Origin of the sequence: Alteromonas sp. KC3, from assembly GCF_016756315.1 — a bacterium.
Taxonomy (GTDB): domain Bacteria; phylum Pseudomonadota; class Gammaproteobacteria; order Enterobacterales; family Alteromonadaceae; genus Alteromonas.
The window spans coordinates 173,014-1,095,759 of sequence record NZ_AP024235.1 but is presented as its reverse complement, the minus strand read 5'-3'; the positions used below and the strand labels follow the sequence as shown (position 1 = coordinate 1,095,759).

The following is a 922,746-nucleotide window of genomic DNA, read 5'->3' as shown; positions in this document are numbered from 1 at the left end:
TCACTCTCAAATCATGCAGTTGGGACCTTCACTTTATGCGCAGTACACCGTTCTTTTCTCGTTTCTTTTTTTATACATTTTTACTTTTTGGGCTAATACTTTCAACGCAGGTTTCAGCCAATGTCGCGCTATCTAAATTTAGAGTCTATTTCGACGGTAAAACCCGAACCGCTTCACTGCAATTAAGAAATACGGGTGCTAAAGAGTTTAAGTACACTGCTGAATTAACGCTTAACGAAATGACCGAAGAGGGTGCTATTTACAGCGTTAATAGCGACCCATTGGCTGCCGATAAGTTTATTCGCTTTTCGCCAAAGCGAGGCACTATTAAGCCGGGTGAAAGACAGGCGCTACGCTTTGCCTTAAGAAAACCATCAGGGCTTGCCGATGGCGAATATCGCGCGGTATTGCGTATCGTCACTGAACTTGCTCCTACTGAAGGCGGAAACGTCAACCTTGCAAGTAAACTGGCATACAACGTACCCATTATAGTTCGTCACGGTGAGGTGTTTGCTGAATCAAGTCTCGCCTCACCCTCTACCGTGATGCATAACGGGCAGCCCCATATACAGGTATGGCAAACAAGAACGGGGAATCGTTCATTGTTCGGCGATTATGTAGTGGAAACAACAGATGGTGAAACCTTAGGCGTGCTAAACAACGTAGCCGTTTATCGTCCTCTCGAACGCAGAAAAGTATTAATACCACTAACTAATGCGTCAAAAGGCGACGTGGTAATCCGTTATACAGAAAACGAAAAGTTTGGTGGTAGTCTAGTACTCTCTATCCCCCACACTATTAACTAACCCACTGTTAGATCTTTATGTTCAGGCTCGTTGTGCTTTTGCTGCTAGCGTTAACAAATAGTGCGCTTGCGGCAAATTGTAAACTTGACGAGCCTTTTAAGCACGTAACACTCGACGAAGACAACTTTTATATTGCCGTTTTACGTTTAAACGGGCGCCCGGTGTGGGACGGTTTAGATGTTTACAACGTCGATGATCATTTGCTTGTGCCTGTTTCACTTCTTGTTGATGCAATGGGCCTGAATTGGAACATAGACATTCCTACGAATAATATTGCTTCGCAAGGCGCTGAAAGCCACTGCGATTTTGATATTCAATTTTCATCTACCAGTACAAACTCTCGCGACTTCCTTTATTGGAGTAAAGACGATTTTGACCTTTACATTGATGTAAATGCGCTGCCAGCTTTGCTGCCCGTAAGTTATGAGTTCGATGATTCACTTTTGGTATTAAGTCTTACCAGCAATGATATAGAATTTATAGATACCACAGAGCCTCGGTTGATTGTCCCAACGTTTTATAAAAAAGATACCGAGAGTATCGACCGCGTTATTGACGATACGTACCACTTTTATACCTCCCCATTGTTTAGTTATCGCGTTGTAGCGCAAGACAGGAACGCGCAATCAGAACGATTAAGTGTCAATATCAATGCTGGTTTCGATTTACTTAAGCACGAAACCAACTTTCGAATGAGTAGAGTAAGGGATACTAGCCAACACTTCTTACGACTGACAAGAACGTTAGAGGATACCGCGACGTTACTTAGCGAACGAGGCTTAACCTACGAATTAGGTGATATTCAATTAATCGGAGACAATGTTGTCACCTCCCCCAGTCAATCGCTGGGTTTCCTCATTCACAACGGCGATGACAAGGGACGACGGAACTTTTCCAAAACCACTATTGAAGAGTTTGTACTTCCGGGTTGGCGTGTGCAGCTGTTTAGAAATGGGCAGTTTATCGATGAAAAATTCAGTGACGATCAAAACAAAGTACTGTTTGAAGATATTGACACGTTTTACGGAAACAACTTCTTCGAACTTAAACTTTACGGTCCTGAAGGACAACAGGAAACCCGAAATCAAACCGTTAGCGTTGGGCAAGAGCAAACACAAAAAGGTGACATCGATTTTAGTTTTGGGGTGAATGACAATAATTATCGCTTGTTAGATGGCAAAGTTTCTGAAAGTGGTTTAGGGAAATCAGTATTAGCGAAGGTAGGCGTGGGCTTAACTGATGATACAAGTATATCTGGCACTTACCAACGCTTATGGCTTAACGATACACCACTCGATTATTACACCAGCGCAATAGATACGCAATTTAAAGGTTCTGCGTTGCATGTATCCCTTACACAGCAAGAGCAAGGTGGTTATGCGACGTTTGTTGGATGGAATGGAAGGATTAATCAGGATGTTGTATTTAACTTTTCAAATCGACATCTTAGTGACTTTGTTAGTCAACGCTATGGTGAAAACTCGCTAATTGAAAACGAAACCACCGCTCGAATTAATGGGCAAACTGAATTATTTGGGCGGCTAGGCTGGAACGTCAACCTGTCGTATCGTACGTTTAAGCGAACAGATGACAATGCTAGTCTCGGGCTGAACATAAATAATAATTTATTAGGCGGTACGCTTTCTGGTGGTGTAGTGCTAGGCAAGAATACTGCGGAACCTGTAACTGGCCGATTGTATTACTCTAAGCAAATTGAAGGCTGGCAAGTTGCCAGTGCTTGGGACTTTGTTCCGTCAGATGGCTTTAATACCGACACTTTTTATGTTGCATTGCGCTGGCCTTATTTACTATCTCAACATCGAGAAACACGCTTACAGTACAGAGCAAGCGGTACAAACAACTTTGAATTGCAACATCAGCACAACTGGACCTTCGACTTTGTTAACGTGGGATTGGGTGGAACGCTTGGTGAAGATGGCGACTGGTCAATAAATCTCACATTTACAGGCAATATCAATTATAACCCGTACAGTCGCGCATTTAATTTTGACAGAGCGGCGACCACAGCAGCTGGCAGAATAGATGCTTTTGCATTCCTTGATGCAAACAGAAACAATCAATTTGACAGCAATGAGCAACCTCTAGAGGGTGTGAACTTCAAAGGTAATTCGCAATGGCGCAATGATTACACCAATGAAGAAGGTAAAGCGCGCATTATTACCAGTCACAACTTCCAAACGTTATCGATTGATAGCGCCTCACTGCCCGATCTCTATATGATAGCCGCAGACAATAATGTTGAAGTACTGACGCACAGCGGTGGTGTAAACCAAGTGAATTTACCGGTACACACCATAAGCGATGTAGAAGGCACACTTTTCCTTGTTAGCGAACAACAAAGTCGCGGCGCACCGAGGGTTCAGCTAAATATTGTTGATGAAACTGGCAATAATGTGGCCACAACTTATACCGAGAGTGACGGTTATTTTTACGTTACGCAACTTCCACCTGGTGAGTATGAACTTGAAATAGACGAAGGCTACCTACAGCGAAATGCGCTAAGCGTGAGTAGTAATTCATTGTCATTTATTGCACCTACTGAAGGTGATTCCATCTACTTAGACGACATCAAACTTATCAAGTCAATCGAATCGTCACAAGGTCTCCAATTAGACGATGATAGTCAATTTACCGAAAGTTCGATTATTGATGCCGATGTTAAATACGAAATACAAATTGGTATTTTTAGACATGCTCGTTCGATAAGTGAAGTCGTTAGACACCTCCCTACTACACCGAGCTCAATGCAGTATTATCGCAATCATAGATTAGCCATGACCTATGTAACGGTTGGCGGGTTTACAAGTATTACTGATGCATCGCTATTTTTAGAGGCAATTCAAAGTCACGTTGCGTTTAGTAACGCATTTATTAGTCCTGTTACGCGCTATGAAGGTGAAGATTGGACAAGAGAAACGGCTGTTTATGAATTTGATGAGAAAATTGAAGCGTCGCAACGTGCACTTGCAAAGAGCCTACCCAAACAAATATGTCAGTTGTCTGCATACTACTCCAAGGCATCGGTAAACCCACAAATACTTATATTACACCCAGAATTATTGCTTGTACCAAACTCACCTGCAGACGCAACATTTTATCGATTGTTAGCACCGGTTAACGAAAATGGTAAGTGTGTTGATGACTACCTTGATCATCAATATCGAGACGCACCTTTCATGATCCGCGCTACGAACGTTCTTCACTAGAGCGCGTTGAATTAAAAGGGTTATTGAAAGTTTACGTTAACGGTATAACTGGCTTGATATGTGTCACTGCTTTGCAATTCAGACAACACTTCTAAGTTTCCATGCACACTGATAGTCATGGTGTCGGTTGGCTGAATAGTAGTAACGGAAACACTTTGATCGCCATCGCTATCCGTACTGACTATACTATCGACCGTTATGGCAGGCTGAAAACGCAGTATGCCGTTATCAGAACCGACGACTTCAATTTGATATTCTTGGTTGGCAAGCAACCCAGATATATCGATTAGCCCAACAGAGATATTGGCGTTAGCGCTCACGCAGGCGCCTGATACCGTACCAGAGTTGTCAAGCGAACAGGTTGAGCCTGAAGTGTTGAGTATGCTTCCAAAATGCAGTGGGCTCGCCTCACTTATACTCGGTTCGTCGAATGCCGTAACTGCAGCCTGGAATACTGTGGACGCGGCAGTAACCGGCACAGTAATCGATAGGCAACACAATAGCGTTAGACGTAAAAACATAATTAGAACACTCATCAGATAATACTGAGTATTATAGCCTATTCTTAACCTTGTGCTTAATATCCAGCGACGAAAAATCACCTTCTATATATACCAAAGTATAAATAGACAAAAGTATAAGATCAGAATGCATTACCTAGTCGTATGCGAATGGATATATTGTAAAAACAATATTGCGCCCCACATTAAAGTAAGCGAATCAAAGAAGCGAGTAGTTAACGGGAGCTGACCATGATGTATGAAGATAATGATGATTTAAGTTCGTTCTTTGATGAAATGAAAGACGTTAGACGTATCAAAAGCGATAATGTGGCTCAACTTCACGACCCAGAAAGTGCGCTAGAGAAAAAACGAAAACGCGCATCCTCCCAAGATAGTATTCGAGATAAGTTATTAAATCCTCTGAGTATGGAAGGCGTAAAACCGGTACCGCCTGATGATTTTATAGCCTTTCAACAACCAGGGATCCAAGATGGGGTGTTTAAAAAACTTCGTTTGGGCAAATACCCTTTAGAGAATAAAATTTCGCTAAAAGGAATTTCATTAAAAGAAAGTTGTGATCGCGTTTATCAAACCATTAAACAAAGTCATGAGCGGGGCGTTCGCGCACTGCTTATTCAACACGGACAAGGCCTTGACAGTAAGCCGTTTCCAGCTTTAAAGAAAAGTTATGTGAACCATTGGCTGCGTGAGCTTGAAGAGGTCATTGCGTTTCACACAGCCCAACCATTGCATGGCGGTTTTGGGGCTACTTATGTTTTACTTAAAAAACATCCTGATCAGAAGATGATCAATAGGGAAAATAACAGAAAACGCTAACGCGTATTATCTCGCGTTTTTTAGCCCCCTAAATGAGTAACGCCCGTAGCAGGAAACCTGCTACGGGCGTTAGAATTTTTCTTTCAGACTACTTAACTGAAGACTGCACACTAAGCGTCGATGGAGCATCGGCTGATTTCGCTGAAGTGCTAAACACAGCAGTAACGAACATCAGAACTACAGCAACAGCTACTCCGGTTAAGCCAAACCCTTTTGAAGAACGATTCATTAGTCGTCTCTTATTATTAAAGCCAGCGTATGACTTCGCAACCACGTTGCTTACCACTGGTACAACCCCAACTAAACTCCTGTAACCGAAGCGCATTCCTTGCTTGCACTACAATAGATCAGAGATCCGCTATTGACAAGAGCAAAAAGCAGATTTTTGACGCTTTGCCAAAGGTTTGACACAAAAGGTCTGCTACTTTGGTAAAAAAACGGCTATTTTTGTTTAAATTCAACACGCATTGATGATGAATCTTTCAAAATAGCCGTTTTACTTATTACTGAGATCCGTCAGTTATTAGCCAACAAATTTGCGTGCATTTCTAAAGATACGCATCCACGCGCCATCTTCTTGCCAATCATCCGGACGCCACGAGTTCGCTACCGCTCTAAATACACGTTCTGGGTGCGGCATCATAATTGTACTGCGCCCATCTGATGACGTTAAACCTGTGATCCCTTGTGGTGAACCATTTGGGTTTGCCGGGTATTGCATCGTTGGCTTGCCGTAGTTGTCTACATAACGCATCGCCACTTGCGCACTCACTTGTGCCAGGGCATTATCGTTGGCAAATTCAGCCTGACCTTCACCGTGTGACACGGCAATTGGCATACGAGAACCCGCCATACCGTCAAGTAACACCGACTTAGACTCCATTACCTCAACCATAGCAACACGGGCTTCAAATCGCGCCGACTGGTTAGTAACAAAGTGTGGCCAGTGTTCAGTACCAGGAATCAATGATTTAAGGTTTGATAGCATCTGACAGCCGTTACATACACCTAAGCTAAAGGTGTCGTTGCGGTTAAAGAAGCCTTCAAATTGGTCGCGCGCCATACTATTAAACAAAATAGACTTAGCCCAGCCTTCGCCCGCACCGAGTACGTCACCGTAAGAGAAGCCACCACAAGCAGCAAGGCCAGCAAACTGTTCAAGCGTTATACGACCGGCCAACACATCACTCATATGAACGTCGATAGCGTCGAAGCCTGCGCGAGTAAATGCCGCTGCCATTTCAAGATGCGAATTGACGCCCTGCTCTCTTAGAATGGCGACTTTTGGCTTGACGCCCTTAGCAATATAAGGCGCAGCAATGTCTTCATTAACATCATAAGACAAAGCAACATGCAAACCTGGGTCTCCAGCGTCTTGCTTAGCAGCGTGCTCTTGTTCTGCGCACTCTGGGTTATCACGCAGCTTCTGCATTTCAAACGTAGTTTGCGCCCATGTAGTACGCATAGCAACGCGACTGTCGGTAAGTACAGCAACGCCATCTCGACTGAACTCAATCATGTCTGTCGTGTTAAGCGTGCCGATATCGTGGGTAAGGTCAGTTAGGTCAAACTCGGCCAACACAGCATTAACCGCGTCTATATCGCTTTCTAGCACTTGAATAACGCCACCTAGTTCTTCATTGAACAATACAGCAATCTCATTGCCTTTAAGGGTATCAAGTGTAACGCTCACGCCTGTCTTACCGGCAAACGCCATTTCAGCAACTGTAGTAAACAGGCCACCATCAGAACGGTCGTGATAAGCTTGAACTAACCCTTTTTCAATGAGTGCCTGCATGGCGTCAAAGAAGCCTTTAAGGCGCTGTGCACTGACAACATCCGCTGGGCTATCACCAAGCTGTGTATACACTTGAGCTAAACAGCTCGCACCCAAGCGATTTTTACCTTCGCCAAGATCAAGCAATAACAAACGGCTAGCGCCTTTGTCAGTGCGTAACTGAGGCGTAACTGTCTTACGGATATCTTTAACAGCACCAAACGCTGAAATAACCAGTGACAACGGTGAAGTAACCGCTTTATCTTCACCGTTCTCATTCCATGCCGTTTTCATAGACATTGAGTCTTTACCAACAGGTATCGTTAGGCCAAGCTCTGGGCAAAGCTCTTCACCTACGGCTTTTACTGCTTCGTAAAGGCCAGCATCTTCACCCGGGTGTCCCGCTGCCGCCATCCAGTTTGCCGAAAGTTTAATGCGCTTGATATCGCCTATGTTTGCCGCAGCAATGTTCGTTAGCGCTTCACCAACGGCAAGGCGCGCAGACGCGCCGTGCGATAGCAAAGCCACTGGCGTACGTTCGCCCATCGACATCGCTTCACCGTGATACGTATCAAATGCAGTGGCCGTTACCGCCACATCAGCAACAGGCACCTGCCATGGACCTACCATTTGATCGCGGCTTACAAGACCCGTTACAGAGCGATCGCCAATGGTAATTAGGAACGTTTTCTCAGCAACCGTTGGCAAAGATAAAATGCGATTCGCAGCATCAGCTAATGTAATACCTGTATCATCGAGTGCAGGCGAGCTGACTTTTGTAGAACTTACGTCGCGATGCATTTTAGGTGGCTTACCTAAAAGTACATCAAGCGGCATATCAATAGGTTTATTATCAAATTGGCTATCGTTAAGGTTTAGGTGTTGCTCTGCCGTTGCCTCACCAACCACGGCAAACGGCGCGCGTTCGCGGGCACAAATCGCTTCGAACACTGGCATATTTTCAGGTGCTACAGAGAGTACATAACGCTCTTGTGACTCATTACACCACAATTCAAGTGGCGTCATACCAGGTTCATCTGACAGTACTTTTCTTAGTTCAAAATTACCGCCACGGCCGCCGTCATTGACAAGTTCAGGTAATGCGTTTGAAAGGCCGCCCGCGCCAACATCGTGTATAAACTGAATTGGGTTGTTTTCGCCTAATTGCCAACACGCATCAATGACTTCCTGACAGCGACGCTCCATTTCTGGGTTGTCACGCTGTACAGAGGCAAAATCTAAATCTTCGTTCGATTGGCCAGACGCCATTGACGATGCAGCACCGCCACCAAGGCCGATATTCATCGCTGGGCCACCTAACGCGATTAGCTTCGCGCCAACAGTAATCTCGCCTTTCTCGATGTGTTCACGACGAATGTTACCTAATCCACCAGCCAGCATAATAGGCTTGTGGTAACCACGAACTTCAACGCCGTTGAAGCTATTAACTTCTTGCTCAAACGTACGGAAATAACCCAGTAACGCAGGACGACCAAACTCATTGTTAAACGCCGCACCACCAAGTGGTCCTTCAAGCATGATATCAAGCGCACTTACAATGCGCTGAGGCTTACCATACTGTATCTCCCACGGTTGCTCAGCCCCCGGAATACGTAAGTTAGATACAGTAAAACCAACCAAGCCCGCTTTAGGTTTTGAACCTCGACCAGTTGCACCTTCATCACGAATTTCACCACCTGAGCCGGTTGCTGCACCTGGAAAAGGCGAAATAGCAGTTGGATGGTTGTGCGTTTCTACCTTCATCAATATATCGATATTTTCATGATGGTATTCGTATTGGTGTGACTGCGGATTTGGGAAAAAGCGCCCTGCTTGCCATCCTTCCATGACTGCCGCGTTGTCTTTGTATGCGGAATACACATGATCAGGTAACAACTCGTAAGTGTTTTTGATCATTTTAAACAACGATTTTTCTTGGTCTTCGCCGTCAATTGTCCAACTCGCGTTGAAAATCTTGTGGCGGCAATGTTCAGAGTTTGCTTGAGCAAACATATAAAGCTCTACATCGGTAGGGTTTCTTCCTAGCTTTGTAAAACTATCAAATAGGTAGTCGATCTCATCATCCGCTAGAGCTAGGCCTAACGAGACATTGGCATTTATCAATGCATCTTTGCCTTCACCTAGTACATCTACACTGGTGAATGTATTTGCTTCAGTGTGGGCAAATAGTACAGCAGCATCGTCTGTGTTCGAAAATACAGACTCAGTCATACGGTCGTGAAGAAAACTTGCAATCAGAGCAAAATCATCTTCAGTCAGTTCACTCTCTGTCTCAATATAAAACGCACAGCCTCGTTCAATACGATTAATGCTTTTTAGACTACAGTTATGAGCGATGTCGGTGGCTTTGGAAGACCAGGGAGAGATAGTGCCGGGGCGAGGAGTTATGAGGAAGAGGGTTCCAGTGGGGGTTTGTGCTTGCCTCGCGGGGCCGTAAGTGAGCAGCTTTTCCAATATTTCTATGTGCTGCTTAGACAAATCACCCTGGGAATCGACTAGGTGAACATATTCGCTATAAAGGTTTTTGACCTTAACGCCGGATTGACCCAGCTTTGCAATCAGTTTAGTTTGGTTAAACTCTGACAGTGCAGGAGCGCCTCGAAGGACCAACATATTGATTTACCTGGTTTGTTAGAAACAACGACCACCAATGCGACACGTTGCCTCTTGGATTGATGAGTATTTCGGCGCGGATTATAGAGTAAATATGATCGCTTGATAACCTCATAACGCGCTAACATGACGTTTTTTTTAAACTTAGACGGTTTAATCACAATAAGACAAGGTCTATGCCGCCACTTGAATACAAAAAACGATTAAAACTTTTACTTGTAATCACTTTATCTATGTTGGCTGTAAGCTGTGGTGTGCCATCGGTGCATACTGCTTTATCGACATTGTTAGAGCGCGAATCGTTGCGCGTAGGCACTGTCTACGGTGCTGCAACCTTTTACAACGGTGCTGAAGGGCCACAAGGCTTTGAATACGAGTTGTTAGCAGGTTTTGCCGATTTTCTTGGCGTCACTCTCGATTTGTATCCATTCTATAGCTATGACGTAATGCTTGAACAGTTAGAAGAAGGTAACCTCGATATCGTTGCCACAGGCGATGCCATAACTCCTCTGCTAGCCAAACGATTCGACTACGGACCGGCATACCAGCACGTAGAACAATTATTAATTTATCAAGCTGGAACCACTCGCCCACGAGACCTAGAGCAACTAGATAAGCCTATTATTACCGTTTCTGGCAGCAGCCAGACACAACTACTAGAAGAAAGGCTTAACCTCGCCCCCCCACTTCAACCATCCCAACGATTAGTCACTACTGATGACTCTGACTCTGAAGAGTTACTGCAGCAAGTGGCTGATGGCTCCATTGCTTATACCGTGGCAGATAGCAACCGCCTTGCGCTGCAGCGCAGGCGCCATCCGAATCTTGCTGTCGCATTAACACTTCAAGAAAACATGCCAATGGCGTGGGCGCTACCGCTCAATCAAGACGACTCTGTAAAGGCTGCACTTATCGAGTACTTTGGAACCGTGCATCAATCTGGTTGGTTTACTGTTTTAGAAGACAAATATTTTGGCCACATTAGGCAATTTGACTACGTTGACTCGCGAGCGTTTAACGCATCTGCAGAGACCGTACTCAACGAATATAAACCGTTATTTCAAAAGTACTCTGGCGAGTTGGACTGGCGACTAATTGCAGCAATGAGTTATCAAGAAAGTCATTGGGAACCCGAGGCGGTATCGCGAACCGGCGTAAGGGGACTGATGATGTTAACTATGGATACGGCAAGTGACTGGAACGTTGATGACAGAACCGATCCAGAGCAAAGCATTCGTGGAGGTTCTCGCTACTTTGCCAGCCTGTTAAGTCGCATTCCCGCTCGTATTAGTGAACCTGACAGAACGTGGATGGCAATGGCTGCCTATAACGTTGGAATGGGACATTTAGAAGATGCACGAGTCTTAACACAACGACAAGGCGGTAATCCTGACTTGTGGGTTGATGTAAAACGCCGTCTTCCACAACTTAGACAAAAGAAATACTACCGCACCACCAAATACGGTTATGCACGAGGCGATGAGGCGTTGCAATACGTGGAGAATATTCGCCGCTATTACGACAGTTTGGTCTGGCTTGATGAACAAGGACGTATATAGGCGCGATTAACCTGCCATTTATCCTACGCCTATTGATAATTGTCATATCGATGTCATTTATAGGAAGTAGAGTGAGATATACCTATTTCACCGTACTATCGTGCGAGTGTCATAAACTGAACAAAAGCGTGTTTAATTTAAGCTCGCAACACGCTGAACTGAATGATTGAATGGTTGTCTTACCTCACGTTACGCAAGCAATTGCAAGGAGGATTAATGAAAAAAAACCGTTTTATGAGAAAAGGAACAAAATTGAAGAATAACAATAGACGTAGAATGATGTTAAAACGTTGCCATCAAAAAGTACTGCAGCGCCGTAAATTATTTGTCACAAGCGATATGTTTACCCAATTAACTCGAACAAACTAGCCTTCAGCGCTCTGCTTTTTCGCCTTTTTGGCAGCTTTTATTTCCTTCCTGCGCTTTTGAAAAAAACGTGACAATTTGTCGGCACATTCATCAGCAAGCACCCCAGAGACGATTTCCGCTTGGTGATTAAGCGCAGGATGTTGTAATAAGTTCATTACTGAGCCAGCGGCCCCTGTCTTTGCATCCCATGCGCCAAATACCACGCGCTTAACCCTAGCATGCACCAACATACCCGCACACATTGAGCACGGCTCAAGAGTGACATATAAGGTTGCGTCGACTAATCGGTAATTTTGTACTTGTCTTGCAGCCTGTTGCACCGCTCGAAGTTCAGCGTGTGCCGAAGGATCATGTGTGGTGATAGGCTCATTATACCCCTCACCCACTATTTCACCGTTAACAACAATACAAGCGCCTACGGGCACCTCGCCAATCAACTCCGCTTTATCAGCAAGAGATAGCGCGTGCTTCATAAACTTAATGTCTTGTTCAGAAACCATTGAAATGGCGTCAATACTATCCGCTTGTTGTTGGACCATCTCGGAGCCCAACAATTGATTATTTTCGTTACTCATTCGTCAATTTAACTAACTTGGATGGTGAAATTACTCAAAAGGCTGAAGCCATAAATGTACTAGATCGCGTTAACTCATTATAAAATAGTGACTTTTGTCACTTGGCAATGTATTTGCAATCTTACAATATAACCATACTTGCTATTCGTAACTCGTTACATTTAATGCTTAAACGCTATGCCATTTAGGGCTATAGTAACAAAAGAGATATAGCAGTAAGTAGAAAAATAGACGAAACAGGTAAATTGCCGAGTTTTCATCTACACTCTTTTAACGCCATCTGAGAGGGATACCGCCGTGAATATGACCGCTGTTGCCATTGTTGCCATTTGTGCTTGGGCGCTTGTAAGTATTATCGATAGTGCCAAAGACAAAAGTAAAAAAAAGCTAAATAGCAAAGAGACTGACGCTTACAAAGCAGAAATTGCCGAACTAAAAGAGCGTGTTTCGGTCCTTGAAAAAATCGTTACCGATGAGCGCTATGATTTGAAAAAGCAATTTGCCGATTTAGAAAAAGATCGCGTAGCCTAACCTAGATTTCTATGCAGCAAGGCCAGTATTAATTGGCCTTGATGCTCTCTCACATATCCCCTTTATTGCTAACACAGTGCGATTGCACTTCGCGCTAGCTGCCTTCAAGCAGCTTACGTTCGGCACGCTCCACTCGTCTAGGTTTACCCGCAATCACCAACACGTCATGCGCTTGTAATATGGCATCTTGGTCTGGATCTTTCACTTCGTTGCCATTGCGCCTTAGCCCTTTTACCGTCACGCGCATTCGAGCAAAGTCTATGTCTTTGATGGGTTTACCGATACAGGATGCATGCTCAGAAAGCACGACAGCATGAATAAATTCCAGCTTATCCTCAGTACCATACGTTATCTCGGTTGTCTCACCAGGATAGAAGCCGTGCATATGATCGTACCGGCCTTTTCGCTCTGCACGTACGCGTTTTAAAATACGTGACATGGGCACTCCCGCATAGTGCAGCACCTGAGAGACCAACATTAAGCTTCCTTCTTGAAGCTCTGGAACCACCTGATTAGCACCGGCATTGTAGAGACTGTCGAGCTGATAATCCCGTTTAGTTCGAGCCATTACATCCACGTGCTCTGCAAGTGAGCGAGTCTGTGTAATCACTTGCTTGGCTTTATCTACTTGGTCGAAAGTGACTAACACAAGCTTGGCGCTTTCTACATTTGCACTTATCAAAATATCCTTTTGACTTGCATCACCGAAAATCACTGGTTCCCCCGCATTTCGGCTTTCATGCACTCGAACGGGGTCCATATCAATAGCAACAAAGTGAATGCCTTCCATTTTAAGCATTCGCGCAACAGACTGCCCTACACGACCAAATCCACATATGACAACATGGTTGCTTAACGAACCGCTCAACACCGATGCCGTATCGTCATCGCTCGGCAACTCGTTGTTTACTATACGCTTTGCAATAATAACGCTGTTAGCCATTAGCCATGGCGTGAGAGCCATACTTATAACGCCCATACACACAATAAGCGATGACTGTTGTGAGGTAAGCACGCCGTGAGTAGTGGCCAACGCAGCTATAACAAAACTAAATTCTCCTATTTGGCATAGTTTTACGCCAGCAGACCAACCATCAATTGCATCTGTTTTAACGAGCATTGACGCTGCACGAACCAGTACCACTTTAACAATCATTAACGCGAATACACCAAATACAATCTCAAATAAGCTGTCCCATAGCACCGTCAGTTCAAGTTGCATTCCCACCGTAACAAAGAAGAGCCCCATTAATATATCTCTAAAGGGTCGAATATCTGCTTCTAGTTGATATTTATATTGGCTTTCTCCCAACATCATGCCAGCTAAAAACGCACCCAACGCCATGGATAGACCGAAGTAATAGGTAAGACCACCAGCAAGTAGTGCAATTAAGATGGTAGTCAGTACGAACAATTCATCCGTTCTTGTTCTCGCGACTTCTCTAAATACCCATGGCAGCAACCACTTACCTATCGACATCAGTAGTGCTATTACAAATACACCTTTTAATAGTGCTTCGCCTAGCGCCAACGCAATACTGACTTCACCAGTTTGCGCCAGTAATGGAATCGCAATTAAAAAAGGGACTACCGCAAGGTCTTGAAACAGTAAAATACTGACTGCAAGCTGTGTTCTTCGATTGTTGAGGATCCCCATTTCCGTGGCCTGCTTTATAACAATAGCTGTAGAACTCAGTGCTAACGTCCCGCCAATTATTATCGACGCACTTAAATTGATCCCAAGAAAATACGGTACACAAGTAAAGACTGCTGTTGTGAGCAGCATCTGGCCAAGCCCTACACCAAATACCAATGAACGCATTGCGAGCAGTTTTGGGAGCGAAAACTCTAAGCCTAATGAGAAAAGTAAAAACACAATACCCACTTCAGCTAACAGGTGCATTTCCTCTGGATGGGCAAAAACCGTTAATACTTGTGGACCTGCCAAAATACCGGCAAAGAGATACGCGAGAATGGGTGGCAAGTGTGCGCGTTTAAATAACGCGACGGCACACACAGAAATAAACATCAGTACCACAATATTTAAAAAGCTAGTTCCCACATCAACTCCATCTTGTATAACCACTTACTAATCAAACATTTCAACCAATATCGCTAGACTAGCCCACCCATAAAGCGCTGCAATTAATAGTGTGTTGCAGCTTACACATGGCGCGTGAAGAGGCGTCAAAATAAGAATTGGCATCCACTTTGCTAAATCACATATATAGATGCAAATCCGGCAAGTTTTGCCGCTGTAAAACATTAAGCCAACCATACTATTGGCGTTTAGCAATTACAGAATCGTCAGGGCATTGACGCTATTTTTTGCATACCGAAGCACATTTGCATAGAGGTATCACTGTGGATTTTTCATCACCCATTTACGATAGCACACAACATGACAACTTTTACCCTGCACAAAGTACAGGCACATCACTTTCTGTCAGTGAGTTAACCGGGTTTGTCACGCAACTACTCTCTACGCTCGAATTACAGGAGTTAGGTGCACTGTATTTTCAGCAATTGAATATGCTCCTTCCAATGGTTGGCTTTAGCTTATCTGATTTTGATTCTCGCTGGGTATATGGCAACGCTAAGGTTTCCTCGACGTTGATTGATTTACCACTTCACGGGGCGCATTCATTAAGTGGCGAACAAGCCCATGCCTACTATTACATTAGCTCACCACTGTCGTTGTCGCAACGCGAAACCCTTTTCCAACTGCATGATTTATTTGGAAAACAGGTGAAACATGCATTGTCACTGCTTCGTTTACAGCAAATGGCAACAAAGGACAGTTTAACGGGAGTGGGTAATAGAGCAGGCTTTGAACAAGCTATGTTACGTCAATTAGGTTGGGCGCAGCGCCATAACGAGCCCTTCGCGCTTCTCATCATTGATCTAGATAACTTCAAATACGTTAATGACAACTATGGGCACAGCGAAGGAGATAAGGTGCTCGTTCATATTGCGTCGCATCTCACCAAGGTTTTACGTGACGAGGATGAAGCTTTCCGCTTTGGTGGCGATGAGTTTTGCTGTGTACTCGATTGCCAAACACAACAGCAACTAGCATGCGCCGCACAGCGTATTCAAACCAGTATCAATCGCTCTCAATACCTTTCTCGGCTTGGTATCTCTTGCAGTTTAGGCGGTGCGGTATATCGTGATGCTGACACCACCGAAGCACTATTTGACAGAGCAGACAATGCACTATACCGCGTTAAAAATTCAGGTAAAAACAGCTACTACGCGGCTTAAGCGCGTTGTTAGAGCGGTAAAAGCTGCGGCAAAAAACTGCCGCTCTCTTGTTGTGCTATGTGCTGAAGGTTTCGCTCTACAAGTCCCGTGAAAACGTTATCTTAATGTCGCTATTGCATGTTGTTAGGTAGACACAAGCGTTATCTACTATAAGTCCTACTGGCACGCCGTTTATGAAAATCACAGGCACCTGACTTCGTTCCCACAAGGGCACACGCCACACTTTAAACCAATCCTTCAAGGTTTTAGAGACGCTTGAGGAACTTGGCTTTACTTTAAGTCCGCGTTGATTTGTTTTAAGTACAATCTCACCGCTGTCATTCTTGCTTGAAACTTCAACGCGTATGTTTCCCTGCAACCAAGGTAGGTAACATGGTTCATTGGCAGTCAGTGTTATTTCACTTTCTGCAGGGTGTTTGGCATGCTCAACCCAGAAGAGGTCGCCGTTAAATCGTGCCACTTTCCCCCAGTTAAACAACACTTCTGGTGTTGCATCGGGTTTAGCATGCAACATCGCCAAGATTTCGTCGAGTTGCGCTTTAGAGGGAACAAGTACCTTATGCGATGTGAACCACGCTCTTACAACGGCTGATTGCCATGGTACATTGAGTGTCGCAAGCCGTTCACCATTAAGACGTTTATCATTGTGTTTGACCGTATCAAGGTGAGCCAGCGCGGTTTCATTAACGAGTTCGGTTTGCTGTGCACATAACATGGCACTACGCCCTACCGTTTTAGTAAGCTTTGGCCAGCGTGACATGAGCTGAGGGATAATTTCATTGCGCAAGAAATTTCGGTCAAAGCTATTTTGGGTGTTTGACTCATCTTCTATCCACTTGAGACTTTCATCTTCAGCGTACTGAATGATATCTTTCTTTTCTAAGGCAAGCATCGGACGCACAACCAGTACGCCTTCGCGCAATTGCGCTTCTCCCATCCCCGAGAGACCTTGCGGCCCTGCTCCGCGCTTTAATTGAAGTAGCACAGTTTCGAGCTGATCTTGTGCATGTTGGCCTAATAGAAGCACGCCGTTAACGCTACGACATACTTGCAATAATTCCTTGTATCTCGCCTTACGCGCTTCTGCTTCAAGGCTTTGCCTTGCACCTTTTGCCACATCAACATGATGAAGGTGAAAGGTAATGTCATTCAATCGGCACTGCAGCTCACAGTGCTGTGCCCAATGATCTGCGTTAATACTAAGCCCATGATGAACATGTACTGCATGGATAGGACAATCAAACTGGTCGCGATAATCAACTACAGCTTGTAACAGAACGGAGGAATCAACACCGCCGCTGTAAGCAACAACGAGCGGTGTCTTTTGCGAATATGCAGCATCGGCAAGTGCGTGAGTGATGCGGTTAACAATATGCTCACTCACTGAGAATGATTGACGTGTCACTTACCTACAATGCCTTTTTTATTTCAGCGATGTTTAGCGCTTAACAATAACCAAATGACATCAAGCGTGCATAACGCTCTTCCATCAGTTTTGTTTTATCTAGCTCTTTAAGCTGATTAAGCTGCTGTTTAATTACCGCTTTTAGGTTTGCAGCCATGCCATTGTGATCACGATGTGCACCACCTAACGGCTCTTCAACGATACTATTGATTAGGCCTAATTCTTTAATTTGCGGTGCACTTACGCCCATTGCTTCTGCCGCTAATGGCGCTTTTTCAGCACTCTTCCACAAAATTGATGCACAGCCCTCAGGTGAGATAACCGAGTAGGTTGAATACTGAAGCATGTTTACGCGGTCACCAACACCAATAGCCAGTGCACCACCCGAACCACCTTCACCGATAACAGTACACACGATTGGCACTGTTAATTCAGCCATTTCAAACAGGTTCTTAGCAATAGCTTCACTTTGACCACGCTCTTCAGCACCTACACCAGGATATGCTCCAGGTGTATCGATGAAGGTAATGATAGGTAGATTAAAGCGTTCGGCCATCTTCATTAGACGCAGTGCTTTACGGTATCCCTCTGGCTTCGGCATACCGAAATTACGTTTGATTTTTTCATTGGTATCACGCCCTTTTTGATGACCAATAACCATCACAGGTTGGTCATCTAGCATAGCCGGGCCACCAACAATGGCTTTATCGTCAGCAAAAGCACGATCCCCTGCAAGCTCATCAAACTCAGTGAAAATGCGAGGAATATAATCTAGTGTATAAGGACGCATTGGATGACGTGCAAGTTGCGACACCTGCCACGCGCCTAGGTCAGAAAAGATCTTCTTAGTAAGCTCCGCACTCTTACCACGAAGTTTATTAATCTCTTCTTCGATACCTACATCAAACTCACCACCTTGATTTACCAACCTAAGCTCTTCAATTTTTGCTTCTAGTTCGGCTATTGGTTGCTCAAAGTCCAAAAACTGTATACTCATTTCGTGTCCTATTCGTACTACGCTCGTCTATGCAAACGCGAGATGTCCAATCTATCGAACTCTTACCCTTAATGGTAGAGTATTGAAACGGCTTTTTCTCCCAAACACTGTTTGAGGTCGTGTAAAAGTTGATCCTCTGGTGTGACATACCATTTAGCTCCGCATGCTAGAGTAACCTCTGCATCGGGATGTGTCACGACCAATTGAACGGGACAGCTTCCACCGTTAAATGCCTGCAAGATAGATTGCATCTGACTCATTTTCTTTGGTTCAAGCATCTGGGTATCTATATTTAGTGCCAGTGCTCTCGCGTTTTTCTCTCGTGCCTGAACAATGTCCATTACATCACGGGCGGTGATTGTATTGCCCCCAGAGAAATCATCAAAGCTGACCTGTCCCTTTATGAGTAAAATTCTATCGGTTTCAAGGACACTTTCGAACTGTTCATACATATCGGGGAAGAAACGTACGTCTATTCTTGCACTCTTGTCATCAAGAGTCACAATAGCCCAGCGACGTCCGCGCTTATTAGTCATTACACGCACACCAAGCACAAGACCAACTGCATTAGCCATTTGATCTTTGCCCGTGGGTTTTAAATCAACCAAGCGTCCATCCGTGTAATAACGCAGTTCATCGGCATATTGATTTATGGGGTGACCCGTAAGATACAAGCCCAATGTGTCTTTTTCACCCTCCAGCCAGACTTTTTCAGGCCATTCTGGCACGTCGGCAAACGCCTGCTTAACATCTTCTGGTTCGGTAGTCAGTAGACCAAACATATCAGACTGGCCAAACGACTCCGCTTTTGCGTGCTGACCTGCTGCTGCAAGTGCCTCTGGCAAGCTTGCCATGAGCGTTGCGCGATGTGGGCCTAAATTGTCCATTGCACCTGCTAAGACCAACTTCTCGAGCACGCGCTTATTAACGCGCTTGATGTCGATTTTGGCGCAGAAATCAAAGAGGTCTTTAAACGCACCTTGGGTTTCACGAGCTTCAATAATCGCCTCAATCGGGCCTTCCCCTACCCCTTTAATTGCGCCAATCCCGTAGACAATACGCCCTTCACTATCGACGGTGAATTTGTATTTACCCGCATTCAAATCTGGCGGCAGTATCTCAATACCCATGCGCTCACATTCGTCGACAAGGGTTACGATTTTATCTGTATTATCCATATCAGCAGACATTACTGCTGCCATGAATTCAGCGGGATAGTGTACTTTTAACCACAGTGTTTGGTATGAAACCAGTGCATAAGCTGCCGAGTGAGATTTGTTAAAACCATATCCCGCAAACTTTTCTACCAAGTCAAAGATTTTCATCGCCAAGTCTGGGTCGATATTATTGCCTTTGGCACCTTCAGCAAACGTACCACGCTGCTTGGCCATCTCTTCTGGCTTTTTCTTACCCATTGCACGACGCAGCAAGTCGGCGCCACCCAATGAGTAGCCTGCCATTTCCTGAGCAATCTGCATTACCTGTTCCTGATACAAGATAATGCCATAAGTAGGCTCTAGAATTTCTTGCAAGCACTCGTGCTGATATTCAGCATCAGGGTAGGAAATTTCTTCACGTCCGTGTTTACGGTCAATAAAGTTATCTACCATGCCCGATTGCAGTGGACCGGGGCGAAATAGTGCAACCAGTGCGATAATATCTTCAAAGCAGTCAGGCTTAAGGCGCTTAATCAGTTCTTTCATACCTCGAGATTCCAACTGGAATACCGCGGTAGTCTCGGCGTTTTGAAGCGTTCTAAAACTCTTAGGATCTTCAAGTGGAATCGCGCTGATATCTACTTCAACGTTTTTGCCTTCTTTAATCATATCGATTGCCCACTGAATGATAGTCAGTGTGCGAAGGCCTAAGAAGTCAAATTTTACGAGGCCGGCAGTTTCAACATCGTTTTTATCAAACTGAGTAACCGGGTTTTTACCTTCGTCATCACAATACAAAGGCGAGAAATCAGTAATAGTGGTTGGCGCAATAACAACACCACCAGCGTGCTTACCTGCGTTTCGCGTTACCCCTTCTAGAATTCGTGCCATATCGATGAGGTCTTTGACTTCCTCATCGCTATCGTATACTTCGGGCAATTGAGGCTCGGCCTTAAACGCTTTTTCAAGTGTCATGCCTGGGTCTGGTGGAATAAGCTTAGAAATGCGGTCTACAAAGCCATAGGGGTGGCCTAATACGCGACCTACATCGCGAACCACCGCTTTTGCCGCCATGGTACCGAAAGTGATAATTTGTGATACCGCCTGACGCCCGTAAAGCTCAGCAACGTGGTCGATTACCTCGTCTCGTCTATCCATACAGAAGTCGACGTCGAAGTCGGGCATGGATACACGCTCTGGGTTCAAGAAACGTTCGAATAGCAAATCGAATTCAAGTGGGTCTAGATCGGTAATTTTTAGGGCATAAGCCACCAGTGAGCCGGCACCAGAGCCTCGACCAGGACCTACCGGAATACCATTATCCTTACTCCACTGAATGAACTCCATAACGATAAGGAAGTAACCCGGGAATCCCATTTGGTTGATTACTTCTAACTCTACGCGCAAGCGATCATCGTACTCAGGACGTTTCGCTTTGCGCACTTCTTCATCGGGGAATAAGAATTCAAGGCGCTCTTCTAGACCTTCTTCCGATACCTTAACCAAGAAGTCTTCGGTGGTCATGCCGCCCGTAGGAAATTGCGGTAGAAAGTATTCGTTTAGCCGCACGGTAACATTACAGCGTTTTGCAATTTCAACGGTGTTTTCAATTGCTTCTGGAATGTCGCTAAACAGCTCAATCATTTCATCGGCGGTTCGCAGATATTGCTGATCGCTATAGCGCTTGGGACGACGATTGTCATCAAGGGTGTATCCATCGTGAATACACACGCGGATCTCGTGAGCTTCAAAGCCTTCTTGCTCGATAAAACACACTTCGTTAGTGGCTACTACTGGCAACCCTTGCTTTTCGGAAAGCTCTACCGCCAAGTGTAAGTAATCTTCTTCGCCCTGACGACCTGTGCGTATGAGCTCTAAATAGAAGCGGTCGGGAAAGTGAGTTTCATAGAATGATAATGCGCTATCTAGTATTTTGGCGTTGTTCTTCATTAGTCCAACGCCAATATCACCATGCTGAGCACCTGATAACACAATAACGCCTTCACTGTGCTCTGCTAACCATTCTTGGTCGATAACCGCACGATGAGATAAATGCCCACGAAGGTACGCTTTTGAAATAAGAATAGTTATATTTTTGTAGCCTTCGTTGTTCATTGCGAGCAACGTCAGCCTGAATGGTTCATCACCAAATATTTCATTTGTCACCCAAAAATCGGTGCCGATAATGGGTTTGATACCTAAATTATGCGCTTCAGAGTAAAACTTTACCAAGCCGCACATATTCATTTGATCAGTAATGGCAACAGCAGGCATACCCAAAGCTGCTACCTTTCCTAAGATAGGCTTTACCTTGTTAAGCCCATCCATCATTGAAAAATCGCTGTGGACACGTAAATGAATAAATGGCGATGACATGATGTTATTTCTCTTCAAGTAACGCTTTTACTGGTTTGAAACTTTTGCGATAGCAGTCTAAAACGCCAAATTCAGCAATGGCTTCAAAATGCGCTTTAGTCGGATAGCCCTTATGCCCAGCAAAATTATATTGGGGGTAGGCGTCGTGTAAGGTGAGCATATCATTGTCACGCTCCACTTTGGCAATAATTGACGCTGCCGATATTTCTGCATGAAGACTATCACCTTTCACTACGGCCTCAGCGTCGTAATTCCAGGCAGGCACGCGATTGCCATCTACGCGCACAAAGTCAGGCTTTACGGCAAGCCCGTCAACCGCACGGGTCATAGCCAGCATGGTGGCGTGTAATATGTTGAGTTTATCGATTTCCTCAGGACTGGCGCGTCCGATACTCCAATAGAGTGCTTTTTCGCGAATTTCCTGTGCTAAAGCAACACGTTTTTTTTCGCTTAACTTCTTAGAGTCAGTAAGCCCTTCAATAGGATTATTAGGGTCTAAAATAACTGCGGCGGTGACCACATCACCTACCAGTGGTCCGCGCCCTACTTCGTCTACTCCGGCAATTAACTTATGCAAACAATTCCTCCACGACAGCTTTTGCTGCTGTTTTATCAGCATTGCATTTTAGCGTATGGTGGAGGTCGGTGAAACGGGAAATAAGAACAGAATTGTCACTTTCGAAGAAGTTGAGCAACTGTTTGCTCATATTCTCTGCATTAACGTCATCTTGAAGCAATTCAGGAATAATTGCTTCATTTGCAAGTAAATTAGGTAAGGTGAAAAACGGTGCTTTGTACAACCGCTGCATAATGCGATAAGTCAGCGGTGCAAGTTTGTACGCCGCTACCATAGGCCTTTTACACAACATCGCTTCCAATGTCGCCGTACCAGAGGCAAGTAAAATTACATCACTGGCAATCATTGCCTCTCGTGCAGTGCCTTGTGAAATTTTAATGGGTAGGCGCGCTTGCGCATTATCGCTATTAGAAAGGATGTCATTAATTTGAGCAAGGCGGTGCTCATTAGCCGCAGGGATCACAAACGTGATATCACTTTGCTTAGAATGAATCGCTTCAATGGTCTCTAAAAAGACAGGCAGTAGTGTCTCAACTTCGCCGCGTCTTGAACCAGGAAGTACTGCAAGTACGCGTTGATCACTATCAAGTCCAAGAGATTGCCGCGCCGCTTTTTGATCGGGCTCTATGGCAATAGCATCTGCCATTGTGTGACCTACAAACGTATAGGGTACTTGGTATTTATCATATACCTGTTGTTCAAATGGGAATAACCCCAACACTCTGTTACACGCTTTTGCGATTTTATGAATGCGTTTTTCACGCCATGCCCACACCGTCGGGCTTACGTAATGCATGGTTTTAATGCCACGTGCTTTTAACGTTTTCTCTACACGTAGATTAAAATCGGGAGCGTCTATACCAACAAAAATATCAGGTGGGTTTTTCTCAAAATGAGTAAGCAGCTGCTTTTTAACTTTTAAAATAGCCGGAAGATGAGAAAGTACTTCAACTAGCCCCATAACCGATAAGGTTTCCATGTCAAAAAGACTGTGAAAACCGTTCTTTATCATATTGGGACCACCAATACCCTCGATAATAGCATTGGGGTATTGGCGCTTTAGTTCAGCCACCATTCCAGCGGCAAGTACATCACCAGAGGGCTCTCCGGCAACCATGCCGATTCGTAATGGCCTTGTCATAATTAGCGAATAATGCCTCGCTGTGCATTTTTAAGGAAGTCGACCATTCTGGCCACGCCAGGAAATGAAGCTGCAGGCTCGGCGAGCTTGGTAATTGCTTCTTCCACTGTATTGCCCTCACGGTAAATAGCCTTATAGGCGCGCTTAATCGCCATCACTTCATCTTTCTCGAAGCCACGACGCTTCAAGCCTTCAGAGTTAATTCCCTGTGGGATATTTTTTTGGCCGCTCACCATCACAAAAGGTGGCACATCGCGCAGAATAATACCGCCTGCGCCCAAAAAGGCATGTGCACCGATCTTACAAAATTGGTGGATACCTACTGCACCGCCTACGATGACAAAGTCGTCCATATGAACGTGACCTGCCACTGCAACATTATTAGCAATGATAATATCGTCGCCTAGAACACAATCGTGCGCAATATGCGCATTGGCCATAAATAGGCCACGTGAGCCTATAATGGTAATGCCTTTATCTTGAATAGTACCGCGGTGAACGGTAACCCCTTCACGAAACTCGTTATCATCACCGATAACCAGTTCAGTAGGCTCGCCCGCGTACTTTTTATCTTGGCAGTCTTCACCAATAGAAGAAAACTGATAAAACTTGTTGTTTTTACCGATACGCGTAGGGCCGCGTACCACCACATGTGATTTCAGTATACAGCCATCGCCAATTGTGACATTGTCATCGACCACGCAAAAGGGGCCTATGGTGACGTTTTCACCAATGGTTGCACTATCAGAAATTACCGCAGTAGGATGGATCACGTTATGCTATCTCTCTCATCGCACACATAAATTCTGCACTACAAGCTAGGTCGCCATCGACACTCGCAGTACCTTTAAACTTCCAGATCCCTCTGCGCTCTTTTACTAAGGCAACATCGAATTCTAATCGGTCACCTGGTACAACAGGACGCTTAAAGCGCGCGTTGTCTATCCCTGCATACAAATATAACTTGTCATTATTGCCCATGGTCTTAAAACCAAGCACACCGGCAGCCTGCGCCATCGCTTCAAGAATGAGCACGCCTGGAAAAATCGGCTGTTCGGGAAAGTGTCCCGTAAAACAAGGCTCATTAATGGTAACATTCTTATAGGCCTTAATCGACTCACCCAGCACATAGTCTGTTACGCGATCGACCAATAGGAATGGATATCTATGCGGAAGTAATTCCAGGATTTCCTGAATTTCGATGGTATTGAGTGAATTGGTCAAAAACTTTCTCCTGTATACAAGCATGACCTTTAGTGGTGTTTACCCTCAATGTATTGTCGCGGGTATAATGGTCAAGCTCGCCGTAAAAAAACAAAACGGCGGCAACCATACGCTGTTAAGCGTAAAAAACAAATCAGACCAACACCTTTTGAGTATTGGTCTGAAGATATTATAGCCTGTTAACTGCCTACCTTGGCAGCAAAAGCAATTAGTTAACTTTGCTAACTTGCTCTAGAACTTGCTCAGAAAGGTCATGCTCTTCTTTTGCAAATGCAACTGCACCTGAGTTAAGAATAAGATCATAGCCTTGCTTCGCCGCAACAGAGTCAATCGCTTGCTTGATAAGACCAAGAAGCTTGTTGCGCTCTTCGTTGCTACGACGCTGAATGTTTTGCTGTAGCGGTTGACCTTTTGTGGCTAGCGCTTCACGTACTGACAAGATTTTTTGTTCTAGTTCTTTCTTCTCTGCATCGCTCATTGTAGCCGCATCGCGTTGTAGACGCTCTGCGTAAAACTGACCGTCACGTTGAAGTTGGTTTACTTCTTCAATTTGGTCTTTAAACTCTGCTTGAATTGCATTTTGAATTTCAGCAGCCTGAGGCATAGCTTGGAAAATACCTTGAACATCAACAACTGCTACTTTTTGTTCCGCCATTACAGACGTACTTACTAAAGCGCTACCCAACATTGCACCAGCAACGATATGTTTAACCAACTGTTTCAAAAGGAACTCCTTTTTTCATCTTTTTATAGGGCGCGGTAATCTCGCGCCACTTTTAATATTTAGAAAGTTTGACCGATATTGAAGGTGAAGAATCGTGCATCATCACCTTCGCGCTGTTGTATAGCTTTCGAGAAGCTGAATACCATTGGTCCCATTGGAGAAATCCACTGAACCGATACACCTGCCGAGCTACGATACAGGCTCCAATCAGAATAGTCCAATAGCACTTGTTCACCGCGCTGGTTTGGACTTACTTCAAACTGGCTATATCTGTCATAGTCGAATTCAGTATCCCACACGTTACCCACATCCACAAACAAACTTGTGCGAACTGAGTTATCCATGTCTTCTTCAACAAATGGTGTTGGAACAATTAGCTCGATACCACCGAGCGCCATTGCGTTACCACCTAGGCTTCGCTGCGACCAAGAAATTTGGGCATTGGCAGGGTCGCCAGGGAATGGTACGCCATCTGGACCAACGATACTGCCTGCGTTGCCAAGGAAGATACCGCGAGGACCAACTGTGTTGTTTTCAAACCCGCGCAATGAATCTGCACCACCCGCCGTAAAGTTCTCGGTGAATGGAAGAATTTGCTCATTACCGTCGATATCACCATAGCCATTACCGTAACCTAGACGCATACGAGCAAGGAACGACCAGCGTTGATTACGAGAAAGTGGGAAGTACCATTTTCCATCGAACACGGTTTTGAAGTAGTTAACGTCTGAGTTTGGTGTAGTGATACTAAAAGAGGCACGTTGCGATGAACCCGCCGTCGGGAATAGACCGCGGTTCAATGTACTTCTACTCCAGCTCACGCTCGCCAAATAGCTATCGTATTTAATCGCTGCATCTGGATCTTCACCATTGGTGAACTGGTTATAGAATTGTTCGGTTTGCTCGTAATAACCACGGTTGAATAGCTCTACGTTAGAGTAAGTCAAACCGAAGTTTATACGGTTAAATTCGTTGATGGGGTAACCAATGTTGGCACCAATAGACCAGCGCTTTGAGTTGTACTGGATAACGTTGAAGTCAGAACCATCAAATTCGCTATAACCAATACTTCCACCCAAGCTAATGCCATCAATAGTGAAGTAAGGGTCGTTATAAGTGATTTGTGCTGAGCGCTGATAAGACACTGTACTTAGGTTAATACCTACGCGTTTACCTGTACCCAAGAAGTTATCCTGCTGAATACCAGCCTGCAAACTCAATTTGGTACGGTCACCATAGCCGATACCCGCATTGAAAGAACCTGACGGTTGCTCTTTAACGTTAAAGTTTACATCTACTTTATCTTCTGAACCTGGAATACGGATTGTTTCAAACTCAACCTCTTCCATGTAAGTCAAACGAGAAAGTTGGTTCTTTGAAGACTCAAGTAGGTTATTTGATAACCACGTACCTTCCATCTGACTAACGTTTTGACGAAGCACATTATCTGCGGTGACTACGTTACCGTTGAACTTGATACGGTTCACGTAAATACGTTTTCCTGGGTCTACAGATAAAGTCAATTTAACGGTTTTATCTTCATCATTGATATCAGGTACTGTAGTTACGGTCGGATAAGCGTAGCCAAAGCGTCCTAAATATTTGCTGATGAATTCTTCGGTATAAGTGACTTCAGCTTGGTTGTATAGCTCACCTGGCGTCAGTGGCAATACTGCTTCAATATATTCTTCGTGCCCGAGTACGTCACCGACTAACTCTACTTCAGAGATAGTATATTGTTCTCCTTCACTTACGTTCATCGCAATATAAATGCCTGACTTCTCGGGTGTCATTGACACTTGAGTCGAGTCTACATTAAAACGTAAGTAACCGCGGTCAAGATAATGGTTGCGCAACGTTTCCATATCACCTTGTAGCGTTTGCTGCTGGTAACGGGTTTCTGAAAGGAAATCCCACCACGGTGTATCGTATTGGAGCTCAAACGCTTCCATTAACTCTTCGTCAGAGAAAAGCTCGTTACCCACAATGTTTATCTGCGCAATCTCAGCGGCATCGCCCTCTTCAAAAAGCAGCTTTAAATCTACGCGATTGCGCGGAAGTGGCGTGATGATTGCCGTTACATCAGCATTATATTTACCAATACTGTAGAAGAAATCTTTGAGGCCATTTTCAATAGATGTCAGTACTGTTTTATCAAGCGGCTCACCAACTCTTACGCCATTACCATCTAAGCTTTCTTGAAGCTGCTCATCTTTGATGTCGTCATTGCCTTCAAAAATGATATTACTAATGGTTGGACGCTCAGCGACGCGAACAACAAGTGTGTTGCCATCGCGCAGTATTTCTACATTCTCAAAGTGAGTTGAAGAGTAAAGTGAACGAATGAGCTGTGTCACTCGGAACGTATTTAGCTCATCACCAACCTGTACCGGCAAGTATGTAAGCGCCGCACCTAGTGCAACACGTTGTAAGCCTTCTACACGAATATCTTCAACAACGAACTCACTGTCTTGCGCCGCAGCGTTGGCAAAGCTAGCACTGGAAAGGATGGCTCCGGCTGCTACTAACTGTTTTAACTTCATCTATTTTTCTTTTCCTGGCCGCGTTTTTATATTAGCTGTTTTGTACTTCCTGATTTGTATCAGGTTATGCGAGCAATATCGTTAAATATAGCGATACCCATAATCATAAACAGAAGCACGCCACCTATTCTGTAACCCCACTCCTGCACCGCTTCAGGCACAGGTTTGCCTGTGATCCACTCCACGGTAAAAAACATGAGGTGACCACCGTCAAGCATGGGCAAGGGTAATAAATTAATAATGCCTAAATTTACGCTTATTAAGGCAAGAAAACTCAAGAAGTACGCAAGTCCATACTCTGCACTTGTCCCCGCACCTTGAGCAATTGAGATAGGCCCATTTAAATTTTTCACAGACACATCGCCTGTGATGAGCTTACCTATCATGTCGACACTGAGTGTCATAAGACGCCACGTTTTATCTAGCGCCCTCCCAATAGCCTCTATAATGCCATATTGATGGGTAAACACATACCCCTCAGGCCAAGGCTCAAACGTTGGGCTTACACCTAAATACCCACTTTGCCCTTGTGGTGTATCACGGCGCGCTATCGTGGCATGCAGTATCTGTGTTTGTCCATCCCTTTCTATTTCAAGCGCAACACGCTCTCCAGGGCTATCGACCACCACGTCCACCAAACCATTCCACGATGACAACTTGTTTCCGTTCATCGCAATAAGCGTATCGCCAATTTTCAGGCCCGCTTGCTGCGCTGCACTTCCCTCTCCAACAAAACCCACCTCCAAAGTAGGATCAGGTCGAAATGGGGTTAGTCCCAAACTGCTTAATGGAGACTCACTATCTGGGTCAAAGTTCCAAGAAGTCAGTGTAAATGTCAGTTCTTTTTCAACACCTGCTGAATTTTTAACCGTAATTTGCGCTTTTTCATCACCAATGTTTGATACAAGCTCAAAATTTACTGCTTCCCAATCTGGCGTAGCGCGAGAACCAATCTTTATAATTTCGTCACCATTTTGCATACCTGCCATCGCAGCGATGCTGTCGGGCTCAACACTTTTAACCACGGGTTTAACTGTCTGAAGCCCAACCAGGTACATTAGCCACAACGCAAAAAAAGCGAAAATAAAGTTCACCCCTGGACCGGCGGCAATTACCGCCATACGCTGTAATACGGGTTTATTATTGAATGCTTTGTCAGCTAGGTGTGGTGGTACGTCGTCAATACGCCCATCTAACATGCGAACATAACCACCAAGTGGAATCATGGCAATCACGTATTCGGTGCCTGATTTGCTCAGCTTGCGCCAAATTGGCTTACCGAAGCCTATCGAAAAACGTTCAACTTGAACGCCGCACTTGCGTGCAACATAAAAATGGCCCCACTCGTGAACAGCGACCAAAATGCCCAAGGCGATAATAAAGGCCCCAAGGCTCCACAAAAACGCTAACACAGAAACTTACCTCTTATAATGTCGCTCGCTTTGTCTCTTGCTAAAGCATCTTGTTCAAGAATTTGTTGAATAGACGATACTTTTACCATTGGCATGGACTCAAGAGTGGCTTCGTTGACCTTGGCAATGTCACAAAATTGAATTTGCCCTAAAAGAAAACGCTCTACCGCTACTTCGTTAGCCGCATTTAAACGCGTAGTTGCACACTGCCCTTCTTTACATGCATCGATGGCAAGCTTCAAATTGGGGTAGCGCTTAAAACAGGGTGTTTGAAAACTGAAATTGCTAATATCAGCGAAGTCTAGCGGAGTTACACCGGCTTCAATCCGTTCAGGAAATGCAAGACCATATGCAATTGGCGTACGCATATCTGGATTACCCATTTGAGCAATAACAGAGCCATCAATGTACTGCACCATAGAGTGGATAATACTTTGAGGATGGATAACCACATCAATATCTTCAGCACCCGCGCCGAATAACCAACACGCCTCAATAAATTCGAGCCCTTTATTCATCATAGTGGCAGAATCTATCGTAATTTTTCTGCCCATCGACCAATTAGGGTGGGTACTTGCCTCATCAATACTGATAGACGAAAAGGTATCTAGCGCACGCTCTCTAAAAGGTCCACCCGAGCCCGTAAGAAGAATTTTGCGAATGCCCGATGCCTCAAAATTTCCATATTGGAAGTCATGAGGTAGGCATTGAAAGATAGCATTATGCTCACTATCAATCGGTAAGATTGTTGCGCCACTTTGGTTCGCCGCTTCAATAAATAGCGCGCCAGACATCACTAACGCTTCTTTGTTTGCTAGCATGACACGCTTGCCTGCCTTAACAGCAGCAAGTGTTGGCAGTAAGCCTGCAGCGCCAACAATGGCGGCCATAACTGAATCGACTTCTGGTGCACTTGATACATCTTCAAGCGCTTGCGCCCCGCATAAAATTTCAGCATCTACGCGGTATTGCTTTGCTAACTCACAAGCCTTGTCGTACAGACTTTCATCAGCGACAACAACATAACGAGGGGCGCATTTAAGCGCTTGTTCCATGAGAAGGTCTAGCTGTGAATTACCCGTAATAGCAAATACACGGTATTGTTCAGGGTGGCGGCTAATAACATCAAGCGTATTACAACCAATGGAGCCTGTTGCCCCTAGTACTGTTACCGTCTGCATTACGCCATCCAAGTTACATAGCAGAACGCAAATACCGGAAACGCAGCGGTAAGACTATCGATGCGATCAAGCACACCGCCATGTCCAGGTAGTATCTTGCCACTATCCTTAATGCCCGCACAACGCTTTAACATACTCTCGTTAAGGTCGCCTAGAGCAGATACTGCTACTGTAATACACCCAACAACAAAGTGAAGCCAAATTCGCGAAGGTTCAACCTGATAGTGCAATGCCGCAAAGGCGATAATCGCAAATGAAGCGGCAATACCACCTAACAACCCTTCTAAGCTTTTCCCTGGCGATACATTTGGACGAAGCTTGTGACGACCAAATTTAACACCCACGAAGAAAGCACCAATGTCAGCAGCCCATACAATACCCAGTACGTAGAATATTAAAGAGGTGCCGTAATGGTGGTCAACATCGTACAAACTTGTCTTCAGCGCAATTACAGCAACCCATGTAGGAATAAGAGTTAACGCACCAAATAACGTTCTAACGCCTTTGCTCTCTCGCCAAAACCCCGTATGTTTTGGATAGGCTAGCACCATAAACAATGACGCAATCCACCAAAAGACCGAAATTGTTAAAATACCTCTATACAATCCATGAAGTTGGCCTTGGTGCCAAATGCTATCTGCATCAACAATAAGCGAAAGCAATATACAAATACTGAATGCGCCTACTAAGTACATAAGCTTTTTGGGGCGCTCGCATACGCCAGACATATTTGCCCACTCGTAAGCGCCGATACCAACGACACCTGCAATGGCAATTTCAAACCAAAAAATAGGAAGGAAAAGAATGGCATAAAGCGCCAGAGGCGCAAGAATTAATGCAGTTATTATTCGTTGTTTTAGCATAGTTTGCCCTTGGCTCCTGTTACCAGGGCGTGCCTGATAATCGCCTGCATGGTCTTAACCATCGGCAGTGACAACCTGCTCACCAGTCAATCCAAATCGGCGCTGGCGAACATTGAAATCGTCTACGGCTAATTGAAACACGTCTTCGTTGAAGTCGGGCCATAGAACGTCGGTAAAATACAATTCAGCATAAGCACATTGCCAGAGCAAAAAGTTACTTATACGGTGTTCGCCACCTGTGCGAATCAGTAAGTCTAACTCTGGAAGGTTTGCTGTAGAAATATGAGTATTAAACGTGTCTTCATTTATGCTATCAACATCAATGTCACCACATTTAACTTGCTGGGCCAGTTGCTTGGCAGCGTTGACGATATCCCAGCGGCCACCATAGTTGGCGGCAATATTAAGGACCAAGTCTTTGTTGTCCTTCGTCATCTCTTCGGCTTTGCGAATCTTTTCTACAAGCTTGGCGTCAAACGCAGAAACGTCACCAATTACCTGTAATCGCACGCCGTTTTTATGCAGACGCTTAGCTTCGCTGTTCAACACAAGGTTGAACAAGTCCATCAATACACTGACTTCTTCTTCTGGTCGCTTCCAGTTTTCACTGGAAAACGCGAATAATGTCAGTGATTCAATCGCGTTTTGTCTAGCAAAGCGCACTACAGCGCGCACTGATTCCACCCCGGCTTTGTGACCAAAGGTACGAATTTTCCCTTTCTTCTGCGCCCAACGACCGTTGCCATCCATGATGATGGCAACGTGCTTGGGGCCGGCAGATGAAACCGGCTCCACTACTTTTGTCGATTTAGCTGCGCTTAACCGCTTTCCAATCATAATACTGACTTAAACTTCCATTAATTCTTTTTCTTTGTCAGCAAGCATGCTGTCAACTTTCTTAATGAACTCGTTAGTAATTGACTGGATGTTCTCTTCTGCTGCACGGCTCTCATCTTCGCTGATTTCTTTTTCTTTCAGCAGATCTTTTACATCGCCATTCGCGTCGCGACGAATGTTACGAATAGCCACACGGCCACCTTCTGCTTCATTGCGCACCACACGAATTAAGTCTTTACGACGCTCTTCAGTAAGCGGAGGAAGAGGAATACGGATCGAACCACCCGCACTCATTGGGTTAAGGCCCAAGTCAGATTGCATAATTGCTTTTTCTACCGCTTGAATGGCGCTTTTATCAAAAACAGTTAGCGCAAGTGTGCGGCTATCTTCAGCGACTACGTTAGCAACTTGCTTTAGCGGTGTATCAACACCGTAATAAGGGACCATAATACCGTCAAGAAGACTTGGATGTGCACGACCTGTGCGAATTTTACTGAATTGGCCCTTAAGTGCTACAAGGCTTTTTTCCATGCGCTCTTGCGCATCTAATTCAATTTCATCAATCACGATTTGTATCCTATTGTTCTTAATTAATCGTTGTCAGCGTGGCGGATTACAGTACCTTCTTTTTCGCCCATCACTACGCGCTTTAGGCAGCCTGGCTTGTTCATATTGAACACGCGAATTGGTAAGCTGTGATCACGAGCCAAAGTGAATGCTGACAAGTCCATCACTTTAAGTTCTTTTTCTAACACTTCTTGATAAGTTAACTCATCGTAAAGCGTTGCTTCTGGGTTTTTAACTGGGTCATCACTGTAAACGCCGTCTACTTTGGTCGCTTTTAATACCGCGTCAGCCTCTATTTCAATACCGCGCAAGCAAGCAGCTGAATCTGTAGTAAAAAATGGATTACCTGTACCCGCTGAGAAGATAACAACACGGCCTGATTTTAGTAAGCTAATCGCTTCTGCCCAGTTGTAAGCATCACACACGCCATTAAGTGGGATTGCAGACATCATGCGCGCATTAACGAAGGCACGGTGTAGTGCATCACGCATCGCTAATCCGTTCATCACCGTTGCTAACATGCCCATGTGATCGCCCACTACGCGATTCATACCTGCTTTTGCTAGGCCTTCGCCGCGAAACAAGTTACCACCACCAATAACAAGGCCAACTTGAACACCTAGCTCAACCAGCTCTTTAATTTCTTGTGCCATTCTATCTAGCACTTTTGGGTCAATACCAAAGCCTTCTTCACCCATTAGGGCTTCACCACTTAGCTTTAACAGAATGCGACGGTATGCTGATTTTGGTGTGATACTCATAGTTTGAAATGTCCTCGTAAACCCGTTTTGTCGTATAGCTTTCTTACTGTCTAAAGGCAAAAAGCATAGGACAAAGCGTTTTAGCATGCTTAACTGCTTAGCTTCACATCGTTGAGCGATAATGGCAACAACAATGAAGTGCAGCTATAAAAAAGCACCTCAAATGAGGTGCTTTGTAGTTTATCTAACTATTGCGTAATGCAAAAGATAAACGCTCAATTATTTCTTAGCAGCTTCCATTTGAGCAGCTACTTCAGCAGCGAAGTCTTCAGTCTTCTTCTCGATACCTTCACCAACTTCAAAACGTACGAAGTTGATTACGTCTGCGTTGTTGTTCTTAAGAAGCTCAGCAACAGAGATTGAAGGATCTTTAACGAAAGGCTGACCAGTCAAGCTCACTTCGCCTGTGAACTTCTTCATGCGGCCTGCAACCATTTTCTCAGCGATATCAGCTGGCTTACCAGACTGGATAGCGATTTCGATTTGGATTTCTTTCTCTTTCTCAACAACTTCTGCTGGAACGTTTTCAGGCTTAACGAACTGCGGGCTTGCCGCTGCTACGTGCATTGCAACGTCTTTCGCTAGCTCTTCGTCACCACCAGTAAGGATAGAGATAACACCAATTCGGCCACCGTGAATGTAAGCACCTAGTGTATCACCTTCAACGTTGATAACACGGCGAGGAGAAATGTTCTCACCGATTTTAGCAACTAGCGCATCACGCGCTTCGCTAACTTTAACGCCGTTCATGTCTGCGTCGTTAAGCGCTTCGATGTCGTTGATGTTGTTAGCTGCTGCTACTTCTAGAAGCTCGTTACCGAACTTAAGGAAACCTTCGTCACGTGCAACGAAGTCAGTTTCACAGTTTAGTTCAAGCATAGTCGCGCGACCTGCTTCAACTTTAGTAAGGATTACACCTTCAGCTGCGATACGACCAGCTTTCTTAGCCGCTTTCGCTTGACCTGATTTACGCATGTTTTCAATGGCTAACTCGATGTCACCATCCGTCTCAACCAGGGCTTTTTTACAATCCAGCATACCTGCGCCAGTACGTTCGCGCAGTTCTTTAACTAGTGCTGCAGTCACTGCCATTTTTCAATTCCTCAGCATTAAATTTTAAATTCGTTAGGTAAAAGGGGCGATACCGCCCCTCTCAATACGTCTCGTATTATAGCTCTGTCATATTATCTTGATATGACAGTTAGCAATCAGAATTACTCTGCTGCTTCTACGAAGTCGTCTTGCTCAGCTTGTACTTCAAGGTTGCTTTCGCGACCTGAGTTGATAGCGTTTGCAGCTGCATCCAAGTAAAGTTGGATAGCACGGATAGCATCGTCGTTACCAGGGATGATGTAATCAACACCGTCTGGGTTAGAGTTAGTATCAACAACACCAACAACAGGGATACCTAGGTTACGCGCTTCAGTGATAGCAATGTGCTCGTGATCTGCGTCGATAACAAAGATTGCGTCTGGAAGACCGCCCATATCCTTGATACCGCCAAGGCTGTTTTCAAGCTTGTCCATTTCGCGCTGAAGCATAAGTGCTTCTTTCTTAGTTAGCTTTTCAAACGTACCGTCTTGGCTTTGTTGCTCAAGATCTTTAAGACGCTTGATTGACTGACGTACTGTTTTCCAGTTAGTCAACATACCACCTAACCAACGCTTGTTTACGTAGTACTGGTCGCACTTAAGAGCAGCTTCTTTAACCGCTTCACCAGCTGCGCGCTTAGTACCAACGAAAAGGATTTTACCTTTCTTAGACGCAACACCTGAAAGGTAGTTAAGTGCGTTGTTGAAAAGTGGAACCGTTTTTTCAAGGTTGATGATGTGAACTTTGTTACGTGCGCCGAAGATGAAAGGCTTCATCTTTGGGTTCCAGTAACGAGTTTGGTGACCGAAATGCACACCGGCTTTCAGCATGTCACGCATAGAAACATTAGCCATTTTATTTTCCTCTTGGGGTTAGGCCTCCATATACCCCTTGTATCGATTCAAAACTGCATTTAAGCAGCGCTGAACACCCCGATACGAAGTGACGGTATATGTGTGTTTTAATAAAATAAATTTACCCTCTAAAACGGCGCTTTTTGCACAAGGCAAATGGAGCTTTCCGTCAGGGCGCGCGCTTTATATCACAAGTCGCCACCAGTCTCAAGTTTTCAACCTTAAAACACATCTATTTTAGTCAGTCAGCGCTTGGTGTCTTTCCGCTGGCTTGCTCTGTTGACTCTTTTGGCGCATCCACAACAAAAACCCTAACATACAACAACTTACCAATAGTGGCCTGTTTAATGTTATACTTCGTATCACATTTATACTTATTGATTTTAGCTTAAATGATTTGAGAGGCGCTGTGACAGCAATCATCAAAACCCCAGAAGAAATCGAAAAAATGCGCGTAGCCGGAAAACTGGCTGCCGAAGTATTGGAAATGATTACCCCGCATGTGAAAAAGGGTATAACGACAGATGAGCTTAATACTATCTGTCACGATTACATCGTCAATGAACAAAAGGCGATTCCTGCTCCACTTAACTACGGGCACCCACCTTTTCCAAAGTCTATTTGTACGTCAGTAAACCATTGTATATGTCACGGTATCCCATCGGATAAAAAGCTCAAAGATGGCGATATCATCAACATTGACGTTACTGTGATTAAAGATGGTTATCATGGCGATACCTCAAAAATGTTTATCGTCGGTAAACCTTCAATTCTTGCCGAGCGACTCATTCGCGTTACTCAAGAATGCCTTTACAAAGCCATTGAGCAGGTTAAGCCGGGTATGCGTCTAGGTGATATCGGTCATATTTGCCAAACCCATGCAGAAGCGCATAACTATTCAATTGTCCGCGAATATTGTGGTCACGGTATTGGCGCTAGCTTCCACGAAGAGCCACAAATTGTGCATTACGGGAAGGCAGGTACAGGTGATGTTTTAGAGCCTGGTATGTGCTTCACTATCGAACCTATGGTCAATGCTGGAAAACGTTATTCTAAAGTCCTTCCAGATCAATGGACTGTTGTAACCAAAGACAGAAGTTTAAGTGCCCAATGGGAACACACGCTGTTGGTAACTGAGGACGGTGTTGAAGTGTTAACCCTGCGTGAGGATGAAACGTTACCTCGTGTAATATCTCATAGTTGATAAAGCGAGAAATTGCTCTATTCCTTAATTTCGAAGCAGTTGAATAAATGTTCAACTGCTTTTTTTATGTCCATTTTCCATAACTTATCACTATTTTGTGACTTTTTTTATTTTCAGGCTTACCGCTAACCCGCACAAAATAAGGGGTGAGAAACTTGCGATAAAAGCCGCCCGACAAGCAGAAACATTTTTGCAACAAATTATCATAAATATTCACATTCCACCCCAAATTATGCACCGTTTGGATACTGCGAAAACAGATCGATTCGTGTTATTGTTCATAGCGTCTAAAAAGAAGTCTTTTGGAAAGGTACATTTTGAGCCTGCAATCACTGATTAAAAACATCGACACTATTAGTTCTGTTGACGATATACCTGCAATAAAATCTTGTGTTGAAGCAAGTTATGTTTGGATATCGGCATCTTTTGACTCAACGCCCGTTAATCAACTGGTAACGGGTAGAGCGCAATTCATCGATGCACTGTTGTGCCACCTGTGGCAATTGTATGGTTTGGACACCGTGAGTGAATTATCGCTTTGTGCCGTGGGAGGATACGGCCGCGGGCATCTGCAGCCTCATTCTGACATTGACCTGCTCATAGTGAGTAAGAAGAAACTTAAACCGGAAGTACAAGAAAAGATTGGCCAATTTATTACATTGCTGTGGGACATCAAACTTGATGTTGGGCAGTCAGTACGGACCATCAAAGAAACGGTTAAGCTTGCAAAAGACGATATAACCATTGCAACCAACCTAGTAGAAAGCCGTTTGCTTTGTGGTAGTGAAACTACGTTTGAAAAACTGTGGGAAGAAGCCAACGGTCGAAACTCATGGAGTAGCAAAGCGTTCTTCTCAGCCAAATATGATGAACAATTAAAGCGTCATGCAAAATTCAACGGTACAGCCTATAACCTCGAACCAAATATAAAGGAAAACCCAGGATGCCTTCGCGATATTCAATCTATTGGCTGGGTTGCGAAAAAACACTTTAAAGAGTACGACGGCTGGAATCTTGTTGGGCACGGTTATTTTACCGAACAAGAACACAGTGAATTAATTGCCTGTAGAATGCATCTCTGGAAAATGCGCTGTGCACTGCACCTAGTCGCAGGGAGAAGTGAAAACAGATTACTGTTTGACTACCAACCCGATGTCGCAAAGATGTTGGGGTACGGTGAAGAAGGCAAACCCTCGGTTGAAAAAATGATGCGTGACTTTTTTCGGACCGTCGCACGGGTTTCTGAATTAAATCAAATGTTGCTGCAACGTTTTAAGTACGACATGCTAAACCAAACTGTGCAGCGTACTTCAATCATCAATGAAGACTTTGAACTTCTCGACAACATGATTTCACCGCGTCATGAGCATGTTTTTACCTCTCCTGAAGCGATTTTAGATTTTCTAAATCTCATCACTAATACCCCAGAGGTACAAGGCTTAAGTACGATTTGCATTCGACAACTTCGCAATGCCCATCGCGCGTTTGAAACCGAGTACTTTGTTGAACGCCCCCAATGTCGTGAAAAGTTTATGGTATTAATGCGCCAACCAGAATTCTTTAATTTTGGTTGGGACATAATGCACCAATACGGTATTTTGCAAGCCTACCTACCTGAATGGGACACCATTGTGGGTATGATGCAATTTGATTTGTTTCATGCTTATACGGTTGACGAACACACACATCGACTTGTAAAGCATGTGAACTATTTCTTTTCGAAGGAAAATAAAGACTTTCCGCGCTGTGGTCGAATTTGTCGAAATTTAGATAAACCAGAAGTCCTCTACATCGCCGCCATCTTCCATGATATCGCCAAAGGCCGTAATGGTGACCATTCGACACTTGGCGCACAAGATGTTGCGAAGTTTTGCAAGCTGCATGATATTCCAAGTGACGACGCTGAAATGATTGCTTGGTTGGTCGAAAATCATCTGCTTATGAGTGTAGTAGCACAGCGTCGCGATATTTATGACCCTGACGTTATCAGTGAGTTCGCTGGCGCAGTAAGAAGCCATAACCACTTAAATCTGCTTTACACGCTAACGCTTGCAGATATACGTGCAACTAACGATAACTTGTGGAATGACTGGAAAGCGTCGCTTTTACGCGAATTATACTTAATGACTCAAAAAGCATTAGACAATGGCTTGCAATGCCAAGTTACGCTTAATGAGAGAGTAACCACTCACAAACATCAAGCGCGTCAAATATTACAGGAACGCGCTATCGACCCAATCGCAATTGATGCACTGTGGGCACGTTTGGATGATGACTATTTTGTGCGCTTTAAACCAACTCAAATTGCGTGGCACACTGACGAAATTTTAAAGGCGCAAGACGATTGGCTTACACCTGAGCATAGCGGCCTGTTAGTCAAAGCAAATGATAATAGTGCTAAGGGCGGAACTGAGCTTCTTATTTATGGAAAAGATAGAAAAGCGTTATTTGCCCAAGTCGCTTCGGTATTAGATAGTCGTAATTGCTCAATCCATGATGCACATGTTACGGTGACTCGCGACGGCTATGTGTTCGATAGCATGCTAATTTTAGAAAATGACGGAACGCGATTAACATCAGACTCGCGCATCGCCTCTATCGAGAACGCCATATCGGCGCAATTAGAAAAGCCGGGCCGTTCCCATGAGAATAAGCGCAAACTACCGCGACAAATGAAGCAATTAGATGTGCCAACTAAAGTGCGATTTTTCACGCTTAACGACGAAGCGACACTTGTTGAGTTAGAAGCGCTGGACGCACCGGGCATTTTGGCTAAAATTGGACACGCTTTCGTCGATACCAACACCACACTTAAGCTTGCAAAAATCGCCACCATTGGCGAACGCGCGGAAGACATTTTTATTGTCAGCAATGAATCTGGCAAAGCATTAACCCAAGAACAACAGGTAAGCCTTAAAAAGCGTATACTGTTTAAACTCGATCAACTTGAAGATATCACGATACCATGAATGAATTGAAAGCCATTATTGAAGACGCCTTCGAAAATCGCGACAGCATTAGCCCAACGTCGGCACCTGAAGATGTTAAAAACGCGGTAGCACAAGCTATTGAGCTACTTAACACTGGTAAAGCGCGTGTTGCTGAAAAAATAGCTGGCGAGTGGGTAGTACACCAGTGGCTAAAAAAAGCTGTACTGCTTTTCTTCCGCTTACACAATAACGATGTAATTGAAGGTGCTGAAAGCAAATTTTACGATAAGGTACCACTGAAATATACCAACTATACTGCTGAGCAATTTGCTGCAGATGGCGCACGTATCGTTCCGCCAGCGGCCGTTCGTACGGGTACTTTCGTGGGTAAGAACGCAGTGGTCATGCCTTCTTATGTCAATATTGGTGCGTTTGTAGATGAAGGTACTATGGTAGATACATGGGCAACTGTTGGTTCATGTGCTCAAATTGGTAAAAATGTTCACCTTTCTGGTGGTGTGGGGATTGGTGGCGTTCTAGAGCCGCTTCAAGCTAACCCGACAATTATTGAAGATAACTGCTTTATTGGCGCGCGTTCTGAAATTGTAGAAGGCGTAATCGTCGAGGAAGGCTCAGTGATCTCTATGGGTGTTTATATCGGTCAAAGCACGCGTATTTATGATCGAGAAACCGGTGAAATCCATTATGGTCGTGTACCAGCGGGTTCTGTGGTTGTTGCAGGCAACTTGCCAAGTGCAGATGGGAAGTACAGCTTGTACGCTGCAATCATTGTTAAGAAAGTTGATGCAAAGACTCGCGCTAAAGTAGGTATTAACGCTTTACTTCGCGGTGTTGAATAGCCTTTTGAAGGTAGCGATTTATCCGAAAAATGGCGCTTAACGCGCCATTTTTTTGTCTTTACGCGATTAACTTATCTTTAATGCTATTCACCCACTCAACCACGTCTTTCTCTGGCTCCAATGTCTCCATTGCATCAACTTCTAATAAATCTGCAACGGCAGTCGCTTGAAGTTCATTAAGTAGTGCTTGAAATTGCTTACCTGCGCCACAAAAGCTTTCCCCGTAGCTGCTATCACCTAATGCAGCCACTGCAAATGGCTTTCCTGTTAACATCGGCGACTCATCCTTCAAGTCAGAAAAAACAAATTCTAGATTAGGTGGCACATCGCCCTGCCCAGTGGTTGAAGTAATAACAAGTAGAGCGTCGGCGTCTGAAAAGTCAGTAACTGAAGGATCACTTTCTAGAACGCAGTCTATCCCCTGCTGTGCTAAGTTTTCTTCAACTTGCTCCGCAACATGCTGAGCATTACCGTAAACCGTGCCCGCGATTATCGTTAATGTCGCCATTTTTACCTCTTTTAATTCATAATAAATTTATTACTTTCGCAACAAGCGAACACCATACTTAAGCGTGCATGTTACTTCGTTATTTTAAATGGCTGTAATGTATCTACTAGCCTTTGCATCTCTTGATGCATGCCCGTATTCACATCCACCCACTGGCCAGTAACAGGGTGCGTAAAGCCCATATGAGTACAACTTAAGGCCAAGTTAGCAAAATTAAAGTATGCCTTTGCGAATTTGTTTTGTTTGCCGTCGCCATGCGTTGTATCACCAATGATGGGATGACGAATATGCACCATGTGACGTCTTAGCTGATGTTTGCGCCCCGTACTAGGATGAAGCTTTACTAACGAATATCGAGCACTTTGATACTTGCCTACTGGTTCAGGCACCTCAAAGTGTGCGATTGACTCATACACAGTAGTTGCTTGCTGAGGTGGCTGTTGGGGGCGTTTGTGTTTATCTGCAATTTTATCGTAGCGATATTTTAGTGCATAGTCGATAAGACCAGTATTATGTACAAAGCCGCGAACAACAGCGTGATACGTCTTTGTCACTTGTTTTTCCATCATTTGCTTGCCAAGCTGGGCAGCAATCTCTGAATTAAAACTAAATAGCAAAACGCCAGATGTAGGTCTATCCAACCGGTGAGCGGGGTAAACATGTTTGCCAAGTTGGTCGCGAAGGGTCTGCACTGCAAAAACTGTTTCATGTTTATCAATCGGGCTGCGATGCACCAATAAGCCAGGCGGTTTATCAATTGCCACTACATGCTCATCTTGAAAAAGCACATTTAGTTTTTCACTACTGAGACTTAACGCTTCCACTAGCTGTACTTCCCATCGCTATTTTTAAAGCTAACCTGATATTGCTTCGCTATAGCATCTATTCGCTGCAATTGTTCCACAACGCCTTTGCCCGCAGAGTCTTCGTTGGTTAAGTGAAGATAGACCTCGGCGGCAGGTGCGATATTCATCGGTGGAATAGGCATCTTCTCATCCACAATCATGCGCATTTTGGGAATAAATATAAATGCCAACCAGCTTTCAAATGGCATGGTGTCGATTGCGAAAGGTTCACTACTTTGCAATGCTTCTTTTGTAGGCACCTGTTCAGGCCACAAGTTTGCCTTTTGCATTGTAATTGCCAATACATCAAGCGCTGCGCTTAAAGCAATATAAGACACTGTCGACGTCACCTCGTTTAACGGCTTACTTCAAATTTTTTCAAATACTAAAATTGCGGCGCAGTATAGCATAGGAAACAAAGTTCGCTGGGCGTGTCAGAAAAAACAACAGCTGTGATAAACTTGCGCCTTAAAGCAAAAACATTAGCAGTAATTTCGGAATACACGATGAGCGCCAATAGCATAAATTCAATCAGCGAGTTTTTATTACACGCTGGTACAGAATATCAAGTATTTGACATGGGTCGCAGACTAACCCCACTTGATAGCCAACAGTTCTTAGATATTGAAAATGGCAGCGCCTACGCCCCCTATCCTCGTCAGCAGCATGCGTGGTTTGGTATTGTTTTTTGGAATAAACGCGCTTCTAATCAGCATTACATTTGGTTTATTAAGTTACCGCTTGATGAGCAAGGGTTGGTTGTATCCGCCACACGAAATCATTTTTTAGAAATCATCGTTGATGCTTTGGGGCAATCTGTCGCGGACGACTCTGAAAAAGCGCAAACGCTACCAGATAATCCGTATTCCTTCGTCCCTGGTCAATCTCTACTCGCTCAGTTTAACGCATTCGTGAAACACACACTTAAACAACCACTTAGTGAAGATGCTCAAAAAGTAGAAGCGTATATAAAGGCGCCTCAATTAGTCGATTGGCAACAAATATCAATGCAAAGTGTCGCTGACTTTGTTCACGGTCTCAAAAGCCACGAACACTATGACGCCATCGTTAGCGCGTTTTGCACTAACAAGGCGCTTTATTCGGACGTTTTTCTCAATACCTTCTTAGAGATGAGTGAAAACATCTCATTGCCAGAGCAGATAGAAACATTTGCAATCGAACGTCTACAAAACAGCGGTGATGTCTCACTTAGCGCTCTGCGTGCACTTTCCAGTGATGTTTTTTCTAAGCGCATTAATACGCAATTAGTTGCACTTTTAAGACAAGAAGTATCTTCACGTCTAGATATTTTAAGTGTAATAGCCGCACGGCATTTCGAACAAATGGATGAAGTGCTGCTAGAAGCATTTTTAGAACAGGCGGCGAAAGTGGACGAAAAAGAAGGGCACAATGGCGCGCTATTTTCAGGCTTTTTTTCTGACTTAGTTCAGATCCCCAAGTTACGTCGCCAAGTGTTGACATTGCTTCATTCTTCTACTCATTCTCAAAGTCTGATGAAAGCATTCAATCAACTCTTTGCTCAAGCGAGAAAGTGACATGACGCTATTAGAACTTGTAGTTTGGCTGGTTATTGCATTTGCGGCTTATCAATTTTGGCGAATTCGCGCAATTTCAGAGGCCACGTATAAATACTTAACACACTATTGCAATACACATCAGCTTCAGCTGCTAAGCGTCGCGCGCGCCAAAACCCGCTTTTCGTTTAAATATGGAAAACCTGATTGGCATAGTTCATTTAATTTCGAATTTTCCAGTAATGGAGAGGATAGATACAGTGGACAAGTAGAGTTGGTTGGATTACGCATTGTGCGCACTGAAGTCCCACCGCATCGTGTTTAAGCAGAATGCGTGACGTACTATGAGATCATTGTGCGCAGACTGTACGTACTATTCGCCCACAAATAGGTAAAAAAGGGGAACCAAACGGTTCCCCTTTTTCTTGGAATTTTGAGTTTCCCTCTCTGCGATCCCTTGCAACTAAAATCTTCCCGATTAAAATCCGTATACGCCCCTTTCCTTCTAATCTCGCGACATCCTGTGCGAGCTACCCGTCCTTGCGTAGGTCCCTTTCCATTTCTCCATGACTTACTGTACATCCTTCATACAGCGTTCCCCATCCTAGGGCTGTCCTATGTCAGACTCCGCTGACAGTCCTTTCCGTTGCTCCATTTTTCACTGTACTTCCTGCTACAGTCTTACCAATCCTTGGCGTGTCCTCATGTCTTCCTTGGTTTGCTCGTCCGTGCAAATTCGTCCTGAACTCTGGCTTCCTGCTACATCCTGTCGTGACATCCCGTCACTCAATTAATCCGTTAAGTCCCTTACAGTCCATAAATCCGTGTAATTACAGCATCCTCGCTGTGTTTCCTTTTCCTGTACCCACCGCCTTGTGAGATTCTCATCCTTAAGTTGTCCTAGGTCGTCCCTGTTAAATCTTCCTGACTCGTCGTGATTCCCTGTGACATGTTCATAGTATCCCTTCTAATTATTACCGCCATATGGAATTACACGATTTTAATGAACTATTTTCTTCTACTTTCGGCTAATGAATAAAAAAACGATAAAAATCAAACACTTTATACTTTAGTATAATTTTAAACTTCAAAAAAAAGGTAAGATCACTCACATATTTTGTAGGAAATGTCTTACAAACGAATGGGACGTTAGGGAGAAAGGGATGAATACAGAAAAGTGTTGGTCGCTCACCAACATACTTTTCTGAGACCGAAAGTACAAAAAGCGAACGAAAATTCTGTTAATGAGATGACTTTCTTTGCGCTCTAAACATGACTTCACCATTAACATGAGAAAGCGTCAGATTTCCCACTACGCTGTAATTATCGTCACCAAAGAAAGAGCGATGCTTAGGTACTGTGACAAAGACCGCCACCCCCTCACTCTTATTATCTTCGTCAACAACGCTGTCGATTGCGCCAAGCAAAATATGACCTAAACCATGATCTTGATAATCTGGGTGGACCGCAATAAAGCTCAGCATGTGAAAGTTGTCTGCTGGTACCAATGCGCGCACTTTTTCTTCTTTTTGAAGCATTTGCTTAGTACCAAACAAACCGGCAGTTAATAGCATTCTTAGACGCCAATGCCAGTAACGGCCAGAGCCAAAAGCAGCATCGGGTGAGGTAAGGCACGCCAAGGCTATTAAACGGTCATCATCAAATAATCCAATCATGGGTTGTTCTGCTACCCAAAAGGCATTTAATTCTTCGCGAATAGCTGAGCGAAGTCGACTTTCGTACCCTTCTTTTTCTGCTTGAAAGATCTCGACAAAAAGTGGGTCATCAACATAGGCATTATACAAAATCGATGCCGCGACTTTCAGATCATCCACACACAGATAGACCGCTTTAACGCTCTCATGAATTGGCGCTATTGCATTTGTAGAAGCGTTTGTTGTCATGAAGAGTTCCTCACTGTCCGGCAAGCATTATAGGTTGAGCAAAATGATACGACACACCATTTTTACTTACTTATTAGGCGATGAGTTTAGTACACACAAACAAACAGCGCCCTTGATTAAACTTTAGCCTACGCTAAAAAACAACAAATGTTAACTTTTTGTTAAAACCAATAACAACTACGAGGAACCAAAGCTAGAAAGGAAAGAAAAAAAAGGAAGAAATAAGACTAGAATGAGATATTGACCTTTTCGCTAAAGGCCCTAGAACAAGCAATAGGGCGTTCTCTCAAAGGCCAATATCATTAATCGGTATTAGTGCATGAGACTGTATGCACTATCTCCCCAACCAATCAGACTACCATTTTTGAAGACCAGCGGTGTGCACTCATCTTTGGTTGTAATGCCATCGCCCATTGTTTTTTGGGTACGATAATAAAGCACGCGGTATGTACCATCTTGCTTTTCAAATAATTCGTTAAAGTCAGCTACACCCATTTTGCGTAAAACACTTTCATATGCTGTGCCTGTCTCCAAATTAGCAATATGTTTGCGGTTATTGAACTCTCTATCTTCCCAATCTGCACCATAGTGGCTGTCTGAACCACCACCGACAGATACCACACAACCAGAAATAAGTACTGAAGAAGCCAAAGCAGCTGAAATAAGAAGCGTTTTCATGTGTTTTCCTTGTTGAAACATTTTACTTTTTTAAATTTACTGAAGCTCGAATGAACGGTAACTGAATACTACTGATTATCGAGCTTTTAATGCGTTCTTTTGAGTTAGATTCGTAACCAGATACAATCAAGAATGGCGCCAAAATATAACACATTGATTTAATTAAATTATTCAAATAAGCAACACATATTTCGTCAAGAAAATTGGTGAATATGACAAAATTTTAGTTAAATTGACCGCAATACCCGTTTACACTAGTCATTACGTACTTTTCATTGCGAATTTTATGGACAACATTCAACAGCTTATTATCATCTGCCAAAAAATGCATAGTGAGGGTAAAACGCCTTCAGTAGGAATGCTTCGCTCGAAAGCCCCCTTTAAGGCTTCTGTTACAGATGCTATTGATGCGATTAAACGCTTTAATGCGTCGAAGGAAAGTGAACTAGGTTCACAGCACGTCCCGACTAAGAATAAAGAAACGCACGAGTCGGCGTTAGAAAGGCGCGTGATAATTCTGGAACAAGAAGTGGCAGCGTTGAAGCAATCCCTTTCAGCATTGCTTAACAAACCAAAATAATTTCTGCTGTTTAGAGCCTCGGGCTCAAGTCAGCGATAAAATGAGCAAGTGACGGCGCAAGAATCTTTTGTGCAGGTTTACCAACCTGTTCAAGAGCAACTTCCCCCGTCTCATTAACAACTGTCAAAATGAAATCTTCTTCGTCTGTTAATCCGAAAAACAAAGTTGGCGCTTGATTAAGACGTTGCTTCATCAATAAATGACCGATGAGGTTTTGCTGCAGTCGCACAAAATCGTCTTTATTCCACACTTGAAGAAGTTCGCATTCACCTTGTGGAGCGGTTGCTTTTAAACTGTCACTAAAGTAGCGAGTGAAAAACACACAGTATTGCGGGTCGAGAGTAAGCGACATTGCGTCTTCAACATTGCTAAAAGAAAGTGTCTCAGTTTGACGCACTGGCCTCCATGCAACCATGCCTCTTTCTTTGCTATTGCCTTGATTACTCGCCATACCAGGCTCATTTTCAACGTAACATTCTGAAGGCCACTCTTCATCGTAAGGTATAACAAGTTTGTCCGGCTCACCGAGCTCGACATAAGATGATACAAAATTATCTAATTGTTCAGTTATAGTTAGTGTCATTGTGAAGTTACCATAGAACGCGCTGACCTTTGTGCTACGTTTTTGCAGCTGCTTGCAAGGTTTACCCAAGCGAGCGTCATACTACTTCACTAGGCGCTTATTTGGAATAACCAAACCACGTACCTTGTTTATTGCCTGAAACTCGCATGAAATATGCGAACCGTGTACCGCAAAGGTCAACACGCTCTTACTATTTTGGGGTACACTATACCTATAGTACGTAGTACGTTCTTCAATATCAGTTTCGTTTTGGTAGCTTTGGTTTTGCAAAACGTGAAGCCCATACCAATGATGTTTATAAAGGTTAGTATGTCAACGGATAACACATTCGAGAAAATTTCAATTCAAGCACCTGATGATCTTTCGTTAGGAAAACAAGTTGAGTACGAATACGAGTACAACCCCGGCTTGCTACAAGGCGTACCAAGAAGCTTAAGTCGCGATACATTAAGCCTTGGTGAATCGCTACCTTTCACTGGTGTTGACACTTGGACTGGCTATGAGCTTTCTTGGCTAAACGCGAAGGGTAAGCCTCATGTTGCTATCCTTGAGTGTAATGTTCCGATTTCGTCTGAAAACCTAATAGAGTCTAAATCATTTAAACTGTACTTAAACAGTTTCAATCAAACTAAATTTAACTCTGCAGATGACGTAAAAGCGACGTTAACCAAAGACCTTTCTGCTTGCGCCGGCGAACCCGTGGAAGTAACACTCACTTTGCCTAGTGCATTTGGGCAACTGGAGTTTAGGGAGTTTGCAGGAGAACTGTTGGATGATTTGGATATAGAAATTACTGACTATTCGCCCAATACACAGTATTTATCGTTATCACCTTCAACTGAGATTGTTAGTGAAACGCTTGTATCTCATCTACTTAAATCAAATTGTTTGATCACAAGTCAGCCAGATTGGGCTAGTATTCAAATAAGATATGAAGGCAATAAAATTAATCGAGAAGGTTTACTGAAATACTTGATTAGTTTTCGCCAACATAATGAGTTCCACGAACAATGTGTTGAGCGTATATATAATGACATTATGCAACACTGTGCCCCAGAAAAGTTAACAGTGTGCGCACGTTATACACGAAGAGGCGGTTTGGATATCAATCCTTTCCGTTCTAATTTTGAAGCGCCTTATGGGAATCACCGTCAAGCACGCCAGTAGCTTGTGAGTTGTTAACTTGCAGCACTAGTTACTCGTTTCAGGCTAAGCTAAATTATAAAGACGAAAATAATGGAAGCAAAACAACTACAGGCTCTAAAACAAAATAACGCGCTTCTTTGCCAATTTATTGTGAGGCTCTCAGCGTTTTATGAAGGTTTCTCCGACAAACTTGATGACGAACTTCGGACGTTGCGCGGCCACCTTTCTGGCACCCCTAACTTCAGCCTTGCTGCAGTTAGTATTGATAAGCTAAATAAAGCGCTTCAACATCAAGAAGTAACGCTTAGAAAATACAGTGTCGAAACGCTCTCTTCACTTGAAGACGCAATGAAGCAATTGCAGAAGATTGTTTTTGAAGATGAAGAGCTAAAGACTCTTACCACCAATGAGCTTATTAAGTTAAATCAACCACATAACGATATTTTTGGAATTTATAAACTTTTCGCAAAGGCTATAGCACTTCACCGCATTGCACTAAACAAGAAAATTGTCGGCCTAAAACATTCTGAAAAAGAAATAACGCCAGACCCGGGAACGAGTAGTTCTACACAAAATGAAAACCCACACTACCGCTCTATATTGGTTGAACTGAATCAATTGATAGCGTCGTATGCACAAAAAAAGCCTAATGATAAACAACTTATGGATATCAAGCAGCGACTAGAACAAGGCATGGACGAAGATCAGTTACTGAAAAGTTGCGTTGTTATTTTACGTATGATTGTGCAGGACGCTATGTCAGAGGCCAGTTTCACCGGAAAAGTAATTCAGAGCCTACATAACTCACTGGGTCAGATTAATGATGAAGTTGGTGAGAGTATAAAGGGCAGCCAAAGCCAGTTCGAACAGCGCAAAGCGGGTAATGAGCAACTAAAGTCTCATATAGATAGTATTGAAGAAGCCGTCTCAGTAAGCGATTCGTTAGAGACGCTTAAAGAACAAACTCAATTTTGTGTGCAGAACCTTGTTAACACACTTAGTGAACAACAAAACAACGATGAACAAGGCCAAGAGGCTTTGATGGCGTTGCTTTCTTCTATGCAGGAAAAGATAAATACGCTGCAACAGCAAACAAGTGTATACAAGAAAAAACTTGCTGAACAAGTAATGCAAAGTCGCACCGATTCACTTACACGTTTACCAAATAGACAAGCGTACAATGAGAAGTTAGATGAGGCCTTTGCGCAATATAAAGAATCCGGTAAACCCCTGGCGGTTGCGGTTGTCGATATTGATCACTTTAAGTCAGTTAACGATAGATTTGGTCATGCTGCTGGTGACAAAACACTTCAAGTAGTGAGTAAATTTTTAAAACAGCATTTAAAACGCCCAGAGTTTATTGCACGCTGGGGCGGAGAAGAGTTTGTTATGCTCTTCCCAGATACCACCATTGAAATGGTAGAAGATAAACTCAACGCGTTACGCAATAAACTCGCTTCAATGCCTTTCAAGTTTAAGCAGGAAAAAGTCAAGATAACCGCCTCTTTCGGCGCTACGTGTTTCAATACAAATGACAGTACTGAATCCGTTTTTGAGCGCGCAGACGAGTATCTCTATCAAGCCAAACGAGATGGCCGTAATCGCGTAGTGACGGACTTAAGTACTGCGCAATAGGACGCAGATGTATGAAAAAAGTGCAGCTTAACCCTGTTGGCTCAATGAGCCAGCTCTCTCAAGTTGAAGTCGCTAAATTGCAAGACACGACCAATAGTGAACTTTTCTCTATGTTCAGGAATTGTAGTTTAGCGGTACTCAACAGTGGTGTTGATGAAGACAATTACGAAACCCTGTTTGCACCATATGAAAATTTCGATATCAGACTGATTCGAAGAGAGCGAGGCGTTAAGATTGAACTTGTGAACCCGCCAGAAGTTGCTTTCGTTGACGATAAGTTGGTCAGAGGTGTACATGAACACTTGTTTGCGGTTCTTCGTGACTTGCTTTATATGGGCAACAAATATGCGTTTCTGCATCAAGCTCACCCAGCCGACAGTTCTGAAATTACCGATATGGTATTTGACATGTTACGCCACGCACAGGCACTTGAAGGCAACGATGGAGTAAATACTATCGTATGTTGGGGCGGCCATTCAATCAATCAGGTTGAATATAAGTACACAAAAGAAGTGGGCTACCAACTGGGCTTGCGCGATATGCATATTTGTACCGGCTGCGGCCCTGGTGCCATGAAAGGGCCAATGAAAGGTGCCACTATAGGTCATGCCAAACAAAGACATAAATCAGGTCGCTATATTGGCATATCAGAACCAAGTATTATTGCAGCTGAGCCACCTAATGCTATTGTAAACGAACTTATCATCATGCCGGATATTGAAAAACGTCTTGAAGCATTTGTTCGCTTGGGACACGGTATTATCGTATTTCCTGGTGGTGTAGGTACGGCAGAGGAACTACTGTACCTTTTGGGAATTTTAATGAATGAGCGCAACGCACAACAGCCCTTTCCAGTAGTACTGACGGGCCCCGCTGGCAGTGAAGGCTACTTCGAGGCAATCGATACTTTTATTGGTGAAACACTAGGTAGCGAAGCCCAGGCTAAGTATCAAATTGTTGTGGATGATCCTGAAGAAGTAGCACGAATACTGTGCACAGGTTTAGAAAAAGTGAAAAAATTTAGGGGGGCTATGGGCGATGCTTTCAGTTTCAACTGGTCACTCAAAATTGAAACCGATTTTCAACAGCCCTTTGTGCCAACACACGAAAGTATGGCTGCACTTCAACTTAACCACGATCAAAGTAAAAGTGATTTAGCAGCAAATTTACGAAAAGTGTTTTCGGGTATAGTCGCGGGTAACGTTAAAGCAGAGGGTATAAAACAGATTAAAGAACGCGGACCTTTTGAGATTACAGGTGATGCAATGTTAATGCAGAAAGTAGATACTTTGCTTGAATCGTTTGTTGCTCAACATCGAATGAAATTACCAGGCTCTGCTTACAAACCCTGCTACGTGGTTAAAGAAGCATAAGCAATTTTTTACATTTTTAGCATAACACGACGCATTTGCTTACGTTTGGCACTTATGTTTACAGACAAATTTAGGTTACACTAACTGATAGATTGTTACCGAATTTGCTATGCCGTGTGCCTACAGTAACGATCTGCCTGTATTTGTTATCTTATATTTTTATACGCTCATAGGGTTTTAACGACTATATGGGCTAAAAACGCGCCTCTACATAGCGTTAAGAACACGAGAAGTAACGGTTATGAATAGCAAAGTTATTCGTTTAATTTTGGCTGGCATTGCATTGTATGCGGTGTTTGTTTTTATGGTCATCGCATTTTATCCAGACAAACCTGAAAATATGGACTGGAAAGACCGTGAAGAATACAACCGTGTTCAAATTACCAAGCTAAAACTCGGTAGCACCCGTGAAGAGGTGCTCGCTCTGCTTGGTACGCCAGATATTACGGAAGCGAAACAACAAGGCGCGACCGTTATTCAAGTTATGTTCTTTAGAACCCAACACGTTAGAGCAGACGGATTAACAACCCAAGACGAATGCACACCGCTTTTATTTGAGAATGATAAGCTCATAGCGTGGGGTGAAGGGGCCTACTCAAGCTATCAAAATAGTTGAGTTTAAATGGAAGTGAACAATATCATTTCCGCCCTTTCGCGTCTTGTACACCCTCCCAAACATTCAACGCCAATAGACCAGTGTGTTAATCACTGGCTCAAGAATGCGAAACGGATTTTAACAATAGTTAACCGTGATCCCGCTATTGTTGTACCTATCATTCATATTGAAACACCGATGGGTGAAATTTCACGGCATGTGTTATTGCTCGCGTTATTTGGAAAATTAAATCAGTTTAACGAGCACTACCTTCAACACATTATTGCCGCACTACTTGCAACGCACTGGATCACCACGAATAACGTGCACGAGGAACGCAAAGCACTTATAAGCTTTTTAACCAAGCGCCAATTGTTTGTCTGGCGCGATATCATTCGATTGCAGAAAGCATTTGCTAATAGTGCTAGTTTACGTCGTATCTTGGCTGACTTGCGGTTAACGCAAGCGCAACGTTTGAGTGTAATTTCGCGATTGTGCGCAACAAGGAGTGTCAATTCCAGTGCCAGTACGATATTTGAAATTGTCGTTCGTAATATTGCTCCATTACACAGAGCGCTCGTATCAAATCTCGCTACGCTTTTTACACGCGCCGGTCCTGGAGCGAAAGTGTTCGTTGGCGGCAAGGCTGGCGTGGTTGTTGATATCCAGAAAGATCACGCTTTTGTTATTGCATTAAGTGATAATGATATAGATGGCACATGGCAACCTTTCACTCGTTTGATGTTTCCAAAACCGCTATTTATACCCTACGAACACTTGGTAGCCTTATATTCCCAAACCTCTGACAACAGACAGTACAAGGGAGGAAACGGATTTCTACCAGCCACATATGCAATTCAAGCACCGCCTGCTTCACTTACCGCCATCATAGATGAGTTACAAAAGCGGGATTGCGAAATTCCGTCACTGTGCGAGAAAATAGAAAACGTTGAATCCTTTAACCGATTTCTAATGCACACCGCAAGTCAGGACAACCGGCTACAGTTACAGGTTAAAAATATAAAACAGGCCGTGATGACCTATGGCATTGAACGCGTTGGCGACATGCTCGTTCAGTTTGCTTTGATGGAAAGGCTCACGCAAAAACAATTTCCACTTATGTCAACGTGCAAGCAATTCACATTGGTTTGCTGCGCAATAGCCAGCTCCCTTGCCAGTATGACCAATACCAAATTCAGCCCTCAATCTGCAGCGCTAACAATGACATTTTTGTGCTCTCCGCTTTTTACCCTACCTGGTTTGAAAATAGCGCGTAAGCTTCCAGTAAACCTAGAAAACCCCTTTTCATTTAATCACGCTTTTCACGTTAAGAGTGAGATACCTTGGATAACGAGTGCAGGTGAGCTTGCTGGGAACTGGCATCAAAGTGCCACATGGCGTGCCGTTATTCATCACTGCAACAAGCAAAATGAAGAGATTCCATCGTCATTGAGAAAAGAACACGCACTCATGCAACTGGCGTTTGCACTTGGAAAAATCAGTCTATTTCATGGCAACATTTTTGCTTTAGGCCAAGACATCACGTTTAAAACACTTTTAAATCAACTTTCGCTTAGTCAAAAAGACATACAATCAATAATCACATCCCAATCGGCGCTACTTTTCTGCCCGCTCGCTTAAAAAAGGTACATCGACCTTTATTGTTCATCATTTTTGTAAATACGGTTTATGCGAATAAATCTCGATAAGTGGCTATAACTTGCGCCGACTATCGTATAAAATACGGCAACTTTTGCGCTGCTTTACGCAACATCCCTACAAAATCAATTATAATAAGCTAGCAGGCAGACTTTGGCGCATTTCGCTCGCCAGACTACAATTTAAACCTAACGATTTTGACAACAGAATTATCAGAGGATCCCTCAACATGACTCAGCAACGCATTACAGTCATTCGTGGCGACGGCATTGGCCCGGACATTATCGATGCAACCACAAAAATTCTAGATAAGGTTGGCTGTGACTTTGCCTATGATTATGCCGATGCAGGTTTAGTGGCATTAGAAGAGCACGGTGAGCTTCTACCACAAGAAACGCTAGACCTTATTGCAAAAAACAAAGTTGCACTAAAAGGTCCTCTAACTACGCCGGTAGGTGAAGGCTTCACCTCAATTAACGTAAGCCTTCGCAAGCAGTTCAAACTGTATGCGAACCTTCGCCCTGTAATGTCATTCAAAGGCACCAAAGCCCGTTATGAAGACATCGATATCATTACGGTTCGCGAAAACACGCAAGGCATGTACTCAGGTCTTGGTCAGGTTGTTTCTGAAGACGGTAATGAAGCTGAAGCAATGAGTAAAATTACTCGTGACGGCGCAGAAAAGATCGTTACTTTTGCTTATGAGCTTGCTCGCCGTGAAGGTCGCAAGAAAGTAACCGCTGTTCACAAAGCAAATATCCTTAAATCAACTTCAGGTTTGTTCCTAAAAGTAGCCCGTGAAGTTGGTGAGCGTTACCCAGATATTGAATCTGCAGAGATGATCGTAGATAACTGCTGTATGCAGCTTGTTATGAACCCTCATCAGTTCGACGTAATCGTAACTACCAACCTATTTGGTGATATCCTTTCAGATCTTTGTGCAGGTCTTGTAGGTGGTCTTGGTATGGCACCTGGTGCGAACATCGGCGAAGATTGTGCAATTTTTGAAGCCGTACACGGCTCTGCACCAGATATCGCAGGTAAGAACCTTGCAAACCCTACATCAGTAATTCTTGCTGCTGCGCAAATGCTTGAATACCTTAACATGGGTGACAAAGCTGAGAAGATTCGCGCAGCACTTAAAGATGTGATTGAAACGGGTGATCGTACTACTCGCGATCTTGGTGGTGAAGCTGGTACTACAGAATTCACAGAAGCGCTTCTAGAGCGTCTATAAAGATCATTGGTTACTGCAACTAGCAGTAACCATGTGATATTCACATTTAAAATAGCGAGCGTGTGCTCGCTATTTTTTTACCCTCGATAAAACTGTACTAAAACTGGTCTACCTTTTTCTCTCAAACTTCGTACCATCTCACTTGTACACATTTTGTACGCAAATCTACTACGATGTAATGCGTGCCCTTCACGGAACAACAGCATTACAAATGCATGACAAGGAATGACAATGAAGAAAAGACTAATTGGTTTAGCTGCATTAGTAGCAATAACAATACAATCACCTGTAGCAACAGCGGCAGTATTCAATGATGATGACAGCCCTTCTGCATACAGTGAGGTGACGAGCAAGCGAATTGACCTCAACAATGCTTCTATTGAGCAGCTAACCTCTCTGCCTGGCGTAGGTAGCGCTAAAGCACAAGCGATTATTAAATATCGAGAAGAGATTGGCCCCTTTCTGGAAGTTGCGCAACTTACGCAAGTAAAAGGAATTGGCGAGAAAATGTTGTCGAAAATACAACAGTATGTAGAAGTAAAACCGTAGAAATATAAAATGCGCCTAAGTAGGCGCATTTTCAATAGGAGTTGTAAACTAAAGTGGCGCTAGCCAACAACAGAAGCAAGGTATTCTTTAAAGTCATCTGCAAGTGCTGGATGACGAAGTGCGTACTCTACGTTTGCTTTCATATAACCTAGCTTACTACCACAATCATGGCTCTTACCTTTCATGTAATAGGCATCAACTTGTTCAAGTTTCATCAGCGCATCAATAGCATCTGTTAGCTGAATTTCTCCCCCCGCGCCTGGCGGTGTGAATTCAAGTAAGTCCCAAATCTTTTCAGAAAGCACATAACGCCCCACTACGGCTAAGTCAGACGGAGCCTCATCCAATGGCGGCTTTTCTACCATTTTATGGATTTTAGCTGATTCACCAGGTGCTATAGATGCACCATCTAAGTCGGCAATACCAAACTTTGAAATATCTTCTTGTGGTACCTGTTCAACCATTACCTGACTTACGCGGCTCGTATTAAACTTAGCGACCATATCCGCTAAATTATCCTTTTTAGGATCGCTTGCAGCATCATCAATGATGACGTCTGGAAGTACTACGGCAAAGGGAGCGTCGCCAATAACTGGACGAGCACACAAAATAGCGTGGCCAAGACCGTTGGCAACACCTTGACGAACTTGCATAATCGTTACGCCTTTCGGGCAGATTGATTGCACTTCTTCTAGCAACTGACGTTTTACACGCTTTTCAAGGGTAGCTTCTAACTCGAATGATGTATCAAAGTGGTTTTCGATACTGTTTTTACTTGCATGAGTAACCAGAATTATTTCTTTGACGCCCGCTGCAACACATTCACTAACGACATACTGAATTAATGGTTTATCAACAACCGGAAGCATCTCTTTTGGAATTGCCTTGGTGGCTGGAAGCATTCGTGTACCCAAACCTGCAACAGGGATGACCGCTTTTTTAACCTGACTCATAAGTTAATATCCTTTTTTAAAATCCTAGTCACACGCCAATGACACATTTCGTGGCCAATTTTCAAGATCGTGTTCGAATTATCTATCATTACTCGTTTAGGTAATGCAATGGGTGTTCCAATTACCATTTTGGTACGCCATTGTATTAAAACAGGGCATTTGGCTAATTTTTTACCATAACAAGCACTTTTTTTGCGCTCAATTCTAGCGAATGCACTAAAATGGTGAAAGTGATTCTAGTAAAAATTTCGTAAAGTGTCTCTCATTTACCACATTTAGTATTGCAACTTAGCCAATTGGGCCTGAGCGTTTTTTCACGCCATCTAGGAGACCTTTACGCATGTAAGTGCCACGTAAATCGCCTTGCTCAAAGCAGTACCTATTAACAAGGTAACGCAAAGGTATTGCTAAAAGATGACGACATTTCCAATAAAGCGGTACATAACTTCTGTTTGCCAGTGTAAGGACATTGCGAAATTGATAATAGAGGCGAATTGGTGAGCCTTGCTTGAAAGTCACCCCCATCACTTTAACACGTGCGTCACCTTGGCGGTGGGGCATACACGCAGTTTGAGACTGAAAAACCTTAAACCCCTTGCTTCGCGCGCGCCAACACCACTCGTGATCAACCCCGTCAATAAACAGTCCTGTCTCTTTTTCACCTACGCATTCAAACGCATGCTTAGATAATAACATTCCAGAGGCGATGATCTGTTTTACTTCCTTCAAACATGCCGAATACGCTTTACCCTTCTGGAGAACGCCTTGGTCAACACACTCTGAAAACTGGCAGAAGATAGAAGGGCCAAGCGCAGCAATAGCCGCTTTGTTTTCTACGTCTTTGAATTGTTCAAAAAGCATCAAAGCGACGTCAGGCGTAAAAAGGCTATCTTGGTCGAGTAAAAAAGCATAATTGCATGACGTCGAAAATAACGCTCTTAACCCAATATTCTGTGCCTCAGCAATGCCCACATTCTTGGGGCAATGTATATAAGTTATATTGCCCTTGATTTGCGCTTCACAAGATGTTGGAGAATTGTCGACAAGCAATATTGGCCATAAGCTTGTATCGAACATACCAACAAAGTGATTAATATGCGCAATATCTGGATGATACAAAATGACTACAATACCCGCGTTCAATGCTTTCCAAACCTTTCTAAGAAATGTCTATCTACCTTGTATGCTAATTTTACAACTTTTCCTGGCATTATGCGTAAAGATAATACACCGCACGCATAGAAAAGGTTGTAAAAGGAGTACTGTCTCAGCGCTTTTATTGCGTAGAGTCGAGCCTTAAATTCATTGAGAGATTTACTCAGACCTCGACGTTTATAGAAATTATTGACTCGTCTAAATTTCAGCAACCTGTCTTTTAGATTCCTGAAAACATAACCTTTAGAAGCCAGTCGAATCCATAAGAAGTAGTCTTGCGTGTTACGTAGCTGCCCATCATATCGATGCCCATCAGTGAACACATTATATCGAACAACAACGGTTGGGTGGTTAAGTGAACAACGTCTAGGTAGAATTCTGACAATCTGGCGATGCGATGCAGGCATAACCCGTGCGCCAACCTTTTTACCTCGCTCGTTAATTTCTGTTAATGCTGAACCGAGTACCGAAATATTATTGTGGCGCTTTAAATAGTGTACTTGCCGAGAAAGGCGATTTACTTCAGAGACATCGTCCGCATCCATTCGAGCAAAATAGGAAGGCTGATATTTTAAGCCAAAATCAATGGCAAAATTCATTGCCGTAGCCAAGCCCTTATTCTCTTCACTAGAGACGAGAACAATTCTTTCATCGCGTGCAGATGCCGCGGTCACTGACTCCAGTATTGAATCAGGAACTGGGCCATCGAGCACGATGATAAACAAGAAATCACGGTAAGTTTGGTGCTCAATACTTTCGATGGCCTCATTTAACCACTCTGCATTATCTGCCTCATAGACAGACATAGCCACTATGGTCTCTACTTTCTCATATTTAAAATTGTTATTGAGAATGGCAAATTGATTTTTCAAATAAAGACACCAAGGCTAGAAGTAGTAACAATGCTAAGGAAAAACACAATAAGCGCAGAACACTGCGCTTTTTAAAAACAGCATGTTACAGAGAAAATACAGAGGATTCCATGACTTTGCTGAAGCTATGCGGTAAACCGTTTAACGAAACGCAACACACTCCAAATGTGTTGGATAACTAAGCTATATACGATGAGCATACCAATAAAGCCCCAAAACATTACGGGTTCTGGCACTTGATATACCTCACCTAAAATACCAATGAGGCAATAGCACGCCCCCAGCATTAGAATGGCAACTAGTGACTTTCTGCTGCTGAGTCCTGCACGCATAAAAATATTATGCAAATGCTGACGATCGGGCTTAAGCATAGACTGCCCTTTTCTCGCCCTGCGATACATAATCGCGGCCATATCCATCAAGGGAAGGCCTACTAGCCACACCGCTGTAATTGGCCTAAACGCTGCTGCTTCATTCTGTGTATGATCAACCAACAACCAAACAATGGTGAGACCAACGAACATACTGCCCGCATCGCCCATAAATATCTTATTGCCTTTGAACCCCTTCCAACTTAAGTTAAATGCAAGAAAAGGTACAATAGCGGCGACTATAATAAGTGGTTCCATGATCGACGCGCCATTGCCTGTAGCTATCAAAAAGCCAGCAACCGTCAACAAAATAACCAAACTCATTCCGCCGGCTAGACCATCAATTCCATCAATCATATTGAACGCGTTAATAACGCCTACTACACAGATGATAGTGAAAAAATACCCGCCGATACCAAGCACTACATCACCAGTGCCAAAGATATTTCCTAATGATGTAATATAGTTTTGCGCACTCCACGCCATTATAGCGGCAACGCCGAACTGACACATAAGACGTCCCTTTGCACTTAAGTCAAAGCGATCATCTAACATACCCAGCAAAACAACAAATGCAGACGCAGTAAAAAAGAGTGGATCATTTTTCATCCAGACATCAGTGGCAACACTTGCCACCAACACTGCCATAAAAATGGCTACGCCTCCCGTCAACGGGACTATACCTGAATGGCGTTTTCGCGCAGAGGGCTGATCAACCAAACCAAATTGATGCGCTAGCGGCGTCATCACAACTAATAGTATGAGAGCCACAAAAAATGCAGTAAAAAGAGGTACAAACTGCAAATATGCTAACATAAAACGTACAACCTCGAGCCTCCGCTAATTCCATTCCAGAACGTTTGCAGCAAGCTAAATAATTTAGATTTTAAAAATGCTATCGATTCCATTTATTTACAACTTCCATTTCATCCAACATCATGAGGGTTTCGTTATTATGAGTTTGTGGATAGAAAACTGTACTATGATATAAGACATTTACGCTGCTCACCACCCTCTCATGTAAAAATAACTGCTTCAACGCAACACAAATTTGTTTTTTAGAGCCATTGTGGTCATTTCATACTCGCAAAAAGAGCCTAGCAACTGTATTACAGTCACTCCAAAAACGCTTACAGACATTTCTACAAACATGCTTTTTCATAAACTTGTGGTATCCTAGCGCCAAATTGCTATATGGATATCAAAGCTAATGTTAAAACAAATTACGCGCTATATTCTTCCAGTCGTGCTTACTATCAGCGTAAGCGGGTGTACAAGCGCCCCCAAAGCGACGCATGCCGATATTCCACTGGTGCATTCATCTCTGGCTTACTCATTAACGCCAGACTCAGAACATGCAATTAATATTCCCAAAGCCAATCTATTATTCAATAACCAAGAATCATTCGAGATACTTTTTAATGGTCAGCAATACAATGCTTATAAATACTATATCTCGGCTACTGGTAATAAATGTATTCGCTTTATGTTACGGGACAGTGAGATACAAAAAACAGAAATTGAAAATCGATTAACCACGTGTCAACGAAATGGTCAATGGAAGGTCATTGCACCATTAGTGGAGTCATCATCCTTGGCTGCGAAGTAATCCGTGGAGAGTTTAACAATGAAAAAAATAATTACGCCGCTACTGCTATCTTTTTGCGCTTTTTCCATGACAACGTCTCTTGTAACAAACGCGCAGTCTATTGAACAATTGCAAGAGTTGCGTCAGCGTGCACAGCAAAACGACACAACATCGAATGCTGCAAGACCAATATCGCCATTAGATATTTCTAGCCAGCGCACACTTCCTGGCGCGACTGGCGTTGAGAGCACCATGGGCCAATTTTCTACGCAGCCTAGAAACGGCATGCGTCTGCCTGGCGAGCCTACTATTGATACGGTATTTCCCGCTCAAGCCCCAATGGAAAACCCTCCGTTTGCGGCTAATCTATTCATCGGTGGTTTTGAGTCTGAGAGAACCTCAGGCTTAAACGATAACTACCTTGTTGCGCCGGGTGATAAAATCGCTATTTATTTGTGGGGTGCGGTCAATTTTTCAAATGTAGTCACCGTAGACAATCAAGGGAATATTTTTATTCCCAATATCGGGCCAATAAGCGTAGCAAATACACCAGCAGGTAGTGTAAATCAAACGGTGACAAGCAGAATCAAACAAGTCTACACCAATGACGTAAATATTTATGTCAATCTGCTTACCTCAACCCCTGTTTCAGTATTTGTTTCTGGCCCCGTTTTGCGCCCTGGTCAATACGCTGGCTTGGCGTCTGATAGCGTACTTTATTACCTTAAACGCGCTGGTGGCGTTGATTTCCAGCGCGGAAGTTTTCGTCAAATTGATGTTGTCAGAAACGGCGAGGTGGTAGCAACGGCCGACCTTTACGCGTTTTTTAGAAACGGAAAGTTACCAGAATTGTCATTTAAAGATGGCGACACCATTTTAGTGCATCCGATTGGCAATACCATCGTTGTTGAAACTGGTGCGCGCAACAGCTTTACCTTTGAATTTCTTAATGAAGAGCTAAATGGTAGCGTGGTAAATTACTTTGCGCGCCCAGGTGAATTCGCCTCACATGCATCTGTTGCAGGTGTGCGTAATAATAAACAATTTGCTCGCTACCTGAGTATCCAAGACTTTGAATCTTTGCCTTTAAAAGCGGGAGACACTGTTGAGTATGTAGCCGATCACGAACCGCAAATTTATCGCATAAACGTAGCCGGAGCCTTCTCTGGCGCTTCACAGGTCATGGTTGATAAGGGAGCGCGATTAATAGACGTGCTCGATCACATTGAAGTTGATACTAAACTATCTGACACTCAGAATATCTACCTTTTGCGTGAAAGCGTCGCGATAAAGCAAAGAGAAATTATTGAAGAAGGGTTGCAACGCTTAGAAAGAAGTATGTATACCGCCCCAATAAGCTCAACGGGTGAGGGTACAATTCGAGCGCAAGAAGCACAGCTTGTTGCAGATTTTATCGCGCGAGCGCGACAGGTCGAGCCCCAAGGCCGCGTTGTTGTGTCTGAAAACGGTGACGTTGCAAATATTTTGCTTGAGCCTAATGACACCATTGTTATACCTGAGATCACCGATCTCATTCATGTAGGCGGGGAAGTACTGCTACCGCAATCTGTTGTATTTAACCCAGATGCGACGACAGAGGATTATGTTGCATGGGCCGGAGGCTTTACAGAGCGCGCTGAAGATGAGCGAATTCTTATCATGCATAAGAACGGTAATGTGTCGTTTGCGAGTGTCAGCGGTACATTTTTATCTGACGAGCACACAATGCTTCAGCCTGGCGATCAAATTATCGTGCTTCCGGCAATCGACACCAAAATCATGCAAGCGGTTAAAGATGTCTCGCAAATTATCTTTCAGATCGCCGTTGCAGCAAATGCTATCGACAGATAGAAATTATGATTACATTTAAAGAACAACTCTACGCATGGAGAAGCGTGATATTCGCGCTTTTTCTGCGTGAGTTACAAAGTAAATTTAATGATAAATTTGGTCTAGCTTGGGCTTTTTTCGAACCATTTGTTTTTATTTTCGCACTATCCTTTTTTAGAAGCTTGCTCAAAGAAGGGGATGTACATACTGTTCCTCTATTAGTCTTTATGATGATCGGCTTGGTAGGACTTCAAACATTTACAGCAACAATGAATTCAGTGTCAACTGCTATTCGGCGAAACAAACCTCTCTATGCTTTCAGGCAGGTACAACCAATTAGCTCAATAATTTCCAGTGGATTTCTAGAGCTATCAATCAAAACTGTAGTTACATTATTTATTGCTATTTCTCTTTATTTACTCAATGACTCATTCCATATAAGCAATCCATTGCTTCTTATTTTTTTGTTTTTTTGCCTTTGGATATTTGGAATGGCTATAGGATTAATGTTCGCCATAGCATCAGCTTTTGTTCCAGAGGTCGATAAATTAAAAGCGATAATGAGTCGACCTTTAATATTCATTTCTTGTATATTTTTTAGCCTTCAAGACTTGCCAGAGGAATTTTGGTCTTATTTAACCTGGAACCCTCTTGTACATTTTGTTGAAATAGCACGCTATGCCTGTTTTGAATCCTATGGACAAAAGGGTGTATCGCTAAGCTTTCTCTTTGAAGTCACTGTCATATCACTCTTCTTGAGCTTGTCGATGTACCACATCACTTGGAAAAGGGTGCTATCTCGATGATTAGAATAGAGAATCTTACAAAGAGTTATCCAAGTAAATTGGGGCCACAGTATATTTTCAGAAATCTAAATTTTGATTTTCCAACTGAGAATAACGTGGCCATTTTAGGTAAAAATGGTGCAGGTAAATCTACCTTGTTTAGGATGCTCGCTAAAAGCGAATACCCTGACAGAGGGCGCGTGTTAACCAATAAATCCATGTCGTGGCCAGTCGCCTTACAGACCGGGATTCACCCTCAAATGACGGGGCGAGAGAACACTCGCTTTATTGGGCGAATCAATAATGTAACCTCACTCCCAGACTATGAAGCAAGAGTTCAAGCTTTTGCCGAATTAGATAAACGCTTCGATTTGCCGGTCAAAAATTATTCTTCAGGGATGCGTGCGAAACTTGTTTTTGCGTGCTGTATGAATATTGATTTCGACATTTATCTTATTGATGAAGCAACATCTGTTGGCGATCCGCTTTTTAGAAAAAAAGCGCGCTTGTCACTTAAGGAAAAAAGTGAAACAGCGGGCGTTATCATGGTAAGCCACGAGCTAGACCAAATTCGCGAGTTTTGCACTTCAGCTGTCATTATCGATGATGGAAAGCTTACATATTATAACAATCTCGAAGAAGGCATCGACGTTTATACGCAGGATGCAGACAATAAGAAAACACTAAAATAGGTTTAAATAACAGTGGAAAAATCTCTTACTCAGCTCAATGCTCTTCTCAAGAAAAACAAAACGCTTATTCTTGTTTTGCCTTGGGCATTATACGCATTTTATCTAGTTCTTTGGGCTGCGCCCCAATATGAAAGTCAAAGCCAACTTATTGTAAAATCAACTGATGGTGGCAGTAGCTTTGATCCCTCATCGCTATTAATGGCTGCTGGTGTCCCCGGCGCCGCTTCAGCAAGCGAAAGCCAGTTAATTGAGGCTTATATACAATCTGCAGATATGATTAACTATTTAGACGAAACTGTAGGTCTTCGAGAGCACTATATCTCTGATGAAGCTGATTTTTTTAGTGGCCTGGCAACCTCTCACACTCGAGAGAGCTTTTATGAATTCTACTTATCACACATCGACGTCAGTGTTGACTCTGCATCTTCCGTAATCACCTTAAAAACCCGAGCATTTAACGCTGAGTTTGCACAAGTAATCAACCAGGCTATCGTAGATAAAGCTGAACAATTCATCAACAACATCAATAACAACCTAGCCAAATCGAAGTTGGCATTTGCGAAAGGTGAACATGAAATTGTTGAACAGAAACTTCAGCAGGCTAAAACTGATATCTTGGCCTTCCAGTCAAAATACAACGTATTAGACCCGACAGCCGAAGGCGCTGCATTTCAGCAAATAGCATTTTCACTAGAAGCCACACTGGCACAGAAAAAAGCGCAATTGAGCACCATGTCTACTATGATGTCTGACGCTGCGCCTGAGATAATTAACGTTAAACGCGAAATAGCCGCCCTACAAAAAGAAGTAGAAAAACAAAAAGAGCGCTTGAGCACTGCCGAAGATGAAAGTGAGGCACTTTCTGTCACCGAACTTATGGCACAGTACAGCAACCTGCAAGTGCAACTTCAGTTGGCTATTCAGGCATACTCCTCATCGCTAATCACACTTGAAAATGCCCGGGTAGAAACCTACCAAAAACTTCAGCACCTTGTCACGGTTGAGTCACCCACCTTACCCGATGATAACGCCTACCCCACCGTTATTTACAACTTGGTACTGTTTGGCGTAGCACTGCTACTTATCTATGGCATTGTTCGCATTGTTGTTGCCACTATCCGCGAACTGTAATTTTTTTATCTTTCTAGTAAGAACAACAACCGACTAAGTGATTAATCCTTAGTCGGTTGACAAACCTTTGATGAAGTTTATCGTCGAAATCTTGTGTCTTTATGCAAGCTCTAGTATAAGAAGCTATCCGCCTAAGGACCTATATCAAAGAGCCTGTGCAAATAAGTGCTCTACAATAACAACCATAAGCAATATGGAATAGAAATATAATTATGAAATCATCTAACGATACTAGCTTTTTCGGCCATCCAGGGGGCCTTAGAACGCTATTTTTTACAGAGATGTGGGAACGCATGAGTTATTACGGCATGCGCGCGCTTCTTGTACTTTTCATGACAGCAAGCCTACAAACCCAAGGGTTGGGCTTCACTGTGGCAACAGCTGGCGCTATCTATGGCCTATATACCGGTGCGGTATATTTTCTAGGTTTGCCCGGCGGTTGGCTGGCAGACCGCTTAATTGGTGGTAAAAAAGCCGTTTGGTACGGTGGTCTTATAATTTTTGCTGGTCACGTTGTGCTGGCGATAGACTTACAGAACTTATTCTTTGTTGGCCTTATCCTTGTTGCTACAGGTACTGGTTTACTTAAACCAAATATCTCAGCAATGGTGGGACAGCAATATGGCGACGACGATGGACGCCGTGACAGTGGCTATGCGCTTTACTACATGGGTATTAACATTGGTTCTCTTATTGCTTACCTAGTAACTGGCTACCTTCAGGAAAACTGGGGCTGGCACTATGCCTTTGGTGCAGCAGCCGTGGGCATGGCTATCGGTCTAGTTCAATACTACTTTAGCAATCGTTCGTTATCAGCTGAGTCTGTTGCGCCAGCAAACCCTTATGAAGGTGCTGCAAAGCAGCGCGCATGGATGGGTGTGTTTGGTGTTATAGCAGCCGCTGTTGTGGTTATTATTTTAGCTCATATGGGCACCATTGTTATCGAGCCTGTTGTACTTGCTCAGCAAGTCGCTATCGCGTTTACGGTAATCTTCTTTTTATACTTTGGATTCATTTATTTCAAAGGTGAGCTAAGCGACAACGAGAAAAAGCGCATGTGGGCGCTATTTTTGGTGTGTGTTGCCTCGGCGTGCTTCTGGTCTGGCTTTGAGCAAGCGGGCTCATCACTTAACCTTTTTGCACAAAATTATACTGACCGAGTATTAGAAAGTGGCTCTTTGCTTACTTCATGGTTCGGAATGGACGCAATTCCTACCGTGTGGTTCCAGCTTTCTAATTCACTATTTATCATTATTCTTTCGCCTTTCTTTGCTGCACTTTGGATTAATTTAGCCAAGCGCATGATTGATCCGTCGTATACGATTAAATGTGCAGTCGGTATCATCATTATGGCGTCGGGTTTCCTTGTAATGTTTATGGCATCTCAGTATGCGGCACAAGGATTAAAGGTAGCACCTATGTGGTTGGTTACTACATACTTCCTTCACACAGTTGGTGAACTTTGCTTAAGTCCAGTTGCATTAAGCGCAGTAAGTAAATTGTCACCAAAACGCTTTGCCGGCCAAATGATGGGTGTGTTCGTACTGACCTACTCTATCGGTAACATAATCGCTGGTTTACTTTCAGGAAACTTCGATCCTGAAAACGTACAAGAGATGCCAAACCTATACTTACAAATTGCCCTGTTTAGCATTGCTATCGCAATCGTGATTGGCTTGTTTAGCATAAAGTCTCGATTCTGGGAAAAAGCAGGTGTGGAACAGAAGGCATAACTTACCTTGTTTAAATAACAAGTAGATTGCCATACAATGACCGCCGCAACGTCTAGTTTCGGCGGTTTTTCTATTTTAAGAGCAATGTATGAAGTTTTATTTTTCCACTCGTGACATCCCCGCTCTAAAAGGGCTCCCTCTCACAGAGCGAATGAAGCTGTTAGATAAAGCATCAAAACGTCTATCTGTTCCTGAGAAAACCATGCTCAATGTGTTGAAGTTACTTGTGATAGTGCCAGTGTTTGCACTTATTTTGCAGACAGCAGCAAATTGGACCTCGTTACTGTGGGCTTTTGTGGTATTTTTATGTTATCCGCTATTTATCAAACCCATTCAATATTCAATGTGCGCTAAATATATAGCGTCTTCATCAAGCAAGGAGAATGCATGAAAACTATCTTAGTTACTGGTGGTGCTGGCTATATTGGTAGCCACACGGTATTACAGTTACTTGAGCAAGACTATGGCGTTGTGGTTTTAGATAATTTATCAAATGCCAGTGCAGAATCTTTGCGCCGCGTAGAATCACTTACCGGAAAGTCTGTCACCTTTGTTCAAGGTGATATTCGCGACACTGCCGTACTAGACGATATTTTCAGTGAGCACAGTATCTTTGCTGTCATCCATTTCGCGGGCCTAAAAGCTGTCGGAGAGTCTGTTGAAAAGCCACTTTCCTACTACGAAAACAATGTGTACGGCACGCTAACTTTGTGTAAGGCAATGCAAAAACACAATGTGAAGAATATTGTATTTAGCTCGTCAGCTACTGTGTATGGCGACCCTGCTTCACTTCCACTTCGTGAAGATATGGCTACTGGTCAACCTACTAACCCTTACGGCATGTCCAAGCTAATGGTTGAACATATGCTAAGCGATCTCTATATGTCGGATAACGAGTGGAATATTGTACTACTTCGCTATTTCAACCCAGTAGGCGCTCATCACTCTGGTCAAATTGGCGAAGATCCTAATGGTATTCCGAATAACCTCATGCCTTATATTTCCCAAGTTGCTACAGGAAAACTCCAACAGTTAAGCGTGTTCGGTGATGACTACGACACGGTTGATGGCACTGGCGTGCGTGATTATATTCACGTGGTTGACTTGGCAAACGGCCACTTGAAAGCGCTAGACCGTTTAGCCCTCAATATGGGATTGGACAAGTACAACTTAGGTACTGGTCAAGGCTATTCGGTGCTAGAAATGGTTAAGGCCTTTGAAAAAGGCTCGGGTAAAGCGGTGCCTTACAAGATTGCACCACGCAGAAGTGGCGATGTCGCAGCCTGTTATGCAGACCCTACAAAAGCCGCAACAGAGCTTAACTGGCATGCACAAAAAGGACTGGACGAAATGTGCGCCGACACATGGAACTGGCAGTCTCAAAACCCCATGGGTTACCCTAAAGATTAAGCAATCCGCCTGTCGAGCACTTCGTTGCCTAAGTGCTCGACTTTTGACTAATTCCTTCTATTTTTTTTCTTGGCTACTATAAATAAAAAAATTTTGGTTGCCCCGTGAAACACCTTGTTTACTCTCTCTTTTTGCTTTCAATTTCGTCCAGCCTTGGCGCTATTACCATAAGTGAAATTGCACCGGTACATTTTGGCTCGGTCTCTGCTCAATCAGGGTTAACATGCACAATGTCGCAGTTTGGTGTTATTTCTGGTGCGTGTGACACAACGGATATTGATATTACCCTTGGAGAGGTCTTGGTGACTAACTTGCCAAGAAACGGCAACGTTGAAGTAATGATTACGGGAAGCACGAACACAGCGCTACAATACGCGCCCATCGCAGAACTTACAGGAGCAAAGGGCGGAACCGTTTTGTTATATGATAACCAGCCGGTTAACGTGACCGTAAAGGAAATGGTGCCGATTTCACGATAACCGTTTTGGCACTCTAACCTTACAAAATGATTTGTCGTTGTCAGGGGCGTACACCGCCGATTACACACTGGAAGTTAATCAACTTTAAGCGTGTATCAGCGGTGAAAACAAGTAGAGCGCATCTACTTATTGTCTATATCGTCTTTTTCTTTATCTTCTTTCTTGTCTTCTTCGGGAAGATCGTAAGAATCAAAATCATTGCCTTCAAGCATGGCTTCGAAATCGGCAAAGTCATCAAGCTGCTCTTCACCTAACGCTTTATCAGCACTTTTTCCGTCGGTAACTCTAAATTCTAAACGCTCAAAATAAGCGTTTTTGATAAAGGCATAATCATCTACAGCTTGCTCTAGTTGAGCTTCTTGATCAATTAGCTGCGCGCGTGTTTCTAATAACGATATACCAATACGCGCAAGATTGAGTGTGCCGTCAATAAGCGTCATCGGAAATGCAAAACCATCTACATAGTCGCCGGTGAAACTTCTTGGGTCACTTGGGCCTAAAAATGGCAACATAAGATAAGGGCCTGTTTCAACACCCCACACGGCCAGCGTTTCACCGAATTGCTCTTCTTTGCGTTCCAGTCCAATTTTAGACGCAACATCAATTGTTCCTACCAAACCAACTGTCGTATTTATTAGAAAACGTGCCAAGCTATCTAAGCTATCATCAATCTTTCCTTGTAATAGATTGTTGGTGAAGTTTGCAGGTTCTCTTAAGTTTTCGGCAGCGTTAACCAAACCAGTGCGAGCAAACTGAGGCATAACAGTCACGTAGGTGATGGTTACAGGTCGAAGGATATAGGCGTCTAATACTTCCCAGTTAAAATCCCATACTTCACGGTTTACCGACTCAAAGGGGTCGCGAGGATCAGAAGTATCCGCGGTCGTAATAGAATTGTTAGTTGCAGCCTGCTCTTGTGCGTTATTACTCGCACACCCACCCAAAAAACTGCTGGCAATTAGCAGTCCTGCAACGAGCGACTTTGAAAAATTCATAACTACAATTCCTTATTAATCGTGATATTGATTGGTGTAATCTGGCCTTGCTTGACAGGGCTCTCTATACTACCTTGCCACTCTCCTTGTGCCACAGCCACATTTTCATCGAGTGAAAGCCTAGCAGTTATACGCACGTCTGATAATGATAAAAGCGTATACTGGGGCATCATAGCATTGTCAGCGGTTAACCTAACAGACAAAGGGAATTCACCGATAGGTAACTTAACTACCGCAGCGGGCATTCTATTGCCCGAATTAAGGTCCTGTGCAAATACAATGAGATGACCCGATGTAGGCGCTTTTTCTTTCGCGCTTTGCGATAATTCTATTGAAACAGTAAAACCTGTCTGGCTGTCTTGCGCATCTCGCTCTATCTCGCCTTGAGAAGGTAACGCGCCTAATGCGATAGACTGTCCCTCAAGTTCATTCAAGCGTGCAGTTAAACGCTTAGACATGTCACTGTCTTTTGGTAGTTTATCTTTTACTTGGTTGAAGAAACGCTTCGTATTATCCAAATCACCGAGTTGCGCCGATACCACAGCCATCATTAATGCTAAATTGTCGTTTTGTGGATTCTCATCGAGCAATCCTAAAAGCAATTGTTGTGCACGTTCTAGGTTGTTTACGTCACCTGTTGTCATTAACGCTTGGGCTAGGGTAATTCGACTGCTTGAATTAGTCGGGTCGAGACTCACAGCCTTATCAATTGCCTCAATTGCCTGCACCTCTTGCCCAATGCTGAGCATAAGCCTGCCAAAATACATCCAACCCGTATCGTCTTCAGGCTCATTACGCAATCGCTGTCTAATTGCTAATGCAAGGTTTGCGATATCTTGCTGAGTAAGCTCATTCGCATTACCACTGGTTAATTGCTGACTGAGCTCTGGCAATGCGGCTATCGCTTCGCTTGCTTGTACTACACGAGACATTTGGTTTACTTGTGAATAAACCACAATACCAGCACCTAATGCCAACGCACCGCCTATGACCAAAGGCAGCTTTGCGTTGCCTTTCCTGTGTGCTTGAAACGCGCTTTCATCAACAAGGGCGAGTTTTAACTCATCAACCGCTTGACGTTTGTCGTGCTCACTGATGAGTCCTTCATCCACTTCGCGTTCTAACTCAGCCAAACGCTGTTTGACGATTTGTGTGTTACTTAAGCTGTCTTGCTTCGCGTGGTTCTTTCTCTTTAGCCACGGAAAGGCAATAATCAGCAACACTAACGTGATAAGTCCGGAAACTACGAGATAAAATTCAGACCAACTCATTCTTTTTCTTGCTCCAGCATAGCGTCGGCTTTCGCGAGCTTAGCCGCCATATCTTCTGGCGGCGTTACAGATTTACGCCTTACAATCACAACAAGTGCAATAAATATAAACAATACTGGCCCCGCCCAAAGCCAGAGTGTTGCTGCAGTTACTGGTGGCTGATAATGAACAAAATCACCATAGCGCGCTTTCATGAAGTCGATAACCTCCTGCTCAGTTTTACCTTGTTTGAGCAGGCTATAAACCTTACGTCGCATGTCATGCGCAATCATTGCATCGCTATCAGCAATGTTCTGGTTTTGACACATAGGGCAGCGCAACTCGGCGGTTAATCGCAAGAAACTGGCGCGCTGTTCGGCTGAGTCAAAACTAAAGCTCTCTTCAACCGCCTGTGCAGATGACAGGCTTAATACACTCAGCAGGATGAGCAGCATAAACTTAAAGGATCGAATCATTCACTCTCTCCCTGCGTGTCTACCTCGTAAGTATTGCTTGAAGTCATTTCAGCTTGAGTCACCAACTTGTTATATAGAGGACCTATTTTATTGTTCCATACCCTTTCGTTGATATCGCCAATATGATGCATACGGATAATTCCTTCGACATCTATAACAAAGTGCTCTGGTGCGCCAGTAACCCCTAAATCGAGTGACGTATCACGGTAGACATCAAAAATGTTGAACGCATAAGGGTTGCCATAACGACTGAGCATCTCTGTCACTTCTTGCTGAACACGACTTAGGGTCTTAGTACCAAAATCGGGGTCTAAGTCTTGGTCAAAGTACAAACCCACAATATGAACACCTTGCTCGTTTTTAAGCTGTGTTAAGTAGGGCATTTCCACAGCGCATGTTACGCACCATACACCCCACACGTTCAGAATGGTCACCTTGCCTTTAAGATCGCTTGGCGTGTACATTTTCTCTGGATTCATTAAATCAGGTAGAGAAAACGCTGGCAGCGTTTTGTCTTGCACTTGCGAGTCCAACTCACGCGGGTCCGAAAAGAGCCCTTTAAACAAGAAAACTACCAGCAATATGAAAAGCACCAAAGGAATGGCCACTAACGATGTCTTTTTCATTATGCCTCTCCTTTTGTCGCAGAGTTTTGTGCAACGTGATCAACACTGACGTTGCTTTTGTTCGAGACACCGCGCTTACCTGCAGTCATTTTATTCAACACTGCGCTCACTTTCTTAACCTTCGCCATACGATAGCGCTTGTCACAAATTGAGAAAATCCCACCAATAGCCATTACAACGGCACCGGCCCATAGCCATATAACAAATGGCTTAATGTAAATACGAATCGCCCAAGCCCCGTTGTCTAATGGCTCACCCATTGCAATAAACAAATCCCTGGCCACATTTGAGTGGATAGCCGCTTCCGTCATTGGCATTCGCTGCACGATGTATAGGCGTTTTTCAGGCATAAGATGAGCCACTTTCTCTCCATCTTTATATACATCGAAAATGCCTGCATCAGCTTGATAATTGGGCCCCTGAACTTTCCTTACATCTTTAAAGGTAAAGTCATAGCCACCCAAACTTACCGTATCACCCACATCCATTCGCACATCTCTTTCCAACTCATAATTAGATACCAACGTGATACCAATAATGACAATGGCAAAACCAACATGACCTAACACCATTCCCCAGTGACTTGGCGTTAATTTGCGAAGTTTGGTCATCAAGCTATTTTTGTCAGCGCCTTTTTCGGGCATGGCACTAATACGCTGAACCACTTCTTGAACAGTTGTGACGAGGATCCAAAATACCAGCACCATCCCCAATACACCCATATAGGTGGGTGCATCGTAGGCAAAATTCACCAGCACGCCAGCACTCATTGCAATGCCACCGGCAACAAGTAACTGTTTTTGAAGCTCACTGGCCTTTTGTTGCTTCCAACGTGTTAGTGGTCCAAGGCCAAGAATCAGTACAAAAGGCACTATCAAAAGGGTAAACATTTGATTAAAAAACGGGGCGCCAACAGAGATACTTCCTAGCCCCAGCTCCTTGTGAATTAACGGTAAAAGCGTTCCTAACAGCACAACTAATGTCGCTGCACAAAGAAACACATTATTGCCCATTAGCAATACTTCACGTGAAAATGCTTGATAACGACCAGGGCTTTTCAGTGACGCTGCACGGAGGGCATAAAGCAATAACCCTAACCCGCTTAGTACAATTAAAATACCAAGGATGAACAGTCCCCGCGTAGGATCACTGGCAAAAGAATGAACGGAAACAATAACACCTGAGCGAACTAAAAAGGTTCCCAACAAACTGAGGCTGAATGCCGCTATGGCTAATAACACTGTCCACGATTTAAAGGCTTTTCGCTTTTCAGTTACCGCAAGAGAGTGCATTAGCGCAGTACCTACCAACCACGGCATAAAGGATGCGTTTTCAACCGGGTCCCAGAACCACCAGCCTCCCCAGCCGAGTTCGTAATATGCCCACCAGCTACCAAGCGCAATACCTACTGTAAGAAACGCCCAAGCAGCAATCACCCATGGACGTGACCAACGGGCCCATGTTGAATCTAATTGACCAGAGATAAGCGCTGAAATAGCAAAAGCAAAAGCAACAGAAAAACCAACGTAGCCCATGTACAACATGGGCGGATGGATTATCATGCCAAAATCTTGAAGTAACGGGTTTAAATCCCTTCCATCGACAGGGAAAAACGGCAACATGCTATTAAATGGATTAGAGGTTAATAACATAAACAGATAAAAGCCGATGCCTACCATTCCTAGCACGGCAAGCACACGTGCGACCATCGCAAGCGGAATTCCCTTACTGAAAATAGCGACCGCCACTGTCCATACTGACAGCATCAAAACCCACAGCAAGAAAGAACCTTCGTGTCCGCCCCACACTGCCGTTATTTTGTAGTAAATAGGCAATCGACTATTAGAATGCTGCGCTACGTAAGCCACGCTAAAATCATCTGTCACAAAGGCGTAGGTAAGACATACATAGGCAATAAGCGTGAAGATGAATAACCCTATCGCCAAAGGTTTTGCCGTCGCCATTAGCGCTTCATGTTGGCGATGTGCCCCCCACAGTGGATAAACGGCGAGGAGGATAGATAATACTAATGCGAGTGTTAGTGCAATATTTCCAATCTCGGGAACCATGCCTTAGTATCCTTGTGCCGATTGACTTGCATCACTGCTTTCAGAATTCGCGCTCTTGGGCATATTGTCAGGCTTGACGTGCTTTATGCCTTTCATTTTTTCAGCTAATTCTGGAGGCATATATTCTTCATCATGCTTTGCCAGTACTTCTTGCGCTTTTATGTGTCCAGTTTGGGTTAAAACACCTGTCGCAACTATGCCTTGTCCCTCACGAAATAAATCGGGCAAAATACCTGTGTAAGTTACCGTTACTGTAGGGCCCGTGTCGATTAAGTCGAAGCTCACCGCCAAGCTCTCGCTGTCACGCTTAACACTGCCGGGTACGACCATACCACCTATGCGTAAACGCTGTCCGATTTGTGGCTTCTGCCCGTTTTTGCCTTCAATAATTTCACTTGGCGTATAAAACAGGTCAATACTGTCGTTTAACGCATAAAGCATTAATCCAATTGCACTTACAACCAAAAAACCGATAATTCCAACTACGGCTAATCGCTGCTTTCGTCTCGGGTTCATGCAACTATCTCACTTCGAATTTCTAATACTAAAAAAATGGCACCTCGGTGATGTGCCTTCTTGAACTTTATTCCACTTGAACACGTTTGCTACGCAGTACGTGTATGCTCAATGAATACACTAAGACTTATCATCCTGCGCTTCCTGTAAACGTGCTTTCTTAATGCGTGCTTTGCGCGCTTGCTCGGTTATCACTGCTTTGAGCAACAATTTTTGCTTGATATAGCTTTGAATTACTACCAGCGCCATTGCACCAAAAGTAATACCGAAAGATAGCCACACATAAAAAGCATATCCGCCCATATTGAGAAAGTCGGCAACGGAATCAAACTGCATATTACTTACCTGCCTTTAGTGCATGTTTCGCTAATTGTTGCACCCAGGGGCGATGCATTTCTCTTAAAACAATTTCATTGCGCAATCTTACGGTTGTGACTGCACCAATAAACAACGCAAACCCTAATAAGTTAATCAGCAATGGCCATAACATTTCCGGCGCAATTGACGGGTTATCAAATTTACTGATTGTTGCTCCCTGATGAAGCGTATTCCACCACTCTACTGAGTAATGAATAATGGGGATATTCACCACGCCCACAAGTGCCATAACACCTGCCGCTTTGCCAGCCTGCTGTTTATCTTCAAATGCACCGTATAGCGCAATAACTCCCATATACAAAAACAATAGAATTAGCTCCGAAGTTAACCGAGCATCCCATACCCACCACGCTCCCCACATAGGTTTGCCCCATGCTGCGCCGGTAAATAACGCAATAAAGGTCATCACTGCACCCACCGGCGCCATGGCAATCATGGACATGTATGCAGTACGCCACTGCCACACCATACCAACTAATGCAGCCACTGCCATTGCAACGTAGGTCCCCATGGACAAAATAGCGCTGGGTACATGGATATAAATAATGCGAAAAGAATCGCCTTGTTGATAATCTTGCGGTGCGAATGCCAAACCCCAAACGGTTCCAACACTCAAGCACAATGCTGCACCAACCCAAAACCAAGGTTGTAATGTTAAACAAAGTTGGTAGGCACGCTCAGTTTTAGCGTAGGGGTGTAACCACTTCCACATTAATTTTGACTCACTTTTAACGAATACGCTATGGCGAACGGAGCTAAGGCCGCTGCCAGCAAAAGCATAGCGGCGATGATAGCAAGTTGTGAATGATAAGGTAATTGCAGTGCGGCAGAATCCACAGCAGATGTGGCAAATATCAGTAACGGAATGAAAACAGGAATGAGCAACAGGGCTAAAAGTACGCCCCCTTTCTGTAACCCCACTGTCAGACCCACTGCAATGGCACCAATTAGCGACAATAACGGTGTGCCTAGTAACAACGTAAGCAACAACGCCAAGTACATATCAAATGATAAATTCAAAAACATCGCCAATAAGGGCGACAATAAGAGTAAAGGAACGAAACTCACTAACCAATGTGTTGCAACTTTCACCGCGCTAATGGCTGGGAGTGCCATGCCCGACAAAACGTACTGCTCTAACGAACCATCATTAAAGTCATCTCGGAACAAGCGTTCCATCGCCATCAATGACGATAATATCGCTGCTATCCAAATAACGCCTGGACCGATACGTTGCAACGTATCAGGTGACGGGCTTACGCCAAGGGGAAAGAGCGTTACCACCATTAGCAAAAACATGAGGGGCTGCACCAATTCAGCTTTTTGCTTAAACGCGATGTGTAAATCACGTTTGAAAATCCCGTGATACAATGACATTAAAATCGATACTCCAAGTCAAACACGCGATGCGCACCCGCCAAATCTGATAAAGGTTGATGCGAAGTTGTCAGCACAATCCCCCCTTTATCTACGTGAGACTTCATTGTTTGTTCAAGTAATGCAATGCCTTTTACATCAAGCGCCGTAAAGGGCTCGTCTAAAATCCAGACTTTTGCTGGCTTAAGCCAGAGGCGAGCAAGCGCCACACGTCGCTGTTGCCCTGCGGATAAATATCGAACCGGAACATCCTCAAGACCAACCAAGCCAACGCGAGCAAGGGCGTCATACAATTTATCTTGCGTAACACTAACACCATGCTGTAAGAGCCAAAATGACAAGTTATCTAGCGCGGAAAGACTATTGTTATTACCTGTTTTGTGGCCGAGATAAAAAAGGGCTGCGTAGTAGTCCGCTTTTATCTCCTTGATATTGCTCCCGTCGTATTTAACTTGTCCAGCGTCAGCATCGCTTAACCCTGTTAAAATACGCAGTAAGCTGGTTTTTCCAGCGCCGTTGGGACCGCGCAAGTATAAGAGTTCACCAGTGTTAACTACCAGCGAAAGCCCTTCAAACAGGCTTCTATCTCTTTTAATGCACGTTAAACTGCATGCTTCTAACACAGCCTATAAACCCCAAAAAATCGTCAATCTGAAAAAACCGCGATAGTTTACCACATGACGGCTTTTTCGCAGTCGTGAATTCCAATTAAATATGATTTACTTCAATGACAAAGCACGAGTTTGTGTGCTGGCTGCTGTGTATTGTGCTTAAATGAATTAAATAATGTTTGCCTGCTTGTTGCCGATACGCTTTCTATGACATCACACCTTACTTCACTTATTGCCAACGCAGTTCGCCAAGAATCGGCCTCTGTGGTAAACGCTGCTGGGCAATCAACCTTAGCCAATCAAGCAACGGGAAATCAAGTAGCGCTCTCTCAAACTGTCGCATTGGCTAATGCTGCGAGGGTAACCGTGGCGCGATTGCCAGAGCATATTCTTGCGATAAGGACACCGTCATCAACATCACAGTCGCTCAACATTAAAGTACCCGTTGAGGTAACACAGCAAGCGCACCAAAACCCGCAACTTGCAGTGCTCCCCAATAACAATATTGGTGACAAGAACGTTTCAGCTATTCTAAGCGCCACTACGAACACCACGCATCAAATCGAGTTACCTCATGCTGAGCGTGGTGCACTGTTTAAGGCCCTTATGCAGGCACTGGAAAGCGGCAACTCAGCGGCTTCTGTCAATGGAAAATTAGTTACCCTAGCTAATGGTCAGTTTGCCCTTGATACGAACAATAAGCGCTTACCAAATTCATCTTCCAATGTATCTTCGGCGACACTTTCGGCACAAACACAAGGTGCAATAGCGCTTTCCATCAGCAGCGCAGAGCAAAAAGCGCTACTGCAAAAATGGCTGGGTTCCCACGTAACCATGACTCTAGCAAATGCCACAAATTCAGGCGCAAGCACGATACAAGCAACGCTCTCGCCTACTAGCGCAAATACATTAGACGCACAAAGTCGCACAACGCCTCTCAGGCTCAGTAATATGACTAGCGCTACGCACACCCAAGTTATTGAAGCTGCGTTAAAGCAGGGTACAGTCGCACTTGAGTCTAAAAGTCTTAATAGCGCTTCTTTAAAATCTTTTTTACCGAGTGAAATCACGCAAACGCCTAACGTTTTAAAAAGTGCAGCATTAATTGGATTAAGTGACAATGCAGGCAAAACTCGCGATGGGGTTATTACCATTCAATCGGCACACCATAGAGCCTTAGTTTCTATCGCACTTTCTCAAACTCAGGCGCAAGCACTGCCTGTATTAGATAACAAACAAGTAGCGCAAATCGATCTAGCATTGCTGCCAAAGGCGATGCTTATAGACGGTAAAACGCCTTTGGAGACTCAGTCTCTCCAGCAACAAGATGGGATCAATAAACACGCATCCACTGCGCTTTTATCTGCTTCTCTGAAAGACAGTGATGTACACCGCGCTATTATGACCTTATCGCGCGTCTTGCTCAGTCAAACGGGGAATACTCAGCACGCCTTGTCTCAACTACTTTCTATTGTAGAGGGTACAAGTAATAGTGCGGTCAATCCTCCCCCAAACGCCACGGCTAGCCCTACTGAAAAACTGGCAATAGAAAAGCTCTTACAGCAATTAAAATCCCTTGATGTGCTAAACGCAAAACCTTCAACCCGACAGGCGTTGAATATGAGCGGCGAGCCACAAAACACCAATACTTCAACTGTGGCGACCAACAGCCTGCAACGAGATAGCGCGCATCAAGCCGAGCAGCAAAAAACAGAAACTACCGCGAAACATGACCTTGCAGCACTTGCAAAACTACTGGGTAATCAAGCAAAGGCGGCTTCAAACAGTTTACTTTCAAGTGCGCTACAACAACTCACCGGCACAAGCACCAAGACTAATGTAACCTCGTCTGTCATGGCTGACGTAGAGCAAAAATTGCAGTCACCTGCACAGGGCAGCGTTTCTGGTGAACAAATAGCGTCGTCCAAACCAACCATGGAGTTGGCAGAGCAAGGTTTATCACAACGAATTCAACAGGTATTTACCGCCAATGCACTGCTTGCGACACCATTGACGCTGACCTCTCCGGTAGCCTCATCAAGCTTTGTTCAAGGGTTGGTCGCTTTAGTTCAGCTTGCTCTAGCTGGTCGCGCAATACAGCGCCAACCATCGCTAAAATCACTTGCTGACGCCCCCGACTCAATCATTTCGAAAACACTCACAAATATGGGCGTGCCCGCGCAGCCAAGTAAAGTAAGCCAGGAGCTAAATCAATTAGATAGTCGCCATCAACTGTTATCCCAATTGAAAACCTTATTGGCCTCCCATCAGCAAGCAAAATTAGCCAGTGCAGAAAGCAGAATTCAAGGGCAAGATAGTCTTTACTACGTATTTCCCTCGCTATCTCAACAGCATTCGCCTACCGAACTGTTTGTTCAGCGCGAGCAAGAAAAGCCTAATCAAGCACGGCAACAAAAAGGCGAACGCAAGTTATGGAACGTAACAATGAAGTTAGATATCGGAAGTACCGGAGCAGTGTTGGCAAAATCCAAAATAGACAATGACACCATTACCCTCGACTTGTACGCGTCTAACGATGTGATACTTAAGCGACTTGCAGATACCCTTCCCTACCTCAAAAAACGCCTTACCGAACTAGGCTTAACCGTTGAGCAATCTACCTTTCAGCGAGGCCATATTCCCGAGTCGTTAAATACACGTCCTCATCAAATATTTGAGACGCGCGTATGAGTGACACACAAAAAGCAAAACGGGCTATAGGGCTTAAATACGAAGGGGGTGATAAGAAAAACACCCCAAAAGTAGTTGCAAAAGGCTACGGCGATCTCGCTGAGGCAATTATTGCGATGGCGCAGGAAACCGGGATCCTCATACACGAAGATCCCTACCTAAGTGAAGTACTCGCTACTTTAGATGTTGGACAAGATATTCCAGAATCCTTGTACTACGTAATAGCTGAGTTGCTAGCGTATTCCTATGTACTTCAAGGAAAGATCCCTCCCGGCTGGGAGGGAATAATTAAACGTATAGACTTTGAGGTATAACCTGCACTGAAGCAGCGTATACCGTAAACGCTTAGTACGCGTTAGTAAGGACCGTCTATGACAGACTCTTGCTGCCACAAAGAGTGATAGATGTTGTTGCCTCTTAAGTAATACACATGATCACTATGCAACACACTTCTATCTTCGTAGCTGCCATAATAATTGTCATTATCTTGAGGCTGAGTGATGCTTCCCACGAGGGATAATGTTCTTTCGTCGCTATCAACCGCTAACATTTGCAAAGCATAGTGTATTGAAAATATACCTTCATCGCTTATCCATGATTCAGATGGCAGTGCAAAGCGATACCCCGTTGGCGTTTTTAACACCGACAACGCTCTATAATCGTATTCAGCCCCAGTATACGTATCAGGCCACACGTACTCGTTAAGTAATATAGGGTTTTCAGGGTCTACGACATCAAACAAGCTTACCTTCATCCCATCTTCCACCGGCGTTGTCATGGGTTGCTCGCCAGCGCTCGGAATATTCGCCCCAATGACTTGTTGCCCTATTCCTAACAGCAAGCCATTTTCCATTGGATGTAAATAGCTTGAAAAGCCAGGAATTGTAAGTTCTCCGCGTATAAATGGTGCTTCTACATCCAAGAGATCAATAACGTAAAGCGGGTCGATTTGCTCAAAAGTAACCACATATGCCTTATCGTCAAAGAAGCGTACTGCATAAACATCTTCTCCGGGCTTTCCTATTGGCGAGGGCTCGTTGTCATTAGGAAGTGTGGTCACTTCAACTAACTGGCGACCTTGCTGCTTAAGAACATGTAGATAGTGTTCAGGGTCATCCGCTAAAAGGCCTTGTGTTGTGAGTGCCATAAAATAATTATCACGCTCAGACATCTTGAGTTGAGCAGAACTACTCCAGCCAAATATGCCTTGCACCTTCCCCGTAGCTTGATATTCAATGCCGTTGTCCAATGATACCTTATGAAAAACAGTATCATTGCCTTGGGTTGCATGTAAGTACATATTGTTATGTGTCATGAATAAGCCATGTGCTTCTACAATGGTACATAGAGCCGAATATGTTGAAGGCGATGACATATCAATTTTTACCACACTAAGCATTTGCACGTGGCCATTCTTATTGCTCGCATTTTCGGGCACGAGACAGCTATCTAAGTCATAAAGCGGTGAAGACTGATCATTGATTGTAATGTGTGGCACTAACGACGCATTATCCAATGCGAGTAAATGTTGGTAATACTTAATGCGGCTGCTTGTAGTGTCATCAACGGCTGGCAAGTTGTCAGCAAAAGGCACATACTGCATCGCAAGATATAAATCATTCCCTATTCGCCTAGAGCTAATGAGACGCCCATCAATTTTGACTTTATGAGGTGTTGTTGGCGCATTAGGTAAGGTAACGTCAATGAATTCTATCTGAGTGTCGTTGTCTGGGCTGTGCCATGGGCTTGAGGTGGCAACAGCGTCTTCTAATGGATAGTAGCCAAACTTACGGGTAATCACACCAAGGCGCTTATCATGAAGATACATGCCAGCCATTTCTTGCTCAGACTCAAGCGGTATATCAGCAATAACGTCAAGAGAAAAATCATTTTGTCGTTTCAATATTCTCACGCGATTTTCTATGCCTGATTGTGAGTTCCACGTAGGTAAATTGGCGACATAAAAATACTCGCCGTCATATTCAATACGGTCGGCCTCGTCTACGCCATCAATCTGCGTTGTGGTCGTTGAAAACTCAGGGGCTTCTGCGGCTACATCACCACTTCCATCACTGGAACTTTCGCGTTGTTGCACATTTACTAAATACAGACCATTTTTGACATACTGGCTCGCCGATATATGTGGACTTTGTCCCAATGGTGAATCAGTAGAGGTGGTTAACGTAAGCTGTGGCGCTTGTTCTTCATCGCCGCCATCTCCACTGCTACACGCGGTTATCACGCAAGTAGAGAAAATAAGTACTGCCATGCATTTTGAAATGCCGTCTATCCCGTGTTTCGATTTCATGTTCCATATCCTTGTTTGAGTGAAACCCTGAAATCCATAATAGAATCGCATTGCATATCAATCAGATCCAAACTGAATATAAATGTGACAATTTGTAATCGAGTACTGTTTCACGCTTTACAGTTTGGTAGTCTTATCACCACAATGTTGTTAAAGGGAATTTGTGTGCTGCTGCGTTTCGCTCTTTGTTTGTTATTCACAAGTATTTATCATGCATCTGCATGGGGCTGTGAAAACTCGCTAGTCTGTATTGAAGAAGACAACTGGTCTGTTGGCGTCGCCTTTGGTGTCGGCGCGCGCACAAACCCATTAGTTGATGGCGACGCAATTCCACTTATCATTTTGCCCGATGTTGCGTGGTATGGTGAGCATGCCTATTTCGACAATGGTGAGTTTGGCTATCAGTGGCAACCTCACCAAGATATAACAACCGAAGTATTCTTTCGTGCCAATACAGAACGCGCGTATTTTGCTTTTTGGCAACCTAGTAACATTCTATTACCCACAACAAGTGTGACTGATGGCGTGGACACGCCAAACCCTAATGAACCAGAGGAAACGCCGCCGCGCTATATTTCAGTTAATGATATTGCTAGCCGCAAGTGGTCGTTGGACGCAGGTGTTCGCACTAATTGGTTTAATGACCAAGACAGATGGTCACTGACTTTCATTCATGATGCGCTTAACGTACACAATGGATTTAGCGCCACAGGCCGGTATCAGCACGATACCAAGTGGCGAGATTGGACTTTCTCTACCCACTTCTCGGTCACGTACAAGAGCAGCGCGCTTATAGATTACTACTACGGTATCAGCGAACGAGATACAAATGAAGAAACGCTATGGTATAGCGCCGATAGTACTTTTCAATTTACTGGCGGTCTGCTTTTTAACAAACCACTAAATCAGCAATGGCATTGGCTTGGTAGAATTCAATTCACCACGTTAGGCAGTGGAATGACTGATAGTCCATTGGTATCAAAACGCTTCGTTACCAATATGTTTTTCGGCGTTGGCTATCGGTTTTAGGGTGGCGTAATGCGTATTTCACTGTTTGTCACTTACTCACTAATGTGGTTGCCAGTTTTCGCTACAGAGCAAAACCCTACCTCATTTTCCGTATTCCCAAATGAATGCATAGCGACTCAAAAAGGTGATATTTGCGTTTTGCCTATCACATTGACCTACCCTGAACTAAGTTCACACGAGCACTGCTTGCACATGAATGAACAGGTTTTAGGGTGCTGGTTACCTAACCAGCTCCCCACTGAGCTTAACGTAGAGTTAGATGCGGACTCTACACTCACTCTTGTTAATGAAGACAACAAAAAAACTCCCTCTGTATTACTTAAAGTAAAATACCGACAAGCCTCTACACATCGACGGCGTGTTAGAAATCCGTGGAGTATATTCTAATGAAAAAGTTAGTTTTGGTTGAAGATGACGAGCGTTTAGCCTCATTAGTTGTTGAGTATCTCCAGCGCAATGGCTTTAGCGTTTCGCGACTGGCCTGCGGTGAAGGCCTTGTGGAATTGGTTAAGTCGGTAAGGCCAGACATTGTCATACTTGACGTTATGTTACCCGGTGAAGATGGCTTTGCCTTGTGCAACCAACTACGACAATTCTATACGGGCCCATTACTCTTTATGACCGCCAAAAACGAAGACTTTGATCAAGTGATAGGTCTTGAACTAGGTGCAGATGATTATGTCGTCAAACCCGTAGAACCCCGCGTGCTTTTGGCGCGGCTCAATGCATTGCTTCGACGAACAATGTCTACAATTCCACAAGATAGCAAAAGTGATGTCTTAAATTTTGGTTCGCTTTCTATTGATAAAACATCGCGTCGAGTAACACTTGCCGGTAACGTCGTTACACTAACCAGTCACGAATTCGACTTACTTTGCCTCCTTGCTGACAATGCCTCGCAGGTCGTAGACCGAACGACTCTGTATAGAGAACTCATTGGTCGAGAATACGATGGACTTGATAGGTCCGCTGATGTTCGCGTATCACGCCTTAGAAAAAAGCTATCTGACGACCCTCAAAATCCCTATCGCATCAAGACAATATGGGGTAAGGGTTTCTTTTTTGTCAGTGATGCTTGGAACGAGTAATGACCCGTCTATTTGTAAGCTTTTATCTCTTTGTCGCCATCGCACTTGTGCTTATAAGTAGTACATTAGAGATCGTATTACCTAACGAAAATCATGAGAAAACGAGAGAAACCCATATTTTAGAGTCTGTGCTGCCACTTGTTGTTTCAGACAGAACATCACTTATTGAACGACTCGATAGCATTGGTGTGGACTATGAAATAAAGCCGATAGACTCTATTGGCTGGTCGTCTAACGAACGTGATGCATTTTCCGAAAAACGCGTCATTACTTTATTCGATGAAGAGGCCAAATATATCTATGCACCAATTGGGAACGAGGAATTCATTGCGCTTACACTGCCCTACGAAAAAATATCCACTCCCTATCTCATTGTTTATCTGTTTGTTTTCCTCGTTTTGCTTGGCTTAGCAATGGCGGTATGGCTTTGGCCTTTATGGCGGGATCTCTCTCATATAACTCGAGAAGTAAGCCATCTAGGTCAAGAAACAGAGCGCTTTTCTATTTCACTTAAAAAACGTTCTATCATGCAGCCTATTGCTAATCGGCTAAATTTACTAAGCGATCGCGTACACGGCTTACTTCGCGATCAACGAGAACTAACCGGTGCCGTCGCACATGAATTTAGAACACCGATTGCAAGACTAAAATTTGCTTTGGAGATGAATCCTCATCCAAATAGTGAAGCGTTCGACGGGATCCTTGCCGATATCGACGAACTAGAAGGCCTCGTTCAAGAGATGCTCGACTATACACAGTACGATGCCATTACACCTGAACTCAGCATCTCTGATATTCCCATCAAAGAGTTATGCGAAAACCTTGTTGAACGTCTTGCTTTGACAACGAGTAAGTCATTGGCTGTACAGGGAGAAAACGTTGTAATGCGTGGCGATGGCCACTTTGTCGAGCGGGCGGTGTCTAACTTACTTACTAACGCCATTCGACATGCACATAATATGGTGTCTATACGAATTCAGACATATACAAATACTATTAGCATTTCAGTGTGTGATGACGGAGACGGTGTCTCTGAAGACTTAGCAGAGCGCATATTTGAACCCTTTTATCGACCCGACAATAGTCGCGTTCGCTACTCGGGTGGCGCAGGATTGGGTCTGGCGATTGTGCAGCGGATCCAAAGTTGGCACAAAGGCACGGCAAGCGTAGTTCCTAGCGATTTAGGTGGTGCAAGTTTTATCCTAACTTATCCAAAATAGTACTAATAAAAAAACCGTTTAGTACTAGCACAAAACGGTTTTTTATTTATCGCATTAATGTGTTCAACGTCATAGTCAAACAATAAACATTATCTAAATAGTACTTTCTCTTTGTTGAACCAGTGAATACAGAACATTATTAGACCCGCCGCAATCACCGCTGTTGAGGTAAAAATACCAAACAACGCAAAGTAGTCCATTGTGCCTTTAAACAATTCCTTCATTGCTAATGCAACGTTAGTTAATGGCACCCAAACCCATCCGCCTTTCAGCTCTACGCCAGGCATCATGGCAATAATTACTGGGAAGATTACCACCATAATTAATGAGCCCATGTAGCTTTGTGCTTCTTTGAACGAGCGCGCATAGATTGATAGCGATAATAAAACCGCAGCAAACACTGCCACAACAGGTACAAGCATCAAGAAAATAAGTAAAAAGTCCACAAGACCAATCATCGACATGATTTTTACGACAAACTCTACAGCCATACCTTGGGACAGCACCAGCCCCCATAAGGCCATGGACGACACTGTAATAAGCGCCGTAATAATCCCTGCAGTGGCAATGGTAATAAACTTACCCAGTACCAGTTTATGACGATCCATAGGAGAAATAAGAAGGGTTTCAAGCGTGCCTCGCTCCTTTTCACCTGCACCTAAATCTGCTGCTGGCGCCATTGCCCCTTGCAAGCATAAGATAAAGATAAAGTACGGTAACATGCCGCCTAAGCGCTCGCCCCATACTTCTCGATCATCAGCAACATTTTGCTTTTCAATTTCAATGGGCTTGAGCAAAGCTGTTTGTTGCGTTTCGTTAAGACCCAACTGAGAAAATGCTGTTTGTTGGTAAGCATCAGAGAATTCATCAACAATGTCTGATACACGTCCCATCACCTTATTGAGCCCAGCATCATTCAAATACAGCTGTATTTTATGCTGTCCTGATTGAAGAACGTCACTGTTAAACGTCTCTGGAATCACTAACACAAAGTCTAACGTCTCGTTTTTGATAAGCTTCGCATAGTCTGTTTCATTTCCAATGGATACTGATTCAAACTTGTCTGAAGCATCATTGAACGACTGTACAATAGCAGGGGCATAAGCTTCACCAACAATGGCATATTTCAGCACTTTATTTTCAGCTTTGTCGGCGGCTGAGCTCATAAAGAAGAACGCCACACCAAAAATTGCTGGAAACAACAAGAGCGGAAGACCAATCATAAAGATAATGGTTTTTTTATCGCGCAAGAGCTCTTTAAATTCCTTCTTAAAGATTAACCACATTGCTCATCTCCTCAGTATCCATAGATAGTGTTTTTAAGAAGCTCTTGTGCATCTGTCCACCAGACAAGTCACTAAAGGCTGATAAAGTGTCGTTAAATACCGTTTCACCTTGGTTAATAACGGTGACTTTGTCACAAAGGGCTTGTACTTCGTCAAGGTGGTGAGTAGAGAAAATAACTGGCGTGCCTTTATCTTTTAGACGCTGAATAAACTCCATTACCGTGCTGGTTGCCATGATATCCAAACCCGTAGTAGGCTCATCAAGTACTACCAGTGCAGGCTCGTGAATGACGGCACGAGCAATAGACACTTTTTGCTTCATACCAGACGAGAAGTTTTCCGCGCGTCTATCTAAGAAGCTTTGCATATCAAGTAAGTCCGCCATCTCTTCAATACGCGCGTTTATCACGTCTTTTGAGATACCGTGCAGTTCGCCAAAGTAGCTAATATTTTCACGGCCACTCAAGCGCCCGTACAAACCGGTAGAGCTTGACAAGAAACCAATTTTCTTGCGAGCAATATTAGGGTTAGCTAACACGTCTTCACCACCAATTAACACTTTACCGCTGTCTGGCTTAAGCGCGGTCGATAGCATACGAAGTGTTGTTGTTTTACCCGCTCCGTTAGGCCCTAAAAGCCCAAGCACTTGGCCTTTTTCACATGTAAAAGAAACGTCTCTTACAGACTGAAAATAGCGCCCCTTTAATCGCGGATCCTTCTTCTCTTGCTCACTTAGCTTTTTGGGGTTTTCTACCTCAAAACGCTTTGCGAGACCTGATATTTCAATCATTTCCCTTCCCTCTTTTAAACCTAATTTTTAGCTTTTTCGTTATTTATTGATAGAACAAGCAATATGCCCACTAAGTCAGTGAGAACTTTGCTTAAACATTGCTTAGGTAGTCTTTGCAATTTTATTTTTATTACAGCATCCCTACTTTTTTTTGATTGCACAAGCTTCTAAAGAAAAAGAAGTGTTAACAAATATGTTGTGCTCGCAATTGATTTCCACAAAATCGTACACATAAAAAAACCCACCTAAACGGTGGGCTTCTTAATTATATGAGCGCTACTTGTTATTCTGGCAACACATCATCTTCTTGCTGAGGAATTGCTTCTTCTGCTTTCATCGTCTTAGAAAGTAATAATTCCTGACGAATCTTAGTTTCAATTTCGTTGGCAATTTCAGGGTTCTCTTTAAGGAACTTCATTACGTTCGCTTTACCCTGACCAATGCGATCGCCCTTGTAGCTATACCATGCGCCCGCTTTATCAACTAACTTTTGCTTAACGCCTAGGTCGATAAGTTCAGCTTCTTTACTGATACCTTCGCCGTAACGGATCATAAATTCTGCTTGTTTAAACGGAGGCGCGACTTTGTTCTTCACAACCTTAACGCGAGTTTCGTTACCCACTACCTCGTCGCCTTCTTTAACCGCACCAATACGGCGGATATCTAGACGAACAGACGAGTAGAATTTAAGCGCGTTACCACCAGTGGTGGTTTCTGGGTTACCAAACATAACACCAATCTTCATACGAATTTGGTTGATGAAGATACATAGTGTGTTTGAACGTTTAATGTTTGCCGTTAGCTTACGCAGTGCTTGCGACATAAGACGTGCCTGAAGACCAACGTGAGAATCACCCATGTCGCCTTCAATTTCTGCTTTCGGTGTAAGTGCCGCTACCGAGTCAACAATAACCACATCTACCGCGCCTGAGCGTACTAGCATGTCGCAAATTTCTAGCGCTTGCTCACCCGTATCAGGCTGAGATACAAGCAGCTCATCAATGTTTACGCCAAGTTTTTCGGCATACACAGGGTCAAGCGCATGCTCGGCATCAACGAACGCACAAGTTTTGCCTTTCTTCTGTGCTTCAGCGATAACCTGAAGAGTTAGCGTTGTTTTACCTGATGACTCTGGACCATAAATTTCTACAACACGACCACATGGCAAACCGCCTATACCCAATGCAATATCGATGGTAAGTGAGCCTGTTGAAATAGCTTCAATATCCATGGCTTGGTTGTCGCCCAAGCGCATGATTGCACCTTTACCAAATTGCTTTTCAATTTGGCCAACTGCGGCGGTTAAAGCTTTTGATTTATTATCGTCCACGTCATTATCCTCTAGGATTAGCGGTTAAATTCTGTATTAAGTAGCGTTGTTATCAATAACACTACCAAATGATATGTGCATTCTATACTGTACAAGCATACAGTTTCAACCAGTGTTTTTATTTTTCACTCAACATTTTTATCAAATGGGTTATGGCAAAGGAAATTGCCGCACTTCGCACCTGGTCACGATCGCCACTAAACACCTGCTTTATCTGTGCTGTGCTATCACCGCAAACAAAGCCAAACCAAACGGTGCCTACCGGCTTTTCATCACTACCGCCCCCCGGCCCGGCTATTCCGCTAACCGTTACCGCTAGCTGTGCACCACTTTTACCACACACGCCTAGCGCCATTTCTTTTACGGTTTGCTCTGATACCGCACCATATTGCTCAAGTGTTTGCAAAGTGACGCCAAGCTCGCGCTGCTTTGCTTCATTAGAATAGGTCACCCACGACTGATTAAACCAATCTGAACTGCCAGCAACGCTTGTAAACGCAAAGGCAACCCCGCCCCCTGTGCACGACTCTGCTGTAGAGACCGTCCACTTTTTTTCCCTTAACACGTCGCCTAGCGCCAATACTTGTGCAGTTAATGCGCTATCAAGCTGTAAAGGGCTAGCGTTTGCATTAGATTCAGTTGAAAATGTCGAATTCATAACGTTATACCTGATTACACCTGTTGTGCTTTTATAAGTTTGCGCTTTGCAAGGTTGTTCTTTATAAGCATGTGCTTTATAAGATCCGTGCTTGATCTTAATGGCCGTGAGTTTATCATTTATTCCCTTCAACAGGCATTAAACCCAGCAACAAAATTACAGAGGCTTTTTTTGGAATCACATACTCCCATGATGCGCCAATACCTTACTATTAAGGCGCAGCATCCGAATATTTTATTGTTTTATCGCATGGGTGACTTTTACGAGTTGTTTTATGACGATGCCAAAAAAGCTGCCGAGCTGTTGGATATTTCTTTAACCGCTCGAGGTAAGTCAGGCGGTGAGCCTATTCCTATGGCGGGTGTGCCCTATCACGCGGTTGAAAGTTACTTATCTCGACTTGTTAAAATGGGCGAATCTGTTGCTATTTGTGAGCAAGTAGGCGACCCAGCAACCAGTAAGGGCCCTGTTGAGCGCGCCGTTCAACGTATTGTCACGCCTGGCACAGTCACCGATGAAGCACTATTAGAAGAACGTCGCGATAATATTCTAGCGGCGGTGTGCGGCCACAGCATGCACTACGGCCTTGCTACCCTTGATGTTACCAGCGGACGCTTTGTGATTTTCGAAAGCGACAGCGATGAAGGACTTCTTGCCGAAATCCAGCGAGTAAATCCCGCCGAGTTGCTCTATCCTGAAGGGTTTGAGAGCCTAGCGCTTATTGAAAACCGCAAAGGGCTTCGCCGTCGCCCAGAGTGGGAATTTGATATAGACACGGCTAACGAGCAGCTAAATGCGCAGTTTGAAACAAAGACCCTCGACGGTTTTGGTATCAAAGGAGTCACTAAAGGCTTAGGTGCCGCAGGCTGTGTTTTACAATATGTAAAAGATACCCAGCGTACGGCGTTACCGCACATTCGCCGTATTCAAACCGAGCAGCAAGACAGCCGAGTACAGCTTGACGCCGCCACACGTAGAAACCTAGAGCTTACTCACAATTTATCTGGGGGTCAGGAAAACACCTTATTTAGCGTTATGGACACCACCACTACGGCTATGGGTAGCCGTATGTTACAGCGCATAATCCATTCACCGCTTACTGACCAGCATGAACTTCATAGCCGCTTGGATGCAGTAGAGACCTTTATTAACGATGACCCAGAAGACATTCGCGGTGCCCTGAAACATATCGGTGACATAGAACGTATTATGGCGCGTTTGGCGCTTCGCTCTGCTCGACCTCGAGATTTTGCGCGTTTGAAAAACGCGTTTAACGCGCTACCTGATTTGCAAGATGCCCTTGGCCGTTTCGAGACAGGGCAAGTAAAAAGCATCAGCGAAACCATTGGCACTTATCCTGAACTTCAGGCGTTATTGAACGAAGCCATCATCGACAACCCACCCGTAGTCATCCGCGATGGTGGCGTCATTGCTGAAGGGTACAACGCTGAACTTGATGAGTTACGCAAACTCTCGCAAGGTGCGACCGACTACTTAGATGCTATGGAGCAGCGCGAACGCGAGCGCACAGGAATTTCCACCCTTAAAGTGGGCTACAATAAAGTGCACGGTTTCTTCATTGAAATAAGCCGAGCAAATAGTGCCTTAGCGCCAGCAGAGTATATTCGCAGACAAACCTTAAAAAATACCGAGCGCTACATTACGCCCGAGTTAAAAGAGCACGAAGACAAGGTACTTAGCAGCCAAGGCGCAGCACTTGCACTTGAAAAGCAGCTTTACGAGGCGTTGTTTGATAACTTCGCACCTTATCTTAATAACCTGATTGAAACTGCATCGGCGTTGGCAAAACTTGATGTGCTATGTTGTTTTGCAGAGCGTGCGCTCTCGCTTGACTGGCACCGTCCGCAGTTAAGTCACGAATGCGCGCTAACTTATGATGCAGGTCGTCATCCTGTTGTCGAAAACGTCATGAAGGACCCGTTCATTGCTAACCCGCTTGTGCTTAACGACACACGACGAATGCTAGTTATCACCGGCCCTAATATGGGCGGTAAATCAACGTACATGCGTCAAACGGCGCTCATTGCATTACTGGCCTGTATCGGCAGTTTTGTGCCCGCTGAAAATGCGCATATTGGAAAGATAGACCGTATTTTCACCCGCATTGGCGCCTCTGACGATTTGGCGTCTGGACGTTCAACCTTTATGGTGGAAATGACAGAAACCGCGAATATCTTAAATAATGCCACAGAGCACTCACTAGTATTAATGGATGAGATTGGCCGCGGAACCAGTACGTACGATGGCTTATCATTGGCGTGGGCGTGTGCCAGTTATCTCGCGAAGCAGCTAAACGCATACACGCTATTTGCTACGCACTATTTCGAACTTACTGAATTACCAGATTCGCAACCCGGCGTGGTAAACGTGCATCTTGATGCCATAGAGCACGAAGATACCATTCGCTTTATGCACACGGTATCAGAAGGCGCGGCCAGTAAGAGCTTTGGTTTACAAGTTGCACAATTAGCCGGGGTACCTAAACCTGTAATAAAAGCAGCGCAGCAAAAACTCGCTATTCTTGAGTCGTCGCACATAATGAGTAGCGATGAGGCGAAAAAACATGGTAAGAGTACCTCTGCTAAATCCAAGGGGGCTACTGTCGTCGGTCAAACTGTCGTCGGTCAAGCAGAAATGCTGTTCCCTGATAAACCACATCCAGTTATAGAAGCCCTAGAGAACTTAGCGCCGGATGAACTATCACCTCGCCAAGCTCTTGATCTTATCTACACATTAAAACGCTTAAGCCAATCCTAAGCGCATACAAATTGTGCATCATGTGGGCAAATTGATTGTCTGCCCACATGATTTTGCGTATACTATCGCCCCGTCCAAAGTGTAGCTGGTTTTGTTCTAAACTCAGCCTATATTTACCATACAACCCAAACGTTCTAGGTTTCGCATGACAAATTATATTTTCGTCACAGGTGGTGTAGTTTCATCGCTAGGTAAAGGTATTGCTGCAGCATCGTTGGCCGCAATTCTTGAAGCTCGCGGTCTCACCGTAACCATGTTAAAACTCGACCCATACATCAACGTCGACCCAGGCACTATGAGCCCTATTCAGCATGGTGAAGTATTTGTTACTGATGACGGCGCTGAGACCGACCTTGATCTTGGTCACTACGAGCGTTTTATTCGCACCCGCATGACTAAACGCAACAACTTCACTACCGGTCGCGTATATGAAGAAGTATTGAAGCGTGAACGTCGAGGTGATTACCTTGGTGCAACTATTCAGGTTATTCCTCACATTACTAATGAAATTAAGCGCCGCGTAATTGAAGGTGCTGAAGGTCATGATGTGGCTATTGTAGAGGTAGGCGGTACGGTAGGTGATATCGAATCACAACCGTTCTTAGAAGCTATTCGTCAGCTAGGTACTGAAGTAGGCCGCGAACGTGCGATGTTTATGCACTTAACGTTAGTGCCTTATATGCCTGCATCAGGTGAAGTAAAAACTAAGCCTACTCAGCACTCTGTAAAAGAGCTTCGCTCAATTGGTATTCAGCCAGACATTTTAGTATGTCGCTCAGTGGGCGCGTTGCCAGCCAGCGAGCGTTCTAAAATTGCACTTTTCACTAATGTTGCTGACAAGGCCGTTATTTCACTGAAAGACGTAGACAGCATCTACCGCATTCCAGCGGCGCTTAAAGCACAAGGTATGGATCAGCTAGTGGTAGACCGCTTTGGTCTTGACTGTAAAGAAGCAGACCTATCTGAATGGGAACAAGTGCTGTATGCAGAGTCTAACCCAACAGCCGAAGTAAACATCGGTATGGTAGGTAAATATGTTGAGTTACCAGACGCCTATAAGTCAGTTAACGAAGCGCTGAAGCACGCAGGCCTTAAAAACCGTCTGACTGTGAACATCCACTATGTAGATTCACAAGATGTAGAAAGCAAAGGTACTCAGATTTTAGAAAAACTGGATGCCATTCTAGTACCGGGTGGCTTTGGTGAACGCGGCATAGAAGGCAAAATTGCCGCTGCACGTTATGCGCGCGAAAACAAAGTACCCTACCTTGGTATTTGCCTGGGTATGCAGGTTGCTCTAATTGAGTATGCGCGTAACGTTGCAGGCATGGAAAACGCGAACAGTACTGAGTTTGATGCTGAAACACCATACCCAGTAGTTGGCCTTATTACAGAATGGCTGGACGCGGCAGGTACTACCGAAACCCGTACGGAAAAGTCAGACCTTGGCGGCACAATGCGCCTAGGCAGTCAACTTTGTCACCTTATTGAAGGCACCAAAGTACACGAAATGTATGGCAGTGCTGAAATTTACGAACGTCACCGCCATCGTTACGAAGTCAATAACAATTTACGTGACCAAATTGAAGCTGCGGGTTTAAAAGTAAGTGGTTTGTCCACTGATAAGCGACTTGTAGAAGTTGTCGAAATCCCTGATCATCCATGGTTCATTGCGGGCCAATTCCACCCTGAGTTCACTTCAACCCCTCGGGATGGACACCCATTATTTACTGGTTTTGTAGCTGCGGCTGGCAAATACCAGAAAGAAAATCACTAATTTCTAATAAAGGGGCGCTCTCTCCCGTTGCGCCCCAATCAATTGTTGAGGAAAAAACATGGCGAAAATTAGTCGCATTATCGGACGCGAGATCTTAGATTCTCGTGGTAATCCAACAGTAGAAGCAGATGTATATCTTGAGTCTGGCGTTATGGGCCGTGCTGCAGCACCTTCTGGTGCCTCTACTGGTAGCCGCGAAGCACTAGAACTACGCGACGGCGACAAGTCTCGTTACCTAGGTAAAGGCGTAACAAAGGCAGTTGCAGCAGTTAACGATACCATCGCGCCAGCACTTATCGGCAAAGATGCACTAGCACAATCTGACATCGACGGCATCATGATTGACCTTGATGGCACAGAGAACAAAGAAACATTGGGTGCAAACGCTATTCTTGCTGTGTCACTTGCAGTAGCAAAAGCAGCGGCCGCTGAAAAAGGCGTAGCCCTTTACGAGCACATTGCAGACCTAAACGGTACATCTGGTCAATACTCAATGCCAGTACCTATGATGAACATCATCAACGGTGGTGAGCACGCTGACAACAACGTAGACATTCAAGAGTTCATGGTACAGCCAGTTGGCGCGAAGAGCTTTAAAGAAGCACTACGTATGGGTGCAGAAATCTTCCACGCCCTTAAGAAAGTACTTTCTGCTAAAGGCCTTAACACGGCAGTTGGCGACGAAGGTGGTTTTGCGCCTAACCTTAGCTCTAACGCTGAAGCGCTAGCAGTAATCGTAGAAGCAGTTGAAAATGCTGGCTATAAAATGAATGAAGACATCACGCTTGCTCTAGACTGTGCGGCGTCTGAATTCTACAAAGAAGGTAAATACGTACTTTCTGGCGAAGACAAGAGCTTCGATTCAGAAGCGTTTGGCGACTATCTTGCTGACCTTTCTTCACAGTACCCTATTGTGTCAATTGAAGACGGCCTAGATGAAAGCGACTGGGACGGCTGGGCAAGTCTAACTAAGAAGATTGGTGACAAAGTACAGCTTGTTGGTGACGACTTGTTTGTAACTAACACTAAAATTCTTAAGCGCGGTATTGATAACGGCATTGGTAACTCAATCCTTATCAAGTTCAACCAAATCGGTTCACTAACAGAAACGCTTAACGCAATTAAGATGGCAAAAGACGCAGGCTTTACTGCGGTTATCTCTCACCGCTCTGGTGAAACTGAAGATGCCACAATTGCAGACCTTGCTGTAGGTACAGCAGCAGGCCAAATCAAAACGGGTTCACTATGCCGTTCTGATCGTGTTGCTAAGTACAACCAGCTACTTCGCATTGAAGAAGCGCTTGGCGATGCAGCTACCTATAAAGGTCGTAGCGAAATCAAAGGTCAGTAATACTGCCTTAGCTCGCACATAAGCCGAAACAAGCAATGCCAGTCGACAACGTTGACTGGCATTTTTTTATCCTCATTATCCCCTCTCTCTCTTAAATGGTTACCAAAAACAACCAAAACCGAACACACAAACAAACCAATTAACATGCATTGGTAAAGCCAAAATTAAATTGGTAATATAGTTACGGCTTTTGCCCTACACTACTTACGCCAACCTAATAAGAAGGCTTATCTATGAACATGATGTTGCCAAACAAGAAGTATTGGCTGTTGCTGTCTACTGCGCTTATGGGCGGTAAAATGCTACACGCAGAGCAAGTGACGCTACCCGCACAAAAATTTGATTTAAGTGAGTGGTATCTCACTCTCCCTACCGACGACAACAATGATGGGAAAGCAGACAATATATCTGTTGAACGTCTACAAACCTTTTCTCATCCTTCGTTTTTTTATCTCGACGACAATGGCGCGATGGTGTTTACCAGCCCTAACAAAGCATTAACCACCAAAAACTCCACTAATACACGAAGCGAACTTAGGCATATGCTGCGTGGCAGCAATAAAAAGATAAAAACCCAGTCAGCTGAGAATAGCTTTACTGTCGCCAGCAACCCTATTGCAAGACGGTTTGGCCGCGTGGGCGGTAAAATGCAGGCTACATTGCAGGTAAATCACGTTGCAAAGCGCGCCACATATCCTGAAAAGCCTCCAGCATATTCGGTAGTTGTCGGCCAAATTCATGCAACAAAATGGAAAAAACAAGTAAAAGGGTTTGGCTGGGGCAACGAACCACTTAAAATTTATTATAAAAAATGGCCTGACCACGAGACTGGTTCTGTGTTTTGGACATACGAGCGAAATTTAGCAAAGAACGATCCCAACCGAAAAGATATTGCTTACCCCGTTTGGGGGCATATATGGACAGACAGTTCTGACCCCGGTGAGCAAGGAATAAAGTTAGACGAAACATTTAGCTACACGGTGAATGTGCATGGTGACATTATGCATCTGCGTTTTGAGTCCGCGAACCATGAGCCTGTAGACTATAAAATTAACCTTGCTAACGCGGTAGATGCAAATGGGCAACTAGACAAGTTAGATCATCCTTATGGATATACACTCGATTGGAACTATTTCAAAGCCGGTGCTTACAATCAATGCAGTACTAAAGACGACCCAGCATTTTGGTATCCTGCCTGTTTGGGAACGGGTGACTGGGAAACCGATATGGCAAATGGCGATTATACGCGCGTGACGTTCACCCAGTTAAGTGTAGGTGAAAGTACACCGGTTACCGACTAGGTGCTTAACGCACAGCAGTATTAATACCTCACTGCAAAAAAGCCCCCATAACTGAACATTCAATTATGGGGGCTTTTTGTTATGTGCGGTAGTCATTAACGTCTGCTACCACACTAGGTTATGGTGTTTGCTAATTATGAGGCTAGTTGCCTTCTGCGGGTGCTTCCCATGTTGAGTATGGACCCACCATCGTCTCTTCAATGAAGATAAGACTGTCAAGTGACGCACCAATGCCAGCATCATTACCTGTGCCTTCGACAAGATTATTCGCCGTTGGCGCACTCAGCGTTGCACCATCTTCGGTACCATCAGCAAGTACGTTGCCGTCTACCCCATCGACCAACGCAGTATTGTCGCGTTTTGGCATAATAGGCGTTAAGTCTGCAATCGTTTGTGCATAAATATGGTTGTTGTCATAGTCTGAAGCATTATCTAGCGCACAGCCATGAGATGGATATTCATCTTGTTTTATCGCAGTCGCGCCAGCACCTGAAGCCGTACCGAAGATATTGTTGCCAGCACTTTGGTTAGCAATAAGGTTACTGTCAAAATCCAATGTATAATCTAAATTAGTACAGTTTTCTGCGCCGTCGCGAGAAGAGTCATCCTCGAACTGAATGGCATTAGTCGTATTTAATATCGTGTTACGTGCTATCACAGTATTTAAATCAAGGCCAGCGTCTATCAGCGTTTGTGTTGAAGAGTTACCACTGTCGATGTAATCAGAATCGATATGCAATGCCGCTCTATCTGACGAGTTAGTAATAACGTTCGCTACAAAATTGTCGGTAATAGTATGACCAAGCGGTGTAAACGCAATACCACCGTCTTTGTTATTTGTACCTTCTACGCCACCAACAGTTGCCGTATACGGCTCGCCGCTTGAGATGATAATGTTTTGCGATACGGTATTGCCGTATCCATTTCGCAACTCGACATTACCCCAAGAATTTACAATTGTGTTGGCATGAATACTATTTCCACCGCCTTGAACAATGATCAATCCACGATCCATCAATACGCGATCAAAGCGATTATACCGAACAATATGTTCTCCACGGCCTGCGCCGTCACCGCTACCTGAGCGTCCCACCTGCACAGCGTGACTGCCTGAATCTGTGTCAAACTCGCCATCGCCATCAATGGTAGTAGGAAGGAAGTCTTTAAATAGATTGTATTGAACAATGTTTCTTTGATGGTCACCAAGCGTGTTCGGCGAATCGCCAACACCTAGAAACATACTGATTGCTGAACCTTCCTCGGCTTCATTGACGCTTTTGCCGGTAAATAGATTGCGCTCGATGATGTTGTCAGTGCCGCTGACCGTAATGTAATGGGATTCATCACTTGAGCCGAGGTTAGGGCGTGTTGCACCTGAGTCGCTCAAAAAGCTAGAGTTCTTAATAACATTGCCAGAACCGTTTAGATCAATGGAACCGCGGCCTTCGCCGCAGCTTCCTGCAACGGGGATCACTAGCTCTTCGAACACAAGACCATCCAAAACCACACCGCTAACTGACGAATTAAAGGCAATACACGTAGTGCCTGAAATAACCGCGTTAGTCTCAGCTACACGTTTAATAAGTAGATTGTTTTGAGCGATAGAAAGCTCAGCCATATCTTCATAATCATCTGCAGTATCACTCGTATTTAACACATCCGCGATACCGATTGAATCGCCTTCTTGTGCGTTAGCTAGCGCTGCAGTAAGCGACACTTCACCTTGCACATAAAAAGTGAATATTTGGTCATCTGCACTTTTCGACAGGTTTTCTTCATAGTTTGCATCATCGGTATAAGATACGTTAACTGATAGTATTTTACCTGAGTCAGCGTCTGTTACTACTAATGTTGCTTCTGTTGCACCATCGATATTGACCGCTGCAGATAAATCTTCGCCAACGTTACGCGATTGCCACTGGTAACTAATTTCACCTGAAACGCCATTGGCATCAACAGGGGTAGGTGCAGTAAGCGTGGCACCTACCGTAAGCTCACCGGTAATAGGGTCGTCAAGCGAGCCAGTTTCATTGTCAGCCGGTACAGGTGCAATAGCTTCAGTGGGCTCAGAGGTAATTGATTCGTCAAATCCACTATCATCAACATATGAAGCCATAGCCGTAATAACAGTTCCTTCGTAAGCCTCAATAAGCTCAAGCGAATTAGATACTGCTCCTTCGATAACAACACCGTCTGAAGCCCAACTGTAAGTTACGGTGCCAGACAAACCGTTATCGTCTGTAATGTCCGCTGTTAACGTTTGTCCAACCGTTGTAGAACCTGAAATGGTTATAACACCCTCAAAATTAACAGGTAACGCTTCAACCACATCCGTTTCTTCAGTAGTAAAGCCTTCGCGCGTATTGCCCAAATCAACGTACGTAACTGCTACGCGAATACGTGTACCGGCTTCATTTACCGTAAGCGTGTAAGAAGCATCTGTTGCATCTGCTATCTGCGTGCCGTCAGCAAACCAAGTAAACATCACTGTGTCTTGATCAATACCATCAGGGTCACTGACTGACGCGGTTAGCGTTTCCCCTTCCTTGGCCGTTCCAGAAAGAGATAAGGCACCTGGTTGGTTTGTAGCGCCACCATCACTACCGCACCCTGCAAGCCCTAGGCTCAAGGCGCTAAGCGTTATAATACTTACTTTTTTCATTATTACTCTCGCTGCTTATTTTCTTTGATGCTGATAAACCCAACCGCCCAAAAACTTACCAATAGAGCAAATCAACCTTACCAATATATACAACCAAAATAGTTATTGGTATGTAAACACAAAGAATTAATTATTACCACCACAAAAACAAACTGATAACATTTTTTTGACACACCCAAAGTTAAGCACTTAGCAGAAATACCACCAACACACTGATTTTAATAATATTAACCCCATAAAAACAGACGTCAGCACAGTCTATGTTTTTTGAAAATCTGTCTCATAGATCTACGAAATAATGACAATTTAAATTATTTTCTTGTAAATTTGTTGCCAATACGTAAACAAACCCTTAGCATTGGTTTTACATTATGCAAGAAATTGGTAATAACAGCGATAATTTTTGGTTAGCTTGAATAACTAGATGAATTGCTGAAAACCCTACAAAACTAAATACACAGCATTATGGAAGCCACGATGATAAATCAGAGAAAACCAAATCCGTTCGTACACGCCATTCGCGCCAAATACTTTAGCCCAGCTCTGGTTTATGCTGCGTGCTCTGCAGGTCTACTTGTCAGCGCCCCAATTTCGGCACAAGAAACAGAGGTTGCCGATGAAGAAACAACAGAAATTATCGAAGTTAAAGGTATTCGAGGCACTATTCAGAGCTCCATCTCGATTAAGCGAGAATCAACAGAAATAGTTGACGGTATTTCCGCAGACGATATAGGCGATCTCCCCGCACTATCAATCGGTGAGGCGCTAGAGACACTTACTGGTGCGTCTTCACACCGCGAGCAAGGTGGTGCAACAGAAATCTCTATTCGAGGCCTGGGTCCGTATTTAGGAAGTACAGTGATGAACGGTCGCGAAGCAGCTAACGGCAGTGGTGACCGCTCAGTTAACTTTTCTCAGTTTCCATCAGAGCTATTTAACAAAGTAGCAATCTATAAAACTCAGTCTGCAGAACTCATTGAAGGCGGTGTTTCTGGTCAAATTCACTTGGACACAATCAAGCCCCTCGATTTCGGCAAACGTCGCTTCCAATTTGAATACAAAGGAAACTGGAATCCTGACAATACCGATCTAGAAGATCCAAGTCGTGACTTTGGTCAGCGGATTACAACAAGCTTTGTTGATCAGTTTGAGACCGATAAATTTGGTGACATCGGTATCTCTATTGGCTATCAAAAAAACCTAACCACAAATCCAGAGCAAGAAGCGCGTACGGGTACGAGTTGGGAGGCGTGTAGAGTCTCCCCAGCATTTGGCGATGGCATAAATAGTAGCCGCACAGACTGTGAAGATAATGGCGGTGCATTAAACCTTATCACAGATGGCTCGGGTGAAGCGCCTGATGCCTCAACACCTTTTGTTTTCTCCCGTTCACAGAACTCTTTTAGGCAAAATACAACCGACGATGATAGAGAATCGTTTTTTGGTGCAATACAGTGGCGCCCCAACAAACGACTTGAAATAAATGCGGACCTTCAGCTTTCGAATAGGGAATTTAGTGAGATTAGAAACGACCTTGTCTTTGCTGAGGTAAACCACATAGATGGGTTTGCTACGCCGTTGTCAGATAGGTTACCTTTCGACCTAGTCGCCACCTCGAATGGTGCGCTTAGGCAGTTCACTGCGACACAAAACATAGAAACCAATAGTCAATTTGCCGAAAGAATTGAAGATTATAGTGGCGGTGGTCTTCGCTTCGATTACACGGTTAATGACAGACTCAGCGTCTCTCTTGACCTGTCTATCTCTGAAACAGAACGCCGAGAAAATATAATACAAACCAGACTGCAATCGGAAGACGTCGATATCTACGGTAACGATGTTGAGGGAGCAGACGGTAATGGCGAAGTAAGAACGGCAGCACAAATTTTTGCGAACGGCTCATTAGTGCCCACATGGACACTGCAAAATTTTGACGTTAATTATCATGGTGCTTTTGCCGATGAGGCCAGAACACGCTTAGATCTCAATCAGTTTAGAAACAATACCATCTCTGCCGTACGCGCCGATTTTGATTACATTCCTGACTCAGAGTTTATAATAGGTATTAAGGGTGGCGTTAGACTCTCAAAGCTTGAGTATGACAGCGTCCCTGGTGGTAGCGGCACTAATAACAGAACACAAGTAACCTTTAGTGATGAAGCAGCGGCAATGGCAAATCAGGCCTGCCGCAATGACGCGTTTCCTGAGTCAGGCTTCCTAGACGATGAAACTGGTGGCTCACCACTTTTCACCAATGTTGATAGCAATGGTAATATCATAAGTGCGGGTACCGGCAATTCGTTTGCGACATTTGACCCTATTTGTTTGGCTGAAACCTTGCTTGGCACGGTAACCAACGATGCAGGTGAAGCGCTGACAATTGCCAACGCATTTCCTACCGTAGACGAGTCTGACCGACAAGATATTGCCGCCGTTGACGTTGAAGAAAAAACTATCGCTGCCTACTTACAAGCCGACTATGACACCTTTATCAAGGACTATGGCGTAAGAGGTAATTTTGGCCTTCGCGTTGTAAGAACAGAAGTATCATCATTGTCCTATCGCGGCCCACTAAGAGCTACACGAGATGAAAATGGCTTGATAACGGGTATCGCTCCCATTACCGATGAACTCATTCAAGTAGAAGGTGGTGGTGATTACACAGAGTTTTTACCAAGCTTTAACCTTATTGTTGATATTTCAGACGATGTCATGTTTCGTGGTGCACTCTATCGCGGATTGTCTCGTCCAGATCCTTCGGACTTAGGCTTTGGTCGCAACTTCTTGGGTCTCGACGAAGACAGTGATACTGGCGAGATTTCAGATGCATTGGCACGTGCTGTCGCGGTAGGTAACCCAGTATTAGAACCGTTTTTATCTTGGAATGTAGATACTGCAATAGAGTGGTACCCTAATGAAGATACCATTCTTGCGCTTGGCTTATATTACAAGAGCTTTGAAGGCGGCTTCTCGAATACCTCTCAAACAGAGATATTTGAAGTTGATGGTGAAGAATTAGAAACGATTGTAACAGCACCACAAACCAGTGATGACACCAGCACCATTTATGGAGCCGAGATCACTGCAACCCATTCATTCTCGTACTTAGATAACTGGCTGAGTGGTTTCGGTATTAAGCTAAGCTACAACTATGCAGATTCAAATTTTGAATTCGAAGATGAGAATTTTGGCGACTCTACTGTTATTGACCCAAGCACTGGAGACCTTATCTCGCGTACGGGTATTGTAGCGCCAGCTAACCTCTTTGGTTTTTCCGAGCACGTGCTCTCTACACAGCTTTACTACCAATGGGAAGACCTCAGTGCTTCATTGAACTACAAGTACAGAAGCAACTACTTCCAACAGTTCGTCAATACTCCTGGCGCTATTCGCTTCATTGGCGATACAGAAGTATTCGAGGCACGTGTTTCTTATCGCTTGAACAGAAACTGGAAATTCAGCCTAGAGGCTATCAATATATTTGACGAGCCAAGACGCCAGTACCGCCCCACACAAGACAATTTTGCTGAAATTAATGTGTATGGTCCAAGAGTGTTCGCGGGCGTGCAATTCCGTTACTAGTGTTAGTTTCGCTGTGAGTATTTGGGCCCTAGGGCCCATTTTTTTGTTGAATTGGGTAAGGAAAGGCTATGGCTCGTTTCGTTGCACTTTTATCTGCATGTATTTTATTAAATGGTTGTGGCTCGTCTTCATCTTCGACATCAGTACAAACACCAAGCGATGTTCCTTCACAGCCAAGTACATCACCTCAAGATAACAGCGTCAGCTGTATCAACCAGCCTATTGAAGAGGTTAGCGCAACGGGTCTAAATGACGATACTCGCTTTACCCCATCAAATGCTGTGGACAATGACACAACGAGCACGTCGCGCTGGCAGTCGACAGGTACAGGCAACGCACTAACACTTCAGCTGAAAAGCGAACAACAAGTGGGTTCGTTGCAAATTAAGTGGTATCAAAGCGAATCGCGTGCTTATCGGTTTTCAGTAGAAACGTCATTAGACGGGGATTCCTGGCATTCCCAGCTATCTAATGTAGACTCTAACACCCAACTTGCTGGGTTCGAACTCTTTGCATTGCCCACACCAATCACGGCGCGCTTTGTTCGTATAACCGGCTTTGGTAATAGCGTAAATAGTGATAACGCCATTGTTGAAGTAGATGTATTCAACTGCTCTGAAGGTGATGGCGAGATATCATCAACTACCACCGACTCAATCGGCATAGATTTACAAGACTGGTATCTCAGCATACCGACTGACGACGATGATTCTGGTACCGCCGACAATATCAGTGAGAGCAGACTGGCCAATGGCTTCACGCATTCTGAATACTTCTACGTAAGCAAAGATGGCGCACTGGTTATGCGTTCGCCAACAGTTGGCTTCAAAACATCTACAAATACAAACTATGTGCGTGTTGAACTGCGAGAGATGCTAAGACGTGGAAACACTGATATAAGCACGCAGGGCGTCAATAAGAACAATTGGGTACTCTCCTCTGCAACACAGTCGAATCAAGACAAGTCGGGCGGCGTAGACGGTCGATTACACGTTTCCATGTCAGTTAATCAAGTCACCACGACTGGCGAAAATTACCAAATAGGACGCGTTATTATTGGTCAGATACATGCCAACGACGATGAACCTGTACGTCTATACTATCGCAAGCTTCCCAATAATAACCTTGGCTCTATATACTTCGCACATGAACGACGCGCCAACGTTTCTGACGGGACAGATAAAGAAGAGATTTGGATAGAAATGATTGGTTCAAGAGACAGCAACGCGCCAAATCCGACAGACGGCATAGCCCTAAATGAGCGCTTCTCTTATACCATTGATACACAGGGCAATACACTCAATGTAACCATATCAAGAGACGGAAAATCTGACGTCACACGCTCTGTGAATATGGAAAACAGTGGTTACAATGAAGAAGACCAATATTTATATTTTAAGGTCGGCGTTTATCATGTGAACAATTCAGCTGAAGAGGGAGAGAGCGCAGTCGCTAGCTTTTATACAATAAACAACGAGCATGAAGGCTACCAACCACGCTAACAAAACACGATTTAACTCGTTCTTAGGTGGCTTAACGAATAAAGATCTCTAGTTTGGCTACTTTTCTTTCTTACTTCTTCAAGTGCCTGTGCCTCACTTGCAGCAAACAATGCATCAATAAGGCGGTTAAAATGCGCGTGCATTGCCGCTCTTGCTGCCTGTGAATTTCGCGCTTTTAAACTCTGAAAAATTTGATTGTGTTCTTCCAACCTATCTTGGTCAGACTGGCTACACACACTACTGTAAGCTTGAATAATTTGGGGCTGTGAATCTCTCAGCGCCCAAAATTTGTTTACCGCAAGCAAAATGGCTTTGTTTCGCGTGGCCTTAGAAATAATGATATGAAAATCACGGTCGGCTTCTTCAGCGTTAATACCCGTTCTCATGGCATCAAGCGTTTTTTCTAACGCTTCAAGTTCTTCATCCGTAATAGACAACGCTGCCAATGCTGCAGCTTCACCTTCAACAAGTGCACGGGCTTGAGTGAGCTCAAATGCACTAATTTGCTCTGTAGTCGTCTCTTCTTGATCGTTGGCTTTATCAAGAACATAAACACCTGAACCTGTCTTTACCTCTACATGCTGAAGCACTTCAAGCGCAATAATAGCCTCGCGTATTGTTGGACGGCTAACGTCAAAGGTTTCTGCAAGTTCGCGTTCTGCGGGCAAACGCGTACCAGGTGGGTACAAACCAGAGGCAATCAACGCCTTAATTTTTTCTGCAATTTGCCAGAACATTCGACGACTTTTCATGTTCAAAACCTTTTTTGTTTTTAGAGCTGTGTATTTCACACGAAGCACGTGTGTTCATCGTAAACCAGAACAATGTTTGGAGACATTGAACGAAGCCAATCTAGAATAACACTATTACCAATATATACCGACAATATACACTCAATTGGTAATATTTCAATTTATGCTAACAAAGCGCAACACAAACTAATTTTCAATATTAAATTCATACACTTAATTTCTTTACCAGTGTAGTAGCATGAACAAAAATACACCACAAAAAACGTGAATACAGAAACGAAGCGATCTATTTGGTAATACAAAAAGGTTAGTATCTAGTGCCTGCTAACCTTTACTGTACATGATTCATTCTGCACAAGAGGCATGTCAAGTTGTGAAACAGCCCTAGAAATAGGGTAATCTGCGTCGAAGGGCTGCAACACAAAGTAAAATGCTTTAGTAATTTCCTCTACGCGTTGGCCTCTAAGCAAGACTGCGTAATTGCATCCCAGTTGCCTTCATTTACCCATTCTTTTTGCGCTACCCAGGTTCCACCAACGGCAAACACATTTGGCAAGGAAAGATAGTCCATCTTGTTTGACTGGTTAACGCCACCAGTTGGGCAAAAAGTGACACTGCGAAAAACAGAAGACACAGCGCGCAAAAATGGCGCACCGCCAGAAAGTGAAGCAGGAAACAATTTTTGCTCAGTAAAGCCAGCTTCCAGTGTCATTAGAATATCGGCGGTATTAGATACGCCAGGCAAGACAGGTACCTGACAAGACTTAAGAGCACCTAGTAATGACGCCGATACGGCAGGCGTTACAATAAAGTCGCTACCCACTTCTAGTGCAGCCGCCAGAATTTCTTCGTTTATTACCGTACCGGCTCCGACAATGAGTGAAGGAACCTCAGTCTTGATTGCGCTTAATGCTTCAAGGGATGCTTCGGTTCGCAAAACAACCTCCACAAGCTTAAGGCCCGCTTTTGACATTGCTTTAGCAATGTTAACGCCTTGCTCAGGTGAATCTGCCTGTATTATGGGTAACAGGGTTTGGCCCGACATTAGTTCAGAAAAGTGTGTCATAAGTGATCTCTCAATAAGATAATTGTAGGCTCTAACCTGTTTGTTTTCGTATAGCTTGCTGACAGCTATGCACTCTCATGCGCGTCTGCCAACGACGCTTCAACAATCCCTTTGGGAATAATCGCACCGCGATGCTGAATGACAGTGCCAGCTGCCTTTGCTGCCATTGATACGCAATGTGAAATTGGCAGATTTTGTAAACGTCCACCTAGATAAACACCATTGAAGGCATCGCCCGCAGAGGTGGTATCTACGACATTCGAAACTGGCGTGATAGTGTGTTCTTCATATTTCCCACCTAAAGACGTCAGCACAGATGAAGGGCCATTTTTAATGACTACCTCATCAACGCCATGGGATTGACAAAGCTTCATCACATCATCAGAAGACGCAAGACCATATAGTTCGCCCATGTCATCGACACCCACCAACGCAATATCACTTAGCGACAGCGCCTGTTCAAAATTCCTTTTGGCATCAGCGCGAGACGCCCAAAGACGTGCCCGGTAATTCGGATCGAATACCAGTTTTACGCCTTTGTTTTTTAACGCTTCAATGAAGTTGAAAAAGGGCTCACGCTCATCCGACGGAATTATGGCGATAGAAATACCAGAAAACATGAACATATCATTGCTTGCGAGGCTATTGAGCACGTCATCACTTAAAAATGAAACGATGGTTTTCGCCGCAGATTCAGAGCGCCAATAGGTAAAACTGCGCTCACCGTCATCATCGGTATCGATTAAATATAGCCCTGTAGCACGCGTCGGATGAGTAAACACCCTTGACGTATCAATACTCTCTGATTCAAACCCCTGTCGCATCCTATGACTAAAAGTATCGTCGCCAGTGACGGTAACAAAGCCGACAGATACGTCGTCAAAGCAGCGCTTCAAATACACCGCCGAATTATACACATCGCCTGCAAATGACTGATGCAAGGAAGTCGCTGAGCATTCGTCCGTGCGAAGCTCGACCATGCACTCACCCATAAAGCTAATTTTCTTCATTGTTACGCCTTGTTTATAAAAAACGTCGAACATGCTTTTAGGGCATCATGGCGATGCCCAATGCTGACTAAACTATTGTTTCAACGGTTCAACTTTCGGGATAAGTAGCCACACAGCAGCAACGGCAATGATGGCAAGTGATGCACCTATAATGAAGGCAGGGGTGTAGTTGCCATCGGCAGTTAACATGGGCACTAGAGAAGTTAACCCTACCGCACCTAACTTTGCAGCCATCCCCGAGAACCCCGACAATGTACCCACTGATTTCTTGCCCAATAAGTCGCTGGGTAACGTTTGTACGTTGCCAATTGCTGTTTGAAAACCAAATAGAATGACGGCCATAATAAGCACGGCTGTAATCGCTGAACCAGGATTAGCCATTGCTAGTAAGGCAGGAAGCATAATGACACAGCCCAACGTGATGACGAGCTTACGGGTTTTATCTGTATTCCAGCCGGCTTTAATGCGGTTTTGCGCAAGTAAGCCGCCAAACCATGCACCAAGCATGGCGCCTACATAGGGAACCCAACCGTAAAGACCGATCGATTTCACATCCATGCCGTAAACTTCGTTAAGATAAATCGGGATCCAAAACACGAACAGCCACCAAATAGGGTCTATTGCGGCAGATGCGATAATAACCCCCCAACTTTGCTTCTTGCTAAGCAGTTCTTTAGTAGAAGGGTTATATTCATTATCGCAATGAGCACTGCTCTCAGCGGACTCAGTGCGTTGCCCTGTTAAAATGTACTGCTTTTCCTCTTCGGTGATCCAAGGATGAGAGCCTGGAGGTGCTTTAACTAAAATCATCCAAGGCACTAGCCATAAAAAACCCAACGACCCCACAACAATAAAAATAAGTTGCCAACTAAAGTAAACGGTCATCATCGCAATGGTAGGAATGGCAATAATGCCACCAATGGCAGCACCAGAGTTAAAAATACCTTGTGCAAGGGCGCGTTCTTTGGTGGGAAACCATTCTGCATTACCTTTTGCCGCCCCAGGCCAATTTCCCGCTTCAGCGACACCAAGAATGGCGCGGAAAATCGCAAAGCTTAGAAAGCCTTGTGCAAAAGCGTGCAAAACCGTCGCCAGTGACCATACACCGATTGATAGTACAAACCCGATGCGGGTGCCTATCCAGTCAAAGATTTTGCCGAAGATGGCTTGCCCAAAGGCATAGGCAAAAACAAAAACAATAGAAATATTGGCATAAATTTGTTTGCGTTCTAACGCAGATTCATCAGGAAATAGGTCTTCAACAATGTCTGGCCAAAGTACGCTTAGCGCTTGCCTATCGATGTAATTGATGATGGTTGCCAGTGCAATGAGGGCAATCACCCACCATCGCAAGCCATTAATTTTCATTATTATTCTCCCACAAAATCTTCGCGAGCCGGGCTAAACGTATCTATCAGTATGCCGCCTGTTGGGCATATTGCACCGTGTTCAACGTGTGGAGGGATAAGGCAACTATCCCCTTTTCTTAAAATTTTCATTTCACCACCAATGCTAAAATGAAACTCTCCCTCTTCCACGTAAGTGACCTGAGAATGTCGATGGGCATGGGTATAACCCTCTGCACCTTTGTCAAAGAAGACTTTAACGGCCATAAGCTCGTGATTAAATCCTAGCATCTGCCGCTTTAAGCCATTACCTAAGTCTTCAATCTCAGTCTCGTTGCCAAATAAAAAGTGTTCGCTTTGCTTATTCATAACTCAAATCCTAAAAAATTACAGCGCATATACAGCGAAGCGGCTTGAAAGCGTGTAAGGGTTATTGTTGAAATCAAAAGAAACAGGTTCTGGGTTTTGAACGTCTTTTGTATTGTTAATTGCAATTAAAAAGTGCTGTTGATTTATTACTAATTCGAGTAGCACAAGGGACATATGCTCAATAGGTTTTAGTGAAGTAATCGCACTTACCGCACCCAATGTATATTCTTTACTTGGGTTATATTCACCATGCGGCTCAAGCACTGATAAAAATCGATGATGAGCACTCCCCGTAGCACGTCGGATAACGCTATATTCGTTTCGCAAATTGAAATTGGGGTCGCCGGCGCCAAGTTGAGCAAAAAGAAACGTTTCTTTTCCTTGGGCAACGCTGTGCTGGGAGTAAAATCGACCGTTTTCATTTAGCCACGTTACTCTCGCTGAATCTTGCTGCGGCTTACCTTCTGCTTTAAGCCACAGATGTTGGTAGCCATTTTTTTTGCCTAATGCCTGAAGCGTTTGGGTATTAGCTTTAAAACTAAAGTTCGTATCAATCAGATGCCCATTGTAATGTAGCGGTAAGTCGTAGGTATGCGGCGTGTCGCTGGTCACATCAAATACGTCAATAACAAGGTGTTTTTTCAAGCCAGGTAGTGCTAATAACGCTAGCGTTCTATCAAGTACAACTCCCTCATATGCAGAATCTATTGTTGCGCGTGCAACTGAGCCAGCTTCCGTGGTTTCAAAGAAGTGTAGCGTTGGCGCATTGGCGTTGGCCTTGGTTAAATTGGTATCGAAATGACTTCGTTCATCGACAACCACTGTATTGTGGGCAACTGTTTGTTTTGCATAAGTGGTATTTTCTGGCAAATAACGACCGCCGTATTTGGCTTCTACATTTAAAAATCGAGCGGCACCGTAGTCAGTAATGATTTCGTTGCCTTGGTCATACAGTTGCCAAGTGAGCTTGTCAAAGTGACCATGCCCAAGCCCTTGAGCAGCCGGCTTGAACAGCACCGCTTCGCCGAGCGCTTTATCAGTTCGCATGATAACCAGTGCACCTTCGTCACCGTCTTTGCCATCACCGAGTGCCATCGACGTAAACTTATAGGGTGTCGCTTTGTTAGCGTCGAGGGCCTTTGCAATTTCAACACCTTCGCCAGTGAGTACTATGCGCCCTTGTTGCTGTGCAATATCAAGCAAACCTGAGTCTTGTGTTTGGTCATAGGCAACGGCAACACCGTAAACTAATTCAATCGTATCAATGCCCTTGCTTTTGATAGCGTCATTGATTGGAAAGAACAAACCGTTGTAGCTCAGCTGTATTGTGGTATCCACCGCCTTGAGTAATACACCATCGCGATAGTCGAAAATCTTTCGTTCTGGCTCATTGTTTTCAATGGCCTTAGCAAAGGTAACAAACGGCATCAGCGCATATCGCTGATAATAGGGGCCTTCATTGTAATAGCCTTGCGGAGAGAAAAGCGTATCAAGCTGTCGTAGGAAACCGCCTTTACCTGACTTTTCTAAATCATATAGCGCCTTTTCCACCCACTCAGGTTCATTCAAGACATAGCCCGCCATTCCGACACCCGCCGTTGCCCAAGTTCCATGGTTGTGGACCTTGTTAAACGTTGATGGCTGACCTTCAGACATGAACAGTGCAACGGGACGTAGTAGCTGATTTTCAATTGTTTTTCGCTCAGCGTCCGTAAGCGCTTCATACACTAAGTCATAGGCTTGAATGGTATTGACCAACCAAACAGCTTCATTCAAGCTTTGCCAGAAAAACTTACCTGGGTTTTGCGCGTTCACTTTACGCTGCGGATGTAGTCCCAAGGTAGGGTAAAGTGCGGCATAATCTAACAGCAGCTGCTTAACATAATGAGCATATTGAGGATTATTGCTGATTTGATACACCACGCCAGCGTTGTACATTAGCTGATAGTTTTTCTTATGGCGTTCATGTGTATAGCCACCACCGCCATCTTTTGGCACCGGCACTACGTTGGGCAAAGACAAATGCGCGTCCACATCTTCCTTAACACGCAAATACGCGTCTTGAAAGCGACCTTCTTGGCTTGCCGCCTCACGCATTTTGGTGACGCTTTCTTTGGTTATCACCAAGTTCGGGTGCGCGGCAAATGAAGAAAAAGAAAGCGAACAAAAAACGAAAAGCAACAGCGCAGATTTTTGTTGTAGGGAACAGAGGTTTTTAATCATTGCCATTTACTCTTTGTTCGCTTTCGTGGAAACATTGTTTTCTAACAAAGCGGTATGCGGGCCACGCGTAAACTGCTCTTCAATTTTCGGCATGGGTGTATTTGAAAACGTATTAGTAACTACTTTAGTAATGGGTTCGCCCACGGTATGTTCGATGACGATAGAAGAAGCATCAATAAACTCATTTTCTTTGATGTCGGTAACTTGAACACCGTGCAGATAAACACTCGCGCCCTTCTTGTTTCGCTTACCTCCCCCAACATTCTTGAGCACATTGCCTTGCATATCAAAATGGGGGCCAAAGGTACTTTCGTCTGTTCCGCCGCGATAAAGATTCACCACGCTGCCTCTGACATTTTCAAAACGATTGTTAACTATGTGCACGTATTCAGCGTTGTATATTCCGTAGTCTTCGGACTCTTTATCAAGGCTAAAAATATGGCCTGTCACATCAGAAAAGCGGCTGTTAACAAGCGATATGTTGTCTGCAAACGCTCCTTTGCCAGAGCTAAAGAAATTGAAAGAATGATTGATATCGAGACGCTCAATATTGCAGTTTTCGACATGCAGAACGTAATTGTGCAGCATGCCCCATTTTTTGGTTCTTACCACGCTATTACCAAATGCGTCTGGGCTATTTGCCCCTGAAAGTACAAGGCCTTCTAATTTCAAGTTGCCTTTGTCGTGTATTTCAAATAATGCAGAACGTTCAAATGACAGTGTAGTTGCAAAGGCTTTTTGTGATTTTATCGTCAGCGTTTTGTCTATGATGAGTACACTAGGCAATACAATGGCTCCCGGCGCTAGTACCAACACATCACCATTATTTGCACTGTCAATTGCCTTCATCAGCGCACGTGCATTGGGTTGTACATTTATCGTTTCCCCTGCATCAAACACCACTTCAGGCACTGTTTTTGGGTACCAGCTAACGCCCACGTCGCTCTTTTTAACAACATGCATATCAGGAGTCACGCCAACCCCTTCGATATTTGAAACAGCTAACCCATTGTGATTTTTTACAAGTGTTACTGATGTTTCTGTAAAGCCTTTTTTAAGTTCGGATAACACGGGGCTATTGCTCACGTTGTTAGAAAACGCGATACCGCCAACATCGTCGAATAGCGTGAAGGGCTGCATGGAGGATTCGTTGTAAACAAGGTTGTTCTTAAAAACGGAGTCCACCGGTACCGCGCTGCGTTCACTGTCACTTCCCGCGCCTAGCTGGATGTGCGAAACATTGATAAATGTATTGTTATTTATTTGCGCCTTTTTAACCTGGTGATAGCGATTTATCGGGGAGTTGGGTACCCCGTTCATTACTGTAAAGCCGCTACCAAAACGATAGCCTGTGAGTCCTTCCAAATAATTATTTACTATTATCTGGCCTTCATTGATGACGCGAATGCCACCAGTATGATCTACGCCATTTCCCAAAAACACGTTATTCTCAACGCGATTATTGTTTCCATGTCGTAGGGTTAGCGTACCTCTCGCCGATAAAAACACATTGCCTTTAAGCACGTTTTCGCCGGACTTTACCGAGATAATTTCGACTTCACCGTTTGTTTGCTCAAAGATATTGTTGATGACTTGAGTATATGAATTGCTAAGTGAATAGTGACTAGTACCAATTCTCAAGGTCTCGCCGCCGTTTGATCCAAAAACCGGGCGATAACCAAAATAGTTGTGGTCGATACTGTGGTGGTTTTCCTGATGCTCTTCGCCGTTCAATCTAACCGCTACCGTTACGCCTTTGTTTCGCTTTCCTGAAAGATGGTTGTGATCAAATCGGTTGTGCTTGCCATAAAGCGCAACCCAATAGTCTGACTCCTGCCTATCAGGGTTGCTGTATTCATCAATGACTACTTCACTTACTCGCGAATGATACGCAGGGGTATTCGCATCTTTTCTAAATGCGATAACCGCGCTACTTGGTGTGTATCCATCGGTAAATACCAGGCCGGATACTTCTAAGTACTGGCCTGCTAACCGAAGGTTAGACCGGCCCGATAAGATGACTTTGCCCTTGGTTTGGGCAGAAAGCGAGATAGGATTGTTCTCATCCCCCTCGCCTTCTAGTAACAACTCGAAGTCGTGATAGATACCATCTTGCAGAATGACCTTGTCGCCCGCTTTAAGCGAAGATGCAATTGCGTTGTATTCATCAGGTGACCCTACGATGTACTGCTTTGCGTTTATGTTAGACGACAATGCACTCATAAGGACAACAATGGCCAACCACTCAAATAAACGTGTTTGCATAAACGACTCTTACCTTCTACTTCTGTGTAACCACGACGACGTAATTAGCGTTACTTGCTTAATGTTTTGAAGTATTCAAAAATCTCCGGCACATTGCCCTGACTTAACCCAGCTTCTACAGCCGCGTTTAAGTTAGCAGATGACCCTTCTGCAATTTTTGATACGGTTCCAAGGTCTTCGACCATTTTTAAAAAGTAGCCTAAGTCTTTGTTTGCGTTTGCAATGGAAAAGCCCAAATCGCTTACATTGTCGACGGCATAGTTTTTACAGAACTGCATAAATGGCGAGCTAGAAGGCCCTGTAGACATAATGTCAAAAAGCTGCTGCTTATCCACACCCGCTTTTTCAGCTACGGCGAATGCTTGTGACATGGCACAAACCGTTGTCATCCCCATAAAGTTGTTAATCAACTTAGTGGTGTGACCCGCGCCCAGCGCCCCCAAATGAAATACATTCTCGCCTTGATCCTCTAAAACACTTTTCACTTTGTTGAATGTGTCGATATCGCCAGACGCCATAATATTGAGTAAACCGTCTTTGGCGTGAGCTGGCGTTCTTCCCAGTGGTGCGTCAATCATGCCTACGCCCTTTGCGGCCAGATCTGCGCCAATTTTTCGTGTAGAAGCAGGGATAGATGTACCGAAATCAATAAGTACAGCTCCTGCTTTCAAACCTTCCAACACGCCGCCTTCAGCGTAGATAACCTTTTCGACAATGTCTGAGGTAGTCAGACATAACATAACAATGTCAGATGCCTCGGCCAGTGCTTTTCCGGTTTGGGCAGTTTTGGCACCGCGCTCAACACACTTTTGCACTGCCGCCTGATTCAGATCCATGACAGTAACGGGATAACCTTTGTTTTGAAGGTTTTCCACCATATTGCCGCCCATAAGGCCTAAACCGATAAAACCAATCGTAGGTTTTGACATGAGAGTCTCCTAATGACGATATTCGTTACATGTTCGAGTTGGTTACTCGAACCAAAAAATATTAAATGGCGCTTTGTTGTGGCATTCGTTTTTGTTGTGCCAATTTAAGCATGCTTCAACCTTACCCTTAACTTACCAATTTGTAAACCAATTAATAAAACAAGAACAAACCTGTAATACCAATAAATCTAAAACCAGATATAAAAGGTGCTCTAAAACTATTTACAAAAGCACCCAAACGCTCTTACACACCACGAAAAATAATCAGAGAAGTGAACTTCAATACCAACAGCACTTCCCTAAACACGCACAAAATTGGTAAAACCAAAAAAAACTAAATCTTTAAGATGCGACACCACAACTTAACTAACTTGGCATCGCATCGACTTCACTGCGTTAGAAACGATAATTAGCCCCGAGGGTGATTCTTCGGTCGGTCAAGCCTTGGAAGCACAGAAGCGCGCCTTCGTTAACACAATACTGCTCAACTTCTGATTCAGTAATATTGACGGCTTCCAAACCGATATTGAGTTGTTCATTTACATCGTATGTCACGCTGGCGTTTAACTGGCCTCTGTCGGCTTGAACTGCTGGGAAGCCCCATGGAAAGCTTGATGTGCTACCAAAGTCATCAGTACGATAAGCTTCGCGCCAGGTGTAACGCATACGCGCAGATAGCCCGTATTTCTCGTAATAAAGCGTAAAGTTGTAAGCATTTTCAGAAAGGTTCAATAGCCCCTGTACCGCCGAAACTTCAATATCATCTACACCAGTTGTCGCTGCAAATACGTTAGCGGCTCTGCTGGTAGCACTATTTTCAGCTTCACCACCAGAAAACTCTTGAATGGTATAGTTGGCCAACACACCGAACCCTGATGCCCAGCCAAGTTCACTTTCAAAGCCGGACAAATCGTATTGCACCGCAAATTCGATACCTTTTTGGGTTGTTTCGCCGGTATCATTTATCTTGGTTTCTGTACCTACGCATACGCCTGTACCAAGGTCAGGGCCAAAGACGTTGATATCTGCAATGGGGTTGAAGATACCGCCACCTTCACATGGGTCAGTAAGGTCTCTGTATCCTGTAGTTGGGTCTTCAAATGGACTGACTATTTGATCTACAAACAGGTCTTTACGGGTTTTGTGGAAAATACCCACACTAACCACACTGGCTTCTGCAAAATACCATTCTGCTGACAAGTCATAAGACACTACTTCTTCAGGCGTTAAGCCCGGGTTACCGATTGCCACATTAGGATTTGGGCTTGTGCTGAACGTCACTGATGTCGATAGGTCGTTAAAGTTAGGGCGACGTATATCTTTACCTGCACCAAAACGTACGACTACATCGTCTGTAACATCGGCAACGATGTTAACGCGTGGTAAGAAAAAGTCGTAGTCACCTGTGTTGGTAACACGCGAGACCAACTCATTGCCTTCGTCGTCAACAGTAATTGAGTTACCCACCGAAGTAACATCGGTCTGCAGATAACGTACACCGAAGTTTCCGCGGAACATCTCATACTCAAAGTTAGCTTGAGCATAGAGCGCGTGGGTTTCTTCTTCTATATCAAAAAAGCCTGAAGAGCTTGCTGTAGGTGCGCTAAGACTTCGACTTGAGCCATGCGCTTCCATAGCTTGTTGTAGTGTTGCCAGCACGCCTTCAGGATCTGAAGCAACGAGTTCGGGATTAATTAGCAAGAAATCTTTTACGTAAAGGGCTCGGCCATCTGCATCATTGAAGTTATCTGGTCCTGCAACGAGTAGATCTGAGAATAGGCTGCCTCGCGGACTATCGTCCATGGTACGAAGCCCAACGCTTGTACCGATATCTTCACGTTTGCTGCCTGATTTATTGTAGCGATAGCCAAAATCGACCGAGGTGATCATGGTGTCGACAAAATAAGTAAAGTCAGCGCGCAGTGCATCTTCGAAATTTTCTGTAGTATCGCGACCAATGTTTACATCTCGCAATACTACGTTGTTTGGGTCGAGCAGTTGTGCTGATGTCGGCGCGTACTCAGCCCCCTCTGCAATACCAAATGTCAAAGCACCGCCAGTTAAGTCATAGGCAAAAGGCACACTGTTATCATTGGCACCGCCGCCGTCTAAAGGCGCGTTAGGGTTAATGAAGTTAAGCGTGGTATTAAAGCTAGGTGTAGTCGTATCTGAAGATGAAGAAGCAACTTCAGCGAACACCTTCCACTTTTCACCTTGCCATTCACCGCCAAGCCTAAAAATTTTGCTATCGGTAACGCGTGAATTTGTATCACTAGAGAAACGTAGGTTCGGATCATCATCATCGTTCTCTAGATTTACAGGGATAACCCCTCGCAGTGCCGCTTGAATTGAACCTAAGTCCGTACCACCTAGTGAGCCAAAATTGATCGTTTCGAATTCGTCGGGCACAGAGATATCGTTTAACGCACTAACGCCTGATGCTTGTACTCGCGAGCTTTCCTGTAAACGCTCTTGGTCGTTAATTACCGCATCAAAAAAGAACCGCGTGTTGTCGTTTGGCGCCCACTCAATTGTGCCCACCAAGTTTTTGGTTTCATATTCAAAGTTGTCATAGTCTTGCACAAAGAACTGTATTGGTAAGAAGTCGAACGCTTGTGCACTGGCAAAACCACTGTCCGTTGCCACTAAATTGTCACGGTCTGCACGTGGTCGAAATGCCGTTACGTCTTGCTCTGCATAACTACCGCTAATGACGATACCGAATTTACCATGGTCAGTATCCCAATTATCGCCAAAGGTACCGGAAAATCGTGGCTGAAAATTACTGTCTGTAGTGAGGCTACTATTTTCGCCCTGAACACGGATGGCCGCGAGTTGCTCATTAAGCTGCAAGGGACGTATTGTTTTTAAATTGATAGTACCGCCGACTGAGCCTTCAATGGTTTTCGCATCAGGTGACTTGGTCACTTCAAGCCCGGCTATGATAGAAGCAGATACATCCTCAAAGTCGATACCGCTTCGCCCTGCACCCGAGCCTACTGTCGACACACCGTTAATTTCTGTACGGTTTGCATCAGTACCACGTATTTGTACGCCTGTACCAACACCCGCCTCACGAGTAATTTGAATACCGGTTATGTTTTCGAGCACTTCAGCTAAGTTTTGGTCAGGCAACTTACCAATGTCTTCAGCTTCTATTACTTCGACAAGGTTGTTTTGATATCGCTTTTCATTGAGGGCGCTGGCTAGAGAAGCTCTGATACCAGAAACCTCTATTACTTCAACGTCTTTTTCAGCACTATCTTGTGCTTCTTGAGCCAGTGTAATGTGCGGCAAACTCAACGCGGAGGCTGAGAGTATTGCCAAGGAGATCTTAGATAATTTGTGTCCCATGAGTGTTTCCTTCGATGGATAGTGAGACAAACAACGCGTCTATCTCTAGCCATTTAAATAAAATTTTCAACCCAACACCCTCCAACCTGTCTTACAGATTTTTAACAAGAGCGCAACAAAACTAACCCATCAGAAAATATTGGTCAACAGAAATTAGACAAAATACAAACAAAATCTTTCAAAATTGGACTTACCAAAAACAAATAAAGCAAATCAAGCTGCAATTATTTTAATAATAATCAGAAACTTATTAAATTAAAGAGAAAAGCAGCCAGTTGAGAGAAAAAGGTTACCAAAACCACAATTGGTAATACAAAAGTATAAGTGTGCGGTTCGAAATTTATTATTGAATTGTTAAAGACTGGTCCAAGAGAGGCTCAAACACGTGTTGCATATAGCAGTGCGTCAGATTTCTTGGTACGTTTATTAAATAGGCAAGGAGTTCATTCTGTAAACATGAAGTCACAAGGTAATACATTCAGTAGTCAATCGGGGTTCTTTGCTGAGTCAGGCGAATTGGGTGGGAGCCATCCACAATTTGCTGAGATTTGCACAGCCCTATACGAGCGAGAGTTGATAGCACTGTCGGTAAGCACACTCGGCAATGCTTCTCTCTTAAAGCGTCGAATGGGTGGATTGCCGCATCATGTTCGCAGCGTTGCACGTTATATGGTTGCCGTTCAAAACTCGGGCAATCTTTCTCCACTAGATATTGATACGCACAACGGAAGTTGGTTTGCTAAGCAAGCGTCTACTTGCCCTGGCGTTAAACACGATAATGAAAAATGTGCGCAGTGGTACGAAAGACACGCTGATTACGGTCTTGTGGTACCTGTGCTGATAAGTTCCATAGAGGGCTTTACCATAGAGTTAGACTCTATTGATATTATCGACGAGGAAACACAGCGGTTGCACCTGAACAAATACGGTTGGTTTACCAAAGCGGGTAAGTTTATTGAAGCTGGAGATGACAAACCATTTCAACGCCACCTGCTTAAACCCAGCAAAGCCATAATGGTCAGTGCAAGTTGTGGACATTGTTGGACACATAAAAACCGGACGTTCCCACGAGCGCTATCAATTAGAGAAATGCGGTTGTCTACTCAAATCAATTGGAAAGACTACAAATCCTCCAAACAAAAATGAATAACAACCCACAATTATTAAATAAAAAACCACCGAGCCACCACAGTAGAATAACACCCCTTTAGTATAAATATCCTACCAGCAGGTTTTACAAGTCGTTACAATGTCATTTTTAGGTGAATTTAATGAGCCCCAAAAGGTAAGACCAACCAGCATTAGGACAGAGATCCTAATTTAGAACAAAAAACGATTTATAGACAAAAAATATAGTCATTATAGAAATCAATGGTTGACCTGTTGCGCTCACATGGTTACATTGTCGCTATCAACTTGGTCAGCAAAGAAACAACAGCACATGCGTACTCGTTTCATTCTTCTATCTCTACTCCTTATGGCAGCCAGACTGCACGGGTAGATTGCGACCAGCGATTAAACATACAGAAACCCGTGCCAAGCACGGGTTTTTTTTTAACTATTCAACTGAGAGAGTGTCATGACAAATCAAGTGAAGATCTTTGATACCACATTGCGAGACGGCGAGCAGGCGCTGCCTGCCAGCCTAAGTGCCAAAGAGAAGTTACAGATTGCACTGGCGCTCGAACGCTTAGGTGTTGATATCATTGAGGCAGGCTTTCCCGTATCTTCTCCGGGAGACTTCCGTTCCGTACAAATGATTGCAAAGGAGGTTAAAAACTCCATTGTTTGCGGGCTATCTCGTGCCTTGCCAGGTGATATCGACGCATGTGGACAAGCATTGAGTGTTGCAGAACAGTTCCGAATTCACACTTTTATTGCGACGTCTGAAATTCACGTAGGCGCCAAACTTCGAAAATCTCAGGACGAAATTGTAGAGATGGCGGTAAAGGCAGTAAAACACGCCAGACAATACACCGATGACGTAGAGTTTTCGTGCGAAGACGCTGGCCGTACCCACATAGACTACTTATGCCGTATGGTTGAAGCCGCTATTGACGCTGGTGCGACAACCGTCAACATTCCAGATACCGTAGGTTACACCACACCAACTGAGTTTGGCGGCATTATCCAGCAATTATTTAATCGCGTCCCTAACATAGACAAAGCAACCATCTCTGTACATTGCCATAACGATTTGGGGTTAGCGGTAGCAAACTCATTGGCTGCGGTAGAACAAGGTGCAAGGCAGGTCGAGTGTACAATCAACGGTATCGGCGAACGTGCCGGTAATGCATCACTTGAAGAAATAGCCATGATCTTACAAACCCGTAAGAACATGCTAGGTTTTGACACCAATATTAACTCTACTGAGATTTCACGTACATCGAAGTTGGTCAGCCAGCTTTGTAATATGCCGGTTCAAGCCAACAAAGCCATTGTGGGGGCAAATGCATTTAGTCACTCATCGGGCATTCATCAAGACGGTGTCTTAAAAGCGCAAAATACTTATGAAATTATGACCCCAGAAAGTGTAGGTATAAATAAGAACAACCTTAATCTTACCTCTCGCTCGGGTCGTCATGTGATCAAACATCGCTTAACCGAGCTAGGTTATAAGACTGAAGATTACGACTTAGAAGCAGTCTATGACGCCTTCTTAAAGTTAGCGGATAAGAAAGGCCAAGTGTACGACTACGACCTTGAAGCCTTGTTGTTCTTTGACAAACAAAAGCACGATCAAGCGCACTTCCAGCTGCTTTATCTTCAAGCGAATTCAGGGCGTGAAATTATCCCAAGCGCTACTGTAAAAATGAAAGTAGGCACTGAAGAGATCACCCAATCCAGTATTGGTAACGGTCCGGTAGACGCCGCTTATAAAGCCATTATGTCTATACTAGGTCACGAAGATTTAGAAGTTGTCGACTTCAAATTAGATTCAAAAGGTGAAGGGGCCGACGCCTTGGCACAAGTGAGCGTGATAGCCACCTACAAAGGTCGCCGTTTTCACGGCATTGGTCTTGCCACAGACATCGTAGAGGCCGGTGTAAAAGCACTGATATTTGTACTAAACAACACTTATTTAGCTGACAAAATCGATCAGCAGAAAAACCAACAAGAACGCGTTGCAGGAGTTTAAATGAGCCAGTATTCAATTGCCGTATTAGCCGGAGACGGTATCGGCCCAGAAGTTATGCAGGAAGCCAACAAGGTTTTAGATGCTGTTGAAAAGAAGTTTAACGTCACCCTAAACCGCACTGCATACCCGGTAGGTGGCTACGCCATTGATACTGAAGGCGAAGCTTTGCCCTCAAAAACGCTGTTAGGTTGCGAGCAAGCAGATGCCATTTTATTTGGCAGTATTGGCGGCCCTAAGTGGGACACGCTACCGCTTGAACAACGCCCAGAACGCGCCGCGCTGCTTACCCTTCGCAGCCATTTTGACTTATTCAGTAACTTACGCCCAGCGCGCATTTATCCGGGCCTTGAAAGCTTGTCTCCGCTTCGAGAAGACATTGCCAAATCTGGCGTAGACGTTTTGGTAGTGCGCGAATTAACAAGCGGCATTTATTTTGGTCAGCCAAAAGGCCGTGAAGGTGAAGGCGAAGAAGAGTTTGCGTATGACACTATGCGCTATAGCAAACGTGAAATTCGCCGAATAGCCATTGCAGCCTTTGAAGCGGCGCAAAAACGTCGTGGTAAAGTTACTTCCGTAGACAAGGCCAATGTGTTGGTAACCAGTCGTTTATGGCGTGAAATTGCCGAGGAAGTAGCAAAAGACTACCCGGATGTTGAGCTTGACCACATCTATATCGATAACGCCACCATGCAAATAATGAAAAACCCGGCACAGTTCGATGTCATGCTATGTTCAAATCTTTTTGGCGATATCGTTTCTGATGAATGCGCCATGATGACAGGCTCTATGGGCTTGTTACCATCGGCAAGTATGAACGAAGATGGCTTTGGTCTTTACGAGCCAGCAGGCGGTTCAGCGCCTGATATTGCTGGCCAAGGTATTGCAAACCCTATTGCACAAATTCTATCAGCCGCCATGATGCTGCGTTTTAGCATGAATTTAGGTGATGCAGCAGACGCTATTGAAAAAGCCGTAGTAGCAACATTAGAAGCAGGTGTACTTACGGGCGAGTTACTCCCTTCTGACAAACGCAGCCAAGCAGCAAGCACGTCTCAAGTAGGCGATGAAATCGTTAAACAATTAATGGCGCAGGAGTAACCCCCCTCATGGCCAAGACCTTATATGACAAAGTGTGGCAAGCCCACATTATCGACCAAATTGGTGAAGACAGCTTAATTTATATCGACCGCCACCTAATTCACGAAGTGACGTCACCTCAGGCATTCGCTGGCCTTAATGAAAAAGGCCGTAAAGTACGACGCCCTGATCGCACGGTTGGCACCATGGATCACAGTATTTCAACCCGTTCACTGGCAATTGATGCCTGTGGTCCAGCAAATGCGCTTCAGCTACAAACCTTGGCAAAAAACTGTGAAGAACACGGTATACAGCTATTTCCAGTAGGTCACCAAAAGCAAGGTATTGTGCACGTCATGGGCCCGGAATTAGGATTAATTCAGCCAGGTATGACCGTAGTGTGTGGTGACTCCCACACTGCAACTCATGGTGCATTTGGGGCACTGGCTTTTGGTATTGGTACTTCTCAGGTAGAGCACGTACTGGCTACACAAACGTTGAAGCAAAGCCGCGCGAAAAGCATGCTAATCAACGTAAATGGAAAGCTTCCAGTGGGTATAACCGCAAAAGACATCATTCTTGCCATTATTGGTAAAATTGGCCACGCCGGCGCTACCGGCCATGTCATTGAATATGCGGGTGAAGCCATTCGCGGTTTAAGCATGGAAGAGCGCATGACCGTATGTAATATGAGCATCGAAGCGGGTGCTAAGGCCGGACTTGTTGCACCAGATGAAAAAACCTTTGCTTATCTTGAGGGGCGTGAATACGCACCTAAAGGCCAAGACTGGGAAGACGCAGTCGCTTACTGGAAAACCCTTTACACCGAAGAAGGCGCTACCTTTGACACTGTCGTTGAGCTTGAAGCGGCTGATATCGCGCCTCAGGTTACGTGGGGTACCAACCCGGGTCAGGTTATTGGCGTGAATACTCCCGTTCCAGCGCCAGAAGATTTCAACGACCCGATTGAAAAAGAAAGTGCAGTAAAAGCGCTTGAATACATGGGTTTGAAACCAGGCGAAAAACTTGCCGACGTTGCTGTTAACCACGTATTTATCGGCTCGTGTACCAACGGACGTATTGAAGATATGCGCGCCGCCGCGCAAATTGCCAAGCGCGGCAAAGTAGCCGATTCAGTAACTGCCATCGTGGTTCCAGGGTCGGGTAACGTTAAGCGGCAAGCAGAGGCCGAAGGCTTAGATAAAATTTTTATCGATGCGGGTTTTGAATGGCGTTTGCCGGGCTGTTCTATGTGCCTTGGTATGAATGATGACAAATTAGTAGCAGGCGATAGATGTGCTTCTACCAGTAACCGTAACTTTGAAGGCCGACAGGGCCGCGGTGCACGCACTCACTTAGTAAGCCCTGCAATGGCAGCGGCTGCGGCGATTACCGGTCGCTTTGCTGACGTTAGAGATTATCAGGAGTAATTTATGTCTGAACAAGGTTTTACACAACATACGGGCATTGCTGCGCCGCTTGATCAGGCGAATGTCGATACCGACCAAATTATTCCAAAACAGTTTCTAACCGGCGTAACGCGTGCTGGCTACGGCAAGCATTTGTTTCACGACTGGCGCTATTTGGATCTAGAAGAAAAAGAGCCAAACCCAGCGTTTGCGCTTAACAAGCCTGAGCACACAGGCGCAAGCATATTGCTAGCTCGCGAAAACTTTGGCTGTGGTTCAAGCCGTGAACACGCACCATGGGCGCTGGCCGATTTTGGTTTTAAAACGGTAATTGCCACCAGCTTTGCCGATATTTTTTACGGTAACTGCATCAATAATCAGCTAGTGCCAGTGGCACTATCAAGCGAGCAAATGGACGCTTTATTTGCTGTAGTGAAGGCAGATCCAGCAACTAAGATTACGGTTGATCTCCCAGCGCAATCGGTGAACTTCAACGATACAAGTTTCAGCTTCGATATTGCCGAGCACCACAAAAATAATCTTATTAAGGGTTTAGATGCTATCGGTCAAACGTTAGAGCTTACGAGCACTATTGAAGCCTTTGAGAGGAAGCAGCCTGCATGGCTGTAATTTGCGATAGCGGGCAGTTGTTATCGTTTTAGCCTTACAACCAGCTAAGCACATCAATAACGGCATATACAGAAAGCTAAACGCTGTGTATGTCGTTTTTTTTCGCATATACTAAGTCTAATTGAGTTAAAAAAAAGACGAAAGAACTCACCTTTTTCAGTGGATTATCGTAGCATTCACACCTATTGTAATTAGTATAAAGCCGTCGTACCAAGACTTACAGGAGAGATAATGCTAGAACAAGTACCCATTGATGAATTGATACCAGGGATGTACGTCAATCAAGTACTTGAACAAACTGGAGCGCTTAAAATGCGCTCGAAGGGCATTGTCAAAACTCAAGCCATAATTGATACCTTGAGAGCAAAAGGGATCTTATTGCTTGAAGTTGATATGGCAAAATCAAAATTGCCAGAAAAAAAGACCCCAACGCCTCCGCCTGCACCTCAAGATGAAGTCAAAGAAGACCGCCCTAGAGCAGTTGCCAAGCCCGTTGGCAGAGAATCCATTAGCGAGGCGAGCGATCTTTACGAAAATGCGCTCACAATACAAAGCAGTTTTTTGAAAGGCCTTAAAAACGGTGCAGTAAAAGACTTATCGCCCATGGAGTCGTTGTCTGAAAGCTTAATAGAGAGTGTTTTTGACAATAAAGACGCGCTTAGCTGTTTGACGATGATAAAAGAAACCGATAAGTACTTATTGGAACACTCAATAAATTGCAGCATTTTAGGCGGTATATTTTGCGAGTACCTCGGTTATGACAGAGATACCATAGAACAAGTTAGCTTAGGCATTTTGCTGATGGATATTGGCATGTCGTCGCTTCCAGATGAAATACGAAATAACACTGGAAAGTTCTCTAGTGACGATTGGGAAGTCATGAAGACCCATGTGGAAATCGGTGTAGACCTTGTCGAGCAATGCGGCGAAATATCAGACTTATCTCTTAACATTGTTGAACAGCATCACGAACGTATAGATGGCAGCGGCTATCCGAAAGGCCTTGCTGGTGAAGAGATAAGTGAATTTGCGCGTATTGCAGCTATTGTAGACGCGTACGATGCCATGACGTCTAACCGTCAACACAAAGACAGCATTACACCGTCGCAGGCACTCAAACGCTTGACCAATTCAGAACATCTCGACCAAGACCTAGTAAAACAGTTTATTCAATGTATTGGCGTTCACCCAGTAGGTTCACTTGTAAGACTTAAAAGTGGAAAATTAGGCATTGTAAGTAGAGCAAATCCGAAAGCTCCTGTGAGTCCTCAGATAATGACGTTCTACAGTGTTACATCACAACATTTTAATGAAGTGAAGCGCATAGACTTAGCCGTCCACGACGATGAAATCGTATCAGGTGTTAGGCCAGAAGAATTCAATTTAAACCTTCCAAAGTTTTTTAAAGATGTCTTTGTAAACCAAATGCCTATTTAGATTTCATCTGACTTAGTCGTCAATAAAATTAAAAAAGGCCACAGCGATAAACGCATGTGGCCTTTTTTTCGATTAAGATAGCGTTTACCAGTCGGTTAATGCCGCCATAGTAAATAGCTCATCTTCAAAAGACAGCACAACACGCTGGGCTTCAATGTTGATAATTTGCACCTTATCAGCAATCCACTCGCCTTCTCCCATTTGTCGGCCGTTCACACGTACCCACCTATCAGCTGGGCGCGACGCATACATGTGCGCACTAAAGTTCATGGTGGGTAGACGCGTTAAAAGTCGCACTGGAAGTTGATCTACACGCGGGATGTCATCTCTTGTCGTTACGGGAATCTCAGCTTCTTCAGTATCGTCGCGAGCTTGCGAGTCTAGCGCTTTTACCGCAGCGTTGAATTTTGCCATCAATTCAGGCGACACCGATACATCTGAATTACTTTGCCCGTCATTTAGTACTCTTCCCTCATAGTCACTGTCTGGTGTTTCAGGCTGAGCCTCGGGCGTATTATTGACAGAAGGTACTTGCGCAGATTCAAGCGCGCTGTTTTGAACCCCCTGTTCTGACAAGCTACCCGCTGAGGGAGTATCTAAATTTGTACCCGATTCAGTCGCTGTTTTTGCTACTCTACTCAAATCGCCTTTAGCAACTTGTCCACTATCATTATTTGAGGCCGCTTTTTCACTGGTAGGCCCACTAGGCGCAACATCTGAGGCGGGTGGAACACTTTGGGCTACAGAATTTTCTGACAATTTACCTGTGATAACAGGCCACCAGCGCTCGGTTGTTGCCCCCGTAAACCCAATAGCCAAACCACCTAAGATGACAATGGCAAACGTTGCCACCTGCTTACTGTATATTTTCCAAGCAGAAGGTAAGCTTTCGACAGTTGGCAGGAATAGGCTACGGTTAAACTGCTCGTTAAGCGATTTATCGAATTTAGCAGACGTGTCGTGCTGACCACGAAGTAACGCTTGTGTTTGCGTGCGATGCTGTCCTACCGCGGGGGCTATTTCTACGGTTTGTTCAGGGTCGATTTCTAGTTCTTGAACGCCCATTTCAGACAAGCCCTGCACCATGGCCTCACTTGTCACAAGCCCAGACTTTCTTATTTTTACCGGTCCATTTTGTTGAGTGATTTGAACGATCACCATTCCAGGCTTGAGCTTATCTATTGAAACTACATTAGACATACAAGCTCCCCACCCCATAGCCACACAGAATTGCTATTACAAAGGTCGCCACTAACACCCACTTACGTTGACTTTGTACGCGCTGACTCACTACGTCATCACCTAAGATTTGCTCTGCAGCCGCTAAGAATATGGGCTTTTGTACTACCGCGTGTTGCTTAGTAAACGATAATGTTAGTGCTCTGTCGCACAACAAGTTAATCACGCGAGGTATACCGCCCGTAATTTGATGAACCGCACGCAGTGTCGACTTACTGAAAATGCTTATGTCACCATCAGCCACACTGAGACGGTGCGCTATGTAAGCGCTCACTTCGGGCGCGGTTAGCGGCAGAAGGTGGTACCTAGCGGTAATACGCTGCGCGAGTTGGCGCAGCTCGTTACGCTTTAGTAATTGCTGTAGTTCTGGTTGACCTATTAGCACTACCTTAAGTAACTTTTCACGGTTAGTTTCCAAATTGGTTAGCAAGCGAAGTTGCTCAAGCACTTCAGGTAATAAATGTTGCGCCTCGTCCACCATCAATACCGTGTTAATACCCGCTTGATGATTTTCGGCTAACTTACTAAGAATTAAGTCGGTGAAGTATTTAAGACTGGCTTGTTGAGGCTGATACTCAAGCCCAAGTTCATCACACACCGTTGCCAAAAGCTCAAGCGCAGAAAGCGTTGGGTTTAAGATCATAGCCACCTGCGTATTATCAGGTAGCTGCTGAAGTAGCTTTCTCGACACAGTTGTTTTGCCTGTACCTACTTCACCAGTAAGCATAACAAAACCGCCACTTTCTCTTAGCCCAAACGTTAAATGGGCTAACGCTTCCTTGTGCCTAGGGCTCATATACAAATAATCGGGGTTTGGCGCGATAGAAAAAGGATTATCGCTTAATCCGAAGTAATTCAAATACATGGTCGCTGCTAAAAATAGTTAAAAACGACGATTAAACTACCAGACGCTAGGCCTTAGTGAAAGCACTGAAACAATAATGAATAGAGCAGAAAGCCCATACACTGCGAAATTATCTTTAAGATTGGTATACTTCGCGTCATATTTATTCTTTAGTGGTTATTCAGTACCACGCTTTTCTTTCAGTTCAGTTCGGTTTGTACGAGGTAACATGCAGGTATATTTAGTAGGCGGTGCAGTGCGCGATGCTTTACTTAATCGCGATATTACAGAACGCGACTATGTAGTAGTGGGCGCAACGCCAGACGAAATGTTACGCCAAGGCTATACGCAGGTAGGTAAAGACTTTCCGGTATTTTTGCACCCAAAAACCTCCGATGAATATGCCCTTGCGCGAACAGAGAGAAAATCGGGAAAAGGATATACAGGTTTTATTTGTGACGCGTCAACCTCAGTCACGCTGGAAGAAGATCTTATGCGGCGCGACCTTACTGTGAATGCCATGGCGCAAGATAGCAGTGGCACTATTATCGACCCGTATAACGGTCGAGTAGATCTTGAAAGTCGTATATTACGTCACGTGTCTGATGCGTTTAGCGAAGACCCTCTTCGCGTATTCCGTGTGGCACGATTCGCAACACGCTATGCCTATTTAGGGTTTACCATTGCGCAAGAAACAGAAGCGCTAATGACAACGATGGCAAAAAGTGGAGAGCTTAAAAGTCTCACGGCGGAACGGGTATGGCAAGAGACCAAACGAAGCCTACAAGAAAAAACGCCTGAAGTATTTTTCCAAGTACTGAGCAACGTACACGCGCTTGAAGACTGGTTTTGTGAAATTGTACCAACCATTGAAGACGCCATACCAACCTTGGCTCTGTCTGCAACAATAAAACCCCGCAGTAACACAGATAGCCTAACAGTTAGATTTGCGGCACTAACCGCACACCTCTCTGAAGATGAAGTAAAGAGCTTGTGTACACGACTAAAAGTGCAAAACCAAGTGAGTGATGTCGCGCTGCTAGTGTGCAAATTTAAGGCGTTATTACTAGAGGAAGACAATACAGCTCAGTCATTGCTTACCCTTTTTAATGGGTGTGACACGTGGCGACGAGCAGAGCGCTTTTTAATGGTACTTGATGCTGTTGCACCTTATGCACACTACCACGGTATGAATTGGGACATACGCAGTGAGCAAATCCTTTTGGCATTAAATGCCGCGACACAGGTTGACGTTCAACAGATCATTGCTCAAGGCATAAAAGGGCCTGCTATAAAGCCTGCATTGGAAGAAGCAAGACTAGCCGCAATTGCACAAATAGCTACAGAATAAGAATAATAATAAACACCAAGAGAACCCAATGCTTAGTTATGACGCACTTGTTCGCAAAACGCTGACTGCATGTATCGTTAGTTTACTACTTGTCATGCAACAAGGTTGTAAAGAAGACGCGCCTGTATTGCCTGTTGAAGAAACTCGACTAACCAAAATTCCTGTTAAACAAGCAGCATTATCTAGTGACGCCAGCTTGGCAGCCTTTATCCATAATGATCATTCTGTGTCATTGTGGGACACCAATAGCAAGCAACAACGCTATATATGGCGTCAGGATGAACTGGGCCAAGAAGCGCTAGCTATCATCACACTCTCAAGCAATAAAAAATGGCTGGCGGTTACAGGGTATTGGAGTACCACATTAATAAACCTGCATACGGGTAAGATATTAGGTAGCTGGCAGTTTCACGGGAAAGACTCTGGTGCTACGGCTTCATCAATGCAGTTTTCCCCCGAGGGCGACAGTGCGCTGGTTGGTATGACCGATGGAACCGTACTCGAGTTAGACTTTGCACAAGGAACTGCTTTGCAATTCAGCCACAATACAATGAAAGTACTTCACGTGGGGTATGCATCCGAAAGCTACGCATTCGCAGGTGGTATAGACAAACAATGGTTCTTATGGGATTTAACGCAAAATGATGTAGTTCATCAACGGCACTATCGCAGTCGCATCACGGCATCGGTGATAGATTCACAATCACAACGTGCTTTTATATCTGATGCACTGAACAGCCACGAAATTATTGACCTTGCCCACAATGAAGTGATTACAGAACTTTCGTTTTTTGAGCGGTTTCGCTTTTTTAGAAAGGGGTTATTTCTTGAAAATGGTGAGTACCTTGTAACCACGTCACCTAAATCTGTGGTAACCCTGTGGAATGCCAATACCGGCGAAGAGCAAGCATCGTGGGAAATAACACGTTACTCAAGCGAGGCCACCACACATGCCTTAACAATAAACAACGACGGTGACCTTGTTACTCTTTCATCTGACGGTGTTTTGCAAAGCTGGGATTACAGAGCGTTGATTGTTACACCTTAAGCCCAATAAATAAGTCACTCCGTTTGAATTAAATCACCCGGCTCGCAGTCAAGAGCCTCGCACAACGCGAGCAACGTGCTAAAACGAATTGCCTTTGCTTTTCCTGTTTTAAGGGTAGAAAGATTGGCCATAGTAATACCCACTTTTTCTGACAACTCAGTGAGTGACATTTTTCGTTGAAGCATCACCATATCTAAATTTATTTTTATTGTTTTCTTCATTTTAAATTGTCAGCGTCTGCTCTTTATAAATTTCCACGGCCTCGTCTAATAGCTGCGCAAGCACCAACAACGCCAACCCTATAATCAGTCCGGTAATAGGTAATGATATTGAGGGAGATAGCTCGATTTGAGCATTAAAGCTGCCAATGTCGTTCAAAATCATTAATCCACCAGAATAGATAACGATAGGGTATACAACGCAACTCCCTATAATGATAAATGCGATACGCCTGATATACATTGCATTAGCTTGCGTAAAGTAGTGGCGCTGAGCAAAATTAGCGAACAACTTTCGTAAGTAATGAAGCGTAATCATCACAACAATGGCTTGAAGAACATAAATAAAGTTAGAAATATACCAAGCCGATTTACCAAGCGTATTGTTGAGCTTTATTTCTGCTTGGCCTTGTATGATTTCACTGATCTTATTTGTATCATTCTCTGGTGCATTCGCGACTTCATCACTAGGTAATACCCTAAAATTCAGTGGATAATTAATATCTGTATGACGAGCCTCTTGGTCAGACGGAATATTGAGACCTACGACGACTATCATCACTAGCCCAACGATCATCAGAGCACCAAAAAGATAAAATACACCATCAAATAGTTTTTTTAACCGCAAGGCCAATATAGGCGTTGTTGTAGTGTTCGAGTCCATAGCGAAGCCCTGTTTAAAATTCACTCACCAACTATAGCGCAACTTTATTACAAAACAACAAAATTTTATTGATAAACAATAAAATATTTTTGTTTATCAATACAAAGAAATAAGTAACCACTATGTGATTTCAAAAAAACACTTTGCTTTCATATCCCTTATCGCTATGCTACAACAAAGCAAGGATTACAAGTGTAATCATAAAACCAAAACAAGTAACAAAAGCAAATGACAAAAAGATGAAGTCCAGTCTAATTTCAAAAAGCATAAGGGTGATGCATTGTGACAATATCTAAAACACTTTATTCGAAACACATAACGCACTTACTCACTAATACCGTATTTAACGGTATCGGACTACTGCTTTGCTTATTAGCCATTGCAGGCTGCACCAGCAAACCCACTGTACATATTTACGGAAAATACATAGCGCCTTCGCAAGTACAATCGTTAAGTGAAAGCCTCAGTGAAAAAGGGCTCAACGTTGAAGTAAATGACTTTGAATTCCCTACTACCATAACCTCAAATACACTGCTGTACTCACTGTTGTTGCAAGCGCCAGAAGCCATCGACTACGCTACCGATGCCGCCCAATCTAATGGTTTACCAATAAATAGTGTTCAACCACTTTCACAGGGTAATCATTGGTATACCAAAAACTCGCTCGCTGTTTTCTTATTTCCTGATGGAAAACGCCCCAAAGGCACCTTACTTGCTCAAGACCTTGTACGTAGCTACGTAAGTAAGGAATGTGGCGATGGCCAACGGTTACGTTTAAATAAAGACGGAACCTATCAACTTACTCTTGAAATCGACGAGTCCACCGTTAGCGCACAAGGTCACTGGAAATACCGACAATTCCCCTACATTGAATTGCGGGAGCTAAACTCGCCTTATGCGAACTACTACTTTGAAATATCGCGCGAGCTGAGCGAAGACCAAGTAAGTAAACTCAGTCTTATCCACTTACAGTTGCTCAATGCCAATAGTGCTAACCCGTTGGCACCTGAATGTGTATTTACCCATGGTGTTCGAATTTAAACGCAGTTTTTCTCTATGTTTTGGTGCAGCAATGCTACAATACGCCCCATTCATTTAGAGCGTTTTTTATACTATGACTTTCGAAGAACTCGAATTAGACGAAGCACTGTGCCACGCAGTTGCCGATATGGGGTTTGAAACTCCAACTAGCATACAAGAATTAGTGATACCTCATGCGTTAGACGGGCGGGATATCTTGGCATCAGCGCCAACAGGTACAGGTAAGACAGCGGCGTTCTTGCTGCCTGCGTGCCAGTTTTTGCTCGACTACCCTCGCAAGCAACCGGGTGCCACGCGCATTTTAATTTTAACGCCGACTCGTGAATTAGCGCTTCAGGTATACGAGCAAGCCGTAGCTATAACCAAGCATACGCAAATTGTGTGCGGTGTAATAACCGGCGGTATTAACTATGGTACCGACAAAGAAACCTTGAGCAAAAACTTAGACATTCTTGTTGCAACGCCTGGTCGCCTACTTGAACACATCGAGAAAGAAACCGCGGACTGCCGTGATATCGAATGCTTAATTCTTGATGAAGCCGATCGCATGCTAGACATGGGTTTCTCAACTGTGGTGAATCAAATTGCAGCGGAAGCACGCTGGCGCAAACAGAATTTATTGTTTTCAGCTACCTTAGAAGGTGCTGGTGTAAGAAACTTTGCTCATGAGATTCTGAACAATCCAGAAGTGATTGAGGCAAACCCTTCGCGCAAAGAGAAAAACAAAATTCACCAGTGGTATCACCTTGCTGATGACATGAATCACAAGCAAGCCCTGTTGGTTAATATTCTTCAGCAAGAAGCTACCACTACAGCGGTTGTTTTTGTTAAAACCCGCGACCGCCTACAAATGTTAAAAGACTTTTTGGCGTCAAAAGACATTCCAGTGTGTTGGCTACAGGGCGAAATGCCACAAGATAAACGCATTGCCGCACTGGCGCGCTTTAAGAGCGGTGAAGTACCTATCTTACTTGCCACAGACGTTGCTGCACGCGGTATTGACGTACCAAACGTAAGCCATGTAATTAACTTTGATATGCCGCGCAAAGCCGATGTGTACGTTCACCGTATTGGTAGAACAGGTCGTGCTGGCGCCAAGGGCACAGCAATATCGCTAGTTGAAGCACACGACTTTGAAATGATAGCGAAAGTAGCGCGTTACATGGGCGAGCCCTTAAAAGCTCGTGTTATTGATGAGCTTCGCCCCAAAAACAAAACACCAAAGATTGGCCCGAAAAAGAAAAAAGTAAAGGCCAAAGACAAAGCTAAGAGCAAAGCAAAGCCAAAAAAGCGCAAGTAAATAAGGTTAAATCAGGGAGCGGCAGAAGGCGTTAGCGGAGTTTGACGGCGTGGGGTGAGGGATTGCTTCCACAAACACGCTGTAAACACGTCCGTGTGCGCTCCGCTGCCGCATCCATGCGGCAGAGGGTTTGTTCCAGCAATCCCTCACCCCACACCTCAATTTACAACTCCAGCCACTTGATAGGCTACTGTTCATGCGTTATTTGCAGGTTAGCTAGGAGACCGATATTGTGAAATTCCCAGAAAAAATTGTTTTAGCAACGGGTAATCAAGGCAAGGTGCGCGAGTTTGCGTCACTGTTTGCTGATTATGGTGTAGACGTTGTGGCACAAAAAGAATTAGGGGTATCTGATGTGCCTGAAACAGGCACTACCTTTGTTGAGAATGCCATCATTAAGGCTCGCCATGCGGCACAGGTAACAGGTCTTCCTGCTATCGCTGACGACTCAGGCTTAGTAGTAGATGCTCTTGGTGGTGCACCTGGTATTTACTCAGCCCGTTATGCTGGCGCTGATGCTACAGACGATTCTAACATCGACAAGCTGCTAACTTCGCTTGATGGCGAAGCCAAACGTAAAGCCCATTTCTTCTGTACATTAGTGTTTATGCGCCACGCAGATGATCCCGTTCCTTTAGTTAGCCAAGGAAAATGGGAAGGTGAAATACTTACCGAGCGCTCTGGTACTGACGGCTTTGGCTACGACCCAGTATTCTTTGTACCTAGCCATAGCTGTACCGCTGCAGAACTTGAAAAAGCAGAAAAGAACCGCATTAGCCACCGCGGTAAGGCATTGGCCATTTTGCTTGATAGCATGAGAGCCAACTTTGCGTAATCCTCCGCTTAGCCTTTACATTCACATACCTTGGTGTGTGCAGAAGTGCCCTTACTGTGATTTCAACTCTCACGGGCTTAAATCTGAGCTTCCCGAAAAAGAGTACGTTGCTCACCTATTAGATGACTTAGCCATTGACGCCAAGCGCATTGGCGATCGTCCAGTAGAAACCATTTTTATTGGTGGTGGCACACCCAGCTTGTTTTCCCCTGATGCTATGGCCGATATTTTAAACGGTGTAAAAGCACGGGTTAACTTAAGTGATGACGCTGAAATTACTATGGAAGCCAACCCAGGTACGGTAGAAGCAGGACGATTTGCCGGCTTTTATCAAGCTGGCGTTAATCGAATATCTGTGGGTATTCAAAGCTTTCAGCCAAAGCACCTAAAAGTGCTTGGTCGTATTCACAACGAAAGCCAAGCCGAAAATGCCGTAAAGCAAGCACACAGCGCAGGCCTGCCTACATTTAATTTGGATCTTATGCATGGCCTGCCAGATCAAAGCGTCGACAATGCAATGGCTGATTTACAGCAGGGCATTGCGCTAGACCCTTATCATCTGTCTTGGTATCAACTTACGATTGAGCCAAACACGCCTTTTTATTCTCGTCCTCCGGAGCTTCCTGATGACGATGTGTTATGGGACATTCAGGAAAAAGGTCACGCGATTTTAGAAGCGGCTGGCTACCATCAATATGAAATATCAGGTTATGCAAAAACAGGCCATCAATGCCGTCATAATTTGAACTACTGGCGTTTTGGAGACTATCTTGGTATCGGATGTGGTGCGCATGGCAAAATAACAGATGACAAAAATGGCACGATACATAGAACAGTAAAAGTTAAACACCCTCGTGGCTATATGGAAATAAGCCGTCCATATCTCGATAGCGAAACGCAGGTTGCCAGTGACGACCTCCCCTTTGAGTTTTTTATGAACCGCTTTAGGTTAGTTGAACCCTGCCCTATTGAGGACTTTACTAGCTTCACTGGCATTAGTTTGTCAACTGATGTTAAGCGTGCACTCGATGATGCACAGCAACAAGGTTTGCTTAATGCTAATAACAGCCATTGGCAAGTAACCCATAAAGGCAGACGATACCTTAATTCTTTACTTTCGTGTTTTGTATAGCGCCAGACCAAGCGCCGATGCGCCCTCTCCAACATCTTATTCGGTGGAAAATACACTCGCTGGATTGATTTGAAGAAACCCAACATGCCAGTGTTTTCCCATGAGTAGATAAGCGTTCGGCTGGTGGTATAATAATTCACTACTAGTAAACAATTGGAAACGCTTATGGATAAGTTAAGAGCGCTTGAAGTGTTCAGAAGAGTGATAGAGCTTGGCAGCTTTAGTGCAGCTGCTGAAGACTTAAACTTATCTAAAGCAGCAGTTAGCAAGAATATTAACGAGCTAGAAGACTCGCTAAAAACTGCACTTATTAACCGCACAACACGGAAGCTTCACATTACCGAAAGTGGGAAGGCATACTACAATCACGTCTCGGCTATTCTCAATGATTTGGCTAATGCCGATCTTTCTATACTCGAGACCTCGAATGTTTTGAGGGGCACGTTAAGAATCAGTATCCCTATGACATTAGGCGTTCTTAAAATAAACCCCATTATTTGTCGCTTTCAAAAACAATATCCCAACGTATCGATAGAAGTAACGATGGATGATAGCTATGTGGACTTACTGGAAAAGGGCATTGATATCGCTATTAGAGGTGGTGGAATTCTAAAGGACTCGAGCTTGAAGTCTCGGAAGCTTTTGGATATCGAACGCGTAGTATGTGCATCTCCCGAATACCTCGCCGCTAACCCTAAATTGACTGAACCAAAGGATCTTCTTTCTCATAATTGTCTTATCTATACCCTATCATCGTCTCGCAGTTGGGTTTTCACTAAAGGTACTCAGACGCAGACCGTTCACCCGAAACCAAGTTCATATGCTGTAAACAATGGCTTAGGCTTAAGGCAGGCTATCGTTTCGGGGCTTGGCGTTACGTTAACGCCTAAGATGATTGTGGACGACGCTATAGCGGCAGGGCACGTTGTGGAGCTTATGTCTGATTGGAAATCAGAAAATCACACTCTATACGCACTGTACCCTTACCATAAAGAACAATCCCCTAAATTAAGAACCTTTATCGACTTTCTTGCAAGTCACCTATCCACCTAGCAGCGTTCTCCGTTTCTTGTTCTCATTGCGCTTTACCGACTTCCCAAAACATTGTTTACTAATAGTGAACAATCAGTTAACTCAAGTCATGTTTTTCGACACTTACAGCACACATAAACTGTGCTCCTAATAAACCAGTCACCTCAATGGTGATATTTGATAGGAGCTATAGCAATGAAAAAAGTACTCGGGTTAGTATTTATATTTACAGTTTTAAACGCTGGCATATTCAAAGCCCACGCAGAACAAACAATCTCCAATAACAGGCTTACACTTTCATTCAGTGACGGACGCAACGATGTGCATGGTATCAAGGCAGTTAACCAGCACCTATTGCAAGTGGGCGTGAGAGTAAGCACATTACCTTTACCCGAAGAAGCAAAGCCCATTCTAGTGGCATCATCTAAGCGTGCAATCACCAGTGATGAAAGCAAACAGCTCTTGTCTTATTTTTCGCTTCACCGCGGACAATTATTGAATGAAATAGCTAAGGCTGGGCGCCAACCAGAAGCACACCGAGGCGGGTTCTTATCCACGTCTGAAATAGGTGTTGCGCCATATCCGAAGGTATACGATATGAAGGCAATGACTACTGAAGTGAAGGAGTATTTACAAGAAAAATTCGGAAAACTTCATGTAAATAGTGCTGATAACGGCGTGGGTATAGATGAAGTTATGACAATTGTGTCGGGTGGCTCATGGACTTGGTTTTTCGTTTTGCCTGACGATGTGGTTGGTAAACTAACCTTGGCTCACGTTGGCATAAATGATCACGCATGGCGCATTAGTTACCCAGGTCTTGTTCCACATGGCGGCTTCCTAGATGCAGATTACGGATTGGTCGTTGCCTACGCACATGGACCTGAACACTTTGTGATGCGATATGAAGAGCCGAGTGTTCAAGGTACTAAGATGCTTAATGACAATCCTTGGATAGACTTTGCAGGTAAAAAACCTATACTTTTAAAAGCCGCGAATTAATACAAAAAAGCCCGATTTAATCGGGCTTTCTTTTTTGAACCGTAATAATGTTGTAAGCCTCAAACGCTGGCACTGATTCTCGTAGCTTTTCTTCGGCTATATCTAAGCGTTTTAACTTCTCACAGAACCATTCAGCTTTCTTTCGCAATGTAGTGGCTTTATCGCCCACATCTAACTGTTCACCAACATTGTTAAGCTGACGGGTTATTTCAGCCACTTTTTCTTGGTTCACTTCGCCGCTATTCGTATTAATGCCACTAATCGCAGATAAGATACCACCAACAGACGTGGAAATAGCTTCTTCTAATTGCGCTTCAATTTCACTATCAACGAAGTCATCGACACTCTCCAGCGATCCGGGGCCTATGAAATAGTGGTTACTGGCGTGCCTAAATTTATCTTTAACGCGATTTTGAACCCGTTTCATGGCCGTGTTCAAACGCTCATAGCTTTCGTGATCGCTACCCACTAAACCTAAATACACATGCTCAATGGTATCTATTGCCAAGTCGACACCTTCTGTTGCAAGCACTATCATTTTTGGCACTACATAATGCAAACCAGAAGAATACTCGTATAGCCACTTTCGCTGTTCATCATCTAATGTTTGCCAGCGACCGCCAATAAAAAGTTGAGACTGATTATTTATTTGAAGTACGGTGCGGGTCTTATCCATAACCCTAAGCTGGTTTTTGTTCACGGCAATGCCGTATGCAAAGTCGATGTTGCAGGTATACTCAGCCTGCGCCGATGTAGAGAGTCCAGCGAACAAACAAATTGTGAAGAGTGCAGCCTTTAGGCGCGATATCATTTTCATAACAACATTGTGGCTAGCTTATGGAAAAATGAAAGCCATCATGAGTCTAACGTGCTAAAAATCAGGTTGAACATGAGCTAAAAAGAAAGCACGCATTATAGTGCGTGCTTTTCAGAGTAAAAGTGTTAGGTAAGTATCTTATACCAAAGACTAGTATTAAGTCTGCTTTGTCATTTCATCAACAATTACTGACTGTAAAAAGCGCGGTACGACGCGTCGATTTTACTCGGTGTACGTGCGCACTAATCTGACGTAAATGAATCGATCTTTCTCTTTTATTGAATGACTTGCGTTAAAAAACGCCACTACCCATGCCCTGTCAGGGTCATCAACCGACGGTGTTGATGTCCAAAAATCGTCTGGAGGCGTTGCAGGAAAAAGTGAAGTATTTATGGCGGGACGCACGCAGTCGCGCTCCGTTAGCGTGGCTAATTCTTTAACGTTTGGCAATCGCCAACCTAGTAAATCTTCGTTACTTGCTTGTTGTGCTAACTGCAGTGCCTGCTGCCATGTGTATTTGACCGCTTCACCACTACACGTTGACCCGTTCCACGTTTGCCCTTCAGAGCACCTGCGCCAAACAAGGTCAGTTGTTGTATCTAGCAAGGTACTTGATGTTACCGCAGAAAAGTTATCGTTAGGGGTTGTCTCTAACCCATCAGACAAACATTCCTGAGCATTCACAGCGAGTGAAACCAACATGCTAGCGGCCACCAACAACGCGGATAAAAATGTTTTACCTTCTTTTCTCTTTTTCATAATTATCGCCCTGCTCTTACTAACCGTACTCGTGCGGCAGTAGATTTATTGAGAAAATTATCCACACCAGAGTCAAAATCTAATGCCCATGCATTTTGCGCATTATCGCTGTTTACACCGTCTGCGCTTGGCACTGACGTCCAGTACCATAAAGGCTCTGTCGATACGCTTCCGGTATTTGGGAAATAGTCTTCATCAATGGCAACATCGTCGGCAATACCTAAATGCATTAACGAGAAAAGCTCGTGGTGAGTAGGCAGTCGCCAATCATAAAAACCACACAGGCCTTGTGCATTAACAGCGGCCACATAAGCTGAGGTGTTGCAGTTTGTGAGTAAACAAGTTGCGTTAGCACCGGTTTCATCGCCTTCAAAGCCGCCGTTCACTTCTTCGCTGTACCACGAATAAGTAAATCCACCATCTTGAAAACTACCATCATCGGCTTTCACTTCCCACACAAGCCCTGTCACGTTATCGCGAACACATGACCAGCTATCAGCAGAGCCGTCTTGTTCATCGCCATTGGCATTAAGGCGGGTGAAATCAAACCCAGCCTTGCCCCTTCCCGCTTTTTCAATAAAACCATTTTGCTCAATGATGTCGGCACCTCGCTGGCCGTCTTGACCGGGAAAGTCGTTCTGCTGAGCTTGTGTTAGCGCATCGTTAGTGGCCTGCTGTAAAAAGCCGGTATCGTTTATAAGCGGTGTGGGCATAGGGCGAATTTGTACGTTAATAGTATCCTCAACACTATTGCCGTTTGCGTCGGTTACCGTAAGGGTGTAAGTCACTACCGTCGCGGCCGATACCATTGGAGCAATGGCAAATGTAGACAGGGCAGTATCATCATCAATGGCATTACTATAAACGGGGTTTTGCTGTGCTGATTGCGCAGCGGTACTTATGTTATTGCTTCTTTCCCATGAATAAACAAGTGGTTCTGCGTCACTAATGCTAGTACTCGCTTCACCATCCAAGATAACCACTTCGCCGCTGAACACGCCTTGCGAATATCCCGCATTTACAACGGGCACTGTGTCTTGCTGCGACTGAACCGTAATAGTTACTGTGTCAGTATCGGTTGCACCTTCTAAATCGGTTACCATCAAAGTAAAAGAAAGTGTTTGCGAGTCGTTGGCAACAGGCGTGACAATAGTTAACGTAGAAAGGTTTGTGTCTACTCCGCTTATTACATTGGTTCCGCTTGTTTGAGACCAGCTGTAATCAGAAATAGATGACTCAGATGATGCCGCATCAGGGTCTGTACTGCCTGAACCATCAAACACAATTTCGACACCACCAGGGAACGTATTCGCCGAAAGGCCATCCCATTGCGGTACGTCGATACTGGCTTCTGGCGCAATGTTAACGGGTGCTACAGTAATAACAGTTGCGTCGCTTGCCGTATTACCGCTTTGATCATTGACCGAAACAGTAAGCGTGTATTGCGTAGCATTACTGACAGCTGGCGCAACAAAACTGGCAGCAGGCGAACTGGTATCTTCATGAGTAATAGTAAGAGAAGGTGAAGCGCTCCAGTTGTACGTATAGGTGCCATTACCGCCGCTAACTTCAGCACTCAATGTATACGTTACGCCTTCAGTCACTGTGGCATTTGGTCCTGCACTTACCACAAGGGTAGAATTACCAGAGCCCGAGCCATCACCGGAACTGCTGTCGCCACCGCCACCACCACAGGCAAATAACATTAACATTGCCCCAAAAATCGCTACTGCTCGAAAAAAGATAACGCCAATGCTGCTATGCGTATTATGGCTAAATGGCATAAAAACTCTCCACACACGTTAACGTGTTAAACACGAAAAAACATGTATTTGTTAAAGCTAGAACAATGTGGCGATGATGGCGGGCCAACTATACCCTTTATGTCACGATGGCCACTGTCATGGTAGGTTAGAGCGAGCGTTTAGATTCTTGCGCTTCTGAGATCATTACCTGTAGCGCTTCCAATTGCTTTTTACCTACTGCCACATCTGTCATGTCGTAAATCATCATGCTGATATAATCTACTTTGCCAGTCGCTGAAGTCAGCGGCGACAATGTGATGTTTTGATACATGAAAGACTCACTTCCTGTAATCGGCCGATAGTTAGGAAACTTAAATAGATAAGGGCGTTGCTCCCATGTCATAAATGCACGGGTTTTGAGATCAAACACAGGCTTGGCCTTCTTCATAAACCAATCTTGTTTGATACTGGGGAACAAGGTGAAAAGCGATTTGTCGCGAACTTCACTGGGCAAAAGACCACTGTGACTTTCCATGAAACCGTTCCACACTTGCACAGAAAAGTTACGATCAAGAACAACGATACCCACGTCGACAGACTGCAACATGTCCATCATCCAGTGGAATTCTTGCAACTCGTCTAAATGTTGGCTCATTAAAAGTCCTCCAACAAGTGGGCAAGCTTCGAATTCATCATCTTCATCGACTCTTCAGTAAACAGCAAAATAAGGTCACACTGCACATTGTAGCCTTCCAAACCGTAGCTCAACTCAATGGCCAGGGTTCGCTTCCACTTAATTTGATTCATGCTAATTATTTCAGTGATTGCCCTGTGTTGACCTAATACAATCGGATGACCTTGGCTGAAGTTAATATCCATCTGATTAGCAAGGCCGGTTAAACAGGTTCCAATCAAAATACTGGCAGCGTCCATTAACAGCTCTAACTGTAACTGGTCGTCAACTTCGCCTTCTACATTAAGAATTTTAGCAACATCATCAAAACTTGAGTCACTTAAAATACACAAGGCTTCACCACTTACACCCGGGCCCAAAAAGCCCTGGCAAACTGCGGTAACCTGTTCGTGACTTTCGATGTCAGAAAGCATCATGTGAAGTTCAGACACTTCGATAAGATTTACATTCGGGATGGGCAATTCAACAAACACATTCATGATGCGCGCAAGGTGATCCCCTGCTTGCCCCATAGCAATATTGGTTATCTCTTGATAACAATCGCGGATATCCGGGTCGAGCGGCGAAGCTTCTTCTTCAACTTCTTCTTCGGCATGCAGAATATTGAACTTATCTAGCACATCGGCAAGTGTTTTGGGATCCACCGGCTTTCGAATAAAGTCTAGTGCCCCCAAAGCAGTAACGCGCTCGTGTGCTTCCGGCTGAATATCCCCAGAAACCACAACTACCTTGGTACTAAGACCTTGCTTTTTGATTGCCTCCAGTGTGCCATAACCATCAAGAACTGGCATATTGAGGTCAAGAAGAAGGAGATCGCCCTTACCTTCACCCAGTGCAGTGAGCGCCTCTTGGCCATTTTTTGCGAAGTGCACCGCAACTTCCCAATCTTGAGGAAGGCATTTGGCAACTTGTTTACGTGCAACTAACGAGTCGTCGCAGACGAGAACAGAAAACATTAAGCTCTTTTACCACCTAGTTTTTGAAACCAGCTTTCACCGAAATTTTCAATTGTTAGCATTGTATCGGCATTACTTCGTTTAACTGAAGAGACGATTTGCAGTTGTTTATATTGTGCTACTAAACATCACTCTAACAAATAGCACTTTTGTAGAAATTTGCCAGCAGCTTTTACGTTTTCAAGCAAAGTAAGCATTGAATAATAGTGGAAGAACAAAGGCGGTAAAGACACCATTAACGCACAGCCCAAGTGTTGCCATAGCAGCAACATCGTCTCCCATATGAATTGCTTTGGCAGTGCCTACGGCATGTGCAACCGTACCCAGCGCTATTCCTTGCGCTTTTTTATTCACAATTGAAAGAAACGCAAATACAGTCCCTGACAAGATAGCGCCTACCACGCCAGTCACAATCACAAAAACCGCCGCCAACGCAGGAATGCCGCCAATATGCGCAGACGCTTCCATTGCTAACGGCGTAGTGATGGATTTCGCAAGCATAGTTAACTGCATCGCTACTGGTGCATCGAGTAAAAAAAGTGAAAACCATGCACTTACCGGTGCTATTACGCCACCAAAAGCAATGCTCAACAGTAACCGCCATCCGTAATGCTTAAGTATTTTCCATTGCCGAAAGATAGGCAGAGCCAAAGCCACTGTCACAGGCCCGAGTAGCCAATGTAAAAGCGAAGCATGCAACTGATAGTCACTTACGCTAGTTTGTGAAATGAATAAAAACAAGCCCACAGAAGTGGCGGTAATAATGAGCGGGTGAGATATGGGATGATTATTCAGACGCTGATGCACCTTAAGCGCAATTATATAACTGACGATAGAAACCAATAGCCAAGCCATTCCCTTAATACTAAATGCGTGTTGAAGAGCGTCAATCATAAGGGCTACTGTCACCTTTTTTGATAAACAGACGCTGAGAAAACCATGCCGTCGTCCCAAGGCTTACCGCGGTAGTTAAAACAATAGCGATAAATAGGCCTAAAGCATTTTCTACAATATCTGCCCAGTAAAGCGAAACACCCAATACGGCAGGAACAAATAATAGTGACATGTGCTTAAGAGGGAAAAGTGCGAATTTAGCGACATGACGCTCGAACGAGGGCGCGGCAAACAGCACGCCTAACAAGAGTAATAGGCCAAGTAGTGGTGCCGGAATAGGTAAAGCAGTGACGTGCACGATGAATAGGCTAAGGTAATAAGCACTAAACACTAGTGCACCACCCACTACATAGTGAAGGAATTGTCGCACGTTTTTTCTATTTCTCTTAGGCCGCTAATTGTAACCAAAGAGTGTAGCGATTTAGTGCTTGCTCTACCAGCACGACCATGGTCTTAAGACAATGATACTTCGCGGGTAAAAGCGCAGACAATTACCTTGTTTGCCAAAATTGGTAGTAGTATTTATGGGTTATTTTAAACGCCTCTCCGCCTTGCATGATAACGCGCTGTTGATTGTACTTTTGCTCTAAGTGAGCTACGTGTTTTGCGTTAACTGCCACAGAGCGATTACAGCGTTTAAAATGCTGCTCGCCTAAGCGTTTTAGTAAGTCGCAAAGTGTGGTTCGCACAACAATGTTTTCCGACAAGGTTTGCACACACATATAGTCGCCAGCCGCTTCAATCCACTTAATTTCGGCAGGGTCTAGGCAACACCAACCATTTTCAGAACGAATACCAACAACACTGGGCTCTTTGTGTTGTGAGAGTTGACGTCGAAGTGTGGCAAGTAAGGCAGATTCTGTAACACCATACTGTTTGCATAACCCTTCTACCAATAAGTTAAATTGGTATCCACGTTCATAGTAGTGGTATTTGTCTTGTACACGGTAAATAGCCTGTGCGACTTGCTCATCGTCAAATGGGTGAATAACGAAGCTAGACGCATTGTGCTGAAAAGCCAGCAGTGCTTCATGGTCTTTTTCGCCAACGGCAATCCAGTATCGAGAGGCTAAATTCCGACTCGACTGCGCGACAGAATAAAACCCTATTGAGTTTGGATGTTTCTCGGCTAACGCTAAACAATGCCCTGTCGACTCAGCTTCAAAGATCTGCGAGAAAATGTTGATCTTACGCAGAATATCAACAAGTGCCTGTTGTTGAGAAAGTGATTGTAAGAAAACCAGTGCGATCATCTGCTTTCCCTTGCATACGCTAATAATGTAATTTGCTACCCACTAATGCGGATAAGCGCGTATAAAGCCTGGGTGAAAAAGGAGCTGCAGGCTTTGCAGCCCAAATCGCCAGGGTTAAAAACACAGTATCTATCGCTTAGCAGTTAGCACACTTGGCTCTGCACTGACTCGTCGCGCTATAAGCGCACCGTTTTTCGTTGCGTTATGTGTTAGCGCAAACGTAATCATATCTTCTCCGTTACATACCAAACCTTCGTGCAGGTCTCGCATGCTCAAACCCGTCGCTTTTACAGCGCGGTCTAGTTTTAAACGGCTATCGCTTTTTACGGCTTCGCAAACAGCAATTAAATCGTTTTCCATTTCTTTAGGGTAACCACCAGCTTGTGCTGCAGTAGCAGTAGCACCTACAGCAAAAGTAAGACCGATTAGGGTAATTTTAGTAACGCGGCGTGACATAAACATAACAAGTTCCTCTGATAATATTCGGCAACGCGGTGACTACCTCTTTTTGCCTCCGCACCATTAAATTAGTGAAACTTTGTGAACATCACGCTATAAATTCGTTAAAGCCCCGCTATTTGCGACGTTGCGACAAGTGCACAATTTGCGAGGTTTAATAATCGGGCTAAACTGTTATTAGTCGTGCTTAACACACACTTTGAAACATTCGCCCAAAAAGATGTATCCTCACCATTATAAAAACGACACCAGTGAAGGATTATGTTAGAGCAACAGCAATACCATCACATTAGAGAACACATGCAGCCTGGTGATATCATTGCATTTGGCGGCAATAGCCTATTCTCACGTTGGACTAAACTCACTACCCGCTCAGTTGTGACGCATGTTGCCATTGTCACAAAAACAAAAATGCGCGACGAATCAAACCGCTACTTTAATCACGTTATGGAAGCCACCTCGTTTAATGGCAAGCGCGGTGTTATGACAAACCGTTTGAGCGAGCGCATTTCTTCCTATGACGGTGACTTATGGTGGTTACCATTGTCAGACACCTCGCGCAGTGTATTTGAGCAAAACAGAAAACATTTTTTTGACTTCATGGTTGAACAAGACGGTAAGCCTTATGATGTATGGCAATTGTTTGGTTCGGCTGTTGATGCGCTGGACGACCATCCTGTGTTTGGCGGCATTACATACAATCAAGAAGATTTTGATAGCTGGTTTTGTTCTGAGCTAATCGCTGAGGGCTTAAAAACGGCAGGCGTCATTTCAGGTGTTAATGCGTCGGAAGTCACACCCGTCGACATTTGTAGATTTAATATTTTCAAAAAACGCTATGTGCAGTTTAAAGGGAAAGGAAAAATGATTAGAGGGTTTAATTCATTAACTGCAGACAACTGGGGCCAGATTGCCTAACCCCATAAACAAAACAGGTGTGTACAACACACACTCTACGTTATTAGAACGTGCTGTCTTGGTGAATTTTGATGAACATGCTAGTACCAATTTTTGAATAATCAATTTTGTACTCTTTGCCGTTCAATGTTTGAATAAACAGCAATGTTTTCTCGTCACCAAATACGTCGCTGGTTGTAACGTCAACCAATTCCATGTCCATCATCTTTGCATCGCGCTTATTTTCAGGCACTTTGCCTTCATACTCTTTAATGCCCTTGTAGGTTACAAGAACTGGCGGATGCTCGTCACCATTGATTACCAATAGATCCAATTTTCTTATTTTATGAATGATGGTATTTCGACCACTAGTAATAAAAGGTTTTTCAGTCATTTTCATCTCCGCGACCACTTACCTGCTTTTTTATTATGTTAACAACTTTTGTAATTGACTGAGTTTATCACGATGTTAACAAACAGCACATAAGCATTTGGTTGATATGTAAGTACAAAGTATAACCACAAAATGTAGCAATTGAGTAAAAAAACACTAATTTTTGTGCCTATTATGGGTTTTTAAAAACTTTTCGTCAGTCAAGCTGTTCAAAAAAGCAACGAGCGCTGCTTTTTCAGATTCTGAAAGGGAAAAACCTTTAATAAATGGGCTGCGATACGGGTTTAGTTCGTTAGCTTTGTTTCCACCACGGGCATAAAACTCGACAACCTCTTCAAGACTACCAATACTGCCGTCGTGCATGTAAGGCGCGGTTAAGGCAATATTACGCAACGTTGGTGCCCTGAACTTCCCCATATCTTCTTTATTGTGACTTACGCTGTAAAGCCCCATGTCTGAGGCGGGATAACTGCCCTTTCCATCTTCATTGTATAACCCTGTGTTATGAAATGGCTGTACAGCAAATGCCTGAAAGCTGTGTTTAGAAGACTGGGTAAAGTTAACCCCACCATGACAATGAAAGCACTCTGTGCGCTCAGAAAAAAACAGGTTTAGCCCTTCTATTTGCTGGGCGGTTAATGCGTCATCGTTGCCAGCATAGGCATAATCGTCAAACGCACTATTAAACGACACCAAACTTCGAACATAGTTGGCCAGCGCCTTCACCACCGCGTCCATCGTAGGGGCTTTTGTACTATAAGCTTGTTCAAATAGTTGCTGGTAAACGGGGGTATTTAAGCGCGCTAAAATTTGCTGTTCGTTGCCTGTAACGCCCATCTCAATAGGATGCTCGTTAAACAGCGGGATCATAATTTGCTTTTCAATGCTTTCTAGATTGTTATGCGCCCACGTAAAAGTTGCATTGTAGGCAACGTTAACTAGCGCCAGAGCATTGCGATTTAATGCATCACCCGCTGCGCCAATTGACACCGGCTTGGGTTCTGCAAAGGCGTATTCAGGAGCATGACAACTGCTACAAGATAACGTGTTGTTGCCACTTAATGCAGTATCAAAAAATAGCGTTTTACCAAGTAAAACGCTTTCTTCTGTCATGGGGTTATCTTTAGGTACCACGGGCTTAGGTACATAGTCGGGTAGCGGCCATGTGTAAGGCGTAGGCGCTTTGCTGCAAGCAAACAAAACAAGCAGCAACGTTGCCAATAACAACGGCTTAATACCACGAAAATTACTCACCATTGCAATGACTACGTGTTAAAACACTACCGACTGCCACTTTATCCAAGGCCGATTAACTAAGTTTTGAATTAGGCGCTTACAAGGAGCGGTGTCTGGCGATTCAAACATACAATTAGGCGCCTCGTTAATATCTACTTTTGTAATGATATCGGCTAAGGACACTTCTAAATCAAGATCGCTATCAAGCTGCACCATAGGCAACACGAACTCAACGCGATTGGTATAAGCGCAAGATTTCTCTGGCGGCCTTACTGCCGACTCAGACTCACACCCTACACTCCCCAAATGATAAGACCATTTCCGTGACGTATCGCCATTTTTCGACAGATCTAAACGCAAGAATTTATGGCCGTTTTGCCAGCTCCAAAACATTGAACTGTCGTTTAGTGGTGACGGTTGAGAAAGCGGGTTTGCATGGTTCACGTCAAAAGGTAAGCCCATAGTAAAGCGAAGGCTAGTAGATAATTTTAAAAACGCCTCTGACACATCAAGCATAATTTTGTCGTTAGCATTTGATGGCGAACTGCATAGATCGTGAAATTTAAGTAAGGCCACATCCGGCGTTTGCCATTCGTTCTGTTTAAACTTCACACGCTGCCATTTACCATCAATCTTCATTTCAGGTTTGCTAAGGTAAAAAGCAAAATAGTCGACATTCCAGCCCTGCTGACCAATGTGCATGATCATGGGACATGCACCACTATCAATGCCTACCATCTTTACTGGGATCTCGCCCGGCTGACGACTGCCAAAATCAATTGCGTCGCATCCTGTCAATGTTACGAGAAACGCTAAGAGTAACGATGACATGACACGCTTGCGGAAAAGCCTTTTCATTAGATTATGTACTTCCATTCAATATCTGGTACTTTTTTATGCAGACTCAATATCATCAATTGCACGGATGACAAGATGAAAGCATCAAATTTACTGCCAATAGTGCTGCTTTTGGCATTTACTAGTCAAGACACAAACGCGCACACCGACCACGACAAAGCCCGATTTGTTGCACAAGACGGTGTTGATGCCGGTAAGTGTGACAATCGTTTTAGACCCTGTAAAACGTTACTTTACGCCGCGCGTCAAGCAAATAAAGGCGATAAAATTTTAGTGGCTGAGGGCGAATACCACTTCGACAGCGCATCTCACTCACAAGTGCTCAACGACAGTTTAATGCCGGTGCTAGGCGGTTTTTCTCGCGCCGACCATTATCAGGTGCAAAATCCTACTGTAAACAAGACAACACTGGTTAACGTGCCTGTGTATCTTTCCCAAGACCTGTACAACAAAGGGTTCGACAGTATTACAGATGGCAAAAGCACAGCGTCAGGCATTCGCGCAACAGCCGAAGATATGGTGCTTTCCAATGAAGTTTCTGCAAACGAGGCCTGTGTAGATGGCATGGCAGGACGCTTCCCCTGCGATAAGGTTACACTGCTTGCCAATGTGCCAGTAAGTTTACTGTCGTCAGTATCGGGCAGTGCTAACGATATATGGGGGCACGTTGACCTTAATACTCAAAGGGAATATGCCATTGTAGGCATGCGGGCCAGTATTGCGGTAGTAGATGTTACTGAGCCTACTTCACCTGTTGTGGTTGGCGAAGTGCAAGGCCAAAGCACCTCATGGCGTGACGTAAAGGTTTATCAATATTACGACAGTACGGCAAATCGCTGGCGCGCATATGCGTATTCAAGTGCTGACAGCGTAACCGAAGGCTTCACCATTATTGACTTGAACGACTTACCTAACAGCGTAAGCCTGCTAAGACGCAATACCGACGACAATCGCGCTCACAATATCTATATCTCAAACGTAGACTACACCTTTAACACAGCGTTAAATAATGCACGAGTGCAATTACACCTAATGGGTCAAGACAGTGATGGCGGTGCATTTCGTTCGTATGCCCTACAAGTACCGCGGACACCATCTGCTACCTATAAACCAAGCTCACTTAACCGCAACGACTACGCGCATGACGCTTCATCGATGTTGATTACCGATGAACGAGCACAAAGTGAATGTAATAACGCTGAGGGCGACGGCTGTACCGTTATGCTCGACTTCAATGAAAACGAATTACGGTTGTGGGATCACACCAATGCCTCGTCTGTAGAAGAGTTAAGTAAAATAAGCTACGCCGATGTAGCCTATACCCACAGTGGTTGGTTTAGTGAAGATAAGCGTTACGCTTTTGTGCATGACGAATTAGACGAGCGCAACTTCAGCCTTAATACCCGCGTTATGGTGTTTGATATTACGTCGCTTACCACGCCAATACTGGCGGGGACTTGGACAAGCGACAATACCACCATCGACCATAATGGTTATGTGCGGGGCAATCGCTATTACATGTCAAACTACGAGCGCGGCCTAACCATACTGGATATTTCAAACCCAGCAGCACCTGAGCAAGTTGGCTTTTTCGATACTTACCCTGCGTTTGACACCACCAATTTCAACGGCGCGTGGGGCGTATACCCGTTCTTACCTAGCGGAAATATATTAGTGAGTGATATACAACGCGGCCTGTTTATTTTAAAAGACGACACGTTAGAAAATACCACGACAGTGGCATTGAGTAACACTATTGCCACAACCACTGATGACACCACATTTACGCTACCTGTCATGAAAATGGGCACTGGCGCAGTTACGGTAAACTACGAGGTGATTAATGGCTCGGCCAACGCCGATGACGTGACGCTTGCGAGCGGCGAACTTTCGTGGGGACAAGGCGACACAGATGCACAAAATATCACACTAACCATTGCACCAAACCGCGCAACAGAAAGCGATGAAATGTTTTTTGTACGTTTATATAACCCGCAGGGTGGCGGTATTACTCCGGGCCTAGGCTACGCACGGGTAACAATTGAGGGGGCTGAACAAACTGGCGTTGCCGAACTGAGTGTAGATGCAGTTACCGTACTTGAAACCGATGCTTTAGTAAGTGTTAACGTTACTCGACAAGGTGGCGCTGAAAGCGATTTAACCATTACCTACACTATAGAGAGTGACAGCGCTGTTGCTGGCGAAGATTTTGAAGCCCAGTCGGGCACGTTGACGTGGGGCGAGGATGAAACGCAAACTCAGTCTATTACCGTAACCTTGTTAAACGACAGTATTGAAGAACCCCAAGAGCAGTTTTTCATTACCCTAAGTGCTGACGACGAAAGTCAACTTGGCAGTTTTAATCAAACGGTAGTCACCATTAAAGACGATGAAAGCAATCAAGCCCCCGTGGTTAATGCTGGTAACGACTTTGCAGCGCTGCTTCGCACTTCGCAAATACTTCAAGGTAGCGCAACCGACCCTGAAGGTGTGCTAGTTAGCGTACTGTGGGAGCAAACCGCAGGACCGCAAGTTACTATAAATGACGCAGAAACGGTGCGAGCGAGTTTTACCACGCCAGACAACGAAGCCACACTTACGTTTACCCTAACGGCTACTGATGAGTTTGGTGTAAGCACCAGCGACAGTATTTCGGTTGATGTTCAAGCCCCTGCCGAAGTGGTAGATTTGGGCAACGACACTGTATCAAGTGGCGGCGGTGGCAGTATGGGAATACTAAGCCTTACAGGTTTAGTCGCGCTTTTATGGCAACGTAGACGGCGTTTGACCAAAACTCTATAACTGCCCCATAAAGTACTTTAGAACAATGCAAAGAAGCGGTACGCCCAGAGCAGAATATGTTCAATACGTACCGCTTCACGCAGCAACTTGAACAAAAATAAAGCAAACACATCACAAAGCCCTTGGTGGGGCGTGACAAGGCAAATAAAACTGCTTATACTTGCGCTCGCTTGTGATTGTTATGACTAACAATTTCAACGCATCTTATCTAAATGGCCCTATAGCTCAGTTGGTTAGAGCATCCGACTCATAATCGGCAGGTCCCCTGTTCAAGTCAGGGTGGGGCCACCATTTTTCCTTTCAAGTAAGTATTGTCGAAAGTTTCGCGACATGCACATAGTCTTATAATTACAAGCGTTGACAGGCATCAATAGACAATTGGCAGTCATTCGGTCTTGAGCCTAATTCAGCTCAAAGTAGGGTTTTGAATTTTTTGACGAATACCTCAGGCCAGTCGCGGGCATTGTTATATGGGCCAAATAATCGAACGGTATACTGAAACTCAGCCTTTAGCTGCTCCATCTCAGACACTTTTTCCCTTTTTGCACAAAGCCCCAGTTATCCTGACTACACATTATAGCGACCCACAAGCGCCTCAATAGTGTCTGGTGTTGCTCCACGCAGTGTTAGTGGTTTTTAATATTGTGCGTGACTATCCAATGCGTTTGATTTCGATTTCTGCACCTGATATTTTTTGTGGTCTTTTAACTTCACTCAGTATCGATTCCAACAGTGGTAACATATAGTTTAGCTTTCTGCTTTTAATTATGAAATTCCACAGGGGTTCGAACTTTTTCCATCCGCCCATATAAAATAAATGTTTAAAACTGTGCTTGAGTGAATCGTGATTAAAGCTGGATTTGAAAATATTTGACCAGCTATAGAACTCCTTGTAGGCCCAGTCATATCCCGCCTTTAACTCTTCTTCCGATAAGTTTTTGGTTTCATAGACCACATGTCTGGTGTCATAGAGGTCCCAATTATCGGTTTTTATTCGACCTTCCTCTTGCATCCTTTTGTATAGGCCGGTTCCAGGGTAAGGGGTCAAGATGTGATAGGTAGAGGTTGTAAGAGAATTCTCAACTCCCCAGTCTACGGTTCTTCTAAAAACATCCTTGTCATCATAATCCAATCCAAAAACAAAGCTTCCGTTAATCATTATCCCTAGTGAATGTAAGCGATTAACAGCTTGTTCGTAGCTACGCTTTAAGTTCTGGCGCTTGTTACTCAGGCGTAAGTTATCATTTGAGAATGTCTCAAATCCTACAAACAGGCTTCTTAAGCCTGCTTCTGCGGCCTTTTCAATCAAGTTTCCATTAATTATGGAATCTACAGTAGCGGCTCCCTGAAACACTCTGCCCATACCCTTCATGCCTTCAAACAACTCAGAAGCAAACTTTGGGCTGCCCAGCAAATGATCGTCCAAAAAATATAAATGCTTGCCTGGTAATCGATCTATCTCGGCCAACGCATCGTCTATCTGCTGGGTGTAAAATGACTTGCCTCCGGTGAAAAAAGCATCTTTGTAACAAAAATCGCAATGATGTGGGCAGCCTCTCGTGACCACAATTGAATTCGGCACTAAATAGTGACTGCGTTTTATTAAATCTCGCCGAATTGGAGGGATTCCGACTAGGCTCCTCACATGGGACTCGTAGACTTTTTTAGTTTTTTTTGCTTTAAAGTCTTTCAGAAATTCCGGGAAGGTTTCTTCTCCAGGCCCCAAAAAAATTGAATCCGCGAATGGCATTGCTTCATGTGGTAGGGACGTTACGTGCAGTCCGCCTAGCGCTACAAAACTCCCTTTAGCCCTGTAGTGTTCCGCTAGCTTATATGCTCTGTAAGCGTTGGTGATGTAGACCTGAATGATGACCAAATCTGGATCGTCGTCTATGTAGAGATCTTCTACATGTTGGTCAACCAGATCTATTTCATCATCCGGTGACAAATATGCAGCTAAGGTCGCCAAGCCTAAGGGTGGAAAAAGAGAATATTTTATGGGACGCCAAAAAGGTGATTCCGCTTCAGCGAGCGCCGGAAGTATTAGTTTAACTTTCACTTAAGCGCTCCATTTGCAAAAATCATTCTTCTTACTTTTGTTTTACCAAAAATATTCATGGTGAAAGACACAAGTATTATTTTTAAATCCAGCGATAGTCCAAAGCTTTTAATATATTGCTTGTCCCAGAAAATGGATGTTTTTTTGTGTTGCCCTCCATAAATCTGTGCAAGTCCCGATATACCTGGCTTCACGTTCCATCTGAAATCATAAAACTCTCTATCCCACTTTAAACGCGCTATATCTTCAATAGTTAATGCTCTTGGCCCAATGACACTCATGTCACCTTTGAGCACATTAATAAACTGGGGCAACTCGTCTAAGCCTGACTTTCTGAGTATGTGACCGAGTTTGGTAGGCTTGTTTTCAACCAGCGTTTGAAATTTGAGTATTTTGAAGGGCTTCTTGTTTTCGCCAATTCGAGATTGGGTGAATAGGACTGGGTGTTTAAAAAAGTAGATGATGAGGCATGAAATTATCAATGCCGGAATGATGAAAATGATTATGGCTACAAATGACATTACTATATCGAAAATCCGTTTCACCAATGTTCCCAAGCTACTTTATATGATCGTAAATCGAGTGTGCACTAAAGAGTCCTGACTTTCAATTCTGTGATATTGCACTTCTCTAAATACCTAAGATAACTGGAGTTGTGTGAAACTAATGCGTAAAGACCGAATGCGACAGCCTGTAAACTCAGTTTCATCCATTCAGTTAGTCATCAGTCTTTTTTCGCCGCTCGAACTTTTGGCGCAACTCTTCGGTTCTCCTCAATCGGTCAAGTATGATCTTCCTTTCCTCTTCGGGCGACATTTCTTTTTGTTCAGATTCAAATTCTGGAATACTGTTTTCAGGTGGGTAGCTGGATTTGTCGGGGTGGTGAATAAGTTCAGGCTCTTGGTGGCGTTTTCTATGGGAACGTTTGACCCAAATTGCGGCCCCAACCATCAGTGCTCTCTTTTCTAAATCAGTTCATAGCCTCTGGATTTTTAAAAGATTAAACTAGATCCCACAAACTTGTGGGTTCCAGTGTGGGACTGAATTCTGGGTATTTGAAAATCAACAGGTTAGGTTAGCAATCCAAATCCAACATCTGACTTTTCCGGTTAGGCAATAAATTATCTGCCAAAAATCCAAGATAATATTGAATTGACAGTGAATTCAGACATCCTATTAGTATAGGATTTATCGTGATAATTGGTGAATAATGTAAAAGTCAGGATTTGTAATATGTGGACAGTATTGCCCAAGTCTGAGAGGCAGCTATGCACAAGAAGCGGTTACTTGATCTCCTTTGAATGAAGGTCCGCTGAAGACAAATAGCAGACGTTTACTTATTGCGGTTTAAGTGAATTTATCCGCTACCAATATACCCACGGAGTAGTTAGAAACCAGGCACATTTATCCATGGGCATTGTATAAAAGTCCACTCAAGATTTTCGATTCTATGTTGAGAGTTGCAGATTAAGATTTAACATGGCTCTGCTCAATTTTATTAATCAGTCTGGCTCATTAGTTGATTGGCAAATTCAGTTTTTGATAAGTAAGCCGATTACAAGCAAAGTTGATACATCTCTTCTGCGAAAACACTGTTTAACTTATTGTCTGATTGAATATCTATGAATTGCTCAAGTTTTACTTTTTCAAATCCAAAGTCTGATGCGCTTCTTTCGTAAATCTTTCGCCAACTATCCGGTACATCTTGCGGCGATTTATTTGGAGTACAGCACTTCAATACATCTTTTGACCTAGGGATATAGGCGTAGTCGCAACCTAGCGCTCGGGCCTGAGCAAGTGCTTCGAAGACGAGAACTTTTCTCCAACCCTTAAAGTAGCCCCTGAAAAATGAGGGCGTTCTATATGCTACGTCAGACTGGATTACCGATATATAAAGACAATTGTTTTCAATTTTGGCGATGAGAAAAGCAATCGAAGGAAAATTATCAATTTTGCAATGGTTATAATGTAAGCGACGACGCAAACTGTTTTTAACCCGGGCTGGGTAGAATAAAGATTTCTCTGGAAAAAGGCATAACCTAAATGAAAAGCTATCCCTGACATTGAGTAATATTGGAGATGGCTCGAACAAGGCTGCCGAATATGAAAAACCTTTTACGCCTAGGGCGTTGAAATGGTTAGCGGATTCTCGCGAGTTTGCAATAACTGTTAGTAATTCTGACTTTGAAACTGTGACGCGAAAATTCTTCGTTAATGATTTTGACAACGAACCAGCTTCTCTAATATCCAATCCCTTTTCTGTCAGGGCTGAAATAAGAAAATCATTGTCAATCCTTGCGCCATTGAGCTCTCGCACCACATTCTCAACAAGGAGTAATCTATCTCTGTCTATGAAATTGTGAGAGCTAAGTAATTGATTAACCCTCATGAACTAGGTACCTTATAGCTCGCTTTGAATTTCTTTGGGATTCCGTAATAAATGTCTAAGAGGTTTTTCATGGCGAACCAAAAAGAAATGCATGCCCCTATTGTGATGATTCCCATAACAATCATGGCTATACAGCTAAGTTGAGTATGAAAGACAACGAGCCATAAGAGACTATTAATAGGTATTAGAAGTAAAAGGTTTCTGAAGCAAAAATAATAACCCCAGGTTTCGTGTCTGTATGCCACTAAGTGCTCAGGCGCATAAGCGTAGTAAATTCCTTTCTCTTCCGCGCTACAGCTTGAAACACTTAGTGTCTTTTCTATTAAGTTATCAACGAGCATTCCTACAGGGTCAAATAAAATACCGGCAATATAAAAAGCCAAAAGCAAGGCAGGCAAAGACGAAAGTTTGAACGCTACAGTGCATAAGCTCGAAAGCTGAGCTTGTGTTAATATTCCAAGTAGCAGAAACAATCCCGCAAACGCTGAACAAAGAAAAAGTCCGGATATTATTTCGCAAAAAACTTCTGAAAGTTGAAATTTCACAATGATTCCCTTCAATTAACACCTAGTACTACCAAGCTCAAATTGAACATAATTCAATCGATAGAAAATGTAAAGCGACGCCAGTCGCGATCAGCCTATGCCACGCGTATGCGAAAGAAAGTGCCATGAAATGCGATTTACAGAGCCTGCTTTATGTCTATTACTGCTACACAGCCTGAATCTATTGGCGATCCTCTTTGGTGCGTAAGCTGGAAATCAGAACTAAGTGTTGCTAGCGTCTGCTTCACGTACATAACGGTCTGTCAGATTTGGTTCTGTTATCTAAGATTTCAGATCAAGTTGGAATTAACTCGATTAATTACGCAAGAGCTGTTTTAAGGTTCTCTGCTCTTAGTATTCGCATGACATCAACGCTAACGGTGTGCAGAAAACACTGCTTCACCAACCACAGAAACACATCTCCACTCTTCGCTGTAATACTTGCGAAAGAAAGCTTTATTAGTGAGAGCACAGACCACTATGATAAAACTATAGAATCGCTTGCTAAAAACTAATTAGATAATGTTATGAGTGGAATGATTAACTCAACGTGGTTGAGAACCTTCAGCGTTCTTGCTGATACAAAAAACTTCAGGCTGGCAGCGGAAATGTTACACATGACGCAGCCTGGCGTCAGTCAGCACATCGCCAAGTTAGAGCAATTTCTAGGTCAAAAACTAATTGTTAGAGACGGTAAATCTTTTGAAGTGACACCAAAGGGTTTTGATGTCTTGGAGTATGCTCGCGAACTTATCCAGAACGAACAGCAATTACGAGAAAGAATTAGCGATGATGATCCTTTTTCAGGTCTATGCCGAATATCCATGCCTGGTGGCATTGGCAACTTAATCTACCCCTGGTTGCTAGATTTACAGGTTAAATTTCCAAGCCTTACTATTCACATTGAATTTAACCCAACGAAAACTGTTGAGCAGCTAGTTACTGACAATCTGTGTGACATTGGGCTTGTTACTCATGAGATAAACAACCGCTCTATAGAGCGAATGCCATTTTTATCAGAAAAGTTATGGTTGGTTTTACCTGAAAACGTCGAATGTACAAGTTACTCTCAACTACAAGAGTTAGGCTTTGTAGACCACCCAGATGGAAAAAAAATGGCAGAAAAAGTTCTACCTCTGATCTTTCCCGAAGAGTTTACCGGTTCTGATAGAATGCACGTTTCAGCCTACACCAACTCGGCACCCAAAATATGTCACCATGTTGCGAAAGGAGTTGGCTATACCGTACTGGACGAGTTTATGGTTCGTCTCAGTCCGGAATTTAAAAAGCTTAGAATTGTAAATTCCGATAGCATTTCATCTGACGAAATTGCCTACATTTATAAGGGCTCCTGGCCACTTCATCCACGAAACCGCTATATTATTGATTATCTTAACGAAAGAGCTAAGCAATACCTAAAACAGCAAAGTCAGCTTTGAACCTCTCAATCCAATAACAAACTGTTATCGATGCAATACCAATTGATAATTATATTTTCATTTTTACTCTTAGTAAGCTCCCTCCCGTCTTGTAATTCATAAGCCGACGAAGGAGTCTTTATGCAAAATGCATTAATCATTAACGCACATCATCCCTATCCATTTTCAGAAGGTAAACTGAACGCCGAGCTAGTTAAAAGAATTGAGAAAAACCTATCTGCAAAGGGGTTTGAGATTGAGCACACTGCCACATCTGAAGACTACGATATTGAAAAGGAGTTGGAAAAACATCGCTGGGCAGACCTGATCATTATTCAGGCCCCACTAAATTGGTTCAGCGTGCCATGGCCGATGAAAAAGTATATGGACGATGTCTACACTGCTGGCCTGGATGGTACTGTTTGTAACACTGATGGAAGAGTGTCGGAAAAGCCAAAAGAGAATTATGGCACAGGGGGAACCCTAAATGGCAGAAAATATATGCTCTCGATGACATTCAATGCCCCAGAAGAAGCATTCGACAATCCCTCTGAATATTTGATGCAAGGTAAAAGCGTCGAAGATCTTATGTTACATATGCATGTTAATTATCGATTTCTAGCCATGGAGGCTCTCCCAACATTTGTTTGCTACGACGTAATGAAAAATCCGACTATTGAAGAAGATTTCGTCCGCTTAGAGGCTCATCTTGACCATCATATTCCCGCAAACAAATAAAAGGAGAAAGTAATGAAATATGTTTTGATTACAGGTGCAAGCTCCGGAATAGGCATGGTTATGCATTAATTAAGGCATAGAGTCTGATTCTTCGAAATATACTCCCGCGTCTTTGCTAGCTGAGTACACATACGATTTGTTGGTAAGCGACCAAATTCTTGGTTACGTAGATAATGAAGATTTAATTTTGCAGGGACCGAAACTTGATTTCATCTCAGCTGGTCACTTATAGCTAGTCACCCAATAGACGTGTGAATTGGTCACTAAAATGCCAATAAAAAAACGGGCCAGCCCCAAAAAGCCTAGCCCGTTTTTACGTCGGGAACTCCGTACTTAACTTTTGTTATTCGGGCACGGTTTCAACTAGCACAACAGGTGCGCCAGTATCACTTGCATTAATGGCAAAACGCAGCGTTTGCGATTCACTTACCGTTAGCTGAATGTTGCCTGCACCTTGCGACAAAGTTAGCGACTCACCTACATTAATCGCACCGCCGTTACTGCCTAAGTTGGGCGACGACCAGTTGGCTTCGGCCACTTTAAACTCATGGGTGCCCGCGGTAACCGTAAAGCTTATTGCATAAATACCGGCACCTTCGTAAGTCATGGGTCGAGATGTACCCCAATCTCCCATAATACCGCGCACGTATATGGTTGTATCACCATAGGGGGCTGGTACTGCGTTGGGGTCTTGTGTCGTAATGGTGAGTACAGGGTTTGAATCGTTAGCAGCATCTAGCTCGAAGGTATAATCCCCGTCACTAATAACATTAAGCGAAAGGTTGTTACCGCCGTTGGTAAGCGTTGCCGACTGCCCTGCGCCCACGGTTATACCACCGCCTATGTTAGCAACATCAAAGTTTTCGTCTGCCAGTTTGAATTCATAACCACCCGACAGTAACCCAACTTCAATGCGGTATGTATCATTGCCGACATACTCTAGCGGCAACGAGGTATCCCACCCGTTCATACTACCTCGCAAGTACACGGTTCTATCGCCATACGGTGGCAAGGCAGATAATCCATATCCTTGCTCACCATTTTGTGGCTTCACAAAAATGGCAGTAGTCAGTGCAGGCACGTTAAAGGTGCCATTGCTAAATGTCGCACCTTGCACACGCTCATCGGCAGACGCCTGCTGGTTAGCGTGAAGCTCAAAGCCAACCGCATCGCCAATGGTAAAGCTTTGGTTGCTCTGGGTACCGTTAAATAGCACAACTATGGCATCGTTGTTTTCGTCAATATCAGTCAGGCCAATACCATCATCAAGACTCATCACAATAAGCCCTTGCACTTGCCCTTCTCCGGTATTGTGAAAGCGGATGCGCTGTGTAATATCCTGCGCACTGGTTAATCTAAATAGCTTGCTGGTAGCACGTACGTTTAAGAACTCTTTGAATAATGACGAAGTTAGCTGAATATCTTCTGCGCCAAATTGCGAATTAGGGTTAGCAGATACTTGGCTAATTTCACTCCATCTTGCTTGGTTGTCTTGCGCTAGTGGTAAACCAATATTCCAGTTGCTCATGGTTTTGGTGAAATCAACACGGTTAAACCAGTCACCGGCATCGTAGGTGTTGCGATCCATTGATTTAGAACGAATTAAGTCAGACCCCATGTGCAAAAACGGGATCCCTTGGCTTAATAACGGAATCGACAAGGCAACATTTTGCACGCGCACGCGATCTTGTAGCGACATATCTGCGGGCAAGCCATATTGAAGTTGATCCCACAGCGCTTCGTTGTCGTGCTTAGAAATGTAGTTAACGGTATCGGCAGGATCAATGCTGTAACCGGCAGGTTGTCCATTCCAGTTATAGTCATAGGCCGACAAGTATGAGCCATCGGCGGCAACGAACTGATAACTACCTACATTGCCTACTAAACCAATTCTAATAGTATCTTGGTCGTGCAAGCTGCCACCTTGATTAAACAGTGCAGCACTGCGCACTGCTTCACGCTGCCTGTCAGAGAAGGTCCCTATCTCAGAACCTGCCATATTCAGCTGTGCAGCTTGTTCAAAGCGACGATTGTTAACCACTTCACCGAAATTCCATCCCTCACCATAAAAGTAGGTGTCTGGATCTACAGCGCGCACTGCTTCGCGTGCGTCTAAAATAGCCTGTTTTGGAATATGCCCCATTAAATCAAAACGGAATGAATCAAAACCAAAATGCTCTGCAAAACTAACAAGCGAGTCATTCATTAACTTGGCCATCATTACGTGCTCGGTCGCTGTGTTTTCACAACAGGTTGAGTTTTCAATCCGCCCTGTTGTTTCGCTAAGACGCTGGTAGTAACCGGGTACCACTTTGTCTAATACTGAATTGTCATACAATCCCGAAGACGCCGTATGGTTATAAACCACATCAAGCACCACACGTAGTCCCATTTCATGTAACGCTTGGTTCATAGCGCGCATTTCTACAATACGGGTTTCGCCATCTGGGTCGGTAGCATAGCTTCCTTCTGGAGCTGCAAAGTGATGCGGATCATAACCCCAGTTAAATCCATCGTATGCACGCATCGATTCAATAAGAGCTTGAGCGTCTGTCGTACTTGGTGAATAGCTTTGTAAAACCTCAAGTAACGTTGCGTTGTCATTTTCAATACCACACACAGGGGCCTGAGCATTTACGCTACACAATTTGCCAACGGTGTCGGTTATATCCACACGACTTGCATCGTCTTCACGTATAGTTGCAATATCGTTAGCAGGTAACATATGAAAGTGTGTAAGACCGGCGTTTTGCAGTGATTTAAGGTGTTGAACTGGCGCTGAGTTTGACTCAGTAAACGCCATGTATTTACCGCGATTTTCTTCACTGGTGCTTTCATCAAGAATACTGAAGTCTCGGATATGACTTTCGTAAATAATGATGTCTTCTGGATCACCTGCCAACGGCACTACATGGTTATCCCACCCCGCAGGTTTTAAGTCAGCATCGTCAAGATTCACAAACTGCGTATAACGCCCATTAGTCGACAGTGAAATAGAGTATGGGTCGGTCGTTTCTACCACTTCGATATTTTGAGTTAGCGGATGATAAACACTTAGCTCGTAGCGATAGAACTGTCTATCAAGGGCCAATTTCTCACCCGAGTAGTGCCAAACCCCTGTTGCAGCATCAAGCGTCATGGGTTGAGTGCTTTGCAGTACTTTCGCCTTGTTATAAACCTTCAAATTAACCGACTGCGCCGTTGGAGCCCACACCGACGCGGTTATAGTATCGCCGTTGTAAACTACGCCTAACTCAGCTTCGTCAGCATCATTAGCGTTACGGGTATACAGGTAGTCTAATACTCGTGGAATTTGCACTCGTGTTGAGTCAAGTACATTACCTTCAGCATCTTTTGCTACCGCAACAAGCTGACCTGTAAGCAACTGCTTAACATCTGCCTCACTAACATCTAGCGAAAAGCCTGCAAACCCGTTTAGATGAGGGTTCGCGCTGTAGTGACTTTGCTCTGCTGGCGCCAATGTCATTGGAATACGTGTGGCAGAATCTAAGGCCCCAACGTTAAGTAGCGAAACTCCTGCACTATCGGCATCTAGGCTGGCGTCATTAGAATAGTAAAGGGCAATATCCGCAGCATCGCTGTGCGAGGTAAGCCACAACAGGGTATTATCATCCATCCAATGCGCTCTTGCGCCATCAAGAAATTGCGGACGACTGTCAAGCGGCGTGTACCAAAGCTCAGGAAAGCCATTAAACGTGAATGCTTGATTACCGTACTCTGGCTCAAAGCGACTATCAGCATCACCCAGAGCTTTGTCGTTACCTTTGTGCACAATAAAGTTGTAGCAGGCGGCTCCAGGTTCAACGGTTAAAATATAGTAAGCACCGTATTCTGGATGAACACCGTCTGCTGGGTACGGGTCTGGCCAATTGCTGAAATGCGAGCTTTGGGTAGTAGGTGCCGCATAGTTACCGCACGCTTGCCCATTCCAAAGGTGCAAGCCCCAACCGTCATATTGACCATCTTCGCGGTTGTAAAACACTGCTATTTGATTTTCGTCCAGTGTAAGTCCAGTACCACCTTCATCTTCCACAAAAGCATGCACACTTAACGACAGTGAAAAGCGCGCACGCTTCACCTCAAACCTTGCGGTAACGGTAGCGCTCTCACCACTTCCAAGCGACTCTGTATCAAGTGTTATATAAGGCACGCCTTCCTCTTCGCCACTTGCATTTGCTAGCGTGTGGCTTGAGGCATCAAACATAATTCGGATAGGCCCATTTAATGCCGAGTCACCGTTATTTTGAATGGTAATAGTCGAAACGTACTGTCGGTTAATGCGGTCAAATACCGGTCGACTGGCGAATTGGGTTTCTGCCGATTCGGTTTGCTGCCAATCGGCAAGCGAAGGGGTGCTGACCATTGCCAAAAATGGCAAACAAAAAATGGATGTTCTCTTCATCACCCCTCTCCTTATTTTGCAACGTGCTTACGACGAAGCGCCAGCACACCTAAGCCTAACGCCAGCAGTAACGAAGTTTGTGGCGCAGGCACGTCTGCGCTTTCGGTCAGCGACACATTGTCGAAAGTGAATGTTGATGAAAATGACTCAATGTTATAGCCGGGCGCTAACATAAATTCGAGGTAGTAACCGTCGTAGGTGTTATCGATTTGTGTGCTAAAGGTACCGCTGCCATCTTCATATCCGAAAAGCAGCGTTTCAACGTCAATGCCATTGTTTAGCAACACAAAGAACGCATCTGAAAAATCGTCGCTTTGTAAGTCAAAACCACTGAACAACCAATCAAAGCTTAAATCTAATTTTGTACCGTTTGCTACGCCTGACAAATTAAGTTGGGTGAATAGCGAATTAGAGATGCCATCCGGAATTAGGTTATTAGTGCTCAATTGAGCTGAACATTGTCCAGCATTATCAACAATTGCGAAATCACTGGTATCGGCAGGAGCTCCGAACCCATCCGAATCTAAACTCCAACCGCTGAAGTCGCACGTTTGAAAGTCACCATTTGTTATGAAGTTTGCGTTTGCTTGCGCACTTAAAAAAAGCGCTGCGAAAGCGACTAAAGCCTTAATATCCATTTGCCCACCCTGTTGTTAAATATTAATTTCCAGATGTAAAAATATTGTTTACATCGGCGAATACTATTTAAACAACTAACGCCTTGCTAGCGCGAAACAGCGAAAAGTGGGCTGAATACGTATGCAATGCATACATAGGAGGAAGCTTATAAATTAATAACTTACGAATGTTTCTTAATGGACTGAGAGATAATTGCGTCAGTACGCTCCTGATCAATATTCAAAGCAGTAATCGGGAATGGAATGACAATGCCCTCTTCATCGAAGCGCTTTTTAAGGGCTTTGATAAAGGCACTCTTGATAAAAAAACGATTGAAGTATTCGCGGGTTCTGAGCATCACCGTTAAATTTATACTGGAGTTATCAAATGTGTGAAACAACACAAACGGCTGAAAGGTTTTAACGCCGTATTCATGGTTGGCCAATACGTCCTCGGCCACGGCTAAACATACTTTTTCTACCTGCTCTAAGTCAGAACTATAGTGCACACCTACTTCAACTGGCACTGACAACTCGCGCTCGGGGTAGTAGTAATTGATCAATTTTGAATTAGACAACTTGCTGTTTGGCATGATCACAATGTTATTAGGCAACATTCTCACCCATGTAGACCGCCAGCCAATTTTCTCGACAAAGCCCTGCTCTCCGGAATCAAGTTCAATGAAATCGCCTATTCTAATAGGCTTGTCCATGACCAACTGTATACCTGAAAAGAAGTTTTCCAGCGTGGGTTGAAGTGCAAGAGCCACAGCCAATGAGGTGATACCCAACGATGCCACAACGGGCGTAATAGAAATCCCCATTGTGCTTAAAATAATAAGTACTGCCATAATGGCAAAGACAGCACGTACCGCCCCACTGGCGATTGCGCTGGTATTTTTAACTAACGTTGATTGGTCGCGATAACGTCTAAGAGAATAGGTAACAAAGCGTTCAAGAAGCAGAAAAAGCGTAATGATAAGACCGGCTTCTATCGAAATACCCAACGCCTGCACAACGGCTTTATCTTCCACTTGGAAAACCGCTACAACGCTTTTAACCAGTGATAAGAAAATCACTAAAATAAGTAGGTTTAACGGCGCATTTAGCGACAACACCAGCACGCGATAGATATTTGACATGCTGCTTGTTTCAGAGCGGGCTTTTTCTTTAAGCCGCACCAAAATAAGGCGCTTTATCACAAAAAGCAAAACCACAACGGCGACTAAGCTGACAATAGCCATAGCCTGCTTATTTTGTAAAACGCTAGATATTTCCACGACTTAAAAGCTCCATACGTAAGATAACAAACCGTATTTGAACACTCATGATCTTGTTGTTAACGTTTATACGCAAAAGCCACACCAGATGATCTCGTTACGCAATGTTAAGCTATGTTACGCCGTGTGCTGCTAGCTTTTTTCAGCTTTAGGGATCACCGTTACATTGTATTTCTTTGCCAAGGCAATTAGCTTATCATCATCAGGATATAGCGCTAATGCAGTACTCACGATGCGTTGTCCCTTGGCAATCCAGTTTTCTTCATTGTTCGCTGCTTCATTGTTACCTACATCGCTACTTTTGCTACCTTGCTCTAACAGTACTAACGCATAGTTGTGAAGGTAAGGGAGTTGCGTTTTGCCAGCCTCAAACCCTTTATCGAACCATGCTATGGCTTTGGCGTTGTCGCCTTGCTCCATGTGGTAGTTTGCTATTAAAAAATAACTTAGCCACTGCGAGGGCCAATGGGTTGATGCGGTTTCCAAAAATGCAAGCGCGCGCGCTTTATCGCCTACTTTTAGCATGTCATATGCCGCACTGGTATAGTGGTATGGCTTCATTTCATTTGATGTTTTATCTGGCGGAATAGGCGCCAAATACCAGTAGTTACCTCGTCCCCAAGTGCGCTCAAAAAGCTCTAACGACATTTCGTGATTGGCGGTCTCGCCAGTGTGCAGTGTGACAGCCCCTTTATCACTGTCAAAGCCAATTACCACGGCATAGTGCCATTGAGGCAACAATGCGATTGATAAGTTTTGAAATACGATTACAGGGATGTCGTCTTTGACTAGCCCCATTATGGAAGAAAGCGTACCGCGCTCAGTGTAAGGCAAGAACCCGTATTGTCTGGTTGCACTGACCATTTCTAACTGCAGGCTACCTTCCTTGTTAGGAATAAATAACTTGGGCGCTATTTCCTCAGGTGTCGCTGTAACACCGTAATAGCCAAACACTTCAGATAATGTCGTGGGGCCACAATAGTATTGCTGTTGTGGATAAAATGGGACTGCGCTAATTGTGTGAGAGTCAGGTAACGACGCTAACCCCTGTTGACGTAAACGGTCAGCCTGCGGGGTAGACTGACACCCCGCAAGTAATAACAAACCGAATACAAAAACAGTTTGCTTTAGTGATACAACCATCTTACTAGTTGCTGATTGGACGAATAAATGGATAAACGTCTGTTACGCCAGCTAAGTCTAGAATTGCGATAACAGCAAGAACGGTAAGTACGGCACCCACTACGCCACCTGCTGGCGCTTGGTTAATTTCAGCGTTAAGCTGCGCAATCTCACTGTCTGTCATTGCATTTATTCTTGCAATGGCATCATCGCTATCCACACCCAAACCTACAAGCTTGCTTTGCACATCTGCGCGGCTAACCATATCTATCAACTGCTGCTTGTTATATTGAGCAGCTTGGGTCTGCATAACGGTATCTGAGCTAATCGCTTCTGCCTGTACACCACCAGCCATTAGTACTGTTGCTGAAAAGCAACCAATTGCCATAGATTTTAAATACTTCATTAGGTTTCCCTCTTATGTTTGCATCAAGGTAATAGCCGTCAATAGGCTTCGTTTAACATTAATAAACGTCTACACTGTATTTGCACTTATGTTTTCAAGGCGCATCAGCAGAAAATTATTTGCGAGCGCCGTTATTGTTGATAGCAATTAAAGCGCCAATACGGCATCTACGTTTAAAAGCGCAGAAATGATTCAATAATAATGGTGCACTAACGCGGGCAATTATTGAGTGAAAAAGAGAGCAAGCTATTGAGAGTGTTGCACAGGTATTTTGTATGTTGGCTTGTGGTGTTGTGTGGACTGGGTGCCTGTAGCACCAATGACTTTTTTCGCCAAAAAGCGAAGCCCATCCCCCTTGAAAGGGCCTATGGGTATGGGGTTTTACCCGATTTAAGTGGGCTTAATAACAAGGCGTTAAAAGCCAAGTGCGAACAGCAGGAACGTACAACGGCACTAGGGGTTACGTTACTTTTGCATTGCACTTACGAATTACTGAGCAGAAAAAACGTAAGTGCTGAAAATCGCCAGTTTGCCCTTCACCATTACAACTGGGCGGTGGGGACTTTATTCCAACAGCGCGACATTCAGAGCAACTTGGTTCAAGTAAATTATTCCGGTCCTAGTAAAATTTTCCTAGTGGATGACATGATCCCAACCGAAGATCGGCTACAGCCGACCGTGTTTGGACAACTGGGCAGTGCTGCGGTGAGTTTTCAGAAAAACAGATCCAGTGAAAATACCAATATCGATCCGAACTTTCCTCTAGAAGGCATATTTTCCTCCTTCAGCATTTATGCCAGCGCAGTAACACTTGAAGGGCTTCGACTTCACGTTACCTTACACGCCGTTCCCGTTAACAAAACAACGTATGTCGATTTTTCTCAGCAGCAATATGCGCTGCGCTACTCTGAGGGTGCCGCATTTTTAGGTTTACTACAAAGTGCAGATATCCACAATTTCAGTTGGTTGGGTTTCACCAACGCGGAAAAAGCAGAAAGCCGTATGGGCGTATTTAGTATAGGTGCGCTGTCATCATCAAAAACGCCACTTATTATGCTGCATGGGCTAAACTCAGATCCGTTGATTTGGCGCTATCTCACTATGGCCATTTTGAACGACGAAACATTGAGTCAGCGTTTTCAAATATGGCATGTGTATTACCCTTCTGGCCCGCCTCCCTTTTACAATGCTATGCGCGTACGCAAGCTACTTAATCAACTAAAAGTGCGCGTTAGCCCTGAATCTTCATTGGAAAATGCAGTCATCGTTGGGCATAGCATGGGCGGAGTTATCGCAAAACTTCTTACTAGCCAACCCCATGATAAACTGTGGGACGCTACTTTCACGTCTCCACCAGAAAGCTTATTGAGCGAAGACGATACAGACGTGCGCGATGTGTTTTTATTTTCTCCGGTATTTAAGCACAACACCGTTTTCTTTTTAGATACTCCTCATAGAGGGTCGGATGTTGCCAATAGCCTTATAGGAAGTATTGGCTCATCTCTTATCAGCTTGCCGTTTAACTTCAGAGAACTCTTTCGTGGTTTTATTGAAAAGGTCGGCGTTAATAAGTTAACCCAGGCTATGCTGCCATTTTTACAAAATTTCGGCCCCGATAGCGTGCAGGTATTGCGCCCTAATCACCCCTTAATGACCGCCCTTGCGACAACACCTGTTGAAGGAAAAAGTTATTCAATAATTGGGTCTACCAGTGCGCTTGAGTGCGATACACCAATACGCTGCGCAGCCATTAGCGACTCTGTGGTCACGTATTCAAGTGCGTTTATTGAAGATGCAGAAGAAACTATTATCGTTGCTTCGTCACACAATTCATTCAAAAGCACGCAAGCTATCCAATTCATCTTAGAAAAGCTGCATGATATTGATAAATAGCGTATTATTTAGTGATATTCGCAAAACCTACTATTAACTGGTGTCAGTGTGCGGGAGCTACTACGTGTCTAGAATGAACTACCATCATCTGTACTATTTTTGGCGTGTAGCGAATACAGGCAACCTCACTCAAGTTGCTAATGAAATTCACTTATCTCAATCTGCCATTTCAGCTCAGCTTAAGCAGTTTCAAGAGAATATGGGAGTAGCACTACTTATTCGCAAAGGCCGCTCATTGGTGCTTACACCGCAAGGAAAGCAAGTACTTGCCTATGCCGATGAAATATTCTCAAAGGGTGAAGAACTTGAGAACCTAATCAATAAAGGGCTACCTTCACAGTTAAGTCATATTTCGATTGGCGTACTTTCAAACCTTTCGAGAAATTTTGTCGAAAGCTTCACTCTGCCATTGATCAACGACAAGTTTGCGACCTTTTCGCTACAAACCGGTAGCTTAGACTCGTTGCTTGAAGGGTTATCAAGCTTTCGCTTCGACATTATCTTAACCAATCACAATGTCGAATTAGGCCAACAAAACGGTATTTGGCACAGTGAATTAGTTTCTCGCCAAGCTATTGAAATTATTGGCCCGTCTAAGCCCAAACGCGCGCGAAAATTCCCGCAAAGTTATGCAGATGCCTCGTGGGTTTTACCTTCTCAAAACAGTGAAATACGTTCGGCGTTCAGTATTGCCTGTGCCAAGGTACAATACGCACCAAAGATTAAAGCGGAAACTAACGATATGGCTATGCTACGTCTACTGGCTCGTGACAGCGGCGCTTTTTCGGTGATGCCTTCCGTTGTAGTACGTGATGAAGTGGCCAATGGGCTGCTACATGTGCAACAAAGCCTGCCTGATGCCTACGAACACTTTTATGCCGTTACATTAGCAAAGAAAAAAGTGCCACCTCATGTGCAAAACATTATCGACAATGCCAAAAATAGCGAACATTTCGTTACGCAGCCACTGTTTAGCTAACCTGCCACTACACGTCCAATACGATTATTAATCGCTATCCACGGTGTGCTGGTTGGCGTACTTTCTAGATAAATGCACGACAGCGCGAGTTTATCTAATTGATGCAGTGCAGCGTAGAATTGGGCACTGTATTCACTGGCGTTGTCAGAAAGTTGAATATGACAATCGTCGTCTAGATGCCCAGCTAAACGTGGCTGTGAATAGCTAATGACACCCTCATTGGATCTGAGCCCTCTTCTCTCAAGTTCTTCTGTTGATAGTAAGAACACAGGCGTATCTGGTTGGTAATGTTGCTTGGCACTACCTGGCACTGTAATACCTAAATTGGACGCATAACGCACTTTGCGCCCTAATGCACGTTCAAGCATTACATCGTCAATGGGGCCAGGACGCAAAATTGTCGGCACATCCTGAGTTACATCAATAATGGTTGATTCAATGCCAACTTCGGCACTACCGCCATCAACAACTGCTGCTATGCGTCCATTGAGCGACGTCAAAACATGTGCCGCGGTAGTCGGGCTTATGAATTTATATCGATTGGCCGATGGCGCAGCCAGACCCGTTCCCGATGCCTGTATTAGAGAAATGAAGTCTTTACTTGCTGGGCATCTAAGCACTACAGTGTCCTGCCCCCCCGTCACCGCGTCTAATACCCAATATTGCTTTTTGAGCAATATTGACAGTGGACCAGGCCAAAAGGCATTGGCTAGCTCAAAAGCGATATCCGGAATATCTTTGGCCCATTTCGCCATATCAGCGGCACTTGCAATATGTACGATTAGTGGGTTAGAAGCGGGACGCGCTTTGGCTTCAAATATCTTCGCTACTGCACGCTCGTTGGTCGCATCCGCAGCTAACCCATATACGGTCTCTGTTTTAATCGCGACGCACTCTCCAGCCTGAATAAGCGTTGCAGCTCGACTGATATCGTCAGGAAAGGCTAATGTAGGTGTGTCTGTATTCATGATGAACCTAGCAATTATGTCTCATGCTATCATCCGCCAAAACAAACTATAAATAAATTTCAAATTTTATAAACCATACATTCATTTAAATTAACTTTAAAATCCAAATATAACAGTAAAACTATGAATTAAAACGAACAAAGTAAAAACAATTAATTAACAATTAAATAAATTAGAACGAAAAACAAAAATTTAAATATTTAATTTATTTAAAAAGAGATGCTTTACTCCACACAGTAAAAAGGAGTACATCATGTCGTCACAAACCAGTTCATTTCTGCTTGTTCTATTACCGCTGTTTTGGACTTTAATGTCGTGGTTCAGCGGGCCAAGAAACACATTTTTTTCAAAGCTTTATATTGAAAGAATAGCAATATGGGGCAGTATTATTTTGTTTGCTATTTCACTTGTTGTTGGATTTATCGAGAACAACACTGCAAATGTAAGTTCCATGCTGGTTACCCTCTCTCCATTGAAGTCAGCCGTTATTTTAACGGTGGTAGCAATTGGCGTAATTCTTATGCGCTTCTCGCGCAATTACTTTGTCGGTGAAGCATGCTACCCGCGTTTCTTAAAGTGGATGCAACTTACTCTTGCGTCAGTGGTTATTACTATACTAGCTAATCACCTCATCGTTTTCTGGTTTGGCTGGCTGGCAGTAAGTTTGTCGTTGCATAACCTACTTTTATTATATCCCGACCGTCCCCGCGCCATCGTTGCAGCACATAAGAAATTTATTTTAGCCAGAACCTCTGAATTGTTTATGGCCGGCGCATTTGCGTTACTTTACTTGGCTTTTGATACGCTTTACATCAACCAAATTGTCAATGCACTTGTGCAAACCTCGTTAATCAATAGTGACGCACTGAGTAGTACACAGCAAGAGTATACTGAGCTTGCGGCTTGCTGTATTGCCATAGCAGCACTCATAAAATGTGCACAACTTCCAGCGCATGGATGGCTAATTAATATTGTTGAAGCGCCAACACCCGTTAGTGCACTACTTCATGCCGGTGTCATTAATTTAGGCGGGTATTTGTTATTAGCTTTTGCCCCACTCATTGCCTTTCATGCTTCTGCACAATGGATCTTAGCCGTTGGTGCTGGTTTAAGTGTGTTATTTAGTGCGCTCGCCATGACCACGCGCGTAACGGTAAAAGTTCGCTTGGCGTGGTCTACGTCGTCGCAAATGGGTTTAATGTTGGTTGAATGCGCCCTTGGCCTGTATTCTCTTGCGCTTATTCATTTGGTTGCGCACTCATTCTACAAAGCGTATGCCTTCCTAAATTCTGGTTCGGCGGTCTTCGAAGCGCTAGAAGATGATATTAGTGCCCATCGAACGCCACAGTTTGCAGATTGGTTAAATGCACTGTTTGTTACATCACTTATTGTGTTGGCCAGCTTTTCATTTGCTGAATATCAAGGGCCGCTAAGCCCATGGCTGCTTATCACGCTAGCCTTTACGGCCTACATCGCCACACGCACAGCGAATTCAGATCAAACACAGTTGTACGTTCTAGTAGGCATTTCTATTGTGCTCATTAGCGTATATAGCACAGCAAAAGACATGGTAACCCGCTACCTTTTTGCGCATTTCCCAGCGCCTGCTTCTATGTTGTCAACTATCGATATCTGGGTTGCCAGTCTAATTGCCGCGCTTTTTGTTATTCACATCGCAATGCAAACCTTCGGACATAAACCTGCAGTTCAGCGATTTAAACAATTGCTTTTTGCAGGCCTATACCTAGATGAATGGTTCACGAAAATCACCTTGAAAGTGTCGCCTATTTCACTTCGCAAACGCAGTACAACCAAGCAGACCTCAGCGTCAGTTACTCACATTGGAGGCAAGTAATGGCTGTTATATCGCTCAATACCACTAATTTAGATACTAAACGCCTGTATCGCGCTGCTAGCGAGGCATGTGATAGCGTTGCGCCCAACTTTCCATTAGACAAAATGATTGCTGTGAATCCATTTTGGAAGCTAATTGACGCACCTTTTCAGGATGTATCAGCGCGCGTGCACGCACTTACTGGAATAAACGCAATTATGCCTGCGTCGCATTGGCTCGACCTTTATAAAGAAGGGGCCATTTCAGACGATGCCATAAAACACAGTATGGACCTGTATGGCATTAATCTGGATAAAGAAACGTTTCTATCCACCCTAACTGATGATGCTCAATCGCCACCTTTACCGCTATTGACCAAACATTTCGACGCTTACCGAGGCGCTAGCGAAATGACATGGGAAGAAGAATGCACATTTCAGATTAGCCAGTTTTGTGCAGCTTATTTTCAGCATGAATCGCCTCTTGTTCAAATAGAAGGAAACTCACCAGCGGACACCTTATATAAGAGCTGGCTAAACGGTTTAAAGCACGACACCGGTATTAGCGTGTTGATGAACACCAAAAGCCTTAAAGGCATTTTCAAATCTTTGCCAGACACAGTCGATGCACTACTAAGGGAATCTGCAGATGAGCTTGGCCTTGAACCCGTGCGCGCAAAGGATTATTTCTATGCGCTGATTATGAGTATTAATGGCTGGGCGTCGTATGTTGCCTACCGCACCTGGCTGAAAGACAGTAATGAAATGCAAGGGTTGCTCGCTATTCGCTTAGCATGGGAACTTATCATTCATCGCTATTACCAAGCACATCAGCTGGAAAGAGGTCAGCAGGTTAGCATTAGGTGGCAATACTTGCTTAAACAGCTTCCAGCACGTATTGCACAGCATAAAGACAAAGAACTCGCCTTATGGGTAATGATGTATGCCTATGAATACGAGCAACAGCAGCGCTTGCAGTCAAAACTCATAACATCATCGCCAGCCCCGCAGCTTACGCCCGACGTACAGGCCATTTTCTGCATTGATGTACGCTCGGAAGTAATTCGTCGTATTTTGGAACTTAAAAGCTCGACAATTAAAACGATGGGCTTCGCTGGTTTCTTTGGAATGCCTATCGCTTATGCCCCTGCGAATACCGACGCAACACGCCCTCAATTACCTGGGCTTTTGTCTCCCAAGCTTACGGTAAAAGAAAAAGACGCCACTTCTCATAGAGCCGAGTTAATTCAGCAGCGCGCCACTTGGCACAAGTGGAGTAAGTCCCCCCTTGGCAGTTTCTCTATGGTTGAATCGGCAGGCTGGTGGTATGCCTTTAAGCTACTGAAAAATACCCTGATGCCATCAAGTAAAGAGAACCCAATTAATACGCTGAGTCATCACAACGAATGGGAAATCAGTAATGAACGCGGCTTACTTAGTCTAGATGACAAAGTAGCCCTTGCCGCAGGTGCCCTCAAAATGATGGGGATGACAAAGTTTTCGCCAACGGTATTGCTGGTAGGACACGGTAGCAAATCTCGCAATAACTTACATGCAGCAGGACTAGATTGCGGCGCCTGTGGCGGTCAATCTGGCGAAGTAAACGTGCGAGTATTGGCACAGCTTTTAAACGAAGGTGAAGTGCGCAAAAAGCTCATAAGTATGGGTTACAAAATTGCTGGCAATACTCGCTTCGTGCCAGCACTACACAATACCACTACCGACGATATTGAGTGTTTCGATACTCAAGTGCCCCAGAAAGTTAAAAACTTGCTTGTTGAAGCCAAGCACCAAGCACAGAAGGAACGGGCTAAGCATTATAGTAAGAATCTACCTTTTGAATCCGACAAAAAGCGCAACCAACGTTTTCAACACCGTGCCTGTGATTGGTCGCAGGTACAGCCTGAATGGGGATTAGCAGGCAACGCCTCTTTTATTATTGGACCTAGAATTCGCACTCGTGGTCTCGATTTAGAAGGTAAGAGTTTTCTGCACGATTACACATGGCAAACAGATGAAGATAGCGCTGTGCTAGAAACCTTAATGACAGCGCCAATGATTGTTACGAATTGGATAAACAGCCAATACAACGCATCGGTTGCCGACAATCAAAAGCTGGGCAGCGGTAACAAAGTGCTTCACAACGCGCTTTTTAACAATATTGGCGTGTTTGAAGGCAATTCGGGTGACCTGCGCATTGGCCTATCTAAACAATCGCTGCATAACGGTGAACGTTGGGTACACCAGCCACAGCGACTCAGCGTTTACATTGTCGCGCCTAGCAGCAAAATTTTGCAAATAGTGCAAAAACACCAAATGCTGCAGGACCTCATTAATAATGACTGGCTGTATGTATTTAGCTGGGAAAGTCCCGCTGTTATCGAAAGACTATACAAAGGCAAGTGGTACAAATCCCACGGTTTGAGTATGTAAGTAGTGTGTTGTGTGTAGGAGAAGTGACAGGGACGTCTTTTTCTCCTTACTGTTCAATTTTCCCTCGACTTATGCAGTGTATTTCCTTATAGTGCGCCGGCTTTTACATATTGGTGGCATTCCCATCAGTATCTCCTCTTTAGTTTTACCCTCTGGAAACCTGTTTTGATTACCACTGCAAATATCACCATGCAATTTGGCTCTAAGCCATTATTTGAAAATATTTCTGCTAAATTTGGCAACGGCAACCGATATGGCCTTATTGGCGCAAACGGTTGCGGTAAGTCTACCTTTATGAAAATTTTAAGCGGTAAGCTTACCCCGTCATCAGGAAATGTATCGATGGCGCCAGGTACAAAGCTTGGTATTTTAAGCCAGGATCAATTTGCATTCGAAGAGTTCAGTGTTGTTGATGCGGTGATCATGGGTGACCGTGAGCTATGGGAAGTTAAGCAAGAACGCGATGCCATATACAGCAAAGCTGAGATGAGCGAAGAAGACGGTATGCGTGTTGCGGACCTTGAGACCCAATTTGCTGAAATGGACGGTTACACCGCAGAAGCCCGTGCAGGTGATATTCTTAATTCAGCGGGCATTGATGAAAGCTATCACTTTGGGTTAATGAAAGAAGTTGCACCCGGTAAGAAAGTACGTGTACTTCTTGCTCAAGCTCTGTTTGCTGAGCCTGACATTTTGTTACTCGACGAACCGACCAACAACTTGGATATTTACACCATTAGCTGGCTTGCTGACGAATTAAACAAACGTAAGTCGACAATGCTGATTATTTCGCACGACCGTCACTTCTTAAACTCGGTGTGTACCCACATGGCCGATATCGACTATGGCGAACTGCGCATTTATCCGGGCAACTACGACGATTACATTCAAGCTGCTATGTTAGTGCAAGAGCAGTTGCATGCCGAAAATGCGAAGAAGTCGGCAGAAATCGAGGAACTCCAAAGTTTCGTAGCGCGATTCTCAGCTAACGCATCAAAGGCAAAGCAAGCAACCTCGCGCGCGCGACGCCTTGAAAAAATCGAGCTGGCTGAAGTAAAAGCGTCGAGCCGCCGCAAGCCTTACATTGTATTTAAGCAACATAAAAAACTTCACCGACTTGCGATCACCCTTGAAGAGCTTGGTCACAGCTACCCAGACCTACCGCTTTTTGACAACGCAAATTTGCTTTTAGAAGCAGGACAACGTCTAGCCATTATCGGTGAAAATGGCGCGGGTAAAACAACGCTACTGAAGTGTTTAGTTAACGATATTGAACCTACGTCGGGAAGTTATAAATGGGCTGAAAATGCCGCTATTGGTTACATTCCACAAGACAATGCGAAATATTTCGCCGACGATCTTACGATGTTCGAATGGATGAGCCAGTGGCGCAGTCCAAAGCACGACGACCTTCAAATTAAAGGGATGCTTGGTCGACTGTTATTTACATCTGACGATTTTAACAAACGCGTTCAAGTGTGTTCAGGTGGTGAGAAAAACCGTTTGTTGTTTGGCAAGCTAATGCTTGAAGACATTAACGTTTTGGTAATGGACGAGCCAACTAACCACATGGACATGGAGTCTATCGAAGCGCTAAATAATGCTCTTTTCAAATTCGATGGTACCGTGATTTTTGTAAGCCACGACAGAGAATTCGTGTCTTCACTTGCAACGCAAGTTATTGAAATAAAAGATCAGAAACTTAACCACTTCGATGGCAATTACGAAGAGTTTTTGGCTCACAAAGAAAACGCCTAAAACCAATACTTGTGTGAGGCGACTTTGTTAAGCCTCACACGCTCCTCTTCCTTGCAATCTCAGTCACCTGCCTTAAATGCAGTTAGTGTGCGGCAAAGTAATCCGCAGCCACCTCAGCCAAGTCGTTAATATAGTCAATAATTACTTGTTTAACGGGAATTAATTCATCTTGAGTTAGTTCGTCAAAATCACTCGGCGCGGAAAAGCTTTCCAGTTTGAGGTTTTTCGCTTTATCGTTGGTAAGTACTTCAAATTCAGGTAACGACGATACCTCAATTGGCGTGTCGATGCGTTCAACACTCACAGTAAAGCTTGCCGAAGCAACGTAATTATCGGTCCCTAGAAAGCTGCGGGTGAATAAACCATACCCTTCGCTTGTATGCTCAACACACCCATAAGTACCACATTCTGTCGCCGCTATAGTGGGGGTTTCATAAACGATAACCACAGCCGACACCCCGGCGCTAACTAGCGCATTTCTTAATGTATCAGCACCATTAAAAAACACTGATTTGTCCTGTTCATTTACGACAAAATTCGTTTTTTCATTCATTGACAATAAAACAGATTTATCAACGGTATCTAGCGTAGCAACGTCAACAACATCATAACCACTACTCGATTCTATTTTGGCCTTAAGCGTATTGAAAATAGTTGATTTAATTTGCCAGTCATACGGGTATTGCTTGGTAAAATTATTAAACGTAGTGGTACCAAGGTGTGTATGGGTGGGATGTTCACTGACATTGACGAGTACAGCTATTTTTTCAACAGGCGCTTTCTGTGAAAGCTGCCGATTGTCACTTTTTCCTGAATCGGCGGTAGTATCAGTATCTTGTTTGCCACTTCTAGTGGGGGTCGCGTTAGACGTATCGTCACCTTTCACCGCTTCATCAGAAGTATTAACAGCGGGGTCAGTTACGGTGGGAATATCCTTTGAAACGCACCCGGCAACCATTAATAACACAAATATAACACCAATCTGAGAACATAACTTCATTGTGAATCCTTGTAGTGGTCCCTTTTGTTGCACTATGTCTTTAATACTCTTTTGGTCGCTAAAAGACCACTCGCATTTTGCTCCACACTTGCTTTAATTGGTTACGTTGATCTACCAGCACAAAATCGGCGTTTCTCCCCAACGCAATACTGCCAATTTCATTTTCAACGCCCATAAAGTGAGCTGGCGTGGTGCTGGCCATTACGCTGGCTTGTTCAAGTGTTACGTTGCATCCATCAACGGCATTAACTAATGCAGAATGCATATCTAAACATGAACCTGCCAATGTGCCATCTGGCGTTGTGAGCTTATCTCCCTTACGCGCAATTTCGGTATTGAAAAAAGGTATTGTGGTAAGGTCGCTGCCAGCATGTGCCATGGCGTCGGTGACTAGTATAGCGCGCTTTTCTCCTTTCACCTTGAGCGCTAGTTCAGCGCTTCTTGGATGAAGGTGAAAGTGATCGATAATAAAACCACAATAGGTTTGGGTATTAAGCAGTGCAGCGCCAACTGCGCCCGGTTCACGTGACGTTAAGGCTGACATTGCGTTATAAAGGTGGGTAAAGCCCGTTGCACCTGCATCGATAGCGTGTTGAACCTCATCAAACGTGGCGTTGGTATGGCCTAACGATACTACAACCCCTTCGGACACCATTTCTTTGATAAAACCAACATCGATGGTTTCAGGAGCCACTGTGATAAGTACTCGACCGATATCTTTGCGCGTTATTGTGGCGATCTCTGCATCAGAAGGAGATCGTATGAAGCGTTCATCGTGTACCCCTTTTTTAGCTTTGCTTAGAAAGGGCCCCTCAAAATGTACGCCTTTAATAATTGCTTTTACACTAGCGACGCCTGATGCCATTACCTCAGCAACAGCGTCTGCAGCCGCTGCCATAGTGTCAGCATTATCAGTTATGATGGTGGGCAACATTGCCGTAGTGCCATAACGCAAATGCGCTAGCGCCATGGTTTCAATGTGCGCTACAGACGGCTTGTCATTAAACAAAATACCGCCACCACCATTAACCTGTGTATCAAAAAAACCTGCCAGCAAGCGCCCTTTAAGCACATGCTCACATTCAGCCTTACTCGCTTCTCGAATGTCGGTGATAACACCATCATTGGTAACAATCGTTTGATTTTGTGCCCAACCATTAGGCAATAATACGGCTTCGACAGTGAGCGTTGATATCATAGCGAGTTAGTCTGTTTCAAAAAATCAATAGCACCTTGTTGGGCGGGCTTTGCAGCATCACACAGCACGCTAGACACGTCTGATGATAAAAATGGTCGATAAACATTTGATAAGCCACCTACAAAACAAATAGGTAACGCCTGCCCTGCTTCACGGTGCAAGGCTTTACCTAATTTTGAAAGGTAATCACCACCTTGCTCAAGCAGCTTTTTGGCACTTTCACAGCCTTGGGAAAAACTTTCCACAACAATAGGGGCAAGCTGACCATAAGACTCTGCGGTAAACTGTGAGACCTCTTGAATAAGGGTTTGAGGATCGGTGACATCAAAATGAGAGGTTAAACGTTTAAACAGCAAGCCGCGACTTTCAATGTTATCGAAGGCAAGTAGTGTGTGTCTGATAGCTGATTGGCCTAACCAAGCTGCGCTGGCGTTGTCGCCTACATTCAAGCCATAGCCACCTTTATCGGCGAAGCGCCCTTTTTGATATACGGTACCGGCCGAACCAGTACCACAGATGATCATCGCGCCGTCTTGCCCGTTGTGCGCGCCAAGGCATGCTGCGTGTAAATCACTCATTACTTCAAGACGAGCAAATGGCATGGGCAGCGAGAGAAAAGCACTTTTCGCTTGTGGAATATTGGCTCCTGCTAACCCTGCTGCAACGGCAATGTCGCTAAGCGCAACATTGACGGTAGATTTTACAATAGCGTGTTCACTTGCCTGAATAATCGAGGTTAGTGCTTGGGTGGCATTGCTCATAATATTGGCAGGACCTGCTTCACCCGTACCCAATATATTTCCATTGATGTCTTGTAACATTGCACGACAATAGGTACCGCCGCCATCAATCCCAATTACAAATTCTTGACTCACTTCATTTCCAGATATCACTCAATAGCCGCCCACTTTACCACTGCTTCAATTCAATATCACTGTCATATTTGACCTGCATACTGGGGGCTCTGTCGTTAATTTTTAAAACACCCACAGCGCGTATACAGACCGCTGGGCGCGTTATTTGTTCATTTTGTTAGGGCTACCAAACAAGAAACGATGATCGCATGCAGGTGTTCTAGAGGTGAGAAGTGCTTTTATCCCACAGCAAGCAATTCCTGTTTGTGCATATTGCTAAGACAGGAGGAACCAGCGTTCGCAACGCATTATCGTCGTATCGATGGGGACACAGGTACGCAATTGCGCAGTTTATGTGCAACAAAATGAGCCAACTTACTCACCATCGTATTGGCAGTCGATTTCCACGTCACTCTCGGATAGTTGCGGCAAAAGAAATGCTACCTGAAGATTACTTCAATACCCTATTTAAGTTTGCCATTGTGCGAAACCCATGGGACTTACAAGTCAGTTCCTATCACCATATAAAGCGCGAACGCCCTCATATTATGAAGGGGCACGATAGCTTTGAGCATTTTATGATGTGGAAGTTTGCTCCTGACAGACCTTATCAATATCACATTGATACATCACTGCAGTTACAAACAGACTACTTAATTGATTTAAAGGGTAATATGTTAACTGACTTTGTGGGACGTTATGAACGACTGGAGCTAGACTTTGCCACTATATGTCAAACACTCTCATTGCCTGAAATCTCACTACCTCATAAACGTAAAGCTGCTGATAGAACAACGTATCACAAATACTACACCCCAACACTTGTCGACTTGGTAGAGCGACATTTTGCACAAGATATTAGTTTGCTCGGGTATCAGTTTGAATAAAAACAACTATTTACTTCGCGGTTGTGATCAAGTTTCGTCGATTACCAGTATTGTCATTAAAAAGGATGTTCAACATGAAATACCAATCTCTAAGTTCATTGGTAGCGCTTTCGTTACTCACTTGTAGCTTCAATACCTACGCTCAAGCTCCACAACAACCTCAAGGCTGGATGTGGGGATTCGGCGTTGCTGCCTCACAAGATGTATATACTGATTTCGATAATCGAGTTGTTCCTATTCCTATCATTGGTTATGCGGGCGAGCGCCTACGCATTTACGGCCCATTTGTAAGCTATCAATTACTTCAAGAAGGGGCGGTGTCAGTTGATGCTCAGTTAGTGCCTGTATTTGCAGGTTTCGAAGAAGATGACAGCTTTATCTTTGAAGGTATGGAAGACAGAGACTTTAGTTATGCAGCGGGAGTTGCACTAAATTATAACTGGCAAGGCTGGACGTATTCTTTATCGACTAACGCCGATATTCTTGGAAAATTTGATGGCTATCAAGCGTCGTTTCGCTTAGGTAAACCCTTTCGATTTGACGGCTACATGATTGAGCCATCGCTGGGTGTAACTTTCCAAGATGAAAACTATGTGGATTACTACTATGGTGTGCGCCCTGAAGAAGCAACAAATTTTAGAGCTTTCTATGAAGGAGAAAGCGCGGTTAACACCGAACTACGTCTTGCCATTTCAACACGACAGTTCTTGGGCGGTATGACTCGCCTTGAATTTGGCGCGACCTTTTTTGATGACAGTATCAGCGACAGCCCATTGACTGACGATGATACTGCACTAAGCGCAATGTTTGTTTACACACGTATGTTCTGACAACGCACTTACGTTGAAGGCTGAGATGACACCGCAAACGCTTGGGTTTCCCAAAGTGGCACAGTAGATAAACTATGCTTGTAGCTTCCCGACGTTTCTTTTGTGCTGTACGACAAATAGATTAGCGTTTTAGTCTCTTCATCATAAATGCGGCGAAGTTTCATATTTTTAAAGAATACACTTTTGGACTTTTTAAATATGACTTCGCCAGAATCAGATTTATCTATCTCTGAAAGCATCTTGGCCGTTATAGGCCCAGTTTGTCTGCAAGCGATGGAGCTATCAGACGGGTCGGAAAAATCCAAATTGGCTTCAATGCTCGATATATGACAAGTTACACCTGTTACAACTGGGTCTTGTAACGCATCAATCTTAATGTCTTTAGTTGTAAACAGACCAAGGGAGACATCACCCACTTCGCTGTCGCTACACCCTGCCAATGTCAAACTTGTCACACCAACAGCCAATACTGTTTTAAACCATCGCTTCATTTTCTTCTCCCTAATACTAAAGCTGCCCCCAGCCTATTACATTTTTGCGAAACGCAACCACATGATTTAGGCCGAAGGATTAGCCAATGTACTTAGCATGGGGTGTGTTTACTTGTCATTCAACATATTTAATGCCGTTGTATCCATTAAATGATGCTGTTTGATAAGTTGTTTGGCAGCTTCAATGTCAGGAGCAAAGTAACGGTCTTTATCGTAAAACGGTACTTTTTCTCGTAACAGTGACATTAACGGCAATAAACGCTCGCTAGTTTTTAGCGGTTTTCTGAAGTCTAAGCCTTGGCATGCTGCTAACCACTCAATGGCCAAAATGCCGGCGACATTGTCAAAAATATCGCGAAGCCTGCGGGCGGCAAATGTCGCCATAGACACGTGGTCTTCTTGGTTTGCTGATGTGGGAAGTGAATCAATTGACGCCGGATGTGCCAGCGTTTTGTTTTCACTGGCCAATGCGGCACAGGTAACCTGAGCAATCATAAAGCCTGAGTTAACACCGCCGTTTTCCACCAGAAATGGCGGTAAGCCACTTAAATGCGTATCAATCATCAATGACATGCGACGTTCAGACAACGCACCAATCTCAGATAACGCAATAGCTAACATGTCCGCCGCCATCGCCACCGTTTCTGCGTGGAAGTTGCCGCCAGATAAAATATCACCCTGCCCACTATCACCACCATCATCGTTCACAAACACTAACGGGTTATCGCTAACACCATTGGCTTCAGTCACTAGTACTTCTTGCGCGTAGCGCATTTGCTGCAAACACGCCCCCATCACCTGCGGCTGACAGCGTAAAGAGTAAGGATCTTGTACTTTTTCACACCCCTTGTGTGACTGTCCGATTTCTGAGGTATCTAGCAGGGTTCGAAATGCTTCGGCCACATCGCACTGGCTTTGGTGCCCGCGTACTTGGTGAATGCGTGGGTCAAACGGCACGCGTGATCCTAGCGCGGCATCGACGGTTAATGCACCAATACCGATGGCACTGCAAAGGGCATTTTCAGTGTAAAACAAGCCTTGTAAGGCAAATGCGGTAGACGCTTGTGTACCATTTAATAGCGCAAGGCCTTCTTTTGGCGCAAGGGCAATGGGTTCAAGTCCTGCTATTTGTAATGCTTCAGTGGCGGTAATTCGCTTGCCTTCATAGAACGCTTCACCTTCGCCCAATAGCACCACGCTCATGTGCGCTAACGGCGCTAAGTCACCACTTGCACCCACCGAGCCCTTTTCCGGAATGGCGGGGTAGACTTGTGCGTTGTATAGCTTAATGAGTGCTTCGATAACACTTAGGCGAATGCCAGAGAAACCCCGTGCCAATGAGTTTATTTTAAGCAGCATCAGCAAGCGCACAGTATCTTCGCTCATGAAGTCCCCAGTACCGGCGGCATGAGAAAGTACAATACTGCGCTGCAAGAGTTCGAGTTCATCAACGTTAATGCGTGTATTGGCCAGCAAGCCAAAGCCTGTATTAATGCCATATACAGTGCGGTTTTCTTTTATAACGTTTAACACCACCTGCTCTGCGGCATTGATAGCGGGTTTAGCACTTTCATCAAGTGCCAAGTGCACATGCTGTCGATGTACGTCACGCAGTTGTGAAAGAGTAAGCGTACCGGGAATAAGGGTTAATGTAGGTTTCATTCGCTTATTCCTCGCCTTTTGCGCTATTTAACATTGGCAAGTCTAAGTTGTGCTTCTGCGCACAGGTTTTGGCAATATCGTATCCAGCATCGGCATGACGCATAACTCCCGTTGCAGGGTCATTGTGAAGCACGCGCGCAATGCGTTCGTCAGCTTCTTTTGAGCCATCGCACACAATAACCACACCAGAATGCTGACTAAAGCCCATACCAACGCCGCCGCCGTGATGCAGGCTTACCCACGTTGCACCACCTGCTGTATTGAGTAGCGCATTTAATAACGGCCAATCTGAGACTGCGTCAGAGCCATCAAGCATAGATTCTGTTTCTCTGTTCGGCGACGCTACCGAGCCAGAGTCAAGATGATCGCGCCCAATGACCACTGGCGCACTTAGTTCACCATTGCGCACCATTTCGTTAAAGGCCAAACCAAGTTTTTGTCTTTCGCCCAACCCAACCCAGCAGATACGCGCGGGTAGCCCCTGAAATTGAATACGTTCTTTGGCCATATCAAGCCAATTGTGCAAATGCGGATTATCAGGAATAAGTTCTTTTACCTTGGCGTCAGTTTTGTAAATATCTTCAGGGTCGCCAGATAACGCAGCCCATCTAAAGGGCCCTATGCCTTGACAGAAAAGCGGACGAATATAGGCTGGCACAAAACCTGGAAAGTCAAAGGCATTAGCAATTCCTTCTTCCAGTGCCATTTGACGAATGTTGTTGCCGTAGTCTAGCGTTGCCGCCCCGGCCTGTTGGAACCCTAGCATCGCTTTTACTTGCAGCGCCATTGACTGCTTAGCCGCTTTTACCACGTGCGCTTCATCAGCGGCACGCTCAGATATCGCTTGCTCCATCGACCAACCTACTGGTAAATAGCCATTTAGCGGGTCGTGTGCACTGGTTTGATCGGTAACCACATCGGGTATAACACCGCGCTCAAGTAACGCTGGAAATACTTCAGCCGCATTGCCAAGCAAACCAATTGAAATAGGCGTACCTGCTTTTTCTGCCTGAGCCAACATATCTAATGCTTCATCAATCGAGCTCGCTTTTTTATCAACATAACCAGTGCGAATTCTAAAATCGATACGACTTTCATCCACTTCTACGGCAATCATTGAAAAACCCGCCATGGTTGCTGCAAGCGGCTGTGCGCCCCCCATACCACCAAGACCACCGGTTAAGATCCAACGTCCCTTTGCTTGGCCATCGAAATGGGTCTTAGCAACACTGACAAATGTTTCATATGTACCCTGCACAATGCCTTGCGAGCCAATATAAATCCAAGAGCCTGCGGTCATCTGCCCGTACATCATCAAGCCTTCTTTATCGAGCTTGTTAAAGTGCTCCCAGTTAGCCCAGTGTGGCACAAGGTTAGAGTTTGCAATGAGTACGCGAGGTGCGTTTTCGTGAGTAGGAAACACGCCAACCGGTTTACCCGATTGCACTAGTAATGTTTCGTTGGTGTTCAGGCGCTTTAACACCTCGACAATTTTATCGAATGACGCCCAGTCTCTGGCCGCACGGCCAATACCACCGTATACCACAAGGTTTTGAGGGTGCTCGGCAACATCAGGATCTAAGTTGTTCATCAACATGCGAAGTGGCGCTTCAGTTTGCCAACTTTTAGCATTCAGCGTAGTGCCCTTTGGGGCGCGAATGACTCGTGTAGGGTCGAGGCGTTTCATAAACTTCTCCAAATATATGTGAAGGCCGTTATTAGAATTCTAAGTGGCCACCTAAGCGGTAACGGCTTCCGGGGTGATATAGCACCGCGTGACTTACCACTGTGTTATCTGATGTGTTTTCTTGCAGCTTTGTGCGTGTAAAGGTGCGCCTTGTTACTTTCAAGCAAGGCTCTTTATGTTGAATAAGAAGCGATTGAGCAATGTCTTTGTCTACCAACACGGCTTCCACGCTATGGTCGGCCTGTGACAAAGGTGCAACTTGGTTTAGGTAGTAGTTCGCCGTTTGCGCTTTGAAGTCTTTATCAAGGTAATCTGCTATCCACTTTGGGCAAACCCAGCGGTCTTCATACTGCACGGGAAGCTTGTTTTCGCAGTGCACGATAATGCTATGGAATACGTCATCACCTTCGCTTAGCCCTAATCGCCTAGCAATGTCAGCACTTGCCGAAGTACGCTCCAACAATAAAATTTCGTTGCTGTATTGATGTCCGCGTTGCTCAATTTCATCGCGAATACTCTTTATTTCCAGCATAGAACTCATGGGGCGATGATCAGACACAAAGGTTCCAATTCCTTGGCTTCGCATCAAAATACCTTCATCGACCATCTCGCTAAGTGCACGCCTTGCTGTCATTCGACTTACGCTATGCTGCTGTGCCAACTGGTTTTCCGAGGGCACCTGCTCTCCTGGCTTCATGTCACCCTTTTCTATGGCATCTAGTATTGCCGTTTTGATTAATACGTAACGTGGCTGCATAACAAGGATGTACTACTCTTAGTCTTTAACATTTTGATAACAGCATACTTGTATATACAAGTATGTACAAGTAGACTCAGTACAAAATTTGTCTTTACGTAGGAAGCAACATTTGGCCATGAATTATCAATACGACGCCTTATTCCACAATGTGCGCATTGCCTCTATGCAAGATAACAATGCCCTATACGGAGAACTACTAGACACGGCCGTGGCTGTTAAAGATGGTCACATTGTTGCGCTTATCGACGCGCAAAATAACAGCGAGTTTCAACAACACGCTAAAGCGGCTAAACAACTTATTGACGGCAATAATCAATGGCTATTGCCCGGTTTTGTCGATTGCCACACACATTTGGTGTATGGCGGCAATCGCGCCATAGAATTTGAACAACGTCTTCGCGGTGCCAGCTATCTTGAAATTGCTCAGCGAGGTGGCGGCATAAAAGGTACCGTCGCCAGTACGCGAAGCGCAAGCAATGAAGAGTTACTCAAAAATGCTGTTAAACGGGCAAAAAGGCTATGCGAAGAAGGCGTCACAACGGTTGAAATAAAGTCGGGATATGGGCTCGATATCGACACTGAAGTACGCATGTTAAAAGTTGCCAAGCAGCTTGAACAATTACTGCCTGTTTCAGTTTGTACGACCTATTTAGGGGCACATGCGCTGCCTCACGAATTTGCTGATGATGCTGATGCCTATATCGATTTTGTATGCGAGCAGGCTATGCCACTTATGGCAACAGAGAACCTTGCCGATGCGGTAGATGTATTTTGCGAGACCATCGGGTTTTCTACCGTGCAAACCGAGCGGGTGTTTAACAAAGCCATTGAACTTGGACTACCCGTAAAAGCCCATGTAGAGCAACTTAGCGACAGCAAAGGTGCTTTACTGGCTGCGCGCTATAATGCGTTATCGGTGGATCATATTGAATACTTGGCTGACAGCGACGTCCCTATGCTTGCTCAAAGCGGAACCGTTGCGGTGTTGTTACCTGGTGCGTTTTATTATTTAAATGAAGTACAAAAGCCGCCTATTAACGCGCTTAGAAGCCATAATGTGCCTATGGCAGTGGCAACTGACTTTAATCCGGGAAGCTCGCCCCTTGCATCTATTTTAACGGCAATGAACATGGCCTGCGTCCAATTTCAGTTAACGCCTGAAGAGGCGCTGCGCGGTATTACCGTGCATGCCGCAAAGGCACTAGGTTTAACCGACAGAGGCGTTATTGATGCAGGCAAAGTGGCGGATATCACGTTGTGGGATATAGATACCCCTGCTGAGCTTGCGTATTGCATTAATGGACATCGCCCCACTGCCATTTATAAAGGAGGCGTTCATGTTTAACTGGCAAGGTCGTACTGACAGTGAAGATGGTGAAAAAGGCCTGCGATGGCATCAGCGCGTTAAGCATGACGTTGATCCTCAGGACTTCGCAAGTGATGCTGTCACAACGGATGTTGCGCTAGTAGGGTTTGCAAGCGATTTGGGCGTTAAGCATAACAAAGGCAGGCTTGGCGCCGCTGCTGGGCCTAACGCAATCCGCGGCGCCCTTGCCAATTTGCCGTGGCACTGGCCTTACGCTCAGTTGACTGATTTTGGCGATGTAGGCGTCGACCCTATTCGAACAGCTAATGAGATAGCTAATTCGCAACATAGCTTACATGGCAATTCAGATATTGATAGCACGTCGCGTATCGCGCAAGAGGCAATACCACAATGTGCACTCTCCCAAGCGCAGAACCAATATGCAAACGCTATCAGTTATGCCCTTACAGCCGATTTGCACACGAAGGCTAAGGGTACGACTAACAAGGAGCCTACCGACAATCAGCGACTTGTGATTGGTTTAGGCGGCGGTCATGAAATAGCCTGGGGAAGCTACTTAGGGCTTTTTAATGCCCATGCTAACCATGCTGAACAGGCAACTGTCGCAGGTGAACGTTCAGGTAAGCGCATAGGTATTATCAATTTTGATGCGCACTTTGACTTACGTAAACCTGCCCCGAACACCAGTTCAGGCACACCATTCAGGCAAGTGTATGAACACTGTCAACTGCACAATGTGCCTTTTCATTACGCCTGTGTCGGTGTATCGAAAGCGGCGAATACTTCTGCGCTTTTTGAATTCGCTGACTCTTCTAATACGCGTTATGTGTTAGATACTCAGTGTAACTTTTCTACCATCTGCGACACCTTAGCGCCCATGTTGCAAGACATTGACTTGCTTTATGTCACCGTATGTTTAGATGCGTTTCCAGCATCTGCAGCACCCGGCGTGAGTGCGCCAAGTGCGCTAGGCGTAGACCCACTATTGGTTATTCGCGTGTTACGTTACTTGGCAGAACAACAACAGGCCATGCAATACCAGTGGCAACTTTGCGATATTGCCGAAATGAACCCGCAGTTTGATATAGACAGTCGCACAGCCAAGCTGGCTGCACGACTTATTTTTGAAGTGACTGACGCGCTGGTTTAGTTTTCAGCGCGTTGACAAGCGGCTGCAGTAAACAACACATCGGTAGAGCTATTAAGCGCGGTTTCAGCAGAGTCTTGAATGACACCAACAATAAAGCCTACTGCCACCACTTGCATTGCAATTTCGTTAGGAATATTAAACAAGCTACAGGCAAGGGGTATAAGCAGTAGCGACCCACCTGCAACACCTGAACTACCACACGCCGATACAGCAGCAATAACGCTAAGCAAGACTGCCGTTGGAAAGTCAACTGCTATACCTAGGGTATTCACCGCTGCTAGTGTTAGCACGGTAATGGTAATGGCTGCACCGGCCATGTTAATGGTCGCACCCAACGGGATAGACACTGAATACGTATCTTCATCAAGCTTTAGACGTTTGCAAAGGGCCATGTTCACCGGAATATTGGCCGCAGAACTGCGCGTAAAGAACGCCGTGATACCACTTTCTTTTAGGCACTTAAATACCAGTGGATAAGGGTTCTTTTTCGTCGCCAAGAAGACCAACAATGGGTTGGTGATAAGGGCGATAAACAGCATGGCGCCTACCAGTACAGTAATAAGCTGCCCGTATTCTACAAGCGCACCAAACCCGGTAGAGGCAATAGTGTTTGCTACTAATCCAAAGATACCAAATGGCGCAAGCTTTATTACAAAACTGACAACGCTGGTTACGCTGTCTGCCATATTTTGAAGCAAGGCTTTAGTTGCTTCGCTGGCATGCCTAAGCCCTAATCCAAGACCGACGGCCCAGGTAAGAATGCCGATATAGTTACCATTAACCAGTGCGTTTACGGGGTTATCTACCATATTGTATAGCAAGGTAGTAAGGACCTCTGACACGCCTTTTGGCGCAGCTTGGCTTACCTCTGATGTCACTAAGCTTAAGCTTGTTGGAAAAGCAAAGCTGGCGAGCACTGCTGTTAAAGCGGCAATTAAGGTACCAACTAAATAAAGGACAAGAACGGGCTTAATGAAGGTTTGCTCGTTTTGTTTATGGTTGGCAATTGATGCCATCACTAGAACGAAAACAAGCAGTGGTGCAATTGCTTTTAAGGCTTTGACAAACAGAGTTCCTAGTAAACCAGCCGATTGTGCTGACGAGGGCGACAAAGTCGCTATCGCAATGCCGCATACAATTCCGATGATAATTTGCAGTACCAAACTGCCGTTCATATAGCGCTGAAACAGGCTCGGGCGTGACGTTGAATCCATAAATATTGGTCCATTATTATTTTGACGACGCACCTTATAGGATTACGCGCCGCAAATGAACCTGTTTGGCCTTAGTTTCCTGCAAATTACCGTAAGCTGCCCGTTTATGAGTGTTTCCACATTGCGCATCTCCCGCACCTTCTAACAACAAATAAGCCATTGAATGTTGTAATAATTGTTTCTATTTCCTGACATGTTTCACCTGTACTTTAGTACAGCCTGCATAGAAGTAGGTCACACTAACAAAAGGAAATATAATGAAAAAATATTTAGCATTGCTGTTAGCACTAACTACGTTTAACACCCTCGCAGATAACTGTGTCTATCAATGCCCAACTGGGCTTTCTGGTCAAACGATCACAAGATCTATTTATACTCTCAACAATAATAGTCAAACTAAGTTTGCTAACTGGGTAGCTTATCATGTTACACCAAGCACCATTGATGGACCTTCTCGAAGCCGCAACTGGAAAGCAGATCCTTCAATAAGTTCAGTCAACACACTTGAGCCTGGCGACTACACTAGTGCTTGGGCAACCATTGGTACGGACAGAGGACATCAAGTTCCGTTGGCATCGTTTAGCAACACAAGCGACTGGCAGTCACTGAATTATCTATCTAACATTACGCCGCAAGACTCCGACTTAAACCAAGGCCCATGGGTAGATTTAGAAAACGCAGTACGAAGCTTTGTTCGAAGTGGACAAGATGTTTACGTAGTATCAGGCCCATTGTACGAATGGTATTTTGCGACGCTTCCAGAGGCAGACGAATCTCATACTATTCCAAGCGGATACTTTAAGGTAGTCATTACAAATGTTAACGGTTGGGTAGAAGCGTCTGCATTTATTATGGAACAAAATGCATCGCGTAATGATAATTTCTGCGCTACGGAAGTAACCGTTAATGAAGTCGAATCGCGCTCTGGTCTAAATATTATGCCTTCGTTACCTAGCTACAAAGAGAGTGCCGTTGAAGGCCGGTTAGGCGGCCTTACTCGTGAACTTGGCTGTTAGTCTAACGTAGCACATAGGCAAGGACGCCTACACTTGCTTAAACAAGTAATAAACACTACGTCCAAAAGCGTCTTATTAATGACGCTGTAGCAACTGATATTTCAGTCTAAAGTGACTGCGTTTCTAATACTGACTGCGTATGCGAAATCCACTCGTATAGCGGAGTTTTATCATCGATGTAGAAATCAGGTTGTATACCCACGCCGTCGATAGCCATGTGGGGAATTCTCAGGCTTTTTGTAAGGCTGTAATGTAGGGTAAACACGCCGCTTGGCGACGTGGTTTGGTGCATGTTCGAGATATCAAGTACGCCGGCAGTAGTATGCCCAAATAGCTTCACTTTTTGGCTTTGCTTTGCGGCAAGTAAAAATTGTTCAGCAGTACTGCCGTTACGCGAATCTATGAGCACACCAATGCGCTTTGGCAGGGGGTGAACCTTATCAAATGTCTCAATCGTCACATCTTCATCAATATTGATGTAATCACCTATGTGCTGCTGAAGGGTTTCGTAACCCTCTCTAGCCCACTGCTTTTCTTCGTCACTAAAATGCGGGTGTTCAAGAAAACCAAGCATTCGAGAGTTATTAAGCTCGGTAGATAAGTACTCCATTCCTACGGTGCGAATTGGGTTTGTGTACATAATGGGTGTTAACGATGCGTAACTTACGTCGCTGCCGCCGCCGTTGCCGCGAATGTCGATAATGAGGTTTTCAGTTTTTAAGATCGTTTCTAAATTTTGCACAATAACCGCATCGATATCATTTTTAAACCCATGGTCGAACGAAGGTATACGCACTAGCACAGTATCTTGCGAGACTCTTTCAAATAAGGGTTGGCTAGCATCAAGCATGCGCAGATAGCGTTTGATATTAGCAGGCGACTCTTTTCGCGGCGCCTCACGAGACATTACGATAAAGTTATTTCCCAGTACCAACTCGTTTTGGCCTAAAAACGTAATAGTGTCTATTTCTCGTGGAGAATGGTCGCCCATAAAAAACGTGGCTTTATTTGCGCTTTTATCTTGATAATCATGAATAATGAATTTCACTTGTCCTACTTTCCAAGCAGGGTTAGCGCTTTCAGTAATATAGCCTTTGTACTCACTACCTTCTTTTTTGAGCGCAACCGTATAGCTTGAGAATTGCCAAATACCTTCTAAATCTTCAATAGGTTTGTCTTTTAGATATTGCTTGAATGCGGGTATATCGACATTGTGTACCGTCGATGAGCCTGTAACATCATTTGAACTGTTGTTATTGATAGTTACCGCAACGTGGCCTTTGCGAAAAAACAGTACCCAATCGCGCAGCGCCTCGTGGCATTGGGCTAGGCTATTTGTGTTTTTTATCCGCGCCAAAATCGCATTATTGTGTGCAGAATAGCTTTCCTGCCCTTTATTTGAGATGGCGTAATGAAAACCCGCATCGTTGTTTTCAAACGTAGTTTTCAGCCATTCAAATTCCTTTTCGCACTCAACTGCGCTGCCGTAAGAAAAGAAGGAAACGAAAAGGGGAAGAAGTGCTATTTTTTTCACTGTGCATGACATCCATATCTAGGTTTGGCTAGATAAAATAACACAAATTCAATATCTTGCTAGTAGTAACGGAGTCCCCTATAAGCAGTGGTTCTACCCCACCGCGTATTGTTTCTCTAACGCGCTTAACCCAACGCCGTTGCGCTTGATCACTTTGAGCTGAGTAGGAATGCGTTCTTTCATGGCTTCGATATGACTGATCACGCCGATCATTTTGCCGCTGGCGTTTAAGTTATCTAGCGCATCAAGTGCCACATCCAGCGTTTCAGCATCTAGTGTGCCAAAGCCTTCATCTAAAAACAGTGAATCGATACTGGTCTTGTGACTCACCAAATCAGAGAGCGCTAGTGCAAGGGCTAAGCTCACTAAAAAGCTTTCGCCGCCTGATAAGGTTTTAGTATCACGTACAACGTCGCCCTGCCACGTATCCAGCACACTCAATCCAAGTCCCTCGTTTTCCTTGCGAATAAGCTGGTAGCGACCGTGTAACTTGTCGAGCTGTTGATTCGCTAGCTGCACCAGATTGTCTAGCGTTAAGCCTTGCGCAAAGCGCCTGAACTTGTCACCGCTTGCCGAGCCAATTAGCGAGTGCAAATAGGTAATGTCATCGTAGTAGGTTTCAAACGACGCCATTTCACTGACCAACTGCTGCTGCTTTTCTCGCGCTTGATTATTTGCCCTAACCTGCTGCTCTACCTGCCCTTGCTGTGAAAGCAGCGTATCTTTTTGCGCCATTTTCTCTGTAAGCGTATCTGACGCCCAACTAGCGCCCTTCTCATCAAGGCTTGCCTGCCACGACTTTGCATTCTCATGAGATAACAGCTTGTTCAATGCCTCTTCAGCATTGGATAAGCGCAGTTGCGCTTGACTGTGTTTTTCGACAAGTGTTTTTTCTAAACTGACAAGCCGTTTGCGTTCATCATCGTTAAGCAATGCAGCGGAAAAGGCCTTCTCATCATCAAACGGGCTTGCTGACAGCTTTTCGGTAAATTGTGCATTGGCCTGTTCAAATGCCGCACTTTTCTCTTTTAACTGCTCGTTTAGCTGTGCAATTTCAGCTTCTAGTCTAGACACACGCGTATCCGCAATATGCAATTGCTGCGTGGTGTCTTGCAGAGTAGATTCCGCTTTCGCTATCGTGTTGCTTGCCTGGGTTCGTTGTGCATCAATGTCTTTCTCAGGAAACAGAGTGTCTCGCTTTTGTTTTAGCGCTGATATGGTTTCCGCTACTTTAACGCTCTCATCATTAACTTGTTTTAACTGCTTTGACACACTCTCAATGTCGCGTTTTAGCTCGATAACTTTATTATTAAAGTCAGTGATATGCGGTGTTAATGCTTCGAATTGTTGTTTGTTTTGCTTGTAGGTTTTAAGGGCTTCAGCCTTATCAACCAGCCACTGCTGAAGGTTTTGTGCGCTGGGTGGTTGCTCTTGTTCTTTTTCTTGTTCTGGCGCCTGTTCTAGCAATTCAGCTATACGTGTTAATACCGATTGAGTACGGCTGTCGAGATCACGTTGTTTTTTCTCCAATACATCGCTGTCATTGGTCATTTGTTGTTGTAGCGAAGTGACCTGTTGTTCAATCAACTGCTTTTCATTGGTTTTACTTAACAAAGTATTGTTTGTGTTCGTCACGGTAGACGTTGCGCCATTTAAGGCGGCTTCTGCATGAGCAATGCTCTCAAGCTGCGCTTTTATTGCCTCGCCTCGCGCTTTAAACTGGGCCACAAAATCTGACAGGCCCTTTTTGTTTGTAATATCAAGTGCAGGTAGCGTCTCATTAAACGACGCAAAGGCAGCGGTGAGTTCCTCAGTAAAGCCATGCCATTTGGCGGTAAGCGATTCCTTAGACGCAGTAAGTTGGTCGCACTGCTTTTCAATTTGCGCAAGTGTGAGCTCTGCGTTAGTAACACTTTCTTTGGCTTTGGCACCTTCTAGCTCAATGCTTTCTAGCTTTTGCTTAAGGGCATCACGACGCGTAATAGTCTCTGGTACGTCTATCGCTACGCTTGATACAGGGTGCTCGTTTGCGCCACACACAGGGCACGGTTCACCGGCTTTAAGCTGCGCACGCAACTGAGCCACTTCAGCGTCAAGTGCGATAAGTGCTTCAATATCTTTAAGCTCAGTTCTGGTTTGCTTGTACAACTCGACAAGACGGTTTCGTTCAGCCTGCTGCTGATTAAGGGTTTCGTGATGCGCATGGTGTTGCGACGTGAATTCACTAAGCTGACCTTCAGCATCACTATATTGTTGCTGTAAATGCTCTAGCTGAAGCAAATTGTTCCACTGCGCTAGCTTGCTATCACGCTCCTGCGTCAGTGCCGCTTTATCACCGTTAACTAATAATGCATCAAGCGCTTGCTGGCATTTTGCGAGGTGTTGTTGTTCCTTTTCACACTGCGCACTCAGCGCTGCAACAGATTGCTCAATGCCCTGCTGCTTTGCTTTAAGCTCGGCCAAACTATGGGTATCGGCTTCATGCTTTTTAGCCAACGCTGAAATTGTTTGATATTCAATGGCAATATGCCCTGCGCTTTCATTCCACCCGCTAATGTGTTCGGCCATAGCGCCTAGGCTTGCGTTCGCATTAAGGTAGCTAGACAGCGTTTCTTGCTCACGCTTTTGACTTGCAACTTCATGTTCTCGCTGCGTTTTTTGTTGCTCTAGCGCGTTTAATTCATGGGTAAGCGTTTCAATAGCTTCACGGTGATGACGCAGTGCTTTTTCACTATGACCAAGTTCATTGTCGATAGGTAGAATATCGTTTGTAATGCGCTGCTCTAGTGCGCTACTTTGCGACTTGGCGTTATTAAGCGCAGCATGGGCCTGTTCAACCCCTTGGGCGGCTTGTTGTTTTTGTTGCTGTACATCTGGCAACAGCGCTGTTTTTTCATTCAGGCGCGTTTGATAGCTTTCTACATCTCGTTTTAGTGATTGCATACTCGCGTAAGGCACCCTAAGCGCTTCGGCAGGTTCACTGCGCCTTAAACTATCGAGCTCATCTTTAGCTTCGCTTATTGCCGCATCAGCTTCTGCTTTGTCGTGCTTTGCCGTATTTACTGCGTTTTTGCTTTCTTCTAATGCTTGTTGCCAGTGCTTTTGTTGCTGTAAATATTCAATCTCCGTATTCAGCGCCTTCACATTCACTTGTACTTCACTAAGCTGTTGCTCAAGGGCCGTAACTTGCTCTTCGCTAAGTAGAGTTACACCTTCTAATTTAAGCGAAAATTCTTTTTTAGTTTGCTTGGCGTCTGTAAATTGTTGATGCACCGCTTGTGATATTTGGCCATAAATCTCTGTTCCGGTAAGCTCTTCAAGGAGCTCTGCCCTATCACCTTCATTAGCATTTAAAAATGCAGCGAAATCGCCTTGAGACAGCATCATCGATTTTGTAAAGCGTGCAAAGTTAAGCCCAGTTAAGCGCTCAATCTCGTCACTTTTGGGGCGCACTTGCGTGGCCAGTACTTTACCTGATTCAACTTCGGCAAGTTCTACATCGGCACTTTGCAAATTGCCATCAGCTTTGCCTCTTGCCCGCCGCATACTCCAAAACGCGCGGTACGCTTTGCCCTTAATATCAAATTCTACCTCAGCCAAACACTCGGCAGTACCGCGGGTCATAATGTCGTTGTTCGACACAGAAATCGCCCCAAGGCGCGGCGTTTGGTGGTAAAGGGCCAGACAGATGGCATCCAGCAAAGTGGTTTTTCCCGCGCCAGTGGGCCCGGTAATAGCAAATAAACCATTGTCTACAAAAGGAGATTGTGTGAAATCAATTTTCCACTCGCCTTTAAGAGCGTTTAGGTTTTTAAGACGTAAATTGAGGATCCTCATGCTTTATCCTCCGTCTCATCAAAGAGCAGCGAGGTTTGCTGTAAACTCACTGTATCTTCTGGCGGTGTATTTTCTGGCGTCTCGCCAAGCTCGCTACTTTGAACGCTCTTTTTGCCACCACCTTGAATACTGTTTTGAACACCTTGCTGACCATCAAGGTCTTCTTGATTGGTGTTGACCAACTCAACAGCGTCGGCAAATAAGTTGGATATTCGCGACATACGCTCAGGCGTGTCGTCAAAATTCTCAAGCTCAAGTCGCGCTTCGAACACCTCAGTGACTGACAGCTCACTTAGCTGCACATTCTGCTTTTCAGATAAACGATTTACTTGCTGTTTTCTCACCCGCTTAAGCTGCAAAATTTCAGCATGTTTACCGTCTAGCATTTGCTGAATGCGCTGCTGTAAGTCCGTCAGGTAGTCTTGAGTTTCTACTTCAATACACAGCCATACTGGCTGCACTTCAGTGGCATTAGCAATGTCGTCAGACGTAGTAATTTTTTGCTCTATAGTGGTAAGGTCGCCCTTTATAACTTGCATTGCCTGAAAACGAGGCACCGATATTGTGGTTATCTCGGGGCCATTTTCATCACCATCAAAATCCACCAGCACTACTTGTTTTTGCGTATTAAGCTCGTCAAAACTTAGGGGAATAGGCGAGCCAGAGTAACGAATATGTGCTTTCCCAGCCACTTTCTGTGGTCGATGAATATGACCCAACGCAATGTAATCTGCCGGCGGAAAGCCCGATGCATCAAAACCTTCTAATGTGCCGATATAAATGTCGCGAACACTTTCTGACTGGCTTACGCCAAGTGCTGTTAAATGTCCCGTGGCAATAATAGGGATCAGCTTGTCACTTGCGCTTGAACTAGCTTCACGCAGCGACACGGCCTTTTGGAACAAGGTAGCGTAATGCTGTTTTATGGCATCACCCAACGCTTGGCGTTTTTCAACAGCATCTTGCCCTGCGCTACTTATAATGACATCACGAGGACGAATAAATGGCACCGCACACAAGATGGCACCGCAATTCCCCTGACTGTCTTCTAATGTAATGACCTGGTCGTCAGCATCGCCGAAAGTACTGGCGATAACATGGCTATTTAAGTATTTCAGCAACGCTTTGCTTTCGTTAAGTACAGATACAGAGTCGTGATTTCCGCCCAGTACAATCAACGTACATTTCTTTGTTTGCAGCGCACCGATAAATTCATGATATAGCTCGCGGGCATAACTTGGCGGTGTGCCCGTATCAAACACATCGCCTGCTACAATAAGCGCATCAACACTGTGCGTTTGAACTTCATCAAGAAGCCATTTTAAAAAGGCAGCGTGTTCGTTCTTTCGGCTTTTGGTAAAAAAGCTTTGGCCAAGGTGCCAATCTGAGGTGTGCAGTATTTTCATGTAGCAGAGAAACCAGGAATGTAGTGTAGAGAATTAGCGCATCAAGACGGTTAATGCCTTGTCTGTATGAACTATAGAGATTTTCTATTTGTGTGACAACGACCTAATGACATTAAGGTGTATGGTTTTGGACTTTGAGTTTGGGTATTGAGGTTTGAGCTTTGAAGCTTGGGTTTTAAAATTTGGGATCTTAGTGGCACTTACATCTGTTTTGAAAATGGTCTGCGCTATGTTGAGCAAGCCATTGCCCATTCACGATGATTGTTAGTGAATGGGCAAGGTTACGGTACGCCAACTTATTTGCTGTAAGAAACGTTAGCAATAGCCTGGCTTTCAATATTTAGGTACTTTTTAATTGCTTCACTGTTTGCACCGTATTGGTCAACGAATTCAGCAACAGACATGCCGTTACAGGTCATTTCGCTGGCAACATACTGCTTATCAACAGCAGACAGTTTAAGCTCTTTATGCAATTTCCATTTGTTACCCGTAGCTGCAGCAACACAAAGATTTGAAGTAACAGAATCATCTGCTGCCTCAATTTGTGTAGAGGCCATAGCAGCACCAGTGAACATAGTAGCAATTGCGACAGTAGCGATAGATTTTACAAGCGTTTTCATAGCACGATTTCCTTATTGAATGACATTGAGTAATGTTTAGTGAATGCACTTGTGTGCAATTTGCTAAACTTATCCAGTCTATTTCAATGACCGCGCCAACTTTTAATTACCCATACAATTCAAAGACTTAAACAAAAAACACCAAAAACAAAGCCAACATCACTCTGTGCCAAAAACCATCAAAATACGCTATTGACTAACATTTAGCGATTTTGACCACTGCTATTTTTCGCCTTTGCAATGAACGTGAACTTGCTACGCACTTTGATATATATTATCCCAATAATTGTCGAGTATTGCGCAAGCCTCACGCAATGGTTTTGCTTTAAATATGTCGTTTGATTGCGAAACAATATTCATACGCACAAGTTTGTTAAGGGCATCGGCCACGTCGAAATCGAGTACGCATTGGTGCTGCTGCATAAACCAGTGCTCAATTTTCTCGTCAAGTTCCTCTGCGCTAATGCCCGTGCTACCGAAGTTAAGCAAAAAGGAATATGCCAACAGCGCCTCTTTGCAATCCTCTTCTTCTGCAGCATCGATAAGGGTGTGAAAAACGCCCGCGTTGTTATCAAGGTTTTTAAAATAGAGATTGTCAGACAAGGCTTTCATAAAGCGAATTTTTCTGTTTTTAAACTTTGTCCACTCTTTGAAAATAAAGCTTCCGAAGACGCCCATACCAATACCAAAGGTCATTAAACTTTGCGTAGTAAGCGTCACTTCTTCATCTCTTAACCCTAGCCAAAACGCCACTACTGACGCCATTAAAATAAGCGATGCGCCAAGCTTAGTAACCAATACTACCGTGCCTCCTACTGCCGCCGACGCGCCAATAATCAGCTTGTCTAGTGGTCTCATGCGCACTTCGCTGTTGGGAAACAGCATTTCCAAATCGGCTTTTGGGACGTTCTGAAAAAGCTTCACTATGGTTGAGCCGGGCGTAAAAGTGAGTGATTTTCGGTTATTTTGATTAAAGTAATCTGCGTCTTTAAACGTAATGTATACCGCTACGCGATCGTAGTGCGTAAACTCAATTTTTCTTTTTCTTAGCCCCCACCACTGACGAAGTGTTTCTGTTTTAACTGACTCTCCACGACGGTAGAACACAACGTCTTCAAAATCGTCAAACTGTACTTCTAAGCGCACTTTAAATAACGACTCTTCATTAAGCGCTTCTCTTAGGTCTTCGTCAGTAACTTTCTCAAAATTTGCAGCGTCGAGCAGTTCTGCAAAGCCCGACGAAAATGCCTGTTTGCTTGTTTGTAAGTCAGTATGAGTTATCTGACCTATCACGCGAGTATCACGGTTAGGATCAAACAGCGCATAGTTATCTTTAAGATGTTCTAAACGATTGTGATAATCGTAGTGAATGCGGCTCACTAAAAGCTTTGCGAACGTGTCGAATTGATTGGCATTCTCTATATCAGGCGATTCAGTAAGGTCTTCGCACAATGTAATAACATCATGCTTTCTAAAAGGAATATAGCGTTCTCGCGTCATTGTATTTTTCTTATTCCCGAGCATTAACAAATGAGGTTAAAGCAATGTGGTACAGCAAAGCTAGACCGAACTCAAGTTTCAGTTCCCACATTACATCTAAGGTATAAACATCACCACTTCATAGATATTCATCATTTTATGTGCATCACGATTTGGTATACTGCGCCGATGAGTTATCCCGTTCCCGCCAATCAGGTTGAAACCCTGTACGAAATTAAGAAAAGCAAGTTTATTGCTTTTGCTGCCTTTGCGAATTCTCGCGAAAGTGCCATGGCGCTGTTAGACAGCGTTAAGCAACAATACCCGGACGCACGCCACCATTGTTGGGCCTATGTATTTGGTAGCCCAAATATGCCCACTAGTGCAGCCATGGCCGATGACGGTGAACCTAGCGGTACTGCGGGGAAACCTATTCTTAATGTGCTACAACACAAAGACATTGGTGACATCATGATTATTGTCACACGTTACTTTGGTGGTATTAAACTGGGTGCAGGCGGATTAGTACGAGCCTATTCAGCGGCTGCACAGCAAGCAATTGACGAATTAGAGATACGCCAAGAAATAAGCTTAGAAGATGTGTTTGTAGAGGTTGATTTTAAGCATGAACAATTTGTGCGCCACTTGGTAGAACAAGCTTCAGGCGATATAGCACAGTGCGATTATTCCCACTGTGTAGATATGCACATAAAGCTGCCTGCCACCGAAGTGGCAGGATTTAAAGCGCACATGGCACCTGTCGCGATGAGTGTAAAATCGTCGCGTTAGCTAGAGAGTTAAAACTGACTCACGCTATGCCTTATACGTGCCACGGATAGGGTAATTGTTGTCTGGATTTCTTATAAACTCTAACCCTGAAACCAACTGCTCTAGATCGGGGCGTACAAATGGTGCGTTGGCTATTTCAGCAATATGAATCTCGTTATTCTCGTTGAGCACAAATAACGCAGGTTCAGCAAAGTTATGATCCGTTTCTTTTTCTGAACGAGGCGTTGAGATGTAAAGCCCTAGTGTCTCCATGTCTTGCTGAGTTAGGCCGTAAGCAATAGGAAAACTGATGGAGAGATCTTTCATATGCTCTTCAAGTTGCGCTTTGCTGTCTCCACTAACAGCAACTAAGTCGACGTTTAATTCTCGTAGCCGACCTTTGAATTCTTCAAGCTTGTTGAGATATTTAGTACAGATTGGACAGTGCTTTCCCCGAAACACTACAACCATTTTCCAGTCACATCCTTCTTGCTTGTCAGCAAGTGCGACAACCTCATCTGAAGACGATTTAACCGTAATATCGGGGAATTGAGTAGCGGGGTGCAATTTCTGTGTATACATATCGAGTTCCTTAGCAATAATAATTCGTAAATCCTTCACAAAAGCGATGAATGCTTCACTTTTATTTTGAAGTATCATTTATTGCTACGCTGATTCGTCATAATAGATCGGCACAATGAAGTAGCACCTACGAAAAGTGTGGTAAAACAGCGTGATATTAAAGTACTGTTTACGCCGTTTACTATTGTGATTGAAAGCGGTGCGCGACACGATTCAGGTAAGTGCAGCCGGTATGTTTATCACTATACCGGTTAAAATACAGCGGCCCAAAGCCCGTATTTAGTCTGCTTCACTGATTTGTTTTAGACGTGTAGCGCTGTTATCACACCAAAAGCAATTTTCTGCAGGCTTACGTTTAATCGCTTGGGTAAAAGCCTGCTTAGCCGGTGCATACTGCCCGTTTATAAAATACGCTTCTCCTAGACTGTCCCATAAATTACCGTCGTCGCTGTAGAGTTCGACATTCAGCAGTAACAGGGCTATTGCGTCGTTATATCGTTCATGATCCACTAACCGCAAACCGGCACGATTCAAAATACGCTTGTTATCAATCTTGCTGGCAAAATTTTTCTGTAACACTGCCTTTTTGTGCTCAGGGCTACCGGTTGTGTTTAGCGATAGTCCTACAATTTGGCTGGTGATGCCGGTCTCATAGACTGGTAACGGTTCCTTTTCAAAAAGGTACTGCTCGATGTTATAAGGCAAGGCCATGGTACTTTCCACCAATGCATTTGAGGCAAACAGGATTAATATTTTTTCATCTGGTAACCATCGAAAGTCAAAGTAGTAGGTACCATTTGAGCCATTGTGACCAATAAAAGTGGTTTCCCGTGGGGTTGGCATGACTGCCCAGCCATAACCATAGTGGCTGGTGCCCTCCTCGTTTTCTGCTACATGGGGCTTAAAGAGCTGATCGCGGTATTTTGCAGACAACACCGATTCACTCTGTAGCGCTTGTGCCCACAGATACATATCATTCATGGTGGACAGCATGCCGCCATTTCCTTTCAGTGGCCAGGCGATAGCTGCATCCTCAAAGTACTTATCCCGGGTACTACCAGTCTCTACTTCGCCAAACAAATACCCTGCAGCCGCAGGGAGTTCCGCCAATACCGGATTAAGATAACCGGTATGGTACATACCGGCTGGCTCAAACAAGGCCTTTTGAAGGTACTCTTCGTAAGACACCCCGCTTACCAGCTCAATGATCCGCGCCAGAATACTGTAACCAGCATTTGAATAGGCATAGCCTTCACCTGGTGCAAAATAAAGCGGTAAAGCAAACAGCCGGTTAAAAAACTCATCGGTCGGGACGTGTGTAAAATCACTCGCTCCAATGCCATTGGCAATACCAGCTGAATGGGTAAGGAGCTGATGCAGAGTGATAGCTTGTTTATCTTCGGGCAGGCTGTTAAAAAACCGGCTAATTGGCGTTGCAGTGCTTAGTTTGCCCTGTTGTACAAGATGCATCACTGCAGCGGCGGTAAACTGCTTGGTTACAGAACCGGTATCAAACAAGGTATCGGCGGTAATAGGCGTACTCCCCTGTCGCTCTGTTTTTCCGTAACCTTTATTTAAACGAAGCTTACCGTCTTCAGCAATTAATACGGCGCCGCTGAAACCGTTGTTCTTAGCAGTCGTTAAATACTGATCGAGCTTATTTAAGTCGGATGCATCGGCGGCGGACACCATGGGGCTGGTTGTTATCACCAGGGCAAGTAGGGCTATTTTGAGTGAACGCATTACCAACTCCGTTTCAGGTGCTTTTTAGTAGAGTCGCAGACGCAGACCAAAAAGTTTTTATTGTTGCTGCTGTTGTTTAATCGTCTGCCACTAAGAAACATAACAGTTGTATAGTGGCTGGTCGAATAGGTAAAAATCAATCTTAAGTGTGGATGCAAATTGTAAACAAGCGTTAATGTCCACGCTTGCCGCTCAAACACGAAAAAGCTAAAAGCATCTGCCGGAACATTTATGAAATTTTATACCGTCAGGTTCTGTCAGCTATGGTTGGGATTAGCTCTTGGAAATGTTGCTCTTTCTGAAAGTAAAAAAGCAGCCCTAGGGCTGCTTTGATTCTTTGTCTTTCGCAATTACTACTGAGAGAATTATTACTGAACGTAACCCTCGTTAGCTTTCACCGTCAGAGGGTGATAGCCCGGCTTCGCTTCTTCAAACGCACGTTTCGCAAAGGCTTTGCCTTCTGGCGTTTTAGACAATTCGCGATAAAGCGGCTTAACCAGCTTATTGCGACCAATAGTGACTAAATAGCTATATAGACGTTCAAAGGCAGGTTGGTAGTTGTTCTCAACTGCAATCATTAGCCAGCTGTGCGCTATTTCATTGTTTTGCGTTGACGTTAATGAGAATGCAGCATCAAGTTCTGCAAGCTGCTCTGCACTTAGCGACTTTGGCATGTTGTTAAGGAAGTATAACCACTCATGCACTGTCCACTGTGCAGTATCGATATCAGCCGCATTTACTTCACTGGCAAGCCATGCATTGCGCGTAGTGTCTATTTTTACAAACGCATCTGATTCAGGCTTAGGGGCACCTTCTGGAATACCCGGTTCGAATATCCAGGTGTTAATACGCTTGGCATCTAGCTTATCAGGATACTGTTTTAGTAACGTATCTTCTAAGTAAGTGATAAAGGTGTCGGTTGTAATGCTCTTGAACGCGAAGTCTTTAAAGTATTGCATTAAGAATGCATCAAAGTTTTCACGACCAATCTTGTGCTCAATTTCGCGTAAAAACAACGCGCCTTTTTCATAAGGGATATTTGAAAATACGTCGTCTGGATTGCGGCCGCGTAGGTCGATTGCCAGTATCTCATCGTTGGCGTCTAGCGCAGCAACATCATTTTGTAAGTCTTGGTATCCCAATACCGCTTCTTTCTTAAAACGATCATGTCCGTAGATCATTTCCATAATGCGATAAGTTAAATAAGTGGTGAAACCTTCATTTAGCCAAAGGTCGCGCCACGTTGCATTAGTTACAGTATTGCCAGACCAACTGTGTGCAAGTTCATGTGCAATTAACGACACTAAGCTCTTATCACCTGCGATAACGGTTGGGGTGATAAAGGATAAACGCGGGTTTTCCATACCGCCAAAAGGGAAAGAAGGAGGAAGAATTAACAAATCGTAGCGATCCCATTGGTATGGACCATATGTTTCTTCAGTCACTTCTAGCATGGCTTCCGTGTCTTCGAACTCTTTTGCCGCGCTTTCTAACAATGCAGGTTCAGCATATACGCCCGTGCGCTCGCCCATTGCTTTAAACTCTAGGTCGCCAATAGCTAACGCAATAAGGTATGACGGAATAGGCTGAGGCATAGTGAATTCGTACTCACCGTCGCGCTCTGTTGTTGGATCATTTGAAGCACTCATTACAGCCAATAACGACTTCGGCGTTTTGATCGTGGCATCATAAGTAACGCGCACTTGAGGCGAGTCTTGAAGTGGAATAAAACTACGCGCATGCACGGCTTGTGCTTGGGTAAACAAGAAAGGGTGTTGTTTACCGGCAGTTTGCGCGGGAGTTAACCACTGTACGCCCGACGCTTCTGGCGACGTTGAATAAGCTACCGTTACACTGTTTACGCCTTCTGGTAGAGTGATTGAAAGCGGTGTACCTAAATCATCATCAACCTTGCCCATTTCAAATGCGATATCGCTACCTTGCGCCGTTACACTCCTGATATCAAGTGCACGCGTATCAAGCACAAGTGTATTGTTTTCAGGAGCAGTGCGTTCAACGTCTAAGGTCACTTCACCAATAAGCTGTTTGGTATCGAAGTCTGCTGTAAGGTCAATAGTTAAATGCTTTACTCGAACTTCGTCTGGATTAGCAAAGGAGTGATAATCAACACCAGAGGCAATCTCAGCGTGTGAGTTCAACGCTTGGTCTGTACCCTGAGTTGTATCTTGCGTGGTATTTTGAACAGCGCTATCTTTGGCGCCTTGCGCTTGAGAGGCGACGTCGCTATTTTCGCTGCAAGCAAAAAGTACTGGCATGCTTATACACGCTGCCAGTAATCCATATTTATTCATGTGACTTCCTAAAGGTAGTGATAACACGGTTCATGTTATCAAGCCTTTAGGAATCACGCGAATATTAAGCGACTATTACACGAATAGTACGATGTATTTACTTAACTGAAATATCTACTTCAATGTTGCCGCGAGTAGCGTTTGAGTAAGGGCAAACCTGATGCGCAGTGTCAACGAGTGCCTGTGCTTGCGCTTTGTCCATGTCGCCTAAATCAACCGTAAGTTTAACCGCAATAGCAAAGCCTTGCTCGATAGGACCAATGGATACGTCACCCGTTACATTAATGTCGTCGGCCAATTTAATTTTCTGTGCCGCAGCCACGTGCTTAAGCGCACCAATAAAACACGCAGAGTAACCCGCTGCGAACATTTGCTCAGGGTTAGTGCCCTCTCCGCCTGCACCGCCCAGTTCTTTTGGTGTAGATAGTTGAAGTGATAGCTTGCCGTCACTTGATTTTGCTGTACCTTCACGACCACCCGTCGCAGTTGCTGTGCCGGTATAAACCACTTGTTGAAGCTTGTGCATAAGTGCTCTCCTTTCGTTCATAAATTTGGTGCGCTTGGCATACTAAAACTTACCTTACCAAACCCACATACTTTGCATGCAAAATAAATTAACACCATCCCATCTTGCAGATCAAGTACTTTGCATGCAAAATATAAAATCATTTTTTAACGAGGCCGTACCATGTCTGAACTCCTAAAATTAGAAAATCAGTTATGTCATCGGTTTTATACATTGTCGAATGCCTTTACACGGGCATACCGGCCCTTGCTGAAAACCCTTGATATAACCTACCCTCAGTACGTCACGTTAATGGCGCTTTGGGAAAACGACGATATCACTATCGCGAACTTGTTAGAGGTCACTGACATCGACGGTGGTGCCATGTCGCTTATCTTAAAGAAGCTTGAAGCAAAGGGCTTTTTAACTGTCATTAAAGACGACAACGACAAACGCGTGCGACGGGTAAAACTTACGACCGAAGGTATAGCGAAAAAAGCGGTTGCTGAAGAAGTTCCCACACAGATGCTATGTAAACTACAGGGGATGACGAAAGAGGAAAGCCACATGCTAAGAGACTTACTTGATAAGCTCGGTGGATGTTTTTCGCAATCAGCCTCTGACGATAACCTGTAAAATGTCACTGCATTGTCATCACATTTTGCGCTCAGTTTGCTATTATCAACGTATTGAGCGAACAAGTGTTCGCCTAAAAAGCGTGTTTTTTCTGACGTTATTTCGCGATTAGATGTATCAATGCACGCTGTAAGGCAAAAACAGCACTTAGCAATATTAGTAATGTCATTAGCAATATCAGTGGAGCCAGCATGACGACTTCAAATGCGTTTACGCAAACTGCCAATGCCGCAAAAGAAAAAGCGAAGCAAATTCCCGCCAAAGCGTATTCTGTTGTGGAAGAATGGCTCAATAGCATCAGCCATGGTGCGGGATTAATTGCGGCTATTGTTGGTTTGTTTTTTATGCTCTATCGAGCCGACAATACGCTAGAGTTGACCACCGCTGCCATATACGGATCTACGCTGATATTAATGTTCCTAAGCTCTACCTTGTATCACGCCATTTCACATCACAAAGCCAAAAGCTGGCTTAAGCTTTTTGACCATAGTGCAATATATTTGTTGATAGCAGGTACTTACACACCTTTATTACTTGTATCCATAGGTGGTGTGCTGGGAATCACTATGACAGCCATTATTTGGTGCTTAGCCATTGCGGGTGTTGCCTTTAAACTTGTGGCACAGCATCGCTTTCCTAAAGTGTCGGTAATGACCTATCTATTAATGGGATGGATAGCATTAGGGCTTATTTATCCGCTCTACATGGCACTACCCGGCGCAGGGCTATGGCTATTGGTAGCAGGCGGTTTGTGCTTTAGCGTAGGCGTATGTTTTTACGTTGCCAAAAAAGTAAAGTACACTCACGCAATATGGCATGTGTTTGTCATTGGTGGTTGTAGTTGTCACTACTTCTCTATCTACTATTTTGTGGTATGACTGCACAGTAAAGTCAATTGTTGTAAACCTTAAAAGGCGAGTATTACTTCGTGGAATCGACGCAAGATACATCAGAAAAGCAACCCAGTATTGCTTGGTTTTCCCTTGGTGCAGGCAAGATCTGTCTTGGAAAGAAACCCACTGATGATGTATACCCTCGTCTAAAAAGTTTAGGGGTTACACACCTTGCCACAGTCCAAACCAGTGAAGAAGATGCGCCTAGAATACGAGATGGTGCTTTAGCAGCGGGCCTTGAATGGCTATGGGTGCCGTTCCTTCACCCTTCTGCAAAGTCGCCTACTGAAGATGTTCACCTGCATCAGTACCTTCATGAACTATCTCAAATGTTAAGTGAAGGTGCGCGTATTTATTTACATTGTGATGGTTCGCAGCACCGCTGCAGCCTGCTTTTCTACGCGCTTTGTCACTACCGCCGAGTACCTTCTAACAGTGCTTATGGCGCGCTTCATAGTTTTGGTGCAAATGCCGCTAACGGTTTGTTGCGCTCTGAATTAGCGTGGGCAGCGGAACTTGGTCACACTGCGCCACGCATTTAGATTACTGCATTAAAAGCTATACACATCGGCATTAGCGAGTAATTTATTCGCATCTATTTTTTCTTGTACGCATTTCACAATATCCGTGCGCGTGAACACATAAATTCTGTCTTTGCGCTGGTTATTTTCACTGGTATCAAAGTCTTTTAAAACCATACTAATGTGTTCATTGTCTGGCAAGCCGCGAAGTCCCGAGCCAAAGCGACAAAGGGTATCGCTCATGCCCACTTCAAACCCGGCTAAGAAGCGCTTATAGGCTTGCTGCTGCTTTTCTTTGCGCTCAGCAAGTTGTTTCTCCTGCTGTTTCTCTAACGCTTTTAATTCTTCTTTCATTGACTTCGCTTTAGCCTCAACTTTTGCAAGTTTTTGCTGAGACATTTCTTTTTCAGCTAATAGTTCCTTTTTTCTTTCCTCATCAGCATGACGAAGTTCAAACGTAATGTCGCGAAGCTGACGTTCAGCTTCTCTTGATTCCCATGCCATCTCTCGTTGCATAGCGCGCAAATCTCTCACTCGCTCATGGCTTTCAGAGAAGGCCTCGGCAAAACGCATACTCGTTGCATCAGCATAAGCCTCCCATTCCCGCGTGGCTTCAAACACAATATCATCAATGTTTTCAAGCGAGCCTGTTAAGTTGGGTGTTGGTGGCTCTGGCGGCGCTGGTGGCGTCATTACTACCAGTCCTTCAACCATGGTTTCAATATCTCGTATCCAAGAGCTGCTTTGGCCGCGAACATTCAACGTGAATACCGCCCCCTGTCCAGCTAAATAGCTCGTTTCTATGTTACTTACGCGCCAATTATCTGAAGATGCATTTTGACGTAGCGACGTTTTTAGCACGCCGGACATAATTTCTAGTTCGTTAGCTAACTCATCATACTTTGCTGTGTTTTGAGCAAAGGCCAAACTACCCGTGGTGCATAGCACTAATGCGGTTAATAAACGTTTCATAATTCCACCTACCTGTTTAAACTTTAGGTTTAGTCTTCTAACGAAGGCTGCGTGTTGTTTACTGGATAAGAAGATGCTCCTGCGCCACTTGCACCACTTGGCGTAAGCACAGCACTGTACCCCATCTCCATATCATCAATTTCATCTTGAAGTCTGCTGAACTGTCGTGCATAAAAACGCTGATCGTCTATGCGCTGATCGTTAATAAACTTCAATAGTTCTGCAAAATCTTGCTTGCGCTCTTCGCGGCTAGAGGCCAGCAGATATTTGGTCAACTCCGCGCTATTTTGCTGTTGCTGACTAGACAATGCTTGAGCGTACTCTTTAAACAGAGACTGATTAGCCTGCTGATAGAATTCTCGCTGTTCGCCCAATGCTTCAGCGACTTTTTTAGCAACAAGTTCATCAATGTCATTTTGACCCATAGGCGCCTGTGAAGGTTGATTTGCGCTTTGCGAGAAAGTAAGCGCAATACCACTATCGTTAAATGATAATTGCGCTCCACTTAGCACCACTACCATCGCACAGGCAGACATTGCCATTGCAATGCCTGGTAGCGAGAACCATGGGCTTTTATCAGCACGAGGATTGCTACCGAAATACGTTGCCTCTTTATTCCACTGTGGCACATGTGGGGCAGCAAAATTGTCTGCAAAGTTGTTAAGCATTTCGCTGGTTTCAACTCGGGCAGCAAATTCACTGTCTGTTTCAACAAGCTCATTAAATACAGCTTGTTGCTCTTTGCTTAGTTCGCCGTCAATAAACGCAGCGAATAGCACTTCTTTTTCTTGTAAAGTCATTGTTCTAACTCCAACTTTAACTTAGCCAATGCAGCGTAAAGTCTAGATTTCGCCGTATTGGTAGAGATGTCCATTTGCTCGGCTATTTCTTCAAACGTGAAGTGCCCAAAAAACTTTAATTCAACCACGGCTTTTTGACTTAAACTCAATTGCTGCATTGCTTGCGTCAATGCTCGACTCTCTCTATTACTGTTGAGTTGCATTTCAGGGCACGGCGCTTCACTTATCGGCGTGGCTACATCGTCAATGTCGGTATGTGGACGGCGTTTTCGATATAGCTCAACACAGCGACAATGGGCAATGCGATACAACCAACTCTTAAAGCTACCCTCCCCCTTAAAGCAAGCGAGACTGCGAAACACAGAGATAAATATCTCTTGCATTAAATCTGCGGCGTCGTGGCTATTTCCTGTCATGCGAAGCCCGTATTGATACATGGCTGATTCGTAGCGAGAAATAAGCGTAAACCACGCTTTTTTGTTTCCTTTTAATGCCTGTTCCACGAGTTTTTCATCTCGTTTCGTAAACACGGCGTTCCCCGTTTTGTTGTTGATCTCTTTAACTTAATCATTAAGTCGAGGGCGTGGGTAAAAAAGTTTGTACTTTTTTGCTTTTTTTTGGAAAAAGAGTGAATTGGGCAAATACGTGGATGGCGTGTCAGTATTAACACGCCGTAAAAATGATTTGCTAGGGTGTGCTATTTAAGCGTTGGAATGGGTAGTAATGGAGAAATGATTTCACCGATACGACGGAAAAGCTGCATACGTGTTGTACCCGAACGCCATACTAAACCAATTTCTCTATATCCCTGTTCTTCTGCAGGAAAGCTCTTTAGGCCCGTGTGCTCTAAGATAGATTGGTTTAATGCAAGCTCTGGCAAAAAGGTATACCCCATCTTACTGTTGGCTAACTGTACCAACGTGTAAAGGCTACTTGCAGCTACTTTACTGATTTGATCGCTATGCTGCAGGTTACATGCACTCACCGCATGTCCTGTCATACAGTGCTCTTGCTGCAACAAAAATATGCTTTTCTTTGGCAGTGTTGAAATATCAACTGGGTTTGGCAGCTTTTCAGCCATTTCCTCATGGGCTATTAAGTGAAATGGGTCATGACCAAGAATCATTTGCTTACACCCAGACGTTTCCATTGGCAGTGCAAGAATAAGTAAGTCTAAACGTCCATCGGTAAGCTGCTGTAATAGCTTCTCGGTAGTATCTTCTTGCATTTCCAGGTTAATTTCAGGCAAGAACGCACTGAACGCGCCCATCATACCTTCAAATAAGAATGGTGCAATTGTGGGTATAACACCTAACTTCAATGTGCCACGCTGCCAATTGCCAGCATTTTGCGCATACTCCACCAATTCACCGGCTTCTTGAAGCAGTACTTTACTGCGCTCGACAATGTCTAAACCCAATGAAGTGAATACGAATGTTTTATGCTCACGCTCTAGTAATTGACTACCAAAATGCTCTTCTAAGTTTTGAATTGCCGTGCTTAGTGTCGACTGGCTCACATTACAGCGTTGCGCTGCTCTGTGAAAATGCTGTTCTTGGTGAAGCGTAACTAAGTAATGTAGGTGCTTAAGATTCGGCCACTTCATAGGCTTCTCACAGTAAAATAAAAATGAATTAAAATAGAAAGGTTTAATCTAACATAAAGATTATAAACAACCCAACTCAAACTCGCGCCCCATGCACACGGTAACAATCTTTACCGTTTTAAGAATTCGTCAAGCGGTGGCTGGAAAGTGCAGAAAAGTAGGGTTAGGATAAATACAGTCAGTGTATTCTCGCTTCAAGCAAGCTCGTAGTGGATTGCTTTTCTACTACTTAATCTTTTTGCCACAGAGGACGCCATGAAAGGCCATTATAAGAATATTCTATGTGTCTTAACCGACTCCCATCGTCAAGATGATACCGTGGCACAAGCCATTCATATCGCAAAGGCCCACCAAGCCAATCTTACTATTATGCTTTCTCTGGAAGCATTACCGCCTAATGCCAGTATGGTAATGGAATCTTTTTCCTATATTGATTCGCAGCAAACTATGGAGACGCAGGCAAATCATTGGCTTAGCGAACAAGCCCAAAGTTGGGGTAAGCAATACCATGTATCGACTCAAGTGACCGTCGGCCAGCCCCTTATCGATGTAGTGAGCTATGTGCTTGAACACAAAATCGATTTAGTGATTAAGCGCGCAGAGGAAAGTTTTTTGGACAAGCTGTTTGGCAGCTTAGATATGCGCTTATTTAGAAAATGTCCATGTCCAGTATGGATTATCAACCATCAGCCGCGCAGCCAGTACAAAAATGTTGTTGCGGCACTCGATTTAAACTACCACTATCCCGAACATGAAGTGGCGATACGACGCGATCTAAACCGCGATATTTTGCGTCATGCAAGCCAAATAGCGCTGTTGGAGTTTGCACAACTTCACATCGTACACGTGTTCGATGCGGTGCCAGAAAATATTGCAAGAGATGGTTTTATTACCGTAGATAACGATCGTATGGAAACCGACCTTGCTAAAATCCATTCAGAGCGTGAAGAAGAACTCGATAGCCTGCTCACGGAACTTGGCGAAGAGTTAGATGACGATGTACTTGATTATCTTAAACCTCAAAAACACATTGTGCATGGTTACCCGCGAAGAGAAATAGCCGCCACTACAACGTCACTTGATACCGACATTATTGTTATGGGGACCGTTGCACGCTTAGGCGTTCCAGGCTTTATTATGGGCGGAACTGCTGAGGAAACGATTCATCAGCTAAAATGCGCTGTAGTAGGCGTTAAACCGCGCGGTTTTGAAACGCCAATTGCAGTGAAAAAATAAACGCGTTGTATGCTTGTTCGCGTTCAGTAGCAATGCGAGAAGGCTAATACACCACAAATAAAAATGCCGCCAAGGTTCCCCTTAGCGGCATTTTTGTATTATCGGCTATCCGATGGATTGCGTTTATTACGATTATTCTACGCCAAACGCGGCTTTCAAAATGAAGAAGAAAATAATCGACAATATTGCTCCAGCCGGAAGCGTAACTATCCAAGACACCACGATATTTCTAACAATACCCAGATTAAGTGCCGAAACGCCTCGCGCTAAACCTACACCCAATACTGCACCAACCAAGGTTTGTGTTGTTGAGATAGGTAAACCAGTACCTGATGCGATAACAACTGTACATGCAGCAGCAAGCTCTGCGGCAAAACCTCTACTTGGCGTTAAATGCGTAATACCTTGACCAATAGTTTTGATAACGCGATGGCCAAACAGCGCCAGACCGGCCACAATGCCCAGACCGCCTAACGGTAATATCCAAGGAGCAAGTGTCGCACTTGAGTTTATTTCACCACCGCTGCTAACCACACTTACTACTGCAGCTAATGGCCCGATAGCGTTGGCCACATCGTTTGAGCCATGCGCAAATGCCATACAGCACGCGGTAACCACCATAAGAAGTGCAAACACTTTTTCCACATTGGCTGCTTGTAAGTCAGCATCCTCTGAACCACTGAATTTCATACGGCCAATAAACCATTTTCCAAGAAACGCCAGCAATACAGCAATGCCTATAGCGAGCAAGTATCCGTTAGTTGCGCTTAGTTCTAGGCCTACGTGCTTTAGACCTTTCTTGATGGTAACAAGCGACATTACAAAGCCTGCCAACGCCATATAGAAAGGCACATATCGCTTTGCATTCTCAAAAGGCGATTGAGTCTGAAAAATGAGTTTGTGTGCACTCATAAAAATAAGGTACGCAATGACACCAGATATCGCAGGAGTGACTACCCAGCTCCCCACAATACCGCCCACTTTATCCCATGAAACGGCATCCATGCTTACGCCTGTTGCCGTAAACCCGATAATTGCCCCAATAATAGAATGGGTAGTAGACACTGGCCAACCCAACCATGACGCCACAGCAAGCCATATACCGGCTGCGAATAATGACGAGATCATACCCAATACCAAATATTCAGGTATATCTATGAAATAAGTAGAGTCGATAATCCCTTTTCGAATTGTCGAGGTTACTTCCCCACCAGCAAGGTAGGCACCAGCAAACTCGAATATCATCGCGATGATAATTGCTTGTTTTATAGTTAAAGCTTTAGAACCTACTGACGTACCCATTGCGTTAGCAACGTCATTCGCTCCAATACCCCATGCCATGACGAAACCAACGCCAGCGGCAAGAAGAATAAGAATTAGGCCGTAACTTTCAAAAAATTCCACGGATAATCGCTCCCGATCTAAACGCGATTTAGGCTGGATGCTACATGATTACGTAGCATGGTCTCTGGGCCACATAGGCTAGAGACAAAAGTTAAAGACAAATTGTGTTTTATCATAAGGTTCGATTAAATTTTGCACGATCTGTTCTTGGCTGCGGCGCATGATAACGTAATCGTCTTCGAAGCCATAGTGAAAATCACTGAAAAACGATAAAAGAGTACTGAATTATTACTATGCGATGATAAAACAACCAAATATTGCAGTTTTATGACATATAAATTTCACTGCAGATTGAATTTAGACTATTCAACGCAAAATTGCGTTGACCAATTGGACAAGATTACGTCAAATCTTCTATCTTTTGCTGAATATTTTCCAGTGGCGTGTGACGAACATCAGTGCCTCTTGTTAAGTAGACAACGTACTCGCACACGTTTTTACACCTATCACCAATACGTTCTAATGAGCGCAATGCCCAAAGCACATCAAGCCAGTCTTGCATGTCTTCGGTACTTTTTTCCATCTCGTGGGTGGTGTAAGTCAGTAGCTTCTTGTACTCACTGTCGATTCGGTTATCTTGATCGTATACCGCTAATGCGGCGTCTTCGTCTTGGCGAGCAAACGCATCAAATGTACCGCGCATCATTGCTGCGACACGCTCACCTATTAGTAGCATACTGCTTCTGATAGTGTCTGAAGAAGGTAGCTTGTTTCGTGTAACCAGTTTGGCAATGCGTTCAATTTCATCACCCATTCTTTCTATATCGGTAATGGCTTTAGAAATCGTCATGATTAGACGTAAGTCACTGGCAGTAGGATGGCGTTTGGCAATAATACGCAAGCATTCTTCGTCAATTTGCACTTCCATTGAGTTGATTTTTAAATCGTTGAGTACAACTTTTTCTGCTAAGCCTGCGTGATTATGTTTAACCGCTTTAAGCGTATCTACGAGCTGCTGCTCTACTTCGCCACCCATAGTAAGTACTGAATTACGCAAGTTTTCCAGTTCTATGTTAAACGTACCAGAGATGTGAGTATTTAAAGCAACTTGGCGCATTTCACTGCCTCTTCTGACTGTTTAGACCCAACGCGCTTGCGTTGAGTACACTTTTCCCATGACCACTTGTAAGATGACTTACCAAGTAACTAGCCATAGCGTCCGGTAATATAATCTTCTGTTTGTTTCTTATCAGGCATCGTAAACAACGTATCGCTATCAGCGTATTCCACTAATCTTCCCTGATGGAAAAACGCGGTGTAATCACTTACACGCGCTGCTTGTTGCATATTGTGCGTCACAATAATAATAGTGCACTGCTTTTTTAATGAATCCATCAATTCTTCAATAAACAAGGTGGTGAGTGGATCCAACGCTGATGTAGGTTCATCTAAAAGCAAAATATCGGGTTTAAGTGCTAACGCTCTGGCGATGACAAGGCGTTGCTGCTGTCCCCCCGAAAGTACGTGGGCAGATTCGAACAGCCTGTCTTTTACCTCGTTCCAAAGGGCCGCCTGTTTAAGTGCACCTTCAACTGCATCATCTAAATGACGTCGTACTTTAATGCCTTGAAGCTTTAATCCATAACATACGTTTTCGTAAATGCTCATAGGGAACGGGTTTGGTCGCTGAAATACCATACCCACTTTGGTTCGAAGGCGCGACACATTGACTTTTCGACTGTTGATATCTCTACCATCAATGATGATTTCTCCACTGTATTTACAGCCGTCATACAAGTCATTCAAACGGTTAAAACAGCTGATCAACGTCGATTTTCCGCAACCACTTTGCCCAATCAAAGCTGTGATCTTATTTTTTGGTATTCGCATGCTGATATCATCCAGCACATGCTTGTTACCAAACCATAAGTTGAGATTTTTAACCTCAACTGCGGTTTGCTCTTCGCTTATATCATTGACGTTAAGCGTATGGTGTTCAAACAACTTAAGCATGATTATCCTTTGAGATAGCGTCTGCGTAAGCGGGTTCTGAGAATGACCGCCAGTATATTCAGTACAAAAACAACCAGTAAAAGCAATAAACACGCAGCAAACATCATGCTGGCACTTTTACCATCGGTTTGACTGTGAAAAGCACCGTCGTAGATGAGCACGCCTAGGTGCATAAACTGCCTATCTAAATGCAAATAGGGAAACTCGCCATCAATAGGTAAACTTGGTGCGAATTTGACTGCCCCTACCAACATAAGTGGTGCCACTTCGCCAGCAGCCCGTGCGATTGCCAGTATTACGCCAGTCATGATCCCCGGTGATGCAATGGGCAGTATGGTTCGTACAATCGTTTCCATTTTTGTCGCGCCCAAGGCATAACTTCCCGCTTTTAACCCTTCGGGCACCCGTCGTAAACCTTCTTCTGTCGCCACAATAACCACCGGCAATGTCAAAATAGCCATGGTTAACGCCGCCCAAAACACACCGGGACTCCCCATGGTCGGGGCAGGTAGTTTGTCGCTAAACAATAGCTCATCAATACTGCCACCTAAGGTGTAGACGAAGAAGCCTAGACCGAATACGCCATAAACGATTGAGGGTACGCCAGCCATGTTACTGACACTTACCCGTATTACGGTAGTAAGCGCATTGTGAGGCGCATACTCGCTTAAATATATTGCCGCGAGCACGCCAAATGGCGTTACGATAATGGTCATCAAAAACACCATTAACACCGTCCCAAACAACGCCGGAAACACACCGCCTGACGTATTCGCTTGCTTCGGCGAGTCCGTTAGGAAAACTCCAATTTCACTTAAGACCACCTTCCACTTTTCAAACGTGCTCAGTCGGCTTACAAAATCTACGTCTTGAATACGGGATATGGGCAGTGAGAAGCTACTGCCACCTGCAAAGGTAACCTGAAGCTGATATTCATTGCGCCTTGCCTCATACCCTAACACTTCAGTTTGGTAATACTTAAACGTAGCGACCAATTTTTCTCTGGCTGGCGCATCGTCATCAACATTGCGAATATCAAACTCAGAGAGTGCCTCGTGAATAGGCGCTAAATGCTGTGTATTTATCGTTTCTATCTGTTCGGTAATCAGCGCGACGTCATCTGCAATAGCATCAAGTGTCGAAAGCGGTGCGCGGTCGTTCTCTGGCGTAATAATGTATTGGGGTATCGCAAGCACTCTTCGGCCATCGTTGAGTTTGATTTCAGCACTGTTAAATGCCAATACCATTTCATCCATATCGCTTCTTTCAATTCGCATTTGCGAACCATATGGGAAATGCTCATTTGAGTACTTTAGAGTAACTTCAGAGTCTGATACATCGTCGTACACATTGGCCAATACTGAATACTGTCCTTCTTCGCCGGTCATCGTGATTCGATAAATAGGCTCTGGCCAAAAATACGCGGTCCCTCGATAAGTGATGAGGATCAGTACGCTAACTAATGCGATCAGCAACAAACTCGTAAAGAATGCCGTTAAACTGATGACGAGTGATTGTCGCTGAACTGGATTTAAGCCTGTAAGAGAAGGATTAGCCAATGAAGACCCTCCCTTTAATGCGTTGACGCATTAGCTCGGCAGCAGTATTTACCAAAAAGGTAAATGCAAACAAAATACAAGCCGTAAAAAAGAGAATTTGATAGTGTGCTGACGACACGTCCGCCTCAGGAAGCTCAATAGCTAAGTTCGCAGTAAGTGCTCGCAAACCTTCAATTAATCCCCAGCTAGATATTGGCGTATTTCCCGTCACCATAAGTACTATCATTGTTTCGCCAAATGCACGCCCAAACCCCAACATGATTGCCGCTACTATGCCCGGTAGCGCTACATGAATAACCACATGCAACAAGGTTTGTAATCGGGTAGCCCCTAGGGCAAACGACGCGTATTTAAGGTCATTCGGAACACCATTAATTGCATCTTCGGCCAGTGAATAAATACTCGGAGAGATAGCCACACCGAGGGCAAGAGCAACAACAATTGTCGTTTTACCTATTGGACTTTCTGATTCAGCAGCAAGCAAGGTAAAACCATCAACGCCTAATAATGAAAAGATTAACGAGGGCGCTAATTCAACGCTGATGTATCCTAGAACAAACACACCGCCCACCGCAAAGAGTAACTCTGCCCCATGTCTAAAGCGTTTTGGAAGCAGTTCAGCCACAGGACGTTGAACTACCGCTACACCGATAAGCACAAATGGAATGACGACAAGGAAGAAGCCGAATGAAAACAAAAATTGCTCAGCTTTAGGCGATAACCAAATAGCGGCAATAAAACCGATTAAAACACTTGGGATCGCTTCTAATAGTTCGATGGCGGGTTTAAGTACATTGCGCAGCTTACTCTTAGCGAAAAATGCCGTATAAATAGCGGCGCCAATCGCGACAGGAATGGCGATAAGTAACGCCAGTAACGACGCTTTAATGCTGCCAATTAATAACGGCGTAAGACTAAATTTAGCCTCTTGATAGTCAGATGCACTGGTTGTTTGCCAAACCGTTTCATCGTCATGATACCCCTCGTAGTGCTGAGGGCTGAATAGTGAAGACCACGTCGTTATGCCACTTAAGTCATTTCCCTGCCAGATAGTAAGTGAGTTATCGGTATTGCCATAAAGCTTATCGCCATACCACGCCAACGCATTGGCCTGCGTCTTTATCTTCTGTGCCGTTACCACTTCTCCAGATACGCGATTAATAAGCAAAATACGATGTTTGTTGGTAAGAATGGCGATCAGGTTCATGCTGGCGTGCTCAGCTACATCTAGCACGTTTTCATTTTTGTTAAGCACAAGTTCGTAAGTCTTCTCGAAACGGCTACCTAGTTCGTCTCTCACCACCACCCAACGCGATACCGTTTGGTTAAGGGGATTAGCTAGAAAAAACGTTCTCTGCTTCTCTAAACCAAATAACCTCATTTCGCTGTTAAACGCAATAACACCTCTGGTAGCGTTGCTCAGTGTACTGTCTTCATCGCGCAAACGATTTATCATTAATGCGCTACCTGACTGAATTAATACGCTTTCGCTGCCTGGCATCAATAAATAGCGGGGCGAACTTTCAAAACTGCGATCGATGACATTGGTAGGTTGCTGACGGTTTATCCATCTAACCCATAGTCCGTCAGCATGCTCGATAGCAACCACAACCCACTTGGCAGACAGTGCAATACGCCATGCGCTTCGCTGCTCCCATCGCTTTTTAGGAAGTGCAAACGCAATAAAATTTGTCATCAGAGACTGCGATAAATCCGCAATATCATTTTGCCCTGTCGCACTTTTGCCCGTATTAAAATAGCGAACAGGCATGATTCTGACCTGTGCGTTAGGCGATACGTCTACAATAAAGTTTTCACCCATTAAGCTTAATGTTGCCAGCTCGTACTCACAGGGCCTGATGTAGTCGTGTTGGCTTAAAAGCGTATTGTTTGAAAGCGTGCTTAGACCTAATCGACAACCCTGTTTTCTGACTAAGATGGGCTGCCCATTAACCACATCGCCAGAGCGCAAAATACGCTGACCGTTGTCTACAGAATGAGTGGCAAGAGGAGTAAGGCTTGGAATATACGCTAAGGGTAACGCTTGGCTTATAAGATGGGTAATAAGAATAACCAGAGTAAGCAGCACTAGGCCACCAAACCCAGTAACAACATAACGTGACCACTTGTCGTTACGTTGGCGCTTTTTGTTAATGCTGTCGCTGTCGAAACTCATTAATAATTCTTATTTATTGAAATTCTTCTTTTAAAAGAGAATTCGGCGAAAATTGCACTGGTGAGCAGTGTAAGTTTTGTTATGCTAATAGCAAGTGAAAGTTTATCACATACCCTATGCGCACTTTCTGATGCGCTATGGTATTACCCTGCAAGAAGACGATCAAAGTTTTTCTTATTTAACCCGCTAAGGAGCGCCGCATGCAATCATTAGTTATAAGCATTATGGGTAAAGACAAGCCTGGCTTGGTAGATTCGCTGGCAAAGTGTGTTTATAAGCATCAGGGCAACTGGCAAGGCTCCAGCTTTGCTCACATGGCTGGCATGTTTACTGGCTTTGTGGAAGTACACGTATCTGAAGATGAAAAGCAAAACCTCATCGACGCTTTAGATTCAATTAAGGATCTTTCTGTTCAATCTGTTGCAGTAGCAACGAGTGGCGAAACCAACTCGACCAAACTCACTGTTGATGTCATGGGTAACGACAAGACAGGTATCGTTCAAGAGCTCACATCGGTGCTCAATCAGTTTAATTTGAACATAGTGACGTTTTCCTCTCATTGCGAAAGCGCACCGAACTGGGGAAGCTTAATCTTTAAAGCAAAAGCCGAAATAGCCGTACCAGCAGATTTTGATGACGACGCGCTACAAGATGCGCTTGAAGCGCTCGCAAACGACTTGGTAGTTGATATAACCGCTAAGCGCTGAGAGTGAGTTAACTGCTGCACATAGCGCCAAATATGTGCGCGCTGTCACAGTAGTGTCACTGACTGATGGCAGTCTTTGACCATTTTTATGAACGTAAATTGAGACATTATGGATAGCGACGTTTTATATTATCCCAAAGAATTGAGTTGGCTGGCGTTTAACGAACGCGTATTGCAAGAAGCCGCTGATAAAAATAACCCTGCTGTTGAGCGCATTCGCTTTTTAGGAATCTATTCAAATAATCTCGATGAGTTTTATCGTGTTCGTGCCGCCGACGTTAAACGTCAAATTACCATTGCACAAAATGACGGTAATGAAGAAGAAGCACAACGCCAAACTGAGCTAATGGCCCAAATTCAGAAAAAAGTGGTGCAACTTTCTGAAAAATTCGACCAGATCCACAAAGATGTTGTACGCGCTCTCGCACGATACAATATTCATATTCTGCGCAAAGACGATTTAGACGATTATCAAAAGCAGTGGGTGCGCAACTTTTTCGTAAACAAAGTGCTTCGCCATATCGCGCCTATTCTCATTGACAAAAAAACTGACTTACTGAGCCGCTTAAACGGTAACTCGGTGTATTTATATGTGGCACTGAGACGAGCAGAACGCAATCCAAAGTTTGCCGTTATTCAGGTGCCTACATCTGAAATGTCGCGCTTTATGCTTATTCCTCCTCAGAAAAGCCGTAAGAAGAAAAGCATTATCATGCTTGATGACATGATTCAGCTTTGTATAGAAGATATTTTTCGCGGTTTCGTGAAGTTTGACGAAATAGAAGCTTTTTCGTTCAAAATGACACGAGACGCAGAATATTCCATCAACGAAGAAATCGACGAAAGCTTTGTTGAAAAGATGTCAGAAAGTATGAAGCAGCGTCTTATAGCTGAACCAGTTCGTGTCATTTACGACAATGATATGCCACAAGATATGCAGCAAGATTTGCGTAAACGTTTGAAAATCACCAAGCTGGATACTATGCACGCGGCTGGTCACTACCGCAACTTTAAAGACTTTATTGGCTTTCCCAACGTTGGTCGAGAATATTTAGAGCATGCGCCACTCCCGGCCATCGACAGTAATGCATTTTCAAAATACAACACCGTATTTGACGCCATTACCGCGCATGATATTTTACTGCATTACCCTTATCACAGGTTCTTGCACTTCACTGAATTCGTGCGTCAGGCCGCGTTTGACCCTAACGTGAAAGCCATTCGCATCAATATTTACCGTGTTGCCAGTAATTCGCGCATCATCAACTCACTGATTGACGCTGTTGATAATGGTAAGAAAGTAACCGTAGTTGTTGAACTTCGTGCGCGTTTTGACGAAGAGGCCAACATTGAATGGTCTAAACGTATGACCGACGCAGGAATTCGCGTTGTACTTGGCGTACCCACACTGAAAATTCACTCTAAGCTATGTATAGTAACCCGTGAAGAGCGCGGTAGCATGGTGAATTACGCCCACTTTGGTACAGGTAACTTCAACGAGAAAACTGCCAAAATTTACACCGACTACAGTCTATTTACGCGCAATCAAGAGTTGGCTGACGAGGGCGTAGCCGTATTTGACCTTATTCAATACCCTTATCGACGCTATAAATTTCAGCACCTGCAAATATCACCATTGAATGCGCGCACCAAAATTCAGTCGTTAATTCGTCAGGAAATTCAGCACCTTAACCAAGGGCACAAAGCGCAAATTACGTTCAAGATTAATAACCTTGTTGATAATGAGCTTATTGATGATTTATATCGCGCAAGCCAAGCCGGTGTAAAAATTCGAGGGATTGTACGTGGTATGTGCTCACTTAACCCGGGGATTAAAGGTATAAGTGACAACATTGAAATTATATCTATTGTTGACCGATTTTTAGAGCACCCACGTGTGATGATATTTGAAGGTGGTGGCGACAGAAAAGTGTATATCTCTTCCGCTGACTGGATGACGCGTAACATGGATAACCGCATTGAAGTTGGTTGCCCGGTATACGATAAGGGACTTCAACAGCGCATTGTTGATATAATGGAGCTACAATTTAAAGATACCCTTAAAGCCCGTGTGATTGACAAGGATCAGAGCAACAAGTACGTTCGCAGGGGTAACCGTAAAAAGCTTCGTTCACAATTAGAGATTTACGACTATTTGAAGAAGCTCGAAGAAAAACTTTAGGAAGTACATGACCCAGCACGAATCTGTTTTTAATGCCGTGGAAACGCGAGAAGTAAGTAAAGTCGCCGCTTTAGATATCGGCTCGAACAGTTTTCATTTAGTGGTAGCGCGTATTGTCGCTGGGTCAGTTCAAATTCTCCACCGCGTTAAACAGAAAGTGAGACTGGCAGAGGGCTTGAACGACGACGATGTCTTGTCAGACGAGGCCATGGAACGCGGGCTCTCTATGCTAAAAGTGGTCGCAGAGAGCCTAAGGGGCTTTGAACCGGACTCTGTGCGCATTGTGGCCACTCACACGCTGAGAAAAGCGCGTAACGCCCGTGACTTTATTAACTCGGCGAAAGCCATCCTTCCCTACCCCATCGAAGTTATTTCAGGTGTCGAAGAAGCGCGACTTATTTATTCTGGTGTCGCTCACACTAATCATGCAGACGGTCAACAGCTGGTGATTGACATTGGCGGTGGCTCGACAGAGTTTGTTATTGGTGAAGGGTTTACCCCACTACTTTGTCGCAGTCTACAGATGGGCTGTGTTAGTTACACTAAACGCTTTTTTGCCGATGGCGAGTTAAAAAACAAAGCTTTTGAGCGGGCAATAACTGCTGCACAGCAAGAACTTGAGATGATTGATAATAAGTATCGCCGCTTAGGCTGGGTACAGTGTATCGGGACTTCAGGCACAATACGCTCACTGTTCACCTTATGTCAGCAAGACCGTCCCAATGGCCATGACATTCCGGTTACACTAAAAAGCCTACGCACACTGATGAAACAATTCGTCAGTGCCGGTCACATCGACAAGCTCAATTACCCTGATTTAAGTGAAGATAGACGGGTTGTTATTGCAGGTGGTCTAGCAATTTTAATCGCGGTATTTAAGGCGCTTGAAATTGATGGCTTAGTGTATTCGCCCGCTGCGCTTCGCGAAGGTGTGCTTTATCAAATGGAAGACGAATTGCATCATGCGGATATTCGAGGGCGTACGGCAAGCAGCTTAGCCACCCGCTACGACGTAGACACATCGCAAGCCACCATGGTGCTAAACACAACATTGTCTTTATTTAATAGCGTTGAGAAAGCATGGAAGTTGAAAGGCCGAGACTTTAAAAGTATGTTAGGTTGGGCTGCACTGCTACATGAAGTCGGTATGCAGATTAATTCTCGAGGCATTCAAAAGCACAGCGCGTACATTTTAGCAAATGTCGATATGCCCGGATTTACGCAAGAGCAGCAACTGTTGCTAGCCACTCTTGTTCGCTTTCATAGAAAGAAGATTCGCACCAATGAACTTCCAGCTTTTAACTTATTTGATGAACTCGCCGTAAAACGTTTAATTGCATTATTGCGATTAGGTGTGCTGCTTAATATTAAGCGCCAAGAAGGTTTTCTTCCCGATTTTACTGTTGAATCTGATAAAAGCAGTATGACTATCACCTTCCCAGATGGATGGTTAGACGAAAAGCCAATTATTTCAGCTGATCTGGTTAGAGAAAGTCAGTACTGGAAGTCATTGGATTTACAGCTAAATATTTATCCCGATATTGCTCAGCTGCATCAGTTGCCAGATTAACACTTAATTTGTTTGTTTAATAGACTAAATAGTGAGAGCATAAAGGGCAGATGAGGTCACTCATCTTATTCGTTATGTTTTGTAGAGCTACAGGTAATTATATTGCAGTTCGGTATAGTAAGGCGTCTATTAACACTACTTTTGCTTGCCTATGTGAGCACATCGGTTAATGCCTCTTCTAAACACATTTGCTTTTTAAGCGAAGTGACACCGCCTTTTTACTGGATAGATGATTCAGGACAAACGAAAGGGGCTAGCGTTGACCTTGCTAAGGCCATTGCTCCACTGTTGCCGTTCTCGACTTCGTTAGAACACATGCCTTGGGCGCGAGCTTATCAAGAAACACTCATCAAACCCGATATGGTGCTACTTACCCTTCTTAAAACTCCCAAGCGTGAGCCACAATTTGAGTGGCTAGGCACAATAAGTCATGTCAACGCATCGCTTATTCGCCTCAAAAGCCGTGAAGATCTTGCAGTTTCTGATATTGACCAAGCAAAAGCGTTTCGCGTAGGCACTATTCGAGGCTATGGTTCGGCGACGTATTTAGCGCAACAAGGCTTTGAAGAAAATAAGAATCTTGTTTTGGTGAGTGAGCCACATCACTTATGGAAACTGCTGTTTCACGGACGTATCGATTTTGTGGTCTCAACTTTAGATACAGGCAGCTATGAAATTGAGGCCGCGGGTTTCAACCCTAATGATGTGAGTAGCGCGTTGACTATAGCACCATTGAGCGCCGAGCTACACGTTGCCACAGGCATGAAAACAGGGGAAAGCGAAGCCAATGCCATTAAGCAGGCGATTGCTACACTGAAAGAGAACGGTGAATATCAACGCATTATGCAAAAATGGGGGCTTCAACCTGTTGGTAGCGCCCCCTTTGCATCAACGCACTAAATGCTGTTTCACCGAAACATTTAGTTTTTGACGTTTTGCTCATCAGGCGCTTGGCTTGGGTCGTATTTTTTGAACCATGCCAAAATATTTTCCACCTTTCCAATCATGCGCGACGGTTTTGCTGCGATGCCATGAGATGATTCAGGCACTTTGACTAAAACCGTTTCTACCTTTTGAAGTTTTAAAGCTTGGTAGAACTGCTCAGTTTCAGACATTGGCGTGCGTTTATCTTCGACACCCGTAATTAGCATAGTGGGAGTTGTAACATTACCAACAAGAGAAAGCGGCGAGCGCTGCCAATAATGCTCTACGTTTTCCCATGGCTTGCCCGGAAATTGGAAAGGAATTTGATACAGGCCCGAGTCGGCGGTAAGTACTTTAGATAGCCAATTGATGACCGGTTTTGCTACAACTGCGGCTTTGAATCTATCCGTTAGGCCAATAGCGTAAGCTGATGCGATGCCACCTGCTGAGCCCCCCGTAATAAACAACCGGTTTGGATCAACTATCCCCTTTTCAATTAAGGCGTCCACACCAGACATGTGATCCGCAAAATCATACTTAGAGCTATATTTACCCTGCAGCAATAACGCAAAGCGTTCGCCATATCCCGTACTGCCGCGGTGGTTATCGTAAAATACAATGTAACCTTCGGCTGCCATACGCTGGAGTTCAGCGGTAAACACAGGCCCATAGGCTAAGTTGGGTCCACCATGAATTTCTAAAATCAGCGGATACTGCTTTGAACTATCGTAATCAGGCGGGAGAATATACCAACCTTGAATGGTTTCGCCATCGATAGACGATGTATAGGTTATCTCTTTGACTTCACCCAATGTCTTGTGTCCAAGTACATCTTTATTTAGTGCGGTAAGCTGCTTTTCTTTGCTGGTTTTAATGTACAGATCTGCAGGACGATCGGTGCGTCCTTTGGTGTACGCAACAACATTATCGTGTGCGTGGAAAGTACCAAACACATAAGGCCTGCCCAAAGTAGTGCCACCTAGCCCTTTGGCAACACTTTTCACCTTGCCAGACAATGACACTAGATCAACTTGTGCCAGACCTTTTACCGACTGCTGAAAATAGATATGCTTGTTATCTTTCCACTGAAAATTCGATACGGTGTTATCTATTTTTTCAGTCAGGTTTTTATGTTCAGAACCATCGGCATTCATGACATACAGATAACTATTTTTGTACATCACCTTTTCATCACTTCGGCGTGCATATGCAACGTGCTTACCGTCAGGTGAAACTACTGGCGACGCTTCAAGTCCTTTGAAGTTGGTTATTTGCGTAATATCACCACGCATATTCACCGTATAAATGTCTGCTTCAACTGGCTCATATTCCCAGTTGTCACTGCGGTTAGCAGAAAAGTAAATGGTGCTTGAGTCAGGTGAGAAACTTAAGCTTCCACTGTGATGATAGTTTCCAGAAGTTAACTGTCGCGCGGTACCACCGTCAGCAGGTACAACAAAAATGTGCGTATACGCAGGTTCTAATACACCCCGTCCGTCGGCTTGATAGCGCGCTTTGGTAATATACTCAAACGACGGAGACCACTTTGCCCCTTTGGGCTTTTTCGGCATATTAACGCTTAACGGCTTTTCCTTAGCATCCACACTCATTGTAAACGCAATATGTTTACCGTCTGGCGACCAGGTAATATTGCCAAGTGAAGAGGTAACATTGGTAACCAAAGCGGTTTGTCCGGTATCCATCCAGCGAATATAAAGCTGCGGCTTCCCTTCTTCATTTGATAGGTAGGCTAAGCGTGAACCATCTGGTGACCACCGCGGCGAGTAGTAGCTTTTTTTCGAAGACAAAAGCGGACGATGATATTTTCCGTCAACTGAGGCTAGCCACAGGTTTGAGCGCGTACTATCTGTCATTATTTCATTAGAACGACGGACATAAACCACCTGCTCACCATTAGGTGATACGCGCGCCTCGCTTACATACTCAAGATTGAAAATATCTTCAGATTGGAAGTAATGCTTTTTTACCACATTACTCTCATCTGCAGGTATTGCATCATCGTTGGCAAAAGCCAGTGTTGTGGATAATGCGCATGTACTAAGTGCGATGCCCGCAATATAGTTGGCCAAAACTGAAGACAAATTTCGATGTGTCTCAGTGTGTTTATTTACTATCGAGCTCATAAAAACCCTACTTTTTATTATTGTTCAAGACTTGTTGTATCAGTACATATATTAATGAATAAATTAATGAGGTTAGCAATAAGCGGTGAGCTTACAGAGAAAGACGATAGAAGGTTTATTAGCCCAATGGATAGTTGCGCAGTTGATTGCACATGCTAACGTTTTAGTATGATCAGAAAGCGAAGTAAGCTGAATGAACAATCCACATGGTGAATTTGAAACCTTTGTCACACACCAACTATTACTCTTTTCGGCACGAGGTCCATGGAATGACGAGACCATGAAAAACGGTGTCGTCCGAATGGCTTCTAACATCTCACAATTTGAGGAAGGCTCACAATGGGCACAAGTAAGCTGTTTGTATGGTGAAAGTATTATGCCGCCATCTACTTTCGACATCTTTGTAAAACAAACTCGCATAAGAAAGCGTCGCGGCCTATCGTTTTTGGCTGTGGTGATCCTTGATACCGATATTATGCTTACCATTAAGCAGCAAATAAGCTTGTGTTACGAACTAGCTGAAGTTCCTTTCGCCTTTTTTGACAATGTGAAGGACGCGCTTTGCGCTATAGAAGAGAGGGAGATTAGGTTTGATAAAGAAGAGGCTATCGGCTTTTTTGAACAATTTAATTTTACTGCTCAGTGACTGCGCCGCTAAAAGCCTATCTATAAGCTAAAGAGAAGAGTGTTTCTCTTCCCTTTAGCGACAACTATAAGTGTTAAGACTTAGACGCTTGGTAAATACCTTCAATAGCGTCATCTAATGTGGCTTCAAACTCTTCCTGTGTCTGTTGTGCTGAAACACCTTGTGTAAGCGCACGAGAAAAGCTCGCGATCATACCTTGGTTTTCAGACAATTTAGCGTTTGCTTCTTCTCGGCTATATCCGCCAGAAAGTGCAACTACTTTAAGCACTCGAGGGTGATCTACAAGCTCTTTGTAGAAGTTCGCTTCTGTTGGCAGCGTCAGTTTCAACATAACCTCTTGGCCTTCGTTCAAAAGGTTAAGCTGCGTAAGGATTTCAAGTTTAAGCAATGCTTCTGCTTCTGCTTTTTGTGGGCTGTGAATATCGACTTCTGGTTCGATAATGGGCACCAATCCAGCAGCTAGAATTTGTTTACCTACTTCAAATTGCTGTGCTACAACGTCTTTAATGCCTTGATGGTTAGCTAGCTTTACAACGCTGCGCATTTTAGTACCAAATACGTCCTGCGCTACTGCTTTTGCCAACAATGCATCTAAGCCAGGCATTGGTTTCATAACCTGTACGCCGTTACTCTCTTCTGCTAACCCTTTATCCACTTTCAAAAACGGAATCACACGCTTTTTCTGCCATAAGTAATGTGCAGTAGACATGCCTTCAATTTCTCTGTCGAGGGTATTTTCAAACAAGATAGCGCCAAGTACGCGTTCGCCGCTAAAAGGGGTGCTGGTGATAATGCGAGTACGCATTTCGTGAACAAGGTTAAACATCTCTTCATCTGAGCTGTATTCAGATTCTTCGATGCCGTAAAGACGTAGTGCTTTTGGTGTACTGCCACCGCTTTGATCTAACGCTGCAATAAAACCGGTTTGCGTCTTTAATTTATCCAGCATTGCCTGCTGAGCTTGTGATGCCATTGCAACACTCCTTTCGTATTGTATCTGCCACTATGGGCAGGTGTAGGGTTTATAATTATGTGCCGACGTACGTCACTGTATCGTCAGTAAAATCGTTACCGATTTAAAGGCTGCGCTTATGATTGCTGTTAAAAGCGCAGCTCATTTTGTTTTTATGGCGATAACTTTACCTGCTATGCATGTAAGTAATGGTTATACCGCCGAATTAAGCCATTTTTATTATTATTCGCGCTTAATCTATTTATTTTTTTCTTCAAGTACCGCGACAGCGGGTAACGTCTTCCCTTCAAGAAACTCAAGGAACGCACCACCACCGGTTGAAATATAAGACACTTTGTCTGCAATTTCGTACTTATCTACTGCGGCAAGTGTATCACCACCACCAGCGATAGAGAAAGCATCGCTCGCGGCAATCGCCTCAGATAATGCCTTAGTTCCTGCGCTAAACTGTTCAAATTCAAATACACCTACTGGACCATTCCATACAATGGTTCCGGCATTTTTGATGATGTCTTCGAGCGCTTTTGATGAGTCTGGGCCGATGTCGAAAATCATGTCGTCGTCAGCAACGTCAGACACGACTTTAAGCGTAGCTTCTGTATTTTCATCAAACGCTTTACCCACTACAACATCCGTCGGTACAGGAATATTGCCGCCGTTTGCTTGCGCTTCACTCATCAATTGCGTGGCCTGTTCAACCAAGTCCATTTCAACGAGTGATTTACCGACATTGTGGCCTTGCGCTGCAATGAAGGTATTAGCAATTCCACCACCTACAATTAGCTGGTCAACTTTTTCGGCAAGTGATTTAAGTACAGTTAGCTTAGTTGATACCTTAGAACCACCTACAATTGCTACCATAGGACGCTTAGGGTTATCTAGCGCTTTACCTAATGCATCTAATTCTGCAGCAAGTAGCGGGCCAGCACACGCTTTCGGTGCAAACTTTGCTACGCCGTGAGTCGACGCCTGCGCACGGTGCGCCGTACCGAATGCATCCATAACGAAGATATCGCAAAGGGCTGCATACTGCTTCGCTAGGGTTTCGTCGTCTTTCTTTTCACCTTTGTTAAAACGCACGTTTTCAAGAATAACTAACTCGCCATCGTTTAGCTGTACGCCATCAAGGTAGTCTTTCACAAGCTTTACAGGTACGTCTAACGCGGCGTTCAGGTAATCCACTACGGGTTGAAGAGAGAATTCGTCGGCGGGTTCGCCTTCAGTTGGACGCCCTAGGTGAGACATCACCATTACTGCCGCGCCCGCTTCTAGCGCCGCCTTAATAGTAGGAATCGATGCTTTGATACGCGCATCAGAAGTCACTTTACCGTCTTTTACTGGTACGTTTAGATCTTGTCTAATAAGAACGCGTTGACCGTTAAGTGCCATATCGTTCATGCTTGGAATTGCCATTGTCTTTCCTTGTTAATTTAAAATTTAGGTGAGTGTGCGAACCATTATGGTGCATGAGACTATTCATGCCCTAGTGGTGTACACACTCTAATTAACTGTGAAAGCTGCGCGGGCTGGTGCTACCAACCCGTGGCAGCATCAATGCTTATTTTGCGTCGAACATTACTTTAGCTGTGTCGAGCATACGGTTTGCAAAACCCCATTCGTTGTCACACCACACCAGTGTTTTAACCAGTTGCTTGTGACTGACCCTTGTCTGTGTACCATCTACGATACACGAGTGCGGGTCATGATTAAAATCTACTGATACTAACGGTTCTTCAGTGTAGTCCAAAATACCGTGTAAACGACCGTCTTTTGCTTGCCTTAATGCGCAATTTACGTCTTCAATCGTAACCTTACTTCTCAATGTAACGCTCAAGTCCATGGCCGTTACATTAATGGTTGGGACGCGCACAGCAATAGCTTCGAATTTACCGGCAAACTTAGGCAGAATGCGCTCTATACCCGCAGCAAGGCGTGTATCAACCGGAATAATTGACTGACTCGCCGCGCGAGTTCGGCGTAAATCTTCATGGTATGCATCGATGACTTGCTGGTCATGCATAGAGGCATGGATAGTAGTGATCGTACCACTCTCAACGCCAAAGGCTGCATCAAGTGCTTGGATGACGGGCACAATGCAATTAGTGGTACAGGAACCATTAGAGACTAATTTTTGTTCACTGGTCAATGTGTCTTCGTTTGTACCGAAGATAACGGTATTGTCTAAATCGGGGGAGCCCGGAGAGGAGAACAACACCTTACCAGCACCTGCATCTAGATGGGCTTGCCCTGATGCCCTATCGTCAAACTTACCTGTGCATTCCAACACAATATCTACGCCAAGTTCTTTCCATGGCAGATCGGTAATGTCACTGATAGCCAGCAACGTAATATCGTCGCCAGCGACATTAAGCGTGTTATTTTCTAAGGCCACATCAAAACGGAACCGCCCGTGGGCGGTATCGTATTTAAGTAAATGTGCAATGCCTTCTGGCTTGGCAATGTCGTTAATGGCCACAACATTAAATTCGTTATTGCGCCCACTTTCATAAAGTGCACGCAATACATTGCGACCAATACGACCAAACCCATTAATGGCAATATTTACCATAGGCTTATTTGTTTACCTCTTACAGAGACAGTGCAGCCTCTACTACAGCGTCAGTGGTAATGTTGAAATGCTTGAACAAATCACCTGCAGGTGCAGACTCACCAAAGGTGTCCATACCTACAATCGCGCCATTAAAGCCAACATACTTGTACCAGCTGTCTTTCGACAACGCTTCTACCGCAACGCGTTTAACAACACTTGATGGCAATACGCTTTCACGGTAATCAGCAGACTGACGGTCAAATACGTCAGTAGATGGCATAGACACTACGCGTACCGCTTTACCTTGCTCGGTAAGTTTAGCTGCAGCTTCTACAGCAAGCTGAACCTCTGAACCCGTACCAATGAGAATAAGTTCAGGCGTACCTTCACAATCTTTAAGTACATAGCCGCCTTTCGCGATATCAGCAACTTGTTGAGCATTTCTTTCTTGCTGTGCAAGGCCTTGACGCGTAAAGATTAGGGTTGTTGGGCCGTCTGTACGCTCAATTGCTGACTTCCACGACACCGCCGATTCAACTTGGTCACACGGACGCCAGTTATCAAGATTAGGCGTAGCACGTAGCGCTACTACCTGCTCTACCGGCTGGTGCGTTGGGCCATCTTCACCCAAACCAATTGAGTCGTGAGTGTAAACGAAAATAGCAGGCTGCTTCATTAGTGCTGCCATACGTACCGCGTTACGCGCATATTCCATAAACATTAGGAAGGTTGCACCGTATGCTTTAAAACCGCCGTGAAGCGCAATACCGTTCATCATGGCAGACATACCAAATTCGCGTACGCCGTAGTAAATATAATTACCTGATGCATCGTTTGCTTCAACACCCTTGCTGCCTTCCCAAATGGTTAGGTTAGAACCTGCAAGGTCTGCTGAGCCGCCTAATAGTTCTGGCAGTAACGGGCCAAATGCGTTCAGTGCATTTTGCGACGCTTTACGTGAAGCAATGTTTTGTGGGTTTGCTTGAAGATCAGCAATGATAGCGTCAGCTTTATCGCTGAAGTCTGCTGGCAGTTCGCCATTAATACGGCGTTTAAACTCTGCAGCAAGTTCTGGATAGGCAGCTTCATAGGCAGCGAAGGCATCGTTCCATGCGCTTTCTGCTTTTGAACCTTTGTCTTTACCATCCCAGCCCGCATAGATATCGTCTGGGATTTCGAACGCACCGTGGCTCCAGCCAAGCTTTTCACGAGTAGCAACAATTTCATCTTCACCTAGTGGTGCACCGTGACAAGACTCGGTTCCTTCTTTGTTAGGCGAACCGAAACCAATGGTGGTTTTACAACAAATTAGCGTAGGCTGAGCAGTATTCGCTTGCGCCTTTTCAATAGCCGCTTTAACTTGCTCTGCATCGTGACCGTCAACACCTTCAATCACTTCCCAACCGTAGCTCTTAAAGCGTGCTGGTGTATCGTCAGTGAACCAGCCTTCTACTTCACCATCAATTGAAATGCCGTTGTCATCCCAAAACGCGATGAGTTTGCCAAGGCCTAGTGTGCCAGCCAATGAACAAGTTTCGTGTGAAATACCTTCCATCAGGCAGCCGTCGCCCATAAATGCATAAGTGTAGTGATCAACAATGTCGTGACCGTCACGGTTAAATTGTGCGGCAAGCACTTTTTCAGCAAGCGCCATACCTACTGCGTTGCTGATACCTTGACCCAACGGGCCTGTGGTCGTTTCTACACCTGGTGCATAACCGTATTCTGGGTGACCTGGTGTTTTTGAGTGTAGCTGACGGAAGTTTTTCAACTCTTCAATTGGCAGTTCGTAACCTGACAAATGAAGTAAAGAGTACAACAGCATCGAGCCGTGGCCGTTTGAAAGAACAAAGCGGTCGCGATTTGCCCATGACGGGTTTGCAGGGTTATGTGATAAGAAATCACCCCATAGTACCTGCGCAATATCAGCCATCCCCATTGGGGCGCCTGGGTGACCAGATTTAGCTTGTTGAACGGCATCCATGCTTAATGCACGGATAGCATTGGCGAGTTCACGACGAGAGGGCATGTTGTCTCCTGATTTATTTTGTATCTTTAAGTACCGCAGTAGTATGTTGGTTTGAGCACCAAGGCACACCAATTATCTGCTATTGATCTACTTCTAGGCACTTTTGAATGTGGGGGTATTCTTACCCATGCCACCTTTCAGTTCAATGGATTTTCATTGCCATTGTCGAAAGTAAATCCAAAAACATCTATTTAGCTTATAAAGCGCTGGACACTGCCGATTACCTTAAATACTACAATCTCTTTGTTCTGTATCGAAATAACCCCAAAAGTGATCGGGTTATGTCAACAATTCGTAACGAAGAGACTTTTAGACGTCTAGAAGTAAAGACTGGTATTTATAACTTGTTTTAGTACAATATACGACTATTTTGATAATTTAACGCTTACGGAGCATTTATGGCCACGCATTTATTCACATCCGAGTCAGTGTCTGAAGGGCATCCGGACAAGATTGCTGATCAGATCTCAGATGCCGTTCTTGACGCTATTTTAGAACAAGATCCGCGCGCTCGGGTGGCCTGCGAAACGTATGTAAAAACCGGTATGGTTTTAGTAGGTGGTGAAGTGACCACCTCAGCATGGGTAGACATTGAAGAGCTTACCCGTAACACAGTAAAAGAAATTGGTTACACGCATTCTGATATGGGTTTTGATGCAGACTCGTGTGCTGTATTGAATGCTATTGGTAAACAGTCACCTGATATCAATCAAGGTGTTGACCGAGAGAGTTTAGAAGAACAAGGTGCAGGCGACCAAGGCCTAATGTTCGGTTACGCCAGTGACGAAACTGACGTATTAATGCCGGCACCAATCACATATTCTCACCGTCTTGTTCAAAAACAGGCCGAAGTACGCAAGTCTGGCAAGTTAGACTTTTTGCGTCCAGATGCGAAAAGCCAAATTACATTTAAATATGAAAACGACAAACCTGTTGGTATTGATGCGGTAGTGCTTTCAACCCAACACTGCGACTCGGTCACTACCGAGCAGGTTCGTGAAGCGGTAATGGAAGAAATCATCAAGCCTGTTCTGCCAAGCGAATGGATTGATGCCAATACGCGTTTTCACATTAACCCTACTGGCCGCTTTGTTATCGGCGGCCCAATGGGCGACTGTGGTCTAACAGGTCGTAAAATCATCGTTGATACCTACGGCGGCATGGCTCGTCACGGCGGTGGTGCGTTCTCTGGTAAAGATCCTTCAAAAGTTGACCGCAGCGCAGCATACGCAGGCCGTTATGTTGCCAAGAATATTGTTGCAGCAGGTCTTGCTAAGCGTTGTGAAATTCAGGTGTCTTACGCTATTGGCGTTGCAGAGCCAACGTCTATCAGCATTGATACTTTTGGCACTGGCGTGGTTGATGAAAAAACGCTAGTTGCTTTAGTTCGCGAGCACTTCGACCTGCGCCCTTACGGCCTAATTCAAATGCTTGATCTTGAGCGCCCTATTTACCGTCCTACTGCAGCGTACGGCCACTTTGGTCGCGACGAGTTCCCGTGGGAAGCAACAGACAAAGCAGAAGCATTGAAAGCGTCACTGTAATTTGTTGTCGTTTAAAGAGAAAAGCAGCCAACTGGCTGCTTTTTTTATGGCTGTGTTTTATAGCTACACTTTTATCACTTAGCTACACTTTTATCACTTAATTTTGCAAAGGCTCATACAAACAGTCGATAGCTTTCATTAAAACTGGGGGAAATGATTCTGTCTGGTAGACCAAAGCGCGCTAGCGCAATGTTCTGAAATTCCTTGCGGTGCGTAACTTCTATATCAGCAAAATCAGGAGGTAAAAACTGACGACTGCTGATTTCACTATCAAACTCGACTTCAACTAACTTAAGTGGCGCAAGCGTTCCTGTGAATACGTCTATCACCAATTGCGCGCCGTAGAAGTCTATGCGATAGCGCTGCTTTTCTACACGCATTTTTTGAGTGAGTGGCCACAAATCATTAAATTGAGACGCCGACAGTTCAATACGCGTTTCCCTGTGCTTTAATCCAATACCCTGCGTCACCGCCATACTGAATTTACCACCTTCATCTCGCAAACATATGTGTTTATCGGGTTCGCATGATAGGTAGCCTTGGCGTATGTCGACAGGAGTTCGTGTATCCAATAGTCCCTCTGGTACAAAAGTGACCATAAACTTTCTTTCGAATTCCCATTCCGTTTGCATTTCAAAAGACCTCCGTTCAATGATGGCGGGCTTATTTAAAACGATAAAAATAACCCTGTATCTTTAAAACTAGTTCACGAATGAAAAATTCATCAAGTTTATTTTTATGATCTATTTTTTACAGCTATGCTTATACAGTGTGATAGTACATTGCGATAAGTTGTGGCGCGGTGGCTCTAGCATCAATTACAAAAATGGTTCCGACAGGGTGGTCAGAAATAACGCTGGACACATAAACAAGCACTCACTAAACAACTTGGGTCGCATGCCATGAAAGCAGCTATAAGCTTCACATGTTTGTCATTATTGTTGTCGAATCTGTACTCTTCAAACGCAGTCGCAGACGTGTCTAATGCGTCTTACAGTCCTATTTATTTTAAAAGTGAAAAAGTAGCCAAGTGGCAGCTTCAGACCCAATATCGGGTCCGCTCTACCACTGAGGCACATTACTATGACAATAGCTTCACCTACCCTACAGGTTCGCAAAGTACCCTTAGCGCAAGCAGGCGTTTTGATACCCACCTCCCCCAATCGGTATATGCCACTTACAAAACCAATAACACGGCCTTTCAGCATTATGCGGAATGGCTCTATTTGCCCAATGATGTAGGCACATTTACGCGATTAGGATGGCTATTGGGTCACAATCAGGGGCTAAATATGGCGGTAGAAATAGAACACAGACAAGTGGGCGAAGAAGAGAACATGGCCTTATCACTTGGCGTGCACTATCTTTTTTAAAACGGCATTGTGGCTAACCGTTTGAATATTCACGTGTTTCAGCATAGGTCTGCTGGATAAGAAATGCATCTGCGCTTGCCCTGTGTCGTCTAGTGTCGAGTTTTTGTGCAAGTTCAGATTTTACTTCATGCCACTTTTCCATTTGCGTTTGGCTAAGTATATACTCCAGTGCGCGGCACGAGAACGTCATTTCTACTTGCGCCGCCGAGAAGAGCTTTATCAACCATGGGTTGTCTACTACCCAGCCGTCACTGTACACCATCGTATTTCCCAAGAAGTGATTTAACTCGTGACAGACTTTGACTGGGTCTACGCCTTTGGTAAGTAACATCGCCTGTGAGATGCCGTGTAAGGCTTCAGCCTCTTTATCCCAATGAACCCATGAGTCAAAAGGACGAATTAACTTACACCACTTTGCACCATCATAGCGCACAATGCCAATCTCAATAGGATAACTCACTGCGCCAAAACCGCTTGCTTCAACATCGACAATTGACGGCAGACTCTTTTTTCCCACACCTTCTCCCAGTGATACCCATTGCTGTGAGCCACCCACTATTCTCAACAGCTTTGAACGTAATACTTAGTGTATGTAAACAGCTTATTCTTGCACATTTCATATCGCATGATGGTCATGACAATGGGTAATAAAGAATGACCTTCTTCACACAACGAAGATATAAGCGAATGGTAGAATCATGCCACTTTTTACACCTAATACGTCAAAACCTTTAACAGCTCTTTAAAAAACCGTTAATTGTATGAATAAACATCCAAAACTTTAGGCTAAGTCTATACTAAAGGATGATGTAACTTATTAAACACGCACAAACCAATGCTATACACTTGGGGAAGGTTTTTTGGATAGCAATATTATGCGCTCGACGTCACTTATCATTTTCTTACTTACATTTTTTATTGTAGCGACTTCCCCTCACGCGAAATCGCAATCAGAGCCGTTAGTCATTGCTATCGATGCAGATTTTACTGCCGTTGCCGTTGAGGGTGGTATTGCGATTAAGCGTGGCGTCGAATTAGCGGTTGATGAAATAAACGCCCGTGGCGGTGTATTGGGAAGACATTTGACCGTTGTCACCAAAGATCATCGAGGTAATCCAGCTAGAGGCTTACACAATATTGAAACAGTAAGCAAAGACCCTAACTTGCTTGCGGTTATTGGCGGCGTGCACACACCTGTGGTTCTTGCTGAAGTAGAAGCAATACACAGAAATAATGTGCTGATGTTGGTTCCATGGGCAGCGGGTACACCTATTATTGACAACGGTTATAGCCCTAACAATATTTTTCGCGTATCGGTAAGAGATTCTGAGGCGGCCTCAGTACTCATCCAGCACGCGAAGCAAAAAAGCATAAAGCACGTTGCTTTGGTTTTAGAGCGAACGGGTTGGGGGCGTTCTAACTTAGCATCGCTTAAGAAAGCTGCTGCACAGCAAGGCATTACAATAACGTCAATTCATTGGATTAATTGGCAACAAAAAAGCTTTGCCGAAGATATTTCTGCCATAAAGAATAGTGAGGCCCAAGCGATTTTATTGGTTACCAATGTACCTGAAGGCGTCGTAGTGCTAGATGAAATGGCGCAGCAAGGCATTGCCTCTATGCCAGTAATATCCCATTGGGGTATTGCTTCTGGGCAGCTTGCTGAGAAGCTTAATACACCTATAGGAAGTTTTGATATTTCAGTGCTTCAAACATTTCATTTCAGTAAGCCTAAAACGGAAAAAGCCAAACAGCTTCTCGATGCCTATTATAAGAAATACGGCATAGTTGATAAGACGACTATTAACGGTGTAACTGGGCTTGCTCACGCTTTTGACCTAACGCATTTAATTGCTGCCGCGGCTGAGAAAGCTGCTAGTATAAGAGTAGATAAACTGCGAGAGGCACTTGAGTCTCTTGAAAACGTAGAAGGCGCGGTAAAAGTTTACACCCCGCCATTTACTCAAGAAAAACATGATGCGCTTTGGTCAGACGACTATTTCATGACGAAATTCAACGAACAGGGCCATCTAGAAATAATGGATTAATACATGCAGCAACAGCGACCGAGGTTAAGGACACTCCTTCTCTCGAGCATGCTCCCACGGCTGATTGCCCTAGTGTTATTTGCTTCTTTGGTGTTGTTTGCCATTTCGTTCCATTATGTGGTTACTCAAGCAGAGCAATTGCAGCAAGAATCAGTCGATGGACTAGAGCAAGACCTTACTTTCATTGTCAATGACACCACACGTCAGCTAGCTGATTTGGCTGCCAACGACATTATCATCAACGCATTTGTCGATTTACAGCAGCGTGACAACTACTTGCCAATGTTTTTTCGCTCGCTGAACCTAACCCAAGCGAAAACCGTCGAGTTTGCGTTGTACGATTTTGCTGGCAATAAAATTATTGATAAGAATTGGGATGCGGTGTTACCAAGCACACTTGACACTGCCTGGCGTCAGCAAACACTTGGCTCCTCAATACCTTATTCATCTATTTCCCAATATGGCGTACTGATTAGTGTGCCGGTATTGCTTGGCGGTGTCGCTGAAGGCGCACTGGTTATGTATGTCGATAGTTTACAGTCGTTATTGGCACCTTACCCTCGGTTGACTAATCAGTTGGTCAGCGATAGCGACGGTAGAGTGTTATTTAGTAGCCAGCCCACTGTAATAAAGCCTAACTCTTTGCTTAGCGAATTTGACTCAAATGGGTATTCGTTAAAGCAAGCCAAATGGCGTAATTTAACGCTGTATAGTGTAAAACCTACGATAACGGTCTACAAAGAAGTTGCTGGCATCAGCGTTGTGTTACTTTCAATGATCGTGGGCTTCGTTTTCATCATTATCCATATGCTAAAAGTCACCGCCGCACTGGCAGAGTCCACCCTGTCGGCACTGTATCGTGACATCAAAGGCAGATTGAAGCACGACAATATTGCCCCCCAAACTCAAACTACTATAGAGGCACAGGAGCTTGCAGACATACGGGAAGCTTTTGATAAGCTAATCTGGGATCTTTCTGAAGTATCATTATCTAATGAACAATTCTCCAATGTACTCGAATCGATGGGCGACATGCTTGTTGTTATCGATCAAGAAGGGCAGATCATGCTATCGAACAAGCGCTTTGATAGCTTTTGTGACGGCCAGCGGGAAACTAAGCCCGAGCTCATAGAGCGCATTGATCTCGCCTTAAGTTCTTCTCAGGCCATTGAATTAACACATTTATCTGAAAGTAATGGACAGCTATTTGTGAGATGGACCAAAACATCATTAGTTGATGTTAATGGTATAAACAGGGGGACAATTTACGTAGGTGGAGACGAAACCAAGCAACGCTCTCTTGAAAGTAATGTTCAAATTCTTAGCCACGCCATCGATGAAGCAACGGTCTCAATAATCATCTCTGACATTCGTCAGCCCGGCCAACCCGTCATTTACGTCAATAGCGCATTTGAGGAGTTAACGGGCTACAACAAAGATGAAATCATAGGCAATAACTGCCGAGCAATGCAGGGGCAAGATACTGATGCCCTCAATATTGACGCTGTTCGTCAAGCAGTAGCCAAAAGAGAACCCATAGAAATTACTTTGTTGAATTATAAGAAAAATGGAGATGCGTTCTACAATAGGCTCAACCTGACGCCAGTAACCATAAATGGAGAAGTGACACATTATATTGGTTTCCAGCAGGACGTAACGCAGCAGCGTCAGACTGAACAATATCTGCAAGAAGCAAGGGAAAAAGCGGAAGAATCGGTACGTTTAAAATCAAGCTTTCTAGCAAGTATGAGTCATGAAATTAGAACACCAATTCACGGTATTTCCGGGGTACTGCAGTTACTTGAATCATCAGAGCTAAACAGTGAACAACAACATTACCTGTCGCTGGCTAATTTTAGTATTCAAAGCTTATTGCATATCGTCAACGACATACTGGATTTCTCGAAAATAGAGGCAGGTCAACTTCAGATTGAACACTCCCCTTTTGATATAGAGGCGTCGCTTGAAAGTATTCACAGCCAGTATGCCATATTGTGTCAAGAAAAGGGGCTAGACCTACATTTTCAATTTAACCTACTGAATCATCACGTGGTCCTAGGCGATGAAGTAAGGCTAAGACAAGTATTAACTAACTTAATTGGTAACGCGGTTAAATTCACTGAAAACGGCAATATCTCAGTGACGGCTAACCTAGAGTCTCGACCTGATGGCAAACTGTCTTTCTTGTGTAGCGTAAGTGACACGGGTATTGGTATTGCAAAAGAAAAACAACAAACTATTTTTGACGTCTTTACTCAAGAAGATCTCTCTACCACACGAAAATTTGGTGGTACAGGCCTTGGTCTATCAATTAGCAGGCAGTTATGTGAACTCATGGGCGGCAATATTGATGTGCATAGCGAGAAAGGTAAAGGCAGTACCTTCAGTTTTTGCGTAGCGCTAGAAGAGGCAAGTGAAGAAGCCATTGCACCTGCACGCACTAAGGCTACAACCGCATCAGACAAAGCCCTAAAGCGCAAAATACTTATTGTGGAAGATAATGACATTAACCAGATTATTGTTAAGCAACATCTAAATCACCACACCACGTTAAGCGCAAAATCAGGTCGCGAGGCCTTAGAAGCACTTATAAAAATGAAGCCCACATTCGACGTTATATTAATGGACTGCCAAATGCCAGAAATGGACGGTTTCGAAGCCACTCAACGTATAAGACAAGGTGAAGCGGGAGAGCGTTACAAACACGTTCCAATAATAGCGCTAACGGCAAACGCAATGAAAGGGGATAAGGAGCGCTGTGAAGCAGCAGGCATGAATGATTACCTTAGCAAACCCTTTGAGGCAGGCGATCTTGTAGAAAAAGTAGAGTATTGGGCAAGCGCACCTGATTCAGGTCAAGAAACTCAAGATATGGGCGTAACATAGCATTATGATTTTGAAGGCGGTTCTAGTTGCATTGGCGTTATACCTTGTTGCTTTCAGCACAGCCGGTGAAGACGCTGTGCTGAAGTATAATTTGGGTACCTCAGGCAGTTCCGTCCCTTATGAAAACGCAGTAGATGCTGCAAGAAAAGGCATATTGGTTGAAATTTTACCGCTAATTATGGAACGTGCTGGCATTAAAACTGAAAAAGTGATGTTGTCGACAAAACGCGCTATGGTGGCCTTTAATACTGGTAAGCTAGATTTCGATTTCTTTAGCCCGGGATGGTTGCCTGAAGGAGAGCCTCAAGGTGACTTTACGTTCTCTCATTCTATACTCACCGTCACAGAGTACTTTATTACTTTGCCAGAAAAGCAGAACCTGTATGCGGATATTGAACGTATTTATGGCAACCCTGTTGGCACGATATCAGGCTACGTCTATTTCAATGACAAACACTTCGACCGCCTCGATTTCCAGTCTGAAAGCACATTAATGCAAGCCTTAGGCAAAAAGCGTATAGATGTAATCATTATGGAAGAAGCGGCGGCTCGCTATTGGTCGGCAAAACACAAAGTTAAGATTGCGTTGGGCCCAATACATACCCAAGGTTCGTTAGCGTTGAGAGTTCATAACCGTCATAAAGACAAACTAAGCCGCATTAATAACGCAATAGACTATTTACAGGAAACAGGCCAAATACAAGCCATACTCGATAAATACGCCGACTTTTCATTATAGCGGCCTTTAGTTTGCAACTGTACTACTAAGGCTGAAGCGCTGCGGAAACCTGATTGTTTGTATGACGAGGCACAGGCACACCATTGCCATTCCCAGCCACCCAAGCGCAGAGAAGGTTTCGCCAATAAGAAAAATCGCGAATAACGTTGCAACAACAGGTTCAATGAGCGTAATTAATGTAGCTTGACTGACTTCGATGAAACGCAACCCGAAGCCAAAGAGTACATACCCAAAAAACATGGGTACGACCGCCATGTAAAGCGCGACACTAGTATTGATAGGTGTGGCAAATAAGCGCTCACCAGTGAAATACAAAGAGGGCAATAACAGTAAAGCGGCACAGCCAAAAAGACTCGCCATAGCAGATTTAGAGTGCCCTCCAGCATTAATGAGTTGCTTGGCTGCCCACGAGTACCCGGCATAAGTTACTCCCGCTACCAGCCCCAGTACTATCCCCGCATGTTGTTTGTATTCTGTCTCTGGTAGCATCACCACACTTGACGATTTTCCTGTGCTTAGCAACACAATTCCCACCGCGCCTAAAACGAAGCTGACCACCCATTTAAAAGACACCTTTTTTTTGCCGAATAGATATTCGAAAACAGCGGCAAAGAGAGGGGCAGTGGCAATAGAAACAACCGTGCCAATTGCCACGCCGGAGAGTCGCATTGAGGCGTAAAACGCCAGAGGATATAAGGCAACACAGCAGCTTCCTGCAATTACTACCAAAGGGTTAGCGCGCAAGACAGCGCAGTCTTTCTTCAGTGTTTTCCATGCAGTTAAGCATAAGAGTACACCACCAACCCCCATGGCAAATGCGCCAATGGCAAACGGGCTTATCGTTGGTGCGTATTGCGCTGCCGTCCCGGTAGTCCCCCAAAGAAAACTGGCAACCACGACAGCCAAGACCCCCTTTGTACTCGCTTGAACAATCATATCTGCATCTCTACGTCATTTCAGTTGATTACATAAATAGTACAGATATACATGATAATGTATTGAAGTAGCTAGGCGCTTTTATTTGCAGATTAGACGGTTTTGAGTCGTATAGGATTAAAAAAAAGCCCGAGTTTTGGTTATAGAAAAGAGTGGAGTTGGCCGATAAGTTAACAAACCATACTCACAAAAATACTTCAAAATCAGTCATTTAAAAACGTTGATTTCGTGTGGTATCACTATAGTGTCACAGTGTGACATAGATTAGAATGGTTGAATTAAAGGCATTATGCATAAGACCGGCTTACAGCATTGATTTAAAATGATTTTTTATTCGTTGGGCGAAGTCACGAAGCTGCTTATTCTATCTTCTAGGTCACAGCCGACGCAGCAAGTATGGACGGAGTAACATCACAAAGCTGCATGAGAAAACAAGCTACTGCTTAAACAGCAAACACTTGAGATTTGGGGTACTTGTCTATCTGGTTTTTATAAAAGGCACCGTCAGTTAGCGAAGGCCCAATTTAATATCTAATGCAGTAGAGGTCAGTTTTGAGCATTAAGTGGACATTAGATGTTTGTGACTCGCGAAACCGCTTCAGACAACTTGCAGACATTCAGAAAATCCCTTTTCCATCCCTTTACCTTTATATTATCTTTGCGGGAATACTATATTTCTTCCTGATGATTTCGCTTCATATAAAGCTAGGTCTGCTCTGTGTATAAGCTCTTGAATCGTTGAATCGGGATCATATTGGCTTACACCCCCACTGATGGTTATTTTCAGATTGTCTGCAATCTCGGTGCAGTCGTATTGCTCGACCGCTTTTCGAATTCTCTCGCAGCAAATTATCGCTGATTCGATTGTTACATTTGGCAGTAGCAATATGAATTCTTCTCCACCCCACCGCGCAGCACTGTCCACTGTCCTTAATTGAGATAAAATTATTTTAGATATTGCAACTAGTGCCTTATCGCCAACATTATGCGACCAGTTGTCATTTATCTTCTTGAAGTGGTCTATATCAATAAAACATAGACAAAAAGGGCTTGCAGCTCTCTGCGCTCTCGATTCTTCGTTACTGCAGATTTCTTCAAATGCTCGTCTATTAAAAAAATTAGTTAGTGGGTCCCTTGCAGATAGTTCTTCAAGCATTAGAGACTTTTTGCTGAGTTCTTCTACAAGTTTCGTTTTCTCAATATTGGCTTCTTCTAGCTGTCTACTTCTCGCTTGTAACTCACTAGTTCTCTCGGCAACTCTTGTTTCAAGTGACCGCTGAACACGTTTGGCACTTAAAGTTTTCAACCAAAATAATCCCAAAATCAGTAAAGCGATGAAAACATAAAAAGAGATCCTCGCAGTCAATGTCTGCCACCAGAACGGTTGCTTAGTAATTTCTAGAATTGAAGCATCTGACCAAGTAGAATAATCGTAACTGGCTTGCACTTCAAACCGAAAATTGCCAGGAGGCAGATTGAAGTACTCGATAACGTTGAGTTTGCTTCGTTTCGCCCATTCATTTGCATAGCCTACAAGTCTAGCGCGATATTTTATTTGCTCACCCAGCAATAAATCGATACTTGCAAACTTTATTTTTAAGTCAGAATCACCGGCAGCGATTTGTACCGAATCTTCTACACCCATGAGTACATCTGATATGTATAGTGCTTCAAACCTTGGCGCTGGAGGCGATTGAATCACAGGTTCTGTGATTTTTAAATCCGCTCTGGATATTCCTTTCGCTGTTGCAACCCAGAGATAATCAGATTCAGTGTCAAACCAAGATGATGGTGTGGAACGTCCATTGGCTTGACGGCTGTTCATCCCATTTCTTTCGGTAAACCAAGCAATGTTTGGTTTAATACCAGTTTCAATACTAGCGTTGACTTGTTCAATTCTTATTTGGACCACGCCGTGGTTTGTTGTGAGCCAAAAAAAGCCATTATTGTCAGTATTTATGGATAAGACTTTTTGAGTTGGAAGATCCCCAAAATCATTAAAGGTCTTGTACTCGTTTATCTGAGGGTCATATCTTGTCAAGCCTCGACTAGACGCAATCCAAAAATATTTCGAATTTAAAGGCTTTTGAATATCGAAAATCTGAACAGCACCAGTAGCTGGATCAAAGACTTGTTCGCTTAACTCGCCATTTTCAATCGAATAAAAACCTTGGCTTGTACCTATCCAAAGGGTGCGTTCAATAAATTTAGCAACCGCAATAAAATCACTTTCTAACCCGCTATTTTCATCAAATAGGTATGTTTGGTCTCTTGACACAATTAGCAGGCCGTTTGAAGTTCCTATTGCTAAGTCACCATAATCATTTACAGCAATTGTTCTAATTTCCGTGGTGGGGATTAAATCTTCAAGGTGCGTAAATCTCGTTAAATCGTTTCCTCTTAATTGATAAAGTCCACTTGCATATGTACCAACTAAAACTTCTGAATTGTTACCTATCGCGAGACTTAGTATTGATATATCGGAAACGACCTTTTCAAATTGGTTGCCACTAACTGATTTGTACAACCCACCTGAAGTACCAACCCAAATTGTATCGTCCCTCTGTATTACAGCTCTTGCAAATTCATTATCAATTCCGTCCCGCTTTCCAAAGCTGGTAAATAAAGACTTTCTAAGTCGACTTAGCCCACCATTTGTACCAACCCAAATACTTCTTTCTCGGTCTTCAAAAATAGAAAGGACGCGATTATCTAGCAGACCATAATTTAGAGAGAAGTGCCGCGTGAGCTTCAAATTATCGTACAGATACAAGCCATCTTTATATGTGCCTAACCAGATTCTATCTCCTCTATCAATTAAGATTGAAGTGGCTGGCTTCTCCGATAGTTTTACAACGGTTTCGCTGGGATCAGAGATTGAGATTAAACTAAGCCCCTCATCAGACGCCGCGAGCAGCTTACTCTCGAATAGTGCAAGGGCGTTAATGCGACTTCCCAGCATCCGTTCGTCTCTGGATAATATTCCCTCATGCAAAATATTCAATCCGGATTCTGTTCCAAAGAAAGTAGTTGGTCCGTGATGAACAATACTTAAAACACTTTTGCCGTCTAACTCTTCTGAATCAACGAAAACTGAAAAATTACCATCGAAATCTACTCTATAGATACTTCCATTCTCGGCAGAAATTAAAAGATTTAAATCAGGATGGTAATATAGAGCATTCACTTGGGAGTTAACGTTTCCTAATTCAGTCCATTCACCATTTGAGCTTCTTTTTATAACCTGTCCTTCCGCACCTCCGATAAAAACATTTCCGGATGAATCTCTGGTGATTACCCAGGCACCACTGTCAGTGAAGTTTGCTCCAACTATCTCATTTGAATTTAAGAATGACTCACCATTGTAGCGTGCGACTCCCTCCCAAGTAGAAAGCCATAAATAACCATCTTCTGACTGAGTAATATCCGTGATAGTGTTGTGCGGTAGTCCTGCTTTTGTATTCCAGGACTCATAAAATAAATTGTGGCTATCAGATGCTTGAGATACTGCTCCTACAGCAGTCACAAAAAAATACAGCGTAAAAATTACATTCTTCAAACTACCACTTCCTGCAGATTAATTTTGTGAAAAACTTCAGCGAAAACCAATCTGAGTTCAAAAGATTTGGGTTCCATTAATATCGCTAAAGTTAACTACTAATTGAGATGCTTGCAATAATCAGAACTTAGTGAAATCCATTCTAGAGAATAGTTGCTTATTATCTATTTGATTTATACAACGCCCAAAATCAACCACTAAAGATAAGTTAGCGTGCGCACATGATAAAAATTCAAATCTAAGCTCATTAGCTTCAGCTTTGCGTATTCTTCTGCCGTCGAATTACATATACTTGAACGGCAGTTTCTGGCACGAAGCAGAAGTAGCTAGTCAATAACCTGTTCGCCCGCAACTTGTCTTGAGCAGACATCTAAGTTTCAGCTTTTGCTAGCTTTATGATGATCGTGGGCAAAATTTAAGTAGTGTGAATGATTATTCACAGTATAAATCAACTAGCTAGTCGCTGATCAACTTCTATAGTAACGGCACAAAGTTTTGTTTGTTAACTTAATAAGAAATCGTTTTCCAAGAGCCCATTCTTTGAACAACAGGTGTGATAAGGATTACATGGCTCGTTGTTACAATGGATGGAGATTTAGTATGCAGCATATGTCCTCTGTGCGACTTAAATCATTGTATAATCTCCAAGTCCACTTAAATCATAAAGTCTTCGTTGTATCTCTTGTTCCTTTATCAACTACAAATAGAAATATTCCGTGAAGTATTTGTGATGTATTGCTGCTTTTTTACTGATACTGTTACAAGGCCGAGCTCAAGAGAACCCTTCGTCTTCACAGTTCGGAAATTAGAGCTGGGATGACGAGTCTATAATGCTTTGTTTTTTCAGAATCATTTTTAATTAGCTCTCTAGAAAAACAATATGAAAGTATTAATAATTGAGGACGATATCGATATTGCAAACTTAGTGTCTATTCAGGTTGAAGAACTACAGGGTAAAGAAACTATTGTTAATACTTTGTCTGAAGCCTTCAAGAAAGTTTCAGAGGAAGAGTTCAACATTATTGTCTTAGATTTATCTCTGCCTGACGGAGATGGGATTGAATTCTGTAAGGAGTTTCGGAAATCTAATGAGACAACTCCTATTTTGATGCTCTCTGCTCGCAGAGGAGAGCTTGATAGAGTGGTAGGGTTGGAAGTTGGAGCTGATGATTATCTTAGTAAGCCGTTCAGCTTGGCAGAGCTGAAAGCCAGAATAAAGGCATTACTTAGGCGAGCTATGCGAGTTGGAAACATACCGGAGAATAGTGAGATAAGAATCGGTTCGTTAAGAATGATTCCACACTCTCATCAGGCATTTGTTAGAGGGAATGAACTATCACTAACAGCCAAAGAGTTTTCTATTCTTATGACTTTTGCTTCGAACCCTACACACGTTTTTAGCCGATCTGACCTTCTTAATCGAGTATGGGGAGTTCAACATGAGGGATATGAACATACAGTAAATAGTCATCTTAACCGACTGCGTCAAAAACTCGAAGATGACGCAAAAAACCCACAAATTATTCAAACAGTATGGGGGGTTGGCTATAAGTTAAATCCCGATGCGTTATGAAATTTAATCAACAAGTACTCAAACCTACTCGTAATGTTTTCAGAACCAGATTGTTTAGACAGTATAGTCTACTTTTGATAAGTATCTTCTTTTTATCTAGTTTGATTTACATATCAATGAGCTACAGTATTGCTCGTTACTATTTGCACCAAGTTCAAACTCGTATTCACATTAATATGGCTCAGACCATAATCAAAGATCACAACTTAACTAAAAATGGAAAGCTCAATGAGCCCGCGATAATCAAAACCTTCGAACGTTATATGCTATTGAACCCAATTCTACAGATTTATTTGTTGGGTAAAGACGGTGAAATATTGAGATATGCAGCAGATGAAAAGAAAATAAAAGTCACTCATGTTTCTCTTGAACCAATATATTCGATGTTAAACCAAAGTGGAGAGTCGACTTGGATATTAGGTGATGATCCACGAGACATAAACGAGAAAAAGTCATTTTCAGTATCACCAATTCCAAATGAAAAGGGAAAAAACGATTATTTTCTCTATGTGATAATCCAAGATAGTATAGAGGCTGATGCAGACAGGCAACTGCACGAAAGCCTAATGCTTAAACTAGGAGTTTATGCATTAGGCTTTAGTTTGTTTGTTGGACTAGTACTTGGTATGACGCTGTTTTTTAGACTGATAAAGCGAATTATTTTTTTATCTGAAAAGATTCAGGAATTCCGAGGTGATTTGATCGAAGTAATACCACCAATAACAAGCTCTGTAAACGAACTGGATAATTTGCAGAGCGATCTAAATGCCTTAACCATAAAGATTCAGTCACAAGTGAATTTACTTGAGCAGTCAGAGGACCAAAGACGTTTTCTGGTCTCTCGTCTCTCTCATGATTTACGTACGCCTCTTACTAATGTGCTCGGGTACATGGAGCAGGCTGAGAAAAAAACCACTGATCCTTTTATGAACACGGCATACAAAAACGCTCTTAAGCTAAAACATTATTTAGATCAACTTTTTGATTTTGCAAGAGTTGACCTCGCTAGCTTTGTACTACAAAAAGAGGAGCTATCGTTGAGCGAGTTTTGTTTCGACATATTTAACGACTACCTTACTCGTAACCCCAAAAGAGATTGGGAAATCAATGTCGTAGAGAATTACATTTATGTATTTGACCCGATCCACATTGAGAGTGCTCTCACAAATCTATTTGACAATGCATCAAAATATGGAACGGGTTGTGTAAAATTTAGTGTAAAACACTGTAACGACGAATTGCTTCTGAGTATATGTAGTCAAGGTGAACCTATTCAACCAGAGCTTTGTTCACAACTTAGATCCGGACCTTTAAAAACTACATCTGGCCTTGGCCTCACAATTGTTCGTATAATATCTGAAAAACATGGTGGTCGATTAAAATTTCAACGAATAGATGATAAAAATTGTTTTCAAATTATCTTACCACTTTCTTTCCCTTAACAATTAATAAAAAAGCTGTTGCTTTTACACAAAGCTATAAAAACGCTCCCTCTCTGACTAAGTCGGTCTTTCGTACTTAAAATTTTCACATTCTGAGAATATTTGTTTTAAGTTTTCTCCATAACAATAAATATAAAATGTACGTGAATTGTGAAGTGATTGTGAGGTATTTGGGCCTTAAATATATGAATATTTTCTCAGGTTAAGGTGTTGTGAATTGATTTTTCAGAATTGGGTTCTTTTTTGTTTTTTCAGGCTTGGTATTTGAAGTGAATTTAAACAAAAAACTATTTTGATTCACTCTTCTGAAATCATTTTTCACATTTATGACCAGATATTTAAATTTTAGTATTTGAGGAAAAGACACTGATGGTCAAAAGAAAAAAAATGTATTTTCGTGTTACTGCAGTATTGGGTTTAACGGTAGGTTTATTAGCTGCTTGCAATGACAACAATAATTATGATGACTATGTTGATGATCCTGGTATGTCAATCGTAGACCCTAATGCACCATTTCAAGATAGCGCCCAGATTTCTAATTATGCAAGAAAAGCCGTAAATGAGCTTAAAGAATTAGGCTTACTTCCTAATGAAAGCTTTTTTTATCCTAAAGAGAAGGCAGATTTTACTTTCGCGGAGGAGCTCCTAAACACAAGTGGCTTGGGAGACGGCCTCGTGACATATGCGGAGGCCGAGAGAATCATACGAGAGCAGTTTATTGAAGAAACAGATAGTGAAACCATTTCGATACAAGGCTTTTTAACGAAGAAGTACACATCTGATCTTGAACATATTTCTAGAGAAGACTTCGTATATATGTTGTTCCAAGCAAAAAACGTGGATTTTGTTCTAACTGGTTCTCCTATTCACAACCCCGCAATTGCAGCGCCTGGGCCTCTACTAGGACCTACAGTGCATAATTTTTCCAGCTCAACAGAAGACCAAGAGTTCGACGGTAGTACTATTTCTTTGTTTCATAGAGGCAAAAATAGCCTAAATACAACATTTACTAAATATCCGACTTTTACCTTACAAGTTCATCCTGAGGTTTTTAAATCAGTCTCCCAAGGTGGGATAGACGTTGACTCAATTCAAGAACTTTCTGCTCAGTTAGAAGTTGAGCTGACCGATGGTTCTATTCATCGTACGCCTCTGACTTCGATGGAACCCTTCAGTATTCACGGTGCTGATGGTAAAAAGCAACAAATAAGAATTGAAGATGGTATCTTGATTCTGGTTGAAGATTTGTTAGGCAATACCGATGAGTTTGAACTGAATGGACGAGCTATTAATGTTCAAGAACTCATAGGTATGATCCAGACGCAATCTTATTATAATGGCGAAACTACTAACTCTGAGATTACATCATTAGTGGTTAATGAACTCAATGAGAAAGGGTTTACACTCCAAGATCGACGAATAATGTTGCACAACTTAATATTAGCTAAAACAGCATTACAGCAGTCTGGGTTGTCTCCTTTAAGTGCGCCGTTTAACACAATAGCAGGTCCGAGTAGTTCATCGCGTGGTTTTAGAGAAGGTAGTTTGTTTTCTACTTATAAATTGGTTGAATCTATGTTAGAGATATCAGAGGGTTCTGCTACTTCTGACTTAACTAGAGAGCTACAGATTCGCGAAAATCAACAGAACTTCCTTACTAGTACGAAGGTTCTCACAGCTGCAACTTTGCTACCACACATTTCGTCATTAGCAAATGCCCCGTTTCTTCCAAATGAGGCTTTGTCCTCAAGGGTCAAAAAATCAGGGGCATTGCTTCCAAGTGAACCTATAGTATTTCAATTCGATAGATTGAAAAGAGCTTCATACATCATTTTGGATGAAGCCTTATCGGGAGGAACTGCCGAGCATTTGGTAACAAATGGTGAATTGATAAGAGAGGAAAACGCATCTGACTCTGCATTTTCTTTGAAAGCTGATAACTTCACAGCAGTTCCTATTGAGGTTAAAGATTCAGTGTTAGTTGACGCTTTGTGGGACTTCAAGTATGCCTATGAGGAGTTGGTAGAGATTATTACAGGCGTAGAATTAAGCGGCGCTTTAGGGACTTTAAGTATCGTCGATCTAGAAACGGTCGAAGCCAAGTTTTCGAGCAAAATAATGAGCGATAAAATGTCTAACATAAAAATAGGAGACTTGAATTTCTCTATGGATATGTTGGCGACACCGTCTCACGTTGGCAATAATTTCGCTCCCTTAAATGATCTTACTACTTTTAGAGCTGCAGAGTCATTTGGAATAAACGAAGCTCTCGAATCTTTTCCCCCACGTCTAGCACACTATATTTGTGAGGGTAAAGTAATTTCATCTGATGGGACAATCTTAGATGAAGCAAAATTAAGACCGAACCAACAAATTGACTTGCTTTCAGATATTTCTATTGATGCTCCAACTTCTTGTATACAAGCTCTTGCGTCTAGTCCAAGGTATAAACAGCTTTTGTTCGTAGATAACTTTCAGCTACCACCATTTGGGCCAGAATCTAAGTTCATATCCACACAAGGTATTGAAATAATAAATAGAATTTTACTTACTCCTGATAGTTCAGACGTTGAAATCAGTGACATACGGTTGTCCTATCGTTTAGACAATTAATCAAGAGTGTAAGGCTGGAACTCCAGCCTTACACTATCCAGAAGATAAACAAAACCGAGACTCACGAGTTCAATTCTCTTCCACAAAAGGACACCCTTATGCGTACTACTGTTACTTTTTTGCTAACAGGATTTTTTGGGCTTTTTAGCAGTATTCAGACCGCTCATGCAGAAGCAGTTCGACCGGTAGATTTTATAAATATATTCGAAAAAATAGCAGGTAAACACAAAGGCGTTAGAAAGAATCATGCAAAAGGTATATGTGCCGAGGGAAGCTTTCTCCCAAACCCCGCAGCAATAGACTATTTTGATGCGGCCTTATTTACACTTAAAGAAAAGCCGGTGGTGTTCAGATTTTCACTACCTGGAGGAAACCCTTTGACCTCGGACAATTCGAGAGCCCCTCGAGGGTTGGCGGCTCAGATCACTCTTTCAAGTAACGTTAAACATAACATAGCAGCACTTAGTGTGCCGGTGTTTGCAGCAAAAGACCCTGAGACTTTTTTAGGTCTTTTGAATGCTTCTATTCCTGGTGACGACGACACAACAAAAATTGAAGCGTTTAGGAAAAAGCATCCAGATACTCAGGCTCAAGCTGAGTGGTTAAAGAATAATCTCCCACCCTGGGGGTACAACACTAGCGAATACTTTGGGATCCATACCTTTTTCGTTGAACACAAAGACGGAAGCATGATTAAAATCCGTTGGCGATTAAAACCTAGGGATGGTCTAAAGGCAATCGATGAATCTGAGTTAGGTCTAAATGGTTCGAACTACCTTGAACATAGATTAATAGAACGGCTAAAGAAATCTTCGATTGATTTTGATTGGATAATAAGTCTGGGGGAGGAAAACGATAGTGAAGATGATCCTACAAAACAGTGGCCTGTTCGCCCAACCATTAATGTCGGAACTTTTAAAGTCAAAAGTAGTGGTGGGAATAACTGTGAAAGTATTAATTTCGATCCAAATGTTTTGAGTCAGGGTTTTTTGACTAGTTCAGACCCCATACTAAGAATGCGATCTCCAACGTATGCGATTTCTTTTGGTAAGAGAATAAACAACAACTAAAAGGTTTTCCATTCGTAAAAACAATTGGTAGTCGAACCTGTTTGAATAGCTTTGATTAAAAATGTCAATTCACTCCCAATTGAGCAACTGGAATCTTATCAGCTTAGATTACGGTGTTGAGCACTTGCTATATAACAGCACTGCAGGTAATTGTACCTAAGAAAAATGAAACGGATCTAAGTGGTGCTTTTGATAATTTGCTTTTTTGACTAATTGTTTGCTCTCTTTTATTGAGAAAACAGACTTGTTCTCATATTGTTTTTGCGCAAGGTTGGCAACAACACTAAATCTAGCTGAAGAGTTGAAGATAGTACCTGGTCCATCTCAGTTCTAGTCTTAGCAGTCGTACTCCTGACCTGGTAGAAGCTGTATGTAAAATCATCTTTTCATACAGCTTATTGTAGTTAACGTGGTAAGGAGTGTAGGATTAAAAAATTTATATGATCGTTAAGACAGTATCTAGTTGAAGAAGGTTTTTTAGGTGACACTGTTTACAGGCCACAATTTCGGATCCTTTAAGAAACCAACGTTTGTTCGCTTGAACAAGCGTTATCAGCGCAGTGAGTTACACTGCGCCGATATATCGGACCTACGACGCATTGTCTCAGAGACGATCTCGAACCCTATCGCCCCTCTGTTCTCAGTTTTGAGCATGACGTACTGAATAATGAAAAAGTCATTTGAGTGTTTTGAAAGCTGCCTGAGAGAAAAGGTGTTGTCCGCTCGCTCTCTTTTTGCTGTCTTTAAGAAATCTTCTAGTTCATCGGCATAACCATAACCAATAAGTCCAAAACCTCGTGCTCCGAGAAATTCTGGATCGTAGTTGCTTGTTTGCATATGCCGCTCCATCATCTTACAACTCAGATTTTTAGCGGCAGCTGCATAAACTGCTGACTTTATCTTTTATAAACCAAAATGATATAGCGTTACTTTATCTCTTACACTTTGACTAGTTACATCTATGCATTGCTTTCTTGTGACAATCGTTTTAACGCGTAACAGTCTTCTCGAATTTTCATGCTTCATAAACTGAGCCTTCGCCATTCAACGTTTTGTTTACGTATTGAACAATTAAAAACCTTAGGTCTTCCGCATACCGTTCCCTTTTAACATCATCATCTAGCGACCATATTTTCATTGACATCGAGTCGCTGACCATCATTAACACATCAACCAATCGCTCTACCGTTTCTATTTCAATCAAGGCATTGTGCAACACAATACTTTCGGTCATTAATGCGCTTATCTGTGTATTAAATTCTTCATTTACTCGTATAAATTCAGCGTGATTTTGCGCAGCTAACACTACGCTGACGATGCCTTTATTGTCATAATAATATTGGACAATGCGGTTTATCATATTCGAAGAAACAGTTGCAAAGTCGCTCTTCGGATAATCCTTTAATGCTTCAACCATTTCCTCATAAAGTCCCGCCATTAGCCTTTCAACTAAAGCGGACATTATTGAATCTACGTTATTAAAGAATTGATAAATGGTCCCAGGGGAAAGCCCAGCTTCGCTAGCTATTTGCCTCGTACTTAGTCTTACTTTCTTGTCTACAAGAATGTTTGCAGCGCAATCAAGAATACGCTCAACTTTCTCGATAGCACGTTGCTGAGTTGGCATTTTCCTGAATGCTGGTTTCTCTAATGAGACTTTCATTATTTACTTAGTACCCTTGTGCATTTTGCCAAGCTGTTAATATTTTTAGGCTTTGTCGCTTGTTATGCTTGCTCTATGAGTTTGTAATTCCAATTTACGGCCTTCGCGCCAGATAAGAACCAAATCCCCATCTTCTAGTTCTTCTCCCCCAGCGATTACAATTCTTTCGCCAAGTTCCAGTCCGTTCAAAACAAATGCATACTGTTCGTCAGTTCTACTTACAGTTACCCATCGCTTTTCTACAAAGTCGTTACTGCCTATGACCCAGACATAGCCCTTTGTCTTCCCATACTGGCCGATACCAAATACAGATTCTACTGGCACCGTTAAATACTTTTCTTTGTGCCCGCTATTTTGTGGAACATCAAAAACAATTCGTGCTGGCATGCCTGAATACACATCCTGCTCTTTGGGCTTTTGAATTGTAATTATCGCTCTATAAAGTTGAGTATTTGAGCTGGTTTTTTTATTCCACGAATGCAAAACGCCATCAAATGTTGCACCAGCTATGTCATCAAGTTTTACTTTTGGTTTTTTTAATCCACCTCTTTCTTCAAGTTTCGAAATGAATTCAAAGGGGAGGTGGATCACGATATCTACAAGCTCCAACATATGAGCAGATGTTATGGCACTGCCTTGAGACTCATTAACCATCAAACTAGTATCAGTCAGAACACTGTTCAACTTGAACTCAAACTCTTCGCACCTAAGCACATGTTTTCCTATTTCTTTTGAAGCTTGCTCGTCGGCAGAGCCCCTGTGAGATGGCTTGCCGAACTGAATGTTTCTACTTATGAGACCTTCATCATACTGTTCACCCGAAGATAGATTTTGTTTCATTAAACCCGTAGAGGCATATACAGATGGTTGTGCTTTATTGACAAGTAGGACGGCTTTTCTTGTAGTTTCAACTACCCCAATAAAAACATGTTGGATTCCACTTTCTTCGGATAACACCGCTGCTTTTACCATCGATAATACGTTAGACCTGAGCGCAACTTTTTCGTTGCTACAACCCTGAACGCAGGATAAAAACAAAACTAAAAGAATAAAGTGCTTCATACCAACTACACAGAAACATGCTCTTGCACCCAACGCTTTAATCACTCCATTAGTCCAATGCAGTAAGGTGCTCAAGTATTACAACAACAATGTAGATACAGGCTGCCGTCATGGCATTCGTACTACAAAACAAAATGTGAACAGTGTTCATATTTTCGTTCTATATTTGACCATTGTCAAACTGTTCCAATAAACAATGTCGTTATTTTCAGAACCCTCCGCGTAACAATCTGTTTTATTGAGAATTTAAAATTATGCACGTCAGTTGTAAGTCTAATTTCTTGAAGACCACTTTAACGGCTAAATGCTATGTTTGCGGATTTGGTAGGCGAAATTCGTTTTTTGTTGAGATGGCTTTCTTGGTTAAGCAAGAATAATGTACAGCAATTGATTTGGTTGGTGGGTCTTACTAAGAAGATACGAATATTGGGTATAGCTGAGTTTATTAAGAACTTCGCGCTTTGAATTCCTGCCCAGATTAAACTGGGCAGGCGCTATTTACTACATTTTTGACTTACGAGTAACTGAGTTAACCATTTTTTTGAAGCTTTTCTCCTTTGCTCTTAATTCATGTAATTCCATTGAATTTCGTTCCTCTTCACGCTTTAGTTTTTGATAGTTAGCTAATCGCCTAGGTTCTAGCAAGCCGTTTTCTATTGCCTTTAAGACTGCGCATCCTAGCTCACTAGTATGGCTGCAATCTGCAAACTTACATTTCTTCGCTAGTTGACCAATATCATCAAAAGTAGAGTCAATACCTTCAGAGCAATCTGTTAATTTTAATTCTCGCATTCCTGGTGTATCAATAAGAACACCGCCATTCGGTATAAAATGTATGGAACGAGACGAGGTAGTGTGTCTGCCTTTACTATCGTCTTCGCGAATGGTTTTAGTCGCTTGCACTTCTGACTGTAATAACGTATTGGTTATGGTAGATTTACCAACACCCGATGAGCCCAAAAGCGCAACCGTAGTTCCTACAGGACACTCTTCTCTCAAGCCCTCACAGCTCTCTTTATCTAGAGCGTTTACACAGAAGACTCTCAGTCTAGAATCGAGCTTTTCAAGCTTGTCGAGCGCATCATCCTTGTTTGAAGCTAAGTCTGCTTTAGTTAGCACGATAATGGGTTCAACTTCTGCTTCTCTGGCGAGCACTAAGTACCTTTCAATTCGACTCAGATTAAAGTCATGGTTTAAAGAAGAGACAATAAACAGTGTTTCAATATTAGACGCAATAAGTTGCAGGCCTAGCTTACTTCCAGCTGAACGACGTGAAAATAAAGATTTCCTGTCTAACAAACGAACAAACTGTGATTGTCCGTCAATGAGAATCCAATCGCCAACCGTCATCTTGGGAAAAGATTTTAGAATGTCTAGCGACTGGTAAGAAGTGCCGTTAAAAACTACATATCGACTGCGGTCGTGTGCGACGATTCGCGCGGGTTCGAAGAGTTCATACTCTTCTAAAGTGAGTTGCTGGAGGAAAAACGGCTGCCAACCAAGCTTTTTCAACTCAGAAAAATTATTCATAACAATACCTTCAGGCAGATATCTGCCTTAACAAAACAAATAACGCTGACTTTTTGAGGAGTCAACGGCTTGAATCATGCAAAGCTAGGCAGTTGCTGCCGATTGCTATTGCATAGGTGTTGTTACAATCATCAAAATCCTTACTTTTGTTACGCGTATATGCTATCTAACTAATGCGTAAATATAAAGTCTTTTTACTTGTTACTTTTTTGGGCAACTAAGGAAGCGTTTATAAACTCGCTAATTATCGGTACATGGTGCAATTATACCAAACTCTGCCCTTTCTTTATCTTGGAGCCATGCGACCCGCCCTACGCCTTTTACATCTCTTGGGCCATTTATTATAGTACCGTTGTTATCTTCGACAACTCGAATGGCAGTATCAACATCGTCTACCTGAAAATAGGTCACCCACCTTGAATTTATCGGAGAGTCCTCTTTTAAGGTAAGAATTCCACCAAACGGAAACTTATCTGTGTTAGAGATTAACCAATAAACATCACCTTGTTCATTCGTTTCTGAGGCAAAACTCCAACCATATAGTCGGTTGTAAAATGTCATTGCCTCTTCAGGCTGCTTCGTTTGTAATTCAACCCAGTTAAGCTCACCTTTGTGATTCATTCTTAGTCCTTATCATTAGTTTCTTTGTCTTGAGAAGGTGGTAACCATATACTTTTACCAAATGATTAAATGATTTGCGAAGATTTCAATGAGGTTTAATTGAGAGAAAATTACAGAGTAACTTTTCAGGAGAAACCATATCAAAAAGTACATAAAAATATCTAAAAATTACCTTTGGATGCTGGATATGACATTTAGCACTCCGTATTCAAGCAGTATGAAGTTAGTAGAACAAGTACTCTTTAATCAAGCACTACAGGACAAGTGAAATAGCGTACGATTCAAAGGTGAGATACGACTTTGATACAAAATACTCAAGCTCACCCTAATTGACTATAATCTAGCGCCTTGGTATGAATACAGAAGTAGCTATCGGGATCGATTAAGTTTCCTAGTTAACCAAAAATGGATGATAGAAATTGAATAATTTGGGAACAAAAGAAAAAGCGTTATCGAAACTGAACGCAATTAGAGAAAAATACATAAATAATAAGCTACAGAATGCAAATGAAGCTAAAACAAGACTTCTTATCATTGACCAAGTACTTCAATTACTCGGTTGGGATTTAGAAGAATTTAATCCAGAATCACATAGTGCAGCAAGCGGCTATGCTGATTATTTGGTTAAACTGGATAGCGTTCCGCGATTTGTACTAGAAGCAAAAAAAACTGGCGTCACATTTGGCACTCCTCAAAAAAGACTAAACCAACACGAATATACAATTTCTTATTTTAAACAAGCGTTCAAGAGAAATCTTACAAATACCATAGATCAAGCGACAAAGTATTGTATTGATAATGGAGTATCCTATGGTGTCATATCTAATGGAGCTGAATGGCTAGTATTACCGTTAATAGCTACCCCAGGCGTTGCTTTTGACAATATGAAGGGTATCTATTTCGGTAACATATTTTCTGATGACTTCTATTTTGACCATTTTTGGAATTTGCTATCTAAAGAATCGGTGGGTAATGGAGAACTGGACGAGTGTTTGAATGAACTTAATTACTCACAGTCTGAAGTGTGTAAAATAATAAAGTCTGATTATGGAGTTCTTAAATGGAATAAACCCGACCGAGACAAGTACATTGATGAATTCTATGAATCATTTTTCTCCCAAATAACCGAAAGCAATCAGCGAAAGATGTTGGACCATTGTTTTGTAGCTGATTCAAAATTATCACAGTATAAAGGTGATTTAAAAAGGATACTCAAAGATCAAAAGCCAAATTTTCTACCTTCTAATGCAGATGATCTAGCACCAGGTGAGAGCCAATCTGCAATCTTGGACCATTCAAATTCCGGCAAAGTAATTATTGTTGCAGGTTCTGTCGGCTGTGGGAAAAGCACTCTAGTAAAGAAAAGTTTAATCGAAGCCAAAGTCAATCAAAAATCGTCTATAACGCCAATTTTTGTCGACTTAATTTACGATGTTGATAAAACAATAAAAAATCCGAAAGAGCTAATTTTCGATAAAGTAAGCAGGAATATAAAAGAATGCTACCCTTGGATAAACGAGTATGAAAACCTCGTAAATGTTTTCAAGGACGAAATAAGAATACTGAAAAACGGACCTAAGAAAAAACTATTTGAATCTCATCCAGAAAAGTATATAGAAAGTGAAGCCAACCTTCTTGACGAGCTTATAAAAAATAAAGAAGACTTTATTATTAAAGCTGCAAAGGAAATAACGAAGAGAAAGAATAACGTCATCATTATAATTGACAACGTTGATAGGGCATCTGAGGTTATCCAAGAGGAAGTATATACATTAGCCTGCAAAATATCATCGCTCAGTGGCTCTACTATAATTATCACAATGAGAGAATTCACATACTTCAAAAATAAGAATAAAGGCTTTCTTGACGTAAGGCCTTCGGATAGAGTTATTCACCTCAAAGCTCCAGATTTTGAAACGCTAATATCAAAGCGATTGAAATATATAGAACAGCATTTTGACGAAGATTTTAGAGTCTCTGAATGGAGAAGAAAGTACGATTTAGATCAATTCAAAATTGCAATTTTCAAGTACAAAGAAGTACTCAAAAACAGTTTACAACTTTCTTCCGACGGTCCAAAGATATTGCAAACACTTTCCAGTATATCATGGCATAACATTAGACTATTTTACGATCTACTTAAAAGAGTTCATATGCAATTGGGATCTTCAAAGGAAGTATGGACAAATGCAGAAGCAATAACAGCATTGATGATAAGTAAGGAAATATCCGAAGGAGGAATAATACCCAATATATTCATTCCTTATCAGAATATAAACAAGACATATTTTCTTAAGTTGCGTTTATTGATGTTTTTGAACTACTCGATAAAGAGTAATGAAAAGACGCATGGAATACCTAAGCGACGAATATTAGCTCACCTAAAAATGTACGGTTATAAACAAAATTGGATCTTAAATGCTATTGAAGAGTCTGTAAGACAACGTTTACTTGAATGTCTTGAAGGCCCGAGTGATGCAGATAATATATATGAATTTGAAGTGAATGAAGGAATACATTTTAGAATTTCCCCTCTTGGTCTAACTTTCCTATCTGAAATAACAGGAACCAAAATTTATTTATCATTGATCTGCGCTGACTTGCCCTTTCATTCAACAATAGACTTTGATAAAACAAAGGCAGAATATGACCGAGTTTTTTCTTACATGGGGGAAAAAGGTAAAAACATTTTTTACAAAGACGCCATAGATATTGTTGAAAATTCAAAACTATCGTTTTATATAGTTCGATACCTTCTAAAGATGTATAGGGAAGAACTCCCAAATAACAAAGCTTTTAACTCCCTTTCTGAAATAAATCTCTGTGAAGACAAAATAAAACGAATTTTTCCTAAAGAGCTGTTGATTGATGAATCAAATAGGCCTAGTTCAACATCCAAGCAATTGGAACTTTTGCCCTATATAGACGACGAAAATAGTGAAAATGAAGAATTCTTAGTCGACATATCATTGATACTCCCTGAGGGAATTGATATTAATGGAGTGAAGTTTGATGGCACAGAATTTATACCGCTCATATTATGTGCGCTTGTAATTAGATTATTAACAGGAAACGAGTATAGCTTTGGAATTGATATTACAAACTGTATAAATAACTACTTAGTTAATCCCGACAATGCAAAGTTCACTAACAACGTTTCTAGGGCTTTACGCAGTAAAAAAATTATCAACCAAAAGTGGCTAAATGTTCGCAAAAATGTACACCCTAAATACAAAGCGTTTTCTCTTAGTGAAAATTGGTTAGAAAGCTGGGAAGATATATTCGGAGCGCCATTTAACAATCAGTTGTTAAGATAATTAAATCAGTAGGGCGATGGCAATTTAAGCTTGATATGCAAGTGACCTATGTAAAAGTAAAAAACATAAGTGAATAATCAACGCTGATTGCACTGCTTCTTACTTAGTGATTGTGGCAATCTCAAGCTAACTTCAAGCCTTCTGATTTAATAAAAGCTCTAAAAAAATGTGGAGTTGGCCGATAAGCCGGGTTCTGTCGTGGGCAACCATTCCTCTAGATCAGCAATCACTCACTGATTCAAGCAACCTACCCGATCCCCATGCGGGCCACACGTTAAGGGATCCTATTTGGTCTTGCTCCGGGTGGAGTTTACCTCGCCACACTCTGTTACCAGAGGTGCGGTGCGCTCTTACCGCACCCTTTCAGCCTTACCGGCATGCGAACATGCTTAGGCGGTCTTCTCTCTGCTGCACTTGTCGTCGGCTCACGCCGCCCAGACGTTATCTGGCACCCTGCCCTTTGGAGCCCGGACTTTCCTCCCCTTTCTTACGAAAGCGACGGTTGCCTGGCCAACTCCGCGGCGCATTCTACATGAAGTACTTATTAATAGCGACAATCAAAAGACACTGCGTTGTGTTCATGCTCTAACAAGGCCGCTATTCTTGCTTCGTGAAAAAACACGATTCGACTGCACTTTTATCGGTTAATTTAGTAATGATAAAAACATGATCCCCTTCTTTTAATCGGGTTTTGCCTTTTGGCACTAACGTTTTTTCATTTCTAGCGATCATGGCAACAACGGTATCTGGTGGTAGCGCCAGTTCGCTTATACACTTGCCCAATGCCGTTGATTGAACGCCAAGCTCAATTTCAATTAACTCGCGTTTATTCTTTGCAATTTTGACAATTTCTAGTGTCTTAGAAGACTCGGCCTTACGGGCTAACACCAAACCAAGTTTTCGAGCTGCAAGGGGCAATGTAGAACCTTGCAGTAGCGCCGATATTAGTACAATGAAGAACACGACGTTAAAGATGAGTTCCGCATAATCCATATTGAAGATGAGAGGGAAAATTGAAAGGATAATGGGCACTGAGCCTCTAAGCCCAACCCATGAAATTAAAAGCGACGCTTTAAAAGAGAATTGGGTAAGTAGTAGCAATGGCATTACAACCAATGGCCTTGCGATAAAAATCAATACAACCGCTATTAGTAGCCCTTCTTTCCAGTTAACAAAAAGCTCTGTAGGTGTAACTAATAGCCCTAGAATAACAAACATCGCTATTTGTCCAAGCCATGCCAACCCATCTAAAAACACAAAGGTGTTGCGTTGATAAGCAAATCGACTATTACCAACAATAACGCCGGTTATAAAGGTTGCCAAAAAGCCGCTTCCGTTTAAGTTGGCCGCCAAACCGAACGCTAATACGCCGAATAGCATTACAAAAACGGGATACAGACCAATTGCCATAAGTGTAATGCGCCGAAATAGCCATACTGCCAATCCTCCGATGGCAAAACCCACCACAGCCCCTACTCCCATTTGACTTACAAAAAGCACCAGTAAGTCGCTTGGCGTTGTGCTAGTGTTTTGTATTAGGGAAATAAGTCCTATGGTAAGAAATATAGCCATTGGATCGTTAGACGCACTCTCAAGCTCCAAAGTAGATTTCACTTTTTCAGGTATGCGAATACCAGCATTGCGCAACACAGAGAATACCGCAGCGGCGTCCGTCGACCCCACTATGGCGCCAATTAGCAACCCTTTGTACAGGGGCAATTCAAGCACGTACATTGCCGTAATCCCTGTGATTACCGCAGTGCCCACTACGCCAAGCGTGGCCAACAATGCAGCGGGCTTCCATGCTTGTACAATCGACTTTTTGGACGTCTGTAATCCGCCGTCAAACAAAATAAGAATTAGTGCAAATGTACCGATAGCATGAGCAGCATCAGCATTGTCAAAGAATATTCGCCCGATGCCATCTTCTCCAGCAAGCATGCCAACGCCTAAAAAAAGCACCAGAACAGGTACCCCAAAACGCGGAGACAGCTTACTTGCCAGCACACCAATAATGGCAAGTACCGCACTAAGTAATAAAATGTGATCTACTGCAAACATTTTGGGGACCTTTGTTTAACTTATGGTATGTGCGCCAGTGACGCTTGAATCTCTTCAGATGTAGGTTTCAGCTGAGCTTTTCCTTGTTGCTCGCGACGCACTCCAAACATATACAGCAAAGCTGACGTGATAAACAATGTTGAAGAGGTGCCAATGACCACGGCAAAAACCATGGGTACGGCAAAACTTTCGACTGCATCGCCACCAAAAAGTGCCATAGGTAAAAGCGCAAGTAGCGTAGTGACCGATGTAAAAACAGTTCGACTTAGCGTACTGTTTACTGCGTCGTTGATGGTGTCTGCCAGTGGCTTTGTAGGGTCTATACGCAGCAATTCACGTATGCGGTCAAGTACAACCACTTTGTCATTAATTGAATAACCAATGAGTGCTAAAAGGGCAGCAACGGCGGTTAAATTAAACTCGATGCCTGTAAGCGCGAAAAATCCAACCGTTTTAGTAAGGTCGAGCAATACCGTTAACAGTGCCGCAGTTGCAAAGTGCGCCTCAAATCGCGCCCACAAGTAGACCAACATTCCCGCTCCCGCTATTAGCAGTGCCAAAATGGATAGCTCAGCAAACCCACCACTTACTTTCGGACCCACAACATCTACCTTATCGAACGAAACGTGACTGTCAGCGTTTTGTATCGCGGCTTTAAGTGAGTCAGTATAAGATACCTTGCTACCATCAACTTGCGCGTTACTCTGCGCCTCTGCTAGCGGTGCGCGCAATAAATAATGATGCTCGCTGCCATACTCCTGGATTGCCACCTGTTCAAAACCGCTGCTTCTTATTGCATTGCGCAGTTCGTCAGTTGACAACTTAGGGGCCGTTAGCTCAATCATAGTACCGCCCGTAAAATCAACGCCATAGTGAAGCCCCGGTTTCGCAAAAAGGCCTATCGACGCCATCGTTAGCACAACAGAGAGTGTCAGCGCTATTTTGCGTTTCGATAAGAAGTTAATTCCTTTTAAACTGTCACTCATTCGTAGCAATGGTGATGAAAACGTTAAAGGCGTTCGTGTGGCCGGCTTACCTTTTCGGTACTTCACAACCCAGAGCATCAACATTTTTGTTAATGCCACTGCGGTAAATACGGAAGAAATCAAACCTAGCGCAATGGTGATGGCAAAGCCTTTTATTGGCCCGCTACCAAACATAAAAAGTAAACTTACTGCAATAAGGGTAGTAAAGTTTGAGTCCACAATAGTGGCAAAGGCTTTATCAAAACCGACATTGATAGCATTAGTTGCAGGGCGCCCTTTTCGGCTCTCTTCGCGGATGCGCTCATTGATTAGGATATTGGCATCCACTGCCATTCCCATGGTTAAAATAATCCCCGCAATACCAGGTAGCGTCAGCGTGGCACCAAATAAGGTGAGAGCGCCAAATACTAAGCCCATGTTGATACACAACGCAAAACTCGCAATAGCTCCCCATCGTCCATAAATTGCCACCATGAACGCGAGCACTAATAATGCACCGGCCACACCACTTTCTACGCCAGTTTGAATAGCGTCACTGCCCAAATCGGGACCTACTGTGCGCTCTTCTACAATATCAAGTGGTACTGGTAGCGCGCCCGTTCTCAGCATAAGGGCAACATTATGCGCCTCGGGTAGAGTAAAATTACCTGTAATTTCACCACGTCCCCCAGGAATCACACTATTGATAACGGGCGCTGTAACCACCTTGTCATCTAGTACAATAGCAAGCACTCGACCTATATTTTCCCGCGTCATGCTAGCGAACTGTTTCGCCCCTGTACTATCTAGCTTAAACGTAACTACAGGTTGGCCTGTTTCACTGCTGAGCACCCCGGCAGCATCAGTAATATGCTCACCTTCTAGAGCAACGCGCTGCTCTAGACGATAAGTATTGCCCGACTCATCTTGTTTTGTCATTGATGCTGTGGACTGGCTATTTGCTTGCCAGTGAAACGTCATTTGTGCAGTGGTACCCAATAGTTTTTTGACCTGAGTGGGATCCGACACCCCAGGCATTTGCACAAGTATGGCATCACTGCCTTGTAGCGTTACGCTTGGCTCTGTAAGTCCTGTTTCATTTAATCGTTTTCTCACCACCTCTACACTTCGATTAAGCGCATCTTTAAGTAGCTGCTGGGTATACAACTCACTTAGTGCAAGATGAACGTTAGCATTGTCGATGCTAACGTCTAACGCCCCATAGCCAGATGGTTGCGCAGATACCTGAAATGCAGTTTCTTTGACCATTCGCGCATCATCACTATTACGAAGGGTAAAACTGATACTGTTTGATTGATCGCTAGACTTCTTTGAATAACGAATATTGGCGTCTCTTAACGCACTAAACAAATCGCTTGAGAAGCTATCGAGCTGCTTTTTGACAAGTGCATCGGCATTAGCCTCAAGCAGCAAATGAGAGCCACCCTGCAAATCTAAGCCCAAAGATAATGTATGTGAGGTGTACCACTGAGGTAATTGTTGGTTTATTGAATGTGGTAATACGTTGGGTAATGCGCTAAGTAAGCCAAGTATGACAATAAGCACATACACAACACCACGAATAGGTGATCGTGTCATTGAAAGTCTTCCTAAATTTCATATATACGGCACGACGACACTGCGAGTAATTGCACTATCGCCGATGGTGGTACCCGTGAAGTACCGTTTACGCGTTATAAAAATCTAGAAAGTGAGGTGGGCCCCTTGGGCGAGGGTAGTTATAAGACTGTTTGCCTTTGTTATGCGGTATTCCCGCGAAAGGCACTTCAACAATACGCGATGGCACATTGATAAACATGTAGGAAGGTAAAGCATCTACATCATCAGTACTATCGAGCGTTTGGGCTGTAGCGATAAGCCTTAAGCCATTAAAGCGTAACGAATAGTTATTGCCAGAGTGGTTAAACTGAGCAAGCAGTGATTGAGTAGTAAACCCCACATCTTCAGCAATACTTTTACTTTGAAAACCAGCGCTAAATACTAGGCACGACAACGCCCATGCCAAAACAAGCGGCATGTAGTGATAAAACGTTGGACGTGAAGCATTTGGTTTCAGAGCAACTACTCTATAAATTTTCTATTGAGTGCGATTGATACTACGCATTAAATGTGGGGAATAAAAGACATTACTCAAGGTAAAGCATAACAAATTTCTTTACCGCCTAAAAAAGCCCTAGTTGTCTAGGGCTTTATATAATTGCCAAAACATGAATGCCTAATTATACAATGGCAATCACATCCTCTTTTGCTAATCGGGCTTTAGGCAAGCCATAATTCCAGTCTTCTTCTGTATCTGGGTAACCCATGGCGAGGGCTACTTCACAAACGTGACCATCTAGTTCGTCTTTGAACAGCTCGCCGATAAGGTCAGGGTCTACTCCTTCCATTGGCGTAGAGGCAATACCTAACCGAGCTACGGTGTGAAGTACATTACCCAAAGCCAGATAGACTTGCGCTTTTGTCCACTGGGCATTGTTGCCGTTGTCATCTGTATTCATTTCAGCAAAAGCATAAGCTCCCATGAAATTTTCACGCATAGATTCAGGCAAGTGACCCGATGACACTTCAGCATCTACACGTTTTACAAACTTTTCTTTAGTGAATTTAGGATCGTATGCAAACAAAATAATATGTGATGCTTCTTTTGCATGATGCTGATTGAATTGATGCTTGTTAGCAAAGGTATCATGCAGGCGTTGCTTCGCCTGCTCACTCTCAACAACCACGAACTTCCACGGTTGAGAGTTGATAGAAGACGCAGATAATCTCATTGCCTCAAGGATTACATTGAGGTCTTGGGCATCAATACGCTTGTTGCTGTCATACTTTTTGACCGTATAACGCTTGTTGAGATCTTCGATAATCGGATGAGACATAGCTAACTCCTCTCAATGTCATTTAAGGGTTTTGTAAACTGAGCGCTATGGTAATCAGTTTGTTTTTCAATGATAAGACGGGTAAAAGCGGAATCAGTTTCTGTCATTTTTTGAAAATAAAAACGCGCTGAGTGTCGCTTCTGCGACAGCCATTTATTAATGGCAGCTCGACCTTGAGACGATCAGTTTTATTTTTAGTACGAAATGCCACACACAGTAAACCATTTGCTAATAAAGTGATTGATATTGTTCGACAAGAATTTCGCATGATGGAATTAAAAGATTTACATGACGCCACGGCTTTTATATTAAAAAACAAGCCAAGTATTTTTTGGTACAAAATTGCAAACCGAATTTTTAATGGCGCATTGATGGAAAAGGTATCGCTATCATTATTCGCGAGCCTCTGTAAAAAGATATATACCGAAAATAACGACAGTACAGTGGTAATTACACTAAAAAAGCAGAAGCATATAATCAGTCAGAAAGAGTTTATTTTGTTGTACCTTTCAAGTTACCAAGAATTGTGCACAAACCAGATATCAATCATTTTAAAGCAAGAAGTGAGCGATATCGAAACCACATTAGCGAAAACAAAAAGCAAACTTACGAATCAATAGCTTAAGCACTTAAGTCGCCAATTTAAATTTCACGTCAGCAATCGCATCAACAATTCAATTATTTCTTTGCGTATGATACTTTCTGTTTTGTTACTTTCTGTGTTGCTACTTTCTGTCTTACTACTCTTTGTTTTTAGTCTCTCTTCTGACCCCGCGCCTTGCACTCATTTACAACACGCTTTTATCCAGCAGTCTCATTTTTTTATTTTCAACTTTGAACAATTTGTCGATCTTTCTAGATGATCGGTTTCATTCGAGCGTTTTGCATTTGCTTAAATATATTTCAGAGATTGAGGTCGTCTCTTCTCTCTAAATTTGACTGGTATATTAAGGAAACGAAAATGAAAGTATCTAAAACGCTTAAGTTAATTGGTGCAGCAAGCGCACTTATCTTCAGTAGCTTCACATTCGCCTCTGCGGTTAACGTTGAACAGAATGACGTGGCAATCCACGGTTACGACCCTGTAGCTTACTTTGTTAGCAACAAAGCAGTAGAAGGTTCTGCGCAGTACACTGCAACGCACGACGGCGCTATCTACCGCTTTTCTAGTGCTAAAAACCGTGACCTTTTTAAATCAAACACCGATAAGTATGCACCTCAATTCGGTGGCTACTGTGCAATGGGTGTTGCGCTAAACAAAAAGCTAGACGTAGATCCAAGCGCCTTTTTAATCAAAGGTGACAAGCTTTACTTAAACCTTAACAAGCAAGTACAGAAGAAATGGATGGAAGACATTCCAGGTAACCTAAAAACGGCTTACCGCGTATGGGATGGCATCGAAACCCTTACTGTTGCTGAAGCGAACGCTGAGGACTAAGCCAACATGAATTTAGTACCTGATGATTCACATGCAGGCACTACTATCGCAGAGCCTGAATTGGTTCTGCTTTATTTCACTGCTCAGTGGTGTGCACCTTGCAAACAACTTGGTCCATCGATGTCAATGTTAACAGAAGCCTACAAAGCGAAAGTTCGCGTAGTGAAAATTGATGCTGATGAAAAGTTTGAAATGATGAGGGAGCTTGGGCTAAGAGCCATTCCCGCATTAGTGCTAATGCACAGCGATAAACGATTAGATGAACGAATTGGCCTGCAGTCGTATAACGACTTGACTCAATGGCTAGATTCACACATCCAGCTTTTGAAAAAATGAGGAAAAATCAATGGATAACAAGACTAAACTAGCCGCTGCGGCGCTTGCCGTAGTGCTTACAACGTCAATTACCGCGCCAGTGCAAGCTGCTGCAAAAGAAAAATGTTACGGCATTTCAGCAGCGGGCCAAAATGACTGTGGAAACTTAGCTGGCACACACTCATGTGCAGGTCAGTCAACTGTCGACAATGATCCAGGCGAATGGAAGTTGGTTGCAAAAGGTACATGCGAATCATTAGGTGGCATGCTCAAAGCGGAAGCGAAACGTCGCTACCAGCAAAACAAAGAGCAATAAGCGCAAGTTTAAAGGCGGTGGAGACTACTTATGTCAAACAAAGATGAAGCGCAAACTACATCAAATACTCTACCCAATTTTGGTGTTGGCTTGCGTCATCAGCATTATTCCGACGCGTTGAATGACAAAGTAGACTCCACCGACTTTATTGAAATACATGCAGAGAACTTTTTCGCTGAGGGTGGAAAACTTATTGATTATCTCGAGGCTGTAAACGCGCGATATCCAATGAGTATTCACGGCACCGCTATGGGTTTGGGCTCAGCAAATGGTGTGCCTGTTTCCTATCTACGACCTTTTAAGCAACTCGTGGAGCGAGTAAATCCAATTCATATTTCAGATCATGCTAGCTTCAGTTGGGGCACGATAAATAACCAACCTGTGCATTCCGGTGATTTGCTTCCGCTCACCTTCGATAGGGCCCATCTAGATATACTGGTGAATAATGTTGATCATGTCCAACAAACACTCGGTAGAAAATTGCTGGTTGAGAATATTGTCAGCTACTTAGATCACGCTTACGACCCTATGTATGAATGCGACTTTTTATCTGAACTCGTATCAAGAACACAATGTGGTTTATTAGTTGATATTAACAATATAGTGGTAAATCAAAGAAACTTCGCACGTACTTCAAAAGACGTGATACCCGCAGCAACAAGATGGTTGTCTTCTATTGTGTCAGATGCGGTAGAAGAAATTCACTTAGCCGGCAGCAGTAAACCACCAGCAGGCGAGCTTATTGTTGATGATCACAGCCAACCTGTAGATGAAGAAGGTTGGATGCTGTACCGACACGCAACCACTTTATTTACCAACGCTTCAACCCTTATAGAGTGGGACAACGATTTACCGTCGTGGCAGGAACTCAATTCTGAAGCGAAAAAAGCGCGAAAGTTCCATTCAACACTGAGCGAGTTAAAGGACGATGAAAAATAACGACCTCACTCCACTGCAATACCAAAATGCACTGATCGACTCAATTTTTACAAATGAAGATACCGTGTTACTCAGCGATAAGGCGCAACGGATTTATCGTAGTAACCTCATTCATACTGCTCATAGAGCGTTATCGATAAGCTATCCCATTTTTGAATCGATGGTGGGTGAGCAAGTCACATTGACACTCGCTATACGACTACTCGCGCAGGAAAAGCCACGCCATGGAGATTGGGCACAATGGGGTTCTTCACTCTCTTTGCTTGTTGCAAATAGCGAGCTTAATGACGCCCACCCTTATTTAACAGATGTCATCGATGTAGAGTGGAAACTTCATACTGGCTTTAGAAAAGCGCGGCGGCCATTTGACCGCGACAGCTTCAGTGCGTTAGCCAAAGACGATTTAGGCAACGTATTTATCGAGCTGCAAGACGGTGTTTCTATCATTCAAAGCCCATATGCGTTAGACAGCTTTAGGCGAATGCAAACTGACACAACTTATGAGCCTCAGCAGGACACGTTGCTTGCCCCGCAAGGTTTCTATTATTTTGTTATTTATCAAGATGAAATGGGGTTAATGAGAGTAGAGCGTACGTCAGAAGCGACTTACTTGTGGCTGCACGACATTCAAAAAAGTCACTCTCTTGAATATTTACTCGACAAGTATCCTTCATTCGACATGCCCAGTTGGCTTCAAGAAGCTATTCAAAAACATTGGCTTGTTTCATTAATATCATAGTATTGAGAACCCAACATGTTTAACTTAAAAAGTGTTGCTTTAATTTTTTTACTTATTGCTGGAGCATACCCATTCAGCACTTATGCAGAGGCTGAATTCCGCGCTCCCAACTTCACCGTTTCAACCATCAATGGCGACCAGTTCGAGCTTAAGGACAAGTGGCTAGAAAAACCGACTTTACTCTATTTTTGGGCTACGTGGTGCCCATACTGTAAAAAAGCGACACCTTCATTAGTTACCATTCACTCTGAGTTTTATGACGCTATCAATGTTATTGGTGTCAACGTGGGGATAGAAGATGAAGAAGCTGACATAGTCCGATATATGAGCAAATATGACATCGCGTTTCCCATCGTTTTTGATCAATCATACGAGATAAGCAATGCTTATCAAGTCATAGGGACACCCGTTATTGCTATTGTCTCAACCGAAGGTGAATTGTTATACCGCGGTCATACATTACCCGTAGGGTTTATTGATTACCTAAGAAGTATTAAAGAAGGTGACTAGCGTGCTTTCACACATAAGAGACAACTCACCATTGCTGCTTCGCGCCGCGAAAACCGCAATGGTGGTGGGTACAATCTTGTTAATCATAAATCAGTACGAAGCCTTAGTTGGCGTAACACCGATTAACACGGTTAAAGCCGTTTTGAGTTATTGCGTTCCGTTTTGTGTATTTCTATATGGCAGCAAAACTCGCGTCAATCCTTAAGGTAGCTGCGCCGCGTCGGTGAGCGATACTTTCAACTGCTTTAGCTTTGTTCTATCTTCATCTGTGAGCGTGGCTTTCATCGATAAACCGGTATTTACCGCTTGCAGTGCCTGTTTGTACTTACCTAACTGTTGAAGTGCTAAAGCCTCGAGATAATAGGCTTTTGGCACCTGCGGTATTTTCTCACTTAACCATTGAGAAACCGACACCGCTTGATGCCAATGCTGTGCGTTTACAAGATATTCGATATGTCCGATTACGCTGTTTTGGGTCCAGTACCCATGAGTAAACGGGCGTATGTTGAATTTGTATTTTTGTTCAAGAACTTGATGAAATTGCGTTAAAAAGGTTAGCGATATTTCTGGTTTCTCGCGCAGTAGAGGGTAATTTGGCCGCCATAGCGACATAGGAAAGAGCGTAGACATGGCTTGAATAATTGCAACAGACGCGTGTTCATAGTGTTCGGTTTCATCATGAATAATGGCATGGAGGCCAAACTGACGTAACGATTTGTCTTTTTGAAGCTCATCGAAAGGGACGGCTCTTTCCGGCTCATTGTCTCGGTCTTCAGAAGCCAGGCTTAGATAGAGAAATCGTCCTTTGCTTTGTTTCGCTTTTCTGACTAGAAGCTTTTTAAGTGACGTCTCACTATGGTTGAATGAGGACGTTGCTAAAAAATCTGCTGCCATAGCAATATGTGCAGAAAAAAGCGGTGATTCATGCAAATAGTCATAAATGACATTGGTCGATGTAGGCGAAAGACCAATAATCGCGCGATAGTCATTCACGTTAGTGAGGTTTTCAATATAGGGAATAAGCTCTTTGCGCATAAAGTTGTCGAAGACTTCGGGTTTGCTTTGTGAAAACACGACAGCATCCCCGGACAAACGTTTTAACGGCACTGCAAAACTGAATCGTTCATGAGCATCCCGCGCTCTTACTCCCACTATAACGGCTTTGGGGGCTAAACCTCTTTCCCAACGCAGTTTCAACGTAGAAACCACAACATCAAACAATACGTTGCTGTCGAAAACATAAACCGTTGGCAAAGCGATGGGTGATGCATCTATGTCTTGTGGAATGTAGATGTCAATAACACGCTCTCCTTTCAAATACTCAGAAGTAAAAAGGAATTTCTCGCCCAGCAGGCGTGTTTGTCCATCTGCCAACGCACTGATACTTGTCACAAAAAAAAGTATCCCTAACCAAACTACGCTACGAATTTGCATTGTCTTCTCCATTAATAAAAAAAAGCGCAGCTTGCGCTGCGCTTAAAAAGGGAACGGCCCAAAAACAATCAGTCGCGCTTAGTCAAAACGACTGGCTTTTTTCTTAACAAGAAAATCCACAGACAACTTGCCCGCTCCCCAAAACACGATGTGCAGCAAAATTACGCCCCAAATAATGTGCTCATTAAGTGCTGCTGGCGGCATATCTTCTAAACTCATCACCGCAACTACGTTAACAACACTTAGCGCTAATGCACTAAAACGACTCGCAACACCAAGTGACAGTAAAATTGGAAAAACAATTTCACCAAACGTCGCCAGATAAGCGGCAAGGGTAAAAGGCAGTAGAGGCACTTGGTATTCGTATTCAAACAAGAATAATGTTGATTCAAAGTCAGCAATTTTAGTAAGGCCTGAAGCCCAGAAAACCCAAGCTACATACAGTCTTCCTAGCAGACTAACTAATGACTGAGGCGTTGATAAAAGCGTCGATAAATTTTCGAACAATTGATATGAATTGGCAGTGAGTGACTTCATAAGTAATCTCCTAAACGTGGTGTTTGACTAACTGCGTGCTACCAACAAATATTACTTTTTTCGTTTCAACAAAATGAAACCAAACGTACTTCGAAAGTGACAATTCGTTTAAATATCACGCATTTTTCAACCATTCTTTAGGCGATAACCCCAAGCGCTTTCTAAAAATTCTTGCCAGTGCAGAGGCATGCTCATACCCCACTTTATTGGCCACAATACTTACCGGCACATTATCTTTTAACATCTCCTTGGCCAGTGCTATTCGCACATCTGTAATATAGTCGTTAGGTGTAGTGCCTACCGTTTCACGAAACAAAGTGGCAAATTTTGAACGAGACATCGCGGCAACATCAGCCAAAGAATCAACGGTCCAGCTTTGTTCAGGCGCACCGTGAATTGAGGCAATAACTTTTGATAATTGAGGGTGTGTTAATGCGGCAAGTACACCACCTTGTACCATTTGGTTGTCCAGTACGTAGCGCAACACTTGTAGTAAGAACATTTCACTAAGTTTGTCGATCATGGCGAGCCTAGCCACAGACTGGTTAAACGCTTCTTCAAACAACCAAGAAGCAGTGCGACCAATATCGTCATGCAAAGACAGCGGCAGCACCAAAATATCAGGTACTGCATCGAGCAATAGTTTTTTATCAATCGATTCAATAATAACGTTGGCACATACCAACTGTGGTGCGTCAACATTGTCAGAGATTATCCTGTGAGTTGTGGGGCCAGGCATGAAAATAACCGAAGGTTCGTCGACAGTAATCTTTCGGTTATTGTCTAACACTAAGGTTAGCTTTCCGCTTTTCAGCAAGTGAAGATGCCCGTTATTATCTCCTTCGAAAGATTGGATGCCGCACAACTTACCACTGAAAAACACATCGGCTTTGATAGAGATTTTGCGAAGAATTGTAGCGATGTTTTCCATTGGATTAAGCACTCAAAAAATAATAAGACCAAAGCGAAGGCATTCACTTGGTCTATTGCACAATAGCGATAAGCATAGCGGTAAGTTTATTTTAGAATGAAACAATGCGTACAAAATACTTGTCCGAGAATACGCAATGTTGCTTTTCAGTCTTCCCTAAACCTATAGATAGGATAGACTCAATAAAGGCTACACCGATCAGTAAATGGAGAGTAACGTTGGACAGGCTAACGGCAATGCAGGTGTTTGTAGCAGTCTTTGAGAGCGGTAGTTTTTCAGCCGCCGCCAGAAAGCTCAACAAGCCCCAAACCACAATTAGTCGCCAAGTGAAAGATCTTGAAGAATACTTGGGTGTTCAATTGATTTTAAGGACAACACGCACGCTCTCGCTCACCGAAGCAGGCAGAAACTATCTCTCCTGTGCAAAAAAGTTGCTCGACTCATTAAATGAGATGGAACAAGAAGTGAAAGGGGAATTCAAAGAGCCCAAGGGTAATTTAACGATTACCGCCCCCATCATAATGGGAAGGATGCATGTATTTCCTTTGTTAGCTGAGTATATGAGCGCGTTTCCGGATGTATCGGTGAGATTGATATTGACCGATCAGAACATGCATCTTTATGAAGACCTTGTCGATATTGCCATTCGAGTTGGTAACCTCCCCAATAGCGATCTTGTTGCAAAAAAAATAGGAGAGGTACATAAGATTTTATGTGCTTCGCCAGAGTATATAGAACGAAATGGTATGCCTAAATCGCCACAAGCTTTAAGTCATCACAGTGTAATTACCTTTGAGGGGCTCGATTCAACAACGCGATGGCGATTCAGTGAGCACGGCAAAGATATTGACGTGCCAGTTATGTCACGAATGAAAGCAAATTCTACTGATATTGCGGTACTCAGCGCCCGAGAAAGCCTTGGTATTGCGCGCGTTCTTTCATACCAAGCCTTACCCTACTTGATGAATAACGAGTTGGTGCGCATTCTCAACGAATATAATCCACCTGCGTTGCCGGTTAACTTACTCTTTATCAGGCATGATCCACTGCCTATTAAACAACGTAGCTTTATTGATTTCATGGTACCTAGACTGCAAGCGCGATTAGCCGACGTTGCACGCGATTGGCATTCCCTCGACCAGCAGAATGCCAACTGATGATATAAATCAAAGTTCTATCTCAATGTCTTGCTGAACCTTGCCTTTCCCGCCGGCCATTAGCCCCGTAATTTTACCGTTTGAGGTAGTAAGGTCCACACTAATCAAACTCGGCGATGGCAGTGCCATGAATTTGCCCTGCTCTATCTGAAATGTTTGCTTCTTTATACCTACAATATCATGCAATACACACGCTAAAGGCCCTGCTGCCATGCCGGTTGCAGATTCTTCTTTTATGCCATAGCGCGGCGCAAACATTCTGGTTGTCGCATCTTTATCTGTAGCACCGGGATTGGTGGTAAAAAGGTAGTAACCAACAAGATCCAGTTTATTACTGATAGTCTCTATTGCATCAAAGTTGGGCTCGAGTTGTTGTAACCTCGTTCCTTCTTTTACACCAATAACGATGAAGCTATTACCGGTGTTAACCAGTATTGGGCTTACTGTCACGTCCAAGTCTTTTGTCGAAAGTCCAACAGAGTCAAGAACGCTATCTAGCGTAACCCCCTGTTTCAGCCAGTCTGAGGGGGCAGTATACCTTGGGCTTAGTTGCTCCATATACGCCATAGTACCTTTAATTGAAATAGCTCTTGAGCCATCAACCGTCTCTTTCGATGTCATGCCCTCTTGTACTATCCCCTTCTCAGCCATGTAAGCAAAGGCCGCTACCGTGGCGTGTCCACAATGAGCAATCCGACGAACGGGGGTAAAGAAGTCTAACTTAAAGCCATCACTTGTCGAATTAGAAACAAAAGCGGTTTCAGATAGGCCTAATTGCGCTGCAACTTTTAGCATTTGCGCTTCGCTTAGCGCGTCTGCATCAAGCACCACGCCAGCAGGATTTCCTCCTATTCCGTTGTGAGTAAAACCACTAACAATGTGTGCAGAGATTGTATTTCCCTGCACCTTTAAATGAGAACTTTTCATTATTTTCACCTTTCACAATAGATTAAAGTCGTTACAAAGAATATGCTTATTCATGTTAACTAAACACTCATATAAACATGTGAAAAACTCATGAATAGAACTCATGTCGATTTGGCCAAACTGGTACAAAGCGCTCCTTTGCTCGCAGCAATTCATAGCGAGAGGAGTTTTACTAAAGCAGCCGAAAAGCTTGGTATTGACCAGTCAGCGGTAAGCCACAGAGTAAAATCAATTGAAGCGTCGATTGGCTTTGCCTTGTTTAGTCGCACAACTCGGCAATTAGCCCTTACTGATGCCGGACGCATTTTATGTGAGGCAGCAACATCGTCTGTTGATCTGTGGACGCAGGCTTTAGCACAGTTAGAAAGAATAAATAAAACTGAACAAATTCAACTTTCTGTTTCTTCCTCTCTAGCAATGAAGTGGCTTATTAAAACACTACCAAGTGCTAAGCAATACGGTGTTAGCGTTGCACTTAATGTTGATGATGAGCTTGTGGAGTTTGAGCAAAGTGGCATTGATGCCGCAATACGGTTTGGTGTAGGTCCCTTTCCTGGCCATTATGCTGTGCGTATTTCAAAGTGTGCCTTACAACCTGTAGTAAGTCCCCACTACGCCTCTTCTATCCTCCAGTCAAAGGAAGAAAGTTCAACACTGTTATTAAACAGCAATACTGTGTTCCTTGCAGACCGAAAGGGAGAGCATGACAAAACGCAGTACAACTGGGAAACTTACATTAAAAAAGCGAAGCTATCGATTGACCACTTCGGTATTTCTTACGAATTCGACCGAGCGGACTTGTTGCTACAAAGTGTCATTAGTGGCTTAGGTGTAGGGCTAGGTCGCACACTGCTCATCGAAGATGATATTAACCGTGGCTTTCTAAAGCCTATTGGAAAAGCGGTTTCAATTGACGCGAGTTACTGGCTAGTATGCTCTGCAAACTTTGCTCAAACTGAGCGTTTTGAAAACTTACAGCGCTGGCTTAGATCGCTTGTGTGCACAACCAACTAACACTAACCAGTAACAGCCAAATATCACTCATATGACTATAGTTATCATAATGGGTTGTCATAATGGGGAATCATTGCGGGTAGTCATAGCGTACATAACAACGTACAGTAGACACTCGTTCTACCCACCAGAAAAACAAATATAAAAGGAATGGCGAACATGAAGAAATACGTTTTAGCGCTCGCTGCACTAAGTGCCCTAACAGTGAATGCTGATACGGGCTCGCGGCTCATTGCTTCAGGTGGTATTACTTCGATAGAGGGCGTTGCAGGTGGTGGTATCACGCCTTGGGCTTTTATTGGCGGGTACGCGAGCAAAGAAGAAATCTCTTACAATGCAAATTTGCAATACCTAAGTTTAAACGACTATTCGCTTACCACTGCGGGAGGGAGTATTAGTTTCTATGATCGCGTTGAAGTAAGTCTTCAGCGACAGAAATTAGAAATAGCATCAGGGTTAACCAGCAATGTATTTGCATTACTTACTGACGGCGCTATTACCAACGCTAATTCAGCAACCATTGAGCAAGATATTTTAGCTGTTAAGGTGAAACTATTTGGTGACGGTGTCTTTACTCAAGACTCTTGGATGCCGCAAGTTTCTGCCGGTGCACAGTATAAGAAAAATAACGATTTTGACAGCTCGCTAAGCCTGCCAGATGGTAGCGTACCGCTACCTAATATTGGCGTGCCTCAACTACTCGGCGCCAAAGATGACAGCGGTACGGACGTATATATCACGGCCACCAAGCTTTGGTTAGGTGCAGTAAATGGCTACAACTTGCTAACTAATGTAACCGCTCGATACACCAAAGCAAATACACTCGGCCTATTAGGTTTTGGCTCGCAAACTGATGACGACGCAACTTTGGAATGGGAAGGCTCGCTTGCACTTCTTATAAGCCCGACCACTGCAATAGGCGCTGAATTTCGAACTCAATCAGACCGCCTTGGTGGGCTCGCCGAGGAAGATACGATTAGCGATATCTTTGTTGCTTACTTCCCCAATAAATCCATGTCACTAACCGCTGCTTATGTCGATATGGGAAACTTGCCGCTGCAACAAAGTTCAAGTGGTTTTTATCTTACCTTCAATGCCAACTTTTAATAGGGAGGTAAAGACAATGACTTTTCGAACTTATGTACTTAGCGCCTTGCTTCTAGTAGCAATCTTAGGGTGTGCATCAACGTCTCGTCAGAGTCTGTACGATGAGATTGGTGGCCATCAAACCCTAAACACCATTTTTGGTGTATCGATAACCCGTATTTATACCCACCCTGAGATTGGCCACTATTTTAAAGGCGTTCCGAAGCAGCATTTGCGTGAGCAATTAGTAGCACAAACGTGCGAACTCATCGGTGGGCCTTGTGAATACGACGGAAAAAGTATGTTGGAGTCACATAAGGGCTTAGATATAAAAGAACGCGAGTTCTATATTCTTGTTGAAATTGTACAAGGCGCTATGAGAGATGTAGGGCTCACTTACCAACAAGAAAATCAGATATTAAAAAAGTTAGCCCCCATTAAGTACCAGACTATCGATTTGTAGCATTGGTTAAGTAAAAGCATCAAAAAAGCGTTGCAAAAAATTTAACCAAAACACTGAACAAAATATAGCCAAAGCATGAATTTTAGACTAGCATGATGTTGCAAGTTTGCATCTTTAAAGGACTGATATGAAAAAGTTTATGTTTACGTTGATGGCGAGCGCGACCTTGGTCGCTGGAGTAAATGCTCAAGAAGGCACAGGAGGTGCTGATACAAGTGGTGACGGAGCTATCAATGGTAGTTATATCGCCACGGGTTTAGTGGCTGCCGGTGTCATTGCAGGTATCGTTAATAATAACTCAGCAAATGCCCCTGTAACGCCTCCAGGTCCAACACCTCAACCCTCATGTGAAGGCGACGACCCACTTGATGGCGATGTGTGCGTTGGTACTACGATTACGGTTACCGTTTCTGGTACAACAACAATAACTGTTCCGGTCACATTTACCTACGCACCGACAGTTCAATAATTGAATATTAACAACGAAAAAGCCCTCTAGAAGAGGGCTTTTTTAATCGCTTATTGCCTAATTAATTAGGTGTAATTGCGTTGTGATATACGTCCTGAACATCATCGCAGTCGTTCAGCATATCCATAAACTTTTCGAACATTGGCATGTCTTCTTCACTGATCTCTGTTTCAGTTTGTGGCATCCAACTCATTTCTTCTGCAATAAAGCTAATGTCTGGATAAGCCTCAGTTAATGCCGTTTTCACTTGATAGAATTCAGTGTGCGGCGCGTACACGGTCACTTTGCCATCTTCGACTTCAACGTCAGTAACATCGACATCAGCTTCCATTAGAACTTCTAAAATAGCGTCTTCGTCGTCGCCTTCAAACTGAAATACAGCTTGGTGATCGAACATGTGCGATACCGCACCTTGGGCACCTAGCTTGGCATTTGTTTTTGTAAAGCAGTTACGAACTTCAGTGATAGTGCGGTTAGCGTTATCTGACAAGCAGTCAACAATTACCATACAATTACCCGGTCCAAAACCTTCGTAGCGCATAGGCTGGAAATCTTCACCAGCACCACCGGCAGCTTTATCAATCGCTTTTTCAATTACGTGGCTTGGAACTTGGTCTTTCTTCGCCTTTTCCATTAAGCGGCGAAGTGAAAGGTTAGTGTCTGGATCGGCACCACCATTTTTCGCACATACGTAAATTTCTTTACCGTACTTAGAATACACTTTAGTTTTTTGGCCGGCAGTTTTTGCCATGGCGTTTTTACGTACTTCGAATGCTCTTCCCATCTTAAAATTCTCTTTCTCGCAATACAGAATGCTGCGTTGGGGTTGATTTCAGTTTATTTCATACTCTGAACTATCAAGTGAACGAAAGCATTGAACAGCCCGTTTGTCATGCAAACGCATGGGATAGCGCAGAAAAAAGTGGCGAAATTCTACCTTATTTTATACCCAACAATACAGCCCCAATTCGCTTTTGTTGCGCTATTGCGCCACTTGTAGGCTGATACACCAATTCAAATAGCACTTTTAAGGCAAATGTTCCGTTGCTAGGTAATCGTGTGATTGCATCTCTTTTAAACGGCTTAAACAGCGTCTAAATTCGAAATTCAACAGTCCTTCTGTGTACAACTTTTCCAACGCAACTTCTGCAGAAATAATCAGCTTTACATTGCGCTCGTAAAACTCATCAACCATTGCAATAAAGCGCCGTGCCACATCATCGTTGTGCTGCCCCATCTCTTTTACATTGGCTAGCAGCACAGAATGATAGCAGCGGCTAAGCTCTATATAATCACTTTGACTGCGCGGGCCGCCGCAAAGATCGCTAAAATCAATCATAAGCACACCATCGGCATTGCGCAGCGTTTTGATCTTCCGGTTATTCACATCTATCTCTTCACCTGACGTACCTTCTTCCGGTGCCAGTTGAGCAAAATAGCAATGCAGGTTTTCTGTTGCTTTGTCATCCAGTGGGAAGTGATAAATTTCTGCTTGTTCGAGGGTACGAAGCCGATAATCAATACCGCTGTCGACATTCACAACACGCGTGTTTTGGTTGAGCAGGTCAATGGCAGGTAAAAACCGGGCGCGTTGTAAACCATTCTTATACAGGTCATCTGGTACAATATTTGACGTGGCCACAAGCACAATACCGTGACCGAAGAGCTCTTCCATCAAGGTACCTAAAATCATCGCATCGGTAATATCAGACACGAAAAACTCATCGAAACAGATAACTCTCGCCTCTTTCGCAAGCTTTGCAGCAACCAGCTTCAGCGGATCTTGTGCGTTTTTCAGCTGCTTAAGTTCATCGTGAATACGATACATAAAGCGGTGAAAGTGAACGCGCATTTTCTTTTCAAACGGCAGACAATCGTAAAAGGTATCAACTAGGTAAGTTTTTCCGCGACCCACGCCGCCGTAAAAATAGATACCCTGAATACCAGGTTTAGCATGGCCCTTTCCGAACGCCGCTTTTAACTTCACCCGCCATGTCGTTTTCTTTTCTGGCTGGGTTAACTCATCGTACAAGCGCTGCAACTCTTTAACCGCGTTTTCTTGCGCTGCATCATAATGAAAGTCAGACGACTGTAAATCTAGCTGATATTTTTCCCATGGCGTCATCGCCGAAACCACTCCGTACAAAAGTCAATAGCGGTACTTGCTGCACCGACCTGCTTGAATTTCTCAATTATGACCTTAATTTTACTGGAAATCACGGTAGAATCGCACCTTGAAAATAGACATACACTGTTATCATTACAATAAATGTCAGTATGTATGCGCTTTTCGGGTTCGACCTTGCTATATTCAAAGTGTGGTCGAAAGCAGCGTTCTTGCCGTAATAGTTAGGTCAGCTGCAGATGTTGATTGATTCGGAGAATATAATGGAATTGTTAGTATCTCTTGCTTTATTAGTAGTTGGCCTAATTATTGGCTTTTTTGTAGGTCGCTTTTTTCAGCAAAAGCAAGGTGCAGGTAACACCGCACAAACTGAGAAGCAGGTGAAAGAAATTCTTGCACAGCAGGCGCAACACCATATTCATCAGACCCGTCAAAGCTTGGAAAGCATTGAAAACCAGTGCGACGTGCTTAAACAACAAATTGAAGAATATGAACTGTTGCTAGCGCAAGGCAGCGATGAAGAAGATAGCAAGGTTCCTTTTTACGGGGAACAAGCAACGACTTACTTACGAAATAATCTTAAGAAGTCTGATAAAGCTCGCGTGAAACGCGTATCTGATACGCAACCGAAAGACTTTGCAAATTCTGGTTCAGGGTTATTCGTCGGACGTTCTGAGCAGAATAACGCAGAAAAACAGTAACATCGGGAACTTTTCACAGGCCTCAGACTCTTTTAGTGAAACCATGCTATGTCGCATATAACATGAAGGAGTGTAAGCGAACATGAAAATGTCTTTCCGCCATTGTCTATTGGCGTCTGCCGTTGTTGTTAGTTCATTAGGCTTTACTGCTAGCACACAGGCGGCGTTACCGTTTTTCTCTGACAGCAAGGACGAAGTCCCCTCTCTCGCCCCTATGCTAGAAGAAGCGACGCCTGCTGTAGTCAGTATCGCTGTCGAAGGAACCCAAACCTCAAGACAGCGTGTGCCTGAAATGTTCCGCTATTTCTTTGGTGCGCCTCAAGAGCAAGTGCAAGAGCGCCCATTTAGAGGATTAGGCTCAGGTGTCATTATCGACGCCGACAAAGGTTATGTTGTTACTAATAATCACGTTGTAGATAACGCTGACGAAATCACTGTTAAGCTTACTGATGGCCGTGAATTCAAGGCCAAAAAGCTTGGTGCTGACGAACAGAGCGACATTGCCTTGCTTAAAATCGAACCTGATGACTTAAAAGCATTGCCACTTGCTGACTCTGATAAGTTACGCGTAGGTGATTTTGTGGTGGCGATTGGTAACCCCTTTGGTCTATCACAAACTGTCACCTCAGGTATTGTTAGCGCATTAGGCCGCTCTGGTTTGAGTATCGGCGGTTACGAAGACTTTATTCAAACTGACGCCGCTATTAACCGAGGAAACTCTGGTGGTGCATTGGTAAATCTACGCGGTGAATTGGTTGGGATAAACACCGCCATATTTGGTCCTAACGGCGGTAACGTGGGAATTGGTTTTGCCATTCCTGCTAACATGATGAAAAGCTTGGCCGACCAAATCGCAGAATATGGTGAAGTTCGCCGCGGTCTTTTAGGTATTTTGGGCAACGACATTGATGCTGGTCTTGCAGAAGCAATGAATGCCGAGGTCAATATCGGTGCGTTTGTGAGTGAAGTACAGCCTGACTCAGCTGCTGAGAAAGGTGGTCTTCAAGCAGGTGACATCATCACCGCTATTAACGGTAGACAGTTAAATAGCTTCCAAGAGCTACGCGCGAAAATTGCTAGTATGGGCGCAGGCGCTGAAGTAGAACTGACCGTTATGCGCAAGGGTAAGAAAATGACCGTTGATGTTGTCCTTGATGATGCAACAGATACAACGGTAACCGCTGCACAAATCCATCCTGCGTTAGAAGGTGCAACCTTAACAAATGGCGAAGATAATGCGGGTAATACTGGTGTAGTCGTGTCTGAAGTAGAACGCGGTGCCCCTGCAGCACGAATAGGTCTACAAGAGAACGATGTGATCATCGGTGTTAACCGAGTACGCACATCAAGTGTTGCTGAATTTAGGAATGCGTTAGACGAAGCCAAAGGCGTAATTGCACTTAACGTGAAGCGTGGAAATTCCACACTCTACTTGGTAATTCGTCAATAGTTTCCCACCAGAAACCGTTAACGAAGATAAAAAAACAGCGCCAAAATGTGGCGCTGTTTTTTTATACCATTCCATACACAGTAAACGGCAAATGCTTACCACAAAATTTGTGCATCATTACGGTAGTTTATTAAATAAAGTGATATCCTCTTATCAATAGTGTAGAGATACTCTACAAAAACTAACAATGTTGCACTTCGCGATTGTGGTGTCGTACTGCTAGCATACAAGTACGAATCGAGTAGATGTGACAAACAACAAGAAAGTGTATTTGTGATTGGCCGTTCAACCTTAAACTTCATACTTAAATCAATCTTCCTTGGCATCACTGTAGCGGTGCTTTTGTTGCTCTTTTTACCAGATTTGCGGCAAGGCAACGGCCTGGCCACCAGCTGGTTTGCAACACCGTCTGTAAGTGCAAATCGAGAAAGTTACTTTGGTGCATTAAGTCGCTCTGCGCCTGCGGTGGTGAATATATACAGTGTCAGTATCGAAAACGACACTGGCTTGTTTAGAAACCAGCCTCGTGAGCGAACAAGTTTGGGGTCCGGTGTAATTATGACCGAAAATGGTTATATATTGACTTGCCACCATGTCGTTCAAGATGCTGATAGCATATACGTAGCGGTTCAAGATGGGCGTGTGCTTGAAGCTCAAATTGTGGGTACCGATCCTCTCACCGATTTGGCGGTGCTAAAAGTCACTGCTGATAACCTACATATTATTCCACAGGTTTCGGAACCAGATACTCACGTGGGCGACGTGGTTATGGCTATAGGCAACCCTTTTGATCTTGGCCAGACCATTACTCAGGGTATCGTCAGCCGTGCTGGTCGTAATGGGCTGTCTAACTACGTCGACTTTATTCAGACAGATGCGGTACTTAACCAAGGCAATTCAGGCGGCGCCTTGGTTGACAGTAACGGTATTTTACTCGGTATCACTAATGCGAATTTTCAAGTACGTGACTCGCGCAATCGCGTTCGAAATGTAGATGGTATTAACTTCGCTGTACCTTACGAACTCGCTAAGCGAGTGATGGACGAAATTATTAGCAATGGGCGTGTTATTCGAGGTCAACTTGGTTTTATAGGCAGTGAGAATCGCAACAGGCCAGGTATTGATGTAACGGCTGTCGCCAAAGGTAGTCCGGCCGATTTGGCGGGGCTTCAACCTGGCGATATCATTGTGGCGATTGATGGTGTACAGCTTGAGAGCGCATCGAAAACCCTTGATATGATTGCAGAAACCACGCCGGGAACAGAACTAGACATTGAAATAAGTCGCGATGGACGCTCATTGTCAATAAAGGCTACCGTTGCCGAGTTAAGAACAAATCAGTAACGGCAATAGTACGCAGCACGTAAGCAAGTATAAAAAAGCGCCCGATGGGCGCTTTTTACTTGTTGGCTCTTTGCTCGTTAATTCACTAAGAATTAACGTAAATTAAGCTGTTTTGGAACGCTTTTATTCTTTTACGCGTTGAATATTAGCTCCTAGCGCACCAAGCTTTTCTTCAATGGCTTCATACCCTCTATCTAAATGATAGATTCGATTTACGTGGGTTTCACCTTCTGCAATAAGTCCAGCAATAACCAAACTAGCAGATGCTCGCAGGTCTGTTGCCATTACAGGCGCGCCTTTCAGTTTTGAGCTTCCTTTTGAAACCGCAGAGTTTGCCTCTAGCGCAATTTCAGCGCCCATACGTTGCAACTCAGGCACATGCATAAAGCGATTTTCGAAAATAGTTTCGGTGATAACACCCGTACCCTCAGCAACACAATTAAGGGTCACAAACTGAGCTTGCATGTCAGTGGGAAACGCTGGGTGTGGCGCTGTTTTTACGCGCACAGCCTTGGGCTTGTTTCCTTGCATATCAAGCTCAATCCAGTCATCACCAGTGGTAATTTTTGCACCGGCTTGCTCAAGCTTGTCGAGCACGGCATCAAGAGTATCAGGCGCTGCATGGGTGCATCGAATTTTACCGCCCGTTGCGGCAGCCGCAACAAGAAACGTCCCCGTCTCAATACGGTCAGGTAACACAGCATAATCACAGCCAGACAGTGTTTCTACACCTTCAACCGTAATTTTATCACTACCGGCGCCGCTGATCTTTGCACCCATTTGAATTAAGCAATTTGCCAAATCTACAATTTCAGGCTCACGTGCTGCGTTCTCTAGTACAGTAGTACCATCAGCAAGCGCTGCAGCCATCAGTAGATTCTCGGTGGCTCCCACGCTTACCATATCCATGAATATGCGTGCGCCTTTTAACCTACCATCAACTTCAGCGCGAATATAACCTTCATCAACTTCAATCTTGGCGCCCATTTTTTCTAGGCCGGTAAGATGCAGATTCACCGGTCGCGCGCCAATTGCACAGCCGCCAGGTAATGACACATTTGCCTTACCTTGTTTTGCTAGTAGCGGACCTAGCACAAGAATAGAAGCTCGCATGGTGCGAACAAGATCATAAGATGCTGTTACACTCTCTAGCGTACTTGCGTCAATTAAGATGTCATTCGGCGCTGGTTGAGCAACCTCCACGCCCAGCTCTCTTAGCAAAGCCATCGTGGTATTTATATCGCGCAGACGCGGTACGTTTGTGTATCGACAAGGAGAGTCTGTTAACAGGCTTGTCATCAACAATGGAAGGGCAGCATTTTTCGCGCCGGAGATTCGCACCGTACCTTCTAATGCCGGGCTCTTCTTTATAACTAGTTTATCCACGTATACAGCCTATTATTGAGGGATATTGAACTGGCGCTCACGCTCCCAGTCTTTAACTGAAAACGTCTTAATCGTAATTGCATGCATGCTGCCATCAGCTATTTTATCTGCAAGTGGTGCATACACGGCTTGCTGACGCTTAACGCGGCTCATGTCGTTAAACACGTCACTTACAGCGATAATATTATAATGCGACCCCTCGCCTTTCACGTGAACTTCGTGAAGGTCTAAGGCGTCCTTCAAAATTTTTTCGATTTCAGACAATTCCATAACTTACTTCTTATATTCGCTAATGTGGGCTCTATTCTACTGGCAAAAAGCTATCTGCGTCGCTAATTTTTGCAAGCTTGTGCAGCTTCTCAGGCATTTTGAGAAGGGTCATGCTAACACCGTTTTGACCTGCATCCCTAACCGCATTAATTAGCCATGCTAGGCCAGCACTATCCGCGCGCTCTACATCGCTAAGGTCAATTCGACACGCACCACTATTGATTAATTGCTCCCGCTCTTTGCTACTCAAGCATTCCCAAAAGTTTTTGGACAGCGTGTCACGGTCAAGGTGACCGTGAACAACAATATTGCCTTTGTCGTTTACCTCAAAAAGGCTCACTCAGACTCTCCCTCAGCTTCGCCTGAAATCTCAACCGCTTCGCCTTGATTAAGTTCTACTGGCTGGCCAATCTTGTCACGCATAAGTGCAATAACTGAGTCGATACCATCTTGACGTAAGATAGATTCAAATTCACTACGCTTGCTATTTAGTAGGCTAATGCCCTCTGCAACCATGTCATACGCTTTCCATTCATTTGTCTTGCTGTCTTTGCGTACTTTGAAAGCAATTTTGATTTCTGGACGATCTGGATCCTGTACTACGGCGCGCACTGTTACTGATTTCTTGTCATCAAAGCTCGACTCTGGTTCAAACACAACAGTTTGATTGTCGTAGTATCCCATTGCAATAGCGTACGTAGTAATTAGGTATTGGCGAAAAACACTGATGTATTCACCCATCTTTTCCTGTGGTACTGACTTAAAGTGCTTACCCAAAACCATAAACGCGGCAAACTTATAATCAATATGCGGTACAAGCTCTTCTTCCATAATGGTACGCAGCATTTCTGGATCAGCTTTAATTGCTTCTTGGTTTGCCTTAATACGCTCAAACGTTCTATTTGCAACGTCTTGAACGAGTGCATACGGGTTCTGCTCATTCACTTCCTGTGCGCTAACCGACCCTACTACTGACATCATCAATATGCCAATTGCTACCATTAACTTTTTCAAAGTAACTCTCCTAAAACAATCTCACTTATGCAGACCCGTTAATACACTGTTTAGTTTCAACGAACCGCATCAAATCTTTATATCTATGCGTTTATTTACGCTACTAGTCTTCGTCACTACCGCGATTAAATAAGAATTGGCCAATCAAATCCTCTAATACCAATGCTGACTTAGTATCTTGGAGGTAATCACCATCTTGTAAATTCGCCACACCATCGAAAGAGAAACCAGGCTGAAACCCAACATATTGCTCTCCAAGAAGACCTGACGTCAAAATGGATACCGAACTGGTTTCTGGAAAACCGTTGTATTCTTTAAGAATCGATAGCTCAACAACTGGCGTGAAGTCTTCCTGATCTAAGGTAATCGAAGATACTCGCCCTACAGTAACGCCACCAACCTTGACGGCAGAACGGGGCTTCAGCCCACCAATGTTGTCAAATTTTGCATATAGCGTGTAGGAATCGCCTTCTGTCGCAACCGTTTGGTTAGCCACTTTTAGCGCCAACAACAACAGTGCGCCGATTGTCAGCATGACAAACACACCAACCATGACTTCCGTTTTATACTTGTTCATTCCGATCCCCTACTCGATACCAAACATAAGGGCGGTAAGTACGAAATCCAGCCCTAATACTGCTAATGATGAATACACTACTGTTTCAGTAGTGGCTTTGCTGATCCCTTCCGATGTTGGAATAGAATCGTACCCTTTAAATATGGCAATCCAGGTCACAACCAAGGCAAAAACGAGGCTTTTTATTACACCGTTCACTACATCTTGGTTCCAATCTACTGTGGACTGCATAATTGACCAATAACTTCCTGCATCAACGCCTAACCAGTCAACGCCCACTAAGTGCCCGCCTAGTATGCCAATTGCGCTAAAAATGATTGCAAGCATTGGCATAGCTAGCATACCTGCCCAAAAGCGCGGAGCAACAATGCGGCGTAGTGGATCGACAGCCATCATTTCTAGGCTACTTAACTGTTCGGTCGCTTTCATTAGTCCTATTTCAGCAGTTAATGCTGAACCCGCTCGCCCTGCAAAAAGTAGTGCAGTAACAACAGGCCCGAGCTCTCTTAATAACGAGAGCGCTACCATGGGACCCAAGCTACCTTCTGCACCGTAATCCACCAAGATAGTGTAGCCTTGAAGCGCCATTACCATGCCAATAAAAAGTCCTGACACCATTATGATAAGCAATGATTGAACACCAACCACGTAAAGTTGCCTGATAATCAGCGGGATATTTTTAATACGAGGTACGGCGATTAACGCACCAAATAGCATAATGGCGGCACGGCCAATTGCCGTAATTTTACCTATGGTGTTTGCACCGACGGATTGTAAGAAACTCATTTACCCGCCCCCAGAAAGCTCGTTTTCAGATCAGATGCCGGATAATGAAATGGGACAGGGCCATCAGCTTTTCCTTTCAGAAACTGCTGTACTAACTCGCTATCACTTTCTCTAATTTGTTGTGCACTTCCTTCACCAATTACCCGCTTATCAGCAAGAATATAAATGTAATCGGCAATGGTTAATACTTCCGTGACATCATGGGTTACCACTATGCTGGTAAGATTTAATGCGTCGTTCAGTTCACGTATGAGTTTAACAAGAACCCCCATTGAAATAGGGTCCTGACCTGCAAAGGGCTCATCATACATAATTAAATCAGGGTCAAGAGCGATTGCTCTGGCCAAGGCTGCGCGTCTCGCCATACCGCCTGACAATTCACTTGGCATCAACTTCGCTGCCCCACGTAAACCTACAGCCTGTAGCTTTAAAGCGACAATAGTAGCAATCACATCTTCTGAAAGTTGGGTGTGCTCACGCAGCGGGAAGGCCACGTTGTCAAACACACTCATGTCAGTAAAGAGCGCGCCACTTTGAAATAACATGCTCATTCTGCGTCGGGTCTGATATAGCGACTTCCTCGACATAGAGACAATGGAGTCCCCGTCGAACTTCACATCACCTTCATCAGGTGTTAACTGCCCGCCAATAAGGCGCAGCAGTGTGGTTTTACCAATACCACTGGGGCCCATTACCGCAGTAATTTTTCCCTTGGGCACTTTAAGCGAAATGCCATCGTAAATAATACGATCGGCACGCTTAAAGGTAAGGTTGTCTATTTCAACTAAATGATCCATAGCGTGTTTAATGTCGACCCTTGACCTAATGAAGCCGCCAGTATTTACATCGGCGGGCTTTATAAAAATTTATTTAACATCGAGAACATTCAAGTTCTATGCCTTCGATTACTTTCACAGTAAAGTTTACCGGGCAGTGTAATCTAGTGACATTCTACGCTTTTTCAAGGGCGTCGCCAAAGTCAAAAAGTTACAAGTTATGTTCGATGAATACGAATGATTAAGCCTGTCAGCCCAATCGCTGTGTTAGTTGTCTTATTCGAAAAGCCCTATAACACTTATCGGGGCACTAAAATGGTAGAGTATTTTTTATTAACTGAAACTGAACGAGCTCATCGTAACGCCTGATTTTACAGTAAATTTCGCTAAAATCTGGTCGCTTGTCGTGTGTTAAAGGCAATGCAACATGTTTATAGAGTGTGGTAACACCCAAAACAGAAACTTTATCGCTACAATAAAATAAAATGCACTTCCCATATGCAAATGGCACTGTTTTTGCGACAATCTAGCGAAATACTTTTTATTACAGGTTGTTGTGCTTTTAAACATCGTAATTTTCATCGTAGGACTAGTGATTTTAAGTTGGAGTGCCGATCGCTTTGTATACGGTGCATCTGCACTGGCGAAAAACATCGGAATATCGCCGATGATGATAGGTCTCACTATTGTGGCGATGGGATCATCAGCCCCTGAAATCGTCGTATCAGCGATTGCCTCAGCAAACGGAAACATGAACACTGCGGTAGGTAACGCATTAGGGTCTAACATCACCAACGTCGCATTAGTGTTGGGTATCACCGCGTTAGTTAAACCTCTTATCGTTTCCTCAACAACGCTTAAACGTGAACTCCCGGCGTTACTCATCATCTCACTTATCGCAATAGGCTTTATGTTTGATGGTGAATTAAAGTCCTACGAAGGCATTATTTTGCTAGGTCTTTTTATTTTCGTATTAGCGATGATGGCGTGGCTCTCGCTTCAAGTTGATAAAGAAGACCCTCTCGTTGCCGAAACTGCCGATGAAATCCCTAAAGATGTGTCGAACACGTCTGCGCTTATTTGGATTGGTGTTGGTCTTGTTATTTTGCCTTTAAGTGCCCATTTCTTAGTAAATTCCGCTGTAGAAATCGCGCGTTATCTTGGTATTTCTGATTTGGTTATTGGATTAACAATTATCGCACTTGGAACAAGCTTACCCGAACTTGCAGCCAGCATTGCCGGCGTGCTTAAAGGTGAGGATGATTTAGCATTGGGTAACATTATCGGCTCAAATATTTTCAACCTACTCGCCGTGTTGGGTATGCCAGGTCTAATAGCACCAGGGCTACTCGACCCTGATGTTTATAATCGCGACATGTACGTCATGCTTGGCTTGACCTTGCTACTATTCCTGTTTAGTTTCGATCTGATTGGCAAACGCACTATTTCTAGGCCTAACGGATTTTTATTGCTTGCCTGTTTTATCGGCTATCAATTCTGGCTGTTTGGATAATCATGAATAACGAATTACAAAACACCTACATTGCCTCTGCAAAACGCGTTATCGATATTGAAGCTAGCGCTATCGAAAATCTTGCCAGTCGCTTAAATGAAGATTTTGAGAAAGCGTGTGACATTCTGTTTTCCTGTACGGGTAAAGTCGTTGTTTCGGGAATGGGAAAATCCGGTCATATTGGCAATAAGATTGCTGCAACACTTGCCAGCACAGGTACCCCCTCTTTTTTCATGCACCCTGGCGAAGCAAACCATGGTGATCTAGGCATGTTGAGTAAGGGCGATGTATTGCTCGCAATCTCCAATTCGGGAGAGACGAGCGAAATTGTTAACTTGCTGCCCGTTGTGAAACGCTTAGGAATACGAGTTGTCGCCATGACAAACAGTGCACAAAGCTCGCTAGGCCAATACGCTGATATCGTGCTTGATATTAGCGTCGAGCAAGAGGCTTGCTCACTAGGCTTAGCGCCAACCTCAAGTACAACAGCAACATTAGTTATGGGGGATGCACTCGCAGTTGCATTGTTAGATAAGAAAGGGTTCACATCTGACGACTTTGCATTGTCACACCCAGGTGGAAGCTTGGGCCGTAAGCTACTGCTTAAAGTAGGCGACATAATGCTCTCGGGTAGTGATATTCCGCTAACAAAGTCAGATGCAACCGTTGCCGAAGCACTCCTTGAAATTTCTAAAAAAGGATTAGGAATGACAGGCATTATTGATAGTGCCGGAATTTTGCTTGGCGTATTTACAGACGGAGACTTGCGTCGTATTTTAGATGCGCGGGTTGATTTACATAGCGCCCAAGTTATTGACGTTATGACACGAGGCGGGAAAACAACCACTCAAGAAGAGCTAGCGGTTGAAGCATTAAACCTAATGGAAAGCCATAAAATTAGTGCATTGATGGTGGTTGACAACGATCGCAAACCCATCGGCGCCTTCAACATGCATATGCTATTAAAAGCGGGGGTGCTGTAAATGACGACAACGTTATATACCGAATTAGATGACACGCTCTTTAAGCGTCTTGCAGATATTAAACTGCTGGTATGTGATGTAGATGGTGTTTTTTCTGATGGGCGCATTTATCTGGGCAATGATGGTGAAGAGCTCAAAGCATTTCACACCCGAGATGGCTACGGCGTAAAGGCCTTAGTGAGTCATGGCGTTAACGTAGCAGTAATTACGGGGCGTCGCTCTACCATTGTGGAAAACCGCATGAAGGCGCTTAACGTAGCGCATATCATTCAAGGCGAAGAAAATAAGTCTGCCGCACTACAAGCCCTAATGACTGAATTGTCATTGCGCCCCGATAATGTTGCCACTGTTGGCGACGACATGCCTGACACAGGTATGTTTGCCCATGCAAGTGTAAAAATTGCAGTTTCAGATGCCCACCCTTTTGTCGCTAAACAAGCCAACTGGAAAACTACGCTCCCAGGTGGATTTGGAGCTGTGCGCGAGATTTCTGACACAATCCTGCAAGCCAAAGGGGTTGAACAAGGTATTTTTGGAGCGAGTGTATGAGCCAATTTGGCTTCAATCGGCTGGGACTGAGCATTTCTGCGCTATTTATATTGGCGCTACTAATGTATTTACCCACGTGGATGGAAGAGCCGCCAGAAGTAAGAAATAGCGGCGAACTTGATGCATTAAAACCCGCGTATAAGGCAAAAAATCTTACTACGACTCTTTATAATCAAGACGGACAGCTCAACCATAAGGTGTTTGCTGAATCGATGGAGCACTACGATCAACTTGGCTTTGTATTGTTCCGTGCGCCACGCTACACACTTTATACTGATAACGCTACGTCACCGTGGGTCGTTACCGCTGTGGAAGGTACATTGTACAACAACGAGCTGATTCAGCTTGAAAATAACGTACAGATAGAGAACCAAACTACAGATGACTTTGTCAAAACCATTACGACACAATACATTCAGATTAATTTAGACAACAAGCAGATGACATCTGATCAACCAGTAGAGATACTGGGGTCGCAATATGTCATTCAAAGCAATGGGTTTAATGCAAACTTACGCACCCAAGAATATGAGCTTATCGATCATGTACAAACCACTTATTCCCCTAGCAACTAGCTTAATTTTAGCGTTGGCTAGTGGTTCCGTTTTCGCTAGTGAAGATGACTTTTCTAAGCCAATAAAAGTCGACGCTAAGTCACAATTTGTTGATGGAAAAAATAAAACATCGTTGTTCAAAGATGATGTTCTAATTACTCAAGGCTCGCTTGTGATTAATGCCGACGAAGTTGAAGTTATCGCGACAGCGGGCGAAGGCAGAGAAGTGTTTGTCGCACGCGGTAACCCTGCGAGCTATACACAAGAGCTTGAAGATGGAACGCCAGTATCCGCTAAGGCGAATGAAATTCGCTACGAAGTGATTAATCGGGTGATATCGCTTACAGGGAAGGCTGAACTAAAACAAGACACCAGTATGGTAAAAGGTGACAGTATTACCTTTGATATGATTACCGAGCAACTGCTTGCAACCGGTGGCGATGACGACAACGGTGAAGGGAGAGTGACAACTGTTTTCACTCCTGAAGCGATTCGCAAGACGAATGCTAAGGACAACGAACAAGATAACGAGGGCAACCAATAGCAATGGCTACTTTGAGCGCAAGAAACCTTGCTAAGGCGTATAAATCACGCCAGGTTGTCCGAGATGTCAGCCTCAGTGTATCGACAGGTCAAATTGTAGGGCTGTTAGGCCCAAATGGTGCTGGTAAGACCACAACATTTTATATGATTGTTGGGCTTGTTCCCCTTGATAAGGGCGCCATTGAAATTGACGACAACGAGTTAACACATCAGCCCATGCATGAGCGTGCACGCCGCGGAATTGGCTATCTCCCGCAGGAAGCATCTATATTTAGAAAGCTCACTGTGCATGAAAATATCATGGCAATTTTACAAACCCGTAAAGATTTGAATTCACAACAGCAAGAAGAAGAAGCCGATGCGCTACTTGATGAATTTAATATTAACCATATACGTAATAGTACGGGGATGAGTTTGTCAGGGGGAGAACGCCGCCGAGTGGAAATTGCGCGCGCCCTTGCAGCTAAACCACAATTTATTTTATTGGATGAACCTTTTGCTGGTGTTGATCCAATATCAGTAAATGATATAAAGAAGATTATTCAACATCTTCGAGATAGGGGTATCGGTATCCTTATCACTGACCACAACGTACGAGAAACATTGGATGTTTGTGAAAAAGCGTACATTGTGAGTCATGGCGAGCTTATTGCGCAAGGAACTGCGGAACAGGTTTTAAGTAATCAAAAAGTAAGGGATGTATACCTAGGCGAACAATTCAGGCTATAGTTAGTGTAACCGGATTGTCATTTTTCAATCTCGCTCAGGTATATTCAATTTAGAGCATTTAAATAAGACGTAGATGAAACCATCTTTACAGCTAAAATTTAGCCAACAACTCACCATGACACCTCAGTTGCAGCAGGCCATTAAACTGTTGCAGCTTTCTACGCTCGATCTTCAACAAGAAATTCAAGAAGCGTTGGATTCAAACCCGCTATTAGAAGTTGAAGAAGGCCACGACGAGCCTCAGCTTGAAAAAAATAACATCGATAATGATGACAGTGGGGTAGAAGCTTCTGCCACTGCATCAAGTGATACTTTGGAAGCTGGCGATGCACTAGAAAAAAATGATCTTCCAGACGAATTGCCAATCGATAGCACATGGGATGAGTATTATTCAGCATCGTCTGCGCCGGCACCAGGACCTGCCAGTGACGACGAACAAATTTTCCAAGGTGAAACGACTGAGGACATACAAGAACATCTATTGTGGCAGATGCGCCTCACCCCTTTTTCTGACACCGACCGTGCCATTGCAATGGCTATCATTGATTCTATCGATGAGTCAGGGTATCTAACCGTTACTCTTGAAGAGATTTTAGAGGCGGTTAACGCGCAAGAAGCCTCTGGCGAAGATGAAGAGGAACTCATTGAAATGGACGAAGTAGAATGTGTATTAAAGCGCATTCAAATGTTCGATCCCATTGGTTCTGGTTCGCGCACCCCACAAGAGTGCTTGATGGTACAGCTTCGCCAATTCGCAGATGATACACCATGGCTTGCCGAGGCAAAGCAGTTAATAGAAGACTATTCTGATTTGCTGAGCAGCAAAGATTACCGCACCTTAATGCGCAAGAGCCGATTGAAAGAAGATCAGCTTCGCGAGGCTATGCGTTTGCTGCAAACCTTGAATCCTCGCCCAGGTAGTGCTTTAGTTACTAAAGAACCTGAGTACGTTATTCCAGATGTATCGGTTACCAAAAAGAATGGCCGTTGGGTGGTTGAGCTGAACCCTGATAGCCTGCCAAAACTTAGCGTCAATCAACAATATGCCGCAATGAGTCGCCGTGCAAAGAACAGTAGCGATTCACAATTTATCCGCTCACACATGCAAGAAGCCAAGTGGTTTATCAAAAGCCTAGAGTCGCGTAACGACACACTGATGAAGGTAGCAAATTGTATTGTGCAGCAACAAATGGGCTTTTTTGAACATGGCCCAGAAATGATGAAACCAATGGTATTAAATGATGTCGCAGAAATGGTAGATATGCACGAATCGACTATTTCACGTGTGACAACACAAAAATACATGCATACCCCTCGTGGCATCTTCGAGTTGAAGTATTTCTTCTCTAGCCATGTTGCAACGGAGTCAGGTGGTGAATGTTCATCAACCGCCATTCGTGCATTGATCAAAAAACTGGTGGCAGCTGAAAAACCCAGTAAACCACTAAGTGATAGCAAGATTGCTTCATTGTTGGCCGAGCAAGGCATTAAAGTTGCCCGGCGGACAATAGCAAAGTACCGGGAATCGTTATCGATCCCGCCGTCGAACCAACGCAAGAGCCTTATTTAACGGGCTTAATAATATAAGGAAGACGAAATATGCAAATCAACCTTACTGGTCATCATGTCGAAATCACCGACTCTTTGCGTAATTATGTCGATACGAAGTTCAGCAAACTTGAACGTCACTTTGATCACATTTCTAATGTGCATGTCATCCTGAACGTTGAAAAATTAAACCAAAAAGCAGAAGCGACAGTTCACTTAAGTGGCGCTGAAGTATTCGCATCCTCAGAAAATACCGACATGTATGCGGCGATTGACAGCATGGTTGATAAACTCGACCGGCAGGTAATCAAGCATAAGGAAAAACTTAAAAAGCACTAGTAGTTAATTAAGTATGGATATACAAGCCATCGTAAGTCTGGACCGCACTGAATGTGCGGTTCAATGTAATAGTAAAAAGCGTATTTTAGAGATCATTGCCGATATTGCTGCGAAGAACAACGCGCATATCGACCAGTCGACAGTACTGAATAGTTTGTTGGCGAGAGAACGAATGGGTAGCACAGGTATCGGAAACGGCATTGCCCTTCCCCATGGTCGCTTAGCTGGCCTTGATAGAGTTATTGCCATTGTTGTTACCAGCACACCAGCTATTGATTTTGATGCGCTAGATGAAAAACCTGTCGATATTTTCTTTGCACTATTAGTACCTGAAGAACAAACCGAAGGTCATCTACAAACACTAGCCACAGTCGCTGGCAAACTGAGTAATAAAGACACTATTAAGGCAATAAGGCGTGCTACCACAAGCGATGACATTATAAATGCGTTAGCGTAACTCGCTGCTATACAACATTACTGCATTAAGCGCTTATCAGTGTAAAGGGAGAATATAAGTGAAGCTGATTATTATCAGTGGTCGTTCGGGCTCAGGAAAATCAATTGCACTGCGCGCTCTTGAAGACTTAGGGTATTACTGCGTTGACAATATTCCGGTTAACTTGCTCCCTACGCTAACGCACACAGTGGTTGATGAATACGACCAAGTCGCCGTTAGCATAGACGTACGTAACCTGCCTAAAAATCCAGACGATTTAGTTGAAATACTTGATTACCTGCCTTCGTCTTGGTCGATGACCATTGTGTATATTGATGCTAGTGATGATGTGCTCGTTAAGCGTTTTAGCGAAACACGCAGATTGCACCCGCTGGCCAAGCTCAACAAGTCTCTCTCTGAAGCCATTCGCGCAGAGTCAGCGCTGCTGGCCCCTATTGTCGAGCGAGCCGATCTCTATTTGGATACCGACAAACTCACTATTCATCAACTCGCTGAGCTAATACGCGAACGTATTCTTGGTAAGAAAAGCTCGCGATTAGTGCTTGTGTTTGAGTCATTCGGCTTTAAGCACGGCATTCCCAAAGATGCAGACTATGTATTTGATGCGCGTTTTTTGCCCAACCCTCATTGGGAACCCGATTTAAAGCACTTGACTGGGCTAGACGCGCCTGTTGAAGTATTTTTAGGTTCTCAACCTGTAGTAACAAAATTTATTTGGCAAATACAGAACCTGATCACAACGTGGCTTCCACATTTAGAGCGCAATAATCGCAGTTATGTCACCGTGGCAATTGGTTGTACTGGCGGACAGCATCGCTCGGTATACATCGCCCAAGCGTTATCAAAAACATTTTTGGAAATTCATCCAGACGTTCAAATCCGTCACAGAGAGTTGAACCAGTAATGATTATTGAGAAAACACTCACAATCGTTAATAAATTGGGGCTTCATGCCCGTGCTGCCACGCAACTGGTACAACTAGCCAACCAATTTGACGCCAAAATTGTGCTTAAAAAGGGTGACAAGGAAGCTGACGCAAATAGTGTGCTGGGACTAATGATGCTTGAAAGTCATCAAGGTGAACAGGTCAACGTTGTCGTGCAAGGCAGTGATGCCGAAGAAGCCATGGCAGCTATTGAGCAACTAATTGAAGGCAAATTCAACGAGGCCGAGTAAGTGCTCCCGTCCAATACAAGCACTTGAATTGGCGAAATAAACAACACTTAGTCATAATAACGTCATTATGCTCGCAATTGTCATGACAGCTTCATCACAATTGCGATATTCTACTGCATAAATCCCAAATTGCACTGTAGACAAATTGGGATGAGCTCGTTTCATCTAATCTCAGTTTAGCTTAGTAGGACTCGCTACTTATGGCAGAAGCGCTTGTTTCCAAATACGTACAGACTCAGCTTCGTGCATTAAATGGTGCATTGAACAACGGTCAATTCGTGTCTGTGCGTAAGCTTCTGTTAGAACTTCCCCCGTCTGATGTTGCTCATATTCTTGAATCCAGTCCCAGCCGTACTCGTGATGAGTTGTGGGAGCTCATTGATGGCGATTTTCACGGTGATATATTAGAAGAGCTTTCTGATGACGTGCGTAATGGCATCATCGCTAAAATGCTTCCGGCTAATGTTGTTGATGCATTGGAAGAGATGGACACGGATGACTTAGCCGAAACGCTCAGTAGCCTTCCGGAAACCGTTTTACAAGATATTCTTGACTCTATGGATGCCCAAGATAGGGTGCGTGCCGAGCAAGCACTATCATACGGTGAAGAGACCGCTGGTTTCATTATGAACACGGACACAATTACGTTGCGTCCAGATGTTACCATTGACGTTGTTCTACGCTATATACGCTTAAAAGGCGAGCTGCCTGAGAATACCGATACCTTTTATGTAGTAAATCGCACCGATAACCTTGTTGGTATTGTCCCCGTTACCCGCTTACTTACCGCCGATACAGATGACAAAGTGTCTGACGTAATGGATACAGAATCAGAAGCAATACCCGTTAATATGCCTGATGATGAAGTGGCAAGTCTCTTTGAGCGATATAACTGGTTATCAGCACCTGTGGTAGATGAAAACAATCGTCTCGTTGGTCGTATTACTATTGACGACGTAGTCGATATTATCCGAGAAGACGCAGAGCACTCGATGATGAGTATGGCGGGTCTTGACGATGACGAAGATACTTTTGCACCAGTCATGCAAAGCACTAAACGTCGCTCTGTTTGGTTAGCGGTTAACTTAGTCACTGCCCTTATGGCGGCAATGGTCAGCGACTTATTCGAGGCTACCTTAAGTCAATTGGCCGTGCTGGCAATTCTAAATACTATTGTGCCAAGCATGGGAGGTGTTGCAGGTAACCAAACACTTACCCTGGTCATACGCGGTATGGCACTTGGTCACGTCAACGCGAGTAACTCCCGCTGGTTAATTAGTAAAGAGATGTCCATTGGCTTTTTAAATGGGGCTATTTGGGCAGTACTGATTGCCTCGGTAATCGCGCTATGGAAACAAGACTATATGCTTGGAGTAATTATCGCCTTTGCAATGCTAGTCAATATGATTGCAGCAGCGTTAGCAGGCGCAACCTTACCTATGATTATGAAACGCTTAAAAATAGATCCTGCATTAGCAGGTAGCGTTATCCTGACTACCATCACTGATGTTGTAGGTATTTTCGCCTTCTTGGGTACCGCTACCCTTTTCCTTATCTAACCTTTCAGCGAAATACACATTACGCACTGAGTGCTTTGTCGACGTAGCCGGTTAAGTTCAACTTATATCCTACACCCCACACGGTTTCAACGAGCTGTGCGCCGTTATCTATACTGGCTACATTATCTAACTTATTACGCAATCGATTGATGTGGGTGTTAACGGTATGCTCATACCCTTCATGGTTGTAGCCCCATACGTCACTCAATAACTGATTGCGCGAAAAAACCTGATTTGGGTGACGGCAGAGGTAGTTAATAAGGGTAAACTCTCTAGCAGTTAACGATAGGGCTTGTCCGTTTAACGTAACGCTGTGATAGCGTAAATCAACTTTAAAGGGCCCAGCTTGAATGCTGTTGTCTGCGTTTTTTTGAAGGCTTGTGTCAAGGCTTGGCATACTCCTTCTCATATGCGAACGAATTCGAGCGATAAACACACGCTCGTTGAATGCGCCTCCAAGGTAATCATCGACGCCCACCTCAAAATAATCCGCTTCATCAGCACTCACGTTAGTTAATTGCTGACCGTCAACGGCCATAATCCAACTGTCTGGGTTTTGTAATACCAAACGTTCAATACGGTCTAAGCAAAACTGTTGCGCGTGGGACTGTACGATGACGAGTGAATAGTGCTGAGCATCAAGTAATGACAGTGCAGCTTGATAATTTGAAACCACATCATGCAAGAATCCGTGCTTGCTCAAGCTTTGCGTAATGATTTGCTGAAACTGGTTGTCACTATAGATTACAAGGATCATAGCTAGCTCCTATTTTGCCCTTAATAATCAAGACCGGAGGTTGCTTAAAATTATTCCACTTTCTATTAAAAAATTGTTCATTCTACTTTAATACTTCGTTTTTAAGACGACAGAGATCTGTGTCCTTTTTGTAATACTTCTGTGATGAATTGCGCATTTTGCTGACCTACATTTTTATGCGCTTTTAAGTCAAAACAAGGACAAAAAAATGAAATTCACCAAACTTGCTAGCGCTACCCTGCTATCGTTAGCCGCGGCTTCATTCAGCCACGCAGTGACTGTCGATGTTGAAATTACCAATTTAACGCAGGCACAAAGCTTTACCCCTCGACTGGTTATTGCCCATGACGACACGGTAGATGCGTTTGAAGTGGGTCAGCCTGCATCAACTGCATTAGCGTGGCTTGCAGAGGCTGGCGTTATCGACGATGAGCAAAATGCAGATTCAAGTGGCGCTAACTTTGAAGCGCTTCTTGGCCCTGTAGACACGGATAATGGCTCAAATACATGGCACCGTTTTGGTGGTCTTCTGGCACCTAGTGCGACACTTAGCTATCCGTTCGATACTATGGACAAGCCATACCTTTCGTTATTGGCGATGTTGATCCCAACTAACGATGCATTTGTTGGTATGGACAGTATAGAAATCCCCACAGAACCTGGCACTTATACTTACTATCTTAATGCCTATGATGCAGGTACAGAGTTAAATGATGAGTTGAACAGTGCACGCACTGATGTAGTTGAAGCGGGTACAGGCAACGCGTTAGGTGGCTATGGTCTGCCTGGAGTAGCGGGTGGTGGTGCCCCAACTCGTATTGTTGATTTGGGTACCGGTGGTACAGGCGTAGGTGCACAAGTTGTTAACGGGGAAGTTGAAGATGGTGAAGACGGCCCGGTTCATATTCACAGAAACGCGCTAGGTGATACTGATAACGCTGGCGGCGCTAGCGACCTTGATTCTACGGTACACCGCTGGTTGAACCCTGTTGCACGTGTTGTTATTACGGTTCCTGCGTCGTAAGGAGCGTTAGAATGAAAAATCCAATTGTAAAACTCAGTACGCTGCTAATCCTCTCTGCACTAGTCAGTGCGTGTGGCGATGATGGCGATACAGGACCCCAAGGGCCTGCTGGTCCGCAAGGTGAAGCGGGTGTCGATGGCACAGATGGACAAGACGGCGCAGATGGCCAAGACGGTATTAACGGTAATTCAGCAGTATATACCGTCCAAATCACCAATCTTACCTATGCACAGCCGTTTGCCCCAGCAGCCATTGTTCTTCATGAATCAGGCTACCACGCTTTTGCAGAAGGCGAAGCGGCGAGCATGGGCATAGAAGTTATGGCCGAAGGCGGTAACCCAGCGATGGTGATTGAAGAGGCTATGGGCTCTACCGATTTCTTGGATGCGCAGAACTCGGGTGGAATTTTAGGACCTAAAACGAGCAGTGACATGTTCACCTTGGTGGTTCCTGAACTCGATGCTGACGATTTACGTTTAACGGTAACCACGATGCTGGTGAACACCAACGATGCCTTCACAGGGCTAAATGCAGCCGATGTTAGCAATATGTCGGTGGGTGACAGTAAAACCTTTATGACAGTAACATGGGACGCTGGTACAGAGGCAAATACTGAAACCGCAGCAACCATGCCTGGGCCAGCAGCGGGTGCAGCAGGTGGCGGCGGCGAGGCTGCGGGTTATGATCCAGTACGAGACGACTTAGCGGATGTTGTGCGTTTGCATACAGGTGTTACTACCAATGCTAATGCAACCGATCCCAGCCGTGAAGGTTTAGCGACTTCGGTTTTAACTGAAGGGCATCGCTTTGATTTTCCGACAAGCAGAGTTGTGATCACACGAACACGCTAATTGTCATTAGTATGCTTAGCAGATTATGATATTTGTGTATGACAAGAGCGCCCTTGCACTACGTGCTATGGGTGCTTTTTTATAGATAAATAGAGATTACGAAACAGAAAAGTAACGATGCAATGAGCTGGCTTCAACATAATATTGAAACCAGGCTACATCGATTTATTTGATCACCTTAAGGGTAGGCTTACCTTTTTTAGGTGGCACAGGTGCATCTGCTTTATCTGCTGCATCTGCGTCTTCAAGTGACGTAGGGCCACTTTGAGGCTGTGGTGCATCAGACTCGTGCTGTTGACGCTCTTCTTGTGCACGCGCAATATCCTCTTCTGTGGCAAACACAGTTCCGGCACCATTCTCACGTGCATATATGGCCATTACCGCTTCGCAGGGCATGCTTAAACGACGTGGTTGCCCACCAAATCGCGCTTGAAATGACAAGCCTTCCACATCAAGTGAGAAGTTTACACATGCGCTTGGGGATACGTTTAAGACAATTTGTCCGTCTTTGACGAATTCCTGCGGCACTTCCACCAACTCATTGGTTGCATCAACTACAATGTAAGGTGTTAAATCGTTATCAACAATCCACTCATAAAAAGCCCTAAGTAAATAGGGCTGGTTTGACGTCATAGATGTCATAACGGGTTGTGGATCTCACGCTCTTGGTCCGTCAAAGACGCTTTAAATGAGCTGCGCGAGAAAATACGATTCATATACGCGTTAATCTCTTTACTGCCTGCACCATTTAGCTCAATACCTAGCGCAGGAAGACGCCATAGTAGCGGAGCAAGATAGCAATCAACTAAGCTGAATTCTTCACTCATGAAGTAAGGCATTTCACCAAACACAGGCGCTAAAGAAAGTAGCGCTTCACGCAATTCATTGCGCGCTGCTTCAACATCGCCTTCACCACGGAAAATACGTGCTGCCAAAGAGTACCAGTCTTGCTCAATGCGATGCATCATAAGACGGCTTTGACCACGCGATACTGGGTAAACCGGCATAAGTGGTGGATGTGGGAAACGCTCATCAAGGTATTCCATGATGATGTGTGACTTGTAAAGTACAAGTTCACGATCAACAAGAGTTGGAACAGTACCGTAAGGGTTTAGCTCCAACAGATCTTCAGACAGGTTGCTAGGATCTGTGTAGCTGATTTCAACACCCACACCTTTTTCTGCCAACACAATGCGCACCTGGTGGCTATAAATATCAATTGTGTCAGAGAACAACGTCATAATAGAACGTTTATTCGCGGCTACGGCCATTCAATTTCCTCCGTCGAGAAACAAGTTTATGCCCACTAAAATGAGCGAATTACAAATGCCAAAAAAGGGGGCGAGAAGCCCCCTTTTGGTATTATACATAAATCTGTGCGATTAGTGCACTTCTCGCCAGTATTCTTTCTTCAGTAAGTAAACAAATACAAACAATACTGCGATAAAGATAAGTACCCACTTACCGATTTTATGAGATTCAAGTTTTGAAGGCTCACCTGTGTACTCAAGGAAGTTCACAATATCGGCAACAGCTTGGTCGTACTCGTCAGGAGACATCGCGCCAGTACCATCTGACTTAATGCCTACGTAACGCTTAACCATTTCACCGTCAACCATTTGCTCTTCATAGGTGCGCGTTGGCGTACCTTGAAGTGGTTGAAGTACGTGTGGCATACCCACTTCAGGGAACACTGTGTTGTTCACACCAAACGGACGGCTCTCATCAACATAGAAAGAGCGAAGGTAAGTGTAAATCCAGTCTTCTCCACGAACACGAGCAACAAGCGTAAGGTCTGGTGGCGCCGCACCGAACCATGTTGCAGCCGCCTCTTCAGGCATAGCACGGGTAATATAGTCAGAAACCTTTTCACCCGTAAACTGCAAATGCTCTTGGCCCAATTCATCAGGAATACCCAAATCTTGGAATGAACGCTGATAGCGCTGATACTTCATAGAGTGACAGCCTAAACAGTAGTTCATGAACAATTGTGCACCGCGTTGTAAAGACGCCTTATCGGTTAAATCGATAGGCGCTTTATCAAGGTGTACGTTTCCACCTGCCGCAAGCGCTACGCCAGGTAGGAAGAAGGCTAAAAAGCACATCAATTTTTTCATTTAGAAATCCTCTCTGGCACAGGTTTAGTGTTTTCATTTTTGCTGTACAAGAACAGTGCAATGAAGAAACCGAAATACATTACTGTCGCGATTTGAGATGCAATGATTTTCCAGTTTTCTTGTGGCGTACCACCTAGGTAACCTAGGAAGATAAACACAATAGCAAACACAATAAGGTTTACTTTGTGTAGACCACAGCGATAGCGCCATGACTTAACACGTCCGCGATCAACCCAAGGCAGAGCGAATAGCGCTGCAATTGCGCCAAACATTGCTAATACCCCGAATAGCTTATCCGGTACCGCTTTCAAAATGGCGTAGAACGGCGTGAAGTACCACACTGGGAAGATATGCTCAGGTGTCTTCAGCGGGTTAGCAATTTCAAAGTTAGGGTGCTCTAGGAACTTACCGCCCATTTCTGGCGCAAAGAACAACACATAGGTAAACAGCGCTAAGAATACACAGAACGCCACTAGATCTTTAAGCACGATGTGCGGGAAGAACGGTAGTACATCGTCAGCAATATCGTACTTGCTTGTGTAGTACTCGTGAATTTCATATTTTGTCTTTTCAGACTCAGGTAGTGATCCCTTCTTATGCTTGATAGCGATACCATCAGGGTTGTTTGAACCCACTTCGTGAAGCGCGATAATGTGAAGGAATACAAGAATTACAATAACCAATGGCAGCGCAATAACGTGTAGTGCGAAGAAACGGTTTAGCGTTGCGCCAGAGATAACGTAGTCACCCTGTAGCCAGATTACTAGGTCAGGACCAACAACAGGTATAGCGCCAAACAGCGATACGATTACCTGTGCACCCCAGTAAGACATTTGTCCCCAAGGAAGTACATAACCCATGAATGCTTCTGCCATAAGCGCAAGGTAGATAAACATACCAAACACCCATAGGAGCTCACGTGGCTTCTGATAAGAACCGTAAATCATGCCACGGAACATGTGCAGATATACTACAATAAAGAACGCTGACGCGCCAGTACTGTGCATGTAACGGATAATCCAACCGTAGTCGATCTCACGCATGATGTATTCAACAGAAGCAAAAGCGCCTTCTGAAGAAGGAACGAAGTTCATGGTCAACCAAATACCAGTAATAATTTGGTTAACTAAAACGATAGTTGCCAAGAAACCGAACACATACCAAAAGTTCATGTTCTTTGGCGCAGGGTATTGAAGAGCGTGCATATTTGCTACGCGCATCATTGGGATGCGTTCTTCAATCCAACCTAGGAAAGCATTCATATTAAACAACCTCCGCTTCTGAGCCGATAATAACAGTTGTGTCATTAACGAACTGATAAGGCGGCACAACTAGGTTTAATGGTGCCGGTACGTTTTCAAATACACGTCCTGCCATATCAAACTTAGAACCGTGGCAAGGGCAGAAGAAACCATCTGGAACCCCTTCTACTACCTCTTCGAAAGCGCCATCTTTAAGGTGCTGTGGAGAGCATCCAAGGTGCGTACAAATACCAACTAGAATGAGGTATTCTTCTTTCATTGAACGGAAACGGTTTTGAGCAAAAGTAGGTTGCTGCTCAGCTTCAGAGTTAGGATCTTTCAGCTTATCTTCGTGTGTGCCTAGTTCTTCAAGAATTTCTGGCGTGCGACGTACAATCCATACAGGCTTGCTTCGCCACATTACACGTACTAACTGTCCAGGCTCAATCCCGCTGATATCTACTTCAACGTCAGCACCAGCCGCTTTTGCTTTGGCGCTTGGATTCCAGGACGCAATAAAAGGCACAGCAGCACCAACAACACCTACACCACCAACTACCGACGTGGCAACGGTCAAGAACCGACGACGAGTGTTGTTTTCTGGCTGGTTATCGTTTTGTGCAGACTCTGTTGCATCTACAGATACATTGCTCATCCACATTTCTCCAGGTTTGGATAATTATGATGTGTAACACAAGCTTATACTGGTTTTATCTCGCTTGTGTCGTAGCATCATATGGCTTGTCATGAAAGCGACGTAACAGTGAATTTTCACTAGCTTACGAATTCACGAAATTTTACAAAATTTTCGACCGCAAATGATAAAAGAAAAGCCCTTATAAACACAAGGTTTTACTGATATTTAAGCGACAATTTAATTGAAAACTTTATTTAAGATCAAAGTAGGAAATACCGCAAATCAAGGTTTTGCTGTTGTTTTGAGGTAAAACACGGCAGAAATTAAACCTTTGTTATTTTAACTAGCGCTAAGTGCTGTGGGGTATATAGCGGTATAAATCGTTGAAGTTATGTAGATTGAGATAATAAAAAACCCGGCATAAGCCGGGTTTTTGCAATACAAAAAACGTAAAAATTAACGCTTTGAGAATTGTGGACGCTTACGCGCTTTGTGTAGACCAACTTTCTTACGTTCAACGCGACGTGCGTCACGAGTAACGAAGCCAGCTTTACGAAGTGCTGGACGTAGAGCCTCATCATACTCCATAAGAGCACGAGTAAGACCGTGACGGATTGCACCCGCTTGACCGTTAGAACCACCACCTTTAACAGTGATGTATACGTCAAACTTTTCAGTCATTTCAACAAGTTCAAGTGGCTGACGAACAACCATGCACTCTGTTTCACGACCAAAGTACTCGTCAAGAGCGCGTTGGTTTACTTTAATGCTACCTGTGCCTGGACGTAGGAACACACGAGCAGTAGAACTTTTGCGGCGGCCTGTGCCGTAGTATTGAGTATCTGCCATGTTAATAGCTCCTTAAATGTCCAAAACTTGTGGTTGCTGTGCGGTGTGCTTGTGCTCTGCACCTGCGTAAACTTTCATTTTACGGAACATTGCGCGACCTAGAGGGCCTTTTGGCAACATGCCTTTAACTGCTTTTTCAATAACCATTTCTGGCTTGTGAGCAATTAGTTTTTCAAAGTTTGTCTCTTTAAGACCACCTGGGTAACCAGAGTGCGCATAGTACATTTTGTCTTGCGCTTTACGGCCTGTTACCGCAACTTTCTCAGCATTGATTACTACGATGTAATCACCAGTGTCCACGTGAGGCGTGTACTCTGGCTTGTGCTTACCACGAAGGCGTAGTGCGATTTCAGAAGCCAAACGGCCTAGAGTTTTGTCTGTGGCGTCTACCACATACCAGTCACGTTGTACCGTTTCTGGCTTAGCAACAAAAGTTTTCATTTTCAAATTCACCCGAATAATATCGTCGTTACTGATTTCTGAACACCAGAAATCACCTTAAAATCAACACAATGACCCCTTCGAGCCGGCTGATTCTTCCACCTTCCCAAAGGTGGGCGTAACTGGGCAGGGCGCGAATTATACAGGAATTGTCGCAAATGCGAACCCCTAAAACCAAAAAAATAGGATGATTTTTCAACGAACATCGGTGACTTGGTTTAAAAATTGGTGTAGGGTTGATGTGTTGTATTTTTAAACAAAAATAAAAATGAAAAACGCTTTCTGCATTACACTTTGTGCATGGTTGGTTTCAACGTGCATAAGTATTTCGCAGGCAAAGGAAGCAGACGAAATAATCTATACCCGAGCATTTGCTGACAGTGACTACGGGCACTACCATATTGCCGTTTTGCAAGCGGCACTTAATATTACGCCTGAATTCGGTACAACATCAATCGCTCCGCATCCCCACCCTATGAGTCAAAGTCGACAACTGGTGTCATTAATTAACGGTGATGCCGATATTATGTGGAGCGTTACTAATCGCACTCGTGAGCAAAAACTTATCGCGATAAGACTGCCACTTTTAAAAGGTTTTGCCGGTCACCGGGTATTGGTTATTAACCCTAAGCGTCAACTGGACTTTCCTCTCCATATCGATATAAATCAGCTTAAATCAATGACGCTAGTACAGGGCGATGATTGGCCCGACCTTGAGATTTTAGAGCATAATGGCTACACGGTCTCAGGCGAAGACTGGAGTTTATGGTTTCAATCGATGTTCTCTATGGTCGAAAGAGACTTGGTCGACGGGTTTCCCCGCAACGTTATTGAGGTGCATCGCGATTTAGCGCGTCACGCTGATAAGAATATTATATTAGAAGAAAACCATATTCTTCGATATCCAAGTTATGAGTACTTTTTTGTCAGTCCTCAAAATACTGCACTTGCTAATCGGTTGCGTATTGGACTGATACGGCTATTAGAAAACGGCGAACTGTCGGCATTATTTGAAGCGCAGGAAGGTCATAAAAAAGCAGCATTAATTGTAGATTCACCCTCACGAACAACCCATACTTTAAAAAACCCCGCCATTCCTTATGTCCTCGACTACGCGCAGTGGGACAAACATGCAAGTTCAGCAATTAAAGCATTACGTGACGAAACGAATAGCAACTGAGCAGATGCCCAATAAAAAACCTTAAGGTTTTCTTAAGGTTTCTGGTATACCCTTAATTTACTGACTAATTGTAGGAATACTATGCGCATACTCTTGGTAGAAGATGACAAGCCATTGTCCAGTGCACTCACAACCTCATTGAGTAAGGCAAACTATGTAATAGATTGTGTGTATGACGGTGCTAGCGCTCTTAATACGCTCCGTGCTGCACAAAACGACATAGTCGTTCTTGATCTTGGGCTTCCAGATCAAGATGGGTTAAGCGTACTTAAACGTATCCGCAAGACCAATCCCACCTTGCCAGTTTTGATTCTTACCGCGCGAGATAAAACCTCAGACAAGATATCAGGGTTAGATGCAGGTGCAGACGATTATCTTCCTAAACCCTTTGAAATTGATGAATTACTTGCTCGGCTACGCGTATTAGAGCGTCGACTTGGCACTGCTTCACAAAGCGTGATTACAGTAAAAAACGTTAGTCTTGATACAACCCACCACACACTTACTATTGATGGAAGCAACGTACACCTCCCTCGTCGAGAACTCATGCTTTTAAAAGCGCTGATTGAAAACGCGGGTCGAATACTGAGTAAGCATCAACTTGAGAGCAAACTCTATGAATGGGGTGAAGAAGTGGCCAGTAACACGATAGAAGTGCATATCAGTCATTTGCGAAAGAAAATGCCAGATGACTTCATTCGTACTATAAGAGGCGTTGGATATTGTATATCCAAGTCTGGAGACTAACGTGACGTCAATTCGTCGCTTTCTTATCTTAACGCTTACCAGCTCACTAGTGCTTATTGTATTTAGTGCAGCACTACACGGCTATCGCGCTACTATAGGTATATCCACTACCCTATTGGATAATGAACTAACTGCGCTAAATAGCGCCATTGCATCTTTTGATAGTGGAACATCAGGTAACGAGCACACCTTATTATTCCAGATATGGCAAAACGATACTTTAATAAAAAGCTCAAATAGTGCGTTAACAACACCGCTTTCTGAATTCAAAAACGGTTTCTCTGAAAAGAATGTGCTTGGAACGCGATGGCGTGTATATACCGCTTATTTACAAAGCGAGGAAAAGTGGTACATGGTAGCTCAACCATTGAGTAATCGCTTTGTGTTAACCGATGCGCTCACGGTTGCTTCCATTACCCCTTTTATAATAAGTGTCCCCCTTCTCGCCATTATTTTGTTTTTAGGGATCACTTGGGGGCTTTCTCCACTTAAACAGCTTTCTCGACAACTGGCAAAGCGAACGGGTAATGATTTTTCCACTATTTCTCTAGATAGGGAGCCAAGCGAATTAAAACCGGTTGTATCCACACTCAATTCAATGTTTACTCGACTAAGCGCGGCATTTGAAAGAGAGCAACAGTTTGCCTCTAATGCTGCACATGAACTGCGCACCCCGCTCAGTGTGATGAAAATCAATATCCACAATATTGCAGAAGAGCTGGGGGAAAACGGCAAACAGCTTCAAACACTGCAACGCGATACAGACAGAATGATCCACGCTGTAAACCAATTCTTGCTACTAACACGAACCAGTCCAGAAACCTTCGTAGAGCAAAAAGAGCCGGTAAATCTTTATTTTGTAGCCCAAGAAGTGATTAGTGATCTCTATGGAAAAATAGAAGCCAAGCAGCAAGACATTGCGTTGGAGGGCGATGAGATTTGGTTAAACAGCGTTCACTTTATGTTGTACACCTTGCTACAGAACCTAATTACGAACGCCAGCAACTACTCACCAGATGGGGCACAAATAGTTGTACGAATAAAAAGACTGGCCTCCACGGTAGTATTAAGTGTTGCAGACTCTGGCCCTGGAATTCCGCGTAGTGAACGAGAAAGTGTACTAAAGCGATTCAACCGCGCTACCCAAGCCAAAGCGACGACAGGAAGTGGTTTAGGCTTAGCCATAGTTTCGCAAATTGTTGCTCTGCATGATGCAAAAGTTGTACTTGATGATGCAGAGCTAGGCGGCCTTGAAGTAAAAGTGGAGTTTAACAATGAACTCTTACTTTAAAACTTCTCTCGCTATTTTAGCCGGTGTGTTTTCGTTTGCGTCTCCTCGCGCATATGCGCTTCCTGAAGTAGTGGTAGAAATAAAAAACCACCTTTTTTATCCCCAGAATGTTGTGGTACCTGCAGGAAAAAAAGTACGACTTACGTTTATCAACTTTGACGATACGCCAGAGGAAATTGATAGTTTTTCGCTTAACAGAGAAAAAGTGATTTTCGCCAACAGCAAAGGCAGCATTTATATCGGCCCTTTGAAACCGGGTGAATACCCGTTCTTTGGTGAATTTCACCCCAACAGTGCTGTGGGTAAAGTTGTCGTAAAAGCACATGAAGAGGTGCGCGATGCTGATTAATACCGTGGTACTTTTTTTGCGCGACACGCTGCCAATCTTTCTGTTGCTCAGTGTACTCATTGCATTGCCGGGTGTACCTCGTTTCTCACTAGTATGGCGCGTCGGTTTAATGCTTGTGACAGCAGTTATTATGTATTCATATCTTGGCGTTATCTCTGAGCTAGCAGAGGGTGCAGGATTTGAATTGCTGAAGTCTCTGCTATTGGTCAGCGCATGGTTAGGTATATGTATGCTAGCGATATTCCCATATTCAAAAGGACGCACAGTAAGTTTAGGTATTACACTACTTGTGCTTGGTATTGGACTTCCTAACAGCCTGCATTTTATGGTGTATTTTGTGTCCGAGCTAACCCGTAATAGTGATCATTCGTTGCTGATTCTTGGCACTACAATTGGCTTGGGGATCAGTATTAGTATCGCTATTTTGCTAAACATTGCCCTTACACATTTTGTGGCCGCCAAAGTAATGTTTTGTTTCACGACACTATTTGTGGCCGCGCAAGTTGCGAATGTAGCCCTTCTCCTTGAACAAATCGATATCTTGCCTACGTCAAAACAAATCTGGGACAGCAGTCACCTTATTAGTGATAACAGCGAATACGGGCATTTATTGAACGCCCTAATTGGCTACGAAGCCACACCATCAATGAGTTACATGATGCTATTTTTATTATCCTTGGCTGTGCCTAATGCCATTGCCGCTTTGAAAAAGCACACTCCTGCACTATGGCAACACGTGGAGGGTATTCGATGAAACGTATTAGTTTAATGATGTGTTCTGTCCTTGCTAGCTTTGCCGCAAGCGCTGACAATTTCACCGTTGATAGAGTCTACCAACCTTACGTTTTACCTTTTGAACGCGAATTCGAATGGCGCCTAACCTCACGTCAAAATGACAACGGGAATGTGTTAATGCAACGCTTCTCATTTGGGCATGCGCTTTCTGAATTTGTCATATTAGAAGCCTACGTTGTAGGTGCACGCGATGAAAACCAAGATTTTGGTTTGGAATCTTACGAACTTGAACTGCGTTGGATGGTGACTGAGCAAGGGCGGTATTGGGCTGATTGGGGAACCCTATTTGAATTAGAAAAGCAGCACAACACCGATGACTGGGCAGCGAAAGCAGGCATTCTCACTGAAAAAGAGTTTGGTCAGTTCAGTCTAACGACCAATGTAAGCTTGGTATATGAGTGGGGAGAAACCGTAGCCAACGAGTGGGAAGGTGAATTTAAATCAAAGTTCCGCTATCGCTGGATCCCAGAAGTACAGCCTGGGATTGAGATGTATGTGGCCGAGGACTATATAGGTGTTGGGCCGGCCTTTATGGGCATAAAACGCTTCGACAGACAAAAACAATTAAAATGGGAGCTCGGTTTCATTGCTGGGCTCAATGGCGATAGCAAGGATCATACATTACGTATGTCACTCGAATATGAATTTTGATTTATAGAATTAAGAAGCCTTAAGCTTTTCTTAAGGTTTCCTTTTTACAGTACTGGGCATAGTCACTTTACTATTCTATCCCTATGCATCAGATTCAAGTCAGTGTAGTACTCCCAGCAAAAAACGAAGCCAAAAATTTACCTTTGCTGCTACGAGAAATTGCACAATCCGTTAACACCGAACAAACTGAGATAGTGGTAGTCGATGACGGCAGCAATGACGACACGACAACATTGCTTTTGTCATTAGCAGACTCCCTCCCTCTTAGTTGCAAAGTAATTACACACCCTCATAGCTGCGGCCAGAGTACCTCGGTGTATCATGGTGTGCTGTCTAGCCAAGGAAAATGGGTTGTTACACTAGACGCCGATGGACAAAACGATCCAGCAGATATTCCAAGACTCATAGAAATGGCCACACAAGAAGAAGGGGCGCATTTTTGTGTCATTGGACATCGCCAAAAGAGACAAGATACCCAGTGGAAGCGCTTGCAGTCTAAAGTGGCCAACCGAGTAAGGCAGTGGATCCTACAAGATGATACACCTGATACAGGTTGTGGTTTAAAGCTGCTTCCACGCGCAACCTTCCTGATGCTTCCTTATTTTGACCATATGCATCGTTATATACCTGCACTGACTAAGCGATTAGGTGGCAATATAGTTTGTGTACCTGTTAATCACCGTGCGCGTACTGAAGGACAGTCCAATTATAATGCCTGGAATAGAGGCTGGGCAGGCATCATAGATATGCTCGGAGTAAGGTGGCTAATGTATCGAAGTCGACTCGACGCCATCAATAAGACATTCACTTATGAAAAATAAGTATTTTCAGCTTAACGCGCCCCTTAGTTTTTTCATAGGCTTCGTATTTATTTCAGTGCTTTGCTATTTATCATTTCAGCTAACTTCTGACGTTCTAGCCCACAGTAGCGATCCGAGTTGGCTAACATCATATATCGCGAAGCTTAGTACGCGCGAAGTACTATTGATTCTCGGTGCGTTTGTCGTGTTAATGACACTGGGCATTCCCCGGCAAGCTATTAGCTTTTTTTGCGGGGTTGGGTTTGGTGCTATTGAAGGCAGTTTCGTCGCGTTATTACTTACGTGTATGTCTGCAAGCGCAGCCTATTTAATGGCACGCGGTCCGCTTAACAAGCTGCTTGCACCGCTCATTAAGACAAATGGGTATGCAAGTAAACTGTTGCCTTTGCGAGAAAAACTTGTAGATAACAGCTTTCGAACTGTGCTTATGGTTCGACTTTTTCCAATAGGCTCTAATGTTGCAACCAATGTTATTGCAGGCGCATGTCGAGTGCCCTTCATACCCTTTATCACAGCAAGTACCCTAGGCTTTGTTCCACAAACAGTACTTTTTTCGTTGCTAGGAAGTGGTTCTCGCTACATCAGTACTGTTGAACAGCCTATTCACATTGCTGGTCTAGTCATTAGCGTATTTTTGATATTATCGTTGTCTCGCTATACGCGAAAGGAGAAGGCGCAATGACATCTGCGTTTGCTCATAACCGCACTGCTATCATCCTTTTCGTGGTTGCAACAGTCATTATTTTTGCAGGCATTGGCGTTCGCGACGCCTGGCCTCCTGACGAACCTCGCTTTGCACTTGTTGCTAAAGAAATGGTGACGAGTGGTCAGTGGCTTATTCCTATGCGTGGTGGAGAAATTTACCCTGACAAACCGCCTATTTTTATGTGGTGTATTGCGCTGCTCTATCTTGTGACAGGCAGTTTAAGCGTCGCAATGCTTCTACCAAGTGCTATTGCGAGCCTAATAACCTTGGCACTTACTTATCGTTTAGCGCGCGCGCTCGCCGACGAAAAAACGGCCATATTCAGCATGCTATTGTTGTTATTAAGTCCACAATTTGTGATCCAAGCAAAGTTTGCGCAAATTGATGCGTTGGTAGCGTGTTTTATCTGGGTTGGTGTTTATGGTTTTGTACGCCATTTTTGTATCGCAAAAAGCTGGCGCTGGTACTACATGGCTTGGGCTGCCATGGGCCTTGGTATCATTACTAAGGGTGTAGGCTTTCTGCCGGTTTTAATCTTTATTCCCTTTTCTTTTTTAGCGTTTAAGCACCAACTCCCATCAAAACGATGGGAAAAACGCGCGTTATTCGGCCCCTTAATCATGCTAGCGGTTGTACTCGTTTGGCTTGGCCCTGTGCTTTATTTGGGCGTGTATCAACAAGATCCTATGATACAGCAGTACTTGTCTAACATTTTACTTAAGCAAACGGCTCAGCGATATGCAAATGCGTGGCATCATATTGAGCCTTGGTATTACTACATTGTAAAAGTCATTCCACTGTTTTGGTTGCCGTCGATTGTTGTACTGGTCTTAAAAAGAAAAGAGCTCAAGCACGCGTTAAACGAACATCCTGCCTTCTTCGCACTAGCATTCTGGGCGGTGTTAGTTGTGATATTCTTCAGTTATAGTCCGGGAAAGCGCGGTGTTTATGTGTTGCCCGCACTTCCGGCAGTAGCCATGATTGCAGGTTTATTATTATCTCGCGGGGGAATGTCAAGAACCATAGAGACGATTGGACGCATAATCACACTCGTACCATCACTGCTTTTAGTCGCAGCAGGTGCAATGCTTTTACTCAGTGACCAAACCGTAAGTACTTTAATTTCACGTTATCACAGTAATGTAATTACAATAAACACACTTGCCGCCATTTGTTTGCTACTAGGAACACTCACCGTTGCAGTACAAGGTTTACTCTTTTCCAAGCATATCGTTGTATGGTTAATATTGATAACAGTTATCCCATCAACACTGGGGGCTTGGGCGCTCAATGATTTACGTACACCAACGCACCTTTTACAGCGTGCTCAGATACAAATAAGTCACCTTTCATCAAACGAGGCTGCCCCAAAAGAAGAATCAATGGTAGGTATTGTTGACTTTAAGGAACAGTATTTACTGTTTTCGCCATTTTCACTTACTCATTTTGGCTACCATACTCCAAAAGACATAGAGAATGGCACTGCATGGGCGTGGCTTAACGCACACCCTTCTCGATTTTTGCTAGCGCCTAAGGACTATGATTTCCAATGTGTCGATTTAGAAAAATCAATCTCATTGGGTTTTGCACATCGAGATGAATGGCTACTCATTCCATCAATAGCTGCGCATTCAAATTGCACACTACCTTCAGACGGACCTACCTTCCATTGAGGAAATAAACACAACCGCCTTCGCTTATCGCACATACCAATGCGATAAGCGAGTCAAAAAATATCTATTAATTTTAAAAAAAGCGTTAACTTAAGGTTCTCTTAAGGTAGCGCATCAATACTCATACCATCGAAGAACACCAGAGTGTATGTATGAGCCTTACGTTATCAGTAGCACCCAACTCATGTGATGATAAAACTACTCGTCAACATGAAAAGCGGCGCCCATCACTAGCTTTCATTACAGCCAGCCTTACACATCCAGCTAGACACAATATTGAAACCTTTATCGCTAATGGTTTCGCCACCCGCTATGACGCACATATTAGTTCGTTCATGCCTATGTTATTTGCACTTGAAGTTAACGGAATAAAGGCAGCTGTTGGCGCTAGGTGCAGTGCTACTCACAATACGCATCACGCACTTTTCATTGAGCAATATCTTGATAGCCCTATTGAAGTCGCATTAGAGGCCCAGGAGATTTTTGCGCAAAGACACGACATTGTTGAAGTAGGTAACTTATTTAGTAGCGCATCGCGTTACACGCTGCCCTTGTTACTTTCATTATTTTTTTTGTTCTCGCAAATTGGCAAAAAATATCTTGTGTTTAGTGCAACAACTCAAGTGCAACAACTATTACAGGGTGCAGGCATTTCGCTTACTGCATTAGCGCACGCTGACGTTAATAGACTCGCTGCAGAGCGCGATGATTGGGGCACCTACTATGACACTGCGCCGCAAGTTATGGCGTTGTCTCTTCAAGAAGTTACTCACCATGTCATGCGCAGCAGCTCTCTTCGTCAATACTATCAGCAAGCGGTAGGACTCATCGCAAGCTCTGATAGCGAGCTTCAGCTGCGCAGCGCTTTAGCTTATCCGCAAAAAGGAGCGTCTCATGTTGCTTGAAAAGTACTTAACTGGTGATGATGCTTCTGTTGCACTGAAGCATCATGGAAAGTCGTTAACCTACCGCGAGCTTAAAGATGCCATCGCGCAACTCGCAAATTGGATCACAGCCAATGATGTGAGCCGTATCGCTATTGCTTTTGACAACAGTTTCGCTTGGGTAGTCGCTGACCTTGCGTGCCAGCAAGCTGAAGCGTGCTGTGTGCCTCTCCCACTCTTTTTCAGTGAGCAACAGCAGCAACACATACTTAGCGAAAGCCAGTGTGAGTACCTACTAACAGATGCAGAGCCCCCTGCTTTCGCGTCAACTACGATGAAACGCGTGTGTAAAAGTGTCGATATTGTTGGCTATGCACTAACCTCTGACAAAACATCTGTATGTATGCCCAACGGCACTCATAAAATTACCTTCACATCGGGGTCCACTGGCGCACCAAAAGGTGTGTGCTTGTCCAGTGAATCTCAGTGGAAAGTTGCTCACTCAATAAGCAAGGCTTTTGAACAAGACTATGTCAACCACTTGTGCCTGCTTCCGCTATCAACGTTACTTGAAAATATCGCCGGTGTTTATGCCCCATTGCTTCACGGTGGCACAGTGCAACTTGCATCAGCAAGTGCTAGAGGCTTTGAAGGTAGCCGTCTTGTAAACCCACAAGCGCTAATTGGCTTAATTGATAGCGTCCAACCAACGTCGGTTATTTTAGTACCCGAGTTACTTATGGTATTGCTTCATGCCTGCTCACAAGGTTGGGTCCCACCTTCGTCGTTGTCGTTTATCGCCGTAGGCGGTGCACATGTATCACCTGTGCTGCTGGCACAAGCACAAGCTAAAGGCCTACCCGTCTATGAAGGCTATGGTCTGTCAGAAGCCGTTTCAGTCTCTACGCTTAACACGGGGCAATGCAATGTAGTAGGCACGGCAGGAAAAGCACTCGGGCACAACACACTTCATATAGATAATGGCGAAGTGGTAATAACTGGCAACCACTTTTTGGGATACCTCAATCAAGTAGAAAGCTTTTACCCAGCGCACGTCAGAACCGGAGACTTAGGCGTGATGAAGGATGGCGTCTTAACTCTCAGTGGCCGCAAGAAAAACATCATGGTGAACAGCGCAGGTAGAAACGTATCGCCTGAATGGATTGAGTCTCTGTTGATGGGAAGTGGCGTACTGCGCCAAGTGGTCGTCTTCTGTGAAGCTCGTCCACACTGTGTTGCTTTGCTTGTCCCTGCATCGCCTCACATATCCATTGATGGAATACATAAAGCCATTGCGTTGATTAACCAACAATTGCCCGACTATGCCCAAATAGAAAACTTTGATGTGGTTGCGCCATTTACGCCAGAAAACGGGTTGTTAACCCAAACTGGCAAGATTAAACGCGACGATGTGATTACACACTACAGCAGCACTATAGCTGCGCTGTATCACGATCCTCAATTTATCTCGCACACTGAAGCCTGCACGCATCCTGAATCTTGTGCGACTCAAACGATCACCTTTGGAGAGTAAATAATGTCTTTTTATCAACAACTTCAAGAAAGTACCGAGCAAGCTAGAAACCTGTTTTTACAGGCACCAATAATTCAACGTTGTTTTAATGGCGACTTTTCCCTTGACGATTATATTGCGTTTCTTCAACAAGCGTATCACCACGTTAAATTTACCGTACCGCTTCTTATGGCTACAGGCGCTAAATTAAGCGAAGACAAAGAGTGGCTGCGTGAAGCCATTGGCGAATATATTGAAGAAGAAATGGGTCATCAAGAGTGGATTTTAAACGACTTAGCTGCGTGTGGTGTCGATAAGGAACAAGCTCGAAATGGACAACCTGCACCTGCGACTGAACTTATGGTCGCTTATGCGTTTGATGCCATTGCACGCAAAAATCCACTTTATTTTTTCGGCATGGTGTTTGTACTCGAAGGCACTAGTATTGCGCTGGCAGATGCTGCAGCAAAGCAAATTAAAGATAAACTATCACTGCCTAGATCTGCGTTTAAGTATTTAACCTCACATGGTGCGCTTGACCAAGAGCACATCGTTTTCTTTGAAGGGTTAATGAACCAAATAGTAAACCCTCAAGAACAAGCCATGATCATTCACAGCGCCAATATGTTCTATCGCTTGTATGGGGATATTTTCCGTGAACTTACTCCTGAGCACGGTTTACGTCCTATTGCACAGATTGCGTAACGTGTGTAGCACTGTTTTTATAGGGTTAACTCAAGGTAAAGCGTGATGACTATTCAATGGCAAAATCAAGTAATACTCGTAACAGGTGCTAGTGGCGGCATTGGACATGCCATTGCTAAAGCACTTGATGAGAAAGGTGCGCATCTCATCTTAACGGGCAGAAATGAAGTAAAACTCAAACAGCTCCAACAGTCGCTCAAACATCAACATACCATTGTAGCGGCGGATATCTCGCATTGTGAAGGCAGAGAAAAACTGATTCACACGTGCGAGCGATTACCAGTGAGTATGCTGATAAACAATGCTGGCACAACCCATGTCGGCCAATTCAGTGATGCCCCTATCGAATCAGTGGTGACTACTAACCTACTCTCTCCAATGCTGCTAACCCAAGCGCTGCTTCCCCTTTTAGAGCGACGCCCTCATGCGCATATCGTCAATATTGGCTCTGCCTTCGGCAGTATTGGTTTTGCTGCGCATAGCACCTACTGCGCAACCAAATTTGCACTTAAAGGGTGGACTGAGGCCCTTCATCGTGAATATCACAACAGTAATATTCGATTTCACTATGTAGCACCAAGAGCAACGTCTACGGCGATAAATGACGAGAGAGCGGTAGCGCTCAATAACGCACTGGGTAATCACGTTGATACACCCGATGTTGTAGCACAAGCACTTGTTAAAGCACTCGAGCAAAACAAAGCGCGACTAAGTATTGGCTTTGCAGAACGCTTTTTCGCCAAATTAAATGCCATTTTACCCAATATTATCGATAACGCATTAGCCAAAAAGCTACCCATTATTAAACGCCACACATTCAGCAAAAGTGAGCAGAACACGCACATTGATACTGTGACAAATGCCAACGACTTATCCAGTAAGTTGGTTTAACACCGGAGTGAACATTATGAAACATTTAACTACTGTAACCCGAATGACGCTTATTACATTATCTTTAGGCGCAATGAGTTATGCACTTGCGCAAGATAACGCAAGGCCGTCAGCAAGCGATATGTCGCCTTCTTCAGTGCAACAAGAGATACAATCTCCCCTCTCTATGCTTCAGCATGAATGGGCACACATCAACTACGAAGTAGAGGAAAAGCAGAAAGAAAAAGCATTTGCCGCGCTTATTGAAAAAGCGAAGTTTTTTGTTAGTGAAGATCCCAACAATCCAGAGTTGATAATATGGCAAGGAATTATTCAATCAAGCACTGCAGGCGCTAAAGGCGGGCTAGGCGCTTTAGATTATGCCAAAGCCGCGCGCAAGAGCTTTGAACAGGCCATGCGATTAGACGAAAATGCCTTAGCAGGTTCAGCCATGACAAGTTTAGGTGTGCTCTATCATAAGTTGCCTGGTTGGCCGATTAGCTTTGGCAATGACAAGAAAGCCGAAAAGTTGTTGAAACACGCTTTGGAAATAAACCCAAATGGGATTGACCCCAATTATTTCTACGCCGAATTTCTCTATGACAATGGTGAGTATGCTCAAGCACGCATCTATGCCAATGAAGCAAAACAAGCCCCAGCAAGAGCAGAGCGTCCACTTGCAGATTTAGGAAGAAGACAAGAAATTTCTCGACTTGAAGCCAAGCTAGCTCAAAAAAGCTAATAGCAACCTTAAATTCAAAGCGCTCGCAATACTGCTATTGCGAGCGTGTTACCTCTCCCAGTACGCTTCACATCAGCATTATCAACGTTAATGGCAAGACATAGTCGCTTTTCCTTTAAAGAATCGCTAAATTACCGCTCTTTCAAAGAACTTAGGCGCATTTAGCGCACTTTTTCATCACCTTTTATTCTTTTAAGGAACGTTTTCATGTTAACAACGTATTTAAAACGCCTGGGCTTCTTAGGTATTGCATCGCTATCACTTATGGCACATGGCGAGGACCAAGGGGCACCTTTATTGTCTCTTCAGCATCAATGGGCAACAGTAAACTATGAGATGGAAGGCGATGCACAACTTGACGCGTTTTTACGTCTTATAGACCAAGCCAAGAACTTAACTGAACTGACATCAAACAGTCCGCAAGCTCTTACGTGGCTAGCCATTTCGCAATCAAGTACAGCAAGTGCCAAAGGCGGGCTGGGCGCATTGGACTATGCAGAAAGCGCCAAAGACAACCTAGAGAAAGCTATTGAAAAAGATGAACGTGTATTGGAGGGTACTGCACTTACCGTTTTAGCCGCGCTTTATCATAAAGTGCCGGGGTGGCCTGTCAGTTTTGGTAGTGATAAAAAAGCAGAAGCTTTGTTTAAACGCGCTTTAGAGGTAAACCCCCAAGGTATGGATCAGAACTTTTTTTACGCAGAATTTTTATTTGATGAAAAAGAATTTAAAAAAGCACAAAAGCACCTTGATATAGCAAAAAATGCCCCTGAAAAACCAAACCGACCTTTGGCCGACAAAATGCGGCGACAAGAAATTGCGAAGCTACAAGAAAAGCTGAGCACTGAACTCTAATTAAACTCTCCGTTACCTTTTAAGTAACACGCTTTATAGGTATAGGGGGTTTGTAAGCTGGCGCACATAACGCGCCAGCCACCATCATTAACAATTTATTCACACAACTTATCTATGTGTATAAAAGTCAATCGCTTCTCTTCTATCCACTTCACTTCTACTATGAGTACAGTGTATGTAAATGGAATAAGCAGATGGCAAAGATCCCACGTACAAAGAGTAATGATCACAGCGCACAAATGAGTCAAACGCGTCGCGACTTTATCGAAGCTCATTCAGGTGTAGTATTGACCCATACTGGGCACTACTCTGTGCCAGAAGAAACGCTTGAAGGAAATATTGAGAACTTCACGGGCGTTGCACAAATACCAGTGGGCTTTGCCGGTCCTATGCACATCAATGGAGAACACGCTAACGGTGAGTTTTATGTGCCTATGGCCACTACAGAAGGTACCTTGGTTGCCAGTTATAGCCGTGGCATGCGCCTTACGCGTGAAGCCGGTGGTGTTACTACCACAGTAATTGATGACGCCATGCAGCGCGCTCCTATGTTTGCCTTTAAAGACGCTCGCGAAGCACTCGCTTTTGGTAGCTGGGTAAAACAACATTTTTCAAACATTAAAGCAGCGTGTGATGCGACAACAAGCGTTGGGCGCTTGCGCGACATCGAACAGCACGCAGTGTCTAAACTACGCTGGTTACGATTTAACTTTACCTGTGGTGATGCCGCAGGCCAAAACATGGTAAGTAAAGCCACTAAAGCGGGCTGTGAATGGATCATGGCGAATTACCCTGCCCCCATTGATCACTTTGTGCTAGCCGCTAACTTAGACACAGATAAAAAGCACTCTCACCTTAACTCACTGCATACTCGCGGGAAACGCGTAGTCGCTGAAGTGACCCTGCCTCGTCAACTGGTTACCGATATAATGCATTGCACGCCAGAAGCGCTTTATAAGCAGCGCCAGTACTCAAATATGGGGGCCATGATGGCGGGAAGTGTGAGTAATGGTGCTCATTTTGCAAATGGTGTCACCGCGCTGTTTATTGCTTGCGGTCAAGATGTGGCGAACGTAGCGGAGTCCTCTGCAGGGTTTACCTTTGCAGAAATTACGCCCCAAGGCGATTACTATTTTTCAGTTACGATCCCGTCATTGATTGTCGCCACATATGGTGGGGGCACCGGCCTTGCCACCCAAAATGAATGCTTAAGTGTTTTAGGCTGTAGCGGCAAAGGCAGCGTGAACAAGTTCGCAGAAATTGTTGCCGCCACGGTGTTGTGTGGTGACCTGTCGCTAGGGTCCGCCGTCGTTGCAGACGAATGGGTCAGTAGCCATGAACGCTTAGGCCGAAATCGATAACACCCTTGCTCGCTAATGAACAACAAGACTTGGGCGCGTGAGTACAAAATACGCGCCGCATCCCATAAAAATTGCAACACAGATATAAGCAAGTAACGGCATAGAAGCAAATAAACACAGCCCCGCGAAACTTAACAACATACTGCAACAGGCAATGCACTTCACTTTTTTAGAAATCGCACCATGACGCCGCCACGCCTGCAAAGAAGGGCCAAATCGAGGATGATTTACTAGCCATAACTCCAAACGCGGCGAAGACTGTGTGAAGCAATAAAGTGCGCCGATAAGAAACACTGTTGTTGGCATAATAGGTAAGAATGCGCCAACCACTCCAAGTGAAGTAAGTACAAAACCACACAAAAGATAAAACGGTTTTCTCATAGACTTTACATACCAAGAATATGCCATTCACTGCAGCAACAGCTTGCCCTTAACTTTTTTAACGATATTGCCAACTTGCTGCAATAAAAAGTGTTTTTACGAGTACATTGTTAACCATAGCTTATTTCACTGCTGTGTGCATTGCGACAAATCAAACAGTAAAAGAAATCGCTAATACTAATTGACGATTCTGAGCCAATACACTATAGAAAATGAAAATAATAACAGTTATCATTTACACTAAAGTTTAAGAGCCAACCTTAACCCCTTTGTTAACGTTAGATATTGGACAGTAGTATCAATGAAGTATATAGCTGCAGTTATTACCGCCGCGCTGGCAACCAACGCCTTTGCTCAAGAAAGCGGAACTACAACACAAAACACACCGCAAGAGGCCAACAACGCAAATGCTAAAGAGGTAGAGCGTGTAGTCGTGACTAGCCGGGCGTTAAACCTTTATCGCAACGGAGAATCATCCACAGGTAAGCTCAGTGTTGACCCGCTGAATTCTACCCAGCAAATTACCACTATCAACGAAAGCCTTATTCGTGACCAAGGTGCAAGAAACGCTAAGGATATTTATCGAAACATTGCTGGCGTAAGCCAGTTTAGCTATGCAGGCGTTACCGCCCGAGGGTTTAGGCAAGAAGAAATTTTCTTTGACGGCTTACGCGGTGACCCCTACGTAGGGTTTAACGTGCCACAACTGTTCAATGTTGAAAGGCTCGACTTCCTAAAAGGCCCTGCTGGCATGCTTTACGGTGCTGGCGCGCCAGGTGGACTATTCAATTATGTGACCAAAAAACCACAGTCAGAATTTAGCGCCAATGCGCGCGCGATTGCAGGCTCGCACTCTCGCGTTGGTGGCTCAGGCGAAATTACCGGTGCATTAAGCGACAACCAAAACGGACGTTTAGGTGTTTTTTACGAAGAGCAAGATACCTATCGCGACAATAGCGCAAGCGAAGTATTTATTTTTGATTCAGGCTATTCGTATGATCTAAACAATCATTTGTTCACTGCTCAATATACGCATTATTCGCAGGATCTTGATGGCAATCGACTGCGTGGTGTGCCCACAGATGACGCAGGAAACTTCTTAACTGACCGCGCTTGGAACCACAATGAAGCCAGCGACTTCTTGAATCTACGATCAGATGTTGTACAGCTATCACTTGAAGGCCAAATAACATCATCAATGAGTTACGACACTAAGCTTCGCTATATTGATAATGAGCAAGAGCAAAACTATCACGAGCCCCGTGCATTAATTGATAGTGACGGAGATGGTGCAATCGATCTGGTCGGTAGAGAATTCAGAGACCAGCTACGTGAACAAGAGCAGATAAGTTTCGCGGCAAACTTTGTCTACGAGGGAACGCTGTTTAACGCTAATCAACGTACTGCTTTTGGTGTTGACTTGTATAAGGGCACTGAAGATGCATTGTTAGGTGGTACTGCATTTAGCGCCGATTTTGTAGAGCGCTATTTAGCGGGAACTTCACTGGACTCAGACATTATTCCGCTTAGGCTGACCTCTCCTAACTACGGTGAGTCTCAACCTAGCAACTATGATGTGCAGTTTAGAGCCCCTCGTACGACAGAACAGGTGCGCAACGGTGCATATGTACTTAATGAACTTGCTTGGGACAAATTTACGCTTGTTACCGGTGTGCGCTATGACACGTTTGAAGACGATTCAAATGGCACTGCGTTCGATGACAACAACGTTACCTATCGTTTGGGAGCAATTTATAAAGTCACCCCTTCCATCTCACTATATGGTCAGTGGGCTGACTCTTATGAACCTCAAGCTGTAACAAGTCAGACTCAACAAGCAGGAGGGCCCTTTGAACCCACCACAGGTGAAATCATTGAAGGTGGTGTGAACGCCGAGTTGTTCGACGAAACGACGTTACTTCGCATGGCGGTGTATCAAATCAAACGTCAAAACCTACTGCAAAATACAGGTCTTGATCCTGAAGGTGACGGTATCGATAACCTTGCACCTGTGGGCGAAGTCACCAGTGACGGTATAGAAATAGAAGTTATCTCTGACATTACGCCAAACTGGATCATGAGCGTGGCATACAGCTATAACGATGCACGCATTACCGCTGACAATGGTGGTACTACAATACGAAATAGCGTTGGAGACCAATTTGCCAATGCCCCTGAAAACCAGTTAGGTTTTTGGACGCGCTATCAAGTACCTGAGTGGGATCTTGCGTTCGCTTTTGGCGGCAACTACGTTGATGAACAGCTGAGCTTGTCTGGGCAAACAGTTAAATCTTATTTTGTGGCAGATGCCTCTATTACCTGGGAAGTCGAAAACTACAGCGTATTGTTTAGAATTGATAACCTATTTGATAGAGAGTATGCCGAGTCCGGTTTCTTGTCACGTACCGGTCACTTCCCTGGCAACCCGCGTAATGGCTTCGTAGAATTTACCTATAAGTGGTAAGACTGCACAAGTTAAAAGGCGACGTACTTTGCTGCGTTGCCTTTTAATTTATTAAGCGCAAAGCAATGTAAATAACTGAGTCACTGTCATGTCTAAAACGCGAGAGCGTAAATATCTTAAAAAGCTCTATAACTTGCATGCATGGGTTGGATTTCAGTTGGCCATTGTTATGTTTGTTATTTTAATTACAGGGACGTTTGCCACTATATCAAATGAAATAGACTGGCTTATTTTCGACGAAATGCGCGCGACGAGCGAGAACCGTAGTACTGGCTCAGCACCAAACTGGTCAGCGATTTATGACGCCGCTTCTCGCCATGCATCAGAGATAAAAATTAAGTCTATCTCGACAATGGGAAGCGATTATTTTACCTACCGCGTACGCGCGCAATTTGAAGATGGTAAAGACAGGTTTATTCATGTAGACCAGTATACTAATGAGGTTAAAGGCGACATTCCGCTACTTACCGTACAACGCTTTTTGCGAGATTTTCATCGTTACTTATTTATGCCTAATTATTTGGGCATGCCCACTGTCACCTTTTTTGCTTTTATTTTAGCAATATCACTCTACACGGGCCTGAAGACCACCCGCAATTGGAAAACAGCTATCACTCGTCTGCGACTTCGCCAAGGTCCTCGAATACTGCTAAGTGACTTACATAAAGTGTGTGGGCTATGGGCAATTTGGTTTGTCGTGACTATTGTTTTAACGAGTTGGTGGTATTTATTTGAATTTGGCGCAGCGGTCGGCGGCACTCGGTTTGAACCACCCGCCCCAAAATTAACCCATAGTATTCACGAAAAGTACAACGCCCCTATTTCAGCACATCAGCTTGATAAAGCGGTGAGGATTGCTGAGAGTGCGATCGATAACTGGCAAATCACCAGTATTCAGTTCCCTAGTTCACCCAAAAGCACACTGCGCTTTAAAGGAGTCGGCGACAACCCGCTTTTGCGAGACCGCGCGCACAAGGTCGATATCGACCCAGTCACCCTCGAAGTCATTGCTGTGCAGTCTCCGGACAATATGGCATGGACGAATTATATTAATGAGTATGCCGACCCCATTCATTTTGGGTATTTTGGAGGGCTTGCCACCAGAGCTATATGGTTTATCTTCGGGTTGGGACTTACCGCGCTATCAGCGACGGGCGTAATGATGACGTGGAAACGAACCAAAAGCACCGCATTGACGAAGGCGCAAATACGCACCCTACCCGTTTTTGCAGTGTCGGCTATTTGTTTTGTGGTGTGGTTATCGCGTTATTTGTAAACCAAGTAACGCGCTTAGTATAAATTTGTTGGCTAGCTTGAACGCGCAATAGTTTAGCTATTGCGCTTGATGGTTTGCCAAAGGCTTTCCATTTCCTCTAGGCGCATTGTATCGAGTTCAGTACCTTGTTCGCGGGCCAATTGCTCAACACCCTTAAAACGCGCTGCAAATTTATTGCTGGCTTTGCGAAGTGCCTTATCGGCATCCACTTTTAAATGACGCGATAGGTTGACCATCGCAAACAGTGCATCGCCAATCTCTTCTTCTATGGCGTCGTGATTAAGGGGTAATGTGTCGCCAGCCTCTGAAGATTCACTCTCTGATGCAATATGAATCTCTTGCGCTATTTCATCGACCTCTTCGCGCACTTTATCAAGAACGGGCATTACTTCAGGCCAGTCGAAGCCCACCTTTGCACATGCTTTTTGTAGCTTTTGCGCATGCATAAGTGCAGGCATGCCTGAGGGTACGTTATCTAAAATACTGTTGCTTGTCGCTTTTTTAGCACGCTTCTCTTGCGCTTTTATCGCTTCCCATTGAGCATTAAGCGACGCATCACTTAACGCATCACCGCTATTAGTGCCACCAAACACATGAGGGTGTCGCCGCACTAACTTATCACTAATGCTTTGCGCCACGTCATCAAAGGTAAAAGCATCTTGTTCCTTGGCTATCTGTGCATAAAACACCACCTGAAACAATAAATCGCCCAATTCGTCTTTAATGTCGCCCATATCACCGCTGGCAATAGCGTCGGCCACTTCGTAGGCTTCTTCTATGGTGTAGCGCGTTAAGCTTTCCATGGTTTGTTTCACGTCCCATGGGCACCCCGACTCTTTGTCGCGCAACTGCGCCATAATGGCAAGAAGCCGCTTGGTTTCACTAAGCTTAAGTTTACTTTCCTTGCGCTTGTTTTCCTTAAGCTTGCTTTCGTTTTGCATCTGTCACGCCTTTAAGCTGTCGTAAACGCGTAAGTACTTTAGACACTGTGTCTAAATCTTGTACTTCGATAGAGATTGTAATAAGCGCGGTTTGTCTGTTTTTATCGCTTAGGCTGTTTACACCCAGTAACGGCACATTTTCATTTGCCAATACGGTGGTGATGTCGCGCAGCAGGCCCGTTCTATCGTGGCAGAAAATGTCAATTCCAGTTTCAAAACCCACTTTCAGTTCTTCAGACCAATTGACCTCAATTTGGCGTTCTGGGTGTTGTGATAACAAATGCTGAAGCTGATCACAGCTTTCCTTGTGCACGCTAACACCTCGTCCTTGAGTGATATAACCCAAAATAGGCTCGCCCGGCACGGGTTTACAGCAGTTCGCCAACTGACTCATTAGATGGCCTACACCCTGCACCACCACAGCGTCTTTTTTGCCGCTGCCTGCTGCGGTTTTTCTGGTTTTCACCTTCGGACTTATTTCAGGTTCGGCTTGAACAGGCTCTTGCAGGTGATGGATAAAGTTAATCACCTGCATAACGCGCACATCACCGGCGCCTACCGCCGTGTATAGGTCATCCACGGTTTGTAAGTTAAACTTTTCAAATGCTTCTGCAGGTACCTTTGCTGGCAAATGCGCTCGCTGAAGTTCACGCTCAAGCAGCTCTTTGCCCGCCGCTAAATTTTTATCGCGATCTTGCTTTTTAAAGTACGAATGAATTGTTGCGCGGGCACGAGAAGAATGCACATAACCAAGCCCTGGGTGCATCCAGTCACGACTTGGATTTGGCTCCTTGCCTGTAAGTACTTCTATTTGATCGCCACTTTGCAGAAGATAGGTAAAGGGCACAATACGACCATTTACCTTAGCCCCAATGCAGCGGTGGCCTACATTACTGTGAATATAGTAGGCAAAATCAAGGGGCGTAGCGCCTTGCGGCAAATCGATAACGTCGCCTTTTGGTGTGAACACATAAACCCGATCATCAAACACTTGGCTGCGCAGTTCTTCAACTAGATCACCTGATTCCGCCACTTCTTCTTGCCATGCTAGTATCCGGCGAAGCCAATTAATGCGCTCGTCATAGCCAGACTGCTTGCCCGTACTGCCCTCTTTGTATTTCCAATGCGCGGCGACACCTAGCTCGGCATCTTGATGCATTTTCTGAGTGCGTATTTGAATTTCAACCGATTTACCCTCGGGACCAACGATTACCGTATGTATAGACTGGTAGCCGTTGGGTTTTGGCGTAGCGATGTAATCGTCAAACTCGTTAGGTAAGTGCTTATAACTAGCGTGAACCGTACCCAATGCCGCATAACAATCTTGCAGGCGTTCAGCGATAATACGAACCGCACGAATATCAAAAAGCTGCTCGAAAGTAAGACGCTTTTTCTGCATCTTCTTCCAAATACTGAATATGTGTTTTGGGCGCCCGTACACTTCAGCGCGTATATGCTCGCTATCAAGTATCCCCTGCAAATCGCTAACAATCGTATCTATATATTCGGCACGCGCTTTGCGTTTACCGTCTAATTGCTGCGCGATCTGCTTGTAAGTTATTGGATGTAAGTAACGAAACGCAAGATCTTCTAATTCCCATTTGAGCTGGCCTATCCCCAAACGGTTAGCAAGGGGCGCATAGATGCTTGCGCACTCTCGGGCCACCATTACACGGGTTTCTTCATCAGCCTTTTTGACTTGCTGAAGTGCACAAATGCGCTCTGCCATTTTAATAACCACAGCACGCACATCTTCCACCATCGCCAACAGCATACGTCGTATGCTATCGATATGCTGCTCATCGGATTTTTCAGCAAATCCAGAACCATTGACCTTGCGCGCGTGCAGTGATTTTATTGCATCCATGCGACGTACACCCACGACGAGGTCACGTATTTCAGCGCCAAACTCCTCAAAGATATCGACTTCGCTTAACGCATGCTGTTCACAGTATGGAAATACTAACGCTGCTTGAAGAGTGGCGTCGTCCATGTTGAGCTGACAAAGAATTTCAACCATTTCCTGACCGACAAGGAGTCGCTCAGGAATATCTGAAACCGCGGTGAGCTTTTCTTTGGTCTCAGCGGTCAAATTCAAACTGTCTAACCACGCTTCAAACGGTGGTCTATCGGCTTCGTGTACCTTACGTGTTGATACCATATCCGTTACTCGTTACTGCTGCGCTGCGTAAATAAAGCCATCATTTCCATGTGATGTGTGTAGGGAAACATTTCTGCTACACCTGCCTTTTCCATGTGGTAGCCGCCCTCTAGTAGTATTTTTGCATCTCTAGAAAACGTACTGGGGTTGCAAGAAACATACACTATCGCTTTTGGTAGTGCTTGTACAAGTGCATGACATACCGTCAAGGCCCCTTCCCTTGAGGGGTCAAGCAATACCTTATCAAAGCCGGTGCTAAGTGCCTGCTTAACATTGTCTTTATTCGACAAATCTAAATGCAGCCAGTCGACGTTAGATATGCCCTGTTTAAGTGCATTCTCTTTTGCCCGCGCCACCATTTCGGCAACCCCTTCGATTGCCTGAATCTGAGCCCCAGTTTTAGCCATGGGCAGGGTGAAATTACCTAACCCGCTAAACCAGTCAGCAATACGCTCGCCGCGTTGTGGTGCCAACCAAGCAAGCGCTTGGGCTATCATTTCTTGATTCACCGGCCCGTTTACTTGAATAAAATCGTTAGGCGCAGGGCTTAAAGTAAAACCTTCAGCAGTTGCAATAGATACATCTTGCGCAGTTTGCCCTTTTACCTGAAGCGGTATTAACGTGCCTTTCTTATTTTCCAGCACCACGTAAACCTGGTTGCTCAGTGCAAAGTCCACAAGGTTTTCAATAAGTTCATTTTCGAGGGCTTTGGTATGCTTGATAGTCACTTGCGTGATGTTATCGCCCGCAACCAGTACTATATGCCCTATGTGTTTAGCGCTTTCAAAGCCTTCAAGCGCATCGCGCAGGGCTTTCGGTAACATCTTGAGTGGGTCCACCAATATTGGGCAAGCATCAATATTCACAACCTTGTTGCTGCCTGCTTCTCGAAAGCCAAGTTTAATGCGGTTGATGTTTCGCGCATCAATAGCAAGCCTTGCTTTTCTTCTGTATTGCTCTCGGTTACCCGATAGCGGCGGCTGCCAAATAATAGGGTCCATCGCCAGCTGTCGCATAAGCATGTCTTTTAATGCTTGATCGCGATGTAATAACGCCGCTTCTGCATCTATATGCTGTAATTGACATCCGCCACACTGTTCAAATACCGGACAAAATGGCGTAACTCTATCAGAGGAGGCATTGATTACACGACTTACGCGAGCGTTGGCTACCTGCTTTTTGCTAGCCGTTATTTCTATTTCACAGGTTTCATTTGGTAGCGCCCCTTCGACAAATATCACCGGATTTCCGCGAACAACACCTTGCCCCATCCAATCTAATGCATCGATTGAAACACGACTTTTATTGCTCACGTGTCCAGACTCGATATCCGAACCCTGTGCCTTAGCGTCTGTTTGTTTTTCTGATGTAAGTGATTTTTTGAAACGCAGCCCAGCGACCTGTGAATTAGCACTGGTTCGTTTTTTTGTACCTTGCACGGTACTTTTTTTTTGTTTGTCGCGCGATTGCTTAAACAAGTTTGCCAAGTGAATCTCCGGTGGCTGATATGCTATTAAAGGGTTTCAAGAATGACAGTGGCAACAGCATAGTGCTGCTCGTCTGAAATACTGACGAGAGCGCTGACAATCCCTCTCGCTTCGCAGCGCGATGCAAACTCACCAGAAAACGTTAAACGAGGTGCACCCAACTCGTCGTTTGTCACCTCGATATGCTGCCAGCTAATGCCGTTGCCGATACCGGTCCCTAAGGCCTTTACTGCCGCCTCTTTGGCCGCAAAACGCTTAGCGAGAAACCGCATAGGCGTTTTGTGTTCACAAAATTGTTGGTATTCGGCGGGCGTAAGTACACGCTTAGCTAAGCGTTCGTTTACGCTATCACCACCTGAGCGACTGCTTAAGCGCGCTATTTCAATAATATCGGTCCCTAGACCCGCTATTGCCACGTTAAAACCCTACCTTTTTTGCGAATTTTAAATACCAGCGCGAGCTTCTAACATGAGCTTACGCATATCGGCAACTGCGGTATGTAGCCCATCAAACGCCGCGCGAGCAATAATAGCGTGACCAATGTTTAGCTCGATCAATTGTGGTATCGCCGCAATCGGTTTTACGTTGTGGTAATGCAAGCCATGACCTGCATTCACTTTAAGTCCTAAGCTATCGGCATACTCAATGCCTTCAATCAATCGTGCTAGTTCTTTTTGCTGCTCATCTTCACTAGTAGCTTCTGCATACTGACCAGTATGAATTTCGATATAAGGTGCATTACACTTTGCAGCGGCATCAATTTGCGCCTTGTCAGCATCAATAAACAGCGACACCAAAATGTTGGCCTTGGCTAGTCTTTCACAAGCCGCCTTAATTGTGTCAAAGTTACCAGCTACATCGAGCCCACCCTCTGTAGTCAGCTCTTCGCGTTTTTCAGGCACGAGACAACAAAATACGGGTTTAACTTCTTCGGCAATGGCGAGCATTTCATCAGTGACTGCCATTTCTAGATTTAAACGCGTATTAATGGTTTGTGCTAAAATGCGCACATCACGATCTTTAATATGACGGCGATCTTCCCGAAGGTGCACAGTAATACCGTCAGCGCCAGCGCGCTCTGCAATATCTGCTGCATGAACTGGGTCAGGGTAATGGGTACCACGCGCATTGCGAATTGTTGCGATATGGTCGATGTTAACGCCTAATAAAATCGTGCTCATTTCACCACCTGGGTTTTGTAGGCTGAACAAGGGCAACAGCCAAAAAAAGTTTACCAATAGAGTCGCGCAATTGTAGCAAAGTTTTTAGACTACAGCGGCGTAAATGCTATGCGTTAACAGAAAATAATGTAATGAATTCGAGGGGCTAGCCTTTATTTCAAGTGCGCGAGTTAAGCGCGCGAGCTATGCTAGCGACTTTTGGGCATGAATAATTCGCGACTCTTAAGTGGTTTATCACCAATAAGCGGTTTTAGCAGGTCGCGACAAAGGACTTTAGCGACTTTCTTACTTAGTGGCGTAAATTCTCCTTGAGCGAGAGAAAGTAAAGCTGTTCCGGGGAAGCCTCTATTCCCTTGAATATGCTCGGGCATTTGCACAAAACCTGCGTCAGCTTGAAAATGGTAGCTGCCGTTTTCTTCAATAGGCATCTCATATTCAACATCGGTCGTAAAATCAGGTAATAGCCCCATTTCATCTAATAATGCAAACTCGAATTGGCGCAATGTAACTTCTATGTCGCCTTGCTCACTTAATGACATAAGTGCCTGTTCATAAGCATTGAACACGCCATCACTGGCAAGGCCGTTTGGCATGATCCTATTGGCAAGCTCATTGACGTACATAGCACAAAACAGTGAAGTCCCTACGAGGGAAATTGAGGGTGAAACACTTTCAACATGCGACAAGTTCTTTAAATCAGACTTTCCCCTTAATTGAATACGTAATTGCTGGAATGGCTGCAACAAGCTCTTCTTATCTGATTTACTGTTTTTAACGCCTTTCGCCACCGCGCTTATGCGCCCTTCTTCCAACGTGAAAAAGTCAACAATATAGCTTGTTTCACGATAAGGGCGACGGTGCAATACATAAGCGTTTAGCCAGTCGTTGTTCATACCTTTTCCACGATGCTTTTACCTAATCTACGTTGCACATACCTTTGCCACCTTGTGGGTCGCGCTTATGTGCCAAAACGCTAGCTGCGCTTTATACGAACCACTTTCATGGTTTCAAACTCGATGCCCGCGACGTCTTGCACTTGTCTGTAGTACGTCACGTTAACACGTGCCCCTTTAAGACTTTGATATTGTTGCTTTCGCCGATAGATAAAAGGCACATCGATACCTTCAAGCATGATGGTGTGACGAATCCAATCACTGTCTTTCTCTTCACGCTGGACATGCGAGACCACTTTTGCATTGTCAGTCTGGTTTAGCTGCTGGTGCTTCTCGACGAGTTTTTGTCGCTCGCTTTTCATAGTAGACATTCCCCAATCGAAGGCTAGCAGGCCGTGATTTGCTCAATGATAAGTTGCACCGTTTCCTGACCGCGAAAAACATTGATATCAAGACGGTAAGCGATATGAACCCGCTTCACCATAGCGTTGGGCCAGACGTTTAAATCCACATTAAATGCAATTGCATCTATTTCATTATTTCCATCACTTTTTAACACCATTTTGAGGTGTTTTTGCCCGACAAGCCTTTGGTCTAACAAGGTAAATTCACCATCAAACAATGGCGACTCAAAGCCTTGCCCAAAAGGCCCCGCTTGACGCAATTGGTGAGCAAACGTCAAACACAACTCGCTGTCGGTTAAGTCTCCATCAGAAAGCAGCGCGTGATTGCCGTCAAGCTTTGCCATATGTTGACTGGCAATAGCGACAAATGCGTCTTCAAACGCCTTAAGCTTCGCAAGTGGTAAACTGAGCCCGGCCGCCATGGCGTGCCCGCCGAATTTATCGATAACCCCCGGGAAGCGCGTGTTAACTTCATCCAACACATCGCGAATATGTACGCCAGGAATAGAGCGTGCTGACCCTTTAATTATCTCATCGTCTTGATGTGCGAAGGCAATCACCGGCTTTAAGTACTTCTCTTTCAGCCTGCCCGCGACAATACCAATTACACCTTGGTGGAAATCTTCACGGTAAACCACTAGGGCTTCAGGCATCTCGCCCTCATTAAGGGCCATACTTTCAAGGGTTTGCTCAGCCTGGGCCTTCATACCCGTTTCAATTTCTCTGCGCTCTTTGTTAAGTGCATCAAGTTCCGCGGCAATCATTCTTGCCTGAATGGTGTCGTCTTCCAGCAAGCACGCTATACCTTGCGACATATCATCTAGGCGCCCTGCTGCATTTAAACGCGGCCCTACGACAAATCCCAAGTCTGTTGACGTTAGGTGAGCACATTCTCGGTTTGCCACTTCTACCAGCGCTTTAATGCCCGGGCGGCACTTGCCAGCGCGTATTCGCTGCAAACCTTGATGAACGAGAATTCGGTTATTTTTATCTAGCACCACTACATCGGCCACTGTCCCCACTGCCACAATATCAAGTAGCGATGCCAAGTTGGGTACAGCAATATTAGCCTTTTCGAAATATCCCCGTGATTGCAACTCGGCTTTCACTGCCAACATAATGTAAAAAGCAACGCCGACACCTGCAAGGTTCTTTGACGGAAAATTACAACCAGGTTGGTTAGGGTTTACTATCGCATCAGCGTCTGGCAGTACATCACCAGGCAAATGGTGATCAGTAACAATGACATCAATTCCCTTTGCCTTGGCATGAGCAACACCATCGATACATGAAATGCCATTATCAACCGTAACTATTACGTCAGCGCCTTGCTCCTTGGCCACATCAACAATAGGCACACTCAGGCCATAGCCAAAATCAAACCGGTTGGGTACTAAGTAGTCGATATTGTGATGGCCCATCATTCGCATAGCTAAGATGCACACAGAAGTACTGGTCGCGCCGTCGGCGTCAAAATCGCCGACAATAATAAGCTTTTTATTTTGCTCGACGGCATCTGCTAGCATGCGAGCGGCTTTCGGCATACCTTTAAGCTCATTAAAATGCGTTAGCCCTTTGAGACCATTTTCCAAGTCATCAATACGCACAACATTACGACCGCGATAAATTCTATCAATTACGGGGTGAAGGTCTGCGCTTAGCGAGTCGCCAGAGACCTCTCGGCGAACAATGGGCAATATCATGAGGTACCACTATATATCGTTGTAAATTATGAAGCTGAGTATTATATCTGTGCAGTCGCCACTTGCGTGTCATGCAAGCGCGACTGCAGCCAAAATAGTACCGCAGAAAAACAAAAAACGCACAAAGCGTGCGTTTTTTATCTAAAATAATGTAAGGAGTGTGCTTACTGTGCTTGCTCTAGTGCTTGAACAAGTAAGTCAGCAGGTTGATACCCTGGGATAAGTGAACCGTCAGGTAAAATGATGTTAGGTGTACCATTTACGCCTAACTTTTGTCCTAACAGGTATTGCTCTGCCACTTTATTTTTGCAACTTGCACTTGCTACATTGTCACCGGCTTTGGCATCAGTTAGGGCCTGCTGTGGATTAGCGGCACACCACACAGAAACCATATCTTCATAGTTCTGACTATTTAACCCCGCTCGAGGAAACGCCAAATATTGAACCGTCACACCGTTATCATTTAACTCGCCAATCTCATTGTGCAGTTTGCGGCAATAGCCACACGTTGTGTCGGTAAATACGGTGATCACGTGTTTTTCATTTTTTGCTTTAAACGTTATGGCAGATGAAGCCATGTCTTTCACACCAGCTAAGCGCAGTGACGATAATGCTACTTCCGTTTCATTTCGCATATTCTCATCAATATTGAAAACGCGAGCCTGAAGTAAGTATTCGCCGCTGTCACTTACGTAAAACAAACCGCGATTAGTCGATACTTGCACTAGACCAGGTACAGGAGAGTCAGCAAAGCTATCTACTTCAAGACCTAACATGGTTGTTAGCTTCGTACGAATTGCGGTTTCATCAGCGGCATGGGCAATCACACTTACAAAACTCGTTGCCACAACAGCGCTCGCTATCAAACATTTCTTTATAGCTTTCACTCAATTACTCCATTACATCTTATCTGGGTTACACTAAAAAACGACCACATCTCTTATGCGGCATGTCGTTCAACGCCTAATGAAAAACCCCTTGGTTATTTATCAGACCTTAGGTACGCCCTAAAAATTTCATTTATTTGCCGCTATGCTAACACACACCAGTGAGAACAACATACTGCAGACTCGCCGCTTGTCGCAAACCTGCTCACAATCATAGCAAAGCGCTTTGATCGTGAGCTTCCGTGCAAACTAGCCCCTAGGATGATGGCTATGTATCAGTGTTTGCAATCGCTCTGTCGCTACATGGGTATATATTTGCGTAGTAGACAGGTCGCTGTGGCCTAGTAACATTTGCACAACACGTAAATCCGCACCATGGTTAAGTAAGTGAGTAGCAAAGGCATGCCGCAATGTATGGGGTGACAAATGCTGCTCGATACCCGCTTTTATCGCATAGTATTTTATGCGATGCCAAAACGTTTGCCGCGTCATTTTCTGCCCGCGTTTACTCAAAAACACCACATCAGTTTGTTTACTTGCCAAAATAGGCCTTGCCGTCTTAACGTAGGTAAGTAACCACTCGATGGCCTCTTCGCCCAAAGGTACAAGGCGTTCCTTATTCCCTTTACCGACAACGCGCACCACGCCTTGTTGCAAACTAATCTGCTCCATCGTCAAACCAACAAGCTCGCTTACGCGAAGCCCAGTGGCATAGAGAACCTCAAGCATGCTTTTATCGCGGCATTCGATGGGATCTTCGGTGTCTGGCGCGGCAAGCAAGTCTTCGACTTGCTGCTGTGATAACGACGAAGGTAATGACTTTGGCGTCTTAGGATTAGATAAAGCTGATACCGGACTATCTACGCGAATCTGTTTACTTATAAGAAAAACAAAAAAAGCTCTAATGGCACTTAGCGCACGCTGCGTGCTTCGTGTCGAAAGACCCTTTTCATGCCGATAAGCAAGGTAGTCCTGCAGCTGCTCAGTTACAAGCAATGCAATATCTTTGACACCTTGGTTATTACAGTAAATTGCTAATTTAGTAAGGTCGGTGCGATAACTTTGCTGGGTGTGCTCAGACAGCCCTTTTTCTAACCACAGCATTTCAATGAAGCTATCAATGTGCGCTTGACTTGCTGCAGGCACATAGGTCAATTCACGTTGTGTAGATTTCATTTAAAAGCCACGCTTTTGCTTAATAAGCTCGTATGCAGACTGAATGTCTTGAGCTTTCTTTTTGGCAATTTCCATTGCCTGCTCAGGTAACCCTTTTGATACTAATTTATCAGGGTGGTGTTCAGCCATTCTTTTGCGATACGCGCGCTTGATAACTTTTTCATCATCTGACGCTGAGACGCCGAGTATGCGATAAGCATCATCAATACTTTGCTGTTCTGAATAAGCCTGCTGGCCTTGAGCGCCCTGACGATATTGCCCATTCGAATGCGAGCGTGGGCCACCGCGCTGCCTAAAACGGATTTCTGCTTCGTACATTGAAATAAGGTAGTCGAGGTCACGACGCCTAAACCCAAGCGGTTTCGCTACCTTTTCAAGTACGTTGTACTCTTCTTGTGACAAGGTGCCATCGGCAAAGGCAGACTGAATGAGAATTTCTAAAAATACCTGAAGAATATCGCGGCGACCATGAGTCGCTTCATAAAAGCCTTTAAGTGTCTCAACCAGAGGAAAGTCACGTGCTTTTCCTTCGCGAAATGCATCTTGCGCCTCGCGACGGGCATCGCCTGTTAACCGCATCTCATCCATTAATGCTGTCGCGATTTGTATTTCTTTGCTGGTCACCTTTCCGTCTGATTTAGCAAGATGGCCCAGTGCGCTAAATAGACTGTGAAAGAAAATAGCTTGTTGCTTTAGGCTATTTTGGTCGGTAAAAAAACGACCAAATCCACCAAGCTGATTGAAATCCTGGCTATAAGCCTTATCAAAAAAGTGCCCTACAACTAAGCCGAGAATCGCACCTGGAATCTTTAAGAACATAAAGCCAAATAAGGCACCGAGGATCTTCCCCCAAATAGACATCTACGCGTACTCCATTGTTTGCTTAGTTTCCCATTACTTGGCTTTATTACTCGCAGGCTCACGCTATTTTTTAGTCAAAATGAACTGCGGCATTTCAGAGCACTATATCAAACGGCTCTCTTAATCCAAATAAGATGTAGGTGTGGAGTGAAATTTTTCAAGCTTAATAGGTCGTGCGAAAAGCGTTTACTGCTCATATTTTCTATTAGGTGATAGATAATATGCATTTTTTCACATCAATGGTTGGTAATTGCGCGAGAAGTGCTTAGAATTGACCGCTTAGACTATTAGCGTCCTCCTTAAGCAACAATTGAGCTTTGAAATATGCTTTAGGTGGGGTAAACAATAATGCTGAACTATACAAGACGCGCGTCGTCTTAGCTGGGTTACAAAAGCAATTTACAACAAATAGGCCACCCATTAACGCATGAAAAAAACCTGCGCCATCGTTGTTTGTGCGACATTTTTGCCTACTGTCGCGTTTGCACAGGAAACAACAGATTCTCGTACTAATTCAGATTCGAATGCAGCTCCACTTGCGTTCTGCTCTGTTGAACCTGTTACCTTTAGCAGCAAAGCACTTATGCCTAAAGGGCATGTTAAGGTTGAAGCCAATCGCACTGAAATTATACAAGACAAAGTTGCGTTGTTTTCAGGCGATGTTGACATTACCTCTGACACAGCGGTAATTCAGGCCGCGCAAGCGCAAGTTAACGGCAACGGAAAAGATCTGATTGCCAAAGGCGATGTCACCTACCAAGATGCCCAACTAAAAGTAGAAAGTGATTCCGTTTCACTTCGCTCTGTTGAAGAGCGCTTAGAAATGACGAATACCCGATATCAATTGACGGGTTTTGTGGGTCAAGGCGCGGCAAAAGACATTGTTTTAGATACCGACACTGGGATTGTGTTAAAAGACGTAAGCTTTACTACGTGCCCTGAAGGCGATGAAGACTGGTTAATTCGCGCCAGCGAAATAAGTCTAGAAAAAGGCACCGTTTGGGGTCAAGCCAAACACACCCGCTTCTATATTGCTGACGTGCCTGTTTTCTATCTACCCTATTTTGCCTTCCCAGTAAGTAATGAGCGTCAAACTGGCCTACTATTTCCAGAGCTTACTAGCTCTAGCAGAACTGGCGTAGACTATACACAGCCGTTCTACTGGAATATCGCCCCCAACTACGACATGACATTAGCACCGCGGGTTATGACACTACGCGGCATTCAGTTAAATACCGAATTTCGCTATTTAACCGAAAACAGTCAAGGTAAAGCGTATGTCGAATATTTACCAAGTGATTCAGACATATCTGGCAACCCAGACCGTTATTTTTACCGTTTACAGCACCAAGGGTTAATTGGCGATAATTGGCTTCTAAACGTTGATTTTAACGGGTTAAGCGATAACAACTACTTATTAGATTTAGGTTCGGATTACTACAGCCGTGCCGATACCCACCTGTACCGCAGTATTGGTATGAGCTATTACTCAGAAAATCTGTCGGTGAATATGCAGATTAAAGACTTTGAAGTGTTGGGTAATACTGCCGATAGTTATCGCGCGGTTCCAGAAATCAAAGTTAATTATAACAAGCCATTAGGTGATTTTTTTGAGTTTAATCTGGACTCAGAAGTTGCTCATTTTGACAATACGTTAGATACCGCACCTACTGCAACCCGCTTTCATATAGCGCCAACACTTGCAATGCCACTGCGTTCTGCATGGGGAGAGTTTACTGCTGAAACTACGTTATTTCAGACGGTATACCGCCAAGATAACGTAGAGGGCACAGACTTAGATGAAAACGTAGAGCGCACACTTGGCCAAGGCCGACTGTACGGAGCCTTGTATTTTGAACGAGATAAATCGTGGTTTAGCGACGACATGTCGATGACCTTTGAGCCAAAAATACAGTATTTGTATACGTCGTATGAAGACCAAACTGCTATTGGCTTTTATGATTCTACGCCGCTACTTACTGACGTAGAAGGGCTCTTTAGAGGACAAGAATTTACAGGTCTTGACCGTATCAGCGACAACAATCAAATTACCCTTGGTGCGACCACGCGAATGTTAGATAAAAACAATCGGGAACAATTTGTCCTAAGTGTGGGTCAGATATTCTATCTTGAAGATAACAAAGTTGTGGCCGCCACTAAAAATCAAGACCGTTCAGCACTTGCTGCCGAAGTTGATTGGCGCGTTAATAAAAATTGGTTCTTCCATACTGACGTTCAGGTAACAACAGATACTGACAAAGTCGACTTGAGCAGTCTTGGGGTAGAGTACAGAAAAGATGACGCGCGCTTTATCCAAGTCAGCCACCGTTATGTACGCGACTTAAGTGGCGAAACCATTGATCAAATTGGTATTTCTGCAAGTTGGCCTATTTCTGAGAACTGGCAGTGGGTAGGCAGAACCTATCGTGATTTAGAGCGCCATCGCAGTGTTGAAACATATACCGGTATTCAATATGAATCGTGCTGCTGGGCAATTCGCTTAGTTGCTCAAAGAAGCTTGAATAATCGATTCAATGCCCGTGGCGAGCAAACCACAGACGACTTTGACTCTGGTGTGTCGCTTCAGTTTATCTTTAAAGGTATAGGTTCTTCAGGAACCCGTAGAAGCATGCTAAAAGACGGTATGTTTGGCTATCGCCAGCCTTATAGTTTAAATTAACCCGCAGTTGAGCATACGCAAGTGTGCACAAGTGTAATTAACCAATAATAAAAGAGTGTGTATGAAGTTCATTATCCGAGCATTGATGTTAGGTGCCCTACTCTCATTTAACAGCATTGCGCAAGAAGTTATGCTAGACCGCGTAGCGGTAATTGTTGACCAAGGCGTGGTACTTGAAAGCGAGATCGAAGCCCTTGTGCAGGAAGTAAAAAGAAACGCCGAGGCGAATGGCCAGCAGCTCCCCTCTGATCGCGCACTTCGCACACAGGCCATTGAACGACTCATTACAAAAAGCCTTCAGCTTCAAATGGCTGAACGCATGGGTATTCAAATCAGTGACCCTCAATTAGAGCAAACGATTGGGAATATCGCGGCGAGTCAAAATGCGACTATTGAGCAACTTCGCGAATCAATAGCACTTCAAGGCATTGCTTATGAAGATTATCGCGAAGATATCCGCGAAGAAATTATCATGGGTGAAGTTCGTCGCGCTAATGTGCGCCGCCGTGTTTATATCACACCTCAAGAAATAAACACCTTGATAGAACTTATGGAACAGCAAGGTGCCGAGCAAGCGGAATATCGTCTTGGTCACATCCTTATTGGATTTCCAACGGAGCCAACAGACGAAGACATTCAAGCGGCACGTGAACGCGCTGACAAAGTTATTGCACTTTTGGAGTCTGGTTCAGACTTTGCTAAAATAGCCATTGCATCTTCTTCAGGTAACGAAGCACTTGAAGGTGGTGACATGGGATGGATGAACATCAATGCTATGCCTACCCTATTTGCAGAAGCAATTCAGGGTAAAGACAAAGACGTATTGGTTGGGCCAATTCGAAGCGGCGCTGGCTTTCACATTCTAAAAGTACTTGATACCCGTGGTATTGAAAAAATTACGGTAGAAGAAGTTAACTCACGCCATATCTTGGTAAAACCGTCTATTATTCTTAGTGAAGACAAAGCCAAATCGATGCTAATTCGCTTTAGAGAAGAAGTTGAGAGTGGTGAGTCTGACTTTGCTGAATTAGCAAAAGAATATTCTGAAGATCCTGGATCTGCACTGCGCGGTGGTGAATTAGGCTGGTCAGATCCAGAGAACTACACGCCGGCATTTAAAGAAGCGTTGGCACAACTTGAGCCAGGTGAGTTTAGCGATCCGGTTCGTTCAACGTTTGGCTGGCACTTAATTCAACTTATCGATCGTCGAGTTGATGATGCAACAGACAAGCGCAAAGAAGAAAAAGCATCTCAGTTAATCTTCAACCGTAAATTTGCCGAAGAAACCGAAAACTGGCTTCGCGAAATGCGTGATGCGGCGTATGTTGAAGTTGTAGATTCATAAACATTAAGTGATACATGAGTACACCAATTAAAATAGCAATTACGCCGGGAGAGCCGGCTGGAATAGGGCCAGATTTAATCATTAAACTGGCCCAAGAGACATGGCAAGCACAGCTTGTCGTGTTTGCCGACGGTGACATGCTCAGGGCAAGGGCCGAACGGCTAGGTTTACCGCTAACCCTTATTGAATACGACGCCAATAACCCGCAAGTACAAGCTGCGGGTTCGTTGTTTATTAAGCAGATAGATAAATCTGTAGACGTTATCGCAGGTACACTTGATAGCGAAAATGGACTTTACGTTGTCGAGACATTACGACAAGCCTGCCAAGCCAATATGGATGGAGACTTTGACGCAGTTGTTACAGGCCCTGTACACAAGGGCATAATTAACAAGGCTGGGGTATCATTTAGCGGGCATACCGAGTTCTTCGCCTATCAATCAAACACTATCGATGTGGTTATGCTGCTAGCAACGGAAGGACTTAACGTTGCCCTTGCGACAACACATATCCCGCTAGAGTACGTGGCGAAAGCGATCACTCGTGAGAGATTACACAAAGTGATTCACATCATTAATACCGATCTTAAACTTAAATTCGGTATTAAAGAGCCCCACATTTACGTGTGTGGACTAAACCCTCACGCTGGTGAAGATGGGCATATTGGAACGGAAGAAATTCATACCATCATACCAGCACTGGAAGAGTTACGCGCTGAAGGTTTGAATATTACCGGGCCTTTGCCAGCCGATACCATTTTTCAGCCGAAGTATTTAGAAAATGCTGATGTTGTACTGGCTATGTACCACGACCAAGGCTTACCTGTATTAAAATACAAAGGCTTCGGCGCATCAGTAAATATCACTCTGGGTTTGCCTTTCATTCGTACCTCAGTAGATCACGGCACCGCCCTTGACCTTGCAGGTACAGGAGAAGCTGACGCTGGAAGTTTTAGAAAAGCATTGGAAAAAGCCATTGAGCTTGCACAACATCAACAATGAGTAAAACACATTTAGGCCATACGGCCAGAAAACGATTTGGCCAAAACTTTCTTCACGATGAATATGTGATTGGAAAAATTGTTGCCGCAATTGGCCCCAAAAACGAACAAAACTTAGTCGAGATTGGCCCAGGTCTTGGTGCACTAACCGATCCGGTATGTGAAGAGGTTGACGCCTTAACGGTTATCGAGCTGGACCGAGACTTAGCTAAGCGGTTGCGCCATCACCCTTTCAATGGTGACAAGCTAACCGTTATTGAGCAAGATGCCATGACAATGGACTTTTCGGCCCTATTGAAAGAAATGCCGATTAAGGACAAAAAGCTTCGCGTATTTGGTAACTTGCCGTACAACATCTCAACGCCTTTAATGTTTCATTTATTCGATCACGCCAGCAGTATTGAAGACATGCACTTTATGCTGCAAAAAGAAGTGGTGAATAGATTGGCCGCTGGACCCGGTTCAAAGAACTATGGCCGTTTATCGGTTATGGCACAATATTACTGTCATGTCATTCCTGTACTTAACGTGCCGCCAGGTGCTTTCAAGCCTGCGCCAAAGGTTGACTCAGCAGTAGTAAAATTAGTTCCTCACAGTGCACCGCCCGTTGATGTTGTTTCGGTAAATACGCTTGAGCGTGTCTGTGCACAAGCCTTTAACCAACGCCGAAAAACCATTCGTAACTCTTTGAAAGATTGCTTGAGTGAAGAAGAAATAAGCGCATTAGGTATCGACCCAACATGTCGGGCAGAAGTGCTGTCTCTTGGCGATTTCGCCACACTTGCCAATGCAGTTTCAGCCAAAGAGAGCCAACAAGAGCAGTAAGGCATCTATGGAAGAACTCGATATTCAGGTGCGAGTGAAAACTCGCCACCTTCCTGACCACCTCCCTTCTGACGCTAAGCAATACGCGTTTGCCTATCACATCACAATAGAGAATAAGAGTAACGAGACGGTTCAATTGATTAATCGTTATTGGCGTATAACCGACGCAAACGGTAAAACCTCTGAAGTGGAAGGTGCCGGTGTTGTTGGAAAACAGCCGATATTAAAGGCAGGTGAAAGTTTTGATTATACCAGTGGCGCGGTCATTGACACCCCCGTTGGAAATATGGAAGGCTACTATGAAATGGAACGCGAAAACGGCGAGCGTTTCCGCGTACCAATTTCAGTATTCCGTTTAGCCATTCCCAGTATTCTCCATTAAGGTAGCTTCGCATGTCGCAAGGCAACACGTACATCATTGGTGATATTCAAGGTTGTTATGATGGTCTGCGTCGCGTACTGGATAAAGCGCGCTTTGACCCCAATGCCGATTCACTCTTCGCCGTGGGCGATCTAGTGGCTAGAGGTGAAGACTCTTTAAGTACATTACGCTTTCTTAAATCTCTTGGCGACAGCTTTTCCAGTGTTTTAGGGAATCATGACCTCCATTTACTTGCCGTTGTAAATAACATACGCAAAGCGAAAAAATCGGATAAGCTCGCACCGCTACTCAGTGCCTCAGATTTGCCAGAACTTGTAGATTGGTTACGTCACTTTCCTCTTGCTCAAAAGGTAGCAAACAACACAGCAATCGTTCATGCAGGCTTATATCCACTGTGGTCAACGCACAAGCTGCTTGCGTTAAGTGACGAAGTGAGTGATGTACTCAAACGCCCGCAATACGCTGCCTTTTTAACAGAAATGTATGGCAACAAGCCTGATAAATGGTCAGAGGAATTAGCAGGTAGCGAACGCCTGCGGTTTATCGTAAATGCCTGCACAAGAATGCGTTTCGTTCACAAAAATTCGACGCTAGATTTCGATAACAAAGCACATCCCAGTGCCATAATGCATAGTACAAGCAGCACCTTACTTCCATGGTTCGAACATGAAAATACGCATTTGGGCAGCAATGAAAAGGTCATTTTTGGGCATTGGGCCGCGTTGTCAGGACAAACCAATAACCCGCAATTTATTGGCCTAGATACCGGTTATGTATGGGGCCAATCCATGACCATGTTAGAGCTTGGTAAGAATGAGCTAATTAGTGTTTCGGCATGAGCGTACACTTCATTTAGTGAGCAAACTTCCTTACAAATAGTAAAAACTTGAACAAAACTGGTACAACCAGTAACTATTTATGTGCAAATAGCATAAATAAAGTAAACATTAAGTCTCTGAAGCCGATACAATTATTTGTGATAGTAACGATGATGTATTAAACCTTCACCCTAAAGTACAATCACATTCATGTTGATTTGGGTGTATTTTAATAAGGTTGAGGGGTAATATCGTTAGTGATAAGAACAAAAATGCACTCATCCAGGAGTTCCGATGAAAATAACCGTAGCCACGCGCGTAATCGGGGGATTTGTAGCGATCAGCGCACTTCTGATCGTAATCAGTGTTGTTTCGCTTTATAACCTCAATTCAATAGGCTCTGCGACCGAAGAGGTCAACGATGTCGCCCTTCCAACCGTTGCAGGTAGTAACGCGTTGAAAGCCAGCTTTCTTAATATGGGTCGCCTAACTTTTGAGAGTTATATTGAAGAAGAGCTCAATGGACTTGAGAAAAAACGCACTTCGTTTAACGCCGCAAAAGAGAGCTTTGATAGTGAGTATAAGAAACTTGCCCTTGCTGTCGATGACCAACCACAGTTAAAGAGTACACTGAATTCAGTTCGACAATCTTTCGATGCGTATACCGCAAACGTCGAAGAAATGTATAAGAATCATGAAAAGTACTTGGGACTTCGCAATACTATTCAAGACCGCTTAGGCGACGCTGAAGATAACGCCGACGACGCCTCAACATATCTTCTTGATTTTTCAGACTTAGATGCAGTTCAAAGCAATGCAAGTCTACGTAGAGCAGCCGAAGTAGGCAGTCAATTAGAGTCTTCACTGTTATCCCTACTTACCGTGTCTAACGAATACGTGAAAACGCAAACGCTAGTGCGTTCTCAAACCTTGGGTAATGAAGTTGACCTTGTTGTTGAAAAAGTGGTTACCCAGCTAAGCGAAATGGTTGAAACCGCTGGTGGCCGCGATGACTCAGGAACGCTAGATGAAATTAACGATTTAGTTAACGGTGCGGTAAATGCTATTAAAGCCAGTGATGGCGTAGTTCAGCTGCATGTAGACCGCCTAGAGCGCCGAAATGATGCAGAAAAAGCGCTTAACGCATCTGATGCGAATATCGCTCAGGGCATTATTGAGCTAGAAAAACTGTTAACAGAAGCCGACAGAAAGGCCAGCGATATAGAAGAACAGGTAAACGGCACTATCACGACAGGTAACACCATTGTTGTGCTAGTGGTACTTTTCTCAATTGCTATTGCTGCGTTTATTGGGTTTGTGACAGTACGCGCGATTACTCGCCCGCTTTATCGCGTTAATGAGTTACTGACAGTAGCATCGTCTGGTGATTTAACACATCGCCTTGATGATTCAGCACAAGACGAGTTTGGACTGCTGGCCAGAAACTGTAATAAGCTAATTGGTAACTTGAAAGAGTTGATCACTGCTATTAACGTGCGTGCAGAGCAACTTGCTGCCGCATCAGAGCAAACCTCAGCAGTGACCGCGCAAACTACGCATTCAATCCAAGACCAAAAGTCGCAAATTGGACAAGTAGCCACAGCAACAACAGAAATGCACTCCACGTCACAACTTGTGGTGCAGAATGCAGAAGATACGCTTAGCCAAATCCGTCATGCGGATGCCGAAGCAGAAAATGTCAGACAAATTTCAATAGAAAACAAAAATACTATCGAAATTTTGGCTAAAGACGTTCAAGACGCAGCAGACGTTATTAATAAACTTCATCAAGATAGCGCAAGTATAGGCGGCATTCTTGATGTTATTCGCGGTGTTGCAGACCAAACTAACTTACTTGCACTTAACGCAGCAATTGAGGCGGCGCGTGCTGGTGAGCAAGGTCGTGGTTTTGCGGTTGTAGCTGACGAGGTAAGAACCCTTGCAAGTCGTACTCAAGAATCTACCCAAGAAATCAACGCGATGATTGAGGTTCTACAAGCTGGTGCTGAACGCGCTGTTGCGGTTATGAACCAAGGTAAAGAGCAAACCGCAGCCTGTGTGGCGCAAACTGAACGTGCAACACAGGCGCTGGACATTATTTCTGATGCGGTGCATAAAGCGCACGATGTAAGTTCTCAAATTGAGCAATCGGCCCGTGAACAAAATACGGTATCGCAAGAAATCAGTGAGAAACTTGAAACTATTGTAGGCATTGCAGAAGAGACTACCGCAGGTGCACAACAAACGTCTGAGTCTAGCCACGAAGTGGCAAGATTAGCGGAAGAACTGCAACAATCAATTCGTCAGTTTAAGGTGTAAACACCCGTAAACTCGATAAAAAATACGTAATGAAAGGGCTCCGCAAGGAGCCCTTTTTTGTTCCCCGGCGAAACCTAATAGGTTGGCTATACTGTAAGAAGTGTTTGCTGAGGGGGATATTTTGAGTACTCGGTCGCTTCGTTCTCAATTAGTTTTTGGGGTAGTCATTGTGATCACTACCTTTGTTGCCGTGCAATTGTGTATACGCGCATTTGTGACTTACCCACAGTTAAAAGCCCTTTCTGAGAAACACGACTTTTATGAGCTACAGCGGGTTGCATCAGAAGTTGAGCAAGAACTTAGTGCACTTGAAAACTTGGTGTACGACAATGCCGTGTGGGACACGACTTATAACGCTATCACGACGAAAGATATAGATTGGTTAGCGAAAACCTACTTTATACCCGCCAGTTATACCACGTTGGGCATTGATGGGTGGCTTTTCTTTGACAAGCAAAATAATGTCGTTGCAGCTGAGGTGTTCCAAACCACTCTTACTCTTGATGAGATTAGTCAGGCCGTCACGACAAGCGGTATTTTTGACGCTGTTGAACAACCAAGCACGGTTCATACTGTGTTTTCAATGTTTAGAGACACCCCTGTGGCACTTATCGCAAGTAAAATACTTCCTTCCGATGAACAGGGTGACTCCAATGGAACCGCTGTTGTTTTACAACGAATTGATCAAAGTTTCATTGAAAAGATCACGCCTAATATTACTGGTGACATAACCTTTCATGCTATTGATTCACTAACACCGCAGGCTATTTCGCAAAGCACTTCCTTCGATGCGCTAAATCTAGATGGTGTTTCAACACCAACTAGTTCGGCAACACTGCCTCGTCTATACGTGCGTTTCGAATCACAACAAGGGCAAACACTATTCGCTATATCAATTGCCCGTCCCAAAGGGCCGGATAAACACGTAATTGTAGATGGAAGCCTATTAGGAGGAGCACTTGTGTCGGTGCTGTCTTTGATTGTGTTCTACGGCTTTATCAATAGAAAACTCATCAACCCCGTCTATGAATTGCTGAGTCTGGTTCAGCGTGCCCAAGACGAGCAAGACTTCTCGCTTCGCTGTAAGCCAGATGGTGACAACGAAGTACATCAACTTGGCACACGATTGAATAACCTACTTTCACTTATTGAAAAACAACAAAACGCGGTTTATGAAAAAAATCAAATACTCGAAGGGTTAAGCCGTACAGATGCACTAACAGGACTTTCTAATAGGCGCTACTTTGACGAGTGGCTAGCCACACTGGCAGATAGTTCAAGCACAACGAACAACGCCCTTAGCCTTTTAGTGATTGATATCGACTACTTTAAACTGTTCAACGATTATTACGGACATGCAAAAGGAGACGAAGCACTGAAGCTAGTTGCTTCAAGTATTAAACAGTCACTTCATGAGGCTACCGACCATGCGTTTAGGTTTGGTGGAGAAGAGTTCACCGTCATATTGCAAAACACCAACTTAAAAGATGCCAAAACCGTCGCTGAAAATATTCGCAAACACGTAGAGAATATAAATTATGCGCATGATAAGTCCCCTATTTCTGACTATATTACTATCTCAGTAGGCGTTGCCGCTAAAGCCCCAGGCGAGCAACTAAACGAGAGTGAACTATTTGCCGATGCTGACCGCGCACTCTATCAAGCAAAAGCCAAGGGGAGAAACACGGTGTGCAGTGCCTAGCACACCAGAGCACGCTACAAAGCATAAAAAAAACGGCCAACATTAGTTGGCCGTTTTCGATAAAACAATAGAGTAGGTCTATTCAAAAAGCGCTTTATGCAACTTTCTTACAACGTCTTCACTATCTGTTTCGTTAACCAGAAATGACAGGTTATGCGGGTTTGCGCCAAAGCAAATCATACGCAAATTGAAATCAGACACCGCAGATAAGATTTTACTCGATACACCAGCAGCCGTTTGCATGTTATTACCTACGACAGTAACTAAGTCATACCCCTTTTCAACTTTCACATCACATATTGTTTCAAGCTCTGCGATAGTCTCTTTATTCAACCGCTGTGCAACTGAATTAGCCGGGTTATCTAGCGTGAACGACACCGATATTTCAGAAGTGGTTACCAAGTCTACGCTCAATTTGTGCTTTGCGATAATCGCAAACACCTGCTGCAAGAAACCCTGTGCATACATCATTTTTGGCGTTTTCACCGTCACCATTACCTGCTCTTTGCGACGGGTGATTGCGCGATAAGCGGGTTCATGCTCACAGTCGCGAACAATCCATGTGCCGCCCTTTTCAGGCTCTTTGCTCGAACCAACAAAAACTTTAATATCTTTGCGAAGCGCAGGCTCCATAGTAGCGGGGTGTAGTACTTTTGCACCAAACGTAGCCATTTCTGCGGCTTCTTCAAAGCTTAACTCAGGTAATGGACGTGCAGCAGAGGTAATTCTCGGATCGGTGGTATACACACCTATTACGTCTGTCCAAATTTCACAAGACTCAGCATCAAGTGCTTCAGCCAACAGTGCCGCGGTAAAGTCTGAACCACCGCGCCCTAATGTGGTTGTTCTGCCTTCTTCATCAGCGCCAACAAATCCTTGTGTAACTACAATGGCACTTTCTAATTCAGGTGCAAGCAGCTGTTTAGCAAGCTTTTCAATTTCTTCAATTTGTGGGGCGCCTTCGCCAAATTCACTGTCAGTGCGCAGTACTTTACGCACGTCAAAATTCATAGTTTTGACGCCCTCTTCGGCAAGTACCGATGAAAACATTAGCGACGACATTCTCTCGCCCATCGACAATAGCTGATCTTTTAAGTCATCACGATGTAAGATTTCTTCGTGAAACGCGAGGCTACGCATTTCATCAAGCAAGTCATTGAGCTTAGGCTCAATGCTCTCTTTGTCACTCAATTTATTGAGGATAGCTAACTCAATATCGATGATTGCTTGGCACGTTTCCTCAATTTGTTGTTGCGTCATTGGTGTATGCGCAAGACTGACGAGGTGGTTGGTTACACCTGCTGCGGCACTTACCACTACAATTCGCGTTTTATCATTACCGGCAACAATTCGGGCACAATTTTGCATTACTTCATAATTCGCAACGCTAGTTCCACCGAACTTAGCTATCGATAAGGCATTTGTCACTATATTTAACTCCAGAATAAGCTAGCTTTAAGCCAGCACAATCGCGCGTTTACTCGCAATTAGTCAATCGTTATTTGGTCGCCGACTTTAATCTCATTCTCGGCAAACCACCCTTGGTTCATTTCCAATGCGTAAAGTACCTCTTTCGATGATCCGACCGACTCCAAGCTATGTGGAGTGAGAGGTTTTATATCCGTGATTACGCCATTTCTGTCGATAAATGCTACGTCTAGAGGAATGAAGGTGTTCTTCATCCACATTCCCGCAAACCGTGGTGATTCGAACTTGAAAAACATGCCACAGTCTTCACAAAGCGACTTGCGAAACATCAAACCGCGCGCTCGCTGCTCGAACGTTTTGGCGTATTCAACATTCAAGGTTTCCTCACCGACTGTGAGTGTTGCCTCGTCAAATACCACTGTTGATTCTGCGTCAACTTGCGCTTGAGCACACCCTAAGGTTAATACAAGTGCGGCAACAATAAAGAAAGATTTTCCCATTAGACATTCCTTTTCGCCATAAAAAAGCCGGTCGCCTATAGGGCCACCGGCTTTGTAGTTTATACACTATTTTATGCAACATTCAATGTTGGGATAATACGTACCTTGGCCTCTTCTTCTGCTTGGTTAAAGCTAGGCATTTTGTCGAAGTTAGTGAGATATGTCTGCATTTGGCCTTTGCCGAAGGAAACTTGCAAAGCGGGGTTTGCCATTACGGGTTTTACCTGCGTACTTAAACGTTACCCAACTATTGACTGGCGGAGGGTTTTCTCTTTCTTTGTCACTAAAGCCGCTACCTAATTTAAAGATAACGCCTTCTCTGGTTTGCACCAATAAGGCGCCTAGTACATCAGTATATTTCCCTTTGCCTTTCACATGGCTAATCACTTTAGCCTCGTCATCATCAAACTTTTTGAGTTTTAAAAGGTATTCACTTCTACCGTTTAAATAGAGCGCGTTTTTGTGATGAAGCATTAACCCTTCACCACTGTGAGCCAGCACTTTATCTAGCGTTTTTTCTAGCTCATGCAGTGACGTTAAGTTGTACTGTTCAACCAAAGTCAATGAGACATTTTTCGCGTCGCCTATAAGGCGGCGCAGCACCTTTAAGCGAGCTTCAAAAGGAAGATCAGATTGGGGAAGGTCAAAAGCCATAAAAGCAACATGGTGCCAGCGGGTATCCGGTGTATAGCTAAGTACCACAGAAGCAGTCTTTTCAAACTGCCCTCGCTCAATCCACAATTCGCCATCTAATGCTACATTTGGCCAATCCTTTGTAAACCAATGCGGTGTATGGATAAGTGTTCCACTGCGGGTCAACAGTTGACTTCCCGTCCACCTTGCGCGGATACCATCAAGCTTTTCACTAACCCAGTAATTTTCTATTGTGATAGTGTCCTGTTCAATATCGTAAGGTGTTGCTAGTTGAAGTGGCGTTATGTCTGCTGCAGCATGTAACGGTGAAGCTACGAGCATTGAAAAAACATACGCTGAGTACCCGACCCTGTTCATCACTTGTCTCCCTTGATATAACGCGTTATGTCAGGGTCAAGTGTACAGTGCAGCGAATAGGTTAAAACTGGTCTTTGGCATGGTTTTAAGAAACCCAAAGTACACAAATAGTGCTAACTGTGGGCTGCTATTGAAATTGGCAAGTAAAATTCCGCCATAGCATTGGGATAGCAAGAGTTAATGTTTGCTTTCACTAAGAAAATAAATATGAACTACGATAAATGATATTTTCTGAAAATTAGCTGACCAAGCAAATCCATTAAGTCGATTCAATGAACCTGCTTGGGCTACGATGTATACCTTGCTCTCACCAACAGGTATTAATTGTTGGATAAACAGCAACGTCGTTTAACTAAATTCCAGCAAAATATCACTACCGAAGTGGCAAATATGCTACCTCGGACTCTGCTCTTTGAAGTGAGTTTCTAACTCTAGTAATTTCTTGCTCGTGAATAGTTGGAGCAAAAACATCTACCTTTTTAATTTTTTTCGGGCCTGTATCAACGCCGTTTCCGTCGCGACAAGAATTATTCGGCGCACCTCGAACCCGACTAATCTGGCGAGGGCAATTATCTAAAACATCGGGTGCGTCGTTGAATGCTAATGCTGAGCTTTGCTTAAAGACGAGTTTTCCACCAAAGTAAATCTTCTCTTCGGTTAAATTTAATGGAGAAAGCTGGCCTTCAAGGACATTCAAAACACTGGTTTCACCGTCTTTTGAACAGGTTACTTTGCCAAAAGTATAAATTCCGGGCTGTACATCGACAGCGGCAAATGCACCATCAGAAAATGTTAGGTGGGATACACTCTCGCCTGAAGATGGCAGGAGTTCAACATTCAAGCTTTCGCACCCTAAGTTGCTTGATACCTGAAGAATATAGGTTGCATTGGCCGCTGTCGCTGGGCTGGCTACGGCAGAAGCCGCCGCCACTGCTAAAAAAGAAGAGGCAAGTAAAACACGAGTCATAGCATTTCCTTATGTACGTTGACGTTATTGAAGGTTTGCAGAGACAATAAATCGTCTGTGAGCAAACCGTGTAATTCAACAATAGTTGAACGCAACTTGTTCATCAAGTAGACACAACGTTTTTTTAAATGATTACTTGTTAAATACCAACCATTGCAGTCGTTGAATAAATTCACTCTCGCTTCACTCTTTACAAGTCACAATAAATTTCCCAAAGGTAATAAACGAATTTGAGATAACAATGGCAGGTAATGACGTACGAATTAGATTTCACTATGCAATTTATGCAGTTGTACTTCTAGGAGTAGGTGTTGCAAGGATGGTGCAAAAGGCAACCAATGATGAGGGCGGAATTATCAGTCAATATGGGCCACTTGCTTTCGCATGTCTAATGTCTGTATGCGTTGTCAGTTATTCATTGCGCGCCCCTATTCTGAAGCGTTATTTTTGGCGTGTATTACTATTTACTCTCGTTGTCGTTGATTGCTTAGCCGTTGCGTTTACTGCCTATTTATCAATAAACGCAGTTAGCCTCTTTCAGGGGCCGGTAATGCTCACCTGGGGCGCGCTACTTCTAACACTACCGGCACAAGTCATCATGTATTACTACTCACACAATCGGAATTCAATTTGGTATAAGAAAACGAATTAACATCCGCTGTTATTGGAGTTGAGCAAGAAGACGTTTTTGTCGATTTAGATAAACCTGATAGCCATCATGACTTTCATCTGCCAGTTTAAGCGCTTTATTTACGTTAGTCAGCGCTTTGCGATACTCCCCCATTTGCTCAAAGCCATAGGCCAAACCATTATAGGCATCGGGTGTATTTGGGTATTGCGCGATATCGTACTCAAACAGGGCTATCGCTTTCTCGTAATTTTGCATGCCTACGTAATAATAACCAAGCTCTCTTATAACCCATTCAGGCGCCGTAAGATTCTCACCGCGCTGAGCAGATACTCTCGTGTAATAGTCTGAAATACTCGAAATATTGCCATCGTATTGGTGGGCACGAAGATACGCGGATAAAAACAATTGATGATACGCACTAAACGTGGATGCTGCGGTAATCAAGTTATGTGATACCCCTGGGTAGGTTTCATTTACCCACCTCATACCTTGAGGCTGATTTGCTTTTATGCCTGCAATCATGTCGTCGTAATAGGGGCGCATTGGTGCACCTTCATTACCGATAGACGTGTAAATATAATGATCTAACTGTGGTTGCGATTTAAGAAACGCCACCATATTTTTAGCCGATGCACCGTTGGCCCACCATACTGCTGCACTGTAAGCCAATGCAGCCTTAAACAAGTGTGGTTTTTCTCTTAAGGCATAAAGCGCAAAAACCCCTCCAGCAGATGCGCCTTCAATTACCCTAAAATCATGAACGCGATACTTATTTTCAACTAATGGCATCAACTCTTCGGTGATAAATGAAAGAAATTTAGCACCGCCCCCGCCATAACCAACAGGGCCGTTTGGGTCTTGATTGACCGTTGGATAAAAGTCACGTAATCGGTCGGTATTTTCAATGGCGACCACTATAACTTCAGGGGCAGCATTTTGAGACTGAAGAGACTCAAGCACTGCATTCATAGTTGTCAAATTACCTGCGCCATCTAATCTGTATATGACAGGATATTTCTTATCTTGGCTATCGTGGTAACTTTTGGGGAGTTGAACTACAACGCTTCGCGACTCATTCAACACCTTTGAATGAAGCTGCTCCGTTACGTACTGGTAGCGTTCTGCGGCACTAATTTCTTGTGAGAAAGCACCACCGGTGCTTAAAAATGACAGCACAACAACGAGGGTAAGGCTTAGAAGAGATTTCAAATTTAAATCCTTTTAACGTACACCTACGATATACGAACCTTTATTCGCTTTTTAAGGTCAGCATTATATATTAGGTGAAAAATAGTAGACGCGTTATCAGTGAAGATAACATGGCAATATACGCTAACCTACGCGGTATTGAATGCCTTTTCAACATCAGTATTTGTAGAAAATGTTTTTGAGTTCAGATACTTCGCTAAAATTAAATGTAAGGCATCTTTATCGATGGGTTTAGTGAGGTAGTCATTCATCCCCGCCGCTAACGCCTTTTCCAACTCATCTTTTACCACCGCAGCAGTAAAGGCAATAATTGGTGTAGAAATTGAGTGGTTTCGCAGGATGTTGGCCGCCTCATCGCCATTCATTTGGGGCATATTTAAATCCATCAGAATTAGATCGAATTGATGATGAAGCGCCATATCTACCGCTTCTCGGCCGTTATTGGCCTGAGCAACGTCAAAACCTATATCTTCGAGCAACGCCTTGGCTACGACTTGATTTATTTCGTTGTCATCAGCAATGAGTATCGAACCATAAAAGGCAGAAGGGGTAATGTCGCCTGTTGGCGTTTCGACTGATTTAGCAGGCGTATTCATTGGCAAAGAAAAAGGTAGTTCAAATGAAAACTCGCTTCCCTGCTTGAGTTCACTACGTAAGTTTACTGTACCGCCCATCGCTTCCACTAAACTTTTTACTATCTGCAAACCTAACCCCGTTCCCCCAAACTCGCGTTGAATGCTACTATTGGCCTGTGTAAAGGCATCGAACACCCGCTCTTGGTCGCTAATATCAATTCCGTCACCTGTATCTATTACACTGAACTTAACAAGCTGATGGCTGCCCGAAGTTTCTCCTTGCATAATCCTTAGTGTCACACTTCCAACATGTGTGAATTTTATCGCGTTGCTAATCAAATTATTGAGTACTTGAGATAGCCTTGTGGCGTCACCTATCACGTCTGCATTTAACCGCTCGTCTATTTCAAGGTTCAATACAATACCTTTCTTTTGAGCTAATTGGCTGAAGAAGGCAACGCTGTCGCTAGCGACAGCTTTTAAGTCAATCGCAACGGCTTCTAATGATAGTTTGCCCGCTTTAAGTTTAGAGACGTCTAATACATCATTTAATATACGGTTTAACGAAACTCCTGAGCGCTGAATCTTCTCTAGATGTGAGCGGGCATTTTCATTGATCTCTCTAGATAGCACTACATCAGTAAGACCAAGTATTCCATTTAATGGCGTGCGAATTTCATGAGACATGGTAGCTAAAAACCGTGCCTGTGTAGCTAAAGCCGCTCTTTCTTTAACAAGTGCCTCATCAAGTGCAGTGCTCTTTAATTTGCTTTCTATCAAGGCCTTTTCCAAACGACTCGACAACGTGTAAATCAGCAACGAAACAATAAAATTCGTTATGCACATGCGTAACCACAATGCATCGTTATATTCGGTATGAAAAAGGGGCACTAAAAACGAGCACGAAACAATAAAGATACCTGATCCAATGCGCCATGTACCTCTTAGAAGTAGTATAGGAAATATAGCCACCATTGGTATGAGAGCCGCAGGAAGCAAACCATTTTGGATAATGAGATAGGCGCCTACGGGAATAACGATTAACGTCCACAATTTGGCGATAGCCTCACCGTAAGACGGAAATCGCAATCCCAGCAATGCTGTGCCAATCCAGATAAAGACATTAATAGAGGCGACCAATACGTTTTCCGGTGGCCCCAAGATTACCGCCAACGCAATAAGTAACGAGAATACGAGTAAAATTCGAAACCCAGCATGCCGTAAGTCTTGTGCGACATCATCTATGATGCTCTGGGAATTTGTTTTTGATGTCGACACTGGTAATCCAACAACATGTAAATAACCAAAGATAGTATAAGCCACTGGTTAATATTTACACATTAGACTTTGTAATGACGACTAGAAGAAAGGTACGGTCAGTTTAAAAATAACTAGTTAGAAAACGCTCTTTGTAATATCGCCACCATAAGGTCTCCAAACAGTGCCCCTGCGGTAGAGCGCTCGGCGCGTCGTACTTGGTAGGATTTATCAAGACAATGTTGCAATCGCGTATTTGCCACTTCTGCACTGTTTGTTTCATCTTTCTCGATTTGCTCGATACAGTTATCAGTCTGAGCCATGCTAGTGGTGCTGCAGCCCCCACCCCACATCAGCGATAACAATAAAACAGCAGGCCCAATAAGTTTTTTCATTTGTTACCTCTCCTTAATCGACGAATGAAATTGCGATGAAAACGCGATACTAAAACATGCTCGTCGTTATAGTACTTTCAAGTGTAGTGCTAAAGGCTATTTCTTCAATCACAACAAAAAAGCCCCAACCGAGGTTGGGGCTTTCAATATTTGGTTATGTTGCTAAGTGCTTATACGCGCTTAACCGCCACATCCGCTTCAAACTTAGGCTTAACCGCCAAATCTTCTGAAGGAGGCGCAAACTTAGTTAGGTCAATTCCTGCAACAGCTTGCTTGTACTCTTCAGTTGTTGGGAAACGGCCAAGTACAGTTGAAAGTACTACCAGTGGTGTAGAGCCTAGTAGTGATTCACCTTTCTTCTCGGCAGAGTCAGCAACAACACGGCCTTGGAACAAGCGAGTAGACGTAGCAATTACAGTATCGCCCGGCTCAGCTTTTTCTTGGTTACCCATACATAGGTTACATCCAGGACGCTCTAGGTAAAGAATGTTGTCGTACTTAGTACGGGCCGCTTCTTTAGGCTTAGCATCATCGAATTCAAAGCCAGCGTACTTCTGAAGGATTTCCCAATCGCCTTCTGCTTTTAACTCGTCAACAATGTTGTATGTCGGTGGTGCAACAACAAGAGGTGCTTTGAACTCTACAGAGCCGTTAAGCTTCTCTAGGTTACGTAGCATTTGCGCAATAATTTGCATGTCACCTTTGTGTACCATACAAGAACCAACGAAACCAAGGTCTACAGGCTTACCATCGTAGTAAGAAACCGGACGAATAACGTCGTGCGTATAACGCTTAGACACATCTTCGTTGTTTACGTCTGGGTCAGCGATCATTGGCTCATCGATTTGATCAAGGTCGATAACCACTTCTGCGTAGTACTTAGCGTTGTCATCTGGAGCAAGCGCTGGCTCTTCACCAGACTTGATTTCAGCAATACGCTTGTCAGCAAGGTCAAGTAGGCCTTGAAGCATCTTAGCTTCGTTGTCCATGCCCTTGTCGATCATAATTTGGATACGGCTCTTAGCAAGCTCAAGTGACGCAATCATAGTCTCATCGTTAGAGATACAGATTGACGCTTTCGCTTTCATTTCCGCAGACCAGTCGGTAAACGTAAACGCTTGGTCAGCCAGTAGAGTACCGATTTGTACTTCGATAACACGGCCTTGGAACACGTTTTCGCCAGAGAACTGCTTAAGCATTTGTGCTTGAGTAGCGTGAACCACATCACGGAAGTCCATGTGCTCTTTCATGCTACCTTTAAAGGTCACTTTTACAGACTCTGGAATTGGCATAGCCGCTTCACCTGTGGCAAGTGCTAGTGCTACTGTACCTGAGTCGGCACCGAACGCGACACCTTTAGACATACGAGTATGCGAGTCACCACCAATGATGATTGCGCGGTCGTCTACCGTGATGTCGTTAAGCACTTTGTGGATAACGTCAGTCATTGAGTGGTAAACACCTTTAGGGTCACGCGCAGTAATTACACCAAAGTTGTTCATGAAAGACATAAGCTTTGGAATGTTAGCCTGTGCTTTCTTGTCCCATACTGATGCCGTGTGGCAACCAGACTGGTATGCACCGTCAACAAGTGGAGAAATGGTTGACGCTGCCATTGATTCCAGCTCTTGGCATGTCATTGGGCCTGTAGTGTCCTGAGAACCCACAATGTTTACTTTTACGCGAACGTCAGAACCTGCGTGAAGCGGTGCATCTGAGCTTACGCCAACCGCATTGCGATTAAAGATTTTCTCAACAGCAGTAAGGCCTTGGCCTTCGTGTGATACTTCTTTTGAAGGTGCGTAAACTGCTGGCGCTTTAACGCCTAATGTACGCGCTGCGAAAGACTGAAGCTGCTTACCAAATACTACCGCGTAAGAGCCGCCCGCTTTCATGAACTCCATTTTTTGAGGAGTAAATGAAGCAGATACGTCAACTAGCTCTTCTGTACCGTTGTAAAGCTTCTTCGCTTTAGTATCAATTGTTAACACAGTGCCTGTTGCTACAGAGTATGCTTCTTCAAGTACTGGGTCGCCATTTGCATCGCGAACAATTTCGCCGTTTTCGTCCGTTTTCTTAACCCAGTTTTTAAGGTCAAGACCAATACCACCAGTTACGTCAACCGTAGTAAGGAAAATTGGCGCGATACCGTTAGTACCTGCAACAATTGGCGCTTTGTTTACAAATGGAATGTAAGGGCTTGTTGGCTCACCTGCCCAAAGTGCAACGTTGTTCACACCTGACATACGTGATGAACCTACACCCATTGTGCCTTTTTCAGCGATAAGCATCACTTTAGCATTCGGGTACTTCTTACCAAGTTCAACAATTTCTTGCTGTGCTTCAGGAGAAATCATGCACTGACCGTGAAGTTCGCGGTCTGCACGAGAGTGTGCTTGGTTACCTGGAGAAAGAAGGTCAGTTGAAATATCACCTTCCGCTGCGATGTAAGTTACTACTTCAATCTTCTCTGGTACTTCAGGAAGCTTTGTGAAGAACTCAGCTTTTGCGTAGCTTTCTAGTACGTCTTTAGCAATGGCGTTGCCTGCTTTAAATGCAGTTTCTAGGCGCTCTGTGTCAGCTTCGTACAGATAAACTTGCGTTTTAAGTACTTCTGCTGCTGGCTTAGCAACCGCTTCGTCATCAGAAAGTGCTAAGTCGATAAGCACTTCTACAGACGGGCCACCTTTCATGTGTGAAAGTAGCTCTAGTGCAAATTCAGGTGTAATTTCTTCTACTTTTTCTTCGCCAAGTACAATTTCCTTAAGGAATTGCGCTTTAACACCTGCAGCAGGTGTTGTACCTGGCAAGGTGTTATAAATAAAGAATTTTAGAGAGTCTTCGCGGTGCTCGTTTGTTGTATCTTTGATTTGAGCAATAATTTCAGACAGCAGATCTGCACTGTCGATTGGCTTAGGGTTAAGACCTAGTTCCGTTTTACGGGTCTCGATCTCTGCCAGATATTCTGAATACAAACTCATAGTGTTCTCTCAGTCTTAGTTTTACTTGGGCGTAGTGTTAAGTCGGTCTTAGCTATACGCATATAAAAGTGGGCTATATTTTAACTGATTTTCTCGCTGCACGTAATGTTTGAAGTGAAATGGAATGAATACTTTTCACTGTCAGTTTTTATTGACTTTGTACCCTTTCAACCTCTACTCACGCCGTTAAGCGCGGAATTAAATAAAAAAATAACGCTTTCATTTCATTAACTTGCAATAAAAATTAAGGCCCACACCATTTACATTGCGTGCCATACACACCCACTATCTGAATAAATGATAGTGTTGCACTTATGACAGACATTTTTCACACTTATGGTACTACCAGTTCAAATAACACACAACAATAGTGTTCTTTAGGTGCTTTATCGAGGAGATATTCGCATTACTTTGCTATTTTCCCCGTCAGTTAATACTAGGATATTGCCCTCACTATCAACAACGACATCGCGTAATCTTTCATAAAGCGAGTTACTTGCACTATGTGAATTGAGTACCGGGTGCACCTCAAATTTATCGGTCTGCGTGATGATGGCAAATAACTGCTTTGCTTTTAGCGAGGTTACAAGTAAGGTGTTTTGAAGTGTGGGGAACGCCGTCTGCGAGTAGAGTGTCATCGATGAAGGTGCTATAGATGGCGTCCAATTTACGAGTGGGTCCTGCATGCCTTTGTAATGGGTAAAAGGTGAGATGTTTGCCCCTGAATAATCTTTACCTAATGTGACTACAGGCCAACCATAGTTCACGCCAACCTCAATACGATTAAGCTCGTCGCCACCATCCGGACCATGCTCATGTTGGTAGATTTCACCATCAGCGCCATACACCAACCCTTGCGGGTTTCTGTGACCTAAGGTGTAAATGTAGGGTGAGTTTTTAAACGGTGCGTTTGGTAAAGGCGCGCCATCAATAGTAAACCCTATCACCTTCCCTAGATGAGAATTCTGTACCTGCGCCTTTTCTCGATAGTCAAAACCATCGCCTGTTGTAACGAGAAAACCACCGCTTTGTAGTGCTAGTAATTTGCCACCGTAATGTACTGGCGTATCTTTCGATTCATTCACTTCATATACGTTGTGGATATCGCCAAAGCCTTGTTCTAGCGACAAGGTTGTTTTGACGACTGCAAGCCTATTGCTGTCATCAGAACCTTTAGAGTAAGACACCAACACGCTGACGTTATTTGCGCTGTCACCGCTAGAGGTTTCGCTCTCGATAACAAGTAAATCGAGTAACCCACCCTGCCCCTGTGTATAAAGTTCAGGCAACGCCAACGAGAAGCGTGAGCGACTTTTGTCTTCAGTAATAACGGTGACAAATCCATCTCGCTCGGCAATGAGCAGGGTGTCATTGGGCAATATTTCCATCGATTTAGGAAAATGGAGTTCAGATGCATATTCTTCTAGGGAGTACGAATGAATTACACCTTCTGTATTTTCTAATTCGTTGATGGCGCTAGTCTGAGCGAATGCCTGTGCAGTAGTATGGGGTGATAAATGCAGGCATCCCATTGTTATGGCTAAGCCCGCTGTTAGAAAACTCAGTTTCATTAGGTGTACTCATTAATGCGTTATTTATGGTATACCAAAAACAACGCACCATGTTTAGGTAAAAATATGCCGAGCCTCACAAATCGCTTTATTAAACTCATACTGCCTTTCTTATCAGCTTGGTTGGTCGCATTTTTACTCGCCAGTGTTTTTCACTCCTGTTTTGTCCTTTATGGGCTGATAGCAATTGATATTGATATCAACACGGCGTCTGCGTTTTCGATGATCTTTCAAGATATCACTGGATTATTACCTACTTACGGCGCCATTATTGCTGCGGCACTTCTTATTGCGTTCGTCTTCGCTCGGTTTGTATTTTTAAGACAACCAACAGCAACCTCGCGCTCAATACTGGTATTTGCTCTTTCTGGCGCAGCTGCGTTCATGGTGATGTTAGCAGCTATGCAACCCATCTTAGATGTAACCTTAATTGCTGGCGCAAGAACCACAATGGGCATATTTGCGCAATGTGCTTCTGGGTTTGTTGGCGGTGCACTTTTCGGCAAACTGAAATAATAAGATAGCGAACGTACCATTAAAATTTATTATGACAATCTATAAGGTAACAAGCATGTAAATAGAAAGTTAACTTTGCTAATGTTATACGATATCAATCAATGTTTAGGAAAATTGCACAATGATAGCGTATCCCGACAATGTCTCTTGTTTAGCCGATTATATCGAAAGCGTTTTAGAGAAATTTGCAGACAAACCTGCGTACACAGCTCTGGGTCAAACGTTAACATTTAAAGAGATAGACGAGAAATCCGCTGCCCTCGCCCGCTATTTTGTGCATGAAGCTAAGCTTAAAGCGGGTACAAAAGTTGCCATTCAATTGCCTAACCTTATTCAAAACCCTATTGCGGTTTATGCGGCACTGCGCGCTGGATTGGTTGTGGTTAATACAAATCCACTCTACACTGAACGTGAGATGAAGCATCAGTTTACTGATAGCAACGCCCAGGCCTTGGTTATTTTGAGCGACCTGCTCCCTAAGTTTGATAACATTAAAGCCGACACCAACATTACCACTGTTATTTCAACATCAGCTACAGAGCTGCTCGATGCTAAAACAGCACCCGATATTGCTGGCACAATATCAATGACAGCAGCAATTCAAATTGGCGCAGATGCACCGAGTTTTGAGCGCGAGAATACCAGTTTGGGCGACCTTGCAATGCTACAGTACACTGGCGGAACAACCGGTGTCTCGAAGGGCGCAGCACTTAGTCACAATAATGTGTTGAGCAACTGCATTCAAATGCTTGAACGCATAGGCGATGGTTTTAAGGATGGCGAGGAAGTACTTGTGTGCCCTTTGCCGCTTTATCATATATACGCGTTCACTGTTGGCATGATGGCACTTTTTGCAAAAGGCAGCCAAATTATTTTAATCCCCAACCCTCGGGATATAGACGGTTTTATCCAGACGCTCAAACCACATCGTATCTCCGCCTTTATGGGTATCAATACTCTGTTCGTCGGCCTTGGTCGTCACCCAGAGTTTGCCAAACTCGATTTTTCAAGGCTCCATCTGACTATGTCTGGTGGTACAGCCTTAACTCAAGCAGCTGTTTCAATCTGGAAAGATGTGACAGGCAATATGATTACTGAAGGCTATGGTTTGTCAGAGACTGCGCCGGTAGTGTCGTTCAATATTCCAGGTAAAGAAGAGATTGGTACTGTAGGCCATGAGCTTTTAGATACTGAAGTGGCATTACTAGACACTTACGACAAACCGGTTGCCGATGGTGAATCAGGACAAATTGCAGTGCGTGGCCCACAGGTAATGATGGGCTATTGGCAGCGTGATGATGAAACCGCTAAAGTAATGACAGAAGATGGGTTCTTCAAAACAGGTGATATTGGTATACGAACCGAATCGGGTGCAATCAAGATTGTTGACCGCTTAAAAGATATGATTATTGTGTCTGGGTTTAATGTCTATCCAAATGAAATTGAAGATATTTTAACGTCTCATCCAGATGTAATGGAAGCTGCAGTTGTCGGTAAACCCGATGACAAAACCGGTGAGCGAGTGTGTGCTTTTATCACAGTCAGCCAGACTGTAAATCATGATGACATTATCGCATTTTGTAAGACACATCTAACCAACTACAAAGTACCAAAATCTATCACGATATTAGATGAGCTACCAAAATCCACTGTCGGCAAAATTTTGCGCCGAGAATTGCGCTCAGCATAGTCTAATAAAAGCAGCCGAATGGCTGCTTTTTACTTTATAAATCAGTTCATTAATACGAAAGAATAAGTGACGTTTTGTTGTATAACGTCACACTTATGTCTATAACTTAAGTCATTCATATTCAATTTCATTCCCGTATGCAGTCGAAATCGTATTCGTTCAATCATCTTGATGAGTTAGTCGCACAGCAATCGTCATTTGTTGAATTTGCGCCTTCTCTTCTTATCGTTTATGCCGCGCCTTCTTTTTTTGAGAATGATGACTTGTACAGTGTGCTCAAAGCGCTCAATATCAACTTTATTGGTTGTAGCACCGCGGGTGAAATCGTTAATAAGCAGGTATCGAACAATAGTATTTCATTAGTTGCTATTCGCTTTGAAACCAACGCAAACGTAAAAATTTACACCCAACGCATTGATGATATGTGCACATCGTTTGAAACTGGCGTTGCATTATCTAGCAGCATTGAAAAAGCTGAATTAAAAGGTATTTACTTACTTTCGCCAGGGCTAGGTGTAAATGGCTCGGCTTTAATAAATGGCCTTTCTGAGCACTTGCCAGCTTCAATTGGAGTAAGTGGAGGTCTTGCAGGTGATAACGGTGATTTCAACGCCACTTATGTACTTGGGCCTGAGGGTATAAGCTCGTCAAACGTGGTCGCCGTTGGATTTTATGGTGAGCATTTACAGTTCGGGTATGGCGCATCAGGTGGTTGGCGTTCGTTTGGCCCTGCTCGACAAATAACACGAGCCAAAGAAAATGTACTTTGTGAATTAGACGATAAACCCGCGCTTGATATTTACAAACACTACTTGGGTGAGTATGCCAAAGATCTTCCTTCAATTGGTCTACTTTTTCCGTTTGAGAAATTATCTGAAACAGGTCAACCTACGGGCCTGATTCGCACAATATTGGGTGTCGAAGAGAATGATAAGACTCTTGTTCTGGCAGGAGATGTCAGTGAACAACAATACCTTCGGCTAATGCATGCTTCCAGCGATGATCTTATCGACGGCGCCACTGCTGCGGTAAAAATTGCTACTTTAAATTATTCAGCGCAAGACAGCCACCAACTTGCATTAATCACTAGTTGCGTGGGCCGCAAGTTAGTCATGGGGGACCGTGTTGAAGAGGAGATTGAAGAAGTAGAGCGCTTTTTGCCACAAGATACCGCTATCGCTGGGTTCTATTCCTACGGAGAGTTGTGCCCATTTAGTGATGGGGCAAAATGCGAACTGCACAATCAAACCTTAACAATCATGTTGCTGAGGGAAATACTTTGAATTCGCTACTATCTCGTCAGTTGAGAAAAGCTTTCAACATAGAAAACGAAGAGCGACTTACTAAGTGGTTAGCGTCACTGAATACCGACAATGACGGGACTACAGATTTATCTATAACGGCGTTAAAACAGGGGTTAGCTCTACTCATTCCTCGTATTAACGAAAGTTACGATTTTCACGAACGCGATCTTAAATTAAGAGATCGGAGTTTACGTTTAAGCTCAGATGAATTGATGTCTGCTAATCACAAAATTAGAGAGGAAAATCAGCAACAGCAAAGAGTCATTGAAAGTCTTCGTCATTCGGTAAACCAGTTGCTTGTCGAACAAGGTAAACCGCCTATTGACGATGACTTTACGAATCTGCATGAACTCTCGAGCCTGATCCTCGAACTCATCAATGAACAAAAACGACTGGAGCATAAGCTAAAAGAAGAGCAAGCATTCCATCAGAGTATTACCGATAGTATTGGTGAAGGTATCTATGCGGTAGATGGCAATGGTAAAGCGCGCTTTTTAAATCCGACCGCGTCTAAACTGTTGGGGTGGACGTTAGAAGAGCTTCAGCAGCATCGCTTTCACGATACCGTTCATTATCAAAAAGAAGATGGCACATTGCTAGCGCGCGACAATTGCCCCGTGAATCTAACCACTAAAAAAGGCGAGATTTACCGCTCTTACGAAGATGTATTTACCAACAAACAAGGAAAAATGTTTCCTATATCCATTATCGCCGTTCCTTTGCTTGATAAGGATGGTAACCCCAATGGGCACGTGGGCGTTTTTAACGATATTAGTGAACAGCGCGCAAATGCCCGAAAGCTCCAACAAGCCTATGAAGAGGCGCAAAAAGCAAACAAAGCGAAAAGCGAATTTCTTGCGACGGTAAGCCATGAGATACGAACGCCGATGAATGCCATTATCGGTTTAACTCATTTGGCTTTAAATACACAAGATGCTGATACTAAACACGCTTATCTAGAGAAAGTACAAGGCAGCTCTAGCTCGTTACTTGAACTTATAAACGGCATTTTAGATTTCTCTAAAGTGGAAGCGAACAAAATCGACATCGTTAACGAATCGTTTTCACTTTCAAAGCTCATTGAGAAATTGGGGCCCATTTTTCAAGTAAAGGCCAGAGAAAAGCACTTACAGTTGCTATTTGATATTCGGTGCTCACCTAATACGCAATGCAAAGGCGATAGCGATAAAATTTATCAAGTGCTCGTTAATTTAATTGGTAATGCAATTAAGTTCACCGAAACGGGTTACGTCATGTTAAAAGTAGTGAGAGAACGCCGCTTTGTTACTTTTGAAGTGCATGATTCGGGAATGGGTATCAGTGAAGAAAACAAAGTAAAGCTATTTAACGCATTTGAGCAAGCAGACAATACCATTTCTAGACGTTATGGCGGAACGGGACTCGGGCTAACTATTGGAAAGCGACTTGTTGAATTGATGGGGGGAGAACTTACATTAGAGAGTACGGTAGATAGCGGGAGTATCTTTGCGTTCACGCTAGACTTGTGTGAAGAAGACAACCCTAAAGATATAACGAACAATGCCCCTCTACCAGTTTCAATAAGCGAAAATGTGTTATGCCTTACCGCTGGATGCGAAGTAGAGTTGGGAGTCAGTGTCTTACATGATGCATTAACGCGAATGGGTGTTACATGCAGCACCATTGATATGGAAAGCGAGCAATTGCCTCAATTTGCAGCTCAGGCGATGGCATTCTTGCCTGATAACGATAGGCTCTGGAAGCGCTTTTTGAATTTACTGCGCTTTGGTGATTTTGACCATCTCAATCTTCGCACCATCATCAGCCCACTGAGTAAGCTTGATGTTAAAAAGCGTATGGGTAAACAGTATAAAGAGAGTTTTAATATACTCGAGCTCCCTTTTACCGATTCAGAATTAATCCCCTGTATATCGCCTAGCAATGAGTCACGAGCAACGACTAATGAACAGGGACTAGAGAGCAAATATTGGCGTCGCAAACGTTTGGGCGGTAAACGGGCGTTAGTGGTTGATGATGATCTTATTAGCTTGGAGATCAGTCAACAAATTCTCATCGACCACGATATGGAAGTAACTACTGTCACCAATGGCGAGCAAGCCCTTGAACTCTGCCAGCACGTGCACTTTGACGTAGTACTTTTAGATTGCTTTTTACCCGGCATTGATGGATTTGAGGTAGCCGAAAGGTTATCACAAGCTGACAACTGGTTTACTCCTATTATTGCTTTAAGTGCAGATGAGTCTTCGCAAGGCCGACAACGAGCCTTGATAGCAGGCATGTGTGAACACCTTGTAAAGCCCGCTACCCCCGATGAAATTGTCCACGCCATCGATATGCACATTCATGCTGGGTACAAGGAAGTGAGCGCTACGCATTGTGATGACCCGAAGTTAGACCGAATGCTGCAATTTTATAATACCTACCGTCAACCCACTATTATGACCAAGCTGTTAGATTTAATGACAAAAGAGGACATTAACAGTACCTTGCTTGACGATTTATTAGATGACGCAATTGAAATTGGCGCGACAACACTCGCTTTGTCATTAAAGAATATTTTGAAAGGCCCCTCTATAAAGCATCTCACTTTCGCAGAACGCGTATCAGTGATGTCAATGCAACTTGATACCACCTTTCGTTTAATTGCACACTCTATAAACATGAAACACACTACGCACGTTGAAGGAACCTATGATAAGACGAGCGTTAATGGACTCATCGACTCCATTGTTGAGCTGCTAAAGGCGTATGACGCCGAAGCCATTAATCAAATAAATCAACTTGCTAACGACATGCAAGATACTGAATTTAGTCACAACATTTCAGGCATTAAACAAAGTGTAGGGATCTATGATTTTGATAGTGCTCTTGATGCAATGTTGCAACTAAGAGAAGACATTAACCATGAGTGACCATAGTAGAGCAGGTCAGTCCGATTTTAGTATACTTATCGTGGACGACGAGCCGGCGAACATCGACATTCTTTTGGGGATTCTAAAGCCGTACTACAATGTAAAGGTAGCCCCCTCAGGCCCTATTGCACTGAAAATAGTACAGCAGTTTCCCCCTGACCTGATTTTACTTGATGTAATGATGCCAGGGATGGACGGTTTCGAAGTATGCCAAAAGCTTAAGGCTGATCCCTTACTTTGCCAAATCCCCATCATATTTGTAACGGCCCTTATCCAAGGTGAAAACGAAGAGCGCGGTTTCTTGGAAGGTGCCGTCGATTACATCACCAAACCGGTATCACCTAGCATTACGTTAGCGAGAGTCAAAACTCACCTTGCCCTCGCTCATCAAATGCGTACGACTGAAAGCTTAGTGCAAAAGCGCACAGAAGATTTATTAAGAAGCCAACAAAGCGCAATAAGCATGTTGGCCGCTGCGGGCCATTATAATGATACCGACACTGGGCATCATATTTGGCGAATGGCAGCTTACAGCAAGTGTTTAGCACTTAAATGCGGATGGTCTTACGAGCAAGCGTCACTGTTAGCACAAGCTGCACCGATGCACGATACGGGCAAGATTGGAATTGCAGACAGTATATTAAAAGCGCCTAGAAAACTGACCGATGATGAAATGGAGATTATGAAAACCCATGCCACTATTGGGTATACCATTTTATCTCAGTCTGATACGCCTTTATTTAAGATGGCAGCTGAAATTGCTTTATATCACCACGAAAAATGGGATGGCTCAGGTTACCCAGAAGGCTTACGCGACGAAAATATTCCCCAAAGCGCGCGTATAGTGGCGATTGCGGATGTGTTCGATGCGTTAACCATGAAGCGCCCATACAAAGAGCCTTGGAGCTGTGACGCCGCTTTTAGCTATTTGGAAAAGAATGCCTGCAGTCATTTCGACCCTTGTCTTGTTGATGACTTTCTCGATGCTAAGGCAGAAATTTTAGCGACGAAGGAATACTGGGATAAATTGGAAAAGGAAGGCACTTTACCGTCTATTGATAACTTTCTTCCACAGACGGTTTACTAGTGCAATGAGCGGTATCTAGGAAACACAACGTTCAAATAAAAAAAAGGTCACCATTTGGTGACCTTTCTTGTAATTAATAACAGGGCTAAGACTTAGCTAGCACCTAGCTCTTGAGCAATCGCGTCAGCTTGACGCTTTTCGCCTTGAACGAACTGCTTCCACTGCTGTGCCATCGCGCGGCTCTTTTGGTGCTTTTCTGCCTCAGCTAACTGGTTAAGCGCAAGTGCATATTGCTTCTTATTATAAAGTGCCATGCCCTTAATAAGGTAAACTAGACCAGGGTTGCGCAAATCACCTTTTTCAACGGCGCGATCGGCAGCTGCTATAGCATCGTCAAAGCGCTCTTCATTAAGTAGAATTTGTGCAAGTTGCGCATCCAATTCGCCGTCTTCAGAAAGCTCTGCTGCCTGCATCATTACAGGAATAGCTTTATCTTGCTCTTTCGCCAATGACCAGCTTTGACCTAAGAACTTTAGGTTACGCAGATTCTTTTCAAGTACACCTTCATTCATAGCTTGCTCCATCAACTTTGCACCTTTGTATGGTACGCGGTGATAGTAATAAAGCTGTGCCATATTAAAGATGTCAGCTGATGTTTCAACGAAGCCGCGCTGATACGCCGTTTCCATGATAGCAAGCTGCTTGCGTTCTTCACCGAGTTCGCCGTACATACCAGCAAGCTGGATCCAGTACTTAGGCTCGTCGAACAACTTCACCATTTTAATTAAAACGTCTTTTACCTTTTCAGGCTGTTTTAGTTCATAGAAAATAGCGCGTTGAAGTATTAACCAACCTTCGTCAGGTATCATACCTTCAGCTTCATGGTCTGCAACCGCTTCTGAAATCCAAGTGGATGCTTGCTCATATTGCTTATTTTGATAATAAGCCTGCGCTTTAATCACTTTGTTTTTAACTGGAATCGGGCCAGCATTCAGTGACTCCCAACGCTCAAGGTACGTGATGGTTTCGTCGTAGTTACCCTGCATTAAATGAAGCTGGGCTAAACTGAAAAGCGTCGTCATTTCAAACTTTTCAGGAATAGGCTGCTGCTCAACGACCTTGGCAAACGATTCCAACGCTTTTGCATAGTCTTCGTTGTTGTAGTAAATGAAACCGAAAAAGTTGTACATCATGGCTTTTTCATAGGCATTCATAGAGCTAGATTTGTCTTCTACCTCTTTAAGAATTGCAATGGCTTCTTCTACATTACCCGCTTCATCTGCCGCTGTTTGAGCTCGAGCTAGCTGCTCATAAACCTTGCCGCGCAGCGTAGGCACACGGCGAGTTTTCTTTTCACTGGCTTTTTGCTCTTGGGCTACAGCGTCAGTCGCTACCAACATGCTAGGTACAGATACCACGGCCGATGCAAATGCAAACGCCAGAGCACTAAGCAATGTATTCGTCTGTTTTCTCATCATGTTCTGTTACCCATCAATTTGGAACGTAATACGGTTTTGAACACCCGATACTTCGGTAGCTTCACCATTTACCACGCGAGGCTTGTATTTAAACTTCATTGCCGCATCAATTGCCGCTTGTTCAAAAATACCTTGTGGGTTGGCTTCAACTACGATTGGGTCGCGCACCGCGCCTTGTTTGGTTACCGTGAATTCAACAATAACAAAACCTTCAATACCGCGCTGAAGTGCGCGTCTTGGGTATACTGGCGCTACCTTAACAATTGGAAGGTACTCGCCGTCACCAGACTCAAGGGCCAAACCACCCTCAAGTGAGATATCGTCGCCCACTTCTGCACCAAAGTCCATTGACGTACCTTCAGCATCTGGTGAAGGTGAGTCCATTTGAGGCTGCTCCATTTGCGGGGGCGGCTCTTCAGGCTTAGGTGGCTTTTTCGGCTTACGATCTTTCTTCTCAACCTGTTCGTCCTGCTTAACGCGAACAAAGTCAAGCACGCTTCCCTTAGGCGGTTCCGTTAGCGCACTGCCACCCATCTTGATAAGCGATTGCATCAAGAAGAACAGGCCTAACGTGATCGCAAGGGAAATAACAAATGCGATTAAATATCGTGGCATGATTTATTGCTCTTGGGCTGCAATCGAAACATCGTAAACGCCAGCGGCTCGCGACGCGTCCATAACCTTAATCAGTGTTTCTGTTGTGGCTTTTTTATCAGCTTGAATAACAACAGAACCCTGTGGGTTTTCTGCGCGAAGACGCTCGATGTTCGCCTGTACTGCGCGAACGTCGATACGACGCTTATTAATCCAAATTTCGCCTTTATCAGAAATAGCGATAAGAATGTTAGCGCGATCCTTTTTCACAGCCGTTGCTGCTTCAGGACGGTTAACATCGATACCGGCTTCTTTCACAAATGACGCAGTCACGATGAAGAAGATCAACATGATAAATACAACGTCCAACATGGGCGTCATGTCGATGTTTGCTTCTTCCTCATCGACTAGGTTTTGAAAGTGCTGCTTCATAATAAATACCTTACCTTAATACCGCGTTGGTATTAACGTTGAATAATCAATGCATCCTCAAGATGCGTGCGTTCTGACTTAACCATACGAGTTAACCACGTAGCGGCGAATACGCCTGAAAGTGCGCCAACCATACCCGCCATTGTCGGGATAGTCGCTTTCGATACACCTGAAGCCATTGAACGAGCATTACCAGAGCCCGCAATTGCCATTACATCGAACACTTCAATCATACCGGTTACCGTACCCATCAATCCCAGCAGCGGACAAAGCGCTACCAACGACTGGATAATGGGAATGCTGCCGTTTAGGCGCATGGTCAGTTGTGAAATTGTTTTCTGACGTACTTGTTCAGCAAACCAAGAAGAGCGATCGGCACGTGCAGTCCACATTGCAATCGCGTCTTTCTTTGCTTGTTTATGCCAAACCATCAGATACAACGCACGCTCGAGGATCAAAAGCCACATAACGAATATCAGCAGACCGATGACCAGGAGAACCTGGCCACCTGTTTCTGTGAAATCGCGAATTGCTTCCAGAAACTCGATCATGATTAGCCTCGCTCAGCGCGCTCTGCAATTACGCCAGACGCTTGTTCTTGTAGGATGTACACGATGTTCTTAGAACGCGTGTTAAGCATTGCATAAAGCAGTGTCATTGGAATCGCTACAACAAGACCTAGTACTGTTGTTACAAGTGCTGTTGAGATACCACCAGCCATCAGTTTAGGGTCACCCGTACCGAACAATGTGATTGCTTGGAAGGTGTTGATCATACCGGTTACTGTACCAAGTAGACCCATAAGCGGTGCTACAACAGAGATGATTTTGATAATAGTTAGGTTGCGACCTAGCTTAGGCACTTCGCCCAAAATCGCTTCAGTTAGGTGAAGCTCAAGTGCTTCAACATCAGCGTTTGGATGCTCGTCACGTACTTTAAGTACACGGCCAAGTGGGTTGTTTGTGTTAACTTCTTTGCTCTTAAGTTGCTTATTAACCTTCATGCGGATAAGCGACAGTGATACAAGACGCTCAAGCGCTAGTAGTAGACCAAACGCACCAACGATAAGAATGATATAACCTACTGGACCACCTTGCTCTACACGCTCTTGAAGGTTAGGCGCTTGAACAAGTAGACCTAGAATAGAGCCACCCGTTGGATCGATACCAAACTGAACCAGTTCACCGTTCGAGCCTTGTAGCTCAGCAGCTGAACTCATGTAACGGTCAGCAGGCTGACGCACAAGTTCAGATACAGTGCCTGTAACACCGTTGTACTCTAGGTATTTACCATCAGCAACAAGGGCAAAAGGACCTACACGCACTACAGACTTATTCACTTTCTCACCACCAGCTTCAACAACGTCAGTTGTGAACGTGGTTACTTTGCCTGCTTCTGTCATTTCACGCTGCATTTCAAACCAAACGCGCTCAATTTCTTCAATTGACGCTAGTTTTGAACTTGAACCCATGTCTTGCGCCATCTTATCAAGGAAGTCGGCACGGCCTGGGATTTGAGCAGAAACCACAGAGTTATAGAATTTATTTTTAGTGTCGCCGGCAATTTGCTGCAACACACCGAAAAGTTCTTTAAGTGAACCAAGACGCGTATCTAGCGCACCATTAAGGTCAGCTAATTTAAACTCGTTCTCTTCGAATTGTGTTTCGAGCTTTTCAGATTGCGCAAGCATCTGGTCACGCTTTTCGCGCGTTTCGCGAAGAATACGGTCTTGCTCAGCGCGCTGAGCTTGGAAATCACGCTCACGCTGCTTGTTTTGCTCTGACTGTGCGAACTGGCCTTCTTCTAATTGCTTAAGAAGCGCATCCAAGTCCATTGCACGGTCGCTTTGTGCGAAAGCACCAACGCTGATGCTAAGGGCTGCTAGACCAACAGCGATACGTTTTACTGTGTTAAACATTCTCATCAACCTCTTAGTCTGTAATTGCCACTGGCAGCATTAGCAAGTCTGGAGCAAGTTGCTTCTTCGCCATGCGCAGACCTTTAGTAATTTGTGTACGGTAGCTGCTATCAAGCTCTTCCCACTGACGGGTTTGCTTGTTCCAAACACCTTGCATGCTTGCATCGCGTGTTTGATACATTAGCGCTGTACGACCAAGACGTAAGAATTCAACGTCACGCTCTTGACCGTTAATAGTGTGAATACCGCTATACGCTTCCATTGTGCGACCGTAGTCCATTTCTACTTGGTACGCTTCCATTACGCGACGGAACTTTTCAGATGCGGCTACATCAGCACGGTCCATCATAGCGCGAAGATCTGCAACGCGGTTGGCGCGCTCTTCTGGAAGGAAAGGTACGTCAAGTGCAACAAATTGCTCAAGACCATCAATCATGCGCATCATGAGTGGCGTAATTTGACGCTCAACGACAGACACTTCATCGATTGCGGCGTTTAGGTCAGCCATTTCTTGTTCTTGGCTATTGATCTGCTTACGAAGCTGAGAGTTATAAACCTCAAGACCTTCGATTTCTTTCATCAATGTTTTGAACTGTTGAAGTTTGCTGTCAATTTGATCGGTAATACCGTTGATTTTCTCTTGCGATTTTGCCGCTGACTCGTTTATTTTCGCTGCCTCATCGACAACGGGTTTTAAGACTTCATCGTCTTGTGCAAGTACTGGTGTCGCAACTAGCGCACCTGCAACAAGCAAAGCATTGATAAGCTTCATACATTCAAACCTTTAAAGTTAAAAGAAATCGGTTTTATCCGACTATAAATTTCTGCGCGTAGGATAGGAGTTTTCTGTGACAGTTTTATTACAGGACTGTCATAAAACGATGACTGTCAAAACATTCAACTGACATCAAGGACATACAAAAAGGCCCAGTGTAAAACTGGGCCTTGGTAAAATTAGAAGTTATAAGTAATTGAGGCGTTAAAACCTGTACCTACCGTCAATCGACGAAGGGTTAAGCCTTCCTGCTCAATTTCTTTTTCATCATCCAGAATGTTCTGTACACGGAACTTGATGGTAGTATTGAAATCTGGGTAATAGGTGTAAACCGCATCCAACGAGTGGAAGGGTTTCTCGATACCATCTTCAAAACCACGCACACCTGGCGCAATAATACGCTCACCAAATGAGTTGTATACCAATGATGCAGAGTGCTCACCGTTATCAGAGTCCCAACCTAATTGTAGGTTAGCCACCCACTCAGAGTGACCTACCAAGCGACGCTGATTGTTGGTGATTGTTGCCGTTACCGTACCACCATACGCTTCACGTGCTTGTTGCGAGAACAATGATTCTTGGTCATCAGCACCGATTGTCACTTCAGAATCTGAAAGTGTCATGTTACCTGACACAAAGAAGTTACTGAAATTATCACCGATGAACGCTAAGTCGTGTAAGAACTCAAACTCGACTCCGTACAACTCACCTTCTTCACCATTTGCAGTAAGTAACTGTGGTACACCTTCACCACCGTCAAACTGAACCATTTCAATTGGGTTTTCCATGTCTTTATAGAAAAGTGCAATTGATAGGTTGTTGCCTTGTGACATGTACCATTCCCAACGGAAGTCGATGTTAGTCAACTCCGTTTCCACCAATGAAGGTGAACCACGTACTAAGAACTCAGTTAATGGGTCGATAAAGAACGTAGAACTGATGTCACGAAGATCTGGACGAATTAGCGTTTGAGATATATTGAAACGGTATTGCATCTCTTCACTTGGGATATACGTAAATGCCAATGAAGGAAGTACATCAGTTTCACTGTAGATGCTATCTACGATGGCAGCAGTATCATCAGCAAACGTATCAGTATGTTCAACAAAAGGAATGGATACTTGCTGGAAATCTTCGTAACGGAAGCCGCCACTTACACGGAACTTCTGATTGAAGAAGGCGTCTGCCATGAAATAACCCGCCGTCAACTTAGTTGCAGCAGAATATTTATCACCAGCACCTGTATTATCTTGGAATACAGAACGTCCTGTTGAGCTGGTATAGAAGTCATCGTTATAAATATTTTCAGGTGAGAAAATATCGCTTAGACGACTGCCTGCTTTAAAATCACTAGCAATACCGAAGTGACGGATCGCAAGGTCTATGTTGTTACCATCACGGGTTTTATCATAGTAATCCATACCCGCTTTAAGCTCGATATCATAACCTTCGCCAAAGAAGGCCGTGGACACGTTAAAGCCATAGGTATCAGATTCATCGTAAAGTACTTGGAACTGACGGTTCAAGTTAGTTCCTGGCGTATCATCAAGACGCTCAAGGGTTAGCGTGCCATTGTCATAGAACTGCTGGAACGTTACTTCCATGATGTCTGGCGCTTCACGTGATGCACGACTTGTACCTACGTACCAATCGAAGAACACACCGTCTAACAGGTTTAAGAAGTTGTGCGTACCTTTTAGCTGTGAAGACACCATCTCACGCTCTTCGAAAATGATGTCCATACGGCGGAATTCTTCTACGCCAGGATCTGATTCACTTTCGTCGAAATAGAAACCATCACGCACGCGATCGCGCATGTCGTGTAGGATCATATTTACAAGCTCAACCTTATGGTTGCTGTTGTACTCGTAACCTACGTTGAACATACCGCTCCAACGAACGTTTTGTTCCGTTGAAATCATGTCGCGGTATTTAGTGAAACGCGGGTTCTCTTGACCGCCACCAATATCATTACCCAATAACTCTTCAGCTACTGTCCACTGGTTGCTGTATGACACTGTCGCAAGGAAACCAAGTACAGAATCGTTGTCAAATACGTAGTTGTTTCCAAGGGTCGTACCAATGCTGAAATTTGGATCGACAGACTTGCTCTGTGGACCGATATCCCAGTTGAACGAGCTTAAAATGTCCTGTGTTTCAGCGAGTGTTCTTGAACGGTCGCCTTCAAAACCAGCTGAACCATTTGCTGCTAGACCCGCTTGGATGATGTCAGGCAACGCGCGCGTACCGTCATCACGACCAGTCCAATCATCACCGCCACCAGAGTAGAAAACGCCATCATCGCTGTTTTGCGTGTTCCAACCTGCACCCAAATTCACATTGAATACGAATTCCGTCGGGATAGATTTAGTACGAATGTTTACGTTACCACCACCAAAATGACCAGGCATGTTAGGTGAGTACGACTTTTGTACGTTCAAGCTTTCAATGATAGTTGAAGGGAATAAGTCAAGCGGAACAACCGAGCGCGTCGGATCCGGGCTAGGTACTGTCATACCGTTTAGCTGAGTACTAGAATAACGCTCACCCAAACCACGTACATAGATAAATTTGCCATCAACAAGCGTAAGACCTGTTACACGACGAAGTGCCGCTGCGGCATCGCCGTCACCGGTACGAGAAATTTGTTCAGCACCTAAGATATCGGCAACGAACGCCTGATTTTGACGTTCCTGAAGTACCGCTGTTGCTGTACCTTTAAGTCGCGTTCCGGTGGCAACAACTTCTTCGATTACTTCATCTTCTGACTGCTGTGCTAGAGCAGAAAATGGTAACGCGCTTGCACCTAGAATTGACGCGATTGCCAACGATAGTCCAGTGACCTTAAACGCTGACGATTGATTATTTTTCATTATGGAAACTCCTAAGGAACTGTAATCAGGTAGCTGCTTTAACACAAAAGCTAAGGCGCAATTACGCCTTAGCTTTGTTGTGTATTGCAATCACTTATTAGTCTTGTAGACCAACTGTTACCCAACCCAGTGTCCAATCAGATTCACCATCGAACGCACCTTGGAAGTCTGTGCTATCGAAGAATGAATCTAATGTTGAGGCATCGAAACCTGAGCCTAGTAGAACCGAGTCACTGCCTGGCGTGTAACCTGAATCACCAAAACCAAGAGCGTCAGTATTCGCTAGTACACTATTACCTTCTTGACCTTCGAACCATGCTTGCGTAGTGCCGCCATCAATAGTGTCAGAACCAAATGCGCTGGTTGAAGAGCAAGCAACTGTTGAATGTGTAACCGTTAGTGAACCCGCTGCTGCGTTAGCAATTGACTCGTCGCCATTAACACGTAGACAGTTGCTGTACGTATCGCCACCAGTCACAACTAGGTTCTTAATAGTACCTGCTGTACCGTTGCGAAGACGTACGCCGTTAGTGCCATCAGAACCAACGATTGTCACGTTAGATACTGTTGGTGTAGTTAGCGGGTTCCAAGAAGGGTTATCTTCGTTGTTGTCTGCTTCAAATGCGTTGTCGCCACCAGCAGAACCCTGCTTGATAACTACGTACTGTGCTTTACCTGTCCAGCCGAAAGACCAGTCTAGAGAGTCATCACCAATCGCAGTTAGTACGATGTGGCTAACGTTTACTGTACCGCCGAAGAACTCAACACCATCATCAAGGTTTTCGTGAACTTGTACGAAGTCAACTTCAGTACCACGGCCAACACCCGCAAATGAGATACCGTTTAGCTCATCACCAGCTGCTAGTGCTTTACCCGCGTGCTTAACAATAACGTAGCGAAGTGTACCTGAGTTATCATCTTCGTCTGCGCCGCCGTAAAGACCTGCGTCACCTTCTGCAGCAACACCACAGTTAGCTAGCTCTTCATCAGACGTATCAGCATCGTCACCTGTGTTACATAGGTTAGTAGGTGCATTACCTAGGATAACCATACCGCCCCACTGACCAATTGCAGTCTCACCGCCAGTCATGTCTTCAGAAGACGTGAACGTGATAGGTAGCGTAGCAGAACCGTTCGCTTCAATTTTAGAACCGCGGCGTACCACTAGGAAGTCATCACCGTCTTCACCGAATACTGTTGTACCACGTTGAATGTAAAGCGTTGCGCTGTCGGCATTGTCGTTACCCACTGCAGTACGACCTTTGATTAACCAGTGAGCATCGTTTGTAAACGACACATCAGAGGTAAATACTGTGTCAGCAGCTAGTTGATATACTGGCTTATCAGTAATTGTTGGGAAGCTTGCAGACACATCAGTTGCTAAGTTTTGCGCAAATGCGTTAGTCACTTCAGCTGGAATTGTGTCGTTAACTGCAACGGTCCAACCTTCCATCCAGTTATTGTCGCCGTCAAATGCACCGATGTAATCAGTTGCTACGAAGAAGTCGTTCTCTTCTGAAACATCTGCACCGTTACCTAGAAGTGGCGAACCAGAGCGAGGCGTGAAGCCGTCAGTAGATAGCATTAATGCATCAGCAGTTAATACGCTGTTGCCGTCTTGCCCTTCAAACCATGCTTGCGTTGTACCGCCGCCAATTGTATCAGAACCGAAGTTAGCACCTGCTTCACACGCTACAACTGAGTTTTCTACCGAAAGCTCACCAGATACCGCGTTAGCAATTGACTCGTCGCCGTTAACACGTAAGCAGTTTGAATAGCCTTCACCTGCAGTAACAACTAGGTTGCGGATATTACCTGCAGTACCGTTACGTAGGCGAACACCGTTAGTTGTATCAGCACCAACGATAGTCACGTTAGAGATAGTAGGCTTAGTTAAAGGCAACCAAGCTGGGTTGTCTTCGTTGTTATCCGCTTCAATCGCGTTATCGCCGCCCGCTGCAGACTGTTGGATGTAAACGTTTTGTGCGTTACCTGTCCAACCGAAAGACCAATCTAGTGAGTCATCACCGATATCAGTGAGTACTACGTTACGTACGCTAACTGTACCACCGAAGAACTCGATACCATCGTCAAGGTTTTGGTGTACTTGGATGTACTCAACTTTAGTGCCAGAACCGATACCTGCAAATGAAATACCGTTTAGTTCATCACCGGCTGCTAGTGCACGACCTGCATGCTTAACAACAACATAGCGAAGTGAACCTGTGCTGTCTTCTGGGTTGTTACCACCGTAAAGACCCGCATCACCTTCAGCTGCAACACCACAAGCAGTAAGTTCTGCTTCAGACGTATCTGAATCGTCACCTGTGTTACATAGGTTAGTCGGTGCATTACCTAGAAGTACAATACCACCCCATTGACCGATACCTGTTTCGTCACCTGTCAGGTCTTGCACAGAAGTGAATGTGATTGGCGCACTTGCAGTACCGTTTGCTTCAATCATTGAGCCACGACGAACAACTAGGAAGTCGTCACCCTGCTCACCGAAGATAGTAGTACCTTGCTCGATAAATAGTGTCGCGCTGTCCGCGTTGTCGTTACCTACCGCAGTACGGCCTTTAATTAGCCAGTATGCATCGTTAGTGAAAGTAACGTCAGCAGTGAACGTTGTGTCAGCAGCAACTTCGTATACTGGCTTGTCGAAATCAGCGAAGTCGGCAGATACGTCTGTTGCTAGACCTTGCTCAAATGCGTTTTGAACGTTAGTTGGGAAACCACCATTAACACCAACTGTCCAACCTACAGTCCAGTCACTGCCGTTAGGGTTGAATGCGCCAATGTATTGACCGCCACCCAGCGCTAATGGAGAAGCTGCCGTAGGGAAGTAACCATTGTCTTCAAGTAGAAGTGCAGAAGCAGCTAATGTGCTGTTGCCTGATTGACCTTCGAACCATGCTTGTGTTGATTCACCGCCAATGGTGTCAGAGCCAAAGTTATTTGCTGGCGTCTCACATGCTACGATTGAATCAGTGATAGCAAGCTCACCTGACTCAGCGTTAGCAATTGCTTCGTCACCGTTAACGCGTAGACAGTTATTTGCTAAAGCAGAACCTGTCACTAATACGTTAGAGAGTACACCAGCAGTACCGTTACGTAGACGTACACCGTTTGTGCCATCAGCACTTACGATAGTTACGTTAGAGATAGTAGGCTTAGTCAGTGGCAACCATGAAGGGTTGTCTTCGTTGTTGTCTGCTTCGATTGCGTTATCGCCACCGTCAGCTGACTGCTGAATGTATACGTTAGTTGCGCTACCAGTCCAACCGAAAGACCAATCTAGAGAATCATCACCGATATCAGTAAGAACAACGTTGCTTACACTTACTGTACCACCGAAGAACTCGATACCGTCATCAAGGTTTTGGTGAACCTGAATGTAGTTAACAGTAGTACCTGAACCGATACCCGCAAATGAAATACCGTTAAGCTCGTCGCCAGACGCTAGTGCTTTACCCGCGTGCTTAACAACAACGTACTCAAGGGTACCTGAATTGTCTTCTGGGTTGTTACCACCATAAAGACCGGCATCACCTTCAGCTGAAACACCACAGTTCGCTAACTCGTCGTCAGACGTAGTATCGTCGTCACCTGTGTTACATAGGTTTGTTGGTGCGTTACCAAGTAGTACAACACCACCCCACTGGCCGATAGACGTCTCTTCACCAGTAACATCTTGAACCGATGTCATAACGATAGGTGCTGATGATGTACCGGATGCATCAATCTGCGAACCACGACGAACAACTAGGAAATCATCACCGTCTTCACCGATGATTGTTGTACCTTCTTGAATTGTAAGCACAGCAGCATCTGCGTTGTCGTTACCCACTGCGGTACGACCTTTGATGATCCAGTGCGCATCGTTGGTAAGTGTCATGTCCTGTGTAATCGTTAGGTCTGTATCTAAACGGTAAACAGGCTTGTCTGTAATTGTCGCTGAGAATTCGCTTGAAACGTCAGTAGCTAGGCCCAAAGTAAAAGGCGTATCTACGTCAGGCGTTGTTGGCGTAGTAGGTGTTGTTGGTGTAGTTGGAGTTGTTGGTGTAGTTGGCGCTACAACCTCATCACCTTCATTAATATTGATATCACCGCCGCAGCCTGCAAGGACAAGTGCAGTCGTGATTGCACTTACCTTAAATAAGTTACGAATTTCCATTAAATTCTCCAGATTAATTTAGTACGGATTTTAAGGTTTCGTAGAGGTTAAAGGAGATCAGTGACATTTTTGTTACAAAACAAAAAACTTAGTGATTTTATTTGAACTTTTTGAAGTTTAGTCTAAATGACAAACAAAGTTATTAAAAAACAATAGCATGAAAAATATTAGAACAAATAACAAACAGACTTCATGCGTTATTTTCGCTAATTTTTTGTTCTAAACCACTTAGTTATGACAGTTTTATGACCGTTTAGGACAGGTTCGGCAAAATGAATGCTATTGGTATTAGGGTCGCCATTGGCCAATAAATTATTCCAAAACAGCGCCATTCCTTTGCGCGGTTGAATAGCTATATTGAGTTTGGTAAATCGCGTGTGACCGCCGCTACAGTCATCGTTAAGATATACCATACACGTCCAGCTGCGCTGCCCCCGTGTAGCACAATGCTCAATATACTGTGACGTGCCGGGCGGAAAGAAATCGTAATGAGGCTTGTAATATTCACCTTCGTTGTAATGTTGCGCTTGAATAACTTCGCGCTCTCCTACGCCTAACTGAAGTGTGCTCACAATGCGCGCATCAATTTCTGTTACCAATTCGTTATCGATAAACGCTAATTCACAGGTTGAGGAAGTACGAATGTTGTCTGCACTTGACGCACCAGCTAACTTTGACGGCGCCAATCTATCTTTCGATAAGTTAACAATGGCATCACACTCGTTAGCACTTAAGAAGTTTTCGATGCTATATAACTGAAGCTCACTAGGGCTTACCAGCGCTCTAGCATTAACGTTGCGCGTTACTGCACTTGCGGCTAGACGTTGGTAAAAATCGGTGTCTACATCAAATTTGTGAGTACTGTTTAAATTACTACCCAAAACCTTGCGAATAGTGTCACTAGAAAAGCCATTTTCACTTAACGTATTAATAATGTGTTGAACGGGTGTACCACCAAGTAAACACTTAAGCACCCATTGTTTCCATTGCGCTGACATCGCACTCATAAGTAATTTTACCTTACTACTCAAGCAATCGACGCTGCCTTACTAGCACGTCGTCTCGAATAGGAAAGTAACCATCTCTCACAACCTGTCGCTGGCCTTCCCGCGAAAGAATATAACGAAGAAATTCTCGCTCCAATGTCGGTAGTGGCTCACCCGGTTTTTTATTGATAACGAGGTAAAGAAAACGCGCAAACGGGTAAGTCTCATTTCTTACACTGTCTATGGAAAGTGGAATAAGCGTATCTAACGAATCTCCTAATGGCAATGCGCGCACCCCTGCTGTTTTATAGCCATAGGCGGCATAGCCAATAGCGCCTGTTCCGCTGGCCACCGATAGCACCACTGATGCAGAGCCTGGTTGTTCGTTAACGGTATTCTTAAAGTCGCCATCACATAGCGCCATTATCTTAAAGAGCCCGTAAGTACCTGAAACCGAATTACGACCATATAAGCGAATGGGTGAACGGTATTCTATGTCATTCACGCCAAGTTGAGACCATCGCTCTATCTTATCACTACCACCACAATAACGGGTCTCAGAGAACACTGCATCCACCTGTTCTAGCGTCATTCCGGTCAGCGGGTTACGTCTATCAACGAAAATAGCGATAGCATCCATGGCCACTTTCAATACTGTAGGTGGGTAACCGTGAACACGGGTGAAATCACGAATTTCGCTGGGCTTTAACTCACGGCTCATAGGACCGATAGTCGCAGTACCCTCAATAAGCGCTGGAGGTGCGGTTGACGAGCCCGAGGCTTGAATTTGAAAGCCAACTTGCGGATAGAGTGTTTTAAATTCTTGCGACCAAAAGGTCATTAAGTTAGCGAGGGTGTCAGAGCCCACCGAGGATATTTTCCCTGCAACCCCAGGAACGCGTTCATACTGGGGCACATCATACGCTTGCTGCGCGGCGTTTTGATTCTCTAGTGCAGTGTTGTAAGTAGCAAGAGCATGTGAGTGAATAAATAAAGGCAACAAAAGAAAAATTGCAGCGAACCAATGGCAGCCGTGTTTGTTTTTTCTTGTTTTATCCGACATCTACTCTCCTGCCCTGCTACACATTTTCAGCAATTAATTCACTGTCTAGTACAAAAGAAAACTTGCTGCCTTCACCAAGGGTACTAGCAATATCCAAGCGCGAATTATGATGACTAAGTACATGTTTTACAATGGACAGACCTAATCCCGAACCACCTGTCTTTCGAGAGCGGGCCTTATCCACGCGATAAAATCGCTCGGTAAGTCTATTTAAATGGTTCTGCTCTATACCATCACCATTGTCGATGACAGAAAAGTGCACGCCATCAGACTTGCGTTGCCAGTACACATTAATTTCGCCACCCGGTGGCGTATAGTGCACAGCATTGAAGACTAAATTTGAACACGCACTGCGAAGCTCCGTTTCAACGCCGAACACATAAAGCTCTGGGTCAATGTGAAAGTGGATTGTATGCTGCTTTTCCTTGTTCAAAGCCTGTGCTTCTCGTTCAATTTGTGACAAGACAGCAGGAATATTGACTACGTTTTCGTAAATACGCTCCGAGCTTGCCTCGATGCGCGATAGAACCAATAAATCTTCAATAAGATTTTGCATGCGGTGTGTTTGCGATGTCATCTCTTTCATCGCTTTGTGCATGAACGGGTCTGAATCTTCGTCCACTGGTAAAATTTCCAGATAACCATTGATTACCGTTAAGGGTGTTCTAAGTTCGTGAGACACATTGGCCACGAAATCCTTCCGCATTTCTTCTAGTTGAGAAACGCGGGTAATGTCCCTGGCAATTAAAAGCAGATGCTCGTCGCCATAAGGCATTATACGGTATTCAAACGTCTTATTCGGATTGGTTGGCGAAGGGACTTCTATTGGATATTTATAATTACCCGCGTGGAAATACTGAATAAACTCAGGGTGTCGCAGCAAATTATCAATTCGCCGGCCAGAATCTTGAGGCCACTTCAGCCCAAGATCTAATCGTGCAAGACGATTGCACCAGATAATACAGGCTTTCGAATCTACGACTACTGCAGCATCAGGCAGAGCCTCAGAACCTTCACGAAAGCGCTTTACAAGTTCACCGAGCTCTTTGCGCTTGTTTCTATTACGGCGCTGCAGGTAGTAAATACCCTCATAAATGTGCTCCCAAACACCGCGTACAGTGGGAGGCGACATCTTACGGCTGTGCCATAGCCAGCGATTAAGCTTATACAGATGCCAGTAATTAAACAGCAAAAGTAGCGTGGCACCTACTGCAATAGCCACTAACATGTCATCCAAGTACCACCCCACCAATGCAAAGACCAAAAGGAAAAGCACTAGGCGTAAAGAACTTCTCAACCAAGAGAATGGGTAGTACATGAATTAACTCGTTTTATTGTAAGACGTAAATACAAGGGAATGGTGCACAGCACCCCATCCCCTCAAGCTTAAAGCTTAGTGGAAAAACGGTAACCCGCTCCTCTCACTGTTTGGATCATAGCATCATGACCGTGGCGAGAGATAGCTTTGCGAAGACGCCTAATATGCACATCTACCGTTCTGTCTTCTACATACACGTTTGTACCCCATACATTATCAAGTAATAGCTCACGGCTATATACGCGTTCTGGGTGTGTCATAAAGAAGTGCAGCAATTTAAATTCTGTAGGCCCCATGTCTAACGGCTCATCATTTGCCATAACGCGGTGGGATACAGGCTCAAGTTTAAGGCCGTTAAATTCAATAGGCTCTTCACTTGAAGTCGGTGTAACACGACGCATTACTGCTTTAATACGCGCAACCAACTCTTTCGGTGAGAAAGGCTTAGTGACATAATCATCAGCACCAGCGTCTAGACCGCGGATTTTATCTTCCTCTTCTCCACGGGCCGTTAGCATAATAACAGGGATATCCCTTGTGAACTCGTGCTGTTTAAGGCTCTTAGCCAACTGCACACCACTTCCTCCTGGAAGCATCCAATCCAATAGAATGAGATCCGGGTAAGGCTCACAAATTTTTTCCTGCGCGATGTCGAAATCTTCAGCTTCAATAATATTAAAGCCAGACTGCTCAAGCACAAACTTAAGCATTTCACGGATAGGCGCTTCGTCCTCAACCACCAACACTGTACGAGACATCGATATTTTCCTGGTCATGTTAAAACGCCGTTATTATTAATGCGGTCTGTGACAGTTTTATTAAAACGATTACATAATTGTGTCAAGTTGAAGACGTAAATTTGTCAACACTGCAGTGGCACTACAGAAATACGAGACTGAACAAACTAGACTATTGTTTAACCAAAAGTTTATATTCAGAATCTTGTTTATTAAACCGTTTACGCATATTCTTGGGAGTGTATTGAGTAATCGATTTGGAACAGGGGTGTGTTTATCGATGGCTGCCGTAAAAACAGGGTTGTCTAGGAAACTCTTAGCGAGAGTACTGTCGGTGTATTTTTCATTGACACTGATTGTGACCGTCGGGCAGATCTTTACTGAATACCTTAGTACCAAAAACCATGTTGAGGGTGAGCTACAAACCCTCAAAAATACCTTTTCATCCAGTCTGACCCGAGCACTTTGGGAACTTAATAACGATCAAGTACGTGCCATCGCGGAAGGTCTGATGTCGTTACCTATCGTCGAAGGGTTACAAGTGCGTGGCGAGAATGGTAACTATATTGCGGAATATGGTATTCGCGCGCAGCGCTCCCCCAATCCTGTTGATAGAGAAATGATAGAAGATCACTCAGGTGGGGTCTTCAGCTACAGCTTCCCTTTGGTGTTCAAATTTTCAGGCCGTGAATCTACGGTTGGTGATGTAACCCTCTATTCAAGCTTCGATACGATATTTAGTCGTATTGAAGTGGGTGTGTTTTTCTTAATTGGCAACGCGTTAGTTAAAACAACTTTCCTAGTATTTTTGTTTATGACCGCTTTTAGAACCATGCTGTCAGAACCCTTGCAGAACATCACCGAGCAAATGGGCAACTTCGACCCTCAACATCCAGAGGAGAGTAAGCTCAGCATTAAATTGGACGATGATAATGAATTACTCCAACTTAAAGAGTCTTACAATCAGGTTATTGATGACTTAATTGTATCCAACAAACGGCTTCGTGATGCACAAGATGAGTTAACCCTGGCCAACAAGAAATTAGATGACCAAAACCTTATTCTTGAGCAGGAAGTAGCGAAAAAAACAGCATCACTTTCACAAATCATGTTGGATTTGGAACAACAGAAAGATGAGTTGATCGCCCACCAGCGTGAGTTACGTCAAGAGAACGAAAACCGCCAGTATATTGAAGCTGAACTGCGAAAGCGCAACGAAGAGCTTGCCAGTTCGATGGAAACACTGCATCAAGCGCAAGAGCAGTTAGTAGAGTCAGAACGCATGGCATCGCTTGGTGGTTTGGTTGCTGGCATTGCCCATGATGTCAATACACCACTGGGCGTTAGTGTCACTGCGGCGAGTTTTTTACAAGAGCGTTTAACCAACTTAAAAACAGATTTCGAAGATAAAAGTCTTACCAGTAAAAACATGACAAGCTTTATTGATGAAGCAGAGCAAACAGCGTTTTTGCTTTTGAATAACCTTGAAAGAGCGTCTGACTTAATTGCAAGCTTTAAACGGGTTGCTGTGGATCAAACCAGCGAGTCGGTTCGTGAATTCGTACTCGGTGATTACATTCAAGAAATCATTCAATCGCTTCAACCTAGCTTTAAACACACAGAGCATACCATTACCGTTAATTGCCCAGAAAACCTTGTGGTGAATTGCGCACCGGGCGCCATAGCTCAAATCGTCACTAACATGGTAGTGAACTCTATTACGCACGGCTTTGAAGATAAAGACGCTGGCACTATTAAGCTTGAAGTCACAGAGCAAGACGGTTATGTGGTTATCGACTACTGTGACGATGGACGAGGATTGTCTCAAGAAGAACTTGATAAACTGTTCGATGCTTTCTACACCACCAAACGTGGTGAAGGTGGGAGTGGCTTGGGTACGCATATTATGTACAACTTGGTTACCCAGTCACTCAACGGTCAAATTGAGGCTCACAGCACAAAAGCACAAGGCCTTCGCTACATCATCCGCTTTCCGTTAGGCGCGAGCACCGAGAACGCCTAGCACACCCTAACACTCACTGTAATTCCAATTGCACCAAGGGGCGTACATTGCTACGCTTGCGCCCCCTTTTTATAAGAGACAGCTTACACTATGTGGTTTAAAAACGTTAAAGCCTATCAGATTACTCAACCACTATCGTTAGATGACAGTGACCTAGAGCGCGCATTAAGTGAAAATGCTTTTCGTCCTTGCGGTAGTCAAGATCTTGCCACTATGGGGTTTGCCTCACCGTTCTCACAGGCGGGAAAAAACGGCACTATGTTTCACGTAGTCCAGCAGCGTTACTGGATAACGCTAAAGAAACAAGAGAAAATCTTGCCCAGTGCCGTGGTTAACGCGGAGCTTGAAGAAATGGTGGCCAAAATTGAAATGGAAACCGGTTCACCTGTTGGCAAAAAAGCAAAAGCGGACTTAAAACAAGAAATACAGACACGTTTGCTGCCCCAAGCCTTTACAAAGAATAGCTATACACATGGCTACATTTCACTTGCCGATAATCTCGTAGTTGTTGACGCATCTTCAGACGGAAAAGCAGAAGCCTTTTTAGCAATGGTGAGAAAGGCGATAGGCTCTCTACCCGTAGTGCCTTTTACCCGTAGAAGCCTTCAAAGTGAATTAACGCACTGGGTAACTGAGGGTACGCCTGAAGGGGTAAGTCTTTTAGAAGAAGCTGAATTTAAGTCTACTGATGATACTGGAAGCGTGATCCGCTGCAAGAATCAGCCGCTAGACAGCGAAGAGATCACCATTCACTTAGATGCTGGCAAACTCGTTCAAAAAGTCGCCTTTGAATATGCAGAGTCTTTAACTGCTATTATTTGTGAAGATGGGGCTATCAAACGCGTTAAGTTCACCGACCGCATTAAAGAAGAAACCGCAGATGTGCCAAAAGATCAGGTTGAGGCGCGCTTAGACGCTGAGTTCGCGTTAATGTCTGCAGAAATTACAACACTGCTTAACTTTTTGCGTGACGCGTTAAACCTTAACGATTCAAGCTTGTAAGTGTTCTACGAAGGGTAGTGAATAACCGCTATAAAGTGAGTTTCTCCTACCTCATCTCGATAACCGTGGGGTTGGTCGGCGTGCAATAAGCACTGCATACCTTCCTCATAGGTTTTCCAGCAACCATCCTGCAATATACTTAAACGACCTTTAGTAACATGAATATGTTCAGTTACACCGACTTGGTGGGGCGGTGAATGTTGCTCGTGACAACCTGAAAGTCGTAGCTCAAACATTTCAAATCCCGTTGTCGCGTTGTAACCAAACAAGGTTTTCACTTGCATGTTTGGGTCGTTAACAAACCTATCTTCATCGGTGCCATTTGTTGTCGTTGCTTCACTATTTTCGCTAGCCAGAAACGACGAAAATGAGGTGGCTAAGCCCGCGGAGATTTTCCATAGTGTCGCTATCGTTGGACTTGATTCTCCTCGCTCGATTTGACCAAGCATTGCTTTTGACACTCCCGTGAGTGTGGCCGCTTTGTCTAGAGACAGGCCCCGCGCCTTTCTTAAGTCTCGTAAACGCGTAGCAATACGATGAGAAAGTGGGCTTGTAGTATTTCTCGACATACCCCTATTAAGTCCTATTCTTTTTTACTTGTGCGTTATAGCGCACAAGTGCTATTTTATTATTTGTACGTTATAGCGCACACATTATTTTTTGTCGAGAGATGATGATCTAGCAAATAGGACAGTATTTTTATGGGCCAGTGGAAGTTTAGTCATGTTAGTGCAGGGTTAACTGCGGTAACCGTTGGCTATAGCAGTGCAATCGTTATCGTTATTGATTTGGCGAGACGTGCTGGGGCAACTGAAGACATGGTCGTCAGTTGGTTACTGGCACTTGGATTGGGTATGGGTTTGACGTGCATTGTTTTTTCTTGGCTTACTAAGATGCCTGTAGTAACAGCATGGTCGACACCCGGTGCGGCTTTTTTGTTAACCACGGTTGAGGCTTACAGCTTATCTGAAGTGATAGGCGCTTTTGTACTGTGTGCCCTCTTCTCACTTATTACCGCGCAAAGCCGCGCGTTGTTGGCGCAAATAAGTCGCATACCTTCAGCAATATCATCGGCCCTGCTTAGCGGCATTTTGCTGCCTATTTGCTTGGCCATCTTTAGCGATGTAAATAACTCGCCAGTATTAGTAGCGCTTTATCTTGCGGTTTATCTAATAGGAAGCCGCTGGTTTGCGCAGTACCTTATGCTGGTGCTACTTCTTATGTCTGTCGGCCTCAGTTTTTACCTACAACCACAGACCTCACTATCTTTTTCGATGCCAACACCGGTGTGGGTCACTCCTGAATTTAGTCTCTCATCAGCGGCTGGACTTGCGTTTCCTCTTTTTCTGGTGACCACACTGTCGCAAAACTTACCGGGCATTGCTATTCATCATGCCCATGATTACAAGCCTGATCACAAGCCAATATTATCTGGTATCGCCATTACTCAAGGCCTTCTTGCCCCATTTGGTGGCTTCACATTTAATCTAGCCGCAATTACCGCAGCCTTATGTATGGGCGAGCACGCTGACAGTAACAAGGACCAACGCTACAAGGCAGCCATCGCAGCGGGTGTGGCATACTTATTCATGGGACTTATTGCGTCGATTGTCGTAACGCTTTTTGTCAGCATGCCAACTACTATTATTCATTTGCTTGCTGGGCTTGCGCTTCTTGCTACATTGCAAGGTGCGCTTTCACGTAGTATGGAGGTGACAGAACATCGCGCGCCAGCAATGCTAACATTATTATGTACTGCGTCTGGATTCAGCTTATTTTCTATGACATCCGCTGTGTGGGGGCTGCTTCTTGGCTTACTGTTACTCTTCCTACAAAAAAGCCGATGCTAAGACATCGGCTTTGTGCTAATCAAGAAAACGACCTTGTTATAGGAAAATTTGTTTCGCAGCGCTTGATAGCTCTTCAAATTCGTCAGAGTGAAGTTCCCCCATATCTTCCACTACACCACGCTGAATTGCCAGATTTAGCACCGCGTCTTTTTGGCTGTCAATCGCGCCTGACAATGCAGCGCCTACGCGTACAAAATCAATATAGCTAAGAGATTCTGGAATGTAGCTTAAATCTTTCCAATTTTTCGCAACATTAACGAAGGTATCACCAAAGCTCCACTCTTGCATGATACTAGCACCAATGCGACCTGCTAACTTGTCTATCGCCACTTCTAAAAATGACGGGTTCGCAAATACTTCTGGATGACGTTCAGCTTCAGTGAGAATAGGCAACACACCAATGTTGTGTACCAATGCTGCCAATGTCATTGTGTCCATGCTCATTTCACGCTTTTTTGTGCGCGCGATATAGAGCTGAAGTACAGCCATTGAGTTCGCAACAATATTCACTGTACTTGCCCACTCTTTTTGCAAGTACTTAGCAACAACGTCATTTTTTGAAACGAAAAGTTGCTCCATTGCCAATGCCGTAGAAATATTCTTAATTTGTCGCAAACCAATTCGAGTTACAGCCTGACTAATTGACGTTACTTTAACACTACGTCCCATGTAAGCACTGTTGGCAATTTTGATCATACGTGCCGTTAACGAAGGGTCTTGACCGATAACGTCGCCCATCGCATTTAAGTTAATATCAGGATCATCTGCTGCTTTTCTAACTTTAAGCGCGATAGCAGGAAGTGTAGGAAGGACGAGTGTGTCGTTATTTATTTTTTCAACCAAAATCGTCGAAAGCGCGTTCTGTGTAGACATATTTTCTACCCTTAGAAAGTTCCTTGTAGCCCGAAACAGGCAACGTGTTGCTAAATCATCTACCAATCCAAAAACAACGAAATAACATCAACTTGTTTTCGGACATCACTATGTATGCGGTCAGCCTTATTCGCGTGTATTTATTCAACAATACGAATTGCACAGGCCATTTTTTGTTTTAGTATTTCTATCACCATACTATAGTAGCGATAGAGTTTCGACCAACTAAATTGCAAACAAAACAGCATATTTTTCAAGCAGAATGAGCAAAGTTGACGGTTGGTGCTGCTAGCCTACAAGACTTTTATTACGATTTGTTGATTCTCTGCTTATGCAACCGCTTGTTACTTTAGTACGAGTATAGCTAACACATGGCAAATCACTATTGATATCGCGCAAATTTTTTTCATACTTTTGTATGAAATCAAACGCATAGCATGTCAGTATGAATGTATTAGTTGGGAAGCCCCCGAATAAACAACAACCGTTAAGAGTTAATATGAAAATTACAAAACTAACGACTATGACCCCTATCGCTGCGGCGGTAGCTGGACTATTTTTGCTTGGTGCCTGCAGCAAAAGCACAGAGACCACACAAACTGAAAGTACACAAACGCCGGTTGTAACTGAGCAAGCATTGCTTGTAGATACGGCTCGCTTATCGATATATCACCCGGTTGATTTAACCAGTGACCTTTCACACCTTAGTGAAAATCAAAAACAGATGCTGTCGCTGCTTATCGACGCATCTCAAATTATGGATGATCTGTTCTGGCAACAAGCGTTTTTCGAAGATAAAGCGACTTTTCTAAATACAATTAAAGATGACGCAGTGCGTCATTTTGCCACAATCAACTACGGCCCATGGGACCGTTTAAATGGCGATACGCCATTCATCAGCGGATATGATGATAAAGCAATGGGCGCTGAGTTCTATCCCCATGACATGGATAAGGCAGAGTTTGGCACCGCGAGCTTTAACGATAAAGCAGGTCTTTATTCTATGGTTAAACGCGACGAGGCAGGAAAGCTTTACGCAGAACCCTATTCAAAAGCGTTTAAAAGCGAGTTAATGAAAGCGTCAGATCTGTTAAAGCAAGCATCAGCACTGGCTGAAGATGAGAGCTTTAAGCAGTATCTTCAATTGCGAGCAGAAGCCCTACTGACTGATGACTACCTTGCGTCTGATATGGCTTGGATGGATATGAAAACTAACCCAGTAGAGTTGGTTATCGGACCTATTGAGACTTACGAAGACCAACTGTTTGGCTACCGCGCGGCATTTGAAGCCTACGTACTCGTAAAAGATCTGGCTTGGAGTGAAAAGCTTGCCAAATACGCGGCTTTTTTACCTGAACTACAACAAGGGCTACCTGTTGCACAAGCCTACAAGGCTGAAATGCCAGGTTCTGATGCAGACCTTAACGCTTATGATGTCATTTATTACGCGGGTCACTCAAATGCTGGCAGCAAAACCATTGCGATTAATTTGCCTAACGATGAGCGCGTGCAACTCGAAAAAGGCACTCGCCGTCTACAGTTAAAAAATGCGATGCAGGCGAAGTTTGATAACATCCTCGTGCCTATCGCTAATACACTGATTGTGCCAGAGCAGCGCGACCACATCACCTTTGATGCGTTCTTTGCCAATACTATGTTTCACGAAGTTGCCCACGGGTTAGGCATTAAGAACACATTGGATGGTGCAGGAACAGTTCGTGGCGCATTAAAAGAGCATGCGTCAGCATTAGAAGAAGGTAAAGCCGATATCTTGGGCTTGTATATGGTACAAAGCTTGTTAGAAAAAGGCGAAATTACAGAAGGTACGCTAGAAGACTACTATGTTACTTTCATGGCAGGTATTTTCCGTTCCGTGCGTTTCGGTGCAAGTTCGGCCCACGGCAAAGCCAATATGATCCGCTTCAATTTCTTTGCACAACAAGGTGCATTTGAGAAGACACAAGACGGTTTGTATCGCGTTAATATGGAAAAGATGGGCGCAGCAGTTGAAGCGTTATCTGAGCTTATCCTAACACTACAAGGTGACGGTGATTACGATGGCGTGGCCGACCTTGTAGCAACGATGGGCGTTATTAAACCAGCTTTAGCATCTGACCTAGCGCGTCTTGAAGCCGCGAATATTCCGGTAGACATTCACTTTAACCAAGGCAAAAAAGTATTAGGGCTTGGTGACTAAGCACAACCGTTTAATATATTACAAAGCACCACATGCTAAAGCATGAGGCGCTTTTTTATTGCTTGAATGCTTCCTTAGTAAGCCAATATCGCGAATTGTTTATCGACGAATCGATACTTCACTCTACATGTTGTTTCATATTTTCGGTATAGGGAGGCCAACCTAAAGGCTTTCCAGCTAAAACGTGCAAGTGTATGTGATACACCGTTTGCCCACCGAATTCATTGCAGTTCATCACTGTGCGATAACCCTGCTGTGCAAAACCATGCTCGGCTGCTACTTTTGCTGCTACATACGACAAATGCCCTACGACTTCGCGATCTTCTTTTGCAATATCATTAATGGTTGCTATCGCCTTTTTAGGTATCACCAAAAAATGAAGTGGTGCCTGAGGGTTTATATCTTTAAAGGCAAGTGCTAATTCATCTTCATACAAGATTTCAGCAGGAATTTCTTTGTTGATAATCTTGGTAAAAATTGTTTCCGACATTATTGATTTCCTTATGATTTTTCAGGGCGTATTTTATGCAAAAACAAACCATAGCAATACAGCACCTAACGCAAGGCGATAGATAACAAAAGGCAACATGCCAATACGCGATATCCAACTCAAAAATAGATAAATACACAAATAAGCGCTCACGAAAGAAAACGCTGCGCCGTACAATAAAGCAGACCAATCTACGGCTTCATTGGCATTTAATAAATCAAGTGTTGCAAGTAGCCCAGCCCCTAAGATGACGGGTATAGAAAGCAAAAAAGAGAAACGCGCACAGGCTTCCCGTTTAAGCCCAAGCATAAGCCCGGCTGTCATGGTTATACCTGATCGCGAGGTGCCCGGAATGAGCGCAAGCACTTGTGCTAGACCTATAAATACCGCTTGCTTAAAAGTAAGACCTTCAAGTTCTTGCTCTCGCTTTGCGGTTGCATCGGCGTACCACAGTAACAAACCGAAAAGAATAGTCGTTCCCGAAATAACCAGTGCCGTGCGGGCGTTATCCTCTATCCAGCCTTTCATTAAAAAGCCGATTATCACTGCTGGAATAGTCGCAATAATGACATACCATGCTAACTTACTATCTGTTGATTGCTGTTTAGTAAACCCTTGAGTAACCCATGCAACTGTCATTTGGCCGATTTCTTGACGAAAATAAATCATGACCGCAAGTAGACTTCCCACGTGCACCGCAACATCAAACGCAAGCCCCTGACTCACCCAACCAAATAGTTCAGCGGGTAACAATAGGTGGCCTGAGCTGCTAATGGGTAGAAACTCTGTAACGCCTTGAATAATTGCCAGAATTATAATTTCAAAAAGTGTCATTCCTTTGCTTAACTCCACGTAAAGTCAATAGGCCGAAGCTGTTGTTTTTGTTTATCGAATGCATCCCACATTTGGGCATAGGTTTTTTGTATTTCTGGGTGACGCTCGTTAGGCACAAGCTCAGCAAGTGGCCAGAGTACGAACGCGTTATAACAAATTTCTTCTCTGGGTAGCACTATAGGTTGCGTAGTGACTTTACTGTCATAAGTCAGCAAGTCTAAATCAAGCGTGCGCGCGCAGAACTTTTTGTCACTGTGCACGCGCCCATTGTCTTTCTCAATGGTTTTCAATGTTGAGCATACTGACTCAATATCCATCAATGTGGTTGCCCTCGCAACCAGATTGTAAAACGGACTACCATTGAACCCTACCGCTTCGCTCTCATACACTGACGATACGCTGACATCGTCAAAGTGCTGTTTTAGGGCCGATAATGACCGGCGGGTGTAATGCTCTCTATCAATGTTTGAGCCAATACTGATAAGAATAACGTGTTTGGACATTAAGACTGCTCTCGCCTCATCTCAACCGCAACCGTTTTTGCATTGGGCAAGATATCCGGCTTAACAATCTTCAAGGTAATAGCAGCAACTGAAAACTGTGTTAGAACGGCATCCATCACTTTACTGCCAAACGCTTCTAATAATTCAAACTGACTCTCTTTACCTACATTGACAATACATTCAGCCACTTTTGCGTAATCGACTGTATCGTTGACATCATCAGATTGCATGGCTGCGCGCAAATCGACATCCAAGATAACATCAAGCAATAACTCGGTATTGCGAACGCGTTCCCAGTCATATACGCCAATGAGTGTGTCGACTGACAACCCGGTTATATAAATTTTTCCCATGAATTCTATCAACTTATGTTATTGCTAAGCGCTAATGTGCATTAACCAGTGTGCATTAAGATACAGTGGACTTATGCTCATACGAACTATTGTACCTCCACGTAAACGCTATCCAATGTTTGTTTAGCTTTTTATTACACAATTTAACCAAGCAAATTAACGGCCAAAACAATTTAAAAGCTAAAAAAATAAGCGGTTAAAGGTGGTATATCACGTTTGGATGGAGTAGCTTTACATGCATTTACAGCCTGTCATCTATATCGCATTAGCGTCTTGCTCGGTATAGCGATAGGTATTTTGCTAACCGCAGCAAATTTGCCACAACTATAACGCTGTATGATAACAAGGGGCAACCAATGATTTCATTAACCATTTTAATGATAGCGGTCGCTTATCTTTTCGGCTCACTGTCCAGTGCAGTGGTGATCAGTCGCGCATTTGGTTTACCTGACCCCCGCACGGCAGGCTCTAAGAACCCAGGTGCTACCAATGTCTATCGATTAGGAGGGCGTATTCCGGCCCTGTTAGTTCTGGTAATGGATATTTTAAAAGGCACGATCCCTGTTTATGGCAGCTATTTTCTAGGCATTGAACCCGTGTTGCTCGGCGTTATCGCCATTGCTGCGTGTCTTGGTCATATCTTTCCACTGTATTTCGGTTTTGAAGGTGGGAAAGCCGTGGCAACTGCATTTGGCGCTATGCTACCTATAGGTCTAGATTTGGCGGGCTTATTGATTCTATGTTGGATTGCTGTGGTATTTTTGACCGGTTATTCGTCGCTTGGGGCTATTTTAGCGGTATCGCTTGCCCCCCTATTTACCTACTGGATCAAACCTCTTTACACCATACCCGTGGCAATGCTGTCCCTGTTAATTGTCTTGCGCCACAAAGACAACATAGCCCGCCTATTGGCAGGCAATGAAAGTAAAGTGTGGGATAAAGGCAATATTAAAGAGTAAGACCACCACTGAGCACGTCTAACTTGCCATCAATGGTAGTAATAGGCGTAATACCCAGTATTTTAGCCAGTGCAGGGTACAACTCTAAATTGCTAAATCGTGCAATGCGCTTATGTTTTTTAAAAGCGGGGCCTGAAGCAACGAACGTTGCTCCCATATCGGGCAGCGTATTTAAGTAACCGTGGCCGCCTTTGCTGGAATAATTGTTTGCATCATTAACAAAGCGTGCCGGTGGCGCCACTTCAAGAAGAATATCACCTGTTCTTCTGTCTACTTCCATGCTGCGAGCAGCGCGCATAGTGCTATCAAGCACCGTAAATCGACCCTTAGCAATAGCAGTAAGTCGCGCTTTTTCATGTGCTATCTCATCTGCGCTAATCTCTTCCCGAGCGTAAATTAATAACTGAGCACCTTCGTTTTCCACAAGAAAATCATCGGGAATATTGAGTGTGTCCACTTCAATAAATTGCGATTCATCAAGTGGCGTCATGCCATGGTCTGATACGACGACCAAGTTAACTGCAATATCTAACGCTTGTATACGGTCATAAAGTTGCCCTATTAACGCATCAACTTTCTGCACCGCGTGTTTCGTTTTCTCTGATAGGGGTCCTTCATCATGCCCTACCGTATCAGTTAGCGAAAAGTAGCCAGCAATAAACCGAGGACGAGACACCTCTGGTAAATTTAGCCACTGCATTATCTGCTCTACACGCTGTTGATAATCGGCATATTTTGAGTAATGGAAATGATAGGTCGGCAGGGCACCGGAAATACGAGCATCAGACTCGGGCCAAAAAAAGGTAGCGGCTTTTAAGCCATGAAATTCAGCTAGGTTCCACAAAGGTACAGCCGTTATCCATGTACTATCCATTCTACCATAGCCCATTTTATAGTGTGCATAGCCCCCATCAACGGGGCGAGACTTATCATAAAACCGATTATTTACTATACCGTGGTGCTTGGGTAACAAACCTGTGACTAACGAAATATGATTTGGGAAGGTATTAGCCGGATAGACAGGCGTCATTGCATCAGCCCTTACCCCGTTTTTAGCTATTCGTTTGAGGTTTGTCGCGTCGTGAAGCTCTATGTAATCGTGCCTGAATCCATCAAGAGAAATGAGCACTACGTGTTGTTGGGCATCTTTATTTCGGTGAGAGCCAAGGGGTGAGGTATTACCCTCGCTGGCAATCTGTGCAGACGCCGACAGACACCAAAATATGCTACACCAAAAGAAGCAACACCAACCCCAAATCCGACTGACTTTTATCGCTTTCATTACCAAACTGTCCTTTTCTTAGTTTACCGCTATCGGTAATTTAGCGTGTTCGAATTTCGATTAAATGGCATTAAGTGTATCAAGAGGCCATCTTGGTTTAGCTTGTGAAGATAAGCCCAGTACTTCGCCTGCTTTTAATCGCTGCATGCCAGCGTAGGCTATCATAGCGCCATTGTCAGTGCAGTATGCCAAACTTGGATAGAACACCTCACCCTTTAGGTCGTTCATTAATGATTTCATTTGTGCGCGCAGCATAGTATTTGCACTAACACCGCCAGCAATAACTAAACGCTTCATGCCGGTTTGTTTAAGGGCGCGCTTGCATTTAATAATAAGGGTATCAACCACTGCTTCTTGAAAGGCATAGGCAATATTCGCTTTTATTTGCTCTGCATCACTGCCGCTTAAGTCTGCGTCGCGAATGGTATTGGCAGCAAACGTTTTAAGACCACTGAAACTGAAATCGAGCCCAGGTCTATCTGTCATCGGACGCGGAAACTTGTAGTGACCTGCTTCACCCTGTTCGGCTAACTTTGCTAATAAAGGACCACCAGGATAATCAAGGCCAAGTAGCTTTGCCGTCTTGTCGAAGGCCTCGCCAGCGGCATCATCTATTGATTCACCAAGCACCTCATACTGACCTATTCCCTCAACTTTAACCAACATAGAGTGGCCACCAGATACTAATAGGGCAACAAAAGGAAACGCGGGCGCCTCCTCTTCTAACATGGGCGCTAGCAAATGCCCTTCCATGTGGTGAACCCCTACAGCAGGTACATTCCACGCGTACGCCAATGAACGTCCAACCGATGAGCCAACCAAGAGTGCCCCTACAAGTCCGGGGCCTTGCGTAAACGCTACGCCATCAATTTGATCTGGCGTTGTATTGGCATCTTCCATTGCTTTTTCAATAAGAGGAATGATCTTGCGCACGTGATCGCGCGATGCCAGCTCAGGCACAACACCACCGTAATCGGCATGCAGCTTAACCTGGCTATACAATTCGTGAGACAATAAGCCCTGCGCGTCGTCATAAACGGCAATGCCAGTTTCGTCACACGATGTTTCAATTCCTAATATACGCATTGGAAGTAACCCTATTTGCAACCTTTGAACTAAAAAAATGATCTGCAAATTTTTCTGGCGATCTGTCACGATCATCATTATGATCTCGCCGCGATCATAACAATACCCATACAAATTCTAGTGGTTTTTACTAGACGTTGTTATGGGTCGCCCACTTGCTAGGGCGCAGAGTTTACCTTTAATCCCGTGTTCATGGAATGCTAACAAAGGGGTAAATGCACAATATTGGCTAATTTTTAGCAATTCATCCTTTACTTTCTCTGTAGATATGATTAGAATTTCGCACCATTTTTAACCCGGGTGGCCTTTTTAGCGCACAATTTTACCCGGATTTACACAGTAAAAGTTTTGAGGTGAGTGTTTAATGCCTATCGTTAAAGTTAGAGAAAACGAGCCGTTTGATGTGGCGCTGCGTCGTTTTAAGCGTTCTTGTGAAAAAGCAGGTGTTCTTTCTGAAGTTCGTCGTCGTGAATTCTTCGAAAAACCAACTTGGGAACGCAAGCGCAAGAAAGCTGCCGCTAAAAAGCGTCATCTTAAGAAGCTAGCTCGTGAAAACGCACGTCGCGTAAAACTCTACTAATATAGGGTTAAGTAACGAGTCTGAAAGGTGTTGCAATTGCAGCACCTTTCGCGTTTCTGGGCCCCTATTTTTTCAGTCGAACCCGTTTGTTCCCATTCAAATGGTTGCATTTGATTTTTAACCTGAGGCTTAATAGGCCACCGATAAAAATAAAACAGGAAGCATCATGGCACTAATTGATGATTTAAAAGAAGCACAGAAAGACGCAATGCGCGCGAAAGATAAAGTGCGTTTAGGCACCATTCGCATGGCACTTGCTGCTATCAAGCAAAAAGAAATTGATGAGCAAATTACATTAGATGATAGTGCTATCTTAGCGGTATTGACCAAAATGGTTAAGCAGCGCCAAGACGCCGCAGCACAATATGATGCGGCTAATCGCGATGATCTTGCTAGCATTGAGCGTGAAGAAATTACCCATATTGAAGGCTTTTTACCTCAGCCGTTAACCGACGATGAGCTAAACGCACTTATCGATGAAACGATGACCGCGACTGGCGCGTCTGGTATGCAGGATATGGGTAAAGTAATGGGCGCACTTAAGCCGCAAGTACAAGGCCGTACGGATATGGGCGCACTAAGCGCTAAAATTAAGGCTCGCCTTAACGCTTAAATAGGCTTTTGTACTACGCCTAGTTTTTGTCTAATGCAGAACGATTGACGCCATGTTAGTCGTTCTCATTTTATGACTTCCCTGATACAGTAACCGTTGTTTTACGTTTTTGACTTCCCCATGGCCGGAAAAATACCTCGCGATTTCATTGATGACTTACTCTCTCGTACCGATGTGGTAGAAGTAGTAGATAGTCGAGTTAAACTCAAAAAAGCTGGCAAGAACTACCAAGCCTGTTGCCCTTTTCACAATGAAAAATCCCCTTCATTTACCGTTAGCCAAGACAAACAGTTCTACCACTGCTTTGGATGTGGGGCCCATGGAAATGCCATTTCGTTCATCATGGAATTTGACCGACTTGAGTTTGTTGAAGCCATAGAAGAGCTGGCGCGCTATCACGGCCTTGAAGTACCGCGAGAAAAAGGTAGCCGTCCAGCGATGAGTGAGGAAAAAAAGCAACAACAGCAAGACGACTATGCCGTAATGGAGCAAGTTACTCGCTTTTTTCAGCATCAGCTACGACAAAATAGCAACAGCAAAAAAGCTATCGACTACCTCAAGAATCGTGGGCTTAGTGGCGATATTGTAAAGCAATGGGAAATTGGCTATGCGCCCGATAGTTGGGATGCTCTGTTAAAAACCTTTGGTACTGATCCACAACGTATCAAGCAACTCGTGGATTTAAAGCTAGTTAATCGCAACGACCAAGGTCGCACATACGACTTCTTTCGCGATCGTATTATGTTTCCGATACGCGATAAACGCGGTCGAGTCGTTGGCTTTGGTGGTCGTGTTCTTGATGATGGTGGTCCAAAATACTTGAACTCACCTGAAACGCGAATATTTCACAAAGGCAGTGAGCTGTTTGGATTCTATTCTGCGCGTCAGCAAAATCGTACGCTAGACACTGTAGTCATTGTTGAAGGCTATATGGATGTAGTGGCGTTAAGCCAATTTGACATCAATATTGCAACTGCGGCACTTGGAACAGCCACAACGCCTGAGCACATCCAAATGTTAGTCCGCGCCACGTCGCACATAGTATGCTGCTATGATGGTGACCGTGCGGGACGTGAGGCAGCATGGCGCGCACTTGAAAATGCATTACCAGCTTTAAAGGATGGTGTTCGCCTATCGTTTCTATTTCTACCCGATGGTGAAGACCCAGACACTATGGTTCGCCAAGTGGGTAAAGACGCCTTTATGGGTATGTTGGATAAGGCAATGCCGTTATCTCGTTTCTTCTTTGAAAATTTATTAAAAACCCACAACGTAGGTACCCCTGAAGGCAAAATTGCGCTCAAAAAAGCCGCCATGCCACTTATTGAAAGCGTTTTGGGTGACGATCAGAAACAAATGCTACTAGAAGAACTTGCCAAACATACTGGTGAGTTTGATCGCTTTAAACTGCAACAAGACATTACGCGTGCCAATCAAGGTGCTAAACACGCATTTTCACCTAACCGTACGCAGGTGAATAAACCAAAGCTGTCGCCGCTACGCATGCTAATTCGGCTACTATTGGACAAACCTGAACTGGCATCACGCTGCGAAGATGTGCAAATAGGTATTTTTGCCGGCAGCCAAGCAGCAGGAATGGATTTGCTGCGCGATATTCACGCTTATTGCGAGGCAAATCCAAGAGCAAATACTGCACAGCTTGTTGAAAATTTCCGCGGTCATCCCCACTCTACTACTATCGCGAAATTATTGTTACAAGAACACTTGGTAAAAGACGAGGATGCTGAACGGGTTTATAACGACAGCTTCGCTCGCTTACTTGACGGGCATTTCGATAGCCGAATTGAAACCTTAATTTCACGCTCGCGGGTTCAGCCGCTCACTAAAGCGGAAAAAGAGGAACTGACCCTGCTCATGAGGGAAAGGCAGAAAAGTTAACCCCATCTGCAAAGTGAATTTTGTATTGTCTTTTTGTATTTGGCTACTGGCTAAAAATTCAGCCACCAATCTGGTAAAACCACCGCAAACTCTGCTATACTGGCTAATTCGCTGCACGTGTAGGTAAAACCGTGAGGTTAACCTAAAATTGAACAAAAATGCAGCAATGTGAGTAGCAAAGATATAGCCGAACATAACGGGCAGAACCAAACCCGAGCAGATGTGCATCGCAAAATAGTGGTTTACACCAGCGTGGCATCGAGCAGAAGCGGCCTTGATACAAAGCAGTACTACAGCAGATAGGGAACATACCTAAACGTATGTTGTCTTTTCTATTGCAAACTAATTGAATGTGAGAAGTGTAGGTTATATGGCGCAAAGCAAGCAGTCTCAGATTAAACTCCTGATTGCAAAAGGTAAAGAGCAAGGTTACTTAACCTTTGCAGAAGTAAACGACCACCTGCCGCAAGATATTGTCGATTCTGATCAAATCGAAGACATAATCCGCATGATTAACGACATGGGAATTCAAGTTTCTGAATCAGCTCCTGATGCAGATGAACTTCTCATGCAAGAAGCGAATGCCGATGAAGATGCAGCGGAAGCTGCTGCTCAAGCACTTGCTACCGTAGAAAGTGAAATAGGCCGCACTACAGACCCTGTTCGTATGTATATGCGTGAAATGGGTACGGTTGAGCTATTAACACGCGAGGGCGAGATTGAAATCGCCAAGCGTATTGAAGATGGTATTAACCAAGTTCAGTGTTCAGTTGCTGAATACCCTGAAGCCATCACTTATCTTCTTGACCAGTGGGACCTTTACGAAGCTGAAGAGATTCGCTTAAGCGATATAATCTCTGGTTTTGTTGATCCTAACGACGATCAAGATTTAGCACCAACAGCGACACACGTTGGCTCAGAGTTGTCTGAAGAAGAACTCGACGACGAAGATGATGACAGCGATGACGATGATAGTGAAGAAGATGATAGCGGCGTAGATCCAGAATTGGCGCGCGAGCGCTTTGCTGAGCTACGTGAGCAATATCAAAAAACACGCACTGTTATCGAGAAGAAAGGTCGTGCTCACGCTGACGCTCGCGAGCAAATTAACGCGCTAAGCGACGTGTTTAAAGAATTCCGATTAGTACCTAAGCAGTTTGATCGCATGGTAAGAAACATGCGTGAAATGATGGACAAAGTGCGTATTCAAGAACGCCTTGTTATGAAGTTCTGCGTGGTAAATGCAAAAATGCCTAAGAAAGATTTTATTAAGGCATTTGCAGGCAACGAAACATCTTCTGCTTGGTTACATGAAGCAGTTAAATCAGGTGCGCCTTACGCCGCTGAACTTGCGGTAAACCAAGAAGAAATTGAACGTTGTATTAGCAAGATGAACCAAGTAGAACAGGAAACTGGCTTGGTTATCGCAGATATCAAAGATATCAACCGTCGCATGTCAATCGGCGAGGCAAAAGCACGCCGTGCGAAGAAAGAGATGGTTGAAGCGAACTTACGTCTAGTAATTTCGATTGCGAAAAAGTACACCAACCGCGGTCTTCAATTCCTTGACCTTATTCAAGAAGGTAACATTGGTCTAATGAAGGCGGTTGATAAGTTCGAATACCGTCGAGGTTATAAGTTCTCAACTTATGCAACATGGTGGATTCGTCAGGCGATCACACGTTCAATTGCGGACCAAGCACGTACTATTCGTATTCCGGTTCACATGATTGAAACGATCAACAAACTTAATCGAATTTCACGCCAAATGCTTCAGGAAATGGGTCGTGAGCCTACTCCTGAAGAGTTGTCTGAGCGTATGTTGATGCCAGAAGACAAGATTCGTAAAGTACTTAAAATCGCGAAAGAGCCAATCTCGATGGAAACTCCCATCGGTGATGATGAAGATTCACATCTTGGCGACTTTATCGAGGATAGCACGATTATTCAGCCCCTCGATTCTGCAACAGGCGGAAGCTTGAAAGACGCAACACAAGAAGTATTAGCGGGCCTTACTGCGCGTGAAGCGAAAGTGTTACGTATGCGTTTTGGTATCGATATGAACACCGACCACACGCTTGAAGAAGTAGGTAAGCAATTTGACGTAACCCGTGAGCGTATTCGTCAGATTGAAGCCAAAGCACTTCGCAAGCTTCGCCACCCAAGCCGCTCTGAGCAGCTACGAAGCTTCCTAGACGAGTAACGTGGTTAACGGTGAATATGAGTTAAGGTTTACATAAACCTTGTCTGCTTTGATTAGCAAAATCCTCAGCAAATGCTGGGGATTTTTTTTACCCATAAAAAAACGCCTCTTTGAAAGAGGCGTTTTCAATTCATCTTAACTGTAGCGCTACATTACACTCTGAACTGCTTAGCAATTGACTCGAGATGTTGCGCTAGGTCAGCAAGTTCGTTACACATGCTACCAAGCTCTCCAGAACGACTCGCGGTTTGCTCAGTACGCTGATGAATTTCATCAACATGGCGTACAATATCAACGGCCACAGTGCGCTGGTCTTCAGTATTGTGAGCTATTTGCTCGTTCATCTGATTAATACGACCAATTGTGCTGGTAATAGTTTCTAAGCTACTGCCTGCTTTATTCGCTGTTTCTACACTGCTTGTAGCTTGCTCAGTACCGCGAGACATAACTTCCACTGCAGAATGTGCAGCGTTTTGAAGTTGCTCAATAGTGCTTTGAATCTCTTCTGTCGATTGCTGCGTTCTTGACGCCAAAGTACGCACTTCATCGGCAACTACCGCAAATCCGCGTCCTTGTTCACCTGCACGAGCAGCCTCGATTGCAGCATTAAGCGCAAGTAAGTTGGTTTGCTCTGCAATACCTTTAATAACATCAAGCACAGAGCCAACTTTGTTTGAATCAGCTTCAAGGCGCGCAATAACATCTGCAGTTTCGCGTACATTTTCCGCTAACTGCTGAATGCTGGTCACCGTCTGTTGTACGATTTTGCGCCCTTCGCCTGCAGCGGTTGTAGCTTCATTCGCGTCGTTTGCCGCTTGCGCTGCACTGTGAGCAACGCCATCTACAGAGCCACTCATGGTATCAACTGCGCGTTTTGCGTTGGTTGCAGACTGCTGCTGTACATCAATGGTACGCTGTGTCTCTTCGGTAACGCCTCGCAGATTTTGGGCAAGGTTTGAAAGCGGTAAACTTGCTTCAACTACGTCGCGAACAACACCCTGTAGTTTGTCCATGAATTGGTTGAACCAATAAACAAGTTCACCAATTTCATCTTCGCTTTTGGTATCGATACGCACCGTGAGGTCACCATTTTCTTGCGCTATATCTTTAAGCGAGCGAACCACATCATCAATGCTCTGCTTGATACCACGCACAATGGGAATTGCAGTCGCAAACAATAAAATAGTAACAACGATTGCCAAAATGACACCGGTACTTATAAGTGAAGTGTTGGCGGTATCGGTGTTTTCAAACGCTTCTTCGAAAGCGGCTTCTTGCTCGTCTCTAAAACGCGTCATCGACGCAATAACACCGTCGTAAGAATTGTTCATCTGCGATGACAACTCGCCTAAACGACTAAAGTCGGCGGTACCATCGATCATCGACTGAGAAACGTCAAAAGCGACTTTAAAATAGTCATCGAACCCTGAAGAGATTCGTGAAATATCAGAGCGAAAATCAGAGCTGATGTTGGCAATTTGATTAAGACCTGATTTAGCTTCTTGCGCAAGGTCTTGTGCTACCGATAAGGTGTCTTGGTCACCTGTGGTTACCGCGCTCGCTAGGGTATCTCGCACTTTTTGCATTTCAACCAGCGTTGACGCTGACAACTGGAGCGCCGGGTACTGAACTTTCTGCACCTTTTCCAAGGTAGCGCCGTTATTTAGCGCAGTAAATACAGTAATAAGTAAATAAACAATAAAACTTAGCGCCGCGATCCCTGGAATCAGGAATATCTTCGTCGCAATTGGCATTTTCTTCAGAAAGTTCATCAGCTATCTCACGATTTTGGTTATTTTTCGCTTCCCTATTATCAGGCTAACCTAAAAAATAGTTCTTGCCATTATTTATCTACAGAAACACTAAAAACTTTAGCAAAAAAGGCCTTACACCAAGTGTAAGGCCTTATTTATATTAAAAAACGTAATTAGCACCAATCTTCAGCAACGTCGCATCGTTAAGGTCGTTAAGATCATCTGAGTACCACGTTACATCAACTTTCAACGCAAAACCTGGCTCTACATCGTAACGAAGACCTGCAGTCACCGCAGACACCTCTAAATCTTGCTGTGTCGCTATGCCAGCAGCAGTTTGATATAGCACATTGTAGGTTGCATCAGTAACTGCATCACCAGTTGCGATATTGCTTGGCATAGCCGCAACAAGACCTAGTTGACGTGCATTGTCAGCTTCTTCTACTTCATAGGTAATGTGTGGAGTGAACTTCCCTAAGCGTAGACCAGCAGTGACATACCACGCTTTGTTATCAGCAATAATTGAATTATCAACTTCTTGTTGAGTAAACTCAGCACCCACAAACCAATCGTATTTATCTACTGCTGCTGCCACTTCAAAAAAGCTACCCGTGTCTTCATTTACACTGAAGCCTTCAGCGGCCGCTTGCGCTGGTGCTACAACCGCACCAAACTGATTAAGTGCACTTACAAAACCATCGAAGTCAGCGTTAGCGGCACTAACCTTGGCACGGCCAAGAAGCGTACGCGCACTGAACCAATCGCGAGTAACCTCAAAAGATAGCGCTACAACGTTTTGAAGCTCTAGTTCAGCAGGTGTACCAGAAATTGTTGTGTCAGTTTCAGTACGTCCCGCAGTAAGCTGCACGCCATATTCCCAATCACCAGAAAAGTTAGTGTAGTCAACGCGTACACCATCAATATTATTGAAATCTAGACCGTAAACAGCATCTGGCGGCGTTAACCAGTGGTATGAATAACCGATATCAAGTGATGATGAATACTTAAATAAAGGCACGCGCATACGGCCCGCACTAATGTTGGTAGTGTTGCTAAGCGCGTAGGTCATATAGGCCCACTCGAACTCGGCGTCGTAATCTTCGCTACCGCGGCCCACAACCTGTGCAGTAGCAGACAACTTGTCGCTGACATCGCCTCTTACTTGAAGTCCAAATACACTGGCAGGATCGAAATTGAAATCGTCGTCGTAGCCATAAACAGCTTCATCACTGTCTAAAGTCATACCGCCGATAAGGTTTGCAAAACCATTAATTTGAACGTCTGCGAAAGCAGGAGCCGCCATAAGGCCGGCCATTGAAAGAATAGCAATTTTGGTTTTCATGCGTGTTCCTTGAAATTTGAATATGACGGTAAATTAAAACGTGGCAACTACGCGAACGCTGTCGTTCACGGCACTTGCGTCTACATAACCGATAGCACCTGGATTGGCTGCTACTGCTGAGATTACTGCTGCATCGTTTGCCAGTGCTTTTGGCGGCTGCCCTTTACCGGTGAAAACCAACTTAGACCAAAATGCAGTTAGCTGAGCCGCTGATTTGTTAAGTACTTTACCGTTGAATTCTTCTGTTGCCGCTTGACCTTCTTCAAGTGCAATAGGCTCAGCTTGTGTACCGCTAGGAAATGCTTTTGCTTTGTTTAAAAATAAACGGCTGATGCTGTCTTTATCTAGTGCGTCGCCATTACCAGGGTGAACAATAACTGCTACTTCAGCGAAAGCTACGTTACAGCATAAGCTTGCTGCAAGTATCCACTTCTTCATGGTGTGTCCTCTCAATTTTGTTGGAATGCTAGCTCTTAGCTCCATATCTACAACGCCCTTTTTTGTTGTTATTGGGCGTGTCGCTTTCTTTAACCTTTCAGCCTAGCTTTGCTTCAAGCAAAGTAAGTATTAGTCACAAATGCCATATTTGCCACTGCGGACTAAAAATATGTATTCGATTTTAATGTTTAAAAATTAGCGACTTATACGAGCGTTTGAATATGGGGCGAAGTTTAGAGGAAGAATGGCGTTAATCAACTATACAATTGTCTAATCGATTTATTTTATATTTATTGAGAACTATAAACCTAATGAATGGTTATTGAAAATAGAAAATTAAGTTCTATTTTTCAATACGTTAAATGCCCACCTAAAAGCAAACCAAGAATATAAGCGCACACTGATCGTATAATATTAAATACGTGAATGATCAATATTTATACCTTTCCACGACTTAAGTATGAATAAAAAGCGAGCAAAAAAGAAATTTCGCTCGCTGTAAGTAGAGCATGTTCGCCTTTATTCCCCCTTTTTATAGGGAATTTCTTTCTCAAGTGTATTTATTTTGAGTGTGCGTTGAAGCGGTGACCCCGTGTTTCGAGCAAGCCAACTGTATGCAGTAGGCACAACATACAACGTCATAAAAGCAGAGACTAGGACGCCAGAGAATATAACCATACCAATAACCATTCGACTTTCGGCCCCCGGCCCTGAAGCCAGTACTAACGGTAATGAACTAAATACAGTAGTAAATCCTGTCATTACAATTGGGCGTAATCGTTGTGCTGAAGCACGTTTAAGTGCCAGCTCAAACTCCATTCCGGCATCGCGAAGCTGATTGGCAAATTCGACAATCAGAATACCGTTTTTCGCCGCAAGGCCTATTAACATTACCAGTCCGATTTGACTGTAGATATTAATCGTCATATCTGAGAAGAACAGCCCTATATACGCCCCAACCAACGCTAGCGGTACCGTTAGCATGATAACGAGCGGATGTACCCAACTCTCAAACTGAGCCGCCAAGATAAGGTATGTAACCGCCAGAGCAAGCATAAATACATACACAAATGAGTTGCCTGCTTCGTGATAGAGCTGAGACTCACCCTTATAGTCAATTGAAACATTGTCTGGTAACTCAGTGCGCACAATATCTTCAAGATAAGTAAGTGCCTGCCCCAAGGTATACCCATCAGCCAAATTTGCCGATATGGTTACTGCACGCATTCTATTGTAACGATTTAATTGCGCTGAAGTGGCTTGCTCTTCAAAGGTAAGTAAGTTGTCCATTGGAATAAGCTCACCAGTACGTGACGAGCGCACGTACAAGTTTTCAATGCTATTGGGGCTTCTAAAATCTGCTTCAATCCCTTCAAGAATGACGTCGTACTCTTCCCCTCTGTCGAGGAAAGTCGACACGCGGCGTTGACCTAGCATCACTTCTAAGGTGCGCCCTATGTCGCTTATTGATACACCAAGATCGGCGGCTCGATCGCGATTAATGTTCACCAATAGCTGTGGAGATGTTTCTTTATAATCCGAATCTAAGCGAATTAACCCGTTATTCTCACTTGCTTTTTCCAGTACCGTATCTCGCCATGCCACAAGATTTTCGTAAGTATCTCCTTGCAACACAAACTGTACTGGACGTCCAAAGCCACCACCGGACACCCCACTGCGCATGATCGCAAATGCGCGTACATCAGGCACAGCATTTAGCTTGGCACTAATTTCATCCATAAGTTCAAAGGTACTAAAATCACGCTCGTCCCAGTCTGCTGACCCCACAATCGCGATACCTGCATTACCGCCAAAACCCGGCGTTCTCACCAACAAGCGGTTTATTTTTCCACTTTCTCGATAAGGCATGAGTACATCTTCTATTTGCTTAAGGTTTGCCGCATTGCTTTCAAAACTCGCGCCTTCCTGAGCATTCATTAAGATGAAAAAATTTCCTCTATCTTCTTTTGGTACAAATTCGCTTGGCACTTTTTCTGACAACTGGAAAACCGCCACTATTGCGATTGCCAACATGATCAGCATAAGAAGGGGTTGGTGCAGCGTTTTGCCTAAACTGTTGAAGTAGCCATTTTCCAGCGCACTAAAACGCTTATCCATCCAGCTTCCAAAGCCTGATGAACGCTCGCGTTTTTTAAGAATTTTCGACGCCATCATGGGGGACAACGTCAATGCGGTAAAACTTGAAAATGCAACCGCCGCAGCGATAGCTAGGGCAAACTCAGTAAACAAACGACCGATATTACCCTCTAAGAAAACTAGCGGTACAAATACGGAAATAAGAACAAGGGTAGTGGCAATGACGGCGAAGCCCACTTCTCTTGCACCGCGATAGGCTGCAAGAATAGGCGGCTCTCCCATTTCGATACGACGATAAATATTCTCGAGTACTACAATCGCGTCATCGACCACTAAGCCGATAGCCAACACCATCGCCAAAAGCGTTAATAAGTTAATAGAGAAGCCCAATGCGTACATAACGATGAAAGCCGCAATAATTGACACTGGTACCGTAACAGCAGGTATTAAAGTAGCGCGCACATTACCTAAGAAGAGATAAATAACGATGACGACCATCATCATAGCAATAGCGAGCGTTTGATATACTTCGTCAATCGACGCTTCAATAAATACGGAAGAATCGTAGCTTGGGACAATGAAAATATTATCAGGCAAGCTCGCTTCAATTTTCTCTATTTGCGCTTTAGCTGCCCGAGCAACATCAAGGGTATTGGCCTTAGATTGCTTTACAATACCCAGACCAATCATATTAACGCCATCACCGCGAAACTCGGTTTCATCGTCTTCGGCCGTTAGCTCTACGTTAGCAATTTCACCCAAACGCACAAGATAACCATTGTCGCCAACAGCAACCGTTAACGCTGCAAAATCGTCAGGCGTCAAAAAGGTTCTCGCTACGCGTACTTCAAAGTTTCTATCTGTCGACTCGACTTCACCAGCCGGAAGCTCTACATTTTCTGCGCGAATAACCTGCTCTACGTCGCTTACGGTAATACCGCGTGCGGCCATGGCATTTCTATCCAAGAACACTTTCATTGCATAGCGACGTCCACCACCTATTTGAACGCGGGCGACACCGTCAACAATCGATAGCCTGTCAACCAAAAAACGTTCGGCGTAATCGGTTAACTCCATGGTGTTAAGGTTGGTACTTCTCAAGTTGTACCACACCACTGCGCTCTCATCTGAATTGGCTTTAGACACTTCAGGAGGATCGGCCTGGTCTGGTAAATTATTGAGGGCTCGGCTTACGCGCTCTCTTACATCATTTGCGGCAGCGTCGATATCTCGTGATAATTTGAACTCAATCGTAATATCCGAGCGACCATTACGCGATGTAGACGTTACGTTTTTAATCCCTTCAATACCAGAAATCCTATCTTCTAGTAACTGGGTAATACGGGTTTCAACAATGTTCGCTGACGCACCAGTATAAGTTGTTGATACTGAAACAATTGGCGGGTCAATATCAGGGTATTCGCGAAGAGACAGCATCGACACCGCGACAATACCAAAAATGATAAGTAGTAAGTTTATTACCGTGGCAAAAACTGGACGTTTTACCGAAACATCTGACAGTAACATACGCGTCGCCCCTTATCGGTTAAGCACATTAACAGGCGACTGGTCGCGCACGCGAAGTGTCCCTTCCGTTATCACTTCATCACCGCTTACAAGACCATTAACAATTTGCACCAGCCCAGGGCGTCGCTCCCCAATGGTGACTTCTACCTGATGTGCTACATCGTCTTTCACCACGTACACAAATTGTTTATCTTCAACCGGTACAAGTGCTTTTTCAGGAACAACCAGCGTATCAAGCACGCGTTTTTCTACCGTTACGGTTAATAACATTCCTGGACGAAGGCGACCGTCTTTGTTCTGTATAATGGCTCTAGCTCGAATGGCACGACTGACAGGGTCAAGACGCGTATCAATGTTGCTAATAACGCCTTCAAAATCGACCCCAGGATAAGCCACTGACGATGCAGTGATACGCTGACCTTTGGCAACGCTCGCCAAGTGATTTTCAGCAATACTAAAGTCCACCTTAACCACGCTAATATCGTCTAGTGTTGTTATTGTGCTACCTGGCTGCACAAGCGAACCGATACTGATAACGCGGTTACCTAGTAACCCACTAAAAGGGGCACGAATTTGCAAATCGCTTAATTGTGCTCGGGCGATATCCAGTTGCGCTTCTAGCGCTTTTACGCGAGCTTGCTGCTCATCAAGTAGCTGCTCAGACGTAGCGTTAGACTGCCGCAAATCAGCAATACGTGAGAACTGACGTTTAGCTTCTTCAATATTGGCTTTAAGCTCCTCGACTCGCGCACGCTCTTGAGAGTTATTAAGCTGAACGAGCAGCTCGCCCTGTTCTACTTTGTCGCCATCATCAAAATTAATGGCTTGAACCGTGTCAGTAACTTGCGACGTGATATTCACAGACTCATTGGCAATCGTTGTACCAAGCGATTCAATTGTGATGGGAAAGGTTTTAGCACTCACTATTGCCGTTTTAACTGGCGTGGCGCGCGGGCCACTGCGTTGTGCAGCTTCATTCTCGGGTAGGTTTAAGTACACTACAACGCCTGCCAATAGAACGACACCAATTAACAGTGGCGACAATGAAAATCGTGAAGACATAACCTTTCCTATGGTAAATGGGCGGTAACCTGAACGCTTGTCAGAAAACCGCAAGCACGCAATGCCTAATAGAGACAATAGACTCAAATCAATAAATTACGTACTGTGTTATTATTCTAGAGCGCAAACCCAGCGCACAAAATTTTATTTACGTTAAGTATTTTACCTAAATCGATGTCATTCTTATTTCGCTTATCAGCTATTTTGGCGGTTTTACCGCTTTTTTCATGTAACCCTGATGCTCCTAACGATCCAGTTTGCCGCGTAGCCGAGTCACTCGTACTCACGAATGTGAACCTTAATGAGGGTCAGTATGAGGCCGCCGCCTGCATTATTAAAACAGGCAACAAGGTACTAATGATTCGCCACCGTCTGTCTGGAAAACTGGATTTTCCTGGTGGTGGTAAGTCACACAACAATGAGAGCGAACAAAGCTTAGCGTGCACCGCCCATCGAGAAACCTGGGAAGAAACGGGTTTTAACGTTGAAATACAGCAGTTCTTAGGCACAACAGCACGGGGGCTAGCCCTTTTCGGATGTGGGCTTGATGCGGGTTTAGATGACCTACCCAACACATTTGATGCTCCGCCGTGGTCAGTAATAGAAGTCGTAGCACTCGAAAAGGTTGACCCGTTTTTACTCAACCATGATGATTTGCGCTTTTCAGACGACCTCATCCCACTTCGCGACGGTTATATAGCAATTAAAAATAAGCAATAACAACCTCGTAGCATCATCTGTGGACAAAATATTGTTCAACCACATAGGTGTTGGTAAATTGTCGGTATCATTATTAAAGGAGAAGTGACTTGTTCACACTGCCAAGCTTAAACCTTAAAGGCAAAGTGTCTGACGAAGAGTGGCAAACCAGGGTCGACCTTGCAGCATGCTACCGCCTAGTTGCCGATATGCGCTGGGGCGATCTTATCTACACCCATATTTCAGCCAAAGTCCCGGGCACCGATCATTATCTCGTCAATGCCTTTGGCCTTACCTTTGACGAAGTTACTGCCTCGAATCTGGTTAAAGTCGATCTTGAGGGAAACATTCTTGACGACACGCCTTACGGGATTAACCCCGCAGGGTTTACTATTCATAGCGCTATTCACGAAGTACGCCATGATGCGATGTGCGTGATTCACTTGCATACCTTGGCGACTATTTCTGTCGCGTCGGTAAAAGGTGGGCTTAAACCATGGAGTCAGTATTCGCTGTTCTCGCTACCATCGTTGTCTTATCACGGTTACGAAGGACTTGCGGTAAATAGCAACGAGAAACGCCGCCTGCAAGAAGATTTAGGCGATACCAACCACATGTTATTGCCTAATCATGGCGGACTCACGTTAGGTCCTACGGTCGGCGATGCCTTTATGCGTTTTTATGATTTACAACGCGCCTGTGAAATTCAGCTCGCATTAATGCAATCGAACGAGGATGTTATTGAGATCCCTCAACCTATTATCGACGGTATATACGAACAAGCCAGTGTAGTGCATAACGGAGAAACCGGTGGCCAAAAAGCATGGCCAGCTATGCTACGAAAAGCCTACAAACTTGACCCAAGCTTTTGCGAATAGCTTTTAGAACGGAATTACATCATTACTATGAAAGTCACCAAAGTAGAAATATTTGATATTGAATGCCCTAAGCGTCCCCAGTGGAATCCTGTGTTTGTGCGTGTATACACAGACGAAGGGTTAACTGGCGTAGGCGAAGCCGGTTTGGCGTATGACTGGGGCCACAGTGCTGCCGCTCATATGATTAAAGAAATTGCAGAAGCCATGCTGATTGGCTTTAATCCTATGAACACCGAATTGTTGTGGTCACGTATGCTGCGTGAAGGCTTTTGGGGATTAGGCGGAGGCCCTGTTATTTATGCGGCAATGAGCGCTATTGATACCGCATTGTGGGACATTAAAGGTAAGGCGCTAGGGCTTCCTGTTTATGAACTGCTAGGTGGTAAGACTAACGGCAAACTGCGCAGCTACGCGAGTCAGCTTCAATTCGATTGGGATAAAGAAGTCACCAAACTTAATGATCCTGCCGATTACGCGCGTGCCACTGAAAAAGCGCTCAAAGATGGCTATGATGCAGTGAAAGTTGACCCCATTGTCTATGACAAAGACGGCAATACCCATTTTGATAGAACTAAGCTTTTTACTAAGCCAGAGCTAAAACTTTTCAAGGCCAGATTACAAGCCATTCGCGATACCATGGGTGAAGACGGCGATATCATTTTTGAATGTCACAGCTTATTAGGTGCATCTACCGCCATTCAGCTTGGCGATATTGTTGAAGAGATTGGTTGTTTGTATTACGAAGAACCTGTGAATTACTTAAATTCAAAACTTCACGACAAAGTAGCGAAAAATGTCAACGTGCCTATTGCCGGCGGCGAGCGCTTATATCATCGCTGGGATGTGCGCCCTTACTTAGAAGACCAGTCAATTGACGTATTACAGCCAGATGTTGGATTGTGTGGAGGCTTTACCGAAGCGAAAAAAGTGTGTGACTACGCTGATATTTATGACGTAAGAATTCAAGCCCACGTTTGCGGCGGCCCTGTAGCAACGGCGGCGAGCTTACACCTTGAAACAGCTATTCCTAATTTCTTAATCCATGAGCACCACACTTATGCCATTAAGGACTGGAACCGAGAGCTGTGTATTCAAGATCCACAGCCCGTTAATGGCTTTATTGAAGCACCAGATACACCAGGAATCGGTATAGAGCTAAATGATGAAGTGGTTTATCGCTCACCACATATGACAGTAACTGCACTGAAATAAACGTTGTAGTTAACGATTATAAAAGAGATTAAAGCCCGTACCACGTACGGGCATTTAATGCGCACAGCTTTTGCTGTGCTTCTCTTGTAAATTCAGCACAAAGCATTTCATATCCCTGCCACAGCTGTTTAAGCGGCATCCGCCATATACACAATGGATAGTTACTGGCAAACATCACCCTATCAACACCGACCGTATCTACCAAGGTTTCAAAACGCGCTTTTGCGTGTTGCCATGACCACTGACGGTTTTGCATTTCAAAACCAGAAAACTTAAAAGCGACCTGCCCAGTTGCAGAAAGTAGGTGTAGGTGATTTCGCCATAGCTGAAAGGCAAAGCTCGCAGCGCTTGTTGGCACGATAGCGCAATGATTAATGGTGAATTTAAGTGTTGGATATCGTTGCAAAATATTAAGTAGCGCCTTAACGGTATGCGGGTCAGTCATATCGGCTTGTACTTCGAATGACAACCCTAAAGACGCCATACGCGAGAAGCACCATACCGCTTTTGGATTGCGCAATATACTCACTGCATCGTCATCGAGAATATGACGAAGGCCAACAACAGGTGACATTTTTGCAAGCTTATCGATATGCGCACTCGCGTCAATTGAAAGAAGATCGATACAGGCAATGGCGCTGAAAGGCCTTGTACAATGGCGAGCTAAGAATTGAATTTCCCGCCAAGGACGATGGTTATCGAACCCAGCCTCTATATGGACGAAGCCTTCTAGCTGAGCACCCGCTGAGGCCAAGATATCTCGCTCATAAAACCGCTTCGCTATCTTCGGCTTGTCCTCCCAAAAAGGCGGATTGTGAGGTTTCAACCAATGATATTGTCCTTCATTAAGGGCAAAAATATGAAGGTGCGGATCAACCCAAGTTAGCGCGTTATATTGCATAGGTGCTTGTCTACTTTAATTTGCGTGGATTGACTATTGCGCGGTATAGCCGCCATCGACGGCATGAAGACTACCTGTAATAAATGAAGCTTTGTCACTACATAAAAAATAAGCAAGCTCTGCCACGTCGCGCGGTTGCCCAAGCCGTCCAATAGGCTGTGCAGCAGCCTCTTCTGCAACGACTTCACCTTTATCAGCGCCACTGCGGGCCACATACTTATCAATAGCGTTATAAAACAATGGCGTTTCTATGGTGCCCGGGCACACTGCATTTACTCTGATATTGTAAGGCGCATAATCTAATGCTGTCGTTTTGGCCATTGACGCCAGCGCCGCTTTAGTGAGGCCGTAGGCGAAGGAGTTTCGCTTTCCAACAAATGATTGGTCAGAGCCCATTACCACAATAGCCCCGCCTTGTTGTTGCTTCATGATCGGCAGCGCACTTTGAATTGTAGCGTATGCGCCCTTCACATTGAGGCTAAACACACTGTCTAGCAATGCTTCATCTGTCTCTTCTATTGTTGCTGACACGTGTTTTCCCGCGTTACATACCACAGCATCAATTCTGCCCAACGCAGCGATAACTTCACTCACTGCACTTTGTACTTCACCAACCTTACTTACATCGCACTGTTTCCAACGTGCATTACACGGCGTACTCTCGAAATCGCGTATATCAAGATTCACCACGTGAAAACCTTGCTCTGCAAACACTTCACATACCGCAAGCCCAATGCCCAAACTGCCACCCGTGACGATGCAAACCGGTTGTTCATTTACCATAGTTTTTCGCTATTAATTTAGGTTAGTTTCGCTAAAGCATGCCAACACGCACTAAAAAAGCAAGTGCTTAGTCAACTGCTTACAATCAATCTGGGAGGGCGAATACACAATAGCCAGCCTCACCACCTGTGCTTTTGATGAAAGAGTATTTTCATTAACTTTCCATAAACAGACTACTCTGACTATGCTTTTTGTGACTATAATAGGCAAAAATTAAAACACTTGTTTGAAAAAGGAGTCATCCATGCCTCTGTACCATGCCCCAACTGCTGACTTTCAGTTTTTATTGAAAGACTGGCTTGGACTTGATGCGCACTACGAAAAGCTAGGTATTAGCGATTTCGACAGTGACTTGGCCAATGAAATTATTGCGCAGGGTGCAAAGTTCGCCCTAGATGTTGTTGCCCCACTTAACCGCGAGGGTGATGAAGAAGGCTGTAAGCTAGAAGATGGCAAGGTGACCACACCTAAAGGCTTCGCAGAAGCATATCAAGAATATGTTGCGAACGGCTGGAACGCTATGCTGGGTACAGCAGAATACGATGGTCAAGACCTACCGTATACCATGGCAGTGCCAGTGCATGAAATGTTAAACGCCGCTAACCTAAGCTGGCGATTAACCACTATGCTGACCGAAAGCGCAACGCTTGCCGTTACCAAACACGCAAGTAAAACACTAAAAGACATTTATTTAGCCAAGCTTATTAGCGGTGAATGGACAGGTACCATGAACCTTACCGAGCCACATGCCGGCACAGATTTAAGCCTGCTCTCTACGAAAGCCGAGCCACAGGGCGATGGTAGCTACAAGATTACGGGCAATAAAATCTTTATCACGGCCGGTGATCAAGACTGGAGCGAAAACGTTATCCACCTTGTACTTGCGCGCTTGCCGGATGCACCAAAAGGTGTGAAGGGTATCAGTCTTTTCTTAGTGCCTAAGTTCTTACCCGACGCGAACAATGCCCCTGGTGAAGCGAACAATCTTTCTGTTGGTAGTATTGAACACAAAATGGGTATCAAGGCGAGCCCGACATGCGTTATGAACTTTGACGGCGCAACTGGCTGGCTAGTTGGTGAAGAAAATCAAGGCTTAGCGTGCATGTTTACCATGATGAACGATGCGCGTTTCCAAGTGGGAATGCAGGGGCTTGGTGCCGCCGAAGCGTCATATCAGGGCGCTTTGACCTATGCTCGCGAACGTGTTCAGTCACGCGCTCCACAAGGCATTCAAAACCCTGAAGGCAAAGCTGATCCTATCGTATTTCAACCTGATGTCGCACGAATGCTGCTTACGCAAAAATCGTTGATTGAAGGTTGTCGTGCGCTTTCACTGCTATACGCAAAGTTTATGGATGTTGAAAAACTTGGCGAAGGTGAAGATAAAGAAAATGCGGATAAAATTCTGCAGTTTTTAACCCCTATCTGCAAAGCGTTTATGACCGATATGGGTCTTGAAACAACCAGTATTGGTGTGCAGGTTTTCGGTGGCCATGGGTTTATTCGCGAGTGGGGCATGGAGCAGTTGATGCGCGACGTTCGCATTGCCATGCTTTACGAAGGAACCAATGGTATTCAGGCGCTTGACCTAATCGGCAGAAAACTTACTCGCAATGGTGGTCAAATGATGGAGGCGACTTACAGTGCATTTAATGCCCTTGTTGCTGACATTCAAGACGCTGAAAGCAAGGCATTGGCGCAGGGTATCTTGGATGACTGGCGCGCTTCTTCTGCAGATTGTTTGGGTATGGATGCAACCACAGCAGCATCTGCGGCATGCGATTACCTTGCCTACAGCGCCTATTCATTGATTGGCGTACTGTGGTACAGCATGGCAGATACTGCACAACGCGGTGACAATGCGGTACTTGCTGCATCAAAACAAAAAACGCGCGATTTCTATATTGAACGAATTTTGCCTCGTCGTGATGCACACAAAGCGGCTTATTTGGCGGGCCCAGACAGCACACTTGCAATAGCAGGTAGTGAGTTTGATTACCTGTAATTAGCGGTATTGTACGCACTAAAAAGGTCGCTCTAGGGCGACCTTTTTGTTGCTATTTACCATTATACCGTTGGTTGCAAATATTCCTGCTCACTTGCAGCCCTGCTGTACCTATACGTTAATTATTGGCGGCAACCTGCTGTTTAAGAAAAGTATCTGAAAACCATTCATCTAACATGGTTTTTTCGTAAGACAAAGATTCGTTACGATGGCGTCGTATGTTTGATTCCATAAAATCCATGTCTTTTATTTTCACTTCATCTTCGCTTGCCACTACCTCACCCGCTGCGTCAGTGAGTGTATAACTAAATGTCATTTTCGGAATATCAATACGACGGATGACTCGAATATCATTTGCGCCTGCATTACCAAACCCAACAAATTGACTTGGCCATACTTCTCCTGCCAAATCGACGTTGGTTACAGTGATCGACAGAACTTGAGATTCAGGTAAGTCTGCTGCTAGCTCTACGATATGCGCTTCAAGCTCATTCAGCGTTCGCTCTCTAAAGCGCTTACGCGATTCGTTTGACGGCCTTACATCGGAATATGATTCAGGCTCTTCCCAAGTGATTTTTACTTCTGCTGCATGGGAAGGCTCAGCCGTAACACCATAGCCTAACAATGCTACGCAACTTAACCCTACTAACACACTTGTTTTATTCACGCTAATACTCCTCTTTGCAGGCACTCAACATTCGTACGCAGTGCACAACAATTTGGTTGATACTCCAAAAATTATGCGCGTGTACTAGAGCGTCTTGTTATGAACTCTAGTTGACGCGAGCGTCTTGAATGAACGGTGACTGTTTAATGATTAGGCAAAGGTGTGCGCGTTTAGTTCCCGTGAAATTTGGGTTAATGTCATCTTTCTCACAATAGGTTCGGTGGAAGCGATGCACGGTAGTGGCGTCTTGTGTTATCTCTAACACATAGCTTTGCTGGTAGGGCTTTAACGGACTTAGCTGACTATTTATTTGAATGCGCAATGTTTCCAACTTTTCTCGCTCTGGCATAGTTGCCATCTCCGCCAGCCAATTAGAAATGGAGTTTTGTATATCTTCAAATAAATACTGAGCAAACGGCGAGCGCAGCACAATAATTAAAACAATAATTTCAGCAGCGATGATAAAAAAGCGTAACATGACTTCTCAGCTAATTATGACAGACATTTAAGACTATTCAGTGCATGTTGCCCCACAGAAGCGACTATCACTGAGTATAGTCCACGAATAACTGTACAGGAAACAGGCGAGTATTTACTACTCTTTACATGCGTTATTACCTATTAATAACGCTCCTTGTCACGATAATGTCGCATATTGATAATAAAGCTGCCTCTATATAACTGTAAATACACTGAATCATACGCAAGTATATGAAATTAGGTTTATAGTCACTTAAGCTGTTCATTAATCGCACCCAAATGAATTCTGAAGTTTCAGTATTGACTGAAACTTTGAAAGTATGGATGATGCCCACCATCATTGATCTACATTAAATATCATGTAGCGCAAACTGTTATACTGCTAAGGCAGTTTGGCAATGTCAGCTAAGGTTTTATTATGAATGAACAAATACCGGTAAAAAATGTAACACCGGTAAAGGTACATAAACCCAAAGGTGCTACCGAGGGCAAGCGTTACGACTCTCGCAGCCGCATTTATGTTCGCGCAGTACAAGGTCCCCTAGAGTCTTTTAGACGCTTTTTCGGCCTTTTCTTTTTAGCACTCTTCGCCGTCATTCCATGGATTTCATACAATGGCCAGCAAGCCGTATTACTCGATATTGGCGAGCAGCGTTTTACCATATTTTCTTTGACACTGTGGCCGCAAGACCTAACCCTGCTTGCCTATATTTTTATTGTTTCGGCTTTTGCTTTGTTCTTTGTAACCACCTTTGCAGGGCGAGTATGGTGCGGTTTTATGTGCCCGCAAACCACATGGGTTTACATCTATACCTGGTTTGAAGAAAAGTGCGAAGGCCCAAGAAACAAGCGTATTGCACTAGACGCCAGACCCATGGATGCCGATAAATTTTTGCGTAAAACAGCTAAGCATACTGCGTGGGTTTTAGTTGCCTTACTTACAGCGCTAACGTTCGTAGGCTACTTCACGCCTATTGCCAGTTTGTTTGTGGACTTTTTTACTTTCGATACCAGTTTTTGGGCAGCGTTTTCAGTCATCTTTTTTGCGGTATGTACCTACGGTAACGCAGGTTATATGCGCGAGATAATGTGTACGCATATATGTCCGTACGCGCGTTTTCAGTCTGCCATGTTCGACAAAGATACGTTTACCGTATCGTATAACCCCAATCGCGGTGAACAACGCGGCCCTCGCCCTCGCAAGCTTTCTCATGAGCAAGTAAAAGAAAAAGGCCTTGGTGACTGCATTGATTGTAACCTGTGCGTGCAGGTGTGCCCCACCGGCATTGATATTCGAAATGGCCTTCAATATGAGTGCATCAACTGCGGTGCATGCGTTGATGCATGTAACGGCGTGATGGACAAAATGGGTTACCCCAAAGGCCTTATAAGTTTTACCTCAGAAGAAGAACTGTCTGGAGGCAAAACGCATATAATACGGCCTAAGCTTATTGGTTATTTTGTGGTCCTCGTCATTATGATGGGATTGCTGTTTGCCAATATCTGGACACGTAGCCCCACCGAAGTGGACATTATTCGCGATAGAAATTCGCTGTACCGCGAGACCAATGAAGGATTAATTGAGAATGTTTACACCATTAAAGTGTTAAACAAAACTCAACAACCGCATACCTATACAGTAACCATTAAAGGTTTGCCTGATTACCAGTACATTGGCGAGCAAGAAGTAACTGTGGAAGGCGGCGCGGTTTATAGCACGCCGATTTCAGTTGCAACCGACGCCTATAATCTGGAAGATACCGTTACCGATATATTTATTAGCGTAACCACCACCATTGATGGAGAAACGGTTACTGTTGATGAACCAACCAAATTTCTTTATCGATGACAGATTTTTCATTTTCGGGGCTTAGCCCCGACACCATCTTAGATGCCCTGGAGTCACAGGGCATTTTTTTACAAAGTGGGCTGCTGGCACTGAACAGCTATGAAAACAGGGTGTATCAATTCCTAGCTGAAGATGGACAACGCTATGTTGCCAAGTTCTATCGACCCGCGCGTTGGACAGATGCCCAAATTTTAGAGGAACACGCATTTGCGCAAGCGCTGCTGGAAAACGAAATTCCACTCGCTGCCCCGCTTAAACTGAACGGCGAGACACTGCATCATCACATTGTTGACGGCACAGACTACCGGTTTGCACTCTTTCCTTCTGTGGGTGGAAGGCAGTTTGAAAATGATAATCTTGATCAACTAGAGTGGATGGGACGATTCATAGGACGCATTCACCGCGTAGCACAAGCTACCCCCTTTGCCCATCGCCCTACTATCGATGTTGAAAGCTACCTTGACGAACCAAAACGAGTATTAGAGCAAAGCACCCTATTGCCAGCGCATTTAAAGACCGCGTTTTTTGCGATTCTCAACCCCGTTATTGAAGCGACTAAAAAAGCGTATCGCCCTTCATCATCTATTCGCCTTCACGGCGACTGCCACCCTGGTAACATCTTATGGCGTGACGGCCCTACTTTTGTCGATTTAGATGATTGTAGAATGGGCCCCGCTATTCAAGATTTGTGGATGATGCTTAGTGGTGATCGCCAGCAACAATTACTGCAATTAGATACACTGGTAGAAGCTTATGAAGAGTTTCACCCTTTTGATACGAGTCAGTTAACTTTGATTGAGCCGCTTCGCGCTATGCGTATGGTCCATTATATGGCGTGGTTATCACGTAGATGGGAAGACCCCGCATTTCCGCGTGCATTTCCGTGGTTCGCTGAAGACAAGTATTGGGAAGGACAAATTCTAGCGCTTAAGGAGCAACTTGCGGCCTTACAAGAGCCACCGCTAAAGCTCGGGTTTTAAACCACACACCTTTTCTATATACTGCGTGACGCGTAGGTGCGCCAATAACAATTAAGTTCTGCGGTTATTGGCGTTAAACGGGAAATCAGTGTAAACCTGATGCTGCCCCCGCAACGGTAAACTCAATGTCACATTAGACATTTTCTTTTCATACACCACTGTCTTTGTTGTCGCCATGTGCTTAAGTATCAAGTGCAAAAACAGCGACCTTTTTCAAGATGGGAAGGTAAAAGAGCCATTATGTGCGCTACACGCATTGGTGAGTAAGCCCGGATACCGGCCTGTGCTTCACGGTAAGCTCGCAGTCGCATTTGCAAGCGCAGCAAGCTTACTTCCACATCAACATGTGCTCGGGCGGAGCGCATTAAAGAAAATACATAAAGAACCATGCGTATACACTTTACTTATGCTGCAGTTACCGCTGCGGTACTTTCGTGCGTAAGCACGTCTGCATTATCTCAAGAAACCAACAGTAATATAGAAACACTGACCGTTACTGGTTCAAGGCTTCCTGTTCAGGTAACTCAATTCCCTGGCTCAGTGTCAGTGCTCACACAATCCGATATAGAAGCTTCTGGTGCCGTACAGTTGACAGAGCTTATCCGCGGTTTACCTGGCGTTAGTTTGTCACAATCTGGCAGCCCTGGTGGGTTAACTGAAGTGCGGGTACGTGGTAGCGAAACAAATCACCTGCTGGTACTTATCGATGGCGTGGTGGCCAATGACATAGGCCAAGGCAGTTTGATTGATTTAGCCCACCTTACCAGTGCCAACGTTGTTCGCATTGAACTTCTTCGCGGCCCACAAAGCGCACGTTGGGGCAGTGGCGCCATAGGCGGTGTACTTAGCATTACCACCAAAGCTGGCCAATCGGCACAAGACTATTCATCTTTAAACCTGACCGCTGGCGTGGGTACTCAAGGCACCTACCAAGGCAGCGTTAATGCCACCTCTCAGATAGATAAACTGAATATTGCAGCGTATGCCAACTATATCACCACCGACGGTGACAATATTGCACGAACTGGCAATGAAGATGACGGTTATGACAATTTAACCGCTGGATTAAACCTAAATTATCAAGTCAGTACAGAGCATGGCTTTATTGCCCGCTTGCGCACCGTTGACTATGAAAATGAGTACGACGGCACTGATTTTGTTTCTACGGGTTTACCCACCGACTCAGACAATGTGACCGACGGTTATCAGGTAAGCACACAATTTCGCTGGGACTATACACCTACCTCATCGGCTTACCACTCGCGACTAAGCGCTAACTATCGCAAAGATGAAAATGACAATACTACCGCTGGAATTGATGCCGGAGGCACTACAGGCGAGCGTATTGAACTGAATTGGACCAACTTTTACTCGCTTGATAATTGGCAATTTGCCGGAGGCATTGAGTACTTACAACGCCTGTTTTCACAGCGAGGCCCGATAAACTTTGGCGATCCTAACCAAAAGCAACATGACAATACGCACAGCGTATTTGCAGAAGCCAACGGAGCGTTAACACCGAGCCTGTTCGCCACCTTAAGTGCACGGCTTGATGACAACAGTGAATTTGATGACGCAAACAGTTACCGCGCAGGACTTACCTGGCAGGTGGATGAACGTTATGCGCTTTTCACAAGCTACGGAAAGGCGGTAAAAACGCCAACATTTACTGAGCGTTTTGGCTATTTCCCAGCGAGCTTTATTGGTAACGAAAACCTCGAACCTGAGACCAGTGAAGAGTTCGAAGTGGGGCTAAAAGCCAACTGGCACCGTATGTCAGGTCAGGTGAGTTTATTTTCAGCAGAGCTCAATAATGAAATAAATGGTTTTGTATTTGTTGCAGATTTAGGTGCTTTTAGCGCTGATAATGTGGATGGCAAGAGTCATAGAGATGGCGTTGACGTTGAAGTAAATTGGAACAGCGATTTCGGTAACCTTAGTGCATCGTATAGCTACCTGGATGCCGAACAAACTAATGCGGGTGTCACATCTACTGAACTTAGACGTGCGCGACATCAAGGGGCGTTAGTTTACACCTCTGATTTGGGTACTGAGCGATTTACTTTATATGGCAAGTTAGCGTACACAGGAACGCGCTACGACACCTTCTTCCCTCCGTTTCCTGCTTCAGCGCAAACCATCGCGCTATCGGCGTATACGTTAGCCAGTGTAAATCTTGGATACCAAGTCACAGATCAATGGCAACTTACGCTTAAAGTAAACAACCTATTTGATACTGATTACGAAGATATTGTAGGCTTCGCGGGCCAAGAAAGGCGTGCGCTGCTATCTGTTCGCTATCAAATGTAGCATCACGCATTAACAGGGGCTTTCGGCCCCTTTTTTATTATCGTTCTGTCGCATTTCGCACAAAGGGGCATAGAGCACATAACGTGTTTTTTGGTGCACTTGTCGCGAAATAAGACACAGGTATTAAACACGCTCTAGTTAAGCGTACGCGCCTGTGATAATCTCATCGGCGATAATTAGTTAAATATTATAGGGATTGTTTCCATGAAAAAGTTTGCAGTCATGTTTATCATGGCAATGCTTATGCCACTTACGGCATGTGCCGAAGGCTCATCATCTAAGTGGAAAGAAGGTACGCACTACACTGTACTAGACAAAGAAGCGACTGATAAACCAGTAATTACTGAGTATTTCTCTTTCTGGTGTCCGCACTGCTTCCAGTTTGAGCCTATTGTTGCTCAGATCAAAGAAAAGAAAGCCGAAGGCACTAAATTCAATAAAGTACATGTGAACTTCATGCGCTTTACTGGCCCTGACGTACAAGATGCTGCAACCAAGGCTATGCTGATTGCCCGTGCGATGAAACAAGAAGATGCAATGAACGGTGCTATCTTCAACTATATTCACAAGCAACGTGCTTCTATTACTGGTCTACGTGACCTTCGTAACATCTTCGTTGTCAATGGCGTAGATGGCGAAGAGTTCGATAAAATGGCAAAGAGCTTTGGCGTTAACAGCATGCTGCGTAAAAACCAGCAACAAATTGACGCTTATCGCGAGCACTTAACGGGTGTACCTAACTTCATTATTAATGGAAAGTACCAGCCTACCTTTACTGCCGATATGACATTTGACGATATTGCAGACCTCATTGTTTGGCTATCTGAACAAAAATAAGCAAAAATATACCTTATAAAATGGGCGCATTAGCGCCCATTTTTATTATTCAACAAGGAATTCGAACCTATGGTTCCAGTAAGTGAATTTGCCGACTTTATTTGTGAGCTTGATAAGTTAAAAGCAGTAAAGCGCATGATAACCCTGCCCGTTGACGGAGAACGTAAAGAAAACTCTGCCGAACACAGCTGGCACGTTGCACTGATGGCAAATATGTTGAGTCAATATGCTAACAAGCCAATTGATGTGACTCGCGTAATCCGCATGATTTTGATCCATGATATTGTCGAAATTGATGCCGGCGACATGTTCGCTTTTAACGAACAGCAAGATCACGATGCTCAAGCCGAAAAAGAAGTGGCCGCAGCCAAACGAATTTTTGGCCTATTGCCAACGCCTTTCAACGACGAAATGTTGGCCTTGTGGTTAGAGTTTGAAGAGGCTACAACGCCGGATGCTGAATTTGCCAAAGCTATGGACCGCGTTCTCCCCGTTTTTCAGAATATGAAAAATGAAGGTGGCAGTTGGAATAAGCACAATATTGCGAGAAGTAAGATAGAAAAACGCAATGCACACCTTAAAAGCTGCGCACCTGCACTTTGGGATTACGTGATGGCGCAACTCGATATCGCAGTCGCTCGCGGCTGGTTACGAGATTAATGCATATTCGTGTGGCGTATTTACATTTAACAATGTTGGTTTAATTGCTGTTGGTGTGGGTATTCCGACTGCACCAACGGCATTAATAACCGCGCGCATTGAAGGCGATGCAACGCTATTTTTCAGCGCTCTCAGTTTATGTTGGTGGCAATACACATTGTATATGACCAAAGGAAAGCACTCGTTTTCAAAGTAAACGCTTTGCTTTGTTTCACGCGCCTTATCTAATAAAAAGTGAATGGAAGACGGCGTTAATAGTGGCATATCAACGGGCAACACTAAAACAATCTCAGTTAATGCGAGGTTGTTTTTGCCAGCCGTAACCTCAATGTCGCTATCTGCAGCTTTTTTTGAATTCAATTGATATAGCGCACTTATAAGTGCTGCACCTGGCCCACAAAAAGCAATGTCGTCAACCACATCACAGCCTTTTTGACCAACACTTACTACGTTTGTTATTCCAGCGCGTCTAACGGTATCTTTTGCTGTAGTGAGAAAGGTGCGCTGCCCAAGGGCTAGTTGCGCTTTGTTTTGCCCCATGCGCTGTGATTTCCCACCACATAGAATAAGGGCGCTGACAACATCAGCGCCTTCGTATTTGGCTTCGTACGTTTCAAAAAGTGCCATAATTAAAAGCGCGTGCCAACCCACATCCAAAAGCGGTTGGTATCTACTTTTATGTCACCGGCATCATAGGCCGCGTACTTAATACCGAATCGATATTTATCTGCAAATGTCGTCGTGTATTGTGCATTAATTTCGCTACCCAAATCATCAACCTCAGCTGTGCTCTCATCAGCAGAGTAATCATGATAGGCCAACAACCATTTTCCACCAGCAGCTTTGCCAGACAAGGATAACTTTAAGTCTTGCAGCCCTTGGGTTGGCGTTGCTAAAAATAGGTCCGCAAAGCCGTTAAACTTATGTAAGGTAGCCAATGGCGTAGCAAAACCATAAAGACCATCGTCAGAACCCAATACTTCATAATCTATTTTCGCGGTTATACCTGACATTGTTGCGCCTAAATATGCGTTGAAGTAAGAGGCATCGAAATCCACTGCGCTTTCTGCGCTTCCTGACTCACTTGACTGTGTCGCAAACTCTGCGCCATAAGCCCAATTAATGCTGTCGCCTTGCATTTTTCCGTCATAACTTACGCCGTAGGTATCTAGCGCATTGCTCGTATCGTTATCTACTTCAAGTAAGTAGGCATAGGCGACAAATTTACCCACTTTCGATTTGTAAGTCGCATGCAGGATATGATCTTTTGAATCTAAATCTGCTGCTTCAGCAAAAATGCGATTGCGTTTGTACAAATAGCTGTAGAATAACTCTAGCTCTTTATTTACTGCGTATTTCGCACTGACTGCGTCGAATGTCTGTTTGTCTTGACGCCACGCCACATGACCCACAAAACGATGATCATCAAGTGTGATGACTTGGCGTCCAACGCGAGCGGTAAAGTTGTCGTTTTTATATTGAATATAGGCTTGATCGAGTTCGGTCGTCTCAGGATCGGCGATAACAGAATACTCGCCTACGTTGAACCCTGTTGGCCCAACCGTAAACTCATCTTGTCCCATTACAATACGACTATCCTCAACCTCAGCTGTAAAAGAGAACCCATTAACACTTCCGGTTGAAAACCCTAGCCATGTTCTAAGGGTTAGGGAGCTCGCATCTTTAAGTGCGTTGTCTTGATCAACAGATTCATAGCGTAAATTAAAGTCAGCGTATGCGGTTGAGTTACTCAAAGCATCATGGATATCATTCGCCGCAGCGTGTGAAGCGAAAGCCATGAGCATTGACGTAGAGAGTAGCTTCAAACTCATTTTGTGTAGCGTGTTCATGTGTGTTCCCTTTCAATATTGTTTTTTTAAGCATAGCAGCGCCCTACCCAATAAAAATGGCAAAGGAAAACTGCTTGAAAAATGGTTGCGACACGTGGTCGCTAAGTTCAGAAGCCGACCGCGTTAGGCAGCATCTGATTCATTTGCGTCTTTTTTTTCAGATGACACCTCTTTAGATAGTTGTTTAGAATTTTTTTTGCCGTGTGAAGCCACGGTTTCCACTTTCTTCTGTTTGTCATAAAGAAAGGTGAGCACTTCATGGCGGTAGTGGTTGTATTGCTTATTGTCAGCAAGGGCTAAGCGGTCTCTTGGTCGCGGTAACGCTATATCGAGTATTTCGCCAATGGTTGCAGCAGGCCCATTGTTCATCATCACAATTCTATCTGAGAGCAAGACTGCCTCATCGACATCATGAGTAATCATGATAACGGTGTTACCCAAATCAGCATGTATTTCCATTAAAGAGTCTTGAAGATGAGCACGAGTAAGCGCATCAAGTGCCCCAAAGGGTTCATCCATCAATAATACTTTTGGCTCCATGGCTAGGGCACGGGCGATACCTACACGCTGTTTCATACCGCCTGAAATTTCACTGGGCAGCTTGTCTAATGCATGGGTCATGTGCACAAGTTCAAGGTTGTGCATGATCCAATCTCTCATCTCACTTTTCGATTTACCGCGCATAGTTGACTTCACTGCTAGCTCGACATTTTTATAAACACTCAGCCAAGGAAGCAAAGAATGATTCTGAAAGACAACTGCTCTTTCAGGGCCAGGAGTACGAACCTCTGCACCATCTAAGATAACGCCTCCTGTGGTAGCCTGATGAAGGCCTGCGACAATATTAAGAACCGTCGATTTACCGCATCCAGAATGGCCAATTAATGACACAAATTCACCTTTGGCTATTTTTAGATTAACATCGGTTAGTGCGGTAAAAGGGCCTTTAGGCGTTGGAAAGTCAATACCCACTTGGGCAAGTTCTAAATGTTTTGAAGACATCGTATTTTTTCCTTTATCCTGCGAGTAATTAACGTAAAACGCTCGACTTGTCCCAACTTACAGCCCGTTGTACCGATAGCATAAGACGGTCCAGCACAAAGCCGATGGCACCTATTGTCAGTACAGCCACCATTATCCTTGCAAGAGATTCTGAACTGCCATTTTGAAACTCGTCCCAGACAAACTTTCCAAGCCCTGGGTTTTGCGCCAACATTTCAGCAGCAATCAATACCATCCACCCAATACCTAGTGATAACCGCAGCCCGGTAAAAATCATCGGAATAGACGAAGGCAAGACAATCTTTGTTAGGTGAGCAAAGGGCGTAAGGCGAAGCACTTTGCTGACATTGATAAGGTCCTTATCAATATTTGAAACGCCAACTGCAGTGTTGATAAGTGTCGGCCACAAACAACACAGCGATACCGTAAAAGCAGATGTCACAAACGACTTTGAAAACGCAGGGTCGTCACTGACGTATAGAGCGCTAACAACCATAGTAACAAGCGGGAGCCAAGCTAGTGGGGAGACTGGCTTGAATAATTGAATCAGTGGATTTATTGCCGTATACGCCGACTTACTTAAGCCACACAAAATTCCGACGGGAACTGCAACCAGTGACGCGATCACAAACCCCACCATGACGGTATACAAGCTCGTCCATATTTGGTCAAAGAACGTTGGTGCGCCAGTAAAGTCACGTAGTTTTGGTACATATGAAGGGTCTTGTTTCACTCGCTCTGCGTTTCGCGCCTCTTGACGTTGATAAAACGCGTCGGCTTTTTCACGCTGTGCAATATGCTCATCAATTAAAGCGCCCGCTTGTTCCCACACCTCTGCGGGTCCAGGAAACTGCCCCAACGAGGTATCGATACTTTTCGCAACACCGTTCCACACAGCGAGAAACATCAGTAAGCCGATAATGGGCAATAACAAGGCTGGTGTCATGTTATAAACGCGACCTAACGTACTATTGTTTGTCGATGCCGATGTTGGCATTCGAAGAATTGTGGTCATTTTGCTCATCGCTTGCTCCTGACACCTTTCATGAACTTACAAGTTTGACGGCCTTGACTCTTTACAAGGCCGCCTTATTTACCTTAAAGAACCGTTTTACCTTTTAGACCAATACTGAACTGCTCAAGGTAAGCATTTGGTTTGCTTCCATCGAACGTTACACCGTCTATAAATTCACTTTGTGGTGGCTTATAGCCAGTCTCAGTGGCGAACTCAGGAAAATCGGCTGCATTTGCTTTGCCCTCAGCAATTAGCGCGAGTGCTGCTTTAGCGTAAGTCTCTGGCTTGTATACTTTTTTAGCCATTTCTTTATACCATTCATCCGATTTGGCTTCTGATATCTGTCCCCAGCGGCGCATTTGTGTCAGGTACCAAATAGCGTCGCTGTAATAGGGGTATGTAGCGTTGTAGCGGAAGAATACATTGAAGTCAGGCACATCGCGTTTGTCCCCTTTTTCATATTCGAACGTGCCTGTCATGCTGTTGGCAAGTACGTCTTCATCAGCCCCAACATACGTACTTTTTGCAAGTATTTTGACGGCTTCAGGACGATTGGCGTTGTTGTTTTCGTCTAGCCACATTGCTGCTCGAATCAATGCTTTGACTACGCGAATATGTGTATTGGGGTGTTTTTCTGCCCAGCTTTGGCTTACACCAAAGACTTTTTCGGGGTTGTTCTTCCAAATTTCATAATCGGTAATAACCGGTACGCCGATATCCTTAAAAACAGCTTGTTGATTCCATGGTTCGCCAACACAGTAACCATAAATAGTACCCGCCTCCATAGTGGCTGGCATTTGAGGAGGAGGTGTTACCGAAAGCAGCGCTTGCGCGTCAATCTGCCCTGCAGTATCGCCTTTATGCGGCGCGTAATAACCAGGGTGAATACCGCCAGCCGCTAACCAATAGCGCAGTTCATAATTGTGCGTTGATACAGGGAACACCATGCCCATATTAAACGGCTTGCCGGCACTGCGATATTCATCAACCACAGGCTTTAGATAATCAGCTTTGATTGGGTGAACAGGCTTTCCGTCTTCATGCGGAATATGCGCTTTCATTTTTTCCCAAATCTCATTAGAAACCGTGATCCCATTGCCGTTGAGATCCATACTAAAAGCAGTTACAACGTGAGATTCAGTACCAAAACCAATCGTCGCCCCTAATGGCTGACCCGCTAGCATGTGCGCGCCGTCAAGCTGTCCGTCGATAACCCGGTCAAGCAATACCTTCCAATTTGCCTGCGCCTCAAGGGTGACGTATAACCCCTCGTCTTCAAAAAAGCCTTTCTCGTAAGCAATGGCAAGCGGTGCCATATCAGTAAGTTTGATAAAACCAAATTTGAGTTCTTCTTTTTCAGGCCAGCCTACCGTTTGCTCTTGTGCTATCGCAGAGGTAGATACTGCACAAAAAGTCACAGCGAGTGCGGTACACACGGTTACACTCGCCTTCGAAAATCGCTTTATTAGTGATGTTGTTAACCCAGTCATACGTGTTCCTCGTAGCCAAAAAAAAACCCACCAGCTGTCGACACTTAACTGTCGCGCTTGGTGGGCTTCGTTGCCAGGTTTGTAAGCTCACAGTACTTACAAACTGTTCAAATTGTAATTGGTAAGCAAGGAATTCCCGCTCACACCTCTTCTTTGTGAAGGTTTAAAAAAAACCAAATAGCGTATTGTTATTATTATTCACTTATTACCAAGTTAAGTCTCAAGTACTTCCCTGACTCGACTTGATTCCTTGTTGTTCTTCGTAAAATAAGTTGAGCGCATCATCTGCGCAGCATTACGGAGTAAGACAGAGCAGCGTCCGTGCCAAAAAATATAACTCACTGATATTTATAAATATTAACTACTATGAAGACAGAAACTGCGCCGCAACATGCCATGTTAATGCACCAAAAAAGTCTTTTTGTTCAACTGTGGTGCGCATTGGAACACTCGCTATAACTTTTGCGTAAACTGCCCAATAGCGTTAACCACCTCATCAGCGCCATGCTGTATCTCTGTCATCGCTTTGCCCGATTCATTGGCATATTCCAATGCTTCTCTGGCTTTCTCTTGACCCGCTTCAATCAGCTGTACGGCATTCTCGGTAAGCTTTCTGTTTTCGACAACAACACTCACAATCTCTTCTGTAGCACTACTTGTTCGTGATGCAAGTTGACGGACCTCATCGGCCACGACTGCAAACCCGCGCCCTTGATCACCCGCTCTTGCAGCTTCGATAGCGGCATTGAGCGCCAGTAAATTCGTTTGATCAGCAATACCGCTAATACTCTTTACCAAATCAGCGACTTTTTGCGATTGCTCGTCGAGATCTTTAATACCTTCACTGGCATCACCCATTCGCTTGGCAAGTTCGTTCATTGTGCTAACTGTTGCCTTTTGAATATCACTCCCTTTTTTAGCCTGTTCTCCTGTTTCTTTTGAAATAGTGAACGCTACATTGGCTGCCTCAGAAATAGCAACTTCACGCTGCATTTGCTCTGTAATTACTGTGGCAAACTTAGCGACTTTGTAGAGTTCATTGTCTTCGTTGCGAATGGGATTGTAGGAAGCCTCTAGCCACACTTCGTTCCCTCGACTATCAATCCGCTTAAAGCGCCCTGATACCACTTTACCGGTAGCTAAGTCCTGCCAAAACGTTTTGTAGGCTTGCGACTTTGCTTCTTCTTCAGTGCAGAAAATACGATGGTGTTTACCTACAATTTGGTCTTTCTTATATCCCATACCAGTAAGAAAATTCTCATTGGCATTGAGAATAGTGCCATCCAATGCGAATTCGATTACCGCCGAAGAACGATGCAGGGCAGTTATTAAGTCTCTAAGTTCATTGCTATAGGCGATATTTTGGGTCTGCTCAGCCATATAAAAGGCAATATAATCAACATTGCCTTGTGCATTATCGACAGGCTGGATAATGCCTCTTACCCAAATTTCATGCCCTGAAGCATTCTTTAAATTAAGCGCACCATGCCAATGTTCTTGCTGTTTAATGGCTTTAAGTATCGCTTTCACATCATCTTTTTTATGCGATTTAGCCGGTATTAAAGACTCCAGGGACTTACCCTTTATGGCATCTACTTTATGACCGCTAGCCTTTACAAATAAGTCATTTGCATCTGTAATTCGCCCTTCTTTATCAAGTTGAACGAACAGCATTTCTTCACGAAGTTCCTGCTGGACCATTTTAAAAGCAGCTAACTCTTGTTGTAATCGTTGATTTTCGGCAATCAATTCTTTGTTTTTGAAAAACATCCAATACTCCCAAGCTAAATCGGCAAACATATATGCAAAATTAAAGATAGCAGAGCATCGAAGAGCGTGCCGAAAATCGACGCACGTGCCGAAAATAGAACTGAAATGAAAGATGAAAATAGCAGCGTAAAGAAGACTTAAGTATGCAGGCTGTTGCACTACCTAGAGCGTGTTGACAGTTGAGGTTAAGGCTGTCGTATAAAAACGCAACGATTTCGACCAGCATTTTTAGCTTGATACAATGCGTTATCCGCTAAATTCAACAGAGTGTCGGGTTGCCAATCATTTTGTTCGTCAAAGTAAAAAGTGGCAGCGCCAATACTGACCGTTATGTAATCAGAGACGTTACTTTTAGCGTGAGCGATGTGTAACTGTTCGATAATCTCCCTCGCTTCTTCTGCCTTGATACCCGCACCGCGCTGGTCAGTATTAGGCATAATTGCCACAAACTCTTCTCCACCGTAACGTGCGCAGAAATCGGTATTGCGGGCAATCGCTTTGTTTAACCCCTTTGCCACTTTCTTAAGACAGGCGTCGCCTTGAGTGTGTCCATAATGGTCGTTGTAGGCTTTAAAGTGGTCTACGTCAATCATCAACACGGTTAACGGCCACTTGTGACGCTTCGCCATGGCTCTGCTTTTTTCAATTTCTAGTTCAAAAGCACGCCGATTTGGAATGTTGGTTAGCGCATCGCTCAATGACAAGTTTATGAGTTCAGCTTCTTGAGATTTAACTCGCTCAACGTAGATAGAAAAGCTTTTCGCTAGGCGAGCAATCTCATCATCCCCGTCGAGTGATTTAACCTCTTCACTGTCGTTCTCAACTAAATTAGTTAGCGCTATCAGCCGCAAAATAATGCGTTTGTAGATATAGAAAATAATGGCACAACAAATCAGCATGACAATTAACGACAGCGCAAGTGATAGACTTATTTGTTTCGTAACACTTCGATTCGCGTTGTCGGCGTGTTGATAGGTAGCTTGTGTAATAGATGCCGTTCGATATTCTATATTAGACGCTACTTCTTCAGCCAAGTGTTCAACGAAACTACCGCGTCCCCGCGAACGCCCCCTGATCCGCATGACATTAGCTTGCTTGTCTATCATTCCCCATTCATCGAGTACCGCTTCTTCTAACGATGACACCAACGCTTGACTACTTGCGCTATTGTTAGACGCTGCGCGAAGCTGTGCGATGCTATTTTCAATATTACCTTCTAGAAGTCTTAGCTCGTGTAACTGGAATTGTTGGTTAATCTGGGCAATTTGTAGAATGAGCGACACCAGCATTTTAGAATGTTGCAGGTCGACAAATTGCTCATCGTTCCCCTCAAAAATACTATTGAGGTAGTCAAAGAGTGCTTCTCGCTCTACACTTACTTCCTTTTCAACATCAATTCGTTGCGTGACTAAAGCATTAAGCTCGTCAATTTCCTGCACAAGTACGCTAAGTTGAGTCATTAAGTATTTGTCGCTGAACTCGTCATGAATAATGGGCGCTCTTAGACGGTTGAGAGAATCATCCAGTGCCGCTTTGACAATTCGTCGAGATGACTGGTTCTCAGACGCAGTAAGTCGCGCCGTGAGTGATATTAAATGCTGTACCTCTCGGGTAATTTCTGTGGCTTGACTGAGTGTAGGAATTGAGGTTGTAGCAACATCACTTAATATCTTTCTAACATCGTCCAGTCTGAATATCGACATGGCTAAAATAAACAAGAACAGCCCCATCACGCTACATTGCGCCAGTACAAAAAACTGAAGGGTCTTTTTTTTATTAGCCATCCTACCTTCCTTTTGCCACATTCAAAATACGCTGCGTATTATGCGTAGATACATTGTATTGATTGGCAATTTTCTGAACTACAAGGTCGGATATTTGGGGAGGCCGTGCTGTTTGACTGTTAAGGCGCGGTGCATCTTTCAGCGCAAAGTAACCATCTCCACCATTAGCGAGAAAGTCGCTTGTAGCAACCGAGTACATTCTTTCAGGGCGCAGTGGCTCGCCACCCACACTAACAGATTTAACGCGAGAAAAAGGCTTTGCATGACTATCAAAGGTATATTGCATGCCAGCAACATGAGGAAATCCACCTTTAACATTTTCATACTGAGATAGCCCCTGCTCTAGCGCTAGAATCAGTTGATCCCCTGAAAGGCGTAACGATACTACACTGGCGCGAAACGGCATTTCCACTACGATATCCTGTCGCGATATTGGCATTCCAGGCTCGTATGTTTTATTTCCGCGAATGCTTCCTCCATTCAAAAGGGCAACATCGGTATTGGCATAGTCTTTAAGCGTATCAACAACAAGGTTAGCAAAGCCGTTTTCTTGACTTCTTACCTCTGCACGAAGGGTTGAATGTGCAGTGTTCCACTCACCAATTTGTATATTGAGCAAGCGCTTAAGTCGAGCTTCATATCCGTAAACTTGCTCTTGTACGCTGGGATTTGGACTAAGCGAGCCTAGCTTTATTTTTTCAGAAGATGTGACCGACCATGTGGGGTGCTTTTTAAGGCGCGCCACAACCGCGTTACCTGATTGAGAAAGGCTCAGGTTTCGGGGGTTTTCAGTAGGGTCGTCCAACTTTTTCTCATTTAAGCGACTATCGGAAATGAAGGCTACATCCACAATATGTTTGGAGAGTAAATTATCGATAAAAGTGAAAGGATAAGAGTAGTGAAGCAAGACTAGGTCGGCCCCCCTTTCACGCAATGCTCTAGCTTCTTCGATTATGACCTTTTGTGGTGATTCAATGGCTATATCGGAGAGTTGGTATTCACTTACAACCCTTTCGTGAAGCACAGAGATAACGCCCAAAGCTACATTGTCTTGTTTAATTATGACAGATGTTTGAAGACCATCAGGCCTGCGCCCTTCACGCCTAACAACGGCGTTACTCGCAACAAATGGAAATGCTGCTTCGTAAGAACGCAATGACAATTCGTCCTCATAAAAGCTAAATTCCCTTTTAGTTACTCCCATCACGTCGGGCTCAATGGAGTTAAGAATATCAATGATATGCGACCCCCGATCAAACGAGGAGAGTGCACTAGGCCCGATAGAGCCGCCACCAAATACGAAAAATACGGTTTCGTCTTTGCTGCGGTATTCTTTAACCAAGGTTTGTAATTGTGGATAGTAGCCAGCATGCTCGTCACTGATATCAGGCATATCTGCAGCAAGTACTAGCGTAACGCTTGTATCGGACTCCTCAGCGCGAGGGGCTAACGACACAACAATTAAAAAAAGAAAAATAAGCCCAAGTCGCATAACATCACACATGGAGTACCTTGTTAATACTATTAACAATTATACCCATGTGTATGTCAAGACTAAGGCAGTTAAAGCAGACTATTGTCTAAGAAAATGGAAGAGAAGATTTATCGCGCTGCAGCCACAATGCCTGTGCTTTTGCTATAGCATCTGACGTGTTGTGCTGCTCTAGCAATACTAAATAACTTGCCAGTGTTCCAATAATGGCCTGTTCGCCATAAACATGATTGCGTATGCCTTGCCATACTTCTAGCATATCATTCACGTCCATTCGGGTGTCTTTCAGCGCCCATTTTTCGGTAATAACTGGCAGTCGTATCTCCTGCGTTTCGCCGTTACGGGTTACAAAAAGCGCTGTTTCCCTTTCGCCATTGACTTCTGGATCTCCGCCGTCCCCGCGAAAACACAACGCATCAATATGAGGGTAATTTTCATTAACATGACAGTGCTTGTGGTCGAGGTGCATGTGATATACGCCTTGAACACAGTACTTCGCTGCGGTTGGGTTTAGCAAACGGGCAAGTGTGTTGGCACACGAACGCAAGCCAAATACTTCTCGCAATTTTATGATCGTATCTAAAGCGGGCAATAAATACGATAAATCTAGATAGGTAACACCTTTGGCATCAAGTTGATGTTTAGCGTCTGAAATGTTTTTTGCCTCAGCAAGCCCGAGTATCGGTAACGCCTTACTGGCGTACAATCGTCCAGAACCAGGCTCATGAGCGCCGTGCAACATAATACGATGCCCCTCTGCAGCCAGTACGGCTACCGCCAATAAATACCAAGGAAGCTGACGCCGCTTTCCAGCATAACAGCCTATATCAAGGGTAGGAGTCAGTGTTTGAACGTCACCTTCGATAAGCTCGCGACAGGCATCAACGAAGCCGATGACTTCTTCAGGGGTTTCTTCGCGAGTACGCAATAACATCAAAAATGCCCCCCGCTGATCCCCCGTCACTTCACCAGCAAGTACCATTTTCATGGCGTTGTACGCTTCATCGCGGGTTAAACTTCTTCCGCCTTTTTGTCCTTTGCCAATGATTTTGATGTATTCGCTGAAGGCTTGCTGCATATTTTTATTAATGACGTTGTTGATAATGGTGTTAGTAATGTTGAAAGCGTCGTGCATCAAGCAGACACTGATTAACGTGTTGTCGAGACTCTACCACCTTTCCGAAAACAAGTAACGTAGGGCCTGTTAAATTAGCGTCTCGCACACGAGTGCTAATAGATGATAGCGTGCCTGTGATAACACGCTGGTTTGATGTCGTCGCGTTTTCAACCGCTGCTACAGGCCAATCAGCAGGTACGTCATAGCGCATCAAGCCCTTAGCAAGTCCATCAAGTCGGCTTAACCCCATGTAAACCACCACGGTTTGCTTTAGCACGTTTTGAGCAAGCGGCTTCATTTCAGGCCATTGTGAAGCATCTTGGAAGTGCGCGGTAATAAACGAGACTGATTGAGCACAGCGTCTATCTGTTAATGGAATACCCGTATACGCTGACATGCCGGATGCCGCAGTAATGCCAGGTACTATCGCATAGGCGACTTCAGCCTTATCAAGCGCTGCAGTTTCTTCGCAGGTACGGGCAAATAGCGCAGGATCTCCTCCTTTTAACCTAACGACATTTTTGCCCTCTAGTGCCAACGTTACCACCCTTTCACAAATAGCTTGCTGTGTGAAACTGTGTTTCTTGCAACGTTTACCCACGTATTCTTTTTTCACATGTTGTGGGATCATCGCTAAAACATCTTCACTGACTAGCGCATCAAAAAGCACAACATCGGCCTGCTGCAGTAAACGCAGCGCCTTCAATGTAAGTAGCTCTGCATCACCTGGCCCGGCCCCAACAATAAACACTTGCCCCACATTTCCTTTGGCGCTTTCAACATGGCTTGTATCGCCAAGCCTCCTCAATGTGTCTGAAACAGCCCCACACTCATCATTTGAGCTGCGTCGATAAACGTTTAGTGCTGCTGTTCCAGCGCTTTCAAATAGACTAGGTTTAAGCATGCTAGGCTCAAATGTACGCTTGTTTAAAAAGAGTACATGGTTGAAAAACGGTTTAATTATTGTTGATAACCAAGACATACTTGAAAGCTCCAAAAAATGACAAGGTTAATAAGACACGCTTATTAACCCCACGACAAAGAGAGGTTATTGAGACTGTGTGGCAATAACCAAATTGCGCGATATAAGTTGAGACAATGCAGGTTTACACGAGCCACAGTTTGTTCCACATTTAAGTGCTTCTCCTAGGGCTGATACGGTTACTGCCCCCTGATGCACAGCTTCAACAATGCTCTTTTCTCTCACTGCAAAACAGCTACACACGAGTTCGCCTTGCATAAATCGTTCATCAACGTGCCCCCGCAACAACTGTTGTTGCGTTTGCAGCTCTATGGCATCGCCCAATACTTGATTGGCCAACGCAGTCAGCCCTTCGCCATTGAGCACACTCATTGACGCATCAATAATGTCGTTAACGTTATCTTCCAGTACCGCAATGAAACATACTGCGCTGTTATTCGTGGCGATACACACCGTGTGCGTTTTATGATGGCAGTGAATGACCTGTAAGGATTTGGGCAAGGCATCCAGAAAGTTAGCTAGCATCTCGCGACGAGATGCATTACATGCAATATTATAGGCCGTCCCTGATGCGCATTTATCTGTTTCTAATGGCGTTTTACGCCAATAGTGACAAGCCGCTTGTAGCGCTTGTTCCTCAATACTGTTGTCAAAAAATACGTGTCCAATGACATCAAATGGCGCAGGCTTTATCATCGCAGCCGCATGCTTTAGCTCTGGCTGCCCTGAAACAGGGTCTACCGCACTGGCGTACAATGCCCCTAAATGGCAATGCGATCCCCACTGCGCCGACCAATGAATAGGAATAAAAACTTCACCTCTTCGTATACTGTCATCCATTTTTACCGGATAAATAACAGGTTGAGCGGTGAGTGCATCTTGAGGCGTTTTTGCGCTTCCTTTGGCCATGGCCGGACTTTCGAGTGATACTAACTGCCCGTGTTTCAGAGAATATTTTGTGGCGTCATCAGGGTGAACATGAACGCTAGCGTGCTTCATGTGCGCATGTAACTTTGCTGCTTTACCCGTACGGGTCATCGTGTGCCAGTGATCGCGAGCGCGCCCACTGTTTACAATAAAGGGGTATGCGTCACTTGTTTGCTGCAATGGCGCGCGATACTGCACAGCAATGAGCTTTGCTTTGCCTGAAGGTGTAGAGAAAACTCTATCCGCAAATGGGCGTCGGGTATGCAAGTTTAGGGTTGGTTCACCATCATAGCTTAAGTCTCGCTTTTCAAACGGCCACTGTATTGGCGAGAGGTTGTTGTATTGGCTCTCGCTCAAGCCTTGCAATGGCGATAAATCTAACTGACGCTTTCCATTGTTGCGAAACCCGGTTAGCCCGGCGTATTCGCTAAATATTTGTGAAGGATGAGTGTAGTCAAATGCTTCTGTAAAACCCATTTTCCTTGCAACATCGCACATAATTTGCCAATCGTGCTTTGCATCACCTGGGGCAGGCAAAATGCCTCTCTGCCTTGAAATACGTCGTTCAGAGTTAGTAACTGTGCCGTCTTTCTCTGACCACCCCGTGGCGGGTAAGGCAACATGAGCAAACTGAAGCGTGTCATTGGCGTTCACAATGTCAGAAACTACAACCATCTCGCACTGGGTTAACGCGCGCTCAACTTGGCGTCGGTTTGGCATACTAACAACAGGGTTGGTGCCCATGATCCAAACAAATTTAACCTTTCCTTGCTCAATGTCATTAAACAAGTCTACCGCTTTTAACCCCTGCTTTTGTGGCATAACCGGGGCATTCCAGTAGGTTTTAATCGCATCTACATGCTCAGGATTCTCAATATCGCAATGCACGGCCAACATGTTGGCAAGGCCGCCTACTTCCCGCCCGCCCATTGCGTTAGGCTGCCCAGTTATCGAAAAGGGGCCACATCCGGTTTTACTGATCAAGTCAAACGCCAAATGACAATTGATGATTGACTGGGCCTTATCGACACCACTGGACGACTGATTGATCCCCATGGAGTAGAAAGTCACAACACGTTTTTGCGTTGAAAAAAGTGCATAAAAAGCAGACAAAAGAGAAACATCAACATCACAAAGCCGTGCAGTGTTTTCAATAGCGCAGTCATTAACGCTTAGCAAAACGTCGTCGAGGCCCTCTGCAAATGCCTTTACCGCATTATGATCGATGCGCCCTGTGCTCTCTCCATAGGCAAGAAGACCATTAAACAGCGCGACATCAGTTCCCGGCGCTATCGCTAAGTGCATATCAGCAATCGTACAGGTCTCGGTTTGCCTCGGGTCTATGACGACCACTTTCATATCGGGGTTTTGGCGTTTAGCTCGCTCAATTCTTTGAAAAAGAACGGGATGTGCCCAAGCAGCGTTACTGCCTGAAATCAAAATCAGGTCGGTGTTTTCTAAGTCTGAATAATCGCAAGGAACGACATCTTCACCAAATGCGCGTTTATATGCAGCCACCGCTGATGACATACACAGACGTGAGTTGGTATCGATATTGGCACTGCCGATAAAGCCTTTCATCAGCTTATTGGCAACATAGTAATCTTCGGTTAGAAGCTGACCTGAGACATAAAAAGCAACGGCATCCGCGCCATACTGCGCAATAGTAGATGTGATTTTATCTGCAATAACGTCTGTGGCCGTGTCCCAATCCACAGACTTTCCTGCTACGGTTGGGTGAAGCAAGCGACCTGATAAGTCGTTTGTTTCTAGCAGGTTTGTTCCTTTTACACACAATCTACCATAATTGGCGGGATGCTCGGGCGTACCAATAACGTTGTCCAGGGTAATGGTACGCTTACTCACGTTGCAACTGATATCTACACCACAACCCACGCCACAATAAGGGCACGTGGTTTGTTTAAGCTGCTCGCTCACAGCATCATGTTGTTGTGTAGCCATATTCATGTTCTTACCTTAGATTGTTGCACTATTGGGCAATGTAGACGTTACCGTCTTCAACTTTTACCTTAAATGCTCGCACCGACACATCGTCTCGCTCTTTACATAGCCCTGTCTCTAGGAAGTAATGCTCTTTATATAAAGGGGATGCCACTACCGGCGCACCACCAATAGAACCCAGCAACCCGCGATACAGCACATTGGCGTTGCCAATAGGATCAAAGTTGCTGATAGCGTAAACCTGAGATTCACCGTTCATTTTGATATGAAAGATAGCGACCTGTTCGTTCTCTATTAGTGCGCATACGCCGCTATTGGTGACTAAATCACCGGTAGTGCACGCGCAGTACCATACTGTTTCTTCAGTGGGCATTGCGGATAAATCGTGTGCTGCCGTCATTAGTGTGCTCCTTTTGTCTTTTATTCAGTCGTTTTACACCATAGACACTGGGATAAACTGCCCAACGCCTGCGGCTTTTTCGGCTACGGTTGCAGGCCTTACTTGCCCGCGCTCAGAGACAAACTGAATATTGGTGTCAGTTTCAGAACTATTTACAAACTGGCGAAAACGCTTGCGTGACTGTGGGTCTTCAATCGTGGTTTTCCACTCGCATTGATACGCGTCGACTACCGCATCCATTTGCGCTTCAAGCTCGCCATTAATGCCTAAAGCGTCATTGATGACGACATCTTGTAGGTAGGCCAGCCCTCCTTCTAAGTTGTCCATCCACACCGACGTGCGTTGAAGTCGATCGGCAGTTTTTACATAAAACATCAGCACGCGGTCGATGTATTTGATTAAGGTTTGCGTGTCTAAGTCGGTGGCGAAAAGGTCGGCATGGCGAGGCTTCATACCGCCATTTCCGCAGACATAAAGGTTCCAACCTTGTTCCGTCGCGATAACACCAATATCTTTACTTTGAGCCTCTGCACATTCACGGGTACACCCTGACACCGCGAACTTTATTTTGTGCGGCGCGCGTAAGCCTTTGTAACGATTTTCAAGGTCGATAGCGGTACCCACAGAGTCTTGAACCCCATAGCGGCACCAGGTACTGCCTACACAAGATTTCACCGTTCGAAGCGCTTTGGCGTAGGCATGTCCTGTCTCAAAACCACCTTCAACAAGCTTTTGCCAAATATCCGGTAGTTGCTCAACACGGGCGCCGAATAAATCGATACGCTGGCCACCTGTGATCTTTGTATAGAGTTGATATTCTTTTGCAACTTCACCAAGCAATATGAGCTTCTCTGGCGTAATTTCACCACCAGGTACACGTGGTACCACAGAGTAGGTACCGTCTTTTTGCATATTCCCTAAATAAATGTCATTGGTGTCTTGCAAAGGTAAATGTGACTCTTTAAGGATATAGTCGTTATAAACCGATGCGAGTATTGAGCCCACAGCGGGTTTGCAAATTTCACACCCTAGGCCTTCACCGTGCGCCTCAAGCAATTCATCAAAGGTACGAATACCGTTGACTTTGACAATATGAAACAGCTCTTGGCGGGTATAGTTAAAGTGTTCACAAATTGCTTTTGACACTTCAACACCGCGCTTTTCAAGCTCCCCGTCGACAACATTTTTGAGTAATGCCGCACAACCGCCACATCCTGTGCTTGCCTTGGTTTCGCCTTTTACGTCTGCCACGCTGCAGCAGCCACCATCGATGGCCGACACAATATCGCCTTTGGTCACATTCAAGCATGAACAAATGGATGCCGTGTCAGGTAGCGCATCTGCACCTAAAGCCGGAGTGTCACCGGAGGTGGGTAAAATAAGGCTCTCGGGGAATTCAGGAAGTGCAATATCATTAAGCGCATACTGCAACAGCGTGTCGTAGTCGCTAGTGTCACCAACTAACACGGCGCCTAGTACTCTCTTTTGTTCGCTGTCTACCACCAGTTTTTTGTATACACCCTCAGGTTGATTAAGATAGGTGTAGCTCAACGCCCCTTCCGTGCGTTCGTGCGCATCACCAATAGAGCCAACCTCAACCCCCATGAGCTTTAACTTTGTGCTCATATCTGCGCCTGTAAATACGCTGTCACCACCAGTGAGATGGCTTACTGCCGTGCGTGCCATCGTATAACCTGGCGCAACAAGGCCAAATATTTTGTTGTCCCACAGCGCGCATTCACCAATAGCATAAATATTCGGATCAGACGTTAAGCAGTGATTATCAATGGCAATACCGCCACGCTCACCAAGCGTTAATGACGCTTTTCTGCCTAGTTGATCAGAGGGACGAATTCCCGCTGAGAATAAGATCATGTCGGTTTCAAGTTCACTGCCATCAGCAAAGACCATTTTGTAACGACAGCTATCACCCGCTTCAATTGACTGAGTGGCCTTTTGCGTATGAACGGTAACCCCTAGTGATGAAATTTTTTGCTTAAGTACATCGCCGCCCGTCGTGTCTAGCTGCACAGCCATTAGCTGTGGGGCAAATTCAACAACATGCGTATCAAGCCCTGCCTGCTTGAGTGCATTGGCAGCTTCTAGACCAAGTAAACCACCACCAACAACAACCCCAACCTTACTGACACTGGCAGACGCTTCAATAGCCAGTAAGTCTTCAATGGTTCTATAGACTAAACAGTGTTCTTGGTCGTTACCTTTAATTGGCGGCACAAATGGATATGACCCTGTTGCCAACACCAGCTTGTCGTAATCGAATTTTTGACCTTCAGAAGTAACAACGGTCTTATTCTCTCTGTCGATGTCTGTCACTATGGCATTGGTCACGACATTAACGCCCCATGACGCATATTGTGCAGGCGTAGTTAGCGCCAAGTCATCTGCGCTCGCGCCGCTAAAGTAGGACGATAGATATACACGGTCATAGGCGAGCCGAGACTCCCCGCAAAGTACGGTTATGTCGGCGTTTGCATCGCTGTTATGTAGTTGCTCGACAAAGTGGTGTCCCACCATGCCATTGCCTACGACTACGATGCGCGTTTTTGAATCAGATGACGTCATGTTTTTCCCCTTTCTTCGGGACAAAAAAAAGCCCGCGCCAACTTTCGTTGGTGCGGGCTTCGTTGCCTACTTTCGTTAAGTATTGACAAGATACCTAACTAACACATTTTACGGAGTGTTATGAATCACACTTCTAGCAATCAACACAAAATTACTAGTACACACTTTACGTATAGTGATATCCAATAACAGTGCCAATTACTTAACTAATTGTTTTTACATTAAATATGACAAAAACGCCGGATATTTCTAATGCTCAGATGCACCAAACAAACGCATTCATGTATTCGCTTGGTGCAAACTTACTGAGTGTGCATATCTGCTATGCAAGTTTGTCCGTAGCCACGCGATAACGCGGGTCTTCCACCACATTAATCTCTACAAATTTGTCTGCCTTGCGCAGCAAGCAGCGGCACTCGTCACTAATATGGCGAATGTGCAGCTTTTTACCTTGCTCTTCATATTTGTCAGCCAAGGTATCTAACGCATCAATACCCGACGAGTCCCAAATGCGAGAGTCTTTGAAATCAATCACAACATCGTCTGGGTCGTTGGCAATATCAAACAAGTCTTTAAAGTGAGACACTGAGCCGAAGAAAAGCGGACCATCAAGCTCGTACACTTTCCAGCCGTCGTTATCGATATGTGATTTTGCCTCGATATGACGTGCGTGTTTCCATGCAAACACCAATGCAGACACAATTACGCCAACCACAACGGCTATTGCCAAGTCAGCAATAACGGTAACGCCAGTTACCAAGAAAAGTACAAAGGCATCTTCTTTGTTCACGCCGCGAATAATTCTAAACGACGCCCACTCAAATGTTGCAATGACCACCACAAACATAACGCCAACCAGTGCCGCTAGTGGGATCATTTCAATAAGAGGGGCAGCAAAAAGAATAAAGCCTAGCAGTACCACTGCCGCTGTAATACCAGACAAGCGACCGCGACCGCCTGAATTAATATTGATCATGCTCTGTCCAATCATGGCACAACCACCCATACCGCCGAAGAAACCGTTAACCGTGTTAGCAACACCTTGACCAACACATTCTTTGTTTCCGCGACCACGGGTATCTGTCATTTCATCAATCAATGAAAGGGTAAGTAGCGATTCAATTAAACCCACCAAGCATAAAATAACCGAGGTAGGCAATATAATCATGAAGGTTTCCCATGTGAACGGCACCATAGGTATGGCAAAGCTTGGTAGCTCACCCGCAAGTGTCGCGGAATCACGCTGGTCCGCAGGTAAAAGGTCGCGTACAAAGTCGATAACCGTGCGCGCTTCTAAATCTAAACCATGCACCAACGCCGTTACCGTAACAATAGCCACCAATGAAGCTGGTACAGCGGTTGTTAACTTAGGCAGCAAATATATGATTGCCATGGTCAGTGCCACCAAGCCTAGCATCCAATAGAGTAATGTACCTTGCATCCATTGCAGCTCACCTGCGCCGTTAATCACCTTAAACTGACCAAGCTGCGCAAGGAAAATAACAATGGCGAGCCCATTAACAAAACCTAGCATTACGGGGTAAGGCACCAGTCTTATAAATTTTCCTAACCGGAATACCCCGCATAGTATTTGCAAAAGGCCTGCGAGAATTACAGCGGCAAACAGATACTGCACGCCGTGCTGTGCTACAAGGGCAACCATTACAACCGCCATAGCGCCGGTTGCGCCAGAAATCATACCTGGACGACCACCAATGGCAGAGGTAATTAGGCCCATCATAAATGCCGCGTACAAACCAATCATTGGTTCTACACCGGCCACAAATGCAAAAGCTACGGCTTCAGGTACCAGTGCTAGCGCAACGGTAATACCTGAAAGCACGTCGTTCTTTACATTACTGTCTTTACTGGTAATTAAATCGAACATGTTCTCTCAGAAGCTTAAGTGTTAAACACAAAAGGCCGCCTTGGCGTTTCAACAAAATGTGGAACACCAACACGGCTTTTAAAAATTTGTTGGCGATTCTATCACCATTATCGCTCAAAATCGCCACGTAAACGTTTAAATTAGCGCTCGCTTGCTGACAAACAGCACACACCGTGGCATCGTAATGCCAGTATTTTTTGCGAAGTGCGTGGTACATCGCACACTTTATCGATTAAAAATAATGGCTATCACTTCACTATTAAGGAGTTAACGTGGTCCCTTATATCTTGACTATTTTATGCGTGCTGGTTGCTGGCGCTATCCACTGGGCATCACCCAAGGCTTACTGGAAAGCGACAATGGTATCGACAGCAATTATATTGCTCTTTTCTGTCGCGGCGCTTTTCATCTTTCAGGCGTCAGGTATGTTAGTAAGCGAACATACTGGTGAGAATGCAGATTTCTCTGGGCAGATGCTAAACATTACTATTCTGGTCTCTTTCTTCGGTTTCCTTATTTCTCTGTTTGTGGGGTGGTTTTTGCGCGTAGTACGCAACTAGCGGTATCGAGGTTGCACCACAATGGCGCAACCTCTTGGTTTTGTTTTCACTTTTAGCCCTTCTCACTCCTATCTCTTCTCATTCTTACCTCTTTCTTTTGTTACCTTTAACGCATTCGACTTCTCTTTTTAAACGTCTTTCATTACACAGCGTTTTTCTTTACCCATAAATCAAGCGCGTTGGCGCGACTCATATACATTCTTACTTGATGCTGAAATAAGAGAGTGTTGCGATTTCACTCAGAAAGGCATAGCTGTTGCAAGGTATCGTGACAAGTACGCTAACAACAAAAAAAGTACGTTCAATACGTCACACAGGTACACCCGTAGAAACATGCTAAAACAAAAAGAAACTTCTGCAGCGCTATGTAGCGATGCAACTAAACGTTTTTTACTTGCGGCTAAACACGCAGAAATTACCGTGTTAGAACAGTTGTCGAGCAATTGTCGCATTGTTATTGCGGTTTGTGATCTTGTGCACGCACTACAAAAAGAGCGCGGCGCCAGTAATATCTTTTTGGGCTCAAAGGGAGCGCGTTACTCAAGCGCTAGGCTTCAATATATCAGCCACAGCGAAAGCGCTGAGTCACTGTTAAAAAGCCATTTAAAATCGCTTTACCTTACCAATGCGGTAAGCTCGGGAAACCCGCGTTTACTCAGCAGTATCACGCTAGCAATGCAAGCCACTGACTATTTGCCACACCTTAGAGAACAAATTAGCAAGCAAGGATTCTCCGCACTTGAATCAACACGTGCATATAGTCGACTTATTGCCAGCTTGTTAACTGTTATTTTCGAAGCCGCGGATATTGCCAGTGACCCTGATATCACTCGGCTGCTTGTTTCTCTTTTTAACTTTATGCAAGCCAAAGAGTACGCAGGACAAGAACGCGCATGGGGCGCAATTGGATTTGCTGAAACTCACTTTGAGTCTCATTTGTGCGAAAAATTACATACCTTACAACACGCCCAAGACCATCACTTTACTATTTTTAGTGAGTTCAGCCCACCTGCCAGTATGCAATCATTTTGCGAATTAAATGAAAGTGAAGCGACATTCGATGTCTTGCGGTTACGAAAAATGATTGCGCAACTAAGCGATGGTAGCCCTATTTCTGAGGCCATATCAGAAGTGTGGTTTGACGTGGCAACACGACGCATCGATGCATTGCAAACAATTGAAGTTCAGCTTACTCAATCATTATTGGCGCAAGCAAATCAAAAAGTGATAGACGCCAAAAACGAAATGACAAACCATCAGCAATTGCTCGATAAATTCAACGATGAACATTTAAGTGAAGGCTCGCCACTGACCTTGTTATTCGACCCTAACATGCCTGGTCTTGTAGAAGATGCTGGCAAAGACAATGTCACTCCCGCCGCGATTGATGAGCAAACACAAACACTTGCCGCACACCGCTCGTTTTATGATTTACTTCGGGTACAGGCAAAACATATTGAAGACATGGGGAGAGAGCTCGATGAAGCCAAGCGCGCCATTCATGAGCAAAAGGTCATTGGACGCGCCAAACTTGTGATAATGGATAAGTTTAACTTAAGCGAAAATAGCGCTTATAGACGGTTACAGAAACAAGCGATGAGCGAAAACACAACGATTGCCTCTATCGCCACCAAGATAGTGACTATTGCTGAAAAGATGTAGCGCTACGTATCAATAACGAAGAGTTAACTGTGGCCATATTTTAAGCCAATCTTTTTGCTTCACTCGCGAGTTAAAGATCTCGCGACGTGGATAGCGAGGGTTAATAGATAGCGTGCTGGCAAAATTAGCCTGTAGACCAAAAGGCGCCAACACCTCTACACGCCCCGATTCATTTAGCTTAACCGCAACACACGTTTCTTTTTCAATCCAATATGAAATGGCCTGTTCGCAACTTTCGTAAGGATTGTGGCCATGCAGAGTATGCATTCTAGCTTGATTTTTCACTTGCCAATTGGCTTCGGGCATCATGTCGTGCAAGCGACGTTCAAGCTCTGCGTCACGCCCTTTCTCACTTTGTCGGCAGAAATAAATAACATCTACATCGTTTAGTGGTGTTGAAGAAGGTTTGTTGTGAAGTACATCCCAAATGGCGTTTCGTAAAAAGCCCGCGCCAATATAACCTTGGGGTAGAGCAAGCTCCCTTAGTGCGGTTAAGCAGCGCATGCGGTACATATCACTTGCAAGCAAACGCGACACTTTTTCTACATAGTCAATGCTGCCACCAGCGTTGTTACTTTCCATGGTCGTCTCGCGCTAAAATATGATACTTCTGTAATGGTTATGACGTTTTTACACGCAACTTGCGCTTCCATTTGATCACATAAAAGCTCAGCGCCGCCATACTACCACCCGCACACCATCCCGCCACAACGTCACTGGGCCAATGCATCCCTAACATGACTTTGCTTATACCAATTGTCATAACCAATATCGCTGCTACCAAATACACCCAAAGCCGCACAGCCCTATTCTTTGTAAAATGGTTAAGCAAGTACGCGATATAAAAGTAGACTAAGGTTGAAAGTGTAGTGTGCGTTGAAGGAAAGCTATGGTCATACAATGTTGCAGTGTGATCAGCTAAAGGCGGTCGTGGTCGTGCGATCCCTGCTTGAAGCAAAAATGTGACGGCCAAACCTATTACAACAGCGCAAACAAAGGTCAGCGCTTTGCGTTGTTCTCCCGCAAGCAATAGGGCCATAGCCACTGACACAGTGACAAATAAAAGTACGCTTAGGCTACCTAGCACTGTTGCATCTTGTAATAGCGCTTGTCGCCACGGGGCAGCATTTCCCACTTCGCTAAGCAAGGCGTACAAATTGTTGTCCATCGGTGTCAGCACGCCCATGTAAACAAACAACATGCATAACAAGAAGCCAGTGCCAAACACTAGCACTTGTATCGAAGGCGCCCTAAGAGCATCCAAAAAAACGGCGAAAACGCCTACTTGCTTCATAATTACTTCCATTTAAAAACGATGATATGTTGTTTAGGCGTCGTGCTTGCTGCCGCCCAAACAGTTTGGCGATGTTAACGATTCCCCACCTCTTGCTTCCCACTCTTTCGATGTATAGGTATGAAGAGCAAGTGCGTGAACTGGGCCCGCCAACGCCTCAGCGGCCAATGCGTTTACCTCTCTATGGCGCGCTAGCAAACGCTTTCCTTCGAAAGCATCACTTACTACCGTAACTTTAAAATGACTCTGCGCCCCCTCTGGCACATTGTGCATAAAGCTTTCATCTAACACTTCTAAATAAAGCGGTGAAAGTGCACTGCGAATCGCTTCTTCAAGAAACGTTTTTACTTGCATATGGTGTTTACCTATTTCGTGGAATCAAATGACGAAAAGTAAGATTGATTCTACCACCGATTGGCTTAGCCGTCTTTGCAATACCATGCAAATAATGACTCTGTGTAGCGCCCGCCATAATCAATACGCTCCCGTGCTCAAGCACTTGGGTGTAAGTGGCTTTACTTTCTTTGTGCTTAAAAACAAAGGGCCTGGCTTCACCTAACGTTACAGAAGCAATTGTTGGATTTATGCCGAGCTCAACCTCATCATCAGCATGAAAACTCATGCTGTCATTGCCGTCTCTATACCAATTAGCCAGTACACAATTAAACGATGTGTTGCTTAAGGTCTCGCACAGCGCTCTTAAGCGCTGAAGTGAGTCGGTCCAAGAATTGGGTTTAAGTGTTAAGTTTGAATAGGTGTAAGCGCATTCTGGGTCGCCATGCCAGCTTTGAAGGCGAGGTATATTAATCGACTTACCAAAAAGGCGAATGGCGTCTTGTCGCCATGGCAATTCTTGCTTGAGCGCATGAAAATAGTGGTTGGCGCTGTCAGTTGCAATAGCACGCGGGTAATACTTCACATCCGCTTCAGCTAATGGGAGCGTCTTGACGCTACTATCTGGCTGATTAGTGTCAGTAATATCTGAATCAAAGAGTGAGAATTGCATACATACTGCCGTGTCCGAAGTTAGGATTTCTATTGTATTTACCTAACCAGTACGTATGCAATGTGCTTTCGGATTGCGTGTTACAAACGCGCCTTTTCTTTAAAGTCGTCATCGGCCGGCGTAGCACTGTACGCACCACTATCTTGAATTACGCCTTTGTTTTTGTTCATCCACGTTTTAATCACGCTTTTACTGGCAGACGCACTTGGCACCTGCGTACTGCTGCTATCAAGCGTTAACGGGTTAAACGCACGAGACCAAAAATAATGCGTAACCGCTGCACCGTGTTTTTCTGCCACTTGCCACCAGTTAAAATTCCACGGTTTTAATTCAGAGAAGGCAATACTGTTCATCAGACTCTTGTTGTCGTCACCGGCCAAAAACGTACTGGTAACAGGTGAGCTTCTGTACGCTTCAATTGCAACACCTTTGGCTTTTAGTGTATCTACAATGGCTTTGCTACGCTCACCAGTCCATTGATTGTTAAGGTATGACTTTTGACCTATCGAGTAAAACGGGTCAAGTAAGGCAATGCGATCGGGGCGGTAAGCGCCAGATAAGTTGCCTTGGTTTACTGCGGTATTAAGCTTATCGGAGATAGTCAGCGCAAGCTGATTTCCTAATGAATGCCCTGCAATTCTAAGCTCTGAGCCGGTAAAATTAGGTAAACCGTTTACCAAAGCCGTGTATAAGAGCGACGTGACTGATTGATTTGGCCCTGAGTTATAACTGCCATTAGATGACTTCCAGCGCATGCCGCGAGGGCCATTGGTTGAGTGAATTTTAGCCTCGGCGTCTTTGACTTCACTTTCATCAGCGAACTGATTCCAGTACAAGATACCCACATTGTAACCTCTATCTAGCCAGTACCAGGCAAGATCTTGATTAGGACCGCCAGAGCCATTTCTATTTAGAGTTTCTCTTGAGCGGTTAGTAACCGAGCCATTCTGCCAACCGTGTATATAAATAACGGTTTTCTTACTGTTACTGTAGTAAGGGTTCGATTGCCCTGCGACTGCTTTCTGCGCGTCAGTGTAATCGAACCAATACAAGCCGTAATCAAGGTTACTGTATACCGAATTGGGAAAGGTTATTTCTGCTCTGGCACTTAGCGAAAATAACGCAAATAGCATAGTCCATAGTAGGGTGTAACTTTTTTTCATGGTTGTTCCTCGTTTTAATTGCGAGTTTATTAGTGGTCGGACAAGCCTCATTTAACAATATTTTCACATTTAAATAACAAAGTAAACGTTTAACCTTAATTTGAGAGGGTAAACAGCAGCGTACTTTTGTTGAAGATGGTATTCTAGTAGGCACCTGTTGGGGAAAATGCCAATGGGATAACACCAGTAATCACAGTCCACGAGTCAATCAAGCACAACCTCATGAATACAGAATTCTTATTTGCAGATCGTCAATTCACGCTAATACGTTACCCAGAAAAGCATCAGCACGTGAGCTTGCAAGCGTGGGACAGTGCAGATGAACTACTTATTGAGCATATAGAAACCAGTCTTAGTGAAGGTGCTATAACCACGTCAACAGCGCCTAAAATGATGATATTTAATGATGACTTCGGGGTGTTGGGTTGCTGGTTTGCACATGTTGAGCCACTGTGGGTGTCTGACTCCTACATTGCCTACCGCTCATTGTTAGAGAACCTAACGGCAAATCAACTGACACCATCAATCAAGGACACTGCAATCACCGCCCCTGTTCAAACGTTAACCAGCGTAGACAGTTTATCGTTCACACCTGCATCTGATGTTGATATCGTTGTGATTAAGATACCCCGTGCGCTTGCATTGCTGGAACAACAACTTATTGATATTCAGCGCTACATTACACCTGATACACATGTTGTGGCTGCGGGTAAGGTGAAAACTATCACTAAATCCGTTCTTGGTTTGTTTGAAAAGTATATTGGCAAAACCACGACGTCATTGGCCAAAAAGAAATCTCGTCTCGTTTTCGCCACACGTGATAATACAAAAACTCACGCTAAATCTCCTTATCCTACTCGTTGGCAGGCAAAAGGAACTGCCGGCCAAACACTTACGCTGGACAACTTAGCCAACGTGTTTTCTCGGCAATCATTAGATATTGGCGCTCGCATCATGCTAGAACACATGACGGTGAGTGCTAATGACGTCATTGTTGACTTGGGATGCGGTAACGGGGTGCTTGGTGTCAACGCATTAGCCCTCGCTCCCGATGCAAAAGTTATCTTTGTTGATGAGTCTTATATGGCACTTGAAAGTGCCCGATTAAACGTATTGAACAACTTTCCAGACAAGATTGATCAATGCGAGTTTGTTGCCAGTAATTGCTTAGAAGCGCTGCTCGAAAGAAGCCAACGACCTACTGTAACTAAAATCTTGTGCAACCCACCATTTCACCAGCAAAATGCCATAACGGATCATATTGCCTGGCAAATGTTCACCGACTCTCGCGACTTGTTAGTCAAGAGCGGTCATTTAGTTGTGGTAGGTAACCGTCACCTTGATTACCACATTAAACTGAAAAAATTGTTCGGTGGTGCCAAGGTGCTTGCGAGTGATAAAAAGTTCGTTATCTTAGGCACAGCAAAGCGATAGTCTGGTTTTTGAAAGAGGATTATTCATGAAGACAACACGCCATTATATATTCGCACTACTTTCATTGTTTGTAAGCGCAACAGTGCTTGCAGCAACAAAAGATGATGGTTCACATGTGCAACCCGATAATTACTACCCCCGCGTGAAATTTGAAACCACTATGGGTGATATTGTCGTTGAACTCGACAGACGACGCGCACCCATCACGGTAAATAACTTTCTACGCTACGTAGACAAGCGCGCTTATGAGGACACAATTTTTCACCGAATTGTCCCTGGGTTTGTAGTACAAGGAGGTGGTTACACCGCAGACTTTAATGGTAAGTCTAATTTCCCAGATATTTTTAACGAGTCTGGGAATGGATTGACCAACGATTTACACACCATCGCAATGGCGAGGCAAAATGATCCTCACACTGCAAATCGACAGTTTTTCTTTAACGTCAATGACAACAGCAGCCTAAACCCCGGGCGAGATTGGGGCTATGCTGTGTTTGGCGTGATCGTTGAGGGCGAAGACGTTGTCGATGCCATGTCTGAAGTTGAAACTGAGTACTCACTTCGCCTTAATGCCAACAATGTTCCGATAGAACCCATTATTATAAAGAAAGTCATCGTACTTCCTCCAATGTAGCAACACTGTAAGTAAGTACCAACTAAGGCGCGTTTATTTGGTGCGTTTCAGGAAGGTCGAGCCAATAAAGGGTTTGTTTGGAAAAAGTCTTGTCAAAGTAGGCACCGTGTTTGGCAAAACCGACACGTTCAAGTACACGCTGCGACGCACTATTGTCTGGGTGCGTCATGGCAGTTAGAAAATGATAGCCCTTTTCGTGTGCCCACTGAATTACGCGCGTGCAAGCTTCACGACACAAACCTTTACCCCGTGCTTCTGGCAACATTGCAAATCCCAAATCGGGGCATGAAAAGGCAAAGCGATTAAAAAGCCCGCATACCCCTATTGGCTGATGGCTGACTTTATCTTCAACGGCCCACAGTCCATATCCCCATTCAGCGCGCTGCGCATTGGTTCTTTCAATATAGTCACATGCGTCATCTACAGAGTTAACGCCACGACTTCCTATAAATTTGAGCCAAAGGTCATCTTGCTGCAAACGCAAAATCCAATGTTTATCTTCAAAATCTAGCAGGCGAAGACGGAGCCGCTCGCTGTAAAGCATTTCAGAATTAATATCAGACGTCACACTCACGATTTTTCTCGCTTAGTTTTAGGGCTACAACAGCGTATCTATGACTTGATGGACATCACTGCTTACCCTCGCACTGCGCGGGTATAACGGCTTTGCTCTATCATTTATTCTGGGATGGTCCCACAATTTGGTATTGGCAACAAACGCTTTTGCCTCATCAACGCCACCATGCTCTAAACACCCAGCCAAACAGGTGTCGATATACGTTTGATGCACTGGGTACGCTTGGGAAGGTTCATGACAATCTAGCGTTTCACAAATCCACAATGAAAAAGGCGACAATTGTTCAATTAGCAATGCTTGATACTGTGAGTCGATATTATTAAAAGTCACTTTCTCACTCTTTACGCTAACAAATCGATAGTCTTTTTCTCGCGCTTGTAGTGTGGGGTTAAGCGTTGTTGGGATCAATTGCGCGTTAAGACTTCCGCGTTTGTGAGGCGTAGCACCTACATAGGTTTGCTTCTCACTTAAGCTACGAGTAACCCATGCACGCTCAAACCCTTCAACGGTTACAGGGATCCCCTGCGTAAAGATGTTTGAGTAGCGCTCACGACTGTCTTTACTTAACAAACTCCCATAACCCAATACGATATGTGATTGTGTCAACGTTGTGAGCCATTGAATGATGTCATCACTATCTTTGATGCTAAATTCTCGCACAATATTGCCTTTAATTGCCCCGTGGCAGGTTTGAAATTACCCACCAGTAAAACAAAAAAGGCGGTGTAAATACACCGCCTTTGCACTTAATAATCCTTGAACTATGTCAGGCTTTTAGAACAGTGCACGAACGCCCATAGTAAAGTTTCTACCTGGTAGCGGCGCCTGATCTTTTAAGAAAGATGTATGAACGCGAGCTTCCTCGTCGGTAAGGTTTTCGCCACGCGCAAACAATACCCAATCGATGCCCTGACTAGCGAACTCGTATTGAACACTGGCATTAACCAACGTATAGCCATCTGTTACGGTTTCATACGACGCAACGTGCTGTTGGTCGTCATACCACGTAAACCCGACATCTGCACTTAGTCCATCTTTCATGTAACTTAATTCGCTACCGAAACGCATAGGCGGCGTGCGAGGTAAGTTATCACCTTCAATCTCAGCACGAATGTAATCGCCGAATACGGTAAGGCGCAATGTGTCACTCAAATCAACATAGGTTTCTGCTTCAAAGCCCCAAATATCAGCATCGGCTTGCTGGAAGTAATAGACTGGAAGCCCTTCTTCGCTGTGCTCATCATGTTCGTCTTCGTGCATGCCGATTTCATCATCATGAGCTTCATCTTCATGCTCTTCATCACCGTGCTCTTCATGCTCACTTAACGCAATTAACCCGGTGTTTGTTTGGAAAATGTAGTCATCAGCTTGGTTAAAGAAAAATGAAACACTGTATCCCCAATCGCCAGAATACTTACGGAAAGTCACATCTAAATTTGTGCTCACTTCTTCTTTAACGCCGCTTAGCGACTCTTCGATATGCCCTTCATCGTCCATATCAAACACCAAACCCACTTCATAACTTTGAGTAGCAAGGTGCTGACCTGCTGAAAAGAGTTCTTGCTGACTAGGTGCACGCTCACTACGCGACAAGGTTACTGCAACAGCATGTCCTTCTACATATTCCCAGTTTGCGCCAGCTGATAGAGAAAGGCTGGTGAAATCGTAGTCAGGGAAACTAAACGCAAGCGCATGTTCTTCATGCTCTTCGCCTTCGTGTTCCTCGTCTTCGTGCTCTTCCCCCTCGTGCTCTTCGTGTTCTTCATGGGCTATATCAAGCTCAATTTCACTATCATCGGCATCAAGAGTAGTTCGTTCAAGACGTCCCCCTAGTTCAAAGGTAATATCACCCACCTTTTTCTGCTCAACGATATACAGTGCATAGCTTGATGTAGTATTGGCTGGTGTAAATGCTTCCTCACCTACGGCGTTGTAGTCACTATGATTAAACTGCAAGCCAAATACGCCATGCCACCCGTTTATCTCCTCGTGATAAGCAGATAGGCGAATATCGCTAGACTCATTAGTAAATACTGTACCTGGCTCTCCATCTTCAATCTCGGCATGCTCATAGTCGGTATAAGCAGCGGCAAACTTAAGATTAGTAAGCCCTTCTATAGGTGAGTGCCACTCGCCAGCCATTTGATAGCGGGTCATATCAACATCAAGCAGAACCCCTTCTTCACTGTGCTCTTCACCGTGATCATCATGTTCGCTTTCGTCATGGTCATCATCATCGTGCTCTTCCTCGCCATGCGCGTGACTGTGGCCAGGTACGCCGTATTCATTGTCTAGCTTCTCAACGGCAAAGCCAAAATACCCTTCTTCTGCTACATAAGACAAACCTGCAACAATATTGCTGGTTTCCATTGCGCTGCTCTCTAGCTCACCTTTGGGCTCATCTTCATCGGGGTCGATAGACGCATAGCCGGGAATATCAGCGTTTTCGGTATCGCGATAGAAACCATCAACGTGCCACGCCCAATTCCCTTTTCCACCGGTTACGTCGCCGCGTGTATAGGTGCCTTCATTAACTGTGCTGTAGCTCGTTTCGGCCTCACCTTCAATCCCTTCTACTGGATACTGAGGAATGCGCTTATCGACTACATTGACTACACCGCCAATTGCACCACTGCCGTATTGTAATGTTGCAGGACCGCGCAATACTTCAACTTGTGTTGCACTGGTTAAAGTAGATGCGACATTGTGATCGGGTCCAACGCGAGATACGTCAGAGACATCCAAGCCGTTTTGCACAATTTTAACCCGTGGGCCATCGTTACCACGGATAATTGGGCTACTCGCAACTGGGCCGAAATAAGTACTGTGCACACCAGGTGCATTCTTAAGGGTTTCCCCTAAGGTAGGCGCTTCAATTTTGCGTAACTTTTCTGCACCAATTACCGTTACTGGCGTCACAGATTCAAGCACAGATGACTGTAGCGCGTTAGCGGTAACAACAATGTTCTCAACTGAAGCGGGTTTTAGAACAAAATCAACATTTTGATCGCGGGTAACGTCACCAAGATCGTTATCACCATGAATATGCTCTGAAGAGTATACGTGCAAGTGGATATGTGGTTGTTTTACGTCATCGAAGCGGTATACACCGTTCTCATCTGTGTAAGCAACGCGACGTGTACCTTCAATTTTGACTTCAGCGCCAGCAACAGGCTGACCTGCTGTATCGGTAACTTTACCAGTTACTGTTGTTGCGTAAACAGGCGCACTTAACAGCCCTGCTATCGTTAAACTTAGCAGTGAACGCATTTTCATGGACTTCCTCTGAGGATGTTATAACATTATCTTGAGATGTTATAACATTTTTAAGGATGTAGGAGTGAAAGTCAACTCCCACTGAACGCTCGAATAACAGGTTTTAACGACATTTAATGTTAGTTCGCTAACACTTTAAATACTGTGAAACGTATCGTTTATGCTCGGCTTACAGGAAAGTTAATCACATCTTGAATATGAGATGCGCCCATTTTCAGCATCAGTAACCTGTCAATTCCAAGTGCTACTCCTGCGCACGCGGGCAGTCCACTTTCAAGTGCACTTAAAAAATGCTCATCAATGGGTTTAGTTTCAAGACCCGCTTTTTCACGCTTTTTGTTGTCGCTTTCAAAGCGCAGGCGCTGTTCTTCCGCTTCACTAAGCTCGTTGAAGCCATTTGCGAGTTCCGCTCCCTTGAAATACACCTCAAAGCGTTCTGCAACACGATTATCCCGACGACTTAACTTAGCAAGTGCAGCTTGCGACGCGGGAAATTCGTAAATAAAGCAAGGCTTTTGAATGCCAATACGCGGTTCTATACAGTAGCTAAACAGAAGCTGAAGTTTACTGTCTGTACTTAACGTTTGTGGCGCGTGTATGTCGATGTTGTGCTCGCGTAACGCACTTTCTAACATGTCATCTGTGGCAGTTAGTGGGTCAAGCGCCAAATGCTCAATAAAGGCGTTTTGATAAGTCAACTTATCACCTGGCTCAGTGCCTAGTGTGGTCATTAGTAATGCATCCACATCGTCCATTAACTGAAGGTGGTCGTAACCCAACCTGTACCATTCCAACATAGTGAACTCTGGGTTATGCCAGCGTCCCTCACCTTCATGACGAAAGGCTTTACAGATTTGATAAATTGAGCCACTTTGCGCACAAAGCAGACGCTTCATGGCATATTCTGGTGATGTTTGCAGATACAAATTGACAGGGTTACCAGTATTACTATGGGCAAACGCGGTAACAAATGCGTCAAGGTGTTCATCGGTTACAGTGCCGTTTGAGAGCAATGGCGTATCTACCTCAAGCACATTGCGTTGATAAAAGTATTCACGTATAGCACGCAATAAGTCTGCACGCGCTCGACGCGCTTCTAAGGTTGTTGTGGGTTGCCAAAGCTGAGAAGTGCCGCAAGTATTAACGGAGCCTGTCATAAAACTGCCTGCATGATTGTAAACCCTGAATAATGAAGAACAACATCAACAGGTGTTCGATGTTAATCGGTTAACGTGATTGAGCGGTCAATTATAGCAAGTAGTGGTGTTGATAGTATAAAAAACAAAAAACCGATGCACACGCGCTGCGTGATACACCGGTTTTTTAATTGCCCTTTAATACAAGGGCCGAGTTCTTTTATTTTTGTGCGCGAGAAACGTATTCGCCAGAGCGAGTGTCTACGCGAATAACTTCGCCAGTTTGCACAAACAATGGCACGCGAACTACTGCTCCAGTACTTAGCGTTGCAGGCTTGCCACCGGTACCTGCCGTATCGCCTTTAAGGCCTGGATCGGTTTCAGTGATCTCAAGCTCTACGAAGTTTGGCGGTGTAACCGTAATCGGTGAACCGTTCCATAGCGTAATAATGCAAACGTCGTTTTCTACTAACCACTTTTTGTTCTCACCAACCGCTTTTTCATCTGCAGCGATTTGTTCGAATGTATCGTTGTTCATAAAGTGGTAGAATTCGCCGTCGGTGTATAAGTAGGCAAGCTCTGTATCCATTACGTCAGCGCCTTCTACTGATTCGCCTGAGCGGAAAGTTTTTTCCAAAACTTTACCTGAAATAAGCTTACGAATTTTAACGCGGTTAAACGCTTGGCCCTTACCCGGCTTTACGTATTCGTTTTCTAGAATGTTGCATGGTTCGCCGTCCAGCATGATTTTCAGGCCGCCTTTGAACTCGTTAGTGCTGTAATTAGCCATAATTCCTCTGTCTAAACATAAGGTACAAAAAGTTTCGTGGAACAAATAATACCTAAAAAACCGATTTCTGTAGAGCATAACTGGCAAAAAGAATTAGCATGCAGTTTTACAGACCCTGCAAAGCTGCTTGAGCACCTCGGTTTAGATGAAGATAAATACGCACAACACATAAAAGCAAGGCGCCTTTTCCCTATGCGTGTTCCACGCCATTTTGTTGATTTAATGGAAAAAGGTAACCCCGACGATCCGCTTTTTTTACAAGTTATGCCGCTAAGCGACGAGTTTTTAACGTCACCTGGGTACAGTGAGGATCCCTTAGATGAGCACGACACTGCGGGCAAAGGTATACTGCACAAGTATGACTCTCGCGTACTGTTAATGGTTCGAACAGGCTGTGCCGTTAACTGCCGATACTGTTTTCGACGTCACTTTCCCTATGCTGACAATGCAGTGAGCAAGCACCAATGGGAGGAAGTCCTCGACTACATTCGCGGCAATGTAAACATTAACGAGGTCATTTTTTCTGGTGGAGACCCGTTAATGGCCAAGGACGATCACCTAGCGTGGCTTGCACATGAAATTGCCAGTATTTCTCATGTTAAACGCCTTCGTATTCATACTCGTTTACCCGTTGTTCTGCCTGAAAGAATTGATAGTGCGTTTGAGAACTGGTTTGGCGATTTACCTCTTCAAAAAGTGCTTGTACTTCATGCTAATCACGCTAACGAAATTTCGGCGTCATTAGCCATGCGCTTAGACAGGCTTAAACGTATGGGCGTCACTTTGCTTAATCAGTCGGTGTTGTTAAAAAACGTCAACGATTCGGGCGATGCAATTAGCGACTTAAGTGAAAAGCTATTCGATGCTGGCGTTTTGCCTTATTACCTTCACGTACTAGACAAGGTACAGGGCGCAAGTCACTTTTATGTAAGCGACAACGCGGCAAGAGATATTATGGAAGAAGCGATAAAGCGTTTACCAGGCTTCTTGGTGCCAAAACTGGTGAGAGAAATTGGCGGTAAACCTGGCAAAACGCCTATCGACTTACATTTACATCCGTAAACTACGCATAGGTATCAATGTTGGCGCCTAATGCGGGGTTTGAAGATGATGATTTTGGTACGTCAGAAGCTGATTCCAGCAACTGAAGCGACGCTTGTCCCTCTTGTTCTTGCTGACTTTTAGCAAGCTTTAGAGAGGCCAACTCAAGTGACGCACCGGACGTTCCAGAGGCACTAGCACCTTGTAGATCCATACCATTTTCCTTTGTTGCTTGTAGCAAAGTAAAAAAGTGGGCAGAATTGCCCCCCTTTATTTTATGTTGGGCTTTGCATAGGCTGCAAATACCAACACTCGTCAGGTTATCGGCCTTGAAAGGCGAAACTTTAACCATTACCCATAGAAATTTAAAATTGATTTAAAGGGCGTTTAAATGCAAGAGATGCAAGCTGTACATCAACAACTTCAAGAGACCATGCAAACTCTTTATCGCAAAGCAGTGGATGCCGATCAGATGTTAGATAGTTTGCAGCGCGATCAAAAAGGGAAATTCGCTGCCATTTTTGCCGCAGACAGCGGATTCACAAGCTCAGCGAAGCGCTTTGGGCCTTATGTAGAAGAAATTGCGAATGACTGGCAAGCAATGAAAGACATGAATGAGGATGCCGCTAAAGCTGCACTTGGACCACTGGTGAAAAAAATCGAAGTAGCTTTGGTAACATTAGCGCAATTTCAACAGTCGCTGAGTGCAAAAAAGGCCGACTAGTGCGCTAGGCTCACCGTACATAAAGCCCTAATTTCTTGGCGCATACAGCGCCACTTTACCGATTCTACGTTCAATATCGCTTACCTCACGAAGATAAGCTTCACTGTCTACTTGACCGTATTGCTCAACGAAGGCTTGTTTACTCAAGCCTTCTGGCAATCCGTCGATGGGTACTATGATTTCTAATTCACTTTGAATACGCGCAAGTGCATTCTGAACCTCTTTCGCCGTAGACAATGACGTAGCCACTTGCGCAAATCTTGTACCTGACATGTCGGCTGCCAAATCAACAAAGCTGTAACCAGAGCCCCCTTGAGCTCTATCCATCAGCTCTTTAAATTCACCAATAGCAAGTGAAATACCTTGTTTGGACAAGAGTTCCAAAGCAGCTGAAATAATAAAATGGCGTGCTAAGTCATTGCGTTTGTGCAGCACCGCACCTCGTTTAGGCTTAAGCGCTTTAATCGGGTTAGGCTGAATATCACCCACTAGCTGACCAACGCGGTGATGGCCCACATAGGCTGCTAACGCAATGATTACCGCTTTGTTGTGCAGTACGGCTTGTTCAGGTGTTTCACTTTGCTCACGAGCTCGCGCCATACCCTCTCGCAAATACTCCATCAGCGAAATGGCTTTTGGACTTAGTGCAATGTCTCTTCCTGAAATATAGCGAAGATAATAAGCACTGAGCTTTTCAAGCTCAGTTTCTTGCTCTGGGGCTAAATTCAAACTGACAACGTTAAGCTCGGTCAGCAGTGGGTCAAGTGGACCAACATCCAGCGTGAGTTCACCATTGTTCATACTGACTCGCTCGACACGAGACAGAGCGATAGTGGCGATTTGAGATTCCGTATAGGAGTTAACAGTGTATTCCAAAAAACGAAGAAGCAAATTGCCTGATAAGGTTATATCGCCAATTTGCACTTGTTCAATACGCAGACTATCTCCGGGTAAAACAAGTGCTGATACGTTGACAAAATAGCCTGAGCGGCTGATGGCGTAGGTCACACTTACCGTGCCGCCTAACGGAGATATATTCACGCGACCTTTAAAATCAGGAAGCGCGCGTTGCAGCACACCCACAAGGCTTTCAACCTGCGTTTCTGTTAGTTCCAGCTGGTGACTTTCTTGTCGTTGCGAAAATGCTTGTTGCAGTTGATTTAAAAGTTTATTAACGCTGTCAGCACCATCGAGTTGCTGTGGTGCAGTATTGTCGACTAACGGCGCTTTTTGTACCGCTAGATAGGTAAAGGTGGCAGCGCCAGCAAGCACCAATACCACAACAATAACCAGACTAAGCAAAAGCCACTTAACACTGCGTAACATCATAAATTTTAAAATAGCCTTGGCGCAATAAAATGAATACGTCGCCTATACTACGTTAACTTCATCACTGCCACCAGTGACAAGTGGAATGACCAAGCTTTACGCCTAGTCCATTGCCTCACTCTTTCAAAAAACAATATAGGCCGCCAAAACGTCAATCGATGTGAGCTGTGATACACTGTATTTTTGATTGTCGTTGCGAGTGAATTGCTGTGTTTTATCACATAATGGGGCTAGTGAGTGCCGCATTCTTTTTATTGACGTGGTTGGGGTTGTACGCGCAAATCAAAGCGATGAACAAATATGAGCACTTGTGTTCAGATGCCAACAATAGCTTATCGCTCAATCAATTTGGTTCCAGTTATTTCGCTTTTTTCTCCATTTTTCTTTTCGGCATTTCGGTTGAGCCCTTTAACCATTACCTAGTGTGGACACGCTGCGGTGCACTGCTCCTCACTCTTATTATCCTTTATAAAATTTGGGCACAAAGACGCACATCGCTTACCGCGCTGGTTACGGTGGTGGCCGGGCTATCGCTGATGGCGGGCTTTGTGTCGATGTACTTTCGGCCCTTTCCCACCTTGGCACAGTTTGGTGCCAACGCGCTAATGTTGGTGGTCACCGTTATATTATTCCAAGGTACGCTACATCAGTGGGTGGTACTGCACCGCAGACAAAAAGTGGGCTCGCTATCAGCCACTTTGTTTAAGAATATTCTAATAAAAGATGTCAGTACGTTAATGTTTGGCCTAACCATGCCGCTTAGCCAAAGCTGGCCGTTGTTAATACTAAACGGCACCAGTGTTGTGATGCGCGGCGCAGTACTGATTCAGATGCAAATACTAAAACGCCGCGAAGAACGCGGCGTAGTCGAGATATCTTAGCGTTACAATGACACTTCGGCCATATTGCCTTTGCTCTCAAGCCACACTTTTCTGTCGCCAGAACGCTTCTTAGCAAGCAGCATGTCCATTAACTCCATCATTTCTTCAGCATCTTCTATGGTGAGTTGCACAAGACGACGGGTGTTAGGATCCATAGTGGTTTCACGAAGCTGCAGCGGGTTCATTTCACCCAAGCCTTTAAAGCGTTGTACGTTGATTTTACCGCGCTTATTCTCCGCTTCTATTCTATCTAAAATGCCCTGCTTTTCACCTTCGTCCAATGCATAATACACTTCCTTACCCACATCGATACGAAACAACGGTGGCATAGCGACATAGACATGCCCTTGTTCTACCAGCGTTCTGAAATGACGCACAAAGAGCGCGCAAAGTAGCGTTGCAATGTGCAGACCGTCCGAGTCAGCATCAGCCAAAATACAAATTTTTCCGTAGCGTAAGCCTGATAAATCCGTTGAATCAGGGTCGATACCCAGTGCCACTGAAATGTCGTGAATTTCTTGCGACGCCAATACTTGAGATGAATCCACTTCCCAACTATTTAAGATTTTACCGCGAAGGGGCATGATCGCTTGAAACTCTCTATCACGCGCCTGCTTAGCTGAGCCACCCGCCGAGTCACCTTCTACCAAAAAGAGTTCTGAGTATGAAATATCCTGCGATGAACAGTCGGTCAATTTGCCTGGCAACGCTGGCCCTTGCGTAACCTTTTTACGCGCTACTTTCTTGGTTTGGCGAAGACGGCGTTGCGCGTTGTTAATACACATCTCAGCCAACGCTTCTGCAATTTCAGTGTGCTGATTCAACCATAAGCTAAACGCATCTTTTACGATACCTGAAACAAATGCACTGGCTTGGCGTGATGACAGACGCTCTTTGGTTTGCCCAGCAAACTGTGGGTCTTGCATCTTGGTTGACAAAATATAGGCACAGCGGTCCCAAATGTCATCAGGTGATAGCTTAACGCCGCGCGGCATCAAGTTTCTAAATTCACAGAATTCGCGCATTGACTCAAGTAGGCCTTGGCGTAAGCCATTTACGTGGGTTCCCCCCTGCGCGGTTGGAATTAAGTTCACGTAGCTTTCGGTAACAAGATCACCACCTTCAGGTAACCACATCACCGCCCAATCTGCGGCTTCCGTATTTCCGCTGAAACTCCCTACAAATGGGGTATCAGCAGGCAGTGTTTCAAACTCTTCCACCGCCTGATAGAGATAATCTTTTAGGCCATCTTCGTAATACCATTCCTGGCTTTCTTTCGTTATTTTGTTGTCAAATCGAATGCGCAGCCCTGGACTCAATACGGCCTTAGCGCGCAAGTTGTGCACTAAACGACTAACAGAAAATTTGGCCGAATCGAAATACTGTGCATCAGGCCAAAAATGTACGCGTGTTCCAGTGTTACGCTTTCCGCACGTATCAATAATTTGCAAATCTTCTACTTTGTCGCCGTTTTCAAAGGCAATTTGATAAACATTACTATCCCGTCGAATAGTTACTTCAACACGTGTTGAAAGTGCGTTTACTACTGAGATACCTACACCGTGTAAACCACCCGAGAAAGCGTAGTTTTTATTTGAAAACTTACCACCTGCATGCAATTTACATAAAATAAGCTCAACGCCTGAAATCCCCTCTTCGGGATGAATATCCACCGGCATACCACGACCGTCATCAATCACTTCAAGTGACTGGTCTTCGTGTAATATCACTTTGATATTTGACGCATGTCCAGCTAATGCTTCATCCACACTGTTATCGATAACTTCCTGCCCAAGGTGATTAGGACGGGTCGTATCGGTATACATGCCGGGGCGACGTTTTACGGGGTCGAGGCCATTAAGGACCTCGATAGCATCTGAATTGTATTGATTTGACATAGTTATGGTTGTTATTTAAGCCAGCAACAAACGTAATAAAACGATGGTAGCAGGGCTTGTAGATAGTGGCAATGAGCTTATTTTAGGAGAAAGCTCGCAATTGCTGGTAAGTGGTTTTCATAGCCGATAAAGCTGTGATCGCCCCCCTCTTCAATCACTAGTTCGCTGTTAGCATATTTTTGTGCGGCCAAGCGATAATCTAAGGTCTCATCTTCGGTTTGTAGCAATACTTTGTAGCAGGCTTCATCTTTAAGTGTTGATGCTTCAAGCGCTTTAATGACATGCATATCACTTTCGATAATTTCAAACTTCTCGCCGCTATACGGATTTTGATGAGCGCCGATGAAATCTTGCAAAAGCTCGTAAGGCTTAACCGCTGGGTTGATTAACACGGCTTTGCCCCCAAACTTTTCCAGCAAAAACGTAGAAAGGTATCCCCCCATTGAACTGCCGATAAGCTTGAGCCCATTTCCTAACAATGCAGGGGTGGACTCGATAAGTGCCAGCAGCTGTGCTTCAACTTGGCTAGGGAAGTTTGATAGTTCAGGAATATGCAGCATAACGTCACTGTGATGCTGTTCAAAATACGCTTTGGTTGCTTGCGCTTTTACCGATTTGGGTGAACTTAAAAAACCATGTAGATATAAAATATGCTGCATACTGCTTCTCTTGTTTTCGTTGAGTGCCTTTCTTGTAAATAGGCTTGTCAGTCACGTCTATTCTTCAATGCCTTTGTATTGGACTTCTGGGGCATTGAGTTAGTGCTTTTTATAGGCAACGCGTCTTACATTTACTTCTACTGTGCCATCATAGCACAGGGTAAACTGCTGGTAGCCTGGGCTTTCCTCACTGGTACCAAACGTTTCTTGCATGGCCCACTGCCAACAGCTTGACGGGCATCCATATGATGGCGTGCCACGTTCACCGATGTGCTGACGAATGGGTGAATGCACGTGCCCGTGCAATACTGCCTTTATACCCGACTGACGGGAAACCAAGGCTTCGATATACTCAGCCCCCGCTAGCGCGTGTTTATCCATCCAACTCTGTGAAGGAAGAACATGATGATGTAACGCGACTATATGAAATAACGGACGATGAGGTATTTGAGCGGCTTGATTAGCGTCACATACTTTTTCTATCGCAATGACGTCTTGTTGCTTTGCACTGCCCCCAGCACCATGTTTATCGTAAGGGTGCCTTGTATCACAGCCGTGAATAAGCCAGTTGGCGATATGTATTGGCGAGCCTGCTGTTAATATATGCTCTGTTAATAATGCGTCAAAGTGCGCATTGTTATCGTGATTCCCCGCTATGGCAAACCACGACACGCCTTGCGCTTCGATATACTGTTTCATTAATGACAGAAAGTGGATGTAACTCTCTTTTGAATTGTCACCACTGATATCGCCCGTTACCAATACAATTGCACTATCGGCACTTAAGCTTCTTGCGCCTCTTAGCCTTTGAGATACATCACGCAGCACAGCCTCAAGCGCATAATATGGGGCAATGCCATCATAGCCGCTTTTATCTTTGTCTTTCAGTAAATGACAGTCACTAATTTGTATAAGAGTAATCACGCTTCAGACGTTATATTTGAGGCATGTTGAAGACAAAAACTCAGCCACTCAGCCAAAAAGATATTTACCATATGCTTTTCGTTTCGCTGCCGCATTTTTAAATTAGGGTAATCGTATGATGGCTGCAATGCGCCCGTGTTTTGGCTACTTATCACTTCGGCCATGCGAGCATCGTGATAAAGACGCACCGTCATGGACGGCGTTAAGTATGCAGGAAGCTCTTTGGTGGTTTGCACAATACTAAGTGTGCTGGTGTAGCGCGCAGACTCTACAATGCGAATTTCGTAAGACAACCCTTTACCAACAGAAAATGCATAGCTTAAATCTTCCGTATCGCAATCTGGCAATATACGCAGCACATGCGAGTAATTTAGCTCGCACAAAGCCTGCATAGAAGGAAGATGAGGTACATACTTTCTGTTATTACGTTGAGTCACGATGCCTGCCATTGCTCCAAGAGTTGAGTTTTGTGCATAAAGAACCATTGTAGCGCAATTACTGCCGCGGCGTTGTCAATATGGCCATTTTCCAGCCATTCAAGTGCTGTACTCTCTTTAACGCGATGCACTTTTATGTCTTCTGACTCAGAGTCGAGGCCATGTATGCCTTGCGCTTTACTGGCATCGGTTTGGGCAATAAATATATGCAATCGTTCTGTCGTGCCGCCTGGACTCGATAAATAGCTCAGCGCTTTGGTCAATTTATCTAGTGTAATTCCCGCTTCTTCTAATGACTCTCTGTGGCAGACTGACTCCTCTGTTTCCCCTTCATCAATCATCCCTGCGATAATTTCTATCAGCCAGGGGCTTGAAGAAGTGGCTAGTGCCCCAATTCTTATCTGCTCGATTAGCACGAACTCTTGTAAATGCGGATCGTATGGCAGTACTCCTACCGCGTGACCGCGCTCAAAAATTTCGCGTTTCACAGTGGAACTCCATTCGCCGTTAAAGCATTTGTGCTTAAATTGATACTCGTTCATGGTAAAGAAACCACGAAACACTGGCTTTATGTCGGTAATTTCGACGTCATTTGAGGTAAATGAAAGGAATTCCTTGCTCATTTGCAGACACTTATGGTTCAAATAGATTTATCATACATAGTACATTTACACATCAACCGTGTACACGTGAGAAATTCACAAGGTATGATGTGTATTAATAAAAAGAAAACTCAATTTATAAGTCGTTTATTACTATAAAAATTGCGTGGGTAGATCACATATTCTGTTACAGTTAAACGAAGACTGTTACGAGTTTGGACTTTCGGTTTGTGATTGAATTTTCATACACTTGGTTTTAATTAGTCGCCATGACATTAATAAAGGCGACACAACTTGAACACAACAGGAAGACGTAAGCATGAAACGAACACTTCTGTCGCTGGTAGTCGGGATCTCAATGACCACGAGTGCTTTAGCCGATGACCTTATGCAGGTTTATCAACAAGCACTGGCAAACGACCCAGTGGTAAACCAAGCGAAAGCGCAACGTGATGCTGCGTTTGAAGGAATTAGTATTAGCCGCGCTAATCTTTTACCACAAATTTCAGCCTTTATTTCTTACACCGACGTAGATGCTACAAGTGCTAACACCGTTCCTATTAGCGATGATAATGGTGAACTTGTCGGGTTCAGCTTCCCGCTTCTAGACTTTGAGCAAACAACACTTCAAAAAGGTGTAGAAGCCAGCTTTTCAATTTATGACCACACTAACTGGGTTAACTTGGGCCGTGCCGAAAAGGTTGCTCAACAAAGTGACTCTCAGTATGCGCTTCAAGTACAAGATCTTATTACCCGTACTGTAACAGCTTATTTGGCCGTACTTCGCGCACAAGATAACTTGGAATTCATTAAAGCGGAAAAACGTGCCATTGAAAGACAGCTTGAACAAACCAAGCAACGCTTTGAAGTGGGCCTAACCGCTATCACTGACGTGCATGAAGCCCAAGCTAATTTTGACAACACTGTAGCCCGTGAAATTCAAGCTGAGAACGATGTTGAAATTGCGTTAGAAGATTTGCGCGTTATTACAGGTAAGTACCACTCTGGCCTAAGCGTACTGAGTACTGAGCGTTTTAGTGCAACGTTGCCACAACCTTCAACCGTTGAAGAATGGCTAAAAATTGCAGAAGAACGTAACTTGTCTTTGATGGTTCAGCGCCTAGGCAAAGATATTGCTGAAGATGATATTGCGGCAGCACGCGCAGGACATTACCCAACGTTGTCATTTACCGCGCGTTACACCAAAGATGATGTAGACCAGACTATCGGTACGCAACCAGAAGCTAACTTGCCTACTCAAGATTCATTGCGCTTAAATGCACAGCTTAGCATCCCTATTTATCAAGGTGGCCGCGTTGTTGCGAGCACTGCGCAAGCCCGTCATAACTATGTAGTGGCAAGCGAACAACTAGAGCAAGCACATCGCCAAACAGTGCAAAGTGTGCGCCGTTCGTTTAACGACTTAAGAGCGGCAGTGTCACGTATTCGCGCATTAGAGCAATCGGTTGTTTCGGCAAACAGTGCACTTAAAGCGACAGAGGCAGGTTTTGATGTGGGTACGCGTACTATTGTTGACGTATTAGACAGTACTCGTAACTTGTTTGACGCACAGCGTAACCTTGCTGGGGCTCGTTATGACTTTATTCAATCGGTTGTAACGCTTAAGCAAGCGGCAGGCACACTGACTGGCGAAGGTGTTGAAACATTAAACCGCGGTTTGATAGCGGCAAAATCAAACTAGTCGGTAATTGAGACTCGCGATAAAGGGTGGCGAAAGCTGCCCTTTTTTGTGTGTAAAGACAGGTGAAACTGTATTACTTACAATTAGCGTGATACCTAACGGGAAGGTGTGAATTTTTCCAACGCCAGTAAGAGCTGCTTATATTCTGCTCGAAGCGCTTCTGCACTTTGTTTATTAAGCGAAAAATTGCTGAGACGCGCAGAAACAGAACGTAATTTTTCTTGCAACAAACGTAATTCATCGTCCATGATTAGGCCCCTTATTTTCTGCCTATGCAGATATTCAACCAAACTAGTATAGCGCCATTGTGGCTTACCTCAAGCCCTTTGGTTGATAGATTGATTCTCGAGTGATTTACAAAAATGCAAGCCTCTGAACTTCAAAATAAATTTGAACGAATTCGTGCTAACAAATGGTTTGAAGCCTTCGTTATCAGCGTTATCGTGATTTCAGCGCTGTTAGTTGGCGCAAAAACCTACGAACTTCCCGCAGGGTTTTCTTCAATAACCCTGTTCTTAGATTGGTTTATCAGTGCGTTTTTCCTAACAGAGATCACCATTCGTTTTCTGGCTGAAAAACGCAAACGCTACTTTTTTAAAAGCTTCTGGAACTGGTTTGACACCTTAATTGTGATTATCAGCTTAATTCCAGCCGACGACACCGAATTAGCTCTTATTGCACGGCTAGTTAGGGTATTTAGAGTACTTAGGATGATATCAATCATTCCTGAGCTTCGCATTTTACTGGTATCACTGGTGAAAGCGCTGCCTCAACTCGGCTATGTAATGTTGCTGATGTTTATTATTTTCTATATTTACGCTGCTGTTGGCAGCACGTTATTTGAAAATATTAACCCAGTATTGTGGGGCGATATCACGATATCCATGTTGACGTTATTTAGAATAATGACGTTTGAAGATTGGACTGACGTGATGTATGAAACACAAGAGGTCTATTCACTAAGTTGGATTTTTTATCTTACGTTTATCTTCTTTACCGCATTTGCTTTTTTAAACATGGTTATCGGTATCGTGGTGAACGTGATGGAGCGCGAAAACGAAAAGGCACGCGCTGAAAAGCAAGCGGAGCTGCTCGCTGAGCAAGTAGCGCAAGGCAACGTGGAGCCAACGCTCAAAGACGTAATGGATGAACTCAAAGCCTTAAAAGCGCAGCTAAAACAGGCTGATATAGCGCCAAAATAAGCTTGCCAACTTCAGTCAAAAAAGGCCACTTCACAATAATAAATGAAGTGGCCTTTTTTATTACCCCTGACCCGTCCTAAATAGCGTTGCCGCTTGTAAAACGGTCATCGAAACAGAGAGGCTTTTATCTTGTAGGTTTTCCCCACTAGATACCATATGTGGTTTTCAAGCTGTCTACTCTGTCTTTTGACACTGATGAGGTGAACTCTCTGCTGGCAAGACGACGTTGCGCTAATTGCTTCTTATCCAGTTGCAACAGTAGCTCTACGTAATTGAGATACACTTCATCACTGGCAATAGGTTTTACTAACATTTCATCGTATAGCTTGAGCGCATCTTCTTTGTTGCCCTTTGCGATATAGATTTGTGCCAACGTATCTTTCGTTTCAGCGTTCTCAGGCTGAATAGCAACAGCACGTTTTGCCAACTCTTCGGCACGCTTCAGCTTATTATCTTCTAAATTTAAATACGCCAAATTATTAAGTACAACAAAGTTTTGGGGGTTTATCTTCAAAATGTCTTCATACGTTGTCATTGCCGCCTTTCTGTCTTTGGGCAATTGTCGCTCTGCTAACAACATACTACTTTGTATATCATTTTGATGGGACTTCACGTGCTTTTCCAAGAACGCAAACGCTTTGTCTTTCTCACCCGACATTTCGTAGGCAGCCGTTAGCAATAATGCATTATCGGCATTTTGCGTGGCGTCATATGCAGCTTCAGCGTGTGGTACAGCCTCTTGTGGTTTGCGTTCTACTAAGTGCAACCTCGCAATAACACCTCTTACAAAAGGTAATGCCCGCACCTCGTCATTCGTCGCATTAATAATAGTCCACGCCGGTTTTGCTTGGCCTAAACGACTATGAAAATAGGCTTTCAGCAAAGTAAGCTGTGCATCACTTCGCTTTTCAAGGGTTTTGTCTACAAGCGTTAAGCCGCTCGCGAATTGTTTTTGTGAATCGAGGATTAAGAGCTTACCCAATACTGCATTTTTATCTTGCGGGTAAAATGACAACCAGCGGTCAAAAAACGCGGTAGCATCGGCCACTTTGTTGGTGGCAACAAGTGCTTGCCCTTTTAGATTCCAATAAGCAATCGGCGTAGTCTCATCAGCTTGAATATCGTTTAGCAGCGATAGTGTTTTATCCAGATCACCTTCTAACGAATACATACGAGCAACGAGTAAGCGAAGCCCTGCCTCATTTGGTTGAGAAGCCAGCTGCTGCTGTGCGTAATCAATCACCTCTTTTACATTGTCTTGCTCCACAGCCAAGGCATACCACATCGATATGGCTTGCGCGTCTGTTGGAGACGTTTTAAGTATCGACTTTATCAGTGCAATGGCGTCATCTTTTTTATCTTGTGCAATTAGCAGTTTTGCTCTTGCATAAGTCACTTCAACGTCGTCCTTGGTTAATTGTGTCGCTTTATCAAGGTAATTGCTCGCCGCTTCATAGTCCGTTTGGGCAATCGCAATGCTTGCTAAATAAACCAATGGGGTTGATGCATCCGGCGTGGCTTCATGCCATGCCAGTGCTGACTGCTTTGCCTTTTCAAGCTGATTAGTGGCAATATAAGCGCGAATTAAGGTGCCTTGTGTTGTGGCTGACTGGGGCGCTTTGTCAACGGCTTGCTCGAGATTCACTATCCCTTCTATGTCGTTGAGCGACAGTTGAAGAATACCTAATCGCGACAAGTCTTCAGCATTGGTACTGACTGCCTCGGAGCGTTCCACCATTTGTTTTGCGCCCTGAACGTTGCCGTCTCTTAGCAACTGATAGCTCGCCTTTGAGAAAAGCGCAGCATCTGCGCTTTGTGCGCCTTCTACGCGGTTAAGCACTGCAAGGGCTTCATCATTTTCGCCAAGTTGAAGCATGCTGTCGGCAAGCATGCGTAATCCTGGATGGTTATCAGGTAGTCCAGATGCAATCATGGTGAGGTGGCGCTGTGCCGACTCAAAATCTTGAATTTGATAAGCACTAAAGCCTGCCACTAACCTGACGACCTGATCGCTACGCCCGTTTTGTACAGCTATTTCAAGATAAGATAGTGCATTCGCATAGTTACCCTTGGCAGACTCAATAATGCCTTTAAAGGTGTTAAGTAGTGGATGAGCGTCATTTAACTTCAACAGTTCATCAACGATTGGCTCTGCCTTATCAAGGTCTCGTTCCTCGACAAGTAGTGCGGCATAAGCAAACTTACTGGTAATGTCATTGGGGTATGCTGACACATAATCGCCGTAGACTTCCGCTGCCTTTTGCGATTCTCCCCCTTGTAGATAAAGTTTCGCGAGCTGTTGCAACACGTCTTTGTTATTTGGCGCTTGCTCACGCAATGCCTGAGTTGCGCTCAGCGCACCTTCTAAATCATTGTCTATGATATAAACGTAGCTATCGATAAGCCCTTTATAAACAGACGATGTGTCGAGTGTAGAAAGATCTTCGATTAATGTTACCGCTTCATCTTGTTTACCAAGCTGCATGAGAGCTTGAAGCTTATAAAAGCCTACTTCTGCCGATTCAACTGCTGTCATACCCTTAGCGCGATAATCTACATCAGCCAAGGCATTTTCAGCCCCTGACTGTTGATAGGCTAACGACAGCATGGGTATAACCTCGCCAGCTGACTGCCCTAACTCCATCGCTTTATTCAATTCTTTTTCAGCTGCCGCGAAATTTTGTTTTTGAAGATAGAGTTTTCCCAGCTCGAATCGAGGTTGAGGTGAATCTGGCGACTTTTGAATGGCATTTTTATATTCAACAATAGCCGCATCAAGCTGCTGGGCAGCGACATAACCGCGAGCCTCTTCTAAATGGCTCTCCATGGATTTCTCACTACACCCAGTAATGAGTGAGCTTAGTAGTAACGCGGCCACTGACATTCGTGTCACTGTTTTAATAGGCGTGTGCTTTTTCATTCTAATTCCTTGCCCTAGCTAATTATTTTTGTAGTCGTCGTATTATAGACATAAATACTGCCTATTTTTTCATCATTATTGTTCAATTTCGTGGCAACCTTGCCATTATTCGAATATAATACGGGTTTTTGCAACATTGCTGGCAAGCATATCGCGAAATACGCTAGAAATAAGCTCTTAAAACTTGCCCGAAAGGCCAGTTCATCGCTGTATAGCGTCTTGCGATACTAAACCGAAAAAGTACGGTTTAATCGTATGCCGCACCCTCCTTACTTAATGCACCAGGATCCTTAATGACCACAACTGTCGACATGACATTTAAAGACCTCAATTTACCAGAACCTATCTTACAAGCCCTTGAAAAAGTTGGCTACGAGAAGCCGTCTCCTATTCAAGCTGAAAGTATTCCGCTTTTACTTGAAGGGCACGATTTACTCGGTCAGGCACAGACAGGGACAGGAAAAACCGCTGCGTTTGCCCTGCCCATGTTGGCAAATATCGATCCTGAGCAACGTAAGCCGCAATTACTGGTATTGGCCCCAACCCGTGAATTAGCTATTCAGGTTGCAGAGGCGTTTCAGGTTTATGCGAGCTTTAGTCAAAAAATTAAAGTACTACCAGTATACGGCGGTCAGTCGTACGACAACCAAATTCGCCAGCTTAAGCGCGGCGTACAGGTTGTTGTAGGAACACCAGGCCGTATCATCGACCACATTAAGCGTAAAACGCTAGATTTAAGTGAACTTAAGTTCCTTGTTCTAGACGAGGCAGACGAAATGCTTCGCATGGGCTTTATTGATGATGTTGAGCTTATTCTTAGCCACGCACCAGAGGAGCGCCAAACTGCGCTGTTCTCGGCAACCATGCCTGGCCCAATTAAGAAAATTACTCAGCGTTACTTAAAAGACCCTAAGCACGTTAAAATTGCGTCTAAGGTAAGTACCGCAAGTACAATTCGCCAGCGTTACTGCCAGATAGCACCGCACCATAAGCTTGAAGCGCTAACCCGTATTATGGAAGTGGAAGCGTTCGACGGCATGATTATTTTCGTGCGTACCAAAACGGCAACCGTTGAACTCGCTGACAAGCTATCTGCCCGTGGTTATGATGTTGAGCCGCTAAACGGCGACATTCCTCAGGCAGCCCGTGAACGTACGGTAGAAAAGCTTAAACAAGGTCAAATTGACATTCTTGTTGCTACCGACGTTGTGGCTCGTGGACTTGACGTTGAGCGTGTAAGCCACGTTATCAACTTCGATATTCCATACGACAGTGAATCTTATGTTCACCGTATTGGCCGTACCGGCCGTGCTGGTCGTCAAGGTGATGCGATCCTATTTATCTCTCACCGTGAAAAGCGCTTGTTGTTCTCAATTGAGAAAACCACTAAGCAGCCTATTGAAGCAATGCCAATTCCTTCAATTAGCGAAATTAACGAGACGCGCCTAAGCCGCTTTAAGCAGTCGGTTGCTGAAGCAGCCCAGGACGATAGCATCGAAACCTTGATGCCAATCGTTGAAATGATTAAAGAAGAAAACGAAGCGTCGCCTGAAGTGTTAATGGCAGCACTGCTTAAGATAGCACAAGGCGATGAGCCGCTGATTCTTAAAGAGTCTGACCGTCCTGACCTTCACAGCAAGCCACCGCGTGACAGCCGTGATAGAAACAGCCGCGATGGCCGTGAGAGAAAGCCAAGAGCCCCGCGCACAAGTCGTAAGCCGGAAGAAGGCATGCAGCGTTTCCGTATTGAGGTAGGCCATGTGCACGGTGCTAAGCCGGGCAACATTGTTGGTGCTATTGCAAACGAGGCAAATATAAATTCGAAGCACATTGGTGCAATCGAGATTTATGACAACTTTAGTACAGTTGACTTACCTGATGGTATGCCGAAAGAAACACGCGACACACTGCAAGGTACTCGTGTTGCCGGCCAGCGTTTGAACATTCGCGAATGGTCAGATACACCGCCACCTAAGGGTCGTGGCGATCGTGGTAACCGCGGTGACAGAGCGCCTCGCGGAAACCGAGAAGATCGTGGCAATCGCGGAAATCGCGAAGACCGTGGCAATCGCGGCGATCGTGAAAACCGTAAGCGTAAGAACTAAATAGCAACATACTCAGTCTTTATATAACTAATAGAAATATAAAGGCTGTTTTCGTTGTTTTCTAATTAAAAAGAATTGGCGCAAAATAGTGCCAGTTCTTTTTTTTGTATTTGAAGCCAAGAAAACCTTTATGGATTACTTTCCGTTATTTCTCGATGCTAGACAACTCAATGTCCTCATTGTTGGGGCAGGTGAAGTTGCCGCACGTAAGCTAGAACTTATCATGAAAACGCCTGCTACCATTACCGTGGTTGCGCCTTGGGTTTGCGATACAGTAAAACAGCTTGCGCAAAACGAGAAGGTAACGCTTATTGAACGTGAGTTTGAAAATAGCGACCTTACCCATAAAGACATGGTTTTTATCGCCACGGATAAAGGCGATGTGAACCAGCATATTCACGATCTAGCACGTGCTAACAAAGTGCTCGTAAACGTGGTCGACAATACGCCGCTATGCCAGTTCATTACCCCATCGATTGTTGACCGCTCACCGATTGTCATTGCTATGAGCAGTGGCGGCGTGGCCCCTGTGTTGTTGCGCTATTTGCGTCAGAAACTTGAAACAGTACTGCCGGCTAATTTAAGTCGACTGGGCGCATTTTCAGAGAAATTCCGTGAAAAAGTAAAGCAGACGCTTAACGGCGTTACTGCTCGTCGATACTTTTGGGAAGACGTCCTCGATGGTGATATTGCTGAAATGGTGGAAAAAGGCCAAGACAAAAAAGCCGATGAAGCCTTTGAGCTTGCGCTGCAAGCGGCTGCAGAAGACAAAAAAGTGGAAGGTCAGGTCTATTTGGTTGGCGCAGGTCCTGGCGATCCAGACTTACTCACGTTTCGAGCCCTACGCTTAATGCAAAAAGCAGATGTGGTGGTATACGACCGCTTAGTATCGCCTCAAATTCTTGAGCTTGTGCGTCGAGATGCTGAGAAAATTTACGTGGGTAAGGCGAAAAGCAATCACACGCTCCCTCAAGATGACATTAACCAGTTAATGGTTGATGAAGCTAAGAAAGGGAATCGCGTGGTGCGTTTAAAAGGTGGAGACCCTTTTATTTTCGGTCGCGGGGGAGAAGAAATTCAAACCCTTATCCAACACGGTATCGACTTTCAAGTGGTGCCTGGTATCACAGCTGCTAGCGGCGCATCTAGCTACGCGGGTATTCCGCTAACACATAGGGATCACGCACAATCAGTGGTATTTGCAACGGGACATTTAAAAAACGGCACAATCGATCTCAACTGGCCAGCCCTTGCGCAAAAAAACCAAACCGCGGTGTTTTACATGGGCTTAACTGGCCTGCCTATTATCTGCCAGCAGCTGATTGCACATGGACTTGCACCCTCGACGCCAATCGCGTTAGTGCAGTCTGCCACTACCGAAAAACAAGCGGTGCTTACCGGTACGCTAGACAATATTGTTGAAAAACAAGAAGCAGCACAGCTACAGCCGCCGACACTCATTATTGTTGGCTCAGTAGTTAGCCTGCATGCCGAACTAGATTGGTTTAACGGCTAGTATATTTCGCGCTTAGTCGCTGAACCTTGTTTTTTTTACATAGACGCGCATACTCAACTAATGGAAGAGTTTTACAGCGTCTAAATGCTTAGGTACACCACGCTCGCATTAGCACTATTACTTTTTGCAGCTCCGCGCATGTCGTGTGCGGAGCAGTTACTGTTTGAAAAAATTAAAACAGATAATGGCATTCAGTTTAACTATGTGTGGTTAGACGCCGAAAAGACTCGTCACGACCTCTCTTTTGAGATCCCCAGTGAAACACTTGAAGATGCCCCACTTCGACAAACCAACTACAGACCTAAAATTGCACAGCGTTATGTCACCGTTGCCTTATTAAAAGAAGCAAAGTCTATTAACCCGAGAGATGCAAAAGTTGAGATAAAACCAAAGCGCGAGGCCATAGACATTAGAGTAAAAGGTTTCGATGACGAAAAAGTAGAAAACGTATTGACACACCTACAACAGATTCAACAAAACGCTTACGACGAATACCTTTACCAACACTACTTTACGCGATTTACCACGCTGTTTAACCAGCAAGCCATTAAGCCTGACCACCTCAGGTATATCGTTGAGTCGGTCAAGCCAATGGTCCCCGCTTCACAAGCGTTTTATGAAAAGATAAAAACCCACTCAGATTCTCGCGCTTATTTTTCCTTGCTGCTGAGTTGGTTACAAAGTATCCCTTACGATACCCTTGAAGATAGAGTCGCGAGTAATGGCTCAGGGTTTGCGCCTCCTTTAGGGCTTTTGATGCAAAACCTCGGCGACTGTGACAGTAAGGCAGTCCTTGCATCGTCGATGGTAAGAGCGTTTTTACCATCAACAAAAATGATAATGGTATTTTTACCTAACCACGCGTTGCTTGGCATTGCACTTACGCCCCTAGAAGGTGATGAGAAGATAGAACACGACGGTCAAACCTACGTGCTATATGACCCGACAGGCCCTGCCCAAATTCCCTTTGGGCAGGTTTCTGAGGATACACAACGTTATATTCAAACAGGCCGTTTTCAGATAGAGGTGGTCGATTAGCGAGCGTAGAACATCACGGTGTGCTGCTCGACTCTCCCCGTGTGCTTATCGATAACATCAAAGCTTACGTGAGTCATTTCCTTATTAGGAAAACGCATGGCTTCTACAGAAAAAGGTACGATGCGTTTTTCTCCTGGCGCAACAATAATGTCATTTATTTGCCTAATTCTCATATCCATGGGCGCGGTGATAGCAACAGCAAACTGTTTACTGATACGTGATTTATTGAGCAATGTAAGGGTGTACGTATTTTCTATTCGTCCAGCATTGTTCTCGCGATACAGCGTATTGCGATCGCGACTGATAGCCCCTTCAAAATCTTGTCTGTCGAATGCCCACCCAGCCATTGCAAGAATAATTGCAATAATCGCCATGCCGTACAAATAGTTGGTGAACCTACGCCCAGTTGATCTACCAGCACGAGCAAACCTAATAAGCTTACTCGCATACCCAAACTTCGCCATCACCTTGTCACACGCGTCGATACACAAGCCACAGTTAATGCATTCATATTGAATGCCATTGCGAATATCAATGCCTGCCGGGCACACTTGAACACACAAGGTACAGTCAACGCAGTCACCCAAGTTGTGGGTAGTTGAATTGCGCTTTCTAGGGCCTCGGTTCTCACCTCGTGCATTATCATAGGTTACTAGCGAAGTACTATTGTCAAACATGGCGGCTTGAAAACGAGAATACGGACACATGTGCGTGCACATTTTTTCTCTTATCCACCCCGCATTTATATAAGTACATACGGCAAAAAAAAGCGTCCACCCTGAAATAAGCGCAGGTGCAGAGAATGTCAAAAACTCGCGATATAGCTGTGTTGCCGGATAAAAATACGACATAAAAACTAACGCGGTAAGTAGACTTGTGGCGAGCCATGCAGTGTGCTTTGCACTTTTTACTGCGAATTTGCGTGGTGAGAGCGTTTGTTTGTCTAATGCTTTACTGTGATTATGTGTACCTTCAATTCGCCGCTCTATCCAGTTGAACCCGAGAGTCCAAACGGTTTGCGGACAGGTAAAGCCACACCACACTCTACCGTAATGGCGAGTGACTAAAAATAAGGTAAACGCTGCAAGTATAAATAGCAGCGCAAAAATCATAAGATCTTGTGGATACAAAACCCACTTAAAGAGTGTCAGTGTTTGTTGGCCAACATCAAACAAAATGGCTTGCTGACCTTGGTATTGCAGAAAAGGAAGTGCAATAAACAGTGCCACCAGCAGGACATTAAGGTAACGCCTTATTTTTTGATAGCGTCCTGTCTCTTCACGAATATAAATTTTGTTGTCGCCGACAGGTTCACAAACAATAATGTCTTCCTGCCTAATTTTCACCGCTGACATTGGCTTTCTCCTAGAGAATTTTGCGCCAATGGTAAAGGTTCAACAGGTTTTACATAGCTACAGTTTGGTGCTTTCTTTATAGATCAGATGCTATTTAAATCTGTACTATATTGTTCTTCTTTTGACAGTTCTTTTATGAAATGGGCTAACTTGCGAAGTTGATTGCGTCTTGCTTCATTAAGTTCGAATGAGGCATTAAGGCGAAAGCAGTGATCATATTGCTCAGTTACACTAAATAGCTTACCCGGAGCAATAGTGATATTAAGGCGCAGGGCCTCTTGGTAAACTTGCATGGCGTCTATGTGAGGTTGGCACTCAATCCATACGAAATAACCACCGCTGTGTGAGTACACGGTGGCAACGTCTTTGAGAAGTTCGCAGAGAAAATCAACCATGTCTTTTTTTCGGACGATGAGTTTTTTGCGCAGCTGCTTCAAGTGCAGTTCGTAGTTTTTCTTCGTCAGATAATCAACTAATGCCAATTGTATTGGCGCGCTAGTGGCAAGCGTACTCATTAATTGCTGCTTTTGAATACTGAGTGCGTTTTTGCCCGCAGCCACCCAACCTATCCGGTATCCTGCCACTAACGATTTTGAAAATGACGAACACAACATACTGTTGGTATTTTTAATAAAGTGTTTTATTGGCAAAGGCGCTTTGCCTTGTGCGTATAACTCAGCGTAGACATCATCTTCGATTAAGCTGACATTATAAGTATCTAGCAGACCAGCAATTCGTTGCTTAGTATCATCTGACAGTGAATAACCCAGCGGGTTTTGATAGCTACTCATTAACCAACAGGCTTTAACCGGATGATTTTGCAATGCACGCTCAAGGGCTGCCACATCTAGGCCATTTTCAGGCGTAACTTTTACAGTAATGGCTTTTAGCCCTAACCGTTGCAATGCCTGCAAGGCACCATAAAAAACAGGCGATTCAATAACAACCCAATCTCCAGGCTGCGTACAGGCCTGCAAACTTAAATTTAGCGCCTCTAGTGCGCCTGCCGTAATGATAATGTCATCGGGTGAAATACTGACCCCTCGCGCGGCATAGCGCTTAGCGATTATTTTGCGAAGCTCAAGATTACCCGGGGGTAAATTGTCCATAGCGCTTGTTAATGAGATCTGTTGAGCGGCACAAGAAATCGACTTGTTGAGGTGCTGGCGCGGATATAAAGAAGGGTCTGGATAGGCAAAACCAAGGCTAAACATATGCGGGTCGCGAGATGCCTGAAGTACCTCGTACACAAAATCATTCACGCTAACGGCATCTGAAACCTCGACTCTGCTATGTACTCTGGCAGATTGCTTAGGATCGGTAGACGCCGCTACCACAAACCCTGAGCGTGCCTTTGAGCTAATGACGCCCTGACTTTCAAGCAATTGATATGCGTGTAGCACCGTCATGAGACTAAAGCCGGTTTGCTCGGCTTGCTTTCTGAGCGACGGTAGTTTCTCACCTTTTACCCAAACACCGCGTTCGATTTGAGCGTTAATTTGACGAGCGAGTTCGTCATACTTAGCCACTAGCTGGCTCCTCTTTGTTAAACGTCCGGTTAGTAGCGCAATGTTGTTGCTATGCACGGGTAACAAGTACACAGAAGTATAACAGTTGAAATGTTGTTCTGTTATTAGAAAATAACAGAACAACACGCGAACAGCCTTCAAAAATGAAGGCTGTCATTAGACGAGGTAGCGTTACAGATTTTCTTCAGCAAAGCTCGCTAAACGGCTTCTTACCACGCCATCAAGGTTTATCGTGGCACTGCCTGAGAAATCTTTAAATTTCTCTACAAGGTAGGTCAGGCCCGATGTCACTGCCGATAGATAGTTGCTATCAATCTGAGCAAGGTTACCGCCTACAATCAATTTGGTACCTTCACCGCACCTCGTAATAATGGTTTTAAGCTGAGATGCCGTTAAGTTTTGCGACTCATCGAGTATTACGATGGCATTTTGGATACTGCGCCCGCGCATAAAGTTGACCGATTTATACTGGATGTTAGCTTTTTCCATGATGTAATTCATTGAGCCTTTGGTGTTTTCATCGTGCTTGTGAAGTACCTCCAAAGAATCAGTAATGGCAGCAAGCCAAGGCAGCATTTTTTCTTCTTCAGTGCCCGGTAAAAAGCCGATGGACTCAGCAATCTCTGGCGTACTTCGCGTTACGATAATTTTGTCGTACATATTGCGCTCTACCACCATTTCAAGCGCTGCAGCTAACGCGAGCAAGGTTTTACCACTCCCCGCCGGCCCGGTTAAAATAACCATATCAATGTGTGGGTCGAGCAAGGCATGAAGTGCCATCGCTTGCCCAATATTTTTAGGTGTTATCCCCCATGCATGACGACTCATCAAACGCTCGTAGCCTAAGTCGAGGACCTCAAGCGTATCACTTGAAATCTCTTCAATAAGGCCAGCAAACTGTTGTGACTCATCCAGTAAAAACTCATTTACGTATGCTTCGGGAAGCATGGATTTGGGTACAGTGTGAATGGTGTCGCGGCCTTCCTGTCGGCTATCTACACTTTTTACATTATCCCAAAAGTTACCTTCAAAGGTGTGAAAACCTCGAGAGAGGTATTTGATATCAGTGATGAGCTGATCGGTGCGATAATCCTCAACATGTGCAAGCCCGGCTCCCTTTGCCTTAAGGCGCATATTTAGGTCTTTGGTCACCAGCACGACCTTTTGTGGCGCAAAGGTCTTTTGTAAGTGTAAAGCCACATTGATAATTCGGTTGTCGTTTTCATTACTGGTGAAAACTTGTTGCGCTTCCACCATATTAAGGTCTGCAAATATAGACAAACTGCCTGTCGGTGCTGTTTGCCCTGCGCCTAGCCCTTCCATTGAAACGCCAGCGAGCATGTCCTCAGGGGTTGCATCGTGTAGTAAATCCTCCATTGCGCGAATAGAAACACGCGCATCGCGAGCGACGTCTTTTTTGCTGTCCTTGATGTAATCGAGTTCTTCTAACACTGTCATTGGAATAACGACGTCGTGTTCTTTAAATGAGAGAAAGGCGTGAGGTTCGTGAAGCAGAATATTGGTATCGAGGACGTAAATTTTGGTATCGGTAGAATTTTTTCTTGGCATCCTTCACTCCGGTAAATAAAGCCAGATTAGCCCAATGGCTTAAGTCACTATGACTTAGGCTAACAAGCTACAGTTCCGCTTATTGAGAAGGTGCCGCTCGAAACAGGACATCCTCCCCTACTCGCGTCGACTGAGAAGCAGTACTACACAATCTGCCTCATGAGTTCGTTGTATTTTTCGAACTCTTTCTTATTCCACCATAATGCAGAAATTCAAATTTAGCACTGTTTTTCTACTTTTATTTTTCTGCGAAGAAAATAGTACTTACCGCATTCGATGCCTACCATTTTTAACGAATAAAGTACCCAATAGTTCTGTACTGTCCATCGATATTCACCATTGATAACGTTTCTGTAGCCAGCGAGGAACTGGCGTCAAATTGGGTAGAAAACGTTAATATGAGATATTCGCCATCGGGTAAACCGGGTAACGTAGTGGGTGCTTGCGCAGTGGCAAGCTCTCTTGAGGTTGCTTCCCCCAAAGGCTTGCGCACCAGTTGCATGGCCTCAACCCATTTTGCTTGTGTCACACTGGTTTTAAAAATAGGGCCGCTTTCATCCCAGCTTTGCGCGTAACGCTGGCTATCAACTAGCAGCAACCAATCCATGCCATCTTGTAGTGTCGCATCATCAATTTGTACAAGTGCTCCTGCTTCCACCACTTTACCTTTGCTGTCAGTGGCGTTAACCGCCTGCGACCAATACATCATCACAACTAATGAGATAATCAGAGCGCCGAGAAGCCACATTAAATGTTGGCGTGATAATGAAAAACTCACCTGGTTTAACGTTGACGAATTGGCCGGTGAGGTAACATTTTGTTGCTCGTATTTATGGGGTGTTACAAGCAACATATCCGGGGTACCATCAAATGCCGCCGCAATGGCTTTGACCGACTCTTGAGAAGCTGACTGATTTTTCTCAATGCGTTGAATGGTTCTCAAGCTCAAGCCAGATACATCTGCTAAGTGCTGTTGGCTCCACGCTTTAGCATTGCGAAGTTCAATGAGTTTTTGGGTGTCTATTTTCATATCCATCTCGCGTCTCCTTCCGTTAATCGCGCCATCTAACGTTAGGAAATTTATCTCGACAGTGATACGACAGTTTTACGTTAACACTGCGACAATGCAAGCCCCGCAAGCGCTCTAGCCGTATACCAATATTCCCCCCTTTCAAGAAGCATGCATTTTGAAAAGTTGTTAAACGAAACTGAGGCTTGTTGTTTTGAAAGAGGGGCGTGAATCACTTTGCAACCTTCAAACGACATGGATGTCGTTTGAGAGCCTCATGGATGAGTTCATGCGTGTCATCGAGCCCAAGCTCGACCACACATATTAGACAAATAAGCTAGTATTAATGACTTATCACAACGCAATGCGTACAATACCGCCCCCGCAAAAAAGGTTGGTGATTTATGAGTTCAGACAGTCAATTTTCAGTAGGTCAACGTTGGTTAAGTAATACCGAAACAGAGCTTGGTTTAGGTGCCATTATTGGTGTCGATTTTCGTTCTGTAGAAGTGCTTTATCCAGCCACTGGCGATGCGCGAATGTATACCAAGCAAGAAGCGCCATTAACACGACTTATCTTTGAAATTGGCGACACGGTAAAAAGCCAAGATGGCTGGGAAATGACCATAACCGAAAAAGAAGAAAGCCAAGGTGTTTTTATATATCACGGTCTACGTGAAGATACTAAGGCTGAAGCACGTTTACCCGAAACCATGCTTGATCACCACATTCGTTTGAACCAACCAGAAAAGCGACTGTTCAGCCAACAGCTTGATCACCCGAAGTGGTTTGACTTGCGCGAGCGCGCTCTGGATTATCAATACGATTACCTTCGCTCTAGCACAATTGGGCTGGCTGGCGCGCGTATATCACTGATTCCGCACCAGCTTCATATTGCTTCTGAAGTGGGTGGCCGTCATGCACCCCGTGTGCTTTTGGCCGACGAAGTAGGCTTGGGTAAAACCATTGAAGCAGCACTTATTATCCACCAGCAATTAAAGACAGGCCGTGCAGAACGCGTGCTAATACTGGTGCCAGATTCATTGGTACACCAATGGCTGGTAGAAATGCTGCGTCGCGTTAATCTGCCATTTTCTATTTACGATGAAAGTCGCTGCGAGGCATTAGAAGACAGCGAGGCCTCTGACGAAGGCGACGTTAACCCCTTTGAGAACGATCAGCTTGTGTTATGCAGTATCGATTTCTTGAGCCAAAGTGAAAAGCGACAACAGCAAATTCAAGCCGCTAGCTGGGACGTGATGGTTGTCGATGAGGCGCACCACCTTGCATGGTCAAGCGATGCTCCTTCTGCAGAATACTTGTGTGTAGAAGCCTTGGCGAATAAAACTCCAGGGGTATTACTGCTTACTGCTACGCCCGACCAGTTAGGCCACGAAAGTCATTTTGCACGTCTTAGACTACTCGACCCTGCTCGCTTTCATAGTTACGATGCTTTCTTAGAAGAAGAATCTAAATACAGCCAACTCGCCGATGCCGTAGCACCACTTTTATCTGACGCAGAGCCAAATGATAAACAGCGCAACAAGCTGGCCGAATTCGCGCCTGATGTTATGGAGCACGCAGGTGATTTGTCTGATTCAAACAATCGACACGCGCTTTTGCATCAACTCATTGACTGCCATGGCACAGGACGAATGCTATTTAGAAACCGTCGCGCCAATATCGAAGGATTCCCAGAGCGTAAGCTAAGCGCCTATGAGCTTGCTCTTCCTGAAGTATACTCAGATGCCGTTTCAGGCGGTGACCTTACTTACTCGCTCTATCCAGAGCGAATGGCGAGTGTGGTAAACAGCTGGACCAAGCACGACCCAAGGGTCGCGTGGCTACTCGACTTCATGCAAGACGTTAAGCCAGAAAAGATCCTACTTATCTGTGCTAGCGCCCGTACCGCACAAGAGCTAGGTGAAGTGATTCGAACTCAAACAGGCATTCGACATAGCGTTTTCCATGAAGGTATGAGTATTGTAGAGCGCGACAAAGCAGCGCATTACTTTGCCGATGAAGAAGAAGGGGCGCAAATACTGTTGTGTAGCGAAATAGGTAGTGAAGGTCGTAACTTTCAATTTGCACATCACCTAGTACTGTTTGATTTGCCTATTACCCCTGACTTACTTGAACAGCGTATTGGTCGACTAGACCGAATTGGCCAGACACAGACGGTACAAATTCACGTGCCTTATTTAGCCAAAACCGCACAACACGTGTTGCTTGACTGGTACCATGAAGGGCTCAATGCCTTTGAAAAAACCTGTCCGACAGGCTCAGGCGTATTTGACGATGTGAAGCCACTGTTGATTGGTGCATGCTTACACCCTGATGATATGGCCGCCCGCGACGAACTGGTCAACATGAGTATTACGCTTAATAGCCAGCTTGTAGCGCAACTTGAAGCTGGACGAGACCGTTTGCTTGAACTTAATGCCTCGGGTGAAGGACGTGTCGAACAACTGCTTGAAGATATTATTACGTTGGATAGTGAGCAAGATTTATCGCGCTTTATGGGGCGTGTTTTCGACGCCATAGGCGTTCAACAAGACGAAAAAGGTAACGACTGCTTCATCCTTATGCCAACGGAATCCATGGTTAGCCAGTTACCAGGACTCGATCCTGAGGGCATGACAGTGACGTACAAACGCCGTGTGGCTACTACACTAGAGAACGTGCAGTTCTTAAGCTGGGACCATCCGCTAGTGCATACTGCAATTGATGTGGTGCTTACCGATGTGCACGGCAAAAGTAGTATGGGCTTCATCGCTGAACCTTCGCTGCCTAAGGGGGCCTATTGGATAGAAGCGCTTTTTGTATTGCACGCGCAAGCGCCAAAAGCACTTCAATTAGGTCGCTTTTTACCGCAAACACCGGTAAGAGTGTGTCTAGATGCTCAAGGCAAACCGTCTGATTTAAGCTTTGATGTAAAACGCAAAGTAGGCCGAAAAATATCAGCACAGCTAATTAAAGCGCTACAACAGCCGCTTGAATTAGCGATAGAAAAAGCGCGTAAACTTGCGCATCAAGAAGCAAACCAAAAGCAGCACGATGCGCTAGCAACTATGCACAATACGCTAAATGGCGAGATTCAGCGATTAAGAGATCTTAAAAAACGCAACCCTGCAGTGCGCGACAGTGAAATAGAATTTATCGAAACCCAAATGAATGCGTTAGATAAAGTTATTCAAGAAGCAGATGTCCAGCTAGACGCACTGCGCATAGTGGTGAATAACCCTTAATGGCAAATCCAAGTTTTGAGTACAAACCACCCATGATGCCTTATCTCGATTTCCTTTATCGAGATGAGGACATCGTTGTGGCACATAAGCCCAGTGGACTATTAAGCGTACCGGGCAAGGCAGCTGAGCATAAAGATGCGTTGATCACTCGGGTCAACGCTGTATTGCCAACTGCCACAGTGGTTCATCGACTCGATATGGCCACATCGGGCATTATGGTGATGGCGTTGAACAAAGACAGCCATCGCCATATCTCCAAGCAATTTGAGCTTAGAAAAACAAAAAAGCGTTACTTTGCCAGCGTCTTTGGCCATATAGCTCAAGATAGCGGCGAAGTAGATTTGCCGTTAATTTGTGACTGGCCTAATAGACCAAAGCAGATGGTTGATTTTGAACGGGGAAAACACGCGTTAACGCACTTTGAAGTAGTTGATCGCATGTATGATACAAACGGACATCCCTTTTCACTTGTTGCGCTTTACCCCATTACCGGGCGCTCACATCAGTTGCGGGTACATATGCTAGAACTTGGTCACCCTATTTTGGGTGATAGGCTTTATGCACATGACAGTGCTTTGGCCATGGCTTCACGCTTGCAGTTACACGCTGAGAGCTTATGCTTTACTCATCCATCTACTAAGCAATGGCTCAACTTTCAATGTCCAGCGCCGTTTAGTCATGTTCGCGCCGAGCCACTTTCTCAAGACTAAATCACGCTAGGAATAAACGCTGGGCAGCGAACTATTCGCGATATTTGGATTGCAGATATTTGTCATTAGGCCGATATACCGTATGTAGACTATTTTAGTTAAAGCGCTTTTTTCGTTAGGACTGGTTCGCAAACAATGATTAAGCATCTGTGCTCGCTTCTATTTTTGATGATACCGACCGTGTATTCATCTGCCGCTGTAGGCGACTTTTTTGCCGATATTAGCCATGCATACTTACCCGGTCAGGTAACAGAAATTATCGCTGGCGACACTATTTTGCCCATTGTCGAAGTTGACGCTCACACCCCCTTGCCACTGGGAACTGCTATTATCATTAGTGAATTGTCTCCAGCGGGATTAACGATGGGACAGGGCGACATGTTGGCTGAAAAACTGGCCGAAAAAGGCTGGAACGTGATTATCAGCCCATTTGAGCAACCGTTACACAATGACGCTCAAGCCACTTCACAAGTAGAAAGCGAAAACCCACCAGAGCAATCAGATAATGTACTGACGATGGACCCAGACATCCATCCTCGAAGTAATCAGCTTACTCAGCATCTCGATTTTGACGACACCAAAAACAAATTAGGCATGCAACTGAACGCACTTAACAACTATCTTCAAGAGCGACAAGGTTACCGACTAATTATCGCACAAGGCATGCTGGCAGCGAGCTTTTTGTCACTAGCAACCACACAACCGTCACTTCACCCTGACACATTTGTCGCTATTTCCCCATTTTGGCCAGATTCCACAATTAACGACTTAGTCGTTGATAATATTGCCCAATCAGACTTTCCGGTCCTAGATCTTGCTGTGGGCAACTACAGCAACTGGGCATCAAGTACCGCAGCACAGCGACGAGTGAGTGCAAAAAATGCACTAAAAATGCACTATCGTCAGGTTGAGATATCGGGCACACCATTAGTCTTTAGTATAAAGCCAGATCAAGAAAGCGCCTATATTCATACACTTACAAACACCACTATTGGCTGGACACGTCATCTAGGCTGGTAAATCTCTGTTCTAGGGATTACGCTAAATTAATCAAGAAAACAATTACCTAGTGAGAAAACGCGCTACGCAATGGCCTGCTAACGAGCAGTTAGATTGTTATGAACTATAATACTTGTATAACGCAAATACGGTTGGGCACCTCGTGACTGTTCAAGATTTCGTAGATAGTAAAGCGAAGCAACTGTGTTTTTATTTGAAAGCATTCTGGCAGGGCGAACTTCCCGCAGAGGAGCTCGAGCTCTTCTTTTGGGACAGCATGGAAGAGTGGGGCCAGATTGATTACACATTAACACAGCCATATACGCCAAAAGAACGTGTTTTTTGGCATCTATTACACCAAGTGCATTATTGGAATGGCGATAAACTTGAAAACGATAAATACCTCTTCGACGAATTAAGTAACTGCGTCAACTTTCTTGATGGATTAGGGCATTGCCCTTTAGATTGTGTGGGTGTTCGCCCCTAACCCACGCGTTCTCCTCTCTTACCACAATAAAAACCATTCTCTAGGTTGCTTATCATCAATGTTCATGGCTCAATGACATTTTTGCATACTCGCCAAGGGCTAACTTATTTGTTCTCTGCATTAAACACCTATAAAGACAAACGCTTTCTGAGTATTTTTTGTTTCGGAATATCCAGTGGTTTTCCATGGATAATGATTGGTTCTGTGCTCTCTGCTTGGCTTAAAGACGAAAACTTATCACGTTCTGCAATTGGGTTATTCGGCATTATCTTTGCCACGTATTCGTTTAACTTTTTATGGTCGCCTTTACTAGACAAACTCAAGCCACCTTTTTTAGGGCAGCGCCGAGGCTGGATTATGGCTATGCAAGGTGCTGTTGTTGTGTGCTGCCTTGTTATGTCTCAACTGAGTGCTACTAGTGATTTATTTTATATTGCACTTGTAGGCCTTTTCATCGCAATTGCCTCCTCTACACAAGATATAGCCATTGATGGCTTTCGCATAGATACCATTGCAGAGAATGACAAAGATGGTATGTCAGCGGCTTCTTCTGTCGCCACTGCAGGATGGTGGACAGGCTACGGTGGCTTGGGTGCAATTCCCTTTTATCTTGCCGACTATACCGCCTACACATGGCCTGATATCTATCTACTTTTAGCCGTCATGATGCTTCTGCTAATGGTTGCGACATTGCTGACCAACGAGCCTGAAATTGATAGAAAAGCACTTTTAAGCCAAATAACGCACGAAACTGGCAGCGGCGTTCTGTATTGGCTTAGAGCGACATTGATAACGCCTTTCTCAGAGTTTTTTAGTCGAAACGGCGTGAAACTAGCTGCCTCTTTCCTGTTATTTATATTTTTGTTCAAGATTGGTGAAGCATTTTTGGGGCGTATGAGTATCGTCTTTTACAAAGAAATTGGCTTTTCAAATAGCGATATAGGTACGTACTCAAAGCTGCTCAATTGGTGGGTTACTATTGTATTTTCGCTTTTAGGCGGCCTGGTTAATATCCGCTACGGCATTTACAAAGGGCTAATGATTGCGGGCATTGCCATGGCGGCCTCTAACCTTATGTTTGCGCTAATTGCACAGACAGGTCCATCAACGGGCTTGTTAGCAATAACCGTGATAGTGGATGGTTTTACAGGTGCGTGGAGCACAGTCGCTATGGTGGCGTTTATATCGTTACTTTGCAATCGTGCGTTCAGTGCAACCCAGTATGCACTTATGGCCTCATTAAGTGTTGCTGGACGCACACTGGTGGCCTCAAGCAGTGGATTTGTTGTTGACGCCCTTGACGGTAATTGGAGCCTGTTTTTTATTGCTACAGCCCTTATGGTCATACCCAGCTTGTGCTTTCTGTATAGCATTCGCGAAAATATAAAAAAAGTCGAATATTCAAATAACTAAGTGTTAATTTTTTACTCATAACCTTGCAAGTAAACATAAGTTATCTACAGTTAATGAAGAAAGAAATATTCATGTTCTGTTAACTCGTTGATATAGCAATGTCACTGCAAGGAAGTACTTTGGTAACGGAGAAGCTTAGTCATTCAAACAAAAGGGTCAAAAACACCCGCCGCGAGCGTGCACTGTCGAAAGTTAAGATTGCGATGGTCACTATTGTACTTGTCACGCTCGCATCACTTACTCACATACTCAACCAACAACAGCACGCGATTTCAGCATTGAAACAACACAGTGCATTCGAAGACGCGCTAATTTCAACTGAACAACAGATCAATCGTTACCAGTACAGCCAAAATATTGCCCTGGTAGCGCCTTTGCAAGAAAACTTACTAGCCACTTATCAACGGATAGCAACACATTTTGCACAAGAGCAGGAAATCAAATTCGTTGAGAATGAACTCTCCTTTGAAGCATTTGAGGGCAAGCAACGCAGCCTAATGCGAGAAGCAAACCATAGTGTTATTCAAGATACTATGCTTCAACTCTACACCTTGGCTGTACTGCCCTCTGAACAAGCCGCCCAGTTGCTTAATGCCGTATTCACACTTACACCATTAATCAATGCTATTCAAACTCAGGAGAGCGCACTTCAAAACCAAATATCGTCAATTAGGCAACAGATGTTGCTTGTACTCATTTTTTCAGTTATTACGCTGGCATTAATTCAAGTAATTGGGTGGCTGTTTGGCAAGAATCAGCCTCATAAATCCACTTCGCTGTTACATCGTTCAGCGCTTCGCGTGTCTTTTGCTGATAAAGAGCAGCGTCATCAAAAAGAGTTTATTCAACTTATTAGTCACGAGTTTCGAGCACCTATTAGCGTAATTATTAGTGCTCTAGAGCTTATTCCCAATATGGAAGCGCAGCGCAGTCGACTTATCCAGCAAGCTGAGCAATCAAGCTATCGGTTACTCAGTCTAACCAATAATTTAACCGAACTATTGTCAGACAATATAGAAGACGACCTACAACCCCAGTCCATTGATTTAATTGGGCTCCTTGATGAGTGTATTTCCCCCTTTTCGATTCAAGTAAAAGACAAGAAAGTTGAGTTGAATATGCATTGCAGCCATAGTGTGCCGCATTTTGTTGAATCTGACCCTGTTGCTATTACTAAAGTCGTTACCGCCATTTTAGACAACGCGGTAAAATTCACTTCATCTGGCCTAATCGACGTCACCATTACAACGCTGGTAAAACACCAAGGTATTTTCCTTGTTGTTATTATCAGCGATACTGGTATTGGTATTGACGACGACACACAAGCGAAAATGTTTGATCGCTTCTACCGCGGAAAGCATGCTACTACGCATCGTTATCCTGGCGCGGGTATTGGCTTATCGGTGGCTAAGCGCAGTCTTGATAAGCTAGGTGGTTCATTGAGTGTAAATAGCACCGTAGGGGTCGGTAGTGAGTTCAAGGTGCATATTCCTATTAAACCGTTGGAAACACCTATCATTGAGGTATCTTCTCCGTCTAATGCAAAATTTGCTGTAGTCGATGATCTGGAGATCTCACGTCTTCATTTACAATCAATCATTACCTCGCAAGGCTTCAGCGCACGTACCTTTTCATCTGGTGCCGAATTGATTAACCTTCACGATGAAGTACTGCAGTTCAGCGCTATCATTGCCGATTTATACATGCCAGGTATGACAGGACTCGAGTTAGTTAAAACCCTCTCAGCGATTTACGGCGAGCGCGTCCCCCCTGTCGTCGTACTCTCTGCTACCCCCGATATTGCCAATATCATTGCTAACTCCGATTTACCCATTTATCAAAGTTTCGTGAAGCCCATTGATAAACAGAGACTTGTCGACACGCTGCATAATTTAGCCATGAATAAAACGAAGATAATGGCCCCCGTTACACGAGCAAACATACTGGTTGTTGAAGACGAGCCAATTAATGCGGAAATGGTGGAGCACATGTTGACATGTATGGGGCATGCCGTGACTATCTGCTACAACGGTGACGATGCCATTATTCGCGCAAATGAAAGCGCGTATGATTGTGTTCTGCTCGACATCAATTTGCCCGATCTAAGCGGCTTAGAAGTAGCAAAGATATTACGGGAACGCAATCCAGACCTCCCTATTATTGCACTTACTGCCAATGCACAACGAGACGATAAGGAAGCCTCATTAAGGGCTGGAATGCGCTATCACCTCGTCAAACCCATTACCTTTCAAGAGCTTAAAAATACGCTTAAACTTACCATTTAAGCGCATATTGGGTGTTTTGATGTTTAGCTAAAGCGTTACCGATTCAAATACTCGGTGCTGATTTCTGCCGTTTTGCTTGGCTTCATAAAGGGCTTGGTCAGCCAGTTCAAGCCAGCCCATTGCGCCTTTAATGTTGGAATCAAACTCCGCCAAGCCTAAACTGATGGTAAAGCGAATGGTTTTTCCCTCATGCTCAACTTCTAAGCGCTGAGCGAACTGACGAATGCGTTCAGCCACTACTTTTGCATTGTCCAACGCCGAGTCGGTCAAGATGATTGCAAACTCTTCACCACCATAGCGACCTGCTAAATCTGTTTCGCGGATGCAACGTTTGATCAGCGCAGCGAGCATTTTAATTACTTTATCGCCGGCTTGGTGACCATAGGTATCATTAATACGTTTAAAGTGGTCTATATCCAGCATCATTGCTGTGCTTGGTTTTCCGCGGCGTTTACTCAACTTGAACACTTCATCGAAGCGTTCTTGCCAATAGCGGCGATTGTACAACCCAGTTAGGCCATCGACGCGACTGGCCGTTTTTAACTCTTCGTTTAAGTGCTCCATGCCGAGTTTCCCCAACGCCTGCTCTGTCACATCGTAAACCAACATGCAAAACTGCTCGACATGGCCCGCTTTATCGACAATAGGGAACATAGTCACGTTCTGATACATATGATCTGCAGCACAGGTTACTGGGCGATTACATCCAAACTTAAACAAATATGGGCGCTGCTCCCAAATGATAAATACGGGGCTTTTAAGGTTAAATACGGGGTCTACTTTGGTACGTAGCCATTGCTCATCAATTTCTGAAAATTGACTAAACAAGCTCTTTCCAACCATATCGACACTGCGCATGCCCCCATGGTTTTCCATGAATTTGTTCCACACTTTCACCTCAAAAGTGCGGTCGAGGATCACTACGCCGACCTCAATAGAATTTAAGAGCTCACTAGGCAATGCCGTTGAATCAGATAAAGTCGCCGAGTTAAATGAATCTGTTGGGATGCTCATAGACTGTCCTTGTCGTCGTTGAGAAGTCGAGAGTACAGTTGATTAATGGCGTCACCGGGAAACAACAACAGCAAGTCAAACGAGATATCTCTTGCCTTTATTGCATATCCTATTTCGATGGCCATAAGCTTTCCCCATCGATGCACGTTATCACTTAACAACGTCGACAAGCCTTTGTGCTGGCCTAATAACACAGGGTGCGTGTGACTAAACTCAACGTTCAGCTGTTCAGACAACCCATTTAAGCATGCCCCTATTAGGATATTCGATACATCCATCAACGCCTCAAGCGCAAGGCTGGCGGGAGACTCAGATGGAGGATACTTCAGTAACTCTACAATATTTTGCGAGTTTGTATCATTGAAAATCACCAGTGCTTCGCCACTGATACCTTCACTGACAAACCCTTTTGATACCGCTGACACACTGTCGTTGCGATTTATCTCTGCCACAGCCATTGAAAGTTCATTACTTTCAATTAAGTTAACATTGGGAATGGGTAAGTCGATAAACTCGCCGAGTAGCTCGGCAAGACTCTCCCCTGCGCGTCCCATGGCAATATTTACCATTTCACGGCAAGCATCTAACTTGTCTTCATCCGATGTGGCGCTGTCTTGTGTATGAGCCGCTGTTGAGTCAGCCTTTCCGCTATAAATACCGTACGACGATAAAATATGGGTCAGTTTTTCGTTGTCTATTGGCTTGCGTATAAAATCGAGTGCCCCCAACGCAATCATGCGCTCTCGCGCTTGCGCCTGAACATCACCTGATACCACAATGACTAAACACGGCAGGTCTTCCTCTCGGATAACTTCCATCGTTTGGTAGCCATCCATCACAGGCATATTTAAGTCCAAGAACACAACGTCGCCCTTACCTTCACGAATGAGCGTAAGAGCTTGATTGCCATCTTCGGCAAATGAAATATCCACATCCCAACCATCGGGTATACTGCGCGCCATTTGGCGTCTTGCGAAGCCCGAATCGTCGCAAATTAAAATAGGAGTACTCATAGTAGCTCCTTATATCGCAACGGGTGCTTTGATATGCGGATGTGACTGGTAATTTTTGAGTTCGAAATCTTCAAATTTAAACCCAAAAATATCTTTAACTTCTGGGTTAATAACCATCGTAGGGCGTTCAAATGGCTCGCGGCTTAATTGCAACTCCACTTGTTCAAGATGGTTCGAATACAAGTGTGCATCACCTAGCGTGTGGATGAAATCACCCGGCTCTAAGTCACAAACCTGTGCCATCATCATGGTTAACAGTGCATAACTTGCAATATTAAAAGGCACACCTAAGAAAATATCGCCACTGCGCTGATACAACTGACAGCTAAGCTTCCCATCTAAAACATAAAATTGAAAAAGCGTATGGCATGGCGGCAATGCTTGTTTACCCATGGCCGCATTTTCTTTTGGTGAGTAATTGGTATCGGGTAGCACTGCGGGGTTCCAGCCGCTAACAATTAACCGTCTTGAGTCTGGATTCGTTTTTATCTGCTCAACGACTTCAGCTATTTGATCGACAGAAGTACCATCTCCTCTGTCCCAGCTTCGCCATTGATGGCCGTACACAGGGCCTAACTCGCCCTCGTCAGTGGCCCACTCGTCCCAAATACTTACGCCATTTTCTTTTAAATACGCAATATTGGTTTCACCTTTTAGAAACCATAATAGCTCATGAATGATGGATTTAAGGTGACACTTTTTGGTGGTCACCAACGGGAATCCTTCCTGGAGGTTAAAGCGCATTTGGTAACCGAAAACACTCAGTGTTCCTGTACCGGTTCGATCTTCCTTTTTCACACCCGTATCACGTACATGGCGCATTAGAGCGAGATATTCTTTCATCGTTATTCTTATATTTTTTTACTGTTCAACACGGTCTTTCTTGCGCGTATACGCACGCACTATTAATCCTATTCCTAAAGCAATCATAGGTAAACAAAGAAGTTGCCCTTGGCTTAGTCCCATTTGATATAAGCCAATATGTGCGTCGGGCTCTCTAAAATACTCCACGATAAAACGGAAGCTGCCATAACCTAATAAAAACAAGCCACTTACAGCACCAATGGGGCGTTTCTTAGCCGAAAACAGCCATAAAATTATGAATAATAGCACGCCTTCAAGTGCAAACTCGTATAATTGAGAAGGGTGTCTGGGCACATTGCCAGCATTAGGGAAAATGACGGCCCACGGCACATCAGTAGTACGTCCCCACAACTCAGCATTTAAAAAGTTACCGATACGCCCAGCCCCTAATCCTATTGGCACGAGGGGCGCGACAAAATCGCCCAACTGTAAAAACGTGGTGTTCATGCGCTTAGCTTGCCAGAATAAGGCCGCCAATACGCCCAGCAAACCGCCGTGGAATGACATCCCACCCGCCCAAATCTTGAATAGATAAAGCGGATTGTCGAGAAACATACCAAATTGGTAGAAGAACACATAGCCAATACGGCCACCTAAAATAACGCCGACAAAACTCCAGAAAAGTAAGTCACTGAGCTGCTCTCGACTCCAGTCAGTCTGAGACAGTCGCTTCTGCGCCAATAAATAAGCGGCGATAAAGCCCACTAGGTACATAAGCCCATACCAGCGAACGCTAAGTGGACCTACACTAAAAATAACGGGGTCGATACTGGGAAAAACCAGGTAACTGCTCTGTTCCATTATGTTATTCAATTCCTAAAATCATTCTTATACTGACAAGTACTAGCAAGCACGCAAGCATTGACTTTAATACACGCACGTTCACTTTCTGACCTAATTTAGCACCAATGTTCGCCGTGAACATAGAGGTCGCTACAATACCCGCTGTCGCCGGCAAATAAACATACCCTAAACTATGGTTCGGTACGTCTGTCTCATTGAGACCCGCAATGATAAAACTGGCGGTACCAAAAACTGCAATTACCAAACCACAAAAAGCGGCGCACCCAATTGCAGCTCGGATATTTACTTTAAACCACACCAATGCAGGCACTAATAGTGCGCCCCCACCAATGCCCATCAGTGCACTGAGGGTACCAGCAACGATCCCTACTGCGCCAAGTGTTGCTTTTGAGGCGTCGTTATCTGATGCTTTTTGCTTTCCAAAAATCATTTGTGCGGCGATAAGCATAACGAGTACCGCGAATACATCTTTTAACATTTCACCTGAAATATGGCTGGCAATCTGGGCACCGCCAACAGCCCCCACCGCTATTCCCATACCGGTATATAACACAACATTTGGCTGAATATTGCCAAGCCGATAATGCGCAAAAGCCGACGACATACCTGTGAAAATAATCGTTGAAAGCGATGTTGCGATAGCCACTGGCATAACCGCTTCGGTTGTCATTCCCAAAAAATGTACAAGTAAGTATGAGAGCGCGGGCACAATGATGAGTCCGCCACCGATACCTAACATGCCCGCCAATATACCCACAATGGAGCCTAGTAATAAGCAACTTACTAGGATAACAACCATAGGTTCCATGTTTTGTTCCTTTGAAATATCGCGCACAAGCGTAACACACACTGCTAGAGAGAGCATGCACCGCTTGCACGAATTCAGGTGACCACTTGGTTGTATTTACGGTTTACGCTCTGTACACCTATGCGCCAGCGCGTATCAGTCCGCCTAACCCCTTCGTTTCAAGGTATTCATTTAAATGCGTAAATACCTCTTCTTGACTTACCGATGTGAGTGCCAAAGAAAGTAATTGCTTACACTCATCTAAGGTAACTTTGCGAATTAACCAGTTTATCTTTCGTAAGTTAAAGCCATTCATACTTAAACGGCGATATCCCATTCCCATCAGTAACAAGGCGCCAGCAGGCTCACCCGCTATTTCGCCGCAAATGGTAACTGGCACCTGGCTTTGATTAGCCTTTTGCACCACGTCATATAGCGCCCCCAACACCGCTGGGTGATAGCTGTTATAAAGACCCGCGACACGGGTGTTATTTCGATCAACGGCCAAGAGATACTGGGTTAAGTCGTTGCTTCCCACCGAAAAGAAGTCAACATGCTTTGCCAATTGTGGCAATTGATACAGCACTGAAGGTACTTCTAACATAATACCTAGCTTGGGCTTGTGTATCGTTTTATTCTCTGGAGCTATCTCGTCTGATATTTCGTAATATGCTTGGTTAATTAAACGTTTTGCTTCTTGCACTTCTGACACGGTAGAGATCATTGGCAGCATAATTTGCAGGTTGCTCAATCCTATGCTCGCCCGCAGCATAGCCCTAACTTGTACGAGAAAAATTTCAGGATGGTCTAGGGTTAATCTAATACCTCGCCAGCCAAGAAACGGATTCTCCTCGTTAATCGGGAAATAAGGGAGCGGTTTATCACCACCGACGTCGAGCGTACGCATCGTAATCGGGAGTTCAGGCGCAGATTCTAATATCTGACGATATAAACTCACCTGCTCTTGCTCAGAGGGGAAGCGCTCGCGCAGCATAAATGGAATTTCGGTTCTATAAAGACCGACGCCCGCGCCTATTTGACCCGCGTTAAGCTCAACTTCGGCGGATAATCCAGCGTTGATATAGAGCGACATACGACAGCCATCAATACTCTCGCACGGCTTATCGGCCTCAGCATCAATTCTCTCGGCAATTGCCGACTCTTCTTCAATGAGCTGAATAAACTCAGCTTTAATATTGCGCTCTGGTGAAACAATGACTTCACCAGAGTAACCATCGAGAAGGATTTCTTTATCTTCAAGCAGTGCTGGCGTGACATTCTGACACCCCATTACTGCAGGTACCCCCATGGCTCTGGCAAGAATTGCTGCGTGAGAGTTGTTTGACCCTCTAATTGAGATAATGCCTTTCAGCTTGTCTCTGGGAAATTCAGCCAGCATAGGCGCAGACACTTCATCTGCTACCAGAATACTGGGGACGGTAATTGTTTTCTCTTCAACTTGTTGACCGTTTGCTTCAAATAATATGTTCGCCAAAATACGGTCAGACAGGTCAATAATATCAATGGCACGCTCCTGCATGTAGGGGTCGTCCATTGCCTGAAAACGCGCTGCATAGCTTTCTACAACCATCTTCAATGAGGAAGCGGCATCCCACCCTTGACGGATCTTATCCTCGACTTCACGCCCTAAACTATTGGCATCAAGCAAATGGTGATACAACTGAAATATTGATTTGACGTCATCGGGAATACCGTCATCGAGACGTTTAGATAACGCGTCTACATGGCCTCGCGTTACCTCCACACCTTTGCGGTACAACTGAATCTGGTCGGCGGGCGACTGAGTGCGCTTAACAACCCAGTTTTTCAAGTTAACCGACTTGTCCTGAGACACGCCCTTACCAATAGCGAGTCCTGGCGAACCCGCTATTCCCCGTACATTTTTTTGCTGTGCGATGCTATCGGGTGATGATGAAAGCGTTAATGCCCCTCGAATATCTGCGTTTGTGATTTCAAGGGCAAGCTGAGCTGCAAGAGTAACGAGAAATGCCTCTTCGTCTTCACTGAAACGGCGCATTTCTGATTGTTGCAGCGTTATTACCCCTAACACGCGACGCTGATTGATAATTGGCGTGCCTAAAAACGCATTGTAGTTTTCTTCTTTAACTTCGGGGTAGTGTTTAAAGCGAGGATGGCTGTGTGCATTAACAATATTGAGTGGTTCTTCGCGCTGACCCACTAAACCAATAAGACCTTCTGAGAAGCCAATGCGCACTTGCTCAACCGCATCAGGATGTAAGCCGTCAGTGGCCTTTAAAATAAACTCCTGGGTGTCATAATCGGCAAGATAGATTGAACACGAGTCGACATCTAGCGTTTGTTTGACGCGAGAGGCTAAACGAAATAAGGCAGTGTCTAGCGCAGGAATTTGATTCATTTCCTGCACTATTCGCTTTAAAGTGGTTAGCATTGTGCCTGTATTACGTTGAGTACTCACCCGTTAATCCTTGCTCATACATCTTTCGCGAGTTGGTTAAGCCTGCGCAGGCCACCGTCCATGCAATCAACCTCGCCTGCGCTTTTTACCACGCTTGCTAGGCATAGGGCTGCTGCGCTGCTGAGTTCGGTGTTGTGCAGATAACACAACCGGTGAAAACTCTTTCATCACCCGTCTATACACATCACGCTTGAACGACACAACGTTGCGAATGGGATACCAATAGCTAACCCACCGCCAATCATCAAATTCAGGATGACCGGTTTTAAGTACATTAACATCTCGCTCGTTACAATCGAGTTGCAACAAGAACCATTTTTGCTTTTGTCCTATACAAACAGGATTACTACCTTGTCGAATTAATCGCTTTGGCAGTTTGTATCTAAGCCAGTTACGGGTAACACTTAAAATAGTGACATCTTTCGGTGTCAGCCCTACTTCTTCGTGAAGCTCGCGGTACATAGCTTGTTCAGCAGATTCCCCTTCATCAATTCCGCCTTGAGGGAACTGCCATGAATGTTGACCATAACGTCTTGCCCAAAATACTTGACCCATTTTGTTGCAAATCACTATGCCCACATTCGCACGGAATCCATCGGCATCTATCACATAGACTCCCGGGCACACTATACTGTTATATGTTTTCATTCTTCCACAAACTATGCTCCAATCATAGTGTTAATATTCATCGTCGATGTTCAATTAGGAAAATAACGTAGTTTATGCAACCTCCAGTGTCTCCCCCTACCTCGCCAGACGACTTACTTGCCCGTTGTCATGCCATTGCAGGACTTACTCTTGGCGAGTTAGCAGATATGGCCAATGTGGCAATTCCGGCTAATTTGCAGCGCCATAAAGGGTGGCCAGGTATGCTGATTGAAAAATGGCTCGGCGCGAGTGCGGGCTCTAAGCCACAGCAAGACTTTCCAGAGCTTGGCATTGAATTAAAAACCATACCCATTGATGGTCAATTTGCGCCATTAGAGACAACGTATGTGTGTTTTGCCCCACTGCTCATGACACCCGGGATCACGTGGGAGACGTCAAATGTGCGCAATAAGTTACAGCAAGTACTATGGTTACCCGTTGAGGGCGCGAGACATATTCCATTGGCTGAGCGACGTGTAGCTACGGGCTTTTACTGGCGCCCGAGCGAAGAAGAAGATCAACTATTAAAAGATGATTGGGAAGAGTTGACCGAACAGATCATTACAGGCAATGTCGAGTCAATAACCTCAAGGCAAGGCAATGCACTGCATATTCGCCCTAAGGCAGCAAACGGGAAAGTATTGACCGACGCGCTTAACCCTGATGGCGAAAGAATAAAAACACGCCCACGCGGCTTTTACCTTAGAAAGACATTCACCCATCGTATAATGATGAATGCCTTTTTTGCTTGAACACTAGCTATCGATGGCGAAGGTGCTTCACCAGATAATCACTTAAGAATTTTTCCGAATTGATCCCTACGCGTTTAGCCACTGCCGCCACTTTTGCATCGCTGCGTAGTAACACGTTTTTGGCATACTCTAACCGGTAGTGAAAAATAAAACGTCGAAAGTTTTTCTTATCAGAAAGGCGCAACGCCAGAGCAAGTGCAGTAGGGTCCATATCGGCTCCCTGACAAAATTGCGCTATGGTGACAAAACGTTCCTTGTACACTTTCGATTCAATAGTGTAACGCTCTGCCTTCGATATTAAACTGCTGATTTCATAAGGGTTCGACTTCTCAGCATCTAACCGCTCATAATCAAGGGGAGATGGCGATGTTCGACGTACAAACGTAAGTGAAAATAGCACCACTAAGATCGCTCCACCTAACATTAGGTGATGAAAACTCTCCCAAAATGGCACGGACAGAAAACCAAAAGTGGCGGCAGTTACAAGCAAAATACTCATAAAAGCAACCCCTACAAGGCTACCCATTACGCCAGCAAGGCGTGGCGCTTTAAGCTTTTTAATGTCAACAGCTTGTTCAGGCAGATGACGATGGTACAACTGGATTTGCTCAGTGATGAGTATACCGATAAGCAGCACACTAAATCCGGCCAGTAACGACGCGATATACGCGGGCCATAAAAATAGAGGGTCTCCGGTAGGCGAACTAACAAACCACTGCTGTTTTTCTTGTGTGCTAATAAGTAACACGCTTAACTGAAATAGCCCCGTTACTGCCACAGGCCACCAAAGGCGGCGCCGTGCACTCGGCTTATCGACTAGCATTGGCTTGATGGCGCGATAGCAGCACGTGACAGCAATCACTGCAAATACTTCAGACAAGCCATAAAGGTATGCATAATCAATGGCGTTAGCCAATCTTAGCCATTCATCAAACATGAATAATGGCCAACACACAAAAGCTCCCACTAGGTAGCGTCGGCTTGTTAAGTTCACTTTAAGAGAAATAAGCCTAAGTAGCCCCGCGCAATACAGTGCTACAAGCATATAAAGAAGATAATTATACATCGTTGCCGTCATTGACACTGCCCGTCCTTGAAACTGTGTCTTACTACCAATAAATATCGCGCTGCATTGCTACTGTGCGCGTACGTTCCATAACTTTAATTAGCGTGGTCAGTTTTTCGGCCGTCCACTTGCGAAGCTCATCATGAGATTCCACTTCTGCATCGTCAATTGACTGCTTAAGCATCAAGAGCGCATTCAACTCGTCTATTCCGGTCAGTAAGTCTAGCCACGGCGCACGAAAGTTGCCACGCTCTTCTACAAACAAGTCACCGAGTAAAAAGCCGCTCCACAGGGTTTGACGCAATAATATTTCTACCGCGGCATAATTTGCTGGGCCCATGGTTTTACTCAAGGGCATACTTTGCTGTACGGTTTGCCAGCCCTGTGACAACCACCCTTTGGCGTGGTCGAGGACAGGGTGATCATACCCTGTAGCAACTTTCTGCCAAGGCTTATTCTGAATTAGCTTTATCGCGAGCAGTTTAATGTCTGTAGCGTCATTATCAAACAGTAATTTTTCGGGTTCATGGGCGTGCATTAAGCCAGCCTGACGCCCTTGCAAATAACTCACAATAGCAGGTTGTTTACTTAAGGTTTTGTTGAACAGGCTTTTTTTAGACAATAAATAGCGCAGACTCTGTAAATCGTCTTGCCAACTCCACTTTTGAGCGTGTTCGACTAATTTTTTGTGCAACGATAACAACTCAGGGCATTGTAATACGGGTAAATAAAGCGACACGCTTTGCAGTAACAAGCGGATACTCTTTTCCACTTCGGCAAGCATTTTTATAGCCCCGCTTTCACAAAAAACGTGCTCATGGTGCTGCCAATGCGCTAAGGCAGTTTGCACAGCAAGGCAAAACGCCTCTTCGGTTGATATGGAATCTTCAAGCGCCAGAAAATCAGGCAAGTACCTCACTTTGGCATTAAACCCATGAAGCAATTGATAACCTTGAGCCGCCTTAGACACATCACTTAGCCTAACCGGCATATTGTCATTGATTAGGACTGCCAGCGTGAATAGGCTATTAATGTCGCCTGACATTAATTCCAGCTCAATTTCATTGATAGGCGAACTTGCTTTATCTGTAGTAGCTTCACCACAGTCTAATACAATTTCTACAGTACTTTCCCCTAGGTCAACAACATAGGCGTGACGGGTAAAGTGCGTACTAAACTGCTTTGATAAACTGTCATTTTTGGTGGCTATATCCCAATCTTGTGGCCACACAGATGGCTCAAACAGCGTTAAATCAGGACTGGCGTTATCAAGCGGTACGTTGAACTCTGAGCGTTTATGTAAGCCGCCACTCACCACACCATTGGTTTTGAGAGTTTGCTCGTACTGTCCATTGTTTCCACGTACTCTAAAACCCATCTTATGTTGTTGAAAATCCAGTTTACTCGTATCGTAGTAATCATTTTCCAACCGCATCTCTTTATGCGATTTCACATTGATTTGGTGCTTTTCAAAAAGCGGTAATACACGTTGCGAAAATGCTTCATGAGCATGTTCACCGGTGACAAATTTTAATTCTATTTCTGACATGGTTGCGCTAAGCACAGCTTTAGATGCTGACACCTTACCTTTGATAACAGCTTAGCGCAATCGCGATACACCGATGTATCCGTGTTGGCAGGTGTTTTTTACTCAACAATAGTGCTCGTACCTTTAAGACAAAAGTGGAACACACTTGCCTTTATTGCGGTCAACCAATACCATCTTGTTGTTTTAAACTCAGAATTGGACTTCATATGATACGAAAGTGGTTAGCAGCAGCCCTTGTTGCATGCTCTTTTCAAGCATTTTCGCTACAGGACACCGCTGATTTAGAAGCATCGTCATCACACTATATAAGAGATGACTTGTTTATTTTCATGCACACAGGCGCAGGCCGAAACTATCGCATATTGGGCTCAATAGAAGCGGGCACCCCTATTACCGTTTTAGACAGAGACAATGATGCTGAGTTTACCAAGATTACCGATAACGAAGGCCGCACTGGTTGGGTAGAAAGCCGATTTGTGTCAAATACCATGTCACAAGCAGAGCAATTGCCGATTATAAGTGAACAGCTAGCGGATAGTCAGCGCAGTTTACAATCTGCACAATCTGAGAACGCACGACTGCGCCAACAACTCAACGATGCGCGCCAGCAAGTGTCTACATTGACGACAACTAGTGAAGAGCAAGCAGCCGAGGTCACTCGCCTTACTGCAAAAGTTGACAGTGCTAACAAAGATGAGCTTGTAACCTGGTTTACCCGAGGCGGTATGGTGGCAGGCGCAGGTATTTTACTGGGTGTGCTGCTAACCTACTTACCCAAGCGAAAGCGCAGAAATAGCGAATGGATGTAATAAAAAGGCCAGCATAAATGCTGGCCTTTTTTGTCGTTATAGGCGTTAGACGCTTACTCGTCGTCTTCAACCAATGTCATCAGTGATGTATTGCCGCCAGAGGCAGTCGTATCAATACTAATCGTTTTCTCAGTCATCAGTCGCTGAATAAGATTATCGTTATACTCTGCAGTGATCACAGGCAAAATTGCGCCTTCACGTGACGACAACATAGCGGTAATACGTGCCGTGCGCTCTGTATTAGAATCAACAACAACGCCAGATAGGTCTTCGTCCATTAATAAGGTATCAAGATGTGCCAGACGTGCGACTTGGAATAAGCCTTTTGGCGCACCTGTGGACTCGAACTTATTCTGAATTTCTACCGCTTCGTCGTAGAAAATTTCAGAGACTACTGACACTACTGGGTTACCAGTAGATAGCGCCGTTACGATAGAAAGCAACCAATATTCAAAGGTTACGTCTTTATCAGCAAAGCACACTAGAATACCGCGCGGCTCAAGATATAACTTGTTCGACTCGCCCGTTGGGCCAGGTAACGTTTGCGGTTTTGCGAGTTTTCGCTCAACGCTGGTAAGCTGTTGACGGGCTGTCGCTAACGTACGATTTAAGTCATCGGCTAACTCATCAACAATGTCTACTTTCGCTATTTTCGCGAGTAGTTGACGGACCATTGATATGCGGTCGTTTAGTGGTGTGTGACGCCACTGTACTTCAACCGCTTTCGCTTTATCCATCATCACGTGAGCGCGTTCTGCAATTTTCTCATCGCCCACCAGTGCTGCATCTGTCGCATCAACATCATCAATATGCGATGGCTTAGGTGTTGCACGTTCTACCATTAGACGAGATAAGTAGTTTGGACCACCCGCTTTAGGACCTGTACCAGACAATCCACGGCCACCAAACGGCTGAACACCGACAATCGCACCAATCATATTACGGTTAATGTAAACGTTACCCGCACGACTCTTTGCGGCTAATTCGTTAGCACGCTCTTCAATTCGCGAGTGGATCCCCATAGTAAGGCCATAGCCAGTACCATTAATTTGCTCTAATACCGAGTCTAAGTCTTTTGACTTAAAGCGCACCATGTGAACGACAGGCCCAAATACCTCTTTTTCAAGCACATTGATGTTTTCAATTTCATAGAGTGTTGGCGTAAAGAAAGTACCGTTATCAAAACCTGCCGGCATTTCATTGCGATAAAGTAACTTACCTTTATCTTCCATATATTTCTGATGATCAGTTAAGCTTTTAAGGGCTTTTTCGTCAATCACTGGACCTACATCGGTAGCAAGCTGTGTAGGGTCGCCTACGGTAAGCTCTTTCATCGCGCCGATAAGCATATCGGTAAGATCGTCTGCGATTTCCTCTTGTACGAAAAGTACACGTAGTGCTGAACAGCGTTGACCCGCACTTTGGAAACCAGAATGAATGACGTCGTCTACCACCTGCTCTGGCAATGCAGTAGAGTCGACAATCATACAGTTTTGACCACCAGTCTCTGCAATAAGAGGCACCTGTTCGCCACCACGCTCAGCAAGCACTTGTGAAATTAGCGTACCCGTTTGGGTCGACCCTGTGAACATTACCGCTTTAATGCGCTCGTCTGGTAGCAAGGTATCGCCGACTGCTTTACCCGGTGACACAATGAGTTTTAACGCATCTTCAGGTAAACCAACCGAATGCATAATATCCACAGCGCGCTTGGCGATAATACTGGTTTGCTCGGCGGGCTTAGCAATAACCGTGTTACCCGTTACCAAGGCCGCTGCAACTTGCCCCAAGAAAATGGCAAGTGGGAAGTTCCAAGGACTAATACACAGCACCACACCACGAGGCAGTAAACGCTGATCTTCTGCCAGTTCTTCGGCGCGAACGGCGTAGTAACGGCAAAAGTCCACAGCTTCGCGCACTTCGTCAATACTGTCTTGTGCTACTTTTCCAGCTTCACGCATACAAATCGCGATAAGCTCCGCCATGTGACGCTCTAATGCATCTGCGGTGCGATTTAAAATCTCAGCACGCTCTTTCACATCGCGTTTCGACCAAGCGTCAAACCCTGTTTGTGCTTCATCTAGTGCCGACAGCATTTGTTCTGATGTGGCGTAGTGATGATAACCCACAATATCTTCGTGATTTGTGGGGCTAAGCACTGGCGTTGCACCTTCAGGCACATCACCCGTAACTTTGTAATAATCCTGCCAACGCTCTAGTTCGTGTTTAAGCGCAGTCACCGCATTGGTATCGGTAAGGTCAAGTCCACGCGAGTTGTCGCGTTCAGGCGCGTACAAACCACGAGGCGTCTTTATCAGCTTGTTATAGCGTACTTTCAAGCGCTGAGTTTTCTCAACAGGATCTTCAAGTAAAGACTCTACCGGCTTTTCGTCATCAACAATGGCATTAACGAACGAAGAGTTTGCACCGTTTTCAAGAAGACGACGCACAAGATAGGCCAGCAAGTCTTCGTGCTCACCCACTGGGGCGTACACGCGACATTGAATTTTGTCTTGCGTAACTACCTGGTCGTATAAGGTATCGCCCATGCCGTGAAGACACTGGAACTCAAAACCTTCTTTATCGTCTCCTGCTAGTTCAACAATCACAGACGCAGTGTAAGCGTTGTGCGTCGCAAACTGCGGATAAATGGTATCGCGATATTCGAGCAAGCGGTTAGCACACGCGTGGTACGACACGTCGGTTGATGACTTGCGTGTAAATACTGGGAATTCTTCCAAGCCAGCTTGCTGGGTAAGTTTAATTTCTGTGTCCCAATAAGCACCTTTTACTAGGCGCACCATTAACGGACGGCCTACTTCCAACGTTAGCTCACGTAGGTGCTCGATAACGTGAATAGCACGTTTTTGATATGCCTGAACCGCAAGACCAAAGCCTTCCCAACCATTGAGATCTTCGTCGCGGAATACGGCTTCGATGATATCGAGTGATAGCTCAAGACGGTCCGCTTCTTCTGCGTCAACTGTTAGGCCGATGTCGTATTCCTTTGCCATCATGCACAGGGCTTTTAGACGCGGAGGAATGTCCGCCATAGCGCGTTCGCGGTGTGAAAACTCAAAACGCGGATGTATGGCCGATAACTTAACCGAGATACCTGGCGAACGCTTTGGACCACGACCATTGGCCGCTTTACCTATCACCTTAATTGCTTTTACATATGCATCATAATAGCGGTCAGCATCACGCATGGTGCGCGCGCCTTCACCAAGCATATCGTAAGAATACACATACCCTTTGGTTTCTTTATCTTTGGCGCGCTCCACCGCATCTTCAATGGTCTCGCCCATAACAAACTGGCGGCCCATGACACGCATTGCGATGTTCATTGCACGGCGAATAACAGGTTCACCTAAACGACCTAAGGTTTTCTTCAATAAACCAAACTGTTCTTTTTTACGCTTGTCGGCATAGTTCACCATGTTGCCGGTGAACAATAAGCCCCATGCAGATGCGTTTACAAACAGCGACTCTGAATTACCAAGGTGTGGCGTCCACTGGCCTTGTGATAATTTGTCGCGAATAAGCTCATCTTGCGTCTCTTTATCAGGTACGCGAAGTAATGCTTCGGCCAAACACATCAATACTACACCTTCGGCGGTAGACAGTGAGTATTCATTTAGCAGCGCATCTACACCACCGTGGCCCTCTTGTTCACGACGAATTTGAAGCACCATTTTACGCGCGCGCTCCCAAGCACGACTTCGCGCTCGAGGATTCACCTCTGCAATAGGAAGAATTTGATCCACCGCGACTGATTCGCTAATGCGATAATAGTCTCTTATGCGCTGGCGTAGGGGTGATGTTGTATGAAGTGTGTCGTTAATGAGCATTGCAACCCTTTCATAGAAATAGCTGTAATAAAAAAGCGTTCCCGCCGTGGTTAGATGCGCCACGGTGTCATGGAAGCGGCTAAAAAACAAGCGAAGTCGAAACTTCGCAATTACGCATCAGTCTTCTTTTTAACTTTATACTTATGGATGAAGATCACGATGACGCCAAATTCGCGCGGATGTTAGCACACAAAAAACTCCTGCCAAGCTCTTACCAGCAAAGTTTTTGCAAACAAGCCAATGTAGGCAGTCCACTCACGTTTACACGATGCCTAAGTGATTTGACGACTGTGAATTTACCCCATAAAAAAGCGGCGACTTACAAGTCCTACTCCATTGTCACCACAGTCACACCAGCCTGATTATGTTCATTCATTGACGCAAGTGCATGTGGTGCCTCTTCAAGCGTTATCGTCGACCCAATTAAATCTTGAGGATTCAACTTTTTAGCCGCAATCATGGCAAACATATCCTCGTAGCGATACGCTTGCATTCCATGACTACCTATCACTTCTAATTCGTGTGCGACCACAGCGTCCATAGGAATGGGAGGCGTAGATTGTTCTGCGAGTAGTAAGCCAACTTGAACGTGTTTACCGCGTTTTCTTAAACTGTTCACTGAATTTACGCAAGTTGTGGGGTTACCCAACGCGTCAATAGAAACATGCGCCCCTCCAAAAGAGAGTGTTTTAACCTTTGCCGCCACATCGCTTTCGTCGAGGGCGTTGATCGCAATATCTGCCCCGAGTTTTTTCGCAAGCGCTAACGCACTTGGAGAGATATCGATAGCAATAACATTTGCCCCTATTGCCGATGCGATCATAATGGCCGATAACCCAACACCGCCGCAACCATGAACCGCTATCCATTGGCCTGCTTGTATTTTCCCCTGATCGACAACCGCTCTAAACGACGTAGCAAAACGGCAGCCAAGACTGGCCGCGGTAACATAGTTTATGCCTTCGGGGATATGCACCAAGTTGACATCACCAAAATCTACTTCCACATATTCTGCAAATGAGCCCCAGTGTGTAAAGCCTGGTTGTGTTTGGTTGCCACACACTTGGTGATTTCCTGACGCACACTCTCCACATCGGCCACACGCACTTATGAACGGGACAGTGACACTATCGCCAACAGCAAAGCGTGTTACGTCCTTGCCTACCGACTCAACAATGCCTGCGAATTCGTGTCCAGGCACATGAGGCAAAGCTATCCCATCATCATGTCCCATCCAACCGTGCCAATCACTTCGACACACTCCCGTTGCCTTCACTTTGATCACTACACCGTGAGACTTAGGCGTTGGTTTAGGTACATTCTGAATTTGAAGTGAACCGCCGAATTCGTTAAATACAACTGCTTTCATCGTGTTAGCCCTCGTCAATGTTTGAGCTATTAATAGTAGTGTGCAGCGAAGAAATTACCTTGCTTTTTTTCTTACCGATACGAACAATATTGAAAGAATCTTTTACTCATGAGATCTATAATAAAAGAATCGCCCAAAAAAGAGATTTTAAGGCATGGATAAGACCGATTTTTCTATATTGTCGTTACTGCAAGATGACGGCAAGCTATCTAACGCGAAGCTCGCTGAAAAGATGAACCTGAGTGAAACACCTTGCTGGCGACGTGTTAAACGCTTGGAAGCAGAGGGTTACATTGAAAGTTATCAAGCGAACTTAAACAAACGCAAACTTGGCTTTGGCGTGTTGGCATTTGTTCAATTGACCTATACCGCACACGACAACAAGACCACTGAAAATTTTGAAGCGCTCATTGCCGAATGTGACAATGTACTTAGCTGTCACAACACCACCGGTAATGCTGACTTTCTTTTACAAGTGGTCGCTAAGGACCTTGATGACTACAGTCAATTTGTAGACCGCGTACTGAGAAAGCTACCCGGTATCTCAGATATTTCTTCAAGTATTTCGCTGCGCGAATTGAAGTCGTCTAGCCGTTTACCACTTAACAAAACAACGAAAACTTAAAATAGCTTTAAACATTTACACAAAATCACACACCAATCGGTGTGGACTAAAAAAAAGCGTCTACACTTAGTAAAAAAATAAAAATTACGATAAGTAGGTGTGTGTTTATGTGGTTACGAAACTTCAGCCTTATCCAACGATTGGGTATTATTATTGCCTTAATAATTCTGTTGTTTGTTGTGCTCACAGGGCTAGTGCTAAACCGGCACTTTGAAGCACTCAAGCAAAAGTCTTACGAAGAAAACCAGCACTTGGTAGAGGTCGTTCATACCATGCTTGGCAGCTTTGCTGCACGCAATGACGTTAGCGAAGAAACAGCCAAACAGCTCGCGCTAGATGCGGTTAGAGCACTACGCTACGATGGTAGCAATTACTTTTGGATCCAAGATCAAACGCCGACCATGGTAATGCACCCCATAAAACCCGCACTCGAGGGCAATGATCTGCGCTCGTTTAAAGATGGTAATGGCAAGGCATTCTTTGTCGACATGGCAAGGCTTGTGAAATCTCAGGGTGATGGCTTTGTTGATTATGTGTGGCCGCTACCTGGCGAGACAGAGCCCACAGATAAAATATCCTATGTTAAAGAGTTTAAGCCATGGGGTTGGACAGTGGGTTCAGGCATTTATCTAACGAACTTGGAAGCAGAATACGCCCACATGCGCAACGTAATGATTGGTTTTTGCGTTGTGAGTGTTGTGTTAGTGGTGTTACTTATCTACGTGATTGGCGGAAGCATTGTTAAGCCTGTTCAGGAAGTAACAGAGCGCATGAAAGATATCTCGCAAGGCGAAGGCGATCTCACCCGCTCACTGCCTGAAAAAGGACAAGACGAAGTCACTCGGCTGGCACGGTACTTTAATCAATACACTGAAAAAATGCGACAGTCACTGCTGGGTATTAGAGAGAATATCAACTCGCTTACCCAACAGGCAGAACTAGTTGAGAACTCGAGTAAAAATAGTAATCAGCAAGCGCACGACCAGAATGAAAACATGCTTCAAGTCGCCGCCGCGATGGAACAAATGACGTCGCAAATTAATGAAGTGAGCAACAATGCAGATTCTGCTGAAAAAAGTACCAGCAGCGCACGCAGTAATGTACAGCATGGTGCTACGGTGGTTGATAATACCGTTAAAGACATTCGCTCTCTTACATCAGATATTGAAAGTGTAAGCAGCGTGGTAACTGAACTTGCAGCGCAGACTGATAGCATTGGCGCAGTACTGGATGTCATTCGAGGTATTGCCGAACAAACTAACTTGCTTGCGTTAAATGCGGCAATAGAGGCCGCCCGAGCAGGTGAACAAGGTCGCGGCTTTGCCGTTGTTGCTGACGAAGTGCGTACCCTTGCCAGTCGCACCGGTCAAAGCACTGATGAAATTCAAGCGATGATTGAGAAATTACAAAGCAATGCAAAAGCTGCGGTCGATGCCGTGAAAGTAAGCCAATCTGCATCTACGAAAACCGTTGATAACGCTATTCAGGCCAATCAGAACTTACAAGAAGCAGACAGGCTGATGACGGAAATTGCCGATATGAGCAGTGAAATTGCGCGTGCAACTGAACAACAAGCAGAAGCTGCTAATGAAGCGAACGTGCGAATTAATGCGCTTTCTGGCGCGGCTGATAATAGCTTACGCACTGCAGATGAACTGGCCTCAGCAAGCCAAGCACTTCGCGCGAGCTGTTTGGCCATTATGGATATTGCGAATCGCTTCAAATTGTAGACGCCAGTAATGCAGGTGCACTGAATATATAACCAAGGGCACGTTCTCCACGTGCCCTTTTTTATAAGGCATTGGTTTTTTTATTTGTATGGCAAACTATGGAAGATTATGAGCCAGTGCATTACACTGAATTTTCGAGAGAAAGTGTTCCAAGCTTACGCGTAATTTCAATCTAATTATGCCCATGAGGGTTAGCGAAAAAGCGTAATTGGCGTCACCAAACACATATCAAATCAAGGAGTGGGAAATGAGTAGTGAAAGCAAGGGCAAACCTATATTACTGTGGGTTGTTGGATTTTTTGTTCTATTGTTTTTGGTGTACTTCCTTTTTGCTAACACCATTATCAAATCAATTCTTGAGTCTAAGCTTGGTGAGTCATACGGCGCGGAAGTTAACATTGATGAGTTTGATCACTCGTTATTCCCTACTACCGTTACGCTAAAAGGCATTGCGTTAACGAACCCGACTAAGCCCTCACACAACCAAGTTTTCGTTGGGCACGCAAATGCAGATGTAGAGTTGGCTCCCCTTCTAGATGATCGAGTCATTGTAAATAACTTAAACCTACTGAAAGTACAATTTGATACTGAACGTTCTGCGCCCGGTGAAGTGTATCGCGTACCAGAGCGTTCATTGTCTTTCGATGAAATCAAGGCAAAAGCTAAAGAAGCGGTACCTACTGTTGATGAGCTACTTGCCCGTAACCCACTTAAAACCACGGCAGCCGTCGAGCAAGCGAAAGAGGCTTATCAGAGTTATGGGGTAGACTTGAAATCTGATTATGAAAATCTGCCAGATAAATCGCGTATCGATTACTATAAAACGCAAGTGGCGCAGCTAAAAGAGACAAATTACAAAGACCCTCAAGCGCTTGTTCAAGCAAAGTCTGCGTTTGATAAACTCAAAGAAGAGATGCAAGCAGACAGAGCGCTTATTAGTCGCTTCACAGAAAAAGCTTCTGACGCCAAAGTGGCATTAAGTAACAGTGTAGAAGCGCTAAAAAATGCCCCCCAAGAAGACTACGCGTTGCTAAAAGGCGTAATTGCAGGGGATGAGGCCGCCCTTTCTCAAGTTACTTATTTCGTTTTTGGTGACAAAGCGGCCGAATACACTGAATACCTAATGGCTGCGATGCAAATTGTCATGCCCCTCATTCAAGGTGAGGAAAAAAGCGAAGCACCAGCAGACATACCTTCTATATTGGTTAAAGAAGCCAACGTCTCTGTACTTTGGCAAGATGAGGCGATTACCAGTAAATGGAACAACATTACTAATGTGCACGAAGTATTTGGTAACCCAACTACTTTTACCATTGAAGCGGCGGGTGACTTACTGAAGTCATTTACCTCTAGCGGCGAATTTTGGATAGATGGTAACGGCGTTGACGCCAGCCAGGTTTGGGAACTAGCAGGTGTTAACATGTCTGAGGTTTCCTTCAGCCAAAATGAAACCTTGAACGCCGTATTAAAGTCGGCCTTAATGAAGACCAATGGTTCGATGGAAGTCACCGATAACATGCTGTCAGGCACGGGGGAAGTTGACCTGCAGCAACTGGTTATGGAGGCCACTGGTACGAGTGATGTCACCAGCGCTATTGCCAAGGCGCTTCAAGGCCTAAGTAGCTTAAACATGACAATGCTGCTAGACGGTACACTTTCAAACCCAGGCTTCAACATTAAGTCAGATTTAGACAATAAATTAGCGCAAGCTGCGCTATCGCAGTTAACCGATAGTCAAAAAGATAAATTGGATGAGCTGAACACTAAACTCAACGCCATGGTGAGCAACCAGCAAACGGTGCTATCCGGCGAGCTTGTTGATGTGAGCAGCATGTTAAGCGCGGCGCAAGGTGACAGCGCAGCATTACAGGAGCTTTTACAAGCACAACTGGATAACGTGGTTGAACAACAGAAAAACAAACTGCTAGATAAACTTAAGGGCAAATTTGGCCAAGGTGACTAATACGCCTTTGACTCAGCGCGCGTTCGCGGCATAATGTGACACAGAGCAGAGGCAATAATGCCTCTGTGTTTTTATGCTCAACCAATATTCAGGTGGATTTGTGTTGCAAGGTAAATGGCTTCCTATTGTATTGTTAGTGCTGTTGTCACTTTTGCAATATCGCCTATGGTTTGGCAAAAACAGTATTCCCGATTACTTCAATCGCAAGCAAGAAGTTCACACACAAGCACTTCAAAATGCCAACCTCGCGCAGCGCAACGCCCTCTTAAAAGCCGATATCAGCGATTTAAAAATTGGGCTAGAAGCTATTGAAGAACGGGCGAGAAATGAGCTTGGGCTCATCAAAAAAGGTGAAACTTTTTACCGCATTTTACCAGCAGAATCGAAGTGAATAACATGACTATCCCTCGCGTTGTTGCGGTCATTCCCGCCGCAGGCGTTGGCAGCAGAATGCAAGCCGATCGCCCCAAACAGTATCTCATGCTGGGAAGTAAAACCATTCTGGAACACACCATTGACGCCCTTGTTAACCATCCTAAGATAGACGACGTTGTGGTTGCGATTAGTGCAGGCGACGCGTATTTCGCCGAATTGGAACTTAACGGTAAAGCAATTCGTGTGGTTGAAGGTGGCAAAGAACGCGCTGACAGTGTGCTTAACGGTATCGCCACATTAGCACCAACAGACTGGGCATTAGTTCATGACGCAGCTCGCCCTTGTGTTGATGAAGAGGATATATCCTCGCTACTTAATGTGATGAATGACAACTCGGTAGCGGGCGGCATATTGGCCACGCCAGTGCGCGATACAATGAAGCGAGCAACAGCATCGCCTAACACCTTGGCAACCATAAGAACAATTTCACATACAGAAGAGCGTACCGATTTGTGGCACGCTCTTACGCCACAGCTGTTTCCTGCGGGATTATTAAAGCACGCTCTTGAAACGGGTCTCGCCGCTGGTGCGAATATTACTGATGAAGCGTCGGCGATGGAGCTGGCGGGTCACAAAGTTGCCATGATTAACGGTAGCCCTGCGAATATAAAAATTACTCATCCTGCAGATTTACCCTTGGCAGAATTTTATTTACAACAAAAGTTACGCGAGCGCTAACGCGCCACGATAAAAAAGGCACAACCATAATGCGAATAGGACATGGATTCGACGTACATAAATTTGGTGGCAACGGCCCCATTACCATTGGTGGTGTAAAGATTGATTATGAGCAAGGCTTAGTTGCTCATTCTGACGGCGACGTATTGCTGCACGCACTTTGTGATGCACTGTTAGGTGCCGCGGCCCTAGGCGATATTGGCAAACATTTTCCTGATACTGATGATGCCTATGCAGGTGCTGATAGTCGAGTGTTACTAAGGCATGTTGTATCGGTAGTGAACGATAAAGGCTACAAACTGGGTAATGCGGACATGACAATTGTTGCCCAAGCGCCAAAGATGGCTCCCCATATCAGTGCCATGCGCGAAATAATAGCTAAAGACTGTGGTGTTGATATTGATGCTATTAACGTAAAAGCCACTACTACAGAAAAACTGGGATACACAGGGCGCAAAGAAGGCATTGCTGCGCACGCTGTGGCGCTACTGGAAAAATTATGAAGCCGTTACACACCGATCACTGGCATTACTATTTCGACAAACCTGTATCGACAGGTATTTTCAAGTTTCAAGCCGACGACTTCCAAGTTGTAGAAGACCTTGGGTATGAGCCCTGTGGCGAAGGCGAACACCAGTTCGTTTTTGTTGAAAAAACAAATACAAACACCGCATTTGTGGCCGAACAGCTGGCTCGCTTCGTGAAGCTTCCACTACGTCAAATTACCTATGCAGGACGAAAAGACAAATATGCCGTCACACAACAGTGGTTCGGTATTCATGCACCTGGCAAGCCTGACTTTGATTTCAGTACATTTGAGCTTGAAGGAGTACGCGTACTTAAGCAGGTTCGTCACAATAAGAAATTGCGCACTGGGCAACTAAAAGGTAATCACTTCACGATTACCCTACGACAAGTTATGCATCCAGAAGCCATTGAAGAACGCTTGCAAGAGATAGCAAAGCATGGCGTACCCAATTATTACGGTGAGCAGCGCTTTGGTGTTATGCGTTTAAACGAAATGGGTGAGGTGCAACGAGGCGGTAACCTCGTTATGGCTGAGCGTATGGTAAACGGTGAAGCTATTAGACACAGAAACAAGCGCTCGATGGCACTATCAGCATTGCGTAGCTGGCTATTTAATGAAATGCTCTCTACACGGCTTGAAACTGAACAATTCGACACCGTCATTGATGGTGACGCGCTAGTGTTATCAGGCTCAAATAGCTTTTTTATGTACGATAAAGCGAGTGCTGATGAGCGCCATTTACGCGCTCAAGAGCGCTATGCTGAGAAGGATGTTTGTCCTTCAGCACCACTGTGGGGAACGGGAGAACTTGCTACAAAAAATCAGGCATTGGCTTTAGAGCAAAGCGTCGCGTCTGATCATAGTGAAGTCATCGATTTTCTGAGTCAATGCGGCTTCGAGCAAGAGCGCCGAGCAATTAAAATATGGCCTTCTCAGCTACAGTGGCAAAGTAAAGGTGATACCTTTACCGTCTCATTTTCACTGCCAAGTGGCTGTTTTGCTACATCGGTACTGCGTGAATGTGTTGAGACCTTGTCGCCAATAAATCGCGTGTAATTTGCGTTGCCTAGTTGGCTTAGCTGGCCTAATGGGGGTTAGTGATACTAGCCCTTATACTGCCTTTCATGCTATTGCTAATGGGTATTGTGCTGTTGAACAATTCGCACAGAGATGACGGCATGTTAAAGTTTAGATACTATGAAAGCGTGGCTCGCCACATAATTGACTAGCGAAGCTGGAAATAAGAATAAAGGAAAGTACGCAACATCATGAGAGCTTCTAGAAAAGGAGACGCGTTAGCAGAACTGCTTTACAACGAAGGAATACGTTCACAGGCAGTATTAAACGCCATTGCGGGTACACCGCGAGAGGGCTTTTTGCCCGATGCGCTAAAGCACAAAGCCTATCAGAATACCGCCTTACCCATTGGACAAGGCCAGACTATCTCGCAACCTTATATCGTTGCCAAAATGACAGAGCTGCTTCTTGATAGCCCTAATAAACCCGAGAAAGTACTAGAGATTGGTACAGGATCGGGTTATCAAACGGCTATATTGGCGCAACTATTTTCGAAAGTATTTAGTGTTGAGCGTATAAAATCATTGCAGTTTCAAGCTAAGCGCCGTATGAATCAGCTTGATCTTCATAATATTGCAATGAAACACGGTGATGGTTGGAAAGGTTGGTCGTCTAAAGGGCCATACGACGCCATTATCGTCACCGCTGCTGCGGCAAGCCTTCCACAAGATTTATGTGACCAACTTAAAGAAGGCGGAAGATTAATTATTCCCGTAGGTAACGAACAACAGTCGTTACTGTGTATTGATAGGATTGAGGGTGAACTAAAAACCACGACGATAGAGTCTGTCAGGTTTGTTCCCCTTGTTGCAGGAGAGCTAATGTGAAGCTTTTTGAGCCATGCTATGACATGGCATTGCGCTGGGCGAGACATCGTCACGCGACCAAATATTTAGGTGGGTTAAGCTTCTCAGAGTCTGTGTTTTTTCCTATTCCACCGGATGTCATGCTAGCGCCAATGGCATTATCTCAGCCGCATAGAGCTTGGCAGTTTGCCCTTATCACAACTATCGCCTCTATCTTAGGCGGTATTGCAGGCTACTGGCTAGGTTACTTTGCATTTGATGCATGGCTTTCGCCACTTATTGACAGCTGGGGCTACACACACAAAATAGAAACCACCATGGCGTGGTTTGAAGAATATGGCATTTGGGTTGTCTTTCTTGCTGGCTTTTCACCTATTCCCTATAAAATATTTACGGTTAGCGCCGGTTTTTTGCAGATGGCATTTTTGCCCTTTGTTATCGCGTCTGCTATTGGACGAGGCGCACGCTTCTTCCTAGTTGCAGCATTAATGCGTTGGGGCGGTGCGGCAATGGAGCAAAAACTTCGTCAATACGTCGAAATTCTTGGATGGGGCGTTGTACTTCTTGCCATTGCGGCATACATAATCCTGCGATGATATGTCAACGTCGCCACGTTCAATAGCGTTACTTGGACTCGTTTTCGTCTTCTTGCACGGCTGTGCAGGACGAAGTGCCCCTGCTCCCGTGGTACTGCTTAATAGCCAGGTTGCAGATGGTAGCGAAGAATTTACCCAAGATACCTATAAAGTACAGCGTGGTGACACTCTTTTTGCCGTAGCATGGTATACCGGAAATGACTACCGGGATCTGGCAAAATACAACGACTTATCAGCGCCTTATGTGATCTATCCGGGTCAGACTTTGCGGATCTCACCACCGCCTCGAATCGCTAGAACCCCCGTAAAACCTGAGATCAAGACTAAGCAGTCAACAGATCCGACCTCACCCCCTATAGACAAAAGTTTGGTTGACCGCAAAAAAACACAGGCGTATCGTGAAAGTGAAAAAGTTGTTAACCCACAAAATGTTACCACTGTCAAGAAGCCGACTCCGAGCGTCAAAAATAAAACGCCGACTAGCTTCCCAAGTAAAGTTAACAAGTGGGTGTGGCCTGCACAAGGTAAGCTAGTAGAGACCTTCAGTAAAGCAGAGTCTGGCAACAAAGGAATTGATATCGCTGGGGCAAGAGGCAGTAATGTGGTTGCCGCAGCAGATGGGAAAGTTGTTTACTCGGGGAGCGCACTTCGAGGTTACGGTAACTTAGTAATTATAAAACACACCGATACCTTCTTAAGTGCTTATGCCTACAACGACACTATACTTGTTAAAGAACGACAGTGGGTGTCAGCAGGCCAAACAATTGCCACCATGGGTAACAGCGGCACGAGTTCGGTTAAGCTTCATTTTGAAGTGAGGTATCGAGGGAAATCGTTAGACCCGATGAAATACCTGCCACCACGATAATAATAACAATAAATAATAATAAGAACGCGGAAAGGAGATACGTCATAAGGTAAACCTTGTAGCAGGAGATTCACGATGGGTAAGTCAACGAAAGCCTTAGAATCAACACCTCAAGATGATGTAGAAGTCATCGATATGCCAGCTGATATGAAAGCCGGCGAAACCTTAGAAAACGACGCTGAACTGGAAAGCGATGATGCTATTTTCAGTCAGGATGACCAACCTAAAAATTTGGATGCAACACAGCTTTATCTTGGTGAGATTGGCTTTTCGCCGCTACTTACCGCAGAAGAAGAAGTTTATTTTGCACGCCGCTCACTGAAAGGCTGTGAAGCCTCGCGCAAACGCATGATAGTAAGTAACCTTCGCCTAGTAGTGAAGATTGCTCGCCGATACAACAACCGTGGTCTAGCACTGCTTGATCTTATTGAAGAAGGCAACTTGGGCTTGATCCGGGCGGTAGAAAAATTTGATCCCGAAAGAGGTTTCAGATTTTCAACCTACGCCACTTGGTGGATTCGTCAAACTATTGAACGTGCGATCATGAATCAAACGCGTACTATTCGTTTGCCTATCCATGTAGTAAAAGAGCTAAATGTTTATTTACGTGCATCTCGTGAACTTTCACAAAAGCTAGATCATGAGCCTACCGCAGAAGAAATTGCAATGGCACTTGATAAGCCTGTAGAAGATGTCACTAAAATGCTGCGTTTAAATGAACGAATCACCTCGGTTGATACACCCATTGGTGGTGAAAACGATAAAGCGCTGCTTGATATTATTGCTGATGAAAAAGAGTTTAGCCCTGAAGAGAGCCTGCAAGACTCTGACATCAAAACTAACATCATTACTTGGTTGGAAGAACTTAACCCGAAACAGCGCGAAGTGTTAGCACGTCGCTTCGGTTTAATGGGTTATGAGCCTTCTACGCTTGAAGATGTAGGTGCAGAAATTGGACTGACACGCGAAAGAGTTCGTCAAATTCAAGTTGAGGCACTGCGTCGCTTACGCGATATGCTTGGCCACCAAGGTTTGTCGCTAGAGAGCTTATTTGATCAAATGAAGTAGAACTAGCTCGCCAACTGAACGCAAAAAGCCAGCAACTACGCTGGCTTTTTTGTCAGATGATCATGCAATTAACGTTTAAGATAAATTATGCTCGCGCTAGTGTGACAAACGTGTACCCATGAGGGTTCTTATCGTCTGCTTCAAATGATGCCCGCTCTACTTCATGCCACGTTGCTGCCGCCTCATAGTCAGGAAACTGAGTGTCACCTTCTACCTCAAGATCGATGTGGGTAAGATACAGCGTATCAGCATCGTTTAAAAATGACTGATAGATAGTGCCACCACCAATAATCATGATCTCTTCGGCGTTTTGTGTCAGTGCTTTGGCGACTTCGATTGCCGACTCTGGCGAATCGACCACTGTGGCATCAGACAAACTATATTCTTTGTTACTGGTTATCACAATGTTAGGGCGCCCGGGTAAAGCTCTACCAATAGATTCATAGGTTTTACGCCCCATGATAACGGCTTTTCCCATGGTCACTGATTTAAAATGCTTTAGGTCTGCAGGTAAATGCCATGGCATATCGTTATCAGCACCAATAATGCGATTCTTAGCCATTGCGGCTATCATTGCTAACTTCATCTACTTATTACCTCACGTTTACTGGCGTTTATCATACAGGATGTACTGTATCGTTGGGCTGATTTATTACCATGGCCCCCCTATAGAAACAAAAAAAGCACGGCTGAACCGTGCTTTTTAAGCGAGTTTATTCGTTGATGCTTATGTCGCTCAGCGATTGTTTCTCAACGACTGTTTCTCAGCGATTGTTTCTCAACGACTGTTTCTCAGCGACGATACTCAACTTCTACGTCGTAATCGTCTTCGTCCCAATCGTCGTCATCAAGATCGTCATCTTCGAATTCATCATGGGCTTCGAGCGTGTTCTTGTGGTACGTATCCCACTTGAATTCCACTTCTTTCTTCTCTTCTTCCACTTCCAGTTCTGCTGGGAGTGTTTCGATGAAGTCCATGATGTCATGGCATAGCGGGTCAAGGTTCATCTTTTGGAACGCAGAGATTTGGTAAACTGGACCTTCCCAACCAAGTGCATCAATAACCGCTTGGCAACGTTCCTCTGCTTCTTCTTCAAGCAGCAAATCTACTTTATTGAACACCAACCAACGTGGCTTCTCTGCAAGTTTTGGACTGTACTTTTCAAGCTCTTCAATAATGGCTTTCGCATTTTCAGCAGGATCAGTTTCATCTACAGGGAAGATGTCTACAACATGTAGCAAAATACGACAGCGCTCTAAGTGTTTCAAGAAGCGAATACCCAAACCGGCACCGTCAGCAGCACCTTCGATAAGACCAGGAATATCAGCGACAACAAAGCTTCGTTGCGAATCTTGACGCACTACACCTAGGTTAGGTACAAGCGTGGTAAACGGATAGTCAGCCACTTTAGGCTTAGCTGCCGATACAGAGCGAATAAACGTTGATTTACCCGCGTTAGGCATACCAAGTAAGCCAACATCGGCTAGCAGCATAAGCTCTAGCTTAAGATTGCGAATTTCACCCGGTGTACCGTTGGTCTTTTGACGTGGGGCACGGTTAGTACTGCTTTTAAAACGTGCGTTACCCAAACCGTGAAAACCACCTTGTGCCACTTTAAGTTTTTGGCCATGGCGCGTTAAGTCGCCTAACACTTCACCAGTATCGCTGTCTGTAGCACGCGTACCCACAGGCACCATAACGGTAAGATCTTTACCTTTCTTACCAATACAGTTTCCGCCTTGACCATTTTGACCGCGCTCTGCACGATGAAAACGTTCGAAGCGATAATCGATCAATGTATTCAGGTTTTCATCGGCTTGTAGAAATACACTGCCGCCGTCACCACCGTCGCCACCATCCGGGCCACCTTTAGGTACGTATTTTTCCCTTCTAAAGCCAATGGTACCGTTGCCGCCGTCACCGGCTTCAACGCGAATTTCAGCTTCATCTACAAATTTCATTTATCACTCCGGGCTGTAATGCCGTGGGTTATTAACTTATTAATGCGAATACTAAGTTTACACCAAATTGACCATCGGCGCTTTTTAGTCTGCTCTGCATTGAAAATAATTAAGAAGTAAAACCTTGTCTAACGCTCACTCATCAAGGAATTTAAACGCTATGTATAAGAACAGAAAAACAAAGAAAGGTTTCACAAAACAAAAAACCCCGCTAGCGCGGGGTTTTTCTAAGCCTGTTCGGCGAGAAGCTTTCGCGCTTACTCAGCTACGATGCTTACAAATTTACGGTTCTTCGGTCCTTTAACGTCGAACTGAACTTTACCGTCTTTTAGTGCAAACAACGTGTGGTCTTTACCGATACCCATGTTGTCACCAGCGTGGAAACGAGTACCACGTTGACGAACAATGATGTTACCAGCAAGAACAGATTCACCACCAAAGCGCTTAACACCTAGGCGTTTACTTTCTGAATCACGACCGTTTTTGGTACTACCACCAGCTTTTTTGTGTGCCATGTGTTCGTGCTCCTATTATGCGTTGATACCAGTGATTTTCACTTCTGTGAACCACTGACGGTGACCCGCTTGCTTACGAGAGTGCTTACGACGACGGAACTTAACGATTTTTACTTTATCGCCACGACCGTGTGTAACAACCTCAGCAGTCACCTTACCACCAGCAACGATTGGTGTGCCGATTTTTACGTCGTCACCGTTGCTTACCATTAAAACTTTGTCAAATTCAACCGTTTCGCCTGGGGCTACTTCGATTTTTTCAAGACGAACGGTTTGGCCTTCGGCCACACGGTGTTGTTTACCGCCACTTTGGAAAACCGCGTACATAGTTAACTCCGCTCTGCGTCCACTGACGCTTCAATTCAAAAAACAGGGCGCGAATTGTACGTGAAACATCCGTAAATCACAAGCCCGATTCGCAGAAAAAATGATTATTTTTCCAACATGGGTGGAATTATGCCTGAATTGCCCATTTGATGCAGCTTTAAAAGCAATAAATAGAGAAAAAATTTGAAGAAAATAGCGTTTTTCACTGTTTCACAATTGTTCATTAACAGATAAAAAGCTGCGTTGTGACGCGATCACTTTTGCGGATCCCGCCGTTTTTCGATTGATAATGATCACTTTCGGATCGCACTAGCTTAATATGGACATGCATAGCGATCCGAGCTTGGATCACACATCAGATCGCCATTAATCACTATTTCATTTGTCACTACATTAGCGTTTAAGCAGCGTTTATATACAACATTGATAAACTTTTTTCGGTGTCAGAAATACACGATTAAAACCTATTAATTAACAGCAGCTTGTTACCAAGTAGTTTAAATAATTGTGACAAATACCAATCTTAAGTGAAAAATCACGATGCATACCTATAATTACATTATTCAATAGCGTTTTAGCGACACATAACTTATACCGTAAGTTTTATTCTCGCCGCACTTGAAGTTACACGTAGAAAGAAATCGTGTATCAAAAGCGGAAATATTAACGATGCATAGTAAGTGTAAATGCGTTAAGCCGTCATTTTTTAAGACAATTTGGTGGATAGTACGTGTGATTAAGGTACAATCGCCCCCAATTATTGCCAGACGTTAGAGTAAGTTTTTATTGCCATGCCTATGGATATAGATCAAATCCGCGCCCTGTCGAATAAAGATATGCAGGCGGTTAACCAACTGATTCAACAACAAGTGGACTCAGAAGTTGCACTGATTAATCAGCTTGGCTTTTACATAGTAAACAGTGGCGGCAAGCGATTGCGTCCGCTTCTCACTGTGCTAAGTGCACGTGCTATGGGCATTGATAACAACGACCATCATACTCTTGCGGCTATTGTTGAGTTTATTCACACTGCAACCTTGTTGCACGACGATGTTGTAGACGAGTCGACCATGCGTCGCGGTCGCGAAACCGCCAATGCGATTTTCGGTAACCAAGCATCGGTACTGGTCGGTGATTTCTTATATACGCGTTCTTTCCAGATGATGGTTAGCCTAAAACGTATGCGCGTTATGGAAATACTGTCTGAAGCCACCAATCAAATTGCCGAAGGTGAAGTGCTACAGTTAATGAATTGCAACGACGCTAGTACTACTGAAGCGCGTTACTTCGATGTTATTTATGGCAAAACCGCTCGCTTGTTTGAAGCCGCAACACAACTGTCTGCTGTTATCACCGACCAAGGCAATGACGTAGAAGTAGCCATGCAAGAATATGGCAAGCATTTAGGCACTGCCTTTCAGCTAGCAGACGATATCTTAGATTACATGGCTGACAGTGAAGAAATGGGTAAAAACGCCGGTGACGACCTTGCTGAGGGGAAACCGACGCTACCGTTGCTTTACGCTATGTGGCACGCCAAGAGCGATGAGGATCGCGCATTAATTCAAGAAGCCATCGAGCAGAGTAATGGCTTGCCTCATCTAGCGCGTATTCAGGGGATTATGGAAGAAACCGGAGCGCTAGATTACACACGAGAGTGTGCAAATAAAGAAGTGCAAATGGCAATAGATAGCTTAGCCATTATTCCCGAGTCAGATTACAAAGACGCCTTGATTGCGCTGGCGCATATTTCAGTTGAACGCACGAGCTAAACCTCTCAGCAGCAGCTAAATAGCGCGCGGTAGGGCAGCACAGCCCTACCCTTCAAGCATGTAGCCCAACATTCCCACCAAGAAACCGATAATACCGCCAAGCGGTGGTAACCAGTGATTTTCCATGCGAATTTGCGGTGCGATGTCTTGAAACACAGAATACAAAATGCCTCCGGCAGCAAATAGCATGATGGCACTTGTTATCACTGGAAACTGCGCCAGAAAATAAAACCCTATAAGACTGAATAGCGGCCCTAACAATGCCATCAACGCAAAAAGTATGATGAGCTTTGTACTGCGCTGTTTGTTTTTTGGGGTCATCTCGCGATATGCATTGAACCCTTCAGGCAAATTTTGAACTGCTATGAGCAAACCCAGTAGCATTGTACCGCCACCTAACGCTGCCGTTGTACCCAGTGCAATTGACTCTGGTACGAAATCACTAAGCATTGCTGCCAACTGACTACCGGCCGTTTTCTTCTTTGCTAAATAGATGTCAAGCGCCATAAACGATAGCGCCCCAGCAACAAAGCAAATTAGCGCCGTTACTATCGATACGTCTTTTACGCCTTCAGGCACTAACACCAACCCAACGGCAGAAATCAGAGCGCCGGCGCCCAGAGCCAAAATGCCATGACGCAGTTCTTGTTCAAGCCATTTAGGCTGAATACCTTGGTAGGTGGCTAAAACAGCACCGAGTGGCATCGCTAAACCTGCTACGGTAGCCATTACGAGTAACCCTACAATATCCCCTTGCGCCATGCCTAGTCCTTTTGCTAACGGTTATTTTGCTGCCATTAAGGCCAGATGCCTCAACAAAAAGAGCAGCCTAAGCTGCTCTTTTAAATATACACTTTTTACTAAAATTTAGTTTAAGTCGAGATCCCTTGTCATGTTCTCATTCTTATCGCGATGCACAATGATATTATCTTCAATGCGAATGCCACCAAATGGCTTGTATGCGTCTACGGTATCCCAATTAATATACTTAGATGCCGGCGTTGCCTTTAAGTCGCGCAGTAGACTATCGATAAAGTAAAGCCCAGGTTCAATAGTAAATACTTGGCGAGGCTCTACAATGCGTGTACAGCGAAGAAACGGATGATCTTCAGGCGCTGGCTTCGGCGTACCTCTATCATCATTCACTAGACCACCGACATCGTGCACTTGTAACCCAAGGAAGTGCCCAATACCGTGGGGGAAGAAAGTACGCGTGATCCCCATTTCTACAATGTCTGGCGGTGTTAGGTTAACCACCCCAGTGTCGTGAAGAATTTGTGCAATGCCATCGTGTGCTAACAAATGAATATCTGCATAGGCAACGCCCGGCTTAAGGCTATCAGCAAGGGTTAGCGTTACTTTGTCAACTGCTTTGATCAAATCGCTAAACAGTGTTGAGTTTTGGCTATAAGTACGGGTAATGTCTGCCGCATAGCCGTGGTAGTTTGCACCAGCGTCGATAAGGAACGAACGGTTTTCACTTGGTGCGACTGTATCGCATTGCATGTAATGCAAAATCGCAGCGTGCTCGTTAAGCGCCACAATACTAGTATACGGCACGTCGTTGTCACCCTGTCGACAAGCTTGTGCGTATGCAAGGTTGATATCGAATTCGCTTTTGCCTTCTCGAAACGCTTGCTCTGCGGCTTTATGCCCTGCAACGGCGAGTTTATTCGCTTCACGCATGCAATCTAGTTCGTAATCGGTTTTGTACGCACGCTGATAATGTAAGTAATGCAGAACTCTATCTGGATTTACATTCTCAAAACCCAGTGCCTTGGCCACTTCAATATACTCACCAATATAGGCAAATCGCGTTTTGTCGTAAGGCAAAAACTTTTCTACTGCATCAGCTTGCTGTAGTAGTTTGATATTGAAGCTGTCTGTCCAAAAGTCATTAGGCTCAGGCGGTACCTTATGCCAGAAGTCTTCTGGACGGTAAAAAATCAATGTAGGCTTATCAACACCGTTTACCACCAGCCAGCAGTTTGGATTATCGATAACCGGCACCCACGCCTTAAACTGTGGATTCACTTTAAAGGGATAGTGGTTATCATCTAAAAATAGACGTTTGCCTTGGCCTGAGTGAATGACTAATCCGTCTAAACCCTCGCGCTGTAGCGCTTCACGAGTACGCGCTTGAAGTTCATCGATATGCTGTTGGTAGGTTGCTTTATGTTGCGGCATAGCCCCTCTTATCTTTTTTGTCGTTAGATGTTAAGCCTTATGGTGTGAGTGTAGCACGCCACCTTTGCCTGTTGCATGGGTGTGCTACACAATGCACTTATTAAAGTGTCAACTTGTCGCAAGTCGCGCCAACGCACGGTAAAAATGCTCGACTTACATCGATTATTTAGGTGCCAGTTGCAACGTACCTGTGACAGGATGTGTACTGACCGCCTCGGCAGATGGGATCATATCTCGCGTAAGCTGAGGGAAGATATTTTCGTTGCTGCCTAACTGCATATCGTAAATATGTTGGTATGCCATAACCGCTTTTACATAGGCACGGGTTTCTTTATAAGGAATATTCTCAATCCAAATATCCACGGGCAAGGCTTCATTAGCTGGCAGCCACTCAAGTACCTTTCGCCAGCCTGCGTTATAAGAGGCCGATACCAAAACCGGATTATTGTTTAACTTATCCATTAGATAACGCAAGTATTGCATACCATAATCAATGTTGTCGTTGGCGTTGAATAAGGCGTTACGAGTAACTTTTTCCTGCGCCACATAACGTGCTGTTCCGGGCATTAATTGCATAAGCCCTGCTGCGCCAACAGAAGAAATGGCGTCTGTGCGAAACGAGCTTTCACGCCGAGCAATCGCCATCGCAAGCGATTTAGAAATGTTGTGAGCTTGTGATTTCTGGCTAAACACATCGTCGAATGCCAGCGGAAAACGACGCTCAACGTCGTCCCAATAACCGCTGCGCGCAAAACTGGTAATGGCTTGGTCGTACAATCCCCATTCGTACGCCAAAATTCCCGCATCGGTCACGCGAGAATCTGGGATATGAGAAAGGAGATAATACCATTCTCGGCGCGCACTGGTATTTCGGCCTAGCCTGAAAAACTCTACCGCTCTTAGCGTGGCAGGAGTGCGTGCCACAGCAGACATGGCTGATATATCTCTTGGCGCGGGAGAATGCGAAAGCGAAGGTATTTCACCAATGTGAGCACTGGCCATAAACCCGTAATAGTGACGCTCTTCAGCTAGCTCTTGGTAAAGCACCGTTGCTTGCATTGATTGCCCAAGCATTTCCAATGCGCGTGCCTTCCAATAGCGGTAATTTTCCTCTTGCTGAAGGTGAATAGGTGCACTATTGATAACGTCAACCACTTCTTGCCATTTTTGTGTGCGAAGTAAATGCGCAACGTGCCACAACTTAATGTCCTCGCTGGCGCCATCTGTATCGGCTTTTTCAAGCCATTCATGTGCTTGAGGAAGCCTGTCTAATGTAAAGCTTAATGCTATCGAACGCAGAGCAACATGTTGTTGAGCTTGACTAAAAAGCCCCTTATTCAAATATTGCGTATACACACCTGCTGCCAGTTCTGGTTTGCGCCAGGCTAATTTTTCAAGGGCCCACACAATTACCTCGGCCTCTTGCGCTTTGTTTTTAAGCGGAAACAAATTGGCGCGACTGACACGACTCACATCTCGTGTAACCGCTAGCCATGCATCGGCAATATATTGTTTATCGCGAGGCAACTGACGCTTTAAATAATTTATAATTGAACGATTGCCTTCTTTCGCGGCAATTTCAATGCGCTGAATAACGTTATCAGGCGTCATCATGCCCGCTTTCTTCCATTTGGCGAATAGTGGGTCACATTCATCAGGTTGTGACTGACCGTGAAGCCACAACGCATCCACTTCTTTTAAAACAATGGCGGCCTCTTCACCTTGATTCAGGCGATAATTAAGTGCAGTACAAGTAAGCTTTGCTCCCATGCCCTCGCGATAGTCGCCCAAAAAAGTCTGCTGGTGATTGTGACGCGCTAAGTAATTTAGCCACTGATAACGCAATCCGTAGCTTACAGGTTGCCCGGCATAATCATCTAGAAACTGTCTTACCTCGCGCTTCGTTTTAAGCGACATAGTGCGTTCAATTTGAAGACGCAAAAGATAAGGATATAACGGGTATTCAGCGAGGCTATGTATCTCACCTTCAAGGTCGTCAACACGACGCTTTGAATAAGTGCGCAATTTCGTCTCAAGTGTTAAAAATCGCTCGCGTTCATCGGCGTAATTATCAGCGGGTAAATTCAACAATGACGCTTCTTGGGCATTCGCCAGCGACGTATTGCAAAAAGCAAAGATAAACGGCAATAACAAAAACGACTGCAAAGGCAGGCTGCGCTGAGTACGCAGACAAAGGTACGGCGTGAAAAGGCGCTTTTTAGCGCGCGATGCTAATGCGTTTTTACGCAATTGAAACTTAAAGACTAAACCAGACACAATAAAACTCCTACCATATCCTTCATACCGAATAACGTCACCCACCGAATAACGTTAAACCGTTACGCAGTTGCATGAATGGTTGTATCCGCGGTAAGCGCAACTGACCGGCGGAAAAACACAACGTGGCTCCTTGCCAATAAAGATGTTGTGCCAGCTATCGTTAGCTATGCTTTACAAACATAGCCTGTAATGATTGTAGATTATTCTTATGCTGGATTGGCGCTTTGCGTCAATAACGCTCATTATACAAGCACCAAAACCGAAATGAAGCTTATATTCACTATTTGCTCTTGAATTTAAGTCATCGGACCACTACCTTAAGACAGATTGAAACAGCTGTTTGAATTTTTCGTTGAAATTTTGTGTGGCTTTGTAAAGAATCTAGCCACCCTAACGCGTTAGTGTTTTGAGTACGACCCTACAAACTTGTTGGTTTAATTCACTAACATCCTGGCCAATGCCGAAGGAGATGATAATGATATACACAGGCAAAAGTCTTTCCGTCAGCCTGTTAGATGACGGCTTTGCTGAGCTGGTATTCGACGCCCAAGGTTCAGTAAACAAGTTCGACCGCCAAACGGTGACAGAGCTTGACGAAGCAACACAAGCCCTACTTGCCAAAGGCGACGTAAAAGGCTTAGTAGTACGTAGCGCAAAACCTGCTTTTATCGTAGGTGCAGACATCACCGAGTTCACTGGCCTATTCGCCATGGACGACGCAGAAGTACTAAATTGGGTTGCCAATACTTCACAAGTATTCGACCGCTTCGAAGACTTACCTTTCCCTACCATCGCTGCAGTTAACGGTTTCGCGCTGGGTGGCGGCTGTGAAATGGCATTGGCATGTGACATGCGTATTGCAGACACCACGGCTTCAATTGGTTTGCCAGAAGTTAAGCTAGGCCTTATGCCTGGTTTTGGCGGTACAGTTCGCCTACCTCGTCTAATTGGTGCAGATAACGCCCTTGAGTGGATGACCACTGGCCGCGACAGAAAAGGCGCGAAAGCCCTTGCTGAAGGTGCGGTTGACGCAGTAGTAGCACCAGAAGCGCTAGTTGAAGGTGCGCTTTCAATGGTGAAAGACGCAGCTGACGGTAAATTTGACTGGCAAGCTCGTCGTGCGGTTAAGAAAGCCCCACTACAGCTAAACAAAAACGAAGCTATGATGAGCTTCTCTACTGCTCAAGCTATGGTATTTGCACAAGCTGGCAAACATTACCCAGCACCGCACAAAATGGTTGAGACTGTTCAAAAAGCAGCGGGCCTAGACCGTGACGGCGCACTTAAGCTTGAAAACGAAGGTTTTGTAGCGCTTGCGAAAACCGACGCTGCGAAAGCACAAATTGGTATTTTCCTTGCCGACCAGCTGGTTAAGAGCAAAGGTAAGAAGCAAGCGAAAGCGGCAACCAAGCAATCTAAGCTTAACGCGGTACTCGGTGCAGGCATCATGGGTGGCGGTATTGCATACCAAAGCGCTGTGAAAGGCACGCCGGTAATCATGAAAGACATTAACCAAGGTGCGCTAGACCTTGGCCTTTCAGAAGCAGCGAAAATTCTTGGTAAAGGCATGCAGCGCGGTAAAGTTGATGCGACTAAAATGGCGCAAACACTTAACGCTATCACGCCTACTCTTGAGTACAGCACGCTTAAAGATGCAGACCTTGTGATTGAAGCGGTTGTAGAAAACCCGAAAGTAAAAGGTATTGTACTTAAAGAAGTAGAAGACAATGTAGCTGACGACGCTATTATCACTTCAAACACTTCTACTATCTCTATCAACCAACTAGCTGAAAGCCTAGACAAGCCAGAGCGCTTCTGTGGTATGCACTTCTTTAACCCAGTGCACCGCATGCCGCTAGTTGAAATTATTCGTGGCGAAAAAACGTCAGAAGAAACCATTAATGCAGTGGTAGCCGCTACCCTTAAAATGGGCAAAACCCCCATTGTGGTTAACGACTGCCCAGGGTTCTTGGTAAACCGCGTATTGTTCCCATACTTTGCGGGCTTCAGTAAGCTTCTTATCGACGGTGCTGACTTTGTTGCCGTTGATAAAGTAATGGAAAAAATCTTCGGCTGGCCAATGGGCCCTGCTTACCTAATGGACGTTGTAGGTATCGACACAGGCGATCACGCAGCAGACGTTATGGCAGCGGGCATTCCAGAGCGTATGGCTCGCCTAGACAACGACCCAGTAACACTGTTCTACAAAGAAGAGCGTTTAGGTCAGAAGAACGGTAAAGGTTTCTACAACTACGGTGTTGATAAGCGCGGTAAGCCGTCTAAAACACCTGCTGAAGAAGCCTACGCACTAATGGCGCCACACGTAGCTGAAAAGACAGACTTTGACGCTGACGACATTATTGCACGCCTTATGATCCCTATGGCAAACGAAGCAATTCGCTGCCTAGAAGAAGGCATTGTAGATAGCGCAGCTGAAGCAGATATGGCGCTACTTTACGGCTTAGGTTTCCCTCCATTCCGCGGTGGTATTTTCCGTTGGATTGAAACCATTGGCTTGGCGAACTTTGTTGCGATGGCAGACAAGTACGCTGAACTTGGTCCAATTTATCAGATCTCAGACGGCGTTCGTGAAATGGCCGCTGCTGGTAAATCCTATTTCGCATAAGACCCGGAGGAAAATCTAATGAAAGAAGTGGTCGTAATCGATTGCGTACGTACCCCTATGGGTCGTTCAAAAAACGGTGTTTTCAGAAATGTGCGTGCAGAAGACCTATCTGCAGCACTAATGACCGCGCTACTAGAGCGTAACCCTGGCGTAAACCCAGCGGAAATTGAAGACATCATTTGGGGCTGTGTTCAACAAACTAAAGAACAAGGCTTCAACGTTGCACGTAACGCGCAACTATTAACACAAATTCCACGCACAACAGGCGCGGTAACGGTAAACCGTTTATGTGGTTCATCAATGCAAGCCCTTCACGATGCAACAAGCGGCATCATGAGCGGTCGTGGTGACATTTACATGATTGGTGGTGTTGAGCACATGGGTCACGTACCGATGAACTACAACATCGACTTCCACCCAGGTCTTGCTAAGTACACGGCGAAAGCGTCGGGCATGATGGGTATGACAGCCGAGCTACTTGGCCGTCAAAACGGTATTACTCGTGAGCAACAAGACGCATTTGGCGCACGTTCGCACCAGCTAGCGCACAAAGCACACCTTGAAGGCCGCTGGGCTAACGAGATTGTGCCTGTTGAAGGTCACGATGCGAACGGCGTATTAAAGCTAATTGACTACGATGAAGTAGTACGCCCAGAAAGCACGGCTGAGAGCATGGCGGCACTTCGCCCAGTGTTCGACCCAGTAAACGGTACCGTTACTGCGGGTACGTCTTCTGCGCTGTCTGACGGTGCGTCGGCTATGCTACTTATGTCGGCAGACCGTGCGAAAGAGCTTGGCCTAACGCCGCGTGCGAAAATTCGCTCGATGGCAGTGGCAGGTTGTGATGCGGCAATCATGGGTTATGGCCCAGTTCCGGCTACACAAAAAGCCCTTAAGCGCGCTGGCCTTACTATGGACGATATTGAACTTGCTGAGTTTAACGAAGCGTTCGCGGCACAGGCACTATCGTGCATTAAGCAACTAGGTTGGATGGACCACCTAGATACTAAGATTAACCTTAACGGTGGTGCAATTGCACTTGGTCACCCACTAGGTTGTTCTGGTTCACGTATCTCGGGTACGCTTATTAACCTAATGGAATCACAAGACGTAAGCCTAGGCTTAGCGACAATGTGTATTGGTTTAGGCCAAGGTATTGCTACCGTATTTGAGCGTGTATAAGCGTTTGAATTAGGGTTTAAAAGCTAAGTTTTTAAAAGGGCCTTCGGGCCCTTTTTTGTTGGCTGCCTACATTAAAAAACTAAGCTAGACAGAGGGCTAACCACACCATTAGCACCTTGCTGTAATATATGCGTATATATCTGCGTTGTGCGCACATCGGCATGACCAAGTTGGTCTTGTACCGTTCTTATATCCGCTCCCGACTGCAATAGATGAGTTGCAAAAGAATGCCTTAGGGTATGAGGAGTAACATGCTTAATGATGCCTGCATCATTTGCTGCCCGCGTAACAGCCCTTTGTATTTGCTTTTCGTCGATATGGTGCCTTCGCAGCAATTTACTTTCAGGATCGGTACTAAGCTTTGCGGCGGGAAACAAATACTGCCACTCAATGGTTTTGTTGCGCTGTTGGTATTTCTTTCTTAACGCATGGGGTATCCAGGCGCCAGCAAATTCTGGAACCAATAAATCTCTAGCAAGTAGCTTTTCACTTTCGCTAATATGGTTTCTTAACAGCGGAAGTAGCGATTCAGACAAGGTTACAACACGGTGTTTTCCACCTTTCCCAAACCAGATGCGCACACATTTATAATCGAAGTCGATATCGCCCACCCGCAAGCGCGTACATTCCATTAATCGAAGCCCACTGCCATACAACAATGCTACCGCTAGATAATGATGAGTAGGTACGCGGCCCAGCAGCGCTTTTACTTCCAGCTGTGTAAGCACTACGGGCAGTTTTCGCTCGCGCCCACTTCCCACAAAATTCATATCTTCGGGAAGCGGTTGGTCAAGGTACTTATTGTATAAAAATGCCAACGCATTGAGCGCGGTAGCCTGTGTAGAACGCGAGTTCTTTCGCCTTGTTGATAAATGCGTTAGATACGCTTCAACGTGCACAGAATCTAAGTCCTTAGGATGCTGAAAATTATTAAAACGAATATAATCGGTAATCCAGTTGAGGTATGTTTGTATAGTACGTTTTGCATAACGCTTCAGCATCATGTGATCATAAAGCGTTTGGATAAAGGTTGATTTCATGGCTTGCTCCTAAGTAGAAGCAGTTTACGCAATAAAACTTTCCTAAATAACTGATCACAACGCCAGTTTTGAGCAGATAAAACGCATGAAAAACACCAAATTCACCTGCAAGTCGTTTTGGTGTTTTTAAACTTTGCGCGAAAAACACCAAAAGTGAAATTTAGTAGATGTTGTAGTAGCTTATGGTTTAACCTTATGAAAGCTCAAACGGACAAAAACCCCGTTCCGGTTCGGGAAATCGTCCCGTTTTGGGGACGATTAAATTGTTAGAAGGCGTCAGCCTAAACTTCGTTTGGCTCTATAAATTTATCAGTGCAACTACCCTTACCTGTCTTCAATAGCATCGCTCTGGCTTTTGGTAGTTTTAATGTCGCCGCATTAAATTCAAAGGTTGCGCATTAGGCGCTTTAACACCAAGTTCTTATTTTCAGCCAGCAAGCGCCAATGCGTTTGTTAGTTCAAATGGCGGCTTGCTTCAGTTAAATCAAAAGCATCATCGCGCTGTCGTTTCTCTTGTTTGCGTTAACAATCAATCGTATGCTGGCTTCATTAGTTTTTAAAAAGGCCAACGGAACAGGTTCTGCTTCTAACAAAGCGCTAAAGTCGTTCCCTTCGGTCACTGGGACGCTTACACGCGGGGCCACTTCGTTATTATGCCCCACGTGCAATCGCCCCTTAGCTTAGCGTTGGTATGACTCCCTTTGTCAACCCTGAACGAGCGCTTCCCTGACACTCTTTCAGCCCATAATTAGTATTCTTTATTACTCAAAATAAATGAGCTAACGCACCGGATGAGGCAGTAATGTCGTCGGTTATCATGCTGGTATTCGTGGGTTATTCATTAATTATAATGAACAGCGCCTACCTTACTCACTCCGCCGTGGTCACCTTCTCATCAGTCTATGCTCGTGGATCAATAACCGTTAAGTTATCGCCATCATAACGCCCTCGTAGGTTGTGCCACATCCCGCGGCCTGATCCAAATGCGTTAGCTCAAACTCGTTTATCATGCAGGTACTCGGCTCAATCTTAGTTTTGGATTAACCGGCGTAAGTACCACTTCCTTTGCAATAGCCCAAATATAAGCAGCCATTTCTCTGGCAATCGCGGTAACGATTAAATTGTAGTGTTTACCCTTTTTACTCATGCGCTGATAGCGTTTGCACAAGCGAAGCTGTGCTTTCCAAGCGATATCGACGATGTCTTTAGGTAAGCCTTCCTGCCTTAACTGTAATTCAGTAGAGACGTTAGCCGGATAACGGTAGCTGTGCGCCCCCTCAATCAGTAAACGCCGTGCTCGGCCATTTCCTGCTTTTGTAATGGCTCCTAAGTGTCGCTTTCCGCCTGATGATTGTTCGCTGGGGACTAAACCTAAATACGCCATGAGTTTTCTTGGATGGTCAAAACGCTGTAAATCACCAAGCTCTGCCACCACTCCAACAGCAACGAGCAATCGAACACCTCGCATCGCCTGAACGGCTTTCACTACCGGATAATAACGCCATTGGTGTACATGGTGGGTTAACTCATTGTCGAGCCTTTCCAGTCGCCGGATACGCTCTTCTATGGTTTGCAATTGTTCTTGTAAGACAATTTGCTGGGCCGGGTGAGGCAATATCAATTCCGTGAGCCAGCGAAGGTGTTTCTTCGACCAGTTGGCCGTACCTTCATAGCGTATGTTGTTTCGCAATAGTAAAGCTTTAAGCTGGTACTTCGCTTCTTTTAAATCCTTCATTGCTGCTTCTCGAGCTCGAGATAAATCCCGCACAGCTTCATCTTCCGGCTCGGGCACATAGATGGGTGTAAGGTCTTCAGACTTTAGTGACCTAACGAGCTTAAGCGCATCTCGTCGGTCGGTTTTAATTCGCTCTCCTGGCTTTTTCGGGATAAGAGACGGTGCCACAACATAGCAACAGTGTCCCAAGCTCGTTATCAGACGATAAATCCAATAGCCACAAGGGCCAGCCTCATAAACAACGTGAAGTGTTGCACCAGGATATTTAGATTCAAACTGGCGAATAAGCTTTTTGACACAGACCTTAGAGGAGGGAATACGACCATAATGAACGGGCGACGCGCCACGCTGTTCTTCACAATAAGCAACTTCGTGAAACTCTTTATGCGTATCCAATCCGATAAAAATCATGCTATGTTTGTTCATGCTAGCCTCCAAATTGATTTAGTATTGAACAAACTAATTATGGCTCTGGCTGAAAAGTTAACCCACGAGAATGCGGAGGCTAGCATTTCACAGGGAGTCATTGTGTCTATACACCACCCATTCTTTAGTAAAAGTCAGGCCGAAGTTCATTACTTTTTTACAACGGCTTTGGAGGTTCGTTTTGGTTTTCGGTCAGCATCGAAGGAAGCTTGAAAGCACCGCTTTTCAACTCAAGCAGCTCTCTTCTTTGGCAGCAAGTAAAAGCTAAAAACGTTGGTTGTTTTATTCAGTACTTTTACCCTATTTTCTTCAACATGCTGGCAGTTAACATACGGTTTGTGTATAACAAAAAAATTAAGTCGTGGGCTAAAGCCCACTGGGACGCTAACACGCAGGGCCGCTTCGCTATTATGCCCTACGCGTTATCGCCCCTTATTTAAAAGTTATGTTTCGTGATAACTAAATGAGAAATTTGGGCCGAGTGGCACTCAAAACTTCCTTAGCTGGGTGGGTAATTGGAATTACTTTCACTTTTGTATCGTGGGAACTTGCCGCACCTAATGGTCAAAATATTTTGCATGAGTTGCCGTTTTACATTGCTTTATTAGCATTCCCAATATCTATAATTGCAGTAGTAATTGGAGTTATTGCGTTTATTAAAGGGCACAGTCGTCTACAAGCGACTGCAAGCCTATTATTGGCATTAACACTTTCCACGTTTATTGGTTTAATGTATTGGGTGGCTGTAAATGGCGGCGTGTAAAACATAACAAACAACTGTAGCCGCTCGCTGGCGCTCACTGGGACAATAACACGTAGGCTCAGTCGCTTCGCTCCAATTCTAGCCTACGTGTTATTGCCCCTAAGTTGGGCGTTAAGTTTTAAGGACAGCTCATGAATATTCATAAGCCTTCGAAAGACTCAAGAGATCGAGTATCTGTCTCAACTTTACTTTGGGTTTGTTCTGTAAGAGAAGAAAATGAAAAATGGGTAAATGTTGAAATTGTTGAAGGCTGCAAAAGGACCGTTTATAGCTTGGATAAACGTGAAGGGGAATATGTTAGATTCGAGAACAGTTGGCATCTTCTAAGGTCTGCTGAAGAGTTTAAACAGTTAATTGATAAAGCAAAGAATAAAGAGCTATATCTATTTTCAAATGAGCTTGCCGTTTCTGTATCAGACATGCCAACTTTAGACAAAGTGTCAATTCAACAATTTATCGCTGTAGATAAAACTTAACAATCACATTAAGTCGGTCGCAAGCTCCCTGGGACAGTAACACGTGGGCTCTGTCGCTTCGCTCGGATTTTAGCCCACGTGTTACTGCCCCTTATTTGGGTGTTAGCCACTTATGAAAAAGCCTAAGATTTCTCAAACTAAACGAACTAATAATTTGGCTACGGAAGGTTCCTCTTTAAGTCGTTATGCAGACCTTTTACCTAACGCTGCATTTCACGGTGTCATTTTCCTCATTATAGCTATCGCTTTTTTTGAGTTTACTTTCCCAACAGCAAAAAACGCATGGTTTGCTGTGGCAATCCTTGTTTTCTCAACGATATTTGGTTTTTTAACGTTTAAGTTGCAGTTTCGTGGAACGCATGCGGTTGTTTTAAAATCGGATGAATTTCGTGAAGCCTTAAAAAAATATCTTAAGAAGCTAGATTTCATAACTCATTATGACAACAAGCAATTTACCGCTGCTCAATATACAAAACTTGGGCATTATGTGAACGACGACTTTTATGTTATATATTCAGAGAATTGTGTTTTATTATTCTGCATCAGTTATCGACCTTATCCGTTTTCATTGATGAGATCTAAAAGGATCATCAAGGATGTATTGAATGAAGTGTCTGTGGCTAACAAACCGCTGTAGTCGGTCGCAAGCTCCCTGGGACAATAACACGTGGGCTCAGTCGCTTCGCTCCAAATTTTAGCCCACGTGTTATTGCCCCTAAGCGGGGTGTTAGGTTTCATTGTGAGATTACTTGTAATCGCAATTTTGGCTGTTGTTTTGTTTTTCCCGTTGTATTGGCTGTTTTATTTCATCACAGGCCAAGAGTGGACAGCTTGGATTGCTGGTGTTTTGGTTTGGATAGTATTCCCAATCATTATGTTAAAAATTTGGGAACCTGAATGGCGCGGAAGACTGGTTAGAATACTCAATTATGCAATTGCAACAATGTTGCTAGTACTTTCTGCAATATACTTGTATCAAAGCTATTCAGCTTCAGAATCATTGTCGGGTCCTATTGGTTTCTTTGTGTTTTTTGGCTTGCCTTCAATTTATTATCTTTTTAAGGGTAAGTTCCATATAAATCTAAAAGGCGGAGATGAAACCTAACAAACAAATTATGGCACTCGCTAACGCTCGCTGGGACGCAAACACGTGCGCGGCTACGCCATTATTGCACACGTGTTTGCGCCCCATATTTGGAAGTTATGTGCTTAAAGGAATATAAATGCTTACAGGGATTTTATTTATTTTCTTGTTTCCCATTTTGGCTGTCACACTTATAGCTTTTCCTTTACTTTTTGTTATGAAAAGAAAATCCACCGGAGTTTTTTGGCTTTACGAGAGCTTAGGGTTAATTCTTGCGTCTTTGGTTGGCTTAGCACTAATAGGTTCGCTTAATTCTTCCACTAGCCAATCAATTACACTAGGGGTAAGTTTATCTGTTGCTCTTGTAATTTATGGCTCAATTTTGGGTGCTAGATTACGACATCTCAGTAAAACGGAAAGGCGAAATGAAAATGTACGCACATAACACATATGAGCCCAACTCCCGTCAATAGATAATAGTATTTCTCTGGCTGCGTTAGCAGCCAGTCCAAATCTCTGGGCTAAATCTCCTAGCTTCATCTGTCATTGTTGCCGTAAGGCATCGCCTGCGGCAAACACATATAGAGGCTCTCTTAGTGCGATCTCATCGCTGCCTGTTACCATGGAATCCATTACGAGTACAGGGGCACTAGACATTCATCGGTTAACCTGATGCTGGCACTATTCAAACGTAGTGGCTGATTTATGTCGCCAGTTAGGGGCAGGCTCAGTTCAGGCGCAAGCGATTTAGCACAGAGTGTTGATGCGCAACAGACGGATGTCTAATCAAAGCGTAGTGGCTGTGGACACTGGTATAGTTCATGTTGAACAGGCTCTTTTCCCTAAATCATCATGAACACAATACTCGCCATTCGACCAGTTAGGCGGTCAGCTCATCCGTCTGTGCGACTTACCCCGCTAAAAAGCGCTCACTGTCAAACACCGTTTGATTCTTCAACATAAAGTACATACAACGACCAAGTTTATGTGCCAATGCAGAGAGCGCTTTAGCTTTGCTCATGCGCTTCTGTAATTTTGCGAGATAAGCTTGCGCCGGAGGATTACCCTTCAAAAACAGCACTGCGGCTTCAGAGAACGCCCATTTAAGGTGCGCATTACCAATTTTATTACCCTGTGTACCGTAGGCTTTACCGGCTGATTCCGCTTTGCATTTGACTAGCCGAGAATAAGACGCAAACTTCTGAACACTGTCAAAGCGCTTAATAGTGCCAATCTCATAAAGAATGGTAAGGGCCAATACTCGCCCGACACCAGGCAATGAACGCAGCAGATAGTAGTCTCTACCATTATCATGCTTAGTGAGCTTTTCTACATAACATTCAATACTGCTGACTTCATGGTCGTAAACTTCTATCAATCGTAGATTCATATCAATACTGCGTTGAACCTGTGGATTAGGGAAGTGTCCACGCATTGCATCGCGACCGGTGGTGTAGCTTAGGTCTGACTTTTCAGGTACTGGCAGGTTGTATTGTGACAACGCATTCTTTATGAATGCTTTCAACTCGGCACTATGGCGCATGGCGTGCGTTCGTCTACGCAATAAATCTCGAATAGCACGTTTTTCCTTTGGATAAACATAAGCCAAAGGAAAATTACCACCTCGTATTAACTTGGCAATCTTGTACGCATCAATTTTATCGTTCTTCGTCTTACCGCCATGAATAGCTTTCATGTAGAGAGCGTGGCCAAGGATAAAATCAATATTATGATGTTCACAAAAATCACTAAGCCAGTACCAGCAGTGCATACATTCTGCGCCCACCACAATATTCCCGATGTAGGGTGAAAGAAGGTTTAAAAGCTGCTCGGGAGAATCTTTTATCTTCTTATGAACCAGTATCTCGCCGCGTTCATCTAGGATGCACACATAAAGCATTCGTGCATGAAGATCGATTCCGCAGTAAAAAGGATGTAAGTTAGTATAGAATTGCATTGAGTCTTCTCCATTTTGGGTTTGGTCGCCTTCCAGCTTAGCCAATAAAATTGGATAAGCTGGGGAGAAGGCTCAATAAGTATCAAACCACTCAAGGCACTCGCTTCGCTCGCTGGGACGCTAACACATGGGCTGCGTCACTTCGTTCCTAATTTTAGCCCATGTGTTATCGCCCCTTAGTTGGGCGTTGGTATGACTCCCTTTGTCAACCCTGAACGAGCGCTTCCCTGACACTCTTTCAGCCCATAATTAGTATTCTTTATTACTCAAAATAAATGAGCTAACGCACCGGATGAGGCAGTAATGTCGTCGGTTATCATGCTGGTATTCGTGGGTTATTCATTAATTATAATGAACAGCGCCTACCTTACTCACTCCGCCGTGGTCACCTTCTCATCAGTCTATGCTCGTGGATCAATAACCGTTAAGTTATCGCCATCATAACGCCCTCGTAGGTTGTGCCACATCCCGCGGCCTGATCCAAATGCGTTAGCTCAAACTCGTTTATCATGCAGGTACTCGGCTCAATCTTAGTTTTGGATTAACCGGCGTAAGTACCACTTCCTTTGCAATAGCCCAAATATAAGCAGCCATTTCTCTGGCAATCGCGGTAACGATTAAATTGTAGTGTTTACCCTTTTTACTCATGCGCTGATAGCGTTTGCACAAGCGAAGCTGTGCTTTCCAAGCGATATCGACGATGTCTTTAGGTAAGCCTTCCTGCCTTAACTGTAATTCAGTAGAGACGTTAGCCGGATAACGGTAGCTGTGCGCCCCCTCAATCAGTAAACGCCGTGCTCGGCCATTTCCTGCTTTTGTAATGGCTCCTAAGTGTCGCTTTCCGCCTGATGATTGTTCGCTGGGGACTAAACCTAAATACGCCATGAGTTTTCTTGGATGGTCAAAACGCTGTAAATCACCAAGCTCTGCCACCACTCCAACAGCAACGAGCAATCGAACACCTCGCATCGCCTGAACGGCTTTCACTACCGGATAATAACGCCATTGGTGTACATGGTGGGTTAACTCATTGTCGAGCCTTTCCAGTCGCCGGATACGCTCTTCTATGGTTTGCAATTGTTCTTGTAAGACAATTTGCTGGGCCGGGTGAGGCAATATCAATTCCGTGAGCCAGCGAAGGTGTTTCTTCGACCAGTTGGCCGTACCTTCATAGCGTATGTTGTTTCGCAATAGTAAAGCTTTAAGCTGGTACTTCGCTTCTTTTAAATCCTTCATTGCTGCTTCTCGAGCTCGAGATAAATCCCGCACAGCTTCATCTTCCGGCTCGGGCACATAGATGGGTGTAAGGTCTTCAGACTTTAGTGACCTAACGAGCTTAAGCGCATCTCGTCGGTCGGTTTTAATTCGCTCTCCTGGCTTTTTCGGGATAAGAGACGGTGCCACAACATAGCAACAGTGTCCCAAGCTCGTTATCAGACGATAAATCCAATAGCCACAAGGGCCAGCCTCATAAACAACGTGAAGTGTTGCACCAGGATATTTAGATTCAAACTGGCGAATAAGCTTTTTGACACAGACCTTAGAGGAGGGAATACGACCATAATGAACGGGCGACGCGCCACGCTGTTCTTCACAATAAGCAACTTCGTGAAACTCTTTATGCGTATCCAATCCGATAAAAATCATGCTATGTTTGTTCATGCTAGCCTCCAAATTGATTTAGTATTGAACAAACTAATTATGGCTCTGGCTGAAAAGTTAACCCACGAGAATGCGGAGGCTAGCATTTCACAGGGAGTCATTGTGTCTATGCACTAAAGGAGAATTTGAACATTGGAGTTGTTTGAGAAGTTTCTTTCAGAAGGGATAGCCGGTTTCGCTCTACTTACAGCCGTGTTTGCAGCATGGCAATCTGTTAAAGCTAACAAAATAGCCAAAAGCTCATTCGAAAAGTCGGAAATAGAAAAAGCTACGCTAAGAAAAGTTGAATTAATAATTGCTGAAGAAAAAAAGGTTGCTGTTGCTAGCAAATTGATAATGACCTTAGGCCAAAAGCAAGAATTGATAAAGCAACATCCTTTTCTGGCTGACACTTATCCGAACGAGAGCAGCAGAATACAGCAGTGTTTGGCAGTCTTGTCTGAACAGCGTAAGTCTCAAGGCCTTGCATATGAACTTCTCGACCACGATGATATTGGCAAAGATATCAAGCTTTCTAAACAATCCCTCGCTAACTGTGTGCGATTGACTATTAGAATGGAATCAGATTTAGAGAATGAAAAAATTTCTTTGTTGGCAATGCAAAAGTTGGTTAGCAGCGCATAACAATCACATTAAGTCGGTCGCAAGCTCCCTGGGACAGTAACACGTGGGCTCTGTCGCTTCGCTCCTATTTTAGCCCACGTATTACTGCCCCTTATGTGGGTGTTAAGTTTTAAGGACAGCTCATGAATATTCATAAGCCTTCGAAAGACTCAAGAGATCGAGTATCTGTCTCAACTTTACTTTGGGTTTGTTCTGTAAGAGAAGAAAATGAAAAATGGGTAAATGTTGAAATTGTTGAAGGCTGCAAAAGGACCGTTTATAGCTTGGATAAACGTGAAGGGGAATATGTTAGATTCGAGAACAGTTGGCATCTTCTAAGGTCTGCTGAAGAGTTTAAACAGTTAATTGATAAAGCAAAGAATAAAGAGCTATATCTATTTTCAAATGAGCTTGCCGTTTCTGTATCAGACATGCCAACTTTAGACAAAGTGTCAATTCAACAATTTATCGCTGTAGATAAAACTTAACAATCACATTAAGTCGGTCGCAAGCTCCCTGGGACAGTAACACGTGGGCTCTGTCGCTTCGCTCGGATTTTAGCCCACGTGTTACTGCCCCTTATTTGGGTGTTAGCTGCAAATATGGAAACGTTAATCTCAACAGTTGTTTTAATTTCTATTCCGTCTTTTTTTGCTGTGCGTCATTTCAACGAATATGGCACTTTTGACGACCCCAAGATTTGGGGGAGGGCTGAAAAAATAGCCTCTTTATTATTTGCGCTTTATTTGGGAATGATTTTAGTTTTGGGTAAATCAGGCATTTATTCCTTCTATGAACCAGTTTCGACTATTCGCGATCCCCGCTTTATGTTTTTCTTTTTGTTTCCAAGCATTGGCTTCGGTATTGCTATGTTTCCACGTGTAGCAGCAGAGTTCAGTCAAAACTACTTGCCTATGTTGCAATCTGATATGCTCAAGTACTTTAGTATTTACGGTTGGCTAATTATTGTCTGTTTAACATTAATAATTGCGGTTTAATCAGCATGTGCAGCTAACAAACAACTGTTGGCGCTCACTGCGTTCGCTGGGACACAAACACATGGGCTCCCTCGCTTCGCTCGTTATTTTAGCCCATGTATTTGTGCCCCAAAGTTGGGGCGTTAGGTGCTTTGAGGTAAATGGATGGATCTATACATTGGCAAAGGAATAGACTCACTTTTATTCGGTATCACTGAAAACGAAGCTCAAAAACTTTTGGGGAGCCCAGATAAAAGTTACTTTACCGATAGTGGCTGTAAGCGTATTCAATACAACGAACTGGAAATTGAGTTGTCATTTGAACCAGACAGTGACAATCGACTTGGGTGGCTAGAAGTTCATAATAAAGAGGCCAAACTGTTTGGTAGTAGTCTCATCGGGCTAAGTGAAAAAACTGCTGTTGAACTTCTAAGTTCAATGCTTAACTCCAAACCAAAATATGATGATTTTGGTGGCTTTACGTCAATCAATTATGAAGATGAGTGGCTGGAGTTACAGGTTCAGTTTGGTATCGTTAAATGCATTAATTTTGGCGTTTTGTTTAGAGAAAACGGTGCTCCATCTTGGCCACGCACCTAACAATCGCATAAACTCGCTCGCAAGCTCGCTGGGACAAAAACACGTAGGCTCCCTTCGCTTCGCTCGATATTATAGCCTACGTATTTTTGCCCGTTATGCGGGCCGTTATACACCACCCATTTTTTAGTAAAAACCAGGCCAAAGTGCAGCTCTTTTTTACAACAGCTTTGGGGGTTCGTTTTAGTTTTCGGTTTGCATCGAAGGTAACTTGAAAGCTTTGCTTTTCAACTCAAGCAGCTCTCTTCTCTTGCAGCTAGTAAAAGTCAAAATCGCCGGTTGTTTGGCTCGGTGCTTTTACTCTATTTTCTTCAACATGCTGGCAGTTAAGAAACGGTTTGTGTATAACAAAAAAATTAAGTCGCCTGCTGCCGCAGGCTGGGACGCATTCACGTGGGCTGCTTCGCATTTTAGCCCACGCGCCTGCGCCCCTTATTTAAAAGTTAGGTAGCAGTATGGAATTCGACACTATAAGAAATTTGGAATTAGAGCTAAATGATCTTGCTACCCGAAAAAACAAGCAACGTCTGGAAGTTTTAATAGCCGATGAATTCGAGGAAGTCGGAAAATCAGGCAAGAGGTTTTCTAAATCGGATATTATCAACGAACTGGTCAACGAAGAATCAGTGGCTTTTTCAGCCCATGATTTTAGCTTCGTTGTACTAGCCAAAGACTGTGTTTTGGTTAAGTATCTAACCACAATAAATCAACAAAGTGCATATCGGTGTTCTATATGGAAAAAATCACAAAACAATTGGCAAATTCAATATCACCAAGGCACTCCGATTAAACATGCTACCTAACAAAAAACTAAAGGCGCTCGCGCTGCTCGCTGGGACGCTAACACATGGGCTGCGTCACTTCGTTCCTAATTTTAGCCCATGTGTTATCGCCCCTTAGTTGGGCGTTGGTATGACTCCCTTTGTCAACCCTGAACGAGCGCTTCCCTGACACTCTTTCAGCCCATAATTAGTATTCTTTATTACTCAAAATAAATGAGCTAACGCACCGGATGAGGCAGTAATGTCGTCGGTTATCATGCTGGTATTCGTGGGTTATTCATTAATTATAATGAACAGCGCCTACCTTACTCACTCCGCCGTGGTCACCTTCTCATCAGTCTATGCTCGTGGATCAATAACCGTTAAGTTATCGCCATCATAACGCCCTCGTAGGTTGTGCCACATCCCGCGGCCTGATCCAAATGCGTTAGCTCAAACTCGTTTATCATGCAGGTACTCGGCTCAATCTTAGTTTTGGATTAACCGGCGTAAGTACCACTTCCTTTGCAATAGCCCAAATATAAGCAGCCATTTCTCTGGCAATCGCGGTAACGATTAAATTGTAGTGTTTACCCTTTTTACTCATGCGCTGATAGCGTTTGCACAAGCGAAGCTGTGCTTTCCAAGCGATATCGACGATGTCTTTAGGTAAGCCTTCCTGCCTTAACTGTAATTCAGTAGAGACGTTAGCCGGATAACGGTAGCTGTGCGCCCCCTCAATCAGTAAACGCCGTGCTCGGCCATTTCCTGCTTTTGTAATGGCTCCTAAGTGTCGCTTTCCGCCTGATGATTGTTCGCTGGGGACTAAACCTAAATACGCCATGAGTTTTCTTGGATGGTCAAAACGCTGTAAATCACCAAGCTCTGCCACCACTCCAACAGCAACGAGCAATCGAACACCTCGCATCGCCTGAACGGCTTTCACTACCGGATAATAACGCCATTGGTGTACATGGTGGGTTAACTCATTGTCGAGCCTTTCCAGTCGCCGGATACGCTCTTCTATGGTTTGCAATTGTTCTTGTAAGACAATTTGCTGGGCCGGGTGAGGCAATATCAATTCCGTGAGCCAGCGAAGGTGTTTCTTCGACCAGTTGGCCGTACCTTCATAGCGTATGTTGTTTCGCAATAGTAAAGCTTTAAGCTGGTACTTCGCTTCTTTTAAATCCTTCATTGCTGCTTCTCGAGCTCGAGATAAATCCCGCACAGCTTCATCTTCCGGCTCGGGCACATAGATGGGTGTAAGGTCTTCAGACTTTAGTGACCTAACGAGCTTAAGCGCATCTCGTCGGTCGGTTTTAATTCGCTCTCCTGGCTTTTTCGGGATAAGAGACGGTGCCACAACATAGCAACAGTGTCCCAAGCTCGTTATCAGACGATAAATCCAATAGCCACAAGGGCCAGCCTCATAAACAACGTGAAGTGTTGCACCAGGATATTTAGATTCAAACTGGCGAATAAGCTTTTTGACACAGACCTTAGAGGAGGGAATACGACCATAATGAACGGGCGACGCGCCACGCTGTTCTTCACAATAAGCAACTTCGTGAAACTCTTTATGCGTATCCAATCCGATAAAAATCATGCTATGTTTGTTCATGCTAGCCTCCAAATTGATTTAGTATTGAACAAACTAATTATGGCTCTGGCTGAAAAGTTAACCCACGAGAATGCGGAGGCTAGCATTTCACAGGGAGTCATTGTGTCTATACACCACCCATTATTTAGTAATAATCAGGCCAAAGTTCAGTGCTTTCTTACAACAGCTTTGGGGGTTCGTTTTGGTTTTCTGCAAGCATCTAAGTAACTTGAAAGCTTTGCTTTTCAACTCAAGCCGCCCTTTTCTTTGGCAACTAGTAAAAGTTAAAAGCGTTGGTTGTTTTGTTCAGTACTTTTACCCTATTTTCTTCAACATGCTGGCAGTTAACATACGGTTTGTGTATAACAAAAAAATTAAGTCGCCTGCTGCGCAGGCTGGGACGCATACACGTGGGCTGCTTCGCATTATAGCCCACGCGTCTGCGCCCCTTATTTAAAAGTTAGGCGTCAGCTATATATGATTAGTTTTGCAGATACGTTCATTCCTTTGGTCGGTTTTGCTATATCTGCTTTCTTAGCATTCAAATTCACCTTTAAAGGGCTATTTGTTGGAGTTGCTCTTGTCTGGCTCTCTTTTTTTGCAAGATATGAACTGTTAACGTATTTAGATGAGACATATGAAACAGGCATTCTGGCAGCAGTAACTCTAGGGTTTACTGGTTGGGTGCTCGGTTTTATATGGTGCCTACCATTTACTGTTATCCGGCTTATCATCAACTCTAAAAAAGGCGCTCGAATTAACAATGACACCTAACACATATGAGCCCAACTCCCGTCAATAGATAATAGTATTTCTCTGGCTGCGTTAGCAGCCAGTCCAAATCTCTGGGCTAAATCTCCTAGCTTCATCTGTCATTGTTGCCGTAAGGCATCGCCTGCGGCAAACACATATAGAGGCTCTCTTAGTGCGATCTCATCGCTGCCTGTTACCATGGAATCCATTACGAGTACAGGGGCACTAGACATTCATCGGTTAACCTGATGCTGGCACTATTCAAACGTAGTGGCTGATTTATGTCGCCAGTTAGGGGCAGGCTCAGTTCAGGCGCAAGCGATTTAGCACAGAGTGTTGATGCGCAACAGACGGATGTCTAATCAAAGCGTAGTGGCTGTGGACACTGGTATAGTTCATGTTGAACAGGCTCTTTTCCCTAAATCATCATGAACACAATACTCGCCATTCGACCAGTTAGGCGGTCAGCTCATCCGTCTGTGCGACTTACCCCGCTAAAAAGCGCTCACTGTCAAACACCGTTTGATTCTTCAACATAAAGTACATACAACGACCAAGTTTATGTGCCAATGCAGAGAGCGCTTTAGCTTTGCTCATGCGCTTCTGTAATTTTGCGAGATAAGCTTGCGCCGGAGGATTACCCTTCAAAAACAGCACTGCGGCTTCAGAGAACGCCCATTTAAGGTGCGCATTACCAATTTTATTACCCTGTGTACCGTAGGCTTTACCGGCTGATTCCGCTTTGCATTTGACTAGCCGAGAATAAGACGCAAACTTCTGAACACTGTCAAAGCGCTTAATAGTGCCAATCTCATAAAGAATGGTAAGGGCCAATACTCGCCCGACACCAGGCAATGAACGCAGCAGATAGTAGTCTCTACCATTATCATGCTTAGTGAGCTTTTCTACATAACATTCAATACTGCTGACTTCATGGTCGTAAACTTCTATCAATCGTAGATTCATATCAATACTGCGTTGAACCTGTGGATTAGGGAAGTGTCCACGCATTGCATCGCGACCGGTGGTGTAGCTTAGGTCTGACTTTTCAGGTACTGGCAGGTTGTATTGTGACAACGCATTCTTTATGAATGCTTTCAACTCGGCACTATGGCGCATGGCGTGCGTTCGTCTACGCAATAAATCTCGAATAGCACGTTTTTCCTTTGGATAAACATAAGCCAAAGGAAAATTACCACCTCGTATTAACTTGGCAATCTTGTACGCATCAATTTTATCGTTCTTCGTCTTACCGCCATGAATAGCTTTCATGTAGAGAGCGTGGCCAAGGATAAAATCAATATTATGATGTTCACAAAAATCACTAAGCCAGTACCAGCAGTGCATACATTCTGCGCCCACCACAATATTCCCGATGTAGGGTGAAAGAAGGTTTAAAAGCTGCTCGGGAGAATCTTTTATCTTCTTATGAACCAGTATCTCGCCGCGTTCATCTAGGATGCACACATAAAGCATTCGTGCATGAAGATCGATTCCGCAGTAAAAAGGATGTAAGTTAGTATAGAATTGCATTGAGTCTTCTCCATTTTGGGTTTGGTCGCCTTCCAGCTTAGCCAATAAAATTGGATAAGCTGGGGAGAAGGCTCAATAAGTATCAAAACGCTCAAGTCGCAACCCGCTGTGCGGGCTGCTGGGACAAATACACAATGCGGCTTCGCAATTATCGCATTGTGCATTTGCCCCTTAGCTTGGTGTTAGGTGCTTAGATGGAAAATAAAGCTTATCTTGATATTTGCAAGAGTCTATCTTTGACAGCTCGTCTAGGTATCGCACTTAGGCTCTTCGAAAAATATTGCAATGTTACTGGGATAAATGAAGATTCAATAGATGAATTCTTAGATTACTTATGGATATGGCCGTTGGTGTCATCTGGAGAATTTGAGTTCTCTGCTTGGGAGAATAAACGGCCCCAGCTTGTAAATTTTGGACTTGGGGATCCTTTAAGCAATTCTTTTTTGTTATCGCTGAATAATGCAAATATAGAGGAAACCGATTTTAGGAAAATTGTTTCTCCTATTGTGGAAATCCTATGGGGTAGTTTTTGGGGAGAAGCAGAAGATGAGTTATCTTTAAATTGTTTATCCGAATTAATTCAGAGAATAACCCCCAATTCACTGCCGGCATTAACACCGTTTAAAATTTCAAAATTTAAAGACAATAATGGTTGGGGCAATTCACTTACCAATGAGGACATAGCTTTTTGGAGAACTTTTCGTGAACGCACCTAACAAAACGCTCAAGTCGCATCCCGCTGCGCGGGCTGCTGGGACAAATACACAATGCGGCTTCGCGATTATCGCATTGTGCATTTGCCCCTTAGCTTAGTGTTATACACCACCCATTTTTTAATAAAAGTCAGGCCGAAGTTCGGTGCTTTTTTACAACGGCTTTGGGTTTTTTTGGGGCTTTCGGTCAGCATCGAAGGTAACTTGAAAACTTTGCTTTTCAACTCAGGCCGCTCTCTTTTCTGGCTGCTAGTAAAAGTTTAAAGCCCTGGTTACTTTGTTCGGTACATTTACCCTATTTTCTCCAACATGCTGGCAGTTAAGAAACGGTTTGTGTATAACAAAAAAATTAAGTCGCCTGCTGCGCAGGCTGGGACGCATACACGTGGGCTGCTTCGCATTATAGCCCACATGTCTGCGCCCCTTATTTAAAAGTTAGATTTCCGTGTAATTAAAAGGATGTTTTTTGAAAAAGTTATTATTTCTAGTTGTTATTTTACTCACCGGCTGTGCAACAGTTCACAATCCGTATCCTGAGAACTATTCGGGTCCTTCGGCTATTATCGCAAGCTCCCAAAACAGAATTGATCAAGGTACGGTTGAGCTTTTCTATCTCGAAAAAATAGATAACAAAATGATCGTAAATAGCATGGGAACATCGAGAAGCGCTACTCAAGGGCAAGGTTTTAAATTTACCACTCAACTCATCGAAACCGCTGTTCCTGTGTTAAGTCAGACCTTCACTATTGTTGGTGCCACTGCACATGCAGCCCCAATTCAGACACTTTTCTCTGACAACAATATTGTTCGCGGTAATATAACGTTTACGCCTGAACCCCATACAGAATATATCGTTGAAGGACAACTTAGTGAAAGTTACTCAGCCGTATGGATCTCTAACAAAGAAACAGGTGAAGTCATCGGTAAGAAAATAGAAAGCTCAAAGGGTGAGTAAATCTAACAATCACATTAAGTCGCTCGCAAGCTCGCTGGGACAGTAACACATGGGCTCTGTCGCTTCGCTCGAATTTTAGCCCATGTATTACTGCCCCTTATGTGGGTGTTAGGTTTCTCTATTGAATAAAAAGGATTTTTTGTGAAGAAACGCGTATTGATTTTGCTTCTATTACTTTTGCCGTTGGTTGGTTGTGACCAATTTTCAAAGGTACAAGCCGTTAATTACCTAATGGGCTCACAACCGATTTCGTACCTTAATGGCTTTTTAGTTCTTACTTATCATGAAAACCCCGGAGCTTTCTTAAGCTTGGGCTCTTCACTGCCGCATGAAACTCGAACTATCATTTTTAGTGCGTTTGTCACTTTGTTCTTGTTAGCAGTATTCGCCTATCTTTGCCTTAAGCCTTTATCCAATGCCAGTTTTATTGTCGGCTCACTAATCCTAGCTGGCGGCATTGGCAACGTTTACGATAGGCTAACAAACACTGGGCGCGTAATAGATTTTCTTTTACTTCAGCTGGGACCACTGCATACTGGGGTTTTTAACTTAGCAGATGTCTTTATAATGATGGGTGTATTCTTGGCTGCCTTCTTTTCTACACAATGGGGTAAAAACCTAACAAACAAATTAAGCCGTTCCCGTTGGTCACTGGGACGCTAACACGCAGGGCCGCTTCGCTTTTATGCCCTACGCGTTATCGCCCCTTATTTAAAAGTTATACACCACCCATTATTTAGTAAAAAGTAAATCAAAGCCCAGCGCTTTTTTACAGCAGCTTTTGGGGTTCGCTTTGTTTTTTGTCAGCATCGAAGGAAGCTTGAAAGCCCTGCTTTTCAACTCAAGCAGCCCTCTTCTTTGACAACCAGTAAAAGTTAAAAGCGTTGGTTGTTTTGTTCAGCACTTTTACTCTATTTTCTTCAACATGCTGGCAGTTAACACACGGTTTGTGTATAACAAAAAAATTAAGTCGCCTGCTGGCGCAGGCTGGGACGCATTCACGTGGGCTGCTTCGCATTTTAGCCCACATGCCTGCGCCCCTTATTTAAAAGTTATGTGCTCAGCAAACTATGATAAATAAAAATAAATTAATCAGGTATTATTTAGTTCAGCTCGAAATTTTCTTTGCTCTAGCCTGCGCCTTTATATCTTTAATACAGTTACTAAATTACGATGCTTACACCGCCGTTAAGGTGTTTTTTTACTGCTTAGCTTTTCTTCAGGTGCCAATAGCTTTAATGTGTTTTCGTTACTGTCGCTCCCTGTCAAAAGATGGCTTTAAAATTTAAGAGGTGCGCACATAACAAACGCATTAAATCGCTTGCAAGCTCGCTGGGACGCTAATACATGGGCTGCGTCACTTCGTTCCTTATTTTAGCCCATGTATTATCGCCCTTTATGCGGGTGTTATATGCAGGACTTACCCAAACTTAGTGGACATCTCCTATAGTTAGATAAGAGGTGACTTATGGCTAATAAAAAGAAGGTTCACGCTTACACTGAAGAGTTTCGTAAAGAGGCTGTTCGTCGAGCAGATCAGAAAGGTAACTCCAACCAATCCGTAGCCGCAGAACTGGGTATTTCCGCGCAACAAATCTACAACTGGCGTCGACAGTTCAGAGCAGAATGAGGTAGTAATATGCACGCATATAACAACTCAATAAACTCACTCACTTCGTTCGCTGGGACGCATACACGCAGGGCCGCTTCGCCATTATGCCCTACGTGCCTGCGCCCGTTATTGAAAAGTTAGCTGCAAATATGGAAACATTAATCTCAACAGTTGTTTTAATTTCTATTCCGTCTTTTTTTGCTGTGCGTCATTTCAACGAATATGGCACTTTTGACGACCCCAAGATTTGGGGGAGGGCTGAAAAAATAGCCTCTTTATTATTTGCGCTTTATTTGGGAATGATTTTAGTTTTGGGTAAATCAGGCATTTATTCCTTCTATGAACCAGTTTCGACTATTCGCGATCCCCGCTTTATGTTTTTCTTTTTGTTTCCAAGCATTGGCTTCGGTATTGCTATGTTTCCACGTGTAGCAGCAGAGTTCAGTCAAAACTACTTGCCTATGTTGCAATCTGATATGCTCAAGTACTTTAGTATTTACGGTTGGCTAATTATTGTCTGTTTAACATTAATAATTGCGGTTTAATCAGCATGTGCAGCTAACAAACAACTGTTGGCGCTCACTGCGTTCGCTGGGACACAAACACATGGGCTCCCTCGCTTCGCTCGTTGTTTTAGCCCATGTATTTGTGCCCCAAAGTTGGGGCGTTAGGTGTTCCAAGGATGACAAATAAAGATGGTGGAGATACTGAGCTAGCATTTATCGGAGCATTAAGCCTCTGGTTGTTAGTATCTCTATTTAGCTGGGTTGCTTCTCATTTCTATTACGCATGGCAAAGCAATGAACCAATCGAATTTACTTCACGAGGTTTAAGGTTTATGAATTTACTTCCGGCTAGCATTCAATTTGCGATTAGCGTTTCTGTTGTAGCATTCTTTACATATGAGGCTGTAAAGCAATCAGTTAAGTTTGTAAAGCTGTTGCGTGGTTAGCCAGTTGCTATTTCGGCTCACACATAACAAAAAAATTAAGGCACTCACTTCGTTCGCTGGGACGCAAACACGTGGGCTGCTTCGCATTATAGCCCACGTATTTTTGCCCCTAAGCGGGGTGTTAGCTGACAAGAGGATTCATGGAAGATTACTCTCCGAATAAAATTCCTAAATCGACCCGAATTTTTAATATCGTTTGGGCAGTGTTCTTAATTGCAATGTGTCTTTATGGCTTCACTAACGAAGCTTTGGTATATCCCGGCGTAAGAGGCTCTTGCCCTATTGAATTAACTGGTATGCCTCTACTATTTTTCTGCGTTGCATTGCTCTCGGGTGCTGTTAATGCTGCGCTGACCGTAATTGACCACTACGACAAAAGAGATAACGAAAGAAGCTATAAACAAATGTCACTTTATCTAAACGTCCTAAGTATATTTACAACCACGTTAGCTTTTGGATATCAATTCATTATTAACCAAGAGTCAGCGGTAGTTATTGGCAATGTCAGCTAACAAGCCAATAAACGCACTCACTTCGTTCGCTGGGACGCATTCACGCGGGGCGGCTTCGCCATTATGCCCCACATGTCTGCCCCCCTTATTTAAAAGTTAAGAGCAAAGCATGGACAAAGCCAAAATCAAAAAAATAGCTAGTACAATCTCTTTGGTGTTATTTTTTGTGCTACTAAACTGGTATCTAACGGGGAGCAGGAAAGCACTAGAATATAAAGAGTATATAGAAATAGTTGAGGCAATAGAAAAGGCTAGTTTTGAGAGTAATTGTATTATAGATCTAAAAATCAAAACTGAAAGGCCATGGGGTTGGACTCCTACGAGTACTGAACTGTCAATTGTGAAGGATGGAGTTACTGTAACTACTTCTACAAGTAAATATTTCAAATCTGATCGAATTGAGCAATCACATGGAACATTCTATCACTACTTCGATTGGTCCAAAGATACTAGTAGAGGCCTAGTGGCTTCATATTTAGAGTTAGAGATCTCCCGAGATAATAAGCTAAATTGGATAAAGGTCGGCGAGTGTATGCCAATTAACAGAAATGAGTATTTTCCTAAAACCTATAAAGGTTGTAAGAATATAGAGCACCGTGCGGTAAAGTGCTCCTAACAAAGCCATCAAAAAACGCGTTTTCAGCGCTGGACTCGCAACAAGTTGCTAGCCTTTTTATGGCGGCGTTAGGTGCTAGTAGTAATGGAAGACATCGTAGAAATTGGGATAGATAACACAGAACACCTTTATATAATGCCATCAACTTCCTCTTTTCCTATGATTTATCGAGAGGCTGCCGGTGTTCACTGGGATCAGAGACGGAGAGTTTTGGTTGGTCAACAAAATCGAGAATGGGGTTATCCCAAGTGGTTCACACATATTTGCAATTTGGTTAGCAAAACTGGTTGTCAATTACAGCTAACAGAAACGACAAGGTGGGTAAACATTACTCCCGAGCTTCGCACTTCGATTATTCAAGCTCATAGTAAGTTACGCACCTAACAAACAACTGTTAGCGCTCACTACGTTCGCTGGGACGCGTACACGCAGGGCCGCTTCGCCATTTTGCCCTACGTGCCTGCGCCCGTTATTGAAAAGTTAGGCGCTATAAGGAAATACGTAATGTCGTACAGATTTAAACACTATGCTCAACCAGTCAATGTCGGTTACTCCGTCAGTTGGGAAGCCGTCGCAATCGAGCTTTTCATCGGTGCCATATGTTCGGTTATGGCATATTTTGGCTGGGTAACTGGTGTAATTCTTATGGCCGCTCCATGTGCCTTTCTTGCTCTTTCATGTTATCTGTTAGTTATTGTTCAAGTGTTTTTATATTTCAAAGAGAAACATCAAAGTAAAAGCAAAATGCAGGGCGATAGTAGCAATGACGAAAGCTAGGTTGTTTTTGCACGTCCCTAACAAAACGCTTAAGTCACAACCCGCTTCGCGGGGCGCTTCGCTAGTATGCCCCACGCGTTTGCGCCCCTTATTTAAAAGTTAGGAGCCACATGAAAAATTTAATTATTGGTCTCTTTTTAGTTTTTCTTTTTTCGTGCTCTTTGGCGGATAGTTCCGCACCTTTAGCAGCAAAAGAAACTAATGCATGCCAAGAAGCTGCCAATTCGATTCTTGGAGAATTAGATGAAGCTAGCGTTAAAACATTGCAGGAAACAAAAAAGGAAGAATTAGGAAAGTTTCATTTTTCATGGGGGATGGGTATTAGGAACTCTTTAGGGTTATGGCAAGAAAAATCTGAAATCAGATTGTCATGTGCAAACGAAATTGGCCAAGATGACATTCATGCGGATAATGCTTCAGGCATAATTATGGAAAAGGTATGGGCTCTTGTTAACAATGGCTCCTAACAAAAAAATTAAGGCACTCACTTCGCTCGCTGGGACGCATACACGTGGGCTGCGTCACTTCGTTCCTAATTTTAGCCCATGTGTCATCGCCCCTTAATGGGTGAGACCAATGCCAAGGTGAAAATGGTTCATCATTCAAAAGTTACAAAGATAATAGCTTATATATGCGCGGCGATTTTATTGCCCGTATACTCATTAGGCCCGGTCTCTATGATCTATCTCTCGTCTAAACGAATCGGGGATGGAGATTGGCAAACACTCCTCTTTCTAGCATGCATATGTATTGCACTTACATATTGGGGCGGTAAATATTTCTGGTTAATGCTCCGTTTTCTCGGAACATTGAGGTTTAGCTTTACCTTTGATGCCACAGGCATTGTCTTGCAAAGCAATAATGACTCTACATTCTATCCCTGGAATGCGTTAGCAAAATCCAAAGAATACGGCAGTTGCCAGATTTACTGCCTAATTACCTCAGATAATAGACATTTGTTTTCTATTTGGGAGTATGCTGAAAACTATAAAGCCTTTCGAGAGGAGGCTATGCGGCATGGCATATAACAAAACGCTTAAGTCGTTTCCTTCGGTCACTGGGGCGAATACAAGCAGGGCTTCTTCGCGTTGTAGTCCACGCGTCTGCGCCCCTTATTTAAAAGTTATACGCAATTGGTCAGAATAACTTTTTAACATCGCGGTAAAAGTTTTCATGAGAACCAAGAGCTATTAATTCAAGTATTACAGTGCCGTCCTCGTAGCTGTAACCTAATAGGGTTAACTGCTTAACCATCTTGAACTTGTGCACGCGAAGAAAAGCAAGGTCGCCTTTTTTCTGATCACCTAGAAGAGGATCGTCGATCAGTTCCTTTACAGCTTTATCTAAATCTTTTTTCTGATTCTTATGTAACTTCTTTACTGCTCTCTTAAAATTAGCTGTCTGTAAGACACTCGTAATCTTAGCCAAAATCGTATGGCTCCAATTTTCCAGCCTCTTTTTCCGCTTTGGAAATAATTGCCTGTTTCACGAATTCGTATGGTAAATCAGGATTATCTTCCATCATTTCACCTATTTTTGCCCAGTGCTCAATCTGTTTTGGCATAGTTCGGTTCAGTGCTTTGCCCATAATGGTAGCTTTCTCAACTAGATCTTGGTCTAGTCTTACGCTCGCGGTTGCCATAATATTTCTCCTAATAGTTCATCACGACATTGTAGCAATGCGCTACAGGTGTGGCAAATTGCGTAAAACAAACGAATCAACACTCGCTGCGCTCGCTAGGGGCAAGAACGCACATGCAAACATATTAAATCGTTCGCGGGCTCGCAAGGAACAAAAATATGTAGGCTACCAGCGCTTCGCTTGATATTGTTGTCAACGTATTTTGGAGTAAGACTAACTCTTTAGGGAAGTATAGAAATGGAAGTTGTAGCTAAGAAAATTTCTAAGAAATCTTTATTTAAGATTCTTTTCATAGGCGTATTTTTGGGGTTTGCTGTATTTTTTATAGGGTGTGGTATTGGCGCTTTCTTCGGGCTTGAAAGTGTTCGTTGGAATAATGAGCCCGTGTTTGGAGTATCTGGTTTTCTACTTGCTCTCGCAATGTGGCCATTTTTCACTTTTTTCATGTCACTATTCATTTGGCTTTTCTGTATCTTAGGTCTTTGGGTTTACTCATTTTTCAAACCAATTAAAGTAACTTTCAAACAACCTATTCAAGGCAATAATGAACACAGTGTATAGCAAGCCACTATAGGCACTCACTTCCTTCGCTGGGACGCATACACACAGGGCGGTTTCATCCTTTATTGAAAAGTCATGTTACAAGGAAGGCTAAAATTGAACGGATTTAAAATACCACTAGAGTTGGTGGAGGCCTTCGGTCCTTTCGAAGAATTCAAGCAAGATGCTTCTATCGTAAACCTACACCTTAAAGACGGTAGTACGTTTAAAAATGCTCTTCTGGTGTACCCAAACGAACTACTTGCTATCGAAAACCAAGCAACCTTACCATTTGCCATCGAAGAAATTGAATGTATCGAACAAACACCTGACAATTTGCTTATAAGAACGACTAGTAAGTGGCCTTTTTTTACTGCATAGTTTTACCCATTATGCGGCCCGCTATAAACTTTTTAGGAAAAGAATATCATGAAGATTAAATTAGTAGCGGCTCTGCTGTTGTGCGCCTTTTTAAATGGCTGTGCGTCGACTTCTAACAAAGCAGCGAGGGATTTTCTTGATGGCGCAAGCTCAAGCGCTGAATCAAGACGCATGGAAGAATTGAATAATAAGTATCGCAAAAAAACTGACCATAAAACCGACTTCATTGAAGACACAATGTCTGGTGCACTTACCGCACTTTTCCGAGGTATATTTAGCGCCGATGAAGACAACGATTAAAGCAACGTTTTCTCGTTACGTGTGCAACCAACTAATCAACACTCTCACTGCGTTCGTTGGGGCGCTAACACGCTGAGCCCCTGCGTGTTTTTACTCATACGCAAGCGCCCCTTGATGGAAAGCTATATGCAAAGGAATTATTGTGTCTTCTGAGGATTGGTACAGAAACAAAGTTTGGGATAGCGCAGTTGAAGAGCATTTTTACTCGAAATTGAATCGAGCAAGAACGCAAAGAGAGCAATATTTGGTTATCCAAGCACTTACCTTGGCTGAAAGTCATCCATTGGTAACGCTTCGTTTGATCAACGAATACTTTGAATCAAGAAAGAGTGAGTTCGAAGACCTCCGTGCACTATTGGCTAAAGCAAATGCATTTTTTGCATTGGCTGACTTTGAAAAAAGTGTCGCTACTTACAAAAAGATACTTGATAAAGAAAAAGAATTTCCAAACTACCAAACAGGGGCATACCTTGATTATCCGTATTTGGTGGCAACGCAACGAATTGACAATGAGTTCGCCTGCGCGCTTGATGTGTTGGAAAAAAATGTTGATAGGCTCACCTTTCCAATACAATATTTTAAGTGGCACGCATCTAGAGCATTAATCAATAATGATGGTGTTGAAGCAAAGAAGGCCCTCGATGCAGCCAAAATAAAGAAATCAGTTTTTTGGTTTCACCAAAATGTTGGTTTAGTTGGTAAAGAATATAACAAAACAATTAAACAGCTTTGCAAGATCTGTGTTTAGCAGATAGCAGCTAGACACTGAATTACGCTGCGCGAAACCTTAAAGCTATAAGACCCAAAAGGAAAAGTTAGATGAATACAAAATGGATGATACTAACCCTTGTTACTTTTGCTGTATCTGCCTGCGCTTCAATGACGTGGCATGAAGGCTCTATGATTCAGTATTCTCAAGTTCAAGCGTTAGAAAATAATCAATATCAAATTGAAGTCATGGGTGGCTGGGATCATGACCAAGCAGCTTTAGAGAGAGCAGTGATAAAAAAAGCTAGAACCGAGTGCAACGGTAATGCTGAGATTATATCAAGTCGGATGGGAACTTATTTTTCGGCTAGCCAATATGCATCTGGTGATGCCCCTAAAATACTCAGCAGAGTTCGATGCGTAGACAATAGTTAATAATTAAAAGCTTAGTTTATAAACGACATAAGGGAATTACTCATGTACCAAGGCTCTTGCCTATGCGGCGCAATCTCCGTCGAGCTCAAGGGGCCAATTGAGAGCATTATTCATTGTCACTGCTCCTTATGCCGCAAAAATAGTGGTACTGCATACGCGACCAACGGTTTCATTAACACCGAAGACTTCACCGTACTTGACCCACAAAAAAAGCTTACTTATTTCGAATTCAAAAAGGGGAAAAAACGGCACTTCTGCGCAGTATGTGCTTCTCCGATTTATAGCTCAAACACGGAAAATCCAACAAAGCTTAGAATACGCCTTGGTATTTTAGATTCCGACATTGAAGAAAGGCCTTTATCTCACAATTTTGTTTCATCGAAAGCAAACTGGGACAATCTGGATGCCGACCTACCACGATATGACAGTTTCGAACCAAGCAGAGAGAAAGCTTGAGCTATGCATGTAAGTAACAGTGTTAGCACATAATGTTAAGTCGCAGCTCAATGCAAACACGCTGGTGCTTGTGTACTTTTTGTTTAACTTTTTAAAAAGGAAAGGATTATGACAATCAAGGCGAAAAAAATGCTGGGCTATGCAGTAGTAGCATTACTGCTTGGTGGTTTAGGGCTCTATGCTTCAATGGAAGACTACCAAAAGCAGAACATGGTTGCATTATTCAACCAAACCTTTTCTTGAAGTTAGAAATGCTTGCAACAGCCAGTGCCCAAAAGAGCACAGTGAACAACCCGCTCGAAAATTAAATAAAGTTTGATATAAAGGAACGTTATTAAAATGGACTTTAACCCAACAACTCTCATAGCAACCTTTGGTACGTGGGCGCTTCTTCCCCACATTATTACCGTACTTGTGCATATTGCATTTAGCGCCGCCGTTTTCAGTGATGCCCAAACCATAAAGAACGAGAGAGATAATTTAGTTTTCGCAGGACCTATAATTTGGTCACTCGCGGTGCTAGTGGGCGGCGTTTTTGCTGCGTTGACCTATTGGGTTATCCACCATTCGTCATTAAGGAAGTGGTAGAGTTCAACAAGACACGCTGTTAAGGTTTCTGGTAGTGCCTTGCTATAGGTGGGGTAATACCAAATACTCGGAATAATTATGCATAGCGCAATAACGCTTTCACAATACGTTAAAAGACGCACTGGGGTGCCGCTAGGTTCAAAGCATTCAATGAGAAATATGCTTTACCGTGCGTTGGGCGCAAAGTCTTTCCCGCTGTTTTGGCACTATTGGAACCCTATTTGGAGCTATTATTTATCCCGAAATGTAATGAGGCCACTCAATCAAATATTGCCTAACACACTTGCTGTGTTGGTTACATTTCTTGTCAGTGGCGCTTTACATGATGTTGCGGTGTCTCTTGTTAAGCTGAAAGCGATTGTCTTTTTTACACCTTGGTTTGGTTTGATGGGGTTGGTTGTAATTGCCTTTTCTAAATTAGGTATTGCATACGGACGCGCTGCTTGGTCTATAAGGGCAACACTCAACATGCTAATCATTGTTGTAAGCTTATGCACAACGTACTTAATAGAAGGTATGTATGCTTAAGCTTGTGTTAGAGCTAGGCAATAAGGATAACATTGCGAATGGATAGCATTCTTCTACCTGTTTATGCGCACCTTACGTGGTGCACCTTGCTTTATGGGTGTCTTACCATTGCAAGAGCGCCAGCCATTTGGGGTTTAGGTTCAAGGCCAGATGGTTCAAGTCCATTTGCACACATTCAGCCTAAAATCAGTGCCAATCTTTCTAATCAATTTGAATGGCCCGTTTTCTTTCATATTTTGTGTGTCATTCTGTACTGTTCGAATACGCCGATAAGCGCGATTTTACTTAGTCTCGCTTGGTTATTTGTGTTTGGCCGTGTCGTTCACAGCATAGTGCAAATATGTGGAACCAGTATTCGATTACGTGGCATAGCATTTATGATCAATTTTGTTGCGGTACTGGCAATGTGGACAGTGTCTTTCCCTGTCTTATTTTGAGTTATTTGGCAAAAAGCAAGCTATGATAATACAAAGTATCGCGTACCGTTTGTCGCTATAACGTCTTAGGAGTATAAAAATGGAATTTGTTAAAAACAGCGCAGTTGTCAAATATGCAAGTAGCTTGTTGATGGGCGTTTTATTTGCTTTTTTAGCGGTAAATATTATTGGTTTTGGCGCGGCAATTGCCATTCCCAAAGCGCTGTTAACACCGCTGGTTTCTTTATCTAGTACCTTGGGGTTAACACTTGTTAATACCATCACTATCGGAATACCCCTTGCGATAGCGTATGCATTAATCAGCGTATTAGCAAAACAATTTGAAGCTAGCGTAAACCACCTAGTGCTGGTATCTCCTTTTGTATTTTTGATGCTGTCATTCCTGCCAAATGTACTTTTGCGTTCACATGATGTGACGTATAGCCTTTCTTTGTTTATGGCTAACATCGCGCCCACACTATTACTTGCTGTATATCTCGCAAAAAAACAGCGAAACCTATAGTACATGTAACACATTTTAAGATTGATGTTTTCACTGTGCAGCAGTAGATTTTTGCGGTATGTTTTTACTGCGCTTTGCGCTGCGACATTAGCTATGTTACCAATAATATAAACATTTACAGGGAGTAACCTTTGAAACTATTTACTGTTTTTATCGCACTCTTTTTCTCGGTTTCAGCACTTGCAGAAGGCTTTAAGACTGAAGAAGAAGCACGCCAATTTTCTGATAGATTACTTGATCACTTTGTGGCCGGAGAGTTTGAAGAAGGCTTAAATGCAGCCAAACCTTATTGGCCGCTTCCGCCCGTTGAAGTTGACGGTATGGCAAATCAAATCACACAACAATGGCCAATGATTGCTCAGCGTTTTGGTAAACCCTTGTCTAAAGAGTTTATAAAAAAGGAGCGTATTGGTGATTCGTTTATCCGATTCTATTACCTTCACAAGTTTGAAAAGCATGCTATTTACTGGCAGGTCGATTTTTATAAGCCTGTAGATATCTGGAAAATAAACTCTATGATTTTCTTAGATTCGTTAGATTTTCTATACGAAGAAGATAATTAACCAATAAAACAACACTGTCGTGTAAATGTCGGGCTACTTTCGTGCCCGACTTTATACGAATTCCCCTACTCTCCTAAGTAAGCACACAGGAGGTACGTAATGATTCTCAAACAACTAAGAATTAGCCAACGCTTGTCGCAAGAACAACTTGCACAAATGTCTGGTCTGAATGTCAGAACCATTCAACGTATTGAAAGTGGCGCGAATGCCAGTATTGAGTCTCAGAAATGCCTTGCTGCAGCACTTAATGTGGATATTGATACCCTTAATCAGGAGAGTTTAAAAATGGATAAACGTTCAGATAACTGGAAAGCGTTACCACTTTTCTTAAAAATATGGTTTGCAATTAACTTCTTAAAGTTAAACCCTGCTAGAGCTACCGCAGTGCGTATCGAGGTGACTTGCCACATCTTTGGATTTTGCTTTTGCTGTTTCGGCTTTATTAACGAACCATCGTTAGCTGGAGGGCTTTTGATGTTAGCAACAGCTTACCTATTTACCTTACTTAAATGGCAAGGTGACAAATACCAAATCTGGCATACCACCTTGCAGCAATAAGTTTGAAAAACGAAACCACTTTGCTAAAGTGAATGCTGTGCAGTCTTACCCTTACTACACAACAGTTGAGTGTACGGTATGCGCAGCACGGTTTTTCAAGTTTAGATAATACGCATAAATTCAAGGAGCGAATAATGAAGTATGCCTTTTTAGCATCAGTCTTTACCCTATTGTCATTCAATGTGCACGCCGTAGATGTTTTTGGTGCAGTTGAAATTACACACTTATCGCCTGAGAAAGCAGAGCGTATATGGGAAAGAGAAAAGCAGGTGATGCCGCGCTCCCCTAAAGCCATGGCAATGAAAAGTGTTCGTGGATGTAGCGTCTTTAAGTTTGATGTAACAGAAGAAGGTAAAGTAAAAAACCTTGAGCTGGTATCTTCTTTGCCTGAAGCGAAGCACTTCAAACCGGTAAAAAAACTTATCAAGGGATGGGACTGGAAGGTAATTGAAGGTAAAGCTAAGGCGAATGAGCAAAAGCTAGTTAGACTCGATTTTTGTATGAACCGCGAGTCATCTGAAAGTGTTGAAGCACAATGCAAAGCCCAAACACAGCTTGCCTGCGAATAATATAATGTGGCAGCACGCTGTCACTACATGAGAGAACACTATGAGTTCCTTTTCAAAACATATTGCCTTTTCGGTATTACGTGAAGTTGCGGTAGCTAAACAGTTAGAACAGCGCAAACAATATCACGCCGCGTTTATCCACTTGGAAAATGCGCATGTTTTAGGACAGTCATCAACCCGCTGGCACGTTTACACCCATGCCTTAATGTTGAAGTGGGGTATTAAGCAACACAACATGTCAGAGGTATTTGGTCAAGTTGTTCGCATATTAGGCGCAGCAAGCAAAACCGCTTTTGGTTTAGTACCTGCGGGGAACACTGGCGGAAGCAATATTAGCCCGTTTAAGCGCTTACCTATTGCGCCAGCGCTGCAACGAAAAATTACGCGGGCGCAGCAACACAGTGACTAAGCTATTCATAAAAATTGATGACCTTTCTGGCGGTGAAGTTATCGCGTTACTTGAAGAACATTTAGCGGATATGTTTGCTACTTCACCACCAGAAAGCGTTCATGCGCTAGATGTACAGGCACTAAAAGCTGATAACATTACGTTTTTCAGTGGGTGGATAGGTAAAGATTTAGCAGGCTGCGTTGCCATTAAAGCCCTCAATTCTACCGACTGCGAGCTTAAGTCTATGCGAACCTCAAGGGCCTTTAGAGGGCAAGGCGTTGCGTCGCAACTATTACTTTTTGCCTTAGAACATGCGAAAATAGCGGGGTTTAGCTCGGTTAGTTTAGAAACAGGCACTCAGGATTATTTTTCTGCCGCCCGTCAACTATACAGAAAATTTCAGTTTGAAGACTGTGGGCCTTTTAGCCATTACACACTAGATCCAAACAGTCACTTTATGACCCGGGCCCTTTAGAAAATTGGCACTTAGTTGCCACCATCGAGAAATTTATTATGTCGTTACCTCCTTGCCCTCATTGTCAGTCTGAATACGTTTATGAAGATCAAGCTCTGCTTATTTGTCCAGAGTGCGGTCACGAGTGGAATCCAAATGACGTAGAAGAGGAAGTCTCGGCTAACGACGCTAATGGCACGCCGTTGGTTGCTGGCGACAAAATCACGTTGGCTAAAGATCTCAAAGTTAAAGGTAGCTCTCTTATTTTGAAAATTGGGACTAAAGCCGTTATTCGTCACGTAAAAGAAGGTAAAGACCACCAGCTAGATTGCAAAGTGGACGGCGCTGGCGAAATGATGCTAACGGCTCAATTTGTTAAGAAAGCCTAAAAATTAGCAACCTCATTAATGATGGTGTCGGCCAACAAACTGATGGCTTTTGAAGTTACTTTTTGAGGGTTAACCAAACACACCCCCATATGACCGAGTTCTGGCAAGTCAGCTGAACTCGGTAAAATATGTAAACCGGGTGGTACTGAACTTTTTGCCAACACCGTAATACCCAGCCCTTCATTGATTGCCGTTTGGATACCATTTAGATCGGCAATGGTATACACCACCTGCCATGGTTTTTTCGCGGCGCTAAGTAAGTTAATTGCGCGTTTACGATAGGTACATGGATTAGGTGCTGCAATGAGCGGTAACTTATGTGGAATGCTATTTACGAATCGCTGACTGCCCACCCACACCAATTGGTCGGTTGTAATGTAACCATCTTGTTGAGGATCTGGGGTTTCTTGCAATGATAAAATCAAGTCAAACTGGCTTTTTAGTGGCTCGCTAAGTAAGTCTTTACTTAACGCGCAGTGTACTTCTAGCGAGATTTCAGGATAGGTTTGTGTAAATCGACGAATGATCTTTGGCATCAAAATTGTCGAAAACTCGCTTGGGATCCCCAGTCGAATATTGCCAGTCACTTGCGGCTTGCCAAACTCTGCCATGGCTTGATCGTTAAGCGCTACCATTTTCTCGCCATAGGCAAGAAGCTTGCTGCCTGCCACTGTCAGCGACAATTTGTTCTTATCGCGGGAAAACAATTTTTCTCCCACCATTTCTTCTAATTTTTTGATTTGTAAACTGATAGCAGGCTGCGTGCGCTGAAGCTGTTCAGCACATTGTGTGTAGCTACCCGTTTGGGCAATGATCACAAAAGAGCGTAAAAAATCGATGGACAAATTTTTCATAGTCGGCACAAGTTCATCAGGCACACATTTAATAAAGTTATGATGCCATATTTTTTATTAATTTTATTTATTCTTTTTCGACTTCTACTATCGATTTACACAACAAGTAAGGCGTACCGACCAGTGTTTCTCTAAAACAAAGGTCACAGCGCTGTAAAAATCGGGAGCAAGAATGAACAACCTTAACCACAACTTGAGCGACATCGACCCAGATATTGCCGAATTTATTGCACAAGAAGATACTCGCCAAGAACATCATATCGAGCTTATCGCATCGGAGAACTATACCAGTCGTGCGGTAATGCAAGCACAAGGAAGCCAACTCACCAATAAATATGCTGAAGGTTACCCTGCCAAGCGTTATTACGGCGGCTGTGAAGCAGTCGATAAGGTAGAGCAACTTGCCATTGATAGAGCAAAAGCGTTGTTTGAGGCTGATTATGTGAACGTACAACCCCATTCAGGTTCGCAAGCTAACACTGCCGTTTACATGGCACTGCTAAACCCAGGTGATACCATTCTTGGATTGAGCCTTGATCATGGCGGACATTTAACCCACGGTGCCAAGCCTAACTTTTCAGGCAAGCTGTATAACGCCATTCAATATGGGCTTAATACTGAGACAGGCGAAATAGACTACGAGCAAGTACAAGCCTTAGCGCACGAGCATCAACCCAAAATGATAGTGGCAGGCTTCTCTGCATATTCACGTATAGTTGATTGGCAGCGTTTCAGAGATATTGCCGACAGTGTGGGGGCTTACCTGTTGGTTGATATGGCGCACGTAGCGGGCTTGGTTGCTGCTGGCGTGTACCCGTCACCGATTAATGCGGCGCATGTTGTGACCACCACAACGCATAAAACACTTCGAGGCCCTCGCGGTGGTCTCATTATGTGTAAAGCGAACCCAGAACTAGAGAAGAAATTTAATTCATTAATCTTCCCTGGAATACAAGGCGGACCGCTGATGCATGTTATTGCGGCAAAAGCTGTGGCACTTAAAGAAGCGATGTCGGCAGAATTCAGAATTTACCAAAAACAAGTGGTAACCAATGCACAAGCAATGGCAAAAGTCTTTATGGAAAGAGGCTTCGAGGTTGTATCAAATGGTACTGACAACCATATGTTTTTACTTAGCCTAATTAACAAAGGGCTTACCGGTAAAGAGGCCGATGCCATACTCAATGGTGTTAATATCACCGTAAATAAGAACACGGTACCAAACGACCCACAATCGCCGTTTGTGACCAGCGGCATTCGCATTGGTACTCCGGCGGTAACATCGCGCAATTTTTCAGAAGATGACTGCACGCAGCTGGCAAACTGGATTTGTGATGTACTTGAATCGCCCAACGATCCATCGGTAGTAGCACGCGTTAAAGACAGCGTAGCGAGTATTACGGCAGCTCGCCCGGTTTACGCGTCAATCAGCTAAACCATTTCCAGCCAATAAAGACCAGCAGAAAGCCAAATAGGTAGATAAGCCCCACATAGCTAAGGGCTTGGACAAACCTACTTGGCGCTGCGTCTTGATGAAGTGCAGTTTGCTGCACCAATTTATGATTGAGCCATGCAAACACAGGCGTGGTAACAAACGCTAGTGTCATGGCAAACCCCAACATGGCAAGTAACGCTGATTTAAAGAACATTACAATGACAAAACTGACTAATGCCATAACAAGCAGTACTGGCGTGACTAATGCGTTGCGCGCCTTTTTGTCGTTGTTGCGTAACAAGGTGATAGCCTCTGCCACCACGCGTGCGTAACCGTCATACACGGTAAGCGCCGAGCCGAAAATACATAGAAAAGCAACGAGTGCAATTAGCCAGTGCGCCCATTGCCCTATGGTCGATGAATACATGCTGATAAGCTGATGCGAGAACCCGATGCCGCCTGTACTTAGTGGTGTATCGCTACCGTATAAAATTAGCGCGCCTAAGCCTAAGAACAACAGCGCAAGCAGTGCTGTAACGCCATAACCTAAATTAAAATCAAACAGCGCTGATTTGGGCGTAACTGCCGTGTTAGTGCATTGGCGCTTTAACCAAAGCGATGTAATTGATGAAATTTCAATAGGCGCTGGCATCCAGCCCATAGTCACAACCAAAAAACCCAAGCTCGCTATAGTGTAAGGTGAAGGCGGGTTTGCTGGCACTTTGGTGCCGTCATAATTAACTAAGGCCACAATGAATACGGCAACCGTTGCTAAGACAAGTACACCCATAATCGCTTTAGCAATATTGTCGAGCCCTTCGAAGTGCCCAGCCAATAAAATAGCTAAAATAAGCCCAAGCACTAGTGATGACGATAGCGTGATGGCCATGTCGAAAGGAATAAAGTATGACAATAAGCTGGCTGCAAATAGCAGTAACGCAGCTGAGTTCACGACAGACGCCAGACTATTTAGCCCTAACGCTAAGCCCAGATAGCGCTTACCCATTTTAAGGTAACCTTGCTGCAGGGTTTGCTTTGTACTAATGGTGTAGCTTACGCCCGCTCTAAAAAAGGGGTATTTAAGTACGTTTACCAAGAGGATCAGTAAAGCCAGTTGCCAGCCAAACTTTGCGCCAGCTTGGGTAGATGCCACTAAGTGACTGCCGCCTACCGCGGCTGTTGCCATCAGCACACCAGGGCCCAATAACTTTAACCATGCGATACATCGCGCATACAATGACAACTGAACCCCAGACTCCACTCTAACCTCTTGATGACAATGAAAAAGCCGAATGCCACCTTATCAGGTTAAACGCGAGCAGAAAAGCCGCTATATCTGTGGTGTAGTAGACAATGTCTAAAAGGTGTATAGCGCCCCAGTAAACATAAATGCACTGTTGTCACTGTAGTCTCCTCGTTTAAAGCCATCACCTTTGAAAAGGTAGGCCCCGCCAAGTGACAACCGCAATGAAGGTAAAACCTGATAGCGCCATCGCGCTTCTACCTGATGGCCAATAAAACTATCTACGTTTTGCGGTGCTTTGTTATACCAATACGCTTTGTAGCCCAGCAAAAGGTTATGCTGAGAGCCAAAGGTAGACACACTTCGAAGCCCAACTGTTTTTAGGTTCCTGCGTGGCATCCCTTGATACACATCAGTGGGGCCGAAATCAAAACGCCTGACACCATATAAACTATCGAAGTTTGAAATAGTATCGTCAGTAGTATCGTTATCGCCGCTAATGTAATCAAACTCAGCGCGTAAAAATGTGCTGTCAGTAATTTTCTTTCCCAAATAGCCAAATACCAAGTACGCAGACACATCTTTTTGCGTTATATCATCTGGCGCGGCAGTTTCATGAGCATGCCCTACCTGACCTATCAGTTCGCCGTTCGCTTTCCAGCCGTCTGCGAAAGCAGCGGTATAATCAACCGACAAGGTATATAAATCGCGGTTTCGAGTAGCCAGCGTGTCGCTATCATCTTCTTTAAACCAATAGCTCTGTAGCTTTAGATTTTTGTCCGCAGATGTTGCGTATACGCCAAATAACTTTCGCTCACTAAAGCTTTTGTCAAACGCTCGCTCGTTGCCATCAATACTTTCGCTATCACCCGGTAATCGTGTTACGGGTAACAAGTACACACCATTGACATTCCAATCGAAAAGCTTGCCCTCGACAACTACACCATCGTAGCTGTTAGTCGCATTGCGGTAGATAGTTTTTGCCAATAATCGTCGGCTGCCATAATCAAGCTCCATACGCCCAGCTTTTATTGCAAATATGGCAAAAACCTGACCAACGTCATCACTATTGGCTGGCGACACAAACGGTTTGTATGTGGCAAACATCTGAACTGGCTCTAACGTGTTTACCTGATTAGACGATAAAGTAGGGTCATTCTCATCAAGAAACGCACGCGAATCTCTTACCTCAAGTGTGGCGCTGATATTTTTGTAAGACACCTGTGTTGCTAAGACAAGTCGCGTTGATAAACGCTGATTACTTTGCGAACGTTGCTCTCGTTGGGCCGGAAAAATAGGGTTATTCAGTGACTCGTAACGCACTCGAAAAGAGCCCGAGACATCAACGTTAACCTCGTCACTTTTCGCGTGTGCATGCAAAGGTAAAAGAAGAGTAAGAAGACAAAGCGGAATAAAACCAAAAGTGCGGTGCATTAAATGCCAACTAATTTATACATAATAACAACAGTATATCGTTAATTGATGAATAAACACCGCGCTTTTTTACTCATTTTTACCCACGCTAACGTCGGTCATAGTTCACTTTTTTCTCAGGGTGCTGATAGTACCCTTCCTTCAACAAACGCTTAAAGCGAGTTAACTTTCCATCAAGTGTTAGCTCTTCAAGCCCTTTGTTGAATAACGACAAGATAAGCTGACTGTCGGTATCGCCTTTGGGGACTAATAGGTGGGTGGTTACGGTAGAAATAAATGGCTTAACAAGTGACACTTGTCTGCGCTCGGCGCTGGTAAATTCGCGCTCCAACAAATACCACCCCGTCAATTCATCAATAGGGAACACATCAATTTCACCGGCTATTAGCGCCTCGAGACTCTCTTTATCGCTCTTAAACTTAACAATGTTGTTGTTATTTTTGATAAAAGCCGATAGTTCGTCGTTGTATAAGTAGCCTTCGGTTATGCCCATTTTAAGCGACGCTAAATCGTCTAATGTCTGCCAGGTTTTTAAACCACTGTTAGTGTGAGTATAAAATACCAAGCTCTCAGCACTGATTGGCGCTGAGTGGTGAAATTCCTTTTCGCGTGATCGTACAAAGTTACCATACGACAATGCGTCGTAGTCGCCACGCAGTGTTGCCTCTAACGCGTCATCCCATGGTAATGACACAAACTCTACTACCACGCCAGTTTCCAAAAAAGCGTCAGCAATAATATGATTGATATAACCGTCGTGCTGCATATCGGTTGACGTGTAGGGAGCGTATTCTGCAGTGGCTATTTTAAGCTTCTTCCATGCATGTGCAGCACTTTGCATAGGCACAAATGCAAGAAACAAGGTCGCAAGTAAAAGTGTTCTTATGATCATGTTGAAATGCCCCTAAAAGTAAATACCAAGGTTAATGTTTAACCGATGGGTTGTTTTTTCTCTACCATCTAAGTCGAGTCCTACTCCAGGGCCACCTGAAAACCACATATTCTTACCTTGAATGCTGTCGACATACACAAACAATTTGCTCCAACCAAAGCTACATCCATTAATCCACTGCGATGAACGCTTGCCTGAGGCATCCTGCCCTTTAGCTGCGCTAAATTCTGAATAACAAGTGACAGACTCTATATGATCAAATTGGTAAGGCACCGAATAAACAAAGTTTGCTGAATACGTTTCACCATCGGCGGCTGCCAAGAAAGGAAAAGTGAACGCTGATAGCGCTATACGATCGTCAGCCTGCCCTTCTGGCACAGCTAAGTCGTATTCGTAATCAATATATTGCAACTCTACTTTTACATTTCCCTGAGTATGACGAAGGTGGACCGCGTAAGCGTTCATGTCTCCATCATCAAGGGTATCTAAGTTAAGAATATTACCGTATTGATAAGACACTCCGATATCGGTTGTCGCACCCCGAATAAAGCTGGCTGAATAATTTGCGCGTAAGTTGTATTGACCATCTTCTTGGTTTCGATACTCACCGTCATCGGCAACATCAAATGAATATCGTGAAAACTTCGCTGCGTCGTTGTATTCGTCGTTCATGAAATACGCCGCTTGAAAGTCCCAGTCGCCGCGTTGATGATTTATCTTTATACCCGCGTCGTAGTCATCTTCAAAACCTAGGTAGTAATTGACCGAAAACCAGAAGTTATTACTCGCAAAGGGCTGTAGACCAAACGGTGTTTGTGTAATGCCTGCAGTAATGTCCGTGCGCTCGTCGTAATGGTAGGTCAAATCAGCAAAACGTACGGTATTAAAGTCGACATTCTCATACCAGCGGTATTCAGCTTTGTAGCTAAATTTATCGGTATCGCCCGACACACCCAGCTTAAATGACTCAAATTCAAATCCATCTCTAAATTCTGGTAGCTGCCAGTCTTGATGACCGTAGTTAACCCTTGCGTGTCCGGTAAGGTTAAAAGGCAACTCATCTGCCCACGCAGTACTTACCGCGCAGAATGAGAACAAGGCCAAAGCAAATGCGGGGAGTAGCTTTCTCATAACGCTTCCTGTGTTTATTTGAGTGGGAACCCTTTTGTAAAAGCGCACTCTATATCTATCATGGGACGACATCGTTTAAGATGTATGAGCAGTGGTGCAGCTTGTAAAAATTCCCGCTAACGTAGTAGGTTGTACCACACTAGGATTATTCCTTCGGTACTTTGGTTACTGAGCAAACCTTACAAAAAGATCATTTGAAAAATGGAAAAAAGCGAAACTATTGCCTGCCACTTATACGACTATATTGAAATAGCCTGTATGTACCAGCTGCACGTTGCTGCCACGTTGAAAGACGGAAATACCGTGACAGGAAAAGCACTTAATACTGCTATAAAGCAGATACAGGGCGTTGCCCAAGAGTGTTTAATGATAGACACGGCTGACGATAAAGGCATTCAATACATTGTCATTTCTAAACTGACAACCCTTAGTGCAATCACAGAAAATCCACACTTCGACGTAGTACACTTTTAATCGCAGCAACGCTGCGCTAAAGTGCTTACGCTATTTCGCTTCGCTTTATTTTTGAGTATAACTATGACACAACACGTTGCTGCTATTACTTTTTTTGTTGATGATTACGACAGTGCCATTGCGTACTTTACTGATGTAATGCAGTGCACACTGACGGAAGATAAAGTAACCGGTGAAGATAGTCGATTTGTATTGGTTACGCCGCCACAAAGCAGTACCAGTTTACTCCTGGCAAAAGCGAATTCTGAAAAAGAACGCGCTCTCATTGGTTGCCAGGCTGCAGATAAGGTATTTCTTATTTTAAACACCGACGATTTTTGGCGTGATCATAAGCACCTTGAACAAAACGGTGTAACATTTTTGGAAACCCCTAGAGAAGAGGTCTATGGCACCGTCGCCATCTTTAAAGACCGCTATGGCAACAAATGGGATCTCATTCAAAGTGCGTAAGGGATAGGGTTATCCGTTGTAGAGGAGACATCTAGTGCATGCTATGAAGCGCTCAATCATTGCTGATATTGTGGCTGTTGCCGCTATTGCTCTGCTAATTACTACCACGTTTTACTGGATTGAAGCGCGTAAAGAGGTTATCTACTTATGTGATAACTTTACGCCTGGCGTGTCTAAAAAAAGTGTTTTACGCCAGCTAGATACGGCCAATCTTCTCATTTGGGACACCACCTTTATAGCAAATGGTAGCAAGATTGAAGCGTATAGCCCCCTTCATTTAGGGTATATGCAGTGCAGTGTTCAGTTTAATAAACAAGACATAGTGGTATTCTCGATAGTCGAGTAAAGAGCTGTAACGAACCCTTTTGGTGCAACGTTTACATCACTGCAACACCTCATTCACTGGTGTGCTAAAAGTCGTAAAGGCAAACTTACCATCTGCTTGTCATCGCCCTTAGTTAACTTTCCCCATTGCTGTAACCCTTTGTGCTGTAAACGTATAATTACGCTGTGTCTTCTTAACGCAAACTTTTTCCTATGCAAAAAATCAAACATAGTGTCATCGAGGATGTTTTCGCCCTGGTAAGCGCAGGCTTGTTTGTTGCGTTTGGCGTGTTTCTTTTTCAATCTCAAGATTTAATGGTAGGCGGTGCCGCGGGACTTGCGCTATTGGGTACCTATGCCGTAGATATGAATTTCGGATTACTGTTCTTCTTAATTAATCTGCCGTTTTATACCCTAGCGTGGACACAAATTAGTAAACGGTTTACGTTAAACACGTTTATTTCCGTTACCACGGTATCGGTGCTGACTGAACAAATCCCAGCGTTTGTGGACATCAGCCATGTGAACCCATTTTTTGCGGCTGTGTTCGGTGGCATTTTAATTGGGGTCGGTATGCTTATTATGTTTCGTCATAGCTCAAGCTTGGGTGGCGTTGGCATTATGGCGTTCTATTTACAACAACGCTTTAATATTCGCGCAGGTACATTTCAACTTACCGTAGACACCAGTATTTTGCTTTGTGCCCTGTTCTTCATTCAGTGGCATTTGGTGCTTATCTCAATTTTGGCGGCGTTCTGTTTGAACATGGTTATTTCACTTAACCACCGTCCTGAGCGCTACTTTCCCAATCAGGTAGAAAAGCAGCAGGCACAAACAGTGTCACCACAGCATGATAATTTAGAGACCGACATGCACCCTCAAAACGGGTAATGGCGTAACGTCATGTAACTAGCAATGTTGACTAGATGAATAAAAATAAAAAGCCCGATGACACCTAGGTGCATCGGGCTTTTTTGTATCTCTCATTTGTATCTTTTAAACGTCGAAAACCAGTGACTATTGCTTCTTCTGAACGGGTCTAGACGGTCGACTTACTACTCCACGATTTACTCTAGGACGAGAAAACGAAGTACGCATACAAACCTCACTTATGAGTGTTGCTCAGCGCAGTTGAAGGTGAAACATTCACCGCAATCCTGTTACCAAGCATCACCAGTATAGACTCAACTGGTAGGGTTTCGTCTCATTCTTTTGGTGAATAGTGCTTTATAAAATTGTATATAGAGGGAGTGCAAAGTGGCATGCATGACTTAGATCATTGAAGGCTATAGACTTTTACTTTTGTCTCTAGCATCAATGCTTAACAATAATTAATGGTATTAGACTAAAGATATTTCACGATGCGGGGAACGCGCTGAGAAACGCGTGTCATGAGTTCGTAATCGATAGTACCTGCACATTGCGCTACTTCGTCAATGGACACGTGCTCTCCCCATAACTCAACCATGTCACCAATTTCTACCTTTGGGATGTGCGTAACATCAATGGTGATCATATCCATAGACACCCGCCCCACTAAACTAGCCCGTTGCCCTTTTACCATGACCGGCGTGCCGTTAGGACAATGTCGAGGGTAACCGTCGGCATAGCCAATACCCACTGTCGCTATGCGACTAGGCTTTTCAGCAGTCCATGTTTGCCCATAACCCACACCTTCTCCTTTAGGTACATCACGCACCGCCAAGATACTTGCTCGCAGTGTCATAGCTGGAAGTAGAGTAATATCGGTAAGTGCCTGCGTAGACACCTTACCGCCATATACGCCAAGACCAAGTCTATTCCAGCGACCATGGCTAGCCTGCCAATTTACGGTTGCGGGGGAGTTCGCTAGGCTCAGTGGTAAATTGAGTGGCAACACCACTCGCTCAAAAGCGCTTAATTGGCGTTCAGTAAATTCATTGTCCACATCGTCGGCACAAGCAAAATGCGTAGCAATAACGGTTTCGTCGCTAAGCAAGTGGCGATAGGTAGTGACAAGTTGAGCCACGTCGTCTAACGCAAAGCCTAGCCTGTGCATACCGCTATCTACTTTTAGCCAAATATGCGGGCGCCTATCGGCAGGACAAGCCTCAAGCCATGCTAACTGCGCTTTACTGTGCATAACCAAAATACAGTTATGTTGGTAAGCCATTTGGCACTCTTTTGCTTGATGAGCGCCTTCTAATACCACAATAGGGGCTGTGATCCCGGCGTCGCGAAGCGCAATAGCCTCTTCAATTATTGCCACCGCAAATCGCGAAGACACATGCTGAAGAATACGCGCCACATTTACTGCACCATGCCCATAAGCGTCGGCTTTGACCACTGCCATAGATTGGCTAGCAGGCGCAGCGGCCGCAAGCTGCTTAAAGTTGTGTAGAAGCGCATCGGCGTGGATAATAGCTTGCGTTTGACGACTCACAGAAAAACACGTTCCTTCAAAGGGTAACTAAACATGATAAACCGAAATTGTATCATGAGTTGCTTAAAAGCGTGCCTATTCAATTGCCTTCACTGTTAAAGCCGTTATGCGTTATGCTTGGCATCTTCGCGCTAAGGGCTAAACAAGCCACGCATTCAGGACATTAGAGGTTTTATTCATGCCGTCGGACTCACCAGCAAACAACTCGCTTCACGCACTTGCCCATTCATTGAATCGCATTGTTTCTGAAGGCAGAAACCCAGACACCCTCGATATTGATACCCTGTCTACTATAGATATTTTGTCGCGTATCAACGCCGAAGATGCCAAAGTGGCCAGTGCAGTGGCCACACAAATTGCGCAAATAGCAAAGGTAGTCGATGCAGCGGCACACAGTATTCAGCAAGGCGGCCGTCTTATTTACGTTGGCGCAGGAACTAGTGGGCGACTAGGCATACTAGACGCCGTAGAGTGTAGGCCAACATTTAGCGTTCCAGACGATGTGGTAGTGGGCATAATTGCAGGGGGCGAGAGCGCCATACAGCATGCGGTTGAAGGTGCAGAAGATAACGTAGACGCCGGGCAACGTGATTTAGCGCAAATCGCATTAACACGTGCCGATACGGTGGTGGGAATATCTGCGAGTGGGCGAACGCCCTACGTCAGCGGTGCGTTAGCTTATGCCCAGTCTGTTGGGTGCGTAACAGGTGCCATAGCCTGTAGTCCTAATGCCGCTATATTTGAAAAAGCAGATATTACAATTTGTCCTGTGGTTGGCCCTGAAGTATTAACAGGTAGCACACGAATGAAATCGGGTACTGCACAAAAGATGGTACTAAACATGATTAGTACCACCACCATGATAACGCTGGGTAAAACTTACGAAAACTTGATGGTTGATGTGAACGCCAGCAATGAAAAATTGAAAGCTCGCGCATTGCGCATTGTAATGCAAGCCACAGACTGTGATGAAGATACCGCGCAGCAGGCGCTATTGGCATGTGATAACAAAGCCAAAGTAGCCATTTTAATGGTGTTAACTGGCATGAGTGCGAGCGAAGCGCATTCACAGCTACAAGACACCAATGGCTTCCTTCGAAAAGCGGTCCTTTCGTCAAAACAAGCAGCAAAGCAAGGCGAATAGCGTGATGTTGAATAAACACAACATTCGCCAACTTAGATGGGGCTTGTGGGTGTGCTTCACCCTGTTTATTACCGCAAGTTGTAGCAGCAATAACCTTGTTAAATCAACGCACGTTGCTAGCACCGCTAAGCCAATAGTCGGTGCTCAGCAGTTTGACACTTACCTGCCCTTACTGACAAACAAACGTGTTGCGTTAGTGGTTAATCAAAGTGCGCTGATAGAAACAGATATTGAAAATCCACATACCACGGCAAAGCCCAACAGGGTGCATTTGCTAGACGCTTTATTACAACAAGGTGTAAACGTGCGCGCGGTTATGTCACCAGAGCATGGTTTTCGTGGTAATAAAGGTGCAGGTGAAAAAGTTGAAAGTGCAGTCGATAGCAAAACTGGCTTACCCATTTACTCGCTGTATGGCAAAACGAAAAAGCCTACCGCAGAAATGTTGCGCGGCATTGATACCTTGGTGTTTGATATTCAAGATGTAGGCGTTCGATTTTACACCTATCTAAGCACGCTACATTATGTTTTAGAAGCGGCGCATGAGCACAATATTGATGTTATTGTGCTAGATAGACCCAACCCCAACGGAAGGTTTGTTGACGGACCTGTATTGGAAAGCCCTTTCTCTTCATTCGTGGGCATGCACCCCATACCCGTGTTGCACGGTATGACCCTTGGCGAATTAGCTCAAATGATGTTGGGAGAACAATGGGTCAAAGTTTCCACTCGCAGTACATCATCGCTTACTGTAGTGCCTGTGAAGCATTACTCTAGGTATCAAATGTACTCGCTTCCTGTTGCACCCAGTCCAAACCTACCTAACGATGAGGCCATTCGCTTATACCCCACATTGTGTTTTTTTGAAGGCACAGATGTAAGTGTAGGTCGCGGTACACACTATCCATTTCAGCTTATTGGTCACCCCTCTGTGCCGTTAGGTAAAGCAAAGGTGCCTGTTACTGCCAATAACGCAGCGCCTTTTCCTAAGCACAACAATACACTTTTGAATGCCCACATACTGATAAATGCAAATGACACGCAAACTGCCCCACTGATTGAAGGGCTTGATATCGCATTTTTGGTTAACACATATCACCACTTTATAACGAGCAATCGAGCGGACGACACCTTTTTCACTCGACCTGATTTTTTCGATAAGTTAGCAGGCACTAACACCTTTCGAATGATGATCGAAGAAGGAAAAACACCCCGTGAAATTCGGGAAAGTTGGCAAGAAAAAGTGGCGATTTTTAAGCAAAAAAGAAAGCCCTATTTGCTTTATCCGGAGTAAGAGTCGCAAAAATACCACAACGTGAGACGCACAAATCAATCCATGTTAGTGAGTACTTACAGTCATTACTTGAAAGCGTTTTTTTGGCGAGCAATAACACAAAAGTTAATACTTACATACTTGATAGAGCCCATTATTAAAAAGAGTGCTATTCGTCCGACGTATCCCGTTGTGTGACGATACTAGACAACCTAGCTTCCATTTTTGCTTTTCGCGTCTTCAAAGATTCTTTATCAGTACGCTGTGTATCACTGAGCGCTTCATCGATGTCAGCAATAGATTGTATGAGTTGTGACTTCAACGCTTCACGGTTTGCAGCATCTTCAGCTTTATCGAATATGACGTCTTCTGGCGCCTGAGTTCCTAATGAAGATTCGCTGTGTGTAATGTGATCTTTGCTGTTTGAGATTGCGGGTGTTTTAGCAATCATTTTAAGGCCATCGGGCTGGGGTCGCTGGTTTATAAAACCGGGAGAAACTATTTCTATATCCGCATTGTGTAGTGCGTCTAAAACACACTTATGTAATCTGGAGCGTGCACTCAGTAAACTCTTTACTTCTAGCAGTAGCCCAGACACGCGATAGCTTACCGAAAAGTCGCCTAGCGCAATTACCTGCACAAAAGGCTCTTTAAGCTCTGCGCTATCGGCCGCTTTTAGCAAATGCTGCTCAATGACGCTATGGTGAATGTCATAACCCAGGCTAATTTCAACACTTACAATCGCCCCAGAAGCACGTGTTACTGTTACCGGTGAATTCACCATTAGCGTGTTAGCAAATGCGATGAGCTCTCGACTCTCTGTCTGAACTTCTATGTCAAGTAAACCCATTTCTGTTACGCGCCCGCTATAGCCCTCTACTTTGATAAAGTCGCCCACTTTAAATGGGCGATTTACTCTAAGTACGATACCCGCCATTACATTGCCAACCATTGTAGTGGAAGAGAATGCAATAACCCCAGACACTAGCACACCAATTAGTGCTATTACTTGGTTGCGAGTACTTTCGCTTACGGGCAGCGCCATCGCTATCACTACAGCACCAACAATGGTCAATATAAGCAAGGTTACTTGCCGAGGTAGCTTTTGCTCGCTTGTAAGATGACTTTGTTTACCCAGCAAAATATAGTGAAGTACCGTCAATGTGCCGACCACAAAAACCAGTGCGATACACAGTGGCACGAAAACACGCAGCTCGCTGAGTAGTGAAGCGAATGAATTGGCTGTATCCACTTTTATTGTCCTTTTTGGTGCGCTATTTTGCTTTTTAAGTGTATGTACGTTTTTGAAACTATGCTGCTTTTGTTGCCTGAAGGTTACTGTGCCGACAGGGTCACAGGTGTGCGTCCTTGTGCTTGTATTTTCCCCATCATAACGCGAACTAAGGCATCGAATACTTCACTTGTGACACTTTGTCCTTTGAAGTTTCCCTGCGAAGGTGCGTCTTGTACATTAATTACGTAGCTATAGGTTGCAATCGCAATATCAGTATATGGCCGCACCTGCTCAGCAATATAGGGCATGCGTAGTGGCACAAAAACCACTTTTTTATCCGTACTTTTTGCGTGCTGCATTATTTCTTGCGCAAAATTATGCACTTGAGATTGCTTGGCTCGCTGCTTGACAATGTGCGAGCTATCTAACCCACCCAACTCATAATTTGCATGAAGTGGAGTAATATCTCCCACAATAACGACGTCAGTGTCGTTTACTAATCGCTTGATCATTGATGCGGTGGGTAACTGAACTAAAGGTATACACGCAAATTGAATTTCAGAAAGCGCTTTCCCATTCCCGGCGAAATGCTGGAAAAGCGCATTTTCAAAGGCGATACAGCGAGCTGTATCAGGCATAAGCGCAAGTAACTTTTCACTGTTTAGGGGCAGTTTTTTGTGGCCGTATAGAACCGTAACCGACGCCTCAGAAAGCGCTTTCTTTATCTGTTCACCCTTGCGTGTTAAAGCACTTGCATTGCGTTTATCCAGATTCTCTTGAACTTCATTTAACCACCAAGACATTGGCTTTAACACGAACTGCTGTAGCTCGAAGCGCTGCTTTGTTTTAGCAATGCGATTAAGCGATGCGTTAAGTGCATTTCTGCTTTCTTTATTAGAAAGTAACGCTTTAGTGACGTTATCAATTAACTGGCTAAACTGACGGATGTCGTTTTGATTTCGAATTGTGTAGGGCATTAACGCAATATCAGCCCCAGCATTAAACGCGTTGATCATTGCCTCCTCAGGCGTGAAGAATTGCGAAATACCCGCCATATCAAGCGCATCAGTCACGATTAACCCATTATAACCAAGTTGCGTGCGCAATAGCTGCTTGAGGATTTTTTCAGATAGCGTTGCTGGCACAATTTGCTGGTTACCGTGTTTATCAACAAGCGTTGAGCTATCTAGGGATGGATATTGAATATGCGCACTCATCACCATCGCGGGTACCGCATTGCTATTAATGATGTTAGCAAACGGAGCTATATCGCCTGCCATGGCTTTCGCTTTGTCATGCATGACTCTAGGCAGCCCGCTGTGACTGTCTACATGAGTATCACCGTGCCCCGGAAAGTGTTTAATAGCGCTCAGTACACCGGTTTGTTGCATAGCACCTACAAATGCTTGGCCAAGTGCAGCAACGTGTTGCGGGTTTTCAGAAAAGCTACGCACGTTAATAACGGGGTTTTTCGGTTCACTGTTAACATCTACCGATGGCGCAAAATTAGTATTGATCCCCAACGGCAACAACGCATTGCCAATATGTTGTGCGACATTCTCGGCAAACGCAGTACCGTGTTTTTGAAACGTCGCGCCTATTGCCATATTACCTGCAAATGGTGGTAACACCGAAGGTGGCAAACGCGCCACTCGTCCTCCCTCTTGATCTACCGCGATAAACAATGGAGGACGCCCTTTCTGAAGCATGTGCTTTTGCATTGAGTAATTCAGTGACACTAGTTGTTTAGCGTCTACGATGTTCTCAGCGAATAAGATAATGCCACCAATATTGTGTTTGCTTAATACGTCGAGTAACTCAGGAGGCATTTCAGTTAGTGGGGTACGACACCGCGTTGATGGCGTATTGTCTTGGCAGAAATAGCGAAAATCGAGAATAATTTTCTGCCCTATCCTGTCTTTTACGGTACGAAGCTCACTATCTGAAAGCTTAGTGTTTTCTATCTTACTTTGGGGTATCGCGTTCTGAGGCACCCCGTTTGGAGACACTGGGCTCTTGAACACTGAATTTTGGGCAAGCGCATTACTGCTAAATATGCATAGTAATGTTGCGCTGAAGTAGCACAAACAGTGCGTGAATAATGATGAAAAACGTAAAGAGAATTGCAATGTTGATCTTATCCTTGGTAACACGGCACACAATACGGTACGCTACCATAAATCAATACGTTCCGGCACAACGAACTGCTCGGATAACCCTAAAATGCGCTGGCTTTCTGATACCAAAAATTTAATTAGCGCGTTTAGCCATGCCCGTTTAACAACACACTGATAACAAGATTGGAAAGAAGTATGGATTGGATGTCAGTCATCCCCCCACTAGTGGCAATTGCCGTTGTTTTTTGGAAAAAAGAAGTCATCTTGGCCTTGGCACTTGCCGTGCTTTGCGCTGAAACACTCATTTTGGTGAATGGTGATATTGCTGGTAGCTATATGGCACCTATCAATGCGATTGAGCGCGTTGTAGATACTGCATCAAGTCCAGGAAACACCAGAGTGTTAATTTTCTCTGTATTGGTAGGGGCACTACTGGCCTTCATTCGAGATTCTGGCGGTGTAACCGCTACGGTCAACTATTTAGTGAATAAAGGGGTTGCTAAAAGTCGTAAACAAGTTGGCGGTTTAACCATGTTTACCGGCATCGCCGTTTTTATCGAGTCAAATTTAAGCGTGCTTACAGCAGGTATATTTGCGCGGGGTTTATTCGACCGTTTTGGTATGAGTCGGGCGCGATTGGCCTATATCATCGATTCAACGAGCGCCCCGGTATGTATATTGATCCTGCTAAATGGCTGGGGTGCCTTTATATTGAGTTTACTTGATGCCTATGAGCTTCCGGCATCGTCTGCCTCCATTCTATGGGGTAGTGTAGCGTTTAACTTCTATGCCATCTTCACACTGCTCATTGTGGCTTACACCATTTCGGTAGATAAAGTACATGGTCCCATGCGTGAGGAAGAGCACGCCATGACTCGCACTGAAGTAACACAAAGTGCTGAGCCGGCCACCAAAGCTCGCTTTATGTTAGTGCCCCTTCTAGTGATGGTGCTTAGCATGGTGGGCTTTATGTTTTTTACTGGTAACGGGGTGTTGTCGGAAGGCAGCGGCAGTAAATCAGTACTTTACGCCACTGCGTTAGCAACGGCGGTTGCCTATGCTTTACTGCTTCTACATAAGCGGTTTACGCATCAAGAAGCCGTTGAAATAGGTTTTAAGGGAATGGGTGAACTGCTTCCACTGGTAACTATAGTATTACTGTCGCTAACACTAGGTAATAGTTTGAAAGTGTTAGGTACGGGCGTGTTTGTAGCGGGAATTGTGGGTGAATACCTTCCGCTAGTGCTTATTGTCCCTATGCTGTTTATTGCTGGCGCAATTATGAGTTTCACAACGGGAACGTCATGGGGCACGTTTGCAATATTGATCCCAATTGGTGTTCCACTTATTCAAAGTTTGGGGCTCCCCCCTTCGTTGGTAATTGGCGCGATTTTAGGTGGGGGCATATTTGGCGATCACTGCTCGCCGATTTCCGATACCACAGCGGTATCCTCGCTTGCGGCCGGATGCGACGTGCTAACGCACGTTAAAACTCAATTCCCCTATGCACTGTTTGCTGGTGCACTAACACTTGTCGCCTATTTTATTGCTAGCGTATTAATGATTGGGTAGCAGGTTACCCGCTCAATTTACCAGCTCAATGTCGTTAAAGGAGGTCAGTCATTGTGAAACGGATTAACAGAATTCTAAGGCCACTTTTTGCTTTTTTAGTATTAAGTACCCTTATTGCATGTTCACACTCGCCGCAGGAAAAAAGCACTGAAGCTAAAGCGTCAACAGTATCAACGAGTGCAAGGCAACATGCTGTTGCTATGCCTGACAGTTACAGTGCCGATGCTGCAATGCAAGTTCTGCAAGAAGGGGGGAACGCTATAGATGCTGCAATTACCGCGCAGTTTGTTTTAGCGGTAACCCTACCTGAAGCGGGTAATGTAGGCGGTGGCGGCTTTATGACCATCAAGCTTGAAGACACTACTGACTTTCTAGACTATCGCGAGATGGCGCCAGAACGGGCACATCGGGATATGTATTTAGACAATGAAGGTAACGTTAAGACCTACGAGTTGTTATTTGGTGCCAAAGCATCAGGTATTCCAGGCACCGTAGCAGGCATGTGGGCGGCGCATAAGAAGTACGGTACATTGTCTTGGGAGCGGCTTTTAGCACCTGCAGTGGCACTAGCCGAGGACGGCTTTATTGTTCACGAGAAGCTAGCCAATAATATTGAGCGATACATTGCACGCACCACAGAAAAAGGCTTGGTAGGTAACTTCAACGACTACTTTGCGAAAGCTACTGCCAACTCACTGTTTAAGCAGCCTGAACTTGCCAACACCTTAAAGGCCATTCAAACAAAAGGTAAAGATGGATTTTACAAAGGAGAAGTCGCCAAACACATTGTTGACTTTATGCAGCAAAATGGTGGTCTTATCACTTATGATGACTTACTTGCCTACAAGGCAGTATGGCGCAAACCACTTCATCTAAATTGGCAGGGATATGAACTTGTTACTGCTCCACCTCCTAGCTCAGGCGGTGTCGCTGTTGCTCAATGGATAGGTATGCTTGAGGCATTTAGTCAAACTCATGAATTACCCGCGCAAAACAGCGCCGAGTACATTCATATCATGTCTGAAATTGGCAAACGTGTATTTGCCGATAGAGCCGAATATATGGGAGACCCAGACTTTATTGAGGTTCCGGTGAATGCATTAACTCAACCTGACTACATCGCACGAAGAGCGTTGGACATTCAACCAACAAGCATTTCCTCTACGGAAAATATCAAACCGGGACTAAAAGAAAGCGAAGATACCACTCACTTTTCCATTATGGATAAATGGGGCAATGCAGTGGCGAATACCACCACTATCAATCTTACTTTTGGTAGCGGCGTTGTTGTAACAGGTGCGGGCTTTTTGCTAAATGATGAAATGGACGATTTTAGTGCCAAGCCGGGCGTACCCAATTTCTTCGGTGCGGTAGGAGGGAAAGCGAATGCCATTGAACCATACAAGCGTATGCTATCGTCTATGACGCCCACTTTAGTGACAAAAAATGATGACGTTGTATTGGTAACCGGTTCCCCTGGTGGCACTACCATTATATCGTCGGTTACACAGTCGTTGTTAAATGCATTGCTATACGATATGCACGCAGAAGCCGCCGTGAACGCGCCGCGTTTTCACCACCAGCTCTTACCAAAAGATACTATTCGCATGCACAAGGGGTTTGATGAGCACACTCAACAAGCTTTAACCGAGCTTGGCTATACCCTTGATGAGCGGCGTTTTGGTGATGTACATCTGATAAAGCGCACGCCAAGTGGTATTGAAGCCGCTTCAGAAAAAAGCGGCAGAGGTAAAAGTATCGTGATGCCTACAACAATAGCGACTCTTCAATAGGCATAAATTGCGACGCCGCTTTTTGTAAACTTTCAGCGGTTAGTGTGGGAACGCCATAAACACTAACCGTTTTTCCTTTCTTTTTGAGTGTGTTCACTAGAATATCAAAATCGCCGTCACCTGATACCAAGATGACCTCGTCGACATCAGTCGCATATTCAAGTGCATCTACTGTTATGCCAACGTCCCAATCGCCTTTTGCAGAGCCGTCACTTCGCTGAATGAAAGGCTTAAGCTTTACGTGGAAGCCGATAGCACGCAGAATATTCTGAAACTCTCTTTGCTTGTTATCCCCTTTATCAATGGCATAAGCGAAAGCGAGCTCAATATCAGCTTCATTACTTACGGCTTGCCAGAAATGGTTGTAGTTGAAATTGCGCTTGTATGCTTGGCGACAGGTGTAATACACATTTTGGACATCAACTAATACTAAGACCTTCTTCACGTGAAGCACGCTCCTGTGATTAACGGGTGTTGCATAATGCCTTTTAAATTTGCGTATTACGAGTCATTCTGCTTGTATAAAGTGTGATAAATAAAAATAAAAATAAGACAATTACAATGAACAAATTTATGCGTGCGCTTCACAATTACCTAGGGCTTATCTTGTGTATACAAATCGCTTTATGGTTTTTAAGTGGCTTGGTAATGGCCTATCTTCCTATAGAAGAAGTAAGAGGAAACCACCTGCGCAGTAAAGTGACTACCCAATGGCATAGCGCTTTAGCCAGCCCATCTAGCATACTTAGCACCCACAACAACAGTGCAACGTTATCACTTTCCCACAGGCTAGAAATGCAAGACGGTGTGCTTGTCAGCACGCCGGTTTATCAGGTCAAGGATAAAGACAAGGTTTACCGGTACAATGCGCTAGATGGTAGACAATTGATGTCTATGAGTGAAGACACAATCAAGATGCTCGCACTTGCTCAATATCGCGGGAAAGGCAATATTCAATCGAGTGAATTAATAACCACACTTCCGCAAGAAGTGCAGAACCTTACAGCACCGCTGTGGCAGATGGTATTTGATGACGAGTTTGACACTCACTTCTACCTTGACCCAAACACGGGGGCCGTGTTGAGAGTGCGCACTGATACATGGCGCCTGTTCGATTTTATGTGGATGCTTCACATTATGGATTATAAAGATCGCAGTAACTTTAATAGCCCGCTGCTTATAGGATTTTCTGCTAGTGCCCTGCTTTTCACCTTAACAGGCATTGTGCTGTTGTATCATCGTTTCAAACCACGCAGACGACGCAGTATATTTAAGCGAGGCGCGTATTAGTAAGATTGCGTTGAGGGAAGGAAAAGCGTCCTTCCCTGATGGCAGGTAACGCTAACTGGCAAAAAGCTGCTTAATATCGGCAAAAGCTTTAAATTCTAGGGCATTGCCAAACGGGTCTTTGAAAAACATAGTCGCTTGCTCGCCGGGTTGTCCCTTAAACCGGATATAAGGCGCAATAACAAACTCTATGTTCGACGCTTCTAACTTTTCAGCTAAATGTTGCCAGTCGTCCATTGTAAGAACAACACCAAAGTGAGGAACGGGCACCGCATGATTGTCCACACCATTGTGCGACGGCGGCGAAGGCATCTGCTCTACACAGTGTGTTACCAACTGATGGCCAAAAAAGTTCCAGTCTATCCATTGCGAGTCACTACGCCCTTTTTCACACCCCAATAACTCACCATAAAACGCATTAGCGTCATCTAAGTTTGTGACGGGTATTGCAAGATGAAATGGCTGAGGCATAACAACTCCTGTTACAAAAACTTCTTAAGTAATGATAATTTTAACTTTGAAAATGGTGCGTACCTAAAGGGTACATCAAGGGCAAACGATCGTTTCATTACGGTCTTCAAGTGACTGAACGTATCAAAACCGTGACGCCCGTGGTAGCTACCCATACCACTGTTACCTACCCCACCAAAAGGAAGTTCAGGGTTAGTCATAAACATCATGGTGTCATTGGTACACACACTACCTGAACTGGTATGGCTTATAATATGGTCGAGCACCTCATCGTTATCACTAAAAGCGTATAGTGCAAGAGGCTTTGGTCGGTCATTAACAAAGGCAATGCCCTCATCAATGTTGTTTACAGTGATGATTGGGAGGATAGGACCAAAAATTTCCTCTTTCATCACAGGGCTGTTTAGCGAGGGCTCAAGTACTAGAGTTGGTGCCATAGCAGGACGTGACTCGTCCGTATCGCCACCGTAGACAACATTAACGCTATCAAGGTAGCTTTCTAACCGCTTAAAATGACGATGATTGATAATATTGCCGTAATCGCGAGACGCTAATGCCTCTTTGCCATACTGCTTTTTCAATTCTTTCTTAATGGCATCGATAAGCTTTTGTTCAAAACCTTTTTCTACAATGACATAGTCAGGCGCAATACAAGTTTGCCCTGCATTCATCCACTTACCCCAAACTAGACGTCTTGCGGTAACCGTTAAGTTGGTATTCTTGTCAACAAAGCATGGGCTTTTACCACCTAGCTCTAGTGTCACGGGTGTAAGATGACGCGCCGCCGCACTCATCACTATTTTGCCTACGGCTTCACCGCCTGTATAAAAGATATGATCCCATTTACATGCTAGCAGCGCTGTCGACTCGTCCTTACCCCCTTCAATGACTTCCACGCATGAGGCATCCATGTATTGCGGAATTAACTTGGCGACAAGTGCAGATGTTTCTACCGCTAATTCCGACGGCTTAAGCACTGCACAGTTTCCCGCTGCAAGTGCGGCAATATAGGGCGCGAGTAAAAGCTGTAACGGGTAGTTCCATGCGCCAATAATCAAGACAGTGCCAAGGGGCTCTGGCTGCTGAAAGCTTTTACCTGGCCACGCCACCATGGGTGTAGGCACTTTACGAGGCTTTACCCATTTATCTAGGTGCTTTAAAGTATGATCGATATCAGATAACAGAAAGCCCTGCTCGGCGACCATCGCTTCGGTTTCGCATTTGCCTAAGTCTTTTTTCAGCGCCTGCAAAATATCATGCTGGTTTTCTTCCAGCATACGCTTTAGGGCCTTGAGCTGAGTTTTGCGCCAATCCAACGATTGTGTTTTGCCAGTAATATAGCTGTTATTCAGCTTTTGCACGGTATCAACAAAACACACACCCGATTCAACTGCATGAAGAGAAGGTCTATTTGGCATAAGAAGGCTCCAATGGCTTAAGCAAGCACGAAACAATTTACTTGGTATCTTATATTAATAGGGATGTTGGCCTTCAACGCAACTAAATTGTTAATTAATGTTTAAGCGCTGTGTAGTTTTGGCCGTAGGTTTCGGTGTAGGACATTGATTTTCTGTAGGGCAAGATCAATAAAGCCCAGCATATGCTGGGCTTTATAAATAATAAAAACAAACCTATTTCGGTCTGCGCGCTTCGACGCCTCTTAGGCGTCGTAAGGATGACGCAATACGATGGTTTCGTTTCTGTCTGGACCTGTTGATACGATATCAATAGGAACACCAGTAAGCTCTTCTAAACGCTTAATGTAGTTCTTAGCAGCTTGTGGAAGCCCTTCAAACTCAGTCACACCAAAGGTGTTGTCTGACCAACCTGGCATTTCTTCATATACTGGCGTTACTCTTTCGTAACCGTCAGCCGCCATTGGAGGTACATCTTTTACGTTACCTTCAGCGTCTTTGTAACCAACACAAATTTGTAGGCTTTCTAGGCCATCAAGTACGTCTAGCTTGGTTAAGCAGAAACCTGTGATTGAGTTGATTTGTACCGCTCGCTTCATTGCTACCGCATCAAACCAGCCGGTACGACGCTTACGACCAGTAGTCGCGCCGAACTCATGACCTTTAACACCTAGGTGTTGACCCACTTCACATTCAAGTTCAGTTGGGAAAGGGCCAGAACCTACACGTGTGGTGTATGCTTTCACAATACCAAGTACATAGTCTAGTTTAAGTGGGCCAAAACCAGCACCTGTTGCTACACCACCCACAGTAGTGTTAGACGACGTAACATAAGGGTATGTACCGTGGTCGATGTCTAAAAGCGTACCTTGTGCACCTTCAAACATAATAGGTAGACCGGCATTGTGTGCTTTATCTAGCTCGTCAGTTACATCAACAACCATTGCTTTAAGGATGTCAGCAACGTCCATTGCACACTTTAAGGTTTCGTCAAAGTCTACCGCTTCAGCACCATAGTATTGGGTAAGCGTAAAGTTATGTACGTCTAGTACTTCTTTTAGCTTAGCCGCAAAATCTTCTGCGTTGAATAGGTCTCCGACACGTAGACCACGACGGGCTACTTTATCTTCGTAAGCCGGACCAATACCGCGGCCTGTCGTACCAATTGCTTTCGCGCCACGCGCTTTTTCGCGCGCTACGTCTAATGCAATGTGATAAGGAAGAATTAACGGACACGCTTCACTGATTTTCAATCGCTCGCGCACAGGAACGCCACGCTCTTCAAGCATGGTAATTTCTTTCATAAGCGCGTCAGGGCTAAGCACAACACCATTACCGATAATACAGGTAACGTTATCGCGAAGGATGCCTGATGGGATTAAGTGAAGAACGGTTTTTTCACCGTCAATGACTAGAGTGTGACCTGCATTGTGCCCGCCTTGGTAGCGAACAACATATTTTGCACGATCTGTGAGTAGGTCTACGACCTTGCCTTTACCCTCGTCACCCCATTGAGTGCCGAGTACCACAACGTTCTTTGCCATGAATCATATGTGTAAGAAAATTAGGCGGGGATTCTACAAAATTCTTGCGCAAGGATCACCCCCTTTTCGAACAAAAATACAACGAAATCGCTATTATTTTTGCGCGTTGCATACAGGCCAACTAGCAAGGTCGAGTCCTGTATTTTTTATGCGCGCTGTAAGGCATTAATTTTCATAGCATTACCAATCAAAGCCATGAAAAAAGCTGAACACTTGGTCTATTTGCTAGGTAAAGTACAAAAGTAGCATCACACCGATGATGACAAGCGTGCCGCCTATCTGTCTTAGCTGATTACTCGATTGCTGACTAATCTGCAGTAGATAATTTCGCCACTTGTTAGGGAACAGCAATGGCCCAATACCTTCAATTATAAGTACCAGCGCAAACGCCGGTAATAGCCACTCCATACTTCATCCTTTTTGACTATAGTGCGCTTAACGCGTTCAAGTTAATGTATTCAGGGGTGTGGTAAAGACCAAGGCCGAAGCGCAAGCGATTACCTCGGGAGTCGGTTAAGATCCCCTTTTCTTTTAAGGCCGCTGAAAGCGCTTGAGTAACCTTGGCATCGGCTAATTCAAACGTAAGAAAGTGGCCACGACAATTTGCATCTTTAACCACCAAGTTAGCCTCGTTCAATACGCCGTGCCCCTGTCGTTTAAGCTCATTGAGAAAATGCTGTTGCATTTGCATTACGTAGTCATTGATGGTGGCAACGCTTAAGTTGTTCTGTTCAAACAGGCGCAATACTGCTCGCAGGCGATAAAGTGCTGTGAAATCCATCGTTGCACCGGCAAAGCGCATTCCATCTTGGCTATATTGCACTGCGTCTTTACCCGCTATTTGACGCGGCTTGTCAAGATCACCAAATTCGGCAAACCATCCCGTATAGGCGGGACGAAGCTTACAACCTGTGGGGACGTGAGCAAAACACGCTCCCTCACCTGCTTGCGCATATTTGTAGCTACCCGCTAAATAAAATGCGCGATGAGCGATATCACTTAGATCAGTTGGTTTTGCCATAAAGCCGTGATACCCGTCGATGACAACGATGGTATCGTCATTGGCTACGCTGTTTACAACATCATTTAGGTCATTGACGACATAGCCTGAGTTGAAAAACACGTGGCTGAAAAACACAAGGTCGGGATTATGCTGCGCTATTGCCGCTTTAAAGCGAGATGAAAAGGTATCAAATGGCTGAGTCTCTACTGAAATTAGCTCTATTGCGCCTTGCTCTTCTAAACGGCTTGCTTGGCGCTGAAAACTGTGAAATTCGCTATCGGTAGAAACAACTTTTATCGGCTTAGCGGTATCGAAACAGCTCATAATGCGATAAAGCAATTCATGTGTGTTTGGCGCAAACACCACCTGCGCGGGCGCGTTGGTATTTAAAATAGTACTGATGCGCTGTTGCAGTTCCGGCACTAACGTTTCAAAAAAATAGCCCCACTTATGATCGACATATTTAGCACTATCGTCCCAGTACTCAAGCATGGCATCGCGCGTACAATCAGGCCAAAAATAATGACTGTGGCAAGCGTAATGCTGCTTTGTTGTGTTGGCTGAGAGAAACCCCGTATAAAACTGCTGATAAGACATGGACAGCTACCGTGAAAAGAAAAACCGCATAAACCCTATCAAATTTGCGTCGCTCTCGCATAGTGTTAGGCAGCGAAGCGTGTGAGTTTGTCAACGCAAAGTGTAAATTGAACTGACCGCTTTGATGTACAAACAACCCAAAAGGTTTAATTTCTTATACCTATTACTACTGCAAACAACCAAAAGTCTGCTATACAATTACTTAAGGCGTATTAATATAGATACGCAAAGGTCTTTTGGCTTTATAAGGTTAACTATGCGCTTTCCTAAATACGGGAACTATTCTCTTGATATATCAGGCAATATGCTTGAAGTTTTTGCGACCGGCGCATGGAACTTACGCACAACAGAGCTATTTGTTGAAGAGATGCACGACATCGTCTCTAAATTCGACAACCAGCCGTGGGCTGCAATAATGGACGGCAGACGCTGGGTATTGGCCACGCCTGAATGCCAGACATGTCTGGCAGATGCTATTAAAGTCAATATTACGCGAGGCTTGTGCCGCTCAGCCTATGTGCTGGATGCGGGTATGGTAAAACGCGCCCAATTAGAACGAACTCACCCTGCAAAACAACGAGATTTTGAAGTGGTCGGTTATGAACGAGAGTATTTTGATAAGTACTTTCAGGCGCTCAATTGGTTACACAAAGAAGGATATTCCCCCATAGAGTGAAACCATTAAAGCGTGGGAATAATTAAAAATGGCCTGCGATGCAAGCCATTTTGTATCTTAAATTAGTAAAGCAGGCTGTATACTTTTCGGCGGTATTCCGACTTTAGCGGATCGCCATCGGGCAATGCGTTCATCATGTCCATCATCAGCTTTCGCGCATCGCCAAAACCCAACTCCTTCTTTAATACGCTATACAGAAGCGCTAAGGCGTCTTGGGCCTTGTTGGCTTGCTGTAACTGTACAGCTAAATCAATTTTTAACTGAAGGTCATCAGGGTTAGCCTCTACGGCTGCCATTAATTGTCTAATTTCTGGAGTATCAGCCGCTTGCTCAGCCAGCTCAATTTTACCTGCTAGCGATTTATATCGAGAGTCTTGGTCAACAAGCTTAATTTCCTCAAGCAGTGTCTTAGCCACATCGATTGAACCTGTTTCTATATAACAATCGATAAGCATGTACTTGGCGTTCACGTTATCAGGGTTAAGTGAAAGCGCTTCTTTTGCTGCAGGTAAGGCTTGCGCATAATCACCAGCTTGAATCGCTTTTCCTGCCGTTGCCAGTAAGTCGTCTTCTGGATTTGGTAGGTATTTCGCAAGCATTTCTCGAATTTGTTGTTCAGGCTGTACACCGGCAAATCCGTCTACAGGTTGACCATTTTGTACTACCATTACTGTGGGCAAACTGCGAATGCCAAATTGTGCAGCGACTTCTTGCTGCGCTTCACAGTCTACCTTGGCCAAAATCAAATGCTGACTGTACTCGCCAGCCAGCTTTTCTAGTATTGGCATAAGGTCTTTACACGGCTCACACCAGTCAGCCCAAAAGTCGATAAGTACCAACTTCTCTTGTGATGCTTCAACAATAATTTGCTGAAAGTTTTCTACGGTAATATCAACAATGGTTGCCTGATGATTTGCAACGAAATTTTCCATAACACATGCCTTTATATAATGCTCTTCTGGGGTGAAATATGGGGTATCAGTCTATAAAACTCAAGAGCGAGCCAAGATATCCTCACTTTGTCAGCTTCGCGACATTCTGTATAGACCAATAATGTTAATTTGCTGTTAACGGAAGCTATGTAATATATTTATAGATAAGAAAATAACCTGTTTGAACAGAATTCCTTATTAAACCGAAACCTCGCAACTACAAGGTGAACTATGAGTGTTAACAGCGAATCATCGACGCAATTTACGTCTTTCAGCGAGTTTTATCCGTTTTATCTCAAGGAGCACAGCGATGCCACATGCAGAACACTGCACTTTATAGGCTCGTGGCTAGTTCTTGGAGTAGTAGCGCTATCTGTTTATACATCAAACTACACACTGCTTTGGCTAGTGCCAGTTGTTGGTTATGGATTTGCTTGGGTAGGGCATTTTTTCTTTGAGAAAAACAAGCCTGCCACCTTTAAATACCCACTTTATAGCTTCATTGGCGATTGGGTCATGTTTAAAGATATTCTGTTGGGCAGAATTAGCCTAAAAGGGTAACGCGTCTTCATACAACATAGTCTGCAACCTATCATGTATAGCTGCTGCTTCGGCGCACAATCTTTACACAAATAAAAAGAACGCGATAAGGTTAGAAAATAACTATCGCGCTCGTACGCGTGTAAAAAAATAAGGAATGCAATATGTTGACGTCTCGACACGTTTCCCGATGGAGGCTGGTTAAATCCTCTATCGCCCTTTCACTTTTGTTATCTACTTCTTCAGCAGTAAATGCCTTGCAAGACGCTGACAACACGTCTTCTCCGTCAACCACTGTTAACCCTTTACAATACGAAGACACCTTCAATTTAGAGTTTGTTGCTAATCCACAATTCATCAGCGATGACACGGTTATATATAGTCGACAAAGTATGGATATTATGACGGATGGCCGACAAAGTCGTCTGTGGCAAGTTAACATAAAGTCAGGAGAGCACCGCCCGTTTATTGCTGACGACGTCAGTTTGTCGCAAGCAACATTGTCACCCAATGGTAATTACATTGCCTACACCAAGTCAGTGAAAGGGCAAGCGCAACTGCACCTATATTATTTAGATACCAGACAGTCTGTCCGCCTGACCAATCTCACCGAAACACCACGACAAATCACGTGGTCAAACGACAGTAAAACACTTGCCTTTACCTTGTTTGATGAAGCACCACAAAAGCCAATTTTCACCGGTATGCCTGCAAAGCCGAAGGGCGCCAATTGGGCAGAGACTGCGACCTATATTGATGCAACTCAATATCGCGGTGATGGCAGGGGCTATCTTCGCGAAGGGTATGATCAAATTTTTGTGCTCCCCATCGAAGGTGGTACACCGCGTAAATTAACCTCAGGCAATTTCCCTAGTGGCGGCACACTATCTTTTTCTAATGATAATGAGTGGGTTTATTTTGCCACGCCACACCGTGAAGATTACGCGCTGCATCCGCTTGTTAGTGACATATACAAAGTGAATATTGAAACGCTGGATATTGAGCAAGTCACCGCTATTGAGGGTCCAGAAGGTCGACCGTCTATAAGCCCTGATGGTAAGTATCTCGCTTTTACGCAATTAAACGACAGGAAGCTGTCTTATCAAAATAGTGATTTGGTGGTGATGGAATTAGCAAGTGGTGAGGTAACGCGCTTAACCACGTCGCTGGACCGTTCGTTAGGTCAATTTGTATGGCGACAAAATAGCCGAGGCTTAATATTTTCTTACCTAGATAACGGCGAAACTAAATTGGCTGCGGTTAATCTGAACGGTGACGTTAAGCCCCTTGATATTGCTATTGGAGGGCAAGCATTTGGACGCCCATATACCTCTGGCGATTTCGCAATAAGTAAAAAAGGTGACATTGTTTACACCACGGCTTCGCGCACAATGCCGGGTGACTTAGCCTTATATCGCAAAGGCAAGCAGGATGGCGTTCTTACCCACCTTAATGATGACGCACTAGGTCATAAGACGCTGGCAAAGGTTGAAGATCTTACGGTTATCTCTTCTTATGATGAGCGCGAAATTGATGCGTGGGTAGCTTATCCTCCCGGATTTGATACCACTAAGACTTACCCACTCATTTTGGAAATTCACGGCGGGCCACATGCGGCTTATGGGCCTCACTTCGCCATGGAAATTCAATTGATGGCAGCAAAAGGCTACGTAGTGGTGTGGTCAAATCCACGAGGTAGCAGCTCTTATGGAGAAGACTTTGGTAATCTTATTCATCACAACTACCCCTCAAACGACTTCAACGATCTGATGGATGTTGTTGATGCCGTAGTAGCAAAAGGCAATATAGACACCGAAAACTTGTTTATCACAGGGGGTTCTGGTGGCGGTGTCTTAACGGCATGGTCGATTGGCATGACGGACAGATTTGCCGCAGCTGTGGTGGCAAAACCCGTTATAAATTGGGTTAGCTTTGCACTGACTGCTGACGCATACCCTTATTTCAGTCAATATTGGATGGCCGACAAGCCCTGGAACATCGCAGATAAACTGTGGAAGCGCAGCCCCTTGTCACTCGTTGGGAACGTTACAACCCCTACCATGTTACTAACGGGTGAAGCAGACCACCGCACACCCATTAGTGAGTCAGAGCAGTACTATCAAGCACTGAAACTTCAGGGTGTTGACGCTGCTATGGTTCGAATCCCAGGCGCCTCTCACGGCATTGCCAGTCGCCCGTCACGGCTTATTCAGAAAGTCGGAAATATTTTGGCGTGGTTCGAACGCTATGCAACGTCGCCAAAAGAGAATGATTAAGCATTAGTTCAACGAAATAGCCGGGTTAGATAACCCGGCTATTTTTTGGTTTCTTGTACCCATCCCGCTTGGGCTGGGGTATTTTACGTACTACTTAGAAAGTCTTAATATTTTGCCATTTGGCGCATCTGTCAGTAGGTAAATCGCACCATCTGGGGCGACTTCAACGTCGCGAATACGTGCTTGGTTGTCGCGAACATATTCGAATTGCTCGCCAGGCTTGCCATCTTCAACTTCTATGCGGCGAAGGTGAGTAAACTTCAGTGAGCCTACCAAAATATCGCCTTTCCACTCTTTGAACATGTCACCGTTGTAGAACGTAATACCACTAGGTGCGATTGACGGGTCCCAATAAACCCACGGTTGCTCCATGCCATCCATGTGAGTTTTGTCACTAATGATCTCACCACTGTAATCGATACCGTAAGTGATGACGGGCCAACCGTAGTTCGCGCCAGCACGAATAATATTGATTTCGTCACCACCTTTAGGCCCGTGTTCCATTGCCCATACGTCGCCAGTTTGTGGGTGGACTGTTACGCCTTGCACATTGCGATGGCCATAGCTAAATACTTCAGGCGCATCACCGTCTGTAAACGGATTATCTGTGGGAACACTTCCATCTCGATTGATGCGCACAATCTTGCCAAAGTGATTATTGGTGTTTTGCGCTTCCTGCATGTATTTATAACGGTCGCCCATGGTAACGTAAAGCTGCTTGTCGGCATCAAATACTAGACGGCAGCCAAAGTGAAAACCGTTGTCTACTATAGAATCAGCGCTAAAGATGACCTCGACGTTATCTAGACCTGCCGCCGTCAATGTCGCTTTTGCGACACTGCTACTACTCCCCTTTTTACCTTCAACTTCACTTTCTTTGCTGTAACAAAAATACACCGTGTTGTTGCTGCTAAAATCTGGATCAATGGCAATATCGAGCATACCGCCTTGATTGTTCGCTACCACAGCAGGCACATTGGCTAAACGCCCTGACAGTTTACCCTCTTTAGACAAACGCTGAATACCACCTGCGCGCTCGGTTACCAGCAAGTCTCCATTAGGTAAGAAAGCCATGCCCCACGGATGCTCTAGCCCTTCTACAAGGGTAGTGACGGTAATGTCTTTATCGGTAACACCATGGTCGTGGTTTTCGTGAGCAAATGCTGATTGCCCAAGCGCTAGCACGCTGGTAGTCAGCAATACAGAAGAAAGTTTTGTCATTAGAAGCCTCGGTTTAATGTGCAGTAGCGCAGCATGGCTACATTCGTATTATTGTAATACGCGCGAGTATACAAAAAAGGGCACAGCTATGCTGTACCCTTTAGATAATTCACCTAACTATCGCGCTAAAAGCGCAGTTTTAGGACGATAAACCGTTACCTTATTTTGGCAACGTTGCGCGAAGCATCCATGCCGTTTTCTCATGGACACGCATGCGATCACCAATAAGCGCGGCAGATGATTCATCATCAGCGTCCTGCGCTAATTTCAGTGACGCTCTGCAGGTTTTAACCACTTGCTCATGACCATGAGTAAGTAGACGAACCATTTCAATTGCTTCAGGTACACCCTCTACTTCTTCAATTGAGCTTAGCTCTGCAAACGATTTGTAAGTACCTGGCGCTGCTACACCCAATGTACGAATACGCTCTGCAATTTCATCGACCGCCTGGGCAAGCTCAGTATAGTGTTCTTCGAACATTAAATGGAGTTCGCGAAACTGCGGCCCTTCGACATTCCAGTGAAAATTATGCGTTTGAAGATAAAGCGTGTACGAATCGGCAAGCAGCTTTTTAAGCCCTTCAGCTACTGCATTACGGTCGCTTTCTGAAATACCAATATCAATCTTGCTCATGTCACACTCCTTAAATTAATTCAGAAAATGAATTAAAAAAACAAAATACAATTCAATTTTAAAATCTACATAAATAGTAACGTAGATTTTAAGAAAAAGATTTTGCATTTAATTGATTGTGCTCATCGGCTTACTCAATGAAGCGTAGTACAAGTATCACAACGCGCTTCACTATACCCATCAACAGCCCTGTATTTTAGTGATGGTGATGATGACCTGCGTTTTCATCCTTTTTCACCGGTAATACAACGTGTAGTTCACGTTGCTCGTCGAAAGTCAGTGTTAGAGCAACATCACTGCCTTCTTCAAGCCCTTTAGACAGTCCTAACAACATGATGTGATAACCACCTGGCTTGAAAGACACCATGGCATTGCCATCCACGCTCACGCCTTCTGTCATTTCTCGCATTTTCATGACATCGTCTTGCATTTCTGTTGTGTGAATTTGTGCATCACTTGCAACAGCGCTGTCTACTGATACTGCCGTCAGGGTAACGGGTTCGTTATTTTGATTATGCAAAGTAAAGTACACGGCCCCCGTTTTTGCCATGGCGAATGTAGCTCGGGCGTATCCGTCCATCACCATAATACCGGTTTGCGATTGATTTGATTCTGCTGATTTAGCGTGCTCATCGTTTTTATGTTGATGTGCAAATGCAACAGACATTAAAGCTGATACAAAAATTGATGAGACAAGAAAAAGAGATTTAACTAAAGGGGGATACTTTGACATACATAGCGCTCCGATGTGCTTCGAAGTTCAGTGTACGTAATAACGCTATAAGAAAAAAGCGCTAAAAGAAAAATGGTGCCGACTGCCGGAATCGAACTGGCGACCTACTGATTACAAGTCAGTTGCTCTACCAACTGAGCTAAGTCGGCACACTAAATAAAACCGCTGCCTAGACAGCGGATGCGTATTCTAGCGATAAACGCGTTGGTGTCAACCTTTTAATCGCGTTGCTTCACCAACTAATTTTGGAAAGTATTCCAATGGCAAATATTGGCTTAATGCCATCAGCTTCTCACCTAAGCTTTCGTAGCTATTCGTGGTCACATTAATATGGCCCATCTTGCGCTTCTCGCGCACCGATTTTCCATACCAGTGAAGGTGACTGCCATCGATGCTCAGTAGTTCGCGAGAAAAACTGCTACACCCAATAATATTCACCATAGCACTAGGACCAATAGCAGATGTGTCGCCTAGTGGTAAGCCGCAAACCGCACGAAGGTGGTTTTCAAATTGACTGGTTACCGCACCCGACTGACTCCAGTGCCCTGAGTTGTGTACACGCGGTGCAAGTTCATTAACAAGAAGTGTTTCGCCAACTTGGAAAAGCTCTACTGCCAATACGCCCACATAATTCATGCCTTCTGCTAATTTAACAAAAATATCATGAGCTTGAGTTTGTAGCGCGTCATCAACGTCAGTTGCTGGAGCAACTGATACATGTAACTGACCTTGATGGTGCAAGTTTTCAGCAAGTGGATAGGTGCGCACATCACCATTGGCGTTACGCACACCAATCAATGAAAGCTCTCTATCAAACGCTACCATTTTCTCGACAACAAGAGGCACACTCTCAAGATCCAAACCGTGCAGCGCTTTTTTCAGCGCTGGCAAGTCTGCAGCATCGGCTAAACGCCATTGCCCGTAGCCGTCATAGCCATCGCGACTGGCTTTTAGAATCAACTTGCTTCCCAGTTGCGCAACGCAATCGTCAAGCTGATCTAAATGCGTCACGATCTTGTGCTCGCAATTAGCCACGCCCATCGACTCCAATAGCTTTTTCTCACGTACGCGATCCGCACCTACTAATATGCTTTCGATGTTTGGCATAAGCTTGTTTGTTTTCGCGGCGTCTTCTAATAAGCGCTCTGGAACATGCTCAAACTCGACAGTAAGCGCATCGGCACTTTCTAGTGCTTGCTCTAATGATATCTCTAACGGCGTCTTGCTTACTGGATGCACAACAGTATCGTTGTTTACGTCTACAGCTTGAACGTCAATACCTAGAGGGCTTCCTGCCAGATACATCATTTGTGCAAGTTGACCTGCACCGTAAACTACTACTCTCATTCATCTAACTCCAGCGTATTACTAGAAGCCAGTACTGTGTCAGTTTGAGATTGTCTAAATGCAATAACGGCATCGCGTACTTTTTCATCGTGCAACGCAACCACCTGAGCGGCCAATAGGCCTGCATTTGCCGCGCCAGCTTCTCCAATTGCTAGGGTGCCAACCGCTACGCCTTTTGGCATTTGAACAATAGAGAGTAATGAATCTAGACCGTTAAGGGCTTTTGATTTTACTGGGCAACCAAATACGGGCAAGTGCGTATGTGCAGCAATCATTCCTGGTAAATGAGCTGCACCGCCTGCTCCAGCAATAATTGCGCTAAAACCCGCTTCTGCAGCGCCTTCTGCAAACTCTACTAGCAAGTTAGGAGTACGGTGTGCTGACACCACCTTCGCTTCAAATTCAACACCAAACGACTTCAGCATTTTGGCAGCCTGTTGCATAGTAGGCCAGTCTGAAGTTGAACCCATAACAATCGCGATTTTTGCCATCTAGAGATCCTCGGGGTAGGTAAAATGGACGACTTCGGAAAGGCCGCGATTGTAGCGTAAAACGGTTCAAAATCCCACCGCAAAGATTAAGGTAATACATGTGTAAACATAACCGCTAGGCATTTGAAAATTGATCTCAGTGCTACAACATACCCGTATTAACTAAACTTAATGTTAACGGAATAAAGGCCACCTCGCCCGTCGATTGGACTAAGGTGGCGCTGTGCGACTTGTAAAAAGGCGTGCGGTCAAGTGTGAGAAGAGGTGAAGCGATGTCCAAGCAGCATGAGCCAGATGTCATTGACGAGGTTATTGAAGAAGTGCATGACGTTGTCTCTGACTTTCTAAATAGAGAGGCTGCACCCGGCATTTTGTTGATGGTAGCTACTGTGCTAGCCCTCATTATTGCTAATTCACCTTTAGATACGCTCTATGACCAGCTTATTACCATGCCCGTGCAAATTTCGGCAGGCAGTTGGGCTATCGACAAGCCGCTTTTACTTTGGATAAACGATGGCCTTATGGCCGTTTTCTTTTTTCACGTGGGTTTAGAGCTTAAACGCGAGGTTTGCGAGGGTGAACTCTCTAACCCCAAAAATATTGTATTTCCCGCCGCTGGCGCAGTGGGCGGTATGGTGTTGCCGGCGCTCATTTACGTAAGCATTAATTGGGATAACCCAGTAGCCATTGCTGGGTGGGCCATTCCCGCTGCCACCGACATTGCTTTTGCTTTAGGTATTCTCGCGCTGCTAGGCAGTCGCGTGCCCACCAGCTTGAAGGTGTTTTTGGTGACGCTCGCTATAATCGATGATATTGGCGCTATTGTCATTATTGCCCTTTTTTATACTGAGCACATTACAATAGGGGCACTGCTTATCGCCGCTGGCTGTTTATTGTTGTTGTGGCAAATGAATCGCCGCAACGTCGTGGATATACCTGCCTATGTGCTGGTTGGCATTGTACTTTGGGTGGCCATGTTGAAATCAGGCGTACATGCTACGCTGGCAGGGGTTGTATTAGCTGCGTTTATTCCAATGCGCGATTCAAAGGATCCTTCCTATTCGCCGGTCACTCGATTAGAGCACAGCCTAAATGGCTCTGTGAGTTTCGCCATACTCCCCATATTTGCCTTTGCCAATGCAGGTATTAGCTTTGGCAATATTAGTCCAGAGGGTATCTTTCACCCCGTAACCTTTGGCATCTTTTTAGGTTTGTTGGTCGGAAAACAAGTGGGTGTTTTTGTTTTCTGTTTCGTTATGGTCAAACTGAAAATAGCAAAGCTGCCTGACGATCTTAATTTTAAGCATATTTACGGTTGCGCATTGCTCTGTGGCGTGGGTTTTACCATGAGCTTATTTATCGGCGGTTTAGCGTTTGAACAGACAGGTATTAATCAAATTTTTGATGAGCGAGTAGGTATTCTAGCGGGTTCACTCGTTTCTGCATGCCTTGGATACCTGGTGTTACGACTTGTTAGCGAAGAAAACGCCAATAAAGCCAATGGTGACGTTGCCTCAAACGCTAGCAAGTTCACGGGCAATACAGTCGAATAGCACCGTCTTGCGTATAGGCTTACTCAAATGTGCATTCATGCCTGCAGCTATGCAGGCATTTTTGTCTTCAGCAAAAGCATTTGCCGTTAACGCCACAATTCTGACTTTATCTTTATTGCGCCCTTCTTTTCTAATCAGTCGTGAGGCACTCTGTCCGTCCATGACGGGCATTTGGCAATCCATGAGAATAATATCGAAATCGTAGCGCTTTTCAGCTTGTACTGTATCTGCGCCATTACGCGTGCGTAAGCATTTAATGCCCTCTGATGCGAACATATCCATTACTATTTCGGCATTAATATCGTTATCTTCAGCCAGTAACACGCGTAAATCACTAGGCAGAGAAGCAACCTTTTCAGGTTCATTGAACGCAATGCCATTACCCACCTCACAAGGAACGTAAAAGGTAAACGTAGTGCCTTTACCCACTTCACTTTCTACCTGCATACGGCCGCCGAGCAACTCCACCAAACCTTTTGATATTGCAAGTCCTAGTCCTGTGCCACCAAAATATCGTGTGGTCGATGCATCGGCCTGTTCAAACTTATCGAAGATAAGGTGTAATTTGTTTGCTTCAATACCAATGCCTGTATCTGATACTGCTACATGTAATACCCCCACCTCGTAACTCACGTCTACCGTTATGCCGCCGTCGACGGTGAACTTAATTGCGTTACTCAACAAGTTATTTAACACCTGGCTGACTTTTCCGGCATCTAAATGAAGTGCTGAAGGTACAGAGGATGAAATGGATAATGCGATGTCGAATCCTTTGCTTTGCGCCGTGTGCCTATACAACTCACACGATGCATCGAAAAGCTCCTGAACATTCGTATTCTCTGGGTCTATAAGCATTTTACCCGACTCGATCTTAGACCAGTCTAAAATGCTATCCAAAATCATTAGCAAGTTTACCGCAGAGCGCGAGATCGTGCGCGCTCGCGCCGCCGCATGCTCAGATAAATCATACTCTAGCAGTAGTTCACACGAGCCTATTATTCCATTCATTGGAGTTCTAATTTCATGGCTCATGTTCGCGAGGAACTGTGTTTTCGCAATATTTGCTGCTTCAGCTTCTTTAAGGGCGAGCGCCAAATGCCGTGTTTTTTCCTCGATACGCGCTTCTAGCGATTGGTTTAGCTCGTTTAATTCTACGTTTAAACTTTTTTCGTTTTGACGGGCTTTCTCCAAGTCATTAAATGCATCCACAAGACGTGTTTCTAGACTCATAAACTCATCGTTAAGCGAGGATAGCTCTTGAATATGAAGCGCTCTACGTGGCACCTTTGCTGTATTGGCTTTATTGGGCTCAAACTCAGCAATATAGCGTACTAATCGACGAATAGGTGCGCCAACCATCTTCGCAACGATATAGCCAGTGAAGGTACCAAATGCAGACAATACAAGCAGCAATACTAAGTCTTTCAATAAGTAGCCACTCAAAGAACCGAGCAATAGCCGCTTGTTGAATAAATAACTGACTTTCCAATCTACATTTGAAAGGTTTCCAGTAAATCTAAGCAGCACTGTCTCTTCGTTCTCGCCGTTCACCTCAACTGGACAGTTAGGCTCACACCCATAAAAAGGCGCTTTACTCAAAGGTTTCATGCCCAGTCCAGGGGACGCATAAATAACTTCGCCTTTTTGATCTTCTATCAACATCGAAAAACCACGTAGGCTAAGTGCGTCAATGCCTTGAAAGCTTTTCAGTGAAAGTGAGCCCTCAATAATACCCTGTGGTGTACCATTACTATCCATCAAGGGGGCAGATAGTGCGATAATGGGGTCGTTTCCAAACCCTCTACCTTGAAATACATTGGAAAGGAATGGCTGGCCATTTTGCATGACCTCATAAAAATAGGGACGGTAGGCCACATTCGTCAAGCCGCTCACACGTGCCTTGTCCATCATATCTAGGGGGTACGCTTGGGTAATATCGCCTTGCGCATTGGTCACCAAAAACGTTAAAAACTCAGGGTATTCCTTTGCAAGAATTGCCATTTGCGCATTTGCAGCGTCATCTTGGCGCTCCTGAAAAGCGCCACTTGATAGCATTTGCGCCGCACCGGAAATGGCACTTTGGTGGCGTCGAATAAAATCAGACAGCTGATATTCAAGTACTTGAACACGTTGCGTCATATAACTGTGGATCTGGCGCTCTTGTTGACGTTGGAACATGCTTACCGACAAGTAGATAACAGCCATGGACGCCACAAAAAAACAGCCAGCAAAAAAATAGCCAAACAGAAAATGTAGTGTTACACGTTCAAAACGATACGATGTCTGTCGCTTTAATCCATGTAACGCTAAGTAAGCGAAGTGCCCTGTAATAAGGCCAAATACACCGCTCACCCAAGTGACTAGTACACCTGAAAATAAAACATTAACGTTGTCACCATCGTACAGTGAGTGTTCTAGCACAAGTACAGGCAGAAAGACGATAGACCAAAAGCCTGCGCCTATTTTGATGACTTGCTTAAGCGACTTTTTGTAACCGAAAAGCGACAAAACAATTGGCAGTAATGTCAGGCTTTCTTTGCCAACAATACTTCCCTCAGTAAGCCACAGAGGCATACTAATAAGCAGGGCAATAGGAATTGAAACAAAAGGGGAAAAGCGCAGGGCAGCATAAACCGATACACCTACGCCAAATACGGCAATACCACTGCTGTCAAATGGAGCAGGAATCGCATTTAATACGACGCCCACCAGACAAACAAGCAGTGCTTCTAAGGCCAGATGCCACGAAAATGAAAAAGTGAAACGACTATTTTTCAACGCGTGCCTCCGGCCAATAGCTTAGTGCTTAGCCATATAATCTAACGTAAAGTTAGTGAGTAGTTTTACCCCCATCTTCATACCAGAATCGTCGATATAAAACTCTGGCGTGTGGTGAGCAGGGCTGTCCTCTTCAGATACATCAAGTGGCTTTCCGCCCACCCACACATAAAGACCAGGCACTTGTTCTTGAAAGAATGAGAAGTCTTCTGCACCTGTCACTGGTTTAGACAAGAGGGTGTTTTCTTCCCCTGCTGTGCGCTGCATGGTTGGTAACATTGCCTGCGTTAACTCAGGGTCGTTAAACGTAATTGGATAATAGTAGTCTAGCGGTAGCGTTAGCTCCGCATTTGCCCCCATACTATCAGCAATCCCTTTTACTTTGCGCGGCAACGCTTCGTAAATATGCTCACGCGCAGCTTTGTTCAGTGTGCGAATTGTCCCCACCAATTCAACTTCATTTGGAATAATGTTTGAACGGTTACCACCGTGAATTGAACCAATAGATACCACCGCGGCATCATCAATGACCTTAATTTCACGGCTGACGATAGTTTGGATAGCCATGATCATTTGCGCAGCCGTCACTACAGGGTCAACGCTTTTCCACGGATAAGCACCATGTGCTTGCTTGCCGTGAATAACAATTTTAAAGGGATCGACGGCAGCCATGGTACCGCCAGAGTTATAGCGTACTTTGCCAACGTCGGTATTAGCACTGATATGAAGACCAAAAATAGCGTCTACATCAGGGTTCTTTAATACGCCCTCTTTAACCATAACCTCGGCACCACCCTTCTCGCCTGCAGGCGCACCTTCTTCAGCGGGCTGGAAAATGAATTTCACTTTCCCTTTAAGTTCACCCTTAATCTCAGTCAGAATTTTTGCTGCGCCCATAAGCATTGCCATATGCGTGTCATGACCGCAGGCATGCATAACTGGTACTTCTTTACCGTTGTACTCGCCCATTTGCTTAGAGCGATACGGTAAGTCATTTTGTTCTTTAACCGGCAGTCCATCCATGTCAGCACGAAGCGCTACTACAGGGCCTGGTTTGCCTGAATCTAAGATGGCAACTACACCGGTTTTTGCGACACCGGTTTGAACGTCTAACCCTAAGCTACGCAAGTAATTGGCTACATATTCTGCGGTTTTAAATTCGCGATTAGATAACTCAGGAAACTCATGAAAATGATGTCGCCACTTAATAACGTCAGGCTCAACTTTAGATGCTAATGCCTCAACATCAGCGCCGTAGGCAAGTGAAGTCGATACAGTGAAAAGCCCTGCAAGGGTAAGCGATAGCAATTTCCGATACATATTATTGTTTCCTCTGATGTTTTGGACAGAGTAGATCATCTTGAAAAAGAAAACATCACTTATCACAGTACATAGCAATTTTTGAGACTAATGGTGGTTATATATTTGCGGTTATTTACCAATGCCAAAATACGCCATTGGCATCTACTTGGGTAGTAGACTGAAGTCTAGGTTAACTTTGTTGTTTTTGTTCTGGCTTTATTCTGCCTTTTTTATAAGCAAAAAATAGGCAAAAAAAACGCCACTAAGAAGTGGCGTTTTTTTAAATAATCAAAAGTTCATTAGCTCTTTTGTCTGCGCATGGCGTCGAAGAACTCATCGTTTGTCTTAGTCATAGACAGCTTACTGATGAGGAACTCCATGGCGTCAATTTCTGACATTTCGTGAACAATTTTGCGAAGGATCCACATTTTCTGTAGTTCATCTTGCGCAGTAAGTAACTCTTCACGACGTGTGCCTGAGCGGTTAAAGTCAATAGCTGGGAATACACGCTTTTCTGCAATTTTGCGATTAAGGTGTAACTCCATGTTACCGGTACCTTTAAACTCTTCGTAGATAACTTCATCCATCTTAGAGCCAGTATCGATAAGTGCAGTCGCGATAATTGTTAAGCTACCGCCCTCTTCTACGTTACGTGCTGCACCAAAGAAACGCTTAGGTTTGTGTAGTGCGTTAGCGTCTACACCACCGGTAAGTACTTTACCTGATGATGGAATAACCGTGTTGTACGCGCGAGCTAGACGGGTAATTGAGTCAAGCAAAATAACCACATCTTTTTTGTGCTCAACCAATCGCTTAGCTTTCTCGATAACCATTTCAGCAACCTGAACGTGGCGGCTAGCTGGTTCATCGAACGTTGATGCTACTACTTCGCCTTGTACAAGGCGGTGCATTTCAGTTACTTCTTCTGGACGCTCATCAATAAGCAATACCATTAGCTCACACTCTGGGTGGTTAGCCGCAATCGATTGTGCAATATTTTGAAGGAGCAATGTTTTACCCGCTTTAGGCGGAGCAACGATAAGACCACGCTGACCTTTACCAATGGGTGATGCTAGGTCTAGTACACGTGCGGTGATGTCTTCTGTAGAGCCATTACCACGTTCCATACGCAAACGGTCGGCTGCGTGAAGCGGTGTAAGGTTCTCAAATAAAATTTTATTGCGAGAGTTTTCCGGCTTATCGAAGTTTACTTCGCGGATTTTTAGCAGCGCAAAGTAACGCTCGCTATCTTTTGGCGGACGAATCTTTCCTGCAATAGTGTCACCCGTGCGCAAGTTAAAGCGGCGGATTTGGCTTGGCGATACGTAAATATCGTCTGGCCCTGCAAGATACGATGAGTCAGCTGAACGCAAAAAGCCGAAACCGTCCTGTAATATTTCTAATACCCCATCGCCAAAGATGTCTTCACCGCTTTTCGCGTGTGTCTTTAGGATTGAGAAAATGATGTCTTGTTTTCTGGCGCGTGCCATGTTTTCCAGGCCCATTTCCTCGGCCAGGGCAACCAACTCGCTTATTGGTTTATTCTTTAATTCAGTTAAATTCATACTGGTGGGTCTTTGTGCTTGAACTTCGCTTACAGGACTAATTGTCACTCTGTTCTAGTTTAGATTTGATATCACCCGGATATGGGCGTAAGCAGAATGCTGCTCGGATGAGCGCTGAGGAAAAGTTAGCACTATATTTAATCAACGTCCAGCGTTTTACTGCCGAAATGTTAATTATTTTGTTATTGATAGGCTCATTCGATTCATGAATGGGCTTAAAACAAAAAAACCGGCGCCATTTTGGCCCCGGTTTCTTCACTGCGCAATTAATTACAGATTTTCGTTAAGAAACTCTGTTAATTGTGCTTTTGATAATGCACCAACTTTTGTTGCAGCAACGTTACCGTTTTTGAAAAGCAGCAATGTAGGAATACCACGAATACCATATTTAGGTGGAGTTTCGTTATTTTCATCGACATTCAACTTGCCAACTGTTAACTTGCCATCAAACTCGGTCGCAACTTCTTCTAAGATAGGTGCGATCATTTTACACGGGCCACACCATTCGGCCCAGAAGTCAACCAGTACAGGACCTTCAGCATTGATAACATCTGCTTCGAATTTATCGTCAGATAACTGGATAATTTTGTCGCTCATTCTTTTCTCCATTTTTGGTCAGTTGCTGATTTGTCTCAGCCCGACCATAAGTGTTATATAGAAACTGTTTTTTAATGCAAGCACTGATAAGCTATAAGCTATGCCTACTCACTTAACTGATACTCACTTTTCTGACCTGCCGATAAACGGCAAGGTTGTTGACGCCTTGGCGGCAGCTAATTTTTCACATTGTACACCAATTCAGGCGCTCGCTCTGCCTCCGTTATTAGACGGTCATGACATTGCAGGCCAGGCACAAACCGGAACCGGTAAAACCATTGCCTTTTTGGTAGCTACATTTCACTATTTGCTAAGCAAAGCAGAAAATGCAGCGAACAGCAAATCAAATGGCCCGCGCGCTATTATTATGGCGCCAACCCGAGAGCTAGCCGTTCAAATTTATAATGACGCCAAATTGCTTAGTGAGCACACTGGATTGTCACTTGGTTTGATTTATGGGGGCGAAGGTTACCAAAGTCAACGGGAAACTTTGGAAGAAGGGGTAGATATTATAATTGGTACGACAGGACGCATACTGGATTACTACAAACAGAATGTGTTTACGCTGAATAATATTCAGGTTGCCGTACTCGATGAAGCCGATCGCATGTTCGATTTAGGCTTTATTAAAGATATCCGTTTCTTATTCCGCCGTATGCCGCCAGCGGCTGAGCGTTTGAGCATGCTTTTCTCTGCCACATTAAGCTATCGCGTACAAGAGTTGGCTTATGAGCATATGAATAACCCGACACACGTTCAAGTAGCGCCAGAACAAACTACTGCGACACGTGTAACGCAAGAGTTATTCTACCCGTCTGATGACGACAAAATGCTATTGCTACTTACGCTACTTGAAGAAGAGTGGCCGGAAAAGGCGATAGTTTTTGCCAATACCAAAAATAGCTGTGAAAAGGTGACCGACTGGCTTACCGCCGATGGCCACCGCGTTGGCCTTTTAAGCGGCGACGTGCCACAGAAGAAACGTCTCGGTATTTTAGAAGATTTCACTAAGGGTAACTTGGATATTTTGGTGGCTACCGACGTTGCGGCACGCGGCCTACATATCGATGCAGTTACCCATGTATTTAACTATGACCTACCCGACGACGCTGAAGATTACGTACATCGCATCGGTCGTACCGGCCGAGCAGGTCAAAGCGGTGTAGCAATTAGTTTTGCTTGTGAAAAATACGCTTTGAATTTACCTTCTATAGAACAATACATTCAAAAAGCGATCCCGGTTACTGATTATGACCGCAGTGCATTACTTGAAGATGTAACGCCACCAAAGCCACGCAGAAGACGTCCTCCTAATAATAGAAATTCGTCTCGACGTGGTAATGGACGCGGACGCGGCAAGCCGCAACAACGCAACCACAAGGCGTAAAAGCAGTAAATGAAATAAGAGTGTTATATGCAGGCAGAACTTCAGCACGACGCACAGACCTACGGCGAGTATTACGCCGCCGTTGATTTAGGCTCTAACAGTTTCCATATGGTGATCGTTCATGTGGTTAATGGAAGCGTGCAAATTATAGGGAAAGTAAAACAGAAAGTGCGGTTAGCGGCAGGCTTAGACGACGCGATGGCACTGGATGAAGTTAGCATGGAACGCGGTTGGCAATGCCTGCAAGTGTTTTCAGAACGCTTACAAGATATACCTTCTTCCAATATCAGGATTGTGGCTACTGCGACGCTGCGCTTAGCCACCAATGCCCATGTCTTTATTCGCAAAGCCGAGGAAATCCTCAACCACAAGCTAGACGTTATTAGCGGCGAAGAAGAGGCTCGCCAGATATACTTAGGGGTAGCTTATACGTCGGCAAACCAAGGCAATAGCCTGGTTATTGATATTGGCGGCGCGAGTACAGAGATTATTATCGGCAATGACATGCAACCCATTCACCTAAAAAGTTTAGACATGGGGTGTGTCACCTTTATGGAACGTTATTTTGAAGGTGGTAACATTACTGCGGATAATTTTGTCAACGCAAAGGCCGCCGCACGGGCATTGATTGACGAGGTCGCCGATGCCTTTTTGTGTTTCGACTGGGAAAACTGCTTAGGCGCTTCGGGAACACCTCAAGCAATAACTGAAATTTTGGTTGCTCAAGGTATCAGTGACGCCATTCGCTTAGATTACCTCTATCACTTAGAAAAACAGTGTGTGGAATGCGAACACATTAAAACACTGAATATTGACGGCTTAGAAGACAATCGCAAAGCTATTTTCCCTTCGGGCTTAGCGATTCTTATTAGCTTGTTTGAAGCGCTTGAAATCAAACATATGAATATTTCAGGCGGCGCGCTACGCGAGGGTTTGATTTACGGCATGCTCGACAACATTAAAGAGAATGATCGTCGACAGCAAACCCTAAATCAAGCGATGCATCGTTATCATGTAGATACAAAGCACGCCAATAATGTAAGGCAAGTTGCTCTGACGCTTTGCCACCAATTGTGTGCACAGCAAAATATTTGCCATTTGGATACTGAAACCATTTTAGGTGCAGCTGCGCAGTTGCACGAAATTGGGCTTCACATTGAATATAAGCGACATCACGAGCACGGCGAATACATTCTTAGCCATATTGATTTACCCGGCTTTACGCGACTACAACGTGCAGCCATTAGAGATCTTGTTGCTCAGCATCGTTTAAGCGTGGACAAATCGCTGTTTGAAAAATATCACGAAGACTATCGCCCCATGCTCAAAGGAATGTTGCGTGTGTTACGCATTGCGGTTGTCCTTTGTCTGCGACGTCAAAACAAGCATATACCAGAAGTGAGTTTGGTCTGTAATGACAGCAATTGGACGCTTACTTTCCCTGAAGGCTGGTTAAAAGCCCATCCATTAATTAATGCAGAACTGGCAAACGAGTGCTGGCTTCAACACAAAGCTGGCTGCGAACTTATCTGCCAATAACCTAGGTGACTATCCATAAAAAAGCCGCGAATAATCGCGGCTTTTTTATTGTTCTATAACGTTACAACCATGCTACGACTTAGCGAGTAGCGCCGCTGCTTTTGGCGCGAAATACGTTAATATGCCATCTGCGCCTGCACGCTTAAATGCCAAAAGTGACTCGAGTATAACCGCGTCTTCGTTTAGCCACCCATTAGCAAAAGCGGCTTGGTGCATGGCGTATTCACCACTCACTTGATATGCGAATGTAGGCACTTTAAAGGTTTCTTTACAGCGTCGTACAACATCAAGATATGGCATGCCAGGCTTCACCATTACCATGTCTGCACCTTCGTCGATATCCAGTGCTATTTCATGCAACGCCTCGTCAGTGTTGGCAGGGTCCATCTGATACGTCTTTTTATTGCCACCTTTAATGTTTGCAGCAGATCCGACCGCATCTCTAAAAGGCCCGTAATAGGCTGATGCATATTTCGCTGAATACGCCATAATGCAGGTATTTATGTGACCGGCTTCTTCTAGTGCTTTTCGGATACTGCCAATGCGTCCATCCATCATATCTGAGGGGGCCACAATATCGGCGCCAGCGTCGGCATGTGATAATGCTTGCTTAATAAGTACGTCGACTGTTTCGTCATTCATCACGTAACCCGATTCGTCTATTAACCCGTCTTGGCCATGAGAAGTAAAAGGGTCTAGCGCAATATCCGACATTAGCATAACGTCGGGATAGGCCTTTTTAAGCGCGCGCATAGCCTGCTGTGCAAGGCCATCTGGATTAAATGCTTCACTGGCGCAATCTGTTTTTAACGACATTGGGGTGACAGGGAAAAGTGCTAGCGTACGAATACCTAGTGCAACCCAATTTGCCGCTTCTTCCAGCAATAAATCAATAGATAGACGCTCTACTCCCGGCATAGAAGGCACGGCTTCTCTTGCGTTTTCGCCAGGTAAAACAAACACGGGATAAATTAAGTCGTCTGCTGTTAAAGTATGTTCTGCGACAAGCCCCCGCAGTGCGTCTTTAGCACGTAATCTGCGCATTCTGCGTAGAGGGAAAGAAGAAGATGTCATAGTTTGTCCTGTAAATAATCGTGTTTTACGTTGTTTCTGCCAGCTGCTTTTGCCTGATATAACAATTCATCAGCATGCCTAAATAACACTTGGGCGTGATCTTCGTCGCGAATAATGGTGGTAGAAACCCCAGCACTTACGGTTAAGCCTATTTTCTCACCATTGTATAGCAATGGTGAATGCTCAAGGGTATCTCTCATCGATTCTACTACGTGTCGCGCACCTTCAAGGTCCGTATTAGGCAATATAATGGCAAATTCTTCACCCCCTATGCGACATAAGTCATCGGTTGGGCGTTGAATAAGTGTCTGAAATAGCCGTGTAACGTGAATTAAACACGCATCACCGCCATCATGCCCGTAGCCATCATTAATTTGTTTAAAGTGGTCTACATCAATAATGGCAAGCGACAACGGAGTTTGCTCTCGTCTACTGCGCCGTCCTTCGGAACGCAGCCGCTTGTCGAAGTGACGACGATTATGAACACCCGTTAGCGGATCTATAGCATTAAGGCGTTCTAGTTCCTGGTTAACTTCCGATAGCTCTCTTAAGGTAATTTCAAGTTCAAGGGTGCGCTCTTCAACCTTGTATTCAAGATCGTCTTGATAACGCTTTTGAACCTCTAGCAAATTCTCTTTAGCAATATTGGCCTGCTTCTCTTGCTCTAGCGCAAACTGCTGTGCAGAAATCAGGTCTTCGCGGCTATGACTGTAATTATTTGCAAGAATAAGCGCAAGAATCAGTGTTTCTACCGCACCGCCAATGATAAGTAGGTTGTTTGATGAAATAGGTAACTCAATCAGATTTACATTATCTAGGCTGGCACTCAATCCACTAATCAAAAGAAAAGCCCACGCGATTGTAAAATAGCGCGCCACTACAACGCCCTTTATGGCTAACCAAATGCCTAAAGCAAGGGTATAAATGATAATGATGCTTAACAGCAGCAAATACACCTTTATCATGAGGTAATAAGGGAATACAAACCCCGCTACAATGTTTACCGCGCAAATCCAAGCTATGCTTTGCGTAATTTTGTCGAGCTTTATACTGAATTCACGTATAGGAAGGAGACTACGTGTGAACATTGCTGCAAACATAATGGTCGTGCTTGAAAACAAGAGTAGCGCTTTGCTTTGTAGCCACGCATTATCAACCCACACATAGAGGTAACCATAGCCGTGGAGTGTTGCCAGTGTTAAGGCTAAGCTCAGTACGTACCCCGAGTAATAAAGAAACGACGCGTTACGCGCGGCAAACGTCAGAAAGGCGTTACTTACGCCCATCGCTACAAGCACGCCAAAGAAAATGCCAAGAGCCAAGTTTCGTGCTGCAGAGTACGTGAGAAACTCTCTCTCTTCCCATATTCGCAGCGGCAGCCTAATTGTTCCTGATGTTTGAACGCGAATAAAAACACGCTGAGATTCAGCACTTAATGGCAGTGGGAACAGTGGCGTTATGTGTTTGATTGGTCGTAAGGTAATAGACTGGCTATCGCCTGCGGCGTATGTCGCTGCCGGTACAGTACCAATACTACTAAATATCCCTACATCGAGATGGTCAATTAACGGGTAATCGATGTGTAGTAAATAGCGTTGCTTATCACTTTCTGTTGGCGGTACAACTAACGAAAACCAGTGAACTTGGCTATTCATGCCTAAATTTACTGGTGAGGAAACGGATTGCCATAACGCGGGGGAAACACGTGTAATTGTTGAAAAGCTATGGCTTTGGTCTGATTCGGTAAGATACGTTAACTGGGAAAACTGTGGAGCTTTACTCGTGTGTGGTGAAAGGCTCGACACCACAAAAATAAATGCGATAACGGCAACAAGGGTAATTGCGATAAGCCCAGCGTCATACCTTGGCACCGCTTTGATATTTATTCGCATACAAACCTACATCTACTGGAGTGAAAACAACTCACAAGTATTAGCATAACTGCAATTACGCAATATATCAGTCTCTAACTGCAGATACTCGCCTAATTGATTAGCGATATGAGGTAAAAACGCAGGCTCATTGTTGCGTTTACGCGGCCTTAGCGTTTTCGGAAACAAATAAGGCGCATCGGTTTCAAGCACCAATCTGTTTAGTGGAATGTGCTTGACCGCTTCTCTCAATTCAACGCCGCGCTTGTCATCGCACACCCAGCCTGTAATTCCGATAAAAAGGCCCAGTTCAAGATAGTCTTGAACTTGTCTTTCATTACCCGTGAAGCAGTGAGCAATACCACCTGTAAGAGCAGGCATAAATCGGCGCAAAATAGTCATTTGCTGTTCGAAGGCATCGCGTTCGTGGAGATACACTGGCAGCCCAACCTCCTGAGCAATAGTTAATTGGGCTTCAAAAACGGAAACTTGCGTGTCTCGTGGAGAAAAGTCACGATTAAAGTCTAAGCCACACTCGCCAATAGCAACGCATCCTGGTTGCTGGGCAGCGCGCTTTAACAAGTCGAAATGATGCAGCTCTACATCTTTTGCATTGTGGGGGTGTACACCTATTGTGTAACACAAATGCTCTGGATATTGCTGGTAAAGCGCAGAGGCACGCTCCCACTCATTGGGATGAGTAGTAATAACCAATAATTTAGTGACGCCTGCATCCTTGGCGTTATTGATTACGTCGTCGGCGTCAAATCGACTATCCAGAAGATTGACGCCAGCATCGAACCACGCCATCTACTTAAGGCGCTTCACTTTTATTCGCTTGTTAACACCTTCTACACCCATAAAGAATGCGCCAAGAAAGCCACGGTCAATCGTAACCGTTTGGCCAACTTCGATATTAAGGTAGGTATCGTCGGTTTGTTGCCACACTGAGCCGTCGCTAAATGTCACTACGTACTTCCCGCGCAAGCTCTTAGAAATATCCGTTATCGTTAACGACACTTCACTTAATTGGTTTGTTGGCTTCTTCTTGTTTTCTAAACCAAATTCGCTGGCCGGATCTGCAGGCGTGTTGGTTTGTGGCGCTTGCGCTACACCTGATTGGCGAATAGCAGGCAACGGCTGCACTGTGCCCACAAGCTCGTTCGCACCGTCAAACTGATCTAACGACTTGGCAAGGCGGTCATAGCACACCAAACGTTTAAGACTATTATCGGTACTACGGCATTTTTGTAAGGCTTCTCCCACTGTCTCAGCCTGTGCTGAGAACGCGCCAAAGGCGCATAGCATAGTGATTAGAGAAAGAGCGCGTGTTTTCATTTTTATTCCTTTCTATATATAACTGCTATGTGTTGTCAGGGCGCTGCTCGGGTTCGTCCTCATCAGACTTAGATCGACCTGCATACAAGCCGCCAACAATGACACCCACTTCAAACAATAACCACATGGGAATGGCAAGTAGGGTTTGTGAGATCACATCTGGTGGCGTCAGTAGCATACCTACAACAAAAGCACCTACCACAACATAGGGGCGCTTTGCGCGTAAGGATTTGGCGTCAGTGACCCCAGTCCAACACAATAAAATAATGGCAATCGGTATCTCGAATGAGACACCAAAAGCAAAAAACAGTTTCAGTACAAAATTAAGATAACTGGAAATATCGGTACTTACCGTGACCCCTTCTGGTGCCACACTGTTAAAAAAAGCAAAGGCAATAGGGAAAACCACAAAGTACGCGAAGGCCATACCGGCATAAAACAGCAAGGTACTTGATAACAGTAAAGGTGCGACCAAGCGTTTTTCATTGCGGTATAAACCGGGGGCAACAAATCCCCATACTTGGTACAGCACATAGGGTATTGCAATAAAAAAAGACAGTACCAAGGTGAGTTTGAACGGCGCAAAAAACGGCGACGCCACATCGGTTGCAATCATGGTTGCATTTTCAGGCAAGCTTTCGAGCAAAGGCAATGCAAGCAACTGATACAAATCTTGCGCGAAGGCAGCCAAACACAAAAACACAACCAACACACTCAAAAGGGCTTTGAGTATGCGACTACGCAGTTCAATCAGGTGAGAAATTAAGTTGTTAGCGTCAGACATCTATTGTTTTTTATAAGGTTCTTGAACCGATTCAGCAGCTTTCTTAAGCTCATCAACACTTTGTTCAAGTTCAGGTGAAAGGTTTTTGAGCCCTTGTTGTTCTGCTTTTTTCAAATTTTCATGCAATTCATGCACTCGCAATTGATGCTCCACTTCTTGCTTAAAGCCAGTGGCAACATTGCGAACGCTTCGAATTGTATTAATAGTCGAGCGCATAGCTCCCGGTAAACGTTCTGGCCCTAAAATCAATAGCGCCAGCACACCGATAACTAGTAGCTCCCAAAAGCCGATATCGAACATTAGGATTTTTCTTTAACGTCACTCGATGTTTTAGCAGATACCGTGTCCGCCGTTGATTTTTCTTCAACTTGCTTGTTCTGCTCAAAGTCTGCGTCTTTATCGTCTTCAGTTACCGCTTTTTTGAAGCCTTTAATTGCGCCACCTAAATCAGTACCAATACCTTTAAGACGTTTTGTGCCAAACAATAACACTACGATAACCAGTATGATCAGCAGTTGCCAGATACTAATTCCACCCATAAAAATAATCTCCCTTACATCAATTTCCACAGTATGCCATTGCACGGCGATGCTTTCACCTGAATATTTGTGACAACGAATAATCATTGACGTTTTGTTGATGAAGCGCGATGCTCTAGTAGTGAGTTCTACTCTACTCGCAGTCTGGTTTTTATTGCCAATTTAACAAGGAGTTAGTTAGCAATGCTGTGTATTGTGGCCGTTTGTTCATCATTATTGTTGCTACCTAATCAGGGTGTGGCTAGCGATAGTGCGTCGGTCAATAATCCAGATTATCAGATAAACAGCGCTCAAAATGAGGCTGAAAAGAATAATCGATGGTTCGATATCTGGCAGCGTAGCTTTACTGATTCAATGGATTTTACTGTCAAACAACTCGATGGCCTTTTTCTCGATGATGACGCGCGCGCGTCCCACAAACAGGCACGCGCTGAAGGCAGAGTTCAGCTTGCATGGGAGCCTCGCACTGGCATGCTCTCCGACACCGATTTGCGATTTAGAATAAGAGTACAACTTCCCGCGCTTGAAGATAGAGTGGATTTGCTGCTAAGCGATAATGAAGATGAAACGCAAGACAATACCATTCGCGCCGCGAGAAATACTGATAACAATGATCGGGACCGTACCACTATTGCACTGCGTTTCAGACCAGAACAAGATTCACATTACTCTTTTCGTGTGGGCGCAGGTAGACGCGACCAGCTTTATGTAAAGGCCCGCTATCGCGATGCTTTGGCCCTGTCTTCTCAATGGGCAATGCTATATGACAGCGAACTTTACTTTTACTCACGGGACCGCTTAGGCGCAGAGACTGGCGTTGCGTTTCAATACGATGTGAACGAGAAGCACCTTTTCCGCCAGAACAATCGATTTTATTTTAGAGATGATACAAACGACTGGCTTTGGCGACATGAAGTGCACCATCTGTATTCGGTGGATGAACACAATGCGATCGTTCCCCATTTTATGGTTGAAGGACTCAGCCAGCCGAACTATCGCGTTGAAGAAATATACGCAGGAATGCGTTGGCGCAATAATACATTACGCGATTGGCTCTTCTTTGAAGTAGAGCCCTTTGTATTATGGTTACGTAATGAAGACTTCAAGACGTCGTACGGTGTTGCACTGCGCATTGAAGCCTATTACGGGAAAGATACTTAAATACGCTTATGGCTCGAACACCAAAAATGGCACATAAGCATAACCACAATAATTGTTACGCTGAACGACTGACTGCGCGGAACGTTTAAGTACATGAGTTGTGCCAAGGTGCTCCCACGATGTTTCTTCAGCGTTGCGACAAAGACGCATTACCTGCTCCCGCCACACACCGTCAGCGCTACCTTTTTTATTGGCATGGCGCGGTATTGCGTTATCTTGTTTCACTAAGTCGATATTTAGTACCCCTTCGCGAATTGTGCCTTTGCTGCCCGAGGGCACAAAGCTCGCAGAGCCGGCTATTATGCGTTTAGCCTTTTCTTTATATCGCGTTTCTTCTATGCGCCCTTCACTAAGGTCGACAATAAACACGCCACCTTTACCGATAACACTGAAACTAAGTTGATTTGCTTGCGTCTCAGGTTCGACAAGTAATGCGGTTGTTTCGTCAACGCCAAAGCCAAATTGTTGCTGACTCTGTGCCGTCGCAGCGATTAGCCTTACTTCTCGGTCGCGCTCTGAAAAATGGGTGTCTAATAGACCGTAACGAAATAAGCCCAATCCACCCACAAGGTTAAGTGTGACGGCATTATCCAAAAGATGATTCTCACAACCACTGCCGTCTTCACAACGCTGGGAGACGGGTGGTACGGCGAAAACCCCACTGGAAAGAACACCTTCTGAGTCGCCACTTGTGAGCATAGGGATAGGTCGTCCATTTGCAAAACCACCAGCCTGAACTGCCGTACCTGCACTTGTGCCGCCGACAACAATGGCATCTGCCTTCCACAATGCTCGAAGATGAGTTAAAAAGGTACTCGGTTCACCGGTAGGTGTTGTAAGTGCGGCAAGGGTTTTACTTTGATCGCCGCCATTAAAAAATAATCCGTCGAGATTAGACAGCGTATCAAGTGCCAATGTTTCATCTAGACACCAAGCCGTTTGTTTTTCAGCACGCTCTGGGTACAAGCGCGCTTTGTCGAATAATGTAAACTGCGACCTGAAGTAGGGTAAGTTTTCACAGCCCTTGCCGCCCATATCGCTTACAAATTTGGCGTGCTGCAAGGCAGGTGTTAATGGTATCCACTGTACATCGATATCAGGGTTATTAAATACCCCTGTGTAGAAATCTACGGCTTCAAATGGGTCGCGGGATGATGCGGTGATCACACCTACTCTTACTCGCCGCTCAACCCTCTTTTGGCGATGCTTGTCTTTTGCCGCTTGTAGAAAAGCATTGTATACATCAACCGACGCTTTTTCTTTAGTATGCGCAAGGGATACCCGCTCTTTAAGGCGCTCTCCCTTCGAATCTACCTGGCTGACTTCTAATGAATCCAAAAGTAAAAAATAGCTCGCATCCGAGAGGCTGCGAATGTCATCGTTGTGAAACCCTGCATCATTAAGGGCGTCAAACAACGCATTCTTCTTATACTGCGCACCACCCAAAGATGAATAAATATTCGATAATGATGAATACAAAATTTCATCAAATTTACCAAACTCAGTACTGTTCTTTCGGTATCTCGACAGCGACTCTGCATTAACTTCGTAGAGAGCATGTGTTTTCGCGTTAACAAAAACATGATCTGAATCGCAGTTTTTGGCAGACAGACTTGCACATGTCTTAAGTGCACCACCCGCCAAAATTAAATTAGGCGAAGCAATAGAATAACAAGAAAAAACATAGATATAGAAAAAATAAGACAACTTAACAGGCAATTTCATGGGCGCCCTGCAGACACTGTTTATAATGTTCAAAAAAGAGACTTTCATTTAATCCAACGGCGTATTTATTTGATTGACTTTTATTCACCGTAGTGTTAACTAATTATTAATGTCAACGGTTTCGTTAACACCGTTAAACACTATTTTACCCAGACGAAATGCATAATTCGTCACAGCACTGGTTTTATTCGATGATCAAGAAAGCTGCCAACCTTGGCAACTATCGCTATCAAAACTTTTACTTGTCGGAGTGGTTCGACGAGTAGCCTCCAAGCCCTTCAATTAATTGAAGCGGCCTCGCTGCGTCTTGCAGCAAATTTCTCTTTAATCAAGTGTTGAATCGCGCGTAAAGCGGCATCAGACCGTGCGTGTTATGGGAATTACAATAATGAAAAAATCGACGTTACTTCACAGAATCAGTGTGTCTGTTGGCACGCTCAGCTACCTATCTCTTTGTATTGCTGGTGCGGCGTTCGCTCAAGAACCCGTCAATGAAGACGAGACCGTTGAACGCATTCAGGTGACCGGTAGTAATATTCGCGGTGCCAATATGGAGGGCGCGCAGCCACTCACCGTTTTGACTTCAGATGATATTGCTCGCACAGGCGCATCAACCATTTCAGAGCTTATGCGTACGGTGACTCAAGCTCGCGGTGGCGTAGGCACGTTTGATACAACACAAAGTGGCGCAACATCTACATCAACCCCACCAGGGCAAGCCGCTGCGTCGTTGCGCGGAATAGGTCCGTCATCTACACTGACATTAGTGAATGGACGTCGAATCGCAGCCAGTTCATTCGCCGCAGGCACAGAGAACTTTGTTGATATCAACAGCATTCCAGCATCAGCGGTAGAGCGTGTTGAAATTCTTGCTACAGGTGCCTCGGCGATTTACGGCGCAGACGCTGTGGCAGGCGTTATCAACTATATTCTCAAAGACGATTACGAGGGCCTTGAGCTTTCTACCAACTACGAAAACACCACGAACAGCAACGATCACGGTGCGCTGAATTTTCAAATGTTGTGGGGCAAGAACTTTGAAAACAGTAACCTCACTGCCTTTGTCGATTACTACGACAGAAAAGCAATTCGCGCAGCAGACTTTTCGCAGACCCGCGAGCCTATTTTGCAAAGTAGCTATTCATATCTTGCGAAAGGCCAACCCAACATTTACTTCAACAGCGCCAGAGACGGTAACGAGATGCCAGCACCTAATTGTGCTGACGAGTTAACCATTACCGAGTTTGGCGAAGAAATATGTGCTTACTACGCTAATGAAGATGACTATTTTGAAACGCCACTTGAGACCCTTTCTGGTGGCTTCACCTATACCTATCAAGGTGACAATCTAACCTGGCGTACAGACTTGCTGGCTTCACATACCAAATCAACGTCGTTTTCTACGCCAGCACCTATCAACCAGGTTGATGACGAAGAAGGCGCGTGGATAGGTGTGGACGCCCTTGATGTATTGGACGAGACAACGCGAAATAGCATTCTTGATAACCTATATGTTGACCCTTTTGATACGGTGGCCGGTCGTGAACTCGAGGGTTTCCAATACGACGCACGCTTCTCGTCGCCGCGCACCGTTGAAATCGAGACAGATGCCATCCGTTTGGTGACCTCAGTACTAGGATATTTTGGTGACTGGGAATGGGAAGCCGGTGCACTGTATTCTCGCAGTGAATCAGAACAAGTTGCCACGCAAGGTATCTACAACCGTTATTTGTATACCGCAGCCGCCCACGGCGAATTGTGTGACAATGGCAACATTGCCCAATACAACAGTGATGATGACAGCTTAAGCTGTGCGGGCAGTAACTTACTTTCTGCGTACAACCCATTCTTAGTGGGTGACACCCAAAACGACGCTATTTTAGGCCTTACTCAAGCACGTCCGACGCGCGATGGTACCAGCGAAGTATTTGGTGTTGATGCTAAAATCAACGGAGAGATTGCTCAATTCAATGGCAACGCCGTTTTACTTGCAGCAGGTGTTGAGTTTAGACGCGAAGAAATTACCGATATGCCGTCCCTTGACTCTCAAGCCCGTGCGGAAAATGATTTTCTTGTCGACGTCTTTGGTTTTGGTTCAAGTGCATCTGCTGCCGATAGAAACCAGATGGGTATTTTTACCGAAGTATTTGTGCCTGTTTCTGACAAGTTCGATATTAGCCTTGCGGGACGTTTTGACGATTACAATGACTTTGGCAGTACCTTCAATCCCAAAGTGGGCTTTACGTATCGACCACTTGATAACCTTGTGCTGCGAGGCTCTTGGTCTACTGCATTTAGAGCACCTTCACTAACCCAAGCTGGCGTACAGCTGCGAACTACCCGTGCCTCGTTTGACTGTAGCGTTAATAGCGCAGTCGCTGATTTATATTGCGAAGGTCAAGGTACGGTGCGCGGGAACAACGTACTTGAGTTAGGCAACCCTGCTCTGCGCGCTGAAGAATCTGAGACGTACTCGTTTGGTTTTGCCTACAGCCCTACTGATAATACGCATATCACGGTAGATTACTGGACATTCGACCACGAAGATATTGTTGATACCAACATGACAGGCGTGCTCAACGAAGCGATTACCGACGCTTCACTGCGCCATTGCGGTGTATTAGACGAAGGTGAAATCGGCATCTCATATCTAGAAGATTTATGTTTGGTCACTGACAGCCAAGGAAACACCATAGAGGCTGACGGTGCAAACCTTACTGAGATTTTAGATGCATGGGTGGCCTTTGATGACCCGCGCTTTGCAGAGCTCCCCTTATTCAGAGACCATATCTTATTGCTAGATAACACCGGTACTCAGGAACTTGAAGGTATTGACTGGAACGTTACGCACGACATTAACATGTCTCGCGGCACCTTAGAGCTGGGGTTGTCTGGTACCCACTATCTTACTTACGATCGCAACAGACCGGGCTCAGATCAGATAGAGTCACTCGCCGGCACATTCTTGTACCCTGAAACCGTTGCAACCGCCGAACTTTTCTATGTTGAAGAAGACTGGTATGTCGGTGCTTACGTCTTCTATACTGGCAGCTACGATGATGACATTATCCGCTTGCGAGGTCGCGAAATCGACGAGCTAATAGATATTGGTGCGATTACCGAAGAAAACCAAGAACGAGATGTCAGCAGTTGGACAACGGTAACGCTTAGTGCAGGTTATTACTTTGACAACGCCGACATTCGATTAACTGTGGACAACCTATTTGACCGCGATGCACCAACTGCATATGGTTCTGGAAGAGGCTTTGATGCATATAACCACGACCCATTTGGTACGCGCTACACGCTTGCGTTTAGCTACTATTTTCAATAAGTGACACCAAGGGGGCGTAACGCCCCCTTTCATTCTCGGAGGTAAGGTTGCAACATTCACCTTCAACATCGCGTATGCCAGACGCATTTGTCATCTTGTTTTTTGTTATTCTGATTGCAGGTCTTGTTTCTTGGCTTGTACCTGCAGGTTCATTTGATACAAAAGACATTGTCACATCCTCTGGCGACGTAAAAACGGTATTAGATGCCGATAGTTTTACTTATAGTGAGACACATCACGGATTTGTGTTGTTTGACGGTTCTGGCAATACAACGGGGATCGCTAACTATGCCTTTGATGGTATGGTGTCAGGCGACAAGTGGGGTGCAGCAGTAGGCGTTATTGCCTTTATTCTTATTGTTGGTGGCGCCTTTGGCATTGTTATGCAAACAGGGGCTATTAATAACGGAATAATGGCACTGATAAACCGTTATCAGCACGCCGACAATTTACTGCTACCGGCACTATTTTTATTGTTCTCATTAGGCGGCGCAGTGTTTGGTATGGGTGAGGAAGCCATTGCCTTTTGTATCGTTCTGGTACCTTTAATGACCGCAATGGGCTACAACGGCATTATGGCCGTACTCGTTACCTATGTCGCTACCCAGATAGGTTTTGCTACCAGTTGGATGAATCCATTCTCTGTCGCCATTGCACAAGGCATCGCTGACGTACCTTTAATGTCGGGGCAAGGATTTCGCATTGCAACGTGGGCGATATTTACTGTAGTTGGGCTATTTTTCACCCTGCGCTACGCGAAGCAACTAAAAGTAGTAAATACAAATAAACTCGCAAGTGAACACCCACGCTCTAACAGCATACCGAATGAAAACGCTGTAGAGCCTGATGATGCGAAAACATCATTTGGTACAGTAGACAAGATCATCCTTGTTGCGTTTTTTGCCTGCATTATTTGGGTCATGTGGGGGGTTATTGTACACGCTTATTACATTCCACAAATTGCTTCACAATTTTTCTGTATGGGCATTATTGTGGGCGCTATTGCATGGTTTGGCGGTCGTATGCGAATGAACGATATTAGTGCCGCCTTTGTAAGTGGTGCCCAATCATTACTGCCAGCGGCGTTAATTGTGGGTATGGCAAAAGGGATTGTGCTGGTGTTAGGTGGCGACGATGTCACCACGCCTTCGGTGCTCAACACCTTGCTGCATCATACTGGTAGCACGCTGGCGCATACAGGGTCGGTCATGAGTGCTTGGTTAATGCTGGTATTTCAAAGTATCTTTAACTTCTTCATTGCTTCAGGCTCAGGTCAAGCCGCCATTACTATGCCGCTTATGGCACCGTTATCCGACTTAGTTGGCGTGACCCGTCAAGTTGCTGTACTGGCATTTCAATTGGGCGATGGCTTAACCAATCTTATTATTCCTACCTCAGCTTCGCTTATTGGCTGCTTAGGCGTAGCTGGTGTTAGCTGGACAACATGGGTAAAATTCATCGCTAAATTTTGCGCATGCCTTTTTTTGCTCGCGTCACTCACTGTTATCACCGCCGTTCTAATAGGTTTCTCTTAAATGCTCACGCTAATTCAAAATGTAGAATGTTATGCGCCTTCTCCACAAGGACGTGTTGATATTCTTATCGCCAACAATGTGATTGCCCATATTGCACCTGACATCTCGCTTACCTCTTCGCTTGTAAACGTTATTGATGGGAGGAATCTTATTGCGCTCCCTGGCTTAGTGGATAGCTTGGTCCATATCTCTGGTGGTGGCGGTGAGGGAGGTTTTCATACCCGTACCCCGCAAATGTCGTTAACTGAAGCAACATTACATGGTGTAACAACGGTGATTGGTGCATTAGGCACCGATGCCACCACTCGCACTTTGCCTGACCTTGTTGCTAAAGCAAAAGGACTGAATATTGAGGGGATTAGTGCGTATTGTTACACCGGCTCGTATCACTTACCTGCCCGTACGATTACTGGTAGTGTTACCGACGATATAGTGCTTATTGATGCCATGATTGGTGTAGGTGAAGTGGCGATTGCCGATCACAGAGCTGCCGAACCTACGGCGCAGGCATTGGCCGAAGTAGCGGCGCAGGCGCGCACTGGCGGTATGATTTCAGGTAAGGCGGGTATTGTTTATATCCATACCGGTGATGGGAAACGTCAACTTTCAGTTTTGCACGATGTGATTACCAATACCGACATACCCGCAAGCCAGTTTTATCCCACTCACATCAACAGAAATCAAGGTTTGCTAGAGGCCGGTATTGCCTGGGCGCGCAGTGGCGGTGTTATTGATATGACCACAAGCACCAATGAACAGTTTATTGAAGAAGGCGAAATTCCAGCTGCTGATGCCATAGCGTATTGCCTAACAAACGGCGTTACTGCACGGCATTTAAGTATGAGCTCAGATGGTAACGCGAGTTTGCCTGTCTTTGATGATAATGGCATGTTAGTGGGCTTGGAAGTTGGTAAAGTCGGGAGTTTATTCGACGCGTTCAAAGCGCTCGTTTTGGAACAAAACGTTTCTCTTGAAAACGCCATTCAAGTGGTCAGTACAACACCTGCGCGTATGCTGAAACTTCACCAAAAAGGTAAACTAGAGCCAAATAGCGATGCAGACATCGTGCTATGCAACAAGACAACTTTAGACATTGTTCATGTTATTGCGAAAGGCAAGCACGTTGTGGCCCAGGGTAAGGCCATTGTAAAAGGCACGTTTGAATAATTGTAATTGGAAGCGCTAACTGAAACAGGAGAACGCTTAGCGAGGAGCCAGGCATTCTCTAAAAAAGCAAAAAGGGCGTAAACGCCCTTTTTTGTTATTACGGATTTGCGCTTAAGGACGAAGCGCTCTATCACCACGGGCCAAACCACATACACCAGTACGAGATGATTCGATGATTTCTGCACATTGCCCCATTGTGGTTGCAAAGGCATCTAACTTGTCAGTCGTACCTGTAATTTCAATGGTGTAGTTATTAGCGTTCACATCAACAATGCGTGCGCGGAAGATATCAGCGTTTCTTTTCACTTCAGCGCGTACCGCCTCTGTACGCGTCGCTACTTTAATAAGCATTAGCTCGCGCTCAATGTGTGCACCTTCAGTTAAATCTACCACCTTAAGCACATCAATAAGCTTGTTCACTTGCTTCGTGATCTGCTCAATAACTTTATCATCACCATGTGTAATGATGGTAAGACGCGACAAACTCGCATCATCCGTTGGCGCCACACAAAGCGAGTCGACGTTGTAACCGCGCTGCGAAAATACACCTACAATTCGTGAAAGTGCGCCAGGGGCGTTTTCCATTAATACTGAAATAATACGTTTCATCAGGTTCGCTCCGTCTTGCTCAAGCGCATGTCATCCATTGCGCCGTACTTAATTTGCATTGGATATACGTGTTCGTTTTGGTCTACTGCAATGTCCATGAACACTAGGCGATCTGTGTAACTGAAACATTTCTCCATAGCCGCATCTAACTCGTCGAGTTTATCGACTTTAATACCTATATGACCATAAGCCTCTGCCAACTTCACAAAATCAGGCATTGAATCCATATAAGAATGTGAGTGACGGCCCTTGTAAATCATATCTTGCCATTGACGCACCATGCCCAAAGCACGGTTGTTCAACGAAATAATCTTAATGGGTAGGTTGTACTGCAAACAGGTAGACAGTTCTTGAATATTCATTTGAATACTGCCGTCGCCTGTTACTACCACTGACGTTGAATTAGGGTGCGCAAACTGAACACCCATTGCAGCGGGCAAACCAAAGCCCATCGTGCCTAGACCACCTGAGTTAATCCACTGGCGAGGCTTGTCATATTTATAATAAAGGGCAGCAAACATTTGGTGCTGACCTACATCAGAACTGACGTACGCTTTACCATCGGTGTGCTTGTACAAAGCTTCGATAACGCGCTGCGGTTTGATTACTTCTTCACCCTGATGGTAGTTCAAGCACTGACGTGTGCGCCATGTTTCAATCTGCTGCCACCAGTCGGCTAATTTGTCTTTCTGACCAGACAAGTCTTTCTTGTTTACTTGACCGAGAATTTGATCAAGTACTTTATCTACCGACCCCACCACGGGAATGTGCGCGTTTACGGTTTTCGAAATAGACGCTGGGTCTATATCAACGTGAATAATATCAGCGTGCGGGCAGAACTTGTCGACATTGTTCGTCACACGATCGTCAAATCGCGCGCCCAATGCAATAATGCAGTCTGAATTGTGCATGGTTTTGTTGGCTTCAAGCGTACCGTGCATACCCAACATACCAATAAACTGTTTGTGCGTGCCTGGCATTGCTCCTAGCCCCATAAGGGTACAGGTTACGGGAGCATTTAACTTCTCAGCCAATTCAATCACTTTTTCAGACGCGTCGCACGCTACCGCACCACCACCCACGTAAAGTACTGGGCGCTCTGCTTTAAGTAACGACTCAACCGCTTTCTTAATTTGCTTGGGGTGGCCCTTTTCGGTTGGGTTGTATGAACGCATAGTCACGTCGCTTGGGAAGACATAAGGATGTTCCTCAGCCACGTTTACAATGTCTTTTGGTAAATCAACAACAACTGGGCCCGGGCGACCGGTATTTGCTATGTAGTATGCCTTGGCAATTGCTTCAGGAATATCCACAGCACGCTTTACTAAGAAACTGTGTTTTACGATAGGACGCGAACACCCCACCATGTCAGTTTCTTGGAATGCATCTTCACCGATGTGCATTGACGGCACTTGTCCCGATAGAATAACCATCGGAATAGAGTCCATATATGCAGTTGCAATACCGGTAATGGTATTGGTCGCGCCTGGACCTGATGTGACGAGCACTGTGCCTGTTTTGCCAGTTGAACGTGCATAACCATCCGCCATATGGGCGGCTGCCTGTTCATGACGCACGAGGACATGTTTGACATCTTCTTGTGCGAACAACGCATCATAAATGTCTAGTACGGCACCACCTGGGTAACCGAACAAGTGTGTCACTCCTACATCTTTTAGCGCTTCTACCACCATGGCTGCGCCCGACATCATTTTCACAGTGCTTTCTCCTGTAATGGGTTGGGGTTTGTCAGCGTACGTTGACGATGCCCCGACTATAACTAAGGTAATAGGAAGATAAAACACTAAATTACGCAAAAGTGAGATATATATCCCAATATTCGCAATAATTAGGATAAATATTTCGACTTAAATGTAAATTTGACAAATATTAGGATAATTATTTACACCAAGTTAACAACAAGGAGAAGATGTACTTGGTGTAAGGGTGGTTAATCGTCAAGATCGATATCTAGGTCACTGTTATCGCTTATATCGTCGTCATCGTCAACATCTTCTGCTGCCGCTCGTTTTGAACCATAAATACTGGCTGTTTTAGGGCGATTGATGCGCGCTTGATACTTAAGCCATGCTTTTTCTTGGGGCGTTGCTGGCTCGCGATGACCAAGGGCTGACTCCAAGTACTGTTGCTCCTCATCAGTCTCTGGCGTTATTTTTCCGTCAACGAGTGCGGCAAATAAACTGCCATGGGTTTGCAACATCTTTGCTTCGTTTATCGAAAAGTCTCCAGAGCGTGCAAACCCGTAAGGATAATTCTTTTTGTCTGCAAAGGGCTTTCTTGTAACTTGTTCTTTGGTGATCACTGACATCTTAACCTCTTCCACAACGAATATGTAATGTAATGAAATAGACTTCTGATCTAGCGCCTTAATCGCTTCACTCGTTATTCTTAGTTGTGTTTTGAAAAACTGTCAAACAGAAAAGCCACCATCGTAAAAACTTAATAAAACCGACGTATTTGTCCTCAATAAAAAGGCCGCTTAAGCGGCCTTCTTTTTTCATTTTTGATTACTTACGCTTTTCGCTCACCCATACGGTTATGGTGCCTTCAACTACCACAGTACCCGATGCATTGTATGCTTTAACTGAAATAGGGAGATCACCTGGCTTCCAAGCATCATCCGGTACTTCAGCGACGCAACGAATATCAGAATCAGCTTTAGCGGGATACTTCACTTCCATTCCTTTCGGGATCCAACGTAAATGCTTAGGAATTGACGCTTCACACATAAACCCCATCGCCATTTCTAGACCGTTACATATCGCTATAACATGAACAGTACCAATATGATTTTCTACTGCTCTACGTTTTTTAATGTGTACTTCACAAAAGTTGGGCTTAATATCGGTAATGATTGGCGATACGGTTCCAAAATACGGCGCACGGCGCGCGGAATACCAACTAAACAGCTTTTTGCCAAAAGGCAGCTTAATAAATTTGTTGTAGGTATTGAGTACATAGTTTTTTGACATAGTTATCACGCTGACTTAATAAAAGTCTCAAAAAGGTTAGCGAGTGCACTGTGACTTGCAGCGCAGCCAATCTGGTTAGACCAGTTGACTGCTACATTAACATATTTGTTACGTTTATACAGCGTAATTAGGTGCTACTTGATGCCCAGTACTGTTTGTAATGATGCCGTATGTTCTTGGTAATGTTTCCACCGGCCAATAGAACGGGTATTAATAGGCTCCCTTACTTGTACTTTACTGGCGGTAGAAACGGGCAGATTGTTATTTTCTACCTCGAGACACTGTTCTTCCCAAGGCAGGTTGCAGAAGTCTAACAACGCTTTCACCTCTACCTGAGGGTTATGCGCTAGGTCTTCGTAAGTCTGCAAGCGAATGCTGTCTGGATATCGCTGCTCAAAAGTTGAAACCCAGTGCTTAAACTCAAGATAGAGTTGTCCGATTACATCTAAGTCATACGCATAGGCGTAATACGGGCTATTTATAGAAAACAGTTGTCTGAAATTCCCCACGCAAGTATCCATTGGGTTTCGCATTAAACAGATGATCTTCGCATTGGGTAATGCACGTCGAATAAGGTCAATATAAAAGAAATTAAAGGGCAACTTGTCTACCAAGTGCTCACTGCCTTGCCTTAAAAATTGTGTTCGCTCGATATAGGTTTTGCCGATCGCACCTAAGTCACTCTCATAAGCACTTACAATAGTTGGAGTATCGAGTACGCGTTGACTGTTCGTCCCAGTAACCTGCTTTACTGCGACACCAAAATCTTGTAACTCGCCACCAGAAGCCACCTTGGAATGGTGACTTAAGATTCGTTCGACCAATGTGGTGCCACTTCTTGGCATACCCACTACGAAAATAGGAGCGTCGCTACTTTCATTGCTAGAGGCAGTGGTTGTATCAAGGTATTGATGCAACTGGGCAAATATAGACCTGTAATCTTTTAATGCGCTTAAACTTCGTTGACGGTGTGGCACTTTAGCATGGGCAAGTGCCTTATAGGCGTTATCATAGTCTTTGATTGCTTCAAACTCTTTTGCCAGCGCGTGGCCAATATGAAGTCTCCCTTCAGCGTTATCTTTAACCTTTTCGGCAAGACCATTCAATCGCGCTAAATGGTTACTTTCTTTATTTACCCCACCTAAATCAGAGAGTGCAAAATGCGCTTGGTAAAAATCTGGCGCGAGCGTAATCGCACGCTCAAAGTGTTTTCTTGCAACATTAAAATGGCCCGCAAATTTCGCGCTTACTGCAAAGTTATAATTGAACTGCGCGTTATCAGGTGCCAACTCAAGGGCTTTTTCGAAATAATTGGCGGCTTTGTCGTGTAAACCCACACGAGATAGCGACACACCTACAGTGTCTAAATCAAGGGCTCGAGATAACGCATCAACAGGGGCATTCTCGACACATTGTAGCGCTTGACGCATATCACCTTTTAACGCATAGCACTTGGCTAGATAGGCGTAGGTTATTGCTCGTTTCTCTATGCTGTTTGATTTATTAAATAGCGCTATGGCTTTTTCAACTTGTCCGATTTCGACATGAATGATACCTAACAAAAAGTAAGCATGAGCATGTGGACCACTTTGCTGTATAACGTCGACACAGCACTGATGGGCACGCTGATAATCACGTTGAGAAAGATATTTGGCGGCGTCGTCAAGACGGGGATGCGTTGAGTTCATAGCGTTAAATTTTTGCTTTTATAGTAAAAAGGCACTTATACCAGAAGCATAAGCGCCTTTATTATGCGTATAGCTTGTTTAACTCACTATACTACAGACCGAATTGATACTTAAACATCAAGCCTATAGTACGCGGGGTCAACACATAGTGGCCGTAATTACGCTGAAGCTCAATACCGTTCGGTTGAAGCGTTTCGCTAAATTGGCCTAAACCTATATCGCCTACGTTACGGCGAGTTGAAGTAAACGCATACTTGTCGAATAGGTTGTCGATGTACAAGGTTACCGACCACTCTTCATCTGAAATAGTGGCGTTTAGGTTACTTACTGCATAACCCGGTAATGCTTCGCCATCTTGACGCAGACCTACCGTGGTATACACGTCGCTCTGAGCAGTAATACCGTAGTTAACATTCAACATTTTATCGTCGAACACTTCTTGGCTATAGGTTACACCGAAAGAGAACTGGTGTTCAGCTGTACCCGGTAAGCGATCGCCATCTTTACCGTCGTAGTAATCTTGAAGTGCAGTGCCCTGCTCATCAAACACACCAAACAAGTAAGGTGCATCTGCCGTTAGTTCAGCTTTGGTATAAGCATAAGTAGCATACGTCGTAATATTGTCACCAATAATAGCGCGCATCGAGAACTCGGCGCCTTTAGACTCCGCACCTTCTGCGTTTACAGTAATTGGCTGCTGGCCATTAATGGTAGCACCCGACACTTGTGGGTCTTGCCAGTCTACGAAAAACAACGCAGTGTTAAGTTGTAATTTGTTTCTAAAGAAACTGGTTTTCACACCTAACTCGTAGTTTTTGGTTGTATCCGCTTCGTACAATTGCTCTTCTTCAAGGGCACATACAATTTGGTTATTTAATTCATCGACATTATCTGGGCAAGCAGCAACACCGTTGGCACCACCAATTCTGAAACCTTCACTTACTGTTAGGTAACCCATGGTACTGTTAGTGAATTGATAGCTAGTGTTGAATTTGAAGAGCGTGCCACTGTCGTTTGCTTCTGTCTCACCATAGTCAAGTACGATAGAGTCAGAGGCTCTGCCTTCAAAGACTGAATTGTACAGTGGTAAATCGACTGCTGAGCGCGAGTACACGTCGTATTCATAAGCACGCAAACCTAGCGTAACATCCCAATCATCGGTAATTTCATACGACACTTCACCGAATAAGGCTTTCTCTGTAACTTCAGATTCATCTACAGAAAAATATTCGACCGCATCAGGACGATAGTTTCCATCAACTCCCCACACTTCAATGGCATACTTATCAAAGTTTGGCGTAAATTCCTTACTGAAGCCTTCACTCTCTAGATCATAGTAGAAGCCTCCCACAATCCACGACAGTGGACCTGCGGTTTGAGAAACTAAACGTAGCTCTTGAGTAAATACTTCGCGCTCTGATACTTCTTCTGTATAGGCTGAAAAAGCTGGAAATTCTTCGTAGCTATAATCTAAACGAATAAGTAGGTCGGTTTGATCGCGCTGACCGTTGGCTTCGAAGTTAGAAAGACCGGTTGCTGATACTAACTCAGCAAAACCTAGATCGGCTTTCATCTCTAAGCTTAGCAACTCATCTTCTTTGTCGCGTGGCTCTTCATAACGATAAGCAGACTCATACTTACCGATTACTTCGCTTAACGGGTTCTCTGACGACAACGCGTCATAGTGCGTAATTGAACGGCCTTCAACTTCTTGTTTTTGATAGAAATAAGTTAAAGTACCATCGAACCAGTCATTCGGTGCCCAGCGAAGAGCAATACGACCAGTAAGCGTGTCTTCACCATTTGCATCTTCAACACGTTTCAAATTGTTGTTAACAGCGTCTTCATCAGACCAGTCTGGGTCAGGCAATGATACGCCCGCTTCTCTCACTACATAGTTGTAGTCCAAGAAACCGGGGTTACTAAAGTAATTCACCGACGCACGAACACCTAACTCGCCTTCAATAATAGGCGCGTTAAAGACAATGCTGCTCTCGCCGCCAGCTTCGTCGCTTTCACCTACGCTAAATAGGTCGCCAGTCACTTCACCTGACATAAATTCTAGGTCAACATTTTTGGGGATATAGCGAATTGCGCCACCAAGTGTACCGGCACCATAAAGCGTGCCCTGAGGACCAATAAGTACTTCGACGCGATCTACGTCAATAAGGCGCATATTCAAAAACAGTGGGATATCGCCAAAGTACGTTGCAACTGTTCCACCATTTGAACCTGGACCAGAAGAGTTAGTGTTAAGGCCTCTAACAATAATTGGCGAGTCGTTACGTCCACCTTGGTCTGTAACCGTAAGACCAGGTACCCAACGCGCAACGGCGTCTAGATCTTCGATGTTTTGTTGATCGAGTACGTCAGAGGTTAATGCTGAAATATTGATAGGCACTTCTTGTAGTGTGCCGCTTCGACGCGTTGCAGTAACTTCAACGGTTTCAATTTGCTTTTCGTCTATTTCAACAGTTTGTGCATACACGTTCGGGCCAGCGCAAGCCGCAAGCACGGCACCAGCGATAGCAGAAAAATGAAAAGGAGCACTTTTCTTATACATTTTTTCTCTCTCTATATTGATGATACTCATGAACCACCAATTACCATTCCATTGGAGAAACAGAATCCTTCTGTAAATTGCGTTTCAAGCGTTGTGAGGTTGATGTCCGGCCCAGCGAGACGCTGATGTTATTATTATTTAATCAACATACCACAAGTATGCTCAGCAGAAAGCATGCCGGAAATTGCCGCGCATTCTAATACAAATGCATATAAAAACCACCCAAAACAGGGTAATTATTCAATATTAGTGAAATTATTCCCAATTTAGGTGCATTAAGGAAGAATATCCGTATTATTGCACCATGATAAAACACCACCATAGCACGCAATGAAAAAGGCCTAGAGAAAAGAGTAGTTCAGATATAGAAATAACGCACCAAAAAAGCGCATTGCAAAATGAATAAATAGTCGCATTTTATTCATTTTGGTGAATAGCCACAGAAGCAAGAAGCAGAAGATCACCACTCACACAAGCGCATGAAGAGATCGCATGGATACAACTATATTATTTTGCTTATCTTAGGTGTTTGAAAATTTGGAGCGGGAAACTAGGTTCGCAACTGGCCGACACTCGGTCGCGGGCACTTCGAGGGGTCGCATAGATACAACTGTGTTAGCTTATTATTATGACGGTGTTTAAAAATTTGGAGCGGGAAACGAGATTCGAACTCGCGACCCCGACCTTGGCAAGGTCGTGCTCTACCAACTGAGCTATTCCCGCATAGAGTCGATGCTTTGCATCTTTTTGATAATCTGATTAGACATCAGATTTAAATTTGGAGCGGGAAACGAGATTCGAACTCGCGACCCCGACCTTGGCAAGGTCGTGCTCTACCAACTGAGCTATTCCCGCAACAAAAGAGGTACTTCGTTTGAAGTGGTGCGCATTTTACAAAAATTTTTGACTAACGCAACCTTTAATTCCACTTTTTTTGCACCTCGATGTTTGAATGCTTAAATCGTAAACACTTTCTCACGATAATAGCGCATTTCTTCAATAGACTCGCGAATATCATCAAGCGCCAAATGCACGCCTTTCTTTTTAAATCCATCTAGAATTTCTGGTTTCCAGCGCTTTGTGAGTTCTTTAATTGTACTTACGTCGATGCTGCGGTAATGAAAGTATTCCTCAAGCTCTGGCATGTATTTCACCATAAAGCGTCGGTCTTGCCCTATTGTATTACCACAAAGCGGTGATTTACCGGCATCAACCCATTGCTCCAAAAATGCGATGGTCTGTTGAGCGGCCTGCGCCTCATTAACGGTGCTTGCTCTACAGCGGTCAGTTAACCCACTTTCTCCGTGTACTCGTGTGCACCATTCATCCATATTGTCTAATACACTGTCCGGTTGATGCACCGCAATTACAGGGCCTTCGGCTAAAATATTCAGCTGTGCATCAGTCACTATGGTGGCTATTTCCATCACTACACAAGTTTCTGGGTCAAGCCCGGTCATTTCCATGTCAATCCACACTAGATTGCTATCGTGTTTACTCATTATGTTCCTCTTTGCGCTACAGACATGGCAACCATGCCCTACAAACGGTATTATTGACATAGTATACGTGAACTAGAAAAGAATCGTGGCGAAAAAACCAAAACTTACACAACGACAAAAACGCCAAGTTGCGGCAAATAGAAGCAAGCGCTTGCGTGAGAAACACGCATCGAAAGGTGCGGTAAACCTTGACGAAAGCGCACTTGAAAGTGGCACGGTTACAGGCCGCTTTGGTAAACATGCTGACGTTGAAGACGCCCAAGGCGTTATATCTCGCTGCCATATTCGTCGTACTGTTGACTCTGTAGTATGTGGTGACAAGGTTCTTTTTAGTAAAGGCGATGATGCGGAGTCTGGCGTAAGTGGCGTTATCGAAATTGTAAAAGACAGACATTCTGTGCTGACTCGCCCAGACTACTACGACGGCATTAAGCCTATTGCTGCCAATATTGACCGCATTATTGTTGTAAGCGCCATACTTCCTTCATTGTCTTTAAATATTATCGACCGTTACCTAGTAGCTTGTGAAGATATTGGTATTACCCCACTTATTGTCTTAAACAAAGTGGAGCTTTTAAGTGACGATGAACGGGAAACCGTTAAGGGCCAACTAAAAACGTATGAAGCGTTAGGCTATGAAGTGCTCTTCACTAGCTGTAAAACGGGCGAAGGCATTGATGCGTTAAACGATTATCTTAACGACAACATCAGTGTTTTTGTTGGTCAATCGGGCGTAGGAAAATCTAGCTTAATTAACCAAGTGCTACCTGACGCTGATGAATTAACCGGGGAAATTTCTGATAACTCGGGCCTTGGCCAACACACCACAACAGCCGCAAAACTATTGCACCTTCCGGCGGGCGGCGATTTAATCGACTCACCAGGGGTGCGCGAATTTGGCCTGTGGCATATTCCTACCGAGCGTATTACTTGGGGTTTCAAAGAGTTTAGGGATTATCTTGGCGGCTGTAAGTTCAGAGACTGTAAGCACCTTAACGACCCTGGCTGTTTGCTAAGAGAAGCTGTTGAAGAAGGTAAAATCAGCGCCGAGCGATTTGAAAGCTACCATAGAATTCTTACAACAATGGAAGAGCAACGCCCTAGCCATAGCCAACCACCTGGCGCGTAGCGCGTTCTTTGCTAAACACATGCTGCTTATAGCTAATTTGTCATATCCATAATGTTAAAGTTGCCCGAAGCTTCTTCAGTTGAGGTACAATTGCACGGGTAAAAGAAATGGAGATATTTTGTGTTAGATTGGCTTAAAGTTAATTTACAGTACGTCACCCCAAAGCATTTGCTGTCGCGTCTTGTTGGCAAGCTTGCTGAAGCTGAAATGGGCAGCGTTACCACCTTTTTTATTAAGACGTTTATTAAACAGTACAACGTCGATATGACCGAAGCGCTGTACGAAGACCCTACGCATTACCGCAGCTTTAATGCATTTTTTACGCGCCCTTTAAAACCAGATGCGCGTAGTATTGATGACAATGACAATGTGCTTATTCATGCTGTAGATGGCACGGTAAGCCAGTTTGGTGACATTAACAGCGACAGTATTTTTCAGGCAAAAGGTCATGATTTCAGCCTGACTACTTTATTAGGCGGCAAGCCTGAAATTGCAGCGCCGTTTAAAAACGGTAAGTTCGCAACCATCTACCTTGCCCCACGCGATTACCACCGTATTCACATGCCGATTGAAGGCACGCTTACCGATATGATTTATGTGCCAGGCGAACTGTTTTCAGTAAATCCGCTAACAGCACAAAACATTCCGGGCCTTTTCGCACGTAACGAGCGTGTGGTTGCACTTTTCGATACGCCAGTGGGTAAAATGGCCATGGTACTTGTTGGTGCCACCATTGTTGCAAGTATTGAAACCGTCTGGTCTGGAACGGTTACGCCGCCAGCAGGCAAAAACGTGCAGCATTGGTCTTACGAAAAAGACAGTGAAGCGGCAGTTAAACTTGAGAAGGGCGCGGAACTTGGACGTTTCAAGCTTGGCTCAACCATTGTTGTGTGCTTTGAAAAAGACATGATTGAGTTTGAAGACATGGCGCCTGGCATGGTGACGAGACTGGGTGTCCCAATGGCAAATATGCGCAATGGTTCTGATGATACTGAGGCAGACGCTCTGTCAAAAGAAGACTCGGCAGAGGACGCTAACAGCTAATTTATGGATGCTGTTAAAAAAAGCCTTATATCGCTTCACTTAACGGTGATTTTACTTGGTGGCACGGCGCTTTTCTCAAAGCTTGTGCCATTAAGTGCAGCCGACATCACGCTCGTACGCTCTGTATTTGCTTGCATTGCGTTGTTTGCTTTTCTTAAACTTGCCAGAAACAAAATTACGCTTAATTCCAAGAAAGACTACACCGTAGCAGTGGGATTAGGCGTATTAATGGCGCTTCATTGGGTCACCTACTTTGCCGCCATGCAATATGCAGGCGTATCTGTGGGCATGATAGCGCTATTTACCTTTCCTGTTATTACCGTGCTGATTGAGCCGTTTTTTGAGCGTGTACGCCTTGTTTGGCAAGACATAGTCTCAACACTAACCGTTATTTTCGGTGTGTATTTAATTGTGCCGGAAACGTCTTTGGAAAATGACGTTACCCTTGGGGTGCTTATCGGTATTGCATCTGCCGTGTTGTACTCATTTCGAAATCTCATACATCGCAAGCATTTTAAACACTACAGCGGCGCGCAAGCGATGGCGTGGCAGACCCTTGTGATCGCACTTATCTTGCTTCCCTTTGGTAGCGAAAGTATTACTAACGCTTCCACCGATGCTTGGTTAATGCTGTTACTTTTAGGTACCGTTTTTACTGCACTACCTCATGCATTAATTGCGGCGAGCCTTCGCCATTTGCGCGCAAAAACCTTTTCGCTTATCGCCTGCATGCAACCTTTGTATGGCGTGTTTTTAGCTATTCTGTTACTTGATGAAACTCCCACAATCAGTGCGTTAGTGGGCGGTGTGTTAATTACTTCAGCGTCGGTATATGAAACGCTTAACACGCACAAACTCCATAATAATGCCTCAGACTAAGGCGGTAGACTATGCGTATTTATGCTCACCGCGGTGCCAGTAAACAAGCACCCGAGAACTCGCTAAAAGCGTTTAAACTTGCCTTTGAGCAAGCCGCTGATGGTATAGAGTTTGACGTTTATCAGCACGATAGCGGGATTATCGTATTTCACGATAGAACCCTTGTGCGCAGGGCAAACGTTAAGGGCTACTTACTTGAGACTCCCTTCAGCGAATTGTCTACTTTGGATATTGGTGAGGGAGAGCGCATACCTACTCTTATTGACACCCTTAACACGGTGCCACCAACAAAGTGGTGCAACATCGAAATAAAGCACTTGGTTGATGTAAAACGCTGGGTTGAAGATGTAAAAAAAGCGGTGAATGCCAGCAACGTCAATGTGAGCAATCTACTGGTATCATCATTTAATCACCACTGGCTAAAAGCAATCAAAGTGCTGTGGCCTGAGGTTAAAATTGGCGCGCTGTCGGCAAGTTATGAACTAGATTGCACAGCCAGTGCTCGCGCGCTAAATGCCTACTCTGTCAATATTGCGTTAGATGCCGTTGATAAGTCGTTTGTTGAAACTGTTCTTAATGCAGGGTTTAACGTGTACGTTTATACCGTTGATGAACCTAAAGACATGCTCATGTTAGCAAAATGGGGAGTAACAGGTATTTTTACGAATGTGCCTGATATAGCCAGACAAATATTAAAAGCCAACAGCGAGAACCGAGAATCTAACGAAGAGTAATCAGCGCATTACCCCGTTGATTGGGACATTGTCTACTTAAACTCTGTTGAGAGGTGTTCAGTAAAAACGGTGTTTTTACAGCATTTACATTGACGGCAAAGGCGCATATTCACCCAATGCCCAGCCACAATCAGCATTGCACCAATGGCAATGGTAAAGGGTTCATACTCATGGCCAAAAATATCTTTAAACCAATAGATTGCGCCGCCACTAAATAGCAGCCCTAGCGGATAAAATTTACCGTGATAACGCAATGCACCGCTTAACAACGCAACTGCACCGACAAGAATTGAAAACGTTAAAATGGTACGTTCGAACCACACTTGCGCAAAAAAGCTGGAACCGATAAGTGGTAGTAACGGTATTAGCACAGGTAATGCAAGACAATGCAACGCACACAAGCTCGACACCCAGATGCCAAGTTTGTCTAGTTTTGTTGGATTCTCTTCAATTGGATTCATTAACTCGTATACCGAATATTGCGCCAGAGACGTTATAATATAACAAACTCAGCAAAATGAAAAATAATCGTACATTAAATTTTGATCTGAGCGAGAAGAAAATAGACTAAACGGTTAGCGTTAATAAGCTCAGTCTCACACCACATCCATGATATAACCCGTAATTACAAGCACTAAGCTCACTCATTAGGTGCAGACGCCGATAAATCCGGTAACCCAGTTGCGGCTAATGCCTGTGATGGTGCGAAGTAATCGGCAACAGAAATGAGGTTGAAACCTTCACTTTCAAGTGCAGGTAAATGTTTTTGCAGAAATGCAATAGTTTGTGGATGGGGGTGACCAATCACCACCACTTGCCCTTTTTTCTTGGCAATCCGCTTCATGCGATTGAATTGCCGTAGTAGAAATTCGTCACTGAGTTCGTGATCAAGAAATACCTGGCGACTGACGCTTGGTACACCAAGACGTGAAGCGACTTGCTCGCCTTTGGTTAACACCGTCGTGCGACTATCGACAAAAAAGAGACCTTGTCGCTTTATCTCTTTCATCAATGTTTCCATTGCCTCTTCTTGGCCGGTAAATGCGCTGCCCATATGATTGTTTACGCCAATGGCGTTAGGCACACTTTTTATTGCTCGGCGCAAGGTATGTGTTATCGCACCAGCATACATGTCAGTCGATAGACCTAGCGGCCCCATATTGAGATCCTTTTGCGACTGCATGGGCATGTGTAACATAACCGCGCGTCCTTCTTGCTCTGCGCGTTTGGCGATATCACTGGCCAGTGGTGTTTGAGGCAATATCGAAAAAGTAATTTCTTTAGGAAGAGAGAAAGCAGCGACGTCGGACGGCCTGTAACCAAGGTCGTCTAATATAATGATGATGTCAGACTTTGCCGTTGCTGCGTGGCAAAGTAGCCCGCTTAGCACACACAGCAGACTTGTTATTATAAGACGCAAACGCATCTACAATTATCCATTTATTTATCGTTATTTTTATATCAAACAGTTGGCCGAACACCTTCGCTGATACGCCCTTAATGACACGTATAGCCACCACTTCTGTTTGTACTTAACAACTTGCCTTAGCGCATGGCAATGTTATTTGTTAAGTCACCTTACTAGAGAATACCAATTACTCGGCCAGATTCAACTTATTGAGAATAATAATCAGGTATCAAATGAGCCCCACAGGCGATAAGCGTTATGTTTGCATACACGGCTGGCGGCGCAGTGCGCGCTAATTAAACCAAGTGCGTGGATTTAATGCTTTACCTTTGTGACGAATCTCAAAATAAAGATTGGGGTATTCTTGCCCACCGCTTCGCCCGACCAGCGCAATACGCTCGCCGCTTCGCACTTCGTCACCCACCTGTTTGAGAAGTGCTTGGTTGTGGCCATATACGCTCATATAACCATCGCCGTGATCGATAATTGAAACTAAACCAAAACCGCGCAACCAGTCGGCATAAAGTACCTTGCCCGGTGCAATACTATTAACCGGGTCGCCTTCAGCGCCATCGATAATGATGCCTTTCCAACGCACTTGGCCTTGGCGACGGTTACCGAACAAATTGCGGATACGTCCATCAACCGGCGCTTTCAATTTTCCTTTGAGCTTCGCTAAGCCATCTAACGAAATCTTCGCTTCTCGCGCGGCGCGCTCTGCGGCAAGTCTTGCAGCTTCTATGGCATCTTTCAGCGCTTTTTCGTCGGCTTGTAACGATGCTATCTTTTGATTTTCGCTGGCGATAGTTTGATTAATTTTCTTCAGCGTTGTCTTTCTGTCGTCTTGACGCGTAATCAATACGGCACGCTGGTTTTCCTGATCTTTTTGTAAATTTACTAATGCTAATGCTTTTTCTTCGAGCGCTTCATTCACCTCTTCAAGGCGTGCAACATTTCCTCGAAAACTTTCAATCTCTTTCTGGCGAGCTTTTGCTACGTACTGATAGTAGGTAATAACACGCTCAAAGGTTCTCGCATCATCTTGGTAGAATAACATTTTGGCATAGTCGTAGTGCCCTGCCATGAACGCGCTCTTTAACTGACTAGAAAGCAGAGACTGCTGCTTTCGAATGGCCGTTTTTAGCTCGCTTTGTTCCGCTTGCAACTGTGACTGTTCTTGTTCAACATCGTTTAGGGACTGTTTGGTAAGCGCAAGCGCCTTAGCCACTTTAGCAATCTCTAACTCTGACGCTTTTAGTACATCTTCAAGCTCTTGCGCGCTGGCCTTGCTATTTTCCAGAACTTGTTGTCTTGCGCGTAGTTCAGCTTGAAGCTCGGCCAATTTTTCTCGCTGCGCCGACGGGTCCTCGTCTTGCGCGACAACACTACCACTTACTAGCATCAGCGCAATAACACCTAGCGCCGTTAAAAGTGGAAGCTTTATTCGAAAAAACGTCATTAGCCTTAATGATCCCTAGCGTAAACCGCTATTATCTGAAATTTGCAATTACTAGAGTCAGTGTATCTGAGGGTAAGACAGTTGCCCAGTGCAATTTGGTTGTAATATCAATCATCTAAGCTTATTCACTGCAAGTGTGCTCAATGTAAGCCAGAGTAGACTGGTTTCTCGCCCATTTTTCTATATACTTTGCTCTCTTTTCATGGTCTGTAGACAGGGTTAGAGGTAATGGATCAACTAATTGAATTTGCTGGCAACAATATTGTGCTTGCTGGTATTTGGGTTGCACTGATTGCCATGCTGATATTTAGCTATATCAGTGCTTGGACATCATCGGTTAAAGAGTTAAGTACTCACGAAGCAACACTTCTTATGAACAAAGACGACGCCATTGTGTTAGATACGCGTCCAGCGAAAGAGTTTAAGGCCGGACACATACTCGGTGCTAGGCAGCTAAAACCAGAAGAAGTGCGTGAGAAAAATTTCAAGAAACTTGAAAACAGTAAAGATAAACCCATTATCGTAGTATGCGCTATGGGTAATCAGGCTCGTGGTACAGCAAATGCGATGCTAAAAGAGGGCTTCGCGAATGTGAATGTATTGAAAGGCGGTATGAACGCATGGCAAAGCGCCAGCCTTCCCGTTTCTAAATAACAGGTAACCTTTATGAGCAAAGTAGAACTATACACCAAAGGGCATTGCCCTTATTGCCATCGTGCAAAAGCGCTATTAACGCAAAAAGGTGTAGAATTTATTGAATACCCCATTGATGTTAAACCAGAACTTCGTGACGAAATGATTGAGCGCGCGAACGGCGGTTGGACAGTGCCACAAATTTTCATCGACGATCAGCACGTTGGTGGCTGTGATGACATGATGGCCCTTGAAGCGCAAAGTAAACTTGACCCAATGTTGGGTCTTGCGTAAAGCGTCAGCGCATACAGCAACGCACTACATTAAATTAAAACGACAATTAAATAGGAAATACCATGGCTGACGAGAATCAGACAAACAACGGCGAAGCAGCTGCAGCACAACCTCAACAAGGACCGCAGTTCAACATTCAACGCATCTACACAAAAGACATTTCTTTTGAATCGCCAAATGCACCGGCTATTTTCACTAAAGAGTGGAAGCCAGAAATTAAACTTGATATCGACACTAGCACCAATAAGCTAGAAGAGAACGTGTTTGAAGTAGTGCTTTCTGTAACAGTAACGGCGTCACTAGGTGAAGAAACCGCGTTCCTTTGTGAAGTTCAGCAAGCAGGTATTTTCGCTATTGGTGAAATGCCAGATCAAGCGAAAGCACACACGCTAGGCTCTTTCTGCCCGAACATGCTGTTCCCTTACGCTCGTGAAACTATTTCAAATCTGGTTAACCGTGGTACTTTCCCTCCACTTAACCTAGCGCCAGTAAACTTCGACGCAATCTTCGCAGCTTACATGCAAAAACGCGCTCAGCAAGCACAGGGCGAAGCGCCAAAAATGGACGCCTAATTAGGTGAACATGAAACACGTGAACATGAAGTCGAATTCGGTTTCAGTATTGGGGGCGGGATCTTACGGTACCGCCCTTGCTTTTTGTTTAGCGCGAAACGGTAACCCCACTCTTTTATGGGGGCGGGACGAAAAGCATATTGCTGAAATGGCTGAACGTCGCGAAAATTCGCGATACTTGCCAGGTGCATCCTTTCCTGAAGCACTTTCTGTTAATGCCAATTTAGAAGACGTAATGTCAGCCAGCCAAGACATCTTGGTGGTCGTGCCCAGCCATGCGTTTAGCGCCATGTTGCACAGCTTAAAGCCACTTTTACAACCACATCAACGCATCATCTGGGCGACAAAAGGTCTTGAGCCTAAAACCGGTCGTTTACTGCGCGATGTGGCAGAAGAAATACTTGGCACACACTATCCTCTTGCAGTGTTATCTGGGCCCACTTTTGCTAAAGAAATGGTGGCTGGATTACCCACGGCAATATCGTTGTCCTCCACTGACGACACATTAAGTGATGAGTTTGCCGCAAAGTTGCATTGTGCAAAGTCATTTAGAGTGTATAAAAACTCAGACTTTACAGGCGTTCAACTAGGCGGGGCGGTTAAAAACGTTATTGCTATAGGTGCGGGCCTTGCTGATGGCCTAGGATTCGGCGCGAACGCTAGAACTGCGTTAATCACTCGCGGATTGGCAGAGTTAACGCGTCTTGGTGTAAAGCTTGGAGCCAACCCTGAAACGTTTATGGGTATGGCCGGACTGGGCGATTTGGTGCTCACCTGTACCGACAACCAGTCGCGAAATCGACGTTTTGGTTTGGCGCTAGGCCAAGGTAAAAGTGTTGAGGTTGCCATTGAAGAAATTGGCCAAGTGGTAGAAGGATATCGCAACACCGAAGAGGTTCATGTGTTATCTGAAAAGGTTGGCGTTGAAATGCCTATTTGCGAGCAAATTTATGCGGTGCTTTATCATGGCAAATCACCTAAAGAGGCAGCATTAGCCTTGCTCGGAAGAGACTTGAAACAAGAAGCGTGATTCACAATTTAAAAAAGGCTGCATGTGCAGCCTTTTTTATGAGTAACTGTATTAGCAACGATAGCAGCTAAAATGGAAACTAGGGCAACTAGCGTGCCCCTTCGTAACCAAATTGGCGCCAACTTTCATACACAAACACTGACACCGCGTTAGATAAGTTCATACTGCGACTATCTGGCAGCATTGGAATACGCACACGCTGCTCTGGCGGTAAGGCTTCGATAACCTCATTGGGTAAACCACGGGTTTCTGGTCCGAATAATAACGCATCACCTTTTTTGTATTGCACGTCACTGTGAAAGGCTTTGCCCTTGGTTGTGCAAGCAAATACTCTGTTAGGCTTAGCATCTTCAAGGTATGCATCTAAATCAGCATGTCGTTTAACATGCGCAAACTCATGATAATCAAGGCCAGCGCGACGAACGCGCTTATCATCCCAATCAAAACCAAGTGGTTCAATTAGGTGCAGAGTAAAACCGCTATTGGCACACAAACGAATGATATTTCCGGTATTAGGTGGAATTTCTGGCTGATAAAGGACGATATCTAACATGCTTAATGAAACCGACTAAGTGAAAAAAGTGGGCGCATAGTACAATACTATGCGCTATAGCAACATGACCTAATTAGCAGATAAGAAATCTAGTACGCGGGCAAGTGTACGCTCTCTGATGTCATCAGATTCAGTAAAGAGTTCGTGATAAGCGCGCGGTATGATTTCTAGTGTTGTGTTTGGCATTTGTTGGGCTACACGGCGTTGTCGTTTATTGTCGATAATGCTGTCGCCATCAGCACTTAATAATAGGGTTGGCGTTGTAATGGCTCGCGCACTGCTCTCTATGGTATTCATCGCCTCATGCGCCGCTTTTAACCATTCAGTCGTCACGCCGCCAAGCTGAATTTCTTGTTCTTCGTCGTAGAGCTCTCTAAATAAGCTATATCGCGTTTTACTGTGGGTAAGCTTATTCAGTGAATAGGGAAATGCAATATAAGGTGTTTGACCGAAGAAGTAGCCCGAGTCTCGCTTCTTCATTCGGTTTACGGCTAACCCAGTTCGAATTAGCCCGTTTGCAAGCCAATTAGGGAGCGCTGGTTTGATGCCAAACATCGGTGAAGCTAATACCGCTCTTGTAAAGAGGTTAGGCATCCGAATAAGTGTCAATGCACCGATTGCCCCCCCCATCGAGTGACATACTAACTGTAAATCACCCTGTTGTAGCGGCTTTACGATAGTATCGACAAACGTTATTAAGTCATCGACATAGTCATCAAAACTGGCCACATAACCATGCTGAGGATCATGGGTCATTCGGCCAGAAAGACCTTGCCCCCGATGATCAAGAATAAAAACGGCAAACCCATTTTGGTAAAGGTCGTAGATAAACTCTTTGTACTTTAGGTACGACTCTATACGCCCAGAGCTAATCACTATGGTGGACTTTGGCGACTCTGGAACACAGTACGCGTAGCGAACATTAATGTCATCTTTGCCGGTAAATGCGCCTTCGGTTACATTATCTCGCCAGAAAGGATTTATTTGCGTGGCAAATGTCGTTGCTAAGTTGTGTTCAGATGTGAACGTCCAGTTCATACAGGCACCTACTTTTACCAAAATGAAGAGTGTTTACTCACCGCCCCGCGTCAGATTCAAGTAGCATTACTACATCAGTAGTCTAACCTTACTGTCTCTTTACTATTGCTTTTTAAAGGCAAGTGTAACGTGAAGACCACCTTTATTCGCGGGTGCGGCCGTTATCCTTCCATGATGCAACTCAACCGCCGCTTTTGCAATGGATAAACCTAATCCAACGCCACCAGACTCCCGCTCTCGGGCTAAAGAGGCTCTGTAAAATGGTGCAAATATGCGTTCGCATTCCTCTTTTGACAAACCATCGCCATCATCGGTTATGTGAATAAACCAATGTGTTGCATCGGCATTAAAGGATACTTCGGTCAGATAGTGACTATGGCGAATTGCATTACGCAGAACATTTTCAACCGCTCTGCATAACATCATGCTATCCACACACACGGTATACTCAGGAATCGCTTGTATGAGCAGCTGCTTATTAGAATTTGCTGCCTCAAAATTCGCATCGGTAAACACGTCATTTAGGGCAAGACTAAGCGGCATCGTTTGAAGCGACACTTCTCCGGCCTCGGCACGGCTCAACGCGAGTAGTTGCCCAATCAGCGCTTCCATTCTGTCAGCCTCACGCTCCACACGCTTCAGCGTTTCAGGATCTACGTTTTGCTGATGTGCTAATCCCAAAGCCATTTGAAGTCGCGCGAGTGGCGAGCGCAATTCATGCGACACATCGGCGAGAAGACGCTTTTGCGCCCCCCACATCGATTCCAGCTGTTCTGCCATGGTATTAAAGTCGCGGGCAAGTTGCCCTAGCTCGTCTTGTCGGTTAGCGGCCTTGTCAACCCGCGTATGCCAATCACCCCCTGCGAGTTTTTTTACTGAGCCTTGAATATGTAAGATTGGATTAGTCAATGTTCGAGCAAATAGCCAACTCAGTACGGTGGTTGTGACAAGCGCGATAATAAGAAATAACAGCACTGGTGGTGCTTTTCTTTCTGGCATATCGAATTTAGCTGAGAACAGTGCATATCTTTCGCCGTTTCGCTCAAAGAAGACTGGGCCAACGAGTTTGATTGCCCCGCGTTTAATCGCAATGGGAGAGGATTGACTAACCAAGCGCTGCAAATCTCTCTTGTCATTTGCGCGAAGCGGCGGCCCACCAGCAATAGTCAGTTCCTCTGTGGCAATGTTGATTGCAGCTAAGCGTCCGCGCAATCCCCGTGAGCTACGATTGAGTAGTTCTAATAACGATGCATCCGCTAGTCGCGGGCGTGCTAATCGCTGTGATATAGCGTTAAGCTCGGCAACGTCACGAGGTTTGACATCAACGACTTCGAGCTCTTCAAAAAACACCCTGCTTCCCCAAATGGCAAGAAGTGCTGTGACTATAAACGTCACCCAAAACCATAAGAAAAGCCGCCCCATAATTGCGCGGGCTGGATTTACTCTCTTTAGAACGTTGCTAAGCATGATAACTACCTTTTTTGCCGCTCAATTATTCACTGACTGCGCTGGGCTATTACATGCCACGCTATTCTTTGTTGAGCAGCAACATGTAACCGACACCACGAATGGTTTTTATTTTCTCATCATGCGCTGCACCTGCGATTTTTTTGCGCAAATTACTGACATGCATGTCGATACTGCGGTCGAACGCCTGTAGGGGTTTACCGAGGATCTTAAGGCTAATTTCTTCTTTGGTGACGCGCTTAGCAGCATTCAGCATGAGCAGTCTTAGTATGGAAAATTCAGTAGTAGTCAATGTTAACTCTGTCTCATCAACTTTTGCTGACTGACTACTTGGGCTTAAGAATATGCCATTAATCACAAGATCTTGCTCGATCGCACCTCCGCCAAGCGAAGCAATATTATGTCGACGCACGATGGCTTTAATACGCGCCACTAATTCTCGATGGTTAAAAGGCTTAGGCAGATAATCATCAGCCCCCATTTCTAACCCCAGTATGCGATCGTAATCATCGCCACGAGCCGTAAGCATTAGAACAGGTGTAGTATGACTTGCTCGTAACTTTTTCAGTACGTCGAAGCCGTCCATTTTTGGCATCATTACATCAAGCAATATTAAATCATAATGATGTCCTGATACCGCTTCAGCCAAACCGGCTTCGCCATCATTACAAACCTTAACTTTGTACCCCATACTATTGAGGTAAGTTGAAAGCATATCGGTTAGCTCAATATCATCGTCGATGACTAGCACAGATTGTAATTGATAGTCTGAACTCATAATTTTTAACTCGCTGACTGCCTGATCCATATCAGAACTCTCCACCATTAAAGCGTCTTTGTATGGTTGCTTCACCATTTTTTACACTGACACACTTCTACTATAACTTTTCAGACCTTTACAATCTCGATTCGTTACGCCCTTTACATAAGCTTTACGTTACCTTGACTGCATTGTTTTTAAATGGCGTTACTCTTTGTATTGTCCGAACAAAAAGGAGACGACGATGAAAAGAGTATTAATTGCCAGTGCGATTGTTGCCACAATGAGTGTATGTGGCGTGGCATCAGCAAAACACGCTGGCCACGAAATGCGTCATCATGAGCCTGTTCATAATATGATTAAACACTTGCGAGGCCTGTCGCTATCTGATGCGCAGCGCGAGGAAATAAAAGGTTTAGTGAGTACGTTTAAAACTGCTAACCCTCGCCCAGTGTTTGCGGAAAATGATATCCCTGAGTTTGAGTTAGCAACAGCTTCAGAGGCACAGCTCACTGAATTTGTTACACAGAAGATTACCGCAAAAGAGGCGACATTTTTCGCGCTTGCGCAGTTGCGTCACGACATCTTTAATGTGCTTACGTCAGAGCAGCAAGCTTTGATGCTAGCACGAGAAGAAAAGCGCGAAGCTAAACGCGAGTCGCGTATGCAGTCGCGTCAAGAAAGTAACGAAAGGCGTGAGGCCCATTTCGCGAAACGAGGACAGTCGCACGAACGCGGCCATCCTATGCCCTTTAGAGGCCTCGATCTCAGTGACGAGCAAAAGGCAACGCTTGCAACACTTAGAGAAGACATGAAAGATGCTATGGCGGCACATCGTGAGACCATGCGTAGTTTTAAAGAAGCGCAGCAAGCGTTAATTCGAAGCTCGGCGTTTTCAAAAGATGCATTTGATGCGTTAGTTGCTCAGTACAAAGACGAGCTGGTTAACGCAGGCGTCGCAAAAGCAAAACATCATCAAGCGATGTTTGCCGTGTTGACCGAAGCGCAGCAAAGCACACTTAAAGAAAAACGTAAGGAAGAAAGAGCGCTACGCGATATTTTCAAGTCTTAAACGCTAACCTGAATACGTAGTTATGAAAAAGCGTTGATGCTACTCATCAACGCTTTTTTACTTAATTTTTTGTGTTTACGACCGCTTAAAAATTAGGTTTTACTGGTTTGTAATCCGGTGATAAAAACAAAGGTGATGTTACCACGAGGTCTGCAGTTGCTGGTGTACACGCCACAGGTACATTCCACACAGAGCACAAACGAAGTAATGCTTTTACATCAGGATCGTGCGGTGCGGCATTAAGCGGGTCCCAGAAAAAAAATAACGCATCAAGCTTATTTTCAGCAATAAGCGCCCCAATCTGTTGATCACCACCAAGCGGCCCGCTCTTATAACGCGTCACATCAAGCCCAGTTTCACTTGCAATAAGCCCTCCCGTTGTGCCGGTAGCCACCAAATTGCATTGTTTAAGCACGTCTATATGTGTCTTTACCCATGCAAGTAGCTCAGGCTTTTTATGATCATGAGCGACAAGCGCTAGCGTTAATTTACTCATTTTAGTCGAGCCCTACTGTTCGTTCTTTGTCTTTTCTTCGTCTTTTCTTTGTGTATACAAGCGGCACACCTACATGTAGCGCTTTTAATATAAATATTCAGTTTAATAACTTCAACTGTCAACTTCTTGTAATAACTTTAATTGTATTATGTTTATTACTCTTATTGGTCACCCTCGCCCACAGCATGCAAAATATTTATACATTTATATTGCATAAACATTCAAAATAGATAAACTAGTACACGGTTTAAGCATCTAACCCTTACATGGGTTAATCGATATAGGAAAGCGTGATGACACAACCAACTCCTGTTGTTGGTTTTATAGCTTACAACGACAAAGAGTTAACCTCTCCCCTGGCTGGCTACGTGCTGCATAGCGCGCGACGACGCGCATATTCGTCTATGCTTTTGCGTTAGCACACTTTTTACCTTTGTAATGTGGTAGCGGTTAGGCAAAGGAATAAGCCCAATCAGTTTACAAAGGTAAAAAGTGATTTTTTTCTTCCTTTATTGAATTTTTAGTTATGTATAACGTTGCAATTATTGGTGCCAGTGGTTACACAGGAGCACAACTTGTCCAGTTGGTGATGCAGCATCCTGCACTCGCACTTAAAGGTACTTATGTATCTGAAAATAGTGCCGATGCAGGTAAGTCCATTGCCCAACTGCATGGCAATCTTGCCCATGTAAATGCGGTACTTACACCTATTTCAGATGAAGCGCTCTTGGAACTCTCACAAAGTGTGGATTTTGTCTTTTTAGCCACACCTCACGAGGCTAGCCATGACTGGATGCCAATTTTGTCGTCAGGACGTGCAAAGGTACTCGATTTATCAGGTGCGTTTAGGTTAAAAGATACTGACGTGTTTGCGCAGTTTTATGGTTTCGCCCACACTCAAGAAGAAAGCCTAAATAAAGCGGTTTATGGCCTTGCCGAATGGTATGCCAGTGATATTGCCAGCGCGAATATAATAGCCGTACCTGGCTGTTACCCTACTGCCAGTTTAAGTGCGCTTAAACCATTAGCAAACAAGCATCTACTTGATGATAGCGTAAGGCCCGTTATCAATGCCGTTTCGGGTGTATCCGGTGCCGGTAGAAAGGCCAGCCTTACTACCAGTTTTTATGAAGTAAGCCTGCAAGCCTATGGCGTATTAGGACACCGTCACACACCAGAGATAGAAGCCTACCTTGGTTCGCCAGTCATATTTACCCCACATTTAGGTAATTTCAAACGCGGTATTTTGGCCACTGTTACCGTAAAAGTAAAAGCAGGTGTAACCAGTGCTCAACTTGAACAAGCGTACTGTGAAGCCTATGCTGATAAACCTATTGTGCGTTTGCGCGACAGCTTCCCTAAAATTGATGATGTTGCGCACACCCCGTTTGTTGATTTGCATTGGAAGTTAGATGAAACATCGGGATATGCCGTGGTTACCGCAGCAATAGACAACGTCATGAAAGGCGCAGCTTCGCAAGCTATTCAATGCCTAAATATCATGACAGCACAGCCAGTAGAAACAGGGTTAGTACTATGAGCCGTTCACCAATAGTTATTAAAGTTGGCGGTGCATTACTTGATGATGCACCTGCTATGGCCCGCTTATTTTTAAGTGTTAAAGAAGTGCAAACTGCACGCCCTGTTGTTGTAGTACACGGTGGTGGCCCATTGGTTGAAACGCTTATGGCAAGTCTTGGGCTACAAAGTACTAAAATTGATGGCCTACGCGTTACTCCTGATGAACATATGCCATATATCTGTGGCGCATTAGCGGGCTCGGCTAATAAGCAATTGTGCGCCGCTGCCATCGCCAGTGGTTTAACGCCAGTGGGTCTGTCGCTGCTGGATGGCAATATGGTGGTCTGCGAGCCACTTGCCGATCAATACGGTGCGGTAGGTGTGCCGTCAACTGCAGATGCAGCGTTTCTAAAGAACGTACTCGCGCAGCATACCTTACCTATAATTAGCTCAATCGGTTCAAGCCCCCAAGGCAGATTGCTTAACGTTAATGCCGACCAAGCTGCAACGGTAATCGCTGAGCTTCTAGATGCTGAATTGCTGCTGCTCTCTAACGTAGATGGCGTGTTAGACGCGGATAAAATGCTGATACGCGAACTCGACGCACAAAGTATTGCCCATTATGCCAGTGAGGGCGTCATCACTGACGGTATGAAAGTGAAAGTCGATGCGGCTCTTGCTTCTGCAGACACCCTTCAACGCCCCGTATTTATTGCCAGCTGGATAGCTGACATTGCCGACATTCTTAACCAAAACACAGGTACACAAATAAGACCTACAAATGCTGCAAATACGAAAGCGCAGCAAGCTGGAGACGTATAATGAAACAGGACCTACTTACCTTTGCAGACTGGACACCAGATGCAATGCAACAGTTGCTGCAACTAGCAGTAGAAATTAAACAAGCCCCTGCAAGCTACAGCAATGTACTGGCAGGAAAGTCTGTAGTTGCCCTGTTTGAGAAACCGTCTTTACGCACCCGCGTGAGCTTTGATATTGGTATTAATAAGCTTGGTGGTCACATGGTGTATTTAGATGTGCAATCGGGCAAATTGGCTGGTCGTGAAGATGCTGTTGATACTGCGGCGAACTTAGCCTGCTGGGCCGATGCTATTGTGGCGCGCGTTTTCTCGCACACTACCCTAGAAACCTTTTCTAAGGCCGCGAATGTACCGGTGATCAATGCGCTTTGCGATAAGTATCATCCGTGCCAAGGACTTGCTGACTACCTCACTATGTTTGAACGTTTCGGCAAGACTGAAGGATTAACCATGGCGTACGTGGGTGACGGTAACAACGTTACACATTCTTTGCTGATTGTGGGCGCATTACTTGGCTGTAACCAAGTGGTCGTAACGCCAAAAGGTCACGAAGCTGATGCTGACATTGTGGCGCAAGCGCAAGCTATTGCAGATAAAACCGGTGTATCTATTGTACAAAGCCATGACTTAAGTGCCGCAAACGGTGCAGATGTCATTTATACCGATACGTGGCTATCTATGGGTGATGACACGCCGCTTGCAGATATAAAAGAGAAATTTGCACCGTATCAGGTGAATGAAGCGCTGATGGAAGCGACGGGGGCAAGCTACGTAATGCATTGCCAACCCGCCCATCGCGATTTAGAAATTACAGGCTCGTTGATTGATAGCGATAAGTCGCTGTTAATGCAGCAAGCCGAAAATAGAATGCATGGCCAGAACGCCATTCTTACTCAATTACTTAGCGCCTAGCAAGACGCATAAAAAGACGCTTAAGAGGATTACTTAGATGCAAAACGTTAAAAAAATTGTGCTGGCCTACTCTGGCGGGCTTGATACTTCAGCTATTATTCCATGGCTTAAAGAAAACTATGGCTGCGAAGTTGTCGCGTTTGCGGCAGATGTTGGTCAAGGCGATGAAGAGCTTGAGGGCCTTCATGAAAAAGCCATCGCATCGGGCGCTAGCGAGTGCCACATTGTTGACTTGAAAGAAGAGTTTGTTAGTGAGTACATCTTCCCGACCATTACAACTGGCGCGGTATACGAAGGTGAGTACCTGCTTGGCACATCGATGGCGCGTCCAGTGATTGCGAAAGCACAAGTCGAGATTGCACGTAAAGTAGGTGCTGATGCCCTATGCCATGGCTGCACAGGTAAAGGTAACGACCAAGTGCGTTTTGAAAGCACCTTTGCCGCGCTTGCTCCTGATCTAACCGTTATTGCACCATGGCGTGAATGGGATATGGTAAGCCGTGAAGACCTACTTGCTTACCTTGCCGAGCGCAATATTCCAACTACCGCATCAGCAACAAAGATTTACAGCCGCGATGCAAACGCATGGCACATCTCACATGAAGGTGGCGAGCTTGAGGATCCATGGCAAGAGCCTACCAAACAAGTGTGGACCATGACTGTCGACCCTGAAGATGCGCCAGATACCCCAGAGCGTGTAACGCTGTCATTCAACGAAGGTAAGCTAACCCATGTTGATGGTGAAGCACTGTCTCCGTATAAAGCATTAGTAAAATTAAACACCGTAGCTGCCGCGCACGGTGTTGGACGTATCGATATTGTTGAAAACCGTCTTGTCGGCATGAAGTCGCGCGGCTGTTATGAAACCCCAGGGGGCACCGTACTGCTTAAAGCCTATAAAGCCCTTGAGACAATGGTACTGGATAAAGCAGCACTTAAGTACCGCGAGCAAATCGGTCTTGAATTTTCGCATGTGATGTACGACGGCCGTTGGTTTACTGCGCTTAACGATGCGCTATTAGCCGGTGCAGCTTCGTTTGCTCAGAAAGTCACTGGCGACATCGTGGTCAAGTTATACAAAGGACAAGCAACGGTAACGCAGCGTCGTTCGCCTAACAGCCTTTACTCTGAAGACTTTGCTACCTTTGGTGCCGATGACGTATACGACCAAAAACACGCTGAAGGCTTTATTCGCCTGTTCAGCCTTTCAAGTCGTATTGCGGCGCTTAAAAACCAAGGTTAATGAGTTAGGTATTAAAAGCATTTAAGGAGCATCACATGGCGTTGTGGGGTGGCCGGTTTGAATCCGGTGCAAGTAGTATGTTTAAACAGGTTAACGACTCGCTGCCGTTTGACCAGGTTATGGCAAGCCAAGATATTCAAGGCTCTATAAGCTGGTCGCGCGCTTTGCAAAAAGCAGGTGTACTGACGGCTGATGAGCAAGCACAACTTGAAGGCGCACTTAGCGAGTTAAAAGCACAGGCCGAAGCGGGTGAATTAGATTTCAATGCGTCAAGCGAAGAAGACATTCATAGCTTTGTAGAAGCTGCGCTCATTGAGAAGCTTGGTGACATTGGCCGCAAACTTCATACTGGGCGAAGCCGTAACGACCAAGTAGCCACTGACTTTCGTCTGTGGGTACGCGAGCATATTGCCTCACTGCGCGATGATGTACTGGGTGTTATTAAGTCTCTGCTTAATGCCGCAAGCCGTCATCAAGAAGCGATTATTCCGGGTTATACTCACCTACAGCGTGCACAGCCTATTCACTTTGCGCACTGGTGCTTAGCTTACGTAGAAATGCTAAAGCGTGATTTAAGCCGTTTAGATGACTTAAAAGTACGTATGAACCATTGTCCTCTTGGCTCTGGCGCCTTGGCAGGCACTACCTTCCCCGTAGACCGCCACGCTATAGCTGAGGAACTTGGTTTCGATTCACCCTGCCTTAACAGCTTAGATGCCGTGTCTGATAGAGACTTTGTGCTAGAACTTTTGTTTGTAGCAAGCACCAGCATGATGCACTTATCACGCCTTGCTGAAGATATGATTTTCTATAACTCGGGTGAAGCTGGTTTTCTTCAGTTAGGCGATAGTGTGACATCTGGTTCATCGCTAATGCCACAAAAGAAAAACCCCGATGCTCTTGAGCTTATGCGCGGTAAATGCGGTCGCGTATTTGGGTCGCTACAAGCCCTACTCGTTACTATGAAAGGCCTTCCTCTTGCCTACAATAAAGATATGCAAGAAGACAAAGAGGGCGCAATTGATACGGTGAATCAGTGGCATATTTGTTTGTGTATTGCCAGTGAAGTGCTGGACTCGCTACAACTTAACGAAGAGCGCTGCCGTATAGCTGCTACACAAGGCTTTTCTAACGCAACTGAACTGGCTGACTACCTGGTAGGTAAAGGTGTGCCTTTTAGAACCGGTCACGATATTGCCGGGCGTGTGGTGCTTCAAGCCATTGATAAAGGCTGCGCAATTGAAGATTTACCCCTTAGCGATATGCAAGCTATTTGCGACAAGATAGAAGACGATGTTTATCCAGTGCTTCAACTGGAATACGGCGTAAATCAGCGCAATATTCTAGGTGGCACCAGCAAAGAAACCGTGACAAAAGCACTGTATCAAGAGCTGGAAAACTTGGACAAACAAGGCTAGTAGCAAAGGACACGCAAATGGTATTAGCACATCACGATGGTATTAAGCTGTTTCGCAGTTCGCTGCCTTACATAAACGCGCATCAGGGAAAAACCTTTGTGCTAATGTTCGGTGGCGAAGCCATTGAACACCCAAACTTCCCCAATATTATCCACGACATTGCCCTTCTAAATAGTTTGGGCGTGCGCGTTGTGGTGGTACACGGTGCTCGCCCTCAAATTGATCAGCGTGTGGCACTTCGCAATATTGAGGGCCGTTTTGATAGTGGTGTGCGTATTACCGACAAGCAAACCCTTGAGTGCGTAAAAGATGCCGCAGGCTCTGTGCGCTCTCAGGTTGAAGCGCTACTTACCATGGGGTTGCCGAATTCGCCCATGCATGGGTCCCAAATTCGGGTTTGCTCAGGCAACTTAGTAGTGGCAAAGCCTATGGGCGTGCGCAATGGGGTTGATTTTGAAAATACCGGCCTTGTACGCCGCATTGACACCACTGGTATTAATGACCATCTTAACGACGGCTCTATTGTTCTGCTCTCTCCTATGGGCTACTCATCAACCGGTGAAGTGTTTAATTTGTCTCACGAAGATGTGGCAACACAAGCGGCTATAGCGCTTAAGGCAGACAAGCTCATTGTGTTTTCCAACTTCGACGGTATTTACAATCGTGAAGGTAGACTACTGCGCACTATCGAGCGCCCACAGCTAGAGCAGCTTATGATGGCTGGCGACATCACCACAGAGGACACTGTACTTAGCGCATTGACCACCAGCGTCGCAGCCGGCGTTCCTCGTGCTCACTGCATCAGCTTTGAGCAAGACGGAGCGCTGCTACAAGAACTGTTCACTCGCGACGGTACGGGCTCGTTGGTAATGGAGCATCATTACGAGCAACTGCGTGCTGCCACTATTGATGACGTGGGTGGGATTTTAAAATTGATTAAGCCCTTAGAAGAAAGCGGCGTGCTAGTGAAACGCTCTCGCGAGCGTTTAGAGAACGAAATTAATCAGTTTATTGTGATTGTACGTGACGGCATGATCATCGCCTGTGCTGCGCTTTATCTCTACCCTGAAGATGGCTGTGCTGAGCTTGCATGTGTTGCCACACATCAGGATTATCGCGGTAAAAATCGTGGAGAGCGCATTCTTGATGAAGTTAGACTACGTGCGAAAGAAGCAGGCATTGATCGTATTTTTGTGCTTACCACAGTGACTGCACACTGGTTTTTGGAGCAAGGTTTTGAGCCTGCCGATATCAGCGCACTGCCTGCTGTAAAAAAAGAACTCTATAATTTTCAGCGCAACTCAAAGGTGTTTACGTTACCAGTGTAACCAAACACATTAAATAGTTTTCATTTAGCACTATCCCAATGCCTTTGAAGAGGTTATATTAAAATCTCTAGTATTGAATAAAGAATTTTAAATCAGTGGTTTACTAGTGCTAACTCGTCTAAAAAGCGCATTACAACGATACTTACTTCTGGATAGCGAGCATCTCAATACCACTGATGCGAGCATTTGGCGCTTGAGCGTACTTCGCATAATATTATTGGTGGGCGCAATTTTGACGTCCGCGATTGTAGTCCACTCTTCATACACGGCCTACTTGAAAGGCATGTATCATGTTCTGGCGCTGACCATCGGCTTTTCTTTGCTGTTGTACGCCACCTTGGCGATTAAAAAACCACAAGTAAAACTTGCTTCCTATTGTCTTGTTACCACAGTGGTCGCGGCGTCGTTCTGCATTGTGTTTTTTACAGTTGACTTCACTGTTGCGCGTTATGGTTTTTTGTTGCTGTTCACACTACCTATTATTGTTAGGTTAATGTATGGCACTAAAGCTTCTGTTTTGGTCATGTTATTCAACATTGTTCCCTACATATTCCTTATTAATAACCAGCCGCTTTCGCCTCTTGCAGGTGTAGATATCACCTTACCAGAAACACATACTTACATTGCATCACTGTTATTTTTGTTCTTTAACTTTTGTATTCCGCTGGCCGTTTTACGCGTAATGTCATCGTTGGAAAAGCAGTCTTCAAGCAACCTCCAACAAAGTCGAAAGCTCAACAAATTAGTACACCAGTATCAGGAGATTTTTAACAACGGTGGTACACCCTCTTTTTTCTGTGATGAGCAAGGACGTATATTGCAGGCAAATAAAGCTGGGCGAAAACTGATACGCAAATTCAAAAAAGCACAGCATACACATGCGGATAACATAGAAGATATCTTTGAGCTATCTTCGCCTTTTGGAAAAGGTGAAAATCAGTCTGCGACCATTAAGGGCGACTCAGATTGCGAGTTTATTTTGCAATTTGCCAGCCTAACACATCATCAAAAGCAGCTTATTCATTGCCACGACGTATCGTCGATGAGAAAGAGTACGCGCGAGTTGGATGCTATTCGCAAGCAACAGTTTGAAAAGCTGTATACGAATGAGCTTACATTACTCAAAAACCATAATTATTGGCGTAAATCAGACACAGAAGAAACCATTATCAACAAGCATGTGGTGCTACTGAAGTTAAGCAACCTGCGCGACATTAATTTACGCTACGGTCATTCGGTTGGAGATGATGTTCTACGTGATGTCGCGTCACAGCTAAAAAAAGCACTATCGTCTTCTGTTGAGCTGTATCACTTTCCTGGCGCTAAATTTCTTTTCGCTTTACCTAATTTACAACTGGCTGGCCAAAATATAGAAACTTGGCTGGGTCGCCAACTTCCTCGATACTCAGTGATCAGCCTAGGTAACGAAGACAGAAACTTTCAGCTAGAATGGCATGCAGGTTATGCTATTCCCACCAAAGAAATCAGCCCTGACACTGCAGTGGAATGTTGCACAATTGCACTTAGTCAATGTACCTACCAGATACCTTTTGCACCATTCAGTGCAAATGCAGTGAGAGTTATCAGAGAAAACACACAACACAAAGACAAGGTTAAGTCACTGCTCGATAATGGCTGCCTGGCACTATTTCTTCAACCGCAAGTCGATACCGAAGAACATGTAGTGAGCTACGAGGTACTTGCAAGACTTAATGATCGCGCCAGCAATACTATCCTTCAGCCGGCTCAATTTATCCCAGTGGTCGAAGAGAATGGCTGGGACATACTCTTTACCCAAAAAGTGATTGATGGCACTGTCGAACTTATTACCTCGTGGCCAAAAAACCTGCCATTCGCGCCACTTGCCATTAACTTGTCAGGCCCAGAGCTATTAAGTGACGTTTTCTACGAAAAGCTACTTAGACGGTTCTCAGAAAATCCTGTGCTATGTAAGCAAATCAAGCTCGAACTTACCGAAACCTCTGTACTTGCAAGCCACAATGAAACCAAGCGACGCCTTAAGTCACTAGCCAACATCGGCGCCACGATTATCATTGATGATTTTGGTACTGGGCATGCCTCTCTTTCTCAGCTAATAGACATGTCTGCCTCTGTTTTAAAAATTGACAGAGAATTTATTGAGAGTATCGAAACCTCTGAACGGCACAGAAAAATTGTTGAAATGACGGTGAATCTTGCCAAGAGCTTAAATATGAAGACGGTGGCTGAAGGCGTTGAAACAATCGCGCAATTTGAAGCATTACAAGCCATGGGAGTGACCATGTTTCAGGGTTATCTTTTTGGGAAACCCGCCCCCGTGTCAGATTGGGTTGGCCAGGAATCTATACACACTCATCACGCAATAAAATAGTTTTCCCATTGCAATTTTTCTCGCAAAAAGCTTTACTGGTTAGACCAGTTGAAAAAAGTTTAAAGTAGGCCTTTTTGTGAACAGTATTTCATCTAAAGACATCGCTATAGCGTGCAGCGACAGTACCCGTTTAACCGCCACATTGTACTCACCTCAGTCTTCAGCAAAAGGCGCTATAATGATTGGCCCTGCCACCGGTATAAAACGCCAGTTTTACAGTGCTTTTGCCACTTATTTATGCGAACAAGGCTTTGGTGTTATTACCTTTGATAACCGAGGTATAGGTGAATCAGCTCACTCAACGGTGAGTAAAAGTGACGCTTCATTAGTTAAGTGGGGCGAGCAAGATATGCCAGCCGTGCTTGAAGCACTCAAAGTGGCTTTTCCCAACGTACATTATTTTCTAGTAGGCCACAGTGCTGGCGGGCAATTACTCGGCCTTATGCATAACGTGCACGACTTGACTGCGTTTTGTAACTTTGGCAGTTCGTCAGGCAGTTTGCGCAACATGCGAAAGAGTTACTTGCTTAAAGCGCATTTCTTTATGAATTTTTATATACCCGTGAGCAATCTACTATTCGGTCATACCAAATCTCAATGGGTGGGCATGGGAGAGCCACTACCTAAGAAAGTAGCTCGCCAATGGCAGCAGTGGTGTAACGGGAGTGGCTACGTGAAAACGGCATTTGGAAACGATGTCAAAACGCATCACTACGACAATATTTCGCTGCCGTCAAAGTGGATGTTAGCCACCGACGATGATATTGCTAACATCGCCAACGTGCATGACATGATAAGCGTATTTCCAAATATGGAAGCAGAAGTAGAAGAGCTTGAACCACAAGCGCATGGTGTCAGCGAAATTGGCCACATGAAGTTTTTCTCTCGAAAATGCCAGCACTTGTGGCCAAAAGTTTCAGACTACTTTAATCAATATCTGTAGCGCTACCCCAGCGTATAAACACGGCCGATATTGGCGGGGATATTCCCGCCACAGTGCTGAGCGAAGTCATCAGCAAGCGCTTCAAGTCCGCTACACTCTTCAACCTTAAGCCACGCATTACTCCACGTAATTGCTTTGAAAATGAAGGCGCTGCTTTGTTTAGAAAATTCAGCGGCGCCTATTTCAGCGACACGCTGTTGTATGTGGGCTGGCGCAAAAAAGAACGTGTTGTCTGTTTGCTCTTCATCAGTCACATCATGCCAATGCGTTAACCCCACTTGTATGTAGCGCATGTTTTGTTGGCCGATATATTCTGTAAGCGCTTCTTTCACTTTTGCACTTCCCGACATATCAACAACCACACTGGGCACCATAGGAAGTGAAGCAAGGTCGTCGTAACTAATGACCTCATCGTAGACATCGACACGTTTTACCATGTCCATATTTTTTCTTGATGTGACACCAGTAGTACTTACCCCCTTTTCTTTTAGCGCAAAAGCGAGGCCCAAGCTGGTTTTACTAGACGCACTCACTATAACAACTTGCTCGCGCTGCGCTACGTCTATGGCACTGACCGCCTCCCATAGGCAATATGAGGTAATAAATAAAGGCCATAACAACATTTGCAGGTTGTCTTGGTAATGCTGAGAACTATCAGGCTTCCCATTACTCGCAGGAAGTAAGCGATAAAGGTTGTACCCTTGTGGCAGCGGCAACCTGTGACTACTGCAGTCGATTAGGTTTTTATCGCTGACTTTGGCATTACTCATAGTCAACGTAGTTGCCGGAGGAAAGTAACCAAAATAGCGACTTCCGACTTTTACGTCGTCCAGTGTTGAGTGCGTTACTTTTCCTATTCCCCAAACTGGGATAACACCCCATGGGGTATCTGCCGGCGCATCAACAGGAGGAAAAAACTGCCAATAACCCAACTTTTCACCCACCATAAAGTACGTGAGGTTATTGGCAGTAAACGCAAACCGTTCAACGTCAAATGTTACACAGGCTGTCGTGTTTCTTTCGTTGTCAGCCTCGGCAATGCGTATAGTATTTATGTTCTGCTTGTCGACTTGAAACTGATTCATCGTATTTGTCCCTTTGTCATCAGTTAGCCAAACTGCCCAGATGCTTTGAGCGTTTGAATATATGTCATTAGCTTTTGCATAGCTGGCATACTAGCCGCCTTTAGACGCCCTAACACCGCTAGCTTCTTAACATCGTCTTTTGCAACACCGTGTACAATTCGGGAGAACCCATCCAATCTACACTGGTGGATCCATGTACGTAGCGCTTCATCTTCTGACCAGATTTTCATATTGCGTAGCATGGCAGCAGTCATCGGCAGCCAGTCAATGTCGCGATTGGGAAGAGGAACGACCTGAGTGAGTAACTGTTTAGTAGCCTCATCGCTATATGCCGCCTCCACATGCGCAATTAGTGCCGCGCTGAACACAGGCTGATATGCACGTACTGTTTGCGGTGTGATGGTGTCTCCACTAAATACAGGTTTAATCTCTAAGTTGGTGATGGCTGATGCCGAGCAGTCTATTACTAGGGCATTCTCAGGCATTGCCCAACTAGCATTCTCAAATTCCAATGCCTCTTTTGAGATATGCTTTACCCTGCCGTGGCGTACAACGGATGTTAGTTTTTGCAGTGCCTCTAGCTCCATTTCACTAACAGTTGCACCATGAAACATACTTGGCCTGACCGACTTATCAAGTCGCAACAGCACGCCGCTCGACTCAAGTCGGTCAAACATATCTTCTATCGACTCAGACTGAGCAATCGCTTCCATTTGATTGGCTTGAGCACCAATAGCGTCAAAGAAAAAGCGCTCTAATGGCTGCGTATTCTTCCTATTTAACAACCATGCATCACGAGATACTACCCAATGGATATTACCTGGCGAGACCTTGTTTTGCAGCAGCCATAAACAGGCATCTATACCCGTTTTCCCACCGCCCACAACAACATAATTTTCATAGCCATTGGCATGCATTGTTACCGTGTTAACGGGCGTAAATACAACATCGTCATCCCGCGTAAAGCTTGGCGTATGGGTTAACGGAATATTAGTATTGAGGTAAGTAGCATCTACAATCTTCTTGTTTACGGTGACTTCGTATTGTGTGCCGTTAACCAATGAAGTGAAGCGCTTTTCGCCGTGGTATTCGCACAGCGGGAAATATTGCACTCTGCCACTTGGCAAAAAGGTTTCATTCATTACGGCATCAAAATAGGCACTGACCTCTTGTCCAGAAGCCAACCCCATTAACCCTTCATTCATGCCGTACTTATCTATAACGCCTCGATTTAACTCTTTTGAACACACACCATAAAATGCAGAAGGTTGATGCAGTGTGACAAAGGGGTAGGCCAAATTCCAATGACCGCCAGGCTTCGCATGTTTGTCGATAATCAATATGTTAGCGTTGGTTTCATGCAACAGTACATCGGCAAACGCCATGCCCACAGCACCCGCACCGACTACTAAATAATCGCAAGTTAATTGCTCAACTTTCATATATGATGTCCTTATATCAACCTGCGGCCAGGCAGGTTATGTTTGAACCAAGAAATATAACAGCGTTATAAATCACTTTACATAACGCTGTTATATTACGCAACATGTAAATGCAGTGTTAATGAAAAAAGAGACAAGACAACGGATCCTCGATGCCGCTTCAGCGCTATTTTTAAAGGGCGGAACCCACGCGCTAAGTGTGCGTGCCATTGCACAGGGGGCGGGTATGTCGACTATTGGCATATACAGCCACTTCAAAGGTAAGCAAGGTATTTTGGACGCGCTCTATATCGAAGGGTTCGAGCTGGTAGAAGCAGAAATGAATGCCGCTGTTGGCAATACACCCGCAGAAAGAGTGATTAACGGCTGCGAAAGAATACTGACATTTTCAGAAACGCACGCGGCTCACTATCGTCTTATTTTTGCGTCTAATGTAAAAGACTACACGCCTTCAGACGACGCAATTGCCGCCGGTCAAAAAGCCTTTATTACGTTGACAAAACTCACCGCGACTCTGGTTAAAAAGGACCTATCTGTAGAAGAAAAACAAGATATCGCCATGCAGGTTTGGGCACTCAATCACGGTTACATTACGCTGAATCAGCATGAGATCAGCAATCGAATAGCATGGAACAATTGGAAGGAGCGAGCGCTTCAGGCCATTAGGCTTCATGTTTATGCGTTAGTTGCAACGCAATAGCACTCACCTTCTATCGAGATTGGTGAGCGCTACGCTCGCGAGCAGATTACCTGTGGCTAGCTGATTGGGAATGGCATCGTCTACCTGTTAGCCAGCGCCTCGTCGATGTCACTGGCACTGTGTCTGTTGGGGAGTTGACCGTCTTCACCCCATGTTTTGTTTACAATGCGACCGCGTTTAACACCCTCACGCTGTTCGATTTTCTGTGCCCAACTTAATAGATGCTTATACTCGTGCACTTGTAAAAATGTTGCTGCATCATAGAGATTACCCAATACAAGGTTGCCATACCACGGCCAAATCGCGATGTCGGCAATTGAAAATTCGTCGCCAGCCATAAACGCATTATTCGCAAGATGTTTATCAAGTACATCAAGTTGGCGTTTTGTTTCCATAGTAAAGCGGTTAATGGGATATTCCATTGGGTACGGGGCATAACTATAGAAGTGCCCGAAGCCACCACCCAAGTACGGTGCAGAGCCCACTTGCCAGAACAGCCAGTTAAAACACGCCGTTCTTTGCTGTGGTTCGGTTGGAATAAACTTACCAAATTTCTCAGCCAAATAGACAAGAATAGAACCCGACTCAAACAACTTAGTTTCTGGTGACGTTGTAGTATCAACCATCGCGGGAATTTTACTATTGGGATTTACATCAACAAAACCTGAAGAAAACTGATCGCCCTCACCGATATTAATTAGCCACGCATCATACTCAGCTTCATTTACGCCAGCGGCTAAGAGTTCTTCAAGCATTATAGTGACTTTCTGACCATTTGGCGTTGCCAACGAATATAGTTGAAGGCCATGCTCGCCGACGTTGCGCGTCTTGTCGTGCGTAGCACCTGAGACTGGACGATTAATACTAGCCCATTTATTGCCGTCATCTTCATCTTGGGTCCAAACTTCAGGTGGCGTGTAACTGTCTGTTGTTGACATATTGGGTCCTCAGTAATTTTTCATAAAGGGAATGACACTCTGGCGCACAACATTTCGCTTCAGAGCTATTAGGTATTACATAACAACAAAGAACTGCTTTTAAACACTTATAGTTCAAGACCGTCGACTAATACACAGCAATTTACGTTAACCGACATATAAAAAAACCGAGCACTCGGCTCGGTTTTGGAATAAAAGGCGAGCAGTCCGTTGCCCGCAAACTGGGACTATTCGATATTTACGGTAGTAACATCACCGGCTGTAACCGACACTACATCAGAAGATTGTATGAAGAACCCATCTTCTTCATCCTCGTCGGTTTCTGGTTCATCGAATAAGGCGGCACACGAAAAGCTCACTGTGTACTCACCCTGCGGTACAAAACCTGCTGTGAAATTGAATGTTTCGTTTTGGTCGTCATAAGTGACAGGAACCACTGTAAATGGCCTTACTTCGGTGTCGTCTACACCCTCGTCAGCATCATCACCTAACGTGTCGATAAGCGTTTGTTCACCTTGGTATACATAAACTGCATTTCCTGCAAACATATCTGTTTTAGTCGCACATTTTTCGTCCATTACAAGTGCGCTGTCTACTGTCCCTTCTAACGTACCAACGTCGTCATTAAGGGCTAAGCGTACACCCCTTGGCTTTAACATAATGACTTGCTGGCCTACCGGGTCGACAAGACTTTTTCTCAAATCAAATTCAACGGTATAGGCCGCGTCGAAATTTGGTTGGGCGGTAAAACCGTCTAACTTTAATTCGCCGCTAGGTACACGGATTGGGAATGTTCCCTCGTCCATTACAATATAAGAATCGTCTGTCACACTTAGGCGTAGTTGGTTGTATTCACCAACGGGGATCGCCGTGTCTTCGACGATGACTTCAAATTGAGCGCCAGGAAGGCTCAATAGATCAATGCTTCTCGGGTCATTATTTTCATCAGTAACCGAAAAACTAATGGGCTCTCCGTTTCCGATAAGTTCTACCTCATCAAAATACACAACAACTTCGCTAGCGTTGTCTACAGGAGCATCAGAGACAGCCAGTGAAAATGTGGTGGTCGTAGGCTGAGTATCTGGAGGTGTTGTGTCGTTGCTATCATCGCCGCCTGACCCACCACACGCTGTTAATGTGGCAAGTGCCGCAATGACTAGGGAAGTAGAGAATGAGCGCCTCATATTTTGACGAATGCGATTTGATTGAAACAGCGCTTTAATACTTTTCTTTTTCATATTTTTCATAACAACACCTTCTCTATCGTCGCTGAAGAAATTCCGTTCTTTATTCAGCTTTACTTGTTTTACTATTGCTTTATAACCACTAACAATACAATGAACATGCCAACAACAATAAAATCAATATATTCAGAATCTTAGGCAACAATATAGGCAAGAGAGATGTAAATTGATTATGAAGATGTTGCCCATATGCAACACTTTTTTACTGATTGCAATGGAACGATTAACTGCGGTTTTTTGATAAACATCAGGCACAAAAAAAGCAGGACTAACCTGCTTTTTCGTAAATACTATTGAGCGATACCATCTATCTAATTGGCGCGAACATGATGTTAAATACTCACACGTTTATACGGTCGGTATTCCGCCTTCCAGAAATTACGCTCAATACTTTCGCGCAATGCTTCGTCAGACATTTCAAGTGCCAACCCTTGCTCCATAGCGACTCTAGCAACTTCAAAGGCAATGTCTCTGCTTAGCTGTGCAATGGCGCCTAATGGCGGTAGTAAAGAACCCTCGCCAGTATTCACCAATGGTGATGCAGCTGCTAGTGCATTGCTTGCCGCCATCAACATTTCGTCGCTTATTAATTTTGCTTTTGCTGCTACAACACCTAAACCAATACCAGGGAAGATATAGGAATTATTGCACTGAGCAATCGGGAATATTTTGCCGTTGTACTCAACTGGCTTAAATGGGCTTCCCGTTGCAATGATGACTTCACCATCGGTCCATTCAATAACTTGTTCAGGGCGTGCCTCAACTTGTCTAGACGGATTACTTAGTGGGAAGATGATGGGTAATTCGCAAGACTGCTTCATTGCGCGGATCACTTGCTCAGTAAACAAACCTGGTTGACCTGAAACACCAATCAGTACATCTGGTTGCGCACAGTGCATGACGTCTAACAGTGAGGCATAGTCGCCACTAAAGGTCCAGTCAGCTAAGTCTTCTGTCTTCTGCTGAAGTTTTTGTTGGAAGTCACGCAACCCTTCCATGCCTTCAGTAACCAGACCAAAACGGTCAATCATAAATACTTGTTTGCGCGCTTGCTCATCACTAATGCCTTCAAACACCATTTGCTGAATAAGCATTTCAGCAATGCCGCAACCAGCCGAGCCCGCACCAACAAATACCACTTTCATTTCACTCAGCTTTTGTTGCTTGGTGCGACATGCCGCTAAAATTGTACCTAGTGTTACTGCTGCCGTACCTTGAATGTCGTCGTTGAAGCAACATACTTCATTGCGGTAACGATTAAGCAGCGGCATGGCATTAGGCTGTGCAAAGTCCTCAAACTGAATCATAACGTCAGGCCAACGACGTTTTACTGCTTTGATAAACATATCGACAAATTCGTCGTATTCTTCTTGTCCAATACGAGGATGTCGCGCGCCCATATACATAGGGTCGTTTAATAGTTTCTCGTTGTTGGTACCCACATCAAGCATCACTGGTAAGGTGTAGGCTGGACTAATTCCTCCGCATGCGGTGTATAGTGACAACTTACCAATGGGGATCCCCATACCGCCAATACCTTGGTCACCCAAACCTAAAATTCGCTCGCCGTCAGTCACAACAATCACTTTCACTTTGCGCTTTGTCGCATTGCGCACGATATCATCTAGCTGATGACGCTCTTCATACGACACGAACAAGCCGCGGGAACTGCGATAGATATCAGAGAACTGCTCACACGCATCACCCACTGTTGGGGTATAGATAATGGGCATCATCTCATCAATATGCTTTTGAATAAGACGATAGAATAAGGTTTCGTTATTATCTTGAATTGCGCGTAAATAAATGTGCTTATTGAGCGCCTCATCAAAGCTGCTGTACTGCATGTAAGCGCGTTCCACCTGCTCTTCGATGGTTTCAAAACGAGGTGGGACAAGGCCTGTAAGGTTAAAAGCAGCGCGCTCTCGTGCGGTAAATGCGCTGCCTTTATTCAGTAGGGGCGTTTCCAGCAACGAAGGGCCGGCATGAGGAATATAAAGATATCGCTGTGAATCTTCTGACATTGGTTTTCCGATTTTATGTTCAGGCAAATACATCGCCACGGCCTGAAGTGGCACGCCTAACGCGTGCCTTACTTATAATTAGAATATCTCTTCTGGCTCTGGCGCAGTAGTCGTATCCTGTGTGGCCGGATCAATCACTTCATCGTCACGAACGTAAGTGGTTGGCTCGGTGCCTTGCAGGAAATATTCAAATAGTGTCGTATGGTCTGTTCTTCTGGTCAACTTTCCACTGGTACGATCAATGCGAACCCGCACAATATTTTCAGGTACGGGCATAGGCGTATGAGGTTTATCTTTCAATGCATATTGCATAAATCTTATCCACGCAGGGCCCGCGGCTTTCGCACCGTCCTCGGTACCAATGAGCGCATTACCAATCCAGTTGAATTTTTCAGGATCTTTATTAATGAGATTCTGATTACGTGTCGCTCTTCCTAACTGACGCCCCATGTTGTCAAACCCAACCCATGCTGTAGCAACGATATCTTTATGAAAGCCACTAAACCACGTATCGCGAGAGTCGTTGGTAGTACCTGTTTTACCTGCAATATCTGTACGCTGTAATATGTTTCGAGAACGCCATCCAGTGCCAAGCCAATAGGTTTTTTTATTCCAGTTTCCGTTGGCTCTTACCGCAGTTCGCATCATCTCACCGACTAAGAAGGCGTTCTGCGCCGTTATGACCTGAGGTGCGATAACTTTTTCCTCGCTCTCATCCACAAGTGCATCGCCTATTAACACATCTTGATTGAGTTCAGCAGCTAGCAGCGCTTCAATATCAGCTTCATCACTTTCCGGTACTATTTCAGGCTCGCTTTCATTTTCGCAACGATTACATGCCCAAACTGGATTCGCTCGCCATAGTTCCTGACCGCTTTCATCAAGTACCTTGCTGATGAAGTGCGGATTAACTAAATAGCCACCGTTTGCGATGACCGCCATCCCTCGCACCACCTCTAGCGGAGTGTGTGATCCCGACCCTAACGAAACCGTTTCATCAAAGGGTATATCTTCGGCATCAAATCCAAAGCGAGTAAGATAATCGGTAGTTTCACGCAGACCAACGCCACGAAGTAATCTTACCGACACCACGTTCTTCGATTTACCTAACGCTTTACGCATCCGAATTGGGCCATCGTATTCTGCTGGAGAATTTTGTGGGCGCCACGCTACGCCAGTTGCCGCATTCCACTGGTTTATTGGTGCATCGTTAATAATTGAGGCCAGAGTATATCCGCTGTTGATCGCCGCCGAATACACAAAAGGCTTTATGTTTGAACCCACTTGACGTTTAGCTTGGGTGGCACGATTGAACTGGCTTTGATAAAAACTGTAGCCACCTACTACAGCTTCAACAGCACCATTTTGCGGATTTAAGGCAACAAATGCCCCACTCACTTCAGGAAGTTGAGAAATACGCCACTGTCCTTCCTGTTCGCGAATATAGATGACCGCCCCTTCTTGGGTAATGTCAGATGCAGTTTTCGGGTCACTCCCTTGACGGAAATCGGTAATGTATTCACGGGCCCAATCTAAACCGTCCCATGTAATCGTACGCGACTCGCCGTCAACAGAAAGTACATCAATTGATTGCTCACCTACCGACATTACCACAGCTGGCATCAACGGCTTAATGTGTGGAATTTCACTGAGTACTTCAAGTAGCGACGTTTCATCCCATTCACTGCGATTTGTTCGACTACTAATATCCATACTCAACGACAGCGCGGGAATAACCTCATCTTGACTTTCAGGGGTGGGTATATTCCAAAGGTAACCAAGAGGACCTTTATAACCATGGCGTTCATCGTAGTCATGAAGGTTACGTACCACGGCATTCTGGGCAGCAATTTGAATATCTGAATTAGCGGTTGCATACACTTGATAGCCACCGGTTTCTGCTTCTTCTTTGCCGTAAATTTCCACCATTTCATTGTAAATCGTATCCGCCAAGTAAGGCGCGTCAACTTCAATTTCAGCGCCGTGTTTACGCGCAGTAACAGGTGCACTAGCAGCTTCATCAAACTGTGCTTTGGTGATGTACTGCTCATCGAGCATTCTAAGCAGCACGACCTTACGCCGCTCTACAGAGCGTTCTGGCCCACTAATGGGATTCAGCACAGAGGGCGCTTTGGGCAGTCCGGCTATAGTCGCCATTTGCGCTAAGTTAAGCTCGTTAAGAGGTTTTCCGTAGTACACCTGCGAGGCAGCACCAAAGCCAAACGCGCGATGCCCCAGCTCGATTTTATTGAGGTAAAGTTCAAGGATCTCTTCTTTTGACAGCTCTTGCTCCATATGCAAAGCGATAAAGATTTCTTTTACTTTTCGAATGTAGGTTTTCTCACGCGTAAGGAAGAAACCACGTGCAAGCTGCATGGTAAGTGTACTTGCGCCCTGACGCTTTTCCCCAGTTAGTACTAAACTTACTGCTGCACGCACAATACCTATGGGGTCAATTCCGTGATGTTCGTAAAAACGACTGTCTTCGGTGGCGAGTATCGCGTTGATCAATTCTTGAGGTACTTCCTCAAGTTTTACGGGGATCCGCCGTTTAACTCCATATTGCGAAATAAGTTTTCCGTCTTTGGTGTATATCTGCATGGGCGTTTGCAGGCGTACATCCTTAAGTACAGTGACGCTAGGCAGGTCTGGTTTGATATAAAAGTAAATACCTACCAGTGCCGCACAACCTAAAAGGCCTGATAGAAAAACGAATAAAATAAGCGGTTTGATGTACTTCACTGTAACGGATACCAACACATTTTGTTGAAATGACGTATATTTTATACGTATGTGTCATCTATAGAACCATACGCATAAGACTAATAGAGTAATATTGTACTGTAGAGCAATAACCTTTGAAACTGGACACTTGCAAATGAAATCGCTGTTTAACAAAAAGCTGCCGCCCATTGTGGGCTTAGATATAGGCACGCGTCAAATAAAAGCGGTGTGGCTTGAACAATCTAAAGATGGGTATGTACTGCAAGGCTATGCATGTGAACCTATCACTAAAGTTGCTTTTTCTGAACGCGACATCAAAGACTACGAGTCTATCAGTATTGCACTTAAGAAAGTAAGAAAAGCACTTAAGACAAAGCTGAAGCTTGCGAACGTAGCTGTGGCAGGCACGTCTGTGATCAGCAAGATTGTGTATATGGATCCAGACCAAAGTGATTATGAGCTCGAAAACCAAATTGAAATTGAAGCTGACAGTCTTATTCCTTACCCGCTAGAAGAAGTTTATCTAGATTTTGAAGAAATTGGTCCAAGCGCAACCCATTCAGGCAAAGTAAACGTGTTGCTCACCGCAGCGCACAAAGACTTAGTGGATAGTCGATTACTGCTTGCGCGAGAAGCGAATTTTGAACCTAAGATCGTCGATATGGAAAACTACGCCATTGGCAACGCATTAGAATACTTTCACCAAGTCGACGCGCCAGAACAACCGCTTTGTTGTGTAAATGTTGGCGCATCACTGCTACAGATTTGCGTGATAAAAGATGGCAATGTGGTTTACACCAAAGAGCATGCTTTCGGTCTTAACCATTTAATTAATGACATCAGTGCTATCCATATGATGGAGCGCGAAGAAGCTGAGCGCCAACTATTAGATGGCACTTTGGCAGGTAACTGGATTGAAGATACGCTGCCGATTTTTGCAGCCAATCTGCAACAAAATATCAACCGAGCGCTGCAAATGTACATGAGCACGCTACACGCAGAGCGCCCAACAAGCATACTGCTAAGCGGCGGAGCGGCCACTATCGAGCCGTTAGTTGATATTCTAAATCAAGATCTTGGTTTAGAAGTGAATTGCTTTAATCCATTTAGTGGTATGACAATAAACCCTAAATTAGACACAGAGCGCTTACATAAGATTGCGCCGCAATTAGCGATTGCCGCGGGGCTTGCAAGCAGGAGTTTTACACAATGGCACATGTAAACCTTCTACCTTGGCGCGAAAAGCAGCGTCAGCATCAAAAACAACAATACCTAGGCGCTTTATTTGCTGTTGCCGCTATCGTTGGACTTATATTCTGGTTTATCGGTCAAGCTATCGATCAACAGATTAGCAATCAAAATTCACGCAACAATTATTTAGAACAAGAAATTGCCATACTCGACGAGCAAATTGCACAAATTAAAAAGGTCAAAGACAGTAAGAATGCCATAGAGCAACGCATGGCACTTATTGAGCAACTTCAGGCTAGCCGTAATGTTGCACCTATTGTATTTGATGAACTCGTTAAACTTGTGCCATCTGGTGTTGCGTTTGAGTCAATGACTCGAACGGGTAACAGGATAGAGATTGAAGGCACAAGTGATTCAAATAACCGCCTTTCAGATTTTATGCGCGGCTTAGATAATTCGAAAATTTTCGTTGCCGCAGAGCTTTCTACAATCAAATCAGACAGTAGTGCTGCACGCGCTATGAGTAGTTTTACGCTAACATTTCTGATTAACCCCAATATTGCTCCTCTTGAAAGCAGTCAAAATGGAGCGCAGTAAATTATGAAATTTGACGTAGAAAAACTTAAAGAACTCAACGAACTCGATTTCGAGCAAATTGCTATATGGCCGCAAGAAATTCGTATTGTTGTAGGCGCGTTCGTGGCTATTATCGTAGGCGCATTAAGCTATTACATGCTGATTAGCCCTAAGCTTCCCACGCTGGACGCTGCTGAATTAAAAGAGCAAGAACTTAAACTGCAGTTTGAAGCTAAGTATCGTATTGCGGCTAACTTAGAAGCCTATCAAGAACAGCTTGCTCAAATTAAGAAAGACTTTTCATCTATGCTGAAAAGCCTCCCCACCAGCAATGAAACCCCGGGCTTACTCGACGATATTACCTATGTGGGTACGTCATCGGGACTAACATTTGAGCTATTGAACTGGCAACAGGAAGTACCGAAAGAGTTTTACACTGAACTACCCATAGAGATGGAAGTGAGTGGCGGTTATCACAACTTTGGTGAGTTTGTGTCCAAAGTGGCTGACTTACCTCGTATTGTGACTCTGCACGATTTTGATATTACGCGCGGCACTGACGGGCTTTCATTGAAACTTCAGGCAAAAACTTATCGTTCTGAAAACTCGTCAGAAATTGAGGGAGAGGTAAAATAATGCGTTATCTTACAGCTCTCTTAGCCTTATTTTTGGCAACAGGATGTTCACCAAAGCTTGACGATCTGCAAGCATATACACAAAGTGTAAAAGATAGGACAACACCACAAATTGAACCCTATCCTGAGTTCGAAACGCATCCGCCATTCACTTATAGTGCAGGCGCGCTTCGTAGCCCCTTTGAACAACCTCGTCGAAATACCGCCCCGGTAAGCAAGCCTCGTGTAGAAAATTGCTACCAACCTGACTTTCAACGAGCAAAAGAAGCACTTGAAGCATATGGCGTAGATGCACTTTCACTTTCAGGAAATTTTGAGGTTAAAGGCGTGCAATGGGCCTTGATTAGAAGTAACGATGGCGTGTTGCATAAAGCCAAAGTAGGAAGCCGTATCGGCTTGTTTTATGGAAAAATTACGCAAATTGGCAGTGATTCAATTACTATTGAACAGTCATTACCAGATGGTGCCGGCTGCTGGCAAAGGAAAACAACAACAATGACTACAGCATCAAAGGCGGGAGAGTAAACATGGCCGAGCGATACATATTCAACAAATCTCTGAATCGTAGAGTACCTCGTTGGTACTGGCTTGCCGCGGCGATCGCTACCTTGCTATCTCTCACACTTGTTATGGCACCGGTTAAGGCACAAGAGCCGCTGTTGGTAGACCCACAAGTGCAAGCGCGTCAGGCGCAAGTCACGACTACAGTCACCAATATCGACTTTACGCAAGGTGCAGACCGCGCGGCAATTACACTGGTTTCATTTACAGGCGATACGCCCAAACTACAGTTAGTTGAGTCACAAGGGAAAGTGTCGGTAACATTGGCCAATACCAAGCTTGATGAGGACCAACTTGTCGAGTTAAATGTGGCTGATTTTGGAACCTTGGTTTCAACTATTGAAACCTTCGAAGATGACAACGACGCACGTATTGAAGTGAATTATGCGGGCACGGTAGTTGTTCAAAATACCATTAACGATGGCGTCCTTAGAATCGAAGTAAAAGCCATGGACGCTGAGCAACAAGAAGCACTTGAGAGCGAAACAAAGTACACGGGCGACCCAATTTCTCTTGATTTTCAAGACGTGCCTGTAAGACAAGTATTGCAGATTATTGCCCAAGTTAATGGTTTTAACCTTGTTACTACCGATACTGTCACAGGCAATGTCACAATATCTTTATCTGGCGTTCCTTGGGATCAAGCACTTGATATGATCCTTCGCGTTAAAGGTCTTGATAAGCGTTTAGAAGGTAACATTCTCCTTATCGCACCTGCAGAAGAATTGTCAGCGCGTGAAACTCAAGCGCTTCAGTCAAAGAAACAAGTGTCTGATTTAGCACCGCTACAAACAGTCAATATCCCCGTAAATTATGCCAAAGCAGCCGCCTTAGCGACTATTTTAAAATCTACTGAAGGCGGTATTTTGTCTGACCGTGGTGGTGTCACCGTAGACGAACGTACCAACACGATCCTTATTCGCGATACCTTGGCTTCAATTGATGAAGCCAGAAAAATGATTGATGCCCTGGACGTCCCTGTAAAACAGGTACTCATAGAAAGCCGTATGGTTACCGTGCTGGACAATGTTGATGAACAACTAGGTGTGCGTTGGGGATTTAGTGATCGTCAAGATGACAATGGCGTATCGGGTTCAATTGAAGGCGCTGAAACTATAGCCGGTGGCGTTATTCCCACAATTGGCGATCGCCTGAACGTTAATCTACCCGTTGCAAGTACGTCAGCAGCAAGCATCGGGTTTCAGGTAGCCAGCTTGGTTGATGGCACTATTTTGGATTTAGAGTTATCTGCACTTGAGTCTGAAAACAAAGGTGAAATTATTGCCAGCCCGCGTATCACTGTAGCCAATCAGCACGAAGCTTACATAGAACAAGGTACTGAGATACCCTATGTTCAGGCAACATCATCAGGCGCAACATCAGTCGAATTCAAAAAAGCGGTACTATCGCTCAAAGTGACACCGCATATTACCCCTGACAACCGTATTATTCTTGATTTGGTTGTGACACAAGATACGCGAGGCGAAACCGTTTCTACATCAACGGGTGATGCCGTTGCCATTGATACTCAAGAAATAAAAACGCAGGTATTGGTGGAAAATGGCGAGACCATTGTACTAGGTGGCATATTCCAGCAGACCAGCTCTGACGGTGTGACAAAAGTACCCCTATTTGGCGATTTGCCAGTCGTGGGCGCGCTATTTAGAAATACCTCTCAGTTACAGCAAAAACGTGAGCTACTTATTTTCGTAACGCCTAAAATTGTAACTGAACGTCCTTAACGCCAGAATACGAGCCTAAAAGCGCGCTTTTTACAGCGCGTTTTTTTGTTTTTGACACTTTTTTGTAAGTAAATTTACAGGTATACGCTAATTGTTAGTAACAAAACTTGCAACGCCTTGCAGGAAACTGAGATAATCGCGCTCTCGAAATTTTAGCGAGGTTTAAGGAGTGGTGCTTATTGGACACTAAATAGGCACGAGTCAATGGGTAGGCTGGTAAGGCAACAGTGCACTGCCCCTAACATGATTAAGTTGTGATATAAGCAAATATGGCTGAAAAACGTAATATCTTTTTAGTTGGCCCAATGGGTGCTGGCAAAAGTACCATCGGTAGACATCTGGCAGACGAACTTCACCTAGATTTTTTTGATTCGGATCAGGAAATTGAGCGCCGTACTGGTGCTGATATCGCTTGGATCTTTGATTTGGAAGGTGAAGACGGTTTCCGCAAACGCGAAGAGAACGTCATTAACGACCTGACAGATAAGCAAGGTATCGTACTTGCCACAGGCGGCGGCTCTATAGTAACTAAAGCGGTACGCAATCGTTTATCTGCCCGCGGTATTGTTGTTTACTTGCAAACCACTATCGATAAGCAAGTTGCCCGTACACAACGCGACAAGCGTCGTCCTTTGCTACAAAATGAAGACCCTGAGAAGGTACTTCGCGATCTTGCAGAAATGCGTAACCCACTATATGAAGAAGTGGCCGATTACGTGGTAGATACAGACGACCAATCTGCACGCGCAGTAGCAAACCAAATTATTAGCAAAATTGGTCTATAAATAAAAACACTATAAATTAGGAGGTGCTACGCCCATGTCAACCTTAACTGTGGAACTTGGAGACCGTAGCTATCCTATACAAATAGAGGCTGGGCTGCTTACGCAACCTGGCCTTTTTCGTTCTTATATAAAAGGCCCTCTAGCGGTTATCGTTACCAACGAGGCGATAGCGCCACTGTACCTCGACACTGTCATTAAAGCTTGTGGCGATGTCCACGTTGAAACCATTGTGTTACCCGATGGCGAACAGCATAAGAACTTAACCCAGTTTGAAGTTGTAATGACGCGGTTGCTAGAACTCAACGCAGCCCGTGACACCACATTAATTGCATTAGGTGGCGGTGTAATTGGTGACTTAACAGGCTTTGTTGCTGCAACCTATCAGCGTGGTGTGCCTTTTATTCAAGTACCCACTACCCTATTGTCACAAGTCGACTCTTCGGTAGGCGGTAAAACTGCTGTAAATCATCCACTTGGTAAAAACATGATTGGTGCGTTTTACCAACCGCAGTTTGTCGCCATTGATACTGACACGCTTACCACCTTACCTGCTCGAGAGTTTGCAGCAGGTATGGCTGAAGTTATCAAATACGGAATTATCTACGACGCGAGCTTTTTTAATTGGTTAGAGCAAAACGTCACGCCCCTTACTGCGCTAGACAAAAATACATTGAGTCAGGCTATCTTTCGCTGCTGTGAAATTAAAGCTGATGTGGTAGCAAAAGATGAGCGAGAAGGCGGATTACGCGCCATACTTAACCTCGGTCACACGTTTGGCCACGCAATCGAAGCTGAGCAAGGTTATGGCAACTGGCTTCATGGTGAAGCCGTAGCCGCTGGTACTATACTTGCTTGTAAAGCAGCAGAAGCGCTGTCATGGTTTACACCGTCAGAAACACGTCGTGTTAGTGCGTTATTTGAAACGTTCAAGCTTCCCGTAGCAGGGCCTAGCGACATGAATAAAGACGACTATGTTAAGCACATGAAGCGCGATAAAAAGGTTGAGGCAGGTAATATTCGCTTTGTACTTCCACAGGGTATCGGTAAAGCGGTTGTGACAAAAGACGTAACCGACGCGATATTGTCTGAATTACTATCTTAACCTTCATCGACACGCTTTGGCTAAAACGTACAGTACAATAAATATGTTTAAGCCACTTGGCTAATTTCGTATATCGAAGGGGCGAACTTCCGTGCAAAGTGAACTGCATGAACGTTTGGAGTACTTGGTAAATTATTCATCACAACTGATTTTTGTCAGTGGTGAGTCTATTGCTGAGCAACAAAAAACGTTAGAGGCGTTTGTCTTTCAGCAACATGATGACACCGAAATTGCCTACCTGACCGCGCAAGAGAATATGGACACGTCTGACTATCGTCGTCAGCTCTGCCGTCAACTACTCGGGCAAGTGGTTGGAAGTTTCGTAAGACCTCTAAATGAACTTCTTGTAGATTTAAACGGCCATGAAGGGCCTATTCTCATAGCAATCACACAAGCGCACCACCTTCCTGACAAATTGCTACAGGAATTATGGGATTTAGTGCTACAAAGCCGGTTTGCGGGTAACAAACAACACATGAACGTTTTGCTTTTTGCCAACAGCCAATGGGCAGAAAATGCGAAACAGTGGCTGCCTGCCAAAAATACTGAAACGCCACTCATTATAAGTAGCCAGTCGGTTATGAGTGAGCAGCCCACGTTTGAGTCGGACCTCGACAAAATGATTGCGTCTCGACGTGAAGCATTTCAAGCGCACCTAGAAAACCGACAGAGAGAAAATACACTCACGTTTAGCAACCCCTTAAAATCCAAGTGGCTATATGGTGCTATAGCAGCCATTTTTCTTGTTACGTTTGCTGGCTTGGTCTACTGGCAATATGGCAGCAATCTATCAGGTCTGTTTGCGCCTATCGAAAGCGGCAATACCAATACTACAGCTCCTCAAGCAGTACCAGGCTCAGCCTACGACTCGTTGCTTGAAGAAAATACTGATAACCAAGACACTACCCGTAATGACACAAAGATTACTGGCGATAGCACCTCTCCTAATGATATTGCTACTATCGACGTTGTTACAGTGAGTGAGAGTGAACAGGAAGCACCGTTGTTAAATGACGATGCGAACTTGGTCACTGACTGGAACACGGCTGTTTCATCTTTAGGGCCAAGCAACAAAACACAAAGTGCCATTACTGATGATTCCCAGCGCCCAAACCAAGATAGCGACGTCATTGAGCCAACCACCCTTGTTGATGAAAAGCCAATCGCTGTTGCGAGTGCTAATAACGAGAACGAGAAAGAGAACGAGGCTAACACTGAAAACGTATGGATAGGTCCATCTCAGTATGCCATTCAGATGCTAGCGATGAAAGATGAGCGAGTACTTGAGCAATTTTTGTTGGAGTACGGACTTTACGATAAAACCCGCGTTTACAAGACCCAACGCTACGGTGGTGATTGGTTCGTTGTAGTTGATAAGACGCTTTATCCCAATTTTAATGACGCGCAGCAAGCACGCAGCACTTTGCCCGATTTTCCAGGCAAACAGAACGCTTTTGTTAAGAATGGCGAGCAAGTGCTCAAAGAGTTAGCTCTGACTAACAATCCGTAAATCACCTATTGCCTAATAGTGCGCTAAAATCGCGCGCTTATCTCACTTGCTGGTTGTTCACATTAGCGATGAAAGTTACAATCTACCTTTAGTGTGGTGATGTCAAAAGACCCTTCCCCGGCAATGCCTTCGGCGACGTTAGGAATAACCACCTTCTTCAGTCCGTGTAGGTAGTAACGTTTAAGCATGATGCAAAAGAAAAACCGGGCCTTTTTAAAATGGGCCGGTGGCAAATATAGCTTGGTAGAGCACATTCAAGCCAGATTACCGCAAGCTAACAAACTTATTGAACCGTTTGTTGGTGCCGGCTCTGTATTTTTGAATACGCAATACAAACGTTACCTTCTCAATGATATCAACCCTGATCTCATTAACCTGTACAACTTTTTAAAAGCACAACCCGATGCATTAATTAATGATGCGCGTGAATTTTTCTGCGACAAGCGTAACGACGAAAAAATGTATTATGCATTGCGAGAAGAGTTCAACAGTACACAGGATGAGTATTACCGAGCCATACTCTTTTTGTATCTGAACAGACATGGTTATAACGGTTTGTGTCGCTACAGCCTGCAGGGCCGATTTAATGTTCCTTTTGGGCGCTATAAAAAACCATACTTTCCCGAAGATGAAATGTTCGTTTTTTCTGAGAAGTCACAAAAGGCTACGTTTACCTGCTTGCCTTTTGAAAAAGTGTTTTCAAGGGCGCGAAGAGGCAACGTGATCTATTGCGATCCGCCTTATGCACCTATTAGTAAAACGGCTGCTTTTACGAGTTACGCGGCTCGCAGCTTTGGACAAGATTCTCAAGAAAAGCTAGCAGAACTTGCAACCCGAGCCTCTAAAAAGCGCGGTATTCCAGTGCTGATTTCCAATCACGACTTGCCACTAACACGTTCACTTTATCATGGTGCTGATTTCAGCATGCTTTCAGTAAAGCGTTCAATTAGCCAAAATGGTGCTAAGCGACAACCTGTAGATGAGATATTGGCTTACTTTCCGCCAGCGAAGGTGCTGCCAAAAGCGAAAGTGAGAAAAAGAAAAGCGAAGTCACCTGTAGTGGTGCCCTCTATATAAGCGCGGTTTGATTAAGTACTGTAGCCGCTGTACCACTTCACGAACATAAACAGCAAAACCACAAAGGTAATTACTAGCACAACGCCAATAATTGCAAAACTAATAAAGGTGCCTTTTGTGAAGTCTCGTTCGTAATTTTTGTGACTTTGAACACCAAACAGACTAGCAATTACACTCCCCAGAACTGACCAAAAACCAGTACCAGATTGCATAATCACACCTTAAGCGTCGTTAGGCGAAGAAGAGAAATCAACGCTGCCATCATCACTGTGCAGCAGTTCGAGTAGGTCAAGAAAGTGAAACTGAAATGACGGCGACTTGCCTGCTATCCAAGAAAACCAACTTACCTCTTCAACGCCATCTTTATGACGGGCACATTGATTTTGAATGTGGCTTGCCGGAAGTTTAGGATTAAACTCGGTAACAGGTTGATAGTTACAGACAGACGAGCGCGATTGAGGCGCAGACGACAACGCTACACTAAGTAACGCGGCGCTACCGCACACTGCAAAAAAAGGGAGAACTTTCATCCTGAATACTCCTAGCACTCGTTTAAAAATTAATCTCATTATAATCAAATCGAACGTTGGAACAAGACTATTGTTACTAAAATAAGTAAGTGCACAAAAATAGGTTTTCTACACTGTAAGCTTTTGCTAACACCAATACTGCGAAACCTTATTCTTAAGCACAATATAAAAAGCCTAATGACAGCATTAGGCTTTTAACTCAACGTTCATTGGGCCTACCTTGGCCCAACACTAACTCACAATTACAGTTGGAAATCCATCGAGTAACCAACAGTGAATTTCACTGCGTCGTTATCAAATTCGTCTTCACCACCCATATCGTCTAGATCTGTACCTGTAATAGCGAAACTAAAGCCATCTTTAGACAGTGAAATACCATAATCAACGTAGCCTTCTACACCGTTGAACGCTTCTGCAAAGTCACCTTCGTGATAGCCTACGTGTAAACCTAACTCTGTGCCATTAAGTACTTCAAACGCATAATCAAGTGAAGTATAAGACGCTTGCGCGAAGCCAAAGTCTTGGCCTTCGCCTTCATCAGCTTCTGTGTGTGCTAGCAGATAAACGGTTAGGCTCAGTCCACCCATACCAACGCTACCGTATACTTCAGCAAAATCGAAGTTAGCTTCGTCGTCGTAGTTGTAGTAAAGGTAACCGAAGTCGTAGGCAACACCGTCTGACTCACCAGAAAAACCGAAATACATATCGTGCTCGTATGAGTACACATCACCCGCACCGTAGTTTACGTTAGACGCCCAAGTACCCGCATAAAAGCCACTTTCGTGCGCGTAATCAATACCACCTTGAACAGCAGCTTCGTTAGTGGTTTGTGTAAGACCACGCCAAATGTAGTTGCTGCTCACGCCTGCGTTTGCAGTGAACTCGCCTTCAGCATAGCTTGGCATCGCAGTTAATAGGCACGCTGAAGAGATAGCAGCGGCAAGTAATGTTCTTTTTGTAGATGTTTTCATGTGTGTTCTCCAGTGAAATTCAAATTTGTTGTTGTAATTTGTTTTTCTGTCTTCTTATTTTTGGACTGGATAACGCAAACTTAATGCCCATTTATGGTTCATCTTAAAAAACGCACAACAAACCAATAAGTAATTGAATTTTATTAATTTAATTTTATAAAAAAATCACACCGCGCAAATACACATGCAGACAAACTGAATAAACATGCACCAACTTAACGCGACCTCACCAAAATTGGGCAGTGCATTGTGGGTATTTGCGACTGATTTAGTGCGCATCGAAAGACTGTTTATTGCAATACGTAGTAAACAGATGCGCTTTTGGGTAAACTTTCGCTGAATTCACGCGTTTGCAACTCGTTGAGCTTATTCAAGGTTCTATCGGGCAACGCATTTGGATGTTCACTTAAAGGATGCACCATGAAACCATTTTTGATAGCCCCTTCCATATTGTCAGCCGACTTTGCTCGACTGGGCGAAGACGTAGAAGCAGTATTAAAAGCGGGAGCAGATGTGGTGCACTTTGATGTCATGGATAACCACTATGTGCCCAACCTCACCTTTGGACCAATGATTTGTGAAGCACTGCGCAACTATGGAATAAGTGCGCCAATCGACGTTCACTTGATGGTGAAACCGGTCGATGATCTCATTGAAAAATTTGCTAAGGCTGGTGCGAGCTATATCAGCTTTCACCCAGAGGCATCTGAACATATAGATCGTTCACTCCAGCTAATTATTGATTCGGGTTGCAAACCAGGTTTGGTATTTAACCCCGCTACGCCGCTACATTACCTTGATCACGTTATGGATAAGCTACACCACATCCTAATAATGTCGGTTAACCCTGGGTTCGGCGGGCAGAAATTTATTCCCAGCACCCTCGATAAAGTGCGAGCCGTTAAACAGCGAGTTAAAGAAAGTGGCTACGACATTCGAATAGAAATTGACGGTGGCGTAAAAGTAGATAACATTCGCGACATAGCTGAAGCGGGTGCAGACATGTTTGTAGCAGGCTCAGCCATTTTTTCTCAAGATGACTATAGCGACGTTATTGGCCAAATGCGCCACGAACTCGCGGCATTATCAAAAGCATAACATTTTAAAAACGTAATACAGGTAAAGACAAATGAGTAATAAACCCGTTGTATTAAGTGGCTGTCAGCCTTCTGGACAACTTACCCTTGGCAACTATATGGGTGCACTTAAACAGTGGGTTTCCATGCAAGACGATCACGATTGTCTTTATATGATTGTAGATCTTCATGCAATTACTGTAAGACAAGATCCTAAATTACTCGGCGAAGCCTGTCTTGACGGCTTAGCACTTTACCTTGCTTGTGGTATCGACCCGCAAAAAAGCACTATTTTTATGCAATCACATGTCCCTGAGCATGCACAGCTTTCGTGGGTACTGAACTGCTATGCGCAAATGGGCGAGCTTAACCGCATGACTCAATTCAAAGATAAGTCGGCGAAAAATGAAAACAATATTAACGTAGGCTTATACAGCTATCCGGTTTTGCAAGCTGCTGATATTTTGCTTTACCAAGCAGATAAAGTACCAGTAGGAGAAGACCAGAAACAGCACCTTGAACTTACTCGTGACATTGCTACACGCGTGAATAATTTATACGGTGATGTATTCCGCCTACCTGATCCTTACATTCCAGATTTTGGTGCTCGCATCATGAGCTTGCAAGAGCCTGAAAAGAAGATGTCAAAGTCTGATACCAACCCTAATAACTTCATTGGTCTTCTAGAAGAGCCTAAAAAGCTGACTAAAAAGATAAAGCGTGCAGTCACTGACTCTGACGAGCAAGCAAACATCTACTTTAACCCAACAGAAAAACCTGGGGTTTCTAACTTGCTTACGCTGCTGTCTTTATCAACCGGGAAACCTGTGAAAGAGCTTGAGCCAGAGTACACTGATAAAATGTACGGCCATTTAAAAGGCGATGTGGCCGAAGCGGTTGTTTCGCTTTTAGAGCCTATTCAGCAGCGCTATGCCGAAATTCGTGCAGACCGCGCTTATCTTGACGAAGTCATGCGCCAAGGTGCAGAAAAAGCCAGCGCGCGCGCCGCACAAACCCTTAAGAAGGTCTACGACGCTGTTGGGTTTATTCCAAAGCCGTAACGCATCGCAATTGTAATGACAGAGGTTTATCGCGGCTGTGTTGCTGTTAATTGACAACTTTGATTCGTTCACGCATAACCTGGCGCGGTACTACACAGAACTAGGTGCTGATGTTGAAGTGATACGCAATAATGCGTTATCACTTGCCGATATTGAGCACCTATCGCCCTCACAGCTTGTTATTTCTCCGGGCCCTTGTACACCTAATGAAGCAGGTATTAGCCTTGCTGCCATCCAACATTTTGCTGGAAAGCTCCCTATTATGGGAGTGTGCCTCGGCCACCAAGCGATTGGGCAGGTATTTGGCGCAAAAGTGGTAGGCGCTAAGGAAATAAAGCATGGAAAAGTATCTGCGCTTCAACATTCAAATCAAGGACTGTTTGCCGGCCTTCCAGAACGCTTCGATGTCACTCGCTACCACTCACTCGTACTGGAGCCCAATACACTTCCTTCGACACTGCGTGTAGACGCTTGGTGCGAAACCGCCTGTGGTCAAAGGGAAATTATGGCTATTTCACACACCCAATATCCTATTTGGGGTGTACAATACCACCCAGAATCGCTGTTAACCCAGCATGGCCATGACGTTTTGCATGCATTTTTAAAACAGCCGGCGGTTTCTCTTAAGTAAATTCAGGGTGGGCCGATAACCTATTCGCAATTCCCTGTTTTATCATTTACTTTTGACTGAGTATAAGAACAGGGGCATATCAATCCACCCGCAGGGTACTTTACCCACGCCGGGTTTAGCGAAGTAGTAGGCCCCATGTACGATAGTGTTGCCGTTGTAAAGAAAGTAATGAGTAGGAGTGTTTTTAACATGACGATTGGGGCTTCAATGCCACCTACAATCGATGATCGTTTTGAAAATATGATTGTCTCCCCTGAGCGTGTTTTTGAAATGCTTGGGCGTCGTCGTGTCGGTGAAGTCACCTATGAGCAATCTGAGCAAGGCGATGCACGCCGTCGTCTCTTACATGTAGAAAAAGTTGCTATCGAGAACAAACGGCTTCAACAAAAATCAGAAGCGAGTTACGTCGAGAGTATAAATCATCAACTACATGAAATACTCCTTGGAGAAATGACTGAGTATTTGAGTCACACAGCCGAGTTATGCCAAGCGACCCTTTCCATACCAGAAAATATGGGTGAGTTGCTCGATGCATTATCGGTAAGGGCATGCACTATTTCGAAGCTAGAACCCATCGCCGCTAGCATGCCGTGGCTTTATGACGATCTCATTGCAGTGGTAAATACTCCGCGTTTTCGCCGCAAGGACTCTCGTGGGCGCATTATTGTGGTAGAAACGTTAAGAACAGCACTGAGTTTCTTGGGCATAGAGAACTTAAGGCTGTTAATCCCCTACTTCGTTCTTAAGCGTGCGTTACCTCAAGTGACCGACCCATACCCTCAAATAAAGCAAAAGTACCTAGCCTATGCCACTGGCGTTGCACTAACCGCAAAGCATTTGGCCGGTGAAACAGGCTTAAATAAGAATGAAGCCTATACACTGGGTATACTCAGCAATTTGGGTCGCTGTGCGGTCACTCGTTTGTACTTTAAACTTTTCGACAAAATACAAATGCATTTGCTACAAGAATGTCAAAAAGATAAAGAGCAGAAACGTCACGCTGCGCTACTTAAAATTACACCTTCTGCAAATCACTTAATAGCACTACAGCAAGAGTTTGCCGACTCGGTTACCGCAGACATTTTTGCGCATATGCAAATGACACGGTTACGCTTAGCTGACGCTATGCGATTATGTGCAGACAATGCGCCAGTGGAACGAAAAACGCTTAGTAAAACGCTTCATCAAGCTCGCACTTATGCGCAAGTACGTATGCTGCATCAACTCAAACTGGTTGAAATGAAAGAAATTAAACCACTTTTTAGCGAGCAGAAATACCCAACTGGAAGCCTTGAAGTGTTAAAATCTATTGACGTTTTCACCCTCCCTTTGGTGAAAAACGAAGCTCATTAGTAAATTTTTATTGGATATTCATGCACTCATTATTCGAATGAGTGCTACCTTTTTACTCAATATCAGGCGAATTTTTGTAAGGATACACTGACCCCCAATGTACCTTTACGCCTTTCTCGTACTGGTATTCCTTGTTAACACTAAAAGCTATATATCAGTATTTAATAGTTATTCACTTTTAATGCAAATTAAGCCACAGTCCTTATAAATAAAGGGCTACAGCCATTTACAGTGAAGACAAATGTTAAAAAAAATGGCATACTGTTAGCCAATTTCGATTAGTTTTTACGCGCCTAAGTCAGCTTTTGTTGCTTGTGAAAAGAATAAACGCTTTCGTCATAAGAGTAACAAACTGCAAACCACATTGTGTGTTTGGCGCCCAACGCAGAGGTAACAAAGATGAACGTAACTCGCGCTACATTTGATGATGTAATGGTTCCTAACTATAACCCGGCAGGTATGGTACCCGTTCGTGGTGAAGGTTCGCGTGTTTGGGATCAAGATGGTGCTGAGTACATCGACTTTGCAGGCGGTATTGCAGTAAACGTTTTAGGTCACTGCCACCCAGAGCTAGTGAAAGCATTAACCGAGCAAGGCAGCAAACTATGGCATTTAAGTAACGTATTTACTAATGAGCCAGCACTTCGCCTTGCTAAGAAGCTGACAGATGCGACGTTTGCAGAGAAGGTTTACTTTGCAAACTCAGGTGCAGAAGCAAACGAAGCTGCACTTAAACTTGCGCGCCGCTTCGCATTAGATAATTTCGGCGAAGAGAAAAACCAAATTATTGCTTTCAATAAAGGCTTCCATGGCCGTACATTCTTTACCGTAACGGTAGGTGGTCAAGCGGCTTACTCTGACGGTTTCGGTCCTAAGCCAGGTGCAGTAGATCACTGTGATTACAACGACCTTGCTGCCTTTGAAGCAATGATTTCTGACAAAACTTGTGCGGTAATGATGGAGCCGCTGCAAGGTGAAGGCGGTATCATTCCACCAGATGCTGACTTTGTAAAAGGCGTACGCGAGCTTTGTGACAAGCACAACGCACTACTTATTTTTGACGAAGTACAATCAGGTGTTGGCCGTACCGGTCACCTGTATGCATACATGGGTCTTGGTGTAACACCAGATATTCTGACTACAGCTAAGTCACTTGGCGGTGGTTTCCCAATTGGTGCAATGCTAACCACAACTAAAATTGGCGCGCATCTGAAGGCAGGTACACACGGAAGCACATACGGCGGTAACCCACTAGCGTGTGCTGTGGCAGAAAAAGCATTTGATATTGTTAACACACCAGAAGTTATGGAAGGTGTTCTTAAGAAAGAAGCACTGTTCCGTGAATTGCTTGGAGCGATTAACGATAAGTACAATGTTTTTGAAGAAGTTCGTGGTCAAGGGATGCTTCTTGGTTGCGCGCTAAATGAAAAATATCAAGGTCGTGCACGCGACTTTATGATGGCGGCAACAAAAGAGAATCTAATGTGTCTTGTTGCTGGCATGAACGTTGTTCGTTTCGCGCCATCACTGGTAATTCCAGATGAAGACATCAAAGAAGGTCTTGCACGTTTCGAACGCGCGGTAGCTGCCGTTGTAAACGCCGAATAATTACAACACGAGTAGCGAACATGAATATCATTCGCCCTATCACAAAAGCAGATTATAACGCGCTGAAAGAGATAGCTGTCGAGTCGGGCATAGGCTTTACGTCTTTGCCCGTTAACGACGAGTTACTACAACGCAAAATTGATCGTGCCGAAACTGCGTTTAACAAAGCAAACGTTACCGAGCCTGGCGATGAGTCATACTTGTTTGTAATGGAAGATACCACCACCGGCCAGGTGGTCGGTACGACAGGTATTGAGGCTGCCGTTGGCATAGATGATGCGTTTTATCATTACCACTTGAGCAAAGTGGTACATGCATCGCGTGAGCTTAACATCCATAACACAGTGGATATCCTTACTTTCTGTAACGATTACACTGGCGTAACAGAGATTTGTACACTGTTCCTTCGCGAGCAGGCACGTGGCGGCATTAACGGACGCTTTCTATCAAAAGTACGCTTCTTGTTCATGATGGAACACCGCGAGCGTTTCTCTGAGACCGTTATTGCAGAAATGCGTGGTGTAAGTGACGAAGAAGGTCGCTCACCATTTTGGGAATGGCTTGAAACGCATTTCTTCTCGTTGGATTTTCCAACTGCTGATTACTTAACGGGTATTGGCAACAAGGTATTTATTGCCGAGCTTATGCCTAAATATCCTATCTATGTGAACTTACTCAGTAAGGAAGCACAAGATGTGATTGGAGAGGTGCACGAGAAAACACGCCCCGCATTACAGCTTCTTGAAGAAGAAGGCTTTTCATGTCGCGGTTACGTAGACATTTTTGATGCAGGGCCGACGGTAGAAGCAAACCTTAGCCATATTCGAACGGCACAATCGAGTTTAAAACTACCTGTGGTTATTGATGACAGTGCAGCGGCCCAAGGCCAAACGCATTATATAATCAACACCTCAATTTCTGATTTTCGCGCCGTAGCCACCGAGATGACAGTAAGCGAAGAGCAAAACGTTGCTGTATTGTCTCGCCAAGCTGCTGCGGCACTTAACGTTAAAGAAGGTGAAGAAGTTCGCTTTGCACCTGTAACGTTTAGAGACTAATAAGGACACCCACAATGCTACATACACATTTTATAAACGGTGAATGGGTTGCCGGACAAGGTCATGACCTTAAGTCAATTGACCCAGCTAAGAACGAAGTAATTTGGGAAGGCAAGTCTGCTACTGCCACCCAAATTGACAATGCGATTAATGCAGCGCGTGCCGCATTACCTGCGTGGAGCATGAAAACCGTAGAAGAGCGCCTTGAAATCATCAAGGTATACGGCACCAAGCTTGAAGAAGCGAAAGCGCACCTTGCAAAAGTGATGGCTAAGGAAACAGGCAAGCCTGAATGGGAAACGGCCACCGAAGTGGGCGCCATGATAGGTAAAATCGGCATCTCAGAAAAAGCGTATTTTGAGCGTACCGGTAATGTTGAAAACCCCATGCCTGTGGGCAAAGCATTTATTCGCCATAAACCGCATGGCGTGGTGGCGGTATTTGGTCCTTACAACTTCCCAGGTCATCTTCCTAATGGGCACATTGTACCTGCACTGATTGCAGGCAACACCGTTGTATTTAAACCAAGCGACCTAACCCCAATGGTTGCGCAAGAGATGGTTAAACTATGGGACGCGGCAGGTCTACCGGCCGGTGTGCTTAACCTAGTACAGGGTGAAGTTGAAACGGGCAAAGCGCTTGCTTCTCACAATGACATCGACGGTCTATTTTTCACCGGTAGTTCGCGCACGGGTAAAATCTTGCACGAACAATTTGCAGGTCACCCCGGCAAAATTTTAGCCCTTGAAATGGGTGGCAATAACCCACTAATCGTTAAAGATGTAGCAGATGTTGATGCAGCGGTACATGATATCGTGCAATCTGCATTTATTACTTCAGGTCAGCGCTGCACTTGCGCACGTCGCCTGTTTTTACCTGCAGACGCACAAGGCGACGCAATACTTGCACGTTTAATTGAAGTTACTAAAAACATCAAAGTTGGCGATTACGACGCTGAAGATCAGCCATTTATGGGTGCAATGATTTCAAGTAATGCTGCTGCGCTAATGGTAAAGGCTCAACAAGAGCTAGAAAACCTTGGCGGTAAGGTATTAGTTCGCTTAGAACAAAAAGTCGAGAACAAAGGGTTCGCAACTCCGGGGATTATCGATGTGACGGACATGCTGTCTTCGCTACCTGATGAAGAGCACTTTGGCCCACTACTTAAAGTCATTCGTTATACCGACTTTGACGCAGCCATTGAAGAAGCGAACAATACCAGCTTCGGTCTTTCAGCGGGTCTGTTAGGCGACAACGAAGAAGACTATCGTTATTTCTTTGCGCGTATTCGCGCAGGAATTGTTAACTGGAACCGCCCAATTACGGGTGCCAGCAGTGCCGCACCATTTGGTGGCGTGGGCGATAGCGGTAACCACCGCGCCAGTGCATTCTACGCGGCAGATTACTGTGCGTATCCAGTCGCTTCTGTGGAACTTGAAAAAGTTACCATGCCTGGAGCGTTAAGCCCTGGTTTAACAATGTAATACTACTGTGGCTAACACTGTATTGGTGATAGCCACATTATTACCCTACATATTCAAACCTACTTAAAAAAAAGTAGAAGACAGAAAGGACCCTACAACTATGCATAGCAGCATCGATACGTTGTTTAGCAACATGTGGGACGATTACGTGACTATCACTCCTTCTGCGCACAAAATTCACGCGCTGTTAGCTGGAGAAGAAAACACGAACGACATCGTTAACGACCATGTTGCGTTTAGAACATTTGCGCTTGATAAAACGCGTCTAGACAAGCTCGCGGCACATTTTCTTGCATTGGGCTACGAAGCGAAAGGCGACTATGACTTTGAAGCCAAAAAGCTAACGGCAAAGCATTTTGAACATCCAGACGATACCAAGCCTAAAGTATTTATCAGTGAGTTACGTGTAAACGAACTATCAGAAGATGCGCAAGCCATTATCAAAAGAATGGTCGAACAAATGCCAGCTGAAGTGGTTGAAGCAGATAACTTTTTGTACTCAGGCAAGCATTGGGACGTGACAAAAGCAGAATATGATACCCTGCTTAACGAGTCTGAATATGCGGCGTGGATGGCGGCATGGGGATTCCGTGCGAACCACTTTACGGTAAGTGTAAACCATCTTACTCGTACCAACGAGCTTGAAGACGTTAATACCCTATTGAAAGAAGCAGGCTTTGTGCTTAATACATCAGGCGGCGAAATCAAAGGTGGTCCAGACGTTTTCTTAGCACAGTCGTCTACCATGGCTGATCGCGCTGACGTCGTCTTCAGTGACGAAACGGTATCAATTCCAAGTTGCTTCTATGAATTTGCACAGCGCTACGACATGCCAAATGGTGAGCGTTACCAAGGTTTCGTGGCTGCCTCTGCAGACAAGATCTTTGAAAGCACTAACGCCAAATAAATCGCGTTAAGTCTTAAGCATACAAAAAGCCCATTCACTTAATTGCAGTGTGTGGGCTTTTTTTTTAGCCAATAAGTGCCTCTTATTTTAGTGCTCGTCATGGGCAAGATTTAACGTGACGGATCGTGAGTGTGACGAGCAAGAAACTGATCGTAAGGCATAGGTTTGTCAAAATAAAAACCTTGCATCAAATGCACGTCGGCTTGTTCAATAAACGGTAAGTAAGATTCAAGTTCCACACCTTCAACGACCACATCAATTTGCAAGCTTTTAAGCATCGCAACTAACCCTAAAAACAATGCATTTGCCTTGCTGTCTTTGTGAATACCTTGCACCAAGCTTCTATCTACTTTCACCACTTCAAATTGAAAGCTACGTAAATAGCTCAACGACGAAAATCCGGTTCCAAAGTCATCAAGTGATAACTTAAACCCCCTCTCTCGTAGTTCGGTTAATGCGCGAAGCGCCTGCTTTTCATCGCGAATAAATGCCGATTCTGTTAATTCCAGTTCGATGCACTCAGGAGAAACATGACTTAGCGAACAAATATGCACAGCTTCATCAGGAAAGTTTGAATCTAGCAACTGATTGGCTGTGATGTTTACCGACATGGGAATAGCTTCGCCCTGCTGTGATTCCATAATGGAAATATAATCACAAGCAGACTCTAACGCTTGCAAGCCTATGGCGCGGTCGAGTTTCTGTTCTTCTGCTATCGGAATAAAAACGGTGGGGGAAACCACGCCGTGTAATCCTGATATCCATCGACACAGTACCTCTCCCCCTTTTAGTTCACCATTTGATGCATACTTGCCTTGGATATAAAAATCGAGCAAGTGATTTTCAACAGCGCGTCGTAAGTCATTGGCCATGCTGATTTGCTGAGTCATACTTTCATATAACCCAGGTTCGTATACAAACGCTTGCCCTTTACCAAGCTCTTTTGCTTGATACATGGCCGCATCGGCGCATTGAATTAAGCTTTCTATACTGTCGCTATGCTCAGGGTACTGCGCTATTCCAATGCTTGCAGATAAACGCATTTCCGTGTTTTTCGCGTAGATAACGTCTTCTTCTATTTGCTTAATCAATTGCTGTGACTTTTCAACAACACTATCAATGTCTTGTTCAGGCAATACCACAATGAACTCATCACCGCCCCAACGTCCTACTTCACCAATTGGGCCGAACATTCCCGTGAGTAAAGCACCAATGCGTTGTAGCTCGGCATCACCGCGTTCGTGTCCCGCATTGTCGTTAATCGCTTTAAAACCGTCTAAGTCGACAAAAACAAGTAGAAAGTGCTGCGATTCATTCGCATATTTTGTCACCGCTTCACGCAACGCGTTTCGATTAGCAAGCCCGGTTAAATCGTCGTGCAGTGCCAGTTGGCGCAAGCGAATTTCGCTGCGTTTCTTATCGCTTATATCGCGCATTGTCGCGATAAGGTAGGAAGAGGCCTGCTGAAACGTGTCAAATAGCGCCAGTGAAACATCCACCACCTTGCCTTCACCTTTTTGAGTGACAACTTTCGACTCGAAGCGAACCTGCTTTTCGTCTACCAACCGCGTTTGATCAACCTTCTCTTCGGTTAATAGTTCGTTGAAATTTACACCTAAACATTGCTCTTTTGTACCTGCACCTAGCAACTCAATAAACGCTTCATTGCACTCCGTTATTATCAAGTTGGGAGTCAGTACCAACATAGGCTCTCTAGAACTGGCAAACGCAGAGGCCATCAAATGAAACGATTGTTCTGCTTTTCGCTGTTGAGTGATATCTTTTGTGGTACCAACAATATGAAGTGCTTCTCCTGCTAATCCTCGTCGAAGCACGCGCCCCCTTAAACGTACCCACTGGTAGTCACGATCTAGTTTTAAGCGAAATGAAAACTCAATGCGCTCACGATTACCGTGCAGTGCCATGGTCCAATGAAACTGCAAATTCTCCATATCGTCTTCATGCACGCGCCGCATTAACTGAATAAGCGTACCTGACCACGTTGAAACGCTTTCAGAATGTAGCGAAAAAGAACGGATTTCCATCACATCCGTTTCAGCTTGCCAACTCCAAAATGACTCTTGTGACGCCCACAGTGCAAGCTCGAGGTTCTTCTGGGCAAGCTTGCTTTGCTGTAGCATGTTGTACATGTCTAGACTTTTTTGGGTCAGAATAGCTTCCGCTGACTCCCGTGCAACACGTTGACGTTTTAACCGCCTTTGCAAAACGGCAAATTGCTTTTCTGTGTAAGTCGATTTGCCTGACATAACTGTATTACTGCAATAGTGAAATGCTAAATTCGTAAGTATGAGGCTTATCTATCTGATAGGTTTCCCGCGCTAATTTACACCCATAGAAGTCGGCAGCGGCATCCATAAGCCCTTCGGCTAAAGAAAAAAGTTCTCGCTCTGAGTAGTATTGAAGACGCATTGCATTATCGGTGCGTGAAAGCACCGTAAATCGGGGAAGATCCGCATCGGGATATAACTTCTTCACCTGCACATGGATATCGCCATCCAGATGCTCAAGCATATCTAACATTCCATTGGCATTTGCGAGCACTTCGCCGTGCACAGCACCAAGCTTTCCAAAAAGGTAATAGCCAAAATCATATAAAAGTTCATTGGCCGATTTACCTGTTTTTTTCACTAAAACGCTGAGCAAGCGCTGCATTTCTTCAAAAGGGTAGTAACCAACCGCTGTGTACGCTCCGTCATTCTCTAGCTCTGCTTCAACAATGACATCGTCAGCAAACTCTGGTGACACCTTTTCTTCCAGCATATCAATTAACGATGTAAAAACTATGCCTAGCATGTACGTTCCTCATTTAGTTTCTTTTATGAGTGTAGTCCAGCTAAGCATAAGAACAACTTAAACTTTCTGGTAAAATTAGCATTCGTCAATCTACAAAAGCTTTTCAATACGCATAAAAAAAGCGCCTGTATCGGCGCTTTTTTTATGCATGGTTTACTCAGTCTTCTGTTGAAGAAGCACTTTCCTCGAAGACCACTTCAACGCTGTCTACACGCTGTAAGCCGCGTGGAAGTTTGTTTCCGCGACGTCCACGTTCGCCTTGATAATGGGTTAAATCGTCCGCAGTAAGCGTCATGTTGCGCTTGCCTGCTGATACTTTGATAGACGCACCATCAGGCACCACGGTCAGTACTTTGACAAATTCTTCGCGAGACTTCGCCTTGGCTGAAGGAATATTGATGAGCTTATTCCCTTTCCCCTTCCCAAGGCTTGGTAAGTCTTTCAGCGGGAACAATAACATACGACCTTCGTTTGAAATACTCAAACACCAGTCAGATTCAGGGTTAGACACAGCAGTAGGCTTCATCACTTTGGCCGCAGTGGGCAATGACAAATACGCTTTACCCGCCTTATTTTTGCTTACCATATCTTTGAACGTACCCACAAAGCCGTAGCCTGCATCAGAGCCGACTAAAAACTTACTTTCATCCTGCGCCATAATGACATGTTCGAAGGATTCTCCGCCGACAATACTGAAGCGCCCTGTTAGCGGCTCTCCTTGGCTTCTGGCCGATGGAAGCCCATGCGCATCGCAAGCAAAGGTACGCCCTGATGTGTCCATAAAGACCGCAGGTTGGTTACTTTTACCTTCAGCACTCGATAAGTAAGCATCGCCAGCCTTATAGCTTAAACCTTCTGCATCAATGTCATGCCCTTTCGCACAACGCGCCCATCCCTTTTCAGACAGTACAACTGTGACTGATTCAGCAGGTACTAGCTCTTTTTCAGATAGGGCTTTTGCTTCGCCACGCTCTATAATTGGTGAGCGACGGTCGTCACCGTATTTTTCAGCGTCAGCGAGAATTTCTTTTTTAATCAGCGTCTTCAAGCGACGATCTGACCCTAGTAATTGCTGAAGCTTGTCACGCTCTGCTGCCAATTCATCTTGCTCACCCTTAATTTTCATTTCTTCGAGCTTCGCAAGATGACGAAGTTTCAATTCTAAAATGGCTTCTGCTTGTTTATCACTTAAGCCAAAACGCGACATTAATTCTGGCTTTGGCTTATCGTAAGTGCGGATAATTTCGATAACTTCATCGATATTTAAAAACGCAATTAACAAACCTTCTAGAATGTGCAGTCGAGCAAGCACTTTATCTAAGCGATACTGCAATCGACGCGTCACCGTGTCTTTGCGATATTGCAACCACTCCCACAGGATAGTGCGCAAGTCTTTCACTTGTGGACGCCCATCAAGTCCTATCATGTTCAAATTCACACGATAGTTCTTCTCCAAATCGGTGGTAGCGAATAAATGTTGCATTAATTGTGTTACATCAACGCGGTTAGAGCGAGGCGTGATGACCAAACGTGTTGGGTTTTCATGATCCGATTCATCGCGAAGATCGCTTACCATCGGTAGCTTCTTCGCCTGCATTTGTGCGGCTATTTGCTCAAGAATTTTGGCTCCTGACGCTTGGTGCGGAAGTGCGGTAATAATGACATCACCATTTTCTTCCATATATACAGCGCGCATTTTTATTGAGCCACGTCCTGTTTCATACAGTTTTTGTATATCCGCTTTCGGTGTAATGATTTCAGCTTCGGTTGGATAATCTGGCCCGTTTACGTGCTCAAGCACATCTTTTAACTCGGCCTTGCTGTCATCAAGTAGCATGGCACACGCATTGGCAAGTTCTCTCACGTTGTGCGGGGGAATATCCGTTGCCATGCCCACGGCAATACCCGTCACGCCGTTAAGAAGTATATGAGGTAAACGCGCTGGCAATACACTTGGCTCTTCTAAGGTACCGTCAAAGTTAGGGACCCAATCTACTGTGCCTTGACCTAACTCATTGAGCAGTACTTCCGCGAAGCGTGACAACTTTGCCTCGGTATAACGCATCGCAGCAAATGATTTTGGATCGTCAGGTGCTCCCCAGTTGCCTTGACCGTCAACTAAGGGATAACGGTACGAAAATGGCTGAGCCATGAGCACCATTGCTTCATAACAAGCTGAATCACCATGAGGATGAAATTTACCTAGCACGTCACCCACCGTACGCGCCGACTTTTTGTACTTTGCGTTCGCGCTTAGGCCAAGATCTGACATCGCATATATAATTCGACGCTGCACAGGCTTTAAGCCGTCTGCAATATGGGGAAGCGCCCTATCCATGATGACGTACATGGAATAGTTAAGATAAGCGTCTTCGGTGAAACGTCGCAGAGGAAGTTGTTCTACCCCGTCGCGGCTAATGATGATCTCGTCACTCATGATGTTTATTCATTTTGTTATTTATACTGAAGTGTTCGCAAGAACCTATTATTACTAAGCAGATATTTTAGCGCAATTACCCGCTAGCTTATTGTGGGGTAAACCGTGTTTAGGTGCAATCCTTGTTATACAAACTGTTAAGCTGTGTACGTTGGCCTTTACCGTAGACTTTGTCATTACACTAAGACAGTGGTTTAATACAAAAAAGGGTAGAGCCTAGAGCGTGTTGACCTTTGCGGTACACTTTTTGTTCATTCCAAGCGAGTATCAGGCAATGAGCGAGTTGCGTGGTTTGGTTATTCCAAATTAGCGACGAGTAAAGCCGCATGAGGCTCGCTTGGATGAACCTTTCAGGCAGCAATTGTTTAGCATTTATACTGCGTCTGCGCACACTTATGTAGATGGCTACACGACGTGTGCACTTCCTTGTCTAAATGCTAAACACTTTGCTGCAAAAACGTACGGCAAAGGTCAACACGCTCTAGAAATACAAAGAATAAATCATGACGACTAAGCACTATTTTCGCGTTTTACTACTATTAGCATGCCTTGCGTGTATCACGGTGTCGTCGTTGGCTCGGGCACAACACATTCAGCAGCTTTTTGACGAACAGAGCACTCTCGATTTATCTGACTCCTTGTATTTTTTGTTTGAAACAGACTATCAACTCACCATTAGCGACGTGTCACGCCGTCGTAATGACTTTTTGATGCACCCCCACGACAATCCAAATTTTGGCTTTCGCAATAATGGTATGTGGCTACTTACCCGTGTTGCCAATGTATCGAATGAAAAAGACTGGGTGTTCACAATTAACTTTAGTCAACTTGATAGCGTTGACTTTTACGTCGTACAAGACGGCAAAGTCATAAAGCAAAGTCATCAAGGCAAAGCCCAGAAAGAGCAGCGTTTTCGTGTCCCCACGCTGCGCGTTCAGCTTAATAATAGTGAACCTATTGAACTCTACATCCGCATAGAAAGTCGCTCCTCAAGTTTGATTGCGCCTTTAAGAGTGCAAGCAGAACCATTGCATAGCAGCTACTTTCAGATGGACAGTCTCTTGTGGGGTTTGTTCTACGGCGGCTTGTTAATTCTTGCAGTATACAACTTAGCACTGTTTTTCGGCGTGAAAGAAAAGAGTCTGATTGCCTACGTCGGCTATATCCTTGCGGTTATTTTATGGCAGTTTGTGTGGGGAGGGCATACTCACTTAATATTTAGTTCAGGGATCCCATTATGGCTTGTCGGTCATAGTGAACTCATTTTCGTTATTATTGGCATTAGTTCAGGCCTCTTCACCGTCACGTTTTTAGAAACTGAAGAGCATGCACCTACTGCGCATCCAATTATAAAGATATTGCTTGTGTGCCAAGTACTCACAGGGGTGGCATGCTTTATTGATTTACTTCCCCCCATATGGAAAAACAACCTGGTTTATGGCGTGGGGCTTATCGCCATTTTAAGCTATATTTCTGCGGGTTTTGAGGCGTTTTTCAATAAGTTTAAACCCGCGCGCTACTTTATTTTTGCTTGGACGATGCTCGCCACTGGCGCCATTATTGGCATGTTGAGTTTAGTGGGCGTGTTGCCGTCAAACGACTTCACAACGTACTGCTTCCAAGTGGGCGTTTTCTTAGAGTCAGGCTTGTTCTCATTCGCGCTAATGGAGAAAAGCCGCAGTCAGTTAGAGAACGAGGTGGAGCAAGCGACCAACGACTTACGCAACAATATGGAACTCATTGAAGAGCAAAACGCACGTCTAGATATTGCCCGTAAGGATGCAATTAAAGCAAGCAATGTGAAATCACAGTTTCTTGCCAACATGAGTCATGAAATCAGAACGCCTCTTAACGCCATTTTGGGTTTTAGTAAGGAGTTGAATAATGCCGCTTTACCGCCTGATCAACAAGAGCAGGTACGCATTGTCAATACTGCGGCAGATAACCTATTAACCATTGTTAACGACGTGCTCGATTTTTCAAAAATTGAAGCGGGTAAGCTTAAAATCAACAATCAACCGTTTGCCCCTAACAAGTTACTCGAAGAGATGGTCACCATTATGGCGAAGTCATCTCACAGTAAACGTATTGAGTTTGTTTTCGACTTAGGGCCTTTACCAGAAAAGCTTATTGGCGATGTTTTTCGTATTAAGCAGGTTCTCAATAACCTGTTGAGCAATGCGCTTAAATTCACTTCTCACGGCATCATTCGCTTTGCGGTACATGGTCGCTCTCTTCCACACGGTATTCACGAACTTAACATTACCGTTGAAGATACAGGTATTGGAATTAGCCGTCAGGATCGTAAAAAGCTATTTAGTGCCTTTTCGCAAATTGATGATGCGCTTAACAGAAGCTATCAAGGTACTGGGCTCGGCTTGGTCATTAGTAAAGAGTTAGTGCGGTTGATGAACGGCGAACTCACGCTTAAAAGTACAGTTGGCCAGGGTTCAACTTTTTGCGTTTCGCTGCGCATGAACCAACTCAGTCAAAAGTTTTCGCTATCTTCAGATGAAGACTGGCAGAACAAGCGCGTGGTGCTATTCGATCCAGTCCCAGCCACTCGCCGCGCTAGCGCCAATATGCTTAGCGCGCTAGGCGCAAATATCATTTCTGTTGAGTCGTTAGATTTCCTTGCAACGCTCAATGACCAATATGACTTTTTGATGGCGACGGTGCCAGTGTCTAAACTGGCTTATCGCGATAGTTATCTTAGCCGCTTCGTTCATTTTCCTGCTAAAAAACGGGTGTTGTGGTACTCAGGTCCAGAACCTTTTGTACAGTATCCTAGCCTACCTCAACATTTTTACTCTCAGGTCAGAATGCCGATGACGTTAACCAAATTGGACAACTTAGTTCATCAGCAAAGCACACCCGTCAAAAATGCGATGCAAGAACGTATCGAGATTCTGCCGCGGGCAAAAGTGTTGGCCGTTGATGATATGGAAATGAACTTAAAACTATTGCATACATGGTTAGACAATTCGCCGGTCGCGCTTACTACGACGATTAGTGGTCAAGATGCCGTTAATCAGTGTCAAACTCAAGAATTCGACTTAATTCTAATGGATGTGCAAATGCCAGGGATGGACGGATTACAAGCCACGCGAGAAATAAGAAAGTCACCTTTGAATATGGGAACGCCTATTGTTGCGGTAACTGCACATGCCTTTAAGGAAGAGCAAGAGCGTCTGCTTGCTTCGGGTATGGATGATTATTTGCCAAAACCAATTGAAGTTGAGCTACTGATCGATTTGATAAAAAGTTGGTGTCATGACGTTGAGCCTAGCAATATTGTCTTCCCCTCTATCGATTGGCAACTTGCACTAAAGCGTGCCAATCAAAACCAAAATACCGCAAGAGAACTGCTAGAAAACTTCATTTCATTGCTGCCAAGTGCCATTGAAATCATAGAGTCGATGTGGAGCGCGCGTGACTTCACGGGTCTTAAAGCCGAAGTGCACAAACTGCACGGAGCTTGTTGTTACACTGGATTGCCACGGTTACAGGAGTTGGTTAGTGAACTAGAAAGCGCACTTAAACGTGAATTGGTTGAGGAGGTTCAATCACTTATTCCTGAATTGATAAAAGAATCGGAAAAGGTACTGTCTGAAAATAATGGCACTCACTAGTGCCATTAGTCTTGCTGTCTTGCTTGTTGGCAAGACGCAATCAAACGCGCAAAGTCTTGCGCGTCTCTGTCTAATTCAGAGCTTGCAATAAAAATATCGAACCCAAGACGCTTTCTAAGCTCAACCATACGGTGCGCCAGCATTGCTTTAATGCCATTGATAACCGTTCCATCTTCCATTACGTATTGTTTATCGTCAAACATGGATTGCTCATAGCAACTACCAGATGCACAATTTTCATCCGTATTTTGCATTAACAGAGGACGCTGCTCCATCAATAGATGGGTCGCTAATCGAGGCGAAATGGTATGCAGAAAATCAGTATAACTCTTAAGCTTAAAGCCGACGGTTTCCAGCGGAACATGCTCTAGTCCGTGCCGCACTCTCGGGCAATCTGCACGTTGCAGATTATCCCAGTGAATACGCCAACTCCCCAAACGATGCTGATAAGTTATGTAGTCTTTCGCTATCTCAAGACTGTAGTCTGGCTCGCGAAGTTTGAAGTAGCCAACGAGCAAACATACCAGCGCCGCACTCGTGATGAAAATGCCCGCTAAGAAAAGCCAATCAGGCATAAAAGATAGCCAAAGGGCGGCAATTACCAGGCCCACAGCACCAATTACTAGGCTTGTAATACCATTACCTTTAGACGCAGCTTTTATGTAAATAGAGGCTTCGCTATTTCCAGACATAAAAATACACTACCAACATAATTATGGCCCACACCACATACAACCTAATGCGCTTACATTTAACGCATTCAGTATGCCACCAACGCTTAAACACATTCATTAAATCGCACCCGTTTGTACGTTTGCTGACTATGGGTAGTTTACCCGATTGCGTAAAAAGGTTATGTGCTTTTTCACCCACTCTATCGGCTAAGCTACCACCACGTTGCGGTGACGGTAACGCTGAAAAGCCGCAACAATCGTTGGTGTAAATACCAAAGAAAGAATAACCGAGAAACCTACACCACCGGCCAGCACAACCGCGAGTGGTGGCCAGAAGCTTCCGTCACTAAATAGAAGCAAAGGTATAAGACCACCTACTGTTGTGAAGGTAGTTGAGAGTATATGGCGGCTGCAACTCATGGTTTCTTCGACAATGGCTTTAGTGTCGCCACGCTTCGCTTGAGGATTCGCATTTATTGCTGCGATAACGACGATTGAACCGTTAATGGCCACGCCAATAAGACCTGCACACCCTAGCAACGGATTAAAGCCAACAGGTAAACCTGAAAGCCACAAGCTAAACATTCCTAGTCCTACCGATAAAATAGCAACGAGCCCAATAACACCCGCCATACGTAAGCTGGTAAAAGTAAGAATAAGTGTTGTCACCATAAGTACGAGAAGCACGGGTGCATATGTCGCAAGTTTGCCTAATGCTTGTTGCTGCTCATCCGCGTCTCCGGCTAAGTGAATACGGTAGCCTTCTGGTAAAACTAACCGAGTCTCTAGCAGATCGCGCAGTTGGTTGCTAGCGTCGATAGCAGGTACACCTGGCAGTAAGAATGCCTGAATACGGTTTAATCTTTCACCATCTAATCGCGTGATACTGCTTGTAGCAGGTTGCAATGATAGCGTGGTTACCGCTGCTAGCGGTGACCATGAAATAGCATTGTCACCTGCCACTGGAATTGGCATCGCATCCACACCTGCCACATTTTGTCTAAAGGCTTTGTCGATACGCACTCGAACAGGGATCTCTTCGGTACTTTCCAGTACTGACCCGCCAGTAATGCCTGAGAAGTTAACTTGCATTTGACTCGCTAACTCAGAAAGCGTCAGGCCAAGATAGGATAAATTGTCACTATCGGTGTTAACTTTAAGTTCGGGCTCGCCCATAGATATACTGGCAATTGATTGTGAAATTCCGTCGACTTCAGACATCAACATTCTTACCTTATCACCAAGGTCATTTAGAATATTGAGATCTGGTCCAAAAATCTCTACCTCAACAGGGGCTGCAATGGGTGGACCTTGCCCAAAAGCGCGCACCACAATCTGCACTTCAGGATGAGTGGTATCCAAGTCTCGCTGCAACTTGCCTACTAAGTGTGCCGCACTCTCAACCGTGTCAGTCGTAACAACAGCATTGGCGAAATAAGGCATGTTGTCACGGGTCATCATTTGATTGTAATAGACCGAAGGAGCAGCCCCCCCCACCAGCCAACTTACTTGTTCAACGCCATTTTCGGCGCGTATCACTTCATCAATACGTTTAACATAGTGGGTGGTGTTCTCGATACTGCTCCCTTCTTTAGTCCACAAGTAGACTTCAAATTGATCGCGATCAGCGCTTGGGAAGAACACATTTGCAAGGGTTGAAGACAACGCAAAGCCCGATAAACAAAGCACACTCACTAGCGGTAAAACTAATAAAGGTTGTTTAATCCATCGTCCTAATTGCTTACTGAATGCGAAACTCAATGAAGGGGTTTGAATACCCACTTTCCACCAAGACGTTGATGCTGCTGATTGGGGTGATGCACCGTCATTTTTGGGTAAAAATCGCGCAGCTAATGCAGCAATAATCGTCAGTGAGATAAACAAAGAGCCGATTAATGCCATGACGACACTAATTGCAATAGGCCCTACAAAGTCACCAATATTGCCATCGAGCAAAAAGATGGGCATAAAGCCTAAAATTGTAGTTAACGTTGAGGCAAGCAGTGGAGCGAATAGGTGTGACACACTTTTCGCCATTGCACCAACACGAGTAAGGTTAGGATCCTGCAGGTTTATTCGTATCTCATCAGTAATCACAATCGCGTTATCGATAAGTAAACCGATTGCGATGATCATGCCGAAAATCGACATTTGGTGGATTTGCTCGTTATAAAAACTAAGGCTAAACAACGCGAAAGCAGCACATAATGGTAGCGCTAATCCAACAATCCATGCGGCTCTGAACCCCATAAACAATAGGATGACGAGCATGACCACAGCGCAACCCATTAATAAATTCATCGATAAATCGGATAATCGTGTAGCAGTATATTCATTCTGCTCAAAGGCAACAGTAGCCTGCAGCGTACCGCTAAAGTCTGCATTGAATTTATCTACGACGTCCAATGCATTCTTAGTCCATACGTCAGAGCGCAATGAAGGCTGCATACGAGCTGCAACGAAAATTGATTCGTCGCCGTTTAGAAATGCAACTTCATTGCGAGGCGTGGTGTAGCTTCGCGTTACAGTAGCAATATCTTCTACGCGTAAGTAACGTCCCTGATTATTTACCAGTGGTATAGACGCGATCATATTAACGCCGTCTAGCCCCTCTCCAACGGTAAAACGCAAGTTACTTTGTTCACTGTTAAGCATACCGGCGGGAAGTTTGGGATCGGCCCGGCTTATCAAGACGCTCACTTGCTGTAGGTTTAAGCCCGTCGCGGCCAACTTAACCGGGTCAATATTCACGCTAATTTCTTCAGAAGGCTCGCCATATACCCGCACTAACTCGGTGCCATTAACATTGCGCAACCTGTCAGTAAGCTCTTGTGCCAATCTCGCCGTCAAGGTGATAGGTGTGGTGTCAGGATAGGTAGCGCGCAGTGACAATAGTAAAGTGAATGCGGTGGCTCCCCGCTTTTCATCAAAAACCGGCGCCATTGCGCCTTCTGGAAACGAGGAAGAAGCTGCGCCAATCGCGTCGCGAATTTCACTGAAGAGTTCTTCATTACTGCTATTATCAACCCAATCTTGCGTTTCAATGAGAATAACGGAAATACCAGCGCGAGATGTGGATTTAACTTCTTTTATCTCAAAGATTTCACGCAACCTGTCTTCTAATACGTCACTCACAAGCGCCTCGACACGCTCGGCAGAAGCCCCTGGGTATTGGGTAATAATAAGTGCATTTCGCGTATCAATTCGGGGGTCTTCAATACGAGGCAATGAGCCTAATGCCGACAAACCAGCCGTTATTAAAATAACTAAGCTCAGTACCAATAAATGCCCTCGTCGGTAAAACAGTGTGTACCAAGGGTAGGCTTTATCGCCTTCGTGGCTAAAAGGATTCATTAACGCGCCCCAGCTTGTTGTTGGCTTGGAAGAGACACCATTTGCCCTGGGGCAAGTTTATGTGTGCCTTCGTTGACAAAAATATCACCATCTTTCAGCGCGCCTCTGACAAACGCATTATTGCCATCGGTATAAACAACCTCAACAACCCGTGCTTCCAACTTAGATTGTGTATCATTAGTGATTACAAAAACACGCCATAAGCCCCTAAGCCCATTACTTAGTGCGTTTACCGGCAGCCATGCACCTTTTTCTTCATGCGAACGAAATCCAGACAAAATAGCCATATCGCCGGGGCGCACAAATTCATTGCTATTTAAGGTAACCAATATATCGACGGTGCGTGTTTGCACGTTTCTGGTAGGCAATACTTGGGTGATCGTTGCTGCAACATCAGTTTTCCCGACTCGCACTAACACTGGCTCATTAACATCGAATTGATCGATTACATCAGCTGGTACAGCAAATCTTGCTTGATATTTATCAATACTGGTCAGCCCAAGAACCGGACTACCAGCAGCGACAACACTGCCTTCATCAAAGAAACGTCGATTTACCACACCATCAAATGGAGATACTAATGCCGCTTTGCTTATTTCCACATCTAGTGAATTTATCGCCGCTTCAATTTCGGTCAGGCGTGCTTTTGACACATCTAAACTTGCTTTGGCCTCATCGAGGCGCTGTGCTGACTCGAGCTTTTTTTCAACAAGCGATACGGTACGCTCATTGTTAACCTTTGCTAATGCCAAGTCTGCTTTTGCCCTTGTGAGGCTGGCCTGTAGTTCTTGGCGACGTGCTTTTAGACGTGCAATGTCTTGCTGCGCAAGCACATCGCCTTTCTTAACCATGTCCCCTTCTTCTGCGAGCATGGCGACAACTTGACCACCTACATCAAAAGACAAAGATGTCGCTTTTGGTGATTCTATTAACCCAAACACATTCACGGGGGTATCGAAGCCTTCCTGAATTCGAACTGTACCCGTTGAAACTGCTACTGGAATACGCGCTTCTGGTGTTTGCGTGGCATTTCCAACGCCTGCCATCATGAGCAAAATAACCAGTGCTGCAATAAAAATAGAAATCGAGATAACAAGTTTAAAATGGCCGCCTTTCGTTGGCACCTGCGCAGCAGTCATAACTTTTCCTTTATCTTTCCTGAGGCGATTTGTTTTTATCGGCAACAAATACACGCTCTTAAGACCTAACTGTATGTTGATACGGCTTTTATCAACAATCGTCAATGTGTGTTTAGCGACGTTTGCATACTCTTGCATACGCTTAATACTATGCTAATATATAAATACTAGACCGTCCAGTTTGATTATTATTAATTTTAAGAGAGATACAGTGGCAACCACCAGAAAGCAAGGTAGACCAAAAAGCGAAGAAAAAAATAGCCTGATCTTAAATGCTGCGTCGTGTTTGTTTTTAAAAGACGGGTTTGCCAATACCTCTATGGATACGGTTGCCAAAGCATCTGGGGTTTCTAAACAAACTGTTTATTCGCATTTTGAAAGCAAAGACACACTATTTCAGGCTGCTATCACATCTAAATGTCGCTCTTATCAGCTTGATACACAGCAGCTTATCGAAGCCTCTTCAGGAGCATTATCATTTTGTGAGTGTATGACAAAAGTGGGCGCACAGTTTGTACGCCTTTTACAAGATAAAGAAGCGGTTGCGATGTTCAGAGTGATTATTGCCGAGGCTGTTAATAATGCACATGTTGCAACGCTGTTTTATCAAGCAGGGCCGCTAGCGTCTCTTGCAACACTGAGTGACGTAGTTGAACAATACGGGCAGGGAAAGCTTACGAAAGCTCGCGCTCACGAACTTGCACTCGACTTTTGCTCATTGTTGAAAGGTGAATTTCACACCATGATGCTGTGTGGCATTCAAGCACCTATGGAAGAACAAGATATCGAGCCCTACGTCACTCGAGCGGTAGAGAAAGTGAATTTGTTATTTACGCACTATATGTCACAGGCCAAATAAGTCAGTGTTGACTGGGTTTTGACACCTATCACTCTTTGCGCTTATTTTTTGGCAAAGCTTGCACTATTTATCCCTCTTGTCATGATGACTTAGCGGTGTTCGTATTATACACTAGCGCCGTTTTCGTTGATGATTGAGTGACTCATGTCTGACTTTACCGGTAACCACATTCTTTCGGTTAATCAATTCGATCGCGAGGCCATTGAGAAAGTGTTCTCAGTTGCCGATTCCATGCAACCCTACGCTCGACGTCAAAAGCGCACTACCGTACTCGACGGTGCTATTTTGGGTAATCTCTTTTTTGAGCCAAGTACTCGAACTCGCGTGAGCTTTGGCACAGCCTTTAATCTACTTGGCGGTGAAGTAAGAGAGACTACTGGCATGTCAAGCTCGGCGCTGGCTAAAGGCGAATCACTTTATGATACCGCCCGTGTTCTAAGCGGCTATTCTGACATTATCGCCATGCGACACCCTGCCGCGGGCTCAGTTGCTGAATTCGCAGAAGGCAGTCGCGTCCCTGTCATTAATGGCGGTGATGGCGCTAACGAACACCCGACTCAAGCACTGCTAGATTTATTCACTATTCAGCGCGAATTAGAATACAACGGCCGCGGCATTGATGGCCTTCATATCGCCATGATTGGCGACTTGCGTTATGGCAGAACGGTACACTCGCTATCACGCTTGCTGTGTCTGTTTAAAAACGTGCGTTTTACACTCATTTCGCCAAAAGAATTAGCCATGCCGCAGCCGGTCATTGACGCGATAGAAAACGCGGGTCATCAGCTTACGATTACCGAGACATTAGAAGGTAATATGGATGCTGATATCTGCTATCAAACCCGTATCCAGGAAGAGCGCTTTCCGTCGCAAGAAGAAGCCAATAAGTATCGCGGTAAATTCAGACTTAATCAGTCTATTTACACCAAACACTTCCAATCAAAGACCGTTATTATGCATCCACTTCCGCGAGACTCACGTATGGAAGCCAATGAATTGGATAACGATCTAAACCTCAATCCAAACCTTGCCATTTTTAGACAAACCGACAATGGTGTACTGGTAAGAATGGCACTTTTTGCGTTAACGCTAGGTGTTGAAAACTTAGTAACGAAATACGAACGCGATGTGGTTTGGTACAGCAATAAGAGTAAGTAATTACATGCAAAAATCTGAAGCCCTTTTTGCCCGTGCGCAAAAAACTATCCCTGGCGGCGTTAATTCACCAGTGCGTGCGTTCAAGGCCGTAGGCGGCACGCCACGCTTTATCACCAAAGCTGACGGGGCATACATGTGGGATGCCGATGGCAAACAGTACATTGACTATATTCAGTCTTGGGGCCCAATGATTTTAGGCCACAATAATGCCAAAATTCGTGAGGCTGTTATTGCCGCATCGCATAATGGATTGTCATTTGGCGCACCGACTGAAGCTGAAATTATTATGGCTGAAATGGTAAGCGAACTGGTTCCTTCAATGGAAATGGTTCGCATGGTGAACTCGGGTACCGAGGCGACCATGTCGGCTATTCGCTTGGCCCGTGGTTACACCAGTCGCAACAAAATCGTGAAATTTGAAGGTTGCTACCACGGTCACGCCGACTCATTGCTTGTAAAGGCTGGCTCTGGCGCCCTTACCCTTGGCGTACCTAGCTCTCCGGGCGTGCCTGCCAATGTGGCTGAGCACACGTTGACGGTTGAATACAACAACATCGATAGCGTAAAAGAGGTATTCGCCGCTCACGGAGATGATATCGCGTGTATTATTGTTGAGCCTGTAGCGGGCAACATGAACTGCATTCCTCCTGTTGAAGGTTTCTTGGAAGGATTGCGTGCGGTTTGTGATGAATACGGCAGCGTACTTATTTTTGACGAAGTGATGACTGGCTTTCGCGTATCACGCGGCGGTGCACAGGAGCGTTACAACGTAAAACCTGACCTTACGTGTTTAGGAAAAGTCATCGGCGGCGGCATGCCAGTAGGCTGCTTTGGTGGCCGCAAAGATATTATCACCCATATCGCGCCAACAGGCCCAATTTATCAAGCAGGCACCTTATCAGGTAATCCAGTAGCAATGGCTGCTGGTTTGGCTGCCATGCAGCAAATTCAACAACCAGATTTGTATGACTCTATTTTTGAGAACACGCAGGCACTCGTTGATGGTTTCCAAGCCATTGCTGATAAGCACAATATTAGTTTAACCACGAATATTGCCGGCAGTATGTTTGGTATTTTCTTTACCGATGTGGAGAAGGTGACTAACTACAAGCAAGCCATAAACTGCAATACTGAGCAATTTAATAAGTTTTATCACGGCATGCTAAATGAAGGCGTTTATCTAGCCCCTGCATCTTATGAAGCAGGCTTCGTCTCTAAAGCCCACGATGCGTCTATTATCGAAAAGACACTTGCGGCGGCAGACAAAGTATTTGCTACCCTTTAACACTGAATTAATAAAGCAAAAGCCCCGATATCGGGGCTTTTTTGTATCTTTTTCTCGACTAATTAAACAACTAATCGTGAGATAACTTGGCTTGCTGCCGTATAAAGGCGATAGACGGCGCAAAAAATGCCGCCCCTGTCTCGGCGCTAGTAAAGTCTAACCAACGGTCATAATCACCTTCGCCATTACCGTAAATTTGGCTATGCAACATATCTTTAAATGGTCTGGCACTTGCACTGCAACTTACAAAAAACAATCCTTGTGATGCCATATCACCATACGGCATGCCTTGTTTTATCAGTCGTGGCTCATCGCTATCAGGAGTCGCGCTACATGCTCGCACGTTATGTGATGAAGCAGATTGTTCGCTACTCACCAAATTATGTTCTTGAGTAGTACCCATCACCTGTTCTTGCTGGCGACTTGATAAGCTTCCCCAACGCCGCAAATCGTGACGATAGCGCTGCACGTGTACGTAGCTGCCACCCGCAAAGTCGGGATCATCCTCGCCGATCACCGCAATTTGTCTTCGCTTCATTCCCCGCGGATTGTCTGAAGCATAAAGAAAACCATTTAGATCTCTTCCATCGAGGTAGCGAAAGCCGCGAATTTGCTCAACCAGCTCAACGTGAATACGCAGTAAGTCCATTACCTCAATACCAACGGCATGGCAAATGTCTAATCTATCAGCGCGAATTTGAATAAAGATATCGCAGGGCATAGTGGGCGCACTTCTATCTTCGCACTGCATATCGGGAAACGGCGTTAGCTCGACGGGGATAAGTCCAGGATACACTTCAGTCCAATAACTAGTACCAATGGCCACCACGCCTGTCACCATGGCTTCATAATGCTCGTTTTCAAAGTGTTCAAAAATATCTAACACACGAGACAATTTGGCTCTTACTGCTTCACTGTCATCATCAATAACATTCAGCATTAAATACTGTGCGTGTAGGTTAGGTTCCGCGCAAATGCCTTTTTGTGGTTGTGTCATTGCCGCTCTTATTTTTATTAAAATGTGTATACCCAGCTTCTATAGGACATTACTGCTCACTCACGCCCTATTTTAAGACAAACACCAGCCACTAAACGGTACAACCTTTTACCGCGTGTGCGTGTAATGCCTTTTATTTAACTAGTGTGCTTAATAGCCCGCTGCTTGTCCATCTTTTCGACTCTCAGACGCCCCAAAATAAACACCTTTTTGCTTGTCCCACGCAATGGCTTGGTAGCCGCCAAATGCGCCTACTACGCGTTGTAATTTATGCCCGCGTTCCATTAACTCTCGCTGGACGGTTTCACTGAACCCCGATTCTAGGCTTACATATCCGCCATCCATCATTAGCGCTCCCGTCGGGCTGCTTGAGCCGCTGTGTAAAATACGCGGGGCATCGCCAGCTTCTTGTAAATTCATGCCAAAGTCGAGAATATTCACAATGATTTGTGCATGCATTTGCGGCTGTGTACCACCGCCCATCACACCAAAACTCATCACAGGTTCGCCGTTACGGGTAACGAAAGCAGGAATAATGGTATGGAACGGCCTCTTACCGGGGCGATACTCGTTAAAATGCCCCTCTTCCAGCGTGAACATTTCACCGCGATTTTGAAGAATAAAACCCAGCCCCGGCGGCGTCATTCCAGACCCCATACCGCGATAGTTACTTTGAATAAGTGACACCATATTACCGTCTTTGTCGGCAACGGTTAGGTAGATGGTATCCCCTTCATAAATACCTGCATCCACACGCATGGCTGCTTTCTCATTATCGATAAGTTTTTGCCTTTCTTTGGCATAGTCTTTTGAAATAAGCCAATCTACGGGAATGTCATTAAATGCAGGGTCTGCGTAAAACTTTGCTCTGTCTTCAAACGCTAACTTTTTCGCTTCTACAAAGGTGTGGATATAGTCAGCAGAGTTAAACCCCATGCCTTCAATATCGTAGCGCTCGAGTACATTCAAAATTTGAAGTGCAGCGATACCCTGACCATTGGGCGGTAACTCCCAAACGTCGTACCCACGATAATTTGCTGATACAGGCTCAACCCACTCAGAGGTGTGCGATGCTAAATCTTGGTATGACAAAAAGCCGCCCTGAGCTTTCATATAAGCATCAATAGTGCGAGCGATATCGCCTTTATAAAACGCGTCTCTTCCGCCCGTTGCAATTTTTTCGTAGGTTACCGCAAGGCCAGGGTTTTTGAATATGTCGCCCTTTTTCGGTAGCTTTCCATCTATTAGAAAGGTCTCAGCAAAGCCATCGTAATGGCCTATTCGCGCGTTATTCATTTCCCAGTAATAGGCAATCAGCTCAGACACAGGAAAGCCTTCTCGTGCGTATTTGATGGCAGGAGTAAGTAGCGTGGTCATTGGCAATTTGCCGAATTTCTCGTGCAACTCAAACCACCCATCAACGGCGCCTGGAACAGATACGGGTAAGGGTCCAAACTTGGGAATGGTATTGTGACCACGCTCTGCGAAAACATTCTTTGTCAGCTGCCTAGGAGAACGCCCAGAAGCATTTAAGCCCACTAGCTTTTGCTCTTTTGCATCCCAAACGATGGCAAATAAGTCTCCACCCACTCCGCAGCCGGTTGGTTCGACAAGGCCTAGCATGGCGTTTGCGGCTATGGCAGCGTCAACGGCACTACCGCCTTGTTTTAAAATATCTAACGCCACCTGCGTGGCTAAAGGTTGACTAGTAGCGGCCATACCGTTTTGTGCAATAACTTCAGAGCGGCTGGCAAAGGGTTTACCAGTAATTCGATCGTAGGCATGATTAGACACACTGACAAATACAAGCAATGCCGCCACTAAACGTACTTTTAACGCCATAGTTTTCCCTTAACAGCAACAGCACCTTTTTCTTATACGTAAACACTAGGTGAGCGTTTATAGCAAAAGGCACCCTTATTATTGTTTTTCTACACCTAACTCGATGAATGAAAAGCGCTACTTTTTCTTCATCATACCCACCCTAGTGTAGCGTTATTGTCACAATACGGCTAATGCCAATGCTAAAATGAAAAAAGCCCCGCAGATGCGGGGCTTAAGTGAAGTAATATAGGCATTATTATTGTTGTTGTCGTGTTGCCTAATCGTGACTTACTTACGAACGGCTGCTTGTAAAGTCTGGGTATGCTTCCAAACCACACTCGCTCATATCTACACCGTCGAATTCTTCTTCTTCGCTTACACGGATACCCATAACCGCTTTCAGTACTAGCCATACCACTAGACTTACTACGAATACCCAAACAAAGATTGTCGCTGCACCAATAAGCTGACCAGTAATGCTTGAACCGTCATTAGTGAAAGGTACAAGGATAAGACCAAGCAGACCTACTACACCGTGAACAGAAATTGCACCTACTGGATCATCAATCTTAAGCTTATCAAGACCAACAATGCTTAGCACTACAAGGATACCACCAAGACCACCGAATAGTGTTGCCTCTAGTGGCGTCGGCGTAGAAGGTTCTGCAGTAATCGCTACAAGACCCGCCAACGCACCGTTAAGTACCATAGTAAGGTCAGCTTTACCGAATAAGATACGCGCTACAATTAACGCTGCAATTGAACCACCCGCAGCAGCGGCATTAGTGTTCATAAATACAATGGCTACTGAGTTTGCACTTTCAACAGTCGCTGTAGCAAGTACAGAACCGCCGTTAAAACCAAACCAGCCCATCCAAAGAATGAATGTACCTAGAGTAGCAAGCGGAAGGTTAGCACCTGGGATAGCATTCACTTTGCCGTCTGCAGTGTATTTGCCTTTACGTGCACCAAGTACAAGCACACCAGCTAATGCTGCCGCAGCACCTGCCATGTGAACAATACCTGAACCTGCAAAGTCAGAGAAACCTAGGTCGCCAAGCGTATACATACCAAATACGGCTTCGCCGCCCCATGTCCATGCGCCTTCCATTGGGTAGATGAAACCTGTCATCACAACAGCGAACGCTAAGAATGCCCAAAGCTTCATACGCTCAGCAACTGCGCCCGATACAATAGACATTGCTGTTGCAACAAATACTACTTGGAAGAAGAAGTCAGCAGAAGGTGCATACGTTGCTGGATCTTCAGCAACACCCGTTGCGCCATCAGCCATAATACCGCTTAGGAAAGGGCCCCAGTCGCCGCCACCGTACATAATGCCGTAGCCACATACCATGTACATGGTGCAAGCGATAGCAAATAGTGCAACGTTTTTAGTTAGAATTTCAGTGGTGTTTTTCGCTCGAACCAAACCTGCTTCAAGCATCGCAAAGCCCGCAGCCATCCACATGACTAGCGCACCGCAAATTAGAAAGTAAAAGGTATCTAGCGCATACCCGAGTTCAAAAGTGATTTCCATTATTGTGTTCTCCGCAAATTCTTCGTTGTGGCTTACAGCGCGTCGCTATCCGACTCACCAGTTCGAATACGAACGGCGTGTTCAAGGTCGTAAACAAATACCTTGCCGTCACCAATTTTGCCTGTTTTGGCTGCGCCAACGATGGCTTCAACCAGGCGCTCTACTTGGTCGTCCTGAACTGCAATTTCCAGTTTGACTTTAGGTAGAAAATCCACCTGATATTCCGCTCCGCGGTAAAGTTCTGTGTGTCCCTTTTGACGTCCAAAGCCTTTCACTTCAGTCACGGTTAAACCGTCGATACCGATTTCTGAAATGGCTTCACGAACATCATCTAGCTTGAACGGCTTGATGATAGCTGTGACTAGTTTCATGAGATGCTCCCAGTTTATTTTGGTTATTTGTGCTATTCGCGTGTTTCTTGTTGTTGCTAAGCTAAACCAAGAGCCATGCCATAAATAATTATTCATATAAATCATATAGATAATCATATTTGCACGTTCTATAAGAAAAAACATTGCACCATATCTGTGCACACAAGCGTATTTGCCCAACGATGATGCGCAAAGTAAAAGAAGTGGGATAAGCGTACTAATAAGTAAGACGAGTGTAGGAGGGAACTATTTGTTTGCCGCTGATGTCAGTTATGTACTATGACGACGATCACTGATACTTTTTTTGCGCCAGAGCGCGATATGGAAGTCCGCAACACGGCTAAAAAAGCGACGTGGAAGTCGCTTTTTGTGTCATCGTGTGTGCATGTTTTAGGGTTTGCTTTAGTCATCGTGCTGTCGCAATACTCACTTGAAAGAAGGCGCGAGCAGGTCAGTAAAGAGGTAAGCGCTCAGCCGATAAATGCGGTGCTGTATATCCCAAGAAAAACAGCAGCGCCTTTAGACACTAAGGTACAAGAAAAAGAAGCATCATCGATGCCAAAGCCGTTAAAAGTTGATGATACAGACGTGCCAGTTCAGGTAGTAAAAGAGCCCACACAATCAAACCTTATTGAAGAAAAACAAGAACCTGTAACAAAACCCAAGACAGATACAGAACCACAAACTATTGCACCTACAACACCGTTGCCTGAGACATCATCGTCAAATGCTAATCAACGCGCAGGACAGTTCAACTTTTCAGCCAAAGAGGCAGCTTCACAATATTTTGATGCCTACAATAATGATCAACTTGCTCAAGAAGCTGTCGATGCAGCCCGAGAATATCAGCACAATAAAACGCACCCTACGATTGTTGATCCCAGAAAAGATAATGACGAGCAGGCTATGCCGCCGCGTCCTGTAAAACGGGTAGATTGTACCAGCAGCGCGGCTAAAACATTGGCTGTACTCAGCGGTATAACTGGCGGCACGCTTCAATGCACCAATTTGGGTGATCCTAATAGGTTTATTGACGCTCGGATTAAAAAACGTCCCAATGAGGGGCGTTAATCATTTACTCCAATTGCCCCAGAACAATGACGCCGTCTTGTTCAAACATATTGAGTGACGTTTTCTTTGAATATGCTTCAAGCCACTTTGAATAAAGGGCTCTGTATTCGTCTGATTGTTTAAAGCTATCTGCGGCAAACTTAAGTTTGTTAACCAACGCTTGATTGGTACCTTTTTTCGACATCGCCAAATACGTTGTTGCTTTTTGATAAGTAAATAACTTTTTGAAACCTTCACAGGCACCATTGAGCCCATCGCAAATAATGTTTGCACCACCGTCAGATAAAAACAGATAGTCCGCGCCACCATTGGTGAGCTGCATTACCACCTTATCCCAGGAATTCTCTGTCACATCTATGTGACCGGCCGCTTTTACAAGCTCTTGACGAAAGTCTCCCTTTAACACAGCAATGCGACTGCCTTTAGGCAAGTCTTCTAGAGAAGTCGCATCTCCTTGATAGTCAGCCCGTACAAACATGGAATAGGCATTTTCTGTGATAGGGGTAATCCAATAAAACGCTTCTTCGCGCTCAGGCGTTCTCGCTAAAGAGAAGACGAGAACATCGGGTTTCATCGAACTTTCTACGAAAATTCTCTGCCAAGGCGCCGTTAAGATCTCAGTCGGCAAGTTGGCTTGTTGCAATATATTCTGCACCAATTCAATAGCGTAACCTTTTAATTTACCGCGCTGCCCTCTCTCACTAAACAAAGGTTCTAAGTTCGTTATAACCCAGAGATGGGAAACATTACTTTCATCTTTTTCAATTCTACCTAACGCAATTACACCTTCAATTTCATTAGCGTCGGCGGATATTGTTGTCAGTTTTGGCAGCCAACGTTGAACGAGTTCATCAAAAGCTGGCGTTTGAGCAAAAACGCGCGCCGTTTTGGTCAGTCTATCTGCCATTGCCTTATTCGCTTTTGTCTTTGGCATTGCAATATAGCTGTATTGAATATCATGGGTGTGCTGCCTTGATAGTGTTGTGCAGTCAAGGCCGTTCTGTTTACAAATGACATCCATGCCAAATTCAGAAAAAAACACAGCATCAACATGCCCTGTCAGTACTGCATCAATGGCTTGTGTCCAAGTGTCGTATTCGACCATCTCAAATTGTGCATATTCGCGGCCCAGCTGGGCTCGATAATCACCACGCATCACAGAAACAGAAAGGGTTTTATTTTGACTGGCCAACGCAGTTAAATTGACAGGTTTTGCGCCGTAAATACCGATAACATTTGCCGTAAGAGGGGCCAGCCAGTAGAACTTATTTTCTCGCTCGGCAGTACGCCCTATCCCCGTTGCGACGACAGGCTCTCCTAGTTTCATTCGCTCAATCAAACGAGCGAAGGGCAATGGCGTTACTTCAGCATCAATGCCTGCGGCAGTGAGAATAGCGCGCGCGTAGTCGACAGAATACCCTTCAACCGTACCGTCTTCTTGGAACTCGCTAAAAACCGGTGTGTTGCCTGAAAGAACAACAAGGGACTCTTCAGCGTTAGTGTTAGCCATAGACAGATTCACTAACAACAAGCTACTTAACACTAACCAACGAACAACCAATACAATCTCTCCTTGAATAAACAGGTGCCATAGTAGACTAAATAGTAAACGAAAAACAAACGGTATTGAGAAGTTATGAGCGCTTATAATAACCTGGCGGCTGGCCAAAGTAGGCTTTGAAGCGTCGCGTAAACGACGTAACATCGTCATACCCCACGCTCAGTGCCACCGTTAATATAGGGGTATCAGTATTGCTTAATAAGGCCTTCGCTTTTTCCATCTTCGTTTTTACTAAGTAATTGCGTAAGCTCAATCCCGTTGTTTGCTTGAAACGCACCTTAAATTGCGTTTCTCCCATACACGCGATGTCGGCTAAGGTTTTTAAGTCGTGTTTCTGTGTGAGATCTTGATGGATGTGACTTAATACAGGAACTATACGCTTATCCGTATTTGCGCCTTTTTGAGATGTGCTAAGCAAAGCATAAAATAGAGCAATGACTTCGTGCCTTGCATCGTCTGTAAAATGGTTGAGCTGAATATCGACAAAGTTCAAAAACGCTTGAAACGGCGCATTAACTTGAAAAATAGGCTGCAGATTGTCCTTAAAACCGTCAGGCACGCGATGTAAATCTGCAACAACAAATTTGCACAGCTCATTGGCTCGAAAAGTATGTACTTCGTTAGGCGCGATGCATACTCCTTCACCTACCCCGACTTTCCCATCAAATTTATCTAAGCCAATCTCGATGTGACCGTTTATTGGTAACACCAACTGATAGTATTCATGAGAATGGCTATGCATGGTTTTGGTGTACGAGCGAATAGACAATGATGGAATGGTGTGTTCAGGCATGGCAAGGTTACGCGCTATTGCAAACAATGTAGGTGTTGTGCAGTTTCGCAATAAGACATAGCCAGTGCAAATATCAAATGTCTGTTGCCAACGACGAGCGGCAAAGCGTATGCTTTAGACATAATAAAGAGACAAGGAAAACTACCGTGGCCGCAGCCAATTTACTCGCGCTATTAGATGATATTGCTACGTTAATGGACGACATTGCCACTATGTCGAAAGTTGCCGCACAGAAAACCGCTGGTGTATTAGGTGATGATCTCGCCGTTAATGCTGATCAAGTACAAGGCGTGAAAGCAGATAGAGAACTTCCCGTGGTATGGGCAGTTGCCAAAGGCTCGTTACTAAACAAAGCGATACTCGTGCCTGCCGCACTTGCCATCAGCACTTTCGTTCCTTCATTGATCACCGTCTTGTTAGTACTGGGTGGTCTTTATTTGTGCTTTGAAGGCGCTGAAAAATTGCTGCATAAATATCTCCCTCACGAAGAAGAAGTCAAACACCGCGAAGCAAGAATTGAGGCGCTCACCCATGAAGATGTTGACATGGTAGCGTTTGAAAAAGAAAAAATAAAAGGCGCCATACGTACAGATTTCATCTTGTCAGCAGAAATTATTGTTATCGCCCTTGGTACGGTCAGCGATGCCAGTTTAACGACCCAAATTGGGGTACTTATTGCGTTAAGTTTAGCGATTACGCTTGGCGTTTACGGATTGGTTTCAGGGCTGGTTAAGATGGATGATGTGGGCCTCTATATGTTGCGCAAGTCACTCACTGGAACAATGAATGGTGTACAACGTTTTATTGGACGGGCATTACTTGTTACTGCACCAGCGCTGATGAAAACCCTCGCAGTTGTCGGTACCGTCGCTATGTTTTTAGTTGGTGGAGGCATACTGACCCATAGTATTGGCTTTTTGCACTATATAACTGACTGGTTTGTCGGCCTTGCGCCCTCTATGTCGTTAGTTATGTCTATTGCAGCTGACGGTGTAACGGGCATAGTAGCGGGTACGATCATAACCCTTTTTGTTGCTCTTGCCAGTAAAGTGAAACGCTAGCAGTTAAGCTAAGCAACTGGCCTAAGTTGCTATGATGGCGTTGTAATAGCGACGCCATCCCCTTAATTATCCATGTAATCTCCCCTGTATATCCTATCAATACCCCTACCTACTTTAAGGTCAAATGCTCATACTTTCTTTCCACTTAGCCTTTTTGACCAACTCTTTTTCAAAATAACTAAATTTTAGTCTTTAGCCTTTCGTCTAACTATCACATAAATTTTTATTTAAAAAATAAAACCATATTTATCAGTAACTTAATTTAATTTTAAAAATTGGCACATCCCTCGCAATAAACTAATTGTTAATTGATAACGACTTAATATCGAAACCTTTGCAATACGATAGCTGCCACGCAGTATGTTTCAGTGCAGTGTCTAACTTTTTATTTTGGAGATTATTATGTTTACCGCTCGCAAACTTTTCACTGCATTGACTTTAGCCACTAGCGTAATGAGTGCAGCTGCTTTTGCTAACGAAGATAACTTAACAAGCTACACCGACTACATGGTAGAAAGTGCAGTTATGGATGTTAAGCAAAATATGGAACTTGGTGTGACCTATGACGTGCTTACTGCAAGTCACAAATTTGAGCCTGAAGTAAGTGAAGAAAATACCTTAGTGGCTGAGATTACCATTACACCAATTGAGTCTATTAGCGTAAACGACAACGACGCATAAGGAACTTGCCATGTTAACCGCCAGTACATTATTTATGTTGGTACTTGGCCCCTTTATCGCCTTTATGGTTAGCGCCCTTTTGTTTTCGACAGCACGACTGTTTTTGCAAAAAGGGCACTGAAAACGCCTTAAACGGATATCGATGAAAAAGATGCCAGACCGATAACGATTTGTTCCCTTTGCCTTCCCTGGGCCTGTGCTCCAGAGGGAGATAGAAAGCACCGAGTAATCCACTAAAGCCAAGTGATTGTGTTTTCTATCTTCTTACTGGGGCTTTTTTTTATCCGAAGATCCGTTCCCACCAACTCTTTTCTTTCTTAGTATCCTTATCTTTAACCGGACGGCCAGAACAGTCTTGTTGCGGTGGCGGTAATACATCTAATATCGCAGGCACACTTAAGCTACCCGCACAACCAGCCACGACTACCGCGCCACTGCGTGCATCAAAGTGAGCAATACCAAGTCCTTCTGGGAATCGGCGGGAAAGCGACTTGGGAGATTGAGAGCGCATATAATTGATAAATACCGGTAATGCTCCACCAGCCCCCGTAAGATTCACAGGCTGGTTATCGTCGTTACCTACCCAAACCGTGACAACATTATTTCTATCGAAACCACTAAACCAACTATCGCGATAGTCGTCCGTAGTCCCCGTTTTGCCCGCCATGTTGATGTTGCCAAAGTTAGCGCCTACACGCTTTGCGGTGCCGTCAGTTGTGACTTTGTACAACGCATAGTTCAGAAGATACGTTGCTGCTTCATCGGTGCGCTGCGAATAATACTCGGCTTTCTTCCACAACAGCGCATTTTCTGCTGTCACTACCGATGTCACGGTATGCAACGGAATGTAACGACCATCATTCGACAATGTTTGGTACATTTGGTTAGTGGCAAACGGTGTAAGTTCAAATGCGCCAAGGGTTAACGAAGGAACTCGTTCTGATGGCGCGGTAACTCCTAAGCGCTCGATGGTATCTGCAATGGCATCAAGCCCTACTTGCATACCCAAATTCACCGTTGGAATGTTCAGCGACTCAGTTAGCCCTTGAAGTAATGGCACTTGCCCTCTAAACGTTTTGTCGTAATTTTGTGGCGACCATTGTTGGCCATTTTTGCTTTCAAGGGTAATAGGCTCATCAGCGAGGGGCGTTGCCAGATTAAATTGCGTCGGATCTTCCAGTGCAGTCAAGTAAACGGCTGGCTTAATTAATGAACCAATAGGTCGCTTTGCCTCAAGGGCGCGGTTGAAGCCTTTAAATTCAAAGTCTTTTCCGCCAACGATAGCGCGGACTTCACCACTGGCGCTATCGGTCACCACCATAGCCCCTTGTAACTCAACTTTTCTGTCTTTTTGCAACCCATTGAGTGTACCTGCCAGCGACTTCTCTGCACGACGCTGAGCAACAATGTCCAAGGTCGTAAACACTTTCACACCTGAATCTCGCAAACTAGGCTCAGCCAGAATGTCGTTGAGTTCACGGCGCACCTGCTCCATAAATGCTGGATGTTTTCCGCTTGCTAAGCTTGCGCCACTCGCCAATCCAAGCGGCATATTAATGTACTGCTCGTACTGCTGCCGATTTATCTCATTTTCATCAAATAGCATTCTCAATACTAGGTCACGACGCTCTTTGGCGCGCTCGGCGTACTTACGTGGATTGTAATAAGAAGGCCCTTTGATAATCGCAACCAAAGTTGCAATTTCTGGCACACTGAGCTCGTTAGCTGGACGGTCAAAGTAGAAGTAACTCGCCAACCCGAATCCATGTACAGCCATGTCGCCATTTTGCCCTAGAAAAACTTCGTTGAGGTAGGCTTCGATAATTTCTGACTTACTGTAACGTGCATCTATGATCACCGCCATTAACGCTTCTTTGGCCTTTCGCACAATTGAGCGTTCCCGCGTTAAGAACATATTCTTCACAAGCTGCTGGGTGAGTGTACTGCCGCCTTGAACCGTGCGCCCCGCGGCAATGTTTGCCATTAACGCTCGCAAAATAGAAAGCGGCGCAACGCCATGGTGATTATAGAAATTTCTATCTTCCACAAGCGTTAGGGCTTTCGGCAGCATGTCTGGGATAGTGTCGAGGGTAACCAGCATTCTGTCTTCGTGCGAGCCACTGGTCATACGCGTAACTAGCCAAGGTTCAAGCCTGACTGTTCCAAAAGGCCTGTCTTGTGATTTATCATAAATTTCCCCAATACGCGCCCCACTCCATGTGACGACTAGATGACGTAATGGCTCTGCGCCGTCTGGAAATTGAAACGCTCGGCGCTGCACATTAAGCACCTTATTTTGATAACTGTACTCACCGCTGCTATTGGCAAATGCAACCTTGCGATAGCCAAGCAACTCAAGCTCATCGATAACTTCTTGAGGTGTAATTTCTTCGCCTTTACTTATCGCTAATGGACGGGCAAATATTTGGGCAGGAACCTCCCACTTATTACCCGAAAATGAATGCTTGATTTGCGCATCTAGGTAAAACGCGTAAGCGCCCACTACAACCAAAACCACAAGGCATAAACGCCAAAACAGCGTAAATAACCAGCGACGCTTAGGCGAACGCTTCGTTTCTTTTTCCGTTGAAGATTTTTTAGCTGATGATGTACGAGTAGATTGTTTTTTTGCCACAAGAAAACGCCATGAAGAGATTGTGAATGCTATCGCTATACTTGCGAATTAAGCGCGAAGAAGAATGTCTGTATAACATTACCATTGTGACCCACCAGCAACAACTTTTTGCTATGAGCCTTTCAATAAAACGAAACAACCAATGTATACGCGTCATAGCTTTTAAAAGCACAAGTGAATTTTACTCGCGTTTAACAGTCACAATGCGATAGCATGCTATTACGCAACACAGGAATGGTACTATGCGCTCTATTTTTCAGTCTTCTTTTTCTTCTCGACTTTTGCTTTCTCGTCGCAAGCTGCGCTCATCGATTGCACTGTTAGTCAGCTGCATGTCGCTTAACACTGCGTTGGCTAATGAACAGTTTTCCACATGTACAGCTGCACTTGCAGACAAAGCGGCAAAAGACGGGGTTAGCCAAACGACTATCGACGCAATCTTTCCCCACCTTGTCCATCAAGATCGTGTTATTGAGCTGGATCGCAGTCAGCCCGAATTTGTACAAACATTTCCAGGCTACTTCAGTAAGCGAGTTACCGATTGGCGTACCAATAAAGGTAAAGAGATGTATGACAAGCACGAAGCGTTACTGCATAAGCTAAGCGATAAGTACGGCGTGCCGCCTCACTATCTACTTGCGTTTTGGGGGCTAGAAACTAACTTTGGCAGCTATAAAGGCAAAATGCCTGTTCTTGATTCTCTAGCCACCCTTGCCTGTGACAAACGCCGAAGCACCTATTTTACGCAAGAGTTTCTCGTTGCCGTTAAGCTTTTTGAACGTGAGCAACTCACTAGAGAGGAGATGGTCGGCTCATGGGCGGGTGCGATGGGTCATACGCAGTTTATGCCTTCTGCTTACACTAACTATGCCATTGATGGCGACGGTGACGGACAAATTAACTTGTGGGCAAGTGAAGAAGACGCGCTGTCCTCAGCAGCAAACTTTTTGTCAAATTTAGGTTGGGAAGCCGGTTACAGATGGGGACGCGAAGTTAAACTACCCAAAGACTTTGACTATCAGCAATCTGGCTACAAGAATCGCAGACCACTTTCTGACTGGCATTCGCAAGGCATACAAAAGGCAGATGGCAGTGAGTTGGGAGAAGGCGATACCAACGCCTACGTGATTGTTCCTGCGGGCCACGAGGGACCCGCGTTTATTGCATATAAGAACTTTCGCGTGATCATGCGTTGGAATAATTCTGAATTCTACGCCATTGCCGTTGGTGTGCTTGCCGATAGAATAGCTGGCGCGTCAGGTATTAAAGCTGACCTACCAGATTTGCCTGCTTACAGCCGTAAAGACATTATCGCGCTACAGAGTAAACTCAATGCGCTAGGCTTTGATGTTGGTAAGCCCGACGGTATTATCGGCCCTGCCACCCGTGAAGGCATTCGCAATTATCAAATTGCCAACAACATGATTGCTGACGGCTTCCCAGGTCTCAACGTCATGGCCGCGCTTGATGTTACGCTTGAACGCGACAAAGCAAAGAACAATGAAAAAGCTTCATAAAAAGGACCGATAAAACGAAACTTTACATATGTTTTTTAGTTTTGTTGGTTGGCACAGCATTGGCCGGATCGTCCGGCCAAAAATGCTTGGGGTAGCGCCCCTTCATCTCTTTTTGAATCTCTTTGTAGCTACCTTGCCAGAATAGTCCTAAATCGCTGGTTGTCTGAAGTGGCCTTCCTGCAGGTGATAATAGCTCACAGATAACAGTAACTCGGCCATCCGCCAAAATGATGGGTGTGGTTTGTGAATACATCTCCGGCATTTTAACAGACAAGACCACATCACCACTTTTGTGATAGCAAAGCGGCGCACTGCGCCCCGTTGGAATAGTGACAGTTGTCGGCAGCTGTTTCGCTAATGCGTTTTGCTGCGGCCATGACAATCCGTTATTTAGCGTTGCTTTCCATGGCAGCTTTTCCAACGCCTTAATTGAATGACACTGTGCTAGCGCGTCTTGTAAAACATCTTTAGCTTTATGAACCAACGCCCCTAAAGAACGTGGCCATGCTGCATTACCATCGTACGCATCGCTCTGGGGCAGATTTAGCTCCCCAGCGAGTGCTACTCGATGCCACCATTGCCAATCTTCTTCTTTTAACGGCCAGTCCTCTATTGCAAGCTTTTCGAGATAATCAATCCACGCATCGACCAACGCATCGCGCCAAAAAGCGCTATTTTCCGCTTTCTCTTGACCCGATACGGGTAAGCTATTGAGAGTAATTTCATAAAATCCTTGTGTGACTCGCGCTTCCATTTGCCCCGTTTCAGCATTCAGTCGAACACTGCGCTTTTCACTAAATGCGTCTTCAAATGCCACTCTCAACCACGCCTCTGGCACCGCTTGCGCTAAGCGAATTGCAACCATACTGCCAAGCAATTGACCTTCCAACACAGCAACCCACTGTGCATTATTAACGCCGTTTCGCGTTTTATCGTTTAACACGCCTTTGGTGTTTTGCAATTGTGCACCTTTGCCACTGGCCAGTTTGTACTCTAGCGCATTGGTTGAGCCAGCCCGTCCGTCGTTGGCGCTTCGCAAGTAGCCTACTTGCAGCGGAAATGCGATAGCGATACACAGTCCAAGCGCGTCTGAATCTATCGCCTCAATGGTTAATTGTGACGCTTCAATACCAACGTATTTTGCATAGCGCTTAGCTTGATTTAGTAGCTGACTGCGTGTATTTGAACTTGCTGAAAGTAATGCGTCGTGTAAATCGCTGTTTTGAGCTAGTCCCGCAGTATTTTCACTTAACGCGACCACAAATGGCGCGGCATGTTTCAACAAGACATTGGTTGGTGTATCCAGTCCTTCAATACCGTGGTAACAAGTCAGCAGTAAATGCGCCAAATGAGGCTGACACGGCAGTTGCGCAAGCCTTCTTCCGTACTGCGTTATAAGGTTATTGTGCTCTAATGCTTTTATGCGAGTGAGTTTTGCTTGTGCGCCATTCATTTGTGCAAGTGAAGGCGTAGTGAGAAGTGCCAATGTATCAGGCGTACTTCCCCATGCATAAGTATCAAGTAAAAAGCTACTGATATCCTCTTTTTCGATTTGTGCTGCACTAAACTTGGCTAAACGCTCGAAACTATCTTTGCTGCATAACCTATAACAGATTCCCTCACTTACGCGCCCCGCCCGCCCCATTCGCTGAATAGCAGATGCTTGCGATATGCGTTGCCAAGCGAGTTCTGTGATGTCGCTTGCAACATGATATTGCGCGCTGTTTTCCCACAAACTGTCGATAACAATACGTACTCCTTCAATTGTTAAACTGGTTTCGGCAATATTGGTCGACAAAATGATTTTACGTCGTTTTTGTGTATCAGGCGCAATCGCTGCATGCTGCGCCTCTTTACTTAGCGCACCATAAAGGCAATGCAGTGCGACATCTCTTTGTTCGATAAATGCAGATAGATTTCTTGCCACGGCATTGATACTTGCTCGCCCGGGTAAAAATACAAGAATATCACCGTCATGGGCCTCTACCGCGTGTTTCACGGCGTCTGTAACGCGCGGCACAACATCACTTGCTAGACTATCTTTGGTATAGCGAACGTCTACGGGAAAAGTACGTCCTTGTGTAAAAAGTGTCTCTACTTCACAGTCGCTGTGTGTTTTCAGTAGATTACTTAACGGGTCGACATCAAGTGTTGCCGACATGACTACCAGGCGTAAGTCATCGCGTAGTCCAGCTTGCACCTCTAATGCCAGCGCCAGCCCAAAATCACTGTGAATGCTGCGCTCGTGAAACTCATCGAAAACAATAATGGCTATGCCTTCTAATTCGGGGTCTTGCTGGATCATGCGGGAAAGAATGCCTTCGGTAATGATCTCAAGTTTTGTATCACTAGATACCTTTGTTTCCCCTTTAATGCGATAACCAACTGTTTTGCCTACAGGCTCACCTAACAGCTTCGCCAAGTAATCTGCTAAATTTCTTACTACAACTCGGCGAGGTTGCATAAGCAGTACTTTTCCCTCTGTGCACGCTTGTAATAGCGCTAAAGGCAGAACGGTAGATTTACCTGCTCCGGGCGGTGCTCCAATAATGACATTACGCGCTGAAATAGCCTGTATAAGCGGTGTAACTAATTCGTAAGCGGGCAAATGTGAAAGCGGCTGTAACATAAAGAAAATAAAGGTGATATAAACTACGTAATGCTATTGTACCTGTTTTTTGCTCATCACGTTTTCCTTCACACTGATTAAAAATAACGAGGTAACATTATGCGTTGTTTTGTAGGGTTAGATTTAAGTACAACCGAAAAGCTTGCGCTTGATAGTTGGCGACAACAAGCATTACCTGAAGTCATGCCGCGCGACAAGCGCGTTGAGCTTACTCGTAAAAATAAGCGCAGTGATATCAGTGGTGTTGCATCAAATAAACATGGCTTGGTACAGCCTTATGCAGTTCCTGCAGCGAATTACCACATCACATTATGCTTTTTGGGCGACATAACCCATCGCCAACACGAGGCGTTAGTTTACGAACTCGATAATATTGTTAGCGAGCCGTTTTCGCTTACCTTAGATGTGACAGGTCTGTGGAACGGTCCCAAAATTCTATTTAGTGCCCCATCCTCACCGCCCAAAGCACTAATGGAATTAGCGAGATACACCCGAAAAGCGGCACGCAGCGCTGCAATAGAGGTAGAAAGTAGAGAATACAAACCCCACGTCACACTGGTGCGAAAGGCAACGAGCGCACTCCCGCTGCCACTTTATAGTCCAAGTGTTGATGTTCATGCTTCTGCTTTTCATTTGTTCGAGTCACTCTCAACCCCACAAGGCGTAACCTACCCCATACGCCATTCTTGGGCACTAAAGCACACTATGTCGGTACGTGAAAAGCTACGCAGAGGAATAACAGACGAATAAAGGACGACATTCATTATGAGTTATTCAAATTTAAGCTGGTACTGTATGACCATTGCGGTTTACTTCAGCAGTTCTAAGCGGTAAAAAGGGGTCCTGTTTTTAGAATTTTTGCAAATATCCATGCAACAAACATTTAGATTAGTCATCGACTGCCCCGACCAAATCGGGCTAGTTGCCAGCGTATCTCAGTTTCTCGCTGACCATAACGCCACCATTGTTGAAGCCAGCCACCATACCGATTTACAAACCGGTCGCTTTTTCATGCGCCATGAAATTAGCACAGACTCGCTAAAGTTAGATCATCACAGCTTTGTTAAAGAGTTCACCCCGCTTGCCAACGAATATCAAATGAATTGGAAACTAAGCGACTCAAACAAAAAGCAGCGCGTTGCGTTATTAGCAAGTCTTGAGTCTCACTGTTTAGTTGACCTGCTTCACCGCTGGCATACTGGTGAACTGCATTGTGATATTCCTGTCATCATCGCTAACCACCCCCAAATGAAACAGTTTGCAGATTGGTACAAAGTACCTTTCCACTGGGTTGACTTTAAAGCGTTGGGTAAAGAAGCGGCGTTTGCACAGATCGCTACCTTGTTGCAAGAATACAAAATTGATTTAACGGTGCTTGCCCGTTTTATGCAGATTTTACCCGACACGCTATGCCAAGAGCTGCAAGGTAAAGCCATTAACATTCACCATAGTTTTCTACCTAGCTTTGCCGGCGCCAAGCCTTATCAGCAAGCGTACGACCGGGGTGTAAAATTAATTGGGGCAACCTGTCACTACGTAACAAAAGATCTCGACGAAGGCCCAATCATCGAACAAAGCGTCAAACGCATCAGCCATAGCGACAGCGCACAAGACATGGTGAGAAAAGGTAAGGATTGTGAAGTTACCGCACTTGCGCACGGCGTGCGCTACCATTTAGAAGACCGTGTGATTATTCATCGCAATAAAACAGTCGTATTTGCATAACGATGTACTAACTCATGACCTCAATCAATATCCAATGCAATGGAGTTATGTAAGCTAGCAGTATGGGTAGTAAAACGATGAACTGTCATGATAAAAGTGTTGAAATGGGTAATGGTCAGTGGTGTTTTGCTTTTTATACTGGGGCACTACATCATCAGCTATTCCGGCCTTCCTGAAAAAATAGGGGTTAAGGGCATTTATCTTGGTGCGTTCTGCATGGCCATTGGACTTGCCATGTCGCTGCCTACAAAAATGTACTTAACCTTTCTTTTCGTTACGCGTGAAAATCGTTTACGTACGCATACTAAAAAGCACTAGCGCTACTACACAGCACTTACGCGTATCGCTTTTCTAAGTCGTAGGTAGTACCACATATTAGAGGCCGCAAAAAGTGCTTCTGTAATAGCCAGCCCCCATGTTTGAGTGATAATGCCGTAAATTGTGAAGTTTAACGAGCCGACAATCATGCAAACGCGAAGCCCTGCTTCTTTGCAGTGAAGCTCACCGAAACGATACGCCATAAAAGTGAATACCGGCATCGTTTCAATAAAAGATGTCTTTCCTGTTAGGTTGTTCACAGTGAGCACGATACACATCATTGAGATTAGCGTAACGTAAGTTGCAAGTGGCGATAGTAACTTTTGTTTAATTAGACGATAGCTGGTGCTTAGCCCTGCTACGGTAATCACAATAGCGCCACCCCACGCTTGCTCGAAAACCAATAAAGATCCGATTGCGACACATAATCCAAGATTTAATAGCAATAATTTACGTTCGGTATTAGACCAAAACGAGGCGAGAGCAAAAGCAACAGGAAAAGTGTGCAATAGTAATTCGAACATTGTGTGTCACTTAAATTGGCGAACAATCCATTACCACAGATGCGGTAAACCAAAAAACGCGCGCAGTGTAAATTCCGTACAGCGTAAAGCCAATAAAAATTTAGCGTATTTCGACGAATTACATGGCACAACGACAACGCACTTAAACCGTTATGTTGCAGGGAATTACGTTAAAGGACATTTAACTTATATTTACATTGTCTTAAGATGAAGTGAACCTGTTGTGCTATGCAATACGTTTTTAGCGATGTAACGCGAAATAACGTACTGCATAGTTCGACAGCGTAAGTACAAAACCATAACAAAAGACAGGAATATCCATGGGTAAATTTAAAACATCGCTTACTGCTATCGCGGTAGTGATTGCATTGGGCGCATGCTCACAACAAGCGCCAGAAAGTACCAGCACAGAAGCGCCAAGCGCTGCAAGCACAGAACAAGCACAATTCGATAATGTTTTACTTCAAGAGTTTAAAGGCCCATATGGTGGGGTACCTGCTTTCGATAAAATGAAACTTGAAGATCTAAAACCAGCACTTGAAAAAGCCATGGCACTCAATTTAGAAGAAATTGAAGCTATTGCGAACAATGAAGCGCCCCCCACTTTCGAGAATGTAATTGTGGAAATGGAGCGCGCTGGTGCTGAGCTCAGTCGCGTTTTTACCTACTACGGCATTTGGAGTGCTAACAAATCAAGCGCTGAATTTCGTGAAATTCAAGCTGAAATGTCACCTAAGCTTTCTGCGTTTTTCACTCAAATTACGCAAAATGAAAAACTATTTGCGCGCGTAAGAGCGGTATATGAGTCTGATGCGTTGAAAACACTAACGCCAGAAGAGCAGCGTATTACGTGGATGACTTACAACAATTTTGCGCGCAATGGTGCAACCCTAGATGGCGACGCTAAAAAACGTTATGCAGAAATCAACCAAGAGTTAGCGACACTTCACACGAAGTTCTCAAACAATATTCTTGCCGATGAAGAAAACTATGTCACCTACATTACCGAAGCGCAGCTCGATGGATTGCCAGCCTCGTTCGTAAAGGCTGCCAAAGCGGCAGCAGAAGCGCGTGGTGAGGCTGACAAGTACGCCATTACCAATACCCGCTCTTCGATGGATCCATTCCTAACGTACTCTACAAATCGTGAGTTACGCGAAAAAGTATGGCGCACCTACTATAACCGTGGTGACAATGCCGATGACTTCGATAACAACGAAATTATCAAACGTATACTTACACTTCGAGACGAACGCGTTGAGCTATTGGGCTATGAGAATTATGCACAATGGCGCTTAGAAGATCGCATGGCGAAAAACCCAGAAAATGCCATGGATTTGATGATGAAAGTATGGCCTGCAGCTATTGCCCGTGTTGAAGAAGAAGTGGCAGATATGCAGGCAATTGCTGACGAGGAAGGCGCAGACATCACTATCGCACCGTGGGACTACCGCTTTTATGCAGAGAAAGTGCGCCAAGCGAAATACGATTTAGACTCAAATGAAGTCAAGCAGTACCTACAGCTAGATAAATTGCGTGAAGCAATGTTTTATGTGGCTGGACGCCTATTTAATTTCAACTTTACACCTGTTGAAGAAGGTAAAGTGCCAGTCTTCCACGACGATGTTAAAGTGTGGGAAGTGACAGATAAAGACAGTGGTGAGCACATTGGTCTGTGGTATCTCGATCCGTTTTCTCGCAAAGGCAAGCGCTCTGGCGCATGGGCAACGACATACCGCTCTTACACCACATTCGATGGTAAGAAAACCGTACTGTCTTCAAATAACTCAAACTTCGTAAAAGGTGCTGAAGGCGAAGCAACCCTAATTTCGTGGGACGATGCCGAAACATATTTCCATGAGTTTGGGCATGCGTTGCACTTCTTATCGTCAGATGTTGAATATCCTTCATCTCACTCTGGTGTTCGCGATTACACAGAATTCCAGTCACAGTTGCTTGAGCGGTGGTTAACGACCGATGAAGTGATTAACCAATTCTTGGTTCACCACGAAACTGGCGAGCCAATTCCGGCTTCTCTTGTTGAGAAAATTAAGAAGGCTGCAACCTTCAACGAAGGCTTTAAAACAACAGAATACATGGCCTCTGCCATCATGGATCTGAAATATCACACGACTGATCCGAGTAAGATTGAGCCTGACGCGTTTGAGCGTGAAGAGCTTAAGAAGCTAAATATGCCAGAAGAAATTGTGATGCGTCACCGTTCTCCACATTTTGGTCACGTCTTCTCTGGTGAGGGCTATGCAGCTGCATACTATGGCTACATGTGGGCAGAAGTGCTTACCGCTGATGCCGCAGAAGCATTTATGGAAGCCCCTGGTGGTTTTTATGATAAAGAAGTCGGTGATAGATTGGTTAAGTACCTATTCTCGGTACGCAACGCGATGGACCCCGCTGAGGCGTATCAAAAGTTCCGCGGCAGAGATGCCAAGGTGGACGCACTAATGCGAGACCGTGGCTTCCCGCTACCTAAAGATAGCGAGTAGTCAGCTTAACGTCCTAAAAGAGCCACTCTATGAGAGCCACTCTATTGAGTGGCTTTTTTATTGACCCACTGGTCAGTTTTGAAGCACAATTATCGAGTGTCTTCATGAGTGCTGTTCAAAAATCGTAAAAGATTAACTTTTATTGTCACCATGCCGATATAAACCACTGTACACAACTATAATTATAACAGTGCGTGGTTATTTTCTAGCGTTTGCTAGATATTCCTTGGACGTTGCGGTGCCTGCAATGCCACGTCATTTTTCAGCATTAACTAACGTGGTCGAAAGTCATGACTTTCAGTATAAAACAAAAACTTATCATCTCATTGGTTGTTGCAGTTTTAGCAGCAGCTGTACTAGTAGGCTCTATAAGTCAATGGATTGCGCGTGACCTTGTAAAAGAAAACGTAGAGCAAAACCAATTACCGTCGCTACTGCAACAAATTGGCAACCGCGTAGATCGCGAGGCCAGTGTTATGCTTACTGTTGCCCATAGCGTCGCGTCAAACCCAGATATACTTGCATGGTCTGCTGCTGGCGCAGACAATGCCGGCGAAAAAAGATTAGTCAGCTATCTCAATAATATAGTCGCATTCAACGAATTAACCGTGGCCTCATTCGTAGACAGAAACACCTACAAATATTGGAACCAAGACGGCTTTTTACGTGAGCTTAAAAATGATGAGTTTGATGGGTGGTTTTTTGCCTATAAAGACTCTGGTCAGCCTGTATCACTAAGCCTTTACAATGAGCCAGGCCAAGGCTACAGACTTTTTGCAAACTATCAGCAAGTCAACGGTCGCGGGATGTCGGGTGTTGCAAAATCTGTAGACGAATTACTCGATATTATCAATGCCGTAAAAATTGCTGAAACAGGCTTTGTTTATCTTGTTGACGGTAGCGGCACTATCATCGCGCATCCAGACACCAACCTATTGGGTAAAGCAAAATTATCCTCTGTGAGCGACTCTCAAGCGGCAAGTAAGCTGCTTACCAAGCAACGTTTTGCCATGACAACCAGTGATCATGATGAAGGTACGCTCTTGTTTGCGAGCACCTATGTCGAGAAAGCGGGTTGGTATGTAATTGCACAGGTACCTGAAAGCGAGCTCTACGCATCAATCAACGCAGGCAGCCGCCAAATCATTTTGTGGGCATTAGCGATTGCGGGTGCGTTTACGTTTATCGGTATTTGGCTCGCAGGCAGTTTAACTAAGCCTCTAGAGTCGCTCGCTGACGTATTTCAGCAGCTCGGCCGTGGTCAAGGTGACCTGCGCTCGCGTATCCCAATGCCTGAACAAAAAGAGATTGCTCGGTTGGTCGAAGGCTTTAATAACTTCATCGATCACTTGCATGGCACCATCTCTCAAGTTGCCAAAACCAGTCATGCATTGAAAACATCTGCGGAAGATGTCGCTAAGCAGTCACAGCAAACTGAGCATTCTACTAAAAGCCAACGCGACCAAACTTTACAAGCAGCCGCCGCGCTTACCGAGATGGGAAGCACTGTTAACGAAGTAGCCCACTCGGCAACGCAAGCAGCGCAAAACGCAAATACAGCAACTACCAACTCGGCTCATGGCAGACAAATTACTCAGCGTGCTGTTCATGCAATTAAGGGGTTGTCTCAACAGATTCAAGATGTATCAGGTGTTATTCAATCGCTCGATGAACACACTGCAGCCATTGGCGGCATTTTGGATACCATTAGAGGCATTTCAGAGCAAACCAACTTACTGGCACTTAATGCGGCGATTGAAGCAGCACGCGCGGGCGATCACGGTAGAGGATTCTCTGTCGTCGCAGACGAAGTGCGTACTTTGGCGCAACGCGCTGCCAGTGCAACTGATGAAATTCAGGTAAAAATTGATAAGTTTCAGCAAGACTCAAAATCAGCGGTGTTGCAAATGGAATCAAGCAGAGAACGTACCGAGGATGTGGTATCTGCTACCGATGAAATTGACAAACTTTTACAAGATATTGCCGATGAAATTGCGCACATCAATGATGTTAATACTCAGGTAGCAACCGCTACTGAAGAGCAGGCCACCGTGGTCGAAGATATAAGCCGAAATATTAACGACATCAGTGCATCAAGTGAAGAAACACTAAATGCCACTCAGGTATTGGTGAGTGTTAGTGACAAGCTTGATGAGCTAGCGCAAGAGTTATCGACAGAAGTCAGTCGCTTTAAACTCTAGTTGCGGTAATCGTTTACATTGACATGCATGCGCTGGCACCTAGAAGGTAAAGGCGTATTGCACTTTCACTTGGTTGTCGCGACTAGTTCGCCAAGGTAGGGTAAGGGAAGCACCATCAGCTTCCCACGATTCTTGTAGTGCGCCAATGGTGAGAAGGTGAGAATCTTCTTTGAATGGCACTTCCAGATATATACCTGCTGTTCTGCTTGTGGGAAGTTGTATTGTATCAGCCACTGGAATGCGCATTTCATGGCGAGGACGCACTTTGTGACTCAATCCCACACGGTAATCGCCCTTATCCCACCAGCTGACCAATTCAAACTCATGACTTCTCACCCGCTGTGACAAAACACCATAATCCAAAAGCCCTTTGTTATAGTGCACTACCGCTTCTACATTGAACTGAGGTGAAATTTGCTGACTTAGAGCAAGTTGATATTGCTTCTGCTTACAGCCTTTGAATTGGATTTTGTTTTTGGTAAGTGAAACAGAAAACGCATTGTCGTCAGAGGTATATTGATTTATCCAACGCTCGGCTTTTTCGACCGCAGAAGCGCTCGCCACTGTTGATACTAACAGACAGGGACACACACATACTGCTAAAAGTGGCTTGATAATACGACGCATATTCGCTGCCTCTTCACTGTGATCGAAAACAACTTTCTCTCTTCACAATTTCAGTATAGACAGGAAATGTATTGGTTGGGTATTAGCCATTTTACTAATAGACTAATTGTGATAACTAACCCCGTGAGTGCGTATAATGTACGTCGCTTTTGTTGACGTTAACTCAACGCACTACCGCTCGATTGAGCGTTGCTTGTCGCCCTTCTGTCGCTTCTTCACTAAACCAGTAGTCTCCTGATGAGTCGACGCACACGCCTTCTACTTGCTTATAAGATTTAAGTGGCCACACATTAATTACCGAAAATGTCGTTGATACTTGAGCTAGAAAAGCAGAAAAATTCCCGAAGGGGTCTGATTTGTATCCAGTAAAAACATACAAATTACGCTTTTTATCAAAATCAGCACCCGTTATTACACCTGGCAGACCTTCAATATCGGCAATGGGGCTTAATATCTGCGACGATTCACCTTCGTTGATACGATAAACATGGCCTACACCGGTGCGCCAGCTTTTCGAAAATAACAATAAGCCCTCTGGCGCCTTTACCATTGCTTCTGCGTCGTAATCGTGGGCATAGGGCATATTAGCGGAAGGATCGTTTTTAGCGTATTGAAGTGTGAGTTCGCTAAAGTCGTTCACGTCGCTACGGCTTACTTTGTAAATACTTACTGTCGCTCTACGCCCTTTATTATTGCCAACATCAGCAATATAGTAAGCTTTATCGTCTGCAGAGATAGCTTCCCAGTCGCGGTTAGTAAGCGCCAACTTATCTTCATTATTTACGCTACCAGTGCGGGAAATCGAAAACACCACAGGGGCGTTACCAGAGTCATTTAACGAATAAAGCACCTCATCTTCACAATATAAACCAGAGGTTTCAGCGAGTACGAGTGGCAGTACAACACTGTTTTCTATTTTCAATTCGGCAGACGGCTGTGGATAGTGGATAGCACACGCCGCAATTGTGAAAAATAAAATGACTACAAAACAGTAGCGAATGTGCGTATTCAACCGAGAAATCCAAATAATAGTATCTTGAGATAATATCAGAACAGACGAACGGAGGCGGTGCTTTTTACAGCGTATTTCAGTGTGTTGGTCTAAACTTTATACACCGCCGTATAAAGCCGCATTAGTCTAAAGTATCGTTATGACAATTACTTAGGCTGATATACATTGGAATAATACAAAAACACTAAGGACACACTTTTGTCAGATCCGCTACTTTCTCTTGTTGCCGTCGGCTTATTATCTATTGGCTGCCAGTATCTTGCCTACAAAGTCAGGTTGCCTGCTATTCTACCGCTGTTAATTGTAGGTATTGTTGTTGGTCCAGTGTTTGGCGTGCTTGATGCAGACGCGCTATTTGGCGATCTACTTTTTCCAGTTGTTTCCTTATCAGTCGCTATAATTTTATTTGAAGGCTCGCTAACGCTAAAGTTTGGCGATATTGCAGGCCACGGCAATATGGTACGCAACTTATGCTCCATTGGCGTATTGGTTACATGGATAGTCGCTGCCACTGCTGCACACTACAGTCTTGATCTGTCATGGCAGCTGTCATTTTTGTTCGGTGCAATTGTTACCGTAACCGGTCCTACTGTAATTGTCCCCATGTTGCGTACCGTACGCCCAAAAACAAACCTGGCAAATATTTTACGGTGGGAAGGGATTGTTATCGATCCTATCGGTGCTTTGCTCGCGGTGTTGGTATTTGAGTTCATTGTAGCGTCTCAAGAATCTGCAATAACGCATACGCTCATCGCGTTTGGCAAGACGATTGGTATTGGCTCAGTTCTCGGACTTGCTTCTGGGTACCTATTGGGCATTTCAATCCGTAAAGAGCTAATTCCTCATTACCTTCTCAATACTGCTGTACTCACAATCATTCTTGGCGTGTTCGCAGCGTCCAATTACGTCGCGCACGAATCGGGGCTACTTGCTGTGACCATCACAGGTATGGTGCTGGCCAACATGAAAGATGTTGAGGTAGAGGATATTTTAGAATTTAAGGAAACACTCAGTGTTTTGCTTATTTCAGGGCTCTTTATATTGCTTGCCACACGTCTTAATCTTCAGTCGGTCATTGATGTAGGCTGGGGCTCAGTGGTCGTGTTAGCCGCCATCATGTTCGTCGCAAGGCCACTTTCCGTATTAGCGTCGTCAATAGGCACAGGGTTAAAGCTGAATGAGTTGGCCCTACTGAGCTGGATTGCACCACGGGGAATTGTTGCTGCGGCTGTCTCGGCGTTGTTTTCTTTGAAGCTCGAAGAAATAGGCTACGAGGGAGCAGGTATCATTGTACCAATAGTGTTCATGGTTATTATTGCGACGGTAGTAGTACAAAGCTTAACGTCTCGAACTGTGGCATCGTTGTTAAAAGTGCGCGCGCCCGCACCTACTGGTTACCTATTATTTGGCGGCAGTAAGTTTAACCGGACTTTAGCCGCTGAAATGATGAAACAAAAAATAGATGTAACGATTGCAGACACAAACTGGGACGCTATCCGCGAAGCTAGAATGGCCGACATTCCAGTCTATTTCGGAAACCCAATGTCAGATCACGCTGCCCGACACCTTGATATAGCAACATTTGGCACAGTACTGATTATGTCACCGTACAAGCAACTTAACCCACTTATTGCTTATCACTTCGAATACACGCTAGGTAAAGACAAAGTATGGGCATTAACCAACAACGAACAGTCAGCACGACCAAGTCACCAAGTAAGCGAGCAGTACGCGAAAAAGCTAACCTTGTTCGATGAGGGCGTAACATATGGCTACCTTGCCTCTGCGATAGCAAGAGGTGCAATGGTGAAAACCACAAGGCTTTCTGACGAATTCACTTATGAACAATACAGTAAGCAGTATGGTGTAAGAGCAACGCCACTTATCGCGATAAACAGCGAAGGCAAAAGTTATACATTCATCAATGGCAATAGCATTGAACCCAAAGCTGGTTGGCGAATTATTAGCCTTATTGAGCCGGAGCGCAGCGAAGAGAAAATCGTAGAGTCTTGAAGTAAGAAAACCTCCTGCCCATCGGCAGGAGGCCTCTCCCTGGAGAACGCGTGACACAGTGCTCCGTTGCCAGAAGCGTTATTGTTAATGTTTTACCATTGTCACACTGTCGTGCTTTTTATAGCAATACCAAGGCCATAAAAGAAATATCCATTTAGAACAGCATGTTAAGCTAAATCAACGTGTTAAACGAATCACGATTTCGACGTATTTAAACCACTTTAGTGCATGCAGCGCACCATTACGGGGTTCGAATTTTAACCAAACCATTGAAAAACTGGCACTTCTTTTAGCGCACGCTTCACTGTAAATACTGCTTTATACACGTTAGCGTTGTCTCAAGCGCTCCACTATTTTCATCTAAAACATCTCGCCCAGCCTTACCTGCTTTAGAGCGTTTGTCAGGTTCAGACAACCATGCACTCAGTTTGTCTGCTATTTGTTGAGCGTCTTCCACAATACTTAGCGCTCCCCGTTCCTGTAAGTATCCGCATATAACAGGGTTATTGTAGGTGTGGGGGCCCATCATAATGGGAATGGAAAAAGCTGCAGGCTCAAGTGCATTGTGCCCGCCTCTATCGGCTATCGAGCCGCCTACAAACGCAAATGTGGCAACAGAATAGGCTTGATTCAACTTCCCCATTTCATCGAGTAGCACGATATTAATGTCGTCAGCGACGTCGCTAACTTGTGAGCTTCTCACAAAAGATAGGCCGCGCTTTTCTAGAATCTTGGCCACAACGTCAAACCTTTCAGGATGTCGCGGTACAATAACCACACGCATACTGGGACATAGCGTCCACAAGCGTTGTACTGCGTCAAGAATGGTGGTTTCTTCAGGTTCATGGGTACTACCCGCCACCAAGATAGGTTTAATTGAATGCTCAAGTCCTAAGAAATGCTGTTTCTCACCTGATAGCGACGCGACTTGGTCAAACTTAATATTATTGGTTAACGTGAGTTTATTGCTCGGCACACCCAACCAAGCATAGTTTTTAAAGTCTCGCTCGCCCTGAGCACAGATGTGATTAAGCTTCTCGAGCATGGGATTAAACAACTTCCCGATTTTTTTGTAACGACGCGCTGATCTATCAGTCATCCGCGCATTTATAACCATCACTGGTATTTCGCGCTTCCAACAGGCATGTATTAGATTTGGCCACAACTCGACTTCAGTGATGAGTACTGCTTTTGGCTTAACCCGCTTTAGCATACCTGCCATGGCCATGTGTAAGTCATATGGAAGATAGAAGTGATGCACCTTGTCACCGAAAATGGCTCTCACTCGCGCCGAGCCTGTTGGTGTTGTTGTTGTAATGGTTATCTGGGCTTCAGGCTCATCTTCAATTATGCGTTTAATAAGACAAGACGCGGCAACAACTTCGCCTACCGATACGCAGTGAAAAAGGTACCCACCTGATTTAGCAGGTGTAGCAACAAAACCGAAACGCTCAAAGCGTCTGTGATTGTAGTCTTTGTTACGTGTTTTACTTCGCAACATCAACTGCAGAAAAGCAAAGGGAATGAGCAGCGTTAAAATCGATGAGTATATCCAGCGACAGACATCTTCGATAAAAGTAGGTTTGTAGCCGTTTTTGTCGGCAGCAAACATAGTTAAGTCCTTAGCATTACACGGTGTAATGTAGCAGTCATTAAACTGACTCTAAACTGTGTTGTTATTTTTGGCTATTGTCACGAATCGCTCTAAAAGACTTTCAATGCCACAACAACATCAGCGAGTTTTGTTTATTCGGTTAAGCGCAATAGGCGATATTGTAATGGCTTCAGGTCTGCCGTCTAGCATTAAACGAAGTTACCCCGATTCAAAGCTGACTTGGCTAGTTGAAGCGCCATACAAAAGCCTTGTGCAATCACACCCCTATGTTGACGATGTCATTACTTGGCCCAAATCAGACTGGCAACGACTGGTAAAAGATAAACAGTACTGGCAGCTATGTAAAACCGTATGGGCATTTAGGCAACACTTGCAGCAACAACATTTTTCAGTTGCGATAGAAGCACAAGGACTAATCAAAAGTGCGTTTTTTGCATTTATCAGCGGCGCCAGAATGCGTATTGGTTTTAAGAGTAAAGAGCGCAGCCATATTCTGCTCAACAAGGTAGTCAATAAACCCACGTCACCGAGCATTTCAAGTGAATATAAGAAACTCGCTTTCTACATTCATACGCTCGTAAATGGGACTTCTTTAAATGCAAAAAGTGAAGTGCGTTATGCCAATGCTATCAGTGCGTTTGATTATGATATGTGCATTGCGGTGAGTGAAGATAAAGCAAAAAGTGCGCAAGCAACTGCAGCAACCTTAGGCCTAGATACACCCTATATTGCTATAGCCCCCTTTACAACTCGCCCCCAAAAGCATTGGCCACTCACCCACTGGCAGACGCTTATAGCGCTTATACGCAGTGAAACAACCATGCCTATCGCAATTTTGGGTGGCCCCAAAGACGCCGCTCACGCTGAGGGGTTAACGTTTGATAACGATGATGTCGTTTCACTGGCAGGTAAAGTGAGCTTAGATGAGTCCATAAGCCTAATTAACACCTGTTTTGCCTTTGTCGGTGTGGATACAGGTTTAACGCACGTAGCGACATGCTACAAAAAGCCGACTGTAGCCTTATTCGGATCAACGCGCCCCTATACCCAAACAAACAGTATTTATACCCATGTGCTTTTTGAGGATATGGATTGTGCACCATGCAGAAGAAGACCAAGCTGTGATGCCAAGTATGACTGTATGAAAAATTTGTCACCTAAAAAGGTCTTTAGCAGTTTATTGCCGTATATAACAAGTATTCCAGTAAAGACTAAGGACGTCACTTGAGTAACAGCGTACTCCACATAGAACTTGGACGTCATTTGTATGGCGGTGCCAAACAAGTTGCTTACTTGATTAAGGCACTAGAAACAAATAGTGTCATTGAGCAGCACTTGTTATGTACCGATGACAGTGACATTAGTAAAGTCAGATTTGACAGTTGCCGCATACATCCAATTGCTTACAAGGGTGAGGCTGATTTCTTCTGTATAAAGCGAATGTTGGACGTTGTTAAGTCGGTCAATCCCTCTATTATTCATGTTCACAGTCGTCGTGGCGCAGATGTTTGGGGCGCAATACTTGCTAAAATCACCGGAATTCCCGCCATCTGTACTCGGCGAGTTGATAATCCCGAGTCAAAATTTGCCTATTACAAATACAAGCAATATGACGCAGTCATCAGTATTTCTCATGGCGTCCAGCAAGTGGTTTCACTGCACTGCGAAGGCGTAGTTCATCAAGATGTCATCCACTCAGCAATAGACATTGATGAGTACTCCCAAGGCGCTGACAGGGCGTGGCTAAACAGTACGTTTGATATACCCGACGAACACCTCGTCATTGGCAATTTCGCGCAGTATATCTCTAGAAAAGGCCAAGCCGATATCATTCTGGCGATGCAGGATGTTATAGCACAAAACCCAAATGTTACCTGTTTACTCTTTGGCAAAGGGGCATTACAAGAGAGCTATCAAGCACTTATTGACCGTCATAAACTACAGAACAATGTAAAACTATGCGGCTTCTCAAAAGATGTTGCCAAAATACTGCCTTCTATTGATATCGTCATTCATCCGTCGTATACCGAAGGATTGGGCGTCATTTTATTGCAGGCTGGTGCGAGCAAGTGTGCCGTAATAGCCAGTCCTGTCGGCGGTATACCAGAGGTTATTAAGCATGATGAGACGGGACTTATGGTTGCACCAGGTGATATTGACGGTATAGCGGAAACCCTGCTTGACCTTATGGATAACAGTGACAAGCGTACGCGTTTAGGTAACGCATTGTTCGAGCACGTATGCAGCGAATTTAGCATCGAACCAATGATGAAAGCCTACAGTGAACTGTATTTTTCTTTAATCTCCCAATCGCCTGATACTTCGCTCAAACGTGTCGTAAAATAAAAACAAAAAAGCCGCTCGAAAGCGGCTTTTTTAAGACTTTGAAAAAAGTTAGCGATTAAACGCCAGCTTTTTCTACAACGTCAACTAAAGTCCAAGTTTTGTTCTTAGACAATGGGCGACATTCACGTACTGTTACTACGTCACCTTGGTTGCACACGTTGTTTTCGTCGTGGGCGTGAAGCTTAGTAGAGCGCTTGATGAACTTCCCGTAGATTGGGTGCTTAACAAAACGTTCAACTACAACAGTGATGGTTTTATCCATCTTGTTGCTAACCACACGACCTTGTACTGTACGAATTTTTTGCTCAGTCATTACGCATCAGCCTTTTGAGTCAGAATGGTTTTAACACGCGCGATGTTACGACGTACTTTTCTCAACTGATCAGTTTTTTCAAGCTGACCTGTTGTGTGCTGCATGCGCAGGTTGAACTGTTCGCGTAGCAGGTTAATCAACTCTGCGTTCAGCTCTTCTACGCTTTTGTCTTTCAGTTCAGTCGCTTTCATTACATCACCGTCCGAGTTACAAAGGTTGTTTTAAATGGCAGTTTAGCCGCTGCCAATTCAAACGCTTCGCGTGCTAGAGCTTCAGGAACACCTTCCATCTCATAAAGAACACGACCAGGCTGAATTTGGCATACCCAGTACTCAACGTTACCTTTACCTTTACCTTGACGCACTTCAAGAGGCTTCTCAGTAATTGGCTTGTCAGGGAAAACTCGAATCCAAATTTTACCTTGACGCTTAACGTGACGAGTCATAGCACGACGCGCTGCTTCGATTTGACGCGCAGTCATTCGACCACGGCCAACTGCTTTAAGGCCGTAAGTACCAAAGGCAACAGTATTACCCGCTGCTAAGCCGCGGTTGCGGCCTTTGTGCATCTTACGGAACTTCATGCGTTTTGGTTGTAACATGATTAGCCCTCTCGCTTAGCGTTGCGGCCTTTCTTCTTAGGTTGAGCAGCTGGTGCTTGCTCTTGAGTTGTAGGTAGACCACCTAGAACTTCACCTTTGAAGATCCATACTTTAACGCCGATGATACCGTAAGTAGTTGACGCTTCAGAGGTTGCGTAATCGATGTCCGCACGGAAAGTGTGCAGAGGAACGCGACCTTCACGGTACCATTCAGAACGTGCAATCTCTGCACCGCCCAAACGGCCGCTAACTTCAACTTTGATACCTTTCGCGCCTAGACGCATTGCGTTTTGAACCGCACGCTTCATAGCACGACGGAACATAACACGACGCTCTAGCTGGCTAGAGATGCTGTCAGCTACTAGCTGGCCATCTAGCTCTGGCTTACGTACTTCAGCGATGTTGATCTGAGCTGGCACGCCGGCTAGCTTAGATACGTAGTTACGCAACTTCTCTACGTCTTCACCTTTCTTACCGATTACAACGCCTGGACGAGCAGTGTGAATAGTTACACGGATGCTCTTAGCAGGACGCTCGATCACGATCTTAGAAAGTGAAGCGTTCTTAAGTTGTTTAGTCAGATACTGACGTACCTGATGATCGTTATACAGGTTGTCTGCATAGTCTGCAGTATTAGCGTACCAGGTAGATGTCCATGGTTTGCTGATACCCAGGCGTATACCTGTAGGATGTACCTTCTGTCCCATTATCTACTCCTAGTTATCCGCTACAACCACAGTGATGTGACTGCTGCGCTTGAAGATACGATCAGCACGGCCTTTAGCACGTGGCTTGATACGTTTCATAGTTGGACCTTCGTCAACGAAAACTTTAGACACGCGAAGTTCATCGATGTCTGCGCCTTCGTTGTGCTCTGCGTTAGCAATCGCAGATTCCAATACTTTCTTTACTAGCGCTGCGCTTTTCTTCGGGCTGTACGTAAGAAGCTCAAGAGCTTTCTCAACGTGCATTCCGCGAATTTGATCCGCAACCAAGCGTGCCTTTTGAGCCGACGTGCGGGCAAAACGGTGTTTAGCTAATGCTTCCATCTTCCTACCCCTTAACGTTTAGCTTTCTTATCCGCGACATGGCCGCGGTAAGTACGCGTTGGCGCAAATTCGCCCAACTTGTGGCCGACCATTTCGTCACTAATAATGACAGGTACATGTTGTCGACCGTTATGGACCGCAATGGTCAACCCAATCATATCTGGGATGATCATAGAACGACGAGACCAAGTTTTGATTGGTTTACGTTCGTTCTTTTCCACTGCAGCCTCTACCTTCTTCAGCAAGTGAAGGTCAATAAAAGGACCTTTCTTGAGAGAACGTGGCATGGTGAATCCTCGCTATTACTTGTTACGACGACGTACGATAAGCTTATCAGTACGCTTGTTGCTTCGGGTTTTCTTACCTTTAGTAGGAACACCCCAAGGAGTTACTGGGTGACGACCGCCAGATGTACGACCTTCACCACCACCGTGTGGGTGATCAACCGGGTTCATGGCAACACCACGAACGGTAGGACGAACACCACGCCAGCGTGTAGCACCAGCTTTACCTAGTGAACGAAGCATGTGCTCTGCATTACCAACTTCACCAATGGTGGCGCGGCAATCAGAAAGAACTTTACGCATTTCGCCAGAGCGTAGACGTAGGGTAACGTAGTTTCCGTCACGTGCTAGGATCTGAGCGTAAGCACCAGCAGAACGTGCGATTTGTGCACCCTTGCCAGGCTTCATTTCAATTGCGTGTACAACAGTACCTACAGGGATGTTACGCATAGGTAGTGTGTTACCAGACTTGATCGGAGCGTCCGAACCAGACTGGATTGCATCACCTGCTTTCATACCCTTAGGAGCTAGAATGTAACGACGTTCACCGTCTGCATACAATACTAGAGCAATGTTCGCAGAACGGTTTGGATCGTACTCTAAACGCTCAACTTTAGCTGGAATGCCGTCTTTGTTGCGTTTGAAGTCGATTACACGATAGTGTTGCTTGTGACCACCACCGATGTGACGAGTCGTGATACGACCACCGTTGTTACGACCACCAGACTTGCTGTTTTTCTCTAGCAAAGGCGCGTAAGGTGCACCTTTGTGCAGGTCAGGATTAACGACCTGAACAACGTGACGACGACCGGCAGAAGTTGGCTTAGCTTTCAATAATGGCATTTCTAATCCCCTTCTTACTCAGCACCACCGACAAAGTCGATGTCCTGACCTTCTTTAAGAACCACGTAGGCCTTTTTCCAGTCGCTGCGCTTACCGAAAGACATGCCGTGACGCTTGGTTTTACCCTTAACGTTCACAGTACGAACACCTTCAACTTCAACTTCAAACAGTTTTTCAACTGCTGCTTTGATTTCAGCTTTGTTCGCGTCTTTAGCTACTTTAAATACAACTGTGTTGTTCGCTTCAGCAGCCATAGTAGACTTTTCTGAAACGTGAGGTGCTACTAGCACCTTCAGTAGACGTTCTTCTCTCATGCTAACGCCTCCTCAAGTTGTTTAACCGCATCAGCAGTCATTAGCACTTTTTCAAATGCAATCAAGCTCACTGGGTCGATGCCTGCTACGTCACGTACGTCAACTTTGTACAAGTTGCGCGCCGCTAGGAACAAGTTCTCATCAACTTCAGGAGTAACGATTAGAACGTCATTTAGTTCATATTCGTTAAGTGCAGAAATAAGAGCTTTAGTCTTAGGTGCGTCAACACCGAACTTCTCTACAACAACCAAACGGTCTTGACGGATTAGTTCAGACAAGATGCTCTTGATCGCACCGCGATACATTTTCTTGTTAACTTTTTGGTCAAAGTCACGAGGCTTAGCTGCGAAAGCACGGCCACCGCCAACCCAAATTGGGCTACGGATTGTACCAGCACGCGCACGGCCAGTACCTTTTTGACGCCATGGCTTCTTACCGCCACCACGAACTTCAGCGCGAGTTTTCTGCGCTTTTGTACCCTGACGAGCACCTGCACCGTAAGCTACAACTACCTGGTGTACCAGGGCTTCGTTGAATTCACGTCCAAAGGTCGCTTCGGATACTTCAAGAGCGCTTTGCGCGTCTTTCAATGTTAATTCCATCAGTTCACTCCCCAGACGTTACGCTTTAACAGCTGGCTTTACGATTACATCGTTGCCAGTTGCGCCAGGTACGGCACCTTTAACTAGGATAAGGCCGTTCTCTACGTCAACACGTACAACTTCCAAAGACTGAGTAGTCACTTGCTTGTTACCAAGCTGACCAGCCATTTTCTTGCCTTTGAATACTTTACCTGGTGATTGGTTTTGACCAATTGAACCAGGAGCACGGTGTGACAAAGAGTTACCGTGTGTCATACGCTGAGAACTGAAGTTCCAGCGTTTGATAGCACCTTGGAAACCTTTACCTTTTGATGTACCAGTTACATCAATCTTTTTAGTGTCGTTAAAGATTTCAACAGTGATTTCACTGCCTACTTCAATATCGGCACCTTCGTTGTCTTCTAGGCGGAATTCTACTAGAGTGCGTCCAGCTTCAACACCAGCTTTAGCAAAGTGACCTGCTTCAGCTTTGTTGATGCGGTTAGCTTTCTTAGTTCCAGCAGTAACCTGAAGAGCGCGATAACCGTCAGTTTCCTCAGTACGAACCTGAGTAACGCGGTTTGGGGTCGCTTCAATAACAGTCACAGGGATAGACGTGCCATCTTCAGTGAAGATGCGAGTCATACCCACTTTACGACCGACTAGACCAATCGCCATTGTTATAACCCTCTCTTATTAGCCCAGGCTGATTTGAACATCAACGCCAGCAGCCAAGTCCAAACGCATCAACGCGTCAACTGTTTTATCAGTTGGCTCGATGATGTCTACCAAACGCTTGTGAGTACGGATTTCATATTGATCACGCGCGTCTTTGTTAACGTGCGGAGAAATCAGAACTGTATAGCGTTCTTTGCGAGTAGGTAGAGGAATAGGACCACTTACCTGAGCACCAGTGCGTTTCGCAGTTTCAACGATTTCAGCCGTAGACTGATCGATCAACTTGTGATCAAACGCTTTCAAACGAATGCGAATTCTTTGATTTGGCATCGATTAAGCTCCAATCGAAAGAACAAAAAAATTCACCCTTTCTCTTCCATTTATTCCGGAAAGAAAGGATGTGCGTAAACCGATGGTTCCCAATCGGAACCCTGTTCTTTTTTCTAGCACGCCAGCAACAGGCTAATCAGTAAAGATGAATCCGTTACTTCGGCAACCACCCTAAAAGCAGTGAGGTCGCGGCTAAAAATTACATGCCCTAATTGGGCAGTGGGTGCGAATTATACAGAAAGGAGACTGTAATGCAAGGCCAAGTTTGCTTTTTGTACGAAATAAATGTGCATTTATTGATCGCCAGCGTTTCATCAGAATGTGACTTCACTTCATGCCTGTAAAGGAGGCCAATCTGTGAGTATTCTGTTATTTTAAGTTAAATATCGACAACGTCGTCGAACTTGTCTTGTTTATAGTCTATACGAATGTATATAAGCTTCTGTAAGTAGTATTGTTCGTTTCGTGTTATATATAAGTGCTTGATTGGACGATCGGTTAACTCTGACGATGCGTAGCATACATACAGGGCGTGTTGAACACTTTGAATTGAGAAGATATGGAAGTAGTAGATAACCAACAAACGTTTGCGCAAATAAAACGTATTCTAAATAATCACTCTACGCTACTTGATGCGTATAGCTTGTTAGAACCAATCATACTCGATTTGTTTGGCGCGCAACGCATGAGTATTTTTCAACGTCGTCGCCAGCATCAGGATTTGGTTGCGCGTTTTAAGACAGGGAAAGAGACGCTAGAAATTAAAGTTCCTATTAGCCCGATGTCGATTGCGGGTTATGTTGCGCTTTCTCAAAAAGCCATTATTGTTGCTGACCCTTACAACCCGTCGTTACTTCAGAACATTCATCCTCGTTTACGCTTTGCTGATAAGTTTGACAAAGACAACGATTTTAAAACGCAGAACATTCTTTGCGTGCCGATCATGAACGCCGGCGTGATGATGGGTGTGATTCAAGTTATTAATAAAAATAGCGGTGCCTTTAGCGAAGAAGACCTCAAGCTCGGAAACGCGCTTGCGCTTATACTTGGTGACAAATTTAGATTTGAATTAGGCGGTACAAACAATCCCTTTGACCTTTTAGTTCATAAGGGCCTTTTAGAAGAAGCAACATTAAAAGAATTGCAAGAATCAACGCCTGATATTCGTGCATTAGTTCAGCGTCTCATTTCTGAGTACCGTATAGCGGAGCAGGAAATTGGTAATTCGCTCTCTATTCATTACCAAGTACCTTATATTCCCTACCTGCCAGAGAAGTACCACAAATTCGAAAATGACAGTCGCCTGAATGTCTCTTATTTAAAGCGCAATTACGTTGCTGTTATTGCTGATGCTCACGATAAGCCTATCGTTTTAATGGCGGAGCCAAATAACGCCGCGCTATTAATGGAAATTGAAAGCGCTATGGGTATCGATACCTATGAGATCGCGGTTAGTCTCCCCAACCTGATACTACAGTACTTAGGTGAAAATAGCGGTGGTGGCGCACCGGGCGAAATGAGTGACATTCTTGATGAGATAGGCACCTCTACTGAAGAAAATGACGAGCATGTTGACGAATTATCGGATGATGCCCCTGCGGTTGTTCGTCTGGTAAGCCGAATACTTCACGATGCTAAACGACTAAACGCATCTGATATTCATATCGACCCTGAGAAAAACGCACCGACCCGCGTACGCATGCGTGTCGATGGTGTGTGTCGCGATATGAACCAAGTACCTAATTCTCATCACAGTGCAGTAATTGCGCGTATTAAGATAATGTCTAACCTTAATATTGCGGAAAAGCGCGTTCCGCAAGACGGTAAGTTGGCATTTAGGATGAATGGACAGCTTGTGGAAGTGCGTGTTGCAACAATACCAACGGTTGCGGGCGAAGGCGTTGTGATGCGTATATTGGCATCGGGCGGTGCTATGCCGATAGACAAGATGAACTTAGCGCCAAACAACCGTGCTCGCCTTGAGGAAATGATTAAAAAGCCTCATGGAATACTATTGGTTGTGGGCCCAACTGGTTCCGGTAAGACCACCACACTTCATGCCATTTTAGGGTACTTAAATACCCCTGAGAAAAAAATATGGACCGCTGAAGACCCGGTGGAGATCACCCAGCCAGGATTACAACAAGTACAAGTAAGCCCCAAAATAGGTTTCACCTTTGCGAACGCCCTGCGCGCATTCTTACGTGCCGACCCTGATATTATTCTTATCGGTGAGATGCGTGATAAAGAAACCGCACACGCAGGTATCGAAGCCTCGTTAACTGGTCACTTAGTTTTGTCAACGCTTCACACAAACTCAGCACCAGAAACCATTACCCGACTTTTAGACTTAGGCCTTGATCCGGTAAACTTCTCAGACGCCTGTGTGGGTATACTTGCCCAACGACTTGTTCGAACCTTATGTGGAAATTGTAAAGAAAAGTACGTCGCCACTGATACAGACCTTGCGTTCATTGAGCGTCAATACGGCAAAGAACATATGGCCGAACTTAATATTACTGCACCGCTTGAAATTTACCGTGCTAAGGGCTGTGAAGAATGTGGTAATACAGGCTACAAAGGAAGAACAGGCGTACATGAACTATTAGGTATGACTCAAGAGTTACGCTCGCTTGTTTATAAGGAAGCCAGCGTTGCTGAAATGAAAAAGCAAGCGACCAACGACGGTATGCGCACGCTGGTTCAAGATGCAATATTTAAAGTCCTTAAAGGCGACACTGATTTGGCTCAAGTACAGATAGTTGGAGGAGAATAACCCTCTTGGTACGTGCCGTTAAATACATAAAAAAGCCCAGCTAAGCTGGGCTTTTTATTTTTTGATGTAAGTTGATAATAGAATCAGGCGTTACTTTTTCAAGTATTCTCTAATAACGTAATGCAGAATTCCGCCATTCTCAAAGTACGTAAATTCATTCGATGTATCGATACGAATGTCCATCATGAAAGACTTACTTTCACCTTTATCACTATTAACCGTAACACTCACCTCTTTTTGTCCGCGCGATACAGCGTCAATAGAGTAAGACTCATTACCCTTTAAGCCTAATGAAGAGGCGCTATCGCCGCTTTTAAATTGTAGGGGTAAAATACCCATTCCAATTAAGTTAGAACGATGAATACGTTCGTAGCTTTCAGCCATTACCGCTTTAACCCCCATTAATGAAGGTCCTTTCGCTGCCCAGTCGCGACTTGAGCCAGTCCCGTATTCTTTACCACCTATAACAATTGCAGGCACACCATCGTCTTTGTAGCGCATAGCTGCATGGAAGATAGACATGCTATCACCGCTTGGATAATGGGTGGTGGCACTGCCTTTGGTACCAGGCGCTAATTGATTCTGCAGACGTACATTCGCGAAGGTTCCGCGCATCATAACTTCGTGATTACCACGCCTAGAGCCATACGAGTTGAAGTCACTTGGCTCTACACCTTGAGCTTGTAGGTATTCACCTGCAGGGCTGTCTTTAGCTATCGCGCCAGCAGGAGAGATATGGTCAGTAGTAATTGAGTCACCTACCTTAACCAAACACCGCGCATTCTCAATCGAATTAAGCGCCTCAGGCTCTTTACCCATTACTTCGAAAAATGGCGGATGCTTTATGTAGGTTGACTCAGGCCAGTCGTACACTGATGTTTTACTGACTTCTAGAGAATTCCATTCACCGCTACCTTTGAAAACATCGGCGTATTTCTCTTTAAACAGATCGCCAGTTACATTTTCAGCAATGTACTTTTGAATTTCATCTTCGCTTGGCCAGATATCTTTCAGATACACAGGCGAACCATCATCGGCTTTCCCCAGCGGCTCTTTGGTTATATCGATATTCATATTGCCAGCTAGCGCGTAGGCCACGACCAATGGGGGTGACGCCAAATAGTTTGCTGCTACATCAGGGTGAATTCGCCCTTCAAAATTTCGGTTTCCAGACAATACAGACGTCACTGTTAGTTTGGCTTTTCGAATGGCATCGGTAATGGCGTCGGGTAATGGACCTGAATTACCAATACACGTAGTACAACCATAGCCCACTAAGTTGAAGCCAAGCGCCTCTAGAGGGTCCATGAGCCCAGCATCTTCTAGGTACTGTGTGACAACTTGTGACCCCGGAGCCAACGACGTTTTGACCCAAGGCTTACGGGTTAGACCTTTTGCCGCCGCGTTTCTGGCAAGTAGGCCTGCGCCAACCAATACAGATGGGTTCGATGTATTCGTACAGCTTGTGATCGCGGCAATAACAATAGCGCCATCTTCAAGGTTGAATTTACTGCCTCTGAACTCAACAAATGAATCGTGATCTTCATCAACGTCTGCGGTAGTGCCTAAACCGCCCTCAGCCACAAAGTCGGCTTCTTCATCGACCACTTTAATGTCGATTTGTGAACGATGCCATTCTTTGAAGGCGTTAGCGGCTTCATCTAATGCAATCTTATCTTGAGGACGTTTGGGGCCAGCGATAGATGGCACTACATCGCTAAGGTCAAGTGATAACGTTTCATGATACTCAGCATCTTTTGAATGGTCGTCATGCCATAACTGACTAAATTTCGCATACGCTTCAACAAGTGCTATTTGCTGTTCGTCTCTGCCGGTTAACTTAAGATAATCAAGGGCAACATCATCAATTGGAAAAATACCACATGTAGCGCCGTATTCCGGAGCCATGTTAGCAATTGTCGCACGGTCGGCGGTGGTAAGGTGCTTCAATCCCGGGCCGTAAAACTCCACAAACTTGCCCACTACACCGTGTTCACGCAGTTGCTTTGTAATGGTTAATACCATGTCAGTAGCCGTAACCCCCGAAGGTAGCTGACCTGATAATTTAAAGCCGACTACTTTTGGCAATAGCATGGTAACTGGCTGACCGAGCATGGCCGCTTCGGCCTCAATCCCACCGACACCCCAACCTAATACACCTAAACCGTTAATCATAGTGGTGTGTGAATCTGTGCCTACCAAGGTATCTGGATACACTAAGGTTTCGCCATTTTCTTGTTTGGTAAATGCACAGCGCGCCAGATATTCCAAGTTAACTTGGTGAACTATACCGCGCCCAGGGGGAACCACTTTGAAGTTGTCAAAACTCGACTGCCCCCATTTCAAAAATTGATAACGTTCTTTGTTTCGCTCAATCTCAATATCGGTGTTCTTCTCTAGGGCATTTTCTACAGCGAAATGGTCAACCATAACAGAGTGGTCTATAACCAACTCAACCGGATTGAGCGGATTAATTGCTTGTGCATCGCCACCGAGTCTATCAACTGCATCTCGCATAGCGGCTAAATCAACAATTGCAGGAACGCCTGTAAAATCTTGCAAAATTACACGGGCAGGCACGAACGATACTTCATGGTCAACGTGGTTAGTCACATCCCACTTTGCGACTTGTTCAATATCGTTACTTGATACGAACTCTTCATTTTCGTGACGAATTAGGTTCTCAAGTAAAATTTTTATGCAGAAAGGGAGTCGGTCGAGCGCATACTGTTTACCGATACCATCTAAGTTGACTGCCTTGTAGGTATTCCCCTTCACCTCTAGCTGTGAAAAAAACTTGTATGTCATACGCTCTCCATCCTTATTTGCCTGTTCAAAGGTTATTTTAATAAGCGTGGGTTTTTACCCCAGACGCTTGATAGTCTTATTTGTACGCAAAACACATGAAAAAAAGTTCACATTGGATAATAGCGACCTGACTTATAAGAGCACTTACCATTTACATTGATATAACATTCTTGTTTTCTTATAAAGGCGCAAACGGTATGCTTAAGTTCGATTAGAACAGCCTTGCGCTTTGCTAAATAATGCGCAGCCAAAAAGGCGAAAGAGTAACGACACAACTATGACCCACCCACTAGTAAAAAAGTACAACTTAACACCTCACCCAGAAGGTGGCTTCTATCGTCAGGTATTTCGGTCTGAACATGAAACCCAATCATTCGTTCACGGTGATACTCGTCCTGCACTTACGCACATTTATTTTCTACTACTTAAAGGGCAGGTAAGCCGCTTTCATCGCGTTTTACACGATGAAGTTTGGAATCATTACGAAGGCGCACCACTGCAACTTTTGCAATTGCATAAACAGCAGTTGTGGGAACGACGCATTGGTGGCGAAGGAAATGAGTACGTGGAGGTAGTTAATGCAGGCCATTTTCAAGCAGCACAAAGTATGGGCGACTATTCATTAGTTGGGTGTACCGTGGCGCCAGGGTTTGACTTTGCCGACTTCAGTTTTATTGAAGAGCCTTCAATGAAACAATGGTTAGATATAGCACATCCTGATTTAAGTCGTTTTATATAGGCAATCGTAAGTAGGCTGACAGAACATTTGGCAGTCTACATTTATTTTATAATTACTCGTCATACCTGCACTTTTGTCTGCGTATAAACTGGATTTTTTGATGCCAATCAAGGATGATATCGACAGTTTTTAAAATATACGTCTGAACGTCCATAGTGGCGAACTTCAGACTATCTCACTCTAACGCCGCAGGTAACCCAACTATGTATAAATTGGTACTTATTCGTCATGGAGAGAGTCAGTGGAACCTTGAGAACCGTTTCACAGGCTGGCACGACGTTGACTTGACTGACACTGGCGTAGCGCAAGCGAAAACCGCTGGTCAGCTACTTAAAGATGCTGGATTTGCATTTGATCAGGCTTATACGTCTGTGCTTTTACGTGCTATCAAAACGCTGAATATTGCGCTTGAAGAAATGGGCCAGCACTACTTACCAGTTGAGCGCCATTGGAGACTAAACGAGCGTCACTATGGTGGATTGACAGGTTTAGATAAAGCAGAGACTGCCGCTAAACACGGTGAAGAGCAAGTTAAGATTTGGCGTCGTAGTTTCGATATTCCACCGCCAGCGGTAGAAACAGACAGCGAACACTTCCCTGGCCACGACCCTCGTTATAGCCATGTTGATGCTGACATTCTTCCTCGTGGAGAGAGTTTAAAGCTTACTATTGAGCGCGTACTTCCGTATTGGCACGATGTTATCCGCCCAGATATCCAAGCTGGAAAGCGTGTCATTATTGCCGCTCACGGCAATAGTTTGCGTGCACTTGTTAAGTACTTAGATGGCATGTCAGATGAAGAAGTTCTTGGCCTGAACATACCTACTGGTGTACCACTAGTTTATGAACTAGATGAAAACCTAAAGCCAATTTCAAAAGAATACTTAGGCGATCCAGAAGCTATTAAGGCGATGATGGATGCCGTGGCTAAACAAGGTAAAGCAAAATAAGCCGTTACCGTTTAGATACAAAAAAGCCTGCTTATGCAGGCTTTTTTATTGGTGTTCCATCGAACTAGCGAGGTACTTTCACTAACCAGTTGTGAGTGTCTTCTGCTTTACCCCACTGGATATCATTTAGCGCCTGTCTTAACTTCATAGTTACTGGGCCTGCCTCACCACTTCCAACCTGATACTCTTTATCATTATGGATAAAAGTACCTACTGGCGTAAGAACTGCCGCAGTACCTGAAAGTGCCGCTTCAGTATTCGGTTTTGCTGATCGTTCTAAAAGCTCTTCTACAGTGATGTCACGCTCACTTACTTTCATGCCGTGATCTTTAGCAATTTGAAGCACCGTAGCGCGCGTCACACCGTGTAAGAAACTTGAATCTAACCCTTTAGTGATAATTTCATCGCCATCAATAAGTAAGAAATTGGCTGCTCCAGTCTCTTGTACATCACCATTAGGGCAAAACAATATTTGGTCAGCTTGAACTTCTGCGCGCGCTTTTAAAATAGGCGGTAAGGCACTGGCATAGTTACCACCACTTTTAACCATTCCCATGTGCGGTGCACAGCGCATCCCTGTTTCATCCAGTAGCAAGCGTAGTGGCTTTGCACCGCCAGCGAAATAATCGCCAACTGGCGATAATAATACATACAACATTGAACTTGCTGATGGCGCTGCTGCTTTACCTATAGACGCTTCTGTGCCGATGTGCGTTGGGCGGATATACATCGAACCAGGAGGCTCAGGTACTTCAGACGCGTACTTCGCAACAATATCAATGATCATTTTTTCTACTTGCGCTTTGTCTATTTCAGGCAAGTTTAAAAGACGACTACTTTGAGCAAAGCGCTCAATGTTTTTGTCCATTCTGAAAATGTTAATACTACCATCTTCGTGTTTGAATGCTTTTAGGCCTTCAAAGCAAGTGCTCGAATAATGGAGCACATGTGCACCAGGATGCAATTGAATACTATCTGCGCTGACAAATTCGGTGTCAGTCCACTTATCGTTGACAAAGGTAGCAAGTGCCATTTGTGGCATAAATACTGTACCGAATACGGCCATTGGTTCGTCCTATTCACTTCGACTAAAAAAATATCCGATAGAGTTTACCAAAAAACAGTCACATTGCTAAAAGTAAGTAGATGCTAATAGAGCTTTTATTTAAGAAGATCGTCTAGAAATACTGACGGCAAACAAATACCAGACTCAAAAGAGAAAAATTCACGTTAGTGCTATTTACTGTCTAGTGCTTTTTCTAGTAGTAGCTCAATACGTTTAACGCTGGCAATTAGCACCTTCATATCATTGTTTTCATCTGTTTTCTGCTCTGGCATTGCGTTATTACCCGTTAACAACTTATCTTTCTGAGCCAATATCGTTTCTCTGAATGTTTCGGCGTCATTGATACCAATCAATGAAACCAAGGCGCCTTGAGCTGACTGCCCAGCAGTTTCAAATGACAGACGATAAAGATTGAAGACGCGCATTAGTGGCCCTTGCACCATAGCGACATCTGTTATCTTCTCTAGCGGAATAGACTTCTCTTCTTTATTAAACACACCTCGTTTTACCACGAGTTTTCGCTCAGTCACAATCGCTGACATCGCGGCTAATATTTTGCTACTAATCAGAAAGAATAGGGGAATAGATATAATTAAGACTGGTATTCCTACTACAGTGATAGTTGAAACCAATAGTAAGCTTATTAACCAATAAGTTTTTACGGCTGGGTTGAAGGTGGCACTGATTATTATTCTTTCAGACATTATAAGAACCTTTTTATCGTAATAAATTGAGTATACCGCTGCTAAGGATCAGAAATGATAAACGACTTGTGCATTGCCATCGAAACGATTCGTATCGTTTTGTGACTCTTTTCCATAGCCGGCTTCTACTCTAAAAGCCCAACCTTCACGTGAGGTATTGAGTCGATACTCATATGACATTCCTATGCCTTGCGTTGTTTGGGCATCAGTTAGCGCCAACCTAATAATAGGCAAGTCAGTTCATCTTCGCAGCTGTACTCTGCATCTCTCGCGCCCACAGCACCAAGGAATATGCCTACAACATGGTTTTCGTATTGTTTTTGTGCACCCAGAGTAAAGCCGTCATCTAATCCCAATTTATAATTCAGGTATAGCTCTACATCATCATATTTTGTTGAAACCGTAGGGACAAGAAAGAAAGGCCAGCCACCACCTAAACTCACATCAATATCCTGAGCGATACCGTTAGATGAAAAGCAAGTTAGTGCAATTAGTGATACTCGAAGCTTACGCATGATATTCCTTTAGTACGCTCAAAACGAATAGTGTAGTAGCGAGTTGGTGAATGAAAGGTGAAAACCCACTACGTTATAAGCGCAACAATACCAGCAGTTTGTAAACTAAGTTATTGCAGAAAAGAGAAAAATTGTAAGTAAATAAGTAGAGCATAAGAAGCAAAAACCCAGCTTTCGCTGGGTTCTTTGTTTTAGAATTGGGACCGGCAGTGTCCTACTCTCACATGGGGAAACCCCACACTACCATCGGCGCTAATACGTTTCACTTCTGAGTTCGGAATGGGGTCAGGTGGTACCGTATCGCTATGGCTGCCAGGAAAAACTGGTTTACAGTAGCGTTTACTGCGTAAAGCTGAGAACTCTCAACCTCACTAAATTCTGTGAGCCCGCATATAAAATGCTGTAGCTTCTATATAAAGCAAAAACCCGCCGTAAGGCGGGTTTCTTTAATTGGGACCTGGCAGTGTCCTACTCTCACATGGGGAAGCCCCACACTACCATCGGCGCTAATACGTTTCACTTCTGAGTTCGGAATGGGGTCAGGTGGTACCGTATCGCTATGGCTGCCAGGAAAAACTGGTAACAATCTAGAAAACTGGATATCAATTCAATCAGTGAGTAACTGTCTTTTCACTCTACTTACTTTAGCTTGTCTACAACACTCAAAAGCCTAAAGCTTCTTGGGCGTTGTATGGTTAAGCCTCTCGGGCAATTAGTACAGGTTAGCTTAACGCCTTACAACGCTTCCACACCCTGCCTATCAACGTCATCGTCTATAACAACCCTTCCAGAACTTAAAGTTCAGGGATGACTCATCTTTGGGCCGGCTTCCCGCTTAGATGCTTTCAGCGGTTATCCGTTCCGAACATAGCTACCGGGCAATGCCATTGGCATGACAACCCGAACACCAGCGGTTCGTCCACTCCGGTCCTCTCGTACTAGGAGCAGCTCCCATCAATCATCCAACGCCCACACCAGATAGGGACCGAACTGTCTCACGACGTTCTAAACCCAGCTCGCGTACCACTTTAAATGGCGAACAGCCATACCCTTGGGACCGACTTCAGCCCCAGGATGTGATGAGCCGACATCGAGGTGCCAAACACCGCCGTCGATATGAACTCTTGGGCGGTATCAGCCTGTTATCCCCGGAGTACCTTTTATCCGTTGAGCGATGGCCCTTCCATACAGAACCACCGGATCACTATGACCTACTTTCGTACCTGCTCGACGTGTCTGTCTCGCAGTTGCTAGCTTATGCCATTGCACTAACCTCACGATGTCCGACCGTGATTAGCTAACCTTCGTGCTCCTCCGTTACTATTTGGGAGGAGACCGCCCCAGTCAAACTACCCACCAGACACTGTCCACAATCCCGATTAGGGACCAATGTTAGAACATCAAACATACAAGGGTGGTATTTCAAGGACGGCTCCACACAATCTAGCGACTGTGCTTCAAAGCCTCCCACCTATCCTACACATGTAGGTTCAATGTTCAGTGCCAAGCTGTAGTAAAGGTTCACGGGGTCTTTCCGTCTAGGTGCGGGTACACAGCATCTTCACTGCGATTTCAATTTCACTGAGTCTCGGGTGGAGACAGCGTGGCCATGGTTACACCATTCGTGCAGGTCGGAACTTACCCGACAAGGAATTTCGCTACCTTAGGACCGTTATAGTTACGGCCGCCGTTTACCGGGGCTTCGATCAAGAGCTTCGCTTACGCTAACCCCATCAATTAACCTTCCGGCACCGGGCAGGTGTCACACCCTATACGTCCTCTTACGAGTTTGCAGAGTGCTGTGTTTTTAATAAACAGTCCCAGCCACCTGGTCACTGCGGCCCCATCTGCTTACCACGTAAAGTGTTCACAAACAGGGGCGTACCTTCTCCCGAAGTTACGGTACAATTTTGCCGAGTTCCTTCACCCGAGTTCTCTCAAGCGCCTTAGTATTCTCTACCTGACCACCTGTGTCGGTTTGGGGTACGGTTCACATAATCATAAGTTTAGAAGCTTTTCCTGGAAGCAGGGCATCAACAACTTCACTACCGTAGTAGCTCGTCTCGCGTCTCAGCTTTAAGAACCCGGATTTACCTAAGTTCTCGGCCTACTCGCTTTCACTTGGACAACCAACGCCAAGCTTGCCTAGCCTTCTCCGTCCCTCCATCACTGATTATATAAGTACGGGAATATTAACCCGTTTCCCATCGACTACGCATTTCTGCCTCGCCTTAGGGGCCGACTTACCCTGCCCTGATTAGCATGGGACAGGAAACCTGGTCTTCCGGCGTGGGAGTTTTTCACTCCCATTATCGTTACTCATGTCAGCATTCGCACTTGTGATATGTCCAGCAAGCTTTACAACTCACCTTCATCCACTTACACAACGCTCCCCTACCCAGCATGTAAACATGCTGCCGCAGCTTCGGTATATTGCTTAGCCCCGTTACATCTTCCGCGCAGGCCGACTCGACTAGTGAGCTATTACGCTTTCTTTAAAGGGTGGCTGCTTCTAAGCCAACCTCCTAGCTGTCTATGCCTTCCCACATCGTTTCCCACTTAGCAATATTTTGGGACCTTAGCTGGCGGTCTGGGTTGTTTCCCTCTCCACGACGGACGTTAGCACCCGCCGTGTGTCTCCCGGATAGTTCTCATTGGTATTCGGAGTTTGCAAAGGGTTGGTAAGTCGGGATGACCCCCTAGCCTTAACAGTGCTCTACCCCCAATGGAATTCGTCCGAGGCTCTACCTAAATAGATTTCGGGGAGAACCAGCTATCTCCCGGTTTGATTGGCCTTTCACCCCCAGCCACAGGTCATCCCCTAACTTTTCAACGTTAGTGGGTTCGGTCCTCCAGTTGATGTTACTCAACCTTCAACCTGCCCATGGCTAGATCACCGGGTTTCGGGTCTATACCTAGCAACTAAACGCGCAGTTAACACTCGCTTTCGCTACGGCTCCGTTATTCACTTAACCTTGCTACTAAATATAAGTCGCTGACCCATTATACAAAAGGTACGCAGTCACCCCGAAGGGCTCCCACTGCTTGTACGTATACGGTTTCAGGTTCTATTTCACTCCCCTCACAGGGGTTCTTTTCGCCTTTCCCTCACGGTACTGGTTCACTATCGGTCAGTTAGGAGTATTTAGCCTTGGAGGATGGTCCCCCATATTCAGTCAAGATAACACGTGTCCCGACCTACTCGATTTCACTGTAAAGAATCCGTCGTGTACGGGGCTATCACCCTGTATCGCTCCTCTTCCCAAAGGATTCCACTAAATTCTAAACAGCTTAAGGGCTGCTCCCCGTTCGCTCGCCGCTACTAGGGGAATCTCGGTTGATTTCTTTTCCTAAGGGTACTTAGATGTTTCAGTTCCCCTCGTTCGCCTCGTTAACCTATGTATTCAGTTAACGATACCTATAAATAGGTGGGTTTCCCCATTCGGACATCTGTGGCTCAAATGCATTTTGTCGGCTCACCACAGCTTTTCGCAGACTTACACGTCCTTCATCGCCTCTAACTGCCAAGGCATCCACCGTATACGCTTCGTCACTTAACCATACAACCCCAAACAGCCTTTTGACTTCTGCCTGAGTTATGTCGTATGAATGACAAGCTAATCGGAAGAATTGCCTTGCTATCAAATCATCGATTGATAACAAGCAATTCAGTCAAGTAGAGTAAAAAGTCATCTTTCGATTTCTCAGTTACTCAATTTTGATTGATTACTATTAATATCAGCTTTCCAAATTGTTAAAGAACATTCGCAAAATGACGAATCATTTCACTTTAGAGTAAAAACCCTAATCAATGCTTACTGAAACAGTAAATATTCATTAGGATTTAAATTCCGTTTTGACACGTTTTTTGCCATCTATTTCTTGCTTATACAAGGTATAGCATAAGGAGAAAATGGTAGGCTTGGGCAGACTTGAACTGCCGACCTCACCCTTATCAGGGGTGCGCTCTAACCAGCTGAGCTACAAGCCTTCAGTCTATAACCTGAAGCTTTCAAGCTCAGATTTTCAAGTAGATGGTGGAGCTAAGCAGGATCGAACTGCTGACCTCCTGAATGCAAATCAGGCGCTCTCCCAGCTGAGCTATAGCCCCATAAACTTGTGTCGTTCTTCGTTTTAAACAAGACTATCTGTGTAGGCACTGCATCAAGGCGTCTTTCGACGTAATGGTAAGGAGGTGATCCAACCCCAGGTTCCCCTAGGGTTACCTTGTTACGACTTCACCCCAGTCATGAAACACAAAGTGGTAATCGTCCTCCCGAAGGTTAGACTAACTACTTCTTTTGCATCCCACTCCCATGGTGTGACGGGCGGTGTGTACAAGGCCCGGGAACGTATTCACCGCAGTATTCTGACCTGCGATTACTAGCGATTCCGACTTCATGGAGTCGAGTTGCAGACTCAATCCGGACTACGACATTCTTTAAGGGGTCCGCTCCACATCACTGTCTCGCTTCCCTCTGTAAATGCCATTGTAGCACGTGTGTAGCCCTACACGTAAGGGCCATGATGACTTGACGTCGTCCCCACCTTCCTCCGGTTTGTCACCGGCAGTCTCCTTAGAGTGCCCAACTTAATGCTGGCAACTAAGGACAAGGGTTGCGCTCGTTGCGGGACTTAACCCAACATCTCACGACACGAGCTGACGACAGCCATGCAGCACCTGTGTCAGAGTTCCCGAAGGCACCAATCTATCTCTAGAAAGTTCTCTGCATGTCAAGTGTAGGTAAGGTTCTTCGCGTTGCATCGAATTAAACCACATGCTCCACCGCTTGTGCGGGCCCCCGTCAATTCATTTGAGTTTTAACCTTGCGGCCGTACTCCCCGGGCGGTCTACTTAGCGCGTTAGCTTCGCTACGCACGATTTAAAATCACACACAGCTAGTAGACAGCGTTTACGGTGTGGACTACCAGGGTATCTAATCCTGTTCGCTACCCACACTTTCGCACATGAGCGTCAGTCTTTGGCCAGGGAGTCGCCTTCGCCACTGATGTTCCTCCAGATATCTACGCATTTCACCGCTACACCTGGAATTCCACTCCCTCTCCAAGACTCTAGTCTGCCAGTTCTAAATGACCATCCCAGGTTGAGCCCGGGGCTTTCACATCTAGCTTAACAAACCGCCTGCGTGCGCTTTACGCCCAGTAATTCCGATTAACGCTCGCACCCTCCGTATTACCGCGGCTGCTGGCACGGAGTTAGCCGGTGCTTCTTCTGTTGTTAACGTCACGGCTAGCAGGTATTAACTACTAACTTTTCCTCACAACTGAAAGTGCTTTACAACCCGAAGGCCTTCTTCACACGCGGCATGGCTGCATCAGGGTTTCCCCATTGTGCAATATTCCCCACTGCTGCCTCCCGTAGGAGTCTGGGCCGTGTCTCAGTCCCAGTGTGGCTGATCTTCCTCTCAGAACAGCTAGAGATCGTCGCCTTGGTGAGCCTTTACCTCACCAACTAGCTAATCTCACTTGGGCCTCTCTTTGCGCCGGAGCCGAAGCCCCGTTTGGTCCGAAGACATTATGCGGTATTAGCAGTCGTTTCCAACTGTTATCCCCTCGCAAAGGCAAGTTCCCAAGCATTACTCACCCGTCCGCCACTCGTCAGCGATTAGCAAGCTAATCCTGTTACCGTTCGACTTGCATGTGTTAGGCCTGCCGCCAGCGTTCAATCTGAGCCATGATCAAACTCTTCAATTAAATATATCGAAATATGAATCGTCGTTGTGACACTCTTAACGAGTGCCCACACAGATTGTCTTGTCTAAATTTTTAAAGAACATTCACTAGAAGCGTTTCTTAGTGACTCACCCTGTTCGAGTGAGGTGCGCATTATACGCTGGAAGTTTTCGTTGTCAACACTTTTTGAAAATTTATTTTCTGAAGCGTTACTTCTAAACTCCCGTCTTTACTGGCCTATGTAGGTAGTAGAGACTTACTTCTTAGGGGCAATTTGTTTTGCTTTCCTGTCGAAGCGGATGCGCATTTTAGGGATCTGAGCGCTCACGTCAACAAGTATTTTAAAAAGCCTTATTTTTCGATCGTTTGCGCAAACTATGAACAGATCGTTGTAAAAACGGGCTAATTCATACCGCTTTTACCCATCTATAAGTTCAGTTAATTGGTATCTGGCTACCCGTGCTTTAGATTAGATGCTATAGCTTTCTATTAACGAGCATTAAAACACGTAAATAAAGAAAGCATTTGTACAGTCTTTATAGTGAGGGCGCGATGAATATTTCTGAGTTTAAAACCGCAGGGAAACTTATTACTGGTTTAGGTGCTTTGAAAGCACTTAGTGATGAGATGGCACGACTATCGATAAATGCCTTTGCCATAATCACTGACAAAGGCGTATCTGCATCAGGTTTACTCGACCAAGTTTCTCCATTACTTTCAACCGCTGCCACTATAGTCATTGATGATATTCCTCCAGAACCTGAAATCACACGGTTATAGAGAACAAGCTTTCACTACTTAGAGAAAAACAAATAGATGGTGTTATTGCCTTAGGTGGTGGTAGTGCTATTGATAGCGCAAAGATATTAGCTGCTACTTATGATTACACCGGTAAGCTGTCAGATCTCTTCGGTGAAAATACGTTATCACGTCGTACCTTGCCACTTATCGCTATACCCACCACGGCAGGTACAGGCTCAGAAGTCACTAATATAGCAATACTATGTGACCCCAAATCGCAGATGAAAAAAAGGCATTGTGAGTCACTGCTTATTGCCAGACGTTGCCATTGTTGCACCGGAGATGACAAAAACCTGCCCCAAAGCTATAACCGCAGCCAGTGGAATAGATGCCTTTGTTCATGCATTAGAAGCCTATGTATCGGTTAATGCCACACCCATTACCGATGCGCTTGCTGAAAAAGCGTTAAAACTAATATACAACGCCTTGCCTCATGCCTATGCAAATGGCGAAAATTTATCAGCAAGGGAAGATATGGCCACCGGCAGTTTAATGGCAGGGCTTGCGTTTGGTAACGCAGGCGTAGGTGCGGTGCATGCGCTTGCGTATCCGTTAGGCGGACGTTTTCATTTATCTCATGGGATGAGTAATGCCGTTATGCTACCCCATGTATTAAAAGTGAATGCGCCTTTTTGTGCAGACAAACTGTATTGCGTAGCAAAGCAGTTGAAACTTTGCGATAGGCATCACACCAAAGACGAAGCAGTAAAGCTGTTACTCACCGCCGTTGAAAAGTTGTGTAGAGATGTGGATATTCCCCAATCGCTTACCCACTTTAATATACCAGAGGATTGTGTTGGTGAACTTGCCAGTGAGGCGAGTAAAGTTACTCGCCTACTGCGCAATAACCCAAAGCAGCTTAGCGTAGAGGAAATAGAGGATATTTACCGACACGCTTTTTAGCTTTGCATCATTACAACTCTCTCACCCATATGTTTTTAAAGCTTACATAGTTTCCGTGATCTTGAAGCTGTAGAGGTGCACAGCCATGTGCTTTGTATTTTGGCGCGCCTATCCACTCTGTTGTACCTTGTATTTCGGTATGGTTTTGTACCACCACGCCATTGTGGATAACGGTCACATAGCCCGGCGAACTTAAGCTCTCACCCTCAAAGCGCGGCGCTTTATAAATGATGTCGTAGGTTTGCCAATTGCCCGGAGCCTTCATGGCATTCACTAAAGGAATAGTTTGCTTGTATACACTTGCAGCCTGACCATTAGGGTAGGTTTTATTTTCAAACGAGTCTAACACTTGCACCTCGTAGCGCTGCTGAAGGAATATGCCACTATTATTACGCTGCTGACCTTCCATTCCTTCTTCCGGCATCGGTGCCATCCATTCAACATGTAGCTGAATATCGCAAAAGACGCTTTGGTCTTAATATCTCCCGCGCCGGGCTTTACCGTTAACACGCCATCTTGCATAGTCCAGTTTGCATCGCCGCCTTTTAGCGATTCCCACGCATTTAGGTTGTCACCTAGCAGCACGGTGGCATCTGAAGGTACGTTGTTAGCGTTAAATGACACCACTTCAGGTACAGGCTCCCACACTTCTGTTTTGGCTGCCTGTTGTTCTCGTGTAAGCCTGTCATCGTCAGACGCACATGCGGTCGTGGTCATTAATACTGTAAGCGGTGAAGAAAATAGTAATGCTTTTGCTACTGAGTGTTTGTTCATTATGTTTGCCTAATTTCGTGTAAGTTAATGATGCTAAGGTATGTGCAACATCTTGCTAAACGCCCGCAAGCTAAGTTATGTCGCCCACGCTTTATCACCCTTCTTATAAGGTAAAGCCCCGTCGTACTTACCCGGAATAGACACATAACGCAGTACTTTTGTAGCGCCTACTTGCGACGTGAAAAACAATACAAAGTTAATTGTTTTAGCAAAGTGAAGTAATGAGGTGTTGGCTCGTCGGTTCCTGGCTCCCATTGACTAGGCTTACCGGTTTCTACTCCTTGCCATACACCATTTGCCAGATTGGCTGCTTTCGCCTCTACATCGAGTTCAGTGAACAGGGTTTCACGCTGCTGAGCATCAAGTTGCAAAAATGCTTTTCCATATCGTGTTTGGCATAACTTTTCGATGGTTTTGATACCGTTTTGAAACGTTTTTTGCAGCAAAGGCGTATAACAGTCGGTTATTAATACTGCCATGGTCTCTCCCACATTCGCCGCTTTCGCCCCGGGCGTGTCTGTCTGTGGAATGATTACTTCGGCCATTTCATTAAAAAGCGTCACATCATTTTCAGAAAACAATGTTGCACTTAGCGGAACCGGCGTTAAATCTTTATACGCAAACGCACTGCCTGCAAACATGGCGGTGCCTGTTGCAGTAGCTATAAGTTTAAGTAGTGCTCTTCTTTCCATTACAAGTTACCTCGCTTAAGCTCTTCCACTGCAAAATCTGCAGCGCGCGCGGTTAATGCCATATAAGTAAGTGATGGGTTAACGCAACTACCCGACGTCATAGCGGCACCGTCTGTCACAAATACATTCGGGGCATCCCATACTTGATTGTGCGCGTTCAGTACTGACGTTTTCGGGTCACGTCCCATACGCGCTGTACCCATCTCGTGAATACCCATACCGGTGCATAATCGGCATCCCAACCTTGCACGTTTTTAAGGCCAGCCGCTTCGAACATATCAATAGCGTCTTGCTGCATATCCTTACGCATTTTGAGTTCGTTCTCTTTTATCTCTACATCCATAGCAAGAACTGGCATTCCCCATTTATCCGTCACTTTCTTGTTCAAATAAATGCGGTTGTCGTGGTGAGGTAGCATTTCACCAAAGGCAGTCATACCAATCGTCCACGAACTGGTTCACTGATGGCATCTTTAAGCCCAGCCCCAATACCCATCTCGGCAATATCTTTTCGCCACCCTGAACGACTGGCACTACCTTGATATCCGAACCCGCGTAAATAATCGCGCTTGTCATCTCCCCAATTTCTAAAACGAGGAACATAAAAACCGCTTGGACGTCGCCCATAGGTATACTTGTCGTCAAAGCCTTCTACGTCAGCAGATGCGCCAACTCTGAAATGGTGATCCATCACATTGTGACCTAACTCACCACTGCTGCTGCCAAGTCCGCCTTCCCATACATCGGTAGCAGAGTTCATCAATACCCAAGCAGAATTAAGGGCCGAAGCATTTACAAACACTATCTTGCTTTTTTGAACACATAGGTTTGGTTGGTCTCGGCGTCAATGATCTCCACACCCGTTGCGCGCTTTTTGTCTTTATCGAACAGGATCTCTTTTACAATAGAGAACGGACGAAGGGTTAAATTGCCTGTTTTCACCGCCGCAGGTAGTGTAGATGCTTGCGTACTGAAGTAGCCCCCAAACGGGCAACCCAGCCAACACTTATTGCGATATTGGCAATGCACACGCCCTTCTTCGGGTTTACCTTTGGTCATGTTTGAAGTACGGCCATGTAGAATGTGTCGGCTACCCTTGAACGCTTCTTTTACTCTTGCAGCAACGGTTTCTTCCACAATATTCATGGGCATAGGTGGTTGGTAAATACCGTCTGGCAGTACATCTAAGCCATCGCGGTTTCCACTGATCCCCGCGAACTTTTCTACATAGTCATACCACGGCGCCGGTCGTCGTAACGAATTGGCCAATCGACAGCGATACCTTCTTTAGCATTCGCCTCGAAGTCTTCTCTGTTGAGGCGATAACTTTGACGCCCCCATAAAAGTGAACGGCCGCCAACGTGATAACCACGATACCAGTCAAAACGCTTATCTTCCGTGTAGGGGTTATCTATCTCATTTGCCCACATTCCCAATGTTTTTCGTTAAGCGGATAGTCGCGCTTAAGCACTGGGTATTCCATTTTCATTTTCTGCGTAGGCAAGTCGCGATGGGGGTAATCCCAATCTTCTTTGTGTGCGTTTTTATAATCCTTTATATGCTCGATGTTTTGACCGCGTTCAAGCATTAACACCTTAAGGCCTTTTTCGGTAAGCTCTTTGGCAGCCCACCCGCCACTGATACCAGAGCCAATCACAATTGCATCGTATTCATTCGTTGCCATAACACATCCTTTATCGCTTAATTCGTCGCTGTGCCTGTTGCACGTTACACATCACAGATTTGGATCGCGTCTTTAAGCGATACAATTCTGCCGGCCTTGGTTTTAGGTGTGGGGATAAACTCTTGTGCCAAATAGCCCTTAAACCCTGTTTCAACTATGGCCCCGGCAATAGCTGGGTAATTCAGTTCTTGAGACGCATCTATTTCATGCCGACTGGTACGCCAGCGGTATGATAGTGGCCAAAATACTGATGGTTATCGCGGATAGTGCGAATGATATCGCCTTCGTTGATTTGCATGTGGTAGATATCGTAAAGCAGAGAAAAGTGCTTACTGTTAAGCCTTTTGCACAGCTCTATGCCCCATGCTGAGTTATCAGCCATGTAATCAGGGTGATCAATTTTGCTGTTAAACAGCTCCATAAATATCACCACACCGCGTTTTTCTGCGTGAGGCAATATGCGCTTTAAGCCGTTAACTGCATTTTCTAACCCTTGTTCCCGTGACATGCCTCTTGCATTACCGCTAAAACAAATAAGATTGGTGTAGCCCGCATCTGCCACTAGGTCGATATGCTTTAGATATCGAGACTCGAGTTCGTCATGTAACTCAGCATGAATAAACCCATCCTCTAGACTGATTTCGGCACCATTACACATAGATGAGTCGATGCCGTATTGTTTAAGCACTGGCCAATCTATAGGGCCAACTAAATCAATAGCACTAAAGCCTAGCGACTTAACGGTTTTGCAAAGCTCCTCGATTGACAAATCGCCGTAGGTCCAGCGACTTACCGAGTGGTTGACGTTACCTTTAAGTGCAGAAACCGCGGCATCATTATGACTGGCTCCGTTTTGAGATTGGTGTCCAACCGCAAAGCCCGGCATAGCAGCCAGTACGCCTGCCCCTGTCACCGCCATGCTTTGCAATAGCTTTCTGCGAATTTGATCGTGATTACTGCTATGCATCTGCGTTCACCTTTTCAGACTTAAACAGGATAGCGAACAGCACTAACACGACCGCGGCAAAGCCTGCAGGGAACAACCACACCTGCTGCCAGCTATGCGCACCGCTAGCTAATGTATAACTGTCGGTAATAGCACCTGCCACGGCGAAACCAACCAGCATACCTACGCCGTACGTGGCCAACGTAATTAGGCCCTGTGCTGCACTTTTTACTTTCTCGCCTGCTTTTGCATTTGTGTATATTTGTCCTGAAACAAAGAAGAAGTCGTAGCAAATACCGTGAAGTGCAATACCTGTGATTAGCATAAACAAGGCTTCATCGGCATTGCCAAACGCAAACAGCGCATAGCGAATAACCCATGCAGCCATTCCAATAACCAAGGTAGCTTTGATACCAAATCGATTCAGGAAAACAGGCAATGCCAACATGAACAAGACTTCTGAAACCTGCCCCAAGGTCATTTTACCCGTTGCGTTCTCTACACCTATTTCCGTTAAGAATGGATTGGCATTTTGGTAATAAAATGCCAATGGAATACAAATAAGAACTGAAGATAAGAAGAAAACCAAAAGTTTTTATCTTTTAACAATGCCAGCGCATCTAGTCCAAGCACATCGCGAAGGCCAACCGCTTTATCGCTACTTTGTGGTGGTGTATTCGGTAAGGTAAAGCTGAAAATACCCAACGCTAGTGAGGCAATACTGCACAGTAGGAAGGTGTTTTTGAGCATACCGTCGGCAATAGACTGCGCAGAATCCCATGAAAAGACATAGCTAATCATAAGCCCTGCCACAATCCAGCCGACAGTGCCCCACACACGAACTTTTCCAAATTGCTTTGATGGATCATTCATTTGCCCAAAAGACACAGAGTTCACCAACGCTAATGTAGGCATATAAGCAATCATATAAGCCAATACGTAAGGGTAAAAACTCGCAAAGTCGCTGGCTTGATACATAAAGTACATCAACGCTGCACCTACTAAATGCAACAAACCCAATATGCGTTCAGCATTGAAAAAACGGTCGGCAATTAAACCCACGATAAAGGGCGCAATAATAGCCCCCAACTTTGGGTGGAAAACGCCATACCAATTTGGCCTCCGTTGGCCTGAAGCGTGTTCGACAAATAAGTGCCTAGTGTTACAAACCAGCCCCCAAATGAAGAACTGCAAAAACATCATGATGCTTAGACGTAGGGTAATCATAATTATTATTTTCCTTATGCGCTTGGCTTAACGCGCTAGCCCCAAAATGCGTTTATTCTTTTCTTCGCTTACATCACCACCGGCAAAATCATCAAACGCATATTTACTTGGTTCGATAATATGCGACGCAATAAATGGCGCTCCTTCGGCCGCACCTTGTGCGCTGTCTTTTAAGCAGCATTCCCATTCAAGTACTGCCCAGCCACTAAAGCCATATTGGGTAAGCTTGCCAAAAATACCGTTGAAGTCGACCTGTCCGTCGCCTAGAGAGCGAAAGCGACCCGCTCTGTCTTGCCAGTCTTGATAGCCGCCATACACACCATTTCTACCATTGGGGTTAAATTCAGCGTCTTTGACATGGAACATCTTAATGCGGCTGTGGTAGCGATCGATAAAGTCCAGATAATCAAGCTGTTGTAGTACGAAATGACTCGGATCGACAGAATATTAGCGCGAGGGTGGTTATCTACCGCTTTTAGAAATTGTTCAAACGATGCACCGTCGTGTAGGTCTTCACCGGGGTGAATTTCGTAGCACACATCTACGCCTGCCTCATCAAAGGCATCTAATATTGGCTTCCAACGCTTAGCCAATTCGGCAAAACCTTGCTCCACCAAACCTGCGGGGCGCTGCGCCACGGGTACACCAAATGCCACATAAGCGCACCAGAAAAGGTGGCGTGAGCTTTAAGCCCTAATCGCTTACTGGCGATGGCAGCACATTTAAGCTGATTTATGGCCCATTCAGTGCGCTCTTGCGGCTTGCCGTGCAAGTGCTTAGGTGCAAAGTTATCGAAAAGCTCATCATAGGCAGGATGTACTGCCACTAACTGACCCTGAAGATGGGTAGACAGCTCGGTAATTTCCACGCCAGCTCTGCGGCATGTTTCAGCTACCTCGTCACAATACGCTTGGCTTTCGGCTGCCTTTTCTAAGTCGAATAGCTTTGGGTCGGTTGGTACTTGAATACCTTTATAGCCCAAAGAGGCTGCCCATTTGGCCATATTTTCTAACGTATCAAAGGGGCTACTGTCGCCCATAAACTGCGCTAGAAAAATAGCGGGGCCTTTAATCGCTTGTTGATTATTCGCCATGTGTGCACCCTTTATGGTTGTGGATATGCGTTTGCATTAGTTAGTGCCTTCGTCGCTGATAGACGTCCATTTTGTGTCGCTGCCACTGCTGGCAAGCATAGCGTCAATAAATACCATACCGCGTAAGCCCGAATTAATACCCGGCACGCCATCTGCTTTACCTTTTGATTGTTTCGAACTGCCTTAGCAAAATCGGTATACAAATTTGCCATTGCTTCTAAATAGCCTTCTGGGTGACCAGCTGGCACTCGGCAGCGAGATGACGCCTCGTCACAAAGCCCAACTTGACCTTGTCCCGCGCGAAATACCTGAAATGGCGCATCGGTAGGGCGGTATATCACCGAGTTAGGTTCCATTTGCCGCCACTCAAGTCCACCTTTATCGCCATACACGCGAATTTTTAGGGCGTTTTCTTCACCCGCACACACTTGCGAGGCAATCAATACTCCCGTTGCCCCACTTTTCGTTTTGATAAGCGCAGCACCATCGTCGTCTAAGCGTCGCCCTTCAACATGGGTGTATAGCTCGCCGCTTAATGCAGTAACAGGGTCGTTTAAAACAAATTCAACAAGACCAAAAGCATGTGTACCAATATCGCCCATGGCACCTGTTGCACCGGAAATAGCAGGGTCGGTTCGCCATTGCGCTTGCTTGTTATGGGTTTCTTCTTCACCCGATAGCCAACCTTGTGGGTACTCTACGTAGACCTTTCGAATATTACCTAGCATGCCACTGGTTACCATATGGCGCGCCTGCCATACCATTGGGTAACCCAAATAGGTATGCGCCAAACCGTATAGGCGGTTATTCGCGTAAATAACATCTTGCAACTCTTTGACTTCAGCGAAACTTACGCCGGCGGGCTTTTCACAAAACACATGAAAACCTGCATTAATCGCCGCAATAGAAATAGGTACGTGAAGGTTATTAGGTGTAACGATAACCACTACTTGCATGCGCTCGTCTTCAGGTAACGAAGACTCAGTTTGCAACATGGTTTGCCAATTGGCGTAACAACGCGAAGGGTTAACGTTTAATGCAGTGGCCGTTTTAACATTATTGTCTTCATTACGGCTAAATGCGCCACACACTAATTGATATTGCCCATCTAGCCCTGCCGCATGACGATGCACTGCGCCAATAAATGCGCCTTCACCGCCGCCGATCATTCCCATTCGAATTGGTTGCATTGCGTGATCCTCTGATCGATTTTGCATATTTCTCATGCTTTGATGCGTTAAAATGTAACCCGTTACATTTTGTTATGTCAACACGAAACGCATCATTTTATTAAACTATTATTTACAAATAACGCCATTTGACATGAGTAAAGCCCGTTAACTCGCTAGAAGTTACCGAAAAGATTAGCTGCATTTTACAAAAATAATACAAATAGCATTTGATATTGACGAAAATATGCGTATTCTTTTGATTAAATGAAAACGGTTACATTTAATCGCTAATCGCGATGTAGAACGATCAACGTAAATGGCAAATATAAGAGATGTAGCAGATAACGCCGGCGTATCTGTGGCAACAGTGTCGAGAACACTGCAACAACCTGAACGCGTGTCGCCAAAAACGCGCAGTAAAGTAATGGCAGCCGTGCAAGCTGTGGGTTACAAGCCGAACCTGATGGCCGTTAAATTCCGGTCTGGGAAAACGCATAATTTAGTGGTGTTAGTGCCAACAGTGGCAAATGTATTTTTTGCACGGGTAATTAGCGGCATGCAAGAAGCGGCTGCAGAGCTAGGTTATTCTATATTGCTGGCTAACACCTTGGGTAATAACGATATAGAAAACCACTACGCCAAAATGGTAAGCACGTCGCAAGCAGATGGGCTAATTCAACTTCGTGCGCACAACCCGTTTGACGCCAGCATGATAAACGACAACGGTTTACTTCCCATGGTGAATGCTTGTGAAGTGATTGATGATGGGCAGTATCCGGTGGTGAGTTTAGACAACCGTGCAGCGGCCAAAGCCATGACACAGCACTTAATATCACTTGGCCATAAACGCATTGCCATGATTAAAGGGCCCAATTCTAGCCCGTTAACTCAGGAGCGCTTGAACGGATACAAAGACGCGCTACGCGACGCGAATATCGACTTTGATGAAAGCCTGCTGCTGGATGGCGACTTTACACTTCAGGCAGGCTATAACGCGGGCGTAACCATTAGCGAACTTAATAACAGGCCAAGCGCTGTGTTTTGTGAAAATGACGAAACAGCTATTGGTGCCATGCAAGCCTTTAAGCAGGCTGATTTACACGTACCAAATGATATTTCGGTAGCAGGGTTTGATGACATTGCCTTTTCGGCCTTTGTTGACCCACCGTTAACGACCATTGCGCAACCCGCTGAAGAGTTTGGACGTACGGCAGTAACCCTATTGGTTGACTTACTTAACGGTAAAATTAGAAAAGCACCGAAAGTAATTATGCCATTTGAACTCATTGTAAGAGAGAGCACTGGCTCGGTATCAACACGTTAATTACTACCCCTGTAATCAGGTAATACAGCAAAAGGACAACGCCATGAACTTTATCAATGTTAGTAGCAAAGGCTCGAACTACGGCACGGCTTTAACACGTCGACAATTTATAAAGTATTCATCGGGCGCATTGGCAGCGCTGGGCACGCCCGCTGTATTAGCGCACAATCACAAAGGTAAAGATGCTATGCATGCACAACACACCAGTGCTGTTGGCTTACAGCTTTATACCCTGCGCGACATAATGAAAGTAAGCGTGCCTGCAACTCTTAAATTAGTAGCTGACATTGGTTACAAAGAAATGGAGTTTGCAGGGTATTTTGATCACAGTGCAAAACACATTAGGCAACTGTTAGACGACAACGGCTTACGCGCACCGTCGGCGCATATTATGTTAGACGCCTTTGACAACAACCTAAACCAAGTATTGGACGACGCCCAAACCGTAGGGCACAAATATTTGGTTGTGCCTTGGCTAAGTGAAGCGCAGCGCGGCACAGGTATTGCGCCCTATCAGGCATTAGCTGAAAAGCTGAATACAATAGGCGAAGCGTGCAATAAGGCAGGCATTACCCTTGCCTACCATAACCACGACTTTGAATTTGAAAACCGTGACGGCCAAATACCGCTAGATGTGCTTATTACCCAAACCGACCCGAATTTAGTTGCTATGGAACTAGATTTATACTGGACCGTTAAAGCAGGTAAGAACCCCGTAGACTATTTTAAAGCCTACCCGGGGCGCTTTAAGCTTTGGCATGTAAAAGATTTAGCCGAAGATGGCGGCTTTGCCGATGTGGGTAAAGGCACCATTAACTTTAAAGACATATTTGCACACGGTGAACTGGCAGGTATTGAGCACAAATTTGTAGAGCGCGACCACACCACCGACCGTATAGCCACAATAGAGCAAGGCTTTAAAGCGGTGAGCGCGCTAAATGCAGCCTTGGGTAAAGCCTAATAACGATTAAAAAGCGCTTTTGTGTAAAAACACAAGCAGGTACTATGCGGGGCTAACTAAGCAAACTTATAAAGCAGTATATTATGAGTGAATTGTTTAGCGCCCTTTCTCGCGCTTTAAACCCCTACTACACTGAAATGAGCATTATGCTAATGGCCACAATTTTGGTGGTATATGGCGATATTATTAACGGCCATGTAAAGCGCATATTAGCGCCCTACCATTTTGTTATTCGCGTTAGTTTGTTTGTAGTGCTGTGTGCATTTGGCTATGGCGCACTTACCCTGTACGGCGCACCCTTTTTGAAACACGTAATAGCCTACTTACCTTGGCAGTACCAAGGCGCAGGCTATGTCGCATCGTTTATGTTGATTGGCTTTTTGGCTGAGAGGCGTAGGTATATTTAGGCTTTCTTTGGCTAGGCCACTGTTTTCCTATACTGCTCAATGTACTTTTTAGGCGGTACCTTCATCACTTTTTTAAATGAAGTAGAGAAATAGGCGGCCGTTCCAAAGCCAACATCAAGGCATGTATCTAAAATTGAATGACCTTCAAGCAAAATAGGTATGGACTTTTCTATCCTGAAACGCGAAAGAAACTCACTAAAGTTATATTCAAATAATTCGGCTAGTCGCCGGTTTAAGCTTCGAGTGCTCATCAAAAGCTGCTCTGCCGCTTGGTCTCTGTTGAATTCTTCTCTATGGAAATTTTTCTCAAGCACAGCAATAAAATTGAGATAAAACGCCATATCTTTCTCGTTGTTTATCTCTGGAATTTCTAAACAACCAAATTTAAAGATTGGCTTGTTGCCGCCGTTCTCATCAATGCTTTGTGCATCACGTACCGACAAGAAGTGCGCGATCCTTAGCGATATCTCTTCGCTAGACGCTGGCTTTGCAAGAAAATAGTCTACCTTAACTTCTAGTGCCGCTTTTTCTAATTGAGGGTCTGTTTTTGCCGATAACATTATCACCGGGATATTACTATGGCTTGCGTGTGCTCTTATTTCACTCGTAAGCGTTAAGCCGTCCATCTTCGGCATAATTTGGTCTGTTACAACCAAGTCCACCAAGAAACGTTGCATCACATCCAATGCTTGCTCACCATTACCGGCAACCAAACAGCGATAATTTGTTGACAGCAAATCAAACATATACGTTCTAAACTCTCGGCTGTCGTCAACTATCAACAGCGTCTTCTGACTAGTAGTTTCACCTTTCAGCTCAAGCTGAGCTGCTTCAGTATTTACAAACTCAATGTCATCTACGGGTAGCCTTACTGTAAATTTGCTGCCTTCACCAGGTTTACTCTCAACATCAATCTTCCCTTGGTTAAGCTCAGTTAAATTTTTGACAATTGATAAGCCTATCCCTTGCCCTTCTTCTTGTGTTTCACCCCGTGTAAATCTCTCGAACACTTTTCCAAGTAAACGTGCATCCATCCCTATGCCATCATCTGAAACAATAATCTTTAATACTTTTTTGTCGATAGAAACTATGACTCGAATATTGCCATATTCGCTTGTGTACTTGATGGCATTCTGAAGCAAGTTCGTTATGATCTTCTCTAAGCTATCGTTGATGAGGGAAATATACCTCGTCCCTTTAACCTTAACTTCGAGATTTTGCCGCTTTTGTTTTGCTAAAGGCTCAAGTGAGTTAATAATAAATCGAATATGTTCAACCGAGTAAGTTTTGTAATAGTCTGATGGGCTTGATGCGCGAGGTATATCATTTCTCATTTGTTCGATAAGTTGCTCTACCCTTCGCATATTCTCTTTTATTAAAATAAACTCTTTGTTTTCCTCACCCTTTTCATTTGATAATTGCTCTAGAGACCCTTTGATTACCTGAATAGGCGTACGTAAATCGTGCGTAATTTCACTGATTTGACGTTCTTTGCTTCGAAGCATTTTTTCAAACTTTGACTGTCCGTCTGTAATTTCGAATCGAGTAAGATTGGTGTAGAGATTGGTAGACTTGAATTTTTCTATTAAGCCATTTAGAAAACCAAATTTAAACAACATGACAATTGTCGTAAGAATCGAGAAATATAAACTATAGCTTACTGGTGAGGCCCATAATGGCTGAGCTACGGTAAATTTAAGGGTTGTAACAGGCCCACTATTATCAGGCGAGAACACTCGAGCTTTTATTATGTGTTCTCCAAAATCAAGATCACTCAATGAGACCTTCATAATAGGACTGCTGTGAAGCATCCATCCTTCACTATCTAGCTGTAGCTCCAATTTTTGTGACAAGTGTTTGATAAAGCTATTCGTAGCGAAGTTAAATGTAACCTCCTCTAAAGTGCTAGAAAACTCGAGGGAGGTTTCTCTGGGGAAAAAGCGTTGCTGTATATCACCTTCCTCAACCCAATGCACAGAAGTTAGTACAGCACTAGCAGGGCTGCTTTTTTCTTTGTTAAGTTCGACAAGGGCACGCGTTTCATCTATGAGATAAGAGTATTTGTCCCCTTTCACGAGAAGCTGGTCACCAACTACACTAAAACTCTTATACTCAAAATCAGTATCAAAGATTCCGTGGGAGCTTCCTAATTTAAAGATGCTTTGAGACTTAGCCTCAAAAGCATATAGTCCCATATTAGTTGCCAGCCAAATGTTCTTGCTGGAAGTGACTACTGCATCTCTTATAAACCTTAGTCCGTCGATATGAAACTCTTCTGGGCTTTCAACTTCCCCTGTATCCTTCCTTATTTTTCTTATACCAGCGCCAGATGTACATAGTAAAAATGCATCCGATACTTCAATCAAACATTGAACTCCAGTCCATCTTCCAACGCTTGATCGAATTGTTCTCCAACTATGCTTTGAAAGCTGAAAATGGATATTGTCATACACATCAAACGAAGCGAGTTCACCACTTGAAAGTAATATGGATTCAACAACCAAACGCGGAGCTTGAAGCCGGTCCTCTAATTTGGAGCCTCTTACAAGGAAGTAGCTTGCTTCCATTCCGTTATCTGAATACAAGTAGAAACTGTCATCAGTAACGTCCACGACATGTTTGAATACATCTTTACACTGAAGAGGAAATACTTCTCCAATAGACATAGTGAAGACTTTTCGAGGGAGCATTTCACAGTGAGAATACTCAGAATCAAGACTAGATGGAGTCAACGCTCCAGTGACAACGTTTAACTGATAAAACTGCTTGTCCGTAGATACATAAACGCTTTCATCTACCGTGACGACTTGATTGATATTACTGCGCAGCACTACCTCACCGTCTGAGATAAGATTTATAGCTCTAGTTGCTTGGGATAAGGCTATGAGCCCAAGTTGTGAAGAGGCTATCAGTAGCGTGTCTTGAGGACCCTGAATAATCCTAGTGACTGTCCTAACTGTTTCCGAACCCAGTACGGGATTCAAAAATTTGGGGCGAATAAGTCGGCCTTGCTCTAGTTTAAATACTGTCCCATCAGACACCCAAACTTCATTGTTATCAGTAATCCATACATCTTGTATAAATGTCCCTTTTACGCCAGAAGATCTCGCAAAATATACGCTACTAGTCGCTTTATCAACAACATATAGCCCTTCTGGACCGCCCACATATATCGAACGCCCACCATCTTTCACAAACGTAATACTGCTTAATAAAGGGAAATCTGATGCGACTTCTTTTTCCTGGATTGTATTAGAATCATTTGAAAGCTTAATTAGTCCATCCCGAACGGCTATCCATGTGCCACTGCTAGTAGAGTCAATTGAGTATGCTTCTACTACACCAAGGCGGACGAGATGTTCGCTGAGAGCTTTAATATTTCCCGAGTATCTATCTAGAACAATTACTTCGTCTATGAGGGATAAAAAGTAATGCTCCTTAGAAGAGTTGACTGTCCAAACAGACGTGGCCCACTCAAACTCCGAAAAGACTTGTTCTGAGTGCTTTGTTTTCAAATTTAATTTGAAAAGACCAACGCCATATTCGACTATCCACAGGTCGTCACCATCGAGGTGTATATCAGATATAATTCCTGTGAGCGTACCGGCCTTGCTATACGTTATTCTTTGAGACTGAGCACCCACTATTTCAAAGACACCGTTTTCTGCAGCCACAAAAACAATATCACCTCTAACTTCGATATCTCTTATCACACCAGACGGGATACCAGCGAAGCTTGTTCGTCCTTCTAGACTTGCCCCGATGCCGTGGCTCAAATTCGGAAAAAAGAAAGAGAAAAATAGTATTAATGGGACACTTAGCCGCCATTGATTACATAAATTAGAGAGTGTCCTTGTTCGCATGCTCATCATCCTTAACGCACATTTAATCTCCAATTGCTCTAAGAGCTAAAATAATTAATGGAGAAAACTATGAATATCGAACAAAAATCAATCATGCAAGAACTTAACGAAGAAGACTATACTAAAGTATATGGTGGAATTAGTGCCGACGCTGTGTGCCCTGATTACCTATCAATCTTGCCTGTTGGCCCAATTAGGCCAAAGAAACCGGAAACAGATAGGTAAACTCTAAACCAACAACCACTTCATCCCAGCATTCTCGGCGGCTTGCTGGTCATAAATAAAGTCGCCTACATACAGGCAGTCTTCCGGTTGAAGCTGCCATGTATCCGCTACCATTAACAGCGCTGTTGGGTCCGGTTTGGCAGGGGCGTCTTCGCGGGTTAATACGTAGTCTATGGGTATATTGTTATTGGCAAGCTTAATGGCGGTGGCTTCTCGGCAGTTGCGGGTCACTATGGCCATGGGCAAGTTGTGAGCCTGCGCCTTTTCTACCATCTTCTTACCAATAGCTAGCCATTTGGCGTTTTGCGCATCGTCTAGTTCGTGCTGCAAAATGGTGTTGTGGGCGTGGGCTTTGGTTTTTTCGCACGTAATAGCATCTACAAAGGTAAGAATATCTTCGTGTTGCGGGCAGCCTATGTCGGCGCGCATCTTCGTGAAATTCAGGCTCGACTCTACTAACGTACCGTCTAAGTCGAAAATTACCCCTTTAATACCTTCTAGGTTCATGCCCTGCCCTTTATTTACTTAATAATGCCGTTTTGCTTGTGCGCTTATTGCTTCGCGTCTAGTTACCCTTTGCAATGTGTCACACTGTGCCAGTTTCCGTTTTGTTTAAACAGTTACGTTTACATTAAATGTTTTATCGGCACTGTTTGTATTTAAGTTGTATTTAAGGTTGCCACCTTGGCGCCTATCTTTTGTTTTTGTGCTTTTGTGGCAACAAATTAAGTTTACCGCAACAAGGGCTTGCATTAGCATAGCCGCTCTTTTTCTTGCATGCTTTTTTTCAGGTGTTTAATGGGTGTTTTTGCTGCGCTAGGTACAGCGCTTTGTTGGGCTATTGCTGCACGATTATTTCGCGGTACAGGCAATGCGTTTTCCCCGCTTACCATGAACTTTTGGAAAGGCCTTATCTCCATTGCTATTTTGGCGGTGGTACTCGTATTTGTTCAGCCAACAGGCTTAACCACTCACACTATTTTATGGCTGTTGCTAAGTGGCCTTATTGGCATTGGTATTGGCGACACCTGTTTTTTTAAAGCCTTACAAAGCATTGGCGACAGCCAAGCAGTACTGGTGGCCGAAACCCTCGCACCGCTTTTTACCGCGCTATTCGCCATGGCCTTTATTGGCGAATGGATAACCTGGCAGCAATGGGTTGGCGTGGCGGTAGTGCTATTGTCTGTCGATATGGTAATTAAAGCACGCAAACGCAGCACTACCCACGTGTTTGCCACCAGCGGCTATTTGTATGGGGTTGGCGCCGCGCTATGTCAGGCCGTAGGCGCGGTAGTAAGCCGTGATATTTTAAGCTCAGGTGAAGTAGATGCTGCCAGTGCCGCCTTTTTGCGTTTAATTGGCGGTATGTTTTTTGTGGTGCCTTTTATTGCCTTTACCAAAACCAAGTACATGCCAAGTATTGAAAAAGGCTCGCGCGTTTGGCCAGCCTTTATTATGGCCACCTTATTGGGTACGACTGCCGCTATTTACCTGCAAATGTTCGCGTTTGCCTATGCCAAGGCAGCTGTGGTGCAAACGCTTATTGCAACTAGTGCGCTAATGTCGCTGGGCGTGGCATGGGCTTTGGGCGAAAAAGCCACCAAAGCCACTGTGGCATGGTCGGCTATCGCACTAATTGGTGTGGCTATTTTGGTAAGTTTTGGCGCTCCCACTACGCATTAAAACAGGTATTGCCGGCAACACCTGTGCTAGTACTATTCATAATTCGTCACAAAATAGCGTCAACTTTTCTAGTACAAAAGTAGTAGTTGCGGCGTCAAATCGTTATGATGAAGAAAAAATAAAAACGTTTTCTTCATGCGAAATATAGTTAGCTTATTGCTCTGGGCTCTTGTTATTGGCCTTTCTTCTTTGGCGCAGCGTGCTGTCGCCGCCGATAATGTCGATGCCGTTATTCAGAAAATGCAAACCCCGTCGTGGGACTGCCCAGCACCGGCATTATTGCCCGAGCTTAATGCCACATTACAGCTAGATACTTTGTCTACCCAGCAACGCTTTGCCCTGTCAGCGGCTAAGGGACAGTTTTTAATATGTGAAGGTAAGCTATCAGAAGCGCTTAAATTGCTTGATGGCATTACTGCTCAAAACAATATTGATAAAAGCTCGTACGCGTATGCCTCTGCTATTTATCAAATTGGGTTTATTTATGATATGCGCGAGCACCCCAATCGCTGTGGGTACTACACTACGGCGCAAGAAATATCGTCACCTACCCAACACAGTGATATTTTCACCAGTGCATCGCTGGGGCTTATTACCTACTGCTCTGAAAATGCCGATGAAGCAGAACGTCTCAGCAAAATGTTTAACGTATTACAGCGCTATTCTGACGATGGCAGCCCTGCTGAACTTGCGCACATTCATAACTCGATTGGGCTGTTGTATGGCAACCTTGAACAGCACGCGCTTGCTGCTGAACAGTATTTAAAAGCCCATGAAATGGGCCTGAAAGTATATAAAGGCAGTAATAAACTCAGTATTCTAATTAGCGCTATCGTGTCATTACTGGCCAGCGGCCAAACCGATGAAGCGTACCAACGTATTTTGGAATATGGCACTATTAATAGCGAAGTGAATACGCCACTTACTAACTATCACTATCAATATGCGCTGTCGTATTACTACCGTAAAACCAAAAATTACAATCAGCTGGCGTACACGCTTCCCGACTTTGAAAAAGCCGTTTCTGGTATTTCTAGTTCACTGGCCACACTGTTTTACAACTGGCACAAAACCGAAGTGTGTTTGTTTAATAACGACTTAGAATGTGTGCAGCAGTATGTCGACAGTTTTGCAGAAAACGACACCTTCGTGCCTGCCAACTTTAGAAGCAACCTTGACTATTTAAGCTTTAATTTGGCGATGTATATTGCGCTGGGTGACTTAGAAAATGCGAAAAAGGCTAACCAACTTTTTGCGGCTGAAGCGGAAAAACGCAGGGTCACTAATCAAGATTCTGCGCGTATACTCAGCGCCGCGAACCTACGAAACCGAATTTACGATTTAGAGTCTGAAATAGAAGCGGCTGAACGGCTACGCCAAAATACCTTGATAGCCGCCATTGCTGTATTCGGACTTATTGCACTAATTGCTGGCTATGTAATGCGCAAAAAGCACCTTGCCAGTAAAGCAATCGACCCTGTTACTCAACTGCTTAATGCTAATACGGCTATTAGCCGCATAAACAGTCTTGATGCACCAAAGGGTGGTCGCGCCATTGCTATTGCTATATTCGATATTAGTAACTTGCGCGAAATCACCGGCAAACTGGGGGCAACGCAAAGTGATGCTGTATTAAGACAAATTGCCCAAACCCTGCAAAACAGTACTCGTGGCAATGATATTTTAGGTCGCTTCGGCACAGAGCAATTTATTTTGTGCTTGCGCAATATTGAAGAGCGTAGCGCTCGTTCATTCTTCGAGCGTATGCAAACGGCACTGGATAGTACCTTCGATAGTCATGTCAGCGACGAACACGTTAGCGTCGACTCCAATATGAGCATTTTTATTGCGCACGAGAAAATTTCAGATTTAAATAATATTCTGGATGAATTGGTAATGTCTATTGATATGAGTGGTCGCACCGCTTAGTGCAATTGAGTTAGGTGCTGAACTTGTCTAAGTACTTATAGAGTGTATTCATTTCTATTGGCTTTCCGATGTGAGCGCTAAAGCCTACATTAAAAAAGCGCTCAACATCGGACCCCATTGCATCGGCAGTGAGCGCAATAACCGTAAGATCTTTGTGTATTTGCTTTATAAGTGTACATGCTTCTACGCCGTCCATTACCGGCATTTGAATGTCCATTAACACCAGATCAAACTGCCCATTACGGATAGCATTTACGGCCAATTCACCATTTTCAACAACTGAAACAGTAGCCTTTGTGGGTTCAAGCATCGACTCTATTACAGCGCGGTTAATCGCATTATCTTCTGCTACCAAAATACGCATACCTTCTAAGTCTGGAGCTTGCGTAAGCTCGGTATTATTCGCGATCACTTCAGCTCGCAATAACGGCAACGATACCGTTATGGTTGTCCCTTCTCCTTCGTGACTACTTATTTGAATATCGCCGCCCATCATTCTTACTAAATTAAGCGTGATCGACATCCCCAGCCCTGTACCACCAAATCGCCGTGTTGTGGAACTATCAGCCTGCGTAAAGCGCTCAAACAAGCTACGCTGTGCTTCGTCGCTCATGCCTATGCCGGTATCAATTACGGTTAACGTTAAAACGTCATCGTGCTGATTATCCTCGGCATCACACGCTAGGCGAACTACAACCCGGCCTTTTTCCGTAAACTTTACCGCGTTCGACACTAGATTAAGTACAATTTGGCGAGTGCGTACTGGGTCGCCTAACCAACCATCTTCAAAGGTGTCATCTGCTTCTATTGCCAGTTCAATTCTCTTTTGACGAGCATCCTTTGTCATATCTGAAACTACCGAATCTACCACTGCATACATGGAAAACGGATGCGCCTCTAACGAAAGCTTATTGGCTTCTATTTTTGAATAATCAAGAATGTCGTTAATAATGGTTAATAAGGTATTCGCTGAGTAAATAGCTTTACTCACCAAACCACGCGTTTTGGCCTCGCCGGTTGTCCGCTCTAGAACTTGCAATGTACCAAGCACACCGTTCATGGGCGTTCTTATTTCATGGCTCATGTTGGCAAGAAACTCGCTTTTCGATTTATTGGCACTGTCGGCCTGCGCTAACGCGAGCCTTAATACCTTATTATTCGCCCGAGATTTGAGAATAATGTAGATGGTCATCATCATGATTATTCCCATAAAGGCACACGCGATAAGCAATACTGATTCTAATGAAAATACCGCTGGGTCTTCATTTACAATTTCAGCGTCATCAGGTAACGCTGATGCATCAATATTCCACTTATCAAGCTGCTGAGCGTTAAACTGTAAGCGAATAGCGGCATTGTCTGATTGCGAAAACTCACTCCCTCGTGCAATATCAATTGCCATATCGGCCAAGCGCTCTGGCACAACAACCGCGCCCCCCGCGTATCTATCCACATTGTGCGCAAAGATAGTAAACACTGGGTGCTCTTGCTGTGATACAAGGTAGTCGTGCACTGCTTTCCAGCGTCGCTCGTAATATTTGTAGTTAATATAAATAATCGGCGTGCCGGGCGCGCTTTGTTTAAGTTTAAATAGTGTTTCAGTTGGCGCTTGCAATGGGTTTAAGTAATGCACGGTTACGCCTTGTGGAGCACTATTTAAAAACTTGTTCACAAGGTTCACATCAACCGTCATTTCTCGTGAACCATAAACAAACAATATTTCTTTCGTTTCTGGCAAACTGGTCATTATCTGCCTGAACGATGATTTTGGATCGTAGTCTGACGGCACTAATGTGCCCTTTTTAGGCTTCCAATCAATATGCAGAAAATAGCGATTACTAAATGGCAACAGGTCAGGGTTACTGTCTATAAATACGCTAGCATGCCGGCCTATGGCAACAATACGACGGATATCAACGTCATTTTCGGTTTTCAACAGGCTTTGTATTTGATAGTGAAAGTTATCGATGACTGTTTGTTTTACGTCTTCGCCCAAGGTATCAACGGCGTCGGCGTAATAAGGCGGCACGGTAAGTACCAGCACATCTTCGTGATCGGCAATGCCATTCATTAGCCGATACATCAATCGCACTTCAAAGTCAGATTCGTTGAAGGAATTAACGACTATGACACTGTACGATTTCTTTGGCGTTGATTGCGCGACAGCATTCTCAGCGCCCATAAGCAATGAAAAGAAGCAGACTAATGAAAAGAGTAATGGCACCGCAATGGCGCGAAAACCAAAAACATTCATTCGAAAGAAATTAGCTCTACGAAAAGTGATGTAATTTTCTCAGTGTAGCCTACCTTTAACTAAATTTGCGCTATTAATTTTGTACGGGCAATTTTTGACTCATTGATGGGGAGCTTTTCTGAAAAATGGTACCTGTAAGCACCCGCCCAATTAGCGTTGTGCGAACTAACAGGGCGTAAGTCACAAGTGCAAAGCAAAGGGTCACAGCACATATACTGAACCATTTTACCGCCCAGTGTAGCGGCAACTCAGCCACGGCAACTTGTAACCCCACCACAATGGGTAAGTGAATAAGATAAATCCAATACGATGCATCGGCCACATAACGCACCCACGCACGCTTTTTAGAAAACAGCTTTTTGCACATTGCTATCGCCAATGGCACCAGCGCCCACATTACCAATGCGTAGCAAATACAAAACACCATTTTAAGTTGAATGAAATACGGGTGCCCTTTTTGCATTTCATATGGGGTAAGTGCAACAGCAGTAATAAGTGCCACCGCGCCAATACACACTTTTACCACCGTCATTTTGGTAAAGATAGTAAACGCTTGTAGGTTACCGTAAAGCACATAGCCAAGTGAAAACCAACCGAAATACAGCAAAAATACAGGCCAATGTATATATAGCGATTTGTCAGGTGTATCTATTCCCCACCCTTGCATAAACCAAACGCTTAACGCAGTGGGAAGAATAAAAACTAAGCCTCTTGTTATCGGCACCAAGATTAGCCGAAGGGGTTGCGTGTTATCTTTATTGAATTCAGGCCAACACCATGAAACCAGTTTTGCTCCTAAACGCGCACTATTAATGTTTGCCTTGTTAAGCGTAAAGCGTATCGCCATAAAACTGGCCGTAATCAACAGCAAGTAGTACAAAAACCAAAGGTGAGTGCCCACTAAAAAACCACTGGGAAGTGCGTTAAACGTATCTAGGCCCTGCAAAAAAGCAAATGCAATATCAACCTCGCCTTGCATACTTTGCCCACCGGCTACCCACCCGCTTACAATAAGTGGGCGAAGTATGAACCAGCCAACTATCAGCGGCAGCGCTAACTTAATTGCGCGAGACTTAACAAAGGTTGCAATGTGACTTCGCTGAAGACTCATACAGGTAAAATAGCCTGCAATAAGAAAGAATAGCGGCATACGAAACGTATGGCTCACAAATACAAAAACAGCCACAGCATAGCTTGTTGAAATATCCATCACAGCCCACCCAATAAAAATGGGCATAAAAGACAGGCTAGCGTGAAAGATAACACCGAGCAGCAGCGCGATGCTGCGCACCGCGTCTAAATAGTAAAGTCGTTGATGTTGTCCGTTTTCCATTAGGTGTGTTTACCTTGTTGTTCGCGTTGCGTTTACCGTGCGGCTTTAATAAAAACCAACATCATCCACTTCAAAATTGAAGGCAGCTCTTTGCATGCTATAGGCAACTATGCTTAAGCTATTAAGCGTGTGCGGGTCAAGAGCTGTTTGCTCAGACCACGTGCGCTTCATTGCACTAAACGGCACGTGCACTTCATGGAAATCGCCATCAGCTTTAACCACAATAGGGGCCGCATGGTAGTCAAAGTTGTTAACCAGCGTACTGTTTGCAGAAAGACTTACATTGCCACTTGTTACTTTAATTAAAAGCCTTATGCCTGTATGCGCACTCGCATCGAAAGGCTCGCCCATTGCGCTTAGTGGAATAACGGTACTTGCCCAACCGGGTTGACCTCTTGGCGGTGTAATGTCGCCTTCTACGCGCAAGATACCGTTTGAAATTAACTTCGTGGTTGTTGTGCTACCTCCTGCCAACGTGTCATCAAGAAATTGTCTATCAAACCCTGTTGATGCAACACTACTATCAGAAAAATCATCTATTGTGGTGTTAAGTTGATTTTCTGCTTGTGCGCATGGCGTCGCTAACAACACACTTACTGCACCTGCCATCACTAGCTGTGTAAAAGCCTTAAATGATAATGTCATCACGGTAACTATCCTCTTTTGCGGATCTATTAAACTGTTTTGAAGTTAAACATGTCCCAATTGAGAAAGCGGATGCTATCTACATGGGCTTGTTTAATAAGTGCCGCACTAAAAGAAATAGGTGACAGAGAAAAGTATATTTTTTTGAAAAATAATTGCTGCGGGCGCAATATCGCAAAGCAGGTGATAAAAAAATAAAACGAATTTAAAAAGTGTGTCACCTTTTTCTTATTGAAGGCACTTATTAGTTATCCGCACTACAACGTAAAGAAAATATGTTTAGAAAACGCCTAGTACTTAATAACGCCGACGACGCCAGCCTCGTTATGCATTCACTTGGAGGTAACCGCGACGCCTTTTGCGAAATAGTTACCCGATACCAAAATTTACTTTGCTCACTGGCCTACTCTTCGGTAGGCGACTTAAAGCAAAGTGAAGATATCGCGCAAGAGGCATTTATTGAAGCATGGATGAAGCTAGATACGCTGCGTGACCCTGAAAAATTAAAAGCGTGGCTGTGTGGAATTTTGCGATTTAAAGTAAGTCACCACAGACGAAAAGAGCACAGACATAGCGCTCATCATCAAAGCACCGTTCTTGATGATACTATCAGTACACATACCGATGCAGTAGCCTTCAGTGAAGCAAAAACGGTTAACTTAGATGAGCAAGCTATTGCTCAGCAGCATGAAGCATTAATGTGGCAAGTACTGGAAGGTATGGACAATCACTATCGCGAGCCGTTGGTGCTGTATTACCGCGAGCAGCAATCGATTGAACGTGTTGCCCAAGAGCTCGACCTAACTCTGGACACCGCTAAGCAGCGACTTTCGCGAGGCCGTAAGTTACTCAAAGCAGCCATGTCATCAATTGTGGAAGAGTCGCTTAAGCGCAGTAAGCCCGGTGTTGCATTTACCGCAGCAGTGCTCAGTGCCATCAGCTCGGTATCACCGCCAGCCAAGGCCGCAGCCTACGGTGCTGGGGCCGCTAAAGCCACTAGCTATTTGTCACTTTCTGCGTTTATTGCATTGCTGGCCAGTGCATCAGGTTTTATCAGTGCTTTTTTTGGGTTGCAAGCGGCCTTAGCACAAACGCGAACACTGAACGAACGTAAATTGGTAATTCGCATTGTCACCCTATTTATGACATGGGCCATTTTGTTTGTTGCTGGCATGATTGGGTTGAAGTACGCGGCCCTTGCTAAGCCGCAATTTGCGATTACTTTCACGGTTCTGTCCCAATTGCTTGTGCTTGCATTTGTTGTGGCATATTTACGACTGTCGTATCAAATGATTGCATCAATGAAGACATTGCGAATGCACGAGCGGCTATTTAACCCACATGTGTTTAACGATGAAGCCGTACAAGAGAAATCATCACGCAAAGCACTCATCAGTCGCATTCGACTTTTTGGCGTACCGCTTTATCACTTTCAGTTTGGCATGCCTGAGCAAAATGAAAAGGCGGCTTATGGCTGGATTGCAGGCGGTAGTCATGCATATGGGATTCTTTTTGCCTGGGGCGGTATTGCAGTAGCCCCAATAAGTGTAGGCATTATATCTGTTGGCGCAGTCACTGTGGGCGCCGTTGGAGTTGGTGTGTTAAGTTTGGGCACAGTTGCTATTGGCGTGATTGGTTTTGGCGCCTCGGCCGTTGCATACAATGCGTATGCATCGCTATCGTCGTTAGGTTGGCAAAGTGCTTTCAGCCAAGGGTTTTCTGTTGCACTCGACGCCGCAATAGGGCCATTCGCGTACGCTGAGCATACCAACAGTGAAAAGGCTGCAGATATTGCGCAGCTGTCGCTCTTTGACCAGCATTATTTGTGGTTACTTGTGGCTATTGCTGTACTTGTTATTGTACCCGCCGCATGGCATTCGCACACAGTGCGAAAGCGCATGCAAGTAAAAGAATAGGTTTACTGATTATCTTGCAAATAGGTTTGAAAGCGGGTGTACACGCCGTTAGTCCACCCGAAACCTAACTGAACTTCATATTCACCACCACCCGCTTTGACGGTAGGCTCACACACATTGTACTTCTCAAGCAGCACACCGCTTTGTAAAAAGGTATCTTCAATCGTGGTGCAAAAACGGCGCATAATGCTGGCGGCCATGCGTTCGAAGCCATAGTTACGCAGGCCTTCAACGGCAAATAACTGAAGAGGTGCCCATCCATTAGGTGCATCCCACTGCTGTGACGTTGTAATAGCAGTGGTAACCAAACCACCTGCTTTCAATAAATGCTCACCTAGTGTGGCTTCAACCACTTGTGCTTGATGTTTGTCGGCAATGCCTACAAATAGCGGCACTGTCATGGCAGCAGACACCACTGACGTTTGCGTATCAGTTGGATAGTGGTAATCGAAATAGCCTTTTTTGGTTTCGCTGTATAAGTAGGTATTAATCGCCTCTACTCTGCGCGTCGCCGCCACTTTGTAACGTGCTTTCTCGTTGCCTTCGGTTACATTGGCTAAGGTATTTTCTAGTGTGACTAGCAATGCATTGAGATCAACAGGAATTATTTCTGTCGTTCTAATGCTGGCAAGCTGATTCGGATCTTCAAGCCATCGAGAGCTAAAGTCCCATCCAGACTCACAGGCAGCACGCACATGCTGATAGAAAGCGGCTTTGTCTGCACCAATGGTTTCTGCCGTTTCAATATCTTCGCGGTACGACTCCGGTCGTGGTGTAGCTTCAGTATCAAAATAGCGATTTAACACTGCTCCACACGGCATAGTTATTACCCGAAGCGGTGAGACTTCATTGTATTGCATCCAAAACGCATACTCTTTTTTCATGCCTTCGACAGCGTACTTTTTTTGCTGTGGAGAAAGGTGCGCCTCAAGCAACTGATAAAATAGGGCCAAAATTGGTGGCTGGCTACGAGAATAATAATAGGCGCGGTTACCATTTGGAATGCAGCCAACTTCTAATAGGATATCAACAAAGTTCTCAAGCATATTGATAGCCATGTCGATGCGTCCTGCATCCATTAAACCAAGTGCGGTAAAATAGCTATCCCAGTAGTAGATTTCGCGAAAGCGACCGCCGGGCACAATGTAAGGTCGGCTTAACGCAATAAGACTGTCGTTGTACTGTGTGTCCGGTGTACGCGTAAGTACGTCCCACATTTTTTCAATATAGTGCGAAACGCTTTTAAATGAGGTGTTCGATGTTTCATTATCGGAACTGGGAATATCAAAGTGCGTCTGAACAAACCCAAGTAAGTCTACCTGCGTATTGTTTTGCTTAGCCAGTTGGCACGCCCTATCGTAGGCTTTAAGGGTTGAAGCAATATCCGTTTTTACAACAGCATCGGCAAAGGTTTTGCTATCGGGAAACAGCTGCGCCATTTGAACATCTTTAAATAAATCGCTTTTAAAAAAAGACAAGCTGTCTTGCCACGTATGACTCATGCTGGATGCTCCGAATTGCGCTGTGGAGATAACGCTTTTTCCGTTAACGTTGTCGACGCTTTCTTAAAGAAGAACAATGTAATAACCAACAAGCCAATTGGGATAAGCGAAAGGTAAAATGCTTGCTGCCCACCCACTGCGTCGAAAACAAACCCGGTAACAATAGAGCCAGTTGTGCCGCCAAGAGCAGAAAATACCACGATAAGTCCGGTCATAGGCGCGTGCTGAGCTTGAGGAAGCGCACTTAACATTACCGAATTAATAACCGGGTAAATGGGCGCCATCATCAAACCAATTAAAGGGATCAGAAAGGCAGCAAGCGGCGCATCTGCCCAACTAGCAATAGGCATGTTAGCTACGTTTTCCGCAAGCGGTAAACTAAGTAGCATGACTAACGCCATACCTGCCAAACATATATTTAAAAAAGGATACCAGTTCATTCGCGTAAGCACGGCCCCAGCCGTTAGCCTGCCAACTGCTAAAGCAATAGCAAAAATACTGGTTATTTGAATGCTTACCTGAGTGGGCAAACCCAACACCTCTTTGTTAAATGTGGGTAACCACGAGCCAATTCCTTGCTCAATAAGTACATACAGAAAAATAGAAAAGATAAACACAAGCACTAACGGTTTGTAGGCCAGCTTTAACATGCCAACAAACTCGCTGCCCAATGTGCTGCCTTGGGTATATTCAACGCGTTTTATAGGTGCAATAGCTACCACCATACATGTGAACGCCACTAATGCCGCAAGTAGGTAATACACATTTAGCCACGACAGCGATGCATCGTTGTTAGGATCGATAAAGCCCGCGAAAACCCAGTAGCCCGATAACACACCCAGCATAAATATGCCTTCTATAGTATTCATTAACGAGGAGTGCGCTTTTGTTGATGAAGACAGTTGACCAATAATGGCATATACCGACACTTTAACTAACGCAAAGGCCGTACCGATACTGGCAAACAATACCTTAATAAACCAAAAACTGGCGATAGACGGGGTAAGCGCACATGCCACAGTCACCAACGCAAGCCCCACTAGCATGGCGAGTTTATAACCCACTCGAGGAATAAAGCTGGCAACCAAAAAGGACACTATCGCAATAGAGAGATCTTTAAAGCCTTCCAGTGTGCTGGCCTGAGGTTTACTTATGTCGAAACTATTGATGGACTGCAGAATTACTGTGCCCACACTGTTTAGCAGTATGGCAAAAACGTAGTAACTGATCGCTATTGCAGCAATAATCATTAAACGTGACATGTGTAAACACTCTGTTAACTGAATTACGCTGGAGTGTAGTCTTAAGAAAACAAAAATGCAAACGTTTGCAAGTCGAATTTAATAGGTACTATTTCGTTGAGCGTCTAGCAACTAATGTAGTGTCGACCACTTGACTCTGGGTGGGTTTGCCTTCCAGTTGATTGATTAATTGCTCAACCATTAATGCAGCGGCCTGCTGTGTATTTTGTCGTATGGTGGTTAAAGACGGATGCATTAATTCAGCCAGAGAAATATCATCATAACCCACAATACCAACGTCACTGGGAATACCAACGTAGCGTTCTTTCAATGCTTTGAGCGCACCTAAGGCCACCATATCGCTAACGCAAACAATCCCGTCGAAATCGAGGCCATTGGCTTTTATGCGCTCGTTTATATACTGATAAGCTGCCTTCGACGTAATATCTATGGCACAGGTACACTGCGTGTCCACTTCAACGTTTACGTCTTGATGTGCTTTTACGTAGCCTTTGTGACGTTCCTGCATTTCAGCGTGCTCAGGGTCTCCGAGAAACAGGACTCGCGTGGCGCCTTGGTTGAGTAAGTGCAACGTAGCACGGTAACCACCTTCAAAGTTATCTCCACCCACAATAGGATAAGGCGCGGGGGTCTTGGCATCTCCCCATACCACAATGGGCACGCCGCTTTGCGCTGCTAAATCAATTTTTTGTGTCGATTTTCCCTGACCAATCACCAATATGCCGTCGGCCCGTTGACTACGAATAAAATAGTTAGCCCAGTCGTCGCTGGCCATAAACGAATTCGACAATAACAGCTCGTACCCTTTGGCATTAAGCGCTTGATTCAGCTCGCCCACTAGCTTGAGTAGAAAGGGATCGGTAGTACTCTGCTCTGTGTTATCAATAAGATTAAGAATAACCGCAATAACATTGGTTTTCTGCGTACGCAATCGGCTTGCTGCCGCATTGATACTGAAGTTATGTGTCTTCGCTAACTCTTGTATTTTTTCGCGCGTTTCTTTTTTTATAAGCGGGTTATCTTTCAATGCGCGTGATGCGGTCGAAGTAGACACTCCAGCCAATTCAGCCAATTTTGCCAGCGTGAGTTTTGTATCAGATGCCAATTTATATGTTCTCTAGTTATTAATAATTATAGCAACAGGCTTACTGTGTTCAAAAGCTGTGTGTTTTGGTCGATAGATCACGTTGCCACAGCATACTAAGCAATATAACCCACATTCTTCATGCGTAAAACCTTGTTAACAAGATCCAACAACTAATTTGCAATCGATTGCATTTTATTCTTGCAATCGATTGCAAACAGATCTATTTTGTTTCCAATCGTGATGCGTATAACAATTTTTAAACCTGTTTAACGCATTCAGTTAACAACGCAAATAACATATTTTCGGGAGCACACACCATGAAAACGTTGTTTACAAAAGGAATGCTGGCGAGTGCAGTAGCGGTAGCACTAACGCAGCCCACTGTGGCACAAGAAGAAGCCACACAGCCAACTAATGACAACACCGAAGTAATTATTGTCAGTGGTACGCCAGGTGGCGCAGGGATCAGAAAAATTGACGCAAGCTTCGCTGTGACAAACATTGATGCGAGTGACATTGAAAAGCTAGCACCTAAATCAACTGCAGACTTATTCAAAGCCATTCCAGGGGTTTGGGTAGAAAGCTCAGGCGGTGAATCAGGCGCCAACGTTTTTGTAAGAGGCTTCCCAGGTGGTGGTGATGCACCGTTCCTAACCATTGCGTTAGAAGGTTCACCTATTTACCCCGCCCCTACACTGTCATTTCTAGAAAACTCTCAACTGTTTCGCATCGACGAAACAATTGAAATGGTAGAAGGTTTACGCGGTGGTCCAAACCCTGTAGTAAGTAACGGTCAGCCGGGCCTTACCACTAACTTTCGCTTAAAGCGCGGTAGTGACGCTACTGAAGCTCTGGCGAAATACACAATATCAGACTACGGCTTAAACCGTGTAGATGTTGTAGCCAGTGGTGCATTAGATGATGACTTGTACTACATGGTAGGCGGTTACATTAAAAGCTCAGAGGGAATACGTGATGCTGGGTTTAACTCTGAGCAAGGTAATCAATTTACGGTTAACATCACAAAAGTATTTAATAAAGGTGAGTTGAACCTCTATACCCGCCAGACAGATGATCGCGGCACTTGGTATTTGCCAACACCACTTAACATTGATGGTATCGACGCGAACTATACGCAAATTGGCCCACTTAATCGTCAAGGCACCATTGCCTACGGACCAGACGGTGCAACATCAGAATCATTCGACTTCGGCGAAGGCCGTGGATGGGATGGCCATGTAAGTGGCGGTAGTTTAAAACTAGAACTTGGCAACGACTGGCACCTTGTTGATCGTTTTAATCTAACTAAAGGCGAGGCCAACACCTTTGGTCTAGTGCCTAATGGTGCAGCAACTACGGTTGCAGCAGTAGCAGATAATGGTGCTACTGCAGTTGGCGCAGTAACTGGCACTGAGTATGCTGGCGATACCCCCATTCAACAAATTGGCCGCTGGGTTGTATTAAAAGATATTGAAGCGTTTACTAACGATTTAGCGGTTTCAAAAAGCTGGGAAGATTTTGACGTATCGTTTGGAATTTACAGCGCAACCACCAAAGCCAACGACTGGTGGAGTATAGGTAACACGGCTTATCATGTTCTTCAGCCAGGTGGTGAACTGTTAGATGGTATTGAGTGTAACACCCAAGCAGAAGGCTGTGACTGGAACTACGATATTAACTCTGTAGGTGACGCCAATACTTTTGCACTCTATGCAACCTCTACGTGGTACGCCTCTGACGATTTAAGCATTGATTTGGGTTTGCGTCGTGAAAATCACGAAGTGAACTATTCGGTTGACGAGGGACTTGACGGTGTTATTACCAAAGCTCTTGAATACGATGAAACGAAAACATCTTGGACGCTAGGTGCAAACTACGCGCTTACCGACAACAGCGGTGTGTTTGCGCGCATGAACCGCGGTTACAAGATGCCATACTTCGATGACTTCCGCGACAACTGGGGTGCATATACAGGTGGTAACGACCTAATCCAACAAGTTACGCAAGGCGAGTTGGGCTATAAGTTTATGAATGAAGACATTCAGTTCTTTGCGACCTTGTTTGCTAACGAAGTGGAAGGTGACACTTTTGTGCGCCGCCCTGGAGCGCCGGCTGAAATTTTAACAAACGAAGCATATGGCGTTGAGCTTGACGGCCGTTATAGCCACGATTCTGGTTTCTCTGTAAGTGTAAACGCAACATTGCAAGAAACTGAAATTACCGCAAGCGCAAACAATGAAGGCAACGAAGCACAGCGCCAACCTGGCTGGCAAGTACGTGTTACTCCAAGCTACGGTTTCGACATTGGTGATATGTATGCAACTGTTTATGGTACCTTGTCGGCTGTTGATGACCGTTTCGGTAACAATGAAAACACGGTAGTGCTTGAAGGCTACGAAAAAGTAGACGTAGGTGTAACACTTGAACCTACTGAATCGCTTCGTCTACAATTCTCGGTTGACAACTTAACTGACGAACAAGGCATTACAGAGGGCGACCCGCGTAACCCAGATGCGCCAAACGGCCGTTACATTATGCCAAGAAGCATGAAATTAAGCGTGTCTTACTTGTTCTTCTAGCAGTTATCTAACGCTATTTCTCAAAAGCCGATGCATTGCATCGGCTTTTTCATTTCTACTTACAGCAAAAAACCTTACCTTTATCTTACGCCCCATTCTTTTGATCGCAATTGGTACTACAGTGGTAAGCAGGTAAACGTTTTTCATTGTTTGCAGTGGCGTACCCACTTTTTAACCTACCAACGAGGTTCACCATGACAACGCCAAAAGTTATTTTTTTCGACATTAACGAAACACTGCTAGATATGCAGGCTATACGACATGGCTTAGCCGACGTGCTCAATGGTGACGACACCTTGGTTGATGTGTGGTTTGCGAATCTATTGCATCATAGTCTTGTTGATATCGCTTCTTCGCAATATCACGATTTCATTGATATTGGTGCTGCTGCATTGGTGATGGTTGCACATAGCAAAGACATCTCACTGGATATCGAACTTGCAAAAAAAACGATTGCTGAGCACATTACTGCATTACCGGCTCACGATGATGTCGCGCCCACTCTTAAAGCACTGAAAGAAGCTAACGTTAAGCTAGTGGCTTTATCTAATTCATCGCAAGCGGGCTTAACGAAGCAGCTAAAATTTGCTGAAATTCATCACTATTTTGACCATGTACTCAGTGTCGAATCTATTCGCGCATATAAGCCCCACCCGAATGTTTACCATTGGGCGTGTCAGCAAGCAGGGATTGCTAACAGTGATGCTATGATGGTAGCTGCTCATGGCTGGGATGTAAGCGGTGCGAAAGCCACTGGTATGCAAACGACCTTTGTATCAAGACCTGGAAAAATGATGTACCCGCTGGGGCTAAAGCCAGACTTTACTGTTAACTCACTGTACGAACTTGTCGAGTTGATGAGTTAAGTTTTAATGGATTGGATCAAAAAAGCCTTACTGATGTAAGGCTTTCGATTTTGCATAGCTAGCAATTAAAGTTTAGCGATTTCTTGAGAGTTCGCCTCATAACCTTTTGTGCTGCATGAGTTGCGCTTGGTTTCTAAGGCATTCAGCTGACGTTTTAGCCAAGATTTTTGAATGCCAGATTTGGCAGTGTCCATCTCGCTGCTAACACGGGTAATTTCTTTACCTACGTTAACACACGCTTTTTTATTTGGTTCGAAGCCACCGTTAGCTAATACGGAAGAAGAAAATACTAAGGCAGATAATGCAATAAGTGTTTGCTGTTTCATAAGAGTCCCCAACTACTCGTTATAATCCCGGGTTTAGTTTTATACCGTTAGAACTGGGCAACTTATTGCCCTCAAATCTGATTAGAAATATAGCAGCCCATTTCAAAGCGTTGGGTGTTACAAAATATACGTTGTAATGAAAACAGCGATAAAATATGCAACCATTCCACTTAAGTTGTTGTTATTTTTTATTGTTATTACAAACAACCAACTCTCAATATTCGCTATATTAAAATCATTTTTGATAATTCTAACGGACTCAATAACCGGCCTATCCGTAGTATCGGCTACAGCAACAGCATTCTGTAGCAACATTACCCATTATTAAGCTGCGCTATTAAAACACTGATAAGAAGCACCTACAAGCATACTAGGAACGTGGTTATATAACCCAATACCCTTTGCTTAATGACTACAACACTCTGGGGCTTTAAAAGTGATTATGTTCGCTCAACTGTTTATCGAGCCTCGCGTACCCGCGCCAGCTCAACAACCTGGTTAGTTTTTACTCAAATTATGACAATTTGGATCTCTTAACTCTTGTCAAACTTCACCAAGAGCACTTTCAGATGCCACCAAACCCAACTCGTCGCTCGTAATTAGGCTTTCTATATTAACCAGAATCACCATGTGCTCATCAATATCAGCTAAGCCATGTAAATAGCGACTGTCAAAAGCAACACCAAACTCAGGAGGGGGTAAAACCTGCTCTTCTTCAAGACGGATAACGTCAGATACACCATCTACAACGATACCGACTATACGCTGTTTGATATTAAGCATAATGACGATGGTGAACTCGTTGTACGTAGCTTCGCCAACATTAAACTTAATGCGTAAATCGACAATAGGAACAATGTCACCACGTAAATTAATTACGCCTTTTATAAATGCGGGTGCGTTGGCAATTTTCGTTACTTGCTCATACCCTCTAATTTCTTTTACTGTGGTGATATCGAGGGCGTAGTGTTCATCGCCAAGCACAAAGCTGAGGTATTCTTTGTCTTGCCCCCCAGTAACCGCTTGTTGAAGTGAAGATTGACTCATGAAAGCAGTTCCTCTAATTGACTTGATGTGTAAGTAGTGGCGATTGAATCTGCGTCGATAATAAGCGCTACTTTGCCATCGCCCATAATAGTTGCCCCCGCAATACCGGCAACTTTGCGATAATGTAATTCCAAGCTTTTTATGACTACTTGTTGTTGACCGACCAATGCATCAACCAAGATACCGAAGCGCTTTTTGCTACTTTCAAGCAAAACGACAATGCCTTCGGTCGCTGACTTCTGAGCTCCATCAACATCCATAAAGTCATAAAGTGGAACAAGTGGCCAATATTGGTCGCGAACATACAGTACAGTGTCATTACCCAGAGTTTTCAGCTGATGTTTTTGCGGTTGAAATGACTCGACGATATTCAGTAAAGGAATAACAAAAATCTGTTCGCCCACAGACACACACATACCATCGACGATAGCCAATGTAAGCGGCAAATGAATAAAGAAGGCCGAGCCTTCGCCAGCATTGGATTCAATTTCAATACGACCGCCAATCGATTCTATATTTCGACGCACTACATCCATTCCTACGCCCCTGCCTGATACGTCGGTAATGGCATCGGCTGTGGAAAAGCCAGGTTGAAATATTAACTGCCAAACGGCTGAATCTGGCATGTCGTCAGATACCGATAAACCGTTACTTCTCGCCTTATCTAAGATCTTCTCACGATGCAGACCACCACCATCATCAATAATACTAATAATGATGCTGCCCCCCTTTTGTTCAGCGCTTAAAATGACGGTGCCTGTTTCAGACTTGCCGTTACTTCTGCGCGCAGATGGGCTTTCAATACCATGGTCTATGCTGTTTCTCACTAAATGGGTTAGTGGGTCGACAAGCTTTTCAATTAGGCTCTTATCTATCTCGGTATTACCGCCTTGTAATACAAGTTCAACTTTTTTGTCCAACTTACTGGCGAGATCGCGTACCAACCGCGGGAATCGATTAAATGTAGCGGTTAACGGCAGCATCCGCATCGACATTACAGATTCTTGAATTTCACGGGTGTTACGCTGAAGCTCATCAATAGCTAGTTGCAGTCGCTCACCTATTTGGCCATCAACTTCATGACCTATCATAGAAAGCATAGACTGAGTAATTACCAGTTCACCTACCAAGTTCACCATTGCATCTATTTTTGTGGTGTCGACTCGAATTGATACGGTCTCTCGAGAAGCCACCGGTTTAGCTTGCTGGTTAGCTTCAGAAGTACTTTTGGGCGCCGTGGGCGTAGGTTTGTTTGACAAAGGCTTCGGCGTGTTGCTCTCTGCAGCGCTTTCATCTTTAGGCGCGATTGAAGGCACTTTGTTTTCTGCGTTAACAGGTAGCTCAGCATCATCAAAAAAGCCGAAACCGTCGTCTTCATGCGCACTTGATTTGCTTTGAGGTTGAACGTCTTCTTCATCAAAAAATCCGAAGCTATCGTCTGATGTTTCGCTTACAACTGCACTTGGGTTTTGCACTGTGTCATCGTCGTCGAAAAAACCGAAACCGTCATCGTCTTCAGCCGTGGTGTGCGGCGACTTATCACCACTCGCACCGCTTTGTTCTTGTCCATCTATGGCAGCATTTAACACCGTAATTCGCTGGGCTATATCATCTTCAGGAACAGGAGATTGTTGTCGGTAGGCCGTGAGTGTTGCCTTTAGTACATCCAGCGTCTCTAGCAGTACATTGACTATTTCAGTGGTCACACTGAGTTCACCGTTGCGGGCTTTATCTAGCAAGTTCTCCATTACATGTGTAAGGTTCATCAATGCATCAAAGCCAAAAATACCGCTACCACCTTTAATAGAATGCGCCGCACGGAAAATACTATTGAGTTCTTCTGGATCAGGGGCGTCAACATTTAGCCCCATCAGCAGCTGCTCCATATCGTCTAGGTGTTCTTCACTTTCCTCGAAGAACACGCTGTGAAACTGCTCAATATCGATGCTCATATTGAATCTTTCCGGAATAAAAAGAAAAAGGTGTGCTTATCCCAACACACGCTTGGTAACGTCTAGCAGTTTGTTGGGGTCAAAAGGTTTCACCATCCAGCCCGTTGCGCCCGCAGCTTTGCCTTTTGCTTTCATATCATCACCGGCCTCTGTGGTTAGCATAACGATTGGCGTTCTTGCGTAGCTTCCTAACCCTCGAAGACTTTTCACCAGCGTCAGGCCATCCATGCGCGGCATATTCTGATCAGTTAAAACAAAATCAAAACTTTGACCTTGGCACTTATCCAACGCTTCTTGACCATCCTGGGCTGTAGTTATGTCATATCCAGCACTTTTTAGCGTCATTTCTACCATTTGACGAATCGAGACAGAATCGTCCACTACTAAAATACGTTTGCTCATATGCTCACCTCTCCTCATGTTGTCTAATGTGACAACGGTTTATTCCTTATTAAAAGCCTAGAACAACTCTACGTCGCCGGCCGCCATTGACGTGGCAGAAACCGGGTTGTGGTCATTTTTTCCTTTCGCGGCTAACCCTTGTTGATACTCGTTAAGTGATTGAATAAAGTCAGTTAGATTATCTGGGTTAAGTGTTTCCAGCTTTTCAATCACAAATTTTATGATGTCTTGGGTGTATTGGATGTGCTGACCATTAATATCGCCAAACTGCATACCCCGAATGGCGTTATTGATCGCTTCATTAAGTTGCTGGCCAATATCTTCTATTTGTTTCGTTGTTTTTAGGTCTGCTTCCGTCTTTTTGATAATTTCTGACAAGCGTTCGCTAATATGATCTTTCGCATTCACTACCTGCGAAATATCTTGTGAAGCAACAAATTCGGCGGTATCAGTTAATTTATCTACAAGGTTTCGGATGTTCTCCACTTGCGTTTTTATCACATCGCTAAATTGCGTAGAGCGAGTTGATAGCGCGCGGACCTCGTCAGCAACTACCGCAAACCCTCTCCCCGCTTCACCCGCTCGCGCTGCTTCAATGGCTGCGTTTAGCGCCAATAAATTGGTTTGTGCAGCAATATCGTCAATACCACTTAGCGCGTCGATAACGGTTGGCATGGCTTGCTGAATAGTTTGCACTTGGCTCATAAGCTGTTGTGTTGAGGAGGACATTTGCTCTGTAGATGAAATGAATTGCTTGAGTGTTGCGTCGGTTTCTTTGGCAAAAGAGCGCATTCTGTCTGGGTATGACAAGGTATGCGCTTCGTCAACATTTAGTAAATCTTCGATGCATTCAGACTGGTCGGCCTCTAACGCTTTAAGGCGGTTAAATGCTTCTGACAAGGTTACCACTGCATCGTCCTGAGTGGATTTAATAGCAGATAAGTTGGAGGCGCAGGTACTCAACGACGCCGCTATTTTTTGACCTACTTCAGCAATATTGTTGTCGTTGTGAAATGACGGCGTCTGCCGCTTCTGATTTACGCTATGTTGAACCTGATGGGGTTTAGACGATTGAAGGTATTGATGAACCAAAAGACCTAGCAGGAAAGCGCTAAATGCCAGTGCGCTAAGTAAATCAGAATCGAATAAATACAAAACCCAAGACAATAAAAGCCCTACACACGTAACAATGCTCGCGTTTCTCATTTGCTTGGATGTATTCAAGCTTGAAGATACCTCGTTTACCGCCAACTTGCGTTCCTCTTTTCTTTCGCCACGTCCTTCACATTTGTCTTCACATTCACCAATGCAATGCTATTTTTGTTTGCTAGGATGTTGTTTGTTAAAGCGTTAAGAAGACAGCGTTACGCCATTCGCCATCAAAACCATAAGCACTACTTTTGTCTAAATTCGTTTATGGATTTAAGCGTAGTACTCATTTTCAAAAGTTGACAAGAATGCACCGACTTTTTTTGCAAATTCGATGACATAGCAGCTATTTGGCTGTTTTTGATTGCCGTTCATTACAAGTTAATGAGCAGTTGCAGGTACGCTGATGCTATGACTTTTACGCTATAAGAGGAGCTAGTGAAAAAGATCCATAATGTTACAGGCAGGATTAAGATAAAGCGTGACAGGTGTAACAACCAGCGCACTTTTTGAAAATTGTAGCGCATCATCATTTTGCTGAGCAAAGGACAAATTATCACTTAAGGCATAATCTACACGACGACTTTTGACAAGACGCATACCGGTGTCGATGTCTTCAACAAACACTACACGTAAGTCTGCGTCGGTAAATTGTTGTGCAAACGCAGAATCTTCTTTTGTGCGCAGCAAGGCTACACTTTTACCAGTGAGTTCATCGAGTGATTGCCATACAAATGTACTTTCTTTAGCTAGGCGCACCAATCCAACGCTCACTTCGCTTTTGGACAAGACAATCGACTGCGATTTGATACTTTCATCGGCAGGATAAAAACTTGCACACCAATCACCAGAACGAATTATTGCCGCTGCTCTCCCAGGAGGTGCATACACAGGTCGCCATGTTATGTCGTCACTAAGGGCAGCTTTTCGCAACAGTTCAAAAGCGATACCGTTACTTGGCTCTTCAGAAGTTGTAAATGGCGGATACTCAATAGCAAGCACGTCAATTGTTTTTGCCCAACTCGCAATAGGCAGCAATAACAGCGCAACAATGATAGTAGGTAAGCAGGCTAATCGCATAAATAAGGTTGAGAGATATTAGGTAGGTAAAATAGTAGTAGAACGTTTGCGCTCTTGCATCTCAATGTTAAGGCTTCACCGCTAATTCTTCATAAAAACTTCAGCTTTTTTCCAGTAATTTTCATCTTTTCTACAGGTATTAAATACCAAGGACTCTTAGTCTTTGCTTCAAGTAACGAGCAGGTATACCACCTCGTTTTTTCGTCGTTAATGTAACCACAGATAACTTGAAATGGTGCCAACATGAAAATGCCTATACAACTATCAAACGCTATCTATTATCACGTCAGCAGAATCGGTTTCGTTGTACTCTTGTTTGTCGCCCTTTTCTTATTACTGAGTGCGTTCAAGGGGCACCTACCAACAGGAAAACAGTTTCGTACATCGGGTATATCACTTCACTGTCTAGAAAAAGCTGATCCTCTTAGCCAAAGGCTAAAAAAGAACACGACGCTTAAATGCTTATTTGGCTATGTTTAAGTGTGTGAAATGTAGTGGTTAAAAGCGCAAGGCCTTCAATGATGGTGCCCAGACGGGATCGTAACGCGCCAGGCACTGGCACCGACACGGTCGGTGATTTTAATACCGCATGATCAAAAAAGCCCCTGCATTTCTGCAAGGGCTTCTAAGAATGGTGCCCAGAGGCGGGATCGAACCACCGACACGCGGATTTTCAATCCGCTGCTCTACCAACTGAGCTATCTGGGCGAAACTGGTTAGCGTTCTAGGTGTTTAGTACCTGTCCTGCTGTGGGTGCGTATTAAACGGTTTTCCCTCTAACAAGTCAACCGTTTTTCTCGCTTTTTTTTCGGTTTTATTACTGTTTGCGCATTGTTTAAGCAAAATATGCTTTTTTGCTTATTTTTCAGGCGGAACATAGCCTTCAATTGTAGGTTCTATGCCTTCAAACAGATAAGCCGACATTTTTTCTTCCAAAAACGAACGCGCATTTGGGTCCATCATATTTAATTTGTGCTCGTTAATAAGCATGGTTTGCTTTTTTTGCCATTCAGCCCACGCTTCTTTCGAAATATTATCAAAAATACGTTTACCCAGTTCACCCGGGTAAAGTTGAAAGTCGAGGCCATCGGCTTCTTTTTGAAGCTTTTGACAAAATACGGTTCTTGCCATGGGTTATCCTTGAGGTTCTTATATCGGTTGTAGCTAGACTAGCTGTTTAATAATTTTGGTAGTGGGGGCAGCTAGCCCTACTTCAATAGGTTCATTAAGCATAAACCATTTTGAAGACATTTCTGCCACCTGCTTTGTTGGTGGAGAGTTTACCACGGCAACTACCGGGGTTATATCTAAATGAAAATGGCTAAAAGTGTGCCTGAAAGGTTCTAGCGGCTGCGTTTGAGCAACCTCTATGCCACGTAACGATAACGCCTTTATTCCTTCCTCGATGGTTGTGGTTTCTAAAAAGCCATATAGCCCACCCCACAAACCAGACGACGGTCGCTGCTCTAAATAAACCTGTTGATTGAACTGCGCCACCATCATGAAGGTTTCTTTCACTGGCAGTACTTTTTTAGGCTTTTTACCCGGATAACTAGTTTGTTCGCCTTGCGCATAAGCAATACAGTCTGCCTGTAATGGACACTCGTCACACTTTGGTTTGCTGCGGGTGCACACCATAGCGCCTAAGTCCATCATTACCTGGGTGTAGTTCGCGCACCGCGTTTCTGGCGTGTTTGCTTCAGCGACTTCCCACAGCGCATTTTCTACCGTTTTTTGTCCAGGCCAACCGGCAATTGCATAATACCGTGCCAAAACACGCTTTACGTTACCGTCTAAAATAGGATGTCGTTGATTTCGAGATAACGACAAAATTGCGCCCGCGGTAGAGCGCCCTATGCCGGGTAAAGCAATAACGTTTTCAATGTCTTTGGGGAACTCGCCATTGTACTGGTCAACAAGCACCTTTGCTGCTTTGTGTAAGTTACGTGCACGGGCGTAATACCCTAAGCCGGTCCAATGGTGCAGCACGTCGTCTTGAGATGCATTTGCCAATTCAAATACGGTGGGGAACGACTGCATAAAACGTTCGAAATAGGGAATAACGGTTGCCACTTGGGTCTGCTGCAACATAATTTCTGAAATCCACACCTTGTACGGTGTGACATTCTGTTGCCAAGGCAAGTACTTGCGTCCGTGCTCATCGAACCAAGTGAGAACACGCTGGGCAAAACTGCCACTATATTTAGAAGTCTGTTCACTCATATTTACTACCAGTAATGGACACTGCCATTACCTATTTATCTACTCAGTGATTTATAAAAAAACGCGCTATGGTAGCATGTACGCGAATACTATTTTGTTAAGGAGCCGGCGTGTCGGTATCAAAGCCCGTTTTGTATTTTCCTGGCACCTTGTGCGATGAACGCATATTTATGCCATTGTGGCATGCTCTGCCTGCTCACCAACGTCGATATGTTCCTCTTCAGTGGGCAGCATCAAAAGACGACATGCTAGCCTTAAGCAAAGACAGAATACTAGAAGGCGAAAAGGTTCACCTTATAGGGTATTCCATGGGTGGCTATATTGCAGCGCTCATTGCTCAACAACGCCCAGAATCGGTCGCCTCTCTTACGCTGATTGGTTATAACCCCAACGGGCTATCCAAAGAAGAAATAGCCAAACGCCAACAACTTACCGCTATGCTTAAAAAAGGGCAGTTTAAGACCGACAACGATGCTTATCTTGCGCGCTTTATTCATCCGTCACGTATTGATGATGAAAATGTTGCGGGTGTTGTAAAGTCTATGGCCCAAGATTTGGGAAAAACAACCTTACTCAACCATACAAATGCCACTACACCTAGAGAGAGTACGACTGAAATTCTCGCTAAGATTAATGCACCTTTGGCATTTATCACTGCCCAGCAAGACAATATCGCGCCTGCTGAAGCCATTGCGCGCGTTTGCCAACAAATCTCTGGGTCATCATTACATCTGCTTGAAAATACAGGTCATATGATACCCCTTGAGCAAACTGAAGCGTTAGCCGCTATTATTGCAAAGCAAATTAGCGATTAAAAATACAGCATTTTTACCATTATGCCGTTGCATAAGCTGCGGGTAAGTGGATAATGCGCCACCAGAAAATTTGGTAAGAAAGGCATTGCAAATGAGGCAATTCAAAAGTCAGGCGGAAGCAGAAGCCGCCGGTGTATATGTAAGTAAGGTAAAAAGCTATGTAAAGCGTGAAGGCCGACTTACTAAAGGACAAGAAAAAGCGCTGGCTGACTATTGGCCAACGATGGGTATCGACTATGCTGACGCGCCTTTATCTTTGTCTGATGTGTTTGGTCGCACTGCACCTGTCGTTGTTGAAATTGGCTTTGGAATGGGCAAGTCATTAGTGGAAATGGCAGCCGCTTCACCGGATAAAGATTTTATCGGTATTGAAGTTCATCGCCCAGGTGTTGGTGCGTGTTTATCTGACGCAGGTGATCAAGGCGTGGAAAACTTGCGTGTGATGGAGCACGATGCTGTAGAAGTGCTTAAGAACATGATCCCAGATGGTAGCTTGTCTCGCTTACAGCTCTTTTTTCCAGACCCTTGGCATAAAAAACGCCACCACAAGCGCCGTATAGTGCAATCTGAATTTGCTGAACTTGTTCGCACCAAGCTTGCTATTGGCGGCTGTTTTCACATGGCCACTGATTGGGAAGCGTACGCTGAACACATGGCCGAAGTTATGAACAACGCACCTGGCTACACCAATACTGCTGAAGAAGGCGATTATGTTCCGCGACCTGAGTACCGCCCTATCACTAAATTCGAAACGCGTGGTCAAAAGCTCGGGCACGGTGTATGGGATCTAATTTACGAGCGCACTAAGTAATGATTCTATCTCCTCAAAGCCAGCTACTCGAGCGTAATATCACTTTGTTTGACGAAGGTCAGTGGGCCTTTATCAACCCGTCAGATGCTTATTTTCTAGATGGATTGAAGTCGAAAACGGTAACCGTTATTCATCAATATTTTGATATATTCTCGGAATGCGTAAGAGTTATTCCTTCGGTGTCATTCGACAGCAGAGATATTGCCGAAGACGGTTTTGAGGTAGTGCAGAAAGTTGGCAGTCACACTCATATTTTTACGCCTTTTGTAAAACAAGAAAATTCCCACACCGATGTCATGCTTTTCTTACCCAAAGCAAAAACTCACTTTCAAATGTTGTTGCGAATGGCTGCAGGAATGGTTGGCCAAAATGGGCGTATCCATGTTGTAGGTGAAAATAAGGGTGGAATTAAGAGTGCAGCCAAATTAATGCAGCAATACGGGGCGACTCAGAAAGTAGACTCGGCGCGTCATTGTAGTCTTATCACACTTATTGTTGAGCAAGCGCATTTAGCTTTTGATCCAAAAGACTGGACCAGTTTCAATGACTATCACGTTGAAGGTACCAACTGGGAAGTGGCCGCGATGCCAGGCGTATTTAGCTACAAAGAGTTGGATGCAGGTACCGAGTTGTTGCTAGAGAAGTTAGCGCATAGTCTAAGTGGGAATGTATTAGACTTTGCGTGTGGTGCTGGCGTAATAGCAAGCTACTTAATGTTGAAATATCCTCACCTGAAACTGCATTTAACCGATGTCAGTGCCCTTGCTATATACTGCAGCGCGCTAACGCTCAAAGAAAACGGATTAGCAGCAACCTTGTATGGTGCTGATGGGCTGCATGGGTTTACTCAGAAAGTACAACACATTGTAACCAACCCACCATTCCATACGGGTATTAAGACAGATTACACTATTACAAAGCGTTTTATCGCGGATGCTAAAGCAATTTTGTCATCACAAGGCACATTACAAATGGTCGCTAATCGTTTTTTACCTTACCCAGGGTTATTGTCTGAGCACTTTCAAACTGTTTATACCACGGCACAAACCTCACAATTTTCTGTATATCAAGCAGCATAGCCGTTAAAAAACGGTTATGCTTGTGCTAATTTAGCTTATCTGCATACAGCGATTGCGCCACCATTTTTGCTTCACTTGTGTGGCGTCCCAGCATCTTTTCGATTGATTTAACACGGTTTTGCTAGTGCTCTGCACTTATTGCACTAAGGGGATTACCTGTGAATATTGTATTTGCGATTTCAGAAGTAGAAGAGTTAGTTAAAACAGGTGGCCTTGCTGATGTAGGCAAGGCACTTCCTTTGGCACTTCACGCATTGGGCGAAAGCGTTAGTATTGTTATGCCCTATTATAAAGTGCTAGCTGAACAATTTGACCTTGCGTGTGTGACTGAGAAACAAACACTGTTTACCGAAGGTCAGGTTTATCAGTTTGATATTCGCTACATGCAATGGCACGACATCCCTGTGTACTTTGTAGATTCACCAGAGCACTTTATGCGAGATGGCTTGTACTCAAATGCCTACGATGCCTATGATGACAATGGTGAACGCTTTAGCTTTTTCAGTGGCGCGGTATTACAAACATTACAAGCGATTGATAAAAAGCCGGATATTATCCATTGCCACGATTGGCATACGGCAATGCTGCCTTTCTTGTTAGCGCATGATAAATCTGGTTTTTACGCTAACACTAAAACGGTCTTTACAATTCACAACGCTGCATTTCAAGGGGTTCACAGACTAGACGAGATCCCCTTCTTGCGTCATCACCCGAATATTCTTGCTCAGGTGCATGGCGGCTATATCAATATGCTACAAAGTGGGATTGAATTTGCGAGTAAGGTGACAACAGTAAGCCCTAACTATGCGAGAGAACTATTGACCGATTTGGGTAGCCACGGCTTACATGAACGATTAGTCAGTCGCACGAATGACTTAAGTGGCATCTTGAACGGCTGTGACTATACGCAGTGGAACCCGCAAACGGACAAATACTTACCTGAGCACTACAGCGCTGAAAATTTGCACCCAAAATCAACCTGTAAGCGCGTGCTTCAAGAAAAGTCTAACTTACCACAGCAACCCTCAGTGCCGCTTATTGGCATGGTTTGTCGACTTACTGAACAAAAGGGCTTTGGTTATATCCTGCCTATTTTAGATGAGTTGGTGAAACACAACTTACAAATGGTTATTGTCGGTACAGGCGACCCTAAAGTGTGTATGGATTTAGGTGAATTTGCACAACAACATCCTACTCAGTTTGCCTTTATTAATGGCTTTAGTTCAGAACACGCGCATTTAGTTGAAGCGGGCGCTGACTTTTTCTTAATGCCTTCACAATTTGAGCCTTGCGGACTAAATCAAATGTACAGTTTGGCCTACGGCACGGTTCCTATTGTACGTTCAGTAGGTGGCCTCAAAGATACGGTTATTGATCACTCACATACCGATGGTACGGGTTTTGTGTTTGATGACCCTACACCTTGTGCACTGTTATCATGTATTCGCCGTGCCCTGCTAGCCTTTTACGAAGAACCTGCGGCCTTTAGAGCCATGCAAATACGAGGAATGAATACCCGATTTACTTGGGAATCAGCAGCACAGAGCTACCAAGCATTGTACAAGTCGGCCGTATAGTTACGCTGGCGCTTTTTGGTAGCGAGGATCCGCGCTTGTTTATCAACTTAATTTAGACAAGCCGAAACATTAATTATTGTTTATACGCATCTTTCTTTTTGCGCAATTATGCGCCACTATTAATTTAATAAAGATGCGAATGGATAACACGCAAAACAAATATGACGGGAAAGGCAGTTAAGTTTTCAATTCGTAGCCTATTTTTGTGGGTGGTAATGTCGATCGCCGCGTTCTCGCTTACCGTGCTTTCTGGCTTGTCTATCTATACCCAAATCAAAACATACCGTCATGAGTTAGAATCTAACGCTATCATGCTAGCCAAACTTGTTGCACGCAGTTCGGCCAGCTACTTATATGATGAAACCCCAGAACGTATAGAACTTGCCCTTAAAAATCTCAGCGCGACCGAACACGTATTGAATGCACATGTTTATCGCGTCGACAATTCGGGCGCTGCGCCAGAAATTTTTTCTTCTTACAACCGCGAAGGTCAGTTATTACTAGGCGGCAAGGAAAACCAGCTACCTGCGCTATTTTTAAACCCTAGCTTGGCAGACTCTGGCCATTACCTAGAGCTTAGTACCAAAGTATTCGACGAAGAGACCAATATCCAATTAGGGTGGGTTTACTTACGAGTATCGTCAGACAATTTTAATCAGCTGGTTGGCAAGTCAATATGGTTAAACCTGATAGTGGCATTGGTTCTTCTTGGAGTAAGCTTCTATTCAGCGGTGCGTATGCAGCGCGTGGTAACGGGGCCAGTTGAAGAGATTGCCAGTTTTCTTCAACGCACTTCACGCCAGAGAGATTACTCAGCAAGGGCAGAAGGCTCAGCCATTCACGAGCTCGACATACTCGCCGATGCTGTCAATGTCATGCTACTGCGAATGCAAGAATATATGCAAAAGCAGCGGCAAGCCGAAGAGCAGCATAGAAAGCTCAATGCGAGCTTGGAAGATATGGTAAACCATAGAACTACGGCACTGAAAGACGCGAACCAAGAGCTCATTCAGACTCTAGAAAAACTGCATCAATTCCAACGCCAAATTGTACAAAACGAGAAAATGGCGTCGCTTGGTGACATGGTGGCAGGTGTTGCCCACGAGGTAAATACACCGATTGGTTTGGGTGTTACTGCATCGACTATGATGCTCGACCGCTTGGCTGTTATTCAAAAAGACTTTGAAAATAAAACGCTGAAAGCCAGCGCGATGAAGCGCTTTTTAGATGAGAGTAACGAAAATCTCAATATTATTTATCGAAACTTAAACCGCGCAGCCGAATTAATATCTAGCTTTAAGCAAGTAGCGGTAGATCAAACCTCGGAGTCGAGTCGAAGTTTTTGCGTTGCACAGCTAGTTAATGAGATACTATTGTCATTACAGCCTCGACTAAAAAAATTAAAACACAACATCAACGTCGATTGCGACCCTACCCTTAGCGTTGAAACGAAGGCTGGCCCGATAAATCAGATCCTGATTAACCTTATTATGAATTCGGTTATTCACGGTTTTGAAAACATAGAAGAAGGTGCGATAGATATTCGCGCCGAAATGGTTAGCAGTAATAAATTAAAACTAGTTTATACCGATAACGGAAAAGGTATTTCACCGGAAATTCGCAAGCGGATATTTGACCCCTTTGTCACCACTAAGCGTGGACAAGGTGGCTCAGGTTTAGGAATGCATTTGGTATACAACTTGGTGACACAGGCTTTAAATGGGTCTATCTCTATCACCAGTGAAGAAGGCAAGGGCGTGGAATTTGTTATTATTTTCCCTGTCGCTAATGCCAAGACATCTGATTAGTTGTATAAAGTATGAACTTTTCTTGAAATTTATTGGCTAACCCCAATACCTTAACAATAAGAATATTCACAAGTTGCTTGCAATCAAGTACATGAATATTAGAATTTAACCAGTTAGTTGCTTAAATCGTATTTTAGAAAGAGTGTAGAACACCATGCAGACGCCAAATGTGTTAATCGTAGAAGATGAAGTGGTCACCCGTACCACGCTTAAAAGTTTGTTTGAAGCGGAAGGGTACAATGTATTTGAAGCTGAAAATGGTGATCAGATGCATGATTTCTTCGAAAATCACGCTATCAATTTGGTAATCATGGACATCAACTTGCCAGGTAAAAACGGCCTAATTTTGGCACGTGAAGTACGTGACCGCAAAAATGTAGGTTTGATTTTCTTAACGGGCCGCGACAATGACGTAGACCGTATCTTAGGCCTAGAGATTGGTGCTGACGACTATTTAACCAAGCCGTTTAACCCTCGCGAACTTACGATCCGTGCACGTAACCTATTGTCTCGTACAACTAACTCTTCAGAAGATGACGATTTACCAAGCCGCGTGAGCTTTAATGGCTGGACACTAGACGGCGATAGCCGCTCGTTAATCTCACCAAATGGTAAAGAGTTCCGTTTGCCACGTAGTGAGTTTAGAGCGCTACACTTGTTCTTAAGTAACCCAGGCAAGATTTTAACGCGTGAACAACTTATTATGGAAATGACGGGCCGCGAGCTTCGCCCGAATGACCGTACAGTAGACGTAACTATCCGTCGTATCCGTAAGCACTTCGAGTCAGATCCTACTGATGAAGAGTTGATTGTTACTATTCACGGTGAAGGTTACCGTTTCTGTGGACAAGTTGACGGTTAATTACCAACAACGTTCCGATTAAATAGAAAAGCCGCTACTGTGTAGCGGCTTTTTTTTGCGTTGTTGCAGCGCGTATTTAAGATTTTGCGTTGAACGTTAAAGCATAAGTATAACGCTTCTGTTCTAGCAAGAAGGCTTTATGCGTACTTGGGCTCCATGAGTCATCGCCGCCCACGCCCATATGTGCATGGTCGATATACACAAATACACAGTCTTGCTTAACCAAGTCACTGGTATGTTTCGCATTGTCTAACTGGGCTTGGCCATATTCGCTGACACTAAAATGAAAGTCACCCGTTACATTGAGGCGGCCAACTGAAAGCGCTCGACAGTCACAACGTAGCCCATTATCAGAAGGAAATATATAATGGGTTTGCATGTCGTTAAGCGCTAGTTTGTACTCACCAAAACGCGCACTGGCAAGTCTATCTGGGTAGTTTTCATGAGGCCCTAATCCTTGCCACCTTACCTGCATGCGTTCGCTTTCACCGTCAATAACACCGTTATCTAAACATGCGAAGACTGCTGGCACTGCGGCTTGCATGCCAATTCGAGGCATAGGTGGAACACTATCATCAAGTAGAACCTCGACTGAAATAGTAAGCTGTGTCGCTGAGTTGATGGTATATATCCACTTGGTTGCTGCCATTACCTTTTCATCAAAGCGGTATTCGAATAACGACGTTATACGCACATCTTCCGCGCCTTGCTGCACATCAACACTGGTACAAATGCGGTTCCATTGACCGATACCTGCACGGCGCCAGCGCGACTCCCATGCGTTTGGATCAGGATTATCCACCTCACTCACACCGATATCATTGTCTAATGGCGCACGAAAGAAACTATCTTCAAAGGGAGCGCTAAGCGTTTCAATGCCGTTGTTTAACCACGACGTTAGTAAACCGCTTTTGCTGTCAAAGCTAAAACTGTTGCCCTGTGTTTCTATGCTTACAACAGCATCATTTACATTAATCGCGAAGTCGTTTGTGGTTTCGGCTGCATTTCCACGCTTGAATGCCACTATTCCAGCCCTATTAGCCAATGACACTTGAGCGGTATCCATAACATGATTGGCCTGTGCCCATGCACAGTCGTTTACCAGTACCACATCAATATTGATATGATAAATTGCACCAGCAACATAAACAAAGTTTGGCGTAATGGATAGACGAGTACTGGACTGCGGCGCAATAACAAGCGCAGACTCACCCTCTTGTATTACTTTGCCGTTTTCCAATATTTGCCAACGTGCTAGTTCGTTGTCAGTTTGTCTAAACAAATAGTCACTGCTAACTTTTAGGTCTATCGTGTCACTTTGGTTAAGCAATTCAACACTTAAGTGCTGCTGGCAGAACTTCGCCTCATACAAATGGGGATGTGGTGTTCTATCAGGAAATAGCAAACCATTGATACAAAACTGCCTGTCATTTTCTGTATCACCAAAGTCACCACCGTACGCCCAATACGCTTTTCCGTCGTCCGTATGCTTTGTCAGGCCTTGATCTACCCAATCCCAGATAAACCCACCTTGAAGACGCGGATAGTCTTTAAAGGCTTTCCAGTACTCATCAAAGCTACCTAAACTGTTACCCATCGCATGGGCGTATTCACATAATATGACTGGGCGGTGCTCACCGGGCATCGACAACCACTTTTTAATAGACCATTTAGGTACAGCATCGTCTTTTACGTCAGTATCAACACGTGCATACATGGGGGCGATAATATCTGTGGCTGTGGTGTCGGCGCCACCACCTTCGTATTGCACTACGCGTGACTTATCGAAAGACTTTGCCCACCCATACATAGCATCGTGGGTAGGGCCGTGGCCGCATTCGTTACCCAATGACCAAATGATGATACTCGCATGGTTTTTATCGCGCTCCACCATTTGTGTGAATCGCGCCATATAAGCGCCAGCCCAAAGTGGATCACGTGATATACGTCCCATAGGAAACATACCGTGGGTTTCGATATTGGCTTCATCTACAACATATAAGCCGTATTCGTCACATAACTCATACCAGCGAGGATGATTAGGGTAATGCGCTGTGCGTACTGCGTTAAAGTTGTTCTGTTTCAGCAGCTTGATATCTTGTAGCATGTCCTCTTCATTGATGGCATGCCCTTTGGTTTGATGATGTTCATGGCGGTTCACACCGCGAATAAGAATGGCTTTGCCATTGACTAAGAGCTGACCATCCTTCATTTGTACATTTCTAAAACCAATGTTGTACGCTTCAAGGTCGACAATGTTGTCGCTATCATCAAATAACGATACCACGATGCGATAAAGATACGGTGTTTCTGCCGTCCAATGCTTGGGTTCACTAACCGTTAGGTGCTGGAACACCACGTCGTCCCACCCGCCTTTCTCGTCAATACGCTTGTTATTCGTACCGGTTATCACCTGTTCCGTTACAGGCTTGCCCGCATCAAATAGTTGAATGCCCACTTTGTAATTACTAGGTGCATTAATGGCGGTACGAACTGAAACCGCACCATCGCGATAGCATGCATCAAGGGAAGGCGTTACAAACACATCTTGAATATGATGATGTGGTTTAGCGACCAAGTTTACATCGCGAAAAATCCCGCTTAGCCACCACATATCCTGATCTTCAAGGTAACTACCATCTGACCAACGTATCACCATAACCGCAATACGGTTTTCTCCTTCAACTAATAAATCAGATAAGTCAAACTCCGCTGGCAACCTACTATCTTGCGAATACCCCACATAGCTGCCGTTGCACCATAAATGAAATGCACTGTTCACGCCTTCAAACACAATATGATTGCGCTTTGCTAAACCTGCTTTGGTCATGCTGAAAGTTGTGCGATAACACCCAGTAGGGTTTTCTCTGGGCACCATAGGTGGATTTACCGCAAAAGGATATTTCACATTGCAATATATAGGCTTGTCGTAGCCCTGCAGCTGCCAATTTGACGGCACTTGGATGCGTTGCCACAACGCAGACTCCATGTCGGGTATCGCTTTTTCAATTAAGCTTTCAGTCACGCATTGTGGGGCATCGAAAAGGCGAAAGTTCCATTCACCGTTTAAGCTTCGTTTTTGTGCGTTGACGTTGTGAAGCGCATCTTCCAATGACGTAAATCCATTATGAGGGCTATGGGCGTTTACTCGGTTACGTTGGAAAACCACAGGATTTTGCCAATCGTTTTGTGAGACGATTTGCGCGACGGTAGTCATAGTGTGTCCTTTTGCAATTCAATAGTGTGAAATATAGCTAAATTCTATTGATTCCTTTATGCTCTATTCTTTCAAATATTTATCCAAAACTATCATTTTACAATTATGCAACCTTCGTTTTCAGATGTAGTGAACATAGGCCCATATTGCATAGAGCGCTTCATAGACAACAGCAATGCGCCTGAAATTAGCGATTTGCACATCGAGCTAGCAGGTTGCTCAAATTTATCAGGCGACTATGTAGTAGGCCGTGTTACGCCGCCCAATCACACACTTTTTTACTCGCTCAAAGGCAGTGGTGTTTTTCGAACTCCATCAGGCATATTCGAACTACACGCGGGAGAGTTGATTGTATTGCCTGCTAAGCAAAGCTTTGAAGTGAGTATTGTGAGTGATAGCTGGGATATTATTTGGCTTAATTTGGCAGATTCAGCGATGTGGAAAGCACTGCCAAGAAGACAAGCAAAGGTCGTGAAACATGCCAATTTAGACGGCCTACATTTCGCTATGGAATTGCTGTATTTAGAGCGCGATAAAACCAACAGGCAAGCGGCAATGGCGATTGTTTCGCGCTATCTTAGAAAAACAATAGAAACAGAAATATTCAGTGAAAGAAATACTCGCGCTCACGCTCTGGGGAAAAAAGAGGTACACACTAACCGACTGAATGCGCTTTTTGCTAATGTTGATAAACAATTGCAGTTTGAATGGAGCGTTGAGAGCCTGAGTGAAAAAGCACATTATTCTGCGCCACACCTTCATAGGCTGTGTGTAGAAGCTTATGGCAGAAGCCCGATGCAGCACGTGATATTTTTGCGCATGCAAAGGGCTAAGAACTTACTTAAAAACACCCAGTGGCCGGTGTCTTATATTGCGAATTATGTGGGTTATGCCAACGTCTTTGTGTTTTCAAAACGCTTCAAGAAATCAGTTGGCATGTCTCCTACACAATACAGAACAAAGGTGGATTAACTTCCAGCTATCTTCATCTGATTAATGAGTACAGAACCCGTTTGCACGCTACCACGCACATCTTTTTCCGCACCAATAGCCACAATACCGCTGAACATGTCTTTTAAGTTGCCCGCTATTGTTACTTCGTGTACAGGGTATTGAATAACACCGTTTTCTACCCAGAAACCTGCAGCGCCACGTGAATAGTCACCGGTTACCCCATTTACGCCTTGCCCCATCAATTCGGTTACTAGCAGGCCTGTACCCATTTCTCTTAATAGGTCTTGATCAGAATGACCGGTGTCTCCTACAAGCCAATTGTGGATACCACCAGCGTGACCGTTCGATTTAGTATTGAGTTTTCGCGACGAATACGTGGTGTACAAATACGTAGCAAGTTGCCCCGCATCAACAATAGTCATATCAGAGCATGCCACACCTTCGTTGTCGAAGCTTGAGCTTGCAAGGGCAGACTTAATAAACGGGCGCTCTTCAATATTGAGCCATTGTGGGAAGATTTGCTTGCCTAAACTATCTAATAAGAAGCTAGAGCGACGATAGAGGCTACCACCACTTATTGCACCAACGTAATGCCCAAACAAACTTGAGGCAACATCGCGATGTAAAATAACAGGCACGTTAGCCGTGTTTATTTTTCTTGCCCCTAAACGCTCTACCGTTGCTTTTGCGGCTTCTTCACCAACCAATGCGGCCGATTTGAGCAAAGATGCCTGACGATTAACGGTGTAGGCGTAGTCGCGCTGCATATCGTTGTCTTGCGAACCAATGACCATGCAACTTAGCGAGTAGCGTGAACTTGGATACCCAGCATTAATACCGTGGGTATTACCGTAAACTCGCATACCAAGGTTGGCGTTATACGAGGCGCCATCAGAGTTCGTGATACGCGGATCGTAGTTCATTGCCGCCGTTTCGGCCTCAATGGCCAATTCAATGGCCTTTTGCGTGTCTAATTCCTGAGGGTGATAAAGGTCTAAATCAGGAAACTCTGTGGCAATAAGTTCGGCATCCGCCAAACCAGTGCAAGGATCTTCACTGGTATAGCGCGCAATATCTACGGCTTTTTCTACAGCTAATGTTAATGCTGCTTTGCTTAAATCCGCTGTTGATGCACTGCCCTTCCGCTTACCCACATACACGCTAATGCCCAAGCCACCATCATTGGTAAACTCAACATTTTCAACCTCTTGCATACGTGAAGACACCGCAATGCCTTGTACTTTAGACATACTGGCTTCGGCTTGTGTTGCCCCTTTTGAAAGGGCTAATTTCAGTACATCATCTACGACATTTTGAATGTCGGCTAACTGCTGCTCAATTTGCATAGTAAGTTTCGCTGTCTTAATTCGACTGTGATAGTTACAATTTAGCTAAAGTGTAACACTAATGAGTTTGAAATGAGTGATCAGAAATACAATTCGCCTGAAGATCCTTACTTCGAAGATGCGCAAGCAGATGAGTTCGAGGAAGAAGACTTTGTCAGTAAATCAGAGTTAAAACGTCAGGCTAAAGAACTGCACAAGCTAGGTGAAACCCTAGTAAACCTAACCGATGCGCACATCGCAACCATTCCCATGGATGAGGAATTAGCTGATGCGGTTGCTATTGCGCGCAAGGTTAACAAGAAAAAAGATGGCTACCGCAGACAATTGCAGTTCATCGGTAAAGTACTTCGCCAGCGCGATACCGCGCCAATTGAAGAAGCTCTTGCGAAAATAACCCATCAGCATCAAGCGGCTAACGCGGCATTTCACGCGCTAGAAAAAGCGCGAGAAGCGGTTATCGAACAAGGCGACCCAGCAATTCAGAAACTGATGGAAGCTCACCCTGAGCTAGATAGGCAAAAGTTGCGTCAATTTCACCGCCAGATTAAAAAAGAGCGTGAAAAAAATGCGCCGCCAAAAGCGTTTAGAGAATTATTTCAGTACCTAAAAGACGTAATACACGAAGAGTAATTATCAAGACGGCATGCGCCATTCTGCAGCGTATGCCGTTTCTCTTAAACTGAACCTTGTCTATAGCCACAAGAATTTAAATTTTTTTCGGTTGCACCCCGCACATTTGCAGATTACTGCTACGCTTAAAATAAAGAGACGTACTTTAAGGAATACGTAGTTGCTGCCGCCTTCCAATTCGCTTACAGCCCGAATTGTTTCACTGATTTTTGTCATTTTCACTACGGTCTATGTCATTGCCTATTACTTTGCCAGTGACTACGTTTACACAACTCGATTGAACCTCTCAGAACAGAACCTGAGTCAGCAGGTACAAATAATTAGTGAGCGCACCTTGTCGTATTTTGATAGAGACCAAAAGCTCATTGAAATTGGTTTGGAAAAAGGGGTGTATCAGCAATGGATGCGAAATGCGAATGATGAGGCGTTGAGTGAGCAGGCTATAAATGAGCTCAGAGTGGTATGCCGTCTTGTAGATTGCTTTGGTTGGTTCTTAGTGTCTGACGACTTCAGTAGTGGTTTCTCGTTTAACCAACAAGATGGACATTATATTGCTGATCAACTACTTCCAGAAGACGAAATATGGTACCGCCCCATTATAGATTCTGGCAAAAACTTCATTATCGACTCTAGCTTTGAAGCGAAAACGCAAGTGAACGGCGTATTTTTAGACTATGTAGTTAGAGAAGATGAGACGTTACTTGGGCTGGTCGGTACTTATGCCAAAGCTGCCGACGTTTATGATTACCTGCTTTCACAGCAAGAGCAAACCACAACAAACCTGATAGTCGATGACAGAAATATTGTAAGAGTCAGCGCTTCTCACAACGGTGAAGACCCAGTCAATCAATTTGCCAATGAAAACTGGTCTGGCGTATTTTCAAATGAGGTAATCGACTCGCTCAAGCACTTCGCGAAAAATAAAGATACGCGCACTCACCTTTTCACTCTCACCGTTAATGGCCATGAATACTTGGCAGCCTTTAAATATATTGAGCAAGTAGAATGGTATGCCGTCAGCCTTTATTCGCTATCGGGTGCTGACGGAGACTTTGCATTAGTCACGGCAACCGCCGTATCTATCGCCATTCTCCTGTTCTTTGTGGCCATTACCGCATTAGTGCTTAATATGCAGGTGGTGCGCCCTCTCAATCATCTCAACAGCGTAGTAAATGCCATAGATAACGGGGATTTCAGCGTAAAAGCGGGAAAGGTTGGTACTGATGTCATACAAAACTTGGCAACACACATTGATATGATGACAGACACTATCGCTGAGCAATTCAAATCGCTGAGGATGTCGAATACGGCGTTACAGAAGGCCAGAGTGGATGCAGATCAAGCCAACAAAGCCAAATCAGAGTTTTTGTCTAACATGAGTCACGAAATTCGCACACCAATGAATGGCGTACTAGGCATACTACAGATTCTAGAAAAGAGTGACTTGCCCCAAGCATCTCGCGAATTAGTGTACAAAGCCACCTATTCAGCAGACGCCTTACTAGTCATCATCAACGATATTCTCGACTTTTCAAAAATTGAAGCCAACAAACTCACCTTAGAAAGTCGCCCTTTTTCAATGCGTGAAGTTGTTGACAATGTGGTGTCAGACTTAAGCCTTAATGTTGACAAAAAAGGCATCAGCCTTAGCGTTGATATAAACGCAGATTTCAAGGATGGTTGGCAAGGTGACTATGTACGTGTACGCCAAATTTTGCTCAACCTAGCATCAAATGCTGTTAAGTTCACTGAAACAGGTGGTGTTAGAATAGCGCTTGATATGTTTCATGTAGACGAAAAAACGGTCGTTGTTATGGCTGTTTCCGACTCAGGCATTGGCATGAGCACAGAAGCTCAGCAGCGGATATTTGACCGCTTTACGCAAGCTGATACTTCAACGACAAGAAAATACGGCGGTACAGGCCTTGGCATGGCCATAACCGTAAGCTTAATTGCCCTAATGGACGGCACTATTGAAGTAAATAGTATTGAAAACAAAGGCACTACTGTTACTGTCAGCTTGCCCCTTGAACAAGTTTCGCTAAGTGAAAGCCTACAGCACCCCGTGCACGATGAAACGTTAGACCTGTCTGGTAAACGAATTTTGGTTGCAGAGGACAACGATATAAATCAAACCATCATCGCCTCTATGCTGGAAGAAACAAACGCAAAATTAATTTTTGCGAAAAATGGCGAAATCGCTGTCGAAGCCTTTAAAAAGTACTCGTTTGACGCAGTTCTCATGGATATTCAAATGCCCGTAATGGATGGTATTGAAGCATTTTCGTTGATAAAAGAGATTAACCCCAACGTGCCTATTTGGGCACTCACTGCCAACGTCATGAAAGAAGAAGTCGAATACTATACTAAACTTGGCTTTACAGGGCATATCGGCAAGCCCATTAACTTAAAGTATTTACACCTTGTATTAAGTGAACTTGCTAAGTGAGCGTTTGGCATTACAATGAGAGTAAGCCCAATGTACGGTATTACGTTGAAACGAGCATTATCAGCACGCTTTAGCGCAAAAACCAGTGTTAAGTAGTCGCGGTTTAAGCGAGAGCATTATGAAGATATTCTCAAACCCAAACGCCAAACTCAAAAGTAAATATGGTCAATATCATATTGCTGCGTTGGGAAACATTGTAGGCGTATCAGCTGAAGGCATAGCAGATACCGAGGCTATTGCTCGTTATGGGCGGGATATGATGGATGTTATCAACCAGTTTGGCGGTGAGCGGTGGGCATTTTTAGGGTTTCTACATGGCTCAGCCCTACTTACCAAAGGCGGCGAGCTGGAACTGCAAAAATCAATAGAATGGCGCGTGAGTAAAGGCATGGCACTTGGCGCGCTCGTCATTGGCGAAACCACTATACAGTCTATGGTTGAGGCGCAATTTAGCCGCATATACCAGCGGGCTGGTGTTGAGCTTGGTGTGTTTTGTGATGAAGATGACGCTATTGTCTGGCTGGCAGAGCGAGGCTTCAAATCGTCTTAAATACGCAGAGCCTTACTATACTGTTCATTTTATCTTTTGTGCGCAAGCACATGAGAAAAGCAGGATTATTTCTCTTACTCACTTTTGTTTACTGCGCACCGAGTATAGCCAATCAAGAGGTCATTACCTTTGCCGTAAACCCCTCCTCTGCCAAGCAACAAGAGGTTTATCACCTGCTCGCGCAGCGCTTTGAAGCACAGCACCCTCGAATTAAAGTGCGAGTATCTTCCCAGTCTCTAGAGTCTCACAAACTTCGCATACTTAATTATCTCAAGGGCGAAGGGTTAGAAATTGACGTACTGCTTGCCTACGGTGGCACGCAACTTCACAGCTTAATAGACAGTAAGAAAATTACACCACTTGCGTCGTTATGGTTAGAGCATAACTTGGATGCACGCTTTTCAGCACCGATAAAAGAGCTGGTAAGTAAAGAGAGCATGCCTTATGCGATTCCTATGGCTTACTACCAATGGGGCTTTTATTACCGCAAGTCACTTTTTAACAGGCTTGGTCTAACAGTTCCTAATGATTGGCCAACATTTATTGCGCTTGTTAACACGCTTGATGAAAAACACATAACGCCTCTTAATTTTAGTGGTGGCTCATCGTGGTCAACATTAGGCTGGTTCGATTATTTGTCTTTGCGACTGCTTGGACGAGAGAAGTACTTAGCACTCGTTAGAGGTGAGCTATCATTTACCACACCCGAAGTAAGAGATGTATTTGTTCACTGGCAGCAGCTTATTGAGCACAAGGCGTTTGATAGCGCACACGCTGAAATGACGTGGTCTGAAATATTACCGTTTTTCTATAGAGAGCGAATTGCAATGATGTTAAACGGTAATTTCTTTCTTGCGCACGTTCCCGAGACTATTCGCAACGATGTAGGCTTTTTTCCCTTTCCTACAATTGATCCAGGGCTTCCCCGTTATGAGAGCGCACCTACTGACGTAGCGGTACTTACAACCACCGGTGCTAGTAAACCTGCTGCCCGTAAATTTATGGTGTTTCTTGCGACGTTAGAAGCGCAAACGATGTTGGCTGATTATGTGGGGAAAATAGCGACTCACTTAGACTATGACGCAGAGCCCCGTTTTCTCCTCGACATTGGTAAGACGCATCTTAAAAACGCAGATGGGTTGGTTCAGTATTTCGACAGAGAGGCAAGTGACGCATTCAGTAACGGCGCAGCAGCGCTCTTTGTAGCGTTTATTAAACAAGAGCTTTCTGTTGATTTACTCATTGCCAAATTAGAAGCAATGCGCGCTCAAATGCACATAAAAAAAGCCCCTGACAGTGTTGTACCATCAGGGGCGCTTGATTCACTGAACAAGGCAAAAGGTTCTGATTAAGCAGTACCACCTACGGTCAGTTCGTCGATTTTTAATGTGGGCTGACCAACGCCAACTGGCACGCTCTGACCATCTTTGCCACAAACACCTACCCCTTTATCTAGGGCAGTATCGTTTCCGATCATCGATATTTTCTGCATTACTTCAGGACCATTACCGATAAGGGTTGCCCCTTTCACTGGTGCGGTAATCTTCCCGTTTTCAATCAAATACGCTTCTGCACTTGAAAACACAAATTTGCCAGAAGTGATATCAACCTGTCCACCTGCGAAATTAGGCGCGTAAATGCCTTTGTCGATAGACGCTATAATTTCTTGTGGGTCGTATTGCCCATCTAACATATACGTATTGGTCATTCGCGGCATGGGTAAGTGTGCATATGACTCCCGACGACCATTTCCTGTTGGCGCTACCCCCATCAACTTGGCGTTGTGCTTATCTTGCATATAGCCTTTAAGGATACCGTCTTCAATAAGCACATTGTGCGCTGTGGGTGTGCCTTCATCGTCTACCGAGAGAGAGCCACGTCTGTCATGTAACGTACCGTCATCAACAACCGTTACCCCTTTTGCGGCAACACGTTGACCGATACGCCCTGAGAATGTCGAGGCACCTTTACGGTTAAAATCGCCTTCTAAGCCATGTCCTACTGCTTCGTGTAGTAATACGCCCGGCCAACCGTTTCCAAGCACAACAGGCATAGCACCTGCTGGTGATGCTACCGCTTGCATGTTAACCCGCGCCATATGAAGCGCATCATCTGCTAAACCTTCATAAAACGGTTTACCCTCTTCGTCACGGGTGAAAAAAGAGTATGCATAACGGCCGCCTGCACCTGCAGAACCGCGTTCACGTCGTTCACCTTGCTCTAGCAGTACTGAACAGTTCAAACGCACAAGCGGGCGAATGTCCGTTGCCAAGGTACCGTCGCTACCTGCTACTAAAATTTCTTCGTAAACACCACTTAAGCTCACTACCACTTGGTTGGCCGAAGGTTCTTTTTGTCGAATGTAAGCATCTACAGCTTTAAGCAGCGAAATTTTTTCAGCGTCTTGCATGGCAAGAATTGGGTTATTTTCACTATAACGCGCTTCACTGGGCTTTTGACCTAGTGCCGCTACGCGCTGAGTTCCACCGCTTGGAGCAATACCTCTCGCTGCTTTACACGCTTTACCTAATGCGTCTTCGCTGATTTCATCTGAATAAGCAAACCCGGTTTTTTCACCACTGATTGCTCGAACGCCTACACCGCGCTCTATGTTGTAGCTACCTTCTTTAATAATACCGTCTTCCAATACCCAGCTTTCGTGCTGGCTTGACTGAAAATATAAATCGGCATAATCGGTATCGTGGCGATGAATTGTCGCTAGTGCTTGCTCAAGCTTAGTGATATCTAGCCCTGAGTCAGATAATAAATGACGCTCAACAGATTTAGACAAAGTGACTCCTGAATCGGTTATGTTCGGCAACCGGCATATTCTGTTTAATGGTTTCTCTTTCTGCAATATCAACGCGCGCAGATGCAGTGCCGCGCTTGGTTGTTAGCTCGGCAAGGGTTTCGCCCCATGGTGACAGTACTACGCTGTGACCATAGGTTTCGCGACCATTTTGGTGAATACCCACTTGATTTGCAGCCACTACAAAGCACTGCTTTTCTATAGCTCGTGCTTGCAACAACGCATGCCAGTGAGCTTCTCCAGTGCGCTGCGTAAAAGCCGCTGGCAACACCAAAATATCGATATCACCCATTGCAGTAAATAATCCTGGAAAACGTATATCATAGCACACCGCAAGTCCAATGTTGCCAATTGGGGTTTGTACCGTGACCACTTCATTACCCGCAAGCGTAGTTGCCGACTCTTTGTAACTTCCCGTATTGTCATTTACTGACACATCAAACATGTGGATTTTACGATAGTCTGCAAGACATTCTCCGTCGGGCCCAAACAGCATACAAGCGGCCGAAAATTTGTTGGGATCGTCGGTTGTGAGCGGAAAGGTACCCGATACAAGGTAACAGTGATGTTGCTTCGCCAGTTGTGATAAACGAGATTGAATGGGCCCGTTGCCCTTTTTTTCCGCCACACTTAACTGGCCTTTGTCTTTTCCGCCAAAATAGGCAAAACACTCTGGCAGTACAACCAAGCTATCATTTTCAATGTTGGCAGTAGCCATTGCATTGGCAACAGTCTCTAAGTTGTCATCTACATTAGGGGTCGAGGTCATTTGAAGTGCGATAAGATTAGCCATCGATTACCTCCATGTTTAGCCTGCGAACATCGTCTTCGGTCAACGGTCTGTCCTGTGGGTTTGCTGGCGGCGGTGTATTTTGTGCCGGCAAACTAATGTCTTTGCTATTGCGCTCTACTTCGTCAAATTTAGGCTCTTTTATTGTGCCTGTAACACGATAGTTGACGTTTGATATTACCTTTGCAGAAGTAAGCACTTGATCTATCGCCAATGCTGCCAATGCGGTAGGCGGTGTTGCTAAAAAGTATACGAGGAAAGGCAGGTTACCGGTCACATTTGGCGCAAAAGAAACATTGTAGTTGAGCGCACCTGAGTTTAAGTCGGTAAAACCAACTATTTCGATGTCCCCTGCACCACCATCAATTTCGGTATCATCGGTGTAGGCTTTACCATTGACAATACTCAGCGTACCGCCCATATCATCGTAGAAAAAACCTTTCGCAAATACGTCTCTAAAATCGAGACTGAGTTTTCTGACCAAAGAATTCAAACTGAATAACGTAAATATACGCGAGCCTTTGTCACTTAATTCTGTTAGGTAGCCATCGGACAACGACCAATCTACATCACCATTTAAGTTCGCCATTGCAAAGTTCATTGGTGATTCAGGCCAATGAATATCAAATTTCACATCGGCGCTTGAGTCTTTAATGCCCGACTCGACGCCAAAGCCTTTAAGCATTTGACCCACATCAGGCGAAGTGAGCGTTCCGTCTAGTGACGTCTCGACACCTCTTGACGTATTTTTCCAGTGACCACTTGCCGTAATGTTGGTATCTCTGGAACGCACCAGTAGCTGACGTATTTTGAGTCCCGTCTCTTCTTTTGCCACATCTAAGGTGACTTCCCCAAAATCAATACCGTGCACGCCACAGCTTTGGCAATAGAAGTAGATGGGTGGCAACGTACTGGGGTCGATATCGTACGGCGACACCTCAGCGTCCACTGTGTCGGCTTCACCAACGTTTGCTAGCACTATCTCTTCAGGTTTTTCCAAGGACAAATAGTCAGCGTTAATCTCTATGCCTTGAGTATCCAAATCGCTATTTATGCGCACAGTTGCCCTTGCCTGCGGCGAACCAATGTCCAAAATCCAGTCTTTGTCGCGCTCGGTTGCATTTAACTCAACGTTTTTAATGGCATGGCCAGAAAAGTGCAGTTTGTCTGTTTTGGCGAAAATACGCGATGGCGTACTAAACAAGCTATCTCGTTTTTGCGTTTTCTCTGCGTTAGTTGCATTTACGTGAAGCTCAGATTCTCTACGTTTAGATTCTTGATGAAGCGATCCCCTACCTGATACCAACATATCAATAGTCTTAAACCACTCTTGCACATCAGCATTGGGTAGATTTGCCGCTATGCTAAACCCGGTACCTATGTTAGTGATATCGCTCTCTCCAATCGCTAAATGGGCACGAGAGAACTGCATCTCTTGATGAGGTAATACCCCTGTAAAGCGAATTTCACTTCCCAATTTCGCGTTGACATTCGACGCTTTGCCATCACCTTCACTTTCGATATAAAGCGGAAGATCGCTACCAATTGCGGTGTTAAAAGGTGACGGTAACACGCTTTGCATAGCGCCTAAGTCTGCATTTAACGTTGCCTTGTAAGAAAAGTCTGCTTTACCCAGTACTAAATCTACGTCTGTTTGCCACTTGGCCTCGCCATCGATGTAGTCCGTTAATTGCGTATTGACGTAATTTGCCAACGGATGAACATGCCAACGCCCACCTAACTCAACGTGAAGATCATAGTTGTCGCCTTGTCTGCCACTAAACGCCATTTCTACCGGCTGATTTAAGAAACTAGCGGCTAGACCATCAGCATCAATGTCCCCGTTCGTAAACGTAATATCGCCGGTTGCGTTATCAAACAACATTCCTGTGCTGGCAATATAAACAGGGTTGCTAGACAAATGGGCAGTCCCCGACGCAACGACGTCTTTTCCTTTAAGTGGGATATCAAGCTTAATATCGGCAGATAAAGGCCCTGAAACTTGCACTTCATCATTAAGCACTTTGCCCAGAGAATTTTTGATAGATGACGACATCATAAGGTCGGTTAGCGCCTGGCCTGAGCCCGCTCCGTTGGCATAAATAAGTAACCGTTCGCCCGGCTTAAAGCTAGGTATAGTTGCAGACATCTTGCTAATTTGCATTTCGCCTAGTTGCGCCGAAGGGCTTTCCATTACAAGGGCGTTATTGACAAAATATAAGGACAAATCGAGCTTTGTTAGTGCAGGCCAATCAGGAGCGAATAAAAAGTCACCTTGCTTTATATCTACATAGGCCTGAAAAATGCCCGAATTATCGTCAAATGGAAATGCAGAGGGTTTTCCATGCCACAGCACGCGAGCACTTTCGATTGCCCCTTTGCCATTGAAAGCACGAGTAAGATAGCTATCAGTGTTTTTACCCATGCCTATTGTAGGGAACAAGTCACTCACCCCACTAAGCGACATTGGACTGATATCCGCATAAATCGACATCAACCCTGTTGAGGTGTTTATCTTAAATTGTGGTTTGAGGGTCACGCTGTCACTATCAAATAGCATGTTATCCCCTCTAATGACCCACTGCGGGGACGCTGCTACTTGTTGCTTAGTTTCTTCTTGGTAAGGCGTGTGCGGGTAAATGAAGAAATCGGCTCGCAACGCATTTATGTTTAAATCTTTTTTGATTACGCCCTTAGAACTCAACACGCTATTAGTACTATTTAGGTAAACAGCACCGTTGTTTTTATACCAATAAAAATCAACATCAAGAGACGAAAGCCCAGGTACGTTGTCGCTCTTTGACCACTGAAGATCAACGACTTTCGCAGCCAGCTCTGGTTTTCCATTGTGCAATTGAAATTGCAGTGTTGCCAATTCACCTTTTGGATCCAACGCGCGAATTTCATCTTCGCTAGTGTCATCCATGAACAACGGCAGTAACAACAAGAAAGGATTTACTTGCACCGGCTTTACGGTATTAACTAACACGTCACCATTGTGATTAATACTGCCAATTAGGTCTGTGGTTAATGTTTCGTTGCTTGAATTCAAAACAAGCTGGTCGACACGCACATTCCAGCCCGTATCGGTGGGCAACGCTTGCAAGCTCCCGCCCGTGATACCCGTTACTGTTTTAACCGTCTCATCGCCCCATTGCAGAAGGCTGTTGTTGAGCTCTGCCTGTACGCTGTTAATTTGGGTGTCATCAAGGCTCACCCACACTTCAAAATTAGCGCGACTTTGCGCCAAAGGACGCTTGGTATTAATAAGGTCGCTCACCCACGGGGATATATCTAAATCCTCTGCCTTTGCGTAAAAGACGCCGTCAAACTTCTCTCTCGTCCCATTAATATCTATGATAAACGACGCTGAATTGGCGGCTAAATCTGCCACCTTCATACGTCCTAACCCTTGGTGACGTTCTTCAAAGTTGTTCCACGACAAGCTTTCAATATCGAAAGTACTGACTTCATTTTGTCGCGATACCGCTACGACACCATCTTCAAGGGAAAAGCTCTGCAATTGCTCTAGGAATAAGCGTTCTAGCGCATTTACTACTGGAAAGTTGTTTTTGCTGTCGCCAGATAGCCTGTCAGCATCGATATCAAGATGTAGGCCGCGCAATTCGAATCGTGTGGAAGAGACAAGTTGCAGGCGTAGCGACTGCCAAAAATCTAATTCAACATAGATTTGACGGATATCAAGTGCCACAGGAGAGGCATCGTCTTTAGCAAGCGATACCGAATTAAGGACGATGCTTGGCCCATTGCGTTGCCACACCGCGTGTACACTATCAATTGTAAGATTGACCCCGTACTGCTCGTTAATATAGTTCTCTAACAGGTGTTTATTGTGCTCGATATGCGGCAAGGCATAACGGGCAGCACTTAACACCAGTGCAAACACTACAAGTAATACGGCGAGTAGCAGCCAGAACTTCTTTAGCAAATAAGCGGCTACCGACGAAAAATTTGTCACACTTTGCCTTTGTATAAGTTAATGCGTTACATCATGACGACGTCGTACTTATCCTGGTTGTACAAAGTTTCGGTTTGTACCTTAATTTGTTTAGATACAAACACTTCCAACTCAGCTAGCATGTGAGACTCTTCGCCCATTAACGCTTCAGCCACTTTAGGCGACGCGTAAACCACAAACTTATCGGCGTCATAAGCACGGTTCACCCGTACAATCTCACGCATAATTTCAAAGCAAATAGTTTCAATGGTCTTCACTGTGCCACGCCCTTTACATACGGGGCATTCACCACACAGTATATGCTCTATGCTTTCACGGGTGCGCTTGCGGGTCATTTCAATAAGCCCCAACGCCGTAAAACCGTGAATGTTTATCTTAGCTCTGTCCTTGTTTGTCGCCACCTCTAATGAATGTAAGACCCTTCTTTTATGGTCTGGTTCAATCATATCGATAAAGTCGATTAGGATCATACCGCCCAAGTTGCGCAGTCTTAACTGGCGCGCAATCGCCTGCGTCGCCTCAATATTGGTGTTAAATATGGTTTCTTCTAAATTACGGTGGCCAACAAATGCCCCCGTATTAATATCAATCGTGGTCATCGCTTCGGTTTGGTCGATAATGAGATAACCACCGGATTTTAAATCCACCCGTCTTTCCAACGCTCGTTGCGCTTCATTTTCGACATCGTACAAGTCGAAAATAGGTCTGTCTCCAGTGTAGTACTCAAGCTTGCCATTCATTTCAGGCACGTATTCTTTGGTAAACTGATGAAGCTCTTGAAAAGACAGTTTCGAGTCAATGCGAATACGGTCGAGTTCTGTGCCAACGAAGTCTCGCAATACACGACGCGCAAGTGGCAAGTCTTCGTATAGTACATTGGACTTGCGCTTTTTCATGCGCGATTGAATTTTATCCCACAAGCGACGCAAAAATGCGGCATCAGATTGCAGTTCAGTTTTACCCACGCCTTCTGCAGCGGTGCGAAGAATAAAGCCGCCATTTTCGTCACAAAATTCTTGAACCAACCCTTTTAAACGCTCGCGCTCCGCTTCTTCTTCAATGCGCTGCGAAACACCTACGTGGGTAACCGACGGCATGAACACTAAATAGCGACTTGGAATGGTAATATCTGTGGTTAAGCGAGCGCCTTTTGTGCCAATAGGATCCTTTACCACCTGAACAACGATATCTTGTCCGTCGCGCACAAGCTCGCGAATGTCTTGTTTTTGAATATGACTGGCAGACACTTCTTCTGCAATTTCATTATGAATAACAATGTCTGAGGCGTGCAAAAACGCCGCCTTTTCTAACCCAATATCCACAAATGCTGCTTGCATACCAGGCAAAACACGGCTTACTTTACCACGATAAATGTTGCCCACTAATCCACGCTTTGTATGTCGTTCAACGTGAATTTCTTGCAAAATTCCATTCTCAATCAGCGCCACACGTGACTCTGATGGCGTAACGTTAATTAGTAGTTCAGCACTCACCACTACACTCCAAATGCATTGAGCAGTTGACGGGTTTCATAAAGGGGCAAGCCCACTACAGCACTTGCACTGCCGTTAATTGAAACGACGAATTCACCGCCGATCCCTTGAATTGCATAACTTCCTGCTTTATCGGCAGGTTCACCTGTTTCCCAGTATGCGTCAATTTGGGCATCCGTCAATGATGCAAATTCAACATAGGTATTAATTACTTCGGTACACTGTTTTGCATTACTTACCGCGCTGATAGCAGTAAGTACTTCGTGTTTATTGCCTGATAACATGCGAAGAATGCGCTGTGCATCGGCCTTGTTTTCTGGTTTACCTACACTATTACCATTAAACGCAATGAGGGTATCACTGGCCAAAATAACCGTTTCGTTAGTCATTTCGCCCTGCTGCGTTAATTTCGCCTTAACAGCAAGCGCTTTTTCTGCGGCTAATCGTTTAACTAAGGTATCGGGAGATTCACCGTCTTTAGGTGTTTCATCAATGTCTGCTGGCAAAATGCGATGTGCAATGTTCATCTGCTTAAGCAACGCAGTACGCCTTGGTGATGCTGACGCGAGTACAACCGATTTAGTCATTTGTCTGCCTTAATTGAAAGTATGTACTTGCTGCTTAGGATATTGAAAACTGTCGACGAGTTCGACGAAGTAACCAGAAAATCCAAGGCCACACCATCATTGACGTAATAACAGGCCACAAATAATCAACCTGGAAATAAATATCGGTAAGAAGGTGCTGCACCCAAAACGTGAGCAAGTGATAAAGTGAAGAAAGCAGGCCGATAATAATAGCTTGTTGCCATACTGAGTAATTGCGAAGTCGCTGGTAATTTGCAGCGAGCACATAAACACAAATACTCAAACCAAGGCTGTGTATACCTAGGGTTGTCCCAACAAGGATATCCATGGCGATACCCGTAACAAAAGCGACACCCACATTAACACGTTGCGGTAGTGCCATACTCCAATAAGCCAAAACTACCAGCACCCAGTCAGGACGATAAACATCAACCTGAATAGGCAGTGGCACTATTTGTAGTACCAACGAAATCGCTATACTTATCCAAATTACGAGGTTACGTTTACGCATCGGTTGACTCTTCTACTGCCTCGTTATTTTCTTCTGCATTTGTTTTTTTCGTGTACCAAAGTAACAACAAGTGTCGCAACCTATCTAACTTAGCGACCGGCGATACAACCACTTGTGCAAAAGGACGACTTTCGTCACGTACAACCTGAGTAACCTGGGCCACTGGATAGCCTTCAGGGAAGACTTTTCCTAAACCCGACGACACCAAGATATCCCCTACCTTGATGTCTACGCTATGTGGCACGTGCTCAAGATACAGTTCATTTAAGCTACCGCTGCCATTCGCAATAAAGCGGATATCGTTGCGTAGTGAGCGCACTGGAATAGCGTGAGTAACATCGGCAATCAGCAGAACCCGACTATTCGTTGTGCCTACTTCCGTGACTTGTCCCACAATGCCTTTGTCATCAATAACGGGCTGTGACAGATAGACGCCGTCTATTGCTCCTTTATTAATAACCACTTGCTGGCTGTATGGGTTTTTATCCACCGCCATTAACTCAGCAACCATCTTGCGAGAATCTATGCGTAGAGGCGCTTGAAGTAGCTCTCTCAGTTGTCGGTTTTCTTTTTGAATAACGTCAAATTGCTGCAGTTTTTCACTCATTAACAACAGTTGGTTATTGAGCTTCTGATTTTCGGCAAGTAACTGCTCTTGAGAAGTGAGGCGCTGAGCACTTTCATTAAGCATAAGCCCAGGCAAATTCGCAATGTATTGCAACGGACTCATGATGGAGTTGAGGTAAACGCGCGTAGACTTAAAACCATCAAGCTTGTGATCGACAAATATCAACAGCACCGACAAAACCAATGCCAGTGCGAGTCGATTATTCAGCGATGGGCCGCGCGTAAAAATAGTATCCATGATACAAATAAGGCAACCTTAAGGTTGCCTTTCCTGCTTACTCGTAACTAAACAGGTCGCCACCGTGAAGGTCAATCATATCGAATGCCTTACCGCCACCGCGCGCTACACAAGTTAGCGGATCATCCGCAATAACCACAGGAATGCCCGTTTCTTCCATAAGCAATCTGTCTAGGTCTTTAAGTAGTGCACCACCACCGGTTAGTACCATACCGCGTTCAGAAATATCTGACGCTAGCTCAGGAGGGGACTGCTCAAGGGCAACCATTACCGCAGATACAATACCCGTAAGTGGCTCTTGCAGCGCTTCTAGGATCTCGTTTGAGTTTAGCGTAAAGCCTCGTGGTACACCTTCAGCAAGGTTGCGGCCGCGCACTTCGATTTCACGCACTTCTTCACCAGGGTAAGCTGCGCCGATTTCGTGTTTGATACGCTCAGCAGTGGCTTCGCCTATAAGTGAACCGAAGTTTCGACGAATATAGTTAATAATGGCTTCATCAAATTTGTCACCACCGATGCGCACTGACGATGAGTACACCACACCGTTTAATGAAATAATGGCAACTTCTGTTGTACCACCACCGATATCAACAACCATTGAGCCCGTAGCTTCAGATACGGGTAAGCCTGCACCTATTGCTGCCGCCATTGGCTCGTCGATAAGGTAAACTTCACGCGCCCCTGCGCCTAGCGCAGACTCTTTGATAGCACGGCGCTCAACCTGTGTTGAACCACAAGGTACACATACCAGCACGCGAGGACTTGGACGCAAGAAGTTATTGTCGTGTACTTGCTTGATAAAGTGCTGAAGCATTTTTTCTGTTACATAAAAGTCGGCAATTACGCCGTCTTTCATAGGACGAATCGCACGGATGTTTCCTGGCGTTCTACCTAACATGCGCTTAGCTTCTGCGCCGACAGCTGCTACGCTCTTCGGCCCGGCTGCACGCTCTTGACGAATAGCTACAACAGATGGCTCGTTAAGTACAATACCTTGGTCTTTTACGTAAATCAGCGTGTTAGCTGTTCCGAGGTCTATGGACAGATCGTTAGAGAACATGCCTCGAAGCTTTTTAAACATGAAGAGTGTATTCCTGTTTTTGTGTTAACGCGTATATGCAAAGGTGAGATGGCGACGCTTTAACATGAAGTCGATATTTATTGTCACACTTTAACAATGGGGGCAAATTTGGGCAAGTAATGCCTTTATTTGTTGTTAAATTATATTCATTTAGCATTGCAAGTTCTCAATTTTGGTCTTGCAACGGTGTAGTGTGCATCGTTTTCCCCTTATTCAAAGAGGTTTACCATTTTACATGATAAAAGACTACGCAAGGGCTAAAAGGTTCCCATTGTCGTGCAACGATTAGAACTCTATATCAGTTGTTTTACCTGAAGCAGGGTAGTAGTCAAAATAGGCACCACTGCTTAAACTATAACGACACCAATAGTTGTCTTCGCTATCGTCCGTGTCGGAATAGTAGCGAGCGTGTACCTTAAAGCCATCAACGTTCAACGGCGATGCCACTAAGCCCGTCCATACTTTCTCACAACCTTCGTCAGTAAGTGCTGCGGTGGGCCATCCATTGTGATTCATTCTTACTGGTTTACGATTAATTTCTTTTCCTGCTTTATCATAATGAATCAACATGATCATCGTGGTAGGCTGCTGTACGCGCCATTGCCAGTGTGACGAGATAACATGATCTCTGAACGTTGAGGCGCTACTTAAAAAAGCATTGTCGGTTGTGTTGCTTTCATCAGTATTAAAAACATTGATTAACACCCCAAGCGCAATAGCAAAAATTGCGGCAATGGATGCCTTCATTATATTGAGATATGGAGAAGTGTCATTTGTTGTATTTTTCATTGTTCTCTTCCTAATGCCGACATCAATACACTGTACTAACGGGCGATATCGCTATTTTATCGGCATAGAGAACAAAATATAAAGCAGATGTTTATTGGGAAAGTACCGTTATTCCCCAAAAATCACTATTTTTCTGCTTTAGTTGCCACCCTTTCGCCATTAGCGCCTTGCGGGTGAAGTAGTTAGTCATACCATGGCCAAATAGCACCAAACGTTCATGTTCTAATGATAAATCTTCAATGCGAGCAACCAAATTATCTACTCGAGATTTCGCTGCTTCAAAACTTTCAAAACGGCCTTTCTTCCCCAAAAACCATAACGCTCTACTTACAACAACCCAATGCCATGTGCGCAGTTGCACAGGTAGTCTGTAGTAAGGTATGTCCATCTCTCTTAGATCGTCGCACACTTCGTCGGCTTTTTTCACGCCATAATGTGTTGCTGTAAGTTGGGCGCGTACAAGCGGGCTCACCATGATGTAGCTGTTACCGATGTGAGTCGTAGTCTCGGGTTTACTCTGCGGGTCGAGTTCGGATTTATTGTACGCTTTTATCCACTTTGCGTATTGCGATGCAGTTACTTTGTCATTGTGGGCAGACAAGGGTTTGCCATGACGAATTAAAACGATTTCCTTTGGATGATAATGTGCCATAACGTCCCTGTTAGCTCGTAAGTACAATTAAGCGTTATGAATTAGGCGCTAGCTAACTCGACATTGTGCGTTTCGCCGTCTACGTTGGTACTAATATAAGTAGCCAGCTCTGTTTTTTGTTCTTCAGTTAAACGCAGCCCATGCTTTGTTCTGCGCCAAATAATGTCTTCCAGTGACATGGCCCATTCATGATTAATTAGGTAGTCAACTTCTGCTTGGTATAACCCTGCCCCAAAGTCTGTGCCTAATTCATCGAGTGACGAGGCATTTTTCAAGAATTTGTTACACAATACGCCGTACTGTCTTGCATAGCGCTGCGCTTGTGTAATCGGCAACCATGGATAGGTTTGAGTTAACTCAGCCACCAGCGATGCTTGGCTTTCAAATGCGCCACCAGGTAGCGGCACTTCTTTGGTCCATGCTTTCTTTGCTTTTGGGAAGCAGGTGACAAGTTTATCAACCGCATGCTCAGCTAATTTCCGGTAGGTCGTAATCTTTCCACCAAAAATATTGAGTAAAATCGGCGTACCTTTCTCACCTTTAAGCTCAACTTTGTAGTCACGCGTCAACTCTTGTGCAGAGGCATTCTTTTCTTCAAGTAAAGGACGCACACCGCTGTAACTGTGAACAATATCGCCATGACTTATCTTGGTTTTAAAGTAGTTATTTACTACATCAATTAAGTAGTCAGTTTCCTCGGCAGAGATAGACGCCTGTGAAGGGTTACCTTTATAGTCTTCATCCGTAGTGCCCACTAAGGAGAAATCACCTTCGTAGGGGATCACAAACACTATGCGCCCGTCCTTATTCTGCAAAATATAGGCTTCTTCACTATCGTAGAGTTTCGGCACAATAAAGTGGCTGCCTTTAACCATGCGCATTGCGTTGGGGTTTGCAACATCAACCAATCTATCTAAAAACGAAACAGCCCAAGGACCGGCAGCGTTAACAATTGACCTCGCCTTAATTGTAAACGTTTTCCCTAAATGCGTCTTTAATTCCACATTCCATAGTGCGCCATCCTTTTTTGCGCTCACGCACTCTGTGCGAGTGTAAATGTCTGCCCCTTGATCCTTAGCCGCGAGTGCATTTAGCACCACTAGGCGTGCGTCATCTACCCAACCATCTGAATATTCGAAACAGGTCGAAATCTCATTGACTAGCGGACCTTGGGGCGTTGTAGACACCTTTCTTGAGCGCGGGAGCATGTTTCGTTTAGCCAGTGAGTCATACAAAAATAAGCCAATTCGAATCATCCAAGCCGGACGCAAGTGCTTTTGATGAGGAAGCCTGAAACGCAATGGCCACATGATGTGTGGCGCTTTTTGAAGCAGAACTTCACGCTCTGCTAGGGCTTCTTTTACAAGTCTAAACTCATAGTGTTCTAAATAGCGAAGACCGCCATGAATCAATTTGCTACTTGATGATGAAGTCGCACCAGCAAGATCGCCTTTTTCGCATAGAGCAACAGACAACCCTCTACCTGCTGCATCAAGTGCAACACCAACGCCATTAACACCACCACCGACGACGAGTACGTCTACGGTTTTGTCTGCTTGCTTACTTTGATTCATGTTATGCCCCTTTACGGCCATTCTTTTATTTGGCTATTTGACAACCAAAAAGAAAACATGTCAACACAAAACGAACATTTTCGAACATTAAAGAAAATTAAAAACCAAACCCAGCTGTTATACTGGCCGATGAATGAATAGCTAGAATTGGGCCGCGATTAGCACCGCGTATAAATCGCAGAAATCTACTTAAAATAAAGAAGGTAGAATGAGTGTGAGTGAGGTTTATGACAAGAAAATGATTATGCCTTTACAAAGGTGATTTTGTTTTCTTCTATAATTTTGCTGATACTTGGTGGCGGCGTTTTATCGCAAACCAAACAATCTACCTGTGATATGTGGCCTTGCTCAACCATAGCGCGACGCTCAAACTTGCTATAGTCAGCAGCCAAAATCACGTGCTGCGTATGTTCCAATATCGCTTGAGACACCTTTACTTCACGAAAATCGAAATCGAGAAGTGCGCCATCGGCGCTAATCCCACTGATTCCAATAATACCGTAGTCCATTCTAAACTGACTGATAAAATCACAGGTTGCTTCACCAATTATGCCGCCATCGCGATAGCGCACCTCACCTGCGGCAATAATCACCGAAAAGTCTTCTTTGGCTGAAAGAATAGTGGCTACATGAATGTTGTTTGTCACAACATGCAAATTTTTGTGATTAAGCAACTTTGTGGCAATCATTTCGGTTGTCGTACCGATATTGATAAACAGTGAGGCACCGTCTGGGATCATTGCGGCAACGGCTTCTGCAATTTTCTCTTTAACCTGACTATTTTGCGTTTTTCTTTCCTGATAAGGCGTATTTTCCCAGCTGCGATTAAGGCCAGCGCCACCGTGATAACGGCTGAGTACACCACTTTCGGCTAACTGGTTTAAGTCTCTGCGGATAGTCTGAGGTGTAACATCGCAGGCGGTGACCAAATCATCAATAGACATAAAGCCATGTTGTTTAATTAATCCAACAATTTTTTCGTGCCTTTGCGTTTGGTTCATCAAGCATACCGTTATGAGTAAAAATGGAGTTGTCAGTATACTTCCTTCTGTTTCAACTTCCCATGCCAATTCGAAAATCAAATGTTCGTTTTCGAAAATATAGCGTTGTTAATCCCGTGTAAATGATGCAAACTCTATGAAAACTATCTTCAGGAGTGACGTCATGGGACAACATATTCTTGCCATTGACCAAGGCACAACAAGCTCTCGTACTATTATTTTTTCTCCAAATGGAAAAATAGAGGGTATTGCTCAACAAGAGTTTTCACAAAAGTACCCCAATGATGGTTGGGTTGAACACGACCCTGAAGAAATTTGGGAAAGCGTTGTCACCACCTTAAAAGAAGTGTTCAACAAGTGTGGTGTTACACCTGCGGATATCGCGTCGGTTGGTATCACTAACCAACGAGAAACCACGTTGGTTTGGCACAAAGAAACAGGTAAGCCAGTGTATCCAGCCATTGTTTGGCAAGACCGTCGCACATCGCAACTTTGCCGTGAGTTAAGTAATGATGAAGGGCTTGTCGATTATATTACACAGACCACAGGGTTGTTACTCGACCCGTATTTCTCAGCAACTAAAGTCGCCTGGATTCTAGATAATGTAGAGGGCGCTAGAACACAGGCTGAGAATGGCGAGCTACTCTTCGGTACTGTTGATACCTTCCTTATTTGGCGATTAACTGGTGGAAAGTCTCACAAAACAGACGCGACCAATGCTTCGCGCACTATGCTGTTTGATATCAATAAGCAATGTTGGGACGACAAACTGCTTTCTACGTTCAACATTCCACCATCAATGTTACCTGAAGTTATGGATTGCGCCGCAGATTTTGGCGTGATTGAAGAGAGTATTATTGGTAGCGCCACGCCTATTCAAGGTGTTGCAGGCGATCAACAAGCCGCATTAGTGGGACAAGCTTGCTTTGAAAAAGGCATGGCCAAAAGTACCTATGGCACAGGTTGCTTTATGATACTTAACACTGGCGATGCCCCACTTAAATCAAAGAATAGATTGCTTACTACTGTAGGTTATCGACTTGATGGTAAAACTACCTACGCGCTTGAAGGCAGTATTTTCATGGCCGGCGCTACCGTGCAATGGTTACGCGACGGTCTTAAACTCATTGATGATGCCGCAGAAACTGAAGCGCTTGCTCAGCGAGCAAGACGCGACAATGGCGTATTTTTAGTCCCCGCTTTTACTGGCCTCGGTGCGCCCTATTGGGACCCTGATGCGCGAGGAGCCATTCTGGGATTAACTCGAGACACAGGAATTAGTGAAATCGTGGCCGCAGGCCTTCAATCGGTATGCTATCAAACTAAAGACTTACAAAAGGCCATGGAAAGTGATGGCGCTAGACCAACCAATATACGTGTAGACGGTGGAATGTCGCGAAACGATTGGGTAATGGGCTTTTTGTCAGATATTTTGGGTGCGGAAGTCGAACGCCCAGAAGTCACTGAGACCACAGCACTAGGCGCCGCGTTCCTAGCAGGGTTGCAAGCTGGCGTCTTCAACAGTGTTGATGATCTCACTCAATGTTGGAAAAGTGATAGCGTTTTCACACCAAGACTTTCTAAAGCAGAGCGAGATCAGGCCTATGACGGCTGGAAAGCTGCTGTAGAGCGCATTCGTTGTAGCTAATTTCTACTTATTTTTCTGATTGTTAATAAAGTGCGGTTATAGCCCGCACTTTTTTTATACAAAAAAAATTTTTATAACATTGTAATTACATTGTCATTTTGTGCTAGTATTGAAAACAAGGTAAACGTTTCACCTTTTACCTTAAAACAGAAACATTATATTTTTCATAAAGTTACAAATAATAATCGCGAAAATATAACGTTAAATGTGTAAAAGTAATGTTAATAAGCTTGATCCGCACATACTAAAAAAGTAGTTTTAGTGCTAAATACGTTAAAACGTAGCCTACTCACGGAGAAAACACAGTGACACATAAAATTAACACATCACAATTAGGCCCAATTGCGAGACGCTCACTTTTAGGTGTTGCTATCGCCTCTGCCCTACACGCTCCAATCGCTTTTTCGCAAGAAGCTGACACTCAAAATGTAAACGATGCACCTGTTGAAGTTATTGAGGTTCGCGGTCTTGTAAGTAGTCTAAAAAGAGCGATGTCTGACAAGAAAGAAAACTTAGCGGTTTCAGACGGTATTGCAGCAGAAGATCTTGGTAAATTTCCAGATCTGAACGTTGCAGAATCGCTTCAACGTATCACCGGTGTGTCTATTGACCGTAATGGTGGTGAAGGCCAACAAGTAACGGTGCGGGGCTTTGGTCCTCAATTTAACACCGTATTAGTTAACGGGCGCCAACTAGCTTCAGACGATGCTGGCCGTGCATTCAACTTTGATGTCATCGCTGCAGACCAAATTACTGGCGCGAACATCTTTAAAAGTGGCGTTGCGAATCTTCAATCAGGTGGTATTGGTTCAACCATTAATGTAACTACAGCTCGCCCATTCGACTACGACGGCTTCCAAGCAGTGGGAAGCGTAAAGGGCATGTATGAAAGCTTGTCTGAGGAAACATCTCCGCAAGCGTCATTTTTGGTAAGCAATACCTTTGCTGATGATAAATTTGGTGTGTTATTGGCGGTATCTCATCAAGAGCGTCAAGTACAGATTAACCGCATTCAAACTGCAGGCTGGCGTCCAGGTCTAACGCTTTCAAACCGCAACGATGGCGTTCTTGCTACAAACGTTTACCTTCCACGTAACTGGGACCAAGTAGTAGATGAGCAAGATAGAACGCGTACTAACGCGTCACTTGTTGCGCAATTTGCACCATCTGACGATGTAACTATCACGCTAGATGGCTTTGTTTCGAAATTTGAAGTTGACTCTCAAGTAACCGACCTTGCTTCATGGTTTGAGCCAGATCGCGTAGGTTCAGCGACAATCTCAGAATACGGTACAGCCATTCAGTTTACTCAAGAAATCGACCTTCACCAAGGTAGTGGTAACCCAGCATCTGATTTTGTATCTTCGACTCGCGGTGTACGTGACGTAACCAACAAAGGCTTCGGAATAAACGTAGACTGGCAAATCAATGATTCACTTACAGCAACGTTTGATGTTTCAAACTCTACTGCTGAAAATGACATTGCTGGTGAAGGTCGCTTCAACGTTGTGGGTATTATCAATAATTACTCGTTTGACTCAACAGGCGGCACACCAACGGTAGTACATGATGGCTTTGGCAATGGCCAACTTCCAGATATCTCGCTAAACCGTCTTCACTATAATGATTTAGGTAACGTAGTAGCGTCTGAAGATGAAGTAACAGAGTACAAAGCAGACTTCACATACCTTGCTGATTCTGACGTATTCCGTAAAGTTGATTTTGGTATTCTTCGCTCAGAGCGTGAGAAGTTTGTATTCCAAGAATTTGCATCACAGTGTGCTTTCTGTGGTTACGGTACTGAAGCGCCAATTGACGCACTAAACATTCGTCCGTTCACAGCAAACAACTTCTTCAGTGGTCTAATTGATACGTGGTACACGTATGACGGTGACGCATACCTTGATTACCTTGCATCACAAGGTGCAGCAGTAGTTCCAACGCTACAGCCTAACTACTACAACATCGAAGAAGACGTAACGGCACTATACGCTCAGTTTGAATTTGGTTATGACATCGGTGACATGCCTTTAACCATGAACTTTGGCGCGCGCTATGAAGAGACAGACGTAGCGGTATCAGCTGTTCAAGCATTTATTTCAGACGTTGTTCCAACAACTGATTTGACATTGTTTGCTAACCGCTTCGCACCAGCGCAGGACATTGTTGGAACGTCTTCTTATTCAAATCTACTTCCAAGCTTAAACGTTAAGTTAGAAGTACAAGAAGATATGATTGTTCGCTTTTCTCGCTATGACTCTCTGACACGTCCTACTATGTCACAGATGTCTCCTGCGACGACATTTGGTGAGCCTCGTCGTCAAAACCTTCAGGCAAGTGGCGGCAACCCTTCATTGCAACCATTTGAAGCGGAGAACTGGGATCTTTCTTTCGAATGGTACTACAGTGACGACTCTGTATTCTCGTTTGCAGTATTCAGTAAAGATGTTGAAAACTTCATTGTAACGCTATCTGGTCAGGAAACTTATACACTGACAGATCGTAGTGCTGACGATGGTTTCCGTTGTGCTGCTGATGATTGTGCGCCTGGTGTATCTTTAGATCCTCAGGATCCAAACCGCGATGTTGTGGCTGATACGGAAGAGCTTAACGGTGAAAGTGAAGTTTATACCGTAACCCGTCCTCAGAACGGCGAGACAGCGACAGTTAATGGTTACGAAATTGCGCTTACTCATGTTTGGGACAATGGTTTTGGTATCACGGCTAATGCTACGGTAGTAAACAGTGATGCAGAAGTATCGGGTGATACAACTCAAACGTTCGCACTACCAGGACTTGGCGATTCTCAGAACTTAATCATGTTCTATGAGCGAGATGCGTTCCAAGCTCGTGTTGCGTTTAATAACCGTGAATCGTTCCTTTTCGCACTAGATAACACTGCAGTAGGCGGTGCTACTGGTGAGCCAGTAACGACTGAAACGTACGGTCAATGGGACGTCAGCGCAAGCTATGATATCAATGAAAACCTTACTGTTTTCTTCGAAGGTATTAACGTCACAGAAGAAGAGCTAACGCAAGTTGGTCGCTTCCCAGATCAAGTTTACTCAATTGAAGATAACGGCTCTCGTTACGCAGTTGGTATCCGCGGAAGTTTCTAAAAAGTGTGTAGTTATGGCAGGGGTAAAACCCTGCCATTTATTCATGAGCTTATTGGCATTTGTAATGAGTTTATGAATAAATGTAGTAAACACCTTTTACGTAGTGGTTTCTCATGAATCAGTCGTCAAATACATCTCAGAAACAACGAATTGTAATCGTCGGTGGCGGCACCGCAGGTTGGCTCAGCGCGGCTATTATTGCGGCTAAGCACAATGTCTCATTTGGAGAGTGCGGGCTTGATATCACCTTAGTCGAGTCTAGTGATATACCAACTGTAGGTGTTGGTGAGGGAACCTGGCCGACTATGCGAAATACGCTAAAGGATATTGGCCTGTCTGAGAAGGAAGTATTTCGGCGCTGTAGTGCAGCGTTCAAGCAAGGTGGAAAATTTGTGAACTGGGTAAAGGCTGAGGGCGACTCATACTACCACCCGTTTACCGTTCCGCTTGGCTATGGCCGTGTAGAGATGGCGCCTTATGTGGGCGATGTTTCGAATTTCGCTAACGCCACCAACTTCCAACAACACGTATGCGAACGCAACATGGCGCCTCGCACACTTAGCGAACAGGAGTACAGTAGCGCGCAATCGAACTACGCTTACCATCTAGATGCAGGAGCTTTTGCTGATATGTTACGAGACTTTAGCAAGTCTCAACTTGGCGTCAGGCATATGGTAGCGACAGTAGAGAGCGTAGCTGCCTCAACCAACAACCATATCGACAATATAACGCTTAACAACGGCATGGTTTTGGAAGCCGACCTGTTTATCGACTGTTCTGGTTTTCGTTCATTACTACTCGGTGAAACACTAGGAGAAAGCGTTGTTTCAACAGACGATGTGTTATTTAATAACTCCGCCCTTGCCCTTCATGTACCCTATGAAGACGATTTTGAAATAAAGCCCTATACCCAAGCAACAGCACAAGAAGCAGGCTGGATTTGGGATATTGGCCTATCTTCTCGAAGAGGTGTTGGCCATGTTTATTCCACTGACTTTACCACTGACGAACGAGCAGAAGAAATTTTACGACAGTACGTAGGTGACGAAAACGGTGACCTAAAAGCACGCACCATACGCTTTAACTCTGGTTATAAAAAACAAATATGGAAAGGTAACTGTGTTGCTGTAGGGCTTTCCGCAGGCTTTGTCGAACCCCTTGAAGCCACTGCACTAATGTTAATTGAGATTTCAGCTCGCTATATAGCTGAACAAATGCCGTTGCCAAGAATGGCAATGCCAATCGTAAGCCAACGATTTAACAAACAAATGCAATATCGTTGGCAACGTATTATCGACTTCCTAAAACTGCACTACATATTCAACCAACGCAACGAACCCTATTGGGTCGCCAATCGAGAAGAGAGCTCGATACCTGATTCTTTAAAAGAAGATCTCGAAATTTGGAAGTATCGAGGTCCGCAAATAGCTGATTTTTCTGCCGCTATAGAACTCTTCCCAGCGGCAAGCTATCAGTACGTACTCTATGGAATGGGATTTTCTCCAGATTTCACATTGCAATCTCATTTCTATAAAGACCGTGAGTTAGCTGATAAAGTGATAAAACAAAATCAGTTAATTACGCAACAAAAACTAAGCAGCTTACCTAATCATAGAGATTATATTGAGCAATGGTTAGCGAGCTAAAGAGAACAATAATATGCCAAATTTTCAAACACTATCCGCTGATTCACACAGCGACGTTACCATTGATGAGAGTAAGCTTCCGCTCACATTCTCGAAATTTCATCTAGTAAACGTCGAAATTAAAGAAGCGGTACAAGCTGCTAGCGAATACCCGCTCTTTTTCAGCCGAGCATCAAACAACCAATATTGGACAATCTCAGCTTTGTGTGGATTAGCGCCTCAAGAAAACGTTTTCGAAACTCAAGGAAGTTGGTTAGCGCACTTTACCCCAATGAGCTTACGTACGTTGCCTTTTACACTCAGTTTTGAAAAAAGCAGTACTGAACCTGATACATTACTCGACCTAGACTCTCCAGCAGTTAAGCAAGAGGGAGGCGAAGCACTTTTCTTAGCATCTAAGCGCCCAACCGCTTACTTGGACAACAAGCAGAAATTATTAGCGGAGCGCGTGTCTTCGATGAAACAAACTGCGGTTATGCTAAACGAGGTCAGCGAAATGGGACTTGTTCAGCCTATCGATCTGATTATTGAATATGAAGATAATACGAGTCAGCGTGTAGGAGGTCTTGCAACGGTTAATGAACAACGCCTACAAAGTTTAACATCTGAAGAACTAGCATTGTTGCATCAAAAAGGACTGCTTTCAGTCTTGTTCAATATCTTGGGTTCGATTTTCCAAGTAAATCGAGTTATTCGCCTTCAAAACGCTAAGTTTCCTGCTCGCGCTGTTAACAACATTAAGTTCGAAACCAGCAAGTCATAACTACATTCTAGGAGTAAACCATGTTTTCCAGCACTTTACAGGTGTCTGTATTTGTCTTTGTGACTGCTTTAATCGGTTTTTTGACCTACTTGAGCTGCCGTGGTCAAAATAGAAATGCCCAAAACCAAAATAGAGAGTACTTTCTTGCTGGGGGCGGTCTAGCTTGGTATTTCGTTGCAGGAAGTATCACACTTACCAACCTAAGTACTGATCAGTTGGTCGGTATGAATGGCAACCAAATGGCACTGCTCGCGCTTTGGGAACTTGCAGCAGTCGTTGGTTTATTTGTTCTGGCAAAAGTCTTTTTACCGGTCTATTACAAATTTAAATGCACAACAACTACAGAATTACTTGAACAACGTTACAACGACAAACACATTCGCGCTGTAATCAGCGCCTTGTTCTTCGCTGGAAGCGCACTTATTTTTTGCCCTGCCGTAATCTATTCTGGCTCACTATTTATGCAGTCTATGTTTAATGTCGAATTACCGCTAATGTATATAGCAGTCACCTTTGTCATAGTAGGGGCGTTATATGCTATCTTCGGCGGTTTGCGCGCTGTAGCAGTATCAGATACTTACTCAGGCGTACTGCTATTAACAATGGCTGTACTTGTGGTTATCCTTGCGCTGCAAACAATCGATTACAACTTTGATGGTATTCCTAAAGAACGTCTCACTCTAATTGGCGACGATGAATCTCCTATTCCTTGGCATACACTGCTTACTGGTATGATTTTTATCCAGATGTTTTATTGGGGGACTAATCAAGTTATCACCCAGCGCGCCATGGCTGCCCCTTCGTTGAAAGAAGCGCAAAAAGGGGTATTTGCTGCAGCAGCTATACGCCTAATTATCGTACCAGCAATAATCGTTATTCCAGGAATTGTGTCTTATAAACTTTTTGGCGATATCGGTGATAGCGCTTATGGAAAAATTGTAGCGACAGTGTTGCCTGATTGGCTTTCTGGTGTGTTTGCAGCAGCTATGGCCGCAGCGGTACTTACAACATTTAACAGTAACCTTAATTCAGCAACAGCACTTTATGTATGTGATATTCATGAAAGTTACATCAACAAAACGCCTAACGTGCCTAAGTTGAGCGGTTACGTTACCGTACTGCTTTGCTTGGTGTCACTGGCGCTCATTCCTGTTTACCAACAAGCCGATAGTATTATTAATCTAGTACAAAAGCTTTATGGGCTATTAAGTATGCCTATTCTGTCGGTATTTATCGTTGGCCTACTGTTTAGGAACGTACATGCATTCGCTGCTATTGGTTCAGTAATCTTTGGCGTGTCGATTTACGCATTAATGAGCTTTGAAGCCTCGCCGCTATACGCGCCTTTCGGTCTTCATTATATTCACCTAATGTTCGCGACACTCATTGGCTGTGTTACGTTTGCGCTTCTCATGAACCGTGTCATATTCGGACAAAAAGCAGAGTTCACATTGGCACTTTATAAAAGCGAAGCCTAGTTTTTTATTACAATTTCGTCTTAAAGGAGGATGTTTTTGAGCATCCTTCTTGCCAGTTTTCATGATTATTTTATGGGTTTTTCGAAGCAATTGGTCAGACTTCAAATTATCCAATTTCCTTACTAAACTTGATAGTTAAACGTTTACCCTGTTTTGCTATAATTGCGCGACCTGATTTCGAAATATTGCTAAGACATTTTTTCTTGCGCGATTGATCTGCGTTGCCTATTTTGTGCTTAATTAACATTGAGGTTTTTATGTCGTCACTTTCTTCATTCGTTCGTCTCTCGAACGATAAAACCACACTTATCTTTGACTGTCAGGGACGAATGCCAAAAGTTATTTATTATGGTGCACCCTTAAGTAGCGCGACAACGCCTGAAATGCTAAGTGTGTTAAACACGCGCCAAGAAGCAAAGTGCGCACCTGTGATTGAGCCGCCAATTACACTCGTGCCAACACATGGCGAAGGTTGGACAGGACAACCCGGCTTAGAAGTATCGGGCAACACCGATCAATGGGCAGCTGGCTTCAGTCTTCAGAAAATTAATCGCACAGACAACGCGGTGGCATTTATTGCAACCGACGAAGCACGCTGTATGAGATTAACAACAACCGTTGAGCTTGATGACCACACATCGGTCGTAAAGTATGTAACGAGACTAGAAAATATCGGGGATAGCACGTTAAATCTACATTATCTTAACGCAGCTAGCCTTCCTCTACCTACCACGGTATCTAAAATTAAGACATTTGAAGGACGTTGGTCGGCAGAGTTTCAGACTACCGATCACGATCTATTTTTTGGTAGTTATGTTCGCGAAAACCGTCGTGGTAAGACATCACATGATACCTTTCCTGGTTTGATCGCCTTTGCGCCTGGCACTGGTGAACTGCAAGGCGAATGTTACGGTTACCACTTAGGTGCATCGGCAAATCATAGACTTCGTGCAGAATTAATGGCTGACGGAAGAAGTTATGTGCAGTTTGGCGAATTGTTGTTTCCTGGTGAAGTGACTTTGGCTGCGGGCGAAAGCTATACCACCCCAGTACTTTACACCGGTTTTGGTGATGCTGGCTTTTCGTCACTTTCACAACAGTTTCATCGTTTTGTTCGCGCCAACATACTCAACCACAGTGCTGACTCTAAACCTCGCCCAGTTCACTACAACACTTGGGAGGGTATTTACTTTGACCACAACGAAGATACGTTAAAAGCACTGGCAGACAAAGTTGCACCATTAGGCATAGAGCGATTCGTGTTAGACGACGGATGGTTTAAAGGAAGACGACACGACAAAGCAGGCTTAGGTGATTGGTTTGTCGATGAAGCAATCTATCCGCAAGGTCTAGATGGGCTAATTGATCACGTTACCAACTTAGGCATGGAGTTTGGTATTTGGTTCGAACCTGAAATGGTTAACCCAGATAGCGACTTGTACCGCGCTCATCCCGAGTGGGCATTACATACCGAGAACAACCCTCAAGTTCCATTTAGAAATCAGTATGTCCTTGACCTAACAAACCCAGAAGTCGTTGAGTATCTCTATAAAGTGATTACCGATGTGCTCACAGCATATCCGAAAATCAGCTATATCAAATGGGACATGAATCGCGACGTAAATCACCCGGGCAACCTTCAAGGTAAACCTGCAATGCACGGTCAAATGGCCGCGTTATACTCGCTTATAGACCGTGTTAAAGCAGCTCACCCAGGCATTGAAATAGAAAGTTGTTGTTCAGGTGGCGGACGCGTAGATCTAGGAATTCTGCCCCATACTGACCGTTTCTGGACATCAGATTCCAACGACGCTCTAGACCGTTTATATATCCAGCGCGGTTTCTCATACTTTTTCCCTTCAGAAGTAATGGGCGCTCACGTAGGCCCGCGCGACTGTCATATTACAGGGCGCAACTTGCCTATTGAAATCCGAAGTGCTGTCGCTTTATTTGGCCATATGGGCATTGAAATGGATCCGCGAGAGCTTACCGAGCACGAGCAAAAAGTACTAACAGACGCCATTTCACTGTACAAGCAGTATCGCCATATTACCCATAGTGGTGACTTATATCGTCTGGATGACGACGGCTTGAACGTGAAGTTTGGGTATATGTCAAAAGATAAAAGTGAAGGCATATTTGCCTATAACAGCGTGAAAGAAACCCTTCGAACTACACCAACTCGATTTTACTTTGCCGGTCTTGATGCCAGCAAGCAATACATTGTCGAGCGCGTGTGGCCAGAGAAGCTAAAAGAATACACGCCGTCGATTCTGCAACAAATCGACGGAGAGGTATTCTCAGGTGAAGTATTGATGAAATACGGTATGCAACTCCCCGTACTTTTCCCTCAAACCGCGCTGATTTACACAGTCAAAGCGGTGTAATGTAGCAAGCCAAACATTTTTGTTGTCCCGACAAAAAGCGGGTTTAGGATGTGTGCCCTAAGCTCGCTTTTTTATTTGCTTTTTAAGTCCTTTCAATATTTTGGCAAACCGCTTGTCTTCTTCACCGTTGATTTGTGACAAGGTCGCTTTCGCTTGCTGAACATCATTGGCATTTAACCGAAGCTCGGCCAAACGCAAGTTAGCCCAATTCATATTTGGCAAGTGGGCAGTTTCAATACTTGTGGTATTGTACTCTTCAATATATTGCTCGAGTGCAGTTATGCCGCTATCTGTATATTCACCGCTTTGCACTGCAAGGAGCCCCATGCGGTACTTGCCATAAAGCAAATTGCTTTTGTTTTCAGCGTAAGCTTCCCATTGCTCAGATTCTTTATCTGTCACAGTCTCTACAGATTCGTTCAACAAGACTGATAAGGTTTCGAAGGCATTTTGAAAACGCTCATCAGTTAAATAGTGTGTACCTAGTTCAAGGTTGGCGCGGATCTTTGCCTCATTTTGCTGAGCAAGGGTGGCATATATTTCGACGGCCTTGTCTACCTGATCGTCTTGAAGGTAAAACTTCGCTTTGGCGAATTGCCCTTCAAGGGCATCGAGGGTGGCTATTTTATCAGCAAGCTTTTCAGCTTCATCCATGTCTCCCCCAGCAATAGAGGGGGCCATTAGGTGAAACTGCATGAGAGCTTGATATACACCGACTTCATCAGGTGCTAACGTAACGGCAGTTTCCAAGCTCTGCTTGGCCTTTTCAGCATAGCCAAGTGCAGAGAAAATACTGTTGGATGCTTGCGCTCCCATCACATTCGCGTGAGTGTGATAAGCACGGTAATCGCTGTTGTAATTTTTCACAAATTCATCAGCCACTTCTTCGGCGTCATCTAGGTCTATATTCATTAGCGCAGAAATAAGGATATTGTATTGCTTGGGCGTTTTCGCCTTCACATCTTCAAGCGCTTCTATGACGAACTCATAATCACCTTGCTTAAAACGTGCATCAAGCATCTCAATACTCGTGCTATCTGTATTTTTTATGCTGTCATTATTTAGCGCGAACGCGCCTGCGCTGGTAAGTGCAATCGATACGGCTGCCGCACATAACAAACGTGAAGATACTTTTTTGACGTTCATTCCAAGTCCCTTTGTAATAGGTGCAATGTTAGTGGTAGATGCAATGTCTAGTGGCATTGAATACGTTTGTATTAAGATAGATAACGCTAAATTAACCTAGCCTGAACAAATTTCCATCGATTATTTGTAACAAAAAGCATGTTTAAGAAAAACGGGCTCAATTGGTGAGCCCGTTTTTTTAGTTAAAAGTTGCTGAGTGATTTACGGCTTGCTTTCCATCTTCAATCCGAGCGCCCAACGATTGTCAAACCCTTTCCATGGTGCAGGTGTTTCGCCACCAACAGGCACTTGGTCACTGCTGCCCGACACGTTTAAGAATTCACAGTAATCTGGCATTTGCTTTACGTGGCAGTTCATAAGTGCCAATGCAAAGTGTTCATTAATGGCATTAAGCTTCTGCACTTCCCAAGCGGGCTCGATGTAACTGCCTAAATCAAATTCGCTACCGTACGCTTCTTTAGGTGCTGGATGAGGAGCTACGTTATGGCGCGCGTTCTTAACGGTAAGGAGTTTAGTGTGAGTGTTCCCCGTATTATCAAACAACCAACGGATACCGTCATAACCCGAAATATCATCGTTATCACCTGCTACGTATAAAACAGGTACCTTAATATCGTTAAGTGACTGAACATCAAATAACTGATGCTGACCACCCCACGGAGCTAGTGCTAAGGCCGCCTTCCACGACGGCAGTACCGCATCACTACTCTCTTTTCCACCAGCACACGTATTTAAGGCCTGCTTCACTAATTGGACAGCGGCTGGGTCTTGTGTGCCAGTAAAAGTAGCGGCGGTGGTATCATTAAATGCATAACACCCACCAACAGTGCTTACAGCGCCGTATCCTCCCATGGAATAGCCGATCACCCCTGCTTTTTCACTATCCACACTGTCTTTAAAAAATGGGTGTTCCGTTATTGCATTTAGGGTAAATACTTGGTCTTTAGCACGGTTAAGGAGTGTGCTTGGAAAACCAGAATATGGGCTTTCAGCAAAGTTAACATCTTTGTTAGTTGAGTCGGTGTGGTCGATGGCAGCTACCACATAGCCATGTGATGCTAAGTGTTCGCCAAGGTAGTGCATTAACGTGCGATAACCTGTATATCCATGAGAGATAACGATGACCGGATATTTGGTGTCTGTCTTTGCTATAGCAACATCGCGATAAGCGTTAGCTTGCACCTCAAACGTTATGCCGCTGCGTGTTTCGTCACTGTATTGTGTAAGCGCAGTTTCTTCTTTGGTTGGGTACCACACCTCAAGCATAAGGCTTCGTTCTGCCTGCCCTTTTACAAAGTCTGGCACTAACTGAGGGTAGGTAGCTTCAACCGTTTTAACCCCAACGTGGTACGCACCATCTGCACTGAGCTCGGGCATAACATCAGCAGGAAAGGGCTTGTAGAGATTTTGAGCGGCAAAAGCAGGCATTGTTGCGGCGGTCGACGCTAGCAGGCTTGCACCAAAAAACAGGGATAACGTTTTCATAATTATTAACTTTACGGGTAATTTGTAGGCAATAAGTAATATTACCCTGCTTATAGCGGTTAACAAGACTGACAACATTGTTATTGCTTATTTTTGGCAATAAGGCGTGCTAATACAGTACTGCGCCATTAAGGTAAACGTATCCCCTTCAGATACATTAATTAGTCAGCAATATCGAATGTATCTTCCGCATCTTCCCAACGTTTATTAAATATCGGCTTTAGCATCTGTGGATAGCCATCAGCAACGAAGTTAATTTCGCGAAGTTCTCGGTTTGCGATGTGGCTTTCCTTAATGTCTAGAAGTGCTTGATTAAGCGACTCAGTCACCTGTTTACCCAGTTCCGTTTTAGCGCAAAACAGCCGTTTTGTACCGCGTATTTCTTTCGATAACTCAGAGATTTGATAAACGCCCATTGAAGAATATTGTTCCGATGTCAGGCTATTAAGCTCTTTATGACCAACGTAACCAAAATCTATGCGTCCAGTCTCTATAAGGTCGATAGTGTGAAGCCCTAAATCTTTACCTAGCCCATTCAATGTAACAATGTTAGAGGGTTTCCCCCACTGCTTGACAGCGTTGCTATAGGCGTTTTTTACATCGTTATAGAGTACCGTTTTGTAGCGCTTTTCTAGCAACCTTTGCAGAGAAACCTTTTCATACAATTTTTCGCTATCGCTCACCTGGCTTGCTTCTTTGCTTTTTATGGCTTGATTGAGTTCAGATGACGTGACCATTAATAGGGGCAAATTAATGGATGTTGGTTCGGAAAAATACCCCCACGCTAAGCGGTCTTCCCGATAAGACGCACCAAAAAAGCAATATACGATGCTGGGGTCATTGTTAGAGCTAATCATTGCCCATGCGCGTTTTATCGGATAGGTTTCAAAGCGGTGCGTATATTGCGGCAAATATGACGCCAAGTAAGACATATTTTTGAATAAGGGGCCATCGTTAATCTCTACGCCGTCAACTCGCATGCCTACTTCAGGTGGTCGCAACCAAACAACCGTAGGTTTGTCGTTTTCAGTATTTTCTATCTGATGGCCTTGGACGTGTTGGGGCATACAAAATGCCAACACAACCAGCATTACACTTTTAGATAAAAGCATTGAAACTATTTTCAACAAAATACATGCCTAAAAAACGATCAAAAAAGAGCGCAAATTCTAGAGTAATCACCTCATGATTGCAGGACATGCGTCTCACACATAAGTCGTTAAACGAAAAAAGCCCTTCAAAGAAGGGCTTTTTAAACTGCGTAGAACTGTTCGAGTTTAGAACGGAATATCGTCATCAAAATCGAAGTCAGGCTCTGCCATTGGTGGTGTCTTAGGCTGAGACTGGTTACCACCTTGAGGCGCTTGATTATAACCACCACCTTGGTTTGAGTTGTAACCGCCTTGTTGGCCACCACCTTGCTGCGGCGCTTGATTATAGCCGCCTTGTGCAGGTGCTTGGTTGTAACCGCCTTGATTGTTTTGAGGACGCTGGTAACCACCATTACCGCCGCCACCTTCACCACCGCGACCACCTAGCATTTGCATTTGATCTACGATGATTTCAGTTGTGTAGCGATCTTGACCTTGCTGGTCTTGCCACTTACGCGTTTGCAATTTACCTTCAACGTAAATCTGTGAGCCCTTCTTCAGGTACTCTCCGGCAATTTCTGCTAAGCGACGGTACATAGTAAGGCGATGCCACTCAGTGCGCTCTTGAACCTGACCTTGTTGATCTTTCCAGCTTTCGCTAGTTGCAAGGCTTAAGTTCGCAACGGCGTTTCCGTTAGGCATGTATCTAACTTCAGGATCATTGCCAAGGTTTCCAACAAGAATAACCTTATTAACGCCTTTCGTTGCCATTGATGTCTCCTGTAACGTTTGTGTATGGCTTATTGCCTTACTGTACTAAGCAGCACAACTGCAACAAGCGCGAAAGTTCATCGGTATTAGCCGGCTAGTATATCGTATTTTATCGACAAAATTGGAAGTTTTTCACCGACTCTGGCTTTCTTATTAAATGCTAACAACATTTTATGAAAGCGTCTTCTGCACTTTCGCCTTGTTTTGAGATATTACTTAGTGGCTAACCATTACCACCACGTAATATAGAACGCTGCGGTAAGCAGAACAACCGCAAGCGACGCCACGTTAAAGCCAGTAGTGGTACTAAACTGCACTTCATTTAGGTCAACAGCGTTTTCACTTACCCCTTTTTTCTCAAACAAAGAGACAACCACGGCTAAACCTACACATAGCAAGAAAACAAGTCCTACACGGTCGATGAAGGGCAACTCTGGCCAAAACTCTCTAAACACGATACTTAGCACAAATGAGCCCAGCGCAGCCAAAAGACCGCCATTTGCAGTGGTCTTCTTCCAAAACATGCCCAATACGAATAAAGCACAGATGCCAGGTGTAAAGAAACCTGTAAATTCTTGAATATATTGGAATGCCTGGTCGAAATTACCTAGCAGTGGCTTCGCAACCACCATCGCAATAACCAGTGCCGCAAAACTCACAATTCGCCCTACTTTCACGTAATGCTGTTGCGATTCATTAGGACGCTTATCTTTATACAAATCCATAGTAAAAATGGTAGAGACACTGTTAGTCATTGACGCTAGTGAAGATACAATTGCGGCAACAAGCGCAGCGAAAATAATACCTTTTAGGCCAACTGGCATGAGTGTCATTAGACTTGGATAGGCTTGGTCAGGCTTTTGCAGGTCAGGTACGATAAGCACAGCTGCAATACCTGGCAACACAACGATAAGCGGCATAAGTAGCTTCAGGAATGCCGCAAACGCAATACCTTTCTGTGCTTCTTGCACACTTTTGGCTGCCAATGTTCGTTGAATGATATATTGGTTAAAGCCCCAATAGGAAAGGTTCATGATCCACATGCCGCCAATCAATACCGAAATACCAGGTAAGTCCATATAGTGCGGATTGTCTTTCGACAAAATCATATCGAACTTTTCAGGTAATTTATTGGTTAAGTCGACAAAACCTTGCAGCGCTCCATTACCATCACTAATGAGATTAAGCGCCGTGTATGATAAAAACAGTCCGCCAAACACCAATAGCACAACTTGAATAATATCTGTCAGTGCGACCGCTTTAAGTCCACCATATAGCGAATAAGCCAGTGAGAATAAGCCCAAGAACATCATGCCATACATCATGTCTACGCCAGAAATAGTATTTATGGCTAAGGCGCCTAACCACAATACGGCAGTTAAGTTTACGAATACATAAACGCCTAACCAGAAAATGGCCATCACTTTTCTTACACGATGATCATACCGCTGCTCTAAAAATTGCGGCATGGTGTAAATTTTATGCTTAAGAAATATGGGTAGGAAGAACTTACCAACTAATAGCAATGTAATGGCAGCCATCCATTCATAGGACGCTATCGCAAGACCTAATTGATAGCCCGAGCCGGACATCCCAATAATTTGCTCTGCCGAAATATTTGCAGCGATAAGCGATGCACCAATTGCCCACCAAGGAAGGCTTGAGCCTGCAAGAAAGTAATCGTTGGTATCTTTTTCGTGACCCTGCTTTTCACGTGATACCCACCACGCAATACCAATAAGCGCGACGACGTATATCACAAACAACGTGATATCTAATGATGCTAATTTCATAGTTTTTCCCAAAGTTCTAATTTTGGGTGCGGCGGTTTAAGTCAATGCAGGGTACACAGGTGAAAAATTGTTTTTATTATTCTTAAGGTTTTGCCACACCAGTGTCGCATCTTTAAAAGATGCCAATTCGCTATGCGATGCATGTGAAAATGAAGAACATTTATCGCATTCACATTGCGGATAATATTAGTATCACACTTTGTTTACTTTTTTTAACTAAATTGTTCCAAATTAGCGTTTTTATAAAAAAAGCCGCAATCAATGATGCGGCTTAAGGGACACAGACAACCGTACGGGATAGATTGTTCTGATATAAAGGAGTAATAAAACAAGTCTGTTAGGCGAAAGCACCTTGAGTAGCAGTACAAACGTAGATGTCGGCGTTATACCCTGTTTCATCAAAGTATTTGTTGGCGACCACTTGCTTAACGGCTTCAACCTTGTCAGTAGGTGCCAGCGCAACAACGCAACCACCAAAACCACCACCAGTCATGCGCACGCCACCAGACGTCCCCAATACTTCATCAATTATTTCTACTAAGTAATCAATAGGGCGTACAGTAATTTCAAAATCATCTCGCATTGAAACATGCGACTCAGCCATGGCTTTGCTCACGGTCTCAATATCGCCGGTTTTAAGCGCTTGGCTGGCTTTAAGCGTGCGAGCATTTTCAGTGATAATATGTCTTGCACGACGGTATACTACTTCAGGCATATGCGCTTTAGCTGTTTCCAGCATGTCAATGTTAGCTTCTCGCAACGACGCTACCCCTAACAGTGACGCTCCCTGCTCACACTGTTGGCGACGCAAATTGTATTCGCTGTCTACCAAACCGCGTTTTACATTTGAATTGATAATCACAATTTGGTGTGAATCAGGTAGTGGCGAGTGTTCAATCGCTAAAGACTGGCAGTCCAAAAGCATTGCCATGCCCTCATTGCCCATCGCAGAAATCAATTGGTCCATAATGCCACATGAACAACCAACAAACGTATTCTCTGCTTTTTGGCCTAGCAACGCCGCTTTAACACCATCAAGCGGTAATTCGTACAATGCACTGATTGCTTTGAGTATTGCTACTTCAAACGACGCCGAGGAACTAAGACCGGCACCTTGCGGCACATTGCCCGTTACCAGTAAATTAGCACCGCCAAAATCAGGCATGCTTTCTTTAAGTACTTTAACCACACCGCGAACATAGTTAGCCCAACCTTGCTCTTCGTCATACTGAATATCTGACAACGCAAACTGGTTTTGCTGATTATCATAGTCCATTGCGGTAACACTAATTTCGTTATCACCGCGTTTTGAGGCAGCAACCCAAGTGCCGAAGTTAATCGCAGCAGGAAAAACAAAACCTTCGTTATAATCGGTGTGTTCACCAATAAGGTTTACACGTCCCGGTGCATGGGCAACAAGCGTCGGCGCTTCGCCGTAATATTGCTGAAAAGTTGAAGATAGTGTTTGGTTATCCATTCGCATTCTCACGTTTTTTATAGTGCACAGTTGAAAGTGCTTTAAGTCTGTCTGCTGCTTGCTCTGGGGTTAGGTCACGCTGTGCTTCGGCCATCATTTCATAGCCAACCATAAACTTGCGAACGCTTGCCGAACGCAAAAGCGGTGGAAAGAAATGCGCATGTAGTGTCCACTCTGGGTGTGCTTCATTGTCAAATGGCGCACTGTGCCAGCCCATTGAATAAGGGAAAGAAGTTTCAAACAAGTTGTCATATTTCGCGGTGATATCACCGATGATTTGCGCCAGTGAAAAAGCCTGTTCCTTGTTTAGTTCGGGCATCGACTGCACGTTAAAACGCGGTAGTAATAAGGTTTCAAATGGCCAGGCGGCCCAATAAGGTACAACAACAACCCAATCATCATTTTGGCAAACAACACGCTCTTGTTTAGCCACTTCCTGTTCGGCGTAATCGGCTAAAAGCGGCGTATTATTATCTGCATAATACTGCTTTAGTTGGACAAGCTTTTTAGCAGGGTCAGTAGGCAAGTGCTGTTGTGCCCAAACCTGCCCATGAGGGTGTGGATTCGAACACCCCATCATAGCGCCTTTATTTTCGAAAACTTGCACCCAGCGATAGCTTTCGCCTAATTCTTTGGTTTGTGCTTGCCAGCAAGCAACAACTTCTGCGCGCTCTTCGTCTGTAAGTTCGGGAAGTGTTTTGCTGTGATCAGGAGAAAAGCAAATAACGCGGCTACATCCCTGCTCTGTTTCGAACTGAAAGAGCCCTTTCTTTTCACTGGTAACCTCAGTGTCTTTCTTAAGTGCGGCAAAATCGTTTTCGAAAACAAAAGTCCCTGTATAGGTCGGATTTACTTCACCGTTTACCCGAGTATTACCTGGGCATAAATAACAGGATTCATCGTAAGACGGTTTTTGCTCGTTGTTTGGTTCTTCAGATTGACCCTGCCAAGGGCGTTTTGCACGATGCGGTGACACCAACACCCATTCACCCAGTAACGGGTTAAATCGACGGTGCGGATCATTAGTAGGATCAAATGGCGTTCCCATATTCACTCTCTCTGAATTGGCCTTATCGTGGTCTGAACACAACAAGAGACAAAAGGGTTAAACGTTTACCCAACAATAGTATATTAAGAATCCCTTTTTATCAATTCTGTAACAAAGAAAAATATTTGTTAAATTCATAACAATTAGTTTTCTTTTTGCCAGTGAGAATTAATCGCCAACAGAGAACTCATAGCGCATCGACATCTGCACCACTTGACCTGGATAAACAATACTACTTGGAAAGTGAGGTTTGTTTGGTGCGTCAGGAAAATGCTGTGGTTCTAAGCACAACGCACCGAGTTGTTGCTCTGTTTGTAAGCTTCCTGTGTAAAACTGCAATCCAGGCAGCGATGTGTATAACGCCATATTAATTCCTGTATCTAGCGCTTTAACGCGAGCTTGTGGTACGTCTTGTTCAGCGTTGCGCAGCACATAATTATGGTCGTAACCACCCACCATTTGAAATAGTGGGATGGGGTCTTGGCTAGTCGCTCTTTCGTGGATCTTCGTCAACCGTCTAAAATCGAACGCCGTGTCAGCCACGTCTATAAACGTGCCTGTAGGTAGTAAAGTAGTATCAGCATCAGTGACTTTATCTGCATCAATTTGTAGCAATGTTGAGCCCACGTGATTGTCATTACTTAATGTAAAATAAGCGTGCTGTGTAAAGCTGAGCGGCGTTGCTTTGTCTGATGTGGCGGTGATTTCCAACGACAGAATATCGTCATTCGTTAACGTATAACATGCCTTTACTTCAACGTTGCCAGGAAATCCCCCTTCACCATCAGGGCTACTGAGTGTTAGCAATACACTTATTCGCTCGTCAGTTTTATCAACAGCCGCTTCCCATACTTTTTTATGAAAACCTGCAAGACCGCCGTGGAGATTGTGCTCGCCACCGTTTTTATCAAGTACGTAGTGTTTCCCCTCTAGCCAAAACTCCGCGTTTCCGATGCGGTTTGCGTAGCGTCCGACAATGGCACCGCGGTAACTTGGGTCATCAATGTATTCATCAAGAGAGTCAAAAGACTGAACACAATGTTTTCGTTTCCCCACATTGTCGGTCAAGATGATGTCTTTGATTATGCCGCCGTAATTCAACAGTTTTACTTGCATATCATTGGCGTTAGTTAGGGTGAACTCCTTCACCAATACCCCATCTATTTCACCAAAATTTGAAATCTCTATATTCATAACAAACTATTTACCTTTAACGGGAATAATCCAAACAAAGATGGTCTCAATCGTTTAATTTCAAGCTCAACATAAACGTGTTTTTACGCATTTCTTTACGCTGAGGTTATACGTTTTCCGTACTTATTTACAGCGATTTAGCGAATTCGTATGTATGGTATAACCACTTTGCGGTTTTCGAGACATGCATTCGATTGCAAACTTATCTTTTTTTGTAAATATAATGTACGCTATGGAAAATTGGGTTTAATACTTAACCCACTACGTTACCCCCAAAAATGAAGTTTAAAAGATAATGGCAACAATAAAAGACATAGCCCAAGCTGCAGGTGTGTCATTAGCTACCGTATCCCGGGTTATTAATAATGGTCCAAAGGTAGGTGACGAGACTCGCCAACGCGTAAAAAAAATAATGGAAGAAATGGGCTACCGCCCTAATGCCAATGCAAGGGCTTTGGTTACAAAGCGCAGTGCGTCATTAGGCGTAGTTATTGCGGAATTGCACGATCCTTTCTTTGCGATGCTTGCTCATGGTGTGGAATCAATCACGCGCAAGAACAACGTACAAATACTGTTGAGTGCGGGCTCGATTGAAAAGGAAACAGAGCTGCGAGCAATTGAAACACTTCTAGAACACCGCGTTGAGGCTATGGTTGTACACAGTAAAGCACTGGATGACGCTACCCTTATTGATTTTGCCAATCAGGTACCGGGTTTTGTGCTAATTAACCGATACATCCCACAAATAGCTAATCGCTGTGTGTGGCTGGATAATGTTACAGGCGGACGACTTATGGCGGAATACGCCATTAATCAGGGCCACCAGCATTTAGCAGTGATCAGCAGTCAATATCGCATTGACGACCCTAATCACAGACTAGAAGGCATTCATAACGCGGTTAAAGAAGCCAACCTGACATTGCCCGAAAGTATGGTGGAATACGCCACGCCTGACCAAGAAGGTGGTGAATTGGCTATGCAGAACTTACTTGCTACAGGAGCTAAGTTTACCGCAGTATTGGCCTACAATGATGCTATGGCATCAGGCGCAATGACAATGCTTCAAGACCATGGCATTGCAGTACCGGAGCAAGTTTCAGTGATGGGGTATGATGACGTATTACTAGCCAAATATTGTCGACCCAAACTCACGACGTTGCGATACCCTGTTGAAATGATGGCTGCCAAGGCCGCGGAACTTGCGCTCAAATACGCTTCAGGTAGTAAACCGGAAGAAGGGCTGACATTTAAATACACTCCCACCGTCGTTAAACGGGACTCTGTGGTTCGCGTCTAGCGCGAGCCCATATTTTCCCCTTCTTCGTCTAATAAGTGTGTAATATGCAGCATTGTTAATCGAAATATGCTGCATAAATCATCACGCTACTTCTAAAAATTTCATAGCGTAAATCTATTGACAATAACTAGCATGTGATCGTAGCGGTTTATATTTTTATCCCCAATCAACAAAATTCCACGATCCTCTGAACACTTAGGATCAAAAAGCAATGTGATCGTATCAAACTTCGCTACAGCGCTTGATTTTACTGATATTTCGTGATCCGACCAGATAAGGCTATTATGATCGTGATCGCTTGATGCATAAGGCTATTAACAGACTTACCAACAAGGTTACCCACTACTTATCCACAAGACATTTTAGCGAGAAAGACTGGACAAAAATCGACGATATTCGCTGATTGCGAAATCTGATTTCAAGGTTGCACTGTGGGTAACACCAGGAATAATAGAGATGCGCTTTTTGTCGCTTGCTGAAACGTCTAATAACTGTTGGCTAATGGGGTAAGGCGTAATTTTATCTTTCTCGGCTACAACCAACCACAGTGGGCCATCGTAGTGGCGCAGTATTGGCGCAATTTGCATACTGTGCACTTCATCGTGTAAACGCATACTCGTAAACGAATTAGAAAACCCAGGTACCATGTTGGCAATAAGGTCAGATATATTGTTAAACGCACCATCTAACACTAAGCCGTCTATTTGACGATTTGCGGCCACATAGCTGGCAAAATAACTTCCAATACCGCGCCCGTGAACAATAGTCGGTAGACTGTTATCGAACGTGTTTTTTACGTAATCGAATTGCGTCAAGGCATCTTGCTTAATCGCATCAATACTCAGATTTTTCGCTTTCTCGCTTGTCCCCACTCCCTGATAATCGAGCCATAATATGTTGGCTGGCAGCTTTCCAATGCGATGTAACACGCTGTTGTTCTCGCTTATCGACATCCTATTGTCAGCAAAAAAGACCACGTTCACTATTGGGTCGGGATAGGAAACTGCGACCCCCCTTAACATCAGTCCCTGCGTATTTTTAACCTCAACACGGGTGATGCCGGCCGAGGTACCATCCTGCTGAATAGCGGCGTGCAATTTGGTGGTATCGAGGGGCTTTTGTGCTGAGTCTTGATAAAAAAAGGCAGAAGGTGAAACATTGATCGCACAACCGCTGACGAAGAGACACACTAAAGCGCTTAAAATGAGCTTGCGTAAAACCATGGGTAAAACTGTCCGTGTTGAAAAACTGTTGTTCGCATCACATCTGAAACTTACGTTTACTGTAGCACAGTGTTGATAATTTCTACATCGATGGCTGAAACAGTTTGCAACAGTTCAGGTATTTGTGATGATGATTTATTTACTTATACTGCCAGTTAAGTATTTAGTTTGCCGTTACGGCTTATTTCATTGTGACTAAACTTCGCGATAAACACTTTATTGGTTTCAAGCGAGATTCAGGCAGCGAGACAAAACAAGTAGTGAATTAATATGATAAAAAGCACAAAACAATCGAAGCGTCTTATTCGTAGTACGTTAGTGTGTTGCAGCCTCTCATTTCTCGTTGCTTGTGTATCAACACCTGAGCCTGATTTAGACTCAGCGCTCGTTCCAGCCTCACAACGAGAAGCGCATCAGGCCAGTCTTTCAAAAGCCAAAGCCTGCCCGATGTATCTTGCAGAACTCACCGATGAAAGGGCAAGCAAAGACTTATTGGTCGGAAATGATAATGTATCGAAAGATGCGCTTTATTCAATTCTTGAACAAAGCCTGCTTGAAATGAATGTTACGCCCCATACCAATGCTGATAATAGTGTAAAAGTATCGTTAGAGCGCGCATTTGTGAAAACTTTAGGCACCAACTTAGTTGCCACTGTTATCATTGATGTGCAATACAAACCCCACTACGCAGACGAGTACTCACCAAGTGTCTCTTACCGCGGTCAAAGCATGCAAGTACATTCAAGTACCTCAATTAATGAAGAACACGACATTGCTGAAGAAGCGATTAAGGAAGCAATAGCGCAAGCTACTCGTCGTGTAAAATCTTCTTTGTTACATGAATGCGATGACGTTGTAGAAAGCGCAAACGCAATTTAGCTGGCTAACGAACTATACGACCATTTTTGACCATAATGCAGGTCATACCGCCAGCGATAGCCGCTTGTTTACCCATATCGGTATCTTCAAACACTACGCAATGGTGTGGCGCAATATTCATCGAATCTGCAGCTTTTATAAAAGTTTCTGGGTGAGGTTTACCATGAGCAACATCATCAGCAGTAACCAACGCGTCAAGTTGCGCCAATATTCCATGCTCTGAAAGTACCCACTGCGCATGCTGTCTATCTGAGCCTGTACCCACGGCTATCGGCATACGCGTTTTATAGTGATTAAATACTGCTAAGGTATCTTGAATAAGGGTGGGTGTGTGACTAAGCCCTTCATAAGCCTGTTTTTTAAATTCAGCAACCGCTAGAGGAGAATGCGACATGTTGTAACGCGCATTCATCAGTTCTACAGTTGCCAATGATGGAACGCCCCCAAGACTATACTGATAGTCGTTATCAAAAGGGTATCCAAACGCCTCACAAGTGCGCTGCCACGCTTCAATATGCGCCGCCATTGAATCAACCAAAGTGCCGTCCATATCAAAAATAATGGCTTTAAAAGACGTTAAATCTATCATCCTTCACCCCTGTTTTCGGCAATAAGCCCAGCTACGTTGCGTCTAACACTTCTCGCGCTTTTAGCGCATCAAAGTCCCTATCGACCTTCAAATATACTGCGCCATTATGGTGGTTTAATGTCACGTCAAGTACGCCGGGAACTGCGCTTAACCCTTGCATAAGTACTTGCTGAGAGCGCTCATCTAATACTGCATCGGGTTTTGAAGCTTGCATCATTACGCGTTTCACCCGGCTCACTTCTTTCAATCCCGCAATAATGAAGAGCCAAAGTACTGTGCATGCTGCGCCAACGCCATAAGCAATGTCAGGTGTCCATATATCGGTTACAAAGCCCGAAACAATACCGCCTAGAAATGCGCCAAAGAACTGAAAGCTGGCATAAATGCCCATTGCAGTCCCCTTTTTTCCTGCCGGTGCAATACTTGAAACTAACGCTGGAAAATTTGCTTCCAAATAATTAAAGCCCGTAAAAAATAGAACGACTGCCGCAGTAACCATCCACCAACTGTGTGTCTGCGTACTCAGTGTGAAGAACGCCGCTCCCATCAATACAATCGCCGTGAATAGCAGCGATTTTGGCGTGCGTCCACGCGCGGCCCCCATCATCAGTACAAGACCCACAATTGAAATACCTAGAACCGGCAAGTAGACGCTCCAGTGACTTTCCAGCGTCATATCAAAATGCAGTAGCGTAACGGGCAGTTGCACGAACAATAGCGTAATTAGCATGTGTAACAACAGCACGCTTACGTTTAAGCGCCATAGCTGCGGCGATAACAACAGCTGTTTTAGTTGGTCTTTTTGTGGCAGCGTATCACCACTACTGAGTTGCTCTGAATCAGGAACAACCCATTTGACTAGGGGCATACAAAGCACCGCTAGCAACCCCGTAATGGCAAAAACACCAGCTAACCCATAACTGTTGGCTATTAATGGGCCTAGAATAACCGCGAGATAGAAAGAGAAGCCTATGGCAATGCCGATAATGGCAAGTACCTTGGCGCGCTGGCTTTCACGGCTGACATCGGTAGCCAACGCCATAATGGCACCGGCAATTGCGCCCGCGCCTTGTAGTATACGACCCACTATCATCATTATCATATTATCGGCACTTGCGGCGACAAAACTGCCTATCGCGAAAACACATAAACCCAATAATATAACGGGCTTTCGTCCCCATTTGTCTGACATCATGCCCATGGGAATTTGTAATGCAGCTTGTGTTAAACCATAGCCACCAACCGCTAGTCCTACCAATAATGGTGAGTAATCTGGGTAGTCCATTGCCGCCACTGCAAGAACTGGCATTACCATGAACAAACCCATCATGCGTAAAACATAGACCGAAGCGAGCGCAAGTGCAGCGCGTAATTCCAAAGCGTTCAAAGCGTCAGTGTTCCTCAAAAGATGAAATAGCGCGTAGAGTATCTCTACAATAGAAAATTTAAGGTCACGAAGTGTAGCACAATTTGTTCACCTGCCCACGTACCTTAACATGGATTAATACTTGGATTAGTGGGTTGGCGAATGTGATCCCCCGCGCCTTTACGAAGTATAACTTGATTGTCATATCACTTTACTTGACAGCTATGGCATACTGATTCTTTTTCTCTCATTTAGGCTTCAATGGATAAAATCGAAATTCGCGGTGCTCGCACCCACAACTTGAAAAACATCGATTTAACACTGCCACGAGACAAACTGGTGGTGATTACCGGCCTGTCGGGCTCGGGGAAATCGTCTCTTGCATTCGACACCTTATACGCAGAAGGCCAGCGTCGCTATGTTGAGTCTTTATCGGCGTATGCACGTCAGTTCCTTTCCATGATGGAAAAGCCAGATGTTGATCATATTGAAGGCCTATCGCCCGCAATATCCATTGAACAAAAATCAACATCACACAACCCGCGCTCGACCGTGGGAACTATTACAGAAATTTACGACTACCTGCGATTAATGTTCGCGCGCGTAGGTACTCCTCGCTGTCCAGATCACGATGTACCGCTTGATGCACAGACCGTTAGTCAAATGGTAGATAAAGTGCTGGCGATGCCAGAGGGTAGCAAGTTAATGCTACTTGCTCCTATCGTGAAAGAGCGTAAGGGGGAGCACGTTAAAACCTTGCAGAATCTTTCTGCTCAGGGCTTTATTCGAGCGCGCATCGATGGCGAAGTGTGTGATCTCTCTGATCCACCACCACTCGACCTACACAAAAAGCACACCATCGAAGTCGTTGTCGACCGCTTTAAAGTGCGTGATGACATGGCGCTGCGCCTTTCTGAGTCATTTGAAACCGCGTTGAGTCTTGCAGGTGGCAACGCCGTTGTTGCCGATATGGATGATAAAGACGCTGAAGAAATTGTGTTTTCAGCTAATTTTGCTTGCCCGCACTGCGGATACAGCTTGAGTGAACTTGAGCCGCGTTTGTTCTCGTTTAACAATCCGGCGGGCGCCTGCCCTACATGTGACGGTTTAGGTACAAGACAGTTCTTTGATCCTATGCGAGTGGTTGGCAACAAAGAGCTCAGTTTATCTGGAGGCGCAATTCGAGGGTGGGACAAGCGCAGTTACTACTATTTTCAAATGCTGCAAGCTGTTGCAGATCATTACGGCTTTAGCCTAACTGTACCGTTTGAAGAGTTAGATAAAAAGCATCAAGACATTGTGCTTTATGGCTCAAAGGGAAAGTCACTCTCATTTAAATATATTAATGAGCGCGGCGACATCATGGAGCGCAAGCATCCGTTTGAAGGCATTATTCCCAATATGGAGCGTCGATATCGTGAGACTGAGTCAAACTCAGTGCGCGAAGAGTTAGCTAAGTATTTAAGTCAACAGCCATGTAATAGCTGTGAAGGCACACGCTTGCGCGTTGAAGCACGCAATGTATTTATCGAAGGTACTAATTTGCCGGCTATCGCTGATATGTCGATAGCTGATGCTTTCGGTTTTTTTGAATCATTAAGCCTTGAAGGTCAAAAGGCGCAAATAGCAGAGAAAATCCTAAAAGAAATTCTCGACCGTTTGCGCTTTTTGGTCAATGTCGGCCTTAATTACCTTTCAATGTCTCGTAGTGCCGATACCCTATCAGGCGGTGAAGCCCAGCGTATTCGCTTAGCAAGCCAAATTGGTGCGGGTCTTGTCGGCGTCATGTACGTGCTAGATGAGCCTTCAATCGGTCTACATCAGCGTGACAACGAGCGACTTCTTGGGACGCTCACGCACCTGCGAGACTTAGGTAATACAGTACTGGTCGTAGAACACGATGAAGATGCCATACGCGAAGCCGACTATATCGTTGATATCGGCCCAGGAGCAGGTGTACATGGTGGGCAAATTATTGCAGAAGGTTCGTTGGAAGATATAAAGAATAGTGAACATTCACTTACCGGAAAATACCTGTCTGGTAGAGAGAAAATTGAAGTCCCTGCAACTAGAAATCAGGTTAAAGACGACATCTGGCTAGAGCTAAAAGGGGCAACTGGCAACAACTTGAAGTCGGTTGATTTGCGTATTCCTACCGGTGTGATGACCTGTGTGACTGGTGTATCGGGGTCAGGTAAGTCAACCCTTATCAATGACACCTTTTATAAAATTGCGCAACGTGAGTTAAATAAGGCGACGACTTCAGAGCCCGCACCACACGTTTCAATGACCGGTCTTGAACACCTTGATAAAGTGGTCGATATCGATCAAAGTCCCATTGGCCGAACACCGCGTTCTAACCCAGCAACCTACGCAGGTATCTTTACACCTATTCGCGAAATGTTTGCAGGTACACAAGAATCTCGCTCTCGCGGTTATAAACCAGGAAGGTTTAGCTTTAACGTGAAAGGTGGCCGCTGTGAAGCGTGTCAGGGTGATGGTGTCATAAAAGTAGAAATGCACTTCTTGCCTGATGTGTATGTGCCTTGTGATGTCTGTCAGGGTAAGCGCTACAATCGTGAAACGTTGGAAATTAAGTACAAAGACAAGAACATTCACGAGGTTCTTGAGATGACGGTGGAAGATGCACGTCATTTCTTTGATGCGATACCCGCAATCTCAAGAAAATTGCAAACGCTCATGGACGTGGGTTTGTCGTATATTAGATTGGGACAAGCTGCTACTACTTTGTCAGGTGGTGAAGCACAGCGTGTAAAATTGGCAAAAGAGTTGTCAAAAAGAGACACTGGCCAAACCCTATACATTCTCGATGAGCCTACAACAGGGTTGCACTTCCACGATATTAAGCAATTATTAGCAGTGCTTCACAGGCTGCGTGATCACGGCAATACCGTTGTGGTTATTGAGCATAACCTTGATGTTATCAAAACCGCAGATTGGATTGTCGACCTTGGTCCAGAGGGAGGATCCGGAGGTGGCCAGATTATTGCAGAAGGAACACCTGAGCATGTGGCAGAGCAAGACGTTTCACATACAGGACGCTTCTTAAAACCCATGCTCTAACAAGCAGATCAGCATGTTACGGCGACAAAATGGCCAAACGCAGTCATTTTGTCGCATAAATTGATAAATATAACGCTGGTCAGAGCTTGTTTTGGTGAATCATGAGATACGATGATTCGTGGAATTTATTGCAGTAAGAATTGCTGGAGCAACAACGCATGAACCAAACGCCGCCATTAGCCTTAGTGAAGACTTGGTATCACCTACTTTCATCTTCTGAAGACAACGATGTAAAAGCACGTGCCCAAGAAATGTTACTGAAAGCCTTTGAGTCACCAGAAGCTATTGCTGTTTATTTGAAGCAGCACAATATTCTTCAGCATTAAGCGACAAAAAAAGCGTTAGTGATGTCACTAACGCTTTTTCGTTTTTATCCTTTCAACGCCTCGCTTCAGTGCTTAGCAGCCTGAATAGCAAGTCCTTCACATACCGAATTAAATGCATCATTTTCTAGTCGTGGTAACCCCGTCAGTAAGTTTTCATATAGGGCATCAACGACAATTGGCGACAAACTCATACCGCCTGTAATCATGACAACTTCGGGCTTTTCTACACTGTTTTCTAAACACTCCACCACTAATGCTTTTACTTTATCGAGCCAAGGTTTAAGTGCTTTTTTAAGTGCATCTTGTGTTATCTCTACATCAAAGTCTTCTTCGATGTAATGTAGTGGTAACGTGATATTTTGCTTACTCGACAACAGTTCCTTTGCCAAGCGAGCCGAGTTAACCACACGCGCAGATAGTTTGTTTTCCTGCACAATCAACAGTCTTTCTAATTGCGCAGGCTCTTTTATCACCGACATAGTTTGCGAAATATCTAAACCATAATCATCAGAGAAAAATCGCGTTAGCGCAGGAATGTTGTCGACAGCGCACATATCCGAAAAGTATGTGGGTGGTACAGGCAGGCCATTTATCATTTTAAGGCCCATTCCCATTTCTGGCGCAATAGCTTTTAACACTAAGCTCTTATCGCAATCCATTCCCCCTAAACGGCGCCCCGTTACCGACAAAACATCATCTTTTCTGTCTAGTTGGTTAGTGCGTTCTGGAGAAAGCTTAATACAACAGATATCGGTAGTACCACCGCCAATATCCACAATAAGAGTTGTAGTATCTTTAGGCAGTGTTTGCTCAATTTTATACGCTGCCGCAATAGGCTCATCCAGAAAATTAACACCAGAGAAACCGGCTTTCGTCGCGGCCTGAGTCATGATTTGAATGGCCTGTGCGTTGCCTTCTTCGCCACGCGTTCCATGAAACTTTACTGGTCGTCCAATGACCGCACTGTCAACTACCGTACCTAGCTGCTGCTCTGCACACTGTTTAAAGTAGGCAAGTTGCTTGGCGATAATGCCGATAAAGGCTTGTTTTTGATCACCGTCTAGCGAAGCACCTAAAAAGTTTTTAGGTGAATAGATTAGTCTGCCCTTATCTGGCATCTTCAAAAAACGTCTGAACCCTTCTTCACCAAACGCAAACTTACCGTGCTCAACAAGGCGTAACAGTGGAATTTCATCAAGTGACATGGCATGCATCAATTGAGCAATCGCTTTGCGCTGCAAGGCTGGCTTATTGTGCAAATCTCCGCGAAGTGAATTTATGCGGTCATTATACATAGCCTGTTCTTTGGGATCTTTCGCAGCGTAGTAACCGTCTTTCGCTTTATCTATCTGATCATTGATTGCGCGTTGAAGTTGGGCAACTTTCGCTTCAACCATCGCGTCTGGCGGTGGCGGCAACTCATCCTCAAAATAAATAAATACCGAAGAACGAATTTTGTTACCTTTCTTATCTAACGGGTCAAGTTTAATGTGCTGATGGGATGCACCATCAAAATACACAACCTCAGAATTTGATGTACCGTAGTCAATCCCAATCGCAGTCATAGTTCCGTTGTCATATCCAGCATTGAATGATTAAAAATAGCGGGTAAGTCTACTATACAAAATCATTCCATCCTATGAACTTACCCATGAATATCGTCAATTCGTTGAATCACTGCACTCTTTAGCGAAGTAAAAACAAGGCTATCAGGTACGTCCACTTAGGTTGTGTGAATGTTATATAAACCCACAATACGCTGCTCTCCTTTAAGCATTGACACTTTCATTAATACTTTTAAACAAATCACGTGGTGTAAGACGCTTTGAGAATGCCGTAAAAGTGTGTATTGTTTAAACAAAGCAAAATTAAAATCAAAGACAATTAGGCTAGCTGGCATGAGTAACACGGTAGTTGTACAGGGCAAGGGAACTGAAAGTTCGCAAACTGATGTCGAGCACACGGCTACCCCTGAAACCTTCAGCTTTGAACAGTTTACTGTCGATACCCAGCGAAACTTACTCTTAGAACACAACCAAGAAGTCGCAATTGAACCAAAAGTCTTTGATTTATTGGTTTTTTTATGCCGAAACGCCGATAGATACGTATTAATCAATGAACTGCACGAAAAGGTGTGGGCCGACCGTGTTGTAAGTGATGCCGCTGTCAGGCGAGCAATTAGCAAATTGCGTACGCTGCTTGGCGAAACGGATAACCACTCACTAATTAAGTCGATGCATAAACGGGGGTACAAGCTAGATTGTACCGTTTCACATCATGCGCAAACTCACAGTCCAAATGGTAATACAGCCAGTGCGCTACACGCTGGAATTACATCGCGTGCACGCTCATTTTTAACGGTTTTTCGTCACTCTGGCCGGATTCCCTCTTCGGCACTGGTTATCGCCATGTTGCTATTGGGTGCCATTTTATTCTATTCGCTGCAAACAGCAGTGCCAAGCCAAACAAAACTGATTAACTTCTCAGGAGAGAAGATAAGCGCAAGTGCTAACAACGACGCGAGTGAAATAGTATTTGCGGGCAAACTCATTGGCGAGCAAGGCTTTCAACTGTTTCATGCAAACTTAGAAAACCAGAACATTCGACAATTAACACAAAATGCCAATAATGTTACTGAGGTGAAATTTTCTCGCGACCAGCAAAATATTATTTTTATTGATCTGTCTTTGGGCGGCTCCAAAATACTCAGTAAAAACATTAGCAACGATGCTGAAACCACAACATTAGTAGAAGGCTTCAGTATTGTTTCCGATTTTGATGAGTCCCACGATGGCAGTGGTTTGTACTTTGCCGCAGTGAAGGATGCACAAGGGACGGGACAAGTTTATTATCTCGACTACACCTCTGGAAATATTGAGGCAATTACATTTGCTCACGATACGAATTCAAACGATTACCGCGTAGATGTTTCGCCTAATGGCGATTACTTGCTTGTGACTACGTCTATGAGCGGCTTGGAAGAGCACGTACTTTCACTGTTCAATACACGCAATAGAGCCATCGTTAAACGATTTTTTCACAGCAGCGGCTTATACGAAGTCACCTGGCTCAATAATGAAGAAATTATGCTACTTGATAGCACAGAAATCGTAAAAGTTGAGATTGAGGGTGCTGCACAAACGTCTATCGCCCTTAATAAAGATAGCAATACCATCGACATTGAACCTTTAAGTCGTGACGAATATATGGTGGTTCGCAATTCTTTGTCTGACTCGTATTTCATTGAAGTTAGTCTTCCTTCATTTGACACCGCCACACAAAAAATCATCGCAACACCAGGCGACTCCGTGGATGAGGTTCGTTATTTGGGTCAATCGGGTGAGTTGCTTTACGTTGTTAAAGACGGCGCTCGTTCTGAGCTTGTAAGAAGAGAAGGGAAAGAGCAAGTATCATTGTTGCAGACAACTATGAATCTTAGTTTGCTTGATGTAGCCCCTCAAAACGATTTCATTCTTCTGACCCTCGATGGTCTTCTAGCACTTTTGGAAGTAGACACCAATAATGTGAAATACATCACTACCGGTGGCCATATGATCGCACATGATGGTGTGTTTAATGCCAACGGTGATGGCGTAATTTATGGTGTGAAAGAACAAGGCATCTGGAAAATAAAAGAATACCAATTAGATAATCAAAAAACGGTAGATTTATTTTCAGATTTCAGAGCAGCTAGGCAAGTTAAAGATAAAGTATTTCTTTTAAATGAAAATTATGAACTAAGTGTTTTTGATCATAAAAGTAAAACAATTAAAGCATTGCCCTTTTCACTACCCTCGGCAGAAAATACGAATTGGTATGCTGATAACCGATATATTTACTTTAGCGACTTTGATGGACGAGATGCACATTTTAATGTTCTCGACCATAATGGCGAACGTATTAGCGAAAAAACCTTCAATGCGTCTTCTATTAGCGCATCTTTCGATATTGACGAAAGAAGAAACAAAGCAATCCTCAAAAGCTGGCCGTACTCAGAAGCTGAAATTCTATTGGTTGACGCAGCTGCGCTCTCCTCTGTTAATCCAAAACATTAAGTTAAAACGCTTTTTAATGGTGACGTTGCATATCGAACTGTAAAACATTCTGTAACCATGATGTCAAAGCGATGAAACCTGCTCATCGACTCCACTTTTATTCTCTTTAAAAAGCCTTTTTTCTGTTAATCCCCCTAATTAATTATGGCTCACCCATTTTCTCACCCACTCAAATAACAACAAAATAATACATAAAATTCAACAACTTACAAATGTAACCAAACTGTGACCATCAAAAAATAGCTTGGTTACACATAAGGTTTTATAAAAATCATGAAACAGTATTGCCATGGTTATTCCATAAACAGCCATTGTTGACCAGTATGAACTCGAACCAAACAAAACAACTCTACTGAGGAATACAACATGACTACTTCACGCATTAACGTAAAAACAGTTTTCACAGCAGCACTACTTACTCTTTCACTTGTTAGCACAGTTAACGCGAAAGAAAGCACAACATATGAAGTGAGCGTTACCGACCAAGATGGTACTACAACGTCTGACCCAGCGACTATTTGCATCATGGTTCCTAAGCTATGTAGAAGAGACTAATTTTTCACGAACTACGATGTGGGTGATTAAAATGAAAAAAATTAAATTTCTGATAGATGAAATTAAAAAAGTAAAAACCAAGCCCCAACTCATTAGTTTTTTCAAAGGAATAACCTCTTTGGATGCCTATTGTTGGGCGGGAATAATAATTCAAGAAAATGAAACAGCCACTTGTGTAAATAAGAAAATAATTGGTGATTTACCAAGTGATAAATTAGAAAAAATACTCTCTAATTTTCCTAATAAATTTTCTTATAGAAAGTTAACTGAAATTGAATTTATTTTTAGAGAAGAGATAGAAAATTCAATTTTGGTTGACGATGACTTATCAGGAATTTTGCTTTTACCTTTTCACGGTGCTGGTAATGATTTTGGATATTTCGTTTTAGGAATATCCAAACGTGGGAGCAATCCAGTAACGCGAATTTCTGAAAAACTTGGCTGGTTTTGGTCCATTATCGTTCCCTATTTATACGCGGCCTATGACTGTGCGTGGAAAGAGGACCAAGTACACATTACCAAGCGAGAACTCGAATGCATTCGGTGGGCGTCAGAAGGTAAGACGTCGTGGGAAATAAGCCAAATTCTCAATATTTCCGAGCGCACCGCTAATTTTCATATTTCGAATTACATTCAGAAAACCGGGAGCACTAACAGACAACAGGCCATTGCGAAGTGCCTGTTGAAGGGACATTTAGTGCTATAGCCCTTGATTCACTACACAACAGAAGGTGATTGAAAATGGACAAAAATAAAGCGTTTAAGGAAATGGGAATCTCAATGAAAGAATTGCGAATTCTAGAGCGCTATTGCAGCGACGATGTGGATGCATCAAACGATGAATTTGCATCGTGCAACGATAGCTATGACTACTCTGACAGTACGTTCGCAGAGGGCGACTTCTCAATTTCAACCTGCGATTATTGAATAGGACGATGATGATGAGTGAGCTAAAGAAGACAGCAACGCAGATTCAATCTTCAGCGCGAGATTGGAAATATTTTCTGCTCATTCTATGCGTATTACTCAGCAGTATTGTATTGCTTGAAGCGACAAAAAAGGCACGCGCGCTTACCGCTGCTTTGACGGCACCAACAGTAACCGAAGTATATTCACCTGACGATGCAGTAATTGTAAATATCAGTGCTGAAAACGGGCAAACTGTGGATGCAAACGAGATCCTAATGACCTTATCAAGAGAGAACTCGCAGCAAAAGCATATAGTCACGTCTCCTATTTCGGGGACTTTCTCTTTTAAGAAATCTGCCGGTGATTATATTCGAAAGGGCGATATTGTAGGGGTGGTTATACCGAACATCGACTCGAACCAACTTTACTTTAAAGTGCTCAATGGTGATGTAAGCGAACTGAACACAGGTGATAAACTCGAAATAGTGATTGAGAAAGAAACATATCCAGGCAGCTTAGCTATGATCATCGGCGACGTAGATAAAACGTCCTATCCTAAGCTTTTAATACAAACAACCGCTGCACTTTCACTAAACAACAAGTCAGCTCAAAAAAAATACACCATAAAAAAGCAAACTTAAAATCAATAAAATCATACTGTTAGAAAAAAACATGTAACCAGATCTGATCCCCCCTGTCAGATCTGTCAGTTATGTCATTCGAATATTTCCGAATAATAGCAACTGTTCCTGCAGACAAGCAGAACAGAAAATTGCTAATGACCAAGGAGATATTCGATGAAAAATGTACCTTCGCTAAATCAACCAGTCTCACTGTATGGCGCGCACTGCCAGGCTGATACCACGCTAAGTATTCCAATCGGTGTCTTTATTGGTCTTGGACTCATTATCCGATGAACGTTTATTTCAGAGCTAATCGCTATCGCACAAACGTTTTAGATACAAAACACTATATTAAACAGCTAATTAGATTAACGTTTTTTGTATTGCTGTTGTTAGTCGTTAGCTTTTTAAGAAGAAAAATATAAGCGAAATTTTGGGACGCGTAATGTTGGGCATTCAGGTGACAACAAAGGTGCTTACTTACGCCTAAACCCAGAATTGATTGTAAAGAAACCAACTAAAAGTCATTTAGATAGGAAAGAATTATGAAAAATTTACCTTCACTTTGCCAACCAGTATCACTGTACGGTTCTCACAAAGAACATGAAACGGTAGTTATTGGCGTAGGGATACCTATTGGCATTGTTATAGGCATTTACCTTCGATAACCAAAACGCAACACCAACAACACTAAGGAGAAACACATGAAATCTATCCCAACACTAAATCAACCGGTTTCGGTTTACGGCTCACAGGCTGAACATGAAACTGCGGTGGCTATTACTGTCGGTATCGCTATTGGTATCGCGGTTGGTATCTACCTTCGCTAAGTAAAAACAACATTTTAATCAAAAGAGGAAATACACATGAAAACTATCCCAGCGCTTAATCAACCAGTATCTGTTTACGGTTCACAAGCTGAACATGAAACAGCAGTCGCAATAACGGTAGGTATTGCTATTGGTATCGCGGTTGGTATCTACCTTCGCTAATTAACACTCACTTTTATTAAACAACAAAAAAAGGAAAAACTTATGAAAGCTATCCCAACACTAAATCAACCAGTATCTGTTTACGGCTCACAAGCAGAACATGAGACAGCAGTGGCTATAACTGTAGGTATCGCTATCGGTATTGCGGTTGGTATCTACCTTCGCTAAACCTTAGCGTTATAGTATTAGCCTAAAAACCTCGTAAAAATATGGCTGTACGCTGAAGTATCGAGAATTGCACCAACACTTGGGGACCATCCAAGAGTAGCGATAGCTTGGTATAAATCTGGATATTTCAGCGCTTTCTTTGTTTGATCATTGGTATTTACTGTAGGTAATTATGCCAAACCTACCCTATTTATATACTGTTAGATGTGACAGTTACATAAAATAGCCATGTCCTCATAATGAATTTACCCATTGGGTCAGTTTATATATTACGAGGATATAAAATGAGCACCGAAAAATCCGTCCATGACATTAGTGAACTTCAATTAAATGTTCACCAAACCTATAAGCAGCATCCCTTACTTAACGCTTTGATGGCGAAGCTAGAGAATATCGAGCACTTTTCGTTCTTCGACTTTAGTAATGACTTTGAAGCACTTGTTGCCTCAGACTTTCTTGACTTTGTTATTGCCAAAGAAATCGGGGCGTTTAATTGCGAGGAGTACTATCAACTTCCGCTCTATCACGGAAATGACAGAGTAAAAGGTTGGTCTATTTTAAATACGCCGTATTTCAGACTTACCACCTTCTCATTTAACCAAGCCGGTATTTCAGTACACCGAGAAAACAAAGTAAAAGAACAGTTTTCATTAAAAATAACCCCACACAATACTTTGCTTTATTTTGCCAAAGCGAAGGGAACCATTCTTGATATTTATGAAATAGCATCTGAGTTAGATAGCCAAAATGCCAGTCAAACTATCAAGCTAAAATCAACTATCACATTGAATGATGGCGATGTCATTAAGCTAAAAGCAGGAATGAATGCTATTCATTTCCGTGAAGTGAACGATGACATGGTTTATCACGAAGTATCTGATTCAAAAAGCCCTATTAAAGTCATTGGTGAATACAACCTTGCATCGCTTCAGCTCGTAGGCGTAAGTGCAGCGAATATCGCCTCTTCACGCGCAGAAATGTTTGCAGAAATGGTCGCCAACCTCAATCACAAAGCCTCAATCCCTGTTCTCGAAAAACTGGGAACGCATACAGACCATTTCGTTCGCTGGAGCGCAGCGATGAACCTTTACACGTTAGATCAAGACGCGGGTGTTCAACTTATTCACAAGCTCACATCAGACCCTCACCCAGATGTACAAGCAACGGCCAAGCGCTGCTGTGAAATGTTTGCCGAACAACATTAATAAGGACTACCACCATGGCGATTGAATTAAGACCACAAAATACAAACGTTATTTCCCTTGAAGAATTCATAGAGTACGCAGAAGAACACGTTGATATGCGTGATGAGCAATCACTTAAAGATGCTGCTCCTATGATGAAAGCACTGGGTAATAACCGTGACTTCCTTGCCGACAAGATTAATGAAGAATTAGTAAAGCTGGCTAATTTTCAGGAAGACAATCATTACGGTGCACAAGTATTGATGCTCGGCCGCTGTAAAAAATTCTTTATGAGAGCGTGCTTTTGGCCAAGTGCCCAAGACAAGTCTTACAAAGAGAGTGGACCAGAGTCATTTTTCTATTACCTTCCGCACGACCATAACTTTAACTTCTTGTCAGTAGGTTATTACGGCCCTGGCTATAAAAGTGAATATTATGAATACGATCATGACAAAGTCATTGGCATGCCGGGTGAAAAAGTTGATCTGAGATACATTCGTACCTCTCAATTAGAGCAAGGCAAAGTCATGCTTTATCGCGGAAAGAAAGACATTCACTATCAAATTCCGCCTGAATCTTTCTCGATTAGCATTAACTTAATGGAAGATAGCCTAGATCTTCCGCGAATTAACCAGTATCGCTTTGACCTTGAGAATAAGCGCATTCACAGCCTAATTAATCGAAACAGTGGCCCTGTACTTGCCGACATCGCTGCCAAAGTGGGTAACGACAATACCCGTCAGTTGCTGAGTGATTTAGGACAGCGTACTACCTGTCTACGCACTAAGTCCGCCATCGTTAAGTCACTTGCGACACGTCTGCCGCAGTCACAAAAAATTGATTTTATCGAAAGTCACCTGACCGGCAAGAACGACTACTTTAACGCTCAATTACGCCATCAAATTAGTGAGCTTCAAGTTAGGGAGACATCACTATGTTAATCGCTAAACAATTAGGTAAACGCTTTAAGGCGAACCGCAAGCAAGAACAATGGGGTGTAAAGAACCTCAACTTAGTGGCAAACCCTGGTGACGTCATTGCTCTACTAGGCAGAAATGGGGCTGGAAAATCTACGCTTATGCGATTGTTGGCAGGTATCTACCAACCAAGCGAAGGCAGCGTTGAAATAAGCGGCAATCCTCATGGTCAAGTTCAACTACTTACGCCAGCTGACAACCTTTACCAAAAGCTAACCGTGTTAGAGACGCTTCACTACTTCTGCGACTTGTACGAAATAGCGCGTAGCAGTATCGAAAGCACCATTGATGATGTAACTCGACGATTCAATCTTGCATCGTTTCTGGACAAAAAAGTCGGCGACCTTTCAACGGGCATGAAACAACGGGTGAGCTTAGCGAAAGCATTTCTTGTTGACCCTCAAGTGATAATGTTAGACGAGCCTACCGCGGGATTAGACATTGAGTCGAGCTACAAGCTTATAGAGATCATTCAAAACCTAAGTGGGCTTGGCAAGATCATCATAGTGTCGACTCACAACATGTCTGAAGTACAACAAATCGCAAACCGCGTGTTGATGCTAGAGCAAGGTCGTCTTATCTACGACAGACCAATGAGCGATTTCGAGGCAAGTGGAGACAGCCTAGAAGCGTCATACATGAAAACGCTGGAGGCTGCATAATGTTTAACTCTGCCATTGTACGTTCAGTATACGCGAAAGAGTTTCGCGAATTTTTGCAAGACACACGCACACTTATCATTGTGTTCCTTATACCCCTTTTGTTTGTACCAGCGGTGACACTGATTACCTACAGCACAAGTATGGGGGTTGAAAACAAACCCAGCGCTATTGCTGTACTTCACAACGATTGCAGCGAACTTCCCAATGATATTGCAGGGCAAGTGCAATGCTTCGGACCAGAGGCCAGAACGACCATTCAAGACAACCTACGCGATGGTCATCTAGACGCGATGCTAGATATGAGTTCAGGCACGTTATTACTTGCCAATGCAGCGTTAACCGCTGAACCATTGCAGCAAAAAATGGAGCAGTTCTATCTACGCAGCACTTACGCGCCTACGCCGCCATTGCAAATTGAAGATCTGCAAAGCGACACCAGTGTTGTCAATATCATTGGTACTAGCCTAGCCAATATTATTGTCATGCTCATTATCGTGTTTAGCTTTGTTGGTGCACTGAATTTCGGTATGGACATCACTGTAGGCGAAAAAGAGCGCGGTTCATTTCGTTTGTACAGCGAGTTTAAGGATAAAATCCAGTCAATATTTGCAGGTAAGTTAGTGTTCACTTCTTTCTGTGCAGCATTGACCGCAGCGCTAGGTATAGTGGGGATCTTACTATCAAGTGTTGCTGTTGATACCGTTTACGGCAGCGCAGCGAGCACAAGTGCAAGCGATATCGACAAGATGTCAGCTTTCTTCCAATACCTCGATATGCTCAATACTACCGATATCATCGTCGTATTTTGTTACCTCATTCCAAGTATTTTTCTCATTTCGGCATTAACCAATCTACTGGGTTGCATCGCCAAAAACATGAAAGAAGCTAAGTTACTTGGTGTCTTGCTAATGATGGCACTAATGGCGCTTTCAAAAATTCACCTTGGCGATGACATGTTTTTCTTTACAGCATTTATCCCTGTTTTAAATGTGTTTAGCGGCGTCAATATGGCACTCGCCTTAGAAGTCGACTATGCGCACCTACTGGTAGCCACGTTAGTGAACATCGCTATTTGTATGAACACCTTGTTCGATATCAAGAAACTTATCCTTAAAGAAATCGTTTAGTCAGGAGGCGGTTATGAACTTTTCTATTGCAAATTACACGACCGAAAAATCGGTAAAATGGCTCCCCCTTGTTTTAGCAGCCGCTATCATCTTTGGCTTCTGGAGTTGGTATTTCAGCGCGGTAGACGGCACTTGGTTATCACAAACTATGTTTAACGCGAAGGCCGCTGTAGCAGACATTACGCCTGAAGAACGCGACATGCTAAAAGCGATGATCACACCAGGCCTACTAAAGACATCAACCATGTTTGGTGCACTTGGAGGCCTAATCTTAACCGCACTGTTAATGTCGACATACGTAACCTTGTTTAGCCGTTTTGCGATGCCAGCCGACAAAGAGGTACCGTTTGCGCTGTCATTTAACATTGCCTCACTTGCTTCTCTTGGCACAGCACTATTACACGGTATGTATGCGCTATACGTGCTACTCAGTCCCGAGAATAAAGTGAGTTTGTATCAGGTTGACTTCCTTACCTTTAACAACTTGATCTTCAACTTAGCGCCGACACATCCCATGTTTTCGCTCGCTAATGGCATATCGCTAAGTTCAGTGCTGTTTGTTGGTTTGTGTGCTTACTTACTGCATAAACGCACGCATTACCCATTGGGTAAAGCCGTAGCAGTATATGGCGCACCTTATCTTGCAATCGTCGGCACAATCTTATTTCTAGCGGTGGTGTAACGATGAAAAACTCAAAACTTGTATGGGGACTAGTGCTGTTAGGCATTAGCTCTCCCTTTCTGAAACTTGCAGCAGAGTCTGATAAGCAGAAGTACGTAGAGGTTGCGCAAGTGACTAAAGGTGACTTGGATGAGCATTTGGTTGCCACTGGCAAAGTGTCTTATGACAGAGAGCTCAACCTTGACTCTAAAGTGGTTTCTACGGTTACCCAAGTGTTTGTTGAGGTCGGCGAGCGCGTGAGTAAAGGCGATACGCTGCTAGAGCTCGATAGCTTCACGCTAGATAGTCAAGAAGCCCTACTGAAAAAGCAATATGACAGCTTAGATATTGAGCTTTCTATCGCGCGAGGTAAGGCACAAGACACCGAAAGACAACACCAAATCAATCAGACACTGATGGCCAAAGGTCTTATTGGTAAAGAAAAGCTCGCACAAAGCCAGCAAGCATTAACCAATGCGAATCTGGAAGTAAAACATATATCTTCGCTGTTAGCAGCCAAGCAAGTACAGCTAGACGAAGTACAAGGTTCGCGACGCTATCTCACCATTAAAGCCCCCATGGACGGTCTTATCATCGACTTAAACGCGGTAGAAGGCGAAAACGTTTATCCCAACCAGATGAATGTAGATTTCAACTTCTTGGTATCAATGGCTGATAACTCGTCAGTGTTTGCTGATGTACAAATTGATGAGCGTTCGCTCGCTAATGTACACATAGGACAATCAGCGAGCGTCTTTCTCGCCTCCTACCCAGACACGCCTATTGAAGGAAAGATTAGCTTTATCTATCCCACTGTGGATAAGAGCTCTCAAGGGATACGCAATAAAGTGCGCGTGGAGCTTAATCAAAATGCGCTGACCGGTCTGAATTTCCGTCAAAACATGAGCTGCTTAGTAAAAATTAAGCTAGCGACAAGTAAGGAAGGCACGCTTGTTCCCATGAAAGCGGTTGTTGAGCAAAACGATGCAAAATTTGTGTATGTGCTCAACGGCAACGCAGTACGTCGCCAGTTAATTCAAGCAGGTGAGTCTGACTTTCAATTACAGCGCATTGTGTCGGGGCTGAGTGAGAGTGACAAAGTAGTAGTGGGGCCAATGGACGTACTGCTCAATCTCACTGACGGCGAGTCGGTAAGGATCTTGTGATGATTGAGTTACACAGCATTGAAAAGTCGTTCAGTGGCGACAATGGCAAAGTGGACGTGCTACGCCAACTGTCATTACGAGTAGAAAAGTCTGAATTTGTAAGCCTACTAGGGCGTTCTGGTGAAGGTAAATCTACCTTGCTGAATATCCTTGGCGGCTTCGACAAATTCGACTCAGGTTCATATCAATTCGGCGACATGGAAGTTAGTGCGCTTGATAGCAATCAACTTACCGACTTTAGAATGTGTAACATCGGCTTTGTCTTTCAGAGCTTTCACCTTATCAAGCACCTCACCATCAGAAAAAATGTTGAGTTGCCGTTGCTGTTAAGAAAAATCAGCGAAAGCGAGCGCAAAGCACGGGCGCTTGCCATGTTAGAACGGCTCAATATTGCTGATAAGGCGGATTGTTACCCTCGCCAGCTTTCTGGCGGCCAGTGCCAACGGGTTGCTATCGCAAGAGCCCTTGTTGGCAAGCCAGGCCTTATTTTGGCCGACGAACCCACCGGCGCACTAGACAGAGAAACAGCCGACAGCATTCTCGAATTGTTTCAGCAACTGAACAATGACGGACATACCATCATTATGGTGACACACGATCCTGCCGTTGCACAAAAAGCTCATAAAGCCTTTGAACTATCGCAAGGTAAATTAGTGAGGAAAGTGTATGAAAAACATTAATTTTTCTATTGATGTGATGACTCACGTGTTTGAAAGTCTGCGCGTAAATGCGTTAAAAAGCAGCCTTATCATCGTGAGCGTTGCTATTGGGGTAATGGCGCTCATTTTGGGTCTCACCTTTTCTTCAACCTTATCAAAATCTCTCGTTTGGCAATTTGAAAACCTGGGCTCCAACACGTTAACCGTGTCGTCCTATTTGCCATTAACCGAGCAACTAAAAGGTAAAAAAGCCCACATCAGCCACAGTGAGTACGAATACATAAAACGTAACGTCGCTGACAAGACACAAAATATAACACCGATCATTCAGGTACCAGGTGCTCGCGTTCAGTACGCAGGAAGAACACTACAACCTAGCGCCTTGGGCACAACATACAGCTACATGCAAATGCGCAGTCGTTATGTGGCCCAAGGCCGTTTCATCAACGATGCAGACAATACGTTACGCCGTCGCTCATTGGTTATTGGGCAAACCGTCGTTGATGATTTATCGCTAACGGACCCCGTAGGCGAATATATAAAAGTGAATGACGAATGGTTTGTCATTGTTGGCGTTATGCAAGAGAAAGGCAGTCTTTTTGGGATGGACTTAGATGAAATCATCATCATGCCTTACCAAACTAGCCAAGCGTTTTTACCCGCTGACGATCACCAAGATGTACTCATTCAAATGAATGCGAAAGATGTTTCGCAAATCAACAGTCTCAAGAGACAAATATCGGGCATGTTGAGGGAGCTTCATCACATTGAAGCTGCAAAGCGCGATGACTTCAAAGTAGAAACCACCGATGAACTGCTCAGTACATTCAACAGTGTGATTAAGATAGTCTCGGTAACACTCATTGCCGTTGTCGCACTATCGTTGGTAGTGGCCTCAGTCGGCATGACCAACATCTTTTTACTTAGCATTACAGAAAGAACCAATGAGATAGGACTGCTAATGGCCCTTGGTGCCGGTCGCAAGTTTATCTCTTCACTCTTTATTCTTGAGTCCAGTGTACTTACGACCGCTGGAGGCATCATCGGCATGTTTTGTGGCTATGTTTTAGCGCTTTTGATGAGCATGTTTTTACCTGACAAGTACACCGTCGAGTTCCCTATTACCACGGGCTGTATTGTCGTTCTATTCTGCTTTTTACTCGGAGTGTTAGTTAGCCTAATACCTGCGTCGAAGGCCTGTACCCTATCGCCCTCTCGGGCATTAACACAATAAAGATTTAATGGAGTATAAGTGATGAAAAAAACAGTTTTGATTACCGGCGCAACAAGTGGCATTGGGCAACAACTCGCCATTGAGATGGGTAAGCTTGGACATGACTTAATTCTACTTTATCGCGATGCCGACAAGCTCGAATCAACACTATCGCAGCTTAGCTCAGTTGCAGATAATGTATGTGTACACGCCTACTTAGCCGACTTGGCAGATATTGACTCGGTAAAGCGTGCTGCCCGTGCCATCGGTAAAAAGCATGACCAAATTGATGTTCTGGTCAATAACGCAGGTGCCTTTCACATGACAAAAGAAATGACACCCAGTGGCCATGAAAAAACTATGATGGTTAACTATTTCAGCCACTTTGTACTTACTATGATGTTGTTAGATAACCTGCGAGTGTCGAAACAGGGGCGCGTTATCAATGTTTCCTCTGAGTGTTACAAAATGCGCGCTTACAGTATGGATGATCTTGAGATGGTGCCTAAATACCATTGGGGACTGGCGTACAATCGCTCCAAACTTGCTCAAGTTCAGCTCACCAAAATGCTTAAAGAGAAACTCAAAGATGACAATGTTACGGTAACCAGTGTAAACCCAGGGGCCATCGACACTAACATCTACGAACCCATTTCAGGCTTTATGCGCTTTATGCTTAAGTTCTCGCTAAAACCAGTTGAAAAAGGCGTAACCGACATAATCGATATCGCACTGCGTGATGATAGCTCTGATGTAAATGGCGAGTTTATTAGTAAAAGCAAGAAAGTTGCTATCGATAAGCGTTTTCTCGACCCTCAACAGATGCAAGTTTTGTGGCAACAGTCAGAGGACTTACTTCACACTAACTAGCATTCATTGATAGCGAGATAAAACACCCGCTTGCGTGTTATCTCGCTATCACCACGTTTCACTTATGGCGCAATAAGAATACCAACACCAATTGATTAAGCACTGAAATCACAAAAACATAATGCTAAAGTGGGCGCTAAAGAAAACATAAAACCTACACTTAGTTATGACAACAACAGCACCGTTAGTCACATCGTTTGATGTGCGTTTTTGCGAAACCGATGCGTTACAACACGTCAGCAACACAGCACTTGTTGCTTGGTTTGAAGCAGCCAGAGAACCAATTTTTCGAATGTTTACACCAGAACTTGATCTTAAGAATTGGCCTCTTATTTTAGCCAGTTACAAGGTCGACTTTCTTGCCCAGATTTTCTATGGCAAACCGGTAACAGTGAAAACATTCATTAGCAGACTGGGAAACAGTGCGTTCGACGTTTTTCAAGAGCTTTGGCAAGACGACAAACTGTGTTCGACGGGTGTCACTACCATGGTGCATTTTGATTATAAAACACAGCGTTCTGCGCCCATCCCAGATGAAATAAAGTCTACGCTTCAAAGCCACTTTAAAGACATTTCAAAGTAGTAAACGATATTAAGAATAATAGGCCTTAGGCAACATGAGCGATTTGATAGAAGTTATAGATAACGCCCTACCCGCTGAACTTTGCACTCAGCTTATAGACAGGTTTGAGCAAAGCCCAAATGTGACGCAGGGTCGCACTGGTGGCGGAGTAGATTTGGATAAGAAGCGCAGCATGGACGTGTCGATTAGCCGCAATAGTGAATTTCAAGATCTCTATCAGCAGGTTATGCAGCATACCAGTAAACAACTTGTAGCCTACATAGAAAAGTACTTCTATGCTTTGGTCGGCCCCATTGGATTAACAGTGCGCCACCCTAAAACTGGCGAGCCAGTAAAAGTTACCGGTGACAATTTTGAAGAGGTTGGCAAACCTAATTTAGCCAACTTGGTCAATTATCTATATCGCGTGGGCGACATCAACGCGCAGCGCTATACAGCAGGTAGCGGCGGCTATCCTTACTGGCATTCTGAGGTATATCCACAATTGCAGCACAATGATGCACTACATCGTGTTTTGCTATTTATGTACTATCTCAATGATGTGGAAGATGGCGGTGAAACCGAGTTTTATTATCAGAACCGAGCAGTAAAACCTAAAGCCGGACGTATGGTGATAGCACCTGCGTACTTTACACACACACACCGCGGTCAAATACCTAAGAGCAACGATAAGTATATTATTACGTCTTGGCTTTTATTTAATCGTGCGGAGCGCATTTATACGCCGAGTTAATGACGCCGTAACTTAAACGTAGATGACGGTGTATGAAGAGTATATCTGCGCCGTCTAGTTCTCTGATGAATGCACACCCTCTGGTTTGCAAATGCTTAAATTCTGGCGAGGCAGTGCGAAGCAAAGTAGCAAAGACAGCGCAAGAGTACCCATTGAAGTGATTAACGGTAGTTTAAGCGCAATATCGACTAACAACCCAGCAGTAAATGCACCTAGTGATGCGAAGCTGATTTTTGCTGCCGCCACCCACATGTATATTTGCGCGGCCCCCTGCTTTGGCGCATAGTCACTACGTGCGGCCAATGTTACCGCAAAGAAGATGGCATTAACGACACCACACCACCAATAGGCGATAAGCCCAGCGGTAAACGACACACAAAGCGCAGTAAGCATTAAAGCAACAAGCAATACGGCTCCTACATTACGCAACAGCAGTAACGCTTCGCTACGCAATGGCCGTAACATCAGGATGAGTGCGCCGCATAAACAACCCACACCATACGCTGTTACTAAGTAGGCCCCATTTTCTGCGCCCTGCATCCAGCTTTCACTAAGATAAACAGCAAGCACAGGTAATGCGGCAAGACTAAACGAGGCACCTGAGGTCATTAAAAGCGTGCGCTTAAGCGGCCCAGATTGACGTAGCATGGCAATGACTGAAGCGATACTTTGAGCCTGAATCGCCGTACTTTTATCATGGCTTCGCTTTATCGGAATAAACAATGTAAGCACGCCTGCAAAAAGCGCCACGCTCATCACAATACGCACACTTACGGGTATGGCGTAAAGTTCAGTAAATAGCGCTGTTACAAAGGGGCCAAGGGTAAGTCCCAGTCCATAGGTAAAGGTATCCCAGCTTTGTGCTTTGCGTTTTTCGCTAAGATCATCGCCAACTAATTTAACTACTTGGGTACTTAATCCCCCCATCATGAAAGCACTACAGGTACCACAAATAAGTAACGCGACGATAGTAGGGATTAAACTATTGGCTTCAAAGCCTGAAACAGCAACTTGAAAACTGATGGCAAATAAGCAACATGCACCAGCAATAATGCGCCTTGGATCTGTCGCGCTGTCCAACCATCTTCCATATAAAGGACCTAAAACATGCGGTGCAGTTAAGCATGCCACCAATAGCCCTGCCGTTTTGCCATCCATTTCTGCTGAGCGGGCTAGCAGTATGGTTGCAACCGCAGCCCCTCCAGTCACAACACGCGCAGGAATAGCTGCTAATAGATATCGTAGCAAGTTAGTTTGACGGGTACTCATGCAAGCGCCAGTGTTTCAATTAAGCCTTCAAGCGCTAGAAAGTCTTCATCATCTATTGGCAAAAACGGCGCTGGTAGATTCACGCGTTCGCTAAAACCTAAAATAGCCGCTGCTGCTGCGACGACACGCAGCCCTCCCCCATTACGGGCAAATAGCGCCCATAGGCGATTGAGCGATGCAGAATATGCTGTAGCTTCATTCGCATTGTCGGATTGAGCTAGCGCAATTATGTGCTGCACGGTTTTCGGGAAAATACCACCTAAAACGGAAAGCCATAAGTCACAGCCTTGTGCCATGCCCGCAGCGCCAAAGCTATCACCACTTACGCCGATAGCAACGTGCTGTGGCACTAGGGCTCTAAGTGTCGCTAAACGCTCAGCACCTTTTTGACCATTTGCTTGACCATTTTCAGGAGAAAATGGCATACCGGGTATCTTAATCGCCCCTATATGAGGAAGTTGCGTTATTCGCTGGTACAAGCTATCGCTAAACGTAAAATTGGTCACTCGGGGATTTTCATATACACATATAGGCACCGACGTTGCTTGGCTCACACTCTGATACAACCCAAACACTTCTTCTTCATTGAGTGGTTGATATGACACGGGGGCCAGCAGAACAGCGTCAACACCACCATGTTGCACGGCCTCAAGATTTTCAAGAACATCACGGGTGCGCAGCGCCCCTATTCCTGCCATTACGGGCGTACCTTTTGCGCTAGCAACGGCCGTTTTGGCAACCTGCTCTAGCTGGGCTTTAGACAAATACGGATACAACCCTGTTGAACCCATCGCGCAAATAGAGTCGACGTGGGCAGCCACTAAATTATCTATTAGGCGTTCAAATGCCTTATAGTCAATTTCTTCATTAGTGAAAGGTGTAATTGGAAATGCAGATAAACCGGTAAACATTTGCGCCTCGCTTTGTTTAAAATATGGAAAAATGCCCCGCGAAATGGGATAAAGAGCACTACATGTTCACCCATGACAAAACTTATATTGACATAGGACAAAAATGAAAGTCAAGATTACAGGTGATTCTGCACACACTATTTTTGAGTCTGTGCGCCAACTCACAAAAGAGGGAGCCCTCGTTTCTGGCGATGTACTTCCCCCTGTCAGAGAGCTAGCACAGCAGTTGGGTGTAAATAGAAATACCGTTTCATCTGCCTACAAGAAACTATCCCAAGCTGGTATTGCTCTTACGCAAGGGCGATTAGGCACGCGTATTTGCGAAGACATTAGTGCTGGTGAGCAAGAAGGTAGCACCCAAACATCCCTTTTTGATTTAGCTGATGGAAGCCCGTGCAAAAGCTGGCTCCCCGACCTCAATAAAGTTGCTTCGCTTACACCTCTTAACCAATATCTCTACGGTGAAGATACTATTCTTCCTAGTGTTAGCGCCTATGGAAAAGCATGGTTTCGCAATGCCTGTCCTGATGACTTCGCACTAACGCTTTGTAACGGCGCCATTGATACTCTTGAGCGCATGATAGCGGCCTACCTTATTCCAGGTGACAAGTTTGTTGTAGAAGACCCCTGTTATATCAGTTCAGCCAATGCCATTAGACTGTCTGGCATGCAGGTAATAGGCGCTGCTGTCGATGCAAAGGGCATGCGGCCAGACGCATTAGAAAGTGCACTTGAAAAAGGCGCTAAAGCGGTATTGATTACGCCACGTGCGCATAATCCTACTGGGGTTTCTATCACTGCAGAGCGTGCTAAGCAGTTACAAGATGTTCTGCGTCGTTACCCAGACGTAGTCGTGCTAGAAGACGACCATTTTTCACTGTTAGCCACCACAGTACATCACAGTGTTATTCCTGAATCTACTCGCAACTGGGCGATATTTCGCTCGGTATCAAAGGGGTTAGGCCCCGATCTTCGGATGGCATTTGTGGCGGCTGATACAGAATCAATTAAGCGCATAAATACGCGTCTTGCTCCGGGCATGTCTTGGGTAAGCCGCGTGCTTCAAGCGCTGGTATACACGTGCTTAACCAATAATACCTTTCAAAAGCAATTAACTGATGCAAAGCAACAATGTAAGCATCAGCGAGATACGCTCATAAAGGCGCTGAACAAAGAAGGTGTTGCATTCACGCACGCCATTGATGGATTGAATGTGTGGCTCCCTGTTAATACCGACAGTAAAACCGTCGCCTTTGCGCTATCGCAAAAAGGCTGGTTAGTGAGACCGGGAAGCTCATTTGATGTTGATGAAGTCTCGCACGCAATTAGAGTCAGTATACAAAAGATAGAACCTGAGACGGCATCGCAATTTGCAAGTGATTTCGCTGCTATTTTGAATGGTAGATAAACGCCTTTTTCATTTAGGCTGATAAGAAAAAGGGTTCTTTCTAGAACCCTTCTACTGCTTCACCTTTAAGACGATAGCCGACTGAAGCGATATCACCTTTCCAGCCGTCGGTAGAAAGCTCGCCAGTCACCCAAATTGCATCGTAGATATTATCGATATGCACGCCCTCTTCAAACTTCACGTACACAATTTGATTAGAAGGCGGAGGCGGCACATGGATACACGCACCAAAGTACGGCACCAATAAGAACTCGGTAGTGAGCTCCCCGGTTCCTTCAAGCGGTACAACAAACCCAGGAATTTTTACGCGTTTGCCATCGTAGGTGTCGACTACTGGCGCGTCGGGCTGTAGCTGACTCATTTCACCGTTATGTTGCACAGCAGGTGGAGCAAGCTCATTAAAACCTTCTGGCACCAAGTCTTCCCAATACACTTCTACTGCTTGTGATGCAGCGTTAGCATTCCACGAAGGCAGAGCAATAAAGACTGCAAACAGGATGAATAGTGATTGCTTTATTTGTTGCATATAACTCTCTACATCTTTATTTCACCAGCTCCAACAAAAAGGGCTGGTTTATCACCAGCCCTTTTTAACATCAATTCGATGAAGCGTGAATTATTCTGCTTCGAAACGCGCGATGCTTGCGGTAATTTCTTCTTTTGCAGCTGCAGCGTTCGCCCAACCGTCAATTTTAACCCACTTACCAGGCTCAAGATCTTTGTAGTGCTCGAAGAAATGCTCAATCTGCTTAAGTAGAAGCGGTGGGCAGTCTTCAATTTCTTTAACATCACGGTAAATAGTAGAAAGCTTGTCTACTGGAACAGCAAGAACCTTTGCATCTTTGCCTGACTCATCAGTCATGTTAAGTACGCCAACTGGACGACACTTGATAACAGAACCCGCAAGTAGAGGGAAAGGTGTCATTACTAGTACGTCTACTGGGTCGCCATCTTCAGACAAGGTGTTGTTTACGTAACCGTAGTTCGTTGGGTAGTGCATGCAAGTAGCCATGAAACGGTCTACAAATAATGCACCAGTATCTTTGTCTACTTCGTACTTCACCGGGTCAGCGTGCGCTGGAATTTCGATGATTACATTTACTTCGTCTGGCACGTTCTTACCAGCAGGAATAGCACTCAAGCTCATTCTTTGATCCTTTCAATGATAAATTAGAAATTTGGGGCTAAGTATACGGTGAGTGCGGCAAAATAAAAACGGTTTACGACTGTTGTCGTAGTAATCTCTTTAAATTTCGCTAAATTTTGCCGCTATAGATGCTATTTAGTGCTTGTCTCGATAGCTAACGCACATATCAACTTCATCTTTTGAGCCGATAATACAAGGCACTCGTTGGTGAATTTCCTCTGGCATTACTTCAAGAATTCGTCCGGTTCCGGTTTCTGCTTTACCGCCAGCTTGTTCCATCAGAAATGCCATTGGGTTTGCTTCATACAATAAGCGCAGTTTACCTGGCTTAGATGGATCACGGTTGTCATAAGGGTACATAAAGATACCGCCGCGACACAATAAACGGTGAATATCACCCACCATAGCCGCAACCCAGCGCATGTTGAAGTTTTTCCCGCGCGGGCCTTCTTTACCTGCAAGCAAATCAGCGATGTAAGCTTGCATTGATGGCTCCCAATGACGCTGATTAGACGCATTAATAGAAAACTCACTCGTTTGCTCTGGTACTTGAATATTTGGATGAGTAAGCAAGAAACCACCGTGGGTTTTATCTAGCGTATAAATATGCGTTCCACGACCTGTCGTTAACGCTAGCATTGTCGATGGGCCATACAAAACGTAACCTGCTGCCACCATTTGCGTTCCCGGCTGCAAAAAGGCTGACGGATCGTCAGGCTCCATCCATTGAGGCGCGTGTGTAATGGAGAAAATGGTACCAATTAAACTGTTGATCTCTGTGTTTGACGAACCATCTAATGGGTCAAAGCTTACAAGATACTTTCCTTCTGGGTTACACGGCACAACATCGTCTTCTTCTTCAGACGAAATTGCTTTTACGTAGCCAGACTCTCTTAGCGTATCTTTAAGGATGTGATTTGAAATAACGTCGAGCTTTTTTTGCGTTTCGCCCTGTACGTTCTCAGAAAGAGTCGAACCCAGAACGCCTGCTAATGCGCCTTGACTCACGCGGAAAGATATTTCTTTACAACCCGCTAGCAGTGTACGAATGAGCAAAATAAGCTCAAGCGGCGCACCGTCTTGTTGCAATTGGGAGTTTAAACGTTTCATTAAATGTAAGCCTTTTTTTCGTATGTAGGGTTTTTATGTCAAAAGGTGCACAGCTTTCCTTACCGGCTTATCGCTTCTGACATATACAGAACACTGCGTTTGTTAAGCGCATTGCCTGTGTATAGATTGTAACCGCGTTCGACGTGAAGTGAAACACGCTAATGGTGATGCATTCACACACCATACCAGTATGGCAATGCTTTCTACACCTTACCGGGCAAACAATGCAGCGTTTACTAAATTGCATTATCCCTCACTAATAAGGTTCTGATACAGTAGCCATATCACATGACAATTCGTTGAGAATGCATTATGCATGTACATATTTTAGGCATTTGTGGAAGTTTTATGGGTGGCATTGCCGCCATTGCAAAGTCACTAGGCCACAAAGTTACCGGCTCTGATGACAACGTGTATCCGCCAATGAGTACCCAACTAGAAGCGTTGGGCATTGAATTAACCCAAGGCTACGATGTCAGCCAGTTTGAACCTGCACCTGACATGGTCGTTATTGGTAATGCGATGTCTAGAGGCAACGCGGCCGTTGAATACGTGTTAAATCGTAACTTGCCCTATACCAGTGGTCCACAGTGGTTGCTTGATAACTTGCTTAAAGATCGCTGGGTAATTGGTGTCTCAGGCACACACGGAAAAACCACTACCAGCAGCATGGTGGCATGGATATTAGAGTTTGCAGGATTAAAACCCGGCTACCTGATTGGCGGCGTACCAGAGAATTTTGGCGTATCAGCCCGCGTTGGAGAAGGCCCCTTTTTTGTAATAGAAGCTGATGAATACGACAGCGCCTTTTTCGACAAGCGTTCAAAGTTTGTACACTACCGTCCCAAAACGTTAGTTATAAACAACTTAGAGTTTGATCACGCGGATATCTTTGCTGATTTAGCTGCCATACAAACCCAGTTCCATCACTTGGTGCGCATGGTGCCTGAAAATGGCTTGATTCTTACCCCCAATAATACTCCAGCTATCGAAGATATGCTCTCGCGCGGTTGTTGGTCCTCACGCCAATCGCTGGGCAAAACCTGGGACAGTGAACTTATCAATAAAGATGGCAGTGCGTTTCATGTGCTCCACAATGGCAACAAGGTAGGTACAATCGAGTGGGCGTTGATGGGCAAACACAACGTCGACAACGCGCTAATGGCAATTGCAAGTAGTCATCACGCAGGCGTGACCTTACCTGATGCCATTGAAGCGTTATCGACGTTTAAAAACGTAAAGCGTCGCATGGAGGTTAAGGGCACCGTTAGCGGAATTACGGTGTATGATGACTTTGCACACCATCCCACCGCTATCGAAACCACCCTTGACGGTTTGCGTAAAAAAGTGGGCAATGCGCGCATTCTAGCCGTATTAGAACCGCGTTCTAATACAATGAAAATGGGTGTTCACAAAAACACACTCGCTAATTCGTGGCAAAAAGCAGACGACGTTTTCTTATTCGAGCCTAGTGGCATGGATTGGTCACTCGTTGATGCTGCAGCGCATAGTAGTGCCCCAGTTCATTGCTACAAAAACGTTGAACATATTGTGCAAGCGTTAAAAGACACAGCAAAACCCGGCGATCACATTTTAGTGATGAGTAACGGCGGGTTTGAAGGGATCCACGGACGTATCTTGTCTGCACTAAAGGATTGCTAAATAGGCTATAACTTAAGAGAACCTGACTTGAAATGTCGAAATTAATGACAAAGAGACAGTCTCAGAGGTAAACAAATGAAACACGACAAGCAAGTTACACTTGCTATCACAGGCGCCTCCGGTGCGCCTTATGCACTTACATTAATGCAGTCTTTGGTGAATGCTGATTATCAAGTATTTGTATTGATATCATCGGCAGCAAGGGTGGTGTTTGCTACCGAAGAAAACGTAAAAATACCCGCACGCCCAGAAGATGCGGCCGCATTTTTTACCCAGCATTGCGGCGCCAAACCTGACCAAATTAGGGTATTTGGTAAAGAAGAATGGTTTTCTCCTGTCGCGTCAGGATCAGCGGCGCCATCGAAGATGGTGGTTTGTCCATGTTCAACAGGCACCTTATCAGCGATAAGTATTGGTGCCAGCGACAACCTTATAGAGCGCGCTGCGGATGTAGTGTTAAAAGAGCGTGGGCAGTTAATAATGGTGGTACGTGAAATGCCATTGTCGTCAATTCACCTAGAAAACATGCTCAAACTGTCACAAATGGGCGCCACTATTATGCCTGCTGCGCCGGGCTTCTACCACAACCCGCAAACAATAGACGATTTGGTAGACTTCGTGGTGGCGCGTATACTAGATCACCTTTCAATAGAACAATCGTTGGTGGCCCGATGGGGTTATCAAACCGCTAAACATTCAGAGGAATAACCATGTTCGCGTTTGCAAACAGGATTTGCGCCGTTGCGCTAGGAACGTTGCTTGCCACGGGTGTTGCATCACCTGCATTTGGCTGGGGTCAAACAGGTCATCGCGTGACCGGTGCTATTGCACAGCAATACCTAAGCCCATTGTCTCAAGCGGCAATGATGGAACTATTACCTAACAGTTCGCTTGCACAAGCATCCACACATGCAGATGAAATGCGCTCGGACCCAAGTGAGTTCTGGCAAAAAACCGCAGGCCCCTGGCACTATGTTTCTGTACCTGAAGGTAAGACCTACGTTGAAGTGGGCGCACCTGACGAGGGGGATGCCGTTACCGCGTTAGAGCAATTCACCAATACCCTTAAAGACCCGAGCGCAACAACTGATGAAAAGCGCTTAGCGCTGCAGTTTATCGTGCATATTATTGGTGATTTGCATCAGCCCCTTCATGCAGGAAATGGCACTGATCGCGGTGGGAACGATGTTAAGGTGCGTTTTTTCTGGCAAGACTCCAATTTACATCGCGTATGGGACTCACAAATGTTAGAGCAACGCGGTCTATCTTACACCGAGTGGACAGCCCAACTAACGCGTAGTATTACGCCACAAGATATCCGCAATTGGGCGAGTACTGACGTACTAGAGTGGATAAAAGAGAGCACTGAGATACGCGACACTATCTACCCAGATAACGCAAACAACATGAGCTACGATTACCTCTACAACAACTTACCCACTGCACAAAAGCGCATACAAATGGCCGGCATTCGTATTGCTATGTATTTGAATAAAGTATTCGAAGAAGCCAATCAATAAGTGGGTTATGTCCTGTACAAGGTTATAATACCGCGTACAGGACAACCATAGTCACGCGACTGTCTTGGTAAAAAGGAATGGCGTACAGCCTAATCTAAATCAAGTGGCTCTGGAGACAAGATTACACCTGTGCTATCGGCGTAAAGGTGGTCTTCGGGCAAAAACGTAACGCCCCCAAAATTAACCGGTAAATCTACCTCACCTATGCTTTCCCCCTCGGCATTAACTGGGATAGCTGCAACTGCCAGTACACCAATATCCAACTCGGCTAAACTGTCTACTTCACGCACGCTGCCATAAATGACAACACCTTCCCAGTCGTTATCTATGGCAATTTGCGCAGAGGCAGCATCAAACAAAGCACGGCGCGTTGAACCACCACCGTCAACCAAAAGCACTTTACCCGCTCCAGGCTGTGCGAGAACGCGATCAATTAACCCTCTATCCTCAAAGCATTTAATGGTAGTGATTTCCCCACCAAAGGAATAGCGACCACCAAAGCTTGCAAAAATTGGGTCGACGACGTCTACGCTATCTGCAAACAAATCACATAGTTCAGATGTGTTGTATTCCATTATTCCGCCTTTGTTGAATAGAGAGATAAAGATGAAAATCTAAGTCTAGCATAGCATTAAAAAGCCTATTGCAAACGACTGATTTATAGCGATTCATCGAATTTTTGACTTTGATAAAAAATAACGCAAACCCTGTATTTTCAGTCTGCATTGAGCACAAATTTTGCTTAGATTTTGCTTAGTACTATTTTAGAGAATAACAATACGGTGATTATTCACGGACTTTTTGTCGCACCAGTCATAAAAAGGAAAATGTAAGAAAAGTTTCTTTTTTCCGTCACCCACTGGTCACAGACCCACTTTAGCCTGTGCAGTAATTAACCGATAGAGGACAAGGCGATGCTAATGAAATCCTTGACTAAGGTCGACACCGACCTATTTTATCGCCTCTACAAACTGACACTAAAAAGAGACTGTCGCAGTATTATCTGGTTGTCAAAAACTGGCGACGGCTATTTGTACTTCGTTATCGGCATGCTGCTGTGGGCGTTTGAGCCAGAGCATGGAGAGCTTTTCCTATATACAGCGCTGATGGCATATGCGCTGGAGTTACCTATCTATGTGTTGCTTAAGAAAATGTTCAAGCGCCCACGCCCTTGCGATTTTCTAATGAATTTAACAGCACATGTCACGCCTTCAGACAAATTCTCTCTTCCTTCTGGACATACTGCAGCCGCATGGTTAATGGCAAGTATAGTGGCGCACTATTACCCGCCTTTCGCTCTGCTCGCGTATTGCTGGGCAGCACTAATTGGACTATCACGGGTTCTATTAGGTGTGCATTATCCGTCTGATGTATTTGCAGGTACGTTATTGGGTATCACTATTGCATCACTGAGTATTTCTATTTTGGGGTAGTATGAAATTATTGTATGGCGTGCAAGGCACCGGTAACGGTCATATTGCGCGAGCACGAATTATGGCGGCAGCGTTGGCGCACCGCGACGATATTGATGTCGATTTTGTCTTTACTGGCCGTGCGCCAGAAAAGTACTTTGATATGGACATTTTTGGTGACTATCGCACCTTCACTGGGCTTAGCTTTATTACTAAAGGCGGCAAAGTTGATAAATTGGCCACGTTGCGCAATGCGAAAGTGGGGCAATTCGTTAAAGATGTCAAAGCGTTTGATGCCAGTGGTTATGATTTGCTTGTAAATGACTTTGAACCTGTCACCGCTTGGGCAGCGAAACGACAAGCTATACCTTCCATTTCTATCAGTCACCAAGCGGCATTTTCATACGATGTACCTAAAAGTGGAAATACCATTTTCGATACCCTACTTATGAAAATTTTCGCCCCTACACAACTTCAATTAGGGGTGCACTGGTATCATTTCAATCAGCCTATCATTCCGCCATTTGTGTCTGATAAACCAGCGCTTTCTCCGGCCAAAGGCCACGTGCTGGTATATTTGCCGTTTGAAGATATCGACGATATACAGCAGATGCTTGAGCCGTTAAGTGATCAAGAGTTTCACTGCTTTCATCCCGATATGCCTGAAAAACGAGAAGCGGGGCATATTCATTGGAGTCCAACGTCTAAAAACGCATTCCAAAAGTCACTGCAACATTGTAGTGGGGTTATCGCCAATGGTGGTTTTGAGCTATCCAGCGAAGCATTACAATTAGGAAAGAAGCTGTTAATCAAGCCGTTGCATGGCCAGTTTGAACAATTGTCGAATGTTCTTACGCTAAACCAGCTTGACCTATGCCAGACGTTGTTTCAACTGGACACAGACATTGTTGAAGAGTGGCTTGAAGCGCCAGATAATGAAGCCATCGCCTTTCCCGACGACCCAAATTTGCTAATTGATTGGCTTAAAAAAGGTGACTTCAGCGACACGCAAAGCCTGTGCGATGCACTATGGAAAAACGTGCAGTATGGCGATAAAACACGAGAACGATTATTGGCTCTTGCAATTTGACGCCGCAATGCGATGATAACGGCATTTGTCGTCTTCTTCGCGGGATTTTTCGTGTTTAAAAAATCGGTTATTTTTCTGTTAACGCTCACAGCTTTAGGTGGTTGTGGCTATAAGGGTGCCCTATACATTCCAGAGGCGCCTGTTCAAAACGAATCTGCTCAACCGACCTCGCAAACCTCAACAACATCATCAGAGCGCGATAACACCGTCCCTGCATCTACATCTGGAGAACTGAACTAGTGGATTACTTTGCCTATAGCGAAGGGCAGCTTTACGCTGAAAATGTGGCTGTTTCTGACATTGCTGCCACACACGGAACACCGGTATATATCTATTCTCGTGCAACGCTTGAACGCCATTGGCACGCATTTAATGACGCTATTGGTGAGCACCCGCATCTTGTCTGTTATGCTGTAAAGGCAAACTCAAATATTGGTGTTCTCAGTGTATTGGCCAAACTAGGTTCAGGTTTCGACATTGTTTCTGCCGGTGAACTTGCTCGCGTTATTGAAGCGGGTGGCGATGCAGGTAAAGTGGTTTTTTCAGGTGTAGGGAAAAAACATGACGAGATTCGTTACGCACTTCAACAAGGCATTATGTGCTTTAACGTAGAGTCTGAGCCTGAACTTCATCGAATTAACCAAGTTGCCGGTGAGCTTGGTGTTAAAGCCCCCATCTCGTTGCGCATAAATCCCGACGTTGACGCGAAAACGCATCCGTATATTTCAACGGGTCTTAAAGCCAATAAGTTTGGTATTGCGCGAGAACGCGCACTCGCGACTTACGAGCTGGCTGCGTCCCTACCGCACTTAAATGTGGTCGGTATGGATTGCCACATTGGTTCTCAGTTGACGGAAATTGGTCCTTTTGTAGATGCGCTAGAGCGTCTTCTGGTACTCATTGATGAACTTGCAGAACGCGGTATTATCATTGAGCATTTAGACGTGGGCGGTGGACTTGGTGTTACTTACAATGAAGAGCAACCACCTCATCCTAAAGCCTATGCACAAGCAATGGCTGAGAAAATGGTAGGCCGTGAGAATTTAAAGCTAATACTCGAGCCTGGTCGCGCCATTGCTGCAAACGCGGGCATTTTAGTCACCGAAGTTGAATTTATTAAAGAAGGCGAAGAGAAAAGCTTTGCTATTGTTGATGCTGCAATGAATGACTTGCTACGCCCAGCACTTTATTCAGCATGGCAAAAAATTATCCCTGTAAAACAAGAAGCCACCGTTACTTCACGTAAATACGATGTAGTAGGCCCAGTATGTGAAACGGGTGATTTTATTGGGAAAGACAGAGAGTTAGCCATTGAGCCCACCGATTTACTAGCGGTGCGTAGTGCCGGTGCTTATGGCTTTGTAATGGCCTCAAACTACAATAGCCGTTGCCGTCCCGCTGAGATTATGGTCGATGGTGACAAGGCAATTGTGGTACGAGAAAGAGAAAATCAAAAAGATCTCTGGAAAGGTGAGTACAAACTTCCGTAAACTAGGGTCAAATAAATAAGATAGATGCGCTGTTAATGCAGGTTCAATTTTCAAAAATGCACGGTTTGGGTAACGACTTCATGGTGATTGATAACGTTACGCAAAATGTATTTTTCTCAAAAGAAAAAATTCAACAATTGGCAAACCGAAATTTTGGCATTGGTTTCGACCAATTGTTGATGGTTGAACCCCCTTATGATCCCGAACAAGATTTCCATTATCGTATTTTTAATGCAGATGGCTCTGAGGTGGAACAATGTGGTAATGGCGCGCGCTGCTTTGCACGTTTTGTTAAGCAGAAAGGGCTTATTAATCGCAATAAAATTGTCGTAAGTACAAAAGCGGGCAAAATGGTGCTGTACCTCGAAAAAGATGGTCAGGTAACCGTAAACATGGGCAAACCTGAGTTTGAGCCTGCCAATATTCCGCTTAAAGCAAATAAACAAGAAAATACCTACATACTGCGCGTGGGCGAAAGCACCCTGTTTATTGGTTCAGCCTCTATGGGTAACCCCCATTGCGTGATGGAAGTAGACGATGTGGACACCGCCAATGTAGCCGAAATTGGCCCTTTGGTTGAGAAACACGAGCGATTCCCTGAAGGTGTCAACGTCGGTTTTATGCAAATTTTAAACGACTCGCACATTAGATTACGCGTATTTGAGCGTGGCTCGGGTGAAACCCTTGCGTGTGGCAGTGGCGCATGCGCCGCAGTTGCAATTGGCCAAATACAGGGTAAATTAAGCAAAGATGTACGGGTTGATTTACCCGGGGGCAGCTTACGTATTCGTTGGCCAGGGCCAGACAATGTACTTAAAATGACAGGCCCAGCAGAACACGTATACGATGGAACGATAAATTTATGAGCGATGTATCAGGGCAATCTAGCGCCACGAAAATCATAGAGCCATTTACAGACACCTCAGGTTTGTCACCTGAAGATGTTAGGGCCTTCTTGTTAGAAAACCCTGAGTTTTTTGCTCAGTATCCCGATCTTCTTGAAAAGATAAAGCTACCACACGAGCATAAAGGCAGCGTGTCGTTAGTTGAAATTCAAAGCGAGCAGTTGCGTAAGAAAGTCAGACAGCTTAATTACAAGCTCACGCAACTGGTCACCATTGCTAAGCAGAATGAAAAGATATACCGCGTTTATACAGACTTAAACGTTCAGTTGTTACGTTGTGAAAGCGTGGCAGAAGTGCAGTTTACGCTTGAAGACGTTCTGCAAGAGCGCTTGCAGCTATCCTCTGCCGTTATTAAGAGTTTCAAGGGTCCTCACGCAATACCTGAGCTGCAGAGACGCTTGTTTACTGAAAAGCGCTTTAAGAACACCAATTTCTTTTTTGGCCGCCTCTCTCAGCATGAGCGCCAGTTGTTATTCTCAGAAAGCCCCGCTGAGTCAGTTGCATTAATGTTACTGGGCGATAATCGCGACCTTGGCATTTTGGGTATTAGCAGTAGCGATGCAAGCCACTTCACACCAGACATGGATACACTACTTCTCCAACAGCTTCAGCAAGTGCTCAATATCATCTTGCCTGAAATGATGGGATACTAAATTTCGTGTCTACGGACGCTCTCATTAGTGATTCTTGTCAGCACTGGCTGGAAAAATTTCTTCTCCATCTGCAAGTAGAGCGCGGGCTTTCACCTCATACGCTTTCAAATTATCGGCGTCAGCTAACAGAAGTCGCCAAATTACTTGGGCTTTACGAATGGTCTGGGCTCACGCCAAGCGATATAAAACGCGTTATGGCAGATGCGAAAATGTCCGGTCACAGCGCGCGTAGTATCGCTCTTCGCTTGTCGGCATTACGAACCTTCTGTCAATATCTCATTGATCAGCAACAATTATTCAGTAACCCCGTTGAAGGGATCCAAGCCCCTAAACAAGGCAAGCCCCTCCCCAAGCAACTCAGCGTTGATGAAATGCAACAGCTGCTCAACGCCACACCACAAAGTAGTGATGATGACGAAGGTATGCAGTTGCGGGATATCGCCATGTTCGAGTTGCTTTATGGGTGTGGCCTGCGATTAAGTGAACTCACTGGATTAAACTTAGCTGATTGCCTGAAAGATGGCACAGTAAAAGTGATGGGGAAAGGCAGTAAACAACGAATATTGCCCCTTGGCCGGCAAGCCCAAAAAGCCCTTAATGCGTGGCTTAAAGTACGCCCCGCTTACGCATCAATGTATGAGAGCGCTGTCTTTGTCAGCAAGCGGAAAACACGAATTTCAAACCGGCAAGTGGCAAATAGGCTAAATAAGATGGCCGAGGCTCAGTCGCTGTCGCAAAAAGTTAGTCCTCACAAACTGCGCCATTCTTTTGCAACACACGTACTAGAGTCGAGCGGCGATTTACGTGCGGTTCAAGAATTGTTGGGTCATGCCAATTTATCTACCACGCAGGTATACACCCACCTTGATTTTCAGCACCTCGCTAATGTTTACGATGCCACGCATCCACGCGCACACAAAAAATAAAGGCCCATACCATGCAGTTTTTTAGATCGTTGAACAACGTAAAGGCCATGACCTTCGACCTCGACGATACGCTTTATGATAACGAGCCCATTATTCGTCGAGCCGAGCAAGCTCTTCAATCTCATATCGCTCAGCATCATCGCAATGCAGCTGACCTTACGCCACAAGACTGGCTTGAGCTCAAACGCGCAGCCATCACTAAAAATCCTCGTCTTGCATCTGACATGGGCCAATTACGTCGTGTTGTGCTTAGCGCTGCGTTATCTGGCACACCTGCAAATGCGTTATCAGTTAACCCTACCCAAGATGCAAACTTACGTAATACTGTTGATGATTGCTTTCATTGCTTTTACGACGCAAGAAGTGACTTTGCTCTGACAGTCGATGTTCATGACACACTCGATAAACTGAGTCAGCACCTACCGCTCATTGGTATCACCAATGGCAATGTAAACACGCAAAAAGTCGGGCTAGACAGCTATTTTGAGACCATTTTACATGCCAGTGTGGCGCGCCCAATGAAGCCCGCTGCCGACATGTTCAATGAAGCAGCGTCGCGTTTGAAAGTAAAACCAGCGCATATCTTACATGTGGGGGACAACATCATTAAAGACGTGCTGGGCGCTATTAATGCAGGCTATCAGGCGGCGTGGTTTGCCTGTAACCGTCCTATGCAGTTGTCGTTGGAACCAGTATCAGTACTACCGCACGTTCAGCTTGATTCGTTACAGGAACTCGTTCAATTTGTATAACGATTTCCGACCTTTTGCGATACGTTAAAGGTCGATAAGCCTCATTCGTAGGGCGTATAGATTTCTTTGTTCACCCGTTATACACTGAAATTTGTGTCGTCGTTTTTGTGTCCTCATGGAAAAACCAGCAGTCTCGAAGTCAAGGTCGCAACATGCGCCCAATGTGGATCAATCAATAACCCGTGTACATGAGCATACACAGAGAGGTGGTTCACTGTGGCCATTTAAGCCCATGTCTGGGCTATATTGCGACGTATTTCTTATCCTATCTTGGCTTGCAGTGTGGCAAATTGGACGCTTAGTTGAATACACTGAACACGCCAGTGTGTGGTTTCCTGCTGCTGGCTATACACTTGCATGCTTTTTAGTGATTGGTTGGCGCGCGCTCGTGCCTATTATGATAGCTGCCATTGCCATTACCGTCTGGAACGGGCATCACTACTCCCTACCGCTGAGCAATAGCGAACTCATCTGGGGCGGCTTTTTGTTCGGCATTGCCCACATCATTCCATATTTCGCTGGGGCAAGCGTACTTGGTCACCTTTTAAGAAAACCCGACGTTACTACACCTTTGTTAATCGTTTCATTTTTAATGATTGGTTGCGTTTCTTCCTTAATTGCCACACAACTCGTTATTGGTTCTCTTGTGGTCACAAGTCAAATGCCTGCGGCAGATGTGAAAGACGCCATGTTACCCTTTTGGATTGGTGATATGGCCGGTGTTGTAGTACTTGCGCCACTGTTTACTGGTTTTTTAGTGAAGGTGTGTGCTGCGCCTAAGATAGATTTACTGGCATTCTCCAGTAACAATCCACCTCATTTAACACGCTATTTCAAGAAAGTGGCGATTAACGTAGCGCTAATCGTTTTGGTTATGTTACTGGCAAAAATTACGCAGTCTCGCGATAGTGCATTTGCTATATTTTTTCTCGCCATTACTCACATGTGGATAGCCTGCACCGAAAGCACTAAACGCAATGTCATTAGCCTGGCCATTAGTAGCCTTTGTATTGTATTACTCGTGCATACACTCGCCTTAATGGACTACGTAAAAGTGTATCAATTCGCCCTAAACGTTATTGCTGCCAATGCCTTATTTGGTATAGCCATTCCCCAATTACAAGCGGACAATGCGTTGTTAAAAGACCGCGTATTTGTAGATTCGCTTACTCAGGCTTACACACGAGAATATTTAGCACAACGCAGTGCACTTGAAATGGCACAAAGTCGTGAATCTGGTAATTCACTTTATTTCGTCATGTTCGATTTAGATAAGTTTAAGCGAATTAATGATGAATTGGGGCATGTTGACGGGGATGAAGCGCTGCGCAATTTGAGCCAAGTGACCAAAAGTGCGCTACGTAAAACCGATGTATTTGCGCGTTTCGGAGGTGATGAATTTGTCTTGCTTTTGCCTAATATCAGCAAACAAAACGCGCTTAATTTAGTAGAAAGAGTACGTGAAGGCATAAATGCGATCACTGTTTCCAATGTCGCATTGTCATCGAGCTTCGGCGTCACACTGATGCAACAAGACGACTCACTAGAAACTTTAATTCAGCGCGCTGATCGCGCGCTTTACGCGTCAAAAGAAAAAGGCGGTAATACCATTACTCTTATTTGAGACCAACGCGCAGCGCACGCCTTTGATTTAAACCTGCGAGTTGTCTTCAAGTACGTTTTGTCGCATTGACTCACATGGACTCTGACAAACCGGTCTCCCAACGACTTTGGCAGGCACACCCACCACGGTAACGTGTGGCGGAACATTATCAAGCACGACACTACCCGCGCCCACTTTTGAACCTTCGCCAATTTCAATATTACCCAAAATTTTAGCACCTGCGCCAATGAGCACACCTTGGCGTATTTTTGGATGACGATCGCCCGACTCGTTACCTGTACCGCCCAGTGTCACACTTTGTAAAATAGACACATTGTCCTCAATAACTGCGGTTTCACCTACGACAATGCCGGTCGCATGGTCGAACATGACTCCACTGCCAATGCGTGCAGCAGGATGAATATCAACCCCAAAACTTGCTGAATTTCGGCTTTGAAGAAAGAGCGCTAATTGATGTCGACCATGCACCCATAAATAGTGAGCCATGCGGTGAACTTGAACTGCGTGAAAACCTTTAAAATGCAGCAGTGGAGTTAAGTAGTCATTCACTGCAGCATCGCGGTTTTTTACCGCAAGAATATCGGCTGTCGCCGCTTCACTGATGCCGGGTTCAAGTAGATAGGCTTCATCAAATACTTCTCTAATGGCCAGTGCAGGCATGACGTCATCAGCCATTTTATTCGACAAAATGAAGCTTAATGACGACTCAAAATTATGATGCGCTAACACACTGGCATGCACATAACTCGATAGCAACGGTTCACTATCGGCAACAACTTGCGCTTCTTGTTTAAGCGTCGACCAAAAGTCGATGGGCGTAGAAAGTGCTGTCATGAGCATGGTCCAATTTGGTTTGAGCGTTGAAAAGAGAGAAGCTGTTCGTACTTATATCGATTGAATGTATTCAACTTAGCAACAACCCTGTGGATTGTGCGAAGTAGTGTACCTAAGTTTACTGCGTTTCAGTACTCGTGTTGTACCCATCAAGCGCAGAATTCGATCAACTTATCGAACTGTTTCGTTATTAGTTATTACTAAAGATTGGGGCTCACGACAGAAAGCCAAGTCATGCGGTTCAACGGGTACAAAACTGGACTGTATAAATTCACAGGCAGCTGGCATAATACTTGTTTCTTAAAAATCGCTAAAATAGGTGTCACACTATGGATGTATCTCGACTGCTAGACGAGCTTAACGATAAACAACGTGAAGCGGTAGCAGCCCCATTATCGAATGCCCTTGTATTGGCTGGCGCGGGTAGTGGTAAAACGCGCGTACTGGTACATCGCATTGCATGGTTAATGGAAGTCGAAAACATCGCACCATTCTCAATTTTAGCCGTTACGTTTACTAATAAAGCAGCAAAAGAAATGCGCGGCCGCATTGAATCGCTGATGGGGCGCAGCCTCCACAATATGTGGATTGGTACTTTCCACGGTCTCGCTCATCGCTTGTTACGCGCTCACCATGCTGAGGCTAACCTACCCGAAAACTTTCAGATTATCGACTCAGACGATCAATACCGTCTTATTCGACGCATTCTTAAAGCCATGAATTTGGACGAAAAGCATTGGGCTCCGCGACAAATCCAGTGGTACATCAATGGCAATAAAGACGAAGGGCTACGCCCTCAGCACATAGAAACGCATGGCGATCATATTCAAAAAACCATGCGTGAAGTATACGCGGCCTATCAAGATGCCTGTGACCGTTCGGGTCTCGTCGATTTTGCTGAGTTATTGCTACGCGCACATGAACTGTGGGCGAAAAACCCAGAAGTATTGGCTCACTATCAACGCCGTTTTCGCGCGGTACTTGTTGACGAATTTCAAGATACCAACAATATCCAATACGCTTGGCTACGCATGCTTTGCAGCGGTGAAAATAACAACATCATGATTGTAGGTGATGACGACCAGTCTATATACGGTTGGCGCGGTGCTAACGTAGATAATATTCAGCACTTTCTTAAAGACTTTAATCAACCAACCACCATTCGTCTTGAACAAAACTACCGTTCTACAGGTAACATTCTTAAAGCTGCCAACACGGTTATTGACAACAACACCGGTCGTTTAGGCAAAGAGCTATGGACTGAAGATGCTCAGGGTGAGCTGATTTCTGTTTATGCCGGTTTTAACGAACTTGATGAAGCCCGTTTTATTGTGTCGAAAATTAAAGACTGGCTTAACCAAGGTAATGCCCTAAGTGATACCGCTATTTTGTATCGCAACAACGCACAGTCGCGCGTGCTAGAAGAAGCACTGCTGCACGAGGGATTAGCTTATCGTATATACGGGGGCTTGCGCTTCTTCGAACGCCAAGAAATCAAAGACGCACTGGGTTATATGCGTATGGTTAGCCACCCGCACGATGACGCAGCCTTTGAGCGTGTAGTTAATACACCCAGTCGCGGTATTGGAGAAAAAACCCTGTCTCAGGTGCGTGACACTGCCAGAGCCCACAACTGTTCGATGTGGCAGGCCTGTCAGCTACTTATCAACGAAGGCGGTTTCAAAGGTCGCGCGTTAAACGCAATACAAAGTTTTGTGCTGCTCATTACTGAATTAGAACAGGCCACGTTGGATGAGCCTTTGGATCAGCAAGCCGATAAGGCAATAAGGCAATCAGGTCTTTACGCCATGTATCAAGCGGAACGCGGAGAAAAAGCACAGGCTCGTCTAGAAAACTTAGAAGAACTGGTGAGCGCCTGTAAAACCTTTATTGTGCCTGAAGAGGCGGAGGAAATGACTCCGCTGGCAGCATTCCTCGCCCACGCATCTCTTGAAGCTGGAGAAACTCAGGCCGATACTGATCAAGACGCTGTGCAAATGATGACTATTCATACCGCGAAAGGTTTAGAGTTTCCGCTTGTGTTTATGGCGGGGGTTGAAGAAGGTATGTTCCCAAGCCAAATGACAAATGATGAACCCGGCAGAATGGAAGAAGAACGCCGCCTGTGCTATGTAGGTATGACGCGAGCTATGCAAAAGTTGTATATAACTTATGCAGAAAGTCGTAGATTATATGGTCAAGATAAGTATCATACGGCGTCACGATTTATTCGTGAAATGCCAGCCGACTGTGTTGAAGAAGTGCGATTAAAATCAACCATTTCTCGACCGGTTCACAATCGTTTTAGCCAAGCTACGTCACATGCAAGCTTTGAAGAAACGGGGTTCCAGTTGGGTGAACGTGTGGTACATCGCAAATTTGGCGAAGGCATTGTACTGAATTACGAAGGTAGCGGAGAACACGGTCGTGTTCAAGTGAACTTCGATGAGTTTGGCAGTAAATGGCTCGTCCTCGCCTACGCTAAGCTGGAGAAAGCGTAGAACTAAAAGTGTGGCAAGGTAGCCCAAACCATAGTTGAAATGTATGCAGCAAAACGTGCTGATCATCGAAAACGGTGAAAGCAACCTTGAATTAATTGCGAAACTTGTGCGTCGTGCGGGACTTACTCCTGTGGGCGCAACATCGCTAATTGAAGGGCGTGCACGCTTTAAACAAAATATGCCCGAATCGTTTCTGTGCGCTATTGTTGCCTACTCGTTGCCTGATGCCAAACAAGGGCAAGCTATCGATTTTGCTGCTAACGCGTTCATTCCTACCATTGCCACAACAGAAACACTCGACAGCGCTATTCGCGACAAAGTGTTAGAGCGCGATGTCGTCGACTATGTGCCAAAAGAAAACTCGCAAAACTACGACTACTTAAGCCGCCTTATTGGTCGGCTAGAAAAAAACAAATCCACCGGCGTTATTGTCGTGAGTACAAATCGCTTATTGCGTACCCGCACAGTGTCGCTATTGCAACGCCACAACTTTATGGCCTTTGAGTGCCTTACCGCCACAGACGCTATGCAGCGACTGGCAGAACACAATAACATTAAGCTTGTTATTACCGACAACACACTGCCTGATATGACAGGTACCCAGTTTGTTGCGAGTCTACGAAAAGCCTTTTCAAAAGAACAATTGGCCATCATGGGCATTGCTGGCGGTAAAGGCATGCTGATGTCAGCGCACTTTATCAAAAGTGGTGCGAATGACTTTTTACGCGTGCCTTATTGCCATGAAGAATTTCTCTGCCGTGTGATGCAAAACGTAGAGTACATTGAAAGTGTTGAAGAAATTCGTCGTGTAGCCAACACCGATTACCTTACAGGCTTACCAAATAGACGTCATTTTTTCTACATGGTGACGGTTCAGCATCAGTTGCTTTCACAGCATCACGCACTTGCGCTTATTGACCTAGACTTTTTTAAGTCAATCAACGACACACACGGGCACGACGCCGGCGATATTGTGTTAAAAGCGATGGCTGCTTTGATCGAGTTTTATTTTCCTGACGAAATCATTTCCCGCTTTGGTGGTGAAGAATTTTGTATTTATCTGCCAAACACGCCTCTTGATGAAGCCTGCGAGCGACTGGAAGCGTTTAGAAAAGTGGTTGAAGCAGAAGTCATCCAATTACCCAGCACCGACATTAAAGTCACGTGCAGTATTGGTGTTTGCGGTACTCAAACCCAGCGCATTGACAAATTACTCAGCCTTGCCGATAAGCAGCTTTATGCCGCTAAGAACAGTGGCCGAAACCGGGTAATGTGCGAAGAACCTGACGCCCCCCAACTCGAGCAGGCGTCATTGCTCTAGTTATTCTACGGCGAGCTTTTGTGCTTGTTTTTGTTTGCGGTAGTGCACTAAAGAATCGGCACTAAACAAAACAAGTGCACACCATACAAATCCGAATGTTACCAAACGCGCTTCTTCAAGAGGCTCCGAATAGAGGTAGACGGCAAGAATAAACATCAGCGTTGGACCGATATACTGAAAAAAGCCCAAAGTTGAATACATGATGCGTCTAGCGGCCGCGGTAAAACACAACAGTGGTGCCGTAGTTACAATGCCGGCGGCTAAAATATACAAGTTCAAGCTGGTGTCGTTGACAAACAAGTTGCTGTACTCAGAGCCATAGAAACACCAATAAAAAAGCGCTAATGGCGATAACATTAGGGTTTCTATAAACAAGCCAGGTAAGGAGTCCACCGCCACTTGTTTACGCAATAAGCCATAAACACTGAAACTACCTGCTAATACCAGCGCAATCCAGGGAACCTGCCCATAGGAAAATACCAGAATTGCTACGCCAATAACGGCAAGCCCTACTGCCACACGCTGCAGGTTTCTAAGCCTTTCGCCCAAAAACAATCGACCTAAAAACACGTTTATTAAGGGGTTGATGTAGTAGCCCAAGCTGGCATCTAAAATATGGTCATTGTTAATAGCCCATATGAACAACAGCCAATTCGCCCCCAATAAGAGGCCTGCGACGAACAGTATTTGCATAACGCGTTTGTTTTTAAACGCCGCCAGTACTTTTGGCCATTGCTTAAGTGCCGCGATAAGCCCGACAAGTAGAACAACCGACCAAATGACACGATGCATCAAGATTTCAGCTGCGGGTAGTACCATAAGTTGCTTGAAATAAACGGGCGCAACACCCCACATGCTATAGGCTGCAATTGCGCAAATGACGCCGACCTGTGCGGCATTGGTTGGCTTAGACAAAGAAGTCTCCGACATTCAAAAAGGGCGAGAGGCGCGTATTGTTTATCAGCCTATTCTAATACACAACCTCTTTTGATTTCCTATCAGGCAAAACGGTGTGGAAACGCGACGTAAGGCGTACCTTTGTGCGATACGCTTTACGTTGATGCTCACCCTAGAGAAAGACGGGTTATAAAAGGAAAAGTGTTCCGAGCCCTAAGAAAGCAACAAAACCGACAATGTCAGTCACGGTAGTGAGAATAACCGAGCCCGATAATGCCGGGTCAATTTTCAGTTTATCGAGGATAACGGGCACAAAAACACCAGCCAGCGCCGCAGCCACAATGTTAAAGAGAATGGCTAAACAGATGACCACACCTAACATCACATCGGTAAACCAAAAATACGCCACAATGCCGATGACGAGCGCCCAAATAACACCGTTAACGCCACCGACCTTAAGCTCTTTCACCATAAGAGCGCGTAAGTTAGCTGGCGTGACCTGCCCTAAAGCAAGCCCTCGCACTATCAAAGTAAGCGTTTGACTACCAGCAATGCCGCCCATACTCGCAACCACGGGCATTAATACTGCCAATGCCACTACTTGCTGCAATGTGCCTTCAAACAATCCTATAAACCACGACGCCAAGAAAGCGGTAAGTAAGTTTATTCCGAGCCATAATGCTCTATTGCGCGCGCTTTTCGCCACAGGCGAGAATAAATCTTCGTCTTCATCCATACCTGCCGATGCCATCACTTGGCGCTCGTAAAACTCATTAACCAACTCACTGGCAGAGGTAACATCTAGACGCCCTAGCAGCTTGTTGTTCTCATCCACGACTGGCAGCGAAGCCAATCCAGAACGCTGGACTAATAACGAGGCATTCATAGTGTCATCAGCCCCCTGAATGGTCGTTACGGTTTCTTCTGATAAATCGAACAACGACACGTGATCTTGGGCGGTAAACAAGTGACTGATTTTCACTAGCGCTGAAAATTGACCGGAGCGGTTTACCAAAAAAATACTGTCACAATGCTGAGGAATATCGCAACGTAATAGTCGTAGCCCTTCACGTACCTTGGCATTAGAAGGCAATACTAATTGCTCGTGGTTAACCCAGTGTCCAATTTGATTATCGGGGAACTGCGTGGCTTCTCTAAAATATTTTCGCTCTTTCGAGTCGAGTGACTCATACGCCATATCCACTAAACGCTTTGGTAGCGAGTCTAGCAGTTCGAGTAAGTCTTCAGCGTCAATATCTGCAAAAATAGAGGCCCACTCATTGTGTGGCGTGTTATCGATAAGAATTTCACGTGGGTCGCTACGCATTTCGACTAACACATCGAGTTTACGGTCGCGGGGGATCCCCTCCCACACTGCCAAACGTTTTTCGACAGGAAGTGATTCAAGCAAAGTGGCAATATACACATCATCTTGGCCACTTAGGGTGGCCAACAACGTTGCGGGGTCGTCACCCATGCTGTCGGTAACGATTTCTTCGATTAAATCTGGTAATGGCTCTGCCATGCTACACCTCCTGTTAAAGCACTTTTATGTCGCACTCTTTCGAGACGAAAGCGCCTGCGCACTTCTCTTGTGGGCCAGTTGCCATAGATGGGGCGTAAGACAGCGAAATACGTTGTGATCGCGAAGTAATATTAACCTAACATGTAAGTACCGGTGCCAAACGCGATGTGATCACCTTTTTCGTTGTGAAGCTCCATTCTGCACACGACCAACTTGCTCCCTTTTCGAATAATAGATGCGGTTGCGATAAATTGCTCGCCCCTTCCGGGTCTTAGATAGTCAACGCGCATATCTACCGTTCCCATAGTGGGCAAACGGACGTGCAGTTCACTGAGAGCATCTTCCTCGGTTTGCTTGATGGTTTCGATAATGGCTACCAGACCACCAATGGTATCGAGCATAGTTGCGGTGACACCGCCATGCAGAATTTTTTGCATTGGATTACCCGTGAGGGATGATTGCCACTCAAGCTGCAATTGCACCTGTGTATCGGCGCCTTGCCCTTGCGTAATAAACTTCAATCCTAGCAACTGGTTAAACGGCATAGTATCACGAAAGAGCGCAATTACATGCGTTATCATTGCACTGTGCGTGAGTTTATTCGGTGTAGCAGAGACATCTGTGTTCATATCATGTTCCATTAAATACAGGCAGTTACATCACACTACTACTATTTCTGTCTCGCGATAAAATTCTTCGCACCAATATACGCTTATTACTTTCATTAATTGGATTAGTTGAATGCGCACTCGCCCAGCTCGCACGCTCATTATTTGTTCGCTTTAACGATACATCAGGCAACGAAAACCCAACGCGCTTGCAGTGTGACGAATTTACGCTGAATTTTAGTCTAGTTTTTGCAATTGCCCCGTGAAGCGCGCGACAAAAACGCGTAAAATCCCGCAGCATGACAACTGCAATAGCTAACTCAACACCTGCTAGCCCAATAATCAGTTCACCAACACCAGAACGCGTTTTAAAAGATGTATTTGGTTACGATGAATTTCGCGATGGGCAAGGCGAAGTAATACACCATGTTTGTAATGGTGGAGATGCCTTGGTGTTGCTGCCCACAGGTGGCGGCAAGTCACTTTGCTACCAAATTCCAGCATTAGTGAGAGAAGGTACAGCCATCGTCGTGTCTCCGCTTATCTCGCTAATGCAAGATCAGGTTGAACAACTCAATGCCCTCGGTGTTCGCGCAGCCTACTTAAATTCGACATTAGAAGCCGATGAGCAAGCGCGAATTAATGACGATTTACAAGCCGGAAGACTCGACTTGTTGTATGTGTCACCTGAACGCCTAATGCAGTACTATTTTCAACAGTCGCTAAACCATGCCGATATTGCATTGTTTGCCATAGACGAAGCACATTGTGTGTCTCATTGGGGTCACGATTTTCGACAAGATTACCGCGCCCTTGGGCAAATTAAGTCTCGCTTTCCCACTATTCCCGTTATTGGGTTAACCGCAACAGCAGACTCTGCCACACAGGTCGACATACTGACTCAACTTAACCTTAACGAACCCTTGGTATACAAAGGCAGTTTCGACCGCCCCAATATTCGCTATCGCGTAATGAGCAAGTACAAAGCGTTCGACCAGGTAGTTGCCTACGTCAAGCAGCAAGAAGGCAGTGGTATCATTTATTGTAATAGCCGCGCCAAAGTCGATGACTTACACGCTAAATTATTTCGCCAAGGTTTTCGCTGTGCAGCCTACCACGCCGGAATGGACAACGACGAAAGAGAGTTAGTACAGCGTCAGTTTCTTAACGACAAAATTGACATCGTTGTGGCAACTGTTGCCTTTGGTATGGGCATCAACAAATCTAATGTGCGCTATGTTGTTCATCATGACGTACCTCGCAGTGTAGAAAGCTATTATCAAGAAACCGGACGTGCTGGGCGTGACGGGCTCGAATCAGAAGCCCTATTATTGTTTGATGAAAAAGACGCAGCGCGTGTGAAGCAATGGATTGAGCAAGGTGAAATTGCCGAGCGCAATCAAATTGAACTGCAAAAATTTGCAGCCATGGAAGCCTTTTCAGAAGCGCAGACCTGTCGTAGGCAGGTTTTACTTAACTACTTTTCACAATTTAGTGACAGCGCTTGTGGCAACTGCGATATCTGCTTGGACCCACCAAAGATGGTTGACGGCCTAGTCATTGCGCAAAAAGTACTGTCTTGTGTACTTCGTCTATCTCAGCAGGCTTCAAGCCAGTACGTTATTGATGTGCTCAGAGGAAAACAACTACGCCGACTGCAAGAGGCGGGGCACCACCAGCTGTCTACATACGGAATTGGCAAAGATAAGTCAGACAGCTACTGGCACAACATCATTAACCAGCTGGTTCACAAAGGGCTTATTCGCGTTGATATTACTGCCCACGCCGCGCTAAGACTTACCGAAGCTGCCCGACCTGTGCTAAAAGGCGAAGTAGCCGTGCAATTGGCGGTGCCACGACTTGAGTTCAAACCAGACAAGAAAAAAGCAAAACAAGCACCAGCAAATTACGACAGAACTTTATTTACCCGTCTTAAGCATTTGCGAAAAGTATTGGCGGAAGAGAATGAAGTCCCTCCTTATGTGGTATTTAGTGACGCCACCTTAGTGGATATGGCGTGTAAATTACCTACTAGCCGCAATACCATGCTTGAAGTCAGTGGTGTAGGCCAAACCAAGCTAGAGCGCTATGGTGAGGCCTTTATTCAGCTAATTAGCGATTATATAAGCAGAGATAGTTAGGCGTACGCGTATTCTCCACCCTTCTCAAGCGCCGCTTTATAAGCGGGGCGTGCGTGAACGCGTTTTACGTAGCTTTGAATTGCGGCGAAGTCTTTTGCTCTGCCACTTGCCACCAAAGATTCTAGCGGGAAGATCATTTGTACGTCGGCGCCCGTTGGCTCATCGCCCGCAAACCACGTATTTTTGGAAAGGTACGATTCAACATAGCGTAAGCTTTGTGCCAAGTTAGGCCCGTAATACGCATTTAAGATGCCATCGACCAATTTATCTGTAATGGGTTTGATAAAAAACGGTTTTGAGCCTTTTTGACGCGCTTTCTCTAGTACCAAGTTAGCCACCAGAGGTGGCATCAGCGAGCCTTCTGCAAAATGTAGCCAAAACCAATACTGCTGCAACGCTTCAGCCTCAGTGGGCGTTACAAATACGTCTTTAGCGTAGTTGTTAACCAAATACTCAACAATGGCCCCCGACTCTGCAATTGCACCGTGCGGAGTGGATAACACCGGAGAGCGACCAAGAGGGTGAACTGCACGTAGCGAGTCGGGTGCAAGGTTTGTCACACTATCGCGTTGATAAAACGCGATGTCATAATCTACTTCTAGCTCTTCCATTAGCCATAAGATTCGCTGAGAGCGCGAGTTATTTAGATGGTGCAGTGTTAGCATAGTTGTTCCTTAAGACGCTTCGATTAACGCGATTATTATTGTGATGTATTATGTCTATTGTTATACACCGTTTTTTGCACGCTGGTTTAATTAAGGCGCGCCTTTACAAATTTTAGGTAAGTCCATCATGTCACAACTGACGAAAAACGCCGTTTTAGATAACACAACCCTTACTGAAAACAGTGTTGAAATACGTCTACCCTTACCCCCTACGCCTTTGAAAACACAACAATGGGTTAATGAATTCTCGGCCTTATTCGGTTTTACGCAGTCAGAGCCTGACTGGGGAGCAGACCGTTTTCAATTGGTACTGAATGCACAAACTGATGACGCGTCGCTAAGGTGTATTCTGTGCGTAGAATGGCTATGCGAAGCCATATGGCTTGAGCCGATTGGAACACATAATGATCCTCATCTGCTTTTACGCTATTTACATCAAGCATAGCCATCCGATTCATTCACCATCGCAGGCTTGTTAACAAGATAAAAGCATAAATGGTTAAATAATGGTGACTCATCGCACTAAGGTAAGCGTAGTCATGAAATGTTTTTGACGTTTGCCCAACTCTAGTATTAATCTATTTAAAAACACATATTTAATTACTACAAAAACAATGAATCATTTTGTATGTGCAAGCCAAATTTGTGCAAGCCAATGCTGTGCAAAATCACTACGCCATGGACTTAGCGTGTCTAAGTTTGGTCTTTAATCAATGCCTTTCATCTCTCTAACAAAGACTACCCTATTATTTTTGCTTTGCCAGATAGTGACGAATGTGGCTTTTGCCAGTAGCACTACGCTTAGTGTTGACGAGTCATTTGAGCGCGCCACAGTCAATGACCATGCATCAATTATTATTGCACCGAATAGCGCCACTTATTTTGATATATTGAGAGGTGCAGTAAACAGCAATAGCGTTGTTTCTAAAGAAAAAAATCAACGCTTGTGGTTCTCAACTAATTTACACCACAGTGGTTATAGTGCCATTCCTCTTGTGCTTAATATCGACCGATTAAATGTTGATGATCTACAGATTTATCTGCTTGATGACAGCGAACGCATCATTCGCTCTTATCGCTATCAAGCCAGTAAAGGTGATTACTCATTACGCCAGCCTCTGCCCACCATACGATTACCCTTTACGCTGCAGCCGTACCAAAATGCAAGGCTGCTCATTGGCGTTCAAGACAAAGGGCTTACGCAATTTCCCATGGTTATCTGGGAACGCGATCTGCTAAAGCAGCATGACACCAATATGCTCACTTTACTTGGCGCGGTATCAGGTATGCTGTCGTTAATTGCATTTTATTTCTTGTTTTCGTACGTTCAGCAACGCATGCCCACGCGCTTTTGGTTGACTATGTCTTCCTTGGTATTGCTCGCGTTACTTTTTATTACCCAAGGCGGTTTATCGCTGTGGCCAAGTTTAACTAATGCCATAGAACTCGCGTTTATTGTGTGCTTTTGCATGCTATTGCTGTGTATTGGTAAAGTCACCCATCACCTTTTTGAGCGAATTCCGTTTGTCCTTAGGGCAATCAATTTCATAATTCCTGTTGCCGTTACCGTCTATAGTTTTACCTTAGACACTTATGCCATCACCTTAGCAATACTATTGATGATGGCCTGCATGGGGCTCTACCATGTTTTTCTGGCTCAACTGTTTAGAGATAAAGACAGTATTGCAGTTAGCCGCACATACTCAGTGGCATGGCTGTCGTTCTTTGCGTTTTATGCCTTAGTGGTATTGAATCTCTTTGGTGACTTAGTCTACACCGTACAATCGACCATCGGCATGCTGTTCTTCCTTACCACAGGGTTTATGTGTTTTGGTTTTGCGGTTATCACAAAAGAACGCTCACTCAATCAAAAAAAGCTCTCAAACCAAGCAGAAACTATTGAGAACTTAAACCACTTCTATGACCTCTTTAGAAATTCAGCGGAAGGTCACTATACGTCCACTTGGGACGGCGAGCTTATTTCTGTTAATCCAGCCATGTGTAAGGTGTTTGGTTATCAAAATGAAGCACAGATGCTCAGCGAAGCAGCAAGCACGAAAGCATTTTATGCCAACCCTGAAGACCGACATATTCTACTTGGAGAAATATCTCATCAGGGTCACGTGACAGGAAAGGAAATTAGAGGCAAACGACAAGATGGTAGCGAATTTTGGTTCTCACTTTCCTGTCAAATAAGAGAGAACGACGATGGCAACTTTTTATTTGGTTCAATAATCGATATTACTGAGAAAAAACAATCTGACCTAAGTCTTCAATATTTGGCCACTCACGACTCGCTCACAGGTGTCTATAACCGCCGACAATTTGAAACCGAATTTAAAGCGAAGGTGGCTAAGTGTGGTGCACTACCAACCTGCTTACTGTTTCTCGACTTAGACCGTTTCAAAGTGGTGAACGATACTTGCGGTCATAAAGCCGGTGATGTACTTATTAAAGATATTGCCCGATTGATTGAAAATAGCCTAAATCCAAACGCCTTACTTGCGCGTTTAGGCGGTGATGAATTCGGTATTATTTATACCGATACTGACGAAGATGAAGTGTATTTAAGTGCTATCAGGATCCTTAACGCGGTACAGGCCTATCGCTTTATGTGGGATAACCGCATTTTCAATTTAGGCGTTAGTATAGGCATGGTGGTGTGTGATGACCCTACCGTCAGCGCTGGCAATTACCTCAGTATGGCAGATGCAGCGTGCTACTTTGCCAAGGAGCAAGGCAGAAACCAAGTTCACAAATATAATAAAGATGACGAAAGTATGCAGCGCTACCAGCGAGAGCTCGACTGGGTCTCATCAATTAACCTAGCCTTAGAAGAAGGTCGTTTTGCACTTTACTATCAATCGCTTAGGCCACTTAACAAACCGAACGATGGTCACTATTACGAAGTACTCTTGCGACTTCATGAAGCCGATGGACGCATTGTAGAGCCTGCTAATTTTTTACCCACAGCAGAACGTTTTGAAATGAACGTAAGTGTTGATAAATGGGTCGTTACTAATACGTTTAAATGGTTGGCTGATAATCCGCAACATTTGGCTGAGCTTAAACGCTGTAGTATCAACCTCAATTGCCACTCTCTAGCTGACAGAGACTTTACGCTATTTATATTAAATGCGTTTGAAACTTATGGTATTCCCTACCATAAAATTTGCTTTGAAGTTATCGAGTCTGTAGCCATTATCAAGATGGAAGACACGCTTAACTTTATGCAAACTTTTAATCGTTTAGGTTGTTCTTTTGCCCTGGATGATTTTGGCAGCGGCTTTTCCTCATACAGTTACTTGAAGAGTTTACCTGTAAGCTTGGTGAAAATTGACGGTATGTTTATCAAAGATATGCTCAACGACAGTGTCGATACCGCTATGGTTGCCTCAATCAACGATGTGGCAAAAGCAATGGGAATGCAGACCGTAGGCGAATTTGTAGAAAGTGATGCAATAATGGCGCAACTGGGCAAAATGGGAATTGATTTTGCCCAAGGCTACGGTGTGTCTAAGCCTGCTCCACTATCAGAATTTACGCCACTGTAATAACGCATAAAAAAGAGTGATATCACAACACCCCTAAATTGGACGAAAACGCGTATAATAGAGGTATGTCTTGGCACAATATCCCCATTTGTTAATCGGGGATTTAAAAATCAAGACGTTAAAAAACGCAATCGATAAATGTGTGGGTGCTCGTCTTGCAAAACCAGAAGTTATCCCCACTTATTGCATACTGTCCAAAGTGTAGAAGTAACATGAGTAGCAAACAGCCAAAATACGAATATGTCAGCACAGCAAAATTACCCACTCGCCTTGGTGATTTTAAAATTCATGGCTTTGTAGAAGCCAGCGGCCAAGAGCACGTGGCGCTTTCCTATGGCGATTGGAAAGAAGACGATGTCGTGCCAATTCGTATCCATTCTGAATGTCTAACCGGTGATTCACTGTTTAGTACGCGTTGTGACTGTGGCTTTCAGTTAGAGAAAGCCATGCAGAACATCGTTGATAATGGCAGTGGTGTACTTCTGTATTTACGTCAAGAAGGCCGTGGTATTGGCCTGCTTAATAAGATTCGTGCTTATAACTTGCAAGACAGTGGCATGGATACGGTAGAAGCGAATGAACATTTGGGTTTTGATGCCGACTTGCGTAGTTACGATATCTGCAAGTTGATGCTGGACACCTTAAACGTGAAGCACGTTGAGCTAATGACCAATAATCCTAAAAAGTTGGCGGCACTTAAAGCACTAGGCATTGATGTAGTCGCTCGCAAACCCATTGATCATGGCATCACAAAAGACAATAAACATTACTTGAAGACGAAAACAGAAAAGCTTGGACACGCTTTCGACCCTCACGTTTTCAAATAATCGCAACCGAAAAAAGCCCGCAACCTTGCGGGCTTTTTTTATCTATTCAGGTTACGTTAATTAAGTACTGGTTATAACGTATACAGACTTACCACATTGCTCACATGATTTGATTATCGGTGACAAAGCAATGTAAGGAGAATGTATGAAAAATATAACCTTATCTGTTCTTATTGCGCTGTCTAGCGCAAGTGCCCTTCCTGTGTTAGCACAGTCGAGCACTGTGCCAACGACCTCTGAACTTTCAGTTGTCACCAGCGAACAGCAATATTCAGATGCCGAACTCGATAGTATTTTGGCACCCATTGCGTTGTATCCAGATAGTTTGCTTACGCATATCCTTATAGCGGCAACATACCCGCTCGACGTTGTTGCTGCGGACCGTTGGCGTCAAAGCAATCAGCATCTTACTCCTGAGCAAGTTGAAAATGTGCTAGAGGGAGTGACTTGGGATCCCAGTGTTAAAGCATTGGCCCCTTTTGCTGATTTACTTAATACCATGGCAAAAGACCTCGAATGGCTGCAGCAATTAGGCGATAACGTTCTGATAAGCCAAGCGCGTGTGCTCGATCGCGTTCAGGTATTGCGACAGCACGCTCACAATACCGGTAACTTGGTTACTAACGACTATATTGAAGTAGAGACAGAGCGACAGCGCGACCGTGAAATTATTTATATTGAGCCGCGCCAACGTGAAGTCGTGTATGTACCCTACTACAACCCACATGTTGTATACGGCCATTGGTGGCATGCGACAGCACCGATATTCTGGAGTCACAGGGTAAGCTACCATCATCACCATAATGTATACTGGGCGCCTCGCGTGCGCTTATCAACAGCGTTTTACTTTGGTGGCGTTCATTGGCATAACCGCCATGTTGTAATCCATCGCACGCCGGTACGTCGCTACTACCACGGCAGCCCGGGAAAGCGCGTTATCAGCAATGGTTATCAACGCTGGGAACACCGCACAGATCATCGACGTGCTCGTTACTCGTCACGGGTTGTTCACAGTGCGCCAGCGCGTTATCAGCACAAAGGGGTAGTACGAAGTCATACTCCGGTACGTCATAGCTCGGCAAGTCATAGCCCAGCGCGTAATGTGGTACCACCAAAAGCAGTGACAGGCCTAAGACAGCGAGATATACGTCTTGATAAAGCGCAAAGGCATACCAGTGCCGATCGCAAGCAGAATATTGAGCATGCCTTAAAGCGCAATCAGGACGCCGTTAAGCAGCAAAGACCGTCTCGTGACGTTGCCATGGCCCAATTGAAACGCGATAAACGCGTAACATCATTGCCAGATCGAAAAGCGCCGCAGCGAGTGGAGCGCGCCTACTCTCAACCCAAGGCGCACAAGCCACAGAGAATAGAAACGTCAAAACCGCAACCGATGCAACGTGTATCGCCGGACAGTCAGTTAAGGAAGGCAAAGCCTGAGCGAAAAGTTCAGCAAGTCGCTCAGCAGCGCATTAAACCTCAACGCACTGTTAGGCCACAGCAAAGTGCTAAACCGCGTCGTATTGAAAGGGAGACCTATAGCGCAAAACCACAAGCTCGCGTATCACATGGTGATAAGTCGTCACAACGCAAGTTCTCAAAAGACTAACCCTTTTGGCTCCGGCAGTTGATCTGCGCTGTCGGGGCTCTTTTACTGCTGTTGTGAATCATGAAATGCCAGCATGGCGTCTACAAAGCGTTCGGGCGACGCAGCATCCAAGTTAAAATACAATGAAGGCTCTATTAACTCTAGTTCCATAATTGCCCACTTATCGCGCTGGCGAACAAGGTCGACACGCGCATATAGCGCTGATTCTGGCATTGCCGCTAACGCCTGTGTCGCTATTTCACGTTGCTCACTGTCAGCATCAATTGCATACAAGCTTCCACCGTGCTCTTCCTGTACCCGAAAGTCGCCCTTTTCAGGCACTTTTTTAATTGCATGACTATAAATACCACCGAAATAAAAAAGTGAATACTCACCTTCATCAACCACACTATTCAAAAAGGGCTGAATCATGAAGTCCCGCGACTTAAATACAGTTTCCAGATGCGCTGATTGCGCCAACCATTCGATGCGATTTAATTTAAACGTATCATCAGCGTTGGCACTTAGTACTGGCTTAATCACAATAGTGTCGCTTTCAAATTTTTCGAAGGCCTCGGCAATCATTGCCTTATCAAAACTGCTATACCATAGCGTATCAACAATAGGTACCCGATGTTTTGCTATATCTTTTAAGTAGTGCTTTTCTATATTCCATTTAATGAGTGCTAAACCATTAAGCAAAATAGCCGTGGACTGTTCAATTTTTTTAAGGCAAGACAAAAATGCCTTAGCATGTTGCTGATAGTCCCAAGTACTTCGCACGATGACGTAGTCGTAATCATCCCAATTAGCGGTCTTGCTGTGCCAAGATACCGTAGACACTTGCCACCCCTTGTTCTCAAAATAAGGAATTAACAGTTCGTCGTATACAAAAAAGGCTTCAAGATTATCGGTAGATAGAAAAGCGATATGTGGCATAAAGCACCTTATTAAAATGATCTTTTACGATTGATAACGGGTAACAACCGACTTAATTGTATTCGTGCTGGTGAGCAAGATATTGTTGCCGTTTCGTTAGCTCAACAAGGACGTATTATTAAAGCCATCTGTGCTTAAGATTAGTCAATTAGTCTAAAGCGATACTAAAGTTAAATGGTTCAAAATCGAGTACCTACGTACAATCCACCGAAAATAGCACACCTTTATTTTATAACCTACACTTAGCCTAGAGATTCGTTTGGAGATTGGCATGCAGTATCCTTGGTTGCTGGAAGGTCAGAAGATCTTTCGCGTTGTCATTATTGCTCAAGTCGTAATAGCCGTAATAATTGGTCTTATAACCGGTGAGCTATTACCTGCTTTTCTTTTCGGTATACCTATTGCCGCCATTCCATTGGCACTAAGCTTTCAAGACCCCTATTCGACTATAAGTCGGCACGCAATGGCCATCGGTGCACAGCTACTGACCGCATTGCATATCCACCAGTCTTTTGGCCTTATTGAAATGCACTTTGAGATTTTTGTCTTGTTGGCATTTCTATCTTACTTTCGCGACTGGAAGGTCGTTGCCACGGGTACGCTGGTCGTTGCAGTTCATCATATAAGTTTTTTCTTTTTGCAGTCGGGTGGCGCAGGGCTATTTATATTCGAAGAAGGTCACGTGACTTTTTCTATCCTTCTAATGCATGCGGCATTTGCTGTAGCAGAAGGGGGTGTACTGATGTACATGGCTAAACAAGCTCACCAAGAAGGCGCTGGAGCCGCAGAGCTTCGTTTAACAATTGAAAGTATGCTTAAAGATGACGGGAAATTAGACCTAAGTGTCAATATCAATAGAAGCCATGCGATTGTGAAGCCATTTGGCGCCCTTATCGATCAAGTAAAAGAGTTGATAGAGCTAGCGTCTTCACTCACTAACGAAGTTGTTCGTGGCTGTAGTGAAATGGAACAAGCGGCAGGAAGTATGTTCGAAATTAGCCGCAACACAGACCAAGAAATTGCGATGGTCTCTGCATCATCAGAAGAAATTGCACAATCTATGCAAATGTCGGCAGAGCAAACGACGTTGGCAAGTGACAGGGCATCGGCGGCTCAAACATCGTCGCAGCTCACACGTGATTCAATTTCAAGTACAAGCCGAACCATAGACTCATTGCGCAATACATTAAACGATGCGGCCAAAACTAACTTGGCGCTGAATGAGCAGTGTTCGAATATCTCTGACGCCATGCGCTCGATTACCGCTGTGGCAGAACAAACCAACTTGTTGGCGTTGAATGCAGCGATAGAGTCAGCAAGAGCGGGAGAGCATGGTCGCGGTTTCGCCGTCGTTGCCGATGAAGTGCGCACGCTTGCTATTCGCTCCAAGGAAAGTGCAGATCAAATTACCAGTATCACCGAGCAGTTAGTCACACAGACCGCAAGCTCTGTGGAGCAAATGCAAACGTGTATCCAGCTAGTAGATGAAGCGGTAACCTCAAGCGAGAATGCCACTAGTGCCATGACAGAAATTATGCAGCAAATTCGCGATGCTAGTGAAAGGATGACAGAAATTGCAACGTCTGCTGAAGAACAAGAATCGGCTTCAGCCTCGATCGCGAAAAGTACATCGCGTCTTAGCGAATACACCTCAGAAGAGTTGGCAACTGCAGAGTCACTTGCAAAAGAAGTTGAAGTACTGTCGAAAATTTCGCAGAAAATGCAAACCGCCATCGAACGCTTCGAGCTTTAAGTGATCCCCAAGTCGCTCGGTTGGACATTACTGGTATTGTGGGCAGTGAGTATTCTGACTGCCCTACTTTTTTATGGTCAGCGCCAGTTAAGCGAGTTCGACCCAAATGGCAATTTGTTACATCAATCTACCTCACCCACATTCGATGAGGACGTCATTGCACTTTTAAAGGATAACGGCGTTTCAGCGGGTACTATCGTGCATATTGGCACTTCACAGGACTGCTACTGTGAAACGCTAACCGCTCCCCATCAAACTCAATTGATTGAGCGTTTTAATTTGCTAGATTTCAGCCTGAAGACCTTCAATATCGAAAATACACCATCGCTCAAGCGCATATTGACTCGCGTGCCTGCACTGATGGTTGTTGATAACGAATTCAGACTTCGCTACTTGGGCCCCTACGCCACAGGTTACGGATGTTTTACCGGTAAAAACTTGGTGGAAAGGATCGTAACCTACACCCAGTCTTCTCCTTATCAAGGCGCTGTCGTTAACGCCGATGCCGAGGGCTGCTTCTGCTCATAGCCTTCGCTTTTTAGGATTGGCATGCAATATGAAACATCAAAGAAGGAAAGTAAGAGCATTGTCCTGCATGTAGGTAGTTATAAGTAATTCTTGGTTCTGCTCTGCGTATTAATTGCACACTGGCGATTTCGTTGTGTGAAATATCTACAGGAGACAACAGTGAGTAAAACAGCAATATTGTATCGCATGGTAACCCCTGACCACATTTGCCCGTTTGGGTTAAAGTCAAAAGACTTGCTAGAACGCAAAGGGTATACCGTTGACGACCATCATCTCTCGGACCGAGAGGAAACCGACCGCTTTAAAGCCAAGCACGATGTTAAGACAACGCCTCAGACCTTTATTAACGATAAGCGCATAGGTGGCTATGATGACTTACGCGACTATTTTAATTTAAAACAGGAGGATGAAATAGGCTCGCGCTATACGCCTATTATTGTGACATTCTCACTGGCCGCATTGGTTGTGGCTGCATTAATGGTTAAAGGCGCGCTAAGCGTAACACTTGAAACAGCAGTCATGAGCTTTATTGGTGTAGCTATGGTATTGCTAGCGTTACAAAAACTGCAGGATGTCATCGCATTTTCTAATCAGTTCATTACTTACGATCTTTTAGCAATGAAACACATTAGGTATGCCTATGTTTACCCTTTTGCAGAGGCCTACGCAGGTCTTGGAATGCTAGCAGCGTTACCCGCCTATGCCGTTTCGCCTATCTCAATTTTTATTGGTGCTATTGGTGCCGTGTCAGTTATTAAGGCGGTTTATATTGATAAGCGCGAACTCAAATGTGCATGTGTTGGCGGAAACTCTGACCTTCCTCTTGGTTTCATCTCACTCACTGAGAATCTCGCAATGTTTGGCGCAGGCATATACATGCTAGGTCGTTGGTTTGGTTAACGAGGTTATTGCTCAGTCGTTTTGGGCTGGCTCATTCCTTTTAAATGGGCCACTACACTTCGTCCCAGTGCACTTAAATTATACCCGCCCTCAAGCACACTGACGATCCTGCCTTTACAGCATTTGTCTGCAACTTCACGTAATTGCTGACTTATCCAGAAATAGTCATCTTCTACTAAACGAAGGTGGGCCATTGGGTCTTCTGCGTGAGCATCAAAGCCGGCGGATATCAAAATGAGTTCTGGCTGAAAGTTGTTAAGCGCATTAAACCAATGCCCTACCTTTTCTCTGAAAACCTCTCCCGTTGTACCTGCTTCTAGGGGGACGGCGAGAATATTACTTGCAGAAACGGGGGAGCCGCAGTGAGGATAAAAAGGATGTTGAAAGCTGCTTAACAGCATAATGCGCTGATCGCCTGCAACAATGTGCTCTGTCCCATTGCCGTGGTGCACATCAAAATCGACAATGGCTACGCGCTTTAGGTCATAGTTTTGCAGCGCATAGCGAGCCGCAATCACTATATTATTGAAAAAACAAAAGCCCATAGCACTATCGTAGGTGGCATGATGGCCTGGCGGGCGCGTAGCGCAAAAGGCTTGGCGATCTTCCCCCTCCATTACCCAATCCACCGCATTACATCCCGCGCCTGCAGACTCTAACGCCGCGCTCAAACTGTGCCGCATCAAGCCGGTATCTTCATCAAGCCAGGCAACCGTTTGTTTATCACTTGAATACAACGTTTTCTCTTCGTCACTAAAGTTAGCTTGCGCAGCGCGCTCGAAAACGCTTTTAATGTAATAGGGATCGTGGGCAAGTTGTAGGTAAGGCTCAGCGATAGCCGATGCATCAGCATGCTCGCAAATCATGTCGAGACCTGAAGCCAATAACTGGTCATCAATGGCAAATAGTCTATCTGGGGATTCAGGATGCGTTTTTCCCAAATCGTGTTTCGTGCCATGCTTAGCGCGATAAATTCTTATTGTCATTCAAGTGATGCCACATCTAATACCAGCTCCACATCACTGGGATCACCGGTAAATTGTCGTTTAAAGTGTGCTTGCTCAAAAATTGCAATCATGGGTTTGTTGTCGCCACGCACGTAGGCCATCATTTTGTTTATACCGCGCTTTTTTGCCACCCCAATCAGTTCATTAAGTAACCGGCTGGCCATACCTTTACCTTGTTGAGTTTCGCGGGTAACAAATGCTGCCTCACAGGTATTGTCCGACGGGTTGTAGTAAAAGCGCCCAACGGCATGAATCGTAATTCTCGACCCTTCCTGCCTAACAATACACAATGCAGCATCGGTGCTTTGGTCTACTGACACCAAGTTACACGACTTTTCACGGGACATTTGTTTCGGGTCGTAGTTGTACCGCAGACGCAGCGTTTCTTTTGTATGCGAGTAGAAGAACTCCTGCAACCTACGTTCATCAGCGGGGTTTAATGGGCGCATATAAAATGTTTCACCCTGAATATGTAACTTCTTAAGCTGAATAGCGCCTAATTCAGGAATGTCTGTGGGGTATTTCTCTTGGTAGTGCGGCACCCAATAGTGCTGTCGAACGTCTTCAAGTAATGCGGCACGAAACTTTGGATGTGCCACCCGAATAAGTTCTAGTGCGCGCTCGCGAATACTTTTCCCTTTTAACGAGGCAATACCATATTCGGTTACCACATACTGTACGTTACCGCGAGAAGTTACCACCCCTGCCCCTTCACTAATACGCGGAGTAATACGGGAAACGCTTTCGCCTTTAGCAGTAGATGGCAGCGCAATAATAGCTTTGCCTCCTTTGCTAATTGAAGCACCTGTAACAAAGTCGACCTGCCCGCCTATGCCACTATAAAAATCGTATCCCAGTGAATCTGCGACGACTTGGCCAGTTAAGTCCACTTCAAGCGCGCTGTTTATTGCCACCATATTGTCGTTCTTGGCAATATTTGTTGGCTTATTTACATAGCTGCTGGGGTAAAACTCTATATGAGGGTTACTGTCAATTAAGTCATAAAGCTTGCGTGTGCCTATGGCAAAGCTCGTCACTATTTTACCCGGGTGAAAAGTTTTCTTTTTATTGGTAATCGCACCCGATTCCAGTAGCTCAATAATACTGTCTGTGAGCATTTCACTGTGAATGCCTATATCTTTGTGGTTACACAGGTACTTCAGCGTTGCGCTTGGAATTTTGCCTATACCAAACTGCAGTGTTGCGCCGTCATCCACCAACATAGACACATATTGCCCTATACGTTCAGCTACCGAATCAATAGGAGGAGGGCTGACTTCTACCAATGGCTCCTCGGCTTCAATACAGGCATCTATTTCACTGATATGAATATAAGAATGTCCCGCAGTACGCGGTATCTGGGGGTTGATTTGCGCAATCACTTTCTTACTCTGGCGAATCGCTGACATGGCAATATCGACAGCAGGTCCTAAGGAACAATAACCAAATTCGTCAGGTGGGCTCACGTTCACTAGGGCGGCATCGAGTGCCAAGGTGCCGTCACTGAACAAACTCGATATTTCTGAAAGAAACACTGGCGTGTAATCAGCTCGCCCTTCATCCACGGCTTTACGCATGTTTTCACCGCCAATAAAGAACGTATTGGCCTTGAATAAATTCTTATATTCTTCTCTTACCCACCGAGTATCGCCAAGCGCTAGCATATGAACGAGTTCTATATCGCTAAAGCCGTCGCTATTATCGATAAGGTGCTGCACGAGCGCGTGAGGAACGGCGGCATTGCCGCCCACAAAAACCCGACAGCCAGATTTTATTAACGAAGGCCAATGGGGGGCTTGCGGTAAACTGATTGTCATATCCGTTGTGCCTTTGTCGTCGTCATTGTTTTATCATGCCACAAAAACGGCAAGCTGCGGGACTGTGACTTGCTCGATGACTATAAGCGATTAGTCGTAGAGAGCTGTGCTGTTACGGCCTTTAATACGCGTGTAAGAGCTTAAACTTCTCTAGCCAGTTTCTAAAAAATGGGGATATCACAGATTTACTGTTAGCCAGTCGGTGGCCATCGTTTAACAACAATAACTGAGCTTTTTGATGACGTGCGTATTTTAAGCTGTTTTCTATCGGGATGATGTCATCGTTCCAGCCGTGAACAACACTTACATACCCATCGTATGGAAATCGCTGTACTTCATAGCCAGGCATATACAGCGCGGGGGCCATCAGAAAAACGCCTCTAGCCGATATATGGCTAGCGGCAGCAAGCGATACATAACCACCCATACTAGAGCCGACTAAAATGACGTCGTTGCACTTTTCTTCAATGGTTTCTTTAAGACGCTTAAGACGGGCTTCGGGGCAGTCGAGATCGCGATAATCAATACTCTCTACCGCAAAGCCCATATCAGTTGCCACATTTGACAGTGTGGTAATTTTACTGCCCCATGGGCCACTTTCTTTGCCGTGAGAAAAAACAACGGTGGTCATCACCAATATCCCTGTTTGAAAAAATAAAAATGTTTTTTCTCACTGTAGCGCAACTTCTTATCGTTTGTCTTCTTTGTGGAACAATTTTTCAACGAAGACATAGAACATAGGCACAAAGAAAATAGCTAAGAATGTCGCAGCAAACATACCTCCCATTACCGCGATGCCTATTGCATTTTGACTTGCCGCACCCGCGCCACTTGCTAAAGCGAGTGGCGTAACGCCTAGAATAAAGGCCATAGATGTCATCAAAATAGGACGGAATCGCTGGGTAGCGGCATTGGCTACGGCGGTCATAAGGTCTTCGCCATTCTCATATTGCTCTTTGGCAAATTCGACAATCAAGATAGCGTTCTTCGCCGCCAATCCAACTGTTGTCAAAAACGCCACCTGCAAGTAAACGTCATTAGGCAAGTTGAAAAGGTAAGCGGCAGTTACCGAGCCCAATATACCTAAAGGCACGACTAACATAACCGCAAATGGTACAGACCAGCTCTCATAAAGTGCGGCTAGGCATAAGAACACAACAAGAATAGAAATGGCATAAAGCATAGGCGCCTGTGAGCCCGCCTGTTGCTCTTCAAACGATAGTCCTGACCACTCAATAGCAAAGCCTGGGGGCAACTGAGAGACTAACTTTTGCATTTCAGCCATAGCTTCACCCGATGAAATGCCTTCGGCCGGACTGCCTTGAATATTCACTGATGATACGCCGTTGAAGCGTTCAAGCTTCGGTGAACCATACACCCACTCAGTTGTGGCAAAGGTGCTAAAGGCTACCATTTCGCCGTCATTATTGCGCACAAACCACTTGTCTAAATCATCTGGTGTCATGCGATGTGGCGCGTCTGCCTGCATATAAACACGCTTAATACGGCCCTTATCAATAAAGTCGTTAACGTAGCTTGAACCCCACGCTATTTGTAGCGCACTGTTAATTTCACTTAGGTTTAACCCTAGTGCCGACGCTTTTTCACTGTCGATGTTAATTTTAAATTGGGGTACATCGCTTAAACCGTTGGGGCGTACGCCAGCCAGCTTAGGGTTTTGAGCCGCCATGCCCAACAACTGGTTACGGGCATTCATCAACGCCTCATGACCATTGCCTGCACGGTCAACCAGCTGCACATCAAAGCCAGTTGCATTGCCTAGCTCCATGATTGGCGGAGGTACAATAGGAAAGGCTGAAGCATCCTGAATTTGACTAAATGCACCAAAGGCTCGCCCGACTACTGCAAATGCAGAATTACTTTCATCGCGTTCGTCCCAGTCGTTAAAGTTCAAAAACGCCATACCCGCATTTTGCGCTTGCCCAGCAAAGCTAAAGCCAACCACTGCAAACATACCGTTAACGGCT

The 922,746-nt window shown here is 44.5% G+C and carries 798 protein-coding genes, 7 tRNA genes, 4 rRNA genes, 1 other RNA gene, 9 pseudogenes and 1 riboswitch (1 of these 820 only partly in view); of the genes and pseudogenes, 390 read left to right on the top strand and 429 right to left on the bottom strand.

Going from position 1 to position 922,746, the window contains the following annotated elements:
- The first annotated feature begins 35 nt into the window (after window positions 1–35).
- Together JN178_RS04835 and JN178_RS04830 are read left to right on the top strand one after the other, a co-directional pair.
- Window positions 36–806, top strand: coding sequence for a molecular chaperone (locus JN178_RS04835; RefSeq protein WP_202264097.1), 771 nt, complete (start codon window positions 36–38; stop codon window positions 804–806).
- A gap of 17 nt (window positions 807–823) precedes the next feature.
- Window positions 824–4,033, top strand: a complete 3,210-nt coding sequence (locus JN178_RS04830; protein WP_202264096.1) for a carboxypeptidase-like regulatory domain-containing protein — start codon at window positions 824–826, stop codon at window positions 4,031–4,033.
- Between the two features lie 20 nt (window positions 4,034–4,053).
- Here JN178_RS04830 and JN178_RS04825 read toward each other — a convergent pair whose 3' ends face one another.
- Complete coding sequence (locus JN178_RS04825) at window positions 4,054–4,554, bottom strand: DUF4402 domain-containing protein (RefSeq protein WP_202266685.1); 501 nt, start codon at window positions 4,552–4,554, stop codon at window positions 4,054–4,056.
- Window positions 4,555–4,785: 231 nt separating this feature from the next.
- Here JN178_RS04825 and smrA point away from each other — a divergent pair, with 231 nt between their 5' ends.
- Window positions 4,786–5,373, top strand: coding sequence for a DNA endonuclease SmrA (gene smrA, locus JN178_RS04820; protein ID WP_202264094.1), 588 nt, complete (start codon window positions 4,786–4,788; stop codon window positions 5,371–5,373).
- An 88-nt stretch (window positions 5,374–5,461) separates the two neighbouring features.
- On the opposite strand, the gene JN178_RS04815 is transcribed toward smrA, so the two are convergent.
- Window positions 5,462–5,602, bottom strand: coding sequence for a hypothetical protein (locus JN178_RS04815; RefSeq protein WP_201283734.1), 141 nt, complete (start codon window positions 5,600–5,602; stop codon window positions 5,462–5,464).
- Between the two features lie 294 nt (window positions 5,603–5,896).
- Window positions 5,897–9,784 (bottom strand): phosphoribosylformylglycinamidine synthase, encoded by a 3,888-nt coding sequence (gene purL / locus JN178_RS04810; protein ID WP_202264093.1) that lies wholly within the window; start codon window positions 9,782–9,784, stop codon window positions 5,897–5,899.
- A 176-nt stretch (window positions 9,785–9,960) separates the two neighbouring features.
- Here purL and mltF point away from each other — a divergent pair, with 176 nt between their 5' ends.
- Window positions 9,961–11,343 (top strand): membrane-bound lytic murein transglycosylase MltF, encoded by a 1,383-nt coding sequence (gene mltF / locus JN178_RS04805; protein ID WP_202264092.1) that lies wholly within the window; start codon window positions 9,961–9,963, stop codon window positions 11,341–11,343.
- Window positions 11,344–11,708: 365 nt separating this feature from the next.
- Here the strand turns inward: mltF and tadA are convergent, their stop codons facing one another.
- Entirely contained in the window at window positions 11,709–12,212 is a 504-nt protein-coding gene (tadA, locus tag JN178_RS04800) for a tRNA adenosine(34) deaminase TadA (protein ID WP_442859696.1), read from the bottom strand.
- Between the two features lie 378 nt (window positions 12,213–12,590).
- On the opposite strand from tadA, the gene JN178_RS04795 reads away from it, so the two are divergent.
- A complete protein-coding gene (locus tag JN178_RS04795) occupies window positions 12,591–12,818 on the top strand; it encodes a hypothetical protein (protein ID WP_159623779.1) in 228 nt (75 codons plus the stop codon).
- Between the two features lie 94 nt (window positions 12,819–12,912).
- Here the strand turns inward: JN178_RS04795 and JN178_RS04790 are convergent, their stop codons facing one another.
- Complete coding sequence (locus JN178_RS04790) at window positions 12,913–14,880, bottom strand: cation:proton antiporter domain-containing protein (protein ID WP_159623629.1); 1,968 nt, start codon at window positions 14,878–14,880, stop codon at window positions 12,913–12,915.
- 302 nt (window positions 14,881–15,182) lie between these two features.
- Between JN178_RS04790 and JN178_RS04785 the strand changes: the two genes are divergently transcribed.
- Window positions 15,183–16,082: a GGDEF domain-containing protein gene (locus JN178_RS04785; protein ID WP_202264090.1), complete on the top strand. Its 900-nt coding sequence runs from the start codon at window positions 15,183–15,185 to the stop codon at window positions 16,080–16,082.
- Between the two features lie 76 nt (window positions 16,083–16,158).
- On the opposite strand, the gene tilS is transcribed toward JN178_RS04785, so the two are convergent.
- The 17 genes from tilS to rpsB all read right to left on the bottom strand — a co-directional run bounded on the left by tilS (window position 16,159) and on the right by rpsB (window position 35,793).
- Window positions 16,159–17,487, bottom strand: a complete 1,329-nt coding sequence (gene tilS, locus JN178_RS04780) for a tRNA lysidine(34) synthetase TilS (protein WP_202264089.1) — start codon at window positions 17,485–17,487, stop codon at window positions 16,159–16,161.
- Between the two features lie 40 nt (window positions 17,488–17,527).
- Entirely contained in the window at window positions 17,528–18,484 is a 957-nt protein-coding gene (gene accA / locus JN178_RS04775) for an acetyl-CoA carboxylase carboxyl transferase subunit alpha (protein WP_202264088.1), read from the bottom strand.
- A 68-nt stretch (window positions 18,485–18,552) separates the two neighbouring features.
- Complete coding sequence (gene dnaE / locus JN178_RS04770; protein ID WP_202264087.1) at window positions 18,553–22,017, bottom strand: DNA polymerase III subunit alpha; 3,465 nt, start codon at window positions 22,015–22,017, stop codon at window positions 18,553–18,555.
- 4 nt (window positions 22,018–22,021) lie between these two features.
- Window positions 22,022–22,594, bottom strand: coding sequence for a ribonuclease HII (rnhB, locus tag JN178_RS04765; RefSeq protein ID WP_202264086.1), 573 nt, complete (start codon window positions 22,592–22,594; stop codon window positions 22,022–22,024).
- Entirely contained in the window at window positions 22,587–23,735 is a 1,149-nt protein-coding gene (lpxB, locus tag JN178_RS04760) for a lipid-A-disaccharide synthase (RefSeq protein ID WP_202264085.1), read from the bottom strand. The genes rnhB and lpxB overlap by 8 nt, the downstream gene beginning before the upstream one ends.
- 2 nt (window positions 23,736–23,737) lie before the next feature.
- Window positions 23,738–24,508 (bottom strand): acyl-ACP--UDP-N-acetylglucosamine O-acyltransferase, encoded by a 771-nt coding sequence (gene lpxA, locus JN178_RS04755; protein ID WP_202264084.1) that lies wholly within the window; start codon window positions 24,506–24,508, stop codon window positions 23,738–23,740.
- 1 nt (window position 24,509) lies between these two features.
- Complete coding sequence (fabZ, locus tag JN178_RS04750) at window positions 24,510–24,959, bottom strand: 3-hydroxyacyl-ACP dehydratase FabZ (protein WP_159623645.1); 450 nt, start codon at window positions 24,957–24,959, stop codon at window positions 24,510–24,512.
- A 208-nt stretch (window positions 24,960–25,167) separates the two neighbouring features.
- A complete protein-coding gene (locus JN178_RS04745) occupies window positions 25,168–25,683 on the bottom strand; it encodes an OmpH family outer membrane protein (protein ID WP_159623647.1) in 516 nt (171 codons plus the stop codon).
- 59 nt (window positions 25,684–25,742) lie between these two features.
- Complete coding sequence (bamA, locus tag JN178_RS04740) at window positions 25,743–28,226, bottom strand: outer membrane protein assembly factor BamA (protein WP_202264083.1); 2,484 nt, start codon at window positions 28,224–28,226, stop codon at window positions 25,743–25,745.
- A 59-nt stretch (window positions 28,227–28,285) separates the two neighbouring features.
- Window positions 28,286–29,638 (bottom strand): sigma E protease regulator RseP, encoded by a 1,353-nt coding sequence (gene rseP, locus JN178_RS04735; protein WP_202264082.1) that lies wholly within the window; start codon window positions 29,636–29,638, stop codon window positions 28,286–28,288.
- Window positions 29,632–30,819, bottom strand: a complete 1,188-nt coding sequence (ispC, locus tag JN178_RS04730; RefSeq protein ID WP_202264081.1) for a 1-deoxy-D-xylulose-5-phosphate reductoisomerase — start codon at window positions 30,817–30,819, stop codon at window positions 29,632–29,634. Before ispC ends, rseP begins: the two co-directional genes overlap by 7 nt.
- Entirely contained in the window at window positions 30,819–31,682 is an 864-nt protein-coding gene (locus JN178_RS04725) for a phosphatidate cytidylyltransferase (RefSeq protein ID WP_159623655.1), read from the bottom strand. Before JN178_RS04725 ends, ispC begins: the two co-directional genes overlap by 1 nt.
- Window positions 31,683–31,736: 54 nt before the next feature.
- A complete protein-coding gene (gene uppS, locus JN178_RS04720) occupies window positions 31,737–32,519 on the bottom strand; it encodes a polyprenyl diphosphate synthase (protein WP_202264080.1) in 783 nt (260 codons plus the stop codon).
- Window positions 32,520–32,528: 9 nt separating this feature from the next.
- Window positions 32,529–33,086, bottom strand: coding sequence for a ribosome recycling factor (frr, locus tag JN178_RS04715; RefSeq protein ID WP_071817377.1), 558 nt, complete (start codon window positions 33,084–33,086; stop codon window positions 32,529–32,531).
- 23 nt (window positions 33,087–33,109) lie between these two features.
- On the bottom strand, window positions 33,110–33,847 hold the full coding sequence (gene pyrH / locus JN178_RS04710; protein ID WP_159623659.1) for a UMP kinase: 738 nt from the start codon (window positions 33,845–33,847) through the stop codon (window positions 33,110–33,112).
- Between the two features lie 219 nt (window positions 33,848–34,066).
- On the bottom strand, window positions 34,067–34,939 hold the full coding sequence (gene tsf, locus JN178_RS04705) for a translation elongation factor Ts (RefSeq protein WP_159623660.1): 873 nt from the start codon (window positions 34,937–34,939) through the stop codon (window positions 34,067–34,069).
- A gap of 122 nt (window positions 34,940–35,061) precedes the next feature.
- Window positions 35,062–35,793, bottom strand: coding sequence for a 30S ribosomal protein S2 (rpsB, locus tag JN178_RS04700; RefSeq protein WP_159623661.1), 732 nt, complete (start codon window positions 35,791–35,793; stop codon window positions 35,062–35,064).
- Window positions 35,794–36,202: 409 nt separating this feature from the next.
- Here rpsB and map point away from each other — a divergent pair, with 409 nt between their 5' ends.
- The 3 genes from map to dapD all read left to right on the top strand — a co-directional run bounded on the left by map (window position 36,203) and on the right by dapD (window position 40,787).
- Complete coding sequence (gene map, locus JN178_RS04695) at window positions 36,203–36,997, top strand: type I methionyl aminopeptidase (RefSeq protein WP_159623662.1); 795 nt, start codon at window positions 36,203–36,205, stop codon at window positions 36,995–36,997.
- 317 nt (window positions 36,998–37,314) lie between these two features.
- Complete coding sequence (glnD, locus tag JN178_RS04690; protein WP_202264079.1) at window positions 37,315–39,966, top strand: [protein-PII] uridylyltransferase; 2,652 nt, start codon at window positions 37,315–37,317, stop codon at window positions 39,964–39,966.
- On the top strand, window positions 39,963–40,787 hold the full coding sequence (gene dapD, locus JN178_RS04685) for a 2,3,4,5-tetrahydropyridine-2,6-dicarboxylate N-succinyltransferase (protein ID WP_202264078.1): 825 nt from the start codon (window positions 39,963–39,965) through the stop codon (window positions 40,785–40,787). The genes glnD and dapD overlap by 4 nt, the downstream gene beginning before the upstream one ends.
- 58 nt (window positions 40,788–40,845) lie before the next feature.
- On the opposite strand, the gene JN178_RS04680 is transcribed toward dapD, so the two are convergent.
- From JN178_RS04680 to JN178_RS04670, 3 genes are all read right to left on the bottom strand, one after another.
- Window positions 40,846–41,295 carry a flavodoxin gene (locus JN178_RS04680; RefSeq protein WP_202264077.1) on the bottom strand — a complete coding sequence of 150 codons (450 nt, stop codon included), beginning with the start codon at window positions 41,293–41,295 and terminating at the stop codon, window positions 40,846–40,848.
- Between the two features lie 71 nt (window positions 41,296–41,366).
- A complete protein-coding gene (truC, locus tag JN178_RS04675; RefSeq protein ID WP_202264076.1) occupies window positions 41,367–42,119 on the bottom strand; it encodes a tRNA pseudouridine(65) synthase TruC in 753 nt (250 codons plus the stop codon).
- Window positions 42,119–42,478 carry a YqcC family protein gene (locus JN178_RS04670; protein WP_232369695.1) on the bottom strand — a complete coding sequence of 120 codons (360 nt, stop codon included), beginning with the start codon at window positions 42,476–42,478 and terminating at the stop codon, window positions 42,119–42,121. The genes truC and JN178_RS04670 overlap by 1 nt, the downstream gene beginning before the upstream one ends.
- 168 nt (window positions 42,479–42,646) lie before the next feature.
- Between JN178_RS04670 and JN178_RS04665 the strand changes: the two genes are divergently transcribed.
- Together JN178_RS04665 and JN178_RS04660 are read left to right on the top strand one after the other, a co-directional pair.
- Window positions 42,647–43,696, top strand: coding sequence for a DUF3549 family protein (locus tag JN178_RS04665; RefSeq protein WP_202264075.1), 1,050 nt, complete (start codon window positions 42,647–42,649; stop codon window positions 43,694–43,696).
- Between the two features lies 1 nt (window position 43,697).
- Window positions 43,698–44,000: a DUF3301 domain-containing protein gene (locus tag JN178_RS04660; RefSeq protein ID WP_159623670.1), complete on the top strand. Its 303-nt coding sequence runs from the start codon at window positions 43,698–43,700 to the stop codon at window positions 43,998–44,000.
- 916 nt (window positions 44,001–44,916) lie between these two features.
- Here JN178_RS04660 and JN178_RS04655 read toward each other — a convergent pair.
- Together JN178_RS04655 and JN178_RS04650 are read right to left on the bottom strand one after the other, a co-directional pair.
- On the bottom strand, window positions 44,917–45,579 hold the full coding sequence (locus tag JN178_RS04655; RefSeq protein ID WP_202264074.1) for a GNAT family N-acetyltransferase: 663 nt from the start codon (window positions 45,577–45,579) through the stop codon (window positions 44,917–44,919).
- 312 nt (window positions 45,580–45,891) lie between these two features.
- The gene (locus JN178_RS04650; protein WP_202264073.1) at window positions 45,892–46,257 is read right to left on the bottom strand and encodes a DUF3192 domain-containing protein; all 366 of its coding nucleotides are present in this window, start codon (window positions 46,255–46,257) and stop codon (window positions 45,892–45,894) included.
- A gap of 286 nt (window positions 46,258–46,543) precedes the next feature.
- On the opposite strand from JN178_RS04650, the gene JN178_RS04645 reads away from it, so the two are divergent.
- Window positions 46,544–46,837: a hypothetical protein gene (locus tag JN178_RS04645; RefSeq protein ID WP_232369694.1), complete on the top strand. Its 294-nt coding sequence runs from the start codon at window positions 46,544–46,546 to the stop codon at window positions 46,835–46,837.
- A gap of 10 nt (window positions 46,838–46,847) precedes the next feature.
- Here the strand turns inward: JN178_RS04645 and syd are convergent, their stop codons facing one another.
- Window positions 46,848–47,420: a SecY-interacting protein gene (gene syd, locus JN178_RS04640; RefSeq protein ID WP_202264072.1), complete on the bottom strand. Its 573-nt coding sequence runs from the start codon at window positions 47,418–47,420 to the stop codon at window positions 46,848–46,850.
- 309 nt (window positions 47,421–47,729) lie between these two features.
- Between syd and queF the strand changes: the two genes are divergently transcribed.
- From queF to JN178_RS04605, 7 genes are all read left to right on the top strand, one after another.
- The gene (gene queF, locus JN178_RS04635; protein WP_202264071.1) at window positions 47,730–48,587 is read left to right on the top strand and encodes an NADPH-dependent 7-cyano-7-deazaguanine reductase QueF; all 858 of its coding nucleotides are present in this window, start codon (window positions 47,730–47,732) and stop codon (window positions 48,585–48,587) included.
- A 69-nt stretch (window positions 48,588–48,656) separates the two neighbouring features.
- Window positions 48,657–50,201 (top strand): GGDEF domain-containing protein, encoded by a 1,545-nt coding sequence (locus JN178_RS04630; RefSeq protein WP_202264070.1) that lies wholly within the window; start codon window positions 48,657–48,659, stop codon window positions 50,199–50,201.
- Between the two features lie 11 nt (window positions 50,202–50,212).
- Window positions 50,213–51,574 carry a nucleotide 5'-monophosphate nucleosidase PpnN gene (gene ppnN, locus JN178_RS04625; RefSeq protein WP_202264069.1) on the top strand — a complete coding sequence of 454 codons (1,362 nt, stop codon included), beginning with the start codon at window positions 50,213–50,215 and terminating at the stop codon, window positions 51,572–51,574.
- A 241-nt stretch (window positions 51,575–51,815) separates the two neighbouring features.
- Window positions 51,816–52,190 (top strand): DUF3192 domain-containing protein, encoded by a 375-nt coding sequence (locus JN178_RS04620; RefSeq protein WP_159623683.1) that lies wholly within the window; start codon window positions 51,816–51,818, stop codon window positions 52,188–52,190.
- A 6-nt stretch (window positions 52,191–52,196) separates the two neighbouring features.
- Window positions 52,197–53,810, top strand: a complete 1,614-nt coding sequence (locus JN178_RS04615; RefSeq protein ID WP_232369693.1) for a histidine kinase — start codon at window positions 52,197–52,199, stop codon at window positions 53,808–53,810.
- Between the two features lie 247 nt (window positions 53,811–54,057).
- On the top strand, window positions 54,058–55,065 hold the full coding sequence (locus JN178_RS04610) for an isocitrate dehydrogenase (RefSeq protein ID WP_159623685.1): 1,008 nt from the start codon (window positions 54,058–54,060) through the stop codon (window positions 55,063–55,065).
- Between the two features lie 231 nt (window positions 55,066–55,296).
- The gene (locus tag JN178_RS04605) at window positions 55,297–55,614 is read left to right on the top strand and encodes a ComEA family DNA-binding protein (protein ID WP_202264068.1); all 318 of its coding nucleotides are present in this window, start codon (window positions 55,297–55,299) and stop codon (window positions 55,612–55,614) included.
- Window positions 55,615–55,673: 59 nt separating this feature from the next.
- Here JN178_RS04605 and galU read toward each other — a convergent pair whose 3' ends face one another.
- The 4 genes from galU to wecA all read right to left on the bottom strand — a co-directional run bounded on the left by galU (window position 55,674) and on the right by wecA (window position 59,781).
- Window positions 55,674–56,567: a UTP--glucose-1-phosphate uridylyltransferase GalU gene (gene galU / locus JN178_RS04600; RefSeq protein WP_202264067.1), complete on the bottom strand. Its 894-nt coding sequence runs from the start codon at window positions 56,565–56,567 to the stop codon at window positions 55,674–55,676.
- 288 nt (window positions 56,568–56,855) lie between these two features.
- Window positions 56,856–57,710: a glycosyltransferase family 2 protein gene (locus JN178_RS04595; RefSeq protein WP_202264066.1), complete on the bottom strand. Its 855-nt coding sequence runs from the start codon at window positions 57,708–57,710 to the stop codon at window positions 56,856–56,858.
- Window positions 57,707–58,594, bottom strand: coding sequence for a glycosyltransferase (locus JN178_RS04590; protein WP_202264065.1), 888 nt, complete (start codon window positions 58,592–58,594; stop codon window positions 57,707–57,709). The genes JN178_RS04595 and JN178_RS04590 overlap by 4 nt, the downstream gene beginning before the upstream one ends.
- 125 nt (window positions 58,595–58,719) lie before the next feature.
- Window positions 58,720–59,781, bottom strand: a complete 1,062-nt coding sequence (wecA, locus tag JN178_RS04585) for a UDP-N-acetylglucosamine--undecaprenyl-phosphate N-acetylglucosaminephosphotransferase (protein ID WP_159623695.1) — start codon at window positions 59,779–59,781, stop codon at window positions 58,720–58,722.
- A 394-nt stretch (window positions 59,782–60,175) separates the two neighbouring features.
- Here wecA and JN178_RS04580 point away from each other — a divergent pair, with 394 nt between their 5' ends.
- From JN178_RS04580 to JN178_RS04540, 9 genes are all read left to right on the top strand, one after another.
- A complete protein-coding gene (locus JN178_RS04580; protein ID WP_202264064.1) occupies window positions 60,176–60,574 on the top strand; it encodes a hypothetical protein in 399 nt (132 codons plus the stop codon).
- Window positions 60,575–60,640: 66 nt separating this feature from the next.
- Complete coding sequence (locus JN178_RS04575) at window positions 60,641–62,404, top strand: polysaccharide biosynthesis/export family protein (RefSeq protein WP_442859695.1); 1,764 nt, start codon at window positions 60,641–60,643, stop codon at window positions 62,402–62,404.
- A gap of 5 nt (window positions 62,405–62,409) precedes the next feature.
- Window positions 62,410–63,189, top strand: a complete 780-nt coding sequence (locus JN178_RS04570) for an ABC transporter permease (RefSeq protein WP_202264062.1) — start codon at window positions 62,410–62,412, stop codon at window positions 63,187–63,189.
- A complete protein-coding gene (locus JN178_RS04565; RefSeq protein WP_202264061.1) occupies window positions 63,186–63,860 on the top strand; it encodes an ABC transporter ATP-binding protein in 675 nt (224 codons plus the stop codon). Before JN178_RS04570 ends, JN178_RS04565 begins: the two co-directional genes overlap by 4 nt.
- Window positions 63,861–63,872: 12 nt before the next feature.
- Entirely contained in the window at window positions 63,873–64,991 is a 1,119-nt protein-coding gene (locus tag JN178_RS04560) for a capsule biosynthesis protein (protein ID WP_202264060.1), read from the top strand.
- A 212-nt stretch (window positions 64,992–65,203) separates the two neighbouring features.
- Window positions 65,204–66,724, top strand: a complete 1,521-nt coding sequence (locus JN178_RS04555) for a peptide MFS transporter (protein WP_202264059.1) — start codon at window positions 65,204–65,206, stop codon at window positions 66,722–66,724.
- An 88-nt stretch (window positions 66,725–66,812) separates the two neighbouring features.
- Window positions 66,813–67,115, top strand: a complete 303-nt coding sequence (locus JN178_RS04550) for a DUF6170 family protein (RefSeq protein ID WP_202264058.1) — start codon at window positions 66,813–66,815, stop codon at window positions 67,113–67,115.
- Entirely contained in the window at window positions 67,112–68,134 is a 1,023-nt protein-coding gene (galE, locus tag JN178_RS04545; RefSeq protein WP_202264057.1) for a UDP-glucose 4-epimerase GalE, read from the top strand. Before JN178_RS04550 ends, galE begins: the two co-directional genes overlap by 4 nt.
- Window positions 68,135–68,238: 104 nt before the next feature.
- Window positions 68,239–68,613: a hypothetical protein gene (locus JN178_RS04540; protein WP_202264056.1), complete on the top strand. Its 375-nt coding sequence runs from the start codon at window positions 68,239–68,241 to the stop codon at window positions 68,611–68,613.
- A 122-nt stretch (window positions 68,614–68,735) separates the two neighbouring features.
- Here the strand turns inward: JN178_RS04540 and JN178_RS04535 are convergent, their stop codons facing one another.
- The 10 genes from JN178_RS04535 to ccmA form a co-directional block, all read right to left on the bottom strand.
- Window positions 68,736–69,608 carry an MlaA family lipoprotein gene (locus JN178_RS04535; protein ID WP_202264055.1) on the bottom strand — a complete coding sequence of 291 codons (873 nt, stop codon included), beginning with the start codon at window positions 69,606–69,608 and terminating at the stop codon, window positions 68,736–68,738.
- 2 nt (window positions 69,609–69,610) lie between these two features.
- Window positions 69,611–70,879, bottom strand: coding sequence for a c-type cytochrome biogenesis protein CcmI (ccmI, locus tag JN178_RS04530; protein WP_202264054.1), 1,269 nt, complete (start codon window positions 70,877–70,879; stop codon window positions 69,611–69,613).
- A complete protein-coding gene (locus JN178_RS04525; protein ID WP_159623719.1) occupies window positions 70,876–71,334 on the bottom strand; it encodes a cytochrome c-type biogenesis protein in 459 nt (152 codons plus the stop codon). Before JN178_RS04525 ends, ccmI begins: the two co-directional genes overlap by 4 nt.
- Window positions 71,331–71,960: a redoxin family protein gene (locus JN178_RS04520; protein ID WP_202264053.1), complete on the bottom strand. Its 630-nt coding sequence runs from the start codon at window positions 71,958–71,960 to the stop codon at window positions 71,331–71,333. The genes JN178_RS04525 and JN178_RS04520 overlap by 4 nt, the downstream gene beginning before the upstream one ends.
- Window positions 71,960–74,029 (bottom strand): heme lyase CcmF/NrfE family subunit, encoded by a 2,070-nt coding sequence (locus JN178_RS04515; RefSeq protein ID WP_202264052.1) that lies wholly within the window; start codon window positions 74,027–74,029, stop codon window positions 71,960–71,962. Before JN178_RS04515 ends, JN178_RS04520 begins: the two co-directional genes overlap by 1 nt.
- Window positions 74,030–74,032: 3 nt before the next feature.
- Window positions 74,033–74,545 (bottom strand): cytochrome c maturation protein CcmE, encoded by a 513-nt coding sequence (gene ccmE, locus JN178_RS04510; protein WP_202264051.1) that lies wholly within the window; start codon window positions 74,543–74,545, stop codon window positions 74,033–74,035.
- 120 nt (window positions 74,546–74,665) lie between these two features.
- On the bottom strand, window positions 74,666–74,881 hold the full coding sequence (gene ccmD, locus JN178_RS04505) for a heme exporter protein CcmD (RefSeq protein ID WP_202264050.1): 216 nt from the start codon (window positions 74,879–74,881) through the stop codon (window positions 74,666–74,668).
- A 1-nt stretch (window position 74,882) separates the two neighbouring features.
- Entirely contained in the window at window positions 74,883–75,635 is a 753-nt protein-coding gene (locus JN178_RS04500; RefSeq protein WP_202264049.1) for a heme ABC transporter permease, read from the bottom strand.
- Entirely contained in the window at window positions 75,635–76,300 is a 666-nt protein-coding gene (ccmB, locus tag JN178_RS04495; protein WP_202264048.1) for a heme exporter protein CcmB, read from the bottom strand. Before ccmB ends, JN178_RS04500 begins: the two co-directional genes overlap by 1 nt.
- Entirely contained in the window at window positions 76,300–76,923 is a 624-nt protein-coding gene (ccmA, locus tag JN178_RS04490; RefSeq protein WP_202264047.1) for a cytochrome c biogenesis heme-transporting ATPase CcmA, read from the bottom strand. The genes ccmB and ccmA overlap by 1 nt, the downstream gene beginning before the upstream one ends.
- A 195-nt stretch (window positions 76,924–77,118) precedes the next feature.
- Between ccmA and fliK the strand changes: the two genes are divergently transcribed.
- Window positions 77,119–79,602, top strand: a complete 2,484-nt coding sequence (gene fliK / locus JN178_RS04485) for a flagellar hook-length control protein FliK (protein WP_202264046.1) — start codon at window positions 77,119–77,121, stop codon at window positions 79,600–79,602.
- Window positions 79,599–79,916, top strand: a complete 318-nt coding sequence (locus JN178_RS04480) for an EscU/YscU/HrcU family type III secretion system export apparatus switch protein (protein ID WP_159623737.1) — start codon at window positions 79,599–79,601, stop codon at window positions 79,914–79,916. The genes fliK and JN178_RS04480 overlap by 4 nt, the downstream gene beginning before the upstream one ends.
- A 41-nt stretch (window positions 79,917–79,957) precedes the next feature.
- Here the strand turns inward: JN178_RS04480 and JN178_RS04475 are convergent, their stop codons facing one another.
- Window positions 79,958–81,910, bottom strand: a complete 1,953-nt coding sequence (locus tag JN178_RS04475) for a beta-propeller domain-containing protein (RefSeq protein ID WP_202264045.1) — start codon at window positions 81,908–81,910, stop codon at window positions 79,958–79,960.
- A 165-nt stretch (window positions 81,911–82,075) separates the two neighbouring features.
- Between JN178_RS04475 and JN178_RS04470 the strand changes: the two genes are divergently transcribed.
- From JN178_RS04470 to JN178_RS04455, 4 genes are read left to right on the top strand one after another with little or no spacing between them, the layout of a single operon-like run.
- Window positions 82,076–82,939, top strand: coding sequence for a MipA/OmpV family protein (locus JN178_RS04470; RefSeq protein ID WP_202264044.1), 864 nt, complete (start codon window positions 82,076–82,078; stop codon window positions 82,937–82,939).
- A 9-nt stretch (window positions 82,940–82,948) separates the two neighbouring features.
- The gene (locus tag JN178_RS04465; protein WP_202264043.1) at window positions 82,949–83,326 is read left to right on the top strand and encodes a DUF3019 domain-containing protein; all 378 of its coding nucleotides are present in this window, start codon (window positions 82,949–82,951) and stop codon (window positions 83,324–83,326) included.
- The gene (locus JN178_RS04460) at window positions 83,326–84,027 is read left to right on the top strand and encodes a response regulator (protein ID WP_202264042.1); all 702 of its coding nucleotides are present in this window, start codon (window positions 83,326–83,328) and stop codon (window positions 84,025–84,027) included. The genes JN178_RS04465 and JN178_RS04460 overlap by 1 nt, the downstream gene beginning before the upstream one ends.
- Entirely contained in the window at window positions 84,027–85,247 is a 1,221-nt protein-coding gene (locus tag JN178_RS04455; protein WP_202264041.1) for an ATP-binding protein, read from the top strand. The genes JN178_RS04460 and JN178_RS04455 overlap by 1 nt, the downstream gene beginning before the upstream one ends.
- Window positions 85,248–85,336: 89 nt before the next feature.
- On the opposite strand, the gene JN178_RS04450 is transcribed toward JN178_RS04455, so the two are convergent.
- The 4 genes from JN178_RS04450 to JN178_RS04435 all read right to left on the bottom strand — a co-directional run bounded on the left by JN178_RS04450 (window position 85,337) and on the right by JN178_RS04435 (window position 89,311).
- Window positions 85,337–86,533 (bottom strand): ABC transporter permease, encoded by a 1,197-nt coding sequence (locus tag JN178_RS04450; RefSeq protein WP_159623749.1) that lies wholly within the window; start codon window positions 86,531–86,533, stop codon window positions 85,337–85,339.
- Window positions 86,517–87,323, bottom strand: a complete 807-nt coding sequence (locus tag JN178_RS04445) for an ATP-binding cassette domain-containing protein (RefSeq protein ID WP_202264040.1) — start codon at window positions 87,321–87,323, stop codon at window positions 86,517–86,519. Before JN178_RS04445 ends, JN178_RS04450 begins: the two co-directional genes overlap by 17 nt.
- 283 nt (window positions 87,324–87,606) lie before the next feature.
- Window positions 87,607–88,653, bottom strand: a complete 1,047-nt coding sequence (gene recA, locus JN178_RS04440) for a recombinase RecA (RefSeq protein ID WP_202264039.1) — start codon at window positions 88,651–88,653, stop codon at window positions 87,607–87,609.
- A gap of 118 nt (window positions 88,654–88,771) precedes the next feature.
- Entirely contained in the window at window positions 88,772–89,311 is a 540-nt protein-coding gene (locus JN178_RS04435) for a CinA family protein (protein ID WP_202264038.1), read from the bottom strand.
- A gap of 189 nt (window positions 89,312–89,500) precedes the next feature.
- Here JN178_RS04435 and mutS point away from each other — a divergent pair, with 189 nt between their 5' ends.
- The 4 genes from mutS to JN178_RS04415 all read left to right on the top strand — a co-directional run bounded on the left by mutS (window position 89,501) and on the right by JN178_RS04415 (window position 96,518).
- A complete protein-coding gene (mutS, locus tag JN178_RS04430) occupies window positions 89,501–92,089 on the top strand; it encodes a DNA mismatch repair protein MutS (RefSeq protein ID WP_202265904.1) in 2,589 nt (862 codons plus the stop codon).
- Between the two features lie 145 nt (window positions 92,090–92,234).
- Window positions 92,235–93,866: a CTP synthase gene (locus tag JN178_RS04425; protein WP_202264037.1), complete on the top strand. Its 1,632-nt coding sequence runs from the start codon at window positions 92,235–92,237 to the stop codon at window positions 93,864–93,866.
- Window positions 93,867–93,924: 58 nt separating this feature from the next.
- On the top strand, window positions 93,925–95,217 hold the full coding sequence (gene eno, locus JN178_RS04420) for a phosphopyruvate hydratase (RefSeq protein WP_202264036.1): 1,293 nt from the start codon (window positions 93,925–93,927) through the stop codon (window positions 95,215–95,217).
- Between the two features lie 287 nt (window positions 95,218–95,504).
- Window positions 95,505–96,518 carry a polysaccharide lyase family 7 protein gene (locus tag JN178_RS04415; RefSeq protein WP_442859694.1) on the top strand — a complete coding sequence of 338 codons (1,014 nt, stop codon included), beginning with the start codon at window positions 95,505–95,507 and terminating at the stop codon, window positions 96,516–96,518.
- 142 nt (window positions 96,519–96,660) lie between these two features.
- Here the strand turns inward: JN178_RS04415 and JN178_RS04410 are convergent, their stop codons facing one another.
- Window positions 96,661–99,180: a poly(beta-D-mannuronate) lyase gene (locus tag JN178_RS04410; RefSeq protein ID WP_202264034.1), complete on the bottom strand. Its 2,520-nt coding sequence runs from the start codon at window positions 99,178–99,180 to the stop codon at window positions 96,661–96,663.
- Between the two features lie 477 nt (window positions 99,181–99,657).
- On the opposite strand from JN178_RS04410, the gene JN178_RS04405 reads away from it, so the two are divergent.
- Both JN178_RS04405 and JN178_RS04400 read left to right on the top strand, forming a co-directional pair.
- Entirely contained in the window at window positions 99,658–102,762 is a 3,105-nt protein-coding gene (locus tag JN178_RS04405) for a TonB-dependent receptor (RefSeq protein ID WP_202264033.1), read from the top strand.
- Window positions 102,763–102,830: 68 nt separating this feature from the next.
- The gene (locus JN178_RS04400; protein WP_202264032.1) at window positions 102,831–104,264 is read left to right on the top strand and encodes a polysaccharide lyase family 7 protein; all 1,434 of its coding nucleotides are present in this window, start codon (window positions 102,831–102,833) and stop codon (window positions 104,262–104,264) included.
- Window positions 104,265–104,275: 11 nt separating this feature from the next.
- Here the strand turns inward: JN178_RS04400 and JN178_RS04395 are convergent, their stop codons facing one another.
- The 10 genes and pseudogenes from JN178_RS04395 to JN178_RS04355 all read right to left on the bottom strand — a co-directional run bounded on the left by JN178_RS04395 (window position 104,276) and on the right by JN178_RS04355 (window position 117,578).
- Complete coding sequence (locus tag JN178_RS04395; RefSeq protein WP_442859754.1) at window positions 104,276–104,854, bottom strand: FadR/GntR family transcriptional regulator; 579 nt, start codon at window positions 104,852–104,854, stop codon at window positions 104,276–104,278.
- Window positions 104,855–104,869: 15 nt separating this feature from the next.
- Window positions 104,870–105,001: pseudogene (locus tag JN178_RS20305) on the bottom strand (winged helix-turn-helix domain-containing protein); the annotation flags it as partial.
- A 463-nt stretch (window positions 105,002–105,464) separates the two neighbouring features.
- Window positions 105,465–106,082, bottom strand: coding sequence for a bifunctional 4-hydroxy-2-oxoglutarate aldolase/2-dehydro-3-deoxy-phosphogluconate aldolase (gene eda, locus JN178_RS04390; protein ID WP_202264030.1), 618 nt, complete (start codon window positions 106,080–106,082; stop codon window positions 105,465–105,467).
- Window positions 106,083–106,147: 65 nt separating this feature from the next.
- Window positions 106,148–107,092: a sugar kinase gene (locus JN178_RS04385; protein ID WP_202264029.1), complete on the bottom strand. Its 945-nt coding sequence runs from the start codon at window positions 107,090–107,092 to the stop codon at window positions 106,148–106,150.
- 72 nt (window positions 107,093–107,164) lie between these two features.
- Window positions 107,165–108,460, bottom strand: a complete 1,296-nt coding sequence (locus JN178_RS04380) for an MFS transporter (RefSeq protein WP_202264028.1) — start codon at window positions 108,458–108,460, stop codon at window positions 107,165–107,167.
- A gap of 2 nt (window positions 108,461–108,462) precedes the next feature.
- Window positions 108,463–108,807 carry a cupin domain-containing protein gene (locus JN178_RS04375; RefSeq protein ID WP_202264027.1) on the bottom strand — a complete coding sequence of 115 codons (345 nt, stop codon included), beginning with the start codon at window positions 108,805–108,807 and terminating at the stop codon, window positions 108,463–108,465.
- A gap of 18 nt (window positions 108,808–108,825) precedes the next feature.
- The gene (locus JN178_RS04370) at window positions 108,826–111,030 is read right to left on the bottom strand and encodes a heparinase II/III domain-containing protein (protein ID WP_202264026.1); all 2,205 of its coding nucleotides are present in this window, start codon (window positions 111,028–111,030) and stop codon (window positions 108,826–108,828) included.
- Between the two features lie 6 nt (window positions 111,031–111,036).
- Window positions 111,037–113,295 carry a polysaccharide lyase 6 family protein gene (locus JN178_RS04365; RefSeq protein ID WP_202264025.1) on the bottom strand — a complete coding sequence of 753 codons (2,259 nt, stop codon included), beginning with the start codon at window positions 113,293–113,295 and terminating at the stop codon, window positions 111,037–111,039.
- A gap of 50 nt (window positions 113,296–113,345) precedes the next feature.
- On the bottom strand, window positions 113,346–114,224 hold the full coding sequence (locus tag JN178_RS04360; RefSeq protein ID WP_202264024.1) for an NAD(P)-dependent oxidoreductase: 879 nt from the start codon (window positions 114,222–114,224) through the stop codon (window positions 113,346–113,348).
- Between the two features lie 396 nt (window positions 114,225–114,620).
- Window positions 114,621–117,578 (bottom strand): TonB-dependent receptor, encoded by a 2,958-nt coding sequence (locus tag JN178_RS04355; RefSeq protein ID WP_202264023.1) that lies wholly within the window; start codon window positions 117,576–117,578, stop codon window positions 114,621–114,623.
- Between the two features lie 456 nt (window positions 117,579–118,034).
- On the opposite strand from JN178_RS04355, the gene JN178_RS04350 reads away from it, so the two are divergent.
- From JN178_RS04350 to JN178_RS04325, 6 genes are all read left to right on the top strand, one after another.
- A complete protein-coding gene (locus tag JN178_RS04350) occupies window positions 118,035–118,724 on the top strand; it encodes a hypothetical protein (RefSeq protein WP_202264022.1) in 690 nt (229 codons plus the stop codon).
- Between the two features lie 433 nt (window positions 118,725–119,157).
- Window positions 119,158–120,717 (top strand): 2-isopropylmalate synthase, encoded by a 1,560-nt coding sequence (gene leuA / locus JN178_RS04345; protein ID WP_202264021.1) that lies wholly within the window; start codon window positions 119,158–119,160, stop codon window positions 120,715–120,717.
- Window positions 120,718–121,815, top strand: a complete 1,098-nt coding sequence (gene leuB / locus JN178_RS04340; protein WP_202264020.1) for a 3-isopropylmalate dehydrogenase — start codon at window positions 120,718–120,720, stop codon at window positions 121,813–121,815.
- 8 nt (window positions 121,816–121,823) lie between these two features.
- On the top strand, window positions 121,824–123,224 hold the full coding sequence (gene leuC, locus JN178_RS04335) for a 3-isopropylmalate dehydratase large subunit (RefSeq protein WP_202264019.1): 1,401 nt from the start codon (window positions 121,824–121,826) through the stop codon (window positions 123,222–123,224).
- Between the two features lie 3 nt (window positions 123,225–123,227).
- A complete protein-coding gene (gene leuD / locus JN178_RS04330) occupies window positions 123,228–123,833 on the top strand; it encodes a 3-isopropylmalate dehydratase small subunit (RefSeq protein WP_202264018.1) in 606 nt (201 codons plus the stop codon).
- A 231-nt stretch (window positions 123,834–124,064) separates the two neighbouring features.
- The gene (locus JN178_RS04325; protein ID WP_202264017.1) at window positions 124,065–125,270 is read left to right on the top strand and encodes an HD-GYP domain-containing protein; all 1,206 of its coding nucleotides are present in this window, start codon (window positions 124,065–124,067) and stop codon (window positions 125,268–125,270) included.
- Between the two features lie 84 nt (window positions 125,271–125,354).
- On the opposite strand, the gene JN178_RS04320 is transcribed toward JN178_RS04325, so the two are convergent.
- Together JN178_RS04320 and JN178_RS04315 are read right to left on the bottom strand one after the other, a co-directional pair.
- Window positions 125,355–126,470: a general secretion pathway protein GspB gene (locus JN178_RS04320; RefSeq protein WP_202264016.1), complete on the bottom strand. Its 1,116-nt coding sequence runs from the start codon at window positions 126,468–126,470 to the stop codon at window positions 125,355–125,357.
- Window positions 126,463–127,374 (bottom strand): ExeA family protein, encoded by a 912-nt coding sequence (locus JN178_RS04315; RefSeq protein WP_202264015.1) that lies wholly within the window; start codon window positions 127,372–127,374, stop codon window positions 126,463–126,465. The genes JN178_RS04320 and JN178_RS04315 overlap by 8 nt, the downstream gene beginning before the upstream one ends.
- Before the next feature lie 208 nt (window positions 127,375–127,582).
- Here JN178_RS04315 and JN178_RS04310 point away from each other — a divergent pair, with 208 nt between their 5' ends.
- Together JN178_RS04310 and JN178_RS04305 are read left to right on the top strand one after the other, a co-directional pair.
- Window positions 127,583–128,704 carry a CCA tRNA nucleotidyltransferase gene (locus JN178_RS04310; protein WP_202264014.1) on the top strand — a complete coding sequence of 374 codons (1,122 nt, stop codon included), beginning with the start codon at window positions 127,583–127,585 and terminating at the stop codon, window positions 128,702–128,704.
- 28 nt (window positions 128,705–128,732) lie between these two features.
- Window positions 128,733–129,752 (top strand): WD40 repeat domain-containing protein, encoded by a 1,020-nt coding sequence (locus tag JN178_RS04305; protein ID WP_232369691.1) that lies wholly within the window; start codon window positions 128,733–128,735, stop codon window positions 129,750–129,752.
- 14 nt (window positions 129,753–129,766) lie between these two features.
- Here the strand turns inward: JN178_RS04305 and JN178_RS04300 are convergent, their stop codons facing one another.
- Window positions 129,767–129,973, bottom strand: coding sequence for a helix-turn-helix domain-containing protein (locus JN178_RS04300; RefSeq protein ID WP_202264013.1), 207 nt, complete (start codon window positions 129,971–129,973; stop codon window positions 129,767–129,769).
- Window position 129,974: 1 nt separating this feature from the next.
- Window positions 129,975–130,634, bottom strand: a complete 660-nt coding sequence (locus tag JN178_RS04295; protein WP_202264012.1) for a DUF2975 domain-containing protein — start codon at window positions 130,632–130,634, stop codon at window positions 129,975–129,977.
- A 282-nt stretch (window positions 130,635–130,916) separates the two neighbouring features.
- On the opposite strand from JN178_RS04295, the gene JN178_RS04290 reads away from it, so the two are divergent.
- From JN178_RS04290 to JN178_RS04265, 6 genes are all read left to right on the top strand, one after another.
- Complete coding sequence (locus JN178_RS04290; protein ID WP_232369690.1) at window positions 130,917–131,675, top strand: hypothetical protein; 759 nt, start codon at window positions 130,917–130,919, stop codon at window positions 131,673–131,675.
- 73 nt (window positions 131,676–131,748) lie between these two features.
- Complete coding sequence (srmB, locus tag JN178_RS04285; RefSeq protein ID WP_202264011.1) at window positions 131,749–132,975, top strand: ATP-dependent RNA helicase SrmB; 1,227 nt, start codon at window positions 131,749–131,751, stop codon at window positions 132,973–132,975.
- A gap of 232 nt (window positions 132,976–133,207) precedes the next feature.
- Entirely contained in the window at window positions 133,208–133,810 is a 603-nt protein-coding gene (locus JN178_RS04280) for an XTP/dITP diphosphatase (RefSeq protein ID WP_159623784.1), read from the top strand.
- Window positions 133,803–134,942 carry a radical SAM family heme chaperone HemW gene (hemW, locus tag JN178_RS04275; RefSeq protein WP_202264010.1) on the top strand — a complete coding sequence of 380 codons (1,140 nt, stop codon included), beginning with the start codon at window positions 133,803–133,805 and terminating at the stop codon, window positions 134,940–134,942. The genes JN178_RS04280 and hemW overlap by 8 nt, the downstream gene beginning before the upstream one ends.
- 165 nt (window positions 134,943–135,107) lie before the next feature.
- The gene (locus JN178_RS04270; protein ID WP_202264009.1) at window positions 135,108–135,995 is read left to right on the top strand and encodes a LysR family transcriptional regulator; all 888 of its coding nucleotides are present in this window, start codon (window positions 135,108–135,110) and stop codon (window positions 135,993–135,995) included.
- Between the two features lie 174 nt (window positions 135,996–136,169).
- Window positions 136,170–136,976, top strand: a complete 807-nt coding sequence (locus JN178_RS04265; RefSeq protein ID WP_202264008.1) for a hypothetical protein — start codon at window positions 136,170–136,172, stop codon at window positions 136,974–136,976.
- Between the two features lie 16 nt (window positions 136,977–136,992).
- On the opposite strand, the gene JN178_RS04260 is transcribed toward JN178_RS04265, so the two are convergent.
- The 9 genes from JN178_RS04260 to JN178_RS04220 all read right to left on the bottom strand — a co-directional run bounded on the left by JN178_RS04260 (window position 136,993) and on the right by JN178_RS04220 (window position 144,556).
- On the bottom strand, window positions 136,993–137,787 hold the full coding sequence (locus JN178_RS04260; protein ID WP_159623831.1) for a DUF2884 family protein: 795 nt from the start codon (window positions 137,785–137,787) through the stop codon (window positions 136,993–136,995).
- A gap of 228 nt (window positions 137,788–138,015) precedes the next feature.
- Window positions 138,016–138,552 carry an Lcl C-terminal domain-containing protein gene (locus JN178_RS04255; RefSeq protein WP_202264007.1) on the bottom strand — a complete coding sequence of 179 codons (537 nt, stop codon included), beginning with the start codon at window positions 138,550–138,552 and terminating at the stop codon, window positions 138,016–138,018.
- 2 nt (window positions 138,553–138,554) lie between these two features.
- On the bottom strand, window positions 138,555–140,264 hold the full coding sequence (locus JN178_RS04250) for an Lcl domain-containing protein (RefSeq protein WP_442859693.1): 1,710 nt from the start codon (window positions 140,262–140,264) through the stop codon (window positions 138,555–138,557).
- A 199-nt stretch (window positions 140,265–140,463) separates the two neighbouring features.
- Complete coding sequence (locus tag JN178_RS04245) at window positions 140,464–140,952, bottom strand: PAS domain-containing protein (protein ID WP_159623788.1); 489 nt, start codon at window positions 140,950–140,952, stop codon at window positions 140,464–140,466.
- Window positions 140,952–141,947 carry a response regulator gene (locus JN178_RS04240; protein ID WP_202264005.1) on the bottom strand — a complete coding sequence of 332 codons (996 nt, stop codon included), beginning with the start codon at window positions 141,945–141,947 and terminating at the stop codon, window positions 140,952–140,954. The genes JN178_RS04245 and JN178_RS04240 overlap by 1 nt, the downstream gene beginning before the upstream one ends.
- Before the next feature lie 180 nt (window positions 141,948–142,127).
- A complete protein-coding gene (locus JN178_RS04235) occupies window positions 142,128–142,841 on the bottom strand; it encodes an LrgB family protein (RefSeq protein WP_202264004.1) in 714 nt (237 codons plus the stop codon).
- Window positions 142,834–143,211 carry a CidA/LrgA family protein gene (locus tag JN178_RS04230; RefSeq protein ID WP_202264003.1) on the bottom strand — a complete coding sequence of 126 codons (378 nt, stop codon included), beginning with the start codon at window positions 143,209–143,211 and terminating at the stop codon, window positions 142,834–142,836. The genes JN178_RS04235 and JN178_RS04230 overlap by 8 nt, the downstream gene beginning before the upstream one ends.
- 121 nt (window positions 143,212–143,332) lie before the next feature.
- Window positions 143,333–144,094, bottom strand: a complete 762-nt coding sequence (locus JN178_RS04225) for a LytR/AlgR family response regulator transcription factor (RefSeq protein ID WP_202264002.1) — start codon at window positions 144,092–144,094, stop codon at window positions 143,333–143,335.
- 129 nt (window positions 144,095–144,223) lie between these two features.
- A complete protein-coding gene (locus JN178_RS04220) occupies window positions 144,224–144,556 on the bottom strand; it encodes a DUF3718 domain-containing protein (RefSeq protein WP_202264001.1) in 333 nt (110 codons plus the stop codon).
- A 258-nt stretch (window positions 144,557–144,814) separates the two neighbouring features.
- Between JN178_RS04220 and JN178_RS04215 the strand changes: the two genes are divergently transcribed.
- Window positions 144,815–145,471, top strand: a complete 657-nt coding sequence (locus JN178_RS04215) for a hypothetical protein (RefSeq protein ID WP_202264000.1) — start codon at window positions 144,815–144,817, stop codon at window positions 145,469–145,471.
- A gap of 43 nt (window positions 145,472–145,514) precedes the next feature.
- Here JN178_RS04215 and JN178_RS04210 read toward each other — a convergent pair whose 3' ends face one another.
- From JN178_RS04210 to JN178_RS04200, 3 genes are all read right to left on the bottom strand, one after another.
- Window positions 145,515–145,844 (bottom strand): hypothetical protein, encoded by a 330-nt coding sequence (locus JN178_RS04210; protein WP_202263999.1) that lies wholly within the window; start codon window positions 145,842–145,844, stop codon window positions 145,515–145,517.
- A gap of 156 nt (window positions 145,845–146,000) precedes the next feature.
- Complete coding sequence (locus JN178_RS04205; RefSeq protein WP_202263998.1) at window positions 146,001–147,101, bottom strand: MbnH family di-heme enzyme; 1,101 nt, start codon at window positions 147,099–147,101, stop codon at window positions 146,001–146,003.
- 15 nt (window positions 147,102–147,116) lie between these two features.
- Window positions 147,117–147,938: an MbnP family copper-binding protein gene (locus JN178_RS04200; RefSeq protein ID WP_202263997.1), complete on the bottom strand. Its 822-nt coding sequence runs from the start codon at window positions 147,936–147,938 to the stop codon at window positions 147,117–147,119.
- 75 nt (window positions 147,939–148,013) lie between these two features.
- On the opposite strand from JN178_RS04200, the gene JN178_RS04195 reads away from it, so the two are divergent.
- A complete protein-coding gene (locus JN178_RS04195; protein ID WP_202263996.1) occupies window positions 148,014–150,740 on the top strand; it encodes a choice-of-anchor B family protein in 2,727 nt (908 codons plus the stop codon).
- Between the two features lie 214 nt (window positions 150,741–150,954).
- Window positions 150,955–151,031, top strand: a tRNA-Ile gene (locus tag JN178_RS04190).
- Between the two features lie 361 nt (window positions 151,032–151,392).
- Here the strand turns inward: JN178_RS04190 and JN178_RS04185 are convergent.
- The 5 genes from JN178_RS04185 to JN178_RS04165 form a co-directional block, all read right to left on the bottom strand.
- Window positions 151,393–152,799, bottom strand: a complete 1,407-nt coding sequence (locus tag JN178_RS04185) for a B12-binding domain-containing radical SAM protein (protein WP_202263995.1) — start codon at window positions 152,797–152,799, stop codon at window positions 151,393–151,395.
- A complete protein-coding gene (locus JN178_RS04180; protein WP_202263994.1) occupies window positions 152,796–153,344 on the bottom strand; it encodes a sugar transferase in 549 nt (182 codons plus the stop codon). Before JN178_RS04180 ends, JN178_RS04185 begins: the two co-directional genes overlap by 4 nt.
- Window positions 153,345–153,516: 172 nt before the next feature.
- Window positions 153,517–153,750: a hypothetical protein gene (locus JN178_RS04175; RefSeq protein ID WP_202263993.1), complete on the bottom strand. Its 234-nt coding sequence runs from the start codon at window positions 153,748–153,750 to the stop codon at window positions 153,517–153,519.
- A 604-nt stretch (window positions 153,751–154,354) separates the two neighbouring features.
- Window positions 154,355–155,188 (bottom strand): hypothetical protein, encoded by an 834-nt coding sequence (locus tag JN178_RS04170; RefSeq protein ID WP_202263992.1) that lies wholly within the window; start codon window positions 155,186–155,188, stop codon window positions 154,355–154,357.
- The gene (locus JN178_RS04165) at window positions 155,185–155,733 is read right to left on the bottom strand and encodes a hypothetical protein (protein ID WP_202263991.1); all 549 of its coding nucleotides are present in this window, start codon (window positions 155,731–155,733) and stop codon (window positions 155,185–155,187) included. The genes JN178_RS04170 and JN178_RS04165 overlap by 4 nt, the downstream gene beginning before the upstream one ends.
- Window positions 155,734–156,260: 527 nt before the next feature.
- On the opposite strand from JN178_RS04165, the gene JN178_RS04160 reads away from it, so the two are divergent.
- Window positions 156,261–157,172 (top strand): LysR family transcriptional regulator, encoded by a 912-nt coding sequence (locus JN178_RS04160; RefSeq protein WP_202263990.1) that lies wholly within the window; start codon window positions 156,261–156,263, stop codon window positions 157,170–157,172.
- A 120-nt stretch (window positions 157,173–157,292) separates the two neighbouring features.
- A complete protein-coding gene (locus JN178_RS04155; protein ID WP_202263987.1) occupies window positions 157,293–157,889 on the top strand; it encodes an NAD(P)H-dependent oxidoreductase in 597 nt (198 codons plus the stop codon).
- A 343-nt stretch (window positions 157,890–158,232) separates the two neighbouring features.
- Here JN178_RS04155 and pulA read toward each other — a convergent pair whose 3' ends face one another.
- The 5 genes from pulA to JN178_RS04130 form a co-directional block, all read right to left on the bottom strand.
- On the bottom strand, window positions 158,233–162,312 hold the full coding sequence (pulA, locus tag JN178_RS04150; protein WP_202263984.1) for a pullulanase-type alpha-1,6-glucosidase: 4,080 nt from the start codon (window positions 162,310–162,312) through the stop codon (window positions 158,233–158,235).
- 11 nt (window positions 162,313–162,323) lie between these two features.
- Window positions 162,324–162,950 (bottom strand): PEP-CTERM sorting domain-containing protein, encoded by a 627-nt coding sequence (locus JN178_RS04145; RefSeq protein WP_202263981.1) that lies wholly within the window; start codon window positions 162,948–162,950, stop codon window positions 162,324–162,326.
- Window positions 162,951–163,111: 161 nt separating this feature from the next.
- Entirely contained in the window at window positions 163,112–164,173 is a 1,062-nt protein-coding gene (locus JN178_RS04140; RefSeq protein ID WP_442859692.1) for a mechanosensitive ion channel family protein, read from the bottom strand.
- A gap of 168 nt (window positions 164,174–164,341) precedes the next feature.
- Entirely contained in the window at window positions 164,342–165,352 is a 1,011-nt protein-coding gene (locus JN178_RS04135; RefSeq protein WP_202263966.1) for a PA2778 family cysteine peptidase, read from the bottom strand.
- Window positions 165,353–165,356: 4 nt separating this feature from the next.
- Window positions 165,357–165,737 (bottom strand): PA2779 family protein, encoded by a 381-nt coding sequence (locus JN178_RS04130; protein ID WP_202263964.1) that lies wholly within the window; start codon window positions 165,735–165,737, stop codon window positions 165,357–165,359.
- 225 nt (window positions 165,738–165,962) lie between these two features.
- Between JN178_RS04130 and JN178_RS04125 the strand changes: the two genes are divergently transcribed.
- The gene (locus JN178_RS04125) at window positions 165,963–167,630 is read left to right on the top strand and encodes an esterase/lipase family protein (protein WP_232369689.1); all 1,668 of its coding nucleotides are present in this window, start codon (window positions 165,963–165,965) and stop codon (window positions 167,628–167,630) included.
- Window positions 167,631–167,703: 73 nt separating this feature from the next.
- Entirely contained in the window at window positions 167,704–168,609 is a 906-nt protein-coding gene (locus JN178_RS04120; protein WP_232369755.1) for a LysR family transcriptional regulator, read from the top strand.
- On the opposite strand, the gene JN178_RS04115 is transcribed toward JN178_RS04120, so the two are convergent.
- Complete coding sequence (locus JN178_RS04115; RefSeq protein ID WP_202263960.1) at window positions 168,606–169,577, bottom strand: L-threonylcarbamoyladenylate synthase; 972 nt, start codon at window positions 169,575–169,577, stop codon at window positions 168,606–168,608. The genes JN178_RS04120 and JN178_RS04115 overlap by 4 nt on opposite strands.
- A gap of 253 nt (window positions 169,578–169,830) precedes the next feature.
- On the opposite strand from JN178_RS04115, the gene JN178_RS04110 reads away from it, so the two are divergent.
- From JN178_RS04110 to JN178_RS04100, 3 genes are all read left to right on the top strand, one after another.
- On the top strand, window positions 169,831–171,432 hold the full coding sequence (locus tag JN178_RS04110; protein ID WP_202263958.1) for an NADH-quinone oxidoreductase subunit L: 1,602 nt from the start codon (window positions 169,831–169,833) through the stop codon (window positions 171,430–171,432).
- Window positions 171,432–173,843 carry a YbcC family protein gene (locus tag JN178_RS04105; RefSeq protein ID WP_202263956.1) on the top strand — a complete coding sequence of 804 codons (2,412 nt, stop codon included), beginning with the start codon at window positions 171,432–171,434 and terminating at the stop codon, window positions 173,841–173,843. The genes JN178_RS04110 and JN178_RS04105 overlap by 1 nt, the downstream gene beginning before the upstream one ends.
- Window positions 173,844–174,008: 165 nt before the next feature.
- Complete coding sequence (locus JN178_RS04100; RefSeq protein WP_202263954.1) at window positions 174,009–175,601, top strand: ABC-F family ATPase; 1,593 nt, start codon at window positions 174,009–174,011, stop codon at window positions 175,599–175,601.
- Window positions 175,602–175,683: 82 nt separating this feature from the next.
- On the opposite strand, the gene JN178_RS04095 is transcribed toward JN178_RS04100, so the two are convergent.
- The 3 genes from JN178_RS04095 to JN178_RS04085 are packed head-to-tail and all read right to left on the bottom strand — an operon-like array spanning window position 175,684 to window position 178,674.
- Entirely contained in the window at window positions 175,684–176,601 is a 918-nt protein-coding gene (locus JN178_RS04095; RefSeq protein WP_202263952.1) for a hypothetical protein, read from the bottom strand.
- A 58-nt stretch (window positions 176,602–176,659) separates the two neighbouring features.
- Window positions 176,660–177,799, bottom strand: a complete 1,140-nt coding sequence (nagA, locus tag JN178_RS04090) for an N-acetylglucosamine-6-phosphate deacetylase (protein ID WP_202263950.1) — start codon at window positions 177,797–177,799, stop codon at window positions 176,660–176,662.
- Window positions 177,796–178,674: a BadF/BadG/BcrA/BcrD ATPase family protein gene (locus JN178_RS04085; protein WP_202263948.1), complete on the bottom strand. Its 879-nt coding sequence runs from the start codon at window positions 178,672–178,674 to the stop codon at window positions 177,796–177,798. Before JN178_RS04085 ends, nagA begins: the two co-directional genes overlap by 4 nt.
- A 212-nt stretch (window positions 178,675–178,886) precedes the next feature.
- Between JN178_RS04085 and JN178_RS04080 the strand changes: the two genes are divergently transcribed.
- On the top strand, window positions 178,887–179,540 hold the full coding sequence (locus tag JN178_RS04080) for a sulfotransferase family 2 domain-containing protein (RefSeq protein WP_202263946.1): 654 nt from the start codon (window positions 178,887–178,889) through the stop codon (window positions 179,538–179,540).
- A 74-nt stretch (window positions 179,541–179,614) separates the two neighbouring features.
- Window positions 179,615–180,370, top strand: coding sequence for a MipA/OmpV family protein (locus JN178_RS04075; protein WP_232369688.1), 756 nt, complete (start codon window positions 179,615–179,617; stop codon window positions 180,368–180,370).
- A gap of 8 nt (window positions 180,371–180,378) precedes the next feature.
- On the opposite strand, the gene JN178_RS04070 is transcribed toward JN178_RS04075, so the two are convergent.
- From JN178_RS04070 to hutC, 4 genes are all read right to left on the bottom strand, one after another.
- Complete coding sequence (locus JN178_RS04070) at window positions 180,379–180,861, bottom strand: CreA family protein (protein WP_159623822.1); 483 nt, start codon at window positions 180,859–180,861, stop codon at window positions 180,379–180,381.
- Between the two features lie 108 nt (window positions 180,862–180,969).
- Complete coding sequence (gene hutH, locus JN178_RS04065) at window positions 180,970–182,523, bottom strand: histidine ammonia-lyase (RefSeq protein WP_159623823.1); 1,554 nt, start codon at window positions 182,521–182,523, stop codon at window positions 180,970–180,972.
- A 4-nt stretch (window positions 182,524–182,527) separates the two neighbouring features.
- Entirely contained in the window at window positions 182,528–184,210 is a 1,683-nt protein-coding gene (hutU, locus tag JN178_RS04060) for a urocanate hydratase (protein ID WP_202263942.1), read from the bottom strand.
- A 31-nt stretch (window positions 184,211–184,241) separates the two neighbouring features.
- Entirely contained in the window at window positions 184,242–184,967 is a 726-nt protein-coding gene (gene hutC / locus JN178_RS04055; RefSeq protein ID WP_202263940.1) for a histidine utilization repressor, read from the bottom strand.
- Between the two features lie 118 nt (window positions 184,968–185,085).
- On the opposite strand from hutC, the gene hutI reads away from it, so the two are divergent.
- A complete protein-coding gene (gene hutI, locus JN178_RS04050) occupies window positions 185,086–186,315 on the top strand; it encodes an imidazolonepropionase (protein WP_202263938.1) in 1,230 nt (409 codons plus the stop codon).
- Window positions 186,308–187,447, top strand: a complete 1,140-nt coding sequence (locus JN178_RS04045) for a formimidoylglutamase (RefSeq protein WP_202263935.1) — start codon at window positions 186,308–186,310, stop codon at window positions 187,445–187,447. Before hutI ends, JN178_RS04045 begins: the two co-directional genes overlap by 8 nt.
- Here the strand turns inward: JN178_RS04045 and sstT are convergent.
- Window positions 187,444–188,661, bottom strand: coding sequence for a serine/threonine transporter SstT (gene sstT, locus JN178_RS04040; RefSeq protein WP_202263933.1), 1,218 nt, complete (start codon window positions 188,659–188,661; stop codon window positions 187,444–187,446). The two genes, JN178_RS04045 and sstT, sit on opposite strands and share 4 nt — an antisense overlap.
- A gap of 257 nt (window positions 188,662–188,918) precedes the next feature.
- Between sstT and JN178_RS04035 the strand changes: the two genes are divergently transcribed.
- Window positions 188,919–189,677: a DNA/RNA non-specific endonuclease gene (locus JN178_RS04035; protein ID WP_202263931.1), complete on the top strand. Its 759-nt coding sequence runs from the start codon at window positions 188,919–188,921 to the stop codon at window positions 189,675–189,677.
- A 106-nt stretch (window positions 189,678–189,783) separates the two neighbouring features.
- On the opposite strand, the gene JN178_RS04030 is transcribed toward JN178_RS04035, so the two are convergent.
- The 5 genes from JN178_RS04030 to JN178_RS04010 form a co-directional block, all read right to left on the bottom strand.
- Entirely contained in the window at window positions 189,784–191,211 is a 1,428-nt protein-coding gene (locus JN178_RS04030) for a S41 family peptidase (protein WP_202263929.1), read from the bottom strand.
- Window positions 191,212–191,304: 93 nt separating this feature from the next.
- Window positions 191,305–195,048 (bottom strand): AAA family ATPase, encoded by a 3,744-nt coding sequence (locus JN178_RS04025; RefSeq protein WP_202263927.1) that lies wholly within the window; start codon window positions 195,046–195,048, stop codon window positions 191,305–191,307.
- Window positions 195,045–196,454, bottom strand: coding sequence for an exonuclease subunit SbcD (sbcD, locus tag JN178_RS04020; RefSeq protein WP_202263924.1), 1,410 nt, complete (start codon window positions 196,452–196,454; stop codon window positions 195,045–195,047). The genes JN178_RS04025 and sbcD overlap by 4 nt, the downstream gene beginning before the upstream one ends.
- A gap of 296 nt (window positions 196,455–196,750) precedes the next feature.
- Window positions 196,751–197,074: a DUF3718 domain-containing protein gene (locus JN178_RS04015; RefSeq protein WP_159623839.1), complete on the bottom strand. Its 324-nt coding sequence runs from the start codon at window positions 197,072–197,074 to the stop codon at window positions 196,751–196,753.
- A 255-nt stretch (window positions 197,075–197,329) separates the two neighbouring features.
- Entirely contained in the window at window positions 197,330–198,574 is a 1,245-nt protein-coding gene (locus tag JN178_RS04010; RefSeq protein ID WP_202263922.1) for a TMEM143 family protein, read from the bottom strand.
- A 168-nt stretch (window positions 198,575–198,742) separates the two neighbouring features.
- On the opposite strand from JN178_RS04010, the gene JN178_RS04005 reads away from it, so the two are divergent.
- The gene (locus JN178_RS04005) at window positions 198,743–199,342 is read left to right on the top strand and encodes a YigZ family protein (protein ID WP_202263920.1); all 600 of its coding nucleotides are present in this window, start codon (window positions 198,743–198,745) and stop codon (window positions 199,340–199,342) included.
- A gap of 24 nt (window positions 199,343–199,366) precedes the next feature.
- Here the strand turns inward: JN178_RS04005 and JN178_RS04000 are convergent, their stop codons facing one another.
- From JN178_RS04000 to JN178_RS03985, 4 genes are all read right to left on the bottom strand, one after another.
- Window positions 199,367–199,903, bottom strand: a complete 537-nt coding sequence (locus JN178_RS04000) for a peroxiredoxin-like family protein (protein ID WP_202263918.1) — start codon at window positions 199,901–199,903, stop codon at window positions 199,367–199,369.
- A gap of 279 nt (window positions 199,904–200,182) precedes the next feature.
- Complete coding sequence (locus tag JN178_RS03995) at window positions 200,183–201,646, bottom strand: serine hydrolase (protein WP_202263916.1); 1,464 nt, start codon at window positions 201,644–201,646, stop codon at window positions 200,183–200,185.
- A 368-nt stretch (window positions 201,647–202,014) separates the two neighbouring features.
- Window positions 202,015–203,958: a M1 family metallopeptidase gene (locus JN178_RS03990; protein WP_202263914.1), complete on the bottom strand. Its 1,944-nt coding sequence runs from the start codon at window positions 203,956–203,958 to the stop codon at window positions 202,015–202,017.
- A 97-nt stretch (window positions 203,959–204,055) separates the two neighbouring features.
- Window positions 204,056–204,484 (bottom strand): organic hydroperoxide resistance protein, encoded by a 429-nt coding sequence (locus JN178_RS03985; RefSeq protein WP_202263912.1) that lies wholly within the window; start codon window positions 204,482–204,484, stop codon window positions 204,056–204,058.
- A 162-nt stretch (window positions 204,485–204,646) separates the two neighbouring features.
- Between JN178_RS03985 and JN178_RS03980 the strand changes: the two genes are divergently transcribed.
- From JN178_RS03980 to JN178_RS03970, 3 genes are all read left to right on the top strand, one after another.
- Complete coding sequence (locus tag JN178_RS03980) at window positions 204,647–205,099, top strand: MarR family winged helix-turn-helix transcriptional regulator (protein ID WP_159623848.1); 453 nt, start codon at window positions 204,647–204,649, stop codon at window positions 205,097–205,099.
- 191 nt (window positions 205,100–205,290) lie between these two features.
- Window positions 205,291–205,977: a PAQR family membrane homeostasis protein TrhA gene (gene trhA / locus JN178_RS03975; RefSeq protein ID WP_202263910.1), complete on the top strand. Its 687-nt coding sequence runs from the start codon at window positions 205,291–205,293 to the stop codon at window positions 205,975–205,977.
- A 50-nt stretch (window positions 205,978–206,027) separates the two neighbouring features.
- Complete coding sequence (locus JN178_RS03970) at window positions 206,028–206,534, top strand: hypothetical protein (RefSeq protein ID WP_159623850.1); 507 nt, start codon at window positions 206,028–206,030, stop codon at window positions 206,532–206,534.
- A 9-nt stretch (window positions 206,535–206,543) separates the two neighbouring features.
- Here JN178_RS03970 and JN178_RS03965 read toward each other — a convergent pair whose 3' ends face one another.
- The 4 genes from JN178_RS03965 to JN178_RS03950 all read right to left on the bottom strand — a co-directional run bounded on the left by JN178_RS03965 (window position 206,544) and on the right by JN178_RS03950 (window position 209,891).
- Window positions 206,544–207,485, bottom strand: a complete 942-nt coding sequence (locus JN178_RS03965) for a hypothetical protein (protein WP_202263900.1) — start codon at window positions 207,483–207,485, stop codon at window positions 206,544–206,546.
- Between the two features lie 29 nt (window positions 207,486–207,514).
- Entirely contained in the window at window positions 207,515–208,285 is a 771-nt protein-coding gene (locus JN178_RS03960) for an anti-sigma factor family protein (RefSeq protein ID WP_202263897.1), read from the bottom strand.
- Complete coding sequence (locus JN178_RS03955) at window positions 208,282–208,815, bottom strand: RNA polymerase sigma factor (RefSeq protein ID WP_202263895.1); 534 nt, start codon at window positions 208,813–208,815, stop codon at window positions 208,282–208,284. Before JN178_RS03955 ends, JN178_RS03960 begins: the two co-directional genes overlap by 4 nt.
- Window positions 208,816–208,982: 167 nt before the next feature.
- Entirely contained in the window at window positions 208,983–209,891 is a 909-nt protein-coding gene (locus JN178_RS03950) for a hydrogen peroxide-inducible genes activator (RefSeq protein ID WP_202263892.1), read from the bottom strand.
- Window positions 209,892–210,146: 255 nt separating this feature from the next.
- Here JN178_RS03950 and JN178_RS03945 point away from each other — a divergent pair, with 255 nt between their 5' ends.
- Window positions 210,147–211,127: a universal stress protein gene (locus tag JN178_RS03945; RefSeq protein WP_202263889.1), complete on the top strand. Its 981-nt coding sequence runs from the start codon at window positions 210,147–210,149 to the stop codon at window positions 211,125–211,127.
- A gap of 132 nt (window positions 211,128–211,259) precedes the next feature.
- On the opposite strand, the gene JN178_RS03940 is transcribed toward JN178_RS03945, so the two are convergent.
- The 5 genes from JN178_RS03940 to JN178_RS03920 all read right to left on the bottom strand — a co-directional run bounded on the left by JN178_RS03940 (window position 211,260) and on the right by JN178_RS03920 (window position 218,219).
- A complete protein-coding gene (locus tag JN178_RS03940) occupies window positions 211,260–212,531 on the bottom strand; it encodes an inorganic phosphate transporter (RefSeq protein ID WP_202263887.1) in 1,272 nt (423 codons plus the stop codon).
- Between the two features lie 340 nt (window positions 212,532–212,871).
- Window positions 212,872–213,588 carry a phosphate signaling complex protein PhoU gene (phoU, locus tag JN178_RS03935; RefSeq protein ID WP_202263885.1) on the bottom strand — a complete coding sequence of 239 codons (717 nt, stop codon included), beginning with the start codon at window positions 213,586–213,588 and terminating at the stop codon, window positions 212,872–212,874.
- An 89-nt stretch (window positions 213,589–213,677) separates the two neighbouring features.
- Entirely contained in the window at window positions 213,678–214,484 is an 807-nt protein-coding gene (pstB, locus tag JN178_RS03930; protein ID WP_159623858.1) for a phosphate ABC transporter ATP-binding protein PstB, read from the bottom strand.
- A 2-nt stretch (window positions 214,485–214,486) separates the two neighbouring features.
- Entirely contained in the window at window positions 214,487–216,043 is a 1,557-nt protein-coding gene (pstA, locus tag JN178_RS03925) for a phosphate ABC transporter permease PstA (RefSeq protein WP_202263883.1), read from the bottom strand.
- On the bottom strand, window positions 216,036–218,219 hold the full coding sequence (locus JN178_RS03920; RefSeq protein WP_202263880.1) for an ABC transporter permease subunit: 2,184 nt from the start codon (window positions 218,217–218,219) through the stop codon (window positions 216,036–216,038). The genes pstA and JN178_RS03920 overlap by 8 nt, the downstream gene beginning before the upstream one ends.
- Window positions 218,220–218,419: 200 nt before the next feature.
- Between JN178_RS03920 and JN178_RS03915 the strand changes: the two genes are divergently transcribed.
- The 4 genes from JN178_RS03915 to JN178_RS03900 all read left to right on the top strand — a co-directional run bounded on the left by JN178_RS03915 (window position 218,420) and on the right by JN178_RS03900 (window position 223,577).
- Window positions 218,420–218,926, top strand: a complete 507-nt coding sequence (locus tag JN178_RS03915) for a glycine cleavage system protein R (RefSeq protein ID WP_159623861.1) — start codon at window positions 218,420–218,422, stop codon at window positions 218,924–218,926.
- Window positions 218,927–219,034: 108 nt separating this feature from the next.
- Entirely contained in the window at window positions 219,035–221,107 is a 2,073-nt protein-coding gene (gene ppk1, locus JN178_RS03910; RefSeq protein ID WP_202263878.1) for a polyphosphate kinase 1, read from the top strand.
- A 7-nt stretch (window positions 221,108–221,114) separates the two neighbouring features.
- Entirely contained in the window at window positions 221,115–222,677 is a 1,563-nt protein-coding gene (gene ppx, locus JN178_RS03905; protein ID WP_202263875.1) for an exopolyphosphatase, read from the top strand.
- A 102-nt stretch (window positions 222,678–222,779) separates the two neighbouring features.
- Window positions 222,780–223,577: a substrate-binding periplasmic protein gene (locus JN178_RS03900; RefSeq protein WP_232369687.1), complete on the top strand. Its 798-nt coding sequence runs from the start codon at window positions 222,780–222,782 to the stop codon at window positions 223,575–223,577.
- Between the two features lie 20 nt (window positions 223,578–223,597).
- Here JN178_RS03900 and JN178_RS03895 read toward each other — a convergent pair whose 3' ends face one another.
- Complete coding sequence (locus JN178_RS03895) at window positions 223,598–225,745, bottom strand: alpha/beta hydrolase family protein (RefSeq protein ID WP_202263872.1); 2,148 nt, start codon at window positions 225,743–225,745, stop codon at window positions 223,598–223,600.
- Between the two features lie 193 nt (window positions 225,746–225,938).
- Between JN178_RS03895 and JN178_RS03890 the strand changes: the two genes are divergently transcribed.
- Window positions 225,939–226,391 carry a hypothetical protein gene (locus tag JN178_RS03890; protein ID WP_202263869.1) on the top strand — a complete coding sequence of 151 codons (453 nt, stop codon included), beginning with the start codon at window positions 225,939–225,941 and terminating at the stop codon, window positions 226,389–226,391.
- A 73-nt stretch (window positions 226,392–226,464) separates the two neighbouring features.
- On the opposite strand, the gene JN178_RS03885 is transcribed toward JN178_RS03890, so the two are convergent.
- The 4 genes from JN178_RS03885 to tkt form a co-directional block, all read right to left on the bottom strand.
- Entirely contained in the window at window positions 226,465–227,364 is a 900-nt protein-coding gene (locus JN178_RS03885; protein ID WP_202263866.1) for a fructose bisphosphate aldolase, read from the bottom strand.
- 237 nt (window positions 227,365–227,601) lie between these two features.
- Window positions 227,602–228,777, bottom strand: a complete 1,176-nt coding sequence (locus JN178_RS03880; RefSeq protein WP_202263863.1) for a phosphoglycerate kinase — start codon at window positions 228,775–228,777, stop codon at window positions 227,602–227,604.
- Between the two features lie 145 nt (window positions 228,778–228,922).
- On the bottom strand, window positions 228,923–229,933 hold the full coding sequence (gene epd / locus JN178_RS03875; RefSeq protein WP_202263860.1) for an erythrose-4-phosphate dehydrogenase: 1,011 nt from the start codon (window positions 229,931–229,933) through the stop codon (window positions 228,923–228,925).
- 19 nt (window positions 229,934–229,952) lie between these two features.
- Window positions 229,953–231,944, bottom strand: a complete 1,992-nt coding sequence (gene tkt / locus JN178_RS03870) for a transketolase (protein ID WP_202263858.1) — start codon at window positions 231,942–231,944, stop codon at window positions 229,953–229,955.
- 398 nt (window positions 231,945–232,342) lie between these two features.
- Here tkt and metK point away from each other — a divergent pair, with 398 nt between their 5' ends.
- Window positions 232,343–233,488, top strand: a complete 1,146-nt coding sequence (gene metK / locus JN178_RS03865) for a methionine adenosyltransferase (RefSeq protein WP_159623878.1) — start codon at window positions 232,343–232,345, stop codon at window positions 233,486–233,488.
- 113 nt (window positions 233,489–233,601) lie between these two features.
- Here metK and JN178_RS03860 read toward each other — a convergent pair whose 3' ends face one another.
- Window positions 233,602–234,120 (bottom strand): hypothetical protein, encoded by a 519-nt coding sequence (locus tag JN178_RS03860; protein ID WP_202263855.1) that lies wholly within the window; start codon window positions 234,118–234,120, stop codon window positions 233,602–233,604.
- A 270-nt stretch (window positions 234,121–234,390) separates the two neighbouring features.
- On the opposite strand from JN178_RS03860, the gene JN178_RS03855 reads away from it, so the two are divergent.
- Complete coding sequence (locus tag JN178_RS03855) at window positions 234,391–234,861, top strand: hypothetical protein (protein ID WP_202263852.1); 471 nt, start codon at window positions 234,391–234,393, stop codon at window positions 234,859–234,861.
- Between the two features lie 13 nt (window positions 234,862–234,874).
- Here JN178_RS03855 and JN178_RS03850 read toward each other — a convergent pair whose 3' ends face one another.
- Window positions 234,875–235,378 carry a 3'-5' exonuclease gene (locus JN178_RS03850; RefSeq protein ID WP_202263849.1) on the bottom strand — a complete coding sequence of 168 codons (504 nt, stop codon included), beginning with the start codon at window positions 235,376–235,378 and terminating at the stop codon, window positions 234,875–234,877.
- Window positions 235,379–235,721: 343 nt separating this feature from the next.
- On the opposite strand from JN178_RS03850, the gene JN178_RS03845 reads away from it, so the two are divergent.
- The 3 genes from JN178_RS03845 to JN178_RS03835 are packed head-to-tail and all read left to right on the top strand — an operon-like array spanning window position 235,722 to window position 240,534.
- Window positions 235,722–236,909 carry an ABC transporter substrate-binding protein gene (locus JN178_RS03845; RefSeq protein WP_232369686.1) on the top strand — a complete coding sequence of 396 codons (1,188 nt, stop codon included), beginning with the start codon at window positions 235,722–235,724 and terminating at the stop codon, window positions 236,907–236,909.
- Window positions 236,910–236,912: 3 nt separating this feature from the next.
- Entirely contained in the window at window positions 236,913–239,795 is a 2,883-nt protein-coding gene (locus JN178_RS03840; RefSeq protein WP_202263846.1) for an ATP-binding protein, read from the top strand.
- 4 nt (window positions 239,796–239,799) lie between these two features.
- Entirely contained in the window at window positions 239,800–240,534 is a 735-nt protein-coding gene (locus JN178_RS03835) for a substrate-binding periplasmic protein (protein WP_202263843.1), read from the top strand.
- 6 nt (window positions 240,535–240,540) lie between these two features.
- On the opposite strand, the gene JN178_RS03830 is transcribed toward JN178_RS03835, so the two are convergent.
- Window positions 240,541–241,470, bottom strand: a complete 930-nt coding sequence (locus tag JN178_RS03830; protein WP_202263841.1) for a DMT family transporter — start codon at window positions 241,468–241,470, stop codon at window positions 240,541–240,543.
- 652 nt (window positions 241,471–242,122) lie between these two features.
- Entirely contained in the window at window positions 242,123–245,029 is a 2,907-nt protein-coding gene (locus tag JN178_RS03825; protein WP_202263839.1) for a ligand-binding sensor domain-containing diguanylate cyclase, read from the bottom strand.
- An 880-nt stretch (window positions 245,030–245,909) separates the two neighbouring features.
- Between JN178_RS03825 and JN178_RS03820 the strand changes: the two genes are divergently transcribed.
- The 4 genes from JN178_RS03820 (at window position 245,910) to JN178_RS03805 (ending at window position 251,727) form a co-directional block, all read left to right on the top strand.
- On the top strand, window positions 245,910–246,602 hold the full coding sequence (locus JN178_RS03820; protein ID WP_202263828.1) for a response regulator transcription factor: 693 nt from the start codon (window positions 245,910–245,912) through the stop codon (window positions 246,600–246,602).
- A gap of 116 nt (window positions 246,603–246,718) precedes the next feature.
- Complete coding sequence (locus JN178_RS03815; protein ID WP_202263826.1) at window positions 246,719–248,044, top strand: sensor histidine kinase; 1,326 nt, start codon at window positions 246,719–246,721, stop codon at window positions 248,042–248,044.
- Window positions 248,045–248,413: 369 nt separating this feature from the next.
- Window positions 248,414–250,657: a hypothetical protein gene (locus tag JN178_RS03810; RefSeq protein ID WP_202263823.1), complete on the top strand. Its 2,244-nt coding sequence runs from the start codon at window positions 248,414–248,416 to the stop codon at window positions 250,655–250,657.
- 98 nt (window positions 250,658–250,755) lie between these two features.
- Entirely contained in the window at window positions 250,756–251,727 is a 972-nt protein-coding gene (locus tag JN178_RS03805) for a catalase family peroxidase (RefSeq protein WP_202263821.1), read from the top strand.
- A gap of 552 nt (window positions 251,728–252,279) precedes the next feature.
- Here JN178_RS03805 and JN178_RS03800 read toward each other — a convergent pair.
- The 5 genes from JN178_RS03800 to JN178_RS03780 form a co-directional block, all read right to left on the bottom strand.
- Entirely contained in the window at window positions 252,280–252,564 is a 285-nt protein-coding gene (locus JN178_RS03800; RefSeq protein ID WP_202263819.1) for a CHASE domain-containing protein, read from the bottom strand.
- 178 nt (window positions 252,565–252,742) lie between these two features.
- A complete protein-coding gene (locus JN178_RS03795; protein ID WP_202263817.1) occupies window positions 252,743–253,390 on the bottom strand; it encodes a TetR/AcrR family transcriptional regulator in 648 nt (215 codons plus the stop codon).
- 45 nt (window positions 253,391–253,435) lie between these two features.
- The gene (locus tag JN178_RS03790) at window positions 253,436–254,497 is read right to left on the bottom strand and encodes an efflux RND transporter periplasmic adaptor subunit (RefSeq protein ID WP_202263816.1); all 1,062 of its coding nucleotides are present in this window, start codon (window positions 254,495–254,497) and stop codon (window positions 253,436–253,438) included.
- A 456-nt stretch (window positions 254,498–254,953) separates the two neighbouring features.
- Complete coding sequence (gene rsgA, locus JN178_RS03785; protein ID WP_202263813.1) at window positions 254,954–255,982, bottom strand: ribosome small subunit-dependent GTPase A; 1,029 nt, start codon at window positions 255,980–255,982, stop codon at window positions 254,954–254,956.
- Between the two features lie 240 nt (window positions 255,983–256,222).
- On the bottom strand, window positions 256,223–256,603 hold the full coding sequence (locus JN178_RS03780; protein WP_202263802.1) for a VOC family protein: 381 nt from the start codon (window positions 256,601–256,603) through the stop codon (window positions 256,223–256,225).
- Window positions 256,604–257,022: 419 nt separating this feature from the next.
- On the opposite strand from JN178_RS03780, the gene JN178_RS03775 reads away from it, so the two are divergent.
- Window positions 257,023–259,920, top strand: a complete 2,898-nt coding sequence (locus JN178_RS03775) for a hypothetical protein (RefSeq protein WP_202263800.1) — start codon at window positions 257,023–257,025, stop codon at window positions 259,918–259,920.
- A gap of 166 nt (window positions 259,921–260,086) precedes the next feature.
- Here JN178_RS03775 and rnpB read toward each other — a convergent pair.
- The 5 genes from rnpB to JN178_RS03750 all read right to left on the bottom strand — a co-directional run bounded on the left by rnpB (window position 260,087) and on the right by JN178_RS03750 (window position 265,843).
- Window positions 260,087–260,438: RNase P RNA component class A (gene rnpB, locus JN178_RS03770), an RNA gene on the bottom strand.
- A 79-nt stretch (window positions 260,439–260,517) separates the two neighbouring features.
- On the bottom strand, window positions 260,518–261,981 hold the full coding sequence (locus tag JN178_RS03765) for a potassium/proton antiporter (protein WP_202263798.1): 1,464 nt from the start codon (window positions 261,979–261,981) through the stop codon (window positions 260,518–260,520).
- A gap of 20 nt (window positions 261,982–262,001) precedes the next feature.
- The gene (gene secD / locus JN178_RS03760) at window positions 262,002–264,545 is read right to left on the bottom strand and encodes a protein translocase subunit SecD (RefSeq protein ID WP_202263795.1); all 2,544 of its coding nucleotides are present in this window, start codon (window positions 264,543–264,545) and stop codon (window positions 262,002–262,004) included.
- 88 nt (window positions 264,546–264,633) lie between these two features.
- Window positions 264,634–264,984: a hypothetical protein gene (locus tag JN178_RS03755; RefSeq protein ID WP_202263792.1), complete on the bottom strand. Its 351-nt coding sequence runs from the start codon at window positions 264,982–264,984 to the stop codon at window positions 264,634–264,636.
- 202 nt (window positions 264,985–265,186) lie between these two features.
- Window positions 265,187–265,843 (bottom strand): NAD(P)H-dependent oxidoreductase, encoded by a 657-nt coding sequence (locus JN178_RS03750; protein ID WP_202263790.1) that lies wholly within the window; start codon window positions 265,841–265,843, stop codon window positions 265,187–265,189.
- A 266-nt stretch (window positions 265,844–266,109) separates the two neighbouring features.
- On the opposite strand from JN178_RS03750, the gene JN178_RS03745 reads away from it, so the two are divergent.
- The 8 genes from JN178_RS03745 (at window position 266,110) to nrtS (ending at window position 270,305) form a co-directional block, all read left to right on the top strand.
- A complete protein-coding gene (locus JN178_RS03745) occupies window positions 266,110–266,463 on the top strand; it encodes a hypothetical protein (protein WP_202263788.1) in 354 nt (117 codons plus the stop codon).
- Window positions 266,464–266,804: 341 nt separating this feature from the next.
- Complete coding sequence (locus JN178_RS03740; protein ID WP_159623894.1) at window positions 266,805–267,281, top strand: YHS domain-containing (seleno)protein; 477 nt, start codon at window positions 266,805–266,807, stop codon at window positions 267,279–267,281.
- A 6-nt stretch (window positions 267,282–267,287) separates the two neighbouring features.
- A complete protein-coding gene (locus JN178_RS03735) occupies window positions 267,288–267,617 on the top strand; it encodes a thioredoxin family protein (protein WP_159623895.1) in 330 nt (109 codons plus the stop codon).
- A 10-nt stretch (window positions 267,618–267,627) separates the two neighbouring features.
- Window positions 267,628–267,912 (top strand): BufA1 family periplasmic bufferin-type metallophore, encoded by a 285-nt coding sequence (locus JN178_RS03730; protein WP_159623896.1) that lies wholly within the window; start codon window positions 267,628–267,630, stop codon window positions 267,910–267,912.
- A gap of 30 nt (window positions 267,913–267,942) precedes the next feature.
- On the top strand, window positions 267,943–268,851 hold the full coding sequence (locus tag JN178_RS03725; RefSeq protein ID WP_202263786.1) for a DUF692 domain-containing protein: 909 nt from the start codon (window positions 267,943–267,945) through the stop codon (window positions 268,849–268,851).
- Entirely contained in the window at window positions 268,841–269,590 is a 750-nt protein-coding gene (locus JN178_RS03720) for an HvfC/BufC family peptide modification chaperone (RefSeq protein WP_202263783.1), read from the top strand. The genes JN178_RS03725 and JN178_RS03720 overlap by 11 nt, the downstream gene beginning before the upstream one ends.
- Before the next feature lie 15 nt (window positions 269,591–269,605).
- Complete coding sequence (locus tag JN178_RS03715) at window positions 269,606–270,100, top strand: TlpA family protein disulfide reductase (protein WP_202263781.1); 495 nt, start codon at window positions 269,606–269,608, stop codon at window positions 270,098–270,100.
- A gap of 1 nt (window position 270,101) precedes the next feature.
- Window positions 270,102–270,305 carry a nitrate/nitrite transporter NrtS gene (gene nrtS, locus JN178_RS03710; protein ID WP_232369685.1) on the top strand — a complete coding sequence of 68 codons (204 nt, stop codon included), beginning with the start codon at window positions 270,102–270,104 and terminating at the stop codon, window positions 270,303–270,305.
- Here nrtS and JN178_RS03705 read toward each other — a convergent pair.
- The 3 genes from JN178_RS03705 to JN178_RS03695 form a co-directional block, all read right to left on the bottom strand.
- Window positions 270,302–271,534 carry an alpha/beta hydrolase-fold protein gene (locus JN178_RS03705; protein ID WP_202263779.1) on the bottom strand — a complete coding sequence of 411 codons (1,233 nt, stop codon included), beginning with the start codon at window positions 271,532–271,534 and terminating at the stop codon, window positions 270,302–270,304. The two genes, nrtS and JN178_RS03705, sit on opposite strands and share 4 nt — an antisense overlap.
- 78 nt (window positions 271,535–271,612) lie before the next feature.
- A complete protein-coding gene (locus tag JN178_RS03700) occupies window positions 271,613–272,071 on the bottom strand; it encodes a DoxX family protein (protein WP_202263776.1) in 459 nt (152 codons plus the stop codon).
- A 115-nt stretch (window positions 272,072–272,186) separates the two neighbouring features.
- Complete coding sequence (locus JN178_RS03695; protein ID WP_202263773.1) at window positions 272,187–273,002, bottom strand: AraC family transcriptional regulator; 816 nt, start codon at window positions 273,000–273,002, stop codon at window positions 272,187–272,189.
- A gap of 104 nt (window positions 273,003–273,106) precedes the next feature.
- Between JN178_RS03695 and JN178_RS03690 the strand changes: the two genes are divergently transcribed.
- A complete protein-coding gene (locus tag JN178_RS03690; protein WP_202263771.1) occupies window positions 273,107–274,159 on the top strand; it encodes a LysR family transcriptional regulator in 1,053 nt (350 codons plus the stop codon).
- A gap of 9 nt (window positions 274,160–274,168) precedes the next feature.
- On the opposite strand, the gene JN178_RS03685 is transcribed toward JN178_RS03690, so the two are convergent.
- A complete protein-coding gene (locus tag JN178_RS03685; RefSeq protein ID WP_202263769.1) occupies window positions 274,169–275,086 on the bottom strand; it encodes a PhzF family phenazine biosynthesis protein in 918 nt (305 codons plus the stop codon).
- 90 nt (window positions 275,087–275,176) lie between these two features.
- On the opposite strand from JN178_RS03685, the gene JN178_RS03680 reads away from it, so the two are divergent.
- The 4 genes from JN178_RS03680 (at window position 275,177) to JN178_RS03665 (ending at window position 278,118) form a co-directional block, all read left to right on the top strand.
- The gene (locus JN178_RS03680) at window positions 275,177–276,100 is read left to right on the top strand and encodes a LysR family transcriptional regulator (protein WP_202263767.1); all 924 of its coding nucleotides are present in this window, start codon (window positions 275,177–275,179) and stop codon (window positions 276,098–276,100) included.
- A gap of 159 nt (window positions 276,101–276,259) precedes the next feature.
- Window positions 276,260–277,207, top strand: a complete 948-nt coding sequence (locus tag JN178_RS03675) for a DUF3034 family protein (RefSeq protein ID WP_202263765.1) — start codon at window positions 276,260–276,262, stop codon at window positions 277,205–277,207.
- A 16-nt stretch (window positions 277,208–277,223) separates the two neighbouring features.
- Window positions 277,224–277,649, top strand: coding sequence for a group I truncated hemoglobin (locus JN178_RS03670; RefSeq protein ID WP_202263763.1), 426 nt, complete (start codon window positions 277,224–277,226; stop codon window positions 277,647–277,649).
- A gap of 127 nt (window positions 277,650–277,776) precedes the next feature.
- Window positions 277,777–278,118, top strand: coding sequence for a hypothetical protein (locus JN178_RS03665; protein ID WP_202263761.1), 342 nt, complete (start codon window positions 277,777–277,779; stop codon window positions 278,116–278,118).
- A gap of 61 nt (window positions 278,119–278,179) precedes the next feature.
- On the opposite strand, the gene JN178_RS03660 is transcribed toward JN178_RS03665, so the two are convergent.
- Window positions 278,180–278,902 (bottom strand): YebC/PmpR family DNA-binding transcriptional regulator, encoded by a 723-nt coding sequence (locus tag JN178_RS03660; protein WP_014948360.1) that lies wholly within the window; start codon window positions 278,900–278,902, stop codon window positions 278,180–278,182.
- A 243-nt stretch (window positions 278,903–279,145) separates the two neighbouring features.
- Window positions 279,146–280,243, bottom strand: coding sequence for a cell division protein ZapE (zapE, locus tag JN178_RS03655; protein WP_202263759.1), 1,098 nt, complete (start codon window positions 280,241–280,243; stop codon window positions 279,146–279,148).
- A gap of 263 nt (window positions 280,244–280,506) precedes the next feature.
- Here zapE and JN178_RS03650 point away from each other — a divergent pair, with 263 nt between their 5' ends.
- The 3 genes from JN178_RS03650 to JN178_RS03640 all read left to right on the top strand — a co-directional run bounded on the left by JN178_RS03650 (window position 280,507) and on the right by JN178_RS03640 (window position 283,738).
- Window positions 280,507–280,944 (top strand): ZapG family protein, encoded by a 438-nt coding sequence (locus JN178_RS03650; protein WP_159623910.1) that lies wholly within the window; start codon window positions 280,507–280,509, stop codon window positions 280,942–280,944.
- 88 nt (window positions 280,945–281,032) lie between these two features.
- Window positions 281,033–282,394, top strand: a complete 1,362-nt coding sequence (locus tag JN178_RS03645) for a DegQ family serine endoprotease (protein ID WP_202265892.1) — start codon at window positions 281,033–281,035, stop codon at window positions 282,392–282,394.
- A 273-nt stretch (window positions 282,395–282,667) separates the two neighbouring features.
- On the top strand, window positions 282,668–283,738 hold the full coding sequence (locus JN178_RS03640; RefSeq protein ID WP_202263757.1) for a trypsin-like peptidase domain-containing protein: 1,071 nt from the start codon (window positions 282,668–282,670) through the stop codon (window positions 283,736–283,738).
- A 123-nt stretch (window positions 283,739–283,861) separates the two neighbouring features.
- Here the strand turns inward: JN178_RS03640 and murA are convergent, their stop codons facing one another.
- From murA to mlaF, 7 genes are all read right to left on the bottom strand, one after another.
- Window positions 283,862–285,124, bottom strand: coding sequence for a UDP-N-acetylglucosamine 1-carboxyvinyltransferase (gene murA / locus JN178_RS03635; protein WP_159623912.1), 1,263 nt, complete (start codon window positions 285,122–285,124; stop codon window positions 283,862–283,864).
- A gap of 12 nt (window positions 285,125–285,136) precedes the next feature.
- Complete coding sequence (locus tag JN178_RS03630) at window positions 285,137–285,394, bottom strand: BolA family protein (RefSeq protein ID WP_159623913.1); 258 nt, start codon at window positions 285,392–285,394, stop codon at window positions 285,137–285,139.
- Between the two features lie 31 nt (window positions 285,395–285,425).
- Window positions 285,426–285,734: an STAS domain-containing protein gene (locus JN178_RS03625; RefSeq protein WP_159623914.1), complete on the bottom strand. Its 309-nt coding sequence runs from the start codon at window positions 285,732–285,734 to the stop codon at window positions 285,426–285,428.
- On the bottom strand, window positions 285,731–286,408 hold the full coding sequence (locus JN178_RS03620) for an MlaC/ttg2D family ABC transporter substrate-binding protein (protein ID WP_159623915.1): 678 nt from the start codon (window positions 286,406–286,408) through the stop codon (window positions 285,731–285,733). Before JN178_RS03620 ends, JN178_RS03625 begins: the two co-directional genes overlap by 4 nt.
- 103 nt (window positions 286,409–286,511) lie before the next feature.
- Complete coding sequence (gene mlaD / locus JN178_RS03615) at window positions 286,512–286,985, bottom strand: outer membrane lipid asymmetry maintenance protein MlaD (RefSeq protein WP_159623916.1); 474 nt, start codon at window positions 286,983–286,985, stop codon at window positions 286,512–286,514.
- 9 nt (window positions 286,986–286,994) lie between these two features.
- Complete coding sequence (gene mlaE, locus JN178_RS03610; RefSeq protein WP_159623917.1) at window positions 286,995–287,771, bottom strand: lipid asymmetry maintenance ABC transporter permease subunit MlaE; 777 nt, start codon at window positions 287,769–287,771, stop codon at window positions 286,995–286,997.
- Window positions 287,768–288,568, bottom strand: a complete 801-nt coding sequence (mlaF, locus tag JN178_RS03605; protein ID WP_202263754.1) for a phospholipid ABC transporter ATP-binding protein MlaF — start codon at window positions 288,566–288,568, stop codon at window positions 287,768–287,770. The genes mlaE and mlaF overlap by 4 nt, the downstream gene beginning before the upstream one ends.
- A 535-nt stretch (window positions 288,569–289,103) precedes the next feature.
- Between mlaF and JN178_RS03600 the strand changes: the two genes are divergently transcribed.
- The 12 genes from JN178_RS03600 (at window position 289,104) to mgtE (ending at window position 298,497) form a co-directional block, all read left to right on the top strand.
- Window positions 289,104–290,060, top strand: coding sequence for a calcium/sodium antiporter (locus tag JN178_RS03600; RefSeq protein WP_202263752.1), 957 nt, complete (start codon window positions 289,104–289,106; stop codon window positions 290,058–290,060).
- 2 nt (window positions 290,061–290,062) lie between these two features.
- On the top strand, window positions 290,063–291,043 hold the full coding sequence (locus JN178_RS03595) for a KpsF/GutQ family sugar-phosphate isomerase (protein ID WP_202263742.1): 981 nt from the start codon (window positions 290,063–290,065) through the stop codon (window positions 291,041–291,043).
- On the top strand, window positions 291,044–291,592 hold the full coding sequence (gene kdsC / locus JN178_RS03590; RefSeq protein WP_202263740.1) for a 3-deoxy-manno-octulosonate-8-phosphatase KdsC: 549 nt from the start codon (window positions 291,044–291,046) through the stop codon (window positions 291,590–291,592). It begins immediately after the preceding gene.
- Complete coding sequence (gene lptC / locus JN178_RS03585; protein ID WP_202263738.1) at window positions 291,589–292,167, top strand: LPS export ABC transporter periplasmic protein LptC; 579 nt, start codon at window positions 291,589–291,591, stop codon at window positions 292,165–292,167. The genes kdsC and lptC overlap by 4 nt, the downstream gene beginning before the upstream one ends.
- A complete protein-coding gene (lptA, locus tag JN178_RS03580) occupies window positions 292,136–292,690 on the top strand; it encodes a lipopolysaccharide transport periplasmic protein LptA (protein ID WP_202263736.1) in 555 nt (184 codons plus the stop codon). Before lptC ends, lptA begins: the two co-directional genes overlap by 32 nt.
- A 2-nt stretch (window positions 292,691–292,692) precedes the next feature.
- A complete protein-coding gene (gene lptB, locus JN178_RS03575; protein ID WP_159623924.1) occupies window positions 292,693–293,418 on the top strand; it encodes an LPS export ABC transporter ATP-binding protein in 726 nt (241 codons plus the stop codon).
- A gap of 73 nt (window positions 293,419–293,491) precedes the next feature.
- A complete protein-coding gene (locus JN178_RS03570) occupies window positions 293,492–294,988 on the top strand; it encodes an RNA polymerase factor sigma-54 (protein ID WP_202263733.1) in 1,497 nt (498 codons plus the stop codon).
- A gap of 29 nt (window positions 294,989–295,017) precedes the next feature.
- Window positions 295,018–295,305, top strand: a complete 288-nt coding sequence (hpf, locus tag JN178_RS03565) for a ribosome hibernation promoting factor (protein WP_012517338.1) — start codon at window positions 295,018–295,020, stop codon at window positions 295,303–295,305.
- 13 nt (window positions 295,306–295,318) lie between these two features.
- Window positions 295,319–295,762 carry a PTS IIA-like nitrogen regulatory protein PtsN gene (gene ptsN / locus JN178_RS03560; RefSeq protein ID WP_202263731.1) on the top strand — a complete coding sequence of 148 codons (444 nt, stop codon included), beginning with the start codon at window positions 295,319–295,321 and terminating at the stop codon, window positions 295,760–295,762.
- A gap of 58 nt (window positions 295,763–295,820) precedes the next feature.
- The gene (rapZ, locus tag JN178_RS03555) at window positions 295,821–296,666 is read left to right on the top strand and encodes an RNase adapter RapZ (RefSeq protein ID WP_202263729.1); all 846 of its coding nucleotides are present in this window, start codon (window positions 295,821–295,823) and stop codon (window positions 296,664–296,666) included.
- Window positions 296,666–296,938, top strand: a complete 273-nt coding sequence (locus JN178_RS03550) for an HPr family phosphocarrier protein (protein WP_159623928.1) — start codon at window positions 296,666–296,668, stop codon at window positions 296,936–296,938. Before rapZ ends, JN178_RS03550 begins: the two co-directional genes overlap by 1 nt.
- A 200-nt stretch (window positions 296,939–297,138) precedes the next feature.
- Window positions 297,139–298,497, top strand: coding sequence for a magnesium transporter (gene mgtE / locus JN178_RS03545; RefSeq protein WP_159623929.1), 1,359 nt, complete (start codon window positions 297,139–297,141; stop codon window positions 298,495–298,497).
- A 19-nt stretch (window positions 298,498–298,516) separates the two neighbouring features.
- On the opposite strand, the gene JN178_RS03540 is transcribed toward mgtE, so the two are convergent.
- Window positions 298,517–299,254 (bottom strand): response regulator transcription factor, encoded by a 738-nt coding sequence (locus JN178_RS03540; RefSeq protein ID WP_202263727.1) that lies wholly within the window; start codon window positions 299,252–299,254, stop codon window positions 298,517–298,519.
- 208 nt (window positions 299,255–299,462) lie between these two features.
- Here JN178_RS03540 and JN178_RS03535 point away from each other — a divergent pair, with 208 nt between their 5' ends.
- Window positions 299,463–300,278, top strand: coding sequence for a spondin domain-containing protein (locus tag JN178_RS03535; protein ID WP_198814517.1), 816 nt, complete (start codon window positions 299,463–299,465; stop codon window positions 300,276–300,278).
- Between the two features lie 11 nt (window positions 300,279–300,289).
- A complete protein-coding gene (locus JN178_RS03530; RefSeq protein WP_202263724.1) occupies window positions 300,290–301,129 on the top strand; it encodes a spondin domain-containing protein in 840 nt (279 codons plus the stop codon).
- A 165-nt stretch (window positions 301,130–301,294) separates the two neighbouring features.
- Here the strand turns inward: JN178_RS03530 and JN178_RS03525 are convergent, their stop codons facing one another.
- The 7 genes from JN178_RS03525 to rplM form a co-directional block, all read right to left on the bottom strand.
- Window positions 301,295–301,771: a ClpXP protease specificity-enhancing factor gene (locus JN178_RS03525; RefSeq protein WP_202263721.1), complete on the bottom strand. Its 477-nt coding sequence runs from the start codon at window positions 301,769–301,771 to the stop codon at window positions 301,295–301,297.
- Window positions 301,768–302,400, bottom strand: coding sequence for a stringent starvation protein SspA (sspA, locus tag JN178_RS03520; RefSeq protein WP_012517332.1), 633 nt, complete (start codon window positions 302,398–302,400; stop codon window positions 301,768–301,770). The genes JN178_RS03525 and sspA overlap by 4 nt, the downstream gene beginning before the upstream one ends.
- Before the next feature lie 111 nt (window positions 302,401–302,511).
- Complete coding sequence (locus JN178_RS03515; protein ID WP_159623934.1) at window positions 302,512–303,246, bottom strand: cytochrome c1; 735 nt, start codon at window positions 303,244–303,246, stop codon at window positions 302,512–302,514.
- On the bottom strand, window positions 303,243–304,508 hold the full coding sequence (locus tag JN178_RS03510; protein WP_159623935.1) for a cytochrome b: 1,266 nt from the start codon (window positions 304,506–304,508) through the stop codon (window positions 303,243–303,245). The genes JN178_RS03515 and JN178_RS03510 overlap by 4 nt, the downstream gene beginning before the upstream one ends.
- A 1-nt stretch (window position 304,509) precedes the next feature.
- Window positions 304,510–305,142: a ubiquinol-cytochrome c reductase iron-sulfur subunit gene (petA, locus tag JN178_RS03505; RefSeq protein ID WP_159623936.1), complete on the bottom strand. Its 633-nt coding sequence runs from the start codon at window positions 305,140–305,142 to the stop codon at window positions 304,510–304,512.
- A gap of 438 nt (window positions 305,143–305,580) precedes the next feature.
- On the bottom strand, window positions 305,581–305,973 hold the full coding sequence (rpsI, locus tag JN178_RS03500; RefSeq protein ID WP_014948330.1) for a 30S ribosomal protein S9: 393 nt from the start codon (window positions 305,971–305,973) through the stop codon (window positions 305,581–305,583).
- Between the two features lie 12 nt (window positions 305,974–305,985).
- Window positions 305,986–306,414, bottom strand: a complete 429-nt coding sequence (gene rplM / locus JN178_RS03495; protein WP_014948329.1) for a 50S ribosomal protein L13 — start codon at window positions 306,412–306,414, stop codon at window positions 305,986–305,988.
- A gap of 268 nt (window positions 306,415–306,682) precedes the next feature.
- Here rplM and JN178_RS03490 point away from each other — a divergent pair, with 268 nt between their 5' ends.
- The 16 genes from JN178_RS03490 to JN178_RS03415 all read left to right on the top strand — a co-directional run bounded on the left by JN178_RS03490 (window position 306,683) and on the right by JN178_RS03415 (window position 321,557).
- Entirely contained in the window at window positions 306,683–307,594 is a 912-nt protein-coding gene (locus JN178_RS03490; protein WP_202263719.1) for a hypothetical protein, read from the top strand.
- Window positions 307,595–307,675: 81 nt separating this feature from the next.
- On the top strand, window positions 307,676–308,341 hold the full coding sequence (locus tag JN178_RS03485) for a response regulator (protein WP_202263716.1): 666 nt from the start codon (window positions 307,676–307,678) through the stop codon (window positions 308,339–308,341).
- A 1-nt stretch (window position 308,342) separates the two neighbouring features.
- Window positions 308,343–309,632 carry an ATP-binding protein gene (locus JN178_RS03480; protein ID WP_202263714.1) on the top strand — a complete coding sequence of 430 codons (1,290 nt, stop codon included), beginning with the start codon at window positions 308,343–308,345 and terminating at the stop codon, window positions 309,630–309,632.
- Entirely contained in the window at window positions 309,616–309,981 is a 366-nt protein-coding gene (locus JN178_RS03475) for a cupredoxin domain-containing protein (RefSeq protein ID WP_202263711.1), read from the top strand. The genes JN178_RS03480 and JN178_RS03475 overlap by 17 nt, the downstream gene beginning before the upstream one ends.
- The gene (locus JN178_RS03470; RefSeq protein WP_202263708.1) at window positions 309,971–310,735 is read left to right on the top strand and encodes an FTR1 family iron permease; all 765 of its coding nucleotides are present in this window, start codon (window positions 309,971–309,973) and stop codon (window positions 310,733–310,735) included. The genes JN178_RS03475 and JN178_RS03470 overlap by 11 nt, the downstream gene beginning before the upstream one ends.
- Window positions 310,732–311,427 carry a hypothetical protein gene (locus tag JN178_RS03465; protein WP_202263706.1) on the top strand — a complete coding sequence of 232 codons (696 nt, stop codon included), beginning with the start codon at window positions 310,732–310,734 and terminating at the stop codon, window positions 311,425–311,427. The genes JN178_RS03470 and JN178_RS03465 overlap by 4 nt, the downstream gene beginning before the upstream one ends.
- Before the next feature lie 83 nt (window positions 311,428–311,510).
- On the top strand, window positions 311,511–312,248 hold the full coding sequence (locus JN178_RS03460; protein ID WP_202263703.1) for a glycosyltransferase family 2 protein: 738 nt from the start codon (window positions 311,511–311,513) through the stop codon (window positions 312,246–312,248).
- Window positions 312,238–312,930, top strand: a complete 693-nt coding sequence (locus JN178_RS03455; RefSeq protein WP_202263701.1) for a TVP38/TMEM64 family protein — start codon at window positions 312,238–312,240, stop codon at window positions 312,928–312,930. Before JN178_RS03460 ends, JN178_RS03455 begins: the two co-directional genes overlap by 11 nt.
- Complete coding sequence (locus JN178_RS03450; protein WP_202263698.1) at window positions 312,927–314,627, top strand: ArnT family glycosyltransferase; 1,701 nt, start codon at window positions 312,927–312,929, stop codon at window positions 314,625–314,627. Before JN178_RS03455 ends, JN178_RS03450 begins: the two co-directional genes overlap by 4 nt.
- A gap of 152 nt (window positions 314,628–314,779) precedes the next feature.
- Entirely contained in the window at window positions 314,780–315,532 is a 753-nt protein-coding gene (locus JN178_RS03445; protein WP_202263696.1) for a thermostable hemolysin, read from the top strand.
- Window positions 315,522–317,045 carry an AMP-binding protein gene (locus tag JN178_RS03440; protein ID WP_202263694.1) on the top strand — a complete coding sequence of 508 codons (1,524 nt, stop codon included), beginning with the start codon at window positions 315,522–315,524 and terminating at the stop codon, window positions 317,043–317,045. Before JN178_RS03445 ends, JN178_RS03440 begins: the two co-directional genes overlap by 11 nt.
- A gap of 3 nt (window positions 317,046–317,048) precedes the next feature.
- Window positions 317,049–317,729 carry a TenA family transcriptional regulator gene (locus tag JN178_RS03435; RefSeq protein ID WP_159623948.1) on the top strand — a complete coding sequence of 227 codons (681 nt, stop codon included), beginning with the start codon at window positions 317,049–317,051 and terminating at the stop codon, window positions 317,727–317,729.
- A gap of 45 nt (window positions 317,730–317,774) precedes the next feature.
- Window positions 317,775–318,620, top strand: a complete 846-nt coding sequence (locus JN178_RS03430; protein WP_202263692.1) for an SDR family oxidoreductase — start codon at window positions 317,775–317,777, stop codon at window positions 318,618–318,620.
- 121 nt (window positions 318,621–318,741) lie between these two features.
- Window positions 318,742–319,341 carry a tetratricopeptide repeat protein gene (locus JN178_RS03425; protein ID WP_442859691.1) on the top strand — a complete coding sequence of 200 codons (600 nt, stop codon included), beginning with the start codon at window positions 318,742–318,744 and terminating at the stop codon, window positions 319,339–319,341.
- Between the two features lie 207 nt (window positions 319,342–319,548).
- Window positions 319,549–320,196, top strand: a complete 648-nt coding sequence (locus tag JN178_RS03420) for a hypothetical protein (protein WP_202263689.1) — start codon at window positions 319,549–319,551, stop codon at window positions 320,194–320,196.
- A gap of 194 nt (window positions 320,197–320,390) precedes the next feature.
- Complete coding sequence (locus JN178_RS03415) at window positions 320,391–321,557, top strand: hydroxymethylglutaryl-CoA reductase (RefSeq protein WP_202263687.1); 1,167 nt, start codon at window positions 320,391–320,393, stop codon at window positions 321,555–321,557.
- Between the two features lie 12 nt (window positions 321,558–321,569).
- Here the strand turns inward: JN178_RS03415 and JN178_RS03410 are convergent, their stop codons facing one another.
- Window positions 321,570–321,938 (bottom strand): YbaN family protein, encoded by a 369-nt coding sequence (locus tag JN178_RS03410; RefSeq protein WP_202263685.1) that lies wholly within the window; start codon window positions 321,936–321,938, stop codon window positions 321,570–321,572.
- A 301-nt stretch (window positions 321,939–322,239) separates the two neighbouring features.
- On the opposite strand from JN178_RS03410, the gene JN178_RS03405 reads away from it, so the two are divergent.
- Window positions 322,240–324,402 (top strand): TonB-dependent siderophore receptor, encoded by a 2,163-nt coding sequence (locus tag JN178_RS03405; protein WP_202263683.1) that lies wholly within the window; start codon window positions 322,240–322,242, stop codon window positions 324,400–324,402.
- 88 nt (window positions 324,403–324,490) lie between these two features.
- On the top strand, window positions 324,491–325,678 hold the full coding sequence (locus JN178_RS03400) for a PepSY-associated TM helix domain-containing protein (RefSeq protein ID WP_202263681.1): 1,188 nt from the start codon (window positions 324,491–324,493) through the stop codon (window positions 325,676–325,678).
- Window positions 325,679–325,731: 53 nt separating this feature from the next.
- On the opposite strand, the gene mazG is transcribed toward JN178_RS03400, so the two are convergent.
- From mazG to djlA, 11 genes are all read right to left on the bottom strand, one after another.
- The gene (gene mazG, locus JN178_RS03395) at window positions 325,732–326,619 is read right to left on the bottom strand and encodes a nucleoside triphosphate pyrophosphohydrolase (RefSeq protein WP_202263679.1); all 888 of its coding nucleotides are present in this window, start codon (window positions 326,617–326,619) and stop codon (window positions 325,732–325,734) included.
- Complete coding sequence (gene relA, locus JN178_RS03390; RefSeq protein WP_202263677.1) at window positions 326,597–328,780, bottom strand: GTP diphosphokinase; 2,184 nt, start codon at window positions 328,778–328,780, stop codon at window positions 326,597–326,599. Before relA ends, mazG begins: the two co-directional genes overlap by 23 nt.
- 5 nt (window positions 328,781–328,785) lie before the next feature.
- Window positions 328,786–330,267: a 23S rRNA (uracil(1939)-C(5))-methyltransferase RlmD gene (gene rlmD, locus JN178_RS03385; RefSeq protein ID WP_202263675.1), complete on the bottom strand. Its 1,482-nt coding sequence runs from the start codon at window positions 330,265–330,267 to the stop codon at window positions 328,786–328,788.
- 26 nt (window positions 330,268–330,293) lie between these two features.
- Window positions 330,294–330,683: a holo-ACP synthase gene (gene acpS / locus JN178_RS03380; protein ID WP_202263665.1), complete on the bottom strand. Its 390-nt coding sequence runs from the start codon at window positions 330,681–330,683 to the stop codon at window positions 330,294–330,296.
- A gap of 27 nt (window positions 330,684–330,710) precedes the next feature.
- The gene (gene pdxJ, locus JN178_RS03375; protein ID WP_202263662.1) at window positions 330,711–331,448 is read right to left on the bottom strand and encodes a pyridoxine 5'-phosphate synthase; all 738 of its coding nucleotides are present in this window, start codon (window positions 331,446–331,448) and stop codon (window positions 330,711–330,713) included.
- Window positions 331,449–331,636: 188 nt separating this feature from the next.
- Window positions 331,637–332,341 (bottom strand): DNA repair protein RecO, encoded by a 705-nt coding sequence (gene recO, locus JN178_RS03370; protein ID WP_202263659.1) that lies wholly within the window; start codon window positions 332,339–332,341, stop codon window positions 331,637–331,639.
- A gap of 80 nt (window positions 332,342–332,421) precedes the next feature.
- On the bottom strand, window positions 332,422–332,703 hold the full coding sequence (locus JN178_RS03365; protein WP_202263656.1) for a hypothetical protein: 282 nt from the start codon (window positions 332,701–332,703) through the stop codon (window positions 332,422–332,424).
- Window positions 332,704–332,726: 23 nt separating this feature from the next.
- The gene (recJ, locus tag JN178_RS03360; RefSeq protein WP_202263654.1) at window positions 332,727–334,448 is read right to left on the bottom strand and encodes a single-stranded-DNA-specific exonuclease RecJ; all 1,722 of its coding nucleotides are present in this window, start codon (window positions 334,446–334,448) and stop codon (window positions 332,727–332,729) included.
- Between the two features lie 164 nt (window positions 334,449–334,612).
- A complete protein-coding gene (dsbC, locus tag JN178_RS03355) occupies window positions 334,613–335,335 on the bottom strand; it encodes a bifunctional protein-disulfide isomerase/oxidoreductase DsbC (RefSeq protein WP_202263652.1) in 723 nt (240 codons plus the stop codon).
- Between the two features lie 249 nt (window positions 335,336–335,584).
- Complete coding sequence (gene xerD / locus JN178_RS03350) at window positions 335,585–336,511, bottom strand: site-specific tyrosine recombinase XerD (protein WP_202263642.1); 927 nt, start codon at window positions 336,509–336,511, stop codon at window positions 335,585–335,587.
- On the bottom strand, window positions 336,512–337,372 hold the full coding sequence (gene djlA, locus JN178_RS03345) for a co-chaperone DjlA (RefSeq protein ID WP_202263639.1): 861 nt from the start codon (window positions 337,370–337,372) through the stop codon (window positions 336,512–336,514). It abuts the gene before it with no gap.
- A 427-nt stretch (window positions 337,373–337,799) separates the two neighbouring features.
- Here djlA and JN178_RS03340 point away from each other — a divergent pair, with 427 nt between their 5' ends.
- From JN178_RS03340 to JN178_RS03305, 8 genes are all read left to right on the top strand, one after another.
- Entirely contained in the window at window positions 337,800–340,052 is a 2,253-nt protein-coding gene (locus JN178_RS03340; protein WP_202263628.1) for an LPS-assembly protein LptD, read from the top strand.
- Window positions 340,053–340,113: 61 nt separating this feature from the next.
- Complete coding sequence (gene surA / locus JN178_RS03335; RefSeq protein WP_159623966.1) at window positions 340,114–341,397, top strand: peptidylprolyl isomerase SurA; 1,284 nt, start codon at window positions 340,114–340,116, stop codon at window positions 341,395–341,397.
- Between the two features lie 14 nt (window positions 341,398–341,411).
- Window positions 341,412–342,398: a 4-hydroxythreonine-4-phosphate dehydrogenase PdxA gene (gene pdxA, locus JN178_RS03330; RefSeq protein ID WP_202263619.1), complete on the top strand. Its 987-nt coding sequence runs from the start codon at window positions 341,412–341,414 to the stop codon at window positions 342,396–342,398.
- Window positions 342,395–343,222: a 16S rRNA (adenine(1518)-N(6)/adenine(1519)-N(6))-dimethyltransferase RsmA gene (gene rsmA, locus JN178_RS03325; RefSeq protein WP_159623968.1), complete on the top strand. Its 828-nt coding sequence runs from the start codon at window positions 342,395–342,397 to the stop codon at window positions 343,220–343,222. Before pdxA ends, rsmA begins: the two co-directional genes overlap by 4 nt.
- A 7-nt stretch (window positions 343,223–343,229) precedes the next feature.
- On the top strand, window positions 343,230–343,604 hold the full coding sequence (gene apaG / locus JN178_RS03320; protein ID WP_202263617.1) for a Co2+/Mg2+ efflux protein ApaG: 375 nt from the start codon (window positions 343,230–343,232) through the stop codon (window positions 343,602–343,604).
- 11 nt (window positions 343,605–343,615) lie between these two features.
- Window positions 343,616–344,443 (top strand): symmetrical bis(5'-nucleosyl)-tetraphosphatase, encoded by an 828-nt coding sequence (locus JN178_RS03315; RefSeq protein ID WP_202263614.1) that lies wholly within the window; start codon window positions 343,616–343,618, stop codon window positions 344,441–344,443.
- Window positions 344,444–344,716: 273 nt separating this feature from the next.
- Window positions 344,717–346,741 carry a HAMP domain-containing methyl-accepting chemotaxis protein gene (locus tag JN178_RS03310; RefSeq protein ID WP_202263612.1) on the top strand — a complete coding sequence of 675 codons (2,025 nt, stop codon included), beginning with the start codon at window positions 344,717–344,719 and terminating at the stop codon, window positions 346,739–346,741.
- A 169-nt stretch (window positions 346,742–346,910) separates the two neighbouring features.
- Window positions 346,911–348,443: a diguanylate cyclase gene (locus tag JN178_RS03305; RefSeq protein WP_202263610.1), complete on the top strand. Its 1,533-nt coding sequence runs from the start codon at window positions 346,911–346,913 to the stop codon at window positions 348,441–348,443.
- Window positions 348,444–348,521: 78 nt separating this feature from the next.
- Here the strand turns inward: JN178_RS03305 and lysC are convergent, their stop codons facing one another.
- The 4 genes from lysC to JN178_RS03285 all read right to left on the bottom strand — a co-directional run bounded on the left by lysC (window position 348,522) and on the right by JN178_RS03285 (window position 352,349).
- The gene (lysC, locus tag JN178_RS03300; protein ID WP_202263608.1) at window positions 348,522–349,871 is read right to left on the bottom strand and encodes a lysine-sensitive aspartokinase 3; all 1,350 of its coding nucleotides are present in this window, start codon (window positions 349,869–349,871) and stop codon (window positions 348,522–348,524) included.
- 59 nt (window positions 349,872–349,930) lie between these two features.
- Entirely contained in the window at window positions 349,931–350,371 is a 441-nt protein-coding gene (locus tag JN178_RS03295) for a DUF192 domain-containing protein (protein WP_202263606.1), read from the bottom strand.
- Between the two features lie 150 nt (window positions 350,372–350,521).
- Window positions 350,522–351,382, bottom strand: coding sequence for a DNA ligase (locus tag JN178_RS03290; RefSeq protein ID WP_202263604.1), 861 nt, complete (start codon window positions 351,380–351,382; stop codon window positions 350,522–350,524).
- 373 nt (window positions 351,383–351,755) lie between these two features.
- On the bottom strand, window positions 351,756–352,349 hold the full coding sequence (locus JN178_RS03285; RefSeq protein ID WP_202263602.1) for a hypothetical protein: 594 nt from the start codon (window positions 352,347–352,349) through the stop codon (window positions 351,756–351,758).
- A gap of 241 nt (window positions 352,350–352,590) precedes the next feature.
- On the opposite strand from JN178_RS03285, the gene JN178_RS03280 reads away from it, so the two are divergent.
- Window positions 352,591–353,001, top strand: coding sequence for a hypothetical protein (locus JN178_RS03280; RefSeq protein WP_202263600.1), 411 nt, complete (start codon window positions 352,591–352,593; stop codon window positions 352,999–353,001).
- 9 nt (window positions 353,002–353,010) lie between these two features.
- Here JN178_RS03280 and JN178_RS03275 read toward each other — a convergent pair whose 3' ends face one another.
- The 5 genes from JN178_RS03275 to JN178_RS03255 form a co-directional block, all read right to left on the bottom strand.
- Window positions 353,011–354,189: an alpha/beta hydrolase-fold protein gene (locus JN178_RS03275; protein WP_202263597.1), complete on the bottom strand. Its 1,179-nt coding sequence runs from the start codon at window positions 354,187–354,189 to the stop codon at window positions 353,011–353,013.
- Window positions 354,190–354,317: 128 nt separating this feature from the next.
- Window positions 354,318–356,042, bottom strand: coding sequence for a response regulator (locus JN178_RS03270; protein ID WP_202263594.1), 1,725 nt, complete (start codon window positions 356,040–356,042; stop codon window positions 354,318–354,320).
- 113 nt (window positions 356,043–356,155) lie between these two features.
- Complete coding sequence (locus tag JN178_RS03265; RefSeq protein ID WP_202263592.1) at window positions 356,156–356,416, bottom strand: DNA ligase; 261 nt, start codon at window positions 356,414–356,416, stop codon at window positions 356,156–356,158.
- A 170-nt stretch (window positions 356,417–356,586) separates the two neighbouring features.
- A complete protein-coding gene (locus JN178_RS03260) occupies window positions 356,587–359,397 on the bottom strand; it encodes a bifunctional aconitate hydratase 2/2-methylisocitrate dehydratase (protein ID WP_202263590.1) in 2,811 nt (936 codons plus the stop codon).
- Window positions 359,398–359,783: 386 nt separating this feature from the next.
- The gene (locus JN178_RS03255; RefSeq protein ID WP_202263587.1) at window positions 359,784–360,968 is read right to left on the bottom strand and encodes a PQQ-dependent sugar dehydrogenase; all 1,185 of its coding nucleotides are present in this window, start codon (window positions 360,966–360,968) and stop codon (window positions 359,784–359,786) included.
- Window positions 360,969–361,034: 66 nt separating this feature from the next.
- Between JN178_RS03255 and JN178_RS03250 the strand changes: the two genes are divergently transcribed.
- From JN178_RS03250 to JN178_RS03230, 5 genes are all read left to right on the top strand, one after another.
- On the top strand, window positions 361,035–361,484 hold the full coding sequence (locus tag JN178_RS03250; protein ID WP_232369684.1) for a hypothetical protein: 450 nt from the start codon (window positions 361,035–361,037) through the stop codon (window positions 361,482–361,484).
- A gap of 121 nt (window positions 361,485–361,605) precedes the next feature.
- The gene (locus JN178_RS03245) at window positions 361,606–363,174 is read left to right on the top strand and encodes an AMP-binding protein (RefSeq protein WP_202263584.1); all 1,569 of its coding nucleotides are present in this window, start codon (window positions 361,606–361,608) and stop codon (window positions 363,172–363,174) included.
- A gap of 137 nt (window positions 363,175–363,311) precedes the next feature.
- A complete protein-coding gene (locus tag JN178_RS03240) occupies window positions 363,312–364,457 on the top strand; it encodes an FIST signal transduction protein (RefSeq protein ID WP_202263581.1) in 1,146 nt (381 codons plus the stop codon).
- Window positions 364,403–367,390, top strand: coding sequence for a hybrid sensor histidine kinase/response regulator (locus JN178_RS03235; protein ID WP_232369683.1), 2,988 nt, complete (start codon window positions 364,403–364,405; stop codon window positions 367,388–367,390). Before JN178_RS03240 ends, JN178_RS03235 begins: the two co-directional genes overlap by 55 nt.
- Complete coding sequence (locus tag JN178_RS03230; protein WP_202263578.1) at window positions 367,383–368,477, top strand: response regulator; 1,095 nt, start codon at window positions 367,383–367,385, stop codon at window positions 368,475–368,477. The genes JN178_RS03235 and JN178_RS03230 overlap by 8 nt, the downstream gene beginning before the upstream one ends.
- A gap of 92 nt (window positions 368,478–368,569) precedes the next feature.
- Here JN178_RS03230 and JN178_RS03225 read toward each other — a convergent pair whose 3' ends face one another.
- From JN178_RS03225 to phoB, 12 genes are all read right to left on the bottom strand, one after another.
- Window positions 368,570–369,895 (bottom strand): tetratricopeptide repeat protein, encoded by a 1,326-nt coding sequence (locus tag JN178_RS03225; protein WP_202263576.1) that lies wholly within the window; start codon window positions 369,893–369,895, stop codon window positions 368,570–368,572.
- 6 nt (window positions 369,896–369,901) lie between these two features.
- Window positions 369,902–370,510, bottom strand: coding sequence for an energy transducer TonB (locus JN178_RS03220; RefSeq protein WP_202263574.1), 609 nt, complete (start codon window positions 370,508–370,510; stop codon window positions 369,902–369,904).
- 3 nt (window positions 370,511–370,513) lie between these two features.
- Window positions 370,514–370,921, bottom strand: a complete 408-nt coding sequence (locus tag JN178_RS03215; protein WP_159623987.1) for an ExbD/TolR family protein — start codon at window positions 370,919–370,921, stop codon at window positions 370,514–370,516.
- Window positions 370,922–370,953: 32 nt separating this feature from the next.
- The gene (locus JN178_RS03210) at window positions 370,954–371,472 is read right to left on the bottom strand and encodes a MotA/TolQ/ExbB proton channel family protein (protein WP_159623988.1); all 519 of its coding nucleotides are present in this window, start codon (window positions 371,470–371,472) and stop codon (window positions 370,954–370,956) included.
- Window positions 371,473–371,474: 2 nt separating this feature from the next.
- Entirely contained in the window at window positions 371,475–372,839 is a 1,365-nt protein-coding gene (locus tag JN178_RS03205) for a MotA/TolQ/ExbB proton channel family protein (RefSeq protein ID WP_159623989.1), read from the bottom strand.
- 13 nt (window positions 372,840–372,852) lie between these two features.
- A complete protein-coding gene (locus JN178_RS03200) occupies window positions 372,853–373,611 on the bottom strand; it encodes a DUF3450 domain-containing protein (protein ID WP_159623990.1) in 759 nt (252 codons plus the stop codon).
- Window positions 373,612–373,793: 182 nt separating this feature from the next.
- The gene (locus JN178_RS03195; protein WP_202263571.1) at window positions 373,794–376,487 is read right to left on the bottom strand and encodes a TonB-dependent receptor domain-containing protein; all 2,694 of its coding nucleotides are present in this window, start codon (window positions 376,485–376,487) and stop codon (window positions 373,794–373,796) included.
- A 97-nt stretch (window positions 376,488–376,584) separates the two neighbouring features.
- The gene (locus tag JN178_RS03190) at window positions 376,585–380,664 is read right to left on the bottom strand and encodes a hypothetical protein (protein WP_202263569.1); all 4,080 of its coding nucleotides are present in this window, start codon (window positions 380,662–380,664) and stop codon (window positions 376,585–376,587) included.
- 206 nt (window positions 380,665–380,870) lie between these two features.
- A complete protein-coding gene (locus JN178_RS03185) occupies window positions 380,871–381,671 on the bottom strand; it encodes a prolyl hydroxylase family protein (protein ID WP_232369682.1) in 801 nt (266 codons plus the stop codon).
- A 16-nt stretch (window positions 381,672–381,687) separates the two neighbouring features.
- Window positions 381,688–382,713: a PstS family phosphate ABC transporter substrate-binding protein gene (locus tag JN178_RS03180; protein WP_232369681.1), complete on the bottom strand. Its 1,026-nt coding sequence runs from the start codon at window positions 382,711–382,713 to the stop codon at window positions 381,688–381,690.
- A gap of 16 nt (window positions 382,714–382,729) precedes the next feature.
- Entirely contained in the window at window positions 382,730–384,031 is a 1,302-nt protein-coding gene (gene phoR, locus JN178_RS03175; protein ID WP_202263567.1) for a phosphate regulon sensor histidine kinase PhoR, read from the bottom strand.
- 68 nt (window positions 384,032–384,099) lie between these two features.
- Complete coding sequence (gene phoB, locus JN178_RS03170) at window positions 384,100–384,789, bottom strand: phosphate regulon transcriptional regulator PhoB (RefSeq protein ID WP_014997327.1); 690 nt, start codon at window positions 384,787–384,789, stop codon at window positions 384,100–384,102.
- A 259-nt stretch (window positions 384,790–385,048) separates the two neighbouring features.
- On the opposite strand from phoB, the gene JN178_RS03165 reads away from it, so the two are divergent.
- Together JN178_RS03165 and rdgC are read left to right on the top strand one after the other, a co-directional pair.
- On the top strand, window positions 385,049–386,791 hold the full coding sequence (locus tag JN178_RS03165; protein WP_202265882.1) for a sensor histidine kinase: 1,743 nt from the start codon (window positions 385,049–385,051) through the stop codon (window positions 386,789–386,791).
- A gap of 90 nt (window positions 386,792–386,881) precedes the next feature.
- Complete coding sequence (rdgC, locus tag JN178_RS03160; RefSeq protein WP_202263564.1) at window positions 386,882–387,793, top strand: recombination-associated protein RdgC; 912 nt, start codon at window positions 386,882–386,884, stop codon at window positions 387,791–387,793.
- Between the two features lie 5 nt (window positions 387,794–387,798).
- On the opposite strand, the gene JN178_RS03155 is transcribed toward rdgC, so the two are convergent.
- Window positions 387,799–388,362: a helix-turn-helix domain-containing protein gene (locus JN178_RS03155; RefSeq protein ID WP_202263562.1), complete on the bottom strand. Its 564-nt coding sequence runs from the start codon at window positions 388,360–388,362 to the stop codon at window positions 387,799–387,801.
- A 132-nt stretch (window positions 388,363–388,494) separates the two neighbouring features.
- On the opposite strand from JN178_RS03155, the gene JN178_RS03150 reads away from it, so the two are divergent.
- On the top strand, window positions 388,495–389,643 hold the full coding sequence (locus JN178_RS03150; protein ID WP_202263560.1) for a benzoate/H(+) symporter BenE family transporter: 1,149 nt from the start codon (window positions 388,495–388,497) through the stop codon (window positions 389,641–389,643).
- Window positions 389,644–389,679: 36 nt separating this feature from the next.
- Here JN178_RS03150 and JN178_RS03145 read toward each other — a convergent pair whose 3' ends face one another.
- On the bottom strand, window positions 389,680–390,516 hold the full coding sequence (locus tag JN178_RS03145; RefSeq protein ID WP_202263550.1) for an HDOD domain-containing protein: 837 nt from the start codon (window positions 390,514–390,516) through the stop codon (window positions 389,680–389,682).
- A 499-nt stretch (window positions 390,517–391,015) separates the two neighbouring features.
- On the opposite strand from JN178_RS03145, the gene JN178_RS03140 reads away from it, so the two are divergent.
- A complete protein-coding gene (locus JN178_RS03140; protein ID WP_202263548.1) occupies window positions 391,016–392,713 on the top strand; it encodes a dipeptidyl-peptidase 3 family protein in 1,698 nt (565 codons plus the stop codon).
- Window positions 392,714–392,831: 118 nt separating this feature from the next.
- Here the strand turns inward: JN178_RS03140 and JN178_RS03135 are convergent, their stop codons facing one another.
- Genes JN178_RS03135 through folB form a run of 4 tightly spaced genes read right to left on the bottom strand, consistent with a single transcriptional unit; the run spans window position 392,832 to window position 394,893 of the window.
- A complete protein-coding gene (locus tag JN178_RS03135) occupies window positions 392,832–393,203 on the bottom strand; it encodes a histidine triad nucleotide-binding protein (RefSeq protein WP_159623999.1) in 372 nt (123 codons plus the stop codon).
- Window positions 393,204–393,236: 33 nt separating this feature from the next.
- On the bottom strand, window positions 393,237–394,037 hold the full coding sequence (locus JN178_RS03130; protein ID WP_202263546.1) for an undecaprenyl-diphosphate phosphatase: 801 nt from the start codon (window positions 394,035–394,037) through the stop codon (window positions 393,237–393,239).
- A gap of 8 nt (window positions 394,038–394,045) precedes the next feature.
- On the bottom strand, window positions 394,046–394,540 hold the full coding sequence (gene folK / locus JN178_RS03125) for a 2-amino-4-hydroxy-6-hydroxymethyldihydropteridine diphosphokinase (protein ID WP_202263544.1): 495 nt from the start codon (window positions 394,538–394,540) through the stop codon (window positions 394,046–394,048).
- Window positions 394,540–394,893 (bottom strand): dihydroneopterin aldolase, encoded by a 354-nt coding sequence (folB, locus tag JN178_RS03120; RefSeq protein WP_159624002.1) that lies wholly within the window; start codon window positions 394,891–394,893, stop codon window positions 394,540–394,542. Before folB ends, folK begins: the two co-directional genes overlap by 1 nt.
- A 356-nt stretch (window positions 394,894–395,249) precedes the next feature.
- Between folB and plsY the strand changes: the two genes are divergently transcribed.
- Window positions 395,250–395,852: a glycerol-3-phosphate 1-O-acyltransferase PlsY gene (gene plsY / locus JN178_RS03115; protein ID WP_202263541.1), complete on the top strand. Its 603-nt coding sequence runs from the start codon at window positions 395,250–395,252 to the stop codon at window positions 395,850–395,852.
- Here plsY and JN178_RS03110 read toward each other — a convergent pair.
- Both JN178_RS03110 and tsaD read right to left on the bottom strand, forming a co-directional pair.
- Window positions 395,842–397,134, bottom strand: coding sequence for an alkaline phosphatase family protein (locus JN178_RS03110; protein ID WP_202263539.1), 1,293 nt, complete (start codon window positions 397,132–397,134; stop codon window positions 395,842–395,844). The genes plsY and JN178_RS03110 overlap by 11 nt on opposite strands.
- Window positions 397,135–397,194: 60 nt before the next feature.
- Window positions 397,195–398,220 (bottom strand): tRNA (adenosine(37)-N6)-threonylcarbamoyltransferase complex transferase subunit TsaD, encoded by a 1,026-nt coding sequence (gene tsaD, locus JN178_RS03105; protein ID WP_202263536.1) that lies wholly within the window; start codon window positions 398,218–398,220, stop codon window positions 397,195–397,197.
- A 364-nt stretch (window positions 398,221–398,584) separates the two neighbouring features.
- On the opposite strand from tsaD, the gene rpsU reads away from it, so the two are divergent.
- The 4 genes from rpsU to rpoD all read left to right on the top strand — a co-directional run bounded on the left by rpsU (window position 398,585) and on the right by rpoD (window position 403,515).
- Entirely contained in the window at window positions 398,585–398,800 is a 216-nt protein-coding gene (gene rpsU / locus JN178_RS03100; RefSeq protein WP_012517258.1) for a 30S ribosomal protein S21, read from the top strand.
- A 166-nt stretch (window positions 398,801–398,966) separates the two neighbouring features.
- Window positions 398,967–399,413 carry a GatB/YqeY domain-containing protein gene (locus JN178_RS03095; protein WP_159624006.1) on the top strand — a complete coding sequence of 149 codons (447 nt, stop codon included), beginning with the start codon at window positions 398,967–398,969 and terminating at the stop codon, window positions 399,411–399,413.
- A 120-nt stretch (window positions 399,414–399,533) separates the two neighbouring features.
- Window positions 399,534–401,312 (top strand): DNA primase, encoded by a 1,779-nt coding sequence (gene dnaG, locus JN178_RS03090; RefSeq protein ID WP_202263534.1) that lies wholly within the window; start codon window positions 399,534–399,536, stop codon window positions 401,310–401,312.
- A gap of 370 nt (window positions 401,313–401,682) precedes the next feature.
- A complete protein-coding gene (gene rpoD / locus JN178_RS03085) occupies window positions 401,683–403,515 on the top strand; it encodes an RNA polymerase sigma factor RpoD (RefSeq protein WP_159624010.1) in 1,833 nt (610 codons plus the stop codon).
- A 152-nt stretch (window positions 403,516–403,667) separates the two neighbouring features.
- On the opposite strand, the gene JN178_RS03080 is transcribed toward rpoD, so the two are convergent.
- The 5 genes from JN178_RS03080 to JN178_RS03060 all read right to left on the bottom strand — a co-directional run bounded on the left by JN178_RS03080 (window position 403,668) and on the right by JN178_RS03060 (window position 411,735).
- Window positions 403,668–405,287, bottom strand: coding sequence for a methyl-accepting chemotaxis protein (locus tag JN178_RS03080; protein ID WP_202263532.1), 1,620 nt, complete (start codon window positions 405,285–405,287; stop codon window positions 403,668–403,670).
- Window positions 405,288–405,429: 142 nt separating this feature from the next.
- A complete protein-coding gene (locus tag JN178_RS03075) occupies window positions 405,430–406,611 on the bottom strand; it encodes a topoisomerase IV (protein WP_202263530.1) in 1,182 nt (393 codons plus the stop codon).
- A 33-nt stretch (window positions 406,612–406,644) separates the two neighbouring features.
- Window positions 406,645–407,049, bottom strand: a complete 405-nt coding sequence (locus tag JN178_RS03070) for a phosphate ABC transporter substrate-binding protein (RefSeq protein ID WP_202263528.1) — start codon at window positions 407,047–407,049, stop codon at window positions 406,645–406,647.
- Window positions 407,050–407,568: 519 nt separating this feature from the next.
- The gene (locus JN178_RS03065) at window positions 407,569–410,673 is read right to left on the bottom strand and encodes an efflux RND transporter permease subunit (protein ID WP_159624018.1); all 3,105 of its coding nucleotides are present in this window, start codon (window positions 410,671–410,673) and stop codon (window positions 407,569–407,571) included.
- Between the two features lie 12 nt (window positions 410,674–410,685).
- Entirely contained in the window at window positions 410,686–411,735 is a 1,050-nt protein-coding gene (locus JN178_RS03060; RefSeq protein ID WP_159624020.1) for an efflux RND transporter periplasmic adaptor subunit, read from the bottom strand.
- Window positions 411,736–411,909: 174 nt separating this feature from the next.
- Here JN178_RS03060 and JN178_RS03055 point away from each other — a divergent pair, with 174 nt between their 5' ends.
- The 3 genes from JN178_RS03055 (at window position 411,910) to JN178_RS03045 (ending at window position 414,524) form a co-directional block, all read left to right on the top strand.
- On the top strand, window positions 411,910–412,455 hold the full coding sequence (locus JN178_RS03055) for an NUDIX hydrolase (protein ID WP_202263526.1): 546 nt from the start codon (window positions 411,910–411,912) through the stop codon (window positions 412,453–412,455).
- 89 nt (window positions 412,456–412,544) lie between these two features.
- Complete coding sequence (locus tag JN178_RS03050; protein WP_202263524.1) at window positions 412,545–413,312, top strand: class II aldolase/adducin family protein; 768 nt, start codon at window positions 412,545–412,547, stop codon at window positions 413,310–413,312.
- Between the two features lie 27 nt (window positions 413,313–413,339).
- Window positions 413,340–414,524 (top strand): mandelate racemase/muconate lactonizing enzyme family protein, encoded by a 1,185-nt coding sequence (locus JN178_RS03045; protein WP_159624045.1) that lies wholly within the window; start codon window positions 413,340–413,342, stop codon window positions 414,522–414,524.
- Window positions 414,525–414,552: 28 nt separating this feature from the next.
- Here the strand turns inward: JN178_RS03045 and JN178_RS03040 are convergent, their stop codons facing one another.
- Together JN178_RS03040 and JN178_RS03035 are read right to left on the bottom strand one after the other, a co-directional pair.
- A complete protein-coding gene (locus JN178_RS03040) occupies window positions 414,553–415,425 on the bottom strand; it encodes an amidohydrolase family protein (protein ID WP_202263522.1) in 873 nt (290 codons plus the stop codon).
- A gap of 33 nt (window positions 415,426–415,458) precedes the next feature.
- Window positions 415,459–416,208: an SDR family NAD(P)-dependent oxidoreductase gene (locus JN178_RS03035; protein WP_202263520.1), complete on the bottom strand. Its 750-nt coding sequence runs from the start codon at window positions 416,206–416,208 to the stop codon at window positions 415,459–415,461.
- 244 nt (window positions 416,209–416,452) lie between these two features.
- Between JN178_RS03035 and JN178_RS03030 the strand changes: the two genes are divergently transcribed.
- Window positions 416,453–418,213 (top strand): acyl-CoA dehydrogenase family protein, encoded by a 1,761-nt coding sequence (locus JN178_RS03030; protein ID WP_202263518.1) that lies wholly within the window; start codon window positions 416,453–416,455, stop codon window positions 418,211–418,213.
- A gap of 118 nt (window positions 418,214–418,331) precedes the next feature.
- On the opposite strand, the gene JN178_RS03025 is transcribed toward JN178_RS03030, so the two are convergent.
- Window positions 418,332–418,865 carry a DUF3016 domain-containing protein gene (locus JN178_RS03025; protein WP_226434050.1) on the bottom strand — a complete coding sequence of 178 codons (534 nt, stop codon included), beginning with the start codon at window positions 418,863–418,865 and terminating at the stop codon, window positions 418,332–418,334.
- Window positions 418,866–418,986: 121 nt separating this feature from the next.
- The gene (locus JN178_RS03020; protein ID WP_202263516.1) at window positions 418,987–419,358 is read right to left on the bottom strand and encodes a hypothetical protein; all 372 of its coding nucleotides are present in this window, start codon (window positions 419,356–419,358) and stop codon (window positions 418,987–418,989) included.
- A 420-nt stretch (window positions 419,359–419,778) separates the two neighbouring features.
- Between JN178_RS03020 and ccoG (JN178_RS03015) the strand changes: the two genes are divergently transcribed.
- From ccoG (JN178_RS03015) to JN178_RS02995, 5 genes are all read left to right on the top strand, one after another.
- Entirely contained in the window at window positions 419,779–421,209 is a 1,431-nt protein-coding gene (ccoG, locus tag JN178_RS03015) for a cytochrome c oxidase accessory protein CcoG (protein WP_202263513.1), read from the top strand.
- Window positions 421,206–422,189, top strand: coding sequence for a serine/threonine protein kinase (locus JN178_RS03010; protein WP_202263511.1), 984 nt, complete (start codon window positions 421,206–421,208; stop codon window positions 422,187–422,189). Before ccoG (JN178_RS03015) ends, JN178_RS03010 begins: the two co-directional genes overlap by 4 nt.
- A 17-nt stretch (window positions 422,190–422,206) precedes the next feature.
- Window positions 422,207–422,488: riboswitch (cobalamin riboswitch) on the top strand.
- Between the two features lie 88 nt (window positions 422,489–422,576).
- Window positions 422,577–424,499: a TonB-dependent receptor plug domain-containing protein gene (locus JN178_RS03005; RefSeq protein ID WP_202263503.1), complete on the top strand. Its 1,923-nt coding sequence runs from the start codon at window positions 422,577–422,579 to the stop codon at window positions 424,497–424,499.
- Between the two features lie 204 nt (window positions 424,500–424,703).
- On the top strand, window positions 424,704–425,336 hold the full coding sequence (locus JN178_RS03000) for a thiol:disulfide interchange protein DsbA/DsbL (protein ID WP_159624062.1): 633 nt from the start codon (window positions 424,704–424,706) through the stop codon (window positions 425,334–425,336).
- A gap of 69 nt (window positions 425,337–425,405) precedes the next feature.
- Window positions 425,406–425,996, top strand: coding sequence for an HD domain-containing protein (locus tag JN178_RS02995; RefSeq protein ID WP_202263500.1), 591 nt, complete (start codon window positions 425,406–425,408; stop codon window positions 425,994–425,996).
- Here JN178_RS02995 and mobA read toward each other — a convergent pair.
- From mobA to JN178_RS02925, 14 genes are all read right to left on the bottom strand, one after another.
- Complete coding sequence (gene mobA / locus JN178_RS02990; protein WP_202263498.1) at window positions 425,985–426,623, bottom strand: molybdenum cofactor guanylyltransferase; 639 nt, start codon at window positions 426,621–426,623, stop codon at window positions 425,985–425,987. The two genes, JN178_RS02995 and mobA, sit on opposite strands and share 12 nt — an antisense overlap.
- A gap of 2 nt (window positions 426,624–426,625) precedes the next feature.
- The gene (locus JN178_RS02985; RefSeq protein ID WP_442859690.1) at window positions 426,626–427,828 is read right to left on the bottom strand and encodes an alginate export family protein; all 1,203 of its coding nucleotides are present in this window, start codon (window positions 427,826–427,828) and stop codon (window positions 426,626–426,628) included.
- Window positions 427,829–427,969: 141 nt separating this feature from the next.
- A complete protein-coding gene (locus tag JN178_RS02980) occupies window positions 427,970–428,848 on the bottom strand; it encodes an ABC transporter ATP-binding protein (RefSeq protein WP_159624070.1) in 879 nt (292 codons plus the stop codon).
- 28 nt (window positions 428,849–428,876) lie between these two features.
- Window positions 428,877–429,872, bottom strand: a complete 996-nt coding sequence (locus JN178_RS02975) for an ABC transporter permease (RefSeq protein ID WP_201283781.1) — start codon at window positions 429,870–429,872, stop codon at window positions 428,877–428,879.
- 74 nt (window positions 429,873–429,946) lie between these two features.
- Entirely contained in the window at window positions 429,947–431,353 is a 1,407-nt protein-coding gene (locus JN178_RS02970) for a CmpA/NrtA family ABC transporter substrate-binding protein (protein WP_202263495.1), read from the bottom strand.
- A gap of 453 nt (window positions 431,354–431,806) precedes the next feature.
- A complete protein-coding gene (locus JN178_RS02965; protein ID WP_202263493.1) occupies window positions 431,807–433,123 on the bottom strand; it encodes a methyl-accepting chemotaxis protein in 1,317 nt (438 codons plus the stop codon).
- Window positions 433,124–433,308: 185 nt separating this feature from the next.
- On the bottom strand, window positions 433,309–434,907 hold the full coding sequence (locus JN178_RS02960; RefSeq protein WP_202263491.1) for a diguanylate cyclase: 1,599 nt from the start codon (window positions 434,905–434,907) through the stop codon (window positions 433,309–433,311).
- A gap of 1 nt (window position 434,908) precedes the next feature.
- A complete protein-coding gene (locus JN178_RS02955) occupies window positions 434,909–436,411 on the bottom strand; it encodes a bifunctional metallophosphatase/5'-nucleotidase (protein WP_232369680.1) in 1,503 nt (500 codons plus the stop codon).
- 76 nt (window positions 436,412–436,487) lie between these two features.
- Window positions 436,488–437,477 carry a glycosyl transferase family protein gene (locus tag JN178_RS02950; protein ID WP_202265878.1) on the bottom strand — a complete coding sequence of 330 codons (990 nt, stop codon included), beginning with the start codon at window positions 437,475–437,477 and terminating at the stop codon, window positions 436,488–436,490.
- A gap of 31 nt (window positions 437,478–437,508) precedes the next feature.
- Entirely contained in the window at window positions 437,509–438,498 is a 990-nt protein-coding gene (cobA, locus tag JN178_RS02945) for a uroporphyrinogen-III C-methyltransferase (RefSeq protein WP_232369678.1), read from the bottom strand.
- 66 nt (window positions 438,499–438,564) lie between these two features.
- On the bottom strand, window positions 438,565–441,393 hold the full coding sequence (locus tag JN178_RS02940) for a nitrate reductase (protein ID WP_202263483.1): 2,829 nt from the start codon (window positions 441,391–441,393) through the stop codon (window positions 438,565–438,567).
- 22 nt (window positions 441,394–441,415) lie between these two features.
- A complete protein-coding gene (gene nirD, locus JN178_RS02935; RefSeq protein WP_202263481.1) occupies window positions 441,416–441,787 on the bottom strand; it encodes a nitrite reductase small subunit NirD in 372 nt (123 codons plus the stop codon).
- Between the two features lie 33 nt (window positions 441,788–441,820).
- Window positions 441,821–444,370 carry a nitrite reductase large subunit NirB gene (gene nirB, locus JN178_RS02930; RefSeq protein WP_202263479.1) on the bottom strand — a complete coding sequence of 850 codons (2,550 nt, stop codon included), beginning with the start codon at window positions 444,368–444,370 and terminating at the stop codon, window positions 441,821–441,823.
- A gap of 322 nt (window positions 444,371–444,692) precedes the next feature.
- Window positions 444,693–446,258: a SulP family inorganic anion transporter gene (locus JN178_RS02925; RefSeq protein WP_202263477.1), complete on the bottom strand. Its 1,566-nt coding sequence runs from the start codon at window positions 446,256–446,258 to the stop codon at window positions 444,693–444,695.
- A 272-nt stretch (window positions 446,259–446,530) separates the two neighbouring features.
- On the opposite strand from JN178_RS02925, the gene JN178_RS02920 reads away from it, so the two are divergent.
- Window positions 446,531–446,818 carry a hypothetical protein gene (locus JN178_RS02920; protein ID WP_202263475.1) on the top strand — a complete coding sequence of 96 codons (288 nt, stop codon included), beginning with the start codon at window positions 446,531–446,533 and terminating at the stop codon, window positions 446,816–446,818.
- 333 nt (window positions 446,819–447,151) lie between these two features.
- Window positions 447,152–448,480 carry a nitrate regulatory protein gene (locus JN178_RS02915; RefSeq protein ID WP_202263473.1) on the top strand — a complete coding sequence of 443 codons (1,329 nt, stop codon included), beginning with the start codon at window positions 447,152–447,154 and terminating at the stop codon, window positions 448,478–448,480.
- Window positions 448,481–448,489: 9 nt separating this feature from the next.
- Here the strand turns inward: JN178_RS02915 and JN178_RS02910 are convergent, their stop codons facing one another.
- The 5 genes from JN178_RS02910 to JN178_RS02890 form a co-directional block, all read right to left on the bottom strand.
- Window positions 448,490–448,993, bottom strand: a complete 504-nt coding sequence (locus tag JN178_RS02910; RefSeq protein ID WP_442859689.1) for a nucleotidyltransferase family protein — start codon at window positions 448,991–448,993, stop codon at window positions 448,490–448,492.
- Between the two features lie 106 nt (window positions 448,994–449,099).
- Complete coding sequence (locus JN178_RS02905) at window positions 449,100–449,774, bottom strand: phosphatase PAP2 family protein (protein ID WP_232369676.1); 675 nt, start codon at window positions 449,772–449,774, stop codon at window positions 449,100–449,102.
- A 33-nt stretch (window positions 449,775–449,807) separates the two neighbouring features.
- Window positions 449,808–450,128 (bottom strand): BolA/IbaG family iron-sulfur metabolism protein, encoded by a 321-nt coding sequence (locus JN178_RS02900; RefSeq protein WP_202263470.1) that lies wholly within the window; start codon window positions 450,126–450,128, stop codon window positions 449,808–449,810.
- Window positions 450,129–450,135: 7 nt separating this feature from the next.
- Complete coding sequence (locus JN178_RS02895; protein ID WP_202263469.1) at window positions 450,136–450,780, bottom strand: alpha-ketoglutarate-dependent dioxygenase AlkB family protein; 645 nt, start codon at window positions 450,778–450,780, stop codon at window positions 450,136–450,138.
- An 80-nt stretch (window positions 450,781–450,860) separates the two neighbouring features.
- A complete protein-coding gene (locus JN178_RS02890) occupies window positions 450,861–451,943 on the bottom strand; it encodes a hypothetical protein (RefSeq protein ID WP_202263468.1) in 1,083 nt (360 codons plus the stop codon).
- Between the two features lie 222 nt (window positions 451,944–452,165).
- Here JN178_RS02890 and JN178_RS02885 point away from each other — a divergent pair, with 222 nt between their 5' ends.
- Window positions 452,166–453,377 (top strand): methyltransferase, encoded by a 1,212-nt coding sequence (locus JN178_RS02885; protein WP_202263467.1) that lies wholly within the window; start codon window positions 452,166–452,168, stop codon window positions 453,375–453,377.
- Between the two features lie 25 nt (window positions 453,378–453,402).
- A complete protein-coding gene (locus JN178_RS02880; protein ID WP_202263466.1) occupies window positions 453,403–454,011 on the top strand; it encodes a peptidylprolyl isomerase in 609 nt (202 codons plus the stop codon).
- A gap of 22 nt (window positions 454,012–454,033) precedes the next feature.
- Here JN178_RS02880 and JN178_RS02875 read toward each other — a convergent pair whose 3' ends face one another.
- The 5 genes from JN178_RS02875 to efp all read right to left on the bottom strand — a co-directional run bounded on the left by JN178_RS02875 (window position 454,034) and on the right by efp (window position 459,790).
- The gene (locus tag JN178_RS02875) at window positions 454,034–454,585 is read right to left on the bottom strand and encodes a GNAT family N-acetyltransferase (protein ID WP_232369675.1); all 552 of its coding nucleotides are present in this window, start codon (window positions 454,583–454,585) and stop codon (window positions 454,034–454,036) included.
- 24 nt (window positions 454,586–454,609) lie between these two features.
- The gene (locus JN178_RS02870; protein WP_232369674.1) at window positions 454,610–455,248 is read right to left on the bottom strand and encodes a gamma-glutamylcyclotransferase; all 639 of its coding nucleotides are present in this window, start codon (window positions 455,246–455,248) and stop codon (window positions 454,610–454,612) included.
- Between the two features lie 114 nt (window positions 455,249–455,362).
- The gene (locus JN178_RS02865; RefSeq protein ID WP_202263464.1) at window positions 455,363–457,864 is read right to left on the bottom strand and encodes a TonB-dependent receptor; all 2,502 of its coding nucleotides are present in this window, start codon (window positions 457,862–457,864) and stop codon (window positions 455,363–455,365) included.
- A gap of 158 nt (window positions 457,865–458,022) precedes the next feature.
- Window positions 458,023–459,021, bottom strand: a complete 999-nt coding sequence (epmA, locus tag JN178_RS02860) for an elongation factor P--(R)-beta-lysine ligase (RefSeq protein WP_202263462.1) — start codon at window positions 459,019–459,021, stop codon at window positions 458,023–458,025.
- 199 nt (window positions 459,022–459,220) lie between these two features.
- Complete coding sequence (gene efp / locus JN178_RS02855) at window positions 459,221–459,790, bottom strand: elongation factor P (protein WP_159624104.1); 570 nt, start codon at window positions 459,788–459,790, stop codon at window positions 459,221–459,223.
- A gap of 36 nt (window positions 459,791–459,826) precedes the next feature.
- Here efp and epmB point away from each other — a divergent pair, with 36 nt between their 5' ends.
- Window positions 459,827–460,852, top strand: a complete 1,026-nt coding sequence (gene epmB, locus JN178_RS02850; protein ID WP_202263459.1) for an EF-P beta-lysylation protein EpmB — start codon at window positions 459,827–459,829, stop codon at window positions 460,850–460,852.
- 1 nt (window position 460,853) lies between these two features.
- Here epmB and JN178_RS02845 read toward each other — a convergent pair whose 3' ends face one another.
- The gene (locus tag JN178_RS02845; protein WP_159624108.1) at window positions 460,854–461,045 is read right to left on the bottom strand and encodes a hypothetical protein; all 192 of its coding nucleotides are present in this window, start codon (window positions 461,043–461,045) and stop codon (window positions 460,854–460,856) included.
- Window positions 461,046–461,222: 177 nt separating this feature from the next.
- Here JN178_RS02845 and JN178_RS02840 point away from each other — a divergent pair, with 177 nt between their 5' ends.
- A complete protein-coding gene (locus tag JN178_RS02840; protein WP_159624110.1) occupies window positions 461,223–461,555 on the top strand; it encodes a hypothetical protein in 333 nt (110 codons plus the stop codon).
- Between the two features lie 27 nt (window positions 461,556–461,582).
- Here the strand turns inward: JN178_RS02840 and JN178_RS02835 are convergent, their stop codons facing one another.
- Window positions 461,583–462,884 (bottom strand): hypothetical protein, encoded by a 1,302-nt coding sequence (locus tag JN178_RS02835; protein WP_202263457.1) that lies wholly within the window; start codon window positions 462,882–462,884, stop codon window positions 461,583–461,585.
- A gap of 209 nt (window positions 462,885–463,093) precedes the next feature.
- Here JN178_RS02835 and JN178_RS02830 point away from each other — a divergent pair, with 209 nt between their 5' ends.
- Window positions 463,094–463,765: a hypothetical protein gene (locus tag JN178_RS02830; protein WP_202263456.1), complete on the top strand. Its 672-nt coding sequence runs from the start codon at window positions 463,094–463,096 to the stop codon at window positions 463,763–463,765.
- A gap of 2 nt (window positions 463,766–463,767) precedes the next feature.
- Here the strand turns inward: JN178_RS02830 and parE are convergent, their stop codons facing one another.
- From parE to nudF, 5 genes are all read right to left on the bottom strand, one after another.
- On the bottom strand, window positions 463,768–465,663 hold the full coding sequence (parE, locus tag JN178_RS02825; protein WP_202263455.1) for a DNA topoisomerase IV subunit B: 1,896 nt from the start codon (window positions 465,661–465,663) through the stop codon (window positions 463,768–463,770).
- Window positions 465,664–465,740: 77 nt separating this feature from the next.
- Window positions 465,741–466,322 carry a YqiA/YcfP family alpha/beta fold hydrolase gene (locus JN178_RS02820; protein WP_202263454.1) on the bottom strand — a complete coding sequence of 194 codons (582 nt, stop codon included), beginning with the start codon at window positions 466,320–466,322 and terminating at the stop codon, window positions 465,741–465,743.
- 99 nt (window positions 466,323–466,421) lie between these two features.
- Window positions 466,422–467,246 carry a metallophosphoesterase gene (locus tag JN178_RS02815; protein ID WP_202263453.1) on the bottom strand — a complete coding sequence of 275 codons (825 nt, stop codon included), beginning with the start codon at window positions 467,244–467,246 and terminating at the stop codon, window positions 466,422–466,424.
- On the bottom strand, window positions 467,243–467,638 hold the full coding sequence (locus tag JN178_RS02810) for a DUF1249 domain-containing protein (protein ID WP_202265866.1): 396 nt from the start codon (window positions 467,636–467,638) through the stop codon (window positions 467,243–467,245). Before JN178_RS02810 ends, JN178_RS02815 begins: the two co-directional genes overlap by 4 nt.
- Window positions 467,639–467,679: 41 nt before the next feature.
- A complete protein-coding gene (gene nudF / locus JN178_RS02805; RefSeq protein WP_202263452.1) occupies window positions 467,680–468,306 on the bottom strand; it encodes an ADP-ribose diphosphatase in 627 nt (208 codons plus the stop codon).
- A 298-nt stretch (window positions 468,307–468,604) separates the two neighbouring features.
- On the opposite strand from nudF, the gene tolC reads away from it, so the two are divergent.
- A complete protein-coding gene (gene tolC, locus JN178_RS02800; RefSeq protein WP_202263451.1) occupies window positions 468,605–469,987 on the top strand; it encodes an outer membrane channel protein TolC in 1,383 nt (460 codons plus the stop codon).
- A 95-nt stretch (window positions 469,988–470,082) separates the two neighbouring features.
- On the opposite strand, the gene JN178_RS02795 is transcribed toward tolC, so the two are convergent.
- Window positions 470,083–470,235 carry a hypothetical protein gene (locus JN178_RS02795; protein WP_202263450.1) on the bottom strand — a complete coding sequence of 51 codons (153 nt, stop codon included), beginning with the start codon at window positions 470,233–470,235 and terminating at the stop codon, window positions 470,083–470,085.
- A 114-nt stretch (window positions 470,236–470,349) separates the two neighbouring features.
- Between JN178_RS02795 and JN178_RS02790 the strand changes: the two genes are divergently transcribed.
- Window positions 470,350–471,189, top strand: a complete 840-nt coding sequence (locus JN178_RS02790; protein ID WP_202263449.1) for an ion transporter — start codon at window positions 470,350–470,352, stop codon at window positions 471,187–471,189.
- 145 nt (window positions 471,190–471,334) lie between these two features.
- On the opposite strand, the gene prsT is transcribed toward JN178_RS02790, so the two are convergent.
- Window positions 471,335–474,109 carry an XrtA/PEP-CTERM system TPR-repeat protein PrsT gene (gene prsT / locus JN178_RS02785; protein WP_202263448.1) on the bottom strand — a complete coding sequence of 925 codons (2,775 nt, stop codon included), beginning with the start codon at window positions 474,107–474,109 and terminating at the stop codon, window positions 471,335–471,337.
- Window positions 474,110–474,402: 293 nt separating this feature from the next.
- On the opposite strand from prsT, the gene JN178_RS02780 reads away from it, so the two are divergent.
- From JN178_RS02780 to JN178_RS02770, 3 genes are all read left to right on the top strand, one after another.
- The gene (locus tag JN178_RS02780) at window positions 474,403–476,214 is read left to right on the top strand and encodes a DEAD/DEAH box helicase (protein ID WP_202263447.1); all 1,812 of its coding nucleotides are present in this window, start codon (window positions 474,403–474,405) and stop codon (window positions 476,212–476,214) included.
- Window positions 476,215–476,344: 130 nt separating this feature from the next.
- Window positions 476,345–477,730, top strand: coding sequence for a siroheme synthase CysG (cysG, locus tag JN178_RS02775; RefSeq protein WP_159624134.1), 1,386 nt, complete (start codon window positions 476,345–476,347; stop codon window positions 477,728–477,730).
- Window positions 477,731–477,814: 84 nt separating this feature from the next.
- Window positions 477,815–478,768, top strand: a complete 954-nt coding sequence (locus tag JN178_RS02770) for a hypothetical protein (RefSeq protein ID WP_232369673.1) — start codon at window positions 477,815–477,817, stop codon at window positions 478,766–478,768.
- Here the strand turns inward: JN178_RS02770 and ccoG (JN178_RS02765) are convergent.
- The 4 genes from ccoG (JN178_RS02765) to JN178_RS02750 form a co-directional block, all read right to left on the bottom strand.
- Window positions 478,765–480,123 carry a cytochrome c oxidase accessory protein CcoG gene (gene ccoG, locus JN178_RS02765; RefSeq protein WP_202263446.1) on the bottom strand — a complete coding sequence of 453 codons (1,359 nt, stop codon included), beginning with the start codon at window positions 480,121–480,123 and terminating at the stop codon, window positions 478,765–478,767. The genes JN178_RS02770 and ccoG (JN178_RS02765) overlap by 4 nt on opposite strands.
- An 83-nt stretch (window positions 480,124–480,206) precedes the next feature.
- Complete coding sequence (locus JN178_RS02760) at window positions 480,207–481,652, bottom strand: aminotransferase-like domain-containing protein (protein ID WP_202263445.1); 1,446 nt, start codon at window positions 481,650–481,652, stop codon at window positions 480,207–480,209.
- 171 nt (window positions 481,653–481,823) lie between these two features.
- Window positions 481,824–483,221 (bottom strand): PhoH family protein, encoded by a 1,398-nt coding sequence (locus tag JN178_RS02755; protein ID WP_159624142.1) that lies wholly within the window; start codon window positions 483,219–483,221, stop codon window positions 481,824–481,826.
- A 289-nt stretch (window positions 483,222–483,510) separates the two neighbouring features.
- Window positions 483,511–484,257 (bottom strand): DUF4019 domain-containing protein, encoded by a 747-nt coding sequence (locus JN178_RS02750; RefSeq protein WP_202263444.1) that lies wholly within the window; start codon window positions 484,255–484,257, stop codon window positions 483,511–483,513.
- A gap of 377 nt (window positions 484,258–484,634) precedes the next feature.
- Here JN178_RS02750 and rapA point away from each other — a divergent pair, with 377 nt between their 5' ends.
- From rapA to JN178_RS02720, 6 genes are all read left to right on the top strand, one after another.
- Window positions 484,635–487,478, top strand: coding sequence for an RNA polymerase-associated protein RapA (gene rapA / locus JN178_RS02745; protein ID WP_202263443.1), 2,844 nt, complete (start codon window positions 484,635–484,637; stop codon window positions 487,476–487,478).
- Window positions 487,478–488,188, top strand: coding sequence for a pseudouridine synthase (locus JN178_RS02740; RefSeq protein ID WP_202263442.1), 711 nt, complete (start codon window positions 487,478–487,480; stop codon window positions 488,186–488,188). The genes rapA and JN178_RS02740 overlap by 1 nt, the downstream gene beginning before the upstream one ends.
- Window positions 488,189–488,323: 135 nt before the next feature.
- Window positions 488,324–489,208 (top strand): DUF3530 family protein, encoded by an 885-nt coding sequence (locus JN178_RS02735; protein WP_202263441.1) that lies wholly within the window; start codon window positions 488,324–488,326, stop codon window positions 489,206–489,208.
- 142 nt (window positions 489,209–489,350) lie between these two features.
- Window positions 489,351–489,674 (top strand): hypothetical protein, encoded by a 324-nt coding sequence (locus JN178_RS02730; RefSeq protein WP_202263440.1) that lies wholly within the window; start codon window positions 489,351–489,353, stop codon window positions 489,672–489,674.
- 72 nt (window positions 489,675–489,746) lie between these two features.
- The gene (locus JN178_RS02725; protein ID WP_202263439.1) at window positions 489,747–491,087 is read left to right on the top strand and encodes an AmpG family muropeptide MFS transporter; all 1,341 of its coding nucleotides are present in this window, start codon (window positions 489,747–489,749) and stop codon (window positions 491,085–491,087) included.
- Window positions 491,088–491,206: 119 nt separating this feature from the next.
- Window positions 491,207–493,372 (top strand): hybrid sensor histidine kinase/response regulator, encoded by a 2,166-nt coding sequence (locus tag JN178_RS02720; RefSeq protein WP_232369672.1) that lies wholly within the window; start codon window positions 491,207–491,209, stop codon window positions 493,370–493,372.
- Window positions 493,373–493,399: 27 nt separating this feature from the next.
- On the opposite strand, the gene JN178_RS02715 is transcribed toward JN178_RS02720, so the two are convergent.
- From JN178_RS02715 to rppH, 7 genes are all read right to left on the bottom strand, one after another.
- Window positions 493,400–494,386, bottom strand: a complete 987-nt coding sequence (locus JN178_RS02715; protein WP_202263437.1) for a sensor domain-containing diguanylate cyclase — start codon at window positions 494,384–494,386, stop codon at window positions 493,400–493,402.
- A complete protein-coding gene (locus JN178_RS02710) occupies window positions 494,383–495,399 on the bottom strand; it encodes a response regulator (RefSeq protein ID WP_202263436.1) in 1,017 nt (338 codons plus the stop codon). The genes JN178_RS02715 and JN178_RS02710 overlap by 4 nt, the downstream gene beginning before the upstream one ends.
- A gap of 9 nt (window positions 495,400–495,408) precedes the next feature.
- The gene (locus JN178_RS02705) at window positions 495,409–496,242 is read right to left on the bottom strand and encodes a thymidylate synthase (RefSeq protein ID WP_159624177.1); all 834 of its coding nucleotides are present in this window, start codon (window positions 496,240–496,242) and stop codon (window positions 495,409–495,411) included.
- A gap of 18 nt (window positions 496,243–496,260) precedes the next feature.
- Window positions 496,261–497,064 (bottom strand): prolipoprotein diacylglyceryl transferase, encoded by an 804-nt coding sequence (lgt, locus tag JN178_RS02700; RefSeq protein ID WP_202263435.1) that lies wholly within the window; start codon window positions 497,062–497,064, stop codon window positions 496,261–496,263.
- Between the two features lie 4 nt (window positions 497,065–497,068).
- A complete protein-coding gene (locus JN178_RS02695) occupies window positions 497,069–497,875 on the bottom strand; it encodes a sulfite exporter TauE/SafE family protein (protein WP_202263434.1) in 807 nt (268 codons plus the stop codon).
- Window positions 497,876–497,993: 118 nt separating this feature from the next.
- On the bottom strand, window positions 497,994–500,285 hold the full coding sequence (gene ptsP / locus JN178_RS02690) for a phosphoenolpyruvate--protein phosphotransferase (RefSeq protein WP_202265862.1): 2,292 nt from the start codon (window positions 500,283–500,285) through the stop codon (window positions 497,994–497,996).
- A 93-nt stretch (window positions 500,286–500,378) separates the two neighbouring features.
- Window positions 500,379–500,921: an RNA pyrophosphohydrolase gene (rppH, locus tag JN178_RS02685; protein ID WP_159624226.1), complete on the bottom strand. Its 543-nt coding sequence runs from the start codon at window positions 500,919–500,921 to the stop codon at window positions 500,379–500,381.
- Window positions 500,922–501,034: 113 nt separating this feature from the next.
- Between rppH and mutH the strand changes: the two genes are divergently transcribed.
- Window positions 501,035–501,712: a DNA mismatch repair endonuclease MutH gene (gene mutH / locus JN178_RS02680; RefSeq protein WP_202263433.1), complete on the top strand. Its 678-nt coding sequence runs from the start codon at window positions 501,035–501,037 to the stop codon at window positions 501,710–501,712.
- Between the two features lie 7 nt (window positions 501,713–501,719).
- Here mutH and JN178_RS02675 read toward each other — a convergent pair whose 3' ends face one another.
- On the bottom strand, window positions 501,720–502,667 hold the full coding sequence (locus tag JN178_RS02675; RefSeq protein WP_232369671.1) for a DNA mismatch repair protein: 948 nt from the start codon (window positions 502,665–502,667) through the stop codon (window positions 501,720–501,722).
- A 154-nt stretch (window positions 502,668–502,821) separates the two neighbouring features.
- Complete coding sequence (locus JN178_RS02670) at window positions 502,822–504,327, bottom strand: CYTH domain-containing protein (protein WP_202263431.1); 1,506 nt, start codon at window positions 504,325–504,327, stop codon at window positions 502,822–502,824.
- A 206-nt stretch (window positions 504,328–504,533) separates the two neighbouring features.
- Here JN178_RS02670 and JN178_RS02665 point away from each other — a divergent pair, with 206 nt between their 5' ends.
- A complete protein-coding gene (locus tag JN178_RS02665; protein ID WP_232369670.1) occupies window positions 504,534–505,136 on the top strand; it encodes a TIGR04211 family SH3 domain-containing protein in 603 nt (200 codons plus the stop codon).
- A 53-nt stretch (window positions 505,137–505,189) separates the two neighbouring features.
- Here the strand turns inward: JN178_RS02665 and putA are convergent, their stop codons facing one another.
- Both putA and JN178_RS02655 read right to left on the bottom strand, forming a co-directional pair.
- Window positions 505,190–508,987: a bifunctional proline dehydrogenase/L-glutamate gamma-semialdehyde dehydrogenase PutA gene (putA, locus tag JN178_RS02660; protein ID WP_202263430.1), complete on the bottom strand. Its 3,798-nt coding sequence runs from the start codon at window positions 508,985–508,987 to the stop codon at window positions 505,190–505,192.
- Between the two features lie 328 nt (window positions 508,988–509,315).
- Window positions 509,316–510,356, bottom strand: coding sequence for a zinc-dependent alcohol dehydrogenase family protein (locus JN178_RS02655; protein WP_202263429.1), 1,041 nt, complete (start codon window positions 510,354–510,356; stop codon window positions 509,316–509,318).
- A 154-nt stretch (window positions 510,357–510,510) separates the two neighbouring features.
- Between JN178_RS02655 and JN178_RS02650 the strand changes: the two genes are divergently transcribed.
- From JN178_RS02650 to rpoS, 11 genes are all read left to right on the top strand, one after another.
- Window positions 510,511–510,981 carry an Lrp/AsnC family transcriptional regulator gene (locus tag JN178_RS02650; RefSeq protein WP_202263428.1) on the top strand — a complete coding sequence of 157 codons (471 nt, stop codon included), beginning with the start codon at window positions 510,511–510,513 and terminating at the stop codon, window positions 510,979–510,981.
- A 107-nt stretch (window positions 510,982–511,088) separates the two neighbouring features.
- Window positions 511,089–512,711 carry a methyl-accepting chemotaxis protein gene (locus JN178_RS02645; protein WP_202263427.1) on the top strand — a complete coding sequence of 541 codons (1,623 nt, stop codon included), beginning with the start codon at window positions 511,089–511,091 and terminating at the stop codon, window positions 512,709–512,711.
- Window positions 512,712–512,958: 247 nt separating this feature from the next.
- Entirely contained in the window at window positions 512,959–514,674 is a 1,716-nt protein-coding gene (locus tag JN178_RS02640) for a TIGR03545 family protein (protein WP_202263426.1), read from the top strand.
- Between the two features lie 100 nt (window positions 514,675–514,774).
- A complete protein-coding gene (ftsB, locus tag JN178_RS02635) occupies window positions 514,775–515,065 on the top strand; it encodes a cell division protein FtsB (RefSeq protein WP_159624193.1) in 291 nt (96 codons plus the stop codon).
- Window positions 515,066–515,070: 5 nt separating this feature from the next.
- On the top strand, window positions 515,071–515,787 hold the full coding sequence (ispD, locus tag JN178_RS02630) for a 2-C-methyl-D-erythritol 4-phosphate cytidylyltransferase (protein WP_202263425.1): 717 nt from the start codon (window positions 515,071–515,073) through the stop codon (window positions 515,785–515,787).
- A gap of 29 nt (window positions 515,788–515,816) precedes the next feature.
- Window positions 515,817–516,290: a 2-C-methyl-D-erythritol 2,4-cyclodiphosphate synthase gene (gene ispF / locus JN178_RS02625; protein ID WP_159624197.1), complete on the top strand. Its 474-nt coding sequence runs from the start codon at window positions 515,817–515,819 to the stop codon at window positions 516,288–516,290.
- Complete coding sequence (gene truD / locus JN178_RS02620; RefSeq protein WP_202263424.1) at window positions 516,287–517,372, top strand: tRNA pseudouridine(13) synthase TruD; 1,086 nt, start codon at window positions 516,287–516,289, stop codon at window positions 517,370–517,372. The genes ispF and truD overlap by 4 nt, the downstream gene beginning before the upstream one ends.
- Window positions 517,373–517,584: 212 nt before the next feature.
- Complete coding sequence (locus tag JN178_RS02615; protein WP_159624201.1) at window positions 517,585–518,220, top strand: protein-L-isoaspartate(D-aspartate) O-methyltransferase; 636 nt, start codon at window positions 517,585–517,587, stop codon at window positions 518,218–518,220.
- Window positions 518,217–518,795, top strand: coding sequence for a YqaA family protein (locus JN178_RS02610; protein WP_159624203.1), 579 nt, complete (start codon window positions 518,217–518,219; stop codon window positions 518,793–518,795). Before JN178_RS02615 ends, JN178_RS02610 begins: the two co-directional genes overlap by 4 nt.
- Window position 518,796: 1 nt before the next feature.
- Complete coding sequence (locus JN178_RS02605) at window positions 518,797–519,663, top strand: peptidoglycan DD-metalloendopeptidase family protein (RefSeq protein WP_202263423.1); 867 nt, start codon at window positions 518,797–518,799, stop codon at window positions 519,661–519,663.
- A gap of 75 nt (window positions 519,664–519,738) precedes the next feature.
- Entirely contained in the window at window positions 519,739–520,731 is a 993-nt protein-coding gene (gene rpoS / locus JN178_RS02600; protein ID WP_202263422.1) for an RNA polymerase sigma factor RpoS, read from the top strand.
- An 85-nt stretch (window positions 520,732–520,816) separates the two neighbouring features.
- Here the strand turns inward: rpoS and folA are convergent, their stop codons facing one another.
- From folA to rplU, 4 genes are all read right to left on the bottom strand, one after another.
- Window positions 520,817–521,305 (bottom strand): type 3 dihydrofolate reductase, encoded by a 489-nt coding sequence (folA, locus tag JN178_RS02595; RefSeq protein ID WP_202265860.1) that lies wholly within the window; start codon window positions 521,303–521,305, stop codon window positions 520,817–520,819.
- A 218-nt stretch (window positions 521,306–521,523) separates the two neighbouring features.
- On the bottom strand, window positions 521,524–522,693 hold the full coding sequence (gene cgtA, locus JN178_RS02590) for an Obg family GTPase CgtA (RefSeq protein ID WP_159624208.1): 1,170 nt from the start codon (window positions 522,691–522,693) through the stop codon (window positions 521,524–521,526).
- A gap of 257 nt (window positions 522,694–522,950) precedes the next feature.
- On the bottom strand, window positions 522,951–523,208 hold the full coding sequence (gene rpmA / locus JN178_RS02585; RefSeq protein ID WP_012517170.1) for a 50S ribosomal protein L27: 258 nt from the start codon (window positions 523,206–523,208) through the stop codon (window positions 522,951–522,953).
- 15 nt (window positions 523,209–523,223) lie between these two features.
- Window positions 523,224–523,535 carry a 50S ribosomal protein L21 gene (gene rplU / locus JN178_RS02580; protein WP_012517169.1) on the bottom strand — a complete coding sequence of 104 codons (312 nt, stop codon included), beginning with the start codon at window positions 523,533–523,535 and terminating at the stop codon, window positions 523,224–523,226.
- A 797-nt stretch (window positions 523,536–524,332) separates the two neighbouring features.
- On the opposite strand from rplU, the gene ispB reads away from it, so the two are divergent.
- Window positions 524,333–525,307, top strand: a complete 975-nt coding sequence (gene ispB / locus JN178_RS02575; RefSeq protein ID WP_202263421.1) for an octaprenyl diphosphate synthase — start codon at window positions 524,333–524,335, stop codon at window positions 525,305–525,307.
- 45 nt (window positions 525,308–525,352) lie between these two features.
- On the opposite strand, the gene JN178_RS02570 is transcribed toward ispB, so the two are convergent.
- The 3 genes from JN178_RS02570 to JN178_RS02560 form a co-directional block, all read right to left on the bottom strand.
- Window positions 525,353–526,069 (bottom strand): ZIP family metal transporter, encoded by a 717-nt coding sequence (locus JN178_RS02570; RefSeq protein ID WP_202263420.1) that lies wholly within the window; start codon window positions 526,067–526,069, stop codon window positions 525,353–525,355.
- Window positions 526,070–526,174: 105 nt separating this feature from the next.
- Window positions 526,175–527,494: a Xaa-Pro dipeptidase gene (gene pepQ / locus JN178_RS02565; RefSeq protein ID WP_202263419.1), complete on the bottom strand. Its 1,320-nt coding sequence runs from the start codon at window positions 527,492–527,494 to the stop codon at window positions 526,175–526,177.
- A 162-nt stretch (window positions 527,495–527,656) separates the two neighbouring features.
- Complete coding sequence (locus tag JN178_RS02560; RefSeq protein WP_442859753.1) at window positions 527,657–529,660, bottom strand: transglycosylase SLT domain-containing protein; 2,004 nt, start codon at window positions 529,658–529,660, stop codon at window positions 527,657–527,659.
- A 589-nt stretch (window positions 529,661–530,249) separates the two neighbouring features.
- Between JN178_RS02560 and fadB the strand changes: the two genes are divergently transcribed.
- Together fadB and fadA are read left to right on the top strand one after the other, a co-directional pair.
- The gene (gene fadB / locus JN178_RS02555; RefSeq protein ID WP_202263417.1) at window positions 530,250–532,400 is read left to right on the top strand and encodes a fatty acid oxidation complex subunit alpha FadB; all 2,151 of its coding nucleotides are present in this window, start codon (window positions 530,250–530,252) and stop codon (window positions 532,398–532,400) included.
- Window positions 532,401–532,418: 18 nt separating this feature from the next.
- Window positions 532,419–533,582, top strand: coding sequence for an acetyl-CoA C-acyltransferase FadA (gene fadA / locus JN178_RS02550; RefSeq protein ID WP_071816941.1), 1,164 nt, complete (start codon window positions 532,419–532,421; stop codon window positions 533,580–533,582).
- Between the two features lie 71 nt (window positions 533,583–533,653).
- Here the strand turns inward: fadA and JN178_RS02545 are convergent, their stop codons facing one another.
- Both JN178_RS02545 and JN178_RS02540 read right to left on the bottom strand, forming a co-directional pair.
- Entirely contained in the window at window positions 533,654–534,622 is a 969-nt protein-coding gene (locus tag JN178_RS02545; RefSeq protein WP_202263416.1) for an integron integrase, read from the bottom strand.
- 1,006 nt (window positions 534,623–535,628) lie between these two features.
- Window positions 535,629–536,783, bottom strand: coding sequence for an IS110 family transposase (locus JN178_RS02540; protein ID WP_202263408.1), 1,155 nt, complete (start codon window positions 536,781–536,783; stop codon window positions 535,629–535,631).
- Between the two features lie 481 nt (window positions 536,784–537,264).
- Between JN178_RS02540 and JN178_RS02535 the strand changes: the two genes are divergently transcribed.
- The 5 genes from JN178_RS02535 (at window position 537,265) to JN178_RS02515 (ending at window position 539,551) form a co-directional block, all read left to right on the top strand.
- Window positions 537,265–537,546: a hypothetical protein gene (locus JN178_RS02535; RefSeq protein ID WP_202263415.1), complete on the top strand. Its 282-nt coding sequence runs from the start codon at window positions 537,265–537,267 to the stop codon at window positions 537,544–537,546.
- Between the two features lie 131 nt (window positions 537,547–537,677).
- The gene (locus tag JN178_RS02530) at window positions 537,678–538,022 is read left to right on the top strand and encodes a hypothetical protein (RefSeq protein ID WP_202263410.1); all 345 of its coding nucleotides are present in this window, start codon (window positions 537,678–537,680) and stop codon (window positions 538,020–538,022) included.
- 112 nt (window positions 538,023–538,134) lie between these two features.
- Complete coding sequence (locus JN178_RS02525) at window positions 538,135–538,659, top strand: hypothetical protein (RefSeq protein ID WP_202263414.1); 525 nt, start codon at window positions 538,135–538,137, stop codon at window positions 538,657–538,659.
- Between the two features lie 102 nt (window positions 538,660–538,761).
- Window positions 538,762–539,127: a hypothetical protein gene (locus tag JN178_RS02520; RefSeq protein WP_202263413.1), complete on the top strand. Its 366-nt coding sequence runs from the start codon at window positions 538,762–538,764 to the stop codon at window positions 539,125–539,127.
- Between the two features lie 118 nt (window positions 539,128–539,245).
- Window positions 539,246–539,551, top strand: a complete 306-nt coding sequence (locus JN178_RS02515; RefSeq protein WP_202263412.1) for a hypothetical protein — start codon at window positions 539,246–539,248, stop codon at window positions 539,549–539,551.
- A gap of 465 nt (window positions 539,552–540,016) precedes the next feature.
- Here the strand turns inward: JN178_RS02515 and JN178_RS02510 are convergent, their stop codons facing one another.
- Window positions 540,017–541,063 (bottom strand): IS110 family transposase, encoded by a 1,047-nt coding sequence (locus tag JN178_RS02510; RefSeq protein ID WP_202263406.1) that lies wholly within the window; start codon window positions 541,061–541,063, stop codon window positions 540,017–540,019.
- Between the two features lie 507 nt (window positions 541,064–541,570).
- A complete protein-coding gene (locus JN178_RS02505) occupies window positions 541,571–542,725 on the bottom strand; it encodes an IS110 family transposase (protein ID WP_202263408.1) in 1,155 nt (384 codons plus the stop codon).
- A 132-nt stretch (window positions 542,726–542,857) separates the two neighbouring features.
- Here JN178_RS02505 and JN178_RS02500 point away from each other — a divergent pair, with 132 nt between their 5' ends.
- The 5 genes from JN178_RS02500 (at window position 542,858) to JN178_RS02480 (ending at window position 545,705) form a co-directional block, all read left to right on the top strand.
- Window positions 542,858–543,349: a hypothetical protein gene (locus JN178_RS02500; RefSeq protein WP_202263411.1), complete on the top strand. Its 492-nt coding sequence runs from the start codon at window positions 542,858–542,860 to the stop codon at window positions 543,347–543,349.
- Window positions 543,350–543,471: 122 nt separating this feature from the next.
- A complete protein-coding gene (locus JN178_RS02495; protein ID WP_202263410.1) occupies window positions 543,472–543,816 on the top strand; it encodes a hypothetical protein in 345 nt (114 codons plus the stop codon).
- Between the two features lie 114 nt (window positions 543,817–543,930).
- Window positions 543,931–544,326, top strand: a complete 396-nt coding sequence (locus JN178_RS02490) for a hypothetical protein (RefSeq protein WP_202261600.1) — start codon at window positions 543,931–543,933, stop codon at window positions 544,324–544,326.
- A 144-nt stretch (window positions 544,327–544,470) separates the two neighbouring features.
- Window positions 544,471–544,905: a hypothetical protein gene (locus JN178_RS02485; protein WP_202261599.1), complete on the top strand. Its 435-nt coding sequence runs from the start codon at window positions 544,471–544,473 to the stop codon at window positions 544,903–544,905.
- A 452-nt stretch (window positions 544,906–545,357) separates the two neighbouring features.
- The gene (locus JN178_RS02480; RefSeq protein WP_202263409.1) at window positions 545,358–545,705 is read left to right on the top strand and encodes a nuclear transport factor 2 family protein; all 348 of its coding nucleotides are present in this window, start codon (window positions 545,358–545,360) and stop codon (window positions 545,703–545,705) included.
- 424 nt (window positions 545,706–546,129) lie between these two features.
- Here JN178_RS02480 and JN178_RS02475 read toward each other — a convergent pair whose 3' ends face one another.
- Window positions 546,130–547,284, bottom strand: coding sequence for an IS110 family transposase (locus JN178_RS02475; RefSeq protein WP_202263408.1), 1,155 nt, complete (start codon window positions 547,282–547,284; stop codon window positions 546,130–546,132).
- A gap of 456 nt (window positions 547,285–547,740) precedes the next feature.
- Between JN178_RS02475 and JN178_RS02470 the strand changes: the two genes are divergently transcribed.
- On the top strand, window positions 547,741–548,037 hold the full coding sequence (locus JN178_RS02470) for a hypothetical protein (RefSeq protein WP_202263407.1): 297 nt from the start codon (window positions 547,741–547,743) through the stop codon (window positions 548,035–548,037).
- 465 nt (window positions 548,038–548,502) lie between these two features.
- On the opposite strand, the gene JN178_RS02465 is transcribed toward JN178_RS02470, so the two are convergent.
- Window positions 548,503–549,549 (bottom strand): IS110 family transposase, encoded by a 1,047-nt coding sequence (locus JN178_RS02465; RefSeq protein ID WP_202263406.1) that lies wholly within the window; start codon window positions 549,547–549,549, stop codon window positions 548,503–548,505.
- A gap of 194 nt (window positions 549,550–549,743) precedes the next feature.
- Between JN178_RS02465 and JN178_RS02460 the strand changes: the two genes are divergently transcribed.
- From JN178_RS02460 to JN178_RS02410, 11 genes are all read left to right on the top strand, one after another.
- Window positions 549,744–550,265, top strand: a complete 522-nt coding sequence (locus JN178_RS02460) for a hypothetical protein (RefSeq protein ID WP_202263405.1) — start codon at window positions 549,744–549,746, stop codon at window positions 550,263–550,265.
- Window positions 550,266–550,728: 463 nt separating this feature from the next.
- Entirely contained in the window at window positions 550,729–551,217 is a 489-nt protein-coding gene (locus JN178_RS02455; protein WP_202263404.1) for a hypothetical protein, read from the top strand.
- A gap of 141 nt (window positions 551,218–551,358) precedes the next feature.
- A complete protein-coding gene (lspA, locus tag JN178_RS02450; RefSeq protein WP_202263403.1) occupies window positions 551,359–551,880 on the top strand; it encodes a signal peptidase II in 522 nt (173 codons plus the stop codon).
- A gap of 805 nt (window positions 551,881–552,685) precedes the next feature.
- A complete protein-coding gene (locus tag JN178_RS02445; RefSeq protein ID WP_202263402.1) occupies window positions 552,686–552,847 on the top strand; it encodes a transposase in 162 nt (53 codons plus the stop codon).
- Window positions 552,848–552,978: 131 nt separating this feature from the next.
- Window positions 552,979–553,374 carry a hypothetical protein gene (locus tag JN178_RS02440; protein ID WP_202261600.1) on the top strand — a complete coding sequence of 132 codons (396 nt, stop codon included), beginning with the start codon at window positions 552,979–552,981 and terminating at the stop codon, window positions 553,372–553,374.
- Between the two features lie 137 nt (window positions 553,375–553,511).
- Window positions 553,512–553,781, top strand: a complete 270-nt coding sequence (locus tag JN178_RS02435; RefSeq protein ID WP_202263401.1) for a hypothetical protein — start codon at window positions 553,512–553,514, stop codon at window positions 553,779–553,781.
- Between the two features lie 140 nt (window positions 553,782–553,921).
- The gene (locus JN178_RS02430) at window positions 553,922–554,293 is read left to right on the top strand and encodes a hypothetical protein (RefSeq protein ID WP_202263400.1); all 372 of its coding nucleotides are present in this window, start codon (window positions 553,922–553,924) and stop codon (window positions 554,291–554,293) included.
- Window positions 554,294–554,402: 109 nt separating this feature from the next.
- Window positions 554,403–554,909, top strand: coding sequence for a hypothetical protein (locus JN178_RS02425; protein WP_202263399.1), 507 nt, complete (start codon window positions 554,403–554,405; stop codon window positions 554,907–554,909).
- A gap of 84 nt (window positions 554,910–554,993) precedes the next feature.
- Complete coding sequence (locus tag JN178_RS20300) at window positions 554,994–555,293, top strand: hypothetical protein (RefSeq protein WP_202263398.1); 300 nt, start codon at window positions 554,994–554,996, stop codon at window positions 555,291–555,293.
- Between the two features lie 120 nt (window positions 555,294–555,413).
- A complete protein-coding gene (locus JN178_RS02415) occupies window positions 555,414–555,686 on the top strand; it encodes a hypothetical protein (protein ID WP_202263397.1) in 273 nt (90 codons plus the stop codon).
- A 110-nt stretch (window positions 555,687–555,796) separates the two neighbouring features.
- Window positions 555,797–556,153, top strand: coding sequence for a DUF6794 domain-containing protein (locus JN178_RS02410; protein WP_202263396.1), 357 nt, complete (start codon window positions 555,797–555,799; stop codon window positions 556,151–556,153).
- A gap of 670 nt (window positions 556,154–556,823) precedes the next feature.
- On the opposite strand, the gene JN178_RS02405 is transcribed toward JN178_RS02410, so the two are convergent.
- Together JN178_RS02405 and JN178_RS02400 are read right to left on the bottom strand one after the other, a co-directional pair.
- Window positions 556,824–557,114, bottom strand: a complete 291-nt coding sequence (locus tag JN178_RS02405) for a type II toxin-antitoxin system RelE/ParE family toxin (protein WP_202263395.1) — start codon at window positions 557,112–557,114, stop codon at window positions 556,824–556,826.
- Window positions 557,107–557,328: a TA system antitoxin ParD family protein gene (locus JN178_RS02400; protein WP_012518669.1), complete on the bottom strand. Its 222-nt coding sequence runs from the start codon at window positions 557,326–557,328 to the stop codon at window positions 557,107–557,109. Before JN178_RS02400 ends, JN178_RS02405 begins: the two co-directional genes overlap by 8 nt.
- A 237-nt stretch (window positions 557,329–557,565) precedes the next feature.
- On the opposite strand from JN178_RS02400, the gene JN178_RS02395 reads away from it, so the two are divergent.
- From JN178_RS02395 to JN178_RS02320, 17 genes are all read left to right on the top strand, one after another.
- Window positions 557,566–557,889, top strand: coding sequence for a hypothetical protein (locus tag JN178_RS02395; RefSeq protein WP_202263394.1), 324 nt, complete (start codon window positions 557,566–557,568; stop codon window positions 557,887–557,889).
- A 96-nt stretch (window positions 557,890–557,985) separates the two neighbouring features.
- Window positions 557,986–558,249, top strand: a complete 264-nt coding sequence (locus JN178_RS02390; protein WP_202263393.1) for a hypothetical protein — start codon at window positions 557,986–557,988, stop codon at window positions 558,247–558,249.
- 48 nt (window positions 558,250–558,297) lie between these two features.
- Complete coding sequence (locus tag JN178_RS02385; protein WP_202263392.1) at window positions 558,298–558,549, top strand: hypothetical protein; 252 nt, start codon at window positions 558,298–558,300, stop codon at window positions 558,547–558,549.
- Between the two features lie 244 nt (window positions 558,550–558,793).
- Complete coding sequence (locus tag JN178_RS02380; protein WP_232369669.1) at window positions 558,794–559,297, top strand: hypothetical protein; 504 nt, start codon at window positions 558,794–558,796, stop codon at window positions 559,295–559,297.
- A gap of 71 nt (window positions 559,298–559,368) precedes the next feature.
- A complete protein-coding gene (locus JN178_RS02375; RefSeq protein WP_202263390.1) occupies window positions 559,369–559,692 on the top strand; it encodes a hypothetical protein in 324 nt (107 codons plus the stop codon).
- Window positions 559,693–559,734: 42 nt separating this feature from the next.
- Complete coding sequence (locus tag JN178_RS02370; RefSeq protein WP_202263389.1) at window positions 559,735–560,148, top strand: GFA family protein; 414 nt, start codon at window positions 559,735–559,737, stop codon at window positions 560,146–560,148.
- Window positions 560,149–560,256: 108 nt separating this feature from the next.
- On the top strand, window positions 560,257–560,391 hold the full coding sequence (locus JN178_RS20240; protein ID WP_269752175.1) for a hypothetical protein: 135 nt from the start codon (window positions 560,257–560,259) through the stop codon (window positions 560,389–560,391).
- Between the two features lie 96 nt (window positions 560,392–560,487).
- A complete protein-coding gene (locus tag JN178_RS02365; RefSeq protein ID WP_202263388.1) occupies window positions 560,488–560,736 on the top strand; it encodes a hypothetical protein in 249 nt (82 codons plus the stop codon).
- Window positions 560,737–560,814: 78 nt separating this feature from the next.
- Window positions 560,815–561,264, top strand: a complete 450-nt coding sequence (locus JN178_RS02360; protein WP_202263387.1) for an acyltransferase — start codon at window positions 560,815–560,817, stop codon at window positions 561,262–561,264.
- 38 nt (window positions 561,265–561,302) lie between these two features.
- A complete protein-coding gene (locus tag JN178_RS02355; protein WP_202263386.1) occupies window positions 561,303–561,701 on the top strand; it encodes an MAPEG family protein in 399 nt (132 codons plus the stop codon).
- A 79-nt stretch (window positions 561,702–561,780) separates the two neighbouring features.
- The gene (locus JN178_RS02350) at window positions 561,781–562,203 is read left to right on the top strand and encodes a hypothetical protein (RefSeq protein ID WP_202263385.1); all 423 of its coding nucleotides are present in this window, start codon (window positions 561,781–561,783) and stop codon (window positions 562,201–562,203) included.
- A 131-nt stretch (window positions 562,204–562,334) separates the two neighbouring features.
- On the top strand, window positions 562,335–562,766 hold the full coding sequence (locus JN178_RS02345) for a hypothetical protein (protein ID WP_202263384.1): 432 nt from the start codon (window positions 562,335–562,337) through the stop codon (window positions 562,764–562,766).
- A gap of 99 nt (window positions 562,767–562,865) precedes the next feature.
- Complete coding sequence (locus tag JN178_RS02340; RefSeq protein ID WP_202263383.1) at window positions 562,866–563,324, top strand: helix-turn-helix domain-containing protein; 459 nt, start codon at window positions 562,866–562,868, stop codon at window positions 563,322–563,324.
- 134 nt (window positions 563,325–563,458) lie between these two features.
- Entirely contained in the window at window positions 563,459–563,893 is a 435-nt protein-coding gene (locus JN178_RS02335; protein WP_202263382.1) for an energy transducer TonB, read from the top strand.
- 40 nt (window positions 563,894–563,933) lie between these two features.
- The gene (locus JN178_RS02330) at window positions 563,934–564,302 is read left to right on the top strand and encodes a DUF3703 domain-containing protein (RefSeq protein ID WP_202263381.1); all 369 of its coding nucleotides are present in this window, start codon (window positions 563,934–563,936) and stop codon (window positions 564,300–564,302) included.
- A complete protein-coding gene (locus JN178_RS02325) occupies window positions 564,295–564,759 on the top strand; it encodes a GNAT family N-acetyltransferase (RefSeq protein ID WP_232369668.1) in 465 nt (154 codons plus the stop codon). The genes JN178_RS02330 and JN178_RS02325 overlap by 8 nt, the downstream gene beginning before the upstream one ends.
- Window positions 564,760–564,797: 38 nt before the next feature.
- Window positions 564,798–565,127 carry a zinc ribbon domain-containing protein YjdM gene (locus JN178_RS02320; protein WP_159627253.1) on the top strand — a complete coding sequence of 110 codons (330 nt, stop codon included), beginning with the start codon at window positions 564,798–564,800 and terminating at the stop codon, window positions 565,125–565,127.
- On the opposite strand, the gene JN178_RS02315 is transcribed toward JN178_RS02320, so the two are convergent.
- Window positions 565,124–565,981, bottom strand: coding sequence for a LysR family transcriptional regulator (locus JN178_RS02315; protein ID WP_159627254.1), 858 nt, complete (start codon window positions 565,979–565,981; stop codon window positions 565,124–565,126). The genes JN178_RS02320 and JN178_RS02315 overlap by 4 nt on opposite strands.
- 172 nt (window positions 565,982–566,153) lie before the next feature.
- On the opposite strand from JN178_RS02315, the gene glyA reads away from it, so the two are divergent.
- Window positions 566,154–567,416, top strand: coding sequence for a serine hydroxymethyltransferase (gene glyA / locus JN178_RS02310; protein WP_202263380.1), 1,263 nt, complete (start codon window positions 566,154–566,156; stop codon window positions 567,414–567,416).
- Here the strand turns inward: glyA and JN178_RS02305 are convergent.
- From JN178_RS02305 to JN178_RS02290, 4 genes are all read right to left on the bottom strand, one after another.
- Entirely contained in the window at window positions 567,409–568,602 is a 1,194-nt protein-coding gene (locus JN178_RS02305) for an NRAMP family divalent metal transporter (protein WP_232369753.1), read from the bottom strand. The genes glyA and JN178_RS02305 overlap by 8 nt on opposite strands.
- 171 nt (window positions 568,603–568,773) lie before the next feature.
- Window positions 568,774–570,093, bottom strand: a complete 1,320-nt coding sequence (locus JN178_RS02300) for an alginate export family protein (protein WP_202263378.1) — start codon at window positions 570,091–570,093, stop codon at window positions 568,774–568,776.
- An 88-nt stretch (window positions 570,094–570,181) separates the two neighbouring features.
- Entirely contained in the window at window positions 570,182–570,979 is a 798-nt protein-coding gene (locus JN178_RS02295; protein WP_202265856.1) for a substrate-binding periplasmic protein, read from the bottom strand.
- A gap of 18 nt (window positions 570,980–570,997) precedes the next feature.
- A complete protein-coding gene (locus JN178_RS02290; protein WP_202263377.1) occupies window positions 570,998–572,116 on the bottom strand; it encodes a hypothetical protein in 1,119 nt (372 codons plus the stop codon).
- A 201-nt stretch (window positions 572,117–572,317) separates the two neighbouring features.
- Between JN178_RS02290 and JN178_RS02285 the strand changes: the two genes are divergently transcribed.
- The 4 genes from JN178_RS02285 (at window position 572,318) to JN178_RS02270 (ending at window position 574,255) form a co-directional block, all read left to right on the top strand.
- Entirely contained in the window at window positions 572,318–572,590 is a 273-nt protein-coding gene (locus JN178_RS02285; RefSeq protein WP_202263376.1) for a Rho-binding antiterminator, read from the top strand.
- A 63-nt stretch (window positions 572,591–572,653) separates the two neighbouring features.
- The gene (locus tag JN178_RS02280; RefSeq protein WP_202263375.1) at window positions 572,654–573,040 is read left to right on the top strand and encodes a VOC family protein; all 387 of its coding nucleotides are present in this window, start codon (window positions 572,654–572,656) and stop codon (window positions 573,038–573,040) included.
- A 34-nt stretch (window positions 573,041–573,074) separates the two neighbouring features.
- Window positions 573,075–573,386 carry a hypothetical protein gene (locus JN178_RS02275; protein ID WP_159627260.1) on the top strand — a complete coding sequence of 104 codons (312 nt, stop codon included), beginning with the start codon at window positions 573,075–573,077 and terminating at the stop codon, window positions 573,384–573,386.
- Between the two features lie 191 nt (window positions 573,387–573,577).
- Entirely contained in the window at window positions 573,578–574,255 is a 678-nt protein-coding gene (locus JN178_RS02270; RefSeq protein ID WP_202263374.1) for a YitT family protein, read from the top strand.
- 454 nt (window positions 574,256–574,709) lie between these two features.
- Here JN178_RS02270 and alr read toward each other — a convergent pair whose 3' ends face one another.
- Window positions 574,710–575,786 (bottom strand): alanine racemase, encoded by a 1,077-nt coding sequence (alr, locus tag JN178_RS02265; protein ID WP_159627262.1) that lies wholly within the window; start codon window positions 575,784–575,786, stop codon window positions 574,710–574,712.
- A 178-nt stretch (window positions 575,787–575,964) separates the two neighbouring features.
- Here alr and murQ point away from each other — a divergent pair, with 178 nt between their 5' ends.
- Together murQ and JN178_RS02255 are read left to right on the top strand one after the other, a co-directional pair.
- Window positions 575,965–576,930: an N-acetylmuramic acid 6-phosphate etherase gene (gene murQ / locus JN178_RS02260; protein ID WP_202263373.1), complete on the top strand. Its 966-nt coding sequence runs from the start codon at window positions 575,965–575,967 to the stop codon at window positions 576,928–576,930.
- A gap of 4 nt (window positions 576,931–576,934) precedes the next feature.
- Window positions 576,935–578,224, top strand: coding sequence for an exo-beta-N-acetylmuramidase NamZ family protein (locus tag JN178_RS02255; protein ID WP_232369751.1), 1,290 nt, complete (start codon window positions 576,935–576,937; stop codon window positions 578,222–578,224).
- Window positions 578,225–578,372: 148 nt separating this feature from the next.
- Here JN178_RS02255 and JN178_RS02250 read toward each other — a convergent pair whose 3' ends face one another.
- Together JN178_RS02250 and JN178_RS02245 are read right to left on the bottom strand one after the other, a co-directional pair.
- Window positions 578,373–579,455 (bottom strand): mechanosensitive ion channel family protein, encoded by a 1,083-nt coding sequence (locus JN178_RS02250; protein WP_232369666.1) that lies wholly within the window; start codon window positions 579,453–579,455, stop codon window positions 578,373–578,375.
- 83 nt (window positions 579,456–579,538) lie between these two features.
- Window positions 579,539–581,446, bottom strand: a complete 1,908-nt coding sequence (locus JN178_RS02245; protein ID WP_232369665.1) for a glycoside hydrolase family 3 N-terminal domain-containing protein — start codon at window positions 581,444–581,446, stop codon at window positions 579,539–579,541.
- 303 nt (window positions 581,447–581,749) lie between these two features.
- On the opposite strand from JN178_RS02245, the gene JN178_RS02240 reads away from it, so the two are divergent.
- The gene (locus JN178_RS02240) at window positions 581,750–583,126 is read left to right on the top strand and encodes a Na+/H+ antiporter NhaC family protein (protein ID WP_202263371.1); all 1,377 of its coding nucleotides are present in this window, start codon (window positions 581,750–581,752) and stop codon (window positions 583,124–583,126) included.
- Between the two features lie 50 nt (window positions 583,127–583,176).
- Window positions 583,177–584,919, top strand: a complete 1,743-nt coding sequence (gene ggt, locus JN178_RS02235; protein ID WP_442859688.1) for a gamma-glutamyltransferase — start codon at window positions 583,177–583,179, stop codon at window positions 584,917–584,919.
- Here ggt (JN178_RS02235) and JN178_RS02230 read toward each other — a convergent pair.
- Window positions 584,894–585,364, bottom strand: coding sequence for an NYN domain-containing protein (locus JN178_RS02230; RefSeq protein WP_202263370.1), 471 nt, complete (start codon window positions 585,362–585,364; stop codon window positions 584,894–584,896). The two genes, ggt (JN178_RS02235) and JN178_RS02230, sit on opposite strands and share 26 nt — an antisense overlap.
- A 116-nt stretch (window positions 585,365–585,480) precedes the next feature.
- On the opposite strand from JN178_RS02230, the gene JN178_RS02225 reads away from it, so the two are divergent.
- Entirely contained in the window at window positions 585,481–586,209 is a 729-nt protein-coding gene (locus JN178_RS02225) for a PepSY domain-containing protein (protein WP_202263369.1), read from the top strand.
- Between the two features lie 51 nt (window positions 586,210–586,260).
- Here the strand turns inward: JN178_RS02225 and JN178_RS02220 are convergent, their stop codons facing one another.
- The 5 genes from JN178_RS02220 to JN178_RS02200 form a co-directional block, all read right to left on the bottom strand.
- Window positions 586,261–586,677 (bottom strand): VOC family protein, encoded by a 417-nt coding sequence (locus JN178_RS02220; protein WP_202263368.1) that lies wholly within the window; start codon window positions 586,675–586,677, stop codon window positions 586,261–586,263.
- A gap of 11 nt (window positions 586,678–586,688) precedes the next feature.
- Entirely contained in the window at window positions 586,689–588,095 is a 1,407-nt protein-coding gene (locus JN178_RS02215) for an aldehyde dehydrogenase family protein (RefSeq protein WP_202263367.1), read from the bottom strand.
- Window positions 588,096–588,337: 242 nt separating this feature from the next.
- Window positions 588,338–589,636: an adenylosuccinate synthase gene (locus JN178_RS02210; protein WP_202263366.1), complete on the bottom strand. Its 1,299-nt coding sequence runs from the start codon at window positions 589,634–589,636 to the stop codon at window positions 588,338–588,340.
- A gap of 225 nt (window positions 589,637–589,861) precedes the next feature.
- Window positions 589,862–590,044 (bottom strand): DUF2065 domain-containing protein, encoded by a 183-nt coding sequence (locus tag JN178_RS02205; protein ID WP_159627272.1) that lies wholly within the window; start codon window positions 590,042–590,044, stop codon window positions 589,862–589,864.
- Between the two features lie 16 nt (window positions 590,045–590,060).
- Window positions 590,061–591,236 (bottom strand): aminotransferase class V-fold PLP-dependent enzyme, encoded by a 1,176-nt coding sequence (locus JN178_RS02200; protein ID WP_202263365.1) that lies wholly within the window; start codon window positions 591,234–591,236, stop codon window positions 590,061–590,063.
- A 256-nt stretch (window positions 591,237–591,492) separates the two neighbouring features.
- Between JN178_RS02200 and JN178_RS02195 the strand changes: the two genes are divergently transcribed.
- Complete coding sequence (locus tag JN178_RS02195; RefSeq protein ID WP_202263364.1) at window positions 591,493–591,912, top strand: hypothetical protein; 420 nt, start codon at window positions 591,493–591,495, stop codon at window positions 591,910–591,912.
- A gap of 62 nt (window positions 591,913–591,974) precedes the next feature.
- Here JN178_RS02195 and trxA (JN178_RS02190) read toward each other — a convergent pair whose 3' ends face one another.
- Entirely contained in the window at window positions 591,975–592,844 is an 870-nt protein-coding gene (gene trxA / locus JN178_RS02190; RefSeq protein WP_202263363.1) for a thioredoxin, read from the bottom strand.
- 231 nt (window positions 592,845–593,075) lie between these two features.
- Between trxA (JN178_RS02190) and JN178_RS02185 the strand changes: the two genes are divergently transcribed.
- On the top strand, window positions 593,076–593,405 hold the full coding sequence (locus JN178_RS02185) for a DUF962 domain-containing protein (RefSeq protein ID WP_202263362.1): 330 nt from the start codon (window positions 593,076–593,078) through the stop codon (window positions 593,403–593,405).
- 143 nt (window positions 593,406–593,548) lie between these two features.
- Window positions 593,549–595,660 carry a S9 family peptidase gene (locus tag JN178_RS02180; RefSeq protein ID WP_202263361.1) on the top strand — a complete coding sequence of 704 codons (2,112 nt, stop codon included), beginning with the start codon at window positions 593,549–593,551 and terminating at the stop codon, window positions 595,658–595,660.
- A 90-nt stretch (window positions 595,661–595,750) separates the two neighbouring features.
- Here JN178_RS02180 and JN178_RS02175 read toward each other — a convergent pair whose 3' ends face one another.
- The 6 genes from JN178_RS02175 to purE form a co-directional block, all read right to left on the bottom strand.
- Entirely contained in the window at window positions 595,751–596,881 is a 1,131-nt protein-coding gene (locus JN178_RS02175; RefSeq protein WP_202263360.1) for a PQQ-dependent sugar dehydrogenase, read from the bottom strand.
- Window positions 596,882–597,041: 160 nt separating this feature from the next.
- Window positions 597,042–597,515, bottom strand: a complete 474-nt coding sequence (locus JN178_RS02170; RefSeq protein WP_159627278.1) for a Dps family protein — start codon at window positions 597,513–597,515, stop codon at window positions 597,042–597,044.
- Between the two features lie 196 nt (window positions 597,516–597,711).
- Window positions 597,712–598,248 (bottom strand): copper chaperone PCu(A)C, encoded by a 537-nt coding sequence (locus JN178_RS02165; protein ID WP_202263359.1) that lies wholly within the window; start codon window positions 598,246–598,248, stop codon window positions 597,712–597,714.
- A gap of 73 nt (window positions 598,249–598,321) precedes the next feature.
- A tRNA-Thr gene (locus tag JN178_RS02160) sits at window positions 598,322–598,397 on the bottom strand.
- Between the two features lie 61 nt (window positions 598,398–598,458).
- Entirely contained in the window at window positions 598,459–599,595 is a 1,137-nt protein-coding gene (locus tag JN178_RS02155) for a 5-(carboxyamino)imidazole ribonucleotide synthase (protein WP_202263358.1), read from the bottom strand.
- Window positions 599,592–600,086 carry a 5-(carboxyamino)imidazole ribonucleotide mutase gene (purE, locus tag JN178_RS02150; RefSeq protein WP_159627286.1) on the bottom strand — a complete coding sequence of 165 codons (495 nt, stop codon included), beginning with the start codon at window positions 600,084–600,086 and terminating at the stop codon, window positions 599,592–599,594. Before purE ends, JN178_RS02155 begins: the two co-directional genes overlap by 4 nt.
- Window positions 600,087–600,358: 272 nt before the next feature.
- Here purE and nhaA point away from each other — a divergent pair, with 272 nt between their 5' ends.
- Window positions 600,359–601,639 (top strand): Na+/H+ antiporter NhaA, encoded by a 1,281-nt coding sequence (gene nhaA / locus JN178_RS02145; protein WP_202263357.1) that lies wholly within the window; start codon window positions 600,359–600,361, stop codon window positions 601,637–601,639.
- Here nhaA and JN178_RS02140 read toward each other — a convergent pair.
- The 4 genes from JN178_RS02140 to trxA (JN178_RS02125) all read right to left on the bottom strand — a co-directional run bounded on the left by JN178_RS02140 (window position 601,601) and on the right by trxA (JN178_RS02125) (window position 607,881).
- Window positions 601,601–604,417, bottom strand: coding sequence for an ATP-binding protein (locus tag JN178_RS02140; RefSeq protein ID WP_202263356.1), 2,817 nt, complete (start codon window positions 604,415–604,417; stop codon window positions 601,601–601,603). The two genes, nhaA and JN178_RS02140, sit on opposite strands and share 39 nt — an antisense overlap.
- Before the next feature lie 21 nt (window positions 604,418–604,438).
- Complete coding sequence (locus JN178_RS02135) at window positions 604,439–605,737, bottom strand: amidohydrolase (protein WP_202263355.1); 1,299 nt, start codon at window positions 605,735–605,737, stop codon at window positions 604,439–604,441.
- A 281-nt stretch (window positions 605,738–606,018) separates the two neighbouring features.
- Window positions 606,019–607,284, bottom strand: coding sequence for a transcription termination factor Rho (gene rho, locus JN178_RS02130; protein WP_014997165.1), 1,266 nt, complete (start codon window positions 607,282–607,284; stop codon window positions 606,019–606,021).
- A gap of 270 nt (window positions 607,285–607,554) precedes the next feature.
- Window positions 607,555–607,881 carry a thioredoxin TrxA gene (gene trxA / locus JN178_RS02125; RefSeq protein ID WP_012517074.1) on the bottom strand — a complete coding sequence of 109 codons (327 nt, stop codon included), beginning with the start codon at window positions 607,879–607,881 and terminating at the stop codon, window positions 607,555–607,557.
- Between the two features lie 100 nt (window positions 607,882–607,981).
- Between trxA (JN178_RS02125) and rhlB the strand changes: the two genes are divergently transcribed.
- Both rhlB and JN178_RS02115 read left to right on the top strand, forming a co-directional pair.
- Window positions 607,982–609,268, top strand: coding sequence for an ATP-dependent RNA helicase RhlB (rhlB, locus tag JN178_RS02120; RefSeq protein ID WP_202263354.1), 1,287 nt, complete (start codon window positions 607,982–607,984; stop codon window positions 609,266–609,268).
- A 27-nt stretch (window positions 609,269–609,295) separates the two neighbouring features.
- The gene (locus JN178_RS02115; RefSeq protein ID WP_202263353.1) at window positions 609,296–610,807 is read left to right on the top strand and encodes a Ppx/GppA phosphatase family protein; all 1,512 of its coding nucleotides are present in this window, start codon (window positions 609,296–609,298) and stop codon (window positions 610,805–610,807) included.
- A gap of 72 nt (window positions 610,808–610,879) precedes the next feature.
- Here JN178_RS02115 and hemB read toward each other — a convergent pair whose 3' ends face one another.
- Genes hemB through tatA form a run of 7 tightly spaced genes read right to left on the bottom strand, consistent with a single transcriptional unit; the run spans window position 610,880 to window position 616,413 of the window.
- Window positions 610,880–611,881: a porphobilinogen synthase gene (hemB, locus tag JN178_RS02110; RefSeq protein WP_202263352.1), complete on the bottom strand. Its 1,002-nt coding sequence runs from the start codon at window positions 611,879–611,881 to the stop codon at window positions 610,880–610,882.
- The gene (locus JN178_RS02105; protein WP_202263351.1) at window positions 611,878–613,773 is read right to left on the bottom strand and encodes a sensor domain-containing diguanylate cyclase; all 1,896 of its coding nucleotides are present in this window, start codon (window positions 613,771–613,773) and stop codon (window positions 611,878–611,880) included. Before JN178_RS02105 ends, hemB begins: the two co-directional genes overlap by 4 nt.
- Before the next feature lie 12 nt (window positions 613,774–613,785).
- Window positions 613,786–614,562, bottom strand: a complete 777-nt coding sequence (locus JN178_RS02100; RefSeq protein ID WP_202263350.1) for a TatD family hydrolase — start codon at window positions 614,560–614,562, stop codon at window positions 613,786–613,788.
- Window positions 614,563–615,090 carry a hypothetical protein gene (locus JN178_RS02095; RefSeq protein ID WP_202263349.1) on the bottom strand — a complete coding sequence of 176 codons (528 nt, stop codon included), beginning with the start codon at window positions 615,088–615,090 and terminating at the stop codon, window positions 614,563–614,565.
- 25 nt (window positions 615,091–615,115) lie between these two features.
- Window positions 615,116–615,874, bottom strand: coding sequence for a twin-arginine translocase subunit TatC (tatC, locus tag JN178_RS02090; RefSeq protein WP_159627297.1), 759 nt, complete (start codon window positions 615,872–615,874; stop codon window positions 615,116–615,118).
- Window positions 615,875–616,174, bottom strand: coding sequence for a Sec-independent protein translocase protein TatB (tatB, locus tag JN178_RS02085; RefSeq protein WP_202263348.1), 300 nt, complete (start codon window positions 616,172–616,174; stop codon window positions 615,875–615,877).
- Window positions 616,174–616,413, bottom strand: a complete 240-nt coding sequence (gene tatA, locus JN178_RS02080) for a Sec-independent protein translocase subunit TatA (RefSeq protein WP_159627298.1) — start codon at window positions 616,411–616,413, stop codon at window positions 616,174–616,176. The genes tatB and tatA overlap by 1 nt, the downstream gene beginning before the upstream one ends.
- Window positions 616,414–616,596: 183 nt before the next feature.
- Between tatA and JN178_RS02075 the strand changes: the two genes are divergently transcribed.
- Window positions 616,597–617,574, top strand: coding sequence for a hypothetical protein (locus JN178_RS02075; protein WP_202263347.1), 978 nt, complete (start codon window positions 616,597–616,599; stop codon window positions 617,572–617,574).
- 6 nt (window positions 617,575–617,580) lie between these two features.
- Here the strand turns inward: JN178_RS02075 and JN178_RS02070 are convergent, their stop codons facing one another.
- Window positions 617,581–619,299, bottom strand: a complete 1,719-nt coding sequence (locus JN178_RS02070; protein WP_232369663.1) for a cyanophycinase — start codon at window positions 619,297–619,299, stop codon at window positions 617,581–617,583.
- Window positions 619,300–619,687: 388 nt separating this feature from the next.
- Here JN178_RS02070 and JN178_RS02065 point away from each other — a divergent pair, with 388 nt between their 5' ends.
- The 3 genes from JN178_RS02065 to iadA are packed head-to-tail and all read left to right on the top strand — an operon-like array spanning window position 619,688 to window position 625,335.
- The gene (locus JN178_RS02065) at window positions 619,688–622,633 is read left to right on the top strand and encodes a TonB-dependent receptor plug domain-containing protein (protein WP_202263345.1); all 2,946 of its coding nucleotides are present in this window, start codon (window positions 619,688–619,690) and stop codon (window positions 622,631–622,633) included.
- Between the two features lie 47 nt (window positions 622,634–622,680).
- Window positions 622,681–624,168 carry a putative basic amino acid antiporter YfcC gene (gene yfcC / locus JN178_RS02060; RefSeq protein ID WP_202263344.1) on the top strand — a complete coding sequence of 496 codons (1,488 nt, stop codon included), beginning with the start codon at window positions 622,681–622,683 and terminating at the stop codon, window positions 624,166–624,168.
- Entirely contained in the window at window positions 624,169–625,335 is a 1,167-nt protein-coding gene (gene iadA / locus JN178_RS02055) for a beta-aspartyl-peptidase (protein WP_202263343.1), read from the top strand.
- Between the two features lie 111 nt (window positions 625,336–625,446).
- On the opposite strand, the gene ilvN is transcribed toward iadA, so the two are convergent.
- From ilvN to orn, 9 genes are all read right to left on the bottom strand, one after another.
- Complete coding sequence (gene ilvN, locus JN178_RS02050; RefSeq protein ID WP_202263342.1) at window positions 625,447–625,944, bottom strand: acetolactate synthase small subunit; 498 nt, start codon at window positions 625,942–625,944, stop codon at window positions 625,447–625,449.
- A complete protein-coding gene (locus JN178_RS02045) occupies window positions 625,944–627,662 on the bottom strand; it encodes an acetolactate synthase 3 large subunit (protein WP_159627305.1) in 1,719 nt (572 codons plus the stop codon). The genes ilvN and JN178_RS02045 overlap by 1 nt, the downstream gene beginning before the upstream one ends.
- A gap of 233 nt (window positions 627,663–627,895) precedes the next feature.
- Window positions 627,896–628,273, bottom strand: coding sequence for a DUF413 domain-containing protein (gene maoP, locus JN178_RS02040; protein WP_201283986.1), 378 nt, complete (start codon window positions 628,271–628,273; stop codon window positions 627,896–627,898).
- A 199-nt stretch (window positions 628,274–628,472) separates the two neighbouring features.
- Window positions 628,473–628,937 (bottom strand): hotdog fold domain-containing protein, encoded by a 465-nt coding sequence (locus JN178_RS02035; RefSeq protein WP_159627307.1) that lies wholly within the window; start codon window positions 628,935–628,937, stop codon window positions 628,473–628,475.
- 134 nt (window positions 628,938–629,071) lie between these two features.
- Complete coding sequence (locus JN178_RS02030) at window positions 629,072–630,625, bottom strand: tetratricopeptide repeat-containing sulfotransferase family protein (RefSeq protein ID WP_202263341.1); 1,554 nt, start codon at window positions 630,623–630,625, stop codon at window positions 629,072–629,074.
- Between the two features lie 91 nt (window positions 630,626–630,716).
- Window positions 630,717–633,188 carry a TonB-dependent receptor gene (locus tag JN178_RS02025; protein WP_202265848.1) on the bottom strand — a complete coding sequence of 824 codons (2,472 nt, stop codon included), beginning with the start codon at window positions 633,186–633,188 and terminating at the stop codon, window positions 630,717–630,719.
- 647 nt (window positions 633,189–633,835) lie between these two features.
- Window positions 633,836–633,911, bottom strand: a tRNA-Gly gene (locus tag JN178_RS02020).
- 56 nt (window positions 633,912–633,967) lie between these two features.
- A tRNA-Gly gene (locus JN178_RS02015) sits at window positions 633,968–634,043 on the bottom strand.
- A 101-nt stretch (window positions 634,044–634,144) separates the two neighbouring features.
- On the bottom strand, window positions 634,145–634,690 hold the full coding sequence (gene orn / locus JN178_RS02010; protein ID WP_159627310.1) for an oligoribonuclease: 546 nt from the start codon (window positions 634,688–634,690) through the stop codon (window positions 634,145–634,147).
- 85 nt (window positions 634,691–634,775) lie between these two features.
- Between orn and rsgA (JN178_RS02005) the strand changes: the two genes are divergently transcribed.
- From rsgA (JN178_RS02005) to JN178_RS01990, 4 genes are all read left to right on the top strand, one after another.
- Window positions 634,776–635,819 (top strand): small ribosomal subunit biogenesis GTPase RsgA, encoded by a 1,044-nt coding sequence (rsgA, locus tag JN178_RS02005; RefSeq protein WP_159627311.1) that lies wholly within the window; start codon window positions 634,776–634,778, stop codon window positions 635,817–635,819.
- A 120-nt stretch (window positions 635,820–635,939) separates the two neighbouring features.
- Window positions 635,940–636,863 (top strand): archaetidylserine decarboxylase, encoded by a 924-nt coding sequence (gene asd, locus JN178_RS02000; protein ID WP_202263340.1) that lies wholly within the window; start codon window positions 635,940–635,942, stop codon window positions 636,861–636,863.
- A gap of 3 nt (window positions 636,864–636,866) precedes the next feature.
- Window positions 636,867–637,742 (top strand): DMT family transporter, encoded by an 876-nt coding sequence (locus tag JN178_RS01995; RefSeq protein ID WP_202263339.1) that lies wholly within the window; start codon window positions 636,867–636,869, stop codon window positions 637,740–637,742.
- Window positions 637,743–637,753: 11 nt separating this feature from the next.
- Entirely contained in the window at window positions 637,754–638,476 is a 723-nt protein-coding gene (locus tag JN178_RS01990) for a glycerophosphodiester phosphodiesterase (protein ID WP_202263338.1), read from the top strand.
- 32 nt (window positions 638,477–638,508) lie between these two features.
- On the opposite strand, the gene JN178_RS01985 is transcribed toward JN178_RS01990, so the two are convergent.
- The 3 genes from JN178_RS01985 to JN178_RS01975 form a co-directional block, all read right to left on the bottom strand.
- A complete protein-coding gene (locus JN178_RS01985) occupies window positions 638,509–638,937 on the bottom strand; it encodes a MerC domain-containing protein (RefSeq protein ID WP_159627314.1) in 429 nt (142 codons plus the stop codon).
- Between the two features lie 179 nt (window positions 638,938–639,116).
- Window positions 639,117–639,902: a divergent polysaccharide deacetylase family protein gene (locus JN178_RS01980; protein ID WP_202263337.1), complete on the bottom strand. Its 786-nt coding sequence runs from the start codon at window positions 639,900–639,902 to the stop codon at window positions 639,117–639,119.
- 274 nt (window positions 639,903–640,176) lie between these two features.
- Window positions 640,177–641,286 carry a murein hydrolase activator EnvC family protein gene (locus JN178_RS01975; RefSeq protein WP_413228895.1) on the bottom strand — a complete coding sequence of 370 codons (1,110 nt, stop codon included), beginning with the start codon at window positions 641,284–641,286 and terminating at the stop codon, window positions 640,177–640,179.
- Between the two features lie 285 nt (window positions 641,287–641,571).
- Here JN178_RS01975 and JN178_RS01970 point away from each other — a divergent pair, with 285 nt between their 5' ends.
- From JN178_RS01970 to gpsA, 4 genes are all read left to right on the top strand, one after another.
- Complete coding sequence (locus JN178_RS01970) at window positions 641,572–641,997, top strand: rhodanese-like domain-containing protein (protein ID WP_159627317.1); 426 nt, start codon at window positions 641,572–641,574, stop codon at window positions 641,995–641,997.
- 12 nt (window positions 641,998–642,009) lie between these two features.
- Window positions 642,010–642,270, top strand: coding sequence for a glutaredoxin 3 (gene grxC / locus JN178_RS01965; RefSeq protein WP_202263336.1), 261 nt, complete (start codon window positions 642,010–642,012; stop codon window positions 642,268–642,270).
- Window positions 642,271–642,332: 62 nt separating this feature from the next.
- A complete protein-coding gene (gene secB / locus JN178_RS01960; protein ID WP_159627319.1) occupies window positions 642,333–642,842 on the top strand; it encodes a protein-export chaperone SecB in 510 nt (169 codons plus the stop codon).
- A 10-nt stretch (window positions 642,843–642,852) separates the two neighbouring features.
- Window positions 642,853–643,872, top strand: a complete 1,020-nt coding sequence (gene gpsA, locus JN178_RS01955; RefSeq protein WP_202263335.1) for an NAD(P)H-dependent glycerol-3-phosphate dehydrogenase — start codon at window positions 642,853–642,855, stop codon at window positions 643,870–643,872.
- A gap of 88 nt (window positions 643,873–643,960) precedes the next feature.
- Here gpsA and trmL read toward each other — a convergent pair whose 3' ends face one another.
- The 4 genes from trmL to JN178_RS01935 all read right to left on the bottom strand — a co-directional run bounded on the left by trmL (window position 643,961) and on the right by JN178_RS01935 (window position 647,738).
- Window positions 643,961–644,425, bottom strand: a complete 465-nt coding sequence (gene trmL, locus JN178_RS01950; protein WP_202263334.1) for a tRNA (uridine(34)/cytosine(34)/5-carboxymethylaminomethyluridine(34)-2'-O)-methyltransferase TrmL — start codon at window positions 644,423–644,425, stop codon at window positions 643,961–643,963.
- Between the two features lie 69 nt (window positions 644,426–644,494).
- Window positions 644,495–645,463 (bottom strand): alpha/beta fold hydrolase, encoded by a 969-nt coding sequence (locus tag JN178_RS01945; protein ID WP_202263333.1) that lies wholly within the window; start codon window positions 645,461–645,463, stop codon window positions 644,495–644,497.
- Window positions 645,464–645,565: 102 nt separating this feature from the next.
- Complete coding sequence (locus tag JN178_RS01940; protein WP_202263332.1) at window positions 645,566–646,930, bottom strand: ATP-binding protein; 1,365 nt, start codon at window positions 646,928–646,930, stop codon at window positions 645,566–645,568.
- 61 nt (window positions 646,931–646,991) lie between these two features.
- Window positions 646,992–647,738, bottom strand: coding sequence for a response regulator transcription factor (locus JN178_RS01935; protein WP_202263331.1), 747 nt, complete (start codon window positions 647,736–647,738; stop codon window positions 646,992–646,994).
- Between the two features lie 196 nt (window positions 647,739–647,934).
- On the opposite strand from JN178_RS01935, the gene JN178_RS01930 reads away from it, so the two are divergent.
- Complete coding sequence (locus tag JN178_RS01930) at window positions 647,935–648,762, top strand: Spy/CpxP family protein refolding chaperone (protein WP_202263330.1); 828 nt, start codon at window positions 647,935–647,937, stop codon at window positions 648,760–648,762.
- Between the two features lie 85 nt (window positions 648,763–648,847).
- Here the strand turns inward: JN178_RS01930 and JN178_RS01925 are convergent, their stop codons facing one another.
- Window positions 648,848–649,258, bottom strand: coding sequence for a methylglyoxal synthase (locus JN178_RS01925; RefSeq protein ID WP_159627326.1), 411 nt, complete (start codon window positions 649,256–649,258; stop codon window positions 648,848–648,850).
- A gap of 526 nt (window positions 649,259–649,784) precedes the next feature.
- Here JN178_RS01925 and argC point away from each other — a divergent pair.
- From argC to JN178_RS01885, 8 genes are all read left to right on the top strand, one after another.
- Complete coding sequence (gene argC, locus JN178_RS01920) at window positions 649,785–650,798, top strand: N-acetyl-gamma-glutamyl-phosphate reductase (protein WP_202263329.1); 1,014 nt, start codon at window positions 649,785–649,787, stop codon at window positions 650,796–650,798.
- Complete coding sequence (argB, locus tag JN178_RS01915; RefSeq protein ID WP_202263328.1) at window positions 650,795–651,601, top strand: acetylglutamate kinase; 807 nt, start codon at window positions 650,795–650,797, stop codon at window positions 651,599–651,601. The genes argC and argB overlap by 4 nt, the downstream gene beginning before the upstream one ends.
- On the top strand, window positions 651,601–652,512 hold the full coding sequence (locus JN178_RS01910) for an ornithine carbamoyltransferase (protein ID WP_159627329.1): 912 nt from the start codon (window positions 651,601–651,603) through the stop codon (window positions 652,510–652,512). Before argB ends, JN178_RS01910 begins: the two co-directional genes overlap by 1 nt.
- A 37-nt stretch (window positions 652,513–652,549) precedes the next feature.
- Window positions 652,550–653,755 (top strand): argininosuccinate synthase, encoded by a 1,206-nt coding sequence (locus tag JN178_RS01905; RefSeq protein WP_202263327.1) that lies wholly within the window; start codon window positions 652,550–652,552, stop codon window positions 653,753–653,755.
- 35 nt (window positions 653,756–653,790) lie between these two features.
- Window positions 653,791–655,173, top strand: coding sequence for an argininosuccinate lyase (gene argH, locus JN178_RS01900; protein WP_202263326.1), 1,383 nt, complete (start codon window positions 653,791–653,793; stop codon window positions 655,171–655,173).
- 17 nt (window positions 655,174–655,190) lie between these two features.
- Window positions 655,191–656,501, top strand: coding sequence for an amino-acid N-acetyltransferase (gene argA / locus JN178_RS01895; RefSeq protein WP_202263325.1), 1,311 nt, complete (start codon window positions 655,191–655,193; stop codon window positions 656,499–656,501).
- Between the two features lie 106 nt (window positions 656,502–656,607).
- Window positions 656,608–658,872 carry an EAL domain-containing protein gene (locus JN178_RS01890; RefSeq protein WP_202263324.1) on the top strand — a complete coding sequence of 755 codons (2,265 nt, stop codon included), beginning with the start codon at window positions 656,608–656,610 and terminating at the stop codon, window positions 658,870–658,872.
- A 76-nt stretch (window positions 658,873–658,948) separates the two neighbouring features.
- Window positions 658,949–659,815, top strand: coding sequence for an alpha/beta hydrolase family protein (locus tag JN178_RS01885; protein WP_202263323.1), 867 nt, complete (start codon window positions 658,949–658,951; stop codon window positions 659,813–659,815).
- Between the two features lie 2 nt (window positions 659,816–659,817).
- On the opposite strand, the gene JN178_RS01880 is transcribed toward JN178_RS01885, so the two are convergent.
- The gene (locus JN178_RS01880) at window positions 659,818–660,900 is read right to left on the bottom strand and encodes a DUF2855 family protein (RefSeq protein WP_202263322.1); all 1,083 of its coding nucleotides are present in this window, start codon (window positions 660,898–660,900) and stop codon (window positions 659,818–659,820) included.
- A 23-nt stretch (window positions 660,901–660,923) separates the two neighbouring features.
- The gene (locus tag JN178_RS01875) at window positions 660,924–662,342 is read right to left on the bottom strand and encodes an NAD(P)-binding protein (RefSeq protein WP_202263321.1); all 1,419 of its coding nucleotides are present in this window, start codon (window positions 662,340–662,342) and stop codon (window positions 660,924–660,926) included.
- 121 nt (window positions 662,343–662,463) lie between these two features.
- On the opposite strand from JN178_RS01875, the gene JN178_RS01870 reads away from it, so the two are divergent.
- The gene (locus tag JN178_RS01870) at window positions 662,464–663,042 is read left to right on the top strand and encodes a TetR/AcrR family transcriptional regulator (RefSeq protein WP_202263320.1); all 579 of its coding nucleotides are present in this window, start codon (window positions 662,464–662,466) and stop codon (window positions 663,040–663,042) included.
- Window positions 663,043–663,122: 80 nt separating this feature from the next.
- Here JN178_RS01870 and yghU read toward each other — a convergent pair whose 3' ends face one another.
- From yghU to JN178_RS01850, 4 genes are all read right to left on the bottom strand, one after another.
- A complete protein-coding gene (gene yghU / locus JN178_RS01865) occupies window positions 663,123–663,980 on the bottom strand; it encodes a glutathione-dependent disulfide-bond oxidoreductase (RefSeq protein ID WP_202263319.1) in 858 nt (285 codons plus the stop codon).
- Between the two features lie 227 nt (window positions 663,981–664,207).
- The gene (locus JN178_RS01860; RefSeq protein WP_202263318.1) at window positions 664,208–665,227 is read right to left on the bottom strand and encodes a DUF4382 domain-containing protein; all 1,020 of its coding nucleotides are present in this window, start codon (window positions 665,225–665,227) and stop codon (window positions 664,208–664,210) included.
- A gap of 329 nt (window positions 665,228–665,556) precedes the next feature.
- Complete coding sequence (locus tag JN178_RS01855; RefSeq protein ID WP_202263317.1) at window positions 665,557–667,248, bottom strand: NAD-dependent malic enzyme; 1,692 nt, start codon at window positions 667,246–667,248, stop codon at window positions 665,557–665,559.
- A 78-nt stretch (window positions 667,249–667,326) separates the two neighbouring features.
- Window positions 667,327–669,990 carry a penicillin-binding protein 1A gene (locus tag JN178_RS01850; RefSeq protein WP_202263316.1) on the bottom strand — a complete coding sequence of 888 codons (2,664 nt, stop codon included), beginning with the start codon at window positions 669,988–669,990 and terminating at the stop codon, window positions 667,327–667,329.
- 136 nt (window positions 669,991–670,126) lie between these two features.
- Between JN178_RS01850 and pilM the strand changes: the two genes are divergently transcribed.
- From pilM to JN178_RS01805, 9 genes are all read left to right on the top strand, one after another.
- Window positions 670,127–671,194: a type IV pilus assembly protein PilM gene (pilM, locus tag JN178_RS01845; RefSeq protein ID WP_202263315.1), complete on the top strand. Its 1,068-nt coding sequence runs from the start codon at window positions 670,127–670,129 to the stop codon at window positions 671,192–671,194.
- On the top strand, window positions 671,182–671,760 hold the full coding sequence (locus JN178_RS01840; protein WP_159627338.1) for a PilN domain-containing protein: 579 nt from the start codon (window positions 671,182–671,184) through the stop codon (window positions 671,758–671,760). The genes pilM and JN178_RS01840 overlap by 13 nt, the downstream gene beginning before the upstream one ends.
- 3 nt (window positions 671,761–671,763) lie before the next feature.
- Window positions 671,764–672,375 carry a type 4a pilus biogenesis protein PilO gene (locus JN178_RS01835; protein ID WP_159627339.1) on the top strand — a complete coding sequence of 204 codons (612 nt, stop codon included), beginning with the start codon at window positions 671,764–671,766 and terminating at the stop codon, window positions 672,373–672,375.
- Window positions 672,375–672,899, top strand: coding sequence for a pilus assembly protein PilP (locus JN178_RS01830; protein WP_442859679.1), 525 nt, complete (start codon window positions 672,375–672,377; stop codon window positions 672,897–672,899). The genes JN178_RS01835 and JN178_RS01830 overlap by 1 nt, the downstream gene beginning before the upstream one ends.
- A 2-nt stretch (window positions 672,900–672,901) precedes the next feature.
- Window positions 672,902–674,677: a type IV pilus secretin PilQ gene (locus JN178_RS01825; RefSeq protein ID WP_202263314.1), complete on the top strand. Its 1,776-nt coding sequence runs from the start codon at window positions 672,902–672,904 to the stop codon at window positions 674,675–674,677.
- Between the two features lie 269 nt (window positions 674,678–674,946).
- A complete protein-coding gene (gene aroK, locus JN178_RS01820; RefSeq protein ID WP_159627341.1) occupies window positions 674,947–675,462 on the top strand; it encodes a shikimate kinase AroK in 516 nt (171 codons plus the stop codon).
- A gap of 34 nt (window positions 675,463–675,496) precedes the next feature.
- The gene (gene aroB, locus JN178_RS01815; RefSeq protein ID WP_202263313.1) at window positions 675,497–676,564 is read left to right on the top strand and encodes a 3-dehydroquinate synthase; all 1,068 of its coding nucleotides are present in this window, start codon (window positions 675,497–675,499) and stop codon (window positions 676,562–676,564) included.
- Window positions 676,565–676,655: 91 nt separating this feature from the next.
- Window positions 676,656–678,074: an SPOR domain-containing protein gene (locus JN178_RS01810; protein WP_202263312.1), complete on the top strand. Its 1,419-nt coding sequence runs from the start codon at window positions 676,656–676,658 to the stop codon at window positions 678,072–678,074.
- A 186-nt stretch (window positions 678,075–678,260) separates the two neighbouring features.
- On the top strand, window positions 678,261–679,151 hold the full coding sequence (locus tag JN178_RS01805) for a Dam family site-specific DNA-(adenine-N6)-methyltransferase (RefSeq protein ID WP_202263311.1): 891 nt from the start codon (window positions 678,261–678,263) through the stop codon (window positions 679,149–679,151).
- Between the two features lie 11 nt (window positions 679,152–679,162).
- Here JN178_RS01805 and JN178_RS01800 read toward each other — a convergent pair whose 3' ends face one another.
- From JN178_RS01800 to JN178_RS01790, 3 genes are all read right to left on the bottom strand, one after another.
- Entirely contained in the window at window positions 679,163–679,363 is a 201-nt protein-coding gene (locus JN178_RS01800; RefSeq protein WP_202263310.1) for a DUF2970 domain-containing protein, read from the bottom strand.
- Between the two features lie 9 nt (window positions 679,364–679,372).
- A complete protein-coding gene (locus JN178_RS01795; protein WP_159627346.1) occupies window positions 679,373–679,681 on the bottom strand; it encodes a hypothetical protein in 309 nt (102 codons plus the stop codon).
- A gap of 242 nt (window positions 679,682–679,923) precedes the next feature.
- Window positions 679,924–680,652: a TorF family putative porin gene (locus tag JN178_RS01790; protein WP_159627347.1), complete on the bottom strand. Its 729-nt coding sequence runs from the start codon at window positions 680,650–680,652 to the stop codon at window positions 679,924–679,926.
- Between the two features lie 420 nt (window positions 680,653–681,072).
- Between JN178_RS01790 and rpe the strand changes: the two genes are divergently transcribed.
- From rpe to JN178_RS01750, 8 genes are all read left to right on the top strand, one after another.
- Window positions 681,073–681,750, top strand: a complete 678-nt coding sequence (gene rpe / locus JN178_RS01785; protein WP_159627348.1) for a ribulose-phosphate 3-epimerase — start codon at window positions 681,073–681,075, stop codon at window positions 681,748–681,750.
- Between the two features lie 31 nt (window positions 681,751–681,781).
- On the top strand, window positions 681,782–682,789 hold the full coding sequence (gene trpS, locus JN178_RS01780) for a tryptophan--tRNA ligase (protein ID WP_202263309.1): 1,008 nt from the start codon (window positions 681,782–681,784) through the stop codon (window positions 682,787–682,789).
- Window positions 682,790–682,826: 37 nt separating this feature from the next.
- Window positions 682,827–683,420, top strand: a complete 594-nt coding sequence (locus JN178_RS01775) for an anthranilate synthase component II (protein ID WP_202263308.1) — start codon at window positions 682,827–682,829, stop codon at window positions 683,418–683,420.
- A 189-nt stretch (window positions 683,421–683,609) separates the two neighbouring features.
- Window positions 683,610–684,773: an HDOD domain-containing protein gene (locus JN178_RS01770; RefSeq protein ID WP_202263307.1), complete on the top strand. Its 1,164-nt coding sequence runs from the start codon at window positions 683,610–683,612 to the stop codon at window positions 684,771–684,773.
- Window positions 684,774–685,172: 399 nt separating this feature from the next.
- Window positions 685,173–686,381, top strand: a complete 1,209-nt coding sequence (locus JN178_RS01765) for an aspartate aminotransferase family protein (protein WP_202263306.1) — start codon at window positions 685,173–685,175, stop codon at window positions 686,379–686,381.
- Window positions 686,382–686,401: 20 nt separating this feature from the next.
- Complete coding sequence (gene astA / locus JN178_RS01760) at window positions 686,402–687,439, top strand: arginine N-succinyltransferase (RefSeq protein ID WP_202263305.1); 1,038 nt, start codon at window positions 686,402–686,404, stop codon at window positions 687,437–687,439.
- 14 nt (window positions 687,440–687,453) lie between these two features.
- A complete protein-coding gene (astD, locus tag JN178_RS01755; protein ID WP_202263304.1) occupies window positions 687,454–688,923 on the top strand; it encodes a succinylglutamate-semialdehyde dehydrogenase in 1,470 nt (489 codons plus the stop codon).
- Window positions 688,924–689,023: 100 nt separating this feature from the next.
- Window positions 689,024–689,830: a DUF1338 domain-containing protein gene (locus JN178_RS01750; RefSeq protein ID WP_202263303.1), complete on the top strand. Its 807-nt coding sequence runs from the start codon at window positions 689,024–689,026 to the stop codon at window positions 689,828–689,830.
- 110 nt (window positions 689,831–689,940) lie between these two features.
- On the opposite strand, the gene JN178_RS01745 is transcribed toward JN178_RS01750, so the two are convergent.
- The 3 genes from JN178_RS01745 to parC all read right to left on the bottom strand — a co-directional run bounded on the left by JN178_RS01745 (window position 689,941) and on the right by parC (window position 695,081).
- Window positions 689,941–692,097, bottom strand: a complete 2,157-nt coding sequence (locus tag JN178_RS01745) for a putative bifunctional diguanylate cyclase/phosphodiesterase (protein WP_202263302.1) — start codon at window positions 692,095–692,097, stop codon at window positions 689,941–689,943.
- 7 nt (window positions 692,098–692,104) lie between these two features.
- Window positions 692,105–692,644 carry a heme NO-binding domain-containing protein gene (locus JN178_RS01740; protein ID WP_202263301.1) on the bottom strand — a complete coding sequence of 180 codons (540 nt, stop codon included), beginning with the start codon at window positions 692,642–692,644 and terminating at the stop codon, window positions 692,105–692,107.
- Window positions 692,645–692,801: 157 nt separating this feature from the next.
- Window positions 692,802–695,081, bottom strand: coding sequence for a DNA topoisomerase IV subunit A (parC, locus tag JN178_RS01735; protein WP_202263300.1), 2,280 nt, complete (start codon window positions 695,079–695,081; stop codon window positions 692,802–692,804).
- A 503-nt stretch (window positions 695,082–695,584) separates the two neighbouring features.
- On the opposite strand from parC, the gene JN178_RS01730 reads away from it, so the two are divergent.
- Complete coding sequence (locus JN178_RS01730; protein WP_202263299.1) at window positions 695,585–698,713, top strand: hybrid sensor histidine kinase/response regulator; 3,129 nt, start codon at window positions 695,585–695,587, stop codon at window positions 698,711–698,713.
- Between the two features lie 5 nt (window positions 698,714–698,718).
- Here JN178_RS01730 and JN178_RS01725 read toward each other — a convergent pair whose 3' ends face one another.
- The 3 genes from JN178_RS01725 to JN178_RS01715 all read right to left on the bottom strand — a co-directional run bounded on the left by JN178_RS01725 (window position 698,719) and on the right by JN178_RS01715 (window position 703,880).
- A complete protein-coding gene (locus tag JN178_RS01725; RefSeq protein WP_202263298.1) occupies window positions 698,719–699,405 on the bottom strand; it encodes a DUF2982 domain-containing protein in 687 nt (228 codons plus the stop codon).
- 189 nt (window positions 699,406–699,594) lie between these two features.
- Window positions 699,595–702,741, bottom strand: coding sequence for an efflux RND transporter permease subunit (locus JN178_RS01720; RefSeq protein ID WP_202263297.1), 3,147 nt, complete (start codon window positions 702,739–702,741; stop codon window positions 699,595–699,597).
- Window positions 702,741–703,880 carry an efflux RND transporter periplasmic adaptor subunit gene (locus JN178_RS01715; protein ID WP_202263296.1) on the bottom strand — a complete coding sequence of 380 codons (1,140 nt, stop codon included), beginning with the start codon at window positions 703,878–703,880 and terminating at the stop codon, window positions 702,741–702,743. The genes JN178_RS01720 and JN178_RS01715 overlap by 1 nt, the downstream gene beginning before the upstream one ends.
- Before the next feature lie 211 nt (window positions 703,881–704,091).
- Between JN178_RS01715 and JN178_RS01710 the strand changes: the two genes are divergently transcribed.
- The 3 genes from JN178_RS01710 (at window position 704,092) to hemL (ending at window position 707,182) form a co-directional block, all read left to right on the top strand.
- Window positions 704,092–704,739 (top strand): TetR/AcrR family transcriptional regulator, encoded by a 648-nt coding sequence (locus tag JN178_RS01710; RefSeq protein ID WP_202263295.1) that lies wholly within the window; start codon window positions 704,092–704,094, stop codon window positions 704,737–704,739.
- Between the two features lie 144 nt (window positions 704,740–704,883).
- Window positions 704,884–705,897: an aspartate carbamoyltransferase gene (locus tag JN178_RS01705; protein ID WP_159627365.1), complete on the top strand. Its 1,014-nt coding sequence runs from the start codon at window positions 704,884–704,886 to the stop codon at window positions 705,895–705,897.
- Between the two features lie 4 nt (window positions 705,898–705,901).
- A complete protein-coding gene (gene hemL / locus JN178_RS01700) occupies window positions 705,902–707,182 on the top strand; it encodes a glutamate-1-semialdehyde 2,1-aminomutase (protein ID WP_202263294.1) in 1,281 nt (426 codons plus the stop codon).
- A gap of 70 nt (window positions 707,183–707,252) precedes the next feature.
- Here the strand turns inward: hemL and JN178_RS01695 are convergent, their stop codons facing one another.
- The 4 genes from JN178_RS01695 to glnK form a co-directional block, all read right to left on the bottom strand.
- Window positions 707,253–708,179 (bottom strand): Dyp-type peroxidase, encoded by a 927-nt coding sequence (locus JN178_RS01695; RefSeq protein WP_202263293.1) that lies wholly within the window; start codon window positions 708,177–708,179, stop codon window positions 707,253–707,255.
- 150 nt (window positions 708,180–708,329) lie between these two features.
- A complete protein-coding gene (gene ggt / locus JN178_RS01690; protein ID WP_202263292.1) occupies window positions 708,330–710,021 on the bottom strand; it encodes a gamma-glutamyltransferase in 1,692 nt (563 codons plus the stop codon).
- Window positions 710,022–710,295: 274 nt separating this feature from the next.
- Window positions 710,296–711,543 (bottom strand): ammonium transporter, encoded by a 1,248-nt coding sequence (locus tag JN178_RS01685; protein WP_202263291.1) that lies wholly within the window; start codon window positions 711,541–711,543, stop codon window positions 710,296–710,298.
- Window positions 711,544–711,575: 32 nt separating this feature from the next.
- Window positions 711,576–711,914, bottom strand: coding sequence for a P-II family nitrogen regulator (gene glnK / locus JN178_RS01680; RefSeq protein ID WP_012516988.1), 339 nt, complete (start codon window positions 711,912–711,914; stop codon window positions 711,576–711,578).
- A 279-nt stretch (window positions 711,915–712,193) separates the two neighbouring features.
- On the opposite strand from glnK, the gene JN178_RS01675 reads away from it, so the two are divergent.
- The gene (locus JN178_RS01675; protein WP_202263290.1) at window positions 712,194–712,985 is read left to right on the top strand and encodes a hypothetical protein; all 792 of its coding nucleotides are present in this window, start codon (window positions 712,194–712,196) and stop codon (window positions 712,983–712,985) included.
- A 4-nt stretch (window positions 712,986–712,989) separates the two neighbouring features.
- On the opposite strand, the gene JN178_RS01670 is transcribed toward JN178_RS01675, so the two are convergent.
- Both JN178_RS01670 and JN178_RS01665 read right to left on the bottom strand, forming a co-directional pair.
- Complete coding sequence (locus tag JN178_RS01670; protein ID WP_202263289.1) at window positions 712,990–714,546, bottom strand: substrate-binding periplasmic protein; 1,557 nt, start codon at window positions 714,544–714,546, stop codon at window positions 712,990–712,992.
- Between the two features lie 73 nt (window positions 714,547–714,619).
- A complete protein-coding gene (locus tag JN178_RS01665; protein ID WP_202263288.1) occupies window positions 714,620–715,339 on the bottom strand; it encodes a helix-turn-helix domain-containing protein in 720 nt (239 codons plus the stop codon).
- A 146-nt stretch (window positions 715,340–715,485) separates the two neighbouring features.
- Between JN178_RS01665 and JN178_RS01660 the strand changes: the two genes are divergently transcribed.
- Together JN178_RS01660 and JN178_RS01655 are read left to right on the top strand one after the other, a co-directional pair.
- Window positions 715,486–716,400: a DUF808 domain-containing protein gene (locus JN178_RS01660; RefSeq protein ID WP_202263287.1), complete on the top strand. Its 915-nt coding sequence runs from the start codon at window positions 715,486–715,488 to the stop codon at window positions 716,398–716,400.
- A 402-nt stretch (window positions 716,401–716,802) separates the two neighbouring features.
- Window positions 716,803–717,081 (top strand): hypothetical protein, encoded by a 279-nt coding sequence (locus JN178_RS01655; protein ID WP_202263286.1) that lies wholly within the window; start codon window positions 716,803–716,805, stop codon window positions 717,079–717,081.
- Between the two features lie 280 nt (window positions 717,082–717,361).
- Here JN178_RS01655 and mrcB read toward each other — a convergent pair whose 3' ends face one another.
- The gene (gene mrcB / locus JN178_RS01650; protein WP_264180958.1) at window positions 717,362–719,620 is read right to left on the bottom strand and encodes a penicillin-binding protein 1B; all 2,259 of its coding nucleotides are present in this window, start codon (window positions 719,618–719,620) and stop codon (window positions 717,362–717,364) included.
- Window positions 719,621–719,958: 338 nt separating this feature from the next.
- On the opposite strand from mrcB, the gene JN178_RS01645 reads away from it, so the two are divergent.
- Complete coding sequence (locus JN178_RS01645; protein ID WP_202263284.1) at window positions 719,959–721,233, top strand: lytic murein transglycosylase; 1,275 nt, start codon at window positions 719,959–719,961, stop codon at window positions 721,231–721,233.
- A gap of 22 nt (window positions 721,234–721,255) precedes the next feature.
- On the opposite strand, the gene hrpB is transcribed toward JN178_RS01645, so the two are convergent.
- Window positions 721,256–723,862 carry an ATP-dependent helicase HrpB gene (gene hrpB / locus JN178_RS01640; RefSeq protein ID WP_202263283.1) on the bottom strand — a complete coding sequence of 869 codons (2,607 nt, stop codon included), beginning with the start codon at window positions 723,860–723,862 and terminating at the stop codon, window positions 721,256–721,258.
- 99 nt (window positions 723,863–723,961) lie between these two features.
- Here hrpB and thpR point away from each other — a divergent pair, with 99 nt between their 5' ends.
- The 3 genes from thpR to JN178_RS01625 all read left to right on the top strand — a co-directional run bounded on the left by thpR (window position 723,962) and on the right by JN178_RS01625 (window position 725,905).
- The gene (gene thpR, locus JN178_RS01635; RefSeq protein WP_202263282.1) at window positions 723,962–724,612 is read left to right on the top strand and encodes an RNA 2',3'-cyclic phosphodiesterase; all 651 of its coding nucleotides are present in this window, start codon (window positions 723,962–723,964) and stop codon (window positions 724,610–724,612) included.
- 120 nt (window positions 724,613–724,732) lie between these two features.
- Window positions 724,733–725,587: a formyltetrahydrofolate deformylase gene (gene purU, locus JN178_RS01630; protein WP_159627378.1), complete on the top strand. Its 855-nt coding sequence runs from the start codon at window positions 724,733–724,735 to the stop codon at window positions 725,585–725,587.
- A gap of 87 nt (window positions 725,588–725,674) precedes the next feature.
- The gene (locus JN178_RS01625) at window positions 725,675–725,905 is read left to right on the top strand and encodes a hypothetical protein (protein ID WP_159627379.1); all 231 of its coding nucleotides are present in this window, start codon (window positions 725,675–725,677) and stop codon (window positions 725,903–725,905) included.
- Between the two features lie 5 nt (window positions 725,906–725,910).
- On the opposite strand, the gene JN178_RS01620 is transcribed toward JN178_RS01625, so the two are convergent.
- Complete coding sequence (locus JN178_RS01620; protein ID WP_159627380.1) at window positions 725,911–726,429, bottom strand: YgjV family protein; 519 nt, start codon at window positions 726,427–726,429, stop codon at window positions 725,911–725,913.
- Between the two features lie 320 nt (window positions 726,430–726,749).
- On the opposite strand from JN178_RS01620, the gene JN178_RS01615 reads away from it, so the two are divergent.
- Entirely contained in the window at window positions 726,750–728,933 is a 2,184-nt protein-coding gene (locus JN178_RS01615; protein WP_202263281.1) for a M3 family metallopeptidase, read from the top strand.
- 290 nt (window positions 728,934–729,223) lie between these two features.
- Window positions 729,224–731,134, top strand: a complete 1,911-nt coding sequence (locus JN178_RS01610; RefSeq protein ID WP_202263280.1) for a methyl-accepting chemotaxis protein — start codon at window positions 729,224–729,226, stop codon at window positions 731,132–731,134.
- A gap of 39 nt (window positions 731,135–731,173) precedes the next feature.
- Here the strand turns inward: JN178_RS01610 and JN178_RS01605 are convergent, their stop codons facing one another.
- Together JN178_RS01605 and JN178_RS01600 are read right to left on the bottom strand one after the other, a co-directional pair.
- The gene (locus JN178_RS01605) at window positions 731,174–731,761 is read right to left on the bottom strand and encodes a hypothetical protein (RefSeq protein WP_202263279.1); all 588 of its coding nucleotides are present in this window, start codon (window positions 731,759–731,761) and stop codon (window positions 731,174–731,176) included.
- Window positions 731,762–731,924: 163 nt separating this feature from the next.
- The gene (locus JN178_RS01600) at window positions 731,925–732,773 is read right to left on the bottom strand and encodes a hypothetical protein (protein ID WP_202263278.1); all 849 of its coding nucleotides are present in this window, start codon (window positions 732,771–732,773) and stop codon (window positions 731,925–731,927) included.
- A 198-nt stretch (window positions 732,774–732,971) separates the two neighbouring features.
- On the opposite strand from JN178_RS01600, the gene JN178_RS01595 reads away from it, so the two are divergent.
- On the top strand, window positions 732,972–734,786 hold the full coding sequence (locus tag JN178_RS01595; RefSeq protein WP_202263277.1) for a cation:proton antiporter: 1,815 nt from the start codon (window positions 732,972–732,974) through the stop codon (window positions 734,784–734,786).
- Window positions 734,787–735,087: 301 nt separating this feature from the next.
- On the opposite strand, the gene waaA is transcribed toward JN178_RS01595, so the two are convergent.
- The gene (gene waaA / locus JN178_RS01590) at window positions 735,088–736,398 is read right to left on the bottom strand and encodes a lipid IV(A) 3-deoxy-D-manno-octulosonic acid transferase (protein ID WP_202263276.1); all 1,311 of its coding nucleotides are present in this window, start codon (window positions 736,396–736,398) and stop codon (window positions 735,088–735,090) included.
- A gap of 106 nt (window positions 736,399–736,504) precedes the next feature.
- On the opposite strand from waaA, the gene JN178_RS01585 reads away from it, so the two are divergent.
- Complete coding sequence (locus JN178_RS01585) at window positions 736,505–737,629, top strand: glycosyltransferase family 9 protein (protein ID WP_202263275.1); 1,125 nt, start codon at window positions 736,505–736,507, stop codon at window positions 737,627–737,629.
- On the top strand, window positions 737,626–738,747 hold the full coding sequence (locus JN178_RS01580; RefSeq protein ID WP_202263274.1) for a glycosyltransferase family 4 protein: 1,122 nt from the start codon (window positions 737,626–737,628) through the stop codon (window positions 738,745–738,747). Before JN178_RS01585 ends, JN178_RS01580 begins: the two co-directional genes overlap by 4 nt.
- Window positions 738,748–738,802: 55 nt before the next feature.
- On the opposite strand, the gene rpsQ is transcribed toward JN178_RS01580, so the two are convergent.
- From rpsQ to rpsJ, 11 genes are read right to left on the bottom strand one after another with little or no spacing between them, the layout of a single operon-like run.
- A complete protein-coding gene (gene rpsQ, locus JN178_RS01575; protein ID WP_159627389.1) occupies window positions 738,803–739,060 on the bottom strand; it encodes a 30S ribosomal protein S17 in 258 nt (85 codons plus the stop codon).
- On the bottom strand, window positions 739,060–739,251 hold the full coding sequence (rpmC, locus tag JN178_RS01570) for a 50S ribosomal protein L29 (protein WP_012516965.1): 192 nt from the start codon (window positions 739,249–739,251) through the stop codon (window positions 739,060–739,062). Before rpmC ends, rpsQ begins: the two co-directional genes overlap by 1 nt.
- The gene (gene rplP / locus JN178_RS01565) at window positions 739,251–739,661 is read right to left on the bottom strand and encodes a 50S ribosomal protein L16 (protein ID WP_014997065.1); all 411 of its coding nucleotides are present in this window, start codon (window positions 739,659–739,661) and stop codon (window positions 739,251–739,253) included. Before rplP ends, rpmC begins: the two co-directional genes overlap by 1 nt.
- Before the next feature lie 2 nt (window positions 739,662–739,663).
- Window positions 739,664–740,368, bottom strand: coding sequence for a 30S ribosomal protein S3 (gene rpsC / locus JN178_RS01560; protein WP_014947978.1), 705 nt, complete (start codon window positions 740,366–740,368; stop codon window positions 739,664–739,666).
- A 9-nt stretch (window positions 740,369–740,377) separates the two neighbouring features.
- On the bottom strand, window positions 740,378–740,710 hold the full coding sequence (gene rplV / locus JN178_RS01555; protein ID WP_071816771.1) for a 50S ribosomal protein L22: 333 nt from the start codon (window positions 740,708–740,710) through the stop codon (window positions 740,378–740,380).
- Window positions 740,711–740,721: 11 nt separating this feature from the next.
- Entirely contained in the window at window positions 740,722–740,997 is a 276-nt protein-coding gene (gene rpsS, locus JN178_RS01550; protein ID WP_012516961.1) for a 30S ribosomal protein S19, read from the bottom strand.
- A 15-nt stretch (window positions 740,998–741,012) separates the two neighbouring features.
- Entirely contained in the window at window positions 741,013–741,837 is an 825-nt protein-coding gene (gene rplB, locus JN178_RS01545) for a 50S ribosomal protein L2 (protein ID WP_202263273.1), read from the bottom strand.
- Window positions 741,838–741,851: 14 nt separating this feature from the next.
- Complete coding sequence (rplW, locus tag JN178_RS01540; protein WP_039217760.1) at window positions 741,852–742,151, bottom strand: 50S ribosomal protein L23; 300 nt, start codon at window positions 742,149–742,151, stop codon at window positions 741,852–741,854.
- The gene (rplD, locus tag JN178_RS01535; RefSeq protein ID WP_012516958.1) at window positions 742,148–742,753 is read right to left on the bottom strand and encodes a 50S ribosomal protein L4; all 606 of its coding nucleotides are present in this window, start codon (window positions 742,751–742,753) and stop codon (window positions 742,148–742,150) included. The genes rplW and rplD overlap by 4 nt, the downstream gene beginning before the upstream one ends.
- Window positions 742,754–742,771: 18 nt before the next feature.
- Complete coding sequence (gene rplC, locus JN178_RS01530; RefSeq protein WP_131093693.1) at window positions 742,772–743,410, bottom strand: 50S ribosomal protein L3; 639 nt, start codon at window positions 743,408–743,410, stop codon at window positions 742,772–742,774.
- Between the two features lie 18 nt (window positions 743,411–743,428).
- Window positions 743,429–743,740 carry a 30S ribosomal protein S10 gene (gene rpsJ / locus JN178_RS01525; protein WP_010179497.1) on the bottom strand — a complete coding sequence of 104 codons (312 nt, stop codon included), beginning with the start codon at window positions 743,738–743,740 and terminating at the stop codon, window positions 743,429–743,431.
- A 559-nt stretch (window positions 743,741–744,299) separates the two neighbouring features.
- Here rpsJ and JN178_RS01520 point away from each other — a divergent pair.
- Window positions 744,300–746,516 (top strand): GspE/PulE family protein, encoded by a 2,217-nt coding sequence (locus JN178_RS01520; RefSeq protein ID WP_202263272.1) that lies wholly within the window; start codon window positions 744,300–744,302, stop codon window positions 746,514–746,516.
- Window positions 746,517–746,606: 90 nt separating this feature from the next.
- Here the strand turns inward: JN178_RS01520 and acnA are convergent, their stop codons facing one another.
- The gene (acnA, locus tag JN178_RS01515) at window positions 746,607–749,324 is read right to left on the bottom strand and encodes an aconitate hydratase AcnA (protein ID WP_202263271.1); all 2,718 of its coding nucleotides are present in this window, start codon (window positions 749,322–749,324) and stop codon (window positions 746,607–746,609) included.
- 277 nt (window positions 749,325–749,601) lie between these two features.
- Between acnA and JN178_RS01510 the strand changes: the two genes are divergently transcribed.
- Together JN178_RS01510 and gpmA are read left to right on the top strand one after the other, a co-directional pair.
- Complete coding sequence (locus JN178_RS01510) at window positions 749,602–750,063, top strand: cupin domain-containing protein (RefSeq protein ID WP_202263270.1); 462 nt, start codon at window positions 749,602–749,604, stop codon at window positions 750,061–750,063.
- Between the two features lie 203 nt (window positions 750,064–750,266).
- The gene (gpmA, locus tag JN178_RS01505) at window positions 750,267–751,013 is read left to right on the top strand and encodes a 2,3-diphosphoglycerate-dependent phosphoglycerate mutase (protein WP_159627395.1); all 747 of its coding nucleotides are present in this window, start codon (window positions 750,267–750,269) and stop codon (window positions 751,011–751,013) included.
- A 64-nt stretch (window positions 751,014–751,077) separates the two neighbouring features.
- Here the strand turns inward: gpmA and JN178_RS01500 are convergent, their stop codons facing one another.
- The 10 genes from JN178_RS01500 to JN178_RS01460 form a co-directional block, all read right to left on the bottom strand.
- Window positions 751,078–752,079, bottom strand: a complete 1,002-nt coding sequence (locus JN178_RS01500) for a branched-chain amino acid aminotransferase (RefSeq protein ID WP_159627396.1) — start codon at window positions 752,077–752,079, stop codon at window positions 751,078–751,080.
- Between the two features lie 170 nt (window positions 752,080–752,249).
- Window positions 752,250–752,783, bottom strand: a complete 534-nt coding sequence (locus JN178_RS01495; RefSeq protein WP_202263269.1) for a PH domain-containing protein — start codon at window positions 752,781–752,783, stop codon at window positions 752,250–752,252.
- 48 nt (window positions 752,784–752,831) lie between these two features.
- Entirely contained in the window at window positions 752,832–752,963 is a 132-nt protein-coding gene (locus tag JN178_RS20235) for a hypothetical protein (RefSeq protein ID WP_269752174.1), read from the bottom strand.
- A gap of 29 nt (window positions 752,964–752,992) precedes the next feature.
- Entirely contained in the window at window positions 752,993–753,298 is a 306-nt protein-coding gene (locus tag JN178_RS01490) for a hypothetical protein (protein WP_202263268.1), read from the bottom strand.
- Window positions 753,299–753,499: 201 nt separating this feature from the next.
- A 5S ribosomal RNA gene (gene rrf / locus JN178_RS01485) occupies window positions 753,500–753,615 on the bottom strand.
- A 138-nt stretch (window positions 753,616–753,753) separates the two neighbouring features.
- A 5S ribosomal RNA gene (rrf, locus tag JN178_RS01480) occupies window positions 753,754–753,869 on the bottom strand.
- A gap of 120 nt (window positions 753,870–753,989) precedes the next feature.
- Window positions 753,990–756,858, bottom strand: a 23S ribosomal RNA gene (locus JN178_RS01475).
- 354 nt (window positions 756,859–757,212) lie between these two features.
- Window positions 757,213–757,289, bottom strand: a tRNA-Ile gene (locus JN178_RS01470).
- Between the two features lie 44 nt (window positions 757,290–757,333).
- Window positions 757,334–757,409: transfer RNA gene (locus tag JN178_RS01465), tRNA-Ala, on the bottom strand.
- 77 nt (window positions 757,410–757,486) lie between these two features.
- A 16S ribosomal RNA gene (locus JN178_RS01460) occupies window positions 757,487–759,013 on the bottom strand.
- Together the 16S, 23S and 5S rRNA genes with 2 tRNA genes alongside form the textbook arrangement of a ribosomal RNA operon.
- 531 nt (window positions 759,014–759,544) lie before the next feature.
- On the opposite strand from JN178_RS01460, the pseudogene JN178_RS20275 reads away from it, so the two are divergent.
- Window positions 759,545–760,696, top strand: a pseudogene (locus JN178_RS20275) (iron-containing alcohol dehydrogenase).
- 10 nt (window positions 760,697–760,706) lie between these two features.
- On the opposite strand, the pseudogene JN178_RS01450 reads toward JN178_RS20275, so the two are convergent.
- The 7 pseudogenes from JN178_RS01450 to JN178_RS01420 form a co-directional block, all read right to left on the bottom strand.
- Window positions 760,707–761,470 (bottom strand): annotated as a pseudogene (locus tag JN178_RS01450) (3-keto-disaccharide hydrolase).
- A gap of 75 nt (window positions 761,471–761,545) precedes the next feature.
- Window positions 761,546–762,162, bottom strand: a pseudogene (locus JN178_RS01445) (gluconate 2-dehydrogenase subunit 3 family protein).
- Window positions 762,162–763,845, bottom strand: a pseudogene (locus tag JN178_RS01440) (GMC oxidoreductase). The pseudogenes JN178_RS01445 and JN178_RS01440 overlap by 1 nt, the downstream one beginning before the upstream one ends.
- Before the next feature lie 44 nt (window positions 763,846–763,889).
- A pseudogene (locus JN178_RS01435) lies at window positions 763,890–764,812 on the bottom strand (hydroxypyruvate isomerase family protein).
- Window positions 764,805–765,991, bottom strand: a pseudogene (locus JN178_RS01430) (MFS transporter). The pseudogenes JN178_RS01435 and JN178_RS01430 overlap by 8 nt, the downstream one beginning before the upstream one ends.
- Before the next feature lie 54 nt (window positions 765,992–766,045).
- Window positions 766,046–767,111, bottom strand: a pseudogene (locus tag JN178_RS01425) (sugar phosphate isomerase/epimerase family protein).
- 36 nt (window positions 767,112–767,147) lie between these two features.
- Window positions 767,148–768,301: pseudogene (locus tag JN178_RS01420) on the bottom strand (Gfo/Idh/MocA family protein).
- 298 nt (window positions 768,302–768,599) lie between these two features.
- On the opposite strand from JN178_RS01420, the gene JN178_RS01415 reads away from it, so the two are divergent.
- The 3 genes from JN178_RS01415 to JN178_RS01405 all read left to right on the top strand — a co-directional run bounded on the left by JN178_RS01415 (window position 768,600) and on the right by JN178_RS01405 (window position 770,975).
- Window positions 768,600–769,607: a LacI family DNA-binding transcriptional regulator gene (locus tag JN178_RS01415; protein WP_159628143.1), complete on the top strand. Its 1,008-nt coding sequence runs from the start codon at window positions 768,600–768,602 to the stop codon at window positions 769,605–769,607.
- Window positions 769,608–769,650: 43 nt separating this feature from the next.
- Window positions 769,651–770,568, top strand: a complete 918-nt coding sequence (locus JN178_RS01410) for a sugar phosphate isomerase/epimerase family protein (RefSeq protein ID WP_202263267.1) — start codon at window positions 769,651–769,653, stop codon at window positions 770,566–770,568.
- A gap of 83 nt (window positions 770,569–770,651) precedes the next feature.
- A complete protein-coding gene (locus JN178_RS01405; protein WP_202263266.1) occupies window positions 770,652–770,975 on the top strand; it encodes a DUF3392 family protein in 324 nt (107 codons plus the stop codon).
- An 11-nt stretch (window positions 770,976–770,986) separates the two neighbouring features.
- Here the strand turns inward: JN178_RS01405 and JN178_RS01400 are convergent, their stop codons facing one another.
- Complete coding sequence (locus JN178_RS01400; RefSeq protein ID WP_202263265.1) at window positions 770,987–774,838, bottom strand: ATP-binding protein; 3,852 nt, start codon at window positions 774,836–774,838, stop codon at window positions 770,987–770,989.
- A 69-nt stretch (window positions 774,839–774,907) separates the two neighbouring features.
- Here JN178_RS01400 and JN178_RS01395 point away from each other — a divergent pair, with 69 nt between their 5' ends.
- Window positions 774,908–775,063 (top strand): hypothetical protein, encoded by a 156-nt coding sequence (locus tag JN178_RS01395; RefSeq protein ID WP_202263264.1) that lies wholly within the window; start codon window positions 774,908–774,910, stop codon window positions 775,061–775,063.
- A gap of 3 nt (window positions 775,064–775,066) precedes the next feature.
- Here the strand turns inward: JN178_RS01395 and JN178_RS01390 are convergent, their stop codons facing one another.
- Window positions 775,067–775,570, bottom strand: coding sequence for an HAD family hydrolase (locus tag JN178_RS01390; RefSeq protein ID WP_202263263.1), 504 nt, complete (start codon window positions 775,568–775,570; stop codon window positions 775,067–775,069).
- Window positions 775,571–775,861: 291 nt separating this feature from the next.
- On the opposite strand from JN178_RS01390, the gene JN178_RS01385 reads away from it, so the two are divergent.
- Window positions 775,862–776,746, top strand: coding sequence for a DMT family transporter (locus tag JN178_RS01385; RefSeq protein WP_202263262.1), 885 nt, complete (start codon window positions 775,862–775,864; stop codon window positions 776,744–776,746).
- 135 nt (window positions 776,747–776,881) lie between these two features.
- Entirely contained in the window at window positions 776,882–778,675 is a 1,794-nt protein-coding gene (locus tag JN178_RS01380) for a GGDEF domain-containing protein (protein WP_202263261.1), read from the top strand.
- A 10-nt stretch (window positions 778,676–778,685) separates the two neighbouring features.
- Here the strand turns inward: JN178_RS01380 and JN178_RS01375 are convergent, their stop codons facing one another.
- From JN178_RS01375 to JN178_RS01365, 3 genes are all read right to left on the bottom strand, one after another.
- Window positions 778,686–780,929, bottom strand: a complete 2,244-nt coding sequence (locus JN178_RS01375) for an ATP-binding protein (RefSeq protein ID WP_202263260.1) — start codon at window positions 780,927–780,929, stop codon at window positions 778,686–778,688.
- Window positions 780,930–781,002: 73 nt separating this feature from the next.
- Complete coding sequence (locus JN178_RS01370; protein ID WP_202263259.1) at window positions 781,003–782,262, bottom strand: acyltransferase family protein; 1,260 nt, start codon at window positions 782,260–782,262, stop codon at window positions 781,003–781,005.
- Window positions 782,263–782,307: 45 nt separating this feature from the next.
- Window positions 782,308–782,907 (bottom strand): CIA30 family protein, encoded by a 600-nt coding sequence (locus JN178_RS01365; protein ID WP_232369749.1) that lies wholly within the window; start codon window positions 782,905–782,907, stop codon window positions 782,308–782,310.
- 275 nt (window positions 782,908–783,182) lie between these two features.
- Between JN178_RS01365 and JN178_RS01360 the strand changes: the two genes are divergently transcribed.
- Window positions 783,183–784,823: an RNA polymerase sigma factor gene (locus JN178_RS01360; protein WP_202263257.1), complete on the top strand. Its 1,641-nt coding sequence runs from the start codon at window positions 783,183–783,185 to the stop codon at window positions 784,821–784,823.
- Between the two features lie 2 nt (window positions 784,824–784,825).
- Here the strand turns inward: JN178_RS01360 and JN178_RS01355 are convergent, their stop codons facing one another.
- The 3 genes from JN178_RS01355 to JN178_RS01345 form a co-directional block, all read right to left on the bottom strand.
- Window positions 784,826–786,325 (bottom strand): trehalase family glycosidase, encoded by a 1,500-nt coding sequence (locus JN178_RS01355; protein ID WP_202263256.1) that lies wholly within the window; start codon window positions 786,323–786,325, stop codon window positions 784,826–784,828.
- Window positions 786,322–787,587 (bottom strand): MFS transporter, encoded by a 1,266-nt coding sequence (locus JN178_RS01350; protein WP_232369661.1) that lies wholly within the window; start codon window positions 787,585–787,587, stop codon window positions 786,322–786,324. The genes JN178_RS01355 and JN178_RS01350 overlap by 4 nt, the downstream gene beginning before the upstream one ends.
- Window positions 787,588–787,675: 88 nt before the next feature.
- Window positions 787,676–788,692 carry a LacI family DNA-binding transcriptional regulator gene (locus JN178_RS01345; protein WP_202263255.1) on the bottom strand — a complete coding sequence of 339 codons (1,017 nt, stop codon included), beginning with the start codon at window positions 788,690–788,692 and terminating at the stop codon, window positions 787,676–787,678.
- A 299-nt stretch (window positions 788,693–788,991) separates the two neighbouring features.
- Between JN178_RS01345 and JN178_RS01340 the strand changes: the two genes are divergently transcribed.
- Window positions 788,992–791,253 (top strand): TonB-dependent receptor, encoded by a 2,262-nt coding sequence (locus JN178_RS01340; protein WP_202263254.1) that lies wholly within the window; start codon window positions 788,992–788,994, stop codon window positions 791,251–791,253.
- Window positions 791,254–791,447: 194 nt separating this feature from the next.
- Complete coding sequence (locus JN178_RS01335) at window positions 791,448–792,119, top strand: haloacid dehalogenase type II (protein ID WP_202263253.1); 672 nt, start codon at window positions 791,448–791,450, stop codon at window positions 792,117–792,119.
- 65 nt (window positions 792,120–792,184) lie between these two features.
- On the opposite strand, the gene JN178_RS01330 is transcribed toward JN178_RS01335, so the two are convergent.
- The 9 genes from JN178_RS01330 to mutY form a co-directional block, all read right to left on the bottom strand.
- Complete coding sequence (locus tag JN178_RS01330; RefSeq protein WP_202263252.1) at window positions 792,185–792,445, bottom strand: hypothetical protein; 261 nt, start codon at window positions 792,443–792,445, stop codon at window positions 792,185–792,187.
- 543 nt (window positions 792,446–792,988) lie between these two features.
- Complete coding sequence (locus JN178_RS01325; protein WP_202263251.1) at window positions 792,989–793,492, bottom strand: chemotaxis protein CheW; 504 nt, start codon at window positions 793,490–793,492, stop codon at window positions 792,989–792,991.
- Entirely contained in the window at window positions 793,489–795,444 is a 1,956-nt protein-coding gene (locus tag JN178_RS01320) for a chemotaxis protein CheA (RefSeq protein WP_202263250.1), read from the bottom strand. The genes JN178_RS01325 and JN178_RS01320 overlap by 4 nt, the downstream gene beginning before the upstream one ends.
- Before the next feature lie 36 nt (window positions 795,445–795,480).
- The gene (locus JN178_RS01315; RefSeq protein ID WP_202263249.1) at window positions 795,481–795,846 is read right to left on the bottom strand and encodes a response regulator; all 366 of its coding nucleotides are present in this window, start codon (window positions 795,844–795,846) and stop codon (window positions 795,481–795,483) included.
- A gap of 57 nt (window positions 795,847–795,903) precedes the next feature.
- On the bottom strand, window positions 795,904–796,575 hold the full coding sequence (locus JN178_RS20295; protein WP_442859687.1) for a methyl-accepting chemotaxis protein: 672 nt from the start codon (window positions 796,573–796,575) through the stop codon (window positions 795,904–795,906).
- Between the two features lie 855 nt (window positions 796,576–797,430).
- Window positions 797,431–798,075 carry a transporter substrate-binding domain-containing protein gene (locus JN178_RS01305; RefSeq protein ID WP_202263248.1) on the bottom strand — a complete coding sequence of 215 codons (645 nt, stop codon included), beginning with the start codon at window positions 798,073–798,075 and terminating at the stop codon, window positions 797,431–797,433.
- A 632-nt stretch (window positions 798,076–798,707) separates the two neighbouring features.
- Window positions 798,708–798,783 (bottom strand) — tRNA-Phe (locus JN178_RS01295).
- Window positions 798,784–798,933: 150 nt separating this feature from the next.
- Window positions 798,934–799,206, bottom strand: coding sequence for an oxidative damage protection protein (locus JN178_RS01290; protein ID WP_159627170.1), 273 nt, complete (start codon window positions 799,204–799,206; stop codon window positions 798,934–798,936).
- 33 nt (window positions 799,207–799,239) lie between these two features.
- Window positions 799,240–800,298 carry an A/G-specific adenine glycosylase gene (gene mutY, locus JN178_RS01285; RefSeq protein WP_202263246.1) on the bottom strand — a complete coding sequence of 353 codons (1,059 nt, stop codon included), beginning with the start codon at window positions 800,296–800,298 and terminating at the stop codon, window positions 799,240–799,242.
- Between the two features lie 110 nt (window positions 800,299–800,408).
- Between mutY and JN178_RS01280 the strand changes: the two genes are divergently transcribed.
- The 6 genes from JN178_RS01280 to arcA all read left to right on the top strand — a co-directional run bounded on the left by JN178_RS01280 (window position 800,409) and on the right by arcA (window position 807,250).
- Window positions 800,409–801,113: an alpha/beta fold hydrolase gene (locus JN178_RS01280; protein ID WP_202263245.1), complete on the top strand. Its 705-nt coding sequence runs from the start codon at window positions 800,409–800,411 to the stop codon at window positions 801,111–801,113.
- A 91-nt stretch (window positions 801,114–801,204) separates the two neighbouring features.
- On the top strand, window positions 801,205–801,924 hold the full coding sequence (gene trmB / locus JN178_RS01275) for a tRNA (guanosine(46)-N7)-methyltransferase TrmB (RefSeq protein WP_202263244.1): 720 nt from the start codon (window positions 801,205–801,207) through the stop codon (window positions 801,922–801,924).
- Window positions 801,924–803,003, top strand: coding sequence for a methyltransferase (locus tag JN178_RS01270; protein ID WP_159627174.1), 1,080 nt, complete (start codon window positions 801,924–801,926; stop codon window positions 803,001–803,003). The genes trmB and JN178_RS01270 overlap by 1 nt, the downstream gene beginning before the upstream one ends.
- Before the next feature lie 158 nt (window positions 803,004–803,161).
- Window positions 803,162–804,580 (top strand): glycogen synthase GlgA, encoded by a 1,419-nt coding sequence (glgA, locus tag JN178_RS01265; RefSeq protein WP_202263243.1) that lies wholly within the window; start codon window positions 803,162–803,164, stop codon window positions 804,578–804,580.
- Between the two features lie 161 nt (window positions 804,581–804,741).
- Window positions 804,742–806,388, top strand: coding sequence for a sensor histidine kinase (locus JN178_RS01260; protein WP_202263242.1), 1,647 nt, complete (start codon window positions 804,742–804,744; stop codon window positions 806,386–806,388).
- A gap of 154 nt (window positions 806,389–806,542) precedes the next feature.
- Entirely contained in the window at window positions 806,543–807,250 is a 708-nt protein-coding gene (arcA, locus tag JN178_RS01255; RefSeq protein WP_014996957.1) for a two-component system response regulator ArcA, read from the top strand.
- 76 nt (window positions 807,251–807,326) lie between these two features.
- On the opposite strand, the gene JN178_RS01250 is transcribed toward arcA, so the two are convergent.
- Window positions 807,327–810,467 carry a beta-galactosidase gene (locus JN178_RS01250; protein WP_202263241.1) on the bottom strand — a complete coding sequence of 1,047 codons (3,141 nt, stop codon included), beginning with the start codon at window positions 810,465–810,467 and terminating at the stop codon, window positions 807,327–807,329.
- A gap of 105 nt (window positions 810,468–810,572) precedes the next feature.
- Here JN178_RS01250 and JN178_RS01245 point away from each other — a divergent pair, with 105 nt between their 5' ends.
- Window positions 810,573–811,439 carry an AraC family transcriptional regulator gene (locus JN178_RS01245; RefSeq protein ID WP_202263240.1) on the top strand — a complete coding sequence of 289 codons (867 nt, stop codon included), beginning with the start codon at window positions 810,573–810,575 and terminating at the stop codon, window positions 811,437–811,439.
- On the opposite strand, the gene pmbA is transcribed toward JN178_RS01245, so the two are convergent.
- Window positions 811,436–812,767, bottom strand: a complete 1,332-nt coding sequence (gene pmbA / locus JN178_RS01240; protein ID WP_202263239.1) for a metalloprotease PmbA — start codon at window positions 812,765–812,767, stop codon at window positions 811,436–811,438. The genes JN178_RS01245 and pmbA overlap by 4 nt on opposite strands.
- A 72-nt stretch (window positions 812,768–812,839) precedes the next feature.
- On the opposite strand from pmbA, the gene yjgA reads away from it, so the two are divergent.
- From yjgA to JN178_RS01220, 4 genes are all read left to right on the top strand, one after another.
- Window positions 812,840–813,397 (top strand): ribosome biogenesis factor YjgA, encoded by a 558-nt coding sequence (yjgA, locus tag JN178_RS01235; RefSeq protein ID WP_202263238.1) that lies wholly within the window; start codon window positions 812,840–812,842, stop codon window positions 813,395–813,397.
- Window positions 813,398–813,557: 160 nt separating this feature from the next.
- On the top strand, window positions 813,558–815,846 hold the full coding sequence (locus JN178_RS01230; protein ID WP_202263237.1) for an ATP-binding protein: 2,289 nt from the start codon (window positions 813,558–813,560) through the stop codon (window positions 815,844–815,846).
- A 118-nt stretch (window positions 815,847–815,964) separates the two neighbouring features.
- On the top strand, window positions 815,965–816,396 hold the full coding sequence (locus JN178_RS01225; RefSeq protein ID WP_202263236.1) for a hypothetical protein: 432 nt from the start codon (window positions 815,965–815,967) through the stop codon (window positions 816,394–816,396).
- Window positions 816,397–816,446: 50 nt separating this feature from the next.
- The gene (locus tag JN178_RS01220; RefSeq protein WP_202263235.1) at window positions 816,447–817,748 is read left to right on the top strand and encodes an ABC transporter substrate-binding protein; all 1,302 of its coding nucleotides are present in this window, start codon (window positions 816,447–816,449) and stop codon (window positions 817,746–817,748) included.
- Here JN178_RS01220 and tldD read toward each other — a convergent pair.
- From tldD to JN178_RS01160, 12 genes are all read right to left on the bottom strand, one after another.
- Window positions 817,745–819,187 carry a metalloprotease TldD gene (gene tldD / locus JN178_RS01215; protein ID WP_202263234.1) on the bottom strand — a complete coding sequence of 481 codons (1,443 nt, stop codon included), beginning with the start codon at window positions 819,185–819,187 and terminating at the stop codon, window positions 817,745–817,747. The genes JN178_RS01220 and tldD overlap by 4 nt on opposite strands.
- Window positions 819,180–819,998 carry a carbon-nitrogen hydrolase family protein gene (locus JN178_RS01210; RefSeq protein ID WP_202263233.1) on the bottom strand — a complete coding sequence of 273 codons (819 nt, stop codon included), beginning with the start codon at window positions 819,996–819,998 and terminating at the stop codon, window positions 819,180–819,182. Before JN178_RS01210 ends, tldD begins: the two co-directional genes overlap by 8 nt.
- Window positions 819,991–823,974, bottom strand: coding sequence for a YhdP family protein (locus tag JN178_RS01205; protein WP_202263232.1), 3,984 nt, complete (start codon window positions 823,972–823,974; stop codon window positions 819,991–819,993). The genes JN178_RS01210 and JN178_RS01205 overlap by 8 nt, the downstream gene beginning before the upstream one ends.
- A gap of 26 nt (window positions 823,975–824,000) precedes the next feature.
- On the bottom strand, window positions 824,001–825,467 hold the full coding sequence (rng, locus tag JN178_RS01200) for a ribonuclease G (RefSeq protein ID WP_159627187.1): 1,467 nt from the start codon (window positions 825,465–825,467) through the stop codon (window positions 824,001–824,003).
- A 2-nt stretch (window positions 825,468–825,469) separates the two neighbouring features.
- Entirely contained in the window at window positions 825,470–826,054 is a 585-nt protein-coding gene (locus tag JN178_RS01195) for a Maf family protein (protein ID WP_159627188.1), read from the bottom strand.
- Between the two features lie 34 nt (window positions 826,055–826,088).
- Window positions 826,089–826,565: a rod shape-determining protein MreD gene (gene mreD / locus JN178_RS01190; protein ID WP_159627189.1), complete on the bottom strand. Its 477-nt coding sequence runs from the start codon at window positions 826,563–826,565 to the stop codon at window positions 826,089–826,091.
- The gene (gene mreC, locus JN178_RS01185; protein WP_202263231.1) at window positions 826,558–827,430 is read right to left on the bottom strand and encodes a rod shape-determining protein MreC; all 873 of its coding nucleotides are present in this window, start codon (window positions 827,428–827,430) and stop codon (window positions 826,558–826,560) included. Before mreC ends, mreD begins: the two co-directional genes overlap by 8 nt.
- Before the next feature lie 37 nt (window positions 827,431–827,467).
- Window positions 827,468–828,511, bottom strand: coding sequence for a rod shape-determining protein (locus JN178_RS01180; protein WP_014947909.1), 1,044 nt, complete (start codon window positions 828,509–828,511; stop codon window positions 827,468–827,470).
- Window positions 828,512–828,796: 285 nt separating this feature from the next.
- The gene (locus tag JN178_RS01175) at window positions 828,797–829,300 is read right to left on the bottom strand and encodes a hypothetical protein (RefSeq protein ID WP_202263230.1); all 504 of its coding nucleotides are present in this window, start codon (window positions 829,298–829,300) and stop codon (window positions 828,797–828,799) included.
- A gap of 91 nt (window positions 829,301–829,391) precedes the next feature.
- On the bottom strand, window positions 829,392–829,952 hold the full coding sequence (locus tag JN178_RS01170; RefSeq protein ID WP_202263229.1) for a histidine phosphatase family protein: 561 nt from the start codon (window positions 829,950–829,952) through the stop codon (window positions 829,392–829,394).
- Between the two features lie 41 nt (window positions 829,953–829,993).
- Window positions 829,994–831,526, bottom strand: coding sequence for a glycerol-3-phosphate dehydrogenase (glpD, locus tag JN178_RS01165; protein ID WP_202263228.1), 1,533 nt, complete (start codon window positions 831,524–831,526; stop codon window positions 829,994–829,996).
- Between the two features lie 242 nt (window positions 831,527–831,768).
- Entirely contained in the window at window positions 831,769–832,527 is a 759-nt protein-coding gene (locus JN178_RS01160; RefSeq protein WP_202263227.1) for a DeoR/GlpR family transcriptional regulator, read from the bottom strand.
- A 163-nt stretch (window positions 832,528–832,690) separates the two neighbouring features.
- Between JN178_RS01160 and glpK the strand changes: the two genes are divergently transcribed.
- From glpK to JN178_RS01130, 6 genes are all read left to right on the top strand, one after another.
- On the top strand, window positions 832,691–834,175 hold the full coding sequence (glpK, locus tag JN178_RS01155; RefSeq protein ID WP_202263226.1) for a glycerol kinase GlpK: 1,485 nt from the start codon (window positions 832,691–832,693) through the stop codon (window positions 834,173–834,175).
- A gap of 395 nt (window positions 834,176–834,570) precedes the next feature.
- Window positions 834,571–837,294 (top strand): TonB-dependent receptor, encoded by a 2,724-nt coding sequence (locus JN178_RS01150; RefSeq protein WP_232369748.1) that lies wholly within the window; start codon window positions 834,571–834,573, stop codon window positions 837,292–837,294.
- Window positions 837,295–837,407: 113 nt separating this feature from the next.
- Window positions 837,408–838,940: a tryptophan halogenase family protein gene (locus JN178_RS01145; protein ID WP_202263225.1), complete on the top strand. Its 1,533-nt coding sequence runs from the start codon at window positions 837,408–837,410 to the stop codon at window positions 838,938–838,940.
- 13 nt (window positions 838,941–838,953) lie between these two features.
- Complete coding sequence (locus JN178_RS01140; protein ID WP_202263224.1) at window positions 838,954–839,703, top strand: SapC family protein; 750 nt, start codon at window positions 838,954–838,956, stop codon at window positions 839,701–839,703.
- Window positions 839,704–839,723: 20 nt separating this feature from the next.
- Window positions 839,724–841,181, top strand: a complete 1,458-nt coding sequence (locus tag JN178_RS01135; protein ID WP_202263223.1) for an SLC5 family protein — start codon at window positions 839,724–839,726, stop codon at window positions 841,179–841,181.
- A gap of 257 nt (window positions 841,182–841,438) precedes the next feature.
- Complete coding sequence (locus JN178_RS01130) at window positions 841,439–843,568, top strand: alpha-galactosidase (RefSeq protein ID WP_202263222.1); 2,130 nt, start codon at window positions 841,439–841,441, stop codon at window positions 843,566–843,568.
- A gap of 57 nt (window positions 843,569–843,625) precedes the next feature.
- Here the strand turns inward: JN178_RS01130 and JN178_RS01125 are convergent, their stop codons facing one another.
- From JN178_RS01125 to JN178_RS01090, 8 genes are all read right to left on the bottom strand, one after another.
- A complete protein-coding gene (locus JN178_RS01125) occupies window positions 843,626–844,714 on the bottom strand; it encodes a tetratricopeptide repeat protein (RefSeq protein WP_202263221.1) in 1,089 nt (362 codons plus the stop codon).
- A 201-nt stretch (window positions 844,715–844,915) separates the two neighbouring features.
- Window positions 844,916–846,199, bottom strand: a complete 1,284-nt coding sequence (locus JN178_RS01120) for an alpha/beta hydrolase family protein (protein WP_202263220.1) — start codon at window positions 846,197–846,199, stop codon at window positions 844,916–844,918.
- Between the two features lie 161 nt (window positions 846,200–846,360).
- Entirely contained in the window at window positions 846,361–847,311 is a 951-nt protein-coding gene (locus JN178_RS01115; RefSeq protein ID WP_232369659.1) for a hypothetical protein, read from the bottom strand.
- A gap of 165 nt (window positions 847,312–847,476) precedes the next feature.
- The gene (locus JN178_RS01110; RefSeq protein WP_202263219.1) at window positions 847,477–848,061 is read right to left on the bottom strand and encodes a single-stranded DNA-binding protein; all 585 of its coding nucleotides are present in this window, start codon (window positions 848,059–848,061) and stop codon (window positions 847,477–847,479) included.
- Between the two features lie 230 nt (window positions 848,062–848,291).
- Window positions 848,292–849,854 carry a sodium/sugar symporter gene (locus JN178_RS01105; protein WP_159627205.1) on the bottom strand — a complete coding sequence of 521 codons (1,563 nt, stop codon included), beginning with the start codon at window positions 849,852–849,854 and terminating at the stop codon, window positions 848,292–848,294.
- Window positions 849,855–850,191: 337 nt separating this feature from the next.
- Complete coding sequence (gene galK / locus JN178_RS01100) at window positions 850,192–851,331, bottom strand: galactokinase (protein ID WP_202263218.1); 1,140 nt, start codon at window positions 851,329–851,331, stop codon at window positions 850,192–850,194.
- A complete protein-coding gene (locus JN178_RS01095; RefSeq protein WP_202263217.1) occupies window positions 851,324–852,379 on the bottom strand; it encodes a UDP-glucose--hexose-1-phosphate uridylyltransferase in 1,056 nt (351 codons plus the stop codon). Before JN178_RS01095 ends, galK begins: the two co-directional genes overlap by 8 nt.
- 168 nt (window positions 852,380–852,547) lie before the next feature.
- A complete protein-coding gene (locus tag JN178_RS01090; RefSeq protein ID WP_202263216.1) occupies window positions 852,548–853,573 on the bottom strand; it encodes an aldose epimerase family protein in 1,026 nt (341 codons plus the stop codon).
- A 295-nt stretch (window positions 853,574–853,868) separates the two neighbouring features.
- Between JN178_RS01090 and JN178_RS01085 the strand changes: the two genes are divergently transcribed.
- Window positions 853,869–854,870 (top strand): LacI family DNA-binding transcriptional regulator, encoded by a 1,002-nt coding sequence (locus JN178_RS01085; RefSeq protein WP_159627209.1) that lies wholly within the window; start codon window positions 853,869–853,871, stop codon window positions 854,868–854,870.
- A gap of 362 nt (window positions 854,871–855,232) precedes the next feature.
- Here JN178_RS01085 and JN178_RS01080 read toward each other — a convergent pair whose 3' ends face one another.
- Window positions 855,233–856,093: an alpha/beta fold hydrolase gene (locus JN178_RS01080; RefSeq protein WP_202263215.1), complete on the bottom strand. Its 861-nt coding sequence runs from the start codon at window positions 856,091–856,093 to the stop codon at window positions 855,233–855,235.
- A 270-nt stretch (window positions 856,094–856,363) separates the two neighbouring features.
- Here JN178_RS01080 and JN178_RS01075 point away from each other — a divergent pair, with 270 nt between their 5' ends.
- Window positions 856,364–856,972: a hypothetical protein gene (locus JN178_RS01075; RefSeq protein WP_202263214.1), complete on the top strand. Its 609-nt coding sequence runs from the start codon at window positions 856,364–856,366 to the stop codon at window positions 856,970–856,972.
- 4 nt (window positions 856,973–856,976) lie between these two features.
- Here the strand turns inward: JN178_RS01075 and JN178_RS01070 are convergent, their stop codons facing one another.
- Window positions 856,977–857,561, bottom strand: a complete 585-nt coding sequence (locus JN178_RS01070) for an HAD family hydrolase (protein WP_202263213.1) — start codon at window positions 857,559–857,561, stop codon at window positions 856,977–856,979.
- Between the two features lie 31 nt (window positions 857,562–857,592).
- Entirely contained in the window at window positions 857,593–858,948 is a 1,356-nt protein-coding gene (locus tag JN178_RS01065; protein WP_202263212.1) for an MFS transporter, read from the bottom strand.
- 240 nt (window positions 858,949–859,188) lie between these two features.
- On the opposite strand from JN178_RS01065, the gene uvrA reads away from it, so the two are divergent.
- Window positions 859,189–862,011 carry an excinuclease ABC subunit UvrA gene (gene uvrA, locus JN178_RS01060; RefSeq protein ID WP_202263211.1) on the top strand — a complete coding sequence of 941 codons (2,823 nt, stop codon included), beginning with the start codon at window positions 859,189–859,191 and terminating at the stop codon, window positions 862,009–862,011.
- A gap of 158 nt (window positions 862,012–862,169) precedes the next feature.
- Window positions 862,170–862,337, top strand: coding sequence for a hypothetical protein (locus JN178_RS01055; protein WP_202263210.1), 168 nt, complete (start codon window positions 862,170–862,172; stop codon window positions 862,335–862,337).
- 65 nt (window positions 862,338–862,402) lie between these two features.
- On the opposite strand, the gene JN178_RS01050 is transcribed toward JN178_RS01055, so the two are convergent.
- Window positions 862,403–863,902: an Hsp70 family protein gene (locus JN178_RS01050; protein WP_159627215.1), complete on the bottom strand. Its 1,500-nt coding sequence runs from the start codon at window positions 863,900–863,902 to the stop codon at window positions 862,403–862,405.
- 333 nt (window positions 863,903–864,235) lie between these two features.
- On the opposite strand from JN178_RS01050, the gene JN178_RS01045 reads away from it, so the two are divergent.
- The 20 genes from JN178_RS01045 to JN178_RS00970 all read left to right on the top strand — a co-directional run bounded on the left by JN178_RS01045 (window position 864,236) and on the right by JN178_RS00970 (window position 879,474).
- Complete coding sequence (locus JN178_RS01045) at window positions 864,236–866,392, top strand: winged helix-turn-helix domain-containing protein (protein WP_202263209.1); 2,157 nt, start codon at window positions 864,236–864,238, stop codon at window positions 866,390–866,392.
- A 366-nt stretch (window positions 866,393–866,758) separates the two neighbouring features.
- Window positions 866,759–866,947 carry a hypothetical protein gene (locus JN178_RS01040; protein WP_202263208.1) on the top strand — a complete coding sequence of 63 codons (189 nt, stop codon included), beginning with the start codon at window positions 866,759–866,761 and terminating at the stop codon, window positions 866,945–866,947.
- Between the two features lie 31 nt (window positions 866,948–866,978).
- Window positions 866,979–867,653: a helix-turn-helix transcriptional regulator gene (locus JN178_RS01035; RefSeq protein ID WP_232369658.1), complete on the top strand. Its 675-nt coding sequence runs from the start codon at window positions 866,979–866,981 to the stop codon at window positions 867,651–867,653.
- A 35-nt stretch (window positions 867,654–867,688) separates the two neighbouring features.
- Window positions 867,689–867,874: a hypothetical protein gene (locus tag JN178_RS01030; protein WP_159627219.1), complete on the top strand. Its 186-nt coding sequence runs from the start codon at window positions 867,689–867,691 to the stop codon at window positions 867,872–867,874.
- 14 nt (window positions 867,875–867,888) lie between these two features.
- Window positions 867,889–868,497, top strand: a complete 609-nt coding sequence (locus JN178_RS01025) for an HlyD family efflux transporter periplasmic adaptor subunit (RefSeq protein WP_202263206.1) — start codon at window positions 867,889–867,891, stop codon at window positions 868,495–868,497.
- A 527-nt stretch (window positions 868,498–869,024) separates the two neighbouring features.
- Complete coding sequence (locus tag JN178_RS20220) at window positions 869,025–869,147, top strand: hypothetical protein (protein WP_264180795.1); 123 nt, start codon at window positions 869,025–869,027, stop codon at window positions 869,145–869,147.
- A gap of 36 nt (window positions 869,148–869,183) precedes the next feature.
- Window positions 869,184–869,309 (top strand): hypothetical protein, encoded by a 126-nt coding sequence (locus JN178_RS20215; protein ID WP_264180794.1) that lies wholly within the window; start codon window positions 869,184–869,186, stop codon window positions 869,307–869,309.
- A gap of 36 nt (window positions 869,310–869,345) precedes the next feature.
- The gene (locus tag JN178_RS20210) at window positions 869,346–869,471 is read left to right on the top strand and encodes a hypothetical protein (protein WP_264180793.1); all 126 of its coding nucleotides are present in this window, start codon (window positions 869,346–869,348) and stop codon (window positions 869,469–869,471) included.
- A 42-nt stretch (window positions 869,472–869,513) separates the two neighbouring features.
- Window positions 869,514–869,639 (top strand): hypothetical protein, encoded by a 126-nt coding sequence (locus JN178_RS20205; RefSeq protein ID WP_269752172.1) that lies wholly within the window; start codon window positions 869,514–869,516, stop codon window positions 869,637–869,639.
- A gap of 284 nt (window positions 869,640–869,923) precedes the next feature.
- On the top strand, window positions 869,924–870,844 hold the full coding sequence (locus JN178_RS01020; protein ID WP_202263205.1) for a HEAT repeat domain-containing protein: 921 nt from the start codon (window positions 869,924–869,926) through the stop codon (window positions 870,842–870,844).
- Window positions 870,845–870,858: 14 nt separating this feature from the next.
- The gene (locus tag JN178_RS01015; protein ID WP_159627222.1) at window positions 870,859–871,764 is read left to right on the top strand and encodes a transposase; all 906 of its coding nucleotides are present in this window, start codon (window positions 870,859–870,861) and stop codon (window positions 871,762–871,764) included.
- Window positions 871,758–872,462: an ABC transporter ATP-binding protein gene (locus tag JN178_RS01010; RefSeq protein ID WP_202263204.1), complete on the top strand. Its 705-nt coding sequence runs from the start codon at window positions 871,758–871,760 to the stop codon at window positions 872,460–872,462. The genes JN178_RS01015 and JN178_RS01010 overlap by 7 nt, the downstream gene beginning before the upstream one ends.
- Complete coding sequence (locus JN178_RS01005) at window positions 872,462–873,589, top strand: ABC transporter permease (RefSeq protein ID WP_202263203.1); 1,128 nt, start codon at window positions 872,462–872,464, stop codon at window positions 873,587–873,589. The genes JN178_RS01010 and JN178_RS01005 overlap by 1 nt, the downstream gene beginning before the upstream one ends.
- 13 nt (window positions 873,590–873,602) lie before the next feature.
- Entirely contained in the window at window positions 873,603–874,271 is a 669-nt protein-coding gene (locus JN178_RS01000; protein WP_202263202.1) for a hypothetical protein, read from the top strand.
- Window positions 874,272–874,273: 2 nt separating this feature from the next.
- Window positions 874,274–875,416 carry an efflux RND transporter periplasmic adaptor subunit gene (locus tag JN178_RS00995; RefSeq protein WP_202263201.1) on the top strand — a complete coding sequence of 381 codons (1,143 nt, stop codon included), beginning with the start codon at window positions 874,274–874,276 and terminating at the stop codon, window positions 875,414–875,416.
- Window positions 875,416–876,096, top strand: a complete 681-nt coding sequence (locus JN178_RS00990; protein ID WP_202263200.1) for an ABC transporter ATP-binding protein — start codon at window positions 875,416–875,418, stop codon at window positions 876,094–876,096. The genes JN178_RS00995 and JN178_RS00990 overlap by 1 nt, the downstream gene beginning before the upstream one ends.
- The gene (locus tag JN178_RS00985; protein WP_202263199.1) at window positions 876,083–877,309 is read left to right on the top strand and encodes an ABC transporter permease; all 1,227 of its coding nucleotides are present in this window, start codon (window positions 876,083–876,085) and stop codon (window positions 877,307–877,309) included. The genes JN178_RS00990 and JN178_RS00985 overlap by 14 nt, the downstream gene beginning before the upstream one ends.
- 21 nt (window positions 877,310–877,330) lie before the next feature.
- Window positions 877,331–878,158 (top strand): SDR family NAD(P)-dependent oxidoreductase, encoded by an 828-nt coding sequence (locus tag JN178_RS00980; protein ID WP_202263198.1) that lies wholly within the window; start codon window positions 877,331–877,333, stop codon window positions 878,156–878,158.
- A gap of 166 nt (window positions 878,159–878,324) precedes the next feature.
- On the top strand, window positions 878,325–878,741 hold the full coding sequence (locus JN178_RS00975) for an acyl-CoA thioesterase (RefSeq protein WP_202263197.1): 417 nt from the start codon (window positions 878,325–878,327) through the stop codon (window positions 878,739–878,741).
- Window positions 878,742–878,775: 34 nt separating this feature from the next.
- Window positions 878,776–879,474 carry a 2OG-Fe(II) oxygenase family protein gene (locus JN178_RS00970; protein WP_202263196.1) on the top strand — a complete coding sequence of 233 codons (699 nt, stop codon included), beginning with the start codon at window positions 878,776–878,778 and terminating at the stop codon, window positions 879,472–879,474.
- A gap of 54 nt (window positions 879,475–879,528) precedes the next feature.
- Here JN178_RS00970 and JN178_RS00965 read toward each other — a convergent pair whose 3' ends face one another.
- On the bottom strand, window positions 879,529–880,743 hold the full coding sequence (locus tag JN178_RS00965) for an MFS transporter (protein WP_202263195.1): 1,215 nt from the start codon (window positions 880,741–880,743) through the stop codon (window positions 879,529–879,531).
- A complete protein-coding gene (locus tag JN178_RS00960; RefSeq protein WP_202263194.1) occupies window positions 880,740–881,654 on the bottom strand; it encodes a dihydrodipicolinate synthase family protein in 915 nt (304 codons plus the stop codon). Before JN178_RS00960 ends, JN178_RS00965 begins: the two co-directional genes overlap by 4 nt.
- Window positions 881,655–881,757: 103 nt before the next feature.
- On the opposite strand from JN178_RS00960, the gene JN178_RS00955 reads away from it, so the two are divergent.
- A complete protein-coding gene (locus JN178_RS00955) occupies window positions 881,758–883,062 on the top strand; it encodes an aminotransferase class I/II-fold pyridoxal phosphate-dependent enzyme (protein WP_202263193.1) in 1,305 nt (434 codons plus the stop codon).
- A 40-nt stretch (window positions 883,063–883,102) separates the two neighbouring features.
- On the opposite strand, the gene JN178_RS00950 is transcribed toward JN178_RS00955, so the two are convergent.
- The 3 genes from JN178_RS00950 to JN178_RS00940 form a co-directional block, all read right to left on the bottom strand.
- On the bottom strand, window positions 883,103–883,588 hold the full coding sequence (locus tag JN178_RS00950) for a DUF3299 domain-containing protein (RefSeq protein WP_202263192.1): 486 nt from the start codon (window positions 883,586–883,588) through the stop codon (window positions 883,103–883,105).
- A gap of 90 nt (window positions 883,589–883,678) precedes the next feature.
- Entirely contained in the window at window positions 883,679–884,209 is a 531-nt protein-coding gene (gene ppa / locus JN178_RS00945; protein WP_202263191.1) for an inorganic diphosphatase, read from the bottom strand.
- Window positions 884,210–884,344: 135 nt separating this feature from the next.
- Window positions 884,345–885,319, bottom strand: a complete 975-nt coding sequence (locus tag JN178_RS00940) for a class 1 fructose-bisphosphatase (RefSeq protein WP_202263190.1) — start codon at window positions 885,317–885,319, stop codon at window positions 884,345–884,347.
- 312 nt (window positions 885,320–885,631) lie between these two features.
- On the opposite strand from JN178_RS00940, the gene mpl reads away from it, so the two are divergent.
- The 3 genes from mpl to JN178_RS00925 all read left to right on the top strand — a co-directional run bounded on the left by mpl (window position 885,632) and on the right by JN178_RS00925 (window position 888,501).
- A complete protein-coding gene (mpl, locus tag JN178_RS00935; protein WP_202263189.1) occupies window positions 885,632–886,981 on the top strand; it encodes a UDP-N-acetylmuramate:L-alanyl-gamma-D-glutamyl-meso-diaminopimelate ligase in 1,350 nt (449 codons plus the stop codon).
- A 75-nt stretch (window positions 886,982–887,056) separates the two neighbouring features.
- Window positions 887,057–887,689, top strand: a complete 633-nt coding sequence (locus JN178_RS00930) for a flavin prenyltransferase UbiX (RefSeq protein ID WP_202263188.1) — start codon at window positions 887,057–887,059, stop codon at window positions 887,687–887,689.
- Window positions 887,690–887,691: 2 nt separating this feature from the next.
- Window positions 887,692–888,501: a S1/P1 nuclease gene (locus JN178_RS00925; protein WP_202263187.1), complete on the top strand. Its 810-nt coding sequence runs from the start codon at window positions 887,692–887,694 to the stop codon at window positions 888,499–888,501.
- Window positions 888,502–888,590: 89 nt separating this feature from the next.
- Here the strand turns inward: JN178_RS00925 and rraA are convergent, their stop codons facing one another.
- Entirely contained in the window at window positions 888,591–889,076 is a 486-nt protein-coding gene (gene rraA, locus JN178_RS00920; protein ID WP_202263186.1) for a ribonuclease E activity regulator RraA, read from the bottom strand.
- A 345-nt stretch (window positions 889,077–889,421) separates the two neighbouring features.
- On the opposite strand from rraA, the gene JN178_RS00915 reads away from it, so the two are divergent.
- The 9 genes from JN178_RS00915 to JN178_RS00875 all read left to right on the top strand — a co-directional run bounded on the left by JN178_RS00915 (window position 889,422) and on the right by JN178_RS00875 (window position 897,353).
- Window positions 889,422–889,934: a phosphatase PAP2 family protein gene (locus JN178_RS00915; protein ID WP_202263185.1), complete on the top strand. Its 513-nt coding sequence runs from the start codon at window positions 889,422–889,424 to the stop codon at window positions 889,932–889,934.
- A 1-nt stretch (window position 889,935) separates the two neighbouring features.
- Window positions 889,936–891,003: an MJ1255/VC2487 family glycosyltransferase gene (locus JN178_RS00910; protein ID WP_202263184.1), complete on the top strand. Its 1,068-nt coding sequence runs from the start codon at window positions 889,936–889,938 to the stop codon at window positions 891,001–891,003.
- Window positions 891,004–891,054: 51 nt separating this feature from the next.
- Window positions 891,055–891,243 carry an LPS translocon maturation chaperone LptM gene (gene lptM / locus JN178_RS00905; protein WP_232369657.1) on the top strand — a complete coding sequence of 63 codons (189 nt, stop codon included), beginning with the start codon at window positions 891,055–891,057 and terminating at the stop codon, window positions 891,241–891,243.
- Window positions 891,243–892,493: a diaminopimelate decarboxylase gene (lysA, locus tag JN178_RS00900; protein ID WP_202263182.1), complete on the top strand. Its 1,251-nt coding sequence runs from the start codon at window positions 891,243–891,245 to the stop codon at window positions 892,491–892,493. The genes lptM and lysA overlap by 1 nt, the downstream gene beginning before the upstream one ends.
- Window positions 892,494–892,528: 35 nt before the next feature.
- Complete coding sequence (gene dapF, locus JN178_RS00895; protein ID WP_202263181.1) at window positions 892,529–893,359, top strand: diaminopimelate epimerase; 831 nt, start codon at window positions 892,529–892,531, stop codon at window positions 893,357–893,359.
- A complete protein-coding gene (locus JN178_RS00890; protein ID WP_202263180.1) occupies window positions 893,356–894,051 on the top strand; it encodes a DUF484 family protein in 696 nt (231 codons plus the stop codon). Before dapF ends, JN178_RS00890 begins: the two co-directional genes overlap by 4 nt.
- A 5-nt stretch (window positions 894,052–894,056) precedes the next feature.
- Window positions 894,057–894,977: a tyrosine recombinase XerC gene (gene xerC, locus JN178_RS00885; protein WP_202263179.1), complete on the top strand. Its 921-nt coding sequence runs from the start codon at window positions 894,057–894,059 to the stop codon at window positions 894,975–894,977.
- Window positions 894,978–894,988: 11 nt separating this feature from the next.
- The gene (locus tag JN178_RS00880; RefSeq protein WP_202263178.1) at window positions 894,989–895,729 is read left to right on the top strand and encodes an HAD-IA family hydrolase; all 741 of its coding nucleotides are present in this window, start codon (window positions 894,989–894,991) and stop codon (window positions 895,727–895,729) included.
- A 163-nt stretch (window positions 895,730–895,892) separates the two neighbouring features.
- On the top strand, window positions 895,893–897,353 hold the full coding sequence (locus JN178_RS00875) for a sensor domain-containing diguanylate cyclase (RefSeq protein ID WP_232369656.1): 1,461 nt from the start codon (window positions 895,893–895,895) through the stop codon (window positions 897,351–897,353).
- Window positions 897,354–897,380: 27 nt separating this feature from the next.
- On the opposite strand, the gene cysE is transcribed toward JN178_RS00875, so the two are convergent.
- The gene (gene cysE / locus JN178_RS00870) at window positions 897,381–898,187 is read right to left on the bottom strand and encodes a serine O-acetyltransferase (protein ID WP_202263176.1); all 807 of its coding nucleotides are present in this window, start codon (window positions 898,185–898,187) and stop codon (window positions 897,381–897,383) included.
- 329 nt (window positions 898,188–898,516) lie between these two features.
- Between cysE and uvrD the strand changes: the two genes are divergently transcribed.
- Window positions 898,517–900,688: a DNA helicase II gene (uvrD, locus tag JN178_RS00865; protein ID WP_202263175.1), complete on the top strand. Its 2,172-nt coding sequence runs from the start codon at window positions 898,517–898,519 to the stop codon at window positions 900,686–900,688.
- A 43-nt stretch (window positions 900,689–900,731) separates the two neighbouring features.
- On the top strand, window positions 900,732–902,009 hold the full coding sequence (locus JN178_RS00860) for a GGDEF domain-containing response regulator (RefSeq protein WP_202263174.1): 1,278 nt from the start codon (window positions 900,732–900,734) through the stop codon (window positions 902,007–902,009).
- On the opposite strand, the gene rarD is transcribed toward JN178_RS00860, so the two are convergent.
- The 3 genes from rarD to JN178_RS00845 form a co-directional block, all read right to left on the bottom strand.
- A complete protein-coding gene (rarD, locus tag JN178_RS00855) occupies window positions 902,010–902,924 on the bottom strand; it encodes an EamA family transporter RarD (RefSeq protein ID WP_202263173.1) in 915 nt (304 codons plus the stop codon).
- Between the two features lie 169 nt (window positions 902,925–903,093).
- Window positions 903,094–904,431 (bottom strand): magnesium transporter, encoded by a 1,338-nt coding sequence (locus JN178_RS00850; RefSeq protein ID WP_202263172.1) that lies wholly within the window; start codon window positions 904,429–904,431, stop codon window positions 903,094–903,096.
- A gap of 131 nt (window positions 904,432–904,562) precedes the next feature.
- A complete protein-coding gene (locus tag JN178_RS00845) occupies window positions 904,563–905,060 on the bottom strand; it encodes a thioesterase family protein (protein WP_202263171.1) in 498 nt (165 codons plus the stop codon).
- A gap of 278 nt (window positions 905,061–905,338) precedes the next feature.
- On the opposite strand from JN178_RS00845, the gene recQ reads away from it, so the two are divergent.
- Window positions 905,339–907,180 (top strand): DNA helicase RecQ, encoded by a 1,842-nt coding sequence (gene recQ, locus JN178_RS00840; RefSeq protein WP_202263170.1) that lies wholly within the window; start codon window positions 905,339–905,341, stop codon window positions 907,178–907,180.
- Here the strand turns inward: recQ and JN178_RS00835 are convergent.
- Window positions 907,177–907,845: a glutathione S-transferase gene (locus JN178_RS00835; RefSeq protein ID WP_202263169.1), complete on the bottom strand. Its 669-nt coding sequence runs from the start codon at window positions 907,843–907,845 to the stop codon at window positions 907,177–907,179. The genes recQ and JN178_RS00835 overlap by 4 nt on opposite strands.
- 127 nt (window positions 907,846–907,972) lie before the next feature.
- On the opposite strand from JN178_RS00835, the gene JN178_RS00830 reads away from it, so the two are divergent.
- The 4 genes from JN178_RS00830 to JN178_RS00815 all read left to right on the top strand — a co-directional run bounded on the left by JN178_RS00830 (window position 907,973) and on the right by JN178_RS00815 (window position 913,835).
- On the top strand, window positions 907,973–908,290 hold the full coding sequence (locus JN178_RS00830; RefSeq protein WP_202263168.1) for a hypothetical protein: 318 nt from the start codon (window positions 907,973–907,975) through the stop codon (window positions 908,288–908,290).
- A 331-nt stretch (window positions 908,291–908,621) separates the two neighbouring features.
- Window positions 908,622–911,399: an EAL domain-containing protein gene (locus JN178_RS00825; protein WP_232369655.1), complete on the top strand. Its 2,778-nt coding sequence runs from the start codon at window positions 908,622–908,624 to the stop codon at window positions 911,397–911,399.
- Between the two features lie 212 nt (window positions 911,400–911,611).
- Window positions 911,612–912,226, top strand: a complete 615-nt coding sequence (gene ribA, locus JN178_RS00820) for a GTP cyclohydrolase II (RefSeq protein WP_202263166.1) — start codon at window positions 911,612–911,614, stop codon at window positions 912,224–912,226.
- Window positions 912,227–912,371: 145 nt separating this feature from the next.
- Entirely contained in the window at window positions 912,372–913,835 is a 1,464-nt protein-coding gene (locus JN178_RS00815) for a DUF3300 domain-containing protein (protein WP_202263165.1), read from the top strand.
- 42 nt (window positions 913,836–913,877) lie between these two features.
- On the opposite strand, the gene JN178_RS00810 is transcribed toward JN178_RS00815, so the two are convergent.
- A complete protein-coding gene (locus JN178_RS00810) occupies window positions 913,878–914,753 on the bottom strand; it encodes an ATP-grasp domain-containing protein (protein ID WP_202263164.1) in 876 nt (291 codons plus the stop codon).
- A 271-nt stretch (window positions 914,754–915,024) separates the two neighbouring features.
- Between JN178_RS00810 and JN178_RS00805 the strand changes: the two genes are divergently transcribed.
- The 3 genes from JN178_RS00805 (at window position 915,025) to JN178_RS00795 (ending at window position 917,934) form a co-directional block, all read left to right on the top strand.
- The gene (locus JN178_RS00805; RefSeq protein ID WP_202263163.1) at window positions 915,025–916,506 is read left to right on the top strand and encodes a methyl-accepting chemotaxis protein; all 1,482 of its coding nucleotides are present in this window, start codon (window positions 915,025–915,027) and stop codon (window positions 916,504–916,506) included.
- Window positions 916,507–917,034, top strand: coding sequence for a DUF6436 domain-containing protein (locus JN178_RS00800; RefSeq protein ID WP_232369654.1), 528 nt, complete (start codon window positions 916,507–916,509; stop codon window positions 917,032–917,034).
- Between the two features lie 159 nt (window positions 917,035–917,193).
- Window positions 917,194–917,934, top strand: a complete 741-nt coding sequence (locus JN178_RS00795) for a MauE/DoxX family redox-associated membrane protein (RefSeq protein ID WP_202263162.1) — start codon at window positions 917,194–917,196, stop codon at window positions 917,932–917,934.
- A 5-nt stretch (window positions 917,935–917,939) separates the two neighbouring features.
- On the opposite strand, the gene JN178_RS00790 is transcribed toward JN178_RS00795, so the two are convergent.
- The 4 genes from JN178_RS00790 to JN178_RS00775 form a co-directional block, all read right to left on the bottom strand.
- Window positions 917,940–918,920, bottom strand: a complete 981-nt coding sequence (locus JN178_RS00790) for a histone deacetylase family protein (RefSeq protein ID WP_202263161.1) — start codon at window positions 918,918–918,920, stop codon at window positions 917,940–917,942.
- Window positions 918,917–920,758 carry a bifunctional acetyl-CoA hydrolase/transferase family protein/GNAT family N-acetyltransferase gene (locus JN178_RS00785; RefSeq protein ID WP_202263160.1) on the bottom strand — a complete coding sequence of 614 codons (1,842 nt, stop codon included), beginning with the start codon at window positions 920,756–920,758 and terminating at the stop codon, window positions 918,917–918,919. The genes JN178_RS00790 and JN178_RS00785 overlap by 4 nt, the downstream gene beginning before the upstream one ends.
- Before the next feature lie 121 nt (window positions 920,759–920,879).
- On the bottom strand, window positions 920,880–921,389 hold the full coding sequence (locus JN178_RS00780) for an alpha/beta hydrolase family protein (RefSeq protein WP_202263159.1): 510 nt from the start codon (window positions 921,387–921,389) through the stop codon (window positions 920,880–920,882).
- 57 nt (window positions 921,390–921,446) lie between these two features.
- A protein-coding gene (locus tag JN178_RS00775) for an efflux RND transporter permease subunit (RefSeq protein WP_202263158.1) crosses the window boundary here: on the bottom strand, window positions 921,447–922,746 show its 3' portion. The gene runs 1,802 nt beyond the window's last position; only the last 1,300 of its 3,102 coding nucleotides appear in the window; its start codon lies off the right edge, out of view — the gene reads right to left on this strand; it ends in the stop codon at window positions 921,447–921,449.

Bases quoted from the DNA above. Each gene is read 5' to 3' on its own strand.
- JN178_RS01015 (WP_159627222.1), top strand. From the start codon at position 870,859: ATGGCGATTGAATTAAGACCACAAAATACAAACGTTATTTCCCTTGAA.
- mpl (WP_202263189.1), top strand. From the start codon at position 885,632: ATGCATGTACATATTTTAGGCATTTGTGGAAGTTTTATGGGTGGCATT.
- JN178_RS01210 (WP_202263233.1), bottom strand. From the start codon at position 819,998: ATGGCTAATCTTATCGCACTTCAAATGACCTCGACCCCTAATGTAGAT.
- JN178_RS01990 (WP_202263338.1), top strand. From the start codon at position 637,754: ATGCGTATTTATGCTCACCGCGGTGCCAGTAAACAAGCACCCGAGAAC.
- JN178_RS03065 (WP_159624018.1), bottom strand. From the start codon at position 410,673: ATGTTACTGTCAGATGTTTCGGTAAAACGTCCAGTTTTTGCCACGGTA.
- glyA (WP_202263380.1), top strand. From the start codon at position 566,154: ATGAACAACCTTAACCACAACTTGAGCGACATCGACCCAGATATTGCC.
- JN178_RS04465 (WP_202264043.1), top strand. From the start codon at position 82,949: ATGCGTATTTCACTGTTTGTCACTTACTCACTAATGTGGTTGCCAGTT.
- JN178_RS03255 (WP_202263587.1), bottom strand. From the start codon at position 360,968: ATGAAACTGAGTTTTCTAACAGCGGGCTTAGCCATAACAATGGGATGC.
- uvrA (WP_202263211.1), top strand. From the start codon at position 859,189: ATGGATAAAATCGAAATTCGCGGTGCTCGCACCCACAACTTGAAAAAC.
- JN178_RS01175 (WP_202263230.1), bottom strand. From the start codon at position 829,300: ATGAAAAATACAACAAATGACACTTCTCCATATCTCAATATAATGAAG.
- JN178_RS03630 (WP_159623913.1), bottom strand. From the start codon at position 285,394: ATGGAATTGTCTGAAATCGAAAAAATTTTGAAGGACGCCTTAGACCTT.
- JN178_RS01720 (WP_202263297.1), bottom strand. From the start codon at position 702,741: ATGAATCCTTTTAGCCACGAAGGCGATAAAGCCTACCCTTGGTACACA.
- phoU (WP_202263885.1), bottom strand. From the start codon at position 213,588: ATGCGCCAAGTTGCTTTAAATACTCACATCTCTGGTACGTTTAACATA.
- arcA (WP_014996957.1), top strand. From the start codon at position 806,543: ATGCAGACGCCAAATGTGTTAATCGTAGAAGATGAAGTGGTCACCCGT.
- JN178_RS01405 (WP_202263266.1), top strand. From the start codon at position 770,652: ATGAGTGAATTGTTTAGCGCCCTTTCTCGCGCTTTAAACCCCTACTAC.
- JN178_RS01085 (WP_159627209.1), top strand. From the start codon at position 853,869: ATGGCAACAATAAAAGACATAGCCCAAGCTGCAGGTGTGTCATTAGCT.
- JN178_RS03700 (WP_202263776.1), bottom strand. From the start codon at position 272,071: ATGAAGTCACTCACTGCCAATTCATATCAATTGTTCGAAAATTTATCG.
- rsmA (WP_159623968.1), top strand. From the start codon at position 342,395: ATGAGTAAAACACATTTAGGCCATACGGCCAGAAAACGATTTGGCCAA.
- JN178_RS03680 (WP_202263767.1), top strand. From the start codon at position 275,177: ATGAATAGAACTCATGTCGATTTGGCCAAACTGGTACAAAGCGCTCCT.
- JN178_RS04795 (WP_159623779.1), top strand. From the start codon at position 12,591: ATGACCGCTGTTGCCATTGTTGCCATTTGTGCTTGGGCGCTTGTAAGT.
- JN178_RS03920 (WP_202263880.1), bottom strand. From the start codon at position 218,219: ATGAGTTTCGACAGCGACAGCATTAACAAAAAGCGCCAACGTAACGAC.
- JN178_RS03000 (WP_159624062.1), top strand. From the start codon at position 424,704: ATGAAAAAGTTTGCAGTCATGTTTATCATGGCAATGCTTATGCCACTT.
- JN178_RS02300 (WP_202263378.1), bottom strand. From the start codon at position 570,093: ATGCACCGCACTTTTGGTTTTATTCCGCTTTGTCTTCTTACTCTTCTT.
- JN178_RS01115 (WP_232369659.1), bottom strand. From the start codon at position 847,311: ATGCTTTTATCTAAAAGTGTAATGCTGGTTGTGTTGGCATTTTGTATG.
- JN178_RS04175 (WP_202263993.1), bottom strand. From the start codon at position 153,750: ATGGTTGGGGCCGCAATTTGGGTCAAACGTTCCCATAGAAAACGCCAC.
- zapE (WP_202263759.1), bottom strand. From the start codon at position 280,243: ATGACGCCATGGGAAAAATATCAGCTAGATTTACAGTCGTCTGACTTT.
- JN178_RS03715 (WP_202263781.1), top strand. From the start codon at position 269,606: ATGTTTAACTTAAAAAGTGTTGCTTTAATTTTTTTACTTATTGCTGGA.
- JN178_RS01730 (WP_202263299.1), top strand. From the start codon at position 695,585: ATGACGACTAAGCACTATTTTCGCGTTTTACTACTATTAGCATGCCTT.
- JN178_RS02435 (WP_202263401.1), top strand. From the start codon at position 553,512: ATGACAAATAAAGATGGTGGAGATACTGAGCTAGCATTTATCGGAGCA.
- JN178_RS01705 (WP_159627365.1), top strand. From the start codon at position 704,884: ATGTCTGACTTTACCGGTAACCACATTCTTTCGGTTAATCAATTCGAT.
- JN178_RS03530 (WP_202263724.1), top strand. From the start codon at position 300,290: ATGAAAAATCCAATTGTAAAACTCAGTACGCTGCTAATCCTCTCTGCA.
- argB (WP_202263328.1), top strand. From the start codon at position 650,795: ATGAGCCGTTCACCAATAGTTATTAAAGTTGGCGGTGCATTACTTGAT.
- JN178_RS03110 (WP_202263539.1), bottom strand. From the start codon at position 397,134: ATGAAAGCGATAAAAGTCAGTCGGATTTGGGGTTGGTGTTGCTTCTTT.
- JN178_RS04405 (WP_202264033.1), top strand. From the start codon at position 99,658: ATGATAAATCAGAGAAAACCAAATCCGTTCGTACACGCCATTCGCGCC.
- JN178_RS01385 (WP_202263262.1), top strand. From the start codon at position 775,862: ATGGGTGTTTTTGCTGCGCTAGGTACAGCGCTTTGTTGGGCTATTGCT.
- JN178_RS03490 (WP_202263719.1), top strand. From the start codon at position 306,683: ATGAAAAACGCTTTCTGCATTACACTTTGTGCATGGTTGGTTTCAACG.
- JN178_RS03455 (WP_202263701.1), top strand. From the start codon at position 312,238: ATGAAAAATAAGTATTTTCAGCTTAACGCGCCCCTTAGTTTTTTCATA.
- JN178_RS02640 (WP_202263426.1), top strand. From the start codon at position 512,959: ATGAGTAGTGAAAGCAAGGGCAAACCTATATTACTGTGGGTTGTTGGA.
- JN178_RS01715 (WP_202263296.1), bottom strand. From the start codon at position 703,880: ATGACTGCTGCGCAGGTGCCAACGAAAGGCGGCCATTTTAAACTTGTT.
- astA (WP_202263305.1), top strand. From the start codon at position 686,402: ATGAATATCATTCGCCCTATCACAAAAGCAGATTATAACGCGCTGAAA.
- mazG (WP_202263679.1), bottom strand. From the start codon at position 326,619: ATGCAAAACGAAAGCAAGCTTAAGGAAAACAAGCGCAAGGAAAGTAAA.
- tadA (WP_442859696.1), bottom strand. From the start codon at position 12,212: ATGGTTTCTGAACAAGACATTAAGTTTATGAAGCACGCGCTATCTCTT.
- JN178_RS02225 (WP_202263369.1), top strand. From the start codon at position 585,481: ATGAACAAATTTATGCGTGCGCTTCACAATTACCTAGGGCTTATCTTG.
- rpoD (WP_159624010.1), top strand. From the start codon at position 401,683: ATGGCGCAAAGCAAGCAGTCTCAGATTAAACTCCTGATTGCAAAAGGT.
- JN178_RS00965 (WP_202263195.1), bottom strand. From the start codon at position 880,743: ATGAGTACCCGTCAAACTAACTTGCTACGATATCTATTAGCAGCTATT.
- JN178_RS01145 (WP_202263225.1), top strand. From the start codon at position 837,408: ATGAATCAGTCGTCAAATACATCTCAGAAACAACGAATTGTAATCGTC.
- JN178_RS04570 (WP_202264062.1), top strand. From the start codon at position 62,410: ATGATTACATTTAAAGAACAACTCTACGCATGGAGAAGCGTGATATTC.
- JN178_RS01040 (WP_202263208.1), top strand. From the start codon at position 866,759: ATGACTACTTCACGCATTAACGTAAAAACAGTTTTCACAGCAGCACTA.
- JN178_RS01910 (WP_159627329.1), top strand. From the start codon at position 651,601: ATGAAACAGGACCTACTTACCTTTGCAGACTGGACACCAGATGCAATG.
- JN178_RS03965 (WP_202263900.1), bottom strand. From the start codon at position 207,485: ATGAAACGTTTATTAACCGCATTAGTGCTATGCACCACGGGTAGTTTG.
- JN178_RS02665 (WP_232369670.1), top strand. From the start codon at position 504,534: ATGATACGAAAGTGGTTAGCAGCAGCCCTTGTTGCATGCTCTTTTCAA.
- JN178_RS01220 (WP_202263235.1), top strand. From the start codon at position 816,447: ATGAGAAAAGCAGGATTATTTCTCTTACTCACTTTTGTTTACTGCGCA.
- JN178_RS01800 (WP_202263310.1), bottom strand. From the start codon at position 679,363: ATGCAATCTGGTACTGGTTTTTGGTCAGTTCTGGGGAGTGTAATTGCT.
- JN178_RS01000 (WP_202263202.1), top strand. From the start codon at position 873,603: ATGAACTTTTCTATTGCAAATTACACGACCGAAAAATCGGTAAAATGG.
- JN178_RS03705 (WP_202263779.1), bottom strand. From the start codon at position 271,534: ATGCAAATTCGTAGCGTAGTTTGGTTAGGGATACTTTTTTTTGTGACA.
- JN178_RS04610 (WP_159623685.1), top strand. From the start codon at position 54,058: ATGACTCAGCAACGCATTACAGTCATTCGTGGCGACGGCATTGGCCCG.
- JN178_RS03430 (WP_202263692.1), top strand. From the start codon at position 317,775: ATGACTATTCAATGGCAAAATCAAGTAATACTCGTAACAGGTGCTAGT.
- JN178_RS03315 (WP_202263614.1), top strand. From the start codon at position 343,616: ATGTCGCAAGGCAACACGTACATCATTGGTGATATTCAAGGTTGTTAT.
- JN178_RS20205 (WP_269752172.1), top strand. From the start codon at position 869,514: ATGAAAGCTATCCCAACACTAAATCAACCAGTATCTGTTTACGGCTCA.
- JN178_RS04005 (WP_202263920.1), top strand. From the start codon at position 198,743: ATGAGTTATCCCGTTCCCGCCAATCAGGTTGAAACCCTGTACGAAATT.
- JN178_RS02495 (WP_202263410.1), top strand. From the start codon at position 543,472: ATGAATATTCATAAGCCTTCGAAAGACTCAAGAGATCGAGTATCTGTC.
- JN178_RS00830 (WP_202263168.1), top strand. From the start codon at position 907,973: ATGTCACAACTGACGAAAAACGCCGTTTTAGATAACACAACCCTTACT.
- JN178_RS01925 (WP_159627326.1), bottom strand. From the start codon at position 649,258: ATGAGTAAATTAACGCTAGCGCTTGTCGCTCATGATCATAAAAAGCCT.
- purL (WP_202264093.1), bottom strand. From the start codon at position 9,784: ATGTTGGTCCTTCGAGGCGCTCCTGCACTGTCAGAGTTTAACCAAACT.
- mgtE (WP_159623929.1), top strand. From the start codon at position 297,139: ATGGCAGAAGCGCTTGTTTCCAAATACGTACAGACTCAGCTTCGTGCA.
- sstT (WP_202263933.1), bottom strand. From the start codon at position 188,661: ATGGATTCAACGTCACGCCCGAGCCTGTTTCAGCGCTATATGAACGGC.
- JN178_RS02355 (WP_202263386.1), top strand. From the start codon at position 561,303: ATGGATAGCATTCTTCTACCTGTTTATGCGCACCTTACGTGGTGCACC.
- JN178_RS01830 (WP_442859679.1), top strand. From the start codon at position 672,375: ATGCGTTATCTTACAGCTCTCTTAGCCTTATTTTTGGCAACAGGATGT.
- leuC (WP_202264019.1), top strand. From the start codon at position 121,824: ATGGCCAAGACCTTATATGACAAAGTGTGGCAAGCCCACATTATCGAC.
- JN178_RS03215 (WP_159623987.1), bottom strand. From the start codon at position 370,921: ATGAAGCAGCACTTTCAAAACCTAGTCGATGAGGAAGAAGCAAACATC.
- JN178_RS01495 (WP_202263269.1), bottom strand. From the start codon at position 752,783: ATGTCTGAAAGAATAATAATCAGTGCCACCTTCAACCCAGCCGTAAAA.
- JN178_RS01415 (WP_159628143.1), top strand. From the start codon at position 768,600: ATGGCAAATATAAGAGATGTAGCAGATAACGCCGGCGTATCTGTGGCA.
- JN178_RS01685 (WP_202263291.1), bottom strand. From the start codon at position 711,543: ATGGAAATCACTTTTGAACTCGGGTATGCGCTAGATACCTTTTACTTT.
- JN178_RS03570 (WP_202263733.1), top strand. From the start codon at position 293,492: ATGAAACCATCTTTACAGCTAAAATTTAGCCAACAACTCACCATGACA.
- JN178_RS04110 (WP_202263958.1), top strand. From the start codon at position 169,831: ATGTCGTCACAAACCAGTTCATTTCTGCTTGTTCTATTACCGCTGTTT.
- bamA (WP_202264083.1), bottom strand. From the start codon at position 28,226: ATGAAGTTAAAACAGTTAGTAGCAGCCGGAGCCATCCTTTCCAGTGCT.
- JN178_RS01050 (WP_159627215.1), bottom strand. From the start codon at position 863,902: ATGACTGCGATTGGGATTGACTACGGTACATCAAATTCTGAGGTTGTG.
- JN178_RS04555 (WP_202264059.1), top strand. From the start codon at position 65,204: ATGAAATCATCTAACGATACTAGCTTTTTCGGCCATCCAGGGGGCCTT.
- JN178_RS02170 (WP_159627278.1), bottom strand. From the start codon at position 597,515: ATGAGCAAGATTGATATTGGTATTTCAGAAAGCGACCGTAATGCAGTA.
- JN178_RS04475 (WP_202264045.1), bottom strand. From the start codon at position 81,910: ATGAAATCGAAACACGGGATAGACGGCATTTCAAAATGCATGGCAGTA.
- JN178_RS04480 (WP_159623737.1), top strand. From the start codon at position 79,599: ATGAGTGACACACAAAAAGCAAAACGGGCTATAGGGCTTAAATACGAA.
- argC (WP_202263329.1), top strand. From the start codon at position 649,785: ATGTATAACGTTGCAATTATTGGTGCCAGTGGTTACACAGGAGCACAA.
- JN178_RS04160 (WP_202263990.1), top strand. From the start codon at position 156,261: ATGAGTGGAATGATTAACTCAACGTGGTTGAGAACCTTCAGCGTTCTT.
- JN178_RS04310 (WP_202264014.1), top strand. From the start codon at position 127,583: ATGCAGGTATATTTAGTAGGCGGTGCAGTGCGCGATGCTTTACTTAAT.
- JN178_RS04315 (WP_202264015.1), bottom strand. From the start codon at position 127,374: ATGTATTTGAATTACTTCGGATTAAGCGATAATCCTTTTTCTATCGCG.
- JN178_RS01140 (WP_202263224.1), top strand. From the start codon at position 838,954: ATGCCAAATTTTCAAACACTATCCGCTGATTCACACAGCGACGTTACC.
- JN178_RS03260 (WP_202263590.1), bottom strand. From the start codon at position 359,397: ATGAGTTTGTATTCAGAATATCTGGCAGAGATCGAGACCCGTAAAACG.
- JN178_RS03890 (WP_202263869.1), top strand. From the start codon at position 225,939: ATGAACAATCCACATGGTGAATTTGAAACCTTTGTCACACACCAACTA.
- JN178_RS02650 (WP_202263428.1), top strand. From the start codon at position 510,511: ATGGATAAGACCGATTTTTCTATATTGTCGTTACTGCAAGATGACGGC.
- JN178_RS03435 (WP_159623948.1), top strand. From the start codon at position 317,049: ATGTCTTTTTATCAACAACTTCAAGAAAGTACCGAGCAAGCTAGAAAC.
- JN178_RS02095 (WP_202263349.1), bottom strand. From the start codon at position 615,090: ATGAAAACACGCGCTCTTTCTCTAATCACTATGCTATGCGCCTTTGGC.
- JN178_RS04320 (WP_202264016.1), bottom strand. From the start codon at position 126,470: ATGTCTAATGTAGTTTCAATAGATAAGCTCAAGCCTGGAATGGTGATC.
- JN178_RS04580 (WP_202264064.1), top strand. From the start codon at position 60,176: ATGTTAAAACAAATTACGCGCTATATTCTTCCAGTCGTGCTTACTATC.
- JN178_RS04415 (WP_442859694.1), top strand. From the start codon at position 95,505: ATGGGCGGTAAAATGCTACACGCAGAGCAAGTGACGCTACCCGCACAA.
- astD (WP_202263304.1), top strand. From the start codon at position 687,454: ATGCTACATACACATTTTATAAACGGTGAATGGGTTGCCGGACAAGGT.
- JN178_RS03950 (WP_202263892.1), bottom strand. From the start codon at position 209,891: ATGAAGTGGCCGAATCTTAAGCACCTACATTACTTAGTTACGCTTCAC.
- JN178_RS03685 (WP_202263769.1), bottom strand. From the start codon at position 275,086: ATGAAAAGTTCTCATTTAAAGGTGCAGGGAAATACAATCTCTGCACAC.
- mreC (WP_202263231.1), bottom strand. From the start codon at position 827,430: ATGGATACTATTTTTACGCGCGGCCCATCGCTGAATAATCGACTCGCA.
- JN178_RS04835 (WP_202264097.1), top strand. From the start codon at position 36: ATGCGCAGTACACCGTTCTTTTCTCGTTTCTTTTTTTATACATTTTTA.
- JN178_RS04045 (WP_202263935.1), top strand. From the start codon at position 186,308: ATGTTTAACTGGCAAGGTCGTACTGACAGTGAAGATGGTGAAAAAGGC.
- JN178_RS04235 (WP_202264004.1), bottom strand. From the start codon at position 142,841: ATGATTGACGCTCTTCAACACGCATTTAGTATTAAGGGAATGGCTTGG.
- JN178_RS02955 (WP_232369680.1), bottom strand. From the start codon at position 436,411: ATGTGTGATGTTATGCGACTTGGGCTTATTTTTCTTTTTTTAATTGTT.
- JN178_RS04220 (WP_202264001.1), bottom strand. From the start codon at position 144,556: ATGTTTATGTCACGCCGCGTTACTAAAATTACCCTAATCGGTCTTACT.
- JN178_RS00950 (WP_202263192.1), bottom strand. From the start codon at position 883,588: ATGCAACAAATAAAGCAATCACTATTCATCCTGTTTGCAGTCTTTATT.
- JN178_RS02220 (WP_202263368.1), bottom strand. From the start codon at position 586,677: ATGCCTCAGCCATTTCATCTTGCAATACCCGTCACAAACTTAGATGAC.
- JN178_RS03075 (WP_202263530.1), bottom strand. From the start codon at position 406,611: ATGAAAACCAAAATTGCTATTCTTTCAATGGCCGGCCTTATGGCGGCT.
- JN178_RS01795 (WP_159627346.1), bottom strand. From the start codon at position 679,681: ATGAAAGTTCTCCCTTTTTTTGCAGTGTGCGGTAGCGCCGCGTTACTT.
- JN178_RS03410 (WP_202263685.1), bottom strand. From the start codon at position 321,938: ATGAGAAAACCGTTTTATCTTTTGTGTGGTTTTGTACTTACTTCACTT.
- acnA (WP_202263271.1), bottom strand. From the start codon at position 749,324: ATGACATACAAGTTTTTTTCACAGCTAGAGGTGAAGGGGAATACCTAC.
- JN178_RS02155 (WP_202263358.1), bottom strand. From the start codon at position 599,595: ATGAGAGTAGTAGTTTACGGTGCAGGTCAACTTGCACAAATGATGTAT.
- JN178_RS02100 (WP_202263350.1), bottom strand. From the start codon at position 614,562: ATGGCGTGGTTCGATGCTGGCGTCAATCTTCTGGATAGTCGATTTGAC.
- JN178_RS01980 (WP_202263337.1), bottom strand. From the start codon at position 639,902: ATGCGTTTGCGTCTTATAATAACAAGTCTGCTGTGTGTGCTAAGCGGG.
- pilM (WP_202263315.1), top strand. From the start codon at position 670,127: ATGAAATCGCTGTTTAACAAAAAGCTGCCGCCCATTGTGGGCTTAGAT.
- JN178_RS03060 (WP_159624020.1), bottom strand. From the start codon at position 411,735: ATGTCTTCACGATTTTCATTGTCGCCACTGTTAATTGGTGTCGTTCTA.
- JN178_RS04305 (WP_232369691.1), top strand. From the start codon at position 128,733: ATGCTTAGTTATGACGCACTTGTTCGCAAAACGCTGACTGCATGTATC.
- orn (WP_159627310.1), bottom strand. From the start codon at position 634,690: ATGAGTAAACACGATAGCAATCTAGTGTGGATTGACATGGAAATGACC.
- iadA (WP_202263343.1), top strand. From the start codon at position 624,169: ATGCTCACGCTAATTCAAAATGTAGAATGTTATGCGCCTTCTCCACAA.
- accA (WP_202264088.1), bottom strand. From the start codon at position 18,484: ATGAGTATACAGTTTTTGGACTTTGAGCAACCAATAGCCGAACTAGAA.
- JN178_RS04830 (WP_202264096.1), top strand. From the start codon at position 824: ATGTTCAGGCTCGTTGTGCTTTTGCTGCTAGCGTTAACAAATAGTGCG.
- JN178_RS03830 (WP_202263841.1), bottom strand. From the start codon at position 241,470: ATGATTGTTCAAGCGAGTACAAAGGGGGTCTTGGCTGTCGTGGTTGCC.
- JN178_RS01335 (WP_202263253.1), top strand. From the start codon at position 791,448: ATGACAACGCCAAAAGTTATTTTTTTCGACATTAACGAAACACTGCTA.
- rpmC (WP_012516965.1), bottom strand. From the start codon at position 739,251: ATGAAAGCGACTGAACTGAAAGACAAAAGCGTAGAAGAGCTGAACGCA.
- JN178_RS04665 (WP_202264075.1), top strand. From the start codon at position 42,647: ATGAGCGCCAATAGCATAAATTCAATCAGCGAGTTTTTATTACACGCT.
- JN178_RS03420 (WP_202263689.1), top strand. From the start codon at position 319,549: ATGTTAACAACGTATTTAAAACGCCTGGGCTTCTTAGGTATTGCATCG.
- JN178_RS01835 (WP_159627339.1), top strand. From the start codon at position 671,764: ATGAAATTTGACGTAGAAAAACTTAAAGAACTCAACGAACTCGATTTC.
- JN178_RS01305 (WP_202263248.1), bottom strand. From the start codon at position 798,075: ATGCGATTAGCCTGCTTACCTACTATCATTGTTGCGCTGTTATTGCTG.
- plsY (WP_202263541.1), top strand. From the start codon at position 395,250: ATGATTTCATTAACCATTTTAATGATAGCGGTCGCTTATCTTTTCGGC.
- JN178_RS01260 (WP_202263242.1), top strand. From the start codon at position 804,742: ATGACGGGAAAGGCAGTTAAGTTTTCAATTCGTAGCCTATTTTTGTGG.
- JN178_RS03415 (WP_202263687.1), top strand. From the start codon at position 320,391: ATGGCAAAGATCCCACGTACAAAGAGTAATGATCACAGCGCACAAATG.
- JN178_RS04435 (WP_202264038.1), bottom strand. From the start codon at position 89,311: ATGAATTCGACATTTTCAACTGAATCTAATGCAAACGCTAGCCCTTTA.
- gpmA (WP_159627395.1), top strand. From the start codon at position 750,267: ATGTATAAATTGGTACTTATTCGTCATGGAGAGAGTCAGTGGAACCTT.
- rpsC (WP_014947978.1), bottom strand. From the start codon at position 740,368: ATGGGACAGAAGGTACATCCTACAGGTATACGCCTGGGTATCAGCAAA.
- rpsB (WP_159623661.1), bottom strand. From the start codon at position 35,793: ATGGCTAATGTTTCTATGCGTGACATGCTGAAAGCCGGTGTGCATTTC.
- JN178_RS01330 (WP_202263252.1), bottom strand. From the start codon at position 792,445: ATGAAACAGCAAACACTTATTGCATTATCTGCCTTAGTATTTTCTTCT.
- JN178_RS02255 (WP_232369751.1), top strand. From the start codon at position 576,935: ATGTTGAATAAACACAACATTCGCCAACTTAGATGGGGCTTGTGGGTG.
- hrpB (WP_202263283.1), bottom strand. From the start codon at position 723,862: ATGTTACAGCCGCTTTCACATTTGCCCGCTTACGAATTAGTTACACCG.
- trmB (WP_202263244.1), top strand. From the start codon at position 801,205: ATGAGGCAATTCAAAAGTCAGGCGGAAGCAGAAGCCGCCGGTGTATAT.
- JN178_RS03135 (WP_159623999.1), bottom strand. From the start codon at position 393,203: ATGTCGGAAACAATTTTTACCAAGATTATCAACAAAGAAATTCCTGCT.
- rpsI (WP_014948330.1), bottom strand. From the start codon at position 305,973: ATGGCAGATACTCAATACTACGGCACAGGCCGCCGCAAAAGTTCTACT.
- JN178_RS02410 (WP_202263396.1), top strand. From the start codon at position 555,797: ATGAAAAATTTAATTATTGGTCTCTTTTTAGTTTTTCTTTTTTCGTGC.
- rplB (WP_202263273.1), bottom strand. From the start codon at position 741,837: ATGCCATTATTGAAAGCTAAGCCAACTTCTGCCGGTCGTCGTCACGTT.
- JN178_RS04360 (WP_202264024.1), bottom strand. From the start codon at position 114,224: ATGTCAAAACCTACGATTGGTTTTATCGGTTTAGGCCTTATGGGCGGC.
- galE (WP_202264057.1), top strand. From the start codon at position 67,112: ATGAAAACTATCTTAGTTACTGGTGGTGCTGGCTATATTGGTAGCCAC.
- JN178_RS02515 (WP_202263412.1), top strand. From the start codon at position 539,246: ATGCTTACAGGGATTTTATTTATTTTCTTGTTTCCCATTTTGGCTGTC.
- JN178_RS02715 (WP_202263437.1), bottom strand. From the start codon at position 494,386: ATGAGCATCCCAACAGATTCATTTAACTCGGCGACTTTATCTGATTCA.
- mobA (WP_202263498.1), bottom strand. From the start codon at position 426,623: ATGGCACTTTTTGAAACGTACGAAGCCAAATACGAAGGCGCTGATGTT.
- wecA (WP_159623695.1), bottom strand. From the start codon at position 59,781: ATGTTAGCATATTTGCAGTTTGTACCTCTTTTTACTGCATTTTTTGTG.
- glpK (WP_202263226.1), top strand. From the start codon at position 832,691: ATGGGACAACATATTCTTGCCATTGACCAAGGCACAACAAGCTCTCGT.
- JN178_RS03285 (WP_202263602.1), bottom strand. From the start codon at position 352,349: ATGACTCGTGTTTTACTTGCCTCTTCTTTTTTAGCAGTGGCGGCGGCT.
- JN178_RS03280 (WP_202263600.1), top strand. From the start codon at position 352,591: ATGGCAGGTAATGACGTACGAATTAGATTTCACTATGCAATTTATGCA.
- JN178_RS03035 (WP_202263520.1), bottom strand. From the start codon at position 416,208: ATGGTAAATGAACAACCGGTTTGCATCGTCACGGGTGGCAGTTTGGGC.
- srmB (WP_202264011.1), top strand. From the start codon at position 131,749: ATGACTTTCGAAGAACTCGAATTAGACGAAGCACTGTGCCACGCAGTT.
- JN178_RS03095 (WP_159624006.1), top strand. From the start codon at position 398,967: ATGGCACTAATTGATGATTTAAAAGAAGCACAGAAAGACGCAATGCGC.
- truD (WP_202263424.1), top strand. From the start codon at position 516,287: ATGAAGCCGTTACACACCGATCACTGGCATTACTATTTCGACAAACCT.
- argA (WP_202263325.1), top strand. From the start codon at position 655,191: ATGGTATTAGCACATCACGATGGTATTAAGCTGTTTCGCAGTTCGCTG.
- sspA (WP_012517332.1), bottom strand. From the start codon at position 302,400: ATGGCCGTAGCCGCGAATAAACGTTCTATTATGACGTTGTTCTCTGAC.
- sbcD (WP_202263924.1), bottom strand. From the start codon at position 196,454: ATGAAAATACTGCACACCTCAGATTGGCACCTTGGCCAAAGCTTTTTT.
- phoB (WP_014997327.1), bottom strand. From the start codon at position 384,789: ATGTCTCGTACAGTGTTGGTGGTTGAGGACGAAGCGCCTATCCGTGAA.
- JN178_RS02845 (WP_159624108.1), bottom strand. From the start codon at position 461,045: ATGGATCTACAAGGTGCTAGTGCCTCTGGAACGTCCGGTGCGTCACTT.
- JN178_RS02375 (WP_202263390.1), top strand. From the start codon at position 559,369: ATGAATACAAAATGGATGATACTAACCCTTGTTACTTTTGCTGTATCT.
- JN178_RS00890 (WP_202263180.1), top strand. From the start codon at position 893,356: ATGAGCGATGTATCAGGGCAATCTAGCGCCACGAAAATCATAGAGCCA.
- JN178_RS01250 (WP_202263241.1), bottom strand. From the start codon at position 810,467: ATGACTACCGTCGCGCAAATCGTCTCACAAAACGATTGGCAAAATCCT.
- JN178_RS03720 (WP_202263783.1), top strand. From the start codon at position 268,841: ATGAAAAATAACGACCTCACTCCACTGCAATACCAAAATGCACTGATC.
- JN178_RS03185 (WP_232369682.1), bottom strand. From the start codon at position 381,671: ATGAGTGCGATGTCAGCGCAATGGAAACAATGGGTGCTTAAGTGTTTA.
- JN178_RS04120 (WP_232369755.1), top strand. From the start codon at position 167,704: ATGAACTACCATCATCTGTACTATTTTTGGCGTGTAGCGAATACAGGC.
- ribA (WP_202263166.1), top strand. From the start codon at position 911,612: ATGAGTAGCAAACAGCCAAAATACGAATATGTCAGCACAGCAAAATTA.
- JN178_RS04255 (WP_202264007.1), bottom strand. From the start codon at position 138,552: ATGAAAAAGAGAAAAGAAGGTAAAACATTTTTATCCGCGTTGTTGGTG.
- rraA (WP_202263186.1), bottom strand. From the start codon at position 889,076: ATGGAATACAACACATCTGAACTATGTGATTTGTTTGCAGATAGCGTA.
- JN178_RS03780 (WP_202263802.1), bottom strand. From the start codon at position 256,603: ATGAATCACAAAGGTGAGCTTAACTGGGTTGAATTACAAACGAAGCAG.
- JN178_RS03340 (WP_202263628.1), top strand. From the start codon at position 337,800: ATGAAAAAAACCTGCGCCATCGTTGTTTGTGCGACATTTTTGCCTACT.
- JN178_RS02755 (WP_159624142.1), bottom strand. From the start codon at position 483,221: ATGCCAAGAAAAAATTCTACCGATACCAAAATTTACGTCCTCGATACC.
- nhaA (WP_202263357.1), top strand. From the start codon at position 600,359: ATGTCCAAGCAGCATGAGCCAGATGTCATTGACGAGGTTATTGAAGAA.
- JN178_RS00955 (WP_202263193.1), top strand. From the start codon at position 881,758: ATGAAAGTCAAGATTACAGGTGATTCTGCACACACTATTTTTGAGTCT.
- cobA (WP_232369678.1), bottom strand. From the start codon at position 438,498: ATGTCTTGGTTATCAACAATAATTAAACCGTTTTTCAACCATGTACTC.
- JN178_RS03140 (WP_202263548.1), top strand. From the start codon at position 391,016: ATGAAAATTACAAAACTAACGACTATGACCCCTATCGCTGCGGCGGTA.
- JN178_RS01805 (WP_202263311.1), top strand. From the start codon at position 678,261: ATGATGCAAAAGAAAAACCGGGCCTTTTTAAAATGGGCCGGTGGCAAA.
- JN178_RS04655 (WP_202264074.1), bottom strand. From the start codon at position 45,579: ATGACAACAAACGCTTCTACAAATGCAATAGCGCCAATTCATGAGAGC.
- JN178_RS03670 (WP_202263763.1), top strand. From the start codon at position 277,224: ATGACTTTTCGAACTTATGTACTTAGCGCCTTGCTTCTAGTAGCAATC.
- JN178_RS04105 (WP_202263956.1), top strand. From the start codon at position 171,432: ATGGCTGTTATATCGCTCAATACCACTAATTTAGATACTAAACGCCTG.
- JN178_RS04535 (WP_202264055.1), bottom strand. From the start codon at position 69,608: ATGAATTTTTCAAAGTCGCTCGTTGCAGGACTGCTAATTGCCAGCAGT.
- JN178_RS02440 (WP_202261600.1), top strand. From the start codon at position 552,979: ATGGAAACATTAATCTCAACAGTTGTTTTAATTTCTATTCCGTCTTTT.
- JN178_RS02915 (WP_202263473.1), top strand. From the start codon at position 447,152: ATGCTAAAACAAAAAGAAACTTCTGCAGCGCTATGTAGCGATGCAACT.
- trxA (WP_202263363.1), bottom strand. From the start codon at position 592,844: ATGGAAAATTTCGTTGCAAATCATCAGGCAACCATTGTTGATATTACC.
- JN178_RS01745 (WP_202263302.1), bottom strand. From the start codon at position 692,097: ATGTCAGGCAAATCGACTTACACAGAAAAGCAATTTGCCGTTTTGCAA.
- galK (WP_202263218.1), bottom strand. From the start codon at position 851,331: ATGGATAACCAAACACTATCTTCAACTTTTCAGCAATATTACGGCGAA.
- JN178_RS04170 (WP_202263992.1), bottom strand. From the start codon at position 155,188: ATGAGGGTTAATCAATTACTTAGCTCTCACAATTTCATAGACAGAGAT.
- ispF (WP_159624197.1), top strand. From the start codon at position 515,817: ATGCGAATAGGACATGGATTCGACGTACATAAATTTGGTGGCAACGGC.
- ppa (WP_202263191.1), bottom strand. From the start codon at position 884,209: ATGAGCTTGAGTGCTATTCCTGCTGGTAAGAACGTGCCAGACGAAGTA.
- JN178_RS02795 (WP_202263450.1), bottom strand. From the start codon at position 470,235: ATGGACGATGAATTACGTTTGTTGCAAGAAAAATTACGTTCTGTTTCT.
- relA (WP_202263677.1), bottom strand. From the start codon at position 328,780: ATGGTATCAACACGTAAGGTACACGAAGCCGATAGACCACCGTTTGAA.
- trpS (WP_202263309.1), top strand. From the start codon at position 681,782: ATGAGTAATAAACCCGTTGTATTAAGTGGCTGTCAGCCTTCTGGACAA.
- JN178_RS02960 (WP_202263491.1), bottom strand. From the start codon at position 434,907: ATGGCTAATAAAAAAAAGACCCTTCAGTTTTTTGTACTGGCGCAATGT.
- JN178_RS01010 (WP_202263204.1), top strand. From the start codon at position 871,758: ATGTTAATCGCTAAACAATTAGGTAAACGCTTTAAGGCGAACCGCAAG.
- JN178_RS03525 (WP_202263721.1), bottom strand. From the start codon at position 301,771: ATGACATCTATGACGTCAAACCAGCCCTATTTACTTAGGGCTTTTTAT.
- JN178_RS00790 (WP_202263161.1), bottom strand. From the start codon at position 918,920: ATGACAATAAGAATTTATCGCGCTAAGCATGGCACGAAACACGATTTG.
- prsT (WP_202263448.1), bottom strand. From the start codon at position 474,109: ATGAAAAAGCACACGCCTATTAAAACAGTGACACGAATGTCAGTGGCC.
- queF (WP_202264071.1), top strand. From the start codon at position 47,730: ATGTCAACGGATAACACATTCGAGAAAATTTCAATTCAAGCACCTGAT.
- JN178_RS04135 (WP_202263966.1), bottom strand. From the start codon at position 165,352: ATGGTTGTATCACTAAAGCAAACTGTTTTTGTATTCGGTTTGTTATTA.
- JN178_RS04385 (WP_202264029.1), bottom strand. From the start codon at position 107,092: ATGAAGAAAATTAGCTTTATGGGTGAGTGCATGGTCGAGCTTCGCACG.
- JN178_RS01375 (WP_202263260.1), bottom strand. From the start codon at position 780,929: ATGAATGTTTTTGGTTTTCGCGCCATTGCGGTGCCATTACTCTTTTCA.
- JN178_RS02810 (WP_202265866.1), bottom strand. From the start codon at position 467,638: ATGCAGGCTTTGTGCGAGCTAAATTACTCGCATGTGCTGCGTATATTG.
- ppx (WP_202263875.1), top strand. From the start codon at position 221,115: ATGACCCAGCACGAATCTGTTTTTAATGCCGTGGAAACGCGAGAAGTA.
- JN178_RS00805 (WP_202263163.1), top strand. From the start codon at position 915,025: ATGCAGTATCCTTGGTTGCTGGAAGGTCAGAAGATCTTTCGCGTTGTC.
- JN178_RS04155 (WP_202263987.1), top strand. From the start codon at position 157,293: ATGCAAAATGCATTAATCATTAACGCACATCATCCCTATCCATTTTCA.
- JN178_RS03985 (WP_202263912.1), bottom strand. From the start codon at position 204,484: ATGCACAAGCTTCAACAAGTGGTTTATACCGGCACAGCAACTGCGACG.
- JN178_RS01675 (WP_202263290.1), top strand. From the start codon at position 712,194: ATGACGACGATCACTGATACTTTTTTTGCGCCAGAGCGCGATATGGAA.
- JN178_RS03470 (WP_202263708.1), top strand. From the start codon at position 309,971: ATGCTGATTAATACCGTGGTACTTTTTTTGCGCGACACGCTGCCAATC.
- rpsJ (WP_010179497.1), bottom strand. From the start codon at position 743,740: ATGCCAAATCAAAGAATTCGCATTCGTTTGAAAGCGTTTGATCACAAG.
- JN178_RS00780 (WP_202263159.1), bottom strand. From the start codon at position 921,389: ATGACCACCGTTGTTTTTTCTCACGGCAAAGAAAGTGGCCCATGGGGC.
- JN178_RS04680 (WP_202264077.1), bottom strand. From the start codon at position 41,295: ATGGCGACATTAACGATAATCGCGGGCACGGTTTACGGTAATGCTCAG.
- JN178_RS00860 (WP_202263174.1), top strand. From the start codon at position 900,732: ATGCAGCAAAACGTGCTGATCATCGAAAACGGTGAAAGCAACCTTGAA.
- JN178_RS03210 (WP_159623988.1), bottom strand. From the start codon at position 371,472: ATGATCGAGTTTCTGGAAGCAATTCGCGATTTCACAGAAACAGGTGGC.
- JN178_RS04075 (WP_232369688.1), top strand. From the start codon at position 179,615: ATGAAATACCAATCTCTAAGTTCATTGGTAGCGCTTTCGTTACTCACT.
- JN178_RS03400 (WP_202263681.1), top strand. From the start codon at position 324,491: ATGTCTAAAACGCGAGAGCGTAAATATCTTAAAAAGCTCTATAACTTG.
- JN178_RS02070 (WP_232369663.1), bottom strand. From the start codon at position 619,299: ATGAAATTGCCTGTTAAGTTGTCTTATTTTTTCTATATCTATGTTTTT.
- thpR (WP_202263282.1), top strand. From the start codon at position 723,962: ATGCGTTGTTTTGTAGGGTTAGATTTAAGTACAACCGAAAAGCTTGCG.
- waaA (WP_202263276.1), bottom strand. From the start codon at position 736,398: ATGTTTGCTGCCGACAAAAACGGCTACAAACCTACTTTTATCGAAGAT.
- JN178_RS04210 (WP_202263999.1), bottom strand. From the start codon at position 145,844: ATGACTGAAAAACCTTTTATTACTAGTGGTCGAAATACCATCATTCAT.
- JN178_RS03990 (WP_202263914.1), bottom strand. From the start codon at position 203,958: ATGAATAAATATGGATTACTGGCAGCGTGTATAAGCATGCCAGTACTT.
- JN178_RS03980 (WP_159623848.1), top strand. From the start codon at position 204,647: ATGTCTGAACTCCTAAAATTAGAAAATCAGTTATGTCATCGGTTTTAT.
- JN178_RS00985 (WP_202263199.1), top strand. From the start codon at position 876,083: ATGAAAAACATTAATTTTTCTATTGATGTGATGACTCACGTGTTTGAA.
- JN178_RS01290 (WP_159627170.1), bottom strand. From the start codon at position 799,206: ATGGCAAGAACCGTATTTTGTCAAAAGCTTCAAAAAGAAGCCGATGGC.
- JN178_RS01380 (WP_202263261.1), top strand. From the start codon at position 776,882: ATGCGAAATATAGTTAGCTTATTGCTCTGGGCTCTTGTTATTGGCCTT.
- recO (WP_202263659.1), bottom strand. From the start codon at position 332,341: ATGAACAACGACTGGCTAAACGCTTATGTATTGCACCGTCGCCCTTAT.
- JN178_RS02570 (WP_202263420.1), bottom strand. From the start codon at position 526,069: ATGGCGCAAGGGGATATTGTAGGGTTACTCGTAATGGCTACCGTAGCA.
- purE (WP_159627286.1), bottom strand. From the start codon at position 600,086: ATGGCAAAAATCGCGATTGTTATGGGTTCAACTTCAGACTGGCCTACT.
- rplU (WP_012517169.1), bottom strand. From the start codon at position 523,535: ATGTACGCGGTTTTCCAAAGTGGCGGTAAACAACACCGTGTGGCCGAA.
- JN178_RS02655 (WP_202263429.1), bottom strand. From the start codon at position 510,356: ATGAAAGCAGTTGTATTTAACGAATTCGGCGGTTCACTTCAAATTCAG.
- JN178_RS02280 (WP_202263375.1), top strand. From the start codon at position 572,654: ATGACACAACACGTTGCTGCTATTACTTTTTTTGTTGATGATTACGAC.
- folB (WP_159624002.1), bottom strand. From the start codon at position 394,893: ATGGGAAAAATTTATATAACCGGGTTGTCAGTCGACACACTCATTGGC.
- mutY (WP_202263246.1), bottom strand. From the start codon at position 800,298: ATGAGTGAACAGACTTCTAAATATAGTGGCAGTTTTGCCCAGCGTGTT.
- JN178_RS02210 (WP_202263366.1), bottom strand. From the start codon at position 589,636: ATGGCAAAGAACGTTGTGGTACTCGGCACTCAATGGGGTGACGAGGGT.
- mlaD (WP_159623916.1), bottom strand. From the start codon at position 286,985: ATGAACAAGTATAAAACGGAAGTCATGGTTGGTGTGTTTGTCATGCTG.
- JN178_RS00940 (WP_202263190.1), bottom strand. From the start codon at position 885,319: ATGAAACGTTTAAACTCCCAATTGCAACAAGACGGTGCGCCGCTTGAG.
- JN178_RS02425 (WP_202263399.1), top strand. From the start codon at position 554,403: ATGGACAAAGCCAAAATCAAAAAAATAGCTAGTACAATCTCTTTGGTG.
- rhlB (WP_202263354.1), top strand. From the start codon at position 607,982: ATGCCTACTCACTTAACTGATACTCACTTTTCTGACCTGCCGATAAAC.
- folA (WP_202265860.1), bottom strand. From the start codon at position 521,305: ATGATAGCCGCAATGGCTAAGAATCGCATTATTGGTGCTGATAACGAT.
- tolC (WP_202263451.1), top strand. From the start codon at position 468,605: ATGAAACGAACACTTCTGTCGCTGGTAGTCGGGATCTCAATGACCACG.
- JN178_RS01135 (WP_202263223.1), top strand. From the start codon at position 839,724: ATGTTTTCCAGCACTTTACAGGTGTCTGTATTTGTCTTTGTGACTGCT.
- JN178_RS03235 (WP_232369683.1), top strand. From the start codon at position 364,403: ATGCGAACTGCACAATCAAACCTTAACAATCATGTTGCTGAGGGAAAT.
- JN178_RS03840 (WP_202263846.1), top strand. From the start codon at position 236,913: ATGCAGCAACAGCGACCGAGGTTAAGGACACTCCTTCTCTCGAGCATG.
- JN178_RS04205 (WP_202263998.1), bottom strand. From the start codon at position 147,101: ATGGTGAGTAATTTTCGTGGTATTAAGCCGTTGTTATTGGCAACGTTG.
- dnaE (WP_202264087.1), bottom strand. From the start codon at position 22,017: ATGTCATCGCCATTTATTCATTTACGTGTCCACAGCGATTTTTCAATG.
- mreD (WP_159627189.1), bottom strand. From the start codon at position 826,565: ATGCGTAAACGTAACCTCGTAATTTGGATAAGTATAGCGATTTCGTTG.
- JN178_RS04365 (WP_202264025.1), bottom strand. From the start codon at position 113,295: ATGCAAACACGTTTATTTGAGTGGTTGGCCATTGTTGTCCTTATGAGT.
- ppk1 (WP_202263878.1), top strand. From the start codon at position 219,035: ATGGATAGCGACGTTTTATATTATCCCAAAGAATTGAGTTGGCTGGCG.
- JN178_RS02350 (WP_202263385.1), top strand. From the start codon at position 561,781: ATGGAATTTGTTAAAAACAGCGCAGTTGTCAAATATGCAAGTAGCTTG.
- JN178_RS03450 (WP_202263698.1), top strand. From the start codon at position 312,927: ATGACATCTGCGTTTGCTCATAACCGCACTGCTATCATCCTTTTCGTG.
- JN178_RS02075 (WP_202263347.1), top strand. From the start codon at position 616,597: ATGCTGTGTATTGTGGCCGTTTGTTCATCATTATTGTTGCTACCTAAT.
- JN178_RS00785 (WP_202263160.1), bottom strand. From the start codon at position 920,758: ATGACAATCAGTTTACCGCAAGCCCCCCATTGGCCTTCGTTAATAAAA.
- pdxJ (WP_202263662.1), bottom strand. From the start codon at position 331,448: ATGAGCACGATTTTATTAGGCGTTAACATCGACCATATCGCAACAATT.
- JN178_RS01860 (WP_202263318.1), bottom strand. From the start codon at position 665,227: ATGAAAAATATGAAAAAGAAAAGTATTAAAGCGCTGTTTCAATCAAAT.
- JN178_RS01940 (WP_202263332.1), bottom strand. From the start codon at position 646,930: ATGCTTAGCAACGTTCTAAAGAGAGTAAATCCAGCCCGCGCAATTATG.
- pdxA (WP_202263619.1), top strand. From the start codon at position 341,412: ATGAGTACACCAATTAAAATAGCAATTACGCCGGGAGAGCCGGCTGGA.
- JN178_RS02430 (WP_202263400.1), top strand. From the start codon at position 553,922: ATGGAAGATTACTCTCCGAATAAAATTCCTAAATCGACCCGAATTTTT.
- JN178_RS20295 (WP_442859687.1), bottom strand. From the start codon at position 796,575: ATGTCCTCCTCAACACAACAGCTTATGAGCCAAGTGCAAACTATTCAG.
- mlaE (WP_159623917.1), bottom strand. From the start codon at position 287,771: ATGAGTTTCTTACAATCCGTCGGTGCAAACACCATAGGTAAAATTACG.
- JN178_RS02415 (WP_202263397.1), top strand. From the start codon at position 555,414: ATGTCGTACAGATTTAAACACTATGCTCAACCAGTCAATGTCGGTTAC.
- JN178_RS02185 (WP_202263362.1), top strand. From the start codon at position 593,076: ATGAGTGTTAACAGCGAATCATCGACGCAATTTACGTCTTTCAGCGAG.
- JN178_RS04300 (WP_202264013.1), bottom strand. From the start codon at position 129,973: ATGAAGAAAACAATAAAAATAAATTTAGATATGGTGATGCTTCAACGA.
- JN178_RS02695 (WP_202263434.1), bottom strand. From the start codon at position 497,875: ATGGAACCTATGGTTGTTATCCTAGTAAGTTGCTTATTACTAGGCTCC.
- JN178_RS04140 (WP_442859692.1), bottom strand. From the start codon at position 164,173: ATGGCTATTGTCAGCTTAGTCGCCGTTGTGGTTTTGCTTTTTGTGATA.
- rpsQ (WP_159627389.1), bottom strand. From the start codon at position 739,060: ATGACTGAGCAAAAAATTCGTACAGTACAAGGTCGTGTGGTTAGCAAC.
- JN178_RS01765 (WP_202263306.1), top strand. From the start codon at position 685,173: ATGAACGTAACTCGCGCTACATTTGATGATGTAATGGTTCCTAACTAT.
- JN178_RS01995 (WP_202263339.1), top strand. From the start codon at position 636,867: ATGGATGCTGTTAAAAAAAGCCTTATATCGCTTCACTTAACGGTGATT.
- JN178_RS03150 (WP_202263560.1), top strand. From the start codon at position 388,495: ATGGGCCAGTGGAAGTTTAGTCATGTTAGTGCAGGGTTAACTGCGGTA.
- rplP (WP_014997065.1), bottom strand. From the start codon at position 739,661: ATGTTACAACCAAAACGCATGAAGTTCCGTAAGATGCACAAAGGCCGC.
- JN178_RS02940 (WP_202263483.1), bottom strand. From the start codon at position 441,393: ATGAATATGGCTACACAACAACATGATGCTGTGAGCGAGCAGCTTAAA.
- JN178_RS01490 (WP_202263268.1), bottom strand. From the start codon at position 753,298: ATGCGTAAGCTTCGAGTATCACTAATTGCACTAACTTGCTTTTCATCT.
- JN178_RS03755 (WP_202263792.1), bottom strand. From the start codon at position 264,984: ATGCCGCTTGTTTTGGCATGGGCGTTGTCGTGCCTAGTATTTAGCGCT.
- JN178_RS03070 (WP_202263528.1), bottom strand. From the start codon at position 407,049: ATGAAGAAGTGGATACTTGCAGCAAGCTTATGCTGTAACGTAGCTTTC.
- JN178_RS03510 (WP_159623935.1), bottom strand. From the start codon at position 304,508: ATGAATGCTTTCCTAGGTTGGATTGAAGAACGCATCCCAATGATGCGC.
- JN178_RS01315 (WP_202263249.1), bottom strand. From the start codon at position 795,846: ATGAGCAAACGTATTTTAGTAGTGGACGATTCTGTCTCGATTCGTCAA.
- rplM (WP_014948329.1), bottom strand. From the start codon at position 306,414: ATGAAAACTTTTGTTGCTAAGCCAGAAACGGTACAACGTGACTGGTAT.
- surA (WP_159623966.1), top strand. From the start codon at position 340,114: ATGAAGTTCATTATCCGAGCATTGATGTTAGGTGCCCTACTCTCATTT.
- pmbA (WP_202263239.1), bottom strand. From the start codon at position 812,767: ATGCAAATTGAGCAGCAGTTAGCCGACATTCAAAATGTCGTAGATGAT.
- JN178_RS03245 (WP_202263584.1), top strand. From the start codon at position 361,606: ATGATAGCGTATCCCGACAATGTCTCTTGTTTAGCCGATTATATCGAA.
- JN178_RS02525 (WP_202263414.1), top strand. From the start codon at position 538,135: ATGAAAAAGCCTAAGATTTCTCAAACTAAACGAACTAATAATTTGGCT.
- JN178_RS02490 (WP_202261600.1), top strand. From the start codon at position 543,931: ATGGAAACGTTAATCTCAACAGTTGTTTTAATTTCTATTCCGTCTTTT.
- JN178_RS03190 (WP_202263569.1), bottom strand. From the start codon at position 380,664: ATGGAAATTCGTAACTTATTTAAGGTAAGTGCAATCACGACTGCACTT.
- JN178_RS01510 (WP_202263270.1), top strand. From the start codon at position 749,602: ATGACCCACCCACTAGTAAAAAAGTACAACTTAACACCTCACCCAGAA.
- JN178_RS02780 (WP_202263447.1), top strand. From the start codon at position 474,403: ATGACCACAACTGTCGACATGACATTTAAAGACCTCAATTTACCAGAA.
- JN178_RS04425 (WP_202264037.1), top strand. From the start codon at position 92,235: ATGACAAATTATATTTTCGTCACAGGTGGTGTAGTTTCATCGCTAGGT.
- JN178_RS03310 (WP_202263612.1), top strand. From the start codon at position 344,717: ATGAAAATAACCGTAGCCACGCGCGTAATCGGGGGATTTGTAGCGATC.
- JN178_RS02705 (WP_159624177.1), bottom strand. From the start codon at position 496,242: ATGAAAGAATATCTCGCTCTAATGCGCCATGTACGTGATACGGGTGTG.
- hutH (WP_159623823.1), bottom strand. From the start codon at position 182,523: ATGAAACCTACATTAACCCTTATTCCCGGTACGCTTACTCTTTCACAA.
- JN178_RS01195 (WP_159627188.1), bottom strand. From the start codon at position 826,054: ATGACTAAATCGGTTGTACTCGCGTCAGCATCACCAAGGCGTACTGCG.
- JN178_RS04225 (WP_202264002.1), bottom strand. From the start codon at position 144,094: ATGATCGCACTGGTTTTCTTACAATCACTTTCTCAACAACAGGCACTT.
- JN178_RS02115 (WP_202263353.1), top strand. From the start codon at position 609,296: ATGCAGGCAGAACTTCAGCACGACGCACAGACCTACGGCGAGTATTAC.
- JN178_RS04250 (WP_442859693.1), bottom strand. From the start codon at position 140,264: ATGTTAATGTTATTTGCCTGTGGTGGTGGCGGTGGCGACAGCAGTTCC.
- JN178_RS03740 (WP_159623894.1), top strand. From the start codon at position 266,805: ATGAAAGTATCTAAAACGCTTAAGTTAATTGGTGCAGCAAGCGCACTT.
- JN178_RS03800 (WP_202263819.1), bottom strand. From the start codon at position 252,564: ATGCAAACAAGCAACTACGATCCAGAATTTCTCGGAGCACGAGGTTTT.
- JN178_RS04295 (WP_202264012.1), bottom strand. From the start codon at position 130,634: ATGGACTCGAACACTACAACAACGCCTATATTGGCCTTGCGGTTAAAA.
- xerD (WP_202263642.1), bottom strand. From the start codon at position 336,511: ATGAAATCTACACAACGTGAATTGACCTATGTGCCTGCAGCAAGTCAA.
- JN178_RS04605 (WP_202264068.1), top strand. From the start codon at position 55,297: ATGAAGAAAAGACTAATTGGTTTAGCTGCATTAGTAGCAATAACAATA.
- JN178_RS20220 (WP_264180795.1), top strand. From the start codon at position 869,025: ATGAAAAATTTACCTTCACTTTGCCAACCAGTATCACTGTACGGTTCT.
- rdgC (WP_202263564.1), top strand. From the start codon at position 386,882: ATGTGGTTTAAAAACGTTAAAGCCTATCAGATTACTCAACCACTATCG.
- mlaF (WP_202263754.1), bottom strand. From the start codon at position 288,568: ATGGATCATTTAGTTGAAATAGACAACCTTACCTTTAAGCGTGCCGAT.
- JN178_RS03365 (WP_202263656.1), bottom strand. From the start codon at position 332,703: ATGAAAAGCGAGCGACAAAAACTCGTCGAGAAGCACCAGCAGCTAAAC.
- JN178_RS01945 (WP_202263333.1), bottom strand. From the start codon at position 645,463: ATGAACTGGACGTTCACATCTGAACACAACTTAGCAACGACATTTGCC.
- JN178_RS00850 (WP_202263172.1), bottom strand. From the start codon at position 904,431: ATGGCAGAGCCATTACCAGATTTAATCGAAGAAATCGTTACCGACAGC.
- JN178_RS03030 (WP_202263518.1), top strand. From the start codon at position 416,453: ATGCCTCTGTACCATGCCCCAACTGCTGACTTTCAGTTTTTATTGAAA.
- JN178_RS03250 (WP_232369684.1), top strand. From the start codon at position 361,035: ATGCCGAGCCTCACAAATCGCTTTATTAAACTCATACTGCCTTTCTTA.
- cgtA (WP_159624208.1), bottom strand. From the start codon at position 522,693: ATGAAATTTGTAGATGAAGCTGAAATTCGCGTTGAAGCCGGTGACGGC.
- JN178_RS04645 (WP_232369694.1), top strand. From the start codon at position 46,544: ATGGACAACATTCAACAGCTTATTATCATCTGCCAAAAAATGCATAGT.
- JN178_RS03240 (WP_202263581.1), top strand. From the start codon at position 363,312: ATGCAGTCGAAATCGTATTCGTTCAATCATCTTGATGAGTTAGTCGCA.
- JN178_RS02340 (WP_202263383.1), top strand. From the start codon at position 562,866: ATGATTCTCAAACAACTAAGAATTAGCCAACGCTTGTCGCAAGAACAA.
- yjgA (WP_202263238.1), top strand. From the start codon at position 812,840: ATGAGTGATCAGAAATACAATTCGCCTGAAGATCCTTACTTCGAAGAT.
- JN178_RS01740 (WP_202263301.1), bottom strand. From the start codon at position 692,644: ATGCTAGGCATAGTTTTTACATCGTTAATTGATATGCTGGAAGAAAAG.
- JN178_RS00995 (WP_202263201.1), top strand. From the start codon at position 874,274: ATGAAAAACTCAAAACTTGTATGGGGACTAGTGCTGTTAGGCATTAGC.
- JN178_RS02475 (WP_202263408.1), bottom strand. From the start codon at position 547,284: ATGAACAAACATAGCATGATTTTTATCGGATTGGATACGCATAAAGAG.
- JN178_RS03695 (WP_202263773.1), bottom strand. From the start codon at position 273,002: ATGGAAAACATCGCTACAATTCTTCGCAAAATCTCTATCAAAGCCGAT.
- JN178_RS03540 (WP_202263727.1), bottom strand. From the start codon at position 299,254: ATGATCCTTGTAATCTATAGTGACAACCAGTTTCAGCAAATCATTACG.
- JN178_RS01725 (WP_202263298.1), bottom strand. From the start codon at position 699,405: ATGTCTGGAAATAGCGAAGCCTCTATTTACATAAAAGCTGCGTCTAAA.
- recJ (WP_202263654.1), bottom strand. From the start codon at position 334,448: ATGATATTGCCCATTGTTCGCCGAGAGGTCTCTGGCGACTCGCTAAGC.
- JN178_RS04660 (WP_159623670.1), top strand. From the start codon at position 43,698: ATGACGCTATTAGAACTTGTAGTTTGGCTGGTTATTGCATTTGCGGCT.
- JN178_RS04515 (WP_202264052.1), bottom strand. From the start codon at position 74,029: ATGGTTCCCGAGATTGGAAATATTGCACTAACACTCGCATTAGTATTA.
- ccmE (WP_202264051.1), bottom strand. From the start codon at position 74,545: ATGAACCCGAGACGAAAGCAGCGATTAGCCGTAGTTGGAATTATCGGT.
- hutI (WP_202263938.1), top strand. From the start codon at position 185,086: ATGAATTATCAATACGACGCCTTATTCCACAATGTGCGCATTGCCTCT.
- JN178_RS02480 (WP_202263409.1), top strand. From the start codon at position 545,358: ATGGAATTCGACACTATAAGAAATTTGGAATTAGAGCTAAATGATCTT.
- phoR (WP_202263567.1), bottom strand. From the start codon at position 384,031: ATGTACTACCCATTCTCTTGGTTGAGAAGTTCTTTACGCCTAGTGCTT.
- ccmB (WP_202264048.1), bottom strand. From the start codon at position 76,300: ATGTCATTGTATCACGGGATTTTCAAACGTGATTTACACATCGCGTTT.
- JN178_RS04375 (WP_202264027.1), bottom strand. From the start codon at position 108,807: ATGAATAAGCAAAGCGAACACTTTTTATTTGGCAACGAGACTGAGATT.
- JN178_RS01395 (WP_202263264.1), top strand. From the start codon at position 774,908: ATGAATATCGAACAAAAATCAATCATGCAAGAACTTAACGAAGAAGAC.
- leuB (WP_202264020.1), top strand. From the start codon at position 120,718: ATGAGCCAGTATTCAATTGCCGTATTAGCCGGAGACGGTATCGGCCCA.
- JN178_RS02645 (WP_202263427.1), top strand. From the start codon at position 511,089: ATGTGGTTACGAAACTTCAGCCTTATCCAACGATTGGGTATTATTATT.
- JN178_RS01370 (WP_202263259.1), bottom strand. From the start codon at position 782,262: ATGGAAAACGGACAACATCAACGACTTTACTATTTAGACGCGGTGCGC.
- JN178_RS02885 (WP_202263467.1), top strand. From the start codon at position 452,166: ATGAATACAGAATTCTTATTTGCAGATCGTCAATTCACGCTAATACGT.
- JN178_RS01095 (WP_202263217.1), bottom strand. From the start codon at position 852,379: ATGGGAACGCCATTTGATCCTACTAATGATCCGCACCGTCGATTTAAC.
- JN178_RS01105 (WP_159627205.1), bottom strand. From the start codon at position 849,854: ATGAAATTAGCATCATTAGATATCACGTTGTTTGTGATATACGTCGTC.
- JN178_RS03745 (WP_202263788.1), top strand. From the start codon at position 266,110: ATGATGGAATTAAAAGATTTACATGACGCCACGGCTTTTATATTAAAA.
- JN178_RS04500 (WP_202264049.1), bottom strand. From the start codon at position 75,635: ATGTGGAAGTGGTTACACCCCTACGCTAAAACTGAGCGTGCCTACCAA.
- uvrD (WP_202263175.1), top strand. From the start codon at position 898,517: ATGGATGTATCTCGACTGCTAGACGAGCTTAACGATAAACAACGTGAA.
- JN178_RS01120 (WP_202263220.1), bottom strand. From the start codon at position 846,199: ATGAAAACGTTATCCCTGTTTTTTGGTGCAAGCCTGCTAGCGTCGACC.
- JN178_RS03080 (WP_202263532.1), bottom strand. From the start codon at position 405,287: ATGAACTTTCTGAAGAAAATGCCAATTGCGACGAAGATATTCCTGATT.
- secD (WP_202263795.1), bottom strand. From the start codon at position 264,545: ATGACACGATCACCTATTCGTGGTGTTGTGTATGTGCTTATTGTCATA.
- JN178_RS03205 (WP_159623989.1), bottom strand. From the start codon at position 372,839: ATGTTTAACACAGTAAAACGTATCGCTGTTGGTCTAGCAGCCCTTAGC.
- JN178_RS04650 (WP_202264073.1), bottom strand. From the start codon at position 46,257: ATGAAAACGCTTCTTATTTCAGCTGCTTTGGCTTCTTCAGTACTTATT.
- JN178_RS03550 (WP_159623928.1), top strand. From the start codon at position 296,666: ATGATTATTGAGAAAACACTCACAATCGTTAATAAATTGGGGCTTCAT.
- JN178_RS01985 (WP_159627314.1), bottom strand. From the start codon at position 638,937: ATGAATCCAATTGAAGAGAATCCAACAAAACTAGACAAACTTGGCATC.
- cysG (WP_159624134.1), top strand. From the start codon at position 476,345: ATGGATTACTTTCCGTTATTTCTCGATGCTAGACAACTCAATGTCCTC.
- JN178_RS01770 (WP_202263307.1), top strand. From the start codon at position 683,610: ATGACGATTGGGGCTTCAATGCCACCTACAATCGATGATCGTTTTGAA.
- JN178_RS02240 (WP_202263371.1), top strand. From the start codon at position 581,750: ATGGATTGGATGTCAGTCATCCCCCCACTAGTGGCAATTGCCGTTGTT.
- ilvN (WP_202263342.1), bottom strand. From the start codon at position 625,944: ATGAAACGTATTATTTCAGTATTAATGGAAAACGCCCCTGGCGCACTT.
- JN178_RS04035 (WP_202263931.1), top strand. From the start codon at position 188,919: ATGAAAAAATATTTAGCATTGCTGTTAGCACTAACTACGTTTAACACC.
- JN178_RS02065 (WP_202263345.1), top strand. From the start codon at position 619,688: ATGAAAAAATCGACGTTACTTCACAGAATCAGTGTGTCTGTTGGCACG.
- JN178_RS01075 (WP_202263214.1), top strand. From the start codon at position 856,364: ATGATAAAAAGCACAAAACAATCGAAGCGTCTTATTCGTAGTACGTTA.
- JN178_RS20240 (WP_269752175.1), top strand. From the start codon at position 560,257: ATGACAATCAAGGCGAAAAAAATGCTGGGCTATGCAGTAGTAGCATTA.
- lptC (WP_202263738.1), top strand. From the start codon at position 291,589: ATGAGCCAATTTGGCTTCAATCGGCTGGGACTGAGCATTTCTGCGCTA.
- lptB (WP_159623924.1), top strand. From the start codon at position 292,693: ATGGCTACTTTGAGCGCAAGAAACCTTGCTAAGGCGTATAAATCACGC.
- JN178_RS02710 (WP_202263436.1), bottom strand. From the start codon at position 495,399: ATGAGTACTCCTATTTTAATTTGCGACGATTCGGGCTTCGCAAGACGC.
- JN178_RS02900 (WP_202263470.1), bottom strand. From the start codon at position 450,128: ATGCAAGTAAAAACGTTTCTTGAAGAAGCGATTCGCAGTGCACTTTCA.
- JN178_RS02770 (WP_232369673.1), top strand. From the start codon at position 477,815: ATGCTTAGGTACACCACGCTCGCATTAGCACTATTACTTTTTGCAGCT.
- gpsA (WP_202263335.1), top strand. From the start codon at position 642,853: ATGAAACACGTGAACATGAAGTCGAATTCGGTTTCAGTATTGGGGGCG.
- JN178_RS01655 (WP_202263286.1), top strand. From the start codon at position 716,803: ATGTTTACCGCTCGCAAACTTTTCACTGCATTGACTTTAGCCACTAGC.
- JN178_RS02995 (WP_202263500.1), top strand. From the start codon at position 425,406: ATGGTTCCAGTAAGTGAATTTGCCGACTTTATTTGTGAGCTTGATAAG.
- JN178_RS03660 (WP_014948360.1), bottom strand. From the start codon at position 278,902: ATGGGAAGAGCATTCGAAGTACGTAAAAACGCCATGGCAAAAACTGCC.
- JN178_RS04260 (WP_159623831.1), bottom strand. From the start codon at position 137,787: ATGATATCGCGCCTAAAGGCTGCACTCTTCACAATTTGTTTGTTCGCT.
- JN178_RS02540 (WP_202263408.1), bottom strand. From the start codon at position 536,783: ATGAACAAACATAGCATGATTTTTATCGGATTGGATACGCATAAAGAG.
- JN178_RS04200 (WP_202263997.1), bottom strand. From the start codon at position 147,938: ATGAAAAGGCTTTTCCGCAAGCGTGTCATGTCATCGTTACTCTTAGCG.
- JN178_RS02985 (WP_442859690.1), bottom strand. From the start codon at position 427,828: ATGAGTTTGAAGCTACTCTCTACGTCAATGCTCATGGCTTTCGCTTCA.
- JN178_RS04520 (WP_202264053.1), bottom strand. From the start codon at position 71,960: ATGAAAAAGACATCGTTAGTGGCCATTCCTTTGGTGCTTTTCATATTG.
- JN178_RS01905 (WP_202263327.1), top strand. From the start codon at position 652,550: ATGCAAAACGTTAAAAAAATTGTGCTGGCCTACTCTGGCGGGCTTGAT.
- JN178_RS02910 (WP_442859689.1), bottom strand. From the start codon at position 448,993: ATGTACCGCATGCGCTGCTTAACCGCACTAAGGGAGCTTGCTCTACCC.
- tatB (WP_202263348.1), bottom strand. From the start codon at position 616,174: ATGTTCGATATCGGCTTTTGGGAGCTACTAGTTATCGGTGTGCTGGCG.
- JN178_RS03880 (WP_202263863.1), bottom strand. From the start codon at position 228,777: ATGGCAATTCCAAGCATGAACGATATGGCACTTAACGGTCAACGCGTT.
- JN178_RS03155 (WP_202263562.1), bottom strand. From the start codon at position 388,362: ATGTCGAGAAATACTACAAGCCCACTTTCTCATCGTATTGCTACGCGT.
- JN178_RS20235 (WP_269752174.1), bottom strand. From the start codon at position 752,963: ATGTCATATGAGTATCGACTCAATACCTCACGTGAAGGTTGGGCTTTT.
- JN178_RS02395 (WP_202263394.1), top strand. From the start codon at position 557,566: ATGGAAGTTGTAGCTAAGAAAATTTCTAAGAAATCTTTATTTAAGATT.
- JN178_RS03465 (WP_202263706.1), top strand. From the start codon at position 310,732: ATGAAACGTATTAGTTTAATGATGTGTTCTGTCCTTGCTAGCTTTGCC.
- JN178_RS03445 (WP_202263696.1), top strand. From the start codon at position 314,780: ATGAGCCTTACGTTATCAGTAGCACCCAACTCATGTGATGATAAAACT.
- JN178_RS04410 (WP_202264034.1), bottom strand. From the start codon at position 99,180: ATGAAAAAAGTAAGTATTATAACGCTTAGCGCCTTGAGCCTAGGGCTT.
- JN178_RS04815 (WP_201283734.1), bottom strand. From the start codon at position 5,602: ATGAATCGTTCTTCAAAAGGGTTTGGCTTAACCGGAGTAGCTGTTGCT.
- JN178_RS04450 (WP_159623749.1), bottom strand. From the start codon at position 86,533: ATGTGGTTAATCTTTAAGAAGGAATTTAAAGAGCTCTTGCGCGATAAA.
- JN178_RS02970 (WP_202263495.1), bottom strand. From the start codon at position 431,353: ATGACTGGGTTAACAACATCACTAATAAAGCGATTTTCGAAGGCGAGT.
- nirB (WP_202263479.1), bottom strand. From the start codon at position 444,370: ATGACGTCATCTGATTCAAAAACGCGCATCGTAGTCGTAGGCAATGGC.
- JN178_RS02965 (WP_202263493.1), bottom strand. From the start codon at position 433,123: ATGTTTTTCAAAAACAAAGAATTGATTGCCGAAAATCAACGATTACAA.
- JN178_RS00915 (WP_202263185.1), top strand. From the start codon at position 889,422: ATGAAATCCTTGACTAAGGTCGACACCGACCTATTTTATCGCCTCTAC.
- rho (WP_014997165.1), bottom strand. From the start codon at position 607,284: ATGAATTTAACTGAATTAAAGAATAAACCAATAAGCGAGTTGGTTGCC.
- JN178_RS01365 (WP_232369749.1), bottom strand. From the start codon at position 782,907: ATGACATTATCATTTAAGGCTTTTACACAGCTAGTGATGGCAGGTGCA.
- JN178_RS02460 (WP_202263405.1), top strand. From the start codon at position 549,744: ATGGAAAATAAAGCTTATCTTGATATTTGCAAGAGTCTATCTTTGACA.
- ispB (WP_202263421.1), top strand. From the start codon at position 524,333: ATGGATATAGATCAAATCCGCGCCCTGTCGAATAAAGATATGCAGGCG.
- grxC (WP_202263336.1), top strand. From the start codon at position 642,010: ATGAGCAAAGTAGAACTATACACCAAAGGGCATTGCCCTTATTGCCAT.
- JN178_RS04010 (WP_202263922.1), bottom strand. From the start codon at position 198,574: ATGACGCGAGAACGCTATATTCCTTTTAGAAAGCATGATGTTATTACA.
- JN178_RS00975 (WP_202263197.1), top strand. From the start codon at position 878,325: ATGACAACAACAGCACCGTTAGTCACATCGTTTGATGTGCGTTTTTGC.
- JN178_RS00930 (WP_202263188.1), top strand. From the start codon at position 887,057: ATGAAACACGACAAGCAAGTTACACTTGCTATCACAGGCGCCTCCGGT.
- lgt (WP_202263435.1), bottom strand. From the start codon at position 497,064: ATGGAACAGAGCAGTTACCTGGTTTTTCCCAGTATCGACCCCGTTATT.
- JN178_RS03665 (WP_202263761.1), top strand. From the start codon at position 277,777: ATGAAAAAGTTTATGTTTACGTTGATGGCGAGCGCGACCTTGGTCGCT.
- JN178_RS01975 (WP_413228895.1), bottom strand. From the start codon at position 641,286: ATGCTAGTAAGTGGTAGTGTTGTCGCGCAAGACGAGGACCCGTCGGCG.
- ptsP (WP_202265862.1), bottom strand. From the start codon at position 500,285: ATGCTAACCACTTTAAAGCGAATAGTGCAGGAAATGAATCAAATTCCT.
- JN178_RS04445 (WP_202264040.1), bottom strand. From the start codon at position 87,323: ATGATTGAAATATCAGGTCTCGCAAAGCGTTTTGAGGTAGAAAACCCC.
- JN178_RS03020 (WP_202263516.1), bottom strand. From the start codon at position 419,358: ATGTTACGCTTTTTTATCATCGCTGCTGAAATTATTGTTTTAATTATT.
- JN178_RS03515 (WP_159623934.1), bottom strand. From the start codon at position 303,246: ATGAAAAAATTGATGTGCTTTTTAGCCTTCTTCCTACCTGGCGTAGCG.
- JN178_RS01620 (WP_159627380.1), bottom strand. From the start codon at position 726,429: ATGTTCGAATTACTATTGCACACTTTTCCTGTTGCTTTTGCTCTCGCC.
- yghU (WP_202263319.1), bottom strand. From the start codon at position 663,980: ATGTCAACAACAGACAGTTACACGCCACCTGAAGTTTGGACCCAAGAT.
- JN178_RS03010 (WP_202263511.1), top strand. From the start codon at position 421,206: ATGACAGATTTTTCATTTTCGGGGCTTAGCCCCGACACCATCTTAGAT.
- ccmD (WP_202264050.1), bottom strand. From the start codon at position 74,881: ATGCAGTTTGATTCCGTTGCCGACTTTCTCAATATGGGCGGATATGCT.
- JN178_RS01035 (WP_232369658.1), top strand. From the start codon at position 866,979: ATGAAAAAAATTAAATTTCTGATAGATGAAATTAAAAAAGTAAAAACC.
- JN178_RS02180 (WP_202263361.1), top strand. From the start codon at position 593,549: ATGTTGACGTCTCGACACGTTTCCCGATGGAGGCTGGTTAAATCCTCT.
- mutH (WP_202263433.1), top strand. From the start codon at position 501,035: ATGCAACCTCCAGTGTCTCCCCCTACCTCGCCAGACGACTTACTTGCC.
- JN178_RS00960 (WP_202263194.1), bottom strand. From the start codon at position 881,654: ATGTTTACCGGTTTATCTGCATTTCCAATTACACCTTTCACTAATGAA.
- ccoG (WP_202263446.1), bottom strand. From the start codon at position 480,123: ATGTCAGCGGTGAAAATTAGGCAGGAAGACATTATTGTTTGTGAACCT.
- JN178_RS03145 (WP_202263550.1), bottom strand. From the start codon at position 390,516: ATGTCTACACAGAACGCGCTTTCGACGATTTTGGTTGAAAAAATAAAT.
- JN178_RS04620 (WP_159623683.1), top strand. From the start codon at position 51,816: ATGAATAGCAAAGTTATTCGTTTAATTTTGGCTGGCATTGCATTGTAT.
- JN178_RS02975 (WP_201283781.1), bottom strand. From the start codon at position 429,872: ATGAGCAAAATGACCACAATTCTTCGAATGCCAACATCGGCATCGACA.
- dapD (WP_202264078.1), top strand. From the start codon at position 39,963: ATGAATGAATTGAAAGCCATTATTGAAGACGCCTTCGAAAATCGCGAC.
- JN178_RS03945 (WP_202263889.1), top strand. From the start codon at position 210,147: ATGAAAGGCCATTATAAGAATATTCTATGTGTCTTAACCGACTCCCAT.
- JN178_RS03675 (WP_202263765.1), top strand. From the start codon at position 276,260: ATGAAGAAATACGTTTTAGCGCTCGCTGCACTAAGTGCCCTAACAGTG.
- JN178_RS02925 (WP_202263477.1), bottom strand. From the start codon at position 446,258: ATGTTCGATTTAATTACCAGTAAAGACAGTAATGTAAAGAACGACGTG.
- hemB (WP_202263352.1), bottom strand. From the start codon at position 611,881: ATGACATCTTCTTCTTTCCCTCTACGCAGAATGCGCAGATTACGTGCT.
- JN178_RS02615 (WP_159624201.1), top strand. From the start codon at position 517,585: ATGAGAGCTTCTAGAAAAGGAGACGCGTTAGCAGAACTGCTTTACAAC.
- JN178_RS01930 (WP_202263330.1), top strand. From the start codon at position 647,935: ATGAAAAGAGTATTAATTGCCAGTGCGATTGTTGCCACAATGAGTGTA.
- JN178_RS03535 (WP_198814517.1), top strand. From the start codon at position 299,463: ATGAAATTCACCAAACTTGCTAGCGCTACCCTGCTATCGTTAGCCGCG.
- apaG (WP_202263617.1), top strand. From the start codon at position 343,230: ATGGAAGAACTCGATATTCAGGTGCGAGTGAAAACTCGCCACCTTCCT.
- lptA (WP_202263736.1), top strand. From the start codon at position 292,136: ATGTACAAACCACTTATTCCCCTAGCAACTAGCTTAATTTTAGCGTTG.
- JN178_RS04070 (WP_159623822.1), bottom strand. From the start codon at position 180,861: ATGAAGCGATGGTTTAAAACAGTATTGGCTGTTGGTGTGACAAGTTTG.
- rpsU (WP_012517258.1), top strand. From the start codon at position 398,585: ATGCCTATCGTTAAAGTTAGAGAAAACGAGCCGTTTGATGTGGCGCTG.
- JN178_RS03200 (WP_159623990.1), bottom strand. From the start codon at position 373,611: ATGAAGCTTATCAATGCTTTGCTTGTTGCAGGTGCGCTAGTTGCGACA.
- fadB (WP_202263417.1), top strand. From the start codon at position 530,250: ATGATATACACAGGCAAAAGTCTTTCCGTCAGCCTGTTAGATGACGGC.
- JN178_RS02820 (WP_202263454.1), bottom strand. From the start codon at position 466,322: ATGCAGCATATTTTATATCTACATGGTTTTTTAAGTTCACCCAAATCG.
- JN178_RS03195 (WP_202263571.1), bottom strand. From the start codon at position 376,487: ATGAAAAATAATCAATCGTCAGCGTTTAAGGTCACTGGACTATCGTTG.
- rpsS (WP_012516961.1), bottom strand. From the start codon at position 740,997: ATGCCACGTTCTCTCAAGAAAGGTCCTTTTATTGACCTTCACTTGCTG.
- JN178_RS02835 (WP_202263457.1), bottom strand. From the start codon at position 462,884: ATGATGTTACGCAGTGTTAAGTGGCTTTTGCTTAGTCTGGTTATTGTT.
- JN178_RS03650 (WP_159623910.1), top strand. From the start codon at position 280,507: ATGGAATTGTTAGTATCTCTTGCTTTATTAGTAGTTGGCCTAATTATT.
- rpmA (WP_012517170.1), bottom strand. From the start codon at position 523,208: ATGGCACACAAAAAAGCTGGTGGTAGTACCAAAAACGGTCGTGATTCA.
- JN178_RS00880 (WP_202263178.1), top strand. From the start codon at position 894,989: ATGCAGTTTTTTAGATCGTTGAACAACGTAAAGGCCATGACCTTCGAC.
- JN178_RS04455 (WP_202264041.1), top strand. From the start codon at position 84,027: ATGACCCGTCTATTTGTAAGCTTTTATCTCTTTGTCGCCATCGCACTT.
- JN178_RS02485 (WP_202261599.1), top strand. From the start codon at position 544,471: ATGGATCTATACATTGGCAAAGGAATAGACTCACTTTTATTCGGTATC.
- JN178_RS04015 (WP_159623839.1), bottom strand. From the start codon at position 197,074: ATGAAAACGCTTGTAAAATCTATCGCTACTGTCGCAATTGCTACTATG.
- JN178_RS03735 (WP_159623895.1), top strand. From the start codon at position 267,288: ATGAATTTAGTACCTGATGATTCACATGCAGGCACTACTATCGCAGAG.
- purU (WP_159627378.1), top strand. From the start codon at position 724,733: ATGCAACAAACATTTAGATTAGTCATCGACTGCCCCGACCAAATCGGG.
- ccoG (WP_202263513.1), top strand. From the start codon at position 419,779: ATGAATGAACAAATACCGGTAAAAAATGTAACACCGGTAAAGGTACAT.
- JN178_RS03485 (WP_202263716.1), top strand. From the start codon at position 307,676: ATGCGCATACTCTTGGTAGAAGATGACAAGCCATTGTCCAGTGCACTC.
- trmL (WP_202263334.1), bottom strand. From the start codon at position 644,425: ATGTTAGATATCGTCCTTTATCAGCCAGAAATTCCACCTAATACCGGA.
- JN178_RS01030 (WP_159627219.1), top strand. From the start codon at position 867,689: ATGGACAAAAATAAAGCGTTTAAGGAAATGGGAATCTCAATGAAAGAA.
- JN178_RS00970 (WP_202263196.1), top strand. From the start codon at position 878,776: ATGAGCGATTTGATAGAAGTTATAGATAACGCCCTACCCGCTGAACTT.
- tkt (WP_202263858.1), bottom strand. From the start codon at position 231,944: ATGCCCTCTCGTCGTGAACTCGCCAATGCTATCCGTGCATTAAGCATG.
- JN178_RS02735 (WP_202263441.1), top strand. From the start codon at position 488,324: ATGATTAAGCATCTGTGCTCGCTTCTATTTTTGATGATACCGACCGTG.
- JN178_RS02865 (WP_202263464.1), bottom strand. From the start codon at position 457,864: ATGAAAATGCGTTCACTGCTAAGTTTAACGATAGCAGGGCTGTTAAGT.
- uppS (WP_202264080.1), bottom strand. From the start codon at position 32,519: ATGATTGGAAAGCGGTTAAGCGCAGCTAAATCGACAAAAGTAGTGGAG.
- JN178_RS03690 (WP_202263771.1), top strand. From the start codon at position 273,107: ATGCGTACAAAATACTTGTCCGAGAATACGCAATGTTGCTTTTCAGTC.
- JN178_RS03895 (WP_202263872.1), bottom strand. From the start codon at position 225,745: ATGAGCTCGATAGTAAATAAACACACTGAGACACATCGAAATTTGTCT.
- murQ (WP_202263373.1), top strand. From the start codon at position 575,965: ATGCCGTCGGACTCACCAGCAAACAACTCGCTTCACGCACTTGCCCAT.
- epmA (WP_202263462.1), bottom strand. From the start codon at position 459,021: ATGACAGGCTCCGTTAATACTTGCGGCACTTCTCAGCTTTGGCAACCC.
- JN178_RS04215 (WP_202264000.1), top strand. From the start codon at position 144,815: ATGTTAGAGCAACAGCAATACCATCACATTAGAGAACACATGCAGCCT.
- JN178_RS00990 (WP_202263200.1), top strand. From the start codon at position 875,416: ATGATTGAGTTACACAGCATTGAAAAGTCGTTCAGTGGCGACAATGGC.
- JN178_RS01360 (WP_202263257.1), top strand. From the start codon at position 783,183: ATGTTTAGAAAACGCCTAGTACTTAATAACGCCGACGACGCCAGCCTC.
- rpoS (WP_202263422.1), top strand. From the start codon at position 519,739: ATGGGTAAGTCAACGAAAGCCTTAGAATCAACACCTCAAGATGATGTA.
- metK (WP_159623878.1), top strand. From the start codon at position 232,343: ATGGCCACGCATTTATTCACATCCGAGTCAGTGTCTGAAGGGCATCCG.
- parC (WP_202263300.1), bottom strand. From the start codon at position 695,081: ATGAGTGACGAGATCATCATTAGCCGCGACGGGGTAGAACAACTTCCT.
- JN178_RS02175 (WP_202263360.1), bottom strand. From the start codon at position 596,881: ATGACAAAACTTTCTTCTGTATTGCTGACTACCAGCGTGCTAGCGCTT.
- JN178_RS03230 (WP_202263578.1), top strand. From the start codon at position 367,383: ATGAGTGACCATAGTAGAGCAGGTCAGTCCGATTTTAGTATACTTATC.
- JN178_RS02215 (WP_202263367.1), bottom strand. From the start codon at position 588,095: ATGCCAAATAGACCTTCTCTTCATGCAGTTGAATCGGGTGTGTGTTTT.
- JN178_RS02400 (WP_012518669.1), bottom strand. From the start codon at position 557,328: ATGGCAACCGCGAGCGTAAGACTAGACCAAGATCTAGTTGAGAAAGCT.
- JN178_RS01055 (WP_202263210.1), top strand. From the start codon at position 862,170: ATGAACCAAACGCCGCCATTAGCCTTAGTGAAGACTTGGTATCACCTA.
- maoP (WP_201283986.1), bottom strand. From the start codon at position 628,273: ATGTCAGTGATCACCAAAGAACAAGTTACAAGAAAGCCCTTTGCAGAC.
- JN178_RS02980 (WP_159624070.1), bottom strand. From the start codon at position 428,848: ATGTCTTCAAAACATTTAGAACTTGCCCAAGTGGGTATTGACTTTCCA.
- JN178_RS04000 (WP_202263918.1), bottom strand. From the start codon at position 199,903: ATGTATACACAGAAATTGCACCCCGCTACTCAATTCCCCGATATTACG.
- ispC (WP_202264081.1), bottom strand. From the start codon at position 30,819: ATGCAGACGGTAACAGTACTAGGGGCAACAGGCTCCATTGGTTGTAAT.
- JN178_RS02165 (WP_202263359.1), bottom strand. From the start codon at position 598,248: ATGTCAAAGTATCCCCCTTTAGTTAAATCTCTTTTTCTTGTCTCATCA.
- JN178_RS04195 (WP_202263996.1), top strand. From the start codon at position 148,014: ATGAAAGCATCAAATTTACTGCCAATAGTGCTGCTTTTGGCATTTACT.
- JN178_RS04095 (WP_202263952.1), bottom strand. From the start codon at position 176,601: ATGAAGTTATGTTCTCAGATTGGTGTTATATTTGTGTTATTAATGGTT.
- JN178_RS02335 (WP_202263382.1), top strand. From the start codon at position 563,459: ATGAAGTATGCCTTTTTAGCATCAGTCTTTACCCTATTGTCATTCAAT.
- JN178_RS02505 (WP_202263408.1), bottom strand. From the start codon at position 542,725: ATGAACAAACATAGCATGATTTTTATCGGATTGGATACGCATAAAGAG.
- JN178_RS04565 (WP_202264061.1), top strand. From the start codon at position 63,186: ATGATTAGAATAGAGAATCTTACAAAGAGTTATCCAAGTAAATTGGGG.
- JN178_RS02545 (WP_202263416.1), bottom strand. From the start codon at position 534,622: ATGAAATCAACCTTTATCCAAACGCTTTATGATCACATGATGCTGAAG.
- JN178_RS01840 (WP_159627338.1), top strand. From the start codon at position 671,182: ATGGCACATGTAAACCTTCTACCTTGGCGCGAAAAGCAGCGTCAGCAT.
- JN178_RS01350 (WP_232369661.1), bottom strand. From the start codon at position 787,587: ATGTCACGTTTAATGATTATTGCTGCAATAGCGATCAGTTACTACGTT.
- JN178_RS04115 (WP_202263960.1), bottom strand. From the start codon at position 169,577: ATGAATACAGACACACCTACATTAGCCTTTCCTGACGATATCAGTCGA.
- JN178_RS02035 (WP_159627307.1), bottom strand. From the start codon at position 628,937: ATGTCAAAAAACTATGTACTCAATACCTACAACAAATTTATTAAGCTG.
- glpD (WP_202263228.1), bottom strand. From the start codon at position 831,526: ATGAATCAAAGTAAGCAAGCAGACAAAACCGTAGACGTACTCGTCGTC.
- mltF (WP_202264092.1), top strand. From the start codon at position 9,961: ATGCCGCCACTTGAATACAAAAAACGATTAAAACTTTTACTTGTAATC.
- ispD (WP_202263425.1), top strand. From the start codon at position 515,071: ATGACTATCCCTCGCGTTGTTGCGGTCATTCCCGCCGCAGGCGTTGGC.
- JN178_RS01615 (WP_202263281.1), top strand. From the start codon at position 726,750: ATGGGTAAATTTAAAACATCGCTTACTGCTATCGCGGTAGTGATTGCA.
- JN178_RS02890 (WP_202263468.1), bottom strand. From the start codon at position 451,943: ATGAAAAAAAGTTACACCCTACTATGGACTATGCTATTTGCGTTATTT.
- JN178_RS02510 (WP_202263406.1), bottom strand. From the start codon at position 541,063: ATGCAATTCTATACTAACTTACATCCTTTTTACTGCGGAATCGATCTT.
- JN178_RS02470 (WP_202263407.1), top strand. From the start codon at position 547,741: ATGATTAGTTTTGCAGATACGTTCATTCCTTTGGTCGGTTTTGCTATA.
- JN178_RS02790 (WP_202263449.1), top strand. From the start codon at position 470,350: ATGCAAGCCTCTGAACTTCAAAATAAATTTGAACGAATTCGTGCTAAC.
- JN178_RS00835 (WP_202263169.1), bottom strand. From the start codon at position 907,845: ATGCTAACACTGCACCATCTAAATAACTCGCGCTCTCAGCGAATCTTA.
- eda (WP_202264030.1), bottom strand. From the start codon at position 106,082: ATGACACACTTTTCTGAACTAATGTCGGGCCAAACCCTGTTACCCATA.
- JN178_RS01520 (WP_202263272.1), top strand. From the start codon at position 744,300: ATGGAAGTAGTAGATAACCAACAAACGTTTGCGCAAATAAAACGTATT.
- JN178_RS00815 (WP_202263165.1), top strand. From the start codon at position 912,372: ATGAAAAATATAACCTTATCTGTTCTTATTGCGCTGTCTAGCGCAAGT.
- mutS (WP_202265904.1), top strand. From the start codon at position 89,501: ATGATGCGCCAATACCTTACTATTAAGGCGCAGCATCCGAATATTTTA.
- JN178_RS01130 (WP_202263222.1), top strand. From the start codon at position 841,439: ATGTCGTCACTTTCTTCATTCGTTCGTCTCTCGAACGATAAAACCACA.
- rplW (WP_039217760.1), bottom strand. From the start codon at position 742,151: ATGAGAGAAGAACGTCTACTGAAGGTGCTAGTAGCACCTCACGTTTCA.
- JN178_RS04380 (WP_202264028.1), bottom strand. From the start codon at position 108,460: ATGAAAATTAATGGCTTGCGATGGTGGGTGATTGCCCTCATTGCACTG.
- JN178_RS03730 (WP_159623896.1), top strand. From the start codon at position 267,628: ATGGATAACAAGACTAAACTAGCCGCTGCGGCGCTTGCCGTAGTGCTT.
- JN178_RS03915 (WP_159623861.1), top strand. From the start codon at position 218,420: ATGCAATCATTAGTTATAAGCATTATGGGTAAAGACAAGCCTGGCTTG.
- putA (WP_202263430.1), bottom strand. From the start codon at position 508,987: ATGCTCATTAACGACACACTTCATACAACATCACCCCTACGCCAGCGC.
- JN178_RS01875 (WP_202263321.1), bottom strand. From the start codon at position 662,342: ATGAAAGTTGAGCAATTAACTTGCGATTATTTAGTAGTCGGTGCGGGT.
- nirD (WP_202263481.1), bottom strand. From the start codon at position 441,787: ATGACGGCAGCACACGATTTATCCGCAATGCCCACTGAAGAAACAGTA.
- leuD (WP_202264018.1), top strand. From the start codon at position 123,228: ATGTCTGAACAAGGTTTTACACAACATACGGGCATTGCTGCGCCGCTT.
- pulA (WP_202263984.1), bottom strand. From the start codon at position 162,312: ATGAAGAGAACATCCATTTTTTGTTTGCCATTTTTGGCAATGGTCAGC.
- petA (WP_159623936.1), bottom strand. From the start codon at position 305,142: ATGAGCAATGTATCTGTAGATGCAACAGAGTCTGCACAAAACGATAAC.
- JN178_RS02740 (WP_202263442.1), top strand. From the start codon at position 487,478: ATGGCAAATCCAAGTTTTGAGTACAAACCACCCATGATGCCTTATCTC.
- JN178_RS20210 (WP_264180793.1), top strand. From the start codon at position 869,346: ATGAAAACTATCCCAGCGCTTAATCAACCAGTATCTGTTTACGGTTCA.
- hemL (WP_202263294.1), top strand. From the start codon at position 705,902: ATGCAAAAATCTGAAGCCCTTTTTGCCCGTGCGCAAAAAACTATCCCT.
- JN178_RS03290 (WP_202263604.1), bottom strand. From the start codon at position 351,382: ATGAACAGGGTCGGGTACTCAGCGTATGTTTTTTCAATGCTCGTAGCT.
- JN178_RS00925 (WP_202263187.1), top strand. From the start codon at position 887,692: ATGTTCGCGTTTGCAAACAGGATTTGCGCCGTTGCGCTAGGAACGTTG.
- JN178_RS03595 (WP_202263742.1), top strand. From the start codon at position 290,063: ATGAATAACGAATTACAAAACACCTACATTGCCTCTGCAAAACGCGTT.
- JN178_RS03265 (WP_202263592.1), bottom strand. From the start codon at position 356,416: ATGAAAAAACTTATTGGGCCTGCTGTTTTATTGTTATCGCTGATGTGG.
- ccmI (WP_202264054.1), bottom strand. From the start codon at position 70,879: ATGAGTTGGTCTGAATTTTATCTCGTAGTTTCCGGACTTATCACGTTA.
- recQ (WP_202263170.1), top strand. From the start codon at position 905,339: ATGACAACTGCAATAGCTAACTCAACACCTGCTAGCCCAATAATCAGT.
- tatA (WP_159627298.1), bottom strand. From the start codon at position 616,413: ATGGGTGGAATTAGTATCTGGCAACTGCTGATCATACTGGTTATCGTA.
- JN178_RS04270 (WP_202264009.1), top strand. From the start codon at position 135,108: ATGGATAAGTTAAGAGCGCTTGAAGTGTTCAGAAGAGTGATAGAGCTT.
- djlA (WP_202263639.1), bottom strand. From the start codon at position 337,372: ATGTCTATTTGGGGGAAGATCCTCGGTGCCTTATTTGGCTTTATGTTC.
- JN178_RS02270 (WP_202263374.1), top strand. From the start codon at position 573,578: ATGCAAAAAATCAAACATAGTGTCATCGAGGATGTTTTCGCCCTGGTA.
- JN178_RS02530 (WP_202263410.1), top strand. From the start codon at position 537,678: ATGAATATTCATAAGCCTTCGAAAGACTCAAGAGATCGAGTATCTGTC.
- rplC (WP_131093693.1), bottom strand. From the start codon at position 743,410: ATGGCGATTGGTCTAGTCGGTCGTAAAGTGGGTATGACTCGCATCTTC.
- JN178_RS00810 (WP_202263164.1), bottom strand. From the start codon at position 914,753: ATGCCACATATCGCTTTTCTATCTACCGATAATCTTGAAGCCTTTTTT.
- JN178_RS01160 (WP_202263227.1), bottom strand. From the start codon at position 832,527: ATGAACCAAACGCAAAGGCACGAAAAAATTGTTGGATTAATTAAACAA.
- rplV (WP_071816771.1), bottom strand. From the start codon at position 740,710: ATGGAAGCATTAGCTAAACACCGTTTTGCCCGCACGTCGGCTCAAAAG.
- JN178_RS01225 (WP_202263236.1), top strand. From the start codon at position 815,965: ATGAAGATATTCTCAAACCCAAACGCCAAACTCAAAAGTAAATATGGT.
- JN178_RS01665 (WP_202263288.1), bottom strand. From the start codon at position 715,339: ATGCCTGAACACACCATTCCATCATTGTCTATTCGCTCGTACACCAAA.
- argH (WP_202263326.1), top strand. From the start codon at position 653,791: ATGGCGTTGTGGGGTGGCCGGTTTGAATCCGGTGCAAGTAGTATGTTT.
- JN178_RS00910 (WP_202263184.1), top strand. From the start codon at position 889,936: ATGAAATTATTGTATGGCGTGCAAGGCACCGGTAACGGTCATATTGCG.
- JN178_RS02950 (WP_202265878.1), bottom strand. From the start codon at position 437,477: ATGCAGCAAGCCTTCAGCGAATACATCAAAATCATTGGCAAAGGACAA.
- JN178_RS03425 (WP_442859691.1), top strand. From the start codon at position 318,742: ATGTCGCCTTCTTCAGTGCAACAAGAGATACAATCTCCCCTCTCTATG.
- JN178_RS02315 (WP_159627254.1), bottom strand. From the start codon at position 565,981: ATGAAAAATTTGTCCATCGATTTTTTACGCTCTTTTGTGATCATTGCC.
- JN178_RS03165 (WP_202265882.1), top strand. From the start codon at position 385,049: ATGGCTGCCGTAAAAACAGGGTTGTCTAGGAAACTCTTAGCGAGAGTA.
- JN178_RS03645 (WP_202265892.1), top strand. From the start codon at position 281,033: ATGTCTTTCCGCCATTGTCTATTGGCGTCTGCCGTTGTTGTTAGTTCA.
- JN178_RS02895 (WP_202263469.1), bottom strand. From the start codon at position 450,780: ATGCAATTCTCACTCTTTGATTCAGATATTACTGACACTAATCAGCCA.
- lpxB (WP_202264085.1), bottom strand. From the start codon at position 23,735: ATGACAAGGCCATTACGAATCGGCATGGTTGCCGGAGAGCCCTCTGGT.
- parE (WP_202263455.1), bottom strand. From the start codon at position 465,663: ATGTCAAATCAATACAATTCAGATGCTATCGAGGTCCTTAATGGCCTC.
- JN178_RS04025 (WP_202263927.1), bottom strand. From the start codon at position 195,048: ATGAGGATCCTCAATTTACGTCTTAAAAACCTAAACGCTCTTAAAGGC.
- JN178_RS02360 (WP_202263387.1), top strand. From the start codon at position 560,815: ATGCATAGCGCAATAACGCTTTCACAATACGTTAAAAGACGCACTGGG.
- JN178_RS20215 (WP_264180794.1), top strand. From the start codon at position 869,184: ATGAAATCTATCCCAACACTAAATCAACCGGTTTCGGTTTACGGCTCA.
- JN178_RS02030 (WP_202263341.1), bottom strand. From the start codon at position 630,625: ATGAACTCAACGCATCCCCGTCTTGACGACGCCGCCAAATATCTTTCT.
- JN178_RS01500 (WP_159627396.1), bottom strand. From the start codon at position 752,079: ATGGCCGTATTCGGTACAGTATTTATGCCACAAATGGCACTTGCTACC.
- JN178_RS01610 (WP_202263280.1), top strand. From the start codon at position 729,224: ATGACTTTCAGTATAAAACAAAAACTTATCATCTCATTGGTTGTTGCA.
- JN178_RS01870 (WP_202263320.1), top strand. From the start codon at position 662,464: ATGAAAAAAGAGACAAGACAACGGATCCTCGATGCCGCTTCAGCGCTA.
- JN178_RS03220 (WP_202263574.1), bottom strand. From the start codon at position 370,510: ATGCCACGATATTTAATCGCATTTGTTATTTCCCTTGCGATCACGTTA.
- JN178_RS02385 (WP_202263392.1), top strand. From the start codon at position 558,298: ATGAAGATTAAATTAGTAGCGGCTCTGCTGTTGTGCGCCTTTTTAAAT.
- JN178_RS03725 (WP_202263786.1), top strand. From the start codon at position 267,943: ATGTCAAACAAAGATGAAGCGCAAACTACATCAAATACTCTACCCAAT.
- JN178_RS02025 (WP_202265848.1), bottom strand. From the start codon at position 633,188: ATGTATAAGAAAAGTGCTCCTTTTCATTTTTCTGCTATCGCTGGTGCC.
- JN178_RS01125 (WP_202263221.1), bottom strand. From the start codon at position 844,714: ATGAACGTCAAAAAAGTATCTTCACGTTTGTTATGTGCGGCAGCCGTA.
- tsaD (WP_202263536.1), bottom strand. From the start codon at position 398,220: ATGCGTATATTAGGAATTGAAACATCGTGTGACGAAACTGGCATTGCC.
- rpe (WP_159627348.1), top strand. From the start codon at position 681,073: ATGAAACCATTTTTGATAGCCCCTTCCATATTGTCAGCCGACTTTGCT.
- JN178_RS04460 (WP_202264042.1), top strand. From the start codon at position 83,326: ATGAAAAAGTTAGTTTTGGTTGAAGATGACGAGCGTTTAGCCTCATTA.
- JN178_RS03765 (WP_202263798.1), bottom strand. From the start codon at position 261,981: ATGTTTGCAGTAGATCACATTTTATTACTTAGTGCGGTACTTGCCATT.
- kdsC (WP_202263740.1), top strand. From the start codon at position 291,044: ATGACGACAACGTTATATACCGAATTAGATGACACGCTCTTTAAGCGT.
- JN178_RS01750 (WP_202263303.1), top strand. From the start codon at position 689,024: ATGCATAGCAGCATCGATACGTTGTTTAGCAACATGTGGGACGATTAC.
- JN178_RS03835 (WP_202263843.1), top strand. From the start codon at position 239,800: ATGATTTTGAAGGCGGTTCTAGTTGCATTGGCGTTATACCTTGTTGCT.
- JN178_RS03440 (WP_202263694.1), top strand. From the start codon at position 315,522: ATGTTGCTTGAAAAGTACTTAACTGGTGATGATGCTTCTGTTGCACTG.
- JN178_RS01625 (WP_159627379.1), top strand. From the start codon at position 725,675: ATGATAAAAGTGTTGAAATGGGTAATGGTCAGTGGTGTTTTGCTTTTT.
- pepQ (WP_202263419.1), bottom strand. From the start codon at position 527,494: ATGCCGCAACATAAAGCAACCTACCAACAGCATATCGATGAACTTCAA.
- JN178_RS02905 (WP_232369676.1), bottom strand. From the start codon at position 449,774: ATGAAGCAAGTAGGCGTTTTCGCCGTTTTTTTGGATGCTCTTAGGGCG.
- JN178_RS03995 (WP_202263916.1), bottom strand. From the start codon at position 201,646: ATGCGTTCACTCAAAATAGCCCTACTTGCCCTGGTGATAACAACCAGC.
- JN178_RS01790 (WP_159627347.1), bottom strand. From the start codon at position 680,652: ATGAAAACATCTACAAAAAGAACATTACTTGCCGCTGCTATCTCTTCA.
- syd (WP_202264072.1), bottom strand. From the start codon at position 47,420: ATGACACTAACTATAACTGAACAATTAGATAATTTTGTATCATCTTAT.
- JN178_RS00845 (WP_202263171.1), bottom strand. From the start codon at position 905,060: ATGAACACAGATGTCTCTGCTACACCGAATAAACTCACGCACAGTGCA.
- JN178_RS03040 (WP_202263522.1), bottom strand. From the start codon at position 415,425: ATGCAATATAACGCGCTAACTTGGGTTGATCCGCACCTTCATATTTTT.
- JN178_RS01080 (WP_202263215.1), bottom strand. From the start codon at position 856,093: ATGGTTTTACGCAAGCTCATTTTAAGCGCTTTAGTGTGTCTCTTCGTC.
- JN178_RS04130 (WP_202263964.1), bottom strand. From the start codon at position 165,737: ATGAAGTATTTAAAATCTATGGCAATTGGTTGCTTTTCAGCAACAGTA.
- JN178_RS01170 (WP_202263229.1), bottom strand. From the start codon at position 829,952: ATGGCACATTATCATCCAAAGGAAATCGTTTTAATTCGTCATGGCAAA.
- glnK (WP_012516988.1), bottom strand. From the start codon at position 711,914: ATGAAACTAGTCACAGCTATCATCAAGCCGTTCAAGCTAGATGATGTT.
- JN178_RS01355 (WP_202263256.1), bottom strand. From the start codon at position 786,325: ATGAGTCATACGTGGCAAGACAGCTTGTCTTTTTTTAAAAGCGATTTA.
- JN178_RS04550 (WP_202264058.1), top strand. From the start codon at position 66,813: ATGAAGTTTTATTTTTCCACTCGTGACATCCCCGCTCTAAAAGGGCTC.
- JN178_RS03885 (WP_202263866.1), bottom strand. From the start codon at position 227,364: ATGGCATCACAAGCTCAGCAGGCAATGCTGGATAAATTAAAGACGCAA.
- efp (WP_159624104.1), bottom strand. From the start codon at position 459,790: ATGGCTAATTACAGCACTAACGAGTTCAAAGGCGGCCTGAAAATCATG.
- JN178_RS04525 (WP_159623719.1), bottom strand. From the start codon at position 71,334: ATGATTCGATCCTTTAAGTTTATGCTGCTCATCCTGCTGAGTGTATTA.
- JN178_RS03225 (WP_202263576.1), bottom strand. From the start codon at position 369,895: ATGATGAGAAAACAGACGAATACATTGCTTAGTGCTCTGGCGTTTGCA.
- JN178_RS01180 (WP_014947909.1), bottom strand. From the start codon at position 828,511: ATGTTTAAAAAGCTTCGAGGCATGTTCTCTAACGATCTGTCCATAGAC.
- JN178_RS01110 (WP_202263219.1), bottom strand. From the start codon at position 848,061: ATGGCAACGAAAGGCGTTAATAAGGTTATTCTTGTTGGAAACCTTGGC.
- JN178_RS01245 (WP_202263240.1), top strand. From the start codon at position 810,573: ATGCAACCTTCGTTTTCAGATGTAGTGAACATAGGCCCATATTGCATA.
- JN178_RS03960 (WP_202263897.1), bottom strand. From the start codon at position 208,285: ATGACTTTACAAGAAAAAGAAGTGCTATTCGCTGCGTTTATTGACGGC.
- trxA (WP_012517074.1), bottom strand. From the start codon at position 607,881: ATGAGCGACAAAATTATCCAGTTATCTGACGATAAATTCGAAGCAGAT.
- JN178_RS02285 (WP_202263376.1), top strand. From the start codon at position 572,318: ATGGAAAAAAGCGAAACTATTGCCTGCCACTTATACGACTATATTGAA.
- JN178_RS04400 (WP_202264032.1), top strand. From the start codon at position 102,831: ATGGCTCGTTTCGTTGCACTTTTATCTGCATGTATTTTATTAAATGGT.
- JN178_RS02290 (WP_202263377.1), bottom strand. From the start codon at position 572,116: ATGAGAAAGCTACTCCCCGCATTTGCTTTGGCCTTGTTCTCATTCTGC.
- JN178_RS02605 (WP_202263423.1), top strand. From the start codon at position 518,797: ATGTCAACGTCGCCACGTTCAATAGCGTTACTTGGACTCGTTTTCGTC.
- JN178_RS01605 (WP_202263279.1), bottom strand. From the start codon at position 731,761: ATGCGTCGTATTATCAAGCCACTTTTAGCAGTATGTGTGTGTCCCTGT.
- epd (WP_202263860.1), bottom strand. From the start codon at position 229,933: ATGGTAAATATTGCCATTAATGGGTTTGGTCGTATTGGTCGCAATGTA.
- rplD (WP_012516958.1), bottom strand. From the start codon at position 742,753: ATGGAATTAACATTGAAAGACGCGCAAAGCGCTCTTGAAGTATCCGAA.
- JN178_RS01400 (WP_202263265.1), bottom strand. From the start codon at position 774,838: ATGCGAACAAGGACACTCTCTAATTTATGTAATCAATGGCGGCTAAGT.
- JN178_RS01695 (WP_202263293.1), bottom strand. From the start codon at position 708,179: ATGACACAACCACAAAAAGGCATTTGCGCGGAACCTAACCTACACGCA.
- JN178_RS02205 (WP_159627272.1), bottom strand. From the start codon at position 590,044: ATGGAGTGGCTATTACCGGCGTTTGCGCTGGTACTTATAATTGAAGGT.
- JN178_RS03475 (WP_202263711.1), top strand. From the start codon at position 309,616: ATGAACTCTTACTTTAAAACTTCTCTCGCTATTTTAGCCGGTGTGTTT.
- JN178_RS03815 (WP_202263826.1), top strand. From the start codon at position 246,719: ATGAGCTACAGTATTGCTCGTTACTATTTGCACCAAGTTCAAACTCGT.
- nagA (WP_202263950.1), bottom strand. From the start codon at position 177,799: ATGATATCAACGCTCACTGTCGAAGCCGTATTATTGCCTAATGGTTGG.
- JN178_RS02465 (WP_202263406.1), bottom strand. From the start codon at position 549,549: ATGCAATTCTATACTAACTTACATCCTTTTTACTGCGGAATCGATCTT.
- JN178_RS01340 (WP_202263254.1), top strand. From the start codon at position 788,992: ATGAAAACGTTGTTTACAAAAGGAATGCTGGCGAGTGCAGTAGCGGTA.
- JN178_RS01025 (WP_202263206.1), top strand. From the start codon at position 867,889: ATGAGTGAGCTAAAGAAGACAGCAACGCAGATTCAATCTTCAGCGCGA.
- JN178_RS03460 (WP_202263703.1), top strand. From the start codon at position 311,511: ATGCATCAGATTCAAGTCAGTGTAGTACTCCCAGCAAAAAACGAAGCC.
- JN178_RS01090 (WP_202263216.1), bottom strand. From the start codon at position 853,573: ATGAATATAGAGATTTCAAATTTTGGTGAAATAGATGGGGTATTGGTG.
- JN178_RS01935 (WP_202263331.1), bottom strand. From the start codon at position 647,738: ATGGATCAGGCAGTCAGCGAGTTAAAAATTATGAGTTCAGACTATCAA.
- aroB (WP_202263313.1), top strand. From the start codon at position 675,497: ATGTCAACCTTAACTGTGGAACTTGGAGACCGTAGCTATCCTATACAA.
- JN178_RS03405 (WP_202263683.1), top strand. From the start codon at position 322,240: ATGAAGTATATAGCTGCAGTTATTACCGCCGCGCTGGCAACCAACGCC.
- JN178_RS04615 (WP_232369693.1), top strand. From the start codon at position 52,197: ATGGAAGTGAACAATATCATTTCCGCCCTTTCGCGTCTTGTACACCCT.
- JN178_RS04145 (WP_202263981.1), bottom strand. From the start codon at position 162,950: ATGGATATTAAGGCTTTAGTCGCTTTCGCAGCGCTTTTTTTAAGTGCG.
- JN178_RS04240 (WP_202264005.1), bottom strand. From the start codon at position 141,947: ATGTTTTCTGTTCTCGTCTGCGACGACTCGTTAGTTGCACGTAAACAA.
- hpf (WP_012517338.1), top strand. From the start codon at position 295,018: ATGCAAATCAACCTTACTGGTCATCATGTCGAAATCACCGACTCTTTG.
- JN178_RS04355 (WP_202264023.1), bottom strand. From the start codon at position 117,578: ATGGGACACAAATTATCTAAGATCTCCTTGGCAATACTCTCAGCCTCC.
- JN178_RS02370 (WP_202263389.1), top strand. From the start codon at position 559,735: ATGTACCAAGGCTCTTGCCTATGCGGCGCAATCTCCGTCGAGCTCAAG.
- JN178_RS03130 (WP_202263546.1), bottom strand. From the start codon at position 394,037: ATGACACTTTTTGAAATTATAATTCTGGCAATTATTCAAGGCGTTACA.
- rsgA (WP_202263813.1), bottom strand. From the start codon at position 255,982: ATGAATAATTTTTCTGAGTTGAAAAAGCTTGGTTGGCAGCCGTTTTTC.
- ppnN (WP_202264069.1), top strand. From the start codon at position 50,213: ATGAAAAAAGTGCAGCTTAACCCTGTTGGCTCAATGAGCCAGCTCTCT.
- JN178_RS20300 (WP_202263398.1), top strand. From the start codon at position 554,994: ATGGAAGACATCGTAGAAATTGGGATAGATAACACAGAACACCTTTAT.
- JN178_RS01070 (WP_202263213.1), bottom strand. From the start codon at position 857,561: ATGATAGATTTAACGTCTTTTAAAGCCATTATTTTTGATATGGACGGC.
- pyrH (WP_159623659.1), bottom strand. From the start codon at position 33,847: ATGAGTATCACACCAAAATCAGCATACCGTCGCATTCTGTTAAAGCTA.
- JN178_RS01020 (WP_202263205.1), top strand. From the start codon at position 869,924: ATGAGCACCGAAAAATCCGTCCATGACATTAGTGAACTTCAATTAAAT.
- JN178_RS04725 (WP_159623655.1), bottom strand. From the start codon at position 31,682: ATGCTAAAACAACGAATAATAACTGCATTAATTCTTGCGCCTCTGGCG.
- galU (WP_202264067.1), bottom strand. From the start codon at position 56,567: ATGAGTCAGGTTAAAAAAGCGGTCATCCCTGTTGCAGGTTTGGGTACA.
- JN178_RS02880 (WP_202263466.1), top strand. From the start codon at position 453,403: ATGAAGACAACACGCCATTATATATTCGCACTACTTTCATTGTTTGTA.
- JN178_RS02750 (WP_202263444.1), bottom strand. From the start codon at position 484,257: ATGGATATGAAAATAGACACCCAAAAACTCATTGAACTTCGCAATGCT.
- JN178_RS03795 (WP_202263817.1), bottom strand. From the start codon at position 253,390: ATGAAAGTCTCATTAGAGAAACCAGCATTCAGGAAAATGCCAACTCAG.
- JN178_RS01825 (WP_202263314.1), top strand. From the start codon at position 672,902: ATGGCCGAGCGATACATATTCAACAAATCTCTGAATCGTAGAGTACCT.
- JN178_RS03750 (WP_202263790.1), bottom strand. From the start codon at position 265,843: ATGTCTCATCCGATTATCGAAGATCTCAACAAGCGTTATACGGTCAAA.
- JN178_RS03810 (WP_202263823.1), top strand. From the start codon at position 248,414: ATGGTCAAAAGAAAAAAAATGTATTTTCGTGTTACTGCAGTATTGGGT.
- JN178_RS02135 (WP_202263355.1), bottom strand. From the start codon at position 605,737: ATGTATCGGAAATTGCTATCGCTTACCCTTGCAGGGCTTTTCACTGTA.
- JN178_RS01320 (WP_202263250.1), bottom strand. From the start codon at position 795,444: ATGAGCATCGATATTGAGCAGTTTCACAGCGTGTTCTTCGAGGAAAGT.
- JN178_RS01645 (WP_202263284.1), top strand. From the start codon at position 719,959: ATGCGCTCTATTTTTCAGTCTTCTTTTTCTTCTCGACTTTTGCTTTCT.
- JN178_RS04370 (WP_202264026.1), bottom strand. From the start codon at position 111,030: ATGATTAAAAACCTCTGTTCCCTACAACAAAAATCTGCGCTGTTGCTT.
- JN178_RS02105 (WP_202263351.1), bottom strand. From the start codon at position 613,773: ATGCGAATAAATATCAAAGCGGTGCCAAGGTATGACGCTGGGCTTATC.
- tatC (WP_159627297.1), bottom strand. From the start codon at position 615,874: ATGTCTGACGCTAACAACTTAATTTCTCACCTGATTGAACTGCGTAGT.
- JN178_RS03820 (WP_202263828.1), top strand. From the start codon at position 245,910: ATGAAAGTATTAATAATTGAGGACGATATCGATATTGCAAACTTAGTG.
- JN178_RS02840 (WP_159624110.1), top strand. From the start codon at position 461,223: ATGCAAGAGATGCAAGCTGTACATCAACAACTTCAAGAGACCATGCAA.
- JN178_RS02725 (WP_202263439.1), top strand. From the start codon at position 489,747: ATGACATTTTTGCATACTCGCCAAGGGCTAACTTATTTGTTCTCTGCA.
- dapF (WP_202263181.1), top strand. From the start codon at position 892,529: ATGCAGGTTCAATTTTCAAAAATGCACGGTTTGGGTAACGACTTCATG.
- JN178_RS04630 (WP_202264070.1), top strand. From the start codon at position 48,657: ATGGAAGCAAAACAACTACAGGCTCTAAAACAAAATAACGCGCTTCTT.
- JN178_RS02670 (WP_202263431.1), bottom strand. From the start codon at position 504,327: ATGTCAGAAATAGAATTAAAATTTGTCACCGGTGAACATGCTCATGAA.
- JN178_RS01970 (WP_159627317.1), top strand. From the start codon at position 641,572: ATGGATCAACTAATTGAATTTGCTGGCAACAATATTGTGCTTGCTGGT.
- JN178_RS04825 (WP_202266685.1), bottom strand. From the start codon at position 4,554: ATGTTTTTACGTCTAACGCTATTGTGTTGCCTATCGATTACTGTGCCG.
- ptsN (WP_202263731.1), top strand. From the start codon at position 295,319: ATGGATATACAAGCCATCGTAAGTCTGGACCGCACTGAATGTGCGGTT.
- JN178_RS04245 (WP_159623788.1), bottom strand. From the start codon at position 140,952: ATGAGCCAACATTTAGACGAGTTGCAAGAATTCCACTGGATGATGGAC.
- pstB (WP_159623858.1), bottom strand. From the start codon at position 214,484: ATGCTTAAGTTGTTTGAACACCATACGCTTAACGTCAATGATATAAGC.
- JN178_RS01880 (WP_202263322.1), bottom strand. From the start codon at position 660,900: ATGAATCAGTTTCAAGTCGACAAGCAGAACATAAATACTATACGCATT.
- hutU (WP_202263942.1), bottom strand. From the start codon at position 184,210: ATGAAACGCCTCGACCCTACACGAGTCATTCGCGCCCCAAAGGGCACT.
- folK (WP_202263544.1), bottom strand. From the start codon at position 394,540: ATGTCCAAACACGTTATTCTTATCAGTATTGGCTCAAACATTGATAGA.
- JN178_RS04575 (WP_442859695.1), top strand. From the start codon at position 60,641: ATGACAACGTCTCTTGTAACAAACGCGCAGTCTATTGAACAATTGCAA.
- JN178_RS01005 (WP_202263203.1), top strand. From the start codon at position 872,462: ATGTTTAACTCTGCCATTGTACGTTCAGTATACGCGAAAGAGTTTCGC.
- JN178_RS02365 (WP_202263388.1), top strand. From the start codon at position 560,488: ATGGACTTTAACCCAACAACTCTCATAGCAACCTTTGGTACGTGGGCG.
- JN178_RS01410 (WP_202263267.1), top strand. From the start codon at position 769,651: ATGAACTTTATCAATGTTAGTAGCAAAGGCTCGAACTACGGCACGGCT.
- JN178_RS01855 (WP_202263317.1), bottom strand. From the start codon at position 667,248: ATGTCAGAAGATTCACAGCGATATCTTTATATTCCTCATGCCGGCCCT.
- JN178_RS04265 (WP_202264008.1), top strand. From the start codon at position 136,170: ATGAAAAAAGTACTCGGGTTAGTATTTATATTTACAGTTTTAAACGCT.
- JN178_RS02320 (WP_159627253.1), top strand. From the start codon at position 564,798: ATGTCGTTACCTCCTTGCCCTCATTGTCAGTCTGAATACGTTTATGAA.
- fliK (WP_202264046.1), top strand. From the start codon at position 77,119: ATGACATCACACCTTACTTCACTTATTGCCAACGCAGTTCGCCAAGAA.
- JN178_RS03855 (WP_202263852.1), top strand. From the start codon at position 234,391: ATGAAAGCAGCTATAAGCTTCACATGTTTGTCATTATTGTTGTCGAAT.
- JN178_RS00980 (WP_202263198.1), top strand. From the start codon at position 877,331: ATGAAAAAAACAGTTTTGATTACCGGCGCAACAAGTGGCATTGGGCAA.
- JN178_RS03860 (WP_202263855.1), bottom strand. From the start codon at position 234,120: ATGCAAACGGAATGGGAATTCGAAAGAAAGTTTATGGTCACTTTTGTA.
- JN178_RS02305 (WP_232369753.1), bottom strand. From the start codon at position 568,602: ATGGCAACAGCCGCGGTAGGCGGCAGTCACTTAGTGGCATCTACCCAA.
- JN178_RS01585 (WP_202263275.1), top strand. From the start codon at position 736,505: ATGCCACAACAACATCAGCGAGTTTTGTTTATTCGGTTAAGCGCAATA.
- trhA (WP_202263910.1), top strand. From the start codon at position 205,291: ATGACGACTTCAAATGCGTTTACGCAAACTGCCAATGCCGCAAAAGAA.
- dnaG (WP_202263534.1), top strand. From the start codon at position 399,534: ATGGCCGGAAAAATACCTCGCGATTTCATTGATGACTTACTCTCTCGT.
- eno (WP_202264036.1), top strand. From the start codon at position 93,925: ATGGCGAAAATTAGTCGCATTATCGGACGCGAGATCTTAGATTCTCGT.
- aroK (WP_159627341.1), top strand. From the start codon at position 674,947: ATGGCTGAAAAACGTAATATCTTTTTAGTTGGCCCAATGGGTGCTGGC.
- JN178_RS03005 (WP_202263503.1), top strand. From the start codon at position 422,577: ATGCGTATACACTTTACTTATGCTGCAGTTACCGCTGCGGTACTTTCG.
- ggt (WP_202263292.1), bottom strand. From the start codon at position 710,021: ATGGCGTTAAAAGTACGTTTAGTGGCGGCATTGCTTGTATTTGTCAGT.
- nudF (WP_202263452.1), bottom strand. From the start codon at position 468,306: ATGAGCAAGGAATTCCTTTCATTTACCTCAAATGACGTCGAAATTACC.
- JN178_RS03045 (WP_159624045.1), top strand. From the start codon at position 413,340: ATGAAAGTCACCAAAGTAGAAATATTTGATATTGAATGCCCTAAGCGT.
- secB (WP_159627319.1), top strand. From the start codon at position 642,333: ATGGCTGACGAGAATCAGACAAACAACGGCGAAGCAGCTGCAGCACAA.
- cysE (WP_202263176.1), bottom strand. From the start codon at position 898,187: ATGACAGCACTTTCTACGCCCATCGACTTTTGGTCGACGCTTAAACAA.
- JN178_RS04350 (WP_202264022.1), top strand. From the start codon at position 118,035: ATGAAGTCACAAGGTAATACATTCAGTAGTCAATCGGGGTTCTTTGCT.
- JN178_RS02195 (WP_202263364.1), top strand. From the start codon at position 591,493: ATGCGCTTTCCTAAATACGGGAACTATTCTCTTGATATATCAGGCAAT.
- JN178_RS03055 (WP_202263526.1), top strand. From the start codon at position 411,910: ATGTCATTCTTATTTCGCTTATCAGCTATTTTGGCGGTTTTACCGCTT.
- leuA (WP_202264021.1), top strand. From the start codon at position 119,158: ATGACAAATCAAGTGAAGATCTTTGATACCACATTGCGAGACGGCGAG.
- smrA (WP_202264094.1), top strand. From the start codon at position 4,786: ATGATGTATGAAGATAATGATGATTTAAGTTCGTTCTTTGATGAAATG.
- JN178_RS03805 (WP_202263821.1), top strand. From the start codon at position 250,756: ATGCGTACTACTGTTACTTTTTTGCTAACAGGATTTTTTGGGCTTTTT.
- JN178_RS01270 (WP_159627174.1), top strand. From the start codon at position 801,924: ATGATTCTATCTCCTCAAAGCCAGCTACTCGAGCGTAATATCACTTTG.
- JN178_RS03180 (WP_232369681.1), bottom strand. From the start codon at position 382,713: ATGTCGGATAAAACAAGAAAAAACAAACACGGCTGCCATTGGTTCGCT.
- JN178_RS01390 (WP_202263263.1), bottom strand. From the start codon at position 775,570: ATGAACCTAGAAGGTATTAAAGGGGTAATTTTCGACTTAGACGGTACG.
- JN178_RS02330 (WP_202263381.1), top strand. From the start codon at position 563,934: ATGAGTTCCTTTTCAAAACATATTGCCTTTTCGGTATTACGTGAAGTT.
- JN178_RS01325 (WP_202263251.1), bottom strand. From the start codon at position 793,492: ATGAGTCAATCTTCACTTCAACAAGCGGTTACTGGGGGGCAAGACAAA.
- fadA (WP_071816941.1), top strand. From the start codon at position 532,419: ATGAAAGAAGTGGTCGTAATCGATTGCGTACGTACCCCTATGGGTCGT.
- rapA (WP_202263443.1), top strand. From the start codon at position 484,635: ATGAGTTCAGACAGTCAATTTTCAGTAGGTCAACGTTGGTTAAGTAAT.
- hutC (WP_202263940.1), bottom strand. From the start codon at position 184,967: ATGCAGCCACGTTACGTATTAATCAAAACGGCAATACTAGATGCCATA.
- JN178_RS01045 (WP_202263209.1), top strand. From the start codon at position 864,236: ATGAGTAACACGGTAGTTGTACAGGGCAAGGGAACTGAAAGTTCGCAA.
- JN178_RS02200 (WP_202263365.1), bottom strand. From the start codon at position 591,236: ATGTCTTATCAGCAGTTTTATACGGGGTTTCTCTCAGCCAACACAACA.
- JN178_RS02445 (WP_202263402.1), top strand. From the start codon at position 552,686: ATGGCTAATAAAAAGAAGGTTCACGCTTACACTGAAGAGTTTCGTAAA.
- JN178_RS03295 (WP_202263606.1), bottom strand. From the start codon at position 350,371: ATGGGAAAATCTTTCTTTATTGTTGCCGCACTTGTATTAACCTTAGGG.
- tsf (WP_159623660.1), bottom strand. From the start codon at position 34,939: ATGGCAGTGACTGCAGCACTAGTTAAAGAACTGCGCGAACGTACTGGC.
- JN178_RS04325 (WP_202264017.1), top strand. From the start codon at position 124,065: ATGCTAGAACAAGTACCCATTGATGAATTGATACCAGGGATGTACGTC.